The following is a 922,746-nucleotide window of genomic DNA, read 5'->3' on the forward strand; positions in this document are numbered from 1 at the left end:
TGAAGGTAAGTGAACAATGGTATCCACATATTGCACCAGGAACATGGCCAGACTGCGATATGATTCCATTAGGACGCATTTCTGTTAGGGGAGAACGTGGCGAAGACAGAATGACACGCTTAACAAAAGACGAGCAATACACTTTAATTACCTTTTTCAATATTTTTAAATCGCCGTTATTTTTTGGTGGAGATTTACCAAGTAATGATGCGTTTACATTATCATTATTAACAAATAAAGAAGTTGTGAAAATGCACAATGAAAGTACCGATGTAAAACAACTTTTCCAGAAAGACGGAAAAATTGCGGTGACTTCAAAAAATCCTAAAGACGGAAGTATTTATCTGGCTTTGTTTAATATCTCAGATAAAACTTCAGAAACTATTTCGGTAAATTTTTCTGATTTAGGAATTTCAGGAAATATAGAAGTTTTGAATATGTGGACTGGTGAGAAATCAAAAGTTGCTTCAACAGCAATTTCAGCAGAATTAAAACCTCACAGTTCAGTTTTGTATCAATTAAAAGAAAAAAAATAATGAGGAAAACACATTTTAGTATTGTATTATTTTTATTGCTCTTTAGTTTTTCACAAGCACAAAACAACAATACAAAAGGGATTCCACCCGCAATTGCAGAGAAGGATTTAACGGCTTATTTGTTTGTTTACTTCACCGGAAATTCGGTTGAAGAAGAAGCTGTTCGATATGCTATTAGCGCAGATGGTTATCATTATTATCATTTAAATAATAACAAACCAGTCATAGACAGTAAAGTAATCAGTTCAACTGGTGGCGTTCGGGATCCGCATATTTTGCGCGGAGACGATGGCAAAACTTTTTATATGGTTTTGACAGATATGACGTCTTCAAAAGGCTGGGACAGCAATCGTGCAATGGTCTTGTTAAAAAGCACCGATTTAGTAAATTGGAAAAGCAGTATTGTAAATATTCAAACTGCTTTTCCGGGAAATGAAAATTTAAAAAGAGTTTGGGCACCACAAACGATTTACGATGCAAAAGCAGGAAAGTATTTAATTTACTTTAGTTTGCAATATGCAGGAGGTCCGGATAAAATTTATTACGCTTATGCTAATAAAGATTTTACGGGTTTAGAAAGTGCTCCAAAATTATTATTTGTTCCAAAATCGGAGAGAGCTTGTATAGATGGTGATATTATTGAAAAAGACGGAATTTATCATCTTTTTTATAAAACAGAAACCGAAAACCCAGGAATTAAAGTAGCCACAACAACTGATTTGACTTCTGGAAAATGGACAGAAAATGACAATTATCTGCAACAAACAAAGGATGGTGTTGAAGGTTCCAGCGTTTTCAAACTAAATAATTCGGATGATTATATCCTGATGTATGATGTTTACACAAAAGGAAGATATCAGTTTACAAAAAGTAAAGATTTAGAGAATTTCACTGTTATTGATAATGATATTTCAATGGATTTTAATCCGCGCCACGGAACTATTTTGCCTATCACACGTTCTGAATTGAAGAAACTGATTACAAAATGGGGAATGCCGGATAAATTTCCAAAAATAAATAATAACCCGGTTTTAGAAGGTTATTATGCTGATCCGGAAATCTTATATTCGAACAAAACAAAGAAATACTATATCTATCCAACAAGTGATGGTTTTGATGGATGGTCAGGAAATTATTTCAAGACTTTCTCTTCAGATAATTTGACAGACTGGAAAGACGAAGGAATTATTGTAGATCTCAGAAAAGATGTGACTTGGGCCAACAGAAATGCTTGGGCACCTTGTATTGTGGAGAAAAAGATAAAAGGAAAATACAACTATTTTTATTATTTCACGGCTGCTCAAAAAATTGGTGTAGCATCATCAGATAATCCAAACGGACCTTTTACGGATAGTGGAAAAGCACTTGTAAGCACAAGACCAGAAGGAGTAAAGGGAGGTCAGGAAATTGATCCGGATGTATTTACAGATCCTAAAACAGGAAAAAGCTATTTGTATTGGGGTAATGGTTATATGGCTGTAGCCGAATTAAATGCCAATATGATTTCGATAAAAGAAGGAAGCACCAAAATAATCAAGGTTGATGATACTTTTAGAGAAGGAACTTATGTTATTTACAGAAAAGGAACCTACTATTTTTTATGGAGTGAAGATGATACGAGAAGTCCAAATTATAAAGTTAGATATGGAACGTCAAAATCGCCTTTAGGGCCAATTGAAATTCCGAAAGATAATATTGTAATTCAGGGAATTCCAGATCAGGGAATTTATGCTACAGGTCATAATTCTGTATTACAAATTCCAAATAAAGACGAATGGTACATAACCTATCATCGTTTTTCTTATCCAACCGGAATAAAAATGGGTGATGCCGGCGGTTTTCATCGTGAAGTTTGTATGGATAAACTAGAGTTTAATCCTGACGGAAGTATCAAACAGGTAATTCCAACACACAGTGGGATTGATGCAATAAAATAATTTTAGAATTTTAGTTTTTAAAAAGCCGTTTCTTATACAGAAACGGCTTTATTAATTATAGAAATGCTTGTAAACGCAATTTTATGAGTTCTTTAAATGTAATAAATCTAAAACTTTTGGTGAAACTTTCAAATCAGATCGGAACTTTAAAACACCCTTTATGAAATGTCTTTTTAATTCATTTCCATTGCGTATTGAAAATGGAGTTTTAAATGTAATAGCTTTATAAATTATTGTATTCGTAGAGTTATCTAAATAATATACACAAATATCATAAGCTACATCTTCACCCTCTGATAAAACTACATCATAATTTTTTAGATCGGGATTTGGGTATAAAGACTCAAAAGTTAGGGATTCAATGATTGTTTCATTTTTATAATGATGTAAACCATTTTGATCTACTATTACTTTGGTAATTTTGTTTTTTCGGGTAATAATTACATCCTTTAATACGAAATATATCAAAAAAGAAGAAAGAATTACGGATATTATTACAGAAGAAATTTTAAATTCAGCAGATAATTTTCCAGATTCAATAATAATAATCTCTAAATTAATTATTCCTAAAAATTGTACTCACAAAAAGAAATACTCCTATAGCCTTTGCTATAAAAGTTATTTTTTTTGATTTTAATGATTCTATTTTTGAAAATTCACTATTCTGAAAATCCATTTTTTGTTAGAAGTTAGAAATTAAAACATTACAGTTATTGGAGCAAATTTAGGAAAGATAAAATTTATTATTCAGATTTTAGTAGCTGTCGTAAAAATTTGAAAGAAATAATATCGTTCTGCTCCTCGTATTGTTCCTTATGAAAAGCAAGGCAAAACCCACTAAGAAGAAACGGTTTAGTTTGTTTATTCTTGATTAAATGTATGTTAAAAATGTTCCTGCCTTTTAATATTAATTTGAACTTTGTATAACTGTTTAATTAATAAAAAGATGATTATGGAAACGCAAATTATTGAACTGGAAAAAAAATATTGGCAGGGAATGGAAAATCACGACTATGAAACGGTAAAAAAACTTACTCGTTTTCCTTGTATAATCGCTGGTAAAAATGGAGTGCATAGTGTAGATGAGGCCAATTTTAAAAAGATGTTTGATTCAGGGGATGGTGATAAAATAAAAGTGTTGAATTTTTCTGATGTCCAAACACAATTAGTTGCTGAAAATACTGCTGTAATAGCATATTTGATAGAATTGGGAATAACGGGTGATGAACAAAAAGCACCTGTGAAATGTGCCTGCACTTCTACCTGGATAAAAGAAAATAACAATTGGACTTGTCTATTGCATACTGAAGCTGAATTATCTCAGCAGTAGATTGTAATTTTAAATTATTAATAGAACCCAAGCCAGTGCTGTTAAGTGTTCTGCATGGGATAATACGACCCTTTGAAACCCTGAAATTATTTGTAATCTCAGGGGCTTTCTTTAGGGTGTTAATATTAATTATTTTTTCTTTGGAGATAAAGTGTTGCTGACTGACTCATTGTAATCACGGATGCTCCAAGAATAACAACATCCTTAAGAACTAATCGTCCACGTCCGGATAAATAAGGGAATCCATATTGATAATCTGTCAAATGTGGCACCCAACTTTCTGGTGTTGTAACTAAAAATGAAAGTGTACCGATGGTGAGGATAAATACTAGTATGCTTCCTATCATACTTGCCAAAGGAGCCCAGTTATGAATAGCTACCAAAAAAGCAATACCAATTAGTAAAATTCCTAAACCATTTGCAAAACCATAAGTATTGTTTTGAATATTCCATTGGTGATTTTCAGCAATTAATTCACCTTCCTTATTGCTGTATTTTTTATACTCAGATGGATTATCATAAAAAAAGGACATAAAAGGACTGTTTGCTACAAAAGGCACTATGCCGTCAGCTTCATAAGTAAAAAATTTAAGTCCGCCAATCCATAAAAAAACAATTACGATACCAGCACGTACTGCATTTTTTCCAAGCGTATCAAGATTTGCTATTGTGTTTAAAAGAGAATTTTTCATTGCTTTGTTTTTTAATTTTTTGTCATCATTAACAATGCAAAGTTATCTTCTGGATAAGAAGTAAGAAATGGATAAAAAATGCTATTACTTAGACAAATCTGCCACAATAGAGATACCGGTTGTTTTCCTGAAGGTTTGAGGAGAAACTTTGGTCATTTTTTTAAATACGCGACTAAAATAATATTCATCCTGAAATTTTAAGGCATAAGCAATTTCCTTGATACTTAATCGGGTGAGATGAAGTTGTTTTTTTGCTTCCAAAATTAATCTTTCCTGAATCATTTGCGTGGGCGTTTTATTGAAACGCTTGCTGCATTGTTTCGTAAAATTATTTGCTGTCATAGAAAGTAAGGAGGCATAATCACTTGCTTTATGCAGCGTTAAGAAATTTTCTTCGAGCAGTATTTTAAACTGGTCCATTTTTTCATCTTTTTGAAAATTTTGTTTTTCACCTGTTATTTTCAAACTGCTAGATTTAGCAAGTATAAGCTGAAGATAAGCTCGTAAGACAATTTCTGAAGGAGTCTGCTGTTTAATCTCATCAATAATCTGATCGACTAACTGACAATATAATTGATGCTGTTCATTAGTTAATTTTATAGAAGGCTCAACATAAATATTGTTAAACAATAAACCATTGCATGCAACCTCTTTTCTATGATATTCAATACAATAAAAGTCACCGTGAAATTGTAATGCGGTGTAGGTTAATGGTGTAATTTCCTTAATGGATATGGATTGTTGAGGTGTCGAAAACAGTATCGCAGGAGCCTTAAATGCAAAAGAGGCAAAATCAGCATGATAGATTCCTTCTCCTTTGCTTATTAGCAAAACAGTATACTCGCTAAATTGTACCGGCATATCTAAAAATGAATTATTTTCAGATTTTTCTATGCCTAAAAGTAAGGTTTTATTTTCTGAAAATACTTTGTTCATCTTGTAGGAGAGTTGGATTATATATGATTGTAAATTTAGAGAATGAATTCTTGTTATTCAATATTATTTAAAGTATAATTATTCAAGTATAAAAGATTGATGTTCATCTGATCTATAATATCATTATTAAGATTAGAGAGTATATTTACAGCTTCATATTACTATTTTTTAATAGATACGAACTTCGAACAAATGACAAAATTATTATTTAAATTTTTGTGGCAGGGCCTGAAAAAAGAAAACGGCGTTTTCCGACTCTCACTTCATGCGTATTTTTTTTTCTTCGCTATCTTTTTTTCTTTTAACAGCAAAGTTTTTGCACAGGATTTCTTATTCTCTCCAATTGAAAACAGACACCAGCTTAATGAAGAGAGAATTAGGCATTTTATTGAACTGCAGGATGGCAGAATAGGTGTTTTTACTGAGGGAATGTTCAACTTATACGATGGAGCAGATTTTAAGACAATAGAAATTGACGATGATAATTCTGCTGCTCTTATATCATATAGAGGGTTCCATCACAGTTATTTTGAGAACAATCGTATTTGGTTTAAGCATAAAGGGAAGATCAGCCTGATTAATGTCTCTAAAGAAAAGAGTGAATCCGATCCAATTAAAACGCTGCGTTTTTTAGGATTTAAAGGCACCCCGAACGATTTATTTGTTGATGAAAAAAAAGATATATGGGTAGTAGATGATTTGGGTGCACTGCTTTGTTACGAACAGGATTCAAAAAAGGTAGTCTGCTTTTTAAACAAAATTTTTATAAAGGGAAGCCCTGATGAACAACTTTATGATCTTGTTGTTCATCAGCAAAAGGTATATTTAATTTATAAATCGGGATTAATCCGTTGTTTTGATCGCTCCTCATCAAAAGAGATTTATAAACTAATTGTTGTCAAAGATGCCTTGGATGATTTTACTGATTGGAATCACACCACAGCGGTTGGTAAATATCTATATCTTGTAAGGTCTGGAATCGGAAAAGGGCAATTGATTCGATATGATACTCAGACCAGGCAGTCAAAAGTGTTATTACAAGCCGATACATATTGGCTGAATACCTTTGCAGCAAATAAAAATGGAGACTTTTTCATTAGCTGTAGCAAAGGGCTTTGGTATTTTAGAGCAGGGAGTACTTTTGGCAGTTTTTATCCTGAGTTAAATTTAACAGAAAAAGACAAAATAAAAACCGAAGTAAGTACTGTTTTATTTGATTATCAGGGAGGGCTCTGGATCGGGACATTAAATAAAGGAATTTACTATTATCATCCGGATCGTTCTCGTTTTAAATATTATCAGAAAAGTAATTTCAACTTAAAAGATAATGACGAATTTCAGGTAAATTGTTTTGAAGAAACTTTTGATGGGAAATTGCTTATTGGTACAAATAAAGGACTCTATATAGCCGAACTTCCTCTCAATCATAGTAAATTATTCAAGGTTTTGCTTTCTGAATTGCATTGCTATTCTCTGTTCAAAGATTCTACAGGTCAAGTATGGATTTCGACCAATAAGGGATTGTATATATATGGAACAAATGGCCTTATAAAACAATATACAAAACAATCCACAGGTTGTGTTTACCAAACCGCTCAAGGCGAAATATTTGTCTGCACTGATACAGGAATTTTCAAGTGGAATAATTCTTTGCAGCCTTTTGGTCTCTCCTTTTTGATTGATTCTCCTGCTGATGCCTTTCAAATCACCCAATGGAATCATCAATTGATTGGCATTTCTTCTAGTGGCCCTTTTATAATGAATATTGCTGGTGATAAAATTATAAAGCCTCTATTAAAAGGAAATAAAAGAATGCTGATGTTCGGACAAAAGAACCATAAATACAGTTGCCTTTTATCTGATTCTGACCAGGATTTATGGCTGGGGACTTATAATGGCCTGACAATTTGGGATAATAAAAATCAAAAGTTATATGAAATAAATACCGATAAAGGTTTAGTAAACAATAGCATTAAGGCAATAGTGGAAGATATAGATCGCTCGTTTTGGGTTACAACGTCGCGTGGTATAAGTCATATCATTAAAAAAAGAACAGCAAGCGGACTTAATTTTAGAATCGTAAATTATGATAAATTTACCGGAGTCCTGGAATATCCATTTGTGGATCGTGCTGCGCTTATTTCCTCAAAGAATGGATTATTTATTGGAGGAATAGACGGTATGAACAATCTAAAAAGAAATGATGCAAAAGACAATCAATTTGTTCTTAATCCAATATTCTTTAATTTTAAATTGTTTGGAAAGAATGTGACGAGTGGGCAAAAAATAAACAAAGGGATTGTTTTGAATAATGCGATAGCATCAACCGATACTATAAGGCTGGGATATGATCAAAACTTTTTTAGCATTGGGTTTTCCGGACTCAATTATGTCAATCAAGCACACACTTATTTCAGATATAAATTGGAGCATGTTGATAAGAATTGGCGCAATGAGAATTCTACATCCGGAATAGGTGAAGCTAGCTATACCAATATATCCCCCGGCCACTATGCTTTTAAGGTGCAAGCCAGTTCTGACGGTTTACACTGGCCTGGAAGAGTAAAAAATCTTTTAATTATCATCGAGCCTCCTATATGGAATACTACTCTTGCCAAAGTACTTTATTTGGTAATATTGTGTATAGGGATTGCTTTAATTTCAAAAGTTCTTATAAAGCATAATACTTTAATCCGCAAAAGGCAACAAGATTATGCTATAGAAAGAGCAAAGTCAGATTTTATAACCAATATGAGTCATGAATTGCGTACGCCGCTCACACTTATAATAACACCTTTAAAATCACTGCTTGCAAAAGTGGCAGATGAGAAAATAAAAAGAGAACTGCAGCAAATTAGCTCCAATAGCGATCTTTTATTGGACACTGTCAATCAGTTGCTTGATTTTAAAAAGATCGATACGGGAGAAGAAATATTACATTGCAATTTTTATGATAATCTTTCATTCATGACTGAATTGTGTAAAGCCTATGTAGCAATAGCAAAGGAAAAAGAAATTGACTTTACCTGGGATATAGACCCGCAAAACGATGATTTGTATCTGGACAGGCAAAAAATTACCAGAATAATAATTAACCTACTTTCTAATGCTTTTAAATTTACAGGTTCAGGAGGTACAGTTAAATTCTCAGCTATAATTGACAATTTGGATAAAGTTCTGATAATTTCAGTTGAAGATTCAGGAATTGGAATTCCTAAGGTAGAAATAGATAACATTTTTAATCGTTTTTATCAGGCAGACAATCAAAATGAGATATCAACAGGCAGCGGTATAGGCTTGTACATGGTGAAATATTATGCAGCAATGCATGGCGGATGGGTCACCGTAACAAGCAATCCAGAGCAGGGAACTTGTTTTAAGGTACTATTATCAGTGCTTAAAAAAACGGAATTGAAGTCTTTTGAAGGAGAAGTAGCAACAAGAAAAAACATACTTATTGTTGAGGATCACATTATTTTTAGAGGCTATTTGCTGGATGAATTGAAAAATTATTATAATGTTATCACAGCCCATAATGGAGAAGAAGGTTTAAAGAAAGCAATAATGCATGTTCCGGATCTTATCGTAACAGATATGATGATGCCTCAAATGGATGGTCCGGAATTAAGCCAGGCGATTCGAAATACGATTGCCGTAAGTCACATTCCCATTATCATGCTTACAGGAAGAACCTCTGATGAAGCCCGATTTGAAGGTTATAAGGCAGGAGTCGATGCTTATATGGTAAAGCCCTTTGATATTAATTTGCTGGTACTTCGAATTGATAAACTATTGGAGATAAACGACACGAGACGAAAAACTTTCATTAATAAAAAGGAAGTACAAATTGATACATTAACAGATAACCCAATTGATCAGGAGTTTTTAAAACGCACTTTTCAGTGTGTCTTAGATAATTTGTCGAATTCTGATTACACAGTCGAAAAGTTCAGTGAAGATATGAATATGGATCGCACTGGTTTATATCGAAAACTTATGGCACTTACAGATCATTCTCCCACAAATTTTATTCGTACTATTCGATTAAAAAAAGCTGCCGAATTACTATTGGATAAAAAACTGACAATTGCAGATGTATCTGATCAGGTAGGTTTTAATAGTATTTCTTATTTTACCAAATGCTTTCATGAGGCTTTTGGTAAAACACCCAGCCAGAGCAGATCGTAAAAATGTTTCAAAACAATAAATTAGTTCTTTTTAATACGCTGATTTTTTGTGTTTTGTGATAAGTATAATCTGATTTCAACATTAGTTATAATTATTTCAACATAGTTTAAAGACTTTAAAAATGACAAAAGTTATTTTTATTGCACTAAACTATATTAACCCAATTGAAATGAAAATTATTTACTCTTTATGTACTGTGCTGCTTTTTTGCTTTCATAGTAATGGGCAGAAATTCGAGAAAACCATTCAGGGAATCAAGACTATCGCCAATGGCAATAACATAGAAATACAGTTTTACAGTCCTGCTATCGTCAGGGTTATTAAATTTCCTGAAATGAAGAATTTTTCAAAAGAAAGTCTCTCGGTAGTTTTAAAGCCTGCCAAAACTGCTTTTAGTGTCAAAACTCTTGGCAATATTATCTTTTTAAAATCAGATCAATTAACTGTTAGTATAAATACTGATTCAGGAAATGTAGCATTTGCATCCTCTGAAAATGAATTATTAAAAGAAAAACCTCAGGGAACGAAATTTGAAACTTTTGATGATGCAGGAGTAAATACCTTTACAGTCACGCAGTCTTTTATCTTAGATAAAGAGGAACCCATTTATGGATTGGGACAACATCAAAGCGGAGAATTAAACCAAAGAAATCAAAAATATCATCTAGAGCAAGGCAATGTGGATGATGCTGTGACTTTTTTTCAATCAATAAAAGGCTATGGACTTTATTGGGATAACTATTCTCCAACAGAATTTAAAGATGATGCCACCGAAACTTCTTTTAAATCGATTGTGGGCGATGCTGTTGATTATTATTTTATGTATGGAGGTAATGCAGATGGGGTAATCGGAGAAATGCGGGAATTGACCGGAAAAGTACCAATGTTTCCTTTGTGGACCTATGGCTTCTGGCAGAGTAAAGAGCGATATAAAAGTCAGAATGAATTGGTAGATGTCGTTAAAAAGTATCGTGAACTATCAGTACCCCTTGACGGAATAATACAAGACTGGCAATATTGGGGCAACAATTATTTATGGAATGCAATGGAGTTTTTGAATCCTGAATTTTCAGATCCAAAAAAAATGGTTGATGAGGTTCATAATCTTAATGCCCATATGATTATTTCGATTTGGTCTTCCTTTGGTCCGCAAACAAAACCTTATAAGGAAATGGATCAAAAAGGAATGTTATTTAATATTAAAACCTGGCCGGAATCCGGTTCAGAAATATGGCCGCCAAATGCAGATTATCCTTCAGGAGTTAGAGTATATGACCCTTACAATCCTGAGGCGAGGGATATTTATTGGAAATATGCCAATAAGGGATTATTTTCTCATGGAATTGACGGCTGGTGGATGGATTCTACAGAGCCAGATCACTTCCAGGCAAAACCAGCAGATTATGATACAAAAACATATCTCGGATCTTTTAGAAAAGTGCGAAATGCATATCCTTTAATGACTGTGGGTGGAGTTTACGACCATCAGCGTAAAACTACATCAGACAAGCGTGTATTTATTTTAACCCGATCTGCTTTTGCAGGCCAACAGCGCTACGGGGCCAATACATGGTCTGGTGATACAGGTTCGAGCTGGGAAACTCTTCGTAATCAGATTCCGGCCGGATTAAATTTTACCCTTACTGGCATACCGCATTGGAATTCAGATATAGGAGGTTTTTTTGCAGGCGCCTATAAACAAGCATGGAATGAAAGATCAGGAGCCAAAAATCCGCTTTATCAGGAATTGTACGTGCGTTGGATTCAATTTGGCACTTTTAATTCAATGATGCGTTCTCATGGTACCGATGTTCCAAGGGAGATTTATAATTTTGGTGTAAAAGGCGAACCAATCTATGATGCAATAGAGAAATTTATTAATCTTCGTTATGCGCTTCTTCCTTATATTTATTCCACATCATGGGAAGTTACAAGCAAGAAATCCAGTTTTATGCGCGCATTATTTATGGATTTTCCAACTGATAAAAAAGGATGGGATATTAAAGATCAGTTTATGTTTGGCAGATCAATATTGGTAGCTCCCGTTGTCGAGGCACAATACACTCCAGAGAAAATAGTAAAAGTAAACGAATCAACGGGCTGGGATCAGCAAGGAGATAAAAAAAATACAGAAAAAACAACTATAGACTTTACAGCAGAAAAGTCAAAAAATGTGTATCTGCCTGCTGGTACATATTGGTATGACTTCTGGACCAATGAGAAAATTAAGGGAGGTCAGGAAATTGTAAGAAAAACAGCCATCGATATGCTGCCCCTTTATATAAGGGAAGGAGCAATTATTCCCTTTGGTCCCAAAGTACAATATGCAACCCAGAAAAAGTGGGATAACTTGGAGATAAAAGTATATCCGGGCAAGGATTGTTCTTTTGTGCTTTATGAGGATGAGTTTGATAATTACAATTATGAGAAAGGATTTTATTCTGAAATTGAATTTTTATGGAATGAGGCATCAAAAACATTAACGATTTCAAATAGAAAAGGGCAATATACCGGAATGCTAACCAGTAGAAAATTTACTATTGTAATGCCAAGTGGAATGACAAAGATTATTAATTACAATGGTAAAAAAGTGGAAGAGAGATTTTAGCGATAATTGATTACTGTTATTTTCTAATACTTCTACTTATAAATCCAAATTCAAATGCCAGGAAATATAAACGAAAATATAAAAAGAATCAGGGAACTTAAAGAGTACACTCAGGAATATATGGCTTTAATGCTTAACATTACCCAGACGAGCTACAATAGAATTGAAAAAGGCAAGAGTCCGCTCACTTGTGACAAATTAGAAGAGATTGTCTCTATTTTTGAAATGGATCTTATTAGCATTATAAAGTTTGAAAGCAGTCTGTATATTAAGAGCGATTTTATAAAGTATAAGGCACCTCTGGACCAATGCGATCTTTCTAAAATAGAGACACTCTACAGGGATAAAATTGCACTTCTGGAGAAACTGCTTGCTATAACGGATAGAGAACTTATAAAATATAAGGATAAATATAAATGTATTTAAATATTGGCTTTGACAGTTTTTTAGTAATGCAATGTTTCATGATTTAAAAACATTATCGTTAATTATTACTATAAGTTATATTTTATATCTAGGACAACAACTATATAATGTCAAACTACCGTATTTTTACAAAGTTGGGTAACACTTTTCTATATTGCTGAAAAGGTTTCGGCGATTTGCCTGTTTAATTTGGTAACAGAAGTTAATAATATGATTAATTCTATCATTAACGCTAATCCGGATTTGGTTCTGATAATCATTGCTATTGCCTACGGATACTATATCACCATGGTAAAAAAGAACAAAAAGTAAGCTCTTTAGAATATTTAAAACTTTATAAAACAGATAGAAGCATAAAATGGAAGATTATGTTTTTATGGACAGCCGTCTTGTATTTCATGCAAGGCGGTTTTTTTTGTAATATGCATTTTTACATCAGATTTAACTTTGCATAGACATATAGAAAATGGCTCTCAATACTAAGAAATAGCTCACTCCGCAGTTTATCTCTCAAGTCCCTTATCATTTGCTGCTATTTCATCATTATGCTTTCGAAATCCTTCCAGTACTTGGTTGTACTTTTATAAAGATTAAAAAAATTACTTTTTTATTTTTTTGGTGAAGTATATAAAGTTTCGAACTAATTCCATAAGCCTGAATTTTGCTGAGTTTCTAGTTTTCAAAAACCCCATGTACCACGAATGTGCCACAAAGATTTTACGCGATTTTATAAATATTGAAAAGCGGTATAAAAGAAAAAACCCTGCAAATCGTTTGATTTGCAGGGTTTACCGCTTTTTTAGGCTTTTTTGAAAACTTTGAAAATTTTATTTTTCCTTTGTTTTCGCGCCTTCGCGGAGAAAGAGGGATTCGAACCCCCGGACCTGTTACAGTCAACAGTTTTCAAGACTGCCGCATTCGACCGCTCTGCCATTTCTCCAGTATGTTGCGATCATTTGCTGATTGCGAGTGCAAATATAAGACCCTTTTTCGGTTCTCAAAACTTTTTTTAAGCTTTTTTACTGATTATTTTAAATTAATTTTCAAGTGCTTCATAATCAGTATTTATTTTAAAAACATTTTTACGTTAAATAACGTGATTAATCTAAAATTGGTGTTGGTTTCTTGTTTTCATCAACTGCAACAAACGAAAAAGTTCCTGAAACTACCGTTTCACGAAGCTCCGAATACATCTGTTCCATGAAAATATCAACGTGAATTTTACAGCTGGTTCTTCCTACGCTATCAACTTTTGCAACTAATTCGATTAAAGTTCCGGCCGGAATTGCTTTTTTAAAATCAATTTGACCAGTTGAAATCGTCACAACTTTCTTTCTGCTGAATCTTGTGGCACAAATAAAAGCCACTTCATCCATAAGATGAAGCGCAGTTCCCCCAAATAATGTATCATAATGATTTGTAGTACTCGGAAAAACTGCTTTAAATATGTGAGTCTCTGCTTTTGAAATTCGTTCTTCTAAAGTCCCCATATTAGTAGCTTACGTATTCAGTGATTTCAAGACCGTATCCAATCATTCCAACACGCTTAGTTTGTTCTGTATTTGATACCAGTCTAATTTTTGAAATATCAATATCATGCAGAATTTGAGCTCCAATTCCGTAATCTTTACTGTCAATTACAATTTTTGGTGCTTTCAATGTGCCATTAGACTGTAAAGCTTTAAGTTCAGAAATTCTGTTTAGCAAGTTTACAGCAGACATATCCTGATTAATAAAAATAATGGCACCTTTGCCGTTTTCATTAATCACCTTAAACATATCGTCTAATTGCTGTTCTGCATTATTTGTCAGAGTACCTAATAAATCATTATTTACCTGCGAAGAGTGAATTCTTGTTAAGATAGGTTCTCCAAGATTCCACGTTCCTTTCGTTAAAGCAATATGAATTTGTTTATTTGTCGTTTGTTCGTAAGCTCTTAATCTAAAAGTTCCAAAACGGGTTTCAATATCAAAATCCTCTTTCTTAACAATTAAACTGTCGTGCTGCATTCTGTAAGCTACAAGATCTTCAATCGAAACTAATTTTAAATTGAATTTTTTAGCCACGTTCACAAGTTCCGGCAAACGAGACATAGTTCCGTCTTCATTTAAAATTTCACAGATTACACCAGCTGATTTAAATCCTGCCAATCTTGCAAAATCAATTGCCGCTTCCGTATGTCCTGTTCTTCTTAAAACACCACCTTGTTTGGCTACCAAAGGAAAAATATGTCCAGGTCTTGCCAATTCATGTGGTTTTACATTTGCATCCGTCAGTGCTAATACTGTTTTTGCCCTGTCTGCTGCTGAAATTCCTGTTGTTACTCCATGTCCTTTTAAATCTACAGAAACTGTAAAAGCAGTTTCCATATGATCTGTATTATTAGTAACCATTGGTCTTAAATCCAATTCTTTACAACGGCTTTCTGTTAATGGAGCGCAAATTAATCCACGTCCGTGTGTAGCCATGAAATTGATCATTTCCGGAGTTACTTTTTCGGCTGCAGCCAAAAAATCACCTTCATTTTCACGATCTTCATCATCGACTACAATGATTACTTTACCTTGACGAATATCCTCTATAGCTTCTTCAATGGTATTAAGTTGTATTTTTGTTGACATAATTATTGTTTGTTTTGAGCGGGAAAAAAGCGCTCGGAAATTTTTTGAAACAGTTGTGATATTGGAGTTGTAATGGCATCAAAATTAATTAATCCATTGTCGTTTGTGGCACGATATGTTAATAAAACCGCCAATGGCAGTAGTATAAAAGAAGACATCCATGAGCCCATAAAAGGAGTCATACCGCCTTCCTGCGAAAGTCTTTTTCCAAAAGTATTAATAAAGTGGAATGTAATAAAAATCAAAACCGCAAATACAATTGGTAAACCAAGTCCACCTTTACGGATGATAGCGCCTAATGGAGCGCCGATAAAAAACATTAAAAAACAGGCAAAAGCAATTACAAATTTCTCGTATAATGCGCTTAAATGTTTATTAATATCTCTTTGTTTGTCTTTTAAATCTTTTTGAGTCGATTCGATAGAGTAGATGTTACTTGTAACAGTACTGCTTGCCATTTTTAAAATATCAGACTTTTGTTTGTTGGTGTACAGAGATAAAAGATCATTTGGTAATGCTTTTTTCTTTTTGTCTGTTTTTAAAACTTTAGGAGAAGCTTTGATTCCAACACGCTGATTTATATTTTCTGAAAATGAAACTATTTCGTTATTCAGGTTTTTATTTAAGGAGTCTAAAGTATAGCGTAATTCATTTACATTCAGCATTCCGTTTGTACTGTTTACACTTGCCTGATTCTCATCAACTTTGTTTAGTTCGGATAAATCAATGTTGATAATTTGTTTTTTAAAATCACTTTTTATAAAAGGAAGTTTAGAACGATCTTCATATTTTTTTGGAGTTACATCCTGATAATAATAACCGTCATTTAAAACAAGTTTTAAAATACTTGATTTTTCATTACTGATTAATTCACCATCTTTAGCTTTTATAACAGTTTTGTTTTCGCCAAAACTATTTGCTTTTTCATGAATCGTAACCCCGGTTAAAATGTTTCCGTTTTCGCCTGATTTTTTGTTTACCTTAATATTATATGTTCCAACATCGTTAAACTGACCTTCAGCGATAGCCATAGCGGGCTTGGCCTGAGCAATGTTTTTTCTGAAATTGACAAATTTATATTCAGCATACGGAATCACATTATTGGCAAACCAAAACGCAACAATACTTAATACGAAGATAAAAATGATTAAAACCCGCATTGCCCTTTGCAATGATATTCCCGAAGATTTCATAGCTGCAAACTCATAGTTTTCAGCTAAATTTCCGAAAGTCATAATCGACGAGAGTAAAACCGATAAAGGTAAAACCAACGGAATAATTCGAGGCATTGAGAAAAGAAGGAACTTTATAACCAATATCAAATCTAGGTCTTTACCTGCTAATTCAGAGATAAAGAGCCATACAGTTTGAAGAATGAATATAAAAAAAAGGATTACAAATACCGTAGTAAATGTAATCAGAAATGTTTTTAGTAAGTATTTGTCTAAAATTTTCAACCTTGGTTTAATCTAATTTGTTGATGTAGTATTTTGGATATTTGCTCGCTACAAAGGTAAATTGATTTTTTGATAAAGGCTGATTGGTTTTAAAAGAATTAACGGTTAAAGTGGTTTTTGTTCCATTTTTTCCTGTTTCAATCAAATTGTAGATGTGTTTTGTTTGTACATCAATACCTAAAAGAATCTCTTTTCTTTGATCTTTGGTGTTTGTAGGTGCTAATTTAATGTATTGAATTTTTCTTCCTTTTACATTTTGAACAATATCCATATTGTATTTGTATCCCGAATTAAAGAAAGTAAGCATTTTTGAAGGCGTAATAGCATTATCGTCTTTTTCGTTTACTTTTGAAATAGTAACTTCTTCGTCTTCAGGAACAATAGTATACGTTTTTTGTCCGTCGAATATTTTAGTAACGCCCATGAAATTTAATACATATTGATTGCCTTTCATTACAACATTTCCTTTGCTGTCCTGATTGATATTTTCTTTAGCATTGTTCAAAGAATATTTAAAGTCAATAGCAATATTGTCGTAACTTTTTATTTTGGCTGTTACCTGGTTCAATAAATCCTTTGCTTTTTTATCCTGAGCCTGAATAGAAGTAAAGCTCAAAAGAAATAAAAGTGCTATTTGTAAGCATTTTTTAGTTCTGTTTTTGATAGAATTGTTGTTGATTTCTTGAATTTTTGCTTTCATGATAGAATTAATTTTGTTCATTGTTAAAAAATTGATCAAGAGCACTTAAATCTAAGATGTTCACACTACGTGCTTTACTGCCTTCAAACGGACCAACAATACCGGCTGCCTCCAGTTGATCGATCAAACGACCTGCTCTGTTGTATCCTAATTTTAATTTTCTTTGCAATAAAGATGCTGAACCTTGTTGTGCATTGACAATAATTTCAGCGGCTTCTCTAAATAAAGTATCTCTTTCGGAAATATCTATATCAAGATTAATGCCATTTTCTTCTCCAACAAACTCCGGAAGCAAATATGCTGTGGCATATGCTTTTTGTGAACCAATAAAATCTGTAATTTTTTCAACCTCAGGTGTATCAATGAAAGCACACTGAACACGGGTTACATCATTTCCATTTGTATATAATAAATCTCCGCGACCAATTAACTGATCGGCTCCCTGAGTATCCAAAATAGTTCTTGAATCAATTTTTGAAGTAACTCTAAAAGCAATTCTCGCGGGAAAATTCGCTTTAATCAAACCTGTAATTACGTTTACCGAAGGTCTTTGTGTTGCGATAATCAAGTGAATACCAATAGCACGGGCTAACTGAGCCAAACGCGCAATCGGAATTTCGACTTCTTTGCCGGCTGTCATAATCAAATCGGCAAACTCATCGACAACTAAAACAATGTAAGGTAAAAATCGGTGTCCAGCTTCGGGATTTAATTTTCTCGATTTGAATTTTTCGTTGTATTCTTTAATATTACGCACCATTGCATCTTTCAACAATGAATAACGATTGTCCATTTCAACGCAAAGTGAATTTAACGTGTTCACTACTTTTGCATTGTCTGTAATAATCGCATCTCCTGCATCAGGAAGTTTGGCTAAATAATGTCTTTCAATTTTATTGAAAAGCGTAAGTTCTACTTTTTTCGGATCGACCAAAACGAATTTTACTTCTGCCGGATGTTTTTTATATAAAAGCGAAGTTAAGACTGCATTTAATCCAACCGATTTTCCTTGTCCGGTAGCACCCGCCATTAATAGGTGGGGCATTTTGGCTAAATCGACAACAAAAGTTTCGTTTGAAATAGTTTTTCCTAAGGCAATTGGCAGCTCCATTTCAGCTTCCTGAAACTTTGCAGATCCAATAACGCTTTTCATAGAAACCATAGTAGGATTCTTGTTTGGAACCTCAATACCAATTGTTCCTTTTCCTGGAATCGGCGCAATAATACGAATTCCTAATGCCGAAAGTGACAAAGCAATATCATCTTCTAAACTCTTAATTTTAGAAATCCTGATTCCTGCTTCCGGTACAATTTCGTATAAAGTTACCGATGGACCAACGGTAGCTTTAATCTGTGCAATTTCAATTTTGTAGTTACGAAGTGTATCTACAATTTTGTTTTTATTTTCTTCTAATTCTTCCTGATTAATTGTGATCCCGCCTGTCGAATATTCTTTTAATAGATCGATGGTTGGGAATTTATAATTTGATAAATCCAAAGTTGGGTCAAATAAACCAAAATCAGCAACCAAGCGAGAAGCCAGATTTTCTTCGATAATATCTTCCTCTTCCGGTTTTTCGATAACTAATTCGTCGTTGTGAACAGGAGTTTCCGTTACCGGATTTATATTCATCTGAACTGGTTTTAAAACCGGATTTAAATCAATTTCAGATGAATTTGTAATAGTTGGTTTTAAAGCCTCTTTGTTGATTTCGAATTGAGTATCTTCCGTTTTTAAATGAATATTATCTAATTCAGGATCTTCTTCCTCAATAGCAAATTCTTCTAAATTATACGCGCTTTCAGGTTGTGGCTGGGTATTCAAAGAGCTTAATTCTGTTTTTAATTCTTTTTTAGTTGAATCAAAATACGATTGAATTTTCTCTGGAGATAATTTTATTTTGAAAATCAGATACACGATTAATCCAAAAAGCAAGGCCAGTAAAGTCCCTGTTTTTCCGATGTAATCCTGTGAAAATAAGTTTAATTCATAGCCAATTGTTCCGCCCAATTCTGGTGCAGAAGTAGCAAAGAATCCAAATAATATGGATACAATAATAATAGCAAATAAATCCCAAAACCAGATATTTTTTAGCTTTCTGAGCGATAACTCCAAAGCCAGAAACATTCCGGTAAGGAAAAACAATCGCACAAGTATAAAAGATGCGATTCCAAAACCTCTGTATACAATCAAATCGGCAAGATAAGCGCCAAATTTCCCTAGCCAGTTTTGTACAACTTCAGATCGATCATCAAGCTGGCTAACAGCGCTTTGATCTAATTGCCATTGTCCGTTGACATAAAAAGAAATAAATGCAACTAATAATGCAATAGAAAATAATATCAAAAGACAGCCCATAACAAAACGTTGTTGTTTGTTAGGTCTCCAAGATTTTAAACTCTCAGCTTTTGGTTCGGTTTTTTTATTTACAGTATCTTTTTTGGTTGTTTTTGCCATTCTTGCGTTTAGTATTGCCTATATAAATTTGGGTATATAAATAATCAAGCCTATTGCTATTGCTGTCATTGCGGCAAAAAATACCGCTCCTGCAGCAATATCTTTAATAAATCCGATTCTTTTGCTGTAATCAGGATGAATAAAGTCGGCAATTTTTTCTACAGCCGTATTCAATCCCTCAATGCTCATTACTAAACCGATGGCTAATACCTGGAAAAGCCATTCGGTTTGTGAAATATTAAAATAGAACCCCGCAATGGTCATAATAATTCCCAAAGAGAATTGAACCATGATGCTATGTTCTGTTTTTATAAGTTTAACAGCTCCGTTAAAAGCATAAGTCATGCTTTTTAATCGACCTGTTACAAAGGTATTATCTTTTTCAAATGCCATTATCTGGATATTATAGTGCTGCTAAAGCTGCTTCGTAATTTGGTTCGTTTGCAATTTCAGCAACTTGTTCTGTATGAAGAACTTTTCCGTCAGCATCAACCACAATGATTGCTCTTGAGTGTAAACCGGCTAAAGGTCCATCAAGGATTTCTAAACCATTTGTTTTACCAAAAGAACCTTCTTTAAAATCAGATAAGTTTACAACATTCTCTAATCCTTCAGCACCACAAAAACGTTTTTGAGCAAATGGTAAATCTCTCGAAATACACAAAACAGTAGTGTTTTCTAAATTGCTTGCACTTTCGTTGAATTTTCTAACAGAAGTCGCACAAGTTCCCGTATCGATACTTGGAAAAATATTTAAAACTAATTTTTTACCAGCAAAATTGCTTAATGAAGCTACTGATAAATCATTTTGTACTAATTTGAAATCAGCAAGTTGTGAACCTACTTTTGGTAATTCTCCTGATGTATGAACTGGATTTCCTCCTAATGTTATTGAAGCCATGGTGATTTTTTTTAATGAGGTTCAAAAGTAAGGATTAATATTTGAATCTAAAAGTATTTGTTAGGCGTTGTCATCACAATTAAGCTAGTTATAAGATAACGAATAATTTGTGAATTTATGTTGTGAATGTTCTGATTTTGTCTTTGTGGTTTTGTGTCGATATGGAACGCGGATGACGCTGATTCGCTTTGCGAAAACACAGATTAACGCAGATTTTTTTTGTCTTTGCGAGGAACGAAGCAATCTCACTTAGTAAATCCTCAAAGTTTGCTTTTGTTAGTGCGGTTGCTTCGTTCATCGCAATGACTTTGCTGGCGTAGACTTTTGTTTATTTTTTAAACTGAAAACGGCTGCTCCGCGAGAGGGATAGGAGCAATCCGCCGCGGCGGAGCGGATAGCCCGACAGCATTAGGGAAAGGGGCGAATAATGCTATGCTAGATTAGCCCCTTTTTCTAATGTTGTCTCGCCCAAATAATTAGGCATAAAAAAAAGCGCTCTCTTGTTTAGAAAACGCTTCTTTAGTCATGTTTTTTTATTTTTCAGGAAAGAGGCCAGTTTATTTATCGATCGAACCTAAAACACGTTTCATGAACGCATTTAAAGCTTCTTTTTTGTCAGTGCCCTGAGATACCATTTTGTGTACTTCAAGTGCGCCATACATATTTGAAATCAATTCGCCAATTACATCCAATTCTTCATCTTTTAAAGATGGAATCTCAGTCATAGCTTCTAAAACTTCAATAGTTTCGATGATATAATCCTGATCGTTTTCTTCGATAAATTGCGTTAATTGCTTTATTACAGGTAATTTCATATTTCTGGATTTCTTAGATTTTTAGATATTAGACTTCTTAGACTTTCTTTAATTTAGGACAACATCTAAGAAGTCTAAAATCTAAGTTAGTCTAACTAATCTCATTATGCAATTGCGTTTACCAAGTCGATTAAAACTTCTTGTTTGTTGGTTTGAGTTTCTCCAACTAATTGTCCGTTTACGAAAGTTGCGAATGTTGGCAAGTTGCTTACATTGGCTAATTTTCTTGATTCCGGAGAATTTTCTGCATCAACCAAAACAAAAGTGATAGCTTCATTTTCTGTCGCTAATTTTTTGAATTTTGGTTTCATAATACGGCAATTTCCACACCATGAAGCTGAATATTGTACTACTACTTTTTCGTTTTTAGCAACTAAATCTGCTAACGTATCTTCGTTTAAGTCGATTAACATACCTTATTTATTTAAATTCCAAGTTTATAAATTCCAAATTCCAAATCATGCGATTGAACTTAGAAATGTTATACCTGAAATGTTATTGATTTTTGAATTGAATTTTCCAGTTTTTAAACTCCAAATTCCAATTGGAATTTGGAATTTAAAAATTTGGAATTTTATTTTTTCTTAGTTAGCACTAAGGTATTCAGCAGTACTGATTCTGTCAGCAGACATAGCTTCTTTACCAGCTTCCCAGTTTGCAGGACAAACTTCTCCTTTTTCCTGGATATGAGTATAAGCATCAACCATTCTTAAGTATTCGTTTACGTTACGTCCTAATGGCATATCGTTAACACTTTCGTGGAAGATTTTTCCAGTTTCGTCAATAAGGTAAGTAGCTCTGTAAGTTACGTTTGAACCTTCGATGATAACTGAATCCGTTTCTTCGCTGTATTCTGTAGAATCAATATCTAAAATTCCTAAAATGTTAGATAAGTTACGGTTTGTATCAGCAAGGATTGGGTAAGTAACACCTTCGATTCCTCCGTTGTTTTTTGGAGTGTTTAACCACGCAAAGTGTACTTCGTTTGTGTCGCAAGAAGCTCCGATTACGATAGTATTTCTTTTTTCAAATTCTGGTAATGCAGCTTGAAAGGCGTGTAATTCAGTTGGACATACAAAAGTGAAATCTTTTGGGTACCAAAACAATAATACTTTTTTGTTGTTGTTTACTGCTTCTTCAAAAATGTTGATTTTTAAATTATCACCCATTTCTGAGATAGCATCTACTGCAATACTTGGGAATTTTTTTCCTACTAAAGACATATTTTTCGTTTTAATGTTAAATATTTATTTAGTGCAAAAGTAGGGTATAAGTAAAGGTATTTACAATAAGATGTAATTATTAATATTTATTAAGTAATAAATTTTAGTTATGGTGATGATTGATAAAGTTGTAAGTTATTGAATGTCAATATTTACGGGTAAGCTTCCCGAATAATTTTTATTTTCAAGAAGATAAATTCCTGCAACTTTTTGAAACTCATCAAAATCCTGATACGCCTCAATTAACCCAGAAGCCTTAGAAAGATTCGGAATTAAAGGCAAAACATACGGATTTCCGAAAACGTAAACAATACATTTTTTAGTTTGAAGCAATTCTGAAAGTAAAACGAATACTTCATTATTGACTTCAAAATTATTCAAAGGTTTTGCCTTTGGAACAAATAAGGAAATAATAATAGTTTCGAAATTTTCTAGTTCTTTTTTGATGGATGAAATATCTGAAATTTCCAGATTTTCAAAAGCAAATTCAGGCGAAGGTAATTTTGAATTTAAGGTTTTGAAGAATGTGTTCTCCACATTTTTGTACAAACTCAATTTGGCTAATTGATTGTTTTTTTGAGATTCGAAAACCAAGTCAGAAACGGAATTACCGATAACTTTTGTAATACAGTTTTCGGCAATTTCAAGATTTAATTGAGAAGCTTTTTCGAAATTTAATTCGCCGGTTGCAGCAAAAGAATCATTTAAAAGCCCCACTTTTTCTTTCGCTTTCAGGATTCTGTTGAAACTTTCTTCGATTCTGTCCGGCGAAGCATTTTTAAGAATGGTTTCAATTCCTTCGGGAACATTTTCGGCGAAGCATAAAATATCATTTCCGGCGTTGAAAGCTTCCCATTCCAATTCGCCTTTTGTTTCATACAATTTAGAAACGCTGTGCATGTTTAAGGCATCAGAAATTACTAAACCATCATAACCTAATTTCTCGCGTAAAAGCGTTTCGATAATAGGTTTTGATAAAGTTGCCGATGTGTTTTTTCCGTCATTCAAACTCGGAACCGCCAAATGCCCAATCATAATCGAGTCGACATTATTTCCGATTCCTTTAATAAATGGATATAATTCGTTTTCTAATAATTCTTCCAAAGTTTCATTTAAAACCGGTAATCCCAAATGCGAATCGACATTGGTATTTCCGTGTCCGGGAAAGTGTTTCAAACAGCCTAAAATGCCAACTTCAGACATTCCTTTTAAATATTCGACAGCAAAATCAGCGACTTTCTTTTTGTTTTCACCAAAAGAACGATAACCAATAACAGGATTATTTGGGTTATTGTTGATGTCTGCCAAAGGCGATAAATTGTAATGAATTCCGGCAGTTTTTAAGTCCAGACCAATTTGTTTTCCAACCTCGTAAACCAAATTAGCTTTAGTTGAAGGCAAAGCGCCAAGTGTAATGGCGTACGGATATTGCGGTGTTTTTTCGATACGCATCGCCAAACCCCATTCGGCATCAATACTAATTAAAAGTGGGGTACAAGCCGCTTTTTGGTAGCGAACAATTAAGTCTTTTATTTTTTGATAACTATCGTCATTAAAAACAACTTTTTTCTTGCTTTCATAATTTGTTGCAGCACTCGCCCGACTGTGAAAAAAAGTCAATCCGCCAATGTTGTGTTCTTTGATCAAACGTTCGGTTTCCTGAATATTTTCTTCGGTATCGTTTATAAAAACAGCAGGGAAAAAGAATTGTCCCACTTTTTGTTTTAATGCTTCGGCTGTCATTTTCATTATTATAAAGTCTTTTTCATGCAAACACTATTCTCCATTTTTTCATAAGGAGGATAATTCGGAATTATACTGTAACCTGATTTTTGGTATAAAGCAATCGCTTCGGGTTGTTTTTTTCCGGTTTCTAAAACTGTGTAAGGATATTTAATTTCTGCAGCCCAGCGTTCTAATTCGGTTAAAACCTGAGAGGCAATTCCTTTTTTTCGATGATCCGGATGCACGTACATGCGTTTTATTTCCACCGAATTGCTTTCTTTTTCTCTAAAAGCGCCACAACCTACGGCAATGTCATTTTCATAAAAAACAACCACATGTTTTATTTTATCAATTTTATTAAACTGATTATAAAAACTGTGATCTTCTCCGTCTCTAATGGCTAAATCTTTGTCTAATAAAGCAACAAGATTTACAAAATCAAGATCGTCAGAATTGGTTCTTTTCAAAGTAATCATGATAAAACTACTGTAAAATTATTGATATTAAAGCTTACTTTTCTTTTGTTTAGCCAATTTAGCAAGCTGTGCTTTAGTGTGTAAGGCTTTTTCCAGTCGGTTTTTAAAACGGAAAAGTTTTGGCAAACCTTCAAGGCGATCTTCAAGTGTGATTTCTTCAAAAACAACAATTGCTTTTTCTAAAACCCGAATTTCGTTGTCGATATCGTTTTGGTTTTTGTAGATCGTAGCCAATCTATCGTAAGGATGGTTTCCTTTAAAGCTTTCCGCGACATTTTCTTCATATACTTCAATTGCTTTTTCAAAATTTCCTTCCTTTTCGAACTCAGCGCCTTTTAGGTTGCGTTCGTTTTGCAAATTTTCATTGATTTCCATAAGTAAGAGTTTGATTTGGGGTTAAACTTCTTCTGATTTTTTCCCAAAATCTTTCGGGAAAATTAAAAAACGGGACAAAATCAATCCCGGAATTGTCGCCAGCAGAACCCATATAAAAAAGTGCTGATAGCCTAAATATTGTTGTATATAACCGCTTAACATTCCCGGTATCATCATTCCTAAAGCCATAAATCCGGTTGCAAGAGCATAATGTGCTGTTTTTGATTCTCCTTCGGCAACATGTATTAAAAACATCATAAAACCTGTAAATCCAAAACCGTAACCAAATTGTTCTAAAATAACAACGGCATAAATATAATAAATAGAAGAAGGGTGAAAAAATGCCAGCAAAATAAATCCGATAATAGGAAGGTGCATCGCTAAAAACATCGGAAACATCCATTTGGTAAGTCCTTGTTTGGAAATAGCAATTCCGCCCAGAATTCCGCCCAGAGTTAAAGCGCCAACACCAAAAGTTCCGTAAATTATTCCAACAGCTTCTGTGTCTAAAGCCATTCCGCCAAGATTTTTTCCATCTAATAAAAATGGACTTAGCATTTTAAGCAATTGCGATTCTCCTAAACGAAACAATAAAACAAAAGCCAATACCAATCCGATTTGTTTTTTCTTAAAGAAACTCACAAAGATAGTGGTGAAGTTTTGGTGGTGATCTTTATTGTTTTCAACCGAATTAATTTCATTTCTTGGTGTAAAAACAAAATTGTAAACGGTAATTACAGTCATTAATAAACCAACCGCAATCATCGTATACGACCAAGCTTTTGTGTTATCTCCATATTTATGTTCTAAATATCCGGCAAACAAAACGATTAATCCGTTTCCGGCTAAAAGAGAAAGTCGGTAAAAAGTACTTCTGATTCCCAGGAAAAAAGATTGCTGTTCTTTGGGTAATACCAATAAATAAAAGCCGTCGCTGGCAATATCATTAGAGGCAGAAGCAAAAGCAGCAACCCAAAATATAGCCAAAGTCATAATGAAAAATCCATTGGATGGTACCGTAAAACCGACTAATAAAAACGCAATCGAAATAAGCAATTGCATCGATAAAAACCATTTTCTTTTGGTTCCGTTCAATTCAATAAACGGACTCCAAAGTGGTTTTATAACCCATGGAAGATATAATAAACTGGTGTAAACCCCAATGTCTTCATTAGAGATTCCGAGATTTTTGTACATGATAACCGAAACGGAAATGATGACGGCGTAAGGCAATCCAGACGCAAAATTTAAAAGCGGAATCCAAAACCACGGAGATTTATCTGTTTTCATTCGGTTGTGCAGGTGTATAGATTTTAAATGTCTTTTTTGTGTCGATAGTAGTTGGGGTACTTTCGTTCGCAAAATAATCAATAAAAGTTACAGCGCAAGCTTTATACTGATTCATTTTTTCTGCAGGGATAAAAAATGAGATCGTACCGTCGATTTCATGCACCATAATTTTGTCAATTATTTGTGTGGCATCATTAGTATTGATTCTCGAAATATGATCTGCACCATAAACCACCATATAACGAACTTTCGTATTTAGCGGCGATTTGATGTTGAAATAATATTTAAGACTGTCTTTTGAAAATTCATTTACCGTTGGAATATCAATTACAATTCGTTTTAAATTAGGAACTGCCGGCGGAAGCGCAGGATATTTATATTGATTTTCTTCTAAAAGACGAACGACATCAAAGTTTTTGGTCATGAACCATTTTGAACTAAAATAAGCGCTTCCGCCCACTTTTTTGAAACTTCTGGCGTAATCAATCTGCGTTGGAATTTCGCTTACATAATTCCAGCTTTTGTCGCCATCGCCTCGAATTTTGTATGAAGCGTGACCAATATAAAGAGCCGTATTATTCGAATTTTCAGACCACCATTTTACCAGTTTTGAGTAAGAAGCACGCGGATTATTCATGCTCCAATACAATTGCGGCATAATATAATCGATCCATTTTTGGTCCATCCATAAAATTGGATCTGCGTATAAATCATCGTAATTTGAAGTCGATTGCGTCTCTGAACCTTTTGGATCCATCGATTTGTTTCGCCAAACCCCAAACGGACTAATTCCGAATTGAACCCACGGTTTACTCGTTTTTATAGTCGTAGAAATCGTGTGCACAAAATTGCTCACATTCGCACGACGCCAATCGGCAAGAGTTAAACCAGAACCGTATTTTTTGAAAGAAGCCGTATCGTTAAAAACTTTTCCGGGAACGGCATATGGGTAAAAATAATCATCAAAATGAATCGCATCGATATCGTATTTATCAACGACTTCTTTTACAACTTTGGTTAAATGCGTCTGAACTTCAGGCAAAGCCGGATCGTAATATAATTTTCCGCCATATTCGATCATCCATTCCGGATGTTTAAAAATGTCGTGTGTTGGACTCAAAAGACCTTTGTTTAAATCGAAAGTCGCACGATACGGATTCATCCACGCATGAAATTCAAAACCTCTCGAATGCGCCTGCTCAATCATCCACGCCAATGCATCGTAATACGGAGCCGGAGCCTGACCTTCTTTTCCCGTTAAAAAACGTGACCAGGGCGCTAGTTCCGAAGGATAAAAAGCATCACCAACACTACGAATCTGAACGATTACAGCGTTGTAATTTAGTTTTTTGTAAGCATCTAAAATCTCGATAAAATCTGCTTTTTCTTTTTCTACGTTGTCAACGGCGGTTTTTGGCCAGTCGATGTTGACAACCGTTGCAATCCAGACACCTCTAAATTCATTTTTGGGATGCGTCACTTTTTCCTGTGAAACGGCATTCCATCCAAGGGTTAATAAAAATAGGAGAGAGTATATTAGGTGCTGATTTTTATGCATTTCAATCTTTTTTAAACAGAAATCAAAAATAGTTTTTTTAGCGGACTATAATAAATAATTAAGAAATTATAATTTGTATGCTATTTGTTTGATTTTCATGTATTTGTTTTTGAATAAATTTACGATAAATATTAATAATGTATTGTGTGTCGTTTTTTTTGCCACGAAGGCACAAAGGCACAAAGCTTTTTATAAAAAAAATCTGCTAAATCTGCCCAATCTGTGTGAGAAAATTTTAAGCCACAGATTATAATATTTCGCACAGATTATTTTAATTTGAATTTCACGCAGATTTTGCAGATTTAAGCAGATCTAATTTTAGATTTTTATAAATTAATCTGCGCGCATCTGCTTAAATCTTTTTAAATCTTTTTAAATCTGCGTGAAAAAATAATTCGCGAAAATTTGTGCAATCTGTGGCAAAAAAAACTTTGTGCCTTAGCGTCTTCGTGGCAAACTCTTTTTAATCGGGAAAAGAAATTTTACCCATACTAACAGACGGAATTCCTTTTTTTGTTCCGAAATTAAAATCGCCGCCCACAACCGTTTCATTGGCTAAAAGCGCAAATAAAACTGCTTCTTTAGCATCGCTTAAAATCCCTAAATCATCGCTTTTATAAAATTCGCAAGGCAATAATTCCTTCAGCCATTTTACCAATAACGGATTGTTTGCACCGCCTCCCGACATATAAATCTTGAAACTTTCAAGTTCATACGAAGTGTTTTTTGCTGCAAACTGAATCGCTTCGGCAATTGTTTCTGCGCTGAGCCTCGTTAAAGTGGCAAGCAAATCTGGTGCCGAAATATTTTGAAGATTTGTTTTTACCAATGCATTTTCTACAAAACCTTTATTGAATAATTCCTGACCAATTGTTTTTGGAAAACTTTTCGTGAAGAAAGCATTGCTTTTTAATTCCGTCAAAAGAGTTTGATTTACCGTTCCCGTCTGGGCAATTTCGGCATCTTTGTCGTAACTTTTTTCAGGGAAATAATTTTTCGTAAAAATGTCGATTAACGTATTTGCGGTTCCGGTATCGGTTACAAAAACTTCCTCGGCGTTTTGAGAAGCAGGTAAATACGTAAAATTCGCAATTCCGCCCATGTTAAGCATAATACGGTTTTCGCCTTTTTTGCTAAACAATAAATAATCGCCATAAACAGCCAAAGGTGCGCCTTCGCCACCTGCAGCAACGTGTTTTTGCCTGAAATCAGATAAAGTAATAATTCCTGTTTTTACGGCAATATGATCGCCGTCGCCAATTTGTAAAGTTGCATTGGGAAATTTTTCCTGCTGATGCAAAAACTTCGGAGCGTGCAAAACCGTTTGTCCGTGCGAGGCAATTAAGTCGACTTCGTGCGCAGGAATATTCCATTTTTCGAGACAATCGTTGACCAAACTGGCATGCAAAATCCCAATCCATTCGTTTAATAAAGCCAAATGCTGAAAATCAATGGTTTTTTGTGCGAACACTTTACTGATTTCGGTTTTAATTTCTTCGGAATAACTGATGGTTTCGAATTCCAGAATTTTGACAACCGTATTTTCGCCCGCACCAGAAATGGCACAAAGCGCAATATCAAGTCCGTCGAGCGAAGTTCCGGACATTAAACCGATTATTTTTCGGGTCTCTTTTTGAGCAATTTCGTAAAGAGATCTTATATTTTTATTCATTAAAATGAAGTTTTAGAAAAGCAGTTTTATTTGATAACGCTAAAATCAGATTTATTTGCATATAAATATAGTGAAAAAGGAATTTTTTATTTCTAAAATTCACTAATTCGGAAAAAGTAACTCAATTCTATAAAGGTTAAAAAATGCAGAAAAAGTTTGATGATTAATTGGTTAAGTTTGCCCGGAAATTCATCAGAATTGTTTTGTTGAATTCAAATCATCAATCAAACATTTAATCTTAAAAACTATGAAAACATTTTTTTATTCTGTTGCCTTATTCATGCTGTCTTTTTGCATGCAGGCACAGGAAAACAGTCCATTTACAACAGGATTTGAAGAAACCATTTCTTCAAAAATATTAGGACAGCAAGGCAAAGTCTGGATCCATATTCCGAATAGTAACGGAGGAAATAAAATTAAAGACAGAGGTAATTATCCTGTCATTTATTTGTTAGACGGAAGCGAAAATTTCAATACCGTTGTGAGCATTACAGAACACATGGCAGAGTCGAACCTTTGTCCGCCAATGATTGTGGTTGGAATCCTGCACCAAAACCGATTGGTTGATTTAACAACCGGTAGAGATAAAGAATTGCCAGATGTTGTGGGCGGCGGCGAGAAATTTATGTCGTATGTCGAGAAAGAATTGATTCCGTATATCGATGCTAATTATCCAACAACATCGTATAAAACTTTTATTGGTCATTCGCTTGGAGGATTGACGGTTATGAATACTTTTTTGCATAATCCGACTTTATTTAATTCGTATGTTTCTCTTGATGCTTCGCTCTGGTGGGACAATCAGAAAGTGGTAAAAGAGGCCAAAACGATTTTGCCAACTCAAAATTATAAAGGAAAAACATTGTACATGGCAATGGCAAACCGTTTAGAAAGAGGCGTTGACACCTTAAGCGTTCAAAAAGATACAAGCGGAACTACGGGACTTATTCGCAGTAATTTAGCTTTTATTAAAGAGCAGTCTAAAAACAAAAAGAACCAATTGCGTTTTAAATACAAATTTTATGAAGATGACAATCATCCTTCAGTACGTTTGATTGGAGAATATGACGCGCTTCGATTTATTTTTGAATTCTACAAACTTAAAATTTATGACAGCGAATTAAAAAATCCTGATTTTAAATTAGATTCTTTATTGATAGCGCATTATAAAAATGTTTCTGAAAATATGGGTTATATCGTAAAACCGGGCGAAAGCCAGATTAACAATTTGGGTTACCAAATGATGGGCGCCAAACAATTAACCAAAGCCGAAACTTTATTTAAACTCAACACAACCAACTATCCTGAAAGTGCCAATTGTTATGATTCTCTTGGCGATTTATACCTTGAAAAAGGCGATAAAGCAAAAGCGATTGAAACTTTCAAAAAAGCGTTAACGTTACAAGCAATTCCGGAAACAAAAGAGAAATTAGAGAAGTTGTTGAAAGAGAAGAAATAAAAATTTTATTGAAAATATATTGGGAAAGCTCGACCGTTTTGGTTGGGCTTTTTTTTGTGGACAAAATCAGGTATTTGTACTTGGTTGTTTATTTTTATTTATTGCTACACTTGTTTAAAATAAGTTTAGCAGATTATGGTTTTCCGTAAAAGTATTGATTAAAGAATATCTAGATTAGCAAATAGAAACAGTAAATAATAAGATCAAAACATAAGTAATTGATTATATCTCCTTTATTTAAATTACTTAATAAAAACAAACAAACATGAATATAGATTGTGTTGATATCCAAAATTTTAGAAAATTAAAAAAGTGTAGAATTGATTTTTCTAAAGAAGAGACAATTTTAGTGGGACCAAACAATAGCGGTAAGACAACTGCAATGGATGCATTAATTAGATTTTTAAAGAAAAAGAAATTTTCCAGTAGAGATTTTACATTAACAAATTGGTTAGAAATAAATGAAATTGGGAATTTATGGATTAGTGAACCTGAATTATCGAAATTAGATTTCACAATAGAAAAATGGACCGATAATTTACCATCATTAGACATATGGTTTCATATAGAACAAAATGAGATTCATCATGTTATTAATCTAATACCTACCCTTGATTGGGATGGTGGCTTTTTAGGAGTTAGGTTGCGGTTTGAACCAAATTATATTGAGCAAGTATATGAAGAATTCATGTTCTCTTATTCTAATTCAAAATCAATTACTGGTGATGAGGAAAATGATTTTAAGCTATGGCCAAATGATCTATGGGATTTTTTAGATAAAAAAGGCAATTTAAATAAATTATTTTCTATAAAAACTTATTTATTGAATTCAGAATTAAAAGATTCAACTCAAGAACTTCTTAAAGATAATATACCTACAGAAACGGATATAGTAAGCGGACTTATAAAAGTTGATATTATAAATGCTCAAAGAGGTTTTTCAGACATAAATGCTGATGCAGACGATACCTCTAGCATTAAAAATTTATCAAGCCAATTAAGAGAATACTATGATAGGCATTTAAACCCTTCTGAAAATCCAACAACAGACGATCTGAAAGCTTTAAATGCAATACAACAAGCTAAACAGATTTTTGAAGATAATTTACAAGAGAGTTTCAAATCTTCTTTAGATGAATTGCAAATGCTTAATTATCCCGGATTTGGTAATCCGACAATTAATTTATCAAGTAAATTTAATACTGTGGACACTTTAAATCACGATTCTGCAGTTCAATATAATTTATGTACTGAAAATCCAAATCTTACTCTTCCTGAAAAATATAATGGTTTAGGTTATCAGAATTTAATATCTATGATTTTTAAATTAATTAGATTTCGAGATGAGTGGATGCAAGTGGGAAAGAATCATAACACTGGTACAGTAGTTAATAGTGGAGAATTTGAACCATTACATTTGGTTTTAATTGAAGAACCAGAAGCACATTTACATGCACAGGTTCAGCAAGTTTTTATAAAAGAGGCATATAAAGTACTTAGGAATCATAAAGACTTGAAAATTGGTAATTTTAAAACCCAATTATTAATTAGTACTCACTCCAATCACATTGCTCATGAAATAAATTTTACTTCATTACGATATTTCAAAAGAATCAAAGGAAATAGTGGATCAATAAATTTATCGGAAGTAGTAAATTTATCAGAGACTTTTGGGACAACTGATGACTCAACCAAATTTGCTATTAGATATTTAAAAGCTAATCATAGTGATTTATTCTTTGCTGATGCCGTAATTCTTGTGGAAGGACCAGTTGAAAGAATGCTAGTTCCTCATTTCATAAATAAAAATCATAAAAATCTAACATCATGTTATATATCTATATTAGAAATAGGAGGTAGCCATGCTCATACTTTAAAACCTCTTATTGAAAATTTAGGAATACTAACTCTAATAATTACTGACTTGGATTCTGTCGATCCATCTAGAAATAATGCAAAAACTCTACCTGAAAAAGCAAAAAAATATAAAACAGGTAATGATACTTTAAAAAAATGGTTTCCTATAAAAACTGAACTTGATGATTTATTTAAATTGAGTTCTACAGAAAAGGAACATACGATTTATCCAATTAAAGTCGCATACCAAATTCCATTGCAAATTAATAATGGAAAAATGGATGTTGAAGTATATCCATATACTTTTGAAGATTCATTAGTAATGGAAAATAAATTAATTTTTGAAAAAATATCAAAAGCGACTGGACTTTTAGCAAAAATGATTGATGCATCAAAAATAGAAGATATTAATGTCTCTGCTAAAAAAATGTATGAGGTAATTACTGAAAAAGGAGCAAAAAAAGCAGAATTTGCTTTAGAACTTTTATATTTTCAAGAACCAAACGACTTAATAACGCCAGAATATATAAAACAAGGATTAGATTGGCTTGAAACCAAATTAGTAGGTAAAAAAGATGGTTTAACAGTATAAAATAAAAAAAATGAGCGCAGAAAAATCTAATCATAACACTGATGATCATGTAGATACAGAGATATATAACTGTTTGAAACTTGAAAATCCTAAAAGCTTTTTTCTCTTTGCTGGTGCGGGATCAGGTAAAACAAGATCTCTTGTAAAAGTCTTAACCGATTTTAAAACTGAATATGGAAAACAATTGAGATTAAACAGAAAAAAGGTAGCAATTATCACATATACAAACGCGGCTTGTGACGAAATAATTCACAGATTAAAATATGACCCAATTTTTACTGTAACTACAATTCATAGTTATGCGTGGGAATTAATTAAGAACTTTAATCATGATATAAAATTATGGTTGAAAAATAATTTAGCTAATGAAATTTATAAGTTAGAAGAAGAACAAAGCAAAAGTAAAAATTTATTAAATAAAACATCAATAGATAGAACAAGGAAAATTGAGTCAAAAAACAAAAGACTTGATAATTTAAATAATATTCAACAATTTACATATAATCCTAATGGAGATAATATTTCTAAAGATTCATTAAATCATTCCGAAGTTATAAGTATTGCTGCTAATTTCATACAGAATAAACCATTAATGCAGGATTTATTAGTTTGTAAATTTCCAATAGTTTTAATTGATGAGAGTCAGGATACTAAAAAAGATCTTATAAATGCATTTTTTGAACTACAAAAAAATAAAAAGGAATCTTTCTCATTAGGTTTATTTGGTGATACTATGCAAAGAATATATGTCGATGGAAAAGAAAACCTTGAACTAGAATTGCCGAAAGATTGGATTAAACCAGTAAAAAAAATGAACCATCGATCTAATAAAAGAATAATTTCATTAATTAATAGTATTAGACAATCCGTTGATAAACAAAAACAAGAACCGAGAAATGAAAAGGAAGAAGGCTTCGTGAGACTTTTTATTTGTAAGAGAGGTCTAGATAAACAAAAAACTGAAGTTAATGTATCTCAAAGAATGTCTGAAATCACGGGTGATTTTTTATGGAATAATGACATAAATAATGCAAATATAAAAACACTGATTCTTGAACATCATATGGCTGCAAGAAGAATGGGATTTTTAGAATTTTTCGAGCCCTTATACAAAGAAGATAAATTATCAACAGGAGTACTCGATGGAACATTAGCAGGAGCTAATTTCTTCACAAAAATAATTTTACCTATAGTTAATGCAAATGAAGTAGGGGATAAATTTGCTATAGCTCGAATCGTCAAAAAATATTCCGCCTATCTAAATAAAAATGAAATTCTTAAAAATGCACAACAAATAGAAAATATAAGAAAAGCAAATATGGCTTTATTAGATTTATTGGTTTTGTGGGATGATAATGCAGATCCTCTTCTAATTGATGTAATTAAAAATGTATATAAAACGGAATTATTCCCCTTACCTGATAGCTTACTTACAATTGCTAAAAGAACAAAATCTGATTTACTCGAGGCCAATAAATTAGAAAATATTGAAGTTGAAGACGAAGTTAGTGATGATGTAATTGACGCATGGGATCTTGCTTTAGCTAATTCTTTTTCTCAAATAAAACATTATAATGATTATATATCTGAAGATTCTAAATTTGGAACTCATCAAGGTGTAAAAGGATTAGAATATGAGAGAGTAATGGTTATTTTAGATGATGAAGAATCGAAAGGTTTCTTGTTTAGTTATGATAAATTATTTGGTTCTAAAGATCTAAGTCCAACAGATAGAAAAAATATAGAAGAGGGAAAAGAAACCGCTAATGATAGAACAAGAAGACTTTTCTATGTAGCTTGTAGTAGAGCAAAAGAAAGTTTAGCAATCGTAGCTTACACCGACAATCCTGAAATAGTTTCAAAAAGCGCAATAGAATTTGGTTGGTTCAAAAAAGAAGAAATTGTAATCATACAATAGTAAATTTAAGGTTTAAAAATATAGTTATAAGTTATTTTTCGCAGTGAAATCTCCCGACTTCGTATCCGTTCCAATAATCAACAAAGAAATTAAATAAAAAAACCTCGATTTTTGAAAATCGAGGTTTTTCCATTTATATAAAATTCTAAAAAAAACTTATTCCAAATTCAAATAAGGATTTAAAACTTCGGCTAATTCATTCAGCCAAAAAAAGCTGTTTTCTAAATTGATTAGTTCGTTTTGAAGAGTTGGGTCTTGGCGCAGAATTCCTAAGGTAATTACATAATTTAGTTTCCTTATTGCTTTGGACATTTCTTCGGGATCTATGGTGTCGTTAAAAAAATGAATTAGCCTTTTTTCGGCTTCTTCTGAAAGGGTGTTCGTACTCATATTGTTGTAGTTTTAGAGATAAAAAACCCTTGTAAATTAGTGTTTCTAACGCCTACAACAGCGTCTACGGTCGTTTCCGATACCGCACACATAATACAAGGGCAAATCTTATTTCGCTCTTAATGTTGTAGTTTAAGAATTGTAAATGTAGTAAAAAACAACATTAAGTAAGAAAAATAATATAAATAAGATATGGTTTTTCAATTTGTAAGCTAATATAATAATACTTTTATGAATGAAATAGAAGTTTTTATGAAACCAAGTGCCCTAGCCCTGATAGAAGTGGAAATCCTTTTGTTTTTTTCTTTAAAAAACAAAAGATTGAAACGGACAGCAGGAAACAGCTTCTAATTAAAAATAAAGATTTTACACAGGCAATTTTTAATTAAGAACTCCAAATAAAATAAGTCGCATTCTGATACACTTGTGTCTTTTGGTTAATTCTTTTGGCTTTTCACAGTTTTAAATTCGAGGCTTTATAAACGCCTCATTTTAATGAAACTGTTCACGCCATTATTCTTTTTTATAGCCTTGTTTTTCTGTAGTTTAGATAGTACAGCCCAATTATTTCCGGTTCAGTTAACACCTGTTTTTAATAGTCCATATAGTGTCAAACTATCAGATTACGCCACAAGTACAGACACCAAATTGCGGTTAATGATCAATCCAACCGACATTTCGATATCACAGCGACGGGTACGATTGAAACTTTATATTCAGGGAAACGGGATCAATATTCAAAGTAGTGATTACATGCAGGGACAGCCGCCAATATTTATTAATGGAGGAGAATTGCAGACTTTAACCAATACGGATATTTTTACCTTATTCAGACTCGAAAACCTGCAGGGAATTACCGCGCTCCAATACGCCAATGGATTACCCGAAGGCATGTATAGTTTTTGTTTTGAAATGTATGATTTTATCACCAATCAAAAAATATCGCAAAAAAGCTGTGCGAGCTTATATTTGATTTTAAATGATCCTCCGCTTTTAAATACGCCACAGAAAAACGAGCAGATCGCCTCGAGCGACTTCCCTAATATCATGTTTACCTGGACACCACGCCAGAAGAACGCTACCAATATTTCGTATAAGTTCGAATTAAAACAATTATTAGATCCAACATTAGACCCACAGTTTGCATTTCAAATGTCTCCCATTTTATATGAAGAAACACTTTTTGGAACTGCTTTATTATACAATTTAAATAGGCCAATTCTTATTCCGGGAATGCGTTATGCATGGCGTGTAAGGGCAATATCCACCACGGGACTTTCAGAAAATGCGGTTTTTAAAAATGACGGATATAGTGAGATTTATTCTTTTAAATATACTCAAAAGTGTGATCCGCCAACATTTGCCCTCTCAGAAATTGTCTCTCCAACAAGTGTAAAAATAAATTGGCAGGGATTGCCGGATCACACCAAATATCAGGTTCAATACCGGAAAAAAGCAATCGTAGAAACCAATAAAAAAGGTAAGGAAAAAGAGAAAGTCTTTGAGTGGTTCTCTACTTATAGCCAAAACAATCAGGCTTTGCTGACCAATTTAGAACCTGAAACAACCTATGAATTTAAAGTAGGTTCAACTTGTACTTTAGAAGGTGATGGTGTGCAGAGTTTTAATTATTCTAATACGAACACTTTTAAAATTCCGAAAAAAGAAAACGGAATCGCCAGTTATAACTGTGGTATTGTTCCGAAAATCAATATTCAAAATCAAAAACCGCTGACTAATTTAATTCAGAGCGAAACATTTACTGCAGGAGATTTTCCGGTAACTGTTTTGGAACTGCAGGAGCAACATAGTCCTTATTCGGGAAAAGGTTATATAATAGTGCCTTATTTGGCGGATACTAAAATTGCCGTTGAGTTCAATAATATTCTAATCAATACAGATTATCAATTGATTAGCGGTGTGGTTGAAACCAGTTATAATCCGGATTGGAAGAATGTTACCGATATTGAAGACTTTACAGGCGAAGGCCGGGGAGGGCAAATTGAAGAAACGGTCAAGTTTGAAATAAAAAACATCGTTATCAACGCCAATGGCGATATTGTAGTCAATGGTAAAAATGGTGAACAGGTAACAATTCCGGGAGGAAAAGATACTGTAATCACTGATAGCACAGGAAAAGTATACGGGGTAGACAGCAAAGGAAACGGAAGCAGTCAGGGTACAGAACCTGCGCCCGGAGGAAAACCAACTCCCGAGAATACTGATGGCGTTGACAAAAGTGGCCAGGCAACAGCTTTTACGGCACAAGGAGTTACAATTGCTTTTTCAGGAAATGGAAGTAAATATGCCTTTGATGTGATGCCAAATAACGCAGCAGCCACAATACAAAAGTTATATAAAAAAGTAGATGATACTGCATTGCCTTACAAAGCAGTTTTAAATGGAGATACTGATACAGTTGTAGCCACGGTAACTATTACCGATACGATTGTAAAACCGGACAAAATTGTTTTTAAAACCCAAAACGGAGCGAATGTGTCCTTTACCAGAAATGAAAAAACATTTATACTTACTGTAAAAGGAAACCAAAGTTATGCAGAGGAGCAAATATTAGCCGTGATTCAGCAAGGTGAAAGATGGAAAGTGATTGGTGCTTTTATGCTGGTTCATATTTCGGCGAAGGAAGTAAATTTGGTTTTAGTGCCTTTAAATAAAGAAACTCAGATTCCGCCAAATGCAGAAAATGAGATCAGTGCTGTTTATAAAAAAGCAGGTATAAAAATGAATATTACAAGATTTGAAAAAATTAATTATACAGATGCTGACGGAAAAATAGAAGTGGGAGACAGTGATTTTTTTGAAACTTACACAAATGAAGAACAAACGATCAATAATTTAATAAAAAAATCCGGTAACTATAAATCAGATTCTTATTATTTAATTTATTCTGATTTGCCTGCAAGTAATCCGGCTATTAAAGGATTTATGGCATTAAAAGGACAGTTTGGATATGTTTTTGCAAGTGGTGACAATAGAATTGCAAGCCATGAATTAGGACATGGAATTTTTGGTTTGGAGCATCCCTTTAAAAATAAAACAGAAGAAGGCAAAACAGACTTTTTAATGGATTATGGAAATGGTCTAAATCTTTGGCATAATGACTGGAAACAAATTAATGATCCTAAATTTAGATTGTATTTGTTTCAGGGGGATGCTGAGGGGGATTTTAATTCACTTCTGTATGATATCTCCCAAATTGAAAAAATCGATTTTGACTATGATGATTTAACTCCTGAATCTTACTTTAATTTAGGTAAAGTAGATGTTGCCGGAGGTGGAGACAGAATCGTAATAAAAGACAAAACAGGCAGAGTTACTGATTTATTTACGTCACCAAACTATACTCCTGAAATGTGGAAAAAAATAAAACAAAGATTTTGGGTTTACAGCCAAAGTAAAACAACCGAAAGCTATAAATGGAGTAGCGGTTATGAAAATTATACTTTATGGCAAGGCGGAAAAAACAGCAATTTTTATGGAAATATAGGAACTCTAACCATGATTAATACGGGAAAATATCTGTCGTTAGATTTTGACGACTTTAAGCTAAATATGATGGGTAGTATTTATATAGGACCTAGTAATCCTATTAAGAATTCAGGTTTTGAAAGTATTGGTGAAAAATTTCTTGATGATTACAGTCGAGAGCCACAAGATTTGGCAGATGCAGCAGCTCGGGCACACGATAGAGGATATGATAAAGTTAATGCCAAAGGCGCGTATGGTGCATTTATAGCTTCTATAACTATTGAGGCTGACATTCAATTAGTACGAGGAGCTAGAAAAATAATGGATTTGTATATTAAAAAAGAAATCGATCCTTATACTAAAAATCCCATTTCAAAAGAAACTAACACAAGGGCAAAAAAAATAAACGTTTTATTTACTGGAATAATACGAAATAAAATTGCCAAAGGGATTTCTATATTAACAGTTCAACAACAAAAATTATTAGCTAAAATTGATAATTATATAAATCTTACAATTGACGATATTATTAATCCTGTTAATGGAGATGGTGAAAAATTTAAACTAAACTAAATGAAAAAAATATTAAAGTATTTATTAATAATTCTTGTTTCGCTTTGTATTCTATATAATTTAATAATATTCGGTTTAACTTATCTTTATTTTCATCGTCCAGATCCAAGCGGTTCAGATGAAATAAAAGAATATGAATTTAAAACGACAACCTCTAACTTAAAAAAAGAGTTCAAAATGATATGTGATAAATCTTCACATCTTTCATATAAAGATTCGGTATATTATCAAAATGAAAATACAGGAAACGCAAACACAATTCAAATAACAAAAGAAGGAGAAAAATTAGTTTATTTTCTAACATTGAATGAAAAATTAGATGATAAAAATTTACATGCTACATTTTTCTTGTATTACATCAACGGAAAAAGCGAAGATGATTTCGGCTGGTTTTCTTTTGAAAAGCATAAAAAAGTAAAATTATTTGAAAAAGAAATTATCGAACCATTATCAAAGAAATATAAAAAATTAGAATGAAAATTATAAAATGGTTGACTATTTTAGGCTGTACAGCACTTAGTATTGTTGTATTATATTGGGTCGGTTTTGCTATTCTGTATTCTTATGGAGCAGGAGGTCAAGGCAGGATAAATAACTATCAATTTGAAATAAGTACAAGTATTATTAAAAATGAAATATTTTCGATTTGTAATAAAAAATCAAGTATAAGCTGTAAAGATTCTATAAGTGATTTGGGAGGAGGATATAAACAAAAATTAATTATTATTAAAATAGAGAAGGATTCATTTATAATAAAAGATGCTGAAGGTGGGGATTTATATACAAGTTACAATTTAATCTCAATTAATGGCAAAATCGATGATGATTTTGGATGGTTTTCAATCGAAAAATATAAAAACATAAAATTATTTGAAAAAGAAATTATCGAACCATTATCAAAGAAATATAAATATGAAAAATTAGAATGAAAGTTATAAAATGGTTGGCTATTTTGAGTTTTACGTCGATTAGTATTGTTGTATTATACTGGGTTGGTTTTGCACTACTTTTTTCTTACGGTGCAGGCGGACCTAAAAGGATTGAAGCATATGACTTTAAAACAACCGAAAAGAATTTACGAAAAGAGTTAACAACAATATGTAGCAATTCTAATTATCTATCCTATAAAGATACTATTGATGATAATGGATTTACAAAAACATTAGTTACAATACAAATCACAGAAGAAAGCAATAAAACAGTTTATGATTTACGTTTATGGAATATGGGGAGCGATGAAATTACAAGTTTTTATCTTTATTATATAAATAGCAGATCAAGTGATTATTTTGGATGGTTTTCTTTTGAAAAATATAAAAAAGTGAAATTATTTGAAAAAGAAATTATCGAACCATTATCTAAAAAGTTTGAAAGAGTAGAATAGGTAAATGAATATTAAATAGATTGTAATCAATAATTAAAACATAGCGCTCCCGTCCAAAATCCCAATTTTATAAGCCAATCACAAAAAAACTTAGAACCTTAGCAACTTAGCCTCTTAGAACCTAAAAAAAAACTATTTTTGTAATTCATTTTCAGGTAATAAATAAATGTCAATACTTAAGGATTTAGAACAATTATCAGTGTCGTTGGAAGGAACACTTTTATACGATGATCTTCATAAAACGCTTTATTCGACCGATGCTTCGGTGTACCGGATTAAACCAAAAGCGGTTGCGGTGCCTAAAACGATAGCAGATATTAGTAAACTGATCCGGTTTGCGGCGCAGCACAATATTTCTATTACGCCAAGGACCGCCGGGACTTCGCTTGCCGGACAAACGGTTGGCGACGGAATTGTGGTGGATGTTTCTAAGAATTTTACCAAAATTCTGAATTTTGACCCGATTAAAAAAACAGTTACGGTTCAGCCAGGCGTGATTCGCGACGAACTGAATTTGTTTCTGAAACCTCATGGCGTATTTTTCGGTCCGAATACTTCGACTTCAAACCGCTGTATGATTGGCGGAATGGTAGGCAATAATTCTTCAGGAACAACGTCAATTCGCTATGGCGTAACGCGCGATAAAATTGTAGAAATCAAAGGGATTTTGAGTGATGGCTCTGAAGTAGTTTTTAACGAGCTGACTTCGGCGAAATTTATCGAAAAAACCAAAGGAGATACTTTAGAAAATAAAATATACAAAAGCCTTTACGACGAACTTTCGGTAAAAGCAACGCAGGATGAAATTATAAAAGAGTTTCCGAAACCCGAAATTCACAGAAGAAATACGGGTTATGCCGTTGATATTTTACTGAAATCGGATTTGTTTGGCGGAACAGAACCAACTATAAATCTGGGAAAATTACTTTGCGGAAGCGAAGGAACTTTGGCCTTTACTTATGAAATTACTTTAAAAGTTGACGATTTGCCGCCCGCGAATAATATTATGGTGGTGGCGCATTATCACAGCATTCAGGAATCGCTGGAATCTGTTGTGGTGGCAATGAAACATCATTTGTACACTTGTGAAATGATCGACGACACGATTTTGGATTGTACCAAAACGAATCGCGAACACATTAAAAACCGATTCTTTTTGCAAGGAGAACCCAAAGCGATTATGATGTTTGAAGTGGCTTCGCACGATGCGGAAGATGCCGAAAATCAGGCGAATGCTTTAGTTGCCGATTTAGAGAAAAATAATTTTGGTTACGCGCTCGTAAAAATTTACGGTGCCGATATTGAAAAAGTAAACGAACTTAGAAAAGCCGGACTCGGACTTTTAGGAAGTATTGTTGGAGACGACAAAGCAGCCGATTCTATTGAAGATACTGCGGTAGAGTTAAGCGATTTGCCAGCTTATATTGCCGAGTTTTCAGCCATGATGTTACGTCACGGACAAGGTGCGATTTATTATGCGCATGCCGGAGCGGGAGAACTGCATTTGCGTCCGGTTTTGAATTTAAAGAAAACATCAGATCTTAAGCTCTTTAGAACCATCGCGACCGATGTGGCGATTTTGGTAAAAAAATACAGAGGTTCTCTAAGCGGTGAACACGGCGACGGAATTGTGCGCGGAGAGTTTATTCCGTTCATGATTGGCGAGACGAATTATGAACTGCTGAAAAGAATCAAATTAGCATTTGACCCTAATTCGGTTTTAAATATTGGGAAGATTGTGAACGCTTTAAAGATGGACGAAAACCATCGTGTGGTTTCGGGCAGGGTAGAACCGGATATTAAAACGTTTCAGGATTTCTCAGACAGTTTAGGAATTTTACGTGCTGCCGAAAAATGCAATGGTTCCGGTGATTGCCGAAAATTACCATCGGCAGGAGGAGCAATGTGTCCGAGTTATCGTGCGACCAAAAATGAAAAAGAAACCACGCGTGCGAGAGCCAATGCGTTACGTGAATATTTGACATATTCGGAAAAGGAAAATAAATTTGACCAGAAAGAATTATACGAAGTTTTTGAGTTGTGCGTGAGCTGTAAAGCCTGTGCCAGCGAATGTCCGAGTAATGTAGACGTTGCGACTTTAAAAGCCGAATTTTTATACCAATACCAAAAAGCAAACGGATTCTCGACCCGCAATAAGATTTTTGCACACAACGCAAAATTGAATAAAATGGGAAGTTTGTTTCCGTCAATCACCAATTTTATTTCGAATCAATCTTTTGTAAAAAAAAGTATGGGAATCGCGCCGGAAAGACAAGTTCCGCTTTTGGCAAAAAAAACGTTCAGAAAATGGCATGAAAATCATAAACCTACAGTTACGGATTTTCCAAACGGAAGATTGTATTTATTTGTAGATGAATTTACCAATTATTATGATGTAAATATCGGAATAGATGCTTTCGAATTATTAACTAAATTAGGTTATCAGGTTCTGGTTATCGACCATGAAGAAAGCGGAAGAGCGTATTTATCTAAAGGTTTTTTAGAGGAAGCAAAAAAAATAGCAAATCACAATGTCAATATTTTTAAAGATTTGGTTTTAGGTAATGCACCTTTAGTTGGTCTTGAACCTTCGGCCATTTTAACTTTCCGTGATGAATATCTTCGTTTGGCAGATGATAAAGAAGAAGCAGAGAAGTTATCCCGAAATGCTTTTACGATCGAAGAATTCTTTAAAAAAGAAATTATCGACGGTAAAATTACGCCAGATTCATTTTCGGAAGAAAAGAAAGAAATCAAGATTCACGGACATTGCCATCAAAAATCATTGAGTTCGGTTGAAGCAACTTTTGCAATGCTTAATTTGCCAAAAAACAATACAGTTACCATTTACAATTCAGGCTGTTGCGGAATGGCAGGATCTTTTGGTTACGAAAAAGAACACTATCAGGTAAGTATGCAAATGGGCGAAGACACGCTTTTCCCAAAAGTACGTGCCACCGCCGAAAACGTCAAAATCGCCGCCGCAGGAACTAGTTGCCGCCACCAAATTTATGACGGAACAAAACGTGAAGCACAGCATCCGGTAAGTATTTTGAGAAGCTGTTTGCGTTGAGAGATGGCACGCGGATGACACTGATTCACTTCGTGAAAACGATAAGCGCGGATTTTTTTGTTTCACGCAGATTTGGCAGATTTTAGCAGATTTAATTTTGATTTAGCTATGAATAAAATCTGCGCGCATTTGCTTAAATTATTTTAAATCTGCGTGAAAAAATAATTCTGGAATTGATAGGAAAAAATAAAACCTGTGTAAATCTGTTTAATCCGTGTCATCCGCGGTCAAAATAATTCACCACAAAAAGTACACACAAAACAAAATCGTTTTATATATTTGAAATCAGGATAATTTTTGCATTATTTGCAAAATAAAAGCATAAAGTCCGAAAGAAATTAATTTTAAACTAGAAAATACAATATGGCATTATCAGGTTTATTCCGAAAAAAGACGGTACAAGATATTCTGAAACAAGTTGCAAAAAACGAAGCAGACGGTCATAATGCGCTTGGAAAGCATTTGACGACCAGAGATTTAACTGCATTTGGAATTGCAGCAATCGTTGGTGCAGGAATTTTTAGTACGATCGGAAAAGCCAGTGCAGATGGCGGACCAGCTGTTATTTTCTTGTTTTTATTTACAGCTCTTGCATGTAGTTTTGCCGCTTTTGCTTACGCCGAATTTGCCTCGATGGTTCCCGTTTCCGGAAGTGCTTATACGTATTCGTATGTTGCTTTTGGAGAAATTATCGCCTGGATAATTGGTTGGGCTTTAATTATGGAATATGCCGTAGGAAACATAACAGTCGCCATATCGTGGAGTGATTATTTTACGGGACTGCTCCAGAGTGGCGGAATTCATCTCCCGCAATGGATTCAGATGGATTATCTAACTGCTTCAAACGGATTTAAAGATGCCACAGCTTTAATGCAGGGCGGAAAATCTTTCGAAAATTTAAGTGCTTCTTTGCAAGCCGCGTATACAGCCTGGACAACAGCGCCAACAATTGGTTCTTTTCATTTTGTGGCTGATTTGCCAGCTTTGTTTATCATTATTTTAATTACAGCCTTAGTTTACCGTGGAATGAAAGAATCTCGTAATGCGAGTAATGTCATGGTTGTTGTAAAACTTTGCATTGTTCTTTTAGTTATTGCAGTTGGGGTATTTTATGTAGATACAGCCAATTGGGATCCGTTTGCACCAAATGGAGTTAGCGGAGTTTTAAAAGGAGTGTCAGCAGTTTTCTTTGCTTATATTGGTTTTGATGCGATTTCGACAACTGCAGAAGAATGTAAAAATCCACAACGTGATTTACCACGCGGAATGATGTGGGCAATTATCATTTGTACAATATTATATATAGCCATTGCCTTGGTTTTAACCGGAATGGTGCGTTATAATGAATTAAATGTTGGAGATCCTCTAGCGTTTGTATTCGACAAGTTAGACCTAAAATGGATGTCTGGAATTATTGCAGTAAGTGCTGTAATTGCCATGGCGAGCGTTTTATTGGTTTTTCAAATGGGACAGCCGCGTATCTGGATGAGTATGAGCCGTGATGGTTTATTACCAAAGAAATTTTCTACAGTGCACCCAAAATTCAAAACACCATCTTTTGCGACAATTGTAACGGGTTTTGTGGTGGCAATTCCAGCCTTGTTTTTGAATTTGACAATGGTAACAGATTTATGCAGTATAGGGACTTTATTTGCCTTTGTATTAGTTTGCGCCGGAGTTTTGGTTTTACAAAACAAACCTGAAATTCCAAGAGGAAAATTCAAAACGCCATATGTAAATTCAAAATTTATTATGCCTGTTTTAATGATTGCGGGATTGTATTATGCTTTTGCTTTCAATAATAAAGCTACAATGGCTTTTATCAATAATGAATCACAAACAAACGACGCAACAACAATAATTACGTCATTAGACAAAGAAGAATCTGCGAAAGTTTTCAATTATTTAGAAAGCATCGATGTTAAAAATAAAACTGCCGAAACCTCAGATTTAGAGCATTTATTAAGCCAATACCAAGACGACGAAGCCAAATATGCAGAAGTTGTAAAAGGTTTGCCAATTAATGATTCATTAAAATACGAATCAGGTTTCAGCTTATTCAAACACAAAATCCCAATGTGGATTTTCCTTTTTGTTTTGGTTGGATTAGCCGTTTGGGCATTCAGAAAAAACTTGTCTTTAATTCCGCTTTTAGGATTAATCTGCTGCCTTTATATGATGGCCGAATTAAGTGTTTGGAACTGGATTTACTTCACGGTTTGGTTACTAATCGGGTTGTTTATTTATTTTACTTATAGTAGAAAAAATAGTAAACTAAACTTCGTAGAGAAGTTATAAGTTTGATTTATAATTATAAATGAAAAGCCGTTCTGAGATTGATCAGAATGGCTTTTTTATTTTGTTTTTTATAAAAATATATTCTTATTTCCTATAGTCTTTTTCTTAAGTTTGCAGCTTGTAAATTTTAATTTAATTTTTTTAAACAGATATGAGTTTCCTGAAAAATGTATGGGGCAAAAAAGATGCTCCAATAGAATCGTATAGTGATTTTTGGAATTGGTTTTTAAAACATGAAAAAGAGTTTTTCAAAATTGTTCAGGACGGAAACAATATACACAAAGGGTTTTTAGATAAAATTGCACCAAAATTAGATGAAATTCATGATGGTTTTTATTTTTTGACCGGAATGTTTGATAATCAAACCGCAGAGTTGATACTAACGCCAGACGGAGCGATTAAAAATATTTATGTGATAGAAGAGTTGGTCAATGCGGCCCCAAAAATTGAAGGCTGGAAGTTTACGGCTCTTAAATCTGCATCAGATATTAATGATGTTGGTATAACTTATGAGAATTTTAATTTTGATAAAGGCAATTTAAAATTTTATCCTAATATTCATAACGACTATCCGGACGAAATTGATTTGACAATTGTTTACGATTATTTTGAAGAAGATAAAAAAGCAGCTGTAACAAATGGTGTTTATATTTTTTTGGATAATTACTTAGGAGAATTGCACTCTGTTACTCTAATAGATAATATGAAAGTGGTAGGCACAAATGATATTTCTCAAGAATTAATACCAATCGAAAAATTAAAAGATTATCTAATTTGGAGAGAAAAGGAGTTTGTCGAAAAATATGAAGGGACAAGACATAATACGGAAAATGATGGTTACGCAACTTTTGAAGGAAAAAGCCAAGAGCGTGGAGTTATTTTAGCAATAATCAATACAACGGTTTTAGAGTGGGATAAAAAAGCATCTCATCCCTGGATTTTTATTGTTGCAATTCCATTTGAAAAAACAGACGAAACAGGTTTGCCTGATGATGTGACGTATAAATTATTAGATGAAATTGAAGAAGAAATAATGTTTAGCCTGCCTGATTCTGATGGATATCTAAATATTGGAAGAGAAACAGCAAACAATAAAAGAGAAATCTTTTTTGCTTGTAAAGAATTTAGAAAACCACCAAAAGTTGTAGACGCCTTAATCAAAAAATACAGCCAGACTTTTGAAATAAGTTATGAGATTTACAAAGATAAATATTGGCAATCTTTTAGACATTTTGAACAAAATTAAAGCAAAAGCCGTTCTGATCGATTTCAGAACGGCTTTTTTATTTTGCTACAGATTAAAACGATTAATATGATTTTATTTCACGCAGATTTTGCAGATTTAAGCAGATTAAAATAGATTTTTTTTTTAGCGAATCGCAATAAATAAATCTGCGCAGATCTGCTTAGATCCTTTTAAATCTGCGTGAACTAACTTAGCGATTCTCTGCGAAAACTCTTTGCGCAATAATTAGTGAAAATTAGTGAAATTCGTGTTTCAAAATTCCTAATTCCACCATACATTCCTTCATCATCTCATAAGTACGCTGAATATCATTATCCAAACCAATCGAGAAACGAATCAAGCCATCCGTCAATCCCATTTCGTGTTGTTCTTCCAGCGGAATTTCACTAGAAGTTGAGGTTCCCGGCGCGCTGAATAATGTTTTATAAAATCCTAAACTTACCGCCAGATATCCCAAGTTTCTGGCTTGCATCAATTCCATTAATTCATTGGCTTTTTCCAAAGTTCCAACATCAATCGTCATCATTCCCCCAAAACCATATTCCGGATTAATCATCGTTTTGTACAATTCATGACTCGGGTGACTTTTCAATCCCGGATAAACCGTTTTTAAACCGTCAGCTTCAAATTGATCCGCCAGAAAATGAGCATTATGACTGTGTTGTTTGATTCTAATATGAAGCGTTCGCAGATTTTTCATTACACTTGCAGATCGCAAACTATCCATTGTTGGCCCTAAAAGCATACTCGCTCCGGAGTTTACATTTTTCAGCGAATTAATAAAATCTTTAGAGGCGCAAGTCACACCGCCAACTGTATCGCTGCTACCGTTAATGTATTTTGTCAAGCTATGAATTACGATATCGGCACCCAATTTTGCAGGCGAAACAGACAAAGGTGAAAACGTATTGTCAACCACCAATTTCAAATTATGCTTTTTTGCAATTTTAGCCAAACCCGTAATATCAGCCACTTCCAATAACGGATTACTTACTGTTTCACAATACAAAACTTTCGTTTTAGGTGTAATTGCAGCTTCAACAATATCCAGTTTTGTAATGTCTACAAAGCTCGTTTCAATTCCAAAACGAGGTGTGAAATTCTTCAAAAAAGCATAGGTTCCGCCATAAATCGTTCGGCTTGAAACAATATGGTCGCCAGCGCCGCAAAGCTGCAATAGCGTAGGTGTAATGGCTCCCATTCCGGATGCCGAAACATTTGCCGTTTCTGTACCTTCCATCGCTGCCAAAGCCTGATCGAGATACAAATTACTTGGCGAAGAATGGCGCGAATACAAATAGCAGCCTTCCATATTTCCTTCAAAAGTATCGAACATCGTTTTGGCCGATAAAAACGTATAAGTAGATGAATCAGAAATCGACGGATTTACACCCCCAAATTCCCCAAAGTATTGCAAATCCTGAATTTTATCTGCTGGATTAAAGTCTTTCATATGTTTTAGTTTTTTTATTTATAGTTTGTTGTTTATAGTTTGTTGTTTATAGTTTGTTATTGCAATTGATTTTTGATATTGCAATTGCCATTGGAATTTGGAATTTAATTTGAAGCTATTCCAGCTTTCCGTTTCAAGTCCTCATAAAAAAGGCAAAGTTTCTAATGTTCTAAAAAGAGCTTCCTCCGGTCGCTTTTTTAGCCCAAGAAACTTTTGCCTTTTTTACTCCGGGCTTTCCACTTCAATCTGGGCTAGGACACTCGTTTTTAAAAGAAATTCTATTCAAAATAACGTTTTAATAGAAAATTAATCAACCATGTATTTAATAATTAGATTTTAAAACTACATAAATTAATTATTAAAGATTATTAATCTAATTTTGTTTAAATATTTTCAAATCAATAGATTTTATTTCATCTGCAACAAAACAAAAACTATAAATATGACTTTAGATGCCACTGATAAAAAGCTCCTCGTTTTATTACAAACAGATAGTAAAAAAACGACTAAAGAATTATCATTAAAATTGAATCTTTCAGTAACAGCAGTTTACGAACGAATTAAAAAATTAGAGCGCGAAGGCATCATCAAAAACTACGTCGCATTGGTAGATAAAACCAAAATAGATAAAGGATTTGTAGTGTTCTGTCATCTAAAACTCATTCAGCACACCAAAGAATTCCTAACCAAATTCGAAAGCGAAGTCATCAAACTCAACGAAGTATTAGAATGCCATCACGTAAGCGGCGATTACGATTACATTCTCAAAGTATTGGTAAAAGATATGGAAGCCTACAGAGAATTTTTGGTAACGAAACTGACTTCGCTGCAACACATTGGCAGTACACAAAGTATGTTTATGATTAGCGAAGTAAAGAATTCCACGGTGATTTTTTAAAGAAGGGACTAAGGTTCTAAGTTGCTGATGTTCTGAGTTTAGGAATAAAGGCTCAGATGTACAAAGTGACAAAGTTTTTTTAATTCACTAAGATTTTTAGTCGATAAGGTTTTAGGTTTTTTATTTTGAATTGCCTCCAGCTTTAGCTGGAGATTTTAGGTTTGAGAAGGAAAAGGCTTTAGCCAAATGATAAAGTTTGGCTAAAGCCTTTTATCCTTACCTGTTTTTTACATCCAGCTAAAGCTGGATGCTATTCAATTCAGTTATCGCAAAAACTTTGCGACTCTGCGACTTTGCGAGATTAAAAAAGAAAAACTTAGCGATCCTTCCAAAACTCTTAGCGAACTTTACTATTAAATTAAAATTAAAAAACTTTGCGTCTTAGTGCCTTCGTGGCTAAAACCTCCACCCCAAAATTTCACACAAAAAACATTGAGATTTAAACTTTAAACAAAACTTTATTCCTTAATTTTGTATCGCTAAAAATAAAATTAACAAACTATGAGTTCATTTGACGTAGTCATTATAGGTTCAGGACCGGGCGGATATGTATCAGCAATTCGTTGCGCACAATTAGGTTTCAAAACAGCAATTGTAGAAAAGTATAACTCCCTTGGCGGAACCTGCCTTAACGTAGGTTGTATCCCTTCAAAAGCATTATTATCTTCTTCTCATCATTATGCAGAAATTGCTCATTTTGCAGATCACGGAATCGAGGTTTCGGGAGAAGTAAAAATCAATTTAGAGAAAATGATTGCCCGCAAACAAGCAGTTGTAGATCAAACCGTAGGTGGAATCAACTACTTAATGGACAAAAATAAAATTACTGTTTTCACTGGTTTAGGTTCTTTTGTAGACGCAACGCACATTGCAGTTGCAAAAGCTGACGGAACATCTGAAACTATCGAAGCAAAATATACTGTAATTGCTACAGGTTCAAAACCATCTTCTTTACCATTCATCAAAATTGATAAAGAAAGAATCATCACTTCTACAGAGGCTTTAGAATTGAAAGAAGTTCCAAAACACTTAGTAATTATTGGTGGTGGAGTTATCGGAATCGAGCTTGGACAAGTTTACTTACGTCTTGGTGCTCAGGTTTCAGTAGTAGAATTCATGGACAGAATTATTCCGGGAATGGACAGTTCTTTGTCTAAAGAATTGACTAAAGTATTGAAAAAACAAGGAATGAAATTCTACGTTTCTCACAAAGTAAAATCAGTAGAAAGAAATGGCGATGCTGTAGTTGTTCAGGCTGAAAATGCAAAAGGAGAAACAATTACTCTTGAAGGAGATTATTCATTAGTTTCAGTTGGTCGTCGTCCATATACAGACGGATTAAACGCTGACAAAGCAGGAGTTAAAATCTCAGACAGAGGACAAGTAGAAGTAAACGACCATTTACAAACAAATGTTCCTAATATCTATGCAATTGGAGATGTTGTTCGCGGTGCGATGCTAGCGCACAAAGCGGAAGAAGAAGGAACTATGGTTGCTGAAATCTTAGCGGGTCAAAAACCACATATCGATTATAACTTAATTCCTGGTGTAGTTTATACATGGCCGGAAGTTGCTGCTGTTGGAAAAACAGAAGAGCAATTAAAAGCAGAAGGAATTGCATATAAATCTGGAAGTTTCCCTTTCAAAGCGTTAGGACGTGCAAGAGCAAGTGCTGACTTAGACGGATTTGTAAAAATTCTTGCTGACGAGAAAACAGATGAAGTTTTAGGAGTTCACATGATTGGAGCACGTACAGCAGATTTAATTGCTGAGGCGGTTACTGCAATGGAATTTAAAGCTTCTGCTGAAGATATTTCAAGAATGAGCCACGCGCATCCAACTTTCGCGGAAGCGGTAAAAGAAGCAGCATTGGCAGCAACTGAAAATAGAGCGATACACGTGTAATTTAACGTAAAGTCATATTTTAAACCCGTCAGAATTAATTTCTGACGGTTTTTTCATTTTATATCAAATTTTAATACCTAAAAAAATATAAACCTGAAGAAAAATTTTGTAAATTAGATGTGTAATTCTGATGTTATCTTTATAATTATAAAAAAGACAACATCATGAAAAATAGATATATAACTCCAGTTTTATTAGGAGCAGGAATTGCACTTTTACTATATTCCTGCAAATCTAAAATTCCAGAAAAAGCTGTTGCTGTCACCAATTTTGATAAAGCAACGTATTTGGGAAAATGGTATGAAATTGCCAGATTAGATTATAAATGGGAGAAAGACTTAAACAACGTAACTGCCGAATATTCGCTAAACGAAGATGGCACTATAAAAGTTGATAATAAGGGCTATAATGTCAAAAAAGACAAATGGGAAGAAAGCATCGGGAAAGCCAAGTTCGTCAAAAAGGACAACGTTGGTATGCTTAAGGTCTCATTTTTTGGTCCTTTTTATTCTGGTTATAATGTAGTTGCAATAGATCCGGATTATAAATATGCGCTTGTTGCAGGTGAAAGCCTCAAATATATGTGGGTACTTTCGCGAGAAACTTCGATACCGAAAAACATCAAATTAGATTACCTTAGAAAAGCTCAGGAAATTGGTTACGACACTTCTGAACTGGTTTGGGTAAAACAGGGTCAACGCTAAATTATTTTTACCGCAAAGAACACAAAGATTTTAATCTAAGAATACCTTTGAAAATCAAAAAGTTCGCAAAGCTAAATCAATACAAAGCTTTGCGTCCCGAGGCTTCGGGATGCCTTTTTATAAAAGCTAAGAGTAAAAAAAACTTAGCGATCTCTGCGGTAAAAATCGCCTTTGATTCATTTTTTTTCGATCCTCATAAGTTTTAGAATTGATCCATAAAACAGGATAGGAATTAAAAACAAAACCCGACATTGTAAGTGCCGGGTTTTTTTATGTTTGAGTAAAATTAAATTATGCTTTAAAAACACTTCTGTAATTATCCCAGTATCTGTAGATTAAAAATAAATTAGCAAGGAACAATAGTGCTGCAATTGGCAAACCTTCGGGAGCCAGAAAATAATTGATAAACAAAATGTTTACCGTTATTGGTAAGATCAAAATATTTGCTAATGTTACATAACGTCCGGTTACAAATGCAATTCCGCAAAGCAATTCAATTGATTTAGCCAAAGGCATTAGATAAGTTGAAGCCATTAAACCAACATTAAAGGCTTTAAAATTTCCTGTAGTTTCTGGTTCCGGCATTAAATGGAAAAAATAACTGATTGAAGCAAAAAGTAATAAAAGACCAATCAGGACGCGGATAATAATGGTTGCAATTTTCATAATACTAGGATTTAAGATAGGTTAAAAAATATAATTTATTTTGCTGATAAACATTACAAATTAAAATTCCCTAATAAATAAAAATCTGTTTTTCGGCCAGTTTTATTGAGAATTTTATAATCAATACAATCCTATTTTGGGATTAATTTAATCCTATATCAAATATAATGAATTTTTTCTTATTAAATTGTCGTTTAATTAACAGTTTTATTGTTTTATGATATATTTTCTATAAAGAAAAAAACCTCCCAAACAGATTAATATAAACGGCCAAAGATTTAAGAAGAAGACAAAAATCGCTTCCAGAATATACCAGCCATTTTTAAGAGCATCAATACTCTGAATACCTAAATTAGGTTTGTAGGCATTACTGTCTTTTTCACTTGCAGAAATTTCCTGTTTGATAGTTTCGTTTTGATAAAGCTGTAAAGTAACCGTGCTAAAATTAACCTGATCCTGTAATGATAAATTATCAATTGTTCGGTTATCATTGGCTTTTTTTTGGTTAGCCAAAGTATTTTCCGCATCCATAATATCATTTATTTTCCTGCCTTTTTCATCAATCGCTTTTTCAACCCTTTTTTCGTTTAAGGTGCTTCTCTTTTGTGAAAGCTGATTGGCTAATAATTTAAGCGAAACATCATCGGCTTTAATGATTCTGAAATCCAGAAAATCAATTTGTCTGGCAATGCTTTTTATAACCGTATCAAGTTGCGTGTTGGGTACGCGAATCGTAATATTATTTTCGACAGAATATTTAGTGGTTTCGAGTGTACTGTCCTGGCTGATTTTTGTTTTAATCTGATCATGAATGTTGCTTTGTAAATTGGTGTAAGTAACAAAACCTCCAAATTTAGCAACAGCGTTTTCAATTGCATAAGTAGATTTGACGACATTTTTAACCTTGAATTTAATATCAGCCGTTCGAATAAATTTCTGTTTGCTGTCTTTGTTTTCGACTGCTGCCGATGATGAAACGGCCGTGCTGTCTGTTGTTGCGTAATCTGCAGTTGCTTCAGCAGAAGTATTATCTGCTTTTTTACAGGAAAATAGTAATGCGATGATTACCAAGGTTGTCAAGCCTAATTGTGCAATTGTTTTCATAAAAGTTTTTAAAGTTGATTAATAAATAAAGTTTGGAATCTGATTAATATTGATTTTGTGTTAAAAAAGAATGATTTTGTTAATGCGCGCTAATTCGATATACTAAAAAGTGTGCCAATAATTTTTGAGTATTCTTTTATTGAAGGATTTTTTTTGTCGTAATTTTGAAATCTAAAATTTATACTTTTTTGAGAGTTTCCATACATAAACATATTCCCAATCCAGAGCAGTTTAAGCAGCAACTTTTGGTATGGTCACAGCAATTTCGCGAAGTCGTTTTTTTGGATAGCAATTCGTATCCGCAAGAATATTCGAGTTTTAATTGTATGTTGGCGGTAGATGCTTTTACGTCTTTAAAAACCGATTTTCATAATGCTTTTGAAGACCTGAAACAATATCAGCAAACCACAAAAGACTGGCTTTTTGGATACTTAACATACGATTTAAAGAATGATGTTGAAGATTTAAAATCGACAAATTTTGACGGATTGGATTTTCCGGATTTGTTTTTCTTTCAGCCAAAAAAAATATTTATACTGGAAGAAAATCAGCTTGAAATTCAGTATTTATTGCTTTGTGATGATGAAGTTGAAGAAGATTATGAGGAAATAGTTAAAAGTGAAAAATTAGAATATAAAAGTCAGGAATCTTTAGAGATCGAACAAAGAATCAACAAAGAATTTTATATCGAAAAAGTAACAAAAATGCTGAATCACATTCACGCAGGGGATATGTATGAAGCCAATTTTTGTATGGAATTTTTCGCCGAAAATGCAATTATAAATCCGTTAGATAAATTTCAGAAACTGAATGAAATCTCGCAAGCGCCATTTTCTGTTTTCTTTAAAAACCACAAACAATATTTGCTTTCAGCATCGCCAGAACGATATTTGAAAAAAGTGGGCGATAAGTTAATTTCTCAACCTATTAAAGGAACTTCAAAACGATTTACTGATCCTATTGAAGATGAAAAATCAAAACAATTTCTGGAATCAGATGCAAAAGAACGTGCAGAAAATATCATGATTACCGATTTGGTTCGCAATGATTTATCGCATACAGCGCAAAAAGGTTCGGTTGAAGTTGTGGAGCTTTGCAAGATTTATTCGTTTTTGCAGGTGCATCAAATGATTTCGACCATAACTTCAAAATTAGATCCGCAATATTCGCCAATTGATGTTTTAAAAACCACTTTCCCAATGGGAAGTATGACGGGGGCACCAAAAATTTCGGTAATGAAAATCATCGAAAATCTGGAAGAAACCAAACGTGGTTTGTATAGCGGAGCCGTTGGATATTTTACTCCGGATGGTGATTTTGATTTTAATGTTGTAATCAGAAGTATTTTGTACAATCAGGAAAATCAATACGTTTCATTTTCAGTAGGAAGTGCCATTACATCGCAATCTGATCCTGAAAAAGAATACGAAGAATGTTTATTGAAGGCAAAGGCAATGCATGAAGTTTTGAGATGAAATATTAGCCACGAATTCACGAATTTTTTATTTGACAAAAAAATATTAGCCACAGATTAAAGGATTAAAATGATTAAAAAAAATCTTTTGAAATCTTCTAATCTGTGACAAAAAAATCTGCTTAATCTGCGTGAAAAAATTAGTGCTAATTCGTGCAATTCGTAGCAAAAAAACACACGCTTAACAATTCATTTAAAAATAGATCGAATTTAATTTTTTACATTTATCAAATGTTTTCAAAATTTCAAAATCATATCGTTTCAAGATTTCCATTTCTGGAAGGAAAAAAAATATTTCTAGCCGTCAGCGGCGGTTTAGACAGTATGGTTTTGTTGCATTTATTTCAGCAATTGCCTTACGAAATTGCCGTTTTACATTGTAATTTTCAACTTCGCGGATTAGAAAGTTTTGGCGATCAGGACTTCATTCAAAATTACTGCGATCAAAATAATATTCCAATTTTTACAACTCAGTTTGACACCGAAGCTTTTGCAAAAGACTATAAACTTTCGACACAAGTTGCAGCGCGCGAATTACGTTACAGCTGGTTTTATGAACTTTTGGAAACCGAAAACTTCGATTATATTTTTACCGCTCATCATGCCGATGATAATCTGGAAACTTTTATTATCAATTTAACACGCGGAACAGGATTAGACGGTTTAACCGGAATTCCGGAACAAAACGATAAAATTATACGTCCGCTTTTGCCTTTTTCGAGAGAAGAAATCCTGAAATACGCCGAAGAAAATAATATAGAATGGCGGGAAGACAGCAGTAATGCATCAAATAAATACCTTCGAAATAAAATCCGTCATGATTTGGTTCCGATTTTAAAAGAAATCAATCCTAACTTTTTGAATGCGTTTCAAAAGTCACAATCGTATTTGCAGGAATCGAAAGAAATGGTTGAAGATGCTTCGATTATGATTTATCAGCAGGTAGCGAAAGAGGTCGGCGATGATATTCATTTTGATTTAAATCAGCTTAAAAAGTTACCTAATTATAAATCGTATTTGTACCAATGGCTCAACGAATTTGGTTTTGTGGCTTGGAATGATATTTATGATTTGGTTGATGGTCAATCTGGTAAACAGGTTTTTGCTGCAGAATTTAGGCTGTTAAAAAACAGAAATACCTTGATTTTGAGTCCGATTTCTGAAGAAGACGAAAGAGAAGAATATCAAATCAATGAAAATGAAGAAGACGTTAATTTTCCCTTAAAATTGAAGCTTTGTCGGGTAGATGACATTACAATAGATTCAAATAAGTCTATCTTTGTGGACGCCGAAAAAATCCAGTTTCCTTTGGTTTTACGTAAATGGAATGAGGGAGATGTTTTTCATCCTTTTGGTATGAATGGCCAATCTAAAAAAGTAAGCAAACTTTTTAAAGATGAGAAATTGTCGCTTATTGAAAAAGAAAAAACATGGATTTTATCTTCTGATAATCAAATTGTTTGGGTCGTAGGAATTAGGCAGGACGAACGTTTTAAAATAGAAAATACCACTAATAAAATACTTAAAATAGAATTACAATAATGAACTTTACTCAATCCTATCAAGCTTCAATATCAAAAAGTGTCTGGAATAAAACCATTGTTTTTTTGTTATTTTTCATCTTTGCTTTTGCAAATAGTAACGCTCAAATTTTAGAACCGGTAAAATGGACTTCTAAAATTGAAAAAAAAGGCAATAACGCCGTTTTAATTTTTGATGGTACCATTGAAAAAGACTGGCATATGTACTCGCAATTTACTCCGGAAGGAGGCCCGCTTGCGTTGGAAATTGTCTTTAAAAATCAAAAAGGAAACTACGAATTAATAGGCAAAGCCAAAGAAGGAAAAACCAGAACCGCTTTTAATGACGTTTTTGGCGTAAATGAAACTTTCTTTGAAGGAAAAGCACATATCGAGCAGGAAATCAAGATTATAAATCCGAATTTAAAAACAGTCGATGTTGATTTTGACTTTCAGGTTTGTAAAGAAGTTTGTATCAATTCAAATAAAAAATTCTCAATTAGTGTTCCGTCAACATTCAAAATGGATGCCGTTCCTGCAATAACAGAATCAAAATTAGACGAAACAAAAGTTCCGGCTTTGGTTGTGGATACTTTATCAGCTTCGGTAGAAAAAGCTAAAAAAGAAACTGTTAAAACAGAAGTTGCTGCAACTTCAAAAGAAGAAATTCCTGCACCGGCATCTTCAAGAAGTTTATGGTCAATCTTTTTTATTGCTTTTATTTCAGGATTTGCAGCATTGTTAACGCCTTGTGTGTTTCCAATGATCCCGATGACAGTAAGTTTCTTTACAAAACAAAGTAAAAGTAGGGCGAAAGGTATTAGAAATGCGATTATTTACGGACTTTCGATTATTGCTATTTATGTAATATTAGGCTTAATTGTTACTAAAGTATTTGGTGCAGATGCCTTAAATGCTTTGTCTACAGATGTTTGGTTTAACTTGATATTCTTTGTTTTATTGATTGTTTTTGCGGTTTCATTTTTGGGAGCTTTCGAAATTATGCTGCCAAATTCCTGGGCAAACAAAGCAGATCAGCAAGCAGACAGAGGCGGAATTGTTGGAATATTGTTTATGGCTTTGGCTCTTGCAATTGTTTCATTTTCATGTACAGGACCAATTGTGGGAACGTTATTGGTTGAAGCAGCTTCAAACGGAGGAATTGCACCGGTTATTGGAATGTTAGGATTTTCATCTGCAATGGCTTTACCATTTATGCTTTTTGCGATGTTCCCGGGTTGGTTAAATACATTACCAAAATCGGGCGGATGGCTGAATACCGTTAAAGTAGTTTTAGGATTTTTAGAATTGGCTTTAGCATTCAAATTTTTATCAAATGCCGATTTGGTTCTTCAGTTACATTTACTAGAAAGAGAAGTTTTCTTAGCGATCTGGATTGCCATTTTTGGAACTTTGGCTTTTTATCTTTTCGGAAAAATTACATTACCACACGATAGTCCTACGAATCATATTTCTGTAGGAAGATTATCTTTCGGATTGATTGTTTTGACTTTTACAATTTATTTAATTCCGGGACTTTGGGGAGCACCTTTGAAATTGATAAGCGCTTTTCCACCGCCTCAGACATATAGTGAAAGTCCGCTTGGATTTGGAGGTTCTGGAGGAGCAGGTAACGGTGTTGTTTCTGAAAAAGGGTTACCAGAAGGAGCAGAGTTAGGCCCACACGGAATTATGGTTTTTCATGATTACAAAGATGGTGTAGCTTTTGCAAAATCAATCAATAAACCAATCATGCTTGATTTTACAGGATATGCCTGTGTAAATTGCAGAAAGATGGAAAACAATGTTTGGTCTGACGAAAGAATTTTACCCATCTTAAAAAATGATGTTGTACTGATTTCTCTTTATGTTGATGATAAACGCGAATTGCCAAAAGAAGAACAATTTGTAACAGCCGCAGGAGATAAAATTATAACTGTTGGCGACAAATGGACCGATTTTATGATCTCAAAATATAAAACGAATACTCAGCCTTTATACATTATAACTGACTTAGAAGGAAAAAATCTAAACGATACAAAACCAACAATTAGTTATGTGAGTACCGAAGAATATTTGGTTTGGTTGAAACAAGGGATTTCTAATTTTAAATAAGAAGAAAGAGAATAGAAGAAAGAGAATAGAAGAAAGAGAATAGAATAAAGAGAATAGAATAAAGAGAATAGAATAAAGAGAATAGAAAGAGAATAGAATAAAGAGAATAGAATAAAGAGAATAGAATAAAGAGAATAAAGAGAATAGATGAAAGAGAATAGATGAAAGAGAATAGATGAAAGAGAATAGATGAAAGAGAATAGATGAAAGAGAATAGATGAAAGACTTCTATTTTAATCTAAAATCTGCGATCTAAAATAAATCAAAAAAGCGCTCTGAATAAGAGCGCTTTTTTTTGGTTAGTTTTGTTTTTTGGTTTTGGAAATTGATTATTATAAGTATTCTCCGTGTTGAGAAATGTCTAATCCTAATTCTTCTTTTTCTTCAGTAACTCTTAGAGGAGTAATTTTATTTACAACGAAGAATAAAATGTATGAACCTACGAAAGCAAATACAGAAACAAGTACCAATGCTTTTAATTGTGTTAAGAATAATGTAGCATCACCAAAGATTAAACCTTGATTGTCACCAACAACTGAATTTACTGTGTTAGACGCAAATACACCTGTTAATAACATTCCTACCATTCCTCCAACACCGTGACAAGCGAAAACGTCAAGAGCATCGTCAATTTTTCCTTTAGGGAATTTGCTTACTACAAGGTTACTAATTACAGCGGCAATGATACCAATTGCTAAAGCATGAGGAATGCTTACAAAACCTGCAGCAGGCGTGATGGCAACTAAACCAACTACAGCACCAATACAAGCTCCCATAGCAGATAATTTGTGACCTAAAATTTTATCAAGGAAAACCCAAGCCATAGCAGCAGAAGCAGCAGCAATTGTAGTAGTTCCTAAAGCCTGAGCAGCAAGACTTCCGGCTCCAACAGCAGAACCTGCATTAAATCCAAACCATCCAAACCATAATAAACCTGTACCTAATAATACATAAGTAATTCTGGCAGGGTTTACTTTTTGAACTTTACGTTTTCCTAAAAAGATTGCTCCGGCCAAGGCAGCCCAACCCGCACTCATGTGTACTACAGTACCACCAGCGAAGTCAAGAACTCCCCATCCAAAAAACAATCCGTCAGGATGCCAGGTCATGTGACATAATGGAGCGTATATAAATATGATAAATAAAACCATGAACAATAAATAAGCCCAGAAACGTACGCGTTCTGCAAAAGCTCCAGTTATTAATGCAGGAGTGATAATAGCAAATTTTGCCTGAAATAAAGCGAAAAGTATCATCGGAATTGTTGGTGCCAACTCCCAGGCGGTATTCGCGCTTACTCCCTGAAAAAATATATTTGATGAAGGATTTCCGATGAAACCACCAATTGATGGTCCAAAACACAATCCGAATCCAATTACTATCCAAAGTACAGTAACAATTACCATTGCCATGAAACTTTGAAGCATAGTACTAATTACGTTTTTCTTTCCTACCATTCCTCCGTAGAAAAATCCTAATCCCGGAGTCATTAATAATACAAACGCAGTTGCAACAACCATCCATGCAGTATCACCTGTATCAAGTTTTAATTCAACAACGTGAGCGCCTAATGTTTTTGATTCTGTAACAAATGAGATAGAAAAAATAGATAGTAATAAAATCGTGATAAGAATCACGCTTAAAATAATTTTTCGCATAGTTATTTAGTTTTAAATTTTTGATAAAAATATAAAATCAATCAACACCCCTATAAAAAATAGAGTCTAATGTTTAATTTTTGTTAATATTTCATTTTAACCCCCTCAGTTTTGAATGTATTTGTTAAAATGGACTTAAAATTTACAATTTGGCAACATTTTTTTAGCCTCATTTGAGAATTTACATACTTTTCCTGTTTTTTTATTAATTTTTTATGATTGAAACACATCGATTATTGCCGAAAATCGTCTTATTTTTTATGTTGATGATGTATATTTGATCTTTTTAACATTTTTTATAATTAAAACTTAAGAATGGAAAGTCAGAAAATTAAATGGGGAATTATAGGTTTAGGAAACATTGCAAATCAGTTTGCTACAGATTTACAATTGCTTGATGATGCCGAAATAGTTGCCGTTGCTTCCCGAAATAAGGACAATGCAAATGCGTTTGCACAAAAATACAACTGCATAAAAGCTTACGATTCTTACGATGCTCTTTTTGCAGATGAGAATGTAGACATTATATATATTGCCACTCCGCATAATTCTCATGCAGAACTTTCTATTAAAGCCTTAGAAAACGGAAAACATGTTTTATGCGAAAAACCAATGGCGCTTTCATATAATGATGCTGTTCGAATGACTGAAGCTTCAAAAAAGCACAATAAATTTTTTATGGAAGCTTTCTGGACACGATTTATTCCGTCGGTTCAGGATGCTTTGGCAAAAGTGAAAAACGGAGAAATTGGAGAGGTAAAGTATCTAAAAGCCGATTTTAATTTTATTGGAAACGAAACACCAGAAAGCCGATTATTTGATAAAAAAAGTGGAGGAGGAGCTCTTTTTGATGTTGGCGTCTATCCTTTATTCCTCTCTTATATAATGTGTGGAATTCCAAAAACTACATTTGCAAAATCTATTTTTCATGAAAACGGAATCGATTTACAGACATCAATACTATTAGAATTTGAAAATGCACAAGCCATTTTGCATACGTCAATAGTGTCAGAATCTGATATGAAAGCCGTAATTGCGGGAACAAAAGGAAGAATAGAACTCAACTCGCCGTGGTTTATGGCAGATGGTTATGCTGTTTTTAAAGAAGAAAAAGAAACTGCTTTTAGTTTTCCGAATTTAGGAAAAGGATATTCGTATGAAGCTATCGAATGCCATAACTGCATTAGAAACAATCAGATAGAAAGTAAACTTTGGTCACATCAAAATAGTCTGGATTTGAGTAAGATTGTGGAGGAAATTAAAAATCAGGTTGGGTTGGAATTTTAGTTGAAGCAGATCAGATAAAAGCACCCGAAGTAGAGCAATATATTATTATTATTATTATTATTATTATTATTATTATTATTATTATTATTATGGTAGAACTTTCTTTTCTTTACTTTATGGCGGAAATATATTTTATAAATAACTGATTTTAGGTTAATGCTAGTTAATAAAATAACTTACAAAAAATGCTATTATGCCTAATATAAAAACTATAATCTGGCTCATATGTAGTATCCATGTTAATTTTCCTAATTGTTCAGTAAGGCTTCTCAATTTTAAAAAACTTTTCTCCAGCTTTTTAAAATTGCTAAAATCGTATTCCTTATAACCATACATCGCAATCAATGTTGCTTTCCAATAATTATTTAACAGCTCTTTTTCATCAATAGGAAATTCGTCAGGCAAGGTTTCATTATAGTCTTTCATACCTATTTTTCGTAATTTAAAAGTTTTGCTGGTAATTCTTAAATCGTGAAGTCGACTAGTTATAGCCATACAACCGCAAAAAACTGATACCAAAAATAGTATTAGCATAGTTATAGTCGACCAATGTAACGAACCATCATTAGCTTTCTTAACATTATAAATAATATTATCATTAACTTTTTCTAAGACAATAATATCACTAGCGTTGTTTTGAGTTAAGTAATAACCTATAACGGCAATCCCTATAGTTAGAAATAAATTTATTGAAATTCCAAGTTGTGTTAGAACTTTATCTCTCCAAAAATAATGAACGGTATCATATTTTTCGTAAAGTTTGTCTACTTCTATTTGTGTATTAATTTTTGTCATATTGTTTAAATGCTTCTTCAATCAACTGAATAGTCTTTCTAGTGTTTTTCCGTCATTACTTATAGTGTTTGATTTAATCTTTTAATCCAAGTTTACTTTTAAATTCATTTTCGAAGTATTTTTGGTAAATTGTAAATGGTAGTTTCTCACCGCCCAAATTTATTAGCTTAACTAATTTTGGCGTTAATTCTTCCACAAATGCACGTAAATTTTCAGTTATCGGAAATCCCTCTTTAAATTCTTTATTTTTTCGTTCTAATGTTGCTAAATGAATTGTTGCAAGAATGCATTGAAAAAGTCGTGCGTATGCAATTATTTCGATTTTTATTTCATTATTTAGATATGAGTTTGCAAGCACATTAAGTCTTAGAGTTTTGTCGTATATTTCATTGAGATTAGTTGTTTTCGAAACCTCTTGAATTAATATACGAAAATCGTCTAAATTGTCTTCAAATTCGTTGAAATTGGAAGTGTATACCTCGTCAAGTTTAGTCGCTAAATGATTAAGTTTACTGTATTCGACAAACAAAAACATTGTTAATTCATATATTTCTTCAATTTTGCCTACGATAATTTGTTTTTTATTATCCTTGCTACTACGTAAAATTGCTGAAATCGAAATAAATAAAGCACCTATCGCTGCAAATGCTGTTATGAAATCTAGATAATCTTTTGGTGTCATATTGAATTATAAGTTAAGCCCTTTATTTATTGAATGCGTTAAATCAAAAAACTCGTTAGGAATACCTTGGTGGTATTTGTTGCATGCTCGACATTGTGCCAGTTTTGTACTTTTATATTCTTCAAATAAATCAAATTGAATTTTAATTTTTGAGATATAATGATACTTTATTTCATTTGTTAGATAACGCATATCCTTTTCTGAAATCGTTTCTACTATCGTTGTTTTTACAAAATTATCAATCAATTTAAGTAAATGCTTGATTGAATCAATTTGATAATATTCAGCGAATAAGACACTATCACAATTTCGATTAGCACTTTTTAAAATATACAAATATTTTCGTATTGCATCGCTTCCATTTAAAGTACTTCCTTGAAATGTTTGTCCCTCATTTGTTTTTGTGGGAGAAAAATTAAAGTGGATAGCATTTATATCGGAATTTATAATCTCTAATTGCTTTTTTAAATAACCTACAACTTTTGATTCTTCATCACTGACTTTTTGTTCATCAAGTTGTTTCTGAATGAGTTTGTTTGCTTTTACTTGTTCTAGTAGTGCATAGTAAACTAAAAGCGAACCCAAGAGTCCTGTAAATGGTGCGGTAATGCCACCTATTGTTCCACCAATATTATTAGCGTTTTGAGAAGTGAAATCAATTCCAACTCCTAATTGTGTAAACAAATATGGAGTAACAGCAATACACAAAATTCCTGCTATCATTATCCACAGCACAATTTTTTTCGTTTTTCATTTATCATTTTTTTCGTTGAAGTATTGCTAATGTATGATTTTAGTAGTTTGATTTTTATAAGTAAGATTTTTTTTATCAACGGACTATTCAACAAGTTTTTAGGTTGAGTTTGAATCTAAAAAAGCTAATTATTTCTAACTATTATTTTAATCTATTATCATCAAGATAGCAACCAAGAAAATTTCTTAGTATTTATTTGTAATAAAATATTTACATATTAATATTTTTCATTAGTTTTAAACCAATTAATGAAAGAAATATTATGCTTATTAAAGTTTACGGAAGCGCTGTTTTTGGTGTAGAAGCCACCACTATTACTGTGGAAGTTCATATGGATAAAGGGATTGGTTATCATTTAGTTGGATTACCGGACAACGCCATAAAAGAAAGCAGTTTTAGAATTGCAGCCGCTCTTAAAAATAACGGATTAAGCCTTCCGGGGAAAAAAATAACGATCAATATGGCGCCCGCCGACTTGCGAAAAGAAGGATCTGCGTATGATTTGCCATTAGCCATTGGAATATTGGTGGGGTCAGATCAGATAAAAGCGCCCGAAGTAGAGCAATATGTTATTATGGGAGAACTTTCATTAGACGGAAGTTTACAATCTATAACCGGTGCTTTGCCCATTGCCATAAAAGCCAAAGAAGAAGGTTTTAAAGGATTTTTTCTGCCAAAGCAAAATGTAAAAGAAGCCGCAATTGTAGCCGGTTTAGATGTTTACGGTGTCGAAAACTTACAAGAAGTAATTGATTTTTTTGAAGGAAGAGGAACGCTTGAACCAACCGTAATAGATACCAGAACCGAATTTTATAAAACATTAGATTTTCCTGAATTTGATTTTTCTGATGTTCGCGGTCAGGAAAGTATAAAACGCTGTATGGAAATTGCGGCTTCTGGAGGTCATAATATTATTCTGATCGGACCGCCCGGAGCCGGAAAAACAATGCTGGCCAAAAGATTGCCGAGTATTTTACCGCCAATGACGTTGCGTGAAGCACTCGAAACCACTAAAATTCATAGCGTTGCCGGAAAATTAAAAGAAGTAGGTTTAATGAATCAAAGACCATTTCGTAGTCCGCATCATACTATTTCGAATGTGGCTTTGGTAGGAGGAGGGAGTTATCCGCAGCCTGGCGAAATTTCGATGGCGCACAATGGTGTTTTGTTTTTGGATGAATTACCGGAGTTTAAACGAGACGTTCTAGAAGTCATGCGTCAGCCGTTGGAAGATCGTGAAGTCACGATTTCGAGAGCAAAATTTACCGTAACCTATCCGTCATCGTTTATGTTGGTGGCGAGTATGAACCCGAGTCCGAGTGGATTTTTTAATGATCCGAGTATGCCAAATACTTCTTCGCCACACGAAATGCAGCGTTATATGAGCAAAATATCGGGTCCCTTATTAGACCGAATCGATATTCACATAGAAGTAACTCCTGTACCTTTCGAAAAATTATCAGACGACAGAAAAGCAGAAAGCAGTGTCGAAATCAGAAAACGTGTTACTGCCGCACGCGAACTTCAATCACTTCGTTTTGAAGCGTTTCCAAACATTCATTACAATGCGCAAATGAATACCAAACAAATCAGGGAATTTTGCGCTCTCGACGAACAATCAAAACAATTATTAAAAACAGCAATGGAAAGATTAAATCTATCCGCAAGAGCGTATGACAGAATCCTGAAAGTTGCCAGAACAATCGCAGATCTTGATGCTTCGCCACAAATTATTCCGGGACATATTGCAGAAGCGATTCAATACAGAAGTTTAGACCGTGATGGATGGCTTGGATGATTTTAGATTTTAGATTGTTGATTTTAGGTTGTTGATTTTAGATTTTTTTTCGACCGTTTTGTCAGACTAAGCGTCCCGAGGCTTCGGGAGAAGTCCCGCAAAGTTTTTTTACGCAGATTTAATTAAAAGAATTTTTCACGCAGATTTTACAGATTAGAGCAGATTTAATTTAAAAAAAATCTGCTTAAATCTTTTTAAATCTGCGTGAAACATACTTTCGCGACTTCGAGATTAATACTTCAGCTCTTTTACTCAAACTTCAAACTAGAATTCTTCGACATTAAATACGAAGTTAGTTTTTTGATTTTGCCGTTTTCCATTTCAAAAACATCACAAAAAACAGCATCGAGAAGACCTCCGTTTTTCATACTTCCCTGAACAGAACCTTCGGCAATAACAATATTATTTTCTTCAATCAGTTTTACAATGTGAATAATGGGGCTTCCAACAAAATTTTCATTTTCAATTTCCTTATCAAAAGCTTTTTTACCAACATGCTGATAAATTCCAGGCATTTCCCAAACAATATCATCCGTAAGGCAAGCCAGAATTCTTTCATGATCGCTCACTCTGAAAGCGGCCATATATTCGTTTACGGTTTCTTTATTTTGTGTCATGATTATTAGTTTTAGGTTGATTGTTTTAAACAAATTTAAAAAATTAACCCACTTTGAGCGCAATTAATTTTACACATAGAAACATAGCTTTATATAATGTGGAAAGTCGATATGAAAAGATAAGATCACGATTCCTGAATTTTTTAATTTTTAATTCTCAATTTTTTAATTAACCTCAATTGTATTCTGAATATCAATTTGTTCCAAAAAATATTCGTCATGAGAAACAACAATTAAAGTTCCCTGATATTCATTAATTGCCTGAGTCAGAATTTCGATATTCTGAATATCTAAATTATTCGTTGGTTCATCCAAAATAATAATATCCGGTGCCTTATTACTTATGGTTAAACAACAAAGCATCAAACGCATTTTTTCACCGCCACTCAAAGCACTGCATGATTTTTCTAAATCATTTTGCGAAAACAAAAACCGATTCAAACGCATTCGTATATCATGTACCTGCAAACCAGAATTATTGAATTTTTCTGCCTGCTCATAAATTGTAAGCTGATTATCAATCAAAGAATAATCCTGATCGATATAAACTATTGTCGATTCTGCTTTGTAAACAGTTCCTTGTTTAAGAGTTAATTTTTCAGTAATAATTTTAATCAAAGTTGTTTTTCCTGAACCGTTTTTTCCTTTCAAAGCAAAACGATCGCCACTTAAAATTTGAAAGTTTAAATTCTCTTTCCAAAGCAATTCATTATTGTAGCTGTAATTAATATCAGTTGCCGTAAAAAGTATTTTTCCTTTATGAAGTTTCGCATTATCAAAACCAAATTTCATTTTATCAATTTCGGGCAAACCCGAACGCAATTCTTGTAATTCTCCAGAAATTCCGCCAATTTTTTCGGCATGCATGCTTTTTGTTTTTGAGGTACTGTTTTCGGCATTATTACGTAAAGTATTCATCATAATTCTCGAAACTCCGGCTTTTTCCTGTTTCTTTTTTCCGCGTGCATCTAGTTTTTGCTGGCGTTCAAGTGTTTCGCGTTCCTTTTCTTTGGCTTTTCTCAAAGCCTTTTCTTTACTGTGAATATCCTGATTTAGAGCGTTGTTTTCTATTTGTTTTTGCTCTGCATAAAAATCATAATTACCGCCATAAACCGAGATTCCGTGTTTAGTTAATTCGTACACCGTGTTTAAAAGATTCAATAATTTCCTGTCGTGACTTACTATCAATAAAGTAGCCGAAGAGTTTTGAATGAAACTGTACAATAATGTTCTCGCTTCAAAATCAAGATGATTACTTGGCTCATCCAGCAAAATAAGTTCAGGTTGATGAATCGAAATTCCGGCAAGGAAAATCTTTGTTTTTTGTCCGCCGCTCAACGTTTCCAGTTTCTGAGATAAATCTAAATCCTGCAATTGCCAGTATTGCAAAGCTTCATTGCAGCGATCTTCAATAGTCCAGTCGTCGTTTAGGATTTCCAGATTTTCTTCGGTTACATTACCGTTAAGAATTTCTTTTAGAGCATTGAGTTTATCATCAATTTGCAAAGCTTCGGCAATTGTTAAATGATTAAACTGCCCAAAAATCTGAGGTATATAATAGGGTTTTGCATCGGCTTTAAGCAAACCTTCATAAGGCTGTAATTCGCCCGAAATAATTTTTAGTAAGGTCGATTTGCCAACGCCATTGTTGCCAATCAAAGCGATTTTTTCCTGCTTATTGGCAGTAAAAGTAATTTTGTCGAATAGCAAATCTCTATTCGTATGTAAATATGAAATGTTTTGTAAAATAAGCATAATTTCTTTCTTTAAAGAATAAACAAATGAGCAAACTGTTAGGAGATTGCTTTTATAATTGTCTGAAAGAAATTGTATTTCACATAGAATGTAGTAGTTGATTTATCTGTGCAAAGATATAAAAAATATTTTTTTACACTATTTATAAGTTTTTACAAGGTTTGCTTATTCTTTATTTTCTTTTGGATACAAAACTCTAAAAGCATTAGAAACAGCCTGATGTAATATAGTACCATGGTTTTCGAAAGGGAGATATTCAAAATGCACGTTTATATTTTTATTCTCAACACACATGATTTTGTCAGCTAAGAAACTAGCATCATCTTCCATAACTCTCGGGATTTCAGTTGGTGTAACTCCTTCATTACCAACTGCAATATAAATATCGATAGGCTGTTTAAAAAGGGCCAGCAAAGGCAACTGATCATCATTTAATATACAGCCATTATCCCACCATATACTTGGGCTTATGATGATATATTTATTAAAAAGGGATGGTTTTGTAAATAAGATTTCAGTTTCTAATAATCCGCCTAATGATTGCCCGATTATAGTTTTCGAGTTATTGGTCCTGTATTTTTTTTCGATAAGAGGCTGTAATTCTTTTTCAATAAAAGAAATAAAATTATCTGAATGGCCAGATGTCGGATAGGCTTCTTTGTCTTTTTCAATTGTAGTTGGAAAAGTAAAATCCCTCCTGCGATCTACTGTTGCAATTCCCACAACAATTGATTTTGGAACCTTATTGACCCATTCGAAACTATTAAATTGTACCAAACCGGCGATATGAATAAAGTCTTCATTTGCCGAACCGTCCAATAAATAAATTACAGGATATTTTACAGCATCTGCAGGATTGTAACCTTCAGGTAAATAAATGTTTATAATTCTTTTTTCTCCTAATTCTTTAGAATCAATTTCTTCAATTACACCTAATACAAAGGGTTTTGTTGTTGCTGTTGATTTATTTTTTTGCCCAAAAATCGTTAATGAGAAAATAAAGAAAGAGAAAATTAAGATTTTGTTCATTTGTTTTATTTGAATAGGTACTGAAATTTTGAAATCAAAGTTAGGATTAAAATGTCAATACTTAATTTAATTACTTTGTAATATTCCACAAACTCATTTTTCGTCTTGTTACAAAACCTAGTTTTTCATAAAGTTTAATAGCTCCAATATTACTTTCAACAACGTGCAGAAACGGAGTTTTATTTTCTTCAAAAATAGCATTTACAACATGCGTAATCAATTGTTTTGCATAGCCTTTTCCGGTGTGATCTGGATGCGTAACGATCGCGCTGACTTCGGTGAAATCATTCATTTTCATGCGTTCACCCGTAATGGCAACTAATTGATTTTCTTTAAAAATTCCGAAATAATTTCCCAATAAAGGTGTTTTATTTTTAAAATATCCCGGCTGCACCAAATTCACCAAAGCACATAATTCTTCATTATGAATTTCTGTTAGTCTTACGATTTCAGTGTCAATAGAAAGCTCAATTTTCTCGTAAATAATCATCTGAAGACAAACTAATTCTTTGGTAATTTTTACAGTATCAGAGATTTCAGGTTTTTCACCCACTATAAAAAAGTTATTGTTTAAAGTCGAATAATGATCGATTGCACCAGCAATATTTTCAGATTCAATAAAACCGCCAAACGGACAATAATCAGGATTATAGAATTTGGTGTTTCCGTAATCAATCGCAAATCCTTTATGGGTTTCTGATAAAGAATGCCAAACGGGATTGTCTAGTTTATTTTCTTCTAAGGTTTTCATTATTAACGTTTTTTATCACTGTACTATTTTAGCCTTCAATATTTCTTCCAGGTCAATAATGCTTTTTCTGCTTTCAAATTTAAAACCAAAAGAGACCATTACAATTCCTACTATGAGCATAAAAAACGGAATTAACATAAATATTCCGGTTTCAGAATTTAAACCCTCTCCGAATATTATATTATACAATACCGCTAAACAAGCAATAGAAACGCCGCCTAACCAAAGAATCATAAAGGCTTTTACAAAATCAATCAAACCCATTTTGATATTTATTTTCGAACCATTGATGTCATCTGTAATTTCACCTTTGATCACAGGTAAAAATGAGTTTCGGTAGTTTATCGCTTTTTTAATTTCAAATCGATTTTGATAAACTTTACCAATATATGGCTTAGAATAAGAAAATCTATTGGCACCAAGACCAAAAGATTTTTCAGCTTCAATTTCATTTTGAAGATGCGCAATTAATTCTTCTTTGGTAAATGTCGAACGGTAAACTAGTTCTTCAAAGGGTAATAATTTTTTTAGCATTTATTTTTTAATTGTATTGGGGTTTAATTGTTATCACCTTGCTTGGTAATCATTAATTAACCCCTGAATTTATTTTTAACAATAATATCTTTAAGCCTCAATTTCAAATCTTCTCCGGTATCGTAAACCATTTGTTCGTTGTTCGGAAAAGGCACTGCGCGTTTGTTAAAATAAGAAATATAACTATCCTCGCAAGCATTTCTATCTCCTTTGTAAGTCGAATAAATATTTTCAAAAACAAATTCACTTGTAATAGGAAAAGTCTGTGCCAATTGATTTGTTTTTAAATCAACAAAATCAACCTTTGCTGTTACCTGGCAAGATTTAAATTGCCTGAACTCATACACATTAGCGCGAAGCATTCGGTAGTTGTCTATTTTTATTTCCTTGCCTAAACTATCTCTTACAGGTCTTCCACGGCTGTCTAAAAGCGTTTTTACACCATCTTTTATCTGTTTTTCCTTGATGAATTCTTTTTCTTTAATTTGCTCAGGCGAAATATTAATTTGTATAAAATTTACAATTAAACTGTAATCGTAAACAATATTTTTTTGTCTAACACTATGGTAAACCGTCCATTTATCGTTTAATCCGTAAGTTTTAATATCCAATAAGTCATCCTGAAGTTGTTTCGGAATCACCATATTGGTTTCATTTTTAGCATAAATATCCACAAAATCAGTCCCTTTAAACTGTGCGTCTTCCATCAGTTTTTTGGCATTTTTATATCCCGGATTAATACTTTCCAGATAGAATAAATTATCATACGCCTGTCTAAAATCCATTTTGTTTTTTGATTTTAAAAGCACCGAAGAAGTTTCATATAAATATTTAGAAAGCGCATTTTTGCTGCTCACAATCTGATCTGAATAATTATCAAACGGAAAGCTGGCATTTTTGCCCTGCTTCAATAAAGGCAGCGGCAATAAAGGTCTTATTTTTTCCTGACGATTATTCAATTGCAGATATGTATTATAAATGCGCTCAGAATTTGCAGGATTAGCCTCTTTTATCATCACTTCAAGATTACGCAAATCCCTGTCTTTTGCTTTCGCAAACGCTTCTTCAAGCAAATACACATAATCCTGTTTTCCTTTCGAATCTTTTTTAGTTTTCAAAGCCTCGACAGCGCGGTCGATTGCTCCGTCGTAATTTCCGTCGCTTAACATTGATTGCGTGGTTTTTACGCCACACGAAGAAAATAGTATAAGTAAAACAGAAAAAAGTAAAGTAATTTTTTTCATTCTAAAGATCAATTGATTTTTTCAGCTGTAAATATATCTGTTTTAGATTAATTGAGTTGTAAGAGAAATATCATTTTAAAATTTAAGGAGCAGAAGTTTTCGTTTCCATAATAACCACCTGTCCCGCTTTCGCCTTTATCTCTTCGTCCCGATAGCCATCGGGACTGCGAGGATACCGGCTCTATCGGGGCTAGATTATAAATTTATTTTTTATAAGAAATTGAGATTTATGCAACATGAAAAGAACGAAAAAAGAAGTAATAACTTTAGATATATCGAAGCCACCAGTTTGTTTTTTTCGCTTTATAGTCTCCATACCAAATGCAAGGTTTATAAAGAATAACGACAATACTTATCCAAATTAAATAAATTCCCCAGAGCGGTAATCCGCTTTCTATGTTTTTGGGTCTGCCAAAAGTTCCGGTTGCAAATTCGAGTTGTGACCAATTAAAACCTTGCGCAAAAAGCATGATGAGTGTTATAGTATGAATTAGATAAAAATGAATAATAAAATAAAACAAAGGCACTTTGCCGTAAACAGCAGTCACTTTTTTTATTCCGTTATTAAATTGATCAGCAAAGGCAAGAAGTAAAAGCATAATACCTAAAGTAACCAGACAATATAGAAGAGAAGGCGGATATTTAGTAACATTCATAAAGGAAAGAAATGTAAAAACCGCGTCTTTTTGGGATGTCCATAATGCAGGATCTCCATAAATATTGATAAATCGCAGCATAATAAATAATACTAATGCGCCAAAACCGAATTTTATAAATACTTTTTTTCTTTCTTCTTTTACCATTTCAAAATACCTTCCAAAACCAAATCCGGTTAACATAATTCCTAACCACGGAATTGGCGGATAACCCATAACAAAAACTTTTCCGGCAAAAAGCGGAACCGCAATTGGACTAAAAAATGGAGTTAAAACGGCTTTTAAAACAGATCCTTCGGCAAATGGAATAAGTGGCAGAAGGTTATGACAAAAAATGATAATAAGTCCCGTAATACCTAATTGTTTTGCGGGTATTTTTAAAAGTAAGCCTAAAATAACAAACCCAAAACCTATTGTGGCTATGACTTGAAACAATAAGGTATGAAAGCCAATGTCAAAAAATAAACCAAAATTGACAACAGTAAATTCGAGAAATATCAGCCAAAAACCTCTTTTAATGAGATGTTGTCTTACTTCTTGTACGTTATTTTTGCTTTTCAGCGAAAGATAGACGGAAGTTCCTGCCAGGAAAACAAAAGTTGGAGCGCACAAATGTGTAATCCAACGCGTAAAAAACAGCAAAGGAGTTGTAGTTGCTAAATCTGTAGGATTTTGCGTGATAGCGTCAACGTGCATTAAATCGCGAACGTGGTCTAATGCCATAATTATCATTACAATTCCCCGTACTATATCAATTGAATTTTCCCTTTTCATTTTTAGAGCTTCTTAGTTTACTGCGGCCAATACAAAACATTAAATTTATGACCATCCGGATCAGCAAATCCAAAGAAATATCCTTTTTCAAAGCTTTGTGGTTCGGCAAAAATTGCTCCGCCTGCATTTTTAACAGCCAGCAGCCATTGATGAACTTCATCTGTACTGTCGGCCGAGATCGAAAATATAATTTCATTTCCTTGGGTAAGGTCGGCAGCCTCACTATTAACAGCCCATTTAAATCTTTCTTTTACAAAAAAATGAATGATAAAATTATCTTCTCCAAACATAAAACTTGTCAATTCAGTATTTGTTCCGTTTGGTTTAAATCCTAATTCACTATAGAATTTGGTTGTTCGCGCGAGGTCTTCGACGCCTAAATTGGCCCATATTTTTTTAGTTTTCATAAGATTAGTTTTTTAAAAATTAGATTTATTTCTACTAAAATTTTTCTGATACTAAATTTAAGGAATTTTAAATTAAAATAGGAATGTAGACGCACTGCTGTGCGCCTAACGTATGACAAGGACATGTAATCTGATTTATTTTATTTCTGTATTCTAATTTTTACCTGATAAACAATCTCCCAAAAAATAATTGAAAAAACGGCATTGGCAAATATTGCTGTTTTAACCTGATACGGATCGTAATTTAAAAACAGGTGTAAATTTGTGAATTTTAAAGCTAAGAATAGAGATAGGGCAGCAATTGCAACAGAGCAGATTATATTTAATAAAGCTGTCCATTTTAGTCCTAAGAAAGAATAAATAATATTTAAAACAGCAAAACCACAACCTAAAGTTATATAAGGATCTGTTTTTAATTTTTCACCTAATAACAATAAAAGAGGAGTTGAAGTAAGGTATAGAAAAAATAATATGGAGTAGAGCAGGATTCTAATTTGTGGTTTCATTTATTAAGTTACTTAAGATTAAAGTTGAGTTTTAAACATGTTTTATGTGGTAAGTTGGGAACACTTTGGGGTTTAGAGGACTAATATTCATCAAAAGATTTTTCATTCCAATCTGTTTTATTTAAATATTTCCCACAAAAATCATAGTGTTTTATTACTGCATTATCTGGATTCCTATTATATTGAAAGATCCATATTTCGTTTTCTATAATTTTTATTCTGCGAAATTTTGTATCGCCACAAGCATCAGCAGAACAAACTAGAATTGTAGATTTCTTAAAAATCACTTTTCCATCTGTATTAATTACTTTGTCAACAATAGTTATTTTTTTGTGAGGTAATTTCCAAAAAATAAATTTTCGATTTCTTTCTCTTCTTTCCGTTTTTATCATTAAATTCTTGACAGAACATTCTTTTTTAATAAAAATTGTGTCTTGTACTGATTTGAACTTACACATGCTAACCATCGAATGCGAAAAGAGACTAAATACTATTGATGTTAGAAATATTGTTCGCATTTTGATTTTGTAATTATTATGAGCAATTTGACTATTGCAAAATTGCATTTATTTTTGTTTCCGATTTTTCTTTAATAGGGCTATCAGGATGAAAACTCCAGATGATTAGAAATTTTCCTATTGCAAGATATTCTTCCGGATGTTCGTCTGTTGGTTCTTTGGCTTTTCCCCAAAGTAATCCCTGTAGAAAACTATCACCTTTAAATCTGTGTTCAAATTCAAAATACATGATAGAACCGCTATCTCCTTTACTTTTAAAACTTTGAATCTCTTTACTTTTTACAGTTCCAACAAAACTGGCGTACGTGGCAATATCATTATAAAAATTACAAGCCTGCGGAGAAACACAAACATGACCATCGCTTAAAGTATAGCTTTTGGGAATTTCTTTGCCCTTTAGTTTTAAATCAGCAATAGTCTGGCTGAATATAGTAGTAGTAAATAACAGAAATAATACCGACAGGGGAATCGTAATTTTCATAGGTTTTGATTTTAGTGGTAATTGAATTTTTACCAAGCTAAAATAATATTTTTATTTGAGGTAATTGAAGTGGATTTATTGTAGAAGAGTCAAAAAAACATATAGCGTCGCATTGCTGGCTATAATTTAATTTCTTCTCAAAATAAATTCTCCATTTTCTTCACATAAATAAGGAGTGTTTTTTATGATTTTAATTTTCTTTAATCCTCTTTCTGTAAAGTAATAATGACCAAGGTATGTTTTTTCTTTGCTTATAATTTCAATATTTTTTAGGCTGCAATAATTTTCATTTGGTATTATTGTAACATTGTATTTTTTTAGATTTGTTCTAGTCGGTAAATTTCCAACTCCTTTGTCTATTGATACCATTCTAACTTGAATTTCTTGATTAATTAGAACTTCTATCGAATCGGATATTATCTCGTTATTTTCTTCAGATTGCCAATTTTTCGTTATAAAAAATCTGTCTTTTTCTATTTTTAAAATTAATGATTGAAAATATTTTTTACCGTCAATTACAAAATCATAAACTCCATTTTGAAGTAAATAAAATCCTCTTTTATTGTATAATGGAGTAAGTTTGGATATTGAGTTTATAGAATCTTTATTTATGAATTCTATTATTCTGCAACGTTTATCAAACTCAGTATTTTGTCCATTAGCTGAAAAAATATAGAAAGACAAAATAGCAGTTATTAATATTTTCAATTTTTGGCTTAAATTATTCATGTATTACGTCTTGAAGAGCTCGTCAAATTTATTCTATTTTTATTAAAAAACTGGTTATTAATAAAAATGAAATTAATTAGAATTCTGTTTCATAAAGTTTGTTATAATTTATTTTTCTAATGAAAACCAGAATAAGTTAGGGATAGAGGCGTTATCCTTTTGTGAAGTGGAACGGAACAAAAGATATAGCCGATCCCGAAGTTTCGGGACGACCCGGAGGGGAACGCCAAAAAAAATCCCATTTGCCTTTCGGGAACGGGAATAATTTTTTGTGTTATTTAGAGTCTAAAAAGTTCCAATAAATTGCAGCCCAATCATAGAATTTGAAATTTGAGGAATTAATTGTTTTTGCATTGAAAATTTTTTAGGATTTTCGTTAAAAGCATTAGATTCTTTTTTTGCCATTTGCTTACGACTACTAATTACTATAGATCGCCCGATTATTGTACCTATTAATCCACCTACCAATAAGTCTGAAACCCAGTGATCGTGGCTTTTTATATCTGAAAGAAATACTGCGGTTACAAATGTATACGGTATCCAATAATTATTGTATTCCATTTGAAATACTTTGGCAACAGCAAAATAAGAGGTAGCATGAAAAGAAGGAAATGAAGTAGCATCACCTCCATGTGTCAGGTGAACTTGATTGTAGTTTCCAAAATCCCAAGGATTTTTTGTCCAGGGCTCTTCGACAGGATTATTATCATTTATTCTTCTTTGAGGTCTTTTTCGTGATGCTATAGTTTTTAGAACTACTTGACTTATAACATAAGAATAGGCTAAAGATTTAATTGCATTTACAGCAACAACCTGACCTTTTTTGTTGTTAATAGCTAGTGAACCTGCATATAACCCAATGATTGGGTAAACAATATAGACGTCAGTTCCGATAACGTGAGGAATTGAGCTTTCAACTTTAGGCAAACTATACTTGATATTAGGTTCTACATTATCGTGCCAAAAACCGGTAGTATGTCTGTCAACGGCTATTAAACCAATTATTCCTGCGGTATAAATAGCAGTTCTTTTCCAATCACTTGATATAGTGTGTCCCATCGCTGAAAAATCACCTGGTACACTAAGAACGCCATTTGCAAGTACGGAACCTGCTACTTTGAACCGATTTTCTTTTTTAATTTTTAGGCTGTCATTTTTAATATTTAAAGTGTCATGTTGAGAAAAGCAGGGAATAGAAAGTATGCTAAAAAAGATTAGGGTGTAAAATTTCATAGTAAAACAATTTGAAATTAAAATTTATTTAAATATTCATTAAGCTTCATATAACACAAAAAAGATGCTTTTTTGTAATTTTTATGGATTTAAAACTAGGCGATTATGTTTTTCATTTTGTTTAGTTGTCAAAAAACTTCAAACTTATTATCCCATTTTTTAAAGATTAAATTAAATTTTGTTAACATATCGGGTTCGATTAATTGTAATAAAAAAAATATTTGCCAAGATGTTAAAATTGAGCATCTTATAGTTTAAAAATTAACCGATTCCTTATATCTAATATAGGAAAAAAATATGTAAGATTTTTAGTAACAACGATTTTTTTTTGAATTTATTGGGGGATAAATGGGGTATTTTAAGAAGATAAAATGATTTGTTAATCTCCAGAGCGTTAATTGTTTGAAACACTATCGAAGAGGCTTGGAAAAGTAAATAAAAAAAGTATTGGTAATTTAATTTTATCTATTAGCCACATTATCAGTTAAATAATTTTAAAGAAAAAAATATTGCAGTTTTTTTTGTAGAAAAAAAGCTACAATATCAATATCTTTACATTTTATTTCAAATTTATATTGAGATAGAAGATAAATGTCTTTCATATTTAAAGTAGTGTTGATATTTTAAAGACAAGATTGATAAAACTTTGACTTCAGTCAAGTTGAGTCAGGACTTCGATGGGCAACTCTGTTATTAAGTACTTTAGGACAGATTATTTTAGGATTAAGATAAAAACGGACAATCAAATAATAATCAAATATCAGGAATATGAAAAAAGCTAAACATACATTTTTTATTGCACTTTTTAGTGTTGGAATTAGTTTCTCACAAACAACCATTACCAATACACCTTCTATAAAATATCAAACTATGAAAGGTTGGGGAGTTTCGTTAGCATGGTGGGGAAATCTTGTTGGAGGAATGCCACAAGCTTCAATTGATGACATTACAAATAGAGTAGCCATACAAGCGAATTTGAATTTTTTTAGATTTAATATTGGTGCCGGTGAAAATCCAAATTGTCCTTGGGGCAATCACATGAGAAAAGATGGTGCAGAAATGCCAGGTTACAGATCAATTTATCCAAATGGACAAGGCTGGGGAGTTGTTGATGTAAGCAATGATTACAGACAAATAGCGGTCATGAATAAACTAGCGAGTTTACGCGCACCCTATGGTGATATTATTACCGAAATGTTTTCTACGTCGCCACCCTATTTTATGACTAGATCCTCCTGTGCGGCTGGTGGAGTAAATGGAGGTGAAAATCTCAAACCTGGATATGAAGATGATTTTGCGGATTATCTTTGTTCTGTAACTAAAACTTTGCGAACAGCACATCCAAATTGGAATATCAAATATCTTGAACCATTTAATGAACCATATTCAGACTGGTGGAAAGCCGGCGCATCTCAGGAAGGGTGTAAAATATTGCAGAATAACCAAGCAACAGTATTATGGAGATTATGGCAAAGACAACAAGTTTATGGAATTGAGGATATAGGTCTTGTAGCTTCGGATTGTAATACAGTACAAGAAGCACGAACGAATGCTTATGAATTATGGGCAAATCATTTTAACGAATATAAAGGTTTATCAGCAATAGCAACTCATACTTACGCAGGAAGTTGGCAGAATAAAGCTGATTTATATACAGAAGTTTCCAGAACAAACAAACCGGTTTGGCAAACAGAGACTGGTCCTGCAGATTGGTCTCCTCCTGCTGGAGGGGAGGATTGGTGGTGGAGACATTATGATATGGCTTACAGAATGATTGAAGATATTCGCAATTTGCAAAGTGAGGTATGGTGCGATTGGCAGGCAATGTCATACGATGACGGCTGGGCATTAGTGCAACAAACAAATTGGGACCCTAATAATCCTTATCAGGCTGCAACATTAAAAAACACTAGAAGTCTCTATATTTATCAACAGATTACAAACTATGCAAAAGTAGGTTATACACAAATAGGAAATAACAATGGAAATAGCATGACTTTTTTAAAACCCAATAATAAAGAAGTGGTGGTTGTTTTGGTAAACAATAGTACAAGTTCTAAATCATACTTAATTGATCTAACTGAATTTCAAAATATTAGCAGTTTTAATACATATAGAACTTCAGGTGATGATAATAGTTGTGAAAATGCAACAGAATTAACTACCCCAACCCAGACAAATAAAGGTAAACTTGAGGCAAATAAAATTGCTTATACTGCTCCTGCATGGTCTGTTACAACCTTTGTAGTTAAAACACCAGGGTTAGTAAATACTGCAAAAGCAAGCCTGACATCGAATTTAGAAAGTGAATTAAAAGAAGATAATATTTCTAATAATGTATTTAGTGTTTACCCCAATCCTACATCTGATATTATAAGTATTAACCTGACTAGTGCAGAAAACACAAAAGTTCGGATATTTAATTTAAATGGTCAGCAGTTGTATGAATCGCCCCTTTTAACAAACAAACAATTAGTTATAAATGTAAAAGAAATGTTGTCATCAGGTGTATATATTATTAAGGCAACAGGAAAAAATGGATCTCAGACACAAAAACTTATTGTAAAATAGTTTAAGATAGCAAAATAGTTGTGCAAAATTATTCGCAATCTTGTCATTCTTCAAAATGACAAGATTGTTCGATAAAAAGTTTGTTTGAATTTGCAAAATCTGTGTAAAACAAAAAATCCCGCCTCAATTAAGAAACGGGATTCAATAGATATTCTCTTTTTTTTTATTTTAAACTGTTGCAGCAATTTCTTGTGGCAACGGAATTTGATTTTTAAGTAAATCTTCGAAAGTTTCGTGTTGACGAATCAAGATTCCTTTTCCGTCTTTCCATAGAACTTCGGCTGGTTTGTATCTTGAATTGTAGTTCGAAGACATTGAGAAACAATATGCTCCGGCATTTCTAAAAGCTAAAATATCACCTTCAGTAATTTCCGAAATTCTGCGGTTGTTGGCAAAAGTATCTGTTTCGCAAATGTATCCTACAACGGAGTAAAAACGCTCTTTTCCTTTTGGGTTTGAGATGTTTTCGATATAATGTTGTGAACCGTAAAACATCGGACGAATTAAGTGGTTGAAACCACTATCAACTCCGGCAAAAACTGTTGATGTTGTTTGTTTTACTACGTTTACTTTTGCTAAGAAGAAACCAGCTTCACTCACCAAGAATTTTCCTGGTTCGAAAATCAAGGTTAAATCTCTACCATATTCTGCGCAGAAAGAATTGAATCTTTTTGATAATTTTTTACCTAATTCTTCAATATCTGTTTCGATATCATCTTTTTTGTAAGGAACTTTAAATCCGCTTCCGAAATCTAAAAATTCTAGATCTTTAAAATGTTTTGCCGTATCAAACAGGATTTCAGCTGCATACAAGAATACTTCGATATCTAAAATATCAGATCCTGTGTGCATGTGAATTCCAACAATACTCATTTTAGTATTCTCGACAATTCGCAAAATGTGCGGTATTTGATGTACCGAAATTCCGAATTTGCTATCGATATGTCCAACAGAAATATTAGCATTTCCTCCCGCCATTACGTGCGGATTGATACGAATACATACCGGAATTTGTGGATATTTTGTTCCGAATTGCTCCAGAATAGATAAGTTATCAATATTGATTTGAACACCCATTGCGGCAACTTCTTCGATTTCTTCAAGAGAAACTCCGTTTGGTGTAAAGAAAATTTTGTCAGGATCATAGCCAGCATGAAGTCCCAATAAAACTTCTTGAATTGATACAGTATCTAAACCAGACCCCATGTTCTTTAATAACTGAAGAATCGCAACGTTAGACAATGCCTTCATGGCGTAATTAACTCTCAAGTTTTCTACCTTAGAGAAAGCTTTAGTTAATCTATTGTACTGTGATTGGATTTTTTCGGCATCATAAACATATAATGGACTTCCAAATTGGTCTGCTAACTGCAGTAGATCTTTTGCTTGCATTTTTATAAACTATTTTGAGCAAAGTTATTACACTTTTGAGTAACAGCAAATTTTTTGTAGAAAAATAACAAATTATAACAAATTGTTTAATTTTAAACAAAAATCGACTTATTTCGAATTTTTATAAAAAATATTGAGCCCGCGGATTGCACGGATTCAACGGATGGACACAGATTTTAATATAAAGATAAAAAAAAATCTGCGTAAATCTGTTGAATCCGTGCAATCCGCGGGCTAAATTTCTGCAAAAAAAGCCGCTAAAATTCCAAGCATATAAACTCAGAACTTTAGCGACTTAGAATCTTAATTATAAACTCGGTAAGTCTCCGTTTCCTTTAGTTGGAAGGTTGGTAGATCCCATTAAGAACAAATCTACTTCTCTTGCCGCTTCGCGACCTTCAGAAATTGCCCAAACTATTAACGATTGTCCTCTTCTCATATCACCTGCAGTGAAAATGTGCGGAACATTTGTTTGATAATTTTTTGCCTGATAGTTGCTTCTCATATCTAATTCAAGACCTAATTGCTCGCTTAACGTTTTCTCCGGGCCTGTAAATCCAAGAGCCAATAAAGCTAATTCGCAAGGCCAGATTTTTTCAGAACCTTCTTTTTCGATTAATTCAGGTCTTTGTCCAGGAGTCATTTTCCATGCTACTTCAACGGTTTTTAATCCAGTTAATTCTCCTTTATCATTAGAAATGAATTCTTTAGTATTAATTAACCAGTTTCTGTCGCAACCTTCTTCGTGAGAAGAAGATGTTTTCAACTGCAACGGCCAGAAAGGCCAAGGAGTTGATTCGCTTCTTCCAACCGGAGGTTTTGGTAAAATCTCAAAATTTGTTACCGATTTTGCACCGTGTCTGTTTGAAGTTCCAACGCAGTCAGATCCTGTGTCTCCACCACCAATAACGATTACATTTTTTCCGGTTGCTTTAACCTGATCAGGAATTGACTCTCCGTATAAAACTTTCGTTTGTTGCGTTAAGAAATCCATTGCCTGAACAACACCTTTGCTTTCGATTCCTTTAGTTGGCAAACTTCTTCTTTCTGTTGCTCCTCCGCATAAAACGATAGAGTCAAAAGCGTTTAGTTCTTCAATACTAAAGTTTACACCAACATTTACATTGGTTTTAAAAGTAATTCCTTCAGCTTCAAGGATTGCTACACGTCTGTCGATAATTCCTTTTTCTAATTTGAAATTTGGAATTCCGTAACGTAATAAACCTCCAATTGCATTGTCTCTTTCAAAAACCGTAACTGTGTGTCCGGCTCTGTTTAATTGTTGAGCAGCAGCTAATCCGGCAGGGCCAGAACCAATAACGGCAACAGTTTTTCCTGTTCTTGTTTTTGGTGCTTGTGGTTTGATCCATCCTTCCGCAAAACCAATTTCAACAATGTTTTTTTCGATGTTTTCGATAGAAACAGGATCTTTTATGATTCCTAATACACATGCTTTTTCACATGGAGCAGGGCATAAGCGACCTGTGAATTCCGGGAAATTATTAGTAGACTGCAAAATTTCTAATGCACCCTGCCATTCTTCCTGATGTACCATGTCGTTGAAGTCAGGAATTAAATTTCCTAACGGACAACCACTGTGGCAAAAAGGAATACCACAATCCATACATCTTGAACCTTGTTCTTTTACTTTATCTTTTGCTAACGGAATAGTAAATTCGTTGTAGTTAGAAACACGTTCTGCTACTGCAAGATTACTTTCGTCGGCTCTGTTATATTCTTTAAATCCGCCTATTTTACCCATGACATTTTTAATTAAAATTCCAATTTCTTTAAATTCCAAATTCCAATTTTTTATTACTATAGGCATTGATATTGCCATTGGAATTTGGAATTTTATTTTTTGAAATTGATTTTTATCCAGCTATTAATTCTTCTATTTTTTTCTCTTCTGCAATTCGTTGTAATGCTTTTTTGTAATCAGTTGGCATTACTTTTACGAAATGTTTCTGCTCATTTTCCCAGTCTGCTAAAATTCTTTTTGCTAATGGACTGCTTGTGTACAATGAATGGTTTTTAATCAATCGTCTTAGTTTTGTAACATCCTCTTCTTCTATCGGATCAAATGCAACCATTTCCATGTTACATAATGTTGAATCAAATTTTTGATTTGGATCGTAAACATAAGCTACACCACCGCTCATACCAGCCGCGAAGTTTCTTCCTGTTTTCCCTAAAACAACCACTGTACCACCGGTCATGTACTCGCATCCGTGATCTCCAATTCCTTCAACAACAGCAGTTGCTCCAGAATTTCTCACACAAAAACGCTCTCCGGCCATTCCATTAATATAAGCCTCTCCGGTAATAGCTCCGTAAAGGGCAACGTTACCAATAATGATGTTTTCTTCAGGTTTGAAGGTTGCTGTAGGAGGGACTTTGATAATCAATTTTCCTCCGGAAAGCCCTTTTCCTAAATAATCATTACAGTTTCCGTGAATTTTAAACGACAATCCGTTTGTTGCAAAAGCACCAAAACTTTGTCCGGCAGAACCTTCAAAATCAACTAAAATAGTGTCATCAGGTAATCCTTGTGCACCATAGATTTTTGAGATTTCATTACTCAAAATGGCACCTACAGAACGGTCTGTATTTTTAATTTTAAATGTAACTCTTGTTTTTTCTTTTCTATAAATAGAAGGAATCGCTTCTTTGATGATTGCAAAATCCAATACATTTTCAAGTTGGTGATCCTGCTCAGTCGTATTGTGATTCGGAACCGTTTTCGCTTTTTCCGGTTTGTATAGAATTGAAGATAAATCTAAACCATTGGCTTTGTAATGTTTGATCGCTTTATTCACATTTAATTTTTGTGACTGACCTACCATTTCTTTTAAGGTTCTGAAACCTAATTGCGCCATGATTTCTCTTAATTCTTCAGCAATAAAATACATAAAGTTGATTACATGCTCTGGAGTTCCCTTGAAATTTTTTCTCAATTCAGGATCCTGAGTTGCAATACCAACCGGGCAGGTATTTAAGTGACAGGCTCTCATCATAATACAACCAGAAGCAACAAGCGGAGCGGTAGCAAAACCAAATTCTTCAGCTCCTAATAATGCAGCAATAGCTACGTCACGACCTGTTTTTAATTGTCCGTCGCACTCTAAAACCACACGGCTTCTTAAATCATTTAAGATCAAAGTTTGCTGAGCTTCTGCTAAACCAAGTTCCCACGGAATTCCAGTGTGTTGTAATGAAGTTAATGGTGCAGCACCCGTTCCTCCATCATAACCTGAAATAAGAATAACGTCAGCTTTTGCTTTGGCAACACCGGCAGCAATAGTTCCAACACCCACTTCAGAAACTAATTTTACGTTTACACGTGCTTCACGATTTGCATTTTTCAAATCATAAATTAATTGAGATAAATCCTCAATAGAATAAATATCGTGGTGAGGCGGAGGCGAAATCAAACCTACATAAGGCGTAGAGTTTCTAGTTTCGGCAATCCAAGGCACTACTTTTTCTCCAGGAAGCTGACCACCTTCTCCAGGTTTTGCCCCTTGAGCCATTTTAATCTGAATTTCTTTAGCGTTTGTTAAATAGTTGATCGAAACACCAAAACGTCCCGAAGCAACTTGTTTGATCGCACTGTTTCTGGAATCTCCGTTAATTTCTTTCTGGAAACGTTTTGGATCTTCTCCACCTTCTCCAGAGTTACTTTTTCCGCCAATTCTGTTCATTGCAATTGCTAAATTCTCGTGTGCTTCTCTACTGATAGATCCGTAAGACATTGCACCTGTTTTGAATTTTTTTACAATTTCTGTCCAAGGTTCTACTTCATCAATAGAAATTGGATCTAAATTATTGAATTCAAACATTCCTCTAATAGTCATTAGGTTAGAGCTTTGCTCATTAACCATATTAGAGTATTCTTTATAACTTTCAGGACTGTTCAAACGAACAGCTTGTTGTAATTTAGCAATAGTTGTTGGATTAAACATGTGTTTTTCTCCACCACGTCTCCATCTGTAAATTCCTCCAATTTCTAAAGGAAGCAAATTGGCCACTTTTGAATTTGGAAAAGCTTTTTGAAAACGTTTCTTCACTTCTTTTTCTACTTCCATCAAACCAATTCCTTCGATTCTTGAAGGTGTGTAAGGGAAATATTTAGAAGTAAATGTTTTGTTTAAACCTAAAATCTCGAAAATCTGGGCAGCTCTGTAAGAATGTAAAGTAGAGATACCAATTTTGTTCATGATTTTAACGATTCCTTTTGCAATCGCTTTGTTGTAATTTACAATTGCATAATCAGCTTTTACACCTTTAATAAATCCTTGGTTTACCTGATCGTGAATGATTTCATTTACCATGTATGGATTGATCGCACTTGCACCGTATCCGAACAATAAAGCAAAATGATGCGGTTCACGAGGTTCAGCAGATTCGATTATGATTCCGAATTTTGAACGAACCTGTAAAATGTTCAAAGAGTGGTGAATGTAAGAACAAGCCAATAACATAGGAATTGGAGCCATTTGCTCACTAACACCTCTGTCTGATAATATGATAACATTGCAACCTTCAGAAACTGCTTTGTATGTTGCCTGAACACATTTTTCAAGAGCGCGCTCTAAACCATTAACTCCTTTTTCTATTTTATATAAAGTAGAAATTGTAGCCGATTTAAAATCTGCGTGATCAATGTTTCTTATTTTATCTAAATCCTCGTTAGAAATAACCGGATTTTGGATTTTTAGTTTTTTACATTGTTTTGATTCAATTTCAAAAATATTGAAATCTCCACCAACTGCTAAACTGATATCAGTAATGATTTCTTCACGAATACCATCCAAAGGCGGGTTGGTAACCTGAGCAAATAATTGTTTGAAATAGTTGTACAACAATTGAGGCTGATCTGATAAAACCGCCAAAGGCGTGTCGTTACCCATAGAACTGATTGCTTCAGCTCCCTGGCCACCCATTGGGTTGATGATTGTTTTTAAATCTTCAATTGTATAACCAAATAATTTTTGTCTCGTTAAGAAATCAAGTTTCTCAACCGGAGTAGGATTATTTGTGTACGGAACTTTAGATAAAGGCAATAAGTTTGCGTCTAGCCATTCCTGATAAGGGCGTTTTGTAACTATCGCTTTTTTAACTTCTTCATCCTCAATAATACGACCTTCGTTCATATCCACTAGGAACATCTTTCCTGGCTCTAAACGACCGTGCTGAATTACATCTTCGGGATCAATATCCAATACACCAATTTCTGATGACATGATTACAAAACCGCTTTTTGTTAAAGTATAACGAGAAGGACGCAATCCATTTCTGTCTAATAAAGCACCAATTACGTTACCATCTGTAAACGGAATAGAAGCAGGACCATCCCAAGGTTCCATAATACAAGCGTTAAACTCGTAGAATGCTCTTTTTTCAGGAGACATGGTTTGGTGTTTTTCCCAAGCTTCAGGAACAACCATCATCATCGCTTCAGGCAATGAACGGCCAGTCATTAATAAAAGTTCCACCACCATATCCATAGAAGCAGAATCTGATTTTCCTTCTAAGATAATTGGGAATAATTTTTTGATGTCATCACCAAAAACTTTGCTTTGCATTAATTCTTCACGGGCACGCATACGGCTTACGTTTCCACGAAGCGTATTGATTTCACCATTATGACACATGTATCTAAATGGCTGTGCTAAATCCCATGAAGGGAAAGTATTTGTAGAGAAACGTTGGTGTACAAGCGCCAAACGCGTCACTAAATCGGGATCTTTTAAGTCAACATAATAACGGCTGATGTCTTCCGGCATCAATAAACCTTTATATATTATGGTAGTTGTCGATAAACTAGAGAAATAAAACATATGGCTTTCAGAGGTTTTTGATCCTCTAATAGCATGTTCAGCAATTTTTCTAGCTGCAAAAAGTTTTGCATTAAATTCATTTTCAGTTAACTCCTGACCGTTTTTGCTAACAAAAACCTGTTTAACTGTTGGTTCTTTTTCTGCGGCAATCTGCCCTAAATTCTCCACTTCAACAGGTACATCTCTCCAGCCTAAGATCTTTAAGTTCTGATCTTTAACTGTTGATTCAAATGTTTTCATGCAAAAAGATACCTGGTTTTTGCTTTTTGGTAAAAAAACCATTCCTACTGCATACTCACGCGTTTCAGGGATTTCAAAGTCACATACTTTTTTAAAGAAGTCATGAGGGATATCAAATAAAATTCCTGCACCATCACCAGTTCGTCCGTCAGAACTTACTGCACCACGATGTTCCAATTTTATTAAGATGTCCAATGCTTTGTGAATGATGTCATTAGATTTAATACCATTCAAATTACAAATAAATCCTGCACCACAATTGTCGTGTTCAAATTCAGGCAAATAAAGCCCTTGTTCTTTAACTCTCATTCTTGATATTTTTTCTACAAAAATAAAGATTTCGTTAAACATAATGTATCAAAAATCTATTTTCACTTACATTTTTGTTGTAATAGTAGAAAAAGAGTTCTTAAATGATAATAATATTATAGAAACCATTGCTAAATGATAAAATCACAATATGTTTTAAATTATATTAGGAAAAATCCTTTGGGAGCTATTGAAATCACTGATGGTTTTGTTAAATTTCAAACGAAATAGTGTTTTTTAGTTAACAATTTACATACAATTGTTTAACCGTTTGTTTTCTTTTAAAAAGAATAACAATCTAATATGTATCAGAGTGGTTTTTTTAATTGAAAAACATTTTACTATTAAGTTGAATTTTGCTATTTTTGTCGCACTTTTATTCTGAACTAAATTCAGAACCAGACAAATTCTATATTATGAACATACACGAATATCAAGGAAAAGAAATTTTAGCAAGTTACGGAGTACGCATTCAACGCGGAATTGTGGCTAACAATGCAGTTGAAGCTGTGGCTGCTGCAAAACAATTAACTGCCGAAACCGGAACAGGATGGCACGTAATAAAAGCACAAATTCACGCAGGTGGTCGTGGAAAAGGTGGTGGAGTTAAGTTAGCTAAAAACTTGCAACAAGTTGAAGAAATTGCAGGACAAATTATCGGAATGCAATTGATTACTCCTCAAACTTCTGCAGAGGGTAAAAAAGTAAACAAAGTTTTAGTAGCTGAAGATGTTTACTATCCTGGTGAGAGTGAAACTTCTGAATTCTATGTTTCTGTTTTATTGAATAGAGCAACAGGTCGTAACATGATCATGTATTCTACTGAAGGTGGAATGGATATCGAAGAAGTTGCTGAGCACACACCACACTTAATTTTTACTGAAGAAGTTGATCCATCTGTTGGATTACAAGGTTTTCAGGCAAGAAGAATTGCTTTTAACTTAGGTCTTTCTGGAAATGCTTTCAAAGAAATGGTGAAATTCATCGACGCACTTTACAATGCTTACATTGGTTCTGATGCTTCTATGTTTGAAATCAACCCGGTTTTGAAAACATCTGATAACAAAATTATGGCTGTAGATGCTAAAGTAAATATCGATGATAATGCTTTATACAGACAACCAAAATATGCTGAAATGAGAGATATCCGTGAGGAGAACCCAATCGAAGTTGAAGCTAAAGAAGTAGGATTGAACTATGTAGATCTTGACGGTACTGTAGGATGTATGGTAAACGGAGCTGGTCTTGCAATGGCAACTATGGACTTAATTAAATATGCTGGTTTTGAGCCTGCTAACTTCTTAGACGTTGGTGGAACTGCTGATGCAAAACGTGTTGAAACTGCTTTCCGTATTATCTTAAAAGATCCAAACGTAAAAGCAATTTTAATTAATATTTTTGGTGGAATCGTTCGTTGTGACCGTGTGGCGCAAGGAGTTGTTGACGCTTACAAAAATATGGGTGATGCTATTAAAGTGCCAATTATCGTTCGTTTGCAAGGAACAAATGCTGAAATTGCAAAAGAATTAATTGACAATTCTGGTATGCCAATCTTATCTGCTGTTCAGTTTCAAGAAGCTGCAGACCAAGTTAAAGCTGCATTATCTTAATCAAATAAGAAATTCAATTATATTAGGAATCCCTTCGATATTCGAAGGGATTTTTTTTTGTTTTTAACCGCAAAGGACGCCAAGGTTTTTTGAAGGATTGTGAATACAAACACAAAGCTAAATCAATAAAATTTCACGGATTGTATTTCAGCATAGCCCGTGGTTTCAACCACGGGGACGTCCAGATATATTGTATGATATGCGTTGGGCTCCCGCGGTTGAAACTGCGGGCTATATTTGAAAATAGGATTATAGTTACAATCTTTTTTATAAAGCAAAGTTGTTTGGCTAAAAAACCTTGCGTGCTTTGCGTAAACCTTTGCGGTTAAATTAATTATTTCAAAACTGTAGACAATTCTACAAGTTCAAATGTTGGATCATTTTCGATAAATTCTTTCAGCATTGCAGCATGGCCTGCACCAAGTAAAACCATTATTTTTTCGTCTTTGCTTTCTGTTAATTTTTGAACTAAAGAATACATATATAAGTTTCGCTTGTACCAATTTGCAACTAAAGAAGCACCTGTAAAATCATCTGGTTTTCCGGTTCTGTTTGCGACTTCTAAGTACCATTGTATATTCTCTCTGTCAGTTTCTTTTTTATTAAAGTAAAGCATAAGTTCGGTTAAAGTACTTTTTGAAATTCTTTCGTTTTGATCCTTCTCGAATTTTTCCGTCATTTTTGTGTTCTTTTCCATTAAATCCTTCTGATCAGCTTTTTCCATGCTCATCATTAAACTGTCATATGGAAAGCGGGTGCGGTAATCAATTCCATATAATTTTTTGTGATTCAATTTTTTAGCAGTACGAAGTGCTAACTGCGTAATTTCATTTTTACTATTTTTAAAAAGACTGTCTGTGTTTTTATTATAAAACTTGTCTAATTCATTTTGTTGGGTAAATTTCCATTCGACAAAAATTTTATCTGGCCCAAATTTCTTGATTTTGTCACTTATAGTTTCAAGTTCTTTTTGGCTTTTCTCAGACATAATGTTGAACGTTTTGATTTGAGCGATATCATTTCCCGGATTTGCAAAATGAAAAGTTCCGATTAACAGAATTTGTTTCTTTTTCGTTTGAGCAGATGATAGGTTAAATGTAAAAAGGACTAGTAATAAAATGATTTTTTGCATGGTGATTTTGTATTTAAATTCATTGCAAATGTAGAGGCAGATTTCAAGCTTTTTTTTCGTTTTTGATGAACCACAAGTTTCATTGGATCAACTGCTGAAATTTTGTTTTAAAAATTTTCGTGTAACGTTTTCCACGGTTGGTCAGTAAAAAAGTAAGGTTTTATATAAACAACGTTTTTCTTTAAAGTCATAATTGTATTTTTGAACTTATAACTGATATTATGAAGCTTAAAATTCCTTTTTACTACCATATCATTCTTTTTCTCGGATTGTTTTTAACTTACTGTCTCTGGGATTACGGAATCAACAACCGAATTGAGATGGTACAGGAGACCACGTTCTATTTCTGGATGACCTCGACTTTTATTCTTTCCGTTTTTGTGGTTTATATTATCAATTTTTATACGGTATGCGATTGGTTTCTCAATAAAAAGAAAATTCATTTTTACTTTTTGAGTATTCCATTTTCTTTACTCATTTTTGCGGGTGTCAGATACTTTTTTCAGGAAGTGATTATGTTTCAATTTACGGGAGTTCATAATTATTCTGAAAGAAGCAGAGAAATAATCTTTTACATTAAAGACAATTTTTTCTTTGGTTTACCGTCTGTTATTTTTAGCATGCTGAGTTATTTGTTTTGGCAGTTCCAGCATACACAGCAACAAAATCAGGAATTACTTTTAGAAAACAAAAAAGCTGAATTTCAAATGCTGAAAGCGCAGGTTAGTCCCCATTTTTTGTTTAATACATTAAATTCTTTTTACAGTCAGCTGATTCTGAAAGAGGATGAAATGGCGGCAGACGTTCTGGTTCTTTCCGATTTGCTTCGCTACGTGATTACAGAAACTGACAAAGATGAAGCGGTGCTTTTAAAAGAAATTCAATTTATTCAAAACTACATTCATTTACAGAAAAAACGATTTGAAGATCAGTTGTTTTTGGATTTTACTATTGAAGGAAATTATTCGAATGAAAAAGTTCTTTCGTCGGCGTTAATTCATTTTGTAGAGAATGTTTTTAAGCACGGAAAATTTAATAGTGAAGAAGAAAAAGCAGTTATTTCAATCCGCATAAAAGAGGATTTTTTAGAAATTTCAACTTTTAATTATAATGTTGGAGGTGAAAATTATTCTTCAACCGGAATTGGTTTTGAAAACCTGACAAAAAGGTTAGAGTACACCTATAAAGACCAATTTGTACTTGAAAAAACAGAAGAAAACAATATCTTTAAAACCTACTTGAAAATACCCCTAAAAAAATAATTTATGGCTTTAAAATGTATTATTGTTGATGATGAACCGCCTGCAACGCGTATTCTCGAAAATTATATTGGAAAAGTAAATTTCTTAGAAAAAGCAGCCGTTTTTAATGATTCATTAAAAGCATTAGAATTTTTAAATACACAAAATGTTGATGTTATTTTTTTGGATATTCAAATGCCTCAATTGACAGGTTTACAGATTTCAAGAATCATTTCAAAAGATATAAAGGTGATTTTTACCACAGCATATCCTGATTTTGCTTTAGAAGGATTTGAGTTAAATGCGGTTGATTATTTATTAAAACCAATTTCATTTGAACGCTTTTATCAGGCTGTCACAAAATTGAATTCCGAACAAAAAACAGTTGTTGCTGCTCAGAATACTGCACCCGATTTTTTATTCATTAAAACCGATGGAAAGAATAAATTTCAGAAGATTTTCCTGAGTGATATTTTGTATGTAGAAAGCCTTCAGAATTATGTTTGTATTCATACGAACCAACAACAGATCATTACACATTCATCCTTAAAAAATGTAGTAGAATCATTGCCTTTAGCAGATTTTATTCAGATACATAAATCATATGTTATTTCTTTGAAACATATTGAATCAACAGATAATTTTTCTGTATTTATAAATGGAAAAGAACTGCCAATTGGTGCCACTTTTAAGGATTCTTTCTTTGAGAAAATAGAAGAAAATAAAATTTAGGTTTTTTGATTTAACCGCGAAGAGCGCAAGTTTTTTGTTTATAGGATTTTATATAAACGCATCCCGAAGCCTTGGGACGCAAAGCTTTATGATAAAACTTTGCGAATATAGCCCGCGGTTTCAACCGCGGGGATGTCCAGATATATTGTATGATATGCGTTGGGTTCCCGCGGTTGAAACCGCGCTATATTTGAAGATAGGATTGTAGTTATAATAGTTATAATCCCTTTAAACGGAAAAGTTCGCAAAGCTAAATATAGCCTTGCGAACTTTGCGTAAATCATTGCGCTCTTTGCGGTTAAACCACGTATCGAACGAAACTATTTTTTATTTTTACCGTTTTTGTAAACCACTTTTTCTACAACCTGAATTTTTGGTGAAGCTGGTTTTTTCTTAAAAGGTTTTTTAGCCGCAGTTCCTGTTTTAGAAGGTGCTTTATCGCCTCTTCCTTTTTCAGCATCTTTAGCGCTTGCTTTAAATTCAGGTCTTTCCTTAGAAGTTTCCTTTTTTGGGATTTCAGCTTTATGTTTGGCTAAAACATCATTAGGGTTTTTAGGGTTTTCTTTTGTACCTCTCAAATGAATTACCAATCCGTTAAGGAAATTGCGCAAAACCTGATCTCCGCATTCCATGTAATTTTCATGATCTTCAGCTCTGAAAAAAGCTCCCAATTCTGATTTTGTAATTCTAAAATCGACTAATTCTAAAATTTCAACTATTTGGTCATCACGGAGCATCAAAGCCACGCGAAGTTTTTTTAAGATATCGTTGTTCGTCATCGTTTAATTTTTTACAAAGGTACATTATTTTAAAAAGAATGTCAGAACAAAATTACTCCCGTTCCCGTTCTCTCAGGATAATATGTTTTTCCATTTTTAATAGTAACACCGCTGGCAATATCTTCTGCCAATAATAATGCGCCATCCATATCGACGTAATCTAATTCAGGAAGCAAATGTGCGATTGCAGAAATTCCAACAGTCGATTCTGTCATGCAGCCCACCATCGTTTTTAATCCTAGTTTTTTAGCTTCGGCAATCATTCTTTTTCCGGGTGTAATTCCGCCGCACTTCATCAGTTTTATATTAACTCCATGAAAATGATTGTGACATTTCGTAATATCACTTTCAGTAATACAACTTTCATCGGCTATAACAGGTAAAACCGAGTTTTTAAAAACTTCACGTTGTCCTTCCCAATCATTTGCTTTTAAGGGTTGTTCAATAAATTCAACATTCAAGCTTTTTAAAATTTCAGCATTCGACAAAGTTTCATCGACTGTCCAGGCGCAATTGGCATCAACCCTAAAAATGGCGTCGCTGTGTTTTCGTAATTCTGTTACGATTGCAATATCATCAGGAGTTCCCAGTTTTATTTTATAAATTGGCCACGGAAGTTCTTCCATTTTGGCAATCATATTTTCAATGCTTCCAATACCAATTGTATAATTCGTTAACGGATTATGTGAAATATCATAATTCCATAATTCATATAATTTCTTGTCCTTTTTTCGGGCATATAAGTCATGATAGGCATTGTCTAAAGCGCATAAGGCAAAAGGGTTATGGACTAAATGGGAACTTATTTTGTTCCAGAATTCATCAGGAGTTTCGTTTGATGTTGCTTCAATTAAAGTTCGGATCTGTTCAATATCATTTTGAAGAATTTCAATTGTAATATTATAGTACGGATTAGAAGTTGCTTCTCCAAAACCTGAAAAATCATCTTCTTGCAATTCAACAATAAGAGAAGGCTGGAAATCGATTGATTTTCTTGAAATTCTAAAAGTATGTTTTAATTTAAGGTCGTAGGCTCTTATTATTAGTTTCATATATGACAGTAAATATATTTGAAGCGTACTATTTTTTGTGTTTTATGTTTAAAAACAATATTTTAGCTAAAAATAATAAATTTGATGAATACCGAAGAAGAAAAGAGAAGTTTACTTTTAGAAATGATTGCTTTTTCGACAGTCGATGGTGAGTTGCACAAACGCGAATTAGAATTCTTGTGGCTTGTAGCACAGGAATTAAATATTGACCAGAAGCTTTTTCAGGATTTATTTCATCAGGAAAACATTCCGCAAATTATAAAATCAGAATTTCAGCGTATTCAGCAGTTTTACAGATTGGCTTTGATTATGCATTGCGATGGAATTTTGCATGAAAAAGAAGCAAAAGCAATTCAGCAAATTGCCATTGAAATGGGATTAAACCCAACGGCTACAAAACGTGTTTTAGATTTAATGAAAAATGCCCCAAATGCAATGATTGATCCTAAAAAGCTATTAAAAGTTTTTCAGGAACAACACAATTAAGGCAATTGTTCCTGTAATTTTTTAATATCATCACGCAATTTTGCAGCCTGAAGAAAGTCTAATTCTTTTGCCGCTTTCTCCATCGATTTTCGTTTTTCACGAATCATTTTTTCTAATTCTGCTTTTGACATATAAGCCGTTTCCGGTTCGGCAGCAGCAGAAAGTGTATGTCCTAATTCGTATTCTACTAAAGGATTTTTGGTAAACGCACTTTCGATTTTTTTGTTTAAAGCCTGAGGCGTAACATTATTTTCGACGTTATAGTTTATTTGTTTTGTTCTTCGATAATTCGTTTCATCAATGGTTTTCTGCATGCTTCCCGTAATTTTATCAGCATACATAATGGCTCTTCCATTTAAATTTCTTGCTGCACGACCAATTGTTTGGGTCAATGATTTATGATTACGTAAAAAACCTTCTTTATCAGCATCAAGAATTGCTACAAGCGAAACTTCGGGTAAATCCAGACCTTCACGAAGTAAGTTTACGCCAATTAAAACGTCAAAAATACCTTTACGTAAATCCTGCATAATTTCGATTCGTTCCAAAGTGTCAACTTCTGAGTGAATGTAACGGCAGCGAATGTTTACTTTGGTTAAATATTTAGCTAGTTCCTCAGCCATTCTTTTGGTTAAGGTAGTTACTAAAACTCTTTCATCTAACTCGCAGCGTACCTGAATTTCTTCAATTAAATCATCAATCTGATTTAAACTCGGTCTAACTTCAATAACCGGATCTAATAATCCTGTCGGACGAATGATTTGCTCGACATAAATTCCGTCAGATTTTTGTAATTCATAATCAGCCGGAGTTGCCGATACATAAATGACCTGATTTTGCAAGGCTTCAAATTCTTCAAATTTCAAAGGTCTGTTGTCCATTGCGGCAGGTAAGCGGAAACCATATTCAACCAGGTTTTCTTTACGGCTGCGATCGCCTCCGTACATGGCATGAACTTGCGAAACAGTTACGTGACTTTCGTCAACCACCATTAAAAAATCGTTCGGAAAATAATCTAACAAACAAAAAGGTCTTGTTCCCGCTTGGCGTCCGTCAAGATAACGCGAGTAATTCTCAATTCCGGAGCAATAACCTAATTCGCGAATCATTTCTAAGTCGAAATTGGTTCGTTCTTCCAAACGTTTTGCTTCGAGATGTTTTCCTATTTCTTTAAAATAATCAACCTGTTTTACCAAATCCTGCTGAATTTCCCAAATAGCACCTTGTAAAACTTCCGGAGAAGTCACAAACATGTTGGCAGGGTAAATCGTAAGTCTTTTGAATTTTTCAATAACTTGTGAGGTCTTAGCATCAAAGGATTCTATTTCTTCAATTTCATCACCAAAAAAATGTATTCTGAATGCATCATCAGCATAACTTGGATATACTTCGACAGTATCACCTTTAATTCTGAAAGTTCCGGGATTAAAATCGGCTTCAGTTCTGGCATATAAACTTTGTACTAAACTGTGCAATAGTTTGGTTCTTGAAATAACCTGATCTCTGAAAATTTCGATTACATTTTTCTTAAACTCAACAGGATTTCCAATACCATACAAACAAGAAACCGAAGCTACGACCAAAATATCACGACGTCCTGAAAGTAGGGAAGAAGTAGTGCTCAAACGCATTTTTTCAAGCTCTTCATTGATAGATAAATCTTTTTCGATGAAAACACCTGTTACGGGCATAAAAGCTTCCGGCTGATAATAATCGTAGTAAGAAACGAAATATTCAACAGCATTATTAGGGAAAAACTGTTTGAATTCTGAATACAACTGTGCCGCCAAAGTCTTGTTATGTGCCAAAACTAATGTAGGCCTTTGTACTTCCTGAATCACATTGGCAACTGTAAAAGTTTTACCGGAACCTGTAACTCCCAATAAAGTTTGATATTTATCACCATCGACAATACCTTGTGCCAATTTTTGTATGGCTTGTGGCTGATCGCCTTTCGGACTATATTCTGAGGAAACTTGAAACTTCATTTTTGGCGTATGAAAAATTTGGTTTTGTAAATATACGAAGTTTGGAATCTATAAAAAAGGATCGCCACGAATTCACGAATTTCGATTTTTACATAAAATAATTCGTGAACATTCGTGTAATTTGTGGCTAAAAAACTATTTTAAAAAATCAATCATAGCATCATTCACAATTTTCGACTGATCAATACTTAGAAAATGCCCCGCATCTTTTATTGTTTTTGTTTTATTGTGGGATAAATATTTTTGTGCGCGCTCTAAACTATCTTCGGCATTTATAACATCTTGATCGCCAATTATAACCAAAACCGGATTATCAATCATTTTTAATTCGTCATCTGAAAAAGGATGCATTTTAAGCATGCTCGAATTTGATTTTGCGTATTTGTTTGCCAAATAAAATTGTCTTTTATAAACAGGACTAATTTTTTCGGGATGCGTTGAAAACGTTTCTAATGTTTTGCCGAATTTCTTTTCACTGGGAAAAAGTTTCAGCATTAATGCTGATGACGTTTTGCCGACTTTATCGATAAATTTAAAAGTTTGTGCCGGACTCAGTAAAACAATTTTATCTATTGAATTTTTTCTTTGTGTGGCTAATAATGTAGCAATCCAGCCTCCGCGTGATGCCGCAACAATATCAAAGTTCTTTAATTTATAATGATTGAAAATTTCGTTATACAAAGTAATAATTTCCTCTGGTGAAAGGGGTTTTGCGCTCAAGGTAGATTTTCCAGGTTCCATCATAAAGTCGATGGCGTAAACACGATGGTTTTTTGCTAAAGCTTTAATATTTGGATACCACATTGTTGAACTGGCATCCATTCCGTGAAGTAAAACCAAAGGTTTTTCATTTTTTGGTCCGGCCATAATAACGTGAGCTGTTCCAAAACTAGTTTTTATATCTTCTTCGGTATAAGGAACATCCCAAAGTTTGAGTGCCTTGTTGTAAGAAGTTATATAAGCGTTTTTTTCTTTTTTTGTCTGAAAAACATAATCGTCAAATTTTACTTTTTTGGAGGAAGCACAACCAACAATTAGAAACAATAAAAGAAATTTAGGTAGTAATTTTGACATAATGGTGAAATTCAATTTACATTAAAGGTAACATTAATATAAATTTCACGAGTATTATAATTTTGATTTAAAGTATCAAAATTATAATATTTTTGAATTTCTGCTGATATGTCTTAATTTTCTCTTTAACCTCATTATGAGAATAAAAATTTCCATTCTGAATTTCTTGTTCGGCTACTTTTAGTTCTTCATTATATTGTTCCTCATAATTTTTAGGAGTGGTTTTTCGGCAATCCAAAATTGTTTTCAAAGCTGATGATTCATCATCAATTTTTGCTACTTCAGAAATCAAAATATTTTTAAGTTCAAGGGTATTCATAAAGTTATAATTTGTAAACAACAAAACAATTTAATTAATAAGCATAAAAAAAGGGCTTTTTAAGCCCTTTGGTGTTTTTAAAAATAGACCCTGAAAGCGATGTATCCAAAATACATTTATGGTAGATGTTTCACCGCCACGCTGAATGAGGTATTACCTATTTATTTGTACAAAAATAATGCAAAAAAGTAAGCAAAAATAAATATGTAAGAATTTTATTCTATTTTAAATGTTTTTTGCTGCGCCTCGCTCAAAAAAGTCCACGCTATAATTCGGCTTGTTTTTTGGCCTTGAGCCATATCAATTGTTTTTATTGAAGCTGCGTTTACCTTGTTTAAGGTTCTATAAATGCTCGAAAGATTATCTCTTTTTGAAACCAAAGTTGTAAACCATAAACATTGCATTGCATATTTGGCGCTTTCAAAAATCATTTGGGTTACAAAGCCAAGTTCTCCTCCGTCACACCATAATTCGGCATTATGTCCTCCGAAGTTTAAAACCGGATTTGTATTTTTCTTTTCCTTTGGATTTAAGTTAGACACTTTGCGTACAGTACTTTGGTTGGCGTCTTCGGCAGAAGAATGAAAAGGAGGATTACAGATCGTAAAGGTAAATCGGTCTTCCGGAGTAATAATGTTTTTAAAAATAAAACGTGATTCGGTTTGTTGCTGTAAACTTATCGCATCGATCAATTTTGGATTTGCCTCAATAATTTTACTGCAATTTTGAATAGCGTTTAGATCTATATCTGTTCCTACAAAACTCCAGTCGTAAATGGCATTTCCTAAAATTGGATAAATACAATTGGCACCAGTTCCTATGTCTAAACCTAAAACTGAAGAACCTTGCGGAATAATTCTGTTATTGGTTTCTGCTAGTAAATCAGCTAAATAATGAATATAATCTGCTCTTCCGGGAATTGGCGGGCAAAGATAATTTTTAGGAATACTCCAGTTTTGAATATCGTAATACGTTTGTAATAATGCTTTGTTAAGCAATTTTACAGAAACAGGATTACTGAAATCAATAGTCTCACTTCCGTGAATGTTGATCGCAACGTGATTTTTTAGTTCTGGACAATTCGCGATAAGAAGTTCAAAATCATAACGGGAGCGATGAAGATTTCGAGGATGTAAAATATTTTTTTCAGAATTGTCTGTTGCTTTCATTTTTGTGAATTTGGGTGCAAAGATAGTCATTCCTTTTGGAGGAAAGTGCTTCTGTAAATTCCAATTCTTTTAAATCACAAATTCCAACTTTAATTCTATGATTAATTTTAGTTAATGTTACACTTAGGATGACAAATCAATCAATACATTCCATCAATAATAAATCGCCATTATTGTGTGTGATTGTTACAATTCCGTCCTGAGCGACTGAATTACTGCTGCCGGTTCTGTAGCCCATTGTAAGTGTATCGTTTTCTAGCTCATACAGTAAGTTTTTTGAATAAATACCATTTACGACACCAATCGGTATTAAAGAAATTGGCGTTTTGGTGGTATACCATTTCTCGAATTTATTGGGTAATAAAAATATTTTAGAGTGATCGTCTAGAATTACAATTTTAAGTAAATCGCGATAACGTACGATATTGGTAAGGTTTGTAATGGTATGATCTGCGCGTTTTCCGGTCGCCCAGACAACGTTTACAGCAGGAATTTTTCTTTCTATCAAATAATCAAAAGCTTTTTCAAGGTCTGTTTTGTTTTGATCCGGTGCATATACAATTTCAATTGGATATTGTGAGGTTTTATAAATTTCGGGATCAAAACCACGATCAAAATCTCCTAAAAGTACGTCGACTTTAATGTCCAGTTCGATAACTCTTTCAATAGCAGAATCAAGCACAACAACAAGCGGAGACCATTCCAGCAATTGTCCTAATAATTCGGGATTGCAAGCAGCTCCGTTGGCAATAATTAAAGCAGGTTCCTGATCGTCGCGAACTATATGGTGTGATGACATGCTGATTTTTTTTGTGATGCAAAGGTACGGGTAGTATTTTAGATTTTAGAGTTCATATTTTAGATTTTTTGTCAAAGATTAAGAGATTAGCATAGATGAATCTTTTAACCTGTGGCAAATATTTTTAAGTATGCGTTTTTTTAATCTAAAATCTAATCTGCAATCTAAAATTAAATAAGACGTCTATGATAATTAATTTGTCCTAAATGATACGCCAAATGTGTGGAAAGATGAACCAGAAAATATCCTGTTGTCATTTCTTTTTCAAAAACAATTTGTGGATAAACAGCCTCTAAATCTGCTTCTGTTAATGAATCGAGAGCGTTATTGACTACCAGAATTGTAGCATCAATTTTGCTGATTAATTCTGATTTAGGAATATCTTTTAATGAAAATTCCAAAGGTCTGTCACGAATATAACCTGTTTTCCCAAGTTCTGCACCAATATAAGTATTGATGTTTCCTATTAAGTGCAAACAAAGATTTCCTGCAGAATTTGAAATATTTTTATCAATTGCCCAAAGCTGATTTTCACTTTGGTACGATTCTATCTCTATTTTAAGTTTGTTCAGGTCGCGGTTAAATAACGATTTTAAAGTTTCGATGAGCATAATCTTATTATTTGGTTTTTATCGGAATCCAGATGTCTTCTTCAGAATTTGGATCGTCTTTTTTATATTTTTCACCCATAATTGCAAAATGCGGTCTTTCGTCAACCGTATATGCTGAATTTGGAAGCCATTCAACAAAAATAGAATGATAGGTTTTGTGACCTTCGCTTGCCGGACCTTTGTGTGTAAAAACTGCATATAAACCAGCCGGAATAATTAATGTTTCCATTTCAGAAGGGATTTCTTCAAAGTCTGTAACTTCTATCGCAGCCCATTTTTGAAAGGAACTACCGGGATCAAAATTATCAAAATGCCCAACCGGAAATACTTCAAGTGAATACAAATTAGAGTCAATTGAGTTTTTGATTTCTTTTCGGCGTGGCATAAAACCATTCCATAACTGAAATGTTTTATTTTCGATAAAATTCATTTTAATGTAATTGCCGATTAATTTTTTTTCTGCTAAATTTTCAATTCTGGCTTCCATGTTTATTCTATAGTAAATGTTTTTGAATCGGTTTCGCTAAGCGAAAAATACCCCAAAGGATAATTGCTTTTGTCTGTCGTGTTGATGATATTTCCTTTTACAGTGGCAGGTGGGGATTGGAATGGTCCGCCAACATTACTGCCGGCAATACTAACCAAAATACTCATGTAGTTATAATATTGTTTTGAAATACCATAATGTGTTATGTTGATTTTGTCTCCGGGTTTTAATTCATCATCATCTGAAAGGCTGAAAAATTCATTGCCCTGAAAAAATTTATCGTCATCAACATAGTAATTTGAGGTAATCTTATTGGAGTATTCGTAATTGTACAAATAAAAGTTGTCTACACCTGCAGGATCATTGTAAAAAGCCCTTACTTCAATGTCTTTTCCTGTAAATCCTCCTTCGTTATTTTGTTCCATTCGGGTTATTGGAGCAACAGATTTCATGATTTCGCTTGCAGTATAAGTATTTCCGTTGCTAATAACGGTTAAGGTATATTGCTCGTCGATTACAGGTTTGAAATCATTACAAACATATCGGCCTGAATTAGGAACTTCAACAAAATCAAATTGTTCTCCTGCACTGTTTTTTACAAATACAATTGCTTCTGAAACAGTTGGGATTACATTTTCAAAATAACCCGTTGTAGTGGTTAGTTTTATTGTTTGTTGTGCGCCTGTGGTTCCTTTTTGCCAGTTTATGGCGCCTTCGATTACTAATTTTGATGGAGCAGTATCTAAGTCAACATCAACAACTTCTTCACAGCTTGTGAAGAAAATCGATATGAAAAATACGATTAACAAGATTGCTTTTTTCATGATTTGTATTTTTAATTCTTTGACAGAAAAGTGATTTTTAAAACTTGAAATTATAACTAACAGCAGGAACAATTCCGAAAATAGATGTTTTTACAGCCTCATTATACCCTGTATCCACATTTTGACGGAAGTTTATAGACGCTGCGTTTTGTCTATTGTATAAATTGTAAATACTAAAAACCCATTCGCCTTTCCAGTTTCTGTCTTTATTGCTGCGTGGTGTTAAAGTAGCCGAAACATCAAGGTGATGATATGCCGGTAAACGGTGTTCGTTTCGCAAACCATAACTCGGAACAGTAATGCCAAGATACTCGTATTGTCCGTTCGGATAAGTAACGGGCTGTCCCGATTGTAAGGCAAAATTAGCCCCAAAAGACCATTTTTCGTTTAAATTATAAGCAGAGGTAATGGCTAAATTATGTGTTTTGTCATAAGCAGAATTGTACCATTGTCCGTTATTTATTCCCGTTTCTTCAGGTGTTCTTCCCGGAGTTTGCTGTTCTGATTTTGACAATGTATAGGATATCCATCCATTAAATTTGCCTTCATTTTTCTTGAACATAATTTCTAAACCATAAGCGCGCATTTGCCCGTTTAAAATAACCTGCTCTATGGCATTATTAGCAATCAAATCTGCACCATCAATATAGTCGAGACGATTTTGAATTTCTTTATAATAACTTTCGACTTCGAGGGAATATGCTCCATTATTTATATTTCTGAAATAACCTAAAGCAACCTGATCTGCAATCTGTGGTTTGATATAAGTATCACTTGGCATCCAGACATCGAGCGGAGTAGGTGATGAGGTGTTCGAAATTAACTGAAGATATTGTGCCATTCGGTTATAACTCGCTTTTACCGCCTGATCGTCATTTAGCTGGTAAGAAATTGAAAATCTTGGTTCCAGATTATTATAGTTTTTTATGGATTTATTTTTGCCGTAATATTCGGTTCCAATAGGAGTTCCTTTTTCGTAAATTTCTAAATCTGAATTGAAAACAACAGGATTATTATTATCGTATAAATTGATTGTCGAAGCGCCTAAACGATAAAATAAACTATAACGCAATCCGTAAGCGACTGTGATTTTTTTCGAAAGCTGATTTTCGGCATCAATATAAATGGCGGGTTCAAAAGCATATTTTTTATCTAATTGATCCGGGTTAATTCCGGATTCTGCATTACTTGGTTTAATCGTTCCGGGATTAAATTCATAATAGATTCCGTTTAAGCCGTAATTCAATTTGAATTTATCTGAAATATAGTTTTTGAAATCGTATTTAATATTATAATTTTTGATTCCCGAATCCCATTTGAAACCAACGAAATCAAGATCTAAACCGTAATAATAATCGCTATAAATCAAGGATAAATTCGAGAATAATTTATCAGAAAACAAATGATTCCAACGAAGATTTAAAGTTGAATTTCCGTAAATATTCGTGAAACTTTTATTTAAACTAAACACATCACGGCCAAAATAACCGGATAAATACAAACTGTTATTGTCATTTAATTTATAACTCAATTTGGTGTTTAAATCATAAAAATAAGCGGAGTTATCTTTGTTCTCTTCGGATAGTTTTAAAAATAAATGTGCGTAAGACGCTCTTCCTCCAATTAAAAACGAACCTCGATCTTTTACTATCGGACCTTCGGCAAGAATTCTGCTCGAAATTAATCCGATTCCCCCATTTACATGGAAATCCTTACTGCTTCCGTCTTTTTGATAAATATCTAAAACTGAGGAAGCTCTTCCTCCATAGCGTGCAGGAATTCCACCTTTATATAATTTTAAATCTTTTATGGCGTCAGGATTAAAAACGGAGAAAAATCCAAATACGTGTGATGAATTAAATATCGTTGCTTCGTCTAATAAAATTAAGTTTTGATCTGCACCTCCGCCACGAACGTTGAATCCGGATGCGCCTTCACCTGCATTTGTAACTCCCGGAAGTAATAAAATAGATTTTAAAACATCGACTTCACCTAAAACTACCGGCATTTTTTTGATGGTGGCAATTGAAAGTTTATTGGCACTCATTTCCGGCGATTTGATGTTGACTTTTCCTTTATTGTCGGTAATAACAACTTCCTGAAGTTCTTCGCCGCTGCCTTCGTTTAAGGCAAAATTATTTTTGGTATTTTGATTTAAAACAACTGTTTTTTGAATGGTTTGGTAACCAACATAACTTATCTCGATTTGATGTTCACCTGATGGAATGGTAAGCGAATAAAAACCGTATTCATTAGTTGTAGTTCCAATTTTTAGTGCGGGAATATAAATGTTGACGCCAATTAAGGTTTCATTATTTTTAAAGTCGGTTATGGTGCCGCTTAAAGTAAATTTTTCCTGAGCAAATGAAGTAAAGATTGTAAAAATAATAATTAGAAACGTAGTAAACTTTTTTGTAATCATTGTTTTGATTTTGATTTACATAGATAATAATTCTTACTAAATATTATAGAGTAAGGTTTGTTAAACATTAGTTAAGAAAAAAAGACAACCGTTTCGGGTTGTCTTTTTTACTATTAATGTGTAAACATTTTATTTATTTAATTTCGGCAAGAATTGCATTGAATGTCGCACTTGGGCGCATTGCTTTGCTTACTAACTCCGGAGTTGGCTGGTAGTAACCGCCAAGAGTTTGAGGTTTTCCTTGAGCACCAATTAATTCAGCGTCGATTTTAGCTTCGTTAGCTTCAAACTGAGCTGCAATTGGAGTAAAAATAGCTTTTAATTCAGCATCTTTATTTTGTGCTGCCAAAGCCTGAGCCCAATAGAAAGCAAGGTAGAAATGAGAACCTCGGTTATCAATCTGACCTACTTTACGAGCTGGAGATTTATCATTTGCAAGGAATTTATCATTTGCTTCGTCAAGAGTTTCAGCTAAAACAATTGCTTTAGAATTATTTAAAGTTTGTCCTAAATGCTCTAATGAAGCACCAAGAGCTAAAAATTCTCCTAGTGAATCCCAACGTAAATATCCTTCTTCTGTAAATTGCTCAACGTGTTTAGGAGCAGAACCTCCGGCACCAGTTTCGAACAATCCACCACCATTCATTAACGGAACGATAGATAACATTTTTGCAGAAGTTCCTAATTCTAAAATTGGGAATAAATCTGTTAAGTAATCACGTAAAACGTTTCCTGTTACAGAGATAGTGTCTAAACCTTTGATAATTCTGTCTAAAGTAAATTCAGTTGCAGCAACAGGATTTAAGATGCGAATGTCTAAGTTTGTAGTATTATAATCTTTAAGATATTTTTGAACTTTTACAATCAATTCTCTGTCATGCGCTCTGTTTTCGTCTAACCAGAAAACAGCAGGAGTATCAGATAAACGAGCTCTGTTTACAGCTAGTTTAACCCAGTCCTGAATAGGAGCGTCTTTTGCCTGACACATTCTGAAAATATCATTTGCTTCAACGTTTTGCTCCATTAAAACAGTTCCTTTATTATCAACTACACGAACAACTCCGTCAGCTTGCAATTGGAAAGTTTTATCGTGAGATCCGTATTCTTCTGCTTTTTGAGCCATTAAACCTACGTTAGGAACACTTCCCATTGTTTTAGGATCAAAAGCACCGTGTTTTTTACAGAAATCGATAGTTGCAGTATAAATTCCGGCATAAGAACGGTCTGGAATAACAGCGATTGTATCTTGTTGTTTTCCTTCTTTATTGTACATCTGTCCAGAAGTACGAATCATTGCCGGCATAGAAGCATCAACAATAACATCAGATGGAACGTGTAAGTTTGTAATTCCTTTATCAGAATTTACCATTGCCAAAGCCGGTCCGTTTTCTATTGCTTTAGTAATGTCAGCTTCAACTGCAGCTTGTTCAGGTCTTCCTGCAATTTTTGCGTAGATATCACCTAAACCATTTCTGGTATCAATATTTAATTCAGCAAATAAAGTTTCATATTTTTTGAAAAGATCAGCAAAATAAACTTCAACGATAGCGCCAAAGATAATTGGATCTGAAACTTTCATCATTGTAGCTTTCAAATGCACAGAAAGTAAAACACCTTCTTTTTTTGCTTCAGCGATTGCTTCAGCAGCAAAAGATTTTAATTTTTTTACACTTAAAACAGAACTGTCTATTATTTCGCCAGCTTTTAATGGTGTACTTGCCTTAAGAACAGTAGTTGTTCCATCTTTTGCAACGAATTCAATTTTTACATCATTAGCGTCTGCAACAGTAAGTGATTTTTCGCTTCCGTAAAAATCACCATTTGGCATAGAAGCTACTTTAGTTTTTGAGTCAGCAGACCAAGCACCCATAGAGTGTGGATTTGCTTTTGCAAAGTTCTTAACTGCTCTTGGCGCTCTACGATCAGAATTTCCTTCACGCAAAACAGGGTTTACAGCAGAACCTAATACTTTAGCGTATTTAGCTTTGATTTCTTTTTCAGCATCATTCTGAGGCTCTTCAGGAAAATCAGGTATTTTGTAACCATGAGATTGTAATTCTGCAATAGCCGCTTTTAATTGCGGTACAGATGCAGATACGTTTGGTAATTTAATAATATTAGCTTCTGGTTGTGTAGCTAATTGACCTAATTCAGCCAAAGCATCTCCGGTTTTTTGAGCATCTGTTAAAACCTCAGGAAAATTTGATAAAATTCTACCTGCCAACGAGATGTCTCTGGTTTCGATAGCGATACCAGCCGTAGCTGTAAATGCCTGAACAATTGGTAAAAAAGAATAAGTCGCTAATAATGGCGCCTCATCAGTTAAGGTGTAATAAATTTTTGAATTCTGTGTCATTTTTTTTTTTTTTATAATCGTATCGCAAAGGGTACGCGATGTAAAAGGTATAGTTGGCTCGAAATGAGCGGAGCAAATATAATAAAAACAGTCCGAAAACGGTGTAGTTTTCCGGATAAATACAGGAATTACGAAATTGTTATTTCGGCAACGTTAAATTGCTAATTCGATGATTTTGATATTAAAATATTGCTGTTTTGTTATTTTAAAAAAGTAAGCATAAAAAAAACTCGTTTCAAACAATATGAAACGAGTTTTTTTATAACAAAGAGATAAATGATTATCTTCTTTTATCTCTAATCTTAGCTTTTTTACCAGTAAGTTCTCTGAAGTAGAAAATTCTAGCTCTACGTACAGCACCTTTCTTGTTGATTTCAATTTTTTGTAAAGCTGGTAAGTTTACCGGGAAGATACGCTCAACACCAATAGCACCAGACATTTTACGAATAGTAAAAGTTTCTGTGTTACCAGAACCTCTTCTTTGAATAACAACTCCTTTAAAAAACTGAGTTCTTGTTTTTTCACCCTCTTTAATTTCGTAGAAAACTGTGATAGTATCTCCAGCTCCAAAAACAGGGAAATCTTTTTTAGCAACTAATTCGGTTTGAACGAATTTCATTAAATCTGCCATGATATCTTAAATTATGGTTTTTTATAATAGAGCAACATTCACGGATCTCGCCAGAGGTTAGTCTAATTCGGGTGCAAATGTAGTTAAATAAATTCAAATTCCAAATTTTTAAAATTCCAAATTCCAATGCAAAACGTCAAATTACAATATAAGTAAAATTCCAAATTCCAATCTTTTAACTAGTTGATCAATTGGAATTTGGAATTTTAAAAATTTGGATTTTATTCTAACAGATCCGGGCGTCTGTTCTTTGTATGTTCATACGCCATATCTTCTCGCCATTTGTCAATTTTGGCAAAATGACCACTGGTTAAAACTTCCGGAACTTTCCATCCCTTATAATCTGCAGGTCTTGTATATATAGGTCCGGAAAGTAAATTATCCTGAAAACTATCTGTCAATGCCGAAGTTTCATCGCTTAAAACTCCTGGAATTAATCGAATTAAAGCATCAGATAAAACCAAAGCGCCTAATTCTCCTCCGGATAAAACATAATCGCCAATCGAAATTTCTTTGGTAATAAAATGATCACGAACACGCTGGTCTACACCTTTATAATGCCCGCATAAAATGATAATATTTTCATACATCGACATTGTATTCGCCATTTTTTGGTTTAAAGTTTCTCCATCTGGCGACATATAAATGATTTCATCATATTCGCGCTCACTTTTTAAATGAGTAATACAAGCATCAATAGGCTGAACGGTCATTACCATTCCGGCGCCACCGCCAAACGGATAATCGTCGACACTTTTTTGTTTATTAGTTGTATAATCTCGCAAATTATGAAAATGAACTTCAACCAAACCTTTGTCGATGGCACGTTTCATAATCGAAGCCTCAAACGGACTTTTTAATAATTCCGGCAAAATCGTAATAATATCAATTCGCATTTTTCTTCAATATTTTCTAAGCGGCAAAGATACAAAGTAATATTTGAGAACTTTGAAAATATAACAAGAACAATTTGAGGGATTATTGTTAGTTGATATAATCGTAATTGCAATATTTTTTTCTAAATATAAATTTGAAAAAAAAAGTTGAGAAGAAATCCAAATAGAAAATAAGAATAGCTATTTTTTTGAATATATTTAACGAAAAGTATATGAGAAAAATAGCTATTCTTATTTTTATAATATTTTGTTCCTGCAGTAAAGAAAAAACAAATAAAATTCCAAAAGAAGTCCCAAAAGAAATTCCGAAAGAAGCGTCTTATTTTAAACACATTAAAAGTAATGATGTTAAATTGGCCGAACCTGTTTATGGAGATTGGTTGTTTTCTCATAAAGAAAAAGGACAAACTTTTGAGCAATACTTTACATCTAAACATATTGTGCCAACAAAGGAGGCAAATATTATTTACATCCGACCTATTGGAAATTTTAATTCTTTGCAAAAAAAACAAATTAAGCTCGCTAATGAATATTTAGAAATTTACTTTCAATTAAAAACAAAAACGTTAGCACCTATTTCTAATGACGTGGTTCCAAATTCTTCCAGAAGAATGATGTATGGTCATGAACAGTTATTGGCAGGTTATCTTTTAAATGATGTTTTGAAAGAAGAAAAACCTTTAAACAGAATTGCCTTAATGGGGCTTTCAGAATTGGATTTATATCCTAAGCCTGAATGGAATTATGTTTTTGGTTTGGCTTCTTATCATGATAAAGTGGCTGTGAGTTCAATTTATAGATTGCAGGATGGAGAATTAACATCTGAAAACTTCAATTTATGTTTATCACGATTACTTAAAATAAGCTCTCATGAAATCGGACATATGTTTGGTTTGCATCATTGTATTGCGGCTGATTGTGTAATGAATGGTACTAATAGTATGGAAGAAACCGACCGGCATTCGATAAGATTATGTTCTGTCTGCCAAAGAAAATTGAATTCGTGTATACAATATGATAATAAAAAGAGGTTGAGTGATTTAGAGAAATATTTTAAAAAGAATGACTTAAACGACGAATTTGATTTGATGAAAAAAGATATTGGAATTATTCAATAAATAGAAATGAAAAAAACAAAAATTCTTGCAATAACCGGCAGTACCAGAAAAAATTCAAGCAACTTCAAAATTTTAAAATATATTTCGGATAATATTAAAACAGAATTCGAAGTTGAAATATTTGAAGATCTAACTGAAATACCACATTTCAATCCTGATTTGGATAATGAGAATCCACCAAATATGGTTACTTTTTTTAGGAATAAAATAAATGAGGCAGATGGCGTGCTAATTTGTACTCCCGAATATGTTTTTAGTTTACCGGGAAGTTTAAAAAATGCTTTAGAATGGTGTGTTTCGACTACTATTTTTTCAAATAAAAATATTGGATTAATAACCGCTTCGGCTTCTGGAGAAATGGGGCACAAGCAATTATTGCTTATAATGAAAACGCTCGAAGCTAAATTTCTGGATAATACACAACTTTTAATTCAGGGCATCCGTGGAAAAATTAATGAAGAAGGAAAAATTATAAACGAAGAAACAGAATCTGAACTTCAGGATTTTATATGTAATTTTGAAAGTCAATTTAATTAAAGATTTTATTTAAAAGATTATTTTTACTTAAAAAAGATAAGATGATTTCCAGAAGAACTTTTGTTATTAATTCCGGTTTAGCTACTGCAGCAGTTTTAGCGATGCCATCTTTAGCTTTTACTATGAACAAAAAAGAAATTGGTTTACAATTATATACATTGCGAGATGAAATTTCGAAAGATGTAAAATCTACCTTGCAAAAAGTAGCCGCTGCAGGTTATACAAATATTGAAACTTATGGATTTTCTATAAAAGATCAGTTTTGGGGAATTTCGCCAACAGCACTTAAAAAAATCTTAGACGAAAATCAATTAAAAGCCGTAAGCGGACATTATAATTTAGGAAGTTTTTTATATGATGGAAACACAACAGAGCTTATTGCGGCAATTGAAGCAGCAAAAGTTTTAAAAAGCGAGTATTTGACAATTCCCTGGGTTGATGAGCCATTTAGAAAAGATTTTAAAACAATAGCGTCACGATTAAATGAAGCTGCAAAAATGTGCAAAGCTTCAGGCTTAAAATTAGCGTATCATAATCATGATTTTGAATTTCAAGAACACGATGGAATTACCGGATATGAAATCTTACTAAAAGAAACAGACAAAGATTTAGTATATTTTGAGTTAGATTTATATTGGGTGGTTCGCTCAGGAAATGATCCGTTGAAATTGTTTAAGGAAAATCCCGGACGTTTTAAAATGTGGCATGTTAAAGATATGAACAAATTAAATCAAGCTTTAAATACTGAAGTTGGTTCGGGTTCAATTGATTTTAAAACTATTTTTAAGGAAGCAAAACAATCAGGAATGAAACATTTTTTTGTTGAACAGGAGAATAATTACAATCCAAATTCTTTTGAGTCTATAAAAAACAGCTATGATTTTATTTCCAAAGAATTGCTTTAGAATAATTCATTTAGAAACCTTATTTTTGTAGGAATAAAATCAGAATAAATATGCAAAGTTTCGGAACAAGTAAAGAATTTATAAAAGGCGATGATATTGAATGGGAAGTGGTTGGTGAAGGAATTAAACGCAAAATCCTGGCTTATGATGATAAAGTAATGCTGGTAAATGTTCATTTTGAAAAAGGTGGAATAGGTGTTTTACATGAGCATTATCATTCTCAGGTAACTTATGTCTCAAGCGGTAAATTCGATGTTACAATTTCTGGTGTTACCCAAACATTAAAAGAAGGCGATAGCTTTTATATTCCGCCACATGCAATTCATGGTGTTGTTTGTCTCGAAAGCGGACTTTTAACAGATGTATTTAGCCCGATGCGTGAAGATTTTATGAAATCATAAAGTTTTAAAATCAATATAATCTTTAAAATCAATCTCTGATTTGATTCTGAATTTGAAAAATTTTTACAATTTTTAAAGTTTTGGTTAAAATTAGATTGGTATTTTTGCAAAATGAATTTATCCAAAACGAATGTCTTATTTATGGCAGTTTGCACTGGACTTATAGTTGCAAATCTTTATTACTGCCAGCCTTTAATTGTTTTAATTGCCAACGAATTTAAAATTCCGGAAGCCAATGCAGGAACCATAACATATCTTACACAAGCCGGATATGCAATTGGTTTATTTTTCATGGTTCCGTTAGGTGACAAAATCGAGCGTAAAAAGCAAATTTTGATGACCACTTTTGCGTCGGTAATAGCCTTAATTTTAGCTGCAACAGCAAAGAGTTTCTTTCTTTTGCAAATAGCTTCTTTATTAATAGGAATCACTTCAATAGTTCCACAGCTTATTTTGCCATTGGCGGCTTCATTAAGTGCGCAGGAACAACGAGGAAAAGTTGTTGGAACTATTATGAGCGGCTTATTGGTCGGAATTTTACTTTCAAGAACTTTAAGCGGATTCATTGGTCAGGTTTTGGGTTGGAGATCGATGTTTTATATCGCAGCCGGAATCTGTCTTTTGATCTTTTTTGTAATTCAGAATAAATTCCCCATTAATAAACCTCAGTTTCAGGGAACTTACGGTCAATTGATTTCTTCTCTTTTTACACTAATAAAAACACAGCCGGTTTTGCGTGAAGCTACATTAATCAATGTATTCAGTTTTGCACAATTTGGTGCTTTCTGGACTACAATGGTATTACTGCTTTCCGGAGAACCTTTCCATTTTAATAGTGCAACAATTGGTTTATTCGGAATTGTTGGTGCATCCGGAGCTTTGGCAGCGCCATTAGTTGGAAAAATGGGTGACAAAGGCGGGTCTAGAGTAGCGGTTGGTTACGGCTGTTTGCTGATATTAATAAGTTTTTTAATTTTTTACTTTTCAGTAGAAAGCGTAATTGGTATTGCGATTGGAATTGTATTTATTGATATCGGAATTCAAGGCGTTCATATTTCAAACCAAACCCGTGTTTATTCTCTACTTCCCGAAGCAAGAAATAGACTGAATACCGTATTTATGTCGTTTAGCTTTTTAGGAACGGCTGCAGGATCTGCATACGGATTATTATTATGGAAATTAGGAGGATGGCACGCCGTAAGTATTGGTTGTGTTGGATTGTCTTTATTAGCATTTACAGTTTACGGACTTACTTATAAATCATCCCGACGCTTCGGGACTAAAAAATAGAAAGCACAAATTGATACAGAATTAATTTGTAAATTTGCAATCAAAATTAAAAATTACAACATGGAAAACGGAATATACGCTAAATTCAATACTAGTAAAGGTTCGATTTTAGTAAAACTTACACACGACTTAACACCAGGAACCGTAGGGAATTTTGTAGCTCTTGCAGAAGGAAATATGGAAAATAAAGTAAAACCACAGGGACAAAAATTCTATGACGGATTAACATTTCATAGAGTAATTCCTGATTTTATGATTCAGGGTGGATGTCCTAAAGGAACAGGAACTGGAGATCCTGGTTATAAATTTGATGATGAATTTCACCCAAGTTTAAAACATGATCGTCCGGGAGTTTTAGCTATGGCAAACTCAGGTCCTGCAAGTAATGGTTCTCAATTTTACATCACTCACGTTCCAACTTCTTGGTTAGACGGAAAACACACTGTTTTTGGTCACGTAATCGAAGGTCAGGACGTTGTTGATGCTGTTGCTCAAGGTGATAATCTTGATGCAGTAGAAATCATCAGAGTTGGTGAAGAAGCTGAAAAATGGAATGCTATTGAAGCTTTTGTTGGTTTAAAAGGTGCACGTTTGAAAAGAGACGCTGCCTTAAAAGCTGAATCTGAAGCTAAAATGGAGCAATTAGCTGCTGGATTTGACAGAACTGAAAGCGGATTACGTTACAAAATGATTAATAAAGGAGACGGTAAAAAAGCAGAAGCAGGTAAAACAGTTTCTGTACACTACGAAGGTTCATTAGAAAACGGAAAAGTGTTTGATTCATCTTATCCAAGAAAAAAACCAATCGAATTTAGATTAGGTCAGGGCCAGGTTATTGAAGGATGGGACGAAGGTATTGCTTTATTACAAGTTGGTGACAAAGCTCGTTTTGTAATTCCGTCTGATTTAGCTTATGGAGCTGCAGGTGCAGGAGGTGTAATTCCACCAAACGCAACTTTGATTTTTGACGTTGAATTAATGGACGTAAAATAAGAAGCTTACAAAACAATTTAGTTTTGTTTTAAATAATAATCCCATTCGCCAGCCGAGTGGGATTTTTTTATATTTACTCAAAAATTAAAGCAAAATAATGAAAGCAAAAATCCTAATCCTAACCGCTGTAACTCTACTTTTAGTTTCATGCGGAACTAAAAAATCGGTTCCTGCTGTAGCAGCTACACCTACAGTTACCGAAACTAAAGCCACAGAATTAACACCTGAATTGGCGGAAGGAAAAAACCTTTATGATAACAGTTGCGCAAGATGCCACAAACTTTACGAGCCAAAGAAATTTAGTCAGGAGGAATGGAAGCCAATTTTGACAAGGATGCAGAAGAAAGCACATTTAGATGATGTTCAAATGGCTTCGATATCAAACTATATTACATCCCAATTATAAGTGTATTTAGAAAGGCATTCTTTAAACGGGATGCTTTTTTTATTTTAGTTGAGAACAAAAAAAACACCTTCACAAATGAGGTGTTTTAAAATTTAAGAATGATGTACAGCCGTATTGTCTACAGCAATTATTTTTAAAGTTTTTATTCCGGCAGGCAATTCCCAATCGACTTCGTCATTTTCTTTAAAACCAATAATGGCAACACTTAAAGGCGCTAAGATTGAAATTTTTCCTGATTTTACATCAGATAAAGAAGGTAAAACAATTTGAATTTTCATTTGTTTTTTTGCCTTGACATCTTCAATTGTAACAAACGAATTGATTCTGACAACAGAATGATCTAATTCGCTTTCCTTACTTATAACTGCGCGATCTAATTCTTGCGAAAGCTGATTGGCTTCTTTTGTGTTTGTTGAATTTTTACTTTTTAGTATCAGTTCTCTTAAAAACTGATAATCTGTTTTACAGAAAGTGGGTGTTGGTTTCATAATGATATGTATTATTTATTGAATTTTAAACTTGAATAATTGATTGATACGCTTGATAAAGCTTAAATTGTTTTCAAATGCATATTGCATTCGAAATAGGCTAATGAATGTTGTGAAAAATTTTAATTGAAAGAACCAGAAAATTATTTGAGAGAGAATTTACTCTTTCAAATAAAATAAATGATTCGTTTTTTGGTAAAAATCCTCCGCCTGAAAGAAGAAATTGAAATAGACGGAGGCCTAATTAATAAAGGCCTTACTATGTGAAATAAATGCAGCAGCAAGCGGTTTTCTTTTCAAAGAAAACAACAAAGATGTAGCTGTAAATATATTTATAGTACTCACAATGAGAAATGTTTATTGATCTGCAAATATAGGAAAAGTTTTCTAAAAAAGCTAAAATCTTATTTCCACTTAATACTACAGCCAATACTTGGTTTTTGAGTTTCGTTTAAACTTCTGTTGTAAATCAGGGTATCTATGGCGCTTCTTAAATCACTTCCACTTAAAGGAATTCCGTTATTAGGTCTTGAATCGTCAAGCTGACCACGGTAAAATAAGCGATCTAAATTATCAAATAAATAAAAATCTGGTGTGCATGCGGCGTCATAAGCTTTGGCAACTTCCTGACTTTCGTCGAATAAATAAGGAAAATCTATTTTATTCTGAAAAGCAAATTCTGTCATCATTTCCGGTGAATCCTGTGGATATTTTTTGACATCGTTGCTGGAAATTGCAATTACTCCAATTCCTTGTACACGGTAATCATTAGCTATCATAATAATTTCCGGTAATGCATGATGCACAAACGGACAATGATTGCAGATAAAAATCACAAGTGTTCCTTTTGATCCTTTTACATCTTCAAACGAGTAAACGTTATTAGAATTAGTATCTTTTAGTTTGAAGTTTGGAGCAATTGTTCCAAGCGGAAGCATATTTGAAGAAGTTTGTGCCATTTTCTTAAAGTCTTTATTCAAAAGTAAATTTAAATTCTGAATGTTGTGGACAAACATAAGTTTTTTTGTACTGTTGGTTGTTTTTAACCGCAAAGTTCGCAAAGCTGAATCAATATACAGCTTTGCGAACTTTAATTTTTACAAGATCACATACAGATGAAAAAATCCTTGCGAACTTTGCGGTTAATTTTTTTCATATTCTATTTCTCAACTTTTCAAAAAAATATATCCAAAGAGACATATTATTAAAAATAGCTCTTTGGATATTATTGTATTTAGGAAATGATATATATAGAAGATTTTATGAATTTAAGAAATCCAATAAATCTGAGTTTAATTTGTCTTTGTGTGTGTAAAACAATCCGTGTGGAGCGCCTTCGTACACAATATATATATTTTGACGGATGGCCTCTGCTGTTTTCTTAGATGTTAAATCTATTGGAACAATTTTGTCATCATCGCCATGTATAATTAAAGTAGGAACTTTTACAAAATCCAGTTCATCTCTAAAATCAGTATAAGAAAAAGATTCAGCACATTTTAAAGTCGCTCTTGGAGAAGCAAAAGAACACAACATTCTGTAATATTCCATCAATGGCGTACTTAATGGTTTATTAATAATATTTACACCAAAAAAGGTTTTTCCAAAATTATCTACAAAACCTATTCTGTCTTCTTTAATTGCATTGGCAGTATTATCGCTTTTTTCCTTTGGATGTCCGTCCGGATTATCATTTGTTTTTAATAAAAATGGAACAACAGAAGAGATTAAGGCAGCTTTTGTAACGCCTTTTCCACCATATTTGCTAAAATAACGAACTACTTCGCCACCACCCATAGAAAAACCTACAAGAGTAGCATCTTCTAAATGTAATTGCTCGATAATTTCTTTTAAGTCATCTGTCAGAGTATCATAATCGTAGCCTTCCCAAGGTTGAGAAGATTTACCAAAACCACGGCGATCGTAGGCAATTACCCTAAAGCCATTTTGCACTAAAAAGTCGATTTGATATTCCCACATTTCATTAGAAAGCGGCCAGCCGTGAATTAAAATTACCGGTTTTCCTTTACCATAATCTCTTACATATAATTTTACATTTGGATCTGTTTCTATATACTTATCAGTACATTGTACGGAAATATCACAATTTAAATCTCTAAGAGACGGGCTGCTATTCGTTAAAACATTTTCCATTTTATATTTTTTTAATTGTTAGCTTTATTCATTTACATTTGTAAAATTAAAAGCTTCATCGATAAAAAAAGTTATAGAATTTGAGTCAATACTTACAATATTAATATCTTAAAATAATGGATTTAACCTGGAATGAATTTGAAAGAACCGATATGCGCGTAGGAACCATCATTGAGGTAAATGATTTTCCTGAAGCCAGAAAACCTGCTTATCAACTCACAATTGATTTTGGTGCCGAAATTGGCATCAGAAAATCATCTGCACAAATTACAGTACATTACAAAAAAGAAGATTTAATAAATAGACAAATTATATCGGTTGTGAATTTTCCAAAAAAACAAATTGGAAAATTTATGAGCGAATGTCTTGTTCTTGGCGCAATAGGCAAGGAGGGAGACGTGATTTTATTAGCTCCAGATTTTAAAATAGAAAACGGTTTGCGTATTGGTTAATTTTAGTTTTTAGTGTATTAAATTTAACCGCAGAGTTCGCAAAGATTTTACGCAAAGTCCGCAAGGTTTAATACACAAAGCTTTGCGAACTTTTAATCCTTAAATCAGCCCGAAAAAAAAAACTTAGCGAACTTTGCGGTAAAATTTATTGGTTTATTTTAGAAATTAATTTCTGTAGAATCACCTGCCCTTCTTCCCAATATTTTAAATCAGAATCAGAGTTAATGTGACCTTTTTGTCCTACGTTTACAAAATCACTTCCCCACATTTCAGCAAAATATTGTTTTCTTTCGAAAGAAGCGTAAGGATCGTTTTCACTCGCCACAACTATTGATGGAAAAGGTAATTTTGAAATGGGCATTGGAGCAAAATTTCTAATAATCTCCGGCGTGTGTTGAGGTGAATCTACATCGGCGGGAGCTACCAATAATGCGCCAACAATATTTTTATTATTGTTTAATGCTGCCCAATGGTTTACCAATGAAACCGCAAGACTATGCGCAACCAAAATAGTTGGTTTATCCAATTTTGCCACTTCTTCATTCAATCTTTGAAGCCATTCTTCACGAACAGGTTCGTCCCAATTGTCCTGAACAAGGCGGGTTGAATTTTCGAATTTTTTATGCCAAAAAGTTTGCCAGTGTTTGTCACCAGAATTTCCCAGTCCGGGTAATATTAATAAGTTTGCTTCCATTGCCGTGGATTTTTTAAATTATTATTTTTTGATTTGTTTCTCTTTCAAAATACGATTTATTTCATTTACAAGCAACGGAAATGCAGGTTCTGTCATTCCGTGACCATATCCGTCTAATTCGTAAAGCTTCGTTTCTTTATGTCCCACTAATTTCATCATGCGTGCCATATATGCGTTTTCTTCGTAGCGCCCTAACATTTCTAATTCGCGATCTCCGGTAATTAATAAAAGAGGAGGAGCATCAGCACGAACATGAAAAAGTGGTGCAAATTCATCAATTGTTGGCTGTTTTTCAGGAATTCCGTTTTCTCTTCTAATTTCAAAATGGGTAATGCACTGACCGCTAAACGGAATCAATCCTGCAATTTTATTAGCATCAATTCCTTCTTTTTGAAGATATTTTTTATCTAAACCAATCATCGAAGCTAAATATCCTCCTGCAGAATGCCCTGAAACAAAAATCGAGGAATTATCACCGCCATAATTAATAATATTATTAAATGCCCACGCAACAGCGGCAGCGGCATCATCAATGGCTCTTGCGGCTTTTGCTTTTGGAGATAATCTGTAATTAACGCCAATAATAGCAAAACCTTTGTTTTTTAAAGCTTCCGGAATTTCTTTGCTTCCTCCGGTTAAACCTCCGCCATGAAACCAAATTATTGTTGCGAAATTTTTAGTGTTTTTTGGGTAATAAATATCCAAAACACATCTTTCGTTTATGTAACTGTCAGATTTATTGGTTGCTGCATTATAATATTGAATATTGGTTTTAGTTTCATATTCTGCTTTTTGGGCAAAAGCCGAAACTCCAATAAAAAAGCAAAGTAATACGGTTATTTTCTTCATAATATAAATTTTACTCCACTTTAAAATCACCTTCCAGACCATTTTCTGCATGCGAAGCAATCCACACTTTAAAATCGCCCGGCTCTGTTTTAAGTTCCATTTTATCATTATAAAAAGCAAGCTCAGAAACAGGAATTGAAAATTGTACGGTTTTAGATTCCTTAGGTTTTAATTCGATTTGTATAAAATCTTTAAGTTCTCTAATCGGCCTTACAATGCTTCCTGTAATATCTCGCACATATAGCTGCACCGTTTCTGTTCCTGTCGTATTTCCGGTATTCGTAATTACAGCAGAAACGTTTAATTTTTCGGTATTATTATTTTTAAGAATTGCTTTTTCAATTTTTAAATTTTCATAAGAGAAGGTTGTATAACTCAAACCAAATCCAAACGGATATTGAGGTTCATAGCCCGCATCAAGATAATGAGAATTATTTCCCAGAGAACTTTGCCAGGCTTCGACAGGAATATCCTGAATAGCGACAAAAGTTTTAGGATCTGCAGGTCTTCCAGTATTTGGATGGTTGTAGTAAATAGGGATTTGACCCACTTCTTTTGGCCATGTTACAGGCAATTTCCCTGACGGATTTACAACTCCCAGAAGTACATCAGAAATTGCAGGGCCAGCCATAGTTCCCGGATGCCATGCCATGATTAAGGCATTTACTTTTGGTAAAACCGCACCTAATGTAATAGGTCTTCCGGACATTATTACCAATACAATTGGCTTTCCTGTTTTTTGTAATTCAGCAATTAATTTTTCCTGCAAACCTGGTAAATTAATATTGGCTCTTGAATGTGCTTCTCCGGAAAGAATAGCTTCTTCTCCTGCAAAAAACAAAATCACATCTGATTTTTTAGCTTCTGCAATTGCGGCTGCAAAACCTTCTTCAGATAAAGATCGACTATGCGAAAGCCCGGCGGAATAAAATACATTATTTGCGCCAAAACTATTTTGTAGTGCTTTTAGTGGGGTTTGAGAATCTTCTTTATTTCCGTCAAAAATCCAGGTTCCTAATTGTTCTCGTGAAGCATCTGCCAAAGGACCAATAACCGCTATTTTTTGATTGGATTTTAAAGGTAAAATCTGATTCTCATTTTTTAATAAAACGCAGCTTTTACTTGCTGCTGTTTTTGCAGTTTGTAAAGCATCGGCACTTAATAACGAAAATTTTTCGCGGTCTTTAAAATATGGATTTTCAAAAATTCCCGCTCTAAATTTTATTCGTAGAATATTACGAACCATTTCGTCCAGTTGATTTTCAGAGATTTTCTTCTCAGCAATCAGCGTTTTTAAATGATGGGCATACGATAAACTGGTCATTTCCATATCAAGTCCTGCTGAGGCAGATTTTAATGCAGCATCTTTCTCGTCAGCTGCAAAACCATGCGGAATCATTTCAGTAACCGAATTCCAGTCGCTTACCACAAAGCCATCGTATTTCCATTCTTCGCGTAATATTTTTTTAAGTAAAAAAGGGTTTCCAGAAGCCGGAACTCCGTTTACGTCGTTAAAAGAACTCATGAAAGTAGCGGCTCCAGCTTTTGCTGCGGCTTCAAAAGGTTTTAAATATACATTTCGAAGCAAAGATTCAGACATGCTTACAGTGTTGTAATCTCGTCCGCCTTCTGCAGCTCCATAAGCGGCAAAATGTTTAGCACAAGCCAAAATTTGTCCGGGAACAGCAGGATCATTTCCCTGAAATCCTTTTACATAAGCAACTCCCAATCGTGATGCTAATAAAGGATCTTCACCTGGCGATTCTGCAATTCTTCCCCAACGGGCGTCTCTGGCAATATCAACCATTGGGGCATACGTCCAGTTAATGCATCTTGAATACGATTCATTAGCGGCGATTTTTGATGTTTTTTCGACCAAATCCATATCCCATGAAGCGGCTAAGCCTAAGGGGATCGGAAAAATAGTTTTATAACCGTGAATAACATCTCTTCCAAATAATAACGGAATATGATTGGGACTTTCTTCGACTGCAATTTTTTGTATTTCAAAAACAAGATTTGGATCTGTAAGATTTAAAATAGCACCTACTAAACCCTTTCGAACATCATTTTTAAGTTCTTCAGATAAACCTTTACTGCGGCTTGAAGTTCCTTTAAGGCATGCCTGACCAATTTTTTGTTCCAGGGTCATGTTTTTTATGATGTTGCCGATTTTCTTTTCAATATTTAAATCGGTTTTTTGGCTGTAGGATATTGATATTATGGAGAGAAACAATAATAAGCAATAATGTGGTTTTGTGGTTAGTGTTTTCAAGGTTAGCTTTTTTTAAATTAAATATATAAAAAAAGTCCAAAATGCAGGACATATTGGACTCGTACTTTTTAAAAAGTTATATTGGACTAAATATCGTCAAAATCGATATCTGTAAAGCTAGATCTTTGGCCTTCAGGTTTATCAGAACCATATTCTTTTTTAAAATCTTTTTGATGCCTTTCAGAGATTACTTCTTCGCCTTTGTGGTTCAAGACATATGAAGTCATTTCCTCTAGTATTTCGGCAAAAGCACCAAAATCTTCCTTGTACAAGTAAATTTTGTGTTTTTTAAAATGAAAAGAACCGTCTTCTTCGGTAAATTTTTTACTTTCTGTAATCGTGATATAATAATCGTCTGCTTTAGTAGCTCTCACATCAAAGAAATAAGTTCTTCTTCCTGCTCGTAATACTTTAGAAAAAATCTCTTCTTTTTCTAACATGTCATTTTCTCTCATAATACGTTCTATCATTTTTGGAATTAATAGTACTCAAAAATCATAAAAATTTATCTATTACGCAACAATTAAAGTAATTCTTTTTCCGAAAGTTGTTTTAAATATAACGATGCATAATATCCTTCCTGATTTATTAATTGATTATGAGAGCCTTGTTGGATGATTTTACCATCTTCCAAAATGATTATTTTGTCGGCATTTTTTGCTGAAGATACCCGATGACTTACAATAATCGTAGTTTTATCCTTGCAAATTTCAAATAAATTGTTCAAAATCGTCTCTTCGGTTTCAGTATCAACGGCAGACAAACAATCGTCAAATAGCAGAATAGCAGGATTCTTAATAATCGCTCTTGCAATAGACACACGCTGCTTTTGTCCGCCCGAAAGTGTGATTCCTCTTTCTCCTAAAATAGTTTCATATTGTTTGTTAAAAGCTATAATGTTGTCATGAACTACAGCATTTTTTGCTGCTTCCATAACTTCGTCGTCGCTCGCATTCTGATTGCCAAATTTGATGTTGTTTTTAATGGTATCCGAAAATAAAAACGCATCCTGAGGCACAATTCCGATATTATTTCGAAGATCATTTAGGTTTAAAGTGCTTATTTCATTTCCATCAATTATAATTCTTCCTTCGGTAACATCATATAAACGAGAAATTAAAGATAATATTGTTGATTTTCCCGAACCCGTTTTTCCTAATATAGCAAGCGTTTCTCCTTTTTTTACTGTAAAAGTCACATTTTTTAAAGCTTCAATATTGGTGTCTTCATAAGTATAACTTACATTTTCGAAAGAAATCGAGCCCTGAATAGTAGATGGGTTTTCGTTGTTGTTTTTAATTTCCGGTTCAATTTTCAAAAATTCATTCAATCGTTTTTGAGAAGCTTCTGCTTCCTGAACCATCGATGAAACCCATCCTAATGAAGCAACAGGCCATGTTAACATGTTTACATAGAGAATGAATTCGGCAATTGTACCAATATTTTTAATCGTTCCGTTGATGTACATAACGCCTCCAAAATAAATCACAACCAAATTACTAATTCCGATTAAGGCAATCATCAAAGGCCCAAAAAGTGATTGAACTTTGGCTAAATCCAAACTTTTCTTTTTGCTTTCATCGGCAAGAGCTACCATATTATTTTGATGTTGATTTTCTAATGAATATGCTTTTATTACGCGAATTCCGGAAAATATCTCTTGTGAAAAACTAGAAACTTTTGATAAATATTGTTGAAAAGTGGTGCTTCTTTTATTGATTTCTGAACTCAGTTTAAAAATACAATAAGACAGAATAGGCAACGGCAATATCGTGTACAAAGTCAACAAAGGCGAAACATTATACATATATAAGATAACAATGGCAAAACGAATAAACGTATTGATCGTGTACATTACCGCGGGACCAACATACATGCGAACTTTAGAAACGTCTTCGCTAATACGGTTCATTAAATCTCCCGTACGGTTTTGTTTGTAGAAATTTTGCGAAAGATTTTCATATTGTTTAAAAACTTCATTTTTTAAATCAAATTCAATATGTCGCGACATTACAATTAAAGTCTGGCGCATCAGGAAAGTCAGGAAACCAGCAACAATTGCACTCCCAATGATTAACAGCACGTTGTGAATTAAATCCTGCTTGTAATAATTAATTATTATGGAAGATTTTTGATCGGCATCAGACAATTTTAAAAATTGCTCAATAACATTAAAAGAGTGACTGACAAGCTTTGGAGTGAATAAGAAAAAAATTTGTGCGATTATGGTTATTAAAATTCCAAAGGAAAAACTGTATTTATATTTAATAAAATATTTGTTTAAATAGCTTAATTCTTTCATTTTTTTAAGAGATTCAATATTAAGTTTATTTGATTTTGTGAATTATCCCTAATTAAAAGTATAATAAATTGTAATTAAATCAAAATAAAAATATTGTGTAATTGTTATTTTAAAGATAAAAAATTAGCGCAAGTGTATTTTTTGATTAAGTTTGAGAAGTCTTTTTGACAAATTCATAATTTTAACAAATAAATAGTAACGCTATGGATGCAACTTTCGCAACTGGAAAGGAACTTCAAAAAATGGATCCTGTTTTTGGTCAGTTATCTTTTGACGATCACGAACAAATTGTATTTTGCAATGACAAAGATACAGGTTTAAAAGCAATTATTGGTATTCATAATTCGGTTATGGGTCCAGCTTTGGGAGGTACTAGAATGTGGAATTATAATACCGAATGGGAAGCTTTAAACGATGTTTTGCGTCTTTCAAGAGGTATGACTTATAAATCTGCTATTACAGGACTTAATATTGGTGGTGGAAAAGCTGTCATTATTGGAGATGCTAAAACGCAGAAAACACCAGAATTGATGCGTAAGTTTGGTGAATTTGTTCACTCTTTAAGCGGAAGATATATTACTGCCGAAGATGTTGGAATGGAAACAAAAGATATGGACACTGTTAGAGACGTAACACCTTATGTTACGGGTATTTCTGAAGAAAGAGGCGGATCTGGAAATCCTTCTCCTATTACGGCTTACGGTGTTTATTTAGGAATGAAAGCGGCTGCAAAAAGCCAGTTTGGTTCTGATGTTTTAGATGGTAAAAAAGTTCTGGTTCAGGGAATTGGTCACGTTGGTGAAGCTTTGGTTGAATATTTAACTAAAGAAGGAGCGATCGTTACAATTGCTGATATCAACGAAGAAAAATTATACGAAGTAGCTCAAAAATACAACGCAACAATTTTTACAGGCGAAGATTTATATACTGCCGATGTTGATATTTACGCGCCATGTGCAATGGGAGCTACCATTAATGATGATACAGTAAACAAAATTAAAGCGAAAGTAATTGCTGGTGCTGCCAACAACCAATTAGCGGATGAAAATGTTCACGGGCCAAGATTGCAGGAAAGAGGTATTTTATACGCTCCGGATTTCTTGATTAACGCTGGTGGAATTATCAATGTTTATGCTGAATTAGAGCACTACGGAAAAGCCGAAATCATGACAAAAACCGAAAATATCTACAACACAACTTTAGAAATTATCGATTATGCCGTGAAAAACGGAATGACAACACATAAAGCTGCCCTTACAATTGCTCAAAATCGTATCGATTTGAGAAAAATTGAAAACAGCAAAAAATAATAAAGACAAGTTTTATTGTTGAGAGTCTCAGTCTCAGTCACAGTTTTTTGATGTATCAAAGGCTGCGACTGAAAACTGGGACTTTTTTTATATCGATTATGAATTACAGTTTTGAGATATTTTTATGGAATTAAATTTTAATATCGTCTCTTTAATTCTTATTTTTGCAAACTAATTTTTAAATGTTCTTACAAGGTGGTAAATAGAAGACACATACGCGTTAAAGTAATGCAATCCATTTATGCAATGCATCAAAGCGGTTCTGATAATATGGAAAAAGAAGAGAAGTTTCTTTTTTACAGCATTGATAATATTCAGGACTTATATCTTATAATGCTTTCTTCATTGATTGAAATTTGCAAAAAAGAATCTGTTTTTTTACATCTTTCAAGCAAAAAACATCTTGCAACTGCTGCAGAACGTAATCCGAATGAAAAATTTATCAAGAACAAAATTTTTCAGCTTCTTGCCGAAAGCAATTCCCTTAGTATTGCTTTAGAAAATCGTAAAATCAACAACTGGTCTTTAAATGACGATTATATCATTTTACTTTTAAATGATATTAAAGCGAGTGATTTGTATGCAAAATACATGAGCACAACAAAAAATACTTTTGAAGAAGACAGACAGTTTATAATTGATTTGTTTGCAGAAGTTATTGTTCCCAATGAAAAATTATATGAGTATTTAGAAGACGATAAATTAACATGGGTTGATGATATTCCGGTTGTAAATACACATATTATCAAACAATTGAAAGCTATAAAAACCGAAGATCCAGACGATTTTAGAGTGCCAAAATTGTATAAAGATGTTGAAGATAAAGACTTTGCAAAAGATTTATTTAGAAGAACAGTTTTAAACGAATCTATTTTTGCAAAAGAATACGATGATAAAACGCCAAATTGGGACAGCGATAGAATTGCTGAAATTGATACAATTATTTTGAAAATGGCAATTTGCGAATTTTTAAAATTCCCGTCGATTCCGGTAAAAGTTACTCTTAATGAATATTTAGAAATTGCGAAAGAATATTCTACACCAAAAAGTAGTATTTTTATCAACGGAATTTTAGATAATCTGGTAAAAGAACTTGAAGCCAACAAAAAGATGGTAAAAGCAGGAAGAGGGTTGATGTAAAAATTTAGAAGAAATTCCAATTTTTTTAAATTCCAAAATCCAATGCCACTCTGAGCGAAGTCAAAGAGTTAAAATAAAATATTAATAATAAATCAAATCAAAAACAGAAATTAAATTATGGGACAATTAACTCAATTTGCGCCATTTCTATTAATGTTTGTAGTGATCTATTTCTTCATGATCAGACCACAACAAAAAAGAGCAAAAAACGAAAAAGAATTTGAAAGCAGCCTAAAAGTAGGTGACAAAATAATTACTAAAAGTGGTTTTCACGGTAAAGTTGTTGAACTTGCAGAAACAACAGTTGTAATCGAAACAATGTCTGGAAAATTAAAATTAGAGCGTTCAGCTATTTCTTTAGAATTGAGCTCTGCTTTGAATAAAAAAGCTTAACGCTTTTTAAAATTCCAAATAAAATATAAATCCCAAACTCCTCCCGATAGCTATCGGGAGGAATTTGGGATTTTTTGTACTTGAAATTTTGCAAGTAACCTTACAAAGATTTTAAATTCATTGTATGAAAAAAACATAGCCCGTGGTTTCAACCACGGATACACAATCATAGTCACAATTCCTATCCTCGTGGTTGAAACCACGGGCTATGTTTAGTAAGATTGTGCATTTTTCTATAAAAAAAACCTTTGTCAAAGTTTAAAACTTTGACAAAGGTTGGAATTTGGAATTTTTTAATTGGAATTTAATTTATCTGTATTTATCATTCAAACCAACATTCCCTAAAATCATCGGAATCACTTTCTCGATTCTTGTTAGTTTAGTTTTCTCTTGTTTGGCTGTTTCAATGTATTCTAAAAACTCATATTGTTTATAAGGTGCGAATTTTTGAAAAGCTTCTGCTAAAGCCGGATTCAAATCCATTTCCTTTTGCAGCAATTCAGAAACAATTGTTTCTTTTTTTGAAGGTTTTATGATTTTTCCCTGCTTTTCATTTTCAATGGCTTCCAGAATATATTCTAAAACTTCTTTTTCGTTTACTTCGTCTTTTGAGGTAAAACGCCATTGTCGCATCGATTTCGTTTTGTCTTCCTGCGCGTTAATGAGTCTCTTTTTTTCATCTTTTAGAAATACTCCATTGAGGAACCAAATGGCAAAATAATCCTTAAAACCGCCAAGACCGATAACATTTCTCTTGTTGTAAACATAAATAGAAGCACCCCATTTTATGGTTTCAACAAGCTCGGTTTTATCAATAATTGATTTTAGGAAAAGAAGTTCTTCTTCCCATTTATTGACTTTGTCCCAAACATGTTTTTTATCAGAATTCGGTTCCAATTTATCTTTTTCCTTTAGGTTTTTCAGTTACATCAAAAGCACCCTGAATGGCTGTTAATTCCGCAATTTTTACAATTACTTCGGTTGCTTTCTGGATACTTTCTGCAGGAACATATTCGTATTTTCCGTGAAAGTTATGTCCGCCCGCAAAAATATTCGGACAAGGTAATCCCATGTAGGATAATTGAGATCCGTCAGTTCCGCCACGAATAGGTTTAATGATCGGTTTGATGTTTAGTTCTCTCATTGCTTTTTCAGCAATATCAACAATATGTTTTACCGGAAGCACTTTTTCTTTCATATTATAATACTGATCTCTTACTTCAGTAGTTACAATATCTTCACCAAATTGTTTGGCGAATTTTTTGTTGATTTTCCTGGCAATTTTTCCAATTAAATCTTTTCTTTTTTCAAATTTAACTTTGTTGTGATCACGAATAATCAATTCTAAAACCGTTTCTTCAATGCTTCCTGTTAAATGATGAACATGAAAAAAGCCTTCATAACCTTTAGTTTCCTGTGGTGTTTCTCCTTTCGGAAGTTCGTTGATGAAATCATTTGCAATCAACATCGAGTTGATCATTTTTCCTTTGGCATAACCTGGGTGAACGCTTTTTCCTTTAAAAGTAATTTTGGCTCCGGCGGCATTAAAATTTTCGTATTCTAATTCACCAATCTGGCTTCCGTCCATTGTATAAGCCCATTGAGCGCCAAATTTTTCTACATCAAAATGATGAGCGCCACGACCAATTTCTTCATCTGGAGTAAAGCCAATTCTGATTTTTCCGTGTTTAATTTCCGGATGCTGAATTAAGTATTCCATTGCCGAAACAATCTCGGTAATTCCCGCTTTATCATCTGCGCCAAGCAAAGTTGTTCCGTCGGTTGTGATGATGGTTTGTCCTTTATATTGTAATAAATCTTTAAAGTAGTTTGGAGATAAAATAATGTTTTTCTCTGCGTTTAAAACTATGTCTTTACCGTCGTAATTCTCAATAATTTGAGGCTTTACATTTGCTCCGCTAAAATCAGGAGAGGTGTCAAAATGCGAAACGAAACCAATTACGGGAACTTCATGATCTACATTACTTGGCAAAGTTGCCATGATATAGGCTTTATCGTCTATAGTTACATCTTGTAAACCAATTGTTTTTAGTTCTTCGACTAATTTATTGGCAAGATTCCATTGTTTTTCTGTACTTGGAGTAGTTTGTGAGTTTGGGTCTGATTCTGTATCAATTGTTACATAACTGATAAAACGATCTATAATATGCTGCATTTCTTTAATTTTTAGCAAATATAAGGAAAAAGAGTTCGTTACGAATTGCACGAATGTCTACTAATTTATGGTTGAAGGTTGAGATAAAAAAGTTCGCCACGAATTTCACGAATTAGCACGAATCATTTATAATTTAAAAATCCAATTTCACGAATTATATTTCATGAAACTGGATTTAACTTTTATTTGTAGACACTTCTAATTAGTGAAATTAGTGGCAAAAAAACTTTACTGCACACATCTAAAACCAATATGATTTGCGGGAGATTGATAATCGCCTTTTCCACGTGTTCCTACCATGTAGCGGGAACAATATTGATCTGTGCATAAAAATGAACCTCCGCGCTGTACCTTTTTCAGTAGGCCAGGATCTGCGGGATCGTATGATTTTTCGGCACCTTTTGGGTTTTTGGTCACTTGTCCGCTTTCGCTTAAAGTGGCATAGTAATCAGGAGTGTACCAATCATTTGTCCATTCCCATACATTTCCTCCAATATCATATAAACCATAAGAATTCGGTTCAAATTGTGCCGTTGGTGCTATACCAATATAACCATCTTCGCCGGTATCGCCTTTTTCAATAGGGAAATGTCCCTGATAAATATTTCCCTGAAACTTTCCTTTAGGTTTTAATGTATTTCCCCAAGCATACAATTGCCCAGATTTTCCTCCGCGAGCTGCAAATTCCCATTCGGCTTCGGTTGGTAGTCTTTTACCGGCCCATTTTGCATAAGCAGCTGCATCAGCATAAGAAACTTGCACAACAGGATATTTCTCTCTGCCAATAATGGAACTCATTGGACCTTCGGGATGTCTCCAGTCGGCACCACCAACGTAGCTCCACCATTGCATGTAATTATTTAAATCTACAGTTGCCGGAGTAGGGGTGAAAACTGCCGATCCTGCTATTAAATTTTCTAATGGAGCATCAGGATATTCTTCGTGTGTTGGTTTTTTTTCGGCCAGCGTTACATAACCTGTGGCTTTTACAAAAGCAGCAAATTGCTCGTTAGTAACTTCAGTTTGATCCATATAATAGCCATCAACATAAACCCTGTGAATTGGCGCGGCATCTTTTGTAACACCTTTTATGCTGCATAAACTTTCGTCTTCGACGTTACTTCCCATAGAAAATTCTCCTCCCGGAATCCAGACCATGCCTTTTGGTGCTTTGCCGGAAGGTTTATTTTTATTTTCAATGGTGGGTTTAAAAACAGATTCGCCAGTAGCATGCGGAGTTTCGGCACAATCTTTTGCTGCGGCTATTTCATTTTTTTCTTTTGGAATAATCTTAGTATAACCAAATGCAATAGAAATAATTGAAAGGGCTAGTATTGCAAATATCCAATAGGTTTTATTTTTCATATTAATCAATTTTAATTGAAAGTAATTGCCGGAAAACAATCTGGTCAAAGTTAAATAATTATTCTAGTTATTCTATAGGGTTAATAAAAATAAATATTTATTATTTATCTTCTTCAACCTGAACAACTTCGTATTTATCTTTTCCATCAACTTGTACGGGTTGGTAGTAGGTTTCTCCAAATTTTACATATTTTACATCTCCTATAGTGACTTCTTCACCGCCTTCGGGCAAGTTATCTACTAAGGTTCCGGCTGTTGGTGCAACAACTTTATAGGTGCTGCCGTCTTTTTCATAATACGTTCCACCGTAATAATAATTATTGACGGTTCCGGTATTTACAGTTTGGGCACCACTCGGAATATTATTTACGGTTCCACCAACCGGAGCAGGTACAGCTGTATAACCACCACTTGTCGAGGTATACCAAACTCCCTGATCATAATGATATTGTGCGCTTTCAACGCTTACTACAATCGCTGTAACAGCCAAAGTTGCTACAAAAAATCCCCATGGATGCCAAACCGGACCCCAATAAAATGGTCTGTATGGATGAAAGAAATAAGGATTGTAAGCATGATATCTATAGCCGCCATAAACATAAGGAGGGCGAACATAAGGTCTAGGACCGGGTCTTACAACAGTATTACGGTTGTTGCGAACATGTACACTATTGTTTACATTAATATTTACATTGTTTCTGTTCACGGTATTACCACTAATATTGGTATTTCTGTTACCACTATTATTGATATTGTTTCTGGTTGCTGAGTTTCTGTTGGTAGTTGTATTTCTATTTCCAGCATTTGTGTTTGAAGTATTGGCAGGTCTCGTAGTTGTATTGGTTGATTTTCTAACACCAGAATTATTAGAGCCTGGCCTTGTTTGCGTTGCAGGTCTTTGAGTTGCAGGTCTTGTTTTTACAGCTCCACCAGCTCGCTTTGTGCCGCCGTTGCCGCCCACTCGTCGTTGTGCTAAACCATCAATAGAAATTAAGAAAAATGATCCAGCAATACATAGTAGTGCCGCTTTTTTTAGTGTTTTATTTATACTTTTCATTTTCAGTGTTTTATGGTGTATTAAAATTATTAAAAAAAATAAGAATAATCGTAAAAATTAAAAATCATTTTTAGTTTTTGTTTGTGCTATGTGATTGTAAATAAGTTAAATGCGAATTTTGTTTTGTGATTTATAGCGAAATATCCCATTGTATTCTAAGACGCCAGCCTGCTTCTAACGGCAGGGTTTTATCCTGAAAACTAAAATAGCTAAACTCTGATGTGAGCTTGTTTTTATGGCCTTTAAAAAACCAATTGAAAGCAATGGTAGTTTCATCCTGCAAATTTTGTCTAATTGAGTTGTCAGGTCTGTAGGCGGCATGTCTTCCTGCCATTTCCAAATGTTTTGGCCACCATTCAAAAGCATTATGAAAAAAATAACCAAGCTGAGCATAATAACCTTTCATCGTAGTGGTTTTGTTATTGTCCAGTTTATCAATAATTTCTTTAGTATGCCATTCGCTTTGCCACGAAAATCCACGATACATAAAAGCACTTTCAAAATTCCATTGGTTAACGCGATATTGTCCCGGCGCTCCGTCCTCAAATCCGTCTAAATAACCGCCTCCGGATTGCGAAAACCTCGTATATGGACTTCGGTTTGTAATGGCAGAAAAAGCAATAATTGGTGTCGGTTTTTCGTGAAATTCTAAATCACTTCCTTCAAAATCAAGAAATCTTCCGAGAAAATTCCATTGAGCACGACCAAAGTACATGAGATTGTTATCATCGTTTGAAGTATTTCCTCTTCCGGTTCCTGTTAAAGCTGCCGCCCAATAGTTAAAATCAGCAATTCCTTTTCCTTTCAGATGCCCATACAATTCAACTCCCATTTGCCTGTCTACCGTAAACGGACGATTGATTAAAGACCGGTCTACAGTTTGCTGCTCTCCGCTGCTAATAAAACGTTCCCGGGTAAACTCAACTTTCCATTGTCCTACTTTCAAGCTAAGCCATTTGTATTTTTCGACCATGATTCTAAAATCAAGCAAATTCGACTGACTCAATTCATATTCCCAATAATAATTGAGCCAGGGCTCAAAAGCATGACCGCCCACTTTTAACCTCGCACGATTGATTTTAAAAGTCGTTTGTTTATCCTGACTATAATCGTCATATGTTAACGGATCCTGGTCATTTGGCGTAGAAAACCGAAATTGTAAACGACTCTGAAGCTGAAAAAGAAATTTATTATCGTTGGTTCGTAATTCAATTCCTTTTTCGCCATATCTAAAATGAATGAGTTTGGTTGTATCTTTTATTTGTTGTGATAAGCCTGAAATACTCAATAATAACAGAATAACCGACAGATATTTTTTGAAATGGCGTATGATGTACATAAACTTAATGGAGTTTTACATTCTTAATCTATTTTGTATAACTTCGAATATCGCAAACAAGATCTTTCTTAATATCAAATAAGTCCTTCAAAATTAAGTATTAAAACTTCCAAAAAGTTGGCTCAAAGTCGCTACATTGTTTCATTTTATAACTTGCAACGTTAAATATTGATTTTTGGTTTCTTTAAAAAGTATCACGATTTTTAGCCGTCAAAACTTATAATTAATTGATTATAATGTTATTGTGTTTTTATAAGTTGGTTTTTAATCTCTTATTTATTTGTTTTTGTAAAAAAGAGCCATTTTCAAGTATTATAATTAAATTTGCAACCGAAAAAACAACAACACAACTCTTATGTATAAATTGATAATTCGCCCAATACTTTTTTGGTTTGATCCGGAAGAAGTACACTATTTTACTTTTTCATTTGTTAAATTCATTTCAAAAATCCCAGGAGTTTCATCAATTATAAAATCAATTTACGAAGTAAAAGACGTCCGTTTAGAGCGTGAAGTTTTCGGAATTAAATTCAAGAATCCGGTTGGACTTGCGGCAGGATTTGATAAAGATGCAAAGTTGTATAAAGAACTTTCAGACTTTGGTTTTGGGTTTATCGAAATAGGAACTGTAACGCCGGTTGGTCAGGAAGGAAATCCTAAAAAACGTTTGTTTCGATTAAAAGAAGATCAGGCAATTATTAACCGAATGGGATTTAATAATGGCGGAGTTCTTGAAGCTGTTGAGCGTTTAAAAAAGAATTCAAATGTTTTAATTGGTGGAAATATTGGAAAAAATAAAGTAACGCCAAACGAAAATGCCGTTGACGATTATATCATTTGCTTTGATGCATTATTTGATCATGTCGATTATTTTGTGGTAAATGTGAGTTCGCCAAACACACCAAATTTAAGAGCTTTACAAGATAAAGAACCTTTGACAGCCTTATTACAAACTTTACAGAACAGAAATGTAGAAAAGCAAAAAACGAGCACTCAAAAAATAAAACCAATACTTTTAAAAATTGCACCGGACTTAACAGACGAGCAATTATTAGATATTATTGATATTTTAAAAACTACTCAAATTGCAGGTGTAATCGCTACAAATACTACTATTTCCAGAGACGGGTTACAATCTCAAAATCAATCTGAAATGGGCGGATTATCAGGAAAACCGCTAACGCAACGTTCTACTGAAGTGATTCGTTTTCTTTCTGAGAAAAGCAATAAAGCATTCCCGATTATTGGAGTAGGAGGAATACATTCTGCAGATGATGCTATCGAAAAATTGAATGCCGGAGCGAGTTTAGTGCAATTATACACCGGATTTATTTATGAAGGCCCGGCGTTGATAAAAGCAATAAATAAAAAAGTTTTAAAGCAATTGTAATAACAAGGCCTGGACAATAAGTCCGACAGTTATAGCGACACCAAAACTTATTAAGGTACCAATTAAAACATATTCGGTAAGTTTTCTGTCTTTGGCTTCTTTTAGATCTCCAAACCTAAAAATAGATTTAGCGGCCAATAAAAAGCCAATTGCTTCAAAATGTCCGGTTAATATAAAGCAAAATACAAATAAGCGTTCTAATATGCCAATGTAATTTCCTGCATTGGCTAGTGAATTATCCTGATTACTATCTTGACTTTCCGGACTCCAGATAGAAATAATGGTTTTAATAAAAATAGAAGTTGGTTTTGTAATAAATAAAAATCCAGTTATTAAAATCCAGAATTGATTATCAAACCAAATAAAATTGATGGTTTTGTTTTGATAGAGTAATACGATCGCAATTAAAACTAAAATATGTGCAATTTGATCTGCAATAAACCAAGTGCGTTTTGTTTTATTTTGTTGAAAATTGAGTTTGATTAAATCAATGATTCCGTGCGAAATTGCGATTAAAATAGCATAAGGAATAAAAGCAATCTCCCATACTAAAATCGCTGCCAGAATACCGTGTAAAAGAATATGAAAATATAAATAAATACTCTTATGTTTTTTAGTTTCTTTATCTGCAACCCACGAATTTGGCTGCCATATAAAATCGCCTAATAAATGTGCTAAAAGTAGTTTTATAAATAAAATCATGACTTGAGTTCTTTTATTTGTGTTCTAAAATATCGATCTAAATTCATAACCAAATCAAACTGAGCACGTTTTTGTCTTCGGCTTACAGCGGCTTGATTAATGCCTAATTTTTGTCCCAGTTCTTCTTGCGACAAGTTTGGGTTTTCTATTGCAACGGTAACAAATTGAGCCGGTTGTACAAGCCAAGTATCCATAAAAGTTAATGCCAGACGAAGCATTAAATTTATTTTTTCATCAAAAACAATATCTTCGGTTCTAAGAGCTAAAGTCACCTTTTGTTTTTTTAAAGTTTCAAAAAGTTCTCCTGAATTTATAAAGGCAGTTCCATTACTTTCGGATATTTTTTCGGCATTATGTGTTTTATCTCCAAAACCAATACTCATTCTCGCATCAGATTTTATGGCTCTTAAATGTGCTTTTATTAAAATAGCTGTCAATAAAGCTTCTTCAGGATTTTTGACTTCTACCTGAAATTCATCTCCTCTGTAAATCTCCCATTGAGCAGGCATTTCGCCAAACCGCGACAGGATTTTTTTTAAATCCTCTACCCAATGTTTAGATTTTTGCTGTCTTGAACCAATTATGTCTCCTGTAATTACGCTTGTCATATTCAAATATAATTAAAAATTAATTAACTTATGTATTACAAATATACGTAATAATTATAAGTATTACGTTTTTTGGTAATATTATTTATAATTACAATATTGTGTAATTATTTAAAGGCACTCAATATAGATTTTAGAAAAACTCAAATGAAATGCCTTTTTTAAAGTATGACAAATGTATGTTTCTATGTGTCTAGTTTAGGTTTTTACGATTGCATTCAATGCTTAAGAAAATTATAACTTTTATTTCTTTAAAAAAGAAACTAACTTAGCCTTCACAAAAGAATAAACTTTGAATAAAGAAATCAAAATTATCGAATGTCCACGCGATGCCATGCAGGGTATCAAAACCTTTATTCCTACCAAGAATAAGGTTTCATACATACAAGCTTTGCTTAGAGTGGGTTTTGATACCATTGATTTTGGAAGTTTTGTTTCTCCAAAAGCGATTCCGCAAATGCAGGATACAGCCGAAGTTTTGGCACAACTCGACTTGTCACAAACTACAAGTAAACTGCTGGCTATTATTGCCAATACACAAGGTGCTGCAATGGCTTCAGAGCATGAACCTATTCAATATTTAGGTTTTCCTTTTTCTATATCCGAGAATTTCCAGATGCGAAACACACATAAAACCATCGCAGAATCTTTGGTTACATTGGAAGAAATTCTGGAAATTGCTGATAAAAAAAATAAAGAAGTGGTAACGTACCTTTCAATGGGTTTTGGAAATCCGTATGGAGATCCGTGGAATGTTGAAATCGTAGGGGAGTGGACAGAAAAACTGTCGACAATGGGTGTAAAAATCCTGTCACTTTCTGATACCGTTGGAAGTTCAACGCCAGAAGTAATCACATATCTTTTTTCGAATTTAATTCCGAAATATCCTCAAATTGAATTTGGTGCGCATTTACATACAACTCCAGATAGCTGGTTCGAAAAAATAGAAGCAGCTTCAAAAGCCGGCTGTACTCGTTTTGATGGCGCAATTCAGGGCTTTGGAGGCTGCCCAATGGCTACAGATAAATTAACGGGGAATATGCCTACCGAAAAGTTAATTTCCTATTTTACTTCAAATAAAAAAACAACAGGACTAAATTCTTTAAGTTTTGAAAGTGCCTATAATGAAGCTTCAAAACTGTTTGGACAATTTCATTAGAAAAAAAGTAGTATATTTATTACTCAATTTATAATAAGTTACATCAAATCTACGTTGTTTCTTATTATTTAATCTACTTTTTATGGAAATACCACACTCAATCAGAAGAATTCATAAATTCTTAGGCTTGGCATTTTTATTCTCTTCATGCGCAAGCGATTTAGATATTGATCAGTTCAATAATATCAAACTCGAACCTGTTTTTGTAGCTAACCTGGCATTTTTTGATGTTCCTGCAAATAAATTCATAGACGATGGAAATGCACATCAAATTGCAGTCGATGTTCAGCCTTTTAAAATTTTTAAACAAAACTTTTTTAAAGATAATCTGGTTAAGGCAGAACTCAATTTCGAAATAGAAAATACTATAAACAGATCTTTTAGTCTTGATTTTGTGCTTTATGATAAAAATGATCAAATCGTTGAAACCATAACTTTTGAAGTTCCGGCATACACAGGAAGTCCTAATGTTATAAAATTTCCAACAGAAGTTTTTGAACAAGAAAGATTGGAACTTTTAAAAAAAACAGTTGAAATTGGTTTTACTGTTAGAATAGGTGCAGGTCCAGCCTTAAATGAAAACAGTCTAGGTAATTTGAAATTACGATCGAGCGCAACCGCATATATGGAAATCGAATGAGAAAAGCATATCTGATAATACTGGTTGTTTTCCAGTTTGGTTTTGCGCAAAACAAAGCGTTATTATATAATTTTACTTCAATTCCACAAGCTTCACTAGTTAATCCGGGTGCCGATGTTTCGTATAAATATTATTTTGGAATTCCATTATTATCCGGAGTTTCAGCTAATGTAGGTTCGAAAAGCTTCTCTGCGTATGATTTATTTGCTAATGACGGAGTTGATTTTACCGAAAAAGTCCGAAACATTATAAACAAATCATCAGCCAATGATAAAACCCATGTTAACGAGCAACTCGAAGTGTTTTCAGGAGGTTTTAGGGTTGGAGGAGAAGATAGCCAGTCGTATGTGTCGTTTGGAGTTTATCAGGAATTTGATTTTTTGATGTATGTGCCCAAAGATTTAGCAATATTGGCATTAGATGGAAATCGGGATCACATGGGCAAATCCTTTAATCTTGCTGATTTAAATGTTAGAGCCGAAGCGCTTTCGGTGCTTCACGTTGGTTTTCATAAAAAAATAAGTGAAAAATTAGTGTTGGGTGGCCGCGCCAAACTTTATTCGAGTGGCGCCAATGCAACATCAACAAATAATTCGGGATTTATCTATACAGACGAAATTGAAGGCACACGTAATATTTATACTCAGGTAATTTCTTCAAATTTAGAACTTAAAACTTCTGGTATTGCCACTTTTACAAAAGATGAATACAGAGGAAGTGAGACCGAAGATATTATACATAACAGTTTTTTTAACGGAAGTTTAGGTTTAGGGGTAGATGCCGGAGTTACCTATTATTTTAAGGATAATCTTCAGTTTACAGCAAGTGTTATAGATTTGGGTTTTGTGAGGCAATCTAAGGATATAGAAACACGAACCTATAAAGGAAGTTATACTTATAATGGAGTAAATCCTAATTTTGATGATATAGATGGACCAAGAAATGTTTTAGGAGAATTTGATAAAGCTATTCCGAGAGATACACTCTATAACAAATACACAACCTGGAGGCCAACAAAATTCTATTCTTCTCTTCAATATTCGTTTGGAGAATCAAGATATGGTGAAGAATGTGATTGCAGAGCTAAAAGTAAGCGAGGATATGCAAATTCTATCGGAGGTCAGTTGTTTATAATGAGTATGCCCAAAAAACCTTTTACAGCTTTTACTGCTTTTTATAAACGCAGTATTTTCGAAAAATTAGATTTTAAAGCTACTTATACTTTTGATACTTTTTCGAATACAAATTTGGGATTAGGACTTTCCGGAACAATTGGAAAATTCAATATTTATGCACTGGTCGATAATGTTTTTGAATATAAAGATGTCACCAAAGCCAATAGTATAGCGTTTCAATTTGGTTTAAATTTTATTTTTCCAGATTCAGATTAATTTTATAAAATTCCAATACATAAATTCCAAATTCCAATTTTGTTGCTCTATTTGAAAATATGCAGCAACAAAATTGGAATTTGGAATTTTTTATTTGGATTTTGAAGATTACGAATGTAGTACCTTTCTTATAGAGATAAAATTAAGAAAAACTTAGTATTCAAGTTTCCAATTTATTCACTATATTTGCACGCAATTCAACTACAAATTGCACCATGATAGCACACAACTCCAAGATTATCGGCGAAGGTTTAACTTACGACGATGTATTATTAGTACCTAACTACTCGAATGTGCTTCCTCGCGAAGTGAGTATCAAATCAAAATTTTCCCGTAATATAACACTAAACGTTCCTATAGTATCAGCTGCTATGGATACCGTTACCGAAAGTGCAATGGCAATTGCTATGGCGCAAGAAGGCGGAATTGGTGTTTTGCATAAAAATATGACCATCGAGCAACAAGCAGCGAAGGTTAGAAAAGTAAAACGCGCTGAGGCAGGAATGATTATCGATCCGGTAACATTACCAATGACTTCAACAATTGCAGATGCAAAAAACGCCATGAAAGAATTCGGAATTGGCGGAATTCCAATTGTTGACGAAAACAGAATCTTAAAAGGAATCGTTACAAATCGTGATTTACGTTTCGAAAAAAACGGAGCGAGACCAATTATAGAAGTAATGACCAGTAAAAACTTAGTTACTGTTGCAGAAGGAACTTCATTAGAACAGGCCGAAGTAGTCTTACAAGGCCATAAAATAGAAAAATTACCAGTTGTAAATGCTCAAAATGAATTAGTTGGGCTAATTACTTTTAGAGATATTACAAAATTAACTCAAAAACCAATCGCTAATAAAGATACTTTTGGTCGTTTGAGAGTTGCTGCCGCAATTGGGGTTACTGGCGATGCAGTTCAAAGAGCTGAAGCGTTAGTTGCTGCAGGCGTAGACGCAATCATTATTGATACAGCACACGGACATACAGAAGGTGTTGTAAACACATTGAAACAAATAAAAGCAAAATTCCCAAACATTGATGTAATTGTTGGAAACATCGCAACTCCCGAAGCAGCTAAATATTTAGTAGAAAATGGAGCCGATGGTGTAAAAGTAGGAATAGGACCTGGTTCTATTTGTACAACACGTATCGTTGCAGGTGTTGGTTTTCCTCAGTTTTCAGCCGTTCTTGAAGTAGCTGCGGCTATTAAAGGAACTGGAGTTCCGGTTATTGCAGATGGTGGAATTCGTTATACAGGAGATATCCCGAAAGCAATTGCTGCAGGTGCCGATTGTGTAATGTTAGGTTCATTATTAGCAGGAACAAAAGAATCTCCGGGAGAAACTATTATTTTTGAAGGAAGAAAATTCAAATCTTACCGCGGAATGGGTTCTGTTGAAGCAATGCAAACAGGTTCTAAAGACCGTTATTTTCAGGATGTTGAAGACGATGTTAAAAAATTAGTTCCGGAAGGAATCGTTGGTCGTGTTCCTTACAAAGGAGAATTAAACGAAAGCATGCTTCAGTTTATCGGAGGTCTTCGTGCCGGAATGGGATATTGTGGTTCAAAAGATATTCCAACTTTACAGGAATCCGGACGTTTTGTTAGAATCACGTCAAGCGGAATTACTGAAAGTCACCCACACAACGTTACTATTACAAAAGAAGCTCCGAATTATTCAAGATAATTTTCAGCTTTCACTATAAAACAAAAGGCATAAGATTTAATTCTTATGCCTTTTTTGATTTTTTATTGAATAATCGAAATCCCATTATTCAATTCATCAATTATACCTTGATTTGGTTCTATCGCTTCGGCCTGAGCGCCGTATTGCATTTGTATAGAGCCACCTTTTCCGTTGTAGATAAAACCTTGGTATTTGTACAAAATATCATTGTAATCTAACTCACACTCAAAGTAATTAACGGTAATATCGTTTATTTTCTTTTTGTATATTTTCAGGTTTTTGATCTTTCCAAACTCTTTGTATTCATCCTGAATAGTACTTTTAAGATTTTTATCAGTAATAAAATAATCATATTCAATAAAGTACGCGTTTACTAAATTATACTTGTCATGAAATTGTGCATCCCAGTCTATAGAATCTGTATTTTTAATCCAGTGATCAGGATTGTATTTAATTTGATAAATTTCTTTTCGGCTTGTATAAGTTTCTAGTTTTGAATTCTTTTTTGTTTGCCCTATCGAAATAAAACCCGATAGTAAAAATAGGAAAAGTAGATTTTTTGACATGTGATATTTAAATTTTGGCTAATAATATGAAACGAAAGTAGCAAATAAAAATTACTTAGGATAAAAATATTTAAGAGATTTTTTTCACGCAGATTTTGCAGATTTGAACAGATCTTAAATATTTAATTAGCTACACAAATCAGCTAAAATCTTTTTAAATCTGCGTGAAACAAAAAACTTTGTAACTCATCTTTACTTCAAAATAAAAAAGCCAACACAATTTTTAAAATTGCATTAGCTTTTTTCTGCGTAGAAATATATAATTTTTAAGGTGAAACAGCTTCTTCTCCTGCTCTTACTTTTTGATTATCTAATATTTTTTGAATAAAAGGCTGTGTTTCTTTTTCAATATCAGATTCAGAAATATCCAATGCTTTCGGATCGTTAACTAATTCATACCAAGGTTTTGGACCGTCAAAATTATAGCTTCCAAAAACAATAACAGGAGTTCCTTTTACTTTTACGTTTTCTTTATCTTTCAAAATCCATTCATCTGCCCATTTATATAAATATTTTGCATCTTTTTCGAGCAATCGCAAACAAGAATGAGAGGCAGGATATCCCGGTAATTCATACTGATGAAAACCAACTCCGAGTTTATTTTCGATATTAAAATTCCATTTTAAATCCCATTCGTCGTTAAAAGTACTTGTTGTTTGTTCTGCTTTCCAATTGGTAAAAAATAATCCGGTTGGTGTTGGATCTTTTTTTCTTCCCATATTCGTTGGACCGGTATAAACTAATTCTCCATTTTCGTAAGCAGCAAATGTTTGCGTTGGATAAGAAAAAATCAACACTTTTTCAACCTCTTCTAAACTCGAAACGTGAATAGGAAAAGGAAGATAATACGGCAAATCGCCACTAAAATCTGATGGAATCACAACAGAGTCCATTTTAGCAAAATTGGCTTTGTCAGTTCTGTTTATGGCGTATGCAATATCTAATTTAGTCGAATCACTTTTATTGGTTTCAAGCCATTCTTTTGTTTTTTCAAAATGAAAACTAACAGATGACGCAGGTTTTTTATATTCAATTTTTTTATGTGGTTTTGCTTCTTCCTCAGTTGTTCTTGTAGTTTTGCTTTCCTTACAAGAAACTATTAAGGTTAAAATTAATAGAAGCAAAATATTTGATGTGTAATATAACTTTCTCATAATTGGGATTTTTTAGTAGAGTAAAGTTATTTTTTTTACAGCTTAAACGAATTACAGAATTTTTGGAATTGTTTATTTTATTAACATTTTATTTTTTATAGATCTGAAGTGCATATAATTTTAAAAATCATTAAACACATTACATTCCGAATATATACTTTTTAAAAAAATTAACCTTAACTAATATTTTATATAAAATTATAAATAGAACTTCAAGAATAATAGTTATGAGATAAAATTTAATTAAAGATTGCGTTCCTACTAAATACTTGGAAATTAAGATTGGTAAAACATGCCATAGATAGATACCCAAAGAGTTTATTCCTAACCATTGAATCGATTTAGATTCAAATAAGGAATCTGTCAGGGCTAGTTTTAAGCAAAGATTCAAAATTGAAAGATTTAATAGAAAGAAATTTAGAATTGATAATATCACACTATCATAAAAAAATAAATAAACAACAAGGCCTAGAAAAATAAAAGGGGTTATAATTTCAATTAATCTTAATTTTTTTATAGTTTTATTTCTATAACTAATTCCAATAAGAAAAAATATATAAAAATAAGGTCTGAAGGTATATATGAGAATTGAAAATATTCTATTCAAAAAAGGGATTTGTGTATAGATTGAGGAATATTTATATAAAATAATGAAGGTTATCGATATCAAAAGGCCTAAAATCAATATAATATTATAATTTGTGAAAAGTTTTTTAAAAAGCCATGTTAGTAGTATCCAGCTTAAAAAACCAGGAATAAACCATAAATGATAGAAGGGATAAATGATAGAATTTTTAAATTTTGCAATAGAAAATAAATTCGTTCCTAAAATGCAAGATATTATATAGTAAGATATAAAAGCAATAATCCATGGTAGTATTATTCTTAAAAAGTATTTTTTGAAGAGATCGTACAGATTTAATTCTGAAATTGTATTAATATTTAGGAGGTATCCGGTTATCCCAATAAAAAGAGGCATATGAAAACTATAAATTAGAGTTCGCCAAATTGATTCACTTAATGCTCCCTGAATTACGTGCCCTATTATTACTAAAATAATTAATATACCTTTTAATAAATCAATATTTTTAATTCTTGTATTTTTTTCTCTCACTATAATGAGTTTTTATTGAGGTTAAGTTAAGTATGTAAGTATATTTAAATCAGTCCCTTTATTTTAGCATGCTGCAACAACATAATAGTCTTAGCATCAGTAATCTCGCCAGATTCAAACATTGCATAAGCTTCATCAAACGTATATTCCAGAACTTCGATATTTTCCTGTTCAGCATCTAATCCGCCGCCATCGTTTACTTTCATAGTTTCATCATATTCACCAACAAATAAATATAAAATTTCTGTTACAGATCCCGGAGACATATAAGTTTCAATAACTTTTTGAACTTTGTTTAAGCGATAACCCGTTTCTTCTTCCGTTTCACGAATAACTGCTTCCTCAGCGTTGTCCTGATCTAAAAGTCCGGCGCAAACTTCGATCATCATTCCGGTTTTATTTCCGTTAAGATAAGTTGGCAAACGAAATTGTCTCGTTAGAATTACGGTTTTTTTCTCGGTATTATATAATAAAATAGCGGCGCCATTTCCTCGATCATAAACTTCACGAATATGCGATTCTACATTGCCATCTTTCTTTTGGTAATCAAAAGTTACTTTGTTTAATACATACCAATTGTCTGATAATAACTTAGTTTCAGTAATTTTAATTTCTGGATTTTTCATGTGTGAAATGTTTTGTATAAAAAAACGCTCTGGTTATCAGAGCGTTTAGATGTATTATTTTGTTATTGTTTGCTTTCTGTCTGGTCCAACAGATACAATCTTGATTGGTACACCAACTTCTGCTTCAATAAACTCGATATATTCTTTTAGCTCGATTGGTAATTGATCATAAGTAGTCAATCCTGTTAAATCAGCTTGCCATCCTTTAAACTCTTTATAAATCGGAGTAACATTTTCAGGCTCGATGTTGTAAGGGAAGTGAGAAATGATTTGTCCTTTATAGTTGTATTCAGTACAAACTTTTAAAGTTTCCAAACCAGAAAGTACATCACCTTTCATCATCATCAATTGCGTAACTCCATTTACTTGTACAGCATATTTTAAAGCCACTAGGTCTAACCATCCGCAACGTCTTTGTCTTCCTGTAACAGATCCAAATTCGTTACCAACTCTTGCCATTGTTGCACCAACCTCGTCAAAAAGTTCAGTAGGGAATGGTCCGCTACCAACACGTGTTACGTAAGCTTTAAAAATTCCGTAAACTTCTTTAATTTTGTTAGGAGCAATTCCTAAACCAGTACAAGCTCCTGCAGCAGTAGTATTTGATGAAGTTACAAAAGGATAAGTTCCAAAGTCAACATCTAATAAAGACCCCTGAGCTCCTTCGCATAAAATAGATTTACCCGCTTTTTGAGCCTGGTACATATATTCTTCACTGTCAATAAAATCTAATTTTTTTAATTCTTCAATAGCTTCAAAAAACTCTTTTTCAAGTTCAGCTAAGTTATATTGAATCGCTACATCGTAAAAAGCAATCATTGCCTCATGTTTATCAGCTAATGCTCTGTAACGTTCTTTGAAATCTTCTAATTCAATATCTCCAACACGCAAACCGTTTCTACCGGTTTTGTCCATATAAGTTGGGCCAATTCCTTTTAATGTAGAACCAATTTTTGCTTTTCCTTTTGATGCCTCAGATGCTGCATCTAATAAACGGTGCGTTGGTAAAATTAAATGTGCTTTTCTTGAAATGATCAATTTGTTTTTGATGTCAAGGTTAAATTTCTCTAAACCTTCAATTTCTTTTTGAAAAACTACAGGATCAATTACAACCCCGTTTCCGATGATATTTACTGAATTTTTATGAAAAATTCCAGAAGGAATGGTTCTTAAAACGTGCTTAATTCCGTCAAATTCTAATGTATGTCCTGCGTTTGGTCCTCCTTGAAAACGTGCAATAATATCATAATTTGAGGTAAGAACGTCAACAATTTTTCCTTTACCTTCATCTCCCCATTGTAATCCTAGTAATAAATCTACGGTCATTCTGTTTTAATTTGCGTTGAGGCAATCTAAGTCGCCCTACTGATTAATGTAGTTAATTTTCTTTTTTTTTATTTTTTGAATAATTCCTTTCCGGATTATTGTTTTTGTTTTTTGTTTCCGTAGAAATAAAGTGAATGATTCGTGATTTCGATATCAAATATTTCTTCGATTGTTTTTTTGATGGTTTGAATTCTTGGATCACAAAATTCAATTACTTCGCCAGAATCAGTCATGATAATATGATCGTGCTGTTTGTCGAAATATGATTTTTCGTAGTAAGCCTGATTTTGTCCAAATTGATGTTTTCTAACCAATGCGCAGTCTAACAATAACTCAATCGTGTTGTATAAAGTTGCTCTACTCACACGATAGTTTTTGTTTTTCATTTTGATATAAAGGTTTTCTATATCAAAATGCTCTTCGCTATCGTAAATTTCCTGAAGTATAGCATAGCGCTCAGGAGTTTTGCGATGCCCTTTTTGTTCAAGATACATTGTAAAAACGTTTTTTACAATTTCTTGATTTCTAGTGTTGTCAGTTGAAATGAGTGTCATATCCGGCAAAGATAATTTTTTATTTTTAATGAATAAAAGTTTCGGGTTTAAAGTTTAACGTTCAAATCTATATTCGATTATGAATATCACATTAAATACAAGGTTTTACAACGATAAATTTTAGAAAGTTCACAAGAACTTAATTAACATAATTATTTTTATTTATGATAAAACTAACAAATTTTTAGTTGGTTTTGGACATATACATGAACCAGTTCCATTCCCAGTTTTTTCCTTTGTCATCAGACATTGCCTGACTCCAAACCGGATTGTTTTCATCTCGTGCATCCCATCGAAATACCTGGATTACATTTTTTCCTTCAAATACATCTTTCGAAAAAAAATGCCCAACTTTATTTTCAAAAGAACCTACAACCGGTTTATCTAAAGTTCCCGAAGTCGAATCTGCCCAATAAATGCTCCACAATTTTGTTTTTGGATTAAAAAGACGAACTGTCATTCCTTCAAAAGGTTCTCCGTCAAAAGTGGCCAGGAAATTATCAATATTCCCAATTCCGTTTAAAATCTTGTACATTTCCTGAGTTGAAGGAAATTCAATCCATTCGTTAGAATTCGCAAATCTCTTTTTTAATTTTTTGTTTCTAATAACAGATTTTCCCTGAAAAAAATCAAAATCATCTTTGGATGAAGATTCAGAAGCGATAATTATAAGTTCGCCATTTTCATCAAAATGTATTGCGGGAATTTCTAGAGAATCTGTTTTCATAATCATTTTTAAAGAATAAATCTATGTTCTGTATTCGCGAGTGACTTTGTCAACACCATCTACTTTTTTAATTGCGTTGATCATTTTTTTCAAAATGGTATTATTTTTCACAATAACCGCAATCTGACCGTGAAAAATTCCCGCATCAGTACTCAGCGAAATACTCTGAATATTTACGCTCATATTGTTCGAAATTACTTTTGTTAACTGATTTGTAAGTCCTAAAACATCCATTCCTGTAATGTTGATAATGGCTTTGAATTCTTCCTGAGAAGAGTCAATCCATTTGGCACTCATAATACGATATGCATAATTAGATTGCATTCCAATAGCATTCGGACAATCTTTTTTATGCACTTTGATTCCTTCATTAATGGTTACAAATCCAAAAACATCGTCACCCGGAATTGGGTTACAGCATTGCGAAAGTTTGTAATCAAGTTTGTCATGTTCGGTTCCAAAAACCAGCATGTCATAATTACTGCTAATGACCGGTTTATGAATGTCTTCGGCGGCAGTTGTATCTTTATTTCGCTTAATTTTATTTTTAAAGAAATTGATAATCGTATTGCCTTTTTGCGCAGCATAATCTTTTAATTGCTGATTTTCGATAGCACCAATTCCAACTCTGTAAAATAAATCTAAACTTGTTTTTAGCTTGAAAAAGTTTACCAATTCATTGATAACCTGTTCGCTGATTGTTATTTTTAGATGTTTAAGTTTTCGCGTAAGTAGTTCTTTTCCTTCTTCGGCAATTTTTTTAGTATTCTCATTAAGAACATTTTTAATCTTATTTTTTGCTCTCGAAGTTGTAACATATTCCAACCAGTTTACAGTTGGTTTTTGGTTGGCCGAAGTAATCACTTCAACCTGATCACCACTTTTAAGTTCATGATTTAAGGGAACCAATCTTCCGTTTACACGCGTTCCTCTGGTTTTAATTCCAATTTCAGAGTGAATGCTAAAAGCAAAATCCAGCGAAGTTGCCCCTTTTGGCAACGATTTAATTTCTCCTTTTGGAGTAAAAACAAAGATTTCTTTTGAATATAAATTCATTTTAAAATCTTCAACAAAATCTACCGCATTCGTTTCCTGATTTTCAAGAGCCTCGCGAAGTAAATTCAGCCAGACATCTAAACCACTTTCTTCGGTTGCTCCGTTTTTGTATTTATAATGAGCAGCGTAACCTTTTTCGGCAATTTCATCCATACGCTCACTTCGAACCTGAACTTCGACCCAGCGACCTTTTGGTCCCATAACGGTAATGTGCAAAGCTTCGTAACCGGTTGATTTTGGAGATGAAATCCAGTCGCGTAAACGACTCGGACTCGGTCTGTAATGATCTGTTACGATCGAATAAATTTTCCAGGCCACAAATTTTTCGTCATGCGGATCTGCTTTATAGACAATTCTAAGGGCAAATTTGTCATACACTTCATCAAAACTTACATTTTGAGCGCGCATTTTTCTACGAATAGAATAAATAGATTTCGGACGGCCTTTTATGATATAATCAATCTCTTCCTTATCCAAAGATTTTTTCAAAACATCAGAAATATCCTTGATATAAGCATCCTGTTCTTCTTTTGTTTCCCTGATTTTGCTTACGATGTCATCATAAACAGCAGGTTCAGTGTATTTTAAGCCAAGATCTTCCAGCTTGGTTTTAATATTGTAAAGTCCCAAACGATGGGCGAGAGGGGCATAAATATATAAAGTTTCAGAAGCTATTTTGGTTTGTTTGTATTCCGCCATCGAATCCATGGTTTGCATATTATGCAAACGGTCGGCCAATTTGATTAGGATAACACGGACATCGTCGTTCAAAGTCAGAATCATTTTCCTGAAATTTTCGGCCTGCATCGACGCATTCAAATCCTTTTGAACCATCGAAATTTTAGTCAGGCCTTCAACCAATTGCGCCACTTTTGGGTTGAATAAACGTTCAATATCTTCAACCGTCATGGGTGTATCTTCAACAACATCGTGCAATAAAGCCGCAGCAATAGAGGTCGCTCCCAGACCAATTTCTGAGGCAACAATTTTTGCAACTGCAATAGGATGAAAGATATAGGCTTCTCCAGATTTACGTCGCTGCTCTTTATGCGCATCAACTGCAACATCAAAAGCTTTTCGAATAAGTTTTTTATCAGTTGGGCTTAAAGTTTGGTAGCTAATTCGGAGTAATTCTTTGTATTCCTGCGCAATTGCTTTGTTTTCTTTTTCAATATCTATTTCTATCATAACGGCATAGTTCAAGTACTAAAAATAAGAATAAGTTCCAACATACACAAGGGAATGGAGTGTAGATTTATGATATTGGATTTTAGATTTTTCTAACTGAATTTGATATAAGAATATTGATCAAAGGCGAGATTTTTTTGTTTTCAAAAGGACTTCGACTACGCTCAGTCTGACATAGAGAAGAAGATTTTAAATTTTAAAATCTAAAATCTAAAACCCTCTCTGACGTTTCGCTTCAAAAATTAAAATCGCAGCAGCAACAGAAACATTCATGCTGTCGATTTCTCCCTGCATCGGGATAATGATGTTTTGTGTAGCGGCATCACGCCATTCCTGCGTTAATCCGGTTGCTTCGGTACCTACAACTAAAGCGGTTGGAGTTGTGAAATTTTGAGTGTGATATGAAGTTGAGTTCTGTAAAGTAGCACAATAAAAATCAATCTTTTTTTCTTTTAAAAAAGCAATAATTTCGGCTGTAGTTCCCGTTGCAATTTGATTGGTAAACAAACAGCCAACGCTTGAACGGACAATATTCGGATTGTATAAATCGCTTTTTGGGTTTGCAATTAAAACAGCATCCAGATTTGCAGCATCTGCAGTACGTAAAAGTGCGCCGATATTTCCAGGTTTTTCCGGTGCTTCAGCTACTAAAATTAATGGATTTGCTGATAATTTTAAATCCGATAATTGCATTGATTTGGTTTTGGCGATTGCCAAAACACCTTCGGTAGTATCACGGTAAGCCAGTTTTTGATAGACTTCTTTATTGATTTCTATCATTTGAATTGGCGAATTTACCAATTTATTGATTTCATTTTCAGAAACCAATTCCGGTAAAAATAAAACCGTTTCTATTTCGTAACCGCCTTTTATAGCCAATGAAATTTCACGTAATCCTTCAATCAAAAAAGTTCCGGTTTGTTTACGGGCTTTTGCTTTTTCCTGCAGTAAAACAAGTGATTTTATAAACGGATTTTGAATTGAAGTGATTTGTTTCATTTTTTTAGAGGCTCAAAGTTGCAAAGGCTCAAAGGTACAGAGGTTTTTTTCTTCTTGCAAGGTTTTCGTAACCTTGTAGGTTTTTAATAGGATGGAGGAAAAAAACAGCCACGAATTCACGAATTTTTATTAAAAAAAAAACAAATATAATTCGTGAATTCGTGGCAAAAAAAACTTATTTCTCGAAGACTTCTTTAACTTCATTAGCAACAGGATGTTCCGCCGTAAAAGTATAGCCCATAATTTTTGCAATCGTCTGCGCAAATTGTTTTTGGTACAATTGAGAATCTGTTTTGATTTCGCCTTTTGGAGCAATTTCAGGACCAATTGCAGCAAACCAAATTTGGGATGCGCCCGCAATTTTATCACCGTGACTTGTCCATTCAGATTTTACTTTGTCGCCACGACCGTGATCTACAGTGATTAGTAAAGTCGTTTTGTTTTTATATTGCGGATCGTTTTGTACAAAAGTCCAGATTTCCTTAATCCATTTATCCACTTGGTTTGCAGCATCGAGATACGATCTGTAATGTCCGTGATGCGCCCATTCATCGGTTTCACCATAGGAAATATAAAGCACTTTTGGTTTGTTGGTTTTAAGTTCGTTCAGCGCTTCATAATGTGTAAAAACATCCAGACATTCATCTTCATGAAAAGGCTTAAACGAATTGTCGCGCATTTCATTCAGTAATTTTTGAATTTCAGTTGGCTTATTTCCACCCACTTTATCAAACGCAGAAATTACAGGAAAACCACTTCTTTTTTCGTTTAAAATTCGATCAAAAGCATCCCAGGCTCCAAAAGCTGCAACCTTACCTTTAATTTTAGATTGCTGGTTTAAGAACTCCAAAACATTCACATTCGGATTTGGTTTGTAATCGTTGGAATTGACTGCAATATCTACATTTCCCGTAAATATTTCGCTATATCCCGGATAACTAAACCAATATGGATTTGAAACATCAACTTTATTCCCTAAATCGCGATTGCCATAAATTTGTCCTTTCGCAGCAATTTCAGACCATAAAAAAGGCATTAGTTTTTGGCGGCGTTCTTTAAAATCTGTACTTCCGTATTTTTTATAAATGTAAGTACTGTCGTCCTGATTGAATTTTTTATCATTGGCAATTTGGGAATCCATTCCTTTGAAAACTTCCTGCCATCTAAAACCGTCTGTGGTAATGATTATGATGTTTTCTGTTTTTTGTGCGGAAGCCAAAAAGTTTATCAGAACGAATAAAAATAGAAGTGCTTTTTTCATCTTTTAGAGTTATAAAATTTCGTAGAAACAAAGGTTCAAAGATTTTTGAACATTCTTACATTTAACTCATGAAATTGATGTGTTGATAATACTCATTTTACATTTTCACAACATACATTTCACATCTTACAAAATTCCTCTCGCTTTAATCTCCAAATATTTATTAATAGCATCCAAAGTCAGATTTTCAGGCTGCGTTAAAACAGAGTGAATTCCGTATTTCTTCAATTCGTTGGCGATTAATCGCTTTTCAAACATAAATTTTTCAGCGATTACTTTGTCGTAAACTTCCTGAATCGTATCAGTTTTTTTATTGATGATTTCGTTTAGTTCCGTATTGCTAAAGAAAACAACAACCAATAAATGACTTTTTGCAATTCCTTTTAAGTAAGGCATTTGGCGATTTAAACCATCCATTGTTTCAAAATTGGTATACAGAATAATCAAACTTCTTTGGTTGATATTCTTTTTGATATCAACATACAAACGGCTGTAATCACTTTCAAAAAAGTCTGTTTTGATGTTGTATAAAGTTTCGAGGATTTTTTGCATTTGCGAACCTCTTTTTTCGGCAAAAACTCTGTTTTCGACTTTTTTCGAGAAAGCAAAAATTCCGGCTTTGTCTTGTTTTTTCAGAATCACATTGGCCAGAACCAACGTCGAGTTTATCGCATAATCAAGCAAACTCAAACCATTAAAAGGCATTTGCATCACGCGGCCTTTGTCAATTGCCAAATAAACCGATTGTGATTTTTCGTCCTGAAACTGGTTCACCATCAAGGCATTTTTCTTCGCTGTGGCTTTCCAGTTTAAAGTTCGAAGATCATCGCCCTGAACATATTCTTTAATTTGTTCAAATTCCATTGTGTGACCAATTCGGCGAATTTTCTTGATTCCGTATTGGTATAAATTATTCGAAAAAGCCAGTAAATCGTATTTTCTTAACTGAATATAAGAAGGATACGTTGGCACCATTTTATCTTTATCAAAAGTAAATCGTCTTGAAATTAATCTTAAAGGCGAAGAAACATAGATATTTAAATTTCCAAAGTAATATTCTCCGCGTTCTGTTGGGCGCAAATCGTATCCAATTTTATCCTGACCGGAAGCTTTTATATTCCTAATTATTTTGAAATCGCGTACCTGAAACTGAAACGGAATTTCGTCAATAATTTTAATCGAAATTGGAAATGTATAATGATTTTTGATCGAAATACTAACAGGATTTAAATCTCCATTCGAAAGTTTTTCAGGTGTTTCCCTTGAAGCTTCAATTCCGGTTTTGGCCAGATATAAAATTAAAAGATCAAGTGCCAGAAAAGTGATTAGTACCAAAATAATAAACCAGACTCCGTTGTATAAATTCGGAAAAATAAAAGCACAAACAAACAATCCTATAATGCCCAAAAGCACATAGAAAAAGAAGTTGTTGAGATATAGACTTTTTATGAATTTCAATTTAAAAGAATTTAAAATTTAATTTTATTCCTGTATTTTAGTGAAACTAGAATAACCGAAACCATCTAAAATAGCTATTTTCCAGATTCCATTTTCCTTAACTGCCGTTACTTTATATTTAGGAGTTTCTTTCCATTCTGTCCACGTCCAGAAAAAAGTAGCTTTATTATTTTCAATTTTGAGGTTGTTTACTTTCAGGGTTTTCCAAAACTTCTCTGGATTATCCTGACAATCACACCACGGATTACTGTCATTGCCATAGGGTGGAAGTTCACCCACAAAATACGTTGCTTTATTGGTTTTAAGATTATCACCAATTTTTAACCCAATTTTATTATAATTGTCGATAAACTGCTGCGCAAAAAAGTTCGATTTTTTAAGTTCTTCGACTATTTTGTTGTGTGTTTTTACATTTAAAGCAACATATTTATCGCCTTTTTTGTTGGCAACCACATCAAAATCATTTTGTGTTTTTTTAGTCTCAATCCATTCATAAGCTTTTCTTATTAAGGTTTCGATTTGTTGTTTATCACTTTCGAAATAGACAGACATATTTGTGTTTTCAGCAGCTTTGATAGGCTGAAATACGAAAAATAAAATTACAAATAAGGGTAAAAAAAACAGTTTATTTAATCTCATTTTTCAGATTTTAAGTTCTCCTGCAAGGTTTTGAAAACCTTGCAGGAATGAGAACTATCGTGGAATTTCTACAGTTTCAATAATTTGCTTGATAATTTCAGCACTTGTAATTCCTTCCATTTCACGCTCGGGAGCTACAATAACGCGGTGTTGTAAAACCGGAGTTGAAGCTTCTTTAATATCTTCGGGAGTTACAAAATCACGACCACGAATAGCGGCAAAACCTTTGGCAGCGTTTAAAATTGCGATCGATGCACGAGGCGAAGCTCCTAAATATAAAAAGGCATTTTCTCTGGTGTTTACCACAATTCTTGCAATATATTCCAACAGATTTTGTTCTACCCTGATTTGTTTGATTAAAGCCTGATATCCTTTTATTTCCTGTGCTGAAAGTATGGTTTTTATCGCCTCTAATTTTCCATGATCCTGCAATAAATGCTCTCTTTGAATGATCAGGATTTCTTCGTCCAGTTTTGGATAATCAATTGTAATTTTGAATAGAAAACGGTCTAATTGCGCTTCCGGCAAACGATATGTTCCTTCCTGCTCGATTGGGTTTTGTGTAGCAATTACCAAAAACGGAGTTTCCAACTGATACGCAGAACCGTCAATTGTAATCTGGCGTTCTTCCATTACTTCAAATAATGCGGCTTGGGTTTTGGCAGGCGCACGGTTGATCTCGTCAATTAAAATTAAATTAGAGAAAATTGGTCCTTGTTTGAATTCAAATTCTGAACTTTTTAAGTTGAAAATCGAAGTTCCTAAAATATCCGAAGGCATTAAATCCGGCGTAAACTGAATTCGGCTAAAACCGATATTAAGCGTTTTTGATAATAATTTTGCAGTAATCGTTTTGGCAACCCCCGGAACACCTTCAAGCAAAACGTGTCCGTTTGATAAAATGGCAACCAAAAGCTGGTCGATCATTTTGTGTTGACCCACAATAACAGTTTCAAGCTCTTTTTTGATGCTGTTAACATGCTCTAAAAGTGGAGCAAGGTTTATTCTTGTTTCAAAATTCACGTTTTCGTTTGTGATTTCTGTTTCTGGTGTATTAAAATCGTCCATGTTTTGGTCTTTTTCTTTTGGGTTTATTTTTTTTTGCCACAGATTAAATGATTTCACAGATTTTAAAATCATTTTAATCCTTAAATCTGTGGCAAAATATTTTTTATTTAATGTAAAACTTTCTCGATTGCATTATTAATTCTGATTAAATCTTCTTCGAGACTTCCGTGATAACTTTTTCGATGTTCGTTAATTAAAAATACCAATTCGCGAATATCATTTTCATCTTTTCCTGATTTATGATGCAATTTATTAATGAAATCGTCATCTAGTTTTGTTGTATCGATTAAATATTCATTTCGAATTCTTTCGAGGAAATAAATGATTTTTTTATCGATTATATTGTCGTGATCGCCTTCCTGATAATATAAATTCCCGATGGTTTTTGTAAAATCAAGTGTTAAATTAGGCAATGGTTTTACTATCGGAACAATTCTTTGTTTGCGTTTGGCATTAAAAATAATAAAAATCAAAATTCCGATTAAAAATAAATACCAGGCCCATTTTAATGCCGGCTGGCTCATAATATAACGCAAAGGCGAATCTGAAATCGATTCATTATTTTGCCCTTTTGTGTACCAGTAAACATTTCCTTTTGGAACATACGAAAGTACACTTTCTGCATACTTATAGTGGTCTTTTTTTAATAAATGATAATTAGTAAAAGCCACAGGTTTTGTGTGCAAGTAAAAATAACCATTGATATAAGGCACTTTTATAAAATCAATTTGCTTTTTATTTTTATTTCCCTGATATCCCAAAACGGTTGTCATCAGAGTATCAATTTTCGAAAAATAATAGTTTCCCATTTCTTCTTCTGTTATGGAATACTTTTTCGGATTTAGTTTTTTATTGGCCATCCAAACCGAATTCATTTTTTCGTTTGGATAACTGGTGTTTATTTCGATTTTTAAACTGTCTAATAATGATTTTGGGAAGTTTTTCATGCTCAAGAAAGCATTATTTCCGTGTGAAACAAAATAGAAAAGTTCTGTAATTGACTGATCGTCTATTTGACCGTATTCTGAAATATTAAAAAAGGTACCTTTTATTTTGTATTTTCCTGCAGTTGTATCAGGAACATATTTTGAATCTAAAAATTCATAAGGTGTTACGGCAGAAACTCTTTCAATCTTCTGATTTTTTAAAAGACCATTTATTTCTTTGTCAAAAACATACAATCCAAACGGAATTTTATCATTGACAGAATAGGTTGGTCGCCAATCGATTGGTTTTTGCTTATCATGATCTGCTATTAAAATGATGACGAAAACTAAAATCAAAATAGCAATATAAATTTTAATGGATTTACTCATTGCTAAATGTTTTTAAAGATTTCTTAAATCGGTTTTCGGCTTTTATAAAAGTGGTTTCATCGATTTCAAATTCGCCATACCAAATATGGTTGTATAAATAAGATAAATACATGAATTCTTCTCTGTGTGCGGGTTTTTGAAGCTCGTACAAATAATCAGAATTTGTTTTTTCAATATCCCATTCTATATAATGATTTTGCGCCATGACCTTTAAAAGCCAAAGATAATAATAGCGGACAGCGATTCTTTTTTCTCCGGCTGCAATACTTTCTTTAATTAATTTTTCGAAATCAAGAAGATGAATATTCTTTTCGATATCAGAATAATAGATTGTTTTTTTGTGTGCATTTTTTCCGAAAATCCATTGTCCTTCTTTGGCTATTATTGCTTTTACAATCAAATAGATTACAAAAATAATAACCAAAGCTGCGATTGTTTTTAATAAAATGGCAACAAAATTTAGTGATGCTTCGGGATTGCTAAAAGTGAACAATCTTCTAAAAATACTGGCGAGCCATTCTTTAAAATAATCCCAGGCGCCTTTTTCGGGTGCTTTATATTCGTAAACGAAATCAGCGTCCTTATATTTTTTTTTGAAATCTTGTTTGAAGTTTTTTGCCTCAATAGTATCTGAATCGACATGAATATCTTTTTCGGTATATTTTACAGATTCGACTTTTGGCGGATCAACCGTAGCCGAAGAATCCTGCGCCTGCGAAATGCTGCAATAAAATAGAAAAGATAAAACGAAGAAAAATTTGTTCATTACTGGTTCCTTATTAATTCAATTTGGCAGATAGCGGTTGTGTTTTTTTGTATACAATAAAAGGATAAACCAAATAATAAAATGAGATGATGCCAAGTGTAACCAGAATGATTAAACTGCTTAACCAATTGGGCATATCAATAGAATATCGGGTAATAAAACCTTCAAGAAATCCGGCACTAATCGTGAATGGAAATGTACTCAGGAATATTTTGAAACTGTTTTTGAAACCTATTTTAAATGAATTGATTCTCGAAAAAGTCTTTGGAAAAAGGATTGAAGCTCCTAAAATAAACCCGGCTGCTGTTTCGATAACGATGGCAAAAATCTCCATAGAACCGTGAATCCAGATTCCGCGAACGCTCTTCCAGAAAACATTCTGGTCGTAAAAAAAGTATTGAAAAGCACCCAGCATAATACAGTTTTGCAGGGAAATATAAAAAGTTCCCAGTCCGCCAAAAATGCCATAGATGTAGCATTTTGCACCCACATATAAGTTATTCATGGTAATGCCAACAAAACTTCCCCAATTGCTTCCGGAACCATAAACAGCCATTGGATTTCCTTTTTTGATGTTTTCCAAAGTCATATTTACATATCCATCGCCTAAAATTAAGCGAACGAAATTTTGATCGTATCGTGCTGAAATTACACCAATACCAACTGTTATAAAAAACAGAACAAAAGCATACATTAAATATCTTCTGTAATCGTAAACCAAAAGCGGAACTTCGGTTTTAAAAAACTCTACAAATCTGTTTTTTTCGGATCGTTTGGTTTTGTAAATCTTCTGGTAAATCTGCGAAGCAAGATGATTTAAGTAAATTACGGTTTTGCTTTTTGGATAATAAGTTTGGGCATACGATAAGTCATTCATCATTTGAATGTACAAATTAGCTAACTCATCAGGATTTTTTTTAGCTTTACCAAAAATAGCTAGCTCAAATTCCAGCCATTTTTCTTTATTTTGTTTTATGAAGGCGACTTCTCTCATTGTAGGCTAAAATATAAAATATGTCAGAATTATCAATAAATACAACACAAAATGTTAAAATAAATTTTAAAGCAGCATCAGCGGGCGAGCGAATAGGGTCTCATTTCATTGATTTTGGTATTAAAATAGCTTATGTAATCGTGATTTGGAGCATCGTTTTTTATTGGCTTCAATTAGACAGATTGTTGGATAGTTTAGATTCATGGTCCAGAATGACCATTCTTTTACTTTTATATTTTCCTGTTATCATTTATTCGATCACTTTAGAAAGCATTTTTGAAGGACAAACCATTGGTAAAAAAATAGTCAAGATAAAAGTCGTTAAAATTGATGGTTATCAGGCAGGTTTTGGTGATTATTTAATGCGCTGGTTTTTTAGGCTTATCGATCTTAGTCTGTTTTTTGGAATTATTGCCTTGGTAACAGTCATAATAAGTAAAAAAGGACAACGTTTAGGAGATATGGTTGCAGGTACGGCCGTTATTACTTTAAAAAATAAAATTAATATTAGTCATACCATTCTCGAAGAAATAGGTGAGGCTTATGTGCCAACGTATCCTTTGGTTATAAAATTGACTGATAATGATATGAGAATCATTAAAGAAACATTTTTAAAAGCAGATCTTAAAGATGATTATGAAACAATTGTTAAATTGGTTTCTAAAATTGAAAGTGTAACGGGAATTAAAAACCAATCAGGAAATTCGAAAGATTTTCTTCGTACAATTTTAAAAGATTATAATTTTTATACACAAAATATGTAATTAAGTAATTTAATTTAAATGATTTAAGTAGGAAGTTTTCTTAACTTTGTTTGTAAGTAAAACATTAATATTTTATTATTTGACTTAAATTAGAAATACTATGAAATTACAAAAAGCTTTGACAATTATAGTTCTGTTGCTTATTCCGTTTGTTAATTTTGCACAAGGAACAAAAAAACTGGATAAAATTATAAAAAGAGATTATCAGATAATAGAAGGCACAATTGCAAAAATATCCGATAAAACCGTAGAATATTCTTTACCGGGAGAAACAGTACAAATTTCGCTGGATGTTTCTCAAATTGCCAGAATTGAATTTGCCAGCGGTCGTTCTCAAACTTTTGATGTAACGCCTGAAAATACGACTCAAACATCTTCAAATCAAAATATCGCTGTTCAGGAAATTAAACCCAATACAATTGCAGTTTTACCAATTCCGTATATAAATTCAGATACCCAACAAAGCTCTGAAGATATGGCGAAATTTGCTCAAAATGATACGTACAATAAGTTATTAGACAAGTCAGCCAATATTTTTCCACTGACTGTTCAGGATTTAAGAACGACTAATAGTTTATTGCACAAAGCCGGAATTGACCATAATAATATTGATGAAACACCAATTGAAGATCTTCAAAAAATTCTGGGTGTCGACAATATAGTGGCGGCTAAAATCTCGTACACAATGTCATCTAGCTCAACAGCTTCGACTTACGGAAGCGGAAGTACAACGGTGAGCAACAATGATAAAAAAGTCAAGTCTACAGATTATTCGACTACAACTGCCAATACACAAATGTATTATTACTACAACGTGTATTTTGATATGTATAAAAACGGCACGAAAATTTACTCACAAACGCGTCAGCCTTTCCTTAAACTGAAAGATAGCTGGATAGATTCAGTTTCTTATTTATTAAAAAGAAGTCCGATTTACGTGAAAAAATAAAATTTTGTAAGAAGAAAGAAGTAAGAAGAAAGTAAAGAAAACCTTTGTACCTTTGGGCCTCTGAACCTTTGAACCTCAAAAAAGAATGTTTCATTTATTAGATATTATTGGTACAATGGCCTTTGCCATGTCTGGTGCTTTAACGGCAATGCATAAAAAACTGGATCCGTTTGGTGTTTTTATTATTGCTTTTGTGACAGCAGTTGGCGGCGGAACGCTTCGTGATGTTTTAATAGGAAGAACGCCTGTGGGCTGGATGCTGAATTTGCAATATGTTTATGTCATTATTTTAGGTTTTGGTCTTGCGATTCTTTTTAGAAAAAAGTTTGATAAACTGCGTACTTCCTTATTTTTATTTGATACAATTGGTCTTGGTGTTTTTACTTTAATTGGTCTTGAAAGAGGAATTATGACAGGTTTACATCCTGTGATTTGTATTGCTTTAGGAACAATGACAGCTTGTTTTGGCGGTGTAATCAGGGATATTTTGTGTACAGAAATTCCAACTATTTTTAGAAGGGAAATTTATGCAACGATTTGTATTTTTGGAGGAATAGTGTTTTTTGGATTAAGAAAACTGAATTTAGAAGATGATGTTTTATATCTTGTAACTTCGGTTGTAATTATTACAGTACGATTAATGGCCGTAAAATTCAAATGGTATTTACCTGCATTTGATCATAAATAAGAAAAAAAAGCAAAAATATTGGCGACATATACCATAAAGAAATACGAACAAAACGATAGCAATACCTGGAATGAGTTTATTGCTCAGGCCAAAAATGCAACGTTTTTATTTCATCGTAATTTTATGGAATACCATCAGGATCGTTTTGAAGATTTTTCGCTTTTAGTTTTTGAAGATGAAAAATTAAAAGCTGTTTTGCCAGCCAACATAAAAGAAAATTTTGTGTACTCGCATCAGGGATTAACTTATGGAGGTTTGGTTTATAAAGAAGAAACAAAACAAGCTTCGATAATCGAAATTTTTCAGGCTATTTTGTTTTTTTTGAATGAAAATAACATTCAAAAATTACATATAAAAACACTTCCGTCTATTTATCATCTTAAACCTTCTGATGAAATTTTATACAGTTTGTTTTTGGCAGAAGCCAAAATGATAAGACGCGATTCGCTTTCGGTTATTGATTTATTACAAGAAAATAAAATTTCGAAAATACGCAAGAGAGGTATTCAAAAAGCAGTTTCGAATCGTTTAATTATTAAGGAAGAAAATGATTTTGAATTATTTTGGAATGAAGTTTTAATTCCAAATTTAAAAACGAAACATAATGCAAAACCTGTTCATTCAGTAGAAGAGATGAATTCTTTAAAAGCTCATTTTCCTCAAAATATTCATCAGTTTAATGTTTATTCAGAAGATAAAATTGTGGCCGGAACAACTATCTTTGAAACTAAAACCGTTGCACATTGTCAATATATCTCAAAAAATGAAAAGCAGGAAAATTTGGGAAGTTTAGATTTTTTGTTTCAATATTTGATAAAAGAAAGATTTGCTGAAAAACGTTTTTTTGATTTTGGAATTTCAAATGAAAATCAAGGAAAAAACCTCAATGAAGGATTATCATACTGGAAAGAAAGTTTTGGCGCAAGTACAATAATTCATGATTTTTACGAAGTTGAAACTTCAAATTATAATAAGTTAAATGGTATTTTTGTTTAACCAATTAAAAATAGAATGATACCATTTCTTGATCTTAAAAAAGTAAACGAACCATACGAAGCTGCTTTTCAGGAAAAACTGAAATCAATTTTAAGTAATGGCTGGTATATTTTAGGAAAAGAAGTTGAAACATTTGAGAAAGCTTTCGCCGAATATTGCCAAACCCAATATTGTATAGGAGTTGGGAATGGTTTTGATGCTTTAGTTTTAATTTTTAAAGGTTATATTCAATTAGGGAAATTGCAAAAAGGAGACGAAGTTATTGTTCCTGCAAATACTTATATTGCAAGTGTTTTGGCGATTTTGCAGACAGATTTAGTTCCGGTTTTGGTTGAGCCAAAATTAGAAACCTACAACATCAATCCTGATTTGATTAGGGAAAAAATCACTTCAAAAACAAAAGCAATTCTGGTTGTTCATTTATACGGACAATTGGCTGAAATGGCTGAAATAAATAGAATTGCAGACCAAAATAATCTTTTAATAATAGAAGATGCAGCGCAATCTCATGGAGCGGCTGCAAATTCCAATAATTTTATCCCGAAGCATCGGGACCAAATTCCAAATGCATCGAATGTTACGCTGAGCGATCCCGAAGCTTCGGGAGAAGAGTCATCAGGTGCAAAAGCATATAGTTTTTATCCAGGGAAAAACTTAGGTTGTCTAGGCGATGGAGGAGCAATCACAACCAACGATTTAGAATTGGCAAAAGTGCTTTTTTCGCTTCGAAATTATGGTTCTGAAAAAAAATATTACAACGAATATGTTGGCGTAAATTCAAGATTAGACGAGATTCAGGCTGCTTTTTTAAATTTAAAATTACCGAATTTAAATGCTGATAATGATAAACGCCGAAAGATTGCAAAGCGTTATTTAGCTGAAATTAAAAACGAAAAAATTATCCTGCCTTTTTGGGATTTTTCAGAAAATCATGTGTTTCATTTATTTGTTATTAGAACAGAAAATAGAGAAGAATTGCAAGAATATTTAAAGCAGAATAATATTCAAACTGTAATTCATTATCCAGTTCCTCCACATAAACAGAAAGCATTTCCGGAATGGAACAATTTGTCTTTTCCAATTACAGAGAAGATTCAAAATGAAGTTTTGAGTTTGCCGATTAGTCCTGTTTTGACAGAAAGGGAAGTTAGTTTTGTAATTGAAGTTTTAAATAGATATTAGTTTTGATTTGATAAAAAAATGAGAGAATTAAAATTAATTATTAAGAGATATGTACCTAAAAAAATATGGTTTTCGCTTATTAAGATTTATAATTTTACAAAGCTCAGAGCTTTATATGAATTATATTTGATAAAAAGTGCACCCAAAAAACATCAAAAAGCACTTCAAATTGTGAGAAAAAAAAAGAAAGTAAAAGTTGCTTTCTTTTTAATTCATCAATCTGTTTGGAAATATGATGTACTTTTTGATTTAATGTTGAAGCATCCCCGATTTGAACCCCAAATTTTTGTTTGTCCTGCCGTAAATTTTGGTATGGAAAATATGTTGTTTGAAATGAATAAATCATTTGAAGCGTTTAAAAAGAAAGGATTTAACCCGATTAAAACCTATAATGAGGCAACAGGAGAATATTTAGATGTTAAAATTTTTTTTTCTCCGGATATAGTATTTTACACTAATCCTTACGAGGGTTTACAGGATTATAGATATTATATAACTCAGTTTTCAGATACTTTAACCTGCTATGTTCCTTATGCTATTATGATGGTTGATTTTGAGTTTATTTATAATTTAAAATTTCACAATCTTGTTTGGAGAATTTTTTCAGAAACACCTATTCACAAAGAAATAGCATCACAAAAACAAAAAATTAAAAGCCAAAATTCTGTTTTAACGGGTTATCCGGGATTTGATCAGTTATTAATCAATAAAAAACCTAATGATGCTGTTTGGAAAAATAAAAATCCTAATTTAAAAAAGATTATATGGGCACCACACCATTCAATGGACGAGTTAAATAAAGTGGCAAATTTTTTAGAATATTATGATTTCTTTTTTGAATTGGCCGATAAGTACAGTGATAAAATACAGATTGCATTTAAGCCGCATCATTTATTAAGAATTAAGTTAGAGCAAGAGTACTGGGGCAAGGAAAAAACAGATATTTATTATAATAAATGGGCAAAACTTGCAAATGGGCAATGTGAGAATGGAGATTATATTGATCTTTTTTTAACATCAGATGCATTGATTCACGATTGCGGTTCATTTATGGCTGAATATCTTATTACAGAAAAACCATCCCTTTTTATGGTTAGAAATGAATCTGTTATGGAACATTGGAATACTTTTGGTAAAAAAGCAATAGTGGCACATTATCAATCCCGAAATAAGGAACAATTGATAAATTTTATCGAAAATGTTGTATTGAACAAAAATGACTGGATGAAAGAGGAAAGAAATAATTTTGTACAAACTAATCTTATTCCAAAAAATAAATTAACTGCATCCGAAAATATATTGGAATATTTGGAGGATCAGATATTTAAAGGTATTTGATACGTAGTTATGAAAAAGATGACTATTATAATTTGATCGAAAAAAATTTACATAAATGCAAAATACCTCTTTAAAATCAACTGCAACAAAAGGGATTCTTTGGTCAGCGGTGGACAAATTTGCAGTTCAGTTGGGGCAGTTTGTTGTAGGTATAGTGCTTGCCCGGATTTTGCTTCCTGAGGATTTTGGTTTAATAGGAATGTTGGTCATTTTTATAGCGATCTCCCAAACTTTTATTGAAAGCGGACTGGGCACAGGTTTAATTCAGCGTCAAGCCAGATCAGATGTTGACTTTTCCACTTTGTTTGTGTTTAATTTACTTGTAAGTGGTTTTTTTTATTTAGTTCTGTTTTTCTCAGCACCTTTAATTTCTGCTTTTTTTGAGCAGCCCCGTTTAACAGACTTAACGAGGATTCTGAGTTTAAGTTTGTTTTTAAATGCTTTTGCAATAGTTCAACGAACAAAACTGACAATTCTGATTGATTTCAAATCCATAGCAAAAAGCAATGTAATTGGAATGGTCGCGGGAGGTTTATGTGGCATAATGGCTGCTGTAAATGGATTTGGAGTTTGGTCATTAGTAATTCAAATGCTTATGAGTTCTTTGGCTTCGTCAATGTCTTTATGGTTTTTAAGTAATTGGAGACCTTCCATTGCTTTTTCTCAAAAATCTTTTAAATCTTTATTTGGCTATGGTTCAAGGCTTTTAATGGCCGGATTGTATGCTCAATTGCTAAATAATGTTTATAATATTTGTTTAGGAAAATTTTATTCTACCGCTTCATTAGGATATTATACAAGAGCGAAGAGCATGGCGGATGTATCTGCGGGTACAATTGGAAGTATATTACAGCAAGCTACATTTCCAATTCTAACATCGGTTCAACATGATAAAGAGAAATTAGCCTCTATTTGTAGCAGAATGATTCGTATGTCAGCTTTTTTCATCATTCCCCTTATGACTCTTATAGCTTTACTTGCTACGCCAATTGTAACTCTATTACTTACTGATAAATGGATTTCTCTAATTCCACTTTTACAATGGCTCGTTTTTTCACGTGTTTTTCTGCCTATAAGTGTAATGAATTTGAATTTATTAAATGCTGCTGGACGACCTGATTTATACCTGAAAGTTGATTTGTCTAAACTGCCTATAACTCTGATAGCAATGATAATTACAATTCCTTTAGGAATAAAAGCCATAGTAATTGGACATGTTATTACTTCGGCTCTGTTTTTTGTTATGAATACCTATTTTCCAGGAAAGCTTTATGGTTATGGCCTAATACGTCAATTAAAGGATATGTTACCGTTTTTGATAGCCACAATAGGAATGGCAATCTCGGTATTTGTTATGTCTTGCTTTGTAGATAATTTAGTATTTGAGTTATTTTTTGGAGGTATCCTTGGATTGACAACTTATTTATTCCTTTGCTGGTTATTAAAGTTAGAGGAACTAAAAGAGGTTTGGCAATTATTTTTGAAGTTTAAGAAAGAATAACATTCTAACAAATTGAATTTTAAGAAATAACTTCGTTTTCCAAAATGTTCGGGAATTGTAAATGATTTTTAAAACAGAAAATGTAATGAATTTAGGAAAACCTCAATCTTAGTTCTAAAGGAATATATTTAATAAACAACCAAATGTCAAATGTTTTATAAGCTTTCGTCATTTCATAATGCAGCCTTTTTAATAATGCTTTATTTTCGATTTTGGTCTTATTTAAGGCGATAGCTTTCTTAATAACAAGATAGCTGGAATGATTTATTTTTCTGGTTCTTCGATTAAATTTTTTATAAAACTGATTTCCTAATGAATTTTTTACTTCTCTTTTTTGAACTAAAACAGCATCAATAAATTCAAAATTATAATTTCTGGAAGTTCTAATCCAAAGATCTAAATCTTCGTAAGCCAAATTTTCGTCGTAGCCTTTTAATTCTTGTAAAACATCTCGTTTTACCATCGAAGAAACAGAACAGATCATACTGCTTTGATTTAACATTGATAAATAAATATCCCCCGATGCCGGCTTTATCAATGCTTTTTTTTCAACACCCACTTTATAATAATAACGAAGATGATCTTTGTTTTCTGAAATTATTTCTGCATTTCCATAAACAATTGCTAATTTTTTCTGTTTAGAATTTAAAAATGTATTTACTTGTGTCTCCACGCAATTTGGCAGTAAAATATCGTCAGCAGCTAAATCAATTATATAATCACCTTTGGTAAATTGAAGTGCTTTATTAAAAGTTTTGGTATTCCCTAAATTACTTTCGTTTACAATAAATTTGATATTAGGATGATCTTCCAGCCAATTTTTAATTGTTTTTTCAGAGCCATCAGTACTATAATCATCGGCAATAATAAGTTCGATGTTTCCATAACTTTGGCTCAAAACTGAATTCAAAGCTTCAATTACAAAATTTTCATGATTGTAACACAAACAAATAATACTGACTAAAGGTAGGTTTTGCATAAAAATCATCAAAAGTTGAAATGGAATTTCTGATTGAAAAGATCAAAAATAAAAATATTATACTGGTTTATGATACTATTTTATTTATTCTAATATTAAGCTTAAGTAAAAATTAAAAGAGATGTTTTTAAAATATACTCTTTTTCGTTTAGTATTTTTACTTTTGTTTGAATATGAAACATACAGAGAGTAGCTTTTTTAATGATACAGACGTCGAAATTTTAATTTCTACAATGAATAGAAATTCATTAGATTTTTTGTTGCCGATGTTTCCGATTTCGCATTTCTCTAATTTTTCAATTTTAATTATCAATCAAACAACAAGCGAAACAATTTTAACTTCAGGTTTTCCTAATGTCAGAGTCATAAATTCGTTTGAAAATGGGTTATCTAAAAGCCGAAATTTAGCATTTGAAAATGCTATCGGAAAAATTCTTGTAATAGCAGATGATGACGTAGTATATCAAGAAGGATTTATCGGCAAAATAATAAATGCTTACAATAAATTTCCACATGCAGCGGTAATAAATTTTTGTGCTATAAATTCAGACGGAAATTTGATGAAGAATTATCCTTCTCAATCTAAAAAGGATTTGAATACTTTTGATATTTTAAATACCAGTTCCATAGAGATAACACTTAATAAATCAATTCTTGAGCAAGAAAAAATTCGGTTTGATGAAAATTTTGGATTAGGAGCTATTTTCGAAATGGGTGAAGAAGCTATTTTTCTATTTGATTTTAAGAAAAAAAATAAGAAGCTTTTGTTTGAACCTCAAATCATTGTTAAACATGAGAACCTTTCTTCTTCAGATAAAAAAAGTATTCCTGAAAGATATTATATACAGGGCGCATTATTTACAAGAATTTTCAAAAGGAACTATATTTTTTGGATCTTTATTAAATTATTTTTTGACTTAAAGCAGCGTAAAATAGAATTTAGAAATATCAAAAATGCCCTAAAAAGTGCCAAAAAGGGACATCAAAAATTTGAAAGAATGCAATATGAAAACAAATAATAAAGGAGTTCAAATTATATCAATCCCAAAAATAGAAGAACGAAGAGGAAATCTGTCTGTGATAGAAAATGACACAATTCCTTTTGATATTAAAAGGGTATATTATTTATATGATGTGCCAACAGGTTCAGAGCGTGGTGGGCATGCTCATAAAAATCTTCAACAATTTTTGGTGGCTTTAAGCGGGAGTTTTGATGTTGTCTTAAATGATGGGAAAGAAGAACAAATTGTTACCTTAAACAAGCCATTTGAAGGTTTATTGATTAACTCGGGGATTTGGAGAGAACTTCGAAATTTTTCTTCAGGTTCAATTTGTTTAGTCGTAGCTTCAGAAGTTTATATTGAAGACGATTATATTAGAGACTTTGATGAGTTTATAAAGTATTCTAATTATAAATAGAAAAATTAAAACCATTCTTTCTTAAAAACTGTTTTATTTTTAATAAAAAAATTAAAACAAACCTCGGTAAAAAGTATATTAATCTGGTTTTAAAAGGAATATTTTCTTTTAAAATATTTTTAAATAATTCTTTCGATTTTTTGTCATTCCTGGCAATTTTATATTGCAAGGCATATTCTAATCTGTAAGTATCAAGATATTTTTTTAGGCTTGGATTACTTTTTTCTTCTTGTTTATAATCCTTAAAATCGTTCAATTTTTTGTCTAATATTGGAGTTTTTGAAAGACTGTCTTCAATATAATGTAAGTAAGATGCTGTAACTTTATTGCTTATCGCTACAGGATATTTTGATGCAATTCGAATCCACATATCAACATCTTGCCCGCTTGATATGGTAGGTTTAAAGTAACCTGTTTTTTCAAATACACCTTTAGGTATTACAATTGAAGATGATGTAGCAATAGGATAAGGCAGGCTGGTTTCAAAATAATCTGGAATAATACCTTCATAATCTGCAGAAATTCCTTTAAATGTTGGAATGTCATTTTTTCCATTATTAAATACTAATTCATAGCGTGAGGCAAAAATTCCGGCATTTGGAAAATTTTGGATTAGGGCATTTAATATTTCTAAATGATTGGGCATCCATAAATCATCTGCATCCAAAAAAGCAATATATTCATATTTTGCATTTTCAATTCCGAGATTTCGGGCTACAGATGCGCCTTGATTTTTTTGGTTAAAAAGCTGTATGCGGCTGTCGTTAAATCCTATTACTTTTGTGACACTATCATCTGTCGAACCATCATTTATTACAATAATTTCATAATCTGCAAAAGTTTGATTGAGAACACTTTTTAAAGTGTTTTCAATATAATTGGCTTTGTTGTACAACGGAATAACAATCGAAAAGGCCATGGATTATTTTTTTAAAGTACAATAATAACCTAATTTATAAAGGTCGAACAAAAACAAAGAAGGTTTTTTTGAAAATAAATTCCGTTCAATTCTGGTTTGATTTTTCCTGAAAAGAAAAGCCGAAAATTGCGTTAATTTTAGTTTTCTCAAAAATTCAAATGAAGTTGTAATTTTGTTTTCTTCTTTCTTTATTTTTTTTGAATCATAAAGAAACACAAGGTTTTCTAAAGCAATTTTTGTTTTATTTAGAAATGCTTTTGAAGTTTCTAAATTGAGATGAAAGGTTGGATTATCTATTTGAGAAATCTTAAAATGACTGGCTTTCAAGACCGAGAAAAAAAGCAAATCTTCATAACCATATTTTGTAATGGATTCATCAAAAGGATATTGAAGAAACACTTCTTTTTTAATTATTAAATTAGAAGTCAAAATTGTCACCGTTTCTCTTTTATTACCATAAACCCAGCGTAAAAGCTGGTCATTTTCCGGTTTTTTATCTTCATAAATAATTCCCCCAAAAAGGATATTATTTTTCAAATTTGAAATAGCATCAATATACTTTTTTACAAAATCATTTTGAGCTGGAAAAGTATCGCAATCTAAAATAAGCAACCAATCGTAAATTGCTTTTAGAGAAAGGGAATTAATGTTTTTTCCTCGTCCCAAATTAGTTTCATTTACAAAAAACGAACAATTCGGAAGAAGATTAATTTCCTGATTTAAAATGTTTACAGAAGAGTTTGATGCGTCGTCCTGACATAGAATTTCAAAATCAATTCCGTTAAAACTACATTGTTTTACTAACTCATTTACAAGAGGTAAAATATTATAATTATAAACCGGAATTAAAATAGAAAGCATTATACGCTACGTTGCACCACCTCAAATATTCTCTCATCTTCACATTTTAATGTTTTAGATGGAAACTTCATCAATAAGGCATAATCGTGTGTTGCCATAATAACCGTTTTACCGTTTGCGTTGATTTTTTTCAACACTTCAAGAACTTCAGAACTTGTTTGAGGATCAAGGTTTCCGGTTGGTTCATCGGCAAGAATAAATTCAGGATCGTTAAGCAAAGCTCTTGCAATCGCAACACGCTGTTGTTCACCACCAGAAAGTTGGTGTGGCATTTTGTTCACAAAATCTTTCATTCCTACCTTGTCCAGAACTTCATCAATTTTATGTTCCATGGCTTCTTTTTCAGTCCAGCCGGTTGCTTTTAGAACAAAAAGCATATTATCTTTTACAGAACGGTCCGGAAGCAATTTGAAATCCTGAAACACGATTCCGATTTTACGTCTCAAATACGGAATTTCACTTTCTTTTAAAGTTGCCAAATCAAATTCAACAATATGACCTTCACCTTCCGTTAAAGGCAAATCTCCATACAAAGTTTTCATGAAACTACTTTTTCCTGAACCTGTTTTTCCGATAATGTAGATGAATTCGCCATGCTGAACATCTAAATTGATATGAGATAAAATTTTTCTTCCTTCCTGATATATAGTGACTTCCTTAAGAGATAGTACGGTTTGTGACATAATAAATTCAATTTTAATGGTAAAAGTAAGAAGATAACGGTTGGATTCAAAATAAATTTTAATGATTTGTCATGAAGGGCCAATAAAATAAAGATACGAAATAGAATCTAACCTGAGGCATAAAAGTACAGTTGATCTAAAGCTCCCCAAAAAAAATACAGAATAAAGATGCAGTTTTTTAAGAAGTTACAAATAGGTTCTTTTTTTATTCCTTAGAAATGTTTATTTTAGAAAGTTTGAAAACCAATATTTTGTGACGCCACAAGCTTTAAAATAACAACTATTAAAAATTTTGTTCATAATAAAAGCCTGAAACGTTTCGTTATAAACGGTATAATATGATACATTTGAATACTAAATATAATTAAAATGCGTAAACTTTCCTGGTTCTTTTTACTCCAATTTGTCCTTTTTTCGACCATAGTTTCGGCACAAAAATCAGCTATATATACTTACGATTTAAAGGATTTTGACAAAGCACTGGCTTTATATAATGACAAACAATACGCTTCGGCACAACATATTTTTGAGTATGTAAAAAACCACGCCACGACTGAAGAAGTTCAGTCAGATTGTGCTTATTATATCGCAAATTGCGCCATTAGGACCAATCAGGCAAATGCCGATGAATTGATGGAAAAATTCGTTGCAGATTATCCAACAAGTACCAAACAAAATCAGGCATATATAGAGGTTGCTCATTTTTTCTTCGAACAGGGAAATTACCCAAAATCCCTGCAATGGTTCGACAGAGTGGATGAAAGTTATATGAGTAAATCTGATCAGGATAAATTTAATTTCCAGAAAGGATATAGCTATTTTAATGCTAAAAATAAAAAAGAAGCTACAACGTATTTTAACAAAGTCGTGAATTCACCGGAATTTGGTTCGCAAGCCAAATACTATTTAGGTTTTATGGCTTATGAAGGCGACGATTATAAAGAAGCTACCAAATATTTTGACGAAGTTTCAGGCGAAGAAAAATACAAAGAAAAGCTTTCCTATTTTCAGGCTGATATGAATTTTAAATTAGGAAATTTTCAAAAAGCAATCGATTTGGGACAGGCTGCGATGAGTAAATCGAATGAACTTGAAAAATCGGAACTGAATAAAATTATCGGAGAAAGTTATTTCAACCTAAAACAATACGGTAAAGCAATTCCGTATTTAGAGCAATACGCAGGCCGAAAAGGAAAATGGAATAATACCGATTTTTACCAATTAGGTTACGCTTATTACGAACAAAAAGAATATGAAAAAGCCATTTCACAATTCAATAAAATTATTGAAGGAAAAGATTTCGTGGCACAAAACGCGTATTATCATTTAGGTTTGGCGTATTTAAATACAGGCAAAAAGCAAGAAGCTTTAAATGCTTTTAAAAATGCTTCTGAAATGGATTTTAACGCACAAATTCAGGAAGATGCAGCTTTAAATTACGCTAAATTAAGTTATGAAATAGGAAATGCTTATCAAACCGTTCCGGGAATTTTACTTGATTTCTTAAAAAAATACCCAAATAATCCAAGCAAAGCCGAAGTAGAAAAATTATTAGTAGACTCTTATATTTCTTCTAAAAACTACAAAGAAGCTTTGGTTTTATTAGAGAAAAACAGAACACCGGAGAATAAATTAGCGTACCAAAAAGTGCTTTTTTACAGAGGTTTGGAATTATATAATGAATCAGATTATTCAGAAGCATTAAAGATGTTTAATGGGGCAGTTAAAGAACAAAAAAATCCGGAGTATACAGCTCGTGCAACTTTTTGGAAAGCTGAATGTGAATATCTTAAAGACGATTTTCAGGCGGCTTTAATAAGCTATAAACAGTTTGCAGGTTTATCAGGAGCTAAAACTACAGACGAATACAAAAACATCAATTATAATATTGGATACACGTATTTTAAATTGAAAGAATACGATCAGGCAGCCAATTCATTTCAGGCGCAGATTGATAATTCAAAACAAGATAAAGTTCGCTTAAACGATTCTTATTTACGTTTGGGTGATTGCCGATTTGTAACTTCTAAGTACAGTCAGGCGATGGAAGCTTACGCAAAAGCAATTGAAGCGAAAGGTGTTGATGCAGATTATGCGCAGTTTCAAAAAGCGATTTCGTACGGATTTATGTCGAGAAACGATAAGAAAATCGATGAGTTGAATAATTTCCTTCAGATGTATAAAAAATCAGAATATCGTGATGATGTTTTGTTCGAATTGGCCAATACTTATGTAACAGACAAAAAGAACGATCAGGCAATAAAAACCTACGATCAGTTAATTTCTGAATATAAAAATGGTTCATTTACTTCAAAATCAATTTTAAGACAAGGTTTAATTTATTACAATTCAGATCGTGATGATCAGGCTTTGGTAAAATTTAAAAAAGTAGCGGCAGAATTTCCTAAAACTCCCGAAGCTTTAGAAGCAGTTTCTACAGCAAGATTAATCTATGTAGATTCAGGAAAAGTGGATGAATATGCAACCTGGGTACGTACTTTAGACTTTGTTGCCGTAACAGATGTTGATTTGGATAACGATACTTACGAAGGTGCTTTTAAACAATACAGTCAAAACAACAGCAAACAGGCAATCGTTGGTTTTACAGGATATGTTACCAAATTCCCATCAGGAATGCATGCGCTTGAAGCTAATTTTTATCTGGCACAATTGCTTTATGCAGAAGGTTCAGAAACAAAATCGGTTGCTAATTATCAATACGTAATTGGTCAGCCAAGAAACGAATTTACAGAACAGGCATTGACGAGATTATCTCAAATTTTCTTAAAAGCGAAAGACTGCGATAAATCGATTCCGGTTTTACTGCGATTAGAAAATGAAGCAGACTATCCTCAAAATAAAAGTTTTGCTCAGGCAAATTTGATGAAATGTTATTATGACAAAAAAGATTATGACAATTCAGTTGTTTATGCTGACAAAGTGTTACAGAATGCAAAAGCAGATGCCAATGTAAAATCGGATGCACAAATTATCGTGGCGCGTGCCGCAATGCAAACCGGCGACGAAGACAAGGCAAAAGCAGCTTACGCTAAATTATCGGCGACATCAAAAGGAGAATTGGCGGCAGAAGCGTTGTATTATGATGCTTATTTTAAAACGAAAGAAGGCAAATTTGATGCATCGAATGTTGCGGTTCAAAAATTGGCTAAAAATTATTCTGGTTACAAATATTACGGAGCAAAAAGTTTAGTCTTGATGGCAAAAAACTTTTACGGATTAAAAGACAGTTATCAGGCAACTTATATTTTGGATAACGTAATAAACAATTTTACAGATTATCCGGATGTGGTTGAAGAAGCAAAAAGAGAATTAAGCGCTATCAAATTGGAAGAGTCTAAAACCAATTCGTCGATTACTAAGTAAGAAGCAAGAAAATAGAGCAAAGAGTATAGAAAATAGAATAAAGAAAATAGAATAAAGAAGATAGATATAAGAGCAAAGATTGGAAAGTCTATTCTCTATATTCTATTCTCTTAAAATCTTTTAAGAAAAATGAGTTTACCTTTTTATATAGTTGATGTTTTTACAGATAAAAAATATGCCGGAAATCAGTTGGCAGTTTTTTTAGATGCCGGAAATTTGAGTTCGGAAGAAATGCAAAAGATTGCGCGCGAAATTAATTTTGCCGAAAGTACTTTTGTAACCAAGCTTGATAAAGAAAATAATAAGGCAGAAATTAAAATATTTACACCATCTCAGGAAATGCAGTTTGCGGGTCATCCGATAATTGGAACTTCATGGGTTTTGATCAATAAAATATTTGATAATTCTCCTGAAAGCATAACATTAAATGTTCCGATTGGACCAATTTCAATTCATCAGTCGAGTGATTTGATTTGGTTAAAAGCGGCACAGCCAAAATTCTGGGATGTTTTTTCGAAAGAAGATTTCCCATCGTTTAGTAATCTGAAAAAAGAAGATTTCGAAAATCAGTTTCCAATTCAGGAAGTTACAACCGGGAGCGCTTTTGTCATGGTTGGATTAAGCAGTAAAAGAGCATTGGAAAATTTGGTTTTAGATAAGGATAAAACAGATGAATGGCTGAAAAAGCATTGCAAAACAACACACAGAGGTTTGTATTTTTATTATTTGGAAGGCTCAAAACTGTTCAGCAGAATGCTGTGTATTGAACATAATCAGTTAGTTGAAGATGCAGCAACAGGAAGTGCAAGTACATGTCTTCAGGCTTTTCTTTTGAAATATCATAAACCTGAATTTGAATTAATCAATTATCAGGGAGATTATATCAACCGTCCGTCGCAAATTCATTTTAAAGGAAAATTAACCGAAAACGAATTTGATATTAAAATAGGAGGGAATGCCCAGTTTGTCGCAAAAGGGGAGTGGGAGGTTTAATTAAGAATATAGAATAAAGAGAATAGAATAAAGAAAATAGATTTTAGAATAAAGAACATAGAGAATAGAATATAGATTTAAAAATAAAAAAAAACAAAGAGTTGAAAGAATCAAGATGTAGGCAAAAGTCTATTTTCTTTATTATTTTCTCTATACTCTTAAATCTCTATACTCTCAAAAAAAATAAATATGAAAATTAATTTCCAGAATAAAACTATCATTTTGATTTTGCTGTTTGTTTTTCAGCTTTCGTTTGCACAAAAGAAAGAAGAAACCATTGGTACTGAAACTGTAAATGTGGTAAAACCTTATTCGCCAACAATATCGGATGCTTTTAAAGTAAAAGAAACACCATCGTTGGACGACTCGGGGAATCAGGCAAAAGAAACTATAAAATACAGTATATTATCAGTTCCTGTAGCGTCAACATTTACTCCATCAAAAGGTAAAGCAGCCGGTGTTGATAAATCAAAACAAGAACGTTTATTTAATAATTATGCGACTTTGGGTGTTGGAAATTATGGTACATTAAATGCTGAATTATTCGTTACACAGGATTTGGGAAATAACGATTATGTTGCGGGAATGTTTCGCCATCACTCATCGCAAGGCGGAATTAAAGATGTGTTTTTGAATGATGAATTTTATGATACAGCATTAAATGTGGGTTACGGACAAAACAATCGCGATATGTCATGGAATATTGATTTAGGATATCAAAATCAAATTTACAATTGGTATGGTTTACCGGTCGATTTTGGCTCAACTTTATTGCCGCAGGATCGTTTTATTTTAATAGATAAAATTAATCCTAATCATTCTTATAATACTATTTCTTTAGGAGGAAACATCGATTTTACAGACGGAATTTTTAGTAAAGTTGCTACGAGATTTACACATTTCTCGGATAGTTTTTCTTCTTCAGAAAATCGTTTTTACGTAAAACCGACTTTTAAAGTTGATGTTATGGATCAGTCAATTAACACTAATGTTATTATTGATCACGTAAGCGGAAGTTTTGAGAATAATTATTTTCAAAATAGCGGACAACCTATAAAATACAGTCTTACTAATTTTGGAGTTGAACCAAGTTTTGTTGTGAATGAAAATGACTGGACTTTAGAATTGGGAGCGGGATTATATTATGGATTAGATTCTGAAAACAGCGGAAACAAGTTTTATATCTATCCAAAAGTAAATGCTTCGTATAAATTGGTTGGAGATTTAATGATTTTTTACACGGGAGTAAATGGTGGTTTAAATCAAAATTCATATGCTGATTTTGTTACCGAAAATCCGTTTTTGTCACCAACTTTAAACATGAGACCATCAAGTACGCAATACAATGTTTTTGCAGGTTTAAAAGGTAAATTAGCAAATAATGTAAGCTATAATTTGACAGGGTCTTATTTGAATGAAAAAGATAAAGCTTTGTTTAAAAGCAATGATTATACAGAAGATATTACAAATCAAAATTATGCTTACGGAAATTCGTTTGGAGTTATTTATGAAGACATCAGAACTTTTCGTTTTTACGGAGAATTAAAAGCTGATTTTTCTGAAAATGTAACTTTCGGAATCAACGGAACCTTCAATAGTTATAAAACAGATGGCCAGTTAGAAGCATGGAATTTACCAACTATGAAGTTAAGTTCTAGTCTGGATGTAAATATTACAAAACAATGGTACGCTGGTTTAAATGTTTTTTATGTGGGAGAACGTAAGGACATGCAATCTAACTTAGATTTACCTACAGAACCAACTGTAGTTTCGTTAAAAAGTTATTTTGATGCGAATGCTCATTTGGGATATAAATTCAGCGATCGTTTGACTTTCTTCTTAAAATTAAATAATATCGGAAATCAGGCTTACGAAAAATGGTTAAATTATCCTGTTCAGGGATTCCAGGTTTTAGGCGGAGCAAATTATAAATTCGACTTTTAGTTTTTTGCCGCGAAGGCGCTAAGGCACGAAGATTTTTTTTAAAATTTTTAAGCCACGAATTCACCAATTTAGATTAATCTTATTTGTGAATTTGTGGCTTACTTTTTTTTACGATCTTTGCGACTTAGCGCCTTTGTGGCAAAATATTATGACATTTAAGCAAAAAATACATTCTTATTATTTACAAATGGTTCAGGACCGAATAGATGTTTTTAGAGACATGATTTCGGCTTTGACCGAAGATTCTAAAAACGATGCCAAAGGTTCTGCCGGCGATAAGCATGAAACGGCTTTGTCGATGATGCATATCGAACAGGAAAAACTAACCAATAAATTAAAAGAAGCTATAACTCAAAAAGCTATTTTAGATAAAATAGACCCCTCAAAAACAACGGAGAATATTATTTCAGGCAGTTTGGTTAAAGCAAACGGAATTCATTTGTATTTGAGTGTTGCACTTCCTAAAATTACAATTGACGGTATAAATGTAATTGCGCTTTCTCCGCAATCTCCTTTGGGGGCACATTTAATGGGGAATAAGGTTGGGTTTCAATTTGAGATTAATAAAACGCATTATACTATTGAGAGTGTTTTGTAGATAAAGATTCTATAAGACCTTTGTCAAAGTTTTAAACTTTGACAAAGGTGCGCATGCGCACAATCTTGTTATCCTTCGTTTCTCAGATGAAAAAACGTAAACAATAATTTCAGAACAACTGTGATTCGTTTCCTTAACAATCTTTCATCATATCTTAAATATCCGAAAGTATAATTCAAAGAATCATCAAAAACAGTAAATTTTATCGTTGTTTTACTTCAAAAATTAAAATTTTCAAGTTCGGGGCGTTTTTTTATGCTAAAATTTTACATTTAATATGTAAAATTAAGTTTATGGTTTAAAATTATAACTGAAATAGGTCTTTGTGTTTTTCAATTATAACCAATACCGCATCTTTGCCCTATCAAAATAAAATTTACAAATAAAAAATATATAATTATGTGCGGAATCGTATGTGCCTTTGATCTAAAACAAAAAGCAGAAACCTTAAGACCTCAAGTATTAGAAATGTCTAAAATCATTCGTCACCGTGGACCAGACTGGAGCGGGATTTATAGCAATGATAAAGCAATTCTTTCTCACGAGCGTTTGGCGATTGTTGATCCGGCTTCGGGAAAACAGCCTTTATTTACAGAAGATAAAAAATTGGTTTTGGCTGCAAATGGTGAAATATACAACCACAGAGAATTACGCAAACAATTTGAAGGAAAATATAACTTTCAGACTGAAAGTGACTGCGAAGTTATTTTGGCACTTTACCAGGAAAAAGGACCTCACTTTATTGATGAAATGAACGGAATCTTTGGATTTGCAATTTATGATGTTGAGAAAGATGAGTATTTTATTGCTCGTGATCATATGGGAATTATTCCATTATACATTGGGTGGGATCAGCATGGAACTTTTTATGTTGCTTCTGAATTAAAAGCTTTAGAAGGATATTGTACAAAAATCCAATTGTTTCCTCCGGGACATTATATGACGAGTAAAGATGGCGAATTTGTACAATGGTATAAAAGAGACTGGACAGAATATGATGCAGTAAAAGACAACGAAACAAGTATTCCTGCTATTAAAGAAGCTTTAGAAGCAGCGGTTCACAGACAATTGATGAGTGATGTTCCTTACGGAGTTTTACTTTCTGGAGGTTTAGATTCGTCTATTACTTCGGCTGTAGCCAAAAAATTTGCGCAAAAACGTATTGAATCTGATGATACTACAGATGCCTGGTATCCACAATTGCACTCTTTTTCAGTTGGATTGGATGGTTCTCCTGATTTAGCTGCAGCTCAAATCGTTGCAAAACATATCGGAACAATTCACCACGAAATTAAATTTACAATTCAGGAAGGTTTAGATGCCGTTCGTGATGTAATTTACAACTTGGAGACTTATGATGTAACTACGGTAAGAGCTTCAACACCAATGTGGTTAATGGCGAGAGTTATTAAATCAATGGGAATTAAAATGGTGCTTTCGGGTGAAGGTGCAGATGAGTTGTTTGGAGGTTATTTATATTTCCACAAAGCACCGAACGCAAGAGAATTTCACGAAGAAAACGTTCGTAAATTAGGTAAATTACATATGTACGATTGTTTGCGTGCCAACAAAAGTTTGGCAGCTTGGGGAATCGAAGGTCGTGTGCCGTTTTTAGATAAAGAATTTATGGATGTTGCGATGCGCATCAATCCACAAGATAAAATGATCAACAAAGAACACCCGATGGAGAAATGGGTTGTTCGTAAAGCTTTTGAAGACATGCTGCCTGAAAGTGTAGCATGGAGACAAAAAGAGCAATTTTCTGATGGAGTAGGATACAGCTGGATTGATACTTTGAAAGAAGTGGTAGCTAAAGAAGTTTCAGATGAACAATTGGCAAATGCGAAATATAAATTCCCGTTACAAACGCCAACTTCAAAAGAAGAATATTACTATCGTTCTATCTTTGCAGAACATTTCCCTAGTGATGCAGCTGCTTTATGCGTGCCACAGGAAGCAAGTGTGGCTTGTAGTACAAAAATTGCGTTGGAGTGGGATGAAGCTTTCAAAAACATGAACGATCCTTCTGGTAGAGCGGTTGCAAGTGTGCATGATGATGCTTACGAAAAAGCATAAACTTAGTTACTTAATATTTTAGTTATTAGAAAAACGTTCTCAGTTTCTGAGGACGTTTTTCTTGTCTAAAAATGTTAATTTGTAATATTTCAATTACTTGAAGATAATTATTAGCAATTATTTAACTTTCTTTTTTATATTTGACATTCCCCAACAGAATATTTTAAATTTAGTTTTTTTTGCTAAAATAAACCTGCACCACTATTTAAAAAAATAAAGAATAAAAAATACAATCGTATGTCTGGAATATTGGCCGTTATAGGCAAAGGAAAAGACCCGCAACTCGTAAGAGAGCTTTCTAAAAGAATGTCGCATCGTGGGCCTGATGAAAGTGATTTTCAAATCCTGAAAAATGGCAGTATTATTTGTCATGAAAGTTTAGCGATTGTCGATTTACAATCGGGGAAACAGCCAATTCAGGGGACAAAAGATGCATGGGTAATTCATGATGGAGAAATTTATAATTATCAGGAACTGAAAAACGGAGTTCTGAAAGAGCATACGTTTAGAACAAAGTCAGATTCTGAAGTTATTGTGCATTTATATGAAGAATTTGGATATGATTTTTGCAATAAATTAGATGGTGACTGGACTTTTGTAATTGTTGATGGAGACGATTATATTGCGGGAAGAGATCCAATGGGAGTAAAACCATTGTATTACGGTCTGGATGAAAGAGGAAGGATTTATTTTGCATCTGAAATGAAATCAATTGCAGATCAGTGCAAAACATTTTCAACTTTCCCTCCAGGGCATTATTATACACCTAAAAAAGGTTTTGTAAAATATTACCAGCCTGAATATGAGGATTATGAAAATGCAAATCAGGATCTGGATTTACAATTAATCAGAGAAAGCCTTACAGAGGCTGTTCGTAAACGTCTGATGAGTCAAATGCCTTATGGTGTCTTACTTTCCGGAGGTTTGGATTCTTCTTTGCTTTCTGCAATTGCTTCCAGATTATCAGCAGAAAATGGTAAAAAACTACAATCTTTTTCTATTGCTTTAAATGCTGATGCGCCAGATGCAAAAGCAGCCAGACAAGCAGCGGAGTTTTTAGGTACAGATCATCATGAAATTCACTTTACGGTTCAGCAAGGTGTTGAAATTCTGGAAAAAATAATCTGGAATATTGAGACTTATGATATTATTTCGGTACGGGCAAGTGTGCCAATGTTTTTGTTGTCAAAAGTAATTTCAGAAAAAGGTATAAAAGTGATTCTTTCGGGTGAAGGAGCTGATGAAATTTTTGGTGGACATTTGTATTTTAGAAATGCCCCATCTACAGAAGAATTTCAGAAAGAAACTATCGAAAGAGTTCAGAAATTATTTACTGCCGATTTGCTTCGTGCTGATAAATCAACAATGGCAAATGGTATCGAAACCAGAATTCCGTTTTTAGACAAAGAATTTCTGGATGCTACTATTCGAATTAAACCACAAGAAAAACAGCCAAAAACGTACGATGGTATCGAAAAATACATTTTAAGAAAAGCATTTGATACACCTGAAAATCCGTATTTGCCAACAGAAATTTTATGGCGTCAAAAAGAGCAGTTTTCTGATGGGGTAGGATATAGCTGGATTGATGAATTGATCGAATATTGTGCAACTCAGGTTACAGATGCTCAATTAGAAGGTGCTGCTGCAGAATTTCCATACAATTCTCCAACAACAAAAGAAGCATATTTATATCGTTCTATCTTTCATAAATTTTACCCACAGATTAGTGCGGCGCAAACCGTTAGAAAATGGATTCCGAAATGGCAGGAAAATCTTGATCCAAGCGGAAGAGCAAATGCGGCTCACGTAAAAGCTGATGTTGAAATTTCAAAATCAGGAATTACGATTTAAGATTTTAAATTCCAAAAAAACAATAAATTTCAATACTGAAATTCCAAATTCCAAGTTGGAATTTATAAATATAAAATCCGAGATGATATTTAAAATCAGACTCGGATTTTTTTATTTCTAGCTTTTGGAATTTGGTCCCGATGCTTCGGGATAAAAAATTGGAATTTAAAACCGATAGTTCTATTTTTTATTGAGTTTTATTGATAATATGTTAATAACTTACGTGCTTTAAATGGGAATTTAACGGATATATAATTTGCGTTTTTATATATTTGCGTGTTAGACACTAATTACATTTTTTTAGAATAAATTATATGAGCGAAGAAATCAAGAAGAACAATTATTCAGCAGATAGTATTCAGGCATTAGAAGGAATGGAGCACGTAAGAATGCGTCCATCGATGTATATTGGAGATGTGGGAGTTCGAGGTCTGCATCATTTGGTTTATGAGGTTGTTGATAACTCTATTGATGAGGCGATGGGCGGACATTGTGATACCATTGGTGTTGCAATTAATGAAGATGGTTCGGTAACAGTTGAAGATAACGGTCGTGGTATTCCAGTTGATTTACATAAAAAAGAAGGTGTTTCGGCACTTGAGGTAGTAATGACTAAAATTGGTGCCGGAGGTAAATTCGATAAAGATTCTTATAAGGTTTCCGGAGGTTTACACGGTGTTGGGGTTTCTGTAGTAAATGCCCTTTCTGTTCATATGAAATCTACTGTTTTTAGAGACGGTAAAATCTACGAGCAGGAATACGAAAGAGGTAAAGCAATGTATCCGGTTAAACAAATCGGAGAAACAGATAAAAGAGGTACACGTCAGACTTTCTATCCTGATGATACAATCTTTACTCAAACTACAGAGTTTTCATATGATACTTTATCAGCTCGTATGCGTGAGCTTTCTTTCTTAAACAAAGGAATCACGATTACATTTACTGATAAAAGAGAAGTAGATGAAAAAGGGGAGTTTAAAGTTGAAGTTTTTCATTCAGACGAAGGTCTAAAAGAATATATTCGTTATTTAGATGGTAACCGTGAGCCAATTATCTCACACGTTATCAGTATGGATCACGAAAAAGGTGAAATTCCTGTTGAAGTTGCCTTGATTTATAATACAAGTTATACAGAGAATATTTTTTCTTACGTAAATAATATCAACACACACGAAGGAGGAACGCATTTACAGGGTTTTAGAAGTGGTTTAACAAGAACCCTTAAAAAATACGCAGATGCATCCGGAATGTTGGATAAATTGAAATTCGAAATTGCGGGAGATGACTTCCGTGAAGGATTAACAGCTATTATTTCGGTAAAAGTACAAGAGCCACAATTCGAAGGTCAGACAAAAACAAAACTTGGAAACAGAGAAGTAGTTTCTCCGGTTTCTCAGGCAGTTGGAGAAATGTTAGAAAATTATTTGGAAGAAAATCCAAATGATGCCCGTATCATTATCCAAAAAGTAATCTTGGCTGCTCAGGCACGTCACGCTGCTAAAAAAGCACGTGAAATGGTACAGCGTAAAACCGTTATGGGCGGTGGCGGATTGCCAGGAAAACTTTCAGATTGTTCTGAGCAGGATCCTGCAAGATGTGAGGTTTACCTTGTCGAGGGAGATTCGGCTGGTGGAACAGCAAAACAAGGTCGTGATCGTAACTTTCAGGCAATTTTACCATTACGTGGTAAGATTTTGAACGTGGAGAAAGCGATGCACCATAAAGTATTCGAAAACGAAGAGATTCGTAATATATTTACTGCTCTTGGAGTTACAGTTGGTACTGCAGAAGACAGTAAAGCCTTAAATCTTGAAAAACTAAGATATCATAAAGTAATTATCATGTGTGATGCCGATGTCGATGGTAGTCACATTTCTACCTTAATATTAACGTTCTTCTTCCGTTTCATGAAAGAATTGATCGAAGAAGGTCACGTTTATATCGCAGCACCACCTTTATACTTAGTTAAAAAAGGAAACAAAAAAGAATACGCATGGAATGATGTTCAACGTGATCAGGCGAATGAAAGAATGGGAGGAAGTGCCGCTATTCAACGTTATAAAGGTCTTGGAGAGATGAATGCTGAGCAATTGTGGGAAACTACAATGGATCCAAGTTTCAGAACTTTACGTCAGGTAACAATTGATAGTTTGGCAGAAGCTGATAGGGTTTTTTCAATGTTGATGGGAGATGAAGTACCACCACGTAGAGAATTTATCGAGAAAAATGCCGTTTATGCAAACATCGATGCCTAATAAATTTTAACACTACAGGATTCGTTTAATTGTTTAAATTTACTAAACAATTAAACGAATTGTTAGTTTATACAATAAACAAACAAATTAATAACCGATAAAGTATAAAATATGAAAGTTACCATTGTAGGAGCAGGAAATGTTGGAGCTACATGTGCTGATGTTATTTCTTATAGAGGAATTGCAAGCGAAGTAGTGTTGTTGGATATTAAAGAAGGTTTTGCCGAAGGGAAAGCGTTGGATATTATGCAATGTGCCACAAATACAGGTTTTAATACCAAAGTATCTGGTGTAACCAACGATTATTCTAAAACTGCCGGAAGTGATGTAGTGGTTATTACATCTGGAATTCCGAGAAAACCAGGAATGACTCGTGAAGAATTAATTGGTATCAATGCCGGAATTGTAAAAACAGTTGCCGAAAATGTGCTAAAACATTCTCCAAATACAATAATAGTTGTGGTTTCAAATCCTATGGATACGATGACCTATTTAGCATTAAAATCTACAGGGTTACCAAAAAATAGAATTATTGGTATGGGTGGAGCGTTAGACAGTTCTCGTTTCAGAACTTATTTATCTTTGGCTTTAGATAAACCTGCAAATGATATCTCTGCAATGGTTATTGGTGGACATGGCGATACAACTATGATTCCGTTAACGCGTTTGGCTTCTTATAACGGGATTCCGGTAACAGAATTTCTTTCAGAAGAAGTGCTTCAAAAAGTTGCTGCAGACACAATGGTAGGCGGAGCAACGCTTACAGGTCTTTTAGGAACATCGGCATGGTATGCTCCGGGAGCTTCTGTAGCTTACTTAGTAGACAGTATTTTAAACGATCAAAAGAAAATGATTGCTTGTTCTGTTTTCGTAGAAGGCGAGTATGGACAAAATGATATATGTATAGGAGTGCCTTGTATAATAGGTAAAAATGGAGTAGAAGAAATTTTAGATATCAATTTAAACGAGCAGGAGAAGGCTTTATTCGCTAAAAGTGCAGATGCAGTTAGAGGGATGAATGATGCTCTAAAATCGATTTTAGTATAAATATTTCCGTAAAAAAAGGAGAAGACTGCACTTTTGCAGTCTTTTTTTTAAGATTAATCAATAAATAAATTGGTTAATCTTTCCGTTAATTATATATTTGCTCGATTTAAAAAAAATGTGGTAATTCGTGATTTAGTTTTTTAGTTTTATAAAAATGATGTCAGGGCTTATTTTATGGTACTTTAAAACAAAAACAAACAATAAAACATAATTAATTTTTAGTAATAATGCAGAATAAAGGACTTATTAAATTTTTCGCAATTCTATTTGCATTGGTAAGTATTTACCAACTTTCGTTCACTTACGTGGCAAGTAATGTCAAAGGTGAAGCTAAAGCTATTGCAGGAGATAATCCTGACAAAGAGCTAAAATATTTAGATTCTATTGGAAAAGAAAAAGTATTGAATCTTGGATTTACTGATTTTACTTATAATGAAGTAAAAAATAAGCAAATCAATAAAGGTCTTGACTTAGAAGGAGGAATCAACGTTATTCTTCAAATTTCTATTAAAGATGTTTTAAAAGGATTAGCAAACAATTCTAAAAATCCGGTTTTTAATAAATCATTAGCTGACGCAACTGCAAATTTAGAAGGAAATAAAAGTTATTTGGATAAATTTTTTGAAGCTTTTGATGCAAATTCAAATGGTACTACAAAATTAGCTTCTCCAGAAATTTTTGCTAACAGAAACTTACAGGGAGAAGGCGGAATTGCTTTCGAAATGACGGATGCACAAGCACAAAAAGTAATTAGAAAAAAAGTTGATGAGTCTATCGAAAGTGCTTACAAAGTATTAAGAGAGCGTATCGACAAATTTGGTGTAACACAGCCAAATATTCAAAAATTGGGTGCTACAGGAAGAATCTTAGTAGAGCTTCCAGGTGCTAAAGATGTTGATAGAATTAAAAAATTATTAGGTGGAAAAGCTCAGTTAGAGTTTTGGGAAACTTATAAAATAGAAGAAATCGGAAACTTTTTAGTAGCTGCAAACGAAGCTCTAAAAAAGACTGAGGTTAAAACTAAAGAGACTAAAACAGTTGCTAAAGATTCATTGAATGCTTTATTAACTGATACTAAAGATTCTACTGAAGCTAAAAAAGGAAACAACCCATTATTTGATAAAATTTTAGGACAAGGTGGAGGACCAGTTTTAGGGTACTTCGCTCCAAAAGATACAGCTGTTGTAAATGAATATTTCAAAAGAGCTGACATCAGAATTTTATTAGGTGCTGACCAACATTATGCAAAATTTGTTTGGAGTAAACCAACTACAATTAAAGATGCAAAACAAAAAGATGTTGAAGTTGTAGAATTATACGCTTTAAAAGGAAACAGAGACAATGTACCAGCTATGAACGGTGGACTTGTAACTGATGCAAAAGATACATTTGACCAAATGGGTAAACCAGCTGTTTCTATGCAAATGAACAGTCAGGGAGCTAAAGTTTGGGAAGAATTAACAGGAAGAGCTTTTTCTCAAAAAAGTTACATTGCTATTGTTTTAGATAACATCGTTTATTCTGCTCCTGGAGTTACTAGTGGTCCAATCGCAGGAGGAAGATCAGAAATTACAGGTTCTTTTGATGTTGCTGAAACTAAAGATTTAGCAAACGTATTAAACGCAGGTAAATTACCAGCTTCTGCAGATATTATTCAATCAACAGTTGTAGGACCATCTTTAGGTCAGGCTGCAATTGATGCGGGTACAATTTCATCTGTATTAGGATTTTTATTAGTTTGTTTATGGATGGTATTCTATTATGGTAAAGCAGGTTGGTATGCTAACTTAGCATTATTATTAAACTTACTTTTCTTATTCGGAATTATGGCAAGTTTTGGTTTTGTACTTACATTGCCAGGTATTGCAGGTATAGTATTAACATTAGGTACTGCGGTAGATGCCAACATTATTATATTTGAAAGAGCAAAAGAGGAATTACGTGAAGGTAAATCATTGGCAGAAGCAGTTGCTGCATCTTACGGATGGCATGGTGCAATGCGTTCTATCATTGATGCAAACGTTACGCACGTTTTAACCGGAGCTATTCTTTTCATCTTTGGTACAGGACCAATTAAAGGTTTCGCTTTAACTTTATTAATTGGTATCGTAACTTCAATGTTTACGTCAATTTTTATCGCAAGAATTTTCATCGATAGAAATATTGCAGGAAAAGGAGATTTAACTTTCTCTACAAATATTACTAAAAACTGGTTTACTAATTTCCACTTTGATTTTATCAAAATTAAAAAATTCACATACATTTTCTCTTCTATTGTAGTTGTAGTAAGTTTAACTTCTATCTTCTTTGTAAACGGATTAGATGAAGGTGTTGATTTTGTTGGAGGAAGAACATTCCAGGTTAAATTTGAAAAACCGGTTGATGCAACTGTAGTTTCAGATGAATTATCTGCTGCTTTCGGAACTCCGGTTGAAGCTAAAATTTTAGGTGATGACGATCAGTTAAAAATCACAACAAAATACAAAATCAAAGAAGATGGAGTAGCTGTTGATGAAGAAGTGAATCAAATATTATTTAAAGCATTAGCAAAATATTATCCAAATACTACTTACGATAAATTTATCAACTCATTTGATGGTAAAAAAGTAGGTGTATTGCAACAGTCTAAAGTTGGAGCTTCTATCTCTGAAGATATTAAAACGAACTCTTACTGGGCGGTTCTTGGTGCAATGGCAGCAATTTTCTTATACTTAATGGTGTCTTTCCGTAAATGGCAATATTCATTAGGTGCGATTGCAGCTGTAGCGCACGACGTTATCTTTGTATTAGGAATTTATTCTTTATGTTATAAATTCATGCCTTTCCACATGGAAATGGATCAGCACTTTATCGCTGCGATTCTTACCGTTATTGGTTACTCAATGAACGATACTGTAATTGTATTTGACAGAATTAGAGAGTTCATCATCGGAAACCGTAAAGGATCTTTTGAAGATATTGTAAATGCTTCTATTAACACTACATTATCAAGAACGTTGAATACATCATTAATGATGATCATTGTATTATTAACGATGTTTATCTTTGGTGGAGAATCTATCAGAGGGTTTATCTTCGCGATGTTGGTTGGTATTGTTGTAGGAACTTATTCTTCATTATTTATCGCTACACCAGTATTGGTTGACACGATTTCTAAAGATGATAAACATAACATCGAAGACAAGCACAACAAAGCATAATTAACTGCTTACATTATATTAAAAAGATCCGGTGAAAGCCGGATCTTTTTTTATGCTATATTTAAATAGTTTTAAAACACGTGTATGAATAAAAAACTACTCTATATTTTGGTATTTTTCTTTGCAATAAAAATGTCGGCACAAGATGGAAAATCTAAGCTTGCCATTGGTTTTAATTATGGTTTCGGAAGCGAATTCAATAATAAAGATTACACTTTTACAAATCATTTTTATAAACTGCAATTGTATTATAAATTGAAGGAAACAAAACATTTTCAATATGAAGTTTTAGTTCAGCCGGAAGTCAATTTCGGAAAACATCAATTGCTGAATTTTTATTTTGTAAAGCCGGAAGAACCGGATTATATTAAAAAAAGAGAAAAGTATACACAGCTAAAAGATGTTCACGAATATGTTTTAAACATTGGTTTCTTAGCCAGAAAACCAATTGGTAAAAGGTGCTCTTTTTATATTTTGGGAAGTATAGGTCCGATGATTACGGATACAGATACCGAAAGAATGTCTGATGGTTTCGCTTTCGCGGATGTTCTTGCGGTCGGTTTTTCGTTAAACATAAATAAATTTCAATTTGATTTGCGTCCAAGTGTAAGGCATGTTTCGAACGCTGGTTTGGGTTCAGCAAACGCTGGATACAACACTAAGAATATAGAAATTGGAATTTCATATTTTTTATAAAAAAAATGCCCGATAAATTAATTACTTATCGGGCATTTTATATTTTGAAGCTGACTCTTAAGAAGCAGCTAAAGGATTTCTTTTGGCTCTAATGATAAAGAAAAGACCAATAATAATAAAAGGTATACTTAACCATTGTCCGGTTGAAAAATAGCCTAATTCGGCTTCAATTCCGCCCTGGCTTTCTTTTACGAATTCTACAATGAAACGTACCACAAATAATAATACTAAAAACAATCCGAATAAATATCCTGATCTTAATCTTGCATTTGTTTTCCAGTATAAGAAGTATAAGATAGCGAATACAAAAATATAGCAAAATCCTTCGTATAATTGAGTAGGATGTTTGGCAGGAACCTGAGCTAATAAATCAGCAAATTTAGGATCTGTTGCGATTGCTGTATAAGCATCTTTTGGGTTTGCGATTTGTGTAGCATTTACGGCTTCAGCTTTACTGAACTGGTCGTGTAAAAAACGAATTCCGAATGCAGATGTAGTTTCATGTCCGATAATTTCAGAATTGAAAAAATTTCCTAAACGAACAAATATTGCTCCACTCGCCACCGGAATTACGACGCGGTCCAAAATCCATAATAACGGGCGTTTTAAGATTATTTTGCTGTAATAATACATGGCAATGATAATTGCAATTGCAGCACCGTGACTTGCTAATCCCTGAAATCCTGTAAATTCAAATTTTGGTTCGAATTTAAAGGGTAAAAATATCTCAAGTAAATGATTTCTAAAATATTCCCAATCATAAAATAAAACATGACCTAAACGTGCGCCAATTAAAGTCGCTAAAACCGTCCATACAAAAAGAGAATCTAATTTGTCTAAAGGTTCATTTTCGCGTTCGAAAATTTTCTTCATTAAAAACCATCCTAATCCAAAGGCGATTACGAACATTAAACTGTAATAACGAATCATAAAAAATCCTAAATCGATTCCTTCTGAAGGATTCCAAATGATATTTAAAGCTTGTGTCATATAATTATATTGTTTTTTGTATTGTAAAAATAAAACTTTAAAACAGAGTAAATCTTTATTTAAAGTTAATGTTTATGCGAGCATTTCTTTTCCGGAACCGGATCGTAACCTGTTCTTCCCCACGGATGACAGCTCAAAATGCGTTTCATTCCCAGATATCCTCCATAAAACAATCCGTGTGTTTGTAAAGCCTGAATCATATAGCTGGAACAGGTTGGTTCAAATCTGCAGCTTGCCGGTGTAAAAGGCGAAATTGCAGTTTGGTAAAAACGTACTAATAAAACAAATGGAGTAGTTACTTTCATGATTTATTAGAAATTGAGTTTGTTATATTGAAAAACTGGTTCCTTCTTTTCCGTCTTTCAACTGAATGCCCAAAGCAATCAACTGATCACGAATCTGATCTGAAAGCGCGAAGTTTTTATCGGCTCTGGCCTGATTTCTCATTCCGATCAGCATATTTACAACGCCTTCTAACTTATCATTATTACTGTCAGCAGCTTTATCGTCACTTAAACCTAAAACATCAAAAACAAAAGCATTCATTGCTGTTAAAAATGTTTTTAAATCTTCTGCAGAAATGGTTTCTTTTCCTTCTTTAAGTAAATTGACATAACGAACTGCCTCAAATAATTGTGCAATTAAAATTGGCGTGTTAAAATCATCGTTCATTGCATCGTAGCACAATTGTTTCCATGATGCAATATCTATAGAGCTTGTTGCGCCTGCATTAATATCTGTCAATGCATCAACCGCTTCCATCAATCTTTTATATCCTTTTTCTGCAGCAACAATAGCATCATCAGAAAAATCCAGAATACTTCTGTAGTGCGCCTGTAACATGAAAAAACGTGTTACAGAAGCAGAAAAAGCTTTGCTTAGAATATTGTTGTCTCCGCTTAAAATTTCACCTGGTAAAATATTATTTCCGGTTGATTTTGCCATTTTTTTACCATTTAAGGTAAGCATATTGGCATGCATCCAGTAATTTACCGGCGATTGACCTGTACAAGCTTCGTTTTGTGCGATTTCACATTCGTGGTGAGGGAATTTTAAATCCATTCCGCCTCCGTGAATGTCAAAATGATTTCCAAGATATTTGGTGCTCATTGCAGTACATTCTAAGTGCCAGCCCGGAAAACCATCGCTCCATGGCGAAGGCCATCTCATAATATGTTCCGGTTCTGCCTTTTTCCAAAGTGCAAAATCCTGTGGGTTTCTTTTGTCTGACTGACCATCAAGATCACGGGTATTGGCCAGCATATCTTCTATGTTTCGACCGCTCAAAACTCCGTAATTGTTGGTTTCGTTATATTTTACAACATCAAAATAAACAGATCCGTTGGCTTCATAACCAATTCCGGTATCGATAATTTTTTTGATGATTTCGATTTGTTCAATAATGTGCCCGGTTGCTGTTGGCTCAATACTTGGCGGTAAAAAATTAAATGATTTCAAAATATCATGAAAATCTACCGTGTATCGCTGCACAACTTCCATAGGTTCAAGTTGCTCTAATCGTGCTTTTTTGGCAATTTTATCTTCGCCTTCATCAACATCATCTACAATATGACCAACATCAGTAATGTTTCGAACATAACGCACTTTATAATCCAGATGTAAAAAATATCGGAAAATAACGTCAAACGACATAAATGTTCTCACATTTCCTAAGTGTACATTGCTGTAAACGGTAGGTCCGCAAACATACATTCCAACATTTCCTTCATGAATTGGATTGAAATTTTCTTTTTCACCCGAAAGTGAATTGTATATTTTTAGAGGCTGTGTTGTATATAATGGCATATTCGTTTTTAATGTTTAATCGTTTAATTGTTGATTTGTTTAATCGTGGAAACGCTTAATTGTTTTTTTTTGTTAACTATGTTTCTTTAGAAAGATAGTATTTTTTTAAACTATTTATCTGATTACAGATTTTTTTAATTTTCTCTCTGCATCCCAGATATTCATTTTCTGATACATAATTTAAATCTTTCGAAATAATCAAATGATTTAAAGTTTCCATTGCTGATGAATACGAAATCGTCAAAAAATGAGCTTTATCTTTATTCGTATTTCTCGAGGTTCCTTCCGCAATATTTGTTGCAATTGAAGAGGAGCTTCTTTTTATTTGAGAAGTGATACCAAATAATTCATTTGATGGAAATTTACTAGTTAATTTATAAATATCCAAAATAAACATTCGCGCATTTTGCCAAACCTCAAGTTTTTCAAAGGAAAAAATATACATTTTTTGCTGTTTAATTGTTGATTTGTTTAACCGTTTAATCGGAATTATACGAGGCGATTAAACAAATTAACGATTTACGGATTAAACTAAAATTGGGTTTCCAATTTAATATAATCTAAAAACTCTCTTTTAGTTTGAGGATCTTTAAATTTTCCACCAAATTCAGAAGTTACCGTGCTGCTTTCAATGTCCTTAATTCCTCTTGAGTTTACACAAAGGTGTTTTGCATCGATAACGCAGGCTACATCTTCAGTTCCTAAAGCTTTTTGTAATTCCTGAACAATTTGCATCGTTAAACGCTCCTGAACCTGAGGTCTTTTTGCGTAATACTCTACAATTCGGTTCATTTTAGATAAACCTATAACTCTTCCGCTGGAAATATAAGCAACGTGAGCTCTACCGATAATCGGCAGTAAATGGTGTTCGCAAGTAGAATAAACAGTGATGTTTTTTTCTACCAGCATTTCGCCATATTTGTAATTATTATCAAAAGTAGAAGCTTTTGGCTGTTTTGCAGGATTTAAACCACCAAAAATCTCCTTTACAAACATTTTTGCTACTCGGTTTGGAGTACCTTTTATGCTGTCATCTGTCAAATCCATTCCAAGAGTCTGTAGAATGTTTTCAACATCTTTTTTTATTTTTTCTATTTTTTCATCATCAGTTAAATCAAAAGCATCCTGTCTCACAGGGTTTTTCGCATTACTACTAAAATGATTGTCTCCTATTTCGTCTAAAAAATCTTCGTTATTTGTCATTAAAAACTACTATTATAATGGGTATATCTTTTTAAGGCGGTAAAGATAATTAATAAAAAGGAAACATTTTCTATCGTTTTTACTATTTAATCATCCATTTTTGGATATAATTTAATTAAAGCAAAACCTGTATTTTTTTTAAATACAAAAGACAATAACAGTTAAGTTATTGTCTTTTTAATGGTTGTTGATGTGTTTAGTTGTTATTTTCTATTTGTTGTAAACCAAAAGCGCTTCTTTCAAAATATTTACAGCGGTAATTAAATCTTTTTTATTTAAAACATAAGCAATACGCACCTGATTTAATCCCATTCCCGGAGTAGAGTAAAATCCGGCTGCGGGAGCGACCATAACGGTTTCGCCGTTTAGATTGTAACTTTCTAAAAGCCATTGTGCAAAATCTTCTGAATTGTCAATTGGTAATTGAGCAATACAGTAAAAAGCACCTTTTGGTTTGGTTACAATTACGCCTTCAATTTTGTTTAATTCCGTAATCAAAGTATCACGACGGCTTTTGTATTCTGAAATAACTTCGTCAAAATAACTTTGAGGTGTATCTATAGCGGCCTCACAAGCAATTTGCTCGATAGTTGGCGGGCTTAAACGTGCCTGGGCAAATTTCATTACTGTTGCAAGAACCATTTTGTTTTTAGTAACCAAACAGCCAATTCTCGCGCCACACATACTGTAGCGTTTTGAAACTGAATCGACCATAATTACGTTTTGGTCTACATCTTCTAAATTCATTACAGAAAAATGCTCATCATCGCCATCGTACAAGAACTCACGATAAACCTCATCTGCAATTAAATACAAATCGTGTTTTTTAATTAAACTCGCTAATTGTTTAATTTCAGCTTCAGAATATAAATATCCGGTTGGATTTCCCGGATTACAAATTAAAATAGCTTTTGTTTTAGAAGTAATTAATTTTTCAACATCTTCAATACTTGGCAAAGCAAATCCGGTTTCGATTGTCGAAATTACGGGTACTACTGTTGCACTTGTTGATGATGCAAATGCGTGATAATTAGCATAAAACGGTTCCGGAATAATGATTTCATCTCCTGGATCTGTAATTGTGGCCAGTGCAAAAAGTAAAGCTTCAGAACCACCAGTTGTTACAATGATGTCTTCTGGGTTAACATTTACATTTTGACGTTGGTAAAATTTAGCTAATTTTTTTCTATAACTTTCATATCCGGCAGACGGACTGTATTCTATAATACTTAAATCAATATTTTTTACCGCCTCGATGGCCACTTCGGGTGTCTTGATATCCGGTTGACCAATGTTTAAATGATACACTTTATGTCCTTTTTGTTTTGCAATATCTGCATAAGGAGCAAGTTTACGTATCGGTGATTCGGGCATGTTTCTGCCTTTGTTTGAAATTGTTGGCATGTGTTTAATTATTGAAGTGCAAATTTGCATTTTTTTTTCGAATTTAACGTAAACATTAACGGCTCTTATAAAAATGTAACAATAATCAATATATTTACTAATTTTATAATAAAATATTATCAATGAAAAAATATATTGTGTTGTTTTTTGGGCTTTTGTCAGTTTTATCGTTAAAAGCACAAAGTGATTTTTTAATTGAAAACAATCGTAAAAAGGTTATTATTCCTTTTAAATTGATTAATAATCTTGTTTTTATTCCGATAAAAGTAAACGGCGTTGAATTGAATTTTTTACTCGATTCAGGAGTCGAAGAAACCATTTTGTTTAGTATGGAAGAAATGCAGGAAGTAAGTTTTAATAACATAGAAAAAATAAAGCTGAGAGGTTTAGGAAGTGAAGAAGAAATCGAAGGATTAAAATCAACAAACAATATTCTGGAAACTCATGGTATAAAATCCAGCAATCATTTGGTTTATATTATTTTAGATCAGAGTTTTAACTTGTCTTCTCACATCGGTATTCCGGTAAACGGAATTATCGGACATAAATTTTTTAAAAATAATTTAGTCGAAATTAATTATCAAAAAAAGAAGGTTATCGTTCATTTAAATAACGAAGAAACAAGGCAAAAATTAGATAAAAAATTTAAAGCAGTTCCTATTACGATTGAAAGATCGAAACCTTATATTTATACAACAGCAGTTTCAAATGGTGAAGAAATACCCGCTAAATTGCTTATTGATATAGGAAATAGTGATGCATTTTGGATTTTTGAAAATAATAAAATAAAATTGCCACAAAAGAATTTTCCTGATTTTTTAGGAAAAGGTTTTAGTGGTGATATTGAAGGACATCGGGCAAAACTGGAAAAATTTTCTATTGCCGATTTCGAATTTAAAAATCCAATTGTTTCTTTTCCGGATTCGACTTCTATTCGAAATGTAAAAATGGTGCCGGATCGTATTGGTTCTGTTGGCGGTGAAATTTTAAAACGATTTACTTTGGTTTTAGATTATGCAGACCGAAAATTATATCTTAAAAAAAATACCAAATTTTATGAACCCTTTACCTATAATAAAAGCGGAATTACGATTCAGCATAATGGTTTACAATGGGTTCAGGAAACAGTTCATTTACAAACAGTACAAGTTGCATCATCAGTAAGTGAGTTGGAGGATAGAGAAAAAAATAATGATAATTTCAGATATAAATTTCTTTTGAAGCCAGTGTATGAAATCATAAATATTCGTAAAAATTCTGCGGCTGATAAATGCGGACTTCAAAAGGGAGATATAATAGTAAGTATCAATAAAATATTACCTTATAAATATTCTCTTCAACAAATAAATAATCTTTTAAAGTCTGAAGAGGATGCCTGGATTAATATGGAAATAGAGAGAAATAGTTTGATTTTAAAATTTCGATTCAGGCTGGAAGACGAATTATAATATTCGTATTAAAAGAGAAGTTAACGAGATTTTTTTTGACCTTGCTCTTATTTTTTGACGAAATTAATAAGAAAATTAAGTTTTTTGATAAATTGGCGTAATATTTTTATTATGTTTATCAAAAATATAATTTATGGTCAAAAAATACGCTAATTTCTTACAAGTTTTCTTGTTTTTTGTTTTTTTATCATTTTTACCAATAGCTTCATACGCTCAATGTGCGGGAAATGATGCAGCATTGACAATTTGTGATTATGATAGTGCTGCAAACGCATCTGTTAATTTATATTCTTTGTTAGGACCATCGGCGACTCCGGGTGGTACATGGTCTGATGATTATGATATGGGAGGATTGGATCCTGCAACTGGATTCTTAAATGTACATGCTATTTCCTATAGTGGTGTATTTAGTTATACCTATACAGTAGATGGCATTGCAGGCTGTACAGATAATTCATCAACCGTTTATGTTACAATTGGCGGTTATACAGGCAAACCTTCTCAAACAATAATTTGTTCTGCATTAGGTACTTATAATCTTTTTCAGGCTTTTGATGGTAGATTTCTCAGTCCGTTGCTTAATGGAAAATGGCATGATAACAGGACTAATAAGGATATTGAGGAATCTGTTAATGTTAAAGAGTTAAGCGGACTTTACTCTTTTACTTACAGGATGGATGCTATAGGTTCATGTGCAGCTCCACCTCAGGCAACTGTATTTGTAAAAGTTGTAAGGGCACCAGAAGCCGGAGATGCGAAACCTCCTTTATTGATTTGTAGCGATGCTATAACTAATTATACCAATTATGACTTGTATAATTTGCTTACAGGTGCAGATCCCAATGGTACTTGGACCGATATGGGGCCTCGCCCAACCGGAGAATTAACTTTTGCCGGAGATCATGTTATAGACATTGAAAAAATTTACAACCGATTTGGAGCAGGTACCTATAATTTCAATTACAGCGTTCCATCTCCAGAGGCAGTTTGTAATGCTGATGATGAACAAATAACAATTATAATCGAAAGAAAACTGGATCTTACTGGTGCAACGCTTGTTGTTAGCCCTGATATATGCGAAACAGAAATTCCAACGGCAACGTATACTGCCAGACTTACAAAAGGACCGGCTGCGATTCCAAATGGAACTTATAACGTGATATTTAGTGTTTCAGGACCAAATGGTGGTATAGAAACGGTTACAGCAAATTTTACTAACGGAATTCTTCTTTTTCCAATTAAATCAGATTATTTTAAACAGGTTGGAGATTTTACAGTAACAATAATTGATGTATTTGCCCAGAATAGCAAAAGAGCCTGCACCAATGTTACTAATAATTTATCAGATATACTTCACATATATCCAATACCAGATCTGACAGGAGCAAAAATTGATCAAATAAAAACGTGTCAGAATGCTGACGCTGTAGCAGTAATATCAAATGCAGTAAAAATCATTGACGGTATTTATGACCTTCGTTATAATATTTCCGGAGCCAATACTGCCAATTTTCAAACAGTACGAGTTACGTTTACAGGCGGCGTGGCAAGTTTTACAATTCCGGATATTTTAAATTCACGAAGTGGAAACGGAGTAATTACAATTACCAATATTACCCATGTAATATCGCTATGTACAAATACGGCAAATTTAAAAGGAAATATTGTTATAAATCCGTTACCGAATATTGCCAATTTGAGAATACAAATTGCTAATGTTTGTTTTGGAGATGTGGTTTCGGCTTCAGTTTCAGGATTAGGAAATTTGACAGACGTAACATTATCCTATACGCTTTCCGGAAGTAATACATCGACAGTACAGACTATTGTGTTAAATCCAATAGGCGGAAATGCTTCTTTTGTAATTCCTTCCGCATTACTTTTAAATACAGGAACTACAACTGCAACAGTTACAAATTTAACAAATAACTCCGCCACATGTGGAATTAATATAAGTGGTGTTGCCGATCCGTTTACTATAAACCCGATTCCTGTGGCGCCAACCGCTATTAATCAGGAATTTTGTAAAATTGATGGTGCGACGATTGCTAATTTACAGCCAAATGGTGCGCAGTATAAGTGGTATGATTCAGCGATATCAACAACAGCATTTGCAGATACTTATGTTTTACAGTCAGGAAATTACTGGGTAAGAGTAACAGCTTCCGATTGTACATCAGAGCCTACTATGATAACAGTTACCGTAAATGATACACCTGCTCCGGTGTTAAGTACAGACGGGCAGAATTTTTGCGGATTAAATACTCCAACCGTTGCAGATTTATCTAACAACACCAATGTTCCTGCAACAATAGTTTGGTACGATGCGCCGAACAACGGAAATTTATTGCCGTCAACAACTGCTTTAACAGAACAGGGAAGATATTATGGTTTTGATTTTTCGGGTACAAGTGATTGTTTTTCTTATGATTATCTTGAAGTAACGGTTACACTAACAGATTGTGATGATGTGCCGAATGACTTTTTTATTCCTGACGGATTTTCTCCAAACGGAGACGGTGTAAACGACACTTATGTCATACCGAATATTGAATTTTTATATCCAAATTATACAATTGAAATTTTTAACAGATACGGAAACGGAATGTATAAAGGCTTTAATGGTAAACCGGGATGGGATGGTTTAAATTATGAAAGAGAAGGAATTGGCAGCGGAATGGCGCCAAACGGAGTCTATTTTTATATTCTCAATTTTAATAAAGATAACAGACCTCCTAAACAAGGCCGCCTTTATTTAAATCGATAATTCCTTTACCTTATTAATATAAAATTCAATGAAAAAAATCATAATTTTTATAAGTTTTTTCTTTTATATAACATCAATATCCGCGCAGCAGGATCCTGAATACACACATTATATGTATAATATGAGTGTAGTAAATCCAGCATATGCATCTGGAATGCCGGCAATGTTAAATCTAGGCGGATTATACAGAACACAATGGGTGGGCGCAGTTGGTGCTCCAAAAACATTTACCTTTTTTGGTCACACAGCCATAAATGATAAAGTCGAAGTAGGTTTGTCATTAATATCTGATGATATTGGCGACGGGGCAAAAAAGGAAAATAATGTCTACGCTGATTTTGCCTATGTACTTAATTTGGGAGGACAAAACAGGCTTTCATTAGGTTTAAAAGCAGGATTTTCATCTATTCAGACAAATTTTAATGGTTTTGTTTTGCAAAGTGGCGATACCTCAACAGATTTGGCTTTCGCCGAAGATGTCAATGTAACCAAACCAAATATTGGAGTAGGAGCTTACTTTTTCAGAAACAATTTTTATGTGGGATTATCAGCGCCAAACTTGTTAAATACGAAACATATCGAAGAAAAATCAGGAATAAACGCCTTCGGATCAGAAGATATTCATACATTTTTAACCGCCGGATATGTGTTTCAAATCAATGACAAGGTGAAGTTAAAACCAGCCTTTATGACCAAATATGTTACTGGCGCACCACTTTCTATAGATATTACGGCCAATGTTTTGTATAATAATAAATTTGAACTTGGTGCCGCGTATAGAATCGATGATGCCATAAGCGGCTTAGTAAATATTAACGTTACGCCGTCTCTTAGAGTTGGTTATGCATACGATTATACACTTTCAAATTTAGGACAGTTTAATTCAGGAACACACGAAATTATGCTGCTTTTTGATCTGGATTTATTAGGAAAAGGATTTGATAAATCACCTAGATTCTTTTAAAATGAAAAATATGAAAAAACTACTCGTTATTATATTCGTATTTTTAATACAGTTTGTAAATGCACAAGATCAGGAATTGATTAGAGCTAAACGGTTTTTTGATAAAACCTATTACAGCGAAGCCATTATTTTATATCAAAAACTGGCAGAAACTAAACCTTCGCAAGAAGTAATTAAAAATCTGGCCGATTCTTATTATTATACAAATGACTTAATCAAAGCACAGCGTTATTACAGGCTTTTGGTCACTAATTATAACAAAGATTTAGACAGACAATATTATTTTAGATACGCACAGACCTTAAAAGCAAGTAATAGTTATGCCGATGCAAATGTTGTTTTAAAAGAGTATTACTCCAAATCAGCCAACAGTCAGGATTCTGTTTATTTTCAGAAAGAATTAAAAGAACTTGAAAATGTATCAGCAATTGGGAACAGATTTGACATCAAAAATCTCGCAATAAATACACCGAATTCCGAATTTGGAGCCGTTAAGTACAAAGACAATCTGGTTTTTGCAGGCGTGAAATTAAAACCCGGATTATTCGACAAAAAATACAAATGGGACAATGAAACTTATTTGAATCTGATAAAAGTTCCGGTCGAAAACAGTAATTCTGCAGAAACAATTGTGACTTATTTTGCCGATGAATTAAAAACAGGCGTACACGAAGCCAACGCCATTTTTACAAAAGATGGTAAAACAATTTATTTTACCCGAAATAATTCTAAAAACGGCAGCAAGAAAAAGAACGATCAAAAAATTTCAAATCTTCAAATTTTCAAGGCTGAACTTGTAGAAGGAAAATGGAAAAATATTGTTTCACTTCCATTCAATAGTCCGAATTATTCTGTAGAACATCCAGCTTTGAGTGCAGATGAAAAAGTGTTGTACTTTGCGTCTGACATGCCCGGAAGTTTAGGTTCATTTGATATTTATTCGGTAAACATTAATAGAGGTGCTTTTGATACACCAAAAAATTTAGGGCCCATTATTAATACAGATAAAAGAGAACAATTTCCGTTTGTTTCGGATGATAATAAACTTTATTTTTCTTCAGATGGACATTTGGGATATGGGTCGCTGGATGTTTTTGTTTCTGATATTACAGGAAATGAATATTCGAAACCAACCAATATCGGTTTACCATTAAATTCAAATTTGGATGATTTCTCCTTTAACATCAATTCAAATACCAAAGAAGGATATTTTGCCTCAAACAGAGAAGGAGGAAAAGGAAGCGACGATATTTATCAATTTAAGGAAATCAAGGATTTAATTGTCGAAGATTGTAAACAATTTATCGCAGGAACAATTACAGATATTGATACAAAACTGGCGCTTGAAAATGCAACAGTAATTTTGCAGGATTCAGAGAATAAAACCCTGAATACAATTACAACATCTGCAGATGGAAAATTTAGTTTTACAGTTGCCTGTGAAGCTGCTTATAAAGTTTCGGCTTTCAAGGAAAAATACACAAATGAGTCTGTAACTTTATCTTTAGACAAAACCAGAAATAAAACAAGCGATGCATCTTTGGCGCTAAAATCTGTAGATGCAATTAAACTGGAAGAAAAAGAAAATGCCGAAAAGAAAAGAAAACAAGAAATCATTATAGAAGAAGAGAATAAGAAAAAAGAGGCCTTGGCAGCTGTTCAATTAAAAGAAAAAGAGAAAAAAGCCAAAGAAGCAGCAATTGTCGCGGCCGAAGTTAAAAAGAATGAAAAAGTAAAACAGATTTTAGAACAGGAAAAAGATGTTATAAAAGATGATAAAAACAGATTGATCATCAAAACAGATCCGATTTATTTTGATTACAATATGTGGTACATCCGTAAAGAATCAAAAGTGGTTTTGAGCAGGGTTGTGTTTTTAATGAACAAATATCCAGGAATGGTAATCGAAATTGGATCACATACAGACTCGCGTGGAAATGCAAAATTCAATGAAGATTTGTCTCAAAAAAGAGCCAGTTCAACAAGGGAATTCATCATACAATCCGGCATTAATGCAAACAGAGTTACAGCCAAAGGTTACGGAGAATCTGTGCCCATTATAAAATGTAAAACCGATGATGCCTGTTCAGAAGAAGATCATGAATTGAACAGAAGAAGTGAATTTGTAATTAAAAATTTGTAAATTCATCGACGTATAATAACTATTGAATTTAATATAATTATGAAAAAACTAGTCATACCATTTTTGCTTCTGACCTTAGTCGGATTTCAAAGCTGTAAAAAAGAAGAAAAACAAAAAGAAACCGAAGCAGTTAAAGCTGAGGGAGAAAAGATTGTAAGCAGTGAATGCTATAAGGCCATATACGAAAAAGACACAATAGATTTAAAATTGAATACCTTAAAAAACGGAAAGTTAACCGGAGATATGGTGATGAAAGTTGCGCCTTCAACAGTAAGAACAGGTGAAGTTGCAGGAGAATTTCATGGTGATACATTATTTGTAGACTATACTTTTAAAGAATTGGCAAGCAAAGACAGAATTTTCAAAAATCCAATGGCACTTTTAAAACGTGATAAACAGTTGATTTTAGGAAATGGTACAATGCAGACAACAATGGGGGTAACGTACTTAGTAAAAGACAAACCTATCGATTTTGAAAGTGTAAAATATAAATTTGAAAGTGTTGAATGTTCTGATAAGTAAAACGTCATAGCAAACCCGACAGGTTTTAAAAACCTGTCGGGTTTATTACGCGTAATTATCTTTGTCAAAGTTTTAAACTTTGACAAAGATTTACACATAAAAGCAACCGTAATATTGTAAATATAGCCAATGGTTTTAACCATTGGAGCGCAACATTGTTACGCCTTGTATTGTGTCACCACGGTTGAAACCACGGGCTATGGTTGGAAAGATAAAAGAATTAAAATATGTAATGTATTTGTCATTTATGACAAGACATAAAAAAGCCGCTTCATTTTGAAGCGGCTTTACTATTTTTAGAATGTAATTTTTTATAAAACTTCCCCTTTAATTTTTAGGGCAACTCTACCATCAGGATAATTTACAGCATTGGTTTCTACAGTAATTGTTTTACGAATAGGACCTACAGCCATGTTATATTTCACATCAATCTTTCCTTTTTTACCCGGCATAATTGCAGCAGCAGGTTTTGTAACGACGATTGTGCTTACTGTTGATTCTGCAGATGTAATTAATAATGGGGCGTCTCCGGTGTTCGTAAATTCAAAAGAGCGAACTCCATTATCACTTTTTGATATTTTCCCATAATCAACTGTATTGTCCGGTGCCGAAAATTCAATTTTTGGACCGTTCTGCGAATAACCTATTGCACTAAATAATACTATTACAATAAAAGTGGCAACATTTTTCATTTTGAAATTGTTTTTAAGTTGTAAGTAAATATACTTTGTTTTAATTAATACACAAATTATTATTTCGCTTTTTATAGTGTACTTAATTATTTACTTTTGCTGTCAGTTATAATTACAAAAATTGAACCAATTTTTTTATTGTTAATTTGTTTAACTGTTTAATCGTTTAATTGATTAAGCTTAGACGATTAAACGAAGTAACAAATTAACGATTAAACATATCCACGATTAAACAATCTATAAATGAGTATTCCAGCACAATTTGACGCTAAAACGATCGAGAATAAATGGTATGATTACTGGATGAAAAATAATTATTTTCATTCAGAGCCAGATCATAGAACACCTTATACAATTGTAATTCCGCCACCAAACGTGACAGGAGTCTTGCACATGGGGCATATGTTGAATAATACAATTCAGGATGTTTTAATTCGTAGAGCGCGTCTTAAAGGTTTCAACGCTTGTTGGGTTCCGGGAACGGATCACGCATCTATTGCAACCGAAGCAAAAGTTGTAGCAAAATTAAAAGCGGAAGGAATCAATAAAAATGATTTAACCCGTGAAGAATTTTTGGCTCACGCCTGGGAATGGACAGATAAATACGGTGGAGTAATCCTGGATCAGCTTAAAAAACTGGGAGCATCATGCGACTGGGAAAGAACCAAATTTACAATGGATCCTGACATGTCAGCATCTGTAATTAAATCATTTGTAGATTTATACAACAAAGGATTAATTTACAGAGGATACCGAATGGTGAACTGGGATCCGGAAGCCAAAACAACTTTATCTGACGAAGAAGTTATTTACGAAGAACAACAAGGAAAATTATTTTTCCTAAACTATAAAATTGAGGGAACTGAGGAATTTTTAACCATTGCCACAACACGTCCTGAGACTATCTTTGGAGATACTGCAATTTGTATCAACCCAAATGATGAGCGTTTTACACATTTAAAAGGTAAAAGCGCCATCGTTCCTATTTGTGGTCGAGTAATTCCGATTATCGAAGATGAGTATGTTGATGTAGAATTCGGAACCGGATGTTTAAAAGTAACTCCGGCGCATGATGTAAACGATAAAGCACTAGGAGAAAAACACAATCTTGAAATCGTTGATATTTTTAATGAAGATGCTACGTTAAACAGCTTCGGATTACATTATCAGGGAAAAGATCGTTTTGTGGTTCGTACCGAAATTGCAAAAGAATTAGAAGAAATTGGAGCTTTGGCAAAAACCGAAATCCATTTGAATAAAGTTGGAACATCTGAAAGAACCAAAGCGGTAATCGAACCAAGATTATCAGACCAATGGTTCTTAAAAATGGAAGATTTAGTAAAACCGGCCATTAAATCAGTTTTAGAAACAGGAGAAATTAAATTGCACCCAAAACGTTTCGAAAACACTTACGCGCATTGGTTAAACAATATCCGTGATTGGAATATCTCACGTCAATTATGGTGGGGACAACAAATCCCGGCTTATTATTACGGAGACGGAAAAGAAGATTTCGTAGTTGCAGAAAACATCGAAGATGCGTTAAAATTAGTACAGGAAAAAACTAACAATCAACAATTAACAATTAATAATTTAACACAGGATGTTGATGCGTTAGATACGTGGTTTTCGTCATGGTTGTGGCCGATGTCAGTTTTTGGTGGAATAATGGATCCGGAAAGTGCAGATTATAAATATTATTATCCAACAAACGACTTGGTAACAGGCCCGGATATTTTGTTTTTCTGGGTTGCTAGAATGATTATTGCAGGTTACGAATATGCAGGTGAAAAGCCATTTACAAATGTATATTTAACTGGTTTAGTTCGTGATAAACAACGCCGCAAAATGTCTAAATCATTAGGAAATTCTCCTGATCCTTTAGATTTAATCGATAAATTCGGAGCTGATGGAGTTCGTGTAGGATTGCTTTTAAGCGCTTCTGCAGGAAACGATATTATGTTTGATGAAGAATTATGTAATCAGGGAAAAGCATTTTCGAATAAGATTTGGAATGCCTTTAAACTGATTAAAGGATGGGAAGTTTCAGAAACTATTCCACAGCCGGAATCATCAAAAGTAGCGATCGAATGGTACGAAGCAAAATTGCAACAGACATTAGTTGATATTGAAGATAATTTCGAAAAATACAGAATTTCAGATTCATTAATGGCCATTTATAAATTGGTTTGGGATGATTTCTGTTCTTGGTTTTTAGAGATGATCAAACCGGCGTACCAACAGCCAATCGATAAAGCAACGTTTGACAAAGCAATCGAAATGTTAGAAAGCAACTTGAAGTTACTTCATCCATTTATGCCTTTCTTAACCGAGGAAATTTGGCATTTAATTGCTGACAGAACTCCGGAAGAAGCATTAATTGTTTCGACATGGCCAGAATTAAAACCATTTAACGCGAGTTTAATTGCTGATTTTGATAATACAATTGAAGTAATTTCTGGAATAAGAACGATCAGAAAAGATAAAAATATTCCGTTTAAAGATGCTATCGAATTAAAAGCGATCAATAGCGAGAATATCTCAGCGTATTTTGATTCAATCGTAACAAAATTAGGAAACATTTCTGCTTTCGAATATGTTTCTGCTAAAGTAGACGGAGCATTATCTTTCCGTGTTAAATCAAACGAATATTTCATTCCAATTTCGGGAGGAAATATTGATGTTGAAGCTGAAATTGCAAAATTATCTGCAGAGTTGGTTTATACACAAGGTTTCTTAAAATCGGTTCAGGCAAAATTATCAAACGAAAAATTTGTTGCCGGAGCTCCTGAAAAAGTTTTAGCAAACGAAAAACAAAAAGAAGCTGATGCTTTGGCAAAGATTGCTACAATCGAGCAAAGTATTGCTGGATTGAAATAAGAATCAGATTTTCTTTTAAATATAAAATCCCAATACTAAATTTAGTATTGGGATTTTTTTTAAAATAATTTAAATCTCAGAAATTAGTTTTTAATGATCTTTCTGGTAGTTACAATTCCTTTATCAGAAATAAACTGAACTATATAGATTCCAGGAGTTTGTTTTGCGATATTCACATTAAATTCTGTTTCTTTATTGGTTTTTTCTTCAAAAACAACACCATTATAAAGGCTTGATATTTTTAAAGTTCCCTGTTCGGCATTGTTGATGCTAATTTTAAAAATGCCGTTTGTTGGATTAGGATAAATCGTAAATACTCTGGAATCTTCTGCTTCTTTAAGTACGATTTCATCAGTTTTAGTGTTAGGTTTGTCAGCTTTTACAAGAGCAAAACGTTCACCGCCTTCTAATTCACCTTTTAAGGCATCTTCCTGAATGACATCTAAAGTAATTTGTTCCTCGGCAGGAAAGTCTCTTGCTACCCTAAAATCAAATGTTATCCCAAAAGTTTCTCCATTATCGATAGGTAAATTAGTAATTGCCGCTTCTGCCGAAGTGATCAGAATTTTATTTTTATCGATAATTTTTACACTTCTCAGGCTTCCATTAGCTTCTGCTCTTTCAAATAAACGTGCATCAAGAGTAGCTTCTATAGTTCCGCCTAATTCGAAGAAATTGTTTTTAAGGTTTTCATTAAATCCTTTATCCAGAAATCTAATATTTACAGATTTAGATTTTATTCCTCTAATAAAAACGGCTGTTGGCGCTACAACATCGGTAGTATTTAAATTGTAAACACTCAGGTTTTTCCAGGCAATATTATTGTTGTTTTTAGCATTTGGAGCAATACTGCCATTAACTTCATTAAACATTGGATCACCAAAAGATTCAATTCTGGCTGCTAAACAAAAATGATGCTGGTCAAATGAAAAATCACCTGGGTTTGGCGGATACCAAGGAATCATAACAATTGCGCTGCTGCCTGCAGTTATGGCCGGAATATTAACTTCGCCTATTAGATCACCATGCAATACGCCAAGTACACTAAAATTAATAAAGTTAGTAGGCCATGTTAGTCCTGTAGAAGCTTTTGCAAAATATAGTTTTACTTTTGAAGCAGAACTTGTAGCAGTTCCTCTGTTGTAAACTCTAATGTATACGGCATTTGGTGAACTTGTTTTATATTCAGGATTTTCATGTACAAGTCCTGCATCAATATTTTGTCTTACCCAAATATCATCGCTTATCCACATAGGTCCTGAATCCGGATTGGGTTGTACACCTGTATCAAATGGTCTGTCTTTTATATAAAGATCAGCCAGCGGAGGCACTATTCCGGTAACAATAACAGAATATTTTTGAAGGCTGTTTACCAAAGTTCCTTTATGAGAAATACTTATGGTGTAGTTGCCTGCAGCCCCAATGATCTTGATTCTCTCAAACGGATCTCTGGTATTATCACCCAATGTGTTTGTGGTGGCTGTTAACAATTTGTATGGAAAAGTAGTTCCCGCTGTATTGGTTACGCGAATATCGAGATCGTTTACCAATTTGGCAGTACCAATATTTGGTGTACTTCCAAAATAAGCTGCACCTGCGGGATCTGTCCATGAAATTGAAGCAATCAAAGGATTTACACCATCAGATGTTACCGTAAAACTATAATTTGCTCCGTTATTTAATGTGTTTTCGTCGATAATAGCATTCGTTCCTTTTTTTGTAATAGTTTCGGCTGCAAATTTTGCATTTAGTAATCCCCATCCAAAAATAGCATCAGGACCAACCGGACCGGCATCGTCTGCGGTATGTAATGCCAATCCTTTTAAGGTTGCAGCACGCATAAACCCGCCGGTTTTGTTTTTGTAATGTTGTTGCAGCAAAAGCAATGTTCCGGTAACGTTGGGAGACGCCATCGAAGTTCCGGTTGCGTTTCCGTAACTGCTATTTGTTAGTGGTGTTATTACAGATGTAAGCGTAGCGGTCGAATACAGCAAAGTCCCGTTTCCGGTAAGATCCGGCTTGATTCTTAAATCGTCTGTAGGACCCTGACTGCTGGAGGCATTAATAGTAACACTTGATAATGCTCCAGTACTGCTTATTACAGCATCATTAGCATTTGCAATTACAAGATTGTTTTTGCAGGTAGCAAATCCGGTCAGCTTATCATAGCTTGCACCTCCTATAGGGCTTGGATTTGCAGTGTTGTCATTACCATCATTTCCCGCAGCTTTTACCATTAAGTAGTACGGCGCATTAAACATTACGTTATCCCAATCTCTTGCAATGGTTTGGTAAGCACCAAATTGCCATGGAGCAATTAAAATAGGCCCTCCCGGAGAACTTCTTGTTGCCCATCCATAAGAATGATTGGATAATAACATTCCGCTTGAACCAGCTGCTGCTGTGGCTTCAGACAAATCACTATTCCAATCGTTGGTTCTGGCATTTGCCTGATAAGCCATTCCTTTTGCCTGCGCTACCACACCTGCAGCAACGATAGTACCTGTAACGTGATTGGCATGCTGGCTATTGTTGTTTGCCGGATTAATAACGGTGGCACCATCTAAAATAGAAACCCTTCCGCCAAATTCGTTATGAGTAGGTAGTGTAGCGCCACCATCCCAAACATAGGCTGTCATGGTTTGTCCGTTGAGTGTAAGACCCAAACCACCACCGGAATTTAAATAATTTGTTCGGGTTGATTTTGCTGCGTCGGCATTTTCAGGAGTAAAGTAAATTGGCGACTTTCCGTCCGGAGTAACGTCCATCAACTCACTTTGCGTCCCGTCTTTATTAATAATGGTCAGGCTCCAGCCATTAGTTCGGGCAAGACTTATTGCTCTTTCCTTATTTCTATCTGCCTCCGCTTTGTATTTTATACTTAAAGCTTCGAGTTCTGCGACATTTGTTTCAGACTTAATCTTTTCAATATCATTTTGCGTTTGGGAATACATGATTCCGCAAATCAGGAAGAGAATAATTTGGTATAAATTTTTCATATGATTTTTTGATTTTTAAGGATAAATTTTTTCATGATTTGTTCTTTGGAAAAAAAAGGGAGGACTTCTGTCATTTGTGATTTGACAGAATACGTAAAACAAAGTGGTTTTCATTTTCATAATTCTGAGGATTAAATGGTTAGTAAGAAAAACTTTTAAAATATTGTTTCTATAATTTTATTTACAAACTAATATAGTTTTGTATGAATTTACTTCAACAATAACAAATCTCGTTAAAGTAAACGAAGTGAAATAGCGTATAAATACCTGATTTTTAAGTTGTTGATATTTTTTAAAAATAATTCCCCAAAATCCTGCTTAAGAAGAATAAATAAAGGCGTGAGATCCTTTTATAGATAGCTGAACTTTTCCCTTTTATGTAGAAAAAGTAAATGAGGCTTCAAAAAAGAGCAAAAAAAAACCGTCTCAATTAAGAAACGGTTCTAACTTTATTTTAAAGATTCAGAATAGTATTATGTGTTTTTCTTTCGATTTAAAACCAAAAATAAAGGGTAAGAAACGGCTGTAATTCCCACAATAATCACAAAGCTTTTAGGATCACTAAAAATAAAACCAATCAATAATGCAAAAGAAGCTATAATAGCAATTATCGTACTCCACGGATGCCAAAAGGAGCGATAAGGTCTTGGTAAATCCGGTTCTGATTTTCTTAGTTTTATCAAAGAAAAATAAGCCAATCCCCAAACAATAATAGAGGTGAAGGCGGCAAAAGAAAACAGGACTTCAAATGAACCAATACAAATTAAAAACAAACTGAAAAGTGACGAAACCAAAAGCGCAACAATAGGAGTTCCGCCTTTGTTGACTGTTGTACCTTTTTCGATAAAAAAACCATCGCGGCTTAATCCGTATAAAATTCTTGGAGGGATCATCATAAAGGCATTCAGAATGCTAATCAAAGAAAAAATAGAAATTACGGTAACGATAATTGCACCGTTTTTTCCAAAAATAATATTGGCAACATCGGCAGCAGCCAAATTAGATTTTGCTACAGTTTCAATGGGCAAAATATAGAAAAAAGCAATATTTATCAGAACATAAATAGCTATAACAAGCAATACGCCACTATATAAAGATTTCGGGATATTTTTGCCCGGATCTTCGTTTTCTTCGGCAAAAAAACAAACACTGTTCCAGCCGTTATAAGTTCCGATGATTAGTTGAAGCGACTTAAAAAATCCAAATAGTAACCCTATTTGAAAGACAGTATTATTTTTTGGAATTGGATCTAATTTTACGCCTGAATACATAAAACAGGCCACAACTAAAGCTACAAAACAAATCACTTTCAGAAAACTGGTAATTTGCTGAATGACGCTTCCGTTTTTTACTCCGCTTAAATGCAATAATACAAAGGCAATTAATAGTGAAATGGCAATTTCAGTTGAAAAATTTGCCAGACCCGGAAACAAAATTATAAGATATTCACTAATTACAATACAATAAAAAGCAGGCGGAATGGCATTGGTAATATAATCAAACCAACCCGAAAGAAACCCGGCATAATTTCCAAAAGCTCTTTTGATGTAATTGTAAGATCCTCCGGCTTTTGGTAACATTGTAGCCAGTTCTGCATAAGAATTGGCACCAATTAAAACATAAATTCCGCCAATAAGCCATGAAGTAATAATAAGCCAGTAATTATCAAGCATTCCTGCAATTGTGCCCGGCGTTCTTAAAATTCCAACTCCAATTGTTCCTCCAATTAATACGGCAATATTAAAACTTAATCCTAAACTTTTCTTTAATTGGTTCTTTTTGGAATCTGACATATTTGGGGTTTAAATTTGTAGTGATTTATACAAACAAAAGTAATTATAAAATGAGACACATTTTTAACAAAATAAAAAACCTCACCTTTTGCAAGATGAGGTTTAAAATTTCCAAAAGAGCATTCTAATTTTTAATAATCAGAAAACGCTGTATGGGGAAAAACTAATTCAAAATTTTAGAATTTATAACGTAAACTAGTCATTACCTGACGAGGTGCGATTGGGTTTACACTATAATTTTCGTGAACTGTATAATTCAATTCATTTGTAATGTTTGATAATCGGCATAAGATTGAGAATTTTTTCCATTCATACCCAAGAGAAGCATCTACAGTAACATAACCTTCTAAAGGAATATCACGATCTCTAATCGTTACAGTATATGTTTTTGGATTGGTTGAAGGTGTGTTTTCTGTCCATAAATAATCATCATTCCAGCCACCTGTACGATCTCCAACATAATTTCCAATCGCTCCAAAAGTTACTCCTTTTAATAAACCGCTTGGCAATTTGTAGAAAAAGCTCAAATTGGCAGTGTTTTTTGGAGTTCTTGCTAAAACATCTCCAACAACAAGACTTCCGCTTGTGCCGGATGATTTAGATACTTTGGTTTCATTAAAACTATAACCTGCCATAATGTTCAAGCCTTCTAAAGGTGTCGCAGTAATATCTATTTCGACTCCTTTTCCTTTTGTAGCCCCAACTAATTCTTTTAGATTGGTATTAACGTTTTGTGTAACACCGTCTGATAAATATTGAGCTGTTTGTGCTAAATTATTATTGGTAATTTGATATAATGTTACGTTTGTAGTCAAAAGACCTTTGAAGAAATCTTTTTTCACACCAACTTCATACTGATCTATAATAGATGGGTCTAATGGTTGTGAATCTACGGTTGTTCCTGTATTTGGGGTAAAAGAGTTGGAGTAACTTGCAAACAAAGATAAATCTTTAGTTGGCTGAACTACCAATCCTGCCTTAGGTGAAAAAGCTTTGCTAATAGATTTAGCACCAATTACTGGTAGTGCATCTTCGTAAGCAGTAGTAATTACATTTACATTATTCTTTTTCTCTATCACTTCTTTTGTAGTGGTAGCTTCGCCTTGCTGCCATGACCAACGTAATCCCGCCAGAACTTTTATATATTGATTTATCGAAACTAAATCTTGAAAATACGCTCCAAAACGTTGCGTTTCTGTACTTGTTAATTGAGTAGTTCTTGCTGGATAAGGAATAACAGTATTTTGTGTGCTATAATCGTAAGTATATAAGTTTATAGCGGTAGCTTCTGTTGTTAAAAGGTCTGCAGGTTTTCCAGGAGCATAGAAGCCAAAAGTATAACTTGGAGCTAAAGAGTTTTCGTAGTCCACACCAGTAAAAATTTGGTGTTTTACACTTCCTGTATTAAAAGTTCCCTGTAAACTTAACTGGTCGCCAAAAATTTGTTCGGCGGCGTCAGCTTTTGTTAAACCACGTTTCCAATTTCCATTAGCATCGATTGTACTTAACTGTGCTGTAGATGTTTGAGTTCTGCGGTAAGATTGGTAAGAAGAGTTAAAATTTAATTTCCAATTTTTATTAAAATCATGATTAAATAATAAAGAAGCGCTGGAAGATTTAGTATTTGCAGTAGACCAAAGTGCTCCGAAGAATTCGTTACGAGGTAAGTCTAAAATTGTTTTTCCATAGATTCCGGTTCCAAAATCAGGTGTCCAGTCAGCACTTAAATAATCTCCTTGTAATGTGATTTGTGTTTTATCTGAGACATGAAATAAAAACGAAGGATTGATATAAATACGTTCGTTTTTTACATAATCTCTAAAGCTTTCTGAGTTTTCATACGACCCTGTAAATCTGTAGGCAATAGATTTATTTAAAGGTCCGTAAAAGTCAATAGATGGCTTATAATAAGAGTTACTTCCCATTTGCATAGAAACTTCTCCACCGCTTGTAAATTTTGGTGTTTTGGTAACTAAATTCATAATTCCGCCAGGAGCAACATTTCCATACAATAAAGCTGAACCTCCTTTTAAAAATTCAACTTTTTCTAAAGAAGAAACTTCAGGTATAGAACCGGCATTATATCGAAAACCATTTTTAAACATATTATTGGCACTCATATCATATCCTCTTGAAAAGAATGATTCCTGTGCGCCACCACGAGCAGATCCTACATAAACACCATTAAGGTTTTTTACTACTTCACTTAATCTAATTGCTTGTTGTTGTTCGATTACTTCGCTGCCAACAACCTGAACACTTTGTGGCAAGTCCATTACTTTAATTCCCGAACGTGCTGCCGAAATTGGTTTTTTAGGTTTATTGGCTGTGATTAAAACTTCATTAAGAGTTTCTCCTTTTTTGTTTTTTACAGTATCGTTTGCTGTACTATTATCTATACTTGTGTAATCTTGGCTATAAGAAGCAGCAAAACTTATCAAGGCTAAGAATAGTATTAAATTATGTTTCATGGTATTTATTTAGATTCAATAAAAATTACGAATGCAAATATAGAGATCTGATGACCTTAACAAAAAATTATGAGGTAATTATCTTGATTAAAGTTTCATTAATATTGTCTTAAGATTAGCTTAAGATTTTGCTTTTGCTATTTTTATTTTATACCGCATTATATGCCTAAAAACAAAAAAAAACCTTGCCAAAAAGAGCAAGGTTTGATCGAAGATTAAAATCTAAAAAAGATTTTGAAAATTATTTAACTGAAATTAAATAAGTAGCCATTTTCCAGATTTCATCGTATTTTTTGCCATTGTGTTCTCCGGCTGATTTTTCAGTATAAGCAAATTCTACCATGTAATTTCCTGGCCAGATTGGAGTAAAAGAGATTTCTCCTTTATCATTACTCCATAATTCTTTCTCCCAGCCATTTGGAGCAATTACTTTGATTTTTTGCTCTTTTGCTTCTTTGCCTTCGTATAAGGCATTTACGTTTATTTTCGTTTTTTGTTTTGCAGCCACTACATCTTTTGCAAATACACTAATAATGTTGGTATTAGCAGCAGCTTCATTTCCTTTTGCAGCATTTCCAACAGTAACGGTTGCGCTCGAATTGTAATCTAATTTCATAGTTCCGTAAACATCTTTTACGGTATGGTGCATTACAACTGTATAAACTCCATCTTCATCCGGAGTAAAAAAGGCCTGATATTTATTGTCTAAAGCTTTGGCAGTAAGTTTTGTTTCTTTTTTAGAAGGGCTAATCACTACTAATGTAAAATCTTTTAAATCTGAAAACCATTTATCAGCTTTTGTAATGTCATTATCTGAAAATTCCCCAAAGTAAACAGAAATTTCCTGTGCTTTTCCTTTTGTTCCGGTTGCTTTAGTTTCGATCCAAAGTGCGTGAGCAAACAATTGCGGACTTGCAACTAACATAAAAAGAAAAAAGGTGATTTTTTTTAAAGTATTTGATTTCATAAGATCAAGAATTAAATTTTGTTAAGTATGATATTTTTTACAAACTTAACTCTTATTTAGAACAATTAAAAATAAAACATAAAAAATGAATCGTTAAAATTCTCTCTATTTAGTTACAACAGCTTTTTTCTTTTTATTATTTCTTCCCCACCAAATATAAAAACCGGTAACAGGAAGACTTGCACAAATAAAACTGGCAAAAAAAGCGAGTATTTTTCCGGGCAACCCTAATATTCCACCAGAATGAATGGCATAATTGAGCGAACGGATTTTTTCTCCATTGTTTTTGTCAGCGTAGGTTTTTGTGTTTAATAATTTTCCTGTGTACTGATCAAACTGCAAATTGATTCTGTCAAAGTTTCCACCATTTTCGATATATACAAATTGTGTTTGTAATGAATCTTCGGGAATTGAAATCATATACGTTTCTGCTTTTGGATAAAAGTATTCTACGGTATTCGAGATTTTATCAATTAGATTTTTATCATTTTTTTGAGAAAGATCAGAGGTGAGATTTTCTTTCTTTTTCTCAATAGTCTGACCTCCGTTGGCAATCCATTTTACGCTATTGTCAAACCATTTAAAAGACCAGACCAATCCTGTAAATGCAATAACGAGAGCAAAAAGCAGTACATAATATCCGAGAATATTGTGTAGATCATAGTTTTTTCGTTTCCATTGCGTGGTGTTTTTCCATCGAAACCAAAATCGTTGTTTGGCAGCGCTTTTATTTTTTGGCCACCAAAGAATAAGTCCGGTTATAAGTGAAATAATGAAAATAATTACCGCTATTCCTACAATGGGCTGACCGATTTTATTTGTGAGCAAAAGGCTCCAGTGTAGAAATACAATCACGTTAAAAAACTCTGTTGTGGTATTTTCTATCTTTTGAATTTTTCCTGTAAAGGGATTTACATAAATAGCATAATTGTATTCCTGATTATCCCAATACCAAATGGCATTTTCGTTTTCTTTTTCTTTACTGGTAAAAAACGTTACTGTAGCATCTTTTTCATTTCTGATTCGTATAGCATTAATGGGTTTATCTTTTCCAATAGAATCCTGTACAATTTTTAGAAGTTGGCTTAGGTTTTTCTTATCGTTTTTTGTTTCATCAGTGTAATAACGGCTGTGATAAACGACAGGTCTTAATTCTTCATCAAAGACGTAAATGCAGCCCGTAATGCCCAGAATAAAGATAATTAAACCGGAACCCATGCCTAGCCATAAGTGAATTTTAAGAATGATTTTTTTAAAAGACATTAAATAGTTTTTTAAGTAAATGATTTATTTAAAAATACAAACACCTCTATTCCGAAGAAAGAGGTGTTTGTTTGATAACAAAGTAATCTTTAAAACTTAATAGTTAAGTTCACCAATAAATTACTAGGTGCTTGAGAATTTCCGTAAAAATCCCAGTATTTTTTATTACTCATGTTATTAAATTTAACACCAACTCTCCATGAAGACTGATCGTAAAAAAAAGTAGCATTGTAAGTTGTGTAAGATGGCATGTAAAAATTATTATCTGTTGCAAAATAACTTTTATCTACATAATTGGCTCCAAAACCGGCACCAAGACCTTTTAGTGTATTTTGTAAAGTATAAGTAGTCCAAAAGTTGACAACATTTTTTGGTGCTCCCGCAGCGATGTTTCCTTCAATACTTGCATCAGATGCTTTTAGGATTTTATTTTCGTTATAAGCATATCCCGCTACAATGTTTAAACCAGAAAACGGATTGGCGATTAATTCTAAATCAACTCCTTTGCTTTCCTGTACACCATCCTGATAAGTAACTCCGGCAGCATCTGTTCTTGTAGCGTTATCAATTTTTATATTGTAATAACTTGCCGTAGCACTCAGTTTTTTATTAAAAGCTTCTGCTTTAATACCACCTTCATATTGTACTGCATAAATTGGATCTAAAACTAACTGCGTTAAATCAGGCTGTGTAACCGGAGCGGAATTTTGAAAACCATTCATATAGTTACCAAATACCGAAACCTGATCTTTAATGATCTCATATACCAAACCTAATTTGGGAGATAATGCCGTTTGATGATAACCTTCTGTAGTACCTACTTTTTCACGGTTAAAATTGTCTAAACGTAAACTTAGCATAGCGGATAATTTATCTGTAAAATTAACAACATCACAAGCATAGAAACTAATTGTTTCCTGATCTGCAACCGGAATTGTAGTTAAAACTAAACCGGCATCAACAGCTTTTCTTCTGATAGGAGCAAAGTTTGTCGTTACATCAATATTATCAAGAGTAAAAGTTGTACCGCCAGAAAAATTTGAACTGTACAATCTGTAATTACCACCAACTAAAAGTTTATGTTTGATACTTCCGGTAGCAAATTGTCCGTTAATATTTTCCTGAATATTAGTATAAGTATTAAAAACAGGCCCCCATAAACCAACTCTTCTGGCGACCTGAGTAGGAGAACTCCAAACTGCATAACTCTGGTAACTGCGTTCTACATTTTCGTCTACAAAAGAAAATACAGTTGTAGATTTCCAGTTTTCAGAAATTTCATATTCTGCCTGCGCAAAAATTTTAGTAGCAGAAGTTTTAGCATCATTATCATCATGAAACATCGATTTTTTATAATCGATTTTCAATTCAGTCGGATTTGTTATTCCCGAGGCAGCAGTATAAGTATTATAAGTACGTCTGGTATTATTAACGTTAAATAACTCAGCATCAATATTAAAAGTAAGTTTATCAGAAGCCTTGTAAGTTAAGCTTGGAGAAATGGCCAGCGTATTATTAAAACCATAGTCTAAAAAGCTTTTTTCTCTGTTAACTGCCATATTAATTCGGAACAAAACCGTTTTATCCTTGTTAAGCGGGGTATTGATATCGGCAGTAAGTCGGTTTGTATTAAAACTTCCTGTGGTATATGAAACTTCGTTTGCTGCAGTTTCAAATGGTTTTTTAGTAACCAGATTGACAACACCGCCAAAAGAAGATACCGAAGATCCAAATAAAGTTCCTGATGGTCCTTTCATGATTTCTATTCTTTCTACGTTTGAAAGATCTATAGAAGAACGCCCAGATGCTGTCTCCATACCATTTCTGGCATTCACTCCTGTTGTAAAACCTCTAAATGTAATACCAATTCCACCAGAAGGAAAAGTGACAGGTATTGCACCAGGTGAATTTCGTATAGCAGTTTCAATATTTACGGCCACCTGCTCTAATAAAAGTTCTTTATGAATTACACTATAAACCTGAGGATTCTCTAGATTTTTTAACGGCATTCTCGCAACGTAATCTGTTTTTTTAGATAAGATGCTTTTTTTTCTGTTAATTACCACTTCTTGTAATTCCTTATTAGAAACCTTTAGTTGTAAATTGACGTTTGCGGTTTCACTTTCGGCTACAACAACTTCTTGTTCTGTTGTTTCGTAACCAGTTAAAGAGATTTGCAGAGAATACGTATTTGGTTTTACTCTGTTTAATTCAAAAGTACCATCATCATTGGTAACGGTACCGTATTTTGAATTTTTAAGAACAACGTTAACACCAGCAGCAGGATCACCTTCTGAAGTTGTGATTGTTCCTTTTATTTTTCCGTTAGTTTGTTGGGCCAGCGCTGTACTAATTGAAAATAGCAAGCAGATTGCAGATAGAAAACAAGATGTTTTCAAATTAAGATATTTCATTATAATTATAAATTTGGTTAGGAATGTTTTTATTTAGAATGAATAAAAACAGTGTAAATGTAAATATTATTGTTTCTTTAACAAATATTATTTCAAATAGATAATGTCAATTTTGTTATTATTTTAATGATTGTGTTATATGTTGTTGATAATCATTTATTTGTAATTTGTGATATCATTTTTGTATTCGTAAGAAAAAAATTAAAAGAATAGAATTTGGTTTAAAAGGCCTAAATTTGCAGCCAAATAAATTTCACAAATAATGATTCTCCCTTTTTTTAAAAGAATCCAGAATTCACCAAAAGGATTTAGAATAGCCAATACTGTATTTTTTTTCGTTTCCGGTTTTGGATATTCTTCGTGGGTATCCCGAATTCCGCACATACAAGCACAATTGCATTTGTCTGAAGCAGAATTTGGAGCTGTTTTATTTGCATTTCCCATAGGTTTAATGCTTACCATGCCTTTTACAGGAATGTTATTAAATAAATACAGCAGCCGTTATATTATGTTGTTGGGAGCAATTATGTTTAATATTGCTTTGTCTTTACCGGGTTTGGCCGCTTTTGTATGGCAGTTGGTTATGATACTTTTAATATTTGGAGCTTCTCGTAATATTTTTAATTTATCGATTAATGCACAATCTCTCGAGGTTCAGAAATTATATCCAAAATCGATTATAACCCGTTTTCATGCCGTTTGGAGTATAGCCGTTTTTTCTGGTGCTGGTCTGGGTTATATAATGGTTACACAGCATATTGCGCCCTCATATCACTTATTAGGAGTAAGTATTTTTATGATGGGACTTACAGCTTGTTTTTACCCATTAAGCATTCATAATGAACCTGTTCCTGTTAAAAAGAAATTCTTTTCCATGCCCGAGAAAAATCTGGTCAAGTTTGCCTTGATTTGTTTTGTCTCGATGGCTTGCGAGAATACGATGTATGACTGGAGCGGTATTTATTTTGAAAACATATTGCATGCTTCGTCAAAATTAACGAGTGCTGCATTTGTGTTTTTTGCAACAGCCGTAACTTTAGGACGTATATTTGGAGATTACGGAGTTATGAAATTTGGAACTAAACAAATTCTTCTTTACAGCGGTATATTGATCACCTTAGGATTTGGTATTTGTTTTATTCTGCCATATGTATATCCAACCATTTTTGGTTATGTTTTAATTGGATTTGGGGTTTCCTGCGTGGTTCCGTTAGTATTTAGTATTGCCGGAAGATCATCAAAATTAAGCAGTGGTTCAGCACTAACTTCTATATCGACTATTGGTTACCTTGGATTTTTACTTGTTCCGCCAATGGTTGGTTTTATCTCTGAATATCTAAGTATGAAATTTGCCTTTTTGATTATGTCTCTTTTAGGAATTTTGATGATTTTTATGGTGAATAAAATCGGGGAAAATGAATAATTATTTGGATTCGTTTTTTTTAACTGGACTGAAAGTCCAGCCCTATAAAATAAATCGAACCTCTGGTTCTTTATTTTGATTGTCTTTAAATCTGTAATTATACATTGCTAAAAATCATTCCTATAGCTTCAGTATCTAAAGAACCAGAGGTTCGATAAATATTGTAGAGCTGGACTTTAGTCCAGTTTAAAATAAAAAAAAAACGAGTTCGGAAGATTATTATTTCTTAGTCATAATAAACCTTTCCGTAGTTTTCTTTCCACGTAAATTTCCAGTAATTTCAGCCGTTAAAGTATTATTAGCGCCTTTTGTATAAGTGATTTTTTGAGGATAATCGTGCGATGGATTTTCGAAAACCAATTTCTTTTCCGTTTCTGAAGTAGAACCAAAATCGATTGCCTTGTCATCATTTTGTCCGTTTACAGTGGCACTGTACAGTAACATTTCGCCCTTTTGTGCCAGTGTTATTTTTTCATAATGCAGCGTGTCATCTGTTTTTATGAAATAAGATGTCGCGGTAAAAGTGCTATCGTTTACTTTTTGCCAGCTTTCGGTAAGTACGCCATCCGGAGATTTATTTTCCCAGGTTCCGAGAAGCCAGTCGGCAATTTTGATTTTATCTTTTTCGATAGTTTCCTTTTTTTGGCACGAAACAATTGCTAACAAAAGCATTAAAATGGTTATTTTTTGAAACATATTTTTGGTTTTTGATGTTAAATAGAAAAGCTAAGTTATTAAAAAGTTAGCCACGAATTTCGCAAATTTTCACGAATTAATTATTGAGAATATTTAATGCAAAATGTGAAAAATTTGCCACTCCCGATAGCTATCGGGATAAACGATTAAAATGATTTTATTTCACGCAGATTTAAAAAGATTTAAGCAGATGTTCGCAGATTCATATAAATTTAAATCAAAATTAATCTGCCTAAATATGCGTGAAAAAAATCTTTAATCTGTGGTAAAAAAAATTAAAAACCTTCCTGTAAAATCGCATAAACTAATTCTTTACTAGGCTTTTGATCTTTTAATTTTTCTCTGACTAGATCAAAAGTCACTTTAAAATCACAGCCTAATTTATAATCGCCACATCCGTAAGCAGTTTTGCCTTTCATAATCGTTCCTTTTTTGCATTTCGGACACGTTAATGAATCAGATGGTGTATTTGAACCTGTATTTACTTTTGCTTTCGTTTTCGATGCTGTTTTTTTCGGCTCTAATTTAAGTTTGTAATTTTCTTGAAAACGAATCAAACCTTCTACGGCACCATCTTCGGTTTTAAAACCTTTTATGTTTACTGTTGAGCCTTTTTCGAGCAATCGTAAATATTGACTTTCCGTTATTTTTTTATCTGAAAAAACATAAGGCAGGACAAAATCACAACCAGCCTTATATTCGCTGCATCCGTAAGCCGATTTTCCTTTAATCAGATTTCCTTTTTTGCATTTAGGACAGGCTTCCGCCAAAATTCCATCGGCTCTCTTTTTTTCGACTTTTACAGCTTCTTTCTGAACATTTCCTGCATGCGAAATATTGGCATGTCTGGTTTCGCTTCGAACCTCAGTAACCAAAGCTTCGACCATTCGCTTCATATTTTTGATAAAAGCTCCGGCGGTAAAAGTTCCCTTTTCGATATCTTTCAATTGCTTTTCCCAGGAACCGGTCAGTTCTGCCGATTTTATCAATTCATTCTGAATCGTCTCAATAAGCTGAATTCCAGTTGGAGTTGGTAAAACCTGTTTTTTATTTCGAACAATATATTGACGTTTAAAAAGGGTTTCAATAATATTCGCACGCGTAGACGGGCGACCAATTCCGTTTTCTTTCATCAATTCGCGCAAATCTTCATCATCGACTTGTTTACCGGCGGTTTCCATTGCACGTAATAAAGTTGCTTCTGTAAACTGATTAGGCGGTTTGGTTTCCTTTTCTAAAAACGAAGGTTCATGCGGGCCTTTTTCTCCCACAACAAAACTGGGTAAAATATCTGCTTCTTTTTCTTTTGCATTCGGGTCTTCAAAAACGATGCGAAAACCTTTCTTTAAGATTTCTTTCCCCGTGGTTTTAAACATCACATCGGCAGCTTTTCCAACAACTGTTGTATTAGCAACCAAACAATCATCGTAAAAAACAGCAATAAAGCGTTTTACAATAATATCATAAACCTGTTGCTGATTATACGGTAAATTGATTTCTATTCCGGTTGGAATAATCGCGTGGTGATCTGTAACTTTTTTATCGTTGAAAACCTTTGGCGATTTTTTTATCTTTTTTCCTAAAAGCGGCTGGGTTAATGTGCTATAATTAGATAATTTCTGCAGAATTCCCGGTACTTTCGGATAAATATCGTTTGGTAAAAAAGTAGTATCAACTCTGGGATATGTCACTACTTTTTGTTCATATAAACTTTGTGCAATTTTAAGTGTTTCATCTGCCGAAAATCCAAATTTTGTATTGCAATAAACCTGTAAACCTGTTAAATCAAAGAGTTTAGGCGCATATTCGTTTCCGTTCTTTTTTTCGACCGAAACAATTTCGAAATCACTTTCTTTGACTTTATTGGCTAAAAGTTGTCCGTCTTCTTTATTTAGAAAACGACCTTCTTCATAACTAAAAAGCGTTTCTCTGTATAAAGTCTGTAATTCCCAATAAGGTTGTGGTTTAAAATTTTCGATTTCTTTAAAACGGTCTACAACCATTGCCAATGTTGGCGTTTGCACTCGTCCAATAGACAAAACTTGTTTGTATCCGCCATGTTTTACGGTATACAAACGCGTAGCATTCATCCCCAATAACCAGTCGCCAATGGCTCTCGAAAATCCGGCATAGAATAAATTATCGTAATTAGCAGACGGTTTTAAGTTCTCAAAACCTTCTTTTATGGCTTCGGTTGTTAAAGAGGAAATCCACAAACGCTGCACTTCGCCTTTATAATTGGCTTCGTTCATTACCCAACGCTGAATCAATTCTCCTTCCTGTCCGGCATCCCCGCAGTTTATAACGACATCTGCTTTGTCGAATAAACTTTTTACAATTTTAAACTGCTTTTGAATTCCTGAATTTTCAACCACTTTGGTTTCAAATTTATCAGGAAGCATGGGCAGGTTATTCAAATCCCAGCTTTTCCAATGCGGTTTATAATCGTTAGGTTCTTTTAAAGTACATAAATGCCCAAAAGTATAGGTTACAGCATAGCCGTTGCCTTCGTAATATCCGTCATGCTTGTTATTGGCACCCAAAACGGATGCAATTTCACGTGCTACACTTGGTTTCTCGGCAATACAGACCTTCATTTTTCTCTTTTACATTTGAAGAGCGAAATTAGGCAATTTTTCTTAAAGGTACTGAGGCGCTAAGGGTCTAAGATGCTAAGTTTTTGTATTATCATTAATGAGCTGGATATGAAGTTTTTTAAGTTTGTTTTTTTAATCGCGCAAAGACGCAAAGGCGCAAAGTTTTTTGTGTATTATTTTTAAACTTTGCGCCTTTGCGTCTTTGCGCGAAAATTTGATACTGATTTTTTATAGCGATATTGCTTTATCTTGTTGAAAACTCTTCCTCGCGAGGACTTTAGTTTTTTCTTAGAATCTTAAAACCTCAGCACCTTAGTGACTAAAAAACTCCAACATCGTTTTCAATGCCTCTTTCGAGTGCATTTTTTCGCCATTCTCAATAGATTCCTGTGCGGCTTCTGAAGCTCTTTTGCGCATGATATTTTCATAATCGGAAATAGCTTCCTGAACGGTTTTGTATTTATCAGACGCAAGGCATTCACTTAATTCCAAAGCATCAAGCATCGCCATATTTGCGCCTTCACCGGCGAAAGGAGGCATTACGTGCGCTGCATCGCCAATCATAGTTAAATTTGGCAACGCTTCCCAGGTTTGATCAAGAGGCATACAATAAATTGGACGCGGAATAAAGGGTGCTGAAACATTTTCGAATAATTCATACCAAATATTGCTCCATTCTGGATATTCGGTTTTAAACCATTCCAGCATTTGTGTTTTATTAGCATAATCCAAACCGTTTGTTTTAGTCCAGTTTTCATTGGCTTTAAAACTGACATAAAAACCAAGATCACCGCCGCCTTTTTGTCCAAGTAAAATATTTTGTGTGTCTCCAAAAGCCATTATTTTTCCGCCATCGATTAGCGAAGCGATATTGGGTGCATTCTTTTTTGACTCATAAATATTACCTTCAAGCATTAAAATGCCTGTGTAAAAAACTTTTATGTCTGTAATATAAGGTCTGATTTTTGAATTGGCGCCATCAGAAGCAATAACAATATCTGCGTAAACCGAATTTCCATCTTTAAAATGCAATAACCAGCCTTCGTTTTGAGCTTCCATCGAAACAAAATGGCTGTTCCAAATCACGGTTTCGGGTTGTAAAGATTCTAATAATATTTTGCGTAATGCACCACGATCGATTTCAGGACGGAAATATTCGTTGCCAAAATCTTCATGAACATTTGTTTCGTGATCGCTGTAAAATACTTCAGCTTTCTCGTTTAAAATTAAGGTTTTATCGGCACCCGGCAGAAAATTGCTTTTAAATTCTTCAAATAAATCGGCTTTGTGGATGGCTGCCAAACCAGATCCGTCGTGCAAATCGAGAGGCGAACCCTGAACACGTGCATCTTTGTTTAAATCTCTTTCGTATACTTTTACATTTACGTTTTGCAATTGTAAAAGTCGGGCTAAAGTAAGTCCGCCGGGACCGCCGCCAATGATGGCAACTTGTTTATTTTCTAGTAACATTCCTTAGAAGTTTTAAATTAATTTTATTCCCATTGGCTTTTCAGCCTTATGTCGGGACAAAATTATTGCGCTTTCAGGACGGATAATAGTATAAATCGGTCATTCGTATTTTTTAGTAATTCGCTGGGAACTACGCCGGAGAATTTCTTGATTTCTTTTATAAAATGGTTTTGGTCTGTGAAGTTTAATTCGGGAAAAAGTCTGCCTTTTGCAATATGTTCCAATGAAGCTTTGAAACGCAATATTTTGCAAAATGCATTTAACGAAAGTCCGAATTGCTTATTGAAATAACGGTTGATTTCGCGGCTGCTCCAGTTTATTTCTTCGGAGAGTTCCTGAACTTTAATTTCACCGTTTGATTCGTAAACCAGTTTGAAAAGTTTACGTTTTCTTTCGTCGATTTTGTCGGGCAAAATTTCGTTGATTTTTTCTGTTATTTTTTTATGAAAGGCATCAAAATTTTTCAGATCATCGTCGTTCACTTCCCAAAAGTTTTGAGGTAAAACTTTGGCACTATTTAAAATATCAGCAATTGATGTTTGTAAAAGATATTCGACGCCAAGCGGTTTAAAACTAATTTTATATGCCAGTGTATTGGCCTGAATAACTTGTTGCTCAGGTACATTTTCCAAACCAATAAGCGCAACCTGAAAAGGCTCTGATTCCGTTTTCATAAAAAACAAATCAATTCTCCCGTCCGGCATTAAAACCACTTCCATGTCCTTGTCTGACTTGTTGTGGAACATTCCAATATTTTCTACAAAGTCAGTGAGAGATTGGTCTGGTTCTAAGGCTTTGTAGTAGAAGTTATTCATATAGGAGGGATTGGCCACGAAGGCGCTAGGGTACTAAGTTTTTTTTAAGTTTTATAGACTGTGTCCTTGCGAGGAAGACGTGTTCGCCGGGGCGAAAGCAATCTCACTAAGATAATCTAAATTATTTATTCACCCTTTTTCTGCAAGTTAAAAACTGTACCGGCAGGATCCATAATCCAATGCATGTTTTTGGGAATTTCTTCTATTTCGTCGCAGGTGTCGACGCCATTTTGTTTTAAATAACTTGTTGCTTCCTCGACATCAGGAACTGTCAATTGCAGCCAGGTTTCAGAATGTGTGTAATTGTCTACACAATCCAGCCAAATTACATTGTTCCCGAACTGAACCGAATGGGTTCTTGAAACTGTTGGGTTATCTATTGGAACTTCTTTTACTTCCAGTTTTAAAATGTCACGGTAGAAAGCTACAGTTTCGTTATATTTTTGCTTCGGAATTTTAATGGCGATATTGATTCCGGCTTCAAATCTTGTTTCCATATTTTTTTTCTTTTAATATAAAATTAATAACAATCAGGAAAACACGATCATTCCTGTCTTTTTTTTATTTCCTCAATGGCATATTTTGCAGAATCCTTTACATCTCTTTTCCTGCTTTTTAAATGTTTTTCTAAAAAAGGTATAGCTCTTAGTGTTCCTATTGTATTAATCGTAGCATTTGTATAAACTAAGTCGTATGGATCATCAGAATCATTAAGAATTTCAATTAATGCTGTTTCTGCGACGCTATCCAATGCGTTTTTTAAGGATTGTATGGCACTATGCCGAATTAACCATTTGTCACTTTTTGTTGCCTGAATTAATGGTAGCAAATCTGTTCCAATTGGTTTTTTAATAGCTGCAATTCTGTCAAGCAGAGATGCAATTATATATTTGTCTGTTTCCTTTTGAATGCGGTAAATTAAGTAATCTAGTGCTTTTAAATCACTTGTATTCTTTGCAATATGACCAAGGAGAAAATAAGACCTGTCTCGTTTCTTTTTGTCTTTTTCATTGTCAATAAAGGTAATTAGTTGTGGAATGTATTCTGTGTTTTCAACATTTTCGGCTTCTCTTAAAGCTTTCCAGGAAATGGTTTTGGAACTATCATAACCAGCTTCCTTATTTTGGTCGCTTGTATCCAACATTCTGTCAATTAGGTTTATTAGGTAGTTATCCATTGTATTTTAACTTTATACTTGAAAATGTATTTTCACATATCAATTGCGAATTTAAAAGGAGTATTTTGCAGAGCAGTTATCTTGCTTCCATAATTAATTAAAGCATTTTATTTAACAACTAATCACGAAATGAAATATAAGGATTTTTTGATTATCTGGGTTTAGTTATTTTTTTGGAAGCTTTGTTTGTCTTATTCTTCAAGTATATAACTAAAATTTCCACTTTTTGGAATAGTCAAAATCCCTTTTTCCTTCATTTCATTAGTGGCTTGAGTATAAATGAAATGATACCACCAAATAAAAAATTCCTCAAAAGAGATTTCCTTGTCGTAGCCTAATTTAGTGTATATCTTTTTACTGTAATTTCTTTCTTCTTCGAGAATATTCAGCAAGTTTGGAAAATAATCTTTAGCCATTTTATCAAAAATCTGGTTGTCTGTTTGTGAAATTAAATTTTCAGAAGCAGCAGTTTTTAAATGGTTTCGGTTATTTCCATATACGCTTACATAACGACCGTCAATTTGTTCGGTTTGATTGCCGTAGATTCCAAAAGATTCTATTTGTTGATTTGTATTTTCGTCGATTTTAAAATAATAATGTTTGCCGTTTCTTAAAGGTCTGTCTTCCTGTTTTAAAAAATCTTTTTCGACATTATCAATTTGCCAGGAATCTAGCAGAACATCACTCAAAACTAAAAAGGACCAGGTTTGAAAATCTTGCGTTTTTGCAATTGTTGTTTTGCCGAATTGCTCTTTTATTTTGGCTAAGTTTTTTTGAATGGATTTTGTTATTTTTTCCGAAATTGGTTTTGCATATTTATAAAGTAATTCACCGTCTTTTGCATCGGCAATAAAAACTGTAGGCTTGTATTGATTGTTTACTTTATGAAGCCAGTTTTTGGATTCTAAAAGTACGCTAGCGCTAGCCATTTTTTCGTCGCTGAATTTTACATACTCCTGAAAATCTTTTGGTGAGAAACCTTTGTGAAGTGCAAATAAAAATTTATCTAAACTGTCATTTTTAATCCTAAAATCAGGAAAGTTATCTCCGCGCGAAATCATGGCGCGTTCGATTTTAATTTTAAAAATAGTATCAATTTTATTTTGAGCAGTTAAGTTTTTTCCAAATAGTAAGAGGAGGATGAAGAGTAGGTTTTTTGGTTTCATTTTTTTTTGTTATAGTAATTCTATTTGTAAATTTTGTCATGAAGGTAAACAAGCAGAAGATTTTTTTAATGTTTTCTCATCTTTATTGGCGTTTAGTATTTAAATATTGGTTTTTATTAGAAAATAATGTCAGGAGACTTTTACCAAATTTATAATTTTTAACAACACAAAAAAAATGTGCCAATTCAGAAATAAATAAAATAGAAAAATAACAAGATAATTGCTTCAAAAAGTGCGTTTTAGAAAATTAAAATAATTATATTCGTTCTTCTTAATTTAATCCTAACTAATTATAAATGAGTATGAAACAAGCCACTACTATAGACGAAGTAATTCAGTTATTGGATGAAATAATAGAGAAAGCAAAATTAGACCAAAGCGCTATAGGTTTGTTTACCATGCTATATCGTGAAGTTACGGTACAAGTAAAAGAAGGAATTCAGAATGGTTCTTTTCAAAATGGGGAGCGAATGGAAAAACTGGATGTCATTTTTGCCAATCGGTATTTGAAAGCGTATTACCAATATATAGCCAAAGAAAAACCATCAGAATGTTGGGGATTTGCCTTTGAGCAGGCAGAAGATTTTTGGCCAATAGTGCTTCAGCATTTACTACTCGGAATTAATGCGCATGTGAATCTTGATTTAGGAATAGCCTCGGCTCAAGTAAGTACAGTAGAAGATATCGAAGATTTAAAACATGATTTTGACCAAATAAACGCCATTTTGAGCAATTTGGTTGGAGGTGTAGAAAAATGCTTAATCAAAATTTGGCCAACACTTACCTGGATACTTAAATTTACAGGCAAAATAGACAATTTCTTTATTGATTTTAGCATGGAAACCGCCAGAAACGGTGCCTGGAAATTTGCCAATGAATTTGTGGCGATTCCGGAAAACCAAAGAGAAGCTTGTTTACAGCTTAGAGATGAAAGGATAACAGAAATTGCCAGATTAGTTTCGAACCCCGGATATTTTGTTAGTGCCGTTTTTAAATTCATCCGTTTATTTGAAAAAGGAACTGTTGCCCAAAAAATAACTGATATGCAGATTGCCGAAGAAAAAGGGATTGAATGTGCTGCTGTTGCTTAATTCAAGATTATGTTCATGAGAGGAACTTCAACCAGTGATGAAAGCATATGTACATGTCATATTGAAAATATATCAGATCAATCGGATTTTATCTAGGGTTATAAGTAACTTTAGAATATCCATGTTTAGGTATTCCATGTTTTTCAAAAACGTGAAATTGCCATTTATATTGATATTTATAATCATCTAACGTAGATTTTTTAAAAGCATTTCTAAATTTGCTTTCTATTTGTTCTAAAGCGTTATGTTTTATTAATATTTCCAAAACTGCTTTGTTGAAATCTTTGATTCTTGTTCCATATCTATCATTACAATAAAAGGATTGTTTATTATCGAGGATTTCTAAATATTCTACTTTAGATTGAAAAAGATGATTGCTATATTTTCCATTCAAAATTATATTTTTCAATGTTTCATATATTTCTACGTAATCTTTATTTGAATCTACAGAGCCATTTGCGCCTACTACAATTAGTTTTCCATTGTGGCGCATAAAGCGCATACAGTTTTGAAGCTCTTCACTTAAATCATCTACTTGTCTAACTTGTGTTAAAAAATTGCTAAGTAAGACTATATCAAATCTATACTTTTTTATTCTTGACTCAATAATTTGATCACCATCATAATTAAATGAATGATTTAAAAAATTTTCTTCAAATTTTATATTGTTAAAGTCATGAAAGGTACCATGGTGATAAGGAACAATCCATTTATGTTCTACATTACTAAGCCAATTTGCAATTTCTGTAAAATGATGAAGCCAATTTCTGAAACCACTACTTCTTTCAACATAATCTGGAATGTATTCTTGATTTTTTAGCTTGTAAATGTTTTTATCTTGACCAAATAATTTTAGAGATAAATATAAATCTGATAATGCAAATAATGTTGGCCCTGGTCCAGTTCCTATATCAAGTATGTTAATTGGATTATTCTTTATCGGAATTAAGTTTTTCTCTAAAAGGGTATCAAAAATCATTTGAAATCTATGATATCTTGGTAGGAAATGAATAATTGCATATGCAACTGCTGTAGAATCTTCTTCATAGTCAATTTCATCACATGATTTAATTACATCAGAAAATTTAGAAGCAACTTCTTTTGCGAAATTTTCATCATCTAATTTTTTTTGAATATATTTTGTCAAAACATAAACTAATGAATCGAATCTTTGATAATGAAAATCACTACTAATTAACCATTCCTTGTAAAGTTCAATGTTTTTCATAAAATATATTTTAAAATTTTACTTATATTAATATTATTCTGTATTTATATAGTAGTGAGAAAAAACTGAAATAGCATTTATTTGGATATTAGTTTACAAATATTTACTTTTTCTATTTTTTTAAAGCAAAATAATTTTGAATATCAACATTGTAAAATTACAAAACAAATTCCCCTTCTAAAACCTTTACAGCTTCTCCTAAAATGAAAACTTTGTCATCCACAAGTTCAGTACTCATCGTTCCTGTTCTTAAGGAAGACTGATATGCATTAAATTTTGTTTTATTGAGCTTTTCTGCCCAATATTTAGTCAAAAAAGTTTGAATACCACCTGTTACAGGATCTTCGTTAGTGCCTGCCCAAGGCCAAAAATAGCGGTAATGAAAATCGAAAGTTTCGTTGTCTGAAACAGCAGTTACTAAAACACCACTTATTCCGGTGTGTGAATTTAGTAAGGCGGTAAAATCAGGTTTCAAATTGGCCAGTTCTGCTGCACTTTTAATTTCAATTAAAATTATTTTATTTTTCGGACTGTATCTTTTATTTACAATTTCAGAAATCCCAAGGGCCTCTATCATTTTTTGAGGAACTTCTGTTTCTTCGGTGTCATAAACAGGAAATTGCATTTTGATTTTATTTCCTATTTTCTCAATAAGCAGCTCAACATTATCACGGTTAATAAACTTTATATTTTCAAATGAAGTAGTATCAAAAACAATTTTAGATGAAGCCAATGTTGCATGACCACATAATGGAATTTCTGTTTTTGGCGAAAAAAATCGAATGCTGTAAACATTGTCTGAGATTTGCTTTATAAAAGCAGTTTCAGAAAAACCAATTTCTGTTGCAATGCTTTGCATCGTTTTGGTGTCTAGTTCTGTGTTTGGTAAACAGACTGCAGCCGGATTTCCTTTAAATTTTTCGTTTGTAAACGAGTCTACAAAATATGTTTTCATTTGTTTGATTTTGTATGTTTAGAGAGATTAAAAGTAGGAATGTTAAATGAATTTACCTAGTTTTTTACTTCTAACATAACTTTTTCAGTTGCATACAACCGATTGTATACGATCACTTAAAAGTAATATGTTACTTGTAGTTTTGTTTTCAAGAAAAAAACAGAAAATCATGGAAACAGAACATAAAAAACAAGTCACGGAATTTCTAGAATCAATGAAAAGATTAAATAAATTCAAAAAACTAAAACCAGAAAATAATAGTGACAATTCGTTTAGCGTAAAATTAAAAGTATCAGGTTATAACGAATTAAATTTAATGGTTTCAAGTCTTTTAAAAGCAAGTATTATTTTGCTTAATGATGATGCCCGAAGTCAGGCGTGTTTTTCATTTAATGAAGCTGATAATAATGTAATGACTTTACTTGAAATTGCTTTACAGCTTTTACCAGAAGATGAAATGGAAGTTTTGGATGATTTGTATAAACTGCATTTACAAGTTTGATACGTGTGAGTGGAGAGATAATGTGAAGACTTTGGAGAGCGGGGATTAATTAACTGTTCTGCGAATTACGTTTTTTAATTTCGGAATCTATATGACTCATAAAAATTAAAATAGGGATTATTGTTGTAATGGCAAGAATCAACAACGTAAAAATTAACTTGTATTTTGGTATACTAACGATCCAGGTCAGAATAAGAATCCATAAAATGCCTAATCCGATACTAATTATTTTTAACGCTTTTTTATTCTTAATTAGTTCTTTTAAACTAGAATCTGATACTGATTTATTCCTCATAATAAAAAAAGTTAAAATTCAGTACAAAAAAAAGTAATAGATTTTAAATTCATTTTACACTTTTGTGTAGTTTTTAGTATTTTTATAAGATGGAAAATGAAAAAAGATCTTTACTCAGCCGCAACAAAATAGAAGCTACATCGGAGGCAGACAGATTTCAGTTTGGTAATTATCTGGAAGTGATAAAATCTTTTGCAAAAATAACGTATCAAAGTATTTATGTAATTGATTATGAAGAAATGAAGTTTGAATATGTGTCTAATAATCCTTTGTTTTTATGTGGTTTTTCGGCAGAAGAAGTGCTTGAAATGGGATATGAATTCTATTTTAATAATGTTCCAAAGGAAGATCTGGAGTTATTAAATACCATCAATAATGCCGGATTTGATTTTTATGATAAACTGCCAAACAATGACGAACGAAAATTATACAGCATATCTTATGATTTTCATTTAAAAGGGAAATATGACAAACCCATTCTTATTAATCATAAACTGACGCCACTTTTTCTTAATCAGCAAGGAGCAGTTTGGAAATCGTTGTGTCTGGTTTCTATTTCACACAATAAAAAAGCCGGAAACATCATTATAAACAAACAGGGTTCAGATACTTTGTGGAAATTTGATTTATCGGACAAAGTCTGGATTGCAAAAAATAAATTAAAATTAAAAGACAAAGAATTGGAAATACTTCGCTTATATGCTCAGGGTTTAACCATAAATCAGATTGCCGAAAAAATGTTTGTTTCTCCGGATACGATAAAATATTACAGAAGAAAAATTTTTGAAACTTTTGAAGTTAAAAATTTCACCGAAGCGCTGTCTTTTGCTTTGGATAATAAGATTATTTGAAATTGATTTAGATTGCGTTGACGAGCGGGACGCTCGCGCAAGCGGGGGGTTTTGGATGATTTGTATAAGATTTATTTGCAAGGCTGATACGTCTGAGTGTCGCTGTGCGAAGTCTCCCGACTTCGTACCGATTGCTATTATTCGTTATGTAATTTTTCTATTTGCACAATGACTTTTTGCAAAATATATTATATTCTAAATTTGCTTATTGGAACGGGTACGAAGTCGAGAGACTTCGCACAGCGATCGCGACATTTAAGAAGGAATACTTCGCACAGCGAGTTATTCTATGTATTTGATTTTTCTTTTTGCAAATTCACTTATTAAATCGCTAGAGGTGATGTTTAAATCGCTTCTATTCAGTCCGAATTTTTCAATATACTTATCTACAAAGTCATGTACCGTATTTTCTGCTTCGGCTAATTTTTTAATGCTATCAGTTTCATTTGATACATTGAATTCATTTTCAAGATGCACATTTAAATCTTTTTTGAATTGTTCTAGATTACTCATAGTTTATTTTAATTATATAATATTTTAAAAACCTGATAACAAGGATTTAATCCTTGCCCCACAAAGAATGGATTTTCTATTTGAATGTTAGTGTTATGAGGGCAGGGATTGTAAATCAGAGCTATCAAACATTAAAATAGATCCAAGTCATCGAGTTAACTATTATTACTAATTATTTTCTTTTTGATATAATAAGTGTAAAAGGGAATTTATCATCATCAATTCCTACCGAACTGCCAATTCCTAATTCAACATATTCATTAGTAATTTTATTTATAAAGAAATTTCCACCCGTACTTGGCGCTACAATTATTGTTGGCGGTATAGTAAATATTGGCAACCTATCTCCATATGATGTGACTAAATCTTTAAAATAAATTTTTTTCAATTCATTTGATGACAATAAAGATAAATTATCAATAAAATAAAAGTTTTTATCTAATACATTTTTATCCCTAATATTAGCAATTGTTGCATTAAGAGATTTTAAATCACTTTTAGAAACACCCATTATTTTTTCAATATCCTTACTATAGAGATTTAAAGTTTCTATTTTCTTATCATAATCATTAATTTGATTATCCAACCTACTGAGCTTATTATTAAGTTCATCTGTTTTTATGAGAATAGCATTATAATTTTCATATCCAATATAGCCAAATACTGTAATAATAATAGCTCCAATAGAAGTAATGAATTGTAACTTAAATTTTATTTCAAAATATCGTTCGTCTGTAAATGAATTTTGATTTCTTGATCTTTTTTTAAGCTCAATTAAATTTATCATTGAAATACAACTAAATACAGCAATGACAGTAAGTAATATTAATATAAGCGTCATTTAATTATTTTGTGTTATTTTATTAATTCAGAATGCTTTATCCTGTATGATGTGATTTTGAACATATATAGCTACTAATATTTTTTACCTGGATAGGGTGCGATTTGCAATCCATGCCCCGCAAACTATATCAGTTTTAGTTCCTTGTCTTTACCGTTGTGGACATGGATTGAAAATCCGCGCTATAGAACTTGATAACATATCCGCGCCATCTGTCTATTTATCATAATTACTTGTTCCATATAAATATATTTTCTTAGTATCTTTTCTAATAACTTCTGGTAAAAGATTGAAAAGAATATTTACGAAAGATTTTTTTCCAGTATTACCTATTAATTTTATACTCATTTCTTTAGTTGGATTATCGGTTGTTATCGTTTCAGCGATTTTAAAAATTCTTTCGAATATTTCGCTTACACTGTTTATTAGTTCTTCATTTTTTGCTTGTACTAAATCAATTGAAATTGCATCTGAAAAATCAAGTTTAACTTTATCATTTGAATCCTCTAAATATGCATTAAATAAGACCAATTCTACACTTCCAGAGTATTCCCAATTTGTTACTTCCTCAGTTTGAATTCTTAATTGATTAAATGTTTTTGAATTAAATGTCCAATTTTCTCCATCAACTATAGTCACAACAGGAAGATTAGGTTCAAACATTTGAGGTTGATGACCCACACAAAAAAAGTCAATTGTTTCTTTTGATCGATTATTATAATAATCAACTTTTTTTAAAATTTCATCTTGAGTAAAGCTATCAGGTTGTGCAAATAATAATCCAACTATTTTTGATTTATTCTTATCATATTTAAAAGAATATCCAACTACTTTTTTTAATTCTTCAAAACTGTTTACTATATGCATATTTTTTATCTTTTGATTTCAAATTATATTTAATTACTTAATGGTGTACAAAATTTTACGAATTCAGATCATTTTTCTTTTTCATTTATATTAGCTTAATTGCATAGATTATTTACTCATTAGATAAGAGTAGGGAAATGAAGGAGACTTATTAGAGCTGACATATATAATTGAGTTAGTAGCGTATTTATATTGGTTCTGCATTTCCCCAATTTCTATCTGGGAATACACTTTTGTTAGTAGTGTATGAAATTGTTCCTTTGTTTTTATGAGTACTATATATTTTACAATTGGGCAGATTCTTCTTTATACAATTTAAAACTGCCTTACGTGGATGTTTTTCATTTCCTTCCGCTGAAATCAAAAACATTTTCGGTGCAAACTTTCCAATCCAATTTGTACTGATATTTCTTCTGCTTCCGTGATGCGGTAATTGAACAAAATTTAAGTTCTCTGTATTGAAGCCGTTTTTTTCCATATCGTCAAATGATTCTACACCAGAATCACTCGTTAATAAGTATCTTTCGTTATTACTATCAATTAACTCAATTACTGTCGAAGAAAGGTTTTCAGGTGAAGCATCATTTTTTTCATCAACAATATCACAAGGTTTTAATGATTCTAATATTTCATTAACTTCTGTAAAGGATTTTGAATAGTCGACTTTTTTAAGGAAATCTATGTTGGTAAATAATTGAACTTTAGATGTGTAAAATTCTCTAGATGGTGAAACAATTTTAATTTCCTCATAGTTGAAAGCATCACTTAATGCTTCAAATTTTTGTATATTATATTGTTCACATAATTCATTTAATTCTTGAACTTTTTGGAATGACTTATATAAGTGATCAATGTCGGCATCTTCTTTTCTCAATGCTGATTGTTTAATATTTTCTCTCAATTCTTCAGAAATAAACTTAACGGGGTCATTGTAAATTCCCCAAGTCATTTCTTCTCCAAGTTCTTTTACAATTTCAATTAGGCCATTTATATGGTCTGCATGAGGATGACTATTAATAAAAGCAATTGTTTTCGTTTTATATAAATAAGGTTTTATCCATTCTTTATAATGATTAATAATCTTAGTTCCGAACCCTTGATTTCCGCCATCAAGAAAGAAAACAAAATCTTCTTCATTTGGGTTTCTACCCCAAATTATAATCCCGTCACCATCACCAACATATAAAAAGTCTATTACAAAATCCATAGTTTAATTATTAGCGTCAATTCTTTTAATTATATAATTAGTCTGTTTGCGATATGCAAATAAGTAGATTATCGCAATAAAAATAAGTAGCAAATATTGCCGGGTGTTTTCAGAAAGATTCAGGCAATTGATGTTTATTGAATAAAATATTTTAGAAAATATAATCATTAAGATCATAGTTAATAAGGCTCTAATTTTATTATTTGTTTCTACTAAAATTTCAAGTTTATTATCTATTTTGGTTGCGTTTACAAAAAATCTATATTCCCGAGAACTTACGAATTTTAGTCCTTTTAAAAATGGTTCAGTACAAATAGAAGATATTTTACTTATTGTGAGCCCAATAAAATAATACAAAAACAAGTTAAGTAATAAGTTATCCTGTGGAACTTGATAATTAGTAAAGTGATTTAATAATACTACAAACAATATTCCAGGAAGAAGATTGTTAAACAAGTTGTAAGAAGATAGTTTGTTTAAAAGATCATTCATAGTTATTTTTATAATTTTGTCATTTTTTTGAAAATTATTAGTTACTAAGTATGTAAAAAACTTTGCTAACTAGCTCATGAATCCCTATCATTTTATAGCCATATGTGTCAATTGAATTATAAAAACAAACATCGTCTTTATTTTAAATTAAGCACCAAGTAAAAACACCTGATTTTATGAAAAGATTAATTGTCAATTGTTTAAAATAGTTTTGCCAAAAATAAATCCCTTTAACTGAATGATTTTACGGAAAACCATAAACGCCTTAATAAATACAAACCCCTAGCCCTGATAGAAGTGGAAATCCTTTTGTGAAGCTTAGCGGAACAAAAGATTGTAACGGATAACAGGAAACAGCTCCAAAAAAATATTAAACTTATCTGTGAAATCACCATTAAAAAACTCAAAAAATCAATAATAGAATTTTCAACAAAAATTTCGTAAATTTGCACTCCAATAAAAGGAATTAGAAAATGTTAGATAGACTTCAAATAGTAAAACAGCGTTTTGACGAGATTTCAGATTTGATTATCCAGCCGGATGTTATTTCTGATCAAAAACGTTATGTGCAATTGAATCAAGAGTACAAAAACCTGAAAGCATTGGCTGAAAAGCGTGATGAATATGTGCTTTTGATGGCTAATATAGATGAGGCAAACGAAATTATTGCTGATGGAAGTGATGCAGATATGACCGAAATGGCCAAAATGCAATTGGACGAAGCAAAAGAAAGATTGCCGGAACTTGAGGAAGAAATCAAATTTATGTTGATTCCTAAAGATCCTGAAGATGCTAAAAACGTAATGGTCGAGATTCGTGCCGGAACGGGTGGGGATGAAGCGAGTATTTTTGCCGGAGATTTATTCAGAATGTATACTAAATATTGTGAAAATCAAGGCTGGAGAACTTCGGTTGTAGATATGAACGAAGGAACTTCAGGAGGTTTCAAAGAGGTAATTTTTGAGGTTTCGGGTGAAGATGTTTACGGAACTTTAAAATTTGAAGCCGGTGTTCACCGTGTTCAGCGTGTTCCTCAAACAGAAACGCAAGGTCGTGTGCATACATCTGCAGCAACAGTTATGGTTTTACCGGAAGCGGAAGAATTTGATGTACAAATTGATATGAACGATGTTCGTGTGGATTTCTTTTGTTCATCAGGACCTGGAGGACAATCGGTTAATACAACGAAATCTGCGGTACGTTTAACTCACATTCCAACCGGATTGGTGGCGCAATGTCAGGATCAGAAATCACAGCATAAAAACAAAGATAAAGCGTTGAACGTTTTACGTTCTCGTTTATACGAACAGGAATTGGCTAAGAAAGAGGCCGAAGATGCTACAAAACGTACATCTCAGGTTAGTTCTGGTGACCGTTCGGCTAAGATTCGTACTTATAACTACGCTCAGGGTCGTGTAACCGATCACAGAGTTGGTTTAACTTTATATGATTTAGGAAACATCATGAACGGTGATATCCAAAAAATTGTTGCCGAATTACAGTTGGTTAACAATATGGAGAAATTAAAAGAAGCGTCGGAGGTTTTCTAAAAAAGGTACAGAGGTTTAAAGGAACAAAGGTACAAAGGTTTAGAATCTGCCTTACGATTTAATAAAATTTAAAAAGGGACTGTTTCACTTGTGAAACAGTCCCTTTTTTATAAGATTCAAATCTGATAACTCAGCATCTTTGGCATCTTTGTACCTCTGAGCCTTTGCATCTTTGAACCTTTTAAGATATATAGTGAAGGATATTAACTGATTAACCGTTTGTTTATAAAACGTATAATCAAGTTAGATACCTAAAAATACTCTCGTAAATTCAAAACATTTATATAGGTTAGAGTACATGTAAACACCATTTTTGATAATTATTTCATTTAACTTTTCCATGATACATAATTTAAGGTTGTACAATTACTCTTGTGATGGTTCGTATTGTGATGGATCTTTATCTTCATGTGAAGATTCAGATTCATGAGGTTTTGAAACTAAATTGGTTATAATCAATTGTATTACTGATCCGAATATGCTTTTAAACGCCGAATCGGATTTTCCTACTACTAATCTCTTTGCGAGATAACCAATTCCGATACTGATTGCCGATTGTGCCAAATGGCTTTTAACGCCAACTGCTTCATTGATTTCTTCAACTGTATTTCTAATCAGATTTAGCGGTTTCAGATTGTGCTTAATTTCTGCAACTTCATCTTTAATAGCGATCCAGTCCTGTTTTTGTTGCGCCTTTGTTTCAAGAATCATTTGTTCTAATCTGTCAACAGTAAAAATGTTTTCTTTAATGGTTCCCATAACAGTTAATTTAAAGCTTTGTCACTTTCGTTCGAATCAGTTTTAGTTTCTTTTAAAATGCTGGAAATAATCATATTTCCAATCGGTGTTTTTATTAGCGAATGTTGAAATGTGTTTAACACAATGGCAACAATCAGGTAAAATAACGCCAATATAAAAAAGCCGTAAGAATATTCTCCAAGTTGTTTTCCAATCCATAAACTTATCCCAATATTAAGAAACAAGGTAAAAAATGCAACAACAGCACCAACGGCAATTTTAGATGTTAATGTTGAAAGAACATCTGCTGATGCAGATACCGTTTTAAGTTTGACTAATTCAATACTTGTTCTGGTATAATTTTCAGCTTTTTCAAAAATGTTTTCGTCGTCTCTTGTTGTTGCATTTGTTTCCATGATAAAGGTATTTTATGATTTAAAAAATTCACTTTTTTAATAGTTCGTTTTCACAGCTTTAGCTTCATCTTTAACAGTGTTGAAGTCTTCTTTTACAGAATTGAATTTTGCTTTTCCTTCTTCGATAATATCTTTACCGTTTGAAGTAATAGTGCTTACAATTCCGTCAAATTTACCTTTTAGGTTATCTCCGTAATCTTTTGATTTATCTTTTATTTTTTTTCTTGTTTCTGAACCTTTATCCGGTGCAAATAAAACTCCTAAAAATGCTCCCGCCGCTGCGGCTCCTAAAATTCCTAAAATTGTGCTACTAGTTTTCATAATATTTGATTTAATGGATTAATGTATATTTAATTAATTGTTTGTGTTTTTTAAATTTCTCGACCTTTAATAAGTCTGAAAAGAATTGCAATAATGGCAATTACTAATAAAATGTGAATAATACTTCCGGCGCTGTAAACAAAGAACCCAAGGGCCCAAAGAATAACCAGAATCACTGCGATTGTGTATAATAAATTTGACATGGTCTTATTATTTATGGTTAATAATTAATTGATTTGTTTTTTAATTTAATTTGTATGATAAGTAAACAGACAGGTTACTGTTTTTTGTATCCGGGAATGTATAAGTTTGTCCTGCAACAGTTCTTTCTTTACCAATAGTTGTTAAACCATAGTTGTAACGAACACCAATACTTATTGGGCTAAAGTCAACTCCAACACCTGCTACGATACCAGCATCGAATTTGTTTAAGTCATCTGTGTCAATATCTTCGTCAAATTCAGCAGATCCGTCTCCGGTAAGTTTAGAACTTACTAAATAAGATGCATATCCACCAGCCTGAAGGTTAAAGTTTTTAGTGATATTAACTCTAACTAATAAAGGAACTTCGATATAGTTTAATTTAAATTTTGCGTCTCCACTTACAAGCTCATTGTTATATTCTAACTTAGAACCTCTTGTGGTAAATAAAACCTCTGGTTGAATAGCGACAAAATCTGATATTGGTAATGTGGCATAAACACCGGCATTAAAACCATACAGAATATTTTCGTCAGTTGCTTCATCGTCGTCTGATAAAAAATTAGACATATTAAAACCTCCTTTTACACCAAACTCGGTTGTAACATTTTCGTCCTGAGCGTGTAGTACTCCAAAAGAAGCGGTCATAAATAGGACTAAGGCGCATAATAAATTTGATTGCATTTTCATAATTGTGATTAATTTAGGTTAATGATTGCTCTAAAGGCATTTAATTAATTTGTTGTTTAATTTGTTCAGTTTCTCTCAAAAGCTGATACATTTCTGGCAAATAATGCAATACTAATTTCAAAATCACTTCGTCATTTGTTTCTTTAGAAACTGATTCTAATGCTTCAATTTGTTCGTTTAATGATTCTAATAATGAATCCAGATAAACTCCATCAAAGCTGGCAGCATTTGTATCAGTTAACTTATATAATTCCAGTTTACTGGAGTTGTTTATTTCGGTAACAATCACCAGCCTTTTATTGGCTATTTTTGCTATATCCCTTAACAAATTATTTTGGTGATTTTCAATTTTCCTGCTTAATTGCTTTATAACACTTTTTGAAGTTTTTTGTTCTGCAATCTGACTTTTAGAAATAATAGCTTTACTTAAATTTGCCGTCGCAATAAAAAAATAAGCTTCCATTTGCTCTCTGTCATTTGTATTAAAAGCTTCGTTTTTAAAGTTACTTTCTATTAGATTATTTTTATTGCAAGACGTGTTGCAAAGGATAATTATTAAAAAGAATATTTTTAAAAATGTTGCTCTCAATATGGGCATTGCTTTCATTAATTACTTGTTAAAGTATTACATTACAAAGATGCTAACGAATGAAGCGTTTTGCTTTACAGCATAAAAAAGAAACGTTATATAATTCCCATAATGGATTTATATAACGTTTTTTATGTAGTTTTTTGGAAGTTTTATTCTGGTAGAAACACAGTAAATACAGAGCCTTTCCCTAAGATGCTGTCAGCAGTAATATGACCTTTATGGTTCTCGACAATTTTTTTGCAAATCGCTAAACCAATTCCTGTTCCCGGGTAATCTGTTTTAGAATGCAAACGCTGAAATAAAATAAAGATGGTTTCTTTAAACTGAGAATCAAATCCCATTCCGTTATCAGAAAAAGTTATCTTATAGAATTTCTTACTATTTGGTTCTAATAAATCAGGATAATCTTTTGATGAAACTTTTTCGGTCACAATATCAATTTCCGGTCGAATATCAGGCTTACTGTATTTTAAGGAATTTCCAATCAGGTTGATAAAAAGCTGTTCGATTTGATACGGAATAACATCGAGCTTCGGTAATTTTGAAACCGTAATGGTTGCTTTTTTCTCGTCAATGATTTCAGTTAATTCAGATTTGGCATTTTCGAGTAATTCGTTCAAATTCGATTTTATGAATTCCTTTTTAGTAGTATTCGTTCTCGAGAATAAAAGTAAATCGTCTATTAAAACACGCATTCTTTTTGCCGAAACTTCAATCTTACTAATATAATCTTTGGCGCTATCTGATAAAACAGCTTTATCTGCATCAGAAACCCTTGAAATAAAGGTTTGAATTTTTCGAAGAGGTTCCTGTAAATCATGACTTGCCACATGATTAAAAGACGCAAGTTCCTGATTGCTTTTTTCCAGTTCTCTATTACGTTCCTGAAGTTCTATGTTTAATAAATGCTCGTCGGTAATATCAAAATTGATTCCGAGCAAAATCTGGCTTCCTTGCTGATCGGTCAATAATTTTCCTGTCGATTTAAAATATCTTATTTCATTATTTGGAAGCGTAATCTTATAGTAAATAAAAGGTAATTGTTTTTTATTGACAATTCCTTCCATAGATTTTGCCACAGCCTCTTTATCATCCGGGTGTACAAAATTTAAAAAAGTATCTTTTTCGGGAACAAAAGCATTTGGTTTAAAACCTAATAAACGATATTGATTATCTGAATAATCGATTTTATTAAGATCAAGATCCCATTGCCAGGTGCTGAATTTACCAATAACCTCAGACTCGGCCATTAATCGGGAAGAAATCAAAAGTTTTTTGTTGAATATTTTTAATCGTTTAATGTCTTTGCTGATTTGTCTATAAGAAAGAATAATAAAGATTAATGCGGTTAAAAATAGTGAAATAGAGAAAACAGGACTTAAAGAAATTTCCTGATCGTATATTTTTAATCTTTTTTGCTGGTATCTTTTTTCGATATCATTCATTTCATCAACCTGAAAACGAATGTTATCCATTAAAATTCGTCCGCCAAACATATGATTGTCGAGTTTTCTTTTATCATATGTTTGTGGATTGCTGTATTTAAAACAGTTTTCGAATGAAGTAAAACGCTGTGTAATAAGCCCGAATAATTTTTGAAGGTTTTTTTGTTGCTTCGGATTATCGGCTGTAAGTTTTTTTAATGTAATAAATGAAGTATTTACCTTGTCGCGAGAATAAATATAAGGAGTTAAAAAACGGCCGTTACGTGTTATTATATAGCCACGCTGTCCCGTTTCGGCATCCTTTATCGCCGACATTAACCGCTCTAATTGAATGTTTATTTCATAAGTATGCATTACAAGTTTACTGGATTCGTTTAAATCCTGGTTGTGTTTGTAAGCAATTGAGGAAAGAAATAACAGAATGAAAACTGCGATTACAAAAATAACTCTCAATGAGTTTGAAGAATTAAACTTGGGTATCCATTTCATTAAGCATTATTATTTTAGGCGCAACAGGAAATTATCACGATTTAAACCAGACGTGTGATAGTGCCAATTTAACGTCACGACTTCATTAATAATTTTCTTTAAAGTGTTAAAATCACTTGGCTTTTTAATATAAATATTAGCTCCTTCAATAAAAGTGTCTTCTATATCCTCTTCAGACGATGAGGTAGAATAAATGGCAATAATTATATTTTTAAGATGTTCGGTTTTTTTAATTTCGATCAAACATTCTTTTCCTGTTTTTTTAGGCATGTTCAAATCCAGAAATAAAATATCAGGCAATTTTACATCCGGTTGCATTAAATGTTCCATTAATTGAAGACCATCATGAACAAATGTTACTTTGGTTTGCACTCTTACTTCTTCAAAGGCATCTTTAAAGAAAAGGCGGTCGTCTTCATCGTCATCAGCGAGTAAAATGTGTAATGCGTTTTTTTGCATCGAATTAGTGGGTTTATTGGTTGTGTATTTTATTTTAAATTCTCTCTTCTTTTTTTAATAATTCTCTGAAAAGCCGAAGGAGTTATTCCTGTTGTGTTTTTAAACTGGGTACTTAAATGAGCAACACTCGAATAATTAAGTAAAAAAGCAATTTCGGTTAAACTCATTTCATTGACTAGCATCAATTGTTTGGCTCTTTCTATCTTTTGCAAAATAATAAAATTTTCGATAGAAGAATAAGTTACTTCCGAAAATACATTAGATAAATAACCGTAACTATGATTTAATTTCTCTGCCAAAAATACAGAACTTTTAAAATTATTATTGTCATCCATGTAAACAAGCTCAATAATAGCGTCTTTAATTTTTTGAACTAAAACGCTTTTTTGGTTTTCAACAACTTCAAAACCAAATGGGCTTAAATCATTTTTTAAAGTTTCCAGCGCTTCAACACTCAGATTTTCATCTAGTTCAATTTCGCCAAAACCTAATGTGGTAAAATTCATGTTTTGTTCTTCTAATTTTTGCTTTAAAAATAGAGAACAAATTGTGTTGATGTCAAACTTTATAAATAGTTTCATAGGATCGAAATAGGGTTAAAGATAGTTAAATTTTTTGGACTTTTTGTTGAGTTTACAGATTTAAGTGAAATTTATTTGTCAATTCGTTCACTGAGCTAATCAAAAAAATACCGTCTAAGTTTAAAAAATTAGACGGTATCTTGATTGGGTCAAAAAGGATTACAAATCCGATAACATTTGATGAAATTCTTCTTTAGTTTTACCTAATTTTTGCTGAAGTTTTCCGTACATTTCGTCTTCTTTACCTTCAGCATACATCAAATCATCATCTGTCAGATCAGCGTATTTTTGTTTTAATTTCCCTTTTAACTCATTCCAGTTTCCTTTTATCTCTGTCGTATTCATGATAGTTTTATTTAGTAATTTATAGTATTGTAAAGTTGCAAATTAATCCATAACGATGTGTTATATCCATTTTTAGGATTGTTGCATAATTCACATTTTTAAGCTTTAAACCTGATAACGACGTAAAATCCAGGCCATTTTTTCGTGTTGTTGTAATAAACCTGTAATAAAATCAGCAGATCCTATATCGTTATTATCATTCTCAAAAACCGGAATATAGTCTCTAAATTCTGTAACTAATTGTTCGTGGTTTTCTAAAAGTTCTTCCAGCATGTTTTTTTGTGAAGCGTATTCTTTTGGAGATTCTTTTAAGGTAGAGTTTTCAATAAATTCCTTCATTGTTCCAATAGTTTTTTCTCCAAGTTGACTAATGCGTTCAGCAACCTCATCAATGTTGTTTTCTAAAACGCGGTATTGGTCCTCAAATAATTTATGCAATTCCATAAAACTGTTTCCTGAAATATTCCAGTGAAATTTTCTGGTTTTTACATATAAGGTCATTTCGTTAGATAAAATCGTGGCTAATATACTTGTACTTTTCTTTAAACTTTTTGGCGTAATTCCAATATTTGGGCTCATAATCCTTTTATTTTAGGTTTAGGCCAAAATTAAAAAATACACTAAGTTTTTTATTTACATAATTTATTAAAGATGTTACATGAATTCAATGTTAGCATAACATAATAACAAATCTATTGTTGTAGTTTTGCCGCCAACTAAATTTTAAACCAAATTCTAAATGAAAAAAACACTACTTATTTTATTTCTTTTTACATGCACCTTAACCGTTAATGCCCAATCCTACATAGGGTATTTTCAGGACAATTACGCCGGAGTTCAAAGCGTTCTTTTCAATCCGGCTTCTATAGCCGATTCTCGTTTTAAAACAGATATTAACTTGTTTTCTATAAGCGGGTCTGTGCAAAATGATTTATACGGAGTTAAACTTTCTGATGTTTATAAAGACGGATATGATTTTGACACTCAGTCTAAAGTAAGCCCATCAAATGCAAACAATGCGGTGATTAATTTTGATATTATGGGACCGTCATTTATGTTCAACATTGCGCCAAAACATACTATCGCGGTTTTTACAAGAGCCAGATCTGTAAGTAATTTGAGAAACATTAACGGAAACCTTGTAGATCAGGTGAAAGATGGTCTGGATAAAGCAAGTAATTTTAATTTTAATGCCGGAAATGCCAATGGATCTTCAAACTCATGGGGAGAATTGGGTATTTCTTATGCCGCAGTTTTATATCAAAAAGACCAACACTTTTTAAAAGGTGGTATTACGGCAAAATACCTTCAGGGTGGAACAAACGGATATATTCAGGGAAATAATATCAATCTTTCCTATGTTGAAAATACTACGAATCCTGAGAATGGAACCTTAAATTCTCAAGGACAGCTTACTATTGGTACAAGCCAGGATTGGGAAACCAACAAGGATTATGAGTTTGATGCTAATTCAAGAGGTTTTGGTTTTGATTTCGGACTTGTGTACGAATGGAGACCGGATTATGATAAATATGATCTAAGTAAAGCAAAACCTGCTGATAATAATTTCAGGGATTTAAATAAATACAAAGTACGTTTTGGATTGTCTGTAACAGATATTGGATCTATCAATTACAAAGATGCTAAACAGGATACTTACAACGTAAATGGATCTATCACTCAGGAAATGATTGATAATGCAGATGATTTTTACGACTTTTTGAATGAACATTATACAAAAGTTTCAACTTCAAAAGGATTAAAAACAAACTTGCCAACAGCACTTCATCCTGATGTTGACTGGAATATTCACAATAAGTTTTACCTGAATCTTAATGGAGATATTAATATGGTATCTTCAGGTAAACTAAACGGAAATGGTATTGCAAACAGAGTGAGTTTATCACCTCGTTACGAAAGCAGATGGTTTAGTTTTTATTTGCCGGTTACCTGGATGGAATACAGCGGAACACAAGTTGGTTCAGGATTACGTGTTGGAACTTTCTTCGTAGGTTCGGGATCGATTCTTAGTAATTTAGTTTCGAAAGAATCTAAAGCAGCTGATTTTTACCTTGGATTGAAAATTCCGGTTTACGAAAAGAAATTTAAAGACACTGATGAAGATGGTGTAATTGACAAAGAGGATTCTTGTAGAAAAGTAGCAGGTCCTGCAGAAAATAATGGCTGCCCATGGCCAGATACTGATGCAGATGGAGTTTTTGATAAAGACGATGCTTGTGCAGCTGTTGCAGGTCCAAAAGAAAACAAAGGTTGTCCTTGGAAAGATACAGATGGAGATACTTTATTAGACAATGTTGATGCTTGCCCAGCAGTTGCCGGTCCGGTAGAAAACAAAGGATGTCCTTGGCCGGATACAGATGGAGACAGCGTTTTAGATAAAGATGATGCTTGTCCGGATGTTGCAGGTTTAGTTGAAAATAAAGGCTGTCCGGATCTAGACGCTGATAAAGACGGCGTTTCTGACAAAGAAGATGATTGTCCTTTAATTGCAGGTCCTGCAGAAAACAAAGGTTGTCCTAAAGTAACAAAAGCAACATTAGAGCAATTAAAAGTAGAAGCAAAATCGATCTTCTTCGTAACTGGAAAAGCGACTTTAAATGACGCTAAAAAAGGTGTAACTTCTGGAAGATTAGACGCTATAAAAGAGATATTGAAAAATTATCCAAATGCTAAATTTGCCATTAACGGTCATACAGATAATGTTGGAAATGCAAAAGCAAACCAAAAATTATCTGAAGCCAGAGCAAAAGCAGTAATGGACCTTTTAATTGAAAAAGGTGTTAACCCTGCAAATCTAACTTCTCAGGGATTTGGATCTTCAAAACCGGTTAAATCAAACAAAACCGCTTCTGGAAGAGCAGAAAACAGAAGAACAGAAATTGTTTACTTAGGTAATTTGTAAACCAAACTGAATATAATACCAAAAAGCCATTCTTAATTGAGTGGCTTTTTTTATTTTTGCATACTTTCTAAAAAGAGCCATTTCTTTGAAATTAGAAGAACTAAAAAAACAAGAATGACAACACAACAACTACACGAACAAATTCTTCAAAAAAAATCATTTTTATGCGTTGGATTAGATCCTGATTTAACCAAAATTCCACCTCATTTATTAGAAACCGAAGATCCTATTTTCGAGTTCAATAAAGCAATAATTGATGCAACACACGATTTGGCTGTGGGATACAAACCAAATACAGCTTTTTTTGAAGCGTACGGAATAAAAGGATGGATTTCATTACAAAAAACAATCAATTACATCAACGAGAATTTTCCTGAAATCTTCACCATTGCCGATGCAAAACGTGGTGATATCGGAAACACTTCAAGTATGTATGCAAAAGCTTTTTTTGAAGATTTAAATTTTGATAGTGTAACCGTTGCACCATATATGGGAAAAGACTCAGTTGAACCTTTTTTGGCATTCGAAAACAAGCATACTATAATGTTAGCCTTAACTTCAAACGAAGGCGCTTTTGATTTTCAGACTTTAAATGTAAATGGAAAAGAATTATATAAACAGGTTTTAGAAACGTCTAAAACATGGAAAAACAGCCATAATTTAATGTACGTTGTGGGCGCTACAAAAGCAGAATATTTTGCCGATATAAGGAAAATTGTTCCAGATAGCTTTTTATTAGTTCCCGGAATCGGCGCGCAGGGCGGAAGCTTATCTGAAGTATGCAAATACGGAATGAATGACAAAGTTGGTTTATTAGTCAATTCTGCAAGAGCGATTATCTACGCTTCAAAAGGAACAGATTTTGCTGAAAAGGCAAGGGAAGAAGCGCTTTCAGTTCAAAAAGAAATGGAAGAGATAATTAATTCTAAGTTTCAGGTTTAAAGTTTCATTGCTTTACTTTGAGAATAGTTCTACCACAGAGTTGCACAAAGGTTTTTCACGGAGAGTTGCACTAAGGTAATTTAAACAGTTTTAAAAAGCTTTGCGAATCTCCGTGAAAAAACTTTGTGTAACTCTGTGGTAAAAAACACACACAATCCAATAACTTGAAACCTGAAACAAAACAAACATGAAACAACTCAAAGATCAAATAGGCACTTTACATTCTTTTGAAAGTTCTCCAAAACGAATCATTTCGTTAGTGCCATCTCAAACCGAGTTGTTGTTTGATTTAGGTTTAGAAGAAAAAATCATCGGAATAACTAAGTTTTGTGTACATCCATATCATTTTAAATCAACCAAAAAAATGGTTGGCGGAACCAAAAAGATTCATTTTGAAAAAATAAAACTCTTGCAGCCCGATATTATTATCTGCAATAAAGAAGAAAATACGCTTGAAATTGTCGAACAATTAAGTGCAATTTGCCCGGTTTGGGTAACGAATATTATTTCTGTAGAAGATAATTTTCAGATGATTTCTGACTTCGGGCAGCTTTTTAATTGCAGAACCGAAGCGCAAAAGTGGAACGACAAACTGGCTTTTGCTTTAAGCGATTTCAAAAAATACATTCAGGATATTCCGGTGCAAAAAGCCGCTTATTTTATTTGGAAAGATCCTTATATGGTTGCCGGAAATGACACCTACATCAATGAATTATTAAAACTGAATCATTTTCAGAATATATACGAGGACAAAGGCCGTTATCCTGAAATAGAACTCAAAAAAATGAGATTGGAAGGCGATCCTGATTTGGTTTTTCTTTCCTCAGAGCCTTATCCTTTTAAAGAAGAAGATGCTTTTGAAATTGGACGTTTTACGCATCACGCAAAAACTATTTTCGTTGACGGTGAAATGTTCTCCTGGCATGGCAGCCGATTGTTAAAGGCATTTCCGTATTTTAAAATCCTGCATGAAAGATTGAAGAATTAATTTCAGGTTTGTTGGATGTAGATTTTACCACAGAGATTCACAAAGTTTTTTCACAGAGCTTCACAAAGTAATTGTTTTTTCCTTTGTGAAACTTTGCGTAACCTTTGTGAATCTCTGTGGTAGAAAATTAAGTTCAAAAGTTACCTGAAACTTAAAACCTTAAATAAAGCTACTTTAATTAAACGAACTTCTGAATTCCAACGGCGATACATTGGTTTTGCTTTTAAACAATTTATTAAAAGACTGCGGATATTCAAATCCCAATTGAAAAGCCGTTTCGCTCACACTTAACGAAGTTGTTGTTAGTAATTCTTTTGCTTTTTCGATAATTTTATTGTGAATATGATGCTGTGTACTTTGTCCCGTTAACGAACGCAGCATATCACTTAAATAATTTGGAGAAACATTCAGTTCATCTGAAAGATAAGCAACGGTGGGCAATCCGAATTTTTGAACTTTATCTCCTTCAAAATAATCAGATAACAAAGTTTCAAGTTTGCTTAAAAGAGTGTTATTGACATTTTTTCGGGTAATGAATTGTCTGTTATAAAAACGGTTACAATAATTAAGCAGCAATTCGATATGTGAAACCATTACATCCTGACTAAAAGCATCGATAGAAGAACAATATTCCTGTTCGATGTTTTTCATGATTCCGGTAATCATAATTTGTTCTTTGTCAGAAAGATGCAAAGCTTCGCTAACGGCATATGAAAAATAGCCATAATCTTTTATGTTTTTGGCCAAAGCATAGTTTTGAATAAAATCTGGATGAATCACCAGCATTGCGCCATAAACTGCAGTATCAACGCTAACTTCTGTAGAAATTACTTGTCCCGGTGACATAAAAGTCATTACACCTTCATCAAAGTCATAAGTATTTTGTCCGTATTTCATTTTTCCCGTAAAACCTTTTTTGATGCAAACGGTATAAAAAGAATAAACAACACTTTTTAGATTGTCATCAAAATGGCAGGTTATTTTACTTAAATCGACAAAACTCACTAAAGGATGTTCCGGTTTTGGAATTTTGAGTAAAGAGTGTAATTCTGAGATGGATTGAATGGTATAGGGAATATGAACTTCTTTTTTCATAGCGAATATTTAAAACAATATATTAAAACAATATATTAAAACAATATAAAAGAGGAAAAGCTACCGTAAAGATAACTTTTCCTGAGTGATTTATTTAGGTAAATTATTGATCAATTCCAGCCATATTAGCAGCATCATATCTGGCACCGGTTTGTGTACCAAGCGGAATAATGGTTTCTAATCGATTCATTTCATCTGCAGAAAGAACCATTTGCGCAGCGGCGATATTTTGCTCTACATATTTGACTCTTTTCGTTCCCGGAATGGCTAAAATATTTTTTGATGCAATCCATGAAAGTGCCAATTGAGAAGCGGTGATTTGTTTTTCGTTTGCCATTTTCTGAATTTCATTTACCAATTCTATATTTTTATAAAATTGTTCTCCCTGAAAACGCGGAATTGCTTTTCTGAAATCAGTATCATCAAAATCATCCGGACTTTTTATATCTCCTGAAATAAAACCTCTTCCTAGTGGTGAATAGGCAACAAAACCAATTTCTAACTTGTTTAACGTATCCAGAATACCAGCTTCTTCAGCACTTCTTTCAAATAAAGAGTATTCTGTTTGTACTGCAGTCAAAGGATGAATTTTGTGTGCCTTGCGTATCGTTTCAGATGAAACTTCAGATAATCCTATATAGCCCACTTTTCCTTCTTTTACCAAATCAGCCATTGCCTGCACAGTTTCTTCAATTGGGGTATTTGGGTCAAGTCTGTGTAAATAATACAAATCAATATAATCCGTTCCCAGGTTTTTTAGAGAACGTTCTACCGCTTTTTTTACATATTCTTTCTTGCCGTTAAACTGCCAGGTAAGTTGTTCGTTATCATCAATTTCATAGCCAAATTTTGTAGCAATAACATAAGCATCACGATTGCCTTTTATAGCTTTTGCTACTAATCTTTCATTCAATAACGGACCATATAAATCGGCTGTGTCCAGAAAATTTCCACCTAACTCAAGTGATCTGTGAATTGTTGCAATAGCTTCTTTTTCATCGGCTTTGCCATAAATATCCATTCCTGCAATTTGGGTCATTCCCATACACCCTAAACCAATATTCGGAACGATAAGCCCCTGATTTCCTAATTTAAATTTTTGTATTGTACTCATAATTTGCTAGATTTTTGTGTTTTAATTTAATAACACAAAGATCCATCAACAATAAGGTTGTAAAGTAGCCAAATCCCTTGTAGTTGTATCCAAAATGAGGAAAGAGTTTTTAGTTTATTATTTTGAGCTTAGTTTTACCACAGAGATCCACAAAGTTTTTTCACAGAGATTCGCAAAGTTCTTTATTTATTTTATAAAAAGCCAAAGTTCACAAAGCTTTGTGTTGATTTAGCTTTGACAACTTTGCCTACTTATTATAATATTAAGTAAACCTTTGCGAAAGATCTTTGTGTGCTTTGCGGTAAAAATTACGTTCAAAGTATAATTGAACAATTTACAATATAAATTCGTGGCTAAAAAAAACTTTGTGGATCTCTGTGGTAAAACTTTGTGGATCTCTGTGGTAAAATTTATGTTCAAAGCATGGTAACTTGAAACCTGAAACTAAAAACAAAACTTATATAAATAAAGAATGCCGGCATCTCGAAGACGCCGGCATCATTTAACTAACCAAAACCAAAATAATAAATAACCAGTTTATTACATTACAAAGATCAGACATATATGAATGTTGTGCTGTTAAGGTTTTGTTATTACTTTGTTGGACATAAGTTAAGATTTTTTAAGATCTCTGTTTTGAGGATTCTGTAGCTATAAATAATTTTTGGTTATTAAAATATAGCGACAATCAATTTTCACTTATATATTTCGTAAGATTAGTTTGTATATTTGATAAAATATTAAATGTCAGCAACATGGAAACAAACAAAAAATTAACAACTGCAACAGGAACCCCTGTTCCGGACAATCAAAACATTCAGACTGCTGGTCCTCGCGGACCTGTTTTATTACAAGATTTTTGGTTTTTAGAAAAAATGGCACATTTTGATCGTGAAGTAATTCCGGAACGCAGAATGCATGCAAAAGGTTCAGGTGCTTACGGAACTTTTACTGTAACTCACGACATTACAAAATATACCAGAGCCGACATATTTTCGGAAATTGGAAAAAAAACAGATATGTTTGTTCGGTTTTCAACTGTTGCAGGAGAAAGAGGTGCTGCTGATGCTGAAAGGGATATTCGCGGTTTTGCAATGAAATTTTATACAAATGAAGGAAATTGGGATTTGGTAGGAAATAATACTCCGGTTTTCTTTTTTCGTGATCCGATGAAATTTCCAGACTTAAATCATGCTGTAAAACGTGATCCAAGAACCAACTTAAGAAGTGCCGATAACAATTGGGATTTTTGGACATTATTGCCCGAAGCCCTGCATCAGATTACAATTGTAATGAGCGACAGGGGAATTCCGAGATCGTATCGTGAAATGCACGGATTTGGAAGCCATACATTTAGCTTTTTAAATGCTCAAAATGAAAGAAATTACGTAAAATTTCATTTTGTGTCGCAACAAGGAATTGAAAATTTATCTGATGAAGAAGCTGCCTTGTTAGTAGGCGGTGACAGAGAAAGTCACCAAAGAGATTTATACGATGCTATTGAAGAAGGAAATTTTCCGAAATGGAAAATGTTTGTTCAAATAATGAGCGAAGAACAAGCCGCTACTTATCGTTTTCATCCTTTTGATTTGACAAAAGTTTGGCTAAAAGGAGATTTTCCGCTTATTCCGGTTGGAGAATTCGAACTCAATAAAAATCCTGAAAATTATTTTGCAGAAGTAGAACAAGCCGCTTTTAATCCCGCACATATTGTTCCGGGAATAAGTTTCTCTCGGGATAAAATGCTTCAGGCACGTTTGTTTTCATACGGAGATGCCCATCGTTATCGTTTGGGTGTAAATAATTATCAAATTCCGGTAAACTCTTCCAGATGCCCTTATAATAGTTTTCACAGAGACGGAGCCATGCGTGTAGATGGTAATTTTGGAAGCCGTAAACATTATGAACCAAACAGTTTTGGCGAGTGGCAGGAACAGCCAGAATTTAAAGAACCGCCATTAGCACTCCACGGTGATGCCTATGCGCATAATTTTAGAGAAGATGATGCAGATTATTTTACTCAACCAGGCTTGTTATTCCGTTTACTGACAGAGGAGAAAAAACAATTGTTATTCAAAAATACTGCAGCGCAAGTAGGAGGAGCACAATTATTTATTCAGATTCGTCACATCAGAAATTGTTATAAAGCAGATCCGGCTTATGGAGAAGGTGTGGCAAATGCGTTGGGATTAACAATGGAACAAGTAAATAGTTTTGCCGATCCAAGAGTTTAGGAAAAGGCTCAAAGGTTCAGAGTGGCAAAGGTTCAAAGTTTTTTTACTTTGTCTCAAAGTACCCGACATGTCTAAAAAGTTCCGGAGGAACGATTTATATTGTAGCCGGGGATTTTAATCCCTGTTAAAGGTGCACATTACGTTATATGTTTTCTTTAATCGAAATAACAAAAAACGAGATTATATTATTATAAATAAAACCCGACAGATTTTTAAAACCTGTCGGGTTTGCTATTTTAAAAGAAGCAAAGGCTCAGAGTTTGATGTTGACAAAGCTTTGCGAACTTTACTCAACATTATTTTTAAGTTCAAAGAATTAAAGAAAGCTTAGCGAACTTAGCGTAAATCTTTGCGCTCTTCGGTAAAAAAACTTAGTATTTCAGAACCTTAGTTCCTAAGAAAAAACAACAGTCTTATTACTATAAACCATTGTTTTACGTTCGGCATGTAGTTTTATGGCTCTTGCCAAAACAATGCGTTCCAAATCACGTCCTTTCATGATAAAATCATCTACAGAATGTATGTGAGAAACCCTCGCAATATCCTGCTCAATAATTGGACCTTCATCTAATTCTGCCGTAACATAATGACTTGTTGCACCAATAATTTTTACGCCACGCTTAAAAGCGGAATGATAAGGTTTTGCTCCCGGAAATGCAGGTAAAAACGAATGATGGATATTAATAATTTTATTCTCGTAAAGTGCGATCAAATTTGGCGTTATAATTTGCATATAACGTGCCAGTACAATAAAATTAATCTGATATCTTTTTAGTAATTCTATTTGTTTGGCTTCGCCTTCTTCTTTATTATCTTTTGTAAAAGGAACACAATGAAACGGAATATCAAAACGCTCTGCTATCGACCGTAAATCATTATGGTTACTTATAATTACCGGAATTTCGACATTTAATTCTCCTGCGCTGTAACGGCCTAAAATATCAAAAAGGCAATGATCATACTTAGAAACAAACAAAGCCATTTTTGGTTTTTGTTCCTGATTGTACAAATCCCATGACATGTTAAAATCTGTTGCAATAGTTTGATTAAAATCTTCTTTTAAGCCTTCAATAGTAATGTGGTGATTTGTCAATTCACACTCTAATCGCATAAAAAATACATTTTGTTCTACATCAACATGCTGGTCAATGTAGGTAATATTTCCTTCTACTTTTGCAATAAAAGTAGTCACTGCGGCAATAATACCTTTTTGGTCTTTGCAATGAATCAGAATGGTAATTTTTTGCATTTTTTTGGTTGGTTTTTGATTAGTGACAAAGTTGCAAAGGTTCAAAGTGACAAAGGTTGCTTTGTACCTTTGCAACTCTGAGCCTTTGAACCTTCGGAAAAATTATTTCCCGTCCTGCATAGCAAACACGCTTTTCAATAAAGGCGTTGTTCTTGCACTAATGTTGTTACGGATATCTTTTTCTTCAACAGCAATCATTTTAAAAACACCAGACAAAGCCTGAGTTGTTGTATAATCTGTTAAATCAGGATTTACTTTTTTTACCAATGGAATTGTGTTGTACTTATTGATAATTTTTGTCCAAACTACATCAGCACCTACTTTTTCAAATGAACTTTTAATTACCGGATTAAATTTTCCGTATAAAGCTGTTGTTGTACTTCCTTGTAAATAAGTTGTTGCAGCACTGTCATTTCCAAGTAAAATATTTTTAGCATCTGTAAAAGACATATTTTTTACCGCCGATACAAATATTGGCGTTGCTTCTTTTACAGCATCTTCGGCAGCGCGATTTAGCATTTTAACTCCTTCATCTGCCAATGAACTAAGACCAACTTTACGTAAAGTTGCATCTACTTTTTGTAATTCGGCTGGCATTAAAATTTTTACAGCTTCGTTTTTATAAAAACCATCAACTGCGGTTAATTTACTTACTTGTTGAGTAATTCCTTTATTTAAAGCTTCTTTTAATCCAGAAGCAATATCAACACTTCCGCTAGGTAATTGTGATGCCAATTGTGGCAATTGGTTTAGGGTTTGTTGTACTTGCGCACAAGAAGCAAGAGAAAATGTAACAATAGTCAATAATAAAATCTTTTTCATTAGATGGGGGTTATTTTAAGTTTCAAAAATACTACTTATTCAAAAACAAAGCCACAATTTTATTTCGGGAGCAGAAAGATTTTGTTTGTTTTTTTTAAGGTTCTAAAATTCTGAGATACTAAGGTTCTGAGTTTTTACTATTCAGGTTGTTTGAATGATAAAATTCTACGCATTATCTTAGCATCTTAGTCCCGAAACTTCGGGATAGCAACTTTCTTTACGGCCAATACATTCTATGGCAATAATTATAATATTCTTTGCTCGAAATATATTTAGAATGCAAATCTATTATCGGGCGATTATTGGAATCGAATAATTTTATTCTGATTATTTGTTCTTGACTGTCATCTTTCATATCAATATTACCCTCGGCATCGTCTAATATTTTCTTTTTCCTGAGATATTCTTCTTTTTTCTCTACAATAAATTCGACTATTGCTTCATTTTGAGATTCTCTTTCGCCGGCTAGTTTTCCATTGCTGTCAAAAGTTGCCATTTTTTGTAAATAGTTATTCTCATAAATAAACAATTGATAAGCAATTCCGCCATGTAATATTTGAAGTTTATGATTAAGTACCCGAAAACGAAGTATCTGTTTTTTTGCATTTGTGTATTCGATAGGACCATTTCCCTGTGCATCAATATGTTTATATAAAACTTTGTTTGGTTTTGAAAATTGCGAAATTCGATCTGCAAAGCCATGATATTTGGCATCAGACTGGGCAAACAATAAAGTGCTTTGAAAAAGAAATAAATTAAAAAGTAAAAATAATCTCAAGCGTAAATAATTTAAGTGTTATATAAATGATTTTATTTCTGTAATAAATCTATCTCTTCTTCGGTTTTTTCAATATAAATAGATAATTCATTGTATTTCCATTTTCCTCTTTTAGTGGCAACTACAAATAAAGTTCCTGTTCCTTTAGATCCTTTTATGGGAATTTGTATGTCACAGTTTCCGGTATTATTGCTTACATTAATACTGCCCGAAACCATTCCGTCTGATTCAATTTTATTCCCTAATTTTTCAATCACTAATTTATTATTTTGTGCTTCTGTCATTGCACCTTTGTAAGCATCAGAATCTTTCATTATGGAGGTTACTCCAAAGAAAATTCCTGCTATAAACAAGCCAAAAAGCACTAAAATACTTAAACATCCTGTTGGTACAAACCATTTCCAGTTTCGGGTAAACCAGTCTTTTTTAATATGTTCGCTATTTGAATCTTCCATAGAATCTTTAATTTTTTTTGCTGGGTAATAAAAAATAAATGTATGGAAATTTATTAGATTTAACGGATCATTTTCCTCCTCATTATTTTACAAAAAGAAAAATCCCATTACTAATTAAAGCAATGGGATTTACCAGTAGGATTTTGTGTATATTTGAATTAAAATTAAAATTTATACGTATTGTAAGCAATATAAATTAGGGTTATAAACAGGATTCATTTGTTTTAAATCGGCTAAAATGTTGTGAGTATAAACTCTACCGCCAATTGCTAAATAAAATAAAGATTTGGAAACATAAAAGGGTCTTAAGGGCAACGTACGCCAGGCGTTTTTTAAATTTTTCAGGAAATGTCTTAAACTGTACTTGAATACTTTTTCTTCCGGACGAACAAAATAGATAGTTGAACTTTTAGTTTTGGTCATCAAGTTTGGAAACATTACAAATCTTCCGCCTTGTTGAAGTAACATATTTATTTCAAAAAGTGATAATCCTTCGATATTTTCTGTTTTCATGATAATTAATTTTAGTGGTATTATTATGATGCAAATTTCCGTCGATTTTTGAATTTAATTATCCTCTAAGAGGTTTGAAATTAACAAGTTAGGCTTTTTTTTATTCTGAAGGATACATTTGTAGTAAATAGATTACAGTATGTTGTTGCTGATTAAAAATATAGATATAGAAGCGCAAAAAAAATAGCTTCCAGCAAGCCTTCAAACTTTTTTATATTGAAAAATCAATAAAAGTTGTAATTAACGATTATTGAAGGCTATTTCTTTTAAGGCTTCGGGATTGCTAATTGCCTTAGTAACTTCTTGTTTTCTCATTGAATCAAAATATCCTGTACCAGTAATTAACAGAAGTTTTTTTGGAATAATTGGCTTTTGGTCAAAAATGGTAGCATAAAGCAAAGTTGACTGTAGAAAACCACCATCGTTTAAAAGATGCAGGGTATGTTTTCCATAGCGCAGATTGTCTTTGTTGTCAACCAGATATTTATAACCGTTTTTACCATCGTAAGCATCTTTAATAGCATCGCCAACTCTTAATAATCCTGCATTTTTTATAAATCCCATAACTGAAATGGCATTTTTACGCATTCTATCATGATTTTCCAGGTAATCAGAATCAGTATAAGAGACAGGCGGAATTCCCTGATAGATATAGACGGCCACATCTGGACTGTTTTTATGTATTTTTTCGACAATCATTTTTACATTCGCCTTATAATTTTCAATATCAGATAAGGCTATGTCAGTTGCCTCCTGAACAACTACATAATCGTAGTAATTGCCATCTTTATCTTTATTAGAAAAATTTTGATTAGCTTCTGTTTTATTTGTAGTATAAACTTTTTGTAACGAAACGCCTACTGTAATTAATTGGTCAACATTCATTCGTTGATTATTCGCTCTGCAAAATTCTTCAAACATTATTGGAGCGCTTACAAAATATTCTGTTTGGCTGTTTCCTATAAACAATATGCGTTGAGGCGCTTTTGTTTCTGGAGGTTTAGGATGTGGAATGTTTTTTTCAGATGTTGTTTTAGGTGAAGTATATTTATTGCAGGAAATAAAAAAAACAGCTGCAATGCTGAAAATTAATATGTGTTTTTTCATTTTTAAACCAATTAAAAGTACTTTCAAATATTTTGTAGAAAATACGTGCAAAGGTCTTTTTTATGGGTAGGATCAATTAGCTATAAAAGTTTTAAAGTTTGTGTTTTAAGACAATCTTTTATTCGATAAATAATTAAAAATAAAAACAACAAAAATAGCTTCTTGTTACCCTTCCAAAAAATCAATTTCTAAAAGGTGTAACAAAAAGCTATCTTTAATTAAAACTTAAGTCTGTACTGACTAATAAATATTATTTAATGCCAACGGCTTCTTCAGTATGCAAAATTTTGTCCAATTCATTATCTCTTTCATAAACATCCTGATAGAAACCAACTTCACCATTTTCATTTACCAATGAAGTAAAATAACTAATGTAGATTGGCACTTTTTTAGATAATTTAAAGCTGTTTTCTTTTTGGCCATCCATGGCTTTATCAATTTTAGCGGGAGTCCATTCCGGGTAATCGGCAAGCATTGCAACCGCTAATTCTTTTGCTTTTTGTACATTTATACAACCATGGCTGAAAGTTCTTTTTTCAAAATCAAATAAAGTTTTAGATGGTGTATCGTGCATATAAATATCATCCGGGTTTGGAAACATGAATTTTACTAATCCTAAAGAGTTATCCGGACCTGGTTTTTGTCTTACCTGACCATTTACTATTTCCATATTTTTTTCAGCCAGATAATTTTTATCTTCAGCCATTTTACTTTTTAATTCATTGTTCACAATACTTTGCGGAATCGTCCAGTATGGGCTAAAAACAATTCTGTCAATTTCACCGTTAAAAATTGTTGTTTTAGTTAATGGCGCACCAACAAATACATTCGAGGTCAACTGTATTTTTCCGTTTTTAACATAAACTAATTCGTACGAAGGAATATTTACCAAAACATATTCATCGCTGCTCGCAATTTGAGCCGAAATAGCGCGACATCTTTCCATGTTAAGTTTTAGCGTTTCCATTTTATCAGAAAGCGGTACATTCATTTCTTTAATATGTTCTTCTGCTAAAATATAGTTGGGTTTAAATCCGTTACGAACTTTATATTTCATTACAGCATCCATCAGTTCACGATCGTAAATATTACTTTTAGAATCATTTTTTAGATCTCCTAATAAATACAAACGAGTTCTCACTTGTACTATAGTGCTGGAAACAGCATCGGGACGCAAATCTTTATAAGGCACTTCTTCCGGAACAATAGGTTTCCATTTGTTTGATCGGTCTAATTTTTTATATTTTTTAAGAACATCTTGTAATTTGTAATATTGATCATATTCTACCTTAACATTTTCTGTTGTTGAAGCAGTTGCCTGTTCGATAGTGCTATAGTTAAGGAAATCTTTTAGCGTATCATTATAGGATATTTTTTTTTTAGAATCTGAATTATTTTTTTGAGTATAAATAACATATAAAGAGCTCAAGAGCATATCAGCATCTATTTTAGATAGTTTTGTTTCAGATGAAGAAAAAAGCTCGTCAATTTCTTTTTGATATGGGATATTCAAATCATTTGTTTTTTTTGCTTTTTCGTATAATACAGAACCAAATTCATTGATCTGATCTTCATCAAACCAAATTGTTCCCAAGGCTCTTTTTTTGTATAAGGACATGATATCAGATTTATACTTTTTTAAATCCGAATATCTTTTGAAGAATTCTTTTGAAAGCTTCTCCAGATTATCAGTATCTGAATTGTAAACAGCTGCAATATTTGTGGTGTTTTTAGAAGAATTAATGTCTTTTTCTGCTCTGTTAAAAGAAGATAGAAAAAAACTTGCAGCTATAATTAGTGATAGTGGATATAATGTTTTCATTGTGTTTAAAATTTTTACGTTAATTACTTGACGGTAAAAGTTTTGGGTAAAAATTTGGGGATTTTTTACATTGCTAAATTACTTCAGTATGCTGGAAAACAGTTTGTTATATTAAATTTAAATCTTTCAAGATTGCCATGTTATTAACATTTTTATAAGACTTATATAAGATAAATACGATAGATATGAAAATTGTTACCCATCCGGACGAGAAAATAAAAATGATTTTCTTTTTTTTATTAACATAAAGCTTCAGGTATAAACAAATATTAAAATATTTTGTAAATTGCTCCCTTAAAATTATCATATTCATAAAATGGACCAACAAATACCATATATTCCTAAAAATAAAGTAAGAATTGTTACTGCTGCATCTCTTTTTGACGGACATGATGCTGCGATTAATATCATGCGACGCATTATTCAGTCCACCGGAGTCGAAGTAATTCATTTAGGTCACGACCGAAGTGTAGAAGAAGTGGTAAATACCGCTATTCAGGAAGATGCAAATGCTATTGCCATGACATCCTACCAAGGTGGGCACAATGAGTACTTTAAATATATGTATGACTTGCTTCATGAAAAAGGAGCGGGGCACATCAAGATTTTTGGCGGCGGCGGCGGAGTAATCCTTCCAAGCGAAATTTCAGAATTACATGAATATGGAATTACCAGAATTTATTCTCCGGATGATGGCCGTTCTTTGGGCTTACAAGGAATGATAAATGATTTGGTAGAGCGTTCTGATTTTCCGATAGGAGATAAACTAAATGGAGAAATAGATCACATCGAAAATAAAATTCCAACGGCAATTGCGAGATTAATTTCGGCAGCAGAGAATTTCCCGGAAATTGCAAAACCGGTTTTTGATCAAATTCACGAAAATAATGCCGATTCTAAAATTCCTGTTTTGGGAATTACCGGAACGGGCGGAGCCGGAAAATCATCTTTGGTAGATGAATTGGTTCGTCGTTTTTTAATTGATTTTCCTGAAAAAACAATCGGATTGGTTTCTGTCGATCCTTCGAAAAGAAAAACCGGAGGTGCGCTTTTAGGAGACAGAATCCGTATGAATGCCATTAATAATCCACGAGTTTATATGCGCTCGCTGGCGACACGTCAGTCGAATTTGGCATTGTCTAAATATGTAGCCGAAGCGATTCAGGTTTTAAAAGCCGCAAAATACGATTTGATCATTCTTGAAACTTCAGGAATTGGGCAATCTGATACCGAGATTATGGATCATTCTGATGTATCCTTATATGTAATGACACCGGAATTTGGAGCTGCAACACAATTAGAAAAAATCGACATGCTTGATTTTGCTGATTTAGTAGCCTTGAATAAATTCGATAAAAGAGGTGCACTTGATGCGATTCGTGACGTTAAGAAACAATATCAGCGCAATCATAATTTATGGGATAAAAATCCAGACGAAATGCCGGTTTTTGGAACGATCGCTTCGCAGTTTAACGATCCTGGAATGAATACGCTTTACAAGGCGATTATGGATAAAATTGTCGAAAAAACAGATTCAAATCTAGTTTCGACTTTTGAAATCACGCGAGAAATGAGCGAGAAAATCTTTGTGATTCCGCCACACAGAACGCGTTATTTATCTGAAATTGCAGAAAATAACAGAAGTTATGATGAAAGTGCGCTTTCGCAGCAAAAAGTAGCGCAGAAATTATATGGAATCTTTAAAACGATAGAATCAGTTTCCGGGAAAGTTCCACAAATCAATAAAGCAGGAATTGATGATTCAACTGTTTTATCAACCGGAATCCAGGAACACGACGAAAATAGAATTTTCTTAAACCTTTTACTAAATCAGTTTGATAAAGTAAAAATGGATTTAGATCCGTACAATTGGGAAATTATCCTGAATTGGGACGAGAAAGTAAACAAATACAAAAATCCGGTTTACTCGTTTAAAGTGCGTGATAAAGAAATCAAAATCGCAACCCATACCGAAAGTTTATCGCACCTTCAGATTCCGAAAATTGCATTGCCAAAATACGAAGCCTGGGGCGATATTTTACGTTGGAATTTACAGGAAAATGTTCCCGGAGAATTCCCGTTTGCTTCAGGATTATATCCGTTTAAGCGTGAAGGCGAAGATCCGTCGAGAATGTTTGCGGGCGAGGGCGGACCGGAAAGAACCAACAAACGTTTTCATTATGTGAGTGCTGGATTGCCGGCAAAACGACTTTCGACCGCTTTTGACAGTGTAACTTTATACGGAAACGACCCGGATATTCGTCCTGATATTTACGGGAAAATTGGAAATGCCGGAGTTTCGATTTGTTGTCTGGACGATGCCAAAAAATTGTATTCAGGTTTTGATTTGGTTCATGCTTTAACATCTGTAAGTATGACCATAAACGGGCCAGCGCCAATGTTGTTGGGCTTTTTTATGAATGCCGCGATTGATCAGCAATGTGAGTATTATATTAAGGAGAATGATTTAGAAAAAGAAGTTGAAGCAAAAATCAACAAAATATATAAAGAAAGCGGATTAGAGCGCCCTAAATATCAAGGAGATTTACCCGAAGGAAATAATGGTTTAGGATTAATGCTTTTGGGCGTTACCGGAGATCAGGTTTTGCCTCAGGAAGTTTATAATGAAATAAAAGCCAGAACATTATCACAAGTTCGTGGAACCGTTCAGGCTGATATTTTAAAAGAAGATCAGGCGCAAAATACCTGTATTTTCTCAACTGAATTTGCGTTGCGATTAATGGGTGATGTTCAGGAATATTTTATTACTAAAAATGTTCGTAATTTTTATTCGGTTTCAATTTCGGGATATCATATTGCAGAGGCGGGAGCAAACCCAATTACGCAATTGGCTTTCACGCTTTCTAATGGTTTCACTTACGTGGAATATTACTTAAGCCGCGGAATGAGTATCAATGATTTTGGACCTAATTTATCGTTCTTCTTCTCGAATGGAGTAGATCCTGAATATTCGGTTATTGGTCGTGTGGCGCGTAAAATTTGGGCAAAAGCCATGAAAAACAAATATGGAGCCAACGAAAGAGCACAAATGCTAAAATACCATATTCAAACTTCCGGACGTTCTTTGCACGCACAGGAAATTGATTTTAATGATATTAGAACGACTTTGCAGGCTTTGTATGCAATTTACGACAACTGTAATTCATTGCACACCAATGCGTATGACGAAGCGATTACAACGCCAACAGAAGAATCTGTACGTAGAGCAATGGCGATTCAGTTAATTATTAATAAGGAATTAGGTTTGGCGAAAAACGAAAACCCAATTCAGGGATCGTTTATCATCGAAGAATTGACAGATTTGGTAGAAGCAGCCGTTTTACAGGAATTCGACAGAATCACAGAACGTGGCGGAGTTTTGGGTGCAATGGAAACGATGTACCAACGCTCTAAAATTCAGGAAGAAAGTTTGTATTACGAAACCTTAAAACACAACGGAGATTTCCCAATTGTGGGTGTAAACACTTTCTTGAGTTCAAAAGGTTCTCCAACGGTAATTCCGGCAGAAGTAATTCGCGCCACCGAAGAAGAAAAACAATATCAAATTACAATGCTCGATAATTTGCACCAGTTTCACGAAGCAAAAGTAAACGAGCATTTAAATAAACTGCAAGAAGCCGCCATTAAAAACGAAAACTTATTCGACCATTTAATGGAAGCTACAAAAGTTTGTTCGTTAGGTCAGATTACTTCGGCTTTGTTTGAAGTGGGTGGGCAGTATAGAAGGAATATGTAGAATCTTTTTGGATTTTTATTTTATGGAAAAACCTCTCAGATATGAGGGGTTTTTTTGTTTTTTTTGGAAGTTGTTTTTTTGAAAATCACAATGTTTACGGTTTTTCTCATTTTTATAGGAAAATGTTTCTATATATTAGCTGATAAGAAATATAAAAACTAACTATTTAAAGAAAAACTTAATAAAACATTTATGGAGCAAGAATTACAATTGTTTAAATATGTGAAAAAATATCTAGAGGATCTCGGTTATCCCCCGGAAAGTATTTTTTTTGAATATCATACAGAGAATCGAAATAGAATTGACGTTGTTGTTAAGAAAGAAGATGGGATTTACATTGTTATCGAAGTTAAAAATCCAAATAGTTTAAATTTAAATTCTATTGATGACATTGAGTATCATCCATTAACAAGAAGAGTGCAAAAAGAAGCACAGGAAGTAAATGCGGAATATTTTGTACTGACAAATGGCGATAAATATTTGTGGATGAAAACTGGGATTGGTGGTCGTCCAGAAAAAGTTGAGAAAGTTTTTTATTCAGATTTTAATATAATTAAAAATACAGATAAACAATTTTTAGATATAGTTCTAAATCATGTTTTTGAGTACTTAAAAAATTTTCCGATAACAGGTAATAGACTATATGATATGTCTATAGTACTGTATGGCAAATTAAAAAAGGAAATTAATCTTGATTTTAATTTAAATCAAATTGAATACAATCGTTTTGTTAATAATGAAATAAATTATTTACTTAATAAAAAGTATTCTGATACTGAAATTATTTTTGAGGCAATTGAAAGATTAGAAACTATTAGTCTAATTGAAAATAAATTAGCTGTAATTGAATTTATTGATAATTTATTTTTAAAGAACTCTAGAGATTTAGTAGTTCCTAGGTGGTTAGCAGATTTAATGTCCAAGATTTTGAATCCTCATAAGTCAGATAAAATTATCGATATGTTTGCAAGAAATGGTTCTGTTTCTTCTTCTGCTTATTTTAATCAAAGTGAGAATGTTATAACATATTATACAAACAGAGAGTATTTTTATTGGATTAAAATACAGCAATTACTTTTTCTAAAAAGGGAAGCTAATATTGTTTTAGATTCTGCTCAAATTGATGAAGAATTTAATTATTCAGGCACTTCTCCTAAAGCATTTTTGATAGCAGCTCCATTTAATGTTAAAATATTAACTAGAAACTATGATTATACTGGAATTAAAGATAGTACTTCACTTTTTATTGAAAATGCATTAAATGCTGTTGAACAAAATGGTAAGGTTGTTGTAATTGTTCCAGATAACTTTTTATCTTCAAATCAATTTTTAAAATTTAGAAAACATATTATTAAGAGCAATAATATTGAGTCCATAATTAGTCTTCCACAAGATAGTTTTAAACCATATTCTTCTGTAAAAACTACACTTATTACAATTATAAAAGGGCAAAATAATTTGAATACTTTTTTTGCTGCATTAGAAGATAGTCCGAAAGAATATTTAATCGATTGTTCTAAATTTGAAAATATTAATAATATATTAGAAAATTATATAAAGTTTAAAACTTCTAAGGTAATTGATCCGTCAAAGTTTGGTTTTGTTGTAGATGAAATAAATTTTGAAAATTTACATTTCTCTAAATATCTTTTTACACAAAATTTGGATGGAAAAAGTTTTAATAAAAATTATATTTTTATTCCATTAAAAGAATTAGTAAATAATATTTTTCGTGGTGATCAATTAGTTTCTGATAATCACGCAGGAGACATCCCTTATATTGCACCAGCATCAATCAGAAGAATGAGGATAGTAAAAGATAGTTTTTCTTATACTTCTAAAAAATTGATTCCACAAAAAAATATAAAAACAGAGTTTGGTCAAATATTAATAAATGCAATCGGACCAAATAGAGGAAAAGCGGCTTTGGTTTCTTCTGAGTACACCAATATGTTAATAAACAGGCATATTATTGGTCTAAAAGTAAATGAAAACTTAGTGCTACCTGGATATTTAGCAATTGCTATAAATAGTAAAATTGTACAAGAACAATTTTTGGATAAAAGTAGTGGTTCAGTGATACCTTCATTGAATTTTAAAAGTTTAGAAGAAATAATTATTCCTTTGCCAAGTATAGAAATTCAGGAAAAAACGATTTTAGAATTTAACGCCCTTTCTGAAGAATATGGTACTGCCCTTGTTAAAATTTCCAATCTTGAGAGTGAATTAAATGAGAAACTAAATACTTTAGGAAAGGAGGAGAAAAAAATATGAATTCATTTCCTATAATAAGTATTGAAGAATTGCAAAATTGTTTCGATCGAGTGTGTAATATATATGTAAGTGATAAAAGAAAAATTTTAGAAGCTACAGAACGTGCGATGGTTGGGCAAATTTCTCCTTACAGAATTACTGCAGATACATTTGAAAATCAAATAACAGTTATTAGGAATAAAATTAGGAGAACTGCTGATAGGTTAGGACAAAATCTATTGATTAAAATTATCGAAGAATTATATGATTATCTATTAGCAAATGGTGTAATTGGAGTTTCTCAAGATAATTTTCTTGATAACGCTTTCTTTAATTTGTCTACAGACAATAAAATTCGATATAGACCTAATGCTGAATGGGAATGGGAATGGAGAATATCAGTTCAAGAGTATGATTTAGAAATAAAAATTGGTTTGAGAAATAAAAATTATCATATCAATGAAATAGTACCTGATCATGTATTACAATATATACAGCAAAGTATAATAGCTTTTAATAATAATAGAAATGCAGCTTCTTTAGCATTGATTTCAATAGCACTAGAAGGAACATTACGAGATGCATTACATCATTTAGGTTATACTTATACTTATGGCGCACCAACTCAAGACGTGTATGATATTTCTGATATGAATATTTTTCCCGATCCAAATGGATTTAGAGTTAGTTTTCCCAATGCTATGCCTAATAATTACAGTAGATATTTAACTAACCCTACAGATCCAACACATCATACATGCAGGATAAAAAGGTTTCAAAAAGGTGCCGATTTTTTTCTGGAGATTAGAAGTGTAAGTAATATTATAGATTATTGGTCTTCAGATAATGTCGTAACACCTGCAATTATGAATATTAGTGGCTTAGGGGCTGCTATTAATATTGCAAGAAATCATGCCAATTTTTTAACAGATTTAGATTTGCCTAGTGATTCTGATAATGTTATTCAAACAGTAAGAAATAATTTAATTCATCTATCAAATAATGCACTTTTGGAAAATGTATCGACTAGTTCAGGGACAATTACTCTAGGTGATTTTATTAAAGATAAAAATAAAGTTTCAGATACTATTTTATCCATTACAGAAGCTATAAATAGCATATATATTCGGCTTTCAACTAATACTTTATAAATGAATTACTGGTTTAAAAAAAGCAGTTTTTAAAGGATCTGCTTTTTTTAACCTTATAAAACATTAACCCAGCTCTTCAAAGTCTTCATTCATAAAATTTGACGATCGCTGTGCGAAGTGTCCCGACTTCGTACCCCGCTGTGCGAAGTGTCCCGACTTCGTACCCAGCTCTCCAAAGTCTTCATTTTATAAAATTCGTTGATTGCTGTACGAAGTCTCCCGACTTCGTACCCGTTCCAATAATCTACAAAGAGAATAAAAAATATAATTGTCACGGAATATAGCATTTGCTATGCGAAGTCAGGAGACTTCGCATAGCAAATGCTAATACTTAATTAGTGGAGTTTTCCGTTCACTCAAACTCCCCACCAAGCATCTCATTAATCTCAGTTATCAATTCAAATTCATCCGTAGGAAACATTTCTAATACCATTTCTAAAATTAGTCCCACATTAATAGGTGAATATTTTGTAGTTGCCGGTTTATGTGCATCATAATCCAGTGCTATAATGCATAATTTTAGGATTTCGGTAATTGTTGCTGCAAGTTCATAATAATTTAGCATGTTGATTTTAGCGGTGTAAATTCCTTTATTGTCAGGAGATGGCGTTAGCGTATTGCAATATCGGGCAGTTAATATTTTAAGATTTTCTAGTTTTTTAATTTCATTTTCCATGGCGTGTATATTTTTAAAATTGTATCAATTAATCACTTTACAATTTCACTTTCAGAATTTATTATAGAAAGAAAAATCGTACTTTTGTTTGATGCAGCGAAGAAAGCAATAGATTATACGGTAGCAAATCATTTTTTGCCGTATTGTACAGCGCTAAATATGTTTTTTACATTTTGCCAGTTATTATACTTAATTATTATCTTTGAATTATGAGCACACTAACAAAACCAAATCATATAGGGCGAAAAATAAGCCGTATTCGTGAACTTCGAGATATGAAACAGGAAGCTTTGGCACAGGCTTTAGGAACCAACCAACAAGCAATTTCGGCTATAGAAAATAGCGAAACGATTGATGAAGAAAAATTGATTGAAGTGGCAAAAGCACTTGGTGTAACGGTGGAAGCAATTAAGAATTTTTCGGAAGAAGGAGTGATTAATTATTTCAATACTTTTAATGAAAGTCCTAATAATTATTTTGGACTTAATAATTGTACATTCAATCCATTAGATAAATTAATGGAAACGGTAGAAGAAAATAAAAAACTTTACGAACGTTTGCTTCAGGCGGAAAAAGATAAAATCGAATATTTAGAAAAATTATTAAAAGGGAAATAATATTCTTAAACGTTCATTCATAAAAATAAAAAAGCATCAGCCGCGGCTGATGCTTTACGTTTGAGGCAAACAACGATTAACGACGAAATGCAGGACTTTCGTTTACTGACTCATCTAGCACAACTGTTTTTACCTTTTTAGTTGAAACTGTAATTTTGTGTTTTACTACTTTACCATTTTCGTTCAATTGTAAATAATAAGTTCCGGCTGGATAAGCCTCTAAACTTAAAGTTTTTGAAACCTCTAAATTGTCTTCATCAGAAGATGGAACTCCTGCATACAACAAAGTATTGTTTTCGCTTAAAATTGAAAAATTTGCTTTTTCAACGGTATTTAAAGTAAAGCTTACTACTTTTCCATTTCCGGTTTTAATATACAAGATATAATCACCTTTTCCGTCAATTGCATAAGTAAAGATAGTTGTTAAAAATACGGCAACAACTAGGCCCATTTTGGTAAATTTTGTCATGTTTTTTTAAATTAATTATTAATCGTGGATGTGTAAAACTAACAAATACAATTTGAATTTTATGCAAAAAAATCTATTTTTTAAAGACATAAGTTGCTGAATTAAAACTCTTTCTGTGCTTTGTTTGAACTATGTACGTATTTGTTGGGGTTCTGGATGTTTTGTCCTGAACTTTTTTTTATGCCTCTTACAAGGCTTGTTTTCATTTATTAAGAATAATTTTTCAAAAAAAAATGGAGTCGGTTTTTTTAGTAAAATTTAGGCATAAAAAAAACAGCCCAATATCCACAATGAGCTGTTTTTTAAAACAATATCTTCAAATTAACTTCACAATTTTATACTCTATATAAGTATAACTTTTTTAGCGTGTGGCAACGCTGGTATTTTTAGCAGAAAAACCTGCTTTATAAACTGATGAAACGGCTTTTGATGATAAAACATAAGTTCCGTCATTAATTGTAATTTCATGTCTCACTTTTTTTACATTGTCTTCAATTTCTAAGAAGTAAGTTCCTTCCGGAAATTCTTCTAAACTAAAAGTTCTCAAAATTCCATCTTTACCAGAAGCAGTTTCAGAATAAATAAGAGTACCGTCTGTATCGTAAATTGCTAAATTTGCTTTTTGCACTTTATTAAGGGCAAACGTAATTAGCTTTCCATTTCCCTTTAATACATGAAGATTAAAATCCGCATTCCCATCAATTGCATAAGTACTTGTTCCTGCAAAAAGTACTGCACATACTAAACTTAATTTTAAATTTTTCATAACATCAGTTTTTTAGTTTATTAGCTTTAATTCTCTGATGCTAAATTACTTATGTAATTGCTTTTTTCTCACAACTCTATTGGCTAATTTCGATGCTATATTCTCATTTACGAAACCGTTGTAGGTTAAAATTTAAATTATATTTAGTGTTTATGTTAATATGATTAATATAATATAACATTTTATTTAAAACAAGGTAGGTTGTATTTTGATTTTTTCTTACAATTTTAGAATGTCTGAAATAACCAAATTGAATACAAAATCAAAAAATTACAAAACGTCGAATAAATAAAAAACTTTGTGCCTTCGTGTCTTCGTGGCAAAATAAAAAGCATAAAAAAACAGGTCAATAACCACAAAGACCTGTTTTAAAACAATCACGTTTTTTACTTTACTAACTATCTAACCTCATTTTTATACTGTATGTAGAGTATAAAAGTTTTTTAGCGTACTGCTACGCTAGTATTTTTATCTGATGATTTGTATACTGTAGAAATTGCTTTTGAAGATAAAGTAGTAATCGAATTGTTTACAACAATTTCGTATCTTACTTTTTTTGCATTGTCTTCAACCTCAAGGAAATAAACTCCATCAGGAAAATCCTCTAAACTAAAAGTTCTTAAGATTCCTTCTTTACCTGAAGCAGTTTCAGAATAGAACTGATTTCCGTCCTGATCATAAATTGCCAGGTTTGCTTTTTGAACCTGATTAAGACCAAACGTTATTAATTTTCCATTTTTTAACACATGAAGGTTAAAATCGGCATTTCCATCAATTGCGTAAGTACTCATTCCTGAAAGAAGCACTGCGCATACTAAACTTAATTTTAAATTTTTCATCGTATTAGTTTTTTTAAATTAATAGTTCTAATTCTCTGATGTAAAATTACTTTAGTATTACAGATTTTATCACAACTCTATTTGCTGATTTCGATGCTATATTCTCATTTACGAAACCGTTATAGGTTAAAATTTGAATTATATTTATCGTTTTTGTTAATATGGTTATTATTTTTTAATATTTTGTTTAAATCATGGGAATGTAAATTTATTGTAATTTCTTACAAAAATTATATTTGAGATTTTACCGCAAAGAACGCAAAGATTTACGCATCCCGAAGCCTCGGGACGCAAAGCTTAATAATTACACTTTGTGTCTTAGTGCCTTCGTGGCAAAAAAAGTATAAAACAAAAAAAACAGCTCAATAACCACAAAGAGCTGTTTCAAAACAAAAAATTGTTTTTTACTTTACTAACTATCTAACCTCATTTTTATACTGTAAAAGTATAAACTCTTTTAGCGTACTGCTACGCTTGTATTTTTATCTGATGACTTGTAAACTGAAGAAATTGCTTTTGGAGATAAAGTAGTAACATTATCATTTACAGTAATTTCATATCTTACTTTTTTTGCATTGTCTTGAATTTCCAAGAAATAAGTTCCGTTAGGGAAATCTTGCAGACTGAAAGTTCTTAAAATTCCATCTTTACCTGAAGCATTTTCAGAATAGAATAAAGTACCTTCTTTATCGTATATAGCTAAACTAGCTTTTTGAGTCTGGTTTAAACCAAATGTTATTACTTTTCCGTTTTTCAATACATGAAGGTTAAAATCTTCATTTCCATCAATTGCATAAGTACTGATTCCTGAAAAAAGCACTGCGCATACTAAACTTAATTTTATAATCTTTTTCATTGTGGTCTTTCTTTTAAATTATTAGTTCATTTCTGTGATGTAAAATTACTTCAGTTATCTGTTTTTTATCACAACTCTATTTTCCGATTTATGTGCTATATTCTCATTTACGAAACCGTTATAGGTTAAAATTTGAATTATTTTAGGTGTTTTAGTTAATTCAGTTATTATTTTTCAATGTTTTTAAAAAATTAACATTTTCGCAAAACATGTAAAATTCTTACAATAATAGTATATATGTATTAAAAGAGAGAATTAAATACGATATATTGAAAAAAAAGTGAATAAAAATACGGGTCGTGAAAAAAACGACTAAATGTTGGTGATTTTAAGTTTTGTAATTAGATGATTTTAATGCAATATCCTCAGTTACGAAACCGTTATAGGTTAAAATATGAATTATTGTAGGTGTTTTTGTTAAATTTGCTATTATTTTTTAAAGACTTTTATCATGAAGACAATCGCCCCAGCTCTCGAAGTGATATCCAACTCGTATGGAAGTTCTTTTACGTATACCAAACATGCTGAAAAGACGAACGTTAAGTCTCATTTGTGGCATTATCACCCGGAAATTGAATTGGTTTATATTAATGGTGGCGCAGGAAAGAGACAAATAGGTAGCCATGTTTCTTATTATACAAATGGCAGTTTGATTTTGATAGGTTCTAATTTACCTCATTGTGGTTTTACAAATGAACAAACAGGAAATGTAAATGAAACCGTGATTCATATTAAACCTGAATTTTTGGGTAATGGATTTTTTGCAGCGCCGGAAATGAAAAAGGTTCAGAATATTTTGGCTCAGTCTAAAGGTGGAATCGCTTTTGGTGGAGAAACCAAAAAAAGAATAGGTAAAAAAATCGAGATGATGGATGATCAGCTTCCGTTTGAACGTTTGCTGACACTCTTGAGTATTTTAGATGAATTAGAATCATCAGAAGAATATACAATATTAAATGCCGATGGTTTTGCTATCGAATTAAACACGCAGGATAGTGATCGAATTAATGTGGTTTTTAATTACGTAAAAGATCATTTTCAGGAATCTATTGCTATAGATGAAGTTTCGAGTTTGGTTAGTATGACAACGCCTTCGTTTTGCCGATATTTTAAAAAAATATCAAATAAAACATTCACAGAGTTTGTTAATGAATATCGTTTGGTTCACGCCTCAAAACTTCTGGCCGAAAAACCAATAACAATCAACGAAGTTTGCTACGAAAGTGGTTTTAATAATTTTAGTCACTTTAGTAAATCGTTTAAACAATATACCGGTAAAAGCGCTTCGCAATACCGTAACGAGCACAAGATTATTATTAAATAATTTTTTTTGTTTGCCACGAATTGCACCAATTTTCACTAATCATCTAAATAGTGAATAATTTTAAAATACATAGAGACATAGATTCTTTCTTTGTCTAAATAAGTAAACAAGGCGTTTCACTTTGTAATAACACATAGTTATGTGTTTATATGCAAGTGAAACGCCTTTTGCAGTATTTTATGAATCTATGTTTCTATGTGTTTAAATAAAGACAACGAAATTAAATTAGTGAAAATTGGTGCAATTCGTGGCAAACAATTTTTAATCTTTACTCTGTGGTAGCAAAAAACATAGACTAAAGTTGATAATCAAACCTGTTGATAAACTAGTCGGATTTTTCATATATTTTATTCGGAAAAAGGTATATTTACAATCCCTAATCAGAAAAAAATATCAATATGAAAAACTTTAAATTCCTTGTATTTGTTGTGTTTCTATGCATTTCTTCTATGAGTTATGCTGCAAAAGTAGATACATTGCAAATCGCCAGTACAGCAATGAGCAAAACCTATAAAACTGCTGTTGTATTGCCAAATTCTTATAGTAAAAGTAAAACGGCATTTCCGGTAATGTATTTATTACATGGTGCTTACGGTCATTTTAGTGATTGGTTAAAAAATACTCCAAACAAAAAATTAGTTCAAAGTTTATCAGATCAATACAATATAATTATCGTAATGCCCGAAGGAGAAACTTTTAGTTTTTACTTAGACAGTCCGGTAAATAAAGGGAGTCAGTTTGAAACCTTTATTACACAAGAAGTGATTCAGAAAGTCGATAAAACATACAGAACAATTAGTAATAGAAATGGGAGAGTTATAACCGGACTTTCTATGGGCGGACATGGAGCTTTGTATTTATCTGCCAAACATCCCGATTTATTTTGCGCTGCCGGAAGTATGAGCGGAGCAGTAGATATGAGTGTAATGTTAAACAGAGATTCTTCTGCACAAGTTGTGAAACTTATGCAGCCCGTTTTTGGAGACAAAAGTGATAGTTCTGAAATGTATGAGCGTTATGCCGTTATCAATATGCTCGATAAAATAAAAGCAAACAAATTACCTTTAATAATAGATTGCGGAGTAGATGATTTTTTAATAGAACCAAATAAAGAATTGCATCGAAGATTGGTGTATAATAAGGTAGAGCATGACTATACAGAAAGACCAGGTTCTCATACTTGGGATTACTGGGAAAATTCATTGCCATATCACGTATTATTTTTTAATAAAATTCTGCTTAAGAATCAGTTGGTTGCAAAAAAATAAGGAGATTTTTAACAAAGAATGATGTAAATATTTTTTTTGGTTTGATTTTTGAAATACCTTTATGTATATAACCATAAAAAATAAAAATTATGAAAAAGATATTTATACTTTTCGCAGTTGTTGGATTAGTTGCATTTTCAAGCTGTGAAGGAGATCAAGGGCCAGAAGGACCACAAGGGCCAGAAGGACCAGTTGCAGAAGTTTTTGAAGTGCAAATGGACTTTAATACGGGCAATAATTTTGGAAAAACGTTTCCTTTAAGTCCAAAGATATATTCAGGTGATAATTTATTAGTTTATGAATTAGTAAATACTAATAATGGTATTGACACTTGGGCACTATTACCGCAACTTTATTATTTTGCAAATGGTACTGCTCAATACAATTATGAATTCTCTTTTGATCAGTTTTCTATATTGATTGACGCTAGTTTTCCTTTGACTCAGTTACCATCTAGTTTTACGACAGCGAAAATTTTTAGAGTTGTTATTGTTCCTGGAGATGATGGAGTAAATACAGGAGGGCCAAATTCAAAATCAATAAATAAAGCAGATTATTCAGATTACAATACTGTAATTAAAAAGTATAATATTGATGACAGTAATGTTAAAAGAATCAACTAATTATTAGTTTGTAAATAAGAAAAAAGGAAATCGTAAGATTTCCTTTTTTTATGAATATATGTCTCAAAAAATTATTCCTGATCTAAATCTGTTAATTCTTTTTCTTCTCCAAATTTAAGAGAAACCAAGATTCCAACTAAAAGAGATAGCGCGATAAATCCTAAAGAAGCCCATTCCGGAACGTGAATCCAATCGTGAAGTAGCATTTTTAATCCAACGAAACTTAAAATTGCGATTAAGCTGTATTCTAAATAACTGAATTTTGCCAACATATTTGCCAGGAAAAAGTACATAGAACGCAAACCCAGAATAGCAAAAATATTCGAACTAAATACTAAAAACGGATCTGAGGTAATAGCCAGAATTGCCGGAACACTGTCTACAGCAAAAAGCACATCCATGACTTCAATTACAATTAAAGCAACAAATAGAGGAGTAGCGGCTTTTTTTCCTTTTTCGGTTAAAATGAAAAATCTCTCTTTATCAAATTCAGAAGTAATCGGAATTACTTTTCCTAACGCTTTATAGATAAAAGAATCTTTTGGATGAAAATCTTCATCATCACCAGAAAACAACATTTTAATCGCTGTAAATAATAAGAAGGCACCAAATAAATAGGTTGTCCAGGTGAATTTATTGATTAGCATAACTCCGAAGAAAATCATTAGTCCGCGGAAAACTACGGCGCCAATAATTCCCCAGAATAAAACGCGGTGCTGGTATTTTTGTGGTATTTTGAAAGAAGCGAAAATAATAGCAATAACAAAGATATTATCAACACTTAAAGAAAGTTCAATTAAATAACCTGTAATGAACTTCATAGAAGCAACGGCAGGTTTTAATCCGTCAGGGTTTGCAATATAATCTGTAGTATAAAGCCAGTAGATTACTCCGGAAAATAAAAATGAAAGTGTAACCCAAATCAGGGTCCATTTGCTTGCTTCTTTGGTACTAATAATATGAGGGTTTTTATTGAAAACTCCCAAATCTAAAGCAAGAATAAGTACAACGCCTACTAAAAATAAAATCCAAACCATTATAAGATAATTTTTAAATGATTTACAAAGATAAGTTTTGATGTTTAACTTAAAAATTAATTATTAGAAAATAACTTTCAATTTTTAGTTAAGATTTGGGTCTTGGCAACAAACCCGACAGGTTTTTATCCCGAGGCTTCAGGACTGTCGGGTTTGGTGTGTGATACCTTTGTCAAAGTTTAAAACTTTTACAAAGGTTGTTGTCGAGTTTTTAGCGGAGATCTTCGTTCGTCGACGTAATAAACTATACGTCAAAAAAAAAGTGCCATCAATTAAGATGGCACTTTCTAATATAATTTAAGCTTCGAATTACAATGCTGATTTTACAGTTTTGATAATTCTTGCAGCGATTTTGTATGGATCACCGTTTGAAGCTGGTCTTCTGTCTTCTAACCAACCTTTCCATCCTTTTTGAACAGTCATTAAAGGAATTCTGATAGAACATCCTCTGTCTGAAACTCCGTAAGAGAAATCGTGGATAGATGCAGTTTCATGTTTACCAGTTAAACGTTGGTCGTTGTAAGCTCCGTAAACCGCGATATGCTCAGCAGTAACAGGACGGAAAGCCTCACAAATTCTTTCGTAAGTAGCTTGGTCTCCACATGTTCTTAACACCTCGTTAGAGAAGTTAGCGTGCATTCCAGAACCATTCCAATCAGTATCTCCTAGAGGTTTTGGATGGTATTCGATATAGTAACCATATTTTTCAGTCAAACGATCTAATAAGTAACGGGCAACCCAAATTTCGTCTCCGGCTTTTTTAGCACCTTTAGCGAATAATTGGAATTCCCATTGTCCGCAAGCAACCTCTTGGTTAATACCTTCAAAGTTAATTCCGGCAGCGATACATAAGTCAGCATGTTCTTCTACTAATTTTCTTCCGTGAGTGTTTTTTCCACCTACAGAGCAGTAGTACATACCTTGTGGAGCAGGATAACCTCCAACAGGGAAACCTAATGGCAATAAAGTTTTAGTATCCATGATAAAATATTCTTGTTCGAAACCAAACCAGAAATCACCATCATCATCAATAGTAGCTCTACCGTTAGAAGAGTGAGGAGTACCATCAGCATACATAACTTCAGTCATTACCAACCATCCGTTAATACGTGTTGGATCAGGGTAAATTGCAACAGGAACTAATAAGCAGTCAGATGAACCACCTTCGGCTTGTTTTGTTGATGAACCATCAAATGACCAGTTTCCAAGTTCTTCTAATGTTCCTTTGAAATTTTCGTGTTCTTCAACTTTAGTTTTACTTCTAAGATTTTGAGTTGGTTCATATCCATCTAACCAAATGTACTCTAACTTAATTTTAGCCATAATAATATAAATTTTATTTTTTTTGTTTTTTCGCTGGGTCAAATATAGATTTATTTTTTTAGTCCTAAAAATTAGGGGGCTATTTTGTTGGGTGGACTATAATTTTTTAGAGAAGCGCAATTTTGATAGGGGTATATTTTGAAAAAAGTAATTTTTAACACCTTAAAAAAATAAATTCGTAAAAATAACGTGCTTTTTCTGAGTTTAAAGGTTATGTAATTATGAAAAAATGTTTATTTAATGAATAATACTGAGTTAATTTGTTATATTTCTTCAATTCATATTAATTATTCTTTGTGAAATTGATTATCTATTGAAAAATCCTTGTATAAAAATCTACTATTTATCTTTCAAACAGGCTTTTTTATTCTTTATCTTTGTCCTTCTTTTTTCAATAAAAATAATTACGAATTTTTAAAAATTATATACATGTCAACATTACGTTTCCAAGCTTTAAAAGAAGCTTCTACAAGAAAGCCGGTACATTTTGAAGAAATTGATAGAAAATCTAACATTTTTGGTTCAAATGTGTTTAATGAGAAAGCAATGAAGCAGTTTTTAACTTCTGATGCTTTAAAAGGAGTAAGAGATGCCATTCAGCACGGAACTAAAATTGACAGAAAACTGGCAGATTATATTGCCATGGGAATGAAAGAATGGGCTTTATCAAAAGGAGTAACGCATTATACACACTGGTTTCAGCCACTTACAGGTACAACTGCAGAAAAACACGATGCTTTTTTTGAAACTTCGTATGACGGAAGTGATCCTGTAGAGAAATTTGGCGGAGCACAATTGGTTCAGCAAGAACCCGATGCGTCAAGTTTCCCGAATGGCGGAATCAGAAATACATTCGAAGCAAGAGGTTATACGGCTTGGGATCCAACCTCTCCGGCATTTATTTACGGAACAACCTTATGTATTCCAACAGTTTTTATTGCTTACACAGGTGAAGCTTTAGATAATAAAATTCCATTACTAAGAGCGTTATCTGCAATGGATGAAGCTGCAACAGAAGTTTGTAGATACTTTGATAAAAACGTTAAAAAAGTTACAGCAACTTTAGGTTGGGAGCAGGAATATTTTTTGATTGATAAAGCGTTGGCAAATTCTCGTCCGGATTTAATGATGACCGGAAGAACTTTATTAGGGCACACTTCTGCAAAAGGACAACAACTTGATGATCATTATTTTGGATCTATTCCAACTCGTGCATTAACGTACATGAGAGATTTAGAACAAGAATGTATGTTGCTTGGAATTCCTGTAAAAACGCGTCATAACGAAGTAGCACCAAATCAGTTTGAGCTGGCACCTATATTTGAAGAAACGAATCTTGCCGTAGATCACAACTCCTTATTAATGGATGTGATGCAAAGAGTGGCAGAACGTCATGATTTTAAAGTATTATTTCACGAAAAACCATTTAAAGGAGTAAACGGATCAGGAAAACACAACAACTGGTCGTTGGCAACAGATACAGGGGTTAACTTATTAAGTCCGAGTAAAACGCCAATGAGCAATTTGCAATTTTTGACATTCTTTATTAATACAATAAAAGCGGTAAACGATTACGAAACTTTATTAAGAGCTTCAATCGCAACGGCAAGTAACGATCATAGGTTAGGAGCAAACGAAGCGCCACCGGCTATTATTTCGGTTTTTATTGGTGCGCAATTAACCAAAGTTTTGTCTGAATTAGAAAGCGTTACAACAGGTAAATTATCTCCGGAAGAAAAAACAGATTTAAAACTAAATGTGGTTGGAAAAATTCCAGACGTTCTTCTTGACAATACAGACAGAAACAGAACTTCGCCTTTTGCCTTTACAGGAAATAAATTTGAGTTCAGAGCCGTTGGTTCAAATGCGAACTGTTCTAACGCGATGACAACTTTAAATGCGATTGTAGCCAAACAATTAAAAGATTTTAAATTAGAAGTAGATACTTTGATCGAGTCGAAAGACATGAAAAAAGACGATGCAATTTTTAATGTTTTAAGAGAATATATCAAACAATCGAAAAAGATTCTTTTTGAAGGTGACGGTTATTCTGACGCTTGGGAACAAGAAGCTGCGAAAAGAGGTTTAAGTAATTTTAAAACTACACCCGAAGCGATTAAAGCTAAAATTTCTAAACAAGCACTAGATTTATTTGATGAATTAGGAATTTTGAATCATGTTGAAGCAGAAGCGCGTTACGAAATAGAATTAGAAGAATACACTAAAAAAATTCAGATTGAAGGAAGAGTTTTGGGTGATATTGCCAGAAACCACGTAATTCCGACAGCAATTCGTTATCAAAATACATTGATTGAAAACGTAAAAGGACTTAAAGAAATCTTCGGAAAAGAGTTTGAAACTATTGCAAAAGAGCAAATCGTTTTAATTAAGGAAATCTCTGGTCATATAGAAGGAATCAATTCTAAAGTATTGGCAATGACAAATGAAAGAAGAATTGCAAATCACTTAACCGATGCTCAAAAAATGGCAGAGGCGTATTGCAATAAAGTGAAACCCTATTTTGAAGACATCCGTAATCACTGTGATAAATTAGAATTATTAGTAGACGACGAAAGCTGGACACTTACTAAATACAGAGAATTATTGTTTACTAAATAGTTTTTAAACACGAATTACACTAATTTTCACGAATTCTTTTTTCATTAATAAATGAAAATCTAAATACTCAAAAATCATCCTCAAAGGATGATTTTTGCTTTATAAAAATTTGTGCTAATTTGTGTAATTTGTGGTAAATAATTCTACGCAATCTTTAATAAATAAACCCAAGAATTAAAAAAAGGGATTATCTTTGCACCACATCAACACAAACTAATTTTCATGAGTTCAGATTCTAGCAAAAGGTACGCACAAAGAGGTGTTTCGGCATCAAAAGAAGACGTACACAACGCCATAAAAAACATTGACAAAGGTTTATTTCCTCAGGCATTCTGTAAAATTGTTCCCGATTATCTTACCCAGGATTCAGAACATTGCTTAATTATGCACGCTGACGGAGCCGGTACAAAATCGTCTTTGGCGTATATGTACTGGAAAGAAACCGGAGATATTTCTGTTTGGAAAGGAATTGCTCAGGATGCGTTAATCATGAATATAGATGATTTATTATGTGTTGGGGCAACAGATAATATCTTGCTTTCCTCAACAATCGGAAGAAATAAAAATTTAATTCCCGCAGAAGTTATTTCGGCAATCATCAACGGAACCGAAGAATTAATCAACGAATTAAAAACTTTCGGAGTAACCATTCATTCAACAGGAGGAGAAACTGCCGATGTTGGAGATGTTGTTCGCACTATTATTGTAGATTCTACGGTAACAGCACGCATGAAACGAAGCGATGTTGTTGATAATGCAAACATTAAAGCGGGAGACGTAATTGTTGGTTTGGCGTCTTTTGGTCAGGCAACTTATGAAAAAGGTTATAACGGAGGAATGGGAAGCAACGGCTTAACCTCTGCACGTCATGATGTCTTCGGAAAATATTTAGCTAAAAAATACCCAGAAAGTTACGATGCTCTTGTTCCGGAAGAATTAATTTATTCTGGTCAGGTAAATTTAACTGATGAAGTCGAGAACAGCCCAATAAACGCAGGTCAGTTGGTGCTTTCTCCAACAAGAACTTACGCGCCAATTATCAAGAAAATTTTAGATAAATATACACCAAACGATATTCACGGAATGGTGCATTGCAGCGGTGGAGCGCAGACTAAGATTCTACATTTCGTTCAGAATTTACATATTATAAAAGATAATTTATTCCCGGTTCCACCATTGTTTAAACTAATTCAGGAACAATCAAAAACAGATTGGAAAGAAATGTATCAGGTTTTCAATTGCGGTCACCGTATGGAAATTTATGTTCCCGAAAATATTGCTCAGGATATTATTGCGATTTCAAAATCATTCAATGTCGATGCACAAATCGTCGGTAGAGTAGAAGCAGCAGATGCTAAGAAATTGACAATTACAAGCGAATACGGAACATTTGAATATTAATTTTTATTTAAGTTACAAAGGTTCAAAGGTTCTGAGTTGCAAAGGTTTTTTATACTGGAGTTTCAATGGGACCTTTTTTATTAATAATTAGTTTTTTTAGGAGCTAATCCCGCTATCCGTTACAATCTTTTGTTTTTTAAAGAAAAAAACAAAAGGATTTCCACTGCTATCGGGGCTAAAAACCACCAGAGTCATGTACGAGCTACTTTTTTGGAGATATTTAGATGAGATTTATTTAAATCATCACGAAGTTTACGAAGCACTTCTTGAAAAAGAGGAAGTTGAAGGATTAGAAACACTTCCTGTAGAAGTAATTTTTAACCGAATTGCTTCGGTATTTTCTGAATGGGAAAAAGTCGATGAAAATAGCTGGCAAAATACTAAAGGAAAGGGTGCTTTTCAGGTAATTTCAACTCCACAAAGTATTAAAATTGACTGTTATGGAACCGAAGGGAAAACCATGAATAAATTAGTCAGTTTAATGGAAGAATTCAAATGTCCGTTGTATGATCCGCAAGTTCCGGAACGTTATGATGAAATGAGTGAGTAATTTTGTTTCATTAAAAGTGAAATTTTATTGATCATTTCAGTATATAAAATAAAAGCCTCTAATCTATTTAGAGGCTTTGTTTTTATAATCAAAAAGGAATAGTTTACTGTATATTCAACTATTTCCAAATAATATCGTTTTTCATAATCTTAAGTTTTAAAGTATAAATTTACAAATATAAATAGTAGGTTACATTTATATAATGTTAAAGTTTTCGCCCGAATCAAAGCGCCCATTTTTGATCGTGTTCTTTACATCTGTATATTTTTGTACATGTACAAGTCTTCTTCCACTTTTAGAATGTGTACAATCAATTTGTAATTCCAAATATTCTTTCCTTCCATCCCAAAGTTTTTCTAAATCTTCATCAATTAACATCTGCACGCAGTTATTGTGAATTTCCTTGTTTTTTCTCCGCTTACCAGGAATGTTTTTGAAATCATATCTTTTAAGTTTCAATTCTTTGCCAATAAAATTTTTACCACTTCCATGAATATAATCTTCGATAAGTAATAAATTTATAGATACATTTTCAATATCTGAATACGTTTTGTTTATAAATTTAAAATAATATCTTGTTTTAGTTTTGTCATCAAAAGTTTCAATTTCTTTGCAAAGAATACTGCAGGTTTTTATATTGGGTTTAAATATGCGAAGTGCCAAATAAAATATTAAACAAGATAATACTCCTGTAAATAAGGCAATTAATAAGTCGTACCAAAAAGTATCTCCAAAACTCTTTTCTAATACTATTTCTGTGGCTAATAAAATATTCAAAAAATATAAACTTTAAATGATTGCAATAATACAAATAAAGAAAGAATAATCTTATATTTTATTCCATAAACTATTTAAAATTTCATTAGTAGATGAGATTAATTTTTTAATCTTGAATTTTTTCAAATATCTTTACTAATCAGTACTTAATCAGAAAATTTTTTTCAAAGAATTTCAATTATGAATCCAACATTAAATTTCAATTTCTCAGACAACATTATTTTAGAAGACGATTTAGTTTTATTGCGCCCATTGCAAGAATCAGATGTCGATAATTTATTGGAATTTTCTATAAACGAACCAGAAACCTGGAAATACTCTTTAGTTGGTGCAGATGGAAAAGACAATTTGATCAATTATATTCAATCGGCTATAAAAGCAAGAGAAGATAAAAAAGAATTTCCGTTTATAGTTTTCGATAAAAAATCTCAAAAATATGCAGGCTCAACACGTTTTTACGATATTCAGCTTGAATATAAAACCGTGCAATTAGGTTACACTTGGTACGGATCTGCTTTTAGAGGAACCGGACTAAACAAACATTGCAAATTTTTATTATTGCAATTTGCTTTTGAAACTCTTGGAATGGAGCGAGTAGAATTCCGTGCTGATAATAATAACGACAGAAGTATTGCCGCAATGAAAAGTATTGGCTGTAAAGTCGAAGGTGTTTTGAGAAGCCACATGCCAACAGTAAATAGAGAAGTGCGCCGTGATTCGATTGTTTTAAGTATCCTAAAAGAAGAATGGTTTGCCGAGGTAAAAGAAAATTTAAAGCGAAAGCTTTAAAAGATGCCAACGTCAAAAAGAGCCATAGGCTCGACCAATATTTTAGGGATGTCCCGATGCTTCGGGATTAATCCAGTTTAGCAAAGCAAGCGGATATATTGAATTTCAGTTTTCAAAAAATTGCTATTGAATTTTGATATTAATATTGACATTAATATTTAAAAAATTACCCATCTTTCAGCAATAAATCCTGCTCCTTTCTAATTTTTACGACCAATTGATCAACGTAAAGTTTTATTTTTTGAGGTAAAGAATTCCAGTTTGAGTCTTTCTTAAAACTTCTGCAAATATCAAGATCACATTCTACAGCACGAATTACATATTTCTTGTTTTTATACACGGTAATAATTTTAACCCGTCTTATTTCATCATTTTCATTTCTTGTTCCATATACAATAACAGGCTCGATATAGCCATCTCCATCAATATCTTTGATGCTGCAATATTTTGTCCAGAACCAAATATTGGTTTCTTTAGGCTCATAATCTTCAAGTAAATCGTTAATTCTCCATTTTTCAAGAAAACCGCCGTGATCGTTCATACCGCAAATCGCCTGGATTTTGGTATTTAACGTGTCTTTTTTATTTGTTTGATTTTCGCATAAAACCAATTCAAAAACTCCGCCTTTATCCTGATATTCATAAGCTCTGTAAATAGGGAAGTCAGAAAGATTCTCTAATTCTCTTTGTTTTATTTGTTGTTTATCTAAAATAGAACTTTCTGTTTTTTGTGAAAAACCAAAGATTGAATGTAAAAGAAAAAGGAATGAAATAAATCGTTTCATGTGGTATATAAATTATAAATCAAAGATATCTAAAAGCTTTTCAGTTTACGAATATTTATATTTTTTAAATTCCATTTTTGTCGTAATTTCCTAACGTGAAATTGAAATTAATTCAGTTTTGCAAATAATATTAAATACACACCAATGAATATTATAAAAACAAAACACTTTCTTTTTGGATTATCAGTTTTGCTATTTGGTTTTACGAATGAAGTAAATGCTCAAAAGAAAACAGACAGCTTTAAAAATTTAATTCAATACGTTGACCCAATGATTGGTACAGCCAAAATGGGACATACGTATCCTGGCGCAACAGTTCCGTTTGGGAGTGTACAATTAAGCCCTGAAACAGATACAATTGCTTATAGTTTAAACGGAAAATACAATGGTGAAGTCTACAAATATTGTGCAGGCTATCAATATGAAGATAAAACGATTGTAGGTTTTAGTCATACCCATTTTAGCGGGACAGGACATTCTGATTTGGGGGATTTTTTAATAATGCCAACAACGGGAAAATTACAACTGAACCCCGGAGTCGCTTCAAAACCACTATCCGGATATCGATCTGCGTTTTCGCATTCGACAGAAAAAGCAGAACCGGCTTATTACAGCGTTCTTCTTGAAGATCATAATATTAAAGCTGAACTTACGGCAACAACCCGCGTAGGAATGCATCAATATACCTTTCCAAAATCTGATGAAGCACATATAATTCTTGATTTAACTTCGGGAATTTACAACTATGATAAAAAGAATGTCTGGACATTTGTTCGTGTAGAAAACGATACTTTAATTACAGGATATCGCCAGACAAATGGTTGGGCTAGAACAAGAACCGTTTATTTTGCAATGTCTTTCAGTAAACCAATTAAAAGCTACGGTCAGGCGGCGCAGGAAAAAAGTGTGTACAGGGGTTTTTGGGGAAGATTTGATCAAACCAAAAACTTTCCGGAAATGGCAGGTCAAAACCTAAAACTGTTTTTTGATTTTAATACCGAAGAAGGCGAAAAAATCAAAATAAAAATGGCTTTATCTCCGGTGAGTTCTGCCGGTGCGCTTGAGAATATGAAAAAAGAAGTTCCGGGTTGGGATTTTGAAAAAATAAAAAAACAAAGTCAGGAAATTTGGAACAAAGAATTGAATAAAATTCAGATTGAAACTATTCAGAAAGAAGATTTAGTGAATTTTTACACGGCAATGTACCATGCATTTCTAGGTCCAACAGAATACATGGATCTTGATGGAAATTACAAAGGTTTGGATATGAATGTTCATAAAGCCGAAAACTTTAAAAATTATACAAGCTATTCATTATGGGATACTTATAGAGCTTTGCATCCATTGTTTAATATTGTTCAGCCTTCGAGAAACTCAGATATGATTAGTTCGATGTTGGCACATTCAGACCAAAGTGTGCACAAAATGCTGCCAATCTGGTCGCATTATGCCAATGAAAACTGGTGTATGATTGGGTATCATTCTGTATCTGTAGTGGCGGATGCGATTGTAAAAGGCAATATCAATTTTGATTCTGAAAAAGCACTTCAGGCGTGTGTGAATACTGCGAAAGTTTCTTATTACGATGGATTGGAATATTATATGAAAAAAGGATACGTTCCTGAAGACAAAAATGGATCTTCGGTTTCTAAAACTTTAGAATATGCTTATGATGATTGGGCAATAGCGCAGGCGGCTAAAAAATTAGGCAAAACTGAAATTTATAATGAATTTATCGAAAGATCTAAAAGCTATAAAAACGTTTACGACGAGAAAACAGGTTTCATGCGTCCTAAATTAAACGACGGAACTTTCAAAAAAGAATTTGACCCGCTAGACACGCACGGGCAAGGTTTTATAGAAGGAAATTCATGGAATTATAGTTTGTATGTTCCGCAGGATCCTGCAGAAATGATTAAAATGATGGGCGGAAACGACAAATTTAATGTTCGTTTAGATTCGTTATTCAACATGCATTTGCCGGATAAATATTTTGAAAATACAGAAGATATTACCAGAGAAGGAATTATAGGAAATTATGTTCACGGAAACGAACCTTCGCATCACGTTGTTTATTTGTACAATTGGACAAATTCGCCTTGGAAAGCACAGGACAAAATTAGAATGATCCTGAAAAAAATGTACCGAAATGGTGCTGACGGTTTAGGAGGAAATGACGATTTCGGGCAAATGAGCGCCTGGTATATTTTTAGCAGTTTAGGGTTTTACCCAGTTGCGCCCGGTTCTGATGAATATGCTTTAGGAAGTCCGTTAGTTAAAAAGGCGGTTTTTAATTTAGAAAACGGAAAAAACTTCGAAGTTGAAACCGTAAATCAATCGGATAAGAATGTTTTTGTGAGTAAAGTATTTTTAAATGGAAAAGAGCTTTCAAGACCTTTCTTAAAACATTCGGACGTTGTGAATGGCGGGAAAATTACTTTTTATATGAGTTCGAAACCGAATAAGAGGAATTACTAGGTTGTGTTAAAATTAGGATTGATTTTTGACTTCCTGCAAGGTTTTCAAAACCTTGTAGGTCTATTTTGGTGATGGATATAAAATACCTACAAGGTTTTGAAAACCTTGCAGGATTCGTGGCGAAAAAATACAGCAAACAAAAACTCTAAACATAACAAACTTTGCAAAAACTTCACGAAATTTGCACCTCAAATAAAAGACACGTATTATGAAAATAAATCTAAAATCAGGAATTGATAAATTGCTTTTCGGAATGAAGCAAAACGATGTAACGGCTGCTTTAGGAAAACCTGATAAAAATTATAAAGACGAAGATGATAATGTGATTTTTGTATATAATGCACAAAAAATCAGATTGACATTTTATCAGGAAGAAGATTTAAAATTAGGATATTTAGTAGCTTCAAGTACTGATTTAGAAGTTTTTGGATTCAAGTTAATTGATAGAAAAATTGCTGATGTAAAGAAAGATTTTGCTGCAAAAGGCATTACAAAATATACTCAGGAAACCTTTGATACTTTCGAAAATTATTTCAATGAAGACAATTGGTTTATTCTTCAAACTGAATTTGATGAAGTTGTGAAGTTTGAAGTAGGAGCGATCATTAATGATAAAGATGAATTTGACTGGAAGTTTCCGGTGAAGAAATAAACTCAATTTTGTCATTTCGAGGAACGAGAAATCACATCCAGAGAGCGACGAACTGTATGTTCTCACTTTATGTGATTTCTCGTTCCTCGAAATGACAAAATGAGAATAAAAAAAGCTCCAATCTTTTGATTGGAGCTTTTTGTCTTTGTAACTAAAAAAGAAATTTACCCTTTCAACCACGCAGTTTTAAGTTTCTCTTTTGAAGCATCTGTAGCTTTAAAAGTTTCTTTTTCTTCGTATGGAAGTTTCACAGTTCCTTTTATAGTTTGCTCTTTTCCATCACGCTTTATTTGAAGAGTAATAGGATCATTTTCTTTCCAGTTTTCACTTTCTGTAATCAAATCGTATATGTTGTCAAGGTTGTAAGTTTTACCATTTACAGTTGTTATACCATCACCAGCTTTAAGATTTAAGCTTGTAAAAAATACATTTAAGTCAACATCAGGGCGAATGCTTATTGCTTTTGTCGCTTTATCAACACCAATATATGGCTGCTGTCCTTTAATGAAAATTGTTCCGGCTGCTTTTTCAACAGATTTTGTTACGCCTACTTTTGCTAAATAAGTTTCGTAAGGAATAGGAGTAGTTCCTGCAACATAAGTTTTTAAGAATTCACCAACTTCAGGATATGTCAATTGAGTAATTTTTGCAAAAAGCTCATTATCGTTAAATGGTTTTTCAACGCCATATTCGCTGGATAATTTATGCATTAAATCAAGAATTCCTCTTTCTCCATTACTTTTTTCTCTAATAATGATGTCTATACACATACCAATTAAAGCTCCTTTTTGGTATACATTTAAATATTGGTCTTTGTAAGGTTGCTCTAAAACATTTTTGCTCATTACCGTAAACGACATTGTATCGTTTAAACCTTTTGCCTGTTCTATTTTATCAGCAATACGAGTATAGAATTCGGCTTCGTCAATTAAACCCTGATTAATTTGAAAAAGGTTTGCAAAGTATTCAGTTACACCTTCATACATCCATAAATGATCTGACATTTTTGGTGCATTATAATCAAAATACTGAATTTCTTTTGAATGTACAGTTAGCGGAGTTACAATATGGAAAAACTCATGAGAAACTACATCTTTCATAGATTCAACCAATTTTTCTTTTGGCATTGATTCCGGCAAAACAACTGTTGTAGCAGTTGGGTGTTCTAAGGCACCAAAACCATGTGCATCATCTTTTGCCATGCTTGATAAATACAATAAAACAGTATATTTTTTAGTCGCATTTACTTTTCCTAAAAAGTTTTTTTGCGCCGTCATCATTGTTTTCATTTCCGGTGTTATACTTTCGGCTGTAAATTTTCCTGTTGGAGAATAAACGGCGATTAAAATATCCATTCCGTTTACATTGAAAGTTGTATAGTCAGGTTTAGAATACATAATTGGATTTTCAACCAACACAGCATAACGTGGAGTTGTAAAAACGTCACTTGTTTTGCTTGCATCTTCATCATTCATAGAAGTTGCTCCCCAAAGTGTTTCAGGATGCGTAATGGTAACTTTATACGGAACATCTAATTTATCCTGAAAATACCCCACAAAACCGTGTGTATTGACCATGAAATTGATTCCTGCGTTGATATTAGTTCCTGCTGGTGAGAAAACGTCATCATTACCAAAGCCGGTTCCTTTTTCAGTATCAAAAGTATCACCAACTAAATAAGTTATTTTCGTTAATGTTTTGGCATTTGAAATGGACCATGAATTATCGTCAATTCTTTTTACTGTTAAAGCGTTTCCTTTAGCATCAAAAGCTTTAAAATCATCAGAATATTTACCGTAATTATCTGTAGAATAAGTTCCGGGAACTGTTTTTGGGATACTATAAATAATTTCATCTGTTTTTATTTCCGGCGGAGTAACGGTTACCAAAACTTTATCGTCTTTTACATCGACAAGATTAATAGTAACAGCTACGGTATTATTTTTTGCAGCTCCGGAACCCGTACCGGTTTTACAGCTCCAAAACGTTACCGCAAGAGCTAATGTGTAAAGTATTTTTTTCATTTGTTTATGTTTAGTTATGTGTATTTGACTTATAAAATGTAATAATGTTACATAAAATTAAAAATAAAAAAAAACTCCCGATTCACAGGAGTTTTATGCTAGTCAAGTTTGTTCTTTATGTAATATTTTCCATCCAAATCTTCATCAAAATCATCTATTTTAACGGGTTTTGGTTTTGGTTTATTTGCGATCGCCTTCTTTTTCCACATTTCAAATTTTTCGAGTGGCATTTTCTTTTTCATGATTTCCAGAACTTCTTTTTCTGCCAATCCAAATTCTTTTTTTATAATTTCAAATGGATTTCTTTCTTCCAATGCCAACGAAACAAGTTTTTCCGTTTGTTCCCAGCTCAACTCTTTGCGGTTACTCTTTTTCATCACGTGAAAATTAATTCAAAATAGGGGTTAATGATTAATAGATTGATTTTCAATTTAAGTATCAATATTAATAAAAAAAATAATTAGTTGGTTCGATCAGGTGTGTTTTTTTTAATGATTTTGCTTGTTTTTTTCGGATCTTGATTTTTGAAACGGAATTTTTAATAAATTTTTCAATTTGTTATGCTCATCTGCTGCCATGTGCGTATCTACTCCGTATATTAATTCTTCTTTTGGCAACGTTGTAAAAGTGCCAAAAAGTCGATCCCAAACAGAAAAAATGTTTCCATAATTGCTGTCAGTATAGGGTAAAACATAATGATGATGTACTTTGTGCATATTAGGAGAAACGATAAAATAACTCAGAATATTGTCTAATTTAGGAGGCAGCGAAATATTAGCATGATTAAATTGAGAAGCTATGACAGATAATGATTGATAAAGAAAAACCATCCACATCGGACTTCCGACTATTAAAACGCCTGCAGTTGTAAATAAAAAACGAATGATGCTTTCACCCGGATGATGTCGATTTGCCGTTGTAGTATCAATCCAGGTATCTGTATGATGAATTAAATGAAAACGCCATAAAAATTTTATTTTATGTTCGATAAAATGCGCTAAATAAGCGCCTATTAAATCTAATAAAAGCAAACCAATAAGGGTATAAAGCCAAATTGGAATTTTTGGGAGCCATTGCAAAATTCCAAAATTATTTTCGGTTGTCCAGGCAGCAGTTTTAATTAGTATAAAAGCTAAAATGAAATTTACGATAATAGTTGTAATCGTAAAAAAGATATTTATTCCTGCGTGATGCCATTTTCTATATTGCATCCGGAATAGTGGAAATGTACTTTCGATAAGCCAAAAAATAGTTATTCCTCCAACCAAAATTAAACTTCGGTGTGAAGATGGAATCGTACTGAAATAAGCAATGATTTCATTCATAATAAACTATTAATTTAAAATAGAATAAACTTTGTCGCTTTATAAGCGTATTAAAATTACTGATATTTCATAAAAAAAAGAGAAAATCAAATATAAATATATAAGATTTTCTCTTGAATAAATTATCTTAATAAAGATTTATTACTTTTTGATAAGGTTGATAATAAATAATAAAACCCAGGCTCCTCCAACAGCGATTAGTATTTGCCATAAAAGGCCGCCTCCGCCAATTCCAAGTTTACCGGCAATCCATCCACCGATGAATCCACCAATAATTCCAACGATGATATTACCAATTAATCCAAAGCCAGCACCTTTCCAAACCTGACCTGCTAGCCATCCTGAAATTGCTCCAATAAGTAAGAAATATAAAAATTCCATATTTTAAATTTTAATGTTATTTGTAAATAATACTATTCTGTATCGTCTTGTTTTTGTAATAATGTTTTATAAATAAATCCGGCAACAATAGCTCCTAAAATTGGTGCAACCCAAAATAGCCAGACTTGCGAAAGAGGTTCTCCACCCACAAAAATTGCCTGAGACAATGATCTTGCCGGATTAACAGAAGTATTTGTGATCGGAATGCTTATTAAGTGAATTAATGTTAGGGCTAAACCAATTGCAATACCAGCAAAAGAGGTGTTTGCAAATTTATCTGTAGCACCTAAAATGATTAATAAGAAAAACAAGGTAAGCACAAATTCAGCAATAAAAGCTGCTGCTAAAGAATATCCGTCCGGAGAAAAAGCACCAAAACCATTTGATGCAAATGCTCCTGCTTTGGTTGCATCAATTACAAAACCTGCTTTTCCCGAAGCAATTGTATATAATGTACCTGCTGCTGCAATTGCACCTATACATTGCGCGATTATATAAGGGATCAAATCTTTTGCAGGGAATCTTCCTCCGGCCCACAAACCAAACGAAACAGCGGGGTTAAAATGTCCGCCTGAAATATGACCAACAGCATATGCCATCGTTAATACCGTTAAACCAAAAGCCAATGCAACACCTGCAAAACCAATCCCCAATTCAGGAAATCCTGCCGCAAAAAGTGCACTTCCACAACCACCAAAAACCAGCCAATAAGTTCCGAAGAACTCTGCAAATAATTTTTTCATAGTAAATAAATTTAATTAATAGTTTGTTTGTTAAAGGGTATATTTATATGCCCATAAAATCAATACAATTTGTAAGGGCAAACGTATTAATAAAATAATTTTTAACAAAGAAAAACTTCCTTTTTTCTTACAAAACATATGAACATTTGCAGGAAAAACAGCAATTAATAATGCTATAATTCCCCAGGCGGCCAATTTTGTCGTAAAAGGAACTATTAGCAGGATGCCTAAAATAATTTCGGCAGCTCCACTTAAAATATTTAATTGTTTGGGGTTTGGCAGATAGGAGGGAATGATCTTAATGTACATTCCCGGATTTTTGAAATGATTAATTCCCGCAATTATATAAAGAAAAGCCATTAAATATAAATGCCAGGGTAGGTTCATGATATAATTATTTATCACGAAATTATAAAAAAAATTAACAAAAAATGATTTACAATTACTTTATTTTTAATAGAACGTAAATTTGTTAATTTTTACGTTTGAAATTTATATTCATTATAATAATGGCAAGAATGATTAAAACAATTCCAACCCATTGTAAAAAGATAACTTTTTCATTTAATAAAACATATGCCATCATTACCGAAACTGGTAATTCGAGAGCAGAAACAATGCTTCCTAAACCAATTCCCGTTAACGGAAACCCTGCATTCATAAGCATTGGAGGAATTATTGTTCCAAATAAAGATAAAATGATTCCCCATTTCATGAAAATGGCAAGATTAAAAGCAGTTGTCTGAGTAGCAAATGCAAATGAAAATACAATTACTGCTCCTCCTAATAGCATATACAAACTACGCTGTGCAGATGAAATTTCAGTTGCAACACGATTTGCAGTAAACATAGTTGTCGTAAAAGATGCTGCTGCCATAATTCCCCATGCAATACCCCTCCAATCCAATTTTATATCATTATTGATAATATTGGTCGCCAAAACAGTTCCGATCAAAACAATAAATACGGCAATGACTTTTTGTTTTGAAGGTAATTTTTTTTCCAGAATCATTTCCAGCAAAACACCCATCCAGACGGTTTGCATTAATAAAACGATACCAATAGAAACCGGAATATATTTTACAGCCAAATAATAGAATAAACTGGTCATTCCTAATGAAGTTCCCGCAAGCATTAAGCTAAATATGTTTTTTGGTGTTGCTTTTACAACATTATCTTTATGCTTTATTTTTTGAAATGTATTAATTAATAAGATACCAATAATTCCCAATACAAATTGAGATGTTGTTACTTCTGCAGTAGTATATCCTTCAGAATAAGCCATTTTTACAAAAGTAGCCAGCATTCCATAAGTTGTGGCACCAATTGCAACTAAAAATACTCCCTTTAATACATTGTTTTGTGACATCTTAAATTGTTTTAATTAAAAATAAAAGCCGGCAAAGGTAAGCTATTTTGTTTAGGATTTAATAGAAAACAGTTGTAAACATTATTAGTCTTGCGATTTCAGGCTAAATTTTAAATGTAAAATTGTGAATTTGATAGATTTATGTTTGATTTAATAAAATAAAAAACCCATCAATAATGATGGGTTTTTATATCTAAAATTTAAAATAAATTATTTTAAAGCTGGTTGATTTTGATAAGTTTCGATTTCAAAAACCAAAGTTGCGTTTGGCGGAATTACTCCTCCTGCACCTTTTTCTCCGTAAGCTAAATTTGAAGGGAGAAAGAAAATTGCTTTTTCTCCATCGGTCATCATACCTAATGCTTCTAAGAAACCAGGAATCATTCCGTCTTTTTTACCAACTGTAAAAGGAAAAGCCTGATATCCTTTTTGTGCATCTCTGTTAGCATCATATTTACCATATGCTTTTGCTACCTGAGACATGCTGCTGTCAAAAAGATTTCCGTCTTCAAAATATCCTGCATAGTGAAAATAAATTGTAGATCCGTCAGCTCCTTTTACCCCGGTTCCTTTTTGTGTAATAACATATTGTAGACCAGATGGTGTTGCAGTTGCTTTGGCTTTAGTAGCAGCAAAATAAGCTGCTTTTTCAGCAATTACTTTCTTACTTTCCGCTTTTTTAGCTTCATCTTTTTTTGCATCATCAGCTATAACTTTTAAAGCATCAAATTTTTTAGCCGCAGCACCTTTACGAGTAATAGTAATTTTTGTCATGATATCGTCCTGAACAATTTTATTTACATTGTCCATTCCTGAAACTACGTGACCAAAAATAGTATGTTTTCCATTTAACCAAGGTGTTTCTTTATGTGTGATAAAAAACTGGCTTCCGTTTGTTGCCGGACCTGAATTTGCCATGGCTAAAACACCACCTTTTTCAAATTTTAATTCTTCAACAAATTCATCTTTAAATGAATATCCTGGTCCTCCGGAACCGTTTCCATCAGGATCTCCACCCTGAATCATAAAATCATTGATAACTCTGTGAAATTTCAAACCGTCGTAAAATGGTTTTCCTTTTAGTCTTTCTACTTTTACATTAGGATTTGTACCTTCTGCCAAAGAAATAAAATTAGCCACAGTAACTGGCGCTTTTACATATTCTAAAGACAAAACAATATCACCTTTAGTTGTAGAAATGGTGGCAAAAATCCCCTCATTAGGATTGGCCTGTGCAACTGCTTTTGTTGTAGCTGGCTTTTTAGCAGTAGTTTTTTTTGTTGCTTGTGCCTGAACATTGATTATTGCAAGGCAAAATAAAAATAGAAATTTAAATTTCATCGTGTTTTAGAATTTAAGTCTGTAATAATGTTTCAAAAATAAGAATATTATTACGGTTTCTCTAGTAATTGTACTTCAAAAATAATATTAGCATTTGGAGGAATAACTCCACCAGCTCCCGCAGCTCCGTAAGCTAAATGAGAAGGGATAAAAAGAACAGCTTTATCGCCAAAAGAAAGCTTTTCAATACCTTCAATAAATCCTGGGATCATACCGTCTTTTTTACCTGCCTGAAAAGGAATTGGCGAATATGCTTTTGCTTCGGCTCTTGCAGGATCAAATTTCCCAAAAGTTTTGGCAACGTCTTCAATACTTGTGTCAAACAAAGTTCCGTCTTCTAGAAATCCTGCGTAGTGAATGTATAACTGTGTTCCTATTGCAGGTTTTTTACCGGCTCCTTTTTCAGTAATTACATATTCTAAACCTGTTGAAGTTTTAGTTGCTTTTGCTTTTTGAGCAGCATAATAGTCAATTTTTTCTTTTTGAACTCCTGCAAATTTGCTTTTTTCTTTTGCTATATCTGAAAAATAATCATTAAAAACTTTTACAGCATCAAATTTTTTAGCAGCTTCTCCATTTCTGATAATAGTAACAGAAACGATAGTATCATCTTGTTTTACCTGATTGACAACTTCTTGTCCTTTTTCAACCACATGACCAAAAATAGTATGTTTTCCGTTTAACCACGGTGTCTCAACATGTGTGATAAAAAACTGACTGCTGTTTGTTCCTGGACCATTGTTTGCCATTGCCAAAACACCGGCTTTGTCAAATTTTAAATCAGTGAATTCATCTTTAAATTTATATCCTGTATCACCAGAACCTGTTCCTTCAGGATCTCCTGTCTGAATCATGAAATCTTCGATAACTCTGTGAAACTTTAATCCGTTGTAAAACGGTTTTCCTTTTAGATAATCTTTGGTTACAAATTCATTTTTCCCTTCGGCCAAAGTCACAAAATTAGCAACAGTAACAGGTGCTTTTTTATAATCTAATTCAACAATAATATGACCTTTGTTGGTTTCAATATCTGCATATAAACCATCAGGCAAATTGCTATGCTCGTCTTTACAAGAATAAAATGAGGAAACGGCTAATAGTAATAATAAAATACTTTTTTTCATTTTTAAAATATTGTTTTTATGGTTTTACAGTGTCTTTTTTAGTTTCAGTGATTGGTTTTTTAACAGCCGGTTTTGTTGGCTGAACTGTTGTAGTCTTTGTTGCAGCGGCAGTTGTTGTACCTGTAGTTGCGGGAGTTGTTGTTGAAGTTGTTGCAACAGCCGGATCCGGAACAAAATTTCTTAGTGTAACAGTACAAATTAACGATTCATTGGTTCCGATTTTTTTATTATCGCCATGATATCCGTATGCAATATGTGATGGAAATAAAAATGTAACGGTTTCATTTTTATGCATCAGCTTAATACCGTCACGTAATCCCATCATGATATCTTGTTTGTCAACATAATAAGTTTGCGGGCCAAGCTCTGCTTCAGAATAAATAATTTTACCTTCAATATCTTTTATTTCTAAATTAAAATAAGCGATATCTCCTTTTTTGGGAGTTTGTGTATCGGTTAGATTTTTTTCATCATATGAAAGCCAGTAACCTTTTCTGGTTGCATAATATTTTACTTTCGGATTGCTTTTGATGATTTTTTTAATAACATCTTCTTCGCTTGCAACCAGTTTTTTATTACGGTCAGCCGATTTTTTCATAAAAGAACCTGAAGATCTCGAAATAGGTCTTCTTGCTTCTTCGTGTTGTTTACAGCTAACCAATAAAACAGCAAAAAGTAGGGTGTAAATGCTTAGTTTTAAGTAGTTCATTTGGGTTATATTTTTAGTTTTGTTACTAAATCTTCAAATTTTTTCACCGTTTCTTCCATAGAAACTTCAGATCTTCCTCCGGCGGCGTTGCTGTGGCCTCCACCATTAAAATGATCTCTGGCGAATTGATTTACGTCAAATCCTCCTTGCGAACGGAAAGATATTTTGATAATGTTTTCGTCTTTATTTTCTATAAAAATAGCAGTAAAACAGATGCCTTTTATGCTTAATCCGTAATTAACAATTCCTTCTGTATCGCCTTTTACATAATGAAATGTATCTAATTCTTGTTGTGTAAGTGTTGTATAAGAAGCTTTATATTCTTCAAAAACTTTCATGTTTTGCAATGCGCGACCCAATAATTGCAAACGGCTGTAAGAACTATTATCAAATAAAAGAACCGGAATTTGAGTATTTTCAACACCCAAATCTATCAATTCGGCAATAATGCGGTGTGTATTTCCTGTTGTTCCCGGAAAACGAAATGATCCGGAATCAGTTAATATTCCGGTATAAATGCAAGTTGCGATGGTTTTGTCTAAATCTTGTTTTTTATCTAAAAAAGAAATGAAATTATAAACCATTTCGCAGGTAGAACCAAACGCGGTATCAGAGTACATATAAGTAGCATAATCATCAGGTTTTTGGTGATGATCAATCATGATAAATGGCGCAGTTAGTTTTGCTAAAGTATGTTCCATTTCGCCTGTACGATGAAAAGCATTAAAGTCAAGTGTAAAAATTAACTCGGCTTCTTCTAATATTTTGGTGCAGTTTTCAGTGTCTTTTTCGAATATTTTTACGGTTTCAGAACCTGGTAACCAGGCTAGGAAATCAGGAAAATCATTAGGCGCAATCACCGTTGGCTGATGATTGTTTTTTAATAAAAAATGGTATAAACCTAACGTCGATCCCATGGCGTCGCCATCTGGACCTCTGTGCGGAATTATGGCGATTTTCTTTGGGGTTGCGAGCAACAATTGTATCGCTTGAATATCTTGTATTTTCATAGTGTGCGAATTTACATTTTTTTAATGTAATGCTGAAATCATTTTATATTTTAAGTTAGATGTTATGGGTTATTGATTAAAAGTTTTTTGAATTGGTTAATTCTTGGTTTGAATTTTGAAAAATTGAACACGGATGAAACTGATTCGCTAAAGCGAAAACGCGGATTTAAGCAGATTTATTTTAGATTGAAATTTCACAAAGATTCTCAAAGAATTCACAGAGATTCACGAATTTTTTGGAATTTGGAATTTATTTTTTGGAATTTAATTGAAACGCGGATGAAACGGATTCGCTAAAGCGAAAACGCGGATTTAAGCAGATTTATTTTAGATTGAAATTTCGCAAAGATTCACGAAAGTTTGGAATTTGGAATTTAATTTTTGGAATTTCGTTTCCTATTGGATTTTGGAATTTAAAAATTGGAATTTAATCCCCGATAAAGTCTGTATTTTGCCCCTTTTACAACCTGTGATTTATAAATTCCAACAGAACCAGAGGAAAAATAGGCAACAATACAAGCAATTGCAATAAAAATTCCCGGTTGAAGACCAAATAATTCCAGTCCCATAAAGGTACAGGCAATAGGAGTGTGGGTAGCGCCCGAAAATACAGCTACAAATCCCAAACCTGCCATAAGTGCAATTGGCATTGGAATAATTACAGATAAAGCGCTTCCTAAAGTGGCACCTACAAAGAATAACGGAGTTACTTCGCCGCCTTTAAACCCGGCTCCTAACGTAAATCCGGTAAATAATATTTTGAGTAAAAAGTCATACCATTGGTTTTGATTTGAAAATGAATCCACAATTTCCGGAACTCCTAATCCTGAGAATTTTGTAAATCCAAAACCTGCTATGGCTATGGCTAAAATGATTCCGCCAATGAAAGGTCTTAAAGGTGGAAATTTAATTTTTGAAAAAAGGGAACCCCAAAAGTGCGTGCTTCTCGAAAATAATAAAGCAGCAAGTCCGGATAAAACGCCAATGATAATGGTATAAAATATGGTGGAAATTGAAATTTGTGGAATCTCAGGAATACTATAATGTGTATGTTTTACCTGCCAGAATTCTACCGTAAAATAAGCGACATAAGCTACTAAAAAGGATAAAAGAATGCTTTTAAAATTTATTTTACTGAAATATAAAACTTCTAAAGCAAATATAGCGCCCGCCAAAGGTGTTCCAAAAACAGATGCAAAACCAGCGCTGATACCGAGAATAATTAAGATTTTGCGTTCGGAGTTGTCTAGTTTGAAAATTTTTGTGAATTGATCTGCAATTGCGCCGCCCATTTGTACAGCGGTGCCTTCACGGCCTGCAGAACCTCCGAATAAATGAGTAATTAAAGTTCCAAAAAGAACTAACGGAGCCATTTTGAACGGAATTACTTTTTGCGGATTTTCATATTCTTCCAGCAATAAATTATTGCCTTTTACAACCGATTCTCCCCAATAATAATAACTCAGTCCGACTAATAATCCGCCGAAAGGCAAAAACCAGACAATCCAGTCGTGATGAATTCTAAATTGAGTAACAAATTCTAAAGAAACTAAAAAAGACGCCGACGCAGAACCTGAAAAAACACCTATCAAAACACAGATCAAAATCCATTTGAAAGTGGTAAGGAATATTTCTTTTGGTTTTTGAGAAGTCATTAATGTAAATGCGGGCAGATTTTTCGCCACGAATTCACGAATTTAGAAAAAAATATCTGTTTTGATCTTTTTAGAATAGTAATTCGTGAATTCGTGGCTAAAAAAATATTATTGTATCACAGCTGTAAATTCAATTTCAACTAAATATTCAGGAGCAACCAGTTTACTGATTTCATAAAAGCCGGTTGTAGGTTTTACATCTTTAAAGAAAGCAGAATGTGCTCTTGCAACATCTTCAAAAGTTGAAATGTTGGTTGTAAAAATACGCGTTCTGATTACATCTTTCATTCCAACATTCAAATCTTCAAGAACTTTTTCAACACGTTCCAAAATATTATACGTTTGAGCATAAGCATCGTCAGCTTTTACTTTTTCGCCATCAACAATTGCCACAGTTCCTGAAACTTCGATAATGTTACCAATTCTTACAGCACGGCAATATCCCATTTTATCTTCCCATGGTGATCCTGTCAAGATGTTTTCTCTTTTCATTTTGTTAGTTTTTCTGAATCGTTTTTGTCAGTTTTAAAAACAAATTCGGGTTAATTAATTCTGCTGCAATTTATAAAATATGTAGCTGAAAAGGAGGTTTTTTATTTAAAATCCATCTGTAAATTATTGTTTTTTGTGATATTTTAAATCGTAAAATTGAAATGATTATTCGATTTGATGCTGTTCAAAAAGACGCAATTTATTTTGCGTCGCCGTTAAGTTTTGCTGTAAAGTTTCAATTTTATTCAGTAAATGATAAATGGCATCAATTCCTTCCAGATTGATTTTGAGATCATAATGCAAACGAATCATTTTTTCGATGGCTGGCAATTGTTCCGGCTGTAAATATTCATCTTCTTCCTGAATAATAATTTCAACTAAACCATAATTATTCAGCTCTGTTATAAAAGTATTTTCAATTTCGTGATACAGGCAAAATTGTTTTATCTGGATTAAATTTTTACTATTCATGGTTTCTGATTTTAGCTAATTCTGCGAATAATTCTTTTTCTTTCTGAGATAATTTTGTTGGCGTTTTTACATTATAAGTAATGTATAAATCGCCAAATTGATTGTCTTTTTTATAAACCGGAAATCCTTTTCCTTTCAGTTTCACCTTCGTTCCGGTTTGGGTTTCGGCAGGAACTTTAATTTTTACTTTTCCATCAAAAGTATTCACGTAAACTTCTCCGCCTAAAATTGCGGTATAAAAATCAATATCAACATCTGAATATAAATTATTTCCCTCACGTTTAAAATCAGAATTATTTTCGATATTAAAAGTAATATACAAATCACCATTCGGGCCACCGTTTGCACCGGCTCCGCCATGACCGGAAATTTTTATAATCTGACCATTTTCGACACCTGCCGGAATTGTGATTCGGATATTTTTTCCGTTTACAGCCAGATTTTGTTTGTGAGTGGTATATGCCGAAGATAAATCTAATTGCAGTTCAGCATTAAAATCCTGACCTCGATATTTTGCCTGACCTCTTGAACTTCTTCCTGCAGATCCGTACATAGAATTGAAGAAATCTGAAAAATCACTTCCAGAAAAATCACCGCCAAAACCAGAAAAGTCTCCGCCCGAAAAATCAGAACTGCTTTGTTGTCCTGATCGCTGTTGATTTGGGTTGTAACCCGCTTTCTCAAATTCGTCTGCATGTTGCCAGTCTTTTCCGTATTTATCGTATTTTTTTCGGTTTTCGGGATTGCTTAAAACCTCATTCGCTTCGTTGATTTCCTTGAATTTTTTCTCCGCTTCTTTATCATTCGGATTCAAATCAGGATGGTACTTTCTGGCCAGTTTTCGATACGCTTTTTTAATCTCAGTTTCTGTGGCTGATTTTGAAACATCTAATGTTTTATAATAGTCTATATAATCCATTTTCTGTGTTTTTTAGTGGAATAATTAAGGTATTGAAGTTAGGAATAAGTTGATGATTTTCAAAATTTTATTTTAGCACTTTCTTATAAAAAAAACAATTTCTCATCATGTTAAAATAAAATAATTCTTACAATTTAATTTTATTAATATAGGATTTTGTCTATTATCGCAAAATAACATAGACTATTGTCTATTTCTTTAGGGCAATTAAAAAATTATAAAGAAAAATAAAATCTAATATTTTAGCTATGAGAAAATTATCTTTTCAAAAACCAATTTGGAATGTTGTGCTATTAGTTACAATGTCGTTATTATTTATTAATTGCAGTTCAAGCCATGATGACGAAATTATTCCATCAAATAATATGGCATTTAATGTAGCCGATTTTTCTTTAAACATAACAAGAAAACAACTTTATGGTGATTATCTCGCCATAGATTTTGATGTAAAAAACACTTCAAAAACATCCTATAGTGTTTATGAGCAAGGAACGTTCTCTGTAAAATTTACTGCAAAAAGCACTGATGGTGAGGTGTTTCAACGAATAACGTATGTCGATTATGTTGAAACCGGAGTTACTTATTCTGATTATGTTCATCTGAATTTTAGTGCAAATAAAACCTTAGATGTTTCTACACTAACAGCCGTAATTGTTAAAGATTAAAGGAGAATGACAAATCCGACTTATGAAAATGAGTCGGATTTTTTTATTTATATAATTTGGGAGAGTAAAATTACGATCGCTTTTTTGGCAGGTTTTTTGATTCTAAAAATTAGCCTAATATATTGTTATAAAAATCTTAAAGCTGTAGTGCCTAACTAAATTATGCTATTTTTGTGAAGCTACTTTTTGGGTTTATAAAATTTTAAAAGCCGATTCGATAATACTATTTCAATGAAACATATTTTATTTTTCATATTATTTTTTACTGCCGCAGCAATGTCGGCACAAACTGAATTTAGTACTAAATACAAAAGTATTCCTGCACCAAAGTTTAGTGCAAAGCCAAAGAAAATTCCTGAAGTAAAAGATCCTCAGGGAGAAAATTCAGATATTCCGAGTATAAAGACACCCAACGTTTTTGAGAATACAAGTATAACTCCAAAATCAAAATTTCAGATTGGAGAAGAAAAAAGTAAATTCACCATGTCTACAGAAACTGATTTTGCCAATCCAGGCGATCGTTATGTGCCAAAAATGGAGAAAGAACTGGATAAAGCCTTAAAAGATGCCGGACTAAAAGAAGGAAGGGGAGAATTGGTTAAGAAAAACATTTCCCTAGGAGATTTTAGAACCAAATCAGAATATTTTATTGTAAAATTCAGGGATTTTGGTGCCATTGATGGTGATTTGGTCAGAGTTTCGTCAAATGATAGAGTTATTGCAAATCAATTATTTTTGGATGCAAGCTTTAAACAGGTAAAAATTGACCTTGTTAATGGTTTTAATAAACTCGATTTTGAAGCCTTAAACATTGGAACATTAGGAGGAAACACCGCAGAAATTCAGGTTTACGATGATAAAGGAGCCTTAATAACCAATGATTATTGGAACAATCTTGCGGCAGGTTTTAAAGCTTCGATTGTTGTTACGAAAGAGTGACTTTTGAGGTACAAAGCAACAAAGGTTCAAAGGGACAAAGTTGCTATACTTTGAAACCTCTGAACCTTTGTTACTTTGCAACTTTGAACCTTATAGGCCTTCTTTCAAATGTTTATAATTTGATTTAACGGTATCTAAAACTTCATCCATTTTACCGCCCAGCATTAATTTTGTCATAGATTTTGCCATACCCACAACTTGTTCCCATTCTACTTTTGGAGGCATTGCCAGCGCATTCGGATTCGTAAAAATATTTAGCAAAATAGGACCATTATGTCGGAATGCATTTTCTATTGCTCCTTCAACTTCTTCGGGTTTATGTACGTTTACACCCTGAAAACCCATCGCCTGAGCTATTAAAGCAAAGTCAGGATTAGTCATATCCGTTTCGTTATCCGGCAATCCCTGAACTTCCATTTCGAGTTTTACCATTCCCAAAGCGCGATTATTAAAAACAATAATTTTGATCGGAATATTATATTGATGAATGGTTGCCAAATCACCCAATAACATAGACAAACCGCCATCGCCACACATGGCAATAACTTGTCTTTCAGGATGTGCGAGAGCTGCACCAATAGCCATTGGCATTGCATTGGCCATTGATCCGTGATTAAAAGAACCCAGCATTTTTCGTTCTCCGGTTCCTTTAATAAAGCGAGCTCCCCAAACACAGGTCATTCCTGTGTCTACGGTAAAAATGGCATCTTTATTGGCTAATTTATCGATAATATGAGCGACGTATTCGGGCTGAATTGTGTCTTCTCCACCATTGTCATCGATATAAATGTTCATGTTTTCTTTTACACTTGCATAAAATTTAAGCTGAGCCTGCAAAAAACTGTCGTCTGTTTTGTTTTCCAGCAAGGGCAGCAAAGCTTCTATTGTATCGGCAACATCACCGCATAATCCCATGTAAAGATTGGCTCTTCGGCCTAAACGTTCGGTGCTGGTGTCAATTTGAATGATTTTATTATCAGTAGGCATGAATTTATCATACGGAAAATCAGTTCCTAACAATAAAACCAAATGGGATTCATGCATACTATGATAGGCAGAAGGCTGTCCAAGTAAGCCTGTCATTCCTATTTCGTTAGGATTATTAGGCTGAATACTCATTTTTCCTCTAAAAGAATATCCTACAGGAGCCTTAATATGTTGTGATAATTGTACCACCTGATCGTGTGCTTTTTCAGCTCCAATTCCGCAGAATAAAGTGATTTTTGTACTCTCATTTATGGCTTTTGCCAAATGCTGTAATTCATTATCAGAAGGGCGGATAACGGGATTACAATGAAAATACTGAGTTGATATATTGCTTTCAACTGCTTTTAATTCAGAAACATCACCGGGTAAACCAATAACGGCAACACCTTTTTTGCCTAAAGCGTGTTGTATGGCAGTTTGTATGATTCTTGGAGCTTGTTCAGCCGTCATAATCATTTGATTATAACAACTGCAATCGTCGAAAAGTTTGATGGTATTGGTTTCCTGAAAATAATCCATCCCCATTTCTCCTGTATTTATTGTGGATGCAATGGCTAACAAAGGCACATGTGAGCGATGTGCATCATATAATCCATTAATTAAATGAACATGTCCCGGGCCGCAACTTCCTGCACAAACAGCAAAACCGTCTAATTCGGCTTCGGCAGCAGCTGCATAAGCGCCCACTTCTTCATGGCGAACATGAATCCATTTTATTTTTCCGTTTCTTCGTATCGCATCATTAAAATGATTTAAGCTATCACCGGTAACTGCGTAAACACGTTTTACTCCGGCTTCTACCAACATTTCAACTAATTGTTCTGCAACTATTTTACTCATCGAATGTGTTTTTAGAATTCCTCTTAAAGGTAACACTCATTTCGATTGGGTTTGTTTTATATTTAAAGAATTATATTTTATAATCTACATTAATTTAGGTTCAAAGTGGCAAAGGTTCAAAGGAACAAAGCTGTAAAAGCCACTACACTTTTTAAACTCTGAACCTTTGGCGCTTTGTAATTTTAGATGCTAACAGAAAACTTAGAATCTTAGCATCTTAGAACCTTAGAAATTTAGAACGGATCCGCAGTCACTCCAAACTTCATATCTGCTTTTACGGTTACATCTTTTGTAAGTGTTTCTTTTAAGGTAACTTGTGTTCTAATTTTATATTGATCAGCTTTTATGTATTTGTCTAATTTGGCGTTGGTGCTAATTAGTTCAATCATATTCGTTGTTTCGGTGATATTATCCTGATACGCCAATTCTATTTCATCAGAATCTGTAGTTGAAATATAAAGATGAATTGATTTTAGAAATGTAAAAGTTTTTCCGTCAGGAGTTGTAATCGTTAGGTTGAGCGATTTTAATTTTACATCTTTGACCAACCCCGCTTCTGTTTTATTGTTTTTAAATTCTGCCGATGAATTTGTTGTAACATCCGGCGTAATAATTTCCGTAGGTAAATTAATAGGCGAGGTACTTTTTATCTGAATTGAGGCTTCGTTTGAAATTGTAAATGACAATAAATCGTCAATAGCATCGCAAGATGTGAAAAATAAGGATAATAAAAGTGTTGAGGCAATTAGTTTTGATTTCATACTTGAATGGTTTTTTGCATAGATACGAAGTTTTGGGATTATTGGATTTTTGTTTTTTAGATACAAAGTTTCAAAGACACAAAGGTTTAAAGGAAAAATCCTTCAAATCATAAATTTTAAAATCTTCCAACCTTTGTAAATCAGATTCTTTCAATTTAAAATTGAAAATAAAAGAAATATATATTTTAAGGCAAAAAGATTAAAATTAATAAATAGACAAAGAAAAATCTTTCAAATTATGAGATTTAAAACCTCAGAACCTTTGAATCTCAGAACCTTTGAACCTAAAATCGGAACTGTGAAAAAAAAATATTTTTTTTTCACAGTTCCGATTTTTCAATTTCGAATATAAAAAGTATTTTTGCGCATGCAACACAACGTACTTATTTTAGATTTCGGATCGCAATATACACAGCTTATTGCGCGTAGAGTTCGCGAATTAAATATATTCTGCGAAATTTTTCCTTACAATCACTTTCCTAGTGATTTATCACCTTATAAAGCCGTAATTTTAGGAGGAAGCCCATTTTCTGTTCGTGCAGAAGATGCTCCACATCCTGATTTATCTCAAATTCGAGGCAAATTGCCAATGTTGGCAGTTTGTTACGGAGCACAATATTTAGCGCATTTTAGCGGAGGTGAAGTAGCAGCTTCAAACACCAGAGAATATGGTAGAGCTAATTTGTCTTATATTAAAGACAATGAAACTTTCTTTGAAGGCGTTTCAGAAAACAGTCAGGTTTGGATGAGCCATAGCGATAGTATCAAAGCTTTGCCAACCAATGCGGTAAAATTAGCCAGCACGCATGACGTAGAATATGCAGCTTATAAAATTGAAGGCGAAACTACTTATGCTATTCAATACCATCCAGAAGTTTTCCATTCTACAGATGGATCAAAAATGCTGGAAAACTTTTTAGTAAAAATTGCCGAAGTTCCTCAAAACTTTACACCAAATGCTTTCGTAGAAGAAATGGTGGGAGAATTAAAAGAGAAACTAGGAAACGATAAAGTTGTTTTAGGACTTTCCGGCGGAGTAGATTCTACTGTTGCCGCAGTTTTATTACACCAGGCTATTGGAAAAAACTTATACTGTATTTTTGTAAATAACGGATTGCTTCGTAAAAACGAATTCCAAAATGTATTAGATCAATACAAAGGAATGGGATTGAACGTAAAAGGAGTAGATGCCGGAGATCGTTTTCTTGGTGAATTAGCCGGAATTAGCGATCCTGAAACCAAACGTAAAACAATTGGTCGTGTATTTATCGAAGTTTTTGATGATGAATCACACTTGATCGAAGATGTAAAATGGTTGGCACAAGGAACTATTTATCCAGACGTTATCGAATCAGTTTCTGTAAAAGGACCATCGGCAACAATTAAATCGCACCATAATGTGGGTGGATTGCCGGATTATATGAAATTAAAAATTGTAGAGCCGCTTAGAATGTTGTTTAAAGACGAAGTTCGAAGAGTTGGTGCTACTTTAGGAATAGATCCTGAATTATTAGGAAGACACCCTTTCCCGGGACCAGGATTATCAATTAGAATTCTTGGAGATATTACTCCGGAGAAAGTTCAGATTTTGCAAGATGTTGACGCTGTTTTTATTGACGGATTAAAATCTTGGGGATTATACGATAAAGTTTGGCAGGCAGGAGCAATCTTGCTTCCGGTAAATTCTGTTGGTGTGATGGGCGATGAGCGTACTTACGAAAAAGTAGTAGCGCTTAGAGCTGTTGAATCTACAGACGGAATGACTGCTGACTGGGTTCATTTACCTTATGAATTCCTGATGAAGGTCTCAAATGATATTATCAACAAGGTAAAAGGCGTGAATCGTGTAGTTTACGATATAAGTTCAAAACCACCTGCAACAATTGAGTGGGAATAGTACCATTTTTAAAATTAAGGTCTTACATTTGTAAGGCCTTAATTTTTTATAACCTACTATTTATGAGAGAACTTTTAACGATTTCTCTTGTGTTTATTTTGTCTTTTAACAAAATAACTGCGCAAGATTCAATTATTGAACACAAAATTCAAAAAGGAGAAACGGCTTATTTTATTGCCCAAAAATATAAGGTTTCTGTTGATGAAATTTACAAACTCAACCCCGAATCGCAAAGCGGAATAAAAGACAATCAGATTCTTAAAATTCCGGTTCATGCTGCAGAAAAACCAAACCAAAACCAAACTACTCATATTGTTGGTGCAAAAGAAACTCTTTTTGGTTTATCAAAACAATACGGGATTTCTGTAGAAGCGCTTCAAAATGCAAATCCAATTCTTGCCAACGGACTTCAGATTGGTCAGGAATTAGTTATTCCGCAAAATGCTTCAAATATTTCAAAAACTGAAATTACAAGTTCTTCAAAAGCAACCCATTTGGTTGTGGCAAAAGAGTCGTTATTTAGCATTGCCAGACAATACAATGTTTCTGTTCAGGATTTAGAAACTTTAAATAAAGATTTACTACAAAACGGATTGCAGATTGGTCAGACAATTGCAATTCCGAATAAAAGAAAAACCCTCGACGGCAGAGTTCGTGTAATTAATCAGGAAACTGTTTTTCATGTGGTTGAACCAAAGGAAACCAAATTTTCGATTGCTAAAAAATATGGAATTTCAATTGATCAGTTAGAATCTCAAAATCCCGAAATTGTAAACGGATTGGTTGTTGGCAATAAATTGGCCATCAATACAAAAGAAATAAAACCGGCAAACGAGAGTGAAGAATTGATGCTGGCTCTTGCCGAAAAACAAGTTGTTGTCGAAAAAACAAAAGCCAAAACTGTTGAAATTGATGATTTAAAAGACAGATTGGTTGTTCAGAAAGAAATGAATCAGAAAATTATAAAAATTAATGATCTGAAACTTAATCTGGATGATATGAGTGGTTCTAAAGATAATTCGGTTGAAAAACTGAGATTGGTTTTAGAAGCGAATAAAAATGTTCAGGATATTTTAATGGGGAAATTAGATTCTTTGGTTAATACAATGAACAATGATTTGGTTGAATTGAAAAGAATGGATGTTTTAAATATTGACCAATCAAAACGATTAGAAAAACAATCGTATGAAAGCATTGGAAAAACAAACGAATTATCTTCTCAATTAAAGAAAGAACTGGCTGAAAATAGAAAAGCATATGCCGGTTTAATGAATAAAGTAGAAAGAATCGCTGTCGAGGAAAATCAGGAGTACAAGAAGAAAATCCGCGAAAGCGAAAAAAACACCAACAAAACAGGATTGCAGCAACGACTTTCGCTTGACGAAATAAAAAGATATAAAATTGAGCAGGAAAAAGGCGATGCACAAAATCAATTACTGATTTCTAAAATTGATTCTTTGGATACTCAAAAAACAATTGAAATAAAACGTCATATCAGTAAAGCTTCTTATTATAGTATGGAAGCCAGAAAATTTGATGATAAAGTAGCTTTGATTAAACTGAAAAAATATCAGGATGAAGCGATTAAAAATCAGAATAAAGAAAATTCGGCTGTAGTTTCTAAATCAGTTTCAATAGAAGAAATGAGACGAGAATTGAAAGAAAACCCGCTGAAAAATGTAAAAAATGTAAAGATTGAAGTTTTTGATAATCTTAAAGAAGTTTCAAATGGCTATTACTTAGTTTTAGGTATATTTACCGATGCAGTGCCAAGAGATAAGTTAATTATGCAACTTATTGATTCGGGCGATTTTAATGCTAGTTTTTTCTTTAATATAAACAGTCTTTCCTATTATGTTTACTCAGATAAGTATCAAAATATGGAAGAAGTTTTATATCAATGCAAGAAAAGAGAAGAAGATGAGTTATATAAAAACATCATTATTGCTAAGGCCGAAATAGATCTTAGATAATTATTGTGTAAAAATTAACACTGGCCCGAATCTTGCTTTAAGCAAAATTAGTATCTTGTTTTTTGAATTAAAAATTAAATTGTTTTAGCCATATTATGAAATATTATTTAGCATTATTATCTCTTGTTTTTTTTATTAACACTTCTGCCTTTTCGCAGGAGAAAGTGGTAAAATATAAAGTTTCTGCTGGAGAAACCATCAATCAGATTGCAGAGAAATTTAAGGTTACACCTTATGATATTTATTCATTAAATCCTGATGCCCGCACCGGAATTTCGCCAAATTCTGTTTTGTTGATTCCAACGAAAGCAGGAAAAGCAGTAGCTAAAGCAGAATCTGTTTCTAAAAATGTTGTTTCAGAAAATGGTAAAACGCACGAAGTTCAGCCAAAAGAAACATTATTTGGAATTGAAAAAAAATATGGTGTTTCTGATGAAGCTTTAAAAGCGGCAAATCCGTTCCTGATTACAAATGGTTTGCAAATTGGGCAAACGTTGGTGATTCCTTCAAAAGGATCAGCAGCAAAATCAGTAACTGCAAAAACAGAAAAACCGGCGAAATCGTCTGCTGCTGAAAAATATGTTTATCACGATGTTGTGGCAAAAGAAACGAAGTATTCTATTGCTAAACAATATAAAACCACAGTTGAGGATTTAGAAAAACGTAATCCCGAAATTGTAACAAGTTTGCCAGTTGGCTATCGTTTAACAATAAAAGGTACGGCGCCAAAAACAGAAACTTCAGCTTCGGCTGTAACAACTGTTGCGAAACCTTCTGAAACTGCTAAAAAAGGGACCACTTACATGGATTATCAGGTAAAACCAAAGGAAACTTTTTATAGTTTAACACATACATTTCACATTACTCAGGAAGAATTAACGGAATTAAACCCGTCGCTTTCTGAAGGTGTTAAAGAAGGAATGGTTTTAAAAGTACCATCTGGATATGTGGCTCCAGTGCCAATTATTGCACAACAGCAGCCAGTAATTGAAAAATCGGTTGAAAAAACGGCTGATAAGCCAGTTGAAAATACAGGCGGAGGAATCAGAATTCTTGAAAAAGTAAAATCTGAAGAAGTTTCTGTTAATCCGGAAGTAGTTGAGTTAACTAAAAAAAGAGGACAAACAGAACGTCAAAAAGTGGTTTTGCTACTACCTTTTAATATTGCTAAAATGCAAAATGACACAACAAGTACAGCAACTCGCCTGAAAAAAGATAAGTTTTTGAATATGACACTTGATTTTTATTCAGGAGCTATGATGGCAATCGATTCGGCGAAAGTTTTAAAATTACCAATTGATGTTGCTATTTACGATTCGCAGGAAACAAAAAACACGTCGAATATTTCGAGCCTGATTTCGCAAAATAAACTTCAAAATGCAAATGCAGTTATCGGGCCATTTTATCAAAGTAATGCCGAAGCTACCGCCAATTCATTGCGTTTGTATAATGTGCCTGTAATTTCGCCTTTATCAAAAGATACGGCAAACCCAATTGATAATTTATACCAATCAATACCAACAAATGATGTAGTTAGAAACGCTATTTTTGACTATATGCGAAATAAAAACGGAAACATTGTTGCTGTTGTAGATAAGAAGAAAGAATCGGTTATAAATTATATCAAGCAAAATCAAAAAGGAGTTGTATTTGCAGCTTTGTCTGAAACCGGAGGTTTGGATGTGGCGAATTTAAAAAGCCTATTATTGCCAAACAGACTTAATTATGTTGTAATGGAAACGGCAAACACAGCGATGATTAAAACGACTATAAAAGCTTTAATCGATGCTCAAAAAACCTGTCAGGTTCAATTGGTGATTTTAGAACCAAATAGTACACTTGATACAGATGAAATTAATTTTGAGAATTTGGTAAAATTAAATTTAATGTATCCTTCTGTAACTCGTGAAAGTGATGAGCAGCCAGTTTTAATTTTTGAAAAAGAATACAGACTGAAAAATAAAGTGAATCCAAATTCGTATGCTACTCGTGGTTTTGATGTTACTTTTGATACGATGATGCGTTTGGTACAAGGAAAAACCTATCAGGAAACGACAGATTTAATAACAACGGAACAAGTTGACAATAAATTTCAATACTATAAAAAAGATGATGGCGGACACGCAAACAAAGGTGTCTACATTTTATATTACGACTCAGACTTAACTTTAAAAGTAGCAAATTAATGACATCGAAAGTAACCTATTTAGGCGATTTAAGAACAAAATCAATTCATGTGCAATCAGGAAGCGAAATTATTTCGGATGCACCATTAGATAATAACGGAAAAGGAGAAGCTTTTTCTCCAACAGATACAGTTGCCAATGCTTTAGCAAGCTGCATGTTTACAATTATCGGAATTAAGGCCCGTGATATGAACATTGATTTACAGGATTCTACAGCAGAAGTAACTAAAATAATGAATGCGGAACCAAGAAGAATTGGTGCAATCGAAATTGTTTTTGAATTGAAAGGTGCAGTAAATGAAAAAGACAGAACTATTCTTGAACGTGCAGGGATGACTTGTCCGGTATTTTTAAGTTTGAATCCGGATATTGAAAAACTAATTACCTTCAATTGGAAATAATATCATAAATACAATTTAAAAGCCGTCAAGAAATTGACGGTTTTTTTATGACAATAGATTTTTTTTTGTTTTTCAGCTGAGAAATCAAGAATTAACAAAATTTTCATTGCCGGATATTAGTTATAAAGAACTAATTGGAGTAATTTTGTTATGCAAAAAAAATGCAGATTAATGCGTAAAAAATGCAAAATATACACTTATTATTTTTTTAAGTTATCATGCTCTCTCACAATGATTTACTTAAAAAAAGTCAGATAATAATCTTTTTGTTATTCAAATTTAAAGATGTTATCTTTATATGGAATTGATTATAAGTGTTTTATCTTAAAATAAACGACCAAAAAAGAATTAAAAAAAACTATATCATGTTAAAAAGTAAAATCGACAAAGCAACAGGATTCGAAAAACGATTCGAAAACATCAATACTGTTGTTTTTGAAAATTCAACAGATGCCTCAAAAGCAGTTGCACAGGAAATTGCAGCATTAATTCAGGAAAAACAAAAAGAAAACAAACCTTGTATTTTAGGTTTGGCGACAGGATCTTCTCCAAAAGGATTGTATGCTGAATTGGTGCGTTTGCATAAAGAGGAAGGTTTGAGTTTTAAGAACGTAATTAGTTTCAATCTGGATGAATATTATCCAATGGAACCAAACTCAATCAACAGTTATGTTCGTTTTATGAAAGAATTACTGTTTGATCATGTCGATATTTTACCTGAAAATTACCATGTTCCGGACGGGCTTTTAACTAAAGAACAAATTGCCGATTATTGTCACGATTATGAAGCTAAAATTGAAGCTTTGGGCGGAATTGATCTTCAAATTCTTGGAATTGGTGGTAACGGACACATTGGTTTTAATGAATCTGGCTCACTTCAAAATTCAAAAACACGTTTGGTAGCGTTAGATCATATTACAAGAGTAGCAGCCAGCAAGGATTTCTTCGGATTGAGCAATACGCCAAGAACGGCAATCACTCTTGGAGTGAAAAAAATCATGGAAGCCAAACAAGTTATTCTTTTGGCTTGGGGTGAAGGTAAAGCAAATATTGTAAAAAAATCTGTAGAAGATGAAGTTACGAATCGTGTACCAGCGTCATTTTTGCAGGAACATAATAATGCCGTTTTTGTTTTAGATAAAGAAGCTTCTTCCAAACTAACCAGAATCAATAAACCGTGGTTGGTAGAAAAAGTAACATGGACAGATAAACTTAGCCGTAAAGCGGTTTTAGGATTAGCACTTCAGCTTAAAAAACCAATTTTAATGCTAACAGATGCTGATTATATCGAACACGGAATGAGCGATTTATTAGCAGATTCAGGTCCGGCATACGACATCAATATTAAAATATTCAACAAGTTACAAAATACAATTACGGGCTGGCCAGGTGGAAAACCAAATGCTGATGATTCAAACAGACCAGAGAGAGCAGAGCCTGCTAAAAAACGTGTCTTGATTTTTAGTCCGCATCCTGATGATGATATTATTAGTATGGGAGGAACTTTCATGCGTTTGCAGGAACAAGGACACGAAGTGCATGTTGCATATCAAACTTCTGGAAACATCGCTGTTGCGGATGATGAAGCGTTGCGTTTTGCAAGATTCGTAATTGATTATAATGAGAAATTCGGAATCAAAAGTGCAGAAGCCGATAACATTTACCAAAAAGCACAAACGTTTTTAGAGAACAAAAAGAATAGTGAAATTGATATTCCCGAAGTTCGCTACATCAAAGGATTAATCAGAAAAGGAGAAGCGAGAGCCACAAGCCATTTTGTTGGTTTGAGTGATGATCAGATTCATTTTATGGAATTACCTTTTTATGAAACCGGAACAATTGAGAAGAAACCTATTGGACCAGAAGATATTCAGTTAACAGTTGATTTAATTGAAAAGATAAAACCACACCAAATATATGCAGCGGGAGATTTGGCAGATCCACACGGAACGCACAAAGTTTGTCTGGATGCTATTTTTGAAGCTGTAAAAGTATTGAAACCAAAATCGTTTATGGATGATTGCTGGTTATGGTTGTACAGAGGAGCCTGGCAGGAATGGGGAATTGACGAAGTTGAAATGGCTGTACCAATGAGTCCGGATCAGGTTTTAGCAAAACGTCATGGAATTTTCAAACATCAATCTCAAAAAGATGGTGTTGTTTTTCAGGGAACCGACGCTAGAGAATTTTGGCAAAGAGCCGAAGACAGAAACGCTGAGACTGCAGATTTATACCAACAATTAGGTTTGGCAACGTATGCTGCGATGGAGGCTTTTGTAAGATGGCATTACTAGAAAAAGTTACTAAGGAACTAAGATGCTGAGTTGCTAAGCTTCTTAGGTTTTAGCACTTTGAAATATTCGCCACGAATTCACGAATTATATTTAAAACTAATTCGTGAATTTGTGGCGAAATCATTTAAATCTTTTATCCCGATAGCTATCGGGAGTGGCAAAAAAATAATAGCTTTGCATATTAAGAAGCAAGAAAGAGAATCAGTCTATATTCTTTTCTCTTGCTTCTTTTTTCTTTAAACTATGGAACAAGACAAAAAACTTCTCATAAAATTAGCTCACACCAAAATGCCTTTCGGTAAATACGAAGGACGTTTTTTAATCGATTTACCAGAATATTATGTGGTTTGGTATCACAACAAAGGTTTTCCTAAAGGAGAATTAGGCCAGCAATTACAGCTTATTTACGAGTTAAAATTGAACGGATTAGAGGAATTAATCCGTAATATTAAAAAACAATATCCAAAACCAAATTAAATAGTAAGAAAAATCTTTTGTTATTTAATTTTTTTGTATATATTTGAAGTACAAAATATTATAATTTCCAAAAACAAAGTGATACCACAGAATTCAAGACTGAATTTATTAATGTGTACAAGTCAGTGTTTTGAAATTAGAGTATATAAATAAAAAATATTATAATTTTTAAAAACAAATTGGCACCACAGAATTCAAGACTGAATTTATAAATGTGTACAAGTCGATGTTTTAAAATTATAATATTTTTTTTATGCCAAAAAAATACCTTTATAAACGGATAATTTAAGACATAAAGTAAATTAACTTTTTTAAATTAGAAAAAAGTAATTAAGTTAGATTTAAAGACATTCCTCAAAAAAAATCCTAATAAATCCTTAAAATTATCGATTACAAAACCAAGTAATCGTTCTGTTTAAAAATTTGCAAATTATCTCAATCTCTAATTGATAAATTGTCTAATTAAATTTGTACTTTTGCCAAGTTTTTTACACAACTACAATACAAACAACAACAGAATGAATCAAACAAAATATATTTTTGTTACAGGTGGTGTGACTTCTTCTTTAGGAAAAGGAATTATCGCAGCATCTTTAGCAAAATTGTTACAAGGAAGAGGATATCGTACAACTATTCAAAAATTTGACCCGTATATCAATGTAGATCCGGGAACATTAAATCCTTATGAACACGGAGAATGTTACGTTACGGATGATGGTGCAGAAACAGATTTGGATTTAGGTCACTACGAGCGTTTTTTGAATGTTCCGACTTCTCAGGCTAATAACGTTACTACAGGAAGAGTTTATCTTTCGGTTATTGAGAAAGAAAGAAGGGGAGAATTTTTAGGAAAAACAGTTCAGGTTGTTCCTCATATTACAAACGAAATCAAAGACAGAATGCAATTGCTTGGAAAATCAGGCGATTATGATATTGTAATTACTGAAATTGGTGGAACTGTTGGGGATATTGAGTCATTACCTTATATAGAATCTGTTCGTCAGTTGGTTTGGGAGTTGGGAGAAAATAACGGAATTGTTATTCATTTAACTTTAGTTCCATTTTTGGCTGCTGCCGGTGAGTTAAAAACAAAACCAACACAGCACTCTGTAAAAACGTTGATGGAAAGCGGTATTAAGGCTGATATTTTAGTTTGCAGAACAGAGCATGAACTTTCTGATGAGTTGCGTAATAAATTAGCATTATTTTGTAATGTAAAAAGAGAAGCAGTAATTCAGTCTATTGATGCTTCTACAATATATGAAGTTCCAAATTTAATGCTTGAAGAAGGATTAGATGTTGTGGCATTAAAAAAATTAGATTTACCTAAAAAAGCGTCTCCGGATTTAAAAAACTGGAATACTTTTTTACGCAGATTAAAAAACCCAAAACATACTGTAAATATTGGTTTGATTGGAAAATATGTAGAAATGCAGGATTGTTACAAATCTATTTTAGAGGCATTTATTCATGCTGGAGCTTCAAACGAAACTAAAGTAAACGTAATTTCTATACATTCAGAACATATTACCAGCGATAATATTGAAGAAAAATTAGGCACTCTTGATGGAGTTTTAGTTGCGCCTGGTTTTGGTGAAAGAGGTATTGAAGGAAAAATTGAAGCAGTTCGTTTTGCACGTGAAAATAATATTCCGTTTTTTGGAATTTGTTTAGGAATGCAAATGTCTGTTATCGAATATTCAAGAAATATTTTAGGTTACAAAGAAGCGAATTCTACTGAGATGAATGATAAAACGAAACATCCGGTTGTGAATTTGATGGAAGAGCAAAAAACAATTACAGATAAAGGCGGAACTATGCGTCTTGGGGCTTGGAAATGTGACATCAAACCAAACTCATTGGCACATAAAATCTACGGTCAAAAAACAATTTCAGAGCGTCACCGTCACCGTTATGAGTATAACAATAAATATAAAGATGAATTGCAGAAAGCAGGTTTAATTGCTTCTGGAGTAAATCCTGACACAGGTTTAGTTGAAATTATAGAATTAGAAAATCATCCGTTTTTCATCGGAGTACAATACCACCCGGAATACAAAAGCACAGTGGCAAACCCACATCCAATTTTTGTAAACTTTGTGGCTGCTGCAGTAATTGCGCATAAAAAATAATAATTAATTCTAAAAGGTGTAACTTTTGAGTAAAACTCATTACTAATAGCCTTTAATGAATAACTTTTTAAAATTATAATGGAAGAAAAAAAATTTGATCTTAATTCAATCATTGGTTTTGTATTGATATTTGGAATTTTGATTTGGATAATGTACCAAAATCAACCTTCTGATAAAGAGATTGCTGCTGAAAAAGCCAAGAAAGAATTAGTTGCCAAACAAGAAGCTCAGGCTAAAGCTGACAAAACTAAAACCGCTGTTTTGCCGGTTGCTGCTGCAACTCCGGGTGATACAGTTCAATTGGCACAATTGCAAAAAACTTTAGGTGGTTTCGCTTATTCTGCTACGCTTCCTTCTGCAAAAGAGTCTTTTACAACTATTGAAAACGAAAAGATCAGACTGAAAATCGCTAATAAAGGTGGTTATATAGTTGAAGCTACACTTAAGGAATTTGAAAAGTTTCATAAAGGTTCAAAACAATTAGTAGAATTGATTAAAGACAATAATGCTAATTTGAATATTCAGTTACAAACTACAGATAACAGAACTTTAAATTCTAAAGATTTATTTTTTGAACCTACACTAACTAAAGTTGGTGCAGATCAGGTTTTATCAATGCGTTTAAAAGCAGGAGCTAACGAATTTTTAGAATACAAATATATTTTAAAACCAAACGATTATTTAGTTGGTTTTGATATTCGTTCTCAGGGATTGAATAAAGTTTTAAATTCATCTAAACCATTAGATTTAGTTTGGGATTTGAAAACGTATAGAAACGAAAAAAGCGTTGCTTACGACAATCGTTTTACCGAGCTTGATTATGAGTATGGAGATGAAAAATACAGTAACGTAAGTAATCATGGTCAAGGAAAAGAAGAAACTCCTGAAAAAGTAAGCTATATTGCTTTTAAACAACATTTCTTTACTACTATTTTGTCAACTGATAAACCATTTGAAAAATCAAAATTACAATCAGATGATTTAGTTAAAGACGAAAAAATAGATACAGTATTTACTAAACAATTCAAAGCGACAGTTCCTTTGGCTTTCTCAAATGGAGAGATTGATTATAAAATGAACTGGTATTTTGGACCATCTGATTACAAAGTATTAAAATCATACGATAAGAACTTCCAAAAAATTATTCCGTTAGGCTGGGGAATTTTCGGATGGATAAATAAGTTAATTTTTATTCCATTATTCGGATTTTTAAGTTCTTATATTGCTTACGGAATTGCGATTATCATATTTACTATTCTTATCAAATTGGCCATGTCGCCAATTACTTATAAGTCATTCCTGTCTCAGGCTAAAATGAAAGTTTTACGTCCGGAGATTACAGAATTGGGAGAAAAATTCAAAAAAGACCCAATGAAAAAACAACAGGAAACAATGAAGTTGTATAACAAAGCGGGCGTAAACCCAATGGCAGGATGTATTCCGGCATTGATTCAGCTTCCGTTTATGTATGCATCATTCCAGTTCTTCCCGTCAGCTTTTGAGTTAAGACAAAAAAGTTTCCTTTGGGCAGACGATTTATCATCATTTGACTCGGTTGTAAAATTGCCATTCCATATTCCATTATACGGAGATCATATTAGTTTGTTTCCAATTTTGGCTGCAATTGCAATTTTCTTCTATATGAAAATGACATCTGGAGATCAGCAAATGGCAGCGCCTCAGCAAGAAGGTATGCCGGATATGGCAAAAATGATGAAAATCATGATTTATGTTTCGCCATTAATGATGTTGATTTTCTTTAATAGTTACGGTGCAGGTTTGAGTTTATATAACTTTATCTCCAACTTAATTACAATCGGAATCATGTTTGTAATTAAAAACTATATTGTTGATACTGATAAAATTCACGCTCAAATTCAGGAGAATAAATTGAAAGAGCCTAAAAAGCCAAGTAAATTTCAACAACGTCTTCAGGATGTGATGGAGCAACAAGAAGCTGCAAAAGCGCAGAATAAAAAGAAATAGCAAATAAAAAAATCTCGATTTATCGGGATTTTTTTATACCCTCAATATAATTTATACAAGACAATTTTCGTTTAAGTTTAAAATTAAAAAACATATGATTTTAAAAAGACTATTATTTGGATTAGCATTACTAAATGTACTTTTTATAAACGCTCAGACAGACATTAATAAGCTGGACGCTAATGGTAAAAAAGACGGTTTGTGGAAAGGAACTTACGAAGTTTCTAAACGTCCGCGTTACGAAGGAACTTTTAGTCACGGAAAAGAAACCGGAATATTTAAGTTTTTTGATGATACTAAAAAAGGCGATGTAATTGCAACACGTGATTTTAGTGCCAATGACGGAAGTGCCTATAATATTTTTTACGATCAGAATAAAAATAAAGTAAGTGAAGGTAAAGTTATAGGCAAAAATTACGAGGGAGAATGGAAATATTACCATAAAGCTTCTAAAATCGTAATGGCAATCGAAAATTACAAAAACGGAAAACTGGAAGGTGCAAGAATCGTTTTTTATCCAAATGAAAAAGTTGCCGAAGAAATGACGTATGTAAACGGAAAGAAAGAAGGCATTTATAAAAAATGGGGGCAAAACGGAATCATTTTAGAGCAGACAACATATAAGAATAACGAATACAATGGCGAAGCTGTTTTCTACGATTCTGATGGAGTTGTAGCGTCTAAAGGAAAATTTTTGAACGGAAAGAAGGTCGGAATGTGGCAGTTTTACTTTAAAGGGAAATTAACCAAAGAGGTGAATATGAGTGATCCTAAAAGTAATTATCAGGCCGATTCAAAACCTAAAACAGAATAATTTATTTTACATATTGCCCGTTTTTACGGGCATTTTTTTTGCCACGAATTTTTGCTGTTTTTTTTCTCAACTTGAACCAAGTAGAATAATTAGTGAAAATTCGTGAAATTCGTGGCAACTTTTTTCTAAATTTGATTCACTAACACTTCAGCCAAAATGGATTTAAACGAGCTTTCAGGAAGATTTTTATTGCTGTTTTTTTCAATTCTGATTTTATATTTTTTCTCAAACAGAAAGGATAATGAAACCATAAATCCGTTGATGGTTATTGTTGGGCTTTGTACTTTTTCACTTTGTTATGTATTTACAAAAATTGAGATTGGAGTAGGAATTGGATTTGGTTTATTTGCCATTTTTTCAATTCTGAGATTTCGTACGCAATCCTTTACGGTCAATGCGATTATCTTTCTTTTTGCAACGATTACGCTTTCAATTTTAGATATTTTATATCCTTATGAAAAAATAGAAGTTTTGCTCTTTTTTCAAATTATGATAATCGGATTTTATATAATTGCTTCTATCATAGTAAATAAAAAAGTATCTAAATATCTTAATACAATTAATGTCAAAATTGCATTAGACAGCAATTTTTCTTTAGACAATAACAGCATTAGAAAGTCTATTCAGGAAAAAATAAACATCGAAAATTTCGACTTTAAAATTGTCAATATTAATGCGGTTTCAAATGAAATTGATCTTTTAGTTTTATACTAATTATTCATTAAAAGGCCGTACTTGTTTGATATATAAATCCCTGTTTTTTCCAACAATTTTGAATTCAATGTCTATGGGATGAAATTGGTTTTTTCTCCAGTAACGGTACATTTTAGTTTCGATTTTTTTACTAACCAGAAACAAATTACTTATTTCTTTCCTATTCAATAAAGGTTCGTTGTTGTTGAGATTGGAGTTTGAAGTATAATCTACATCAAAGTCGCTTTCATTTTTGCCTTCATTAAAATGATAAACTATAAACTGTTCGCAAACTTCTCCCTTTTCTGGTTTTACAACAGAGTTTTCTCCTTTTTGAACATTAACTGTAATTCCTGAAAAATTTTCCCTGAATATGTTTTTCGTGATTACAACTCCGTTAGCCAATTCATCAGGAAAAGAGCGATGTACCAAAACGCCCATTGCAATACTTTCCTGATCTATACCAAAAAGCTCTCTTTCTATAAAAGAGCTTTCATTCCACGCACTTGCCCAAACTTGTTTAATGGCTTTTTCAAAAGTTTTGATGCTGTCACCTAATATTCCGGTTTTAGAATCGTAAAGTCCGGCGCCATTAAAATCATCCATATCTTCGGCATTTGTAGAAGATCTGAATCGGAAATTTTTAAAAGCAGCATTTTTAAAAGTTTGATTTAGCTTTGCTATTAATTGAGGATCAATTGGTTCTTTTTTAATAGCATCACGTATTTTTTTTAATTGTTTGTTAATCCAAACAGTTGAATCTTTGTGGGGATATTTTAAAAGCTCCGTGATTAAAGGCGAAATTGATTTCTTTTGAATGTGTTTGGTGTAAAAATAAAATGGGATGGCATGTGCATCTTCAGGTGTTTTAAAAGGCGTTTCTTTTGCAATGGCAATTAAATACGCCATATTTTGCGCTTTTGAACCGATATAATTTACGCCTTTTTTAGGAATTGTTGTTAAGTTGACTAATTCAGTAACACTATTATCGATAATTAGTTTTTTCTTTTTCTTAATAACTTTTTGTGTTATTTTTTTATCAGTTTCTTTGATGTAAAAAGTATCAACTGCAATTTTTAATTCTATTTTTTTAGAAAGTAACCTTTTGATATTCGAATCTTTAAAGACATTAGTATATGCCATAATCGGAATTTTTCTGTTTTTTCCCAACAATACCAAATGGCTTAACGGAGTTTGTAACTCATTTACAATAATGCCGCGCACATTTGGCAGAATATCCGGTGTTCCGTCCAGAATAATTATTTCGTCAGGATTGGGTTTTATGGTTTCTAATTCCTTGATTTTATATTGTTTTAGAATACCAATATTTTTTCCAGGAACGACTTCCTGATAACTCAATTCATTAAAAATATAATCTGATTTTACGCAGGGGATTTTAAATTTATTTTGTTGAAACCATTCAATTTGTTCCGGATTATTGAGATAAAATTTTAAATCTTTGCCTATGAAAGTAGAGTTTACAATTAAATGATAGAAACGTTCCAGCAACACAATTGGCATGTGATCTGAAGCTGCCAATTCAAAAATCCATTTATCAGATCCTTTAATATGATTGAGATTTCCCAATAAAAACTCCCGGCCTTTTTCGGTATCGCTGTAATTATTATCATTAAAAACGTCAAGGTCTTTGGTGTATCCTAAATAATTGGTTACAAAGTCAAAATGCAAGCGAATCAATGTACTGTTGAAATAGTACATCTTTTGTCTTTTCAAATCGTAAATCACTTTTACCGATTCGATATTCGAAAATTTATCAGATAACGGTTTGCCTTTAAATGCTTTATATTCTGAATAATTTTGCAAAGAAGCACGATAACTTTGCGCATTTAAAGTGCTTAAAATGATAAAGAAAATAAAGGTGTAAAACTGTTTTGACATGACATTTTAATTGATGATTAAAAGTAATTAAAAAATGCAATAAGTTTTATCTACCCTTGCATTATATAAACTAATTAAAACCAACAAAATTTTCTAAAATATGACTTACCTTTGCACCCTTATAAAAACATAAAGGAGTTAAAATGAAACGTGTAGTTGTTGGTCTTTCTGGTGGAGTAGATTCGAGTGTTGCTGCTTATTTGTTGCAACAGCAAGGTTACGAAGTTATCGGTCTTTTTATGAAAAACTGGCACGATGATTCGGTTACTATTTCTAACGAATGTCCTTGGTTAGAAGACAGTAACGATGCTTTATTAGTTGCTGAAAAACTAGGAATACCGTTTCAGACTGTTGATTTAAGTGAAGAATACAAAGAAAAAATTGTTGATTATATGTTCAACGAATACGAAAAAGGAAGAACTCCAAATCCTGACGTGCTTTGTAATCGCGAGATCAAATTTGATGTTTTTATGAAAATTGCTTTAAGTCTTGGTGCCGATTATGTGGCGACAGGACATTATTGTCAAAAAAATGAAATTGAAGTTGATGGAAAACCTGTATACCAATTAATTGCAGGAGCAGACAATAACAAAGATCAATCGTATTTTTTATGTCAGTTGTCACAAGATCAATTAGCAAAATCCTTGTTTCCAATTGGCGCTTTAACAAAACCGGAAGTACGCGAAATTGCTGCTGAAATGGAATTGGTAACTGCCGAAAAGAAAGATTCTCAAGGTTTATGTTTTATTGGAAAAGTACGTTTACCGGAATTTTTGCAACAAAAATTACAGCCAAAAGAAGGAAAGATTGTTCAAATTGATAAAAATGATCCGATTTACAATCTGGAAATACCGGCTGGATTATCTTTAGAAGAAGAATTAAAACTACAAGCCCAAAAAAGAGCATACCTTCAAACAATGGGAAAAGTGATGGGAAAACATCAGGGAGCCCATTATTTTACAAATGGACAAAGAAAAGGACTTAATGTTGGTGGAACAACGGACCCATTATTTGTTATCGCGACAGATGTTGATACCAATACGATTTATACAGGTTTAACAAGCAATCATCCGGGCTTGTTTAAAAAAGCTTTATTTGTTGGAGATTCTGAAGTACACTGGGTTCGTGAAGATTTGAAATTGAAAAAAGGAGAAACGATGGAAGTAATGGCAAGAATTCGCTATCGCCAGCCTTTGCAAAAAGCTGTTTTGCATCAATTTGAAGATGGAATGTATGTTGAATTTGAAGAACCTCAGTCTGCTATTACAGAAGGTCAGTTTGTAGCCTGGTATTTAGAAAATGAATTAGTTGGTTCGGGAGTAATTTCTTAGCTTTATACTTTTTTACAGAGGTTTAGCCTTTAAAAAAGTAAACTATGAGATACAACTTTACATTTCTTTTATTACTTCTTTCTATCACCGTATTTTCGCAGCAAGAAGCCTGGGTTTATTTCAATGCAAAACCTAATGCTCAATTGTTCTTTAATAATCCGTTGACAGAACTTTCGCAAAAAGCTTTAGATCGAAGAACGAATCAAAACATAGCGTTGGATTTTACAGACGCACCTGTCGAAACTTCCTTTATCGACCAAATTAAGGCAAGTACAGGAATAACTGTAATGGCGCAGTCAAAATGGTTAAATGCACTTCATATTCGTGGTACACAAACTGATATTAATGCTTTAAAATTATTATCGTTTGTACAAAAAGTAGATTTTGCTGATAAAACTTTAAATACAACATCAAAAAAAGTTTCAGAAACCAGAACAAGTCAAACGCAGAATAAGCTGGAAACCACCATCGATTATGCATACGGTAATTCTGCTAGTCAGATTCAGATGCTCAACGGACAGGTTTTGCATCAGCAGAATTTTACCGGAGAAGGAAAAATTATTGCCGTTTTAGATGCAGGATTTCCGGGCGTTAATACAGCACAGCCATTTGAAAATCTTAGAAATAATAATCGCATTTTAGGCGGTTACGATTTTACCACGAGAAATGCGAATTTCTACACAGGAGGCAGCCATGGAACCCTCGTACTTTCTACTATGGGTGGTTACAAAGAAAATGCTTTGATAGGAACTGCTCCAAACGCTTCGTATTATCTTTTTATTACAGAAATTGATGCTCTGGAAAATCCTCTGGAAGAATCACTTTGGGTGGAAGCCGCCGAAAGAGCAGATGCCTTAGGGGTTGATATTATTACTTCGTCATTAGGCTATTTTGGTGAGCGTGACGAAGCAAGGTACAATCATACTTATAGTGATATGAACGGAATAACCAATTTTATTTCGCGTGGTGCAGAAATAGCGTTTAGTAAGGGAATAGTAGTTTTGGCTTCTGCCGGAAATGAAGGAGCCAAGGCTGAACCACATATTGGTTCTCCGGCTGATGCGATTTCAGTATTGGCAATCGGATCTGTTACGGCTTCTGAAGTAAGATCGAGTTTTAGTTCTATTGGGCCAAGTTCTGATGGCAGAATTAAGCCGGATATTATGGCACAAGGAACAGCTTCGGTAATTGCTAACGTGAATGGAACTATAGGAACATCAAACGGAACTTCGTTTTCATGCCCGATCATGGCGGGAATGGTCGCTTGTTTATGGCAGGCTTTTCCATCTAAAACCAATAAAGAAATTCGACAAATGATTTTAGAATCATCAAACCAATATGCGACTCCGGATAATAATTACGGATATGGAATTCCTAATTTTGGGTCGACTTTAGGAGTAGAAAATTTTCAAACAGCTACTTCTTTTTCAGTGTTTCCAAATCCGGCAAAAACAGATGTTTCTTTTTCTTTTTCAGAACAAAATAGTAAAGCTTCGATTGTAATTTATTCTGTTTTAGGACAAAAGCTTATTGAAACGGAAATAACAAACGAAAATCCGACTGTTTCTGTTCAGCCTTTAAAAAGCGGACTTTATTTTTATACTTTTGAAGCCGAAGGTTTGCATAAAACCGGAAAGATTATCAAGCAATAATATTTTTTAATGAATAAAATTACGCAACTTTTCAATATAAAATATCCAATAATTCAGGGAGGAATGATTTGGAATAGTGGTTATAAATTAGCTTCTGCCGTAAGTAATTCCGGTGGTTTAGGATTAATCGGTGCCGGATCCATGTATCCTGAAGTTTTAAGGGAACATATTCAAAAATGTAAAAAGGCTACGAATAAACCTTTTGGAGTTAATATTCCGATGTTATACCCAAACATCGAAGAAATAATGAATATTATTGTTGAAGAAGACGTAAAAATCGTTTTTACTTCTGCAGGAAATCCTAAAACGTGGACTTCTTTTTTGAAAGAAAAAGGAATTACGGTTGTGCATGTTGTAAGCAGCAGTATTTTTGCTCTTAAAGCACAAGATGCAGGAGTGGATGCTATTGTAGCGGAAGGTTTTGAAGCAGGAGGTCATAATGGTCGTGACGAAACTACAACCTTGACGCTGATTCCAATGGTAAAAGAAAAAATCCAGATTCCGATTATCGCAGCGGGTGGAATTGCAACTGGACGCGGAATGCTGGCTGCCATGATTTTGGGTGCAGACGGAGTTCAGGTTGGAAGTCGCTTTGCAGCATCAATTGAATCATCGTCACACAATAATTTCAAACAAAAGATAGTTGATATAAAAGAAGGAGACACGCAATTGACATTGAAAGAATTAGCTCCTGTTAGATTGATTAAAAATAAATTTTATCAGGATGTTCAGGATTTATATGAAAAATGTCCTTCAAAAGAAGATTTAGTTCAGTTATTAGGCAGAGCGAGGGCAAAAAAAGGAATGTTTGAAGGAGATCTTGATGAAGGCGAACTTGAAATTGGACAAGTAGCCGGGTTGATTCATGAGATTTTGCCTGTTGAACAAATTATTAAAGAAATGATAGCAGATTTTGAAATTGCGCTTCAGGAAAAGGCTAAATTTGAATTTTAATTATCTGCAAGAATTATATTATGAAAATTATCCGCACTTATTATATTATATTATTTTTTTTAGGACTTGGTTTGCAACAAACTTATAGTCAGGCATACCAATTTAAAACATCTGGTTTTAGTGTTTTAGAGAAAAATGAGAGAGGAAAATGGGGCGAGTGGTCCAATCTTGATTTAGTAAATCTTTCTGTAATACTTGATACTAATAAACACCGTATTGTAGTTTATTCACAGGAAATTCAGCTTTTTAGTATTTTGGATTATATAGAAAGAGAAGAAAATGATACTGACATAGTATATTCTTTTATGTGTAAAGACAATAATGGAATGGACTGCAAAGTCTCTATCATTACCCGTAAAAAACAAGATTATCGCAAGCAATTATATATTAATTACGATGATCGTATTATTGTTTATAATATTTTTAGTGTTTAGAATCCAAATTTTATGTATCCAATATACTGTACATGCTAATGGGATTATTACAGCTGAAGATGATTATAACGGAACTTATACTTTTTCAAGCAATGAAAGGATAAATGATAAAAAAAATATAGTATGTTTTCAAGTAATTTGCTAATTGGAATTTATGTATTGCTATTAATATTGAATGGATATTTTTGGTATAAATACAATCAACGTGCTACTTCAGATCAAAAAAAGAAAGAAGGCTGGAATAATTATTACAGTCTTGCGACTGTATTTGTTTTAGTTTTGTTAGCTCAGAAACTAGGTCTTTAAAGTAATAAAATATTTATTGAGATATAAAACCCGACATGACATGTTTTTTAAAAACTTGTCGGGTTAACTATATAAAAAACTTAGAAACTTAGCCTCTCAGAATCTCAGAACCTTCATTAAGATATATCCTTTATAAACTCATCATACTCCAGATAAAACATTTCAAGAGCGTGCATGTTTTCAAAGAAGAAATCGAAAATAGCATCCCAATTATTGCGGTTGCTAAAACCAACACCTTGTTTTTCTACCCAAATTCGGCTAATGGTTTTACCGCTTTCAAGCGTATAGTTCTTTTCGAAAACCAGATTTTTTATAAATTCTTCTTCGAGAATATTTTTTAAAGCTTCTATTTTTTCGAAATAAGCAGTTCGTTTTTCATCGCTTCGCTGTTCAATATCAATTAAGACCTGTGCTTTTTTATTATCTACATAAAATTTAAAAGAAAAGTCTTTGATTTTGGTGTCATAAAGTACCCATTTACGTGGATGTTTTTCGGCGAAAGCCACCCAAAATTCTCTTTTTAACTTTTGTGATTCTTCTCTACTGTACATTTTTATGGCTTTGATTTGTGAAAACTTGTAGAACCGCGTTTTCTGAACTATATTTATATTTTATTTGAAAGTACAAAAATAAACTTTGAATATGGATTTTCAAGATTTTTTGCAATATGTTCCTAATTTAATTCCAGTTGAACTTCCGGCAGAGGCTGCGCATATAAAAATGGCCCCAAAAGAGCGTACCGAAGCGTTAAAAAACCTTGATTTAAAAGCTGTAAATCCCAGAATTGCTGCTGTAATGATGCTTTTGTATCCAAAAAATAAAGAAACACATTTGGTTTTGATAGTCAGAAATGCTTATGAAGGAGTTCATTCGTCACAAATAGCATTTCCGGGAGGAAAATATGAAACTTTTGATATCAGTTACGAAGCAACTGCACTGCGGGAAACGCAGGAGGAAGTGGGAATTCTATCTGAAAAGATAGAAATTATAAAGGAATTTTCTCCAATGTATATTCCGCCAAGTAATTTTTTGGTACATCCTTTTTTAGGAATTTCGCGTGATGAACTTTCATTTTATCCGGATGTTCGTGAAGTAGCAGATATTATAGAGTTGCCGCTTTCAATTTTTTTAGACGATGAAATAATTATGGAAGCCACATTGTCAACTTCTTACGGATCTAATATTTTAGTTCCCGCATTCAATATTCAAAATCATATCGTTTGGGGGGCAACAGCCATGATTTTAAGCGAACTTAGAGAAGTTTTGAAAACGAGTTTTCAGGAAAGTTTGTAAAAACATAAAATTAACAATTTGATATTCATAAGAATAACAAAATTTTTCCGAAATTGCTTATTGCTATTGCTAAACGAATAATTTTTGTATGTTTGCGAACTAACAAAAAATAACACAATACACTGCTATGGGATTGTTTAAACGAAATCCTTTCGGACATATATTATTTATCAAGAAATGGTTAATCCGTATTTTGGGTGCTATGACGCACCGAAGATACAGAGGGTTTAATGATTTGCAGATTGAAGGATCTGAAATAATTAAAACATTACCTGATACAAATGTTTTGTTTATATCCAATCACCAAACTTATTTTGCGGATGTTGTAGCTATGTTTCATGTGTTTAATGCAAGTTTAAGCGGACGTCAGGATACAATTAAGAATATCGGTTATTTGTGGCAACCTAAAATGAATTTGTATTATGTTGCAGCCAAAGAAACCATGCAGGCCGGATTATTGCCAAGAATTTTGGCATATGTTGGTGCTATTACCGTAGAAAGAACCTGGCGCGCTAAAGGCGTCGATGTAACAGAAAAACGTGATGTAAACCCAAATGATACCGAAAATATTCGAATTGCGCTTGAAGATGGCTGGGTAATTACGTTTCCGCAAGGAACTACAAAATCTTTTAAACCCGTTAGAAAAGGAACTGCACATATCATCAAACAACATAAACCTATTGTAATTCCTATTGTAATTGATGGTTTCCGTCGTTCATTTGATAAAAAAGGTTTACGAATGAAAAAGAAAGGAATTTTGCAGTCTTTCATCATCAAAGAACCTCTTGATATTGATTATGAAAATGATACGATCGACGAAATAGTTGAAAAAGTAGAATATGCCATCGAACAGCATCCATCATTTTTAAAAGTTATTCCTGCTGAAGAAATTAAAGCGGAAGAAGAACTTAACAAATTGAGAAGATGGGAATATTAATGATTTTAGATTTCAGAGTTTAGATTTTAGATTTTAGATTGAAAAACTTTTGTTTTAGGTTGGAAAACTGGGACTTAGTAGCTAAGTCCCGAGGCTTCGGGATAGAGACTTTTAAAAAAAACTTTGAACCTTTGTCACTCTGTACCTTTGAACCTTTTTAAAAATCTATCTTCTTCAATTCTTTATAATTAGCATATAATCTTCGCAATAGAGTTCCGTACAACAATCTGTAGAAACACCAGAATATCCCTAAGAACGCCAGAGTTACAAGAAATAAAATACCAACCGTCATCATCATTGCTTTTCCGTTTGCAGATAATTTATCTCTTAAAAATTCCATTTCGGGATTATATACAAAGGCAATAAAAAAGCTAATAATTGAGCTTAAAACAGCCATTCCTAAATTGTACCAAACGTAGTATTGAACTGTTTTTCTGGTTTTCAAAATGCTGCTCATCAATAATTTGGTAGAACCTGTTGTTGATATTGTTTTGTAATTTTTGTAAAAAAAGTACACAAATATCAGTACTACTACATAATTGAAATAGGTTAAAAGTTCAAGATAAAATATCATTTCTGCGTGTTTTATCTTAATCAGCATTTCATCTGTACTAAAAAAGAAGTTTGAAACTGTCCAGAATAATATCTCTAAAATACTGATTATCAAAATCCACTTCACGATTGAAGAAGATTTTTTATGAATCATTTTGTAGATTTCATTTTCCGAAATTTGTTCAAAAGAATCCGAGTTCTTTTTCCAGTCTTTTTTTAATAAATCCAGTTCTTTCATAAATAATTTTTAAGGATTTAGTATTTTTTTGAGTTTCCCTTTAATTCTGTTCATTTTCACACGTGCATTCACTTCGCTGATTCCGAGAGTTTCGGCTATTTCTTGATAATCTTTGTCTTCTAAATACATAAAAACTAATGCTTTTTCGATGTCATTAAGTTGATAAACTGCTTTGTACATCAATTTAATTTGTTCTTCCTCTTCATAATTATAATCAACATCTTTTACAAAATGCTGATGGCTTTCATATTCTACTGTCGATACGGTTCGTTTGGTTTTGCGGTATAAAGTAATGGCGGTATTTAAGGCCACGCGGTACGTCCAGGTCGAAAATTTGCTGTCGCCCCTAAATTTTGGATACGCTTTCCAGAGCTGAATTGTTATTTCCTGAAACAAATCTTTATGTGCATCTTCGCCGGCAGTATATAATCTACAAATCTTGTGGATTATATTCTGATTTGCCTGCAATTGCGCAACAAATGATTGTTCTAGGTTTTCGGTCATAATGTATTAGTAGTTATGAAATCATTTTTGTTACAACTAGTTTTTCTTTTTGCCATGAATTTTACAAATTTCCCCAATTCTGTATAATTTGTAATTATAATTATAAAAATAAAAATTCGTGAAGGATTCGTGAAATTTGTGGCAGACTCTTATAATTCTCTGTTTTTATAATAATTCACCATCAAATCTAAAAATTTACTGTAACTGTCCATACCGTCTTTTTGATTGTTTGATTTTAGGAAATTATCATAAAGAAAATAAAAACCTTCATCGAGAAAAGTATTATATTTTTTGTGAAAATCTTCGCTTTCCTTATAGTTTTTTAAAATTCCGATATGTACTGATTTCTTTAATTGATCAAAAACTTTCTCGTTTTTATATTTCCAAATTCCCAGACAATAATGTAATGTAAAACTATATCCTGCATATTGGTAGTAAAGATTGTCGTTTTTAAGAGAAGCCAAAACACCAATAAAATTGCATTCATTTTCACTGGCAAAACCAATTTGATGTGCCATTTCGTGAGCTGTCGTTTGAGGGAAATTGTACATTGGCAGTAAATCATTAATCTGCGCCTCATTAGTAAACGGATTTAAATAACCGCCAAACCCCATATATGTCAGAGGCGTGCTGAATAGTGATTTCTTAACGCTTAAAATTTTATATTTAAAATAAGGATGTTCTTTGGCTAAATTATCATAACCATTTAAAATCATTTGAAATGATTCTTTTTGTGAGTAAGGAAAAACAATTTTTGCAGTGTCATTTTTTGTGATGGAAAACTGAATTTCATTCGTCTTAACTATTAGTCTTTTTGTAAAAGCTAAAAATTCAGCATCGTTATATTCTCTTTTGATTTCCATTTTTTCGAAAAGAGGTTCGCGATAATAGTTAAAAGCCCATAGTAGATGAAAGAAAAAGTAAAAAACTGAAATTTTGCCTAAAATTTTTAAAAGATGGTCTTTCCAATCTGTTTTCCATGTTTTTCGTATTTTCCAAAACCAGCTTATTATAGACAAAAGCAAAACAGCATAGATACAATCGCCAACTGAAAACGGAATTTTTCCTAAAACAGATCTTGAAAAATGCGAAATTCTAACAAAGAGATTGTTGCTGTAAAAGCCTTCAACAAAATCCGGAAAATAGCGCAGGATTTTTAAAAAGATAATTTGAATTAATAGAAATAAGGGAAGGATATATTTTCTTCTCACGATTTTGCTTTTGGTATAAAAATAATAATTAATATAGTAGTTCGCTTTCTTTTTTTGTAAATTTGTTACTTGATAAAAGGAAAAAAATGACACAAATCACTTTAAATATTCCCGACAATGAATTGTCATTCTTTATGCAGTTGATAGAAAAATTTAATTACGAAACCGTAATTAACGAATTTTCTGTAACTGAAGAAATGAAAAATTTATTAGATGAAAGAAGATCAACATCCAAAGTTGAGGATTTTCTTCCATGGAATGAAGCAAAAAAACAATTGCGTTTTAAATCCGGAAAATGATTTTTGAAGTTGTAATTGAGCCAAGAGCAATTCTTGATATACAAGATGCAATTGATTATTATGAAGCTAAAAAATCCGGATTAGGTGAATATTTTCATCAGATAATTGATGATCATATAGAAACATTGACAAAAAATCCTTTCTTCCAAATTAGATATAAAGATTATCACGGTTTACCCACGAAAAAATTCCCCTTTATTATCTTTTATTTTATTGATGAAAATTTAAAAACAATTTACATTATATCTGTTTTTAATACATCATTAAATCCATCAAAATATCCTAAATAATTCTTGTGACGCAGTTTAAAGATTAATTATAATTTGCACTCATTATCGTAATTCGTGGCAAAAAAACGAAAACAATCCTGCTAAACTTTGTAACTTTGGAACTCTTAATTGTTAAACTTCAAACAAAATATAATGAGTCAGGAAATAAGAAATCTGGAACCGAAAGCACTTTGGAATAAATTTGCAGATTTAAACGCCGTTCCGCGTCCGTCTAAGAAAGAAGAACGCGTAATCGAGTTTATGAAAAACTTTGGAAACAGCTTAGGTTTAGAAACTTTTGAAGACGAAATTCGAAATGTAATCATTAGAAAGCCTGCCACGCCGGGAATGGAAAATCGCAAAGCAATTGTAATGCAGGGACATCTTGATATGGTGCATCAAAAAAATGCAGATACCGTTTTTGATTTCGATACGCAAGGAATTGACATGTATGTTGATGGTGACTGGGTTCGTGCTAAAGGAACAACTCTGGGAGCTGACAATGGGTTAGGAGTAGCGACAATTATGGCCATTTTAGAGAGCAAAGATATTCCGCATCCTGCAATTGAAGCATTATTTACAATTGATGAAGAAACAGGAATGACAGGTGCTTTAAATTTAAAAGGAGGAATTCTTCAAGGTCAGATTTTATTGAATTTAGATACAGAAGAAGACGATGAAATTGATATAGGATGCGCTGGTGGAATTGATGTAACGGCTACAAGAACGTATCATGAAGAAGAAGTTCCTGAAGGTTCAGTTGGTCATATTATTACCGTAAAAGGACTTAATGGAGGGCATTCAGGAATGGATATTCATAAAGGTCTTGGTAATGCCAATAAAATTATGAATCGCTTGTTATTTGATGGTTTTGAAAACTTCGGATTGCAAGTTGTTGAGATCAATGGTGGAAGCTTACGAAATGCGATTCCAAGAGAAAGTGTTGCTAAAGTAATTATTTCTGAAATGTTTGATGAAGCCTACATTTTTGATATGCAGGAAATTATCAATGACATTAAAGCTGAATATAAAACAACAGAACCAAACCTTACTATTGAAATTGTAAAATGCGATTTACCAGAGAAAGTAATGGATTTGGGTGTTCAGGAAGGAATCATCAGAGCAATCTATGCCGCTCATAATGGTGTTTACAGAATGAGCGCTGATATGGATGACTTAGTTGAAACTTCAAATAATATTGCCAGAGTTGTTATAAAAGATGGTGAAATTCTAGTAGGATGCCTAACACGTTCTTCTGTTGAAAGTTCAAAATTTGATTTAGCAAACTCATTGCGTTCTGCTTTTGAATTGGTAGGCTGCGAGGTAGAACTTTCTGGTTCTTATCCAGGCTGGACACCAAATGTAAACTCTGAAATTTTAGATACTTTGGTAGGGATTTATGAGAAACAAAACGGCGAAAAGCCAAAAGTTGTAGCTTGTCACGCTGGTTTAGAATGTGGGATTTTAGGAACAAATTATCCTGATATGGATATGATTTCTTTTGGACCAACAATTCACGGTGCCCATTCTCCAGATGAAAGAGCAAGTATTTCATCTGCTCAAAAATATTGGAAATTTGTATTAGAAATTCTTTCGAATATACCGGTAAAATAAAGTTTACAGTCACAGTTTACAGTATTCAGTTTGACTGAACTGTAAACTGTGACTGAATACAAAAATTAGTCTCTTTTAGGAGAATTTTTCTTTTCTCTTTTTTCTTCTTTCTTTTCTTTAGCCGTTTTTAACGGTTCTTTTTTTGCTGTTTTTTTAGCGTCTTGACTCTTTGCCATGATATTTAAATTTAGTTATTTCTTTTTTTTATGTAAGTAAATATAACTATAATATTCTGATTTTGTTTAGAATATTATTTTAAAAAGTCTCCGTCAATTATTAGTAATTCTACGCCTTTTGTTGTTATAGAACGATGCGAACTTATATCATCAGAAACCACATAAGTCATTCCTTTTGAAAGTTCAAATTTTTCTCCGTTTTCTAATTCGCTTATAAAATCACCTTCCAGACAATGTACAATGTGCCCTTTTTGACACCAGTGATCTGCCATGTAATTTTCAGAATAAGTAACTTTTCGAATGCGTAACCCGCCTAGTTGTAATGTTTGCCAATAAGCTGTTCCGGTTTCTCCAGGATGTTCTGTTTTTTCAATCTCACTCCAGTCAATAGTTTGAAAAGGTATTGTAATCATATTTTTTTGTTTTTAGTTGATGGATGTTTTTTTGATCTATGCTAAATGTTGTGGGGGAATATTAAAAATTTTATACTGGCTAATTATTTTTTAACGCAGAGAAAGCAAAGGTTTTTTCGCAGAGTTCACTAAGGTTTAAGTTGTGTTACACAATCAAAGTCCGCAAAGCTTTGTGAACTTTGTGTTTTTTACTAAACTTAGCATATTAAAAAAACTTAGAGTTCTCTGTGGTATTTTTTTTCTCTCTACATAGGTTTTAGGATTGATTCTGGTTTTTAAAACAAAAAATCCTCAATTACCAATGGCAAATGAGGATTTTGATTTTATTTAAAAGTAAAATTAATTACGTTTTAATACTTTGTATTGTTCGTAACAGGCGCTAATTGCGTCCATAATTTGTAAATCATTTGCTGTTTGAATAAAGGAATCAGAATAGTTGCAGCGCTGCAAAATCTCCGGAATTTCATCTTTACTAACGCCTAAAAGTACAGAAACAGTTTCGCGATCGTATTTTGATTCCAAAAGATTTCTCACCGTATCGTCTTTCTTCATTTCCTTTAATTTCTTGAGCTCTTTTCCATTTTTTCCAAAGAAACCATATAAAACGTCAGCTGGATTAAAAATAGATCCTAATACCTTTCCAAAAGCATTTGGCGAATATTCTCCGGCTTCATAACCTTGTGTAAGACCTGAAATGCTGTAACGATAATTTTCTTTGGTAGGAATTAATTTTGAGTCAACTTCAAGATAACCGGTTAAACTAAAAGGCGCAATGATAACTTCTTCAAGTGCAATCGCTTTTTCAGTAAGCTGAATTCTGGTTACTTTATTTTTTATCCAGTCATTCGTAACTCTGATTCTCAAAGACTGAAAACCTAAAATCGAAAAGTGAATTGTATCATTTGGCTGTACATCAATTTCAAAGTATCCTTTAGCGTCAGATTTTGCGCCACGAACTTTGTTTGTGTTAATGATATTTACGTTAGGAAGAGGTTGTTTACTATTGTCATTGATAATGTATCCTGATACTCTTTGCGGAACATTAGATTCTGTGTCTTGTGCAAAACCAAAAGTTGAGAATAGTGTAAAAAAGAAAACTGCGAAATATTTCATATCCTGATTTAAAGCACTAAAAGTAGTAAATCGGGATTAAATATTTCGCAGTCTTCGAATATAATTATAAGAAAATTAACAAAGCAAGAATTGTTGCTTTTAGTATTTAAGTAAAAAGGAGCAAGGAGATTTAAATTTTGTTTGAATTACAAGACTAGTCAATTCAGAAGCAGATTTTATATAAAAAAAATCCCAAATTCCAAGTATGTCTGGAATTTGGGATTTTGTATTTTAAGATATTGACTTATTAGTCTCTTCTCGGTCTTCTTGGTCTTGGTGAATCACCAAAGCTTTCAGAGCGTCTTGGAGCTCTGTCTGAACTTCCTCCTTCGGTTCTTGGAGTAGAGCTTCTAAAACCACCTTCTCTTTTTGGAGCAGATGAGTTTCTGTCGCTTCTAAAACCTCCTCCTTCTCTTGGAGCTGAATTTCTGTCGCTTCTGAAACCTCCGCCACCAGAACCTTCACGTCTTGGTCCGAAACTTCCTCCGCCAGAACCTTCACGTCTTGGACCTCCAGAAGAACGTCCACCGCCAGAGCGTCCGTTATGGTCACGTCTTCCGCCACCATCATTTTTAGAAATTTCAACATTAATACGACGTCCTTCTAATTGCACGTTGTTTAATACTTCCATTACTTTATCAGTGTGCTCAGGGTCAGTGTTAAAGAAAGAGAAACCTTCTTTTACATCTACTTTGAAAACGTCATCACGACCTAAGTCTAATGTTTCTTTCAGGTAATCTTTAAGAGTCATCCAATCGAAATTGTCTCTTGAACCAATGTTTACAAAATAACGAACTGCTCCGTTATTATTGAATTCTCTTGGCTCAGAATCAGTTCTTTCGCGTCTTTCTCCAGATTGGGTAGAAATATCTCTGTTCTTTTTATAGTAAGCAATAAAACGATTAAATTCTACTGAAACCATTTTCTTAATCAATTCTTCTTTAGATAAACCTTCAAGAACATTGTTAATAGCTGGTAAATAGTTGTCAATTTCGTGATCAACTTCAGTATCTTTAATTTTAGTTGCTAAGTGCAATAATTGAATTTCGCAGATCTCAATTCCAGACGGGATTGTTTTTTCTTCGAATTTTTGTTTGATAATTCTTTCGATAGAAGAAATTTTACGTAACTCACTTTTTGTAACAATTACAATAGAAGTTCCTAATTTTCCAGCTCTACCAGTACGTCCAGAACGGTGATTGTATGTTTCAATCTCGTCAGGAAGTTGGTAATTTACTACGTGAGTAATATTATCAACGTCAATACCACGTGCAGCAACGTCAGTAGCAACAAGCATCTGAATTTGTCTTCCACGGAAAGATTTCATTACACCATCACGTTGCGCCTGAGATAAATCTCCATGCAATGCAGCAGCGCTGTATCCATCTTCAATTAATTTTTCGGCTACGGCCTGAGTATCTCTTTTAGTACGACAGAAAACCACAGAGAAAATGTCCGGGTTAGCATCAGCTAAACGTTTCAAAGCTTCGTAACGATCACGTGCATTTACTAAGTAAAATTCGTGAGAAACTGTTGCAGAACCTGAATTCTTAGCTCCAACAGTGATTTCAACCGGGTCGCTCATAAATTGTTTTGCAATTCTGGCAACCTCTTGTGGCATAGTTGCAGAGAACAACCATGTACTTTTTTGATCCGGAGTATCTGATAAAATCGAAACGATATCCTCATAAAATCCCATGTTTAGCATTTCGTCAGCCTCATCAAGAATACAGTAATCTATATTTTTAATGTTTACTAAACCTCTGTTAATCATGTCTTGCATTCTTCCCGGAGTAGCCACAATAATTTGTGCGCCTCTCTTAATGTCCCTAGCTTGCTCTGTAATACTAGCCCCGCCGTAAACTGCTACCACATTAATACCTTTCTCGTATTTTGCGTAGTTTTTAAGTTCGTTGGTAATCTGTAAACAAAGTTCTCGTGTTGGCGATAAAACTAATGCTTGTGTATTTCTGTTGTCAGCATCAATTTTTTGAATTAGCGGAAAACCGAAAGCTGCCGTTTTCCCTGTCCCTGTCTGAGCCAACGCAACCATATCTGTATCTTTTTCCAATAATAGGGGAATCGCTTTCTCCTGTACTTCTGACGGATTCTCAAATCCTAGATCTAAAATCGCCTTCAGTAACGATTCATTCAATCCTAATTGTTCAAATTTATTCATATATATTTTTAAAATAGGGTGCAAAATTACTGTTAATATTTCACATAAACTAATGCATTTTTAAGAATTATGCATTTGTTATGATTTGATTATCAAAAAGTTATGTTTGTCGCAATATCAATTCAATGTTAGAATGAATAATTTTACGTCTAGTAATATAAATTTTACCCTTTAATATGTTGTATTTAAAACAATTATTTTGTGGAGTTCAGGAAATCAATTAGTTGCTGAGTTGCTTTCGCACGGTGACTGATTTTATTTTTAATATCTGAAGATAATTCGGCAAATGTTTCAGTATAATTTTCAGGCTGAAATATAGGATCGTATCCAAAACCATGATTTCCAGTTTTATCCAGAGTAATTGCACCTTTTGCAATTCCGGTAAATAAATGCTGTTCTCCTTTTATATTTAATGCAATAACGGTCTTAAACTGTGCGCTGCGATCTGATTTGTCTTTTAAGGCATCTAAAAGTTTATTCATATTATCGTCAGCATTTTTTTGTTCGCCCGCATATCTTGCTGAATATACACCAGGTTCTCCATTTAGAGCCTTAACTTCCAAACCTGTATCATCTGCAAAACAATCGTAACCATATTTTTCAGTCACATAATTGGCTTTCAAAATCGCATTTCCTTCTATAGTATCAGCTGTTTCAGGAATTTCTTCGTGACAGCCAATTTCTTCGAGGCTTAGTAATTGTATTGATCCGTTTAGGATACTTTGAATTTCCCTGATTTTATTTAAGTTGTTTGATGCGAAAACAAGTTGCATAATTATGAGTTTAGATATGAGTAATTTTAAAACACAAATTTAGAATTCTTATATTTGATATGTTGCCAAAAAAATAAATAAATGCAGATATCCGCACTCTATAAAAAAATAACACCTTTTGTTAAACCGTATCGAAAAATGGTAATTGCTACTTTACTGCTTACTTTTTTAGGTTCATTTGCGGCACAGGTAAATGCTTTAATATTAAAGTATACAGTTGATTCTATCAGTAAATTGATGGTAGCGCATGAACCTTTGTCTAAAGGATTTCATTTACTAGAAATTATTAGTATTGTATTGCTTACTAAAGAGTTGGTTTATTCGATAGTACAATTTGGACAGAAGTTTTATGGAGAAAAACTGCGAATTTTTATAACCCGTGATATTTCTCAGTCAATAGTCGAAAAAATTCTGACTTACAGAATGGAGTTTTATACCTCAAACGAAAATGAAAGCGGAAAACTTCAAACCAGAATAGATTTAGGGATCAGCAGTTTGACAAGATTGGTTCAGAATTTTTTTATTGATATCCTGCCCTTATTTGCAAATGCTTTTGTTGCATTAATATTGATGTTTTATGCCAATGTGTATGTAGGATTGGTAAGCTTATGTATTATTCCTATTTATTTTTATGTAAGCCAATTGCAAGCCAGTAAATTAAGTGGTTTTAGAAGGAGAATGCGTAATTATCGTGAAACTAAAAATAACGGAATTATAAGTTTAATTGAATCTATAACGGTTATTAAATCTTTTGTTCGTGAACCAATGGAAGCCGATCGTCATAAAAATATTCAATTTGAAATGACCGAAAATCAATTAGCAACCAGAAAAACGAGTTTCATTTTTGAAAGTATAAAAGGTTTTATTGAACAAATAGGAGTTGTGATTATCATTATCCTGACCGCTTATTTTGTTTTGAATAATACGATGACAATTGGTGCGATTATGTTTCATATCATGTTGTTTAACAATGTTTCATCTCCAATTAGACAATTACATCGCATTTACGATGAAGTAAATGATGCTTTGATTTATTCGGAAGGATTTTTTGAAATTTTAGAATCTGATCAGGAAAAAGAAACAAGCGGAGATTATATCCCGGAGAAAATTGTTGGGCTTATAGAAGTAAAAAATGTAGATTTTGTTTATCCGAATGGGACCAAAGCGCTTTCGAATATTAATTTTACCATTAAACCAAATGAAACCAGCGCGTTGGTCGGACTTAGCGGTGCGGGTAAAAGTACTATTATCAATTTGTTAGATAAGTTTTATCTGCCTTCATCAGGAAAAATTTATTTGGATGGGGTAGATTTAAATGATTACGATACCGATTTTCTGCGTAAAAATATTGGTTTGGTTTTGCAGAAAAATCACATTTTTAAAGGCACAATTGCCGAGAATATTCTTTATGGAAATCCGGATGCTACAAAATCAGAAATTATTGATGCAGCCAAGCAAGCTTATATTCACGAGCAAGTGATACAATTACCAAAAGGATATGATTCTGATGCACATTTGCTTTCAGGCGGGCAACAGCAGCGAATTGCAATTGCCAGATTGTTTTTAAAAAATCCGCCAATTATTTTTCTGGATGAACCCACAGCAAGTTTGGATGCCATTGCAACAGAGCAAATAAAAAAATCTCTGGATGCTATAAAAAAGGACAGAACCGTAATTATTATTTCGCATAGCATTTCTCAAATTATTGATGCTTCGCATATTATTGTATTAGAAAAAGGAGAATGTGTAGAGCAAGGAACACATGATGAATTATATGATAATAAAGATGTTTATTATCAAATATTTACAGCGATGGCAAATAGTTTAAACATTGATAAAATTACACAGACACTTGAATAAGGAATAATTTATCGAATGCATTACGCGTCTTCATCTTTGTCAAAGTTTAAAACTTTGACAAAGATGAAGACGTACAAAAATCATTCGTACATTTTAGGTAGACAAAAATACAAAGATTCACAAAGGTCAGCTTTATTTTATAAATTTATCTAATCAATTAAAAACAAAACTATCTACCCAAAATTATAACCACAATGTTTACAAAAAAACTCATTTTTATTGCCTTAATGACCTTTTTATCTTTTATGAATATGGCCTATTCACAAAAAAATAATTCGTTTGATATTAAAAAACAACTCGATTATTGTGCAGAACAAGCATCGAAAACATTAACTGTAATTCCAAATGACGGAACCTCGCCAAGAAGTATCCCAACAGGAAGTAAAGAATGGAAATTTGTCGATTATAAAGATTGGACAAGTGGATTCTGGCCAGGAGAATTATGGTATTTGTACGAAGCAACCGGAGATAAAAAATGGGAAAGAGAAGCAGACAAATTCAGCCGATTTTTGACGCCTTTATCTGTTAGCAAAGCAAATGATCACGATCTTGGATTTCAAATTTTTAATAGTTTCGGAAACGGTTATCGATTAACGAAAAACACGGCGTACAAAGATATTATCCTGAAAACAGCCGATACTTTGGCGACACTTTTTAACCCAAAAGTTGGAACAATTCAGTCCTGGCCGCATAATAAATATGGAGGCCACAATACGATTATTGATAATATGATGAATTTAGAATTGCTTTTTTGGGCATCTAAAAACGGAGGAAATAAAAAGCTGTACGATATTGCAGTCAAACATGCCGAAACTACAATGAACAATCATTTTAGGCCTGATTACAGTTCTTATCATGTTTTAATTTATGATTATGAAACAGGTAAAAAAATAAAAGGAAGAACAGCACAAGGTTATAACGACGATAGCATGTGGGCGAGAGGTCAGGCGTGGGCAATTTATGGTTTTACAATGACTTACAGAGAAACAAAAGATCCTAAATTTCTAGATTTTGCTCATAAATTAACTCGTGTTTATCTGGATAAATTAACGACTGAGGATTTAATTCCGTATTGGGATTTTAATGCGCCCAATATTCCAAACGAACCAAGAGATGCTTCTGCAGCAGCAATTGTTTCTTCGGCACTTATCGAATTGAGTTCTTATACAAAAGATAAAAACCTGAAAAATGAATATCTTTCAAAATCTAAAAAGATGATTGTGGAACTTTCGGAGCATTATCAAAGTCATGAAGTGAACTCAGCATTCTTATTGCATTCAACCGGACATAAGCCTGCCGGAAGCGAAATAGATTGTTCCATTAATTACGCCGATTATTATTATCTTGAGGCACTTTTAAGACTTCAAAAACTAAAATAATTTTAATGTTATGATTAAGAAAATAACCCAATCTTTGTTTGCAATTATTGTGATATTGACGCTAATAAGCTGTAAAAACACAAAACAGAAACTGCAGGAATATGTTGCCACTTATAATAGTACCGCTCCCAGTTTTAAAGCAGAAAATGTAACGCTTACGACTGCCAGAGGATATATAAATGACAACAAAATCGAATTGCGTTTTGAAACTAATTTAGAACAAAACGAATCTAATAAAAATGCAACTATAAAACGATTTCCGGATTTATTGAGGGAGATGCTTAATAAAGATCAAATTCCGAAAGAATTAGTAAATGAAGGCGTGCAATTTGATGTTTATTTTTTGGCTGATGACAATACCGTGTTTGTAAAAGAAATAGTAAACGCTGAGACTATGCCGGAATTAATAAAAAAATAATCGATTTGGTTTAAAAAATTAAAGCCCTTTAAAATATGTTTAAAGGGCTTTTTTGTATCTGTAGAGGATTTTTGGTTTTGTAATAATTTATTTATATTCAACTGGTTAGGTTTTTGTTTTTATTAACTTATATTGTTTTTGTCTATAAAGTTTGTTATGTTTGAGTTAATATTTAACCATAAAACCAAAAAATTATGAAAAAAATTACTCAAATCGTATTTGCTTTTGCCTTTGTATTGTTGTTGATAAGCTGTAAAAATACCAAGCAGAAAATCCAGGAACATGTAAGTAATTATAACACTTCATCTTCTATAAAAGGAGGAAATGTTGTTAGTACCAGTGCTAAGGCATTTTTAAATGATAATAAAATTGAAATAAGAATTGAAACCAATTTAGAAGGAACTGAAATAAACAAACTGGCTTATAAAGATACTTTTCCTGATTTGCTTAAAGAAATGGTTAAAAACGATCAAATTTCTCCATCGTTAATTGAAGAAGGAGTAAAGTTTGATGTGTACTTTTTATCCTACAACAATATAATTCTTGCTCAGCAATTAGTTGATAAAGAAGAATTGGCTGTTTTAGAAAATGGTTCTGTAGTTGGAAAAGAAACAGCAAAGCTTTAATTTGGATGAATGTCAAAAACATAATTTGCAAAAAATAAAAAATCCTCTTTGAGATAACAAAGAGGATTTTTTATTCTAATGTTTTCTAACATTGGTTAGAATATCAGGAAAATAAATATCTGAAAGATGTGTGAATTCGTCTCCACGCATAAAAATATTAGGGCCAACATCTGCAAAAGATGTTTTGCCGGCTGCGGCCAAAAGTTCATTGGCAGCGTGTAAAGTGTTTTTATGAAAATGATACACACGATCTGATTTGTCAGTGACAACCAAACCTTTCATTAGCATTTTATTTTGGGTCGCAACTCCGGTTGGACATTCATTATTATGACAACGAAGCGCCTGAATACAACCTAGTGAAAACATAAATCCGCGCGCACTATTACACATATCAGCACCCAGGGCAACTGCATGTAAAATAGAATAGCCTGAAATGATTTTTCCGCTTCCAATAATTCTTATTTTATCACGAATATTTAATGCGATAAGTGTTTTATTGACAAAAATTAATGCAGGTTCAAACGGCATTCCAACACCATCAGCAAATTCTAAAGGAGCTGCTCCCGTACCGCCTTCAGCACCATCAACAGTTATAAAATCAGGATAGATATCTTCGGCAATCATTTCATGACAAAGAGCTTCAAATTCGTTAGTGTTACCAATACACAATTTAAATCCAATTGGTTTTCCGTTTGATAATTTACGTAATTGTGCTATAAAATGAATAAGTCCTTTACCGTCAGAAAAAGCATGGTGACCCGGAGGAGAAAGAATCATCGTATGCGGTTTAACACCTCGGATTTTGGCAATTTGTTCTGTATTTTTTGCCGCCGGAAGCACACCTCCATGACCTGGTTTTGCACCTTGCGAAAGTTTAATCTCAATCATTTTCACGTTTGGCAGATTGGCTTTTTCTGAGAATTTTTCAGGACTGAAATTTCCATCATCATCGCGACAGCCAAAATAACCTGTACCAATTTGCCAGGTAATATCGCCACCACCTGCAAGATGAAATTCGGTTAAACCACCTTCTCCGGTATTTTGGTAGAAATTTCCTTTTTTAGCACCAATATTAATGGCGCGAACCGCATTTTCGCTTAGCGAACCAAAACTCATGGCCGAAACATTAAATAAAGAAGCAAGATAAGGTTGTTTGCAATCTTTTCCACCAACCAATACACGTGGCAGTTCTTCGTTTACTTTTGCCGGAAAAATAGAATGTTTTATTCCTTCGTAACTATCATGATTTAAGTTTAGCTGCGTTCCAAAAGGAGTACTTGAATCTATATTTTTAGCTCTTTGATAAACCAAAGAACGCTGGTTTCTTGAAAACGGTTTTCCGTCTGTAGATCTTTCAATAAAGTATTGTTGAATTTCCGGTGCAATCATTTCGAATAAATATCTGAAATAACCTAAAACCGGAAAGTTTCTTAATATGGCATGTTTTGTTTGAATGGCGTTATAAACACCAACCACTAATAGTATTGGTAAAATTATAACGAGTAAAAAACCGCGCTCGGTATAATAATAAGTTGCTGCAACAATTAGAAACAATAAGAATCCGTAGATAAAGAATTTTTTTCTCATGTTTTTAAAAAATTAAAAAGTAATAAAGTAATAATTAATTGAATCGTAATCTAACATAGACATGTTTGATTCCTTTTTTATCTGATTCTCTTTCATCGATTTCAAGAATATCAGTTAAAGATTTTAGCATTGGCGTAAGCTTAGAAAAGCCATAATTTCTTGGGTCAAATTCTGGTTTTTTCTTCACAATTAAATTTCCAACATCGCCCAAAAATGCCCAGCCGTCATCATCTTCAATATCTTCAATTGTAGCTTCTATAAGGTCAATAGTTTGTTTGTCTATTTTGTGTAGTGCTTTTTCGGTAGGTTTTTCAACAGGCTTTTCAACAGGTTTTTTAGCATCTGCGGTAGCTTTAAGTTTTTTCTTTTGGATTGCGCCATCCAAAACCTCAATATAAATAAACCTGTCGCAGGCAACAATAAAAGAGTTTGGAGTTTTCTTTTCGCCAATACCAATAACTTTCATGCCTGATTCACGCAAACGAATAGCCAAACGGGTAAAATCGCTATCGCTTGAAACGATGCAAAAACCATCCAGTTTTCCTGAATAAAGTAAATCCATTGCATCGATAATCAATGCAGAATCTGATGAGTTTTTTCCAACCGTATAACTGTATTGTTGGATTGGAGTAATGGCATGTTCGAGTAAAACACCTTTCCATCCATTTGAGTTTGGTTTGGTCCAGTCTGCATAAATACGCTTGGTAGTTGGTGTGCCAAATTTAGCGATTTCTTCCATCATACCTTTTACGTTACTGTACGGAACGTTGTCGGCATCAATAAGAACAGCTAGTTTTAAGTCTTTTACGTTATTTAAAGGCATTATTTACAAGTTAGAAAACAAAGGTAAAACTAAAATTGGTTTTTATTTAGACTTCATGATAAATATGTCTTTTGTTACTAATAAATTATTTTGGTTATAAATAAGATATTTTTTATAAAAATTAATTAAAGATAAATTTGTCTTTTAATATAGGTTTAAATATATTTGTATGGAATTTAATCAACTTTATATGTTTTCAAAAGCGTGCGAGTACGGTATTCGGGCTTCTATATTTATCGCAACCAAATCATCAGAAGGTGTTCGTGTTGGAATAAAAGATGTGTCAAAAGAAATTGATTCTCCTGAACCGTTTACGGCCAAAATAATGCAGATTTTAACCAAAAACGGAATCATAGCTTCTGCAAAAGGAGTGGGTGGAGGATTTGAAGTTTCAAAAGAAGCCGTAAAATCAATCAAATTAATTCAGATTGTAGATGCAATTGACGGAAACACTATATATAAAGGTTGCGGAATTGGATTAAAAGAATGTTCAGAAACACATCCTTGTCCGGTTCATAATGAATTTAAAAAAATACGTGAATTGCTTCTTACCATGTTAACCAATACAACATTAGAAGAGTTGGCGTCGGGAGTTAATTCGGGCGATTTTCATCTTAAAATATTGAACAAAAACGAATAAAATTTTATAATTTAAATACTTAATAATGAATAAAAAAGTCAAAATTTCGATGCTTGTGCTAATGGGATTTTTAGCCATAACCTCTTGTGGAAAAAAAGAAACTGCACCAACTGAGGAGTCAACAGAAGTAAATGAAACTACAGAAGGAGAAGGGCAGGCGGCAACCGCAGTAAACAACGTTTTGGTTGTTGAAGGAAACGATCAAATGCAATTTAATACAGGCGAATTAAGAGCAACTGCCGGGAAGCCAATAACTTTAACTTTAAAACATGTAGGTAAAATACCAAAAGAAGCCATGGGACACAACCTGGTTATTTTACAGGAAGGTACAGATGAAGCTGCTTTTGCCTCAAAAGCAATTACAGCAAAAGATACTGATTATATTCCTGCTTCAGAAAAAGCATCAATTATTGCCCATACTAAATTACTTGGTGGAGGAGAAGAAGATACAATAGAATTTACAATTGATAAAAAAGGAACATATAACTTTTTATGTACTTTTCCTGGGCATTTTGCCATGATGAAAGGTGTTTTAATTGTAGAATAAACATAAAAAACTCTAATGTTTTTTAATGCATTAGAGTTTTTTTATATTTCAATAAAAGATAATATTGTCTTTTATTGAAATTGATTAGAAATAACAATAACTAATTTTTAAGAAAAATGGAAAATTTAAAGAATAAAACAGTAGGCTCATTTGTAGCACAGGATTTTAGAACAGCGGCAGTTTTTACAAAATATCAAATCGATTTTTGTTGTAAAGGAAACAGAACCATAACGGAAGTTTGCGAAAAACAAGATATTGATGCAGATGTATTAATGCAAAACGTTTTTGATGTACTACAGTCTGAAAACGGAAATACGATAGATTTTAATTCCTGGCCATTAGATTTATTGGTCGATTATATTGAAAAAACACACCATCGTTATGTTGAAGATAAAACAACTATTTTGACACAGTTTTTAGATAAATTATGTAAAGTTCATGGTGGAGGACATCCGGAATTATTTAGAATTAATGAACTGTTTACCGCAGGTGCAGGCGAATTGTCACAGCACATGAAAAAGGAAGAATTAATGTTATTTCCTTTTATCAAACGAATGGTAAAAACGAAAGAATCTAATGGGATTTTGTCTCAGCCGTCTTTTGGAACCGTATCAAATCCTATTGCGATGATGATGCAGGAACATGATAATGAAGGAGACCGTTTTAGAGAAATTGCAAATTTGACCAATAACTATACGCCGCCAAGCGATGGATGTACGACTTATAAAGTAACATTTGCCATGTTAAAAGAATTTGAAGAAGATTTGCACAAGCACATTCATCTTGAAAATAATATCCTGTTTCCTAAAGCTGTAATTCTGGAAGAAGAATTTGCCTAACACTAACTAATTTAGAAACCCGTTGGGTGTAATTATTTTTTAACACATAGAAACATAGAATTATTGAACTCAAAAAAGGTGTTTCACTTGCATTAACAAATCCCGAAGCTTCGGGACTATGTGTGAGAAACAAGTTTCTTTTGGATTTACTTTTTCAAAATCATAAAATCTATGTTTCTATGTGTTTAATTAAAATTTTATGCATTATATCCAACGGGTTAATTTAGAAATTAATGCACCAACTAAATCACAAATTTGACTTATGTTTGGTGCATTTTTATTTGAAAAGAAATGAAAATACCTCTTAAAATGAATTCGCAAAAAAGTTGGGTACTTTGTTGTTTTCTCAACTTTCTCATAGCTTCAATTATGGGTTTGCTGTTGCGTTTTTCATACCTTTTTCCTTTAAATGTAAATTATATTTATCTGCTTCATGCACATTCTCATGTTGCCATGTTAGGTTGGATTTACATGATGATTTATATTTTAATCATTCATTTTTTTGTTCCAAATGATAAAAGAGAGAAACCAATTTACAATCAATTGTTCTGGACGACAGAATGTGCAGTTATCGGAATGATGATTGCTTTTCCTGTTCAGGGTTATGGATTGTTTTCAATTATATTTTCGACGGCACATATTTTATTAAGTTATGTTTTTTGCTGGCTCGTTTGGAAAGATGCAGTAGCTGATAAAACGTATAATAAAAGGCTTTTATTGATCTCGATTCTGTTTATGGTTTTTTCCACTTTTGGCGTCTGGTGTCTTGGTCCGGCAATAAGTACATTGGGTAAGCAAAGTGCTTTTTATCAAATTGCAATTCAGTTTTTTCTTCATTTTCAATTCAATGGCTGGTTTTTAATAGCAGTTTTAGCATTGTTTTTACAACAATTTAAGGCTGAAATCAATCTAAAACATTTTAGAATATTCCAAATTTTGCTAATTATTTCAATCCTTTTAACGGTTGCATTTCCTGTTAGTTGGTTTGTTGATATGAAAATATTAAGGTGGATCAATGCTTGTGGCGTTTTGCTCCAGCTTTTGGCTTTTGTTTATTTCTATAAAATGCTAAAAACTCAAATAAAGACTTTTAAAACCAGTTTAAATTCAACAACCAAAATAGTTTATGGGTTAGCTTTTAGTTCTTTATTTCTAAAAATAAGCTTGCAATTATTGGTTTTGTTACCTTGTCTGGCTGAAACTTCACATCAGGTGAGAAATTTTGTAATTGGATTTATCCACTTAACATCATTGGGTATAATTACCGGTTTTTTGTTCGGAATATTAATTCAAAATAAAATGCTTTCAAATCAATCTTCTATACTTCGCTTAGGAATGAAGTTTTTTATTTTAGGATATGCTGCAACTGAAGTCTTGTTATTTCTTCAGGGATCATTTTTTTATTTTAACAGAGAAAAACTTCCCGCATATTACGAAAGTATTTTTACGGCAAGTTTTTTAATTGTATCAGGATTAATTTTGATTGTAATTTCAATTATAAATAAAAAAACAAGAGTTGATTAATTAAAATCTTCTCTTGTTTTCGACTAATCAACCTATTTAATTTTTTTAGCTTCTTCGTTTATTATCGTTATGGTTTTATCGTTATTTACTCCTAAACCTTCTTGCTGGTATATTAATTCGCCTTTTGGATTAAAAACACTTATAATATTTGAATGCGAAAAATCGATTGGCGAAATTTGCTTATAATTTACCGCAAGTACAGCAGCAAATTCGCGTGTGTTTTCTTCTGTAGAGCGAAGGAAAATCCAGGGATACTGATTCATTTTATTTTCTATTGCAAAAGCCTTTAATCTTTGCGGAGTATCAGTTTTAGGATCAATACTTACCAATATAAGTTTTATATTTTTTTTAGTTTGTTTGTCCAGTTTTGTTTCAATAGATCGCATGTCTGCCACTAATCTTGGACAGGCAGCCTTGCACGATGTGTAAATCATTACCATGACAAGAACATTACCATTTAAACTTTTTAATTCGATATTTTTTCCATCCTGAGTTGTCCATTCAGAGGGTAAATTATAGATTGATAAATCACTAATTTCTTTGCTTTTTGGTATCGGTTGGCTTTCTTTTTTTTCAGAGTCTTTGCAGCTTTGTAAAGTAAAAAGAAGAATAAAGAGCACCAGTATAGTTTTATTCATTTTTAATAATTTAAAATTAAAGTTTCTTTGTATCAGCACAACGAAAACCAAGATTTCGGGTCGAATATTGCGCTTTTAGACTTCCTCTAAAAGCATATCGCATAAATGCAGCATAATCCATTAAGTCAGTTGCATTGACAGATGCGCCGCCGCAAAAAAGGTTTTTGTCTTCACTTTTATCTTTTCTGGATTCTCCCGATAAAAAAATGCTGTTAAAATCGGCTGTCCATTCCCAAACTAATCCATGCATATCATAAACGCCCCAGTAATTTTTGAATGTTTGGCCAATTGGGTTTTCGTAGGTTTTTGATTTTTCATACCAGGACAAAATGTACTTATTGAATTCTGTTTTGGTTCTGGCATCTGTTTTTTTCTCATCAGCCATAGCTACATATTCCCATTCATCCATTGTTGGTAAACGCTTTCCCTGACACTCGCAGTATTTTTTGGCGGCATACCACGAAACATTTGTTACAGGCGATTTAGGGTTTACATTTCCAAAATCAAGATCATTTTTCCAGTAAGCTAAATAACTTTTATCAGCAAAAATGCCTTTTATTTTAGATTTGCTAAGGCTTAGTTTTTTTTTGATAAAACTTAAAAACTCAGCATTAGTAACAGGATAAACATCTATAAAAAACGATTTTACTTTTACAGGATTTTTCGATGTGGCTCCGTAAAGAGGGACAAATGAACCCTCTTTTACCGGAACCATTTTCGACTCTTGTGCTCTTAAGAATCCAATCTGAACCAAGAATAGAAAAATAATATAAATGCTTTTTGCCATTGTTTCTATTTTAGCGTTGTGCCTTAACCATTTCCGGTGTAACTTCTGTTTTATTATTACCCCAGTTGCTATATATATAAGTCATAACATTGGCTATTTCATCATCTGAAAGATTTTGCGCTGGCATCACACTATTAAATTTTTTACCATTTACAGTAATTTCACCGCTTAAACCATGTAAAATTGTTTTGATAGCTCTTTTTGAATCTGCATTTAGATAATCTGATTTTGCAAGAGGAGGGAAAGCTCCCGGAATTCCTTGTCCTTCAGATTGGTGACAGGCAAAGCAGGTTGTTCCAAAAATTTCTTTTCCAATTTTTATTTTATCAGCCAAAGTTCTTTTAGGTACAGCTGTTGTTGTAGCTTTTTCTTCGGGCATTTTTTGAATAGTTCCGCCTTCCGGCAAATAAATCCCTTCCTGAATAGTTCCTGAATAAATGTTTTTATTTTCGGCACCTTCAACTTTTAATATTCCCAAAGCACCTTTATTAAAGGCTCTAAAGATAGAGTGGTCAACTAAGATGAAATTTCCCGGAGTTTCTACTTTAAAATCAACAATAGCAGATCCGCCCGCCGGAATTAATGTAGTCTGAACGTTTTTATTCATCATAGCGCCACCTTCAACATGCACGTTGTCAAAGATTTCTCCAATAACATGAAAAGAAGAAACTAAATTCGGGCCACCGTTCCCCACAAATAAACGTACTGTTTCGCCCACTTTTGCGGTAAGTTCATTTCCGTTTGTCATCGATCCTACTTTTCCATTAAAAACAACATAATCAGGAGTTTCTTTAATCGCTTTATTCATATCAAAAGGCTGAAGTCCTTTGGCTCCATATTCGCCTTGCGTGTAAAAATCGCCCTGCATTACATAGTATTCCTTATCAACCGGAGGAAGTCCGCCTTCAGGTTCAACTAAAATCAAACCGTACATTCCGTTGGCAATATGCATTCCCACAGGAGCAGTCGCACAGTGGTAAACGTAAAGCCCCGGATTTATAACCTTAAAACTAAACACCTTTTCATGTCCGGGAGCTACTAAAGATGATGTTGCACCTCCACCAGGGCCAGTAACGGCATGCAAATCGATGTTATGTGGTAATTTATTGTCCGGATGATTTTTTAGGTGAAATTCTACTTCATCGCCCACACGTGTTCTGATAAAACTTCCGGGAACAGATCCTCCAAATGTCCAGTACGTATATTTTACACCATCTGTCATTGTGCCTTCCTGTTCCTTAATTTCCATGTTTACCTTCAGTTTCATGGCTGCTCTTTTTCCAATTGGTTTTGGTACCATTGGCGGGGCAGTAAGTTCGGCATCCATTTGTCCTTCTGTTTTAATTGTAGTGTAATCGACTGGTTCTTCACTTTTTTTACATGAAGATAAAATTAGTACACAAAAAAAGGTGTATACAAATAGCCTGATAACAATAAGGGCATCATTCTTCTTTTTCATAATAATTGGTTTACTTTAGTTTTAAATCTGAAGTAAAATTAAAAGACCGTTTTGTCTTTTATTATGATAAAAGTCATATATTACTTATATTTTTTTAAAAATTGTATTTAATAATTAAATAATTGATTGGTTAATTCTTGCAAAAAGGTTACAGTATTGAAGCTAAAGTTCAATATTTTCAATATTTTTTAATAAAAATAATTGGCTAACTCTATTTTAGAATAATAATCATTATTTTTGCACCCTGTATAAATAAAAATTATTACTTCAAAATATATTTATGGTAAAAGATTTATTCGAAAGAATTCAGAACAATAAAGGACCATTAGGAAAATGGGCTTCGCAAGCTGAGGGTTATTTTGTTTTCCCTAAATTAGAAGGTGAACTTGGTCCAAGAATGCAATTTGGTGGAAAAAATATTTTAAATTGGAGTTTGAATGACTATTTAGGTCTTGCAAATCATCCGGAGGTTCGTCAGGCAGATATCGATGCAGCTACTCAATTTGGCGCAGCTTATCCTATGGGAGCCAGAATGATGTCAGGACATACAAAATACCATGAGCAGTTAGAAAATGAGTTGGCTGAGTTTGTAATGAAACCAGCAGCTTATTTGTTGAATTTTGGTTACCAGGGAATGGTTTCTACTATTGATGCACTGGTTACTAAAAATGATATTATTGTATATGACGTAGATTCACATGCTTGTATTATTGATGGTGTTCGTTTGCATATGGGTAAACGTTTTACTTACAAGCACAACGATCTTGAAAGTATGGAAAAAAACCTGCAAAGAGCTACCAAAATGGCACTTGAAACAGGTGGAGGTATTCTTTTTATTACTGAAGGTGTTTTTGGAATGCGAGGACAGCAAGGTAAATTAAAAGAAATTGTTGCTTTAAAAGAAAAATATAATTTCCGTTTATTGGTTGATGATGCACACGGTTTTGGTACACTTGGAAAAACAGGTGCCGGAGCAGGTGAGGAGCAGGGATGTCAGGATGGTATCGATGTTTATTTCTCAACTTTTGCAAAATCAATGGCAAATATTGGAGCTTTTATTGCTGCAGATAAAGATATTATCGATTATTTGAAATATAATTTACGTTCGCAAATGTTTGCAAAAGCGTTACCGATGATTCAGACAATTGGTTCTTTAAAACGTTTGGAATTATTGCGTAATCACCCGGAATTGAAAGATAAACTTTGGGAAAATGTAAATGCATTACAAAACGGATTACGTTCAAGAAACTTTAATATTGGAGATACAAATACTTGTGTTACACCAGTTTATTTAGAAGGAAGTGTGCCGGAAGCAATGGTTATGGTAAACGATTTAAGAGAAAACTACGGTATTTTCTTGTCGATTGTAATTTATCCTGTAATTCCAAAAGGAATTATTTTATTGAGAATGATCCCGACAACATCACATACTTTAGCTGATATTGATGAAACACTTACTGCTTTTGAAGCAATTCGTGAAAAATTAGAAAACGGTACATATAAAGAAATCGCAAGCAGAACAACAGTTGATTTAGACGCTTAATTTCTTTTAAAATAACGATTCCCTCATATGGGAATTATATAAAAAATCCATTCGTTTATGCGAATGGATTTTTTTTATTTGAACTAACTTTATAGTACTAATTATTAAAAAATCAGATTATGAAAAAAGTATCAGCAATAACAATAATGATTTTAACCCTTTTTATTTCCTGTAAAAAGGAGACCACGCTTCCACCTCCGCAAATAGAACCAAGCGCTCCAAAAGAAGCAGAACTTGTAGAACCGGCAGGAGATCAATGTTATGCATCAAGACTTAATGGGAATATAGTAGCCTTAAGTTTTAATGTTAATTCTCATCAGGAAGTAAACGGAAAATTGAGTTATAACTTAACAGGAAAAGATAAAAACGAAGGTACTTTAATAGGAAATATGAAAGGCGATACATTAATTGCAGATTATACTTTCATGTCTGAAGGAGTTTCTTCTGTTAGAGAAGTAGTCTTTTTGCAAAAAGATGGAACTCTTATTGAAGGATATGGAGATGTAGTTGATGCTAACAATAAAGTGTCTTTTAAAGATAAAACAAAATTAAAATTTGATGCAAAAAATACATTGACAAAAGTTGATTGCCCGCAATAAGAAATAAAGAAATAAAAAAATTGTAAAAAAGAAATCCCTTCGTAGAAGGGATTTTTTGTAAACGATAAATAGATTGTTTTCTTATAAGTTTTTCAGATACGTTTTTCTCTGACAGTGAATTTTTGGATCAAAGTTTTTCCAAAGTAAATGAATAGCTGTGTTTTCGGCTAACTCCGGGGTTCTGATGCAATTTTGAATTCCTTTTTCAGAAAAAGTTTTAAAATATTCATCAAAAATAATAGCTGTTACACCTTTGTTTTGGTAGTCAGGATGAACACCAATTAAGTAAAAAACCACATCTTTACTCTTTTTTCTGGCTCTTAATAAATGAATAAAACCAAATGGAAATAATTTCCCTTTTGCTTTCTGTAATGCTTCTGTAAAACTTGGCATTACAATGCTAAAAGCAACCAGATTATCCTCTTTATCAACAACAAATTTAATGTATTCAGGATTGATAAAACTGATGTATTTTTTCTTAAAATATTCTTTCTGTACATCTGAAATAGCTACAAACGAAGCTAGTTTTGCATAGGATTCATTAAACAAATCAAACATTTTGTCAACGTGTGGCATAATGTCTTTTGTTTTTGTAAATGTCAATGCTCTTAAGCCATATCTTTTTTTGATTAATTCCTGAGCTTTCAGGAAAAATTCAGGCTTCACATTTGAAAACGGAAAAATACTTTCGATATATTCTTTTTCGACCTGAAAGCCTAATTGTTCAAAATGAGTTACATAATACGGATTATTGTACCAGGTAATCATAGTTCCCATTTGGTCATAACCTTCAGTAAGAACTCCAACTTTATCTAAATTCGAAAATCCCATCGGACCTTCAGCATGTTCCAGATTATGTAGTCTTCCTAATTCGTAAACTTTCTCTAATAATGCTTTTGTAACTTCAATATCATCAATTACATCAAACCAGCCAAAACGAACCTTTCTTTTATGCTGATTATTGACTTCAGACCAATTGATAATTGCTGTTATTCGACCAACGATTTCATTATTTTTATAAGCCAGATAAAAGTACGCCTCGGCACTATCAAAAGCAGGATTTTTTGTTTTGTCAAACGATTCTAATTCATCTGCAATAATAGGCGGAACCCAATAAGGATTGTTTTTGTATAATGAAAACGGAAATTTGATATATTCTGTTAATTCTTTCTTGGTTTTTGCTTCTTTAATTGTAATCATTAAGATCGTTATTGTAAAATCTCTTTATATAGAGAAGTTGGTTATTAATTCTTATTCGTATTTAGATTTACGTTTTCTTTCTTGTTCCTGATAATCAGTTTCTTTCTCCGATTTCTTTGATTTCGGATCTTTTACTTTTTTCTCTTTTCTGGATTCTCTTTTAAATTCCATTTGCTTTTCCTTGTACTTACCGTCATAACGCCATGAAACTCCAACTCCGCCATACATAATAGAAGGCGAATTTTTAAAGTTTGTACTTATTGATGCGTCCACCTGCAAATTTGGATTAATTAAGTAAGCAGCTCCTCCACGAACAATAGCGTCACTGTAAAAATCACTTTTGTATCCTTGATTTTCAATAAATCCAGACCATTTGTCATTAAATCCATGCGTCAAAGTTAATACATATCCGTAACTTGGATAGTCTGTTGTAATATAATCTGCGATAATATTAGTTACAAAAACCCATTTTCCGTCTCCAAAAACGTTTTGGGTAATCAATGCAATCTTTGGAGAAATACTTGACTGCGGAGAAAAAGAATACGGGTTGTCAGCTCCGACAAAATTTGCTCCGGCAAATACCGAAACAGCAGGAATTAAAGAATGCCAGTCAAAGCGATGATTGGCTTTATAGCTGTAGATGTTTTTTGTTTTTTCGTAATTTTTAAAAGGATCGTAAATCAAATATTTAGCTCCCAAAACGGTTTGTCTGAAATTGTTTTTTTTGTAGCTTGTATACGGAGTATCAAAGTTTTCCATTTGATATTGCAAGTCCAGAATAAATTCTAGTTTTTCAAGAAAAGCGCCGTATCTAAACGTTAAATCCGTTCCAAAACCACTTGCATCATAATCTAATAAATCATGTTTTTCTTTAATGCCGTAAACGCCAATTTCGGCCTGAATTACTGATTTACCAACTGCATAGGCAGACATCGTTTCACCTGGCCTGTTTGAGTTAATAACATCGGTATATTGCGCAAAAAATAATTGTGGTGCAAAAAAAAGAGATGCAATAAGTAGGTATTTAATTTTTAACATAAATCTGTTTTTGGGATTAAAAAGATATAACGCATTTCAAATGTACATATTTTATTATTTATTTAAGATTCATATTTTAATTTTAAACAATGGATTTATTAATTTTGGAAAAAAATTATATGATCATGCAAGAAGCATCTTTTTCAGGTTTAATAAAAGCTATTGTATACATGATAGCATTTTATTATATTTTTAAATTTTTAGCCAGAATCTTTTTGCCTGTATTGGTAAAAAAAGCGGTTGAAAAAGCAGGAGAGAATTTTCAAAAACAACAACAATATAGCCAGGATAATAGCTGGCAAAAAACTCGTAACAATAATGATGAAATAATCATCAATACTGCTAATGCAAAAAATCCACGCGAAACCAAAAAAGTGGGTGATTATGTTGATTACGAAGAAATAGATTAAGTTTGTGCCCTAAATAATAGGAATCATCATTTAACCTAAACTAACCTAAATTGAAAATAGTAAATAAGTTCTATCCGCATGCCCTTGTTATATTGGGCTTTATTCTCGTTTCCTTAATTTATTTTTACCCGGTTTTACAGGGAAAACAAATTTTCCAATCCGATATTGCACAATATACCGGAATGGCAAAAGAGCAAAATGATTTTAGAGCTGCAGAACATAGTGAACCTTATTGGACAAATTCGGCTTTTGGCGGAATGCCAACATATCAGTTAGGGGCAAACTATCCAAATGATTATGTAGGTAAACTAGATGATGCTTTACGTTTTTTACCACGTCCTGCAGATTATTTATTTCTATATTTCCTGGGTTTTTACGGATTGTTATTAGTTTTAAAAACAGATCCGCTAAAAGCATTTATTGGCGCGATTGCGTTTGGTTTTTCTACTTATCTAATTATTATTTTGGGAGTTGGTCATAATGCAAAAGCGCATGCTATTGCTTATATGCCGCTTGTAATTGCCGGTTTTATACTTGTTTTCCAGAAAAAATACATTTGGGGAGGCTTACTCACCATGTTTGCAGTTGCACTTGAAGTGAATGCAAACCACTTTCAAATGACGTATTATCTATTGATATTCTTATTAATTCTTTCAGGATATTTTACTTTTCAATTTATTAAAGACAAAGAATATAAGCCATTATTAATATCATTTGGAGTTTTGGCAGCGGCAGGGATTGTTGCTATTGGTGCGAATGCAACTAATTTAATGGCGACAAGCGAATATGCTAAATTTAGTATTCGTGATAAAAGCGAATTGACTTTTAATCCGGACGGATCTAAAAATCAAACAACAGCTTCCATGACAACTGATTATATTACAGAATATAGTTATGGTATTGCAGAAAGTTTGAACTTAATTGCCCCAAGAATTTTTGGAGGATCCAGCCATGAAAATGTGGGAACCGATAGCCGTATGTACTCTTTTATGATTGAGCAGGGAGTTCCATCAGATCAGGCACAAGATTTCGTTTCCGGAATGCCAACGTATTGGGGAGATCAGCCAATTGTTTCTGCGCCAGCTTATATTGGGGTTGTAGTTTTCTTTCTGGCGGTTTTAGCATTATTTATAGATGATAGAAAAATAAAATATGTATTTCTGGCAGGTGCGTTATTTACATTGATGCTTTCCTGGGGAAAAAATTTCTCATTACTGACTAACTTTTTTATAGAATATGTTCCAATGTACGATAAGTTCAGGGCAGTTTCTTCTATTCAGGTTATTTTAGAATTATGTATTCCTGTACTTGCTGTTATGGGATTACAATCTTTTTTCAAGTTTAAAGATGAATCAAAATTACAACAAAAAGCACTAGTTCAAACTGGAGTTTTTGGTTTGGGAGTTATTGCTATTCTGGTAATTGCCAAAGGATTTTTTCATTTTACGGGAATGAGCGACAGTGCATATATGGAAAGTTACGGACCAGCTTTTGTTGATGCTTTAAAAGACGACAGAAAGAGTTTATATTCTGCTGATTTATTGCGTTCCGGATTTTTTATTGTAGTAACATTTGGAATTTTATGGTTGTTCATCAAAAATAAATTTTCACAAAATACTACTTTAATTATTGTAGGGCTTTTGATGATCTTCGATTTGTTTTTTGTGGATAAAAGATATGTTTCCGCAAAAGATTTTGTGAGTCCGGTTCAAATTGCATCTCCATTTCAGGAAACTCCTATCGATACTAAAATTTTAGAAGACAAATCAATATATCGTGTATTTGATGTGCAGGGACAATTACAAGGAAGATCTTCTTATTTCCATAAAACAATTGGAGGATATAGCGCTGTAAGACCACGAAGAATGCAGCAATTAATGGATTATCAAATTCAAAAAGGAAATATTGAAGTACTTAATATGTTAAATGTTAAGTATGTTATCCAAACTAATAAAGAAGGAAATCAGGTTCCTGTTGCAAATCCCGATGCAAACGGAAATGCATGGTTTGTAAGTTCGCTAAAGTTAGTAAACAAGCCAGATGATGTTATGAAAGCATTAGATAAAATCGATACAAAAAATGTTGCGGTTTTTAATGTTCATGATTATGAAGGTAAATTTAAAAGTGCCAGATTAAAAAAACAATGGGATACTACCGGAACTATTAAAGTTGTGGAATACAAACCAAACTACATTAAATATCAATCAGATAATAAAAAAGATGGTTTAGCGGTATTCTCTGAAATCTATTATAAAAATGGCTGGAACGCTTATGTAGATGGACAATTAACAGATCATTTTCCTGTAGATTACGTTTTAAGAGCAATGGAAGTTCCGGGAGGAAAACATACTATAGAATTTAAATTTGAACCACAAGTTGTAAAAACCGGAGGAACGATTGCATTAGCAAGTTCAATTGGAATGTTGCTACTTTTAATTGGTGGAGTTTATTTCGAAAGAAAAAACACCAGTAATAATAAGAATCAAGATAAAGCCTAAATTCTTTGCATGCGTATTTCAAAGATTTTTAAAATAATTCTTTTTATCATTTTTGATTTATTGGTATTTGCTTTTTTCGGAATTTATATGATGGGATACGATGACTTTTATAATGAAAGTCAGGGAGAATATTTTAGTTTTTCAAGTATGAATACTGAATATAAAATTGTATGGGGATTTTATAATTTGTGGATAATTTTAAATTGTGTACTTTTTGTATATGTTTTATTTAAATTATATAAGAAATTCAGATTTGAAAATGAATAAAATAAAACAATTAAACCTAAAATCAGTTGAAGATCAAAGAATTGTTGAAATAAAATCACTTTCTTATCTTGAAAGGTTAGAACGATTAATGATACTTATTGAAGTTTCCTATACATTACGTATTGCTAACAGAATTCCATTTAAATAAAAATGTTTCTTAGAACGCCTATTTACACTTCAAAATAATAAACCAAATTTTCATTGGAACAAAAAAAGCTCTTAATCATTACTTATTATTTCCCGCCAGCCGGGGGTCCCGGCGTACAGCGTTGGTTGAAATTTGTAAAATATTTACCTGAATTTGATGTTCAGCCAATTGTGTATGTTCCGGAAAATCCAACATATCCAATTATTGATGAGGGTTTGGTCAGTCAAATTTCAGACAAAGTTATTATTCTTAAAAATAAAATTTTAGAACCTTATCAATTAGCTTCTGTTTTTTCGAAGAATAAAACCAAGAAAATCAGTTCAGGAATTTTTCCTCAAAAGAAAAAGCAAACCTTTCTGGACAAGACATTTTTATGGGTGCGCGGAAATCTTTTTATTCCTGATGCACGTGTTTTATGGGTAAAACCATCTGTATCTTATCTCGAAAAATACATCAGGGAAAATAATATTGATACCATTGTAACGTCTGGTCCGCCACATAGTTTGCATTTAATAGGTTTAGAATTAAAAGAAAAATTAAATGTAAAATGGTTTGCTGATTTCCGTGATCCGTGGACAACAATTGGATATCATAAAGCATTGCGTTTGTCAAATTACGCTGCTAAAAAACATAAAAAATTAGAAAGTAAAGTTTTAAATACTGCTGATACAATTATTGTAACCAGCAAAACAACCAAAGCAGAATTTGAAGCAATTACTAACAAACCAATTTCGGTAATTACAAACGGCTATGATATCGAAAATGTAGAGAAGCAAACTTTAGACACCAAATTTACTCTGGCGCATATCGGTTCATTTTTATCAGATAGAAATCCTCCTTTTTTATGGGAATGTCTGGTTGAATTACTAAACGAAATCCCTGATTTTAAAACGCATTTAGAAATTAAATTAATTGGTGCTGTGAGTCAGGAAGTTTTAGATGCTATTTCACAATTTAATCTAACGGAGTATTTGAATCTTTTAGGTTATGTTTCACATCATGAAGCAATTGCTCATCAAAAAAAGTCACAGGTTTTGCTTTTAATCGAAATTAATTCTGAAGATACGAAAAGTATTATTCCGGGTAAATTGTTTGAATATATGGTTTCGAACAGACCAATAATTGCAATTGGCCCGCAAGGTTCTGATTTTGCAGATATTATAAAAGAAACAAATACAGGAGTATTTTTTGATTATTCTGAAAAAGCGAAATTAAAAAGTGTAATTTTGGACTTTTATAATCAGTTTTTGGAAGGAAAATTACAGTCTAATGGCGTTGGTTTGCAACAATATTCACGAAAAAACCTCACCAAACAATTAGCACAATTGATTAACGGATAGTGCAAAAATCTAAAATCTAAATTCAGAAATCCAAAAATGGGTATTGTTTTAAATCAGTCTTTCAAAAATACTATAATTACTTATATAGGTTTCGGTATCGGGGCCATTAATACACTTTATTTATACCCTGTTTTTTTAGGTGCAACCTATTATGCTTTAACTAATTATATTCTTTCGGCAGCAAATGTTATTATGCCTTTATTTGCCATTGGAATGCAAAATACGCTGGTAAAATTTTATTCACAGTATAAAACAGAAGAGGAAAGAGAACAGTTTCTGTCCTTTACAGCTTTGTTTCCCGTTTTAATGTGTATTCCTCTAGGGATTATCGGAATCTTTTTCTTTGATGATATTACCGCTTTTGTTTCTAAGGAAAATCCTGTTGTAAAAGAGTTTATGTATTTAATTCCGTTTATTGGGATTTGCATGGCGTATTTTGAGATTTTTTATGCCTGGGCAAGAGTTCATATGCACTCTGTTTTTGGAAATTTTATTAAGGAAGTTGGTTTAAGATTATTCTCGACAGTAGCTTTGGTAGGTTTATATCTTGACTGGATAACATTAGTGCAGTTTGTTTATTTAACTGCAGCGATATATTTTATTGCGTTTTTAATAACCATGTTTTATGCATTTTACATTAAAAAGCCTAAGTTTCAGATTAATATTCCTCAGAATGTAAAAGATGTTATGGAGTACACTTTTTTCATTATTCTTTCAGGAAGTGTGGCCAATTTACTTTTAGACGGCGATAAATTGATGCTGAATCAATACATGAAAATTGAGAATATTGCTTATTATTCTGTAGCAACTTACATTGCTTTGGTAATTTCGGTTCCAAGTCGCGCGATGCACCAAATTGTATACCCGATTACGGCAAAATTAATGCACGACAACAAACATGACGAATTGAATGACCTATATAAAAAGACATCGATAAATTTACAAATGGTTGGTGGTTATGTAATGTTATGCATTTTTGTAAATATCAATCAATTGTATGAATTAGTTCCAAAAGAATACAGCGGAGGAATTTCAGTTGTATTTATGATTGGTTTGTCGAAATATTTTGATTTGATATTAGGAAACAATAACGCTATTATTTTTAATACAAAATATTACAGAATGGTATTGTATTTAGGACTGCTTTTAGTGTTTTTAACAATAGTCTTAAACATGATTTTTATTCCAATTTTTGGAATTACAGGCTCTGCATTTGCGACTTTATTATCTATTACATTATATAGTTTGGCAAAATTACTTTTTGTGGTAAAAAAGATTGATTTATATCCATTTACAAAACAAACTATTTATTCAATGCTACTAACTTTTGTATTGTTTTTAATGTTTTATTTTTGGGAATTTCCTTTTTATCAATTAATTAGTATTGCTTTAAAATCGATATTGGTAACAATCCTATATGTTTATTTAAACTATAAGTTTGATATTTCTCCAGATATCAACAAGGTAATTGATGGTCTTTTGAGAAAAATAGGTTTTAAAATTTAGTACGATTTTATTGAGAAAACAGAAAGTAATCTAAATTCAATTCTATTTTGTTTTATATTTGTTAGAAGGATAACTAACTTATTTATAACAGAATATGAAAAATAAATTACTTTGTTTTCTAGTATTGTTTGTTGTTTTATTTTCTTCCTTCGCGATTGCCCAAAATGATACCATAAAAACGGCACAGAAAACTGTTTCCTTAAAAGGATATCCGGTTTCTCCTTTTAAGGATACCCTTTTTTATGTATATAATAAAGTTGGTTCTTTTTCTGCAGAGAACAGAGCAAATGCTATTACAGAAAAAATCAGAAAACTTTATCATGATTCTTTTTTTGAATCAGATTCTCTGATAGTTGTTCCTTCAGATATTTCTCAGGATATCACGTATAAAGGTGATTTTATTATCATGTCTATTTTGGATATTGATGCAAAAATCGAAAATCAAACTGCTGCTTATATTGCAAAACGAAATCTGAATTTGATCAAAAAAGCAGTTATTTATCAAAATGAAAACTATTCGCAATTGCCTAAACGATTTGGATATACAGCATTATTAATTTTAATTATTGGAGTTGTTTTGTTTGTGGTTGGAAAAATTTTCAATCGTATAAAACTTTATCTTTTAAAAAATAGCGACAGGTATTTCAAAGGCTTTAATTATAACAATATTAATATTCTTTCGCCGCATAAACAGCAATTTTTGTTGATACGGTTGTTTGGCTTTGTTAAGATCTTTACCTTGATTTTAATAGTTTATTTTTCGCTGCCTGTTCTGTTTAGTATTTTTCCTGCTACAGAAGCTTATACCACAACTTTATTACGATGGATTTTAACCCCTGCAAAATTAGCCGTAATGGGATTTGTTGGTTTCTTGCCAAGCTTGGTAACAATAATAGTTATTATTATCATTTTTAGATATTCTATAAAAATCATTAAGTTCTTTTTTGATGAGATAAAAAAGGAAAACATAAAAATAGATGGCTTTTATAACGATTGGGCAATGCCAACATTTAATATTATTCGGTTGTTAATGTATGCTTTTATGCTCGTTATTATTTTTCCGTATTTACCAGGATCTGATTCTCCAATTTTTAAAGGTGTTTCTGTATTTGTTGGGGTTTTATTTTCATTAGGATCTTCAAATGCAATTGCAAATATGGTAGCGGGATTGGTAATTACTTATATGCGTCCGTTTAAAATTGGCGACTTTATTAAAATTGGTGATGTAAGCGGAGAAGTAATTGAAAAAACAGCATTAGTAACCCGAATAAGAACACCAAAATTTGAAGACATAACAATACCAAATGCGACCGTTTTATCAAGTACTTCAACCAATTTTTCTGCAAATACAAAGCAGGCTACAAACGGTCTTTTAATTCATACAACTGTTACAATTGGTTACGATGTTCCGTGGGCAGCTATTCATAAAGCATTAATAGAGGCCGCCTTAAAAACAGATATGACAGAGAAAACACCGGAACCTTTTGTGCTGCAAACCAGTTTGGATGATTTCTATGTTTCTTATCAAATAAATGTCTATACAAAAGAACCTACAAAACAACCCAGAATTTATTCTTCCCTGCATCAAAATATCCAGGATTCCTTTAATGCTGCAGGAATTGAAATTATGTCACCACATTATAATGCTTTGAGAGACGGAAATACGACAACGATTCCAGTGAACTATTTAGGAAAAGATTATGAAGCGCCATCTTTTAGTATTAGAAATAAAGGTTAAAGTGTTGCTGTACAGATTGAAACCTTAAAATTTTAACAGTGGTTTGTTTGTTATTACTATTATAAAATTTAATTTTATATAAGAATTTATCATTGCTTTAATTCATTAAATAAATAATATCTTATAAAATGCAATAAAAGTAAAGTTGTAATGTTTTTATTCTGAGAGTATTACTGGTTGTTTTTGCTCAAACAAACATAATTGCAGTAATAGTTTGGTTAATATTAATTGATAATTATGAAAAAGAGTCAACTTAGTCAGGAACAGAGCTTACAGGTATTTTCTAATATGATATCAAATAAAGTTCATAATGGATTTACGCTTGAAGAAAGAAATGACAAATTGCTTTTTGCCGTTCTTTCTAAAGGAGGAAAGGTCGTTAATCATGGTCTGAATTTTACCATTTTTTGCCTGACCTTAGGATTATGGTCATTTGCATGGCTTTACCTTACTTTGGAAGCATCAAAAAAGAAAAAAATACTGGTTGCTATTGACGAGGATGGTTTGCCGTTTGAAGAAAGATGTTTGGTTGCTTAAAAGAAATTAAATTTCAAAAAATAAATTCCAAATTCCAATACGTAATTACGCTGTTGGAATTTGGAATTTTTTAATTTGGAAATATTCTTAAAACAAGATTTGCTTTCCTGCAAGGTTTTCAAAACCTTGTATGTATAGATTTAAATCACATAAAGTTTAAAATCTAAATATTGTAATACCTACAAGGTTTTGGAAACCTTGCAGGAATAAGAGCGTGATGGTTGGAATTTTTAATTTGGAATTTATTATTAAAGTTTATCCTTTAAATAAATTCCCGTTACAGATTCTTTTACTTTTACAATATCTTCAGGAGTTCCGGATGCTAATAAATAACCACCGTTTTCTCCACCTTCGGGACCAAGATCCAGAATCCAGTCGGCGCATTTTATCAGGTCAAGATTGTGTTCAATTACAATTATAGAATGTCCTTTTTCAATTAGTGCATCAAACGAAGCCATTAACTTTTTGATGTCATGAAAGTGTAAACCCGTAGTTGGTTCATCAAAAACAAATAAAGCTTTATCTTTTGTAGCCCCTTTTACTAGAAATGAAGCCAGTTTAATACGTTGTGCTTCACCGCCGGAAAGGGTAGAAGAAGATTGTCCTAATTGCACATATCCCAAACCAACATCCTGAAGCGGCTGTAATTTTTGAGTGATTTTGGTTTGTTTATTTTTTTCGAAAAAAACAATAGCATCATCAATAGTCATTGTCAGAATATCGTTGATGTTTTTTTCGTCAAAATTAATTTCCAGAATCTCTTTTTTGAAACGTTTTCCTCCACAAGTTTCACATGGCAACGAAACATCGGCCATAAATACCATTTCGACGTTTATAGAGCCTTCTCCTTTACAGGTTTCGCATCGGCCGCCATCTACGTTAAAAGAAAAATGTTTGGCCTGATAACCTCTTATTTTAGATAATTTTTCTTTGGCATACAAATCACGAATGTCGTCGTATGCTTTAATGTAAGTTACAGGATTCGATCTTGAACTTCTTCCAATTGGGTTTTGATCAACATATTCAATATGTTTTATTTGCGAAAAAGAACCTGTTATGTCGCTAAACTGACCCGCTTTTTCGGCAGCACTTTCCAGTTTTTTCTGCATGGCCGGAAACAAAATTTTCTTAATCAAGGTACTTTTTCCGCTTCCTGAAACTCCGGTAATTACCGTTAAAACATCCAAAGGAAAGGTTACATTAATATTTTTTAAATTGTTTTCTCTGGCGCCAATAATGTCAATGTGATTTTTGAATTTTCTTCTTTTCTTCGGAACTGAAATTTCTAAATCTCCATTTAAATATTTAGCGGTTAAGGATTCTGATTTTAAAATTTCATCATAAGTTCCCTGAGCGACAAGATTTCCTCCAAAAGTTCCAGCTTCCGGACCAATATCTATAATCATGTCGGCAGCTTTCATAATATCTTCGTCATGCTCAACGACAATCACCGTATTGCCTAAATCACGAAGTGAAAGCAAAACTTTAATCAGTCTTTCAGAGTCTTTTGGGTGTAAACCAATACTTGGTTCGTCGAGAATATACATCGAACCAACCAAACTGCTTCCTAATGAAGTTGCCAGGTTTATACGTTGCGATTCTCCTCCCGAAAGTGTAGCAGAGTTTCTGTTTAAGGTTAAATAATCTAAACCAACTTCTGTTAAAAATGATAGACGATTGTTTATCTCAAGCATTAAACGTTTTGCGATTTGCTGTTCGTAAACATTTAGTTCAAGATTTTTGAAAAAAGTAACCAAATGTTTAATTGGTAAATCAACTAAATCAGAAACGGTTTTGCTGCCAATTTTTACATATGATGCTTCTTCTCGTAAACGTTTTCCGCGACAAGCGTGACATTTTGTTTTTCCGCGGTAGCGAGACAACATCACACGATTTTGAATCTTATAATTTTTTTCTTCAAGTTCTTTAAAGAAACCGTTTAATCCCTGAAAATATTTATTTCCTGTCCAGATTATATCTTTTTGCTCATCTGTAAGCTCGAAATAAGGTTTATGAATAGGGAAATCAAATTTATAGGCATGTTTTACCAATTCATCTTTATACCAGCTCATACTATCGCCTCGCCAAGGATAAATAGCACTTTCAAAAACGGATAAAGAGGTATTTGGAACAACTAAATCAGCATCAATACCAATAATATTTCCGTAGCCTTCGCAAACCGGACAAGCTCCGTAGGGATTATTAAAGCTGAACAAATGCACGTTAGGTTCCAAAAATGTAATTCCGTCCAATTCAAAATTATTAGAATATGAGAATCTTTTATCTGTACCTAATTCCTGAAGATAACAAATTCCTTTTCCTTCAAAAAAAGCTGTTTGCACGGCATCTGCAAGACGATTGTAGAATTCTTCTTCATCCTTAACAACAATCCTGTCAATGATCAATAAAATATCTTTATTGTCTAATTTATGAAGATCAGTTGGCGTAAACTCGTCCAGACGAACCATTTCGTTATCAACCAAAATACGCGCAAAACCTTGTTGCAAAAGCACTTTAAGTTTATCCTCGAGTTGGCGCCCTTCTTCAAGATGAATAGGGGAAAGTAACAGCCATTTGCTGTCTAATTCAAAATTTTTTACATCAGAAACAACATCGGTAACGGTATTTTTTTTGACTTCCTGACCTGAAACTGGCGAATAAGTACGCCCAATTCTGGCAAACAAAAGTTTAATATAATCGTAGATTTCAGTAGAAGTTCCTACTGTAGAACGCGCGTTTGTTGTATTTACTTTTTGCTCAATGGCAATTGCCGGAGCAATCCCTTTAATATATTCTACTTTTGGTTTGTCTAATCTGCCCAAAAACTGGCGTGCATATGATGATAAACTCTCCACATAACGACGCTGTCCTTCGGCGTATAAAGTATCAAAAGCCAGACTCGATTTTCCTGAGCCTGAAAGCCCTGTAATGACTACAAGTTTATTTCGGGGAATAGCAACATCTACATTTTTTAAATTATGTACCTGCGCTCCTTTAATGATGATATTATGTTTGGGGTCTAGTGTAGAAAGATCAATTTGCATAAAAAAAGTCAATTTTTACAAAAGTAATCAATTTTGAATTGAGTTTTGTTAATGAGATTGTTACAAATTTTAACTAATTGCTTAGCTGAATAATTTTGTTTCACGCAGATTTTGCAGATCTGAGCAGATTTTAAATTAAAAATAAATAATCTGCGTCCATCTGCTTAAATCTTTTAAATCTGCGTGAAATAAATTACGATTCTTTGTGTATTTAAATGAAGTGAAATGCCTTTTTAGGATTCCAAAATCTATGTTTCTATGTGTTTAAATTAATTATTGTTTTAATAGAAAAATACCCTATTTTAGAACTGCTTTAATACTATTTTAATATTCTGACCAAATTTTGAAAACTAAACTTTTTATTCTTTGTTTTTTAATGGGTTTTGTCCTGTTTTCTCAGGAATTACCGCCAATTGTAAAATATCCTTCAACTGTTTACGGTGCCGGAAATCAAAGCTGGATGATTTCGCAGGACGACCAAAATCGCATGTATTTTGCCAATAATGATGGACTTTTAGAATATAATGGCACAAATTGGGAATTATATCCAACGCCAAATGAAACCATCATGCGATCTGTAAAAGTGATTGACAACAAGGTTTATACAGGCTGTTATATGAATTTTGGTTATTGGACAAGACAGGCAAACGGAAAATTAAAATATACTTCGCTAAGTGATACAATCAAGAATAAAATCCTTGATGACGAACAGTTTTGGAACATTTTAAAATACGATCAATGGATATTATTTCAGTCTTTGAACCGAATTTATATTTATGATACCAAAACAAAAAGCTTTAAAATTATTTCACCTAAAAATGGTGTTATAAAATCATTTAGCACTAAAAATTCAATTTATTATCAAACCATAAACGAAGGTCTTTTTGAAATAGAAGGAGGAAAAGGAAAATTGATTTCTGATAACCCAATTCTGAAAAAATATACAATTGTTAATGTTTTTACTATTGATGATGGTTTGCTGATTCAGACGCAATTAGATGGGTTTTATAAACTTACAGGAACAGCTTTAACGCCTTTTGCAACAGAAGTTGATGCGCAGATAAAATCGGGTTTTGTGTACAGCAGCCAACGACTTCAGGACGGAAGTTATGCTTTGGGAACTGTTTCTAACGGAATTTTTATTTTATCGAATACGGGAAAATTAAATTATCATATTTCACAAAGCAAAGGACTGAGTAACAATACAGCTTTGTCTTTGTTTGAAGATAAAGATCAGAATGTTTGGGTGGGTCTTGATAACGGAATCAATTGCATCAATCTGCAAACGCCTGTGCATAGTTTTACAGACGATACAGGGGTTTTAGGAACCGTTTACGCCTCAATCTCTCACAACGGAATGCTTTATGTGGGAACAAATCAGGGATTGTTTTGTAAAAAATACCAAAGCAAAGATAATTTTCAGTTTATAAACGGAACAAAAGGACAAGTTTGGTCTTTGTTTGCTTATGATAATACGCTTTTTTGCGCCCATGATTCGGGAACTTTTATTGTAGAAAATACTTCGGCCAATACTATTTTTAGAGGTTCGGGAACATGGAAGTTTGAGCCTTCGCCAAATAATAAAAACATTTTGCTTCAGGGAAATTACTACGGAATTTCAGTTTTAGAGAAAGTTAATAAGCAATGGAAATTCAGAAATAAAATAGAAGGTTTTAATTATTCATCAAGATATTTTGAAATAACGCCAAATCTTGAAGTTTATGTAAGCCATGAATACAAAGGGATTTTTAGATTTAAACTGGATAATTCGTTTTCAAAAATCAAAGAATTTCATGCTTATTCTTCTCCAAAAAAAGGAAAAAATGCCAGTTTAACAAAATTTAATAATGCGATATATTACGCATACAAAGGCGGGATTTTTAAATTAAATCCAACTACAAAACAGTTTGAAAAGGATAAATTATTAAGTTCTATTTTTGAAAAAGACGAATATACTTCGGGTAAATTAATTGTAGATCAGTCGAATAAAATCTGGCTGTTTTCTAAAAATTACATTCATTATTTTTCTTCAAGCAAACTGAGTAATCAGTTAAAACAGAATGTAATTCCGATTCCGTCTTCTTTAACTAATTCGATGCTGGGTTTTGAGAATATTACACAAATTTCAAAATCAACGTATTTAATAGGAACTACAGATGGTTATTATACGCTTAATATTGACGATTTGAGTTTTAAAAACTATGCTGTTTCTATATCCGGTATTTTTATTAATAAGCAAAACCAGATTTTAAAGAATGTTGTTTTAAATGATGAAGGAAGTTTTAAATCAAATGAAAATAACATTACTTTAAATTACACCGTTCCGGAATACAACAAATACATCAACTCTGAATATCAGTATTTATTAGAAGGTTTTCAGAATGAATGGAGCGAATGGAGCACGAAATCGTCGGTTAATTTTAAAAATTTATCTCCGGGAAAATATACATTCAAAGTTCGTGCGAAATATGCTAATACACTTTTGCAAAATACGGCAACTTATACTTTTGTGGTTTTAAAGCCTTGGTATTTAACCAATCTGGCGTGTTTTATTTATTTGCTGCTGTTGATTGTTATTGGTTATTTTATCAATAAAGCCTATCGTAATTTTTATCAAAAGCAAAAAGAGAAATTAATTGAAGAAAACAATCTTCTGCTTGAGATTAAAGAGCTTGAAAACGAGCAGCAATTAATGAAACTTAGAAACGAACAATTATCTCAGGATGTGGATAATAAAAATAGGGAATTGGCAGTCTCGACAATGAGTTTAAATAGCAAAAACGAACTTTTGGCTTTTATAAAAGAGGATTTAAAAAAGACTTCGCAAGACGATAATAAAAACATCAAATCTGTTATAAGAACCATCAACGATAATATTACCGAAGAAGATTCCTGGAAGGTTTTTAAAGAAGCTTTTGATAATGCCGATAAAGATTTCCTAAAGAGAATTAAACAGCTGCATCCGTTACTTACTCCGAATGATTTGCGACTTTGTGCCTATCTTAGACTGAACCTTTCGTCTAAAGAAATTGCGCCTTTGTTTAATATTTCTGTTCGAAGTGTTGAAATTAAAAGATATCGTTTGCGTAAAAAAATGGATCTACAGCATGAAATCGGTTTGGTCGAATATATCCTAGCTGTATAGGAAGTCAGAAATTCCTTCAAAAACACCTATACAAGACCACAACATTAACGTTTTCTTGTATTTATTACACTTATTTGTTAAAGAAATTAACATTATGATTTTCTAGGTAAATAGCGCTATTTTTTGTCATATATTAAATTTAAGTAATTTTTTTTGTGATGTATGTTTTTTGTTGTGGTTAGTTTTATCGTATTCTTAAAAGGATAGGATATTTTAGCTTCAATAAAAAACTAACTAATTATGAAACCAAAATTATTATTAATGGTATTGTTACTGTTTACATCTTTTGCGTTCTCGCAGACTTTTGATGTAACCGGAACTGTACTGGATGGCTCAGGTTTATCATTGCCGGGCGTAAATGTAAAAGTTAAAAGTTCGTCTCAAAGCACAACCACAGACTTCGACGGATCTTTTAAACTTAGCGGTGTTTCAAACGGCACCACACTTGTTTTAAGTTATATTGGTTACCGAACGCAGGAAGTTGTGGTTTCAGGACCAAAAGTTACTGTTAAGATGAGCGACGACACCAGATCTCTAGACGAAGTTGTTGTCATTGGTTATGGTAGCCAAAAGAAAAGAGAACTAACAGGAGCAGTTTCTGTTCTGGATAGTAAAACACTTGATATCCTGAAACCGGCAAGAATTGAGCAGGCATTACAAGGAACAATTTCCGGTGTAAATGTTACAACACAATCTGGAGCTCCCGGCGCGCCTATAGATGTTCGTATTCGTGGTATTGCTACAAACGGACAAAACGGACCCACTACGATTATTGACGGCTATGTTGGAGACCTGAATGTTTTAAACCCGAACGATATTGAAACCATAACGGTTTTAAAAGATGCTCAAGCAGCCATTTATGGAACTATTGGTGCAAACGGGATTATTTTGGTTACAACCAAAATGGGAAAGAAAAACTCAAAAACAAGAATTTCTTTTAATAGCTACACCGGATTTCAGGAAGCTTCGAGAAAATTGTCGATCCTTGATGCTACAGAATATGCTTTGTTATTAAATGAAAGTTATGCCAATGGCGGAAGAGCAATTCCTTATCCAAATGTAAGCGGTTTAGGAAAAGGAACAGACTGGCAAAAAGAAGTTTTAGGAAAAGGCGTTCCGTTATTAAACAGCGATTTGACAATTTCCGGAGGGTCTGAAAAAATTACCTATTCTATTAGTGGCTCACACCTGGATCAGGAAGGTGTTGTTGGCGGCGACAAATCAGGTTATCTGAGAAATACTGCCAGAATAGCATTAGGAGCAGATTTAAGTGATAAATTCAAACTTAAAACGAATGTAATCTATACCTATTTTAACAGAAAAACAATTAATGAAAACGGATTAGGATCTGTATTATTTAATGCCTTAAACGTACCGGCTACATTAAGTCCGTACGATGCAAACGGCAATTTTACATTAGTGCCAAGTACAACAGGATTTGGAACAGAAATTATTAATCCGCTGGCACAAATTGAAAACACATACAACGATTATAATTATAAAAAACTAAACGGAAACTTTGGTTTAGATTATAAAATTTTCAAAGGATTTGTGTTATCAAGCTCCATAGGATTTAATACCGCAAATAGTGAAAGCAAAACATTTGATCCGCAAATAAGTTATGGAGGAAAAGTTTTTGATGTTCAGAGAAGTTCTGTAACGCAAAGAACTGTAAACGATAATGACTATTCATTTGATATTTATGGAACTTATAATACTAAAATAGCAGAGAACCATAATATTACAGCAACATTAGGTAATACAATCTATAAACAATGGGGAAATTCTGCCGTTGCAACAGGTTATGATGTGCCAAATAATTCATGGGAGTTTGCAGATCTTTCTTTAACTAAAGGTTTGCCAACTGCTTTAAATACGGGTGGTTACGTTTACGATCAAAGAAGGATTTCTTATTTTGGAAGAGCACAATATGATTATAAAGGAAAGTATCTTTTTTCAGCAATGATCAGACGAGATTCCTCAACAAAATTTGGTCCGGGTAATAAAGTGGGATATTTCCCGTCTTTTACAGCAGGATGGGTTGCTTCTGACGAAGGTTTTTTTGGAGAATCACAAACGTTTAACTTCTTAAAATTCAGAGTTAGTTATGGAACTTTAGGAAATGATCAAATACCGAATAATGGGTATTTAAGTATTTTAAATGGTGAAGCAACTTATGTATTTGATGGTTTATTAGTAAATGGTGCGGCAACGGGACAAATACCAAATCCGGATTTAAAATGGGAAGAAGCCAAAAAGTTTGATGCTGGTTTAGATTTAAGATTATTCAATGATAAAGTTTCTGTAGTCGCAGATTATTTTATCGATACCAGAAAAGATTTATTAATACCAAATATTCCGGTTTCAGGAATTATAGGAGTTGGTGCTCCAGGGGCAAGTGCTCCAACAATGAATGCTGGTACTGTGAGAAATTCAGGATTTGAATTTGCAATAGACTACAAAGAGAAATTTTCAGATTCATTTTCAATGACATTAGGTTATAATGTAACCTTTCTTAAAAATGAAGTTATAGAAGTAAATAACGGAACCGGTTTTATCGAACAAGGTTCTTTTGGAGTAGGTCAACCAGCTGCAGCACGCATGGAAGCCGGAAAACCAATTGGATATTTTTATGGATATAAAACCGATGGAATTTTTCAGAATCAGGCCGAAGTTGAGGCTCATCCATCGCAATTAGCTCTAGGAGCAAATGCTTCTCCGGGTGATATTCGTTACGTAGACATAAATGGTGATGGAGTAATTGATACCAAAGACAGAACAGATATTGGCGATCCAATCGCAGATGCTACAATGGGTTTCAATATTCAGTTAAATTATAAAAACATTGATTTTGCCGTATATACATTTGCATCAGTAGGAAATGATATGGTTCGTAACTACGAAAGAACACTTTCAGATGCCAATCGTCTTGATTATGTTTTAGACAGATGGACAGGTGAAGGAACAAGTAATTCTGTACCAAAAGTAACTACAGGAGCTACGGCAAACAATGTGTTATCAGATTATTTTGTTGAAGATGCATCTTATCTCAGAATTCAAAATGTACAATTAGGATATACACTTGATCCGAAAGTGACTCAAAAAGCTGGAATTACAAAGCTAAGACTTTATGCCGGAGTAAATAATCTATACACATTTACTAAATACAAAGGGTTTGATCCGGGTGCTTCATTTGGACCTACAAATCGAGACGGAGTTTCTCAATCGCCAATTGGTGCCGGAATCGATTACGGATTTTATCCTGTTCCAAGAACTTATTTATTGGGCTTAAACATTAATTTTTAATTTCAATTAAAATGAAAAAATATTTATTTATCACTCTGGTAATGATAACATTAATTCTAACTGTAACAACTTCTTGTTCAGACGAATTTGTGAATCCAAAACCTGAATATTCAATCGACTCTGAGAATTATTTTAATTCTAAAGAAGATTACGATCAGGCATTAATTGCCACTTATGATTTGCTGCAATCAACATATGTAAATGTTTTATTGGGAGAAATTGCTTCGGATAATACATTGGCAGGAGGAGAAAGTCCTACAGATGTAATTGGTTTTCAGCAAGTAGACGACATGATCCACACCGAAGTAAACAGTAACTTAAGAGATGTCTGGAACTGGATGTTTGCAGGAGTTCAAAGAGCCAATTATATACTTGAATTTCAAAACAAAACAGATTTTGAAGGAAAAACCCAGCTTATAGCCGAAACTCGTTTTTTAAGAGCATATTACCAATTTGAATTAGTAAAATGGTTTGGTGGTATACCGATGAAAGGCGATGTGAGGTTTAAAATTGGCGATGAAAAAACAATTCCGCGTTCATCAGTTGCAGAAGTTTATGCTTCTATTGAGGCTGATTTGGTTTTTGCGTCGGCAAATTTATCTCCAATTGCAGCTCAAAAAGGCAGAGTTACAAAAGGGGCTGCTCAGGCATTATTAGGAAAAGCGTATTTGTTTCAGGGTAAATTTTCGCAGGCAGCCAGTACTTTGCAAGCTTTAATAAATACTTCACCTTATTCCTTAGAAACAGATTATAATAAAATGTTTGAATTAGATGGAGAAAACGGACCAGAATCTGTTTTTGAAGTACAGTATACAGATGTTGAAGGAGCAGGTTTTGGTTGTTTACAATGTAGTGAAGGAAACGTTGCCGTAGGTTTTAGCGGAATCAGAAATTATTCAGGACCAGTTTTCTCTTCCGGATTTAGTTTTAATCTTCCTACTCAGGAATCTGCAGATGCTTTTGAAACAGGAGACAAACGTAAAGCGGTTGCTATTTTGGATATTGCGGCTTGGGCCGGGGCTAATAGTGGAGTAACTTATGGAAAAGGAAATGAGGATACAGGATTCTTCAACAGAAAATATCTTCCAAGAAAAAGAAGCTCAGATGCTGCCGGAGATTTGAATTTAACAAACCCGAACAACTACAGAGCAATTCGTTATGCAGATGTTTTATTAATGGCTGCAGAAGCTTATAACAGAGGTGAAATCGATGATGCGAAAGCCAGAGAATACCTTAATCAGGTTAGAAGACGTGCTTTTGGAGATAATAATCATGATATAGCAGCTTCCGGAGCAGCGTTAACTGATTTTATTTTAGCAGAAAGAAGACTAGAACTTTTTGGAGAAGGACATCGTTTTTTCGATTTGGTAAGAACCGGAAAAGCAGCCGGAACTATTCCCGGTTTTACAGCTAACAAAAACGAGTTATTTCCGCTTCCAATTGAAGAAATTCAGTTTGCAAATGGAAATTGGGAACAAAATCCTGGATATTAAAAAACATCAATTATGAAAAAATTACATTCTATTATAAGTCTTTTCGTTTTGGCAGTATTTTTTAGTTGCTCAAGCGATAACAGCGATATTGATTTGGATGGCTTAGAAGCCCCTACAAATGTATCGGCTTTGACCACAGTTACGCAGGACAATACAGGTAAAGTTACCTTTGTGCCAAAAGGCGAAGGCGTAACACAATACAAAATTAGCTTTGGAGACGGAAGCGCAGATTCTGATTATATTGGAGCCGGATCAACAGTTGCACACGTATATAAAGAAGGCGTTTATAAGTCTAAAATTACGGCAATGGGACTTAACGGAAAAACTACCGAAGTAGAAAAAGAAGTAGTAGTTTCGTTTAAAGCACCAGAAAATTTAGTAGTTGAAATAACAAATGATTTAACGGTTTCTAAAAAAGTAACAGTTAAGGCAACAGCAGATTTTGCGTTGTTTTATGATGTTTATTTTGGAGAAACAGGAAAACCAGATCCAATTTCGGCAAACAATGGCGAATCTGTTTCGTATACCTATCAAAACCCGGGAGTTTACACGATTCGTGTGGTTTCAAAAAGTGCTGCCATTAAAACAACAGAATATACAGAGCAATTTGAAGCAATTTTAATTTTGGCACCAACTTCTGCAGCACCAACACCAACCAGATCTGCGGCAAATGTTATTTCATTGTTTAGTGATGCTTACACAAATGTACCAATGAGCACCTGGAGAACTTCATGGTCTGATGCTGTATTAGATGATATTAGTATTGCAGAAAATGCAGTAAAAAAATATTCAAATTTAAATTTTGTGGGTGCAGAGCCAACAGCCACAATAGACGCTTCGGCAATGACATATCTTCATATTGATGTCTGGTCTTTAGATTTTTCAGAATTCAGAATCAAATTAGTTGATTTTGGAGCTAATGGCGTTTATGAAACAGGAGGAGATAATGTTGAACACGAAATTAAAATTACAGCTCCTGAGCAGGGAAAATGGGTAAGTTTAGATATTCCTTTAAGCGATTTTACAGGATTAACAACCCGCGCCCATATTGCACAGTTAATTTTTTCAGGAAATCCTAGCGGAAGCCATACAGTGTACATAGATAATTTTTATTTCTATAAAGAACCGGCAGAGGCAATTAAATTACCACTTGATTTTGAATCTTCTACTTTAACATATACGTGGGGTGGTTTTGGAAATGTTGATGCATCAGTTATTACAAATCCAAATAAAACCGGAACCAATGTTTCTGATAAAGTTTTAAAATTAGACAAAAAATCAGGAGCAGAAACCTGGGGAGGAGCAAGCCTGAATTTAGAAAATACACTTGATTATACAAAGGGAACTACTGTAAAGATAAATGTCTGGTCGCCTAGAGTAGGTACTGATATTTTATACAAAATGGAACTTTCGACCTCTCCAAAAGATGGAAACGGTAATCCAACGGTATTTATAGAAGTAAAGGTAAAAACTACGGTAGCAAATGCATGGCAGGAATTAACCTTTGATCTTACAACGGCACCAGGTTTTAGCACAGGCATTAAATACGACAGAGTAATTTTATTTCCGGATTTTGGAAAAACGGGGGCAGGGGAAACTTTTTACTTTGATGACATCAAACAATCCAATTAAAAGAAGAAATCATGAACAAAAAAATAATCATAAAGATAGTATCCTTATTTACGATTCTCCTTATGGCGGGTTGTCAGAAAGATGATTTCGCATTTGGATCAATAGATACGCCAACAAATCTTCAGCTAACTGCTGAAATTGTTGGAAAAACAGCCGATGCTCCAGATGGAGACGGTTCAGGAATGGTAAAATTAACCGCAACTGCAGATAATGCAATTTCATATAAATATGTATTTAGCGACGGAACATCTGAAAATTCACCAAACGGCAAGTTTACCAAACGTTTTACAAAAACAGGAGTAAACACTTATACTGTAACGCTTATTGCAACAGGCAGAGGAGGAGTAGCATCAAATATTACACTTGATGTTAAGGTTTTAAGTAACTTTAGTGACGACGAAGCGGTTCAGTTTTTAACGGGTGGAACTTCTAAAAAATGGTATTGGTCAGCTTCAGAACCAGGGCATTTAGGCGTAGGTCAAAATGATGGTGATGAGACTAAAAATTTCTATCCAAACCATTATCAGGCCGGAGCTTTTGAAAAAGCAGGTTCGCCGACAAGTAGTTGTTTGTATGACAATGAATTGACTTTCTCTCTTGATGGTGACCAATTAAAATACCAATTAAATAACGGAGGAGCAACATTTTTTAATACTGCATTTGCAAGCGTAGCAGGAGGAAGTGGATCAAGTGATTCTTGTTTGACTTATGATACCGGCGGAATAAAAACCGTTTCTTTAAGTCCTTCAGAATCTGTTGTTACAAAAAATAAAGATCATGCTAAGCAAACTCGCGGAACAATGATGAACTTCTCTGACAACGGATTTATGGGGTATTATATTGGTCAGAATTCATATGAAATTCTATCTATAACAGCCAACAGAATGGTAGTTAGAGCTGTAATGGGCGGTAATGCTTCATTAGCCTGGTACCATATTTTTACGACTACAAAACCGGTTCAAAATACAGGTCCGGAAATTGATTATACCAATTTAGTTTGGTCAGATGAATTTAATGTTGACGGAGCTCCAGATGCAACAAAATGGAATTACGATCTAGGAAGAGGACCTAATAATGATGGCTGGGGAAATAATGAAAAACAAAACTATACAAATTCAGCATCAAATGTTATTGTTGAAGGCGGAAACTTAAAAATTACCGCTAAAAAAGAAGCTTCCGGAGGTGTAGATTATTCTTCGACAAGACTAAAATCGGATGGTAAATTTAAGTTTACGTACGGAAAAATTGAAATCCGCGCCAAATTGCCTATTGGAAAAGGAACATGGCCTGCAATCTGGATGCTTGGATCTAATTTCTTAACCAAACCATGGCCGGCTTGCGGAGAGATTGATATTATGGAACACGTAGGAAACAATCAAAACGTGATTTTAAGTACGCTTCATTATCCGGGACATTTTGGCGGCGGCGGAAACACGGGTTCTAAAACGATTCCAAATGTTTCGACAGAATTTCATGTTTATAAAGCAATTTGGAGTCCGGCATCAGTAACTACTTATGTCGATGATGTACAAATTCACAAAGTTGCCAATGATGCCACTCTTCCGTTTAATAGCGATTTCTTCTTAATATTAAATGTAGCGATGGGAGGAAATCTTGGAGGCACTATTGATCCCGCCTTCACACAATCGACAATGGAGATTGACTATGTAAAAGTTTATCAATAGATTATAATTAATTAGTAGAAAGTATTAGAAGGTCAGTTCAGGCTGGCCTTCTAATTTTTAAAATTTAAAACTATACGATGAAAAAAATAGTTGTACTAATAATGTTCTTAACGGTTAGTTTTTGCTTTGCACAAAAGGTAGAGAGAAAACTAATATGGGAAGAAAATTTCAATAAAAAGAAAATAAACGAGTCCTTTTGGAATTTTGAACTCGGTGATGGCTGTCCAAATTTATGCGGTTATGGAAACAATGAAAGACAAATTTATACCAAAACCAATCATGAGATCAAAGAAGGTAATTTAATTATCGAAGCCAAAAAAGAAGGAAATAAATATACTTCGACAAAAATCACAACCAAAGGCAAAAAAGAGTTTTTGTATGGTCGCATCGAAGCAAGAGCTAAACTGCCGGTTGGTCATGGTTTATGGCCGGCATTCTGGATGCTGGGTGCCAATATTGATGCCGTAAAATGGCCTAAAACAGGCGAAATAGACATATTAGAATATATTGGCCGTGATCCGCACATGGTATATACTACATTGCATACACAAGATAGTCACGGAAACACAATCAATACAAAAAGAACTGAGTTTCCAACTATAGAAGAAGGGTATCATGTTTATGCCATTGAATGGACAAAAGAAAAGATTGATTTTTTTGTTGATACCACTTTGGTATATACCTTCAATCCCGAAGTTAAAAACGAAGATACGTGGCCTTTTAATAAACCATTTTATATAATTGTAAATTTAGCTATCGGAGGTAATTTTGGAGGACCAGATGTAGATGATTCTATATTGCCTCAAAAGTATTATATAGACTATGTTCGTGTCTATCAATAAAAAAATAAATACTAATAATACTACTAAAAAGTAGGTGTAAGTTGTTTAAAATAAGATATTTAAATTATTTACGCCTCTTTTTTTAATTTGTTAAAACATTCTAATTCTTTCATATTATTAAGCACTTTCATGGCAAAGTTTAATTTTAATGTATCGTATTTGTAATTTTATTATTAATTATTACTCCATTCATTTGCTTTTTAAAAAAAATATTTGTTAAATTTGGACTCAATATTAACATAACTCACGATAGGCCTATTACATAAAATTACTTTTTAGAAAAATTACTCCAAATTTTAATCAAAAACTAAAAAAGTAGTATTATGGCTGATCTGCATATTCCAGACGCTCTATTAGTGAAAAACTATGTCGAAGGCAATGAAAATGCCCTTGCGACATTGATAAAAAGGCATGAGTCTAAGATATATGGATTTATATATTCTAAGATAGCTGATAGAGATATTTCAAATGATATTTTTCAGGATACATTTATTAAAGTTATTAAAACTTTAAAATCCAATTCATATAATGAAGAAGGTAAATTTTTACCTTGGGTTATGCGAATTTCTCACAATTTAATTGTAGATCATTTCCGCAAGACCAAAAAAATGCCAATGTATAGAGAAACAGAAGAGTTTTCTATTTTTTCAATTATGTCAGATGATTCATTAACAATCGAAAATAAAATGATTTTTGATCAGGTTGAAGTAGATCTCAAAAAGATAATTGAAGAGCTTCCTGAAGATCAAAAAGAAGTTCTTGTAATGCGTATGTATCAGGATATGAGTTTCAAAGAAATTTCAGAACTTACCGGTGTAAGTATCAATACAGCATTAGGAAGAATGCGTTATGCTTTAATGAATTTAAGAAAAATAATTGATAAACATCAAATTATTTTGACCAACTAATAATATTTTGAGCATTAGTGCGTTATACTATTATAAAACATTTTTGATAGTATGGCGAAAATTTACTCTAAGAAAGCATTAGCTTCTAAAAACTTAAAACCTAAGAAAGAAGTAGTTTCTTTTCTATTAAACTATTCACAAGCTCTTACAGTTGTGAAAATTGAAGATAAAAGTTTTGAGATTATAGCTAATTAAACAGCCCACTACTTTGGTCGGATGTTTATTTCGAAAGAAAAAACCAAATGGTCGTTTTGGTTGAAAGCTCACTATTTGTATGTAAATACAGGTAGTGAGTTTTTTTTTTGCCGTAATTTTAAGTCTCTTTTTTCTGTTATTGTTATCGTAATGTTTTCTAATTTTTAATAAAATAATTTTCAGGATCTCCTCTTGATTTAATGCCTGAGTTTGTTAAAGTTTGATATTTTAAGTAATTTTTATTGATTTATTCAATATTTGTTTTATTTTAGTTAAAAAGTTTTTTTTTATTCAAGTAAATTACTTTATTGAAGAGTTTTTCGTATTAAAAAACTTTGAATGCTAAAAATTGCTCAAAAGTAAGCTAAATATCAGGTAAATAAATGTTTAACCAATAACCAATAATATATGAAGAAAAATTACACTACTCAATTTCATTTTATTTGTTGTGCATCTTAATGTTATTGTTAAGCAAAAGATTTTTTTGCGTACTAATACTATAAGTGCTATTTGTCCCCAAAAGCGACTATAAATAACCACAATAGCCGTTCAAATCTATTTAACAACCAAACTAAAATGAAATGAAAAAGAAACTAAAAATATTATCAATTTTACTATTGATAAACTACGCAGCATTTGCGCAAAAAGAGGAAATCAAAGAAGCACAATCTTATTTTGATAAAGGAAAACCTGAAGAAGCTTGTGCGATTTTAAAAAAAGTAGAATACTTAGTAATTAATGCACCCGATGAGGTAAAATCCGATTTCTTTTTTACAAAAGGAAATGTTTATAAGGATTTGGCAACCAAAAACATAGATGCTGCAGCAAATTTCGCAATAGCTTCTGGTGCATATCAGGATGTACTTTTGTATGAAAATGATTCCCGCAATTACAAATACGCTTTTAAAGCAAATTTAGCTTTAAAAGAAATGAAGTCTAAACTTGTAGATGGAGCATACAATGATTTTAAAGCAGGAAAATACAAAGAAAGTGCAGATAAGAGTAACGAAGTTTACCAGTTTGATAAAAAAGATACACTAAACTTGCTTAATGCAGCTTCGGCTTCCTTAGCAGGCAAAGATTATTCTTCTGCAATTAAATATTATGAGAAACTAAAGAAAATAAATTATAGCGGAAAAGGGATAATGTTTTACGCTACCAATAAAAAAACAAAAGCAGAGGAATCTTTTATTTCCAGAAGCGCGAGAGAATCAAATATCGCTGCTGGTCTTTATGAAAAGCCAAGAGATGTTTGGCCACCTTCTAAAAAGGAAGAAATTTTAAACTCATTGGCATTTTCTTATATGGAAACAAAAGATTATACCAATGCCGAAAAATATTATGAAGAAGGAATACAGTTAAATCAAAACTGCATAGACTGTTATATCAACCTAGCTTATGTTAAAATCCAATTAAAGAGAGTATTAGTAGATCAGATGGCTTTACTTGGGAATAGTCCGCAGGAGATGAAAGAATACGATAAACTGGATGCTAAAAAAGATGAAATAGTACGAAGTGCCATTCCATATCTTAAAAAAGTATTAGTCATCGAACCAAAAAATGAAGACGCCTTTAAATCACTTTTAGGAATTTACAGATCACTCGATATGACGACAGAATATAACGCATTGAAAAGCAGTCAATAAAGATACAAACACGAATTTCACGAATTGGCACTAAATTACTAGTTTGTGAAATTAATTTCGCAAAGTAAGTTTAACAATTTAGATTTGTGCAAATTAGTGAAATTCGTGTTATAATATAGGTATCACTTTTAGATTTTCTTTTTAAGAGCTTCTTCTATTACCGATTTTTTGCCAATTGTTCTCGTAATAATATCTTTCTCTAAACTCCAGCCTCTTGCAGGCGAATATTCACGTCCATACCAAATAATTTGCAAATGCAAATCGTTCCATGTTTCTTTAGGAAATAATCGTTTAGCATCTTTTTCAGTCTGAACCACGTTTTTTCCATTCGAAAGATTCCATCTGTACATCAATCTGTGAATGTGCGTATCAACCGGAAAAGCAGGAACTCCAAAAGCCTGAGACATTACCACACTTGCTGTTTTGTGTCCAACAGCCGGTAAAGATTCCAGAGCCTCAAAACTCTGCGGAACCTCACCATTATATTTATCAATCAAAATTTCAGATAAACCATGAATTCCTTTCGATTTCATAGGTGATAATCCACACGGACGAATAATTTCCTTAATTTCTTCCACCGACATTTTCACCATATCATACGGATTGTCAGCCTTGGCAAAAAGCAAAGGCGTAATCTGATTTACACGAACATCGGTACATTGTGCAGATAACAAAACAGCAATAAGTAAAGTATAAGGATCTTTATGATCTAGTGGAACAGGTATAGTAGGGTAGAGTTCTTTTAACGTATTTATAACAAATTGTACGCGGGCTTCTTTATTCATTTCCGTATTTTTATTGATGTAAAAATAGCATAATTTTCATGATGTGCCTAATCCAGCTTTCCGTTACAACTCCTCATTGTCAAAGTAACATTTTTAAGCATTAACAAGAGCTTCTTCCAGTCGCTTTCTTAATGCAAAAAATGTAAACTTTCACAATTCCGGGGTTTTCACTTCAATCTGGGGCATGATAATTATAAATTATAAATTATGAATTATGAATTATGAATTATGAATTATGAATTGCAAGTTATAAGTTATCAATGGAAGATATTGAGCCCAATCTATAATCTTGACTCTTTATTCTATGTTCTAAAAAAATCTGAAATAGAAAATATTGAGCCCAATCTATAATCTTGGCTCTTTATTCTATATTCTAAAAAAAAAATCTAAAATAAAAAAATATGACAACATTAAAAGCAGGCGATAAAGCACCAAATTTCTCAGGAACAGATCAGGACGGAAAAACACATAAGCTGGCAGATTATGCCGGAAAAAAGTTAGTAGTTTTCTTTTATCCAAAAGCAAGTACGCCGGGATGTACCACAGAAGCCTGTGATTTAAGAGATAATTTTGAGCGTTTTAAAGCCAATAATTATGAACTTTTAGGAGTAAGTGCCGATAGTGCAAAAGCACAATTAAAATTCAAAGAGAAATATGAATTTCCTTTTCCATTATTAGCAGACGAGGACAAGTCTGTAATCAATGCTTTTGGTGTTTGGGGGCCAAAGAAATTCATGGGAAAAGAATATGACGGAATCCATAGAACGACTTTCGTAATCGATGAAAAAGGAATTATCGATGAGGTAATTTCCCAGGTAAAAACAAAAGAACACGCAGCGCAGATTTTGAAATAGGATATTTTGTTTCAGGTTTCACGTTAAACGTAACAATTGTCAGGCAAAGACAAAAAATCCGCGTTAATCTGCGTTTTCGCAACGCGAATCCGCGTCATCTGCGTTCAAACAAGATTGCAGTAAAACCTGAAACAAAAAATCAAAAAAAATCCCCGAAGAAATTTCTTCGGGGATTTTTTTTAAGCGTTTTGTTCCAGTTCCTTTTCCGGATGATATCCAAAAAGGTGGTGTTCCTTTATAATTTCCGGAATACCGGCAGGAAGCATATGTTCCCAGCCTGTTTTTCCCTGATTGATCATTTTTAAAACTTCGCGAGAGAAAACCTCCAGATTATTTGGGTCATAATTAGCGATATCCACTACTTTTCCGTTGAATTTAAAGAATTTATACAATTCTTTCATTCTTGGATGTACTTTTAAGTTGCTTGAATTCATCAATACACCATTTTCATCCAGCATTGGGTATAAGAAAACTTTCATATCGCGGTAAAATAATTTCCCGAAAGCTTCCAGAATTCCTCCACTTAAATGACGATAATATTTCTCATCAAAAATATCAACAAGGTTGTTAACTCCCATTGCCAATCCCATTCTCGCTTTGGTATAATTAGCAAAATATTCAACCACTTTATAATATTCCTGAAAATTTGATATCATTACAGTTTGACCAAGTGAACAAAGCAATTCGGCTCTGTCCATAAAATCGCGTTCATCAATTTCACCATCCGAACGTAAATTGGAAAGTGTAATTTCGAAAACCACTAAAGTATTGTCTTTTTCAACCTTATTTTCTTCGAGAAACATATTTAATGATTTCTCGTACATATCCATATTTACTTTCGTAACCGGACGGAAACTTCCTCTTAAAGCAAGTAAGTTCTTTTTGTATAAAATCGCAGCAGGCAGAATATTTTTTCCTTCAGGGTTAAACATTACTGCATCAGTCATTCCGTTTTTAACAAGCTGTAAACTCATCAAACGGTTGTCAACATCAGCAAAACGTGGTCCAGAGAAGTTAATAGTATCTATTTCAAGCTGGTCTTTATCTAAGTGATCGTATAAATAACGAAGTAATCGTTTAGGGTCATTGTATTTGTAAAAAGCACCATAAATTAAGTTTACACCTAAAATTCCTAGTGTTTCCTGTTGTAGTCTGGCGTCAGTTTCCTTAAAACGAATGTGCAGGATAATTTCGTTGTAAGCTTCGTCCGGTTCAATTTGGTAACGAATTCCAACCCAGCCGTGACCTTTAAATTGCTTGGCAAAATCTATTGTGGCAACCGTATTGGCATAACTAAAGAAAAGTTTATTAGGGTGTTTTTCGCGGCTCAAACGTTCTTCAATCAATTCACCTTCAAAGGTCAACATTTTTTTAAGTCGGTTTTCTGTCACGTAGCGTCCGTCGCCTTCAATACCGTAAACGGCATCACTAAAATCTTTATCATAGGCAGACATTGCTTTTGCAATAGTTCCCGATGAACCTCCGGATCTAAAAAAATGCCTAACCGTTTCTTGTCCAGCACCAATTTCAGCAAATGTTCCGTAAATATTCTCGTTTAAATTAATGCGTAACGCTTTGTCTTTTATAGAAGGAATCTGTTCGATGACCTTGTCACCTTTGAGTTTTATTTCTGTACCCATTTTATTTTAAATAGATTTGTTACAAAGTTAGCAAATTAGGCTTCTAATGAAAGAGAAATAATCCCTATTTTTGTAAAAAAAACAAGTTCAATTGAAGATCTATTTTTTAGGTACCGGTACTTCTCAAGGTATTCCAATTATTGGAATCGATCATCCTGTTTGTAAAAGCACTGATGCTAAGGACAAAAGGCTCCGCGTATCCATCTGGATTACGTGGGATAATCATTCGTATGTCATAGATTGCGGGCCCGATTTCAGGCAGCAAATGCTTTCTTGCGGCTGTAGGCATATCGATGCAATTTTATTCACGCACGAACACGCAGATCACACGGCAGGTTTGGATGATATTCGTCCGTTTAATTTTAGACAAGGCGAAATTCCGGTTTACGCGCATCAACGTGTAATTGATAATCTAAAACGCCGTTTTGATTATGTTTTCGAAACCGTAAATAAATATCCCGGTGCGCCAAGCGTAAAAACCATCGAAGTTGTAAATGACAAACCTTTTGCTGTTGGCAATAAAATGGCAATTCCCGTAAATGTAATGCACGGTGAATTACAGGTTTTTGGCTACCGAATCGATGATTTTGCTTATTTGACAGATGTAAAAACGATTCATGAAACTGAGATTAAAAAACTGCAGAATTTAAAAGTTTTGGTCGTAAACGCCTTGCGTGTAGAACCTCATGACACACACTTTAATTTACAGGAAGCGCTTGATTTTATCAATCTGGTTAAGCCTGAAGTTGCTTATTTAACGCATATTAGCCACGTTTTAGGATTTCACGAAGAAGTACAAAAACAATTGCCTAAAAACGTTTTCCTGGCTTACGACAATTTAGAAATTACAATTTAATTATACCTACAAAATGAAAAAATCCTTAATGCTTTACCTTTTTATCCTTGCGATATTAATGAATATTTTTACTTACATGTTTTATAGCCGAGAAGTAAAATTTGGTGAAGAGAGATATGAGAAAACTACAAAAAAGCTTAGAGATAGTATCAATTTGGTTTCAGGTCAATTAGCCGAGGCGGATTATTTTTCCCTGTCTCATAATGAAAATGCGCAAAATTATTTTGACAACAGCGCTTCTGGCGGGAAAGTAATTTTATACGAAAAATTAATTCCAATTGTAACCGAAAAATTATTAGACCTAAATTCCAATCCAAAAGGGAATCCTTATACAGGACAGGATATGATTGATGGCAAGAAGTTTATCATCAACAAAGTCAAAATCTTAAATCACAGATGGATTATCGTTGATTTTAGTAACGGAGAATTGTGGGGAGAAGCTCTGTTGAAATACTTTGTTAACGATGACGAAAGCATTTCTTTCGAAACAAATCAATCACTTTTATATCAAAAATAAGAAAGATTTTTCCTATTTTTGTGTTTAATCAATAAATAGGAAAAATGAAAAAAGTATTTTTATTTTCAGTTATTATAGGTCTTTCATTTTCTTGTGCCAAAAAAGTATCTCAAGAAAATAAAACAGAAACAAAACCCGAAAAAGTGATGGTTGGTGGTGATGTTGACAGCCACGGTTGTAAAGCTTCGGCAGGCTATACTTGGTCTATTGTTAAAAACAAATGTATTCGAATTTTTGAAGGCACAAAATTATCTCACACCGAAGAAAACGGAAAAACATATACAACAGCTGCCTACGTAGTTTTTGAAGGCAACAAAGCAGAACTTTTTTTAGATACTCAAAAAGAATCGATCATTTTAGAAAGAAAATCTGAAGGTGATTCGTGGGTAAATGGTGATTTACAATTAATTCCCTGGAAAGGTTATGTTTTGAAAAAAGCGGGGAAGATAATTTATACAGGACAATAAAGTTTACAGTCGCAGTTTTTAGTCTCAGTTATTGGGCTGAAAATTGCGACTTTTACAAAATCTGATGTGTCATAAAAATGATCGCATAAATCCAAAAATTATAAAGGATTGTAAAACTGAATCCGTACAAAGCGCTGTTTATAAAATTGCCTCTGCATTTTGAGGATTTTTTAAAAACAAGTCTCATTGCTCTAAAAAAAATCCAATAAAGCATTGCTGTAAAAGTCAATATAGAGATCCATAAAACTGCTCCAAAAGCCCATAATAAATAGCTGATTATAAAAGCCACGATAAACCACAAAATAAGGCTAACGATAATTCCTAAAATACTATCACTAGATTCTGCAACAGAAGAACAGTCGCCTTCCATTAGAGAATTTTTTAGAAAATCAATTTTTTTATGATCAAAACGATCTGTTATTTCGCCTAAATTATCTTTTATTTTTACTCCGTTATACAATCCAATTGATATAAATAAAAAGAAGGCTAAAGATAAAATTGTAGTTGATAGTAATGAGTTTTCAAAAAGTGATCTATGATTTCCAAAACCAAAAATCCATACAGATATAATCGTTAAGCTTATGACAATAAGAGTAATTATAAAAATGTTTCGGGAATTGAGAATTTTATAATTACTCATATATTAAGAAGGTAAATTTACTTTTATCAACAACTATAACTGAAAACTGAAACTGGGACTGAAAACTTTAAGAAGCCAGCCAATTCTTAAAATCAAAGAAATTCTGAGGCGCAACTCCGTGGCCAACAGGATATTCTTTATAAGTAACCGGGATATTTAATTTTTCCAGAATTGCAGGAGTTTTTCTCGCCCAGTCAATTTGAATAACCTGATCTACAGTTCCGTGTGAAGCGAATATTTTTAAGTTTTTAAAGTCGTTTTTCTCAAAACCTTCTTTGATAATTTCTTCATTAAAATAACCGCTCATTGCTACCACTCGCTGCACTTTTTCCGGATAAGAAAGCGCAACAGAATAACTCAAAATAGAACCCTGACTAAAACCAACCAACGTTACATTATTAGCATCAATTGGATAATTGGTAACCAATTCATCAATAAATTTTGCGATTACATCACGAGATGTTTTCGCTTGTTCGTTATCCGAAAATTTATTCTGATCAGCATCAAAATTAATTGCGTACCAGGCATAAGCTCCGTATTGTAAATCATAAGGTGCTCTTGCTGAAATGATATAATAATGATCTGGAAGTTCTGTAGCAAACGAAAACAAATCGGCTTCGTTGCTGCCATATCCGTGTAATAAAAGTAAAACAGGATTTTTATCTAAAATTACTTTTGGTTCTTGTATTTTATATTCTAAAGATAGATTCATTTCTTTGGAAGTTATGAGTTATAAGTTTTGAGTTATGAGATTCCTTTAAAGTTGATATAGTGTAAAATAAAATCAGTTTTTATCTGCGTTTTTGCTTGCAAATCCGCGTCATCCGTGTTCAAATTAATACGCTAACAAAAACAGATTCGCTAAAGCGAAAACGCGGATTTTAACGGATTTCTTTTTAAAAACTTGATATTTATTGGGATTTGGAATTTTAAAAATTGGAATTTAAACATTATCTAATCGATTTAAACCACTTTTGAAATATAGTTCCAACTAAAGGAATCGGTCTCATCTGTCCCTGAATAGCACTGAAAATTCCGTAAGTCCATAAAATAGAAATACAAATCCACATTGGGAAAGTGATAAAAAAGCTGTCAAAATTACTGATTATAGCTCCGAAAGAAATAAACGTAAGCGATAAACCTAAAGCCTGACGAATATGAAAAGAAGCAAAACTATTTTTATTTTCAGAGTTCATGGACATTGCAATTAAAACTCCAATAATTAAAATATAACTGGTAATTGCGATTGATTTTCCCTCTTCGATTGAATTATTCATTGTAATTATTTTGTGATAACAAGTTGGTTTTGATTTAAAATCCCGTAGACAGAACCTTTAATTTCAGTTCCTAAAAAAGCAGAATTTTTAGATTTTGAAAGAATATTTTCTTTCGTAAAAGTTGATGTTCCTTCCGGAGTAAAGAAAGTAAAATTAGCTTTTGAACCTTCGGCAATTGAAGTATTTTCAAGACCAAAAACTGTTTTCCCTAAAGTTAATTTTTCAATTACAGTTTCAAGTGGTAAAACGGTTAATAAAGCTCCAAAAGCACTTTCTAAACCAATTGTTCCATTTTTGGCTGTATCAAATTCCATTTTTTTGAATTCAATATCAATTGGATTATGATCTGAAGTAATCATGTCGATAGTTCCGTCTAAAACAGCATTTATAAGTGCTTTTCTATCAGCTTCGGTTCTTAAAGGCGGAGTTACTTTAAAACGAGTATCAAAGCCTTCTAATTTTTCATCTGTAAGAACCAAGTGATGCACAGCGACGCTGCAAGTTACTTGTAAACCTTTTGCTTTAGCTGCTTTAATTAATGCTACTGATTTTGCTGTAGAAATGGTTGGAATATGAAGTTTTCCTCCGGTATATTCTAATAAAAACAAGTTTCTTGAAATTTGCAGTTCTTCGGCTAAATTCGGAATTCCTTTCAAGCCCAATTTTGTAGAAACAATTCCTTCATTCGCAACTCCGTTTCCTTTTATATTTGGATCTTGAGAATAAGTGATTACTAAACCATCAAAATCCTGAACATATTGCAAAGCGATTTTTAGCAAATTGGCATTATCAATACTTTTATTATAATCTCCAAAAGCAATCGCTCCGGATTTTTTCATGTCAAATAATTCCGCCATATCTTTTCCTTCACTCGCTTTGGTCAAAGCACCAATTGGATAAAGTTCTGTAGCAAAACCATTCGCTTTATTTTTTACAAAATTTACCTGTGATTGATTATCGATAACAGGGAAGGAGTTGGGCTGTAATGCAACAGCTGTAAAACCACTTTTTGCCGCAACGTTCAATCCGTTTGCAATAGTTTCTCTGTCTTCGTAACCTGGTTCTCCAAACGAAACGCTGCTGTCAAACCAACCTTGAGAAATATGCAGATTGTCGAATTTTACTTCGGTTGAATCATCAATATCAAGAATCGAAGTTCCTATTTTTTCAATTAAACCATCTGAAATTAAAAGATCAACGGTCTGATTATGAAACGGACTTTCTGAATCTATAATTTTGGCGCTTCTGATGATTATTTTCATATGTAGATTTTTTTTATTCAAACATTAAATGTTTTTATTTCTACCATTAAGGAATTAAGTTAGATTAAGAAGTACTAAACTTTATTATCTTAATCTCTTAATGGTTCAAAAAAAAGTAAAACGTTATGTTTTACTTTACAAATTTGATGATCGCCATTTCTAATGCTAAAAATAACAGTGCAAAGATAACAAACCATTTCCAAATTTGGCTGTCAGTTCGCTCAGTTTGTAGCGTGTTAAAAATGGTCGAAAGAGTATCTGCAGTTTTAAAATCTGAAACTACGTTTGTATTTACCTGATTTAAATCGCTTTCACTTCTTTTATAATTAAAACTCAGGTTTTCGACTGATTCTTTTTTATCAAAAACGCTATAATTTCCCGAAGTTTCAGGGAAATCATTGAATGTTAGTTTGACTTTATTATTCAATATTTGCTGAATCGGAATAAACGAATCATCATTTCCTTTTACTTCTAAAATGGCGTCTTTGCTCAATAAAACATCAACAAAATAAGGCTGATTATTGCCAATCGTTAAAGCATTTACACCCGTTTTTTGATTATTTTGTCCCATTTTATAAAAAAGCGGAACAATTAAAGGTGATTGCTGAAAATTTGAATTGGTTGTATTTATAGGTGCCGAAAAAACAGTAATTCCCGCAACCGGATTTTGAATCATCGTTACAAATACGCTTTGATCTTCATAAGATAAAACAGCGGGATACGCACTTGAAATATCAAATGATTTACTTGTTTTCGGATATTGAAAATTAGTAATTTTATTTTCGAAAACGCCTGAAAACAAGGGATGATCAAAGTTGATTTTGGTGATTAATTTGTCTTTGTTTTCAAGGTTTTTAAACAGAATTTTTCCAAAATTGCCTAAAAAAGTATTCAGGTTTGAAATGGAACTTTTCTCAGCAGGAATCACAACCAGATTTCCACCTTTTGAAACAAAGGCCTTCAAAGTGGTTTGCAAAGCCTGAGGAACTTCAATTAATTCGTTCAGAATAATAGTGTTTTGTTTTTCTAAACTATTATAATCTAAACTGCTGATCGAATAATTGCTGTAATAAAATTCGGCAGAAGTATAAATTCTGGATAAGAAATTACTTTTTTCAGGTTCGCCAATGCTAATCACATTTGTTTTTTTAGCTTTTGAAATGCTGAAATAAAGTTTGTTGTCATAAGTGAGACCATTATCTTCAATGGTAACATATCCGTGAAAAGCTTCTTTTGGGATCGTAAAATTGATTTTCTTTTTCTTCGAATCAAAATTGATTATCGTTTTGGCAATCAATTTTTTCTGATTGTACAATGCCATCGAAATAGGTTTGAAATCTTCACCGTAAGCAGATAAATTAATACCGATTTCGTAGAAATTTTCTAAAGTCTGATTGATGAAAACACTGTCAATCGAAACGTTGTTTTTTTGTTCGGCTTCCGGAATTATGAAATACGGCTTTTCTTCGGTATCAATATTTTTTACATCTTTTTCTGCTAAACCAACAGCGTCTGTAATAATAACAATGTCTTTTTTATGCGCCGATTTATGTGCTTTTATTTTCGCCATTATTGACGAAAGTTCAAAAGGTGTTGCGCTGTATTTTAAGTTTTGTAAAGAATTTTTAGAGGCTTTAATATCTGTATTCCAAAAATTTTCGGTGTTTGTTAACAGCGAAAATTGGGTAGTTTCGGGCGTGTTTTCCAATAATTCCTGAACGGCACGTTTTAATAATTCCCCTTTTTTGCCTTTTGCCTGCATACTAAACGAATTGTCTAAAACAATATACATTTCGTTTGTTGCATTTTTGCTGTCTTTGGCTTCAAAAAATGGCTGTGCGAAGGCTAAAATTACACATGTAAGTAACAATAAACGTGTCGCTAATAATAGTCTTTTTTTGATTTTAGAACTTTTTCGTGTTTGTACGGCAAGTTCTTTAAGGAAACGGACGTTTGTAAAAAAAGAGGTTTTAAAACGTCGTAATTGAAACAAATGAACCAAAATAGGAACAATCAATAAAAAGAGAAAGTATAGAATTTCGGGCTGTTTAAAGTGCATTCTGGCTTTGATTTACTTCGCTACGTTTTGTTTTTCGCGGAGATATTGGTCAAAAATACAAATTTTTAGTTAAACCTTACAGGGATATTTTTTAAACCATATAAGTAATATAAGATATCATAAGTAAAGCTTCATTATGAGTCAATTAAATGAACTTATATATCTTATATGGTAGAAAAGAACAAATTCCAGTTTGAAAAATGTAACTTTTGGAATTTCATTTGTAACAAAAAAGAAACTTTGTAATAAGAATATTCAGTATTTTAGCTAATTCAAAAAACTATAAAAAAACTATGAAAAGATTGTATATTTTGCTTTTTTCAATTTTAGCTTTTACGAATATGGAAGCACAAAACAAATTTAATTTATTGGTAGGAACCTATACCAATACTTGCGATAGTAAAGGAATTTACGTTTACGATTTTGATGCTAATTCAGGAGATTTTAAATTAAAAAATTCTACAGAAAAAGTGGTAAGTCCGAGCTATTTATCAGTTTCTGCAAATAATAAATTTATATATGCGGTAAACGAAAACGGGACTCAAAGTTCGGTAAGTGCATTTGGTTACGATTCAAAAACCGGTAAACTTAAATTATTGAATACAAATGCTTCATTAGGAGCAGATCCTTGTCATTTAATTAATGATGATAAAAATGTAATTATTGCTAATTATTCCGGCGGAAGTATTGCTGTTTTTAAAAAGAATGCTGATGGCAGTATAACAGAAGCACAGCAATTAATTCAGCATGAAGGAAAAGGACCAAATGCAGCGCGTCAGGAAAAAGCGCACGTGCATATGGTAGTTTTTTCTCCGGATAAACAATTTGTTTTATCGAATGATTTAGGACAAGACAAGGTTTTTATTTACAAATACAATGCAGCTTCAAAACATGAAATTCTGACTTTAAAAGGAACTGTTGATGTAAAAGCAGGAAGCGGGCCAAGACATTTAACGTTTAGCAAAGACGGAAAGTTTGTTTATCTGGTTCAGGAATTGGATGGCACTTTGACAACTTTTAGTTATGATAAAACCGGAAATCTAAAACTAATTGCCGAAACTAGTATTCTTGCAAAAGGTTTTACCGGAGGAACGGGTGCTGCAGCAATAAAAATTTCACCTGACGGAAAATTTTTGTACGTAACGGATCGTGTTGACGCTAACAATATTTCGGTTTATAAAATTTTTAAAAACGGAAGTATTGAATTGGTTGAACAACAAAGCACTTTGGGAAAAGGGCCAAGAGATTTTGCAATTGATCCTACAGGAAATTTCCTTTTAGTTGGACATCAATACACAAACGATATTATCATTTTTAAAAGAGATAAAATCACAGGTAAACTTAAAAATACCGGGAAAAAGATTGAATTGTGTTCTCCGGTAGGATTGATTTTTACGAAGATATAATTTTTAAGATGCTAAGGTTCTAAGTTACTAAGAATCTAAGTTTTTATATAGACAAAAGTTTATAATTAAAAAAAGCCCAAAAGATGTGAGATAAATTCTTATCACCTTTTGGGCTTTTTTTAATCTTAGAATCTTAGTAACTTAGAACCTTAGTATCTTTAAAGAAACTATTTGTCCTTATCTTTTCTTTTCTTGTCTCTCGTTTTCAACATGTTTCTGTTAACAGATCCGTGAGTTTTCTTTTTGGTTTTTGAAGGCCCGCCAAGATTTACTTTTTTATTCTTTTTCGCTTTATCATGAAAAGCACCGTCACCATCCAGTTTTACTTTTTTCATTAAAAACTTGATCGGCTGTTTGTCTTTTTCAGGTTCGATTAATTTGGCTGAAATTTCGACTTCTTCAGGAAATTCTGCTATTTCAAGTTCCTGATTCATTAAAACTTCCACTTCCACTTTAAATTCTTCTTCACGAGGCGTGATAAAACTAATTGCGGTTCCTGTTGCATCTGCACGACCTGTACGACCAATTCTGTGCATATATAATTCAGGAAATTCCGGAAGTTCAAAGTTGATAACGTGAGAGATATTCGAAATATCCAAACCTCTCGCCATAATATCAGTTGTAATTAATCCGCGAAGATTTCCTTCCTGAAATTCTGCCATTGTACTCAAACGATAATTTTGAGATTTATTAGAGTGGATTACCCCAAATTGTCCTTCAAAATGTTCTTCTATTCGGGTATGAAGCATGTCTGAAATCTTTTTATTATTAACGAAAACCAAAACACGTTCCATGTTTTCGTTTGTTTCTAATAAATGCTTTAACAGGTTAACTTTTGTATTAAAATTAGGAACGTTATAAGTAATCTGAGTAATATTTTCAAGCGGAGTTCCTGAAGCAGCAAGTGTAACTTCTTCCGGAAAATCAAAAAAGTCATTCAAAACAGCGTCAACTTCATCCGTCATAGTTGCAGAGAATAAAATGTTCTGACGTTTGGTTTTCATCATCGCCAAAAGTGCTGTCAATTGCGTACGGAAACCTAAATTTAGCATTTCGTCAAACTCGTCAATAACTAATTTTTGAGTTTCATCAAAACGAACTACAGCATCAAGAGCTAAATCCATCATTCTACCCGGAGTTCCAACTAAAACGTCAACTCCTTCATAAACAGCTTTTTTTTGTGTATTGATGTTTACACCACCAAAAATACCAAGTGTTTTAACCGACATATATTTGGTTAATTTCTCGATTTCATCTACAACCTGAACTACTAATTCACGGGTTGGAACCAGAATTACAATTTTTGGCGTATTGGTTGGGGTAAATTTGTATAATTTTAAAAGAGGCAATAAATATGCAAATGTTTTACCGGTTCCGGTTTGCGCAATTCCCATCATATCGCGACCTGACATAATCACAGAAAAGGATTTTTCCTGAATAGGAGTTGGCGTAACAAATCCTAATTCGTCGATTGCTTTTTGTACTGATTTTGGAAGATTGAATTTTTCGAAAGTGCTCATTTACATTAAATTTTGTGCAAATGTACGTTAAATTCGTGGTTTTTTGTTAGATTTCTGTTATTGATAGCAATGTACACATTGGAACGTATCGTTTGAACACAAATATTATAAATGAATTTTAAACACGAATTCACAAATTTGCACAAATTTCAATGGTTAATTTGTTTGTTATGTTTTCGATTTTTGGGTGTCACCCTGAGCGAAGTCGAAGGGCGCTCCAATTGGAATCGGGCTTCTCCCGAAGTTTCGGGACGCTCAGCCTGACATTAGGAACGCTAACTCAGTAAATAATTTATCCAAATTAAAACCCTTCAAAAACGCCTAAACCAAATAACGCAAAATCATATTTTACCGGATCTGCAGCGTCCATTTTGCGGAGTTGCAAATCCAATTCTGCCAATGCTTTTCCGTCGTTTTGCTTTCGCGAAAGTATTCCAAGTTTGCGGGCTACGTTGCCGGAATGAACGTCTAGCGGACAAGATAATGCGGCTGGCGAAATGGTTTTCCAAATTCCTAAATCTACTCCTTTTGTATCCTGACGAACCATCCAGCGCAAATACATGTTGATTCTTTTTGCTGCGGAATTATTTAAGGGATCTGAAATGTGTTTTTGTGTTCTTGGCAAATGATCAATTTCAAAGAATATTTTCTTGAATTCGCTGATGCTTTTCTGCAAACTGTCTTTTTCCTGATTTTTGGCGAAAACAGTTTCAAGACCGCCGTGATTTTTATAAATGTGCTGTAAACCTTTTATAAATCCACTAAAATCTTTTCCGTTGAAGGTGCGATGTACAAAATTTTCCAGACGTTCCAGGTCGTTTTCAGAGTGTGACATAATGAAATCATAAGGTGTATTACCCATTAATTCCATCATTTGATGTGAATTTTTGATAATCATTTTGCGGTTCCCCCAAGCAATTGTTGCGCTTAAAAAACCGGCAATTTCAATATCTTCTTTCTGCGAAAATAAATGCGGAATCTGTACAGGATCACTTTCGATAAAATCCTGATTATTATATTGAATGACTTTTTCGTCAAGAAATTCTTTGAGTTCTTTTTGGTTCATGTTGAAATGAATGTTCTTATGTATTCGAATGCCCTAGCCTTGATGGGAACTACATGCTGGACAAAATATTATAAATCAATTTTTAAACACGAATTTCACTAATTTACACAAATTTCAATGGTTAACTTAGTTTGTGAAATTAATTTCACGAACTAATTAGTGGCAATTAGTGAAATTCGTGTTTGCTTTTCTAATTACTAATCTGTCCGTCGACCATTACGAGTTTTCTATCGGCCATATTGGCCAATTCTTCGTTGTGGGTTACGATTACAAAGGTTTGCCCAAATTCGTCGCGAAGCTGAAAAAATAACTGATGTAAATTTTCGGCAGATTGTGTGTCGAGATTTCCGGAAGGTTCATCGGCAAAAATAACATCTGGTTTGTTGATTAAAGCTCTTGCTACGGCAACTCTTTGTTGTTCTCCGCCCGAAAGTTCGTTTGGCTTGTGATTGATTCTATGTGATAAACCTAAATATTCCAACAGTTTTTTTGCTTCTTTTTCAGCTTCTGCTTTTGATTTATTGGCCATAAAAGCAGGAATACAAACATTTTCTAAAGCTGTGAATTCAGGTAATAATTGATGAAACTGAAAGATAAAACCAAGATTTAAATTTCTGAAATTGGATAAGGTTTTGTCTTTTTTGCTTTTCTTTTTGAAATATCGGGTGTAATAAATTATCATGGAAATAATAGGTAATAACAGAATACCAGCTGTCATTAACCTTAAATTATCATCGTAGATTTTAGCTCTTAAAAACAAAAAACAAACGATCAGAATTATAACGTAAATGAAACCAGTCCAGGTAATAATCTTGAATATTTTTTCTTCTTTTGAATTGTCAGTTTCTACATCTTGTAATTTTAATACATTCTCGCCGTTGATACTTAATGATGATTCTGTATTTATTTCGGGTTTATCTAAGGTTCCTAAAATTTGCAATAAAGTAGTTTTTCCGGCACCGGAAGCACCAACAATCGAAACAATTTCTCCTTTTTTAATATGTAAATCAACTCCTTTTAAAACTTCGAGTTTATCGTAGAATTTATGTATGTTTTTTGCGTGTATCATTTTGAAACTGTTTCTACAAAGAAACAAAGATTATGATTAGAATCAAATTCTTAAATTTAAATTCCAAAGTTTAAAAATTCCAAATTCCAATTCTTAATCTAAAATCTACAATTAAAAAAACTTGGCTTGAAAATTGAAGAAGTGGTAATTAAGAAAAAATATAGCGGTTAAAAATAAATTTACTTAGTGAATTATTTTTAAATTCGATTAATCTCTAAATAAAACAAAATGCAGGATTTGAATGTTACGAATGACGAAAGAATGAGAAAACTTCTTTTAGGGCTTCTTTTTGATGGTATCGGAATGATTTCCTTTTCAATTCCGGTACTTGGTGAATTTTCAGATGTAATCTGGGCGCCAATTGCGGCTTTTATTATGAGCAGAATGTACAAGGGAAGAGTAGGGAAGGTTGCCGGTTTTTTGACTTTTGTTGAAGAAATAATTCCGTTTACAGATATAATTCCATCATTTACAATTACGTGGATTTACACTTATTTTTTTCAGAACACTAACAAAGATGCTTAGTCTTTAAATAAAAATCCCAATCCCATACTTTTAAGCATTCTTTTTTCGAAAGCCCAAAAGAAACGAAATTGTCCAAAAACAGTTCCGATAGCAACCAATAAAACCTGATAAATTGGGAAAATAATAATTAGCCTAATTAAAGTAAACCAACCTCCAAAATCTTCTTTTGTAATGCCTAACCATACACAAAAAGGTTTAGACAACCATGCAGATGCCGATCCGGTGATGGCAAAAACAATAAATATGATGACCAATTGAAAATTTGAGGTGATGCCCCAACGTTGCTTTAATTTATTCATTTTTATTAGTAATGATTACAAATATAGCAACATTATCTTGATGGTACATATCCCCAAAGCTTTTGTTTGTAAGTATTTTGAAAATAAATCATGTAGTTGTAAATTAGATAATTTACCTCGTAACCGTACTTAATAGTCGGGTTGTAATTAATGCTCATTTCATACAAGTCAGGATTGTAGCGTTGTGGCTGTAAAACCCTGTTATTCCATTCTGTAACATACAAATTGTTCTTGTTTTCCAGATAAGACAGGGAATGATAATTTCTAGGAAAAGCTCTCGAAGCCAGCCAGGTACTAAATCCGTTATCAATAATTATTACTTCATATTCGAGAGAATCATTTGCAATTCTAACGGTATCATTTACGGCAACATTTTGTTTTACTGCATTGTCAACCGTCTTCTGAGACGTTGAACATGCAATAATCGTAAACAAAACAATTAATATGTAAATGCAGTTTTTCATAGCTTAAATTTACGGATTTTTTTTAAGATGCTAAGGTTCTGAGATACTAAGATCCTAAGTTTTTTAAAATGGCGCTAAGATTCTAAGTTTTTCCTTAGTTTATAAAAAAAGCTGTTTACTTAAATGTAAACAGCTTGCATTATTTTTTTTTCGACAAAGATTTTAAAAATCTCAGAACCTTAGCATCTTAGCAACTTAAAAAATTATTTACTCTTAAAAAGTCGCCCAATAAATCCCGAAATTCCACCTTTGCTTTGTGTTACTACCAAAACATCGGCAACATCAACTTTTCCGTCTGCGTTTTGATCTAAGCCAAATTGCATTCCGTATTTAGAAATTGTATCCATGATGCTTGACGCTTGCCCACTATTTCCTGAAATTGCACTGATGATATCCGAAATTTGAAAACCACTATCATTTGGGTCTTTTGCTTTATTTACTAAAGAATTTAAAACTTGTGGAATCATACTTGCCGCAACACCGGAAGAAGCTTCACTGCTTAAACCAAATTTTTGGCCCAGACTTCCTGATAATTGTTGCGTAATTTGCTGAACAATCGGGTTAGAACTGTCTATTGATGATTTTCCACTAAACAGACCAGCTAATTGTTCTGCACCACCTTCTGAAGCAATTTTTTGCAATCCTGCAAAAATAGAATTACTTGTTTCATTTACAACGGCCTCGTTGTGTTCATTTGGGACTGCATTGTTTTTTACAATGGCATCACCTCCGTATTGTTGTACTAACTGCGTTAATTGTTCAAACATGATATTTAAAGTTTAAAATTACACAACAAAATTAATAAAAAAGAAAGGGATTTACTACAAAAAAAAGTAGTAAATCCCTCTAAAGTTAATCTTTTTATTTTATAATTAGCTCAACAAAGAAATAATTTGTGAGGCTAATTCAGTTCCAATTCTGTCTTGTGCTTCTCCTGTTGCAGCACCAATGTGTGGAGTCAACGAAATTTTAGTATGCATTAAGATTGCCATTTCTGGTTTTGGCTCGCTTTCAAAAACGTCTAAACCAGCAAAAGCAACTTTTCCTGAATCTAAAGCTTTTACTAAAGCAACTTCATCAATAACACCACCACGAGCACAGTTTACGATTCCAACACCGTCTTTCATGATTGCTAATTCTTTCTCTCCAATGATGTAACCATCCTGAGCAGGAACGTGTAATGTAATGAAATCAGCTTCTTTAAACAGTGATTCTAATGATTGAGATTCGATTGTTGTAGTGATAGACTGACCATCAAAAAACTCAACTTTGATATCTACTTTAGGAATAAAACTATCTGCTGCGATAACTTTCATACCTAAACCAAGTGCCATTTTTGCAGTAGCCTGACCAATACGGCCAATACCAACAATTCCAAGTGTTTTTCCTCTTAATTCAACTCCGTTTGCGTACGCTTTTTTCAAACCGTCAAAGTTTGAATCTCCTTCAAGAGGCATATTTCTGTTAGAATCATGTAAAAAACGAACACCAGAAAACAAGTGTCCAAATACCAACTCAGCAACAGATTCCGATGAAGAAGCCGGTGTATTAATTACGTGAATTCCTTTACTTTTTGCATATTCAACATCGATATTATCCATACCAACACCACCACGACCAATAATTTTTAATCCTGGGCAAGCGTCAATAATATCTTTACGAACTTTGGTTGCACTACGAACCAAAACAACGTCTACATTATTTTCATTAACAAAATTAGCCACTTGTTCCTGAGCTACTTTTGTAGTTATAACTTCAAATCCACCTTTTTCTAAAGCCAGAATTCCACTTTTAGAAATTCCATCATTCGCTAATACTTTCATTTTAGTTTATGTGTTTATTTGGTTAATCGTTAAATCGTAAGATTCGTTAATTAACATATGTGATATTTTTTTCTTTTTGTTTAGGAGCTAATCCCGCTATCCGTTGCAATCTTTTATTTTTTTAAAGAAAAAAAATAAAAGGATTTCCACTTCTATCGGGGCTAAAAATCCCGTATTCATTACAAATTTTCGTGTAAACTGAAAATTAAACTTTAGATTCCAATGCTTTCATTACATCTACTAAAACCTGAACACTTTCGATAGGCATAGCATTGTAAATAGAAGCTCTGTAACCACCCACAGAACGGTGTCCCGGTAATCCTGAAATTCCTGCGGCTTTCCATAAAGCGTCAAAAGTTTCTGTGTGATCAGCGTTGTTTAGCAAGAAAGTAACATTCATTTTAGAACGATCTTCTACTGCTGCAGCACCTTTAAATAATGGGTTTCTGTCAATTTCAGTATAAAGTAAATCTGCTTTTGCATCGTTTAATTTTTCAACAGCAGCAATTCCGCCTTTTTCCTTAATCCATTGTAAGGTCAATAAAGAAACATAAACAGCAAAAACCGGAGGTGTATTGTACATACTTTCTCCTTTAATATGTTTAGCATAATCTAACATACTAGGAATTGTTCTTCCGTTTTTCTCTAAGATTTCTTCTTTAATAACCACAAGAGTAGTTCCTGCAGGCCCCATATTTTTTTGAGCTCCGGCGTAGATTAAATCAAATTTAGAGAAATCCAAATTGCGTGAAAATATATCAGAACTCATATCGCAAACAACAGGTACGTTTGTTGCTGGAAATTCTTTCATTTGAGTTCCAAAAATGGTATTGTTACTTGTACAGTGAAAATAATCAGCATCACTTGGTATTGTGTATCCTTTTGGAATATGGTTGTAATTTTCTTCTTTTGAAGAAGCTACAACAACAGTTTCTCCAAAATATTTAGCTTCTTTTATAGCAGCTGTTGCCCATGTTCCTGAATCTAAATACGCGGCTTTCCCGTTTTCTTTCATTAAATTATAGGGAGCCATTAAGAATGCTGTACTTGCGCCACCTTGTAAAAATAATGCCTGATATCCTTTTCCCTGAAGTCCTAAAAGTTCTAAAGCAAGGGAGCGAGCTTCTTCCATTACTGCAACGAAATCTTTGCTTCGGTGCGAAATTTCCAGAATAGAAAGTCCTGAATCATTAAAATTTAATATTGCTTTTGATGCCTTCTCAAAAACTTCTTGAGGTAAGATACTTGGTCCTGCGCTGTAGTTGTGTTTTTTCATGGTTGTTGTTAATAGTCGGAAATTTTAAAGATGCAAATTTCGGCAATAGGAGCTGAAAAAGCGATAAATTATTCGAAATAATTAAACATTTTTTTACTTTGTTGTTAACAAAAACGTTATAGTATCAACGTTATCTGCATAATCCCACAATTGAGGATTTTGTGTTTCTCCGAAGGGAATACTATTTTTAATTAAATCGTTGCTTACGATGCATTGAATTTGTTCGGAATCAGTTGTAAGACGACTTTGCAGATCTTCGATGTTTTCGTAAAATTCATAAAAAACACTGGAAATAGGTGAGGCGTAACTCAAATCTTCTTTTAAAGTAAGAAAACCATTGTCCAGTAATTTAAAATTACTCATTAAAAATACGGCTTTGTTATAATCGTAATTATTTGCATATTTTTCGTAGTGAATAACGTCCTGATATTTAAAAATAGCCTGAAAAAAAGCATCAAATGAATAGCCTTTCGGAACAAAAAGTTTAGAAACATTACGACATCCCAAGCCAAAATACCTGAAAATATCTTCGCCCAGCGCTTCTAATTGTTCATGTGTTTCATTTCCGTTTAAAACAGCAGCCGAATTTCTGTTTTTTCGAATGATTGAAGGTTTATCTTTAAAATAATATTCAAAATATCTGGCTGTATTATTGCTTCCGGTGGCGATTACGGTATCAAAATTTTCCAGTTTTCCTTCCACGAAAGTGATCTTTTCTTTTAAACTTTCATCAACAGCAATCAAATATTTGGCTAGAAAAGGCAATAAGTGCTGATCGTTTGAAGAAGTTTTGATCAAAGTTTTATTTCCGGTAATTAAAACGGAAAGAAAATCATGAAAACCTACCAATGGAATATTTCCGGCTAAAATTAGCGCTACTGTTTTTTCGTTTTTGTCATCCTGAGTGTCAAAGGAATATGCCGAAAGCCATTTATCTATATTTTCTTCGGTCAGCGCATCTGCCCATGATTTTATTGCAAAGTACACTTGTTCAGGTGTATACCATCCATTATGAGATTGTGATAAATAGATCAGCTTTTCGAAATCATCAAAAAATAAATCGTTATGCAGAACATCCGATTTTTTAATTGTATCGTTTTCAGAAAATTGTTTCAGAAATTTTCCTAATTCAACAAAAATACTTTTTTTTGTTTCTAATGTCATAATGTTTGTTTATGAAGAGTTTTGATTGTAATTTTGCACAAAAATAAGCTATATTAAGTTATAAGACAAAGCAGAATAAAATCTTCACATTATTATTTCTCAACTTGTAACTTTTAACTCATAACCAAGAAAAAAATGGCAATAATTATAACTGACGAATGCATCAATTGTGGGGCTTGCGAACCAGAATGCCCAAATACAGCAATTTATGAAGGTGCCGATGATTGGAGATATAAAGATGGAACGAGTCTTAAAGGAAAAGTAATTTTACCAGACGGAACTGAGGTTGACGCAGATGATGCTCAAACGCCAATTTCTGACGAAGTGTATTATATTGTTCCGGGAAAATGTACAGAATGTAAAGGGTTTCATGATGAGCCTCAATGTGCTGCTGTATGTCCTGTAGATTGTTGTGTACCAGATGATAACCACGTAGAAGATGAAGAAACCTTGTTGAATAGACAAGCGTTTTTACACGGTGAATAATATCTTTAATCTAATTTAAAGATCAAAAAATCCTGAACTTGGCTGTTCAGGATTTTTTTATTTACGAAATATAAGTTTTTTATTATTTTTACACTGTATTATGCTATTTATAATGATTTATTTTGTTAATTTGATGGCAATATTTAAATAATTGCCTATGAGAGGACTGCTGCTTTTATTTGTTATTTTCGTTAATACTGCCATTTTTGCTCAAAAAGTGGAGTATTCTATTGTCGTAAAAGATATTGAAACACAATTACCAATAGAAAATGCAACTGTGTTAATTATGAAAACGAAACAAACTTTAATAAGTAATCAGGACGGAAAGGTAACTTTTGAATTGGAAGGTGCATCTAATGTTCAGGTTTCGGAGACCAATTACGAGAAAGTGACACTTCGTTGGGGATCTTTAAAACCGGATTTATTTGTTGTTTATCTTAAAAATAACAACAACAACAATAAATTAGAAGAAATTGTAGTATCCAAAGAAAAGCCAGAAAAAAACCTTCAAAGAATTGTTTCTAATTCCAGGCAGAAATTGGCCAATGCTTACCGATTAAAAGTCTATGTAAGAGAGTTTTTTATGCTGGATAATAAATATTCTTATTATAATGACGGATTGGTTAATTTTCAATTTGATGGCGATCAAAAGAAATCAACAACAACCTTATTAGTAGAGCAAAACAGATCTTATGGATTGCTGGAAAATGATGTTTCTGCCGATTTAATTGGATATAATTTGAATAATATTATGGAGAATTATTCAAATTTAAAATATTTTGATCCTCTTTTAGATTCAAAAACAAAGAAAGAATATGAGTTTACAACAACAGGACATCCAAATAATAAGGATTATTATATAATGTCTGTAACGCCGTTGGATAAATCTAAAAAGGCACTGGATACTTTTGAAATTATTTACGATCCGACAAAAAAGTTAATTGTAGAATTCACTATTATTATAAAGCCTGGTGATCTTGCTCAAATAGAAGAACAAACAAAAGTAGGTTCAAAGAATGTTACCAGATCACAGGTTAAAGTAACGTACAGAATTGATGATGAGGATTATTATTTACTAAGCTCAAATGAAGAAATTGCGTATGATCTTATTTTAAAAGATCAGGTTAAAAAAAACATTCAGGTTCGAAATAACTTTATCACAACAAATTTTAACAGACAAAACTTTACTTATAAAGAAAGCGATGTTTTTAAGGAGAAAACACTTTTTAATAAGCAGAACAAAATCCTGACCAAGTATTGGGATTTATCTGGGTTTACAGCTACTGAAGAAGAAAAAGGAATTATAAATTCATTAGAATTTAAACTTTAATTTTATTTTCTTTTTTTTGCAACAATTACAAAAGTATCGTAAGCGTATGTTTTGCGGTCAATAGTTTTGATTATGTCAAAATTATTCAGGTATAAAAACAGCTGTATCTCATTAAGAGTAAAAACGCGAACGGTCGAAAAATCATTTTCTATAATTTCCTTTTTGCCATCCACCAAAGTGTAATATTGAGCAGTCCATTCGAGCATAAAATTTTCTAAGGAATTATTTGTATCCCAATGACTTTCTCTGATATAATTGACGTTTTCGTATTTGGCTTCGTGCGTAATAATTGGGTTTTCTTTGGTAAAAGGAATAAACCTGTTGGCGTCTATAAAATCAAAAATGATAACACCGTCATCATTCAGGTTTTTATGCAGCGAATCAAAAGTCCTGTTCATGTCATTATTTGTAATGAGATAACTTGTAGATCTTCCTGTAATTAAAATAGCATCTACAGGATTTTCAAGTTTAAAATCACGCATGTCGCCCTGAGTAAAAGAGCAATTTGAATTTCGTTGTCTGGCTATTGCAATCATATCATCACTATAATCCAAACCCTGATAATTTTGATTATTTTGGTCGAACCTTTTTGCAAGATTTCCGGTTCCGCTTCCAATTTCAAGAATGCTTGAAGCTTTGTTTTCCTGAATTAGCTTGTTGTAAAAAGCATATTCTTCATCATAATCAACAAAAGTCTGGTACATCGCATCGTATATCGCTGCCATTTTTCCATCATATAAATTTGCCATAATTTGAAAATTTTAATATAAAAATATAAAAAAGGGCTGTCATAACGACAACCCTTTAGCGTTATTAACTAAATATGAATTAAAATTTATAATTTACAGATAAGTTAAACATCGTTCCTAACTGACTGAAATGGAAACCATCGTAAGTCATTCTTGAATAACGTTGGTTAAATGTAAGTAAGTTAGATTGTTGTTTGGTTTGTACAGGATCAGCTAATAATGCTGCTCCATTTTCATTTTCTGCAACGAATTTCCATTCAGGCAGAACATTAAATAAGTTATTTACATTTAATGCAATTGTAAGTTTTTCAGTAGCACTAAAATTAACACCTAAATCAGTAACAATTTTAGGAATAAATTCAGTTTTTAAGTTAGCTGCCAAATATTCTGCAGAACCAACTGGTGCATTTGGATCATTTGTAGCTAAACCATCCTGATTAAAAGTAGTTTTTCCAAAATATGTATTGTTCAGAGAAAATCCGAATTTACCAATTTCGTAGTTTATACCAAAAATCCATTTTGTCTCAGGTCTTGAAGTAAAAGTCAATGAATTTAAAATATCCCCGAATGAATTGTTAGTTACAGGAGAAATTCTTTTATTTTCTAAAGTAATATTTCCAGATACGTTAAATCCTAATTTACCTTCGCCAATTCCAATATTATTATAATTGGCTACCACATCTAAACCAGAAGTTCTGGAATCGAATGAGTTAGAAAACCAAGCCACGTCTCCAAATTCAGTATCTTGTCTGTCTCCTAATACAATTCTGTCTTCTACTTTAATATTATAGTAATCAATTGTAAAATTGAAGTTTGTAAAAGGTTTTGCACCAATACCAACAGTTATGTTAGTTGATTTTTCAGGATCTAATTGTGGAATTCCTAATTGACGCGCCTGAGGAGAAACGTTATTAATAATACCACTTATTTGAATTCCTTGTCCGGCTACAAATGAGTATTGAGATTTTTGAGTATAAATTTGGTGTAAAGTTGGAGCTCTGAATCCTGTAGAAACTGATCCTCTTAAAGTAATTTTATCGTCAAGAAATTTATATCTTGTACTTGCTTTCCAAACTGTTGCGCCACCAAAATCGCTATATTCTTCATGACGAACTGTTCCGTTTATTAAGAAGTCTTTTGTGATATCATAAGCAACGTCTAAATAAACCCCTACATTGTAACGGTTCCATTTTCCTGAATTTTCAGGTCTGTTTCCTGCAAATGAGTCAGCACCTGTACCATCCCATGAAGCTTTATCACCTTCCATAACGGTAAAATATTCAGATCTAAATTCAGTACCAAAACCAATACTGATTTTGTCAGATATAATTTTAGAAACATCAATATTTCCAACCAGGTGATTAAAAGATGTTCCTCCTGGTTTAAACGAAATTGGGCTGTTTTCTCTGTAAACATTGTTTCCGTCTGCATCAAGAATCGAAGATCTGTTTACTGAGTTGTTTACCGAATAAACTTGTTTGTTACCCCCAACTGTTATACTTGCGTCTGTGTTCCATCCATTTTTAACGGTTTTAAAACCTAAAGTACCATTATAATCACTTAAATCTCCTTCGAAGGTTGGGCCATATCCATCATAAGAAGGATTTACGTCATCACCATTTCCGAAGAAATCATTCAAATAAGGATCATCAGACAAAGGTCTCCAATAAGGTGTTCTGAAATTCGCAAACGAGTTTACTTTTTTGTAAACATAGGCAGCATTATAATACAAACTTGTATTATCACTAATTTCGTTTCCACCATTAATAAGAAATTTTGCAGCAGCTGTTTCAGGCGAACCATTAATGTTTCTTGCATCAGGATATCTGCTTAAGAATTCATTTACGGTTGCAACAGCAGCTGGTGATCCGTCTAAAAAGTCATTTGCTTCACCCTGAGCATCAACTGTTCCAGGTCTGTTAGCTAAATTTACTTTAGAGAAATCTATAGTGTAATTCAAAAAGCCTTTTTCGCCAACAGTAGTTCCTTGGTTTAAACTTACACCCAGCATTTCTCCATCACCTTCAGAAGTAATTCCGCTTCTTACAGTCAAAGATCCATCAGTTCTGTTTTTCTTTAAAATAATGTTCATTACACCCGCAATCGCATCAGATCCGTATTGAGCAGAAGCCCCATCACGAAGAATCTCAACTCTTTCGATAGCGTCTGTAGGAATCGCAGAGATATCTGCACCCGTTTCTCCACGTCCCGGAGAAGTTTGCACATAAAGCAATGAACTTAAGTTTTTACGTTTACCATTAATAAGGATTAAAGTTCTGCTTGGTCCCATGTTTCTAATTTCGTACGGATCCAGTAATGATGTAGCATCATTTACAGGAGTTTGTACTGTGTTAAAAGACGGAATCTTGTACTGCAAAGCCTTATCAAATGTGGCCTGTCCTGTGGCTGTTAAATCTTTGGAAGATAAAACATCAATAGGTAAAGCACTTGTTGTATTACTTCTGGCTGCGGTTCTGGAACCTGTAACAACAACTTCATCCAAATTTTGGCCTCCTTCTTCAGATAAAGCAACATCAATTTGAGGAGAGTTTGCCAGCCTGGTTACGCTGTTATACCCCATGTAAGTAAAAATTAATGAAGCTCCTTCTTTAACTGTAATTTTATAGGATCCGTCACTATCTGTAGACACCCCATTATTAGTACCCTTTTCGACAATGTTAACACCAGGCAGCGGTGTGCCTGTATTGTCTTTTACTACACCAGAAATTTGCTGTTGTGCAAAAATGACGACTGTGTTAAATAGAAATAATAGAATTGCAATTTTTTTCATGTTTAATCTAATTTTGGTTAAAATTTGTATGTTGGTTTGTTAAATATTGTGATAAAAATAGCGTTATTTAACAAAACATTATAAAAAAGTTTGATTTTTTTTAAGAAAAGTCGTAAAAAAACATATATCGTCATTTTTTGTTTACTTAAGAGGTATTAAATCTTATATTTGCAAAATTTTAAGGCTAAAATCTATCATTTTAGCAAAAAATTAAAAAGAAGAAAAAACGTTCAAATCAGAGGCTAAATATTTGATACATAAATCAATAATGACGGCGTCTGACAGAGATAAAATCAAATAAAAAACAAATATTATCTACATATGAAAGCAGGAATTGTAGGATTACCAAATGTTGGAAAATCGACTTTATTTAATTGTTTGTCGAATGCAAAAGCACAAAGTGCGAATTTTCCGTTTTGTACAATCGAACCTAATATTGGTGTTGTTAACGTTCCGGATCCAAGAATTAACAAATTAGAAGAGTTGGTAAAACCAGAACGTGTGCAAATGGCAACTGTTGATATTGTAGATATCGCAGGTTTGGTAAAAGGTGCGAGTAAAGGTGAAGGACTTGGAAATCAGTTTTTAGGAAACATCAGAGAGTGTAATGCTATTATTCACGTTTTACGTTGTTTTGATAATGATAATATTGTACACGTTGACGGAAATGTAAACCCAATTCGTGATAAAGAAACTATCGATATCGAATTACAGTTGAAAGACTTAGAAACCGTTGAAAAACGTTTGGAAAAAGTAAATCGTGCCGCTAAAACCGGAAATAAAGAAGCACAGACTGAAAAAGCACTTTTAGACAGAATCAGAGAATCATTATTGCAGGCTAAATCAGCTCGTACTGTTGTGCCTCAAGGAAATGATGAAGAAGTTTTAATGGAATCTTTTCAGTTGATTACGGCAAAACCAGTTTTATACGTTTGTAATGTTGACGAAAATTCAGCTGTAAACGGAAATAAATATGTAGATCAGGTTCGTGAATTAGTAAAAGACGAAGATGCTGAAGTTATTATCCTTTCTGTAGGAGCAGAGGCTGATATTACAGAATTAGAAAGCTACGAAGAGCGTCAGGTTTTCCTTGAAGATATGGGATTAACAGAACCGGGAGCATCAGTTTTAATTCGTGCAGCTTATAAATTATTGAAACAGCAAACTTACTTTACAGCAGGTGTAAAAGAAGTTCGTGCCTGGACCATCAACATTGGAGCTACAGCGCCACAAGCAGCCGGAGTTATTCATACTGATTTTGAAAAAGGATTTATTCGTGCAGAAGTTATTTCATACGAAGATTACGTTCAGTACGGTTCTGAAGCAAAAGCAAAAGAAGCAGGAAAATTCAAAGTAGAAGGAAAAGAATATGTTGTAAAAGATGGTGATGTAATGCACTTCCGTTTCAACGTTTAATTTTTTTTTAAGAGAATAGAACTTTAGAGAATAGAATAAAGAATAAAGAATAAAGAGAATAGATAGAACTGCTGGAGAAATTCAGCAGTTTTTTTGTGTTTAAAAATTACAAATGTCAGGGTTCGAAGCCCTTCAAAGTAGAAAAAGCCTTCGATTCCGCTCAGGATGACATTCATTTTTAAAATAAGATCTGCAAAATCTGCGTGAAAAAATAAACACAGCATAAAAATAAAAATCCGTCAAAATCCGCGTTTTCGCTTTAGCGAATCCTCGTCATCAGCGTTGAATTTTTTAACGCAATCCAGTTTCTCCCATCAATAAAAATCAATAAAAATTTAAAGTTTAATTTTTTGGCTCAAAAATTGGTTATCAGAAAAAAGTATATTTTTAACAACCAAAAACAAACCAATCAAATGCTAAAAACTTTCAAAATTCTGGGCTGGACTATTCTTGCCATTATTACTTTTCTTGTCCTATATATAATTGCAGTTTATCTGATTTCTAAAATTACCGTTAACTCGGATAGCGCATTTATTAAAGAACAAAAAACAATTCCAATTTATATTCTCTCCAACGGCGTTCATACAGATATTGTCGTTCCTGTAGTAAATGATATAAAAGACTGGCGCAACCAAATTCAGTTTAGCCAGACACAATCCAAAGATTCTTTGATGAATTATATCGCTTTCGGCTGGGGCGATAAAGGATTTTATCTCGACACGCCCGAATGGTCAGATTTGAAAACCAGTACAGCCTTAAAAGCGGCATTCGGAGTCAGTTCATCAGCGATGCACACTACATTTTTCAAACAATTAAAAGAGGGTGAAGATTGTAAGCGAATTTTAATCTCTAAAGAAAACTATCAAAAGCTGGTTTCTTATATTTCAGAAAGTTTTAGTAATCCAACAAATCCGGAATGGATTGAAGGACACAGCTACGGAAAAAAAGATGCTTTTTATGAAGCAAAAGGAAGTTACAGTCTGTTTTACACTTGTAACACCTGGGCGAATAATGCGTTGAAAGCCGCCAATCAAAAAGCCAGTTTATGGACGGTTTATGATAAAGGGATTTTTTGTCATTATAAATAAATCGTTTTTATTTAATATGTAGTCCCTACGGGACAAAAATGGTCAACGATAATATCTTTCTACCAATATATAATCTCTATGAGATATTATTTTTATAGATTATATCAAAAGGATTGTATTAAATAACTCTGTTTAATACTCTGTTAGAAGTTAGATATTGGTAGAAAAAAGAATACATTTTATAAATGTCCATAGGGACTATATAAAATCACAACAAAGAATTCAATATAAATAAACATGGTAAAAATGTAAAATTTGCTCAAAAAGCAACAATTCAAAATTTTAACTTATTACTTAAATTTGAGAGAATATCCAAAAATCGAAGTATCGTGAAAATTAAGAATATATTCTCCAAAACGTGGTTTCTGCTCAAGAATACCTTTTTAGAATTTAATGATGACAACGCTATTAAACTTAGTGCAGCATTATCCTATTATACCATTTTTGCATTGCCGCCCTTATTGATTATTATCATAACAATTTGCGGTTTTTTCTTTGGTGAAGAAGCAGTAACGGGACAATTATACGGACAGATTAACGAGATGGTTGGAAATGAAGCAGCAATTCAGATTCAGGAAGCTATAAAAAACGTACAACTTTCCGGAAGTAATGTTTTTGCAACCGTTTTTGGTATTGTAATGTTACTAATAGGGGCTTCGGGGGTTTTTGCAGAAATACAAAGTTCCATTAATTTTATTTGGGGTTTGCGAGCAAAACCAGACAAAGGCCTTAAGAAATTCATACAAAACAGATTAATGTCATTTTCAATGATTGCTTCGGTTGGATTTTTAATGCTCGTTAGTCTTTTGGTAAATACAACTCTAGATTTGGTAAGTACCCGTTTAAAAATATACTTCCCGGAAAGTACTGTTTATTTGTTTTACGTCGTAAATATTTTCATTGTTTTGGCTAGTATTACGCTTCTTTTTACCATTATTTTCAGAACATTGCCAGACGGAAAAATAAGATGGAAAGATGCAATTATCGGTTCATCAGTTACGGCTGTACTTTTTATGATTGGTAAATTTGCTATAGGGTTTTATTTAGGAAGCTCCACAGTGGCGTCAGTTTATGGTGCGGCAGGTTCTGTAATTATTATTTTGGTTTGGGTGTATTATTCAGCAATAATTCTGTATTTTGGGGCAGAATTTACCAAAGTATACGCTAAGTCATACGGAGGAAAAATTTATCCAAATGAATATTCAGTAGAAATACAGAAAGAGATTTTTGAAATAGAAAAATAAGATATTACCACAGATTTTTACAGATTAGAAGGATTTCGCTATGATATTTTTAATCTGTAGAATGTAATCTGTGGCAAGAACTTTGCTGTCAGATATAACACAAATACCACAATATGAAAATTATAGCCTTTGGAGGAAGTAATAGTCAACAATCAATCAATAAAAAACTGGCAACTTATGCTGCAGGTTTAATTGAGAATGGAGAAGTTGAAATTTTAGATTTAAATGATTTCGCAATGCCATTATTCAGCGTTGATTTAGAGAAAGAAATCGGTCAGCATGAAAAAGCAAAAGCGTTTTTAGCCAAACTGGCAAGCGCAGATATTTTAGTCGTTTCTTTGGCTGAAAATAATAACAACTACTCAACAGCCTTTAAAAATATATTCGATTGGTCTTCCCGAATTACGAAAGAAGTTTTTCAGCAAAAACCAATGTTACTAATGGCAACTTCGCCGGGTACAAGAGGCGGAGCTTCTGTTTTAGAAATTGCGCGTAATGCTTTGCCAAGATATGGAGCCGAAATAAAAGCTACATTTTCGTTACCGGCCTTCAATGCTAATTTCGATTTAGAAAAAAATCAAATTTCTAACGCTGAATTAGACAAAGAATTAAAAGATATTATAAAAGATTGTTTCTAATTTTATGACACCAAAAAAGATTGTTTTTTTACTCCTTATAAATGTTATTTTCCTGTATTCTTCATTTGCACAAAAATATAATGCAGTTGATAACATCGTTTTAAAATACCCAAAAAGTTTTAGTACAACCGAAAAATTGGCAGAGAGAATCGAAAAGGATTTTACCTCTGATTACGACAAAGCGAGAGCAATTTATAGCTGGATTGCTCTTAATGTAAGGTATGATTATGCTGCGTTTTTGAATCCTCCAAAAACGCAGGGCTTTAGCTATCGTTCAGAAGCCGAAAAACAAAGAAAGATTCAGGCGCTGAATGATCAAATGGTTGAAAAAGCATTTAAGTCTAAAAAAGCCGTTTGCGAAGGTTTTACGGTTTTGTATCAACATTTGGCTTCATTAGTTGGAATTAAATGTGAAATTGTTCGTGGAGATTCTAAAACCAGATTAGTAGATATTGGACGAAAAAATACTTCTTCAAATCATGCATGGAATATGGTTTTGATTGATAAAAAATGGAGATTGGTAGACGTTACCTGGGGCCAAGGCTATTATGACAGCAGCAAAGGCCGAATGGCAAATGATTTTTCTTCTGTTTATTTTGATACCGATCCTGATTATTTTTTTGCCAAACATTTCCCAGATTCCGAATCTTATTTAGGTGATAAATTAAGCAAAGAAGATTTCCTGAATGGACCTTTAATTTATAATAAAACAATTGAAAAAGATTATAAAATCAAATCGCCGGATTCTGGAATAATTGAAGTAAGAAATGGCGATAAAATCACTTTTGAAATCAAAAACATTTCAAAATCAGATCAGTTTTATTATTTAAACAAAAGAAATCAACCCGTTAAAATCACTAACGGAAGAGAGAGAAAAGGCGGTTTAGAGTTTCAGATAACTTTTGATAATACAATAGGAGAGTATATTACTTTTTTTGTAGATACAAATAGTATTGCAGCCTTTAAAATAGTTTCAAAGTAAGATTTTTTAAGCAAAGTTGATTTATATCATTTTCTTCTTTTACCGAATTGGCGTATCTTAGCTGTTACGGATTTGAAAAAATATATAGCAACTTGCCTTATGGAAACAACTTTTTTGAAATCAATTTTAGATAATGATTTCTACAAATTTACGATGCAGCATGCCGTAATCAGACTTTTTCCAAAGGCTAAAGTGCGTTATGGATTTATAAATCGCGGCAAACATGTTTTTCCGCCCGGTTTTGCAGATTTGCTTCGAAAATCGGTTGATGCCATGGCAGATTTGCGGCTAACAAAAGATGAAAAGCATTATCTGTCACATTACTGTCCATATCTCGATCCTACTTATTTAGATTTTTTACAGGGATATAGTTTTGATCCGGCAGAAGTTAAAATTACTCAGGAAGGTTCAGAAATTAAAGTTGTTGTAGAAGGTTTTTGGTACCGAACCATTTTATGGGAAGTGCCTTTAATGGCTTTGATTTCTGAACTTTTTTATAAATCAAATCACTTAATTCGACTGAATGATGAGGCTATAAAAACCCTCACTAAAAATAAGATTGACAACTATAATAAATTAGGGGTTTCTGTTTTAGAATTTGGTACAAGAAGGCGTCATTCTTATGATGTACATGTTTTGGTCAACGAAACGCTGCAAACTTTTGGCTCAGAAAGTTTCATCGGAACAAGCAATGTCCATTTTGCTATGCTCAACAACAAACGCCCTTTAGGAACTCACGCACACGAATGGTTTATGTTTCATGCCGCACAATACGGTTTTAAAATGGCAAATTCGATAAGTCTCGAACATTGGACAGAAGTTTATGGCGGTGACCTCGGAATCGCTTTAACAGATACATACACAACAGATATATTTTTCAATCAGTTTGATAAAAAATACTCTAAACTTTTTGATGGTGTAAGGCACGATAGTGGAGATCCTGTTGAGTTTGCTCAAAAAGTAATTTCTCATTATGTCAAAATGGGAATAGATCCAAAATCTAAAGCTATTGTTTTCTCAGATTCGCTTAATTTTGATAAAGTAAAAACGATCGCGGACTTTTGTAAAGACAAAATTAAAATGTCATTTGGCATCGGAACCAATTTTACTAATGATGTTGGATTGCCTTCCATGAATATGGTAATAAAATTAACCGACACAAAGCCAGATAATACCCATTGGCAGGGCGTCGTGAAGCTTTCTGACGAAAAAAACAAAAATACGGGAACTCCCGAAATGATTGCTTTGGCAAAAGAAGTCCTGGGAATCAAATAGTATTTTTTTATTTTAGAACTGATATTTTCTACTTTTAAAGTCTGTATTATTTTAAAATCAATTTAAATAGAATTCAAAGCTGTTATTATTCGTAACAAAAAGAAAATACGCTTTTATTTTTTAGCTAGAAATGGTACATTAGCCGAAAATCCAATTCATTTATGCTAGAGCAAAATCAATATAACGAAGATAATATCCGATCACTCGACTGGAAGGAGCATATTCGTATGCGTCCGGGAATGTATATCGGAAAATTGGGAGATGGATCTTCGCCGGATGATGGTATTTATATTCTATTAAAAGAGGTTTTAGATAACTGTATCGATGAGTTCGTCATGGGCTCCGGAAAAACGATTGAAGTTACCATCAAAGATAAAACGGTTTCGGTTCGTGATTACGGACGTGGAATTCCGTTAGGAAAAGTAGTAGATGTAGTTTCGAAAATGAATACCGGAGGAAAGTACGATTCTAAAGCTTTTCAGAAATCTGTTGGTCTAAACGGTGTCGGAACAAAAGCGGTAAATGCACTTTCAAACTATTTTCGTGTAGAATCTGTTCGTGATGACAAACAAAAAGCAGCAGAATTTTCAGGAGGAAATCTGGTTCTTGAAGAAGATGTAATCGAGACAACCAAACGTAAAGGAACAAAAGTAACTTTTACGCCAGATGAAACGATCTTCAAAAACTACAAATTCCGTATGGAATATGTTATTAAAATGGTCAAAAACTACTGTTATCTAAACAATGGTTTAACGATTATTTTTAATGGCGAAAAATACATTTCTGAGAATGGTCTTAGAGATTTATTAGAAGAAACCATTAATGAAGATGATTTAGAATATCCGATCATTCATTTGAAAGATCATGATATCGAAATCGCTTTAACACACAGTAAAACACAATATAGCGAAGAATATCACTCTTTTGTAAACGGACAAAATACGACACAAGGAGGAACGCATTTGGCGGCTTACAGAGAAGCAATTGTAAAAACCATTCGTGAGTTTTACAACAAAAACTTTGAAGCTTCAGACGTTCGTAAATCGATTGTAAGTGCGATTAGTATTAAAGTTATGGAACCGGTTTTTGAGTCTCAGACCAAAACAAAATTAGGTTCTACAGATATGGGTTCTGATGATGGAACGCCTGCGGTTTCGGTTCGTACTTTTGTAAATGACTTTGTTAAGAACAAACTTGACAATTATTTGCACAAAAATCCGCCAACAGCAGAAGCTTTGTTACGTAAAATTTTGCAGGCAGAACGCGAAAGAAAAGAGTTATCAGGAATCAGAAAACTGGCAACAGATCGTGCAAAGAAAGCCAATCTTCATAATAAAAAATTAAGAGATTGCAGAGCGCATCTTCCGGATACAAAAAACCCTAGGAACTTAGAAAGTACACTTTTTATTACCGAGGGAGATTCGGCTTCCGGATCGATCACCAAATCGCGTGATGTAAATACACAAGCCGTTTTTAGTTTGCGTGGTAAGCCTTTGAATTCCTACGGAATGACGAAAAAAATCGTTTATGAAAATGAAGAATTCAATTTATTGCAAGCTGCTTTAGATATCGAAGACGGACTGGAAAAACTACGTTACAACAATATCGTAATCGCAACCGATGCCGATGTCGACGGAATGCACATTCGTTTGTTGTTGATTACTTTCTTTTTGCAATTCTTTCCCGAATTAATCAAAGAAGGGCATTTATACATTTTGCAGACACCGCTTTTCAGGGTTCGAAATAAAAAAGAAACCATCTATTGTTATTCTGAAGAAGAGAGAAGAGACGCCATCGAAAAACTAAAACCAAAACCGGAAATCACTCGATTTAAAGGTTTGGGAGAGATTTCTCCGGATGAGTTTAAAAACTTTATTGGAGAAACGATTCGTCTTGACCCAATTATGATGGATAAAAATACTTCGATAGAGCAATTATTGTCGTTCTATATGGGGAAAAATACCCCGGACAGGCAAGAATTCATTATCAAGAATTTGAAGGTGGAGTTGGATACGATTGAAGATGTTGCTATTTAAAAAAAAATAAAAAAGTATAATATTGCCAAACGATCTTCAAAATAAAGTTATATTTCATCAAGTTGCCGAGTTACTTCAAAATGCCCGACAACAGGTTTTGCGTACGGTAAATTCAACAATGACTATTACCTATTTTGAAATAGGAAAAATTATCGTTGAAGAAGAGCAAAATGGAAAAGATCGTGCTGAATATGGGAAACAGCTTTTAAAAAATCTTTCTAAACAATTGACAAAGGAGTTTGGAAAAGGGTTTTCTATCAGGAATTTAGAGCAAATAAGACAATTCTATATTATTTATTCAAAATCCGAATCATTGACTCGGATTTTAGGGATTAAAAATACGCAGTCACTGACTGCGGAATTCAAATCTCAAAAAACGCAGACAGTGTCTGCGGAATTCAAGAAACTAGATTATCAAACCTTGGATTCATTTTTTAAATTGACTTTTAGCCATTATATTTTTTTAATGAGAATTGATGATGAAAAAGAAAGATGTTTTTATAAGATAGAATCTGAAAAACACAATTGGAGTGTAAGGGAATTAAAACGTCAGTATGATTCGGCACTTTATACAAGATTAGCATTAAGCAGAGATAAAGAAGGTATTTTGAAACTTTCAGAAGAAGGTCAGATTATCGAAAAACCTAAAGATCTTATTAAAGATCCTTATATCTTAGAGTTTTTAGGATTGCCTGAATTGCCTCAATATTCAGAATCACAGCTCGAAGAAGAAATAATAAATAAACTAGAACATTTTTTATTAGAACTAGGTCATGGTTTTACTTTCGTTGGAAGACAACAAAGAATTACTTTTGATGATAAACATTTTAGAATTGATTTAGTTTTTTATAATAGAATATTAAAATGTTTTGTTCTTATTGATTTAAAAATAGGAGAATTAAAGCATCAGGATTTAGGGCAGATGCAAATGTATGTAAACTATTATGATAGAGAAATGCGATTGGAAGATGAAAATAAAACTATCGGAATTATCCTCTGTCAAAATAAAAGTGAAGCTGTAGTTAAATATACATTACCTGAAAATAACGAACAAATTTTTGCAAGTAAATACAAGACAATATTGCCGAGTGTTGAAGTTTTAAAAGAGCTCATCGAAAACAAATAATATAAAATTTATAATTTCGAATATAAATAAATGAAAGACGAAGAAGACGATAACATAATTCCAAACGACGACGAAAATAATTCAGACGAAAACCAACTTGATGAAAATCAGGAAGGAGACGATGAAATTATTGACGTAGACGCTAAACATTTTGAAGGACAGCATTTTTACGAGAATAAGGAAGAAGAAGGAGAAGACGTTATTACGAAAGTAACGGGAATGTACAAAGACTGGTTTCTTGATTATGCTTCTTATGTAATTCTTGAACGTGCAGTTCCGGCGATTGAAGATGGTTTTAAACCAGTTCAACGTCGTATTATGCACTCTCTGAAAGAGTTGGATGATGGTCGTTATAATAAAGTTGCCAATGTTGTAGGACACACCATGCAGTATCACCCTCACGGAGATGCGAGTATTGGTGATGCAATGGTGCAAATTGGTCAGAAAGATTTATTGATTGACTGTCAGGGAAACTGGGGAAATATCTTAACGGGCGATGGAGCTGCGGCTTCTCGTTACATCGAGGCACGTTTATCTAAATTTGCTTTGGAGGTTTTATATTCGCCGAAAATTACAGATTGGGGAGTTTCATACGATGGTCGTCGTGCAGAACCAAACAATCTTCCGGTAAAGTTTCCGTTGCTTTTGGCACAAGGAGCAGAGGGAATTGCGGTTGGTCTTTCGACTAAAGTTTTACCTCACAACTTCAATGAATTAATTGATGCTTCGATCAAAATTTTAAAAGGAAAAGCATTTACATTATATCCTGATTTCATGACACAAGGTATTGCCGATGTGTCAAATTACAATGACGGATTGCGTGGCGGGCGTGTTCGTGTTCGTGCGAAAATTTCACAATTAGACAAGAACACTTTGGTGATTACGCAAATTCCGTTTTCGACCAATACGACTACTTTGATTGACAGTATTTTGAAAGCCAATGATAAAGGTAAAATCAAAATCAAGAAAATTGAAGACAATACGGCGGCTGATGTTGAAATTTTAATTCACTTGTTTCCAGGCGTTTCTCCAGATAAAACTATTGATGCTTTATTTGCTTTTACAGCTTGCGAAACTTCTGTAGCACCTTTGGGTTGTGTTATTGAAGACAATAAACCTTTGTTTATCGGAGTTTCTGAAATGTTGAAAATTTCAACGCACAGAACAGTAGATTTACTTCGTCAGGAATTAGAAATTCAGTTAGAAGAATTAAAAAATAAATGGCATTTCTCGACTTTAGAGAAAATCTTCATTCGCGAAGAAATGTACATTGATTTCAAATTGTATTCTGATAGAGAATCTCTTTATAAATATTTATACGATCGATTTGAGCCTTTCAAAAAATCATTCGTCAGAGAAATTAATGACGATGATTTACAGCGTTTGACTCAGATTCCGATGATTCGTATTACCCGTTTTGACTCTGATAAAGCCGATGATTTTATCGCTAAGTTAGAGGATGAAATGAAGGAAGTAGAGCATAATTTAGAAAACCTGACTGATTTTGCAATTGCATACTTTACTAAATTAAAAGAGAAATACGGAAAAGGTCGCGAGCGCCAGACAGAACTTCGTGTTTTTGATAATGTTGAGGCTACAAAAGTAGTTTTAAGAAATACAAAACTTTACGTAAATCGCGAAGAAGGTTTTGTTGGAACAAGCTTGAAAAAAGATGAATATCTTACGGATTGTTCTGATATTGATGATGTTATTGTGTTTCTACGTGATGGAAAAATGCTTGTAACAAAAGTTGATGCAAAGACATTTGTTGGAAAAGATATTATTCATGTTGCTATTTTTGATAAGAGTGATAAACGTACGATTTACAACATGATTTATCGTGATGGAAAATCAGGGCCTTCATACATTAAACGTTTTAATGTGTCGGGCGTAACGCGTGATAAGCCTTATGATTTAACCAACGAAACAGCTGGTTCCCAGGTGGTTTATTTTTCGCATAACCCAAATGGAGAAGCTGAGGTAATTACCATCTTATTACGTCAGGTTGGAACGATCAAAAAATTGAAATTTGATATTGATTTTGCCAAACTAGCCATTAAAGGACGTGCATCAAAAGGAAATTTGGTAACCAAATATCCTATCAAGAAAATTGAATTAAAAGAAAAAGGAATTTCAACTCTATTACCAAGAAAAGTTTGGTTTGATGATACCGTAAAACGTTTGAATGTTGATGCAAGAGGAGAATTATTAGGTGAGTTTAAACCAAGTGATAAAATCTTGATTATTAATCAAAGTGGTAAACTGAAAGTTATAATTCCGGAGTTATCGACACATTTTGATGAAGATATGATTGTGTTGGAAAAATGGAATCCTAAGAAACCAATTTCTGCTATTTATTATGACGGAGAAAAAGAGCGTTACTATTTGAAACGCTTTTTAGTCGAAAATGAAGGAAAAGAAGAAAGTTTCATTACAGAACATCCAAATTCGCAATTAGAAATTGTTTCGACAGATTATCGTCCGATGGCACAATTGGTTTTTGCTAAAGTAAAAGGAGTTCAAAAAGAAGATTTACATATTGATGTTGAGGAATTTATAGCTGTAAAAGGTTTTAAAGCTTTAGGAAATCAGTTAACAACTGAAAAACTTAAACAAGTTAATTTATTAGACCCGCTACCTTACGAAGAGCCTGTTGAAGAAATTCCTGAAACGCCGGAGATTTCAGAGGATGATTCGGTTGAAACAGAATTAGATGACGACGGCCAGATTGGTTTAGTTTTGGAATAAATTTTAAAAAAGCGCTAAGATTTTCTTAGCGCTTTTTTTACAATATCTTTTACTGATATCTTTTATCAGTCAGTGTTTTCATAAAGGCAACAAGAGCCTTTTCTTCCTTTTTATTCAACTTTAATTCATCAAAAGGAAGTGTTTGGTTTTCTACTTCATATCCCAGACCTTTTCCACCGCCTTTATTGTAAAAATCAACAACTTCTTCCAGAGTTTTGAAAACTCCGTTATGCATGTATGGAGCTGTAATTGCAATATTTCTAACTGTCGGAGTTTTGAATGCTCCAATTAGCTGCGGCATTTTATTATATAAATAACGACCAGAATCCGGGCTCAGTTTTTTTCCGTTTGCTTCAGCAGGAGTTCCAATAACTTCATGTTCGGTTTTTGAGTAGTTTGGCGGAACAGTTCCGTTAAACAAAGGCGTAAAATGACAAGTTGCACATTTGGCTTTGCCCATAAAAAGATTCATTCCTTCAATTTCTTCATTATTCAATGCATTTTTTTCTCCTCTCATGTAAAGATCAAATCTCGAATCAAAAGAATTTAAAGATCTGACATAACTGGCAATAGCATTTTGAATTTGCCACGCCTCAGGTTTAGTAGTTTTTGGGAATGCTTTTTGAAATAATTTTATATAATCCTGATCTAATAAAATTTTTGCATGAATACTTTCCATAGAGCCATGCATTTCATCCTTATTTTGAATAACATCAATACTTTGCTTTTCTAAATCCAGCTGACGCATATCCCAAAATTGAGCATTTTGTAATGAGGCATATGTTAGCGTAGGAGTGTTTCTTGCTAAATTGATTCCTGTTAATGAAAGATTTGTTTTTAAGCCATCTGTAAAAGCTTTTTCCGGATGATGACAAGAGGCACAACTTCTGTCATTGTTTTTAGAAAGGCTTTTGTCATAAAATAATTTTTCTCCTAAAGTTGCTTTGTCAGCCGTAAAATTATAATCTTTTGAAAGAACAAATCCATTTACATCAAAAGCATCTTTATCAAATAAAGTAGCAATACTAGGTTTTAAGGGACTATTCTTTGTTACAATTTTTATATTCTCCTGCTGTTGAAAAAATTTAATTTTCTTTGAAATTGGATTTAAATACTCGGTTATAAAAAAAACCCTGTTGAAAGCGTTGAAGTTATTATTGTCAACACAATACTTTTGCGCTTTAAGTGTTAGCTTTTTTAAATCTGCCAGTATTTTACTATTTGAGTTTATTTTTTCAAATATAACCGGAATCTCTATTAAGCTTTGACTGGTTTCAGGAATTGAAGATTGTAAAACAGGACTGTCAAAACCAGTGATTCCTAAAGCAATGATTCTGTAAACGTTTTGTTGTACCGCATCTAAAACATAATTATTACTAATTGTTATAACTTCAAAAGTGCTTTGTACCTGTTTAATATTCGATTTAAAAATATTGAGTTCTCTGATTAGATTTTCTTTATTTTCAATTCCATATTCAGGATAGATCAATTCTTCCATTACCTGAAAACCATGTGGTTCAAACGACCTGTTTTCTTCAAGTTCCATTTCGTCCAATGCAGGTCCATTCATAAATCTGGCTGTTTCAGGAATGAAATATTCAATCGCCCATTCTGTTTTTTTATAAGCAAGACGAGACTTTTTAAACTGTTCCAGAATTTCTTTTTGTGATTTATTATGATCTGCAAGATTTATAAATTTTTCAATTTCATTGTTTAATTTGCTTAAATCAACTAATATATCCTGTTTAATGGTGGTTTGTGAAACCTTATTTTCTTTGCATGAAAAAAACAAGCAAAGCGATAAAAAGAGAAGAATAAAATGTTTCAATTTCATAATATTACTATAAAAGAAAACAACCCTTATTTTTAAAATAAGGGTTGAATTATTTAGATTAAAAAGATTAACGTTGCACGTTTCTGATAATTACAGTCTGACCGCCTTCTTTATTTGTATTAATTCCTGAACCATCTGCATTTTTAAATGCATCGCTTTGCCACGTATGAGGATGAATATTTACCGTAAAAGTATCCGGAACACCAATAATTTCTGAGATATCCTGCATTGCACCAAATTCCCAGCTTCCAAATCTCATTTCGCCTGTTTGATTGTACAATGTATTCCACGCTGTATCAGTTCTTTTATGGTTCATGTTTAACCAAGGCTTATTTTGTTTTGAAGCAATATTATATTGCCAGATATAAGAATCGTGTTTGGCATCGGCATAATAGCTGTCACCATCTTCCTGAATGTAAACGTAATTTTCTGTAACACATAGATTATCAGGATTAATGATTCCCGTTCCTGGAGTACTGTCACCTTCAACAGCCAGTTCTAATGTTCCTTTTAAAGGATCATTGGCATCCATTTTTAATTTATAAACTCTTCCCCACATTGTGTAGCCTTCAACAGGAACGTTTGAAGTTGCCTGACCTGTAGCCGTAAAATAAACTTCTCTATTATTGCTTGCACTACCTTTTCTGTAATCAACGTCTTCGACTCTTGAAAAACGGATAGCACCCAATGCATTTACAGTTGTATTAATTACAGCACCGGTTAAGTTTTTAGCATCCGGAATTTCGACAAATGAAACTGGGTATGAATTGTTTAAAGTCATTGTGGTTTCTACCTGATTTCCGTCTGTTCTTTTTAAAGCATACAATTTTCCGTTAGTTAGATCACCAACAGTATTGCTCATATACATAATTAACTGACCGGCACTTGCGTGAGAAGTAGCATAAGATTGATCTTCACCAATAATTATAACTGTTTTCCCCGGATAAGCTTCCTTTGTTAACGGAACTGCATTTTCCATAGCCGCTTTTCCTAAAGCAGGTAAAACTCTGTCGGTTCTGCTTTTGTCTGTAGACAATCCCAGAGGATTAATTCCGTGAACCATACTTTCCTGACCACTTTCTCCAGCTGTTAAAAAGATAGGGCCAAATCCATGAACCTCAGGAGTTACCAAAGTTGCAGAACACAAACGTGTTAATCCGCCAATTCCATCTACAAGATAATCTCCTTTTACAGGTTTAAACGTTTTATCAAAATAAACTCGTGAAACCGATTGCAAAATTTCGTGATTTGTAATCATGATGTAACCTTCTCCGGTCGGATTTTTCATTAATCCCGCACCGTCAGGCTGCGCACCGTAAATAAAAGCTGGCGATTCTGGTAAAACATCGGTAGTACTGATTAAAGTACTGATTTTAAGATTTTCGAAGCCAGTCATTGGATATACAAAAGCTGGAACTTTTGAATGTGATGTAAAATCAATATCTGCATTGACATCGTTAGAAGAGTCTTTTGAATCATCATTTTGGCAGCTAATTACAGAAAGTCCTGTAAATCCCAGTAATGCTACTGATTTTAAAAAGTTAAATTTCATAATAGTTTGTTTTTTGTTTTTTAACAAAGCTATCTTTCAAAATCAATATAGATGTTATGCTAGTTTTTTCTTTTTGCTAATAAAAATAAGGTATATATTATTAAATAGTAAATAAGTGGTACTAAATGTAAATTTTAGCTTCATAAAAAAATGTGAATTATTTGAAAATCTGATTTAAATTAATTTCTTTTTTCTCTTTTAATTTCTTTACAATTTTCAAAAACGCAATGGCAGTAATATAAGCGTCGCCTAAAGCGGTATGCCTGTCTTTTTTTGAAATATCAAATTTATCAGCAAGATCATCTAAAGTATAATGATCCTTTCTTTCAAACAAATGCGATTTAATTAAAGTCTTTTTATACAAATGTGCTGTATCTAAAGTTTTGTTCGTTAAAGCAGGTAAATCATTTCTTTCCAGTGCTTTATTAATCATTGTAATATCAAAAATAGTGTGATGTGCAATAATAATTGAATCGCCTAAAAAAGTCAAAAATTGCTGTAAAGCTTCTAATTCATTAGGACGTTTTAAGACAAAATCTTTCAAAATACCATGAATCTGAGCAGTCGATTTGTCGTAATGATCTTGTTGAATGTAAACTTCAAAACTATCCTGAATCGAGATCATATTATTTTGCAAAACCAAGGCGCCAATGCATAGTATTCTATCATTGTCATAATCAAAGCCTGTAGTTTCTGTATCTAAAACAACAAATCTCGTTTCTTCAATACTGATATTTTCATCAAATAAATTATCTTCTTTTTTCCAAAAATTAAATAAACTCATATTTATACCACATTTGAAACATTAAATCTAACACTAATTAATTCCTGAAGTTCCTTGATCGTTTTAAAAGTCCTTTTGAGTTTTATTTTTTCCATTTTTGATAAAGATTCCAACGCTATAAATTGACCCGAATCATTATGTAAAAGCCCTTGTTTCGTTCTAAATTTTAATAACGCTTTAAATGAATAAGAACAGGACAAATACAGCTCTCTATTGTTGGGTTCCAGTTCTGCCAATTTTTCAAAACGTTCGGCAGTATTACTAATTGATTTTACAGAGTGTGATAAAATCAAAACTCGTGCTGCATCAGTTAGCGGCATTAAAGCACGTCTTTTAATATCAAAATTATCCTTATTTGCACCGTCTTGTTCTACCAGAAATTGTCTAAAAAAGCCCGTAGGCGAAGGACTCTGTAAAGCGCCGCTCACTAAGTGAACATAAAAAATAGGGTTTGCTTTTACATTTTCAAAAATAAATTCAGAAAGTTCATTAGTAATCTCTGTATCACCATAAGTAACACTATAATCAAAGAAAATAAAAGAGAGTAAAACCTCATTTTTTCCCGGATTCGTAATCCAATGATGCACCTGGGTTTTCCATTCATCCAGACTCAAACACCATTTTGGATTTGAGGCCATCATTTCTGCAGGGCAATAATCGTAGCCAATATCAAAAAGACCTTTATTAACAAGAGCGGCAAATTTTAAAAAATAGACTTTTGTTTCATCCCTAAAAACTTCCGAAACATTTTCATATACAATTGCATTATCCTGATCCGTATGCAGCATTTGCTCGCTTCTTCCTTGGCTTCCAAGTGCCAGCCATGCAAACTTTACAGGTGGCGGACTGCTCATTTTTTCGATACAAATTTCAATAACGCGCGTTGTACAAGCTTCGTTCAATTCGGTTATGATTTTTGAAATCAATGTCATCGGAATATTTTGATCTAAATATCCCTGAAGCAATTGCATAATTCTGGCACGAATAGGTTTAATTTCCTTTGCTTTTTTAGCTCTTTTTAAAGCTTTTATCAAAACAGCAGGATTATTGCCCAACGCCACCATTACATCATGTTTAGATAAAATACCAACGGCTTTCGTATTTACAGTTCCGTCTTTTGTAAGACATAAATAGTTAATGTTGCTTTTCATCATTGCCATTTGCGCCTCTGTAACCGTCATTTTTTTAGGATACGTAACCACAGGCTTCGTCATAATCGTTTCGGCCGTAGTCAGGATCGAATAATCACCGGTGACAATCTTATTACGCAAATCTTTATCGGTAATAATACCAATCGGAAGCATTTCATCAACAATCAAAATTGCACCAACTTTTTTCTTATTCATGATTTTCGCAATATCTCTCGCTGTTGTCGACGGACTGCAAGTCACAATTTTCTTCGAATATTTTATAGGCTGTAAATCGAAAGAATCTTTTGTAGAATGTAAATTGTCGTTTCCTAAATCGTCACCGTATAATTTATCTTTATGAATATCCGAATAAGGATTGCGAGTATTTGAAGCGTAACTTTCAATCAGGAAATTACCAACATTTCTGTTTTCCAGCGCATACGGCTTAAAAACAGCAATTGGAATCGCATAAAGAATACTTTCTTCATGAGCAACGGCTTCCATAATATAATTTTCCTGTGCCAAAAGCGGACGCAATCCAAAAATATCACCTTCATCACACATGTCCAAAACATTGTTTTTAGAACTTTTTTTAAGCGCAATTGCCCCTTTATGAACCACATAAAAAGAATCGTGCGTTTTATCATTTTCTGCAAAAATAACAGCGTCTTTATCTTTGTAAACAATAGAAATTTGCTCAGATAATTTTTCAAGATCCTTTTGATGCATAAAATTAAAAGGCGGATAATCCTTTAAAAAGTCGGCAACTCTATGTGAAATCGTGTTTTTCATGTGTAAGATTTGAGTTGTAATTTAACATTTAAAATAGAAATGTAAAAGAAACACGAATAAAATATTTATGTTTTACAAAAAAGGCACAAAAACACCAAGATATAAACTTTGCGTCTTTGTGCCTTTGTGGCAGAATTGGTAGTTTATTTAATCAATTTTATAAACCTTCCCACGTTGTTTTTCTTCAGAACCTACCATTCCAAATTCAAAAGTATATGAATCTTTAGAAGTATTTAAAATCTTCATGCTGATTGCTTTTTCCTCAGCCATGTTTTTTGGGTGTTTTTTCTGCAAAACATATTCGCAATCACTTACCCAGCGAATTGTTGATGTGTCTGTTTTTCCTTCAAAAGTCTCTATTTCAATATTGTCTTTACGCTCAAAAACGGTTGTTTTTTTAACACCATTTACTTCAAACTCAAATTTGAATTTTCCGGTTTTAAAATCTTTGCAATTGTGTTCTGCGTTATAACAGGAGAATAATGTGACTAACGGTAAAAGAAATATAATTTTTTTCATTTTAAATATAAGTTGTTTTTTTAGGAGCTGTTTCCTGCTTTCCATTTCAATCTTTTTGTTTTTAAAGAAAAAACAAAAAGGATTTCCATTGCAATCAGGGCTAGAAATATATAGGGTAAATTAGAAATATAGTGGCTATCGAAACAAAAAATATATTTATAAAGAACAGAAAATATAAATTTCTTCTTCTTTTTTCATTGGTTTGTTCATCAGATAATTTTGTTTTACAAAACTTAATCAGAATCCACCACCAAAGACCACCTAAATTAGCATGATATTCGATCATTTCAATCTCTTCAATTCATCATCGGTAAAGTTCTTGATTTCTTTTTCTTTGGCAAACTTTTCAGCATTGTAATTTCCTGATTTATTTTTCGGAATCGATAAACTATCCCAATCTCCATTTTTCAATTGTTTGGCATAAAAAACAATTTGCCCAACATGATACGGATAATGCGCCAATTGACGATTTATGGCTTCAATAACAGTATGTCCTTCATTTCGAATATAAATAATATCCGAAAGCTGTTCTGGGTTCAAACCGTTTAATGCACCAAGAAAACAATCCCAGCCTTTGTTCCAAACATCGAGAACTTCTTCTTTAGATTGTAAATCATTTTCAAATTCAGCATCACGGTTACGCCATTCTTTTTCACCATCTGATGTTAGAAAGTCTGTCCAGCGCGATAACATATTACCGGAAATGTGTTTTATAATTGTTGCAATACTATTGGTGTCCTCATTTACAGAAACAAAAAGCTGTTGCGGTTCTAATTGGTCGATGGATTTTTCGCCAAGCATTTTATAATATAAAAACTGCTTTTTAACGCTTTCTAAATAGGATTCAGTTGCTTCCATAATTTGGTGTTTAAAGAAATTAACATTTCGCTCCGATGGAGCTGTTAGCAATGGATTTGTTGTTTCCTATAAATATATTTCCCCGCCGGGGTATTTTACTTTTATTAGAAAATTATAATCAAAACTGTTAAAAACATACTCCTTTAGGAGTATAATATTTATAGAAAATCATTTATTTCAAGTGGATTTAGCCTCGTAGAGGCGGTATAATCTAACGAAAATCAAACAATTTTAATATCATATTTATCTAAAAGCCCAACAATTCCATCATTAGAAAATTGCGCTTTCCTCATCGGATTAAATTCCGGATCTATTTTATAATTATAGGCAGTTTTAAAATTTACCGCAGCCAATTGTGTATCGTTAAAAATAGCACCTTCCAGATTGCAATTATCAAAAACCGAACTCGTTAAATTGGTTCCAATGAAAGTTACTTCTCTAACCGAACAATTTATAAACTTGGTTTTAGGCATTTTTTTATTCGAAAAAATGGCATAATCCAAAGTGCATTCTTCAAAATAAACCTGAAACAAAAAATCATCACATTCGTTAAAAGCGATTCCAAGAAGTTTACAATTTTTGAAAGTCACATTCTTCAAACTCGTGCTGAATAAACTTGTCATAGACAAATTACAATCAATAAATTCACAGTCTAAAAAAGTGTTATAACCAAAATTACTGTTTGAGAAATCACAGTTTTTAAATACACAATCTTCAAACTCCCGATTGTTTATTTTTTTGTCGATGTAAACGACTTTCTCGAATGTTTTCTGAATGTGAATTAGGCTTTCCATGAATGTTTTTTAGATTTTTGAGGGTGTATTATATGTTATTTTAGATTGCTAAATACACCAAATTATTTCCTTGCCCATTTTTTAGCAATTTCTTTGGCTTGATCTTCAGTATAAAATTTACCTTCTTTTATATTTTTTAATGAATTTTCAATTTCTAAATTGTAATTATCATTAACATCTTTTTTTTTTCGGTTTTCATTCTTCTCCAATTCATATGTTTTTTTAAGATACAAATTAGTCATTAAACAAACCCTTCATAATAATTTTCAATCCATAAAAAATCAAAAACATAGCACTTAAACAAGCTACAATTCCAATTCCTAAAACCAGATAATGCCAGTTTGTATGCTGATTCATAAATGCATTATATATTAAAGAAGGCCCAATAAATAATAGCGGCAATGAACCCGATAGATATTTAACTCCTTTTCCCAATAACTCTTTATTTGTTGCCATTTTAAAATTTTGTTTTGAAAAGTTTCAGGTTTCAGGTTTTTTTAGTTTCAGGTTTTACTTTGCGAAATCTTTGTCAAAGTTTAAAACTTTGACAAAGATCGACATCAACTTTGCGATCTTAAAAAACTTTTTTTAACTTAAAGCTTTGTGATCTCTGCGAATCCCGATTGCTATCGGGATTGCGAACTTTGCGGTAAAAATCATGCAGTTAAGCAAACATTCTAGATAAAACCTTTTTATTTATTATAATTATCTACAGCATTCCTAACGCTGCCATATTTTTTCAATAATTCTGATCCTTCTTCATACGAAACCGGAATTTCTCCCATAATCATTTTTACGCCACGATCTACCAATTTGATGTTACTCAATTGCATATCAACCATTTTATTTCCTTTTACTTTTCCAAGCTGAATCATGGCTGCAGTCGAAATCATGTTTAAAACTAATTTCTGAGCAGTTCCGGCTTTCATTCTCGAACTTCCGGTAACGAATTCAGGACCAACCACAACTTCAACAGGAAACTGAGCCGTTAAAGCCAGCGGACTTCCCGCATTATTGGTAATACATCCCGTAAGGATATTATTTTGATTGCAAGTCTCTAAACCACCAATAACATAAGGCGTTGTTCCAGAAGCAGCGATCCCGATAACGACGTCATTTGCGCCAATATTATTAGCCTGTAAATCAATCCAGGCTTGAGTTGCATTGTCTTCCGCATTTTCTACAGCACGACGAATTGCGGTGTCGCCACCGGCAATAATTCCGTTTACTAAATCAAACGGAACACCAAAAGTTGGCGGACATTCTGAAGCATCAACAACGCCTAAACGCCCTGAAGTTCCAGCTCCGATGTAAAAAATTCTTCCTCCTAATTTTAATTTAGCAACAACTTGAGCCACTAAAGCTTCGATTTGAGGAATTGCTTTTTCAACCGCATTTGGAACGGTTTTGTCTTCATTATTAATATTAATAAGCAATTCATGAACCGACATTTTTTCTAAATGTTCGTATTTTGATGCTTGTTCTGTGGTTTTTATAAACGTCATTTTTTGTCGAAATAGTTATCCTCCAAAATTAAACTTTTTTATTCCAAATCAGGAAAAAGTACAAGCCAAACTCATAAAGATTTTTAATCTTTTTTTGTTGACTTTTCTTTTGAGGAAACTAGTTTTAGAATCTTGTTAAAAGAACTAAAATATTATATTTGTTAATTAATAAAAGAGAATGGATAAATTAGATTTTCTGCAAGGGATTGGTAAGATCTCTGTTTTTGTTTCTTTACTGCTGGCCTTTTTTTTATTAACGGTTAAAACCGAAAATAAATTGGCGAACAGATTATTTGCCTGGTTCTTTATTTTCTCGGCTGTCGATCTCAGTGGATTTTTTATTACTACTGTAACGAGAACTCAATTAAATTGGGAGATTTTCAGGTCAACTGCATGTTTATTCGGAATGCCTTTGTTTTATCTTTTTGTACTAGCGGTTTGTTATTCTGATTTTAGACTACAATGGAAACATTTAGTGCATTTACTGCCCTTTATAGTTGTCAATTTAGTTTTTATTCCAGGAATTTATTTAAACCTTGACACAGATAAAGATACTTTTCTTTCAAGGTTTAATCAATTGCCTGAGATTTATTTTATCCAGATTTTAATTGAATTTCAATATATATTTTACATTGTCAGCGTATTTTTGATCTTAAAAAAATATCGTGATATCTATTTAGAAAATTATGCAAATCCGAGTGCAGCAACTTATAAATGGCTTTTTCAGATTACTTGTGTGTTTCTTACTGCACATTCAATTGTGGCATTAAAAAATGTATTGCGTTACAGCGGATTTAGGGAAATATTTGTTTGGGCAAATGTACTTGTAGGAAGTATCGCTTTGTTTATAACCTGTTGGTTTATAATGAAAGCGCTCAATCATCCAGAACTTTTTAGAGGAGTTAATTCTAAACTAAAACTAACAAAAGAGATTCTGCCGGAAGTTGATGATAAATCTGTTTCAACAAATGTTCAGGATGATTTGATTACGGGTCAAATTTCGACTTTGAAACAATATATGGCGGAGAAAGAACCTTTTCTTGATCCGTCGCTTACGATTCAGGAATTGGCCAATCAAATTGATATTCCGGTTCGGGATTTATCGGTTTTGATTAATCATAAAATGGATCAGCACTTTTTTGATTTTGTGAATGAATATCGCATTCAAAAAGCAATGAATATTTTGAAAGATCAGTCTAAAAATCAGCTTACGGTTTTAGAAATTTTATATGAAGTAGGTTTTAACTCCAAATCTTCGTTTAATACTTCTTTTAAAAAATACACGAATTTAACGCCGACAGCTTACCGAAACGCTTCATAATAAAGGGTTTGTAAAAAGTCGTACGTCACACGCAATAAAGTCGAACCAAATTCTTCAATAGAAAATGGTTCGACTTTTTTTTGTCGGTCGATTCCGGAAAATTTCTAAGGCAACTTTGCTTCAAATTAATCGAAACAAGTTTAAAAATTAGAAATCATGAAAAAAGCAAACCTCCTTATCTTTTTATTATTGCCTTTATTTTGTATAGCACAATCAACATTAAAATTAAAAGGAAAAATAACAAACGAAATAGCTTCCTTAGAATGGGCTGATGTTTCAATATCAAATTTAGAAGGTAAAATTATTGACGGAACGACAACCAAACAAGATGGAACTTTTGAATTCAATGTTAAAAATGGTTCTTATAAAATAAATATTAGTCTTTTGGGATTTGAAGAATACGAAAAAGAAATTTCAATAGAAAAGGATATTGATTTGGGAACCATCATCCTAAAAGAAAATACAAACAATTTAGTCGAAGTTGTCGTTCAATCCAAAAAGAAAACAGTCGAACAGAAAACAGATCGTTTGGTTTACAATCTTGAAAATAATGTTACTAATGTTGGAGGAGATGCGTTAAGTGCTATTAACACCGCGCCTGGCGTTGTGGTGCAGAATAACACGATCAATATATTAGGAAAAGGAACTTCGCGAGTTATGATTGATGGAAGAATGATTGAATTAGCAGGAGAAGAGCTGAATAATTTCTTAAAATCGATATCGGCAAGTGATATTAAGAATATTGAAATTATCAGCAATCCGCCGGCAAAATATGACGCTGAAGGAACTGGCGGACTGATTAATATTATTATGAAAAAAAGAGTTCGTGATTCCTGGAAAAATACGACGACAGTTTCTTACGATCAAAACAAATTTGGTGTTTCTACTTTAAGAGATAATTTCTTTTACAATAAAAACAAGTTTAGATTTTCTGCCAGCGTAAATGCAAAAACGGGTTATATAAATGCTACTGACGATTTAAAGATATATTTTCCTGACGGACTTTCGCATATGAAAAGTGTAACGAAGGTAAAAACGGAAAACCTTTCCGGAAAACTGGCTTTAGATTATGACCTTTCTGAGCGTACTACGATTGGTTTTCAATATTTGAATGACAGAAACAATCCTGATTTTAAATCGGATATTTCGATTCATAACTACAATACTCAAAATCAATTGGACAAAATTACGTTGAATAAAAGTAATACCGATAGAGGATCAGGAAATCAAACTTATAACGCACATTTGATCACTAAACTGGATTCTTTAAAAAGAAAACTATCTTTTGATGTGGATTATTTTAATTACGATTCAAAATTCGACAGAAATTTTATAGCTAATAATTATACGCCAGATATGATATTTACAGATGTAAATCAGGCGGGAAGAAATGTTTCGAATCAGGATATTGAAAACTGGAGTTTTAAGGCCGATATGGAACATCCGCTTCAAACGATCAATTTGTCTTACGGTGCCAAAATGAGTTTTACAAATAGTATTAGCGATATACTTTATTACAATACAATTACAGGAACACCGGAACTTGATCCTAACCAATCAAACCGATTTAAGTATACCGAAAATAATCAGGCAGTTTATGTTAATGCAGATAAAAAAATCAATGAGAAATGGAATTTTCAATTGGGATTGAGATTGGAAAATACTCAAACTACAGGATTTTCTGAAACGCTGAATCAGGAAACAGAGAATAATTATTTGAAATTGTTTCCAACATTTTATGCTTCTTACAAGAAAAATGAAAATAATACATTCAGTTTAAATTATGGAAAAAGAATCAACAGACCTCGTTTTGATTTATTGAATCCGTTTAGAATTTACATTAGTAGTAATAGTTATTCTGAAGGAAATCCTTTTTTGAAACCTTCTTTTAGTGATAATTTTGAGTTTGCGCATTCGTATAAAGAAATCCTGAGAACAAGTGTTTTTATTAATTCTGTTACAAATGGTTACGGTGTTTTATTTACTTCAAATCCTGAAACAAATACACAAATTGTAACACGTGAGAATTATTTTAAAAATTTGAGTTACGGAGTTGGAGAGAGTTATTCGGCAACTTTTGCAGATTGGTGGTCAAGCGAAAATTCATTATACTTTTTAGGGGCAAAAACTGAATTTATTAAAGATATCGATGCCACGCCATCAAATAGTTTACAAATTGATTTTTCGACAAATAATACTTTTATATTAGGGAAAACTACAAAGCTGCAAATTGACTTTGAGTACAGCACACCTTTTAAAAGTGGTTTATATGAAATAGGATATACGTCTAGCTTTGATATTGGTTTTAAACAGGATTTGTTTAATAAAACGATGCAGATTGCATTTTTAGCAAATGATATTTTTAATACGTCTTACTTAAAAGATTTTACTTCTGTTGTTAATGGTGTAAAACAAGTTTATGACCAAAAAGAGAGCAATCGATTTGTACGTTTGTCTCTGGTTTATAATTTTGGAAACAAAAAGATTAATGTGAAAGAACGTGCTTTTGGAAACCAGGAAGAGAAAAAGAGAACTGGAAACTAATTAGATAATTAGAAAATTAGTCAATTAGAAAATTGAATTATGAAAATGGATGCACTGGATGTTCTTTTGTTTTGTTGCGTGAGGGATAGGAGCAATCCGCCGCGGCGGAGCGGATAGCCCGACCGAATTTGCGAAAGGCGCTCATAAGCGGCTTGTTAAATAGCGCCTTTTGTGAATTTGGTCACGCCCTTATTATAATAGAAATGCCAATAAAATTCCGAGAACGATCATGGAGACTTTGGCGATATTGAATTTATGTCCTTCGCTGCTTTCAAAAATAATTGTTGACGAAATATGGAATAAAATACCAATTACAATGGCTGTAATTTCAGTATAATAGTGATTTAAAACGGGTAAATATTCTGAAGCAATTGTACCAAGCGGCGTCATAATGGCGAAAGTAAGCATAAAAGCAAAAATGGCTTTTTTGTTTAAACCTGCGTTGATGAAAAACGTGGTTAAAATCACGGCAATTGGCAAATGATGAATCGCAATTCCAACCGCTAAACCATGATGATGGCTTACCGGAAAACCTTCAAGAAAAGCATGAATGCACAAACTAATAAATAATAACCACGGAATTTGAGACATTTGTGCATGCCCGTGAACGTGTCCGTGTTCGGCACCTTTTGAGAAAAACTCCAGAATGATCTGAAATAAAATCCCAATCATAATAAATAAACCAATATTGTGATTGTGAGATTCGTAAACTTCAGGCAATAAATGCATTACGGTTAACGATAATAAAAAAGAACCACTAAATGCCAACAATAGTTTTAGATTGGTTTTGTTTTTTGGTTTTAAAAACAAAGCCACAGCATAGCCCAGAAGTACAGAAAATAAGGGTAATAAATAGTTCATCTTTATTGTTTAATCGTTGATTCGTTTAATCGGTTAATTGTTTTTTTGCTTAGCGATTAAACGGTTAAACAATTAAACGATTCACCAATTTATTTAAAAATCATGATTAATCGTTCGCTTTCGGTTTTGTGGAATTTTTTGAGTTTGTAGTCTCCAAAAATATCCAATAGAAAAATTCCGGCTTCGGCCATTAATTCTTCAAAGTCTTTTAGGGTTAAAGCTTTTACTTTTTCGGTAAAATGGTATTTTCTGCCTTGATCTTCAAAATCTATTTCCTTAAAAATATGACCGTCCTGAACATATCTTTTTATTTTAAAATCGATGTCTTCAACAGTTTTAGTTTCTTCCGGCACCAGGGTTTCAATTACCTGATTAACATTCATGAAATCAATTACGGCAAAGCCATATTCTGATAAACTTTCCTTAATGGCTTTTAAGGTTGTTAGATTGTCATCGTCACTTTCGAAATAACCAAAACTGGTAAACAGATTAAAAATTGCGTCGAATTTTTCTTCAAAAGGTTCGCGCATATCATGCACTTTAAAATGCAGGGTTTCGTTGCTGTTTTTATTGGCTTCGGCAATACTGTTTTCAGATAAATCGGCTCCTAAAACATTAAAACCAAGTTGATTTAAATAAATAGAATGGCGCCCTTTTCCGCAAGCTAAATCAAGAACTTTTGCTTTTTCGGGCAGGTTTAAATAATGCGTAAGATTATCCATAAAAATCTGCGCTTCTCTGTAATTTCGGTCTTTATAAAGAATGTGATAATACGGAGTATCAAACCATGATGTAAACCAGTTTTCTGTGTTACGCTCCTGATTTGGTGTTGATGAGTTTGGTGCTTCAGACATTTATTCTATTTCAATTAATTCAAAGTCCGGCAAATTTAGTGTATTTTTGCCGAAAAATAACTATTTCGTGACGATACCTGAATAATCAGATGTGTGTATGCGATCGGAGTTTTTTTTAAACAAAAATAAAGATGGAAGAAAATTTTAGAATGATAGCCAAATGTTTTTTTGGTTTTGAGGAAATATTAGAAAAAGAATTGCGTGATCTTGGTGCGCAGGATGTCGAGAAAGGGGTAAGGATGGTGAGTTTTAAAGGTGATAAAGGTTTTATGTACAAAGCCAATTTATCGCTAAGAACAGCACTTAAAGTTTTAAAACCAATTTACTCATTTAGAGCTAATAACGAACAGGCTTTATATAAAGGAATTTCGGGTGTAAACTGGTCTAAGCTATTAAACGCCAACCAAACTTTTGTTATTGATGCTACAGTGCATTCAACATATTTTAATCACTCAGAATTCGTTTCTCAAAAATGTAAAGATGCAATTGTGGATCAGTTTAGAGAAAGAACGGGACAACGCCCAAGTATTGATAAAGCTTTTCCTGATTTAAGAATCAACGTTCATATCGATAAAGATCAGGTTTCGGTGGCTTTGGATACTTCAGGGAATTCATTGCATCAGCGTGGTTACAGAACGGCTACGAATATTGCGCCAATCAATGAAGTTTTGGCAGCAGGAATTTTGTTGTTATCAGGTTGGGAAGGTCAAAGTCACTTTTTAGATCCAATGTGCGGATCTGGAACTTTCCTTGCAGAAGCAGCTATGATCGCTTGTAATATTCCGGCAAATATCAATAGAAAAGAATTTGCTTTTGAAAAATGGAAAGACTGGGATAATGATTTATTCGATCAGATTGTAAACAGTTTAATGAAAAAAACAAAAGAGTTTCATTATACTATTAAAGGTTTTGATAAAGCTCCGAGTGCTGTTAACAAAGCCAAAGACAATATCAAAAATGCGAATCTTGACGATTACGTTACTATTTCTGAAGATAACTTTTTTGATACCGAAAAAGCTGTTGAAGGAAAATTGCACATGGTTTTCAATCCGCCTTATGATGAGCGTCTGGATATTCATATGGAAGAATTCTACAAAAATATTGGTGATACTTTAAAGAAAAGTTACCCGGGAACAAATGCCTGGTTTATAACAGCAAATCTTGAAGCATTAAAATTTGTGGGATTAAAACCTTCAAGAAAAATCAAACTTTTCAACGCAAGTCTTGAAGCCCGTTTGGTAAAATACGAAATGTACGAAGGAAGTAAGAGAACAAAGTTTCAGGTTTCTGAATAAGATTCTGAGATACTAAGATGCTAAGGTTCTAAGTTTTTAGCTTCGCTTTATAATTACTAATGTAAAAACTTAGCACCTCAGAGCCTTAGAAACTTTAAAAAAAATAATTTAAGGTTAAGAATTTAAGTTGCTAAATAAAAACTTAGCAACTTAGCATCTCAGAACCTTAGCAACTTTAAAAAAAATGTCAAAACTACAAGTAAGAGCTTTTTTATATCAATTAGGATGTTTCGCGATTTTATTTATTTTAGGTCGCTTTTTGGTAGCAACATACACACAATTAACCGGACTTTGGATTCCGATGACGGCTTTTATTGTGGCGACTTTGATTTCGCCTAAATTTCAGGCGGTAAAAACCAAAGACGGTGAAAAGCTGTTTATGAAATGGATTTTTATAAAAGGAATTAGAGAAATAGGTTAATTTAATTAGCCACAGATTAAAGAATTATAAAATTTTTTATTTCACGCAGATTTTAAAAGATTTGAGCAGATTAATCTAGATAATTTATCTGCGTAAATTTGCTTAAATCTTTTAAAATCTGCGTGAAAAAATATTTACACAACGTTTTGCGGACTTAAATTGTGTATATACAACTTAAATCTTAGTGAACTCTGCGAAAAACCTTTGCGTTCTCTGCGTTAAAAATAATTAAGTAATATTTAAAAGATAGTTATTTATGAAGATAATTGGACTTATAGGCGGAATTAGCTGGGTTTCTACAGCAGATTATTACAAACTTATAAATCAGGGAATAAATGAGAAAATGGGAGATTTAAACTTCTCAGAATGTTTACTTTATTCTTTTAATTATGCTGATATAAAAAAGAATAACGAAAACAACGATTGGGATTCGACTTTTAAGATGCTTTTAAAAGGCAGCCGGTTTTTAAAAGCAGGTGGAGCAGAAGCCATTATTTTATGTGCTAATACAATGCATTTGATAGCCGACAAACTTGAAGAAGCTATTGATTTACCAATAATTCATATCGCTACAGAAACGGCGAAAGAAATTCAGAAGCAAAATCTTAAAAAAGTAGGTTTATTGGGAACCAAATTTACAATGGAACTGGATTTTTTTAAAGATAAACTTATCGCTCAGGGAATTGAAGCTATTATTCCGGAAAGTGAAAATGATAAATATTTTATTCACACCACCATTTTTGAAGAGTTAGGAAAAGGACTTGTAACTCCCGAAACCAAAAAACGTTATCTGGAAATTGCAAACGAATTAATAAAAAGAGGAGCTGAGGGTATTATTTTAGGATGTACCGAAATTCCGCTAGTGATTTTACCTGAAGATGTTGACGTTCCAGTTTTTGATACAACTCTGATTCATTCAAAAGCCGCAGTTGAATTTCAATTGTCTTAATTAAAAAATATAAAATTTAAAAGCCACTAATTCACGAATTAAATGATCAATTCATGAATTAGTGGCTTTTATTTATTTGTAAAAATTATTTCTTTGGACTGCTTTTTTGAATTTCAGGTATAATTACTTTTTTCTTATAAAGCGGAATAAAGTAAGAAACAGTATAGTTAAATCCAATTCCGAAATTACCATCATACGTTCTGTTGAAACCTGGAATATAAAGATTGTCAAAGCCATCAGGTGTTTTATTGGCTACCAAAAGCTTTAACTGAACAGAGAAACCTACGAATACATTATTAAAAACTTTTGCTTTTAAACCTGCTGTAACTTCAAGCCATCCTGCTGTTAAGCCGTCAAATTTTTGTCCCGCAGCAATTGCAGGTTCTTCACCCCAATAAGGATTTGCGTTATAAATTTTATAACTGTTCAATTGCTGACTAAAGGTACTAAAACCACCACGTAAACCTATGCTTATGATGTTTTCCATATCAAGCCAGTTTTGGTATAGGTTATAATCAAAACCACCTTTAATATATGTCCCGGTTGCGGTAGAATTTAATCTGTCGTCGTCTGTAGTTTTATCTTCAAAACCAAGTTCTGCTGCTATATAGTATTTTTTCGTTAAACGAAAATCACCTACAATTTCAATTCCTTTATAATCTTTATCATATAAACCACGGGTTAGTTTATACAAATCGACACCCACGCGCAAACCATAACGATTTGTTTTTGGAGGAACAACAGTATCGGTTTTTGCTTCCTGAATTACTGGTTTCGTTGCAGCTTTTGATTTTTCCTGAACGATTTTTTTTGTTGCTGTAGAATCTTGGGCGTTGACCAAAAACATTGAAAGCAATAAGCAAATACTAAAAGTATACTTTAATGTGTGTTTCATCTTCGTATTCAATGTTAAGATTTATTGGGGCGATATTTTGCATCCATAAACCATCACTGGTAGGATCTGTTTGTTCGTAAGGTGTTTGAGTATCCAGTTTAAAAATAGTTTTAAAACCACAAGCTCTTGATACATACACATTTTGCCTGGTATAATTAAATTTTAATTTATCAGTATTAACCAAATCTGCATTTGTATTATCTGAATTTAAAATAAAACTATAAGTGACTGTATCTTCATCTGTTTTTAATGGAATACCAATAGAATCACCGCTGGTAATGTACTTTTCATCATCAAGAGCACTTTTGTTGAAAACGATTCCTTCCGTTTGTCCGTCGCCAATTACTTTTAATCTTGTTACTTTTTTCTTTACAGTTGGATTATTAATATCGTAAAACGAAATTATTAATCGGGGAGTGGTTGGTGTATTTGCGTCACAAATATCATCCTTCTCGCAACCTGATAATCCAAAAGCAAAGAGTAATAAAAATGAGATTATTTTTTTCATTTATAATTTAGTTATCGAAGTTCTAAAAGTACAACATTTTCAACATGATGCGTTTGCGGAAACATATCAACCGGACGAACACGGGTTACTTTGTATTTTTCATCCATTAAAGCTAAATCGCGTGCTTGTGTAGCCGAGTTACAGCTTACGTAAACTACTTTTTTAGGAGCAATTTTTAAGATTTGATCAATAACGTCTTTGTGCATTCCATCTCTTGGCGGATCTGTAATAATAACGTCAGGTTTTCCATGCTGTGCGATAAAAGCTTCATTGAAAACTACTTTCATGTCACCAACAAAAAACTCGCAATTTGTAATATTATTGCGTTCTGCATTTGTTTTAGCATCCAAAATTGCTTCCGGAACACTTTCTACGCCAATTACTTTTTTTGCTTTTTTCGAAACGAACTGAGCAATAGTTCCTGTTCCTGTATATAAATCATAAACAGTTTCGTCGCCTGCAAGTCCGGCAAAATCGCGTGTTATTTTGTACAATTCATATGCCTGATCAGAATTGGTTTGGTAAAATGATTTAGCATTGATGCTAAATTTCAAACCTTCCATTTCTTCCAGAATATAATCTCTTCCTTTGTACAATTTTATATCCTGATCGTAAATAGTATCATTTTGCTTCGAATTTACGACATATTGCAATGAAGTAATTTGCGGAAATTTCTCGTATAAATGATCCAGAATAAGTTCACGATTTTTCTTGTCATTTTCAAAAAACTGAATCAAAACCATGATTTCTCCCGTTGAAGCAGTACGAATCATAAAAGTTCTTAATAAACCTGATTGTTCTCTTGGGTTAAAAAATGCCAGATTATGTTCGTTGGCAAAATCTCGAATTTCGTTTCTGATCGCATTTGAAGGATCTTCCTGCAAATAACATTTTTGGATATCAAGGATTTTATCCCACATTTTCGGAATATGAAATCCCAGTGCGTTTCTGTTTCCTAAATCTTCTGTACTTCCAATTTCTTTTTCGGTTAACCAACGAGCGTTAGAAAACGAAAATTCCATTTTATTTCTGTAGAAAAACTGTTTTTCTGAACCTAAAATAGTTTCAAATTCAGGAAGTTCAACTTTTCCAATACGTTGTAAGTGATTTTTTACTTCATTTTGTTTGTAATACAATTGTTGGCTGTATTTCATGTTTTGCCATTTACAACCTCCACAAACTCCAAAATGATCGCAAATAGGTTCAATGCGATGTTCTGATAATTCATGAAATTTTACGGCTTTACCTTCGTAATAAGCCTTTCTTTTTTTGAAAGTTTGTACGTCAACCACATCTCCCGGTACGACATTCGGAATAAAGATTACTTTTCCGTCAGGAGCTTTCGCAACTGAAACTCCTTTTGCTCCGGCATCAAGAACCGGAATTTGATGAAAGACAACTTTGTCTGTATTTTTTCTTCCCATAGCGCAAAAATAAGGGTTTGTAAACTTTTACAAATTTAATTTTCAAAATATTTTACCAATTTTATCAATTTATTGAGTTTAATAACGTTTAAAAGGTAACTTTGCCTTTGCAACAATCCCCAAATGCTGCATTTTTAACCTATTTGTATTGTTTTTTTATGAAGTTGTACCACAAGCTTTCACAAATTAGCTTTTTAAAAAAGAGTTATGCCTTCAAATTTTTATTTGTTGCGTTTATTGGTATACATATTCCTCTAATCGGAATTTTGTTTTTTGTCCTTTTTTATAATAGTGCTATCTCTCCAACTTCTATTTTAGTTTTTTCTTTGATAATGACTTTGTTGGCTACTTTAATAACATTGTTGATTTTGAATCAATTGATAAAACCTATAGCAATTGCATCAAAATCTTTGAACGATTACAGAAACAATCGAAGATTATCTGTTTTACCAACCGGATATTCTGATGAAGCGGGATTGTTAATGTGTAATATTCAGGAATCTATTTATGAAGCCGAAAGTTTTATCAACGAAAAACAGGATCTGATTTATATGCTTTCGCATGATTTGAAAAACTTTGCAGGAAATCCGCAGGGTCTGGCAAAATTAATTATTGAGGAAAATCCATCACAATCTGTAAAAGATATGGCTGCTTTAATTTGCGAATCGACTGATTTGCAATTTAGATATATCGAAAACTTTATTAAGCTATTAAACGAACAAGATCAGGTTGTAAGATTAAATCAGGAATTAAAAACGATTGTTTTTCCGAATATTTTGCCCTTTATTAATGAACAGGTTGAGCAGCGTTTATTAGATAAAAATATAAAATTAAGCCTGAGTGTAGAATTGGAAGAAGCTAAACTTAGAATTGATGAAGGTTTATTGGTTCAGGTTTTGGTTAACTTAATAAGTAATGCTATTAAGTTTTCTTATTTTGATAGTGAAATTAAAGTGAGAATCTATACTCAAGCGGAACAATTGATTATTACTGTTACAGATAACGGAATTGGTTTTGATAAAAATCAAATTGATGAATTGTTTAAGAAATTTACCAAAATGAGCCGCTTAGGAACCGCAAAAGAAACTTCAACCGGAATTGGTTTGTATTTATGCAAAAAAATTATCGAAAGAAACAAAGGTGAATTAACCGCTGCCAGCGAAGGTAAAAACAGAGGAGCTGAATTTAAAATTGTATTTGAAATTTAGTTTTTCCTCCTTTTTATAATTTCATAGTTGATAATTGTAAAGAAATAAAAACAAGAATCGGCTGTAATTTTTCCAAGAATAATTCCGAAGAAATAATTTCCGCATAAAATCGGCATCCAATACATACAAAAAGGGCGAACTACCAAAAAGTCCAGAAATGCAGGATACCCAAATTCTAAGGCCAGGTTTTTTATAAGAGATATAACATCTTTTAATGTTGTGGTTTTTTCTAAAATCTTATTTTGCCTCGCTAATTTCCTGTATGAAGTAAAGATTATTACACCATAAAAAGCAAAATATTCTGCAAACGTAATCAAATATGCAGTTGTTAATCCGCTATAAATTTTACTGAAAAGTGATGTTAAAAGTGCAGCACTTGTACTGGCTAATTCAGCATATTTATACCGGTTAAACCATTCTTTAAAATTTGATTTTGTAAGCATTTCGAAAAAAAGATTCTAAGATTCTGAGTTGCTAAGGTACTAAGATTACTAGCAAAAGTTCTAAAAAAAACTTAGTTCCTTAGTGACTTAGGATATCAGAACCTTATAATGTTACCATAAATGATGAACAGAAGGTTTTATATATTCCTCGTAAATGGCGTTCATAGCTGAAATTTTTTCAGGAGTTAATTTTGGCTGATCATAAACTGATAAATTAGACAAAACATGACTTGTTTTTGAAGCTCCAGGAATAATACAGCTAATATCTTCAAAACCTAAAATCCATTGCAAGGCATACGGTGCCAGATTTTCAGCTTCGGGAAATAATGCTTTTAATTCCTGAACTGCTTTTAAGCCTAAATTATAATCAATTCCTGAAAAAGTTTCACCTTTATCAAAGGCTTCTCCATTTCTATTAAAATTACGATGATCATCTGCTTCAAAAGTTGTTTTTGCATCAAATTTGCCTGTTAAAAGTCCACTTGCTAAGGGAACTCTGGCAATTATTCCGATATCTTTTTTTCTGGCTTCTGAGAAAAATAATTGCGACGGACGCTGACGAAATAAATTAAAAATAATCTGAACCGTTGTAACATTCGAATATTCGATTGCTTTCAAAGCTTCTTCGACTTTTTCGACGCTTACGCCAAGATTTAAAATCTTGCCCTGATCTTTTAAACGATCAAACATTTCGAAAATCTCAGGTCGATAATAAACTTCGGTAGGAGGACAGTGTAGCTGAATCAGGTCAAGTGTTTCTAATCCCATTCTTTTTAAACTGTCTTCAACATATTTCTGAAGCACTTTTGGCTGATAACCTTCATTTACATGCGGATTAATTTGTCGCCCACATTTTGTAGCGACATATATACGCTCAGATCTTGAACGAACGACACGCCCAACGGCAGTTTCGCTCAATCCATTTTCGTAAACATCGGCAGTATCAATAAAATTGACACCATTATCAATTGCTGTATTCAAAAGTTCATCTGCTGTTTTATTATCAAACGCAGATCCCCATTTCCCTCCAACTTGCCAGGTGCCAAGTGAGATTTCTGATATATTGAAGTTTGTTTTTCCTAGTTTTCTGTAGTTCATTTCTTTAAGGTTGAGAGGTTCATAGTAGCAAAGGTTCAAAGGTTTTTTGTAGAGGCGCACAGCAGAGCGTCTTTTTTCTGCCCACGGGTTTTACGTATTGAACAGGTTAACACAGGTTTTTTAAAGTTGTAAGAATTTGAGTTTCTAAGTTGCTGATTTTTTAGCTCAATAAGAAACTTAGAAACTTAGTGCCTTAGCGACTTAGTGGCTAATTCCTCAATCAAATAAATCCGAAGATAAATAACGATCACCGCGGTCGCAGATAACGGCTACAATAACACCGGATTCTAATTGTTCGGCGATTTTTAGGGCAACTGCAACAGAACCTCCGCTGCTCATTCCGGCGAAAACACCTTCTTCAAGAGCTAATCTTTTTGTCATTTCTCTGGCTTCTTCTTCGCTTACATCAACAACTGTATCTACTTTCGAAGCATCAAAAATTTTCGGTAGATATTCTTGTGGCCATTTGCGGATTCCCGGAATTTGAGATCCGTCGCTTGGCTGTGCACCAATGATTTGAATCGCAGTGTTTTTTTCTTTTAAATAAGTCGAAGTTCCAATGATAGTTCCTGTCGTTCCCATTGCCGAAACAAAATGCGTTACAGTTCCTTCAGTATCATTCCAGATTTCCGGACCTGTAGTTTTGTAATGCGCTTTCCAATTATCCTCATTTGCAAACTGATTTAGCATGATATATCCGCCTTGTGCGACTTTTTTATCGGCATAGTCACGCGAACCAATAATTCCTTCGCTGGCAGGCGTTAAAATCACTGTAGCGCCATAAGCACGCATCGTTTGAGTACGTTCTTTTGTAGAATCTTCGGGTAAAACCAGTTCTATTTCAATTTGAAACAATTGCGCGATCATTGCAAGAGCAATTCCGGTATTTCCGCTTGTAGCTTCAATTAGTTTATCTCCTTTTTTAATGTCACCTCTTTCAAGAGCCGATGCAATCATATTGTAAGCTGCTCTGTCTTTTACGCTTCCGCCCGGATTATTTCCCTCTAATTTCAGTAAAAGTTTTACGTTTTTATTTTTAACCAAATTGACAGTTTCCATCAATGGAGTATTTCCAATTAGGTTTAGCAATTTCTGTGGACCCATTATTTTATTTCTTTTATTTTAACTTCAGTTGTAGTGGTATTCATGACAATAGAACCTGCCGGAATAGATTTTGTTACCCAGGCATTTCCGCCAATAATACTGTTTTTGCCAATTGTAGTCTGACCACCCAAAATAGTGGCGTTGGCATAAATGCAAACATTTTTTTCTACAGTTGGATGACGTTTTGCATTTTTCATTTCCTTGCTTACGCTCAATGCACCAAGTGTAACTCCCTGATAAATTTTTACATTTTTTTCAATCACAGTGGTTTCTCCAATAACAATTCCTGTGGCGTGATCAATAAAAAATGGCGAGGCAATTTGTGCTCCGGCATGAATATCGGTTCCGGTAATACGGTGTGCATATTCGCTCATTAATCTCGAAAACAATAACAAATCAAGCTGATATAATTCATGGCTTAATCTGTAAATCGCAATGGCATAAAAACCGGGATAGCCTAAATAAACTTCATCAATACTATTTGATGCCGGATCATTTTCTAAGATATATTCTGCGTCCTGATTTAGTTTTTCCAGAACACCAGGCAATTTTTCCAGGAAACGATCCCAGATAGATTCGCACATATTTTGAGGCTTTTTACAGGCCAGAACAGCTATTTCCTTAAAACGTATTTCGAGTTCGTCGATACTTTGGTCTAAAGGCGCATTTGAATCAAAAAGAGTATAAAAAAGCTTTTCGGTAAAATCTTCAGTTTTAGTTTTGATTCCGTAATTTATATTTAAATGGCTTTTTAAAGCTTTTATATTCTCTATGATGGTATTTTTTGACACAATTATAAAAATTGGATGAATAATTTTGAAACGTTAAAAGTAAGGCGTTTTTTGTAAATAAAGGCACGAATTAACTAAAGAAATTTTGTTTTAAGAATTCTATTTGTGATAAATAAAAGATTTTTGAAAGGCAATAATTTATATGATTCTTAAGAAGTTAAATGTGTAATTTAGCCAGTCAAATATATTAAAAATGAAAAATAATCAGACTTTTAAGAGTGCTATTTCTAACCTGTCTTTTCCTGCAAACGAAAAAGTTTCAGGAAAATCTATCCATGATCCTATTTTAGGACTTATTATTCAGGATCATCCTTCTTTTTGTGATGCTGATTTTATTGCTGTTAAAGAATTAAATGACTACCGCCAGAAATATGTTTCAAATTATTTATCTACAGAAATTGGTACATTATCTGATCTTGAAAAAAGTGTTATTACCTCTTTAAAAGAAGATAAATCAATTGTAAGTATTGTAGAAGATGAAGAAGAAATGAGAAGTTTTGGTCAAAAAATAGCCGATAAAGTGGCAGACTTTGGCGGAAGCTGGACTTTTATAATTTCGTTTTTGCTTTTTATTGTCATTTGGATCAGTTCAAATGTTTATATTTTGGTGAATAAAGGATTTGATCCTTATCCGTTTATTTTGCTGAATTTGATTCTTTCATGCATTGCGGCATTACAGGCTCCGGTAATTATGATGAGCCAAAATCGTCAGGAAGAAAAAGACAGAACCCGTGCCAAAAAAGATTACATGATCAACCTGAAATCAGAATTGGAAATTAGAATGATTCATGATAAAATTGATCATATGATTATGCACCAGCAACAGGAATTAATCGAAATTCAGAAAGTACAAATCGAAATGATGAACGATATTCTGAATCAGATTAAGAAATAATTCAGGTTAAAAAATTAAAAATAAAAGTGTTTGAAGTAATATCCGACAACCATAAATAGGCCATTTATGACAGCCGAAACCCAAAGCATTTTTTGATTTTTTTTTGATTTTTGGAAAAGATATAAAGCTCCAAATCCGAAAAATAAAAGGGTAGAATAAAGTGCCGGATACATCTTAAAAGCAGCAAAAAAGTCACCCTGAAAAAGTAAGAATAATGCGCGTTGAAAACCACAGCCCAGACACTCGATTCCGAACAGCGTTTTGAACAAACAAGGCAGCATAAATTTCTCTAAATTCAAAGCGATTATTTTTTACAATTTTACAAAAAAATATCCGATAACATTTCAGGAGGTAGGAACTAGTATTTTAAAGTTTCATACTTTTGGATTCTTATACTTTAAAATATGAAAGCTTTTAAAATTTTAATAATGATACTTGCCATTTCGGTTGCCTTATATGAGCAGGTTTCGGCAGAAAAAAATATCTATATTATGGTAATTGCTATTGCAGTTTTCATGTATGGAATGATGCAGTTGAGTGCAAAAACGCCAAGTAAAAATCAAGAAAAAGAGGAGCATGATGTTGAATAAAGGAGATAAGGTTTCTGTTTTAGACGAAGCCATAAACGGAACAGTTGTTTCGGTAAAAAATAAGGAAGTTTTGATCGAAACTGAAGATGGATTTTTGATGACATTTTTTGTCAATGAATTGCTTAAAATGCAAGATTCCAGTAATTTAATGAATTCTATTAAAAGAATTAATTTAGAAGAAATTTCCAAAGAGAAAACGGAGCCAAAACCAAGAAGTTTTGTAAAAGAAAAGAAAGATAAACGCGAAATTGCCGCTCCGGAATTTGATTTGCATATTGAAAAACTGGTTCCTAATAAACGTGGAATGTCAAATTATGACATCTTGACTCTGCAGACAGAAACGGCAAAAAGACATATCGAATTTGCGATTCGAAATCGAATTCCGAAAATTGTTTTTATTCACGGAGTTGGCGAAGGAATCTTAAAAGCGGAACTTGACTTTTTATTAGGCCGTTATGACGGAATAGATTTTCAGGATGCCAATTATCAAAAATATGGGTTGGGAGCAACAGAAGTTTATATTAAGCAAAACAATAAATAAGATTGTTTATTGAATTGAAAAAACTCAAAATAAAGCATAAAAAAACATCCGTTTTTAAAGTCAATTTCGATGAGAAATCAATTTTAAAAACGGATGTTTTTTTGTAAGAATTTAAAGCTTTAAAAGAATTGGATTATCTTAGTTTGCAACACTTGTTGAAAACGATCCAATTGCAAAAGTGTTTCCTAATCTAAAGCTGCTGTTTCCTTTTTGAAGTGTTACATTTTTAAGTACAATTGTGTGCTTAAATGCATTTGGTCCATCCGTAGTAGTTGTTACTTCAATAGAACCATTTGTGTCTGTAGCTCCAGTCCATGTTTCTTTTAAAGATGGAGTAGATGGAGTAGTAGTTTGGCAAAAATAATCTTCGGTCAAAGTACTGTTGTAAACTCGGTATAAAAGTTTATTATTGGTAGCACCTATTACCGCAGTTCTTGGCTGATTTAATGGAGTAACAGTGTTTTGAATTAAACCAGATTCTACAGCATCAATTGTTATAGCTGCTCCAGATACAATAAAATTATAAATTTGTCCTGATGTAGTACATTGTGCTGCTGTTTCATCAAATGTTAAATCTAATGTGGTTTCCAATTTTGTAGCAAAGTCTCCAAATACAATTTCGGGTACAGTTACATCGACACCGGAAACAGAATAAGTAACATTTTTAATTATAATGTTATGACTATATCCATTAATTCTAGTAGCATTATTAGCGTCAGGTTCTGTTGCTGTTTGTACGGTTTTTATTTCTATTAACCCTGATTTAGCATACCATTCATCGATAACTTTAGGTGATGTTGGCGGTATCAAACTACAAATGTATGTGCCTGCTATTGTTCCGTCATAACCTCTGTAAACAAGTCTGTAAGTACTATTGTCAATATTATATTGATTTGGCACATCTATAGGTGTCGGGTTTTCCGGAAAAGTATTTTCAGGTACTTGCAATAGTAATGATTCCTGAGTTTTAAGTTTATAAACCAATAAATTCTCATCAGTACAGCTTGCAGAGTTTGTAATTGTACTAAAGTCAACGTTATCAACAGTTATATCACCATCATCGCAGCCATTTAATAAAAATGCGAATAACAGTAAGCTTGCATATTTTCTCATCATAATTTTATTTGGGTCAAAAATAGTGAAAAATTTGGCAAATGATATTTAAGAATTCACAATTGATATTTCTTAACTTTGCACTAATGAAAAAAGTATATCTCGATAACGCCTCAACTACAGCCATGCGACCTGAAGTTATTCAGGAAATGACAAAAGTGATGACTGAAGATTTTGGTAATCCTTCATCTACGCACAGTTTTGGACGAAATGGAAAAACTATTTTAGAACTTTCCAGAAAAAGTATTGCTAAACAGTTAAATTGTTCTGCACAGGAAATTATATTTACATCCGGCGGTACAGAAGCTGATAACTGGATTCTTCGTTCGGCTGTTGAAGATTTGAAAGTAACCCGTATTATAACTTCAAAAATTGAACATCATGCGGTTTTATATGCCGTTTTAGCTTTACAATCAGATTATGGTATTCAGGTTGATTATGTTGATGTAAATCATGACGGAAGTATCGATTTAACCCATTTATCAAGTTTATTATCTGAGGATAAAAAAACTATTGTCAGTTTAATGCACGTAAACAACGAAACAGGCGCTATTTTAGATCTTGACAGAGTTAGTGTTATTTGCAGGCAATACAATACTTTATTTCATTCAGATACTGTTCAGTCTGTGGGTAAAACCGAAATCGATTTGCAAAAAACTACTGTTGACTTTATTGTTGCCAGCGCGCACAAATTTCATGGGCCAAAAGGAATTGGTTTTGTTTTTATTCGTAAAAACTCAGGTTTGCAGCCATTAATTTTTGGTGGAGAACAGGAAAAAGGACTTCGCGCAGGAACCGAAGCGGTACATCAAATTGCCGGAATGGCAAAAGCGTTGTCTGTTACCTATGAAAATTTAGAGGAAGAAAGAAAATATATTTCCGACTTGAAAATGTATCTTATTCAACAATTAGAAATTCATTTTCCGGGTTTTAGAATTAACGGTAAAAAAGAAGATTTCTATAATATCATCAATATCATTTTGCCTTTTTCTGAAGATAAAACTTCGATGTTATTATTTAGTCTGGATATGAAGGGCATTGCCGTTTCCAGAGGAAGCGCCTGCCAGTCAGGAAGTATAAAGCCTTCGCATGTTTTAAAAGAAATGCTTTCGGAAACGGATTTAAAATTACCAAATCTTCGAATTTCATTTAGTCATTATAATACCAAAGAAGATATTGATTGGCTGATTCAAAGTTTGAAAACTCTTTAAAAAGGTACAAAGAGACAGAGTTGCAAAGGTTCAAAGATTTTAGAGTGTAGATTTTATAATCTAAAATCTACACTCTAAAATCTAAAATTATTTACGAATCACTTTTACCTGCGAATCGTTTGTTAGTTTTATAATCGTAGAAGGTTTTCCTGCAACTTTATCCTGATTTAATTTTACAACATAATCAACACCTTTAACAATTTCAGGGTTAATATCTTTAAATGCAATTGGAGTTGGCTGTCCAGAAATATTAGCCGAAGTCGAAACCAATGGTTTTTTCATTCTTTCTAATAATTTAAAGCAAAAAGGTTCTTTTACTACACGAACTCCCAATGAATTATCTGCTGCAATAATATTTGGAGCGACATTTCTTGGTTCATCCAAAATTAAGGTAGTTGGTTTCTCAGACAAATCTAAAATTTGCCAGGCAACTTCAGGAATATTTTTAAAAACATTGTACATCATTTTTTCGCCATTCATCAAAACAATCATGCTTTGTGTTTCGGCACGCTGTTTAAGTTTGTATATTTTGGCAACAGCTTCAGGATTTGTAGCATCACAACCAATTCCCCACACGGTATCAGTTGGGTAAAGTATTATTCCGCCTTCTTTAATAACTTCATAAGCATTTATTATCTCCTGATTCAGATTTTCCATAACAACAATATATTTAATAAAAGTGGCGCAAAGATACTAATAAACTCTAAGAATCTGATGTGTTAATAGTATTCGAATATGTATGTAAAAAGCATTTTATTAATGTACGTTTGTACTTTGTTTATTGGATGTAACAAATTTGTTTGAAAATTAGTACAGTCATTTTAAACATTTATTTTTAAATGTAAAATATATAAAAAAGTAAATTTAGGAATGAAGATAATACTCGATTCACAAGCTTTTAATTATCAAAAATATGGAGGCGTTTCAAGATATTATACAGAGATATTTTCTGTTTTATCCCGAAATCCCGATGTAGAAGTTATTATACCATGGTTTTACACTAAAAACATTTATTATAAAGAAAGTGTCTTATATAATAGCAGACAAAAAAAGCATAATTCTTTTCTGGAACTTCTATCTAAACTTGGAATAAGTATTCGAAAAAAAAGCAAAAAATTAAATTATGCAAGAACAATAAACGAAGGTTTATCAGGAAGCAATTTTGATTTGTTTATTCCAACGTATTATGATCCTTATTTTTTAAATTATATAGACAATAAACCTTTTGTATTAACAGTTTATGATATGATTCATGAATTGTTTCCACAGTATTTTTCAGATGCAGATAAAATGGCAACAAATAAGTTGTTATTAATAGAAAAAGCAACAAAAATAATTGCCGTTTCTCAAAATACGAAAAATGATATTTTACGTTTATATCCACATATAGAAGAAGAAAAAATAGAAGTGGTTTATCATGGAACCTCAATCAATGTAAATGAAAACATAGCAGTGGATTTGCCATCTAATTATATTTTATTTGTTGGATCCAGAGCAGATTATAAAAATTTTATTTTTCTGGCTGATGCCATCAAAGAGCTTTTAAAGAAGAATTCGAATTTGTATTTAGTTTGCGCTGGTGGCGGAAATTTTAATAAAGCTGAGAATGACCTTATAAAAGAAATTGGTTTAGAAAATCAAATTATTCAGAAAGATTTTGAAGAAGAAGAGTTGGGCAGTTTTTATAAAAATGCAAAATGTTTTGTTTTTCCATCTCTGTATGAAGGATTTGGAATTCCGGTTTTAGAAGCTATGGCTTGTGGATGTCCTGTTGTTTTAGGAAATCATAGTTCGTTTCCTGAAGTTGCAGGAAATGCCGGTGTATATTTTGATGTAAATAGTAAAGAAGATTTAAAAAATAAAATTAATGATCTTCTGGAAAATGATGCTTTAAGAGCAAATTTTGCTGTAAAAGGATTGGAACAAAGCAAGAAATTTAATTGGGAAAATGCAGCTTTGCAATGTTTGGCTGTGTATCAAAAAGCATTGAAGAAATAATCTGAAAAATGAATAACTACAAAACAAAATCAGCGGTATTATTTTTAATTTTTAACAGGTCGGATGTAACTGAATTAGTTTTTGAACAAATTAGAAATAACAGACCTTCTAAGTTATACATAGCTGCAGATGGAGCAAGAAAAGACAGGCCAAATGAAATAGAAATTTGCAATGAAACCAGGGCAATTACAGCAAAAATTGATTGGGATTGTGAGGTTAAAACATTATTTAGAGAGGAAAATTTAGGTTGTAAATACGCTGTTTCATCTGCTATTGACTGGTTTTTTGAAAATGAAGAAGAAGGAATTATTTTAGAAGATGATTGTTTGCCCTCTGAAGATTTTTTTGTTTTTTGTGATGCTATGCTCGAAAAATACAGATTTGATACAAGAATAAGACATATTGGAGGTACCAATTTACAAATGGGTCAAAAACGTGGAAATGATAGTTATTATTTTTCAAATTTAACTCATGTTTGGGGCTGGGCATCCTGGAGAAGAGCATGGATTGATTATGATGTCGAATTAGCGAAATACAAAAGTGCTGATATTGAGAATACTTTCAAATTTATTTTTAATAATATCATTGTAGTAGAAAGCTGGAGAAGCATTTTTAATAAATTATTGAAAAATGAAATCGACACTTGGGATTATCAATGGACAATAACGAATTTTTTTAATAATGGCTTGTCGATTATTCCAAACGTAAATTTGATCAGTAATATTGGTTTTGGTGCAAATGCTACACATACAGACAATTCTAATGATGCTTTTTCGAATCTGAAAACCGAAAAACTTTTGCAGATAACTCATCCATTAGTAATGCTTCCTAATAAAGAGGCCGATTTTTTTACTTTAAACAGAGAGTTTAAAGTAAAAAAAAGAAAGAGAAAAAAAATGTGGAGAAAATTAAAATTTTGGAAAAAATATAATAATTAATTGATATGAGTAAAGTATCTGTTATAACAGTAAATTTTAACGATAAAAAAGGATTAAGCAAAACGCTGGAAAGTGTAACCAACCAAACGTATAAAGATTTTGAATTTATTGTAATAGACGGAGGAAGTAATGATGGAAGCAAAGAATTAATAGAACAATATCAGGATAAAATTACACATTGGGTCAGCGAAAAAGACAATGGTGTTTTTAACGCTATGAATAAAGGAATTAAAATCGCTACCGGAGATTTTGTGATTTTTATGAATGGTGGAGATTGTTTTTATAATAATTCGGTATTAGAAGATACTATTCCGGATTTTACATCAGAATATGATATTTATTATGGTGATAATTATAAAGAAAGTAATGGTTCGAAAAGATTAAAAACATATCCTGAAAAATTAAGTTTTTCTTTTTTTTATAATAGTTCAATAAATCATCAGTCGACTTTTATAAGAAAAACGCTTTTTGATGATTATTTCTATTATAATGAAAACTATAAAATTGCATCAGATTGGGAATTTTTTATTTATGCAATATGCTATAAAAATGTTTCTTATAAATATTTGAAGAGAACAATTGCTATTTATGATTTTACCGGAATTTCTTCAAATCCAAAGTTTAGGGATTTATATAATGAAGAGAAAAAAATAACTTTTCAAAAATATTTTCCAGCTTTTATGGAGGATTATAAAGAAGTAGAAGTTTTAAATTCAAAAAGATTCTTACAATTTCAGCATATTAAAAATTTTACAGTTCCCTGGAAACTATTAAAAGCTTTTATTAGCTTATTATTACTATTTTTGCCTAAAACCCCTAACAAGTAATTTCAATTTATACTCTTTCCTGAATATAGAATTTATGAAAAAAATACATGTAGGCTTTTTGTTTTCGCACGATTATGAAAAATTAAAATTATCCATCCCACCGGTTTATGCTGCATCTGACAGAATATTTATTGCGATAGATGAAAATTATATTACATGGTCTGGAAATAAGTTTGAGGTTGATCCTGATTTTTTTGAATGGCTTAAAGAAATAGATACCGACAATAAAATCGAGATTTATAGGGATAATTTTTACGTGCCGTCTTTAACCGAAATAGAGATGGATACCCGCGAGCGCCATTTGCTTTCCCTAAAAATGGGAATTGGAAATTGGCTTGTTCAGGTAGATAGTGATGAGTACTTTTTTGATTTTGAAAAGTTTGTTTTAGATTTAAGAAAACACGATCATTATCTGGATAATCCCGAAAAAAATAAAATTCAAATAGCCGCTTTCTGGGTTATACTATACAAATATACAGACAATGGAATTTTGTATGTTGATTTGCCAATGAAAGCAATATTTGCAACAAATTATCCTAACTATAACTTAGCCAGAAGAACAAGTTCTCGTGTCATTTATACCAATAATATTGTTTTGCACGAATCTTTGTCAAGAACAGAGAAAGAATTGCGTTTTAAATTAGAAAACTGGGGGCATAAACGTCAGGTTAATGCCGGATTTATTGATAAGTGGATTAAAGTAAACGAAAAAAATTATACTGAACTTAGAGATTTTTATTACATAGAACCGAACCGCTGGAAAAAACTAAATTATTTTCCGAGCAGAGATTTGAAAGAAATCAAGGATTTTGTAGTAAATTCTAAAGTATTGACCATTTCACCAGTTTACTTAGCTTTGAAGAACTTTGGACAATGGTTTAAATTTTTATTTAAATAAATTAATATAAAATATCATTGTAAACTTTTAAATAAGCAGCAGCTGCTTCTTTCCAATTAAAGCTGGCAGCTCTGTCTTTTAAAAGCGTCTGACATTCAATTTTATTGTTTTCATGATAATTCAATCCTTCAAAAAGAACTGTTTTCATGTAGTCAGGATCAAAATTAGTCCAATAATTGGCTGCATTTCCGCCAATTTCCGGTAAAGAAGTTTTATCAGATAGAAATACAGGCTTTCCAAAACTCATTGCTTCGATAGGAGGAAGTCCGAAACCTTCTCTTATTGAAGGAAATAGAAAAGCAACACAATTTTTCATGTAAAATTGCTTGCCCTCATCACTTACCCTTCCGGTTAAAAACACTTGGTTTCCAAGACCATTATCGGCAATTAATTTTTTTATTACTGCGCCATATTCTTTCGTATCATTTCCTGAAATTATTAAGTTAAAATCTTTTACAGACTTCATCATGTTAATAATTGCGATATAATTTTTTCGCTCAATAAAGTCACCAATTGTATAAAAAAATGGTTTGTCGACAGGAACCTTACTAACAAAATTAGATGTATCTAATAAAGTAGATATTGGGTTTCCGTTATAGATTATATATTCGGGAACATCCGGAATTTTAAAATAGTCATGTGTTTGTTTTTTTGCAAATTCAGAAATATAAGTAATTGCAGTAGCTCTTTCCAGTTTTTCTTTAAATAAGCAATTTCTTTTGTGATCCATATCTTTAGATATTTCCTCAACAAAATTTACATCATGAATCGTTAATAAATATTTTGTATTTGTACGCGGTTCAATTTTAGTGTTTTGATTTACAGCATGCCATAAATCATACTTGCCAAAAGGTCTAAAGGACTTGTACCTGTGAAAAGATCTGTATTGGTGGTATTTGAATTTGTCTCCAAATTCATTTTTAAGTAAATTCGGTTTCCCGGAATTAAGGTAGATTTTTAAGTTGTCAAAAGAAAGTTGTTCCATACCTTTAATTAATTCATAATTAAAAGTTCCTAACCCGGTTGCTCGGTTATTTATGTTATGAGTTTCTAAAAAAACACTCTTTTGCTGTGACATTACTTAATTTTTTCACGAAAATACAATATTAATTTGATGTGTTAAATTGTATATGTATTTTTGTTGTTCATAAAAATATACTGATGAATTTTAAAGTAAATCCCGCTTTTGAAAATAGTACCCTATCTGTACTTGATAATATTAAAACGTTTAATAATTCAGGAACTCTTTTTGGAAATGGTGATCGAAATAAAATAAAATTGTTTGAACTGAACGGAACAACAATTAATATCAAATCTTTTAAAATACCAAATATCGTAAATAAAATTGCTTACAAATATTTTCGAAAGTCAAAAGCAAGACGTTCGTTTGAATTTGCAACTATTTTATTAGAAAAAGGTATTGGAACTCCGCAGCCAATTGCATTTCTTGAAAATTTTAATGCTATTGGGTTAAAAGACAGTTATTATGCAAGTGAGCATTTAATTACTGAATTGACCTATAGAGAACTAGTAGAAATTCCTGATTATCCGGATCATGATAACATATTAAGACAGTTTTCGAAATTTACTTTCGATTTGCATCAAAAAGGGGTTGAATTTTTAGATCATTCGCCAGGAAATACTTTAATCAAAAAAACGACTGACAATAAATATGATTTTTTTCTGGTTGATTTAAACCGAATGAACTTTCATGCAGATATGACTTTTGAACAGCGCATGAATAATTTTAGACGCTTAACGCCTCATAAAGAAATGATTGCAGTTATGAGTAATGAATATGCAAAGTTTTATAAAGATAAAACAGAAGCTGAAATTTTCGACACTATGTGGAAAGCAACGGTAGATTTTCAAGAAGAATTCGCCAGAAAGAAAAGACTGAAAAAGAAGCTTAAATTTTGGAAGTCTTAGCTTGTTTAATAATTTTTTTAAGTTCCTGATAGCGTACAAAAACGCTTAAAGCATTTAAATAACAGATAATAATTCCTTTTCGGCCATCCAGAACTCCTAATCGTAAAAAATACTGATTTAAAAATTTATAAGCAGGGCGCAGATAGAAATGATAAAAGCTTGGTTTTGTGTTTTTTATAAATTGTTCCTGTGCTTTTAATTTTCCATAAAAAATCATTTTTTGCTTGTATTCGTTGTAACTGGAATATGAGTAATGATTTAGTTTATGTTTTAATTTTTTTGTTTTTCCGTTTACGATTAATTTTTCATGCACAATTTTATTGACATTATAATGTGCATGTTCTTTTTTGAAAAGTCGGATGATTTTATCAGTTTGCCAGCCGCTAAAACGTATTTTTTTGTTTTTGAACATAAAATTTCGATAAACAAAATAAGCCGAAGCGCTGTCTTTTTGATTTATCGTAAAATCTATTTCTTGTTTAAGTTTAGGCGTCAATCTTTCATCTGCGTCAATAAAAAGAATCCATGAATTTGTGGCGAGACTTAATGCAAAATTACGTTGTAAGGCAAAATTATCAAATGTGCGCTGAAATATTTTTACATTTTTAAATCCTGATACAACCTCAAAAGTTTTATCGGTACTAAAAGAATCTACCACAATTATCTCATCGGCAAAAGCCAAATCATCAAGAAGTGTTTTTATATTCGACTCTTCGTTGTAAGTAATGATTAAAACTGTTAACCGCTGTTTTTCTGCCAAAATCATTTTATTTTGTGCTAAGATTTTGGATTAAAAAAGACTCAATTTTAGCTGCAAAAAATTCTGGTTTAAATTCTTTGTATAGAGATAATGCGTCTTTTTTGAGCATTTTTTCAGTTTTATTTTCAAATAAATCAGGACGATAATCTTTTAGATGTACCGAAAGATGATGGATTCCGTCTTCAAAGGTGGCCCAGATTTTCTTTTCGATCCACGGAGAAAAAATAATAAACGAAGGTTTTTCGAGCGCTTTTGCCATATTTATAGCTCCTCCGTCATTACCAATTATAAAATCGCATTGGTTTGCAATACCAATAAAAGAACGTAAATCGCCCCCTAGTAAATCAAAATAAATTTTTTCCTGAGTTGAAGGCTTGCAGGCATTAAAAACAGTTTTGGCCTCTTCGAGCTGCTTTGGGAAATAATTGAAAAGAATATTTACATCGGCATTATCAGCAACATAATCAATAACTTTTGCCATGAAGTCTAAAGGATATGTTTTTAGCTTTTCACTTCCCAAAAGACTAATCATAACTGTTTTTCGATCTTTTCGAACCAGATGTTTTTCAAAAACTGCAATCGCTTCCTGATTTTCTTTTTCTGAAACAAACAATTTAGGGATAGGATCTATTTTAATTTTTAAATCCAAAGGTTCCAATAACGAAAGTCGCCTCTCTATTGCCAAGCCTAAATTTGTTTTAGGAAAAGGTTCAAACGGAACGTTGTCTGTATATAGAAAGTTTCTTCCCGGTTTTTTATATGATATTTTTCTTTTGGCATTACTTAATAAAACCAAAATCCAGCTTTCTAATTTTGAATAAGCATCGATTAACAGATCGTATTTTTCTTTACGAATCTGAAAGGCAAGATTTAATAATTCCTTTTTGCTTTTTCGATGTTTCTCTTCAAAAAGAATAATATTATCAATACTTGAATTGCCTTCTAAAACAGGAGTTGTTGAAGAATAAACCAAATAATCGATTTGAGCGTCAGGATAGGCAGTACGCAAATTGTTGCATATAATGCTGCTGACTAAAACATCACCAATCATTTTTTGCTGAATTACAAGTATCTTCATAGATAGAATTAAATCTTTTTTTAAGCGATTACAAATTGAAGCAAAAAAATCCAAATTCCAATCATATTATTGATCGGAATTTGGATTATTAAAATGTAAATTTTCTTTTATCTTAAACTTTTATACAGCAACATCGTACTCACGAAGTGCATTGTTTAATGAAGTTTTTAAATCTGTAGATGGTTTACGAGTACCGATAATCAAAGCACAAGGAACTTGAAATTCTCCGGCAGCGAATTTTTTAGTATAGCTTCCAGGAATTACAACAGAACGTGCAGGCACAAAACCTTTCATTTCAACAGGCTCGTCACCAGTTACATCTATAATTTTAGTTGAAGCAGTTAAGCAAACATTGGCACCAAGAACAGCTTCTTTACCAACATGTACACCTTCTACAACAACACAACGAGAACCAATAAAAGCACCGTCTTCAATAATTACTGGAGCAGCCTGAAGAGGTTCTAAAACTCCACCAATTCCAACTCCGCCACTTAAGTGTACATTTTTACCAATTTGAGCACAACTACCAACAGTAGCCCAGGTATCAACCATGGTCCCTTCGTCTACATATGCACCAATATTTACATAACTTGGCATCAAAATCACACCGCTTGAAATGTAAGCTCCGTAACGTGCCACAGCATTTGGTACTACACGAATTCCTTTTTCAGCATAATTTCTTTTTAGCAACATTTTATCGTGATATTCAAAAATACCAGATTCCCATGTTTCCATCTTTTGAATTGGAAAATACATTACAACAGCCTTTTTTACCCATTCGTTTACCTGCCATTTGTCACCAACTGGTTCAGCACAACGTAATTTTCCTGCATCAACCAATTCAATAACTTCTCTAATAGCATCAGTTGTTGCTGTTTCTTGTAATAAAGCTCTGTTTTCCCAAGCTTGTTCAATTATAGTCTGTAAAGAATTCATAAGTTTTAATTTTTTGCAAAGATAGCGTATTTGGGTAAAAGCAAAAAAGTAAAAACCTTTGAAAATGTTACAGATGTAACTTTTTGTTTTTAATTTGATAAATATTACGATTTGTTTCAGTTGATAAAAGTTATAAACAACCTCTAAAAGTTTTTTTAATATCAAAATATGACATAAGTCAGGTTTTGTGATTTTCCTTCAACTTAATTTCGCCGCATAATTCAAACATCAAATGAATTATTAAATGCCAATCCAGAAACAAATTTACATACATATGAATCAGGAAAATCAACTTCAGAGACAACAGCGAACTATTATAGATAAAGAAGTTTCGTGGGACAAAACTCAGGTTATTATGAGTAAAACAAATGCATTTGGTATTATAGAATACGCCAATGAAGTATTTGTCGATGTTTCGGGGTACGAAGATTATGAATTAATGGGGCAGCCACACAATATTATACGCCATCCGGATATGCCAAAAGTGATTTTTAAAGTGCTTTGGGAAAATCTAAAAAACGGAAAAAACTTTCATGCAATTGTAAAAAACTTAGCCAAATCTGGAAGGTATTATTGGGTAATTACTGATTTTGAGATTTCGCGTGATGAAAATGATGTAATTGTAAATTACTTCGCAAGAAGACAAGCCGTTCCACAGGAAGTTGTTGCCTTGCATATTGAGCCGTTGTATAAAAAATTACTGCAAATTGAAGCGGCAAGCGGAGTAGAATTTAGTGAAAAATATTTAATTGGTTTTTTGGAAGAAAAAAAGAAAAGCTACGTAGAATACATCAAAGAGTTGATTTTTGAACATGAAAAAGGTCATGCAAAATTTGTTCAGTATGAAGAACAGCATATTGAAGAAGAGGAAGAAGAAAGAGGTTTTTTTAAACGTTTATTTAATAGATAATATTTTTTTAGGTTTTAGATATTTGAATTTTTAGGTTTTTAAATATTTGGGAAAAGGATCCGTTTTGAGTTTTCAAAGCGGATTTTTTATGAATTTAAATTTATATTTTTTCTGGTTGCCGAGAATTCGAAAAAAAACTAAAATAACTTATCTTTGATAAAAATTAAAAAATGCCAAGAATTCTCTCTATAGACTACGGACAAAAACGAACAGGAATTGCTATTACTGACGAAATGCAAATAATAGCGTCGGGTTTAACTACGATTCCAACTAATACTGTAATTGATTTTCTGAAAGATTATTTTGCAAAAGAAAAAGTCGAAGCTGTTTTAATTGGAGAACCAAAACAAATGAATGGTCAGCCTTCAGAAAGTGCTTCAATAGTCAAAGGATTTGTAACTCATTTCTCGAATATTTTTCCGGATATGAAAGTTGTTCGTGTAGACGAGCGCTTTACTTCAAAAATGGCATTTCAAACCATGATAGATAGCGGCTTGAGTAAAAAGAAACGTCAGGACAAAGGTTTAATTGATGAAATCTCTGCTACAATAATGCTCCAGGATTATCTTTCTTCAAAACGATTTTAGTTTTTTTTAATCATAATCTTATGATGTTTTAATTTTTAGAAAAACATAACTTTTATCATGCTATTTTAGTTTTTTTTTGCAATTATAAAAATTACCTTTGCACTTTAAAAATAAATTACTGTTATGCCTGACAATACAATACGTTCCAATAGTGAAGTAGTGCTTATTGGAGCTGGAATTATGAGCGCAACTCTTGGATTAATTTTGAAAGAGCTGCAACCTGATATAAAAATTGAAATTTACGAAAGACTAGATGTTGCTGCTGCCGAAAGCTCTGATGCCTGGAATAATGCAGGAACAGGACATTCTGCTTTTTGTGAATTAAATTACACTCCCGAAAAAGCTGATGGAAGTATTGACTCTAAAAAAGCAATAAGTATAGCAGAATCATTTGAGGTTTCACGTCAATTCTGGGCGTACTTAGTACAGCAAAACAAAGTTCCGTCTCCTGATAATTTTATAAAAAGTGTTCCCCATATGAGTTTTGTCTGGGGAGATAAAAATGTAGAATATCTTAAAAAGAGATTTGAAGCTTTACAAAGCAATCCAATTTTTTCTCAAATGACATTTAGTACTGATTTTGAGCAATTAAAAGAATGGATGCCACTTGTAATGGAAGGAAGAGAAGCTAATGAAAAATTGGCTGCCACACATATGGCTATTGGTACCGATGTGAATTTTGGTGCATTAACCAGAAGCATGTTTAATTATTTAGAAAAACTGGAGGGTGTTTCTTTACACTTCAACCATGAGGTTAAAAAACTAAAACAACGCGAAGATAAATTATGGCGAATTAAAATTACTGATTTGGCTACTGGTCAAAAACGTAAAGCATATACCAAATTTGTTTTTATTGGAGCAGGTGGAGGTTCATTACCATTATTAGAAAAAGCAAATGTTCCCGAAGGAAATGGTTACGGCGGTTTCCCGGTAAGTGGGCAATGGTTGAAATGTACCAATCCGGAAGTTATAGCAAAACATCAGGCAAAAGTATACGGAAAAGCAAGTGTTGGTGCTCCGCCAATGTCAGTTCCGCATATTGATACACGTGTAATTGATGGAGAGAAAGCACTTCTTTTTGGACCTTTTGCAGGATTTTCGACACGTTTCTTAAAAAACGGATCTTATCTTGATTTACCGTTATCTATAAAAGCAAACAATTTAATTCCGATGTTGTCAGCGGGATATCACAATATACCATTAACAAAATATTTGATAGAGCAGGTTCGTCAGTCTCCAAAAGACAGAATGAATGCACTTCGTGAATATTTACCAACGGCACGCTCTAAAGATTGGAAATTAGAAAGAGCAGGACAACGTGTTCAGGTTATTAAAAAAGACGAAAAAGAAGGTGGAGTTTTAGAATTTGGGACAGAAGTAATTAATACACATGATGGAACTTTAGCCGTTTTATTAGGAGCTTCTCCAGGAGCTTCAACAGCAGTTTCGATTATGATTGATTTAATTAGCAGATGTTTTACCAACCAAATTAAAACACCGGAATGGGAAGCTAAAATGAGAAATATGATTCCTTCTTACGGGAAAACATTAAATGATAAACCAGAGCTTTTAGAAGAAATCAGAAAGCATACTTCTGAAGTTTTAAAATTGAATAATTAAGATATTTTAATTCTTATATAAACAACAAATCCAGATGAATTAATCTGGATTTGTTGTTTTAAGATCTTTCGTGTTTTTCAAAATTTTCTCTGCAAGATTGCTCATCCAGATTAATTGTTCGATAACCATAGAGGCTTCCTGCATTTTAGCCTGACGCGTTTCTTTATCAAGTTCATCATCTGTAGCCAAACGATTAAAATTGATGCGTTTTAGTTCTTCAAATTGCAAAGTCACATCTTCCTTATCAAAAAAAGTATCGGTTACAATAGCTTCATTTTTTAAAATTGAAATCGAATGATCAAGATTTAATAGAATGGTCTTTATAATATAATTAAACGATTCTGAGGCAGAAGTTGTCTGATGCGATTGAATATAAGTTGATAAAGAAGCCAATGCAGAAAGTACAGAATGATTTAAAACTACTAATTTGTTCACCAAAGGCATTGTTTTTTGTTTTGATTTTGGCTCTTGCATCATGCGTTGAAACGAAGTCATTAAATTTCCAATTTCAACAAAGGCATGTTTTCTGGCTAATCTGTAAGAAGTAGGAACTTCTCCTTTTTTATTATAAAAATCGGCAATTTCTTTTAAGTAATTTCTATTAGAGCGTATAGAATTTTCAATATGTATCGGTGTATTTATAAATTCCCATGCCGGCCATAAAAACTGATTGGCCAAAAAGGCCAAAACAGCACCTGTAAGAGAATCTAATATCCTAAACTGAATAACTTCAACAACATTTGGTGTTAGAATTCCGTAAATAAAAACCACATACATCGTTACAAAAGTGGCACTTATTTTATAATTGATTTGTGTAAATGAAATTCCGAGTAACATGCAAACAATAGAAAAAATACTCAGTGCAACATGATTTTGAACTAATGAAACAATTCCGAAAGCAAGTAATCCTCCTAAAATAGTTCCGAAAATTCGATTATAAGATCTTTCTTTTGTCAAACCATAACCAGGTCGCATAATTACAACGATAGTTAGCAAAATCCAGTAAACATTTTGAAAAGGAAGAAATTTTCCAACAATAAAACCAATCAAAATAGTAATCGTTAAACGTAACGAATGCCTGAAAATTGAAGATGAAAAACTCATATTTTCTACCAATGTTCGAAACGGGTAATATTGAGGTGTAAGGAATTTTTCCAGTTCTTTATCCTTATCTTTTAATTTATAAGATTGCATTGCGAGCGAAAATGCCCTTTGAATAGTCTTGATTTTTCCAACTTGATTTTTTGCATATTTAAGCATGTTGGTTAACATTAAAACACCTTCGGCAGCTGCTTCTTTTCCTAATGTTTTTTCATAATCAAAAATGGCAAATTCAAGTGCGTCAAGCTCATTTTTCAAATCATGTTTGTCAACATAAACGGCAATATGATGTACATTTTTAGAAAGTTTTTTTAAGGTCGAAGCCAGTTTATAAGCGACATTCTGATAAGTGCGTAAAACTTCCGGATGTCTGTCAAATTTTTCATGAAGTTTACTATGATCAAATGAGGTATATAATGCTAATTCCTGAATTTCGATCAAAGTAATAAAAACAAGTAACATTTTTCTGTTCTGACTGGTTGCAGCAGAAGTATTTTGATTTCCAATAAGTACCTTTCTTAAATCTTCATTAATTAAATTTAATTCTACCTGAAGAGCTAATTGTTTTTCAATAATGGCGGTTCTTTTAGCTTCGGGGCTCCATAAATCCCCTCTTAATTTTAAATATTTTGCCGTTAATTTAATGCCTTCGGCAATCTGCAATTCAACATACTTATAAGGTTGCACAAAATGAAAAACAAGTGAAACTATTAGATATAAAATACCTCCAATAAAAATAAGACCAGCATATTCAATAGCTTCCCAGCCCTGATGTAAATGCCCAAATGATAACGAAATAGAAAGTAAAGCAGAAAAAGATACTAAAGTCGCTCTTTGCCCGTAAACAGAAATCATCGAACATAAAAAAAGTAATATGGCTAAAAACGGATAAAATAAAAACGGATACGGATAAGCAAAATTGACCAATAAATTAACACCCGAAACAATAAAAGAAGCAACTATAAGTCCTTTGATCTTATGCTTTAAAGTACTCGGGATATCACTTGGGTATGTAAAAAAAGCACCTAAAGCAATTGTAAAACCAAGTTCAAAATATCCCAGAAAGTTCAAAATTAAAACAGGAACAACAGAAGCAATAGTTACTTTTGAAGCATTTAAAAAAGAAGTGCTGTTGGTAAATTTCGTGATACGTTCGTACATATAATCAGGTTTACTAGCAAAGGTAAGAATTGTACGAATAACTTTGGCACAATTATGGATGAGTTTTTGAGCATAAAGCAAAAATGAGATTAATCTGTGTTTACAATTATTCATTGACTATTTTTTACTATTTTTGCAAACTGAATTATAAGAATAAATTTTCGATCTTTTTCAGTAGATAATACTTAAATTAATAGTAATGATTTTACCAATTGTAGGATATGGTGATCCTGTTTTAAGAAAAGTGGGTGAGGCGATTACGCCAGATTATCCCGGTTTAAAAGAAACAATAGCAAACATGTACGAGACCATGTACAACGCTTATGGCGTAGGTCTGGCTGCACCCCAGGTTGGTATAGCGATTCGTTTGTTTGTTATTGATACGACGCCTTTTAGCGATGATGAAGATGTTTCGACAAAAGAGCAAAAAGAGCTAAAAGGTTTCAAGAAAACTTTTATCAATGCTAAAATTGTTAAAGAAGAAGGTGAGGAGTGGAGTTTTAACGAAGGCTGTTTAAGTATACCGGATGTTCGTGAAGATGTTTACAGAAAACCAACTGTTACAATTGAATATTGTGAAGAAGATTTTGTAATGAAAACCGAAGTTTTTGACGGATTGATTGCAAGAGTTATTCAACACGAATACGATCATATTGAAGGTGTTTTGTTTACAGATAAAATATCTTCTTTGAAAAAGCGTTTGATTCAAAAGAAATTGAAAAATATTACTGAAGGTAAAACTTTTCAGGAATATAGAATGAAGTTTGCAGCGGCAAAAAAAGGAAGATAAAAACGATGTTCTTAGCGAAGAACATTAAACAAAAAAGAAATTCTTAATACTAATTTTAATAAACATGAATTTAGAGAAAATTTTAGCCATTTCAGGGAAACCTGGTTTATATGTATTGAAAGTGCAAACTCGTACAGGTTTTGTGGCAGAATCATTAATAGACGGTAAAAAAATTACAGTAAACTTAAAAAGTAATGTAAGCTTACTATCTGAGATCTCAATTTACACTTACGAAGGAGAAAAACCTTTAACAGAAGTAATGCAAATTATTGCGAAGAAAGAGAAAAATGGTCAGGCGATTTCGCACAAAGAAGATAATGCTGCATTAACAGCTTACTTTAAAGAAATTTTACCGGATTTTGATGAAGAAAGAGTTTATCCTTCAGATATTAAAAAAGTATTAAACTGGTATAATACACTTCAGGCAAAAGGTTTAGTTACAGATTTAGCTCCGGCTCCCGCTGAAACTGCTGAAAAAGCTCCAGTTGTTGAAGAAAAACCAAAGAAAGCTCCGGCTGCAAAAAAAGCAAAAGCAAAAAAAGAAGAATAGTAAATATCTTCAATTAAATATACTAGTCCTGTTAAGAGTTTTCTTAACAGGATTTTTTACTTTTACAATATTAGGTTTACAACCCAAAAAAACATCAAAATGAGTAAAGAACTTCAACTTCAGGCTTTCGAGAGATTATTAATTATTATGGACGAGTTGCGCGAACAATGCCCTTGGGATAAAAAGCAGACTTTGCAAACCCTTAGACATCTGACAATTGAAGAGACTTATGAATTAGGAGATGCTATTTTGGACAATGACTTAAATGAAGTAAAAAAAGAATTAGGAGATTTACTGCTGCATATCGTTTTTTATGCAAAAATAGGCTCAGAAACCAATGATTTTGATATTGCAGATGTCTGTAATGAAATTTGCGAAAAACTAATTCATCGCCATCCGCACATTTATAGTGATACGGTTGTAAAAGATGAAGAAGAAGTAAAACAAAACTGGGAAAAACTAAAACTAAAAGAAGGTAAAAAATCTGTTTTAGAAGGAGTTCCAAGAAGTTTGCCTGCACTTGTAAAAGCAAGCCGAATTCAGGATAAAGTAAAAGGTGTAGGTTTTGATTGGGAAGAACCACATCAGGTTTGGGATAAAGTTCAGGAAGAACTACAAGAATTGCAAGCAGAAGTTACTGCCGGCGATCAGGATAAAATAGAGGCTGAATTTGGAGACGTATTATTCTCCATGATTAATTATGCCCGATTTTTAAATTTAAATCCTGAAGATGCTTTAGAGCGAACAAATAAAAAGTTTATTAAACGTTTTCAATACCTTGAAAGTAAAGCAGGTGAATTAGGAAAACCTTTAATGGATATGACACTTGCAGAAATGGATGTTTTTTGGAATGAAGCTAAAAAACTCTGATTAATCAGCTATTTTTTTTAATGCTTTTACATTTTTAAGAACAATTTTTTTACCAACCAATTCTATCAATTCTAATTTATTAAAATCAGACAATAAACGAATACAGCTTTCAGTAGCAGTTCCGATCATACCGGCTAATTCTTCTCTGGTAAGTTGTATTTTTAATGTTTTATCAGCGTTTTCTCCATAAAAATCATGTAAATAAAGCAATGTTTCTGCCAGTCTTTGTTTTACGGTTTTTTGTACCAATGCAATTTTATCGTTTTCAGATTCTTTCAAATCTTCACAAACAGATTGCATCAACTTCATAGAAAACTGATTATTGTTATTAAAAAAGCCAATGATTTCAGATTTTGGAATAAAACAAACTTCCATATCAGCAACAGCTTTTGCAGTTAAATTAGCAGGTTCGTTACTAATCATAGAACGCTGCCCCAAAAGTTCTCCAGATTTAACGAGTTTTATAATTTGGTCTTTTCCGTTGGCGCTCAGCTTTGAAAGTTTTCCAACTCCATCCTTAACACAAAAAACACCATTGGTTACTTCACCTTCCTCAAAAATAGCGTCTCCTTTTTTAATGGTATAAGTAGTTTTGCTATTGGCAAGTTTAATGACTTCATCTTTATTTAAGGCTTGTAAAGAAGTAAGCTGGCGTACGATACATTGGTCACATTTACTCATGACAAGAAATTTTATGCAAAATTAACCAATATTAGTATCTAATTACATAATTATTCGATAAAAAAAATAATAAAAAATGTACGTCAGTAATTTACCTTTTTTATTTTACTAAATTAGAATCATAATTTATTAAACTATGATAAATGTCATATTTATAGTCTTTTGCAATTTATAAACTTTGCATAAGTTAAAAAAAACAAATTATGAACGAGCAAGGTTGTTTTCATTGTGGCTTGACCATAGATAAAAATGAAGAAATCAATTTTGATGAAAAAAAGTTTTGTTGTAATGGCTGTAAAACAGTTTACGAAATTTTTAGTATTAATGATCTAACCTGCTATTACGATTTTGAAAAATCCCCTGGCGCTACTCCACAAGATATTCAGGGTAAATATGATTTCCTTGATAATGAAGCCATCTTATCAAAAGTCCTCGAATTTCAAGAAGGAAACACAGCCATTGCGTCATTAAACATCCCTCACATTCATTGTAGTTCTTGTATTTGGATTCTTGAAAACCTAAACCGATTACAGTCAGGAATAAGTATTTCTCAGGTTAATTTTCCCGAAAAACGAGTTCGAATTACCTATAACTCAGATGTTGTTTCCCTTAAAACAATTGTGTATTTGCTAAGCTCAATAGGCTATGAGCCTTATATTAGTTTAGAAAATTACGAAACAGGAAAAAGCAATATTGACAGAACGCTTACTTATAAATTAGGAGTTGCATTTTTTTGCTTCGGGAACATAATGTTGCTGTCATTTCCTGAATATTTTGAAATAAAAGAGTTTTGGCTCGACAATTATAAACCTTTCTTTAGAGCTTTAATCTTTGTTCTGTCATTGCCTAGTTTCTTATATTCCGCAAGTGGTTATTATGTTTCTGCCTATAAAAGTATTAAAGCTAAAATGTTAAACATTGATATTCCTATCGCTTTAGGGATTATTGTCATGTTTATCCGAAGTACTTTTGATATGATTATGGATTATGGTCCTGGTTTTTTTGACAGCTTAACAGGTTTGGTTTTCTTCATGCTGCTCGGAAAGATGTTTCAAATTAAAACCTATAGCTTTTTAAGTTTCGAAAGAGATTTTAAATCCTATTTCCCTATTGCAGTTACCAGAATTAATCAGGATATTTCTGAAGAAAGCGTTCCTATATATGATATTTTAAAAGGCAATCGTTTATTAATCAGAAATCAGGAATTAATTCCCGTTGATGGAATTTTGATTAGTGAAAAAGCCGAGATCGATTATAGTTTTGTAACAGGAGAAGAAGTTCCGATAACTAAAAAATCGGGAGATAAAATATTTGCAGGAGGAAAGCAAATTGGTAAAATTATCGAAATGGAAGTTTTGCATTCGGTTTCACAAAGTTACCTGACACAATTGTGGAGTAATGAAATCTTTCAAAAAAATGTAGATCAAAAACATAAAACCATTACAGATGTTATTAGCCGATATTTTACACCAATATTATTATTAATTGCTTTTGCAGGTTTTGGTTATTGGATATTTATTGATGCCAATATTGCTTTTAATGTTTTTACTGCGGTACTTATTGTAGCATGCCCTTGTGCATTGGCTCTTACAGCGCCATTTACTTTTGGAAATATTCTGAGAATTTTAGGAAAGCGAAAATTTTACCTGAAAAATGCTCTGGTAATTGAACAATTGGCAAAAGTTGATACGATAGTTTTTGATAAAACAGGAACAATTACAACAAATAAAAAAGCCAATATTACGTATGAAGGAGATTTAATTTCTGAAGAAAATAATGTGCTTATCAAAAATGTACTTCGGGCTTCAAATCATCCTTTAAGCAGAATGTTATATGATTTCTTACCGGAAACAAAGAAAATTAAAACAGATGATTTTCAGGAAATAACCGGAAAAGGAATCCAGGCAATAATCCAGAATAAACAAATTCAGATTGGTTCTGCTGAATTTGTTAGGAATTCGGTTTCAGATACATCAGAAATTGAAAAAACTTCACTTCATATTAAAATTGATAATGTTTATTATGGCAGGTTTGTGTTTAAAAACCAATATAGGGAAGGTCTGCAAGAGTTGTTTTTAGAACTTAGTAAAACATATCAAATCAAAGTATTATCAGGTGATAATGATGGAGAAAGAGAAAATCTCGAAGCCATTTTGCCTAAAAATACAGAGCTGATTTTTAACCAAAAACCAGAGCAGAAACTTGATTTTATCAAGAAACTTCAGGAAAAGGGACAGAACGTGATGATGGTTGGCGATGGTTTAAATGATGCCGGTGCTTTGGCGCAAAGTAATGTTGGAATTTCTATTTCAGAAAATGTCAATGTTTTTTCTCCGGCTTGTGATGCAATATTAGATGCAGGCGAATTTTCGCGACTCGATTATTTCCTGAAATTATCGCATAAATCAATTTCAATAATCAAGATGAGTTTTACTTTGTCATTGCTGTATAACGTTGTTGGTTTATCTTTTGCCGTTACTGGCAATTTACTTCCTTTAGTCGCGGCTATTATTATGCCATTAAGTACAATTACGATTGTAAGTTTTGTGACTTTTATGTCTAACTATTTCAGTAATAGTAATTTAAAATAATTATAAATAATAATAAGGTAATTTTTCCTACTTTTAGGATATCTTTTCAATCATGATAATTATCATATTTTACAAGCCTGTTACCTATTAATTTTGTTAACATAAATTTAGGGTATGAGTGTCATTTATCTATTAATTTCAGTAAGTATTTTTGTCGCAATCTGTTTCTTTATTGCTTTTATTGTCGCTGTAAAATCGGGACAATATGATGATGATTATACGCCCTCGGTCAGAATGCTTTTTGATGACGAGACCAAAATTACTTCAAAAAATAATATTTCACCAACCGAAGAAAAACAAGTATAATTATGGAAATGGAACAGTTTTATTACGACAACAAAATTGTAAAAAAATTCATTTACGCCACTATCCTTTTTGGAGTTGTGGGTATGTTAGTGGGGCTAACCCTGGCGGTTATGTACCTTTTTCCCAACATGACAGATGGGATCTCATGGCTTAGTTATGGTCGTTTAAGGCCTTTGCACACCAATGCGGTTATTTTTGCCTTTGTTGGAAATGCATTTTTTGCGGGTATGTATTACTCGTTACAGCGATTGCTAAAAGCCAGAATGTTTAGTGATTTTTTAAGTAATTTACACTTCTGGGGATGGCAGCTTATTATTGTTGCCGCTGCTATTACTTTGCCTTTAGGATATACTTCTTCAAAAGAGTATGCTGAATTAGAATGGCCAATTGATATTGCCATAGCGTTAATCTGGGTAGTAATGGGAATCAACATGATAGGTACAATGTTAAGACGTAGAGAACGTCATTTGTATGTAGCTATTTGGTTTTATCTTGCTACGTTTGTAACAGTTGCTGTTTTACACATTTTCAATAATATCGAACTTCCGGTTTCTGCTCTTAAAAGTTATTCAGTTTACGCAGGAGTTCAGGATGCACTTGTACAATGGTGGTATGGACATAATGCAGTTGCGTTTTTCTTAACGACACCATTTTTAGGTTTAATGTATTACTTTGTTCCAAAAGTTGCCAATAGGCCAATTTATTCTTATCGCTTATCAATTATACATTTCTGGTCTTTGATCTTTATTTATATCTGGGCAGGACCACACCACTTATTATATTCAGCTTTACCAAACTGGGCGCAAAACTTAGGAGTAGCATTTTCTATTATGTTGATCGCACCATCTTGGGGAGGAATGATCAACGGACTTTTAACTTTAAGAGGTGCGTGGGACAAAGTGCGTGAAGAGCCGGTTTTAAAGTTTTTCGTAGTAGCAATTACCGGATACGGAATGGCAACTTTTGAAGGCCCGATGCTTTCGTTAAAAAATGTAAATGCTATCGCACACTATACGGACTGGATTATTGCTCACGTACACGTTGGAGCTTTAGCATGGAATGGTTTCATGTCATTTGGTATCATTTATTGGTTAGTTCCAAGAATGACAAAAAGTAAAATATTCTCTACTAAATTGGCTAATTTCCATTTCTGGATTGGTACATTAGGAATTATATTATATGCTTTACCTATGTATGTTGCAGGGTTTCTTCAAGCCTCAATGTGGAAACAATTTAACCCTGATGGTACTTTGACTTACGGAAACTTCCTTGAAACCGTTACGCAAATCATGCCAATGTATTGGATGAGAGCAATTGGAGGTACTTTGTATTTAGTTGGGATGCTTACATTGGTTTACAATATTATCATGACAGTTAAAGCTGGTGAAACTGTTGAAGATGAATTAGCTCAGGCTCCGGCATTACAAAGAATAAGCAGTGGTAGAATAAATGGAGAAAAATTCCATTCATGGTTAGAAAGAAAACCAATTCAATTGACCATTTTGGCAACCATTGCCATTTTAATTGGAGGTGTAATTCAAATTGTACCAACAATTATGGTAAAATCTAATATTCCTACTATTTCAAGTGTTAAACCGTATTCACCTTTAGAACTTGAAGGCCGTGATTTATATATCAGAGAAGGCTGTGTAGGCTGTCACTCACAATCAGTTCGACCATTTAGAAGTGAAGTGGAGCGTTATGGACCACAATCAAAAGCAGGTGAATTTGTATACGATCATCCATTCCTTTGGGGATCAAAACGTACAGGTCCTGATTTGTTGAGAATTGGTGGGAAATATAATGATAATTGGCATTTTAACCACTTTTGGAATCCACAAAGTATTTCTGCAGGTTCAATTATGCCAGGTTATAAATGGTTATTTGATAATAAACCAATGGATATTTCTTTAACTCAAAAGAAAATGCAGGCAATGGTTTCTTTAGGTGTTCCGTATTCTGAATCTGAAATTTCAAATGCGCAGCAAACATTAAGAACTCAGGCAATATCAATCGAGAAAAACTTAGAAAACGATCCTGATTTTGTGAAAAGTTACGAGGAAAGCAAGAAAAATGCTGCTGCAAGAGGAGAAAAATTTGTTCCTATGAATGAAAGAGAAATTGTTGCTTTAATTGCATATATACAAAGACTTGGAACAGATATAAAAGTAAAAGAGACTAAATAATAGTATTATGTTCGAACAAATAAAACACAATATGGAGAATATATCGGGTATCGAAATTTACCCGATTCTCTCTCTGCTGATATTTTTCTTCTTTTTTGTATTCTTAGGTCTTTGGGTCTTTACATATAAAAAAGAAAAAATTAAGGAGATGAGTCAAATACCTTTAGATGAAGGAAATAGTTTAATTTCAAAAGATATTTAAAATGAAAAAATTTTTCCCAGTATATGTAAGAGTACCGGTGATTTTCTTCATCGTTTTCGGATTGATGGAGTATTTTATAGATTCAGGTGACAGAGCCGCTTTTATAAAATACCCAATGGTTTCAGTTTTTTTATTTGTATTTCTCTTCATTCTAATTGCAATTGAAATTACGTTAAGTGCTGTAAATCGTGTGATGTATCAATTAATGTCACCGGAAGAAAAGGCGCAGTCAGACTATGAAAACAGTTTAAGTCTAAAAGAAAGTACCTGGTACAAAGATCTAATGCATAAGCTTACTAAAACCCAGCCTATCGAAAATGAAGGGGCTTTGCTAATGGATCATGATTATGACGGAATTAAGGAATTGGATAATAATTTGCCGCCATGGTGGGTTTATCTGTTTTATGCCTGCATTATTTTTGGAGTAATTTATGTTGCCCGTTATGATGTTTTTGGTGCCGATGATCAGGAAATGGAGCTTAAAAAAGAAATGGCTCAGGCGAAAATTGATGTTGATGAATATCTTAAAACCGCACCTGATTTAATGGATGAAAAAACAGTTGTTTTGCTTACCGATAAAGAAAATTTAGATGCGGGAAAAGAAATTTTCATAACAAATTGCGCCGCTTGTCACCGAGCTGATGGTGGTGGACAAATCGGACCAAACTTAACAGATGATCGCTGGATTTTAGGAGGCGGAATTAAAAACTTGTTTCATACTATAACAAATGGAGGCCGTGATGGTAAAGGGATGATTTCATGGAAAGGAACCTTAAAACCTAAAGAAATTCAAAAAGTAGCCAGTTATATTTTGTCTTTACAAGGAAGTGATCCAAAAGATCCAAAAGAAGCAGAAGGGGAAGTTTGGGTTGATGAAAACGCTCCGCACCCCGATATAGCAAATGGAAAACCAGCTGATAGTACAGAAGTTAAAAAATAATAAGTCATGTCAAATTTACCAGACGAAGCATTTAGAGATACCATTGGAACTATTGACGAAGGTGGTAAGAGAAAATATATTTTTCCTAAAAAACCGTCTGGTAAATTCTATGATTATCGAAAATGGGTTAGTTATGTGCTATTGGCAATATTAGTTGCTAATCCATTTATAAAAATAAACGGAAATCAATTTATGATGTTCAATATTTTGGAACGTCGTTTTAATATTTTTGGTTTTCCATTTTGGCCACAGGATTTTTATCTTTTTGTAATTTCAATGCTCGTTGGTATTGTTTTTATAATATTGTTTACAGTAGTTTTTGGAAGAATATTTTGTGGGTGGATTTGCCCGCAGACTATTTTCTTAGAAATGGTTTTTCGTAGAATAGAATATTGGATAGACGGTGATCGTGGTGCACAATTAAGATTGTCGAGACAAGAATGGAATTCTGAAAAAATTAGAAAAAGAGTCATTAAATGGACTGTTTTTTTTCTAATTTCTTTCGGTATAGCAAATGTTTTTCTGGCTTATCTGGTTGGCAGCGATGCTCTTTTTTTAATGATTGAGCAAGGTCCTATTTCGCAAGCCAGTAATTTTATTGCGTTACTAATTTTTACAGGCGTTTTTTATTTTGTTTTTGTCTGGTTTCGCGAACAGGTTTGTATCATTGCCTGTCCATACGGTCGTTTGCAAGGCGTACTTTTAGATAATAAATCGATAAACGTCGCGTATGATTTTGTGCGAGGTGAAAAAGAAGAAGGACGTGCCAAGTTTAATAAAAAGGAAGACAGGGCTACTACCGGAAAGGGAGATTGTATTGATTGTCATCAGTGTGTGCATGTTTGCCCGATGGGAATCGATATTAGAAACGGGACACAATTAGAATGTACAAATTGTACTGCTTGTATTGATGAATGTGATTCTATAATGGATTCTGTTGGTTTGCCCAAAGGACTTATTCGTTATGCATCTGAAGATGAAATTGTAAAAAAGGAGCCTTTCAGGTTTACTGCCAGAATGAAAGGTTATACTGCGGTTTTATTTATTTTATTGAGTGTTTTTGTTGGAATGCTTTTTTTACGTGCCGATGTTCAGGCTATTATTTTGCGTTTGCCGGGACAGCTTTTTCAACATAAAGGCGATAAAATTAGTAATGTTTATACCTATAAGATCGTCAATAAAACAATGAAGGATTATAATGATATTCATTTTGAATTGATTGATCAAAAAGGAGATATTAAAAATGTTGGTAGTGAGCATTTTAAAATTATAAAAGAAGGAATTTCGCAAGGAACTCTTTTTATAGAAATTGATCAGGCTATTTTAGAAAGTGATAAAACCAAAGTAAAAATAGGTGTTTATAACGGAAATGAGTTGCTTGAAACCACCACAACAAACTTTTTAGGACCGCGAAGTTTTAATTAAAAAATAATACCATGAAAATAAATTGGGGAACCGGAATAGTGATAGCATTTGGGTTATTTATGACCTTTATTCTATATTTTGTTTTTGAAGTACAGTCAAATAGTAAATATGATAATGATTTGGTTGTAGAGGAATATTACAAACATGACTCGCATTTTCAGGATGAAATGGCCCGAATTCAAAATGCACATGATTTGCAGCAAAGACCAACTATAAAATATGTTGCGGACGGAGTAGAAATAATTTTTCCTGTAAAATTTGAAAGTGATAAAATAAAAGGAAACATATTATTATACAGACCTTCAAACAAGAAATTCGATTTTAATACGCCTATCGCTTTAACAAAATCTTCATTATTAATTCCTAAAAACAAACTCATCAAAGGCCGCTGGGATGTTAATATGGAATGGCAATACGATGGTAAAAAATACTTGTCAAAAGAGGTTGTTTATGTAAATTAATAAGATGAAAAATGTTGTATTCTGCTTTCATATTCGGACTAATTAGTAGTTTTCACTGTATAGGAATGTGTGGTCCAATTGCCATGATGTTGCCTGTAGATCATCAAAATGAAGTGAAGAAAACAACTCAAATTGTTACCTATCATATTGGCCGCTTAACAGCGTATGCAACAATTGGGTTAATCTTTGGATTACTAGGGAGAGGTTTCTTTCTGGCGGGGTTACAACAAAAAATGTCTATTTTTATTGGAATATTGATGATAATCGTTGTTTTGATTCCGGAAAAAATATTTTCAGAATACAATTTTTCAAAACCCGTTTATAAGCTCATTTCAAAAATCAAATCTAATTTAGGAAGTCATTTTAAAAACAAAAGTTATAAATCGCTTTTTATAATCGGGCTTTTAAATGGCTTTTTGCCATGCGGAATGGTCTATGTAGCTTTATTTGGAGCAATAGCAATGCAAAGTGCGGGTTATGGAGTTTTGTACATGCTTTTATTCGGATTAGGTACCATTCCTTTAATGACGGCGGTAGTATATTTACATTCTTTATTAAAAATGTCTTTTAGAAATAAAATACAAAAAGCAATTCCTTATGTTGCTGTGATTATTGGTATTTTATTTATTCTTAGAGGTCTGGGACTTGGAATTCCGTATTTATCTCCATCAAATATGAGTTTATTTGTGCAGCAAGCTCCTAATTGTCACTAAATCTAAACCGTCATAGAAAACAAGCTGGTTTCTGGAGATTTTCTTTTTAAATGTAAATCAAAAGCCATACAAATATTGCGTACAAAAGGCCTTCCGGCTTCTGTAATTTTAATTTTATTTTCTTCAATCACAATTAAATTGTCGTTTTCTATTTCTTTTAAATCTGAGATTACATTTCCAAGATCTTTAAAATAAAGATCTTCATTGCTCCATGAAGTTTCAAATTCGCATGTTAGATTTAGAATATGTTTTCGAATAATCAAATCCTCATTATCAAGAATGTGCCCTTTTACAACAGGCAGTTTATCCCATTCCAATAATTGATAATAATCTTCCAGGTTTTTAGTGTTTTGTGCAAAACTGTACCAGCTATCGCTAATCGATGAAACACCCAAACCAATCATCAATTGTGTTTTTGAGGCACTATATCCCATGAAATTTCTATGAAGCTTTTTGTTTTGAGATGCTTTATACAAACTATCTGATTGTAATGCAAAGTGATCCATTCCAATTTCGTGATAACCATTTTTAGAAAGTACTTGTTTTCCTATTTCGTATAGTTTTCTTTTTTCGGCATCTTTTGGAAGGTTCTCTTCATCAAATCCACGCTGACCATTTCCTTTTATCCATGGCACGTGTGCATAGCTATAAAAAGCTAATCTGTCTGGTCTTAATGAATTTGTTTTTTCAACCGTATCCACAACATCTTCAATTGTTTGAAATGGCAGTCCGAATATAATATCATGACCTATAGAAGTGTATCCAATTTCTTTTGCCCAAAAAGTTACTTTTGCAACATTGTGAAAAGGCTGAATACGATGAATTGCTTTCTGTACTTTTTCAGCATAATCCTGAACGCCAAAACTTACTCGGCGAAAGCCTAAATCATATAATTTTTTAAGCTGTTCGTAAGTTGTATTATTTGGATGCCCTTCAAAACTAAATTCGTAATTCTTTGCCTTATTGGCAAAACAAAAAATGCCATTTATAAGATGTTCTAAATTATTTGTTGAGAAAAATGTTGGTGTTCCTCCGCCTAAATGTATCTCTTTTATTAAGGGTTTTTCCGGAAGTAATCTGCAATAAAGGCTCCATTCTTTTAGCAGCGCTTTTATATAAGTTTCTTCGACTGAATGATTTTTTGTGATACGTTTGTTGCATCCGCAAAAAGTACACATGCTTTCGCAAAAAGGCAAGTGAATGTACAAGCTAATTCCGTTTTCAGAATTGCTTTCTGAAAAAGCTTTCTGAAACGATTCTATCCATTTTTCCTGGCTAAAACCAGCTTCGTTCCAATACGGAACAGTTGGATAGCTCGTATATCTTGGACCAGGGACATTGTATTTTTGGATCAGTGAAATCTTCATAAGAGTACATTTTTGGACTATCAAAATTAATTAACAGGCTTAAAATATAAAATGATAAATGTCATATTTATCGTAAAAAAAAAGAGACTCAAAATGAGCCTCTTTTTACTGAATTAAATAACTAACACTAAATAGAATCCTGAATGATTTTAAGCCATTTTTTTGCAAACTGATGATCTTGATAAGCACTTATTTGCTTAATTCTGTCGTCGTCAAAATCGTAGAATGGAATCGTGATTTTTTTTGATGTTTCTTTTTCCTGAAACTCGAAATCAATTTTTAAGATTGTATCTGAATTTCCGTCAGTAGTTGGAATTAATTTGCAGGATGAAACCGTTTTTAAATCTACAAACGTTGATTCTTGTTTATTGGGATTGAAATTCATTAAAATAAATTTTCTGTTTTTTTGATCAATCGTCAGCGTTTTATTGCTTTGAGATTCTGTTAAATCAAAATCTTCCGGATTTACCGGATTGAATTTCTTTTTGATATTTAAGATCTTTGATTTGTTTGCAGCACTTGTTCGTGCAGAAAAATATACCGGAATGGCTACTATGATCGCAATCACAATACCAATTACAGTTACACTTGTATCCATTATGTTTTTAAATTTGAATTAAATTACATGAAATAACAAACTGTTTTCGTTGTTGAAAACGGCCTGATTAATTTTGGAAGAAGATATTCTTCCCGATAAGTTTCATTAATTTAATTACCAGAAATAATGGAAGGGATAGAGCAATAAAGATATTTTCTTACTCTGATTTGAGAATTGATTGGCAAAATTTGTTGTTGATTTTACAACCTGATGACCGGGAATTGTCATCAATAAAGTTTCAAACCATTTAATTAAAACTGATTGGCTTGTTTTTATATTAGCCGCAAAATGATAACTGGCTTGTGGTTGTATAAATTCTGATGTGTCAACATTTTCTACTGAAAAGGCAGGATTCGTTTTTTTATTTTCAATTTTTGGTACACCAGCTTCATTTGCCTGAAAAGCAAATAAAGTGATGATCAAAAGTGATACAAAAATAATTGTTTTACGAATCCAATTCATGGTGGCGAAATTAGTTCATAAAATACAATAAACGAAACTTTAAAATGCTAATTAATGTTAAAAGAAGACATATCTATCCCCAACAAATGTAAAAAGTCGAGGATAAATCGTGTTATTGCTGCATTTTGAAATAATAATCGGCTGAATGTTTTCCGCCTCCATAAATCAAAAAGAAAATACAAAGTAATAATACAGCTATTGCCAAAATTAAGCTTTGAGAATGCATGTGTCCCATAAAATTAACAAGGACAGCTCCAAATAAAATTGGTAACTGAGCAGCTATTGCCCAACGGGTTAGCAATCCAAAAACAATCATAATCCCGCCGATCATGTGAGCTGGTGCGATGTAATGCAAAAGAAACATTCCGCCGCCAAAACGATCAATAGGAGAAATCAAATCATGTAAATACTGGACATTCGTTACAAATGAAACTCCTTTCATAAATAAAAAAACACCCAATACAATACGTACTAAATCTACTGGTAAATAAGTGTGCGAATTGGCCCATTTATTTAAACTTTTTACATTTTCCATGATACTACGCTGATTAAAAATTACACACTAAGTTACTAATTTTTAATGAGATAGTTATTTTTTAGAGACTTAAAAATAAATTATGTATTATTTTTTTACGCATTTGAAAAAAAACTAAAAAGTTATACCTGAATAACGCCTAAATTAAATGGTTTTTGAATAGGAGCATGGTTGGCAGCTTCGATTCCCATAGAAATCCAGGTACGTGTATCTAGAGGATCAATAATAGCATCTGTCCATAATCTTGAAGCAGCATAGTAAGGTGAAGTTTGCTCATCGTAGCGTGCTTTTATTTTATTGAATAATTCAGCTTCTTTGGTTTCGTCTACGATTTCTCCTTTTGCTTTAAGCGAAGAAGCTTCAATTTGTGCTAATACTTTTGCAGCCTGAGTTCCGCCCATAACGGCAAGTTCTGCACTTGGCCAGGCAAAAATTAATCTCGGATCATAAGCTTTTCCGCACATGGCATAATTTCCTGCTCCGTATGAATTACCTACGATTACAGTAAATTTTGGAACTACTGAATTACTAACTGCATTTACCATTTTGGCGCCATCTTTAATGATTCCGCCATGCTCAGATTTTGAACCCACCATAAAACCGGTAACATCTTGTAAAAATACCAACGGAATTTTCTTTTGATTACAATTGGCAATAAAACGTGTCGCTTTATCGGCACTGTCAGAATAAATTACGCCACCAAACTGCATTTCTCCTTTCTTGGTTTTTACAACTTTTCTTTGATTTGCAACAATTCCAACAGCCCAGCCGTCGATTCTGGCATAACCTGTTATAATAGTTTGGCCATAACCGTCTTTGTAAGCTTCAAACTCAGAATTATCAACCAAACGATTAATAATTTCCATCATATCATATTGCTCGTTTCGTGCTTTTGGCAGAATTCCGTAAATATCTTTTGGTTCAAGAGCTGGTTTTTCAGCTTTGATTCGGCTGTAACCGGCTTTATCAAAATCACCAATTTTATCTACAATATTTTTTATTTTATCAAGAGCGTCTTTATCGTCTTTTGCTTTGTAATCTGTCACGCCGGAGATTTCGCAATGTGTTGTTGCTCCGCCAAGCGTTTCATTATCAATAGTTTCTCCAATGGCCGCTTTTACGAGATAACTTCCAGCAAGGAAAATACTTCCGGTTTTATCTACAATTAAAGCTTCGTCGCTCATAATAGGCAAATAAGCTCCTCCGGCAACGCAGCTTCCCATTACGGCAGCAATTTGCGTAATTCCCATGCTGCTCATTTGGGCATTGTTTCTAAAGATTCTGCCAAAGTGTTCTTTATCAGGAAAAATTTCATCCTGAAGCGGTAAATAAACCCCGGCACTATCCACTAAATATATAATTGGCAATCTGTTTTCCATGGCAATTTCCTGCGCACGAAGATTCTTTTTTCCTGTAATAGGAAACCAGGCTCCCGCTTTTACAGTAGCATCATTGGCCACTACAATGCATTGTTTTCCACGAATATATCCTATTTTAATCACAACTCCGCCTGAAGGGCAGCCGCCATGTTCAGCATACATTCCGTCTCCAACAAATCCTCCAATTTCAATACTTTTTGAATTTTCATCAAGCAAATAGGCGATACGTTCACGCGCTGTCATTTTGCCTTCGGCATGTAGTTTTTCAATACGTTTTTCTCCTCCGCCCAATTTTATTTTGGTGAATCTTTGCTTTAATTCAGAAAGTAATAGTTTATTGTGATCTTCGTTTTTATTGAAGTTTAAATCCATAAGAAATTGAGGTTTTTACAAAATAGTGTTGGCTAATTTACAAAATCAATTGAAACCCACATAATAAATTATATTCTTTACGCAGAATAAAATCAGATTTATTGCTATTTGAATTTTTAAACTAAATTCACTTTTTTTAACTTAATTTGCTGTTTCATACTAATTGGTATTTTTTATGTCTAAAGCTGCAAACACCCGACTTACAATTCTTCAAAAAGCATTTGAACTGATTTATTCAAAAGGTTATCAAACCACGAGTATCGATGATATTATTGCGACAACTCAGGTTACAAAAGGTGCTTTTTATTACCATTTTAAAACAAAGGACGAAATGGGTGTTGCTATTATTGAGGAAATTTTAAGACCTACAATGCTGGAAAGTTTTATAAAACCAGTAGAAAATTCAGCAAATCCAATTGAAGATTTTTATAACATGATTTCGTATTTACTTCTCGATGATCCTTTTTTGCAGGTAAAATATGGCTGCCCGGTTGGGAATTTAACGCAGGAAATGACACCGTGGAATAACCAGTTTAGTAAAGCTTTGACTGAATTGGTCGATCAATGGAAAATTACTATTGAAAAAGCTGTTGCAAATGCTCAAAAATCAGGATTAATAAGGAAAGATGTAAATGGCGAACAAGTTGCTTATTTTATAATGTCCGGTTATTGGGGAATACGAAATTTTGGTAAATTACAAGATAATAATTCCTGCTATATAGTTTATTTAAAAGAGTTTAGGAATTATTTGAATAGTTTGAAATAAAATCAATTTCAAAAACATACTAATTAGTATGTTTTTGAATATATTTGCATTGTCTAAATCAAAAAACAATGTATCAAACTCTTTTAATTTGCCATTCTTTTCTTAGATGGCTCGTATTAATAAGCTTATTGTATTCTATTTTCAGGGCTTATAAAGGTTACACTTCGCAATTATTATTTACCAAAACTGATAATGCTGTTCGACACTGGACGGCAACAATTGCGCATATTCAATTAATTTTTGGGATTTTAATTTATGTACAAAGTCCGATCGTGAAATATTTTTGGAAGAATTTTTCAGAAGGAATTCAAAATTCTGAAACTGCATTTTTTGGAATACTTCATATTTTCCTGATGTTAACCGGAATTGTTTTAATTACAATTGGTTCGGCTTTAGCCAAAAGAAAAAAAGCAGACAATGATAAGTTTAAAACTATGTTATTGTGGTTTTCAGTTGCCTTATTGATCATTTTTATTGCCATTCCCTGGCCATTTTCTCCATTTTCAAACCGACCTTATTTTAGATAATTATGAAACATTTACTTCAGACAAACATTGGAAGATTACGCATTATTGGATTTTTAGAAGGAACATCCTTATTGATATTATTATTTATTGCTGTTCCTTTAAAGTATGTTTTTGCAGAACCATTTCTAACCAGAATTATGGGGACAATTCATGGCGCTTTATTTTTGCTTTTTATTTTTAATACAATAAGCGTAGGAGTAGAGCAGAACTGGAAATTTAAAGATACAACATGGAAAGTCCTTTTAGCTTGTATAATTCCGTTTGGAACTTTTTATATTGATGCTAAAATTCTAAGTAAAATTGAAATAATGTCTCAACAGTAAAATCAATTTAAATTATGGTTTTAGTATTTAAAACAAATGTCAATTCTTCTTCGAAAGTAAAAAGAATTGCTCCAAAATTGAATACCCTATTTCCGAATTCAAAATGGAATTTTGATCTTGAGGATTGTGATCGAATTTTACGATTTGAATCGGAGAATGATATTATGAAAGAGATTATTTTTTTGATGAAAATTTTAGGTTTTGAATGTGAAGCCTTGTAAATAAATCTTTCACTTACTGTATAGAGCAAAAAAAACAGAAGTCACCTTCTGTTTTTTTATATAATTGTTTTTGGATTATTTTTTAGAATCACAAACCATTCTTTTTAAAATAGCCCATTGTTTCAAAGCATCACGAGCTTCTACTGCAGGATATCCTAACATGGTTTTTCCGGCAGGAACATCTCCGGTAACACCAGAACCAGCACCAACAATAGCGCCGTCACCAATTGTAGTATGGTCTTTTATAGATGCACTTCCGCCGATTATAACTCCGTTTCCTAAAGTTACTGACCCGGCCAAACCACTATTTCCGGCCATGATACAAAATTTACCTAATTTACTGTTATGTCCAATTTGAACTAAGTTATCAATTTTACAACCATCACCAAGAACAGTTGAACTAAATTTGCCACGATCGACACAAGTATTTGCACCAATTTCAACTCCGTTTCCGATAATTACGTTTCCAATTTGTGGAATTTTTACCAAGCCTTTTTCACTGCAAGGACGGAAACCAAAACCATCTGCACCAATTGTCGCATTTGGATGGATAATGCAATCGCTGCCAATATGACAACGCTCACGAACTACAGTTCCGGACCAGATAATTGTATTTTTACCAATAGTACATTCATCAAGAATTGTTACGTTTGGATAGATGGTCGCATTAGCACCAATTTCTACTTTTGGGCCAATATAACAACCCGCACCAATTCTTGCTCCTTCACCAATAATAGCTGTTTCATCAACTGTTGCAGTTTTGTGAATATTAGTATGGAATATTGGAGTAGGCGGAGCAAAAAGGGCTAAGATTTGAGACATAGCCAAATCAGCATTTTTTACCTTAATAAAAGCACGATTGTCTCCCGGCTCTATCGAAATGTCTTCGTTTACAACTGCAATTGAGGCTTTTGAACCTTCCCAGTATTTTTCATATTTTTTATTTCCTATAAATGAAATTTCTGAAGTTGTAGCTTTTTCTAACTGCTCTGTTGCTGTAACGCATTGTGAAGTTGTGCCATAAATTACACCATTAATTACTTCATTAATTTCTTGAATTGAATAGGATTTCATCGAATGAATTTAATAGATTGTGGGGTTATTTTTTGCCAAATAAAATCAATTAGATTCGAATTACCTAATCTTATTTTGAAGTTTTTTAAATTCTTTTTTAAATAATAGTTTAAATATTACAAAATTAACATAAAAGCTATTAAAATATTGATATGTTTTTAATTTATTGAACTTTGTTTAAATTTAAATTAATGCTCAAAACATCTTTTTTAAATAAAATTATCTGTCATAATTAGTGCTGAAATGTTTTCTATTTGGTTGTTTTTCAATTTGATATAAACCAATAAGAGAATACACACTCTTGCAGTTTTTTATAAAATAAACGAGTATTCAGTTGTGTGAATTTTTTATTTTTTTTCAATTGCGAAAATTCATTTTTAATGTTTTTTGAAATTTATCGACAAAAACGGTAGTTGAAGTTTTAGTTAAAAAAATGAATAATCTTAATTATAGAGATTTATTTTTAAAAGCTATGAAATTTGCAGGACAATTCTTCTATTTTGCTTTTTTGTTTTTAATATATAACGCTTCATATTTAGTTCTTTAGAGTGAAAATAAGAAACTAAAAAGCGACTCATTTAATTAAAAATGAATCGCTTTAAAAATGAAGTAAAGGTTATTTACTCTTTTATTTTAGAAAGAGAAATCGCATTTATGCAATAACGTAAACCGCTTGGTTCGGGACCATCAGGAAAAACGTGACCCAAATGCGCATCGCAGGTATTACAAACTACTTCAACACGAATCATTCCGTATGATTTGTCGGCGTGATATGCAATTGCATTTTCCTGAATTGGTTGTGTAAAAGAAGGCCATCCGGTTCCTGATTCAAATTTTTCAGAAGCATCAAAAAGCACAGTGCCACAACATTTACATTCGTAAATTCCCGGATCAAACAAACTGCAAAGCTCAGAACTAAAAGATCTTTCTGTTCCTTTTAAACGTGTTACCTGATATTCTTCAGGAGTTAAAACTTGTTTCCATTCTTCTTCGGTTTTTTCCACTCTTTTTTCAGGAGTTGGATTTCCGTTATTCGAAAAACGAATTATATCTGCCCATTTTATCATAGTCGTATTTTTTTTAACCATTAAGACATTAAGAAAAATAAGTCTTGGTTCTTTATTATTTTAAACCATTAAGATAATAAGAAAAATTAAGTTTTAGCTTAATGAAACTTAATATCTTAATGGTTTAAAGAAAAATTTTAAATGTTTTAAAATTTATTCTTCTTCTTTTTGTCCCATCATCATTAAGAAAGCTTTCAGAAACGGATCAATATTTCCGTTCATCACGCCGTCAACATCGCTGGTTTCATAACCTGTACGAACATCTTTTACCAATTTATAAGGCTGCATTACGTAATTACGTATTTGCGAACCCCATTCGATTTTCATCTTTCCGGCTTCGATATCGGCACGTTGCGCTTGTTGTTTCTTTAGTTCAATTTCGTACAACTGAGAACGCAACATTTGCATGGCACGTTGTCTGTTATCTTGCTGAGAACGCGTTTCAGAACATTGAATCTGGATTCCGGTTGGTTTATGTACCAATTGTACTTTGGTTTCAACCTTATTTACGTTTTGTCCTCCAGCACCACTTGAGCGAGACGTTGTAATTTCGATATCGGCAGGATTAATGTCAATTTCGATACTATCATCAACAAGCGGATAAACATAAACAGATACAAACGACGTGTGACGTTTGGCATTACTATCAAAAGGTGAAATTCGCACCAATCTGTGTACACCATTTTCTCCTTTTAAGTAACCAAAAGAATAATCACCTTCAAATTCTAAAGTAACCGTTTTAATACCGGCAACTTCACCTTCCTGAAAGTTCAGTTCTTTTATTTTATAGCCATAACTTTCTCCCCACATCATGTACATACGCATTAGCATTCCGGCCCAGTCACAACTTTCGGTTCCTCCGGCTCCTGCAGTAATTTGAACAACAGCGCTTAAACTGTCTCCTTCATCAGAAAGCATGTTTTTGAACTCGATGTTTTCAATATGATCCTGCGTTGTTTTGTAATGCTCGTCTAATTCTTCTGCAGAAAGTTCTCCTTCTTTATAAAAATCATACGCCAATTGCAATTCATCAGTAAGTTCGATTGCTCTGTTATAATCTTCGATCCATTTTTTCTTGTTTCGAAGGTTTTTTACAATGACTTCGGCTTCTTTTGCGTTGTTCCAAAAGTTGGGTGCGAAGGTTTTTTCCTCTTCGTTGGCAATTTCGATTAGCTTGGCATCGACGTCAAAGATACCTCCTCAACGCACCAAGGCGCTCCACAATACCTTTTATTTGTTCGGTAGTTGTCATAAATTAATATTAGTTTTATATGTTTTTTATAAATATTACGTTAATTTGGTTCTAGGATATTCCCAAGTTAAAATTTACTAAAACTTGCCAAGAATAACTATAAGTAATACGTAATTTTGTTGTACAAAAATAAGATATAGTTTTTAGAATATGGAAATAAATTTAATTAGCGATACCATTACCAAACCTACCTATGAAATGTTGCAGTATATGTTTAACGCTCAGGTTGGTGACGATGTATACAAACAAGATCCTACAGTTATCGAATTAGAGACAAGGGTAGCTGAGTTTTTTGGTATGGAAGCAGGACTTTTTTTTCCATCCGGAACTATGGCCAATCAAACCGCAATTAAATTACACACACAACCCGGCGAACAATTAATTGCAGATAAATATGCACATGTTTATCATTATGAAGGAGGAGGGGCTTCTTTTAACAGCGGTGTTTCATGCTGTTTAATAGATGGAAATAGGGGAATGATCAATGCAGCGCAGGTTGCAGCGGCAATCAATGATCCTGAGTTTTATCACAGTCCGTTAACGAGTTTGGTTTGTGTAGAAAATACAACCAACAAAGGTGGTGGCGCTTGTTATGAATTAGAAGATTTAAGAGAAATAAAAAAGGTTTGCGACGACAATAATCTGAAATTTCACTTAGATGGTGCCAGAATTTGGAATGCATTAGTTGCCAAAAGACAAAATCCGAAAGAATTTGGAGCAATTTTCGATACAATTTCTGTTTGCTTATCAAAAGGATTGGGCGCTCCTATAGGTTCTGTATTGTTAGGGAGTAAAGCTGATATTCACAGAGCGTTGAGAATCAGGAAGATATTAGGCGGAGGAATGCGTCAGGTTGGTTATTTGGCAGCAGCCGGATTGTATGCTTTGGCACATAATATCGAAAGATTAGCCGAAGACCACAGAAGAGCTAAAGAAATTGCAGCAGTTTTAAGTACAAAACCATGGGTTGCGGCAATTGAACCTGTTGAAACCAATATTTTGATTTTTTCATTGGCCGAAGGTTATAACGATCAGCTTTTAATAGAAAAACTAAAACAGAAAAATATTTCCATCAGTTCAATGGGACATAATAAACTTCGTATCGTAACGCATTTAGATTACAGAGAAGTAATGCATACTTATGTGATTGAAACGCTTCAAAAGTTTTAGGAAGAAGGTTCAAAGTTGCAAAGGTTCAGAGGGACATAAAAAAAAGATGCACAGTTTTGTGCATCTTTTTTTGTTTAAAAGTTTACAAAATCAAAAACCTTTGAAACTTTGCCACTTTGAACCTTTGTACCTTTATTTAAACAAATTATCCATTCCAGGAATCATTGGCATGTCCATTTTTGCCACGGCATCAAGTTCTCTTTCGTTTACGCTTGTTGCTTTTTCGATAGCTTTGTTTAAGGTTACAATTAAATAATCTTCCAATTGTTCTTTATCTTCAAGTAAAGAATCATCAATAGAGATTGATTGTATCTTTCTATTAGCCGTTAATGTTACTTTCAATAATCCGTCAGCACTTTGCTCATCAATTAAAACAGTATCCAGACGTTTTTTGGTATCTTCAATTTTTTGTTGGGTTTCTTTAAGTTTTCCCATCATTCCCATTAAATCCATTTTTGTTGATTTTTAAATTATTTCAGACAAAATTACTATATTGCTGTATTATATCAATACAATATTTTATGAAAAAATTAATTCTGTTCTATTGTGTTTATAGTATTTTTGCCTCGACTTATATAAAAATTAATGCTCAACCAATGCAAAACGATATATCGGCTCCACAGGCCAAAGTAATTCCAAAATCACTAAAAAAACACAAAGAAACCAGAATTGATAATTATTTTTGGCTGAACGACAGAGAAAATCCAGAAGTTATTGATTATTTAAATCAGGAAAATGCATACTACGAAAGTATGACTTCGCATACAAAAGGTCTTCAGGAATCTTTATACGAAGAAATGAAAGGCAGAATTAAAGAAGATGATTCCTCTGTTCCTTATTTCTATAACGGTTATTACTACATTACTCGTTTTGAAACTGGTCAGGATTATCCAATTTTTTCAAGAAAAAAAGGAAGCCTTTCAGCAGATGAAGAAATTATGTTCAATTGCAATGAATTGGCAAAAGATCACGCTTATTTTAAATTAGGAGGATTAAGTATTAGTCCGGATAACAAATTTGCCACTTTTGGAGTTGATATTGTAGGTAGAAGAATTTATACGATTCAGATAAAAAACTTAGAAACCGGAGAAATTCTTTCAGATAAAATCGAAAATGCAACCGGAGGATCTGTTTGGGCAAATGATAACAATACTATTTTTTATGTCAGACAAGATGAAGTTACTTTGCGATCTGATAAAGTTTTCAGACATAAATTAAATACAGGTTCGGAAAAAGATGTTTTGGTTTTTAATGAAACCGATGATACTTTTAATGTTTCGATAAGTAAAGAAAAATCAAGAAAATATATTGTTATTGGTTCTGGAAGTACTTTAACAACAGAATATAGAATTTTAAATTCAGATAATCCTGATGGGGAATTTCAAGTTTTTCAAACTCGTGTTCGTGGTTTAGAATATAGTATTTCTCATTATGAAGATTCCTTTTATATTTTAACGAATAAAGATAAGGCAACCAACTTTAAGTTGATGAAAACGCCTGAAAACAGAACAGAAAAGAAATTCTGGAAAGATCTTATTCCGCATCGCGAAGATGTTTTATTGGAAGATATCGAAATTTTCAAAAACTATTTAGTAGTAGAGGAGCGCTCAAACGGTTTAAATCATATTCGAATTATGCCATGGAATGGCGAGGCGGATTACTATTTGCCTTTTGGAAGCGAAACCTATAATGCTTATACAACAACCAATATTGATTTTGATACAGATGTTTTACGTTACAGTTATCAATCGCTTGCAACGCCATCGTCTGTAATTGATTTTAATATGAAAACCAAAACCAAAGAAATCTTAAAAGAGCAACAGGTTTTAGGTGGAAAATTTGATAAAGAAAATTACATCGAAGAGCGCGTTTGGGCAACTGCGAGAGATGGAGTTAAAGTTCCAATTTCGATAATTTACCGAAAAGGATTACAGAAAAACAGCAAAAACCCTTTATTGCTTTATGCCTATGGTTCTTATGGGATAACTATGGACACCTATTTTTCTTCTACACGACTTTCTCTGTTAGACCGCGGATTTGTTTATGCCATCGCTCATATTAGAGGTGGTGAAGATTTGGGAAGACAATGGTATGAAGATGGAAAACTGTTAAAAAAGAAAAATACCTTTACAGATTTCATTGATTGCTCTAAATTTGTAATAGATGAGAAATACACTTCTGCTGATCATTTGTATGCAGAAGGAGGATCTGCCGGAGGACTTTTGATGGGAGTTATCATAAATGAAGCCCCAGAATTGTATAATGGTGTTATCGCTCAGGTTCCCTTTGTAGATGTTATTACAACAATGCTCGACGACAGTATTCCGTTAACAACGGGAGAATACGACGAATGGGGAAACCCAAACAATAAAAAATATTACGATTATATGTTGTCGTACTCACCATACGATAACGTAAAATCACAACAATACCCTAATATGTATGTTTCTACAGGACTGCATGATTCGCAAGTACAGTACTGGGAACCAGCAAAATGGGTCGCCAAGTTGAGAAATTTAAAAACAGATAATAATCTTTTGTTCTTAGATACCAACATGGATGCTGGACATGGCGGTGCTTCAGGCCGATTTGAAGCTTTAAAAGACTTAGCAAAAGAATTTAGTTTTTTATTAGATTTAGAGAAAATTAAAAGCTAATTAGAAATTTTTTGTTAAATTTGCAACCTATCAAGGTATATTTAAAATTGCCTTCGATTAACTATTTTTTTATGAAAGAAGAAATAAATGCTTATAATAATGTTTTAGAGTTAATAGGTAACACCCCACTTATTAAGCTAAATAAAATCACCGAAGAGTTAGAAGGAAATTTCTACGCAAAGGTAGAAGCTTTTAATCCGGGTCATTCCTCAAAAGATAGAATAGCGTTATATATTATTGAAGAAGCCGAGAAAAGAGGAATACTTTCTCCAGGAGATACCATTATCGAGACAACATCTGGAAATACAGGTTTTAGTTTAGCCATGGTAAGCATTATAAAAGGTTATAACTGTATTCTGGCAGTAAGTTCAAAATCATCGAAAGATAAAATTGACATGCTGAGAAGTTTAGGAGCTAAAGTGTATGTTTGTCCCGCACACGTTTCTGCAGATGATGAAAGATCATATTACAACGTTGCAAAACGTTTGCACGAAGAAACAAAAGGTTCAGTTTACATTAATCAGTATTTTAACCAATTGAATATTGATGCCCACTACAACTCTACAGGTCCTGAAATCTGGGAACAGACAAAAGGACAAATTACACACCTTGTTGCTTGTAGCGGAACCGGAGGAACAATCTCAGGAACTGCAAAATTCTTAAAAGAGCAAAATCCCAACATTAGAATTTTAGGTGTAGATGCTTTTGGTTCAGTATTGAAAAAATACCACGAAACAAAAGAATTCGATAACAAAGAAATTTACCCGTATCGTATTGAAGGTTTAGGAAAAAACCTGATTCCATCTGCTACAGATTTTGATATCATCGATAAATTCATGAAAGTGACCGATGAAGAAAGTGCTCACTCTGCAAGAGAAATCACTCGTAAAGAAGGTTTATTTGTTGGATATACTTCAGGAGCAGTAATGCAGGCGATTAAACAATATGCAGAAGAAGGAGAGTTTACAAAAGACAGTAATATTATTGCAATCTTCCCGGACCATGGTTCTCGCTATATGAGTAAAGTATTTAGTGATGACTGGATGAACGAACAAGGATTCTTTGACAGTATCAATGAAGAGGAAGTTCAAAAAATTGAATTTGTAAAGTAAATTAAAGATTACTTTTTAAAATATATGACTCCATTCGTGTAAACGAATGGAGTTTTTTTTAAGAATCGTTTTACAAATCTCTAATCTTACTATTTTTAAATGTTAAAATATTTTGATTGAATGAGAATAACGTATTTATACGCGGTAAGTGTTTGTTTATGTTGAATTAAATTTATAGTTTTAACAAAATTTATAATAGTATAAAATAATTTAATTAAGAGTTTTAAATAATCAATTTTGGTTATTTGACGGTTATTTAGGTTTGTTGTCGACTATATTTTTAGTCACAGACATTATAATATAGTTTAGTATTGTTAAAATATAAAGTTTTAAATCCCCAAACATCTATAAAATATGAAGAAATTATTACTAACATTAATGTTTGTAAGTTTTTTAAATACTAATGCCCAAAATCCCATTCAGGAGTTCAAGTTTGATGGAAATTTAAAAAGTACCGATAATACAATTTCTTTTTTGGGAACCCCTATTTTTGTAAATGACAGAACGGGTGCTGTTAAAAGTGCTCTGAGATTAACTAATAAAGGTTTTGAAGTTGTAGTAGGTGATCTTCCGCAGGGAAATAAACCAAGATCAATATCTGTATGGGTGAAATTTAATACTATTACTACACCAAATTATATTCTGGGTTATGGCAGCCCGGCCAATGCGCAATATTTTGGTTTACTCCAACAAGCTGTATCCGCAGGCAATTCTGAGTTAAGTCTTGCAGGCTGGGGAGCCACAAATGATGTTATTGTTTCAGTTCCGCTTGCTAAAGATGTTTGGTATCACTATGCCATCACTTATGACGGAAATACCTCAAAAATATATCGTAATGGCGAATTACTAAAATCAGTTGATGGAATTTCACGATTAACAAAAGGATATATTTTAAGACTCGGAGAACTGAATACAACAGTTGGAATTAATGCCGATATAGACGATGTAAAAGTATATACCGTTGCCATGACAAACGAGCAGGTTATGGAGTCTTATAATAGCTCAAAACCAACGAATGCTGTTGTAGCATCTCAACAAAGTACTTCAACTCAAAAAAGTGCTCCTGTAGTAGTAGAGAAAACTGCAGCTCCTATAAAAATGACAGCTCCGGCAACTGCATCAGCAACAGATACAAAAAATGCATCTAAAATTGTTGAGGTTTTTTCACAAGGAACAAAAGTAGCAGGGGCAAATGCTACAAATATTGGTGATTTACCCGAAGGAACTTACTTATTGAAAGTAACCAATAATCCGAAAAAATAATCAAAAAAGATTATTCATTAATACTTATTTTTCTATAAGAAAGAAGCCTTTTGAAATAAATCGAAAGGCTTCTTTTTTTAATGCTTTTTCTGTTGTCCTGGTGCGTAAGCTTTGGCGCTTTGACTTCCCGACATTTTTTTCGCTTGTCCCGGTGGCATTTTTTTCGGTCCACCATCGTTATGCACATGTGCAACACAGCTAATAACGCTAAGGACTACAAACAAAATAACCATAATAACTACGGCGAATTTTGTGTATTTTGATGTCTTCATAAAATGTTTTTTATTTTTTTGTTTTTGGATTTACAAATATAAGAGATTATGTTTTTTTTCTTGAAACCTTGAATCTATTTAGAGTGTATATAGACAGTCAAAGATTATGAATTTAAAATGATGTAAAAAAGCCTTCTAAAGTTTAACTTTAGAAGGCTTTTCAATTATTAGTATTATTTGCTTTTTAGCTTATAACGCTTATAACAACAAATAATATCACCAGAATAATTACGGCGAATTTTGTGTATTTTGATGTTTGCATGATATTATTTTTAAATTATTTATTCTTCTAATTGCCGCAAATATAATAGTTTATTTGAATTATTAATCTTACAGGTATTTAAATTAACCATAAATTATAAAAATCAAAAAATATTTTTATTTCTTCCCAACCTTTTCGGGAAAAACATTCTCTATATAAGTAGAAAGCATTTTGAAATGATTTTAACTTAAAAATATATACTATGAAAAAGAAATTCACCTTAGAAATAGCAAGTCCTTGTTCTGAAAATTTTGATAAAATGATTCCGAATTCAAAAGGTTCGTTTTGTAATTCGTGCGCTAAAAACGTAATTGATTTAAGTAGTAAATCAAACTCTGAAGTAGCCAAATTTATTGCAGAAAACAAAGGTAAAAACATTTGTGCACGAATAAAATCAACACAGTTACAAGAAGAATTTGCATATAATGAAACATCAAAAATCAACAATTTTAAATATGCCGCAATTGCCGCATCTGTTTTATTAGCCTCGAATGTTTCAGCGCAAGAAAAAGAGCCAATTCAAACCGAAATTACTTCTCCGAAATTAAATAATCACATTGTAGGTAAAATTGCCTTTAAGCAGCCAGTTGAAGAGGAAGTTTCAATTATTGTAAAAGGAAAAATATTAGATTCAAAAACAAATAAACCTTTAAATAATAAAACATATCCAAACTTAATGCTGACTATAAATGATTCGCCAACTCCGTTTAAAGTAAATGCAAAAACGGGTGAATTTGCTATTCCTTTAAAAGTTTTAAAAAATAGTGATAATCTTTATCTTAGTATTGTAAGCGGTGATTATTATTTATCTAAAACAATACCTTTTGATATAAAATCAGTTAAAGGGAATGTTTTAAAGCAAGACATAATTATTGAAACAGAAGAGTTGACTAAAGTTATGATAATGGGAGGATTGGGAATTAATTATATTGATAAAAAAGCAAGTAAAGAAATCTGATTTTTAAAAAAATAAGAAATAAAATAAATATCAAAAGCCCTGAAAAATTCAGGGCTTTTGATATTTATAAAAAGAAAATACTATTCCTCTTTCATAGTATGATAAACGTTCATAACGTCATCATCTTCTTCAATTTTTTCAATTAGTTTTTCAACGTCAGCGATTTGAGCTTCAGTAAGTTCTTTGGTGATTTGTGGAATACGCTCAAAACCAGAAGATAAAATTTCAAGACCTCTGTTCTCTAATTCTTTTTGCAAAGCACCAAAGCTTCCAAAAGGAGCGTAGATTAAAATTCCGTCTTCATCTTCAAAAACCTCTTCGGCACCAAAATCAATTAATTCTAATTCTAATTCTTCAGGATCAAGGTTTCCTTTTGCAATTCTGAAGTTACAAGTATGGTCAAACATAAACTCAACAGAACCCTGAGTTCCCATTGTTCCGTTGCATTTGTTAAAGTAGCTGCGAATATTGGCTACAGTTCTATTATTGTTGTCAGATGCCGTTTCAATTAAAATAGCAATTCCGTGCGGAGCATATCCTTCAAACAGAATTTCTTTATAGTTGGCAGTATCTTTATTACTTGCATTTTTTATCGCGCGCTCCACATTGTCCTTAGGCATGTTAGCGGCTTTTGCATTTTGTATAACAGCTCTTAATCTAGAATTGGCATCTGGGTTAGGACCACCTTCTTTAACGGCCATAACGATATCTTTACCAATTCGGGTAAATGTTTTAGCCATTGCTGACCAACGTTTCATTTTTCTTCCTTTTCTAAATTCGAACGCTCTTCCCATTACTAGTTTTTTATTTTGAGATGCAAAAATACGGTTATTCCTTATTTTTCCAAAATCAATTCAATTCTTTTTTAAATTATGTTTTGTGTGAATATTTAACCACAGAGTTCGCTAAGATTTACGTAAAGTTTGCAAAGCTTTTTATCGAAGTTTTGATAAGATCGCAAAGTTTACTTTTTCAAAATCGAAGATTTTGAAAAAGTAGTAAAATCTAAAATCTAAAATCTAAAATCTAAAATCTAAAATCTAAAATCTAAAATCTAAAATCTAAAATCTAAAATCTAAAATCTAAAATCTAAAATCTACTTCGCCGCATTAAAATCCGTAATAATATTTACAGCTTCGTTTAAATAAGGATTCGTTCTAAGATTATCAATCTGATATTGATTAATTGTTTTTTCGTTCGGGTAGGCGCCTAATAGAAACTGGTTTACACTCGAATTATAAACATCCAGCGGATTATTTTCGTCATTGAATGTATTAATTTCTGTCCAGATATAATTCACGTTTTTTTTCTGTTTAAAAACCGCATCCAAAGTCATCGGGATTTCAGCTTTAGGAACATTCACCATTTCATCAATTTTTAAGTTGATTTTTTTGATGTTGTTAAAGTAATAATTATCCGCAAGTCGGAGCGTACTGCTTTTAGCAATTTTATCAATAACACTTCTTTTTACATAAGTTTTATATTTTAAAAGTGATTCTATGCTATCATTTTTTATGGCAGTCGGAAAATCGCTTTCTTTTTGATAAATACCTTCATAAAATTCCGGAAGTACAACATCGGGTTTAACCCCAATATATTGATGGCTTTTACCCGTAACCCTGTAAAATTTATTAATGGTGATTTTTAAGAAATCAGTATTTTTTTCCTCGTCAAGCGAAAGAATAGTCTGCATGGTTGCTTTCCCAAGTGTATTACTGCCCAATAATAAGGCACGATTGTAGTCTTGCAATATTGAAGAAAAAAACTCGCTTGCAGAAGCCGTATTGCTATTAATTAAAACAACCATCGGGCCTTTATAAATAACGCCTCGATACGGATCATTGATTACTGATCTTTCTTGTTTGTTATCAACAACAATCGAAATAGGACCATAATCAACAAACATTCCCGCCAGTTTTATGGCTTCTTCCATAGATCCGCCTCCATTATCAATCAAATCAATAACAAGACCTTTAATATTGTCTCTTTCCAGTTTTATCACTTCGCGGGCAACATCATCGGCACAGCCTTTTCGGCTATTTCCATCTAAATCAGCGTAGAAACTCGGAATTTTAATATAACCAATTTTGTTTTCTTTGCCCACGATAAAACTAAAAACCGAATTTTCTTCGTCTTTCATCACCTGCTTTTCAATATAAACATCAAAGCTTTTGCCTGAATTACGTTTTATGGTCAGAACAATACTTTTGTTCGATTCTGATAAAATCATCGTAGAAATTGATTCTAATGAGGCACAGGAAACCTGCAAAGTTTCCTTATGATTGGATACCGAAAGAATTTGATCACCCTTTTTTATTTGTCCCGTTTTAAAAGCCGGACCATTCGGATCAATTTCATCTATTATAATTTCGTTTTTCTCATTTAGGTTTACGGTCATTCCCAATGATAAATGCTCTTTTGAGAGCGAAGCAACAAAACTCGATTTCGAGTCATTGCTAAAATAAGCCGTATGCGGATCAAAATACAAGCAAAAGAAATTATATAATTTTTCTTCCTGCTTCAGATTATTTTCCAAAAGCGTAGTAATTCGGCAAATTTCATTAGATAAAACCAATTTTCTGGATGCCAATTCAATTGTAGCAAAATTAGCCTTAATAGAATCCAGGTTATCACCTGTTTCTGCAATATCATCTAATATTTGATAGCGAAGTTTTTTAAGCCAGACTTTCTCCAGATTTTCTTTTTTGAGATAAAAATCGAATGATTTTTTATAAAACCGAATCGTATCTTTTTTACTATAATCAATAGTTCCTGAATCTATTTTTTCTAAAACAGCTTTTGTTCTCAAAAGGCCTGTTTTATATTTATTTGTAATATCTGCTAAAAAACTACAATCATTACTAAGAATCATGTCGTCGAGTTTCAAGCGATATTTTTGCGCCATCTCATCATATTCACTTTTAAAGAAGATATTTCGTGACGGATCCAATTCATCAATAATATTGTCAAAAACAAAAACAGACAAACTATCATTTACCGGTTTTGGGCGTATATGTTCGGTTTGAATCAGGGCATTTATTTTGTTTAATATTTCGCATGTGGGATCACCACTCTGACTAAACAGAATGTTTGTACCTAACATTAATACTAATAATATTCTTTTCATAAAAGGCGGAGATCAATTTGCTATATTAAAATTACGCTTATTTTTTGACACCGTTTTATATTTTTTCGAAAATATCTTACAAGAAAATCATTTTTTTATTGCTATTATTATAAAAGTATTCGCCACGAATTCACCAATTCTTACAATAAGAAATTCGTGAATTCGTGGCGAAAAAAAAAGCATCATTTAAGTGATGCTTTTAAAATTTATATAAAAATTATTTCTTGTAAAAAGGCAATTTAACCACTTTTGCAGGAACATCATTTTTTCTGATTCTGATAAAAATATCACTGTCAACAGCAGTATTGTTTACAGTAACATATCCTAAACCAATTCCCTTATTCATAGAAGGCGACATAGTTCCAGAAGTTACAATACCAATTACAGCACCTGCAGCATCTACAATTTCGTAATCGTGTCTTGGTACGGCACGTTCCTGCATTTCAAAAGCAACTAATTTTTTAGAAACACCTTCCTCTTTTTGTTTTTTCAAACTTTCAGAATTCGTAAAATCTTTATTGAATTTCGTAATCCAACCCAAACCAGCTTCAAGTGGAGAAGTCGTATCGTTGATATCATTTCCGTACAAACAAAAACCCATTTCAAGACGTAAAGTATCACGAGCTGCCAAACCAATTGGCTTAATTCCAAAAGCCGCTCCAGCTTCAAAAACTTTATTCCAAACCTGTTCAGCCTCACTGTTTTTACAGTAAATTTCAAAACCGCCAGAACCTGTATATCCTGTAGCCGAGATAATTACATTTTCGATTCCGGCAAAATCAGCCACTTCAAAATGGTAATACGGAATCGCAGCTAAATCTATAGAAGACAAAGCCTGCATAGCCTCAACCGCTTTTGGACCCTGAATTGCCAATAAAGAATAATCATCAGAAAGGTTTTTCATTTCAACACCCAAATCATTTTGAGCCGAAATCCAGTTCCAGTCCTTTTCGATATTCGAAGCATTTACAACCAGTAAATACTCTTCCTCTTTCATTTTATAAACAATCAAATCATCTACAATTCCGCCGTCATTATTTGGCAGACAAGAATATTGCGCTCTACCAATCGTCAAAGTCGAAGCATCATTCGAAGTCACTTTCTGAATCAAAGCCAAAGCATTTGGTCCCGTCAGCAAAAATTCCCCCATGTGCGAAACGTCAAAAACGCCCACACTATTACGAACAGTCTCGTGTTCAGCATTCACGCCCTCATAAGTAATAGGCATATTATAACCAGCAAAAGGCAGCATTTTAGCTCCCAAACCTTCATGTATGTGCGTAAGCGCAGTATTTTTCATTGTGTTGATTTATAAAATTGTGTCGCAAATTTATTCAAAAAATATCTAAAAATGATAGTCTAAATTATAAATTTCGCAATAATATGAAGCAATTCCAGCTTTCCGTTACAAGTCCTCATAAAAAAAGCAAAGTTTCTAATGTTCCAAAAAGAGCTTCCGTTGGTCGCTTTTTTAGAACAAGAAACTTTTGCTTTTTTTACTCCGGGCTTTCCTCTACAATCTGGGCTAGGGATTTACGTTCAAAAGAAACATTCTCTTATTCGAATTTTATGTAACTTTAAGTCATTAAATTTTTTCTTCTTATTGAAATTAAGGCAGAATGTACAGGCGTCACCAAATTTAAAAATCCGTTTTTATCCGCGTTTTACCAAGTAAATCCGTTTTATCCGCGTTACAATTAACCACAATCCATAAGTAATTAAAAATAAAATATTAAAATAGATAATAAGCCAAATGAAAGATCCATTTTTAATTACAAAAGAAGAAATTCTACAATTATATAAGCCAGTAAATCCTAACACACATAAAGGACTTCAGGGACATGCCGTAATTATTGCCGGAAGTTACGGTAAAATCGGAGCAGCCGTTCTCGCATCAAAATCCTGCTTAAAAACAGGATGCGGACTCGTAACCACTTTTACATCAAAATGCGGTTATCAGATCCTTCAAATTTCCATTCCCGAAGTTATGGTTATCACCGACGAAAATACCAATTTCATCACACATATTCATCTTCCGTTAACACCGCAAGCTATCGGAATAGGTCCCGGAATAGGGAAGGAGTTAGGAACACAAAAAGCACTATTCGAATTTTTAAGAATCAACAAAGCGCTTTTAGTTCTTGATGCCGACGCCTTAAATATTTTATCAGAAAACCAATCGTGGCTCGAATTAGTTCCCGAAAACACTATTCTGACACCACATCCAAAAGAGCTCGAACGCTTAATAGGCAAATGGAATTCAGAATCTGAAAAGTTTCAAAAAACAATTGCATTTTCAGAGAAATACAAAGTAATCATTGTCATGAAAGGCGCACCAACCTACATCATCAATCAAAGTAAAATTTACGAAAACACCACCGGAAACGCTGCACTCGCAACAGCAGGAAGCGGCGACGCCCTAACCGGAATCCTGACCAGTTTATTGGCACAAGGCTACGAGCCAAAGTATGCCGCAAAACTTGGCGTTTTTCTCCATGGTTTAACGGCAGATATTGCGTTGCCAAAAACCGGATATCAATCGTTTACAGCCTCAGATATTATTAAGAACTTAGGAAAAGCTTTTTTGGAATTAGACAATTAGAGAATGGGACAATTAGATAATTAGATAATGAAATCTTATCTATCAACTTTTGTCTATAAACTAAAGTTTACATTAAAGTATAGTCAATAAAATTCGGCATAGTTGTGTCATCTCGACGGAGGAGAGATCACACACGGAACTCTACAAAGATTGTCGATTCAGTTTGCGGAGCTTCTAGTGTGATCTCTCCTCCGTCGAGATGACAAAAACGGCAGCAAATTGTTAAACATCAAGCTTTGCGAACTTCCAAAAGCTAGCAAACTTAGAATTTAACCTTAGCGAACTCTGCGAAAAAACTTTGTGATCTCTGCGGTTAAAAAAATAAGAATCAAAATCCGTAAGTTTGTAATTCATTTTACAAATATGAAAAACAACTTCGATCTCAGATCCGTAAACGTTACCCGTTATATAACGCCATTACGCGAAGGCGGTTCCTTACCCGCTTTGGCAGAAGCCGACGACGATTTTAAATACGTCTTAAAATTTAAAGGAGCCGGACATGGCGTAAAAGCCCTGATTGCCGAATTAGTTGGCGGACAAATTGCAAAAGCCTTAAAACTACATCTTCCGGAATTGGTTTTCGCTAATCTCGACGAAGCCTTTGGAAGAACAGAAGCCGACGAAGAAATTCAGGATTTACTGCAAGGAAGTCAGGGATTAAATCTGGCACTTCACTTTTTATCCGGTGCAATAACTTTTGATCCTGTTGTAACAACTGTCGATGATAAATTAGCATCACAAATTGTTTGGCTGGATTCTTATATTACGAATGTTGACAGAACTTTCAAAAATACCAATATGTTGATTTGGCATAAAGAATTATGGCTAATCGATCACGGAGCATGTTTGTATTTTCATCATTCCTGGAACAATTGGGAACAGCATGCCAAAAGTCCGTTTGCATTGATAAAAGATCACGTTTTATTGCCACAAGCCTCACTTTTAAAAGAAGTTGATGCCGAATTTAAAGCACTTTTAACCAATGAAATTCTGGAAGAAATTGTAAACACAATTCCTCTGGAATGGCTGCAATGGGAAGATACCGACGAAACTCCGGAAACCTTGCGAAATGTATATCTACAATTTTTGCAAACCCGATTAAATAATTCCGAAATCTTTGTAAATCAGGCTCAAAATGCAAGATAGTCACTTATATGAGTACGCCGTAATTCGTGTAGTACCAAGAGTAGAACGCGAAGAATTCCTGAATATCGGAATCATTTTGTTTTGCAAAAAAGCCAAATTTATAAAAGTATTGTCACACATCAACGATGATAAAATTCAAACACTTTCAAACGACTTTGATATTGAGCAATTACATTGCAATGTTACCGCATTAAAGAAAATCGCAGCCGGAGATAAAGATGGTGGGCCAATTGGGGAAATGGATATTCCGTCGCGTTTTCGTTGGTTAACCGCGATTCGCAGTTCGGCAATTCAAACATCAAGACCACATTCTGGTTTGTGCGAAGATTTAGAAAAAACAATTCAGAGATTATTTGAAGAATTAGTTCTTTAAAGGAGGTTCAAAGCAACAAAGGTTCAAAGGCACAAAGGTTTTCTGTAGAGACGCACAGCAGTGCGTCTAACATAAAGTTTATCCGCAATCAATTAAAAAACTTTGCTCCCGAAGCCTCGGGACTGCTACTTTGCGCGATTCAAAAAACAAAGGTTAGCGAACTTCGCGGAGATAATGAAACCAGATAAAAAAATACCCAGATTTATAATAAAATTTCAATCAATTTAAATCTGCTCAATCTGCAAAATCTGCGTGAAACAAAAAAACTCTGTACAAAATAAAAAAGTCAAACCCTATAAGAATTTACACTTATAGGGTTTGACAAAACTAAACTAACTAACTCACATTCTCTAAAACCATAGTTTCAAGTGATGAATTTGAAACTATGAAATTTAAAAATGAAAATTTATTAAAACGATCCGCAAACATTTCCGCCTAAAGTTGGTCCTGCATTTGCAGAAACATCAGCTTTAACAGCAGCTTTATCAAGTTTTACAATCGTGTACGGAGGTGTAAAAGCGGTTTTACTTCCTGCCTGATTTCCAGATGTATTAGTGAAAACGTTATCAACTGCTGTAACAGCCGTATAACCAGTCATTAAATCAATAGGAGTTTTTACACCCTCAAAAACGTTTGATTCTACACGAATATCAGCTTCAAAACCTGCAGCGATACATTTATTGCTCACAGTACTGTTAAAGAAACTGTTTACGATATGCACTTTTCCAAAACGAACTCTTGGCATTCTTTCTTTACATCCCGGAGCCCACCAGCAACGAGCGAAAGTAATTCTTAGTTTTCCACGATCTCCCGTAGCACCGTCGCTTGAACCAATTAAGTTAGAATATCTGTGATCATCTGATCCTCCTGAACCTCCTGCTTTTGGTGGTTTTAGGTAGTGAAATTTAGAATAAGTAACAGAAATATAATCTGATTTGTTTTTGATGTCAAAGTTTCCGTCTACACCGTCTCTGAATTCGCAGTGGTCAACCCATACATTTGTACATTCGTCAAGAATTGCATTATCCCAACCATCAGTATCATAAGCACCAGGGCCTTCAAAAATAAGGTTTCTGATAATGATGTTTTTACATCTTTTGATGTTAATGATTCCAGAAGCATCTTTGGTTTGATTAGTCGAAACCAGTTTTGCACCGCTGGCACCATAAATAGTTTTACCGGTTTGATCTTGAAAAGACAATCTGGTTGTAACAGTAATAGTTCCGCTCACTTTAATAACCTTTACAGAGCTGCTTTCGATAGCTGATTTCAATTGAGCATAAGTAGTTACAGTTGTTTCAGCAGCACTTCCACCACCGGTTGTACCACCATTTTGAGAAGCCCATCCCGGAACCTGTGCACAATTTCCAATTTTTGCTGTCAAATTACCTGAAGCAGGTGTAGTTTCAACAACAGCGCTTGCATCTGTTGATGAAGCAATTTCTTCGGTATTACAACTTGTAAAACCTAAAGTAAGTGCCAATACCAAGACTGACAAATTTAATTTTAATTTCATAATAATTTAAGTTTGGGGTTTTTTGTTAAAATATTTAACAGTACAAATCTGCTTATAATAATTCTTAAAAAAGTTGAACAAGTTCAATATTTTGTATTTTTTTTCGGATAAAATGTTTTTTTAACAATTGTTAAGAGACAAAAATATCAAAAAGAAGTATTTTTACGTAATCGATTACATCTTTTTTTAATTCATTCAAATACTTACGCCCCCAAGTAAGAATAAAAGTAAAAACACATGTACAAAGCCCTCAGATTAAACATTGAACGTAAAATTAACTTAACCGAAGAAGAATGGAAATGCATTATAGAAAAAACCGAGTTTATAAAACTTAAGAAAAATGAATTCCTGCAAATTCAGGACTCAAACAGTTCTTATGAAGGATTTATTTTAAAAGGTGCTTTTAAAACCTACATTATAAACGACAGCGGAGGAGAAAGCGTTATTTTCTTCTCTTTTGAAAACGAATGGATGTGCGATCTCGAAAGTTTCTATCATCAAAAGCCTACAACCTACAATATCAAGGCCATAGAAGATAGCGAGATTTTGGTAATTAGTAAAGCCAACAAAGCACTTTTGTTTGAACAAGTACCAAAGCTGGTGCAGTTTCATATTATTATGGTAGAAAAAGCCAACATCAACATTCAACAAAGACTTTTAGATGTTTTAAACAAAACCTCAAAACAACGGTATTTGGAGTTTGTAGAAAGATATTCGCATAAGATTGATAAAATCAACAATAAAAATTTATCATCCTATTTAGGTGTTTCACACGAATTTCTGTCAAAGATTAAAAAAAGTTGCTGAAGAAAGTTGCTGAGATGCTAAGGTTTTAAGCTTTTTAGCAGCGAAAGTAAAATCTCGCGAAGTCGCAAAGAAAAATAAAAACTTTGCATCTCTGCGATTTTGCGAGCATATCGCGCACCAGCTAAAAAAAACTTAGTGCCTTTGTGTCTTCGTGGCAAAAACTTAAACGCGCTTCTCTAAATATATAAACTCCAAAGGCTTATCAGAAACATTAATATGTATGTCGCTTGCAGGAAAAGGTTCTCTTTCTCCGGTTTCAACATAACCGTGGCGTTTGTACCACGCAATAAGCTCTGAACGAACCGAAACTACCGTCATAATAATACTCGACAATCCCAGAGTTTTAGCATGCTTTTCGCCTTCAGCTAATAACTTTTTCCCGATTCCGCTATTTTGTAATTCCGGTGAAACAGTTAACATTCCCAAATACAATTGATGTTCTTTCTCGACCAATAAAACCGACCCAATAATTTGATCGTTTTCGGTATATTTCAGGAATGTATTTTTAGGATCAGCAATGATTTCTGTTAATTCTTCTTCGGTTGTTCTTTTTCCTTCTAATAAATGAGCTTCTGTTGTCCAGCCTTTTTTTGAAGTTTCGCCTCTGTAAGCTGAGTTAATTAAGGCTGTTAATGATGGAATATCTTGTAATGTTACTTTTGTAATCATGGAATTTTTATGCTGTAATTATATTGTTTTAAATATTTTGAATTGCTTCCTGCTTTAGCTGGCGGAACAAAATTACAATATTGAAAAATGGCTTTAGCCAAAATTATTGAGTTTTTTGCTAAAGTCAATTTGAGATTTTGATTGCATTAAAGATATTTTCTGCGACTGCAAAAACTACAGTGATTCCAATATTCCATAAAGACATTCATTAGAAAAATCGAGCTTTATATTTTCCTTTTTTGGATTTTCAATCACTAATAAATCATACCGTTCCAGATCGTATAGTTTCTCATTAATTTTAATAAGGGTTGTATCTAAAGAAAATAAAAGTATCATTTGAGCATTACAATTCTGATTACGCTGTGTTATTTGCAGTTTGTGATGGCCTATTTTTTCAGAAACCATCCAATTAAAATCAATACCTTTTGTATAAGAAGTCACTTCATCATCCGAATTAAATTCCATGATTTCATATTTTTCATATACTTTTTTTTCATTGTTAACCTCTATATCTAAGAAGTTATCAAGCATAACCAAATATCGATAGTAGCCCTTAAATTTAGTAAACTCCGAAGGCACTTTCTCTATTGTGGCACTGCTTATTCTGAATAGAAAATCTCTATCGCCATAGCTTGCTGTTTCGGGATATATCAGATATTCATATGTAAATCCACCGCTCCAAATAGCGGCTGTACAATCTTTTTTAGGAAAAAGGCGTATGTTCATTTTTAATTTTTTTAATACGAATATCGAGATTTTGAAAGTTCTTTCTCTTTGCGTTCATAAGTGGGATGCTCAAGTTCACTGTCATTAATTTAAGCTTAAAAAAATAAAATTAGTGTAAATCAAATCTATTTTTATCCGCGTTTTTACGAAGTAAATCTGTTTTATCAGCGTCAAAATTAGACGCTGATTTTACTGATTCGCTAAAGCGAAAACGCTGATAAAAACGAATTTTTCTAATTGTTTTCTTGATTTCTCCTTGACTTAATGACATTGCACTCACGCTAACGAGAAGAAACAAAATTACACTAGAAAATAACTTTAGCCAAATCATTTATGTTTTTTGGCTAAAGCCGAATTTATCAATTTATATGAATTATGAAAATAGTATCTTACAAAAACAGTTTGTTTTTTACTGAAATTTATTTTCGTTTAAGAATTTTAAATATCTTTGAATTATGAGTACAGCAATAAAACCAAAACATATCGGCAGAAATATAAGCCGTATCAGAGAGCTTAAAGATATGAAACAGGAAGCACTGGCACAGGCTATAGGAACAAATCAACAGACCATTTCGGCTATTGAAAACAGCGAAACTGTAGACGAACAAAAATTAATGGAGATAGCAAATGCTCTTGGAGTTTCTGTTGAAGCCATTAAAAACTTTTCGGAAGAAGCGGTTTTTAACATTATTGGAAATACTTTTCAAGATCAAAGTGCAATTTACAATTGTAATTGTACTTTTAATCCTTTAGATAAAGTAGTTGAACTTTACGAACGTTTGGTGCAAGCTGAAAAAGATAAAGTTGAGTATTTAGAGAAATTATTGAATGGGAAATAGACGTTTTTGAACATATATTTTAATAAAAAAAAGAGATCTTAATTTAAGATCTCTTTTTTTTATTCTTATGTTCGGCTAGCCGGGTTATTACGCCAAAAAGAGCTATTGACAGTAATAATTTATGATCCGATCATATTTTCTGCTGCAATTTCTAAAGTCCCAACATATTTGTCAAAATATGTTTGAGTTGGATCATCGGTATCAATCGCTTTTAAAAAAAAACTAGCTCTTGTTGTATTAGGATTTCCTCCTAATCTCGCTCTGACAAGATTTTCATAATTTAATTTTGCTGTTCCTGAACTATGTGCAATAAAATTTCGAACTTTTGTTAGATCTTTTAATTCAGTACTAATTATATTTAAGGTGTTTATAATTCTGTTTGGAGTATTTAAATGTCTTTCAAATCTTCTTTTTACAGCAGTTTCATCAGTCCACTCAATATAGTTTTTATCTTGATATATAATAGTTCGAATGAGATTTCTGTCACCAATAGTCAGTTTAGGAGTTATTGGATCTCCATTTATAACCGTTTGGCCATTTAATAAACAAACAAGAATTTCTTCCAAAAAAACTTCCCAATTTTTATGCAATTGTATAAAAGCAGCTTCAACACCACTATCAGTATGTAAGCCAACCGGACTTAGACAATGAGTATATAAGTCTCGTGATTCTGTAATAGTAGCTATAAATTTATTTCTAACTTGTTGCAATGTCATAGTTAAGAATATATAGGTCTAATAATTTCTTTTAAAATCCCATGACGATACGTTCTATTTGTCATTTTATCTGTACTACTGGTTGAAGCATTTTTAAAGCCTTCATATTCTTCATATTCATCATCTCCAGTTATTGTTGAATTAATTTTGTAAAGTTCAGTTTGAACATCTGCAAGATTTTCTAAATTCATTTCATTTCCTGTATTTGCTTCCAAATCACCAAAACCATATTTTAAATCGTATAAAGCTGTAAATACAGAATAAAATAAGGGCATTCTTTTAAATTCCAATTCTTTAATATTATCATCTAATAGAATTTTGCATTCTTCCAGTGTTTGAGCAAATCTTTCTTCTAATATTTCTGTATTGACAAATTCATCGTCATATTTTTTGTATGAATCTCGAATTATTTTCTTCCCATTTTGTATTCCAAAGAGCATTGCACATACTAGTTCTGCAGTAAATTCAACTTCTTTCATTCTACCAATTTGGCTTTTAGAAATAATTTTATTTTCCTCCCAATATATCAATTGATTTTTTGAAAGTTTATCTATGAATTGTTTAAATACACCGACATATAATGCATTTAATTTTTCTTGGTCATTGAGAGGAACTGAATATGCGTTTAATCTTGAAAAAATATCAAAAACAGTGGAATCATCGGTTCCAATTAAAGTATTAACGGATAATGGATACGATAAAATTATTTGTTGTAATTCTTCAGGTAATTGTGAATACTTTAAACTCGCAACTTCTTCATTATGAATTTTCATGACACTGAAACCATCAGCAACAAATTCCAGAATTGTTCTCAATCTCTGTTGGCCATCAACAACTTCTCGAACAGTTTTTCTTTCACGGACTAAGATTTTTTCACGTATAAAGAAAGGAGGAATTGGAAAGCCTTTTAAAATAGAATCAATTAGATACGATTTTCCTCTTGGACTCCAAACTGTTCTTCGTTGAAATTTAGGAGATAAGATTAATTCTTTTCTTTCTGACCAACTCAAGATATCATTAATTCTGTAAATCTGAGGTTGAAATTTTTCCATATTGTTCTATTTTATTTTAATGTTTCTAAAATTACTACCAACTAGTTTATAGGCTAAACATATCTTCGTATATATATCTAAATTCGGGTAGATAAGACAAGTTTTGTTTTCTTACTTTTCAAATATATGTTTTTTTTATACTAAATTTCTAACTTAAGATAGAAGAATTCTCTTTTTATTTTTTGAAACAAAATAAATCTAAAGAATATTTTATAAAGAATAATTGACTCAAACAAAACGACTGAAATAAGTCTCAGTCGTTTTGTTTAATATGATATAATTGATTACCCCAAGAAAGTCTTCAACTCCTCATAACTAGAAATCTTCACACTAACTTTCTCCTCATTAATAACACTTTCAATTTGTTCCGGAATAGGAAGTGTAATTCCCAAAGCAGGCTCAACGACATCAAGGAATTTAATAGGATGCGCCGTTTCTAAGAAAACACCAATCGCATTTTCGTGTTTTTGAAGTTCTTTTTTCAAACCTAAATAACCAACAGCACCGTGTGGTTCTGCGATGTAACCGTCAGCTTTATAGATGTTTTTTAAAGCTTCAAGCGTTTCTTCATCGGTATAACTGTAGGATGAGAAATCTTTTTCGAAAGCTTTTAAATCATTGTTGTATAATTCCTGAATTCTAATAAAGTTACTTGGGTTTCCAACGTCCATAGCGTTCGAAATTGTCGCTTTAGAAGGTTTTGGATCGTATTTTCCATTTTCTAAAAATCTTGGTACGGTATCGTTTACGTTTGTAGAAGCAACGAAATGTTCAATTGGCAAACCTAATTTCTTTGCCATAATTCCGGCGCAGATATTCCCGAAATTCCCGCTTGGACAAGAGAAAACAAACGGTTTGTTTTGGCTTTTCAAAGCTTTGTAAGCAAAGAAAAAATAGAACATTTGCGGCAGCCAACGCGCAATATTTATAGAATTCGCCGAAGTCAGGTTTTTATGCGCTAAAGTTTCATCTAAAAACGCTTTTTTCACCATATCCTGGCAATCATCAAAAACGCCGTCTACTTCAAGGGCTTTAATGTTTTGTCCTAAAGTCGTCAATTGTTTTTCCTGAATATCGCTCACTTTTCCTGACGGATATAAAATCACAACGTCAACACCGTCAACGCCTAGAAATCCACTTGCAACCGCACCGCCCGTATCTCCCGAAGTCGCTACTAAAACCGTGTTTTTACTGTCTTTTTTGTCTTTATTAAAATACGCAAGACAACGTGACATAAATCGCGCTCCAACATCTTTAAAAGCCATTGTTGGTCCGTGGAATAATTCTAACGAATAAATGCCTTTTTCGACTTCCACAACCGGAAAATCAAATGATAAAGTCTCCGCAATAATTTCTCTTAAATGATCCTCCGGAATATCATCACCTACAAATTGCTGAATCACATCATAAGCAATATTATGATGCGTTAGATTTTCGATTACATTAAAAAATGCCGGATTTAAAGGGGTAATATTTTGCGGAAAATATAATCCTTTATCACTCGCTAATCCTTGTATAACAGCTTCTTTAAACGAAACTTCCGGGGCATTATGGTTTAAACTATAGTATTTCATTTTTTTTTTGGCTTTAAGCTTTAAGCATTAGGCATTAGGCTTTTCCTAGTGCGTTCAGCTTATTGCTTTTTTAATTTTTTCTTATTTATATTTCCGCAATAGTTTTAAGCTTATTGCCTAAAGCCTATTGCTTACGGCGTTCAAAGAACACGAACTCCATCCGGATTAATCTTCGAAACGTGAATTTCATACGGCAAATTCATTTTTTCGTAAACTTCGCTTATGGCTTTGGCGATTTGGTCGGCGGTATTTTTTCCTCTGCTTAAAGCAAAAATCGAAGGACCAGAACCTGAAATTCCGGAACCTAAAGCGCCGTTTTCAAGAGCCGTTTGTTTGATTAAATCAAAACCCGGAATCAAAACGCTTCTTAAAGGTTCAACGATTTCGTCATGAAGCGAACGCCCAATCAAATCGTAATCTTTGGTATATAAACCGGCAATTAATCCGCCCACATTTCCCCATTGCATAATCGCGCTTTTTAAGGAAACCGTTTGTTTCAATACCGAACGCGCATCAGATGTTTTCAATTCAATTTGTGGATGAACGACTGTGGCAAACAATTCCTCCGGACTATCAATTCTGATAATATCAAGCGGAGCATAACTTCTTACCAAAGTAAATCCGCCTAAAAGGGCAGGGGCAACGTTGTCGGCATGCGCGTTTCCGCTGGCTAGTTTTTCGCCCTGCATGGCAAATTGTACCAAATCTTTGCGGGAATACGGTTGTCCTAATAATTCATTAATTCCGAAAACTGCTCCGGCAGAACTTGCGGCGCTGCTTCCAATTCCGCTTCCGGCTTTGATATTTTTATAGATTTCGATTTCAAATCCAAAATCTATCGTATTAAAATGGCTTTCATAGGCTTCTAACATGGCCAAAGCCGCAACTCCGGAAACGTTTTTCTCGGTTTCCATAGGCAAATCAGCACCTACAATTTTAGTAATACGAACGCCTTTTTGCTCTGTTTTTCGAACAATCATTTCATCGCCCGCATTGTCTAAGCAAAGTCCAAGTACGTCAAATCCGCACGAAAGATTCGCAATAGTTGCCGGGCAAAATAGTTTAATTTGTGTCATTTGTTATAGGTTCAAAGTGGCAAAGGCTCAAAGGTTCAGAGGTTTTTGCTACTGAATATTTTTATTTTTAGGTTCGAAGGTTCAGAGGTTCAAAGCGACAAAGAGAAAAACCTTTGAACCTTTGTAACTATGCACCTTTGTACCTTCTAATCGTTCCCAATGCGAATTACATCCGCAAAAATTCCTGATGCCGTAACTGCAGCTCCGGCTCCGGCGCCTTTTATCAATAACGGCTGATCTACGTAACGATCTGTGTAGAAAAGTACGATATTGTCTTTTCCTTCAAGATTGTAAAACGGATGATCTTTTGGGATGAATTGCAGGCCTACGCTTGCTTTTCCGTTTTCGAATTGCGCTACGTATTTCAATCTCGAATCTTTCGCTAAAGCTTCTTTATAAATGTTTTCAAAATGTTCCGCATGTTTGGTTAACGAAGCAAAAAAGTCATCGTTGTTTGTTGTTGCCAGACATTCTGCAGGCAGGAACGATTCGTTTTCGATGGCGTCGATATCCATTTCGTAACCGCTTTCGCGAATTAAAATCAGGATCTTACGTGCCACGTCAATTCCGCTTAAGTCAATTTTTGGGTCCGGTTCTGTAAATCCCTGAACTCCGGCTTCTTTTACAACATCGTGAAAAGAATTTTTCTCATCAAAATTATTGAAAATGAAGTTTAAACTTCCCGATAAAACCGCCTGAATTTTATGCACTTTATCGCCAGAGGCAATTAAGTTTTTTACAGTATCTATAATTGGTAATCCCGCACCAACATTCGTTTCAAACAAAAACGGAGCGTTGTATTGGCGTGATAAACTTTTTAGTTTTTTATAATTATCGTAAGCAGATGAACAGGCAATTTTATTGCAAGTTACAACCGCAATACTTTGTTTTAAGAATTGCTCGTAAGTTTCAGAAACCGTTGCATTTGCTGTAATATCTACAAAAATACTATTACGTAAATTCAGTTCTTTGGCACGTTCGATAAAAGCTTCTTTATTGGCTGGTTCACCTTTATCTAAATCAGCCTGCCATTCTTTTAAAGAAATTCCGTCTTCATCAAAAAGCATTTTTCTGGAGTTTGACAAAGCAATTACGCGAACATTTATCTTTAAATTATCTTTTAAAAATTTCTTTTGAGTATGAATTTGCTCGATGAATTTTTCACCCACATTTCCAACACCCATTACAAACAAATTCAGCTGTTTGGTGTTTTCTTCAAAGAAGTTTTCGTGTAATGTATTCAACGCTTTTTTAACGTCTCTTTCGTTGATTACAGTTGAAATATTACGTTCAGATGCACCTTGCGCAATGGCACGAATATTTACGTTGTTTTTTCCTAAAGTACTAAACATTCTTCCGCTTAAACCCTGGTGATTTTTCATGTTTTCACCCACCAAAGCAATAATGCAAAGATCTTTTTCGACAATGGCAGGATCAATCTTGTTTTGAAGAATCTCCACTTCAAAAGCTCTGTTGATTGCAGCTTCGGCATTTTCAGCATCAGAATTTAAAATTCCGATACAAATCGAATGTTCAGAAGAAGCCTGAGTGATAAAAATTACGTTGATTTTTTCCTGAGACAATACTTCAAACAAACGTCTTGATGAGCCTGCAACTCCAATCATTCCGGGACCTTCAAGTGTTACAAGCGAAATATGATCGATATGGCTAATTCCTTTTACAACTGTATCTTTTGATGAAACATGACTGGAAATTAAAGTTCCTTCGGCTTCAGGTTCAAATGTATTTTTAATTAAAATGGGAATATTTTTTCTTAAAACAGGCTGAATTGTTGGCGGATACAACACTTTTGCACCAAAATGCGATAATTCCATCGCTTCCTGATACGAAATTGCAGCAATTGGCTGTGCTTGTTTTACGATTTTTGGGTTGGCAGTAAACATTCCGTTTACATCTGTCCAGATTTCAAGTTGTTCAGCATCAAGAGCTCCGGCGATAATGGCTGCTGTGTAATCAGAACCTCCACGACCAAGAGTAGTTGTGATTCCGTCAAGAGTTAAGGCGATAAAACCCGGTAAAATATTGATTTGTGATTCGTTTAGATCGAAATATTCCTGAATCAACTGGTTTGATATTTCGAAGTTTACAGCGGCTTTTCCAAAATCAGCATTTGTTTTGATGATCTCGCGGCTGTCCTTATAAACTACATTTTTATTGATTTGCTGATAAGCCTGTGCGATGATATATGACGAAAGCAATTCTCCAAAACTTAAAATGGTATCAGCCGTTCTTGGAGATAATTCGCCCAATAAAAAACATCCGTCTAATAAAGTTTCTAAGTGGTTAATGATTCTTTTTACGTGGCTTAGCAAACTACTTTGCTCACTTACCGGAATCAGGTCTTTTAAAGTGTCAAGGTGTTTTTTTTCTATTTCAGCAACAATTTCCCTAAAACTTTCGTCATTAGCTGCGGCTTTTGCTGCTGCCAATTGCAATAAATCAGTTACTTTGCTTAAAGCAGAAACAACTACAACTAATTTATCATTTTTAGATTTTTGATTTATTATTTCGAGAACGAGTTTTATATTTTGAGCATTGGCAACCGAAGTTCCGCCAAATTTTAATACTTTCATTTTGATGATTTTTTTTCTTTTTGCAAATGTTTTTATGTATCCAATGCCTTTCTTCTTTCATGAAAAAAGTATAGATAACCAGGATTATATGTAAAAATGTATACCCCTAAGGGGTAGTTGTTGTAGTAGAAGTTGTTGTAACAGCAATTGCAACTCTTGTTTGAGTTGTCATTGTAGATTGATATTTTGTGCTGTTACTTTTCATTTTTGATTTTTCAAAAGTACAGCTTTTTATAAAAGTTAAAAATCTTTATTTCCTTTTTACGAATATTTTAATATTTCCAAAAGATCAATTTCAATATTGAGCATTTGTTAAGATTCGATCTTCAAAGTTGCCTTATTCGTATATTTAATGTGCTTTTGACAATATAGTTACCGGTAAGGAACTGATTTATTTGTTTTGAAAAGAAGAAAAACACATAATTTAGTCTATATGTTAAATAGGAATCTTTTTTTTGAAATGTAAGTTTCATAATGCAAAATCAAGAAGAAGACCGTTTTAATACCAATTTTGATTATGAAATAGGCAAAAGGAATAAACTGAAATTGTTTAATTTTTAATTATTATGAACAAATGTTGCTTTTTAATATTGATTTGCTGAATTTTGATGCCTTAAAATAAATATTACCATGAGAGAAGTCCATTATATAAGTACTGAAACATTGACTTTGGAAAATTTACAAGAGATCATTGTAAACCAAAAAATGCTTGAATTGTCTGAAGAAGCAAAAGTAAATGTTCAGAAATGCCGTGATTATTTAGATAAAAAAATGGCTTCACATTCAGAACCTATTTACGGAATCAATACGGGTTTTGGTTCGCTTTATAGTGTGAAAATCTCAAATGAAAATTTATCAAAACTTCAGGAGAATTTAGTAAAATCGCATGCTTGCGGAACGGGAGAAGAAGTTCCTGCCGAGATTGTAAAAATGATGCTTTTTCTTAAAATTCAGTCTTTAAGTTACGGACATTCAGGAATTCAGCTGCAAACTGTAAATCGTTTGGTTGATTTTTATAATAATGATATTCTACCAGTAATATATACACAAGGTTCACTTGGCGCATCTGGAGATTTAGCTCCTTTGGCACATTTATCTTTGCCATTATTAGGAGAAGGAGAAGTTTATTTTGAAGGTAAAAAAATGGCTTCTGCCGAAGTTTTGAAACATTTTAACTGGGAACCAATTGTTTTACAGTCAAAAGAAGGTTTGGCTTTATTAAACGGAACTCAATTTATGAGTGCTTACGGAGCGCATATTTTGATTAAAGCATATAAATATTCGTATTTGGCAGATTTAATCGGAACCATTTCTTTAGAAGGTTTTGATGGAAGAATCGAGCCTTTTAACGAATTGATTCATTTTATTCGTCCGCATAAAGGACAAATTATTACAGCACAGCGTGTTAATGAGTTTTTAGAAGGAAGTGAAATTATCGCTCAGGAGAAAAAACACGTTCAGGATCCGTATTCTTTCCGTTGTATGCCTCAGGTTCACGGCGCTTCAAAAGATGCGATTGATTATGTTCGAAAAGTATTTAAAACCGAAATTAATTCGGTAACCGATAATCCTAATATATTTATTGAAGCTGATCAAATTATCTCTGGAGGAAATTTCCACGGACAGCCGTTGGCTTTAGCCTTAGATTTTATGGCAATTGCTTTGGCAGAATTAGGAAGCATTTCTGAAAGAAGAACGTATCAGTTAATTTCGGGATTGCGTAATCTTCCGGCATTTTTGGTAGATAATCCGGGATTAAATTCAGGATTTATGATTCCGCAATATACCGCTGCAAGCATTGCAAGTCAAAATAAACAATTGGCTACACCGTCAAGCATTGATAGTATTGTGTCGAGCAACGGACAGGAAGATCACGTAAGCATGGGCGCAAACGGAGCTACAAAAGCGTTGCGTATTTTAGATAATTTAGAGCGAATTCTGGCTATCGAATTAATGAACGCATCGCAGGCAATTGCTTACAGAGAGCCTTTAAAATCAAGTGATTTCATCGAAATGTTTTTGAGCAGTTACAGAGAAGTTGTGCCTTTGGTAAAAGAAGACAGAATCTTACATTATGACATTGAAAAGACAGTTTTGTTTTTGGATAGTTTCCAAATTGAAAACGATTTGTTAACAATGGCTTAACATTACCGAATAATATTGAAGTAATTTTGCACTATCAAAAATATAAAAATGTCAATAAACAGTATTTTCCAATTTTTAGTGCCGAAAGACAAGAAATTCTTTCCACTTTTTGAAGAGGCTTCAAGCAATTTAATTGAATTAGCTTCTAATTTACACGAAGCTGTAAATCTTCCATTGAAAGAAAGAGAAGTTCTTTTTCAAAAAATTGATGAGTTAGAGCAAAGAGGAGAAGACATTACACGTCAAACCAATCTTGAATTGAGTAGAAATTTCATTACTCCATTTGATAGAGAGGATATTCACACGCTTATTACTTCTATTGATAACGTTGCCGATTATTTGCATGGTGCGGCGAGCAGAATGAGATTGTATCAGGTTGATAAAATTACAAAATCAATCAGAAAAATGACTGAAATCAACCTTGAAGCTTGTCAAAACATTGACAGCGCTGTAAAAGAGTTGAGCAATTTGAAAAACATGAATATTATTAAGGAGGCTTGCGCCAGAATTAATAAGTTGGAAAATAAATCAGATAACGTTTATAACAAAGCAGTTTTTGAAATTTTTGAGAACGAAACAGACGCTAAAAATATTATTAAATATAAAGAAGTGTTATCTGTTTTAGAATCAGCGACAGATAAATGTAAGAGCGTTGCAAACATACTGGAATCTATTTCTGTAAAACATTCTTAAATTCAATTTATTTCATTCTGAAGTTATAATTTATGACGCTACTTATAATTATTATAGTATTAGCCTTAATTTTTGATTACATCAACGGTTTTCATGATGCAGCAAATGCTATAGCAACCGTTGTTGCAACAAAAGTACTTACGCCTTTTCAGGCCGTACTTTGGGCAGCATTTTTTAACTTTTTAGCTTATTGGGTTTTCGGATTTGGTGTTGCAGATACTGTTGCCAAAACAGCGCACACTATGGAAATCAACCTTGTTGTAATTCTTGCCGGTGTAATTGCAGCTATTTGCTGGAATTTATTAACCTGGTGGTTAGGAATTCCTTCAAGTTCTTCACATACTTTAATTGGTGGTTTTGCAGGAGCAGCAGTTGCTCATGCGATCGCTGTACACGGTTTTTCAGGTTATATTGGCGAAGATGGAGCTACTCATTATTGGTATGAAATCGTAAGCTGGTATAAGGCCGGAAAAGATGGCGGAATGCCTTCGGGCGTTATTATCATTATTGCTTTTATTGTTTTAGCACCATTATTGGGAGCATTTGCTTCTTATTTAATTTCGATATGGTTATTAAATGCTTCTCGTAAAAGTATTTTTCCTAAGATATTTACTGTTGCTTTAATGATTGCTACAATTTGGGTTGTAAGCAGTTTAATGGTTCCATATTCAGAAATTGATAAACCTCGTTTTGACTCTCATTTTTGGAGTGTAGCTTTTGATCCGCACAATATTAAATGGTTTTTAGTTGCTTTTATTATCTTAACGGTAAGTGCTTTTTGTTTAATTTTCAGTAGTTTAAATCTACATCAGGCAGATGCTGCTTTGAAAAAAATGCAATTACTTTCTTCTGCTGCTTTTAGTTTAGGACACGGAGGAAATGATTCACAAAAAGTAATGGGTATTATTGCTGCTGCTGTAGCCGTTTATATCCATACAAATCCTGGAGTTCATATGGCTTCCTGGTTAGATGTTGTTTTACCAAATGATGATTTAGGTGTTAAAGGTGTAATGCCAGGCTGGATTCCGTTAGCATGTTATTCTGCAATTGCTGCAGGAACATTAAGCGGAGGATGGAAAATTGTAAAAACAATGGGTTCTAAAATCACAAAAGTAACTTCATTTGAAGGAGTTGCTGCTGAAACTGCAGGAGCTTTAACATTGTATTTTACAGAACACTTAAAAATACCAGTAAGTACAACCCACACGATTACAGGTTCTATCATCGGGGTTGGATTAACAAAACGTGTATCTGCCGTTCGTTGGGGGGTAACAGTAAGTTTAATTTGGGCTTGGATATTAACAATTCCTATTTCGGCTATTTTAGCAGGATTGGTTTACTTTGTTTTAAGTTTATTTATTTCGTAAACAGATTAATATAAAATGTGAGAGAGTAATCATCACATTTGTCAAAATATAGTAAGCCGCTTTCAATTCGAAAGCGGCTTTTTTTTGTTTGTTGAACATCTTTTCAATACTTATAAAGTAATATATTTGATACAAATTCAAAATTCATTATGATAGATCAAAAAACTTCAGATCAAATAGAGAGAATAAAAAAGAAGTTGGTTATAGCAAAAAATACCGATAAAGATTTAAAAGTATTTGGTGCCGATAGTCATAAATATGTTGTAGATAAAACGGCAGATGTTAACGATGTTTTACAATTTGAAAGTGATTACAATCTTTCTCTTCCGGACTGTTATAAGACGTTTTTACTGCATATTGGAAATGGCGGAATATCTTATCAGGATTCTGCTGCGGGTCCCGGTTATGGAATATTTCCTCTGGGGAAAAATGTTGAAGAATTTATTTCTGCCAATCCCGAAAAATATTTAAAAGAAGAATGTCAGTTAAATCCAAAAATGAGCGATGAATTCTGGAAAGATTTGACAAAAAATATTGATGAAAATGAAAATCTGTCTGACGAGGATTTTAATGCTGAATCAGGGAAATTATATGCAGGTATTTTACCTATTGGTACTCAAGGCTGTACTTATTATTATGGACTTATTTTAAACGGAGAATTTAAAGGCCGAATTGTGAATATTGATTTAGATCTGCAAAAGCCATTTTTTGTTTTTGAATCCAATTTTCTAGATTGGTACGAACGCTGGCTTGATGAAATTACTTCTGAAAATGAAACAGAAACTGAGCTATTCAATTATACATTAGGCGGTGTTGTGTCGCATATTTTAAATGTTTATGCTGCTACGGATAATGAAGAGACAAAATTAGAATGTTTATATGGAATCTTAAAAAAGAAAAAAATAGATTCGGGCGAATTCGATTTTCTGGAAGAACAGTATAAATCGGGTAGTGGTAAAATTAAAAAACTACTGCTTCAGGTACTTGTTAAGTTTAACTATAATAGGGCTTATCCTTATTTGGCAGATTTTGCCAAAGAAGATGTTTTATCTGTGTTTCAATTTGTGTTTTGGTATGCAAAAGATAAAAGTGATGATTGGAAAGAATTTATCAAAAACAATATTGACAGAATAAACGATGAAGAAACCTTTAGATTCTGTACTTATTTACTGAAAGAAATGAAATTCGATTACGGAGCTGTTATTGTTCCATTTGTATATAACGAAAATGAAGAAATAAAAAAGGCTGCATATTATTCACTTGGGCAATTAGAAAATAAAAGTGACTATGTCGATACTTTTATAGTAGGTTTACAAGATAGCTCAAATAAGGTTATTCATGCGGCGTTGCAGGCTGTGAATGGAGTAAACGATAAAAAACTTTTAGTTCATTATAAGATGATTGCTGAGAAATTCCCGAAAGAGCAGGATTATATTTTATCCAATTTAAATCAAAATCTTAAGTTATTTGGATTGTCGACTACAACTATAAAGACCATTAACATTGATGTAATTAATGAAAAGAAATGGTTTGAGTTTTGGAAATAAAAAAGCGGGTTTCAGAACTAAATTCCAATATTTTTAAATTCCAAATTCCAAGGCAAATGTGAAAAGCACAAAGCGTTGGAATTTGGAATTTTTTATTTGATTTTTTTTACTTGAATTTATCTTTTCAGTTGGAATTTGGAATTTAAAAATATTGGAATTTTAATAAATTTTATTTTCTAAAATTCTTATGATTGTGCTTTCTTTTATAATGCGTTTGTTTCAGATTCTTTTTGTCTTCAGAAATTACACTGATTGTACCGTCAATTTCGAGCATACAAAGCTTTACATCGGTATAATGTTCTAAACCATGCTCACGCATCGCTTCTTTCAATTCGTCGTGTGAAATGTCTAATTTGCTTAAAGCTTTAAAATCAAGTTTCCCGTCGTGAATCAGGATTTCGGGTTTATCCAGAAGTAAATCGTTGAGCACTTTGTATTTGTGCGTAAGTTTTTTTATAACAAAGTTGATTACAAACAAAACCAAAGCCGCAACCAAACCTCCCCAAAGACTTGTATCGGGTCCCACCATGGCATTTTGAACAGAGTTGCTAATCAGTAAAATCAGAATAATATCAGCCGTATTTAATTGCGAAAGTTCTTTTTTACCGAAAATTCTAAGTGCAATTGTCATGAAAAAATAAACAGCGGTGCTTCTAAGAATAATGTCTAAATAAGGGAAAACCATATTTTTTATTTAAAGTTAATAAAAAAGCTTTGTCAAAGTTTTAAACTTTGACAAAGCTGCTAAATTAATTATGTGTTGTTAAGTTTAAATGAACTTATATCAATTTAAAATTCTTCTCAATCGCTTTAATCATTTCTCCGGCAATATCTTTATTTGTTGCACCTTCAATTCCTTCAAGTCCCGGAGAAGAGTTTACTTCGAGTAATAACGGGCCTTTTGAAGAACGAATAATGTCTACACCTGCAACCTTTAAATCCATTGCTTTTGCGGCTTTAATCGCAATCTTTTTCTCTTCGGCAGTTACTTTGATAACAGAGGCTGTTCCGCCCAAGTGAATATTGGCTCTAAATTCGCCCGGCATTGCTTCACGTTGAATTGCTGCAACTACTTTTCCGTCAATTACAAAACAACGAATGTCTTTTCCGTTGGCTTCTTTAATGAATTCCTGAACTAAAATGTTTGCATTTAAGCTTTTAAAAGCATTGATAACACTTTCTGCCGCTTTTTTGGTTTCTGCCAAAACAACTCCTTTTCCTTGTGTTCCTTCTAGTAATTTTACGATTAAAGGAGAACCTCCAACCATTTTGATCAGGTTGTCAGTATCCAAAGGCGAATTCGCAAATCCAGTTGTCGGAATATCGATTCCGCTATTCAAAAGCAATTGCAGTGAATATAATTTATCACGTGATTGTGTTATGGCTGTAGCCGAATTTAAAACGAAAACCTTCAAAGCTTCAAACTGGCGCGTTAAAGCACAACCGTAAAAAGTAATACTTGGTCGGATTCTCGGAATAATAGCGTCAAATTGATTCAATATTTTTCCTCCACGATAATGAATTTCAGGAGTTTTAGCATCCAGTTTCATGTAACATTCTTTAATATTCAAAAAATGCATTTCATGACCGCGCATTTCGCCGGCTTCCATAATTCTTTTATTGCTGTATAATTCAGGATTACTGGCCAAAAGTCCAATTCGTAAACCAGAACTTGCTTTTTCAGAGTTTTGGTATAATTCTTTTAATGCTTCGGTTGTTGGCTGCCCCAACATATATTTGTCTTCGGGATCAACCAATACACGTCCGCTCATGGCTTCACGGCCTAAAAGCATACGAAAACCCATTGAGTCACGATTGGTCAATGTCATTTCGATTGGCCATTTTGCATCGCCAATTTTTAAGTTCGTTTGAATAACATAACGATGTTCTCTAAAACCGCTTGAACTTTTTACAATTCGTTTATCAACCAGTGGAGCTTCACAATGAATAATGGTTTTAATATTATTCTGAATTGGGTTAATGTCAAATTTTACCCAATTGGCATCATTTTTTATAAAAGGAGCTATGTTTATGGCGTGCATTGCCGAAGTTTTTGCGCCTGAATCGACGCGAGCCTTGATTGTAGGGATTCCTAGTTCTGGAAATGAGCACCATTCTTCGCTACCTAAAATGACTTTATTTTGAAGCATACGTTATTATTTGTTATAAAATTTAATATTCAAAAGTAGCTATTTGCTTTTAATAAATATACGATTTTATCCAAAGAAAAAACCCGTTATGTTATAAAAACGTAACGGGTTTGTTATTTCTGTTATAAAATTTATCGATTTACAGATTTGTTGGCTCTTCGGCTTTGTGTACTTCTACAGAAAGCTCTTGAGAATCATCTTTTAAATCCATTAAGATTTCATCACCTGAATGTATTTTTGAGGTAATAATTTCTTCTGCTAACAAATCTTCAACATATTTCTGAATCGCTCTTTTTAGAGGTCTTGCGCCAAATTGTCTGTCAAAACCTTTTTCAGCGATAAATGCTTTTGCCTTATCAGTAAGACTTAATTTATATCCTAATTCAGCAATACGATTGTACAGTTTTGTAAGTTCGATTTCGATAATCAAATCAATATCATGTTTTTCTAATGCATTGAACACGATTACGTCATCAATTCTGTTTAAGAATTCAGGAGCGAAAGTTTTTTTCAATGCATTTTCGATAATGCTTTTTGAGTTTTCATCGGCCTGAGCCACTTTTGCAGCAGTTCCGAATCCTACACCTTGTCCAAAATCTTTTAACTGACGTGCTCCAACGTTAGATGTCATAATAATGATAGTGTTTTTAAAGTCGATTTTGCGACCTAAACTATCAGTCAAATATCCATCGTCAAGCACCTGAAGCATCATATTAAACACATCCGGATGCGCCTTTTCGATCTCGTCTAAAAGTACAACACAATAAGGTTTTCTACGAACTTTTTCTGTCAATTGTCCACCTTCTTCGTAACCTACGTATCCCGGAGGCGCTCCAACTAAACGAGAAATAGCAAATTTTTCCATGTATTCGCTCATATCGATACGAACTAATGCATCTTCAGAATCGAATAATTCTTTTGCTAAAACTTTAGCCAATTGGGTTTTACCAACTCCGGTCTGACCTAAGAAAATAAACGAACCAATTGGTTTGTTCGGATCTTTAAGTCCGGCTCTGTTACGTTGAATAGAACGTGCAATTTTTAAAACAGCTTCATTTTGACCAATTACTTTATTCTGAATCAATTCAGGTAATTTGGCTAATTTATTGCTTTCTGTTTGTGCAATTCTGTTTACAGGAATTCCAGTCATCATAGAAACAACATCGGCTACATTATCTTCTGTAACTTCAATTCTGTTGTTTTTAGAATCTTCTTCCCATTGCTCTTGCGCAACAGCTAAATCTTTTTCGATACGTTTTTCATCATCACGAAGTTTGGCAGCTTCTTCATATTTTTGTTTTTTCACTACCATGTTTTTGTTTTCACGCACTTCTTCTAACTGACGCTCTAAATCTAAAATTTGTTTAGGAACATCAATATTAGTAATGTGTACACGAGAACCAGCTTCGTCAAGAGCATCAATAGCTTTGTCCGGTAAAAAACGCTCAGACATATATCTGTTGGTTAATTTAACACAAGCTTCGATCGCTTCCTGCGTATAAGTTACGTTATGGTGATCTTCGTATTTGTCTTTTACATTGTTCAAAATCGCGATTGTTTCTTCAACAGAAGTTGGTTCTACAATTACTTTTTGAAAACGTCTTTCAAGAGCTCCGTCTTTTTCAATATATTGTCTGTACTCATCAAGCGTTGTTGCACCAATACATTGAATTTCGCCTCTTGCTAATGCAGGTTTAAACATGTTTGAAGCATCAAGAGAACCTGTTGCTCCGCCGGCACCTACAATAGTGTGAATTTCATCAATGAAAAGAATGATGTCATCATTTTTTTCAAGTTCGTTCATCACGGCTTTCATTCTTTCTTCAAACTGACCGCGGTATTTTGTTCCGGCTACTAAACTTGCCAGATCAAGTGTTACTACACGTTTGTGGAAAAGAATACGTGATACTTTTTTCTGAATGATACGCAATGCTAATCCTTCAGCAATAGCAGATTTACCAACTCCTGGTTCACCAATAAGAAGTGGGTTGTTCTTTTTTCTACGGCTTAAAATTTGCGATACACGCTCAATTTCTTTTTCGCGTCCTACAACAGGATCTAGTTTTCCTTCTTCGGCCATTTCTGTTAAATCTCTCCCAAAATTATCTAAAACCGGGGTCTTAGATTTTTTGTTTGACTTATTGGCTGGATTATTAAAACTACTTTCCTTAAGACTGTCATCTTGTCCTGAATCGTCATTGTATGATTCGTTTCTAGGCAAGTTTTCTAAGAATTCTTCTTCGTTTGGAGTCATATTTAAATATTGTTCTTTAGCTATGTCATAATCTATTTTTAGTTTATTCAACAGCTTGGTTGTTGGATCGTTTTCGTTTCGTAAGATACATAAAAGCAGGTGCGCCGTGCTAATTGACGAGCTCTGAAATACTTTAGCTTCAAGGAAAGTTGTCTTCAGTGCCCTTTCCGCTTGACGGGTAAGATGAAGATTTTTCTTTTCAGCATTTACTTCAACGCTTTGATTGGCCGGACTCAGTATTTCTACCTTTCTGCGCAAATGATCTAAATCGACTGCAAGGTTATTAAGTATATGAATGGCTTTACCGTTTCCATCCCTCAAAATGCCTAGCATTAGATGTTCAGTACCAATAAAGTCGTGACCCAAACGTAAGGCCTCTTCTTTACTGTAGGTAATAACATCTTTTACTCTTGGTGAAAAATTATCATCCATAATATATAATTGTAATTGTAAATTTAGTGAATTAGTCTTTGAAAAACAAAAACCATACCCTTCCGAATCTCCTGTCAGCTAATAGACAAAAAAAATAACAATAAAAGCGTTAAAAAACGCTTAATTTATTAACTAAAAAGTAAAATAAAGTTGTTAATAAATCATTGAAATAAGTGTAAGTAAATAGCTGAAAAAATTTCAAAAAACCGTATCTTGGCACGCTTTGAAACTAATATAATTATTAAACATAACAACTTATGTCTGAAGGAGAAAAGTTAATTCCTATTAACATAGAAGATGAAATGAAATCAGCTTACATCGATTATTCGATGTCAGTAATCGTATCAAGAGCACTTCCGGATGTTAGAGATGGCTTGAAACCAGTGCATCGAAGAGTTCTTTACGGAATGTATGACTTAGGAGTAACATCAAGATCTGCCCACAAAAAATCTGCGAGAATTGTAGGGGAGGTTCTGGGTAAGTATCACCCGCACGGAGATACATCTGTTTATGATGCGATGGTTCGTATGGCTCAGGAATGGAGTTTACGATATTTATTAGTTGATGGTCAGGGTAACTTTGGTTCTGTGGATGGAGACAGTCCGGCAGCAATGCGTTATACTGAGGCGAGAATGCGTAAAATATCTGAAGATATTATGGCAGATATCGAAAAAGAAACAGTTGATTTTCAATTGAACTTTGACGATACTTTATATGAGCCTAAAGTAATGCCAACCAGAGTTCCTACTTTATTAATTAATGGAGCAACAGGAATCGCGGTAGGTATGGCAACCAATATGCCGCCACACAACTTAACTGAAGTTATCAATGGTACTTTAGCTTACCTTGATAATAATGATATTGAAATAGAGGAATTAATGACCTATATTAAAGCTCCGGATTTTCCAACCGGTGGTATAATATATGGTTACGAAGGTGTTCGTGAAGCATTTAAAACAGGTAGAGGTCGTATTGTAATGCGCGCCAAAGTTGGTTTTGAAGAAGTTGACGGAAGAGAATGTATCATCGTTACCGAGATTCCATATCAGGTAAACAAAGCCGAAATGATCAAACGTACGGCTGATTTGGTTAACGATAAAAAAATTGAAGGTATTGCCAATATTCGTGACGAATCTGACAGAAACGGTATGCGTATCGTTTATATCCTGAAACGTGATGCTACGCCAAACGTAGTTTTGAATACCTTATATAAGTTTACATCATTACAATCCTCTTTTAGTGTAAATAATATTGCACTTGTAAAAGGACGCCCACAAATGTTGAATCTAAAAGATATGATTCACTATTTTATTGAGCACCGTCATGATGTTGTTGTTCGAAGAACTCGTTTTGAATTACGTAAAGCAGAAGAAAGAGCACATATTTTAGAAGGATTAATTATTGCTTCTGATAATATTGATGAAGTAATTGCAATAATCAGAGGTTCTAAAAATACAGAAGAGGCTCGTGAGAAATTAATCGAAAGATTCAATTTGTCAGATATTCAGGCTCGTGCTATTGTTGAGATGCGTTTGCGTCAGTTAACAGGTCTTGAGCAAGACAAATTAAGAGCCGAGTTTGAAGAATTAATGAAATTAATTGAGCACTTAAAAGCTTTATTAGCAGACGTTAATTTAAGAACTAATTTAATTAAAGAAGAACTTGAAGAAATCCGTGAGAAATACGGAGATGAGCGTCGTTCTCAAATTGAATATTCTGGTGGAGATGTAAGTATCGAAGATTTAATTGCCGATGAAAATGTAGTAATTACAATTTCTCATGCAGGTTATATCAAACGTACCAACTTAACAGAATATAAAACTCAAAACAGAGGAGGAGTTGGACAAAAAAGTGCAGGAACAAGAGATCAGGATTTCCTTGAGCACATGTTCGTTGCGACCAACCACCAATATATGATGTTCTTTACCCAAAAAGGGAAATGTTTCTGGATGCGTGTTTACGAAATTCCAGAGGGAAGTAAAACTGCAAAAGGTAGAGCAATTCAAAACTTAGTGAACATTGAAAGTGATGATAAAGTAAAAGCTTTCATTTGTACACAAGACTTAAAAGACAAAGATTATATCAACAGTCATAATCTTGTAATGGTTACCAAACAAGGTCAGGTTAAGAAAACTTCTTTAGAGAAATATTCTAAACCTAGAGTAAATGGTGTTGCAGCTATTACTATTAAGGAAGGCGACGAATTAATGGGAGCGCAATTAACAGATGGAGAAAGCCAAATTATCCTGGCAGTTAAATCTGGTAAATTAGTTCGTTTTGAAGAAACTAAAACACGTCCGATGGGAAGAACAGCTTCAGGAGTTCGTGGAATTAGCTTAAAAGATGATACTGATGAAGTAATTGGTATGGTTACTGTTGGTAAAAATGATGTTAACGATTCGCAAATTTTAGTTGTAACTGAAAATGGATACGGAAAACGTACCAAATTAGTTGACGAAGATGGAGAAGATGTTTACAGAATCACAAACCGTGGTGGAAAAGGTGTGAAAACACTTAACATTACAGAAAAAACAGGAAAACTGATTTCTATCAACGCCGTAACTGATGCTGATGACTTAATGATTATCAACAAATCAGGATTGACAATTAGAATGGCTATTGAAGATTTACGTGTAATGGGTCGTGCAACGCAAGGGGTTCGATTAATTAACTTAAAAGGTAAAGATTCTATTGCAGCCGTAACAAAAGTCATGAAAGATGATGTTGAAGAAGTTGTTGTTGATGAAGACGGAAACGTAGTTGGGCCAGTTATAGAAAGAATTAAGCCAGACTTAGAAGTTCTTGAAGACGATGGTACAGTTGAAGACGATGACGACGATACTGATGAACCAGTAGAAGACGAAGATGACTCTGAAGAAGAATCGGAAGAGTAAAAATATATAACCACGAAAATTAAAATTAAATACACAAATTGAATATTATGAAAAGTAAATATGTAATACTTGCATCAGCATTATTGATTTCGGTAGCTACTTTTGCTCAAAAAGATCAAATTAAAAGTGCTGAAAAAGCATTAAAAGGCGGAGATGCTCAAGGAGCAATTACGATACTAAAAGATGCTGAAAACATGGTGGTGAATGCCAAAGATGTTGAACAGGCTCAATACTATTTTGTACAAGGTAATGCTTACCTTGATTTAGCAAATAAAAAAGTAGAAGAAAGTAAAAATTTATCTTCAGCTGCTCAAAGCTATAATAAATTGATTGAAGTTGAAAAAGCATCTGGAAAACAAAAGTATTCAACTCAGGCTGCAGCTTCAATTACTCAAATTAAAGGTTTGTTGATTAATTCAGCAATTGCTGATACTCAGGCAAACAAACATGCTGACGGAGCAAAAAAATTGTATGATGCTTATTTGTTAGACAGAAAAGATACAATTAACTTGTATTATGCTGCGTCAACAGCTGTAAATGCTCAGGATTACGATACAGCTTTACCAATGTATGAAGAGTTGAAAAAATTAAACTATTCTGGAAAAGGAACAAGCTATACTGCAATCAACAAAGCTTCTGGTAATGAAGATGGTTTTAATACAGCTAGCGAAAGAGATTTGGCTATTAAACTAGGTACTCACGAAAAACCTAAAACAGAAGCAATTCCTTCTAAAAGAGGTGAGATCTACAAAAACTTAGCTTTGATTTTAGTACAAAAAGGACGTGTTGAAGATGCTAAAAAAGCAATTGCAGATGCAAGAAAAGCAAATCCTGATGATTCTTCTTTAATTCTTTCAGAAGCTAATTTATATTTAGAAACTAAAGATTTTGATACTTACAAAAAATTAGTTGGAGAGGCTTTGCAAAAAGATCCAAACAATGCTGATTTAGTTTTCAACTTAGGAGTTATTAGCGCAAATGCTAAAAACAATGCCGATGCTGAAAAATATTATTTGAAATCAATCGAAATTGATCCAAACTATACAAATGCTTATCTTAATCTTGCAGCTTTAAAATTAGAGGCTGAGAAACCAATCATTGACGAAATGAATAAATTGGGAACTTCTGCAAAAGATATGAAGCGTTATGATGTTTTAAAAACAGAAAGAGAAAATGTTTTCAAAGGAGTTATTCCTTATCTTAAAAAAGCACATGAATTAGATCCTAAAAATGATGATGTTTCTAAAACATTATTAGGGGTTTACAAAGCTTTAGAAATGACTGCTGAAGCAAAAGCATTAAAAGCTACAATGAACTAAGAAGTCTACTATTTCTTATATAAAAAAAACCATTCGTTGAAACGAATGGTTTTTTTATGCCTTATACTTTTTAAATTAACTTACTAAAGTAGCAGATAAAGTAATTGTAGTATTCAATAATTTAGATATCGGACAAATTTCTTTTGCTTTTGCTGCTGTTTTCTCGAATTCTTCCGCAGAAATAGAAGGAACTTTTCCTTTTAAATCTAAATGAATTAAAGTAATTGTACCATCTTCAAAAGTTACAGTCGCTTCTGTAGATAAATCATCTGCAGTAAAACCTCCCTCATTTAGTAAAAAACTTAATTGCATTGTAAAACACCCCGAATGAGCTGCAGCAACAAGTTCTTCAGGATTTGTTCCAACGCCATCTGCAAATCTGGTTTTAAATGATAATTGAGCGTTATCTAGTGTGGTACTTTGAGTACTAATTTTTCCAGTTCCTTCCATACCGGTTCCTTGCCAGTTAGCGTTTGCTTTTCTTGTAAATTTCATGTGATATTATATTAAGGTTTATAATCTTTTGATACTCAAATATAATCAATATTTTACAGAATAGTTTTATGGAATTTAATTAGAATGTTAAGTTTGGGGTTGTTTAAGCTTCAACGTTTGTCAGGCTGAGCGGAGTCGAAGCCCGTTACTATTGGAAGATATTAAAAAACTTTATGATGTCTTCGGTTTGAAACACGATAAAAAAAAGCTGCAATGAAAATTTTCAATGCAGCTTCTATATTTTAGGATTGAACTTAATGTTGCGTGGGTTTCGACTCCGCTCGACCTGGCAATTGCCGCTCAACCTGACAATTTAATTATTACTCAATCTAATAATTCATCTTATTCCTGACCTAAATTTCGCAATTGTTTCAGTTTGTCTTTCCAAACGTCAAGACTTTCTTTGTGAATAGCAATGTTTTTACGAACTTCAAGAACAATTGAATTCTCTTTTTTAGCATTTTTAGTATTTGTAAAAAACTGAATGTTATTCTCTAATTGGAATATTTCGTTTTGTACTTCTTCAATTTTACGCATTAAGAAAATCTTTTCGTTATCTAGTTTTCTCGTGTCGTTACTTTCAGATAATGAATCAATTCTGTTTGAGAAACGCATCATTTCTGTTTCTTTCTTACTCAAACTTAATTTTTCGAAAAGCGCATCCAGAATTTTGTTGAATTTACCTTCGATATGACGTCTTGAAAAAGGAACTTTTCCAAAGCCTTTCCAGGTTTCAATATGTTGTTTTATTGCATCTAAATCTGTTTTGTGATCACCAGTTAACTGGTAAGCTCTCAAAATATCTAAATAAGCTTTTTTATTATCGAAAGCGGCAACTTCATCACCGTTTTCTTCAGATTTATGCTCTTTTAATTTATCAAAATAATGATTGCAGGCGTCTTTAAATTCTTTCCAGATTTTATCAGAATATTTTTTAGGAACATGGCCAATTTGTTTCCATTCTTCCTGAATTTGCTTCATTATTGGAGTAGTGGCAGCAAAATCTGTACTTTCCTGTAATTCTTTGGCTTTAGCAACCAAAGCCATTTTTTTATTTAAATTATCGTTTTGGTCTTTTTTAATGTCTTTGTAAAACGAATTTTTAAATGAATTAAAGTTTCTAACAGCAGTTTTAAACGCGGCCCATGTTTCTTCATTTACTTCTGAAGGTACTTTACCAGCTGCAAAAAACTCATTTCTAAGTGCCTCAACTTTTTGTATTTGTAACAGCCATTGCGAATGCGAATTTACTTTTTCGGTACCCAAGACTTCTATTTTTGCAATAATTTCTTTTTTAACTTCAAGATTTTGCTGCTCGTTTGCTCTTTGGCTTTCAAATAAAAGTTCTCTTTTATCATGAATTTTTTTAGTTAACTCACTAAATTTATTCCAAATCACATCACGGTGTTCTTTAGAAACCGGTCCGATATCTTCTTTCCAGATTCTGTGTAAATCCTGTAACTCACGGAAAGCTTTGCTGATATCAGTTTCATTAACCAGTTCTTCAACACGTGCAATAATTTTTTGCTTTTGATCTAAGTTATATTTAAAGTCCAGATCTCTAGCTTCACGATCTAAATGCAGATAATCATAGAAATTTTCTACATGAAAGTGATAATTATTCCAAACGTGATTGTATTTATCTTTCGGAATTGATCCTGCATTTTTCCATCTTTCTCTTAAATCATTAAAATGTTTAAGCGTGTCTTTGATGTTTTCCTGTGGATTTATAAGCTCTTTTAGTTCTTCAACAATAGCAAGTCGATTCTCTAAATTTGTTTTTAAATTAGTTTGTAAATGTTTAAAATGAACATTTCTTTTTTCTCTAAAGATGTTGTAGTATTCGTCAAATTTAGATTTTAAAGGAGAATGATATTCAAATTCTTCATTCGGATCCTCTTTAGAAGCATTAAATTCTTCTTTTTTCTCCTCTATAAGATGGTTGTATTGTAATAAGAATGATTTTTTAATTTCTTCAATATGATCTTTTACAGACATTACTTTGTCTGTATTGACAAGTTTTTTCAATTCATCAACAAGCGCATCCATTGAAAAAGTGTCATAATCCTGCATAGGAATATCATGACGCTCTTTTAGCGTCTCATCTTCACTCTCTTCGGCATTCGAATTTGTAATAGCGTCTAATGCTGTTTGATGATTTGCTTCCTCAGTTTCATCGGCACTTTCTATTTCATTTTCGGGTGCTGTCACTGTGTCTGATGTTTCAATTGCATCATTTTCTATAGAATCACTAATTTCGATTCCAACTTTTCCGTCTGCCTCTTGCAGGTTATCATTCTTTTCTTCTAACATTTTAAATGTATAAGTATATTGATTTAAACATTGCGAAAGATAGTAAAGGTGTTTCTAAATACAAAATAAATCGTTTGTTTATCTGCTATTTTGCGGTGAAATTCTTATTTATTGGAGTGATTTAAGATTATGATACTTGTTTTTTCGCTTTATTTTTGAAGTAAATTTAAATTTTAAAACAATATCGTTTTAAGAAAAACAATTATAAAATAATATTTTAGTAAAGAAGTTCTTATTTTAATTAAAGCTTAAAATAGAATTAGCATTCCAACTTCGATACCAAAATTATAAGACTTATGACTTCCAAAACCCACGCTTGGATGAATATATGCCATATCGTTTGCTGTTATTTTTCTGCCAAATTCTAAAAAAGCATTGTTTGGGAATCCCTTGTTTGTAGCGTTATATCTAAACGCAGCATCTGCGGCAATCCAATTTTTCCCCATTATAAACATGAAATAATTTTCAAATGAGGTCGTATTTATGTCGTCTCTATTGTCAGAACCTGCAAAACTAAGCTGGTTTTCTAAAGAAGAAATCCATAGTATTTTATCTTTCTTTAAATATTTTCCATAGAAAATTGCGGGAGCGAAAACCCATTTTCCGGATCCGCGAGCGGGATCAGTTGCAGAATTAGAAATGACTCTGGCGCGAAAAGCAATTCCGCCATTTTGATGTTCTAAATAAGGGATATAACTAATTCCGGCACCAATATCACCAATTCCGGTTTTATTATCAGAACTTGAGTTGGTTGAAATTAAAGGAAGATCTAATCTTAAATTCCATGCTTTGTTGGCGATAGGGTGTAAAAATCGAAGCTCGGTCGTATTAAATGACCCGGAATCTGTATCTAAATATTCATTAAATAATAAAATGGTTTTTAGATAATAATGATAGCGCGCCTCTGTATATACATTTTTGGCAGCTTCTTCAGTATCCTGAGCTTTTGCGAAAAAAGTAATAAAAAAAAATAGCAGTAAAAAAAGGTAGATTTTTTTCATAACTACTTATAAATGAGTAGTCTAAAAGTACGAAAATTACCTTAATATTTTATTCTCTGCTGTTTTTTATTTATTCCATATTTTCCATGCTTTTTCAGCCTGAAAAATAAGCATATCATAACCGTTTTTAATTATTGCTCCTTTTTCTTTAGCATTTTTTAAAAATTGCGTTTCGGCAGGATTATAAATTAAATCGTAAGCGATGTGTTTATCTGTAAAAAACTCATACGGAAGATTAGGACAAGCTTCAATATTCGGACTTGTTCCTACTGGAGTACAGTTGATTATGATTTGAAAATTATCAAATGTAGTTGCATTTATCAAATCGTAATCAATAATATTTTCTTTTGCCTCTCTGGAAACAAAAGTATAAGGAATATTAAGTTCGTCAAGAGCAAAGGCAACACCTTTTGATGCGCCTCCTGTACCCAGAATAAGCGCTTTTTTATGATGTGATTCTAATAAGGGCTTTAAAGATTTTTTAAAACCATAATAATCTGTATTGTAGCCTTTTAATTTTCCTTTTTTGGTGAATTTAATGGTGTTAACAGCCCCAATTAAGGCTGCTTTTTTTGATAATGTATCTAAAAACGGAATAACTTGTTCTTTGTACGGAATTGTTACATTTAAACCATTTAAATCAGGATTGTTTTTGATTAATCCGCTGAAATGATTGATTTCAGAAATATCAAAATTTTCATAGCTATTGCCTAAAAAAACTTCATCATTAAACTTTTCAGTAAAATATCCTTTTGAAAATGAGTAACTAATATTACGCCCTAATAAGCCAAAACGTCTTTTTAAAATATCAACCATTATTGTTTTCTATGTTTCTCAATATAATTTCTAACCATTTTTTTTGCCCAGACAACCGGAAATAAATCTTCGATTAAAATATAATTATCAAAGTTTAAACGTAACCCGTTGCTTAAATGGAATTTTGCTTTTGTGTTGTCCTGAATCATAAAATACAATCCCGCCAAACGATATTCTATTTCGTTTTCTTCAGGAAAATACTCTGTAGCCTGCAATAAAGTTTGAATTGCAATTTCAAATTCTCCTAAAAATTGTAAAATATCAACCCAGAATAACCAGGTATCTAATGCATAATCACCAAATTCTACCGCTTTTCTGTATCCAAATTCTGCTTCTTCAAAAAAGTTCATTTGTTTGTTGATCGTTGCGTAACGTTTCCAATACAAACGATTTTGATTGTCGATAGCTAATGCCTTATTCACAAAAAACAATGCTTTTTGAAAGTTTTTCTGGCGAACATGAAAATCAGTAATTGCAATCCAGCCTTTGTCTAAAAGCGGATCTTCGTGAACAGTTTGATTGTAATATTGAAGCGCTTTTACATAATTTCCAAGTTTCTCGTAACATTTACCAATTCTCAATAAAGCATACGAAGTCGCATCGTCCAATTCGATGGTGCGGTTGTAGCTTTCAATTGCTTCGTTGTATTTTTTAAGACGCTCGTAAGCTTTTGCTTTTTCCATAAAAGCCCCTAAAAACTCATCGTCAATAAGAGTTGCATAGTCAAAAGCACGAATGGCGTTTTCGTATTCTTTTACCCCATAATGCAAACGTCCAAGTTGATGCCAGGCGATTTCGCTATATGGATTTTTGTTGATATAGTCGTTAAGATAAAGAATAGCTTCCTGATTTTGATCTAAAAATTCAAAACAGTAAACTACATTATATAAGGCAGATTGATCTTCTAAATCTTCTTCAAGACATTTGATGAAACTGTCTTTTGCCATCTCGAGATTATCCATGAAAAGATATTCCATTCCAATCAGGTTGTACACGTCAGCGTAATCGTCAGTATATTGCAAGGCAATTTTAAGCAATTCTACAGCTTTTTCGTGTTGATCTCTTTTAGAACAGATATTGGCTTTCTGAATGTAAATTTCCTCGTTGTTTGGTTCAATTGCATACAACTCATTTAAAAGCTTTTCAGCGATCTCAAGTTTGTCGTCATACACCAGCATTTCTACTTGTACTAATTTTAAGCCTGTAGATTTTGGGTGTTGGTCTAATGCAAGTTTTAAGGCCTTTTTTGCTAAATTAGCCTTACCTATATCTAAATAATGAAGAATAATTTCTTCAAATTCTTCAGAATCAAAAAAGAGTACTTTGTTAGTTTTTAACATCGACTCAAATTTGGATAGGGATAGGTTATAATCTTCTTCTTCGTTGCTTAATTGCATACTTTGTTTTATTTGAAATTAGCCTGTTATAAATTTAGGCAACCATATTATTGTTGTGTGGAATGGAAATTAATTGTTTTGAACAATTTAATTAACAATATGGACAGAATTTACATTCTGTTTTTAATCATAATCTTCTGAAATGTAAAAGATTATTCGTTATTATTCTTCTTTTTAATGTAAAGCTTTAATTAAGCTTTTTGTTGTCTTTTAATGATTTGATCCATAACTTCTAAAATTATGGCGCAGCCTTCTTTTATTTCTTCTTCAGAAATGGTTAACGGAGGCGTTATTCGTATCGCGCATCCTTCAAATAATAACCAGAATAAAATAAGACCTTTGTCCTGACAGCTTAAAATAACTTCATTGGTTATTTCGGCTGTTTCGGTCATTGCGGCTAGCATTAATCCTTTTCCTCTAACTTCCTTTATCAAAGGATGTACCAAAAGCGATCTGAACAGCTTTTCCTTCTCTAATGCTTCCTGCATCAAATTAGTTTCAGTTAATTCCTGCAAAGTAGCTAAACAAGCTGACGCAATGACAGGATGACCCCCAAAGGTGGTTATGTGCCCTAATTTAGGATTTTCTGTCAAAAGATCCATTTTTTCTGCTGAAGCTGTAAAGGCTCCTACAGGCATTCCGCCGCCCATTCCTTTACCCATAACGACAATATCCGGAACCACATCGTAATTTTGAAAACCAAAAAGTTTTCCCGTTCTGCCGAAACCAGGTTGAATTTCATCGACAATCATCATGGCACCAACTTCATCACAACGTTTACGAACTTTCTGTAAAAAGTTATCGTGAGGCTGAATAAATCCGGCACCGCCCTGAATTGTTTCAAGTAGAATTGCTGCAGTTCTGGTTGTTATTTTTTGTAAATCTTCTTCGTTGTTAAAGGTAATAAAATCAACGTCAGGAAGCAATGGTCGAAAGGCTTGTTTGCGTTCTTCAAATCCCATAACACTCATAGAACCCATTGTGTTGCCATGATATGCATTATGACATGAAATAAGCTGACTGCGACCTGTTGTTCTTTTGGCTAATTTAAGTGCACCTTCAATCGCTTCTGTGCCTGAATTAACCAAATATGTTTTATTTAAAGATTCCGGCAGGAGTGAAGCCAGTAATTTGCAATACTGAACGGCCGGACTTTGAGAGTATTCGCCATAAACCATTACATGCGAATATTTATCTAACTGATCTTTTATAGCCTGATTTACTCTCGGATGCTGATGCCCTAATGTGCAGGCAGAAACGCCGGCAACAAAATCTAAATATTTTTTATCGTTAGTATCGTAAATGTAAGAGCCAATGGCATGTGAAACTTCCATTCCTAACGGATAAGGAGAAGTTTGTGCCTGGTATTTTATAAAATCTGGATTCATTTTTTTGAGGTTCTAAGTTGCTAAGCTACTAAGATTCTGTTTTTTTAGTTTTGGATACAAAACTGAAAACTGCGACTGAAAACTACTTTTTTGCTTTGGCAGTTTTTGTCGTATCCGCTTTAGCTGTATTTGTTTTTACAGCGGGTTTCTTTTTACCGTAATCAAGTGTTTCTTTCCTGACTTTCATCGGGACATTTTCTTTTGCGTTTTCGTCTTTCCCTTCCTGAATTAATTTCTCATTCATTTCATTTTCTTCGGCAGTAAAAATATCATCTTTCGATTTTATTCTCTCATCTCCGCGCCAGACTAAACCTCTTAATTTACGGGCATTTTCGGGTAAATCAGCTTCGGGATAAATATCACCATCTACTTTATTGAAAAACGTAATGGTTTCAACCGCATTATTTTCTAAAATAAGATTGATTTTACTGCTTACATTTTTATTAATTCCAATGAGTTCATTCGCGTCATTTCGCATATAATAAATGACTTCGGTATTTTTGATGACGTCAACATCATGCAGTTTTCCTTCTTTGAATTTTCCAAATAAATTAAGTCCTTTTACTTGATTAAAACCGGTGCTGAGCGTGTCCCGTGAGACCAGAAATGTATTATTGAGGACTTTTAGCGAATCCAGTTTTTTGGTGTTATTATCACCAATTAAATGCATGATATCTCCGGTAATTTGATTTTCGCCATTCCATAAAATCGGATTTCCAATTAGTTTTGTCAAAGCCGTTTTAGAATTAGAATGAATCGAATCACATTTTCCGCTCATATCAGTTTTGTAAAAACGAACATTATTATAAGCTCTCAAAATGCGTTCGCCTTCTTTTCCTGTAACCATCAATTTAGTTCCGTGAATATAAACAGAATCATTTTCAACCAGGTTGATCGCAACGGCTCTTTTTGTTACAAACATAGAGTCCTTTAGCTTGTATAATTCTGCATAATGGCCTTTTACAACTCCTTTATTAATAGAATCCGTGATTTTTACATTCCGTGTTGCCGAAGCAAATTCGGTATTTCGATTATAAAATAAACTATCGCCTTCTATTCGCCTGTCATCATATTTTATGTACGAGTTTCGAACAAAATGGGCTATGTTTTTCTTCGTATCATAAAATCCTTTTTCGGTATAAATATAATTGGCTTTACTTGTAATTGTCGACGGACCAAGTAAATAACTATGGCCTGAATTGCTATAATAATCTAAATGATTTGATTTAATAACATATTTTGGATTCGTAATTGTCACTTCGGTTAAAAACTGAAACTTCTTTTGAGCAACATAATAGCGGCCTGATTTACTTACCAAAGTATTATCTTTATTTACAATTGTTCCTTTTGAGTTATAAAAAACTTCCTGAACATTTCGGTCAAAATTAATAGTATCTGTTTGCAAAGTAGCATCCGGAGAACTCATAACAGCATCTCCTGTGGCGAAAGCTTTTTTAAAATTTCCGTTATATTCGGCGTATTTACTATTAAGAAATAAAGTATCTCCCTGTACCAATTGTACATTACCAAAGGCTTTTAGGTAGTTTTCTTTTTGAAAAAAATAAGCTTTATTGCAAGTTAGCACAACACCATCATGATTTACTTTTACATTTCCGGTTAGTAAAAGTGCATCAGGCATTAATTCCTGATTGACATCGGAATAATCAGCATTTTCGACAATAATTTTTTTAGGTGCCTGCGCAAAAATGCTTTGAACACTTAAAAACAGCAAACAATAAGATATGAAAAAGAGTAATTTCTTCAATTGATTAAATTTTTGTCAAATTTATGAAAAAGGTTACAACCTTTGAGGATATTAGGATTAATTTATATTTTTTATCAGGTTCAGAGGTTCATAGTGGCAAAGGTGCAAAGTAGTATCTTCTAACAGAATCAAATTTATAGGCAATATATAGCGTAGAGACGCACAGCAGTGCGTCTAACCCAAAGAAGAGCAAGAAAAACCTTTGTACCTATGAACCTCTTTTAAGTTACCAACAAAATTTAAAACTATTTCGTTGTAGTTTGGTTTTGTGATTATAAATCGAAATCAGTTTCTTTTGAGTTTTAAAAATTAGCTTAAATTTAAAAAATGGTTTCTATTGATTAAAGAATAACTCAGTAAAAAACAATCCCATTTCGCTAAAATTGGAATTTGGAATTTAAAAATTGGAGTTTATAAATGGATTATGATAAATAAAAGAATTTTGGTTGCAGGAATGGCTGCAACAATGCTGTTTTCGGCATGCAAAACAAACGATTTTAGAATGAATACAGCAAATGAAGAAAATACTGCAAATAGAAAAATTGTAGTATATCAGGTTTTTACACGTTTATTTGGAAATAAAAATACAACCAACAAACCTTGGGGAACAATTGAAGAAAATGGAGTAGGAAAGTTTAATGATTTTACAGATAAAGCGCTTCATGAAATTAAAGATTTGGGTGTTACTTATATTTGGTATACCGGAGTTCCGCATCATGCCTTGGTTAGGGATTATACAGCTTACGGGATTTCAAATGATGATCCCGAAGTAGTAAAAGGCCGTGCAGGATCGCCGTACGCGGTAAAAGATTATTATAATGTAAATCCTGATTTGGCTGTAAATCCGGCAAATAGATTGCAGGAATTTGAGGCTTTAATAGATCGAACACACAAAGCAGGTTTAAAAGTAATAATAGACATTGTGCCCAATCATATTGCCCGAAAATACGAAGGGAAAAAGAATCCCGAAGGAGTTAAAGATTTTGGTGCCGATGATAATATAAATGTAGAATATAGTCGCGATAATAATTTTTATTATATACCGAAAAATCATTTTGAAATCCCGGATGGAGATATTCCTTTAAACGGAGAAAAAAATCCAATGGTTGACGGTTTCTTTGATGAAAATCCTGCTAAATGGACAGGAAATGGATCTCGAAAGGTAAAACCGGATCAAAATGATTGGTACGAAACCGTAAAAGTAAATTACGGAATTCGTCCGGATGGCTCAAAAGATTTTCCTGACCTTCCTTCGGGATTTGATCAAAAGTCATATCAGGAACATTTTGCTTTTTGGCAGGAAAAAGACATTCCGGATTCCTGGGAAAAATTCAAATCTATCGCTTTGTATTGGACAGCAAAAGGAGTTGATGGATTTCGTTATGATATGGCCGAAATGGTTCCGTATGAATTTTGGAGTTATATGAATTCGGCTATCAAAATGAAGAATCCAGATGCTTTTTTATTGGCAGAAGTTTATAATCCAAATGAATATCGCAATTACATTCGTTTAGGGAAAATGGATTATTTGTATGATAAAGTAGAGACGTATGACAAACTAAAAGATATAATAAGAGGGAAATCATCGCCGGATGGATTGTCAGATATTCAAAAAGGAATGTCGGATATTGAGCACCATATGTTGCATTTTTTGGATAATCATGACGAACAGCGTTTGGCAAGTCCTGAATTTGCAGGAACACCCGAAAGAGGAAAACCTTTAATGGTGGTTTCTACGACAATCAGCACATCACCAACAATGATTTATTTTGGACAGGAAGTAGGAGAGGCCGGAAATGAAAATGCAGGTTTCGGTACGCGTTCCCGAACTTCAATTTTTGATTATATCGGAGTTCCAAATCATCAACGCTGGATGAATGAAGGAAAATTTGATGGAGGAAAACTTTCTGAATCAGAAAAAAACTTACGTGATTTTTACAAGCGATTATTGAATTTTTCGATTAACAGCTCTGCTTTAATGGGGAGTTTTCAGGAAATTCAATCTGTAAATCGCCAGAATAATGCGGGTTATGAGGAATTGATTTATTCTTATGTTCGCTGGTCACAAAATCAAAAATTGATTATTGTTGCAAATTTTTCATCTGAAAAAACAAGCGAATTTGATTTGAAGATTCCAGCAGATATTGTTTCAAAATGGAATTTAAAAGACGGAAAATATCAGCTAACAGATCAATTGTATCAAAAGAGTTCTATTCAGTTAGAAGTAACAAATGGAGAAGGAATTGCAAGAGTTAAAATCAGCCCTTCAGAATCGTTTATTTATGAGTTAAAATAGATTTGTCAGTTCGAGCGGAGTCGAGAACTTTTAATGCATAAAAAAAGCTGATACTTAAATTTGTATCAGCTTTTTTCTTTTATACTTTTCGAACCTTTTTTAAGGCTTCTATGTAGTTTTCGTTTACTTTTTCCCAATTGATATGTTTGTAAAAAGCATCAATATAACTTCCTTTTCTATTTTGATAGTCAAGATAGTAAGCATGTTCCCATAAGTCAATCCCTAAAATTGGAGTTCCCGGAACCAAAGCATTTCGCATCAACGGATTGTCTTGATTTTCAGTAGTAGTTACCTGAAGTTTGCCTAGTTTATCAACTACCAGCCAAACCCAGCCAGAACCAAATTGTTTTGTAGCCTGACCTTTAAACTGATTAGTAAGATTATTAAAAGAACCAAATTCCTTATTAATAGATCCTGCTAAAGTATCTTGTGGCGTTTGTTCCTTAGGTGTTAAAAGATTAAAGTACATCGTGTGGTTGTAATACCCACCTGCATTTTGACGAAGCTTAGCATTATTAAGATCTAACTTTTTTAAAATATCCTCAATTGGCATATTTTCAAACTCCGTAGACACAATCTCTTTATTCAGATTATTTGTGTACGATACATAATGTTTCGAATAATGCGTTTCTAAAGTTAGAGAACGAATTTCGGGAGCCAGTGCATCGTAAGAAAAAGGTAATTTGAGCAGTCCAAAAGAACCAGGCTCTGCTTTTACTTCGTCTGGAGAACCAATGGTTATTTTTTCCTCCTTTGTTGGCAAAGGTACTTCAACAACTTCAGTTAGCTTATTATTGTCGTTACAAGAAAATAATATTAAAAATGAAGCCGAAATTGTCAAACAGGTGATGATTTTCTTCATGATAGAAATTATTTTGATGTTAGAGAATTAATTATTGCAATATAATTTTCTTTTGCTTCATCAATCGAAATATGACTAATTTGCATCCATGCATTTGTTTTGAACGCATCGCGCAAATCAAAATTTTCAGATTGATTGTATACTGCGGTTCCAAAAGTTGCCTGTTTGTAATACGCATAAAGCCTTAGCTGCACATCTTGCGGCAGCGAGGCCTGAGTCATTTTTAAAGCAGTTTCTACAGCCTCTAAAAAGCGAGTATCTAAATCTTTTTGAGTCATTTATGCTTTTGTAGCGATAATAGTTTTTCCTCCAATTGCTTTTTGGTTCAACTCTACATTAATTTCTGTACCTAAAGGTAAAAATAAATCTACTCTAGAACCAAATTTAATAAATCCGGCATCAGTACCCTGAACAACCTGCATTCCTTCCTGAGCGTAGTTTACAATTCTACGCGCCAAAGCACCTGCAATTTGTCTGTATAATATTTGTCCAAAAGTTTCATTTTCAATTACAACCGTTGTTCTTTCATTTTCTTCGCTTGCTTTTGGATGCCATGCTACTAAAAATTTTCCCGGATGGTATTTGCTAAATTTAATAATACCGTCCATAGCATAACGCGTAACGTGCACATTTATAGGCGACATAAAGATAGAAACCTGTAAACGTTTGTCTTTAAAAAATTCACCTTCGTAAACTTCTTCAATTACCACAACTTTCCCGTCTACCGGAGCAAGAATGTGATCGCTGTTTCTGATTGCGATTCTTTTAGGATTTCTAAAAAATTGCAAAATGATAATCAAAACTACAACGCCGGCAATTTGTACCAGCATTCTTAGCCAGGTAATATCAATGAATTTGTCAGCAATTAAAAGCACAGCAACTGCAAAAACAGTACCTAATAAAATGGATGGGCCTCCCTCTTTATGAAACATAATATAAAATTTGGTAAAATAAATATATAACTGGTGCTACAAATATAACACTATCTAATCGATCTAAAACACCTCCGTGTCCCGGCATTATCGAACCGCTGTCTTTTACGCCAGCAATTCTCTTAAATTTTGATTCAATCAAATCTCCTATTGTCCCAAAAACACTAACAATGAGGGCAATTATCATCCAAATTAAAATAGATTTATTGCTAAACTCAGGAGTAGGCTGAATATAAAATTTAGAAATTAAAAAACCTGCAAAAGCTGCAAAGACAACTCCTCCAAAGAAACCTTCAATGGTTTTTTTAGGAGAAATACGTTCGAATAATTTATGTTTTCCAATAGACTTACCAACCAAATAAGCAAAAGTGTCATTGGTCCAGATTAAGATAAATAAGCCAATTATGATTTTTGGATTATAAGCTGCAATTCCAAAAGAAATTTTGACTATAAAAAGAAATGGTAACATTATGTACCCAATTAAGTAAATGTATTTTGATACTTTACTTATAATCTGAGTGTCATCAAACAGAAACACGATACATTTTATGGAAATAATTAATGTAATAATGAGTAGTACAGAGAATAATTTATCTGTATTAACGGTAAGAAGGGTGTTCTCTTTTAAAATTTTACTGATGTAACTTTCAGTTTCAGTTCTATAGAAACTGATTAAAGATACAATTGAATAAAAAAGCGAAACAAATAGTATAGCAAAGTACTTGTTGATTTTTACTAAATTACAAAATTCATAAGTTGCTATGACCAGAAATATACCAAAAAGAATGATAAAGCTCTCTGTAGAAAACAGAATTGAAGTTAAAAGTAAAGCGATATAAACAGCACCAGAAATGGTTCTCTTGAGTGTTTCATTCATCTTAAAGGTCCTCTAAAAGCAATAAATACAAATTCTTGGCAACACTTCCGTATTGTGTAAAATCTTCTTCTTTTGCTTTTTCGAAATATTTTATTGTGGTGATATTGGTAGGATAGTCTCTTTCGTATTTGCGTTTGATAGCACTTAGTCCGTCGCTTTTCATTGGCAGCATCTGGCTTGTTGTGGCTACAATAACAATGTTTGGAGGTAGTTCGTTTGGTTTATTTTGTTTGATTTGTTTTGATGAAAATAATATTGATCCTTCGTCAGCAATTAAATTTTCGCAGGTTGCAAATAAAAATTTTGGATTTGAAGGAGAAAGATATGACAATTTATTTTCTTCTAATAAGCTAAATAAGGCAGGTTCATAACATAAAACTTCTTTTTCAAACCAATCATTTTCTTCAAGGATATTTTCAAACTGTTCAGCTACTTCCTGTTTGTTTTCACAATACAAAAATTTACCGCCATTTTTCTTGAAATTAAAAATGAATCTTTCATCTATAGACAAATGACTATCCTGAACGGGAGAGCCTGCATATTCACTTTCGTTTTCTTCATCAGAAGCGGCGTCGCTGGAACCAAATATTTTTTTGAAAAAATTCATTTTTATATGAAATACTTTACATGTTAATTGAAAACGTTCAAAGATAAAAAAATCTTAATTCAAAAGGCTATTTTGAATTAAGATTTTAATAAATAATGTATATTTCCTGAATAATTTACGAAACTACTTCTTCTAAATTTTTGTCAAAAGTACGTTTTCCGAAAATCGTTTCTAAGTCATCTTTAAAGATAACTTCTTTTTCTATTAAGATGTCAGCCAATTGATTTAACTTGTCTTTGTTTTCCTGTAAAATTTGAATTGCTCTTTGGTATTGACCTTCAATTAATTCTGAAATTTCTTTGTCAATAACTTTCGCAGTTTCATCAGAATATGGTTTAGAAAAATTATATTCGCTTTGTCCGCTTGAATCATAATAAGTAACATTTCCGATTTTATCATTCAAACCATAAATTGTTACCATCGCACGAGCCTGACGCGTTACTTTTTCTAAATCGCTTAATGCTCCCGTAGAAATTCTGTCAAAAGTTACCTTTTCAGCAGCTCTTCCGCCCATAGTAGCACACATTTCGTCCAACATTTGATCTGTTCTCACGATTTGTCTTTCTTCCGGTAAGTACCATGCAGCTCCTAAACTTTGTCCACGAGGTACAATAGTTACTTTGATAAGTGGTGCAGCATGCTCTAACATCCAGCTTACAGTTGCATGACCAGCTTCGTGAATTGCGATTGCTCTTTTCTCTTCTGGAGTAATAATTTTGTTTTTCTTTTCAAGACCGCCAATGATTCTGTCAACAGCATCTAGGAAATCTTGTCTGTCTACAGCAGCTTTGTTGTTACGGGCAGCAATCAAGGCAGCTTCGTTACATACATTTGCAATATCAGCACCAGAGAATCCCGGAGTTTGTTTTGCTAAGAAATCAAGATCAAGACCTTCAACTTTTTTGATAGGAGCTAAGTGCACTTTAAAGATTTCAGCTCTTTCGCGAATGTCTGGCAAGTCAACAAAAATTTGTCTGTCAAAACGACCGGCACGCATTAAAGCTTTATCAAGAACATCAGCTCTGTTTGTCGCAGCCAAAACAATTACGTTTGAGTTTGTACCAAAACCATCCATTTCTGTTAATAACTGGTTCAAAGTATTTTCTCTTTCGTCATTTCCGCCTGACATATTGCTTTTTCCTCTTGCTCTACCAACAGCATCGATCTCGTCGATGAAAATAATAGCAGGAGATTTTTCTTTAGCTTGTTTAAACAAATCACGAACACGTGAAGCACCAACACCCACGAACATCTCAACAAAATCAGAACCTGATAATGAGAAGAATGGAACCTGAGCTTCACCGGCAACCGCTTTTGCAAGCAAAGTTTTACCAGTTCCCGGAGGTCCTACAAGTAAGGCCCCTTTCGGAATTTTACCTCCAAGATTTGTATATTTTTCAGGGTTTTTAAGGAATTCTACAATTTCTTGTATTTCCTCTTTTGCACCTTCTAAACCAGCTACATCTTTAAATGTAGTTTTGATATCAGTTTTTTCGTCAAACAACTTTGCTTTTGATTTTCCAATATTGAAAATTTGTCCGCCACCGCCACCGGCACCGCCTGACATTTTACGCATAATGAAAATCCATACACCAATAATGATGATGATAGGAAGTAAGCTGATTAAAATATCGCTCCAGTTATTTTTTTGAAGGAAGTTAAAATCTTTCAGTTTGCCTTCGCCAACTGCTTTTTCTAGTTTTGTTTGAAAAATTTGATCGTTACCAATTTCTAAAGTATAATGAGGGCCTTTATTTGGTCTGTCAAAAATATCTTTAGCTACTTTTTTATTGGCAGCATCTTTAAGAGCTGCAGCATTTAAGTATACTTCAGCTTCAGCTTTATTATAAACGATTACTTTTTCAATTTGTCCTTTTTCCAATAATACATTGAATTTAGAAGAGGTTAATTGAGCAGGTTCGCTTAAGTTAGATCCACCGGTTGCAAAACTTATAAATAAAAAAACTAGAAGTATTGCAGTATATATTAACCAGGGACTTATTTTAAATTTACTCGGATTTGGATTATTATCTTTAGCCATTAGAAGAAATTTTCTTTAGTATTTGTTTTCGATTGTAGTTATTTTGGCGTCACCCCAAAGGCTTTCGATATTGTAATATTCACGAATGTGTTTCTGGAAAACATGTACGACGATGTGCACATAATCCATAAGAACCCATTCCGCGTTATCGGTTCCTTCTACGTGCCACGGTTTATCTTTTAAGTCTTTTGATACTGTTTTTTGAATTGAATTTACAATGGCGTTAACCTGAGTGTTAGAGTTACCGTTGCAGATAACAAAATAGTCACAAACAGCCGTGTCTATCTCTCTTAAGTCAAGAATATCGATATCATTTCCCTTTACTTCTTCAATCCCTTTGATTATGTTCGCCAATAGAACATCATTATTAATAGTCTTTTTCGCCATGAATTATTTTATATGATTTTGTAAAGTTACCAATTTTTGTGATTAATTTTGAACCTTAACAAAATATTAAATTAAGTATAAATAAATTATTTTAATGAAAGTAATCAAACTCGATGCCATAGATTCTACAAACGATTTCTTAAAAGCTTTAGCAAGTCAGGACGAGCTTGATAATTTTACCGTCGTAACGGCTGAAAATCAGACAAAAGGCAAGGGGCAGATGGGGTCGAAATGGCAGTCTGAATCAGGTAAAAACTTAATTATGAGTGCCTTGGTAAAGGATTTTCTGTATAATAATGAACAGGTTTTTAATCTGAGTATTGTAGTTTCATTAGCCGTAATTGAAACTTTAAAATCTTTTGATATTCCTAATTTATGTATAAAATGGCCTAACGACATAATGTCATACAATAAAAAAATTGGTGGCATACTTATTGAAAATACCCTCAAAAGTGATGGCAGAATCGTGTCAGTAGTTGGATTAGGCTTAAATGTAAATCAAACCAACTTCACCGAATTGCCACATGCGTCTTCATTGGCAGTAATTACAGGTAACACATTTGATAAAGATATTCTTCCCGCTTTAATCATCGAGAAAATACAGGAGAAAATAGGATTATGGGAAACCAATTCAACCGATTTTTGGAAACAATATTTCAATACTTTATTTAAAAAAGGAATTCCAATGCCGTTTAAAAATGGAGCCGGGCAAAACTTCATGGGAATTATTCAGGGCGTTTCTTCCATCGGAAAAATTCAAATTTTATTAGAAGATGATTCTGTTTCAGAGTTTGATATAAAGGAAGTTCAAATGCTTTATTGAGGAAGTTTTGCCACGAAGGCGCTAAGACGCAAAGTTTTTTAAAGAATTTCGAAAAGAAGCCAAGAAATTAAACTTTGTGTCTTAGCGCCTTTGTAGCATAAAAAAAAGCCCAATCTTTTAAGATCAGGCTTTCTAAAAATTTATAATTTACAATTCACAATTATAATTTGGTCATATTGTTTGCCAAAGTTTCAATGAATTTGCTAATTGGTCCTTTAATCATCATGGCCATCATTGGGTTAAATTCTCCCTCAAATTGCAGTTGAACAGCGCTTGAAGCATCAGAAACACTTTCGATGTTCGAAACTAAAGTAAAAGGAAGCTTATCGCTTGCAGCACCCAAAACAATTTTGTTTGGCGCTACTTTTTCCTTCATTTTTAGTTTTATTTCCGGCATACCTTTCAGTCCAAAAATAAAAGCGTCTTCCCCAATTACTTCAAATTTAGCGATATTATCCGGCATTAATTTTTCAAAATTCTTTACATCAGTCAATAAATCAAATAAATCCTGAGCTGATTTCTGAACAGTAACCTTTGGACTTTCTAAGTTCATATTTTATTTTTTTATTTTTTGTTAAATCAAAAGTAAATCTACAATCTAAAATTATTTAACCGCAAAGAGCGCAAGGTTTTTTGATTTTGATTGTAAATCTTTATGTACAAAAGTTCGCAAAGCTGGATTTAATAAATTCCAATTTTTATCCCGAAGTCTCGGGACCAAAATCCAAAATCTTGCATCTAAAATCTTGCATCTTGCATCAATCTAAAAACAATCTAAAATTATTACTCCTCCTGCAACCACGTCGAAGGGCTTTCGCTCCATTCTTGTAAAGTCGACTGTTGGTCTTCGGTAATATATTGTTTTTGAACGGCTAAGTCTAATAAGTTTTCGTAATTGCTTAACGTAAACAAATCGATATTTGCATTTTTGAAGTTCTCTTCGGCAACGCCAAAACCGTATGTAAAAATTGCCGCCATACCTTTAATGTTAGCACCTTCGTTGCGTAAAGCTTCTACAGCCATTAAACTGCTGTTTCCGGTACTAATTAAATCTTCTACGACAACCACGTTCTGACCTTTTTGCAAAAATCCTTCAACCTGATTTTGTCTTCCGTGTTTTTTCGCTTCCGGGCGCACATATACGAACGGCAATCCAAGGCTTTCAGCAACAAGTATTCCAATTCCAATCGCTCCGGTGGCAACCCCGGCAATTACATCTGGTTTCCCAAATTGTTTCTCAATATTCTTCGCAAACTCGTCGCGAACGTAATTTCTTATAGCCGGAAATGAAAGAATTAACCTATTATCACAATAAATAGGAGATTTCCATCCAGAAGCCCATGTAAAAGGATTTTCTGGATTCAATTTAATTGCATTTATTTGCAAAAGTAATTCGGCTGTTTTTTCGGCAGTATCTTTATTAAAAATCATAGTACAAATGTATAAAGTTTTTGTGAACGACAAACCACTTTTTTTGACAAATGAAATCTCAAAAGAGACCGATTTTCAATTGTTCTTATTGGAGAGTATTGATATTGAGCATCTTATAGTGAAAATGTTTCAAAATAAAATTCAAAAGGCTTATTTGTATTATCCTGACGAAAAGGAAATCATGAAGACCTTAAAGGCTAAAATTCCCGTAAATAAAGCCGGCGGGGGATTAGTTTATAACAAAAAAGGAGAAGTTTTATTCATTTTCAGAAACGGAAAATGGGATTTACCAAAGGGCGGAATCGAAAAAGGCGAAGAAATTGAAGACACCGCCATGCGTGAAGTAGAAGAAGAAACTGGCGTAGGCAAACTCACAATCACAAATAAACTCGAAAAAACCTATCATGTTTTCAAACGCAACGGAAAATACAAACTCAAAATCACACATTGGTTCGAAATGCAATCTGATTTTGAAGGAACTCCGGTCGGTCAGGAAAACGAAGGCATCGAAAAAGTAGCCTGGCTAAACCCGGAACAAATCAAAGATGCCCTTAAAAACTCCTACGAAAATATTAAATTGCTTTTTGAAGAAGAGAATCAATTGCAGTAATAAATTCCAAAATTTTTAAATTCCAAATTCCAATATAGACCGTAATTAAGTTTCAGATTTGGAATTTGGAATTTAAAAATTGAGATTTAAAATAATTTGGGCATGCCACCAATTAAAAAAAGGCCTAATCAACTTTGCGTTCATTAGGCCTTTTCTTAATTGCTGTCGGGCTATCCGCGCTACTTCGGTAGCTTGCTTCTATCCCTCATGCGAGCTACACTTTGAGAGTGGTTTTGTTTCAAGTTTCAGGTTTCAGGTTTTCCGCTAGCGCCAGATTGGGGGCTCGCGTTAGCTGGTGAGATTTTTAGTTGTTTTTAATTATCCCAACTACAGGCAGATATTTCCCAGTTATCACCATTTCTCATAAAAATGGCTTCATATCCCAATCCTGCAAGATAATCTGAAGTTATTGAAAATTTGATTATCACAATTTCATAGTTTCTTAGAAATATGGGAGAAGAAAATTGAGCAATTGAGCCTCCATATTTTTTTTGAAATTCATTCCAACCATTTGCGTTGTCTTTAAAAATTTCATCAATTTTTTTGCTTTCAATAATTTTACAATTAGGAAAGAAATCTTCTGTCCAATATTTGATTTTTGGGTTTTTAATACATTCACGGACATATTCTTTTTCATTGCAGTATAGCATCGGTGAATCGTAAGTTGAAGTACAATTATTAACTTCGACAATTGTTGCAGTTTTATCAATATTTATATTACTTTCTTGTAGAAAATTTCTAAAAATATAGCTAATCACCAATTTCGTCTCATTTTTATATTTGTCATCAAATAGATTTTCCTGACAATAAACAAAATTTGTGAGATTTAATATTAAAAATAAAAGCAACTTTTTTTTCATTTTTAGTTTTCTTTTGATTCCTCGTGCTAGTAAACGAAATCTATTACATGATTATACCTTATTTAAATCACTAATATTGATCCAGCCTTTTGTTGTTTTTTTTCCGAAATAAGTACAAAATACTTTGTCGGTTTCTATTTTCTCAATACAAACAACATCTCCTTTTACTAAATATATTTTTGTTTTATTAGTGTTTGACTGATCTTTATAAAAGAAAGATTTTGGTTTATCAATATATCGAATTTGTGTCCAATTTGTTTTTTTATCTAAACCAAATTCTTCAGGTTTATCGGCAAAATGCTGCACATTCCAGCAACCTCCATGTTCTTCGGGAAGTTTGATTTTTATGGTTTTATTGTTTATTATTTCAATGGTACCAGAAATAACATCATCTTTCTTGTTTTCTGGATAATACGTTTTAATCGAGAATTTCTTTCCCGTAACTTTTCCTTCAATATAAAAAATACAGGAAAACTTAGGGTTTTGGGTTTGTTCATCCAAACCCGTATAACTTTCAAAATAACCAGTCAGAATATTCGAAGATGCATCATACGAAAGTTTCATTCCTGAATCATATTCGCCTGAAATTAATTTTTGTGCAGATGATAAATTTGAAAACAGTAATAATAAAAGAGTTAGAAAGATATTTTTCATATTTAATGTAATTTTTATTGACTTAGATTTTGCAGTTTTTATTTTTCAAATGATAATTATCTAATCTTTGTCAAAGTTTAAAACTTTGACAAAGATCTTCACGCACAGCTTTGCGATCTTAACCTCTACACAAAGCATTTCAAGCTAAAACAAAAAACCTTAGCGAACTTTGCGGTAAAAAATTAAAGCAATCGATAAACAGGATATTGCAAATGAGATTTCTCATAATAAACTGAATGCTTATAAATCCAGTCTAATTGTGCTTCGGAGTTTTTAGCAAATTCGCGGTCGTTTTGTTTTTTGGTTTCTAATTCGGCTTTTAATTGCGGATTATCTTTTAATAATTTGGCTGCCGTATCTTCAAAAATATATTCAGAATAATGTTCTTTTTGTTGTAAAATTGGGTCGAAGAAATTCCAATTAAAGAAAGAATCAACACCTTCTGGTTCAAAAGCTTCTACCAAATATTTCACACCTTTTTGCTTTGTTGAAACCAGATAATCGCCTTTAGCAAAAGCCATTTTTACTGTTTTAGAAGTAACCTTTGTATTTCTATGAATATAATGTCCTTCGTAAGCATTTGTAGCTGTTTTAAAATCAGCAATTCTATAACTTTCAACCTCTATAATCGTATCGTTTTTAAGTTGTTTAAACGAGATATTATTGTTCTTCAAAAGGTCAATAATATTCCAATAACCTCTCGGAATGATATAAGCAGAAGGTATAACAACATCTTTAATCGATTTGAATTCTTTGATATACGGAACATCTTTTTTATACGGTTTGTTTCGGTCGTAATACAAACGATTTCCGGTTGTGGCATCGCTTTTTTTGTAACCCGCTTCATACCCTAAAAACGAAAAAGTCGTTGCTTTTGTGCTGTCCAGTTCCCATTGTAAGGTATATGATTTTTTTGGCTGATATTGTTCGAGATTTTTCACTCGAAGCTCTTTTATCTTCTGATAATTGGCATCGGTAAAATCCATTGTAGATTTCATGTATTCGTACGTCATTTTTACACGTTCGGCATATTTTTTTAGCATATGCGTTTCCACCACAAAACCAATTGTATTAAACAGCGAAGTATAACCCGTTGTATAACGCGGACTATCAACAAACTGACCGAAACCTTTGTCTGGTGTATCTTTGAAAGAATCTACATAAGGAGTTGTTTCGATTTTCTTTTGCTGTAAATCTTTTACCAAAGCCGGCATCATTTCGTTATTCATAAAATCTCCCAAAATGGTTCCTAACTTATTATGCTGTGTCATAATATAGGTAAGTTTGTATTGATAATCAGAGCCGTTGCTTACGTGATTATCGATAAAAACATCAGCATTTATTTTCTGGAAAATTTCTACAAAACTCTTTGTATTTCGGGTATCAGATTTCATTAAATCTCGATTCAAATCATAGTTTCTGGCATTTCCTCTAAAACCATAAATTTCCGGTCCGTCCTGATTGGCTCTTGTAGTTGAATTTCTGTTTAAAGCGCCGCCAATATTATAAACCGGGATACAAACTAAAACTGTGTTCTTTGGAGCTTTTACCTTTCCGGTTGCTAAATCTCTATAAAATTGCATTGTAGCGTCAATTCCGTCAGGTTCTCCGGCGTGAATTCCGTTATTGATAAAAAGAACCGCTTTGTTTTTCTGGATTTTTTCAAAATCAAATTCTTTTTCAGGATTATAAACCACCATATGCAAAGGCTCACCAGAATCTGTTAATCCCATTTCTTTCATTTCAATCGTTGGGAAATCATTGGCTAAAAGTTTGAAATAGGCTATAGTTTCGGGATAAGAAGCGGATTGATTTCCGTTTCCTTTCTCAAAAAAAGTATCGTATTTTTTATTGTTTTGAGCGGAAATAATTATTGTGAAAAGTGAAATGATAATGGTAAAAAGTTTCATGGTTTTGGTTTTAATAGAAAAGTCAAATATAAAGTTTTATTTGTTTCAGGTTGAAGTAGGAGTAGAGCAACTTTGGCATTTTTACCGCAAAGGACGCAAAGTTTTTTTTACTATAAAGGCTTTTATAAAAGGTAAAGTTCGCAAAGCTTTGTAAATATAGCTTTGTGAACTTCGCCTTCGCCAAGATTGTATACGCCCAACTTTGTGAACTTTGCGAAAAACTTTTGCAAACTCTGCGGTAAAATTTGTTTCAGGTTTAAAGTTTGACATGCTGTGCGTTTTTTTACCGCAGAGTTCGCTAATTTTTTTATAATAGATTGTGTTGACAAACACAGAGATCGCAAAGTTTTGTAAATATAACTTTGCGAACTTTGCCTTCGCTAAGATTGCATACGTACAGCTTTGTGAACTTTGCGAAAAACCTTTTTAAACTCTGCGGTAAAAAAACGCACAGTATATCAAACCTGAAACAAACAAAAACCTGAAACAACTTTTTTTAACTACTTTTGCAAAATGAATAAAAATCACCATTCCAATAATATACTTTCGAATTTAGGCATTGAAAGCCTGAACGAAATGCAAGAAGTTGCTCAGGACGCAATTTTGAACGATAATAATGTTTTACTGCTTTCTCCAACAGGATCGGGAAAAACATTGGCTTTTTTGCTTCCGGTTTTAGAATTATTGCAACCCGAAATTCTTTCGGTTCAGTGTTTAATTTTAGTGCCTTCACGCGAATTAGGTTTGCAAATCGAGCAGGTTTGGAAAAAAATGGGAACGCAATACAAAGTAAATATCTGCTACGGCGGACATTCAATTGATACAGAAATCAAAAATTTAAGCAATCCACCTGCGGTTTTAATTGGAACTCCAGGCAGAATTGCAGATCATATTGACAGAGATACTTTTAGAACAGATAAAATTCAGACTTTAATTCTGGACGAATTTGACAAATCATTGCAATTGGGTTTTCATGAACAAATGTCTTATATCATTGGTAAATTAACCAAACTGAACAAACGTGTTTTGGTTTCGGCAACTTCAGATATTGAGATTCCGAGATATACGAGAGTTATAAATCCAACGGTTTTAGATTTTATTCCTGAGGAAGAAGAAAAAGCAAATCTTTCGATGAAAATGGTGGTTTCGCCAGCAAAAGATAAATTAGTAAGTTTGTTCAATTTACTTTGTTCGCTGAAATCAGAATCGGCTATTATATTTTGCAATCATCGCGACGCCGCAGAACGTATTAGTGATACCTTAAACGAAAAAGGAATTTATTCTACTTATTATCACGGCGGAATGGATCAGGACGAACGTGAACGTGCTTTGATTCAGTTTAGAAATGGAAGTATGAGTTACTTAATCACAACAGATTTAGCGGCACGTGGACTGGATATTCCGGAAATGAAACACGTAATTCATTATCATTTACCTTTAAAAGAAGATGAATTTACACATCGTAACGGTCGTACAGCACGTATGCAGGCTTCTGGAACGGCATATATCATCATCCACGAAAGTGAAAAACAATTAGATTATATTGATTACGGAATGGATGTTTTGAATGTAGAAAATGCAACTACTTTACCAAAACCTCCAGAATACCAAACCATTTATATTAGTGGCGGAAAGAAAACAAAACTGAATAAAATTGATATTGTTGGTTTCTTTTCTCAAAAAGGAAAACTGGAAAAAGGCGATTTGGGTTTGATCGAAGTTAAAGATTTTATTTCGTTTGCAGCTGTAAAATACAATAAAGTAAAAGACTTGCTTAAAAACGTAAAAGACGAGAAAATGAAAGGCAAAAAGTTCAAAATTGAAGTTGCCCGCAAAGTCGTGAAGAAAGAAGAAGAGCGTTAAAATTTTAAAAACAATTAGATTTTTAATTAAATGTACACACTTTACAGTTAAAATTTTGTGTATAATTTATTGATAATTAAAAAGTTGCAATATTTTTGCCTTAAGTTGAAATAAATTTAAACAAAAATCACAATTTAATGTTAATAAAAGAGTGTTTTTAGAAGTAATTTTTCATAATTTCGGCGTTTATTATAGTAGTACAAATTAACCCCAAATTCCGTTATGAAAAAGATTATTACCCTTGCCACTTTGTTCTTTAGTGTTGTTTCGTTTGCACAGATTAAGGTTCTTGAGACTGTTCCTGTTGAAAAATTAGGAAAAGTAAATAACAACTATATTCAAAAAATTGGAGATGAATATACTGTTTATTACACAAGTATTCAAAACGATGACGATTCTTCACCAATGAGAAAGTTTTCATTTAAAAATGTAAACAATGATTACAATAGCCTTTATAGTATTATCATGGGAGGCTTTACTGCAAGCCCTTTGTATGATATTAAATTAGAATTACCTAATAACTATATCTGGTTGCACTACACAGGAAGTGTTCTTCCTGAGAAAGCTACAGTTCAGTTTATGGTTTCAAGCAAAGAAGCTACTTCTGCAACAAGCAGTGTTTCTGAGCCATTCGTAAAAGATCAAATCAATAAATTATTCCAAAAATAATTTACTTCAAGTATAAAACTAAAAAAGGCTATTCAGATTTTGAATAGCCTTTTTTGTTTAGTTTCAGGTTTCAGGTTTTTTAGTTTCAGGTTCTAAACCTTAGAATCTTAGAAACAAAAAACTTTGTTCCTTTGCAACTCTGAGCCTTTGAACCTCAAAAAAAAACTATATCTTCTTCACGTATTGTGTGATAATTACAATTTGCTGACCGTCTACTTTTCCTTCAATGTATTCAGCGTTTTCGTGATCCAGACGAATGTTACGTACAGCAGTTCCTTGTTTGGCCACCATACTTGATCCTTTTACTTTAAGATCTTTGATTAAAACTACAGAATCTCCATGTTCTAAAATTACGCCATTGCTGTCGCGGTGAACCAGTTTGTTTTCATCATCTTCGCCTTCTCCGGTTGCTTGTGCCCATGCAAGAGTATCTTCATCCAAATACATCATGTCCAATAATTCCTGTGGCCATCCTGCAGCGCGCATACGGCTTAACATTCTCCAGGCAACAACCTGTACAGCAACGTTTTCATTCCACATGCTGTCGTTAAGACATCTCCAGTGATTTAAATCTACATTATCAGGATTTTCAATTTGGTCAATACAAGTAGTACACGCAAGGATACTTTCATCAAGACCGCCTTTTTGAGTTGGTAATACCTGATATACTTTTAGGTTTTCTTCTGCTCCACAAAGTTCACATTTAGATCCGCTGCGTTTGTTTAATTCTCTTTCGATGCTCATTATTTCTGTTTGTTTAAAAATGCGAAATTACTTATAATTGCTTTCGCTTGCAAGTTTATGTTTGAAGTGATTATTTTATTAAAAATACATAGCCGGTGTATTTCTGAATTTGACTTATTTAATTGTAGGCTTTGTTGAAAATAGGAGTTAACATATTTGGCATATTTAAAGATTTCTCTAAATCAATTAAACCATTTAAAAAACCTTTTCCTAATTTATTAGAATTATTTTTAAGGTCTTCATTTATTCTTTTACCTGTATTATGAAAACAATTTACTTTTTTGCAATAATGAAAATCTGGATGATGTAACTGACCGTAATCAATTAATTTTATAATATAGGTTTCGTTGTTTTGAATTGACACCATTACATTATCTAAATGAGGATCGCCATGAGCAAATTTAGAAGCATGCCATTTTTTTAGTTCTAAACCAAATTGTTCAATTACTATGTTTACTTTATTAAAGTCTTTTGAATGGTTTGTTTTGATAAATTCAGACAACGTACTTCCTTCAATATATTCTAATATTATAAGCCATTTATTTTTGTGTTTTATGCGCTCAATATGTTTTAATAAAAAATGATATTGTGAATTTTTTTCTTGAATTTCATTAAACACTTTAGAGCTTCCGTCTCTTCTGCGGCCATAGTGATTATATTTACTATAGCCTATAAAAGAAACAGGAGATTTGCTGTAAAAATGTTTTAAAATATATTTTTTGCCTTTTTCATCCTCACAAATGTAAATATTAGCGTTAGGTCTATTTCCTTGGTCTTCTAAAAGTTTTTTGGTTACTTTATACTTTATTTTACCTAAAATGTTTTCTCCTATCATTTGTTATTTTATTAAAACTAATGCCAAAAAAAGTTATCCTAATATTTTATAATTATATATTATTTCTTCACTCTAACTGCATCCGGAACCAGCATTTCGTATTCACCGCCATTTCGTAATACATCACGAACAATGCTTGAGCTTATAAATGAAGTACTTGCAGCGGTTAATAAAAAGACAGTTTCTATTTTAGAAAGTTTTCTGTTGGTGTGTGCAATGGCTTTTTCGAATTCGAAATCGGCTGGATTGCGTAAACCTCTTAATATGAAATTTGCTTTTAGTTTTTTGGCTAAATCTATCGTTAAACCTTCATAAGTAATAACAGATATTTTTGGTTCATTTTTGAAAGTTTCTTCTATAAAACGTTTTCTTTCTTCAAGTGAAAACATGTATTTTTTTTCGGCATTGACACCAATTGCGATTACGATTTCATCAAAAAGTGAAATTCCTCTTTTGATAATATCTTCGTGACCGAGTGTAATGGGATCAAATGATCCTGGAAATATGGCTTTTCTCATTTTTTTTAAGGTTCAAAGTTGTAAAGGCTCAAAGATGATTAAATAAAATTAAAATGTTTTGAAGCTTTGTTGTTGGAATTTGGAATTTGAATTTTGGAATTTATTCTAAGTTATTCTGAGTGTTTTTATCGCAGGAACCCATTCCTCTTTTTTGCAGACTTTGCATGCGGAAGTTCCGGGTTTTTGTTCTTCGGTATGGCCACAAAAAGTGCAGGCATGAATACCATCGGTTGCAATAATTTTGCTTTTTTTATTGAATGCAGCTGGCAAAATTGGCAAGCCAAATTGTACATCTTTATCTTCATAAAAAAATACACTTACTTCTCCGCTGGTTTCTATAAAAGCATGTTTTACCTGGCCTAAATGTTCGATGGATCGTATACGAAGTTCTGAGAAAAATTCATCCTGTGCCAAAGTTTCTTTTTTGAAACTCGATATAGAAAATTTTCCGTCCTGGATTAAACATTCGGTTTTTCCTTCTATAAATTCTTCAAATTTTTTACTTTTTCCTGTCAGCCAGGTTACGGCGCGGTATAAAATAATGATTGTCAAGAAAACAATTGCTGCGGGTACAATTCCGACATCTTCATAAAACATTGGGTCGCCGGCTGCCGATCCAAGTGCGATAATAATTACAGTTTCGAAAATTGATAATTGTTTTACACCTCTTTTACCTGCCAATTTTAGCGTAAGCAGTAAAATAGTAAACATTACAGTTGAACGAAATATTACTTCCAGAATAAAAATTTCGGGAAGCTCGTTAAAAAATAATCTATTCCATTCAAAGATTTCTTTCATTTCTTTTAGTTGCTAAGGTTCTTAGATTCTAAGTTACTAAGTTTTTTTATTATATTAAAAAAGGTTCTGAAGTCTTAGAACCTCAGAACCTTACTATCTTAACATCTTTTAAGCAAGTGCTAACTCAATTGCATTGGTGAATAAATCTTCAAGAGAAATTCCGGCTGCTTTGGCTTGTTGCGGAATCAAACTTTCGGTTGTTAAACCCGGAATTGTGTTCATTTCAAGCATATGTGGTTCGTTGTCTACAATAATGAATTCGCTTCTTGAGAAACCTTTCATCTTTAAAACTTCGTAAGCACGTTTGGCAGTTTCACCCACTTTTTGTGTTAGTTCGTCTGAAATTCTTGCTGGAGTGATTTCTTGTGATTTTCCTTCATATTTTGCTTCGTAATCAAAGAAATCATTGTCTGAAACGATTTCTGTGATTGGTAAAACTTTAATTTCTCCTTTGTAATTGATTACGCCTACGGAAACTTCTGTTCCGTCAAGGAAACTTTCTATGATGATTTCGTTGTCTTCTTTATAAGCCACTTCAATAGCGATTGGCAATTCGGCAGCAGTTTTTACTTTTGATATTCCGAAACTTGAACCGGCTTTATTTGGTTTTACAAAACATGGCAAACCTACTTTTTTAACGATTTCGTCAGTATTGATAACGTCACCTTTATTTAGGTAATAAGAAATTGCCGTTTTGATTCCGTATGGTTTTAAAACCGATAATAAATCACGTTTGTTGAATGTAAGCGCCGATTGGTAATAGTCGCATGATGATTGCGGAATCCCTAATAATTCAAAATACGCCTGCATTAATCCGTCTTCGCCTGGAGTTCCGTGAATGGCATTGAAAACACAGTCAAAAGTGATTTTTTTTCCGTCTACGGTAACAGAGAAATCATTTCTGTCGATTGGAAATTCAGCGTCGTTTTGGTCTACATAAACCCATTTTTCTTTAAAAATATGAATGCGGAATCCGTTGTATTTTGTTTTGTCAAGATATTGGTGTACTACGTTTCCTGAGATAAGTGAGATTTTATATTCGCTTGAATATCCGCCCATTATAATGGCTATGTTTTTCATTTTTATATTTTTGTTTAAAGTTTTATTTTGTTTCAGGTTTCAGGTTTTTTTGCCACGAATTTCTCAATGTCTTATAAAAAGAACGTCTTATGAAACCTAAAGCCCTAGCCCTGATGGGAGCGGCATCCTTTTTCTGGCTTCTTTAGCCAGGAAAAGATACAGCGGACAGCAGGAAACAGCTCCTAACTCTTCGACTCCGCTCAGAGTGACATATGAAATTCCAATTTTTTTAATATTGGTAATATAGTATTACTAGTATTATTAATATTACTTAAAACAAAATTATCATTTTTTTTGAAACGAAATAGCTTTATCTTTGCGACAACTAAAAATAAATTTATGAGTTTACGTAAGTATTTAACTAGCCGTGTGTTTTTTTTACAAGTATTGGGTGCGGCTGCAATTATTGCCGTTTTAGGCTATTTGTTTATGCATTGGCTGACTTTTACAACTGATCACGGACATGAAATTACGGTTCCGAATTTGTCTAAATTGACGGAGGAGCAAGTAGAATCAAAATTAGATGAATTAGACCTTGATTATGTGCTTTTGGATAGTGTTGATTACCGAAGCGGATTTCCTAAATACAGTGTTGTTGAGCAAGATCCGTTGCCGGGAACGAAAGTAAAAGTAGGTCGAAAAATATATATTAAAATCAATGCTTCCGGTTTTTCTTCTGTTAGAATTCCGGATTTAATCGAAAAAACGTATCGTGAAGCGGTTCCTACTTTGAAAGCTTTAGGGCTTGAAGAGGGAACGATTACCTATATTCCAAACTTAGGGAAAGATATGGTTTTGGAGATGCGTTATAAAGGAAGAAACTTAAAAGTTGGAGATCGTGTATTGAAAGCTTCTAAAATTGATTTGGTTTTAGGAGATGGAAAAGCGACTTATGTAGATGAAAGTCAGGCGACAGATAGTACAGCTGTGCCTGCAGAAACCCCACAAGATGAACAATAATATTGAAAATTTAGATCTGGAAGACGAATTATTCGAACATTTTAGATTTGAGGTACCTAAAGGTCAGGCGCTTTTGCGTATTGACAAATATTTAATGAATTTGATTCAGAATGCGACCCGAAATAAAATTCAGAATGCCGCAACTGAAGGAAACATTTTTGTAAATGATATTCCGGTAAAATCAAATTATAAGGTTAAACCTTTTGATGTCGTGACAGTTATGTTATCGCATCCGCCGTTTGAAAACCATATTCTGCCGGAAGATCTTCCGTTGAATATTGTGTATGAAGACGACGCACTTTTACTGATTAATAAAGAACCGGGAATGGTTGTGCATCCAGGTCACGGAAATTATACGGGAACTTTGGTTAATGCTTTGGCACATCATTTTGATAATTTGCCAATGAACAGCAGTGAACGCCCAGGATTGGTTCATAGAATTGATAAGGACACATCTGGACTTTTGGTTGTTGCCAAAACGGAAGCCGCAATGACGCATTTAGCAAAACAGTTTGAAGCTAAAACGTCTGAACGTGAATATATTGCCCTTGTTTGGGGAAATGTTGCCGAAGAAGAAGGAACGATTGAAGGAAATCTTGCCAGACATTTGAAAGATCGCATGCAAATGGCGGTTTTTGCTGATCCTGAAATAGGAAAACCTGCAATTACACATTATAAAGTTTTGGAACGTTTCGGTTATGTAACGTTGATTTCTTGTAAGTTAGAAACGGGAAGAACGCACCAAATTCGTGCACATATGAAACATATTGGGCATCCGTTATTTAATGACGAGCGTTACGGTGGTCATTTGATTTTGAAAGGAACTACGTTTACAAAATACAAACAGTTTATCGAGAATTGTTTTAAAGCGTTGCCACGTCAGGCCTTGCATGCTAAAACACTTGGTTTTGTGCATCCAAATACAGGTGAAATGATGCGTTTTGATACTGAATTACCTCAGGATTTTCAGGATTGTATTGAGAAATGGCGCAACTACGGAAAGACGCATAACATTGAAGACGAAGAGAATTAATTAGATAATTTGTCAATTAGGCAATTAGATAATTTTATATAACACAAATTCTACTAATTTACACAGATTAATTTTCGTGTAAATTAGTGGAATTTGTGTTTTTATTTAGTTCAAAATGTTATTTATTGAATGGCTTTAATCGTTAAATCAATTATTTTGGCTTCTCCGTTTGTTATAAATCCCAGCTTTCCTTTTTGGCTCAAATTGCTTTTTTCGAGAGAGCATTCTAATATAGTTTCGTTATCAACGGAATAGAATAATTGATTATTTATTGCTCTTATTTTTACAGCGTACCATTTGTTGTTTTCTAATTTTAATGATTTTTTGAATAAAGTTGGTCCGCCTCGTTTATTATATTCATCGCTTCCTTTTTTGTAAGTACCTTTTCCGATTACGATATTTTGCTCAATTTGATAAAGATAAGTTCTGATGTAGTTTTCTTTATCGATGTTTAGCATGACTTCAAATAAAGATTCTTTTGTCATGTTTACTTTAAAATTGATTTCATAGTTTTCCGGAAGTTGTTTTTTAGATTCTATAACGCCCCAATGCATTGGTCCTCCGGATCCTGTTAAAGTATCGCTTGCAAGAATCCATTCTTTGGAATTAAAATTCCATTCTGATTTAAGTTTTGAGGTGTTTGTTATTTTATATTGTTTTTCTGTGGTTGAAATTGTGCTTGCGCATGAAGAAATTAATAATGTTATTGTTATTAATAAGAGGTGTTTGAAATTCATTTATGTGTTTTTAATTCAATTCTGAATGGTATTTTATTTTTCCGATTGATCCTGTCGGAGTAGGAATAAGTTCAAAAACAGAAGTAGGAGCGAGGCCTTGTTCTATACGATGTGAAACGTATAAAATACTCACGTTTGTTTCTTGTTTTATAGTGTTGATAAGCTGAATTACTAAATCTACATTTTCATCGTCCAGACCTTCTACAGGTTCGTCGAGAATTAATAATGGCGGATGTTTTAAAACGGCACGAACAATTAACGCAACTCTTTGCTGCCCGATGGAAAGATCGATGAAACGTTTTTTTCTTAAATGTGTCATTTCAATTACTTCAAGCCATTGCGAAACAATTTGTTTTTGATGTGTGGTTGGTTCAATGTAGAGCCCGATAGAATCGAAAAATCCGGAGAGAATCATTTCTTCTAAAGTGTGACTTTTTTGAAACAAATCTGTCATTGAAGTGGCGAAGATTCCGATTTGCTTTTTGATATCCCAAACGCTTTCACCGCTTCCTTTTTTTCTTCCAAATAAAAATAAATCCTGGCCAAAACCTTTTGGATTATCGCCTGTTATTAAAGATAAAATCGTGCTTTTTCCGGAACCATTCGGGCCGATTAATTGCCAAAATTCGCCTTGTTTTATGGTCCAGGAAATGTTGTCGACGATTTTTCGTTCGTCATAACTTACAGAAACATTTTCTAATTTTATTAATACACTTTCGTGGAAGGAATGCGTTTCTATGGCTTTTGGAATTGCAGCCGTATTTAAGGTTTTAAAGTGGCTTTCGGTTTTTGAAATGGGATGCAGTTCAAATGTATTGTCTTTAATCTGGGCTTTATTCGGAACAAAATTTAATACGTCTGTAACACGATTTACAATTTGAATAATAGCAATAATATTGGATAAATCTTTTAACGATTCTGCCAAAATTACTCGCGAAGCCTGATCTAAATGATCAAAAGGATTGTCGAAAATAATGAAATCAGGTTTTTGATTGATACAGTATTTTAAAAACTCTTTCTTACGCTCTCCAGAAGAAAAAGTGCGTAATTGCCTGTGTGATTCCGGAGAAGCTTCAACAGAATCGTATTGGTATTCTTTTTCGATGAATTTTTCAATCGCAATATCAGAAAACAAAATTCCTTTTTGATTGTTAAAAACGGCTAATTCTCCTTTTACTTCGCCTGAAAGTATTGTTTCTATAAAGGCTTTTTTATTTACCAGATTTGATAAAAGTATATCCCAATGCTGCATTTTAAATATTTATTTATGTCGACATAGATAATTATATTTTTGCCACAGATTTCACAGATTAGAATGATTAATCTTTTAATTTGTGGCAAATAAATTTTAAAGATTATCTACGCTTTAAATGTTTTTTAGTTTATTTTGTTTCTTGTGTAAACATGTCGCGATCGTTTCTCGACCATTCGCTCCATGATCCCACATAAAGTTTTGGAATTTCAATTCCCGCATAATCCATTGCTAATAAAGTATGGCAGGCAGTAACACCTGAACCACAATGTACGATTACATTTTCTGGTTTTATATCGCCTAAAATTTCAGTATATTTTTCAGCTAAAACTTCAGGTGATTTGTAAAAACCATCTTCGTTTAAATTTTCACTAAACGGAACATTAATTGCGCCCGGAATATGTCCGGCGATTAAATCTAATGGTTCTGTTAAGCCATCAAAACGATTTTTATCTCTTACGTCAATTACGATATTTTGACTATTATTTCGGGCTTTTTCGACGTCTTCAATATCGGCAACTGCCAAATTCCATTTTGTGATGGGATATTTTTCAGTTGGTTCAAAATTTTCAATTTTAGAACTTGTCTCAAAACCAATTTTTATTGCAGCCTGTAAACCGCCATTCAAAACCTGAACTTTTTTATGTCCGATTGATTTTAGCATCCACCAAAATCTGGCTGCGGCATTCGATCCGTTTTTGTCATCATAAATAATAATGTGACTTTGAGGTGAAATTCCGAGTTTTGAAAGTATTTCTGCAAATTTTTCTACTGATGGCAAAGGATGTCTTCCGCCATTTGCCGGGTTTTTTTCTACAGCAGCCAAATCTTTATTCAAATCGATATAGCGAGCACTTTTTAAATGTTCGTTTCTATAATTTTCTTCGGCATTTGCACCGGCTCGTGCATCAATTAAAACAATTTCAGATGAATCTTTTAAATTTAAAAGTTCTTCGGGATTTATAATGGGAGAAAGTTTCATTTGGTATGGGTTTGTTTTCTGGTATTGCTCAAATAAAAATTACCGTTGTTTATTAATCAGGGATTTTTTCGATCAATATTTCATATTCAGCCTTATCAAAATAAGTACAGGTCATGGCGATAATATCCACTCTCCATTTTGCGATTCCGCATTGTGCTGCGTGATTACAAAAAGTAAGATAATCTGTTTGACCGTTCTGGTGCATTACCAAAAATTCGATAAAACGTTCTTTATTAGCAACAGCTTCAACTTTAATTTCAGGATATTTTTCGTCAGCACTAACATTGTAATTGTTAACGCCGTAATATTCAACATGACCGTCATTTACGAAAGTGTCGTAGCCTAAAACACCCAGAATAATTAAGTCTTGTATATAGTTTGGAAAATCGGCTCCGCTTTTTACTTTGGCATGCGCTTCTTTTATTTGTTCGATTGTAAACATGATATTTTAGTTTTTAGATTAGTAAGTCGAGTTTTTCTGCCACGACCCGAGCGATAGCGAACAGGCGAAGCAATTCACGAATTTTATTCATAAATTAATTAAAAATAATTCGTGAATTCGTGGCGAAAAAAAATAAAATTATTGTTTCAAAAATACAATTAATGGTTTTATAAATTGATCGAAAGATTCAATATGTGGTAAATGGCCTGTATTTGGAACTTCTATTAATTTTGAATTCGGGATTGTCTTTTGTGTTTTTTTACCTAATTCGGCATAATTTCCCATTGTTTTTCTAACTTCTTCAGATACAAATTGTTTTCCGATTGCAGTTTTATCTCGTGTTCCGATGATTAATAAAGTAGGACTTTTGATGTTTTTGAATTCGTAAACAACTGGCTGTGTAAAAATCATATCGTACATCAATGCCGAATTCCAGGCCACCCGGTCGTAATTTGGTGCCGATGTCCAGCCCGCGCTAAGTTCTGCCCATTTCTGGAAATCTGCATTCCATTTTCCGTCATAATAATTCGCCATTTGGTATTTTTTGATGGCTTCGTAATTTTGTTTTAATTCGTTTTCGTACCACGAATCTATGGTTTGATAGGGAACAACAAGTTTCCAGTCTTCTAAACCAATTGGGTTTTCCAATACTAATTTTTCAGCTGTTTCAGGATACATCAAGGTAAATCTTGTGGCTAACATTCCGCCCATTGAATGCCCTAGAATAGTTGTTTTTTCAATTCCCAAATGATCTAATAATTTCTTGGTGTTTTGGGCAAATTGCTGAAAACTATACTGATAAGTTTCTGGTTTTGTCGATTTTCCAAAACCAATCTGATCTGGAACAATAACACGAAAACCTTCTTTTGTCAGAGCTTTTATCGTTGTTTCCCAATAAGCTCCGTTGAAATTTTTTCCGTGTAGTAAAACGATATTTTTGTTGTTGTAATTATCGGGTTTGATATCCATATACGCCATTTTTAAAAGCTGGCGCTGATTGCTCAATTCTAAAAACTGAACAGGAAAAGGATATTCATAATTGGTTAAATTAATGTCAAGTGCTTTTATATTTTCTTTCTGCGAAAAACAAAGAAAGGGAAGGAGGAGAATTATAAATTTCAGATTTTTCATTTCAGTTTAGTATTGGTTTGCATTAACTATAAAATTAAAGTTTACCATTTTAAAAGCAAAACTTAAAATCTTAAAGTTATCAGAAAATAACAGTTTTGTATTACCCTATAAACGACCATCTGGACGCAAATATTTAAATCAATTTAAACACAAATTGCACGAATTTGCACAAATTCTAATAGTTAGCTTAGTTTGTGAAATTAATTTCACAAACTAAAATTAGTGACAATTCGTGCAATTTGTGTTTGCTTTTTATACTTTATATCCAGACGCTAGGCCATAACTGCAATAATGTTTAAGGCAACTTCACCTAATTTTTGATCACCAATAATTTCTACTTTTTGTTTTGCATCATCCGGCGTTATTCCTTTTGAGAACAAAAGCCAGGCGTCGTCAGGATTTATTTTAATAATAGCAGTTGGTTTTTCTTCAAAGGATTCAATAAATTCCCATTGTTTTTCTTTTTTAATAATACTCCATTCACCTCCAATTTCAGTCTTTACAATCAAAGTTACAATTGTGCCTTTTTGTGCCGAAACATCCCGATAAGTGTGAGGCAAAGCATACATGAAAGTGCTGATAAACGGATAGAATAATTCTTTGGTAAAAAGTGCCTGTTTTCCAACAGCGTTTCGAATTTGTTGTTGATGCAGAAATTTCTCAGTGTATTCACGGGCAATATGAAACCAGTTTAATGAAGTTTCTTCGCCGGCCCAATCGACTGAAAAGATGGCATCGTCAAAAGGATCTAATGTTTTTAAATGAGCCGAATATTGTTTCCCGGTACTTTCTAATAATTCAATTATAACATTCGGGCTAAGTCGTTTTGTAGCGTTTGTCCAGGTCATATTGAGCTGATTTAAAAAGTCGACCAGATCACTGTATGAATTAATATTTTCGGGTTTTTCTCCAAAATAATGATCTCTTGAAAAAGATAAACCTCTCAGGTTTCCGTCAAGTAAATGTGAGGCAATATCTTTTACTATCCATTTTTTTGCAACAGTTCTGGCATTCCATTCATCTTCGGTTAATGATTTTAAAAGTTGAATTAACAAATCATCAAGAATAGAAAAAAGTGGTAAGGTTTTTATCGGAACAATTTCAGAAGATTTCATAAACTAATTCGCTTTTGATGTTTTTATGTCATTATTTTTAAGTGTTACAACCTGTTGCGGATATGGAATATTAATATCAGATTCATCAAAACGTTTTTTAATACTTTGCAGCAAATCGCAATACATGACAAAACCATCCGTAGAATTTTTGGCCCACGCCCAGGCTTTTAAGGTAACGCTCGAATCTGCAAGAGCGACAACGCGTGTTACAACCAAAGGTGTTTTTTGTTTCTTGTTTTCGGCTGTTCTGGTATCGATAAAAAGAGGATGTTTTGCAATTTCATCTTTCATGATTTCCAATGCTTTGTCAATATCTGATTCGTAACCAATACCAATTTCAATGATTTTGCAGCATTTAGTATCGTGCATATTCGTGTTTACAATAATCTGATTGCTAATGACGGAATTGGGAATAATGATCCGGTTGTTTTCGGCATCTTTTAAAACAACTTGTCTCAGGTTTATATCTTCAACCGTACCCACAAAATTGTTGATGGTGATTTTATCGTTGATTCGAAAAGGTTTAAAAATCACCAGAAAAATGCCGCTTACAATATTACTTAAAGCTTGTTGAGAAGCAAGACCGGCGACCAGGGAAATCATTCCCGCTCCGGCCAGAAAAGAATGCCCAATGATTTTAAATTCAGGAATTTGAATTAAAGCAAAAGCAAATCCCAGAATATAAATTACGGTAATAATTAAGTGTTTTAAAAACTTAAAACCAGTGGCATCATATTCTTTATTGCTTTGTTTTCGATACAAAAAATAGCGAAGTACTTTATCTGTTACTGCACCCAAAACAATGGTTGTAAGAGCTATTATCGCAATGAAAAAGCCAATTCTAAAGTCTTTTGTAAAATCGATCATGCACTTTAAGTTTTGTTAAAAATCTAAAAAGTTAGAAAAGCTAATTTACGAAGTTTTCCAGCTATTAGCGTAATTGTTGTGTAAAGTATTACGAGGCTTTTGCTTAAAAAAAAATATTTTTTGCTGATTTTAAAATTATAATTAATTGATAACTAATATGATAAAGCAGGATAGAACAGGATGGTCTCTTTTGAGCTTATAAGTAAATTTAGTTACTAACATATAACCAAAATTCATGAAAAAAAGTAACCAACTATTTAAGTTTTTACTTAAATTATTTATGATCTTCGGATTTATTAATAGTTTTGTTAATCTGCAGGCTCAAACATTAGCATTTCCTGAAGCAACTGGTTTTGGGCGATTTACAACAGGAGCAAGAGGGGCTGCAAATCCTCAAATTTATTTGGTAACCAATTTAAACGACAGCGGTCCGGGTTCGTTTCGCGATGCCGTTAGTCAGGAAGGACGATTTGTGATTTTTAAGGTTGGGGGTATTGTAAACTTGCAAACTCAGATTGTTGTGGCAAGTAATACGACGATTGCAGGACAAACTGCAACAGGAGAAGGAATTGTGTTTTTAGGACCAAGAGTAACTTTTACAGGAGCCAATAATACTATTGCCAGATACCTTAGAATTCGGTATGGCGGAACTGCCCAAAATCAGGATGCATCGGGACTTGCAAATGGTGCCAATATGATTTTTGATCACATGACTTTTACCTGGGGAACAGATGAAGTTTTTTCGATAAACTGGGATAGTAAAGGAGTAAGCCCTGATAATATTACGATTCAGAATTCTATTATTGGGCAGGGATTGCATCGCCATAATCATTCGGCGGGAGGATTGATACAGCCTTCGGGCGGAAAAATAAGTTTGATTGGAAATTTATATATCTGCAATAAAACACGTAACAATAAAATTAAGGGAATTAATGAGTTTGTAAATAATGTTGTTTACAATTGGGGAAATTACGGTAATACCTACGGACATACTGAATCTGGTGATGCTTATATTATGGGTGGCGATTCTGCAGGAAGTTCTGATGTAAACATTATCAACAATTACTTTATTGGCGGACCAAATACAAGCAATTCACTTTCGACACCTTTTAACCGCGGTAACAATAATTTCTCCTTATACGGATCAGGAAATTACTTTGATAACAATAAAGATGGGGTTTTAAACGGAACTTTGGTTCCCGCAGATTTAACCGGATATCCTACAGGAGATATTTCTACGATATTATCAACTCCCTATGATTATCCAATGAAGAACACTACTTTAAGCGCTCAGGATGCTTATAGTAAAATAGTTTCAGATGTTGGGGCTTCTTATCCAAGACGTGATCAGGTTGATGATTTAATGATTTCTGATTTGATGTCGAAAGGAACAACGGCGACTTATGTTTATGTTCAAACAGATTTGACGACCCAATTTGGATTTATTAACGGCGGCGCAGGTCATGTTTACGGTGCTCCGGCTCCTTTGGATACTGACAATGATGGAATGCCGGATGCGTGGGAAGATGCAAATGGATTGAATAAAAACCTTGCGGATGCTTTATTGGTTAGTACATCGCAGGCACCTTATCTGAATATTGAAGTTTACATTAACGGATTAACAAATGAAACGCCATCCTCTTTTATTATTCCGCCCTCAAATATAAATTTTACAAATGTTGTATCGACAGAAATTCCGATTGCCAGTTCTTTAACGGTTAACTGGATTGATGGAACCACAAATGAAGATCATTATGTTGTGGAGCGCTCAATAAATGGTACAGATTTTACAGTAATTGCTACATTAGGCGCTAATATTACAAGTTATAATGATACTGGTTTAGTACCAAATACTACCTATTATTATCGTGTTAAAGCAACAAATAGTACTGAATCATCGGTTTATGAAACTACATCTTTAACTACACCGCCAATTCCGTTAGCACCAACTAAGGCAGCAACTCCAAGCCCTGCTTCGGGATTTATTAATGCTGAATTGTCGGGTGGTAATTTAACTTTAAAATGGAGTGGGAGTTCAAATACAGTAAACTATGCTGTATATTTTGGCACAGATTCTTTAAACTTAACCAAATTAGGAGATGTTGCTTATACTGCAAATCCATCTTATCAGGTTACGGGTTTAAATTTGGCAGTAAATTATTATTGGAGAATCGATGCCGTAAATGATAAAGGAACAACAACGGGAGATGTGTGGAGTTTCCGTGCGCTTACACCAAGTCTTGTTGGTCATTGGCCGTTTAAAGAAACTGCTTCTCAGGGAGAACAAATTACGGATATTACATCTTATACCAATCCTGGCACTTTGGATATTGCTTTTGATAATGCCAATGTAAGAGTGGCCGGAAAAGCAAATAATGCGATTGATTTTGCAACATCGGCAAGTGATAAAATTATGGTGAGGATTCCAAATCAGGATCATTTGTTGTTTGATAAAAGTTCGTTTACGATTTCATTTTGGATGAAAGCGGCTCCGGCTTTATTGCCAAGTTCTTCAACCACGAGTATTTATGTTTTGTGTAAAGGTTCGTTTACCAAAAACACAACAACAGGAGCAACAGGGAGAAGATATAATATAGAAATAAAGGACGGACTCTTGCGTTTTGCGATTGATGATGATAAAACGAAAAAAGAAGTAACAACGGCGGCAGTCAAATATTTTACAGATGATTGGGTAAATGTTGTGATTATGAGAGATGTTCTTGCTCATAAAATGAGAATTTATACCGATGGCGTATTCTCTGCTGAATTGGATGAAACTGCCGTAACCGGAATTTCTGAAGAAACGGATTTAATAATTGGAAATATTGGAGAATTGGAACTTGCATCAGGAACTGCGCCTGCACCTTATAAGGGACAATTTGATGAACTTCAGATATTTAATTATCCTTTAAACGCCACTGAAGTATTGGGATTATTTAATCAGGAATTTTTAAGTACCGAAAAATTTAGCCTGAATAAAAATGCAGGAATTGTATATCCAAATCCCGTGAAAGACCAAATTTTCATTAATATTCCGGATCATGCATTGTCTTATGCAACGGCAACTTTGAGCGATATGACGGGGAAAATTATTCTGAAAGAAAAAATTACTTCTGATGGAAACGGACTTTTTGCTTTGAATATTTCGAATAGAAAAATAGCAGGAATGTATGTTTTGAATGTTTCAGGAGAAGATTTAAATTCTAATTTTAAGGTTATTGCAGAATAATAGAATTAAACGAAAAGCTATTCACATAGCCAACGGTTTCAACCGTTGGAGCGCAATATATTTCTACAATCTGGGATAATTAAGATCTAAAAAAAAAATCCAAAAACATAATTGAGGTTATGTTTTTGGATTTTAAATTTTTATTTCTTTTTAAAGTCCAACAAAATCATCACTTTTCGGAAAAATACTTAAAGCTTCGATAGCAATTTCCGGCGTTGGAGAAGCTAATTTACGCAATTTCGTATCCATCCAGGCCCCGTCTACGGTAATTACGGCACAAAGTGTATCGTCTTCTTTTCTAAATTCATGAATGATAGACCAGCGTGAAGCATCGGCTTTCATTTTTGATGTTTTAGTATGAATGAATATTTTGTCTGAAAGTTTTAATTCCTTTCTAAAAACACATTCTTCTCTAAATAAAACAGGACCAAAACCCTGTGTTTGCATTACTTTTAAAGTTAAGCCTAATTCTTCTAAAATTTCGATACGATGCTGTGCACCAAAATCGTAATAAGCACTATGACGAACGTGAAAATTAGGGTCAAGATCTGACCAGCGAAAAGATATTTGTTTGATAAATGAAGCCATTTTTTATTTATAATTTTATGAAAATCGAAATTACAAATAAAAAAGGAAAGGCAACTTTTTTGAAAAGTTAAATCTTAGTAATACTCTGTTTTAAAAGGCGTAAAATCCTGTAGTTTTGGCAACGGCCGAATCATCATTTTCGTTTGGTTTTTGGTTTTCGGAAAATCGTCTTCGCCGTAAGGCTCTGTTGTTTTTATTCTGATTCCCGTTGAAAGATTAAAATCAATCATTCCCATTGTTCCCTGCCCGTCAGAATACACTTGAGAGAAACCAATTAATTCAAAATTTCCATTTTGATATCTGAATTTGTGTTCAAAATTCCCACGAATAAGTTCATTATGAATGCTTAAAATTCCTTTTATAATTGTTATTTCATAAAAAGAATTTCCGTTGTAATAACCGTTTCTCCCTTCTGGAAATTGCTGATCTATTGCTTTGATTGTAGAAATTATTTTTTTGAAAGTACCATTGGTTTCTGCGAAATAAATTTCGAGTTTATATGGCGCTGTTTCACTTATAGTATCTTGTAAAACCTGAACGTAATCAATTAAACCATCTTTATTTAAATCACCTTTTACTTTTGTAATTTCTTTGGTGAAATTATTTTGAGCAGAAAGCATTACTGAAAAAAGAAAGACAAACGGAAATATAAACTTGGGCATTATAAATTATTTTAATTTTGATTCTTCAATGACTGAAATTGTTATGTCATCTTCATTTAATGATTGTAAAAAATCAGAGGCGTCAAATACTTCACCAATTGTTGTTACACCGGTTTTCTTCAATTTTCCTGATAGCATTCTGTTTACAGTTTCAACAACCAATGGCGCTGTAACGGCATATATATCTTGGCCTTGTGCCAAAATAGTTCTTTTTGTATTGTCTTTTGTAGCAACAACTTCCAAACAAAAAAGCTGAGATGATCTGTTCTTTTCGTCGGTCGGTTTTGGTTCTGGAGTTTCTGCATTTCGAAGATCATCTAATGAGTTTTGGCTCAGGAAAGTATTAATGGAATTTACTTTTAAATGACGCGAGATTGTAATGATTTCTGAAAGAGGCAAAGCCACAACATCTTTAATTCCGATTGGATTTTTAAAATCCCACTGTATTGGAGTACTCGGCTGGAGTTCCTGTAAACGGCTGTCCTTTACCGTTAATCTTGTGTAATGATTTCTATCTCCGGTTAATCTTGTTCCTTTTGTAGGATGCCAGGAATCCAGGCCAATGTAAACATTTATCTCGTCAATTGTGTCCCAATCCTTAGTTATGGCAGTGCTTAATAAATCGGCTAATCCGCCGTAAAAAGCAACGGCAGGAATTACTGAAATTTTGTTTGATTTTGCCTTTTCCGAAAATTTTTCAAATACATCCAAAACAGCTTTTTGTTCGGCACTTAAATCTATATAATGAATTCCTAATCGCAAAGCCGATTGAATGACAGGTTCTGCCGTGTCTAAAAAAGGACCAGCGCAGTTTATAATAACTTTTGTTCCGAAAAATGCTTCGTCTAATGATTTTGAATCACTAATATCTGCGGCTTTTATCGCTGAATCCGGATATTGTTGCTGTAGATATAATAACTTTTCATAATCTCTTCCGGAAAGAATTAATTTGTAGCCTTGCCTTTGAAGTTCAGCTGTAATAAATTTTCCGGTATGTCCGTAAGCGCCGTAAATTGCAATGCTGTTTTCCATCGATTAAATAAGTTTAATATATTTAAATAATGCTGATTATCTTTAAATTTAATTTTTTACTGATATTGGCTGAATTTTAATCATTACGGTTCCGCTTATGATATCATGAAGAGCTCTGTTTTTACTACTTGAGAATATTGAAACAAACGAAAGCCAACCTAATAAAAGCTTAAAAAAGTAACGAATTAATGCCTGGAAAAAATTAATTCCCTGATCTTCATTCGAAATTTTACGAACTCTGATTCCTTTAATATTATTACCAATTGTTCCGCCAAAAGTTGTTGCAATAGGTTCGTATAAGAAAAGAGAGATCAATAAAAAAGCTCTTAATGTATCTGGTACATTTTTAAAGTTAGATAAAACATCAGAAAAAATAATCATACATGCTATTATTAAAACAGAATCAATTAGTATTGATTGTATTCTTTCTATCATAAAAGGGTATTTTTCTTTCATATGTTTTTTTAACGAATGTAATTAATTTTCAGGTTCCTTGTTTTGAATTTAATTTTTTTACAATCCATGGCAAAGTAAGCCCTTGTCCGATAAGGGCAAAAGTTTTCTTCTGATGACAGGAGGTTTTTCAAATTCGTTAAATTGGCTTTCTAATTCCTGATCCATTATATTTATTTTTCTTGTTTGTAAAATTATTTTCTTAAAAAACCTGATATGTTATTCCAAATCTAAAAATTTTAGAATATACGGTATTTGTGCCTCCAACATATCCTTCCATATAATTTAGCAATCCGAAAGAATATCCCAGATAAACCCCAAATTTTTTATAATCTGTTGATACCTGAATCCTCGGGCGAAAATCGGTACTTATTGTTTTTCTGTCTATAGAAGTTGTATAGTTATTTTCGTCTTCATCAGTTGCGTCTCCGCATTCTTTAGTGTTTAAAATGCTTGCGAAATCAAAACCGGCTACTAAATCAATTGGTAATTTTGATGCATTAAAACGATATCCTATAAAAGGATTTGCATTTATGGTATTGACACTCATAATTGTTTTTCCCGAAGCAGGAACGTTAAAACTATTTACTTCATCATAAACAGATATAGAGGTTATGGAAGTTTTACTTCCTATGTTTTCGTAACCTAAACCAATCCCGTATATAAGATTAGCTTTGGTTATTCTTTTTAAATTTACAGAAACACCATAAGAAAGTACATTTTTTGAGCCATAAGGGTTGTTTGTATATCCTGAATCTGAGTTGTTATAAAGATTTATAGACGAAGAAGATTCTGCGCTTTCTCCACTAAAAGAAGAAAGTCCTGAATCCAGCGACACTCTCAATTCGGTTTTTTGGCAATATGAATTTGAATAGATTAGAAGAGAAAATGCAAATACAAGTAATTTTTTCATTAGGTTTTTGGTTTTGTTAATGGAACGCTAATGTAGCTAAAATTGTATTATATGTTATTTGCAAATTGTTATTCTTTTTGCTCTTCTTCTTTTAAATTCAGCTTTTTTACAATCCACGGAAGTGTCAGTCCTTGCCCAATAAGCGTTAAAAGTACAACGGCTACAGAAATAAATATTATGGCATTTCGTTGGGGAAAAGGAGTTCCATCTTCGAGGAATTTTGGCAAACCTAAAGCGATTGCAAGAGAAACAATCCCGCGCATTCCGGACCAGCTGATAATGAAACTATTTTTGGTATCAAGTAAGGCGTGTTTGCTTACTTTTCGTCTTTTTTTGTCATTCTTCAGGAAACTTTTTTGAAGACTTGATTTCTGAAAAAATATCCTTACCATTCTGGTCAATAATGCTACAATAGTAATAATAAGCGCATATCCAATGTATGGTAAAATCATATCGTTATCAATATCTTTTAGGATATATCTAAAATTTAGTCCGATTAGGATAAAGATTAATCCGTTTAGAAGAAAAATAATAATGTCCCAAAGGCTTTTTGAACTGTCTTTTAAGTTTTGAGGAAAAATTTTATTACTGAAACGGGAAATTGCCAAACCTAATACTACAACAGCAATTACTCCGGAAACATGAAGATGTTCTGCAATTAAATATGTTACAAATGGCATTAAAAGCATAAATCCAATGGTAGCGTTGGTATTTTTATGGACTTTGGTAAGAATGACGGATAAAATTTTTGCCATAACAAAACCAACTAAAAAACCTCCGCCTAATAATAATACAAAGTTAAGTGTGGCTTTCCAGATTATAAACGCAGAGCCCATTGCGGCTGCTACGGCAAAACGATATGCAACTAAGGCTGAGGCATCATTAATAAGACTTTCTCCTTCGAGTATTGTAATGGTTTTTTCGGGTATTCCTAAACCTTTTGTTATGCTTACTGCTGCAACGGCATCTGTGGCAGAAAGTATGGCGCCGAGTACAAAAGACAGCGGCCAGCTCATGCCGGGAATCATGTAATGTGAAACGACTGCGATCCAAAATGTGGTTAGAAAAACCAATGGTATTGCCAAATTGCTTATTGTACCCAGGTTTGTTTTAAAATGTTTTGGAGAAATATTAAAAGAAGCATCATACAAAAGTGGCGGTAGAAATATCAGAAAGATAATTTCGGGATTGATTTCGATTTCACCCATTGAAGGGATAAAGCCAATTGCGATTCCGGCAATTACTAAAAGAATTGGGTAGGGTAATTTTACTTTATCTGCAAATGCAGAGAGACCAATTACGATGGCGAGTATAAAAATAATGATGCTGTAGTTTTCCATTTTTATATTTTAGAAAAATGCTAATGTAAGTATTTCGGAATTTAATTGAAAATATTGAAAGACATAAACTGTCAAAATAAGAATATGTTCTGATGAAAACGATTGCCCTAGCCCTGATGGTCCCGAAGCTTCGGGAGTCATGCTTTTTCTGGCTTCTTTAGCCAGGAAAAGATATAGCGGACAGCAGGAAACAGCTCCTTATAATGACACGTAAAGTACTGATATGCCATGATTGTCAGGTTTTGAAAATGTCATGTTGTCAGATGATTTTTATTGCGCCGACATGAAACTGACAATTTACTTTGGTTTTTTATATTGGCACAAAGATTGACTTATGCCACCTGAGTTATAAAATGTATATCAAAATTAAATATATAAAAAATGGGTAAAATAATCGGAATTGACTTAGGTACGACGAACTCTTGTGTTTCTGTAATGGAAGGTAACGAAGCAGTTGTTATTCCTAACGCAGAAGGAAAAAGAACAACGCCATCTATCATCGCTTTTGTTGAAGGTGGAGAAATTAAAGTAGGTGATCCTGCAAAAAGACAAGCGGTAACGAATCCTACAAAAACGATTGCTTCTATTAAACGTTTTATGGGACACACTTTTGCTGAAACTCAGGAAGAGGCAAAAAGAGTTCCTTACAGTGTTGTAAAAGGTGACAACAATACACCACGTGTGGATATTGACGGTCGTTTATACACTGCTCAGGAATTGTCAGCAATGACACTTCAAAAAATGAAAAAAACTGCTGAAGACTATTTAGGTCAAACTGTAACTGAAGCGGTTATTACTGTTCCTGCTTACTTTAACGATGCACAACGTCAAGCTACTAAAGAAGCTGGTGAAATTGCTGGTCTTAAAGTTATGCGTATCATCAACGAGCCTACAGCAGCAGCTTTAGCTTATGGATTAGATAAAAAAGGAACTGATCAAAAAATTGCTGTTTACGATTTAGGTGGAGGTACTTTTGATATTTCTGTTCTTGAATTAGGAGACGGTGTATTCGAAGTATTATCTACAAATGGTGATACTCACTTAGGTGGAGATGATTTTGACCAGGTTATTATTGATTGGTTAGCTGACGAATTCAAATCTGAAGAAGGTATTGATTTACGTTTAGATCCAATGTCATTGCAACGTTTGAAAGAAGCTGCAGAGAAAGCTAAGATTGAATTATCATCTTCTGCTGAAACTGAAATCAACTTACCATACGTAACTGCTACTGCTTCTGGACCAAAACACTTAGTGAAAAAATTAACCAGAGCTAAATTTGAGCAATTATCTGATACTTTAGTAAAACGTTCTATGGAGCCAGTTGCTAAAGCATTAAAAGATGCAGGTTTATCTACATCTGATATCGACGAAGTAATCCTTGTTGGAGGTTCTACTCGTATGCCAAGAATCGCTGACGAAGTTGAAAAATTCTTTGGTAAAAAAGCATCTAAAGGAGTTAATCCTGATGAAGTTGTTGCTATTGGAGCAGCTATTCAAGGTGGAGTTTTATCTGGAGATGTAAAAGATGTATTGTTACTTGACGTTACTCCTTTATCTTTAGGTATCGAAACTATGGGTGGTGTAATGACTATCTTAATTGAGGCTAACACAACTATCCCAACTAAAAAATCTCAAGTATTCTCTACTGCTTCTGATTCTCAACCATCTGTTGAGCTTCACGTTTTGCAAGGAGCTAGAGCAATGGCTGTTGATAATAAAACTATCGGTCGTTTCCACTTAGATGGTATTCCACCAGCACCAAGAGGAGTTCCTCAAATCGAAGTTGCTTTTGACATCGATGCTAATGGTATCATTAAAGTAACTGCTACTGACAAAGGAACAGGTAAATCTCACGATATTCGTATCGAAGCTTCTTCTGGATTAACTTCTGAAGAAATTGAAAAAATGAAGCAAGATGCTGAAGCTAATGCTGAATCTGACAAAATCGCAAGAGAAAGAGCTGAAAAATTGAACGAAGCTGACGGAATGATCTTCCAAACTGAGTCTCAATTGAAAGAGTTAGGAAGCAAATTAGCTGACGACCACAAAGTTGCTGTAGAGTACGCTTTAACTGAATTGAGAATGGCTCACCAATCTCAAGACATTCCAGCTATTCAAACTGCTCTTGACAACATCAATGCAGCTTGGAAAACAGCTACAGAAGCTATGTATGCTCAAGGTGGTGATCAAGGTCAACAAGCAGCTCCACAACAAGAGCAATCGCAAGGTGACAATGTTGAAGACGTTGAATTCGAAGAAGTAAAATAATTCTTCTTTAATGATAATGAAAAACCGGACTAGTGATAGTCCGGTTTTTTTGTGGGGTATTTTTACGTTGTGGTTTAAACCCGACAGGTTTTTAAAACCTGTCGGGTTTCTTTGCGGATTTTGATTGTGGATATTTAGTCTTAATACAGGTTAGTTGTTAAACCTGTCCGGTTTCTTTTGCGGATTTTGATTATGGGTATTAGTTTTTTATAACCTTAATCACTTATAAATTAAGAAAGCGCTCTAAAGAATCAAATTGTTCATTTTTGCTATGAGAGATTTTTAAACCCTCAATATTTTCAAATATAGAAATTACTTTTTCACGTTTTAGTTTAGTTGGTTTTTCAGAAACGCAAGTTAAATAAGAACTCCACGGATATTCTATAGGATGTTGACAAAATCCATGATTTACAGGATTGTAATGAATGTATTTTATCACAGATCGTAAATAATATTCATTATCAATTAGTTTTCTTTTAAATGATCGTTCAAATAATGCTCCATGTCTATTGTATCCTTTATTGATTGCTTTTGTATAGGCGTTAAATAAATTACCAAAGGATTGATATGGTGCAATAATCTTTTTGCTTCCATTTTCTTGCTGATTTTGTAGAATCTCTTCACTTGTTTTAATTCTAACTAATAAATGGAAATGATTTTTGAGTAAGCACCAGGCAAAAGTTTCAGCAATTGGGTTGATATGTTTATTATATAAAGTTAAAAAATATTCATGATTTCTATTTTCTTTAAAAATATTTTCACTGTTAATTCCTCTATTATAAATATGGTAATATTTTCCAAATTCAAGTGGTTCAATTATTTGCATCGATTGGTTATTGGTTGACAAACCAGACAGGTTTTTAAAACCTGTCCGGTTTAATTAAAAGTAGTAAAAATAGTACAAATTAATTAATTGTATTTTGAGTTATCTCGCATCAAAATGACAATTGTCATTTCGCGTTCGAATTCTTTTTTGTAATATTACTATATAATTGATTTTTTGAATGAGAAAGATAAAATACAAGAAAGGGCGCAAGCTTCAACATATCACTTTAGAGTATACTGGCTCACATAAAGATCATGAATCTGAGATGCAGCTTTTTGTATATGATAATGAAGACGTTATTGAATACGATAAATTTACTATTCTGGCTTTAAATACATGTATAGATTACTCTAAGAATAACTGGCTGAATATCCACGGATTAAATGATATTAATCTGATGAAAACTATCGGAGCGCATTTTAAAGTTGATGATTTTTTGTTGGCAGATATTTTGAATACCACTAAAAGAACCAAATTACAAGAGCAAGAGGATATCCTGTTTTTTAATATAAAATCGCTTTTGCCATCTGAATATTCAGATAATATAAGTGTTGAACAGCTTAGTTTTATTCTAAAAGATGGAGTTTTAATTTCATTTCAGGAAAAACGTAGCGACTTTTTTACCCACATTAGAGAGCGTCTTCGCACACATGCAGGAATTGTTCGCACAAAAAAAGTCGATTATCTACTGTATTTACTGTTGGATGCTGTGATGGAAAATTTTTACATTACAATTGAAGACGAAGAGGATAAAATTGAAGAATTAATCAATTTGACCAAAAAAGGAGCAGATCCGATTATTCTGGAAAAGATTGAAAATCATCGTGATAATTTCAATTTTCTAAAACGTGCCATTCTGCCGCTTCGGGATTCACTGTATTATTTGAAAACGATTAAAGATGATGATACAAATAAACTCATTCAAAAAGATACGTTCAATTTCTTTATCAGATTGCATCAAAAAAGTTTAGAACTTTTAGAACAAATTGAATCGGATATGAGTTCATTAGAAAGCGCTTCAAATTTTTATTTTTCGGAACAAAGCCGAAAAATGAATGAGATCATGAAAACGCTAACAATCATTTCTGCAATCTTCATTCCGCTTACTTTTATTGTGGGAGTTTATGGAATGAACTTTGATTATATGCCGGAATTACGTGCCAGAAATGGCTATTTTATGGTCATGGGAGCCATGTTTTTATTGGTAATTGCCCTTATCATTTATTTCAAAAAAAGACGTTGGTTTTAACGTTTGTTTCAGTTGAAAATTTTTCATTTAGATTATCTTTGTTTAGAATCAATATAAATAACTATGAGTAAAGCAATATATATAGCCACAAGCGATCAAAATAGCGGTAAATCGATTATTACACTCGGTTTGATGAGCATTTTGATTGGTAAAACGGCTAAAGTAGGTTATTTTAGGCCTATAGTTGAAGATTTTGTCGATGGAGAACAAGACAATCATATCGAAACTGTTCTCTCTTATTTTAACCTTGATATTAAGTTTGAAGACGCATATGCCATTACAAAAAGCAAGCTGATCAAGAAGAAAAATAAAGGAAAAATAGGTGAGGTTCTGGATCTTATTATCGAGAAATATAAAAAGCTGGAAGAACGTTTTGATTTTGTTCTTGTGGAAGGAACAAGCTTTACGGGCGAAGGAACTTCAATCGAATTGGATTTGAATGTTTTAATTGCAAAAAATCTCGGAATTCCTACTATAATTATTGGTTCAGGAGTTGGTAAAACATTAGAAGAATTGGTAGACAGCCTTTATTTGGTTTATGATTCTTTCAAAGTAAAAGAAGTTGAGGTTTTATCGGTTTTTGCCAATAAAGTTCAGCCGGAAAATATTGAGCTGGTTACAAAAAGTCTTCAAAAAAGTTTACCAGCGAATGTTTTGATTAATACAATTCCGCTTATTTCAAGTTTGAATAATCCAACAATGCAGGAAATTGTAAATGAACTGGATGCCAAAGTTTTGTTTGGAGAAAATTATCTGAACAATGAAATCGGGCACTTTAGTGTGGGAGCAATGCAATTGCATAATTATTTAGTGCATTTGCATAATAATGCACTTGTAATTACTCCGGGGGATCGTTCTGATATTATTTTAGGTGCTTTACAAGCCAATGAATCAGCAAATTATCCGACTATTTCAGGGATTATTTTAACCGGAAATATTGTTCCCGAGGAAAGCATTTTAAAGCTTATTGAAGGACTTTCTGCAATTGTACCAATTATTGCTGTTGATGGCGGAACGTATCATATTACAAACCGAATTGGTGCGATAAAATCTGAAATTTATGCCAACAACACCCACAAAATAGAAACTTCCATTACAACATTCGAAAAATATGTTGATAATGAAGCATTATCCGAAAGGTTAATCACTTTTGTACCTGAAGGAATGACACCAAAAATGTTTCAGTACAATATGGTGAAAAGAGCCAAACAGCATCGTAAACATATTGTTTTGCCAGAAGGAAATGATGATCGAATTATCATTGCTGCTTCAAGATTATTAGATATGGATGTGGTTGATATTTCGATTATTGGAGATAAAAAACAAATTGAAAGTAAAGTTACAGAACTCGGAATCACATTTGATTTTTCGAAAGTAAATATTATAAATCCGAGCGAATCAAAAAATTATGAAGATTACGCCAATACTTATTATGAGCTTAGAAAAGCCAAAAATGTAAGTATTACAATGGCAAGAGATTTAATGGAAGACGTTTCGTATTTCGGAACCATGATGGTGTATAAAGGTCACGCTGACGGAATGGTTTCCGGAGCCGCGCATACAACACAACATACTATTTTGCCGGCATTACAATTCATTAAAACAAAACCAAATTCATCTGTAGTTTCATCCGTATTTTTTATGTGTCTGGAAGATCGTGTTTCTGTTTTTGGAGATTGTGCTATTAACCCAAATCCAACCGCAGAACAATTGGCAGAAATTGCAATTTCTTCGGCAGAATCAAGTTCAGCTTTCGGAATTGAACCTAAAATTGCCATGCTTTCTTATTCTTCCGGTTCATCAGGAAAAGGAGATGAAGTAGAAAAAGTAAGAGCCGCAACTGAGATTGTAAAACAAAAACGTCCTGATTTAAAAATCGAAGGGCCAATTCAATATGATGCCGCAGTAGATCGCGCCGTAGGAAAAAGCAAAATGCCGGATTCTGAAGTGGCAGGGCAGGCGAGCGTACTTATTTTCCCTGATTTAAATACAGGAAATAATACCTATAAAGCCGTACAAAGAGAAACCGGAGCATTAGCCATCGGACCAATGTTGCAAGGTTTAAACAAGCCTGTTAACGATTTAAGCCGTGGCTGTACTGTAGATGATATTATAAATACAGTTGTAATTACAGCAATTCAGGCGCAGGGACTTTAATTATTAATTGTGAATTATTAATTATTAATCATTAGTTTTTCACATTATAATTTTAAAAAATCCGTTTTCATCCGCGTTTTGCTTTAGCAATCTGCGTCATCAGCGTCCAAATTTGCGTTCTTAAAAAATATAGGCTTGACCCTTTAGTAAAAAAACTTAGTGACTTAGTGCCTTCGTGGCAAAAACATAAAAAATGAAAATATTAATTATAAACTCAGGAAGTTCATCAATAAAATACCAATTAATGATTATGCCAACAAACGAAGTAATTTGTAGCGGTATGATTGATAGAATTGGCTTAGAAACTTCAAATGTTACGTTCAAAACAGCTTCAGATTCATTAGAAGAATTGCTTCCAATTGCGAACCATAAAGTAGGTTTGCAAAAAGTTGCCGATATGCTTTTAGATGCTGAAAAAGGAGTTATAAAATCGACTTCAGAAATTGGCGCAGTTGGACATCGTGTGGTGCATGGAGGAAGTTATTTCTCTGACACAACAATTATAACAGAAGAGGTTAAAGAAAAAATAAAAGAACTTTCAGAATTAGCGCCTTTACATAATCCGGCACATTTGGTTGGAATTACTGTTGCCGAAGAAATTTTTTCGGATGCAAAACAAGTCGCAGTTTTTGATACAGCTTTTCATCAGACAATTCCGGTTGAAGCATACAAATATGCGATTCCAAATTACCTTTTAACAGAGAATAAGGTTCGTGTTTATGGTTTTCACGGAACAAGTCACAAATATGTATCTGAAAAAGCGATAGGTTATTTAGAAAATAATTCTAAAATAATCACAATTCACTTAGGGAACGGGTGTAGTATGACAGCGGTTAAAGACGGAAAAAGTATCGATCATACCATGGGATTTTCGCCTGCAAATGGCTTGATTATGGGAACCCGTGCCGGAGATATCGATCAATCGGTAATTTTTTATCTGACTAAAAATTTAAGCTACACTGCAGATGAAGTAAATGCAATTTTACTAAAACAAAGCGGAATGCTAGGGCTTACAGGTTATAGTGATTTGCGTGATATTGAAGCAGAAGCCGAGAAAGGAAATAAAGATTGTCAATTGGCTTTATTAATGAACGCTTACAGAATTCGAAAATATATAGGCTCTTATACCGCAGCTTTAAATGGTCTGGACGCTATTATTTTTACTGCCGGAATTGGTGAAAATTCATCTTATATGCGAAAATTGGTTTGTACTGATATGGACTATTTCGGAATTGAATTAGATCAAGAAAAAAATCAGGTTCGTTCGAAATCAATCAGAGAAATTAGTAAGCCAAATTCAAAAACAAAAGTTTTGGTTATACCAACAGATGAAGAATATGAAATTGCCAATCAGGTTTATCAATTGCTTCAAAACTAAATTTAAAATCCACTTTATAAGTAAAAAAGCTTCTCAACCGAGAAGCTTTTTTACTTATAAGAATTGAATATTTGTCATTATCTTTGAATATAAATCTGAATATTTTGAAATCGATACTTCTAAAATTATTTTTCTTCTTTTTCATCGCTTCTCAAATTCAAGCACAAGAATTACTTCCTTTCGTTGAAAACTATAATAAATCAGATTATCAGGGTGATAATCAAATTTGGAATGTTGCTCAGGGAAAGGATAATGCGATGTATTTTGCTAATAATCACTACTTATTGCGATATGATGGTGTAATGTGGGAAAAATATACATTGCCGAATAAAACCATTATTCGTTCAATTATGATCGAAGGCGATAAGATTTATTCCGGTTCTTATAAGGAATTTGGTTATTGGTACAGAAAAGATGGTAAAATGCGATATGTTTCGATTACCAAAAATCTGCGTTTGTTTGATGAAAAAGATAACGAAGAAATCTGGAAAATTTTCAGATTTAATGGTTCTATTTATTTCCAGTCGTTTAACGATGTTTTTATTTATGACGGAAAACATATTCAAAAAATTAAATTTCCATTTTTAATTTCTTATTGTTTTGTAATCAATAAGAATGTTTACGTTGCTTCTGTTGAAAAAGGTCTTTTTAAAATGGATGGCTCCAAAATTTCGAATCCAAAAGGCTGGAATGTTTTAAAAAACACAGTTGTACATGCAATTGAGAAATATAATGACAAGTTCTATATTTTTACTCAGAAAAAAGGAATTTTTATCATTGAAAATAATGGATTAAAACCCTGGAACAATCCATTGAATGAAACATTAAAAGCAGCTACAATTAATATTGCTAAATTTATAAAAACAAACAAACTGGTTGTTGGAACCGGAAACAGGGGAGTTTTTATTTATGATTTTAATACAGACACCTATAAAAACATTGATAGAAGCAATGTTTTAATGAATAATTCTATTTTAAGTATTGGCTTTGATAAAGAAAATGATTTGTGGCTGGGGTTAGATAACGGAATTGCACATGTTGAAGTAAATTCGCCAATCTCCTTTTTTTACGATAATTCAGGAACGTTAGGTTCTATTTATTCTGTTGCTACAACTAATAAGGGATATTTAATTGCTTCAAATCACGGTGTTTTTGAATTTGATTCCGGAAAATTTAAAATGATACCTAACACACAGGGTCAGGGCTGGAATATTACTAAAATAAATGAAAAATATATTATTGGTCATAATGACGGAACATTTTCATATGATAATGGATTTTTAAGCAAGATAAATAAAGTAAGCGGAGGGTGGAATTTATCGAAAAGCAGCATCAATGATACTTATTTTCAATCTACTTATAGTGGCGTTTTGGTTTATGATAATCCTTTAGACCTTACTAAATATAAAGTAATTAACGATTTTACTAAACCAATTAAATACGTTGCCCAAAATAAAAAGAATGAAATTTGGGCAGCAGATAATTATCGTGGTTTGTATCGTGTTTTATACGACGATAACTATAAAACTAAGAAAATTGAGAATGTAACCCAGCAAAGTAAAATCAAAAATGACTTTGGAGTTAAGATTTTTGAATTTAGAAATGAAATACTCTTCTTAATCAACAATTCTTGGTATACGTATAATTCGATAACCAACAAACTTGAAGAAAACGAATTGTTTAATGAAAATTTCAAGAACGTTTCTGATGTAATTGGCATAGATGAAGATCATTTTATGGTACTTCAGGATGGAATTTTATACCATATATATGTTAAGGGAAATAAATTTGTTTGGAATATTATTCAGGAGAAATATTATAAAGGAAAATTAATCAATGACAACCTGAGAATTTTTAAAAACAAGAATCATTATTTATTAAATCTTGATGATGGTTTTATTTCTCTTCAATTGAAGTATGAAAATAAGCAAAATACACAGATAAAAGTTGAAGCTTTTAATGATGGAAATTTAATTCCTGATGATTCTAAAATTAAATACAACACCGAGCTGAAAATTAATGTTATATCTGGAATTTATGGAGCCAGCAAACCAAATTTGTTTTACAAATTAAATAATAGCAAAGATTTTAGTCCAATTTCAGATGGATTGATTGTGCTGAATAATTTGAGCAGTGGCTATCATTCAATGGTAGTCTATAAACACGATGGTGCTAATTATGACAAAGTATCAAGTTTTGAATTTAAAGTAGCTCAGCCCTGGTACTTTTCTTTTTGGATGATCTTATTGTATCTTTTAATAATTGGAGCGGTTTTATTTTTCTATTACAAATGGAATAAACTTCGTTATATGCAAAAATTAAAATTGCAGGCCGAGGAATTAAAACATCAAAGAGAAATTCTTGAAATGGAGTTGAAGGCTGAAAACGAATTAAATATTCAGGAGTATGAAAAACATATTTTAGAATTGGAACTACAAACTAAATCATCCGAAGTTGCCGGAAAGTCATTGTCTATAGCCAAACAAAGTGAGATGATTGAAAATATCCAAAGCATTTTGGATTCTGAAAAAGATTTCAACAAACTTAAAAGTGAAATTAAAAAGGCAATTAAGATAAATGAAGTCAATAAACACGAGTGGGAAATTTTTGAAACCAATCTGAACCAAATCCATAATGAGTTCATTATAAATCTTTCAAAGAAGTTTCCAAATTTAACTCCAAAAGATATAAAATTGTGTGTTTATCTTAAAATGAATCTTTCATCAAAGGAAATTGCCCCTATGATGAATATCTCTTTCAGAGGTGTAGAATTACATAGATATCGCCTTAGAAAGAAATTAAATCTCTCACAGGAAGAAAATCTGTCAAAGTTTTTATTAAGTCTGTAAGATTTGCATTTGTTTTTTACATATTTTATATTTTTCTACATCATTTTTTATAGAATTACAATACATCATTACTACATCATAAGGTTATGTTAAGGAAATGAAATTAACATTTAAAGCTTTGATTTTTAGCACAATATATTAATGTTTTAACATAATGATGTAGCTATGTAGTAGTGGTATTTGATGTACTACAACGTTGTAATTGTTTAATTTGGCTCTACTAACTTAAACGATTACGAACTGTATGAAAAATTTTATTTTTAGCTTTTTAGCACTCTTGCTTCTTCCGGCTTATATGTCTGGACAAGCAATTAAAGGAAAAGTAGTAGACAGTAGTGGAATGGGAATTCCCGGAGCAGTTATTAGCGCTCCCAATTCACGAACTTCTGCTGATGCTGATTTCGACGGAAATTTTACAATAAATGCTAAAGTGGGTGAGATTATAAAAATCTCAATGCTTGGTTTCGACGCTGTATCTGTACCCGCAACAGCAGAACCAATGTCAATTACATTAAAAGAATCAGGTGATACTGCCTTGAAAGAAGTTGTAGTAATTGGATATGGTACAAGAAAGAAAATTGATAATACTTCGGCTGTAAGCTCAATTAAATCGGAGGAAATTACCAAAATGAAGGTTGCAAATGCATCGCAGGCTATACAAGGTAAGGCGGCTGGTGTTCAGGTATCTACTTCAGATGCGCCTGGAAGTACACCTTCAGTTGTAATCAGGGGAGCTGGTACTGCATTAGGAGGAAGAAATCCTTTATATGTTGTAGACGGTATGCCAACTGATAACATCAATAACATTAATAGTAATGATATTACATCTTACGAGATTTTGAAAGATGCTTCTTCATTAGCTATTTATGGAACCAGAGGGGCAAATGGAGTAATTATGATTACAACAAAAGCCGGAAAAGGGAAACTTACTGTAGATGTTGAAAGTTTTGCTGGTATTAGAAGCCCTTTGAAAAAAGTAAAAATGGCAAATAGTGACGAGTATGTTCGCTATAGTAATGCTGCTTACAGCAACGATTTTCCGCAAGGCAGATTCTCTGCAAATCAGCCTTATAATACAGATTGGTTAGATGCGATTACAAGAACAGGAACCTATACTCAAAACAATATTGCAATCTCAGGATCTTCAGAAAATGTAAAATACTTTTTTAGTGTTGGGAATTATGAAGAAAAAGGAATTTTAAACGGATCTGATTACGGACGTACTACTATCAGAAACAATAATGAGTTTAAACTTTCAGAAAAAGTTAAAATAACCCAGAATTTAAGTGTAAGTACTATTAAGAATACACCAATGCCTTTGAGCGCATTTACAAATGCTTACAGACAATCTCCACTAGTTCCTGTGCGTTACGCTGATGGAAAATATGGTGTGCCATTTGTTTCTAATGGAGTTGTAGCTGAAACCGGAGCATCTTTTAACAATGTTGGAAATCCGGTAGCTCAATTGGATTATACAAATGAGCAGCAACAAACTGTTATGTTGCAAGGTGGATTGAAATTAGATTATGATATTATCAAATCTTTAAAATTTACTTCACAATTCAATGGAGAATTTTATACCTACAAACAATATAATTATGTTGATAATTTAGCACTTTGGTTATCAGCTGATCCAACTCGTGTACAATCAGGTTACGATACTAATAGTTTGAACACAAACACTTTGACAAGAAACAGAGATCAATACTTTAACTGGAATTTGTCCAATTACTTTACTTATAATAAAGTTTTTGCTGATATTCATGACGTTGAAGTTACAGCGGGTATTGAGGCGAATGTACAAGGAACAAGAGAAAAGTTAACTATTGACAGAAAGAATGTAAATGCAAACTCAAATTACTGGTCTTTAAAAGATGTTAATGTTGCAGGATCTGTTACAGGTTTTAAAGATGAAGCTTTGAATCAAAGAAGACTGGCATCTTATTTTGCACGTTTTCAATATAAATTGTTAGACAAATATTTGGTTACAGGTACTGTAAGACGTGACGGATCATCACAATTTGCTGAAGACAAACGCTGGGGAACATTTCCATCAGTTGGTTTAGGTTGGATTGTATCTAAAGAAAGCTTCTTAAGTAATGTAGAACCAATTAATTTATTAAAAATTAGAGGATCTTGGGGTAGATTAGGAAATCAAAATGTGCCTCTTAATACTCAGTTATTAACTTCTGGATTAGATTATGGTGGTTTAGGTTCTGGTACTACCGTAAATTCTCAGGTAGATCCTAATTTATCTTGGGAAATTGTTGAAGAACTTTCAGGAGGTTTTGATTTTGAAGTATTGAACAGTAGATTAAAAGGATCTTTTGATTTGTATGATAAAAATACAACAAATACAATTTTGAATGTTAAGCCATATTCAAGCTCAGGAATTACTGTAGCTACACCTGCACATGTTGGAGAAGTATCTAACAAAGGTTATGAAATTGCATTACGTTGGGATGATAAAATAAACGACAATTTAAGCTATTGGGTAGGCGGAAATTTTTCTCATAATAAAAATGAGCTTACAAGCCTTAAAAATGTTCAGTTAAATCCAATTATTGGAGGAAGTTTAGGAAATGGTCAAAACACCAAAATTCTTGATAACACTTCTGTAGGTCAGCCATTAGGTAGTTTTTATATGTATGAGTATGCAGGAGTTGATCCAACAAACGGTCAAATGTTGTACTACAAAGCAGATGGTTCTAAAGTTGCTCAATCAGGATTAGACGAACTTAAAGACAAAAAGTATGTAGGTTCTCTTTTACCTACTTCTAATTATGGAGTTACTTTAGGAGTAAATTACAAAAACATCGATTTTTCTGTTGACGGTTACGGTGTTGGAGGATCAAAAGTATATAATGGAAAAAAAGCGCAGCGTTTTGGAGGTGAAAACATAGAGGCTTCAACAGCTCGTGATTTCTGGACACCAACTAATACTACAGCTTCTAATCCTGCACCTTCTAATTTAACTCCTTTTGCTTCAACTTATTACTTGGAGTCTGCAGATTTTTTTAGAATCAATAACATTACTTTAGGATATAAACTTCCTCTTAAAGAAGATCAGTTTATTAGCTTTTGCCGAATTTATGTAAACGCAATTAACCCATTTATCACACAAAAATTCTCAGGATTTTCACCAGATGTTGTGTCTGATGGTAAGTTAGTTGAAGGCACTCAAGGGGTTGAGTTAGATGCTTACCCATCATTGAGATCATTTGTTATAGGTGCTAATTTAAAATTTTAATATCATGAAAAGATTATATATATCAATATTTGTGCTTTCTGGATTATTTTTTTCCGGATGTTCAGATGATTTTTTAGATGTAGATTCAACAGAAGCTATTCCGGCTGATCCGGCTTTGGTTAATAGTGATGCGGGAGCATCAGGTTTTGTAACAGCAATTTACAATCAATTTTTAGGCTGGGAAATGTCCTCTTTTGGGTGGAATGCAGTTTCAAGTATTATCTCAGATGATGCAGATAAAGGATCTGACCCGGGAGATGCTGGTGGAGATAAAGATATTGTTGATGCATTGACTTATAACGCTTCAACGCCATCATTTCAATCTACCTGGGAGGCTAATTATGCTGGAATTAACAGATGTAATCAGGCATTGGCAATGTTTCCTAAGTTAGATCTTGTAACACCTAGTTTAAAAGCGAGATTAACAGGAGAAGCGAAATTCCTGAGAGCTTTTATGTATTTTACTTTAGTAAAAGGGTATGGTGGAGTGCCAATTATAGATCATTTAGCTACAGTTCCAATCTCTGAGGATGATAGAAAAATGCAATTGACACGTAAAACAGTAGCAGAAGTTTATGCTTTTATAGAGCAAGACCTAAATGATGCTGCAGAAGCTTTGCCTTTAAAATCAGCTTATACAGGGGCAGATGTTGTCAGAGTTTCTAAAGGATCTGCATACGCTTTATTAGCAAAAGTAAATCTATATCAAAAAAATTGGCAAAAAGTAATTGACAATTGCGATAAAGTAACGGGTTATTCTTTAGTTTCTGATTATTCATTACAATTTAAAAAAGAAGGAGAATTTGGTCCAGAATCTATTTTCGAAATTAATGGAGTTGGTTCTACTTCTACACCTGGATTTGGAATTGGAAATTACTCTGTTTCTCAAGCACCACGTGGTGCCGGAGGTTGGGGATGGGGATTCAACACACCAACTCAAGGTTTAGCAGATGCTTATGAGCCAGGAGATGTTAGAAGAGAAGCAACTATCATTTTTAGAGGTTCAGTTTTATACGATGGTAGAGAAATACCATCAACTGTAGCAAATCCAAGATACAATTATAAAGCATACTCATCATCTTTTTATAATCAGGAATTTACAGATACAAATCTTAGATATTTAAGATATGCTGAAGTTATATTAATGAAAGCTGAGGCGCTAAATGAATTAGGTCAGACTGATGCAGCCATTCCATTATTAAATCAAATTAGACTTAGAGCTAAAATAGGAGAAACATCAGCAGTGTCACAGGCAGATGTGAGAACAGCAATCTGGAAAGAAAGAAGAGTAGAATTTGCTTTTGAGCATGACAGATGGTTTGATCTTGTTAGAACAGGACAAGCTGAAGCAGCCATGACAGCAGACGGGAAAAACTTTATTGTTGGAAAACATGAATTATGGCCTATACCAACTTCATTCTTAAGAGAAGCCGGAGCGCTTTCACAACAAAACCCTGGTGGTTACTAATTAAAATCTCAAAATCACTCCTTTCGAAACTTGAAAGGAGTGATTATTTTCAAATTCCCATAATTTTTTTATAATGATTAGAATTTCAGTTTTACTAATGGTTTTTACTTTTTTTGGTTGTGGTTCAAATACTGACAAACCAAAAGAAAATGCAGAAGAAAATACTGCAACGGAGAAATTATCTGATGAGCAACTTTTAAACGTGGTTCAAAAAGAAACCTTTAAGTATTTCTGGGATTATGCTGAACCAAACTCTGGATTAGCCAGAGAACGTTATCATCCAGATGGAATTTATCCTGAAAATGATTCGAATATTGTAACTACAGGAGGTTCTGGTTTTGGATTGATGGCGCTTGTTTCTGGAATGTCTCAAGGCTATATTACCAAAGATCAAGGTGTTGAAAGATTAAACAAAATTGCGGATTTTTTAGGCAAAGCCGATCGTTTTCACGGAGCATGGTCACACTGGATAAACGGAAATACAGGAAAAGTAAAGCCTTTTGGAACCAAGGATAATGGCGGAGACTTAGTCGAGACTTCATTTTTGGTTGCGGGAATGATTACAGTTCGCGAATATCTAAAAGACGGTTCTGAAAAAGAAAAAGCAGTAGCTCAAAAATATGACGCACTTTGGAAAGGTGTAGAATGGAACTGGTACACAAACAACAAAAATGTTTTATACTGGCATTGGTCGCCAACTTATGCGTGGCAAATGAATTTTGCATTAGAAGGATACAACGAATGTTTAATTACTTACGTAATGGCAGCTTCTTCGCCAACTCATGGAATTGATGCAAAAGTTTATCACGAAGGCTGGGCAAGAAGCGGAGGAATCGTTTCATCAAAAACAAAATACAATCTTCCGTTAATTTTAAAGCATAACGGAGCAGAAGAATTTGGCGGACCATTATTCTGGGCGCATTATTCTTATGTAGGACTTGATCCAACTCAATTAAGCGATAAATATGCGAACTATTGGGATTTAAACGTAAATCAAACCAAAATCAATTATAAATATTGTGTAGAGAATCCTAAGAAAGGCTACAGTGCTGATTATTGGGGATTAAGCGCTTCGTATTCAAGAAATCCTGATGGCTCAATAGGTTATAATGCACACATGCCAAGCAACGATCAGGGCGTTATGTCGCCAACTGCTGCTATAAGCTCGATTGTTTATACGCCAAAAGAATCTATGGCTGTAATTCGTAATTTATACGATAATCATAAAAAAGAAACTTGGGGAAATGCCGGTTTTTATGATGCTTTGAGTTTACAGAATAATAACTGGGTTGCAAAACGCTACTTAGCAATCGATCAGGGACCAGAAGTTGTGATGATCGAAAATTATAGAACTGGATTATTATGGAAATTATTCATGAATGCTCCCGAAGTAAAACAAGGTTTAGTAAAACTTGGATTTAAATCAGGTAAATACGGTTTTTAATGGCATTTAAAATTAAAAATAGTATAACGTTATTGTTGATTCTTTTTTCTGTGATTGGTTTTGCACAAAGTGAGACAAACGGAAAACTAAAAACGGTTGTGGTTGCCAATTATGAATTAGGTTATGCTTTACATAAACCAGCCAATACAAAAGAGAAAAGACCTTTAATAGTTTTTATTTCCGGCGATGGAGAAAAGGGAACTGATATTGAAAAAGTAAAAATTCACGGGCCTTTAAAGTACTTAAAAACACATCAATTAGATGCTTATGTTTTGGCTCCACAATGTAAGGAAGGTGAAAAATGGAGTATTGAATCTATTTATGAATTGATTTTAAAAATTCAGAAAGAGAACAAAATAGATCCAGACAGAATTTATGTTACAGGTTTAAGTTCAGGAGGCTGGGCCGCTTGGAATTTAGCACTTTCGTATCCGGATATGTTTGCAGCAATAGTCCCAATTTCTGGTTTTGTTGATTTAATTGAATTAGAAAGTGCTTGTAAAATAGCCAATATACCAACCAGAATTTATCACGGATTATTGGATGATGTGGTAAAAGTAGATTATGCAATTGCGATTTATAAAGAATTAAAAAAATGTAATGCAAAAGATGTTCAGCTGACCATTTTTGATGATGCAGGTCATGATAGCTGGACAAGAGTTTATGATAATCCGGAAATTTATGACTGGATGCTTAAACAGATGAAAACAAATACAAATAAATAAAAACAATAGAATGAAAAAGAAATTAGTCTTACTGTTTTTAGGATGTGCTGTTTTGGGTTACGCCCAAAAAAAGAACACTAAAAATGCAGTAAAAATTAAACCGAAATCTGAGTTTGTAGCCGAGTTAATTTCAAAAATGACTTTAGACGAAAAACTAGGGCAGTTAAATTTACCAACTTCTGGAGATATTACTACAGGACAAGCTAATAGTTCTAATGTTGCAAAAAATATTGCCGAGGGAAAAGTTGGAGGTTTGTTCAACATCAAATCGGTACAAAAAATTAAAGAAGTTCAAAAAATTGCTGTTGAAAAAAGCCGCTTGAAAATCCCATTGCTTTTTGGAATGGATGTTATTCATGGTTACGAAACTACATTCCCAATTCCGTTAGGATTGTCTTGTACATGGGATATGAATTTGATCGAAAGAAGTGCCCAAATTGCCGCTCAGGAAGCAAGTGCAGACGGAATTAACTGGACGTTTTCACCAATGGTTGATATATCCCGTGATCCGCGTTGGGGAAGAGTTTCTGAAGGTTCAGGTGAAGATCCTTACTTAGGAAGCCAAATCGCAAAAGCGATGGTAAACGGTTACCAACAACACGATTTATCTAAAAACAATTCAATTTTAGCTTGTGTAAAACACTTTGCTTTATACGGAGCTCCAGAAGGTGGACGTGATTACAATACTGTTGATATGAGTCATATCAGAATGTTTAACGATTATTTCCCTCCTTACAAAGCGGCTGTTGATGCTGGTGTAGGATCGGTTATGGCCTCTTTCAATGAAGTTGACGGAATTCCGGCTACAGGAAACAAATGGTTAATGACCGATGTTTTGAGAAAACAATGGGGTTTTAAAGGTTTCGTAGTAACAGATTTTACAGGAATTCCTGAAATGATTGAACACGGAATGGGTAATTTACAAGATGTTTCGGCTATGTCCTTAAACGCAGGTGTTGAAATGGATATGGTTGGAGAAGGTTTTTTAACTACTTTGAAAAAATCTTTAGATGAAAACAGAGTTACTATTTCACAAATTGACAATGCCGTAAGACTTATTTTAGAGGCAAAATATGACTTAGGATTATTTGAAGATCCTTATAAATATTGCGACGAAAAAAGAGCTAAAACGGAGATTTTTACAGCAAATAGCAGAAAAGAAGCAAGATCGATTTCTGCTCAGTCATTGGTTTTATTAAAAAATCAAAATCAGGTTTTACCTCTTAAAAAATCTGGAACTATTGCACTTATCGGACCATTGGCAGATGCAAAAGAAAATATGCCTGGAACATGGAGTGTAGCTACAAAAATGGAGAATGCTATTTCATTATTAGCAGGAATTAAAGAAGTTGCAGGAGCATCCACGAAAGTGCTATATGCAAAAGGAAGCAACTTAGATTATGATGAAACTTTTGAAACTAATGCTACAATGTTTGGTAAAACCTTGCACCGCGATGCACGTTCGAAAGAAGATTTATTAGCAGAAGCATTAAAAGTTGCAAATCAGTCAGATGTAATTGTGGCAGCTCTGGGAGAATCTGCAGAAATGAGCGGAGAATCAAGCAGCCGTACAAATTTGGAAATTCCACAAGCGCAAAAAGATTTATTAAATGCACTATTAAAAACAGGAAAACCGGTTGTTTTAGTATTATTTGACGGTCGTCCTTTGGTTATTACAGATGAAGAAAAAACAGTTCCGGCAATTTTAAATGCTTGGTTCGCCGGTACAGAAGCGGGTTACGCTATCGCCGATGTTTTATTTGGAGATGTAAACCCTTCTGGAAAATTGACAACAACTTTCCCAAGAAGCGTAGGACAAGTGCCAATTTATTATGCACACAAAAATACAGGAAGACCACTTTCTAATACAGAAGGAAAATTCGAGAAATTCAGATCAAATTATATCGATGAAAGAAACGAGCCATTATTTCCATTTGGGTTTGGTTTAAGTTATACTTCTTTCGAATATTCAAACCTGAAAATTTCATCGGATAAAATGAATTTCAGCGGAAAACTAAAAGTTACTGTTGATGTTGCAAATACAGGAAATTATGACGGTAAAGAAACCGTTCAGTTATATATCAGAGATTTAGTTGGTTCAGTAACAAGACCCGTTAGAGAATTGAAAAACTTTCAAAAAATAACCCTTAAAAAAGGGGAGAAACAAACAGTGACTTTTGAGATTACTGTTGAAGATTTAAAATTTTATAATTCTGATCTACAATTCGTAGCAGAACCTGGACAGTTTGATGTTTTCATTGGTGGAAATTCAAATGCCGATAAGAAAGTTAGTTTTGAGTTAACTAAATAATTGGTTTGTTAATTAGAAATTGCCCTTCGTACTGGTTATACGGAGGGCTTTTTTATAGTTTTTTAGTCTTAAAATGTATTAAAATTAGTACGGATTTTTAGATCAATAAAAACTCAAATTTTTCAAATAATTTAATTTTCTATACAATGAAAACCATTAAAACATCTAAAATATTCCTGTTTTTGTTTGCAATAGTTGTTTTGTCTTCTTGTACGGCAAAGAAAAATGCGATTGTTGCGCATCGCGGAGCCTGGAAAACAAATAATCTTCCTGAAAATTCAATTGCTTCACTTCGACATGCGATTGATTTAAAATTGGCAGGATCAGAGTTTGATGTATGGAGAACAGCCGATGATTCATTGGTAATCAATCATGATGCTCATTATAACAAACTTCTTATTGAGGAAACAAATTATGCCGACTTAATAAAATTTAAACTTTCAAACGGAGAGAAGCTGCCAACTTTACATGAATATATCACTGAAGGCAAAAAAAATAAAAACCACACACTTTTAGTCTGTGAAATAAAGCCTTCGGAAATAAGTAAAGAAAGAGGAAAGAAAACGGCACTAAAAACTGTTGAAATGATCAAAAGACTTAAAGCTGATAAAATTACGGGTTACATCAGTTTTGATTATGACATTTTGAAACAAATTAGAGAAGTCGATACTAAAACCTCTTTGCAATATCTGGAAGGAAATAAATCTCCAAAAGAAGTGAAATTAGACAAAATAACGGGAGTTGATTTCCATTATTCAGTTTTTGAAAAACATCCGGAATGGATCAAAGAAGCAAAAGAAAATCATATTACACTAAATGTCTGGACGGTTAACGATGCCAAAGTAATGGATTGGATTATCGAAAATAAATTCGATTATATTACAACCAATGAACCGGAATTATTGGGGGAAAGAGTAAAGAATAAAGAGTAAAGATTAGAAATTAAGCGTTAATAATACTTTTAACACAAAACTCCTAACGAATAATTCATAACATAAAAATAAAGAAATGTATAAACTATCGTCTATATCGCTTTTGTTGCTTTTGATAGGATTTAATATCTCGGCGCAAAATTCCATTCCTGGAAAAACAGAATGGTTTGATCCTAATAAACCAGCTTCAACATATTGTAATCCAATAAATATTGGTTACAATTACACGACCTTTAAGCACAACGGGATTCCTGAATCGCGTCGTTCAAGTGCCGATCCGGTTATTATTACTTATAAAGGCGAATATTACTTATTTGCTACCAATCAGGCAGGTTTCTTTTGGAGTAAAGACATGTCTGACTGGAAATTTGTTTATGGAAGTTTTCAAAGACAACCGGGAGATGATGACCAGTGTGCACCTGCTGCATGGGTGGTAAACGATACTTTGTTTTATGTTGGATCAACATGGAAAAAAGATCATCCGATTTGGAAAACAGCCGATCCAAAATCAGGAAAATGGTTGCGACATGTCGATAAAGCAATGTTACCAACCTGGGATCCAGCTATTTTTCAGGATGATGATAAAAAAGTATATATGTATTACGGTTCAAGCGGAAAATTACCACTTGTAGGTGTAGAGGTAGATTATAAAACATGGTTACCAAAAGGAAATCAGGCAGATTATGCACAATTGTATGCAGCGACAGAAGTTGAGGATATTCAAAAACCTTACGGTCAGGCAAAAGCGGTTGTTGGTTTAGATCCTGCTTCACACGGTTGGGAACGTTTTGGACCTAACAATGATATGGAACCTGCGCCCTGGGGTAATTTTATTGAGGGCGCATGGATGACCAAACACAACGGTAAATATTATATGCAATACGGCGCTCCTGCTACTGAATTTAAAGGATATGCAAACGGAGTTCACGTTGGTGATAATCCGTTAGGGCCATTTGTGTATCAAAAGCACAATCCGATGTCGTATAAGCCCGGAGGATTTGTAATTGGTGCCGGACACGGAAACACTTTTGCAGATATTTATGGAAATTATTGGAACACAGGAACGTGTAAAATTTCAATAAAAGACCGTTTTGAGCGTCGTATTGATATGTTTCCTGCCGGATTTGATAAAGATGATGTCATGTATTCGAACACATCGTACGGAGATTTTCCAATAAAACTTCCTACAGAACAACGCAATCATGAAAATGGAGCTTCTTCCGGATGGATGTTATTATCTTATAAAAAAACAGCTACAGCTTCTTCTTCAGAAGATTGTATGGAAGTGGAAACACACAGAATGGATAATGGAGGCAAAAAAGTATATGAGAAATTTTGCTATGGCGCGAATAATTTAACAGATGAAAATATTCAAACCTATTGGTCAGCAAAAACAAATAATCCGGGTGAATGGTTACAGCTTGATTTAGGGAGAAAAATGCAGGTAAATGCGTTGCAAATTAATTATGCCGATCATAAAGCAACACAATACAATAAAGCGATGGATATTTATTATCAGTATAAAATATTCATGTCTGACGATGCTGTAAACTGGACATTGGTTGTAGATAAATCTCAAAATGATAAAGATGCTCCGCATGATTATGTTGAATTAACAAAATCAATCGAAGCGCGTTACATCAAAATGGAAAACATTCATAATGCTTCGGGATTATTTGCGGTTTCAGATTTCAGGGTTTTTGGAAACGGATTGATGGCAAAACCAAAAGCTGTTTCTGGTTTTAAAGTAAATAGAAATACCAAAGATTCTCGTAATGCAATGATTTCCTGGAAGAAACAAACTGACGCAATTGGATATAATATTTATTACGGAATTGCTCCGGATAAATTATACAATACCATTATGGTTTATGATGAAAGTGTGTATGATTTTAGAGGTTTGGATAAAGACACAAAATATTATTTTACGGTTGAAGCTTTTAACGAAAATGGTATTAGTTCAAAAACGAAGCTTATTGAAGTAAAATAATTTTGTAACTATTTTTTCATAAAAGGTTGACTAAAATGGCAACGATTTATAAAAGAATTTGTTCCTTTGCATAGCTATCATGTAGCAGATTAAGTAACCCGAAAAAGCCATTAAACCTATGAAAAAAACAATTCTTTTAACTGCATTAGTTTTAAGCGGATTGACATCTTTTGCCCAGTCAAATGATGAAAAAAATATTAAATTATTTTATAAAAAGGCCTTAACCGAGTCTAAAGCTTACACTTGGTTAGAGTATTTATCTAACGATATTGGAGCTCGTTTATCGGGATCTCAAAACGCACAGCTGGCTGTTAATTATACTAAATCTCAGCTTGAAAGTTTAGGACTTGACAAAGTATATTTACAAGAAGTTATGGTTCCGCATTGGGTTCGTGGCGAAAAAGAAAGTGCTTTTATCTTAAACGGAAAAGTTAAAACTGCTGTGCCAATTTGTGCTTTGGGTGGATCTGTTGCAACTGCAAAAACAGGACTTACGGCAGAAGTTATAGAAGTTCAGGGAATTAAAGAACTTGCCGAATTAGGAGATAAAGTAAAAGGAAAAATTGTGTTTTTTAACAGACCAATGAATCCTGAAAATGTTGAAACTTTCATTTCATACGGAGCTTGTGTTGATCAAAGATTTGCTGGTGCAAAAGAAGCCGCTAAACTTGGAGCAGTGGGAACAATTGTACGTTCGATGAATTTACGTTTAGACGATTTTCCTCATACAGGCGCCCAAAGTTATGGTGATTTGACGAAAGAACAATATATCCCTACAGCTGCGATTAGTACAAACGGAGCTGAATTATTAAGTGCAACCTTAAAAAGCAATCCGTCTTTAAAATTTTATTTCAAACAATCTTGCGAAACATTGCCTGATGTATTATCATATAATGTTATTGGAGAATTAACAGGAACAGTAACTCCGGAGAATATTATGGTTGTTGGTGGTCACTTAGATTCTTGGGATCTGGCTGATGGTTCTCAGGATGATGGAGCAGGAGTAGTACAAAGTATGGAAGTAGTTCGTATTCTTAAAAATTTAAACTACAAACCTAAAAATACAATTCGTGTAGTTTTATTTATGAATGAAGAGAATGGTGGAAAAGGTGGAGCGAAATATGAAGAAGTTTCAAAACAAAAAAATGAGAACCATATTTTTGCTTTAGAAAGTGATTCAGGCGGATTTTCACCAAGAGGTTTTTCAATTGAAGCAGACGATGCAAACCTAAAAAAAATACAAGGATTCAGAGATCTTTTTGAGCCTTATTTAGTTCATAGTTTTACAATTGGACATGCAGGATCTGATATTAGCCATTTAACATCTAAAGCGATTGTTAAAGCTGGTTTAAAACCTGATTCTCAACGTTATTTTGATTATCACCACGCAGCAAACGACAAATTTGATGCTGTTAATAAAAGAGAATTAGAACTTGGAGCAGCAACAATGGCAAGCTTAGTTTATTTATTAGACCAAACCGGAATTGAAATGCCAAAGGCTAATTAATTTTAAATAGATATTTACAAAATGAAGCCGTCTCAAATACGTTTGAGACGGCTTTTAAATTTAATTCATAATTGATTCCTTAGAGTATAATATTAATCGCTTAAAGCAGTTATAATTTCAAATTCAGGACTAAACCGACAATTCTTCTTTTTATTATTTATGTCTTATTAATCCTATTTTTTTTGTTTAAATTTGAATCCTTCTTTAGAGTTATTAATATGGCTACACGATTATTTTCTTTCTTTTTTCTTATTCTTTCTTTGAGTATTCATTCACAATCGACAAAGGAGCTGATTGATGGTCTAAATACTATTAATGATCATCAGAAAAAAGTAGAACTCTGTCGAAAAATTGCTTTAAGATTGCAAAAATCGGATTGGGACAGAGCTATAAAATATATTGAAATAGCCGAATCTGAAGCCAGAAAAACAGAAAATCCAGAACTTACGCTGGCGTATGTTTATGTTACGGCAGGAAAAATGTATGCCTCCAAAGAAGTATTTGATGTTAGTTTGAAATATTATTTTAAAGCGCATGATATTTACAAGCAAAACAATAATATTGAAGAATTATCAAAATTAGAAAACAATCTTGCCATTATTTATTCACTCGGGAAAAATAAGGAAAAAGCATTAAAATATTTCTTAAACGTATATCACTATCAAAAGTCTAAGAATGACCGCGTTAAGCTCGTAAAAATTTTAAACAATATTGGTACTTTATATTTAGATAAAAATGTAGATTCTTCTTTGCATTATTACCAAAAGGCTCAAGCTATAAACGGAACGATAAAAGACTACACCTTAAAAATTTATGTCTATACTAATTTAGCGCGAGCGTATGCATTAAAAAATGATGAAGAAAATGCTGAATATTATTTTGACCAGGCTTTTTCTTTAGTAGATAAACCAGTTGATAATGCTGTAAAAGCTTTTGTATATGAGTCTTTTTCGCAATATAAATTAAAAGAGAAAAACTATGATGCCGTAATTGCAAATGCAAAAAAGGCATTAGAATTAGGTAAAGATAATGTGTATAGCTTTTCAGGTTTAAACCTTAATAAAATGCTTTATGAGGTCTATATAAGTACGGCAGATTATAAAAATGCGGTACATTATTTTCAGAAATACAATGCAATCAACGACAGTATTAATGTTGAAGAAAAAGCAGTAAATCTGGAAAGAATAAAATTAGAACAGGATTACAAAGTTCGCACACAAATAAAAACACTTATAGAACAAAAGAAACTCTTTAAGTATTCTGTGGTGGGATTGATATTGGTAGTTGGCATTTTAATTTTAATTATTTTACTAATAAAATACCGAAATAGAAACATTAAAAATCAACTGGAAAAAGAAAAATTAAACACCAAAATGCAAGGTTTAAAGGAAAACCTGAAAGCTAAAAATATGGTTCTGGTAGGAAAAGCTATGTCAGAAATACATCGTACAGACAGCATTAATGAAATCCTTACTGATCTTAAACAAATTAAACTCAAAGCTATTAATAAAGAAATGCAGCAGGCTATTGATATAGTTTTAAAGCGTTTGGAAAAGAATTTAAATACCGATATCTGGAAAGAATTCGAAATAAGTTTTGAACAGGTCCACCAGTCTTTTTTTGATAAACTAAAAAACGATTATCCTTCCCTTACTCCAAAAGACCGCAGATTATGCGCTCTTTTATACCTTGATCTAACAACAAAAGAAATATCTCAGATTACGGGGCAATCTTTCAAAGCGATCGAAAATTCCAGAACAAGACTTCGGAAAAAGTTTGATTTGACTAACGAAAAGGTAAATCTCTCCACTTATCTCAATACATTTTAAACCTAATAAATGTAAAAAATGACCCAAACTAATCGTCTGATTTAGTTTGGGTTATTTTTTTTTGAGTGTTTTTTGAGTGACAATTTTTTACCTGTGAGTGTTTTTGTAATAGTCCGTTTTTCAAAAATATGTAATGTCCATTCTACATTTACCAAATCGATGCAAATAAATTTAGAATGAACGAGAAGAAAAAAAAAGTACCTCCTAAAAGTTTAGAACAGCTTTTGGAAGAAACAAAAACCCAAAAGGAAATCCTCTTAAAGATTCTTGAAAAAATAACAAAAGAAAATCCTGAAGATCAAACTCCAAATTGATTTTTAGAAAGGCACTTGAGTGGCTGCTATACCATTTAAAGTGCGATTATAACCAAACTAACCATAATATTAATTTTAAATTTAAAGAAATGAACCAGATTTACCTAAAAACCAAGTGTTTGTTTGTTTTGTTAAGTTTCTTCGCCTGTTCCGTAGGAATGGCTCAGTCTCCTTTTCAAAGCGTAAAAAAGGATGGTGTGAAAATGGCTGTCGACGAGCCAGCACCAAATCAGACAAAAGATCAAGTTAGTAAGATAAATAATGATCCAAATTCTACTCAGAGTAACAATGCTGGCAATCTTCTAATTCAGGAAGAAGAAAAGATAAGTGGCAAAGAACTTTCTAAAGCAGAAAGTGAATCGATAACAAAACAGCTACAGCAAAGCCAGCAATTATTTGGACAAAAACTAAATGATTCAGAGAAAACAAACGCACAGGATACTGTAAGCACGAAGGTTAAATCTTTTGCTAAATCATCAAGTTTAACTGCCAAAAACATATTCGAAGTTAAAAAAGAAGCTTTTGATTTGTCTGCATCAGATAAAATGCAATTAAAATCAATCTCTGATAATCATGGAAGAACATTGGCTACTTATCAGCAATTGCATAATTCTGTTCCGGTAGAAGGAGCAATTTACAAGGTTAGAGAAAATAAAACCAAGATAGACGCATTTGGTTATACTGCTAAAAAATTGTCTGTAAGCAGCAGTTATAAAGTAAGTGCTACAGCTGCTTTAGAAAATGCACTTAGAAAAGTAAACGCCAAACAATATATTTGGGAAAGTAAAAAATTAGGTGCTTTACTTGATAAAAATATAAGTACAAAACCAGAAGGAGAATTGGTTTATGTGGGTCCTAATTTTTCTTCTGAACTAAAGGAATATTACCTGACATGGAAATTTGATATTTATGCAATTAATCCACAATCAAGCCAGACTATTTATGTAGATGCAAACTCCGGAAAAATAATTCTTATCATCGACTTAAATCGGGATGCCAGTTTCGAAGGCCAAAGGCTGGGTAGAGGTAAATCACGATACGCCGGAGATGTAAGTTTTAATACCAAACAATATGCGGATGGTTATAGATTAGAAGGTCTGCAGGGAAAATATAATGTGCCAATGTATACTATGAATCTGAATCACAATAATCAGGCTTCAGATGAAGTAATTACTGATTTTATTGATGAAGATAATATTTGGAATGAACTGCACAATAAAAATAACGATGAAGTTGCCATTGATATTCATTGGGGTATGCAAAAAACCATAGAATATTATGGTGAAAAATTTGATCGAAATAGTATCGACAATAAAGGAATGACAATTATTGGTCTTGCACATTTAGGCAATAATGTCGAAAATGCTTCATGGACTGGAGGATGGGCACAATTTGGAGATGGTTACGACACGCCTTATGTTGGATTGGGAATTACAGCTCATGAATTGACGCATGGTGTAACACGTTTTACGGCGGGTTTAATTTATCAGGGAGAATCAGGTGCTATGAATGAATCCTTCAGTGATATTTTTGGTGTTTCTGTTGAGTTTTATGTTGGAAAAGACAAAAAAGATGACATTTGGATGTTGGGAAATGAATTGTATACCCACGGAAGTATGAGGAGTATGTCTAATCCGAAAGCCCAAGGACAGCCTGACACTTATGGAGGAATAAATTGGGCAAATACATCAAACATAAATTACGATAATGGTGGTGTGCACATTAACAGCGGAATCACAAATTACTGGTTTTACCTTTTAAGTGAAGGCGGTCAAGGTGTAAATGATCTTAATAACAGTTATAATGTTAAAGCTATTGGTCTTGCCAAAGCAGAGAAAATTGCCTACATAACGCTTACAGAGTATTTATCTCCCTCTTCAAACTTTAGTGATATGCGTCGGGCAACTTTAATGGTTGCCGAAGATTTATACGGATTAGGTTCTGAAGAATACAAACAAGTTACCAATGCCTGGTACGCTATTGGTATTGGGGCAGCTTATGCAGACAAGCAAATATCTCTTGTTTCTGTCGAAAAACCTTCGGCTGTTTGTGGTTCTTTAAAAGGGGATGAGCCTTTTTATATTAAAATTAAAAATACAGGATCTACTGTAATTAAAACAAATGAGACCTTAAATTACAAATTAAGATTGATGACACAAGGTTTTGGCGGCAGATTTAATGTTCTTTACACCAACGATAGTACTATCAGCTTTACCAAAGATCTTGGCGTAGGAGAAGAAACGATTATAAAAATTCAGGACAATATTCCTTATGTAATAAGTTTAACTACAGTAAATTATGTTGAAGTTAAATTTGATTTTAATCCTATTACAGAATTTGGCGCAAAAGATGGAGTTTCTTTTGTTTCAAATTTAATAGTTCCTCCTGCACAAAAAGATTTTGACCTTAAACTTATGGGACTAAATCTTCCCGTGTACTCTGGTGATGCTTTATCAGCCAATCATCCATTAGCTGTAACAATCTATAATTTGGGCTGTGAGGATATACCAGCAGGATCTCAATTGAAAGTTGGATATTTGAATACACTTTCGGGAGGCGAAACTATCTGGAAAGATATTACACTGCAAGCTGTCTTTAAAGGCAATTCAGAAATGATAATTCCTTTAGATAATATCGATTTGTCAGCAGCTGGCTTGTATAATTATGAAGCTTTTGTAACCTATAGCCAGGATCCTGTAACTACGAATAACAGTATTACAAATTCGGTTTATAATGGGGTTGTAACTCAATTTCCATATTTTCAGGATTTCGAAAAAACACCTGGTGGCTGGTATTCAAAATCAATACTTACAAATCAAAAATTTGTATGGCAGCAAACTTCCGCGATTTCATTTAGAGATACTAATTCGAAATATTTATGGGGTACTGTAAATTATGGCACTTCTGAAAGAGTACCACCCAATTCTGATTTTACATTAGAATCTCCAATATTTGACTTTACCAATATTACTTCTCCCTATGTTGAGTTTGATATGATTCATTTGTTTTATAAAGGATATGACGGATTAATTGTTGAATATTCTGAAGACAAAGGTCAAAACTGGAAAAAAGCTACAGGCCTAGATTATCCAGAAACTTTGCAATACAATGATTTAGTAGTTGGCCCATGGTTTAGCGGAATTAATAACCGTACGGATAAAAAACCAATCGGAATACGTTTAAATGAACTTGCAGGTAAAAAGGCGGCTATTCGTTTTCGAGTTGTTACAGATAGTTATGCCAGTAACTTTTTAGGTGCTTTTATAGATAACATTCGTGTAGGTAATGCGCCTTATGATTTAGGAGTTACGGGTGCAAAATTAGACGCCGGTACCTGTGCTGTTAACAATGAGAACATAACAATTAGTGCAAAGATCATTAATAATTTCGCAACTACTAAAGAGCAGGTTAATGTAACAGTTAAAATTCTTGATAAGGAAAAAAATGAAGTTTTTTCAAATATCGAAAAAATAGCTTTAACATTTACAAAATATGGAGATACGCTAACATATTCTCTTTCAAATATTAATTTAAAAAGCATTGGTAAAAATACAATCACAGTTTCAGTTTTTCCTGAAGATGTAGCTCAGGATGTTAAACCAGAAAATAATTCGTTAACATTTGGTTTCGATAACTGGGATAATAAAGATATGAAGATAGATTCATTGCCTTATACAATGGATTTTGAAGATAGCACTCAATACAAAGGATGGAGAACTTCTGAAAATAATAATAGTGGAGGATGGAAATATGGAACAAGTAAAGAGTTAGGATCTCCGGGTTGGTTTTTAGAAGGCCATGAGCATTTTATGGCAAGTAATGATGATAAATGTAATTGTGATGCATCAAATGATATGTTGATTTCTCCAGTATTAGATTTAAGCAAGTATAAAGAAGCACATTTGTCATTTGATGGTTTTGGAGACGGACAAAGACTTTCAGACGGATATGTAAAAGTGAGTACGGATGGAGGTAAAACCTGGGAAGAGGTTTTTAAAATGTCTTATATTACAAACTGGATAGAATATCACGTAGATTTAACTCCATATGCCGGAAAATCTTGTGTTCTTGTAGCATTTGTACATGATGATAACGGATTGTTTGCCAATGGTTTTGCAGTAGATAATATTAAAATCAAAGACACAGCAGATTATTTACAGCTCTCAAATTTAAGTGTACCAGAAAATGTATATGAAGATGCGCCATCACACCAATTTTTTATAAGTGCAAAAAATTTATCTTATAGTACAGTTAATAAGGCAACTATCGAATATCAAATTACCCAAAATGGTAAACCTATAGGGGAGCCAATTGTACGAGAAAGAAATGATCAGATATTCAGATATCAAACTATTGTTTATACAGTAGATGGTATACCGCAGTTATCAGCAGGAAATTATGAGATTAATGTAAAAGTAATTGCAGAAGGAGAACCAAAAGCATTGGCAGAGAATCTTACAGGAGCTTTTCAGGTTTTGGAAAAAGCACCAACTTTAGATGTTGAAACTTTTTCTACTATATCAGCGGGATCAATATTTGGATCAAAGGGATTTGTTTCCAATCAAAGTGATGAAAATTATCCATGGCGAGCAGTTATTAAACCGGATAATGCAAATCTGGGTCTTCCTAAAAAAGATCATACTGGCGATATTGCAGCGCAAATGCTTTACAATCAACTAGAAGGTTATGCAGCTTATGGAGAATTAATCTCTCCGTTGTATAATTTATCTGAAAATACAACTGCTTTAGAATTTTATTACGGACTTGAAAGTAATTATAATAATGCTTTTATTATAGATGTTAAAACGGCAGGAGGCGAATGGAATGAAATATGGAGAGCTTCTAAACAAGGAAATTATAGAGACACTGAATGGCAAAAAGGAATAGTAAATTTAAGTAAATATGCAGGTAAATCTGTAATGCTGCGATTTAGACATGCCAAAGCAGGGGGATATTCTTATATGGTATTGGATGATTTAAAAGTAATCACTGATCCTGTTTTAGATTTATCTGTACAGATATTGTCGCCAAAAGATGTATGTGGCGGATCTGAAGTGAAAGTTAAGCTGACCAATGAAGGGCAAATTGCAATTCAGGAAAAGGCAATTCAATTGAATCTGGAATATATCAATACAAATGAAACTATTTCAGAAGTGATTGAAGCAGCGATTCCGGTAGGTGAAAGCATAGAATATATTTTAAAAAAACAGCCTAAACTTGATACAAGTGGTGATTCTCATGTATTTAATGTTATTGCAAAATTAGATAATGATCTTATTCCGCAAAACAATGAAATAAAAAACTATATCTACCAAGAAGTATCGGGAGATTTTAAAATATTTGATAATTCAGTAATTCATGGATATGAAGGTAAAAGTTTATACATCGATGCAGCGACGAATTTTAGGGCTAATAAATTAGAAGTTGTTTCCTATAAATGGAATACCGGTGATGTTTCTAATGGTATAGAAATCAATAAAGCAGGAGATTATACCGTAACATTAGTAATGAAAAACGGATGCAAGCTAACAGAAACCATAACTGCAACATTTGATACTTTCGAATCTGAATTGGAAAGCGGAGACTTATGCGGTCCTGAGGTTGTTTTGTCTCCCGGAACATACAAATCTTACGAATGGTTTGACGGCTCAACAGAACCAACTATTACCATAACAGAAAGTGGGGATTATTATGTAACGGTTTACAATGAAAATGGCATCGGTAAAACTTTTAGTACTACCATTTCAATTCTTGAAAACAATATCGTACCTGAGATTCAGGTTGTAGGAAATAAAAAATTAACTGCTTCGGTTGAGGCTGTTTCGTATCAATGGTTTCTAAATGAAAGACCTATACCAAATGCAACCGAAAAATCTATAATCACAATTTGGGAAGGAAATTACAGCCTTCAGATAACCAATAATAATGGATGTAGCAGTAAATCAATTTCATTTGATTCAAAAGGTATGCTTGTTGGAAAAATAACAAATCCCTTTAGAGTATTTCCTAATCCGGCAGTTGATACGGTAAATATCTTTTTGGCCGATAAAAATGAAGGAGAAACACAAATCAATATTTATGCAATGGATGGTAAAGTACTGTGGAATAAAAAGTATGCCAATATTCCATCAAATATAAATGTAAGCGAATTAAATGCTGGAGTTTATGTTTTAGACTGTATTATAAATGGCAAGAAATATACAGCCAAAATCATTAAGAAGTAACAGCATTACAGATAGATAAGGTAACTCTCATTTTTGAGAGTTACCATTCTTAAACAAAAAAATACTATGAAAAAATATATACTAATCTTAAGCACACTTTTTTTTGGCGTGACTGTTATGGGACAAACTGAAAAAGTAAAACTAGGCGTGAAAGCAGGTTTAAATATCTCAAATCTGACTGTTGATGAAAGCGAATTGAATTCATCAGGTAAAACAGGATTTACTGCAGGAATTATGGTCGAGATTCCTATGGCGAAGAATTTTTCTCTTCAACCTGAATTGTTATACAGCCAACAAGGAACAAAAATTACTTTTTCTGATGAAGAAGTAACAAATTCCCATTATAAAAGCACTATTGAATTGAATTATTTAAATATTCCCGTAATGTTGAAATATTACGTGATAAAAGGATTAAGCCTAGAAGCCGGGCCTCAAATAGGAATATTACTGAAAGCTAATAATAAATATCACGATAATTTTTTAGGCTACGAAAATCAAGAGAGTTTTAATCTAAAAGAGTATTCGAGCGGTATAGATACTTCTGTAAACTTCGGTTTGGGGTATCAATTAAAAAATAAATTTTATACAGATGTAAGATACAATATTTCTTATTCTAATGTATTTAAAGATGGAGATGCAAATCGTTACATCGATAATAATATGAAAAACAGAGTTTTTCAATTAACGCTTGGTTATTTTTTACAATAATTCATTTTTCATTTTTGTTGAAAAGGAAGCCGTCTCGTTTTGAGATAGCTTCTTTTTTTTTATAATTACAATTTCATTACGATCGAATAATACAACATTGTAACAGGAATATTAGACAAAAGAATTAAAATTTTAACCGCTATGTCTTTTCTCTGTTCTGTGAGTTCAATAAACTTATCAATAAGATGGAATAACATTATAGCGTTAAGTACTATTGCTGATGCCACAAATGGAAAAGCAACAATTAAAATATTCGGATTGGCATTTGTAGCAATATAAAGTACAAATAAAATGGTGCTGACAATAAAACTGCCGATAGCCAATTCTGTCGATTGTTTTTCTTCAAAAGGTTTTTCAGTTGTTTTCATAAAATTAAATTTTAAATGTTTTTTGAATTGATTGAATAGATATGGAAAGCATTTTTGAAAAATCGAGATAATGAAAGGGAAGAGCTTGTTTGCCTCTTTTATATTGTTGAAAAAAATAATTGATATGGCGCAGATAAAAAGGAGTGCCCGAAAGAATAACCATAAATAGATACAAACTTCTTTTCCCGTTTCCTAAAAGATAATATTGCATTCCGATTTCATCAGCAACCGAAATCCCCGTGTTTGTTAAAACATGAATAATGTCGTGATCTTCTAGTTTTGGCTGAATATCAAAATGATTTTTGTCAAGGAAATTACCCAAACCAAACCCAAGAGAATCTACTGGATATTGTAATAATTCATCTTTATCAATTTCCCACGGAATACTCTTTTTAAAATACTTTTGATATGGTTTTCTGGACCATTCATACATTTTTTCAATAATATAATCTTTCATATAATAATTTTAAAAGTTCTTTGAAACTCAAAGTAAAATAATAAATAAAAAAGCTAATTTGAGTTTTAAATTAGCTTTGTATGCTTTTTTAATAAGTATCGATTACAGTTTTTAACAAATTAGAATCGGCTAGGTTAGAAGGTGAGACTACTTTTTCAGTAAGCGGAATATCATTTCCGTATCTTTCCTTTAATATTTTTTGAACTCTTTCATCTTTCAAATTAAAATCTTTTAATTCCTGTAATGGACACAATTCGATACCGGCTCCCGTTTTATATATTTTCCAGACCAATTCAGAACAGTAGATTCTATTATCCGTCCATTCAAAATAAGCATCATATTCTTTACCGTTAAATTGCTGTCCATAATCTTTCATCTTTTGTAAAGTATTTGCAGTCAAAATTTTTTCTGCATTTTTCAATCTTTTCACAACATATTTATTTTCTTTACCGTGTTTTATCCATTCATCCAGCAACGTTATTTTGACAGGCTGAACAGCTTCAAAAACAAATTTCCTGTCATTGATAAAGAAGATAATTCCGCAATGTGAAAATTTTGAGTTAGTCGCAATTTTCACCGCTTCACATTGCTTAGATTCTGAAGTTTGAAAAATAATATCTCCATCCTGAACTTTATCAGATAGTGTGTTTTGCGGTTTTGTTCCAGAAAACGGATTGTTAGGAAATACCAATGTTGCCACATACAAAGCACAGCAAAAACTAATTAAAAATGTAGTTCCTAAAAAGATGTATTTCATTTTTTTCATGTTGAATTTTTAAATCTTAAATATACTTTAAATTCCATCATTTCTTATTTCAGTTTTTTAATATTAACTAAAAAAAACAAACATTATATAAAGTACTTTGAATTACAAAGTAAATAATAAAAAAAATAGCTGCCAAATAAAATGACAGCTATTTTATAAATATATTTTAAGAAATATTAGATTCTAAATATACCTCCAACGGCAATAATACGCTGAAAGAAGAAAAAATCTTGAGAAGCTTTATCTTCATTACTTGTTGTAGTTCTAATATCCTGCATGTTAATGTAACCACCTTTTAACTCTCCCTGAATGTAGAAGTGTTTGAAAAAAGTAACGTTGATACCTGCTTTTGCAGAAACACCATAACCAGAAACGTGAAAATCATCATGACGCTCTTTTCCTAAAAGTGTTGTATTTGTTTTAGGATATAAAACTCCTGCACCCAAACCTTCAGTTAAGTTAATTTGAACTTTATCAATATTCGGAAGAGTAAACAATTTCGAAATATCATCAAATCTTGAAACCTCAGTATTAATGTAGTTTAAACCATCAGTATGCTCATAAATTAAAAATGGAGTACCACCGTTAAGAGTACCGCCACCTTCCATAGCACCACCTTGAGACATGTCTACAGGTGTATTGTTGTAATTTCCATTGTAAATTGAACCAGCCTGATCTGCTGGCAAATTGATGTCTCCGGTAACATTTGCAATTTGATTTTGTGACATTACATATTTCATGTGGTCAACACCAATTGTAACACTATAATGATCACTAAAAAAATAACCTAATCTCAAATTAGTTTGCGGAATAGTCATGTTAGCAGGATTAATATAATCTACATGCCAGCCTTTCGGTTTGTCATGCGCCTGCATGTTATCAACAGTAAAATTATAATCTTTTCCTCTAAAAGTTACATCAGACTTTGAGTAGCTTTCTCTGTTTCCACCCCACATTACAAAGAACTTTCCTTTATTGTGTGCTGTATATTTATTTTGTATTGCAATTTCTTCCTGAGCAAATGTATTTACAGCAAAACACATTAAAAAGAAAGGCAAGAATAAAAATTTATTTTTCAATGAATTGATTGTATAATAAAAATTAAAAGGCGTTTACAGTTTTTCTTATAGCAACTAACTTAGTCATTAGATCTTCAAAATAGTCTAAATGCAACATGTTAGCACCATCACTTTTTGCATTAGCAGGGTCAAAGTGTGTTTCGATAAAAATACCGTCAACACCCACAGCAATACCCGCTTTGGCAACAGTTTCAATCATATCAGGTCTTCCTCCGGTAACACCCGCAGTTTGATTAGGTTGTTGTAATGAATGTGTAACATCCAAAACAGTAGAAGCATATTGTTGCATAGTAGGGATTCCTCTAAAATCAACAATCATGTCCTGGTAACCAAACATTGTACCACGGTCTGTAACCATAACATTCTCATTCTGACAGTCTAATACTTTTTGTACAGCATGTTTCATGCTTTCCGGACTCATAAATTGTCCTTTTTTCAAGTTCACCACTTTTCCTGTATTTGCTGCAGCAACAACAAGATCAGTCTGGCGTACAAGAAAAGCCGGAATTTGTAAAACATCTACATATTGCGCAGCCATATCAGCATCTTCATTAGTATGAATATCCGTTACGGTTGGAATATGAAAAGTTTCAGAAACTTTTCTTAAAATTTTTAATGCTTTTTCGTCACCAATTCCAGAAAAACTATCAATTCTCGAACGGTTCGCTTTTTTAAATGATCCTTTAAATACATAAGGAATCTGAAGTTTGTCGGTAATACCAACTAATTTTTCAGCAATCCTGAGAGCCATTTCTTCTCCTTCAATAGCGCAAGGTCCCGCCAATAAAAAGAAATTCCCATTATCAGTATGCTTAATTTGTGGAATATGTTGTATGTTCATAATATGATTTTTTGACAGTGCAAAGGTAGTTATGATTTATGAATACAAGATGAAGATTTAAGATTATTTTAAGAAGCCTCCCGATAGCTATCGGGACTGCCCGCTGCAATCTTTTTCTCCAAACCCTTTTTTTCTAGGTCTTTGCAGGAGCTTCCGCTGGTCGCTCTGCAAAAACCAGAAAAAATAGGCTTTCTCAAAAAAGGATTTCCGCTGCTATCAGGGCTAGAATTGTAGTGGAATTATGGGATTTGATTAGGAATATCTCTTCAAAACAATTTCTCAATTATACCTTCAAATTAAATTCTGTTTCCAAAATAGCATCCAACTGATCATCTTCAAAAGAAATAATTTCGGCAATCCCGTTTGTCACTGATTTTAACGAATTTTTTGATAATATTTTTTTGCCCAACGGATTTTGTAAAACCACAATCAATTTTTGGGTAAAAACAGAATCAGGATGTGAGTAATTATAATGATTGGCAGGTTTAAAATCGATCCATCGTTGAGGATTAAGATCAAACGAATAGAGATTAGACCATTCTTTTCCGATTAGAATTTGCAGTAAAAATTCATTTTCTTCAGTTTTGACCAAAGTAAAAGTGTCAAAATCATGCTGAATCTCAGTTCCAATTTCACTCAGTTTTAAAGGTTCTCTAATACTGTTGCCGCCAAACCCCAGATCAATAAGATAATCTTCATTTTCGATGGTAGCAACTATGGACAAATGTGTTTTAGCATTCGGATCTGGATTTACCAAAGGGCGAACCGCAATATAATAATGCGGAAGACCAATTTCCTGAAGCAATAACGAAAAGATACCGTTAATTTGATAACAATATCCGCCACGTTTTTTAGTCACAATTTGGTTTACAATATCATCACCAATTAAGGAAATAACTTTTCCGGCCTGTACATCAATATTTTCAAAAGGCACACTAAAAATCTGGCTTTGCATCAATTTTTTTATACCTTCTAAATTCAATTGAATTTCTCCTTCAAAATTAATTCTCTTTAAATATTGCTGTAAATCGAAACTTGAAGCTTCAATTTTATGATTTTTCGATTGTTCCATTTTATTTTTTTTTGCATTTTATGAATACAATCAAAATTAAGGCATTTATGTAAGTAAAGAGATAATTTAACTTATTTTTCAAGGATTTTCAAAGTGATTGATTTCTATAAGTTTATAAAAAAAACTTAATCATTTTCAATTTCCCATGGCTAGCGCGAGCGTCCCGCTCGTGCCCGCAATCAAAATCAATTTAGATCTATTTGTAAAACAGTATGGTTATTATCAGAATAATTTCGAGCAGAGCTGTATTTCCAATCTTGTCTTGTCCTAAAATAGGTTTACACAAAAGTGTAAAAATATGGAAAGATATTCAAAAACATCATCTTCAAAATGGCAATCTAAGTACAGTGAAGAATTTAAACGATTTGTTTGTAATGATTTTTTAACCGGAACATTGACAAAAAGAGAAATTGAGAATAAATACAATATTGGACATACAAGATTAACTTATTGGCTGAAAGAAATAGGTTTTGATTATTCAAATCCTAGTATAGTATCTTTACCTAGGATGAAAGAGCAAACAAATAAATTATCTGATAAAGAAGGACAAGAGTCTTTATCTCAGCTAAAAAAAGAACTTCAAGAAGCTCGACTTTTAGCTGAAGCTTATCGTAAAATGATAGAGATAGCTGAACAGGAATTTAAAATTAAAATTGTAAAAAAGTCCAATACCAAGTAATTCAGGAGTTGAAACACAATTATCCTAAAATTGGTTTAGGCAAATTTTGCCAATTACTTGGTATAACCCGACAAGCATATTATCAACATTTTTGGTATCAGGAACAACTTGCTTTTGAAGATGAATTAATTGTTTGTGAGGTATTAAAAATTAGAAAAAATCATCGTCATATAGGAGGAAGAAAGCTATATGAACTTTTACAACCTTTCTTATTAGAGCATCAAATAAAAATGGGTAGAGATAGGCTTTTTGATGTTTTATCTGCTAATTATCTATTAATTAGGCGTAAGAAAAAACCAACTATTACTACTGATTCATTTCATAGGTTTAGGAAATATCCCAATCTTATTAGAGATTTTGTTCCAACGAGTCCTAATCAACTATGGGTAAGCGATATAACTTATTGGAGGATTAAAGATAGTTTTGCATACATAAGTTTTGTTACTGATGCTTACTCCAGAAAGATTGTTGGGTATCATTTAGGCGATAATTTACAAACCGCAGAAACAATTCAGGCTTTACAAATGGCAATATCTAATTTTTCGGAAGAAAATAAATTGCAATTAATACATCATTCCGATAGAGGTTCACAATACTGCAGTAATGAATATGTAAAGTTATTAGAAACCAATAATATTGGCATCAGTATGACAGAAAATGGAGATCCTTTAGAAAATGCAATAGCAGAACGCGTTAATGGAATTATAAAGGAAGAATATTTGGATGATTATAAGATCGATGATATACAAGAAGCCAAGGAATTATTGGACGCCGTCATTAAGTTATATAACAACGAAAGGCCTCATATGAGCATAGGTAACCTTACACCAAACCAGGTACATCAATACAATATAAAAACAGAAAAATTATGGAAGAATTATTATGTAAAAAGCCCTACTATTGTAAACCAATAGCAGGACTAAAATATGACTGTAAATCTATTTTAGGATTAAGTATAAATATGTAAACTTTTTTCAGGACGAGACAAGCATGCGGGCACGAGCGGGACGCTCGCGCTAGCGAAAACAAGGAATTAATAATTTAAAATCTACTCCTTCTTCAAACTCAATCCCATAGGAACCATCAAGATTCCTTTCTCATAAATATTCAAATAAAGTATGACAGGTTTTTTTTGGCCTTCCCATTTTAGTTCATAAACATTAAGGAATCCAGCGCCCATATCGCTTCGTTTGGTTGGGAAGGGGCAACAGGTTTCCAATCTTGAATACGTGATTTTTTCACCATTTGGTCCGGCTAAAGCATTCAGGAAACGAGTTTCGTTTAAAGCCTCATCTCTCGTATTTCTGAAAAAAATATTGATCGGATAATCAGGATCGTAACCGTACTTTTTGTCTTTACTAAAAAGCGTAATAACAAAAGTATTGTCTTTTTTTAAAACTAAATCAGGAGCATTGTCATCTACATTTTTCAAAGTCGATTTAGTACTTATACACGAGGTTGCAGTTATAAGTAAAATGATAAAAAATGCTATTTTTTTCATGGTTTAAGAGTATTGGTCGTACAAATGTAAAAGTAAAATAGTTTTGCCACAGATTAAGGAATTAAAAAAGAATAAAATAATTTGTTATAGGCGCAAATCTGTGTAATCTATGTCATCGACTTTAAAATTAAACTAAATTATTCTTCCTTTTGTGGATTCAGTTCTAATATTCCAAGTACAAGCAGATATTGTGCCACAAGATAAGTAAGCATAATAAAAAACGAACCTTTTTCTATTGAAGTATAAAACTTATTAATTGCCAGAATACTATCAGAAATGACAAAAATAATAGCCCCGTAAAAAACATATTTGTTTCCCGGTTTCGACCAGCTTAAAAAACCATTAAAAGCAAATAAAAGCATAGTTGAAATCACGAATGCATAAATGATTACGGGAACTTTTAAACTGCCCAAAGTTGGCAGTAAAAAAGAAATCATTCCTACGACATAAAGTAAAATAATAAGACATCCAATTCTAAAAACTATATTGTTTCTAATTTCAACGGTTTTTTGTTTGTTAAAAAGTGTACAATATAGGAGATGCGAAATCAGAAAAGAAGCTAACGCCAGAATAAAATAAATTTCAGCTATATCTGCAAATAATAAAACAATATCGCCAATCCAAGAAAATGCTAATGCAGCTAAGAGTAAATTTCGCGACGGGAATCTTTTGTAAGCGTAAACCGCAAAACCTAATAACGGAATCAAAGTAGGTTTTAAATACAGATCCAAATATTCATATCCCAAAAGCAGCGCAAGCAAATAAATAAGGCTGATAAAAAAATAAATTTTGAAAAATAAGGTGTGTTTCATAGTCATCAGGAATTGAGTGTTATACCGGGGGGAGATTTAAAATCGATAGCTACAAAATAAATTGTGGCTATAAATGAAAAACTTAAAAAACTTAAAATGATGTAATTTGAAAATGGAAAAACCTGATTTAGCCCAAACCAGTCGCCATAATAAGAAATGATTGCAATGACAATTAGAAAACGGAAACCTTCCCAAAAAATTGCATATTTACTTTTATCCATTAATTCACTATAACTGTAAATCGTTATCAGGATAAAAAAGCCATAAACAAAAATATTGGGCAAACCAATTTTGGCAATATTATCAAATAAATAAGTGACAAACAAAAGGGTAATCAACATTTGAGTAACCGACCAATAAACTAGTTTTTGTGAATTTTGAGTTCCGTATTTTTCAAAATCATACACATTTTCAATTTTATGGACAGGATATTTTTCTTCAAAATTTTCTGGTCGCCAGCCTGTTGGTTTAAACCAAATGGTAAATTTATCTTTCCAGTTTTCGGCACGCCAGGCATCTTTGATTAATAAAATAAGATGTTGGAAATTGATCTTAATCGGATTCCAGGTTTGCACCGGTCTTGTAATGCCAAATACAGGCGGAACATCATCCATTTCTGCCTGAAAAGTACCAAAAAGTTTATCCCAAAAAATAAATATCTGCGAATGGTTTTTGTCTAAATATTCAGGATTTATAGCATGATGAACACGATGATGCGAAGGAGTTACCAAAATGTGTTCTATAAAACCCATTTTTTTAATATGTTTGGTATGATACCAAAATTGTAAAAATAGATGCAAAGGCAAAGTAATCGCGATCACTGTGGCCGGAACGCCCAATAATGCAGCAGGAATCAATAAAAAAGTGAATAAATTAACCAGACTCGCAATAGGCTGGCGCAATGCACAGGCTAAATTAAACTCTTCACTACTGTGATGAATTGCATGTTTGTTCCAAAGAAAATTTATTTGATGTGCCAGTCTGTGGCTCCAATATCCGTAAAAATCAATAACAAAAAAGGCAATACAATAAGATAAAACAGAAGCTTCAAGATGGAAAACGGCAATTTTAGAAACCAGCCATTCGTATGAAATAAAAGTCAGGCTTAAACCCAAAACATCCTTTACAGAATTGGTAATTCCGGAACTGATGCTTGAAACACTGTCAATTAAAGGCGCAGTGTCTTCTTTTTTATAGATGCCGTATATTTTTTCAATTATAATTAAAACTAAAAAAATAGGCGTAGCGATAATTAATATCTTTCCATATTCTTCCATAAAAAAAATGTTATAAAATATTCAAATATAGAATATTTTATAACATTTTTTAAATTATTCACAATTAAACAATCTCTGCGCTAAGTCCTGCTTCTAAAAGCTGTGTACATTGAGGTTTAAGTTTGTCCATCGGACCTGTTTTTACGGTGCATTTTCCGTTGTAATGTACAATTAAAGAACATTGTTCTGCTTGCTCAGGTGTATGATTACAAACGCGCATTAAAGTATCGATAACATGATCAAAAGTATTTACATCGTCATTATAAACAATGATCTCGTTATTAAAACCTGTCGCTTCTTTCTCGCGAACTCTTTCTCTTACTTTTTCTTTAGTACTCATGTTTTTTAGGTTTTTGTACTGTTTGTAATTACTATCTAATTTACGTATTTTAATGAAACCCAGTTGTTTCTTTGAAATTTTTTAACATAAGTCAAACCTTTCTCCGTGCAGGAAGCATCAATAAACGGAATATCTTCTTCATAAAAACCGCTAAAAAGTATAATTCCTTTTGGGTTTAAAGAATTAACATAACTTTGCATATCGTTTAGCAAAATATTACGGTTGATGTTGGCAATAATTAAATCGTATTTTTTTCCGGCTAATAAAGCGGCGTCACCTTCATAAACGGTAATGTGTTTGCAGTTATTGCGTTCAGCATTTTCGATAGAATTCAAATAACACCAGTTGTCAATATCAATAGCATCAATTGGCTGAGCACCTTTCATTTCTGCCAAAATCGCTAAAATTGCAGTTCCGCAGCCCATGTCTAACGTTTTTAAACCTTCAACATCCATTTCTAATAAATGCTGAATCATCATATGTGTTGTTTCATGATGACCGGTTCCAAAACTCATTTTAGGTTCGATTACAATATCAAATTCAGCATCGGTTTTTTCATGAAAAGGAGCGCGTACGTGGCATTTTCCGTCAACATCAATCGCTTCAAAGTTCTTTTCCCATTCCTCGTTCCAGTTTACCTGATCGATTTCTTCAACGGTATATTCAATTTTAAATTCTTCAGATTCTAAAATATAAATGTCATCCAGAATATTCTCATCCCACAAATCTTTCTTCACATAAGCCGAAATTCCGGTTTCTGTTTCTGTAAAAGTTTCAAATGCTTTTTCGCCTAATTCAGCAATTAAAATTTCTGATCCGGGTTCTTTCGGTTCAATCGTAAAATGATATCCTAAATATATATTCGACATAAATAATTTTTTTGCAAAGGTAAGAATCCAAAGTTGAAGTTCTTTAAAAATAAATCATATTCTCAAGAAGATTAATGTTAATTTTGATTCAAATTTCTACTGATTTAATTTATGAAGAATACCATCTATATTTTACTCTTTGCGGTTTTAAACGGCGCTTCGTGTGAGAACGACCACGAAGTAATCCGATCTTTTTGTTATTGGAAAACTGATTTAAATTTTCAGAAAGAAGATGATTCTTTAATGAGAGAATTGGATGTAAAACACCTATATGTTCGCTTTTTTGACGTAGATTGGAATCCGTATGCAAAAGAACCTTTACCGGTGGCAACCATTGGAAATGTCAGTTTAAACGAAAGCAATCCTGATATTACACCAAGTGTCTTTATTACCAATGAAGTTGTTTTACAATCGACTAAAAAGCAATTGGATAGTTTGGTGGTTAGAATTGCACAACGCGTTAATCAAATTGGTGTAAAAATGAACGAAACAAAAGCAGATGTAATCGCCAATGCAATTGTTTACCCCAAAGATTATTACAAACAAAAAGACTATAAACGAATCAATTACGATTCAATAAAAGCGTTAGAATTAGCGAAATTAAAAGTTGATTTTAAGGAAATTCTAATTGATTGCGATTGGTCTGAAAAATCTAAAGACAATTATTTTTATTTATTAAAACAAATCAAAAAAGAATTTCCAACAGCGCAAATATCTGCTACAATCAGGCTTTGGCAATATAAATTTGCTTCAAAAGCCGGAATTCCGCCAGTAGATAAAGGTTTATTGATGTGTTATAATTTGACAAAACCAGATGATTTTAAAACTAAAAATTCGATAGGAACAAGTAATGAATTAGCACAATATATTACACACGGCGAATATAAACTCAAACTCGATATTGCGTTGCCGTTATATAGTTGGGCAGTTGTTTTTAGAGGGAATCAGTTTAAAGGAATTTTATCAGATTATGATCAGTTACTGAAAGATTCGATAAAATTGAAGAAATCAACTGAATCTAAATATGTTTTAGAAGATGATGTTTTGGTTGGGCAAACTTATTTGCGAAACGGAGACGAGATTAGAATCGAGAAAATTTCTGAAGAAGAATTAGACAAAATGATTTCGATTATAAAAGATAAAATCAAGATTGATAATCAAACCAAAGTGACGTTTTTTTCTTTTGATAAAAAATACATCAACGATTATGGAACCCAAAATATATCCAGCTATTATGCGCGTTTTTAGTAGTTTACTTTTCTTTTTAAGCCTGCAGGTTTCATTTGCCTGCGGATGGAGTGTTTCGCCGGAAACCAGCAGATTGGTATTGTTTAAAGCACAACGAGAAGGTTTTTTTAAACTAACCCCGTTTTATTATTCTGCAGATTATTACTATTCAACCAATACAGTTTCGGGCGTAGATCAGGAACTGAATTGTTTAGAATGGCAGAAGAAATTAGGAAATAAAATTAACCCAAAAGATGTTCACACCATTTTGTACGAAACAGATGCTGAACAATTTGAAAATGCTTTTGAATCTAAATCATTAAAAAAAGCGTTCGAAAAAAACACTTTTATTGAAGCTTTATTGTTGCCAAAAAACAAAGTCTTTTTAAACTATATTTTATTTGCTAAAAAACTTGAATATAACAGTAATATCGATGTAAAATGGGAATCCTGGGAACAAGTCGGTTACAATAGCAAAGATCATAAATTAGCAGATTTAGAAGATTTCGAAAAGAAAATTAAAACTGCAAAAGATCCCTTTTTAAAACAGCGTTATGCTTTTTTAATTCTCAGATATAGTTTTTACGCTCAGGATAAAAATGAAGTTATTCGCTTATACGATACTTATTTTGCAGAAAATAAAAATACAATTCTTCAACCTTGGGCTTTGTATTATAAAGCCTTATGCATTGATGATTTGCCTTTGCAGAATTATTTATTGAGTAAAGTTTTTGCTACTTGCGAAGAAAAATCATTTGCTGTTTTACAGCATTATAATTGGAAATTAACTGCCGAAACTTTGGCTTTGGTCCAAAATAATGAAGAACGAAGTGTGATTCTGTCAATTGAAAGTTTTCGTAATCCGGCTCCCGATTTAAAAACAATCAAAGAAGTTTACGAATTGAGCCCGAATAGTTTGAATTTAAGTTTTTTAATTGGAAGAGAAATAAATAAACTCGAAGACTGGATTTTTACACCGCAATATACCACAAACGGAAGTCCATCGGTTGTGTTTGAAGGAACTGATTGGTACGGAGATTACGTCAATGCTAAAAATGAAAATTTCAATAAAGACATTCTGTATTTAAGAGAGTTAGAATATTTTCTGATTGCTATTCGGGAACAAACTTCCGGTGAACAAAAAGAGTATATAACCGCTGCAATTGCACAGCTTTGTTTTATGGATGATGATATCGAGTTGGGGAAAAAATATACCAATATGATTTCTGATAAAGCCAATCTATCGATACAAATGCAGAAAAATATTCAGTTAGCATTAGTTTCCTTAAAACAAGATGATTTGAAAAACGAAACAGTGCAAAATCAGCTTTTTAAATACTTTGATTCTGTTGAAAATTTAATTGAAACGGATAACGGATTGTTCAAAAACTTATACAGTTTATATAGAATAGCAAGCGGTGAATTCTATAAAAAAAATGATCGCGTTACAGCAGGTTTATTAATGATGAAATCGGATCTTAAGAATGAAGGAGAATATTCAGGATATTATAATACTCCTTATTTCTATAACTACATTGGTTATTTTGAACGAACTGCAACCGTTGAAGACGTTGATAAATTGATTGCACTACAACAAAAAGAAGATAAAACCCCATTTGAAAAATACATTTGCTCAGGAACAATTGCGCCAAATATTGATTATTACAAAGATCTAAAAGGAACAATTGCTTTCAGAAACAATGATTTAGAATTGGCTTATGAAACCTTTTCAAGTATGCCTAAAGATTTTTGGGAAAAGAATTATTCCTTTACAGATTTTCTAAATGAAAACCCTTTTACCCCCAAAATTCTGCAAAAACAAGAAGAACGAAAATTTGATTACCGTTTTAATAAAGCCGAATTTATTGCAAAATTAATTCAGTTGAAAAAGCAAAACACAGCGTCGGGCAATCTGCAATTGGCAAATGCTTATTTTAATGTTTCTTATTTAGGAAATTCCTGGATGATGGTTGCTTATGATTGGACATCTGGCGAATCCTATGTTGATTATGTTTATGGAGATAATTCTGAAAAAGAAAAAACATACCAAAAAGGCAATTATTACAGTTTAACAATGGCAAAAATGTATTATGAAAAAGCCTTAAAAATGTCTAAAAATAAAAATGAAAAAGCTCTGGCCAGTTTAATGATTTTTGAATGTAACTATTACAATCATTATGCTAATATTATTTCTGCCGAAGAAGAAGAAAAAAATCCATTTAAAGCAGGGAAGGAGCTTGTAGATTTTTATTCGCTTTATAAAACAACACCAACTTTTAAAAAGTACAATTGTCCGTTGTTGCAATCATTTATAAACTAATTTTTTTTACCATATAAGTGATATAATTTAGAGATTCCAATTTTTAAATTCCAAATTCCAATAAAAAAACTCCATTGCGAAGCAAATGGAGTTTTTTTTATCTAAAATCTAAAATCTAAAATCTAAAATCTAAAATCTAAAATCTAAAATCTAAAATCTAAAATCTAAAATCTAAAATCTAAAATCTAAAATCTAAAATTAGATAGCCGTTACAATCGCTAAAAAGTCATCAGCTTTTAAAGCTGCACCTCCAATTAAACCACCATCTACGTCTGGTTTACCGAAGATTTCTTTAGCGTTATCCGGTTTCACAGAACCACCGTATAAAATAGAAACTTCATCAGCGATATCAGCTCCAAAAGCTTTACGGATTGTTTCTCTGATAAATTCGTGCATTTCCTGCGCTTGTTCAGGAGAAGCAGTTTCTCCGGTTCCAATTGCCCAAACTGGCTCATAAGCTAAAACAACTTTAGACCAAGATTCTTTTGCAATATGAAAAATTCCGTCACGCAATTGGTTTTCAACAATGTTGAAGTGATTTCCAGATTGACGATCTTTTAGTTCTTCACCAAAACAGAAAATTACAGTCATATCATGTTTCAAAGCTGTATCAACTTTGCTTGCGATCAATGCATCTGTTTCGTGAAAAATAGCACGACGCTCAGAGTGACCAAGAATTACAGTGTTTACACCAATACTAGTTAGCATGTCTGCAGAAATTTCTCCTGTAAAAGCTCCGCCTTCCGCTTGGTGAACGTTTTGTGCAGCAACACCAATAGTTGTGTTTTTTACTTTAGCAGCAGCAGCTTGTAAATTTACAAATGTAGGTGCAACAATTACTTGCGCAGTTGTTTGTGCTGGTATTTTTGTAATTAATTCACTTAATAATTCTTCAGTTTGTCCTGCGTTTTTATGCATTTTCCAGTTTCCTGCAACAATCTTTTTTCTCATTTTGGTAGTTTTTATTATTCTTTTTTTTGTTTTTTATTCTTATATTAAATTGAATCCAGCATTGACATTACCATTCAAATTTTATTTTAAACCTTTTAAAGTTTCATTGATTTTATCAAAATCAGTTTCTATGGCGCGGTATAATACAATTTTACCAGTTTTGTCAACGACAATGTATCTAGGAATCCAATCAAGATCAATTGCTTTTCCAAAAACACCTTTCATACCGTCGTTCATCATAAAGTGATCGCCTTTTAATTCGTGTTTTTCAATTCCGGCTTTCCATTTGTCAGCCGTTTTATCTGCCGAAAGGAATAAGTAAGAAACATCAGGATTATTCGCCTGAAGTTCTTTTAATTTAGGCATTGCTTTTACGCAATCACCACACCAGGAAGCCCAAACTTCGATAACCAAAGTTTTTCCTTTGTATTTTTTAAGAATGTTCTTGAAAGAAGTCTGACCTCCGTCAAGAGTTAATAATTTTTCAGACAAAGCCTCTTTTGAAAAACTTGTTTTCTGAGCTTGTGAACATGAAAAAGTAATAAATGCAATAACAATTAGCGCTATTTGTTTCATATTAAAATAATATTTGTAATGTACTTTAAATTGCTTTTCAGGAAATGAATCTGCAAATTCAAATCAGAGCAATTTCATAAATTAAGGTTCCGAACAAAGTTAAACAAACAAATCGAATGCCAAATGGAGATTAACAAAATTTGAAGACTCGTTTATTTTATCACAAAACGGGAAATTTCGGTTAAAAAAAGCGCTTTGAAATCGTAATAGTTCACTTGAAAAACTTGAAATTATATTATATTCCGGAAAATGTTTTCTAAAGAAAATGAGAAAAAAGATATTTTTAATGAAAGAAGGTTTTTTTTGGAGCCAAAAAACGTCAGATTAAAGCAAAAAAAAGACTTCAATAAAATTTTCTAATTTAGAATTTACCGAAGTCTTTTAAATATGATTTTTAGAATTTAATTCAAATCATAATTGCCATTCGCCCATTTTTTACTTGGAACAATCCATTCGTCTAAAGCTTTATATAAAAAGCCATGTTTTAGATTTGTATGTAATTTGATTTGTTTGAAATGATTTATTTTCAATTTTGAAGTTTCTTTTCGTTTTGTAGCATCAACACCATAAATATCTGATTCTTCATAAATCGTTAAAATGTTTCCACAGAAATTAATATCCGGAATTTGTTCGATATCGGTGTCCATAAAGCATCCAATAAAAACAAAATTTACATCTGGATTAGCTAGCAAAGTAGAAACATATTCAGCAATATAACCGCCTTTTGATGTTCCGATAACAGTAATTTTATTTGGAGAAACACCTTTTTTAAGAAGTTTTTTAATTTGTTTTACTGTTTTTTCAGCATAGTCATACGCATTAGTATTTTTCTTTCTTTTTTCGCTGATAACAATAAAATTATCTTTTTTAAATGAATCTATAATCTCGTTATACTCTGCTTTTCCATATTCAGGATGGGCAACACTTAAATCGTTTTCTTCTACAAATTTATTATGAAAGAAGAAGATGTAGCGTTGATCTTTGTTTGCGATCTGAGATTGGCTAACAGCAATAAAGCTTGATAAAATTGCTAGTAGAAGAAACGGTAATTTTTGTAATTTCATAAAACTTAATTGTTTTTTATAAAAAAAGCCCAATTTTTAAAAGGACTTTATAGTGTAGTATTAGTTTATAAAAGTTAAAAATTCAAATTAAAGGTGAGTTTATTTACTTCTTCTTGTTTATTTGATTGTATAATTTTTAAATCGTCCAATTTTTTATCAATTTTTACTTTAGAATTTATAGGAGTATTTTTGTTTTCAGTTAAAACTTTCTTTACTGTAGTTTTCATAATTCTTTTCTTTTTATAATAAAACCAAAAAAATCACCATTTGATTTGAAAGGTACGCTGTTAACGTTTCCAAACTCATTCTTTATTGATCCAAAGATAATAAAAGTTTCGGACAATTCTTCTAAATTAATTGAAAGTGCCCTTCTGTATAAACGTGTTCTAGCGAGTGTACTGCCTTTAAAAAAGACCATCTTTTTAGGATATTTTTCTGTAAAAATATAAACTGAGCTGGCAACTGTTGCTAAAATTTTATTTCGGTCTCCATTATTTGTAATTATTGAATCATCTAAAATATATCTTTTATGAACTTCATCATATATCAAATCTCCGAATGCCAGATTATAAATTTCTTTAGATTGAGTTGCATTAAAGATTATGACTTTCGTTATTTCTCCATTAGGACCAATGCTTTTAAATTCAAAAATAGTTGTTTCAGTATTTCGATAAAGTTCATATTTTAAATGTTTCATTATTTTAATTTAAATCTACAAAAATATAAAAAATAAGTAAAAAAAAAGCTACAAAATAATTGTAGCTTTTTTGAATTATATGTTTTATTAGATACTATATCGAGAGTCTTAAAGATTTAAATCATCAACATCATTATAATGAACTTTCTGAATTACAGTTCCGTTCTCTAAAACCACAATACTAGGATTTGCTCTTTCAATTGTTTTTAAAGTTGTAGCATCGCAGAAATAAAAATCGACATTTAAGCCATATTGTTTTTTAGCTTTTGCAATTTCATCAGCTCCGGAAGCTGTCATCGCGATAACTTTATATCCTTTTGATTTTGCCTCTTTATTTACATCTTCTAACTTTTTCATTCCTTCAGGATTTGATAAAGCCAAATCGTATGTCACAAAAATCAATAATTTTGGTTCTTTCAGCAATTCTTCTTTATAATCAGAATCGTCTTTTGTCATCGAAAAATCATGAATTGGCGGAACATAACCTTCTGTAATTACTTTATCTTTTCTGTCAACAAAAGTGGCACCTTCCGGAATATTGGCTAGATCTTTTTCTGTAAATTCTTTATCAACACCATTTACTTTGTAGATAAAAGTCATTTCAACTACCGATTTTGGTGCACCTTCCGGAATTTCCATACCTTTTTCGATGTTGCTTCCTACTTTAAACGGACGGAAATCTTTTATAGGATTATGGTTTAAAACCCAAACAGCCATAACAACACATAATACGATAGCAATTAGCGTAATAATATTGGTAACTGTCTTTGAGAATAAACGTTTTACCAGCTTTTTATTGATGAATAAAATTAGAATAAAGAAAAGTAAAACAATATCTTTTGTAAACGATTGCCAAGGAGTTAAGTGTAAAGCATCTCCAAAACATCCACAATCTTTAACTACATCAAAATAAGCAGAGTAGAAGGTAAGGAATGTGAAGAAAACAATTAAAAGCAATAAAGCCCAAATGGTAAGTTTTGATTTGTAACCCACCAATAACATTACACCCAAAACTACTTCTAAAATCACTAAAAAGATCGCCAAACCTAAAGCTAAAGGCTCTAAAAATGGCATATTGAAAACAGGCTCACTAAAATATTCGGCCAATTTATAAGAGAAACCAACCGGATCATTCAGTTTAATTAATCCTGAAATGATAAATAATACGCCGACAAATAATCGGGAGAATTGAGTAATGATATTTTTCATGGGGAAAGTATTAAAATTTAAATCTCAATAAAGAAATTCCAAATTCCAATTCTATAACTTGGGTTTTGGAATTTAAAAATTGGAATTTTATTTGTTTATAGGATTTAGGATTAAAGCAAAAACAGAATAATTAATCATATCCTGATAATTCGCGTCGATGCCTTCAGAAACTAAAGTTTTGCCTTTATTATCTTCAATTTGCTTTACGCGAAGTAATTTTTGCAGAATCAAATCGGTCAATGAACTTACGCGCATATCGCGCCATGCTTCGCCGTAATCGTGATTTTTGGCTTCCATTAACTCTTTGGTTAACTTAACTTTAGCGTCGTATAATTCGGTTGCTTTTTCTACATCAAGATCAGGCTGGTCAACAACGCCTAATTCTAACTGAATCAGGGCCATAATCGAATAATTAATAATTCCGATGAATTCTCCTTTTTCATCTTCATCAACTTTGCGAACTTCGTTTTCCTGTAAACTTCTGATTCTTTGTGCTTTTATGAATATCTGATCGGTTAATGATGGCAATCTTAAAATGCGCCATGCACTACCATAATCTTTCATTTTATTGATAAATAAAGTACGGCAAACCGTAATTACATTATCAAATTCAAGGGAAGTATTCTTCATTTATTGCTGTATATTTGCTAAAATTTCTTCAAAAATAAGGATAAAATTAAAGAGTTTATGAAAAAAGTTTCAAGTTTAAAGTTTCAGGTTGAAGTAGATTGCGCAAGCTGAGTAACTTGAAACCTGAAACAAAAATAACTTGAAACAAAAGTTGTGAAACTTGAAACTTGAAACCTGAAACAAAAATAACAAGAGATGCTAATTAACTGCAAAGGCCAACTTATTGATTTGTCGATTCCTAAAGTAATGGGAATTTTGAATGTAACGCCAAATTCTTTTTTTGACGGTGGAAAATATAGTAATGAAGACGAAATAATCTCACAAGTAGATAAAATGCTTTCCGAGGGAGCAACGTTTATTGATATTGGTGCTTATTCGAGCAAACCAAGTGCCGAATTTGTTACCGAACAGGAAGAAATTGACCGAATTGTTCCTGCAATTGAATTGATTTTAAACCATTTTCCGGAAGCTTTATTATCAATCGATACTTTTAGAGCCGAAGTTGCGAATGCAAGTATAGAAAGCGGTGCAGCGATTATAAACGATATTGCAGCGGGAGAATTAGACGATAAAATGTTTGATGTAATTGCAAAATATAATGTTCCGTACATTATGATGCACATGCGTGGAAACCCGCAAACAATGCAGAGTCTAACGCAATATGAGGACATTGTAAAAGAAATGCTTTTCTATTTTTCTGAAAAAGTAAAAAAAGCAAGAAGTCTCGGAATTAATGATTTAATCTTAGATCCCGGTTTCGGATTCGCCAAAACAACCGATCAAAATTATGAAGTCATGCAGAAAATGGAACTTTTTAATGTATTAGAATTGCCAGTTTTAGTCGGAATTTCCAGAAAATCAATGATTTATAAAACGCTAAATAATACAGCACAAGAAGCTTTAAACGGAACAACGTTTCTGAATACCATTGCATTGACAAAAGGGGCTAAAATTTTGCGTGTGCACGATGTAAAAGAGGCGACGGAATGTGTGACTTTGTTTGATAAAATGAATTCAAAATAAGATCTAAAGAAAATAACATGACAAAAAAAATATTCTATTTAGTTTTTCTAGCAATTTTTATATCGGGCTGTAATGATAAAAATGTATCAGATTTGAAAAAAAATTATGAATATAAATCTAAGGATATAAAAGAGCTGAAAGAATATTTTGAAAAAATAGTTCCAAAAAATTATTACGTTACAATACGATATAACTCTTCTGATAATATCAATTTGGTTGTTTATGAGCCAACAAATATTCCAGATAAAAATGATTTGCTTTTTCAACAATGGGATGTAGATTTTGAAGATTATGAAGAACCGAAAGATTCTCATTTTAATAGCGAATATGACGGAAAAACGAAATCATTAGATGTAGTTAAAAAGAAACTTAATTGGAGCAATAACACTTTTACAGAACTTTATGAAAAACTGGAAAATGTGAATTCTATGGGAATATCAAGTGGAAAACCCATAAAAATTGAATATGGATTTAGAGGAATGGGAGTTTTGAGCTATTTGTTTTTTGACCATAATTTAAGTAAAACCGAACAAAAAGAAAATTCAAATAATTGTTCACAAATGTTTTATAAAGAAAATATTGTCTTTACATTTTCTTCAGGAGCAATAGGAAGTTTTTGTATTCCTGATTTTGAAAAGAATTCAAATAAAAAATAATTAATTGAAACTTGTTTTTTAATTAAAATGATGATGAAAACACCAAAATCAATAAATAGATATTTTTATAAATCTAGAATTTTAAATATGAAATACTTTAGTTTAATTATCGCTCTTTTACTTTTTTCCTGCGAAGAAAAAAAAGACGTTCTACTTCCAAAATCAAATATTTCAATCGTTAAAAATGTCGAAGATCTTTCACCAATTTATATCTTTTTAAAAATAGAAGAAAAAGATACAATTGCAGAAGTAAACCGAAAAAACAGCATTATTTCAACCAACTGGATTTTCAATATTGACAAACGTTTACCGTTAAGATTGGTAATTCCGGAAGTAATAAAACTACAGGAAAAAAAGCGAGTCGAAAAAGCCCACAAAAACGAAAAAGCCGAGAATTATTATTCCTACGCAGATTCTGTTGGAAAGAATTTAGCCTTTTTGCCTTTCACGAAAGTGTATTATAAAATGGAAAAACCAAATAAAGAAAATTTTGTATTTCGTTTTAGAAAAGGAAAAAAGGAAGTTTTGATGGGAAATAAGGAAATAAAAATATCAGAAATATTACAACGTTTTTATAGTATAAAGTTTGAAAGGGTGCCGGATGTCGTATTTTTATTCGATAAGAACATGAGTTATGAAGAATATATCCAACATAAAATTTTACTGCAAAAATATGTGTCTTACAATCTTGATAAACTCCCGGTAGAATTTATCTTCTAAACTTGAAACAAATAAAACCTGAAACTAAAAAAAACAAAGCTTTTCTATTGATGATGATAAGGTTCATTTCTTAAAATCGTAAATCCGCGGTACAATTGTTCGATAAAAAACAAGCGAACCATTTGATGCGAAAACGTCATTAGCGAAAGTGAAATTTTTCCCTTAGCTTTGCTGTAAACCGTATCTGAAAATCCGTAAGGACCGCCAATTACAAAAACCAAAGTTTTAATTCCCGAGTTCATTTTCTTTTGCAATTCTTCAGAAAAACCAACGCTGGAGAAGTTTTTTCCGTTTTCATCCAATAAAATCAACTGATCTGTTGGTGTTAATTTGGACAGAATCAATTCGCCTTCTTTTTCCTTTTGCTGACTTTCAGATAAATTCTTCACGTTTTTGATATCCGGAATAATTTCCAAATCAAATTTGATATAAAACGACAAACGTTTCGTATAATCGTCGATTAAAGTCTGCAGCGATTTATTGTCGGTTTTGCCAATGGCGATAAGTTTGATGTTCATATGTAATGTTTTTTTGCCACTCCCGATAGCAATCGGGATTCACGAATGAGTAGAATTAAAAATAAATAATCTGCGTTAATCCGTTCAATCAGTATAATCAGTGGCCTATTTTTTATTCTCAAAAACGGTTTCGAAATGTTCTACAATGGGAAACGGTTCATAATAATGATGCAAAATATTTTTCCATTCCAGATAAGCTTCAGAAGTTCTAAAACCTACGGTATGATCTTCGAGTGTATTCCAGTCAACCAATAAAAGATATTTATTTTCGACTTCAAGACATTTCTGTAAAGTATGACCTAAATAGCCATCAATTGATGAAATGTATTGACTTGCTTTTGCAAAATCAATTTCAAACTGATTTGCTAAATCTGGTTTTACGAAAAGGAATGCGGCTTCTAGAATCATAATTATATTTTTTTTCACGCAGATTTTGCAGATTTTATTTTTGATATTTATAATAAAAAAATCTGTGTTGATCAGCTTAAATCTGTTTAAATCTGCGTGCTAATTTTTTCACGCAGATTTTATTTTTATTAATTTTTATAAAATTTATCTTCAAAAGTTTTAAATCTTGTATCCAAATCTTTTAGTAATTGTTTTTTTACCGATGCATCCTGAATAAAACTGTAATTGATACTGTTGTAAACGTATTCTTTTATAGTGGCGTATGAAACATCAGGGTATCTTTTAGCCAATAAGACATATTGTTCTGTCATATTGGTTCTTAAAATTCCTGCATCATCAGTACTGATTACAATTGGCACATTAAATTCTTTGTAAAGTGTAAACGGATGACGGCTATCTTTTACCTTCAAGATGAACTCATTACTAACTAAATTAATCTCAATCGGAATATTGTTCTTTGCCATATATCGCAATAAATCATATGAATTTGCTTCGTACGCAATATCAACTCCGTGACCAATTCTGTTGGCTCCGGCAATATGAATTGCATCGTTAATATGCCAGGTTAAATCTTCTGGAAGAACCAAACCTAAAGTTAATTCGCCCGCGTGAAGTGTGTATTTTACGTCTGGAAATTTTGAGTGGCAATATTTAAACATGACCATGTGAAGCCAATAATCTTTCATGGAATTTTCACCGTGTTCCGGTGAAACGATGTTTACGCCCGCAACCAATTTGCTGTCGTTGGCAGAGATAAATGCAATCATCAGGTTCTTAAATAAATCAACAGGATCCATAAAACGAAGCACAAAGTTTTGATATCGCATGGTAAAACGCTCATCATCAATTTTTAAGTCTTTATGAAGTTTTGCTATAAAATTAGTATTGAATTCTGTTGCATATTTTTTAGCGTCTTTTTTCTGAAGTGATTTATACAAATCGTCTAAAAGTTTTAGAACTGCTTTTTCATCTTTTTGAGATGAAGCCTGACGCAATTTCGAATTAAAATCAGATAAATCAGCAACATTCATATCGCAGGGAATCGTTGATAACTGTGTTTCGATATAACTTACATTTTCTGCGAGGGCGCGTTTTTTTAATTCGAGTATTCCTTCGGCAAAATGACCTTGTATAGTTGGTTCAAATTTTTGAAAAGAGTCAAAAAACTGATCATCAGAAGGAACAGAGCCATTGTAATCTTTAACCGACCAGGTTTGCATAACTTGCTGTTCGTAAAAAGCCAGTTTACCTTCGTTTTTAAGTGAAGAGAAAGTGTGCCAACTCCCAATTTCAGGTTTTGTTTTTGAAACTGCCATCGTTTCTATATTCAGATAAAAATCTTCTGCAATAGCTCTTTCTAAAAGAGGTTCTGCATAAATTGATCCCGAAAAATGATGGTGTAAATCGCCGCCTTTAGGCATTTGCTGAAAAAAAGCTGTTAAGAGAGCTTCGTTATTTCTGATTTTTTCTAAATAATTTTCAGCCGATTGAGAAAAGCCGATTTGCGCTATGAAAAAAAAGAAAAGTGTAATTATCCTTGACATACTCTAAGTTTAAATTACATGCAAATGTAAGAGTTTCGGAGGAGATTAAAAAATTTGATTTAGGATGCGGGTTTAAGGTTGCGAATTTAACCGCAGAGATCACAAAGTTTTTTCGCAAAGTTTTTTCGCAAAGTTCACAAAGTTTATTGTGGAGTGTTTGTAGAAAAGTTGGCAAAGTTCACTAAGCTTTGCGCCATTTTTGTCATCTCGACGGAGGAGAGATCACACAAGAAGCTCCACAATCAAAATCGACAATTGTTTATAAACAAAAAAAGACGCACAATAGTACGTCTTAATATTAAATCTTAGAACCTTAGCAACTCAGCATCTTAGCATCTTTACGAAAACAACACATCACGAATTTCCTCAACCTTATCAAAAACACTTTTTGCAAAAGGACAAAGCGGAATAATTTTTAAGTTATTGGTTCTGGCATATTCTACAGCGGCCATAACCAGTTTTTTGCCAACACCTTTTCCGTTAAATTCTTCACTTACTTCTGTATGATCGATGATGAATTTTGAATCTCCAGCCCAGGTATACGTCATTTTCCCGGCTTCTTTTCCGTCTTCTACAGCTTCAAAATAGCCTCTTCTTGTATCGTTAATTTGTTGAATTTCCATGGTAATTATATTAATGTGGTTTTAATTTCGATTGAATGTGTCAGTGTTTTATGAATTGGGCAACTATTTGCTATTGTTTCTAATCTTTGTCTTTGTGTTTGGTCGACTTCGCCAATTACTTCGATTTTTCGGGTAAATAATGATACATTTCGATCAGAATCTCTTTCAAAATCAATTTTGACATTTATTTCAGAAACATCCCATTCTTTACGATTAATATACATTCGCAAAGTAATTACGGTGCAGGAAGCCAGTGAGGCCGCCAAAAGTTCTGTTGGATTTAAGCCTAAGTTCTTGCCGCCCAATATTTGAGGTTCATCAGAAATTAAAATATTTCCGCTGGCAGATGTTACTTCCGTTCGATACAAACGCGTATCAATTTGTGCAGATATAGTATCCATTATTATTTGATTTTAGGTTCTGGTAAAGGCACAAATTCAGTTTCGCCCGGAACTTTTGGAAAAGTTTGTTCTCTCCAGTCTTGTTTGGCTTTTTCGATTAAGTTTTTATCCGAAGAAACAAAATTCCAAAAAATAAAATGTTCTTCAGGAAATGGTGTTCCGCCAAAAATATAAACAGTAGTATTTTCTGCCAATTCAAACTCACATAAAGTGCTATCGCTTGTAATTAAAATTTGTTTTGGCTCATAGACATGTTCTCCGCTTTTAATACTTCCTTCCAAAATATACAAGCCGCTTTCGCCAAATAAATCTTTGCCAATATTTATTTTTTTAGCCTCTGTACTTTTAATTTCAATAAAATATAACGGGCTATAAACCGGAACCGGCGATTTTTTTCCAAAGGCTTCTCCGGCAATTAATTTGTATGAAACACCATCTTCTTCCCAACTCGGAATATCATCTGCTTCTATATGGGCAAAATTAGGATCCATTTGTTCTAATTCTTTTGGCAAAGCAACCCAAATTTGCAACCCGTGAAGCATTTTATCAGAATGTCTTAAATATTCCGGCGTTCTTTCAGAATGTACAATTCCTTTTCCGGCTGTCATCCAGTTTACGGCGCCCGGTTTTATTTCTAATTCTGTTCCTAAACTGTCGCGGTGCATAATACTTCCTTCAAACAAAAATGTCAATGTCGAAAGCCCAATGTGCGGATGTGGAGGAACATCCATATTTTCATGATCACTTAAATGTGCCGGTCCCATATGATCGATAAATACAAATGGTCCAACGGCTCTTTTTTCACGGAAAGGCAATAATCTGCCTACCATAAAATTGCCAATACTGGCAGAACGTTCTTCGATAATTAAACTGATATTTGACATGGTATTTGTTTTAGTTGAAAGCAAAATTACAGTTGTAGTCACAATCTGCAACTTAATTTAGATTAAGAAAATTTGTTTTTGGTATGAATTATAAAAGTAAGGAAATAGAATTATAAAGATTCTATTTGAATTGAAAATATAACACGAATTGCACAAATTAACACACATAAATTAGTGAAAATTGGTGCAATTTGCGATAATTTTTATGGCTAAAACAAGATTAGTTAATTAGCAACAATCCCAATTAAAATATGCTTTTTCAAAGTTTTTATTAAGTAAATCTTCTTTGTTTATAAAGAAGTTTGCAACGCCACTATCACCAAACATTATTTCTTCATCGGTATCTATTTGCAGCAGTAAAACATCATTTTTTAATTTATCATCATATTCTCTTGGATCTGATTGCGTAAAATAGGCATAACCTCCAATTTTATGACCTTCATAATACAACAATTTTTGAATTTCTTTTTTTTGGATATCATCCAATTTTTCTTCAAATTCCCAATAATCCAGACCGTTAAAACTATAATCAAATCTAAAATCTAGAACACCTCCATATTCTTCTTGTTTTGAAAAAGTTAGGCTATGTTCACAATAAACAGGAAAATCGGAATATAATTCTTCAGTTAGAAAATCAAAATTAGTTTGATTGTTTTCGATTTCTGTATGATATAAAACTTTATAATCATTCATGTCGTACCAATCTTCTGATGGAATATAAAATTGCAATATCCCTTTTTCTGGATAATTTTCTAATTTAGGTATTTCCGAAAAATTAAGCTGCGCCAACAAAACCATTGGTTTTCCTGCTTTGTCTTTTGGATATTCTATATTAATTGGCAAATATGGTTTTCCTAAAAATTTGCTTTGGGTAAAAGGCAAAGTACTTTCTTCTTGTATAGGTTTTGCATTAATTTGAATAAAGCCTAACTTATACTTTAATAAATCACTTTCAAATTCTTTTAAATAGTCGGGAAATGTCATTTTAGTTTTTTTTAGGTTTAATGTTTAGAGTATTTATTCAATCAACTCAAATTCCAAAGCCTCACTTTCAGTTCCATTAATAATAATAGACAATTGATGCATTCCCTTATGAAAAACACGCGTTGTAATAATTTTAAAAGATTGATTTCTGTCGACTTTGGTTAATTGATTGGGCTGATAAATTTTCTCACTGATTTTAAAGACTTTTTTAGCCAAATGTCCTTTTGATTTTTTATAATGAACGGCATATTCCAGACGAATGATTTTGTCTTCTTCATTTTTATTATTTAAGTGAAATTGAAACTGAAGATAATCTCCAATTTTTACTTTTGGAGTTTTAATTTCAAAATTAGAAAGTTCAATGTTAGTGCTTTCCAAACCATAATGACTCAGAATTTCGGGATGTCCTTGTTTTAATAAAGTCCTGCAACCGTGTTTGATAATCGCGTCGGTTTCTTTGCTTAAACCGCGCCATTTCTTAGCAATTTCTAATACAATTTCAGGATTATCTTTTACAATATCATTTAAGTTATTGGCAACACTTCGGCGTACATATTCTGACGGATCATTTTTAAGATTTTCTAAAATTGGCAGAATAGAAGCAGGGTCTTTTTTCAGAAACGGAATCGCCATTGCCCATGGTAATCTCGAGCGTGAACCTTCACTGGCTAAACGACGTACATGATGATTTTCGTGTAAAGACCATTTCACCATTTCGTCTATCATTTTTCCCTGATATTTTAAAATAAAAGGGCGAACGGCAAATTCGCAGCTTATAAATTGTGTGATAGATACTAAGGCTTTTGCCGAAGTTTTAAAGTCGTCTAAACCGTAAGTTTCTATATAATCAGCAAAAAATATGAACGCCAGATTTCCGTCGGTAAAATTATTTTTCTTTAAATTTTCGATGATTTTATCAATTAAAGAAACCGCTTCAGGGAAATTTTGAGGCATAAATTGATGCAAAACAACTGTGGTATGTTTCATGCGTTCTTTCCATTCCTTTTGGGCAAAATTGCCTTCGTAAATGGCTTCGATGAATTTTTGTTTATCGAATGTTGAATGTACTTCGGCAACGGCCTGACCAAATTTTTCGTAAAAAGTAACGGAGTAAATATCTTTTATTAATCCCATGATTTTGTTTGAATGAACTTCAAAGATATTTAATGTTTTTTGTTTTGAAACATTAAGTTTTTATTTTTTGATCCATTAAAAGATTAAGAAAAATTAGGCTTTATCCTTAATGAAACTCAATATTCTAATGGTGGAAAAAAGAAGTATTTATTGTGTTAATTTTTTTTTCGAAGAGTCTAAATTTTCAAATCCACAAAATATGTTCTACTTTAGCATCTTATAAAAAATTAATAAAAAATGATTAGCGATATACAATTTCAAACGGAATTACAATTATTAATTAGCAACGCAATTCGCGAAGATGTTGGTACGGGAGATTATAGCTCATTGGCCTGTATTCCTGAAACGGCGCATGGTCAGGCTAAATTATTGGTAAAAGATCAGGGAATTATTGCCGGTGTTGCAATTGCTAAAATGATTTTTGAATTTGTAGATCCAAAATTAAAAGTGAAGACTTTTATTGAAGATGGAACGCATGTAGAATATGGAGATGTGGTTTTTGAAGTTTCGGGAAGTTCGCAATCTATTTTAAAATCTGAAAGAGTTGTTTTGAATACCATGCAGCGTATGTCTGCAATTGCCACAAAAACAAGTCAGTACGCAAAACTTTTAGAAGGTACCAGCGCAAAAATATTAGATACCCGAAAAACGACACCAAATTTTAGGGTTGCAGAAAAATGGGCAGTAAAAATTGGAGGAGGAGAAAACCACCGTTTTGCGCTTTATGATATGGTAATGCTAAAAGACAATCATATTGATTTTGCAGGCGGAATTACGCTTGCAATTAAGAAAACAAAAGAATATTTGAAGACCAATAATTTAGATCTGAAAATTATCGTTGAAGCTAGAAATTTAGACGAAATTCGTGAGATTTTATTAAGCGACGGTGTTCATAGAATTCTAATTGACAATTTTAATTATGAAGATACTAAAACAGCTGTAAGTTTAATTGGTAATAAATGCCAAACAGAATCTTCAGGAAATATCAATGAAAAAACAATTCGTGAATATGCTTTATGCGGTGTAAATTATATATCGTCCGGAGCATTAACACATTCTGTTTACAACATGGATTTGAGTCTTAAAGCTTTCTAATGAAGTTATGAGTTTTGAATTATAAGTTATGAGTGAGGTTTGCAATCTAAAACCTGAACTCTAAAATTAAAATCATAAATATGTCCCAAGAGATAGAAGCCCGGATTGAAAAAGTTCCTGTATTGCGTTCTGTAGTAAGGCTTTTAAAGCAGATAAAATTACCGTGGTTAGAAGGTTTTTCGTTATACGATTTGCTCGAAATGTATACTTTAGGTATTCTTGAGGGTGCATTTTCGTATCATGCGAGTGCCGTTTCGTTTAGCTTTTTTATGGCGTTATTTCCTTTTGCACTGTTTATTTTGAACTTAATTCCATTTATTCCAATTGATAATTTCCAGGCAGATTTTTTGTTATTTGTGCAGCAAAGTGTTCCGCCAAATACCTACGATGCTATTAATAAAATTATTAGTGATATTTTAAATAATAGTCACTCTGGTTTATTATCGTCAGGATTTTTACTTTCTATTTTTTTAATGGCAAATGGTGTAAACGGAATTTTAAGTGGTTTTGAATCGTCGAAACATGTTTTTGATAAACGCGGTTTTTTTAGTCAATATTTAGTGGCATTGGCGATTTCACTTGTAATGACCATTATATTATTTGTAACCGTGGCTACAATTGTTGTTTTTGAGGTTTTTATTCAAAAAACAATTATTCAGGATGTGTTAAGTGATAACATTCCGCTGATTATTTTAGGGCGATATGCGTTTGTTTTGGTAATGATTTTGGTAACGTCTTCAATATTATTGCGTTACGGAACAAGACAATACAATAAAGTGCCTTTTATTAGTATTGGGTCAGTTTTTACAACGGTCTTAATTGTTATATCTTCGTTCTTTTTTGGGATTTGGGTTATAAAATTCTCAAAATACAACGAACTTTATGGTTCTATTGGCACATTATTAATTCTAATGTTTTATATTTGGATAAACTGTATGATTCTGCTTTTAGGGTTTGAATTGAATGCTACTATCAGAAAATTAAAACAAAAAAAAAATAAATAGTATGAAAAATTGGATGTTAACAATTGGATTGTGTTTTCTAACCTTAGGCACAATTCAAGGCCAAAGTGTCATTGGAAAATGGAAAACAATTGATGATGCGACTGGAGAAGCTAAGTCAGTAGTAGAGATTTACGAAAAATCTGGAAAAATTTATGGTAAAGTAGCAGATATACTTCGTGCCGATCATAAAAAAGATATATGTGTCAAATGTGAAGGTGCAGATAAAAACAAACCTATTTTAGGAATGGTGATCATTAACGGACTTAAAAAAGATGGTTCTGAATATAGCGGAGGAACAATTTTAGATCCTACAAACGGAAAAAAATATAAATGTTATATTGAACTTGAGTCTGCCGATAAACTAAAACTTCGAGGTTATGTTGGGATTTCTATCATGGGAAGAACCCAATACTGGACGAGAGTAAAAAATTAATTTTATAATTAAAATGCGAAAATTAGCATCAATAATTTTATTCTTAGTTGCGCTGTCAAACAGTTTTGGACAATCTAAGAATTCACCATTACAAATAAGTCATCTTACAGGTGACTTTTATGTTTATAGGACTTTTCATGATTATAACGGAACTATGATTTCTGCGAATGCAATGTATCTTGTTACAGATAAAGGAGTTGTGTTGTTTGATGCACCATGGGATAAATCGCAATTTCAACCTTTGTTAGACACTATTAAGGCAAAGCATAATAAAGAAGTAATTATGTGTTTTGCAACACATTCTCATGATGACAGAGCGGGAGGTTTAGACTTTTACAGACAAAAAGGAGTGAAGACTTATTCAGGTAAATTAACTGATAATATTCTTAAAAAAAATAACGAGAAAAGAGCTGAATTTATAGTTCCAAACGATACTACATTTACTGTTGGCCAGCATACTTTTGAGGTATATTATCCAGGAAAAGGTCACGCACCAGATAATATTGTGGTTTGGTTTGATAAAGAAAAAGTACTTTACGGAGCTTGTTTTATAAAAAGTGCAGATGCCAAAGATTTGGGTTATCTGGCTGATTCTGATGTCAAAGAATGGAAAAAATCAATCGAAAAAGTAAAGACGAAATTTAAAAATCCAATCTATATTATTCCGGGTCATGAAGACTGGACAAATACAGAATCGCTGAATCATACTTTGAAATTGGTTGATGAGTATCTTGCTCAGAAATCTTCGGCTAAATCAACAAAAAAGTAATTATTTATTAGATTCCGATCTATCTTTGATTAATAAAAAATAGCTTAATTTTGTTCATATTTGAAATAGAGTAAGATGACTGTTACAGATAAAAAAATAATTGAAAGCTATTTAATTTTGTTTAAAGGACTTAGCTTTAGTAATAAAATTGAACTTATTGAAAGATTGATAAAATCTTTAAAAGTTAATAAATCAAAAGGAAACGGCTTTTATAAATCGTTTGGTGCTTTTGCTTCTGAAAAATCTGCAGAACAAATTGTCTTAGAGATTAAATACGACCGAAAATTTAAAAATACTGAAACTAAATTTTAATGGGATTATTTACTTGACACAAGTATTTCTTTGGATGTAATCCAAATAGAAAATTGGTTAGAAAATTATTAATTTTCATCACTAAAGTTATTTTTCAAATCCTATAAAATATCTACATGTTTTTTGTCGAAGTCGTTCTACCACTTTCTCTAGCCAAAACTTTTACTTATCGTATTTCTGAGGCTGAATTTCATTTCATTAAAAAAGGAATGAGAGTCGCGGTGCCTTTTGGTAAAAGTAAAATTTATACAGCATTGGTAATTGATATTCATGAAAATGCTCCGACTTTATATGATGCCAAAGAAATTCATCAAATTTTAGACGAAAAACCTATTGCGACCGAAATTCAGATTAAACACTGGCTTTGGGTGGCAAATTATTATATGTGTGGCATTGGCGATGTATATCGCGGTGCTTTCCCAAGCGGATTATTGCTTGAAAGTGAAACAATTATTTCGCATAAAACAGATGTTGTTGTAAATCAAAACGAACTTTCAGATGAAGAATTTTTGGTTTATGAGGCTTTACAGCAACAGAGTTCTTTAAAAGTTCAGGAGATTATTTCAATTTTAAATAAGAAAAATATTTTGCCGGTTCTTCAAAAAATGATGGCCAGGGATATTATTGTTTTAGAAGAAGAAATAAAAGAAAGTTACAAACCAAAATTGATTCGTTATGTAAAATTGCATAGTAAATATGAATCTGATGAAGGTTTGGGACAATTGCTTGAAATATTAAAAAGCGCCAATAAACAAAAAGAAATTGTTTTGGCTTTTTTTCAATTGCGTGCTTCAGAGAAGAAACCAATAACAGTAAAGAAACTGGTTGAGATTTCGAAATCTACTTCTGCAGTAATAAAAGCGTTAATTGAAAAAGAAATTTTTGAAGAGTATTTTCTGCAACACGACAGGATTTCTTTTGATGGAAAAGCTTCAGAAAAACAGTTGCAATTAAGTGATGCCCAGGAAGGTGCTTTTACAGCAATTAAAGATAATTTTCTGGAAAAAGAAGTTTGTCTGCTTCATGGTGTAACATCAAGTGGTAAAACAGAAATTTACATCAAATTAATTGAAGAATATCTAGAAACGGGCAGACAGGTTTTGTATTTACTGCCTGAAATTGCGCTTACGACTCAATTAGTTTCTCGTCTTAGACTTCATTTTGGAGACAAAGTGGCGGTTTTTCATTCAAAATACAGTAACAACGAAAGGGTAGAAGTTTGGAAACAAACACTTGAGAATTCTGATAAAGCGCAAATTGTAATAGGAGCAAGGTCGGCTTTGTTTTTGCCTTTTACTGATTTGGGTTTATTGATTGTAGATGAAGAACATGAGCAGACTTTTAAGCAAACAGATCCGGCGCCTCGTTATCATGCGCGGGATGCAGCAATTGTTTTGGCTAATTTTCATCAGGCAAAAGTTCTTTTGGGGTCTGCAACGCCAAGTATTGAAACCTATTTTAATACGCAAACTGCAAAATATGGTTTGGTAACGCTTACAGAACGTTATAACAATGTTCGAATGCCCGAAGTTGTTTTGGTAGATTTAAAAGACAAACACTTTAGAAAAAAGATGACTGGGCATTTTAGCGATCTTTTAATCGAAGAAATAGCCGAAGTTTTGTCATTGGGTGAACAGGTAATTTTATTTCAAAACAGAAGAGGATATTCACCTATTATTGAATGTATGACTTGTGGGCATGTTCCACATTGTCAGCAGTGTGATGTGAGTTTGACTTTTCATAAAAATAAAAATCAATTGCGTTGCCATTATTGCGGTTATTCGATTGCAAAACCAACGCATTGCCATAGTTGTTCGAGTATAGATTTGACAACGAAAGGTTTTGGAACAGAACAAATTGAACAGGAGTTAATTTCTCTTTTTCCGAATGCTAAAACCGGAAGAATGGATCAGGATACAACGCGGGGCAAATATGGTTTTGAAAAAATTATTGATTCCTTTAAAGGCCGCGAAATAGATATTTTGGTAGGGACGCAAATGCTGGCTAAAGGTTTAGACTTTGATAACGTAAGTTTGGTGGGTATCATGAATGCCGATAATATGCTGCATCATCCTGATTTTAGAGCTTTTGAACGCAGTTTTCAAATGATGACACAAGTTGCGGGGAGAGCAGGAAGATCAGAAAAACAGGGTAAAGTCGTGATTCAGACTTATAATCCAAATCATAATACAATACAGCAGGTTACTACGCATAATTATGCAGGTATGTATAAGGAACAGTTGTATGATCGTCTGATTTATAGGTATCCTCCTTATTTCAGAATTATAAAGTTAACTTTAAAACATCGGGATTTTGATAAGCTAAAAGAAGGATCTATGTGGTTGTATCAGGTTTTGAGTCAAAATCTGAGTATGCCCGTTTTGGGACCGGAAGAACCGGCAATTAGCAGAATCAGAAATGAATATATCAGGACGATATTAATTAAGATTCCGCAGGAACTACATTTAGGGAACACAAAAAAAACTATTCAGAAAATGTTGAATAGTTTTGAAGCGGTTGCTCAATACAGAGCTATAAAAGTTACTGTAAACGTCGATTTTTATTGATTAAGAAGATGTAGATAGTGCTTTTACCAAATCTTCTTTTTTGTTTCGGCTTAATGGAATCTTGGTAATTCCAATTTCGGCAAATTTGCTGTTGAAACGCTCTACTTTGTCAATATTGATAATATAAGACTTGTGTACCCGGATAAATTTATCTTTAGACAGGTCGTTTTCAAAAGATTTCATTGTTGAAAGAACCAAATTGCTATCATCTTCTGTAACAACTCTTACATAATCTCCAAAAGCTTCAATCCATTTGATTTTGGCTGTAAAAATTTTAAGTTTTTTTAAATTGCTTTTGATAAAAATATGTTCGCCTTCTTCTTCTTTTACTTCTTTTTTAAGCAGATGCATATCAATTGCTCTTTTTACAGAAGCATTAAATCGGTCTACTGCAATAGGTTTTTGCAGATAATCGGTGGCATCATAATCAAAAGCTTTTAGAGCATATTCTGCTTTAGAAGTTATAAATATAATTTGTGGTTTAGTTTTTAATCCGTCCAGAAAATCAAAGCCATTTATAACCGGCATTTCTATATCAAGGAATATTAAGTCTATATTATTTAAGGAGATACAGCTTTTCGCCTCGATTGCGTTCGAAAAGTCACCAATTAAATGCAAGCCTGGGTGATTATTGACTAATTTAGCAATAATTGTCCTCTGTATAGAACTATCATCTACAACAACACAATTTAGTTTCATAACATTTAAATTTATATAAATCAGGATAGCAGTAGTAAATATATTAATTTTTTTAGGAAAAAAACTAAAGTAGATCTTTATTTTTTACTTTACATCGAATAAACGTAAAAAAGAGTTGTTTATTTAAATATAATGATTACTTTTGCACCCAATTTTAACAAATAAATATTGTATTTATGAATCATTATGAAACTGTTTTCATTTTAAATCCCGTTTTATCTGAGGTTCAGGTGAAGGAAACAGTAACGAAATTTGAAGAATTTCTTACTAGTAGAGGAGCTGAAATGGTATCGAAAGAGGATTGGGGTCTGAAAAAAATGGCTTACGAAATCCAAAACAAAAAAAGTGGTTTTTATCACTTATTCGAATTCAAAGTAGCTGGAGAAGTTCTAATTGCTTTTGAAACTGAATTTAGACGTGACGAAAGAGTTATGCGTTTCTTAACTGTAAGTTTAGACAAACATGCTATTTCATGGGCTGAAAGAAGAAGAGCCAAATTAAAATCTACTAAAGCTTAATTATTATGTCTACAATAGAGCAATCTGCAAAAGGAAAAAAAGACGGAGATATCAGATATTTAACGCCTTTAAACATTGAAACTAACAAAACTAAAAAGTACTGTCGTTTCAAAAAATCAGGAATCAAATATATCGATTATAAAGATGCTGATTTCTTATTGAAATTCGTTAATGAGCAAGGAAAAATTCTTCCTCGTCGTTTAACCGGAACTTCATTAAAATACCAAAGAAAAGTTTCTGTAGCTGTAAAAAGAGCTCGTCACTTAGCTTTAATGCCATACGTGGCCGATTTATTAAAATAATTAAAAACTCTAGTCGCTGGTTTCTGTTATGCAGAACCTAACTTCTAAAATATAAGGACAACAACATGGAACTTATTTTAAAACAAGACGTACAAAACTTAGGATTTAAAGATGATGTAGTATCAGTTAAAGCTGGTTACGGTCGTAACTTTTTAATTCCTCAAGGATTCGCGCATTTAGCTACACCTTCTGCAAAGAAAGTTTTAGCTGAAAACCTAAAACAAAGAGCACATAAAGAAGCTAAAGTTGTTGCTGATGCAAAAGCATTAGCTGAAACTTTAAAAGCTCTTGAAATTAAACTTACTGCAAAAGCTGGTGGAGAGAAACTTTTTGGTTCTATCACAAACATCGATATTGCTGAAGCTTTAGAGAAATCAGGTAATGCTATTGATAGAAAATTCATCACTAGTGGTATCGTAAAACGTACAGGAAAATATTCTGCTAGCATCCGTTTACACAGAGATGTTATCGTTGATTTACCATACGAGATTATCGCTGAAAAATAACATTTTGTTAACTTCTTGTTAATAAAATATAAAAGCCACTCTAACGAGTGGCTTTTTTTTGTCTAATTTTGAGGGAAATAACTCACTCAAAACTAAGAAAATGAAAAAAATCTTTGCATTATTGTTATGTTTGCTGGCCTTAACCGCGGTCACGGGACAAACAACTACTTCGAGTATTAAGGGTATTGTAAAAAGTTCAACCAACGAACTATTGCCCGGTGCTAGTATATTAGCCATTCATACTCCAACCGGAGGTAAATATTCTGCCGTTTCTAATGAAGATGGAAGGTTTAATATTTTGAATATGAGAATTGGAGGTCCTTACAAAATTGTAGTAACTTTTGTGGGCTTTCAAGATCAGGAATATAATGATATCTATCTTGATTTAGGAAAACCATTTAATATAGATGTTCTGCTTGCTGATGCGAGTCAGGCGCTGGAAGAAGTAAAAGTTGTTGCTAAAGACAAGGTTTTTAAAAGCGGAAAAACCGGTGCTGAAACTACAATTGGCAGAAGAGAATTAACGGCATTGCCAACCATTTCGAGATCTGCAGAAGATTTTACACGTTTGGAGCCAACCGCAAGCGGTGGATCTTTTGGAGGAAGAAACGATCAATACAATAATTACTCTTTAAACGGAGCGGTATTCAATAATCCGTTTGGTCTGGATGCTGCAACTCCTGGAGGGCAAACAGGTGCCCAGCCTATTTCATTAGATGCGATCGAACAAATTCAGGTAGCGACTGCTCCTTATGATGTTACTTTATCCGGATTTACCGGAGCTTCAGTAAATGCAGTTACAAAATCCGGAACAAATGAGTTTCATGGTACTGCATATGCTTTTTACAGAAATCAGGATTTGACCGGTGATAAAATTAAAGGTGAAAAAATATTTGTACCAACACTAGAACAAACTCAGGCAGGTTTTAGTTTAGGAGCTCCTATTATTAAAGATAAATTATTCATTTTTGGGAATTTTGAAATTGATAAAAGAAGCGATTTAGGTTCAAATTTCGTTGCGAATAATAATGATGGTGTTACAGGAATTAACGAATCAAGAGTTTTGGAGTCTGATTTAATTGCGGTTTCTAATGCTTTGGCAGGTTTGGGATATAATACAGGAGCTTATCAGGGTTTTATTCACGAATCAAACTCAAATAAAGGAATTATTAAAGTTGATTGGAATATCAGTGACAATCATAAATTGGCCGTTATTTATAATTTCCTTGATGCTTCAAAAGATAAACCTGCCCATCCAACGGCTCTTGGTTTTAGAGGACCAAATGCCTCAATTTTACAATTTCAAAATTCGGGATATCAAATTAATAATAACTTAAGTTCTTTTTTAGTTGAATTAAACTCAAAATTCAGTGAGAAAGTTTCGAATAAGTTTCAGGCAGGATATTCGCATTTTAATGACTACAGAGTTCCATTTTCTGTTCCGGCTCCTGTAATTAATATTCAGGATGGCGCGGGTTCTAATTATATTATTGCTGGTCATGAACCATTTTCGATCAATAATACTTTAGATCAAAAAGTAATTCAAATCACCAATAATTTGACTTATACAGTTGGAAAACATGCTTTTACTTTTGGAACTTCTTTTGAAAAATTCGGATTTAAAAATTCATTTAATCTGGGTGGTTACGATAACTTCGGAAACCCCAATGGTTATGCAGGAACTTTTTTTACTCCTTATTTCACAACACAAGATTTTCTGAATGATGCTGCTCAACCATACGCAACCAGTATCATAGCGCAAAACCTTCAATATGCTCAGGATGTTTTTAATACCAAAAGTAACTTTGAAGTAGGTACTGATGGTGGATGGAAACTGGCGGAATTAAATGTAGGACAATTGGCCTTTTATGCACAGGATGATATTAGTGTAAGTGATGATTTTAAATTGTCTGTAGGTTTAAGAATTGATAAACCGTTGTATTTTAATACAGCAGATTTGATTCAGAAATATATAGATACTGATAATGGAGGTTCTGGAAGAGATAATAGTATTGATTATTATAATCCGCAGACAGGTCAGGCTGTTAAATTGATTTCTACAGATTTACCAAGTGACAGAATTCTTTGGTCGCCTAGAATTGGATTTAACTGGGATGTAAAAGGCGATGCGACATCTCAACTTCGTGGAGGTTCCGGAGTTTTTACAGGAAGAATTCCGTTTGTTTGGTTAGGAAACCAGGTTAGTGGTGCTGATGATAGTTTCTTTCAAATTATGGATCCGGACTATAAATGGCCACAAGTCTGGAGAAGTAGTTTAGGATTTGATCACAGATTTGAAAGTAATTATATCGTTACGGTTGATTTGTCTTATAATAAAGATATAAATGCGGTTCAGGTTCAAAACTGGGGATTAAAACCTCCAACCGGAACTTTAGCCGGTGTTGACAACAGAGCCATTTATGTTGCTGCAGATAAAGGAGCAAACAATGCTTATGTAATGACAAATTCTGATAAAGGAAGTGCTTTTAATGCTTCTGTTAAATTGCAAAAAACTTTTGAAAACGGTCTGTATGCAAGTGTAGCTTATAATTATTTAAAATCAAAAGATGTAAACTCTATTGAAGCTGAAATTACCGGAGATGCTTTTTCTTTTAATCCTGCATTAGGGAATGTAAATACTGCGGCACTTTCGAATTCTAAATATGGAGATAATCATCGTTTTATTGGGGTTGCATCTAAAAAATGGAAATACGGAAAAGACAAATGGGCTACAACAGTTTCTACTTTTCTGGAATATGCTCAGGGCGGACGTTTTAATTATACCTATGGAGGGGATATTAACGGAGATGGTTCAAGTGTTAATGATTTAATTTATATCCCTACAACTGCAGAAATTGCAACGATGAATTTTAGCGCCCCAGGACAAGGAGAAGCTTTTGATAAGTTTATTTCTCAGGATAAATATATGAGGGACAGAAGAGGGCAATATGCAGAGCGTTACGGAGCAATATCTCCATGGAGAGGAAGATGTGATGTTAAATTATTGCAGGATTATAATTTCAGAGTTTCTTCTGCATCCGAAAAAACGAACACGATCCAGTTTAGTATTGATATTTTAAATTTTGGTAATTTACTTAATTCTGATTGGGGAGTTGTTCAGGTTCCTACAAGTGTTCAGCCAATTGGTGTTACAGTTGCAGGAAATACACCAACTTATACCTTTAATAATACACAAACCAAAACGTTTAGTTATGATGCCAGTTTAACATCAAGATGGCAGGCTCAATTTGGTATCAGATATATCTTCTAGGAAGTAAAAAAAAGTTATAAATTTGCCCTCGCATTTGTGAGGGCTTTTTTATGGATTAAAATTTGAATAATCTGTTAGAGCTTTTTTAAAGCGTTTAAATCAAAGAAAAAATAAATGAAATACGCAAGATTAACAAAAGAGCAATTTGATGAATTGCATGCGGAATTTGCTAGTTTTTTAGCAACTCAGGCAATTGATAAAGCTGAGTGGGATTCTATTAAGGAAAATAAGCCGGAAGTGGCAGAGCAGGAGCTGGATGTTTTTTCTGATTTAATTTGGGAAGGTGTTTTGTCGAGAGCTGAATTTTTAGAGCATTTTTCTAAAAATCACATCTTTTTGTTTCAATGTTTTGAAACTCATGTTCAATCAATAGTATTAAAATCATTAGTTCCGGATACTGATTTTTTAACGAAAGAAGGATTGCAATGGCTTAGCGACAATATGTTTACTGAAACAATCGAAATGAAAGTAGGTAAGAAAGTTTTTACTGAAGATAGAAATGCCTCAATATTTGAATTAATTCAACAAGGAGCTTTTTTAAGTGACGGACAACTTTTTAAACAAATTAACACGATTATTGAATCGTAATCGTTGTAGTTAAAATTAAAAAAGGTAAATAGTTGATGTTAAAATATTTACCTTTTTTAGGTTGTTTAACTTTTGTTTAAACTTTTTTGTTTTTTTTACCCCGTATTTTTACCTGTTTTTTTCGAATTGTTTAAAATTTTCTTCACTACCGTTGTTTATGTAGGTTTTACTTTTCAATTTTTATACTTATCCTGATATTGAATATGTTACAAAAGTAAAAAAGTAATCATAAACCTACATTTTTATGTTTTTATAAAAAAATGTAGTTTTTTTTATGATTTCTGTAACAGTTCCTTTTTTGACCTAAAACATTGATTTTATTGATATATACGTGGTTTTTTATTTTTTTTAATTTTGGTGATTTAAAAAAAATAAGAGTTTTGCACTTGTTTTATATTTAGGTTTTTCTTAATTTTAGTAAAAGAAAAGTTAAACAAAATGTGTTTGTACTTTTTGAAATAAAAAACAAACAGCAAAGGCATAATTGAATTGGTTTAAAAAAAATGAACTTAATTATTGTTTTTGAGGTTGATTAAAAGCTGAAGATTTAATATAAACTTAATTCATTTACTTATGGAATTGAAATTTACTCTTTTTATCAAGTTTGCATTAGGTATTCTTATTCTTCTGTTTTTATTTATTTCTCTTTTGGGTAAAATTCAATTTACTCCAAAATCCATTTTTAATTCACTGGCAAATTTGTTTTATAATTTTAAACATAATAGAAGCTTTTTATTTCCAAACCCCAGTAGAGGGTTTGTTAATGAACAGCATTGTTGTGTTTCATTTTAAATTCAATTTGTTTTTGCATAAAAAATCATGATTCAATTTTAGAACCTAAATTCTAAATAAACAAATTTGTAGATCGCCTAATCAACTTTCTATGATATTGAATCATACTCTATATTATTAAACTTCCCCCCGTATTACTTAGCCTATAATTTTCTTTACGAAAATTAATGCAGGTACAAATCACTCCGTTTGGAAAATTGATTCAAATCAATATTTCCTAAAAGTTTTGAGGCATCTTTTATTCGTTTGGGATAAAAAGTGTTCTTTAGTATATTTTGATATATACTATACAATATGATTTTTTTATAAAATCTAATTTAAAATTTTAGTTAGGTAAGGTTTTAAATTTCGGTTTAACTAGTTGATTATTAATTTTTTTTATGATTGCTTAGGTATAATATGTACCTATCGCAACAGGTGTTTTATTGTCCATTTTCTAATCTTCCAAATTATGAAAAAAATCTTTACTTTTTGTAATCTCATCTTCCAGAAGAGATTGTTAGGACTATTTTTTTTATTACTCCTATGTAATAATGCATTTGAGCCGACCTTTTGTAAACCAGCATCAAATACGAATAGTATTTCTGGTGTATGCATTGGTTCAAATGTAACGAACTCTACAGATGCCTACGCGAAAGATGTAGGCTTAACATTTTTTATTCGTTGTGGATAAAAATGCTCTTTAGTGTGTTTTGATATGCACAATACAATTTTTTACAAAATCTAATTTAAAATTTTAGTTAGGTAAGGTTTTAAAATTTGATTTAATCAATTGATTATTAACGTTTTTTATAATTGCTTAGGCATACGTGCCTATCGCAACAGGTATTTTATTGTCCATTTTCTAATCTTCCAAATTATGAAAAAATTCTTTACTTTTTGTAATCTCCTCTTTCAGAAGAGATTGTTAGGGCTGTTTTTTTTATTACTTCTATGTAATAATGCATTTGGGCAAACCTTTTGTAGACCAGTGTCAAACACCAATAGTGTTTCCGGGATCTGCCTTGGTACAAGTGTAACAAGTCCTACAGCGGCCTACGATAACGACGCAGGCTTAACGACATTTGCAACGCTGAGTACGGTCGTCGGAGTGTTGTGTTCTGCACAGGAAACTTTGGTTCTTAACCAAACGGCAAGTGCAGGCGATCAAATTGTTTTGTATATAGGTAGTGGTGCCGGATTGCTTAATCTGTCATTATTATCTTCGGGTACAGTTCAGGCCAAATTAAATGGTACCAATGTTGGTTCTGCAGTAGCGATTAATGATCCGTTACTTAATTTGTCATTGTTGCCGGGAAACACTATCGGAGTATTAAGATATACTTTGACAGGTCCTGCAAATCAGGTTCAAATTCAGTTAGGAGGGCTTGTTAGTGTACTGACTGATTTAAGAATTTATGATGTTCGTTTAGAATTTGTACCTCCAACAGTAACGGGAGGTTTAAGTCAAACAATTTGCTCCGGAAATGCGACTACATTAACAGCAACTCCGGCAGCTGGAACTACAATAGCCTGGTATAGTTCACCAACTTCAACTACGGCTTTGTCAACTACAAATTCTTATACTACGCCTGTTTTAACTGCTAATACTACTTATTATATTGGTGTTACCAGAGCAGCGGGCTGTGAAGGAAATGAACGTGTACCTGTTGTAGTTAATGTGTCAAATCCTGTTGCTCCGGCGATTAGTACAACCGGTACGGCGATCTGTTCGGCTGGCGCAACACAACAAACTACATTATCAGTAATTAATCCTATTCCGGGAACTACTTACAATTGGTATAATGTAGGTTCAGGAGGTGTGGCTTTAGCATCAGGAACTACTTACTCTCCAACAGTTCCTTTGGGAACTACGAGTTTTTATGTTGAGGCTGCAATAGGTAGCTGTTTAAGTCCTGCAAGAACTCAGGTAGATGTAATTTCGAATGCTGTTCCTGCTGTTCCTACGGTTTTAACGCAAAGTGTTACCATTCAATCTGGACAAAATGCGACATTAACCGCGGCAACTCCTCAGGCAGGAGTTACATTAAATTGGTATGATGTTGCAACAGGCGGAACGGCACTGGCTATAAATACTCCAACTTATACAACTCCGGTTTTAGTAGCTACTAAAACTTTTTATGTTGAGGCTCAAAGTGCGGCAGGAAACTGCGTAAGTGCAACAAGAGTTCCTGTAACAGTAACAGTTATACCATCGGCTTTAGGAGGATGTTTAGAAGCAGGTAGTCAGCAAACACTTCAAAACGGTTTATGTTTGCTATGTAGCAGTACTAATCCTAATAACTCTGTTGACGGAAATACCGCAACAGCAGCTAGACTTACGATTCCCGTTGGTTTAATTAACGGATGGGTTCAACAGACCTTACAATTTAATAATCCTGGCAAAGCGGGTGATATTGTTGATGTAGAATTAGAATTGCCAGGTGGACTTGCTGATCTTCAATTATTAGGAGCGGTTAGTTTGGCAACTTATAATGGAGCAACTTATAATAATGACAGAATATCAGTTACGAATCCACTGGTAACTTTACAATTATTATCAGGTGATCGTTTTAGAGCCAGTGTAGTTGCAGGTGCTAATTTTGATCGTGTTGAGATTCGATTAGGAGGCTTGGCCACTGTTTTAACAAGTGTAGATATTTATCAGGCAACTTACAGATATAAAGCGCCAACTGTGGCAGGAAATACAACTATTTGTAGTGGACAAACGACTACTTTAGTTGCTAATATTGCAGTTGGAGAAACTATTAACTGGTATAATGTAGCAACAGGCGGTGCATCACTTGCTAATACAGCTGCTTATACAACACCAGCTTTAACAACACCAACTACCTATTATATAGAAATAGCAAGAAATGGTTGTGTTAATAGTGAGCGTTTTCCGGTATTAATATCAATTGATAATCCGGTTGCTCCGGTTATTGCTGCAGGAGGTACAACAATTTGTAGCGGTCAGACGACAGTATTAAATGTAGATACGCCAGTTGTAGGAACTGTATATACTTGGTATGATGCAGCTTCTGCCGGAAATTTATTATTTACCGGAAATTCTTTTACAACACCAAATTTAACTGCCAACACAACTTATTATGTTGAAGCAGGAATTGGAAGCTGTACAAGTGCAACCCGTACTCCTGTTACTGTAACAGTTAATCCTCTACCGGCAGCACCAATAGCAGCTTCATCTAGTGTAATTATTCAATCAGGGCAAACTGCAACTTTACAAGTATCAAGTCCGGACTCTAATGTTACATTTGATTGGTATAATGTGCCAACTGGAGGAACAGTATTGGCTGGAGGAACAGGAACAGCTACTTATACAACTCCTGTCTTAACAGCAAATCAAACATATTATGTAACTGCAAGAAATACAACTTCAACTTGTATTAGTAGTACAAGAACGGCGATAAATGTTATAATAAGTAACACTGTGAGCACTTGTTTACAGGTAAATGCTCAGGTAACTTCAAGAGGTGGACTTACAGGATGTTTATTATGTAGCTCAGCTAATGAAGGAAACTCTATTGATGCCAATGATGCAACAGCAGCAAATCTTTCAGTTCCTGTTGGTTTAGTAAATGATTACATACAACAAATGCTAACATTTTCTACAGCAGGACACGCGGGCGATATTATAGATGTAGAATTAGGAATTCCAGCCGGAATTGCCAATGTAACTGCTCTTTCTTATATTAGTTTAAGAAGTTATAATGGAGGAACTCCAAATGCAGATCAGGTTAATGTTGGATCATTAATTGATGTTCAATTATTATCATCTACGCGTTTAAAAGCCAGTTTTGTGGCAGCAGGACCTTTTACAGCTGTTGAAGTTAGACTGGGCGGAGTGGCAACTTTATTAACAAGTTTGGATATTTACGGAGCTTCTTACAGATTCAATCCTGCAACAGTTACTGGTGCTGCGTCTTCAATTTGTAGCGGACAGCCGGCAACTTTAGCAGCTAGTTCAACAGTAGCAGGTGAAACATTTAGCTGGTATGATGCTCCAAGTGCAGGAACTCAGCTTTCAGCTACAGCATCATATACTACACCAAATTTAACAGCAACAACAACTTATTATATAGAAGCAACACGTGACGGAGCTTGTACTAATAGCGTTCGTCAGCCTGTAACGGTTACTGTGGCGCCATTTGCAACTGCTGCAGATGTAACAATACCAAGTCCGCAGGAAGCTTCATGTGCAGGAGAAGTTACTTTGTCTCCTACATCTCCTTTAGCAGTAGCACAATTTAGATATTATACTGATCAGATTAAAACACAGGAAATCGTAACAGGTACTATTGTTGCAGCGCAGCCGGGAGTAACTTTTACGAAAGATCCAACTACGGGAGCATTAGCAATCGCAGGTTTAAATGCTGCAGGAGCTCCTTATAATTATTATGTTTCTGTTTCAAACAGTGCAACTTGCGATAATGATATCAATACTTTAAAAGAAGTAGTGGTTAATTTTCCAACAGTTACGCCTTTAGTTGTAATTGGTACACCTCTAGTAGGTTGTGGTACTGTAAATTTAGCAAATGCCATTACAGGTTTTGATACATCAGGAAACACAACATATACTTTCTACGATCCATCAAATAATGTTTTACCTGCAAATGCTGCAGCAAATATAAATACAAGTGGTGTTTACTCAATTCAGGCTCAAGGTAACGGTGTTACATGTCCATCTGCTATTCTACAAGTAACAGTGACTATTAATCCGTTGCCAAGTTTGGTTGTAACACCTTCAATTTCAGTAAATGTAGGATCTACAGTAGCATTAAATGCAACATCAGACGGAACTTTGGCCTGGTTTGATGCACAAGGAAATCCAGTGGCAGGACCACCGTTTACAACAGGCGTTTTAAATACTCCGGGTATATACACATATACAGTAGTTGCCACTAATGCGAATTGTTCGATAACAGGAACAGTTTCTATCAATGTTATAAATCCTGCTACTTGTCAATCATTAACAGAAAGAGTTTATGCCAATGCGCAAACTTCAGGTTCTATTATAACAGGAGGGGTAACCAACGGAGCAAATGCTGTTGATGGTAATCCGCAAACTTATTCAACAATTACAACAGGATTAGGACTTTTAGGAGTTGGTACAACCTGGCAAACTTTAACCTGGCCTGCAAATATTGCAAAAGGAACTCCGGTTACTATTAAATTAGGATCTGAGTATAGTGCAGTTGCGGTGGGACAAAACCTATCAGTAGTTGGAACTTTAAACGGAGTTGATATCGGACCTTTACAATCTGTTTCGGGATCACTATTAAATTTATTATCCGGTGATAATAGTTTTGAGTATACTTTTGTTCCTGCAGATGGTACAGGGCCACAAGATTATAACGGGGTAAGAATTCAGTCAGCATCTCTAGTAAGTGTTGCACAAAATACAAAAGTATTTGATGCTTATTACAACATATCTGTTCCTACAGTTACTTGTACACCTGGAGATATTCAGGATGTTTATTATGGAGCAACAGATTTAGGCCTTCCAATAGGAGCATTAACTGCTACAGTTGGAGTTACTGATTCTTTTAATGTTGCTGATAATGATATAACAACTTTTGCAACGATGTATAGCGGAGTTGGGGCTTTGGCTGCAGCCGATTTAACAGTGGCATTTAAAACACCGGCAATTGCAAGTGATACACTAAGAATAGTGGTTTCAAAACCGGGTGTTTTATTAGATGTTAATTTATTGACAGGATTTACGATTCAACGTTATTTAGGTAATGTTGCAGTAGGAGCTCCTATTCAAAATACAAGTACATTTTTAAGCTTAAGATTATTACCGGGAAATACAATGTCAATGGTACTTGTATCTTCTCAGCCAGAACCTTATGATCGTGTGAGAATTCGTTTTGGAGGTGTCGCAGGAGTTTTAGAATTCCTTAGAGTTCATACTGTTGAGCGTGTAGGAAATACAAAAGTCATAGGCAGCGATCTTAATAATAAAGTAACGGTTTGTCCGGGATCACCTGTCACACTGCAAATTCCGGCCGATGCCTGTTCTACTTATAAGTGGTACGATTCGCCTACGGGAGGTTCTGTAGTAGCAACGGGAGTTACTTATACAATTCCAGGCACATTGGCTGCAGGAATTTATAAATACTACGTACAGCCTGTTCGTTATGGTTGCGAAACTTTTGCAAGAGGAGAAGTTACTGTTGAGGTTAGCGCTTCAACTCCTGAAAATGCTTTAACAGATATTACGTTAAACGGAGCTCTGACAACTTCAATTTGTTCTCCAACAGGAACCGTAACTTTAGCAACGAGCGTAAGCGGAACAGCAACCTTAACAAATCCAATTTACTATTGGTATAGTTTTGACGGAACAACAGCTCAGTTAATTCCAGGAGAAACAACTCCACAATTAGTTGTGACTGGTTTAGTGCCCGGAACATATACTTATTATGTAGGAGTTAGTTCAGATGAATTTTGTCAAACTGCTGAAGCAGACAGAAAACAAATAACATTTACAATATTGCCTCCATCAAATGAAACTGATATTTCGGTTGATGATATAACAGTTTGTCATGATGTAGCTGCGGTATTGACACCAACAGCACCTACACTAACAAATCCGGTATTTACATGGTATTTAGATAATGCTAAAACACAACCAATTACAAATGGAGCTGTAATAAGTGGAGCAACTTATACAATTGATGCTGCCGGAGTTTTAACAATCACAGGTTTAACCCGTGCTGTAAGTCCGATTACTTATTATGTGGGCGTTTCAAGTGATACAACTTGCGAGAACATTGCAGGAACACTTCAGGCTGCTACTGTAATAATAAACGATCCTCTTACACCAACTACACTAGATGATACACAAGATTTCTGTTTAGTAAATGCGCCAACAGTAGCCAATATTCAGGTAAATGAAGCTAATGTAGTTTGGTACAGTACTGCCACAGGCGGAACAGCAATTCCTCCAACAACAGCTTTAGCAAATGGAGTTTACTATGGAGCTGTTTTAGATCTTGTAGCAAATTGCGAAAGTTCAGTTCGTTTAGCAGTAACAATTACAATAAACGATCCGGGTACACCAACTACAACAGATGATACACAGGACTTCTGTTTGGTAAATGCGCCAACAGTTGCCAATATTCAGGTAAACGAAGCCAATGTAGTTTGGTACAGCACTGCAACAGGCGGTGTAGCAATTCCATCAACTACAGCTTTGGCAAACGGAATTTATTATGGAGCTATTCTAGATCCTGTAACCAATTGTGAAAGCGCCGTAAGATTAGCAGTAACAATTACAGTTACAGATCCATTAACACCAACCACAACAGATGATACTCAGGATTTCTGTTTGGTGAATGCGCCAACAGTTGCCAACATTCAGGTAAACGAAGCCAATGTAGTTTGGTATAGCACTTTAACAGGCGGAGTGGCAATTGCGCCAACCACCGCTTTGGCAAACGGAATTTATTACGGAGCCATTTTAGATCCTGTAACAGGTTGTGAAAGTTCAGTTCGTTTAGCAGTAACAATTTCAGTTACGGATCCGGGTACACCAACCACAACAGATGATACACAAGATTTCTGTTTAGTGAATGCGCCAACAGTTGCCAACATTCAGGTAAACGAAGCAAATGTAGTTTGGTATAGCACTTTAACAGGCGGAGTGGCAATTGCGCCAACCACAGCTTTGGCAAACGGAGTTTATTACGGAGCTATTCTAGATCCTGTAACCAATTGTGAAAGCGCTGTAAGATTAGCAGTGACAATTACCGTTACAGATCCGGGTACTCCAACCACAACTGATGATACACAGGACTTCTGTTTGGTAAATGCTCCAACAGTTGCCAATATTCAGGTAAACGAAGCCAATGTAGTTTGGTATAGCACTGCAACAGGCGGTGTAGCAATAGCATCAACTACAGCTTTGGCAAATGGAATATATTACGGAGCTATTCTAGATCCTGTAACAAATTGTGAAAGCGCCGTAAGATTAGCAGTAACAATTACAGTTACAGATCCATTAACACCAACCACAACAGATGATACTCAGGATTTCTGTTTGGTGAATGCGCCAACAGTTGCCAACATTCAGGTAAACGAAGCCAATGTAGTTTGGTATAGCACTTTAACAGGCGGAGTGGCAATTGCGCCAACCACCGCTTTGGCAAACGGAGTTTATTACGGAGCCATTTTAGATCCTGTAACAGGCTGTGAAAGTTCAGTTCGTTTAGCAGTGACAATTACACTAAGCGATCCTGGTACGCCAACTACTACAGATGATACACAAGACTTCTGTTTGGTAAATGCAGCAACAGTTGCTAATATTCAGGTAAACGAAGCCAATGTAGTTTGGTACAGCACTGCCACAGGTGGAACAGTCCTTGCACCAACAACAGCTTTGTCAAACGGAATTTATTACGGAGCTATTCTAGATCCTGTAACAGGTTGTGAAAGCGCTGTAAGATTAGCAGTGACAATTACCGTTACCGATCCTGGCACACCAACCACAACAGATGATACACAAGATTTCTGTTTGGTAAATGCACCAACAGTTGCCAATATTCAGGTGAACGAGGCAAATGTAGTTTGGTATACAACTGCAACAGGCGGTGTAGCAATTCCATCAACTACAGCGTTGGCAAACGGAATTTATTATGGAGCTATTCTAGATCCTGTAACAGGTTGTGAAAGTGCTGTAAGATTAGCAGTAACAATTACGGTTACAGATCCATTAACACCAACCACTACAGATGATACACAAGATTTCTGTTTAGTGAATGCACCAACGGTTGCCAATATTCAGGTGAACGAACCAAATGTAGTTTGGTATAGTACAGCAACAGGCGGAACAGCACTTGCACCAACAACAGCTTTGGCAAACGGAATTTATTACGGAGCCATTTTAGATCCTGTAACAGGCTGTGAAAGTTCAGTTCGTTTAGCCGTAACAATTTCAGTTACAGATCCTGGCACACCAACCACAACAGATGACACTCAGGACTTCTGTTTGGTAAATGCACCAACAGTTGCCAATATTCAGGTAAACGAGCCAAATGTAGTTTGGTATAGCACTTTAACAGGCGGAGTGGCAATTGCGCCAACCACAGCTTTGGCAAACGGAATTTATTACGGAGCTATTTTAGATCCGGTAACCAATTGTGAAAGCGCTGTAAGATTAGCAGTAACAATTTCAGTTACGGATCCGGGTACACCAACCACAACAGATGATACACAAGATTTCTGTTTGGTAAATGCGCCAACAGTTGCCAATATTCAGGTAAACGAAGCTAATGTAGTTTGGTACAGCACACCAACGGGCGGAGTTGCTATTGCACCAACTACAGCTTTGGCAAATGGAATTTACTACGGAGCTATTCTAGATCCTGTAACAGGTTGTGAAAGTGCAGTAAGATTAGCGGTAACAATTACCGTTACAGATCCATTAACACCAACAACAGCAGATGATACTCAGGACTTCTGTTTGGTGAATGCACCAACAGTTGCCAATATTCAGGTGAACGAACCAAATGTAGTTTGGTACAATACTGCCACAGGCGGAACGGCAATAGCATCAACTACAGCTTTGGCAAACGGAGTTTATTACGGAGCCATTTTAGATCCTGTAACAGGCTGTGAAAGTTCAGTTCGTTTAGCAGTGACAATTACAGTAAGCGATCCTGGTACGCCAACTACTACAGATGATACACAAGATTTCTGTTTGGTAAATGCACCAACAGTTGCCAATATTCAGGTAAATGAACCAAATGTAGTTTGGTACAGTACTGCCACAGGCGGAACTGCACTTGCGCCAACAACAGCTTTGGCAAACGGAGTTTATTACGGAGCTATTTTAGATCCGGTAACCAATTGTGAAAGCGCTGTAAGATTAGCAGTAACAATTTCAGTTACGGATCCGGGTACACCAACCACAACAGATGATACACAAGATTTCTGTTTGGTAAATGCATCAACTGTTGCCAATATTCAGGTAAACGAAGCAAATGTAGTTTGGTACAGCACAGCAACGGGCGGAGTTGCTATTGCACCAACCACAGCTTTGGCAAACGGAATTTATTATGGAGCTATTCTAGATCCTGTAACAGGTTGTGAAAGTGCTGTAAGATTAGCAGTAACAATTACGGTTACAGATCCATTAACGCCAACAACTACAGATGACACTCAGGACTTCTGTTTAGTGAATGCACCAACAGTAGCCAATATTCAGGTGAACGAAGCCAATGTAGTTTGGTACAGCACTGCCACAAGTGGCGTAGCAATAGCATCAACTACAGCTTTAGCAAACGGAATTTATTACGGAGCTATTTTAGATCCGGTAACAGGTTGCGAAAGTTCAGTTCGTTTAGCAGTGACAATTTCAGTTACAGATCCGGGTACACCAACCACAACAGATAATACACAAGATTTCTGTTTGGTAAATGCATCAACAGTTGCCAACATTCAGGTAAACGAAGCCAACGTAGTTTGGTACAGTGCCGCAATAGGCGGAACAGCACTTGCACCAACCACAGTTTTAGCAAGCGGGGTATATTACGGAGCGATTTTAGATCCGGTAACAGGTTGTGAAAGCTCAGTTCGTTTAGCAGTAACAATTACAGTTACAGATCCAGCTACTCCAACCACAACAGATGACACACAGGATTTCTGTATTTCTAATGCGCCAACGGTTGCTAATATTCAAGTGAACGAAGCAAACGTAGTTTGGTATAGCACACCTACAGGTGGAGTTGCAATTCCATCAACTACAGCTTTGGCAAACGGAATTTACTACGGAGGAATTTTAGATCCGGTTTCAGGTTGTGAGAGTACTACAAGATTACTTGTAACAGTAACAATAAACAATCCTACCGCAACACCAACAACAACAGATGATACACAGGATTTCTGTTCAATAAATGCACCAACAGTTGCCAACATTCAGGTTAATGAGGCAAATGTAGTTTGGTACAGTACTGCAACTGGTGGTACAGTAATACCAGCTACAACAGCTTTAGTGACAGGAACATATTATGGAGCTATTTCAAGTACTATAGGATGTGAAAATTCACTACGATTATTGGTTACAGTAAATGTAAATACACCGGAAGTTGTAACTACAACAGATACAACACAGGAATTTTGTTTATCAGCAGCACCAACAGTTGCTAGCATTCAGGTAAATGAACCAAATGTAATTTGGTATGCTACTGCAACAGGAGGAACTCCATTAGCAGCCAACACAGCACTTACTGCAACGACCTATTATGCAACAACGGTTAATAATACAACAAATGGTTGTGACAACGCAACACGTTTAGCAATAGCGGTTAGTTTCATAAATGATGCAATGTATCAAATTACGGCAAGTGACGATACACCATGTGTTTTCCAAGGTATAACCTATTCAGTAGCAAATGGAAAATCCGATTATGTTTGGTCAATTACAAGTGGAACCGGAACGATAACTGCCGGTGGAGGAACCTCAGACGGATCAGCAACAATTTCATGGGGAGATGTTGGTACAGGAACAGTTTCAGTAACCTACATTAATACATGCGATGAAACTACTACAAAAACACTAAATGTGACAGTAGCGACATGTTCAGATCTTACAATAACGAATACAGTTAGTAATCCTACTCCTAATTTTGGTGAAGAAATAGTATTTACAATAACCGTCAATAATGTTGGCGAAGGAACTATTATCAACACAATTGTTAGTGATCTAATACCTAGTGGATATGAATTAGTTTCAACTTCTACATCAAGCGGAGTGTACGATCCTTTAACCGGACTTTGGACAATTCCAACTTTGAATGCAGGAGAAAGCGAAACACTTGAAATCAGAGTAATTGTGATGCCAAACGGTGAATATACAAACGTATCAACGATCGAAATTTCAACTCCTTTAGATGTTGATCCAACAAACAATACGGCCTCAGCTTTTGTAGAACCAGTTTGTTTAACGGTTTACAATGAGTTCACGCCAAATAGTGACGGAGCAAATGATCTTTTCAGAATTGATTGTATCGAATCATATCCAAACAACGAATTAAAAGTATATAACAGATATGGTGCTTTAGTATACAGCAAAAAACGTTATGAAAACGATTGGGACGGAACAGCAAATGTATCCGGAGTTATAAATAGAGGAGATATGTTGCCAACAGGTACTTATTTTTATGTGATAGACATGGGAGACGGAAAGGTTAAAAAAGGATGGTTATCTATCATGAGATAAGCACCATAATTAATCCTCTAATTAATAAACTAAATAAGTATCGTTATGAAACTATATATAAAATCATTAGAAACATATTTAATCTTAATATGTTCTATTATAACATTTAGTGCAAGTGCACAACAAGATCCGGAGTATACCCAATATATGTATAACACTATGGCTGTAAACCCTGCTTATGCAGGGTCTACAGGAGCCTTAGAAGCAACACTTTTGTATCGTTCACAATGGATTGGTATTGATGGTGCGCCAGAAACACAATCGTTCTCGATTCACGGACCACTTGCCAATGAAAATATCGGTTTGGGATTAAGCGTCGTTAATGACAAAATTGGCCCGTCTGATGAACTTTATCTTGACGGAAATTTTGCCTATTCAGTACCTCTTGGTTATGAAAAAAGATTAGCCTTTGGACTTAAAGCCGGTATGAGAATGCTAAATGTAGACTGGTCTAAAGGAAGATATTACAACCAAAACGATGTTTTGTTAAACCAAAATATCGACAACCAAATGAAATTAGCGGTTGGGGCAGGAATCTATTATTATACTGATAAGTGGTATTTAGGAGTTTCAATTCCTAATTTTATAGAAAACAACTATTATGATGATGTACAGGAATCAGTAGATTATGATCGTTTACATTATTATTTAATGGGAGGGTATGTTTTTGATTTGAATCCTAATTTAAAATTCAAACCTGCATTTTTAGTAAAAGCAGTGAGCGGAGCGCCGCTTACTGCTGATGTTTCGGCGAATTTTATGATTGCAGAAAAATTTGTAATTGGTGGAGCTTATAGAACAGATGATTCTGTAAGCATCCTGGCTGGTTTTCAAATCTCCAGAAGTTTTTACATCGGATATGCTTTTGATTACACCGTTAGCGAATTAAATAAATACAACGACGGTTCGCACGAAATCATATTGCGTTATCAGTTTAACAAAGGCGAAAGTAAAATTAAATCTCCTCGATTCTTCTAAAAGTAAACCCTATGAAAAAACTATATATCCTAAGCCTGGTATTGAGCTTCACGATTTGTTTTGCTCAGACTACCAATTTAAAAAAGGCCGACGCGTTGTTTAAAAATTATTCGTACGCTGATGCGTCAAAAGCATACGAAGAAATTTTGGCAAACATCAAAAATCCTTCGGCACAAACTTTAAAAAATGCTGCAGACTCGTATTACTTTATTTCCGATTCAAGAAATGCATTAAAATGGTACAAAAAGTTATATGAAGCCCAAGGGAATAATTTAACAGACATCTACTATTTGCGTTATATTCAATCGATGAAAGCCGTAATGGACTATGACGAAGCAAATAGAGTTACCAAAGAATATCTTGATAAAAAAGGCGATAAAAATGAGATCAACCGATACTTGGTTCAAAAATACCAACTGGACAGTCTTTCAAAATCAAAATCGCTTTATGAAATAAAAAATCTCGCTATAAATAGCAGTAAATCTGATTTTGGAACCGCATTTTTTCAGGATAAAATTGTTTTTACCTCTGCAAGAGATACTACAAAATTTAGCGAAAAGTTGTATACCTGGAACAATCAGCCATTTCTGAATTTATATGTTGCAGAAAGAAACCCGGCCGATGCAAGTTTGTTTAACGAAACGGTATTTTTACCAAACGTTATGTCAAAATATCATGAAGCAACAGCCACATTTGATGCCAGCGGAAAAACAATTTATTATACCACTAATATTGTCAAAAAGAATAAATTGGTTGTAGACGAAACAAAAACCAATAATTTTCAAATCGTAAAAGGAACATTAGATGGAAATAAACTGGAAAATCCTCAAAACGTATTTTTTAATAGTAATGAGTATTCAGTTGGGCACCCTTCTTTAAGTGAAGACGGACAATGGCTTTTCTTTGCATCAGATATGCCAGGGGGAGTTGGTGAAAGTGATTTGTATTTTGTAAAAATTGCAGCAGACGGAACAATGAGTTCGCCACAAAACCTGGGACCAAAAATTAATACTATCGGTAATGATGTTTTTCCATATTTCAGTAAAGGAATACTCTATTTTTCTTCAGACGGACATTACGGATTAGGAGATCTTGATATTTATGAAAGCAAATTTTTACCTGACGGAAGTTTTTCAAGCCCAAAAAATCTCGGACCTCCAATAAACAGTAATAAAGATGATTTTGCTTATATAATTGATAAAACAGGTCATGCAGGATATATGTCTTCCAATAGAGAAGGAGGAAAAGGCGATGATGATATTTATTCCTTTATAAAAGGAGATCCGGTTTGCAACCAAACTATTTCCGGAATTGCAATCGACAGAAAAACCAGAAAACCGCTTACAGATGTTACCATTATGGGATACAACTCTTTCAGCGATGTTTTGGGAGAAGTAAAAACCAATTTTGAAGGTAAATATGCATTGGTAGTTCCGTGCGGAAAAACAGTTAAAATGATAGCAGCAAAACCGAATTACAGCAGCGACGAAAAAACGGTAGAAACTACAAATGAAAATGAAGGTGAAATTCCGAACATTAATTTCGAACTAAGTAATTATGATGATTTGGTTGTGAAGAAAAAAGGAGTCGAAAAAGTCGACGTAAACCCAATTTATTTTGATTACGACAAATCTGATATTACCCCTTTGGCAGTTGAAGAATTAACAAAAGTAGTTTTCGTCATGCAGAAGTTTCCTAATATCCGTATCAAAATTGAATCACATACAGACTCTCGCGGAAAAGACGCTTATAACTTAAAACTTTCAGATAACCGAGCAAAATCAACCCGTGATTATCTTATTTCACAAAATATTGATGCTTCTCGAATTGAAAGTGCCATTGGTTATGGCGAAAGCCGATTAATCAATAAATGTAAAAATGGAGTAAAATGTACAGATGCAGAACATGTACTAAACAGACGTTCTGATTTTATCATTATCCAAAAATAAAACCTATTTCTATTTAAAACTTTTTTATCAGTCCTGATAAATGTTAAAACCATTTGGAAGTTGGTTTTTGTTTGATTCTTTTTAAGATTTGTTGATTCTTTTAAAGAATAATGGACAAGAAGAAAATCAAGTTGCATCTTTTTGCAACTTGATTTTTGATTTTAAAACTTTCAGGTTTTTAAACGCTTTTCAACAAAAATATCCTAATTTTGAAGTTACAGTTATTCTAAATTACAATCAGCACCATTTTAATATTTTTATGAGTATTCAAGACACAATTCAGGCTTTAAGAAACGAACTTAACCAACACAATTACAATTATTATGTACTTGATAATGCCACAATTTCAGACTATGATTTTGATATTAAATTAAAGGAGCTGCAGGATTTAGAAAATAAACATCCTGAATTTTTTGATGAAAATTCCCCAACGCAAAGAGTAGGAGGAACAGTAACCAAAAATTTTAAGACCATTGCACACCAATATCGCATGTATTCTTTGGATAATTCTTATTCAAAAGAAGATTTAGTCGATTGGGAAAACCGAATTCAAAGAGTTCTGGGAAATGTTGATTTACAATATACCTGTGAATTAAAATACGATGGAGCGTCTATAAGTATTTCATACGAAAACGGAAAATTAGTCCAGGCTTTAACCCGCGGAGACGGTTTTCAGGGTGATGAGGTTACAAATAACATCAAAACCATAAAATCTGTTCCGTTGCAATTAAAAGGCGATTATCCGGATAAATTCGATATTCGTGGCGAAATTATTTTGCCATATAAAGGTTTCGAAAAAATGAATCAGGAATTAATCGAAATTGGCGAGACTCCTTATTCAAATCCAAGAAATACAGCATCGGGAAGTTTAAAATTACAAGACAGTGCTGAGGTTGCCAAGCGTCCGCTAGAATGTTTATTATATACAGTAACCAGCAACAATTTGCCCTTTTCAACACAGTTTGAAGGATTAGAATCTGCAAAAAAATGGGGTTTTAAAGTGCCAAGCGAAGCAAAATTGGTAAATAACCTTCAGGAAGTTTTCGATTTTATTGATTATTGGGATGTACACCGTCACAAATTACCATATGAAACCGATGGAGTTGTAGTAAAAGTAAACAGCATTCAGCATCAGCAGGAATTAGGTTATACTGCAAAATCACCACGCTGGGCAATTGCTTATAAATTTAAGTCAGAACAGGTTTCGACACAGTTAAACTCAATTACGTATCAGGTTGGCCGTACCGGAGCCATAACGCCCGTTGCTAATTTAGTGCCGGTTCAATTGGCAGGAACCATTGTAAAAAGAGCATCTTTACACAATGCAGATCAAATTGAGAAATTAGATATCAGAATAAATGATACCGTTTTTGTTGAAAAAGGAGGTGAAATTATTCCGAAAATCATTGCAGTAGATTTAGAAAAACGTCCTGAGAATTCAGAGCCAACACAATACATTACATATTGTCCCGAATGTCATACCGAGTTGGTTAGAAATGTTGGGGAAGCCAATCATTATTGCCCTAATTTTTACGGTTGTCCTCCGCAGATTATTGGACGAATCCAGCATTATATTTCAAGAAAAGCAATGGATATTGAAGGTCTTGGCGGCGAAACTGTTGCCTTGCTTTTCAAAAATGGCTTAGTTCATAATTATGCCGATTTATACGAATTAAAAGTAAATGATATTTTGCACTTAGAAAGAATGGCGCAAAAATCAGCCGAGAATTTGGTAAACGGCGTTGAGAAATCAAAAGAAATTCCGTTTCAAAGTGTTCTTTTTGCGCTCGGAATTCGATTTGTTGGAGAAACCGTAGCCAAAAAACTAGCCAAACATTATAAAAATATCGATGCGCTAAGCAAAGCTACTTTAATGGATTTAATTTTAGTTGATGAAATAGGGGAAAGAATTGCCAGAAGTGTAGTTGAATTTTTTGAAAATGATGAAAACCAAATAATAATTGAACGCTTAAAAAGTTACGGAGTTCAATTTGAAATTGTTGAAAATATAAATCCGGATGCAACAGAAAAATTCATTGGAAAAACATTTGTCGTTTCAGGTGTTTTCGAGCAGTTTTCAAGAGATGATTTAAAGAAAACAATCGAGGACAACGGGGGAAAAGTGGGAAGTTCAATTTCTGCAAAAACAGATTTTGTAGTTGCCGGAGATAATATGGGGCCAGCCAAATTAGAAAAAGCCACTAAATTAAATATACCTATATTATCTGAACAGGATTTTATAAATAAACTAAATGAAAGCGAATAAACCGTCGTTAATTTTATATTTTTTAGCACTGCTGTTTACAATTATTTTTAATTGTATGCAGCACGATGTTATGGCAGTTTACGCTAAATCTATTGTGTTGCCTGCTATTTTTTTTTACTTTTTAATCAGTAGTGATTATAAAATAGGAAAAACCGAAGCGCTTGTTTTCTTATTTTGTTTTATTGGTCAGGTTTTCGAATTGATGGATGTAGAAATTTCAGAACTTGGCGGTGTATTAAGTTTTCTGATTGTTTATATATTGCTGTTAAGAATTTTCATTACCAGACACGAAAGAATAAAATTCCGAAAAAGAGATATTTTGCCAATATCAATAGTAGTAATTTTTATTGTTTATTTATTGATTTCTGTCCTGAGTTTGCAATCAGACAATATGAAAAAGTTTAACTGGCTTTATACTTTTTACGGAATAATTCTAAGTCTTTTGTGTTATTATGCATTTGTAAATTACATCACAAAAGGCACTTATATAGCTTTTTTAATGAGCCTGATGGCTATTAGCTATATGTTGTCAGATATGTTTTTTATTTTCTGCGAATACTTCTCGTACTCCATTGTGCTTATTTTGATTCGTGATATAACCCAAATTCTGGCGTACTATTTTATGGTTGCCTATTTTCTTAAAAAAGGAAAATCACATAAAAAAATGTTATACGATAATTGATTTTCCGTCGTTTGTATGTGCTTTATTCTTATCAAAATAAAAGTCAATTCGGCCTAAATTTATTCCGTAACAGCCCACTTGGTTGACTAATACATTTTCGCCCACTTTGTTTTTTACAATGGTTGGTTTATCCAAAAAAGTATGCGTATGTCCGCCAATAATCAAATCAATATCCTGAGTTAACGCTGCGAATTTTAAATCAGAAATTTTAGATTCATCTTCTTTGTAGTTATAACCTAAATGCGAAAGACAAATTACCAAATCACATTTTTCTTCCTTCTTTAATAATTGTGTCATATCCTGTGCAATTTCTACAGGATTATTATATACAGTTTCCTTATACATTTGTTTGTCTACCAAACCTGCAAGCTCAATTCCCACACCAAAAACGCCTACTTTAATTCCGTTTTTATTGAAAACTTTGTACGGTTTTACAAGCCCGTTCATTACCGTATTCTTAAAGTCGTAGTTTGAATTGATAAACTCAAAAGTTGCATGAGGCATTTGTGCATACAAACCATCAAGACCATTGTCAAAATCATGATTCCCAATAGTTGAGGCATCATATTTCATCATACTCATTAATTTAAACTCCAATTCTCCACCATAATAATTAAAGTACGGAGTTCCCTGAAAAATATCGCCCGCATCCAATAAAAGCACATTTGGGTTTTCTCTGCGAATAGTTTCAATAAGTGCCGCACGACGAGAAACACCGCCTTTATTCGGATTAAGAGGATCATCAGCCGGAAAAGGATCAATATGACTGTGAACATCATTTGTATGTAAAACAGTTAAATGCTTAATATCGTTACTTTCAAAACTGCTTAATGATAAACCTAAACTTAATAAGGCAGTACTTGCAGCTGTTTTTTCGATAAATTCTCTTCTTTTCATTGTATATATATTTTCAGGAAAGATCTTGTAGTTTGTTTTTTTGCCACAAATTGCACGAATTGGCACTAATTTTTTTAAAATAATTCGTGAATTCGTGGCTAACTTTTTTATTCTTCAGTAATTCGAATATCTCTTGGAACCGGAATTGTATCAATTTCCTTAAAATAATCAATAAATACATTTCGAATTTTATAATTTAAATCAAATTTTTGAACACTTTTAGCAAAGAAAACCATGCTGTCACCGCCATTAGCCAAATAGTCATTTGTGACAACATAATAAATTTTATTAAGGTCAAGAGGTTTTCCCTGAATCAAAATGTTTTTTGCGGTCTTGTCTTTTGCAATTGTAAAAGTCATTCCAGACAGTGGCTGTGCTTTTTGTACCTTAATAATATAAGAAGTTATTTCAAGAATCTGTTCTCCTTTTAATGCCATTACGACCAGACTGTTTTCAAAAGGCATAATTTCAAAAGCAGTTCTGCTAGTCACATTTCCTTTAGGTAAAACCGCTCTTATTCCGCCATGATTCAGTAAACATAAATCGATACTTTTTTTCTCACGGGCTGTAAAAACAAGATTTCCTCTTTCTATACAAACATCAGCCATTAAATTACCAATCGTAGTTTGCCATTTTCCCGTACTTTTATCCAAAGTTTCAGGACAATATGCCAGAACACTGTCCAGATCTTTATTAATATGATCTCTATATGGTTTTATGAAATTCTCAATTTCAGGGGTTTCGGCCTGTTTTTCGGTAACTGGAAGCTGCTTCCCTTCGATTTTTGTTAAGTTGTAGTTTTTGTTACTGCAGGAAACTATAAAAAAAAGTGTTAAGAATATAACAAAAAGTTTTAAAACTCCGTTATACTTTTTTAGATTTACCATCTTAAATGCGACTTAAATAATTAATTTTGTAATTTGTAAAAGTACTATGTTTTTAAATTATATAAAGGAATTTTTTGTAAAAAAATCATTAAAAAATAACTTACATAAAGTAAAAAACGAAGTATTTACAAGTAATATACAAACAATTGGATTGCTGGTTGATGAAAGTAAAATTCGATATTCTAAAGAGTTAATTAACGAATTAATCTTAAAAGGAATTAAACCGGAGAACATAAAAATTGTTCAGTATAGAGGCAAATTAAAGAAGAAAAAAACGTATTCAGAAACTACTTTTGGTAAAAAACATATCAATTGGAAAGGCAGAATTACGGTAGATTTCTTAAATGAATTTGTCGAGACAGAATTTGACCTTTTGATTAGTTATTATGAAGTTGAAAAACCAATTTTGATGATGATAACCAGCAAATCAAAAGCGAAGTTTAAAGTCGGGTTTGCATCAGTCGATGAAAAATTAAATCGATGGATGATAAATACTGATTTAGAGAATTATAAACTTTTCATTTCCGAATTGTTTAAGTATTTAAAAAGTATAAAATAAATTATAAATAGAATATGCAATCATTAATAGGAACAGGCGTTGCACTTGTAACACCATTTAAAAAAGATTTCTCAATTGATTTTGAAGCGTTACAGCGAATAGTAAATTTTTCGATTGATGGAGGAGTTGAATATCTTGTAGTAATGGGAACAACGGCAGAAAATGCTACCCTGACACAAGACGAAAAAGAACAGGTAATTAATGCGGTAATTGATATCAATAAGGGAAGATTGCCAATTGTACTTGGTGTTGGAGGAAACAATACTATGCAGGTTGTAGAAGAATTAAAAACAAGAGATTTTTCTGCTTTTGAAGCTATTCTGTCTGTTTCACCATATTATAATAAACCAACTCAGGAAGGTATTTATCAGCATTTTAAGGCTGTTGCCGAAGCGTCTCCAATTCCGGTAATTTTATATAATGTACCAGGAAGAACGTCAAGTAATATGCTGCCATCGACAGTAGTACGTCTTGCCAAAGATTTTGACAATGTAGTGGCTATAAAAGAAGCTGCCGGAGATGTTGTGCAGGCAATGCAATTAATAAAAAATGCGCCAAAAGATTTTCTTGTGATTTCAGGAGATGATATGATCGCTTTACCAATTGTTTTAGCGGGTGGAGCAGGTGTAATTTCCGTAATCGGGCAAGGTTTTCCTAAAGAATTTTCAGAAATGATTCGTTTAGGACTTAATAAAAAAGTAAATGAAGCGTTTAAAACACAATACTTTTTATCAGATTGTATTGATATGATTTTCGAACAGGGAAATCCTGCAGGAATCAAACAAGTGTTTCAAGCCCTTGGTATTGCTGAGAATACAGTACGTTTGCCATTAGTTTCTGTAGACGATTCGTTGGCAAACAGATTAAACGAATTTGTAAAACACAGCATCAAAGTAGAGCAGGATTAAGGGTATTTTAATATACCAAAAAATATTTTGTAGTAGCTAAATTAATAACTAAATTTGCCACCGGAACTTCGGTGTGATTTTGCTTTGGCACAATTGTCTAAGAAATCATAATAAAAGTAAGAAAATGAAAAAAATAGTATCTCTATTAATTGTTGTTGTCCTTTTTTGTTCTTGTAGTGATTACCAAAAAGCATTGAAAAATGAAGATGTTGCGGCAAAATTTGAAATAGCAACAAAAATGTATGAGGCAGGTAAATATAATAAAGCTATTCGTCTTTTTGAGCAACTAGCGCCAACATATAGAGGTAAACCTCAGGCAGAGAAATTGTTTTATATGTTTTCTCAGTCGTATTATAAAACAAAACAATATTATTTGGCCGGTTATCAGTTTGAAAGTTTTGTTTCTGGGTATCCACGAAGCGAAAAAGTTCAGGAAGCAGCATTTTTAGGAGCTTTCAGCTATTCAAAATTATCACCAATTTATAGCCTGGATCAAACAGATACAGTAAAAGCCTTAGAGAAATTACAGGCTTTTATAGACAATTATCCAAATTCAGAATATCTTCCTCAGGCAAATGCAGCTGTACAGATTTTGAACGGTAAACTTGAGAAAAAAGCATACGAAAATGCAAAAGGGTATAATACGATTTCAGATTATAAATCGGCATTAATTGCGTTTGATAATTTTATCGCTGATTTTCCCGGAACACCTTTTAAAGAAGATGCATTGTTTTACAAATACGATTCAGCATACCAATTAGCAATAAATAGTGTTCCCTCAAAAATGCAGGAACGTTTAAATGTTGCCAAAGCAGCTTACAATAACTTAATTAAGTTTAACAGCGCTACAAAATACAAAAAACAGGCAGACGAAATGAATGCCAGAGTTGAAACTGATTTACAAAAATTTACTAAATAAAATAAAGTCATGGATTTAAAAAAGACGAATGCTCCTGTAAATACAATAACATACAATAAAACAGTTATTGAAGAGCCAACAGGAAATGTGTATGAAGCAATTACCATTATGGCTAAAAGAGCAAACCAAATTAATTCTGAAATTAAAAAAGAATTAACTGAAAAATTAGAAGAGTTTGCTACTTATAATGACAGTCTTGAAGAAGTTTTTGAAAATAAAGAACAAATTGAAGTTTCTAAATTTTACGAAAAATTGCCTAAACCACACGCTTTAGCTGTTCAGGAATGGTTAGACGGTAAAACTTACCACAGAAGTTCAAACAAATAATACAGTATAATGTCAGTTTTAAACGGAAAAAAAATTTTACTGGGAGTTTCTGGTGGAATTGCAGCGTATAAAACAGCCACATTAGTACGACTCTTTATAAAAGCAGGTGCACATGTCCAAGTGATAATGACACCTGCTTCTAAGGATTTTGTAACTCCACTTACGTTATCTACGTTATCAAAAAATCCTGTACACTCTACTTTTTTTAATGAGGATGATCAAGATGCAGTTTGGAACAATCATGTTGAATTAGGTCTTTGGGCTGATTTAATGATAGTTGCTCCCGCAACTGCCAATACATTATCTAAGATGGCAACAGGAAACTGTGATAATCTTTTAATTGCTACTTATTTATCGGCTAAGTGTCCTGTTTATTTTGCTCCGGCAATGGATCTGGATATGTACAAACATCCTTCAACACTATCGAGTTTTAAGGCTTTAAAGCAATTTGGTAACGTTATGATTCCTGCAGAAAATGGCGAATTGGCCAGCGGTTTATCCGGAGAGGGAAGAATGGCAGAACCTGAAAATATCATTGCTTTTCTTGAAGCTGATCTGGAAAGTAAGTTGCCATTAAAAGGAAAAAAAATACTAATAACAGCCGGCCCAACATATGAAGCAATAGATCCTGTACGTTTTATAGGTAATCATTCTTCTGGAAAAATGGGATTTGATATTGCAAATGCCGCAGCCAATTTGGGGGCTCAGGTTATTTTAGTTTCGGGACCAACACATTTTAAGGCAAAAAATACTTCAATTGAAGTGGTAAACGTAGTTTCTGCACAAGAAATGTACGATGCCTGTCATGCACATTACAACGATGCAGATGTTGCGATTGCTGCTGCTGCCGTTGCTGATTATAAACCTAAAACAGTTGCTCTTCAAAAGATTAAGAAAGCTGCTAATGAATTTTCGATTGAACTCGAAAAAACAAAAGATATTCTGCAATCATTGGGAGCCATTAAAAAAAATCAGTTTTTAATTGGATTTGCTTTAGAGACCGAAAATGAAATTGAAAATGCTAAGTTGAAAATTCAGAAAAAAAACTTAGATTTGATAGTTCTTAATTCTTTGCAGGATGAAGGCGCAGGTTTTAAAAAAGAAACCAATAAAGTTACCTTTATTGATAAAGATTTTAAAATTGAACCAATGGAATTAAAAACAAAAGAATCGGTTGCGGTTGATATTTTAAATAAAGTAATTTTACATTTTTCTTAAATACCACAGATTTTTTAATCAAAAAACGGAATAAGAATAGCTAAATCGAATTTCGATAAAGCAAACATTACCTTGTATGAACAATAGAATAGTTACTCTTTTAGTATTTTTAATATTTGGCTTTGCCCAGGCGCAACAGCTAAATTGTACTGTAACTATAAATACTGAAAGACTCCCAAACCCTAATCAACAGGTTTTTAAAACACTTCAGACCTCATTATCTGAATTTGTAAATAAAACAGACTGGACAGGAGCGCTTTTAAAACAAAATGAAAGAATTAATTGCTCAATGTATATTACACTTTCGTCAAATAGTTCAGACCAGTTTACAGGTACAATTCAGGTACAATCTTCCAGATTAATTTATAATTCGACATATTCTTCGCCTGTCTTAAATTATAATGATAAGGACTTTAATTTTACTTATACAGAGTATCAGCCTTTATTGTTTAATCCAACTACATTTGAATCAAATTTAGTATCTGTTATCTCTTTTTATAGCTATATAATTTTGGGATTAGATGCCGATACTTTTCAAATGGGCGCCGGAAGTCCGTATTTTGAAACTGCTCAAAATATTGCCAACGTTGCACAGCAAGGAGGTTCTAAAGGCTGGAGCCAGACTGATGGACTTCAAAATCGTTATTATTTAATAAATGATTTGGTTTCACCAACATATAGTGATTTGCGTCAAACTAGTTTTTTATATCACACAGGATTGGATAATATGACTGTTGATTTAAAAACATCAAAAGAAAAAGTGAAATCATCTATAGCACTAATAGGGAAATTAAACTCAGTTAAGCCAAATGCTTTTTTAACCCGGGTATTTTTTGATGCTAAATCAGATGAAATTGTTTCTATTTTTTCTGGTGGGCCAAGTATTTCGGTTACAGATTTAACAGACGTTTTGAATAAGGTTTCGCCATTAAATTCTACTAAATGGTCACAAATTAAATTTTAATTGACTTTTCAATTTTAACTTTATTCATTAATTTTATTTTCACATATTTATCCTATGATAACTTCGCTGTCGATTAAAAACTACGCCCTGATTGAAAAATTGTCTATTGATTTTTCAAAAGGTTTTTCTATAATTACAGGTGAAACAGGAGCTGGTAAATCTATTATATTAGGAGCTTTAGGATTGGTTTTAGGAAAAAGAGCCGATTTGACTTCCTTAAAAAATAAAGAAGAAAAATGTATAATTGAAGCTCATTTTGAAATTTCAAAATATAACTTAAAAGAATTTTTTGAAGCAAATGATCTTGATTATGAAGACGACACTATAATCAGACGAGAAATTTTGCCTTCGGGAAAATCACGTGCTTTTATAAACGACAGTCCTGTAAATCTTCAGGAATTGCAAGATTTAAGTTTGTTTTTGATTGATATACATTCGCAGCAGCAAACTCAGGAATTATCAGATGAAAGTGTTCAGTTTAAAATAATTGATGCCATTGCTAATAATTTTGATACAATTTCAGCTTATCAAAAATTATTAAAAACATATAAATCAGATAAATCTAAATTAAATGCTTTATTAAAAAAGCAAAGTGATTCTGGCAAAGAACAGGAATACAATACTTTTTTATTGAATGAATTGGTTGCCGCCAAATTAAAATCAGGTGAACAAGAAGAATTAGAAGCCGATTTTGAGAAGCTGAATAATGTTGAAATTATTAAAGAATCAATCGACAAATCATTAGTAATTGCAAATGAAGAGCAATTTGGTGTTTTTCATAATCTGAATGAAATCAAGGCTTCATTGCAGAAAATTACTCCATTTTCGGTAGAGTATCAAAATTTATTTGAAAGAATTACAAGTATAACTATCGAATTTGATGATGTTTCAAGAGAATTACAAAATGCTTCTGAGAAATTATTAAATGATCCTGAAAAATTAGAATTAACCAATCAAAAATTGCAATTAATTTATAATTTGCAGAAAAAACATCAGGCAAATACTGTTGATGAATTATTGGAAATTCAGGCAAATCTTGAAAATGCAGTTATTGAACTGGGTAATATAGAAGAAGAAATTGAAATTCTTTCAAAATCAATTGAGCAAAAAGCGCAGGAATTAGACGTTTTTTCAGAAACAATTCGTCAAAACAGACTAAATTCTATTCCGGTATTATCAAGCCAGTTAATTACGATTTTAGAAACGCTGGGAATGCCAAATGTTCGATTTAAAATAGAACTTTTACCATCTGAAACATATTTTCAAAATGGAAAAGACGAATTGCAATTTTTATTTTCTGCCAATAAAGGAACTGATTTTGGTTTACTGAAAAAAGTAGCCTCAGGCGGAGAAATGTCTCGTATTATGCTGGCTGTAAAAGCAATTTTGGCACAGTATTCAAAATTGCCAACTTTAATTTTTGATGAAATTGATACTGGAGTTTCTGGAGAAATTGCCATTCGAATGGGCGAAATCATGAAAGAAATGAGTGCAAAGATGCAGATATTTGCCATTACGCATTTACCGCAAATTGCAGCAAAAGGTGATTCTCATTTTAAAGTGTTCAAATCTACTGTTGCAGATGCTACACAATCAGAATTAAAACTTTTATTGCCGGATGAGCGTATTACAGAAATTGCACAAATGCTGTCGGGAGCCAATATTTCTGATTCGGCATTAAATCATGCAAAAGAATTATTAAATTAAGATATAAGGTATAGGTATGGAAAGTTTAAGCTTTTACGAAAATCAATTTATTAAGGCAGATTCATTAATATCTGAAGGAAATATTGCCGACGGAAAAGAGATGCTGGAAGAAATATTATCTCAATATCCTGATTTTGGAAAAGCCCACAATCATTTAGGATGGATTTATTATAATAAGTTAAGTAATTATGATAAAGGGATTTATCATTATAAACTGGCGATGAAATTTGAGCCAAAATATCCTGCCCCTTATTTAAACTACACTTATTTGTTAATAGATATTGGCCGATATGCAGAAGCAAAAGAGCATATTGATTTTACATTTAATAATCTTGAAAATGTAGATTATTCTTCATTTAACAGTGAATTAGGAAGGATGGCAGAGTACGAAAGCGATTATATTGCGGCATATAATTTCTATAAATTAGCGAAGAAAAATGCTTTAAATCCAAATTTTATAGACAATATGAATGCCAACATGAAAAGGGTTAAGGATAAAATGTCTATTTTTGAAAAATTAAAACTGAAATTGAATTAATACAATAAATAATACAAGATGATTATAGAACCTAGAATGCGAGGATTTATTTGTTTGACTGCACACCCAAAAGGAAGCGAGCAAAATGTAAAAAATCAAATAGAATATATAAAATCAAAAGGTCCAATTAACGGAGCAAAAAAAGTACTGGTTATCGGTGCTTCAACAGGTTTCGGATTGGCTTCAAGAATCACAAGTGCTTTCGGGTCTGATGCAGCTACAATTGGAGTGTTTTTTGAAAAACCGCCAGTTGAAGGTAAAACGGCTTCTCCGGGTTGGTATAATTCAGCAGCTTTTGAAACTGAAGCTCACAAAGCAGGTTTATATGCAAAAAGTATCAATGGAGATGCTTTTTCAAATGAAATCAAAAGAGAAACTTTAGATTTAATAAAAGCAGATTTAGGACAAGTTGATCTTGTAATTTATAGTTTGGCTTCGCCAGTTCGTGTGCATCCAACTACAGGAGTGACGCATCGTTCTGTTCTAAAACCAATCGGACAAACATTTACAAATAAAACAGTTGATTTTCACACAGGAAACGTTACAGAGGTTTCAATAGCTCCTGCAAATGAGGAAGATATTGAAAATACTGTAGCAGTAATGGGAGGTGAAGACTGGGCTATGTGGATTGATGCTTTAAAGGCTGAAAATTTACTGGCTGAAGGAGCTACAACAGTTGCTTATTCTTACATTGGGCCATCATTGACAGAAGCTGTATACAGAAAAGGTACAATTGGTCGTGCAAAAGACCATTTAGAAGCTACTGCATTCTCTATTACAGATAGTTTGGCATCAATAGGAGGTAAGGCTTATGTTTCTGTAAATAAAGCATTAGTTACCCAGGCAAGTTCTGCAATTCCGGTTATTCCATTGTATATTTCTCTTTTGTATAAAATTATGAAAGAAGAAGGAATACATGAAGGTTGCATCGAGCAAATCCAGCGTTTGTTTAAAGACAGATTATACTCAGGATCAGAAGTTCCTGTAGATGAAAAAGGAAGAATCAGAATCGATGATTGGGAAATGCGTGATGATGTTCAGGCAAAAGTAGCTAAACTTTGGTTAGAAGCAACGACTGAAACTTTACCTGCAATTGGTGATTTGGCAGGATATAGAAATGATTTCTTAAATCTATTTGGTTTTGAATTTGCAGGAGTTGATTATAAAGCCGAAGCAAATGAAGTTGTAAATATTGAAAGCATAAAATAAGTACAAATTAGTACTACATATAAGAAACCATTCGTTGCGGCGAATGGTTTTTTTGTTAATATAACATATCTTTGCTGAAATTTTGAAATTTAAAACAATCGCCACTTTAATAACGCATATTCCATTATGATTTTTTCTTTAATTATACCCGTGTATAATCGTCCGGATGAAGTTGATGAACTTTTAGAAAGCCTAACCAAATCTGATTATAGTGAAGCTTTTGAAATTGTTCTGATAGAAGATGGTTCTTCCATTCCCTGCAAAGATGTTGTGATGACATATCAGGGAAAGCTAAATATTTCTTATTATTTTAAAGAGAATTCAGGGCCGGGAGATTCAAGAAATTTTGGTATGCAAAAAGCCAGAGGTGATTATTTTATCATTTTTGACTCAGATTGTATTATTCCACCAAATTACTTAACCGAAGTTCATAAAGAGTTAGATAAAAATTATGTAGATTGTTTCGGTGGACCAGACAGGGCATTAGCCAGTTTCTCAGATATTCAGAAAGCCATTAACTTTGCAATGACTTCGTTTCTTACAACAGGTGGAATTCGTGGAGGATCTGAAAAAATCAATAAATTTCAGCCTCGCAGCTTTAATATGGGGATTTCTAAGAAAGCATTTGAGGCTTCAAAAGGTTTTGGAAACATTCATCCTGGCGAAGATCCCGACTTATCTATTCGTTTATGGAACCTTGGCTTTCAAACCAGACTGTTTCCTGAGGCTTTTGTGTACCATAAACGCAGAATTGACTGGGAAAAATTTGCTGTTCAGGTAAACAAATTTGGCAAGGCAAGACCAATATTAAATAGTTGGTATCCAGAACATAATAAGCTTACCTTCTTCTTTCCGACCGTGTTTATATTAGGTTTATTATTAGCTTTTTTACTGTTAATTTTTAATATTGATATTTTATTACAATTATATTTCGTATATTTCGTTATAATATTTCTTACAGCAAGTATTCAGAATAAAAGTATCAAAATTGGATATTTATCTGTTATTGCTGTCTGGAAACAATTTTACGGATACGGAACAGGCTTTTTAGAATCTTTTATTAAAATTATCCTTTTAAAGAAAAAACCACAAGAAGCTTTTCCTCGTATGTTTTTTAAAGTATAGTATGACAAAAGTTATTGGTTTGACAGGAGGAATTGGTAGTGGTAAAACAACCATTGCAAATTACTTTAATGAAATGGGAGTTCCAGTTTATATCGCAGATGATGGTGCAAGAAATGTAATGAAATCTGAAGATATTATTGATCAGATAAAAAGATCATTTGGTGAAACCTTATTTGAAAATAACATTTTGAACCGTGCTAAACTTGCTGAAATTGTATTCAATGATAAAGATAAGCTGGCTGAATTAAACGCAATAGTACATCCTGCTGTAAAAAAAGATTTTGAGGTATGGTTATTGCAACATAAAAGTTACCAATATGTAATTTATGAAGCTGCTATATTATTTGAAAGCGGGCGTTATAAAGAATGTGATTTAATTATAACAGTTACTGCGCCCGAAGAAATTAGAATTGAAAGGGTCTTAAAACGCGACAATACCACAAGAGAACAAGTTTTAAGCCGAATGAAAATGCAATGGAATGATGAAAATCGAATTTCCAGAAGCAATTTTGTTATTAATAACGATAATCTTAAAAATGCTAAAGAAGAAGTTGTTAAAATTCTTAAAATTTTAGATATTAAACAAAATCAGTCTTAAATGTTAATATTTGGTTAATGTATTATTTAGTATATTGTTAAAATATTAATTTTGTTTCGATGAATAAATTATTTTTTAGAATACTTGTTTTATTGATGAGTTTGTCCTTAATAGGGATAATTCTGGTTCAGGTATTTTGGTTCAACTCTTCGTTTAAAAATAACGACGAACAATTTAAATACCACGTTACCCAAGTGATTGGGAGTGTTGCTGATAAACTTGAACAGCAGGAAGAGTATAGTTTTTACGACAAATACAATCGCATAAAAGACAGTACAGGTAAAATCCCAAAGAAAGAAGATTTACTGGAAGTTCTTTACGTTCAAAGAAACACAAAAACAAATAAAACAATTGTTTATTCGAATACACTTACGTCTGAAGATTACGACATAAGCGGATCGCTTTTTAATAAAAAGTTTAGCAGCGAAAGATTTAAAAATTTTAGCTCTAAAAGAGTAACTGAAATTTATAATAACAATAACAATATCGATAATAATGCTTTAGGACAAAGTATTATTCCGGATTTAAAGATTGAAAAATCAGGAAGTCTGGATATTTTAAATAAAGTTCAGCAACAGATTCAATATAAAGATATTGCTTCTCTAACTCCAATCGAAGGAAGAATTACAAAAGATAAGCTGCAAAAGCTATTAAAAAAGGAACTGGAAGAATACGGTGTAAAAACCAAATTTGAATTTGGCGTTCTTAATAGTGGTTTAGCAACAAAAATAAAATCTGATGGTTTTCATTATGATAAAGATGCGAGCTATCATATACCAATATATACAGATAATGAAGGAAATAGTAAATATGAACTATTTATAACTTTTCCTCACAAAAAGAAATTTTTATTATCAGAATTATTAAGTATCACAATATTGTCAATCGTTTTTACGCTGATAATAATTGTAGCTTATACGAGTGCATTGAATCAATTGTTACGTCAAAAACATATTTCTGAAATCAAAACCGATTTTATAAATAATATGACGCATGAGTTTAAAACTCCAATTGCAACAATAAACTTGGCGCTTGATGCGATAAGAAACCCCAAAATTATTGAAGATAAAGAAAAAGTTTTTCGCTATCTTCAAATGATCAGAGACGAAAATAAAAGAATGCATGCTCAGGTTGAAAATGTTCTCCGAATTTCTAAATTAGAAAAAAGAGAACTTGATATCACCAAAGAGCCAACTGCTATTCATGATATAATTGATGATGCAATTGAACACGTGAATCTAATATTAGAAGATCGACACGGAACAGTTGTAAAACATCTAAATGCCGCGAGAACAACATGTTTAGTAAATGAAGTTCATTTTACAAACGTCTTGGTAAATATTTTAGAAAATGCAATAAAATATTCTCCGGATATTCCGGAAATTGAAATTTTTACGGAAAATGTTAAAGACATGATTCTGATAAAAGTTAAAGATAATGGACTTGGTATGAGTAAAATAGCTCAAAAAAGAGTTTTTGAGAAGTTTTACAGAGAGCATACCGGAGATTTACATAATGTAAAAGGACACGGTTTAGGTCTGGCTTATGTAAAAAGAATAGTTGAGGATCACAATGGTCAAGTATATGTTGAAAGCGAAAAAGGAAAAGGTAGCACCTTTATAATAAAAATACCATTAATAAATTAAAATATGGAAAATAATAACAAAAGAATACTTTTAGTAGAAGATGACCTTAATTTTGGGGCAGTTCTTAAAGATTATCTAATGTTAAATGACTTTGAAGTTACTTTAGCTAAAAACGGTATGGAAGGTTTCGAGAAATTCAAGAAGGATGTATATGATTTATGTATTCTTGACGTAATGATGCCTTATAAAGATGGTTATACTTTAGCCAAAGAGATTAGAGAGAAAAATAGCGAAGTGCCAATTATATTTTTAACTGCAAAATCTATGAAAGAAGATGTGTTAAAAGGATATAAAGCAGGAGCTGATGATTATTTAAATAAACCTTTTGATTCAGAAGTTTTATTAATGAAAATCAAAGCTATCATTCAAAGAAAATCGGCTGATACAAAAGCAGAACAAGTTCAGTTTGAGTTTAATATTGGTAAATTCCATTTAAATTCTAAACTTAGATTTTTAACTTTCGAAAACGAAGAGCCAATAAAACTATCTCCAAAAGAAAACGAATTACTTAAAATGTTAATTCTTCATGAAAATGATTTAATGCCAAGAGAATTAGCATTAACGAAAATCTGGAGAGATGACAACTATTTTACTTCAAGAAGTATGGACGTGTACATCGCTAAATTGAGAAAATACCTAAAATCTGATGAAGATGTTGAAATTCTTAACATTCACGGAGAAGGTTTCAGATTAGTTGTTAAAAGCAAAGTATCTGAATAAGTTATAGAATAACAAACTAGTTCATCCAAAAAAAAGAAAGCTCTGAGAAATCAGGGCTTTTTTTATGTTCAAATTTTAGTTTACTGCTTAAAGATTTCACGTCAATAATACTTTTTGAGCATCGTTTGTCCTAGAATTGAAGTGATAAACGTTGCGAAAATTGGAATTTGGAATTTATTTTTGAAATTTAATATTAAGGTATAGTAGTTTGTTTTCCAGATACATAATTCTGTTTTTACATTTTTTAAAATTACCTTAATTATTTTAAAGAGATTTTTCTTAAAATAAATTTGGAAAAACAAAAAACAATTCTGAATATTTGCAAACGAAAAAATAATAATAACCCTTTAAAAACGAAGAAAAATGTTTGTACTTACATCAGCATCTCAAAGCTTCACACCAAACGAATTTGGTGCAGCGCTTCTTCGTGGCTTATTTCAATCTTAGAAAGTAATTTTTAGATATATAAAAAAGCCCGAAGACATTTAGTTTCGGGCTTTTTTTATTCTAGACACTTCAAATTTTCCCGAATAATCGATTTTTATTATTTATCCGTATGGATAAAATGCCGTAGCCAGTTTGGTTACTAATTTAATACGTTATAATTTTTTTATGGAAAATTATACAGTAGAGGAGTATGCTTTATCCTCTCGCTTTAAAACTAAAAGGAGAAAGAAAAGAGCAGTAAAAGAAGATTTTGAAAAACAATTAATTCAGTTAAGAAAGCTTGAAGATCAACTCTGGAAAAAACGTAGAGATTTACCATTAGTTCTATTAAAAAGTCCCTATCAAAAAGGTTGGCAACGCAATTTTGTATTAAGAGATGATATTAAAAGATCAAATGAATCTTCTTTTTACCAAATTTTACTGGAGAAGATAAATACGGTTCAGTATTCTTCTGAAAAATCTTTTAAGAAAAAGAAAAAGAGGAAAAGAAAACATGTATATGTTGAAAAACTTCAAACAGTAAAAGAGTTTTCTGAATCAGAATGGAGAAGTCCAAAATTAGCATTGACAGAAAAAGAGAAAATGCATTTTTATAAGAGGGAACGATGGTGTCCTAATTGTAAACGTTATAAAATTCATTATGTATTTAATGAACCATGGCGTTATGTATTTAGCGTTAGGCCCAACATGATAACGCATACTAAAATGGTTGATGAACTCTTGGAAAGTGAAATTCGAATTTTAGACAATTATATTGTAAATCATAATTTACGACACAAAATAAACAAATTAGTTCTGGGGAAAGCTCGTTTTTCGGGGTATTATCAATATGAAAACCCGAAAGAGAAAAACCCAATTAAAAATAAAAGCCTGCATGTATTGTATCAACAATATGCAGATGAAAATGATATAAATCATGGGAAATAAATTATCCGGAAAAGACCTGATTAAGTTAGGCTTTCCAAAAAACAATTCAATAAATATTGCTCTTGGGCAAATAAACAGATATAGAAAAAGAGAAAAAAAAGAATCCATTTTAGCAGAAGCCAAAGAAGTTTTGCTTCATCCTGAAAAATTTGAAGGGAACGGAACTTGGGGAAAAGTAGCTGAAGGTTTAATCAAGCCGGTTCAGGTTCGAATGCACCAGCTTAAAACAACACGTGCTCCTTTTACAATTTTTGGTGAAAATGAAATTGATCAGCAAGCAAAATTTCAGTTGTATGATTCTTTGAAATTACCAATTTCTGTTGCAGGAGCTTTAATGCCAGATGCACATTCAGGCTATGGATTACCAATTGGCGGAGTTTTGGCAACAGATAATGCTGTTATTCCTTACGGAGTTGGCGTTGATATTGGCTGCAGAATGAGCTTGTCAATTTTTGATTTGCCGGCTTCTCATTTCAAAGGAAAAGAACATCAGTTAGAAGCAATTTTAAAAGACAATACCAAATTTGGAATGAACGAAACACATGCCACAAAAGCTGATCATGATGTTTTTTATAAAAGTGAATTTCAGGATATTCCGTTGCTAAAGAATCTTTTGCCAAAAGCGTATAAGCAATTGGGAAGTTCTGGCGGGGGGAATCATTTTGTAGAATTTGGAATTGCAAAGATTGACAATCCGGAAAATGAATGGAAGCTAGGAGCCGGTGAATATTTCGCTGTCCTTTCGCATAGCGGATCACGTGGTTTAGGTGCTAATATTGCAAAACATTACACGTATTTGGCAACCAAACAATGTCCGTTACCAAAAAACGTACAGCATTTAGCATGGCTGGATTTAAACACACATGATGGTCAGGAATATTGGCTGGCGATGAATTTAGCAGGAGAATATGCCAAAGCTTGTCACGATGATATTCACAGACGAATTGCAAAAGCAATAGGAAAGAGGGTAGTCGTTACGATTGAAAACCATCACAATTTTGCATGGAAAGAAATCGTAAATGGTCAGGAATGTATCGTACACAGAAAAGGAGCGACCCCTGCGGCAGAAGGCCAATTAGGCATTATTCCAGGTTCGATGACAGCGCCAGGCTATATTGTGAAAGGGAAAGGAAATGCTGAAAGTTTAAATTCAGCCTCGCATGGAGCAGGACGTTTATTTTCGAGAGCTAAATGCAAAGCTACTTTTACCCAAAGTGAAATTAAAAAGGTTTTGAAGGCAAACGATGTCACCTTAATTGGTGGGAATATTGACGAGGCTCCGATGGCGTACAAAGACATTACAAAAGTAATGGCGAATCAAACGGATTTGGTTGAAGTTCTGGGAACTTTTACTCCGAGAATCGTTAGAATGGACCGCTAAAAAGAAATTAAAAATGGAAAAAATTATTCAGATAACGGCCGGTCGCGGACCTGCAGAATGCACTTGGGTGGTTGCCCAAGTGCTTAAAAAAGTGTTGGAAGAAGCTCAGGAGCAGCAATTGGAAACGACATTATTACAAAGAGAAGTTGGTTCTGAAAATGGAACTGTTGAAACGGCAACAATTGCTGTGAAAGGAAAAAATGCAGCAACATTTGTAAATTCCTGGATTGGAACAATTCAATGGATTGGGCAAAGTCAGTTTCGTAAAATGCACAAACGCAAGAACTGGTTTATTGGTATTTTTGAGATTGAACCACAAAAAAATAGTTCAGTTTCAGAAAATGATATTCAATATCAGGCCATGCGTAGCTCCGGTGCTGGGGGACAACATGTTAATAAAGTAAGTTCGGCAGTTAGAGCAACGCATATTCCGACAGGAATTGCAGTTGTAGCAATGGACAGCCGTTCGCAACACCAAAACAAAAAACTGGCAACAGAAAGATTATTAAAAAAATTAGAAGACGAAACTTTGCAACAACTTAAAAGTTATGTTGGAAAACAATGGGAAAACCAACTGAATGTTCAGCGTGGAAATCCGGTTAGGACTTTTACAGGAAGTGATTTCAAGAAAAATAAAGTGCTTAAAAGTTACAAAGGAATTCGACAGAAATTAAAAACAGATTTGAGAAATGAAAGCAATTGATAAATACCTTTTTCAGGCTTTGGATAATTACCCGTATTCGCTTGAAGAAACGATTGAATCTTTAGATTACGCTTTTTCGTATGATGCAAAAAATACGATGGTTTTGTGTTTGTACGGAAGAATTCAGGCAGAGCAATTATGGAATTATGAAGAAGCTAAAAACTATTTTCAGGAAGCTTTGGCTATTAATATTCATGCTCTTGAAGTTTATCCTTATTATTTGCATGTTTTAATTTTGAATGAAGATTACGAAGAAGCGCAAAAACTGATCGATTTCGCTTTAACCATAAAAGGAATAAATAAATCTGAAATTTTTGTAAAGAAAGCAATTCTTCTTGAAGCTCAACAAGAGTTTAAAAAGGCTTTAAAGGAGATTAAGAATGCTAAACTTACAACTTTACAGTTTGCTTTTGATTCTGATATTACGGAAGTAGAAAAAAGAATTAAAGGCAAAGTTGAGTTGCTTAAAAAGAAAAAGAAGCTGAAAAAATCGGAAAAGAAATCAAAGTGATTTTAATAAAAAAAGATGCAATTAGCATCTTTTTTTATTAAGTATAATTTCCTGCAAGGTTTTCAAAACCTTGTAGGTTTGTTATCTGGATTATGACATCGAATTTTAAATAAAATATTTTGGCAATTGTAATACCTACAAGGTTTTGAAAACCTTGCAGGAATGGATAGTAGTTTATTTCCAATGTAATTCTAAAGCAAAACATGTTTTTTCTCCTTTTGTAATGCTAAATGTCGCGGTTGTATGATCATCATCTTCGCTTTCGTGAATTACGACATTATCTTTAAGGGAAAGCTCTTTCATGAAGTTCATTTCAAAGCTTTTTACTTGTTGTTTTAAAATTCTTTTTTCATCAACGTGATCAAGGCACCACTCTAAATATTTTACGTTATTAACATGATTTACAATATCTAAATCTGATAAATAAACTGTTTTTTCAAAAACAGCTCCTTTTTCGTGATTGATATTAATTTTTGAAAACCCTTCAGTTGTGGCTCTATTTTCGGGAAACAATTCAAAATGTTCATAAGGCAGAGCTAAGGCTTCCGGACGGCGTAATTGTGTATTGAAAACAGCCCAATAGGTTTCGCAACCTACTATTTTTTTACCATTTACATACATTTCTAAGGCACGAACTGAACGGGAATTTTCTAAACTATTGATCCATGTTTTTACTGTAACAATATCCTGCCATTTTGGTAAGGCGCTAATTTCAACACGCATTCTGCTTAAAACCCAGGCCTGATGAAATTCCTGCATATCAAAAAAGCTGATGCCGCCAACTTCGGAATGTGCTGCAGCGGTTAACTGCAAAATATTACACAAATCGGTGTATTTTAAAAAACCGTTTGGGGTGCATTGCGTGAAATTGATTTCCCAGTCTTTGCTTAAAACCGATGTGAAATTTGGAGATATTGGCATTTTGTAATTTTAGATTTATTTTAGAGAATAGAATAAAGAGTAAAGAAAAAAGACTTTCGATTTTACTTTATAAGATTTTCTATATAATTGATTATATTTTTTCTGTCTGTCACGTAATCAAACCATTTAGTGTTTTCATTTCGTTTAAACCAGGTTAATTGTCTTTTGGAGAATCTTCGGGTGTTTTTTTTGATTTCATCTACAGCAAATGGCAGTGTGAATTCTCCGTCAAAATAACTAAATAATTCTCTATAACCCACGGTTTGCAATGCATTTAATGCTTTATTAGGATACAAAGTTTTTGCTTCTTCTAATAAACCTTCGTTCATCATAATGTCGACACGCTGATTAATTCGATTGTAAATCACTTGTCTTTCAGCTTCTAAACCAATTAAAACAGGAGTGAAGTTTCTATTGTTTTTCTTTTGATTTAGAAATGAGGAATAAGGTTTTTGTGTTCCAATGCAAACTTCTACAAAACGCATCATACGTTGTGGATTTTGTAAAGTTTGTGGATTTTCTAAATTTATTTTTTGAAAATATTCCGGATCTAAAAGTTGTAATTGTTCCTGTAAATAATTGATTCCGAGTTTTTCGTAATTAGAATTAACTTCTGCCCTTACGGAAGGATCAATTTCAGGAAATTCATCAAATCCTTTTAAAATTGCATCAACATATAAACCCGAGCCACCAATTAAAATTGCAAAATCGTTTGTTTGAAATAATTCTTCTAATTTTAAAAGCGCTTCTTTTTCGTAATCGCCAACAGTATAATTTTCAAAAATAGATTTATTTTGAATGAAATGATGTGTAGCGGATCGTAATTCTTCCTGATTTGGAACTGCAGTGCCAATCGTCATTTCTTTAAAAAACTGACGGCTGTCGCAAGAGATTATTTCGCAGTTAAAATGTTTTGCCAAAGCAATACTTAAGGCTGTTTTGCCTATAGCTGTTGGTCCGACAATGGTAATTAAGTATTTCATATTTTTTAGCCCAGATGGAAATGGAAACCCCGGACTTATGTTTGTTCGTTTTTTTTGGGATAAAAGAGCGACTTTAGAAGCTCCTTTTATGCCTTAAAAAAACAACAAAGATAAGGAGGAGTTGCAATGTACAGCTGGATTAGCTTCTTAAATTAATTATTTGGCAATTCTGTTCCACATTCGTAACAGTATTTTGCGTTATCAAAATGTATTTGTGAATTGCATTTTCTGCATGTTTTTTTTCCGCTCACGCTATTACTGTTTTTTAAACTGCTTTTTGCAAATTCTGCTGTAACGATTCCGGTTGGTACGGCTATAATTCCGTAACCCAGAATCATTACTAAAGCTGCAATGAATTGTCCTAAAGGTGTTTGTGGAGAAATGTCACCATAACCAACAGTTGTTAATGTTACAATTGTCCAGTAAATACTCATCGGAATACTTGTAAAACCAGATTCTTTTCCTTCTACTAAATACATTATTGAACCGATTATTATGGTGCTTATCAGAACAAAATAAATGAAAACAAGAATTTTTTCTTTGCTGGCGTCAATAGCTTCCCGAAGCTGAATTGATTGATGCGATATCTGCGGAATATGTAATATTTTAAATAATCGGAAGAAACGTAAAGCTCTCACGATAGAAAGTATGCTCGCTCCCGGAAAAAATATTGACAAATACATGGGTAAAACGGCGAGTAAATCTATAATTCCGTAAAAGCTAAAAATATATTTTACAGGTTTTTGAATCGAAATTATTCTTAAAATATATTCAATAGTAAAAAATACCGTAATGATCCATTCGCAAATAATAAGTTGTGTGTGGTATTTTTGATTGATTCCCTGAACGGTTTCCATCATTATCAAAAGAACACTTAACAATATCAATCCCAGAAGCACTAAATCAAACATTCGCCCTAAAATGGTGTTTGTGCCATAGAGAACAATCTTGATTTTTTCTCTGAATTGTTCGTATTTTGATTTCATTTTTTTCATAAACCACAAATATAATGAAAGTTTTTATTTGTTAAAAATGAAGTATTTTGACTGATTTGCTTTTACGAACGTAATTTTGAATTATGTTTTTTACGTCGCGATTGTTTTGCATTGGAATTAAAATATTTTTCAAGATGTCGATATTCATAATCTGATAATTCAAATCATAATAAGCATAGCCTTTATATTGCCCGTTTTCGATTAATACCGCACTTCTTTCGTTAACATTTCGTCCTCTGTCAATGATAATCATGCTTTTGTTCTCAAAACTGTGTTCTGATATAAATTGTTGTACACGGCTATTGTATTCTTCTGCACTAATTTCGCCAATACAGGCACCGTCGCATTCTTTTATTTTATATTGAAAACATTCTTTTTTGGCTTGATATAAACCTGTCAATTTTTGGCATAAATGATATTTCGCAGTGAATTTAAACAGCATATTTTTACCTTCTTGTAAAGAAATAAAGGATGTAATTTCTTTTTTACGTCCATCAGCTTTTTGAAGTTTTAGATTCAGATATCCGTTCGAATCTTTTTCGGCATATAAGGCAAAGGGAAAAAAAGTCTTTTTCTGTGATCGATTATGTCTTGGTCGATTTACTTTTATTTCTTCACTTTCTTTGAGTAACGCAATTAATTCGCTTCCGGTTTCATCATAAGTAATGGTAAAAACTTCTGCCTGAATCTTTTTGCTTTTGGTTGTAATTCCTGTAAAATGCTGATTTACTCTTTTTCGAATGTTTTGGCTTTTGCCGATATAAATTAATGTACCGCCTTCATTATAAATATAATAAATACCAGTTTTAGAAGGCATTTGCCCAACCAAATCCATTAATTTTGGAGATATCCCTTTTTCGACTTCGAGTTTTATAAAATCTTTTACAATTGTTTTTTCAAGATCTTTTTCAAGAAGCATTTTGAACAGCTTTGTTGTAGCCATTGCATCTCCGCTGGCGCGATGTCTGTCTGCCATGGGAATTCCGAGTGCGCGAACCAATTTTCCTAAACTATAAGAAGGCTGTTCAGGAATTAATTTTTTGGCAAGTTCAACGGTACAAAGTGTTTTGGCTTCAAAATCGTAACCTAAACGTCTGAATTCTGTACGTAAAATTCGGTAGTCAAAAGAAGCGTTATGAGCAACAATAATACAATCTGAAGTGATTTCTATAATTCGTTTAGCAACTTCAAAAAACTTAGGGGCAGAGCGCAACATGGCATTATTAATCCCAGTTAATTTTACCACAAAGGGCTGAATCGGAATTTCGGGATTTACAAGACTAATGAATTGGTCAACTACTTCGTGTCCATCAAATTTATAAATGGCGATTTCGGTAATTCCTTCTTCATTAAACTGTCCTCCAGTAGTTTCTATGTCTAGTATTGCGTACAAATTTAGTTTTCGGTATTCAGGTATCAGTATTCAGTTTTGTTGTAGAGGCGCACAGCAGTGCGTCTAGCTATAGTGGATTTTTGATTAGCGACCTCCAAAAATGCTGCTTCCAATGCGCACCATTGTGCTGCCACATTCTATAGCAAGTTGGTAATCACCGGACATTCCCATTGATATTGTAGATGCTTCTTGTAATGCATTTTTTTCTTTTATGGAATCAAAAATCGATTTTAAATGTTGAAATTCTTTTTTAATTTGGTTTTTATCTTCTGTAAATGTTGCCATTCCCATTAAACCTAAGGTACGAATATTTTTGAGTTCTTTGAACTCAGATGAAGAAATAAGTTCATTTAATTCGTTTTCGTCTAAACCAAATTTAGTTTCTTCTTCGGCAATATGTATTTGAAGCAAACAATCAATAATTCTATTATTTTTTAAAGCTTGTTTGTTGATTTCCTGTAATAATTTTAAACTATCAACTCCATGAATCAAATTTACAAATGGTGCCATAAATTTAACTTTATTCGTTTGTACATGACCAATCATATGCCATTGAATATCCTTTGGCATTTCTTCCCATTTTTCAGCCATTTCCTGAATTTTGTTTTCCCCAAAAATACGCTGACCGGCTTCGTAGGCTTGTATTAAGTCTGAAACGGGTTTGGTTTTAGAAACTGCAACTAATGTTACATGTTCAGGTAAACTTGCTTTAATGCTATTTAAATTCGATGCTATTGACATTTTTCTATTTTTTCTTGAATTCTCAATATAATTAGTCTTTCGTCTACAATTATCTTTTCATCCTTAAATTTCTTAAATTCATTGAAGATTTGTATTATTCCTTCGTCAGAATATGTTTCGAATGAATTTATGATGTAATTATCTTTTTTGTTTTTTATTTTTAGATAAAAAATTGCAGCACGTAATCCTTGCCTAGTAGAGCCACTACTCTGGATTTCGATAGAAGTTTCTTTTATATTTAGTGATTTTAACCATTTCGTATTAAATGTTTCACCATTTATAATAATCCTATTTTCCTCAAAAGTTATTAAATCAACATTACTTTTGCTTCTGTTAATAATTATAAAGCCACAGATTGCTAACAGAAACAACCCAATTGTAATTGTATAAAATTTTGAAAGATTAAAAAATATAATTAGAGATGAATAAATACCGAATTCAATTAGGAATGCCAAATTTCTTAATGTAAAAAGGCGTTGATTGAAATTTTTATATTCACTCTCAAATGTTATCATATTTAAAGATTTTTAAACAAACTGCTTAGAAATTTTCTCAGCCTTTTTACTTTCACTGTAATCATAAAAACCTTCTCCGGATTTCACTCCTAATTTTCCGGCTCTAACCATATTAACCAACAATGGGCAAGGCGCATATTTCGGGTTTTTGAAACCTTCGTACATTACATTTAAAATGGCAAGACAAACATCAAGACCAATAAAATCAGCTAATTGAAGCGGTCCCATTGGGTGTCCCATTCCTAATTTCATTACCGTATCAATTTCGTAAACGCCGGCAACTTTATTATATAACGTTTCAATGGCTTCGTTTAGCATAGGCATCAAAATTCTGTTTGCTACAAAACCAGGATAATCGTTTACTTCAACAGGAGTTTTTCCTAGTTTTACAGACAAATCCATGATAATTTTAGTCACTTCATCGCTGGTATTGTATCCGCGAATGATTTCTACTAATTTCATAATTGGCACCGGATTCATAAAATGCATTCCGATAACGCGTTCAGGATGTGCAACTACAGCTCCAATTTGTGTAATGGATATTGAAGAAGTATTCGTCGCTAAAATTGTATTATGAGAACAAGCTTCGTTTAATTGTTTGAAGATATTTAGTTTTAACTCTACATTTTCTGTAGCGGCTTCAACAACCAAATCAACACCAACAACTCCGTCTTTAATATCAGTATAGGTAATAATATTGGTGATAGTTTTTGCAACATCTTCCTGAGTAATGGTTCCTTTAGACAACATTCTGTCTAAATTAGCGGCAATAGTTGCCATTCCTTTATCTAAAGATTTTTCAGAAACATCTATTAATTTTACGGTAAAACCACTTTGTGCAAAAGTATGAGCAATTCCGTTACCCATTGTTCCTGCACCAATTACAGCTATAGTTTTCATTTTATATATTGGTATTATATTTATGATTTAGCCACGAATTCACCAATTAAGTAGTGAATTCGTGGCTATTTTTATTTTTGATATTATATTATTTATCGAAACAATCAATAATCTGATAAGCAACTCTTAAAGCATCTGTAGCTTGTTCTAGTGTAACTACAGGTGTTGTATTTGTATTGATAGCATTTGCAAATGATTCTAATTCATCAAGAATTGCATTATTTTGCTCAACATCAGGATTTGTAAAATAGATTTGTTTTTTTACACCTTCGGCATTTTGCAGAATCATATCAAAATCTCCCGGAATTTCCGGCGCGTCTTTCATACGAACGACTTCACATTTTTTCTCTAAAAAGTCAACAGAAATGTAAGCATCTTTTTGAAAGAAACGTGTTTTACGCATGTTTTTCATCGAAATTCTACTTGCTGTTAAATTGGCAACACAGCCATTTTCGAATTCAATTCTGGCATTGGCAATATCCGGAGTATCGCTAATTACAGAAACTCCGCTGGCGTGAATATCTTTTACTTTTGAATGTACAACACTCAAAATAGCATCAATATCGTGAATCATTAAATCCAAAACCACAGGAACATCTGTACCACGCGGATTAAACTCAGCCAAACGATGTGTTTCTATAAACATCGGATTTTCGATCATGTTTTTTGTAGCAATAAATGCAGGGTTAAAGCGCTCAACATGACCAACTTGCCCTTTTACGTTGTATTCTTTGACTAAAGCAATAATTTCTTCAGCTTCTTCAACAGTATTGGCGATTGGTTTTTCTATAAAGATATGTTTTCCTGATTTGATGGCCACTTTTGCACATTTATAATGAGAAAGCGTTGGCGTTACAATATCGATTACATCCACAGCGTGGATTAATTTTGCAATTGTGCTGAAGTTTTTATAGCCAAATTCTTTTGAAATTCTTTCGGCATTTTCCTGATTTTCGTCGTAAAATCCAACTAATTCGTATTTGTCAGATTGTTGTAATAAGCGTAAATGTATTTTACCAAGATGACCAGCACCTAAAACTCCTACTTTTAACATGAGAATGTATTTTAAACAAAAATATAATTTATTTGTTGAACGTGAAAATGAATGTAGTAAAGATTTAGCGATTTAATAATTAAAAATCAATATTTGATTTAGTATTTAGTTTATTAATTTTACCAAAATAAAATAAACCTATTTTGAAAGACACTGCCAAACATCAAGGACTTCGTAATCAATTAGTAAGCACTTTAGAACAAAAGGGCATTACTGATAAAGCAGTTTTGGATGCGATAAAAAAAATCCCAAGACACCTTTTTTTAAATTCAAGTTTTGAAGATTATGCTTATCAGGATAAGGCATTTCCTATAGGAGCGGGACAAACTATTTCGCAGCCTTATACAGTTGCATTTCAATCACAATTATTAGAAGTAAAAAAGGATCATAAAATCTTGGAAATTGGTACCGGATCTGGCTACCAAACCGCTGTTTTGTTTATGCTTGGCGCTAAAGTTTATAGTATAGAAAGACAAAATGAATTGTTTAAAGCAACTTCTAACTTGTTTCCAAAGTTAAATATTCGTCCAAAACATCTTTCGTTTGGAGACGGCTATAAAGGTTTGCCAAATCATGCTCCGTTTGATAGTATTATCGTTACGGCGGGTGCACCTTTTATTCCCCAGCCTTTAATGGCACAATTAAAAATAGGAGGGAGGCTTGTTATTCCGTTAGGTGAAGACGTGCAGATTATGACATTGTTAATTCGTAAAAATGAAACGCAATTCGAAAAACATGAATTTGGAGAGTTTCGATTTGTTCCTTTATTAGAAGATAGAAATTAAAGAGAAAGCCCATTTAGTAGGGCTTTTTTTATTGCGTTATTATTTGTAAAGCCCGGTTTAGGCTTTCTTTTTCAATTCTGAGTATATAATTTATGAAAATAGATTTATCATTCTTGGCTTGACTTTCTTCCAAAATAGATAAATATTCATTTTTGCTGTTTTGATCTTCTTCAATTGACGTAAACGCATAATTATTTTGAAGTAAAATCCAATTTAAAATCAAATTCGCCATTTGAAGATTTCCTTTTTCAAATGGATTTATTTCCAGTATTTTTAAATACACTTCACATGCAAAAATTGTGGGATGAAAATTGTTTTTATTTGTTTCACACCAATTAAAGAGCAAATTCATTTCGCGTGTAATCAATGGATCATCTTTGTACTTTCCTGTTTCAGATTCAATTCCTCTAAAAATTAAATTATGAATAGTGAGAAAATCTTTTTCGTTGAAATGTGTTTTCTTTTGGCTTAAATCTCTGATATATAATGTGGCTTCTTGAAAGTTAATAGCTTCAAGATGATTTTGTATACTTTTCCCCGTGATAGTCAACCCATCGTTTATAACAGATTTAGTTTCTTCCAGTGTTAAAGAATTTCCATTTAAAGAAATACTTTTAAAAATAAATTCTAATTCTAAAGTCTTTGAAATTTGTCGTAATTCAAAATGATTAAAGGATTGTAGTTTATTTTTTAATACTTCAATTTCATCTAAAATAGTTTGTACAGAAGATATAATTATAGCATTTATTTCTTTTTTAGTATTTTGAATTTCCTGTTCTGCTAAAATCAGAGCTTTTAATGCAAACTCATCATCGCCAATCTCATAAAGAATTTTTTCTTTAAGCCAGGCAGTCATTATAGTTTCATAATCAATTTCTAAAAGTTGAGACAGTTTTAAAATTTGATCCTTTGTTGGTTTTCGTGTTCCCGATTCAAATTTGCTAATCAATGCCTGATCAATACCAAGAAGTTGTGCCACTTCGCGAGTTTTTAATCGTTTTTGTTCCCGTGCAATTTTTAAAAGTGATTTCATTTTGATGAAAATTTAAGTCTTGACAAGTTTAGTCATTTTTAAATGTACAAAAAAAGCAATATTTTATTATTGCTTTGTGTAATTTTATTTTGGAGGCAAAGAACCGTCTTTTCTCATTTCAGCAACAACTGCTTGCATAATAGCATCAACAGTTTGTCCTAAATCTGTCACATATTCTGATTTTGTTGTTCCTGTCCAGATCAGTTTATTTTCTTTTAATGAAAAAATATTGGTTTCGACCATATACGATGTGGTTTCCTGATAATATCCCGGATCATAAAAACTAGGAGAATACATTCCGTACCAATTTCCGAAACCGTAACCATAGACATTTGTATACATTCCGTCAAAACCCCCGTAATACATTCCGGTATAAGTTCCCGGAACATAATTGGTTTCTTTTTCAGTGCTTACTAAGCGCATTGTAATCACTCCGTCGAAATTCTCATCTTGCAGGATTTTTAATTTTTGCTCTTTAGTAAGTTGAGAAGTACTTTCGTTTAGATATTGATATGAAGTTTTAAAAATTTCATTACTGGCAGCAATTCTATTTTCTGCCGTTCTTCTTGAAGCTTCATCTTTTACCAGAACAACGACCAAAACTTTTTTAAAATGTTCCTGAGCCACAGTAATTTTAGGATCTCTCCAACTACTTACAATAGAAGTATTACTGCCACAACCTGAAAGTATAATAGCAGCCAATAGAATTAAGTACTTTTTCATATTTTACTAATTAGATTTATTGTAGTAAAAATAAGATAAAATATTTTAAAATTACTCTTTTATAGTAATTAGATTTAGTTGTAAGCTTTTTTAATTCTGTCTAAATCTCTTTTCGTGTCTTGCTCTTTAAGAGATTCACGTTTGTCGTAGTTTTTCTTTCCTTTACAAAGACCAATTTGCAGTTTAGCAAGACCTTTTTCGTTGGTAAACAATTTTAACGGAACAATAGTTAATCCTTTTGCCTGAACACTTTTATGAAGGCTTTTTAATTCTTTTTTATTTAAAAGCAGTTTTCGCTCACTTCGGGATTTATGATTGAATTGATTTCCAAACGAATATTCTTCGATATAAGTATTAATAGCAAAAAGTTCCAGGTTACTAAATTCGCAAAAACTTTCTGTAATATTGGCTTTTCCTAATCGTATAGATTTAATTTCTGTACCGGATAAAACTATTCCGGCAGTATAAGTGTCGATTATCTCATAATCAAATCGAGCTCTTTTATTAAGTATATTGACTGTTTTTAACATAGTGTGCAAATGTAAAACAAAATTGAAAACTTTAGTAGTCCTAAGTTAATTAAAAATGGGAATATAAGATAATTAAAGATTTTTTTTAATCTATGATTTTAATCATTTTATAGGAAAAGCCTTCCTGCTAAGTTTGTTAAATAATTTAACAAAACTTTAAAATGAAAAAAATTGTAACATTAATCAGTATTGTATTAGTAGGTTTAACCGCAAAAGCTCAGGAAACCGGTCAGGGATTAAAAGGCGCCTGGTTTGCAACATCTCAATTTGGTTATCAGCAAACTAAAACCGCAGATAAAAAAAATACAAGTTTATCTGTTTTACCAATTGTAGGTACATTTGTGACCCCTTCGGTAGCTGTTGGAGCTGCTTTTGGATATATTAATATTAAAGCTGATTCAGAGGCTGGAACTGCAGCGAAAACAGATTTAATTGTTGTTGAGCCATTAGCAAGAAAATATTGGAATGTAGCTGGTTCATTATATTTCTTTGGCCAGTTGGCTTTGCCTGTTATTACTGGGAAAGAAAAGGAAAGTGACTTAAAAGTAAATCAATTTGGTTTGTCTCTTTCAGGAGGATTTGATTATTTCGTAACGAAAAATTTTTCAGTCGAGTTCTCTTATGATTTGGCCAATTTTACTTCTACAACCCTTGATCCTAAAATTGGTGAAAAAACTACAGTTACTAATTTTGGATTAGCGCATGTGGCAAATGTAGACCCATTTTATAATACAGCATTGGCAGGAAGTAATCCAAATCTAACTTCTCCACTTTCTGTCGGATTTAAATTTATATTCTAATAGTAGTAGATTGAATTAAATTTGAAATCATTAATTTTGTAAAATGAAAAGACCATACTTTTTGGAGTATGGTCTTTTTTAATATTATAAAAGTAAAAAAATGCAAAATCAATCTAAAGATCCCTTACACGGAGTTACTCTTCAAAAAATAGTAGAAACATTAGTAGAATATTATGGTTTTGATACCTTATCAGAATTAATTCCTATAAAATGTTTTACTTCAAATCCGAGTATAAAATCAAGTTTAACCTTTTTAAGAAAAACGGACTGGGCACGCAAAAAAGTAGAAGATTTATATCTAAAAACACTACCTAAGTTGGCAAAGTAATTATAATTTATACGAAATCATTACTCCTCCACGATATGGCAACCATTCACCACTTTTGTTCCAATGCGCCGCCGTTTCATATCTTCCCGGAGTTCCATCATTGTAATATCCATGATAAAATCCTTGGTGCCAGCCACCTCCGGCAAAAATATCTATAAGAAATTTATCATTTAGTTTGATGTTATACCCAACTGAAACACCCAGGCGGTAACCAAAGCCATGTTCATATTTATTTGAGTCAAAATAATTCCATTTTTGGATTTCATAAAAATCAGGTCCGGCATGTCCGCCAACATAAAATCCGTTGTATTTTTCTTTAAAATGATAACGAAGTTCAGGAGTTAAAGTATAAAACTTCATTGGGTTATGACCGTTGAAAGATTCCCAAAAAGAAGCCATAACATCTACACTAAAAGTAAGTTTTTCTCCAACGCTTGTTTCAACTCCAATATTAGGTATGCCTACTATAGCCGTGGCGGCATTGAATTTAATATAAGTCTGACTTTGTGATTGAATAGAAAAGAAAAGAACAAACAGAACAAGTAATTTTTTCATAAACAAGATTTTCATAGTGATAAATAAGTTTTTTAAACTTATTTCGGGTGCAAATATAACGCAACAAATACTTGCTGTATGTTAAAAAAAACAGAGTATTTCATTATATTTTTTGAAATAAAATCTTTAAAAGTTTACTTGTCTAACAATGAGTAAATTACTTTGTCCAGAAAGCGACCTTCATAAAATTCAGATTCTTTAAAATGAGCTTCTTTAATAAAACCGCATTTTTGCAAAACTTTTTCTGACGCAAAGTTTTCCGGATCGATAACAGCTTCTATAGAGTGCAATTTTAAATCATCAAAACCATATCTGTTTAACCTGTTTACGGCTTCAGGAATAATACCTTTTCCATGAAAATCAGGCAATAACATATATCCAATTTCAGCGCGATAATTTTCTGGCTGCATCCTGTAAAAACCAATGATTCCTAATAGTTTAGGACTTTCTTTTAAAGTAATTGCCCAATTGATTCCAACATTGGTTTCAATTTTTTCTTCGATCATGGCAATATGTGCGAGTGCATCTTCGGTATTTTTTACCAAAGGTCTCGGAATGTATTTCATAGTTTCCGGATTCGAACGCAATTCAAAAATTTCGTTTGCGTCGTCATTCGTAATTCTTCTTAAAAGTAAACGTTCGGTTTCTATAGTTGGAAATGGAGAAAAGTTAAAATCCAGCATTTTTTTATTTTTATAATATTTGTATACTAAATTTTGAATTAAATGTTTGTTTGGCATCTAAAATCAAAATCCCTTCTTTTTCGAATAAATCACCTGAATTTTCGGCCGTGTCTGAATAACCATACCACGGCTCGATACAAACAAACGGAGCCTGATCTTTTGTCCAGATTCCTAAACTCGGAAAATCTTCAAAATCAACTTTTATATAAGGTTTTGAGTTCTCCAAGATGGTAAGCGAATTAGATTCTAAAGTTTTAAAAACCAACGCATCATTTTCAAACAATTTATAATTCAGCGGAACCAGATTTTCAATAGTTTGCAAACTTTCTGTTTTGTTGGAAATCAGATCATTTTCTAAAAGAGAATATTTTAAATCTTCTTCCTTCTCAAATTTAAAAGAATAATTCTCAAAATTTTCAGGTAAAGCAATTGCCGGATGCGCTCCTATAGAAAAAGGCATTTTGGTTTCACCTTTATTAATTACTTTATATGCAATGTCTAAAGTGGTTTCATTTAGCGTATAAATAAGTTGCAATTCAAAATCAAAAGGATATTTTTTCAGTGTTTCACTATTGGATTGCAATGAAAAAGTAGCACTGTTTTCGGTTTTATCAATTAATTGAAATTCCATATCACGCGCAAACCCATGTCTTGGCAATTGATATTCTTTTCCATTAATAGTATAAGTATTGTTTTTTAAAGTTCCGACAATCGGAAAAAGAATAGGAGAATGTTTTCCCCAAAAAGCAGGGTTTCCTTCCCAGATATATTCTTGGTTTTGATTGTCTTTTAAGGAAAACAATTCAGCTCCGGCATGTTTGATAGAAGCTTTAAGCGTTGAATTTGATATAGTTGTATTCAAAATAGTATAATTGAAAGAAATTAGTTTTAAAAGTGATGTAAATATATTTTATAAAATTTAGTTTTTTAAGAAAATCGCTTAAATTATTTTTTTGATAAATTTTTGCTAAACTTTAATTTAAGGTTAAGATTTTCTCTGTAAATAGCTTTTTTTTTCATTAATTTGCTACATAAACAGCTAAAAAATATGAAAAAACAATTCTCAAAAGCCTTATTAACCATGGCTTTGTTTGTAGGGATTTCTTCTGTTTCGGCGCAACAAACGCCAGCTACAACAGCAGTTACCCCTGTTAATAATTACAATTACCACGATGCTTTTGCACCACATTTTTACACTAAAAATGGTACGCCAACGCGTTCTGCCAGCGGTCAGCCGGGAGTTGAATATTGGCAAAACAGAGCCGATTATCAAATAACGGCAAGATTAAATGCTACATCAAATGAAATTAGTGGTACAGATGAAATCACGTATACTAATAATAGTCCTGATAAATTATCATTTGTCTGGTTGAATTTAGATCAAAATTTATTCAAAGAAGACTCAAGAGGAAATGCTGTTGTGCCTTTAACAGGAAGCCGTAACGGAGCGCAGGGTCAGGTTTTTGAGGGAGGAAATAAAATTAAATCGGTAAAGGTAATTTCTGGAAAGAAAAAAACAGAAACTGATGTAAAATATGTAGTTACAGATACAAGAATGCAAATTTTTCTTCCGGAAGAATTAGCTTCAAAAGGAGGATCTATAAAAATTAAAATCGAATTTTCATTCATTGCACCTTTTGAAGGATCAGACAGAATGGGAGTTTTAGAAACTAAAAACGGAAAAATCTTCACAATTGCACAATGGTACCCGCGTATGTGTGTGTATGATGACGTAAGAGGCTGGAATACTGCACCCTATTTAGGAGCTTCTGAGTTTTATTTAGAGTATGGTGATTTTGATGTAAAAATTACAACTCCTGCCAATCATTATGTTGTAGGTTCTGGTGAATTATTAAATGGATCAGAAGTATTTTCTGCTGAACAATTTAAGCGTTATGGAGAGGCCAAACAAAGTGATAAAACAGTTGTAATTCGTTCTGCAGATGAAGTTGCTGCAACAGCAAATGCAAATGCAACTGCTGAAAAAACATGGCATTATCAAATTAAAAATGCACGTGATTTTTCATGGGCATCGTCTCCGGCCTTTATCTTAGACGGAGCAAAAATAAACCTGCCAAGCGGTAAAAAAGCATTGGCTTTATCAGCTTATCCGGTAGAAAGTTCAGGAAATGATGCATGGGGACGTTCTACGGAATATACAAAAGCATCTATCGAGAATTACTCAAAAAGATGGTTCGAATATCCTTATCCTGCAGCTACAAACGTAGCAGGAAATGAAGGCGGAATGGAATACCCAGGAATTGTTTTTTGCGGATGGAAATCTAAAGGAGATGATTTATGGGGAGTTACAGATCACGAATTTGGACACATTTGGTTCCCGATGATCGTAGGTTCAAACGAGCGTTATTTTGCATGGATGGATGAAGGTTTTAATACTTTTATCAACTCTGTAAGTTCTTACGATTTTAATAATGGAGAATACAAACAGCCAGCTTCAAACTTACATGAAGATGCAGAATATTATACAAATCCAAAATTAGAAACGATTATGAGCTCTCCTGATAATATGAAGGAAGCAAATATTGGTGTATTATGTTATGCAAAACCAAGCGCAGGATTGGTAATTTTAAGAGAGCAGGTTTTAGGAGAAGAGCGTTTTGATAAAGCATTACGTACTTATGTAGAGCGTTGGGCTTACAAACATCCAACTCCGGATGATTTTTTTAGAACAATTGAAAATGTTGCCGGAGAAGATTTAAGCTGGTTCTGGAGAAGCTGGTTCGTAAACAACTGGAGATTCGATCAGGGAATCAACTCTATTAAATATGTAAAAAATGATCCTGCAAAAGGAGTTGTAATTACAGTTGAGAATTTCGACAAAATGCCAATGCCAATTGTTTTGGATGTAAAAACAAAAAGCGGAAAAGTAACCAGAGTTAAATTACCTGTAGAAATCTGGCAGCGTAACAACGATTGGTCTTTCAAACATAATTCTACAGAAGAAATTGAAAGCATCACTTTAGATCCAGATCATGCTTTTCCTGATTATAACGAAAGCAATAATGTTTGGAAAGCGGGAAACGGTAAAATTGAAAAAGATATCATTCTTGATGGTTATTTAGGAAATTATGTTACTACCAAATCGCCATTGACAATTGAAATGACAGAGAAAAACAGCGTTTTAAGCGCAGAACTTCCAAACTATCCAAAATTTAGTTTATCTCCTGTTGCAAATGAAAAAGATACATTCGAATCAAAAAGAGCAGGTTTAAAATTCAAATTTAACGAAGCAAAAACAGGTTTTGATATGATTGTTTTAGGTAATGGACAAGTAATTCCGTTTACTAAAAAATAAAATCACAAAATCTTAAAATATTCAAAACCCGATAGTTATTAGTAGCTGTCGGGTTTTGTTTTTTAGTTTCAGGTTTGAAGTTTCAAGTTCAGTAAAAAACTCAGTCCCGATGCTTCGGGATAGAATCTTAGCAACTCAGAACCTTAGAAAAAAACAACATTCCATTAAAAAAATGTTAGAATTTTATTTTTTTGTTTTGTAAATTAAAAAATAGTGTACTTTTGCACCGATGAATAAAATAAGTTTACATATAACTTCTTTGTCACGGACAAACTCACCTGTAACTTCTCCCGAAGTACGGATACTATCTCTATAGTATTCACAGAGTTTTTCGCGGCGTATTTATTTATATTCATTTTTTATTTTGAAATCAACCTATTTGTCCTTTGGACAAACATATCCTAAAAGTATATCTTATTTTAATTATTTTCTAAATCAACTTTTTGATTTTGAGAATGTTACTTCTATTTTGTCTATTTTTATTGGATTGATTTCGAGATTTCAAACTAAACAATACGTTTTAATTTTTAACTCTAACTTCAACTATTGAAATGAAAATCTCTATTGTTGTAACTCAGGAAGAACACTTCAAATTCGCACAGGAAATTTGCGATACGATAGAATCATCTGCCTTATTAAGAGGTACAGGGATTGCTAAAAGAACTCCTGAATACATTCAGAAAAAAATGTCGAACGGTGATGCGATGATTGCTTTGGCAGATGGAAAATTTGCAGGTTTTTGTTATATCGAAAGTTGGGAACATGGAAAATTCGTGGCACATTCCGGATTAATTGTGCACCCGGACTACAGAAACTTAGGTTTAGCAAAACAAATCAAATCAAAGGTTTTTGATTATTCGCTGCAAAAATATCCAGACGCAAAAATATTTGGTATTACAACTGGTTTGGCAGTAATGAAAATCAACTCTGATTTGGGTTACAAACCAGTGCCGTTTTCAGAACTTACAACAGATCCGAGTTTTTGGGCAGGTTGTAAAACCTGTACCAATTTTCAAATCCTACAAAGCAAAGAAAACAAAATGTGCTTATGTACAGGAATGCTTTATGATCCAAAAGACAAACCAAAAGGCCCGCCAAGACATCCTTTTAACGAAGCTGTTTTGAGCAGATTAAAGAAAATAAAACAAGCCTTATTCTTAAATAAACTATTGTCGTTTATTTTTTTAACCTAAGAATAAAACAAAAAAGAAATCTCAAACTTGCTACATACGAAAGTATTAGCCTAAATTATAAAAAATGAAAAAAGTTGTATTAGCTTATAGTGGAGGATTAGATACCTCGTATTGTTTGAAATATTTAAAAAACGAAAAAGGATACGAAGTTCATACCGTACTTGTAGATACAGGAGGATTTAGTGAAGAAGAATTAACAGCGATCGAAAAAAGAGCTTATGAATTAGGAAGTGCGCAACACGCCAACCTAACCATCATAGACAAATATTACGATAAAGCTATAAAATATTTGATTTTTGGAAATGTATTAAAAAACAATACATATCCATTGTCAGTAAGTGCAGAGCGTGTTTTTCAGGCAATTGAAGCCATTAAATATGCTAAAAAAGTAGGAGCAAGCGCCATCGCACACGGAAGTACAGGTGCAGGAAATGACCAGATTCGTTTTGATTTAATTTTTCAGACAATTGCGCCTGAAATTGAAATCATCACACCAATTAGAGATTTAAAATTGTCAAGACAAGAAGAAGTTGATTATTTGGCTAAAAACGGCGTTCACTATTCTTGGGAAAAAGCACAATATTCGATCAATAAAGGACTTTGGGGAACCAGCGTAGGAGGAAAAGAAACTTTAACTTCGAGCCAGCCTTTGCCAAGTGAAGCTTATCCTTCGCAATTGCAAAAAGAAGGTGAAGAAAAAGTGACTTTACACTTTGAACAAGGAGAATTAGTTGCTTTAAACGGTAAAAAAGATGTCCCTGAAAATAATATTGTAAAGCTTGAAAAACTGGCAAATGCTTATGCAATAGGCAGAGATATTCACGTAGGTGATACTATTATCGGGATTAAAGGAAGAGTTGGTTTTGAGGCTGCTGCGCCTTTAATCATCATCAAAGCACACCATTTGTTAGAGAAACACACGCTTGGTAAATGGCAGCAATACTGGAAAGAACAACTAGGAAACTGGTACGGAATGTTATTTCACGAAGGTCAGTTTTTAGATCCTGTAATGCGTAACATTGAGACATTCCTGCAAGACACACAAAAAACAGTGAACGGAACTGTAACGGTTTCATTAAAACCATATCATTTCTCGCTTGACGGAATTGAATCTAAAAATGATTTGATGAACACAGGCTTTGGACAATACGGAGAAATGAACAACGCCTGGACATCTGACGATGCAAAAGGATTTATTAAGATTTTAGGAAATGCACAAAATATATTTTCATCTGTAAACCATTTAACTCATGATTAATATCGGAATAATTGGTGGTTCGGGCTACACAGCCGGAGAACTTATCAGAATATTAATGTATCATCCCAATGTAAACATCGATTTTGTTTATAGTACAACAAATTCTGGTAAACCGCTTTCTGTGGCGCACCACGATTTGATGGGAGATATTGAAATGAATTTTACTGATCAGATAAATCCGGATGTAAATGTTGTTTTCTTATGTCTTGGGCACGGAAAATCGATTTCATTTTTGCAGGAAAATCAATTTGCAAGTCATACAAAAATCATCGATTTAGGAAATGATTTCAGATTGAACAAAGACGCTCATTTTGAAGGAAAAGATTTTATTTACGGTTTACCCGAATTGAACAAAGCAGACATCAAAAAAGCAAATTACATAGCAAATCCTGGTTGTTTTGCTACCGCTATTCAATTGGCATTATTGCCTTTAGCGAAACATAATTTGCTAAACAATGACGTTCATATTAATGCCACAACCGGAAGTACAGGCGCAGGAGTCGGACTTTCAGAAACGTCACATTTTAGCTGGAGAAACAATAATATGTCGCATTACAAAGCATTTGAACACCAGCATTTGGGAGAAATCTCAGAAAGTTTAGTGCAATTACAGGATGATTTTGAAAGCGAGTTGCTTTTTATTCCAAACAGGGGAGATTTTCCAAGAGGAATTTTTGCAACCTTATATACAACATCCGACGAAAGTCTGGAACAAACCGTTGCCAAATACGAAGAGTTCTATAAAAATGAACCGTTTGTAACCGTAACAACGACAAATATCAATATGAAACAAGTCGTGCAGACCAACAAATGTATCATCAGTTTAATGAAAAAAGGAAACCGGATTTTGATTACCTCAATCATTGACAATTTAACCAAAGGTGCTTCAGGACAAGCAATTCAGAACATGAATTTGATGTTTGGACTGGAAGAAACCACTGGTTTACATTTGAAACCAAGCGGATTTTAGAGAAAATTTGTTTCAGGTTTAAAGTTTCAAGTTCCACGTTATGTGCATAACTTGAACAGAAATACTGAAACTTAAATCAGTTTCAAGTTTAAAATTTCACGTTCTACACAACTTGAAACATGAAACCTGAAACAAAAAAACAAAAATTAAGATGAATTTATTTAACGTATACCCACTTTACGACATAACACCTGTAAAAGCATTAGATTGCACAATTACAGACAATAATGGGGTGGAATATTTAGACTTATATAGCGGACACGGTGTAATTTCGATTGGCCATACGCAGCCTGATTATGTTGAAAAACTAAAAAATCAATTAGATCATTTAGGATTTTATTCGAATGCCATTCAGAATCCTTTGCAGGTAGAATTGGCTCAGAAATTAGGAAAACTTTCAGGATTAGAAGATTACGAATTGTTTTTATGCAGTTCCGGAGCTGAAGCCAATGAAAATGCCTTGAAATTAGCTTCTTTCCATAACGGAAAATCAAGAGTTCTTGCTTTTGATAATTCTTTCCACGGAAGAACTTCTGCAGCTGTTGCTGTTACTGATAATAAAAAAATCGTAGCACCAATTAACGCACAACAAGTAGTTACTTTTTTACCATTAAATCAAATTGAATTAGTTGAAGCAGAACTTGAAAAAGGAGATGTTACAGCCGTAATTATCGAAGGAATTCAAGGAGTTGGAGGTTTAGATCAGGGAACAACAGAATTTTTTCAGGCTTTAGAAAAAGCATGTAAAAAACACGATGTGGTTTTGATTTTAGATGAAGTACAATCAGGATACGGAAGAAGCGGAAAATTCTTCGCTTTCCAACATCACGGAATCAACGCTGATATTATTTCAGTTGCAAAAGGAATGGGGAATGGTTTTCCGGTTGGAGGCATTTTAATTTCTCCAAAATTTGAAGCAAGTTTCGGATTATTAGGAACAACCTTCGGCGGAAGCCATTTGTCTTGTGCAGCAGGAATTGCGGTTCTTGATGTAATAGAAAAGCTAAATTTAATAGATAACGTAAACGAAGTATCGGCTTATTTCTCAGAGCAAATCAAACAAGTTCCCGGAATCAAACAAGTAAAAGGAAAAGGTTTAATGCTTGGTGTTGAATTTGATTTTGATGTTTCTGCTTTAAGAAAGAAACTAATTATCGAGAAACATATTTTTACAGGAAGTGCAAATAACAAAAATCTGTTAAGAATTTTGCCACCACTTACTGTGAAAAAATCAGATATCGACACTTTTATTGTAGCTTTAAAAGAAAGTTTAGAAGAGCTTAAAAATTAGTTACCATATATATTAATTCGTTTAATCGTTTAACTGGTTAATCGATTAAACGATTAACCAATTAAACCAAAATAAATGAATCCATTATCAATCGAAAAACGCAATCTGGTTTTGCACTCTATGGCAAAGCTGGTCGGACAAGAGCGGAGTCAAATAATTCTCACCAATCAGGAAGATTTACTCGCTTACGATGGTTCAGATTTAGCGATGGAAGAGCGCCTGAAAGTAGATAATAAAAAAGTCGACGAGATGATTTTATCGTTAAATCAATTGGCTTCACAGGAAGATCCGGTTGGAGTAGAGCGTTTTCATTTTGTTCATGATAATGGAATCAAAGTAGTCAATAAAACCGCCGCATTCGGCACCATATTAATTATTTACGAATCGCGTCCCGATGTTACAATCGAAGCGGGCGGAATTGCCTTTAAATCCGGAAATAAGATTTTATTAAAAGGAGGAAAAGAATCTTTAAAATCAAACTTAAAGATTGTTGATTTATGGCATCAGGCTTTAGAACAAAACGGAGTTTCAAAAGATTGGGTGGAGTATCTGAATTTTAATCGCGCAGAAACACAGGCTTTCTTAGAAAAACCAACTCAAAAAGTCGATTTAATTGTTCCAAGAGGAGGAGAAAAATTGATTGAGTTTGTAAAGCAACACGCCACTTGCCCGGTAATTGTAAGCGGTCGCGGAAATAATTTTGTTTACGTTCATCAAAATGCAGATACAGATTTGGCTTTAAAAGTAATTTTGAATGCTAAAACTTCTAAAATCTCAGCTTGTAATGCTTTAGATAAAGTTTTAATAGATTCGAGATTGCCTAATTTTGAAGGTTTTACAGCTATTTTAATAGAAACTTTAATTGAAAATAAAGTAGAAGTTATTGTAGACGAATCGTTAAAAAGCTTTGAAGACACAGAAACACTTCAAAACGAAGATATTTGGTACGAAGAATTTTTAGATTATAAAATCGTCATCGGAACAATTGATTCTGAAGAACATGCAATCGAAAAAATCAATAAATATTGTGGCGGACATTCAGCAGCAATAATTACAAGAGATGAAAATGTTGCAAAACAATTCATGGAATCTATTGATGCAGCTGCAGTTTATCACAACGCATCAACCCGTTTTACAGATGGCGGACAATTTGGTCTTGGCGGAGAATTAGCGATAAGCACCGATAAATTGCATCAACGCGGACCAATTGGTTTACAACATCTTGTAACCAATAAATGGTACGTTTATGGAGAAGGACAAATACGGTAGAATTTTAGATTTCTGATTTTAGATTTTAGATTGAGGATTAAAAAGATTAATAATTTCTGATTTTAAAAATTGGAATTTAACTAAAGATAAACCTTGCGCCCTTTGCGATAAAAATAAAACTTAGTGCCTTTGAGCCTTCGTGGCAAAACCAAAACAAAATGAGCAAAAAACGGATTTTATTAAAAATAGGAAGTAATACTTTAACCAAAGAAACCAATCATATTTCGCGGGGAAAGATCGAAGATATTGGTATGCAAATCGCCGCTTTAAACAAAGATTACGAATTTGTAATCGTAAGTTCTGGAGCCATTGCAGCGGCCAAACAGTTTGTAAAACTAGAAAGTAAAGGCAAAGAAATTGCATTAAAGCAAGCTTTGGCTTCGATTGGACAACCCCATTTAATGCGGATTTTCCATGAAAATTTCAGCGATTTAGGATTATTGACATCACAATGTTTATTGTCTTATTCAGATTTCGAAAAAGATCAGTCGAAAGTCAATATTGTCAATACCATTAATGTTTTGGTCGAGAACAATTACATTCCGATTATTAATGAAAATGATACCGTTGCCACAGATGAGATTCGGTTTGGAGATAATGATAAATTAGCCGCTTTAACAGCAGTGCTGCTAAATGTTGATATTCTGATTATTGCGACTAATACAAACGGAATTTATACCAAAGATTCTATTCATGATGAAAATCCTGAGACGATCAAATTAGTAAATGATTTAAAAGTATTAGAAAAAGAAATCGGCGAATCAAAATCATCACACGGAACAGGAGGGATGCAATCCAAAATCGAGGCCGCCGGAATCGCAAAAGCAGCCAGCATAGAAACCTGGATCGTAAACGGATTAAATGATAATTTTATTTTAAAAGCATTACAGAACGAAATTCCGTTTACTAAAATTGTGTAATTACAACGCGGATGATACGGATTCGCTAAAGCGAAAACGCGGATAAAAACGGATTTTATTTTATTTTGATTTTTATGTAGTATATTTCATTCAAAATTAAAAAAAAATGAAATTATTACATGAAGAATTGACCGACGTCATTATTAAAACTTTTTATGAAGTTTACAATGAATTAGGATATGGTTTTTTAGAAAGAGTTTATCAAAATTCGTTATACTTAGAATTAAAAAGTAAAGGCTTAAAGGTTGAAGCTCAAAAGAAAATAGAAGTTTATTATAAAGGAATTGAAGTTGGACAATATTATGCCGACTTGATAGTAGAAGATTTAATTATATTAGAACTAAAAGCAGCAGATGGTATAGTGAAAGAATTCGAAAATCAAATTTTAAATTATTTAAAAGGAACAAATTGTGAAGTAGGTTTACTTTTAAATTTTGGAACAAAACCAGAATTTAAACGAAAGATTTTCGAAAATAATAGAAAATTAAGAATAGAGAAATCCGTATAAATCAGCGTCTTCGCGATAGCGAATCTGTTTAATCAGCGTCTAATTTTAGACACCAACTAACAAAAACAAAAAACAATGAATTATATTTCAATACAAGATATCGACTCATTATCAAAATGGGTAAAAAGCGCGTTAAAAATAAAAAAGGACCCGCTTAAAAATCAAAAATTAGGAAAAAACAAAACCTTAGGAATGTTATTCTTCAACCCGAGTTTAAGAACGCGTTTGAGTACTCAAAAAGCGGCTTTAAATTTAGGAATGAACGTAATGGTAATGAACTTTACCAACGAAGGCTGGACATTAGAATTCGAAGACGGAGCTGTAATGAATTCCGGTGCTTCAGAACATATTAAAGAAGCTGCGGAAGTAGTTTCACAATATTGTGATATTATCGCTATTCGTGCTTTCGCAGGTTTGGTAGATAAAGAAAAAGATTATGCTGAAACGGTTATTTCAGGATTTTTGAAACACGCAACAGTGCCAATCGTAAACATGGAAAGTGCCGTTCGTCACCCGATGCAATCTTTGGCAGATGCCATCACGATGGAAGAATACAAGACTAAACATAAACCAAAAGTGGTTTTATCTTGGGCGCCGCATCCAAAAGCTTTGCCACAGGCAGTTGCAAATTCATTTGTAGAAATGATGCAAATGCAAAAAGACATGGATTTTGTAATCACACATCCAGAAGGTTACGAATTGAGCCCGGAAATTACACAAGATTGTAAAATCGAATACGATCAAAACAAAGCTTTCGAAAATGCTGATTTTGTTTACGTAAAAAACTGGAGCAACTTCAACGATTACGGGAAAGTAACCAATACAGATTCAAACTGGACCGTTACGGCCGAAAAAATGGCTTTAACCAATAATGGAAAATTTATGCATTGTCTTCCGGTTCGTCGTAACGTAATTGTAAGTGACGAAGTGATTGACAGCGAAAATTCAATCGTAATTCAACAAGCGAATAACAGAACGTATTCGGCACAATTAGTTTTACAAAAGATTTTGAAGAAGTTATAAATAAAGTTGCAAAGGCACAAAGTTGCAAAGGTTCAGAGGTTTTTACAAACTGAATCTAAACTTTGTTCCTTTGTTTCTCTGAACCTTTGAACCTCATGAATAAAGTTAAAGTAATAAAAATAGGCGGAAACATCATCGATAATCCAACCGAATTAGAACAGTTTTTAACTGATTTTTCTAAAATAGAAGGATATAAAGTTTTAGTTCACGGTGGAGGAAAATCGGCTACAAAAATGGCCCAAAGTATTGGTTTGGTACCTCAAATGATTGAAGGGCGCCGTATTACAGATGCTCCAATGCTTGATGTTGTCGTGATGATCTATGCCGGACAAATCAATAAAGATATTGTCGCACAGTTGCAGGCAAAAAACAACAATGCAATGGGATTTTCGGGAGCTGACGGAAATTTAATTCAGTCAATAAAAAGAAATCACCCAACAATTGACTACGGTTTTGTAGGCGATGTAAAAAAAGTAAATACAGCTTTGTTGAAAACGTTGCTTGAAGCTGGAATAGTTCCTGTTTTCTGCGCCATTACACACGATAAAAACGGACAACTTTTAAATACTAATGCAGATACCATTGCGAGTGAATTATCAATTGCATTATCAGAGGTTTTTGATGTTACACTAACGTATTGTTTTGAAAAACAAGGAGTTTTGCAAGATTCAGAAGACGATTCATCTGTGATTACAGCAATAAACGAAGAATTATACAATAAACTAAAAACAAAAAAAGTAATCCATTCCGGAATGATTCCAAAGTTGGATAATTGCTTTAATAGTTTGTCAAGAGGCGTTCAAAAAATCAAAATAGGACATCACAAAATGCTCCAAAATCCAGATGTTTTGCATACGACGATTACATTATAAAAGATATAGCCCCGAATTGCACAAATTTTTACGACTTAAAATTTAAAAAAATTAGCGAAAATTTGTGTAATTCGTGGCAAAAAAAGATAGCTGCGGAAGTTGTTTTAAATATTAATTTTAGAAATTTGCGCAAATTAAAAATGTCACAGATTTAATTAAAAACATTGTGACTTCGTCCCGATAGCTATCGGGATCGTGGCAGAGAACCTACACCTATGAAAAATATAGCAACGCTTACCAAAGAGGCAATTAACTTATTGAAAAATCTAATTGAAACCCCTTCATTTTCAAGTGAAGAAGATCAAACAGCACTTTTAATAGAAAATTGGTTCAATCAAAACGAGATTCCTTTTAAAAGAGAAAACAATAATGTGTGGGCTTTCAACAAGTATTTCGACGAAAATAAACCAACACTTTTACTGAATTCACACCACGATACCGTAAAACCAAATCAGGCTTACACAAACGATCCGTTTAAAGCCATTGAAAAAGACGGTAAATTATTCGGATTAGGAAGCAATGATGCAGGAGGATGTCTGGTTTCGTTATTGGCAACGTTTGTTCACTTTTACGAAAATCAAAATTTGTCACATAATATCGTAATTGTGGCTTCCGCCGAAGAAGAAAGCAGCGGAAAAAACGGTTTAAACAGCGTTTTAAAACATTTACCAGAGTTAGATTGTGCTATTGTTGGCGAACCAACATTAATGCAATTGGCTGTAGCTGAGAAAGGTTTGTTAGTTTTGGACGTAAAAGTAAAAGGAACTGCAAGTCACGCCGCGCATCAAAACGACGATAATTCATTATACAAATCTATTCCCGTAATGGAATGGTTTAAAAACTATAAATTCGATAAAATCTCTGATGTTTTAGGTCCTGTAAAAATGACCGTAACACAAATCAGCGCTGGAAAACAGCACAATGTTGTGCCATCAGAATGTGATTTGGTTGTAGATATTCGTGTAACAGATCGTTATTCGAATACCGAAATTTTGGAAGTGGTAAAAGCAAACGTAAATGCCGAAGTAACACCAAGATCTATGCATTTAAATGCATCGTCTATTCCGGTTGCGCATGGTTTGGTACAAGCCGGAATTGCTTTAGGAAGAACCACTTATGGCTCACCAACACTTTCAGATCAGTCTGTTTTAAGCTGTCAGTCTTTAAAATTAGGACCAGGAGAAACACTGCGGTCACATTCAGCAGACGAATTTATTTTCATTAACGAAATTGAGGAAGGAGTCGATTTGTACGTTAAAATACTAACAGATTTCTTTAAATTATAAGAAAAGAAAAACCGCCACGAATTCACGAATTATTTTTGATAATCTTTGAAGATATAAATTCGTGAATTCGTGGCGAAAAAAAAAAATCTATGAAACTTTGGGAAAAAGGAATACCAACAGACAAACAAATCGAACATTTCACTGTAGGAAATGACCGTGAACTTGATTTAGTGTTGGCAAAATACGATGCTTTAGGTTCTATTGCACACGCCAAAATGCTTGGTCAGATTGGTTTATTAACTCAGGAAGAAACAACTTCTTTGGTTGATGCCCTAAACGATATCATCGCTGATATTGTGGTTGGAAATTTTGAAATCGAAGACAGTTTTGAAGACGTGCATTCTAAAATCGAATATTTACTAACCGAAAAACTGGGCGATGCCGGAAAAAAAATCCACACCGCGCGTTCTCGTAACGATCAGGTTTTAGTTGATGTTCATTTGTATTTAAAAGACGAATTAAAAGCTTTAAAAGAACAAGTAAAAACACTTTTTGACTTGTTAATGGAATCGGCAGAAAAGCATCAAAATGTTTTATTGCCAGGCTATACACATTTACAAATCGCAATGCCATCTTCATTCGGAATGTGGTTTTCTGCTTATGCAGAGAGCTTAATCGATGATGTAACGATGTTGAATGCGGCTTCAAAAATTGTAGATCAGAATCCGTTAGGTTCTGCTGCAGGTTACGGAAGTTCGTTTCCAATCAACAGAACTTTTACAACTCAGGAATTAGGTTTCGAAACGTTGAAATTCAACGCCGTTGCCGCACAAATGAGCCGCGGAAAAGCAGAGAAAACTGTTGCTTTTGCCATGAGCAGCGTTGCAGCAACTTTATCAAAGTTTGCAATGGACGTTTGTTTGTATATGAGCCAGAACTTTGATTTTATCAGTTTGCCGGCACATCTTACAACGGGTTCTAGCATTATGCCACACAAGAAAAACCCTGATGTTTTTGAATTAATCAGAGGAAAATGCAACAAAATTCAGGCGCTTCCATACGAAATCACTTTAATAACAAATAATCTGCCAAGCGGTTATCACAGAGATTTACAGCTTTTGAAAGAAGGTTTGTTTCCCGCACTTCAAAATTTAAAAGCATGTCTGGATATTGCGATTTTCTCGGTAAAAGATATTACAGTAAAAGACAATATTTTAAAAGACAAAAAATACGATTATCTTTTCACGGTTGATACTCTAAACGAAATGGTTGTAGCCGGAATTCCATTTAGAGATGCATACAAAGCCGTTGCAGAACAATTGGAAGCAGGAACATATCAGTCTCCAAAAGAAACAAAACATACGCACGAAGGCAGTATTAATAATCTGTGTCTGGATGCTATTAAAGATAAAATGAAAGCCGCTTTTTAAAAGTATATAAGTTAAAGTTTTAGTTAACTGTCTAGCTTATTTACAGTTTAATCGGATTAGCGTAGTAAAATACACATGATATTTTTAAATTCAGGAATTCTATTACAACTAAAAAAATATTTCTATAAAAATTAATAAAAAAGTAAAATATTTAAACTGCTTATTTTCTAGCGGTTAGTATTCTTCAAGTTCAGGTTAAATGAATTAAGGTGATTTTTTTGTTAAAAAAATATTAAAATTTTTAAATTTTCAGATTACATTCGTATCAAATTTAAAAATTTATGAAAATGAACATTACAAAAAAATTTGCAGTAGTATTATTTATTTGCGCATCAATCTTCACTGGTTGTTCTAGTGATGATGACAAAAATGAAACTGAAGTTGTTGATACAGCAACTTTAAAAACTTTTAAAGATGTAACTTTTTCTTTAGACTATTCTGAAGGATTTGATGCAGGACGTTTCTTCTCAACAGAAACTGGTAAATCTTACAAAAAGAGCCAAATTGACACTGCTACTTTGCCAAAGGTTGATATTGCTTTTTACGGAGGTAGTTCTTCTTTGAATTTTTTCGTTAGCCCTAATGATTCAGAAGATGGTCTTGGCAGTACGGCAACAAATACTGATTTTATTAATTATGTTACAAATCAGTATACTATTGACCAATTCAATAAATTGGAAAAAGGAGAAGATTTAAATAGTTTAACTATTACAGATGATGGTGAATCATTTCCAGATAGTAACTTGCCACTTGTAGTTTTGTTTAAAAATGCTGCTGGCAAAAAAGGAGTTATCTACGTTAAATCTGTAACTAGAGTAGGTTCTAATCCTAGAATTGTTGCAGATATCAAAATCCAAAAATAATTAAGGATCATATCTCAATTATAATATTTAAATGCGCCAGTAGTTTCTGGCGCATTTTTTTTGAATAAATCAGTTCTCAATTTTAAATAGAAAAATTCAGGCGAAATACATACATTTGAATAATTAGTTATCTTAAATTTATACTATGATAAAATTTGAAGAGCAGGCAACACAAAAACTTTTAGATAAAAATCTAATTACTGAAAATCAATATCAGGAAATTACAACTTACCGCGGTCTGAATATTTTTTCGCTTAATGCCGAATTAAAATTTTTTCTTTATTTATCTGTTTTACTTTTTACTTCGGGAATTGGAGTCTTAATCTATAAAAACATTGACAGTATTGGGCATATCGCTATTCTTTCGATTCTCTTTGTACTTATTTGCGTTTGCTTTTATTATTGTTTTAAAAATTCAAAAGGATTTCAAAAAGCAGAAACAGTTTTTGAACATCCTGTTTTAGAATATTTGGTTTTGGCTGGTAATATTTTGACTTGTATTTTTATAGGATATTTACAGTTTCAATATGAGGCGTTTGGTACGCATTATGGTCTGGCAACTTTAATACCAACAATAGTCAGTTTTTCCTGTGCTTATTATTTTGATAACAAAAGCGTTTTAGCCATTGCAATTACTGGTTTAGCGGCCTATATAGGGCTTTCGGTAACACCTCAGGATTTATTAAAAAACATTAATTTTTATGAAGATCAAACTTTAAGCTATTCCGCAATAATGTTAGGCGTGTTACTGATTTTATGGACGGTTTATAGTTCAAGAATCCAGTTAAAAACACATTTCAATATTATTTATCTAACTTTTGCTTTGCATATTATAAGCATTGCAGCAATTAGTAGTCTGATCAATTATTTTGAAGATATAGTCTGGTTGTTTTTTGTGATTGCTTTGGCCGGGTCTTCTTATTATTTCTATAAAATCAGCTATGAATATAAGGCAATTTCGTTATATGTGTTTATGATTATTTACGCTTACATCGGGATAAATATATTCATTTTCAGAGTTTTAGAATTTATGGATTTTCGAGATTTATGGATATTTATTATTATAGCACTTCCAATATATTTTATAGGTTCTATAATATTGTTTATTAAACTAATTAAAAATTTCAATAAAGAAATTGCAGCATGATAGTATACGATAAAAATTTATTAGATAATTTAAGTCTTGTCGAAGAGGCAAAATCTTTACAATCGGCTGGTTTTATTAGTAAAGAACAAAAAGATTTAATCAAAAAAGAATTACCGGCTTTTAAAAGACAAAGTAATATTTTGGTGCGATTAGGATTCTTTCTTTTAGGAGCATTTTTATACATTTCAGTTTGCGGTGTAATTTCATTAGTGGGCTTAAGCGGCGAGAGGATTTTTTTTGAAATTTGCTGCTATATTTTTGCTGTAGTTGGTTTTGCTGTCGCAGAGTTTCTGGCAAATCAAAATTATTACGAACATGGCTTAGATGATGCTTTTATTTTGGGAGCGCTCTTAAATGTCGGATTTGCTATTGGTATTACGACTGAAGGCTATGAAATAGTAATTGCTTTTTTTGTTGCAATCGCTTCATTTATGATGTATAAAAGATATTTGCATTTAGTGTCAATGCTTATTTTCTGTATTGCTGTTTCTGCACTTTTATTTTACGGAATGTTTGAGTTTGGTGCCATCGGAAAAGCAATACTACCATTCATAACTATGCTATTTGCCGCAGGTTTTTACTTTTTTACTAAAAACTTAATCAATAAACTAACTGAAAGTTATCATTATAAAGGTCTTTTGTGGGCAAATACTTTCTGTTTGATTCTCTTTTATCTTTCTTGTAATTATTTGGTAGTAAGAGAACTTTCAGCAGAACTTTTAGGAAATGAAGTTCTTCCCGGACAGGATATTCCGTTTTCTTATTTCTTCTATGCTTTTACGTTTATTGTTCCGGCTATTTATTTGGTACAAGCTATAAGGACCAAAGACAGAATTATGCTTTGGATTAGTTTTTTAGCCATCGCTTTTTCAATTTACACAATACGATTTTATTATTCTGTTTTGCCAATAGAAGTAGCGCTAACACTAGGCGGAATGATTTTATTTACAATAGCTTATTTTTCAATAAGAAAATTAAAAAATAATGAAGTTGGAGTGACTTTTAAACCGGACAGAATTAATAACTCAAATGCTTTATTGAATGCCGAAGCTTTAATTGTGGCTTCGACTTTCGGTTTAAAACCAGAAGCAAAAACAGAATCTCCAATGGAATTTGGAGGAGGAGGTTTTAGCGGAGGAGGCTCAAAAGGAACCTTTTAAAATATATTTGCCACAGATTAAAAGATTTTTAGGATTTAAAAATCAAATTAATCCATTAATCTGTGGCAAAAAAATTAAACTTTAGTTTTCAATGCTTCTGCATCAATATCGCTGTGTGAAACATCATAAACAGCTTTTCCGTTTTTGATTAAAATCAATTGAGGAGATTCGTGATATACATTAAATTTTTGCGCAATTTCATTCGAAATATCACGGTGTGCAATTAAATCAAGAAAGTAAGCATCAACTGTATCATTTAATTCAAATTCACGTTCAAATTGTTTTAAAGCCATTCGGCTAATACTGCATCTTGTGCTATGTTTGAAAATAACAACCGGCTTTTCGTTAGAAATAGCTTCAATTTCCTGTAACTGTAATACATCAGTCAATTCTGTCCAGTTTACATTGCTTTTAGGAGAATCTGTATTCTCTGAATTTCCGAAGATTGAATTTAAAAAACTCATATTTGACTTGTTTTATGACTTTTTGACGTTAATAATTAGCTAAAAAGCTATTTTAAGCGCCATTTTGTCTGTAATTTTAGTATGGAATGTATTTTGAAATATAGAAGCAAAGTTAGCTTATTTAAAGTTTAAAACTTAATGCAATAAATTCTAATTTTAATTTAATCGAATATCAAAAATAAAAAAATCAATCATAAATCGTAAAAAAATATGAACATAAATAAATTTACAACTAAATCGCAGGAAGCCATTCAGCTTTCACAGCAACTCGCACAACGCAACGGGCAGCAGCAAATAGAAAACGAACACATTTTTAAGGCTATTTTTGAAGTAGATGAAAATGTAGCGCCTTTTATTTTGAAAAAGCTCAATGTAAATGTGCCTTTGTTTTTGCAAATTTTAGATTCAACAATTCAGAGTTTTCCAAAAGTTTCAGGAGGAGATATTATGCTTTCCAGAGACGCCAATAAAGCTTTGAATGAAGCTGAAATTATCGCGCAAAAAATGAACGACGAATACGTTTCGATCGAACATTTAATTCTGGCAATTTTCGATTCGAAAAGTAAAGTAGCCCAAATTTTAAAAGATCAGGGCGTAACCGGAAAAGCCTTAAAAGCTACAATAGAAGAACTTAGAAAAGGCGAAAGAGTAACTTCAGCATCAGCAGAAGAAACCTATAATGCCTTAAATAAATATGCTAAAAACCTAAACGAATTAGCAAAAACAGGAAAACTGGATCCCGTTATTGGGCGTGACGAAGAAATTCGCCGTGTATTGCAAATTCTTACCCGAAGAACAAAAAATAACCCAATGTTAGTGGGTGAACCCGGAGTTGGTAAAACTGCTATTGCAGAAGGTTTGGCGCACAGAATTGTAGATGGCGACGTGCCTGAAAACTTAAAAAACAAAATTGTTTTCTCACTAGATATGGGAGCGCTTATTGCAGGTGCAAAATACAAAGGAGAATTTGAAGAACGTTTAAAATCAGTTGTAAAAGAAGTTACTGCTGCCGAGGGTGATATAGTTTTATTTATTGATGAGATTCACACGCTTGTAGGCGCGGGTGGAGGTGAAGGCGCTATGGATGCGGCAAACATCTTAAAACCGGCTTTGGCTCGTGGAGAATTAAGAGCGATTGGAGCTACGACTTTAGATGAATATCAAAAATATTTTGAGAAAGATAAAGCCTTAGAGCGTCGTTTTCAAAAGGTTTTGGTTGATGAACCGGATACTGAAAGCGCGATTTCAATTTTACGTGGAATCAAGGAAAAATACGAAACGCATCATAAAGTTCAGATTAAAGATGAGGCAATTATTGCGGCAGTAGAACTTTCGCAACGTTATATTACCAATCGTTTTTTACCGGATAAAGCAATCGATTTGATGGACGAAGCCGCATCTAAATTGCGTATGGAAATCAATTCAAAACCAGAAGAACTGGATGTTTTAGATCGTAAAATCATGCAGTTAGAAATTGAAATTGAAGCCATTAAACGTGAAAAAGAAGAAAGCAAACTGAAAATTCTTCACATGGATTTGGCGAATCTGAAAGAAGAACGCAACGAAATCTATACTAAATGGAAATCTGAAAAAGATGTTGTAGACGGAATTCAGGCTGTAAAATTAGAAATTGAAGATTTTAAATACGAAGCAGAACGCGCAGAACGTGACGGAGATTACGGAAAAGTAGCCGAAATTCGTTACGGAAAAATAAAAGAAGCGCAGGAACGCCTTGATGTTTTACAAAAACAATTACAGGAATATCAATCTGGTAATTCATTAATTAAAGAAGAAGTTACACGCGAAGATATTGCAGAAGTTGTTGCAAAATGGACAGGAATTCCGGTAATGAAAATGCTTCAGACAGAGAGAGAAAAATTACTTCATCTGGAAGAAGAATTACACAGAAGAGTCGTAGGTCAGGAAGAAGCGATTGAAGCCGTGAGTGACGCCGTTCGAAGAAGCCGTGCCGGATTGCAGGATATGAAAAAACCAGTTGGAACATTCTTATTTTTAGGAACAACCGGAGTTGGTAAAACCGAATTGGCAAAAGCATTGGCAGAATATCTTTTTGATGATGAAAATGCCATGACGCGTATCGATATGAGCGAATACCAGGAACGCCACAGTGTGAGTCGTTTAGTAGGTGCGCCTCCGGGATATGTGGGTTATGATGAAGGCGGACAATTGACAGAAGCTGTTCGTAGAAAACCATATTCAGTAATTTTATTAGACGAAATAGAAAAAGCACATCCTGATACTTTCAATATCTTATTGCAGGTTCTTGATGAAGGCCGATTGACAGATAACAAAGGTCGTTTAGCCGATTTTAAAAACACGATTATCATCATGACATCTAACATGGGAAGTCAGATTATACAAGAAAAATTTGAAAACCTAAAAGGAAGTGTCGAAGCCGCAACCGAAGCTGCAAAAGTGGAAGTTTTAGGATTGTTGAAACAAACTGTTCGCCCGGAATTTATAAACCGTATCGACGAAATCGTAATGTTTACGCCGTTAACAGTTGATAATATTTCAAGAATTGTGAGTCTACAACTGAAGAGTGTGAGCAAAATGCTGGCTTTACAAGGCATTACAATGGATGCAACTCCAGAAGGAATCAAATATCTTTCAGACAAAGGTTATGATCCTGAATTTGGTGCAAGACCGGTAAAACGTGTGATCCAGAGAGAAGTTTTGAATCAATTATCGAAAGAAATTCTCGCGGGAAATATTACAACAGACAGTATTATTTTAATTGACGCCTTTGATGGTAAATTGGTTTTTAGAAATCAAACACAGTCTGTTGAGTAATTTTTTTGTTAAAAGATAATGAAAAACACCAGTCGTAAAGATTGGTGTTTTTTTTTTGCGTATTTTTTATGATTCTTTATATCGTAACAATATTTTCCGTAAGAAATTAATATATATTTGGAGGAAATAAGTAACTATTAATCCAATTATATGAAAAGAAACCAACAAACTTTTTTTATTTTATTTATTGCCAGTATTTCGTTTACTACCAATAGTTATTCGCAAGAAAGTGTAGTAGTTGCCGGAGGAAGTGCCGAAGGTACGGGAGGAACATCGAGTTATTCGATAGGGCAAATTGTCTATACAAGCTTAACAGGTACAGATCAATATGTTGTGCAGGGTATTCAGCAGCCTTATGAAATAACTACATTGGGAAATGAGGAATTTACCGGAATCAATCTTGCCCTGACTGCATATCCAAATCCTACTGTAGACGTGCTTAATTTAGTGATAACAACAGATAAATGGGATAATCTATCTTATAATTTATTTGATATCAATGGAAAAACAGTCTCCAAAAATTCACCCATTACAACCTCTGAAACAACTGTTCTTATGCAGGGATTAAATCAGGGAATTTATTTTCTGGCAGTAAATAGTAGCAACAAAACAATCAAAACTTTTAAGATTATAAAAAAATAACATTTTAATCAGCAGAAAAACATGAAAAAAATTACTCTCGCATTACTATTATTAAGTTCTTTTACAATTTTATTTGCACAGGCTCCGCAAAAAATGAGTTACCAATCTGTTATTCGTAAAACAGACGGATCATTGGTTATAAATACTTTAGTAAGTATAAAAAGCAGCATTTTATTAGGTTCGGCAAGCGGTACGGCCTCTTATGTAGAAACACAAACTACAACCACTAACAATAACGGATTAGCAACAATAGAAATAGGCGGCGGAACACCAGTTACAGGAACTTTTGCAGCCATAGATTGGGGTGCAGGATCACATTTTATAAAAACTGAAATTGACCCGGCAGGAGGAAGCAATTATAGCATTAGTGGTACAAGTCAGCTTTTGAGTGTGCCATATGCGTTATATGCGGGAAGCAGCCAAAACAAGGGTAAAACAAGTATAGTAATTACAGGTGATATTACAGATGAGCAGGCAGCAGCCAAAATAGCGGCTGAATTTGGACCAAATACAGAAAATGTTTATGTTAATGGGACAACAAATTTGACAACCTTAAATTTAAGTGTAATAAAAAATTTAATAGAATTAAATATAAGCGATAATTTAAAATTAGTTACCATAAATTTAAACAGTCTTACTGAAGTTTATAATGATTTTAGAATAGGTAATAACGAAAAACTTACTTCAATTTTAATTCCTGTTTTAAAAACGATACACGGATTTGATAATGATATTGTGGGGAATTCATCTTTAACATCTATTTCCTTACCAATGTTAACTAATGTAAAGGGAATTTATTTTAGTAGTAACCCTATTCTTAGTTCTATTGATTTACCATTATTATCTTCAGTTTACGCCAGACAAGGAAGTCTTAATTTTAATAATAATGCACTTCCAAGTTCTCAGATAAATTTGATTTTAAATAGAATCTTAAATATTTCTCCATCTTCAGGAAAATATATCCAATTGCAAGATCAAAACCCACCTGCCTCACCTACAGGACAGGGGATTATAGATAAAGCAACTTTGATAAATACAGGTAATAGCGTTTCAACAAATTAAATTTTTGAATCATTTTGATTTAAACAAAAACATCAGCCAGGCTGGTGTTTTTTGTTCATAATAAAATCCGTGAATCATGAAACTTTTTTCAAAATTCATATAAAATAATTTTCTTTTTGAATTCTGATATTTACTATAACTTAAAATCAAACGTTATGAATAACTTATTTAGAGGATTATTGGCAGGTTACGGCGCAAAAAAATTAGGAGGCGGATGCTTCGGAACTATTTTTGTATTTATTATTATTTGGGTGCTTTTAGGGCAATGCAGTCATTAATTTGTAGAAATTAATTAATTTAAAAGTATTAAATTCGCAAAAAATAAAAATAAAATGGCATCAGGTTTTTTCGTACTATTAGATGATATCGCAGCAATTATGGATGATGTTGCAGTAATGAGCAAAATTGCAGCAAAAAAAACAGCTGGTATTTTGGGTGATGATTTAGCTGTAAATGCCGAAAAAGCTTCAGGATTTGCATCTTCAAGAGAGCTTCCGGTGTTGTGGGCAATTAGTAAAGGTTCACTTCTTAACAAAATTATCATTTTGCCAATTGCGTTTTTATTAAGTGCATTTTTACCCGTTGCAATCATTGTAATCCTTGTACTTGGAGGATTATTTCTGGCATACGAAGGAGCAGAAAAAATATACGAATTTATTTTTCCACACAAGCACGAAGAATCAGAAGGAATAACAGAAGAAGTTTTAACAGAAGAAGAAATCCTGGTTGTTGAAAAAGGTAAAATAAAGTCAGCAATTGTAACCGATTTTATATTATCTGTCGAAATTGTAATTATCGCTTTAGGAACAGTAATCGATGAGCCTTTGATGCAACAAATCGTGGTAACATCAATAATTGCCGTAATTGCAACAGTTGGAGTTTATGGTATTGTCGCTCTGATTGTAAGAATGGATGAAGCGGGTTATAAACTTATTAAATTTAGTAAAAAAGAAAAAAGTATCTCAAAATTTATAGGTAATATATTGGTAAAAGCGCTTCCATTGGTTATTAAAAGTTTAACCGTAATTGGTACAATTGCATTACTTTTAGTTGCCGGAGGCATCTTCGTTCATTATATTCCATTCTTCCATCATGTAGTGCCTACAATTAAATTGCCTTCTATTTTAAAAGAATTTGTAATCGGTCTGGCATTAGGATTTGTTGTTTTAGGAATTGTAAATCTTTTTAAAATGATATTTAAAAAGAAAGAAGTGGCAAAATAATTGATGATATAAAACGTTGATTTGTTGTTGATTATTTTTAAAAATTCAATTTTAACAATTTTTTCAAGCAACCAAAACAACTTATTAGTATCTATGTAAAAAATAAGAATAAACAATTACCCTATGAAAAATTTTAAATTACAATCCATTGCACTTATAATGTTATTCGTAACTGTGTTAACTTCATGCAGCAGTGATAATGATACGGCTGAAGATCCAAAAGTTATTTATAAAACAGCTTATGCGACATCTGTTGTAGGTCCTACAACTGGAAAAGTAGGTCAGGAACTTAGTTATGATATAGAGTTTACGTCTGAAAATGGGTGTGGAGAATTTCACCAATTAGTAGAAGTAGAATATAATAAAGTTCTGGTTTATCAGGTAGAAGCTCAGTATCCTATAGCCACTTGCGCAAAAACAACTCCTGAAAGAAGAGTAACAGTCTATAAAATTACTCCACAAACTAAAGGAACTTTTTATTTAAGACTTGCCAAATCAGAAACAGAATATATTTCAACAACAGTTGTTATTGAATAATTTATTTTAATAAATTAATATTTTAAAACCGTTCTATAATTCATTTTATAGAACGGTTTTTTATTTTTTTGAAGCAGAAGAATTGTTTTCAAAAGAACATCAGTCCCGCTATTCGCTATATCTTTTTCTGTCCGCCGCGGCGGACAGAAAAAGGATACCGCTGCTATCGGGGCTATAAGAGAGGTTTAGTTTTCATAAGACCGTATTAACTCCCTTTGTCATTCCTCTAAAAATTACTATTTTTGCACTTCTAAAATTTTATGTCATGCCGAAAAGAAAATATAAAATAGCCGTTGTTCAGTTGAATCTTAACGACGTAGCCGAAAATAATCTTAAAAAATGTATCAGCTGGGTAAAAGATGCAGCCAATAAAGGTGCCGAAGTGATCTTATTACCTGAATTATATAGCAGCCATTATTTTTGCCAAAGCGAAGATGTAGACAATTTTGCATTGGCAGAACCACTTTACAGTACTTCATTTATTGCTTTTAGCGAATTGGCAAAAGAATTAGGAGTTGTAATTATTGTCCCTTTCTTCGAAAAAAGAATGGCTGGAATTTACCACAATAGTGCTTATATAATAGATACAGACGGAACAGAAGCTGGTTTATACCGTAAAATGCACATTCCGGACGATCCGCATTTTTATGAAAAATTCTATTTTACTCCGGGAGATTTAGGATTTCAGGCAATTGAAACCAAAAAAGGAAAAATAGGAACATTAATTTGTTGGGATCAATGGTATCCGGAAGCAGCTCGTATTACAGCTTTAAAAGGAGCAGAAGTTTTATTTTATCCAACAGCAATTGGATGGCATCCAAAAGAAAAAGAACAATACGGAGAAAATCAATATGGAGCGTGGATGAATGTTATGAAAGGTCACGCTGTTGCTAATGGAGTTTTTGTTGCTGCAGCAAACAGAATTGGTTTAGAAAAATACATTGAAGGAACAGAAGGAATTCAGTTTTGGGGAGCTTCATTCATCGCTGGTCCTCAAGGTGAAATTTTAGCTCAGGCTTCTCACGATAAAGAAGAAATCCTAATTGCAGAAGTTGATTTGGATTTACAGGAAAATGTTCGTCAGAACTGGCCATTTTTCAGAGACAGAAGAATTGATGCTTTTGGAGATATTACAAAAAGAGCAATAGATAAATAATATGTTTTAAATAAATAAAAAAAGGACAAAATGAAAATTTTGTCCTTTTTCTTTGCTAAGAAAAAGGCGGTTTCAACTATTTGAAACCGCCTTTTTTTGAAATTAATATAGATTCTGATTTATTATTTCACTTGGAAAGTAACTCTTCTAACGATTTGACGTGCTTCCTTAGAATTTTTATTCACAGAAGTATCCTCTCCATTAGCAATTACATTAAGTCTCGAAGCATCGATTCCGGCATTTGTTGCCACTTTTTTCACAGCTTCAGCTCTTTTTCTTGATAATTCGGTATTGTAACTTGAATTTCCAATCTCATCAGCATATCCAATGATATCTGCAGATTTTCCAGGATTGTTTTTTAAGTATTTAACTAAGAAATCAACACCAGATAAAGACGCATTCGTTGGTTTAGAAGAGTTAAAGTCGAAGTATACATTTACGTATCCACCGTTAATTAATTCTTCTACAGTACTGTTTGTTAGATTATTATCGCCTTTTTTAGCATAAGTTTTGTCTAAATAGCTTTCTAATTCATCAGGAACACCATTTTGGTTGGTATCGATAGATTGTCCTTTTGTATTTACAGCAACACCAGTAATACTATTTGGTTCTAAATCGTATAAATCAGCAACGCCATCTTTATCAGTATCTAAAAGTCCATTTTCGATAAGGCCAACTCTGTCTTCTAATTTATTTAATCTGTCATTTTCTTCCGCATACCAGTCAGCATGTTTTTCATTTTTACCTAAGTAAAAAGTCAAACCAACAGATGCGTTTAATAATATACCATCTAATGATCCTGTTCTTGCTTGTCCCATTCCGTCAAAGTTCCAGTTTTGTCTTCCATTTACAATTCCGGTTAAATCTCCTGTTAAGGCAACTCTGTTACTTAATTTAATTTGTCCTGTTAATCCCAAAATCCCATGTCCCATGTAATCTTGTCCGCCATACCCGGTTTCAGTGCTAATTTGTGAAACACCAACACCACCATGTGCTAATATGCCTATTGTATTTGTCCAAGTCTCAAAATTTAAAGCTCTACCAAGGTTTATTACACCTTGTAAACTTGTTCTAACATATCTGCTTTCAAAGTTTGGTGTGTCATCACGTTCCTGGAATTGATCATATCCCACGTCTAATTTCATACCAAAAGTTGGACTAAACATATATCTTACCCCAAGGTCTGCGTGGAAAGGGTTAAGTGTAGCGGTAGAATAACCCGGAGTCATAGCTCTCAATGGTTTTCCGACACCGCCATTCAATTCAATAGACCATTTGTTATATGCAGGTATTTCAACAGAAGGTTGATTAGATGTTGTTGCCACATTTTGAGCTCCAGCCGCAAATGATAATAGTAAAATTGATATGGAAGCTAATTTCTTTTTCATGATTCGTTTAATTTTAAATTTGTTTTGGTGAGGTATTTTTAAACTCACCACAAACTTAGAATATGAATTTCAAAATCAGCTTCTATATATTTATTGTCAATATTATATAATTTCCATCTTTTAATTTGATTTTATGAGAATATGTTAAATAAATCTAAAACAGGGGAAAAGCAAAAAGCGAACAAAGTATTTTGCCCGCTTTTTTTATTAACTAAGTATAAATTTACTTTAAATCAGGCTGATAAATTTTAATAGTTCCATCACCTTCGCTGCTTACAACAAGTAAACTTCTTTTAGTTGGACTTTTTGAAGCAGGAATAAATAAAACTCCTTCTGGTGCATCGCCAGTTTTTACGGTTTGCAAATATTGTGGAGATGCAGGATTGGTAACATCATAAGTCATAAAAGCATCAGATCTTTCAAGACCAACAAATAATATATTTTGATTTCCCATTTTTGCAACAATAACAGCTTTCCGGTTCAGAGCCTTTATCATCACTACGTTTATCATCATAAGTTCCTAATTCATTTGTTTTTTTATCAACATCATTTTTACCGTCATAAACGATTTTCCCGGTATTTCCATTCCATATTGTAAAAGAACGTGCACCAAAAGCAACCATTTCATCCAGATCTCCATCTCCGTCAGTATCGCCCATATCAGTAATGAGGTTTAATCTTCCTAAATTAGGTTCTAATTTTAAAGTAGCAGCATCAGGAAAAACAGTAGCGTCTAATGTCATGTCTTTCATTCTCTTAATATCTGTGTTTGCAGTGTATTCTCTCGCATCACCTTCATTTGCAGTAACAAAATAAGGAGCATTGTTTGCAGAAAAATGACTAATAGCATCCGGCATAAACATACCTTTTACTTTCCACGGATTAAAAACAATTTTATCATCTTTATCGCTTACATCAATTGCATTATCAGCCGTATTAAAATCTTTAAACCCTAAAGGATAAATAGCCGTAATCGTTTTTGAAGTTAAATCAACTTTTGCAACACCATTATTTTCCTGTAAAGTAACCCAGGCCGTTTTAGAATCATCAGAAATTGTTACATATTCCGGTTCAATATCCTGAGCAAAACTTTTAGCAACTTTTGAAATTCTAAATCCGTCTTTTTTCAAAGTTTCGGCCTGACCGCTAAAAGAAGCGAAATCAAGAGTTGTAACGGCATAATTATTAGCTACTTCTATAATAGAAATCGTTCCGTTTGGATCCTGAGAATAATCAGTATTTGGTTCACCTTCATTTGCAGTCATGATATATTTTCCGTCTGGCGAAAAAGTAATCATATCAGGTAAAGCGCCAACAGTAACTTGTTTTATTAAACTATAATCAGTCGTGTTAAAAATAACAACTTTTCCATTTCCTTGTTTGTTAGCGGTTGATTCCAGTGCAACAGCCAGTTTTCCGTCATAAACAGAAACACTATTTGAAGCACCTTCATAAGTAGTTAAATCAATTTTACCAATTTTTGTTGGTTTTGTCGGATCAGTGATATCAATTACATCAATCTGATTTGTTCCGCTATTGTTTACTGTAAATAATCTTTTCGTTTTTTCATCATAAGCCGAAATTTCCGCAGCAGCTTCTCCGCCAATGGTTATAGAGCCAATTTCTTTAAAGGTTGCAGGATTTTCATTTACAACAACTTCAGGTTCTTCGTTGTTAGAATTCTCGTCATTATTACAGCTAGCAAAAATGGTTAGTAATGCTAATAATGAAAGACTTACTTTTTTCATATTATTTTAGTTTTTAGTTTCGCCAAAAGTAATTAGCGATTCCGGAGTGTATATTAAGGCTTCATTATTTAATCTTTAACTTAATTTTTAGAAGATAATGCTGTAAATATAGATTTGAGGTCTTTTAAGCTATTTTATAATCCTTACGAATGATTATCTTTGTACACTTTAAATTTAGAAACTTTTTTATGACCACAAATAATAGAAGATTTCCGGCAGAATGGGAAAAACAACAAGGAATTGTATTGTGTTTTCCGCATAACGGAAATGATTGGCCGGGAAAATATGAAGCAGTTCAATGGGCTTTTGTAGAATTTATTAAAAAAGTAGCCACTTTTGAAACCGTTTTTTTGGTCGTAGCCGATGAAAAATTAAAAGAGAAAGTAGCAGAAATGTTAGAACGTGCCCGCGTAAATACAGCTAACGTTTCTTTCATTATTCATAAAACAAACAGAAGCTGGATGCGTGATTCCGGACCAATTGTTGTAAAAAATGGTTCGAAAAGAGAAGCATTAAATTTCAATTTTAATGGTTGGGCGAAATATAAAAATTACCAGTTAGATAAATTTGTTCCGAGTAAAATTGCTGATTTTATTGAAGTTCCGCTTACACAAGTAATGTATAAAGGAAAACCGGTTATTGTTGAAGGTGGTGCAATTGATGTAAATGGAAGAGGAACATTATTAACTTCTGAAGAATGTTTGATGCATCCCTCAATTCAGGTTAGAAATAAAAACTTTACCAAAGAAGATTACGAAGCTGTTTTTAAAGAATATCTTGGAGTTACAAACGTAATTTGGTTGGGAGATGGAATAGAAGGTGATGATACTCACGGACATATCGACGATTTATGCCGATTTGTAAACGAAGATACAATTGTCACTATTGTTGAAACTGATAAAAACGACGCTAATTACAAGCCTTTACAAGATAATCTGAAACGTTTGCAAAATGCAAAATTAGAAGACGGAAAATCGCCAACAATTGTAGCATTGCCAATGCCAAAACGTGTTGATTTTGAAGATCTAAGATTACCGGCAAGTTATGCTAATTTCTTAATTCTGAATAATTGCGTTTTAGTGCCAACCTTTAACGACAGCAACGATCGTGTGGCTTTAAATATACTTTCAGAATGTTTTCCGGATAGAGAAGTAATCGGAATTAGCTGTATCGATTTCATTTGGGGATTTGGAACTTTGCATTGTTTGAGTCAGCAGATTCCTGCTTGATTTTTTGCTCCCTAAAGCACAAAGACACTAAGTTTTTTAAGTTTAAATTTATTCAATAACTTCAAGTTTTTAACTGGAAGGAAAAATAACCTTTCTTAATATTATTTGGGCTGTCACTTTTATTGACAGCCTTTTTATTGACATATACTTAACATACTGGCTGGCGAACGTCCCAACAACATTCTTATATTCGTGTATTCAATAAATGCAGAAATGCAGATTCAATTTTTTTATGAATAAAATATTTTTTATCTTTTCCATGCTTTTTGCAGGAACTCTTTTTCCACAGACTGCTCCACAAAAAGAACTTACATTTGCTACCTATAATGTGAGTATGGAATCTGAGAATTATTTTCCAAGAGGTACAAAGGGAAACTCAGAACAAGTATTGATCAATCAGCTTCATTCGGGAAATAATGTTCAAATCAGAAATATCGCCCAGATTATTCAGACCGTAAGACCGGATGTTATTCTGCTAAACGAGTTTGACTACATTAAAAATCCTAAACTTGGTGTAAAGGCATTTATTAAAAACTATTTAAAAGTGAGTCAAGGCGGAGCAAAGGCTATTGATTATCCATATTACTATTACTCAACCGTGAATACCGGTCAGTCAAGTCCTTACGATTTGAACAATGACGGAAAGTTGGAAAATTTCGGAAATGATGCCTGGGGATTTGGTATGTATCCAGGTCAATATGCGATGATGCTTTTGTCAAAATATCCTATTGATGTTAAGGCAGTCCGCACTTTTCAAAATTTCAAATGGAAAGATATGCCGGGGGCATTGCTTATTAAAAAGCCGGATGGATCGGATTGGTATAGCAAGGAGGCATGGGAGCTTTTTCCATTATCTTCCAAATCTCACTGGGACGTTCCTGTTAAGATTAACAAAAAAACGGTTCATATTTTAGCCAGCCATCCCACTCCTCCTTCTTTTGATGGTGCTGAAGATCGTAATGGTAAAAGAAATCATGATGAAATCAGATTTTGGAAAGACTATATTTCAGACAATTCTGCTTCGTACATTTATGATGATAGCGGCGTAAAAGGCGGTTTGCCTGCAAATTCTCAATTTGTTATAATGGGTGATCAAAATGCTTCGCCGGTTGAAGGTAACGCTATTACTGAAGGTATAAAGTCATTACTTGCTCATCCGAAAATTAATAGCGAGTTTACACCTGCCAGTAAAGGTGGTGCTGAATACAGTCCTGAAAACCCTTTTGGAGTTAACCATACAGCATTTTGGAGAATGCGCGCTGATTATGTGTTACCTTCTAAATTTGGTTTTAAGGTTATCAACAGCGGTGTGTTCTGGCCTGCAAAAGTTGAACCAATGTCAGAATTGGTTGAAAAACGTGAATCAAGTTCAGATCATCGTTTAGTTTGGGTGAAGGTTCTTTTGGAGTAAACAACTCTTTCCTGTATAAAAATAGAAAAACCTTGGTGAGAACCAAGGTTTTTCTATTTTTATATTTCTTCAGATTTTTTATCTGCTCTTCAAGGTCTGATAAAAGGTGGCAATAGTTGACTGCAAACTTCACCAAAACCAATTCTAACTTCGGCATTTTCGCAAAAACCTCTAATGATTACCGTATCATTATCTTCGATAAATTTACGTTCGCTACCATCTTTTAATTTAAGTGGATTTTTTCCGCCCCAGGTTAATTCTAACATTGAGCCAAAACTATCCGGAGTTGGACCAGAAATAGTTCCTGAACCCATCATATCGCCAGAATTTACACGACATCCGTTTGAAGTATGATGCGCCAATTGCTGAGCCATAGACCAGTATAAATATTTAAAATTTGATTTAGAAACAACAGTTTCTTCCTGATCTTCAGGCTGTATTGAAACTTCTAAATGAATATCAAAAGCTTTTTTTCCTTTAGTTTGTAAATAAGGAAGCGGCGACGGATCTTGTTTTGGTCCTTTAGTTCTAAAAGGTTCCAAAGCATCCATAGTAACAATCCACGGAGAAATTGAGGTAGCAAAGTTTTTAGCTAAAAATGGTCCAAGAGGCACATATTCCCATTTCTGGATATCGCGCGCGCTCCAGTCATTCAATAAAACCATTCCGAAAATATAATCTTCGGCTTCATAAGTTGGGATATTTTCTCCCATTATATTAACGTCAGTTGTTATAAAGGCAGTTTCCAATTCAAAATCTACTAAACGAGACGGACCAAAAACAGGATATTTTTCGCCTGCAGGCAAAGTTTGTCCCATTGGTCTGTGAACCGGAATTCCAGACGGAACAATAGTTGAACTTCTTCCGTGGTATCCTACAGGAATGTGTAACCAGTTTGGCAACAATGCATTTTCAGGATCACGAAACATTTTACCTACGTTTGTAGCATGTTCTTTACTGGAGTAAAAATCAGTATAATCACCAATTAAAACGGGCAATTGCATCTCGACATCGTCGATTTTAAAAATAACAATATCTCTGTCTTTTGTTGAATCCCTAAGTTTTGGATTTGTTTCGTCGAAAATTTCAGCGATACGGTTTCGAACCAAACGCCATGTTTTTTTTCCATCAGAAATAAAATCATTTAGCGTGTCCTGCATGAACATATCATCGGTTAAATCTATTCCTTCAAAATAGTTTAATTGTTGTAAAGCCCCTAAATCTATAGCGAAATCGCCAATTCGAGTTCCTACTGTAACGACATTTTCTTTAGTAAGAAATACACCGAAAGGAATATTTTGAATAGGGAAGTCACTATTTTCTGGTACTTCTAACCATGATTTTCTTTTGGTATCGTTGGCGGTTATTGGCATGTGAATGTTAATTATTTGTTGAAAAATTCTATGTCAAATATATCATAATCTAACAGTTTGACAAACGTTTTTTTGTATTTTTGCAGGAAATTAACGAAAAACGAAAAAATGCAACGCGACGAACAAATTTTTGACCTTATACTAGAGGAACAAGACAGACAAATTCACGGATTAGAACTTATCGCTTCTGAGAATTTTGTAAGTGATGAAGTAATGGAAGCAGCTGGTTCTGTTTTAACTAATAAATATGCTGAGGGGTATCCTGGCAAAAGATACTACGGCGGTTGCGAAGTAGTTGACGTTATTGAGCAAATTGCTATTGACAGAGCAAAAGAATTATTTGGTGCTGAATATGCAAACGTACAGCCTCACTCAGGTTCACAGGCAAATACAGCAGTTTATCACGCTTGTTTAAATCCTGGTGATACTATTTTAGGTTTTGATTTATCTCACGGTGGTCACTTAACTCACGGTTCTCCGGTAAACTTTTCAGGTCGTTTGTACCGTCCGGTTTTTTACGGCGTAGATGCAGAAACTGGCCGTTTAGATTATGATAAAATTCAGGAAATTGCAACAAAAGAACAGCCAAAACTAATCATCGCAGGAGCTTCGGCTTATTCTCGTGATATGGATTTTGAGCGTTTCAGAAAAATTGCTGACAGCGTAGGAGCAATCTTATTTGCTGATATTTCTCACCCGGCAGGTTTAATTGCTAAGGGATTAATGAATGACCCAATTCCACATTGTCATATCGTTTCTACAACAACACACAAAACATTGCGTGGACCACGTGGAGGTTTGATCTTAATGGGGAAAGATTTTGAAAACCCACAAGGATTAAAAACTCCAAAAGGAGAAATCAGAATGATGTCATCTTTATTAGATCTTGCTGTTTTCCCAGGAAATCAAGGCGGACCTTTAATGCATATTATCGCTGCAAAAGCGGTTGCTTTTGGTGAAGCTCTTAAAGATGAGTTCTTTACATATGCTATGCAATTGCAAAAAAATGCAAACGCAATGGCAGATGCTTTTGTAAAAAGAGGATACAAAATTATTTCTGGCGGAACTGATAACCACATGATGCTTATTGACTTAAGAAATAAAAATATTTCTGGTAAAGAAGCAGAAAATGCATTAGTAAAAGCAGAAATCACAGTAAATAAAAACATGGTTCCGTTTGATGATAAATCACCATTTATTACGTCTGGAATTCGTGTAGGAACAGCTGCAATCACAACTCGTGGTTTAGTTGAAGAAGATATGGAAACTATCGTAGCTTTAATCGACAGAGTACTTGCTGACCACACAAACGAAGCAGTTATCGAAGAAGTAGCAAACGAAGTAAACGAAATGATGAGCGAAAGACCGATTTTCGTATACTAATTAAAAAGGTTGAAACTTAATTGTTTCAAGTTTCAGGTTTCAAGTTTAAAGTTTTGTGACGCGTAATAAATACGTAAACAAAACTTTAAACTTTTTTCGTTCCTAAAAGAACTTGAAACAAAGAAAACTTGAAACAAAATAAACAAAAATATTATGGGCGTACTAAGATTACAATTGCCAACAGACCCAAGATGGGTAAATATTGTAGAAAAAAACATTGAAGAAATTCTGACTGATCACGCTTGGTGCGAGCAAAAAGCAGCAACAAATGCGATCACTATTATTACTAACAATTCTGAGCATCAGGATTTGGTTAAAGATTTATTGGCTTTGGCCAAAGAAGAAATTGATCATTTTGAGCAGGTTCATAATATTATCATCAAAAGAGGATTAAAACTAGGACGTGAACGCAAAGACGATTATGTAAATGAATTGTATTTGTATATGAAAAAAAGCGGCGATGGAAGCCGAGTTTCTGGTCTTGTAGAAAGATTATTATTCTCAGCCATGATCGAAGCCAGAAGCTGCGAACGTTTCAAAGTTTTATCTGAAAATATTCAGGACGAAGAATTGGCCGTTTTCTACAGAGATTTAATGGAAAGTGAAGCCGGACATTACGTTACATTCATCACATACGCAAGAAAATATGGCGTTGGAATTGACGTAGAAAAACGTTGGAGAGAATGGTTAGCTTATGAAGAATCGATAATTACCAACTACGGAAAAGGCGAAACGATTCATGGATAAATTTATTAAAATTCCAATTTTTTAAATTCCAAATTCCAAAATTGAAGAAACTTTGTGAATCTCTGAGACACTTAGTGTATCTCTGCGAAATTTCTAAAATAAAAAATCCGCATAAATCCGCGTCTTCGCTTAGCGAACCTGCGTCATCCGCGTGCCATTTTAATTCCAAATTTACCACAAAGTTTGGCAATCTAAAATCAAAAATTCTTACATTTGAAAGTAACCAAACTCCAAACTCATGAGAATAGAAACTGATCTCAAATTAGGATTTAAAGATGTAATGATTAGACCAAAAAGATCAACACTAAAAAGCAGATCTGAAGTCTCTTTAGAACGAAATTTTAAATTTTTGCACAGCACCACAAATTGGACAGGAATTCCGATTATGGCAGCGAACATGGATACAGTTGGAACCTTTGAAATGGCAGAAGTTTTGGCTAAAGAAAAACTTTTTACAGCCATTCACAAACATTATTCACCAGAAGAATGGAGGACTTTTTTATCGAAAGTTACACCGGATTTCTACGATTATATCGCTATTAGTACCGGAACCGGAAAAGAGGATTTTGCTAAAATTGGTCAGATCATTACAGAAAATCCTTTGCTTAAATTTATTTGTATAGATGTAGCAAACGGATATTCAGAACATTTTGTACAGTTTTTAAAACAAACCAGAAAGCAATATCCTGATAAAGTAATTATTGCTGGAAATGTTGTTACAGGAGAAATGGTCGAAGAATTACTTTTGGCTGGAGCCGATATCGTAAAAGTCGGAATTGGTCCCGGTTCTGTTTGTACAACACGTGTAAAAACCGGCGTTGGATATCCTCAGCTTTCCGCAATTATAGAATGTGCCGATGCCGCTCACGGTTTAGGCGGACATATTATAAGCGACGGCGGCTGCAGTACACCGGGCGATGTAGCCAAAGCTTTTGGAGCAGGATCCGATTTTGTAATGCTGGGCGGAATGTTAGCCGGGCATACAGAAAGTGGAGGTGAATTGATCGAAATTAATGGCGAAAAGTTCAAACAATTTTACGGAATGAGCTCAACAACCGCAATGGACAAACATGTTGGCGGAGTAGCAGAATACAGAGCAAGTGAAGGAAAAACAGTTAAAGTTCCTTTTAGAGGAAAAGTCATAAATACAGTTTTAGACATTTTAGGCGGATTAAGAAGTACCTGCACTTATGTTGGCGCTTCAAGATTAAAAGAATTAACAAAACGAACTACTTTCATCCGTGTAAGCGAACAGGAAAATCAAATTTTCACCAAATAATAATAAAAGCATTTTATATAATATGATTACAATCACAGAAGCAACTATAAGCGATATTGAACAAATTCAGAATATAGTATATATAACATGGCCAATTACTTATGGTGAAATTTTATCTAATGAACAATTAGATTATATGTTGGATCTTTTTTATTCTGATGAAGCTTTAACTCTTCAATACAATAAAAAAGAACAATTATTTTATATGATTTATGAAGATCAAACTGATAATATAGGATTTATCGGAATTGAACATAATTATAACGGAGAAGCTGTAACCAAAATTCATAAAATATATCTTTTACCAGAAACTCAAGGAAAAGGAATTGGTAAAAAAGTGATTGATGAAATTGGAATATTAGCCTTAAAAAATAATTCAAAAACGTTATTATTAAATGTAAACCGATTTAATTCGGCTTTAGGTTTTTATAAAAAAATAGGTTTTGAAGTTATTGATGAAGTAAATATCGAAATTGGAAATGGCTATTTGATGGAAGATTATGTGATGGAGAAGAAAATATAATTTAGTTTTGAATAATATTTTACTTGTTAAATTTTTAATTTATATTTGCTTAATAATTTGAGTGTTTTTTAAATGGCAGATGTAATTTTGAATGTGATAATAAGCATCATGGCAGGTATAGCTTCTTCTTATTTGTTTTTAATGCACTTTTTGAACAGAAAAAGAGTCAAAATTGAGATTTCATCGCATATTAGTAAAGTAAGCTTTGAGGGACAGACAAATTACTTTTTTAAGTTCATTAATAAAACCAATGCAGAAATTTTTGATATAAGAATTGAGCCTACTTTCTATAGACAGGTTGGAGGTGTTGGAGGAATGAATATTCAGGGAAAGGATATTGAATTAAAAGATAATTTTATTTCATATATCCCCTGCAAGAAAAAAAGTGATACAAATAGTCTTCACGCAATGCGGGTTCGTACAACCGAAGATATAGAATTAAACTGGAGTGATGCATCGTCTTATATTCGTCTTACAGTAATTGCTAAACATTCATTATCCGGTTTTACAGATATATTTGTAAGAGATTTTTATTCTAAAGATGTTATTACAACAAAAAAGTTTAAGTCTGGAGATGACTTAGATGTCGCATAACTTTTAACACATTAAACTTGCCAAAGACTCAAATATTCAATAATATTGTATTTATAAATTAATTTAAAATTATTTATCATGAAAAGAGACGTTATAGTAGGGTAAATTCCCAAACAAAAAAAATATATTAATCAAAAAGCCAGTTTTATACTGGCTTTTTTTATTACTCTAACTTACAATCACATCATGCTTAAACAGCAACCCTTTCACGTCTTTCAAAGCAAAAACAGCTTTCTTTAATTTAGTTTTCGATGGATCAATAGTGTAATTGTAACTCGTTTTAAAATCGGCTTTGTTCGCGATGGCTTTGTCGAATTCTGATCGGTATAAATCACAATTCTCGAACAAAACACTTGTAAGGTCGGTTGCCATAAAATCTACGGCAATTAAACTGCAATTGGTAAACGTCGTTCCTTTAATTTTTAAAGTATAAAACTTCGAAAAATCCAAAATGCAATCGTGAAAATGGACTTCGAAAATAAGTTTATCACACATTGCAAAATTTACTTCTTTAATTTCACAGCGATTAAATGTAGCAGTTCTGAAAGCTACATAATTGATTTTGGCTTCATTAAAAATACAATCATTAAAAACACAGTCGATAAAAGTGACTGCGAGAAAAGTACAGGCAGAAAAATTACAATTATTAAAAATACAGCATTCAAAATCCTTAAAATTAAGATCGTCTCTACCATAAGTAATGGTATTATATTCTTTATCAAGGAAATATTCTGATTCTTTTTTCAATGCTGGCTTGTTGATTATTTTAAAGCGAAATTATAATAATTAAGTCAGATAATTGATCTCTTTTATTACTTCTCTTCTATAATATTTACTTGAGACATCGATTTAATTTGTAAGTGTATTAGTGTAAGATATTGGAAATAAGGCTTATATTTACGGTAAGGTTAATTATTACTCCAAAAAATTAAAGCTTTCAAATGGTAAAATTTTTAAAAAATAATCTCTTTCATAAAAAAGATAAAATCTTCGGATTGTTATTTTTCATTTCTTTTACTTTATTTGCTCAAAACGATTCCATCAGTAAAGAAATTTGTCCGCCAAAAACAATATTAGAAATCTTTAAAAAAAGAGATTCTGTGTATGTTGTTAAACCCGTAAAAAACAGTTTCTTTTTAATTATTCCGGCAATCGGCACACAGCCTGCAACAGGCTTTTTTTTTGGTGGTGTGGCTCAGTATACTTTCAAAGGAAAGCAAAAAGCAGATAAATATTCAATAGCAAATCTCGGTATCACCTATACCGTAAAAAATCAATGGCTGGTAAATGTCAAGAATAATATTTTATTAAAAAATAACAGAATTTTTTTAAGCGGAGATTATCGAATATATCTTTTTTCACAGCCTAATTATGGATTAGGAACTAATATTATTCCGCGAAAGCGTAATCATGATCCAGGATTTAGTCTCGATTCTCTGGCACAGCCCATGGATTATAATTATTTCAAATTTCATCAGACTGCCTCATTCGAAGTAAAGAAGAATTTTTATGTTGGAGGAGGTATCAATATCGATTGGTATTCTAAAATTTCAGATAAGGAATTAGATATTGAAAACGGAAAATTTACGTATCATTACGATTATAACCAAAAGTATGGTTTTAATAACTCAGAGTATTTTTTGACTGGCGTGAGTCTAAATTTAGTATATGATTCGAGAGATAATCAGGTTAATTCGACTCGCGGCTGGTTTGCCAATATTAATTATCGGTTTAATCCTGTATTTTTTGATAATCAGCGATATAGTAATGTTTTGTATACCGAATACCGTAATTTTATCCCGCTTTCGCAGAAAAGCGAACGTTATATTTTGGCCATTTGGACTTACGGGCAATTTGTAACCAGAGGGAAATTGCCTTATTTAAATTTACCTGCAATTGGCTGGGATCAGCGCAGCAGGAGTGGAGAAGGCTACACACAAGGATTATTTAGAGGAACTAATTTAGTTTATCTGGCTACAGAATTTAGATTTCCAATAACCTGCAATCAAATGTTTAGCGGAACTGTATTTACCAACTTCGTAACTACAAGTAATCCGGATACCAATACAAAACTCTTTAGCTCAATTCAACCCGCAGCTGGTATTGGATTACGAATTTTAATTGATAAAAGCACCAGAACAAATCTAATTGTAGATTACGCCTGGGGAAACCAGTCAAAAGGCTTTTATCTGAATGCGGGAGAAACATTTTAAAAGATTACTTCAAACTGTTGATTGTAATTTTTTTAACCACATAGAAATATAGCTTATAGAAATGAATAAAGACGTTTCACTTGTATTAATCCCGATAGCTATCGGGACTATGTGTGAGAAACTAGTTTCTTTTACTAATCTTTTTATAAGCAAAGGAAAATCTATGTTTCTATGTGTTTAATTAAATTTATTTAAATTCAGGAAACAGATTACTCAATGATTTTACTAACTTTAATAATGAGAAGTTCATTTTTATGACCTGAAAATTGATTTCTTCACAATAAATTCATAATTCTAAATTATTGTGATTTATATTTTAAACTCAATTGCTATTTTTGTTAATAATACCTCTATCAATGAAACTACTTATAGTCGAAGACGAACCAAATCTACTCTCCATTTTACGCAAAGGTTTCGCTGAAAACAACAATGATGTCAGCGTGGCTCTTGATGGAAAAACGGCTTTGGAAATGATTGAAAACTATACTTTTGATGTAGTAATTTTAGATGTAATGTTACCTGATATTAACGGAATTGAAATTTGCAGAAGATTACGTGCCGATAAAAATTTCGTTCCAATTTTGCTTTTAACAGCCCTTGGAACTTCAGAAAACATTGTAACCGGACTCAATGCCGGAGCCGATGATTATTTGGTAAAACCCTTTAAGTTTGGCGAACTCGATGCAAGGGTAAATGCCTTAAACCGAAGAGCTCATCAGGAAACTGAAAAAGCAGATACCATAATAATTGGAGATTTAGAAATAAACAGCCAGGCAAAAACAGTAAAACGCGAAGGAGAACCAATTGTTTTAACCGCCAAAGAATTCAAATTATTATATTATCTGGCTAAAAATACAGGCAGAATTGTATCCAGAGACCAGATTTTAGATAATGTCTGGGACATTAATTTTGATATGAACACCAATGTTGTGGATGTTTATATCAATTATTTAAGAAAAAAAATAGACAAACCTTTTACAACCAAACTTATTCATACCATGAAAGGTTTAGGTTACGTTATACAAGAATAAAATGGATATAAGAAAAAAAATTACTTTTACTTATGTTGCACTTTCTACATTTAGTACACTGTTACTGTGTGTTGTAGTTTTTGTATTATTTCGTGAAAACAACAGATATCATTTTTTAAAAAGATTAGAAGACAGGGCAAAAATCGTAGCTTCAATTCATTTTCAGGACGATCCCGAAAAAATAAAATATTACAGTAATCTTAAAAAAAACGGACTGGAAGAACTTATTGAAGAAGAAGAATATGTTCTTAAAATTAACAGTGCCAATAGTTTTGATTATAACACAAAATTAAATTTACCCAATTCATTTTATTCTACTATTCTCGAAACTGGAAAAGACTATTTTGAAATAAACAGTAAGTATTATTTAGGTCAGGTTTTTACCGAAAACAATCAGAAATATATTGTAATAGTGGGCGCCAGAGATCGACGCGGAAAAACTACAACTGTTTATATTGTAAAAATATTGGTTTTTGGCGGTTTTGCTTTTATAATTCTTGCCTTCTTTTTGGGACGTCTTCTGGCCAAACGCGTCATTAATCCTGTGGCGAGAATTACGAGAGAAGTAAATAGAATTAGCGCTTCAAATTTACATAACAGACTTCCTGAAGTGAAGAACTCTGATGAAATTTCAGATCTTACCCATACCTTTAATGATATGCTGGATAGATTAGAAACTTCATTCGAAATTCAGGCAAACTTCATCAATAATGCCTCTCACGAATTAAAAACGCCAATAACAACTATTATTGCCGAGTCTGAAATTATGCTTTTGAAAGAAAGAGAAGTTTCAGAATATATTGAATCATTGCAAAATATTTACAGTCAGGCTTCAAGATTAGGAAATCTAACCGAAAGTTTATTAAAACTTACTCAAACAGGTTACGATGGCAAAAAACAGGTTTTGGATATCGCCAGAATCGATGAGTTATTAATGGATGTAAAATCTGATTTGGATAAAATTTATCCGGACAATCGTGTGAGTATCAAACTGAATTTTGTTCCAACAGATTCTAATTTACTTTTAATTCCGTGTAATAAACCGCTTTTAGAACTGGCAATCAATAATATTATTACAAACGGTGTAAAATACTCCGATAATAATGAAGTTTTTGTTACGCTTTCGGCTAATAATGAATGGATTAAAATTTCGATTAACGATATCGGAATCGGAATTCCGCCAGAAGATATTCCGCACTTATACGAACCTTTCTTTAGAGGAAAAATTGCTGCCAAATATATTGGCTACGGTCTAGGGCTTCCTTTGGCATCCAAAATTATCAGAATGCACGACGGCGAAATTCAGGTACAATCGGAACAAAACAAAGGGACAATCGTAACCATTACTTTTAAGAAAAACATCAAAAAAAATATCAAGAAAACCAACATTAAAAATTCTAATGTTGAATCTTAGGAAATTCTAATTTTAGATTAAGACCCTTCTAATCTGCACGATGTTATTTTGTATGTATAAACTAAACGATTATACATATGAAAAATTTCCTTATACCTACCACATTAGAACAAGACACTATAAGCGCTGTAAAATCAGCAGTTAATCAGGCAAAAAATACCAATTGCGAGATTATATTAATGATGGTTTCTGATACTCCGGATACTTTTTCATCTTCACAATTTTTACGTGAAATGAAAACAAGCCTAACTACAAGTCAGGAAGAAGTTCTTGAAACGTGCCGCTACATTATTTCACACACAGATAATTGCAAAATAAAAGTTCACAATCAATACGGACTTTCTGCACCTATTTTTAAAGGAATTATCGATGCTTTTGCTGTTAAACTGGTTATTCTGACACATTCTTATAAGCAAGAAACAAAACGTATTCATCAATATGCAGTAAAATTAGCAGGGAATCAAAAATGCCCAATTTTACATCTAGGTGCAGAATCACTTAAAAATGATTTCAATAAAGCGCTTTACATCGAAAATGCAAAAGCAAACATGCATGTAAAAGATGTTCAGCAGTTTTTAAGCAAAAATTTCTCTTATGAAATTGTAAGCCAAACGGCCAATTTTGATGACAATTACGAACAATTTGCACCTTATTTGTCTGAAGCCATTTCAAAATATGATATTGATTTATTGGTAGAAACCCGTAAAGGAGAAAAAATCAAATTCAAAAAAACAAAAAAAGAAAGTAGCACAGATAAATTAGGGCTTCCTGTTTTATCGCTATACGAAGAGCTAGCTTAATAGCCGCTTTTTCAATAAAATAAAGTTTAACTTAAAACTAAAGATATGTTATTAAAGAAAAGAATTCCAATGAGGTACGTTCTCGGAAAAATTAAAGTGGAATTAGGTCTTGTAGTGGCTTATACCATATTATTTGAAGTTTTTCACCACTATTTCATCAATATTTCTGTAGATATTCCGATCGCAATACCAACGATGGTTGGTACAATTATATCCTTATTATTGGCCTTCAAATCAAATCAGGCGTATGACAGATGGTGGGAAGCAAGAATTATCTGGGGATCAATCGTAAATGAATCCAGAACGTTGATTAGACAAGTATTAACGTTTTATAAAGACCCTGATTTTTCTGTTGAAGCCAATGATTTCAAGGAAAATTTTACTAAAAGACAAATTGCCTGGTGTTATAGTTTAGGACAGGCTTTGCGAAATAAAGATGCCATAAAGCCTATCAAAAATTTGATAAATGAAGAAGAGTTAAGTTTTGTAAAAAATCATCAAAACGTTCCAAACGCGATCTTGTTACTGCATGCCAGAGATTTGAGAAACGCCAGAAAAGACAAACGTTTCAACACTTATCAGCAAGTAGAAATAGATAATACATTGACAAGATTATGTGACGCGATGGGTAAATGTGAAAGAATTAAAAACACAATTTTCCCAACCACATATAGTATGTACATCAGAATGACATTGTGTTTGTTTATTATTTTATTGCCTTTTGGATTAATTGATTTATTAAGTTGGTTCGCAATACCATTAATTACAATTATTGCAGGAACTTTCTTTTTGATCGAAAAAATGGCAATTCACTTGCAGGATCCTTTCGAAAACAGACCAACAGATACGCCAGTAACGGCTATTTCTCAGGCAATCGAAAAGAATTTAATGCAAATGCTAAATGAGTTTCAGGTTGAGTTTGATATCATTAAAGAATTTGATCTTAAACCAGAACCTGCAAAACTTACCGGAAACGAGTACTTTGTTCTTTAATTATATTAGTCTATTTAATTGTAAACCAGACAACGCTTTTGTGTTGTCTGGTTTTTTTATTTTTCACATTTGAGATTGGAATTTGGAATTTCAAAATTGGAATTTAAATTTTTAGGAGCTAATCCCGCTATCCGTTTCAATCTTTTGTGGCGAACCCCGCCACAAAAGGATTTCCACTCCTATCGGGGCTAGGGCAATCGTTTTCATAAGAAATATCCTTGTTGAGTTTCGAAATGACAAACTCAACACACATCAAACCCGACAGGTTTTTAAAACCTGTCGGGTTTATCTCGATTAGCAAAAAAAAAAATTAAGTTTTAAGCAGTTTCCCCAAAGTCTGTATAGAATGTCTCAATTCATTTGTCCAGGGTAAACCAAAACTCAAACGCATACAATTCGAAAATTGATCCTGAAAAGAGAAAATTCTTCCCGGTGCAAAACTGATATTATGTTTCATCGCCAAATGATAAAAAGTCGCCGTATCGATGCTTTTATCCAATTCAATCCAAAGAAAAAAACCACCCTGAGGCTGACTCACTTTTGTCCCTTCCGGAAAAGATTCCAGGACCGTATTAATATAATTATTACAATTTTGATGTAAGATTTGGCGTATTTTACGAAGGTGATTTTCATAACGTCCGTTTTTCAAAAAATCGCCCACAACTTCGTGCGTAATAGTAGGCGAGGAGAGTGTGTGATAAATTTTATTTCGCAGAATCTGCTTTTTGAATTTCCCCGGCGAAACCCAACCCACGCGATAACCCGGCGCCAAAGTTTTAGAAACCGAACTGCAGCAAAGCACAATACCGCTTTCGTCGTAGGTTTTGCAATTCGTTGGTCGGCTTGAGCCAAAGTACAAATCGCCGTGAATATCATCTTCAATCAACGGAATATCATAGAATTCCATTAGCTTCACCACTTCTTTTTTATGTTCTGCAGGCATCATACTTCCAGACGGATTGCTAAAATTACTCATCAGCAAACAAAGCTTTACTTTTTTTGTAGCAAGCGCCTTTTTTAAAGCATCCAGTTCAATCCCCGTTGTCATATTTGTCGGCAATTCCATAATATACAAACCGAGTGATTTAGCCAATTGCAAAATCCCAAAATAGGCAGGACTTTCTGTAATAATAGTATCGCCGGGTTTCGTTAAAGTCATCAAACAATGCGATATAGCACTTGTACAACCCGGAGTTGTAATAATATCATTTTCGGTCAAAGAACCACCCCAAGTAAAAGACCAGCGTGCAATTTCTCTCCTTAAATTAAGATTTCCCTGCACTTCCTCATAACTCGTTCCGCTATTTGCGAGCTGACGCGTAGCCTGAATAATTCCCTTGTTCAATTTCGCAATTGGTAAAAGCTCATTCGACGGAAAACCCAAAGAAAGCATAGTAATACTTTTATCCGTCATATTGCGGTAAACCTGATCTATTAAGTCCTCACGATCAATGTTCAGGCATTTCAAAACCGGACTGCTCGGCGAAGGTTCCGTAATAATTCTGGCCGAAGTATTACTCACATAATAACCCGATTGTGGTCTCGATTCAATCAAAGATCGGCTCTCGACTTCGTAATAGGCTTTACTTACCGTGCTCATGCTGTAACCGGTTTCGGCCACTACTTCACGAATCGAAGGCAGTTTATCGCCAACACATAAAACCCCCGATTTAATTTGCTTTTCAATTCGGTCGGCAAACTGCAGATACAAGTAATTAGAATTTCTCATAAAAAAAAAACTGTTATGGTGCAATTTACAAAAACTGTATCTGTATTGCTTATTTATTTTTAAGAAATTTGTTTCATCACAAAACAAACCAAAAAACAATAATCCGTGAAAACAACAAAATACTACATCGCAGCCATAACGGCGTACACCATTTGGGGATTTTTTAGCCTTGTGCTAAAACCAATTCACGAATATGCTTCTTTGGATATTCTGTTCTTTCGTGTTTTTAGCTGTAGTATTTTAATGTTATTGATTTCTTTTGCTTTCAAACGAAAAAAAGTAAAAGAAACAATCGAAATCTTCAAAGCATTACCAAAATCAGAAAAACGAAAAGCACTTTTACTAAACATTGGAGGAAGCGTTTTTTTAATGCTAAACTGGTTCACATTCATTTATGTAATGAATCATGTTAGCGTAAAAGCAACTTCATTGGCCTATTTGGTTTGCCCAATATTAACCACTTTATTGGCGTATTTTCTGTTGCACGAAAAACTAAGCAAAACCCAATGGATTTCTGTCGGATTAAGTATTTCCGGTTGTTTACTTTTGTCATATGCTGATATTATGGATATGTTTTTCAGCATCATAATAGGTTTTACATATGCCTGTTATTTAGTAAGTCAGCGTGTCAATAAAGGTTTTGATAAGTTTATCATTCTAACCTTTCATATTACATTGGCAGCCTTGATTTTATTGCCTTTTTATCCGGCATACAGTGGCCCTGTTCCAACAGAATTTAAATTTTATTTCTGTATCGAAACCATTGCCATTTTGTTTACTATTTTCCCGTTGTTCCTGAATTTATATGCACTTTCCGGCATTAATTCATCAACAGTTGGCATGTTGTTAAACATAAACCCAATGATTGCTTTTGGGTTGGCAACTTTTGTCTATCACGAAAACATAACCGTATTACAAATCACGGCTTACAGCATTATTTTTATAGCTGTTATAGTCTTTAACTCGCATCATCTTTTTGCGCTAAAACAAAGATATACACCAGCTTCAAAAAGCGCTTAAACTTTTTGCCACAAACTTCACGGACCTGAAAACTCCAAATTGACATAGTCAGATTTCAAATGATATTTGATGAACATTCGTGAAGTTGTGGCTAATTTTATAAATTAATTTAGAAGTTTAAGTTTAATAAATTTTTCCGCCACGAATTCACGAATTTAGTTTATAATAATTCGTGAATTCGTGGCGATTATTTTTGAAGATGTAATTCATAAAATTACCAGAATCTTAACAGGATATTTAAACAGGAATGAGTATTTTTCATTTCTGTTTTTTTATGCGATAATGCGTGAAAAAAGTTGCCACGAATTACACAAATTTTCACGAATTAAAGTTTTAGAATTAGAATATAAAAATTAGCGAAAATTTGTGTAATTCGTGGCAAAAATATAAATAACCAGATTCAAATCTTATGAAAAATACCAAATTACAAGCCTTCATTCCGTTATTTTATTTAGTGTGGTCAGACGATCTTTTAACACAAAAAGAGTTTGCCACCATTCAAACATTTATAAATAATTTAACCTGGCTTTCGCCGGAAGAAAAACAACAGCTTCTTTCTAAAGTTGATATTTCAAATCCGCCTACGCGAAATGAACTCACACAATGGAAATTGGATATTGAAAAAAGTATAAAAGGTAAATACTCCATAAAATCGGTTTTTGATATTGCCGAAGCACTTTCAGAAAAAGACATAGATATTTCGAAGTTAAGACCGGAATTTTTAAAACTCGAAAATGATTTGGGTGTTTTGGGAGAAGAAGTAATTCAGAACTTTAAAACAAAAGCAGAATCCTTTACAGCGACTTCACAAACGACTTCTAATTTTGATATTCAGAAAATAACAGATCTTTTAGACGGAAAAGAAGCTGCGATTATAAAAAAGGTAAAATCAGTGATTTCAAGACCTGAATTTGCCTATGAAACTTCCACAGATATTAACGTTTATCGCCAAACGGTTTACAATTGGTGTAAAATTTTAGCCGAAGAAAATCTAGGAAATATGGCATATCCAAAGCGATATGGCGGAGGAGAAAACATAGCTGATTATTTTGCGATTATGGAAACGTTGAGTTATCATGATTTAAGTTTAGTGATAAAATTCGGCGTTCAATTTGGATTGTGGGGAATGAGTGTTCAATCGTTAGGAACCGAAAAGCATTATGCTAAATATTTAAATGATATTGGTTCGCTAAAAATCCCGGGCTGTTTTGCCATGACCGAAACACATCACGGTTCAAACGTAAAAGGATTAGAAACCACCGCAACGTACAATCATAACGATCAAACGTTTACGATTCATACACCGCATGAAAAAGCACAAAAAGAATATATTGGTAACGCAGCTGTTCACGGACAAATGGCTACTGTTTTTGCTAAATTAATTATTAACGATCACGATTATGGCGTTAATGCTTTTGTGGTTCCGTTGCGAGACACAAACGGAAATACGCTAAACGGAATTACCATTGGCGATTGTGGTCATAAAATGGGATTAAATGGCGTTGATAACGGAACGATTAGTTTCAATCAGGTTGTGATTCCAAAAGAAAATATGCTGGACAGATTTGCTTCAGTAAACGAAAAAGGAGAATTTGAAAGTCCAATTCCGAGTGATAACAGACGTTTCTTTACGATGCTAGGCACTTTGGTTGGTGGCCGAATCGGGATTCCGCGTTCCGCTTTGGCAGCAGCCAAATCCGGATTAACAATTGCTATTAGATACAGCGATCAACGCCGACAATTTGGTCCCGAAGGCGGATCTGAAGTTCCGATTTTAAATTACAGAATGCACCAACGAAGATTGCTTCCGCATTTAGCGAAAACTTACGCGGTTCATTTTGCATTACAATATCTTACGAAACGTTTCCTGAATAAAACCGAAGCCGAAATGCAGGAAATTGAAGCTCTTGCAGCCGGAATGAAATCGTATTCAACCTGGAGCACCAGAGATATTCTGCAGGAATGTCGTGAAGCTATTGGTGGAAAAGGATATTTATCTGAAAACAGAATCGACGATTTAAAAAATGATACTGAAATTTACACCACTTTTGAAGGTGATAATACTGTTTTGATGCAATTGGTTGCTAAAAATCGTTTGGCCGAATTCAGAAAAGCATTTGGAGAAATGGGTTCATTGGGAATCATCAATTATGTGTATGAAAATGCAAAAGTGGCGATTTCTGAGAAAAACCCAATCGCGACCAGAAGAACAGATGATGAACATTTATTAGATTCAGAATTTCATTTACAGGCCTTTATCCATAGAGAAAAAACAATTTTGGCCTCTGCAGCCCGACGTATCAAAAAATTGGTCGATGGCGGTTTAGAACCTTACGATGCGTTTAATGTCGTTCAACATCAAATGATCGATGTCGCTCAGGCCTATTTGGAAAGAATTGTTTTAGAGCAATTTCAGGAAGCCATAAAAACGGTTGAAGATGAAAAATCAAAAGAAATATTGACGAAATTATACCAATTATATGCGCTTTCGCAAATAGAAAAAAACAAAGCATGGTATCTTGAAGACGGTTATATGGAAGCTGTTAAAACAAAAGCAGTTCGTAAAATAGTCAACCAGCTTTGTTGGGATATTCGTCCCGATGCAGTTGCATTGGTAAACGCTTTCGATATTCCGGAGAGTTGTTTGGCAGCGCCAATTGCTGTTAATTGAGAATATAGAATATAGAGTAAAGAATATAGAGTAAAGAATATAGAGTAAAGAATATAGATTTTTTAAGCGCTTTGTCAAAGTTTTAAACTTTGACAAAGCTTTTTTTTTAGCCACGAATTTACGAATGATCATCAAAAAAAGTTCGTGAATTGGTAGCGAAAATTTTACCGCAGAGAACACAGAGGTTTTTCGCAGAATTCATTAAGATTTAAGCTGTGTTTGCACAATTTAAGTCCGCAAAGCTTTGTGAACTTTGTGTTTTTTACTAAACTGAACATATTTAAAATACTTTGTGATCTCCGTGGTAATTTTTTTCTTCTCCACAGCTTTCGTATTGTTAATTGATCTATGGCAATAAAACAGCTTAAAATTAAATGAACTTATATAACTTATATGGTTAAAAAAAACTACCAACTTCCCTTTAAACCTTCTTTAAGGGCACTGTTGTATTTCTCTAAATCAAAACTATACAAATCAGGAGCTTTGTGGGCGCCGCCTTTTCGCGATTCGTCTAATTTGGTTAGAATATCATAACGAAGTATTTTGCGATAGAAATTCCCGCGGTTCAATTTTTTTCCTAAAATAGCTTCATATAATTTTTGAAGTTCCGGCATTGTAAACTTATCCGAAAGAAGATTATAACCAATAGGATGATTATTTAATTGTTCACGAAGTGTCGAAAGTGCTTTATCTAAAATGGTTCTGTGATCCATCATAAATGACGGCAGATTTTCAATAGAATGCCATTGCACATTTGTAGAATATTCGTCAATAACTAAATTTACTTTTGAATGTTCAGCCAAAGCATAATATCCAATAGAAACAAAGCGCTGTTTGTTCCAAATCGTGTCATGGTAGTCTGCAAAAGCATCTTCAGAGCGATGCAGGTTTCCAAAAGTATAAAACTGCTGGAGGTAAATATTTTCAGTTCCGGTTCTGTCTTTTAAAATGCGAACTGCCGCATCATCTACGTTTTCCTCTTTTTTTACATATCCTCCGGGAAGTCCCCAAAATTCCTGATCCTTCATTTTTACAGTCAAAACATGAAGCGAATTTTCATGAAAGCTAAAAATAGCACAGTCAATAGAAAGCGTCGGAATATATTTTTTAAACGCTTCTTCAGATTGTTGTTCAAGTAATTTCTTAAATTCCATTGTATTGATTTGTTTTCAAATTTACTCTTTTTGAAAATTATAAATCCGTGTAATACTGCAAAATTTCAAAAATTTCCTTTAAAATCAATCCTTTTAACTCTTTTTTTATTCTGATTAATGTTTAATTAAATATTTATTCGACTAAGAATATATTAAGTTTTATGGTTTCCATTTGTGATAAATGAAAATTTAAGGGATTTTATTTGTTGATATGGAAAAAAGTAATTAATATTGCTTCATAATGAAGCAATGAAATTTAAAATACTACAACTTTACTATTTTCAACCACTTTCTAAAATTTCCACTTATGAAAAAAACTATTATAAAAACAGCGCGATTATCACTTTTGACCGCGTTGGTAATTTCTAATGTATCATGGAATACCATCCCAAATGATGAAACGAATCCGCCGCTTATAACTATTAAAGGATTTACGTTTGCCGATTTTAACCGAAACGGGAAATTGGACCCATGGGAAGATACACGCCTTTCTGTTAATCAAAGAATTGATGAAATTATCAAAGCTATGACCAATGCAGAAAAAGCAGAACTGCTTATTGGTACAGGAATGCCCGGAATTGAAGTTTTAACGGGTCCCGTTGGAGATTCTAAACAAGGTTTGGTTCCCGGTGCTGCGGGCGGAACTGCTGCTTTTGAAAGATTCGGAATTCCTGCAACTGTCGTAGCCGATGGTCCAGCCGGTTTAAGAATCGAGCCAACGAGAGAAAATGATACAAAAACGTATTATGCAACGGCATTTCCGGTTGGTACCGCTTTGGCTTCGACCTGGAACAAAGCGCTTTTGGAAGAAGTTGGAAAAGCAATGGGAAATGAGGTAAAAGAATATGGTGTTGATGTTTTATTAGCTCCGGCTTTAAACATTCACAGAAATCCTCTGAACGGAAGAAATTTCGAATATTATTCTGAAGATCCGTTGATTTCCGGAAAAACCGCCGCCGCAATTGTAAACGGAATTCAGTCGCAAGGCGTTGGAACTTCTATCAAACATTTTGCTGTGAATAACGAAGAAACCAACCGTTTAACGATTAACGCGCACGTTTCTGAAAGAGCAATTAGAGAAATTTACTTAAAAGGTTTCGAAATCACGGTAAAAGAATCACAGCCGTGGACTGTAATGTCTTCATATAATAAACTGAATGGCGAATATACATCTGCCAGAAAAGATTTGATTACCGAAGTTTTAAGAAACGAATGGGGTTTTAAAGGAATTGTAATGACGGATTGGTTCGGAGGTTTTCCGGGTTTTGAAAGTATACAAAACGGGTCAAGTTCGGATGTTGTCAAACAAATGATTGCCGGAAACGATCTTTTGATGCCGGGAATTCCGGTTCAGAAAAAAGCTTTGTTAGAAGCCTTAAATTCAGGTAAATTATCTCAGGAAGTGGCGAATACAAACACAAAAAGAATTTTAGAATATATTTTTCGTACGCCAACCTTTGCCAAATATAAATACAGCGATAAACCCAACCTGACTAAAAATGCTGAAGTAACCAGAAACGCTGCAGCGGAAGGAATGGTTTTACTTAAAAACACGAATCACGCATTGCCTTTTGCTGACAAGCAAAAAGAAGTTTCTGTATTTGGAGTTACTTCTTACGCCTGGATTACGGGCGGTACAGGTAGCGGAAGCGTGAATAACAAACACACTGTTTCTCTTTTAGAAGGTTTAACTGCAGCAGGTTACAAATTAGACAAAGAATTGGTTGATTTGTACAAACCGCACGCTGAAAAAGAAGTTGTTGCCGAAAAAGAAAGAAGAAAAGCAAGAGGAATTTTGGCTTTGCCTGAAAGACTTCCTGAGCTAAAAATGGAAGATGGTTTTATTGCTAAAAAAGCTGCAAGTTCTGAAATTGCTTTTGTGACTTTAGGAAGAAATTCCGGTGAAGGCGGAGACAGAGTTGTCGATAATGATTTTAATATCGCAACAGAAGAAATTGAAATGCTGGATAAAATTTCAAAAGCTTTTCATGCGAAAGGAAAAAAAGTTGTGGTTATTTTAAATATTGGCGGTGTAATTGAAACAGCTTCATGGAAAGATAAAGTTGATGCTATTTTATTGGCGTGGCAGCCGGGTCAGGAGGGAGGACATTCTGTTGCAGATGTAGTTTCAGGAAAAATAAATCCATCAGGAAAATTGACGATGACTTTCCCTGTAAAATATGCTGATACACCTTCGGCAAAAAATTTCCCTGGAATTCCTGCTAATAATCCAAAAGAAGTAACTTATGAAGAAGGCGTTTATGTTGGATACCGTTATTACAATACATTCAATGTAAAACCATCTTATGAATTTGGTTTCGGAACTTCTTATACTTCATTTGATTATACAGATCTAAAAGTAAGTTCACCAACTTTTAAAGATAAACTGACGGTTTCTGTTACAGTAAAAAACACAGGAAAAGTTTCCGGTAAAGAAGTAGTGCAGGTTTACCTTTCGGCTCCGGCAAAATTTATTGACAAACCAAAAGAAGAATTAAAAGCTTTTGGTAAAACCAAAGAATTAAAACCGGGCGAAACTCAAACGTTGCAATTGACTTTATCTCCAAAAGATCTGGCTTCGTTTTTAGAAAATAAAAGCGCCTGGATTGCAGAAGCCGGAACGTATAAAGTTTTGGTTGGAGCTTCATCTGAAGATATTAAAAAAACAGCTGAATTTTCGGTACCGAACGAACTTACAGTTGAAAAAGTAAAAAAAGCTTTTGAAGCAGATACTAAGTTTACAGAGCTTAAACCTTAATTACAAGTATATTTTTGGTTAGATAAAAATGGATTAAGGCTACAAATTCCGCTTGGATATTCAGATTTGAATAAACAAGTGGAATTATTTTTTTTATAACAAAATGGGAATGAAATTAATTTAATAATATCATTGTATTGTGATTTTAGGTTTTAAATCATGGTTTTATTAAAATAACTGGCTTTTTCAAAATCTTTGATATTGATTGAAATTACCGGAACTTCAGAAAGAATTTCATTCAATTTGGTTACAATTGCTTTTGATAATTTTGATTTTTGATCTGTATTTCGACCTTCCATAATATATCCAAAGACGTGAATAAAATCGTCTAAACTATTTCCGTTATTATAATAGCTAAATGGATTTATGCGGACCTTAATTTCAGAAGCAATAAAAAGACCCGTAGACAAAGCGGCATCAAAAACTTCCTGCATTATTTCATCAGCAGATCTCATTCGGATTACGTTTTCGGAACAATCAATAATAAAATGTGGCATGTTGATATTAGTTTTAAGTGTAGAAATTCAGTTTAAAACAAAATTAGGAAAACATTAGTTGGTATTATTTAAAAATGACTTTTTATAAAACGTTTTTATTCGATTTTTTGTTACTAAATTCAAATTTTACGACTTACTAAATAATTCATTTTTGTTTGCACACTTTCTTATATTTGTAAGTCTCATTATATCTTAATTGGTTTGAAAAATTATCTGTTGTTTTGTTTGTTCGTTCTTTTAGGAAATCCTGTTTATTCATCGGATAGTACAGATACTATTTTGAAGAAACTAAACGACGCGCTAAAAAACAAACAGCGATATGTGGAGCTTAAAGAAGAGCGCATTTTGAATTTCAAAAAAATCAAATCGGCAGATTTAAGCAAGGAACAGGAATACAATTACAACAAAACTTTATATACAGAATACCAAAAATTCAATTCAGATTCGGCTATTTTTTATGTAAAAAAGAACCTGAAAATTGCCGAAGAGCTTCAAAATAAAGAACTTTCAGATTTGGCCAACATTCAATTGGTTACACTTTTCTCTTCTTCGGGAAAATACCGCGAATCTGAAGCCATTTTAAAAAGCATCAACAAAAAAACATTATCAAAAACATTGCTTCCTAATTATTATGTGGCGTATCGCGAATTTTTTGAGCATTATGCCGCCAATAGTTACGATATAAAATACATTGAGCAAATACGAAAATACCGTGATTCATTGCTAATGGTTTTAGATCCCAGTACTTTAAACTATCAAATCAATAAAATTCAGCAGCGAATGTCTGAGGAAAAAACAGACATTTCGCAAAAACAATTACTGGATTTATTGAAAAATACCAAAGAAGATAATCCGCAATATGCCATGATTACTTATCTTTTAGGAAGTATTTATGAGGGAACACATCAATTAGAATTACGAAAAAAATACTACGCACTTTCTGCCACTGCAGATATTAAAAATGCCAATAAAGACAATGCATCGCTTCAGGAACTGGCCTTGGTTTTTTATGAAGTTGGGGATGTCGATATGGCGTACAAGCTCACGCAATCGGCCATTGAAGACGCGTTGTATTGCAATGTACAATTCCGAACACTTTTAATGTCAGAAGTGTATTCGATCATCAATACGGTTTATTTAGAAAAAGAAGCCAAAAGAAAAACAGAATTGCAATTGTATCTTTTATGCATTAGTTTACTTTCTGTATTCTTGATTGTAGCGGTTATTTACGTTTACAAACAAATGAAAAAAGTTTCGAAAATCCGTGGAGAATTATACGAAACAAGTCAAAAACTAGCCGAGTTAAACAAAGATATTACCGAAACCAACAATCAGTTGCAGGAACGTAATTCGCAATTATCAGAATCTAATCATGTTAAGGAAGAATATATAGCGCATTTTTTCAATCTTTGTTCGGCTTACATCAATAAATTAGAAAACTATCGCATTATTCTAAACAAAAAAGCGACGGCAAAACAGTTTGATGAAATTTATAAAATACTAAAATCAACCACTTTGGTAGATAATGAATTGGAAGAATTATATAAAAACTTCGATATTATATTTCTGAATTTATATCCCACTTTCGTGAAAGACTTTAACGAATTGCTGATTAAAGAAGAACAAATCGTTTTGAAACAAGGCGAATTGCTAAATACTGAACTTAGAATTTTTGCTTTAATCCGACTTGGAATTACAGACAGCGTAAAAATTGCTGCCTTTCTTCGTTACTCTTTAAGCACAATTTACAACTATAGAACCAGAGCTCGAAATAAAGCCGCAGTTTCGCGAAATGATTTTGAAGAAATGGTCATGAAAATAGGTTTAATTTCGCTGAAAGTGTAACGTTTTGTTTTAAAACCACTACTTTTTTTGGGCTTTAAAATTTATTAAATATTTGTAAATCAATATTTTAAATTTTTATTTCACTACTTTTTTTCGTTTAAAAATCTCATGCATACTATAACGTTTTAGCTTTACAATATTATTATAGGGTACTTTTGACACAAAGCTATCTTATATATAAATTAATGCTTTAATAAATTATAGTTATGTTTAAAAACGTTAAAACAATTGTTGTTTTACTTTTGTTGGCTTCGATTGGGATAAATGCCCAAAACAAAGTTCCGGTTTATCTTGATGATAAAAAGTCGATTGAAGAGCGTGTCGCAGATGCACTTTCAAAAATGACAACCGACGAAAAAATTGCCATGATTCACGCACAATCTAAATTTAGTTCGCCGGGTGTTCCTCGTTTGGGAATTCCGGAAAACTGGATGACCGACGGACCACACGGAATTCGTACCGAAGTTAAATGGGACGAATGGGATCAGGCAGGCTGGACAAACGACTCTTGCATTGCATTTCCTGCTCTTACAGCGCTTTCTGCAACCTGGAACAAAGAAATGGCTTCTTTATACGGAAAATCAATTGGTGAAGAAGCACGTTACCGTAACAAAAATGTACTATTAGGACCCGGAGTTAATATTTACAGAACACCATTGAACGGTCGTAATTTCGAATATATGGGTGAAGATCCTTTCCTGACTTCAAAAATGGTGGTTCCTTATATTAAAGGAGTTCAGTCAAACGGAGTTGCGGCTTGTGTAAAACATTTTGCCTTAAACAATCAGGAAACCAATCGTAACTCAGTAAACGTAATTGTGGATGACAGAGCGTTATACGAAATTTATCTTCCGGCTTTTAAAGCTGCAGTACAAGAAGGCGATGCTTGGGCAATTATGGGATCCTACAATAAATATAAAGGACAGCAATGTTGCCACAACGAATTTTTGTTAAACGATATTCTTCGTGGAGAATGGGGTTTCAAAGGAGTTGTAGTTTCAGATTGGGGTGGCGTTAATGATACCAAACAAGCGATTCATAACGGTTTGGATATGGAATTTGGCTCCTGGACAAACGGACTTTCATGGGGAACAAGCAATGCTTATGACAACTACTTTTTGGCAAAACCATATTCGATTATGATTGCCAGAGGCGAAGTAGGAACGAAAGAATTAGACGAGAAAGTAAGCCGTATTTTACGTTTATCTTTCCTTACAACGATGAATAAAAACAGACCTTTCGGGTCTTTCGGAACAGAAGAACATGCAAAAGCAGGTTTGAAAATTGCTGAAGAAGGAATTGTTTTGCTTCAAAACAACAATAATATTTTGCCAATCAATCTTTCTAAAACTAAAAAAATCGCTGTAATTGGTGAAAATGCCATTAAAATGATGACTGTTGGTGGAGGAAGTTCTTCATTAAAAGCAAGATATGAAATCACACCACTTGAAGGATTAAAGAAAAGAATAGGTAATCAGGCTGAAATCGTATACGCTCGTGGTTATGTGGGAGATCCGACAAGTAATTATAACGGCGTTATCGCAAAAGTAAGTTTAGAAGACAAACGTTCTGTTGCTGAACTAACCGCAGAAGCTTTAAAAGTAGCTAAAGATGCTGATATTGTGCTTTTTATTGGAGGTTTAAACAAAAGCGACAATCAGGATGCAGAAGGCCACGACCGTAAAGGATTAGAACTTTCGTATGGTCAGGATAAATTAATCAGCGAGTTGGCGAAAGTAAATAAAAATATAGTTTTTGTAAATATTTCAGGAAATGCTGTGGCAATGCCGTGGGTAAAAGAAGTTCCGGGAATTGTACAAGGCTGGTTTTTAGGTACAGAAGCAGGAAATGCTTTGGCAGCCGTTTTAGTTGGAGATGTAAATCCATCTGGAAAATTAACTTTTACTTTCCCTGTAAAATTGTCTGACAATGGTGCACACGCTTTGGGAGAATTCCCAGGTGGCGATGAAGTTAAATACAATGAAAGCATTTTTGTTGGATATCGTTATGCCGATAAACAAAAAGCAAAACCATTATTTTCTTTTGGTCACGGATTAAGTTACACGACTTTTGAATACGGAAAAGTGACAGCGGATAAAAAACAAGTTTCTGTTGATGGTAAAATTACGTTTTCTGTAAAAGTAAAAAATACAGGAACTCGTGAAGGTTCAGAAGTTGTTCAGCTTTATATCAGTGATTTAAAATCTTCATTGGTTCGTCCGATTAAGGAATTAAAAGGGTTTGAGAAAATTTCGCTTAAAGCGGGAGAAGAAAAAACAGTGACATTTACAGTTGATAAAACAGCTTTGAGCTTTTTTGATGATAAAAAACACGACTGGGTTGCAGAACCGGGCGCTTTTGAAGCAATCGTTGGTGCATCTTCAACAGATATAAAATCTAAAGTGGGATTCTCACTTCAATAGTTTCATTATTTCTAAATTGGTTGGTTGTAAAGCTGCAATTGTAAAAAATTGCGGCTTTGCTTTTAGAATTATTTTACGTTAAAATAATTTTTACCATTAAGATATTAAGTTAATTAAGCGTTGTAGTTAAAGAACTAAAAAAATTAAGTTCAACAAGCTTAATTAACTTAATATCTTAATGGTTCAAAAAAATAAAAACTTTATTGTTTTAAAATTAATTATATAATTGAGATAATTTGAAAATTAGATAATTGTGTAGCTTTGCGAACTTTTTACAAGTTTTCAAAAATTTTCATTGAGATCTTTGCGTTAAATTACCAATAAAAAAAAACTAACCATCAACCATTAACAATTAACCATTTTATGAGTTCAACTTCTATTGAAATTCAACCAAAAAAGCATTACGAAATCCTGGACGGTTTACGTGGAGTAGCGGCTATTTTAGTCGTTGCTTTCCATATTTTTGAAGCCTTTGGCGGTGGAAATCGTTTTATACAAATTATCAATCACGGTTATCTTGCCGTTGATTTCTTTTTCCTCTTATCAGGATTTGTTGTCGCTTATGCGTATGACGATCGCTGGGCGAGAATGACGCAATGGGAATTTTACAAACGCCGTTTAATACGTTTACAGCCCATGGTAATTATGGGAATGATCATTGGAGCCATTTTCTATTATTTTCAGGCATCGGATATTTTGTTTCCGATGATTGCCGGAATGGAAGCCTGGAAAGTGATTCTGACCATGGTTATTGGGTTTACATTATTACCAATTCCGCCATCATTAGAAATCAGAGGCTGGGGAGAAATGCACCCGTTAAATGGACCTGCATGGTCATTATTCTTCGAATATATTGCGAATATTTTGTACGCTTTAATCTTCCGTAAGTTCTCCAATAAAGTTTTGGGCTTTTTTGTGCTGATATTTGCCGGATTACTTATTAATTATACCGTTTTTGGTCCAAAAGGCGATGTTATTGGCGGATGGTCGTTAAATCTGGAACAAATGAATGTTGGTTTCACCCGTTTATTGTATCCGTTTTTTGCCGGAGTTTTGCTTTCCCGTTTAGGGAAATTAATTCATATAAAAGGCGCTTTCTGGGTTTGCAGTATTTTAATCACAATTGTGCTTGCCCTACCAAGATTTGGTGACGAAAATAGTTTATGGATGAACGGTTTATATGAATCTATCTGTATCATTTTAGTTTTTCCTCTTATTGTTGCGATTGGTGCGGGCGGAGAAATTAAAAGTGCGTTTTCGACTAAAATATGCAAGCTTTTAGGAGATATTTCATATCCAATTTATATTACACATTATCCTCTAATTTATTGGTTTACGGCTTGGGTTGTAGATAATAAAGTTTCAATTGCAGATGGTTATGCAGTAGGAATCGGAGTTTTGATTGCCAGTATTGTAATGGCGTATTTATGTTTAAAATTATATGATGAACCAGTTAGGAATTGGCTTCTTAGAAGGAGCAAAGGTTCAAAGTAACAAAGGTTCAGAGGCTCAAAGGTTCAAAGGCTCAAAGGCTCAAAGGCTCAAAGGTAATAGAGTAAACATCAAATTTTACACATTCCAAATCGTAGAGATGCACAGTAGTGCATCTACGCACAGGATATCGACAAAGAATGTAAATGATGAAGATGATGATTAAAAAAAGGGATGAAACATATAAAAACGTTTCATCCCTTTTTGTCTATTTTCTTTGTGGATATGCATTGTGTAGACACACTGCTGTGCGTCTCTACGATTATGCATGTCTACAATTGTAAATGTAAAAAACAACAAAGGTTCAAAGGAAAACTTTGTCCCTTTGAACCTTTGCATCTTTGAACCTTTAAAAAAAAACTTATTCAAGAACCAATGCTCCTAAAGCTTCTTTACTAAAACCTTTCAATTGATCTGTTTTTCCGGCTTTGATTTTGGCAACCCAATTAGGATCAGATAATAATGGTCTTCCCACAGCAACTAAATCAAAATCGCCACGGTCGAAACGTCTGTTTAATTCTTCCAAAGAAGTTGGCTCAGAACTTTCTCCTGCAAAAGCACCGAAGAAATCACCAGAAAGTCCAACAGAACCTACAGTAATTGTTGGTGCGCCTGTTACTTTTTTAGCCCATCCAGCAAAATTCAAATCAGAATCTTCGAATTCAGGTTCCCAGAAACGACGTTGAGAACAGTGTAAAATATCTACTCCGGCATCAACAAGAGGATTAAGCCACGCTTCTAATTCCTGTGGATTTTTAGCTAGTTTATAATTATAATCAGAAGGTTTAAATTGAGAAAAACGCATGATAACAGCGAAGTCATTTCCAACTTGTTTTCTGATTTCTTTTACTATTTCGATTGCAAAACGATTACGTTCCGGCAAAGTTTTTCCACCATAAATATCAGTACGTAAATTAGTTTCAGCTCTAAAAAACTGATCGATTAAATAACCGTGAGCACCGTGAATTTCAATGGTATCAAAACCTAATCTTTTGGCATCAGCGGCAGCTTTTCCGAAAGCAATAATAGTATCTTCAATATCTTTCTCAGTCATTGTGTTTCCGTTGCTGAAATCTGGTCGGTTTAACCCAGATGGACCTTCAAAAGGAACTGGAGGAACCCAGCCTGAATGGTGATTATCCATAATTCCCATATGCCAGATTTGTGGTCCCATTGCACCACCTGCAGCGTGAACTTCTTTAATTACTTTTTCCCATCCGTTTAAAGCTTCACCATAAAAATGAGGAACATTTCCGTCGTTAGATGATGAAGGTCTGTCGATTACAGTTCCTTCAGATAATATTAGACCAACTTCACCTTCAGCTCTTTTTTGATAATAAGCGGCTACTTCATCAGTTGGAATTCCGTTTGGAGAAAATGAGCGCGTCATTGGCGCCATTACGATTCGGTTTTTAAGATTTAACGTTTTTAAGTTAAATGGAGAAAACAGGTTGTTTGTACTCATAGTAATTTACAAATTAGATTGAATTAATTTACTGAGTGCTTCAAAGGCACCTTCGTTGCGTTTATAGTAAGTCCATTGTCCTACGCGTTTGGATTCTATGAATCCGGCGCGTTGTAAAATAGACAGGTATTCTGAAACTGTTGATTGCGTCAAGCCCGCTTTGGCCTGAATTTGTCCCACACAAACGCCGTGTTCAAATCCGGCGTGCTGAAGCTGATCCGGAAAGTTTATTTCGGGTTCTTTTAACCATTCCAGCATTTGCAATCTGGACTTATTAGATAATGCTTTAAAGATTTCTATATTTTCCATGGTGCAAATATATCGACTTTTCCCGATATACCAATTTAAAGATTTTTTTTTAGGATAATTTTAAGAAGGAGAGGAGAAAGTTTATATTTGTTTTGTGGATTAATATTGCAAAGTCGCGAAGTTAGTTTCACGCAGATTTAAAAAGATTTAAGCAGATAGTATTTATATTTTTTTAAATTAAATCTGCCCTAATCAGCTGAATCTGCGTGAAAAAATCTTTTAAGCATTTATTTGAAGCATAAAAAAACGATGCGACTTTGTAAGAATTGAAACGAACCCCAATAAATAACTTAATCGATTATGAAAAAAACTTTACTTATTTTAGGATTATTATTCTGTGTATTAACAAGTTCGAAAGCTCAGGTTATTGGAACTGATGTTGGAGATATTGCACCAGAAATAGATCTTCCGGATCCAAAAGGAAACAACGTTGTACTTTCTTCTTTAAGGGGAGATTTGGTTTTGGTTGATTTCTGGGCATCATGGTGCGGGCCTTGTACGAAAGAACATCCTGAACTTATAAAATTATACAATACTTATCAGGGAAAATTTTCGATTTACAGCGTTTCGATGGATACTAAAAAACCACTTTGGCTGGCTGCAATTGCCAAACAAAAATTACCATGGACTCAAGTAAGCGATTTAAAATACTGGACTTCACCAGTTGTCGGCGATTATATGCTGCAATCTGTTCCGCTAAATTTTTTAATTGACAAAAACGGAATTATCGTCGCCAAAAATATTCATGGAAATGCTTTGAATGAAATGGTGAAGAGTATATTAGGACAATAGAGTTTTTTTGTTTCAGGTTTCAAGTTTCAGGTTTTGGATTGCGAAACTTTGTCTATATACTAAAGTTTACACAAAGCGGATAAACGTTAAACCCGACAGTCCCGAAGCCTCGGGATAAAACCTGTCGGGTTTAATCGCTTTACGGAGAAAAACTTATTTTGAATGAATTGCCGATCTTTGTCAAAGTTTAAAACTTTGACAAAGATTCTTGTTGAAACTTAATACAAAACAAAACCTGAAACAAATCAATTTATGCAATCAAACCTCAGTTTGTCTGAATTTCGTAGAAGATTGACCGATAATACAGAAATTGGTTCTCCAAAAGCAGCATTGGGGCAGGTTAGAGTTTTTGCTTTATCTGGTGCAGTAAAGCCTTTTTATGGATTTTTTGATGACAACAGTTTTAGTTTAACTATAAATTCATTAAAATCATCAACTTTTTTTATTGTGAAAGGAAACTACAAGAATGGTAATAATGGAGTAGAAGTAGATTATATTGTTGAATCGGGCAATAAATACCAGCAATTTTGGTCACACTATTCTCCAATAATTTTGATTGTGGCCATTAATATATTTTTTCTCTTTTTCGCAAGAGGACTAAGACGAGCGTCTACCATTGTGAATTTGTTTTTACTTTTTTTGGCTTTCTATTCGAGATGGTATGAAGAGCGGAAGAGACAAAAGTTAGAAAAAAAGTTTATCAGTATTTTTGAAATAAAAAGATAAGTACGAGCTATTTACTTTTTCCATCAGAATTACTTTTCAGTGCATTTTTTCTATACGAAGAAGGATTTTTCCCTGTATGTAATTTGAATATTCTCGTAAAATGGCTTTGATCTGAAAAGCCTGTCATGTAAGCGATTTCAGTAAGCGTGTAAGTTGAATTCTGAATAAGATTTATGGCTTTTTCGATTCTTAATTTTCGAACATATTTACCAAAATTTAAATCTTCAAAGTATTTAGAAAACTCCCGTGATAAATAAGAAGGATTGAGTTCTAAATCATTTGATATTTTTTTAAGATCGAAAGTAAATTGTGCGTCGATTTGATCCTGAATTATTTCTTTTAAATCTTTAACCCAGGAAGGCGTTTTTTTACCTGCTTTTTTTTCGCTTAAAAATTTATTATAGACTTCATGAAGCAAATTTTCAAAAGGGCTATTTTGCAGATGATTTTGTTTGTAAAGATGCGTAGCCCAACTGTAAAGCGCATCGTAGAGAATCATTCCGTTTTTTAGCAATTCTAAATCGTCTGTGATATTATGAGAAAGTCCGGCCGAAATTGCCCAAAGGCCAGATGATTCTTTTGCAATTTCATGTCGGTCTGTATCCGCGCCACGAACAATTTTTGCCATAATTAAAACCGCAGGATCTTTAATTTGATATTTCTTAATGATGTAATCAAAAGTACATTCTTCATTATAATGCGTAAATTCTACATCAGGAATATCAAAAGGAATTGCGTTTAATTCTTTTGCTTTGGTAATGACTTCATTAAAAGGAACATAAAAAAAATCAGCTTCAGGATCAACAAATTTTTGAATCAGCCATGGACAAGCAATTCTGTCAATCTTTGGCCTTTCTCTTGTAATCCACTTCATTTTATTTAAATAGATTAATTTAACCCATCAATAATAGTTCTTACGCCTCCAAAATTGGTTTTTAGCATTTCTCTTACCTGAAATTGTGTTTTATTTCGGGTCACGCTATCCCATTCTTTAAAATCATAAACGTGAATATTTTTCGCATACGGATTGGTAACGAAAGAAAGTCTTGCGATTGAATATTTAAAATATTTTAATTCATGCGAAATATGTCGGTTTGGCACAACGATAAGAATGGTTTCAAAATCCAGAAAATTCTTTGGCACATCGTCCCTTTCGCTCAAGCCAAGATGATCAAAAAAAGCAACTATTTTTTGATCATTTAGTTTGTCAATTTCCTGATCTATACGCTTAATAGTGCTAAGAAGCGTATCTTCATCTTTAATAACACTCATGGTACTACTTTTTTAGTTGAATTTCAATATAAAATTACGCCAAAAGAACAAGAACTGCCAAAAGAACCCTAATAGAATCATTCTAAATTTTTTAACACCTAATTTTCAGTCTTATTTAAGAACAATAAATTATGATTTGATAAAATACTATTATTTTAATCAAATTAAAAACAATATTTTTATCGCTATTTTACAACCATTATCCGTTAACCACGTTTTTATGAAAGCTATTTTTCCAAAAGGAATTCTGTTCTGTTTTATTTTCTTGATTTCTTATTCTGCTTCGGCACAAAATAAATCAGAAAGAGATTTGACCCTGATCGATAAAGATTGGCGATTTTCATTTGGACATTTATTTGATACCGGAAAAGATTTTGGTCATGCAACGGGATATTTTTCCTACTTAACCAAAACGGGATTTGGAGATGGTCCTGCATCCAGCAATTTTGATGACAGAGCATGGAGAAAACTAGATCTTCCGCACGATTGGGCGGTTGAACAATCCTTTAGCGAAAAAGCGAGTTTTAGTCATGGTTTTAAAACTGCAGGAAAAGGTTTTCCTGAAAAAAGCATTGGCTGGTACCGAAAAAAAATCAGTATTCCGGAAAGTGATAAAAGCAAAATTATTTCGCTAAAATTTGACGGCGTTTTTAGAAATTCGAAAGTGTTTTTTAACGGCTATTTCCTTGGAACAGAAGAGAGCGGATACAACAGTTTTGAATATGATGTAACGGCGTATGTGAATTACGGTGGAGAAAATACGATTGTCGTGCGTGTTGATGCCTCAATGGAAGAAGGCTGGTTTTACGAAGGCGCTGGAATTTACAGACATGTTTATTTGAAAAAAACGAATCCGCTTCATGTGGCGCAAAACGGAACTTATGTGACTTCTGAAATAAAAGAAAATAAGGCAGAAGTTTCAGCCGAAGTTACTATCGAAAACAAAGGAAATTATAAAGGAGCAATCGAAATTATTCAGACGATTTTGGATGCTCAGGGAAAACAAATTACAACGGTTTCTGAAAACGGAACTGCTCCAAATTTTTATCAAACAACAAATTACACTTCAAAATTAACGGTTAATAATCCATTATTATGGGATATTGAAAATCCGAATTTATATCGTTTAATAACTGAAATTAAGCAGGAAGGAAAAATTATAGACCGTTATGAAACTTCGTTCGGGATTAGAACCATAAAGTTTGATGCCGAGAAAGGTTTTTTCCTTAACGGAAAATCGGTAAAACTAAAAGGAACAAATAACCATCAGGATCATGCAGGAATTGGAACGGCTTTGCCGGATGAATTGCAGTATTTCAGAATTAAAAAACTGAAAGAAATGGGTTCGAATGCGTATCGCTGTTCGCATCATCCGCCAACGCAGGAACTTCTTGAAGCCTGCGATAAACTGGGAATGCTGGTTATTGATGAAACCCGTTTGATGGGAATTAATGATTATCATTTGAATGATTTGGAGCGCATGATAAAACGCGATCGCAACCATCCGAGTATTTTTTGCTGGTCGGTTGGAAATGAGGAATGGAATATTGAAGGCAATATTACAGGTGAACGTATTACGAATGTGATGCAGGAATTTACGAAAGGTATCGATGCTACAAGACCTGTAACGGTGGGAATTAGCAGCGGTTTTAAAAGCGGAATTTCATCGGTTGTAGAAATTATGGGATATAATTACATGGGCAACGGCGATATTGATGCACACAGAAATCAGTTTAAACAACAGCCGGGAATGGGAACAGAGGAAGGCTCTACTTTTGCAACGCGAGGAGTTTATTTTACAGATGATGCCAAACATTACCAAAGCGCTTACGATAAAAAACCGCGCCCAAGTTTTTTTAGTATTGAAGAAGGCTGGAAATTTTATGCTGAAAGACCATATTTAGCAGGAATGTTTATCTGGACGGGTTTTGATTATCGCGGAGAGCCAACGCCTTACGGCTGGCCATCGGTTACTTCGTATTTTGGGATGATGGATGTTTGCGGTTTCCCGAAAGACAATGTTTTCTATTTGAAATCGTGGTGGGGAACTGAACCTGTTTTGCACATTATGCCTCATTGGAACTGGAGTACAGGAAAAGAAATCGATGTTTGGGTACATTCTAATTGTGATGAAGTAGAACTTTTCCTGAATAAAGAAAGTCTTGGTAAAAAGAAAATGGAACAAAACGGACATTTAGAATGGAAGGTAAAATATATTCCGGGGACGCTTGAAGCGGTTGGTTATAAAAATGGAAAAAAGGTGCTTTCGGACATTCAAAAAACTACAGAGAATGCTCAAAACATCAAACTTTCTGTTGATAAAGAAAACATTTCGAATGCAAATGTTGTGGTTATTACAGCTGAAACAACTGATGAAAAAGGAGCACATGTACCAACTGCAAATCACGAAATGACTTTTTCTATAAAAGGCGGAAAGATTCTTGGAGTAGGAAATGGAAACCCAACATCTTTAGAAAGAGATAAATTTATTGATAACATAGAGTTGTTAGCTATAACTAATTTTGAGGAGAAGAAATTAGCTTCGGCTAATATTTCTAACCAAATTACTGTTGAAGCTGATAATAACTGGAAAGAAGCTTTTAAAGACAGAGATTATAAAAATCAAGCTCCTGCATATGTGTATCGCGGAAAATTTGATTTGAAAAACAATATTAAAACAAACACAGTTACTTTCTTTTACAAAAAAATCGGAATAAACGCAGTCGTTTTTGTGAACGGAAATAAAATTCCGGCAAGTACAGATGATGATCAAAAATATATTTTGAATGCGGCTGTTTTAAAACAAGGTTTAAACACAATTCAAATTATTGCGCCGCCTTTGCAAAAAAATAAAGACTGGGATGTTATGAATACAGATCCGGGAATTATTCAGGTAATTACACCTGCAGAACAATGGAAACGAAAATTATTTAACGGATACGCACAAATCATTATTCAGAAAGATGAAAATGCAGCCGAAGTTATTTTATCGGCTACAGCCAAAGGATTAAAAACGGGAACAATTACTGTAAAATAGTTATTTATGTTTTGTGTCAGGCTGAGCGGAGTCGAAGCCCTCTCCAGGTAAAAAGCCTTCGACTCCGCTCAGGGTGACACTCATTTCTAAAACTCCTAAACTGAAATTACTTTATCCAAAAAATATTTCCTATCTTGATATTCAAAAGATTAATAATTATTTTTACTTTTAATAAAACCCTCAAATGTTAGATAATCTCGCGTTTTATATCGGTATCGTCATTGTTATCCTTTTCCTGATTATGGCGAGCAACAAAATAAAAGTTGCTTATCCGGTTTTATTGGTTTTGGCGGGATTGGCGATTAGTTTTATTCCCGGAATTCCGAAATTGCGTATCGATCCCGAACTTATTTTTTTCATATTCCTTCCACCATTATTATATGAAGCGTCCTGGAAAATTTCATGGAAAGAACTCTGGCGCTGGCGACGCATTATAACCAGTTTTGCCTTTTTGGTGGTCTTTTTTACAGCACTTTCTGTTGCACTTTTTTCGAATTATTTTATACCGGGATTTTCACTCGCATTAGGTTTTTTGCTTGGCGGAATTGTTTCTCCTCCTGATGCTGTAAGTGTGGGCGCCATTATGAAATTTGTAAAAGTACCCCGCCGAATGTCTTCTATTTTAGAAGGTGAAAGTTTGTTGAATGACGCTTCATCGCTGATTATTTTTCGCTTTGCGCTAATAACCGCAGGTACGGGACAATTTGTTTGGTATAATGCTGTAACGAGTTTTGGATGGATGGTAATTGCGGGAGTTGGAGTTGGCGTAGCAATTGGTTTTATTTTCATGAAACTGCATAAATATTTGCCCACAGATGCCAATATAGATATCGTATTTTCTATCGTAACGCCTTATGTTATTTATCTCGTTGCCGAGGAAATTCACAGTTCTGGTGTTCTTGCCGTTGTAAGTGGCGGATTATTATTATCGAATAACCGGCTTTCGTTTTTAAGCAGCACATCGCGATTGCGCGGCGTTAATGTCTGGGAAAGTTTCTGCTTTATCCTCAACGGATTAATTTTTATGTTTATTGGTCTTGACTTACCCGAAATTACTTCAGGGTTGGGAGATGTGAGTCTTTCCTCAGCGATTGGTTATGGTCTTTTGATTACATTGGTTTTGATTATTGCGAGATTAATATCGGCTTATGCGGCTGTAATTGTGACTTTGATAGCCCGAAATTTTATAACAGTTGCAGATTCCAGACATCCGGGTTACAAAGGAATTGTAATTATTGGATGGTCTGGTATGCGAGGTGTTGTATCGTTGGCAGCGGCGTTATCTATTCCCGTTTATGCGCAGGGCGGAGCTGAGTTTCCGCAAAGAAATTTGATTCTCTTCATCACTTTTGTTGTTATATTGACCACATTGCTTTTACAAGGACTTACGTTGCCGTGGCTTATTAAAAAATTAAATATGCCGGATCCTGATTTTATTATGCCCGATGATGAAATGTATAATAAGTTAAGACGAATGCTTTCTCAACAGGCTCTGAATCATTTAAAAACAAACTACAGCCAACATCTTGAAACTGAAAAAGTATTGCAGCAACTCGCTGTAAAATGGGAAGATGCAAGTGTTTCTAACAACGAAGATATTTTAATGACCGAAGAAGCCAAAAAAGTTTACAGAGAAATATTAAACCTGCAAAGACAATGGCTTACAGATAAAAACAAAGATCACCGAATTGATGAAGAAATTGTGCGCAAGCATATTTTGCATTTAGATCTTGAGGAAGAGAAATTGCATTTCCTTTAAAATTTGTTTCAGGTTTCAGGTTTGTTTTGTTTCAAGTTTCAAACTTTGTCTATAAACTAAAGTTTACACATAGTTTTGTCATCTCGACGGAGGAGAGATCACACGCGTAAGTCTACAAAGATTGGCGATTTTGATTGCGGAGTTTCTAGTGTGATCTCTCCTCCGTCGAGATGACAAACTGAGCGTAAATTAGTAACGTATATCAAACCCGACAGGTTTTTAAAACCTGTCGGGTTTATTACGCAAACCTGAAACCTGAAACAAAAAAACTAATTCACCTCTTTCTTAACCATTTTCCAACTTCCTTTTTCTTTAGAATAAGTTTCAGTTATAAAAACATTTTTAGCCTCTTTTCCTTCAAGTTTAATTGCTTCGATATAAGTTAGTACAGCCGTATTTTCATCAGAAGAAACAATTCTGAAATCTTCGGTATTTAAAGATTCATTTTGCTGTGATAAAAGTCTCAATAATGGTTCTTCTTTAATGTATTTTGTTAATTCAGAAGTAGAAACAGGTCCATTGTGAGTAGGGTAAATTGTTTTTACTTTGTTATCTAATGCAATTTTCTCGATTAGTTTTAAATTTTGATCTGCGAGTTGTCTGTTTTCATGATAAAAATGTTCTCTTACATGATGACCGTCAGGTGCTAAACCTCCGCCTTGCGCTTTAAATGTGCCTACGAAAGCATCTCCAACAAAAAGATTATCGCCAATCAAAATCAATAAATCTCCCGGAGTGTGTCCGCCTTTTATTGGAATTATTTTTCCATCAAAGCCATATTTTTTAAGATCGATATTGGCATTTTCGACAATAATATCCGGCGTAAAAGCGGGATAATCTAAGTCGGAATACTGGCGAAGTCTTGTTCCCCAAATGCTCACATCTTCAGATTTTGATAATTCGGTTTTGCCTGAAGTAAATTTGTTTAAATCGGCTTTGCTTCCGGCAATTTTGGTTTTGAAATTTTGCTGCAGAAATCTCGCATTTCCTGCATGATCGCCGTGTCCGTGTGTAACAATGGCAAGAGCAATATTTTCGGGTTTAAAACCTAATTTTTTGATAGCACTTATCAAACTATCCTGATATCCGGCAACGGGAACTCCGGTATCAATTAAAATCAGTTTTTCTGAATTTCCTTTTACCAGATAAGCTTCAGTAAAATAGTTCTGAATATGGAAAATCTCAACTTTACTATTGTCTTTGTTTTGTGCCGTAATGCTGGAAGTGATAAATAAAAACCATAGTAATAATGAAAATATTCTCGTATGGTTTGGGTAAATTGTCTTTTTCATTTTTATTTGAATTAAATTATTTTGTCGGTATTGACAATGCAAATTTGAGACAGAATAAAACGAATAAAAATGAACTGGTTTAGGAAATAAGGTTGAACTGGTTTAACTTTTTGAAGTTTTTCTGTTGCGAATTTTACTTAAATATTCGGTACTAAAACCAAGATAAGAAGCCAAAGCATATTGCGGAACGCGTTTTGCAATTGCCGAATATTTGCTCATGAATTCGTCGTAGCGTTCTTCGGCCGTTTTGGTAAAATTAGATAAAAGTCGTTTTTGATGAAAAGCCAAGGAACGCTGGGTAATAATGCGTTCGAATTTTTCAAGTTTCGGAATTTCCTCCAAAAACTTCTGTTCGTCTTCGTATTCAATTTGAATTAAAACAGAATCTTCCAGAGCTTCTACAAATAAAGTTGCAGGTTCCTGATAAATCAAACTGCTGTAATCAGAAATCCACCAATCTTCGATAGCAAACGAAAGTGTATGTTCTTTTCCTTCATTATCGACCAAATAACCTCTAAATGCGCCTTTTACAACATAACTTTTGTGTTTGCATACAAAACCCGGCTGCACGATAAACTGTCTTTTTTTGACTTTGGTAATCTTCAAAAAAGTCGCCAGATGCGTTTTTTCAGCGTCTGTCAAATCAACGTATCTTGATATATAGTCTATTACGGGTTGTACTTCTTTCATGTAACAAAGATAAAAAAGAAAAGGGTTTGTTTTGTTTCAGGTTCCAAGTTTCAATCTTTGTGGACAAACTAAGAACAAAACCCGACAGGTTTTTAAAACCTGTCGGGTTTATTGAGCAAAGTGAAAACTTGAAACTTAAAACTTGAAACAAAAAAACTTATTAATTTTTATTTGATTTTCATAACTTTGCAAAATGAAAGAGCAAAGCGTATGTCAGGCAACAGAACTCGGAATTAACGATTTAAAGTTAAAAGGGTTTAAAGTTTATGAGATAAATGGTGATGTAAGTAAAATTCCAACCTATAACCGCAGGGATTATTACAAAATTTGCATTAATACCAGCAAAAGTCTTATTCATTATGCAGATCGGGGAATCGAAACTGACGGAACTATTTTGTTTTTTGGAAATCCGCATATTCCATATTCGTGGGATACACTTTCACCTACTTATGAAGGATACGCCTGTGTTTTTACCGAAGATTTTTTAAAGGTAAACGACCGTTCAGAAAGTCTTCATGAGTCGCCTTTGTTTAAAATAGGCGGAACTCCAATTTTCTCATTATCAGATCAACAGAAGGTTTTTGTTGATTCTCTTTTTGTAAAAATGATTGAAGAACAAGAAACAGATTATGTTTTTAAAGATGATTTAATGCGCAATTATATCAATTTGATTTTGCATGAATCGATGAAAATGCAGCCGTCAGAAAATTTCTTTAAACATAAAAATGCTTCTTCACGAATAACTTCTTTATTTCTGGAATTGCTGGAAAGACAATTTCCCGTTGAAACTAAAGATCAGCCACTTGTTTTAAAAACTCCACAAGATTATGCTCAAAGTCTTGCCGTACATGTAAACCACTTAAATCGTTCGGTTAAAGAAGTGACCGGAAAACCTACTACAGCCCATATTACTGAACGAATTATTGGTGAAGCCAAAGCCTTGTTACAACACACAGATTGGAGTATTGCCGACATCGGTTATTCACTTGGATTTGAATATCCGAGCTATTTTAATAATTACTTTAAAAGACTTACCGGAACAATTCCGAAATCGTTAAGAATGTAAATTGTTTCATATTCTTAATTTTTTGTTTGATTATTGTTATCTCGGGTTCGCTTTACTAAAGTAATTTTGCGTCGAAATAATTAGTATTAATCCTTTATCGGTTTTCTGCAAACTAAATAAAACTTCTTAAAGCACATTCTTGCTTTGCTGATTTAGTTTTCCCGATAGTAAAAAACAAATAATTATGAAAACTACAGAAAATCAATTAAATGAAATTTTTCCTAAAGGCGATTTGGCTTCGGCAGATTACTTTACGGGAAAAGCCTGGGTTAAAATGCTGGTGCCAAACGACCCAATTTTAAATACTGCAGTTGGTAATGTCGTTTTCGAACCCGGTGCAAGAAACAATTGGCACACACATCCCGGAGGACAAATTTTGATTGTAACGCACGGAACAGGTTACTATCAGGAAATTGGAAAACCAATTCAATTGCTAAAGGAAGGTGATGTGGTAAATATTCAACCCGAAGTTAAACATTGGCACGGAGCATCTCCAGAAAGCGAATTTACCCATATTGCCATCAGTACAAATACTCAACTGGGAATTGTAGACTGGCTTGAGCCTGTAACTGATGAACAATATAATAGTTTTTAATAACCAAACTCAAAACCAATTATTATGTCAACAACTTATTCTACCGTTATCGAAGAAGGGAAAGTTCCCAATACTTATATGACTGGTGATGTTTCCTATAAAAAACAAACCAGCGATATTCACCCTGAAAATACAATGATCAAAGAAGTAACCTTTGAACCTGGCGCAAGAAGCAACTGGCACGTAAATGCAAGTTTGCAATTGCTTATCGCGACAAACGGAATTGGTTATTTTCAGGAAAAAGGCCAAGCAATACGATTACTTCATAAAGACGAAGTGGTTACTATTTTACCGGGAATAGAACATTGGTACGGTGCAACGCCATTTAGTAAATTCTCTTACATCATCATCATCACAGAAGTTGATAAAGGCTCAGGAAGCTGGTTACAAAGCGTAACCGATGAAGAGTATTTTAGTTACGGAGTGAAATAAGATTCTAAGATGCTGAGTTGCTAAGGTCCTAAGTTTTAATCTTTGCGACCTGGCGCCTTTGTGGCTATAAAAAGTAACCTGAAACCTGAAACAAAGAAAACCTGAAACAAATTTAAACCCCCTTAAAATGGAAACAAAAAACATAAAAGCCTTTGGTACAGAAGCTGCTGAAGCACCTTTACAAACATTAGACATCAAACGAAGAGGCGTATTGGCACATGATGTTGAAATCGAGATTTTATATTGTGGAATTTGCCATTCTGATTTGCATTCTGCCCGTAACGAGTGGCACGGGACTATTTATCCAATTGTTCCCGGACACGAAATTGTGGGAAGAGTTACAAAAGTTGGCGAGCATGTAAAAAACTTCAAAGTGGGTCAATTAGCCGGAGTAGGCTGTATGGTTGATTCTTGCCGAGAATGCGAACATTGTAAAGAAGGCCTGGAGCAATTTTGTGAGCCTGGAAATACATTGACATTCAACTCTCCTGACACTCATTTGGGCGGACAAACTTTTGGGGGTTATTCTGAAAGTATTGTTGTTGATGAAAATTATGTGTTGCATATTTCAGATAAACTTGATCTTGCCGGAGTTGCACCTTTACTTTGTGCCGGAATCACGACTTATTCTCCGTTAAAACACTGGAAAGTAGGTCCAGGACAAAGAGTAGGAGTTGTGGGTATTGGTGGTTTAGGACATATGGGAATCAAATTAGCGAAAGCTATGGGCGCTCATGTTGTTGTTTTTACGACTTCATTATCTAAAACCGAAGATGCAAAACGTTTAGGCGCAGATGAAGTTGTTTTATCTACAGATCCTGAACAAATGGCAAAATATGCCAGAAGTTTACACTTTATTTTAGATTGTGTTTCGGCTCAGCATAATATAGACGATTACCTAAATTTATTGAAAGTAGATGGAAATATGGTTTTGGTTGGCGCTCCAATGGAACCACTTCCTGTAACGTCTTTCAGCCTTTTAATGGGAAGAAGAAGCTTCGCTGGATCAAACATTGGTGGAATTGCAGAAACTCAGGAAATGCTGGACTTCTGCGCCCAACACAACATCACCGCAGATATTGAATTAATTGGAGTAAACGATGTAAACAATGCTTACGAAAGATTACTTAAAGGAGATATTAAATATCGTTTTGTGATTGATATGGCTTCTTTGAAATAGGTTCAAAGTAGCAAAGGGACATAGGTTTAGAGATTTTTAAACTTTGTGGTAGAAATAGACAAACTAACTAAACTAAACTAAACTAAACCTTTGAACCTATGCAACTCTGTACCTTTGTCCCTTAAAGAAAAAAAATAAACCCCTTAAGCAATTCAACTCTTAAGGGGTTTCTCAAAAAAAAATACCAGTACCAATTATTTTATTTTTTATCCAGATTTTGTTTTAGCATTTTGGCATGTTCTAAATGTGCTGTTAAACCAGCGATATTATTAGAAGCCCAAAGTCTAATATCTGCATCTTTTGCGTTTTCAGAAGCTTTTTTAAGCTTATCAATTGCTTTTTCATGACCATCAATCATCATGTCAGCAAATTTTTTGTCGAAATCAACACCAGTTTTCTCGTTTAGTTTATTGTATTCTTCCTGACCATCTTCAGTTAACGAAGTTGGTAACGTAAAGTTTTTTGTTTTAGCCAAAGCACTTACTTCAGATGCTGATTTAGTGTGCTCATCAACAAGCATTTTACCAAAACTTTTTACCTCTGCATTTGTACTTTTAGTTTGCGCTAGTTTTCCAATTTCGATTTCAGCTAGGTTAATTTCAGCCTGATCTACCAAAAATTCAGAATCATCTTCTTTGCTGTCGATAGAGTCAAATTTAGCTTCGTTAGCATCTTCAGCAACCTCTTTTGGATCTTCTTGTTTAGTTTCGTTTTTGCAAGAATTTAAAAATATAATGATTAGTCCGGCGCCTAAAATAACTTTTCCTGCTAATAGTAACTTTTTCATGATTTTATGGTTTAAATGTTATGATGTAAAATTATATAGGATGTAGATGGAATGTTTTACAGCATTTTTAGATAATGTTACAGGATTTCAAGATTGAGGTTTTGATTTGAATAAACCGTATAAATACTTAGTGCTAATTTTTAATTTATAACTACACTTGCTGAGGATTTAATTATAGCGATTACGGTTTTCCATAAACTAGCTGGAAATTGAATTATGATATTTGTTTAATTAAAAATATTCTCATTATGAAAAAAATCGTATTCTCATTTATTATAATTATATGTTTGTCTTCTTGTAATCAAGTAAGAACTGAAAAACCAATAATATCTAAAAACCAGATTGTAATTAATCTTAAAAATATTGCAGGGAAAAGAAAACTAGATGTTGATAAAATATTAGGAAAACCAGATAATGTTGAAACTTTTAAAGAAAGTAGTACTCCTTGTAAAGATATACCTTGTGAAAAAGCCTATTATCAAAAAGACAAATTTGAGATAATATTTATAGATGGAAAAGCAGATTGGATTACTGTTAATGATTTATCTCAATATGATTTTGATGAAGAAAATATTAAACTACTCGGACTTTCTATTGCTACGCCAGATTTCAAAAATCCACAAGATGTAATTCGCTGGAAAAATATTGAGAATATTAATGAGATCAATATTTTCAACGATGGATCAAATAAAATATCATATGCTTACATTAAAGTTGTAACGAAATAATTATTATTAAAAAAAGGATTGAATATGGAAACAACGATTAAAGAAATTAGTGGAAATGCAGTTATTCCATTACTTAATGTTTCAAATAATGGGGCTAAAAAAATAAAAGAATTCTTTATCAATTGCTCTGAATTGGAAGATTATAATCATGTTGATATTACAGAATCTGAAAAACATAAAACATTATATAAAGAATTAAAAGAAATGGATGGGCCATGTCTATATTTTTTTGAAATTCTATCTGATAATCTAACATCTGATATAATTGATAAAATAAAAGAATATTCAAATAGTGAAAATTCCAAATCAATTCCTGCGATAAAAAAGACTATTCCAGAAAGTAAAATACTTTATGTAGGCAAAGTTAAGCGTCACTTTTGGGGAAGATTAATTCAACATTTAGGTTTTTATAAAGTAAATAGAACTCAAGGACTTCAATTATTCTATTGGTCAAAACAGTTAAATTTGAATATTAAAGTAACAGTTTTCGAATTCGAACCAGAAATGATTAAGCATAAATAGTTAATGAGAAGGAATGTCATAATATTTATTATATTTTTATATTAGCAAATAAATAAATGACATTGAAAATAAACTATACTTTAGATCGGGAAGATTATAAAAAAGCAGGAACAGAATTAATTACGAAAAGGTACATATTTCTGATAACTTACTTTTCTCTGGTTTCAGTTATAGTGAGTTATACATTTGTATACAAAGACTTTAATTGGTCGGAATTTTTATTTATTTCAGCTATTTTTTTCTTTTTTGCCTTGATTGTCATTAGTATTATTCCTGATTTAATAAAACATTCAAAAATCAAAAAACTAATAGATTCACAACCTGATTTATTAGGGGAAAAGTCTTTAGAAATAAAACCAGATGGAATAGAATTTAATAATTTTTATAACAATGTTGTCAAAGTGTATGAGTGGCATACTATTAAAAAGACATATATCACGAAAAATTACAGTTTTATAACTTTAAAAAATAGGACTTCATTTATCATTAAAAATGAAGATTTAAAAGAATCTGATTTTATTAAAGAATTAAAATCAAAAATTAAAACTTCTTTTTAAAAATTATATTCTTTACGTTCTCGCAACAGCAGAAAAACCGAATCAAAATGAAAAACCTACTTAGATTATTGTTATTAATTTTCTTCTCGAATGCTCTGATAAGCTGCGATCCTTCACAGCATATTTCATTTATAAACAAAACAGATTTTGATGTAAAGATTAAAATTAATTTAGATCCTAAAGTAAAAGATATTCAACTTTATCAAAATGCAGAAAATGATTCGATTGTTTATAATTTAAAGAAAAGTGACACCGCTACAATTTATTGTGGAATTGGAACCTGGTCAACTAACGAAACTGTAAAATTTGCCAATTCGATAAATAATCTTGAAATTGAAACAAAAGACACTAAAACTATTTACAAGTCTAAAAAAGCCATAAAGGATATTTTAGATAAAAACATAAAAGGTATTTTGGTAAAAAGTCTTATAGAGATTAATATTGAATAAAGAGATACTAGTAAAAAACAAACAAATAGAAACCATGCCATCAATAATAAATCAAAAATCAGTCAAAATATTTCTACGTTTGGCACTTTCAATTAGTTTTCTTTCGGCAGTTGCAGATTGATTCGGACTTTGGAGTAAACAGGTTTCAGCTTGGGGAAATTGGGAAAACTTCGTAGCATATACCAAAGTATTAAATCCGTTAATTCCTGAAAGTTTGATTAATCCGGTTGGAATTATTGCTACAGCAGCAGAAATTATTTTTCCTGTCTTTCTGCTTTTAGGTTTCAAGACTGAACTGTTTGCAAGACTTAGCGGTTTCTTATTATTGTTATTTGCTTTATCCATGACATTTTCAACAGGAATAAAAGGCGCTTTTGATTATTCGGTTTTTACATCTGCGGCAGCAGCTTTTTCTTTGAGCTTAATGAAAGAAAAATATCTTGAAATTGATGTTTATCTTCAGAATAAAAATAATTAAATATAAAAATGAATAAAACATTACTTGTCTGTTTATTATTAGTTAGTTACAACTCTCATTCGCAAATAGGTGAAGGGCAAAAGTTTTGTGAAGAGTCTAAAATCGGTAATTATTTTCCCGTCACCTCCTATAATTTTAATAAAAAAATATTTTGGTATAAGACTTTTTATTATGAAGTAAAAAAAGGTACAAAAATTATTAATGGAAAGACGTACACTGAATTTGAACAAGAATGGGAAGATAAAAGGATTAGTTTATTGTATTTTCGAGAAGAAAATGGTGTTATATATCAATATAATCAAGATACAAAAGAAGAATCTATTAGATATAGCATTAATTTTAAAGAAGGAGATAAATGGGAAACAGCAGATGGAAAAGATCACTATAAAATTATTTCATTTACCGGAGAGTTAAGAACTCCGTATTGCATATATAAAAACCTACTGGTAATCGAAGCCAAAGTGAGTTATGGAAATTTTAAATTTTATTATTTTAGGGGTCATGGTTACATTGGTGCGACTAAAGATGATAAGTTGGTTTCTTGTGTAACTCCGGAAAGATAACTCAAAACTCATAACTTCAAAACAAAAAATCCCAATTCAACAGAATTTGGGATTTTTTGTTTTAAGAACCCTTTGATGTATAGTTAATTATGAAAGTATGCAAAAGAATTATATAACGAATTCCAGGCTGTTTTTAAGGAACTTTGATATTACGCTTTACGGAGTACTAACCACAAAATTTAATCGTCATGCAAAATTCAGGAATTAAGAACAAAGAACATTACGAGACTCTTATACACAAGGTTTTAAGTAACGAAAAATATGGACAAACTGCTAATTCTTCTAACGTTGGAGAAAAAAGCGGAAGAACAAAACCATATGAGGAATGGACGAAAGAAGAGCTCTATCAGCAAGCCAGAAAAGTTGGTGTGGAAGGCCGCTCTTATATGAATAAAAGAAACTTAATCAAATCATTACGAAATAACTAGAATGCAAAATTTATATCTTCAATAAATTATGAATGCCAAACTCTCTCAGGAAAAATTAATGAAACAATTGATACAGTCACCTCAATTGGTTCTAGAAAAATTAGATTTAGTATATGTAAGCGATAACAGCTTAACGATCGAGCGTTGCAGAGAAGGCGAGGGGTTTGTTTATAAAAAAAACGGAAGATGTATAAAAGCAAAAAACGAAATAAAACGCTTTAACAGCCTCGTGCTTCCGCCTGCGTGGGAAAAAGTGCGAATTGCAGATTTGTCAAACGGTCATCTTCAGGCTGTTGGAACGGATGTTAAAAACAGAAAACAATACCGTTATCATCCAAAATGGAATCTTATCAGAAATCAGACTAAATTTTATAAAATAGCCGAATTTGGAAAATACCTCCCAAAAATAAGAGAACAGGTCGATCAGGATCTTGCTCAGAAAGAGTGGTGTAAAAACAAAGTTACAGCACTTGTAATTCGCTTAATGGAAGAAACGCATATCAGAATCGGAAATGAAAAATATGCGAAAGACAACAAATCGTACGGACTTTCGACATTAAGAAAAAAGCACATTAACATCGACAAAAATACGCTACGTTTTGAATTCGTTGGAAAAAAAGGCGTAAAACATACTATAACGACCAGAAACAAACAACTGGTTAAACTGGTAGGGCGATGTGAAGAAATTCCGGGTATGGAAGTTTTTAAATATTATGATGAAAATGGCGAACGCAAAGTTTTAGATAGTCATATGGTGAATTCTTATCTGCATGATATTACAGGAAAATATTTTAGCGCCAAGGATTTTAGAACATGGGGAGCATCCTTAATATTTTTCGAAACTTTAATGGAAATCGGGACAACAACCGAAGAAAAAGAAATTAAAAAGAATATTCTGGACGCTTTTGAAACTACAGCCGAGTCTTTGGGAAATACAAAAAATGTATGTAAAAACTATTATGTACATCCGCTCATTGTGGCAAGTTATGAAGATGGATCAATTCAGCAATATTTTGATCGCGCAAAAAAATGCCGAAGCAATCAGCCGCATTTTTCGCATTCTGAAATTGCTTTTTCAGAATTAATAGGCAATTTTCAGCCCGAATTTTCATAATGAAACGGATTGAGCTAATAATTGAACGTTTTGAGTTAACAGTTTCCTTTTTTATGTAGCAACTTTGAGAAATATAAAAGGATTCAAGTTGGGGACAAAACGACACATTACCATTGGTACATGTGTCGTTTTAATTTAAACTAATAATCTAAATAAAATGGGAACAAAAAGTGGCGCTTATCAGGATGTTTATATCAAAAGAGATGACAAAATCGTAAGCTTAAAAAATGATGTAACAGATTTTTGTGAGAAATATATAAAACCTGTTCATCCTGAAAATTGGGATTGGTCGGTAAGAGATTTTGAAAATCCTGAAAATGATCCAACAATTGATGAAGCGCGTGCTATTGCGGCTGTCGTTTACAGAGATTTAAGCGAAGATAAAGATACAGATGTTGATCTTTCGACTATGGATAATGTTGAAGCTATTAAGGCTTATTTGAATCCAAAAAGCAAGCACGAACGATTTAATATGGAAGAGTTTGCCTTTGCCTTAAAAGTAGAACTTGAACATGGCAGGGTAAGAGACGTAAATGTAACCAACAATCATCCGTTTTTAACCGCTATGATTGCGCTTGCACATATGACAGAAAGTTTAACGTATTACAAAAGACTGGCCGTTATGGAAGCACAAGGCGAAATTTTTGAGATTATGCGAAAAATCGAAAGCTCAGAAACCGGAAAAGAAGAATGGTATAAAGAATTAGGCAAAGCCGAAATCGAATTAACAGAAGCCCGATTAGGTCTTGCAGAACGTTTGGAGAGAATGGACGATATCCCAACTTTAACTAAAATTGGGGACTAAAAAAACTGCTTAAGGCAAAAAAACGCCGTTACTAATTTTAGTAACGGCGTTTTTTTAATCTATATTTTCGATTAGAATTTTCTGGGATCGTTATCATTATAATCATCTCCAGAATCTTCTTCCTCGATTTCTCCCGGTTCCAAATCGTCTTCTAAATCATCATCGTCATCATCAGGATCTAATTCCTGTAAATCCTCATCTGATTCTGTTAATTCTTCAGAGTCTGAAGGATTGTCGAATTCATCGTTAAGGTTATCTGCATTTTCATCATAAAGAAGATCTCCTGTAGTGTGCGTGTGATCGTCAAGTTCTTCTTCTTCTTCTCTGTCATCTTCATATTCTTCCTCATCTTCCTCATCAAATTCATCTGCAGAATTGGTAAAATCATCATTTACATTATCTGATGGGTTATCAAATTCATCATTTAAATCATCTGCGTCATCTACCAGATCGCCCGGTTGATGAAAATCGTCATCCAAATCGTCTAAATCATCTTCATTTGTAATACGTTCCTGATCCGGAATGGCTTTATTAGGATCATATCCATTTATAGTAAAACCATAATTTTTAACATCACCCTGATGACTAGCTCTTCTGATTTCGTCATTATTATAGAGCTTCTCGTTCATAATATTGTTTTGTCTGTTTAAATTTTGATTTCGCGGATCTCTATTTTCTACAGTACTATTTCTTTTATCAGTAGTTTCCATGACAAGTTAATTTTATTGTTCGTATAATACAAATCTAATTACTAAGGTGTAGGATTGTCTTATAGAATTAAAATCGCTAATTCTATAATTCACAGATGATTATATTGTAAATAATGTAAGAAATACTATAACTGATTGCTACTAATCAAAAGTACTTTTACAATTATTAATAACAATTAAATTATTTATCATGGAAACTAAAAATAAGAAACAGACTACGACAAAAAAAGCTGCACCAAAACAAACAACAAAAGCAGGAGTAACAAAACCAAAATCAAATGCTGCATCCGGACTTACAGAACTGTTTGAAGATGGATTAAAAGACATTTATTGGGCAGAAAAAGCTTTGACAAAAGCGCTTCCCCTAATGGCAAAAAATGCAACATCTGCAGAACTAATTGATGCGATTACAAACCATTTAACAGAAACTGAAGAACATGTAGCCAGATTGGAACAGGTTTTTGCAAGTATTGGTAAAAAAGCAACTGCAAAAAAATGCGATGCAATGGAGGGGTTAATTGAAGAAGGTAAGAGTATCCTTGAAGAAACTGAAGTTGGCGTTGTTCGTGATGCAGGAATTATTGCTGCCAGCCAGAAAATCGAACATTATGAAATTGCGACTTATGGAACTTTAAGACAATTTGCAGAAACACTTGGTCTTACAGAAGCCGCTTCCTTATTAGAATTAACTCTTGACGAAGAAAAAGGCGCAGATAAACTATTGACAGAAGTTGCTGTAAATGCAATTAATGTTGAGGCTGCCGAAGAAGATGAAGCTTAGTTTTCAAAATATCTAAAAAGTGCAGTAATAAAAGCTGCACTTTTTTTTCATTTTTTAAAATTTAAATCAAAAAATATTATTCATTATGCCCGAAGGTCCGTCTATCGTAATTCTAAAAGAAGAAACTGAGCAATTTTCAGGAAAAAAAGTGATTTCGGTTTCTGGAAACAGCGCTATTGATTTAGAGCGAATAGAAGGTAAAGTTATACAAGCGATTAAAACATGGGGAAAACATTATTTAATTTGTTTTGATGATTTTACGGTTAAGATTCATTTGCTAATGTTTGGCACTTATCGTATTAATGAAAGAAAAGAAACCATACCCAGATTAAGTATCGTTTTCTCAAATGGAGAACTTAATTTTTATACCTGTTCGGTTAAAATTTTAGAAGGTGATATTAATCTGCATTATGATTGGGAAGAAGATGTAATGAATATAAAATGGAGTCCTGAAAAAGCAAAGCTAAGTCTGGAGAAAATTCCGAATAAGATGATTTGTGATGCGGTTTTAGATCAGAATATATTTTCTGGCGTTGGTAATATTATTAAAAATGAAGTTTTATACCGATGCCATGTTCATCCGGAATCTTTAACAGGGAAAATTCCACACGATAAAATAGACGAAATAATTGATGAATGCTCCATTTACAGTTTCGAATTTTTAGAATGGAAAAAGAAATCTGAATTAAAAAAACACTGGCTGGCACATACAAAAAAAATTTGTTTAAGATGCAGTCTTCCTTTTATAAAAAAACATACCGGCACAAAAAAACGCAGTAGTTTTTTCTGTACCAACTGTCAACAATTATACATATGAAAAAAGTAATAAAAATAGGATGTTCAAGTTATAATAACCGTTTTTGGAAAGGTATTTTTTATCCGGAAGATTTACCAACCAAAAATTGGTTCAATTTTTATTGTCGCCATTTTAAGACCTATGAAATGAATGGTACTTTTTATAAATTTCCAACAATCAGAATAATGGAAAACTGGTATAAAAAAGCACCGGATAATTTTTTGTTTTCAGTAAAAGTTCCCAAAGAAATCACGCACATTAAAAAGCTGGTGGATTGCAAAGAGCAAATCACAGAATTTTATAATGTATGTGATGATGGTTTAGAAGAAAAACTAGGCTGTATTCTTTTTCAGTTTCCTCCAAGTTTTGATTATACCGAAGAAAGGCTTTATACTATTATTAAAACATTAGATAAAAGCTTTAAAAATGTAGTTGAATTTCGGCATAAAAGCTGGTGGAATCAGGAAGTTTGGAATGCTTTTCAACAAAACAAAATAACCTTTTGCAGTGTAAGTTATCCAGGATTGCCAGAAGATATTTTAACCCAATTTCCGCTTATCTATGTTCGTTTTCATGGAAATAAAAAACTGTTTTATTCGAGTTATTCTTCTGAAGAATTAGAAAATGTAAAAAAGAAAATTGAGGATAAATCAGGTTTCGTTTATTTTAATAACACAGCAAGCGAAGCAGGAATTTTGAATGCTTTGGAGTTTAAAAATATGGAATTAACTGTAAAAAATTAACCGCAAAGTTCGCAAGGATTTACGCAAGGTTAGCAAAGTTTTTTAAGCTTTGCGTTGTGACCTTTGCGTAAATCCTTGCGAACTTTGCGGTTAAAATTTATGTGTTTGAAATAACTATAATTTCAAACTTCCCTCAATTCCGTCATCCATTGTTTTTCCGGTAACAAAAGCGGCGGTCATTTTTGCAATAGCAACCATTTTTCCGTTTTTATTGTTCCAGTAATAACCATCTTCAGGAATTACTTTAATAATGCTCAAATTTGGATCATCTTCGCCGCCCGGCATCCATACTTTTATAATAGGATCATATAATTCGTGAATTATTTCAGGATTGTACAAAATGCTGGCAGTTCCATGTAAGGTTAAAAATTTATCATGCGGTTCAGAAAAAAATATTTCAACCGTTGGATTTTGTGTAATCTCTGCATTTTGGCTGCTATTTCTATCAGATAAAAACCAAAGCTGACCCAGATCGTCAATTTTTTGAACAGACATTGGTCGCGATTGTAATTTATTTTCAAGATTATAAGTACACAGCATGCATGTTTTTATATTTTCTGCAAGATCTTTTATTTTATCTACAGCAAATTCGTTTGTAAGGTCTTTATGATCTCCCATGGCTCTATATTTTAAGTTATTTGTAAAGTTTTTTCAAAACTAATTTGACTGTCGTACAAAAGGTATTTTTGAAAAATTATTATATGTAAAGTTGCTGTTTTTTAGATTTTTAGTTCTTATAGAATTAAAATTATAAGTTATGAGATTTCTATTATTTACTTTTTTGTGAGAATTTAAAATCAATTGTTATATTTTATTTATTTGAATTATCTTTGGTCCGTAATTATACCACTTTCACATATATGACAGATTTGACCGTATTTTATACCGATGATGATGAAGATGATTTGAGCATTTTCGCCGATGCTGTTGAATCATTGCCTAAGAAAATTGATCTTTTAACTTATAATGGCGGAGAGAAATTATTAACGGCAATTTATAATCCGCCGCCAACTCCACATGTTGTTTTTTTAGATTTAAATATGCCTGGTAAAAATGGTTTTGATGTTTTGGCAGAACTTAGAAATTCTGAAGATAAAAAAGACATTCCAATTGTTATTTTTTCTACTTCAAATGAGCCTGGTATTATAGAAAAATGCCGTACACTTGGTGCTAATTTTTTTATTACCAAGCCAGTTTTAATGAAAGATATTGTAAAATCTATAGAACATGCTCTGGAAATTGATTGGAAAAACTTCGTTCCCGGACCTAAAAACTTTGTTTACAAATCATAAATAAACAGTGTAACAGATAAAAAAAACACCAAATTCAAAATAGAGTTTTGGTGTTTTTTTATTTTATTCTGGTAAGTAAATTTCAAAAGTTGCTCCTTTGCCTTTTTCGCTATGGGCACGAATTATTCCTTTGTGGTTTTCTACTATTTTTTTAACGATGGCTAAACCAATTCCGGTTCCGGAGAATTCACTTTCGGTATTTAATCTCTGGAAAACCTCAAAAATTCGTTCCTTATATTCATCTGCAAAGCCAATTCCGTTGTCAGATATTGTCAGATGATAATACATTTTATCAGGATAATCAACAGGGATTTTTGTTTCGTAACCCTTAATTTTCCTGGCTTTAATTTCAACATATGGATCCTGGCCTTTTTTAGAAAACTTCAAAGCATTCCCGATCAAATTATGCAGTAACTGTCTAAACTGAAAAGGAATAACAGTTGCTTCTCCCAAAGGATTTAAATTAATAATTGCATTTGTTTCTTCAATACGTTCAGAGAAATCACTGATAACTTCTTCGGCAATTTCATCCAGATTCACTTTTACAAAAACCCTGTCGGCCGAATTTGTTCTGGAATAGGTAAGGAGGTCCTGAATTAAAGTCTGCATTCTTTTTGCCGAAACTTCTATACGGCCTAAATATGTTTTGGCTTTCGCCGAAATATTCTGTTCATCCAAATCAGAAAGACGACTGGCAAAAGTTTGTATTTTTCGTAAAGGTTCCTGCAAATCGTGGCTGGAAATGTAGGCAAAGGATTGTAATTCAATATTCATATTAATCAAATCCTTGTTTTTTTGCTCCAATTCGGCCGTACGTTCGTATACTTGTTTTTCGAGATTTTCAGTAAAATTTTTCTGATCCTGAATATCAGTACTTGTTCCAACCCACATTTGTATATTTCCTTGTGCGTCTTTTTGCGGAATTGCCCGGCTTAATTGCCAGCGATATTCACCATCATAACGACGAAATCGATGTTCTAATAAAAAGTCTTTTCCGGTAATAATGGCATCTACCCAAACTTTAATATTTTCTTCGCGATCATCAGGATGAACAATTTGCAGCCAGCCATTTTTATCAATATCTTCAAAAGTAAGTCCTGAATAAGAATAAACAGAATGATTGAAATAATTTATATTACCCAATGAATCACTTGTCCAGATATGCTGTGGCATAGAATCTGCAAGAAGCCTGAATTTTTCCTCACTTTTCATTAATATCTGATGCGCATTTTTTTCATCGGTAATATCTATAATAGTACCAATCATTTTTGCGGGTTCTCCATCTTCATCAAAAAATATTTTTCCGTGTGCTTTTATCCAGCTAATCGAATTATCGGGTTTTATAATTCTTGATTCATATTTATAAATGCTGGTAGTAAGCGCAACCTCATATGCTTTTTCTAAAATAGGCCTGTCATCAGGATATATCATAGTCAGAATTTCGGGTCTTGTTACTTTTGTTTCTTTTTCAAGACCAAAAAGCGAAGGTAAATTCTCAGAATAAATTAATTCCTGTGTTGGTATATTCAGGTCCCAGGTTACGATTTCGGCAATTTCGGCCGCTAAACGTGCTCTTTCTTCTGCATCTTCTACTTTTTTCCGGGCTTCTACTTTATCTGTAACATCATTAACAGTAACCATTACTCCGGATATCTCGCCATCTTTTTCAAACAAAGGAGTATATTGATAGTCAAGGTAAAATTTCTCCAGTTTTCCTTTAATATCTACATAAGCAACAGCTTCTTTTTCTTTTATAATCTTTGCATTATTTACAACGTCGTCAAGCAGTTCCGGATATTTTTGTTCGGAGAGTTCCGGAAAAACTTCCAGAATTGGCTTTCCAATAGTTTCTTCTTCCGTTTTTTGCCAAATAACATTCATCATAGTATTATTGGCCATTTCAATGGTGTGATTTTTTCCTCTAAAAATGGCCATCGCAATTGGTGATTGCATAACTAATTTTCTAAAAGCGGCCTCACTTTCTGATATAAAATGACGTGTTTTTACAGTTTCTGTAACTTCATAAGCGGCAACAATAACTCCCGAAATAGTATCGTTTTCTTCTTTTAAAGGATGAAAAACCAAATTAAAATAGCATAATTCCTGTTTTCCATAGCGGTTTAGGGTTACCGAAAATTCATCTGTAAAATAAGGATTTCCAGTTTCAAGAACCTTCAAAAGAAGTGGCTGAGCAGTTTCTTTGGCCTCGGGAACAGAATTAAATAAAGGTTTTCCCAGAATATCATTTTCCTGTTTATCAATAATTTGTAAATAGGTAGGATTGGCCATATCGACAATCAAATCCTGACCTTTTAATATAGCAATGCCAAGCGGAACCTGCTGTACTGTATTTCTAAATCTTCTCTCGCTTTCTTCGATTGTATTTCGAGCAATTACCTGCGAAGTGACATCACTTGCGAGAGCCACAATACCAGAAATTGTTCCATCTGGTTCTTTCAAAGCTTCGTATACAAAGTTTATATAGAAATCTTCGACTTTTCCCTCACGGGGAAGCCTGATCAGACGTTCGTGTGCTTCGAATTTTTGTCCGGTTTGATAAACATTTTCAAGAATAGTTTCTAAGCCTTGTCCTTTAGCCTCCGGAAGTCCTTCAAAAATGGGTTTGTTAACTACTTCATTTTCCTTTCGTCCCCATAATTCGAGCATAAGTGTATTTGCAATTTCAACTATATAATCAGGACCTCTAAAAACACACATTGCACTTGGTGTTTGCAAAATGTTATTGAGATAGCGTGAATTGCTTTCTTCTAATTTCCTTACTAATTTTACTTTTTCGGTTGTTTCATTACAAATAACCAAAACTCCTGCAGGTTTTCCGGATTCGTTATTTACGGGGCTGTAACTAAAAGTCCAGTAAACATCTTCCATTCTTCCGTTACGATATATAGGCAGCAATTGGTCTTCGTGCCAGGTTGCTTCACCTTCTAAAATAACCTGGTCTATAAGCGGTTTTATAAAATCCCAGATTTCCGGCCAGGAATCTACACCTTTTTGACCTAAAATAGAAGGATGTTTGCCATCATTACCTAAACTTGGTCGGTAAGCATCATTATAAAAACAAATATGATCCGGTCCCCAAAATAAAAACATTGGAAATTTTGAATTTAGTAAAAGTCCCAATGTTGTACGCAAACTTTGCGGCCATGTTTCGACTGAACCTGCAGCAGTTTTACTCCAATCTTTAGCACGGGTTAATGCTCCCATTTCGCCTCCTTTCGAAAGGAAATCCTGATTCATATCTATCATGAAAGTGTATTTTCTTTTTTACTTTAAGTAACCAAGGTCTGTTAATAATGTTCAATAAATATACTAATTTATCAAGAAAACTGCACAATTTTTTAAGGGAATTAGGCAAGTAGTAATTAAAATTTAAATTTTTTAATTGAGATAAAATTTAAATCTTTTGAGTTAAGCATATCTTTTTTTAATGAAGAAATTTGAATAAACAGATTGCTAACATTTAACTAAAAATATCAGGTCATGAAAAAGGAAATGTCAAAACACGAAACAGACTACATAAAGAAATATGAAGAAGAAGGATATACAAGCAATTTTTTGTTCGATAACAATTCTTTAATAGATTCAGAAACAAAACAGGTTTATAAACCTGAAGATATAACTATTGTAGCCCATCACCGTTATGAAGGAATGAGCGATCCGGATGATATGTCGATTTTATATGTTATAGAAACGAAAGATAAAATAAAAGGAACTCATTTAATTGGTTATGGACCAATGGCAGATCTGGAAGAAGCAGAATTCTTTAAAGACATTCCTGAAGAGAATTACGCTCAAAACTCAGATATAAACGAACTGACTTAGACGTTGGACTATTTTATTTTGCAGGAAAGCAGTTATTCGGGATTAATTCCTGAATAGCTGTTTTTTTATGAGATTAATTGTAGCGGGATAATTTAACCTGCATTTTTCTGAAGATAATTTAACCGCAAAGCATGCAAAGGTTTACGCAAAAACCGCAAAGCTTTGCGATCTTATATTGTATAAATACAACTCTTAGTGCACTTTGCGAAAAACCTTTGCGCGCTCTGCGGTAAATTGATTAATCCAAACAGTTTTTAAACGTAAGATATTAATTATGAAAAATCTGCCTGAAATTGTATAATAAATTGCCTGTAGATATGTACGAAATTTGAATATTATAAAACAGGAATGACAAACCTAATAAATAAGTAATAATAAGATTGTACATAAAGAAGTACTAACCAATTTATTAAGCCAAACCAAAATGAAAAAACTTTACTTAAATACAGGAGAATTCAATACAATTTTTAATGATCTGACCGATAGTTTCGGAGGTGAATTAACCACTAATAATAATGACTATAATTTAGCTATAAAATCAAAGTGGGCAAAAGGAAAAATTACGGGAACTCATTTTGAAAAAGAAATATCATATATGCATTTTGACCTTACGTTTCATAACGAAGTAAGTTTGAGCATAGAATCTTTTCAGGGAGCGCCAATATTTTTTGCTTATTGTGAAGAAGGAAGCCTAACACATAGTTTTGGTGCCAATGGCGAGAAAAAAAGCCTTAAAAAACAACAAACCGGTATTTTAAACAACACATCTACAATCAATAGCGTTTTGTATTTTGAAAGTTTCAAACGCATTCAGTTTTCATTGATCGTGATGCCTTTAGCGGTTACTTTAAAAGAAGAGAGTTTTGAATTGATTTCTCATTTGAAAAAAGTTTTTACAAGCGAATCCGGAAATTATATTTATATCGGACAACAAAATCCGAAAATTACCCAAAAGCTAAAAGAACTTCATACGATTCCGCAAAAAGGAGCGGTTAGAAGTTTGCTTCAAAGAAGTATTATGAGTACAATTTTGGATCTGGAGATAGCCCAACATAGTTATAACTATGCGACAATGATTGCTCCGTTTATGAATTTGGCGACAAAACAATTTGATGAACTAAAAAGAATTTCGAACATGAATTTTTCTGAAGTTTTATTCTCAATTGGTCTTGGACGCAAAAGTTATTTCCCAAGATTAATAAAAGAGAGATATAATACATTAAATAAGCATTATCACCAAAATTCGCTAGCTAAAACAGCCTAATATACCTTTAACTTGTAAGATCAAAAAACAGCTTTTATATAAGCTGTTTTTTTTGTTTATTTATATTTCATTCCTTTAATTTATAAATCGATTCTAAAAGAATTAATGTTAAATTGTATGAAAAAACGTATTTTATTTTAAATATTATTTTTAATTATAAGAATTTTACTATTTTTATAAAAAAAATAACATTTAAAATTGAAGTACTTTGACATCAGCAAAATTGTTTCTTTTAGGCATGGAGCGGGAATTACTATGGGTAGACACAAATTATTCCAGATATGTAGCAAGAGACGGTTCGCCTGGCAGTGATCTTGAAGGAGGATTGCTTCGGTTAAGTTTTGTTTCACAAGAAAGCGATGAGGTTTTTTGGCATAATATGGTCAAAAAAGTCGATAAGGAAACAGAGAGAATGGAAAAAGGAGAAATACATTTTTATAACAAAGGAAATGAGGATAGTGCAATAAGAAAGTATAAATTTAATGATGCCTATTTGATAGAATTCTCAGAAATATTTCATTCCTGGGGAACAGAAAATATGCAAATTATTTTGACAATTTCACCTGCGATTCAAAATTATGGTTATTCACAAGACTTTGTAAAACATTGGCAGATATCATCGTTACCAACTCAGCCCACTTATTATCAACCCAAACAAGAAACCGAAGACCGTATAATATACATAAACGGACATTTTTATAATAAAGATGGTACTTTTGAAGGTAAAATAAACGAACCTGATTTCGAAGGAAGTGTAGAGGATGTTTATGTTTGTGATGGGAAATCAACCCAAAAAAATAAAAATGGAAATGATTTGGTGACTTATAATAATACTAAATTGTTGAAAGAAAACGATGTGAAGATTACTCATGAGAAATTTATAAATTTAGCATCAATAGCATATGGAGAATGTTCATTAGAATACAACTTAGATGTTAAATTGGAATTATTTGCTATCGCATATGTAAATTTTAAGCATTCAAATAATGTAGCATATGGAAAAGATAGTGCTGGGGCTATATCATTTAGAAAAAGAGAAAATGAAAAAAGGAATGGTACTGTAATGCAAACTGCTATTGCAGCAGTCATTAATGCGCTGACCAACGGCACAGATTATAGTAATGGTGCTGATTCATGGGATGGGGTTGATGTATTGACAGGAAGATTTGATGCTAAATGGAAACAAGAAAATCATTTTAGGCAAAGAGTACATGGCAAAAGAAAAGGAATAACCGATCCTAAAAATTTGTCTCAAACTTTTTATAGTAATGTAAAAAAAGCATTAGAAAATAAAATTAGCAATCCAAAAATAAGTGAATCATTGCAAAAAGATTATCAAAATAAACTTGACAATTTAAAAGACCTAATAATTTATAAAGAGGAATACGAAGTTGTAAACAAACAAGACAAACTTAAATACACACCTTGTTTTGAGATATTAGCAACGCATGCCGGAAGCATTTTTTACAAAGAACTAAAATAATTATGAAAAAATATTATATAATATGGTTTGTATTAATTGTAAGCAATTTATTTTCTCAAAATAAAAAGTATGATACAATATTGTTTAAAAATATTAAAATTGATAATCGGGAATTATATTTTGAATATAAAAATTTCAAAGATTTAGAGACAATCTACGGGAAATTGAATAATAATTTAAAAAGAATGAAAACTACGGAAAAGATTCCTTTACATTATAATTCAAAGCTTATCAATTCATTTTCTAATGATGAAGTTTCATTATTAATGACTAAAAATAAGGCTTTTGTGGATTATTTTGATTTTGAATTATCTAAAAAAACTGGAATTATTTATTATAAAAATAAGAAAATCATATTATCTAAAAACCTGACATTATCTCAATTTAAGAAAGTTTTTAAAAACTCATATAAAAATGCATCAGGATTACCAGTGACTCCACTTGAGAGAGCCGCTTTTATATCGGCTTTTATAGTAAACAAAAAAAGGACAGGATATATTAGTTTTACATTTTACGATAGTAAATTAATCTCATTTTTTATTTCTGATTACAAACCTGAGAATTTTTAATCAAGGTAAAATGTTTCCAAAATAAAAACAATAATTACTGATAGTACTTCTACTGACACTATTTTGGATTCTTATTCTAAAATTAATTTAAGATAAGTTATATCAAATAATGATCACTTAATACAAGCGCCCTGCTCGTGAACAAAAAGAATGGCAGCTATCTAAATAAAACCGCCTACAAATCAATTCAAAAAATATCAACCAAAAAACAATAAATTGAAAATAAAATTCATTTTACTAATACTACTTTTCTGCAGTTGCAAAAACTACACCTTTGAAGGTAATGTTCATGATTATGACACAGATAAACCGCTTAAAAATGTAGAAATTATCATTAACAATAATATAACCCGAACAGACAGTTTAGGATTTTTTAGCTTGAAAATAAATTCAAATTCTGCGAATATAATATTGAAAAAACAAGGATATGCTACAAAAAAGCTATATCGAAAATCAAATACTAAAGAAGAAACTCATAATGAGAATCTAAAGAATCCAGCCATTTATTTATACAAACGCGAAAGTGATTTTTATAACAAAATGAGATAAACAGAAAACAGCTTTTATAAACTGTTTTTTTATTCGTTAACTTTCCTTTTCGTAATAAATAATAAAATAAACCATTATCAAATTCAGAAATAAGGAAACACTGTTGGTGATGATAATTGGCATATCATTTTTAAGAATACCATAAACAACCCACACGGCAATTCCGAAAGTTAAAACACTGAAAGTTAAAAGAGAAATTTGTTTTACTTTTTTCGTTTTCCAAACTTTCACGATTTGTGGCACAACGGATATTGTTACACAGATTCCGGCAAAGAGTCCAATAATATCGGTTAAATTCATAAGCCTTTTATTTAAATCTATTTTTTCAGGATAAATTCTCTATCAAAATTCCATATTAAATTTAATTCTGTTTTCCTGATAAGCTTAACTTCAATACATAAAAGAATACCTCAATAAATTCTTATTTTTTATTATTTGAATGAAAATAGCCACATTCAAAAGTGGGTTTGAGGCTTATAGCACAAATCTAATATCTTATATATCACACTAAAATGGAAATTCTGAAACTCAACATGGGAATTATGAAACTTATTTTAATTACGATAAAAGAGGGAACTTGTTTTTTTTTATAAATTTGAAAGTTTGAGCGAAAGTTTTTAAAAGAATAATCAACTTTTAAAAAATATAATCAATTTTAATCCGAATTAATTAAAATTTAATTCATAACGTTTTACTCCCCAAATAAAATGATATTAATTGTAGATGATATTCGGGCTAACATAATTGCCTTAAAAAAAACACTTGAACTGCATGATATTGAGGTTGACACAGCAGAGTCCGGAGAAGAAGCTTTAAAGAAAATCCTAAAAACAAATTACTGCCTTATAATAATGGATGTTCAGATGCCCGGACTTGACGGCTTTGAAGTTGTAAAAATTCTTTCCGGAAATAAACGCACCAAAGACATACCGGTTATCTTTTTATCGGCGATAAGCATCGAAAAAAAATACATTTTTAAAGGTTACGAAACAGGAGCTGTCGATTATATTACAAAACCTGTTGACACTGATTTATTGATCTTAAAAGTAAAAACTTTCCTTAAAATTTACGATCAGCAAAATCAATTGAAAGTTATGAAAGACTTACTTTCAAAAGAGATTAAAATTCGTAAAGAAGCTCAGGATAATTTAGAAGTTAAAATCAGCGAGAGAACAAAAGAACTGGTTTCTAAAAATGAAGAACTGGAAATGAAGAACCACGAATTGCAGCAATTCGCCTGGGTGGTTTCTCATGATTTAAACGAGCCAATCCGAAAAATTCAAATCTTTATTAAAATCATAAAAGAGCTTTATTTAACCACAGATGCAAAAGGAATTGATTATGTGGACAGAACCATAAAAGCTGCCGAAAGAATGCAAACCCTTATTACAGACTTGCTTGCTTACTCGCGACTTTCCTCAAAAGTTAAACCTGAAAAAACAGACTTAAATGTTGTATTACAGGAAGTCCTGTCGGATTTTGATTATTTGATAGAACGCAAATGTGCGGTTATAAAAACAAGCCAGCTGCCAACAATAGACAGTATTCCGAGCCAGTTGCGTCAGGTTTTTCAGAATTTGATTGGAAATGCGCTTAAATTCTCCGGAAATGTGGAAATTCCGATTATTGAAATCACTTCTGAATTAATAAAAACGAAAGATTTTGACAGCGAAATTGCTCCTGATGGAAAATTTTGCCGAATTACTGTAACAGATAACGGAATAGGTTTTGACGAAATTTATCTCGACCGCATCTTTATTATCTTTCAAAGTCTTAACGACCGTCAAACTTATGAAGGTACCGGGATTGGTCTTGCCATTGCAAAAAAAATTGTTGATAAACACAACGGATTAATCACCGCAAAAAGTCAATTAGGCAAAGGCGCCAGTTTTATTATCATTCTTCCCCTACAATACGAAAACTAATCAAATCGGATTACAACCTATGAAAAACAACTTTAAAAGAAATTTACTAATCAGCTCCCTGGTTTCATTACTTGTATTAATGATCAGTTCTACGGCGTCGTTTATTAGTATAAAAAACTTATTGAAAAGTAATTTTTGGGTCAACCATACCCAGGATGTTATTTACAACTTAAACCAGGGATCTTCGTCGCTTACAGATGCCCAAACCAGTATGCGAGGCTATCTGATAACCGGAGACGAACAATTTGTAAACAGATATAACGCATATGAAGCAGAATCAAATGGTTATTTTGATAAGTTAGATGAACTTACAACTGATAATCCGTCACAGCAAAAAGCTTTATTGCAATTAAAAACGCTTCGATCTAATTTCTTTAAATACTTAAATAATCAAATTGTAAAAAAACGACTAGGGAAAAACAATACTACATTCGACTTAAACGAAGGAAGAGCCATGATGGACGAACTTCGTACTTATTTTAAAAGAATTGAAAGTACGGAACAAGCACTTTTAAAGGAACGAAATGAAACTTCAGAACGTTACGGAACTTACAGCACAATATTAATTATTGTCGCATTTATTATTGCATTTTTGATTTCGATCGTGTTTTTAATCAGAATTTTAAAAGATTACAACGAACGTTCTGAGCTTCAGAGAGAATTAGAACAAAAAGATATAGAAACTGCTCAAAGGATTGAAGCAATCAGTTCTATAGCATTAAATATTTCAAATGGTAATTATGATATTCGAGTAGACGATACCAAGTCAGATGCATTGGGGAGCGTAGGAGAATCTCTAAACAGCATGAGTGGTGCGCTAAAGCAATCGTTTAGTTTATTATCAGAAAAAGAATGGATACAAAGTGGTGTTGCAGGTCTTAATAATGTCATGTTAGGCGATAAATCGTTGAAAGAACTCGCAAAAGATGTTATCGAATATTTGTGTCATTATACAAACAGCAGTGCCGGCGTTTTTTATGTTATAGAAGGTGATGAACTTGCTTTTACAGCAGGATATAGTTATATCCCGACAAAAAGCAGAGAAACAATTCAAAAAGGCGATGGTCTGTTAGGCCAGGCAATTATTTCGGGCGAACTTTTAGAATTAAGAACTATTTCTTCAGATTTTATTCATATAAATTATGCTTTGGGCGAAATAAAACCAACGCATATTGTGGCAGTTCCGTTGATCGATAACAGAGTAGAAGGAGCCCTGGAACTGGCGAGTATTTATGGTTTTTCTGAGTTACATTTAGAATTCCTTAGAACCATAGCAAATAATATTGGTATTTCCATCAAATCAACGCAAAACCGTAAACGTGTTATGGAGTTGTTAGAAGAAACCCAATCACAATCAGAAGAATTACGTGTTCAGCATAGTGAATTAGAAGCAATTAACGCCGAATTAGAAGCACAAACAGAAAAACTGCAGGCATCTGAAGAAGAACTTCGTGTGCAACAGGAAGAACTGGAGCAAACCAACGAGGAACTTTCAGAAAGAAGTGTTTTATTGGAAGAAAGAAACAACGAAATTCAAAAGAAATCAGAAGCATTGGAGCTTACAACTCGTTATAAATCAGAGTTTTTGGCGAATATGTCGCACGAGTTAAGAACACCTTTAAATTCTATTTTACTTTTAAGCCGATTATTATCTGAAAATAATGGCAAAGGCATGAACAATGAAGAAGTTGAATTTGCAAAAGTGATTCAGAGTTCAGGAAACAGCTTACTTGGTTTAATCGATGAAATTTTGGATTTATCTAAAATCGAAGCCGGAAAAATGGAGCTTGAATTTTTAGATGTTTCTACTAAAGAAATTACAGATACACTTTCCAGTTTATTTTCTCAGGTTGCCAAAGAGAAAGGAATCAAATTCGAAATTATGTCTAAAGATGCTCCAATTGTCATTAAAACAGACAAAATGAGATTAGAGCAAATCCTGAAAAACTTAATTTCAAATGCTATTAAATTTACAGATAAAGGTTCTGTAAGTGTCGAAATAAAAATAAACGATGACGATGATAAAGTAATCTGTTTCATTGTAAAAGATACAGGAATCGGAATTCCGTTAGAAAAACAACCGTTAATTTTTGAAGCTTTCCAACAAGCAGACGGATCTACAAAACGTAAATATGGAGGAACAGGCTTAGGATTATCTATTAGTAGAGAATTGGCAAAATTACTTCGAGGAGAAATTATTCTGCATAGTAAAGAAGGAGAAGGAAGCTCGTTTACTTTATGTTTACCCGTTTATGGAACGATAAGCAAAAAAGTAATTGTTGATAAAGCGCCGCCGCCAATGGAAATTTCTACAGTTGAAACTGAAGAATTGAAAAAGATAAAAAATAAATATTTGTCTGCCGTAATCCCTGATGAAATTGAAGATGACAGGGATGTAATTACCGAAGAAGATAAAGTTATTTTGATTGTAGAAGATGACATCAATTTTGCACAATCACTTTTGGCATTTAGCCGAAAAAACGGATATAAAGTTGTAGTTGCCGTTCGCGGGGATTATGCTTTAAACTTTGCCTTAATGTACAAACCAGTAGGTATTTTACTGGATATCGAATTGCCAATAAAAAGTGGTTGGGAAGTTTTGGAAGAATTAAAAAACAACATTCAAACCAAACACATTCCGGTACATATAATGTCATCGCACAAACTAAAACAGGAAAGTTTGCTTAAAGGGGCCGTTGATTTTCTTGACAAACCAGTTGCTTTTGATAGAATTCCGGAGGTTTTCATGCGTATCGAACATATTATTACCAAAGAATCCCAAAAGGTTTTAATTATCGAAGACAACCCTAAACATGCCAAAGCGTTAGCTTATTTCTTAGAAAGTTATAATATTAATTCTGAGATAAAAAGTGAAGTTTCTGAAGGTCTGAAAGCGTTGAATAAAACAGAAGTTGATTGTGTGATTCTCGATATGGGAATTCCGGATAAACAAGCCTATCAAATTTTAGATGGAGTTAAAAAAAGCCCGGGATTAGAAAATCTTCCCGTAATTGTGTTTACAGGAAAAAGCCTTTCGCTTAAAGAAGAAGTAAAAATTAAGAAATATGCCGATTCTATTATCGTAAAAACAGCACATTCTTATCAAAGAATGCTTGATGAGGTTTCCTTGTTTTTACACTTGGTAGAAGAAAATAAAGGTCCAAATGGCAAAAAAGAAAGCTACAAAAAGTTAAATTTACTAAACAATATTTTACATGATAAAAAAGTATTGATCGTAGATGACGATGTTCGCAATATTTATTCATTAACAAAAGCACTCGAAGTCTTTAAAATGAATGTAATTACCGCTTTTGACGGTAATGACGCAATAAAAGTATTAGAAGAAAATCCCGATACTGATATTGTTTTACTCGACATGATGATGCCGAATATGGACGGTTATGAGACTGCCGAAAAAATAAGGACAATTCCTAAATTCCTGAACTTGCCATTAATCGCCGTAACAGCAAAAGCAATGACAGGCGACAGAGAAAAGTGCATTAAGGCAGGAGCATCAGATTATATTACAAAACCTGTAGATATAGATCAGTTATTGTCGTTATTGCGTGTGTGGTTATACGATAAAATTTAATGCATAATTGCTGAAGATATGGAGAAAAAACGACTCTTGATTATTGACGACGATTCAAGAAATATTTTTGCTTTGGTAAACGTTTTGCGTGCCAAATCATTCGATTGTTTGTCTAGTTTAAGTGCCGAAGAGGCAATACGGTTATTAAAAACAGACGAACATATTGATGCTATTTTAATTGACATGATGATGCCTGAAATGGATGGCTATGAGGCAATTCCGATTATAAAAAATATTCCGTCACGAAAAAATACATTAGTTGTTGCCGTTACAGCCCAGGCTATGACAGGCGACAAGGAAAAATGCCTTGAAGCAGGCGCAGATGATTATGTCTCAAAGCCTATAGACGTAGATAAATTGATGCACGTTTTAAATAAAATTTAAAATTGTTATGATAGAAGACATTGAGTTAGAAACCCTTATAAATGATATTTACGAATATTACGGTTTTGACTTTGGAAGTTATTCTAGAGCATCATTAAAAAGGCGCGTTAACAGACTTTACCATTTAGATGGATTCAGGAATTTTTATGAGTTTTTATCAAAAGTTAGAAACGATTCTGATTATTATAAAAGATTAATTGACGAAATTACTGTAAACGTTACAGAAATGTTTCGGGACCCGACTTTTTATAGAATTGTCAGAACCGAAATATTGCCCTTACTTGCCACAAAACCATTCATACGTTTGTGGCATGCAGGATGTTCCACCGGCGAAGAAGTGTATTCGATGGCCATAATGTTAAAAGAAGCGGGACTTTTGCACAAATCATTGATATATGCCACCGATATTAATTCGAAAGTATTGGAAACAGCCAAAAAAGGTATTTTTCCTTTACGAATGATGAAAGAATATTCAGAAAACTACAGAGATTCTGGCGGGCAGGAAGATTTTTCAAGCTATTATATCGCCAATTACGGCATTGCAAAATTCAATGATGAACTGGCCCAAAAAATGGTTTTTTCGCAGCATAATTTAGTTTCAGATAATTCATTCAATGAATTTGATTTTATTTTATGCCGCAACGTTTTAATCTATTTTGATAATGATTTACAAAAAAGAGTCATCAATTTATTTGATGCAAGTTTAGCAGTTTTGGGTTTTTTGGCGCTCGGAACCAAAGAAACCATAAAATATTCGATATCTACAACTAAATACAAGCAGTTAGAGAAAGAGAAAATATGGAGGAAAGTAAAATAATATCGAACAAAAGAGTAGTTATTATAGGAGGATCGGCGGGAAGTTTGAATGCAATATTACAAATTTTACCCGATTTGCCCGTATTTAAATCTTTTGCGCTCGTAATTGTCCTGCATCGAAGAGGAACAGATGATTTGACCCTCGAAGAATTAATAACACTTAAAGCCCAAACCGAGGTAAAACTGATTGAAGACAAAGTGCAATTAATGCATGGATTTATTTATGTTGCACCATCAAACTATCATTTATTATTTGAAAAAGATGATTTTTTTGCCCTCGATACTTCAGAAAAAGTAAATTACAGCCGACCAAGCATTGATGTTTCTTTCGAATCTGCCGCAGAAGTTTATGGTTCTAACCTAATCGGAATTTTACTTTCAGGCTCCAATACAGACGGTACAGAAGGATTAAAAGCCATTCAAAACGCAGGCGGTATCGTGGTAATTCAGGATCCAAAATCGGCAGAAATGCCTTATATGCCTTCTAATGCTATTTTAAATACTACTCCGGATTATATTTTAAGCCCCGAAGAAATATTGAAATTTATAATTTCTATAGATAAATAATTATGTTTTTTAATATTCAATCCTGCAAGGTTTTCGAAACCTTGTAGGTATTACTATATTCAATCCTGCAAAATTTCACAACCTTTTATGTATTACTATATCAAACCTACAAGGTTTCAAAAACCTTGCAGGACGCTAACCGTCGTTTTAAACATTATCATTTCCATAACGATACCATAAACCAACTCTCGGTTATAATCCATAAAATTGCAAGTGAAAGTGATCCCAAAATACTTTCTAATTCTCCATTTGCAAAAACATAACCTATGATTTCCAAAATATTTTCCCTTTCTAAAAATTCAATTCTATTTTTACTATTTATCATTTGTAATTGTACGGTTTTGGCACAAAAACAAACCAAACTCGACGGAGTTCAGATCGCTTTTTTATCAGATGTGCATTTGCAGGATTTATTTGGTAAATTTTCAGATAATGATTATCGGGGTGTTTTAAATCCAAAAACAGGAAAATATACTTTATTGAGAACCATGGCATCTCAATTGCATTCGACCCGAATATTCAACGAAAACTATTTTGCTTTTATCGCTGCTCTTGATGATATCGCAAAGCGAAAAATAAAATACGTCGCGCTTCCCGGAGATTATACAGATGACGGTCAGCCTATTCACGTGCGAGGATTAGAAGCGATTCTAAATCAATACAGAAAAAAATACGGCATTGAATTTTTCATTACAACCGGAAATCACGATCCTGTTGGGCCATTTGCACAGGAATCCGGCAAAGAAGATTTTTTAGGCAAAGAAGGTAAAAGCCAGCCCATTTATAGCAAAGAAGGCCTGTATAAGCCAAATTTAACTATTGAACAGCCTGTTGTAATAACAGCCGATATTGCTAAAATGGGTTATTTGGGAATTACAGAAGGCTTGAAAAATTTTGGTTTTTATCCTAATGAAAAATACAAATTCTGGGCAACACCTTTTTCAACTTATACAGCTGAAAATTATAGTTTCGGAAAAGCATCCGAAGCCGCAAAATTATCAAACAGAGTTTATGAAGTTGCACCAGGTTACGAGGTTCCGGACGTAAGTTACGTTGTTGAACCTGTTGATGGACTGTGGCTTATGGCGATAGACGGCAATGTTTATATTCCCAAGAAAAATGCTACCGCAGACGCAAAAGATTCTAAAAATTACTCAGAAGCCAGCACCGGATACAACAATGTACTTTCGAATAAAAAACATTTAATAAAATGGGTTGAAGAGATTTCGGCTCAAGCCAAAAAACAAGGCAAAACTTTAATTGCTTTTAGTCATTTTCCGATGATTGATTTTAATGATGACGCTTCCGCAGAAATAAAAGAACTGCTTGGACCAAACAAATGGCAATTGAACAGAGTTCCGGTTGAAGAAGTGGCGCAAACTTTTGCAGATGCAGGTTTAAAAATTCATTTTGGCGGACACATGCACATTAACGACACCGGAATTCGCACCACAGCAAAAGGCAATACATTGGTCAATATTCAAACGCCATCTTTGGCGGCGTATATTCCCGCTTATAAATTACTGACAATTCAAAAAGATAATTTGGTAGATATTCAAACGATTACGATTGATAAAGTGAAAGGTTATAATGAACTTTTTGATCTGTATAAAATGGAATATCAGTTTTTAGAATCGCAGCATACTAAAGATATTTGGAACAAAGCCATTTTAGAAACCAAAAACTACCACGATTTTACCGATTTTCATTTGAAAGAATTAGTTCGCCTTCGCTTTTTATCAGATGATTGGCCTTCTGCTTTCAAAGATTTTTTTCTGCATATTTCTGCTTCAGAATTATTGGTTTTGGCTAATATTCAATCCGATAAAGACTTTGATTTTATTCTGAAAAACAAAGAAAGTGCCGCAAAAGAATGGGCAGAAGCAGAACAAAAAACAAACAAGATATTAGCCGAAAACAATATCAAAAAACAAGATTTAAACTGGACGGGTTATGATTTTCTGGTCGATTTTTATCGTTTTAGAAGCGCTGATGAACTGGCTCTGACCGATGTTGGCGAAAAAAGAGCCAAACAATACAAAGTTCTGTCACAAATGTTTTTCGAAAATCATAAAGATGATAATTCTAAAGAAAAACCTCTTCAAAATCAACTTCGATTATTTTTAATCATCTTCAATAAATTCATGCATGAAGTTCCTGCAGATCATTTTAGTGTTGATTTGAAAACGGGAAAAATTAAAAGTTTGAAATGAGAAAAAATGGCACGCGGATGACGCGGATTTAAGCGGGTTTAGCGCGGATTTTTTTTATAGACAAAAGTTTATATGCAAAGTCATTGCGAGGAACGAAGCAACCTCACTAAAATGCAAAAAAAATAGCCACAAATTCACGAATCATTATCTATAATCAAATAGAAAAAATTCGTGAATTCGTGGCTAAAAGCGTTCGATAATTTAACCGAAGGGTGCAAAAATTTTTTGCTTTAGCTTGTGGTTAGAAAACGCAAAGTTCGCAAAGCTCTCTGCAAAAAGATTTGCGAATTTTTTGCGAATATAGCCTGCGGTTTCAACCGCAGGAACGTCCAGATATTTATTTTACGATATACGTTGGAATCCCGCGGTTGAAACCGCGGGCTATATTTGAAAACTAGATTTATAATTATAATCTTTTTTTAAAACGCAAAGTTCGCAAAGCTTTGTCAAATAGCTTTGCGAACCTTGCGTAAACCTTGTGGTTAAATTTTCCTCATTTCAATAACTTGAAACCTGAAACCTGAAACAAAAAAAACTTATTTAACTCCGTTGATCGGATCAACCCTTACATAAGTTCCGTCATCGTATTTTATCTGATAAGGAGAATCGAAAAACGTACTTGGCAAATAATAATCAGTTGTTATTATTTGTGCTCCAGATTTTTTAGCCGCTTCAAAATGGGAATAATCATTTTTGCGTGCTTCTTTAGTATCAGAATCTGCGCGGGTTCTGATGATATATCCTTTTTTAACTAAATCAGCAATTGTAGGATCTTCAGCGTTATTGCGGAACAAAGTTGCAGCTTCCGGTTTTCCGGGTTCGGCATTAATAAAAACGGCGCGTCCTTTTAACGATGGATGATTCAAAGCATATAAATCTCTTTTGGCTCCGTTGTTATCCAAAATAAATAAGAATTTCCCTTTTGCTTTTTTAAGCGTTGGCCAGTTGTTGTTTAAAACCGCTTCTTCAAGCGTTTTGTATTTGCCGCGCACCATATCCGGCGTTATCAATTTATTTCCTAAACCTTTTCGAAGTTCTTTATCCAATGCGTCGAACAATTCGGGTGTGAATTTCTCTGCTTTTGTACCTAAAAAACTGTCGTCATCTTTGGGTTCCAGCGTAATAAAAACCGGAACGTGATCAGGATTTGCATCAGACCATTTTTTTAATTCTGCAAGGCAATTTTGAAGTGTGTAACAAGAAGTTCTAAAATCAATATCTATCATATGAAAAACTTTAAAACCCGGTTTTTTCATTTCTCCATTTGGGTCATAAGCTTCCTGAGATTTTGCAAGGTCCAAACCTTTTGGGTGCGCATATTTTCCGCCCTTTGGATCGCCCTGAACATCGATTTCAAGATTTCGCAATCCTTTATTTAATTGATCTGTAAGGCTAATGTGTGTGTATTGTAAGCCTTTTAGAGAACGCGAAGTGTCTTTTGCCTGAATTGTATTGTACAAATCGGTTTCAATGGCATGTCTGTAACTATTGTGAGAACCAATAACCTGTAATTGGTTAATTTTTAGCGTGTCATTTTGTGCCTGAGCGTTAGAAATCGCTCCGGCAAGAAATAATGTAAACAAAATTTGTTTCATGATTTTTAAGTGTAAAATTATTAATACTGAGGACGCAGCAAAAGAAAATTACCTTTTTTGGATGACACTAATTTAAAAATACTATTTGATTTATGTGTTAGTTAAAGAAAAAGAAATCACAAACCAATTATCATTTTTATTTCAAAATCGTAGTATTAATAAAACAAACGTATTGATTTCTTAATTGAAAGATAATCTTCAGGAAAAAAACAATGGTATAACATTTTATTATTTTACATCAACAAATGCCACCCAGATAACCTATGAAGAATCCTGAAATTTTTGAAGAAACGTATACGCTGTACTGGAAAAAGCTAACGGCTTTTTCGTATACGATGACTCAGGATAACGACTTGGCACAGAATATTGTTCAGGATGTTTTTGTCGATTTATGGGAAAGAAAAAATGATATCGAAATTAATGCTATTGAACCTTATTTGTTCAGAGCCGTAAAAAATCAGGTTTTTAAACATTACCAAAATAATAAGTTCGACAAGACAATTCTTGAAGATAAATTCGAAGATTATGTAATTGATCATTTTGCAACGATCGATCCTGAATTGATGGATTTGCTTTACTCTTTATTAGACAAACTTCCTGAAAAAAGAAAAGAAGTTTTACTGATGTATAAAATGCAGGATATGACGATTGATCAAATTGCCGATGAACTTGGAATATCGAAACAAACGGTAAAAAATCAAATTTCTTCGGGATTAAAACAATTGCGAGAAGGCCTGAAAGACCTTGCCTGGCTTGCTCCATTCATTATTTTACATCAAAAGTTTTAAGATAACTTTCTGTTAATGGTTTCATAATATTTCCGGATAGTACGATTTTATGTTTCCGGTACTTATAGGTAATAATAAGTATTATGATAAAAAGATTAAAACACAGTTTAGAATATCTTGTTGATAAAAGTTCTCGAAATAAAACATCAGAGGCAGAAGAAAATTTGCTGACTGATTTTGCTTTAAGCGAATATCAAAATTCAAAATGGGATGATAATGTAATGGGAAATTCTACTGAAGTTTCTCAAAATATATATGAAGGAATTCAACTTCGAATAATGAAGAAGAAAAACTTCAATTCATATTTAAAATATATGGCCGTTGCCAGTATTCTTTTTCTTGCCGGTTTGGGATTTTTCTTCAAACCTGACTTTTCAATCGAAAAGCAATTAACATTTAAAACGTCAGACATCCCCAAGTCTATCCAATTAAGTGACGGTTCGAAAATTTATCTGGCAGCAAATTCATTATTTCAGTATTCGGAAAAATTTAGCGGAAGCGAAAGAAAAGTTTCTTTACTAAAAGGAAATGCATTTTTTGAGGTAGCAAAAGACAAAAAACATCCTTTTATCATTGCATCCGGCGAAATTAAAACCAGGGTTGTAGGGACTTCTTTTCACATTCAAATGTCAAAATCAAAATGTGAAGTAATTGTCGTAACCGGAAAAGTAAATGTTACTTCAAATGGACAAAGCGTTGATCTGGTTCCCAATCAGGAAGCTTTGTTTGAAGATAAAAAACTAACTAAACTACTGGCAGACAAATCATTTTTGGTCAATTGGTATGCGAGTGATGTAACGCTAAACCAAACTACACTTAAACAGGTAATTACCATTTTACAATATAAATACGGAGTTTCATTTCAATACGATAATGAACTTGTATTAGCAACGCCATTAACGGTGTTCATAAAGAAGGACGCAACATTAGAAAATGTTTTAGAGCAAATCAATTATATCACAAACCTAAAATTTAAAGTTTATGGCGAAATAGTAAAAGTGAACTAAAATCAAAAAAAAAAGCAGTTGCTGAGAACAACTGCGATTAATAATTAAGTATCGAAAAACCAATAACTTAAATCATGTATTTTAAACGAATCAATTTAAATCTTCTAAAGGGAATTTTCTTTTTAATTCTGGCGTTGCTGTGCGTTCAAAGTGGTTACAGTACAACTGTTCTTAAAAAATCAAAAATAGAAAATAAAATAGAAAAAGCAACTTTAGTATCTATTTTTTCAAAACTGAGTAAAAAAACGGACTATAAATTTAGTTACGGGCAAGCAATTATTGCAGATAACACAACCTATACGGTAAATTATAGCAACGAATCTGTTGATGTAATTTTAAGTGATCTTTCTAGAAAAGCTAATTTCAATTATAATATTAACGGAAAATTGGTTTTGATTCAGAAAACAACTGTTGTCGTAAAAACAACATCTGAAGCAGAAAAAATTAAAATTAAAGGGAAAATTATTGACGAAAACGGAGTACCAATGCCGGGTGTAACGGTTTTGGAAACTGCTACAAAAAATGCTACTGTTTCTAATTTTGATGGTGAATTTGAACTTTCTGTTACAGAAGGAAAAACGATCGAAGTTTCGTATTTGGGATATAAAACCAAAACGGTTGGTGTACAAAAGAATTTCATGACAATTCAACTAGAGCCAAATACATCAGAGTTAAGCGAAGTTTTGATTGTAGGTTATGGAAAACAATCCAAAAAAGATGTTACGGGAGCTGTAACACAATTAGAAGCAGCAAATTTTAAACAAGGAGTTAACGTTTCTGTAGATAATTTAATTCAGGGAAAAGTTGCCGGTGTTCGTGTTGTTAACACAAGCGGTGAGCCGGGAGCTGGTGTAAATGTTACGATTCGTGGAGTTGGTTCTATCAGAAGCGGAAGTACGCCTTTGTTTGTTGTAGATGGAATGCCGTTGTCTAATGATGACGTAAGCCCAACGGGAAGTAATGTTGGTTTTGGGGCATCATCTGCAAAAAATCCATTAAACTTTTTGAATACAAGTGATATCGAATCGATTACAGTTTTAAAAGATGCTTCTGCAGCGGCTATTTACGGTGCAAGAGGATCTAATGGAGTTGTTTTGGTTACAACAAAAAAAGGATCAAAAGGGGAGGGAACATTAACTTTTGATTCTTATATGGGAGTTTCGAAAGTTGCTCACAAATTAGATGTTTTAAGCGCAGAGGAGTACAGAGGTGCAATTAAAGATCCGGCTTTTGATCATGGTGGAAACACAGACTGGCAGGATGTAATTTACAGAAGTGCCGTTACTACAAACAACGCTTTGTCTTTTGCAAAACAAACAGAATCAGGAAATTATTATGCATCTGTTGCGCAAATGGATCAGGAAGGAATTATTCGTAACAGTAATTTCAAACGTCTTTCGGGTAGAATTAATGCGGCAGAATCATTTTTAGACAACAAACGTTTAAAAATAAAAGTGAATCTTACAGCAAGTGAAACTAAAGATGATGGCGTTCCTACAAGTGATGACGGTGGTTCTAACGGACAATTAATCGTACACACCCTGATGGCAAACCCAACAAGATCTGTTTTTGATGCTAATGGAAAATACACCAACTTTAACATGAACGCGCATTATAATCCTGCTTATTTATTGAGCATTTATGAGGATCAAACGCGTACGTTGAGAGTTTTAGGAAATTTTGAAGCTTCTTTTAGAATCATCGACGGATTAGAATATAAATTAAATGTGGGTGTAGATCGTTCCAGCGCTGAACGTAATACGACGATTTATCCAAACTTAACCGATTTGAATCCAAAAGGAAAATATGTTCAGAATAATTTAGATTCTAAAAACTCTTTGGTTGAGCATTATTTGACGTATAATTTATTGTTAGACAAACATAAATTTGAAGTTTTGGGCGGATTCTCGTATCAAAAATTTGAAAAATCAGGAACAAGTTTCAGTATCGACGGAATTTCTGCTCAGGGCGTTGGTATAAAACCGTCTATTAATCCTGGTTTTGCAGGAACACAGTCAGGAACTACAGGTTATGCTCAGGAAAATGAATTACAGTCTTACTTTGGAAGATTGAATTATACTTTCAACGATAAATATCTTTTAACGGCTTCGATGAGAGCTGATGGTTCTACTCGTTTTGGTGATAATAACAAATACGGGTACTTTCCTTCATTTGCTTTGGGATGGAATATTTCTAAAGAAAGCTTCATGGAAAATGTTACAGCCGTAAACAACTTAAAATTGAGAGCAAGTTGGGGAGAAACAGGAAACCAGGAAGTTCAAAACAAATTGACTAAGGCAAGTTATTCATTATCTGGCCCAGACGGATATTATTTATATGATGATTTGAATTTGGTAAACGGAGTTTCGGTAACAAGAACTGCAAATCCTGATTTAAAATGGGAAGTTGTTACACAAGCTAACATAGGTTTAGATTTTAGTTTATGGAGTGATAAATTGTACGGAACTGTAGATTATTTCAACAAAACAACTACAGATGCAATCTTAAACGTTCCGTCAAGCCCTTTAAAACCAACAACAACAGTTTGGACAAACATTGACGGAAAAATCGTTAATACAGGTTTGGAAATTATGTTGGGTTCAAAATTAGTTAATACTAAAAATTTTACCTGGAATGTTGATGTAAACGGAGCAACATTAAGAAACAAAATTGAAGATTTACCGGTTTCAGAAATCTTAACAGGAACTATTTCAGGACCTGGACAATCTGGAGTAAATGCCAATATTTACAAAAGTGGTTATGCCGCTGGTTCATTTTATTTGTTAGAACATGTTGGTTTTGATGATAAAGGTGCAAATATCTTTAAAGATCAAAACGGAGACGGAAAAATTGATAACAGTGACAGAATTATTATAGAAGGGGCGTTGCCAACTTTTTATTACGGACTTAATAGTGATATGACCTATAAAAACTTTAGTTTTTCGTTTTCAATTATTGGTCAAACAGGTGGTTATTTGTTGAATAATACAGGATTGAATGCCTTAAATATCAATAATTTAGCTTCTGACAGAAACGTTGCAACAGGATATTATGAGTCTGGCGCAAATGCAACAAATGCACCAACATTATCTACGCTTTTCTTAGAGAAATCAGATTTTATCAGATTAAATACAGCGCGTTTAGGATACAATTTTGATTTAAAAAACGTAAGCTGGTTAAACGGATTAACGCTTTATGTAACGGGTTCAAATTTAATAACAATTACGAATTATACAGGTTACGATCCGTTAATTAACAGCCCGAAATCGAATGGTGGAAACCAATCTATTGGTATTGATTACGCTGCTTACCCAACTTCGAGAACTTTCAGTTTTGGAGCAACTTTAAAATTATAATTTATCATGAAGACAAAGACATTTTTTAGCATAAAAATTTTAACAATATTCTCTTTTATTTTTCTTTTAAATAGCTGTACGGATCTTGATGAAGCAGTATTAGATGAAAAATTAGGAACCGACGCTACAGATCCTGCAGGTTCACTTGCGGCAGCTTACGACAGACTTGGAGACGGAACTTTTACAGATCACGGAGCGGTTTTTGCCATGCAGGAATACACTACAGATGAAGCTATTTTGCCAACCCGCGGAAGTGACTGGGGAGATGGCGGAAAATGGAGAGATATGCATGAATTTACATGGAGTTCCAGTAATGCTATTATAGTGGGTAACTGGGATTTATTGACAAACGGAATCACTCGTTCTTTGACGGCAATTAAGTCATCTGAAGAAAATACTTTTCCGGAAAAGGCGTTATTTTTGGCAGAAGCAAAAGCACTTTTGGCCTATTACACTTACACAACTTTAGATCTTTACGGACAAGCGCCTTTTAGAGATCCGTTGAATGTAGACGCACCAATACAAATTTTAAAAGCAGATACTCAAATTGATAAATTAATCACTGATGTTGAAGCTTTAATTCCGGATTTGGCCGACATTGGTACACAAAGAACACACCACGGACGTTTTACAAAACAAGCTGCTTATGCTTTTTTAGCAAATATGTATTTGAACCGTGCGGTATTTAAAGATCGTTATAATGCAGGATCATCTTTCAATTTTAATGAAGCGGCGGTAAGTGGTACAGGAACAGACATGGACCGTGTTATTTATTACACTTCTTTGCTAATCGACTCTGGAAAATATAGTTTAGAAAGTGATTTCTTCAAAAACTTTGCAAGAGATAACGAAAATGGAAAAGAACTTATTTTTGCGATTTCTCAAAAGATAGATTACATCCGTAATGGTTCTAACAGTTTTGCTTATGTATGTATGGAGCGTAACCAAAGAACATCTGCTGGAAACAGAGGAACAAATGCGGCTTGTACAACAGAAGAATTTTATAATTCATGGAATGGTAATCATGATGATCCTAGATTTCAACAACATTATCAATATGCTGATGGAACGTGGTTTATGAATGATGGAACAGATGTAAGTGTTCCTGCAACAGACATTGTGCCAAAAAGTAGTCCAGCTACGCCTTGGTTCCATTTTAACAGAGGTATTCAGTACGGGCCTCAATATGGTCCTGTATTATTAACTTCGGCAGCTTTTGAAATGGTAGGAAACCGTATTAAAGTTTCTCCGTTGGTTATGGAAAAAAGTACGACTACAAAAATGGATTTTACACCAAAATTAACCTTTGCAGATCCTACTAAGGCTGTTTTTGCCCAAAACGAAATCAATCAGGGAGCCCGTGTTTTTAAATACGAATTTGATCCTGAAGGAGGAAATGGTAACAGTAATGTTGATATTCCGTTATTTCGTTTAGGCGGAGTTTATGCAATGAGAGCCGAGGCTTATTTTAGAAAAGGAAGTGTAGGTCCGGCAATGGACGATTTGAACAAATTGCGTACCAGCAGAAAAAGAGAATCCCTATACGGAAATGCTCCCGGAAAAACACTTACAGCTTTAGACTCAGAGCAATTGTATAAAGAATTAGGTTTCGAATTATATTGGGAATTACAAAGAAGACCGGAAAGCATCCGTTTTGGAAAATTTGATTTGGCGGGAACTGCAAAAGCTGCTTCTCAACCTTTTAGAAGAGTATTTCCAATTCCGCAAACCGTTATAGACCAGAAAGTGTTTAAACAAAATCAAGGATATAATTAAGTTTTGTGTTAGTTTATTTTTTTAGTAAAAAGCCTGCTCGTTATTTGAGCAGGTTTTTTCTATTTTATATAAATGTTTTAAAACTTCTGTTCGGCAGCTTTGTCAAAGTTTAAAACTTTGACAAAGCTTTTTGCATAAAGTAACCAGTACATTAACCACAATCTTGTCATCCTGACGGAGGAAGGATCTCCGCGAGTAGCTCGACAAAGATTGGTAATTTACTTTACGGAGTTTCTTGCGGAGATCCTTCGTTCCTCAGGATGACAAAAAATGTGAATATTTTATTTTTTCTCCTCAGGCAAAATAACCTTATACATTTCAGCTTCTTCTTTTGCTCTTTTTTGAGCAGCTTTTCCTTTTCCAATTGGTATTCCGGCGGTTACATACAGCGATCGATTGTATTGGTTTGGTCCGTCGCCTTTCATTACAGGAACTAATCCGTAATAATACTGAACCGTAATGTTTAAGCCATTTCCAACATTCATATGATAACCTGCGCCAAGAGCAATTCCGGCATCAATAACATGTATTTTATCTCTGATATTGTTTTTGTAAACAACATCTTCCTTATTATATTCCTGATGAAATTTATCAAAAGCTTTCGCCAAAAGTCCTAATTGCGGACCTGTTTTGAGATAAATATTATTTTTGAATTGATATTTAATTAAAATTGGAACATTAAAATACCGAATTTCTCTATCGACTTTTCCTCCCGCAAATGTATTATCCAGATTAGCATCGTCTAAAGAATAAACAGGCAATCCGTGCGCACCCATTGGCGATTTTACAATAACTCCGGTATTAATCATCCATGCAGGATTTTTTTTAGACCGAATATCAAAATAAAAACCAAGATTAAAACCCAGTTCCGTTCCTGAAGTTTCCATATTAGAAATCGTCGAAAAATTAAGACCGCCATCCAAACCAAATTCTAAAAAGGGCGAGTTGAGTTTATCTCCAAAAATCAAGGAAATTAATACCTGCGATCGTGCCGAAGTCATACAAAAGAAAGCGACGAGTAATAATAAACCTTTTTTCATAAGAATAGATTAAAGTCCAAAACGATATTGAAGACCACCTAAAACCTGAGTGCGGCTACCTAAAAAACCACATTCTACTCTTAGCATAATATGCTTATTGTATTGAAATTGAGATCCAACAATAAAATTCCACATATCTTTTGGTCTTTTCTGAAGGGAATATTGAACAGACGAATTATCTATTGTACTTATAGCGCCATCCAATGAAGTTAAAATGTTCCCTGCAGATTCCAGCGCGCGGTTTGCAGTATTATGTTTGGCAATATTTGCCGGATTATTTTGCTGCGCAGGTGTTAACGTGTCCCACCAATTATCGACTTTAGTTTGGTTTTCATCAACTTTTGCAAAACCATTATCTACTTTTTCCTGAAGACCATTTACGTCAAAAATATCCGAGAAAGGAATATTTCCTTGTGTGTCACCGGAGATATGAACCCTAAAACCGCCAACCCAAACAGCAATATTTCTGTCTGGTTTAGGTAGTTTAAAAGTTTTACCCAATCGTGGTCCAAAAACATACGAAAAAGCAGGTTTGTCTAACGCGCTCACGTCGCTCCAGGACATATTCATATCAAGTGCCAGCCAACCGCCGCCAATACCAATTGTGGGAGTTAACCCAAATCCGAAAGTAGTGATGTCAAAATTTGCTTTTGTATTAAAACTGGCTATTTGCGACCAGTTATTATCTGCGTCAGGAACCCAGATTCCGGCATTAATTTTTGTTGTTGATGTACCTTTACCAAAAATCCCATAAATATTTAAAAAAGGAAGCAGCCAGATATCAGGCCTAATCGTAAGGGCTCCGGCTTCTACAGTAGATTTATCAAATCGTACAATTTCATCTAAGTTATATTGAGGACCATTATTAAAACCAACTTCCAGACCATTGATTACAATTTCAGAATCCTGCCAGAAATAATTAACCGAAAGTCCGGCAGAGTAGGGCAGTTTGTAACCTTTTTGAGCTACTTTTTCGCCCCAAATAGGTAAGGCATATGGGTATTCTTCTACTTTAAGGCTGTCTTTAAGCTGTTGATTTTTTTGTCCAACAATTTTTTCGGTGTAAACCTGACCGAAAACATGGATACTACAAAATAATAAAGAGGCGAATATTAGTTTATTGTATTTCATTGACTTAGTGTTATAACGTTAATTAATAGAACTGCGTAAAATAAATAGGTACTAATGTAATCTTGGAAATCTTGTTATTTCAAATGAAATAATTGGGTTTAATTTTTAGGATGTTTCTGAATTCTGTAGCCAGAATTATATGTTAATTATTGTTAAAGTTAAACAAATTTTCTTTTAAATTGTAATATTTTTCTAATAAAATAAATTTTAATGGTTGGGTAAAATGTTAATTTATAGGTGTATATGTAGTTCTTACAAATAAAAAGGACAAAAGAAAAATTTCCTTTTGTCCTCAATAAATAGTTTTAAAAATCTGTAGTTAAATCAATCTTCCCATCCGCAAAGCGTTAAACCATAACCTTGTGCCTGAGATTCAGATACCTTAGTTAGTTCATGTCTGCAGGCCGTTAAACCACGACAATGTTCTTTATAATGGTATTTTTTTGCACCTGTTGGCCCGCAGATATATACCTTAGTCTCAACAGGCCGAAAAGAACTCAGAACTATAAAAAGCAGGATTGTACTATATTTCATTTTAGCAGGTTTTTGGTGATTAAGGCAATTATTCAACTTTTAAGTAGTATTCATTTCCATTTTTGTCTGTAGCTTTAAGTTTTCCGTAATCAATCCATTCTGTGTTAATTTCGATATCATTAATTGTATCAAATAGTAAAATTCCAGCGCCGTATTTACCTTCAACATTGATGTTTCCGTAAACAGAATCACCTTTGGTATTCACGCCTTTTACATCATAATTATACTCGTAATGACCAGAGTTTCCGGTTCTGTATTCGTATTGATATTCTGTGTCTACGTGATATGTTTTTGCTTCCTGCGGCGTAATCACTTTTCTGTCATCAGGTGTGATTACTTCTTTGTAAAACGATTTTATTTCAGGTGGTGGAAGTTCTCTTTTGCAACTTAAAAACGAGAGAACAAAAGCAAATAATGTAATTTTAAATTTCACAGGCATTTTTTGATAAATGTAATTAGAAGGAATGTTTTGGGATAGCGTAGTTATACGTGATTAATTAGGTTTTTTTAAGATGAAGTCCTGAATAATTTTCTCCATATTAGATGGTAAATCAGCATTTGTAATTTCAAAATGCTTTATATTCATTTCTGTAAACCATTTTGTCCAATATGCCTTGATTACTTTTTCTTCATACGGATTTTTTTTATCAGGATTAATACCTAAAACTAATACTTCCAAATTTGATAAATTACCCTCAATTTTTATAAAACCAAAATCCTGTTCATCAAATTTTTTCTTCCAATTTTGTGTATTTAAGCCGTTTTTCCGAATCAGTTCAGGTGTAATATAAGAGGTTCTTTTGCCTTCTGTTACAACCGTATTTTCATGAAACATATATCCATCTGTCAATACGATTAATATATTTCGATATTTATCTTCAACACATTGATCTTTTACTTTAGTATCAAAAAAATTCCAAATATCAGAACCAATATAATTGTCATCTTTTATGGCAGAATTATATATTTTGGACGTTTTTGCTGCGTAATTTTTATTGATGGAATTCAGAAAATCTTTTGAAGCATTATTTTTGTCAACAGCTATTTTTAAGCTCGCAGATATCGAATTAATTGCAGGATCTAAAGGTTCAGGATTAAAAAACAATTGAATTTTATCGTCCATTTGTTTTATTTTTTTTACTTTCAGATGTTGCGTAAAAGTTTCCGCAACTGATTTTATATAACCCAAATCTCTTTGATAATATTCCATTGTAGGATTTGGATTTTTTGCAAGGCTAATTCTATCCGATAAATCAAGCAATAAACTGATATTGTAATTTTCGTTTGCATCTTTTTTAATTGTAACAGTTTTTGCAGTGTTATCTGGATCTTTTTTACATGAGCAAACAAAAAATAATAACACAAATAGTAGAGGTAAAATTTTTTTCATGATAATTAGTTTTTAGAATAAACCAAGTGTTGAAAATCAGGATCAACCAGGTTTAATTTGGTAAGATGCTCTTCAGATGAAGTTTCGCAATTTTCTAATAATTCAGTTTTTTGATTATGTGCCAATGCAATTTCTGTATTAATTGCCTGAAACCATCCTTCTTTATATTGATGATGATAATGAAGATATTCTTTTACCGGAAAAACAAATCCGTCTATTTTAGACTGCAATTCGGAGATTTTTCCGTTGATTGTAATTACTTGTTGTTTGAAATCATTGATTTTATTGATTATATCAACTTTTAATTTTTCCAAATCAATTTGTTTTTCTTTTCGGCCTCTTATAAATGCTCTGATTTTATCAATGTTTTCAAATTCTTTCATTACAAAATCAAATACTAATCCCCAGATAATGTACACTACAAATCCCGCAAAAATGATCATCCAGAACTCAGATTCTCCTAATGCGATATTTAAATCATATGGATCTGAATCTGGAGTTTTATTGAATTCATATATTTTTTTCTCAATTATATATGCTAATAATCCATCAAACAAAAATGTTGTGGTGAAAAGGGCAATCATTCTGATTATATTTTTATAACCTTTTGTTTTTTGTACCATATGAATAACATAACCTAATCCCATAAATACAAACGGAATTGTTACTACCAAAACTCCTTCAAGCCAGCTTGCTTTAAATGAATTGTTTAAGGCGTCAGCATCAAAAATTGCCGCAGTTAAACTATCATCAGCAAATTCTTTGAAGAAAGCAGAATAGGAAGCAGAAATATAAAACACCAATAAATAAAGCGTAATTGGTAATAAAAGAAATAAGCCAATATAAAACTGCGCCTTTAAATCTTTACCATCTTCAATTCCGTACTTATCAGGATTGCGTTTTACTTCGATGATTTCGGTTTTGATCAGATCGATTTGGTCATTAATATCTTGTTCTTTCTTTTCAAAAATACCAATCGCAGCTTCCGATTTTTTGAGCTCAGTTCTGTTTTTTTCCTGTTCTTCTCGATAAGGCTGTTTTAATTTATCTTGTTCCAGTTTTTGTTTTCTGCATTGATCTTCAAAGCTCATATATAAATTTTGAAGGCATGCTTTTAAAACAATTGGTTTACCTGTTGCTTTTACAGATGCAGCAAAACCACTTTGATAATAAGTTATTCTTATTTGTTCTCTGTCATCTTCGTTTTCCTCAAAAGCAACAGGAGAATCTTCTGTTTTTTTAAGACTAAATAGTTGTGTAAGTGATTTCATAACTTAAGCGTTTAATTGACTAATAATTTCTTCTTTCTGAATATTTTTCTGAACGCAGTCAATCAAATAATCCGATAGATCATTGATGTTTTCATCCAAAAAATTAAATTTTCTGCAATACTTTTTAAGCATATTTAATTCGTCTTCAGTAATCTTTCCGTCTGCCCAAATAATTCTCGTAAAATCATATAAATATTCAATACGAGTGTTTAAGTCTTCTGGAATAAGTAATTCTGTGGTAATTGGATTGAGAAAAAGTTTATCCAGTTCTTCCCTCGGAATCCCGCGTTCATCTGCAAAATGATATAACATTTGCAATTCTAATACATCAAACTGATCATCGGATAATGCCATTTGATACAATCTTAAAAAATGGCTTTTTAATTCTAGTGTTATCATTGTTTAAGATCTTATTTTAAATTTTCGCATGCGATTCCGTCACTGTCAGAATCCAGGTTTTTATAACAGCTTTTATTGCTATCATAAGTTGCTTGTGCAGCAGCACGACTAGAAAAATCGCCGCATGTTTTTGTGGGGCAATTTGAACCAGATCCACCTGCGTTACTGGTTGTTTCTCCTGAATCTGATGATTCTGAACATGAAATTATTAATCCCAATAGTAGTATGGCTAAAAAAATTCCTGTATATTTTATTCTGCTGTTCATTATATTTAATGTTTTCATATTATATAAATTAAAAAGGTTATTATTCCTGTAAATGCAAATAGTAACATGCATCCGCTATTTTGATATCGTACTCCAGATATACCTGTTTTTAGTGAATATCCGTTTTTACCAAATGTTCCCATTTTTGTTCTTAAACTTGGAGAAATTCCGGATTGGCTAATGTTTAATCCAAGTCCTCCTCCAAGTTTTATTCTTTTTTGAAATCGAAAGCCCATGTTTATTAGCTTGTATGGCAATCGTTGCAACAAGTTTTGCAGCCATTTGATTTAGAATAAGTTTTTTTTGCTTCAGTAACTGCAGGTTTACAGTTTGAAAATTCTCCTAAATATTTTCTATTTGCAGAAGGTAAATAACGACAATCGTCTGTGTGAACTTCATGATCTCCATTTGATTGTTTAGTTTGATTAACATAATACTTTTTCATGATTTTTAATTTAGATTATTATTGTTTGAAATTTTAATTATTCAAATGTATAGTCATTAAAAATCAGTATTTTACGGAAAACCATAACGGCTAAAAAAATAATTCTAGAAATAAAAAAAGCCCCCGAAGGAGCTTAAATAAATGATCGAATATGGAGATTTAAATAATCCCCATATCTTTAGTTATGGAAACCAAATGAATTGTATTATTTGCATCAAAAAAAAACTTTAACTTGGCAACTTTTTTTTCAATGCCCGATAAACTTAGATATTCCCCTTTGTTGTTCAGTATTTCTTTTATTTCAGATGTATTATTACCATTTGCTAGTAATTTAAGTATTTCAATATCCTTTGCATCAATATTGAAATCTTCTCTTTGATCATTAATAATTCTAAAATCCCTCATGTTATCATAATTATTTGGTTCAAAAGATTCTGATATTGAAATGAGCTCTAGTTCATTTTTACTTGGAATTGATATTATTGATTCAAGATCATTAAAATCTCTTAATGCTTGTGATAATTTATTAAAAACTTTTATTTCTATATTTGGATTTAATTGAATGAGATCATTTTTTAAAATTGGATTTAAATATAATATATCTTTATTTTCGGTATAATAATCTTGATCTTTTGAAACTATCCAAACGCGATTAACATTTGGAACTATATTTAAAAGCATTTCCCAAGATAATTGATCACCTAATGGATCATTTTTTTTTCCGGGTGGATTACCAATTTCTTTTCTTAGTCTTGCTTTATTTAAATTATCAATTGATGCCTTTTTGGATGTATTGTATAATAATGACAATGCTTTAGAGACGTTATCTTCTGATGATGAAACATTTTGAAGTGTTTCATTTAGTATCTGCAGAAGTTCATTGTTAGAGTTTTTAATTTGTATTTCTAATTCTTTCCTTGAACTATTCCAAGATATTAATTTAGACGAATTATCTTTATCTAAATGTTCTGGGAGTATTGTATTTACTATTGATACTTGTTTTATATAATTATCGATTGATTGTTTAAAAACATTTAGTTTGTTTCTATCGATTTCATATTTGAATTGTTCAGTAAAAAAGACTTTATCTTTAACTTCTATTATGGAATCCAATAGTTTTTTAAATTCAGGTCTATTTGAGTTATAGAACCCTAGAAAAATATTGGCATCAATGTACAATATGTTCATTATAATTGTTTTTGTTATTTTTTAATAGATTTTATTAAATAATCCCCATATCTTTTGTAATTGAAACGAGATGAGTCGTATTATTGGCTTTAAAGAAATCTTTAAGCTTAGCGATTCTTTTTTCGATTGTGCTTTTGCTGGTTGTTTTAAAATTTAATTCTTTAAACGTATTCGAAATATCGTCTTGCGGAGTTCCTATAGACAATTGTTTTAGAATATGAATATCAATATCATCAATTTCGTAATTGCTTTTTTCCTGTAAAGCAAAAGCAACTTCTTGAGAAATAAAGGTTTCGTTTGAAGTATACAGTAAGTTGATCGCCTTTTTTAGATCTTCAATACTGTTTAGGCCTTTTAGAACAAAAGCATCAACTCCCGCATTATCAAAAAGCGATTTGATACGGTAACTTTTATCTTCTACCGAATAGACTATAATTTTAATATTAGGCTGTAATTCGCGCACTTTTTGTACCAATTCATCGCCATTAGCAATTTTTAGTTCGCGATGATCTGTTTTGAATGAAAGGTCACTGATTAATAAATCAAAAGGTTCGTTATCCTGAATTGCTTTTCGCACTTTCAGTAAAGCTTCATCACAGTATTTTGAATGCTGAAAATTTTCAATATTTACATCTTTTAAGACTTGCTGAATTCCTAAATTCATTGCATCAAGATCTTCAGCTATTATTACTTTTTTAAACATAGGGCTTTTATTTTGGCAGTTTTATATTGACTCTAAAACCTTTATCAGGTTCAGTGTCAAAAGTAATAGTTCCTTTTATGGCCAGAATACGGTTTTCCATATTTTGTAGACCATTTTTCACAATTTTATTTTTTTCGGCACCTTTTCCGCGATCGGCATAATTTATAAATACAAATTTTTGATCGCTATCAAAAGTTAAAGCAACTAACGGCGCGTGGCTATGTTTTTTCATGTTTACCATTAATTCCTGAAGAACCCTGTAAATGGTTACTTTTTTTATTTCGTCGATTTCGTTCCAAATTACTTTTTCGATGTTATTGATAATCACGTTTGTCGATTTGCTGTTATAGGTAGAAAGCATTTCTTTTAAATTATCAGAATAATTTACTCCAGTTTCAATATCATTGTTTTCTCTCGAAATTCCGCGAACGCGCGTATAAATATGATCCAGTTTTTGAATCAAAGTTTCTTTTGTGTTTTCTACAGATAAGGGTTGTGTTTGTGTAAAAGTTATGGCGTTAAAAACATCATTTGCCAATTCATCATGAATATCTTTTGCAATTCTGGTTTCGGTATCATAAGCGGTTTTTATTCGTATAATTCTGTTTTTATTTTTGTAATATCGTACCAGGACGACAATTACAATTCCCAGAAAAATAAGGAAAATTATACCCACTATCTTTTGGTATTTTGCTTCCTGAAGCGCCAGTAAATTCTCTGCCTTTTCTAATTTTAGTTTCTGGTTTTCGTCTTTTTCCTTTTTAGAATCGTATTTAATTTTGGCAAATTTGTTTTTAAAATTGTTTCTGATTTTAATAATACTATCATTTAAGGAAATGTATTTTTGGACATATTGTGTACCTGAACCATTAGAAATTAAAAGAGACAATGCTTTTAAACGTTCATCGATACTATGAAATTTGGTTGCAATTTGATACGCATTCTGAGCGTTTTGATTTGATTTTTTAACATCGGTTTTTGCGTAAAATTCGGCTAAATGAAGATAGCTTTCTATGCTTCCATAAAAATCTTCAGACTGATTTCGCAATTTCAGACCCTCATTCATAAATTTCAGACCTTTATCCGGATTTCCATTTTTAAAATAGGCGAAACCCAGATTATCCAAAACTCGCGATTTACTTCTGATAATCGATGGATCTTTATCATTTAAAACCTTTTTATTTAAAATAGATTCTAAAATAGAAATTGCTTTATCGATTTTGTTTTGTTTGATGTAAACAACAGCAATATTATTTAAAGGAGATTGTTTTGATACAGAGTCGGTTGCATCTTTAAGAGCCTGTTTGTAATAAAATACTGCGTCATCATAAATAGAAAGCTCTTTATCTGCAATTCCGAAAAAATTATTGATTGCGGCATTATAATTATTATCACTTTTTGTGTAAGGTAAGGCCTCTGTTAATGTTTCTTTACTTCCATAATAATCTCCATTTATTTGCTGTATTTGAGCCATTTGAATAAGATTAAAAGTAATATTAGCACTGTCTTTTAAAGATTCGAATAGTATTTTTGATTTATTAAAATAATAAAAAGAGCTATTAAAATTTTTGTTTTCATAGAGATTTATGGCTTTTTCTCGAAGAAAAACGGCTTCACTTTTGTGAGTATTTGGTTGAACAGATATGGTTGTTTGTTCTTTGCAGGAAACAAAAAGAAGAAAAATAAATAAACAAAAAATCGGGGACCGTAGCATAAGAGTTACTTTCCCCGAAATTAAGCAATAATTAAATATTGTAAAGAATATTCTGTTATTTTTTTGGTGGTTTAACAGTAATTGGATCATCCCCAGGCCCATCAGGCGGTGCGTCTGCTTGAACAGGAATAGAATCCTTTTTTATCTCAGTTTTTGTCTCAGCCGTTTCAAATTCGTCAGCTGTGCAAGAAAATAACGTAGTACTTAATAGTGCAAATGCACCCATCACAAATAAATTTTTCATGTTTTTTAGTTTTAAAAATTGGACATGAGTATTGCTGTCCGGAACTTTTCCAGATCTTTTTAAGGCAATACCAAATTGCTTTGGGAAGTGAAGTGCGGTCGACCGTAAAGAATGTGTTATACTTCCCGGATAATGATCATTACGGTTTTCCGCACTTGTTAATAGAACTAGTTTTGTACATTTGTTTTAACCTGCAGATTAAAACGTTTAACTAATTTGATATCGCAAAGATGCGACGCTTACAAGCCAGTGTTTATAAGGAATTCCGGGAATTCCCATCATTTCCTGACTTTCTTAAAAATTCCTAATTATTCCTGAAAATTCCTGAAAGCTTATGCAAAAAATTACTTTTAAAGATTACGAAAAAGCTATACGATCAAAATATTTGATTGAAAAAGATGGAGAATATGCTAAGCATTTCAATCCGACAGCACAAGCAAATCTTAGAGATTTATGCTGGGAAAGATTTAAAGAGAATGAGAATAAAGATGACTCAAGCACTTTTTTTTCTTTCTTCACCTTTAGTTTTGAATTAGATGGAGTAACAAAGAAAAAGCTTAGAGATGAAACAGATAGGTTTAGAACTATTGCTTCTTTTTATTTAAAAGAAGAAAAAAAGACGGCTAGTAGATATGCCGTTGAGTTAGCTGCTATTCTAGTTGATTTTCAACCAAGACCTTTTAAAAAATTTAGAGAAGCAGGAATTATTCTACCGGAAAAACCGATTGATGCTCCAAAAGTTCCATTTGCTTTTGATAACAATACCGATAATGAGCAAGAACACGAAAATGAAGGGAACGAAGACTATAAAGAAAATTATGATGAAAATCAAAATATATTTGATGATGCTTTAATCGCTAATAATCAACTAGGTTTTATTGGAAATTTTAAAAATAAATTTTCTAAAAAATTTTCGAAGAAGCTTAAGAAAACAATAATTGCTATGATAGTTATTTTTTGTATGATTGGAACTGCTGTTTGTCTATTTTTCTTCAAAAAAGGTTGCATGCAATGGTCTGATAATCATTATGAATTGGTATACTGTGATAAACCAATGGAAGGAAATTTAAATGAGGTAATTTTAAGAGACGATAATCTTTTAAATTTCAAAAAGTTAATAGTTTGTGATACTACAACTTGTTTTAAACCAGATGGAGAAGCAATTGTATGGTATGCAAAAACAGGAGACAAAGCAGATTTTTTTAATTCAAATGGAAACGGAAGACATCCTGAAACAAAAAGATCATTAAGACCTATTACAGAATATATCAAAGGAAAATATAAAGGCGATTGCCCAACAAAATAACGTCACGTCTAAAACCGGAAAGGTTTTAAAAACCTGTCCGGTTTATCGAAAAGAATAAAAAAAGCGGATATACCAATTAAGTATATCCGCTTTTATATTTAAATAAAAATTCGAGAAAATTAGTGAAATTCTTGGCAAACAAAACGTTACAAAGAAATTCGTGACAAAAAAACTAAGCCACAATTTCCCCACCATTAATATGTATAAATTGTCCTGTAATATAACTACTGTCTTCGCAGGCCAGAAAAACATAGGCAGGCGCAACTTCTGAGGGCTGACCGGCTCGTTCCATCGGATTATCTTTTCCAAAATCTGATACTTTATCGAAGCTGGCAACAATTAAAGGCGTCCAGATTGGGCCTGGTGCAACGCCATTGACGCGTATTTTCTTTTTGGCCAACATCGTTGCTAACGATCTTGTAAAACTTACAATCGCACCTTTTGTACTGGCGTAATCAACCAAATGTTCGCTGCCGCGATATGCAGTAACCGAACTCGTGTTGATAATCGTATCACCTTCCTGCAAAAGAGGCAGTACAGCGTTTGTGATATAGAAATACGGGTAAATATTAGTTTCAAATGTTTCGTGAAGCTGTTTCGAAGTTATTTTTTTAAATTCGCCCTGAGGGAATTGTACAGCTGCATTATTTACCAGAATATTAATTTTTTTAAATTTTGTATGGCACTTTTTTACAGCCTCTTTACAAAATTTCTCGTCTTTTAAATCTCCACTGATAATCAAACACTGCTGACCTTCTTTTTCGATCAACTCTTTGGTTTCAAGAGCATCTTTATCTTCATTAAGATAAACTATGGCAACATCTGCACCTTCTCTGGCAAAATGTACCGCAACACTTCGGCCAATACCGCTGTCACCGCCGGTTATAAAAGCAACTTTTCCAAGCAGTTTTCCGCTCCCGGTATAATTCTCCCTGATAATTTCAGGTTGAGGATGCATTTTATGTTCATCTCCCGGCAAATTCTGCTTTTGTTCGGGAAATTTCTTTGGTTTTTCTTTTTCCATGATTAATTATTTTTTGGGTCTTTATCAACTTCCTAAAATAGTCTCATTTTCAATAATAAGGTGACCTGAAAAAATCAAAAGTTAGCGCAAAAGATCACGAAATCAGATTCATAAATTGATATTCTGTAAAATTTAACTCATAAAATATAAGAGAAAAAACAAGCCTCTGATTTACATTTGAGTCAACGTAAAAAATGCCTGATTAACTTTAAAAAATCAGCATTAAAAAATTCGACTGAATTAAAAATTACCATAATTTAATTAAAGAAAAAATGATACATCAAATTGATACAACAGATAATGTTGTTGCTTTTAGAGCATTAGCAGAAGTTACTAAAGAAGATTTTCAAAGAGTGGTTGTTCCGGCTGTAGAAAAACTGGTAAAGCAATTAAACGAAATCAATTTTTTATTGGTTTTAGATACTGATCTTGAAAATTTTACCGCTGGCGCCTGGCTTCAGGATGCCATGATCGGACTTAAGCATTTGGGAAAATGGAACAGAGCTGCTATTGTTTCAGATTCTGAAGAGATTATTTCTTTTACAAACGGATTCAGTTATATCGTTCCGGGAGAGTTTAAGGGCTTTAAAAAACTGGAATTCAATAAAGCTTTAAATTGGGTTGAAGGGAACATTTAGACATAAAATTGCAAAAAATAAATTCCAAATTCCAACTGCTTTGCTTACAAATCTCAAATTCAATTTGGAATTTGGAATTTAAGATTTTTGGAATTTATTTATTATTTATTGGAATTTGGAATTTAGATTTTTTGGAATTTAAAAACAAACACACATGAGGTCAATATGGACAGGTTCGATTAGTTTTGGGTTAATCAATATTCCCATAAAGATGTTTTCTGCCGTGCAGGAGAGCTCGCTTGATATGGATATGCTGGATGCAAAAGATCATTCTAATATTAAATTCAAACGTGTAAACGAAAAAACGGGCAAGGAAGTCACTTTTGCCAATATTGTAAAAGGCTACAAAATTGATGATAAATATGTAATTGTTGAAGATGAAGATTTTGAAGCTGCAGATGCCGTTAAAACAAAAACTATTGATATTCAGAGTTTTGTTGACGAAAAAGAAATAGAAAGCATTTATTATGAACAGCCGTATTTTCTTGAACCTGATAAAGGAGCAATGAATGCCTACGGTTTACTTCGTGATGCACTGGCATCTACTGGAAAAGTAGGAGTGACGAGTTTTGTTTTAAGGAATAAAGAAAGCCTGGCGATTTTAAGACCGTACAAAAATATAATTCTTTTAAACCGAATTCGCTTTGAGCAGGAAATCAGAAGTACAGACGAACTTAAAGTTCCGGCAATTTCTAAAAAGAAAACAAAAGAAATGGATATGGCCGAAAAACTAATCGATCAGCTTACTGAGAAGTTCGACATTAGCAATTTTAAAGATGAATATACAGATAAGCTCCTCAAAATAATCAAAAATAAAGCAAAAGGTAAAAAAGTAAAAGCACCAAAACTCAAAGTGGTTCACAAACAAAGCGACGATTTATTAGATATGCTGAAAGCAAGTTTAGAAAATAAGAAATCGTCTTAAAAGTTTTGAGTTATGAATTATGAGTTTGAATGTCATTATATAAAAAAGAAACAAAAGTTTATATAGACTTTTGTCTCTTTTTTATTTTAATTAAAAATCAAACGCATCAAGCTATAATTCAAAACTCAAAACTCATAATTCATAATTGACAATTCATAACTAACTTTTAACTCCCAACCCATAATTCTTAATAATTTTCTGGATATTCGCTCCTTTGCCTAAAACAGGCGCCCACAAATCACCTTTTTTCTCAAATCTTGACAAGACATTTTTAATGGTAAATTGAGACGGATGCAATTTTGGAGTTACTTCGCTCCATTCTAAAGGCGTTGAAACCTGCGCTCCGGGCACAGGGCGAACAGAGTAGGGTGCGGCCAAAGTTTGTCCGCGGCGATTTTGCAGATAATCCACATAAATTTTATTGTTTCTTTTCTTGATGCTTCGTTCCAGAGAAGTAATTTCGGGAATTCGTTTTTGAATTTCTGTTGCCACTAATTGTGCGAAAATTTTAATCGAATCATAATCGTATTTCGCGCCAAGCGGAATATATACATGCAAGCCCGAAGCGCCCGAAGTTTTGCAGTAACATTCGGTTTCAAATTCGTCCATAACTTCTTTTACGGTTAAAGCAGTTTGTACAACTTCTTCAAATTTATCTTTTGAAGGATCAATATCGATTACGAGCCAATCCGGATTTTCAATATGTTTGATGGTTGAATTCCATGGATTTATGTCAATGCAGCCCAAATTTGCCATATAAAGCAAAGTCGCTTTGTCATTGCAAATCAAATAATCCAGATGTTCATCGTTGGATTCTGAGTATACTTTTTTGGTTTTTAACCACGACGGAATTTTATCTACATCAACATCTTTCTGATAAAAACTTGGCGCATCAATTCCGTTAGGAAATCGATTCATAGACTGCGGACGATCTTTTAAATAAGGCAAAATAAAATCAGCAACTTCATTGTAATATTGCACAATTTCGCCTTTAGTAATTCCGCTTTCAGGAAAATATATTTTGTTTTGATTGGTAAGATGGAGCGTTTTTGTACCCACCTTCAAATCATAATCCTTTTCTTTACTCGTTTCTGGTTTTTTTTTAGCCGTTTCTGGTTTTTCTTTAGTCTTCATAACTTCCGTATTTAAAGTTTTGGTTTTTGAAGTCAAAAAAACTTCACTTGCTTTTTTATCCACTCTCAAGCCCAGATAAACGGGATGTCTTAGTCGCATATCATCCGTCCATTCTGTAAATTTAACCTGGCAGACAAATTTTGGTTTTAACCATTGTATCTTATCCCGAAGTTTTATTTTTTGTACAACCGGAGATTCCTTTATAAAATGAGGTTTAAATTTCGTGTATAAATCCTTCAGGACTTCCTCTGTAAATCCAGTTCCGCATTTACCAATATATTCAAGTCTTTTGCCGTAATATTGTCCTAAAAGCAAGGCACCAAAGTAACTGCGGGAATTTTTGGGTTCAGTAATTCCTATAATAACAGCTTCTTCCTGCTGTGCAATTTTTATTTTAAGCCAGTTATTGCTTCTTTTTCCAATCAAATAAGTGCCATTAGCTTTCTTGGCCATTATACCTTCGCTATTGTTATTTGTGGCAATTTCTAAGCTTTTAAGTCCGTTTTCGATAGTATGTTCAGAGTAAAAAACATTCGAAAAAGAATATTTGTCCAATAACATTTTTAAAAGCTCTTTTCGCTCAAGTAAGGTTAAGTTGACAGTAGAAAAACCATCCAGATTTAAAATATCAAAAACATAATATTTTAGATTTCCTTCGCCAGTTTTAAGATAATTTTGAAGATGCTGAAAACTGGCTTTTCCTGCCTCATTTTCAACAACGACTTCGCCATCCAGAATGACTTCATGTTTTATTTTTTCAAGTTCTTTTAAAACAGGTTTGAAGTTTTTATCAAACGAAAGTTCGTTTCGGCTAAACAAATGCACTTCATCTGGTGTAATAGTAGCGAGAGTGCGGTAACCGTCATATTTATTTTCAAAAACCCAGTCAGGATCATCAAAAGGTTTATCGACAATATTGGCCAGCATGGGCGACAAAAAGCCTATAGTTTCTTTTTTGTCTGTTTTGGTTTTTGCTGTTTTGGTTTTCCTGGGAGTAGTTTCTTCAGAGGTATCTTCATCTTCAATCTCATTTTTTTTTGAAGCACTTTCCGTTTTTTTCTCTAACGATTCTAAAGTCTGATTGGAGATAACTGATTTGTTTTTCTTCAAAATGTCATCATCCGTGGCATATTTGTCCTTTTTTTTAATCAAAAGCCAGGCGTTTTCTTGTTTGCCGTGAAGTTTTACCAAAGAAAATTCGCCTTTGAGTTTTTTTCCTTTTAAAACAAAACTCAAATGGCCTTTGTGCAATGCGGCTTTTAATGCTTTTCTGGCAGAAACAGCATCTTCATCTGCAGTAGTATAAGTTCCGTTATCCCAAACAATAACATTTCCGGCACCATAATTTCCTTCTGGAATTGAGCCTTCAAAATCCTTATAATCATATGGATGATCCTCGACCATCATGGCAAGTCGCTTTATTTCGGGATCCATAGACGGACCTTTGGGAACGGCCCAACTTTTAAGAACACCATCCAGTTCCAGCCTAAAATCATAATGCAAATGCGAAGCTGCATGTTTTTGAACCACAAAAATGAGGTCTTTTTCAGATTTGCCAATTTTGCCTTCAGGCTCCTCGGTTTGCTTGAAATTACGTTTTTGGTTGTATTTGGAAAGTGACATATATAAAGTATTTATGGGTTCATAGTCTGTTTTTTTTAAGTCTGTAAAAAAAAATGTACTTCCCAGCTGTCATTCTGCTATTTAATTTTAAAAAACCAAAAACAAAAGTGAAACCCGGAAGTACAAAATTTATATTATGCATGTTCATTTACATTATCAGCATCAGTATATCCCGAATTAGCTTTTTCGTCAGACGATTTTTTGATCTTTTTATAAATCGCAGTTGCCAGAATAGGTAAAGCAAGACCGGCGATCATTGCCCCGGTTTTTTGGTGGCCTGCTTTTTTTAAAACAGCACCGGCAATTAATGTTCCTACACCTGCACATACCAATTGTTTAGTAGAAAAACTTAGCGCTTTGTTTTCTAATTCTTCAGGAATAATTCCGTGTAGTAATGGATTAATGAAATTTAAATTTTCCATGATTTTTTGTTTTTTTAATTTAACATTTGTAAAAGGTCTGACTGGTTATTTCATCAGATTTTATTTTTCTAAATCTTTCTATCTTTTAGTATCGTCTGAATTTTCTATATGTTTCAAATCGTTCTTTTCTTTTAAAATTCGATTTGGAGTATCATGTATTAATTCTTTTTCCATTTGGCTGTTTTTATCAGAATCCATTTTTGATTTTAAGAGATTCTCTACAGTATCTTTTTCAGGACAATTGTCATTATCCGGATCGTAATTCTTTTCGACCATGACGTTTTCGATTTAAATTTCTAGTAATTCCAAATTTAAGCCCGCAAGCTTCTTTTTTCTTTATAGAATTTAATTTTCTAATTATATAATTATCAGGGTAACAGTTGTAGTTGCTGAGAATTTGTGTATAAATCTAAATAAATTTAATTACTACAATGTAGGAATATTTTGTATAAACTACGCGATGAAAATTATATAATTTTTCAAAATTATTTTGTAATGTTAAATTTCATAAAATTTAAAATCTTTGTTTAAAGATTTCTGCCACCAAAATAAGGCAGTAATTATGATGTTTTTTCGATCTTATTTTATAACTAAAAAAGAACTATTATGAACCAAAAGGGACCTATTGTACTTATAGAAAATAATCAGGGAGATCGTAAATTATTTACACAAATTTTCTCTGAATTAGAAATTTCTAATAAAATTTTATGCTTTAATTCGGGGAATGATGCTTATAATTATCTGACAACACATGATGTTTCAGCATTTTTAATTTTTGCAGATATTGTACTGCTTCATATGGATGATAAACAAACAGCTCATATTCCGTACAAAAATCTGAGTATAGAATTAAATTGTCCCTGTTTGTTTTTTACAACTGTATTTAATCAGTGTTTTGTGCTTGATGTACATTCAGTACCAACACAAAGTTACGTTGTAAATCCTTATACGTACGAAAAATTCAAAGAAGTTATTCGTACTATAGTCGAATATTGGAGTAAAACTGAATCTATAACCCAATATGGCAAAAGTAAAGGCCAGAAAGATGTAGCAAATTAGAAACAAAAAAGCGGTAAATTATGTTTACCGCTTTTTTTATGTTCTTAAATAGTGTTTGAATTAATTGAAAGGAAGATAAATAATCATGTTTGTTCCTTCGTTAGCCTTACTTGAAACTTTTATAAAGCCGTGATGATTGTTGACAATTTTTTGTACCAAAGTCAGTCCAAGACCGCTGCCGCTGTATTGATCGCTATTATGCAATCTGTAAAAAGGTTCAAAAATTTTAGTTTCATAATTTTCAGCAATACCAATTCCGTTATCCATAACACAAATCTTGACATAATGTGTCTGGAGATTTCCTCCGGCTTCGGTTATTTCTTCATTTGTAGGCTGTTGCGAAATTATTTTTATTTCAGGAACAACATTTTCTTTGGTATATTTAATTGAATTTGAAATTAAATTGGTAAACAACTGCTGTATTTGATAAGGAATAACAGTCAATTGCGGAATTGGATCTGTGATGACAATCGCATTTTTCTCTGCAATTACATCTTTCATATCATTAATTGTTTTCTTTAAAAGTAAGTTTATATCGGTCTTTTTAAATTCTTTTTCAATAAAATTAATTCTCGAATAATTGATCAAATCGGTAATTAACTGACTCATATTGTTTACCGAAAACAAAACGCGTTCTAAATTATGTCTGCCGCTTTCGGATAAGTTCTTTTCCGTATCAAAAACTCTTTTGCAGAACATATTAATTTTTCGCAGCGGTTCCTGTAAATCATGACTTGCAGCAGAGGTAAACAATTCTAACTGTTTGTTATATCTTTCTAATTCTTCATTTTTAGTTTTGAGTAATTCATTTGTGACACTTAAATCTGTAATATCTTCGAGTGCCAAAAGAATCATTCCTTCTGGTTTTGAATTTATAATCTTACGGGCATTTACCATCAATACTTTTTTGCCAATTCCCGAACAAAAGGTATCAACCTTATAATCTTCAATAATGTTTTTTTCTTCCAGCATTGTAAAGATAAGTTCTTTAAATTCAGGAATATCCCATTGACAGTCTCCAATTTCAAAAAAGGAATGATCCTCGGTTTCTGCTTCTGTTGTTTGAAAATATTTGTAAAAAGCAGGATTGGCACTTTTTATAATAAAATCCTTATCGATAATAAGCAAAGGCTCGCGAATTGTTTTTACAATCGATTCAGAATAATTGCGTGTCGAAATAAGCTGTTCCTGACGATCCATAAGTTCATCATTTACACACATTAATTCTTCATTATTCGACTGAAGTTCTTCTGTAGAAGTCTCCAGTTCTTCATTCATTGCCTGAAGTTCTTCGGTACTGCTTAATAATTCTTCGTTTGTAGTCTGCAGTTCTTCAAAAGCAGTCTGTTGTTCTTCGGTAACGCGTTTAATGTCTTCGCGCATCTGATTAAGCTCTTTTTCCAGTTCCTTAATTCGTTGCTTATCAGATGTACTTGAACTTAATTTTGCATCATTGTCAATTTCCGGAACAGGTTTTTTATGAAAAAGAACCATCAAATGCAAATCATCATAAGGAAGCGTAAGTATCTCAAAAGAAGCCAGATAATCCTGATCCTTAACTTTGATATTTTCTTTTATGAGGTTTTCCTTTTCTTTTTTTACTTTCAAAAGTGCATTACGAAGTTCAAAGCTAATGCCTTCACGTGCCATTTTTAGAATATTAAAATTCGGTTTTCCCGGAGAAGGCAATAAAAACGGACTTGTATCTCCATGAAAATGAACAATTTCTGAATGCTCGTTTATGATAACACTTGCCGGCGTGTATTTTGAAAATAAAATATCTGAAGCTATTTTTTTAAAATCGGTTTCCGGGACATTTTTTACGTCGTGGTTCGTCGTTTTTTCGCGCGCAGTAATATGTGCAGGCTTAAATACTTCAGGTACATAACGTCCGGGAGCAAATTTACGTGTGTATATTTTTTCATGTTTGCCTACATTTTCAAATAAATTTGCAGCATTGTTTGCGGTCTCTGATTTTCCAAGAAATAAAAAACCTTTTTCTTTTAAGGAATAATGAAAAGAACTCAATACTTTATTTTGTAAAAACGGATCAAAATATATTAAAACATTTCGGCATGAAACCAAATCGATTCTGGCAAAAGGCGGATCTTTTATAAAATTGTGAACAGCAAAAATGCACATATCACGAATTACCTTATTGATATGATAATGCCCATCTCTTTTTGTAAAATAATTGTGCAGTCTCATTTCAGAAATTTGCTGTACATCCTGGGGCGTATATAAGGCTGCTCTGGCTTTTGCAATGCATTTTTCGGAAATATCCGAAGCAAAAATCTGAACTCTGACTTCTTTAAGGTTGTTTTGAGATAAGTATTCATGAAGACAGATCGCCAATGAATACGCTTCTTCTCCAGAAGCACATCCTGCCACCCAGATCCTTAAATTATTGTTTACAATATTATTGATTAGCTGAGGAAATACCAGAGTAGGCAAGGTCTCAAAGTATTTTTCGTCTCTGAAAAAATACGTAACCGGAATCAGGAAATCGTTAAAAAGCGCATCCTGTTCGTTTTTATCATTTCGAAGAATATTGTAATAATCCTGCATGGTTTCTCTTCTTAAAATAACCATTCTGCGGGCAATACGTCTTCTTATTGTAGGCTGTTTGTAATGACGAAAATCATTTCCGGTTCTTAAAAACACCAGATTTATAATTTGATTGAGAATGTCTTCTTCCTCTTTTGGAATATGTTCTTGCTCGCTGTAAGCATGATTGGTAATATAACTTTTGCGAATTTCGATTAATTGGGAAGCAATTTGTTCAGGAGCAAGTATGTAATCGATCACATCGGCATCTATGGCACTTTGCGGCATTCCTTTAAAAGCAGCAGTTTCAGGCTCCTGCGCAATTGTTACTCCGCCAAATTCTTTTATTTTTTTTAACCCAATCGTACCGTCAAAAGCGGTTCCGGAAAGTATTACCCCAATGGCAAAACTTTTATGTACCTGCGCAAGCGATTCAAAAAAGATATCAATGCTTTTATTTGTTTTATCACTGCGTGTTCTTTTGTAGAGTTTTAAAACTCCGTCTTCGGCAATTAAATTATTGCTTTCCGGGATAATATAAATATGATTGGGAGCCAGGTTAATGTCATTAACAATCTCATGAACCGGTATTTTAGAGTGCTGGGCTAATATTTCGGTTAAATTACTAGGATAATCCGATGATAAATGCTGTACAATAACATAAGCCATTCCGGAATTTTCGGGTATGGTTTTAAGTACTTTTTTAAAGGCATCCAAACCTCCGGCTGAGGCTCCTATACCAACTACGGGAAAATCCTGAGTTGTTTTTTTTGGGCGTGTATTATCAGGAATATTCATAAAAACATATGTATTAATATGATAAAGGTATGAATCCTTTTACAATTAAAAAAGGAATGCATGAAGTGGAAATCTTATAAAAATGAAAACTTTAAAATATAAGCAGGAGTTATAATTCTTTATAAAATTTGTACATGTAAGCTTAATTACAAAATGTAAATAGTTTATAATCAAATTATTAATTGTAAAATCTATATTATGAAAAATTTATTTTTAACATGTGCAATGATTATGTTTCTAGGAAGTGCAGCTATGGCACAAGATACCCAGAAAAAAAAGCAATCTAAAAGTACGACAGATACTACTACCGTACAAAAGACGAATAAAAAGAGTACAACGACTTATAAAAATGATCCTGCCCATAAGGAGCATACAGATAAGTCTAAAACAACAAGTCCTTCTACTCCCAATTCTACAATACCCAGAGATACCACAAAACCCGGATATGGAACTGGTTCAGGAAGTGATGGCGGCGTAGGAACAGGAACTGATACAAAAAAGAAACCATAATGAAAAACTGAAGATGAAAAAGCCTGTATATTTACAGGCTTTTTATTTAATCAATATCCAGGTTTAAAGAATCCTGATGTTTTATTATTGCGGCTTCTTTTTTGTTTTTGTTTTGGTTTTGGTCCCTTCTTAGATCTTCGTCGTCACAATAACCGCTGCAATAGATGTTTAGAAACGAAATAGCAATAATAAAAAAGATAAGTTTTAAGTTTAAATGTTTCATTTTGTTTGATTTTTATGGGTTTATTTTTAAGGATTAAAACAAAAATATAAGTGGCAATAACTCCGGGTTTACATAATTTTTTCAGATCGTTACATAATTTCTATGTTCAGGTCTTTAAAACAGGATTTTATGTTCTTCTTCAGACGTTTCAATTTGTTTGATTTCGACTTTTTCTTTCTTAATTGCCTGTCTCAATAAACCAAAAAGACTCATATAAACATTGGCAACAAAAACCAATGCAAAACCGGCAATAATATAACCGCGCCAATCGTCGATTAAAAGTTTATAATCACATAAAGCAATAAAAAATATAGTGACATAATGACTAAAACAATATTCGCAGGTAAAAAGATAAAAGGCTTTTCTAACTAAGATTGTGCGGCCATTTTGAGAACGTTTTACACACCATTCTCGTGGTTCCTTAAAAATTTCTTCATGAGTTACAGTCCACGCAATGCATGATATGGGAATGGCAAGAATAAAAAGCCAGACAATTTGAGTTGTAATATCCATGTTTGTATGTTTTAGATTAACTTGTATGAAATCAATCTTTTAAAGTTACAATTCGTCCTGTTTTTTGCCTTTATATAGTTTTCTGTTAATTTTACAGAATTCCGCATACCAAAAAGCCGTTACATATTTAAATATAACGGCTTACAGTTTACAATTTTTTTGGCATTATGTTATTCGCGCGGATGGATTTCGTGAAAATGTTCGTCATTTTCTTCTAGTTTTTCATTTTCGTTGTTGTCAAGATCTCCATCCTTTTCAATTTCCTGATCCAGATTTTCTTCGTTGCGTTCCGGATTATCGTTTGTAGACAAGTCGTCTTCATCAATCACACGTTCCTCATTCGGAATATTTTCATTTCGGTTAAAATCATTTGTTTCATGATTTACATCATGCAGCTCTTCATCTTTATATTGAAGGTCATCTTCTTTATATTGAAGATCATCTTCCTGATATTTATGTTTATCGTTATCAAATAAATCTTTTACCGAAGCATCATTATGTGTCTCTGTAATAGTATCGTCGTGGTGAAAATTACGTTCAACCTGTCCGTAATTTTTATTGTTTTCATTTTTCATAGCAAGTAAAATTTGAAATTGTTTTAATTGATAAAGATTTCTCATAATCAGTGAAGAATGTTAATTCAGGTCTGTAAAAATGTTCTTTACAAAGCTACTATCGAAATCACTTTTACTTCTTACAGAAAAATCAATTGTATTTTCATAATTAACAGTTGATCTTTATTTTATTCAATTCATACTTTATAGAAAATAAAGAAATTATTGTTTGATTATCAAATGTTTAAATATTGTAAGCTTTGTAAACAATCATGTAATGGCTTGGTTTTGTTTGTAAATTACTTTTGTTGAACGATCAACTGTCATTTGGCCAAATGAATCAGATCAAATCACGATACTACTTAAAAATATAAAACCCATTTAAAATGAAAAATTCCACGCCAAACCAGGATCATCCAAATGATAAGGAAAGAGATCTGGATATCAATAAATCAAATGCCGAAAATCAGTTTCTTACCACAAACCAAGGGGTTAAAATAAATGACAATAATAATTCTGCCAAAGCCGGTGAAAGAGGTCCATCCTTATTAGAAGATTTTATTCTAAGAGAAAAAATCACCAATTTTGACCATGAACGCATTCCAGAACGTATTGTACATGCCAGAGGCTCTGCAGCACACGGTTATTTTGAACTTTACAAACCATTAGACAAATATACTAAGGCGGGTTTTTTAAACGATACGAGTATTAAAACACCGGTTTTTGTTCGATTTTCTACAGTAGCGGGATCAAGAGGTTCTACAGATTTGGCACGTGATGTTCGCGGATTTGCCGTAAAATTTTATACACAGGAAGGAATTTTTGATTTGGTAGGAAATAATATGCCTGTATTTTTTATTCAGGATGCCATGAAGTTTCCCGATTTAATTCATGCCGTAAAACCCGAACCGCATAACGAAATTCCCCAGGCGGCCTCTGCACACGATACTTTTTGGGATTTTATTTCGCTAATGCCAGAATCCATGCACATGATTATGTGGGTAATGAGCGATCGCGCAATACCAAGAAGCCTGCGAATGATGGAAGGTTTTGGCGTACACACTTTTAGATTTGTAAATGATAAAAACGAATCTCATTTTATAAAATTTCATTGGAAACCAAAATTAGGAACCCATAGTGTTTTATGGGATGAAGCACAAAAAATATCCGGTAAAAACTCTGATTTTCATAAACAGGATTTATGGGAAGCCATAGAATCTGGAAATTTCCCTGAATGGGAATTAGGAGTGCAGATTATTCCGGAAAAAGACGAACATATTTTTGATTTTGATTTACTGGATCCCACAAAATTAGTTCCCGAAGAAATTGTTCCGTTAACAATTATTGGTAAAATGACATTAAATAAAAATCCTGATAATTTCTTTGCAGAGACAGAACAGGTTGCTTTTCATCCCGGACATGTTGTTCCCGGAATTGATTTTACAAATGATCCTTTATTACAGGGACGTTTATTTTCTTATACAGATACGCAATTATCAAGATTAGGAAGCCCTAATTTTCATGAAATTCCCATTAACCGTACTATTGCACCAATGCACAATAATCAGCGTGACGGACATATGCGTCAGGAAATTGCAACGGGCAGAGTGAGTTATCACCCAAATTCATTAGGAGGCGGATGTCCGTTTCAGGCAAAAATAGACGAAGGAGGATTTGCAAGTTTTAATGAGCGAATCGATGCGCATAAAGTTCGCGACAGAAGTGCCAGTTTTTCAGATCATTTTAGCCAGGCAACGCTTTTTTACCAAAGCCAGACCGATACAGAACAAGAACATATTATTAAAGCTTTGACTTTTGAATTAGGAAAAGTAGAAACAGTAGCCATTAGAGAAAGAATGCTTGGTTTATTATCAAGAGTAGATCCTATTTTGGTAAGCAAAGTATCGAAATGTTTAGGTTTAAAAGTACCAAAAGAACTCGAAAAACCTATTAATCATGGAGTAGGAGCAGATGCCGATCCTAATAAACACGAGCCGACTTTTGTAAAAAGACCAACAGAAACTTCAGATTCCTTAAGTATTTTAAAAAGTGAAACCGGTAAAGATTCTATTGTAACAAGACAAATCGCTTTTTTATGTGCAGATGGCGTAAATGCGGCATCAGTAAACAATATGAAAGCAGCTTTAAAAAAGGCCGGGGCGGTTGTAAAAATTATAGCGCCGCATTTAGGATCCATAGTTTCTGAAGATGATTCGGAAATTCCGGTTGATCAAAGTTACCTAACGGCAGCTTCTGTACTTTTTGATGCCGTGTTTGTACCTGCCGGAAAAGGAATTCTGGATCTAAAAAACAATGGCGATGTCAAAGAATTTCTTACCGATGCTTACAAACATTGCAAGTTTATTGCCGCCGAAGGTCAGGGAATAGAGATACTTCCGTTTGTTAATAATAATGATTCAGAAAAACCTATTAGAGATGTTGGTATTTTGGTAAGCGATCAAATAGGCGATGAATATCTATCGGCTTCTTTTATTAATGCATTGGCCAACCACCGTTTTTGGGAAAGAGAAGCGAATTTGTAATTTACAGTAAACCGAAACTAAATTATTTTGACATGTAATAACTTTTAAATGACTCAATAATATGCCAAGTGAAAAAGTAATACAGTGCTGCCAGGCACTAATAGAGAAAAAATGGACGATAAGTTTTGTAGAAAGCGCATCGGGAGGAAAACTGTGTAATGAATTTTCTACAGTTATTAATTCAGGACAAATCTTAATTGGAGGCCTGGTTTGTTATCATGTATCGATGAAAGAAGATTTACTTTTGATACCAAAGGGAACTATTGAACAACACACAGCGGAATCTGCCATTGTAACAAAATTAATGGCGCAGAATTTCCATCGTTTTGTTACTTCGGATATTTGTGTGGCCTTAACAGGGTTAGCAAGTCCAGGAGGAAGCGAAACTCCCTCAAAGCCCGTTGGAACTATTTTTGTAGATATTATTTTTCCGGATAAAGAAATAGCAAAAAGATTTAAATTCGATGGAAATCCGGAACAAATTATCGCACAGGCCGTAGATGCAGTCGCAAATTTGGTCTATGAAGAGACTCAGCTTTAAGAAGTTGTATAAAAACAAAAAACCGTTAGTTTTTGCTAACGGTTTTTTTATGTTTTTTGAAGTAAAGTTTTATTCAACTCTAAATTTGCCATTTCCTGATAAATCTGCATCTCTAAACAAGTCTTCTTCTTCCTCTTCTTCATAAATATCATTTTCTTCTTCATCATAATAATCCTCAAGCTTTTGGTCAGCTTCTTCCTGATTTTCATCATTCGTAATAGCATCGTCCTGATTGATGATTTTTTCTTCTTCATCAGGGTTTTTAGCAAATCTTGGGTGATGGCTATCTGTTTGGCTATAAATACTCAAATCATCTTCCAGGTCCCAATATCCTAACTCTTGTATGCTTCGTTCTCTGGCGCTAATTGTAACGTTCTCTGAATTATGAAAATTACGGTCGCGACGACCGTAATCTTCTCTTTTTTCTATTTCCATAATACTATTTTTATGAAATTAATTTTTTTTAGAATTCGCTTTTTTGTCTGTTGCAGACTTTGCATTGCTTTTCGAAGTAGTAGATTTCATATCAGATTTTTTGTCCGACATTTTTGCACCTGTAGTGCTGCTGGTTTTGTGATTTGAAGTATTCATAATAATAAGGTTTAAATAATTAATATTACAAATTTAACCGCTATGATTTTTAAATATTTACACAAAAATGCTTCATAATTTCATAATTTACAGGTTGTTATAAAAAAAGATGCACTTCAAAAATATATGAAGTGCATCTTGTTAAGTAATATTATTGTCTTATTTAAAGCCTGCTATTCAATTCATCCAGTTGGTTCTTTAAATTGATACCTTTTACGGTTTTAAATTTATTTTTTGAATTTGATGTTTCAATTAAAGTCGGAATTTCTATTTCAATAACAGTTCCTGATTTGGGTTTAGAGTCAATCAGAAAAGAACCTTTTAAATTATGAATTCGGGTTTCTAAATTAATATAACCAAATCCCAGAATATAATTTTTAGTATGAAATTCAGTTCCGTTATCCTTAAATAAAAGGCTTAAACAGTTGTCAACAAGATTGAGCTGAATTTCGATTTGTGAAGCTTTTGCATATTTTATTGTATGGTTTAAAAGCTCGTGAACTATTTTAAAAACTTCCATTTGAATAAGTTCATTAATAGTATTAATGTCTTTTTTCGGAAAAGTAAGAAACGATATTTTTAATTGGCTCGCCGCACTTAAATTGATGATATATGTTTCTAAAACTTCGCAAAACTTGTCAGGACTAAATTTCTTGGGAACCAAAGAATTAGATAAGTTTCGTACTAGTTTGTAAGTTTCTTCCAGTTGCAGATTAATCTTCGTAATGTTTTTTAAATTACTATTATTCAGATGATTTAGCTGGAGTTTTACAGCAGCCAAATTTTTGCCGATCGTATTGTATATTTCCTGCGAAATATGCTCACGTTCTTTTTCCTGGCCATTAATCCAGGCTTTAATCAAATTTAATTCCTGTTCTTTTAGCAAACTGTCTATTCTTTGAGAATTGATTTCTTCTTGTTTGCTGTTTAATAAACGTTGTGCGCTTAAACTTCTGTAAGTTTGAAATAAAAGCCCCGAAATCAAGATCAAAAGTGACAAAAAAGTAACGATAATAAACAATTGTGTATCCTGTATTTCATTACTTGCAAGCAAAAAGTTCTTGACAGAATTGCTTACAACAGCATTAAAAATGAGAGAAGCATGTGAATTGTGAATTGAAGAAGAAATAAGCAGTTTTGTACTTTCCGTTTGCGCCTGCAAACCAATTGATACAAATAAAAACAACAATAAATAAAGCCTTTTAAAACAAAGTACCATACATTTTAGTTTTATAAATCAATAATAAAAACATTACAGTTAAAGTCTTGTAAATTTGGGGTTTATAAGAATAACGCAACTTTTTTTTGCGGCTTAAAATTAGTGTAAAACAATTAAAACAGTGTCATTTTTGCTAATTATTTTTTAAATCGGATTCTCTGCATTTGTAAACTTAAAATGCAGTATTTATTTCATTTTTAATAAATGCTATTGTCAAATCATTTTTTTCGTAATCAAATGGCTATTTTTTGCATTTTTTTAAATTTTTAAGGCATTTTTAAGTTGTGCTTATTTAATTGAGAAACAAGCAGTTTAAAATAAATGTGAGCATTTTATTATAATAATCAAAAGTATAATACTGTAATAGCCAATATGTATTCGTAAATTAGTAGCCAAATAATATCCACATGACAGTACTTACATTTACCCTGATTATGATTCTGGGTGCTTTTTTAGCCGGTTTTATTGGTTCATTATCAGGACTTGGCGGCGGAATAATTATCATACCACTTTTAACTGTTGTGCTGGGCGTCGATATTCATTACGCCATTGGGGCGGCTTTAGTTTCGGTCATTGCAACTTCTTCAGGATCTGCAGCGGCATATGTAAAAGAAGGAATAACGAATATGCGTTTGGGAATTTTTCTCGAAATCGCCACTACAATTGGCGCAGTTGGCGGCGCATTACTTTCTGCTATTGCACCAACTTCATTTATAGCCGTTTTATTTGGGTTGACTTTAATTTTCTCGGCTATTAATTCCTTAAGAAAAAAAGAAGAACATATTGTTTTAGAATCAAGTCCTTTAGCAAAAAAACTTCATCTGCAGGGAACATATCCTACGCACGACGGACAAGTTGTACATTACGGAACCAAAAATGTAATTGGCGGTTTCAGCATGATGGGACTTGCCGGAATGATGTCTGGTTTACTGGGTATAGGTTCAGGAGCTTTTAAAGTTATTGCGATGGACAATATTATGCGAATTCCGTTTAAGGTTTCTACCACAACCAGCAATTTTATGATGGGCGTTACTGCAATGGCGAGTTCTGTAATCTATATTCAAAAAGGATATATCGAACCCGGAATATGTATGCCGGTTGTAATTGGGGTATTATTTGGCGCTATGGCCGGAGCAAAAATATTGGTGAGAACAAACCCTAAAAAACTGCGTATCTTTTTTGCCTGCCTGATTTTTGTATTGGCAGTAAACATGATTTATAACGGACTTAATGGAAAAATCTAAAACTATGACACAGGAAAAATTTGGAGAAAAAGATTTTCAAACCATTATAGGTAATTTATTGCGCTACGGTGTATGGATTTCATTATCAGTAGCTTTTATTGGCGGAATTGTTTATTTGATGCACCACGGCAGCGACATCGAAGATTATTCGGTATTTAAAGAAAACGACAGAAATATTTTTGAAGTATTTGCCAATGTTTACAACGGCGTAATTCACGGAAGTGGAGAATCGATTATCTTTTTCGGAGTAATATTATTATTTCTTACGCCCGTATTTCGTGTTTTGCTTTCGCTGTTTTCTTTTCTTTTAGAGAAAGATTATCTGTATGTTACTATTACTGCGATTGTCATCGGAATAATTATCCTTAGTATTTCATTCGGATTTTCGCATTAAGGAAAGATTTTAGATTTTTGATTTCACACGTATTTGTCATTCCGAGGAACGAGGAATCTCCGCAAGAAACTCCGCAATGATTGGCCATTCTAATTACAAGATGGATTAAAATCCATCCCTACAATATGATCCGTTCCTCCGGAACTCTTTATAAAATTCCGGAGGAATGATTTATTTTGTAGCCAGGGATTTTAATCCCTTGAACGCAAAGTAACCCCAATATTGTCATCCCGTGAATCCAATCCTAGTAGAGTTACGAGTGTGAGAGTTTAAAACAACAAAGATTTTAGATTTTATTTCACGCAGATTCGGCAGATTTGAGCAGATTTAGATTTCGATAATAATCTGCGTGCATCTGCTAAAATCTTTTTAAAATCTGCGTGAAAAAATATGAAGTGAAACGCTTTTTTTTGAGATAGTTATGAGAAAGATTTTTAATTCTCAATTTTTAATTATTTCCCAATAATTTCCTTGCGATGTAATGTGCCCCAATCTTTCAATGCCATAATTACATTGGTAAGCGATTGGCTGTGTTCCGTTCGCGCGTATTCAACCGTTGGCGGAAACGTGTCATAAACCGTTCTCGTTACCAATTTATTTATTTCCAGATCTTTAAGTTCTTTCGAAAGCATTTTATCCGTAATTCCGTTAATGTCTTTCGAAATCTCCTTAAATCGTTTTGGTCTGTCAGATAAAGTGATTAAAATCGGCAGTTTCCATCTTCCGTTTAAAACTTCTAAAGCATCCCTTACCGGCAATAATGCGGCCATGCATTCTTGTGGTCTATGGGCAAATTCTTTTATTTCGTCGTTTTTTATCATACCAATTGTGTTACTATCCTCAAGGATAGCGCTATCCTTGAGGATAGTACTATAAAAGGGATAGTAAATGTATATAAGTTTGTATCATAAAACAAATTAATATATAATCATGAGCAAAAAAATTCTGAATATAACTTCAAGTCTAAAAGGAGATGCTTCGTTTAGCATTAAATTATCAAATGCCATTCTGGAAAAATTGGCAGCAGAATATCCGGAAAGTCAGGTGAAAACATCTGATCTTTCTAAAGTGCCTTCACCATATTTAAGCGGATTGGATTTGGCGGCATTTTACACGCCGGCAGATGCACATACAGCAGAACAGCAAGAAACGATTAAATATTCAAACGAAGCGATAAGAGATTTATTAGAAGCCGATGTTATTGTAATTGGTGTACCAATGTACAATTTCGGAATTCCCGCAGTTTTAAAAGGATGGATTGATCAGGTTGCAAGGGCAGGGGCGACATTCAGTTATGCAGATGGCTCGCCAAAAGGATTGGTAACGAATAAAAAAGTGTATTTGTCAATTGCTTCAGGAGCTATATTTTCTGATGGTCCATACAAAGCTTACGATTTCTCAGAACCTTATTTACGTGCCGTACTTGGCTTTTTGGGAATGACAGATATTACTGTTTTCCGTGTAGAAGGAACAGCAATTCCTGATTTTGCAGAAGGTGCTTTACCAAAAGCCTTAGCAAGCGTTGAAGAATATGCGTTTTAATAATTGTTAATTATAAATTGTTAATGGCTAATTATATTCCTGCAAGGTTTTCAAAACCTTGTAGGTATATTTTTAAAGCAATTAGAAATGAATTTTTAAGTTTTAGAAATTATAGCAGTTAATAATTACCTTTAATAAGACTTAGAAATACCTACAAGGTTTTGAAAACCTTGCAGGATCGAATTCAAAATTCATCATTAATAATTTACCATTAACAATTAATAATTATTTCTCAATAATCATAGTAATTCCCTGACCACCTGCGGCGCAAATAGAAATAAAACCTTTTCCGGAACCTTTTTCGTTTAGCAATTTTGCCATAACGCCAATAATTCTCCCACCTGTAGCTGCAAACGGATGCGCGGCTGCCAGACTGCTTCCTTTTACATTTAATTTACTTCTGTCGATCGCGCCAAGATTTTTCTTTAATCCCAATGCTGTGGTAAGTTCCGGGCTTTCCCAAATTTTTAAAGTAGCCAAAACCTGAGCTGCAAATGCTTCGTGAATTTCATAAAAATCAAAATCCTGCAATGTTAAGTTTGCTTTTTCAAGCATTCTTGTCGCGGCAAATACCGGCGCAAGCAATAAATTCTGCTGGTTTTTTACATATTCAATTGCGGCAACTTCGGCATGCGTGATGTAAGCAAGAATTGGCAAATTATGTTCTTTTGCCCATTCTTCGCTAGCCAAAAGAATACTCGAAGCGCCATCAGTAAGCGGAGTAGAGTTTCCTGCCGTAAGCGTTCCGTTTACTTTATCAAAAGCCGGAGAAAGTTTTGCCAGTTTTTCAAGCGTACTGTCTTTTCTAAGATTATTATCTCTTTCAAGTCCGTTAAAAGGCGTAATCATATCGTCAAAAAAACCTTCGTCGTATGCTTTTGCCATATTCAAATGACTTTGAAGCGCCAGTTTATCCTGATCTTCTCTCGGAATCTGATAATATTTAGCCGTAATTTCAGTATGTCCGCCCATCGAAAGCCCAGTTTGAGCTTCTTCATTTCTGGGAACTAGCGGAGTTAAATCTTTTGGCCTCAATTTTAAAAATATCTTTATTTTTTCTCCCAGCGATTTTGCTTTTCTGGCATCCAGCAATATCTTTCTCAGCTTTTCGCTCACCGCAATGGGCATATCACTAATAGAATCGACACCGCACGCAATTCCCGAATCAATTTGACCCAAAGCAATTTTGTTGGCAATATAAATGGCACTTTCAATACCGGTATCACAGGCTTGTTGTAAATCGCAGGCAGGAGTAGCAGGATCAAGAGCAGTTTTCATAACACACTCTCTAATCAAATTATTATCCATTGTGTGTTTAATTACAGCACCGCCAACAACCTCTCCAAGTAATTCGCCTTTCAGGTTGTATTTTGCCACAAGACCATCAAGCGTTGCCGTCATCATTTGTAAATTACTAACGTCTGAATAAAAAGTATTTGCCCTCGCAAAAGGAATTCGGTTATAACCTACAATGGCTACTTTTCTAATTTTACCCTGATTTTCCATAGTAATGATTTAGTTAAATTTATATTGGATATTTTAATTTTATTTGACCGTAAAAGCATAATCGTAAACAAAAATCACAGACACTTTTAATCCGTTTGAACTTGTAATACTGAACTTTCCGTTTAAATCTTTACTAAGGCCTTCCATTAGTTTCATACCAAACGAATCGTATTTTTCAATATCAATTTCTCCTTCAATCCCAACGCCATTATCGGCAATTTCAAGTAAAAACGAATCACCCTGAAAATGTTTTAGCGAGATGGTAATTTTTCCTTTTTTCTCGTCTGTAAAAGCATATTTTATGGCATTTGTAATGGCTTCATTTAAAATTAAACCAATCGGAATCGCCTGCGCAACATGCATTTCAATATATTCAACATCAACTACAAAACTGTGATTTGTATTGTAACTGTCTTTTAAATAGCTGATAAGTTCCTTTATATATTCCGGCATTTTAATGCACGAAAGCCCTTCTGACTGATACAATCGCTGGTGAATCAGCGACATCGAATTGATTCTGTTCTGGCTGTCTTTTATCGCATTTACAGCCGATTCTTCTTTTAAATAAACAGATTGTGTGTTTAATAAACTCATAACAACCTGCAAATTATTTTTTACACGATGATGTACTTCTTTCAAAAGCCATTCTTTCTCCTTTACAACATTCTGAAGGATTTTATTTTTCTTTTCAATTCTGCTTTTACTGATCTGGAGCTGTTTATTACTTTCTTTTTTGTTTTTATAACTTCTAAAAATCAATGCCGTAATAATAAGTACTAAAATTAAAACTAAACCCGCAATAAGTTTTACTACTTTATCATTTTTTATTTTAACTTTTTGAAGTTCACTTTCATTCGTTAATAATTGAATGTTTTTATCCTTTTTTGCTGTTTCGTATTTTATCTGCAGATCTGAAATCTGATAAAACTTTACATCATTAAAAATACTGTCTTTTGCTTTTTGATATTTTTTAAGATTGGCTATTGCCGAAATGTAATCCCCGGAAGCCGAATCTAATTTGAAAACCATCCTATGACTGTTAATTATCATATTAATGTCTTTGATAGAAGCACCCAATTTTTTATTGCGATCCAGATATTCTGTCGCCAGTTGATAATTTTTAGTTTTAAATAAGTGATTTACAATGTTGTCATTAATTTCAAGATTCGAAATTACGGGCAAAAGCGTTTTATTCTCTTTTTGAAGTTCTATTAGTTTATTACAATATTTATCGGCCAGTTTATACCAGCCCAAATCATCATAAACAGCGATATAACATATTTGAAGCCAGATTAAATCCCTCGCATCCTTTACCTTCAAATCTTTAACCTTTGTATCTAAAAAGTGTTTGGCTTCTTTTTTCCTTCCAAGTTTCAGTAAATCTTTAATAATGTAACTGGCATTGTAAAAAGGTAAAAATTCAGAATATAATTTTAAACTGCCATCAAAAGATTTTTGGTGGTATTTTAACGCCAGTTCATAATTCTCCATTTTATAATACGTAAGCGCCAGATTGGTATAATCTTCTGTCATATAATAGACATCCTTATTTTGTTCCCCAATTTCTATAGAGAGCAGTCCAAATTTTACAGCTTCGGTATACAAACCCAGTTTCGAATACGTTTCGGCCAATTGACTGTATAAAGTCTGATTATTGTTGCTGCCAATACTTTCATACATAGCTTTGGCTTCATTAAATTTTTGAAGAGCGGCTTTAAAATCTCCCATAAAAAAATAATGACCGCCATAATAAAGTAAAATATCGGCAATTTGTTTTTTAGATCCCCCTTTTTTAAAAGCCTGATAAGCCTTTTCAACTACTTTTATTCGTTCGCCAATCTCGCTGTCAAGACTATAATAATTGGTCAATTCCCGGTAAGCTTCGCCTTCGAGCCAGAAAATATTGTTTTTTCGTGCAATTTCAAAAACCTTCTTAAGCTCTCTTTTGCCTTTAAAAGGATTTCCGCCTTCGCGATATATTTGTGAGTATAAAATATGACTCATCCATTTTCCCTTATAAAACCTGATTTTGTCACTGATTAATTCAGCTTGTTTGGCAAAAACATAACTGCTGTCCATATCGACTCTTTCTTCACCAACTTTTGTAACATAGTATAAACTCAGTTTTTGTAATTTTAAAACACGTGTGGTATCATTTAGTTTTGTTTTTAATTCAGCTTTTATTTTATCATTTTCTTGTTTTAATAAGGGTTGCGACAAGGCAGTAAAATTCAATTGAAAAAGAAAAATTAAAAAACAGTTTTTAAGTAAATGATACATAAAGGGTAAAGTTGAATGCTGTAATTAGTTTTAATTTACTACTGCATAAATAGTTTCTGAGGCTAATAAATTTGCTTTTTCAGAAGATATAAATCTTACTACAGGATAGCAAAGCTATGTCATTTTTTGATTAATATCCTTTTGCAAAACAAGAATTTGACCATAATTATCTTTTAAATATTTCAAAACTAAAAAAGTGCACGATTAGTAAAAAAGCCAATCAAATTTTGAATTAATAAAAGCTTTAAAGATTGATTTATTATAATTGAAAATGTATATAACAGTAAAGAAAAACAAGCACAATATTAAGTAACAATTACTGAATATAATAAACGCATCATAAATTAGCGATATATCGTAAAATTTAATTAGATAAAAAATGGTAAAGAGCTTGTATTATAACTGTTTAAAACTTTAGGTATCTTTATTGAATAGGGTGTTTACGGAAATAAAAATCAACAAAGGATTTGAATATGAAAGCAGATACAATTTTATTCAACGGAAAAATACATTCCTTCAATACCAATTATAAAAACGCAACAGCGGTCGCCATTAAAGACGGGAAATTTATTGCAGTTGGCAGCGATAGCGAAATTTTAGAATATAGTGATGCAGCCACAAAATTGATAGATTTGCATCAAAAAAGAGTCGTTCCCGGACTAAATGATTCCCATATTCATTTGATTCGCGGCGGATTAAATTATAACCTTGAATTGCGTTGGGATGGAGTTCCGTCGTTAGCAGATGCAATGCGAATGTTGAAAGAACAGGTTGACAGAACACCATCGCCGCAATGGGTGCGTGTAGTAGGAGGCTGGTCTGAATTTCAGTTTGCCGAAAGACGCATGCCAACCCTTGAGGAAATTAATGCAATTGCTCCCGAAACACCCGTTTTTATATTGCATTTATACGATCGTGCCTTTATGAATCGCGCGGCATTAAAAGTAATTGGTTTTACCAAAGATACTCCGGCGCCTGCTGGAGGAGTGATCCAAAAAGATGCAAACGGAGAACCAACAGGTTTGATAATTGCTTCGCCAAATGCCATGATTTTGTATTCGACTCTGGCAAAAGGCCCAAAACTTTCATATGAACATCAGCTTAATTCGACCCGACATTTTATGAAAGAATTAAACCGTTTCGGAATCACAAGTGTTATTGATGCCGGCGGCGGATTCCAGAATTTTCCGGACGATTATAAAGTCGTAAATGAATTAAATGAAAAGAAAGAACTAACCGTTCGTATTGCCTATAATTTATTTACGCAACGCCCAAAACAAGAGTTTGAAGATTTTGATGAATGGATTCAGGAAGTAAAATTATATCAGGGCGATGATATGTACCGCCATAATGGAGCTGGGGAAATGCTGGTTTTTTCGGCAGCAGATTTTGAAGATTTTCTGCAGCCAAGACCCGATCTTCCGGAAAATATGGAAGCAGAATTAGAAAAAGTAATTCGGTTATTGGTCGCAAATCGCTGGCCTTTCAGACTTCATGCAACTTATAATGAAAGTATGACCCGTTTTTTGAATGTTTTCGAAAAAGTAAACAAAGAAATCCCATTCAATAATTTACCATGGATATTTGATCATGCCGAAACGATCGATGAACGCAATATCGAAAGAGTAAAAGCTTTGGGCGGCGGAATCGCAATTCAAAGCAGAATGGCGTATCAGGGTGAATATTTTACAGATCGTTACGGTGCAAAAGCCGCCGCAAACACACCGCCAATCAAGAAAATGCTCGAAATGGAAATTCCGGTTGGCGGAGGTTCAGATGCAACAAGAGTAAGCAGTTACAATCCGTGGGTTTCAATGTATTGGCTTACAGTTGGTAAAACCGTTGGTGGTTTGCAATTGTACAATGAAAGCCGTTTAAGCCGCGAAATTGCGTTACAGCTTTATACACAGGGAAGTGCCTGGTTTTCGCAGGAACAAAATAAAAAAGGAAATATTGAAACCGGAATGCTTGCAGATCTTGTGGTTTTGGACCGCGATTATTTTACAGTCGACGATGAAGATATTAAAAATATAGAATCGGTTCTTACAGTTGTTGACGGAAAAATTGTGTATGCAAAAGGAGATTTCTCTTCGTTTTCACCGCCATCAATTCCGATACTTCCGGACTGGTCGCCAACGAATATTTACAACGGTTATTATCACGCCGAATCGCACAACAAAAATGCCATTGATTTAAAATTGAAAAAATCAAGTTCAACTGTAAATAATGCTGCACAAATTCATTGCTGTTCCGGAAGTTGTGATATTCATGCCCACGATCATAATGCCGCACGGCTGAGTACTGTTCCGATCAATAATTACAATGCTTTTTGGGGCGCATTAGGATGCTCATGTTTTGCTTTTTAATACATTAAAAAAAATGGAAATAATTAAATTACTACTTTATTCAGATGCCGGAAGCGACATCAACAACATTGCTTTATTGGTTTTTAGAATTTTAATTGCGGTTGAATTGTTCAGGGTTCACGGAATGAAAAAATTCAGGGTCGAAAACGGAGAACGCGAGCATGTACCCAATCCGTTGCATTTGCCGGAAAAACTAAATGGTTTAGTTGCCACGTTTTCAGATACTGTTGTGCCCTTTTTTATCATTCTTGGTTTAGGGACAAGATTGTTTATTTTGCCAACAATTGGCGTTACAGCTGTTGGATATTTTGTCGTTCACAGAAAAGATTCTCTTGAAGTTAGAGATGTTCCGTACATATACACCGTCACTTTGTTGTTTTTATTAGCATTGGGCTCAGGGACTTATTCTTTAGATCATTATATTTTAAATTTACTATAAAACCAATTAAAATCATGCAAACTCAAATCGGAATCAAGCAGGAAAATTTATCAAAAATCGCACATTCATTATGTCAGATTTTGGCCGATGAATTCATTTTATACACTAAAACCAGAAAAGCACATTGGAATGTTGAAGGGGATGATTTCTATAACAAACATTTGTTTTTTGAAGAACAATACAATCAGATTGACGAAATAATCGATGGCGTTGCAGAAAGAATCAGAATGTTAGGTCATTATGCACCGGCTACATTAAAAGAATTTCTGGAATTGACACATCTTACCGAACAAACAAAAGAAAATAACGACAGTAAAGGATTCATCAAAGAGCTTTTAATAGATCATGAAAGTATTATTATACACTTACGTGAAAATATTACTGTTTATGCCAATGAATATCAGGACTTAGGAACAAGCGATTATATTACAGGTTTGATGGAAACACATGAAAAAATGGCGTGGATGTTACGCTCTCATTTAAGATAAATATTAAAATAAATAGTATGGAACAGCCTAAAAGCATTTGGTACATCACATTGCTGCTCACCACAATAGCCGGTTTTTGTGATACGCTGACTTTTGTTGCGGCAGACACTTTATTTTCTGCCCACGTAACGGGAAACTTTATTGTTTTTGCATATCAGGTCATTAACGGAAATGATATTTATGCCTGGATAAAATTATTAACGTTTCCAATATTTATTATTTCAGTAATAATTGGAGGTTATATTGCTTCAAAATCCAGCTTAAAATATAGAATATTGTTTTGGGAAGGCTGCATTTTAACACTCAGCGGATTATTGGCAGTTTTATTCCATTATCTAAAAATGGATAATTTATGGACCATGTATATCATAGCTATGTTAATCGTTTTTGCGATGGGACTGCAAAATGCTTTTGGTAAAATCTTCAGCAAAGAAACCCACGGCCCAACTACCATGATGACCGGAAATGTTACACAGGCAGCTCTTGATATTGGCACTTTATTAAAATCAAAATTTAAGGACGCCAACAGTCAGTTAAGTTTTAAAAAGCAATTTGTTACCATTGGAGGTTTTTTACTGGGCTGTTTTTTAGGCGCTATTGCCGGAAAAAAATGGGGATTGATACCTGTTTTGGTTCCGGGAATATTTATGATTTTTTGCTATTTAAAAAACAATCATATCAAAGTGGAAACAAAGTTATGAGTTAAATAACAGAGCTGCAGGTTATGTATAAAGAAAGTTGCCTTAAAAAATTTCATATACATTTTTGGTTCGTGATCCTGTTCTGGATTACGAATCAAAACCTTTTTATGCAAACCAATACCTTAAACGATCCGGTTTTTATTCATGAAATTGAGCACTCTCAAAAAACAATTGTAAAACCCAATAAAGCTTTCTTCTTTTTTGATTTCACACAGATTTCACTGGCTTTTGATATTTTAAATTATAAAGACATTAAAAAAAGTAATTTCTATCAGGAAACTGCAAAATACCATGTTGTAATAATACTCGGATTACTTTTTTTAATTTTTGTTATCATCTACAAATGTTATAGTTCTAAAAATGAAATAAATAAGGATTTAGTTTTAAAAGAGGAAAAAATTAATGAACAGAGTATAAGCCTAAAAAAACTACTTTTGGATAAAGAATGGCTGCTAAAAGAGCTTCATCATCGTGTAAAGAACAATTTGCAGGTTGTAATTAGTCTTTTAAACACCCAGTCGGCCTATCTTGAAAATAAAGATGCACTTTTAGCCATACAAGACAGTCAAAACAGGATGTTTGCGATGTCACTGATACATCAAAAACTATATCAAAACGATAATTTATCTACGATAGACATGCACTGGTACATTCCTGAACTGGTAAGTTATTTAAAAACTGTTTTTGATGCAGATCATAAAATTGCTTTTTTGTTAGATATAGATCATGTCGATTTAGATGTGGCGCAGGCAATGCCTTTAGGCCTAATTTTAAATGAAGCCATCATAAACGCCCTGAAATATGCATATCCTGAAACACACAAAGGCGAAGTGAAAATTTTGCTAAAAGAAAAGCAGGATAATTTATATCAGCTTATTATTTCGGATAATGGAGTAGGTGTTCCTGATTTTGAGTTGAAAAACAGAAACTCGCTCGGAATGAATTTAATGTACGGATTAAGCAATCAAATTGATGGTTCTTTTGAAGTCGAAAGTAAAAACGGACTTTCGATTACATTAAACTTTAAGAAAAATGGAATCAAATCATAAATAATGAAGGAGAAAATTTTAATTGTTGAGGATGAATTTATTGTTGCAAATGACTTAAAAATGATTCTGGTAAAATCAGGTTACGAAGTTTGCGGAATTGCCGCATCTGTTGAAGAAGCCCGAATTTTGATTGACGCACAAAAACCAAATTGGGTTTTACTCGATATTATTTTAAAAGGTGACCTTACGGGAATTGATCTTGCCTGGGAATTGGAAACCAAAAAAATTCCTTTTTTATACATCTCGGCCAATACCAATCATTCTATTTTAAATGCCGTAAAAGAAACCCAGCCTTATGGTTTTTTGGTAAAACCGTTTAGAGAACGTGATTTGTTTGTTATGCTGGATATTGCACGATACAAATACAGCGTAGAAAACGGAAATCTCAACAATGACATTTCTGGAAAACCTTCATCAAAGGAAAATAAAAAGATAGAAATCATTGGCAAAAACAAAAAACTACTCGATTTAATGCAAAAAATTGAGATTGTGGCGCCAACAGAAACTTCTGTAATGATTTTGGGAGAAAGCGGAACAGGAAAAGAAAAAATTGCCCGTTTAATTCATTCTTTATCGCCAAAAAAAGCAAAACCTTTGGTGGTTGTAAATTGTGCTGCATTGCCGGAATCTTTGATAGAATCAGAATTATTTGGTCATGAAAAAGGAGCTTTTACCGGAGCAGATACTGTTAGAATTGGAAAATTTGAACAAGCCAACGGAGGAACTATTTTTTTGGATGAAATAGGGGAGCTGCCGCTAGATTCGCAGGTAAAACTATTAAGGGTTTTACAGGAAAAAGAAATCGAAAGGCTTGGCGGCGAAAAAACAATCAAATTGGACGTCAGGGTTATTGCGGCCACAAACAGATGTTTGCCCTCTGAAGTTGCCGAAGGTAGATTTAGGCTGGATTTATATTATCGTTTGAATGTTTTTCCTTTAGAATTGCCAACTCTCAAAGAACGAAAAGAAGATATAGAAGATTTAGCCTATTATTTTCTCCATAAATATGCAGAGAAAGCCAAAAGAAATATCAGAATAATTTCAGATCATGCCTTGCGACAACTGCAGCAATACGACTGGCCGGGAAACATTAGAGAATTAGAACATCTGATAGAACGAAGTGTTTTACTGGCAACAGGAAATGAAATTACAGCATTTGATATTTCAAATGATATTCCGTCCATAAAAAAAGAAAATGATAACGAAATCTTATCCATGGCAGATATGGAAAAAGAGCACATTTTGAATGTTTTAAAAGCAGCCAACGGAAAAGTATTTGGCCCGGGCGGAGCGGCAGAAATGTTGAAGATTTCGCCTTCGACTTTATATTCAAAAATGAAAAAACTCAACATAAAACAAGGTTACTTTTAATAAACTAATTTTTAAATGGTAAAATATGTTTTCATTAACCCGGATATACAGCGATGACGCCGGAGAAAGTCATTTTGAAGATGTGATGATTCCGCTTATAGATAAAGGCGAAATTGGATTTCTCTCAGAATCACAGCCAGTCAAAAATATTATTTTCAGAGAAGTTCTGGCTTCATACGATTATAATTTTCATAACGCCCCGCAAAAACAATATATCATTTTGTTGGACGGCGGTGTAGAAATTGAAACTTCTTTGGGAGAAAAAAGAAGTTTTAAAACCGGAGAGATTCTTCTGGTAGAAGACACAACCGGAAAAGGACATAAAACTAAAAATATAGAAAACAAGCCCAGAAAATCTATTTTTATTACGATTTGATGATTAAGTAAATCATTATTGATCTTAAATTTACTTCTTTTCTGAAATTATAAATATGGACAAAACAGAAGCAATATTAAAATCAATTCAGGAACGCGAAAAAGAACATCATCTTTTACTTTCTTTAAGCAGCAGTTTTGTCAATGTTTCTGCCTACAATGAACTTTCTCCAATTGTAAACGGACAATTAAAAGAGGCATTATCTTTTGATTATTTTGCTATTGGAACAACAGACAGCAGCGAAAAACAATATTATTTGTTTTACCACAACGATCAGAAAATTTTTAGGGCAACCGAGAGAAAGTTGTACGATACTCAGGATGATCTTTTTAATATTGCAATGCAATCTGCAGATCCTGTTGTATTCGATAATGTTTTTTTAAACAAAAAAACAAAGTCTGATTCTTTTATAGCGAATATAAATTTGCAGGGAATACGCGAAATGGCAGCAATACCTTTGCAATACCATAAAAACAATCCTTCGGTTTTATTTCTTTTCTTTAAAAAAACACAAAATCTCGACAGAAATGCAATTCGATTGCTTAAAGGTTTGTCGATGCCTTTAGCCTTGGCGGTTTCTAATATTTTGATCAAACACAAAATAGAGAATGGAAATGTCTCTTCTCAAAAGCTATTTCAATCTATTGATGAAAGTCAGAATCAAAAAACAACTGAAATTATTGGAGAAAGCGTCCAGATCAAAAAAATAAAAACCCTGATTGGTCAGGTGGCGCCTTCAGACAGCGGAGTTTTGATTTTGGGCGAAAGCGGAACAGGAAAGGAAGTCGTAGCCCGCGAAATTCATTATAATTCATCCAGAAGGAATCAGCCAATGATTAAGGTAAATTGTGCTGCAATTCCGGTGAATCTTATCGAAAGTGAATTATTTGGACATGAAAAAGGCAGTTTTACCGGCGCGATAGAAAAAAGAATCGGAAAATTTGAACTGGCCAACAATGGTACTTTGTTTCTGGATGAAATTGGAGATCTTCCTCTGGAAATGCAGACAAAATTACTGCGCGCACTTCAGGAAAAGGAAATTGAAAGAATTGGAGGCAAAAAAGCCATAAAAATAAATGTTCGCATTATTGCCGCAACCAATCGTGATTTGCAAGTCGAAATGGCAGAAGGGCGATTTAGAAAAGACTTATTTTACAGACTAAATATATTCCCAATAATGATTCCGCCACTTCGAAACCGAAAAGATGATATCGTTGATTTGTGTTCTTATTTCCTGAATAAATATGCGCAAAATACCAATAAAAAAAATATCACATTATCTGCAAATGCTTTAAAAGCAATACAGAACCATTCCTGGCCCGGAAATATCAGAGAACTGGAAAATTGTATCGAACGAAGTATTCTTTTGTCAGAAGGGGCAATGATAAACGATGTAAGTTTTTTATCAGAGAGCGAACAAATTCTGGCGTTGAACAATTTTAATGCGTTTCAGGTAAAACCATTAAAAGAAATTGAAAAAGAATACATTCTTAAAATTATAAAAATTTGCAATGGCAGAATTTCCGGTCCAAACGGAGCTGCTGTAAAATTGGAAATTCCTTCGACAACTCTGGTTTCAAAAATGAAAAAACTCGGAATTAAAAAAGAACATTTTTCTGAATAGAAGCAAGATGTACTAAACCGATTTTTAAAATGGGTAGGTTTTAATGTAAACAATAATAAAAAAACTGGCAGTTCATTATTAAGAAGCCAGTTTATTATTTGTTAGTTTTCGGTACTAAAAACGCCATCTTTTTCTTTAAACGCCCAAACTGCCATTGCTTCGATAACCGGCAATAGACCTCTTCCGGAATTACTCAGTTTGTAGGTTACAAAAGGAGGCACGACCGGTTTTGCTTCTCTGATAACAATACCGTCTGCTTCTAACTGTTTCAAATGCTGAATCAGCATTTTTTCGGTTATAGCCGGAATTGTTCTTTTTAATTCGCTGTAACGCATGGTGCCAATCGATAAATGGTGGATAATAATGGGTTTCCAATAACCGCCAATTTTTTCCATTACATAAGTTACCGGACAAGTGTCTAAGGCATATTGCTTGTTTTCCTGTATTGTTGATGATTCTTTAATTGCTGTCATGATGCATACTTTAGGGTAAGTACTTGTATAAAAGTAAGTACAAATATACCTTTGTTTCTATAAATAAAAAACAATTTAAAGATGAAAATTATAATTACAGGTTCTTTAGGGAATATAGGAAAACCATTAGCGCAAAATTTAATTGCTTCGGGGCATGATGTTACAGTAGTAAGCAGTAGTGCTGACAGAAAATCGGATATAGAAAATTTAGGCGCAAAAGCAGCAATTGGTTCTGTTAGCGATGCTGATTTTTTGGCAGACACTTTCGCCGGAGCTGATTCCCTTTTTGCGATGACGCCACCAAATTTGGGAGGTTCGAATATAATTTCGAATACAGTAAATGCAGGAAAAGCTTTTGCAGAAGCAATTAGTAAAGCAGGAGTAAAGCGTGTTGTTATGCTAAGTAGTATTGGTGCTGATTTAGAAAAAGGAACCGGTCCGATCGCCGGATTGCACCAAATCGAAAAAATATACAATGGATTAGAAAATACAGCGGTGACTTTTTTACGTGCCGGATTCTTCTTTACTAATTTGTATAACGATGTACCAATGATTAAAGGAGCAGGGATTGTGGGAGCTAATTATCCTGCAAGTCTTAAAATACCATTTGTGCATCCAAAAGATATTGCTGCTGCTGTTGCAGAAGAATTACAAAAAGAAACATCCGGAAAAAATATCCGCTATATTATTAGCGATGTGCGTACGCCAAATGATGTTGCCAATGTTTTAGGAAACGCGATTGGTAAAACCGATTTACCGTGGATTGAATTTACAGATGAACAATCTCTACAAGGAATGACGCAAGCCGGATTGCCGGAAGAAATGGCAAGTATGTACACCGAAATGGGTTCAGGTTTAAGAAGTGAAAAAATTGCAGCGCATTTTTTAAGCAATAATTTTTCTGTTGATGGGAAAATTAAATTAGAAGATTTTGCAAAAGAATTTGCTGAAAAATTTTAATTCATAAAGTGTAGTCCCTACGGGACAAAAAACAATATGAAAAATAATGATTTTCTACCAATATGTAATCTCTCCGAGATATTACTTCGGAAGTTACTCCGCTAGGAGTTAAATATTGGTAGAAATTAATAAATGTACACAGATAAAATATCCCGTAGGGATTACATATATTGAATTAGTAATTTGAATATCTAGCAGAATATATAAACCTAATTTTGCTCGAACACTTAAAGTTATTGTTTAACATAATGTTGAAAGTCAGTCTATTAATAAGGATTTAGTAGTTTAATGCAACTAAATTGCATATTTGTGATATCAGAAATCAGCTCAATAAAAAAAGCCGTCAAATAATTAATTTGACGGCTTTTAAAATATATAATCGAATTCGTTTTTACGTTGAAAAAGTTAATCCTTTTGCTTTAAAATTACTAAACAAAGTCTGACGAGCACCGCTAACAGTTTCTTCAGTTTTGTAAATACTGCACCAAAATTTGATTTGGATTTTATATTTTCCTTCAGAAATCGAAGTGTAGTAAATTTGCGAAGGTTTGGCGTTATTTACAAGTGGAAGACTTTCCAGAGATTTGTTAATAGTTTCGTTAATGGCTTCGGGAGTTGTTTCGCCGGTTATTTCAATTGAAATATCTACCAGTTTAAAATTATCAGTATAGGTCCAGTTCGTAATATTTTGCGATAACAAATTACCATTCGGAATAATAATTTCGGCACCATTTGGCGCGTTGATTTTAGTCGTACGTAATCCCATCGATTTTACACGACCGGATTCTGAACTAATATCAATAACATCTCCAATTTGGATTGGTTTATCGAAAATCAAAATAATACCCGATACGAAGTTGTTCACCACGTTTTGAAGTCCAAGTCCAACACCGACACCTAAAGCTCCTAAAAGAATGCTTAATTTATCCAGAGGCATTCCTGAAGCGGCTACTGCCAAAAGATATCCAATGATTAAAACAACAAGTCGCGTAATAAGCAATTTTGAGTGTTGTCTTTTGTTGATGTTTTCTTCGTTTTCGTCATCAATTTCACCAAAAAAGTAAGCGACATATTTTTGAAGTAAATGCGCAACCCAGATGATGATGAAAAACAAAATAATGTTTCCTAGCGTAAAAGTGATGCTTCCAATCGTGTTTGGATGACTAAGTAAAGATCCCAACGAAGTTCGTAGCGATTCCCAGACATTTAAATTTGAAGCAATCACAACAAGCCACATGTAACTGATTACGATAATAAAAGGTTTTTTAAGCGTTTCAGATAAATGCTCGTGATCAAAAATCTTTTCGATTCCGCGTTTAACTCTTGTCGTGTAGATCTGTAAAATGATGATTTCAAGAATGATTTTCAAAAGAACACTCAATGCCACAATCTGCGTAAGCGAAATAAAAGCGGTTAAACTTAACATGTTTGAGATTGAAACTCTTCCAAAAATATTGTGCAATATCGAAAGTACATTCAGCCCGATAAAAAGAATCGTAGCCCATTTAAAAAATCCTTTGATGTATAATTGCTCTTTTAAGGTCTTAATTTGTACTAAACCATATCTTATACCCAAAATATTAATTACGATAAAAGAACAGCGTTGAAATAAGCCTACAGTAATAAATAGATCTAAGAAGCAAAGAATAAAAAACAATCCTAAAAGTAAAAGCCAGTTTCTCATCGAAACTCCAGACCATTGATTTTTGAAAAGTATCGTAAGAAGTCCCAGTAGAATCAGGTGAAGAAACTCAATAAATAATGCCGGAGCATATAAATTACCCACAACGGCAATATTAAGCCCAATTACGGCAACCGGAATGATGATACCTCGGTTTAGATATTTGAAATTAAAAAGCGATAAATTTTCAGCGTGCCCGTTTTCTTTCAGGTATTTCAAATTGCGAGAAATATACCAGCCCAGAATTCCCATAAAAAATAAAAGCGTAATTAATCCACCGGCGCGATAGCTTAGGTAATATGCCGCGACACTTTCTTCGATAATTACTTTTGCGCCGATATTTTGCGCTACTTTTTCTTTTGGCACAGAATCGTTGATGCTCCACAAAAATGGATATTCTTTTTTGCGCATGCTAATTCCAGACTGTTCGAGTTTATTGTCTACAGCAATCAAAGCATTTGATACTGCAATTTTTCTTTCTACAGTCAATCGTTTGTTGTTGTTTAAAATTCCCTGATTTTTCGTCATCAGGCTGTCTGTCGCTTTATATCTGCTTCTAAGATTGGCAAATTCTTTTTTAAATTGCTTACGGCGAATCGTATCTTTTATCAGCGTCATCAGGGCTTTATCCTTGCGCAGCTCGATAAATCGGCTCTTGATTTTTTCAAGATTCTGATTTCTCAGGTTAATCGCCGTATTTTGTTCCTCAAGTTCCAGCTGAATCTCTTTTAGAACAATGCGATACATTTGCTGGTTGCGCGCATTTGGGTTTGCGCCTTTCAGGCTGTTTAAAATTAAATCGAGTTTGCTTTGGGTTCTTTTGATTTCGCCAAACAAGTGATGACTTGCGCCATCAAAATCGGCATCGTTAAAAGCAGTTTCCATAGCGGCACTTGCTTTTTCAATCGCCATCAAATAATCGCTGTCGGTGGCGCTGTCTTCAAATAACTTTGAACGCGTTTCTTTTTTCGGAGTTTCCGTTTTTGGATTTTCTTTTTTTAAAGTGTCCGTTTGCGAGTAGGAAAGTGGTGCAAAAAACAATCCGACAAACAGAGTCAATAAAGCAATAAAACTTCTTTTTAAAATCATAATGTTTCGTGTGAATTTAGGGTTTCCAAATTTAGATTTTTTTGGTAAACTTTCGGTACAAAAATAGAAGATTTAAGGTGAAGTTTATCTTAAGATTTTGATTGAGTTATTCAAAATAAAAAAGTAAGTTTTTTTTAAGACCGTATTTTTCCTTTTTATACTCAATTTAAGAATGTAACTTTTGTGTAACTTTTTTATAAGTATATTGTAAACCAGATTTTTAAAATTAATTACTTGAATATATAATCTAATATTGAGTAAAAAAAATCCAATTCATAAAAATTGGATTTTTTGTAAGTTTAAAAAAGGCCTTTCCGGTACGAACTTATACTTTAGATTTAATTTTCTTCCTCCAAAAACAATAAACTGTTATGGAATTTATACTTGCTAAAATCCAAAGAACAGGACTGCTGAAAAAGCTATAATAACTCCTTCCATTGGGGATTTCGATAAACGGAACTGTTATTAAAGCGTCTAAAAGCAATGCAGTCAACGACATTATAATTCCGAGCAGCAATCCGTGCAGTTTTATTCCGTTTTTATAATAAAATAATGCACTTTCATTAGCGTATAATACAATGAATATCATAACTATTACAGCTTGTGATTTAAAGAAACCATTTATTAAAGGAACAAAGCCTAAAATATAAAAAGAAACACTTACGGAAAGCCATACAAAGATACCAGGCAGCAGAATTTTAAGATACTTCATCAGAATAAAATTAGACGTTTACAGCATTCCAGATTCCAGTTTTTGCTGCTTCTTTTGCATAGGCTGAAAAGTCAGTAGCTTTACGTCCAAGCACCTTTTCAATGTCATTTGTTACCGAAGAATTTCTTCCGTCTAAAACCTGTTCAAATAGATAATTAATCAGCCAAATATGATCTTCCGGAACCTGATATTCCTGTAACATTTGGGTATATTCTTCTAAACTTAATGCCTGAAATTCAATTTTTTTATTGCTGGCTGCTGCAATTTTAGCAACAGCTTGCGGGAATGTTAATAGTTCCGGACCTGTAAGTTCGTAGGTCTGACCGTTGTGTTTATCCTGCAAAAGACATGCTGTAACAACATCGGCAATGTCATTGGCATCACTAAAAGGTTCAAGCGCTTCTGCTCTTGGCAATGCAACAAAACCGGACAATATCGGGTCTAGAAAGAAGCTTTCGCTAAAGTTTTGATTGAACCAGCTTGCTCTGACAATCGTCCAGTTTTTGGCTGTATTTTTTACTATTTCTTCACAAACCTGCGCCTCTTTTTCGCCCCTTCCGGATAGTAAAACCATTTTCTGAACGCCTAGTTTTGAGGCTAAAAAGGTAAATTTCTGAATGATTTCTGCCGCCGAGGGAACTGCTAAATCGGGTTGAAAAGTAATATAAACGGCATCTGTGCCAGTTAAAACAGCGTTCCATGTTTCAGGATTTTCCCAGTCAAAAGGTGTTTCTGCAGTACGAGAGCCTATTTTAATTTCGACATTTTTATTGTTTTGTAAGCGTTCAATTACACGGCTTCCTGTTTTTCCGTTAGCTCCAAGAACTAAAATTTTCTGTGTTTTCATATCAATATTTTTTAAAGTGAATACTGATACAAAGGTGTTTAGTAATGAATCAAATCATTTGTTGCAAAAGAATTATGATTTGTTTGAAAAGCATTTTTGTCTGACGTCATTTGGGCGGGTTCCAAATTTTTTAAAGAAGGCATTGGAGAAAGAACTGAGGCTTTCATAACCTACATCCCAAGCTGCTTCCTGGACTGTTTTGTCAGTATTTTGCAAAAGTTCATAAGCTTTGTTTAGTCGCTCTTCCTGAATGTATTTGAAAACCGGAATGCCAAATAACTCCTTAAAGTTCTTTTTTAACTTGTTGCTGTTAAGTCCAACCATTTTAGAGAGTTGTGTAATCGATGGCGGTTGCGAATAGTTATGCGTTACGATTTCTTTGGCCTGAAATAATTTGTTTTTATCTTTTTCCGAAAAATCACTTTTTTGATCGCTTGACAGTAATCCATAAAAGTGAGAAAGAAGCTCGTTTATCTGGCTTTTCAAAAATAGTAATCTCGTATTTCCGGTATAAGTTGTATTGAAGATTTTTTGAACCGCAAGCTGCATATCAAGGGTCATATAAAACGAAGGACCTTTTACAAAATGTTCTTTCGGATTTAATAAATCGGGCAAATGTTTCTCAAAAATCTCTTTTTCTGCCTGAGATAATAAGTGCATGTTTTTTAGTTTAGAAAAAATACTAATCGACTGTAAAGGTTTGTCTGGTTCAATTTTATGAGAGAATTCTACCTTCTGATTTCCAAAAAAACAAATCGCCAAACCGGTTGTATTGGTCAGGTATTTGGTTTGCTGGTTGTGTTTTATTTCCAATTCGACATTTCCCGAACCATAAAAAGCAAATCCTACGGCATCACCATCAATTTCACATTTCTGGATGAATGTTTTTTCGGCATTCGATTGTTCAATCAAAACAATAAAATCATTCAATTCGATAATATCTGTTGTCATTGTTGGGCTTGTTTTGAATTAAAATTGATTTTAATCTTATGATTTGGTGGAATTTGCAATGCTAATATAAATATATTTTGAAGACGCCCAGATCTTTAAAAATGACTTTTTTTCATTTTTTGATGTTTCAAAATAGCATAGTTGATGTTTCATTCTATAAAATGAAACCTATTTGTAAGATTTTGTTTAAGAGTTATTTATAATTTAGGGGAACCAAAAATGAAGTGTTGACCGGACTGTTTCAACTCTGTTTGTATTGTTTTGAGGATTTAAATTTAACCTAATTATTAAATACAAAATAATATTTATGTCTCTTCCCAACGAATTATATAACTCAAAATTTGCCGAATATATAGAATCCCTAAAGATCTTGTATTTGATAGATGATAAATTTAAAACCATGTGTGATGATTATTGTGATAGTAAAGCAAATACTGAAAAATACAGGAAAAAGTTTGAAAAAGACTTTCGCCATAAATTAGAATTCGAAAATTTATCAAAAGAATTAGAAGAAGAAATACTTATTTATCTTATCAGAAAAGAATAATACAGACCCATAATCAAGAATTGAAAATCAAATCAAAGAATAAAATAAATTATGAAAAAAGGACTTTTTATAATAGTGGTATTTAGTACTGTTTTTATTGTTTTATCCTGTAAAAAGGACAAAAAAGATGAAAATTTTGCCCAAATAGTAAAATCAACCACTTCAGATTCAATTGCAGCAACAGATATTGGATGGCCGCGCGAGGTAAGCCTTAATGGATCAAAACTGGTTTATTATCAGCCACAAGTGGATCAATGGAAAGATTTTAAGGAAATAACAGCAGATGTGGCCTTTTCTCTTACTCCAAAAGGAGGGAAAGAGGTTTTGGGCGTTGCTTCTATGAAATCAGAAACGCTGGTAGATAAAGATACCAGAAATGTGTTTCTTAAAAATGTGACAGTTACAGACGTGAGATTTCCTGCTCTTGATGAAAAATCAGAACCTCAGATGGAAAAACTCTTCAAAGAACTGATTCCAAAAGGAGGAAACCCAATTGCCTTAGATCGTATTATGGCAGATTTAAGCCATACCAACAATCCGCCAAAAGGTGTGGCTGTAAAAAATGACCCTCCGGAGATTTTTTACAGTGCTAATCCATCTATTTTACTGATTGTTCAGGGCGAACCCGTTTTGGCCCCAATAGAAAAAACAAACCTGAGTTATGTGGTAAATACAAACTGGGATTTGTTTTTTGATAAACCTTCAAAAAAATACTATTTATTGGTAGAAAATGTATGGCTTACTGCCACAGATTTAAAAGGAAAATGGGCAAAAACACAAAGCCTGCCAAAGGAAATGAGTAAGTTACCTTCGGGCCAAAATTTTGATGATGTCAAAAAAGTGGTTCCGCCTCCAGCGGCAAATGTAAATTTGGAGGTTTTCTTTAGCAACAAACCAGCAGAACTTATTGCAGTAAATGGCGCTCCCAAATTTGTAAAAATACCGGGAACACAACTGATGTATATTGATAATACGGATAATGATGTTTTTGCCGATGAAAAAGACGGACAATATTATGTTCTGCTATCAGGAAGATGGTTTAAATCTAAAGAATTAACCGGGCCATGGAGTTATGCCACGACTAGTTTACCTGCAGATTTTGCAAAAATCCCAAAAGATTCTCCCCGTGCAAGCGTATTACCTTCCGTACCCGGAACTCAGGAGGCGTCTGATGCCGTATTATTGGCTCAGGTACCTACAACGGCAATCGTAAAAAAAGCTGATGCCGAAGCTAAAGCAAAAGTAAATTATGATGGAACTCCTCAGTTTAAGCCAATTGAGGGAACGTCGCTTCAATATGCGAGCAATACGCAGGAAAAAGTAATAAAGGTTGGAGATTTGTATTATCTGTGTTTTCAGGCAGTTTGGTTTATGTCTACAACGCCAAACGGTCCCTGGAAAGTTACAAATTCAGTTCCCACAGAGATTTATACTATTCCGCCTAGCTCTCCGGTTTATAATGTTACGTATGTTACCCAGACAAATGTTACAGATACAACCGTAGAAAGCAGTACAACAGCAGGTTATTTTGGCGCTTTTATTGTTGGAGCTATGTTTGGAGCTATATTGACTTACGGAACAGGGTTTTACTATCCGCCGTATTTTTATTATGGTCCAATGTATCCAATCTATCGTCCATGGCCTTGTACGTACGGTGTTGGAGCAGTTTATAACCCCTGGACAGGCGGCTGGGCGGCTGGAAGAGCAGTTTATGGCCCATACGGATCGGCAGGAAGTGCTGCATGGTACAATCCTGCAACCGGAAGATATGGACGTGCAGCGAGCGTACAAGGCTGGTATGGAGGTCGTACGGTGGCGCATTCTTATAATCCGTGGACAGGAAATTACGGTGCTACAGCGCAGGGGCATAATGCGTATGCACAATGGGGACATTCTGCAGCGTCAAATGGACACGATTGGGTGCAGTCTGGACACGTAACCACAAGAAGGGGAACTGTAGTTGGTTATCAAACTTCGGGAGGAAAAGAGGGTGTAATTACGCATCACAGAGGTGGAGGAACTACTGTACGTACGGATAATGGACTATATGCCGGACATGACGGTCATGTCTATAAAAAAGACGCCAACGGGAACTGGAGCCATTATAATAACGGAAACGGAGGCTGGACTCAGGCCGGAACTTTAGGATCTACACAACATTCGGGAGATAAAATTCAGAATGCGGGAAATAAAATTCAAAATAATAATCTGCAAAAACAAGACAGAGTTTTAGGTGAACCCAATAAACCACTTGGCGAAGCAGGTCATTCCAATACAATTGATGGTCTTAATCATTCTGATTTTGCAAGGGACAGAGGAGAAACACAAACTCGAAATTTTCAAAATTTACAGCGAAGCGGCGGAGTCAATGGCGGCGGATTTAGAAATGGTGGAGGTTTTAGAGGCGGAGGCGGTTTTAGAGGACGCAGATAAAAATATTTTATACTTTATTTTGGTTAGGTTAGTTATTGGCAACAGAGTTTAGAATTTCATCTTCTAAACTCTGTTTTTTTTAATTTATATCTGTTGAAATTCAACGTATTTCAATATAGCCCACGGTTTCAACCGTGGGAGACGTATGATAAACACATCACGAACATCTCATGAAAACGCAATAAAGAAAAACATAACGTGATAATGGATTGCGCTCCAACGGTTGAAATGGTTGGCTATGTTATTGGTTTTTAAGATGTTTAATTATTTCTAAGCTCCAATTCAGCAATAATCTGTTTTTTCATTGTAGTATGAACATAATCTTTTGCTTCTGCGTACGAAACATTGTATTTGCGTTTAATATCTTGTAAATGAATAGGAAAAGGAGCAAGGATTTTATCATAGTAAACATCAAGTTCGCTTTCATTTGGCATTTCAAACTTTAATCTTATTTGAAATCTCCTCAATAAAGCGGTATCAATGTTATGATAATGGTTTGTTGCACAGATAAGTAAGCTCTCGCTTGGAAAATAATCCATCAACTGAATAATGGTATTTACGAGACGTTTCATTTCTGCAACATCTTTGTCTTCGCTGTCTCGGCTTTTTCCTATCTGGTCAAATTCATCTAAAAATAAAACTGCTTTTTCGCGAATTGCTTTGTCAAAAATAGCTTTTACATTTTTAGAAGTTTCTCCAATTCGCGCATTAATTAAAGTACTTAAATTGATGATGACGATATTTTTGTTTAAAGCCGTAGCAATCGCTTTTGCAGTTGTCGTCTTGCCACAACCGGAATGCCCGTGTAGCAGTATCTTATTGTCAACCTGAAGATTATATTTTTTTAATTCGTCAAGATATTGATGCTCTTTAATGGTTTGCAATAAGGCAGCTTTGTTTTCATCACTAAAAAGCAAATCATTCAAAGCAATTTTTTCAGTATCGTTTACGGTTAGTTCGTATAGATTCATTTGGATTTTATTTGCTGCAAAATTAGATTTTATTCTGCAATATTCTCATTCCAGATTTCTTTTCCTAAAAACCGATTTCCAAAGATAGAAGTTCCTATTCTTACCAAATTGGAACCTTCGGCTATAGCCAATTCCAAATCCTGTGACATTCCCATTGAAAGCTTTAAATCAGTTATTCCGGTTGTTTTTTCAGCATAAATGTCATCTCTGATTTCTTTTAAAAGGCGAAGTGACGGCAGCATTTTTTCTTTTTCTACATCTAATAAACCAATTGTCATTAATCCTTTGATTTTTAAAGTTTCATACTTTTTTATTTCTTTGATAAAAGGAATTACTTCTGCAGGGGATAATCCAAATTTACTTTCTTCAAATGACGTATTGACTTGTATAAAAACATCCAGATTTCTGTTTTCTTTTTGCAATTGTTTGTGTAATTCCTCTGCAAGGTTCAAACGGTCTAAAGACTGAATGCAGGTTACGTATTTCAACACGTCTTTTATTTTGTTGGTTTGCAAATGCCCAATAAAATGCCGTTCGATATTTAAATCCTTTAATTCAGCATCTTTATCGCGGAATTCCTGCATTTTATTTTCCCCAATTAAGCTTTCTCCGGCTTCAATTGCAATTCTGATTTTTGCTGCAGGAACAGTTTTAGTTGCCAGTAAAAGCTGAACATCTGATGCTTTTCTGCCAGAAGCTTTACAGGCATTTTCGATGCGGGCGTGAACCTGTTTCAAATTATATAGGATATTCTCTTTCATAACGCAAAATTACAAATCATCTGGAACGTGTTTATGATCCAGTTTGTACTATTTTATACAGTCCAGTTTTGAGGTGATTTTTCTGTTTTAAAAATTATTGCTGGACCAGTAATCGCTTATAAATGATAAAACTGGATGATTTAATGGTTAGGTATCCTGACTAATTTTGTCTCAGAAAATAAGTTTAACTAAAAACAAATCAAATGAGTAAATCAATTTTTTATCACGCAGGCTGCCCGGTTTGTGTAAGCGCAGAACACGACATTTTAAATTTAGTTAAAGATGTTGAAGTAGTTAATATTGGAGAAGACAGATTCCGAATTGCCGAAGCTCAAAAAGCAGGTATACAATCTGTTCCGGCTTTGGTAACGCCAAACGGAAATGTATTGCATATTAATTTTGGTGCGTCAATGGCAGATGTAATCGGGTAAATAAAATACCTCTCTGGACAATTTCAGAGAGGTTTTTATATCATTTTAACAAAAATAAATTATTAGAAATATATAAATATAACATTATGAAAGTAGCAGTATGGGATACTTATGTAACCCGAAAAGACGGAAAAGTGATGCATTTTGATATTCTTGTTGACGAAAATACAACCGATACAAAACAGGTTTTTGAATATGGGAAAAGTTACCTTAAAACTGTTTTACAAGACGGTCAGCCTTTGACTTCAAACGAATGCAGATTTTGTCACATCGATAAAGCTCCAGAGGAAATTGAAAATCAGATTCTTAAAAATGGATTTTCGATTATTGAAATGGAGAATTGTTATTAATTTAATTGCTTATGTTTTAAAATCTGCGTGAAATAAAAATCTTTTTAATCCTATAATCTGTGGCTAAAGCTCCAGCGGATTAATCTTGTAGACTGGAAGTTTGGGGGCTTTCAGTCTATTTTATTTGTTATTATTATGAAAAATATTTTTGATTTAGAGATTCAAAACAGCAATGTTGAAGGGAAAATTGTGACAGGATTTGAACGGTTGTCTCAGGTTTTCAAGGTTTTGTTGTGGGAAAAGGCAAAGAAATATGATTTGAGCCCAATACAGATTCAGATTTTGATATTTATAAAGTACCATTCTAAAAACAAATCGACTGTAAGTTATCTGGCGAAAGAATTTAATTTAACCAAAGCCACTGTAAGCGATACGATTAAGATTTTGGAACACAAACAATATATATCGAAAGAAATACAGCCTGACGATTCCAGAAGTTACACAGTTGCATTAACGCCGAAAGGCCTGGAAATGGTGCTTTTAATCGAAGACTTTACAGATCCGTTATACGATATCGTGGCTTCAACAAGTAAAAATGATAAATTGATTTTGTGGAGAACTATTAGTTCGTTACTTCAGCAATTGAACCATTTGCAGATTATTAATCTTCAGAATACGTGTTCTAATTGTCATTATTATTCTGAAGAAAATAAAGCAAAATATTGTCAGTTGATGAATATCAAATTAGAATCAAATGATATTAGAATAGATTGTTCGGATCATAAACCTACTATCTGGACACAAATAGTATAATCAATTTTAAACACAAATTATACGAATTTGCACAAATTTCAATACTTAGCTTTAGTTTGTGAAATTAATTTAACGAACGAAAATTAGTAGCAATTAGTGAAATTCGTGTTGTTTTTATACTTATGTTCTCGCAGTAGGATTATAAGCCTGCACTTTTACAGCAATTTTGAAAGTGCTATAATTCCTTCTTCCATTTGTTGTTCGGTTAAAGAAGCATACCCCAATCTAAAACCCGAAATGGGGTTTCCATAACTGAATTTTTCAGGATCCATTAGTTTTATGCCTTTGCTTAGCAATTTTTCACAAACTGCTTTTGCATCAGTTTTAGCATTTGGAACCATCCAAAAAGCCAAACCGCCTTCTGGTTTTGTAAACGTAACTTTGCCCTTAAGGTGCTGATTGCAAAGTGTTTCAAACAAGTCTCTTTTTGCTTTATAAATAAGGTTTGTTTTTTTAAGATGCCTTTTGATTTTACCTTCATTTATAAGGTTCAAAATAGCTTCTTCCATAATATTATCGCCCTGAACATCAATCATTTTGCGGTGTTTGCCTACTTTTTGTACGATTTCGGCAGAACTCGCCAAATAGCCAATTCTTAATGCCGGAGCTACAATTTTGCTCAATGTACCAATGTAAATGAAGTTTTCGGCGTTGCTGTAACTGGAAATAGGTAAAATAGGGCGCTGGCCAAAGTGAAATTCGTTATCGTAATCATCTTCAATAATTGTAAAACCGTATTGATTAGAGAGTTCGATGAGTTTCAATCTTTTCTTTAAACTCATCGTAACCGTTGTTGGAAATTGATGATGCGGCGTTACATAAATAGCTTTTATGGTATTGTATTGCTGCAAATATGCTTCGACTTCGTCTACGTTTAGGCCGTCTGAATCAATATTTACGGGAAGCAAATTTGCTCCTGCATTTTCAAAAGCTTCCCAGGCAGGTTTATATCCGGGATTTTCAATCATCACATAATCACCATTTGTAAACAGAGAATGTGCCGCCAGATACATCGCCATCTGACTGCCGCGGGTAATGCAAATTTGATCCGGAGAAACATTCATGCCTCTTTTAAAATTTAGCATTTGCACTATGGCTTTTCTAAACTCAATATCACCAAGTTCGTTGCTGTAACCCATTATTTGCCAACGCGATTTTCTGTTGAAAATTTCTCTGTACGCACGAGCCAGATCATTCATAGGAGCGAGACGGGTGTCCGGAAGTCCGTCATCAAAAACAAGATGCGGTTTTGTTTCTTCAACAATTACAGTAGTTTTTTCCTGATTTTTTGTGTTTAAAATCACCTCGGGCAATATATCGGCGATAAAAGTTCCCTTTCGATCCATCGTAATTAACCAGCCTTCGGCAATTAAAACATCAAGTGCTTCGATTACTGTATTTCTGTTTACGTTTAATAAACCTGCAAGCTGTCTGCTTCCTGGTAAAGCGTTGCCACTGGTTAAGTTACCGGATTTAATGGCATTAATTATAGCATCGGCAATTTGCAGATAAAGTGCTTTATCTGATTTTTTATTCAATTGAATTTCAAATTCCCAAGGTCGTAACATCTGGACTATTTGTTTGTGTTTAAAAGTTGCAAAACTAATAGTCCAAATTTACATTTTTTATACCAATTCCAACAATTTTTCGGTAGTGATTACTTCTGCAAATTCGCCATTTAAACTAGCGAGAGAAGTTTGGTGAATCAATTCCGAATCGAATTTCTCCCCATTTATCCCAATTCGGTCAAAAGTGGCAGTTGCATCGGCGATAAGCAAATTGTCGTATCCGTAATTTCCGGCCATTCTGGTTGTTGTAGAAACGCAATGATTTGTGGTCAAGCCCACAATAACAAGGGTTGTGATTTTTTGATTATCGAGCCTTTCTTTTAAATCTGTTCCAATAAAAGCGCTATTGACGTTTTTTACGATCACGGGTTCACCGTCAATTGGTTTTGCTTCCTCTTTGATTTCAAATCCCGGATTTGAGGCATGAAGTTTTGAATTTGGATGTACAGAACTATGAACAATATGAAAAACAGGTAGTTGAAGTGACCTCCATTTTTCAAGGATTTGAGCAATTTTAGCTTCGGCATCTTTATTATTTCGGTTGCCGCCCCAGTAATCTTCGTCATTAAAACCTTTTTGAACATCAATTAAAATTAACGCGGCTTTTTTTTCTCTAAGTTTCATTTGTATTTTTTTTTAAGTGTTTGATTGTGTTTGTTTTAACACATAGAAACGTAGATTTTATGATTTTGAAAAAAAGTAAATCAAAAAGAAACTCGTTTCTTCACACATAGCTATGTGTTAAAACAATTACACCAAACATGTTATTTTTAATTGTTTGATACAAATGTACTTGTGAACTAATTACAAAAAAAGGACAAACAATAGTCGTTTTGAGACGAACTATTTGAAACTATAAAGGCAAACACAGATTTAACTAATTGACACTAATTAGTTTGTGAAATTAATTTAACAACTAAGTTAACCATTGAAATTTGTGCAAATTCGTGCAATTCGTGTTTTTTAAGACAGTATCATTTTAAGTGCAGTTGGCAAGGCATCAAGGTGTTCTTCCAGCACAGCTCTTAGTTGTTTTGAAGTTTTGTAGCCACATAAATGGGCAATATGTTCTATTTTATAATCTGAATTGGCCAGCAGACTTTTGGCTTTTTCAATTCGTAGTTTTGTGCGGTATTCGGCAATAGTAATTCCGGTTTCTTTTTTAAAAATGCGTGTTAAATTTCGCGGACTCACATATACCAAGTCGGCCAAGGAATCAATAGTTGATGTTTTTTCTAAGTTATAGATAATCCAATCCTGAATAGTATGAATTTTTTCGTCGCGATGGTTTCTGTTTTGCAAATAAACGCTTTCCTGTTCGTCAGTTCCGTTTCGTCGTTTATAAACAACAAGTTCTTTGGCAATTTTATTTGTAATGTCTTTTCCGTGCCTTTCTTCAATTAGAAATAGAGCCAAATCAATTCCGGTTACAATTCCGGCGCTGGTGTAAATGTTATCTGATTTGGTGAAAAGTGTGTTTTTTTGAGGCTTTAAAAGTGGAAAATCATTTTTGAGTTTCTCTAGAAGTTTCCAGTGTGTTGTACATTCTTTATGATCTAAAAGCCCTGATTTTGCCAATAAAAATGCTCCCGTACATACACTGCAAATCGTGGTTTGGTTAGCATTTGCTTTATGCAGCCAACTAAAAAACAAATGATCCTCCTGAAGTAAATCTATTTGTTGTGTGCTAAATCCCGAAATAATGACAATGTCATCTTTTTGCGGAGCAGTTTTAGAAAAATGAACTAAAGAAGAAAGTTCTAAACCTGAATTTGATTTTATAGAAGTTTCACTGCTAACAAACTTCAGTTCATAATCAAAACCAAGATTATTGGCTTCCTGAAAAACTTCGACAACACCGCTTAAATCAAGTAAAGAAATGTCTTTAGGGATATAAAAACAAACTGTAGATTTTGATTTTGTCATTTGAGAATGTGTACTTTATTTCAATTTTTCCTTAAAAAAATCAATTGTTCTTGTCCATGATAGAGTAGCGGCAGCTTCATCATATCTTGGAGTTGTGTTATTATGAAAACCATGATTTACGTTGGGATAAAAATAAGCCGTATTTTCGACTTTATTTTTATTGAGAACTTCCTGAAACGCAGGCCAGCCTTCGTTTACACGTGTATCTAAACCAGCGTAATGTAATAATAATGGTGTTTTGATTTTTTCAGCTTCTTCTTTTGTTGGCTGTCCGCCATAATAAGGAATCGCGGCTTTTAAAGTTGGTATTTTTACCGCCAGCATATTCGAAATCCATCCACCAAAGCAAAATCCTACTACACCAACAGAGCCGTTGCAGTCTTTATGTGATTTGAGATATTCATATGCGGCAATAAAATCTTCGAGCATTTCTTCGCGGGTTCGTTTCTTTTGCAATTCACGTCCGTCGTCGTCGTTACCGGGATAACCGCCTAATGGCGATAATGCATCGGGAGCAATGGTTATGAATCCTTCTATAGCGGCTCTTCTTCCAACATCTTCGATATAAGGATTTAAACCGCGATTTTCGTGAACAACAATTATTCCGGGTAATTTCTTTTTGGTATCTGATGGCTGAGACAAAAGCCCTTTAATGCTTCCACCGCCTTTTGGAGAATCATAATTGATGTAACCGCTTTTTATTCTGGGATCTGTGGGTTGAATTAAAATACTGTCGATATAATTGGGCGTCATAAAACTCAAAAGCGAAGGCAATGTAACAGCTCCAACCGCAAAAATGGAAAGTTTTTTTACAAACTGTCTTCGGTTGATTTTATTATGCGCATAATCGTCATATAAATCAAATACTTCCTGACTGATATCTTCTTTGGTTAATTTTTCCATGACTTTAATTTTGAAACTAATTTAAGAAATAAACTGCTTTATAATTCTTATTGTTTCAAATAAAGCATAAGAATCTTAAATTTTATTCGCCAGTAATTCTTTTAATAATGTACTGACACTTACAGATGCACATGCAATACCTTCATCGGCAGCGCCATAATAGATATAAAGTTCGTCATCAATTAAAACAGTTCCGGTTGGGAAACAAACGTAGTTTACATATCCTTTTAGTTCCCAGGGCTGATCGGGAATAAATAGGGGAAAAGGCAAACGTGCAATTTCTTTTGTAGGGTTATCAAGGTCTAAAAGTGCAGCACAAGCCACGTACATGTAGCCGTTTACGGTATCATGAACGCCGTGATAAATTAAAAGCCAGCCATGTTCGGTTTCTATTGGCGGTGCGCCGTTTCCTAAATAGCTTAATTCGTGGGTAAATTTTGGATCTAAAACAATATGATTTTTAAAATCGAGCATATATTCTCTCCAAAATTCGGGAGTTAATTCATCAAGAGTATTTACAGCAGCCATTTGAATTCCGGGACGAATGCGGTGTAAAAAGTGCAATTTTCCGTTTATTCTTCGTGGAAAAAATACCACGTTTTTATCCCAGACATAAGCGCTTCCGGTACTTGGCTGAAAATATTTAATATTTAAATCCTGTTGATTTTTGATAAGTGACCGAAGTTCATCACCGCTCATTTGTGGAACTATAATACCATGTTTCTCAAAAGTTTTTAAATCTTTGGAAGTGGCAACGCAGCCAAAAGCATTTGCGCCGTCATAACCGCAATAGGAAAGATAATAAAGATCATCAATTTTCACAATCCTCGGATCTTCAACGCCGTATTGTTCATTTGGCATTTCGGGAACAATTACAGGATGGTCGTATCTTTCTTCGATAGTAAGAGGATCAGAAAGCCGGCAATAGCCTATTGTAGAATGATTTCCTAAAGCAACAGCTCTGTAAAAAATATGAATTTTTCCGTCGACAGCAATAACAGCGGGATTTAAAACTCCTTCAACTTCAAAATCTAATGCTGTTTTTGTAATAATTAATCCGTGTTTGCGTATCATAATCTCTTATTTTGGAATCTAAAATTACCGAAATTTAATGAGCTTAGATTTACATAAAATTTTAAAATTGTTTCATAATTAGAAGAAAGGTTTGCCACGAATTACACTAATTTACACGAAAAAACTTTACGCAAAAAAATAAAAAATTAATGAAAATTAGTGTAATGCGTGGCCAAATTTTTTCACTTTAAATGTTTGGGTTCCTGAATTTCGCCATTGCCAAAAGACCAGTTTTCTAATCCGTTATTTTCTAAAAGAACGATAATTATATTGTTAATGGTAATTTCAGTTTCGGAGGAAATTGTAGTAGCAATTTTATGGTATAATTTCCTTTTCTGTTCTAATGTTCTTCCTTGTCCTGCAATGATTTGAACGTAGATTATATTTTCAGAATGTGAAATGCCAAGATAACTTTCAGGATATTTTATTTGTTGTGTTTCGAGTTCTTCAATAACATGAAAATAATCATCTTTTGGAATATGAAATTCTGCTATTAATGACTGATGAACTGATTGTGAGATTTTATTTTTTGTTTCCTGCGAAAGCTTTTTAGGAAGACTGATACGTACAAATGGCATTTTTTTATTTTTTTCCCAAAGATAAAGGCTCTTTTGCGAACAGCATAAATTTTAAAAGAAATATTAATCTTTTTTTGCCACGAATTGCACGAATTTGCACGAATGAAAAATTAAACTTTGGGTAAAATCAAAAAGATAATTAGTGAAAATTAGTGTAATTCGTGGCAAACTTTTACAAACTCTTAAGTTTCTTCATAAATACAGGAAACACGTCATTTAATTCTTCAAACAACGGATTTTTGCGATGTTTCAGTTTGATTTCACTAAACAATTTCAAACCAAGTGCAAATTGTGTGGCTTCAGAATCATTTTCGAATATATTTTTATCTTTTATTCTTTCAATAATACTAAATATTTCGTCGTGATTTGTAAACTCTATTCCAAGTTCTTTTGCCGGTTCAGTTTGACCGTCTGCATATTCTTTCAGGCTTAGTGTAAGATAATATTTGTTTGCTCTTTTTTCCATAACATTTAATCTATTTAATCCATTTATCGACAATTGCCTTAAAGGTTTCTTTGTATTGTTCGCCAACAGTTATTTCGGCTTTATCGATAAATATTGAGTTTTTACTGATGGCGCTTATTTTTTCGAGAGACACAATATAGGAACGATGTACTCTCATAAATTTTGATGATGGTAATTTTTCTTCCAGTGCTTTTAAGGAAATCAGTGAAAGGATGGCTTTTTGAGAATCGTCAAAATGTACCTTTACGTAATCTTTTAAACTTTCGATATAGGTTATATCTTTAAGGGAAATTCGTACCCATTGGTATTCGACTTTCAAAAAGATAAATTCGTCATCTGCCGTAATAGGCTGATATTGATTTGAAGATTCTTCTGTTATTTGCAATACTTTATTGGCAGCACGCAAAAATTCCTCGTAGCTAAAAGGTTTTAAAAGATAATCTATGGCATTTACACGATAACCTTCAATAGCATAATGATTGTAAGCTGTTGTAAAAACAATTTTTGGGACTGCTCCAGGTTGTTCCTGCAAAAGTCTGGCAAGCTCCATTCCCGTTAAATTAGGCATATTAATATCCAAAAAAACAAGATCGGGCTGCTTCTCCCGAATTAAAGTCAGGGCTTCAACGGCATTATCACAACTCGCTGTTAACTCTAAAAAAGGTGTTTGTTCAATAAAGGTCTGCACCAATTTTAATGCGAGAGGTTCATCATCGACTGCTATACATTTTAATATTGTCATTATTCTAAAGTTATTTGCAGTTTTACATTATACATGCCGTTTTTGGCTATTCCGGCGGTTAGTGAATGCCTGTGCGGGTAAATTAAATGAAGTCTGCGTTTTGTATTTGTTAAACCGATACCTCCTTCATTTGTTGTGGCAGATTTTTCAAAATACGTGTTTTCGACTTCAAATTCAAGATTGCTGCCATTTTGCCTAAGTGAAATATGTATTTCACTTTTGTCAGTAGCATGAATTCCATGTTTAAAAGCATTCTCTACTAAAGGTAGTAATAACATTGGAACAATTGGATAATCCTGTATTTTTTCCGGAATATCTGTTGTAATCGTTAATTTGCTGTTGGCACGAAGTTTCATCAAAGCAATAAAATCCCTCATAAATTCAGCTTCTTTCAACAAAGTCGTAGTTTCTTCTGTACTATAAAGTAAATAGCGCATCATTCTGCTTAAAGTATGCAGCGCATTTCTAGAATCTTCGATATCAGTATAAGTAAGGGAATAAATACTGTTGAGCGAATTGAAAAAAAAGTGAGGATTTATCTGTGCTTTCAACATTGCCAGTTCGGCCATTGTTTTATCCTGTTCCAGTTTTTGCTTGTGTTGCGCGGCTTTCTGCCAATACTGTAACATCGATAAACTTGTACTGATGCCTAAAACCATTAAAGTCAGCATAAAAGCATAATTATCAAAATAAGGATTTCTATTTTTTTTAAAACCCAAAACAAGACTCACTTTTGCATGAAGATCTGTTTGCGAAGTATAAAAATAGGCGATAAGCTGCATGGCTACAATTGCGAGAAAAGCCCAGATTAAAAACAGAGAAGTATTGTCTTTTATAATAGTTTTTGGAACGATGATTTTAGCATTAGAATAAAATATGATAATCAGCAAAAAGAGTACAATAATCTGCCAAAGCCAAAAAACAGAAGGCAGAATTACATTCCAGGTTAAAGGAATGTAAAACAACATTAGAAATCCCAATAACAACCAGCCGAGAAGGTGTAATCCTGCAAATAAATAGGGTCTAAAGATGTTTGTCCACATTATATTTTCTTTTTTTAAGGGCAATATTACATTTTATTTGAATGCAATTTTAAAGCAATCGCTATAGAGAGATTTACAGCCTTTAAAAACGATATTAGAGCCGACGAATTTTAAAATTAAACACTCGTTTAATTTAAATAAAAATCCATCGGTTCTAAGGTTATCTCTATCGATTGTGCGTCGCTCTTCGTCTATTCGAAAATTTTTACGTAACTTAATTCATTTATTTTGTTAGCGTAATTATAGAAATCACATTATATCCAATGAATAAGCAATCACTTTTAAGCATTTTCGCAGCATCTGTTATTATCGTCTCGTGTGGTAAAAAAGATGACAAAGCAGCTCAGGCCGCTGCTGCAGGACAAGTTAAAGAATATAAAACACTGGTAATACAGCCAGAATCAGCAACTTTAAATACTGATTATCCGGCAAGTATACAGGGACAGCAGAATATAGAAATTCGTCCTAGAGTAGAAGGTTACATTGACAAGATTTATGTTGATGAAGGTGCGGTTGTAAGAGCAGGACAGCCTTTGTTTAAAATCAGCGCTCCGGAATATGAGCAGGAAGTTCGTACCGCAACAGCAAGCATTAAAAGTGCTCAGGCAGCGGTAAGTTCAGCAAAATTGGCTGTAAATAAAGTAAAACCGCTTGTTGAGAAAGAAATCATTAGTAAATACGAACTGGAAACAGCTCAGTATAATTATGATTCTGCTTTGGCAACTTTGGCTCAGGCCAATGCAAGCCTGGTAAATGCCAGAACTAATTTGGGCTATACTACGGTTACAAGCCCTGTTAATGGTGTTGTAGGTTCAATTCCGTTTCGTTTAGGAAGTTTAGTAAGCTCAAATAATACAGAACCGTTAACGACAGTTTCCAGTATCGGAAACGTTTATGCCTATTTTGCAATGAACGAAAAAGTACTTTTAAGTTTTAGTGAAGGTTCCGGAACATTGGCACAAAAAATCAAACAATTACCACAGGTTTCTTTACTACTATCTGATGGATCAATTTACGGAGAAAAAGGAAAAATTGAAACCGTAAACGGATTAATTAATACAGAAACTGGTTCTGTAAATATCAGAGCTCGTTTTCCAAATCCAAGAGGAATCATCAGAAGCGGAAGCAGCGCAACAGTTAGAATTCCGACTCAGGTAAAAGAGGGATTAATTATTCCGCAAAGCGCTACGTTTGAACTTCAGGATAAAATTTTCGCAGTAACAGTTGGAAAAGACGGTAAAACCAAAAACGCAAATATTACGATTTTAGAAAATAAAGCCGGAAACTATTATGTGGTAACAAGCGGTTTAAAAGCCGGAGATCAGATTGTTTTAGAAGGAGTTGCCTCTTTAAAAGAAGGAACTGAGATTAAAACTCAAAATCAGAATGCTGAAACTGTTTACGCAGACTTAAAATAAAAATACATGTTTAAAATATTCATTCAAAGACCTGTACTCTCGACAGTAATATCTGTTATTATTGTCATTCTAGGTGTTTTAGGGCTTATAGAGCTTCCTATTTCCCAATATCCTGATATTGCTCCGCCAACGGTAAACGTTTCGGCAAGTTATACAGGAGCTAACGCAGATGTGGTACTAAAAAGTATCGTAATTCCGCTGGAAGAGCAAATTAATGGTGTAGAAAACATGACTTACATGACTTCTACAGCAACAAATGATGGTAATGCGTCTATAAAAATATTCTTTAAAGTAGGAACAAATCCCGATTTGGCTGCGGTAAACGTGCAAAACAGGGTTTCAAGAGCCACAAGTTTATTACCTGTAGAGGTAACTCAGGCCGGTGTAACAGTTACAAAAAGCCAGAGTAGTAACTTGTTGATATTCTCGCTATATAGCGATGATAAAGCTTACGACCAGACTTTTCTTCAAAATTATGCTAAGATTAATCTTGTTCCTCAAATTCAGCGTGTCGTTGGGGTAGGAGATGTAACCGTTTTTGGTGCCAAAGATTACTCCATGAGAATTTGGCTAAAACCGGATATCATGCAACAATACAAACTGATTCCCAGTGATATTTCGGCTGCTTTGGCAGAACAAAATATCGAAGCTGCGCCGGGTAAATTTGGTGAAAATGGAAACCAGGCTTTTCAATACGTAATTAAATATAAAGGACGTTTAACAAGCGCTCAGGAATTTGGAGATATCGTTATAAAATCTGTTGGAAACGGACAGGTTTTACGATTGAAAGATGTAGCAAAAGTAGAATTAGGATCTTTGAGCTATTCTTCAACAATTAAAACAAACGGTGTAGAATCTGCAGCGATGGCAATTAGCCAAACACCTGGTTCTAATGCCCGTGACGTAATTAACAACTCTAAAAAACTGATTGAAGAGGCAGCAAAAAATTTCCCAAAAGGAGTAAAATATACGCTTCTTGTGGATGTTAACGAAAATCTGGATGCTTCTATCGAAAAAGTAATTCATACTTTGATTGAAGCTTTTATTCTGGTTTTCATTGTAGTTTTTATCTTCCTTCAGGATTTCAGATCTACATTAATCCCGGCAATTGCGGTTCCGGTTGCGATTGTTGGAACATTTTTCTTCCTGAATTTATTTGGATTTACCATTAACTTATTGACGCTTTTTGCGATGGTTCTTGCCATTGGTATTGTGGTCGATGATGCGATTGTGGTCGTCGAGGCGGTGCATGCCAAACTCGATCACGGTTATAAATCGGCTAAGAAAGCTACAATCGATGCGATGGACGAAATTTCGGGAGCAATTATTTCGATTACATTAGTAATGGCGGCCGTATTTATACCGGTTACCTTTATTACAGGATCTACGGGAGTTTTCTACAAACAATTTGGTATTACGTTAGCCGTTGCAATTATTCTTTCGGCGATTAACGCCTTAACATTAAGTCCGGCTTTATGTGCTTTATTATTGAAACCACATGCAGACGATCACAAGCATAAAAGTTTTATTCAGCGTTTTTATACCGCGTTTAACGTTGCATTTGATAATGTAACAGAGCGATACAAACGTTCGGTAAGTTTTCTTTCTGTTAAAAAATGGATTGTATTGGCTTCGATTTTAATTGCCGGTGCAGCTTTATTTTATATGATGAAAACCACACCGTCTGCTTTCGTTCCGGCGGAAGATCAGGGAACTGTTTTTGCCAATATTAGTTTACCGCCATCAGCTTCGATGGAACGTTCTGATGTAATTGCCAAAAGAGTCGATAGTATTGCTAAGACCATTCCGGGAGTTAAAAATACACTTCGTATTGTGGGGCAAAACTTTACAGCCGGAGCAGGTAGTGCTTATAGTATGGTTATTGTAAAACTGGAAACCTGGGACAAACGTGAATTAAGTGTTAATGACGTAATTGGTCAGCTTTTTGCCAAAACGAGCGGTATTCGCGAAGCTAATATATTCTTCATTTCACCGCCAACCATTCAGGGATTTGGACAAAGTGGTGGATTCGAATTCCAATTACAGGATAAAGGAGGGCATACAACGGCCGAATTCTATAAAGTAAATGTTGATTTTCTGGAGAAATTATCAAAACGTCCTGAAATACAATATGCTACAACGCCATTTAATCCTGGTTTCCCTCAATATATGATGGATATAAATTTGGCAAAAGCCAAAGATGCAGGAGTTCCAATCAATACGATTTTGTCTACAATGCAAGGGTATTATGGAGGTTTGTACGCTTCGAATTTCAATAAATTCGGGAAACAATACCGTGTCATGATTCAGGCATCACCAGAATTTAGAACTAATACAGAAGGACTAAATAAAATTTTTGTTAGAAACGCTTCAGGAAACATGGCGCCAATTACAGAGTTTGTAAAAATGACAAGGGTTTTTGGTCCGGAATCTATTTCAAGATTTAACTTGTTTACTTCTATTTCTATTACAGGAGCGCCAAATCCGGGCTTTAGTTCAGGAGATGCCATTAAAGCGATTCAGGAAGTAGCGGCCGAAAATTTACCTGCAGGTTATGGATATGAATTTTCAGGTTTAACGCGTGAAGAGTTAGCATCAGGAAGTGAAACTATTTTCATCTTTATATTATGTCTTGTATTTGTTTACTTTTTGTTAAGTGCTCAGTACGAGAGTTATATTTTGCCTTTTGCTGTATTGTTCTCCATTCCGTTTGGATTGGCCGGAGCTTATTTGTTCTCGATTATATTCAAATTAAACAGTAATATTTATTTGCAGATTTCCTTAATCATGTTGATTGGATTGCTGGCAAAGAACGGTATCTTGATTGTCGAATTTGCTTTGGATAGAAGAAGAAAAGGATTGCCAATTGTTCAGGCTGCTATAGAAGGAGCTGTAGCGCGTTTACGACCAATTTTAATGACCTCTTTTGCTTTTATTTTAGGACTTGTGCCTTTAATGTTTGCTTCAGGAGCCGGAGCTGTTGGTAACAAATCGATTGGTACGGGAGCAGTTGGAGGTATGTTAATCGGAACCATTTTGGGAGTATTCGTAATTCCGGTATTGTTTATCGTTTTCCAGACTTTACAGGAAAAAGTGAGCGGACCTGCAAAAGATGGTTACGATGAAGATGATGATGAAGAAGTTCAATTGATAGAAGCTCATAAAGAGTAGTAATTTAAAAGACAAAAAATGACTCATAGTTCAAATAAATATATTTTAATGGTAATCGCAGCCACGCTTTTAAGTGCCTGTGTTACCAAAAAATACGAACGTCCCACGACACTTTCTACAGATAAGCTGTTTCGTGATCAGGCTGCAGCCGATTCTACAAATCTGGCGAATATGCCTTGGCAAAGTGTTTTTAAAGATGCAAAATTGAGTGCCTTAATTCAGAAAGGTCTGGATCAGAACCTGAATTTGAAAAATGCAATTGAAAATATTGTTCAGGCTCGTGCCAGTTTACGCCAAAGCAAATTGGCTTATTATCCAAATTTAAATCTGGATGCCAATGTAACACGCACCAAACAATCAGAAGCAGGACTTAACTTTCCGGCAGGAATCAATATTAATACTTTAACGACAACCTATAAATTAGGTTTAAGTACGTCGTGGGAAGCAGATATCTGGGGAAAATTGAGCAGTACTAAAAGAGCAGCTTTGGCCACTTATCTTGCGACAGATGCTGCAAAACAAGCGGTTCAAACCCAATTGATTGCTGATATTGCCAACAATTATTTTTTATTGTTGTCTTATGATAAATCTCTTGAAATTACACAGCAAACTTTAGAAGCCCGTGTTAAAAATGTAGAAACGATCAAAGCCTTAAAAGAAGGTGCAATTGTTACAGGGGCTGCAGTGGTACAAAGTGAAGCCAATCGTTATGCTGCCGAAGTATTGATTCCGGACATTAAACAAAGCATTCGTGAAACCGAAAACGCTTTGAATATTTTATTAGGACAAGCTCCGGGACCAATCGAAAGAGGCGTTTTAGGAGAACAGCAAACTCCTGATAATCTGGCGATAGGTTTACCATCTCAGTTATTGCAAAATCGTCCTGATGTTCGTCAGGCAGAGTTTAATTTCAGAGTTGCTTTTGAAAATACAAATTTAGCCAGAACCTATTTTTATCCAAGTTTGACGCTTACAGCTAGCGGTGGTTTTTCGAATTTAGAGTTGAAAAACTTCTTCGATAATTCTATTTTTTATTCGATAATTGGAGGATTAACACAGCCACTTTTTAATCAGGGTTTAAACAAAGCGAGATTAACAACGGCGCAATCGCAACAATTACAAGCCTTAAATAGTTTTCAGCAAAGTCTTTTGATTGCCGGACAGGAAGTGTCGAATGCGATGTATTCGTACCAAATGGCTGTTGAAAAAGAAGATTCGAGAGAAAAACAAATTGAATCTTTAGTAAAAGCAGTTGATTTTACACAACAGCTTTTAGAGTACAGTTCAGCAACAAATTATACTGATGTTTTAACATCAGAACAAAATCTTTTATCGGCACAATTGAACGGTATAAATGATAATTTGCAAAAGCTGCAGGCTTTGGTTGATTTGTATCGCGCTTTAGGCGGTGGATGGAAATAAAGTTCTTAAAAATATTGAGTTGAAGATTGAAATTTGATAAATAGTATCGGTTAAAAAGCGGTGTTCGTCGATTGGTTTAGAGGTTCTGTATAATGAGTTCGATAAACCTGAAAAATGGCATTACTTTCGCTTTATTCAAATCAAATTTAAACTTAACAACTAAAAAAAATGAAAAAATTAGGACTTGCTCTAATGCTTTTAATGAGTGTTTTTGCACATGCACAAGTATCAATAAACGTAAATATTGGTACACCGCCAAGCTGGGGACCTGAAGGAAATGATGAAAGCAGATATTACTATTTGCCGGATATTGATATCTATTATGATGTTGCTCAAAGCCAATATATTTATGAAAATAGCGGTAAATGGGTTCGTGATAAAAGATTGCCTTCAAGATACAGAAATTATGATCTTTACGATGGTTACAAAGTAGTTTTGAATGATTACAAAGGAGATTCTCCTTATTCATATCATAAAAAACACGTTACCAATTATCCAAAAGGCTATAAAGGAAAACCTCAGAAAACCAGAGGAAACAAACCTGACAGCAAGCAGAAACCGAATAAGGATAATGCAAAAAAGGATAATACAAAAAAGGGTAATTCAAAAAACTCAAAAGGAAATAATTCCGATAAAAATAAGGATCATGGCCACGATGATCGCCACTAATTAAAAAACATGACTTGAAAAACGCCTCAGAAATGAGGCGTTTTTTTGTTTGGTATCTGAGTCATCTTTGTCAAAGTTTTAAACTTTGACAAAGATTGGCGGTTATTTTGTAAAATATTATATTCGTACTCTTCAAATGAGTTATAAAATCAGAAGAAAGTAAATTTAAAAAATGGAGAATATCACAGTAATCATCATGTTGTTATTCGGGGTTGCATTCCTGAGTCTTTTAAGTAAAAGGTATAATTTCCCGGTTCCTATTGTATTGGTTCTTTGTGGTGTTACAATTAGTATCATTCCCGGGCTTCCGGTTATTGCATTAAATCCCGAAGTCGTTTTTATTATATTCTTACCGCCGCTTTTGTATCATGCAGCATGGTATACAAGCTGGTCTGAGTTTAAACAAACCATTCGCCCTATAACACTTGCCGCAGTTGGGTTGGTTCTTTTTACAACAGTTTCTGTTGCAGTAGCCGTGCATTATCTTATTGATGATATTTCCTGGCCGTTGGCTTTTTTATTGGGTGCGATTGTTTCACCTCCCGATGCTGTTTCGGCGACAGCCATAACAAAAGGACTAGGCTTGCATCCACGCCTTATTGCGATCTTAGAAGGCGAAAGTTTGCTGAATGATGCAAGCGGACTTGTAGCTTACAAATATGCACTTGCAGCTATTACAGCGGGTAATTTTGTGCTTTGGCAGGCAGGATTAAATTTCTTTATCATGTCGACATTAGGAATCGCCATTGGTTTAGTTGTAGGGTATGCGATGAGTATCATTCATAAAAGGTTTGTGTGTGACGATGTTATCGAGGCTACATTAACACTTTTAACGCCTTTTGCTTCTTATTTAATAGCAGAACATTTTGAATGTTCGGGAGTTTTGGCCGTTGTAACTACCGGTTTGTTTCTTTCGGCCAGATCAGGAACTATTTTCACACACGAAAGCCGTATTATGACCAATACAATCTGGAGCGTGCTTACGAATATTCTAAACGGATTAATCTTCATTTTAATCGGACTTCAATTACGTCAGATTATTTCGGGAATTGGCGATTATTCTGGTCTGTCATTGTTTATTTGGGGAGCTTCTGTGAGTGCTGTGGTTATTTTAGTCCGTTTTTTATGGGTAGTTCCGGCAACATTGGTTCCAAGGTTTCTCAGTAAAAAAATCAGGCAAAAAGAAGAATTCGATTATCGCAATATGATTATTTTCGGTTGGTCCGGAATGCGTGGCGTTGTATCCATGGCGGCTGCATTGGCACTTCCGTTAACAATTAATAATGATAGTGAAGTATTTCCATTACGAAACCTTATTATTTATCTGGTTTTTTGTGTAATACTTTCGACTTTGGTAATTCAGGGATTGACACTTCCGTGGGTAATTAAAAAATTAAAAATTGAGCGTTATTCTATTTTAGCTGAAGAATATGAAATTCGAAATAGTATTGTTTCTCAAACTATTACACATATCGAAGATAATTTTTCTTTATTGAATGATGATTTGCTTCATAATATCAAGAGTAAATACGAAGTAAAATTCAATCGACTGCAAAAAACAGAACTTCCGGCGAATTTCTTCGGAAAAGGAAATGTAATGGGAGGGCAGATCTTCAATGATTTTACCAAATTACAAATCGATTTGCTGAATGTAGAACGTGCAAAACTGGAAACAATGCATAAATCAGGTTCTGTAAACGAGGAAATTTTCAGGAAAATAGAAAAAGAACTTGATTTGGAAGAAACGCGTTTGTGGATGGAAATGTATGAGGAATAGCGTTTTAGATTTAGCTGTAAAATTAGACAAGTTTTATGCTAATTAGCGATAAAAATAATTCGTGTAGATTCGTGAAATTCGTGGCGTATTTAACCGCCAAGTTCGCCAAGTTTTCTATTCACTACAATATTTTACCACAGAGTGGAAGAGGAAAAAACACAAAGTTCGCAAAGCTTTTTCAATATGTAGCTTTGCGAACTTTGCTTTCTTTATAAGATAAAACTTTGCGTTCTTTGCGTAAAACCTTTGCGCTCTTTGCGGTAAAAAAGACTTTATCCCTTACGAACCAAAGGAATAACTTTTGTTCCAATGAATTCTATGGCGCTCATTAATTGATTGTGCGTAAGTCCCGCGTTATCCATTTGAAAGGTAAATCTCGAAATACCTCCAAGCGATTCGCTATGAGTTAAAATTTTCTCGGCAACACGTTCCGGACTTCCCACAACTAAAACGCCTTTATCGTCAATTAAGCCATCAAATTTATCTTTTGTTACAGGTGGCCAGCCGCGTTCCAGTCCTAATTTTGTCCAAAGTTCGGCATAACCCGGATAATATTCTTCAATTGCTTTTTCGGTAGATCCCGAAACATAACCCGGAGAATGCAAACCTACTTTTAATTCTTCCGGTTTATAACCTGCTGCTTTTCCGGCTTCGCGATATAAATCGATCAACGGACGAAAACGATACGTTTGTCCGCCAATAACTGCCACCATTAAAGGCAAACCAAGCGATCCCGCACGTACAAAAGATTCGGGAGTTCCGCCAACGCCAAGCCATATTGGTAATTTTTCCTGTAAGGCTCTTGGGTAAACAGGCAGGTTGTTTATTGCAGGACGGAATTTTCCTGACCAGCTTACAAATTCATTGTCGCGAATTTGTAATAACAACTCTAATTTTTCTTTAAAAAGAGCATCATAATCATTTAGATTAAATCCGAAAAGGGGATAAGCTTCAATAGAAGATCCGCGGCCTACGACGATTTCGGCTCTTCCTTTTGAAACTAAATCTAAAGTAGCAAATTCCTGATAAACCCTAACCGGATCTGCAGCGCTTAAAACACTTACAGCACTTGCCAATCGTATGTTTTTTGTTCGCGCAGCCGCCGCACTCAATATTACAGCTGTAGCCGAATCTAAAAATTCTTTTTTATGATGTTCTCCAATTCCAAAAACATCAAGGCCCACCTGATCGGCAAGCTCAATTCTTTGAAGCAATTGCTCCATAGCATCAACACTACTAAGCGTATTATTGTCGCCATACATTGCCGAAGCAAAACTGTCTATTCCTATTTCTATCATTTAGTAAAGATATTAAATTCTCTTTTAAACACGAATTTCACTAATTAACACAAATTTAAATTAGTGAAAATTAGTGAAATTTGTGTTTTATAAATGCTACTGTTTCACAATATGAATAGCTTTACTGCTTTCATTATTTTTAATGAAATAGACTCCCGAAGCCTGATCAGAGATGTTAATCAGATTTCCTTTTCCTTCCTGAATTTTAGCTCCAGAAGAGGAATAAATTTTCCATTCCATTTCCTTTGAGAGATGATAAACTCCTGTTGAAGGATTCGGGAAAACGATTACTTTTTTTGAATCTTCTGATGGGAAATCAACATCAAGAGTACAACTATGAACCATATAAGTAATCTCTTTTTTGTTATTTCCTGCTGTATTAGTCACGGTTAAAGAAACGGTTTTGTCGCCTTCTGTGCCATATAATACAGTATGTGGACCAACACCTGTTGCGGTTGTTGGTGTTGCATTTTCGCCAAAATTCCAGAGATAAGTATCAACTGTGCCAATCGAAACAGAGGTAAAAGTAACCGCAGTATTGATACATCCCATTGATTGATTAACTTCAAAATCAGCAACCGGAGTTGTTGCATTTCCTGATAATGAAAATTCCATTTTGTTGACATTGACATCGGCTTCGTCAAACCAAAGCGTGATCACATGAACGCCCTGAGTTAACGGAATATTTGGTATTGTTACCGTTTGCCATGCCTGAAAACCGGTTGTATTAGGAACCGCAAATTGACCGGAAACATTTACGCCGTCAACTTCAATATGAAGTGCTTTATTATTGTATGGCGTTGCAACTCTTAGTTTTACGTCATAATTTCCGGTTGTGTTTACTTTTGCTGTATATTTAAGCCATTCGTTTTTAGCTACATACGAAATATTAAATCCGCCTTCGTTACAAACTTCGGTTCCTACGCCGTCTCCTGCTCTGTAAGCCATGTCTCCACCGCCATTACTGTCAAAAAAAGCAGAAGGTCCAATATCATAGTTTTCAGCTTCAATAAGTCCTGGAATTTGTGCAATTAATCCTTGGTATGGTGCAGAAGGAAGCGCTGTTGCTGTATAAAATGCGGTATAAGTTATGGTTCCCGTTACTGGTGCCTGAAAAGTCTGGTTTACAGTTCCGCCCTGGCTCCAATGATCAAAATCATATCTAATATTACCAACATATTGTGGAGTTGGCGCATTAAGGGTTTGTAGTTTTGCATTGGCCACAACTTGTTTGGTCGAAGGTGCAGTAACCGGTTTTTGATTGAATTCTAAATTAAGTAATGCTGGAGAACTTGTTACGGTAACATCAACCAAATTGGGTTTTATGTCAACAAATTTTGTTGCTGTTAAGCCGTTGCTGTCGGTTACTTTTACGGTAAACCTGTACCAAACGTTTGGTGTTTTTTCACCTTGATTAGATGCCACAAAAGTTCCTGATTTCACCCCTTGCGGGCTTGCACCGGGATGTGAATGTCCGGCTCCGGGAATATCTTCGTGAAAAAGATCCATACTCCATGAAAAAGCACTGGCAGGCAATACGCCATCTTCTATATCGGTTGCTGTAGCTTCAAAATTAACAACATCATCAGCATTCCATTTTAGGGTGGCTAACGGAAATTTAAGATCTACGGTTGGTGTATTACTAAACGGTGTTACCGTAAGTGTTGCCGGATTACTCGTTACGTTTCCTGCAGTATTAGTTACAATAACTTTGTATTGTCCTGTATTTGCATTGGTTACATTTGTAATCGTATAACTGGCAGCCGTTGCTCCGTTGATATTTACATTATTAAATTGCCATTGATACGTTTGTCCCACGCCGCTTGCCGTAACATTAAAAGTTACAGGATACGTTTCCATTATGGTTTGCGATTGCGGATGATTGACAATTGTTGGTGCTGCCGTTTCGATATAATCCAGTTTGATTAAAGAACCGTTATTTCCGTAAGCGCAGTAATAAATATAACCGTCGTTGCCTAACATCATTCCAAGTGCCTGCTGTTGCGGAGCTTCATAAAATTCGGTAGAAACAGGATCTTCAACATTGGGATCAAAAGACCGAATGGCATTTCGAACAAAATCCTTAATGATAAATTTGCCTGCAAGATTAGGATAACGCGGCGTTGTTGGGTTGTATAAAAGTCCGTTTGTTAATGCATTTCCAATAGTTCCGGTTCCGTAAGTAAATATGGGATTGGTAAACAAATTCGTTTCCGTTTGTTTTCCGTCACCACCCTGAGGATGGCCCCAGGCATAATTGCGAATCGTTGGATTGCTGATTTCGTTGATTTCTTCCCATGAAGTTCCAACATCCAAAACAAATAATTTATTGGCTGCTACATTTGGAACCAATCGCCATGGATTTCTAAAACCATACACCCAGATGCTTTGTCTTTGTATAGAACCGCTACCGTAAAAAGGATTTCCGGGTGCTGGCAATCCGTTTTCTGTCAAACGTAAAATTTTTCCTTTATAAGTATCTAAATCCTGCGAGTTTGTATTTTGCTGACTATCACCAACAGTTACATACAAAAAACCGTTAAAGAATTTTAAATCTCCACCGTTGTGAAATCCGCCGCCAATAGGTTCCAGCAATAAAATTTCCTGTCTTCCTAAAACCTGATTGGCTGCATTGATTTGTATTCTTTCAATTCGGTGTCTGATTACACCTGCGTCATCAATAGAATAAAAAACATAAACATAACCGTTTGTAGCAAAATCAGGATGAAGTGTAAGTCCAAGAAGTCCTTGTTCAGCATCTGTAACAGTAGTAACAGTAAAAACGGTTGAAACAGCATTGTTTTGAAAAACCTTGACGATTCCTGCTCTTTCAGCGATAAAAATTCGTCCGTCTGAAGATTGTTCTAATGACAAACCTTCTTTAATAACCGCCGTAGGAGCAAGGGTTTCTGTAATGTACTGGCAATTTGCCTGCCATGAAATCAGTAAAAAGAAAGCATAAATGAATAGCGGCTTCAATTTTTTCATCTGATTTAATCTAAGATGTAAATTTTTTTTCATAAGTTATTTTTAGTAGATTGTGGTAAAGGGGCAATCAAAATTAACATTTTTTTTACTACTAAACTTATTTTTTGTTTGATAAAGTATTTAGCTTGTGAATAGATGTAAAAGGCTAATAAATAATGGTTTATCCTTAAATAATTGCAAAATTTATTATTTATTTTTAAGATTTTTAATAAATTTGATGTAAGAATTTCTATCCAATAACCATTATGGAAAAATTAAAACGCCCGGTTTATCTAAAACCTGGTACTGATGATTTTTTTAAAATGCTGCAACGAGAAGTGAGAGAAACAGTTTTGAAAAATTCATTTTTGTACCGATTGAATATCATTAAGTCTATTGGACTTTTAGTACTCTTTTTTTTATTTTATACCTGTATTCTGTTATTCGGTAAAAGCACACCTTTACTTTATAGCTTTTATATTTTGTGCGGTATAAACATGATTGTACTTTTTATCAATGCATTTCATGATGCGGCGCACGGAGCACTATTTAAAAAGCCAAAACATAACGAATGGTTTACTTACGCGTTAGAACTTTTTGGCAGTAATCATTGGCTTTGGATACGTCGCCATGTTGGTCTTCATCATGCGTATCCTAACGTTCCCGATTGGGATATTGATATTAAGCAAAGTGATATCATCAGGATTTTCCCCAACAGTCCGCTGTTCAATTACCATAAATATCAGCATATTTATATGTGGTTTATTTATCCGTTGTATAGCCTAAATTGGATTTATATTCGCGATTTTAAGGACTTTTTTGGAAAGAAAGACAATTATGTAAAGAAAGTAGTGGATCAAATTCCGAAAAAAGAAATCTATAAGTTATTCGCAGCAAAAGTATTCAATCTTATCTATTTGCTTTTTATTCCGATGCTGGTTTTAAATCAGCCTTGGTACGTTGTTTTAGGCGCCTGGTTTGCCATGCATTTATGCGGAAGCATGCTGGGAGTTGTAGCACTCGTATCTACACATGTTGACGAAGACGCCCATTTTCCCGTAACAGATGATGAAGGAAATCTATCTGCGAGCTGGGCCTTGCATCAAATGATTGTAACTAAGGATTTTAGTACAGATAGTAAATTGGCTAACTTTTTATACGGCGGGTTCACGCATCATGTTGCACATCATCTTTTTCCGGGAGTTGGTCATACGTATTATCCTTATATTACGCCAATTATAAGGCGTTACGCTCAGGAATATGATCTTCCTTATACTTCTTATCCTTTTTACCATGCGGTGCGTTCTCACTTTAGAATGCTAAAAAACAAAGGTGTAAAAGAAAATATTTTGATGACGGGAGAAATATAAGCTCAAATTATAAAGACAATTGTTTACATTCTTCTTCCAGAATTCCAAAAACAAGTGTCGGCGGTTTTTTCCATTTTTTAATAGTTTCATCTTTGAGTAAAGGATATTGCGAACTAAAACCACCAATATCTCCCGAAGCTAAACCAATAATGATCGTATTAATTTGGTGATGCCTAAGCACGTACGAACACATAATACAAGGTTCGTGTGTCGTGTACATAATGCAATCTGAAAGATCCGGAGTTTGAAGCAGCTTTCTGGCATTTCGAACAGCTTCAATTTCTGAATGAAAAGTAATGTCCTTAAATGTTTTTCCGCCTTCAATTCCTTCACCAACAATTTCACCATTTAGCACCAAAACAGAACCAACCGGACTGTCGCCATTAAGTTTGGCCACTTTTGCAAGTTCAATGCATTTGTTCATGTAATATTCATGATTTTGATTTTTTCTTGGCTGCATACTACAAATTTAACCTAATATTCTAAACCTCACACACATTTTATCAATAAAATTTGTTTTTATGTAGTTAACTACGTAGTTTTGTATTGTAAAAAAAATAAAAGATATGAAACCGTTAATTATTCCCATCCAAAATGAATATTCAGAAGCTGCTATAGATTTAATATTAAACATTCAGCAGAAAGAATTTAATGTTCCTATTACCATACAAGACCAGCCGGATTTATTAAATATAAAAGATTTTTATCATGCCGGAGGCGGAGGTTTTTGGGGCGCTTTTGTAAATGATGAATTGGTAGGAACTATTGCTTTAATAAAGTTTAATGAAAAAGAAGCAGCCATTAGAAAAATGTTTGTAAAGAAAGAGTATCGCGGAAAAGAATTCTCGATTGCCCAAAAATTATTAGATACTTTAATTCAATATGCTAAAGAAAACGAAATTGATGACATATATTTGGGAACCATTTCTAAACTAGAAGCGGCTTTGCGTTTTTATGAGCGAAATCATTTTGTAGCCATCGAACAGGAATTGCTTCCGGAGAAATTTCCGTTAATGAAACCAGACCATGTTTTCCGTCATTTACCTTTAAAATAAGAAGAATGAATATAATAGATGAATCAGGAATTTTAGCCCTTTCAACGCGATTGCAGCGCTTGAGCGAGCAATTGCGTAAAGACGGAGCTTTGCTTTATAAAGAATACGGAATTGACTTTGAGCCGAAATGGTTTCCTGTAATCTATACATTATATCATAAAGAAGTTTTGAGCGTGGTTGAAATTGCCAACGAAATTGGTTACACACATCCTTCAACCATCAGTTTATTGAAAGAATTGGAAAAACAAAAACTCATTAAATCTAAAAAAGACAAAATCGACGAACGCAAAAGATTGCTTCAGTTAACTCCAAAAGGGCAGGAGCTTATCGAAAAAATGAAACCCGTCTGGTCTGTCATGACAAGCGTTTTAAGTGATATTGCTGATAACCAAAACAACTTACTTCAGGCTATTAACGAAGCCGAAAACAAGATAGTGCATCAGAGTTTTTTGCAGCGGGCTTTGCAATTGAAGAGTGAGAAGGCACAATAAACTATTTTAAAATATTTATTTTTGTAAGTTTTGTATTATATTTTTTAAAAATATATTATCATTGCATAAAAAAAGCTTTGATAAATATTGAAAATTACGATACTACCTTTTCAATAAAAAATTCTATTGTTCAATACCTTTTTGAAAGTTCTGGGCAAAAGAAGCTTATTAAGGGAGTTCAATATTCTAAATTTGAAACTAAGAGTGGAGAAACTGTATATAATTTAGGTTTTGGAGATTATGATTCTGAAACCAAAGGAATATTTGATAGAAAAAGTAGTAATAATGGTGATGCAAGGAAGGTGTTTAATACAGTTTTGAATACAATTCCTAAATTTTTAAAAGAATTTCCAGATTTTCCCATTTTCATTCAAGGAAGTGATAGTCATAATTCATTTGAAGAAGAATGTAGAAGTTCTTGTTCTAAAAATTGTAATATAATTTGTAAAAATAAGGACAGAAGAATTAGAACATATATTCATTTTTTAGATAAAAAAATTAAAGTTTTTTCAAAAGATTACACATTTTATGGATTTGATGAAAAGAAAAAAACGTTTGTTGAGTATGAACCCAAAAATAAATATACAGCAATACTCGTTTATAAGAAAAAATAGATAATTTTGTATAATTCCAAGATTTATGGTTATGAGAAACGAAGAAAAAATAGTGACAAAATTAAATGTAATCCCTATGTCTAAAGCTACTGAGAAGAGACTTTCTAAAGTTTTGGATGAAATTAAAGGGAAAGATTTATTTCCGGAAAAAACGGAATTTGCAAAAAAAACATTGCAAAACGTAAAATTACCCATGTAAATTCTTAGTTAAAATATAAAAAAAGCGATCTATTCGAGATCGCTTTTTTCTTGATATTTGTAGAAATTATTTTAAGTAATACAATGCTTTTCATTGAAAAAAATCCCAATATACAATCAAAGTCCCGAAGCCGTTGGCGGTATTTTTGTTGCCTATCATTCTGCTGAAGATTTAGCCGGTTTCGATGATAAATTAGAGGCACATCGGGATGATTTTTTTATATTTTTTGTACTTACCAAAGGACAGGCGGTCTTGAAATGTGATATGATTGATATCGAAATAAATCCTATTAATGTATTGATGATAAAACCGCTTCAAATTCATCACGGGCAGGATGGTTCAACAGACGCAGCGGGATATTATATAGGCGTAGCACCATTTCTTATTCCAAATAACTGTATTGAAATTTTTCAGAATCTAAAAATTGCAGAACAACTCAATACAATTGATCCGGCGTACCGGGAAGAACTTTTAGATACCATTGATTTAATGCATCGTTCGTTTAAAAGCTCGAATCCTAATAGAACACAGATCATTAACGGTCTTTTTAATGCCTTAGTTTATAATTTAGCGAATATATATTCAGGCTCAAAAAATGAGGTAAAGGAATTAAAAAACCAATCAGGATTAATTTATGCCAATTTCAAAAAGCTGCTTTCAGAAAATAGTTTTTTGGAAAGCCCCTCTTATTTTGCAAAGAAATTAAATATTACTACCTCACATTTAAATGATTGTGTAAAGGCTTCATCGGGAAAATCGGTTACGTACTGGCTGCAAAATGCTATGATTACTGAAGCACAAAGATTATTGTATTATACTGAAAACGAAGTCAAAGAAATTGCTTTTATGTTAGGATTCGAAGATCATACTTACTTTTCAAGGTTATTTAAGAAAATTACGGGCGTAACGCCACTTGCTTTTCGGAAAAAATTCCGTGAATAGTCCAATCATCTCCATTTGTTATGCAATGTATTTTTAATGTTTTAGTTTCAATTTTGAATTGAAATTTAAAACATAAAAATTATGAATTCTATGCCCAAAATTATTGGTGATTTTATGGAAGTAGCTTTTAGCAATAAAATTTGCAAAGTAAAAGTTACTACAATAGAAATGCCAGGTCCTAATATAAAAATAATCACATTCAAAGGTGTTTTTCCTCATGTAAAATTTAAAATCGGGCAAGCAATAGTCATCAGAATAGATGAAACCAATTACCGAAATTACACGCCAAGCAAATGGAATAGCAAAGCAGGAACTTTCGAAGTGATTTTTCATATTCATAACAATGGTCCGGGAAGTGAATGCATTAAAAACTTACAACCAAATGACCAGATAACGGTTGGTTTGCCGAGAGGTTTTACTGTTTTTAATGCAGCGGCTAAATATCATTTCTTTTTTGGGGATGAAACCTGTATGAGTGTTTTTAATAGTATGAAAGATGAAATTAACCGCTCTGAAAATAACTATTTGGGTATTTTAGAATTAGATCCTGAATCGACAGAAGTACCGAAAAAATTAGGACTCATTACAGACATCGTGCAAAAATCAGTAAACAAAGCAGAATTTGCCATACAATCGCTTCACAATTTAGACACTGAAATTTGGAACTTATGGAAAGACGGTCAATTTTATTTGTTGGGAAATGCGAAATCAATTCAGGCTTTTAGAAAAGCATTAAGAGAAAAAGGTGTTTCCAACAAAAATATTTATACTCAGCCGTATTGGGCAGAAGGGAAGGTTGGGCTTTAATTGATTTTTTAACCGTAAAGGCACAAAGGGTTTACACAAAGTACATAAAGAAAATAAACTTTGCGCCCTTGCGACTTTGCGAGCCTATTTCGCACCAGCTTAAAAAAAACTTAGCGGACTTAGCGTAAAACCTTTGTGCCTTTGCGGTAAAAACCTTCAATGTTATAATTTAAATTGATATTTACTTATCTTTATAAAATAAAATTATAAGCAATGACCATTCAGCAATTAAAATATATCGTAGCCTTAGACGAAGAACGCCATTTTGCAAGAGCCGCCGAAGTCTGCATGGTAACACAACCCGGACTTACGATTCAGTTAAAAAATCTCGAAGAAGAAATCGGAATCAAGATTTTTGATCGCAATAAAGTACCGCTTACGCCAACGTTACTGGGAATTGAAATAATCAATAAAGCCAAAAAGATTCTCCGTGAAGCCGATGAAATTCGGGATTTTGTGGTCAATGAAAAAAATCTGTTGGAAGGAGAATTAAAACTTGGTATTATTTCCACATTATCGCCGTATCTGATTCCGTTGTTTATTAATGCGATGAGAGAAGCGACGCCAAAAGTACGTTTTATCATTCGGGAATCGAATACGGGACAATTGATGAAAGATTTAGAAACCGGTGCCATTGATGTCGCAATTATGGCAACGCCTACAGGAAATACGAATTTAATAGAACATCCTATTTTTAAAGAGCCTTTTGTGGCCTATTTGAATGAAACCCATCCAATGGCAAACAATGATTTTTATGAATTACAGCCCGGAGATAAAACTGAATTATTGTTGCTTCATCACGAATTCTGCTACAACGCACAGCTTTTAGACATTTGCGGATTAAAAAATTCAGACAAAATAAAAGAACAGTTTACATACGACATCAGTTCGATCGAAACCTTAAAAAATCTCGTTCGCGCACAATTGGGTTTTGCTATAATTCCACAGCTTTCGGTTATGAATGAATCGGCAAGCGGACTTTTTAAACCCTTTAAAGAACCAATTCCGGTAAGGGAAATCAGTTTGGTAGTTTCAGATTCGTTCTCAAAGAAATTACTCTTAGAAAAAATGAACGAAGCCATTTGGAATTGCCTTCCGGATTCCCTCAAAAAAGATTTCGCTTATCGAAAAATTCGTTGGAACGACTCGCCTTATTTTGTGAAAGAAGTCAGCAAATTTTCATGAAATTCCAATCCCGAGGTGTCTGGATAAAATTCCAAATTCCAATTTTTAAAAAGAAATTACAAATACAAAAATTCCAAATTCCAAATCTGTTGCGATTGGAATTTGGAATTTTTATTTTGGAATTTATCCTATTGCACATTTTAGGCATCTTTGTCAAAGTTTAAAACTTTGACAAAGATTTTAGGTAACAATAATCTCAATTTAAAACTCCTAGTTTGGAATTTGGAATTTAAAAAGATTGGAATTTAATTTCTAGAAGCCTCAATAATCACATTAGCTACTTTTACCGGTTGTGACATAAAAACCACGTGACTTCCTTTTATCTCTGTAATTTTTGTGTTAGAACGTTTGTACATCGCACGTTCGATATCAGGGTTGATGCTTTTGTCTTCTGTAGCAACAATTCCGTAAGAAGGTTTGTCTCTCCAGGCTGCTTTTGTAACAGGTGTAAGGAAACCTTTTGCGTGAAAAGCACCTTGCGAAGCATACATAAATTCAGCTTGTTCTTTGCTGATATCAGCAGCAAAACCCGCATGATATTTCGCTTTATCGTAATATACGATTCCTTTTTCGTCTACAGGCAATACACCATTTTCTGGAGCAGGAGGCGCAGTTTGAAGCCATTGTACAGTAGTTTCTCCGTTATCAGGCTGTAAAGCTGCGATGTAAACCAATGCGGCTACTTTTGGGTGATTTCCGGCTTCAGTAATTACAGTTCCACCCCAAGAATGTCCAACCAAAACAGTTGGTCCGTCTTGTTTGTCAAGCGCTAAGTTTGTTGCAGCAACATCATCTTCCAAAGAGCTCAACGGATTTTGAACGATAGTAACATTGTATCCTTTTTTAGTCAAAACTTCGTAAAGTGCTCTGTATCCCGAACCGTCTGCAAAAGCCCCGTGAACCAATACTACGTTTTTAATTTGTGGCGCAGCATTTTTAGCCTGTGCATTAACATTTACAGTTGTAAATAATAAACTTAAGATCAAAGCGGCGAACATGAAATAACGATTCAATTGTGTTTTCATAATTTTAGATTTTAGATTTCAGATTTTAGATTGTCTGAAATTATTATTGATAATTGATTTTTAAATTGGAATTTGGTCCCGAAGTCTCGGGATAAAATATTGGAATTTAGTTTAAAGTAACAGATAAGCTAATTTCAGTATTCAACAATTTTGAGATTGGACAAATTTCTTTTGCTTTTTGAGCAGTTTGCTGAAAATCTTCTGCAGAAATTCCAGGTACTTTTCCGGTCAGTTCTAATTGAATTAAAGTAATAGTTCCGTCTTCGAAAGTAACTTTTGCTACAGTATCTAAATCTTCCGGAACAAAACCGGCTTCAGAAAGTAAAAAGCTTAATTGCATGGTAAAACAGCCAGAATGTGCTGCTGCGATTAATTCTTCAGGATTTGTACCTACACCTTGCTCAAAACGGGTTTTAAAAGATAATTGTGCTTCGTTAAGCGTTGTACTTTGTGTACTAATGGTTCCTTTTCCTTCCATTCCTGTACCTTTCCAGTTTGCGTTTGCTCTTCTTGTAAATTTCATGATTTCTATTTTTTAAAGTTGTTTTTAATTATTTCAAATCAGTTATTTGATTTTGATGAAGCAAAGGTATGGGGAAGGTGTTTATAAATCAAATTAATAATTTTTCATGGTTATTAAAAATATTTATAATGGTTGAATTTAAAGGATATGAAACTTATAATTTATAGAATAAAAAAAAAGCGCAAACTCAATTGAGTTTGCGCTAAAATATTTTGAGAATAGAATTTCTAATTTATCTCATCAAAAAAATCCATATCAATTCTTTTTAATTGAATGGTTTCATCAATTTGGACACCAACATTAAATTCAATAGCTAAATTGGCTAATTTTTTACCATCAATAAGGATTATCTTGTGTTGTTTGCTTTCTGATGCAGTTTTTATTGCATCTGGAGAAAATGAAGAAGTTGTTAGAAAAACACCTTTACTAAAACCTTTAATAGCTAGCGAACCAATAAAGTTTCTTATATCTCCGGAACCTGCGTTATTTCCAGTATATCGCTTTGCTTGAATGCCAACTGATTCTAAACCAAGTACATCTTGCAGAATTACACCATCAATTCCATTATCACCACTTGCACCTGTTACCATTCCGGAATCTTTTCTAAAACCACCATATCCCATTGATTGAAGCAATTGAACTACAAATTTTTCAAAATATTGAAAAGTATTTCCTTTTAAGGCATCTAATATATCGGATGCTAATTGTTGATTAATTGCATCAATTGTCTTAGTAAGTCTTTCTTGTGGGGTTAGTTCTTCTTCCTCAATTTTAGTTGATTCACTTTCTAATCCTTGTGAACCTGTATTTGAGTTAAAAGTAGATCTCCATTCATTATACATAGGGAATTGCAATAATTCCTGCATTCTTAATTTTTTAGGATTTGTTTTTAGAAAATCCAATCCCACCGGAGTTATTTGATATACACCACGTTCAGGGTAATGAACTAATCCAGCATTTTTCAAATAACTTCTCGACCACCCTACACGATTTCGGAATAACCCCATTTTTCCGCTAGGAACCTGTAAAGCTAAATCTTCAGGAGTTAATTTGAAGTAGCTTGCTAAATTCTCCATAACCTGATTCATAGATTGTTTATTTCCATCGTTTAAGTTTTGTAAAAATGGTAGCATTATGGTTTGAAAATCGGGTACTGACATTATTTGGATATGATTTAGTTACTGCGTCAAAGTAAATCAAATTTTAATAATTATCATGTTTTTTCCTATGATTATATGAAATTTGTTTTTGAAATTATTCGCCTCAAAATTTACTAAAATAATGCAATTAGTATATATTTTTATTGACTTTATGGTTTTCCTCTTTAGTCTTCGGTATATATTCAATACTTTAGCACTCATAATAAATTCAAAATAATAATTGCTTAATGGCAGCCGAACAAAAACAAAAATTAGAACAACAACTCTGGAATATCGCTAACACACTTCGTGGGAAAATGGATGCCGATGATTTCAGGGATTACATATTAGGTTTTATTTTCTACAAATACCTGAGTACAAAAATGGATTTGTATGCTAATGAAATATTGAAACCAGACGGTTTGACTTTTCAGGAAATAGATGGACATGCTGATGAAGCTTTATTGAAGCAGGAATTAAAATCATTGGCGATTGACAAACTTGGCTTTTTCTTAGAACCATCTGAATTGTTTTCTGAATTGGCACGAAGAGGAAACGCTGGCGGGAAAAACAATTTTATTCTTGGCGATTTAGCAAAAGTGCTTACTCATATCGAGCAAAGTACAATGGGTACTGAAAGTGAAGAAGATTTTGGAAACCTATTTTCTGACTTGGATTTAACTTCTCATAAACTAGGGAAATCAGAATCTGATAAAAATGAATTGATTGTAAAAGTACTTGTGCATTTGGACGAAATTGATTTTGATTTAGAAAATGTCGATAGTGATGTTCTTGGTGATGCCTATGAATATCTAATTGGAAAGTTTGCTAGTGGTGCCGGAAAAAAAGCAGGTGAGTTTTATACACCACAACAAGTAAGCAGTGTTTTGGCACAATTGGTAACCGTTGGCAAAGACAAATTGAAGAGTGTTTACGACCCAACTTGTGGTTCTGGTTCATTATTATTGCGTGTTGCCAAAGAAGTAAAAACGGTAAATGCTTTTTACGGCCAAGAAATGAACCCTACGACGTACAATTTATGTCGTATGAACATGATTATGCACGATGTGCATTACAAACGTTTTGATATTAAAAACGAAGATACGCTAGAGCGCCCACAACATTATGATATGCGTTTTGAGGCTATTGTTGCCAATCCTCCATTTTCTGCGAATTGGAGCGCAAGCCCTTTGTTTATGAACGACGAACGTTTCTCTGCTTACGGAAAACTAGCCCCAGGCAGTAAAGCCGATTTTGCTTTTGTACAACACATGGTTCATCAACTTGACGATAACGGAACTATGGCAATTGTTTTACCACATGGCGTTTTGTTTCGTGGTGGTGCCGAAGGACATATACGTGAATATTTGATAAAAGACAAAAATTACCTCGATGCTGTAATTGGTTTACCAGCCAATATTTTTTACGGAACGAGTATCCCGACTTGTATTTTGGTTTTAAAGAAAAAGAGAGAAAATCCTAATGACATTTTGTTTATTGATGCAAGCCAACACTTTGAAAAGGTCAAAACCCAAAACGTGTTACGTACAGAAGATATTGATAAAATTATTAGTACTTATCAAAATCGTATGGGAGAGCCAAAATATAGTCATGTTGCATTATTAAGCGAAGTTGCAACCAACGATTATAACCTGAACATTCCTCGATATGTAGATACTTTTGAAGAAGAAGATGCGATAGATTTAAAAGCAATAACGGATGAATTAAGAGAATTAGCCATTCTAGGTAAAACAACAGATAATACTATTGCCGAGTTTTGTGCTGAATTAGGAATTGAAAGACCATTTTAATGAGTACAGCAACTTTAGATATTGAAAAAAGAAAACTATTTGTTCCTAAATTGAGATTTCAGGAGTTTGACAAAGATTGGAGATTGAGAAGTTTAGGAGAAATTACAAATTGGGCATCTGGAGGAACTCCTCCAAAGGACAATCCATTATTCTGGAATGGTGATATTTCTTGGATTAGCGCATCTAGTATGAGAGGGATAATCTATTCAGATTCGGAACTTAAAATAACAGATGCAGGATTAAAAAAAGGTTCAAAATTAGCAAAAAAAGGAAGTTTACTCATTTTAGTTCGTGGAAGTATGCTTTTTAATAAAATTCCAATCGGAATTGTTGCAAAAGACGTTGCTTTTAATCAAGATGTTAAATCTATTGTAGTTGATAATAATTCAACATCTGAATTTATCTTGAATTGGTTTACAGCTTTTGAATCAAAGATTTTAAATATGGTTACTGGTACAGGTATTGGTGCAGGAAAATTAGATTTACAAGATTTAAAAACTTTAAAAATATTACTTCCAACCCTCCCAGAACAACAAAAAATAGCTTCTTTTTTAATTGCAGTCGATGAAAAAATAAGACAACTTTCGCGCAAAAAAGAATTATTAGAACAATACAAAAAAGGCGTAATGCAACAATTGTTTTCTGGTAAATTGCGATTTAAGGATGAGAATGGAGAGGATTATCCGGATTGGGAGGAGAAGAAGTTGGGATCAATATCCAATATTAAAAAAGGAAAGCAACTAAACAAAATTGAGCTTACAAAAGTTGGATTGTATCCCTGCATTAATGGGGGGATATTACCTTCGGGCTATACAGATAACTTTAATACACTAGAAAATACAATAACTATAAGTGAGGGAGGCAATTCTTGTGGATTTATAAATTTTTTTAAATGTAAATTTTGGAGTGGAGGTCATAATTATTCTATTGAAATAATAAACCTTAATAAAACAGATAACAATTTTATATTTCAACTATTAAAATATAATCAATCAGAAATAATGAGCTTGAGAGTTGGATCTGGTTTACCAAATATTCAAAAAAAGGATTTGAATGCGTTTTTATTAAAAATGACAAGTTCAATAAAAGAACAACAAAAAATTGCCAATTTTTTATCAAGCATCGATATCAAAATAGAAAGCACCAACAAACAAATCATCAAAATACAAACGTTTAAAAAAGGTTTGTTGCAACAGATGTTTATATAAAGCATTTATAAAAACAATAACAAAAGTAAACTTATAAGTTGATTAAATGAAAATAGTTGATATATTTGCACCAGCATTATTTTCTTTTCACTATGATGAAGAAGTGGATAATGAATACGATCGACTAATGGATAATTGGACAGATGTTAGCTATCTTAGAAAATATGCAATAAGTAATGCGATAACAGATGTAACTAAATTTGTAAATGATAGATTAAGGGATGCAGAAGAAATACAGGACTTACTAGATGAAATTACAACAAATCAGCAGCCATTAGAATATTATTTCAGACCTCTTTTTGATAATGAAGGAGGAATAAAAACACTTTCTTTACAAAAAGGAAAAATAAAAAAAAATGGTATTCGATTGTATGCTGTTAAAATTGATGAGAACTGTTTTGTAATTACAGGAGGCGCAATAAAAATGAGTCAGGCGATGCAAGACCATGCCGATTCTAATAACGAATTAACAAAAATTAAGAACGCAAAAGATTATTTACAAGAAAACTCAGTTGTTGATGAAGATTCTTTTTACGAACTTATAAACGAACAAAATGAATAATAAAGAAAAATTTTTAGCTCTGGTTTCTAAGGAAAAAACCAATACTGTAGCCAAAAATAGAGACAGAATAAAAAACAGAGAAATGTTGAGAGAATCTCAAAAAATTGCTCTAAAAGTATTAGATAAGTTAGAAAAAATAAGATGGTCTCAGAAAAAATTGGCGGCTGAAATGGGAGTAAGTCCTCAACAAATCACCAAAATTGTAAAAGGACAAGAGAATCTTACCTTAGAAACTCAAATTAAGCTTCAACGCATTTTAGATATTCCAATTTTAGCTTCGTATTACGATACTGTAGAGCAAAAAAGTAATTCAGAGTTAGTTATAAAAGCAACTCAAACATACATTGCTCCAAAAAGTAAATTTAGCCAGGAAGATAAAATTTTATTGGGCAAAAAAGAAATTAAAATGGATTACAATATTGTTACCGAAAAGTATAACTATTTTGAATTAATTGCATAATGGAAAACGAATCTGCAGGTTTTGCTTTAATAGCTATTAAAACAGAACAATTTGCTTTATTTGAAGAAAATTACTCATCAAAAAAAGAAATGAATGTTACTACTTCATTAGAATTCAAAATTAATGAAGGAGAGAAAAGAATTGGTGTTTTTGCGACCTTTACATTTGATCAAACAAAAAAACCTTTTGTTAAAACACAAGTTAGCTGCCATTTTGTAATAGATCCTAATTCCTGGAAATCATTTATTAAAAACGATTTGATTATATTTCCTAAAAGTTTTATTGGTCATTTAACAATGTTAACAATAGGAACTGCAAGAGGGGTATTACACGCTAAAACAGAAGGCACAGAATTTAATAAATTTATTCTTCCTGTGATTAATGTCAATGAGTTAGTAGACAAAGATGCTGAATTTACAATAAGCATTTAGAAATAATTTTTCAGCAACTATTTGTATAAATGAGCCATCAATCTGAAGCAGTTTTAGAAAATAAATTAATCAGGCAATTGGTTGGTTTAAATTATGCATCTGTGAAAATTCAAGATGGAGACGCTTTGGTGTCTAATTTAAAAAGCCAACTCGAAGTTTTTAACGAAACTACTTTTTCTGCTAAAGAATTTGATGCCATTTTGAATCATTTAGCCAAAGGCAATGTTTTTGAAAAAGCCAAAACCCTTCGTGATCGTTTTCAATTGACTAAGGAAGATGCAAGTTCGTTTTATGTTCGCTTTTTTAATACTGAAGACAGCAGTCAAAATTTATTCCAGGTTACCCACCAAATCAGTTTAGAGGGAAGTTACAAAAACCGTTTTGATGTAACGCTTTTAGTCAACGGTTTGCCTTTGGTACAAATAGAGTTGAAACGTTCTGGAATTGAAATCAAAGAAGCTTTCAATCAAATCAATCGCTACCAAATGCATTCTTTTTGGAGCAATCATGGTTTGTTTCAATACGTGCAATTGTTTGTAATAAGTAATGGTGTTAATACCAAATATTTAGCAAACAACAAATTACAATCTGTTAAGCAGACTTTCTTTTGGGCAGATACCAATAATAAAAACATCACTGAATTAACCGCGTTTACTTCCGCCTTTCTGAACCCTGTTCATTTGGGTAAAATGATAGCACATTATATCGTAATAAACGAGACTCACAAGGTAATGATGGTGTTGCGACCTTATCAATATTTTGCAACTGAAGCAATTATTCATCAGGTTAAAAATTCTGATGACAACGCTTATATTTGGCACACTACAGGTTCGGGTAAAACCTTGACTTCGTTTAAAGCAAGCCAAATTTTGATGGAATTGCCAGACGTTTATAAAGTTGTTTTTGTAGTTGACAGGAAAGATCTGGATTACCAAACCATGAACGAGTTCAACGCTTTTAAAAAAGATAGTGTTGATGTTACTGATAATACACAATCGCTGATCAGACAGTTGACGGATAATACGAAGTTGGTATTAACTACTATTCAGAAATTAAACAATGCAGTTTCAGAACGTTTCAAAGGTAATATTGAGCCTTTACGACATAAGAAAATTGTTTTTATTTTTGATGAATGCCATCGTTCTCAGTTTGGGGAAACGCACGAACGCATTACAAAATTCTTTGAGAAGAGCCAATTAATAGGTTTTACAGGAACGCCCATATTTGCAGAAAACGCCTCTAAAAATGATTTAGGAAAACGAACCACTAAGGATTTGTTTGGCAACTGTCTGCATAAATATGTGATTACCGATGCAATTCGGGATCAAAATGTGTTGCGTTTTGGAATTGAATATATAGGTAAATACAAAAACAAGAGCAATACTTTTATAGATATTGAAGTTGAAGATATCGATAAGCAGGAAGTTTTAGATTCTCACAAAAGAATTAATAAAATCGTTGATTACATTATTGCCTATCACAATCAAAAAACATTTAGCAGAGATTATTCGGCACTTTTAGCCGTAAGTAGTATTAATAATGTGATTCAGTATTATGATCTTTTTCAACAAAAGAAAGAAGCGGGAGAACACGATTTGCGTATTGCAACTATTTTTACATACGGTACTAATGAAGATTCAGACGAAGCACAAGATTTTCTTCCTGCTGAAGAAGTAGATTTTGATGTTTTGGCAGAACCACGAACTCTTTATGAATCCAGTCATACAAGAGACAAACTCGAAAAATACATTGGCCATTATAACGCAATGTTTGGCACGAGTTTTACAAACAAAGACAGTTCGTCATTCGAAAAATATTTCCAGAATATAAGTAAACGATTAAAAAACCGTGAAAAAGAAAATTTCAACAATGACCAAGATCGCTTGGATATTGTCATTGTTGTTAATATGATGCTTACCGGTTTTGATGCCAAAAAAGTGAACACGCTTTATGTCGATAAAAACCTAAAGCAACACGGCTTAATACAAGCTTACTCACGAACAAATAGAATTTTAGGAGAACAGAAGTCGCAGGGAAATATTTTGTCCTTCAGAAATCTTAAAAAGGCAACAGACGATGCAATTACTTTATTTTCGAATAAAGATGCAATAGAAGTTGTTACTATGCCTGATTATGAAAAGATAGCAGAGAAGTTTGATGAAGCATTAAAACTGTTGAGAGAAATTGCACCAACTTCTCAAAGCGTAAGTTATTTAGAAAATGAAGAAGAAGATGCGCAATTTGTACAAGCTTTCAGGAAATTAATGCGAGCCATGAATGTGTTGCAATCCTACTCTGATTTTAATTGGGAAGATTTACTGATTGATGAGCAGGAATTTGAAGACTACAAAAGCAAATATCTTGACTTGTACGAAAAAGTAAAACAAGACAATCAAAAACAAAAAACATCTATACTTGACGATATCGATTTTGAATTAGAATTAATTCATAGAGATCAAATCAATGTTGCTTATATTCTGAAATTATTAGCACAATTGAAAGGAACTAAAACCCCTAATGCAGCTGCGACACAAAGAAAAGCTATAATTGATTTATTAGGTGGCGATATTCAATTAAGAAGTAAAAGAGAGTTAATTCAAAAATTCATTGATGAGAATATGCCTCTCATAAAAGATGGTGATTCTATCGAAGATGAGTTTGAAAAATTCTGGCAAGATCAAAAAGTTTTAGCATTAGGAAAACTATGCGAAGAAGAACATTTAGATAAAGCCCAATTCAAATCCTTGATAGATGCTTATATATACAGTGGTCGAGAACCTATAAAGGATGAAGTTTTTCAATGTTTAGATAACAGACCTAGCATTTTGCAGGCAAGAGTAATTGGCGATCGTATAATTGCAAAAATGAAAGAGTTTGTAGATGTTTTTGTTAAAGGAATGATGGCTTAAAAGATTTAAATAAAATAATGCGAGAAATTCTCGTTATATTTTAAATTTCATTCTCAAAACTGTAAGAAAATTTTAATATTTTCGCATAAAAAAGCAATTGAACAAAATAGATATTTACGAAACCAATTTATCAATAGAAAGTACTATTGTTCAATATCTTTTTGAGAGTAATGGCGAAAAAAAGCTCATTAAAGCCGTTCAGTATTCGGGGTTTAAAACGCAGACAGGTTTGATTATGTATAATCTGGGTTTTGGCGATTATGATTTTGAAACCAAAAGTATTTCAGACAACGAAAGCAGTAATAATGGCGATATGCGAACCGTGTTTAATACGGTTTTAAATACAGTGCCAAAATTTTTTCAGGACAATCCGGGATTCCCTATTTATGTTCAGGGCAGTGACAGTTCAGACTTGTTTGAAGAAGAATGCCGAATTTCGTGTTTCAAAAACTGCGATGAAGCTTGTAAAAACAGAAACCGAAGAATAAGAATCTATACGTATTTTGTCAATAAACACTTTGCAGCGCTATCAAAAGAGTATCTGTTTTTTGGATATGACGAACAAAAAGAGACTTTTGTTGAGTATGTTCCGCAAAATAATTACATCGCGGTACTGGTTTATAAAAAAAAATAGATAATTTTGTATAATAGTTGACGTTTGTAATTAATAATCAATTAAATAGGAGAGTGATGGAAAATAAAAAAGTCGATAAAGTCACAAAAATCATTTCTATGTCAACTGCAACTAAGAAAAAGATTTCGAAAGTAGCAGATGAGATAAAAGGGAGAGATTTGTTTACAGATAAAATTGAACTGGCTAAAAAAACGTTACAGAATTTAAAATCATTACCCATTTAAATTTCTGTTCTTTATAAAAATAAAAAAACGAGATTATTTCTTTTCAGAGATAGTCTCGTTTTTATTTATGATGGTTTTTTTAACCGCAAAGGCCGCTAAGAATTACGCAAAGTTTTTATACACAAAGCTTTGCGAACTTTTGCGTTTGCTAAGCACAAACTGAGATAAAGCCTTTGCGGGCTTTGCGGTTAAATAATATTACCCATGAGCCGCACACAGTACCCTGAGCAGCTTTTTCAAACTACTGAAGCAGGGCTTAATGAACTACTGACTTAATTACATTATAGGTAGGTGTCTCCACTTGGACTTTCGTTTTGTCCAATAGAATTTCCGTCGTTTTCAGCACAACTTAAGTTTAATGAGGAAGTTTCAGGCAAATCATCCCAATGACCCCAATCTCCTTTATAGGCTTTTCGATAGGTAAAATCATTGTTATAAGCTACACAAATTTCGCTGTGTAATGAATCTACTTTATGAATTTCGCTATTTTTTATTGACTTTTCCATGATTGTTTGTTTAGATACGCCAAAAGTACAGCAGTAGTTGCCTCTAGACTTATATATAAACCCGGAATAGTTATGTAATTCACATGTTGTTAGTTGTTTATCGATAAATATCACTAAATTTTTTCAGGATTTAAATAGATTTTAAGATATTAAATTCCATTATAAAGTATTTACTTCAAAATGTATTAGCCTATAATGAATAGAAGATCCTTCTTTAAGGTTCCCAAGAAATATGATAAAGTCAGCAGGAAATAGCTCCATAAAAAAACGAGACCATTTCTCCTAAAAGAAACAATCTCGTTTTCATCAACTTAAAAAAATCAGAAATATAAATTACCCGTGAGCCGCTACAGAAACATCAGCCCATTCTTCCCAGGTTGCTAGTTTTTGCGCGTAAACATGTTTGGCTAATGGCAGCGCCACTTTTCCTAAAAACAGGCGTAAAGGTGGGTTTTCAGCATCAACCAATTTAAGAATGGCAGGTACAGTAAATTCCGTTTTTCCGAAAGTATCAGGATCATGTCCTTCTGCAATCGCTTTTCTCATTCCTTCATAATCATCGATGATTTCGCTGTTGAAACCGTTACCCCAAATATCTGTAAAATAGCCATTTGGTTCTACCAAAGTAACATTGATTCCGAATTGTTTTACCTCTTGAGCCAATGTTTCAGTAAGACCTTCAACAGCAAATTTAGAAGCGTTATAAAGACCTAAATTGGGCAAAGTTGCGATTCCTAAAATAGAAGAAACCTGAATAATATGTCCGCTTTTTTGGCTTCTCATAATTGGTAAAACCGCTTGAGTTAACCAAAGAGTTCCAAAGAAATTAGTTTCAAATTGTGCCCTCGCTTCTTTTTCGCTGGCTTCTTCTACGGCTCCGTTTAAGGCATAACCGGCATTGTTGATTAATACATCAATTTTCCCGAAGTGTTGTTTTACTTTTTCTACAATTGCAATCGATTCTTCGCGATTGTTTACGTCTAATTTAAGCGGTAAAATGGCATCGCCATATTTTGCTTTTAAATCGTTTAGTGTATCAATATTTCTGGCTGTTGCAGCTACCTGATATCCTTTTTCTAAAAATGCTTCTGTCCAGGCTTTTCCAAATCCTTTTGATGCTCCTGAAAGTAAAATTGTTTTTGACATGATTTCTAAATTTTTAATTGTTAATTATTAATGGTGAATTGTAAATTTTGTTTAATCGTTTATTTGTTTAACTGTGTATTTGATTTTTGACATTGATATTGTTTTTATAAAATGACTGATCGGTCATTTTTTGGATAAAAAAAAAGTTAATAGCTTTTTTCTTCAATCATTTCTTTTAGTGTTCTAATAATGACCTTCATTTTATCGTTGCTTCCGGAAGTTCTCGAAATTAGATTCCCGCCTTCGAGCATAGCAAAAATTATTGTTGCAAAGTCTGAGGCATTCCAATCTGGTTTAAATTCGCCGTTGGCAATTCCTTTATTAATGCTGTTTTCTAATATCTGCTGTGTAAATTTAATTCCCCCGTTTACTTTTTCTTTTACAATTGGGTTGGTGTCATCCGCTTCCATTCCAAAATTTAATAGAGGACAACCACCCGTAATTGGTGGATTTAGTGGGTTATCAAAAAAATCAATATAAATGAATAATTCTTCTTTTGCCGTTTTAGCTTTGCTGATCGCAGCCAGGATTTTATCACCCAAAACCTTCATGTTATGATCTACGGCAGCGCAGGCCAAAACTTCTTTGTTTTCAAAATGAACATACATACTTCCCTTTGAGAGTTTGGTAGCCTCCATAATATCGCTCATAGCTGTTGCTGCAATCCCTTTTACATTAAAAATAGGGGCGGCTTTTTCTATGATAAATTGTCTGGTTTCTTCTCCCTTAGACATGATTTTTTATTTGTTCGTTTGAATTACAATGCAAATATATGACCGATTGGTCATAAAAAACAAATTTATTATGATTTATTTATGATTAGGAACGCAGATGACACGGATTTAGGCAGATTTTCGCTGATTTTTTTTGGGCTAGGTTTGAGTTTTTGCCACAGATTGAGCAGATTAGATTAATTTATATGTGCTAAATAGCCACGAATTCACGAATAATTGCGTATATAATTATAAAAAATTCGTGAATTCGTGGCTAAAAAAATCTATGTTTCTATGTGTTAAATAAAGTACACAAAAAGGCTTATTTATCAGATTCTAAAACCTTTTTTACCACATTGGTTTTAAATAAATTAGAGTAGGCGCGGGCAATTAATCGGGTTTGTGCTTCGTTCCAGATTTCGCATTGTACGTTTACAAATTGTCGGCCTTTTTTTATGATTAATGTTTTGGCTAAAATAGTATCACCCACATGAGCCGGAGCAAAATAATCTACGTTTAAGTTTATGGTGGTGTAAAAGTTTTCTTCATCCAAAGAAAATAAAGTGGCACCAATACAATCATCAGCAATGGCAGCTGTAACGCCTCCGTGTAGCGATTTTATCGGGTTCGACATTTCTTCTCTTACCACATATTTAAAAGTTACTGTTCCTTCTTCGGCAACCACTACTATCGGTTTCATCCAAAGCATAAAAGGCGAGGGAGAAGCCGTAAATTCTCTATCAAGGTGATCTTGTAATACTTGTAATCTAGTTTTTCTTTCCATAATTGTTATTTGTTATTTGCAAAATGTTAGATGTAAAAATGGAAATGTAGTTTGTGTTTGACATTTATTTCTATATTTTACCTCTAACTGTTTTTATACTGATCGGTATATTTTTAATTTAAAAAAAAGTTACTCCAGGTCATTAATAATTTTATTTAGTGAAAGCATAATCGTTGGTAAATTGTTAAAATCCCCGGTCACTTTTGCAATCATAACAGCGCCTTCGATAATGGCGATAAAAGTTAAGGCAATTTGTTCCGGATTAATTTCTTTGGCTTTAAATTCACCGGCAAGAATGCCTTGCTCAATAAAGTATATGAGTTTTTCTTTCCACCAAAGAAGTGCTCTTTCCACATTTTTTTTAAGAATCGGATGTGTATCATCAGCTTCGGTAGCCGTATTTAAAATCGGACAGCCGCCGCTTGTAACTTTTAAATCATAATAATTTGAATACAAACGCGGATAAACCATTAATTTGTCTTTGAAGGTTTTTTGTTTCTCAATTTCATTGGCAAAAGTATCCTGAAGTTTTTTGATATTGTATTTAAAAGCAGCAATTGCCACTTCGTCTTTATTTTCAAAATTACCATAAATACTGCCTTTTGTAAGTCCGGTAGCATTAGTAATATCGCTCATAGAAGTACCGCTATATCCTTTTGTGTTAAAAATAGGCGCAGTTTTTTCTATAATAAATTGTTTGGTTTTTTCGGCTTTACTCATAATAATATGATTTGAGAATACAAATATATACCAATCGGTATAATTTATAAACTTTTAATGTATTTATTTTATTTTGATGCTGTATCAACAAGTAAAAAAAGGGTTTTCTATATTTTAGAAAACCCTTTTAAAGTACTTAAATCTTAGTTATTGTAAGGACTGAATAACAGAAGCAAAATTATTTTCGCCCCAATGTTCTTTCAGTTTTCCATCCAGAACCGTAAAAATATCAATGACTGTTATCGTAATTTTTTTCCCGGTTGCCGGTATTCCAAAAAGCGAACCTGTATGAATCCCATTTATTTCTTTTCGGGTGGCAACCTTATTTTCTTCGGCCACCATGTCCAAAACATGCACCGTAATATCCGTTAAGGCAGTATGAATAACATTGGCGAAAAAATAAATAACACCGTCAATTCCGTTTGACATTCCTTCCGGAGCGGAATGATTGATAAAATCGACTGTGGCAATTTGCTGAAAAAATTCCATGTCTCCTTTTTCGATTACCTCTTTATTGTATTGTAGAAGTAAATTCTTGTTTTGTGCTGTGCTCATAATATATAATTTTATAGCACAAAGTTATTCTGAGACAGTGTGGAACTGATAGCGCAAAAAGTTCATACTCCTGTCGCAAAAAGTTCATTTTCAGTTGTAGTCTTTTGGTAATTTTCCGAAATGCGTCTTAAAAGCCTGAGAAAAGCTGGAATGATTTTCATATCCCACCTGCATATATATTTCACTTGGTTTCGATCCGTTTTTTAATAAATCAGCGGCTGTAATTAATCTTTGCTGCTGCATCCATTTGGCTGGCTGCTGTTTATATATTTGCTGAAATTTACGCTTAAAAGTAGAAAGGCTCATATGGCAGAAAAACGCAAGTTCGCTGACTGAAAAATTATTGAAAACATTTTGCTGCATCACATTCTGAATCCTTTCTTCGGGCGTTTTTGCGACTGATACATTTTGAAAGTTATTAAGTTCCTCCGGAAATCGCATACACAGATAAACCAGTAACTCATTTAGCTTGGCGATCTGCATAGATTCCGTAAAAACGGTATCATTAATTAGTGATTGTACAGAACCAATAAAATTATTGATATAATCGTCTTTAGGAACTAAAACATTAGGTGTTTTTTTAGCAGGATCTTTCGGCAGTTTGATGCTATTGCGCACGGCGTCCTGCAGGAAATCGTCATCAAAGAAAACAAGAATACTTCTTATTCCGGGATTCCCATTTGGCCTTTCTGTAAAAATATAATTACCCGCAGAAAGCAGCAAGATGTTTGCAGGATTAATTACAATAGGTTTGCCGTCGCTGTAAATATGTTTTTCGCCCTTCATGATCAGGCTAATCATGTGCTGTGTTAGTTGACTTTTTCCCTTTACAAGCGGAGCATCAGAAACATACGGAACAAAACTCAATTTCGATTTTGGGTTTTCTCTTGTGGCTATTTTATCCGGCATTAATTCGTAATCCATACTTTCTGATTTCCTGATCTTAATTATTTTACTAAGGTATAAAAAACTTTTTTTTACCATTATATGTGAAATAAGAAATAAAAAAAGGGTTGTTTTGGTGACTAAAAACCATTTATCACAGGCGAATTGTCCATTGTTTTTGTAATTTTATAAAAAAAAAATCTAAAGAAACATATCATGAAAGTTTTGCTTTCTTCGTTTATTGAGATTTAACTTCTCTCTGATTTTTAATATGTTCACGATGCGAAATTCCCCAACTAATCATTTCCGATATAATAGGTCCAAAAGATTGGCAATATTCCGTTGACTCATAAAGTATAGGCACTTTCGCGTCACGATCTTCGGTTCTTTTTACAAGATTATTGAGTTCCATATCTTTCAATTCTTTCGAAAGCATGCGCGAAGTAATTCCGGGAATACTTTGCAGAATTTCTGTAAAACGCGTATTGCCATTACAGATAGAATTGATGATGGGTAATTTCCATTTTCCACCCAAAACATATATTGTATCCTGAAGTGCCTGAAACTCTTCTTTCTGATTTCTAGCCATGCTGTTTATTTTTCAATAAAAGTATAAAAAACATTTTATTTTTATTTTAAACCATATAAGTGATATAAGTAAATATAAGAGCAAATCTAATTAAAGTTTCTGTTAGACTTATATCACTGCAACTATAAGCAAACTTTTTTAAATGAACTTATATAACTTATATGGTAAAAAAAACAATTCCGGTATACTCCATGATACCATTAAAAAAGCAATATGTTTTCCCATTTAACTTTGTCCCGTTAATTTAAAAAACATAAAATGGACGATTTAAAAAATAAAGTTGCCGTAATTACCGGAGGAAATAGCGGAATAGGTTACGCAACAGCAAAACAATTAAAAGAACAAGGGGCAACGATTATCATTACCGGAAGAAGAAAAGAAGCGATAGAAAAAGCAGCTTCAGAATTGGGTGTAACAGCTATTGTTGCAGATCAGTCGAATGTTGGAGACACCGAAAATCTGGTTGCCAAAGTAAAACAAGATTTCGGTCATGTTGATATCCTTTTTATCAATGCCGGAATTACGACCAAAGGAAATATTGAAGAAGCAACAGAGGAATTATTTGACAGTGTTATGGATATTAATTTTAAAGGCGCGTATTTCACCCTGAGCAGATTTATTCCGATTTTAAAAGATGGCGCTTCAGTTGTATTTCTTTCTTCAAATACCGCAAGTATGAGTTATGCCGGAACTTCAATTTATTCTTCAAGTAAAGCCGGTCTGAATTCTGTAGTAAAAATTGCAGCATTAGAATTGGCTCCAAGAAAAATCAGAGTGAATTCGGTTAGTCCCGGTCCGACAGAAACTGAAATAATGAAAAAAATGGGATTAGACGAAGCAGCAGTTAAAACTTTAATGAGTGCTATTGTTGATACGATTCCCCTAAAACAAATGGGAACCACTAAAGACGTTGCCAAAATGGTTTCGCACCTAAGCAGCGACGCCTCAAAATTCATCACCGGAGCCGATTTTATTATGGACGGAGGGATGGTATTAGCATAATTTAAGGTTCAGAGGTTCATAGCGACAAAGGTTCATAGGCTTTGCTTTTTGGAATTTGGAATTTAAAAAAATTTGGAATTTAATTTTCATTAGGAGCTATTCCTGCTGTCCTTCCAATCTTTTGTGCCTCCCGAAGCCTCGGGACCGGCACAAAAGGATTTTCCCTCCCATCAGGGCTAGGGCACTCGTTTTCATAAGAAATAATTAAATTTAAAACCTTTCTCCCCCTGAACCTTTGCTACTTTGAACCTTCCTCAAAAAAAACCTTTGTACCTTTGTTCCTCTGAACCTTTGTACCTTTTTTCATGAAACAACTCCTAAAAGACCACATCACCAAAACCGTTTCATTAACAGATGAAGAGTTTGACTATTTCTTTTCGCATTTTAAACCGCAGTCTTTCAAAAAAGGCCAAACGATTATTAGCGTAGGTGATAAAGTTGATTGTGAGTATTTTGTAATTTCGGGTTGTGTAAAGGCTTTTTACATCAACGACGATATTAAAATGTACATCCTGCAGTTTGCAATGCCAACCTGGTGGACATCGGACTACGCGGCTTTATACAATCAAACAAAAGCAACTATTAATATAGATTGTATTTCTGATGTAGAATTGCTTTGCCTTTCCAATGCCGATCGTGAAAAACTTTGTGCCGAATTTCATCAAATCGAACACTTTTTCCGTTGGCGAACTAATAAAGGTTATGTTGCTTCTCAAAAACGCCTTTTATCTTTTATGAATAACAATGTCAAAACACGTTACGAAGAACTTTTGGCATTATATCCTCAGCTTTACAACCTTGTTCCCAAACATTTAATTGCTGCTTATCTGGGTGTTTCCAGAGAAACTTTAAGCAGGCTTTATAATTCATAAAGTTTCCCATAGATTAAAAGATTAAAAATGATTTTTTTTTCACGCAGATTTGGCAGATTTGAGCAGATTTAAAATTATCTGCTTAAATTTTTTTTTAAATCTGCGTAAAAAAACTTTGCGCCTTAGCGTCTTTGCGAGATTAAAAACCAACACAATCTTAAAAAAAATCAGCTTAAATCTTTTTTAAAATCTGCGTGAAATAATACCCCAAAATCCGAATGTGATCTACATCACGTAAGCAACTTCCATAGTCGCCGTTCCTTTGTACTGTACTTTAAATACAACAACAATTAAATACAATAACAATGGAAACAACAAATTTTAAAATCGTAAGCGCAAACAGCCAAATCGATTGGACCGGAAGAAAAGTAACCGGCGCACATAATGGAACAATTGGTATCAAAGAAGGTAATTTTATCCTGAATGATGGAAAAATAAATGGTGGAAACATCATCATTAATACTTCGACAATAAAAATTCTGGATGTTACAGATCCGGCTACAAATGCACAATTTGCCGGACACCTTGCTTCGGATGATTTTTTCTCTATCGAAAAATTCCCTACCGCAACATTGGATATTCTTTCTGTAAAAGAAATTTCAAACAACACTTATCATCTTGAAGGAAATCTGACCATAAAAGATATTACACATCTTGTTGGTTTTGATGCCAAAGTAGAAAACAGCAGAAACGAAATTAAACTTTCTGGTAAACTGATTATTGACCGTACCAAATACGATATTAGATTCCGTTCTGGAAATTTCTTTACAGATTTGGGCGACACATTAATCTACAACGACTTTGACTTAGATTTTACTATTACTGCCGAAGCGGCTTTTTCAGAACAATCTAAAAACTAAAGCCATGCCTTACATAAAAATCGAATTGACCCGCGAAGGAGTAACCCGCGAGCAAAAACAGGAATTAATAAGCGGCATAACCAATTTAATTACAGATGTTTTAAATAAAGATCCGCATTTAACACATGTCGTGATTCAGGAAATAGAATTAGACGATTGGGGTTACGCAGGAGATCAAGTATCAGTATTAAGAGAAAAAGGCATTACAGCCGATAAAAAATAAATATCATGAAAAAACAAACTATAATCGTTACCGGAGCAGCTTCTGGTATCGGAAAAGGAATCGCTAAATACTTTTTGGACAGAGGTGATAATGTTGTCATCAATTCAGTAACGCCAAGTGCACTAGAAAACACTTATAAAGAATTTGGAGCAGGCGATAACCTGGCCATGTTTGCCGGAGACGTAAGCAAAAAAGAAACCGGAGAACAATTGGTGAAAATTGCCCTTGAAAAATTTGGTTCTGTAGATGTATTGGTCAACAATGCCGGAATTTTTGACAGCAAACCATTTCTTGAAGTTGATGAAGCTTACTTAGATAAATTCCTGACTACAAACTTTAAAGGAACTTATTTTACAACACAATCCGTGATTCCGCAAATGCTGAAACAAAAAGATGGTGTTGTAATCAATATCGGAACACCGTTGGTAAACCACGGATTAGGCGGATGGCCGGCTTCGGCACCTGTTTCAAGCAAAGGTGCAATTCATGCGCTTACAATTCAGCTGGCAGCCGAATTTGGAAAACAAAACATTCGTATCAATACTGTCGCACCGGGTGTAATTCGCACACCAATGCACGGAGACAAAGCCGATCAGAATGCGGGTTTACATTTGCTAAACAGAGTTGGCGAAATAGATGATGTTGCTGAAATGGTGTATATCGTTGCAAAAAGCACTTTTATTACCGGATCAATCATTAATGTTGATGGCGGAAAAGGTGCCGGACACAATTTAAACTAATAATGAAAACTTTTTTATTAATTGCTTTTATGCTCTGGAATTTACAGGGCATAAAAGCACAAAATAAGATCACAATGGAAAATCAGGAAGATATTGCAGCAATTACAAATGCCATTGAAAACAATTATTTGAAAGGCATTTATGAAGGAGATGTAAGGATTTTGGGAAGCATTTTTTATCCCGGAACATTGGTTTACGGTGATATAAAAGGACAACCTTATTTCAAGACCGTAGATTTATATCTGGACGGTGTAAAAAACAGACAAAGTCCGAAGGATTCCGGAAAGCCTTTTAAAGGAGAAATTTTGGATATTCGGGTTGTAAATTCAATTGCCGTAGCCGAAATTAATGTTAAAATGTATGACTTTTATTATCGGGATTTTTTATCTTTTCATAAGATTAACGGAAAATGGCTTATTGTCAATAAAATGCTGACTGACTTAAGTCAATAATTTTAAACGAAAAAGCAATGTGGAATCATACAAAAATAACAGATTTATTGGGTATTGATTATCCAATTATGCAGGGGCCGTTTGGCGGAAATTTATCTTCGGTTGAATTAACTGCAACGGTATCAAATGCCGGTGGATTGGGCGGATATGGTGCTTATACCATGAGCCCACAGGAGATTTTTGATGTAGACAAACAAATAAAAGCGGCAACCAATAAACCGTATAACATCAATCTTTGGGTTTCAGATCATGATATTCCGCAAGGTGGTTTAACAGATGATAAATTTGCTAAAACCATCCAGCAATATCAACCTTATTTTGATGAACTTGGTATTCCGTTACCGGAAAAACCAGCGCCGTTTCAATCCAGATTCGAAAATCAATTAGACGTTATTTTAGACATTCGCCCAAAAGTATTTAGCTTTATGTTTGGCGTGCCTTCGGCCGATGTTTTAGAAGAATGCCGCAAAAAAGGAATCGTTACGGTAGGTGCCGCAACGACTCTGGACGAAGCCATTTTTCTGGAAGCTGCAGGAATTGATATGATTATTGCTTCGGGCTTTGAAGCAGGCGGACACAGACCTTCTTTTTTGGCTTCTGCCGAATCATCCTTAATGGGAACTTTTGCTTTAGTACAATTAATGAGGGAAAAAATAAAAACACCCATCATCGCCGCCGGCGGAATTGCAACTGGAAAAGGTGTTGCAGCAGCTTTGGCATTAGGTGCAGACGCTGCCCAAATAGGAACCGCGTTTCTTGCTACCGATGAATCGAATGCATTACCCATTCACAGAGAAATGTTATTCTCCGAAGCATCCAAATACACCACTTTATCAAGAGCCTATACTGGCAGACTCGGACGCGGAATAACCAGCAGAATTGCAAAAGATTTAATTGGCAAAGAAGAAAATATTCTGCCCTTTCCGCTACAAACGACTTTAATTTCGCCATTGCGAAAAGCAGCACTTGAGCAGCAAAAATGGGATATGATCTTATTTTGGGGCGGACAAATTTCTCCCATTTTAAAACATACAAAAGCAAAAGATCTAATGCATTCGCTGATTGAAGAAACAACAAGTTATTTCAATGATTTGAAAGCTTAATTTGATAAAAAAGAATTGAGACGAGGCTGCCCAAAAGGTAGCCTTTTTTATTTTCGCAAATTAGTACGAAACCCGCCAGGTTTCGATCCCGAAGTTTTGGGACTGTCGGGTTTACCCTAAAACGTATCAAGGAATATTTAAATATATGTAGTCCCCACAGGACAATTTTGCGTGCGGTTATTTTTTTCTACCAACATGTAACCTCTACGAGGTATTACAATAAATACTCCTTTAGGAGTTACATATTGGTAGAAATATGAATTGTAGTTTTTAGAATGTCCCGTAGGGACTACATAATTGCGCAAACCTTTGTCAAAGTTTCAAACTTTGACAAAGGTAAACCCAGATAACCGAGTATTACAATATCAACACCAAACTTTCAACTTCTTCAATGTCCATTTCAGCATTAACTTCGTCCATTTGACTTATTTAATGATTTTAAAACGCTTGTTATCAAAATACTTTTGACAAAGAAATTAACTGATAACAAATAATTTAAATCAAAAAAAATGAAAACAATTCAAAAAAACAAACGCAGTTTTCTAAGCACAATTGCTACAGGAACTTTTATGCTGATTGCCGCTACAGGCATTGCACAAAAAAATCAGACAGCAACTAAAACCAGCGACGCGTCTATTAGACCTTATCATATTAGTATTTCGCAAGATGCATTAACAGATCTTCGCAATCGTGTCAATGCGACAAGATGGCCGGATAAAGAAACGGTTACCGATCAGTCACAAGGAGTAAAACTACAGCAAATTCAAAGCCTTGTAAAATATTGGGGAACTGATTATGACTGGCGCAAAACAGAAACTAAGTTAAATCAATTGCCACAATTCGTAACAAACATTGATGGCTTGGATATTCAGTTTATCCACATCAAATCTAAAAACAAAAATGCTTTGCCATTAATTATTACACATGGCTGGCCGGGTTCTTTCTTTGAACTTATAAAAGTAATCGGACCATTGACTGATCCTGTTGCTTACGGAGGAAAAGCCGAAGACGCTTTTGATTTGGTGATTCCGTCAATGCCAGGTTACGGATTCTCAGAAAAACCTACAGGAACAGGTTGGGGACCAGAAAAAATAGGGAATGCCTGGGATGTTTTAATGAAACGTTTGGGATATAAAAACTACGTATCTCAGGGAGGAGATTGGGGTTCAGTAATTGCAGATGCGATGGCGCGTCAGGCTCCACAAGGATTATTGGGTATTCACGTTAATATGCCTGCGACAGTTCCGGCTGATGTTGCGAAAGCACTTAAAGACGGAGATCCTGCACCTCAAGGATTATCTGTAAAAGAAAAAGCAGCTTTTATTTCGCTTAATAAATTATACACAAAAGGCGGCGGTTATGCCGGAATGATGGTAACACGTCCGCAAACTTTAGGGTACGGATTGACTGATTCTCCTGTTGGGTTGGCTTCTTTCTTCTTAGATAAATTCAACGAATGGACATATAGCGGAGGAAATGCCGAAAAATCATTAACCAAAGATGAAATGTTAGACGATATTTCATTGTATTGGTTAACAAACACAGCCAATTCATCGGCACAATTGTATTGGGAAAACAATACGAATAACTTTAATGTGGTAGAACAAAAAACACACGACATTAAAATTCCGGTTGCTGTAACTGTTTTTCCGGGAGAAATCTACCAGGCACCAAAAAGCTGGGCCGAGAAAGCATATAAAAACCTGATTTATTTTAATGAAGTAAACAAAGGCGGGCATTTTGCTTCGTGGGAAGAACCACAGCTTTTTACAATCGAACTTCGTGCAGCTTTTAAATCATTAAGAAAATAAAAACTCTTGTTGAGGTGAAATAATTTCAGGATTTAGCCTGTCCATTTCAACTTTTACTTTGTCCGGTTCACCTTTTTTGTGATTGTAAAAGGATGGTAATCGCGATACTTTTGACGAAGAAATTAACTAATAATCAAAACATTAAATACAAAATATTATGAAAACAATAAATCAAAAATCAGCTTTAGTACTTTCTAAATTAATTTTAATTGCGGTACTTTTCTTTACAACAACACAAATTTCTGCACAATCAGATAGTTCTCTAGGAACATTAAAACAAATCAACGCCGGACTTTTAAATGTGGGGTACACAGAGGCAGGTCCGGCAAACGGAAATGTAGTAATCCTGCTTCACGGCTGGCCTTATGATATTCATAGTTATAATGAAGTAGTGCCTGTTTTGGTTGCAAAAGGTTGCAGAGTAATTACACCTTATTTAAGAGGTTTTGGAACAACTCGTTTTCTTTCGGATGCTACTTTTAGAAACGGTCAGCAAGCAGCATTAGCAAGTGATATTATTGCTTTAATGGATGCCTTAAAAATTAAAAAAGCTACTATAGGCGGATTTGACTGGGGCGCAAGAACGGCGGTAGTTATGGCGGCACTTTGGCCGGATCGTTTAAACGGATTGGTTTCTGTAAGCGGCTATTTGGTTGTAAATCTTGAAGCGAACTTAAAACCATTATCTCCGCAGGCAGAATTAGGTTGGTGGTACCAATATTATTTTGCTACAGAAAGAGGAAAAACAGGCTACAGTCAAAATACATACGAATTCAATAAACTAATCTGGAAAATTGCATCGCCATTATGGAATTTCGACAAAGCCACTTACGATCAAACAGCACAATCATTCAATAATCCGGATCATGTGGCAATTGTGATTCACAATTACAGATGGAGACAATCACTTGAAGGTGGAGAATCTAAATATGATGCGTTGGAAAAACGTTTGGCCGAAAGACCTGCAATTACAGTTCCAACAATAACAATAGGGAGCGATTTTGACGGCGCTTTCGCAGATGGAAAAGCCTACGCCAACAAATTCACAGGTAAATACGAACACAGAATTCTAAAAGGCATCGGACACAATGTGCCACAAGAAGATCCAAAATCATTTGCTCAGGCGATTATTGATGTGGCGAAATAATAAATTCCAATTTTTTATCCCGAGACTTCGGGACCAAATTCCAAAATTTAACCGCAAAGTTCGCTAAGTTTTTTATGGATTGCGCTTAAAATTTAACCACAGAGAACACAAAGATTTACACAAAGAACACAAGTTATATAAACACAAAGCTTTGCGATCTCTGTGTTTTTAATAAACCTTCACTATAAAAAAACTTTGTGTACTCTGCGGTAAAATTACACGCCCAAAAAATCAATTTCAATAACAAATCCAATAATCTAAAATCTAAAGTCTAATATCTAAAATTAAATTAATCATGAAAAAAGTCTTATACACAGGAAAAACACACACAACAGGAGGAAGAGAAGGAGCATCACAAAGTTCTGATGATCAATTAAACATTAAATTAAGTTCTCCGGGATCTTCACGTCCTGGAACAAATCCGGAACAGCTTTTTGCAGCGGGTTGGTCGGCTTGTTTTATTGGTGCAATGGGAATCGCAGCCGGAAAATTAAATATAAAACTTCCTGCAGAAACCGCTGTAGACGCAGAAGTAGATTTATGTAATGCAGATGGCGAATATTCTTTACAGGCTCGCTTAAACGTAAGTCTTCCGGGAATCGATGCTGAAACTTCCAAAAAAATTACCGATATGGCACATCAAACTTGTCCGTATTCTAAAGCAACAAGAGGCAATATTGATGTTGAAATTAATATTCTGTAATTAACTCTCTGTTATCATCCTGCAAGGTTTTCAAAACCTTGTAGGTTTGATTTTTAACGTGTAGATCAATCATTCTAAACTCATTATACCTATAAGGTTTTGAAAACCTTGCAGGAACGTATAAAAACACACAACATGAAAAAAATAAAATTAATACCCATTTTAAGTGCATTATTTCTCCTGGCAGGAATAACTGCTTTTGCACAAAATAACACAAGTAAAAAAGGTTTTGCCGTTCTGGAATTATTTACTTCCGAAGGATGTTCAAGCTGTCCGCCTGCTGATGAATTGATGGGGAAAATTCAAAACGAATATCAGGATTACAATGTTTACGTATTGTCTTATCATGTTGATTATTGGGACAAACAAGGCTGGAAAGATATTTTTAGCAATGCTAATAACACCAAACGACAATATGATTATGCCCAATTTCTGGGGAAAGAGCCTATTTATACGCCACAATTAATCATCAACGGAAAAGCAGATTATGTAGGTTCGCAGGAAACAATTGTTAGAAACGCTGTAAAAACAGCACTTTTAAAACCTGCAAATGTCGATGTATCGCTGCAGGCAAGCCAAGCCAATACCAATCTTACTGTAAATTATAGTATTGAAGGAAATACCAAAAACAGTAAATTGTTGATCGCCATAGTTCAAAAATCAGCAAAAAGCAATGTAAAAAGAGGAGAGAATGCACATCGCGTTTTATCGCATTATCAAATTGTGCATCAGCTAAATTCAATAGAAATTGCAAAAGATAAAAAAGGAACCTCTGTAATTCATTTGCCTAAAAATTTCAACACCAAAGATTTTGAAGTAATTGGTTTTGTTCAGGATCTTAAAACCGGAAATGTTTTAGGGGCAGATAAAGCTGTCTTTCAATCAATATAAAAGTTTTTGTTTCACGCAGATTTTGCAGATTTGAGCAGATTTAAATTTTAAAATCATCTGCCTGAATCTGCTTAAATCTTTTTTAAAATCTGCGTGAAATAAAACACAATATAACTTCGCAAAGTCTACAAATAGCTTTGCGAACTTATATTTTTACAAAACTTCACTTATAAACAACTTCGCGAACTTTGCGTAAAATCTTTGCGAACTTTGCGGTTAAAACTCAATATTCTATCTTTGACAAGCAAGATAAAACAAACACAAAAAATGGAAAAAGTAAAACGCTTTCAGGTATCGAGCCGTGTTATATGGGGAAGCTCCGTTGCGCTGGCGATTCTTGCTTCAATACCCAAATTATTTGATGCTTTTTCTACAGCTTCAGACATCGTTATAAACTCGTCGATTACTTTGATGTTTTCGATATTTATCTGGTATTATAATATTTACAGTCTGCCAAAATTTACGGCACAGCGCACACATAAAAGCTTATTCAACTGGAAACTGCTTTTAAGTGTTTTAATGGGAATCCTGGTAATGGTTATTTTGGTAATTGCCCATCAGGAATTGTTTCAGGTATCCAAAATGGACGCGCCAATTATGTTCGAATTACGAGGCGTTTTAATCAATTTGATCGTTTATATGTTTCTGCATCTGTTGTTTCAAAATTATCAGACACAGCAAATTGCGGTAGAGTTAGAGCGTACTCAGGCGGTAAATCTGGGCGCACAATACGAATTGCTGAAACAGCAGGTAAATCCGCATTTTTTGTTTAACAGCCTCAACACTTTAAAATCGATGGTTGATATTCAGGATCCGCAGAGTTCTGATTTTATTCTCAAATTATCTGATTTTTATCGTTTTACGCTCGAAAGCAGAAAAATGGATTTAATCTCGCTTCGCGAAGAACTTCAAATTTTAGACTCCTATGTTTATTTGCTAAAAGCCCGTTTTGAAGATGGATTTGAAGTGACAAACGAAATCGATCCAAAACAATACGACTCGGCAATTCCGCCATTTTCATTACAATTATTAATAGAAAACTGCATTAAACACAATGTTGTTTCATTAGATAAACCTTTGAAAATTAAATTATATACCGAAGGTGATTTTCTGGTAATCGAAAACCGAATTCAGCTCAAAAGAGGCGCATTATCCACAGGCGTTGGTTTGGATAATATCAACCAGCGTTTTATGCATTTAATTCACAAAGAAATAGAAATAGACAAAACCGAAACTACTTTTAAAGTAAAAATACCCATGATTTATGACTATCGTAATAATTGAAGATGAAGTAAAAACAGCCAAAGCACTTGGTCAGCTTATATTGAGTATCAGGCCAGATGCCCAGATTTTATCGTACATACAAAGTATTGACGGAGCGGTGAGTTATCTTCAGGAAAACGACCAGCCCGATCTTATTTTTATGGATATTCAGCTCGCAGACGGTTTGTGTTTTGAGATCTTTAAAAACGTTGAGGTGCTCTCACCAGTAATTTTTTGTACCGCTTTTGATGATTATGCAATTGAAGCTTTTAAGTCAAACGGAATTGATTATGTACTAAAACCTTTTTCAAGAGAAAGCATTGCGCAGGCGATTAAAAAAGCGGGAGAATTGAAAAATTTTTTCCAAAGAAATAAAAAAGCCATGCCTGATTTTGATTATTTATTGACCAGAACTGGCGAAAATAAAGGTAAAAGCAGTTTTTTGGTTTTTAAAAATAATAAATACCAAACCGTTTTAACAGAGAATATTGCACTGTTTTATATCAAAAATGAAACCCCAACTATATTGACATTTGATAAAACAGAATATCAAATTACACAATCCTTAGATGAGGTTCATAAACTATTGTCGACAACTCAGTTTTTTAGAATCAACAGACAATATTTGATCAATTTTTCGGCTATTAGAGAAGCAGAGCATTATTTTTCGCGCAAGCTGATTATCAAATTAACAATTCCTACCGAAGAAAAATTACTGGTAGGAAAAGAAAAAGCAACCGCCTTTTTGAGCTGGCTGGAAAACAGGTAATTATTTCAGTTTTTCGATCGCGTTTTTTATGGCGATTTCATCATTTTCCTGAAACATAAAACAGCTCAGAAAGAATAAGATAGAAAGAACAATTGCAAAGACGATTAAGATAAGTTTTTTCATGATTTTTTTGTTTAAAGATTTTACAAAAGACTAAGTCATAAAAGTTTTTGTTTCACGCAGATTTTTTTTAATCTAAGCAGATTTACGCAGATTATTAATATTTAAATCTGCTCAAATCTGCTCAAATCTGCGTTATCTGCGTGAAAAAAAATCATTTTAATCCTTTAATCTGTGGCTATATTTAAAATGTTCAACGAATATTACGCAGCAACATAAGTCGCAGTATATAATTTTCTAAACATTAAATAAGTAACACTTACCATTACAAAAGCAATAATAGCATCGGTTGTAGCACCAAAACCAAATACCGCCAATTTCGAAAAGAAAGCAAAAATGATGTCGAAAAAGATTCCCGCAAATACCCATTCTTTCAATCGAAGTAATTTATTCGGAATCAATAAAGTGATAATTCCAGAGATTTTCATTACACCCAAGATGTAAATAAAGTGTGCAGGATAACCCAGTTGTTGTGTAATTTCCCAAACAATTTTATTGGTTGTAAGTTCAAAAAATCCGCTTGCGCCAAACCATAAAGAAGTTAATACTACGCCAGTCCAGTAAATAATTTTTGTTGTTTTTGTGTTCATGATTTTTATATTTTTAATTATTTGATGAGACAAAATTGCGTTGAAAGCAGGAAAATAAATAGTGCTATTTTGCTGAACCGGACAAATTAAAAGGTGAAATAGGCAATCTCAAACCTGATAAGAATTCATTGCCAAAAAAGAACTTTATTAACAAGAATTTACGATTTTTAAAATTCCATTAGTTTTATATTTGTAATGAACATTTGCCCATAAAAGCCAAATACCATTTGTATGAAAGAAATCAAAGCTTTTACAATTATTGTTTTTCTGTTGCTGGCTTTCTCCTTAAAGTCTTATAGCCAGCAAGTAAAGCTGATTAATATAGACCAGCTTCAGGAAAGAATGAAAGCCGGAAAAGACAGCACTTACGTTGTTAACTTTTGGGCAACCTGGTGCGCGCCGTGTATTAAAGAATTACCTCATTTTGAAAAACTGGGTGCAGAATACAAAGCAGAAAAACTGGCTGTATTATTAGTAAGCGTCGATTTTAAATCGAAACTTACTTCAGCAGTTGTGCCCTTTGTAAAAAGAAAAAATCTCAAAAACCAAGTATTTTTATTGAACGAAAGCAATCCGCAGGAATATATAGATCGCATTGACCCGTCGTGGTCAGGCAGTATCCCCGCTACATTATTCATAAAAGGCGATAAAAGAAAATTTATAGAAAGCGAACTTACCTACGAACAATTACTAACCGAATATAAAAAACTATAATTATGAAAAAGTTTATCACACTTGCACTAATTTTTAGTGCCTTTCTTGCTCAGGCACAAGCTCCAACTCTTAAAGCCGGACAGCCAGCACCGGATTTTAAACTGAAAAATGTTGATAATAAAGAAGTTTCTTTTGCCAGTTATCCAGATGCAAAAGGTTTTATTGTAGTGTTTACGTGCAATACATGTCCGTACGCAAAAGCATATGAACAAAGAATTATCGATTTGGATAAAAAATTCAAGCCACAAGGATATCCTGTAATTGCCATAAACCCAAATGATCCCGAAGCATCAAAAGCAGACACTTTTGATAAAATGCAGGATTTGGCAAAAGAAAAAAAATATGCGTTCCCTTATTTATTTGATAAAGGACAAATCGTTACAGATCAATATGGTGCAAAACATACACCACATCTTTTTGTAGTTTCAAAAACCGCAAAAGGAACTGTTGTAGAATATACAGGCGCTATCGATAACGATCCTGAAGGAACTAAAGACGAAAAAACGAAGTATGTTGAAGATGTAATTGCATCATTAAAAAACAATCAAAAACCAGCTATAACCGAGACTAAAGAAATTGGCTGTACGGTGAAAAGAAAAGCGAAAGCGTAATTTTTTGATTTATAAAAAAGAAAATGCCTCAATAATTGAGGCATTTTTTTATGTTGTAAATTGAAAAGTCATCGTTTTCAATTCTTCTAATTTATTCGAAGTTGTTTTTACAGTTTTGACGAGATCTAATTTTTTGT

The 922,746-nt window shown here is 33.2% G+C and carries 825 protein-coding genes, 1 tRNA gene and 2 pseudogenes (2 of these 828 cut by a window edge); 410 read left to right on the plus strand and 418 right to left on the minus strand.

All coding sequences use genetic code 11. The features are described from left to right. The 3 genes from BUE22_RS00540 to BUE22_RS00555 form a co-directional block, all read left to right on the plus strand. Positions 1-536, plus strand: the 3' portion of a protein-coding gene (locus BUE22_RS00540) for a glycoside hydrolase family 27 protein (protein WP_073392919.1). It extends 835 nt beyond the left edge of the window; only the last 536 of its 1,371 coding nucleotides appear in the window; its start codon lies beyond the left edge, outside the window; the stop codon is at positions 534-536. After that, on the plus strand, positions 536-2,473 hold the full coding sequence (locus tag BUE22_RS00545; protein ID WP_073392922.1) for a glycoside hydrolase family 43 protein: 1,938 nt from the start codon (positions 536-538) through the stop codon (positions 2,471-2,473). Before BUE22_RS00540 ends, BUE22_RS00545 begins: the two co-directional genes overlap by 1 nt. Before the next feature lie 952 nt (positions 2,474-3,425). Further along, the gene (locus tag BUE22_RS00555) at positions 3,426-3,803 is read left to right on the plus strand and encodes a nuclear transport factor 2 family protein (RefSeq protein WP_073394238.1); all 378 of its coding nucleotides are present in this window, start codon (positions 3,426-3,428) and stop codon (positions 3,801-3,803) included. Between the two features lie 125 nt (positions 3,804-3,928). Here the strand turns inward: BUE22_RS00555 and BUE22_RS00560 are convergent, their stop codons facing one another. Together BUE22_RS00560 and BUE22_RS00565 are read right to left on the minus strand one after the other, a co-directional pair. Then, positions 3,929-4,495 carry a DUF417 family protein gene (locus BUE22_RS00560; RefSeq protein ID WP_073392928.1) on the minus strand — a complete coding sequence of 189 codons (567 nt, stop codon included), beginning with the start codon at positions 4,493-4,495 and terminating at the stop codon, positions 3,929-3,931. A gap of 84 nt (positions 4,496-4,579) precedes the next feature. Further along, positions 4,580-5,431, minus strand: a complete 852-nt coding sequence (locus tag BUE22_RS00565; protein WP_084540186.1) for a helix-turn-helix domain-containing protein — start codon at positions 5,429-5,431, stop codon at positions 4,580-4,582. A 192-nt stretch (positions 5,432-5,623) separates the two neighbouring features. Here BUE22_RS00565 and BUE22_RS00570 point away from each other — a divergent pair, with 192 nt between their 5' ends. The 3 genes from BUE22_RS00570 (at position 5,624) to BUE22_RS00580 (ending at position 12,653) form a co-directional block, all read left to right on the plus strand. Continuing rightward, positions 5,624-9,619, plus strand: a complete 3,996-nt coding sequence (locus BUE22_RS00570) for an ATP-binding protein (protein ID WP_073392931.1) — start codon at positions 5,624-5,626, stop codon at positions 9,617-9,619. Positions 9,620-9,740: 121 nt separating this feature from the next. Further along, on the plus strand, positions 9,741-12,227 hold the full coding sequence (locus tag BUE22_RS00575; RefSeq protein ID WP_243396803.1) for a glycoside hydrolase family 31 protein: 2,487 nt from the start codon (positions 9,741-9,743) through the stop codon (positions 12,225-12,227). A gap of 54 nt (positions 12,228-12,281) precedes the next feature. Then, positions 12,282-12,653 carry a helix-turn-helix transcriptional regulator gene (locus BUE22_RS00580; protein WP_073392934.1) on the plus strand — a complete coding sequence of 124 codons (372 nt, stop codon included), beginning with the start codon at positions 12,282-12,284 and terminating at the stop codon, positions 12,651-12,653. 855 nt (positions 12,654-13,508) lie between these two features. On the opposite strand, the gene BUE22_RS00585 is transcribed toward BUE22_RS00580, so the two are convergent. The 17 genes from BUE22_RS00585 to BUE22_RS00665 form a co-directional block, all read right to left on the minus strand. After that, positions 13,509-13,593: transfer RNA gene (locus tag BUE22_RS00585), tRNA-Ser, on the minus strand. Between the two features lie 160 nt (positions 13,594-13,753). Next, a complete protein-coding gene (locus BUE22_RS00590; RefSeq protein WP_042566611.1) occupies positions 13,754-14,143 on the minus strand; it encodes an acyl-CoA thioesterase in 390 nt (129 codons plus the stop codon). A gap of 1 nt (position 14,144) precedes the next feature. Then, entirely contained in the window at positions 14,145-15,275 is a 1,131-nt protein-coding gene (gene ribB, locus BUE22_RS00595) for a 3,4-dihydroxy-2-butanone-4-phosphate synthase (protein ID WP_073392938.1), read from the minus strand. Positions 15,276-15,277: 2 nt separating this feature from the next. Beyond that, complete coding sequence (locus BUE22_RS00600) at positions 15,278-16,732, minus strand: LptF/LptG family permease (protein ID WP_073392940.1); 1,455 nt, start codon at positions 16,730-16,732, stop codon at positions 15,278-15,280. 7 nt (positions 16,733-16,739) lie between these two features. Then, entirely contained in the window at positions 16,740-17,432 is a 693-nt protein-coding gene (locus BUE22_RS00605; RefSeq protein ID WP_042566730.1) for an outer membrane lipoprotein periplasmic chaperone LolA1, read from the minus strand. 7 nt (positions 17,433-17,439) lie between these two features. Further along, complete coding sequence (locus BUE22_RS00610; protein WP_073392944.1) at positions 17,440-19,890, minus strand: DNA translocase FtsK; 2,451 nt, start codon at positions 19,888-19,890, stop codon at positions 17,440-17,442. Positions 19,891-19,908: 18 nt separating this feature from the next. Next, positions 19,909-20,283, minus strand: a complete 375-nt coding sequence (locus tag BUE22_RS00615) for a diacylglycerol kinase family protein (RefSeq protein WP_042566607.1) — start codon at positions 20,281-20,283, stop codon at positions 19,909-19,911. A gap of 10 nt (positions 20,284-20,293) precedes the next feature. Continuing rightward, positions 20,294-20,791, minus strand: a complete 498-nt coding sequence (tpx, locus tag BUE22_RS00620) for a thiol peroxidase (protein ID WP_042566606.1) — start codon at positions 20,789-20,791, stop codon at positions 20,294-20,296. A 557-nt stretch (positions 20,792-21,348) separates the two neighbouring features. Then, positions 21,349-21,606: a DUF6952 family protein gene (locus tag BUE22_RS00625; protein WP_042566605.1), complete on the minus strand. Its 258-nt coding sequence runs from the start codon at positions 21,604-21,606 to the stop codon at positions 21,349-21,351. A gap of 104 nt (positions 21,607-21,710) precedes the next feature. Then, positions 21,711-22,019 carry a thioredoxin family protein gene (locus BUE22_RS00630; RefSeq protein WP_007805605.1) on the minus strand — a complete coding sequence of 103 codons (309 nt, stop codon included), beginning with the start codon at positions 22,017-22,019 and terminating at the stop codon, positions 21,711-21,713. 171 nt (positions 22,020-22,190) lie between these two features. Next, positions 22,191-22,829, minus strand: a complete 639-nt coding sequence (locus BUE22_RS00635) for a peroxiredoxin (RefSeq protein ID WP_065450690.1) — start codon at positions 22,827-22,829, stop codon at positions 22,191-22,193. Positions 22,830-22,964: 135 nt separating this feature from the next. Continuing rightward, the gene (locus BUE22_RS00640; RefSeq protein ID WP_073392946.1) at positions 22,965-24,578 is read right to left on the minus strand and encodes a glycoside hydrolase family 3 protein; all 1,614 of its coding nucleotides are present in this window, start codon (positions 24,576-24,578) and stop codon (positions 22,965-22,967) included. 2 nt (positions 24,579-24,580) lie between these two features. Further along, positions 24,581-25,030, minus strand: a complete 450-nt coding sequence (locus BUE22_RS00645; RefSeq protein WP_073392950.1) for a GNAT family N-acetyltransferase — start codon at positions 25,028-25,030, stop codon at positions 24,581-24,583. Between the two features lie 27 nt (positions 25,031-25,057). Next, positions 25,058-25,405 (minus strand): tetratricopeptide repeat protein, encoded by a 348-nt coding sequence (locus BUE22_RS00650; protein WP_073392953.1) that lies wholly within the window; start codon positions 25,403-25,405, stop codon positions 25,058-25,060. Positions 25,406-25,426: 21 nt separating this feature from the next. Further along, a complete protein-coding gene (locus BUE22_RS00655) occupies positions 25,427-26,695 on the minus strand; it encodes an MFS transporter (RefSeq protein ID WP_073392956.1) in 1,269 nt (422 codons plus the stop codon). Then, positions 26,682-28,253 (minus strand): glycoside hydrolase family 10-like protein, encoded by a 1,572-nt coding sequence (locus BUE22_RS00660; protein WP_073392959.1) that lies wholly within the window; start codon positions 28,251-28,253, stop codon positions 26,682-26,684. The genes BUE22_RS00655 and BUE22_RS00660 overlap by 14 nt, the downstream gene beginning before the upstream one ends. A gap of 463 nt (positions 28,254-28,716) precedes the next feature. Further along, the gene (locus BUE22_RS00665; protein ID WP_073392961.1) at positions 28,717-29,925 is read right to left on the minus strand and encodes an anhydro-N-acetylmuramic acid kinase; all 1,209 of its coding nucleotides are present in this window, start codon (positions 29,923-29,925) and stop codon (positions 28,717-28,719) included. Positions 29,926-30,172: 247 nt separating this feature from the next. On the opposite strand from BUE22_RS00665, the gene BUE22_RS00670 reads away from it, so the two are divergent. The 3 genes from BUE22_RS00670 (at position 30,173) to BUE22_RS00680 (ending at position 35,751) form a co-directional block, all read left to right on the plus strand. Beyond that, positions 30,173-31,384 carry an alpha/beta hydrolase-fold protein gene (locus BUE22_RS00670; RefSeq protein WP_084540187.1) on the plus strand — a complete coding sequence of 404 codons (1,212 nt, stop codon included), beginning with the start codon at positions 30,173-30,175 and terminating at the stop codon, positions 31,382-31,384. Between the two features lie 265 nt (positions 31,385-31,649). Then, positions 31,650-33,833: an ATP-dependent nuclease gene (locus tag BUE22_RS00675; protein WP_073392965.1), complete on the plus strand. Its 2,184-nt coding sequence runs from the start codon at positions 31,650-31,652 to the stop codon at positions 33,831-33,833. A gap of 10 nt (positions 33,834-33,843) precedes the next feature. Continuing rightward, entirely contained in the window at positions 33,844-35,751 is a 1,908-nt protein-coding gene (locus BUE22_RS00680) for a UvrD-helicase domain-containing protein (RefSeq protein ID WP_073392966.1), read from the plus strand. Positions 35,752-35,907: 156 nt separating this feature from the next. Here BUE22_RS00680 and BUE22_RS00685 read toward each other — a convergent pair whose 3' ends face one another. Beyond that, positions 35,908-36,141, minus strand: a complete 234-nt coding sequence (locus tag BUE22_RS00685; protein ID WP_073392970.1) for a hypothetical protein — start codon at positions 36,139-36,141, stop codon at positions 35,908-35,910. A 495-nt stretch (positions 36,142-36,636) separates the two neighbouring features. Here BUE22_RS00685 and BUE22_RS00690 point away from each other — a divergent pair, with 495 nt between their 5' ends. The 7 genes from BUE22_RS00690 to BUE22_RS00720 all read left to right on the plus strand — a co-directional run bounded on the left by BUE22_RS00690 (position 36,637) and on the right by BUE22_RS00720 (position 48,204). Beyond that, positions 36,637-40,203 (plus strand): fibronectin type III domain-containing protein, encoded by a 3,567-nt coding sequence (locus BUE22_RS00690; RefSeq protein WP_084540188.1) that lies wholly within the window; start codon positions 36,637-36,639, stop codon positions 40,201-40,203. Then, entirely contained in the window at positions 40,204-40,680 is a 477-nt protein-coding gene (locus BUE22_RS00695) for a hypothetical protein (RefSeq protein ID WP_073392976.1), read from the plus strand. Then, positions 40,677-41,132 carry a hypothetical protein gene (locus tag BUE22_RS00700; protein WP_073392979.1) on the plus strand — a complete coding sequence of 152 codons (456 nt, stop codon included), beginning with the start codon at positions 40,677-40,679 and terminating at the stop codon, positions 41,130-41,132. Before BUE22_RS00695 ends, BUE22_RS00700 begins: the two co-directional genes overlap by 4 nt. Beyond that, the gene (locus BUE22_RS00705; protein ID WP_073392982.1) at positions 41,129-41,587 is read left to right on the plus strand and encodes a hypothetical protein; all 459 of its coding nucleotides are present in this window, start codon (positions 41,129-41,131) and stop codon (positions 41,585-41,587) included. The genes BUE22_RS00700 and BUE22_RS00705 overlap by 4 nt, the downstream gene beginning before the upstream one ends. Before the next feature lie 166 nt (positions 41,588-41,753). After that, a complete protein-coding gene (locus BUE22_RS00710) occupies positions 41,754-44,660 on the plus strand; it encodes an FAD-binding and (Fe-S)-binding domain-containing protein (RefSeq protein WP_073392985.1) in 2,907 nt (968 codons plus the stop codon). A 363-nt stretch (positions 44,661-45,023) separates the two neighbouring features. Beyond that, the gene (locus BUE22_RS00715; protein WP_073392988.1) at positions 45,024-46,958 is read left to right on the plus strand and encodes an amino acid permease; all 1,935 of its coding nucleotides are present in this window, start codon (positions 45,024-45,026) and stop codon (positions 46,956-46,958) included. Between the two features lie 151 nt (positions 46,959-47,109). Continuing rightward, positions 47,110-48,204: a DUF695 domain-containing protein gene (locus tag BUE22_RS00720; RefSeq protein ID WP_073392991.1), complete on the plus strand. Its 1,095-nt coding sequence runs from the start codon at positions 47,110-47,112 to the stop codon at positions 48,202-48,204. Positions 48,205-48,439: 235 nt separating this feature from the next. Here BUE22_RS00720 and BUE22_RS00725 read toward each other — a convergent pair whose 3' ends face one another. Continuing rightward, positions 48,440-49,657 (minus strand): aminotransferase class I/II-fold pyridoxal phosphate-dependent enzyme, encoded by a 1,218-nt coding sequence (locus BUE22_RS00725; RefSeq protein WP_073392994.1) that lies wholly within the window; start codon positions 49,655-49,657, stop codon positions 48,440-48,442. A gap of 442 nt (positions 49,658-50,099) precedes the next feature. Here BUE22_RS00725 and BUE22_RS00730 point away from each other — a divergent pair, with 442 nt between their 5' ends. From BUE22_RS00730 to BUE22_RS00740, 3 genes are all read left to right on the plus strand, one after another. After that, positions 50,100-50,555: an Lrp/AsnC family transcriptional regulator gene (locus tag BUE22_RS00730; protein WP_042566586.1), complete on the plus strand. Its 456-nt coding sequence runs from the start codon at positions 50,100-50,102 to the stop codon at positions 50,553-50,555. A 501-nt stretch (positions 50,556-51,056) separates the two neighbouring features. Next, positions 51,057-52,460 carry a dihydrolipoyl dehydrogenase gene (gene lpdA / locus BUE22_RS00735; protein ID WP_073392996.1) on the plus strand — a complete coding sequence of 468 codons (1,404 nt, stop codon included), beginning with the start codon at positions 51,057-51,059 and terminating at the stop codon, positions 52,458-52,460. 164 nt (positions 52,461-52,624) lie between these two features. Then, positions 52,625-53,164: a lipocalin family protein gene (locus BUE22_RS00740; RefSeq protein WP_073392998.1), complete on the plus strand. Its 540-nt coding sequence runs from the start codon at positions 52,625-52,627 to the stop codon at positions 53,162-53,164. A 291-nt stretch (positions 53,165-53,455) separates the two neighbouring features. Here BUE22_RS00740 and BUE22_RS00745 read toward each other — a convergent pair whose 3' ends face one another. After that, the gene (locus BUE22_RS00745; RefSeq protein WP_073393000.1) at positions 53,456-53,830 is read right to left on the minus strand and encodes a DoxX family membrane protein; all 375 of its coding nucleotides are present in this window, start codon (positions 53,828-53,830) and stop codon (positions 53,456-53,458) included. A gap of 207 nt (positions 53,831-54,037) precedes the next feature. Next, positions 54,038-54,934 (minus strand): DUF4349 domain-containing protein, encoded by an 897-nt coding sequence (locus BUE22_RS00750; RefSeq protein WP_073393003.1) that lies wholly within the window; start codon positions 54,932-54,934, stop codon positions 54,038-54,040. 188 nt (positions 54,935-55,122) lie between these two features. Between BUE22_RS00750 and BUE22_RS00755 the strand changes: the two genes are divergently transcribed. From BUE22_RS00755 to BUE22_RS00765, 3 genes are all read left to right on the plus strand, one after another. Then, a complete protein-coding gene (locus tag BUE22_RS00755; RefSeq protein WP_073394241.1) occupies positions 55,123-56,409 on the plus strand; it encodes an anthranilate synthase component I family protein in 1,287 nt (428 codons plus the stop codon). Between the two features lie 230 nt (positions 56,410-56,639). Next, positions 56,640-57,950, plus strand: coding sequence for a tRNA lysidine(34) synthetase TilS (gene tilS, locus BUE22_RS00760; RefSeq protein ID WP_073393007.1), 1,311 nt, complete (start codon positions 56,640-56,642; stop codon positions 57,948-57,950). Beyond that, the gene (locus BUE22_RS00765; protein WP_073393011.1) at positions 57,950-60,043 is read left to right on the plus strand and encodes a protein-disulfide reductase DsbD family protein; all 2,094 of its coding nucleotides are present in this window, start codon (positions 57,950-57,952) and stop codon (positions 60,041-60,043) included. Before tilS ends, BUE22_RS00765 begins: the two co-directional genes overlap by 1 nt. 332 nt (positions 60,044-60,375) lie before the next feature. On the opposite strand, the gene BUE22_RS00775 is transcribed toward BUE22_RS00765, so the two are convergent. Further along, complete coding sequence (locus BUE22_RS00775; RefSeq protein WP_042566579.1) at positions 60,376-61,701, minus strand: ammonium transporter; 1,326 nt, start codon at positions 61,699-61,701, stop codon at positions 60,376-60,378. 315 nt (positions 61,702-62,016) lie between these two features. On the opposite strand from BUE22_RS00775, the gene BUE22_RS00780 reads away from it, so the two are divergent. Continuing rightward, positions 62,017-62,988: a Gfo/Idh/MocA family protein gene (locus BUE22_RS00780; protein ID WP_073393014.1), complete on the plus strand. Its 972-nt coding sequence runs from the start codon at positions 62,017-62,019 to the stop codon at positions 62,986-62,988. 159 nt (positions 62,989-63,147) lie between these two features. On the opposite strand, the gene BUE22_RS00785 is transcribed toward BUE22_RS00780, so the two are convergent. From BUE22_RS00785 to BUE22_RS00795, 3 genes are all read right to left on the minus strand, one after another. Continuing rightward, positions 63,148-63,783, minus strand: a complete 636-nt coding sequence (locus tag BUE22_RS00785) for a hypothetical protein (protein ID WP_073393016.1) — start codon at positions 63,781-63,783, stop codon at positions 63,148-63,150. Between the two features lie 73 nt (positions 63,784-63,856). Further along, the gene (locus BUE22_RS00790) at positions 63,857-64,465 is read right to left on the minus strand and encodes a hypothetical protein (protein WP_073393019.1); all 609 of its coding nucleotides are present in this window, start codon (positions 64,463-64,465) and stop codon (positions 63,857-63,859) included. Positions 64,466-64,471: 6 nt separating this feature from the next. Further along, the gene (locus BUE22_RS00795) at positions 64,472-65,188 is read right to left on the minus strand and encodes a hypothetical protein (protein ID WP_073393021.1); all 717 of its coding nucleotides are present in this window, start codon (positions 65,186-65,188) and stop codon (positions 64,472-64,474) included. Positions 65,189-65,481: 293 nt separating this feature from the next. On the opposite strand from BUE22_RS00795, the gene BUE22_RS00800 reads away from it, so the two are divergent. Next, positions 65,482-67,017 (plus strand): YifB family Mg chelatase-like AAA ATPase, encoded by a 1,536-nt coding sequence (locus BUE22_RS00800; RefSeq protein WP_042566574.1) that lies wholly within the window; start codon positions 65,482-65,484, stop codon positions 67,015-67,017. A gap of 248 nt (positions 67,018-67,265) precedes the next feature. Here the strand turns inward: BUE22_RS00800 and BUE22_RS00805 are convergent, their stop codons facing one another. The 13 genes from BUE22_RS00805 to BUE22_RS00865 all read right to left on the minus strand — a co-directional run bounded on the left by BUE22_RS00805 (position 67,266) and on the right by BUE22_RS00865 (position 78,251). Further along, a complete protein-coding gene (locus BUE22_RS00805; RefSeq protein WP_073393023.1) occupies positions 67,266-67,634 on the minus strand; it encodes a nuclear transport factor 2 family protein in 369 nt (122 codons plus the stop codon). 165 nt (positions 67,635-67,799) lie between these two features. Further along, positions 67,800-69,389, minus strand: a complete 1,590-nt coding sequence (gene abc-f, locus BUE22_RS00810) for a ribosomal protection-like ABC-F family protein (protein ID WP_073393025.1) — start codon at positions 69,387-69,389, stop codon at positions 67,800-67,802. A 165-nt stretch (positions 69,390-69,554) separates the two neighbouring features. Further along, on the minus strand, positions 69,555-70,418 hold the full coding sequence (locus tag BUE22_RS00815) for an alpha/beta hydrolase (protein ID WP_073393027.1): 864 nt from the start codon (positions 70,416-70,418) through the stop codon (positions 69,555-69,557). 70 nt (positions 70,419-70,488) lie between these two features. Beyond that, complete coding sequence (locus tag BUE22_RS00820; protein ID WP_073393029.1) at positions 70,489-71,169, minus strand: GNAT family N-acetyltransferase; 681 nt, start codon at positions 71,167-71,169, stop codon at positions 70,489-70,491. 15 nt (positions 71,170-71,184) lie between these two features. Then, positions 71,185-71,703, minus strand: a complete 519-nt coding sequence (locus tag BUE22_RS00825; RefSeq protein WP_084540189.1) for a hypothetical protein — start codon at positions 71,701-71,703, stop codon at positions 71,185-71,187. A 56-nt stretch (positions 71,704-71,759) separates the two neighbouring features. Then, the gene (locus BUE22_RS00830) at positions 71,760-72,947 is read right to left on the minus strand and encodes a COG3014 family protein (RefSeq protein WP_073393031.1); all 1,188 of its coding nucleotides are present in this window, start codon (positions 72,945-72,947) and stop codon (positions 71,760-71,762) included. Positions 72,948-73,213: 266 nt separating this feature from the next. Next, positions 73,214-74,377: an acetyltransferase domain-containing protein gene (locus tag BUE22_RS00835; RefSeq protein WP_073393033.1), complete on the minus strand. Its 1,164-nt coding sequence runs from the start codon at positions 74,375-74,377 to the stop codon at positions 73,214-73,216. 17 nt (positions 74,378-74,394) lie between these two features. Further along, entirely contained in the window at positions 74,395-74,784 is a 390-nt protein-coding gene (locus tag BUE22_RS00840) for a VOC family protein (RefSeq protein ID WP_073393035.1), read from the minus strand. A 140-nt stretch (positions 74,785-74,924) separates the two neighbouring features. Then, positions 74,925-75,290, minus strand: coding sequence for a hypothetical protein (locus tag BUE22_RS00845; RefSeq protein ID WP_042566566.1), 366 nt, complete (start codon positions 75,288-75,290; stop codon positions 74,925-74,927). Between the two features lie 80 nt (positions 75,291-75,370). Next, positions 75,371-75,682 carry a hypothetical protein gene (locus BUE22_RS00850; RefSeq protein ID WP_073393037.1) on the minus strand — a complete coding sequence of 104 codons (312 nt, stop codon included), beginning with the start codon at positions 75,680-75,682 and terminating at the stop codon, positions 75,371-75,373. 157 nt (positions 75,683-75,839) lie between these two features. Then, positions 75,840-76,289, minus strand: coding sequence for a hypothetical protein (locus BUE22_RS00855; RefSeq protein ID WP_073393039.1), 450 nt, complete (start codon positions 76,287-76,289; stop codon positions 75,840-75,842). A 126-nt stretch (positions 76,290-76,415) separates the two neighbouring features. Then, a complete protein-coding gene (locus BUE22_RS00860) occupies positions 76,416-77,018 on the minus strand; it encodes a hypothetical protein (protein ID WP_073393041.1) in 603 nt (200 codons plus the stop codon). A 285-nt stretch (positions 77,019-77,303) separates the two neighbouring features. Then, positions 77,304-78,251, minus strand: coding sequence for a phosphatase PAP2 family protein (locus tag BUE22_RS00865; RefSeq protein WP_073393044.1), 948 nt, complete (start codon positions 78,249-78,251; stop codon positions 77,304-77,306). Between the two features lie 768 nt (positions 78,252-79,019). On the opposite strand from BUE22_RS00865, the gene BUE22_RS00870 reads away from it, so the two are divergent. Next, a complete protein-coding gene (locus tag BUE22_RS00870; RefSeq protein ID WP_073393046.1) occupies positions 79,020-80,822 on the plus strand; it encodes a T9SS type A sorting domain-containing protein in 1,803 nt (600 codons plus the stop codon). 168 nt (positions 80,823-80,990) lie between these two features. Here the strand turns inward: BUE22_RS00870 and lysA are convergent, their stop codons facing one another. From lysA to gltB, 3 genes are all read right to left on the minus strand, one after another. Further along, positions 80,991-82,214: a diaminopimelate decarboxylase gene (gene lysA, locus BUE22_RS00875; protein ID WP_042566561.1), complete on the minus strand. Its 1,224-nt coding sequence runs from the start codon at positions 82,212-82,214 to the stop codon at positions 80,991-80,993. A 307-nt stretch (positions 82,215-82,521) separates the two neighbouring features. Next, positions 82,522-83,976 carry a glutamate synthase subunit beta gene (locus BUE22_RS00880; protein WP_073394243.1) on the minus strand — a complete coding sequence of 485 codons (1,455 nt, stop codon included), beginning with the start codon at positions 83,974-83,976 and terminating at the stop codon, positions 82,522-82,524. A gap of 112 nt (positions 83,977-84,088) precedes the next feature. Further along, positions 84,089-88,606 (minus strand): glutamate synthase large subunit, encoded by a 4,518-nt coding sequence (gene gltB, locus BUE22_RS00885; RefSeq protein WP_073394244.1) that lies wholly within the window; start codon positions 88,604-88,606, stop codon positions 84,089-84,091. A gap of 416 nt (positions 88,607-89,022) precedes the next feature. Between gltB and sucC the strand changes: the two genes are divergently transcribed. Further along, the gene (gene sucC / locus BUE22_RS00890; protein ID WP_042566560.1) at positions 89,023-90,216 is read left to right on the plus strand and encodes an ADP-forming succinate--CoA ligase subunit beta; all 1,194 of its coding nucleotides are present in this window, start codon (positions 89,023-89,025) and stop codon (positions 90,214-90,216) included. Between the two features lie 334 nt (positions 90,217-90,550). Here the strand turns inward: sucC and BUE22_RS00895 are convergent, their stop codons facing one another. Further along, positions 90,551-91,348 carry a DUF5694 domain-containing protein gene (locus BUE22_RS00895; protein WP_073393048.1) on the minus strand — a complete coding sequence of 266 codons (798 nt, stop codon included), beginning with the start codon at positions 91,346-91,348 and terminating at the stop codon, positions 90,551-90,553. Between the two features lie 221 nt (positions 91,349-91,569). On the opposite strand from BUE22_RS00895, the gene BUE22_RS00900 reads away from it, so the two are divergent. Both BUE22_RS00900 and BUE22_RS00905 read left to right on the plus strand, forming a co-directional pair. Next, positions 91,570-92,610 (plus strand): sensor histidine kinase, encoded by a 1,041-nt coding sequence (locus tag BUE22_RS00900; protein WP_073393050.1) that lies wholly within the window; start codon positions 91,570-91,572, stop codon positions 92,608-92,610. A gap of 3 nt (positions 92,611-92,613) precedes the next feature. Next, entirely contained in the window at positions 92,614-93,321 is a 708-nt protein-coding gene (locus tag BUE22_RS00905) for a LytR/AlgR family response regulator transcription factor (protein ID WP_073393052.1), read from the plus strand. A gap of 320 nt (positions 93,322-93,641) precedes the next feature. Here the strand turns inward: BUE22_RS00905 and BUE22_RS00910 are convergent, their stop codons facing one another. Together BUE22_RS00910 and BUE22_RS00915 are read right to left on the minus strand one after the other, a co-directional pair. Further along, positions 93,642-94,100: a DUF1456 family protein gene (locus tag BUE22_RS00910; RefSeq protein WP_073393054.1), complete on the minus strand. Its 459-nt coding sequence runs from the start codon at positions 94,098-94,100 to the stop codon at positions 93,642-93,644. 41 nt (positions 94,101-94,141) lie between these two features. After that, positions 94,142-95,152: a dipeptide epimerase gene (locus BUE22_RS00915; protein ID WP_073393056.1), complete on the minus strand. Its 1,011-nt coding sequence runs from the start codon at positions 95,150-95,152 to the stop codon at positions 94,142-94,144. Between the two features lie 84 nt (positions 95,153-95,236). Between BUE22_RS00915 and BUE22_RS00920 the strand changes: the two genes are divergently transcribed. Continuing rightward, positions 95,237-95,638, plus strand: coding sequence for an excinuclease ABC subunit B (locus tag BUE22_RS00920; protein ID WP_073393058.1), 402 nt, complete (start codon positions 95,237-95,239; stop codon positions 95,636-95,638). On the opposite strand, the gene uvrB is transcribed toward BUE22_RS00920, so the two are convergent. From uvrB to trmD, 12 genes are all read right to left on the minus strand, one after another. Next, a complete protein-coding gene (gene uvrB, locus BUE22_RS00925; protein WP_073393060.1) occupies positions 95,635-97,626 on the minus strand; it encodes an excinuclease ABC subunit UvrB in 1,992 nt (663 codons plus the stop codon). The two genes, BUE22_RS00920 and uvrB, sit on opposite strands and share 4 nt — an antisense overlap. A gap of 135 nt (positions 97,627-97,761) precedes the next feature. Then, on the minus strand, positions 97,762-98,700 hold the full coding sequence (locus tag BUE22_RS00930) for an alpha/beta fold hydrolase (protein ID WP_042566555.1): 939 nt from the start codon (positions 98,698-98,700) through the stop codon (positions 97,762-97,764). A 67-nt stretch (positions 98,701-98,767) separates the two neighbouring features. Next, a complete protein-coding gene (locus BUE22_RS00935; RefSeq protein ID WP_073393062.1) occupies positions 98,768-99,019 on the minus strand; it encodes a hypothetical protein in 252 nt (83 codons plus the stop codon). Positions 99,020-99,234: 215 nt separating this feature from the next. After that, complete coding sequence (gene rlmF, locus BUE22_RS00940) at positions 99,235-100,188, minus strand: 23S rRNA (adenine(1618)-N(6))-methyltransferase RlmF (RefSeq protein WP_073393064.1); 954 nt, start codon at positions 100,186-100,188, stop codon at positions 99,235-99,237. Positions 100,189-100,324: 136 nt separating this feature from the next. Next, positions 100,325-100,987: a thiamine diphosphokinase gene (locus tag BUE22_RS00945; protein WP_073393066.1), complete on the minus strand. Its 663-nt coding sequence runs from the start codon at positions 100,985-100,987 to the stop codon at positions 100,325-100,327. Positions 100,988-101,157: 170 nt separating this feature from the next. Beyond that, on the minus strand, positions 101,158-101,598 hold the full coding sequence (locus tag BUE22_RS00950) for a DinB family protein (RefSeq protein ID WP_073393068.1): 441 nt from the start codon (positions 101,596-101,598) through the stop codon (positions 101,158-101,160). Between the two features lie 7 nt (positions 101,599-101,605). Further along, positions 101,606-102,085 carry a GyrI-like domain-containing protein gene (locus BUE22_RS00955; protein ID WP_073393070.1) on the minus strand — a complete coding sequence of 160 codons (480 nt, stop codon included), beginning with the start codon at positions 102,083-102,085 and terminating at the stop codon, positions 101,606-101,608. Between the two features lie 2 nt (positions 102,086-102,087). Beyond that, positions 102,088-102,909, minus strand: coding sequence for a DUF4249 domain-containing protein (locus tag BUE22_RS00960; protein ID WP_073394245.1), 822 nt, complete (start codon positions 102,907-102,909; stop codon positions 102,088-102,090). 37 nt (positions 102,910-102,946) lie between these two features. Next, positions 102,947-105,331: a TonB-dependent receptor gene (locus BUE22_RS00965; RefSeq protein ID WP_073393072.1), complete on the minus strand. Its 2,385-nt coding sequence runs from the start codon at positions 105,329-105,331 to the stop codon at positions 102,947-102,949. Positions 105,332-105,464: 133 nt separating this feature from the next. Next, on the minus strand, positions 105,465-107,687 hold the full coding sequence (locus tag BUE22_RS00970; RefSeq protein WP_042566721.1) for an NADP-dependent isocitrate dehydrogenase: 2,223 nt from the start codon (positions 107,685-107,687) through the stop codon (positions 105,465-105,467). Positions 107,688-107,967: 280 nt separating this feature from the next. Beyond that, a complete protein-coding gene (gene rplS, locus BUE22_RS00975; RefSeq protein ID WP_042566433.1) occupies positions 107,968-108,318 on the minus strand; it encodes a 50S ribosomal protein L19 in 351 nt (116 codons plus the stop codon). A 221-nt stretch (positions 108,319-108,539) separates the two neighbouring features. Continuing rightward, positions 108,540-109,214 carry a tRNA (guanosine(37)-N1)-methyltransferase TrmD gene (gene trmD, locus BUE22_RS00980; protein ID WP_059116141.1) on the minus strand — a complete coding sequence of 225 codons (675 nt, stop codon included), beginning with the start codon at positions 109,212-109,214 and terminating at the stop codon, positions 108,540-108,542. A 212-nt stretch (positions 109,215-109,426) separates the two neighbouring features. Here trmD and BUE22_RS00985 point away from each other — a divergent pair, with 212 nt between their 5' ends. The 7 genes from BUE22_RS00985 to BUE22_RS01015 all read left to right on the plus strand — a co-directional run bounded on the left by BUE22_RS00985 (position 109,427) and on the right by BUE22_RS01015 (position 114,864). Then, a complete protein-coding gene (locus BUE22_RS00985) occupies positions 109,427-110,332 on the plus strand; it encodes a Zn-dependent protease (RefSeq protein WP_073393074.1) in 906 nt (301 codons plus the stop codon). Positions 110,333-110,338: 6 nt separating this feature from the next. Continuing rightward, on the plus strand, positions 110,339-110,869 hold the full coding sequence (locus BUE22_RS00990; RefSeq protein ID WP_073393076.1) for an NADPH-dependent FMN reductase: 531 nt from the start codon (positions 110,339-110,341) through the stop codon (positions 110,867-110,869). A 41-nt stretch (positions 110,870-110,910) separates the two neighbouring features. Continuing rightward, on the plus strand, positions 110,911-111,774 hold the full coding sequence (locus BUE22_RS00995; RefSeq protein ID WP_073393078.1) for a sugar phosphate isomerase/epimerase family protein: 864 nt from the start codon (positions 110,911-110,913) through the stop codon (positions 111,772-111,774). A 50-nt stretch (positions 111,775-111,824) separates the two neighbouring features. Continuing rightward, a complete protein-coding gene (locus BUE22_RS01000; RefSeq protein WP_042566428.1) occupies positions 111,825-112,175 on the plus strand; it encodes a cupin domain-containing protein in 351 nt (116 codons plus the stop codon). Positions 112,176-112,316: 141 nt separating this feature from the next. Continuing rightward, positions 112,317-113,465, plus strand: coding sequence for an MFS transporter (locus BUE22_RS01005; protein WP_243396848.1), 1,149 nt, complete (start codon positions 112,317-112,319; stop codon positions 113,463-113,465). A 60-nt stretch (positions 113,466-113,525) separates the two neighbouring features. After that, on the plus strand, positions 113,526-114,458 hold the full coding sequence (locus BUE22_RS01010; RefSeq protein WP_042566426.1) for a peptidylprolyl isomerase: 933 nt from the start codon (positions 113,526-113,528) through the stop codon (positions 114,456-114,458). 97 nt (positions 114,459-114,555) lie between these two features. Further along, positions 114,556-114,864, plus strand: a complete 309-nt coding sequence (locus BUE22_RS01015; protein ID WP_073393082.1) for a c-type cytochrome — start codon at positions 114,556-114,558, stop codon at positions 114,862-114,864. Between the two features lie 92 nt (positions 114,865-114,956). Here BUE22_RS01015 and BUE22_RS01020 read toward each other — a convergent pair whose 3' ends face one another. The 3 genes from BUE22_RS01020 to BUE22_RS01030 all read right to left on the minus strand — a co-directional run bounded on the left by BUE22_RS01020 (position 114,957) and on the right by BUE22_RS01030 (position 117,506). Next, positions 114,957-115,352: a GreA/GreB family elongation factor gene (locus BUE22_RS01020; RefSeq protein ID WP_073393084.1), complete on the minus strand. Its 396-nt coding sequence runs from the start codon at positions 115,350-115,352 to the stop codon at positions 114,957-114,959. 404 nt (positions 115,353-115,756) lie between these two features. After that, complete coding sequence (locus BUE22_RS01025; protein ID WP_073394246.1) at positions 115,757-116,311, minus strand: thioredoxin family protein; 555 nt, start codon at positions 116,309-116,311, stop codon at positions 115,757-115,759. Positions 116,312-116,612: 301 nt separating this feature from the next. Continuing rightward, on the minus strand, positions 116,613-117,506 hold the full coding sequence (locus BUE22_RS01030; protein WP_073393086.1) for an alpha/beta fold hydrolase: 894 nt from the start codon (positions 117,504-117,506) through the stop codon (positions 116,613-116,615). Between the two features lie 116 nt (positions 117,507-117,622). Between BUE22_RS01030 and BUE22_RS01035 the strand changes: the two genes are divergently transcribed. After that, a complete protein-coding gene (locus tag BUE22_RS01035) occupies positions 117,623-117,958 on the plus strand; it encodes a tRNA-binding protein (RefSeq protein WP_042566421.1) in 336 nt (111 codons plus the stop codon). 145 nt (positions 117,959-118,103) lie between these two features. Here BUE22_RS01035 and BUE22_RS01040 read toward each other — a convergent pair whose 3' ends face one another. From BUE22_RS01040 to BUE22_RS01060, 5 genes are all read right to left on the minus strand, one after another. Continuing rightward, entirely contained in the window at positions 118,104-118,652 is a 549-nt protein-coding gene (locus tag BUE22_RS01040) for an RBBP9/YdeN family alpha/beta hydrolase (RefSeq protein ID WP_073393088.1), read from the minus strand. A 21-nt stretch (positions 118,653-118,673) separates the two neighbouring features. After that, a complete protein-coding gene (locus BUE22_RS01045; protein ID WP_073394247.1) occupies positions 118,674-119,501 on the minus strand; it encodes an alpha/beta hydrolase in 828 nt (275 codons plus the stop codon). A 10-nt stretch (positions 119,502-119,511) separates the two neighbouring features. After that, entirely contained in the window at positions 119,512-121,776 is a 2,265-nt protein-coding gene (locus BUE22_RS01050; protein ID WP_073393090.1) for a glycoside hydrolase family 3 N-terminal domain-containing protein, read from the minus strand. 86 nt (positions 121,777-121,862) lie between these two features. Then, positions 121,863-122,231 (minus strand): PUR family DNA/RNA-binding protein, encoded by a 369-nt coding sequence (locus tag BUE22_RS01055; RefSeq protein WP_026981839.1) that lies wholly within the window; start codon positions 122,229-122,231, stop codon positions 121,863-121,865. 68 nt (positions 122,232-122,299) lie between these two features. Next, positions 122,300-124,078: an ABC transporter ATP-binding protein gene (locus BUE22_RS01060; RefSeq protein ID WP_073393092.1), complete on the minus strand. Its 1,779-nt coding sequence runs from the start codon at positions 124,076-124,078 to the stop codon at positions 122,300-122,302. Between the two features lie 203 nt (positions 124,079-124,281). Here BUE22_RS01060 and BUE22_RS01065 point away from each other — a divergent pair, with 203 nt between their 5' ends. From BUE22_RS01065 to yajC, 3 genes are all read left to right on the plus strand, one after another. Continuing rightward, complete coding sequence (locus tag BUE22_RS01065; RefSeq protein ID WP_042566416.1) at positions 124,282-125,388, plus strand: Glu/Leu/Phe/Val family dehydrogenase; 1,107 nt, start codon at positions 124,282-124,284, stop codon at positions 125,386-125,388. 228 nt (positions 125,389-125,616) lie between these two features. Further along, a complete protein-coding gene (gene nusB / locus BUE22_RS01070; RefSeq protein ID WP_073394248.1) occupies positions 125,617-126,528 on the plus strand; it encodes a transcription antitermination factor NusB in 912 nt (303 codons plus the stop codon). Positions 126,529-126,645: 117 nt separating this feature from the next. Beyond that, the gene (gene yajC / locus BUE22_RS01075) at positions 126,646-126,921 is read left to right on the plus strand and encodes a preprotein translocase subunit YajC (protein ID WP_042566415.1); all 276 of its coding nucleotides are present in this window, start codon (positions 126,646-126,648) and stop codon (positions 126,919-126,921) included. A 309-nt stretch (positions 126,922-127,230) separates the two neighbouring features. Here the strand turns inward: yajC and BUE22_RS01080 are convergent, their stop codons facing one another. The 5 genes from BUE22_RS01080 to BUE22_RS01100 form a co-directional block, all read right to left on the minus strand. After that, the gene (locus BUE22_RS01080; RefSeq protein ID WP_073393094.1) at positions 127,231-127,818 is read right to left on the minus strand and encodes a YdeI/OmpD-associated family protein; all 588 of its coding nucleotides are present in this window, start codon (positions 127,816-127,818) and stop codon (positions 127,231-127,233) included. Position 127,819: 1 nt separating this feature from the next. Then, positions 127,820-129,097 (minus strand): peptidase T, encoded by a 1,278-nt coding sequence (pepT, locus tag BUE22_RS01085; protein ID WP_073393095.1) that lies wholly within the window; start codon positions 129,095-129,097, stop codon positions 127,820-127,822. Positions 129,098-129,325: 228 nt separating this feature from the next. Then, positions 129,326-130,462 (minus strand): formylglycine-generating enzyme family protein, encoded by a 1,137-nt coding sequence (locus BUE22_RS01090; protein ID WP_073393096.1) that lies wholly within the window; start codon positions 130,460-130,462, stop codon positions 129,326-129,328. Between the two features lie 100 nt (positions 130,463-130,562). Beyond that, the gene (locus BUE22_RS01095) at positions 130,563-131,519 is read right to left on the minus strand and encodes a DUF6515 family protein (protein ID WP_073393098.1); all 957 of its coding nucleotides are present in this window, start codon (positions 131,517-131,519) and stop codon (positions 130,563-130,565) included. A 130-nt stretch (positions 131,520-131,649) separates the two neighbouring features. Then, positions 131,650-132,858: an OprO/OprP family phosphate-selective porin gene (locus tag BUE22_RS01100; protein ID WP_073393100.1), complete on the minus strand. Its 1,209-nt coding sequence runs from the start codon at positions 132,856-132,858 to the stop codon at positions 131,650-131,652. A 355-nt stretch (positions 132,859-133,213) separates the two neighbouring features. On the opposite strand from BUE22_RS01100, the gene BUE22_RS01105 reads away from it, so the two are divergent. Continuing rightward, entirely contained in the window at positions 133,214-134,248 is a 1,035-nt protein-coding gene (locus BUE22_RS01105) for a quinone-dependent dihydroorotate dehydrogenase (protein WP_073393102.1), read from the plus strand. Here the strand turns inward: BUE22_RS01105 and BUE22_RS01110 are convergent. Both BUE22_RS01110 and BUE22_RS01115 read right to left on the minus strand, forming a co-directional pair. Then, a complete protein-coding gene (locus BUE22_RS01110; RefSeq protein ID WP_073393104.1) occupies positions 134,234-134,950 on the minus strand; it encodes a DUF3307 domain-containing protein in 717 nt (238 codons plus the stop codon). The two genes, BUE22_RS01105 and BUE22_RS01110, sit on opposite strands and share 15 nt — an antisense overlap. After that, on the minus strand, positions 134,947-135,558 hold the full coding sequence (locus BUE22_RS01115; protein ID WP_073393106.1) for a SatD family protein: 612 nt from the start codon (positions 135,556-135,558) through the stop codon (positions 134,947-134,949). The genes BUE22_RS01110 and BUE22_RS01115 overlap by 4 nt, the downstream gene beginning before the upstream one ends. A gap of 292 nt (positions 135,559-135,850) precedes the next feature. Between BUE22_RS01115 and BUE22_RS01120 the strand changes: the two genes are divergently transcribed. From BUE22_RS01120 to guaB, 4 genes are all read left to right on the plus strand, one after another. After that, complete coding sequence (locus BUE22_RS01120) at positions 135,851-136,717, plus strand: hydroxymethylglutaryl-CoA lyase (RefSeq protein WP_073393109.1); 867 nt, start codon at positions 135,851-135,853, stop codon at positions 136,715-136,717. An 82-nt stretch (positions 136,718-136,799) separates the two neighbouring features. Then, a complete protein-coding gene (locus BUE22_RS01125) occupies positions 136,800-137,357 on the plus strand; it encodes a hypothetical protein (RefSeq protein WP_073393111.1) in 558 nt (185 codons plus the stop codon). Continuing rightward, positions 137,354-138,748 (plus strand): DUF5723 family protein, encoded by a 1,395-nt coding sequence (locus BUE22_RS01130; RefSeq protein WP_073393113.1) that lies wholly within the window; start codon positions 137,354-137,356, stop codon positions 138,746-138,748. The genes BUE22_RS01125 and BUE22_RS01130 overlap by 4 nt, the downstream gene beginning before the upstream one ends. Positions 138,749-138,963: 215 nt before the next feature. After that, positions 138,964-140,436 (plus strand): IMP dehydrogenase, encoded by a 1,473-nt coding sequence (gene guaB / locus BUE22_RS01135; protein WP_042566403.1) that lies wholly within the window; start codon positions 138,964-138,966, stop codon positions 140,434-140,436. A 62-nt stretch (positions 140,437-140,498) separates the two neighbouring features. On the opposite strand, the gene BUE22_RS01140 is transcribed toward guaB, so the two are convergent. From BUE22_RS01140 to BUE22_RS01215, 16 genes are all read right to left on the minus strand, one after another. After that, positions 140,499-141,002, minus strand: a complete 504-nt coding sequence (locus tag BUE22_RS01140; protein WP_042566402.1) for a hypothetical protein — start codon at positions 141,000-141,002, stop codon at positions 140,499-140,501. Between the two features lie 266 nt (positions 141,003-141,268). Continuing rightward, positions 141,269-142,156 carry a L,D-transpeptidase gene (locus tag BUE22_RS01145; protein WP_073393115.1) on the minus strand — a complete coding sequence of 296 codons (888 nt, stop codon included), beginning with the start codon at positions 142,154-142,156 and terminating at the stop codon, positions 141,269-141,271. Positions 142,157-142,295: 139 nt separating this feature from the next. Next, positions 142,296-143,270, minus strand: a complete 975-nt coding sequence (locus BUE22_RS24040) for an acyltransferase family protein (RefSeq protein WP_073393117.1) — start codon at positions 143,268-143,270, stop codon at positions 142,296-142,298. A gap of 44 nt (positions 143,271-143,314) precedes the next feature. After that, entirely contained in the window at positions 143,315-143,896 is a 582-nt protein-coding gene (locus BUE22_RS01155) for an NUDIX domain-containing protein (protein WP_042566399.1), read from the minus strand. 54 nt (positions 143,897-143,950) lie between these two features. Continuing rightward, positions 143,951-145,222, minus strand: coding sequence for an adenylosuccinate synthase (locus tag BUE22_RS01160; protein WP_042566398.1), 1,272 nt, complete (start codon positions 145,220-145,222; stop codon positions 143,951-143,953). A gap of 95 nt (positions 145,223-145,317) precedes the next feature. Next, positions 145,318-145,776, minus strand: a complete 459-nt coding sequence (locus BUE22_RS01165; protein ID WP_029268726.1) for a Fur family transcriptional regulator — start codon at positions 145,774-145,776, stop codon at positions 145,318-145,320. 184 nt (positions 145,777-145,960) lie between these two features. After that, the gene (locus BUE22_RS23490) at positions 145,961-146,503 is read right to left on the minus strand and encodes a hypothetical protein (protein WP_084540223.1); all 543 of its coding nucleotides are present in this window, start codon (positions 146,501-146,503) and stop codon (positions 145,961-145,963) included. A gap of 21 nt (positions 146,504-146,524) precedes the next feature. Beyond that, on the minus strand, positions 146,525-148,747 hold the full coding sequence (locus tag BUE22_RS01175) for a RelA/SpoT family protein (RefSeq protein ID WP_042566397.1): 2,223 nt from the start codon (positions 148,745-148,747) through the stop codon (positions 146,525-146,527). Between the two features lie 210 nt (positions 148,748-148,957). After that, positions 148,958-149,746, minus strand: a complete 789-nt coding sequence (locus tag BUE22_RS01180; RefSeq protein WP_073393118.1) for a TrmH family RNA methyltransferase — start codon at positions 149,744-149,746, stop codon at positions 148,958-148,960. Between the two features lie 175 nt (positions 149,747-149,921). Then, positions 149,922-151,007, minus strand: coding sequence for an alkaline phosphatase family protein (locus tag BUE22_RS01185; protein WP_073393120.1), 1,086 nt, complete (start codon positions 151,005-151,007; stop codon positions 149,922-149,924). Between the two features lie 126 nt (positions 151,008-151,133). Next, complete coding sequence (locus BUE22_RS01190; RefSeq protein ID WP_073393122.1) at positions 151,134-152,465, minus strand: DUF58 domain-containing protein; 1,332 nt, start codon at positions 152,463-152,465, stop codon at positions 151,134-151,136. Positions 152,466-152,489: 24 nt separating this feature from the next. Further along, a complete protein-coding gene (locus tag BUE22_RS01195) occupies positions 152,490-153,104 on the minus strand; it encodes a hypothetical protein (protein WP_073393124.1) in 615 nt (204 codons plus the stop codon). Between the two features lie 54 nt (positions 153,105-153,158). Further along, complete coding sequence (locus tag BUE22_RS01200) at positions 153,159-154,172, minus strand: AAA family ATPase (protein WP_042566444.1); 1,014 nt, start codon at positions 154,170-154,172, stop codon at positions 153,159-153,161. Positions 154,173-154,279: 107 nt separating this feature from the next. Further along, positions 154,280-155,488 (minus strand): DUF4350 domain-containing protein, encoded by a 1,209-nt coding sequence (locus tag BUE22_RS01205; protein WP_073393126.1) that lies wholly within the window; start codon positions 155,486-155,488, stop codon positions 154,280-154,282. Beyond that, the gene (locus tag BUE22_RS01210; RefSeq protein ID WP_073393128.1) at positions 155,481-156,254 is read right to left on the minus strand and encodes a DUF4129 domain-containing protein; all 774 of its coding nucleotides are present in this window, start codon (positions 156,252-156,254) and stop codon (positions 155,481-155,483) included. Before BUE22_RS01210 ends, BUE22_RS01205 begins: the two co-directional genes overlap by 8 nt. A gap of 13 nt (positions 156,255-156,267) precedes the next feature. Beyond that, the gene (locus tag BUE22_RS01215; protein WP_042566390.1) at positions 156,268-157,248 is read right to left on the minus strand and encodes a stage II sporulation protein M; all 981 of its coding nucleotides are present in this window, start codon (positions 157,246-157,248) and stop codon (positions 156,268-156,270) included. A 20-nt stretch (positions 157,249-157,268) separates the two neighbouring features. Between BUE22_RS01215 and BUE22_RS01220 the strand changes: the two genes are divergently transcribed. From BUE22_RS01220 to BUE22_RS01250, 7 genes are all read left to right on the plus strand, one after another. Next, the gene (locus BUE22_RS01220; RefSeq protein WP_073393130.1) at positions 157,269-158,012 is read left to right on the plus strand and encodes an RDD family protein; all 744 of its coding nucleotides are present in this window, start codon (positions 157,269-157,271) and stop codon (positions 158,010-158,012) included. A gap of 100 nt (positions 158,013-158,112) precedes the next feature. After that, on the plus strand, positions 158,113-158,961 hold the full coding sequence (locus BUE22_RS01225; RefSeq protein WP_073393132.1) for a hypothetical protein: 849 nt from the start codon (positions 158,113-158,115) through the stop codon (positions 158,959-158,961). An 85-nt stretch (positions 158,962-159,046) separates the two neighbouring features. Further along, on the plus strand, positions 159,047-159,649 hold the full coding sequence (locus BUE22_RS01230; RefSeq protein ID WP_073393134.1) for a trimeric intracellular cation channel family protein: 603 nt from the start codon (positions 159,047-159,049) through the stop codon (positions 159,647-159,649). A gap of 18 nt (positions 159,650-159,667) precedes the next feature. Continuing rightward, positions 159,668-160,645, plus strand: coding sequence for a GNAT family N-acetyltransferase (locus BUE22_RS01235; RefSeq protein WP_073393136.1), 978 nt, complete (start codon positions 159,668-159,670; stop codon positions 160,643-160,645). 15 nt (positions 160,646-160,660) lie between these two features. Next, complete coding sequence (locus BUE22_RS01240) at positions 160,661-161,827, plus strand: DegT/DnrJ/EryC1/StrS family aminotransferase (RefSeq protein ID WP_073393137.1); 1,167 nt, start codon at positions 160,661-160,663, stop codon at positions 161,825-161,827. 18 nt (positions 161,828-161,845) lie between these two features. After that, the gene (locus BUE22_RS01245; protein WP_073393138.1) at positions 161,846-163,165 is read left to right on the plus strand and encodes a CDP-glycerol glycerophosphotransferase family protein; all 1,320 of its coding nucleotides are present in this window, start codon (positions 161,846-161,848) and stop codon (positions 163,163-163,165) included. Between the two features lie 55 nt (positions 163,166-163,220). After that, positions 163,221-164,666: a lipopolysaccharide biosynthesis protein gene (locus BUE22_RS01250; RefSeq protein WP_073393140.1), complete on the plus strand. Its 1,446-nt coding sequence runs from the start codon at positions 163,221-163,223 to the stop codon at positions 164,664-164,666. 91 nt (positions 164,667-164,757) lie between these two features. Here BUE22_RS01250 and BUE22_RS01255 read toward each other — a convergent pair whose 3' ends face one another. Then, positions 164,758-165,645 carry a glycosyltransferase family 2 protein gene (locus tag BUE22_RS01255; protein WP_073394249.1) on the minus strand — a complete coding sequence of 296 codons (888 nt, stop codon included), beginning with the start codon at positions 165,643-165,645 and terminating at the stop codon, positions 164,758-164,760. Between the two features lie 173 nt (positions 165,646-165,818). Between BUE22_RS01255 and BUE22_RS01260 the strand changes: the two genes are divergently transcribed. Then, a complete protein-coding gene (locus BUE22_RS01260; protein WP_073393142.1) occupies positions 165,819-166,664 on the plus strand; it encodes a glycosyltransferase family 2 protein in 846 nt (281 codons plus the stop codon). Then, positions 166,651-167,064, plus strand: a complete 414-nt coding sequence (locus BUE22_RS01265; protein ID WP_073393143.1) for a sugar 3,4-ketoisomerase — start codon at positions 166,651-166,653, stop codon at positions 167,062-167,064. Before BUE22_RS01260 ends, BUE22_RS01265 begins: the two co-directional genes overlap by 14 nt. Here BUE22_RS01265 and BUE22_RS01270 read toward each other — a convergent pair. Genes BUE22_RS01270 through BUE22_RS01280 form a run of 3 tightly spaced genes read right to left on the minus strand, consistent with a single transcriptional unit; the run spans position 167,051 to position 169,527 of the window. After that, entirely contained in the window at positions 167,051-167,983 is a 933-nt protein-coding gene (locus BUE22_RS01270; protein ID WP_073393145.1) for a glycosyltransferase family 2 protein, read from the minus strand. The two genes, BUE22_RS01265 and BUE22_RS01270, sit on opposite strands and share 14 nt — an antisense overlap. A 3-nt stretch (positions 167,984-167,986) precedes the next feature. Next, on the minus strand, positions 167,987-168,844 hold the full coding sequence (locus tag BUE22_RS01275) for a glycosyltransferase family 2 protein (RefSeq protein WP_073393147.1): 858 nt from the start codon (positions 168,842-168,844) through the stop codon (positions 167,987-167,989). Then, a complete protein-coding gene (locus BUE22_RS01280) occupies positions 168,844-169,527 on the minus strand; it encodes a cell division ATP-binding protein FtsE (protein WP_042566438.1) in 684 nt (227 codons plus the stop codon). The genes BUE22_RS01275 and BUE22_RS01280 overlap by 1 nt, the downstream gene beginning before the upstream one ends. Before the next feature lie 369 nt (positions 169,528-169,896). Between BUE22_RS01280 and BUE22_RS01285 the strand changes: the two genes are divergently transcribed. The 10 genes from BUE22_RS01285 to BUE22_RS01330 all read left to right on the plus strand — a co-directional run bounded on the left by BUE22_RS01285 (position 169,897) and on the right by BUE22_RS01330 (position 187,574). Next, positions 169,897-172,911, plus strand: coding sequence for a tetratricopeptide repeat protein (locus tag BUE22_RS01285; RefSeq protein ID WP_073393149.1), 3,015 nt, complete (start codon positions 169,897-169,899; stop codon positions 172,909-172,911). Between the two features lie 129 nt (positions 172,912-173,040). Then, entirely contained in the window at positions 173,041-173,904 is an 864-nt protein-coding gene (locus BUE22_RS01290) for a PhzF family phenazine biosynthesis protein (protein WP_073393151.1), read from the plus strand. Between the two features lie 189 nt (positions 173,905-174,093). Beyond that, entirely contained in the window at positions 174,094-175,848 is a 1,755-nt protein-coding gene (locus BUE22_RS01295) for a TonB-dependent receptor (protein WP_073393153.1), read from the plus strand. 148 nt (positions 175,849-175,996) lie between these two features. After that, positions 175,997-176,446 carry a hypothetical protein gene (locus BUE22_RS01300; protein WP_073393155.1) on the plus strand — a complete coding sequence of 150 codons (450 nt, stop codon included), beginning with the start codon at positions 175,997-175,999 and terminating at the stop codon, positions 176,444-176,446. Between the two features lie 399 nt (positions 176,447-176,845). Then, on the plus strand, positions 176,846-178,522 hold the full coding sequence (gene asnB / locus BUE22_RS01305) for an asparagine synthase B (protein WP_042566371.1): 1,677 nt from the start codon (positions 176,846-176,848) through the stop codon (positions 178,520-178,522). A 237-nt stretch (positions 178,523-178,759) separates the two neighbouring features. After that, complete coding sequence (gene asnB / locus BUE22_RS01310; protein ID WP_073393157.1) at positions 178,760-180,376, plus strand: asparagine synthase B; 1,617 nt, start codon at positions 178,760-178,762, stop codon at positions 180,374-180,376. A gap of 314 nt (positions 180,377-180,690) precedes the next feature. Then, positions 180,691-182,631 (plus strand): DNA topoisomerase (ATP-hydrolyzing) subunit B, encoded by a 1,941-nt coding sequence (gene gyrB, locus BUE22_RS01315; RefSeq protein WP_073393159.1) that lies wholly within the window; start codon positions 180,691-180,693, stop codon positions 182,629-182,631. A 111-nt stretch (positions 182,632-182,742) separates the two neighbouring features. Continuing rightward, a complete protein-coding gene (gene mdh / locus BUE22_RS01320) occupies positions 182,743-183,678 on the plus strand; it encodes a malate dehydrogenase (protein ID WP_073393161.1) in 936 nt (311 codons plus the stop codon). A gap of 227 nt (positions 183,679-183,905) precedes the next feature. Then, positions 183,906-186,878, plus strand: a complete 2,973-nt coding sequence (gene secDF / locus BUE22_RS01325) for a protein translocase subunit SecDF (protein WP_073393162.1) — start codon at positions 183,906-183,908, stop codon at positions 186,876-186,878. 84 nt (positions 186,879-186,962) lie between these two features. Next, positions 186,963-187,574 (plus strand): acyloxyacyl hydrolase, encoded by a 612-nt coding sequence (locus tag BUE22_RS01330; protein WP_073393164.1) that lies wholly within the window; start codon positions 186,963-186,965, stop codon positions 187,572-187,574. A gap of 57 nt (positions 187,575-187,631) precedes the next feature. Here BUE22_RS01330 and lgt read toward each other — a convergent pair whose 3' ends face one another. The 6 genes from lgt to BUE22_RS01360 form a co-directional block, all read right to left on the minus strand. Beyond that, positions 187,632-188,564, minus strand: coding sequence for a prolipoprotein diacylglyceryl transferase (gene lgt / locus BUE22_RS01335; protein WP_073393166.1), 933 nt, complete (start codon positions 188,562-188,564; stop codon positions 187,632-187,634). A 65-nt stretch (positions 188,565-188,629) separates the two neighbouring features. Further along, complete coding sequence (gene yidD / locus BUE22_RS01340; protein WP_073393168.1) at positions 188,630-188,869, minus strand: membrane protein insertion efficiency factor YidD; 240 nt, start codon at positions 188,867-188,869, stop codon at positions 188,630-188,632. 22 nt (positions 188,870-188,891) lie between these two features. Then, a complete protein-coding gene (cysS, locus tag BUE22_RS01345; protein ID WP_073393170.1) occupies positions 188,892-190,370 on the minus strand; it encodes a cysteine--tRNA ligase in 1,479 nt (492 codons plus the stop codon). 76 nt (positions 190,371-190,446) lie between these two features. Further along, positions 190,447-190,815 (minus strand): four helix bundle protein, encoded by a 369-nt coding sequence (locus BUE22_RS01350; RefSeq protein ID WP_073393172.1) that lies wholly within the window; start codon positions 190,813-190,815, stop codon positions 190,447-190,449. Between the two features lie 86 nt (positions 190,816-190,901). Next, a complete protein-coding gene (gene folE, locus BUE22_RS01355; RefSeq protein WP_042566362.1) occupies positions 190,902-191,573 on the minus strand; it encodes a GTP cyclohydrolase I FolE in 672 nt (223 codons plus the stop codon). 210 nt (positions 191,574-191,783) lie between these two features. After that, a complete protein-coding gene (locus tag BUE22_RS01360) occupies positions 191,784-192,977 on the minus strand; it encodes a pyridoxal phosphate-dependent aminotransferase (protein ID WP_073394250.1) in 1,194 nt (397 codons plus the stop codon). A gap of 122 nt (positions 192,978-193,099) precedes the next feature. On the opposite strand from BUE22_RS01360, the gene BUE22_RS01365 reads away from it, so the two are divergent. The 5 genes from BUE22_RS01365 (at position 193,100) to BUE22_RS01385 (ending at position 200,821) form a co-directional block, all read left to right on the plus strand. Next, positions 193,100-194,425, plus strand: a complete 1,326-nt coding sequence (locus BUE22_RS01365) for a PDZ domain-containing protein (RefSeq protein WP_073393174.1) — start codon at positions 193,100-193,102, stop codon at positions 194,423-194,425. 133 nt (positions 194,426-194,558) lie between these two features. After that, positions 194,559-197,192, plus strand: a complete 2,634-nt coding sequence (locus BUE22_RS01370) for a gliding motility-associated C-terminal domain-containing protein (protein WP_073393176.1) — start codon at positions 194,559-194,561, stop codon at positions 197,190-197,192. 28 nt (positions 197,193-197,220) lie between these two features. Beyond that, positions 197,221-198,156: a PorP/SprF family type IX secretion system membrane protein gene (locus tag BUE22_RS01375; RefSeq protein ID WP_073393177.1), complete on the plus strand. Its 936-nt coding sequence runs from the start codon at positions 197,221-197,223 to the stop codon at positions 198,154-198,156. 10 nt (positions 198,157-198,166) lie between these two features. Beyond that, a complete protein-coding gene (locus tag BUE22_RS01380) occupies positions 198,167-200,299 on the plus strand; it encodes an OmpA family protein (RefSeq protein WP_073394251.1) in 2,133 nt (710 codons plus the stop codon). A 39-nt stretch (positions 200,300-200,338) separates the two neighbouring features. Next, a complete protein-coding gene (locus tag BUE22_RS01385; RefSeq protein WP_073393179.1) occupies positions 200,339-200,821 on the plus strand; it encodes a hypothetical protein in 483 nt (160 codons plus the stop codon). Between the two features lie 311 nt (positions 200,822-201,132). On the opposite strand, the gene BUE22_RS01390 is transcribed toward BUE22_RS01385, so the two are convergent. Next, entirely contained in the window at positions 201,133-201,513 is a 381-nt protein-coding gene (locus BUE22_RS01390) for a DUF1573 domain-containing protein (protein WP_073393180.1), read from the minus strand. Between the two features lie 243 nt (positions 201,514-201,756). Here BUE22_RS01390 and BUE22_RS01395 point away from each other — a divergent pair, with 243 nt between their 5' ends. Then, entirely contained in the window at positions 201,757-204,393 is a 2,637-nt protein-coding gene (locus BUE22_RS01395) for a valine--tRNA ligase (protein WP_073393182.1), read from the plus strand. Between the two features lie 83 nt (positions 204,394-204,476). On the opposite strand, the gene BUE22_RS01400 is transcribed toward BUE22_RS01395, so the two are convergent. The 6 genes from BUE22_RS01400 to BUE22_RS01425 all read right to left on the minus strand — a co-directional run bounded on the left by BUE22_RS01400 (position 204,477) and on the right by BUE22_RS01425 (position 216,300). Beyond that, positions 204,477-207,392 (minus strand): S8 family serine peptidase, encoded by a 2,916-nt coding sequence (locus tag BUE22_RS01400; RefSeq protein WP_084540191.1) that lies wholly within the window; start codon positions 207,390-207,392, stop codon positions 204,477-204,479. Positions 207,393-207,865: 473 nt separating this feature from the next. Continuing rightward, complete coding sequence (locus tag BUE22_RS01405) at positions 207,866-209,185, minus strand: APC family permease (RefSeq protein WP_073393186.1); 1,320 nt, start codon at positions 209,183-209,185, stop codon at positions 207,866-207,868. A 176-nt stretch (positions 209,186-209,361) separates the two neighbouring features. Then, entirely contained in the window at positions 209,362-211,656 is a 2,295-nt protein-coding gene (locus BUE22_RS01410) for a TonB-dependent siderophore receptor (protein ID WP_073393188.1), read from the minus strand. Positions 211,657-211,897: 241 nt separating this feature from the next. Continuing rightward, on the minus strand, positions 211,898-212,623 hold the full coding sequence (locus BUE22_RS01415; protein ID WP_073393189.1) for a DUF4198 domain-containing protein: 726 nt from the start codon (positions 212,621-212,623) through the stop codon (positions 211,898-211,900). Between the two features lie 105 nt (positions 212,624-212,728). Beyond that, a complete protein-coding gene (locus BUE22_RS01420; RefSeq protein ID WP_073393190.1) occupies positions 212,729-213,886 on the minus strand; it encodes a PepSY-associated TM helix domain-containing protein in 1,158 nt (385 codons plus the stop codon). Positions 213,887-213,975: 89 nt separating this feature from the next. Further along, the gene (locus BUE22_RS01425) at positions 213,976-216,300 is read right to left on the minus strand and encodes a TonB-dependent receptor (RefSeq protein ID WP_073393192.1); all 2,325 of its coding nucleotides are present in this window, start codon (positions 216,298-216,300) and stop codon (positions 213,976-213,978) included. Between the two features lie 262 nt (positions 216,301-216,562). Here BUE22_RS01425 and BUE22_RS01430 point away from each other — a divergent pair, with 262 nt between their 5' ends. After that, a complete protein-coding gene (locus BUE22_RS01430; RefSeq protein ID WP_073393194.1) occupies positions 216,563-217,723 on the plus strand; it encodes an MFS transporter in 1,161 nt (386 codons plus the stop codon). Between the two features lie 219 nt (positions 217,724-217,942). On the opposite strand, the gene BUE22_RS01435 is transcribed toward BUE22_RS01430, so the two are convergent. The 7 genes from BUE22_RS01435 to BUE22_RS01465 form a co-directional block, all read right to left on the minus strand. Beyond that, positions 217,943-218,419, minus strand: a complete 477-nt coding sequence (locus tag BUE22_RS01435; RefSeq protein WP_073393196.1) for a DUF6265 family protein — start codon at positions 218,417-218,419, stop codon at positions 217,943-217,945. 275 nt (positions 218,420-218,694) lie between these two features. Beyond that, entirely contained in the window at positions 218,695-221,016 is a 2,322-nt protein-coding gene (locus BUE22_RS01440) for a type IA DNA topoisomerase (protein ID WP_073393198.1), read from the minus strand. A gap of 312 nt (positions 221,017-221,328) precedes the next feature. Continuing rightward, positions 221,329-222,486, minus strand: a complete 1,158-nt coding sequence (locus BUE22_RS01445; RefSeq protein ID WP_073393200.1) for an FAD-dependent oxidoreductase — start codon at positions 222,484-222,486, stop codon at positions 221,329-221,331. Positions 222,487-222,548: 62 nt separating this feature from the next. Further along, positions 222,549-223,301 (minus strand): helix-turn-helix domain-containing protein, encoded by a 753-nt coding sequence (locus BUE22_RS01450; protein WP_073393202.1) that lies wholly within the window; start codon positions 223,299-223,301, stop codon positions 222,549-222,551. A gap of 125 nt (positions 223,302-223,426) precedes the next feature. Then, positions 223,427-223,798: a VOC family protein gene (locus BUE22_RS01455; RefSeq protein ID WP_073393204.1), complete on the minus strand. Its 372-nt coding sequence runs from the start codon at positions 223,796-223,798 to the stop codon at positions 223,427-223,429. Positions 223,799-223,845: 47 nt separating this feature from the next. Then, on the minus strand, positions 223,846-224,478 hold the full coding sequence (locus BUE22_RS01460; protein ID WP_073393205.1) for a HEAT repeat domain-containing protein: 633 nt from the start codon (positions 224,476-224,478) through the stop codon (positions 223,846-223,848). A gap of 191 nt (positions 224,479-224,669) precedes the next feature. Beyond that, a complete protein-coding gene (locus tag BUE22_RS01465; protein ID WP_073393207.1) occupies positions 224,670-225,644 on the minus strand; it encodes a hypothetical protein in 975 nt (324 codons plus the stop codon). Positions 225,645-225,940: 296 nt separating this feature from the next. Between BUE22_RS01465 and BUE22_RS01470 the strand changes: the two genes are divergently transcribed. Next, on the plus strand, positions 225,941-226,735 hold the full coding sequence (locus tag BUE22_RS01470; protein WP_073393209.1) for a DUF5995 family protein: 795 nt from the start codon (positions 225,941-225,943) through the stop codon (positions 226,733-226,735). An 88-nt stretch (positions 226,736-226,823) separates the two neighbouring features. Here BUE22_RS01470 and BUE22_RS01475 read toward each other — a convergent pair whose 3' ends face one another. Together BUE22_RS01475 and BUE22_RS01480 are read right to left on the minus strand one after the other, a co-directional pair. Further along, a complete protein-coding gene (locus tag BUE22_RS01475) occupies positions 226,824-227,963 on the minus strand; it encodes a hypothetical protein (RefSeq protein ID WP_073393211.1) in 1,140 nt (379 codons plus the stop codon). A 157-nt stretch (positions 227,964-228,120) separates the two neighbouring features. Then, positions 228,121-228,918, minus strand: coding sequence for a PhzF family phenazine biosynthesis protein (locus BUE22_RS01480; protein WP_073393213.1), 798 nt, complete (start codon positions 228,916-228,918; stop codon positions 228,121-228,123). Positions 228,919-229,087: 169 nt separating this feature from the next. Here BUE22_RS01480 and BUE22_RS01485 point away from each other — a divergent pair, with 169 nt between their 5' ends. Together BUE22_RS01485 and BUE22_RS01495 are read left to right on the plus strand one after the other, a co-directional pair. Further along, complete coding sequence (locus BUE22_RS01485) at positions 229,088-229,420, plus strand: hypothetical protein (RefSeq protein ID WP_124020500.1); 333 nt, start codon at positions 229,088-229,090, stop codon at positions 229,418-229,420. A gap of 384 nt (positions 229,421-229,804) precedes the next feature. Next, entirely contained in the window at positions 229,805-230,566 is a 762-nt protein-coding gene (locus tag BUE22_RS01495; protein WP_073393217.1) for a response regulator transcription factor, read from the plus strand. A 282-nt stretch (positions 230,567-230,848) separates the two neighbouring features. Here BUE22_RS01495 and BUE22_RS01500 read toward each other — a convergent pair whose 3' ends face one another. From BUE22_RS01500 to BUE22_RS01515, 4 genes are all read right to left on the minus strand, one after another. Then, entirely contained in the window at positions 230,849-231,079 is a 231-nt protein-coding gene (locus BUE22_RS01500) for a hypothetical protein (RefSeq protein ID WP_073393220.1), read from the minus strand. Between the two features lie 172 nt (positions 231,080-231,251). Beyond that, positions 231,252-231,920, minus strand: a complete 669-nt coding sequence (locus tag BUE22_RS01505; RefSeq protein WP_124020499.1) for a hypothetical protein — start codon at positions 231,918-231,920, stop codon at positions 231,252-231,254. Positions 231,921-232,136: 216 nt separating this feature from the next. Next, positions 232,137-232,787 carry a hypothetical protein gene (locus tag BUE22_RS01510; RefSeq protein WP_073393223.1) on the minus strand — a complete coding sequence of 217 codons (651 nt, stop codon included), beginning with the start codon at positions 232,785-232,787 and terminating at the stop codon, positions 232,137-232,139. A gap of 187 nt (positions 232,788-232,974) precedes the next feature. Continuing rightward, positions 232,975-233,994 carry a ComEC/Rec2 family competence protein gene (locus BUE22_RS01515; RefSeq protein ID WP_073393225.1) on the minus strand — a complete coding sequence of 340 codons (1,020 nt, stop codon included), beginning with the start codon at positions 233,992-233,994 and terminating at the stop codon, positions 232,975-232,977. A gap of 965 nt (positions 233,995-234,959) precedes the next feature. Between BUE22_RS01515 and prfA the strand changes: the two genes are divergently transcribed. After that, entirely contained in the window at positions 234,960-236,036 is a 1,077-nt protein-coding gene (prfA, locus tag BUE22_RS01525) for a peptide chain release factor 1 (protein WP_026981929.1), read from the plus strand. A 366-nt stretch (positions 236,037-236,402) separates the two neighbouring features. On the opposite strand, the gene BUE22_RS01530 is transcribed toward prfA, so the two are convergent. The 11 genes from BUE22_RS01530 to BUE22_RS01575 form a co-directional block, all read right to left on the minus strand. Then, a complete protein-coding gene (locus tag BUE22_RS01530) occupies positions 236,403-236,795 on the minus strand; it encodes a hypothetical protein (protein WP_042566331.1) in 393 nt (130 codons plus the stop codon). 5 nt (positions 236,796-236,800) lie between these two features. Continuing rightward, entirely contained in the window at positions 236,801-237,190 is a 390-nt protein-coding gene (locus BUE22_RS01535; protein WP_073393229.1) for a phage holin family protein, read from the minus strand. A 36-nt stretch (positions 237,191-237,226) separates the two neighbouring features. Further along, positions 237,227-237,511, minus strand: coding sequence for a YtxH domain-containing protein (locus BUE22_RS01540; protein ID WP_042566329.1), 285 nt, complete (start codon positions 237,509-237,511; stop codon positions 237,227-237,229). A gap of 50 nt (positions 237,512-237,561) precedes the next feature. Then, positions 237,562-237,714, minus strand: coding sequence for a lmo0937 family membrane protein (locus BUE22_RS23550; RefSeq protein ID WP_007811479.1), 153 nt, complete (start codon positions 237,712-237,714; stop codon positions 237,562-237,564). A gap of 40 nt (positions 237,715-237,754) precedes the next feature. Continuing rightward, complete coding sequence (locus BUE22_RS01545; protein WP_073393231.1) at positions 237,755-238,402, minus strand: porin family protein; 648 nt, start codon at positions 238,400-238,402, stop codon at positions 237,755-237,757. A 40-nt stretch (positions 238,403-238,442) separates the two neighbouring features. Continuing rightward, on the minus strand, positions 238,443-239,009 hold the full coding sequence (locus BUE22_RS01550) for a DUF4142 domain-containing protein (protein WP_073393233.1): 567 nt from the start codon (positions 239,007-239,009) through the stop codon (positions 238,443-238,445). A gap of 134 nt (positions 239,010-239,143) precedes the next feature. Then, positions 239,144-240,928, minus strand: coding sequence for a sensor histidine kinase (locus tag BUE22_RS01555; RefSeq protein ID WP_073393235.1), 1,785 nt, complete (start codon positions 240,926-240,928; stop codon positions 239,144-239,146). Between the two features lie 9 nt (positions 240,929-240,937). Then, on the minus strand, positions 240,938-241,387 hold the full coding sequence (locus tag BUE22_RS01560; protein ID WP_042566325.1) for a response regulator: 450 nt from the start codon (positions 241,385-241,387) through the stop codon (positions 240,938-240,940). Positions 241,388-241,416: 29 nt separating this feature from the next. After that, on the minus strand, positions 241,417-241,968 hold the full coding sequence (locus BUE22_RS01565; RefSeq protein ID WP_042566324.1) for a helix-turn-helix domain-containing protein: 552 nt from the start codon (positions 241,966-241,968) through the stop codon (positions 241,417-241,419). Positions 241,969-242,127: 159 nt separating this feature from the next. Then, positions 242,128-242,313 (minus strand): CsbD family protein, encoded by a 186-nt coding sequence (locus BUE22_RS01570; RefSeq protein ID WP_042566323.1) that lies wholly within the window; start codon positions 242,311-242,313, stop codon positions 242,128-242,130. 105 nt (positions 242,314-242,418) lie between these two features. Further along, positions 242,419-242,892 (minus strand): Dps family protein, encoded by a 474-nt coding sequence (locus tag BUE22_RS01575; RefSeq protein WP_042566322.1) that lies wholly within the window; start codon positions 242,890-242,892, stop codon positions 242,419-242,421. A 160-nt stretch (positions 242,893-243,052) separates the two neighbouring features. On the opposite strand from BUE22_RS01575, the gene BUE22_RS01580 reads away from it, so the two are divergent. The 3 genes from BUE22_RS01580 to BUE22_RS01590 all read left to right on the plus strand — a co-directional run bounded on the left by BUE22_RS01580 (position 243,053) and on the right by BUE22_RS01590 (position 247,166). Continuing rightward, positions 243,053-245,236, plus strand: a complete 2,184-nt coding sequence (locus tag BUE22_RS01580; RefSeq protein ID WP_073393237.1) for a DUF5723 family protein — start codon at positions 243,053-243,055, stop codon at positions 245,234-245,236. 114 nt (positions 245,237-245,350) lie between these two features. Continuing rightward, positions 245,351-246,178 carry an orotidine-5'-phosphate decarboxylase gene (gene pyrF, locus BUE22_RS01585; RefSeq protein ID WP_073393239.1) on the plus strand — a complete coding sequence of 276 codons (828 nt, stop codon included), beginning with the start codon at positions 245,351-245,353 and terminating at the stop codon, positions 246,176-246,178. A 187-nt stretch (positions 246,179-246,365) separates the two neighbouring features. Then, positions 246,366-247,166 carry an ABC transporter substrate-binding protein gene (locus BUE22_RS01590; protein WP_073393240.1) on the plus strand — a complete coding sequence of 267 codons (801 nt, stop codon included), beginning with the start codon at positions 246,366-246,368 and terminating at the stop codon, positions 247,164-247,166. Between the two features lie 174 nt (positions 247,167-247,340). Here BUE22_RS01590 and BUE22_RS01595 read toward each other — a convergent pair whose 3' ends face one another. Continuing rightward, on the minus strand, positions 247,341-248,261 hold the full coding sequence (locus BUE22_RS01595) for a helix-turn-helix domain-containing protein (protein WP_073393242.1): 921 nt from the start codon (positions 248,259-248,261) through the stop codon (positions 247,341-247,343). Between the two features lie 103 nt (positions 248,262-248,364). After that, entirely contained in the window at positions 248,365-249,375 is a 1,011-nt protein-coding gene (locus tag BUE22_RS01600; RefSeq protein WP_073393244.1) for an aldo/keto reductase, read from the minus strand. A gap of 755 nt (positions 249,376-250,130) precedes the next feature. Between BUE22_RS01600 and BUE22_RS01605 the strand changes: the two genes are divergently transcribed. After that, positions 250,131-251,609: a catalase gene (locus BUE22_RS01605; RefSeq protein ID WP_073393246.1), complete on the plus strand. Its 1,479-nt coding sequence runs from the start codon at positions 250,131-250,133 to the stop codon at positions 251,607-251,609. 394 nt (positions 251,610-252,003) lie between these two features. On the opposite strand, the gene purU is transcribed toward BUE22_RS01605, so the two are convergent. The 7 genes from purU to BUE22_RS01640 form a co-directional block, all read right to left on the minus strand. Further along, positions 252,004-252,858, minus strand: a complete 855-nt coding sequence (gene purU, locus BUE22_RS01610; RefSeq protein ID WP_073393248.1) for a formyltetrahydrofolate deformylase — start codon at positions 252,856-252,858, stop codon at positions 252,004-252,006. A 102-nt stretch (positions 252,859-252,960) separates the two neighbouring features. Continuing rightward, a complete protein-coding gene (locus BUE22_RS01615; RefSeq protein ID WP_042566313.1) occupies positions 252,961-253,680 on the minus strand; it encodes a DUF4197 domain-containing protein in 720 nt (239 codons plus the stop codon). A gap of 217 nt (positions 253,681-253,897) precedes the next feature. Next, complete coding sequence (locus tag BUE22_RS01620) at positions 253,898-254,458, minus strand: hypothetical protein (protein WP_073393250.1); 561 nt, start codon at positions 254,456-254,458, stop codon at positions 253,898-253,900. Between the two features lie 32 nt (positions 254,459-254,490). Continuing rightward, positions 254,491-254,913, minus strand: coding sequence for a cytochrome c oxidase assembly factor Coa1 family protein (locus BUE22_RS01625; protein ID WP_073393252.1), 423 nt, complete (start codon positions 254,911-254,913; stop codon positions 254,491-254,493). A gap of 171 nt (positions 254,914-255,084) precedes the next feature. Further along, positions 255,085-255,426 carry a hypothetical protein gene (locus BUE22_RS01630; RefSeq protein ID WP_073393255.1) on the minus strand — a complete coding sequence of 114 codons (342 nt, stop codon included), beginning with the start codon at positions 255,424-255,426 and terminating at the stop codon, positions 255,085-255,087. Positions 255,427-255,666: 240 nt separating this feature from the next. Beyond that, positions 255,667-256,533 carry an SGNH/GDSL hydrolase family protein gene (locus tag BUE22_RS01635; RefSeq protein WP_124020498.1) on the minus strand — a complete coding sequence of 289 codons (867 nt, stop codon included), beginning with the start codon at positions 256,531-256,533 and terminating at the stop codon, positions 255,667-255,669. Positions 256,534-256,783: 250 nt separating this feature from the next. After that, positions 256,784-258,355, minus strand: coding sequence for a L,D-transpeptidase family protein (locus BUE22_RS01640; RefSeq protein ID WP_073393259.1), 1,572 nt, complete (start codon positions 258,353-258,355; stop codon positions 256,784-256,786). Positions 258,356-258,671: 316 nt separating this feature from the next. Here BUE22_RS01640 and BUE22_RS01645 point away from each other — a divergent pair, with 316 nt between their 5' ends. The 3 genes from BUE22_RS01645 (at position 258,672) to BUE22_RS01655 (ending at position 265,516) form a co-directional block, all read left to right on the plus strand. Further along, entirely contained in the window at positions 258,672-262,112 is a 3,441-nt protein-coding gene (locus BUE22_RS01645) for a methylmalonyl-CoA mutase family protein (protein WP_073393262.1), read from the plus strand. 192 nt (positions 262,113-262,304) lie between these two features. Continuing rightward, entirely contained in the window at positions 262,305-264,386 is a 2,082-nt protein-coding gene (locus tag BUE22_RS01650; protein ID WP_073393265.1) for an N-6 DNA methylase, read from the plus strand. Further along, positions 264,383-265,516: a hypothetical protein gene (locus tag BUE22_RS01655; RefSeq protein ID WP_073393266.1), complete on the plus strand. Its 1,134-nt coding sequence runs from the start codon at positions 264,383-264,385 to the stop codon at positions 265,514-265,516. The genes BUE22_RS01650 and BUE22_RS01655 overlap by 4 nt, the downstream gene beginning before the upstream one ends. Before the next feature lie 352 nt (positions 265,517-265,868). Here BUE22_RS01655 and BUE22_RS01660 read toward each other — a convergent pair whose 3' ends face one another. Beyond that, the gene (locus BUE22_RS01660) at positions 265,869-266,192 is read right to left on the minus strand and encodes a hypothetical protein (RefSeq protein WP_073393268.1); all 324 of its coding nucleotides are present in this window, start codon (positions 266,190-266,192) and stop codon (positions 265,869-265,871) included. Positions 266,193-266,401: 209 nt separating this feature from the next. Between BUE22_RS01660 and BUE22_RS01665 the strand changes: the two genes are divergently transcribed. Beyond that, entirely contained in the window at positions 266,402-266,809 is a 408-nt protein-coding gene (locus tag BUE22_RS01665; RefSeq protein ID WP_073393269.1) for a helix-turn-helix domain-containing protein, read from the plus strand. Positions 266,810-266,885: 76 nt separating this feature from the next. Here the strand turns inward: BUE22_RS01665 and BUE22_RS01670 are convergent, their stop codons facing one another. The 4 genes from BUE22_RS01670 to BUE22_RS01685 form a co-directional block, all read right to left on the minus strand. Continuing rightward, positions 266,886-267,260: a secretion protein gene (locus tag BUE22_RS01670; RefSeq protein ID WP_244152482.1), complete on the minus strand. Its 375-nt coding sequence runs from the start codon at positions 267,258-267,260 to the stop codon at positions 266,886-266,888. A 379-nt stretch (positions 267,261-267,639) separates the two neighbouring features. Beyond that, positions 267,640-268,044: a T9SS type A sorting domain-containing protein gene (locus BUE22_RS01675; protein ID WP_073393273.1), complete on the minus strand. Its 405-nt coding sequence runs from the start codon at positions 268,042-268,044 to the stop codon at positions 267,640-267,642. A 443-nt stretch (positions 268,045-268,487) separates the two neighbouring features. Further along, a complete protein-coding gene (locus BUE22_RS01680; protein ID WP_073393275.1) occupies positions 268,488-268,883 on the minus strand; it encodes a T9SS type A sorting domain-containing protein in 396 nt (131 codons plus the stop codon). A gap of 457 nt (positions 268,884-269,340) precedes the next feature. Then, positions 269,341-269,739 (minus strand): T9SS type A sorting domain-containing protein, encoded by a 399-nt coding sequence (locus tag BUE22_RS01685; protein WP_042563178.1) that lies wholly within the window; start codon positions 269,737-269,739, stop codon positions 269,341-269,343. 451 nt (positions 269,740-270,190) lie between these two features. On the opposite strand from BUE22_RS01685, the gene BUE22_RS01690 reads away from it, so the two are divergent. From BUE22_RS01690 to BUE22_RS01700, 3 genes are all read left to right on the plus strand, one after another. Further along, the gene (locus BUE22_RS01690; RefSeq protein ID WP_073393276.1) at positions 270,191-271,063 is read left to right on the plus strand and encodes an AraC family transcriptional regulator; all 873 of its coding nucleotides are present in this window, start codon (positions 270,191-270,193) and stop codon (positions 271,061-271,063) included. Positions 271,064-271,461: 398 nt separating this feature from the next. Continuing rightward, positions 271,462-272,331 (plus strand): alpha/beta hydrolase, encoded by an 870-nt coding sequence (locus BUE22_RS01695; RefSeq protein WP_073393279.1) that lies wholly within the window; start codon positions 271,462-271,464, stop codon positions 272,329-272,331. Positions 272,332-272,420: 89 nt separating this feature from the next. Further along, positions 272,421-272,954 carry a hypothetical protein gene (locus BUE22_RS01700; RefSeq protein ID WP_073393281.1) on the plus strand — a complete coding sequence of 178 codons (534 nt, stop codon included), beginning with the start codon at positions 272,421-272,423 and terminating at the stop codon, positions 272,952-272,954. Between the two features lie 71 nt (positions 272,955-273,025). Here the strand turns inward: BUE22_RS01700 and BUE22_RS01705 are convergent, their stop codons facing one another. Together BUE22_RS01705 and BUE22_RS01710 are read right to left on the minus strand one after the other, a co-directional pair. Next, entirely contained in the window at positions 273,026-273,994 is a 969-nt protein-coding gene (locus tag BUE22_RS01705) for a TerC family protein (protein ID WP_042563182.1), read from the minus strand. Positions 273,995-274,300: 306 nt separating this feature from the next. Next, positions 274,301-275,314 carry a glutamine synthetase beta-grasp domain-containing protein gene (locus tag BUE22_RS01710; protein ID WP_042563234.1) on the minus strand — a complete coding sequence of 338 codons (1,014 nt, stop codon included), beginning with the start codon at positions 275,312-275,314 and terminating at the stop codon, positions 274,301-274,303. 429 nt (positions 275,315-275,743) lie between these two features. Between BUE22_RS01710 and BUE22_RS01715 the strand changes: the two genes are divergently transcribed. The 3 genes from BUE22_RS01715 (at position 275,744) to BUE22_RS01725 (ending at position 279,884) form a co-directional block, all read left to right on the plus strand. Next, on the plus strand, positions 275,744-277,933 hold the full coding sequence (locus BUE22_RS01715) for a glutamine synthetase III family protein (protein ID WP_042563183.1): 2,190 nt from the start codon (positions 275,744-275,746) through the stop codon (positions 277,931-277,933). 222 nt (positions 277,934-278,155) lie between these two features. Then, the gene (locus BUE22_RS01720; RefSeq protein ID WP_073393283.1) at positions 278,156-279,334 is read left to right on the plus strand and encodes an AIR synthase related protein; all 1,179 of its coding nucleotides are present in this window, start codon (positions 278,156-278,158) and stop codon (positions 279,332-279,334) included. A gap of 193 nt (positions 279,335-279,527) precedes the next feature. Continuing rightward, a complete protein-coding gene (locus tag BUE22_RS01725; RefSeq protein ID WP_073393284.1) occupies positions 279,528-279,884 on the plus strand; it encodes a hypothetical protein in 357 nt (118 codons plus the stop codon). A gap of 195 nt (positions 279,885-280,079) precedes the next feature. Here BUE22_RS01725 and BUE22_RS01730 read toward each other — a convergent pair whose 3' ends face one another. After that, positions 280,080-280,661: a hypothetical protein gene (locus tag BUE22_RS01730; protein ID WP_073393286.1), complete on the minus strand. Its 582-nt coding sequence runs from the start codon at positions 280,659-280,661 to the stop codon at positions 280,080-280,082. Between the two features lie 180 nt (positions 280,662-280,841). Here BUE22_RS01730 and BUE22_RS01735 point away from each other — a divergent pair, with 180 nt between their 5' ends. Then, positions 280,842-281,450, plus strand: a complete 609-nt coding sequence (locus BUE22_RS01735) for a GNAT family N-acetyltransferase (RefSeq protein ID WP_073393287.1) — start codon at positions 280,842-280,844, stop codon at positions 281,448-281,450. 166 nt (positions 281,451-281,616) lie between these two features. On the opposite strand, the gene BUE22_RS01740 is transcribed toward BUE22_RS01735, so the two are convergent. Further along, entirely contained in the window at positions 281,617-282,234 is a 618-nt protein-coding gene (locus BUE22_RS01740) for a M949_RS01915 family surface polysaccharide biosynthesis protein (RefSeq protein ID WP_073393289.1), read from the minus strand. A gap of 144 nt (positions 282,235-282,378) precedes the next feature. Here BUE22_RS01740 and BUE22_RS01745 point away from each other — a divergent pair, with 144 nt between their 5' ends. Both BUE22_RS01745 and BUE22_RS01750 read left to right on the plus strand, forming a co-directional pair. Continuing rightward, positions 282,379-284,712 (plus strand): GH92 family glycosyl hydrolase, encoded by a 2,334-nt coding sequence (locus tag BUE22_RS01745; RefSeq protein ID WP_073393290.1) that lies wholly within the window; start codon positions 282,379-282,381, stop codon positions 284,710-284,712. Between the two features lie 208 nt (positions 284,713-284,920). Next, the gene (locus BUE22_RS01750; protein ID WP_073393292.1) at positions 284,921-285,364 is read left to right on the plus strand and encodes a hypothetical protein; all 444 of its coding nucleotides are present in this window, start codon (positions 284,921-284,923) and stop codon (positions 285,362-285,364) included. 164 nt (positions 285,365-285,528) lie between these two features. On the opposite strand, the gene BUE22_RS01755 is transcribed toward BUE22_RS01750, so the two are convergent. The 15 genes from BUE22_RS01755 to BUE22_RS01830 all read right to left on the minus strand — a co-directional run bounded on the left by BUE22_RS01755 (position 285,529) and on the right by BUE22_RS01830 (position 298,927). Then, positions 285,529-287,388 carry a M61 family metallopeptidase gene (locus tag BUE22_RS01755; RefSeq protein ID WP_073393293.1) on the minus strand — a complete coding sequence of 620 codons (1,860 nt, stop codon included), beginning with the start codon at positions 287,386-287,388 and terminating at the stop codon, positions 285,529-285,531. A 98-nt stretch (positions 287,389-287,486) separates the two neighbouring features. Continuing rightward, a complete protein-coding gene (locus tag BUE22_RS01760; protein WP_042563191.1) occupies positions 287,487-287,765 on the minus strand; it encodes a DUF2805 domain-containing protein in 279 nt (92 codons plus the stop codon). 111 nt (positions 287,766-287,876) lie between these two features. Beyond that, positions 287,877-288,713, minus strand: a complete 837-nt coding sequence (locus BUE22_RS01765) for a sterol desaturase family protein (protein ID WP_073393295.1) — start codon at positions 288,711-288,713, stop codon at positions 287,877-287,879. 141 nt (positions 288,714-288,854) lie between these two features. After that, on the minus strand, positions 288,855-289,094 hold the full coding sequence (locus tag BUE22_RS01770; protein ID WP_073393297.1) for a GlsB/YeaQ/YmgE family stress response membrane protein: 240 nt from the start codon (positions 289,092-289,094) through the stop codon (positions 288,855-288,857). 32 nt (positions 289,095-289,126) lie between these two features. Beyond that, on the minus strand, positions 289,127-289,837 hold the full coding sequence (aqpZ, locus tag BUE22_RS01775; RefSeq protein ID WP_073393299.1) for an aquaporin Z: 711 nt from the start codon (positions 289,835-289,837) through the stop codon (positions 289,127-289,129). Positions 289,838-289,867: 30 nt separating this feature from the next. Then, a complete protein-coding gene (locus BUE22_RS01780; RefSeq protein ID WP_073393301.1) occupies positions 289,868-290,224 on the minus strand; it encodes a DoxX family protein in 357 nt (118 codons plus the stop codon). 85 nt (positions 290,225-290,309) lie between these two features. Next, positions 290,310-291,206 (minus strand): EamA family transporter, encoded by an 897-nt coding sequence (locus tag BUE22_RS01785; RefSeq protein ID WP_073393303.1) that lies wholly within the window; start codon positions 291,204-291,206, stop codon positions 290,310-290,312. 210 nt (positions 291,207-291,416) lie between these two features. After that, positions 291,417-292,547: a peptidylprolyl isomerase gene (locus tag BUE22_RS01790; protein ID WP_073393305.1), complete on the minus strand. Its 1,131-nt coding sequence runs from the start codon at positions 292,545-292,547 to the stop codon at positions 291,417-291,419. Between the two features lie 50 nt (positions 292,548-292,597). Beyond that, a complete protein-coding gene (locus BUE22_RS01795; RefSeq protein ID WP_073393307.1) occupies positions 292,598-293,671 on the minus strand; it encodes a peptidylprolyl isomerase in 1,074 nt (357 codons plus the stop codon). Positions 293,672-293,687: 16 nt separating this feature from the next. After that, the gene (gene gldI / locus BUE22_RS01800) at positions 293,688-294,380 is read right to left on the minus strand and encodes a gliding motility-associated peptidyl-prolyl isomerase GldI (RefSeq protein ID WP_073393309.1); all 693 of its coding nucleotides are present in this window, start codon (positions 294,378-294,380) and stop codon (positions 293,688-293,690) included. Positions 294,381-294,385: 5 nt separating this feature from the next. Beyond that, the gene (locus BUE22_RS01805; protein ID WP_073393311.1) at positions 294,386-295,390 is read right to left on the minus strand and encodes a DHH family phosphoesterase; all 1,005 of its coding nucleotides are present in this window, start codon (positions 295,388-295,390) and stop codon (positions 294,386-294,388) included. A 413-nt stretch (positions 295,391-295,803) separates the two neighbouring features. Next, positions 295,804-297,045 carry a voltage-gated chloride channel family protein gene (locus BUE22_RS01815; protein ID WP_073393316.1) on the minus strand — a complete coding sequence of 414 codons (1,242 nt, stop codon included), beginning with the start codon at positions 297,043-297,045 and terminating at the stop codon, positions 295,804-295,806. A 108-nt stretch (positions 297,046-297,153) separates the two neighbouring features. Further along, positions 297,154-297,537, minus strand: a complete 384-nt coding sequence (locus BUE22_RS01820) for a RidA family protein (protein WP_042563203.1) — start codon at positions 297,535-297,537, stop codon at positions 297,154-297,156. A gap of 165 nt (positions 297,538-297,702) precedes the next feature. Further along, a complete protein-coding gene (locus BUE22_RS01825) occupies positions 297,703-298,008 on the minus strand; it encodes a chaperone modulator CbpM (protein WP_073393319.1) in 306 nt (101 codons plus the stop codon). Then, a complete protein-coding gene (locus tag BUE22_RS01830; RefSeq protein ID WP_073393321.1) occupies positions 298,001-298,927 on the minus strand; it encodes a DnaJ C-terminal domain-containing protein in 927 nt (308 codons plus the stop codon). Before BUE22_RS01830 ends, BUE22_RS01825 begins: the two co-directional genes overlap by 8 nt. A gap of 248 nt (positions 298,928-299,175) precedes the next feature. Between BUE22_RS01830 and BUE22_RS01835 the strand changes: the two genes are divergently transcribed. Both BUE22_RS01835 and BUE22_RS01840 read left to right on the plus strand, forming a co-directional pair. Next, a complete protein-coding gene (locus BUE22_RS01835; RefSeq protein WP_073393323.1) occupies positions 299,176-299,592 on the plus strand; it encodes a hypothetical protein in 417 nt (138 codons plus the stop codon). A 231-nt stretch (positions 299,593-299,823) separates the two neighbouring features. Beyond that, complete coding sequence (locus BUE22_RS01840) at positions 299,824-300,531, plus strand: hypothetical protein (RefSeq protein ID WP_073393325.1); 708 nt, start codon at positions 299,824-299,826, stop codon at positions 300,529-300,531. Between the two features lie 90 nt (positions 300,532-300,621). Here BUE22_RS01840 and BUE22_RS01845 read toward each other — a convergent pair whose 3' ends face one another. After that, positions 300,622-302,358, minus strand: coding sequence for a thiamine pyrophosphate-dependent enzyme (locus BUE22_RS01845; RefSeq protein ID WP_073393328.1), 1,737 nt, complete (start codon positions 302,356-302,358; stop codon positions 300,622-300,624). A gap of 233 nt (positions 302,359-302,591) precedes the next feature. Beyond that, positions 302,592-303,119, minus strand: coding sequence for a hypothetical protein (locus tag BUE22_RS01850; protein WP_073394252.1), 528 nt, complete (start codon positions 303,117-303,119; stop codon positions 302,592-302,594). 367 nt (positions 303,120-303,486) lie between these two features. Here BUE22_RS01850 and guaA point away from each other — a divergent pair, with 367 nt between their 5' ends. The 10 genes from guaA (at position 303,487) to BUE22_RS01900 (ending at position 317,993) form a co-directional block, all read left to right on the plus strand. Continuing rightward, a complete protein-coding gene (gene guaA / locus BUE22_RS01855; RefSeq protein ID WP_073393331.1) occupies positions 303,487-305,016 on the plus strand; it encodes a glutamine-hydrolyzing GMP synthase in 1,530 nt (509 codons plus the stop codon). A 62-nt stretch (positions 305,017-305,078) separates the two neighbouring features. Further along, a complete protein-coding gene (locus BUE22_RS01860) occupies positions 305,079-306,989 on the plus strand; it encodes a LysM peptidoglycan-binding domain-containing protein (protein WP_073393334.1) in 1,911 nt (636 codons plus the stop codon). A 95-nt stretch (positions 306,990-307,084) separates the two neighbouring features. Next, positions 307,085-309,175 carry a LysM peptidoglycan-binding domain-containing protein gene (locus BUE22_RS01865; protein WP_073393337.1) on the plus strand — a complete coding sequence of 697 codons (2,091 nt, stop codon included), beginning with the start codon at positions 307,085-307,087 and terminating at the stop codon, positions 309,173-309,175. Further along, positions 309,175-309,576, plus strand: coding sequence for an OsmC family protein (locus BUE22_RS01870; RefSeq protein ID WP_073393339.1), 402 nt, complete (start codon positions 309,175-309,177; stop codon positions 309,574-309,576). The genes BUE22_RS01865 and BUE22_RS01870 overlap by 1 nt, the downstream gene beginning before the upstream one ends. 365 nt (positions 309,577-309,941) lie before the next feature. Then, a complete protein-coding gene (nagB, locus tag BUE22_RS01875) occupies positions 309,942-311,870 on the plus strand; it encodes a glucosamine-6-phosphate deaminase (protein WP_042563237.1) in 1,929 nt (642 codons plus the stop codon). 243 nt (positions 311,871-312,113) lie between these two features. After that, positions 312,114-312,347 carry a DUF3820 family protein gene (locus BUE22_RS01880; RefSeq protein ID WP_035631770.1) on the plus strand — a complete coding sequence of 78 codons (234 nt, stop codon included), beginning with the start codon at positions 312,114-312,116 and terminating at the stop codon, positions 312,345-312,347. Positions 312,348-312,865: 518 nt separating this feature from the next. After that, the gene (locus BUE22_RS01885; RefSeq protein ID WP_073393342.1) at positions 312,866-314,479 is read left to right on the plus strand and encodes a CTP synthase; all 1,614 of its coding nucleotides are present in this window, start codon (positions 312,866-312,868) and stop codon (positions 314,477-314,479) included. A gap of 78 nt (positions 314,480-314,557) precedes the next feature. Further along, complete coding sequence (yidC, locus tag BUE22_RS01890) at positions 314,558-316,465, plus strand: membrane protein insertase YidC (RefSeq protein ID WP_073393345.1); 1,908 nt, start codon at positions 314,558-314,560, stop codon at positions 316,463-316,465. A 94-nt stretch (positions 316,466-316,559) separates the two neighbouring features. After that, a complete protein-coding gene (locus BUE22_RS01895) occupies positions 316,560-317,279 on the plus strand; it encodes a toxin-antitoxin system YwqK family antitoxin (protein ID WP_073393347.1) in 720 nt (239 codons plus the stop codon). Between the two features lie 156 nt (positions 317,280-317,435). Beyond that, positions 317,436-317,993: a DUF4956 domain-containing protein gene (locus BUE22_RS01900; RefSeq protein ID WP_073393350.1), complete on the plus strand. Its 558-nt coding sequence runs from the start codon at positions 317,436-317,438 to the stop codon at positions 317,991-317,993. Here the strand turns inward: BUE22_RS01900 and BUE22_RS01905 are convergent, their stop codons facing one another. After that, positions 317,994-319,871 carry a PEP/pyruvate-binding domain-containing protein gene (locus BUE22_RS01905; RefSeq protein ID WP_073393353.1) on the minus strand — a complete coding sequence of 626 codons (1,878 nt, stop codon included), beginning with the start codon at positions 319,869-319,871 and terminating at the stop codon, positions 317,994-317,996. It lies immediately after the preceding gene. A 143-nt stretch (positions 319,872-320,014) separates the two neighbouring features. On the opposite strand from BUE22_RS01905, the gene mnmA reads away from it, so the two are divergent. The 5 genes from mnmA (at position 320,015) to BUE22_RS23555 (ending at position 324,548) form a co-directional block, all read left to right on the plus strand. Beyond that, entirely contained in the window at positions 320,015-321,202 is a 1,188-nt protein-coding gene (gene mnmA / locus BUE22_RS01910; RefSeq protein ID WP_073393355.1) for a tRNA 2-thiouridine(34) synthase MnmA, read from the plus strand. Between the two features lie 44 nt (positions 321,203-321,246). Continuing rightward, positions 321,247-322,854: a S8 family serine peptidase gene (locus BUE22_RS01915; protein WP_073393357.1), complete on the plus strand. Its 1,608-nt coding sequence runs from the start codon at positions 321,247-321,249 to the stop codon at positions 322,852-322,854. Between the two features lie 9 nt (positions 322,855-322,863). After that, the gene (locus tag BUE22_RS01920; RefSeq protein ID WP_073393360.1) at positions 322,864-323,808 is read left to right on the plus strand and encodes an NAD(P)H-dependent flavin oxidoreductase; all 945 of its coding nucleotides are present in this window, start codon (positions 322,864-322,866) and stop codon (positions 323,806-323,808) included. A 20-nt stretch (positions 323,809-323,828) separates the two neighbouring features. Next, positions 323,829-324,242, plus strand: a complete 414-nt coding sequence (locus BUE22_RS01925; RefSeq protein ID WP_073393362.1) for a hypothetical protein — start codon at positions 323,829-323,831, stop codon at positions 324,240-324,242. Positions 324,243-324,365: 123 nt separating this feature from the next. Further along, on the plus strand, positions 324,366-324,548 hold the full coding sequence (locus BUE22_RS23555) for a hypothetical protein (protein ID WP_089075950.1): 183 nt from the start codon (positions 324,366-324,368) through the stop codon (positions 324,546-324,548). A gap of 116 nt (positions 324,549-324,664) precedes the next feature. On the opposite strand, the gene BUE22_RS01930 is transcribed toward BUE22_RS23555, so the two are convergent. Further along, positions 324,665-325,099, minus strand: a complete 435-nt coding sequence (locus tag BUE22_RS01930; RefSeq protein WP_073393365.1) for a DUF4268 domain-containing protein — start codon at positions 325,097-325,099, stop codon at positions 324,665-324,667. Between the two features lie 91 nt (positions 325,100-325,190). On the opposite strand from BUE22_RS01930, the gene BUE22_RS01935 reads away from it, so the two are divergent. Both BUE22_RS01935 and BUE22_RS01940 read left to right on the plus strand, forming a co-directional pair. Continuing rightward, positions 325,191-325,841: an NUDIX hydrolase gene (locus BUE22_RS01935; RefSeq protein WP_073393367.1), complete on the plus strand. Its 651-nt coding sequence runs from the start codon at positions 325,191-325,193 to the stop codon at positions 325,839-325,841. A gap of 127 nt (positions 325,842-325,968) precedes the next feature. Then, positions 325,969-326,778, plus strand: a complete 810-nt coding sequence (locus BUE22_RS01940; RefSeq protein WP_042563223.1) for a lysophospholipid acyltransferase family protein — start codon at positions 325,969-325,971, stop codon at positions 326,776-326,778. Positions 326,779-326,935: 157 nt separating this feature from the next. Here the strand turns inward: BUE22_RS01940 and BUE22_RS01945 are convergent, their stop codons facing one another. The 3 genes from BUE22_RS01945 to BUE22_RS01955 form a co-directional block, all read right to left on the minus strand. After that, positions 326,936-327,568, minus strand: coding sequence for a hypothetical protein (locus BUE22_RS01945; protein WP_042563224.1), 633 nt, complete (start codon positions 327,566-327,568; stop codon positions 326,936-326,938). A 9-nt stretch (positions 327,569-327,577) separates the two neighbouring features. Then, positions 327,578-328,072: an RNA polymerase sigma factor gene (locus tag BUE22_RS01950; protein ID WP_042563225.1), complete on the minus strand. Its 495-nt coding sequence runs from the start codon at positions 328,070-328,072 to the stop codon at positions 327,578-327,580. A gap of 149 nt (positions 328,073-328,221) precedes the next feature. Continuing rightward, the gene (locus tag BUE22_RS01955) at positions 328,222-329,283 is read right to left on the minus strand and encodes a DUF3810 domain-containing protein (RefSeq protein WP_073394253.1); all 1,062 of its coding nucleotides are present in this window, start codon (positions 329,281-329,283) and stop codon (positions 328,222-328,224) included. An 86-nt stretch (positions 329,284-329,369) separates the two neighbouring features. Between BUE22_RS01955 and BUE22_RS01960 the strand changes: the two genes are divergently transcribed. The 3 genes from BUE22_RS01960 to BUE22_RS01970 all read left to right on the plus strand — a co-directional run bounded on the left by BUE22_RS01960 (position 329,370) and on the right by BUE22_RS01970 (position 331,465). Further along, positions 329,370-329,582 (plus strand): hypothetical protein, encoded by a 213-nt coding sequence (locus BUE22_RS01960; RefSeq protein ID WP_065447784.1) that lies wholly within the window; start codon positions 329,370-329,372, stop codon positions 329,580-329,582. After that, a complete protein-coding gene (locus tag BUE22_RS01965) occupies positions 329,579-329,872 on the plus strand; it encodes a type II toxin-antitoxin system RelE/ParE family toxin (protein WP_073393370.1) in 294 nt (97 codons plus the stop codon). The genes BUE22_RS01960 and BUE22_RS01965 overlap by 4 nt, the downstream gene beginning before the upstream one ends. A 132-nt stretch (positions 329,873-330,004) precedes the next feature. Continuing rightward, entirely contained in the window at positions 330,005-331,465 is a 1,461-nt protein-coding gene (locus BUE22_RS01970; RefSeq protein ID WP_073393373.1) for an aminoacyl-histidine dipeptidase, read from the plus strand. 250 nt (positions 331,466-331,715) lie between these two features. On the opposite strand, the gene BUE22_RS01975 is transcribed toward BUE22_RS01970, so the two are convergent. The 4 genes from BUE22_RS01975 to BUE22_RS01990 all read right to left on the minus strand — a co-directional run bounded on the left by BUE22_RS01975 (position 331,716) and on the right by BUE22_RS01990 (position 336,119). Further along, positions 331,716-332,054 carry a DHCW motif cupin fold protein gene (locus tag BUE22_RS01975; protein WP_073393376.1) on the minus strand — a complete coding sequence of 113 codons (339 nt, stop codon included), beginning with the start codon at positions 332,052-332,054 and terminating at the stop codon, positions 331,716-331,718. A gap of 339 nt (positions 332,055-332,393) precedes the next feature. Next, positions 332,394-333,167, minus strand: a complete 774-nt coding sequence (locus BUE22_RS01980; protein ID WP_042563229.1) for a carboxypeptidase-like regulatory domain-containing protein — start codon at positions 333,165-333,167, stop codon at positions 332,394-332,396. A gap of 247 nt (positions 333,168-333,414) precedes the next feature. Beyond that, a complete protein-coding gene (locus BUE22_RS01985; RefSeq protein WP_073393379.1) occupies positions 333,415-335,346 on the minus strand; it encodes a DEAD/DEAH box helicase in 1,932 nt (643 codons plus the stop codon). A 194-nt stretch (positions 335,347-335,540) separates the two neighbouring features. Further along, a complete protein-coding gene (locus BUE22_RS01990; RefSeq protein WP_073393381.1) occupies positions 335,541-336,119 on the minus strand; it encodes a non-canonical purine NTP diphosphatase in 579 nt (192 codons plus the stop codon). A gap of 81 nt (positions 336,120-336,200) precedes the next feature. Between BUE22_RS01990 and BUE22_RS01995 the strand changes: the two genes are divergently transcribed. The 4 genes from BUE22_RS01995 to BUE22_RS02010 all read left to right on the plus strand — a co-directional run bounded on the left by BUE22_RS01995 (position 336,201) and on the right by BUE22_RS02010 (position 340,402). After that, entirely contained in the window at positions 336,201-337,979 is a 1,779-nt protein-coding gene (locus BUE22_RS01995) for an ABC transporter ATP-binding protein (RefSeq protein WP_073393383.1), read from the plus strand. Positions 337,980-338,173: 194 nt separating this feature from the next. Next, the gene (locus tag BUE22_RS02000) at positions 338,174-339,358 is read left to right on the plus strand and encodes a glycoside hydrolase family 88 protein (RefSeq protein ID WP_073393386.1); all 1,185 of its coding nucleotides are present in this window, start codon (positions 338,174-338,176) and stop codon (positions 339,356-339,358) included. A 10-nt stretch (positions 339,359-339,368) separates the two neighbouring features. Further along, positions 339,369-339,776 carry a hypothetical protein gene (locus tag BUE22_RS02005; protein ID WP_073393390.1) on the plus strand — a complete coding sequence of 136 codons (408 nt, stop codon included), beginning with the start codon at positions 339,369-339,371 and terminating at the stop codon, positions 339,774-339,776. Between the two features lie 194 nt (positions 339,777-339,970). After that, positions 339,971-340,402 (plus strand): hypothetical protein, encoded by a 432-nt coding sequence (locus BUE22_RS02010; protein WP_073393392.1) that lies wholly within the window; start codon positions 339,971-339,973, stop codon positions 340,400-340,402. 75 nt (positions 340,403-340,477) lie between these two features. Here BUE22_RS02010 and BUE22_RS02015 read toward each other — a convergent pair whose 3' ends face one another. Together BUE22_RS02015 and BUE22_RS02020 are read right to left on the minus strand one after the other, a co-directional pair. Continuing rightward, the gene (locus BUE22_RS02015) at positions 340,478-341,989 is read right to left on the minus strand and encodes an FMN-binding glutamate synthase family protein (RefSeq protein ID WP_073393395.1); all 1,512 of its coding nucleotides are present in this window, start codon (positions 341,987-341,989) and stop codon (positions 340,478-340,480) included. A gap of 34 nt (positions 341,990-342,023) precedes the next feature. After that, complete coding sequence (locus BUE22_RS02020) at positions 342,024-342,812, minus strand: NYN domain-containing protein (protein ID WP_042564091.1); 789 nt, start codon at positions 342,810-342,812, stop codon at positions 342,024-342,026. 190 nt (positions 342,813-343,002) lie between these two features. Between BUE22_RS02020 and BUE22_RS02025 the strand changes: the two genes are divergently transcribed. The 4 genes from BUE22_RS02025 to BUE22_RS02040 all read left to right on the plus strand — a co-directional run bounded on the left by BUE22_RS02025 (position 343,003) and on the right by BUE22_RS02040 (position 346,362). Then, a complete protein-coding gene (locus BUE22_RS02025) occupies positions 343,003-343,452 on the plus strand; it encodes an RrF2 family transcriptional regulator (RefSeq protein ID WP_073394254.1) in 450 nt (149 codons plus the stop codon). A 25-nt stretch (positions 343,453-343,477) separates the two neighbouring features. Beyond that, a complete protein-coding gene (gene azu / locus BUE22_RS02030; RefSeq protein ID WP_073393398.1) occupies positions 343,478-343,999 on the plus strand; it encodes an azurin in 522 nt (173 codons plus the stop codon). Positions 344,000-344,115: 116 nt separating this feature from the next. Then, on the plus strand, positions 344,116-344,838 hold the full coding sequence (gene ric, locus BUE22_RS02035; protein ID WP_073393400.1) for an iron-sulfur cluster repair di-iron protein: 723 nt from the start codon (positions 344,116-344,118) through the stop codon (positions 344,836-344,838). Positions 344,839-345,129: 291 nt separating this feature from the next. Next, positions 345,130-346,362 carry a hypothetical protein gene (locus BUE22_RS02040; protein WP_084540192.1) on the plus strand — a complete coding sequence of 411 codons (1,233 nt, stop codon included), beginning with the start codon at positions 345,130-345,132 and terminating at the stop codon, positions 346,360-346,362. Positions 346,363-346,394: 32 nt separating this feature from the next. Here the strand turns inward: BUE22_RS02040 and BUE22_RS02045 are convergent, their stop codons facing one another. Genes BUE22_RS02045 through nirK form a run of 3 tightly spaced genes read right to left on the minus strand, consistent with a single transcriptional unit; the run spans position 346,395 to position 349,246 of the window. Then, entirely contained in the window at positions 346,395-347,000 is a 606-nt protein-coding gene (locus BUE22_RS02045; RefSeq protein ID WP_073393406.1) for an SCO family protein, read from the minus strand. A 16-nt stretch (positions 347,001-347,016) separates the two neighbouring features. Beyond that, complete coding sequence (locus tag BUE22_RS02050; RefSeq protein ID WP_073393409.1) at positions 347,017-347,787, minus strand: formylglycine-generating enzyme family protein; 771 nt, start codon at positions 347,785-347,787, stop codon at positions 347,017-347,019. Between the two features lie 10 nt (positions 347,788-347,797). Beyond that, on the minus strand, positions 347,798-349,246 hold the full coding sequence (nirK, locus tag BUE22_RS02055) for a copper-containing nitrite reductase (RefSeq protein WP_073393411.1): 1,449 nt from the start codon (positions 349,244-349,246) through the stop codon (positions 347,798-347,800). 280 nt (positions 349,247-349,526) lie between these two features. Here nirK and BUE22_RS02060 point away from each other — a divergent pair, with 280 nt between their 5' ends. Both BUE22_RS02060 and BUE22_RS02065 read left to right on the plus strand, forming a co-directional pair. After that, positions 349,527-350,789: a cysteate-C-fatty acyltransferase gene (locus BUE22_RS02060; RefSeq protein ID WP_042564098.1), complete on the plus strand. Its 1,263-nt coding sequence runs from the start codon at positions 349,527-349,529 to the stop codon at positions 350,787-350,789. A 119-nt stretch (positions 350,790-350,908) separates the two neighbouring features. Beyond that, positions 350,909-351,388, plus strand: a complete 480-nt coding sequence (locus BUE22_RS02065; protein ID WP_073393414.1) for a hypothetical protein — start codon at positions 350,909-350,911, stop codon at positions 351,386-351,388. A gap of 81 nt (positions 351,389-351,469) precedes the next feature. Here BUE22_RS02065 and BUE22_RS02070 read toward each other — a convergent pair whose 3' ends face one another. Then, positions 351,470-352,588, minus strand: coding sequence for a GNAT family N-acetyltransferase (locus tag BUE22_RS02070; RefSeq protein WP_073393417.1), 1,119 nt, complete (start codon positions 352,586-352,588; stop codon positions 351,470-351,472). Positions 352,589-352,639: 51 nt separating this feature from the next. Beyond that, positions 352,640-353,626 carry a transporter gene (locus BUE22_RS02075; RefSeq protein ID WP_073393420.1) on the minus strand — a complete coding sequence of 329 codons (987 nt, stop codon included), beginning with the start codon at positions 353,624-353,626 and terminating at the stop codon, positions 352,640-352,642. A gap of 125 nt (positions 353,627-353,751) precedes the next feature. Here BUE22_RS02075 and BUE22_RS02080 point away from each other — a divergent pair, with 125 nt between their 5' ends. The 7 genes from BUE22_RS02080 (at position 353,752) to BUE22_RS02110 (ending at position 362,070) form a co-directional block, all read left to right on the plus strand. Continuing rightward, entirely contained in the window at positions 353,752-354,036 is a 285-nt protein-coding gene (locus tag BUE22_RS02080; protein ID WP_042564565.1) for a DUF4834 family protein, read from the plus strand. Positions 354,037-354,086: 50 nt separating this feature from the next. Next, positions 354,087-356,534: a YfhO family protein gene (locus tag BUE22_RS02085; protein WP_073393423.1), complete on the plus strand. Its 2,448-nt coding sequence runs from the start codon at positions 354,087-354,089 to the stop codon at positions 356,532-356,534. Between the two features lie 9 nt (positions 356,535-356,543). Continuing rightward, positions 356,544-356,801: a hypothetical protein gene (locus BUE22_RS02090; protein ID WP_073393426.1), complete on the plus strand. Its 258-nt coding sequence runs from the start codon at positions 356,544-356,546 to the stop codon at positions 356,799-356,801. A 201-nt stretch (positions 356,802-357,002) separates the two neighbouring features. After that, on the plus strand, positions 357,003-358,289 hold the full coding sequence (locus BUE22_RS02095; RefSeq protein ID WP_073393428.1) for a glycosyltransferase family 4 protein: 1,287 nt from the start codon (positions 357,003-357,005) through the stop codon (positions 358,287-358,289). A gap of 36 nt (positions 358,290-358,325) precedes the next feature. Further along, positions 358,326-359,795, plus strand: coding sequence for an oligosaccharide flippase family protein (locus BUE22_RS02100; protein WP_073393431.1), 1,470 nt, complete (start codon positions 358,326-358,328; stop codon positions 359,793-359,795). A gap of 94 nt (positions 359,796-359,889) precedes the next feature. Next, on the plus strand, positions 359,890-361,533 hold the full coding sequence (locus tag BUE22_RS02105; RefSeq protein WP_073393434.1) for a mechanosensitive ion channel family protein: 1,644 nt from the start codon (positions 359,890-359,892) through the stop codon (positions 361,531-361,533). 288 nt (positions 361,534-361,821) lie between these two features. After that, a complete protein-coding gene (locus BUE22_RS02110) occupies positions 361,822-362,070 on the plus strand; it encodes a hypothetical protein (protein ID WP_243396799.1) in 249 nt (82 codons plus the stop codon). 248 nt (positions 362,071-362,318) lie between these two features. Here BUE22_RS02110 and uvrA read toward each other — a convergent pair whose 3' ends face one another. Next, positions 362,319-365,114: an excinuclease ABC subunit UvrA gene (gene uvrA / locus BUE22_RS02115; protein WP_073393439.1), complete on the minus strand. Its 2,796-nt coding sequence runs from the start codon at positions 365,112-365,114 to the stop codon at positions 362,319-362,321. A 343-nt stretch (positions 365,115-365,457) separates the two neighbouring features. Here uvrA and BUE22_RS02120 point away from each other — a divergent pair, with 343 nt between their 5' ends. The 9 genes from BUE22_RS02120 to BUE22_RS02155 all read left to right on the plus strand — a co-directional run bounded on the left by BUE22_RS02120 (position 365,458) and on the right by BUE22_RS02155 (position 379,966). After that, positions 365,458-368,259 carry a triple tyrosine motif-containing protein gene (locus tag BUE22_RS02120; protein WP_317043519.1) on the plus strand — a complete coding sequence of 934 codons (2,802 nt, stop codon included), beginning with the start codon at positions 365,458-365,460 and terminating at the stop codon, positions 368,257-368,259. Between the two features lie 240 nt (positions 368,260-368,499). Continuing rightward, complete coding sequence (locus tag BUE22_RS02125; RefSeq protein ID WP_073393445.1) at positions 368,500-371,565, plus strand: SusC/RagA family TonB-linked outer membrane protein; 3,066 nt, start codon at positions 368,500-368,502, stop codon at positions 371,563-371,565. Between the two features lie 11 nt (positions 371,566-371,576). Then, entirely contained in the window at positions 371,577-373,058 is a 1,482-nt protein-coding gene (locus tag BUE22_RS02130; RefSeq protein ID WP_073393449.1) for a RagB/SusD family nutrient uptake outer membrane protein, read from the plus strand. A 12-nt stretch (positions 373,059-373,070) separates the two neighbouring features. Next, positions 373,071-374,690, plus strand: a complete 1,620-nt coding sequence (locus BUE22_RS02135) for a hypothetical protein (protein WP_073393451.1) — start codon at positions 373,071-373,073, stop codon at positions 374,688-374,690. A gap of 11 nt (positions 374,691-374,701) precedes the next feature. Continuing rightward, on the plus strand, positions 374,702-376,375 hold the full coding sequence (locus BUE22_RS02140) for a family 16 glycosylhydrolase (protein ID WP_073393453.1): 1,674 nt from the start codon (positions 374,702-374,704) through the stop codon (positions 376,373-376,375). Between the two features lie 77 nt (positions 376,376-376,452). Then, positions 376,453-377,217, plus strand: coding sequence for a glycoside hydrolase family 16 protein (locus BUE22_RS02145; protein ID WP_073393455.1), 765 nt, complete (start codon positions 376,453-376,455; stop codon positions 377,215-377,217). 323 nt (positions 377,218-377,540) lie between these two features. Then, on the plus strand, positions 377,541-378,125 hold the full coding sequence (locus BUE22_RS02150; RefSeq protein ID WP_042564113.1) for an RNA polymerase sigma factor: 585 nt from the start codon (positions 377,541-377,543) through the stop codon (positions 378,123-378,125). Positions 378,126-378,176: 51 nt separating this feature from the next. Continuing rightward, the gene (locus BUE22_RS23790; RefSeq protein WP_165587188.1) at positions 378,177-378,320 is read left to right on the plus strand and encodes a hypothetical protein; all 144 of its coding nucleotides are present in this window, start codon (positions 378,177-378,179) and stop codon (positions 378,318-378,320) included. Positions 378,321-378,901: 581 nt separating this feature from the next. Continuing rightward, positions 378,902-379,966, plus strand: a complete 1,065-nt coding sequence (locus BUE22_RS02155; RefSeq protein ID WP_042564114.1) for a tetratricopeptide repeat protein — start codon at positions 378,902-378,904, stop codon at positions 379,964-379,966. Between the two features lie 128 nt (positions 379,967-380,094). Here the strand turns inward: BUE22_RS02155 and BUE22_RS02160 are convergent, their stop codons facing one another. Then, positions 380,095-380,751 carry an endonuclease III domain-containing protein gene (locus BUE22_RS02160; RefSeq protein WP_073393457.1) on the minus strand — a complete coding sequence of 219 codons (657 nt, stop codon included), beginning with the start codon at positions 380,749-380,751 and terminating at the stop codon, positions 380,095-380,097. Positions 380,752-381,152: 401 nt separating this feature from the next. Between BUE22_RS02160 and bcp the strand changes: the two genes are divergently transcribed. Continuing rightward, positions 381,153-381,605 (plus strand): thioredoxin-dependent thiol peroxidase, encoded by a 453-nt coding sequence (gene bcp, locus BUE22_RS02165; RefSeq protein WP_073393459.1) that lies wholly within the window; start codon positions 381,153-381,155, stop codon positions 381,603-381,605. A 179-nt stretch (positions 381,606-381,784) separates the two neighbouring features. Here bcp and BUE22_RS02170 read toward each other — a convergent pair whose 3' ends face one another. Further along, positions 381,785-383,245, minus strand: coding sequence for a TonB-dependent receptor (locus tag BUE22_RS02170; protein WP_042564117.1), 1,461 nt, complete (start codon positions 383,243-383,245; stop codon positions 381,785-381,787). A gap of 91 nt (positions 383,246-383,336) precedes the next feature. Here BUE22_RS02170 and BUE22_RS02175 point away from each other — a divergent pair, with 91 nt between their 5' ends. The 3 genes from BUE22_RS02175 to BUE22_RS02185 are packed head-to-tail and all read left to right on the plus strand — an operon-like array spanning position 383,337 to position 385,085. After that, positions 383,337-384,101 (plus strand): MBL fold metallo-hydrolase, encoded by a 765-nt coding sequence (locus BUE22_RS02175; protein WP_073393461.1) that lies wholly within the window; start codon positions 383,337-383,339, stop codon positions 384,099-384,101. Positions 384,102-384,114: 13 nt separating this feature from the next. Continuing rightward, entirely contained in the window at positions 384,115-384,618 is a 504-nt protein-coding gene (locus tag BUE22_RS02180; protein ID WP_042564119.1) for a hypothetical protein, read from the plus strand. 44 nt (positions 384,619-384,662) lie between these two features. Then, the gene (locus BUE22_RS02185; protein WP_073393463.1) at positions 384,663-385,085 is read left to right on the plus strand and encodes a hypothetical protein; all 423 of its coding nucleotides are present in this window, start codon (positions 384,663-384,665) and stop codon (positions 385,083-385,085) included. A 52-nt stretch (positions 385,086-385,137) separates the two neighbouring features. On the opposite strand, the gene BUE22_RS02190 is transcribed toward BUE22_RS02185, so the two are convergent. From BUE22_RS02190 to BUE22_RS02210, 5 genes are all read right to left on the minus strand, one after another. Further along, positions 385,138-385,725, minus strand: a complete 588-nt coding sequence (locus BUE22_RS02190) for a hypothetical protein (RefSeq protein ID WP_073393465.1) — start codon at positions 385,723-385,725, stop codon at positions 385,138-385,140. A 67-nt stretch (positions 385,726-385,792) separates the two neighbouring features. Then, positions 385,793-386,437, minus strand: coding sequence for an alpha/beta hydrolase (locus BUE22_RS02195; RefSeq protein WP_073393468.1), 645 nt, complete (start codon positions 386,435-386,437; stop codon positions 385,793-385,795). 238 nt (positions 386,438-386,675) lie between these two features. After that, a complete protein-coding gene (locus tag BUE22_RS02200; RefSeq protein WP_073393470.1) occupies positions 386,676-387,002 on the minus strand; it encodes a hypothetical protein in 327 nt (108 codons plus the stop codon). Between the two features lie 5 nt (positions 387,003-387,007). Beyond that, positions 387,008-388,264 carry a dihydroorotase gene (locus BUE22_RS02205; protein ID WP_073393472.1) on the minus strand — a complete coding sequence of 419 codons (1,257 nt, stop codon included), beginning with the start codon at positions 388,262-388,264 and terminating at the stop codon, positions 387,008-387,010. A gap of 130 nt (positions 388,265-388,394) precedes the next feature. Next, a complete protein-coding gene (locus BUE22_RS02210) occupies positions 388,395-390,323 on the minus strand; it encodes a vWA domain-containing protein (RefSeq protein WP_073393474.1) in 1,929 nt (642 codons plus the stop codon). Positions 390,324-390,616: 293 nt separating this feature from the next. On the opposite strand from BUE22_RS02210, the gene BUE22_RS02215 reads away from it, so the two are divergent. Next, entirely contained in the window at positions 390,617-391,729 is a 1,113-nt protein-coding gene (locus BUE22_RS02215) for a lactonase family protein (protein ID WP_073393476.1), read from the plus strand. Between the two features lie 167 nt (positions 391,730-391,896). Here the strand turns inward: BUE22_RS02215 and BUE22_RS02220 are convergent, their stop codons facing one another. From BUE22_RS02220 to BUE22_RS24050, 4 genes and pseudogenes are all read right to left on the minus strand, one after another. Further along, complete coding sequence (locus BUE22_RS02220) at positions 391,897-393,249, minus strand: DEAD/DEAH box helicase (RefSeq protein WP_042564127.1); 1,353 nt, start codon at positions 393,247-393,249, stop codon at positions 391,897-391,899. A gap of 301 nt (positions 393,250-393,550) precedes the next feature. Then, positions 393,551-394,315 carry a TIGR02757 family protein gene (locus BUE22_RS02225; protein WP_073393478.1) on the minus strand — a complete coding sequence of 255 codons (765 nt, stop codon included), beginning with the start codon at positions 394,313-394,315 and terminating at the stop codon, positions 393,551-393,553. A gap of 190 nt (positions 394,316-394,505) precedes the next feature. Then, positions 394,506-394,955, minus strand: a pseudogene (locus BUE22_RS24045) (ABC transporter ATP-binding protein); the annotation flags it as partial. A 216-nt stretch (positions 394,956-395,171) separates the two neighbouring features. Continuing rightward, positions 395,172-395,384, minus strand: a pseudogene (locus tag BUE22_RS24050) (ATP-binding cassette domain-containing protein); the annotation flags it as partial. 228 nt (positions 395,385-395,612) lie between these two features. On the opposite strand from BUE22_RS24050, the gene BUE22_RS02235 reads away from it, so the two are divergent. Then, positions 395,613-395,909 (plus strand): hypothetical protein, encoded by a 297-nt coding sequence (locus BUE22_RS02235; RefSeq protein ID WP_073393482.1) that lies wholly within the window; start codon positions 395,613-395,615, stop codon positions 395,907-395,909. On the opposite strand, the gene BUE22_RS02240 is transcribed toward BUE22_RS02235, so the two are convergent. The 6 genes from BUE22_RS02240 to BUE22_RS02265 form a co-directional block, all read right to left on the minus strand. Then, a complete protein-coding gene (locus BUE22_RS02240) occupies positions 395,906-396,208 on the minus strand; it encodes a DUF6787 family protein (RefSeq protein WP_042564131.1) in 303 nt (100 codons plus the stop codon). The two genes, BUE22_RS02235 and BUE22_RS02240, sit on opposite strands and share 4 nt — an antisense overlap. A 32-nt stretch (positions 396,209-396,240) precedes the next feature. After that, complete coding sequence (locus BUE22_RS02245) at positions 396,241-396,672, minus strand: DUF6146 family protein (protein ID WP_073393484.1); 432 nt, start codon at positions 396,670-396,672, stop codon at positions 396,241-396,243. Between the two features lie 203 nt (positions 396,673-396,875). Then, the gene (locus BUE22_RS02250; RefSeq protein ID WP_073393486.1) at positions 396,876-397,439 is read right to left on the minus strand and encodes a DUF937 domain-containing protein; all 564 of its coding nucleotides are present in this window, start codon (positions 397,437-397,439) and stop codon (positions 396,876-396,878) included. Positions 397,440-397,544: 105 nt separating this feature from the next. After that, positions 397,545-398,495 (minus strand): D-2-hydroxyacid dehydrogenase, encoded by a 951-nt coding sequence (locus BUE22_RS02255; protein WP_073393488.1) that lies wholly within the window; start codon positions 398,493-398,495, stop codon positions 397,545-397,547. Positions 398,496-398,700: 205 nt separating this feature from the next. Next, positions 398,701-399,771: a 3-phosphoserine/phosphohydroxythreonine transaminase gene (serC, locus tag BUE22_RS02260; RefSeq protein WP_073393490.1), complete on the minus strand. Its 1,071-nt coding sequence runs from the start codon at positions 399,769-399,771 to the stop codon at positions 398,701-398,703. A 93-nt stretch (positions 399,772-399,864) separates the two neighbouring features. Beyond that, a complete protein-coding gene (locus BUE22_RS02265; protein ID WP_073393491.1) occupies positions 399,865-400,935 on the minus strand; it encodes an acyl-CoA reductase in 1,071 nt (356 codons plus the stop codon). 135 nt (positions 400,936-401,070) lie between these two features. Here BUE22_RS02265 and BUE22_RS02270 point away from each other — a divergent pair, with 135 nt between their 5' ends. Both BUE22_RS02270 and BUE22_RS02275 read left to right on the plus strand, forming a co-directional pair. Further along, positions 401,071-401,421, plus strand: a complete 351-nt coding sequence (locus tag BUE22_RS02270) for a 4Fe-4S dicluster domain-containing protein (protein ID WP_042564137.1) — start codon at positions 401,071-401,073, stop codon at positions 401,419-401,421. A gap of 157 nt (positions 401,422-401,578) precedes the next feature. Then, positions 401,579-402,751 (plus strand): hypothetical protein, encoded by a 1,173-nt coding sequence (locus BUE22_RS02275; protein WP_073393493.1) that lies wholly within the window; start codon positions 401,579-401,581, stop codon positions 402,749-402,751. A 2-nt stretch (positions 402,752-402,753) separates the two neighbouring features. On the opposite strand, the gene BUE22_RS02280 is transcribed toward BUE22_RS02275, so the two are convergent. Together BUE22_RS02280 and BUE22_RS02285 are read right to left on the minus strand one after the other, a co-directional pair. Then, the gene (locus BUE22_RS02280; protein WP_042564139.1) at positions 402,754-403,500 is read right to left on the minus strand and encodes a class I SAM-dependent DNA methyltransferase; all 747 of its coding nucleotides are present in this window, start codon (positions 403,498-403,500) and stop codon (positions 402,754-402,756) included. A 79-nt stretch (positions 403,501-403,579) separates the two neighbouring features. Further along, positions 403,580-406,291, minus strand: coding sequence for a TonB-dependent receptor (locus BUE22_RS02285; protein ID WP_073393495.1), 2,712 nt, complete (start codon positions 406,289-406,291; stop codon positions 403,580-403,582). Between the two features lie 321 nt (positions 406,292-406,612). On the opposite strand from BUE22_RS02285, the gene ychF reads away from it, so the two are divergent. The 9 genes from ychF (at position 406,613) to BUE22_RS02330 (ending at position 418,844) form a co-directional block, all read left to right on the plus strand. Further along, positions 406,613-407,707, plus strand: a complete 1,095-nt coding sequence (ychF, locus tag BUE22_RS02290; protein WP_042564141.1) for a redox-regulated ATPase YchF — start codon at positions 406,613-406,615, stop codon at positions 407,705-407,707. 413 nt (positions 407,708-408,120) lie between these two features. Then, a complete protein-coding gene (locus BUE22_RS02295; RefSeq protein WP_073394255.1) occupies positions 408,121-408,795 on the plus strand; it encodes a TIGR02117 family protein in 675 nt (224 codons plus the stop codon). Positions 408,796-409,124: 329 nt separating this feature from the next. Next, positions 409,125-410,039, plus strand: a complete 915-nt coding sequence (locus BUE22_RS02300) for a YihY/virulence factor BrkB family protein (protein WP_084540193.1) — start codon at positions 409,125-409,127, stop codon at positions 410,037-410,039. 113 nt (positions 410,040-410,152) lie between these two features. Next, on the plus strand, positions 410,153-410,677 hold the full coding sequence (locus tag BUE22_RS02305) for an NADPH-dependent FMN reductase (RefSeq protein WP_073393497.1): 525 nt from the start codon (positions 410,153-410,155) through the stop codon (positions 410,675-410,677). A 4-nt stretch (positions 410,678-410,681) separates the two neighbouring features. Next, on the plus strand, positions 410,682-411,659 hold the full coding sequence (locus tag BUE22_RS02310) for a transglutaminase domain-containing protein (RefSeq protein ID WP_073393499.1): 978 nt from the start codon (positions 410,682-410,684) through the stop codon (positions 411,657-411,659). Positions 411,660-411,758: 99 nt separating this feature from the next. Then, on the plus strand, positions 411,759-412,934 hold the full coding sequence (gene pncB / locus BUE22_RS02315) for a nicotinate phosphoribosyltransferase (RefSeq protein WP_073393501.1): 1,176 nt from the start codon (positions 411,759-411,761) through the stop codon (positions 412,932-412,934). A gap of 161 nt (positions 412,935-413,095) precedes the next feature. Then, positions 413,096-414,970, plus strand: coding sequence for a DNA topoisomerase IV subunit B (locus BUE22_RS02320; protein WP_042564145.1), 1,875 nt, complete (start codon positions 413,096-413,098; stop codon positions 414,968-414,970). A 118-nt stretch (positions 414,971-415,088) separates the two neighbouring features. After that, positions 415,089-416,096, plus strand: coding sequence for a PDDEXK nuclease domain-containing protein (locus tag BUE22_RS02325; RefSeq protein WP_243396798.1), 1,008 nt, complete (start codon positions 415,089-415,091; stop codon positions 416,094-416,096). 30 nt (positions 416,097-416,126) lie between these two features. Then, a complete protein-coding gene (locus BUE22_RS02330; RefSeq protein WP_073393505.1) occupies positions 416,127-418,844 on the plus strand; it encodes a DNA gyrase/topoisomerase IV subunit A in 2,718 nt (905 codons plus the stop codon). Positions 418,845-418,893: 49 nt separating this feature from the next. Here BUE22_RS02330 and BUE22_RS02335 read toward each other — a convergent pair whose 3' ends face one another. From BUE22_RS02335 to murQ, 10 genes are all read right to left on the minus strand, one after another. After that, the gene (locus tag BUE22_RS02335) at positions 418,894-420,678 is read right to left on the minus strand and encodes a cytochrome-c peroxidase (RefSeq protein ID WP_073393507.1); all 1,785 of its coding nucleotides are present in this window, start codon (positions 420,676-420,678) and stop codon (positions 418,894-418,896) included. Positions 420,679-420,745: 67 nt separating this feature from the next. Beyond that, positions 420,746-422,230, minus strand: a complete 1,485-nt coding sequence (locus BUE22_RS02340; protein ID WP_073393510.1) for an alkaline phosphatase PhoX — start codon at positions 422,228-422,230, stop codon at positions 420,746-420,748. Positions 422,231-422,387: 157 nt separating this feature from the next. Further along, positions 422,388-423,014, minus strand: coding sequence for a 3'-5' exonuclease (locus BUE22_RS02345; protein ID WP_073393512.1), 627 nt, complete (start codon positions 423,012-423,014; stop codon positions 422,388-422,390). A 2-nt stretch (positions 423,015-423,016) separates the two neighbouring features. Beyond that, positions 423,017-424,936, minus strand: a complete 1,920-nt coding sequence (locus BUE22_RS02350) for a DUF294 nucleotidyltransferase-like domain-containing protein (protein ID WP_073393514.1) — start codon at positions 424,934-424,936, stop codon at positions 423,017-423,019. Between the two features lie 147 nt (positions 424,937-425,083). Then, entirely contained in the window at positions 425,084-425,455 is a 372-nt protein-coding gene (locus tag BUE22_RS02355) for a hypothetical protein (protein ID WP_042564570.1), read from the minus strand. A gap of 282 nt (positions 425,456-425,737) precedes the next feature. Further along, on the minus strand, positions 425,738-426,313 hold the full coding sequence (locus tag BUE22_RS02365; RefSeq protein ID WP_073393516.1) for a DUF1572 family protein: 576 nt from the start codon (positions 426,311-426,313) through the stop codon (positions 425,738-425,740). Between the two features lie 221 nt (positions 426,314-426,534). After that, positions 426,535-427,107: a pentapeptide repeat-containing protein gene (locus BUE22_RS02370; protein ID WP_042564152.1), complete on the minus strand. Its 573-nt coding sequence runs from the start codon at positions 427,105-427,107 to the stop codon at positions 426,535-426,537. Between the two features lie 62 nt (positions 427,108-427,169). Then, on the minus strand, positions 427,170-427,316 hold the full coding sequence (locus tag BUE22_RS23650; RefSeq protein ID WP_159438454.1) for a hypothetical protein: 147 nt from the start codon (positions 427,314-427,316) through the stop codon (positions 427,170-427,172). Between the two features lie 25 nt (positions 427,317-427,341). Further along, positions 427,342-427,563, minus strand: a complete 222-nt coding sequence (locus tag BUE22_RS02380; RefSeq protein ID WP_073393518.1) for a DUF6095 family protein — start codon at positions 427,561-427,563, stop codon at positions 427,342-427,344. Between the two features lie 236 nt (positions 427,564-427,799). Then, positions 427,800-428,612 (minus strand): N-acetylmuramic acid 6-phosphate etherase, encoded by an 813-nt coding sequence (gene murQ, locus BUE22_RS02385; RefSeq protein WP_042564155.1) that lies wholly within the window; start codon positions 428,610-428,612, stop codon positions 427,800-427,802. A gap of 178 nt (positions 428,613-428,790) precedes the next feature. On the opposite strand from murQ, the gene BUE22_RS02390 reads away from it, so the two are divergent. Continuing rightward, positions 428,791-429,933 (plus strand): helix-turn-helix domain-containing protein, encoded by a 1,143-nt coding sequence (locus BUE22_RS02390; protein ID WP_073393520.1) that lies wholly within the window; start codon positions 428,791-428,793, stop codon positions 429,931-429,933. Between the two features lie 156 nt (positions 429,934-430,089). Beyond that, a complete protein-coding gene (locus tag BUE22_RS02395) occupies positions 430,090-432,477 on the plus strand; it encodes a TonB-dependent receptor (protein ID WP_073393522.1) in 2,388 nt (795 codons plus the stop codon). A 192-nt stretch (positions 432,478-432,669) separates the two neighbouring features. On the opposite strand, the gene BUE22_RS02400 is transcribed toward BUE22_RS02395, so the two are convergent. Further along, positions 432,670-433,338: a ZIP family metal transporter gene (locus BUE22_RS02400; RefSeq protein WP_042564158.1), complete on the minus strand. Its 669-nt coding sequence runs from the start codon at positions 433,336-433,338 to the stop codon at positions 432,670-432,672. 89 nt (positions 433,339-433,427) lie between these two features. Beyond that, positions 433,428-434,192, minus strand: coding sequence for a class I SAM-dependent methyltransferase (locus BUE22_RS02405; RefSeq protein ID WP_042564159.1), 765 nt, complete (start codon positions 434,190-434,192; stop codon positions 433,428-433,430). Between the two features lie 131 nt (positions 434,193-434,323). Here BUE22_RS02405 and BUE22_RS02410 point away from each other — a divergent pair, with 131 nt between their 5' ends. The 3 genes from BUE22_RS02410 to BUE22_RS02420 all read left to right on the plus strand — a co-directional run bounded on the left by BUE22_RS02410 (position 434,324) and on the right by BUE22_RS02420 (position 436,857). After that, positions 434,324-435,487: a THUMP domain-containing class I SAM-dependent RNA methyltransferase gene (locus BUE22_RS02410; RefSeq protein ID WP_042564160.1), complete on the plus strand. Its 1,164-nt coding sequence runs from the start codon at positions 434,324-434,326 to the stop codon at positions 435,485-435,487. 184 nt (positions 435,488-435,671) lie between these two features. Next, positions 435,672-435,908 (plus strand): hypothetical protein, encoded by a 237-nt coding sequence (locus BUE22_RS02415; RefSeq protein ID WP_042564161.1) that lies wholly within the window; start codon positions 435,672-435,674, stop codon positions 435,906-435,908. A gap of 256 nt (positions 435,909-436,164) precedes the next feature. After that, entirely contained in the window at positions 436,165-436,857 is a 693-nt protein-coding gene (locus BUE22_RS02420) for an aspartate/glutamate racemase family protein (protein WP_073393524.1), read from the plus strand. Between the two features lie 85 nt (positions 436,858-436,942). Here BUE22_RS02420 and BUE22_RS02425 read toward each other — a convergent pair whose 3' ends face one another. The 3 genes from BUE22_RS02425 to rlmD are packed head-to-tail and all read right to left on the minus strand — an operon-like array spanning position 436,943 to position 439,684. Next, complete coding sequence (locus tag BUE22_RS02425) at positions 436,943-437,752, minus strand: DUF6048 family protein (protein ID WP_073393526.1); 810 nt, start codon at positions 437,750-437,752, stop codon at positions 436,943-436,945. After that, the gene (locus BUE22_RS02430) at positions 437,724-438,260 is read right to left on the minus strand and encodes a DUF6452 family protein (RefSeq protein WP_073393528.1); all 537 of its coding nucleotides are present in this window, start codon (positions 438,258-438,260) and stop codon (positions 437,724-437,726) included. The genes BUE22_RS02425 and BUE22_RS02430 overlap by 29 nt, the downstream gene beginning before the upstream one ends. A gap of 11 nt (positions 438,261-438,271) precedes the next feature. Next, positions 438,272-439,684, minus strand: a complete 1,413-nt coding sequence (rlmD, locus tag BUE22_RS02435; protein ID WP_073393530.1) for a 23S rRNA (uracil(1939)-C(5))-methyltransferase RlmD — start codon at positions 439,682-439,684, stop codon at positions 438,272-438,274. Between the two features lie 332 nt (positions 439,685-440,016). Here rlmD and BUE22_RS02440 point away from each other — a divergent pair, with 332 nt between their 5' ends. Beyond that, positions 440,017-440,892 carry a sensor histidine kinase gene (locus tag BUE22_RS02440; protein ID WP_243396801.1) on the plus strand — a complete coding sequence of 292 codons (876 nt, stop codon included), beginning with the start codon at positions 440,017-440,019 and terminating at the stop codon, positions 440,890-440,892. On the opposite strand, the gene BUE22_RS02445 is transcribed toward BUE22_RS02440, so the two are convergent. The 4 genes from BUE22_RS02445 to epsC form a co-directional block, all read right to left on the minus strand. After that, a complete protein-coding gene (locus BUE22_RS02445; protein WP_073393534.1) occupies positions 440,889-441,335 on the minus strand; it encodes a hypothetical protein in 447 nt (148 codons plus the stop codon). The two genes, BUE22_RS02440 and BUE22_RS02445, sit on opposite strands and share 4 nt — an antisense overlap. 111 nt (positions 441,336-441,446) lie before the next feature. Then, on the minus strand, positions 441,447-442,433 hold the full coding sequence (locus BUE22_RS02450) for an aldo/keto reductase (protein ID WP_073393536.1): 987 nt from the start codon (positions 442,431-442,433) through the stop codon (positions 441,447-441,449). A gap of 216 nt (positions 442,434-442,649) precedes the next feature. Further along, positions 442,650-443,537: a cysteine synthase CysM gene (gene cysM, locus BUE22_RS02455; RefSeq protein ID WP_073393538.1), complete on the minus strand. Its 888-nt coding sequence runs from the start codon at positions 443,535-443,537 to the stop codon at positions 442,650-442,652. Next, positions 443,537-444,328 carry a serine O-acetyltransferase EpsC gene (gene epsC, locus BUE22_RS02460; protein WP_042564170.1) on the minus strand — a complete coding sequence of 264 codons (792 nt, stop codon included), beginning with the start codon at positions 444,326-444,328 and terminating at the stop codon, positions 443,537-443,539. The genes cysM and epsC overlap by 1 nt, the downstream gene beginning before the upstream one ends. Before the next feature lie 193 nt (positions 444,329-444,521). On the opposite strand from epsC, the gene BUE22_RS02465 reads away from it, so the two are divergent. Continuing rightward, positions 444,522-445,223 carry a DUF1003 domain-containing protein gene (locus BUE22_RS02465; RefSeq protein ID WP_073393540.1) on the plus strand — a complete coding sequence of 234 codons (702 nt, stop codon included), beginning with the start codon at positions 444,522-444,524 and terminating at the stop codon, positions 445,221-445,223. 14 nt (positions 445,224-445,237) lie between these two features. On the opposite strand, the gene BUE22_RS02470 is transcribed toward BUE22_RS02465, so the two are convergent. Next, complete coding sequence (locus tag BUE22_RS02470) at positions 445,238-445,504, minus strand: DUF2752 domain-containing protein (RefSeq protein WP_089075948.1); 267 nt, start codon at positions 445,502-445,504, stop codon at positions 445,238-445,240. 123 nt (positions 445,505-445,627) lie between these two features. Here BUE22_RS02470 and BUE22_RS02475 point away from each other — a divergent pair, with 123 nt between their 5' ends. Then, the gene (locus BUE22_RS02475; protein ID WP_073393544.1) at positions 445,628-445,813 is read left to right on the plus strand and encodes a hypothetical protein; all 186 of its coding nucleotides are present in this window, start codon (positions 445,628-445,630) and stop codon (positions 445,811-445,813) included. Beyond that, complete coding sequence (locus BUE22_RS02480) at positions 445,803-446,354, plus strand: Smr/MutS family protein (protein ID WP_042564174.1); 552 nt, start codon at positions 445,803-445,805, stop codon at positions 446,352-446,354. The genes BUE22_RS02475 and BUE22_RS02480 overlap by 11 nt, the downstream gene beginning before the upstream one ends. Before the next feature lie 138 nt (positions 446,355-446,492). Here the strand turns inward: BUE22_RS02480 and BUE22_RS02485 are convergent, their stop codons facing one another. Continuing rightward, on the minus strand, positions 446,493-447,470 hold the full coding sequence (locus BUE22_RS02485) for a hypothetical protein (RefSeq protein WP_073393546.1): 978 nt from the start codon (positions 447,468-447,470) through the stop codon (positions 446,493-446,495). Between the two features lie 83 nt (positions 447,471-447,553). On the opposite strand from BUE22_RS02485, the gene BUE22_RS02490 reads away from it, so the two are divergent. Then, positions 447,554-448,678, plus strand: coding sequence for a cysteine desulfurase family protein (locus BUE22_RS02490; protein ID WP_073393548.1), 1,125 nt, complete (start codon positions 447,554-447,556; stop codon positions 448,676-448,678). Positions 448,679-448,765: 87 nt separating this feature from the next. Here BUE22_RS02490 and BUE22_RS02495 read toward each other — a convergent pair whose 3' ends face one another. Continuing rightward, positions 448,766-449,335: an L-threonylcarbamoyladenylate synthase gene (locus tag BUE22_RS02495; protein ID WP_073393550.1), complete on the minus strand. Its 570-nt coding sequence runs from the start codon at positions 449,333-449,335 to the stop codon at positions 448,766-448,768. A 213-nt stretch (positions 449,336-449,548) separates the two neighbouring features. Between BUE22_RS02495 and BUE22_RS02500 the strand changes: the two genes are divergently transcribed. From BUE22_RS02500 to BUE22_RS02515, 4 genes are read left to right on the plus strand one after another with little or no spacing between them, the layout of a single operon-like run. After that, positions 449,549-450,676 (plus strand): glycosyltransferase family 4 protein, encoded by a 1,128-nt coding sequence (locus BUE22_RS02500; RefSeq protein ID WP_073393553.1) that lies wholly within the window; start codon positions 449,549-449,551, stop codon positions 450,674-450,676. 8 nt (positions 450,677-450,684) lie between these two features. Then, entirely contained in the window at positions 450,685-451,614 is a 930-nt protein-coding gene (locus tag BUE22_RS02505) for a nucleotide-diphospho-sugar transferase (protein WP_073393556.1), read from the plus strand. Between the two features lie 5 nt (positions 451,615-451,619). Continuing rightward, on the plus strand, positions 451,620-452,441 hold the full coding sequence (locus tag BUE22_RS02510) for a glycosyltransferase family 2 protein (RefSeq protein WP_073393558.1): 822 nt from the start codon (positions 451,620-451,622) through the stop codon (positions 452,439-452,441). A gap of 34 nt (positions 452,442-452,475) precedes the next feature. After that, positions 452,476-453,339, plus strand: coding sequence for a hypothetical protein (locus BUE22_RS02515; protein WP_073393560.1), 864 nt, complete (start codon positions 452,476-452,478; stop codon positions 453,337-453,339). A 1-nt stretch (position 453,340) separates the two neighbouring features. Here BUE22_RS02515 and BUE22_RS02520 read toward each other — a convergent pair whose 3' ends face one another. Continuing rightward, on the minus strand, positions 453,341-454,417 hold the full coding sequence (locus BUE22_RS02520; protein WP_073393562.1) for a glycosyltransferase family 4 protein: 1,077 nt from the start codon (positions 454,415-454,417) through the stop codon (positions 453,341-453,343). Positions 454,418-454,500: 83 nt separating this feature from the next. Between BUE22_RS02520 and BUE22_RS02525 the strand changes: the two genes are divergently transcribed. Then, positions 454,501-455,268, plus strand: coding sequence for a Kdo domain containing protein (locus BUE22_RS02525; RefSeq protein WP_073393564.1), 768 nt, complete (start codon positions 454,501-454,503; stop codon positions 455,266-455,268). Here BUE22_RS02525 and BUE22_RS02530 read toward each other — a convergent pair. From BUE22_RS02530 to BUE22_RS02540, 3 genes are all read right to left on the minus strand, one after another. Then, positions 455,249-456,034, minus strand: a complete 786-nt coding sequence (locus BUE22_RS02530; protein ID WP_073393565.1) for a glycosyltransferase family 2 protein — start codon at positions 456,032-456,034, stop codon at positions 455,249-455,251. The two genes, BUE22_RS02525 and BUE22_RS02530, sit on opposite strands and share 20 nt — an antisense overlap. 1 nt (position 456,035) lies before the next feature. Then, positions 456,036-457,106, minus strand: coding sequence for a glycosyltransferase family 9 protein (locus BUE22_RS02535; RefSeq protein ID WP_073393567.1), 1,071 nt, complete (start codon positions 457,104-457,106; stop codon positions 456,036-456,038). A 120-nt stretch (positions 457,107-457,226) separates the two neighbouring features. Continuing rightward, entirely contained in the window at positions 457,227-458,042 is an 816-nt protein-coding gene (locus tag BUE22_RS02540) for a 2,3,4,5-tetrahydropyridine-2,6-dicarboxylate N-succinyltransferase (protein ID WP_073393569.1), read from the minus strand. A 274-nt stretch (positions 458,043-458,316) separates the two neighbouring features. Here BUE22_RS02540 and BUE22_RS02545 point away from each other — a divergent pair, with 274 nt between their 5' ends. From BUE22_RS02545 to BUE22_RS02555, 3 genes are all read left to right on the plus strand, one after another. Next, on the plus strand, positions 458,317-458,952 hold the full coding sequence (locus tag BUE22_RS02545) for a PAS domain-containing protein (RefSeq protein ID WP_073393571.1): 636 nt from the start codon (positions 458,317-458,319) through the stop codon (positions 458,950-458,952). 170 nt (positions 458,953-459,122) lie between these two features. Continuing rightward, on the plus strand, positions 459,123-459,539 hold the full coding sequence (gene ruvX, locus BUE22_RS02550; RefSeq protein WP_073393573.1) for a Holliday junction resolvase RuvX: 417 nt from the start codon (positions 459,123-459,125) through the stop codon (positions 459,537-459,539). 123 nt (positions 459,540-459,662) lie between these two features. Then, positions 459,663-461,159 carry a malate:quinone oxidoreductase gene (locus BUE22_RS02555; protein ID WP_073393575.1) on the plus strand — a complete coding sequence of 499 codons (1,497 nt, stop codon included), beginning with the start codon at positions 459,663-459,665 and terminating at the stop codon, positions 461,157-461,159. 39 nt (positions 461,160-461,198) lie between these two features. On the opposite strand, the gene BUE22_RS02560 is transcribed toward BUE22_RS02555, so the two are convergent. Beyond that, positions 461,199-463,421, minus strand: a complete 2,223-nt coding sequence (locus BUE22_RS02560; protein ID WP_073394257.1) for an FUSC family protein — start codon at positions 463,419-463,421, stop codon at positions 461,199-461,201. A 199-nt stretch (positions 463,422-463,620) separates the two neighbouring features. Here BUE22_RS02560 and def point away from each other — a divergent pair, with 199 nt between their 5' ends. From def to mazG, 3 genes are all read left to right on the plus strand, one after another. Further along, positions 463,621-464,211, plus strand: coding sequence for a peptide deformylase (gene def / locus BUE22_RS02565; RefSeq protein WP_042564191.1), 591 nt, complete (start codon positions 463,621-463,623; stop codon positions 464,209-464,211). Between the two features lie 64 nt (positions 464,212-464,275). Then, positions 464,276-464,761, plus strand: coding sequence for a DUF5606 family protein (locus BUE22_RS02570; RefSeq protein ID WP_073393577.1), 486 nt, complete (start codon positions 464,276-464,278; stop codon positions 464,759-464,761). Between the two features lie 99 nt (positions 464,762-464,860). Further along, positions 464,861-465,631, plus strand: a complete 771-nt coding sequence (mazG, locus tag BUE22_RS02575; protein ID WP_073393579.1) for a nucleoside triphosphate pyrophosphohydrolase — start codon at positions 464,861-464,863, stop codon at positions 465,629-465,631. On the opposite strand, the gene BUE22_RS02580 is transcribed toward mazG, so the two are convergent. Continuing rightward, the gene (locus BUE22_RS02580; RefSeq protein WP_073393581.1) at positions 465,632-466,312 is read right to left on the minus strand and encodes a Crp/Fnr family transcriptional regulator; all 681 of its coding nucleotides are present in this window, start codon (positions 466,310-466,312) and stop codon (positions 465,632-465,634) included. 203 nt (positions 466,313-466,515) lie between these two features. Here BUE22_RS02580 and BUE22_RS02585 point away from each other — a divergent pair, with 203 nt between their 5' ends. The 8 genes from BUE22_RS02585 (at position 466,516) to BUE22_RS02620 (ending at position 475,136) form a co-directional block, all read left to right on the plus strand. Next, entirely contained in the window at positions 466,516-468,903 is a 2,388-nt protein-coding gene (locus BUE22_RS02585; protein WP_073393583.1) for a heavy metal translocating P-type ATPase, read from the plus strand. A gap of 114 nt (positions 468,904-469,017) precedes the next feature. Beyond that, positions 469,018-469,209, plus strand: a complete 192-nt coding sequence (gene ccoS / locus BUE22_RS02590) for a cbb3-type cytochrome oxidase assembly protein CcoS (protein ID WP_042564196.1) — start codon at positions 469,018-469,020, stop codon at positions 469,207-469,209. Between the two features lie 2 nt (positions 469,210-469,211). Beyond that, a complete protein-coding gene (gene ccoN, locus BUE22_RS02595; RefSeq protein ID WP_073393585.1) occupies positions 469,212-471,395 on the plus strand; it encodes a cytochrome-c oxidase, cbb3-type subunit I in 2,184 nt (727 codons plus the stop codon). A gap of 7 nt (positions 471,396-471,402) precedes the next feature. Further along, positions 471,403-471,597, plus strand: a complete 195-nt coding sequence (locus tag BUE22_RS02600; protein WP_042564198.1) for a cytochrome c oxidase subunit IV — start codon at positions 471,403-471,405, stop codon at positions 471,595-471,597. A gap of 1 nt (position 471,598) precedes the next feature. Then, complete coding sequence (locus BUE22_RS02605) at positions 471,599-472,537, plus strand: cbb3-type cytochrome c oxidase N-terminal domain-containing protein (RefSeq protein WP_073393587.1); 939 nt, start codon at positions 471,599-471,601, stop codon at positions 472,535-472,537. A gap of 6 nt (positions 472,538-472,543) precedes the next feature. Further along, a complete protein-coding gene (ccoG, locus tag BUE22_RS02610) occupies positions 472,544-473,962 on the plus strand; it encodes a cytochrome c oxidase accessory protein CcoG (protein ID WP_073393589.1) in 1,419 nt (472 codons plus the stop codon). Between the two features lie 11 nt (positions 473,963-473,973). Next, entirely contained in the window at positions 473,974-474,423 is a 450-nt protein-coding gene (locus BUE22_RS02615) for a FixH family protein (protein WP_073393591.1), read from the plus strand. 11 nt (positions 474,424-474,434) lie between these two features. After that, positions 474,435-475,136, plus strand: coding sequence for a sulfite exporter TauE/SafE family protein (locus tag BUE22_RS02620; RefSeq protein ID WP_073393593.1), 702 nt, complete (start codon positions 474,435-474,437; stop codon positions 475,134-475,136). Positions 475,137-475,138: 2 nt separating this feature from the next. Here BUE22_RS02620 and hemN read toward each other — a convergent pair whose 3' ends face one another. The 5 genes from hemN to BUE22_RS02645 all read right to left on the minus strand — a co-directional run bounded on the left by hemN (position 475,139) and on the right by BUE22_RS02645 (position 479,849). Continuing rightward, positions 475,139-476,503, minus strand: coding sequence for an oxygen-independent coproporphyrinogen III oxidase (gene hemN / locus BUE22_RS02625; RefSeq protein ID WP_073393594.1), 1,365 nt, complete (start codon positions 476,501-476,503; stop codon positions 475,139-475,141). A gap of 127 nt (positions 476,504-476,630) precedes the next feature. Next, positions 476,631-477,101, minus strand: coding sequence for a hypothetical protein (locus BUE22_RS02630; RefSeq protein WP_073393596.1), 471 nt, complete (start codon positions 477,099-477,101; stop codon positions 476,631-476,633). A gap of 114 nt (positions 477,102-477,215) precedes the next feature. Beyond that, positions 477,216-477,563 carry a hypothetical protein gene (locus BUE22_RS02635; protein ID WP_042564205.1) on the minus strand — a complete coding sequence of 116 codons (348 nt, stop codon included), beginning with the start codon at positions 477,561-477,563 and terminating at the stop codon, positions 477,216-477,218. A 112-nt stretch (positions 477,564-477,675) separates the two neighbouring features. After that, on the minus strand, positions 477,676-478,098 hold the full coding sequence (locus BUE22_RS02640) for a DoxX family protein (protein ID WP_073393598.1): 423 nt from the start codon (positions 478,096-478,098) through the stop codon (positions 477,676-477,678). A gap of 122 nt (positions 478,099-478,220) precedes the next feature. Continuing rightward, entirely contained in the window at positions 478,221-479,849 is a 1,629-nt protein-coding gene (locus tag BUE22_RS02645) for an acyl-CoA carboxylase subunit beta (RefSeq protein ID WP_073393600.1), read from the minus strand. A 175-nt stretch (positions 479,850-480,024) separates the two neighbouring features. Here BUE22_RS02645 and BUE22_RS02650 point away from each other — a divergent pair, with 175 nt between their 5' ends. From BUE22_RS02650 to BUE22_RS02665, 4 genes are all read left to right on the plus strand, one after another. Continuing rightward, a complete protein-coding gene (locus BUE22_RS02650) occupies positions 480,025-480,615 on the plus strand; it encodes a TetR/AcrR family transcriptional regulator (protein WP_042564208.1) in 591 nt (196 codons plus the stop codon). 68 nt (positions 480,616-480,683) lie between these two features. After that, positions 480,684-481,142, plus strand: a complete 459-nt coding sequence (locus BUE22_RS02655) for a hypothetical protein (RefSeq protein WP_042564209.1) — start codon at positions 480,684-480,686, stop codon at positions 481,140-481,142. Positions 481,143-481,144: 2 nt separating this feature from the next. Beyond that, a complete protein-coding gene (locus tag BUE22_RS02660; RefSeq protein WP_073393602.1) occupies positions 481,145-481,465 on the plus strand; it encodes a DUF3817 domain-containing protein in 321 nt (106 codons plus the stop codon). Between the two features lie 14 nt (positions 481,466-481,479). Beyond that, the gene (locus tag BUE22_RS02665; protein WP_042564211.1) at positions 481,480-481,686 is read left to right on the plus strand and encodes a hypothetical protein; all 207 of its coding nucleotides are present in this window, start codon (positions 481,480-481,482) and stop codon (positions 481,684-481,686) included. Between the two features lie 75 nt (positions 481,687-481,761). Here the strand turns inward: BUE22_RS02665 and lpxD are convergent, their stop codons facing one another. The 3 genes from lpxD to prfB all read right to left on the minus strand — a co-directional run bounded on the left by lpxD (position 481,762) and on the right by prfB (position 485,079). Continuing rightward, positions 481,762-482,760 carry a UDP-3-O-(3-hydroxymyristoyl)glucosamine N-acyltransferase gene (gene lpxD, locus BUE22_RS02670; protein ID WP_073393604.1) on the minus strand — a complete coding sequence of 333 codons (999 nt, stop codon included), beginning with the start codon at positions 482,758-482,760 and terminating at the stop codon, positions 481,762-481,764. Positions 482,761-483,380: 620 nt separating this feature from the next. Then, entirely contained in the window at positions 483,381-483,827 is a 447-nt protein-coding gene (gene msrB / locus BUE22_RS02675; protein WP_042564575.1) for a peptide-methionine (R)-S-oxide reductase MsrB, read from the minus strand. A gap of 153 nt (positions 483,828-483,980) precedes the next feature. Beyond that, a protein-coding gene (gene prfB / locus BUE22_RS02680; RefSeq protein WP_124020539.1) for a peptide chain release factor 2 occupies positions 483,981-485,079 on the minus strand; the annotation gives its coding sequence in 2 pieces (ribosomal slippage) (positions 483,981-485,015 and positions 485,017-485,079; 1,098 coding nt in all). 150 nt (positions 485,080-485,229) lie between these two features. Here prfB and BUE22_RS02685 point away from each other — a divergent pair. After that, positions 485,230-486,249: a threonine aldolase family protein gene (locus tag BUE22_RS02685; RefSeq protein WP_073393606.1), complete on the plus strand. Its 1,020-nt coding sequence runs from the start codon at positions 485,230-485,232 to the stop codon at positions 486,247-486,249. Positions 486,250-486,381: 132 nt separating this feature from the next. On the opposite strand, the gene BUE22_RS02690 is transcribed toward BUE22_RS02685, so the two are convergent. Then, entirely contained in the window at positions 486,382-486,702 is a 321-nt protein-coding gene (locus tag BUE22_RS02690; RefSeq protein ID WP_042564215.1) for a YbaB/EbfC family nucleoid-associated protein, read from the minus strand. A gap of 68 nt (positions 486,703-486,770) precedes the next feature. On the opposite strand from BUE22_RS02690, the gene BUE22_RS02695 reads away from it, so the two are divergent. The 3 genes from BUE22_RS02695 (at position 486,771) to BUE22_RS02705 (ending at position 491,281) form a co-directional block, all read left to right on the plus strand. Beyond that, the gene (locus tag BUE22_RS02695) at positions 486,771-488,906 is read left to right on the plus strand and encodes a S9 family peptidase (RefSeq protein ID WP_073393608.1); all 2,136 of its coding nucleotides are present in this window, start codon (positions 486,771-486,773) and stop codon (positions 488,904-488,906) included. Positions 488,907-488,977: 71 nt separating this feature from the next. Then, positions 488,978-490,018 (plus strand): cysteate synthase, encoded by a 1,041-nt coding sequence (locus BUE22_RS02700; RefSeq protein WP_042564217.1) that lies wholly within the window; start codon positions 488,978-488,980, stop codon positions 490,016-490,018. A 354-nt stretch (positions 490,019-490,372) separates the two neighbouring features. Further along, a complete protein-coding gene (locus BUE22_RS02705) occupies positions 490,373-491,281 on the plus strand; it encodes a LamG domain-containing protein (protein WP_073393610.1) in 909 nt (302 codons plus the stop codon). A gap of 77 nt (positions 491,282-491,358) precedes the next feature. Here the strand turns inward: BUE22_RS02705 and BUE22_RS02710 are convergent, their stop codons facing one another. Next, positions 491,359-491,553, minus strand: a complete 195-nt coding sequence (locus tag BUE22_RS02710) for a hypothetical protein (protein WP_073393612.1) — start codon at positions 491,551-491,553, stop codon at positions 491,359-491,361. A 464-nt stretch (positions 491,554-492,017) separates the two neighbouring features. Here BUE22_RS02710 and BUE22_RS02715 point away from each other — a divergent pair, with 464 nt between their 5' ends. Beyond that, a complete protein-coding gene (locus BUE22_RS02715; RefSeq protein ID WP_073393614.1) occupies positions 492,018-492,773 on the plus strand; it encodes a hypothetical protein in 756 nt (251 codons plus the stop codon). 80 nt (positions 492,774-492,853) lie between these two features. Here the strand turns inward: BUE22_RS02715 and BUE22_RS02720 are convergent, their stop codons facing one another. The 3 genes from BUE22_RS02720 to gcvT all read right to left on the minus strand — a co-directional run bounded on the left by BUE22_RS02720 (position 492,854) and on the right by gcvT (position 497,200). Continuing rightward, positions 492,854-493,567, minus strand: a complete 714-nt coding sequence (locus tag BUE22_RS02720; RefSeq protein ID WP_007811539.1) for a YebC/PmpR family DNA-binding transcriptional regulator — start codon at positions 493,565-493,567, stop codon at positions 492,854-492,856. Between the two features lie 302 nt (positions 493,568-493,869). Further along, complete coding sequence (locus BUE22_RS02725; RefSeq protein WP_073393616.1) at positions 493,870-495,900, minus strand: S41 family peptidase; 2,031 nt, start codon at positions 495,898-495,900, stop codon at positions 493,870-493,872. Between the two features lie 217 nt (positions 495,901-496,117). Then, positions 496,118-497,200: a glycine cleavage system aminomethyltransferase GcvT gene (gcvT, locus tag BUE22_RS02735; RefSeq protein WP_073393620.1), complete on the minus strand. Its 1,083-nt coding sequence runs from the start codon at positions 497,198-497,200 to the stop codon at positions 496,118-496,120. Between the two features lie 453 nt (positions 497,201-497,653). On the opposite strand from gcvT, the gene BUE22_RS02740 reads away from it, so the two are divergent. The 3 genes from BUE22_RS02740 (at position 497,654) to BUE22_RS02750 (ending at position 500,021) form a co-directional block, all read left to right on the plus strand. After that, positions 497,654-498,502 carry an NAD(P)H-hydrate dehydratase gene (locus BUE22_RS02740; protein ID WP_073393622.1) on the plus strand — a complete coding sequence of 283 codons (849 nt, stop codon included), beginning with the start codon at positions 497,654-497,656 and terminating at the stop codon, positions 498,500-498,502. A 363-nt stretch (positions 498,503-498,865) separates the two neighbouring features. Next, a complete protein-coding gene (locus BUE22_RS02745; protein WP_073393624.1) occupies positions 498,866-499,648 on the plus strand; it encodes a HipA family kinase in 783 nt (260 codons plus the stop codon). Next, positions 499,638-500,021: a DUF3037 domain-containing protein gene (locus BUE22_RS02750; RefSeq protein WP_073393626.1), complete on the plus strand. Its 384-nt coding sequence runs from the start codon at positions 499,638-499,640 to the stop codon at positions 500,019-500,021. The genes BUE22_RS02745 and BUE22_RS02750 overlap by 11 nt, the downstream gene beginning before the upstream one ends. A 409-nt stretch (positions 500,022-500,430) precedes the next feature. Here the strand turns inward: BUE22_RS02750 and BUE22_RS02755 are convergent, their stop codons facing one another. Then, positions 500,431-501,537, minus strand: coding sequence for a pectate lyase family protein (locus tag BUE22_RS02755; protein WP_073393627.1), 1,107 nt, complete (start codon positions 501,535-501,537; stop codon positions 500,431-500,433). Between the two features lie 237 nt (positions 501,538-501,774). On the opposite strand from BUE22_RS02755, the gene BUE22_RS02760 reads away from it, so the two are divergent. After that, complete coding sequence (locus BUE22_RS02760) at positions 501,775-502,344, plus strand: Crp/Fnr family transcriptional regulator (protein WP_073393628.1); 570 nt, start codon at positions 501,775-501,777, stop codon at positions 502,342-502,344. Between the two features lie 162 nt (positions 502,345-502,506). On the opposite strand, the gene BUE22_RS02765 is transcribed toward BUE22_RS02760, so the two are convergent. From BUE22_RS02765 to BUE22_RS23565, 3 genes are all read right to left on the minus strand, one after another. Next, the gene (locus tag BUE22_RS02765) at positions 502,507-503,013 is read right to left on the minus strand and encodes a GNAT family N-acetyltransferase (RefSeq protein WP_073393629.1); all 507 of its coding nucleotides are present in this window, start codon (positions 503,011-503,013) and stop codon (positions 502,507-502,509) included. A gap of 174 nt (positions 503,014-503,187) precedes the next feature. Continuing rightward, on the minus strand, positions 503,188-503,739 hold the full coding sequence (locus BUE22_RS02770; protein WP_073393630.1) for a HutD family protein: 552 nt from the start codon (positions 503,737-503,739) through the stop codon (positions 503,188-503,190). A 109-nt stretch (positions 503,740-503,848) separates the two neighbouring features. Then, on the minus strand, positions 503,849-504,070 hold the full coding sequence (locus BUE22_RS23565; RefSeq protein WP_124020485.1) for a hypothetical protein: 222 nt from the start codon (positions 504,068-504,070) through the stop codon (positions 503,849-503,851). Between the two features lie 124 nt (positions 504,071-504,194). Between BUE22_RS23565 and BUE22_RS02775 the strand changes: the two genes are divergently transcribed. Then, positions 504,195-504,578 (plus strand): helix-turn-helix domain-containing protein, encoded by a 384-nt coding sequence (locus BUE22_RS02775; RefSeq protein ID WP_073393631.1) that lies wholly within the window; start codon positions 504,195-504,197, stop codon positions 504,576-504,578. Positions 504,579-504,697: 119 nt separating this feature from the next. Here the strand turns inward: BUE22_RS02775 and BUE22_RS02780 are convergent, their stop codons facing one another. The 5 genes from BUE22_RS02780 to thrA form a co-directional block, all read right to left on the minus strand. Next, positions 504,698-505,294, minus strand: coding sequence for a hypothetical protein (locus tag BUE22_RS02780; RefSeq protein WP_073393632.1), 597 nt, complete (start codon positions 505,292-505,294; stop codon positions 504,698-504,700). 2 nt (positions 505,295-505,296) lie between these two features. Further along, the gene (locus BUE22_RS02785; RefSeq protein WP_073393633.1) at positions 505,297-506,346 is read right to left on the minus strand and encodes a DUF262 domain-containing protein; all 1,050 of its coding nucleotides are present in this window, start codon (positions 506,344-506,346) and stop codon (positions 505,297-505,299) included. A gap of 284 nt (positions 506,347-506,630) precedes the next feature. After that, positions 506,631-507,920, minus strand: coding sequence for a threonine synthase (thrC, locus tag BUE22_RS02790; RefSeq protein WP_073393634.1), 1,290 nt, complete (start codon positions 507,918-507,920; stop codon positions 506,631-506,633). A gap of 140 nt (positions 507,921-508,060) precedes the next feature. Then, the gene (locus BUE22_RS02795; RefSeq protein ID WP_073393635.1) at positions 508,061-508,996 is read right to left on the minus strand and encodes a homoserine kinase; all 936 of its coding nucleotides are present in this window, start codon (positions 508,994-508,996) and stop codon (positions 508,061-508,063) included. 146 nt (positions 508,997-509,142) lie between these two features. Continuing rightward, positions 509,143-511,590 carry a bifunctional aspartate kinase/homoserine dehydrogenase I gene (thrA, locus tag BUE22_RS02800; protein WP_073393636.1) on the minus strand — a complete coding sequence of 816 codons (2,448 nt, stop codon included), beginning with the start codon at positions 511,588-511,590 and terminating at the stop codon, positions 509,143-509,145. 630 nt (positions 511,591-512,220) lie between these two features. Here thrA and hutH point away from each other — a divergent pair. The 4 genes from hutH (at position 512,221) to BUE22_RS02820 (ending at position 517,342) form a co-directional block, all read left to right on the plus strand. Then, positions 512,221-513,735 carry a histidine ammonia-lyase gene (hutH, locus tag BUE22_RS02805; RefSeq protein WP_073393637.1) on the plus strand — a complete coding sequence of 505 codons (1,515 nt, stop codon included), beginning with the start codon at positions 512,221-512,223 and terminating at the stop codon, positions 513,733-513,735. Between the two features lie 48 nt (positions 513,736-513,783). Beyond that, positions 513,784-514,428: a DUF47 domain-containing protein gene (locus tag BUE22_RS02810; RefSeq protein ID WP_042564245.1), complete on the plus strand. Its 645-nt coding sequence runs from the start codon at positions 513,784-513,786 to the stop codon at positions 514,426-514,428. A 32-nt stretch (positions 514,429-514,460) separates the two neighbouring features. After that, complete coding sequence (locus BUE22_RS02815; RefSeq protein WP_073393638.1) at positions 514,461-515,795, plus strand: inorganic phosphate transporter; 1,335 nt, start codon at positions 514,461-514,463, stop codon at positions 515,793-515,795. A 149-nt stretch (positions 515,796-515,944) separates the two neighbouring features. Then, positions 515,945-517,342, plus strand: coding sequence for an SMI1/KNR4 family protein (locus tag BUE22_RS02820; protein WP_073393639.1), 1,398 nt, complete (start codon positions 515,945-515,947; stop codon positions 517,340-517,342). A 169-nt stretch (positions 517,343-517,511) separates the two neighbouring features. Here BUE22_RS02820 and BUE22_RS02825 read toward each other — a convergent pair whose 3' ends face one another. From BUE22_RS02825 to BUE22_RS02835, 3 genes are all read right to left on the minus strand, one after another. Further along, positions 517,512-518,027 (minus strand): DUF421 domain-containing protein, encoded by a 516-nt coding sequence (locus BUE22_RS02825; protein WP_073393640.1) that lies wholly within the window; start codon positions 518,025-518,027, stop codon positions 517,512-517,514. A 94-nt stretch (positions 518,028-518,121) separates the two neighbouring features. Continuing rightward, on the minus strand, positions 518,122-519,492 hold the full coding sequence (gene rimK, locus BUE22_RS02830) for a 30S ribosomal protein S6--L-glutamate ligase (RefSeq protein WP_042564249.1): 1,371 nt from the start codon (positions 519,490-519,492) through the stop codon (positions 518,122-518,124). A gap of 139 nt (positions 519,493-519,631) precedes the next feature. Next, entirely contained in the window at positions 519,632-522,178 is a 2,547-nt protein-coding gene (locus tag BUE22_RS02835; RefSeq protein ID WP_073393641.1) for an ATP-dependent Clp protease ATP-binding subunit, read from the minus strand. 257 nt (positions 522,179-522,435) lie between these two features. On the opposite strand from BUE22_RS02835, the gene gyrA reads away from it, so the two are divergent. Together gyrA and BUE22_RS02845 are read left to right on the plus strand one after the other, a co-directional pair. Beyond that, complete coding sequence (gene gyrA / locus BUE22_RS02840; RefSeq protein ID WP_073393642.1) at positions 522,436-525,072, plus strand: DNA gyrase subunit A; 2,637 nt, start codon at positions 522,436-522,438, stop codon at positions 525,070-525,072. A 47-nt stretch (positions 525,073-525,119) separates the two neighbouring features. Continuing rightward, positions 525,120-526,391, plus strand: coding sequence for a tetratricopeptide repeat protein (locus BUE22_RS02845; RefSeq protein ID WP_073393643.1), 1,272 nt, complete (start codon positions 525,120-525,122; stop codon positions 526,389-526,391). Between the two features lie 75 nt (positions 526,392-526,466). Here the strand turns inward: BUE22_RS02845 and BUE22_RS02850 are convergent, their stop codons facing one another. The 7 genes from BUE22_RS02850 to BUE22_RS02880 form a co-directional block, all read right to left on the minus strand. Next, positions 526,467-526,886: an OsmC family protein gene (locus BUE22_RS02850; protein WP_042564253.1), complete on the minus strand. Its 420-nt coding sequence runs from the start codon at positions 526,884-526,886 to the stop codon at positions 526,467-526,469. Between the two features lie 342 nt (positions 526,887-527,228). Continuing rightward, a complete protein-coding gene (locus BUE22_RS02855; protein WP_042564254.1) occupies positions 527,229-529,199 on the minus strand; it encodes a DUF349 domain-containing protein in 1,971 nt (656 codons plus the stop codon). A gap of 248 nt (positions 529,200-529,447) precedes the next feature. Continuing rightward, positions 529,448-530,200 (minus strand): lipid A phosphoethanolamine transferase, encoded by a 753-nt coding sequence (locus tag BUE22_RS02860; protein WP_073393644.1) that lies wholly within the window; start codon positions 530,198-530,200, stop codon positions 529,448-529,450. Between the two features lie 66 nt (positions 530,201-530,266). Next, complete coding sequence (locus BUE22_RS02865; protein ID WP_073393645.1) at positions 530,267-531,016, minus strand: shikimate dehydrogenase family protein; 750 nt, start codon at positions 531,014-531,016, stop codon at positions 530,267-530,269. Further along, positions 531,016-532,413, minus strand: a complete 1,398-nt coding sequence (locus BUE22_RS02870; RefSeq protein ID WP_073393646.1) for a tetratricopeptide repeat protein — start codon at positions 532,411-532,413, stop codon at positions 531,016-531,018. The genes BUE22_RS02865 and BUE22_RS02870 overlap by 1 nt, the downstream gene beginning before the upstream one ends. Before the next feature lie 191 nt (positions 532,414-532,604). Further along, the gene (locus BUE22_RS02875) at positions 532,605-533,801 is read right to left on the minus strand and encodes an aspartate aminotransferase family protein (protein ID WP_042564258.1); all 1,197 of its coding nucleotides are present in this window, start codon (positions 533,799-533,801) and stop codon (positions 532,605-532,607) included. An 82-nt stretch (positions 533,802-533,883) separates the two neighbouring features. Continuing rightward, complete coding sequence (locus BUE22_RS02880) at positions 533,884-535,566, minus strand: OstA-like protein (RefSeq protein ID WP_242607179.1); 1,683 nt, start codon at positions 535,564-535,566, stop codon at positions 533,884-533,886. A 424-nt stretch (positions 535,567-535,990) separates the two neighbouring features. On the opposite strand from BUE22_RS02880, the gene BUE22_RS02885 reads away from it, so the two are divergent. Further along, on the plus strand, positions 535,991-537,862 hold the full coding sequence (locus BUE22_RS02885; protein WP_073393647.1) for an alpha-amylase family glycosyl hydrolase: 1,872 nt from the start codon (positions 535,991-535,993) through the stop codon (positions 537,860-537,862). A gap of 79 nt (positions 537,863-537,941) precedes the next feature. On the opposite strand, the gene BUE22_RS02890 is transcribed toward BUE22_RS02885, so the two are convergent. The 7 genes from BUE22_RS02890 to rsfS all read right to left on the minus strand — a co-directional run bounded on the left by BUE22_RS02890 (position 537,942) and on the right by rsfS (position 543,568). After that, a complete protein-coding gene (locus BUE22_RS02890; RefSeq protein WP_042564261.1) occupies positions 537,942-538,724 on the minus strand; it encodes a superoxide dismutase in 783 nt (260 codons plus the stop codon). Positions 538,725-538,732: 8 nt separating this feature from the next. Then, complete coding sequence (locus tag BUE22_RS02895; RefSeq protein ID WP_042564262.1) at positions 538,733-539,002, minus strand: acyl-CoA-binding protein; 270 nt, start codon at positions 539,000-539,002, stop codon at positions 538,733-538,735. Then, entirely contained in the window at positions 539,003-539,656 is a 654-nt protein-coding gene (locus BUE22_RS02900; protein WP_042564263.1) for a phosphatidylserine decarboxylase family protein, read from the minus strand. Next, positions 539,646-540,533, minus strand: coding sequence for a phosphatidate cytidylyltransferase (locus BUE22_RS02905; RefSeq protein WP_073393648.1), 888 nt, complete (start codon positions 540,531-540,533; stop codon positions 539,646-539,648). Before BUE22_RS02905 ends, BUE22_RS02900 begins: the two co-directional genes overlap by 11 nt. Position 540,534: 1 nt before the next feature. Beyond that, positions 540,535-541,140, minus strand: a complete 606-nt coding sequence (locus tag BUE22_RS02910) for a lactate utilization protein B/C (protein WP_042564265.1) — start codon at positions 541,138-541,140, stop codon at positions 540,535-540,537. Between the two features lie 115 nt (positions 541,141-541,255). Next, a complete protein-coding gene (ftsH, locus tag BUE22_RS02915) occupies positions 541,256-543,181 on the minus strand; it encodes an ATP-dependent zinc metalloprotease FtsH (protein WP_073393649.1) in 1,926 nt (641 codons plus the stop codon). 15 nt (positions 543,182-543,196) lie between these two features. Beyond that, positions 543,197-543,568 carry a ribosome silencing factor gene (rsfS, locus tag BUE22_RS02920; RefSeq protein WP_042564267.1) on the minus strand — a complete coding sequence of 124 codons (372 nt, stop codon included), beginning with the start codon at positions 543,566-543,568 and terminating at the stop codon, positions 543,197-543,199. A 94-nt stretch (positions 543,569-543,662) separates the two neighbouring features. On the opposite strand from rsfS, the gene BUE22_RS02925 reads away from it, so the two are divergent. Beyond that, positions 543,663-544,391 carry a biotin--[acetyl-CoA-carboxylase] ligase gene (locus tag BUE22_RS02925; protein ID WP_073393650.1) on the plus strand — a complete coding sequence of 243 codons (729 nt, stop codon included), beginning with the start codon at positions 543,663-543,665 and terminating at the stop codon, positions 544,389-544,391. Positions 544,392-544,551: 160 nt separating this feature from the next. Here the strand turns inward: BUE22_RS02925 and BUE22_RS02930 are convergent, their stop codons facing one another. Together BUE22_RS02930 and pyrE are read right to left on the minus strand one after the other, a co-directional pair. After that, positions 544,552-544,944, minus strand: a complete 393-nt coding sequence (locus BUE22_RS02930) for an SRPBCC family protein (protein ID WP_042564269.1) — start codon at positions 544,942-544,944, stop codon at positions 544,552-544,554. Positions 544,945-545,174: 230 nt separating this feature from the next. Then, a complete protein-coding gene (gene pyrE / locus BUE22_RS02935; protein WP_073393651.1) occupies positions 545,175-545,822 on the minus strand; it encodes an orotate phosphoribosyltransferase in 648 nt (215 codons plus the stop codon). Positions 545,823-545,829: 7 nt separating this feature from the next. Between pyrE and BUE22_RS02940 the strand changes: the two genes are divergently transcribed. Continuing rightward, positions 545,830-546,432, plus strand: coding sequence for an NUDIX hydrolase (locus BUE22_RS02940; RefSeq protein WP_073393652.1), 603 nt, complete (start codon positions 545,830-545,832; stop codon positions 546,430-546,432). A 314-nt stretch (positions 546,433-546,746) separates the two neighbouring features. Here BUE22_RS02940 and BUE22_RS02945 read toward each other — a convergent pair whose 3' ends face one another. From BUE22_RS02945 to BUE22_RS02955, 3 genes are all read right to left on the minus strand, one after another. Beyond that, positions 546,747-547,292 (minus strand): hypothetical protein, encoded by a 546-nt coding sequence (locus BUE22_RS02945; RefSeq protein ID WP_073393653.1) that lies wholly within the window; start codon positions 547,290-547,292, stop codon positions 546,747-546,749. Positions 547,293-547,343: 51 nt separating this feature from the next. Further along, a complete protein-coding gene (locus BUE22_RS02950) occupies positions 547,344-547,946 on the minus strand; it encodes a hypothetical protein (RefSeq protein WP_084540195.1) in 603 nt (200 codons plus the stop codon). A gap of 182 nt (positions 547,947-548,128) precedes the next feature. Further along, on the minus strand, positions 548,129-549,856 hold the full coding sequence (locus BUE22_RS02955) for a M14 family metallopeptidase (RefSeq protein ID WP_073393654.1): 1,728 nt from the start codon (positions 549,854-549,856) through the stop codon (positions 548,129-548,131). 513 nt (positions 549,857-550,369) lie between these two features. Between BUE22_RS02955 and BUE22_RS02960 the strand changes: the two genes are divergently transcribed. Both BUE22_RS02960 and BUE22_RS02965 read left to right on the plus strand, forming a co-directional pair. Beyond that, positions 550,370-551,719 (plus strand): DEAD/DEAH box helicase, encoded by a 1,350-nt coding sequence (locus tag BUE22_RS02960; protein WP_073393655.1) that lies wholly within the window; start codon positions 550,370-550,372, stop codon positions 551,717-551,719. Positions 551,720-551,941: 222 nt separating this feature from the next. Continuing rightward, positions 551,942-552,388, plus strand: coding sequence for a hypothetical protein (locus BUE22_RS02965; protein WP_042564278.1), 447 nt, complete (start codon positions 551,942-551,944; stop codon positions 552,386-552,388). A 165-nt stretch (positions 552,389-552,553) separates the two neighbouring features. Here BUE22_RS02965 and BUE22_RS02970 read toward each other — a convergent pair whose 3' ends face one another. From BUE22_RS02970 to BUE22_RS02990, 5 genes are all read right to left on the minus strand, one after another. Then, positions 552,554-553,132 carry a PhnA domain-containing protein gene (locus BUE22_RS02970; RefSeq protein ID WP_042564279.1) on the minus strand — a complete coding sequence of 193 codons (579 nt, stop codon included), beginning with the start codon at positions 553,130-553,132 and terminating at the stop codon, positions 552,554-552,556. A 118-nt stretch (positions 553,133-553,250) separates the two neighbouring features. Then, positions 553,251-553,967 (minus strand): protein kinase domain-containing protein, encoded by a 717-nt coding sequence (locus tag BUE22_RS02975; protein ID WP_073393656.1) that lies wholly within the window; start codon positions 553,965-553,967, stop codon positions 553,251-553,253. A 59-nt stretch (positions 553,968-554,026) separates the two neighbouring features. Next, positions 554,027-554,485, minus strand: coding sequence for a pantetheine-phosphate adenylyltransferase (gene coaD / locus BUE22_RS02980; RefSeq protein WP_073393657.1), 459 nt, complete (start codon positions 554,483-554,485; stop codon positions 554,027-554,029). A gap of 105 nt (positions 554,486-554,590) precedes the next feature. Next, positions 554,591-555,283, minus strand: coding sequence for a DUF421 domain-containing protein (locus tag BUE22_RS02985; protein ID WP_073393658.1), 693 nt, complete (start codon positions 555,281-555,283; stop codon positions 554,591-554,593). A 108-nt stretch (positions 555,284-555,391) separates the two neighbouring features. Next, positions 555,392-556,363, minus strand: coding sequence for a D-alanine--D-alanine ligase (locus BUE22_RS02990; protein WP_073393659.1), 972 nt, complete (start codon positions 556,361-556,363; stop codon positions 555,392-555,394). Positions 556,364-556,702: 339 nt separating this feature from the next. On the opposite strand from BUE22_RS02990, the gene BUE22_RS02995 reads away from it, so the two are divergent. Both BUE22_RS02995 and BUE22_RS03000 read left to right on the plus strand, forming a co-directional pair. After that, entirely contained in the window at positions 556,703-557,323 is a 621-nt protein-coding gene (locus tag BUE22_RS02995) for a PASTA domain-containing protein (RefSeq protein WP_042564283.1), read from the plus strand. After that, positions 557,313-558,356 (plus strand): RluA family pseudouridine synthase, encoded by a 1,044-nt coding sequence (locus tag BUE22_RS03000; protein ID WP_073393660.1) that lies wholly within the window; start codon positions 557,313-557,315, stop codon positions 558,354-558,356. The genes BUE22_RS02995 and BUE22_RS03000 overlap by 11 nt, the downstream gene beginning before the upstream one ends. Positions 558,357-558,478: 122 nt before the next feature. On the opposite strand, the gene BUE22_RS03005 is transcribed toward BUE22_RS03000, so the two are convergent. From BUE22_RS03005 to BUE22_RS03035, 7 genes are all read right to left on the minus strand, one after another. Further along, on the minus strand, positions 558,479-559,093 hold the full coding sequence (locus BUE22_RS03005) for a hypothetical protein (protein WP_073393661.1): 615 nt from the start codon (positions 559,091-559,093) through the stop codon (positions 558,479-558,481). Between the two features lie 10 nt (positions 559,094-559,103). Further along, positions 559,104-560,345, minus strand: coding sequence for an ATP-binding cassette domain-containing protein (locus BUE22_RS03010; RefSeq protein WP_073393662.1), 1,242 nt, complete (start codon positions 560,343-560,345; stop codon positions 559,104-559,106). Between the two features lie 130 nt (positions 560,346-560,475). Next, positions 560,476-561,327 carry a sulfurtransferase gene (locus BUE22_RS03015; RefSeq protein ID WP_073393663.1) on the minus strand — a complete coding sequence of 284 codons (852 nt, stop codon included), beginning with the start codon at positions 561,325-561,327 and terminating at the stop codon, positions 560,476-560,478. Positions 561,328-561,379: 52 nt separating this feature from the next. Continuing rightward, on the minus strand, positions 561,380-561,769 hold the full coding sequence (locus BUE22_RS03020) for a DUF1398 domain-containing protein (protein WP_042564287.1): 390 nt from the start codon (positions 561,767-561,769) through the stop codon (positions 561,380-561,382). 138 nt (positions 561,770-561,907) lie between these two features. Further along, entirely contained in the window at positions 561,908-562,900 is a 993-nt protein-coding gene (locus tag BUE22_RS03025) for an alpha/beta fold hydrolase (protein WP_089075933.1), read from the minus strand. Positions 562,901-563,172: 272 nt separating this feature from the next. After that, entirely contained in the window at positions 563,173-564,015 is an 843-nt protein-coding gene (locus tag BUE22_RS03030) for a maleylpyruvate isomerase N-terminal domain-containing protein (protein ID WP_073393664.1), read from the minus strand. 3 nt (positions 564,016-564,018) lie between these two features. Then, a complete protein-coding gene (locus BUE22_RS03035; RefSeq protein ID WP_073393665.1) occupies positions 564,019-564,882 on the minus strand; it encodes a mechanosensitive ion channel family protein in 864 nt (287 codons plus the stop codon). Positions 564,883-565,117: 235 nt separating this feature from the next. Between BUE22_RS03035 and BUE22_RS03040 the strand changes: the two genes are divergently transcribed. Further along, positions 565,118-568,111, plus strand: a complete 2,994-nt coding sequence (locus BUE22_RS03040; RefSeq protein ID WP_073393666.1) for a LamG-like jellyroll fold domain-containing protein — start codon at positions 565,118-565,120, stop codon at positions 568,109-568,111. 150 nt (positions 568,112-568,261) lie between these two features. Here BUE22_RS03040 and BUE22_RS03045 read toward each other — a convergent pair whose 3' ends face one another. From BUE22_RS03045 to BUE22_RS03070, 6 genes are all read right to left on the minus strand, one after another. Continuing rightward, positions 568,262-568,699: an acyl-CoA thioesterase gene (locus tag BUE22_RS03045; RefSeq protein WP_042564291.1), complete on the minus strand. Its 438-nt coding sequence runs from the start codon at positions 568,697-568,699 to the stop codon at positions 568,262-568,264. Positions 568,700-568,773: 74 nt separating this feature from the next. Continuing rightward, on the minus strand, positions 568,774-569,361 hold the full coding sequence (locus tag BUE22_RS03050; RefSeq protein WP_124020486.1) for a hypothetical protein: 588 nt from the start codon (positions 569,359-569,361) through the stop codon (positions 568,774-568,776). Between the two features lie 6 nt (positions 569,362-569,367). Then, the gene (locus tag BUE22_RS03055) at positions 569,368-570,393 is read right to left on the minus strand and encodes a saccharopine dehydrogenase family protein (RefSeq protein WP_073393668.1); all 1,026 of its coding nucleotides are present in this window, start codon (positions 570,391-570,393) and stop codon (positions 569,368-569,370) included. A gap of 48 nt (positions 570,394-570,441) precedes the next feature. Beyond that, complete coding sequence (locus BUE22_RS03060) at positions 570,442-570,828, minus strand: RDD family protein (RefSeq protein WP_159438455.1); 387 nt, start codon at positions 570,826-570,828, stop codon at positions 570,442-570,444. A gap of 220 nt (positions 570,829-571,048) precedes the next feature. Further along, positions 571,049-571,759, minus strand: coding sequence for a hypothetical protein (locus tag BUE22_RS03065; RefSeq protein ID WP_073393670.1), 711 nt, complete (start codon positions 571,757-571,759; stop codon positions 571,049-571,051). 68 nt (positions 571,760-571,827) lie between these two features. Next, the gene (locus tag BUE22_RS03070; protein WP_073393671.1) at positions 571,828-573,099 is read right to left on the minus strand and encodes a Na+/H+ antiporter; all 1,272 of its coding nucleotides are present in this window, start codon (positions 573,097-573,099) and stop codon (positions 571,828-571,830) included. 381 nt (positions 573,100-573,480) lie between these two features. Between BUE22_RS03070 and dnaK the strand changes: the two genes are divergently transcribed. Further along, positions 573,481-575,367 carry a molecular chaperone DnaK gene (gene dnaK / locus BUE22_RS03075; protein ID WP_073393672.1) on the plus strand — a complete coding sequence of 629 codons (1,887 nt, stop codon included), beginning with the start codon at positions 573,481-573,483 and terminating at the stop codon, positions 575,365-575,367. Between the two features lie 223 nt (positions 575,368-575,590). On the opposite strand, the gene BUE22_RS03080 is transcribed toward dnaK, so the two are convergent. Next, positions 575,591-576,193, minus strand: a complete 603-nt coding sequence (locus BUE22_RS03080; RefSeq protein WP_073393673.1) for a transposase — start codon at positions 576,191-576,193, stop codon at positions 575,591-575,593. Positions 576,194-576,371: 178 nt separating this feature from the next. Here BUE22_RS03080 and corA point away from each other — a divergent pair, with 178 nt between their 5' ends. From corA to BUE22_RS03155, 16 genes are all read left to right on the plus strand, one after another. Then, complete coding sequence (corA, locus tag BUE22_RS03085) at positions 576,372-577,442, plus strand: magnesium/cobalt transporter CorA (protein WP_073393674.1); 1,071 nt, start codon at positions 576,372-576,374, stop codon at positions 577,440-577,442. A gap of 63 nt (positions 577,443-577,505) precedes the next feature. Next, entirely contained in the window at positions 577,506-579,599 is a 2,094-nt protein-coding gene (pta, locus tag BUE22_RS03090) for a phosphate acetyltransferase (RefSeq protein ID WP_073393675.1), read from the plus strand. A 193-nt stretch (positions 579,600-579,792) separates the two neighbouring features. Further along, positions 579,793-580,977 (plus strand): acetate/propionate family kinase, encoded by a 1,185-nt coding sequence (locus tag BUE22_RS03095; RefSeq protein WP_073393676.1) that lies wholly within the window; start codon positions 579,793-579,795, stop codon positions 580,975-580,977. A 104-nt stretch (positions 580,978-581,081) separates the two neighbouring features. Then, on the plus strand, positions 581,082-583,826 hold the full coding sequence (locus BUE22_RS03100; RefSeq protein ID WP_073393677.1) for a helix-turn-helix and ligand-binding sensor domain-containing protein: 2,745 nt from the start codon (positions 581,082-581,084) through the stop codon (positions 583,824-583,826). A gap of 244 nt (positions 583,827-584,070) precedes the next feature. After that, positions 584,071-587,076, plus strand: coding sequence for a SusC/RagA family TonB-linked outer membrane protein (locus BUE22_RS03105; RefSeq protein ID WP_073393678.1), 3,006 nt, complete (start codon positions 584,071-584,073; stop codon positions 587,074-587,076). 4 nt (positions 587,077-587,080) lie between these two features. Further along, positions 587,081-588,544 (plus strand): RagB/SusD family nutrient uptake outer membrane protein, encoded by a 1,464-nt coding sequence (locus BUE22_RS03110; RefSeq protein ID WP_073393679.1) that lies wholly within the window; start codon positions 587,081-587,083, stop codon positions 588,542-588,544. 73 nt (positions 588,545-588,617) lie between these two features. Then, positions 588,618-589,988: a glucoamylase family protein gene (locus BUE22_RS03115; protein ID WP_073393680.1), complete on the plus strand. Its 1,371-nt coding sequence runs from the start codon at positions 588,618-588,620 to the stop codon at positions 589,986-589,988. Next, positions 589,988-590,713, plus strand: a complete 726-nt coding sequence (locus tag BUE22_RS03120; RefSeq protein WP_243396770.1) for a carboxylesterase family protein — start codon at positions 589,988-589,990, stop codon at positions 590,711-590,713. The genes BUE22_RS03115 and BUE22_RS03120 overlap by 1 nt, the downstream gene beginning before the upstream one ends. A 10-nt stretch (positions 590,714-590,723) precedes the next feature. Further along, complete coding sequence (bglX, locus tag BUE22_RS03125) at positions 590,724-593,024, plus strand: beta-glucosidase BglX (protein ID WP_073393681.1); 2,301 nt, start codon at positions 590,724-590,726, stop codon at positions 593,022-593,024. Between the two features lie 146 nt (positions 593,025-593,170). Next, positions 593,171-593,956 (plus strand): glycerophosphodiester phosphodiesterase family protein, encoded by a 786-nt coding sequence (locus tag BUE22_RS03130; protein WP_073393682.1) that lies wholly within the window; start codon positions 593,171-593,173, stop codon positions 593,954-593,956. 76 nt (positions 593,957-594,032) lie between these two features. Then, positions 594,033-595,946: a discoidin domain-containing protein gene (locus tag BUE22_RS03135; protein ID WP_073393683.1), complete on the plus strand. Its 1,914-nt coding sequence runs from the start codon at positions 594,033-594,035 to the stop codon at positions 595,944-595,946. A gap of 118 nt (positions 595,947-596,064) precedes the next feature. Beyond that, entirely contained in the window at positions 596,065-597,453 is a 1,389-nt protein-coding gene (locus tag BUE22_RS03140; protein ID WP_073393684.1) for a M20/M25/M40 family metallo-hydrolase, read from the plus strand. A gap of 218 nt (positions 597,454-597,671) precedes the next feature. After that, a complete protein-coding gene (locus BUE22_RS03145; protein ID WP_073393685.1) occupies positions 597,672-599,282 on the plus strand; it encodes a tetratricopeptide repeat protein in 1,611 nt (536 codons plus the stop codon). Between the two features lie 176 nt (positions 599,283-599,458). After that, on the plus strand, positions 599,459-599,596 hold the full coding sequence (locus BUE22_RS23655) for a hypothetical protein (RefSeq protein WP_159438456.1): 138 nt from the start codon (positions 599,459-599,461) through the stop codon (positions 599,594-599,596). An 89-nt stretch (positions 599,597-599,685) separates the two neighbouring features. After that, positions 599,686-605,820, plus strand: coding sequence for a M4 family metallopeptidase (locus tag BUE22_RS03150; RefSeq protein ID WP_084540197.1), 6,135 nt, complete (start codon positions 599,686-599,688; stop codon positions 605,818-605,820). A gap of 66 nt (positions 605,821-605,886) precedes the next feature. Then, complete coding sequence (locus BUE22_RS03155) at positions 605,887-606,528, plus strand: porin family protein (protein WP_073393687.1); 642 nt, start codon at positions 605,887-605,889, stop codon at positions 606,526-606,528. Between the two features lie 65 nt (positions 606,529-606,593). Here BUE22_RS03155 and BUE22_RS03160 read toward each other — a convergent pair whose 3' ends face one another. From BUE22_RS03160 to BUE22_RS03185, 6 genes are all read right to left on the minus strand, one after another. Continuing rightward, positions 606,594-606,896 carry a hypothetical protein gene (locus BUE22_RS03160; protein ID WP_073393688.1) on the minus strand — a complete coding sequence of 101 codons (303 nt, stop codon included), beginning with the start codon at positions 606,894-606,896 and terminating at the stop codon, positions 606,594-606,596. Positions 606,897-606,900: 4 nt separating this feature from the next. Beyond that, entirely contained in the window at positions 606,901-607,353 is a 453-nt protein-coding gene (locus tag BUE22_RS03165) for a hypothetical protein (RefSeq protein ID WP_042564309.1), read from the minus strand. A gap of 88 nt (positions 607,354-607,441) precedes the next feature. Next, positions 607,442-608,119 carry a YiiX family permuted papain-like enzyme gene (locus BUE22_RS03170; protein ID WP_073393689.1) on the minus strand — a complete coding sequence of 226 codons (678 nt, stop codon included), beginning with the start codon at positions 608,117-608,119 and terminating at the stop codon, positions 607,442-607,444. A 176-nt stretch (positions 608,120-608,295) separates the two neighbouring features. Next, positions 608,296-609,198, minus strand: coding sequence for a hypothetical protein (locus BUE22_RS03175; RefSeq protein ID WP_073393690.1), 903 nt, complete (start codon positions 609,196-609,198; stop codon positions 608,296-608,298). Positions 609,199-609,220: 22 nt separating this feature from the next. After that, positions 609,221-610,039 (minus strand): 3-deoxy-8-phosphooctulonate synthase, encoded by an 819-nt coding sequence (kdsA, locus tag BUE22_RS03180; RefSeq protein ID WP_073393691.1) that lies wholly within the window; start codon positions 610,037-610,039, stop codon positions 609,221-609,223. A 283-nt stretch (positions 610,040-610,322) separates the two neighbouring features. Beyond that, positions 610,323-611,111 carry an arylamine N-acetyltransferase family protein gene (locus BUE22_RS03185; protein WP_084540198.1) on the minus strand — a complete coding sequence of 263 codons (789 nt, stop codon included), beginning with the start codon at positions 611,109-611,111 and terminating at the stop codon, positions 610,323-610,325. A gap of 298 nt (positions 611,112-611,409) precedes the next feature. Between BUE22_RS03185 and BUE22_RS03190 the strand changes: the two genes are divergently transcribed. Together BUE22_RS03190 and BUE22_RS03195 are read left to right on the plus strand one after the other, a co-directional pair. Then, a complete protein-coding gene (locus BUE22_RS03190; protein WP_073393692.1) occupies positions 611,410-611,790 on the plus strand; it encodes a hypothetical protein in 381 nt (126 codons plus the stop codon). 8 nt (positions 611,791-611,798) lie between these two features. After that, complete coding sequence (locus BUE22_RS03195; RefSeq protein ID WP_089075934.1) at positions 611,799-612,704, plus strand: IS3 family transposase; 906 nt, start codon at positions 611,799-611,801, stop codon at positions 612,702-612,704. Positions 612,705-612,838: 134 nt separating this feature from the next. Here the strand turns inward: BUE22_RS03195 and BUE22_RS03200 are convergent, their stop codons facing one another. The 5 genes from BUE22_RS03200 to prmA all read right to left on the minus strand — a co-directional run bounded on the left by BUE22_RS03200 (position 612,839) and on the right by prmA (position 616,589). Further along, on the minus strand, positions 612,839-613,291 hold the full coding sequence (locus BUE22_RS03200) for a hypothetical protein (RefSeq protein WP_042564313.1): 453 nt from the start codon (positions 613,289-613,291) through the stop codon (positions 612,839-612,841). 137 nt (positions 613,292-613,428) lie between these two features. Continuing rightward, the gene (locus tag BUE22_RS03205; protein ID WP_073394263.1) at positions 613,429-614,103 is read right to left on the minus strand and encodes a lysoplasmalogenase; all 675 of its coding nucleotides are present in this window, start codon (positions 614,101-614,103) and stop codon (positions 613,429-613,431) included. Positions 614,104-614,108: 5 nt separating this feature from the next. Further along, positions 614,109-615,380 (minus strand): sterol desaturase family protein, encoded by a 1,272-nt coding sequence (locus tag BUE22_RS03210; protein WP_073393693.1) that lies wholly within the window; start codon positions 615,378-615,380, stop codon positions 614,109-614,111. A 64-nt stretch (positions 615,381-615,444) separates the two neighbouring features. After that, entirely contained in the window at positions 615,445-615,720 is a 276-nt protein-coding gene (locus BUE22_RS03215) for an ATP-dependent Clp protease adaptor ClpS (RefSeq protein WP_029269514.1), read from the minus strand. Between the two features lie 35 nt (positions 615,721-615,755). Further along, positions 615,756-616,589, minus strand: coding sequence for a 50S ribosomal protein L11 methyltransferase (gene prmA, locus BUE22_RS03220; protein ID WP_073393694.1), 834 nt, complete (start codon positions 616,587-616,589; stop codon positions 615,756-615,758). 111 nt (positions 616,590-616,700) lie between these two features. On the opposite strand from prmA, the gene BUE22_RS03225 reads away from it, so the two are divergent. Both BUE22_RS03225 and BUE22_RS03230 read left to right on the plus strand, forming a co-directional pair. After that, the gene (locus BUE22_RS03225) at positions 616,701-617,837 is read left to right on the plus strand and encodes a hypothetical protein (RefSeq protein ID WP_073393695.1); all 1,137 of its coding nucleotides are present in this window, start codon (positions 616,701-616,703) and stop codon (positions 617,835-617,837) included. Continuing rightward, positions 617,797-620,136, plus strand: a complete 2,340-nt coding sequence (locus tag BUE22_RS03230; protein WP_073393696.1) for a hypothetical protein — start codon at positions 617,797-617,799, stop codon at positions 620,134-620,136. The genes BUE22_RS03225 and BUE22_RS03230 overlap by 41 nt, the downstream gene beginning before the upstream one ends. Before the next feature lie 198 nt (positions 620,137-620,334). Here BUE22_RS03230 and tpiA read toward each other — a convergent pair whose 3' ends face one another. From tpiA to BUE22_RS03260, 7 genes are all read right to left on the minus strand, one after another. Further along, complete coding sequence (gene tpiA / locus BUE22_RS03235) at positions 620,335-621,087, minus strand: triose-phosphate isomerase (RefSeq protein ID WP_042564318.1); 753 nt, start codon at positions 621,085-621,087, stop codon at positions 620,335-620,337. 81 nt (positions 621,088-621,168) lie between these two features. Beyond that, positions 621,169-621,663, minus strand: coding sequence for a TlpA family protein disulfide reductase (locus BUE22_RS03240; RefSeq protein ID WP_073393697.1), 495 nt, complete (start codon positions 621,661-621,663; stop codon positions 621,169-621,171). 401 nt (positions 621,664-622,064) lie between these two features. After that, positions 622,065-622,727 carry a dienelactone hydrolase family protein gene (locus BUE22_RS03245; protein ID WP_073393698.1) on the minus strand — a complete coding sequence of 221 codons (663 nt, stop codon included), beginning with the start codon at positions 622,725-622,727 and terminating at the stop codon, positions 622,065-622,067. Between the two features lie 74 nt (positions 622,728-622,801). Then, entirely contained in the window at positions 622,802-622,954 is a 153-nt protein-coding gene (locus tag BUE22_RS23660; RefSeq protein ID WP_159438457.1) for a hypothetical protein, read from the minus strand. After that, positions 622,951-623,424: a DUF6934 family protein gene (locus BUE22_RS03250; protein ID WP_042564321.1), complete on the minus strand. Its 474-nt coding sequence runs from the start codon at positions 623,422-623,424 to the stop codon at positions 622,951-622,953. Before BUE22_RS03250 ends, BUE22_RS23660 begins: the two co-directional genes overlap by 4 nt. A 108-nt stretch (positions 623,425-623,532) precedes the next feature. Further along, on the minus strand, positions 623,533-624,633 hold the full coding sequence (locus BUE22_RS03255; RefSeq protein WP_073393699.1) for a BT_3928 family protein: 1,101 nt from the start codon (positions 624,631-624,633) through the stop codon (positions 623,533-623,535). 87 nt (positions 624,634-624,720) lie between these two features. Further along, complete coding sequence (locus BUE22_RS03260; protein WP_042564323.1) at positions 624,721-625,263, minus strand: DUF1599 domain-containing protein; 543 nt, start codon at positions 625,261-625,263, stop codon at positions 624,721-624,723. 195 nt (positions 625,264-625,458) lie between these two features. On the opposite strand from BUE22_RS03260, the gene folP reads away from it, so the two are divergent. From folP to BUE22_RS03275, 3 genes are all read left to right on the plus strand, one after another. After that, a complete protein-coding gene (gene folP / locus BUE22_RS03265; protein WP_073393700.1) occupies positions 625,459-626,286 on the plus strand; it encodes a dihydropteroate synthase in 828 nt (275 codons plus the stop codon). A 17-nt stretch (positions 626,287-626,303) separates the two neighbouring features. Continuing rightward, on the plus strand, positions 626,304-626,942 hold the full coding sequence (locus tag BUE22_RS03270; protein ID WP_073393701.1) for a hypothetical protein: 639 nt from the start codon (positions 626,304-626,306) through the stop codon (positions 626,940-626,942). A gap of 87 nt (positions 626,943-627,029) precedes the next feature. After that, positions 627,030-627,662 carry a hypothetical protein gene (locus BUE22_RS03275; protein ID WP_073394264.1) on the plus strand — a complete coding sequence of 211 codons (633 nt, stop codon included), beginning with the start codon at positions 627,030-627,032 and terminating at the stop codon, positions 627,660-627,662. A 44-nt stretch (positions 627,663-627,706) separates the two neighbouring features. On the opposite strand, the gene rlmH is transcribed toward BUE22_RS03275, so the two are convergent. From rlmH to BUE22_RS03320, 8 genes are all read right to left on the minus strand, one after another. Next, positions 627,707-628,180: a 23S rRNA (pseudouridine(1915)-N(3))-methyltransferase RlmH gene (gene rlmH, locus BUE22_RS03280; protein ID WP_073393702.1), complete on the minus strand. Its 474-nt coding sequence runs from the start codon at positions 628,178-628,180 to the stop codon at positions 627,707-627,709. A gap of 105 nt (positions 628,181-628,285) precedes the next feature. After that, the gene (locus BUE22_RS03285) at positions 628,286-628,588 is read right to left on the minus strand and encodes an antibiotic biosynthesis monooxygenase family protein (RefSeq protein ID WP_073393703.1); all 303 of its coding nucleotides are present in this window, start codon (positions 628,586-628,588) and stop codon (positions 628,286-628,288) included. A 128-nt stretch (positions 628,589-628,716) separates the two neighbouring features. Further along, positions 628,717-630,132 (minus strand): amidohydrolase family protein, encoded by a 1,416-nt coding sequence (locus BUE22_RS03290; protein ID WP_073393704.1) that lies wholly within the window; start codon positions 630,130-630,132, stop codon positions 628,717-628,719. Between the two features lie 338 nt (positions 630,133-630,470). Continuing rightward, complete coding sequence (locus BUE22_RS03300; RefSeq protein ID WP_073393706.1) at positions 630,471-630,755, minus strand: GNAT family N-acetyltransferase; 285 nt, start codon at positions 630,753-630,755, stop codon at positions 630,471-630,473. Between the two features lie 5 nt (positions 630,756-630,760). Then, positions 630,761-631,156 carry an OsmC family protein gene (locus BUE22_RS03305; RefSeq protein WP_042564328.1) on the minus strand — a complete coding sequence of 132 codons (396 nt, stop codon included), beginning with the start codon at positions 631,154-631,156 and terminating at the stop codon, positions 630,761-630,763. Positions 631,157-631,158: 2 nt separating this feature from the next. Continuing rightward, complete coding sequence (locus BUE22_RS03310; protein WP_073393707.1) at positions 631,159-632,040, minus strand: pirin family protein; 882 nt, start codon at positions 632,038-632,040, stop codon at positions 631,159-631,161. A gap of 228 nt (positions 632,041-632,268) precedes the next feature. After that, positions 632,269-633,024 carry a YwqG family protein gene (locus tag BUE22_RS03315; protein ID WP_073393708.1) on the minus strand — a complete coding sequence of 252 codons (756 nt, stop codon included), beginning with the start codon at positions 633,022-633,024 and terminating at the stop codon, positions 632,269-632,271. A gap of 33 nt (positions 633,025-633,057) precedes the next feature. After that, entirely contained in the window at positions 633,058-634,158 is a 1,101-nt protein-coding gene (locus BUE22_RS03320; protein WP_073393709.1) for a DNA alkylation repair protein, read from the minus strand. Positions 634,159-634,395: 237 nt separating this feature from the next. On the opposite strand from BUE22_RS03320, the gene nadC reads away from it, so the two are divergent. The 6 genes from nadC to priA all read left to right on the plus strand — a co-directional run bounded on the left by nadC (position 634,396) and on the right by priA (position 640,338). Next, positions 634,396-635,253 carry a carboxylating nicotinate-nucleotide diphosphorylase gene (gene nadC / locus BUE22_RS03325; protein WP_073393710.1) on the plus strand — a complete coding sequence of 286 codons (858 nt, stop codon included), beginning with the start codon at positions 634,396-634,398 and terminating at the stop codon, positions 635,251-635,253. 80 nt (positions 635,254-635,333) lie between these two features. After that, complete coding sequence (locus BUE22_RS03330; RefSeq protein ID WP_042564333.1) at positions 635,334-636,257, plus strand: YihY/virulence factor BrkB family protein; 924 nt, start codon at positions 635,334-635,336, stop codon at positions 636,255-636,257. Position 636,258: 1 nt separating this feature from the next. After that, positions 636,259-636,690: a DUF2147 domain-containing protein gene (locus tag BUE22_RS03335; protein ID WP_042564334.1), complete on the plus strand. Its 432-nt coding sequence runs from the start codon at positions 636,259-636,261 to the stop codon at positions 636,688-636,690. A 13-nt stretch (positions 636,691-636,703) separates the two neighbouring features. Further along, a complete protein-coding gene (gene bla-B1-FLAV, locus BUE22_RS03340) occupies positions 636,704-637,459 on the plus strand; it encodes a subclass B1 metallo-beta-lactamase (RefSeq protein WP_073393711.1) in 756 nt (251 codons plus the stop codon). 75 nt (positions 637,460-637,534) lie between these two features. Beyond that, positions 637,535-637,771: a hypothetical protein gene (locus BUE22_RS03345; RefSeq protein WP_042564336.1), complete on the plus strand. Its 237-nt coding sequence runs from the start codon at positions 637,535-637,537 to the stop codon at positions 637,769-637,771. A 116-nt stretch (positions 637,772-637,887) separates the two neighbouring features. Beyond that, entirely contained in the window at positions 637,888-640,338 is a 2,451-nt protein-coding gene (gene priA / locus BUE22_RS03350; protein WP_073393712.1) for a replication restart helicase PriA, read from the plus strand. Here priA and BUE22_RS03355 read toward each other — a convergent pair whose 3' ends face one another. Next, positions 640,339-641,037, minus strand: a complete 699-nt coding sequence (locus tag BUE22_RS03355) for a LytR/AlgR family response regulator transcription factor (RefSeq protein WP_042564338.1) — start codon at positions 641,035-641,037, stop codon at positions 640,339-640,341. 176 nt (positions 641,038-641,213) lie between these two features. Here BUE22_RS03355 and rpsF point away from each other — a divergent pair, with 176 nt between their 5' ends. The 10 genes from rpsF (at position 641,214) to BUE22_RS03410 (ending at position 665,112) form a co-directional block, all read left to right on the plus strand. After that, the gene (gene rpsF, locus BUE22_RS03360; RefSeq protein WP_007810575.1) at positions 641,214-641,555 is read left to right on the plus strand and encodes a 30S ribosomal protein S6; all 342 of its coding nucleotides are present in this window, start codon (positions 641,214-641,216) and stop codon (positions 641,553-641,555) included. A gap of 5 nt (positions 641,556-641,560) precedes the next feature. Further along, entirely contained in the window at positions 641,561-641,857 is a 297-nt protein-coding gene (gene rpsR, locus BUE22_RS03365) for a 30S ribosomal protein S18 (protein ID WP_002987043.1), read from the plus strand. Positions 641,858-641,922: 65 nt separating this feature from the next. Beyond that, positions 641,923-642,363, plus strand: a complete 441-nt coding sequence (gene rplI / locus BUE22_RS03370; RefSeq protein WP_042564339.1) for a 50S ribosomal protein L9 — start codon at positions 641,923-641,925, stop codon at positions 642,361-642,363. A 100-nt stretch (positions 642,364-642,463) separates the two neighbouring features. Further along, the gene (locus BUE22_RS03375) at positions 642,464-645,634 is read left to right on the plus strand and encodes a TonB-dependent receptor (RefSeq protein ID WP_073393713.1); all 3,171 of its coding nucleotides are present in this window, start codon (positions 642,464-642,466) and stop codon (positions 645,632-645,634) included. Between the two features lie 114 nt (positions 645,635-645,748). After that, entirely contained in the window at positions 645,749-646,222 is a 474-nt protein-coding gene (locus BUE22_RS03380) for a DUF6495 family protein (RefSeq protein ID WP_042564341.1), read from the plus strand. 1,762 nt (positions 646,223-647,984) lie between these two features. Then, a complete protein-coding gene (locus BUE22_RS03390; protein ID WP_073393715.1) occupies positions 647,985-659,237 on the plus strand; it encodes an Ig-like domain-containing protein in 11,253 nt (3,750 codons plus the stop codon). 45 nt (positions 659,238-659,282) lie between these two features. Further along, positions 659,283-660,215 (plus strand): PorP/SprF family type IX secretion system membrane protein, encoded by a 933-nt coding sequence (locus tag BUE22_RS03395; protein WP_073393716.1) that lies wholly within the window; start codon positions 659,283-659,285, stop codon positions 660,213-660,215. An 11-nt stretch (positions 660,216-660,226) separates the two neighbouring features. Next, positions 660,227-662,164, plus strand: coding sequence for an OmpA family protein (locus BUE22_RS03400; RefSeq protein ID WP_073393717.1), 1,938 nt, complete (start codon positions 660,227-660,229; stop codon positions 662,162-662,164). 259 nt (positions 662,165-662,423) lie between these two features. Continuing rightward, on the plus strand, positions 662,424-664,430 hold the full coding sequence (gene ligA / locus BUE22_RS03405; protein ID WP_042564592.1) for an NAD-dependent DNA ligase LigA: 2,007 nt from the start codon (positions 662,424-662,426) through the stop codon (positions 664,428-664,430). Then, positions 664,417-665,112, plus strand: coding sequence for a lysoplasmalogenase family protein (locus BUE22_RS03410; RefSeq protein WP_073393718.1), 696 nt, complete (start codon positions 664,417-664,419; stop codon positions 665,110-665,112). Before ligA ends, BUE22_RS03410 begins: the two co-directional genes overlap by 14 nt. Here BUE22_RS03410 and BUE22_RS03415 read toward each other — a convergent pair. Further along, positions 665,098-666,009: a bifunctional metallophosphatase/5'-nucleotidase gene (locus BUE22_RS03415; protein WP_073393719.1), complete on the minus strand. Its 912-nt coding sequence runs from the start codon at positions 666,007-666,009 to the stop codon at positions 665,098-665,100. The genes BUE22_RS03410 and BUE22_RS03415 overlap by 15 nt on opposite strands. Before the next feature lie 107 nt (positions 666,010-666,116). After that, entirely contained in the window at positions 666,117-666,896 is a 780-nt protein-coding gene (locus BUE22_RS03420) for a 5'-nucleotidase C-terminal domain-containing protein (protein WP_073393720.1), read from the minus strand. Positions 666,897-666,942: 46 nt separating this feature from the next. Here BUE22_RS03420 and BUE22_RS03425 point away from each other — a divergent pair, with 46 nt between their 5' ends. The 17 genes from BUE22_RS03425 to BUE22_RS03505 all read left to right on the plus strand — a co-directional run bounded on the left by BUE22_RS03425 (position 666,943) and on the right by BUE22_RS03505 (position 683,303). Then, the gene (locus BUE22_RS03425) at positions 666,943-667,455 is read left to right on the plus strand and encodes a DUF6913 domain-containing protein (RefSeq protein WP_073393721.1); all 513 of its coding nucleotides are present in this window, start codon (positions 666,943-666,945) and stop codon (positions 667,453-667,455) included. A 14-nt stretch (positions 667,456-667,469) separates the two neighbouring features. Then, positions 667,470-668,363 (plus strand): 4-hydroxy-tetrahydrodipicolinate synthase, encoded by an 894-nt coding sequence (dapA, locus tag BUE22_RS03430; protein ID WP_073393722.1) that lies wholly within the window; start codon positions 667,470-667,472, stop codon positions 668,361-668,363. Positions 668,364-668,487: 124 nt separating this feature from the next. After that, entirely contained in the window at positions 668,488-669,282 is a 795-nt protein-coding gene (locus tag BUE22_RS03435; protein ID WP_042564351.1) for an outer membrane protein assembly factor BamD, read from the plus strand. 9 nt (positions 669,283-669,291) lie between these two features. Further along, a complete protein-coding gene (locus BUE22_RS03440; RefSeq protein WP_008463064.1) occupies positions 669,292-669,609 on the plus strand; it encodes a DNA-directed RNA polymerase subunit omega in 318 nt (105 codons plus the stop codon). 9 nt (positions 669,610-669,618) lie between these two features. Further along, a complete protein-coding gene (gene coaBC / locus BUE22_RS03445) occupies positions 669,619-670,827 on the plus strand; it encodes a bifunctional phosphopantothenoylcysteine decarboxylase/phosphopantothenate--cysteine ligase CoaBC (RefSeq protein ID WP_073393723.1) in 1,209 nt (402 codons plus the stop codon). A gap of 76 nt (positions 670,828-670,903) precedes the next feature. After that, positions 670,904-671,791, plus strand: a complete 888-nt coding sequence (porD, locus tag BUE22_RS03450) for a type IX secretion system protein PorD (protein WP_073393724.1) — start codon at positions 670,904-670,906, stop codon at positions 671,789-671,791. Between the two features lie 54 nt (positions 671,792-671,845). Continuing rightward, positions 671,846-673,498: a DNA repair protein RecN gene (gene recN / locus BUE22_RS03455; protein ID WP_073393725.1), complete on the plus strand. Its 1,653-nt coding sequence runs from the start codon at positions 671,846-671,848 to the stop codon at positions 673,496-673,498. A gap of 16 nt (positions 673,499-673,514) precedes the next feature. Further along, positions 673,515-674,036, plus strand: coding sequence for a hypothetical protein (locus BUE22_RS03460; protein WP_073393726.1), 522 nt, complete (start codon positions 673,515-673,517; stop codon positions 674,034-674,036). An 18-nt stretch (positions 674,037-674,054) separates the two neighbouring features. After that, positions 674,055-675,245: an enoyl-ACP reductase FabV gene (fabV, locus tag BUE22_RS03465; protein WP_073393727.1), complete on the plus strand. Its 1,191-nt coding sequence runs from the start codon at positions 674,055-674,057 to the stop codon at positions 675,243-675,245. Between the two features lie 126 nt (positions 675,246-675,371). Further along, on the plus strand, positions 675,372-676,370 hold the full coding sequence (locus BUE22_RS03470) for a glycosyltransferase family 2 protein (RefSeq protein ID WP_073393728.1): 999 nt from the start codon (positions 675,372-675,374) through the stop codon (positions 676,368-676,370). Between the two features lies 1 nt (position 676,371). Then, entirely contained in the window at positions 676,372-676,968 is a 597-nt protein-coding gene (gene coaE, locus BUE22_RS03475; RefSeq protein ID WP_073393729.1) for a dephospho-CoA kinase, read from the plus strand. Positions 676,969-677,027: 59 nt separating this feature from the next. Then, on the plus strand, positions 677,028-678,614 hold the full coding sequence (locus BUE22_RS03480) for a sensor histidine kinase (protein WP_042564359.1): 1,587 nt from the start codon (positions 677,028-677,030) through the stop codon (positions 678,612-678,614). A 3-nt stretch (positions 678,615-678,617) separates the two neighbouring features. Further along, positions 678,618-679,334 (plus strand): response regulator transcription factor, encoded by a 717-nt coding sequence (locus BUE22_RS03485; RefSeq protein WP_042564360.1) that lies wholly within the window; start codon positions 678,618-678,620, stop codon positions 679,332-679,334. A gap of 612 nt (positions 679,335-679,946) precedes the next feature. Continuing rightward, the gene (locus BUE22_RS03490; RefSeq protein ID WP_073393730.1) at positions 679,947-680,708 is read left to right on the plus strand and encodes a hypothetical protein; all 762 of its coding nucleotides are present in this window, start codon (positions 679,947-679,949) and stop codon (positions 680,706-680,708) included. Beyond that, positions 680,698-682,089, plus strand: a complete 1,392-nt coding sequence (locus tag BUE22_RS03495) for an RtcB family protein (RefSeq protein WP_073393731.1) — start codon at positions 680,698-680,700, stop codon at positions 682,087-682,089. The genes BUE22_RS03490 and BUE22_RS03495 overlap by 11 nt, the downstream gene beginning before the upstream one ends. 13 nt (positions 682,090-682,102) lie before the next feature. Further along, positions 682,103-682,792 (plus strand): peptide chain release factor H, encoded by a 690-nt coding sequence (gene prfH, locus BUE22_RS03500; protein ID WP_073393732.1) that lies wholly within the window; start codon positions 682,103-682,105, stop codon positions 682,790-682,792. Continuing rightward, positions 682,779-683,303 (plus strand): hypothetical protein, encoded by a 525-nt coding sequence (locus BUE22_RS03505; protein WP_073393733.1) that lies wholly within the window; start codon positions 682,779-682,781, stop codon positions 683,301-683,303. Before prfH ends, BUE22_RS03505 begins: the two co-directional genes overlap by 14 nt. A gap of 174 nt (positions 683,304-683,477) precedes the next feature. Here BUE22_RS03505 and BUE22_RS03510 read toward each other — a convergent pair whose 3' ends face one another. The 8 genes from BUE22_RS03510 to BUE22_RS03545 all read right to left on the minus strand — a co-directional run bounded on the left by BUE22_RS03510 (position 683,478) and on the right by BUE22_RS03545 (position 690,805). Further along, entirely contained in the window at positions 683,478-684,224 is a 747-nt protein-coding gene (locus BUE22_RS03510) for an acyl-[acyl-carrier-protein] thioesterase (RefSeq protein WP_073393734.1), read from the minus strand. 62 nt (positions 684,225-684,286) lie between these two features. Then, positions 684,287-685,207 carry a tRNA (adenosine(37)-N6)-dimethylallyltransferase MiaA gene (gene miaA / locus BUE22_RS03515; RefSeq protein WP_073393735.1) on the minus strand — a complete coding sequence of 307 codons (921 nt, stop codon included), beginning with the start codon at positions 685,205-685,207 and terminating at the stop codon, positions 684,287-684,289. A gap of 152 nt (positions 685,208-685,359) precedes the next feature. Continuing rightward, positions 685,360-686,202 (minus strand): ion transporter, encoded by an 843-nt coding sequence (locus BUE22_RS03520; protein ID WP_073393736.1) that lies wholly within the window; start codon positions 686,200-686,202, stop codon positions 685,360-685,362. Positions 686,203-686,233: 31 nt separating this feature from the next. Then, positions 686,234-687,595: an exonuclease domain-containing protein gene (locus tag BUE22_RS03525; protein ID WP_073393737.1), complete on the minus strand. Its 1,362-nt coding sequence runs from the start codon at positions 687,593-687,595 to the stop codon at positions 686,234-686,236. Between the two features lie 84 nt (positions 687,596-687,679). Further along, the gene (locus BUE22_RS03530) at positions 687,680-688,336 is read right to left on the minus strand and encodes a YggS family pyridoxal phosphate-dependent enzyme (protein ID WP_073393738.1); all 657 of its coding nucleotides are present in this window, start codon (positions 688,334-688,336) and stop codon (positions 687,680-687,682) included. Continuing rightward, entirely contained in the window at positions 688,327-688,851 is a 525-nt protein-coding gene (locus tag BUE22_RS03535; RefSeq protein WP_073393739.1) for a hypothetical protein, read from the minus strand. Before BUE22_RS03535 ends, BUE22_RS03530 begins: the two co-directional genes overlap by 10 nt. Before the next feature lie 12 nt (positions 688,852-688,863). Next, positions 688,864-689,751 carry a 3-hydroxyacyl-CoA dehydrogenase family protein gene (locus tag BUE22_RS03540; RefSeq protein ID WP_072971110.1) on the minus strand — a complete coding sequence of 296 codons (888 nt, stop codon included), beginning with the start codon at positions 689,749-689,751 and terminating at the stop codon, positions 688,864-688,866. Positions 689,752-689,839: 88 nt separating this feature from the next. Next, positions 689,840-690,805, minus strand: a complete 966-nt coding sequence (locus tag BUE22_RS03545) for a Gfo/Idh/MocA family protein (protein WP_073393740.1) — start codon at positions 690,803-690,805, stop codon at positions 689,840-689,842. Between the two features lie 143 nt (positions 690,806-690,948). Here BUE22_RS03545 and BUE22_RS03550 point away from each other — a divergent pair, with 143 nt between their 5' ends. Then, positions 690,949-691,590, plus strand: a complete 642-nt coding sequence (locus BUE22_RS03550) for a protein-L-isoaspartate(D-aspartate) O-methyltransferase (protein WP_042564372.1) — start codon at positions 690,949-690,951, stop codon at positions 691,588-691,590. 28 nt (positions 691,591-691,618) lie between these two features. Here the strand turns inward: BUE22_RS03550 and BUE22_RS03555 are convergent, their stop codons facing one another. From BUE22_RS03555 to smpB, 3 genes are all read right to left on the minus strand, one after another. After that, positions 691,619-692,623 carry a helix-turn-helix domain-containing protein gene (locus BUE22_RS03555; protein ID WP_073393741.1) on the minus strand — a complete coding sequence of 335 codons (1,005 nt, stop codon included), beginning with the start codon at positions 692,621-692,623 and terminating at the stop codon, positions 691,619-691,621. Positions 692,624-692,707: 84 nt separating this feature from the next. Then, positions 692,708-693,346, minus strand: a complete 639-nt coding sequence (locus BUE22_RS03560; protein ID WP_042564374.1) for a DUF4136 domain-containing protein — start codon at positions 693,344-693,346, stop codon at positions 692,708-692,710. Between the two features lie 74 nt (positions 693,347-693,420). After that, positions 693,421-693,876 carry an SsrA-binding protein SmpB gene (smpB, locus tag BUE22_RS03565; protein WP_073393742.1) on the minus strand — a complete coding sequence of 152 codons (456 nt, stop codon included), beginning with the start codon at positions 693,874-693,876 and terminating at the stop codon, positions 693,421-693,423. A gap of 161 nt (positions 693,877-694,037) precedes the next feature. Between smpB and BUE22_RS03570 the strand changes: the two genes are divergently transcribed. Together BUE22_RS03570 and BUE22_RS03575 are read left to right on the plus strand one after the other, a co-directional pair. Further along, complete coding sequence (locus BUE22_RS03570) at positions 694,038-694,676, plus strand: outer membrane beta-barrel protein (RefSeq protein WP_073393743.1); 639 nt, start codon at positions 694,038-694,040, stop codon at positions 694,674-694,676. 100 nt (positions 694,677-694,776) lie between these two features. Next, positions 694,777-695,004 (plus strand): VF530 family protein, encoded by a 228-nt coding sequence (locus tag BUE22_RS03575; protein WP_073393744.1) that lies wholly within the window; start codon positions 694,777-694,779, stop codon positions 695,002-695,004. Here BUE22_RS03575 and BUE22_RS03580 read toward each other — a convergent pair whose 3' ends face one another. The 3 genes from BUE22_RS03580 to BUE22_RS03590 all read right to left on the minus strand — a co-directional run bounded on the left by BUE22_RS03580 (position 695,005) and on the right by BUE22_RS03590 (position 697,104). Continuing rightward, complete coding sequence (locus BUE22_RS03580) at positions 695,005-695,559, minus strand: DUF3575 domain-containing protein (protein ID WP_073394265.1); 555 nt, start codon at positions 695,557-695,559, stop codon at positions 695,005-695,007. 134 nt (positions 695,560-695,693) lie between these two features. Then, entirely contained in the window at positions 695,694-696,242 is a 549-nt protein-coding gene (locus BUE22_RS03585) for a GNAT family N-acetyltransferase (protein WP_073394266.1), read from the minus strand. A gap of 10 nt (positions 696,243-696,252) precedes the next feature. Beyond that, a complete protein-coding gene (locus BUE22_RS03590) occupies positions 696,253-697,104 on the minus strand; it encodes an aldose 1-epimerase family protein (RefSeq protein WP_073393745.1) in 852 nt (283 codons plus the stop codon). Positions 697,105-697,290: 186 nt separating this feature from the next. Here BUE22_RS03590 and BUE22_RS03595 point away from each other — a divergent pair, with 186 nt between their 5' ends. The 15 genes from BUE22_RS03595 to BUE22_RS03665 all read left to right on the plus strand — a co-directional run bounded on the left by BUE22_RS03595 (position 697,291) and on the right by BUE22_RS03665 (position 714,688). After that, positions 697,291-699,558 (plus strand): M1 family metallopeptidase, encoded by a 2,268-nt coding sequence (locus tag BUE22_RS03595; RefSeq protein WP_073393746.1) that lies wholly within the window; start codon positions 697,291-697,293, stop codon positions 699,556-699,558. A gap of 551 nt (positions 699,559-700,109) precedes the next feature. After that, complete coding sequence (locus BUE22_RS03600; RefSeq protein WP_042564381.1) at positions 700,110-700,751, plus strand: GNAT family N-acetyltransferase; 642 nt, start codon at positions 700,110-700,112, stop codon at positions 700,749-700,751. A gap of 64 nt (positions 700,752-700,815) precedes the next feature. After that, positions 700,816-702,009, plus strand: a complete 1,194-nt coding sequence (locus tag BUE22_RS03605) for an argininosuccinate synthase (RefSeq protein ID WP_042564382.1) — start codon at positions 700,816-700,818, stop codon at positions 702,007-702,009. Beyond that, positions 702,002-702,979, plus strand: coding sequence for an N-acetyl-gamma-glutamyl-phosphate reductase (gene argC / locus BUE22_RS03610; protein WP_073393747.1), 978 nt, complete (start codon positions 702,002-702,004; stop codon positions 702,977-702,979). Before BUE22_RS03605 ends, argC begins: the two co-directional genes overlap by 8 nt. Positions 702,980-703,130: 151 nt before the next feature. Beyond that, complete coding sequence (locus BUE22_RS03615; RefSeq protein ID WP_073393748.1) at positions 703,131-704,270, plus strand: aspartate aminotransferase family protein; 1,140 nt, start codon at positions 703,131-703,133, stop codon at positions 704,268-704,270. A 75-nt stretch (positions 704,271-704,345) separates the two neighbouring features. Continuing rightward, complete coding sequence (locus BUE22_RS03620; RefSeq protein WP_073393749.1) at positions 704,346-705,539, plus strand: glutamate-5-semialdehyde dehydrogenase; 1,194 nt, start codon at positions 704,346-704,348, stop codon at positions 705,537-705,539. Positions 705,540-705,697: 158 nt separating this feature from the next. Further along, on the plus strand, positions 705,698-706,459 hold the full coding sequence (proB, locus tag BUE22_RS03625; protein ID WP_073393750.1) for a glutamate 5-kinase: 762 nt from the start codon (positions 705,698-705,700) through the stop codon (positions 706,457-706,459). Positions 706,460-706,565: 106 nt separating this feature from the next. Further along, positions 706,566-706,967, plus strand: a complete 402-nt coding sequence (locus tag BUE22_RS03630) for a GxxExxY protein (RefSeq protein WP_073393751.1) — start codon at positions 706,566-706,568, stop codon at positions 706,965-706,967. 75 nt (positions 706,968-707,042) lie between these two features. Continuing rightward, positions 707,043-707,990, plus strand: a complete 948-nt coding sequence (locus BUE22_RS03635) for an N-acetylornithine carbamoyltransferase (protein ID WP_073393752.1) — start codon at positions 707,043-707,045, stop codon at positions 707,988-707,990. Between the two features lie 95 nt (positions 707,991-708,085). Beyond that, complete coding sequence (argB, locus tag BUE22_RS03640) at positions 708,086-708,862, plus strand: acetylglutamate kinase (RefSeq protein ID WP_073393753.1); 777 nt, start codon at positions 708,086-708,088, stop codon at positions 708,860-708,862. 215 nt (positions 708,863-709,077) lie between these two features. Beyond that, positions 709,078-710,148 carry a M20 family metallo-hydrolase gene (locus tag BUE22_RS03645; RefSeq protein WP_042564389.1) on the plus strand — a complete coding sequence of 357 codons (1,071 nt, stop codon included), beginning with the start codon at positions 709,078-709,080 and terminating at the stop codon, positions 710,146-710,148. 89 nt (positions 710,149-710,237) lie between these two features. Beyond that, positions 710,238-711,518: an argininosuccinate lyase gene (gene argH, locus BUE22_RS03650; RefSeq protein ID WP_073393754.1), complete on the plus strand. Its 1,281-nt coding sequence runs from the start codon at positions 710,238-710,240 to the stop codon at positions 711,516-711,518. 287 nt (positions 711,519-711,805) lie between these two features. Further along, positions 711,806-712,381 carry a hypothetical protein gene (locus BUE22_RS03655; RefSeq protein ID WP_124020502.1) on the plus strand — a complete coding sequence of 192 codons (576 nt, stop codon included), beginning with the start codon at positions 711,806-711,808 and terminating at the stop codon, positions 712,379-712,381. A gap of 145 nt (positions 712,382-712,526) precedes the next feature. Further along, positions 712,527-713,528 (plus strand): DUF2157 domain-containing protein, encoded by a 1,002-nt coding sequence (locus tag BUE22_RS03660; protein ID WP_073393756.1) that lies wholly within the window; start codon positions 712,527-712,529, stop codon positions 713,526-713,528. After that, a complete protein-coding gene (locus BUE22_RS03665; protein ID WP_073393757.1) occupies positions 713,525-714,688 on the plus strand; it encodes a hypothetical protein in 1,164 nt (387 codons plus the stop codon). The genes BUE22_RS03660 and BUE22_RS03665 overlap by 4 nt, the downstream gene beginning before the upstream one ends. A 74-nt stretch (positions 714,689-714,762) precedes the next feature. On the opposite strand, the gene ytxJ is transcribed toward BUE22_RS03665, so the two are convergent. Then, the gene (ytxJ, locus tag BUE22_RS03670) at positions 714,763-715,152 is read right to left on the minus strand and encodes a bacillithiol system redox-active protein YtxJ (protein WP_073393758.1); all 390 of its coding nucleotides are present in this window, start codon (positions 715,150-715,152) and stop codon (positions 714,763-714,765) included. A 210-nt stretch (positions 715,153-715,362) separates the two neighbouring features. Between ytxJ and clpB the strand changes: the two genes are divergently transcribed. The 7 genes from clpB (at position 715,363) to BUE22_RS03700 (ending at position 722,586) form a co-directional block, all read left to right on the plus strand. Next, positions 715,363-717,966, plus strand: a complete 2,604-nt coding sequence (clpB, locus tag BUE22_RS03675; RefSeq protein ID WP_073393759.1) for an ATP-dependent chaperone ClpB — start codon at positions 715,363-715,365, stop codon at positions 717,964-717,966. 150 nt (positions 717,967-718,116) lie between these two features. Further along, positions 718,117-718,608, plus strand: coding sequence for a T9SS type A sorting domain-containing protein (locus BUE22_RS03680; RefSeq protein WP_073393760.1), 492 nt, complete (start codon positions 718,117-718,119; stop codon positions 718,606-718,608). A 21-nt stretch (positions 718,609-718,629) separates the two neighbouring features. After that, positions 718,630-719,670 carry a hypothetical protein gene (locus BUE22_RS03685; RefSeq protein ID WP_073393761.1) on the plus strand — a complete coding sequence of 347 codons (1,041 nt, stop codon included), beginning with the start codon at positions 718,630-718,632 and terminating at the stop codon, positions 719,668-719,670. 155 nt (positions 719,671-719,825) lie between these two features. Next, positions 719,826-719,948: a hypothetical protein gene (locus BUE22_RS23990; protein WP_042564396.1), complete on the plus strand. Its 123-nt coding sequence runs from the start codon at positions 719,826-719,828 to the stop codon at positions 719,946-719,948. A 54-nt stretch (positions 719,949-720,002) separates the two neighbouring features. Further along, positions 720,003-720,893 (plus strand): DUF808 domain-containing protein, encoded by an 891-nt coding sequence (locus BUE22_RS03690; RefSeq protein WP_073393762.1) that lies wholly within the window; start codon positions 720,003-720,005, stop codon positions 720,891-720,893. 123 nt (positions 720,894-721,016) lie between these two features. Continuing rightward, positions 721,017-721,430: a hypothetical protein gene (locus BUE22_RS03695; RefSeq protein WP_042564398.1), complete on the plus strand. Its 414-nt coding sequence runs from the start codon at positions 721,017-721,019 to the stop codon at positions 721,428-721,430. Positions 721,431-721,695: 265 nt separating this feature from the next. Further along, positions 721,696-722,586, plus strand: coding sequence for a carbon-nitrogen hydrolase (locus tag BUE22_RS03700; protein WP_073393763.1), 891 nt, complete (start codon positions 721,696-721,698; stop codon positions 722,584-722,586). Between the two features lie 122 nt (positions 722,587-722,708). Here the strand turns inward: BUE22_RS03700 and BUE22_RS03705 are convergent, their stop codons facing one another. The 3 genes from BUE22_RS03705 to BUE22_RS03710 form a co-directional block, all read right to left on the minus strand. Beyond that, positions 722,709-723,974, minus strand: a complete 1,266-nt coding sequence (locus BUE22_RS03705; RefSeq protein ID WP_073393764.1) for an OmpA family protein — start codon at positions 723,972-723,974, stop codon at positions 722,709-722,711. 223 nt (positions 723,975-724,197) lie between these two features. After that, the gene (locus tag BUE22_RS24055; protein WP_394332790.1) at positions 724,198-724,428 is read right to left on the minus strand and encodes a choice-of-anchor I domain-containing protein; all 231 of its coding nucleotides are present in this window, start codon (positions 724,426-724,428) and stop codon (positions 724,198-724,200) included. Continuing rightward, positions 724,394-725,722, minus strand: a complete 1,329-nt coding sequence (locus tag BUE22_RS03710) for a choice-of-anchor I family protein (protein WP_394332791.1) — start codon at positions 725,720-725,722, stop codon at positions 724,394-724,396. Before BUE22_RS03710 ends, BUE22_RS24055 begins: the two co-directional genes overlap by 35 nt. Before the next feature lie 188 nt (positions 725,723-725,910). On the opposite strand from BUE22_RS03710, the gene BUE22_RS03715 reads away from it, so the two are divergent. Together BUE22_RS03715 and BUE22_RS03720 are read left to right on the plus strand one after the other, a co-directional pair. Beyond that, positions 725,911-726,951: an agmatine deiminase family protein gene (locus BUE22_RS03715; RefSeq protein ID WP_073393765.1), complete on the plus strand. Its 1,041-nt coding sequence runs from the start codon at positions 725,911-725,913 to the stop codon at positions 726,949-726,951. 232 nt (positions 726,952-727,183) lie between these two features. Then, positions 727,184-728,362: an endonuclease/exonuclease/phosphatase family protein gene (locus BUE22_RS03720; protein ID WP_073393766.1), complete on the plus strand. Its 1,179-nt coding sequence runs from the start codon at positions 727,184-727,186 to the stop codon at positions 728,360-728,362. Between the two features lie 89 nt (positions 728,363-728,451). On the opposite strand, the gene fahA is transcribed toward BUE22_RS03720, so the two are convergent. Next, positions 728,452-729,735 (minus strand): fumarylacetoacetase, encoded by a 1,284-nt coding sequence (fahA, locus tag BUE22_RS03725; RefSeq protein ID WP_042564404.1) that lies wholly within the window; start codon positions 729,733-729,735, stop codon positions 728,452-728,454. A gap of 108 nt (positions 729,736-729,843) precedes the next feature. On the opposite strand from fahA, the gene glyA reads away from it, so the two are divergent. The 5 genes from glyA (at position 729,844) to BUE22_RS03750 (ending at position 734,261) form a co-directional block, all read left to right on the plus strand. Next, a complete protein-coding gene (gene glyA, locus BUE22_RS03730) occupies positions 729,844-731,118 on the plus strand; it encodes a serine hydroxymethyltransferase (protein ID WP_073393767.1) in 1,275 nt (424 codons plus the stop codon). Between the two features lie 153 nt (positions 731,119-731,271). Further along, the gene (gene miaE, locus BUE22_RS03735; RefSeq protein WP_073393768.1) at positions 731,272-731,865 is read left to right on the plus strand and encodes a MiaE family protein; all 594 of its coding nucleotides are present in this window, start codon (positions 731,272-731,274) and stop codon (positions 731,863-731,865) included. Positions 731,866-732,103: 238 nt separating this feature from the next. After that, the gene (locus BUE22_RS03740) at positions 732,104-733,144 is read left to right on the plus strand and encodes a GMP reductase (RefSeq protein WP_073393769.1); all 1,041 of its coding nucleotides are present in this window, start codon (positions 732,104-732,106) and stop codon (positions 733,142-733,144) included. A 22-nt stretch (positions 733,145-733,166) separates the two neighbouring features. Continuing rightward, positions 733,167-733,667 (plus strand): GNAT family N-acetyltransferase, encoded by a 501-nt coding sequence (locus BUE22_RS03745; protein ID WP_084540199.1) that lies wholly within the window; start codon positions 733,167-733,169, stop codon positions 733,665-733,667. Positions 733,668-733,739: 72 nt separating this feature from the next. After that, entirely contained in the window at positions 733,740-734,261 is a 522-nt protein-coding gene (locus tag BUE22_RS03750; RefSeq protein ID WP_073393770.1) for a hypothetical protein, read from the plus strand. Between the two features lie 168 nt (positions 734,262-734,429). Here the strand turns inward: BUE22_RS03750 and BUE22_RS03755 are convergent, their stop codons facing one another. Beyond that, positions 734,430-735,008, minus strand: coding sequence for a pentapeptide repeat-containing protein (locus tag BUE22_RS03755; RefSeq protein WP_073393771.1), 579 nt, complete (start codon positions 735,006-735,008; stop codon positions 734,430-734,432). A 194-nt stretch (positions 735,009-735,202) separates the two neighbouring features. On the opposite strand from BUE22_RS03755, the gene BUE22_RS03760 reads away from it, so the two are divergent. From BUE22_RS03760 to BUE22_RS03780, 5 genes are all read left to right on the plus strand, one after another. Further along, positions 735,203-736,474, plus strand: coding sequence for a BamA/TamA family outer membrane protein (locus BUE22_RS03760; RefSeq protein ID WP_073393772.1), 1,272 nt, complete (start codon positions 735,203-735,205; stop codon positions 736,472-736,474). Positions 736,475-736,830: 356 nt separating this feature from the next. Further along, positions 736,831-737,505 (plus strand): response regulator transcription factor, encoded by a 675-nt coding sequence (locus tag BUE22_RS03765; protein ID WP_073393773.1) that lies wholly within the window; start codon positions 736,831-736,833, stop codon positions 737,503-737,505. 1 nt (position 737,506) lies between these two features. After that, entirely contained in the window at positions 737,507-738,919 is a 1,413-nt protein-coding gene (locus tag BUE22_RS03770; RefSeq protein ID WP_073393774.1) for a HAMP domain-containing sensor histidine kinase, read from the plus strand. A gap of 77 nt (positions 738,920-738,996) precedes the next feature. Then, a complete protein-coding gene (locus BUE22_RS03775; RefSeq protein ID WP_073393775.1) occupies positions 738,997-739,719 on the plus strand; it encodes a hypothetical protein in 723 nt (240 codons plus the stop codon). Positions 739,720-739,764: 45 nt separating this feature from the next. Beyond that, positions 739,765-740,712: a bestrophin family protein gene (locus BUE22_RS03780; RefSeq protein WP_073393776.1), complete on the plus strand. Its 948-nt coding sequence runs from the start codon at positions 739,765-739,767 to the stop codon at positions 740,710-740,712. Between the two features lie 310 nt (positions 740,713-741,022). On the opposite strand, the gene BUE22_RS03785 is transcribed toward BUE22_RS03780, so the two are convergent. Further along, positions 741,023-742,441, minus strand: coding sequence for an aminotransferase-like domain-containing protein (locus tag BUE22_RS03785; RefSeq protein WP_073393777.1), 1,419 nt, complete (start codon positions 742,439-742,441; stop codon positions 741,023-741,025). A 105-nt stretch (positions 742,442-742,546) separates the two neighbouring features. Between BUE22_RS03785 and BUE22_RS03790 the strand changes: the two genes are divergently transcribed. Both BUE22_RS03790 and BUE22_RS03795 read left to right on the plus strand, forming a co-directional pair. Further along, a complete protein-coding gene (locus BUE22_RS03790) occupies positions 742,547-743,461 on the plus strand; it encodes an EamA family transporter (RefSeq protein WP_073393778.1) in 915 nt (304 codons plus the stop codon). A 409-nt stretch (positions 743,462-743,870) separates the two neighbouring features. Continuing rightward, on the plus strand, positions 743,871-746,132 hold the full coding sequence (locus BUE22_RS03795; protein ID WP_073393779.1) for an acyl-CoA dehydrogenase family protein: 2,262 nt from the start codon (positions 743,871-743,873) through the stop codon (positions 746,130-746,132). Positions 746,133-746,539: 407 nt separating this feature from the next. On the opposite strand, the gene BUE22_RS03800 is transcribed toward BUE22_RS03795, so the two are convergent. Beyond that, complete coding sequence (locus BUE22_RS03800) at positions 746,540-747,286, minus strand: NUDIX hydrolase (RefSeq protein WP_042564419.1); 747 nt, start codon at positions 747,284-747,286, stop codon at positions 746,540-746,542. Positions 747,287-747,593: 307 nt separating this feature from the next. On the opposite strand from BUE22_RS03800, the gene BUE22_RS03805 reads away from it, so the two are divergent. Further along, entirely contained in the window at positions 747,594-750,044 is a 2,451-nt protein-coding gene (locus tag BUE22_RS03805; RefSeq protein WP_073393780.1) for a glycoside hydrolase family 3 C-terminal domain-containing protein, read from the plus strand. A gap of 152 nt (positions 750,045-750,196) precedes the next feature. Here the strand turns inward: BUE22_RS03805 and BUE22_RS03810 are convergent, their stop codons facing one another. After that, on the minus strand, positions 750,197-750,541 hold the full coding sequence (locus BUE22_RS03810; protein ID WP_073393781.1) for a 5-carboxymethyl-2-hydroxymuconate Delta-isomerase: 345 nt from the start codon (positions 750,539-750,541) through the stop codon (positions 750,197-750,199). Positions 750,542-750,742: 201 nt separating this feature from the next. Between BUE22_RS03810 and BUE22_RS03815 the strand changes: the two genes are divergently transcribed. From BUE22_RS03815 to BUE22_RS03825, 3 genes are all read left to right on the plus strand, one after another. Continuing rightward, on the plus strand, positions 750,743-752,386 hold the full coding sequence (locus BUE22_RS03815; protein ID WP_073393782.1) for a DUF6377 domain-containing protein: 1,644 nt from the start codon (positions 750,743-750,745) through the stop codon (positions 752,384-752,386). Between the two features lie 206 nt (positions 752,387-752,592). Further along, positions 752,593-754,809, plus strand: a complete 2,217-nt coding sequence (locus BUE22_RS03820) for a glycoside hydrolase family 3 C-terminal domain-containing protein (RefSeq protein ID WP_073393783.1) — start codon at positions 752,593-752,595, stop codon at positions 754,807-754,809. Positions 754,810-755,172: 363 nt separating this feature from the next. Next, a complete protein-coding gene (locus BUE22_RS03825) occupies positions 755,173-756,303 on the plus strand; it encodes an acyltransferase family protein (RefSeq protein ID WP_073393784.1) in 1,131 nt (376 codons plus the stop codon). Positions 756,304-756,661: 358 nt separating this feature from the next. On the opposite strand, the gene BUE22_RS03840 is transcribed toward BUE22_RS03825, so the two are convergent. Continuing rightward, the gene (locus tag BUE22_RS03840) at positions 756,662-757,765 is read right to left on the minus strand and encodes an NADH:flavin oxidoreductase (protein WP_073393787.1); all 1,104 of its coding nucleotides are present in this window, start codon (positions 757,763-757,765) and stop codon (positions 756,662-756,664) included. Positions 757,766-757,771: 6 nt separating this feature from the next. Next, positions 757,772-758,074 (minus strand): ArsR/SmtB family transcription factor, encoded by a 303-nt coding sequence (locus BUE22_RS03845; protein ID WP_041518777.1) that lies wholly within the window; start codon positions 758,072-758,074, stop codon positions 757,772-757,774. 300 nt (positions 758,075-758,374) lie between these two features. On the opposite strand from BUE22_RS03845, the gene BUE22_RS03850 reads away from it, so the two are divergent. Both BUE22_RS03850 and BUE22_RS03855 read left to right on the plus strand, forming a co-directional pair. Continuing rightward, positions 758,375-758,866: a TlpA family protein disulfide reductase gene (locus BUE22_RS03850; protein ID WP_073393788.1), complete on the plus strand. Its 492-nt coding sequence runs from the start codon at positions 758,375-758,377 to the stop codon at positions 758,864-758,866. A gap of 252 nt (positions 758,867-759,118) precedes the next feature. Then, positions 759,119-759,592, plus strand: coding sequence for a hypothetical protein (locus BUE22_RS03855; RefSeq protein WP_124020503.1), 474 nt, complete (start codon positions 759,119-759,121; stop codon positions 759,590-759,592). 7 nt (positions 759,593-759,599) lie between these two features. On the opposite strand, the gene BUE22_RS03860 is transcribed toward BUE22_RS03855, so the two are convergent. Beyond that, positions 759,600-760,466: a chromate resistance protein ChrB domain-containing protein gene (locus BUE22_RS03860; RefSeq protein ID WP_073393790.1), complete on the minus strand. Its 867-nt coding sequence runs from the start codon at positions 760,464-760,466 to the stop codon at positions 759,600-759,602. Positions 760,467-760,480: 14 nt separating this feature from the next. Further along, complete coding sequence (locus tag BUE22_RS03865) at positions 760,481-760,864, minus strand: hypothetical protein (protein ID WP_073393791.1); 384 nt, start codon at positions 760,862-760,864, stop codon at positions 760,481-760,483. 220 nt (positions 760,865-761,084) lie between these two features. Here BUE22_RS03865 and galA point away from each other — a divergent pair, with 220 nt between their 5' ends. After that, a complete protein-coding gene (gene galA / locus BUE22_RS03870) occupies positions 761,085-763,901 on the plus strand; it encodes a beta-galactosidase GalA (protein ID WP_073393792.1) in 2,817 nt (938 codons plus the stop codon). A 184-nt stretch (positions 763,902-764,085) separates the two neighbouring features. Next, positions 764,086-765,660 (plus strand): Na+/H+ antiporter, encoded by a 1,575-nt coding sequence (locus BUE22_RS03875; RefSeq protein ID WP_073393793.1) that lies wholly within the window; start codon positions 764,086-764,088, stop codon positions 765,658-765,660. A gap of 269 nt (positions 765,661-765,929) precedes the next feature. On the opposite strand, the gene BUE22_RS03880 is transcribed toward BUE22_RS03875, so the two are convergent. Together BUE22_RS03880 and BUE22_RS03885 are read right to left on the minus strand one after the other, a co-directional pair. Next, positions 765,930-766,952, minus strand: a complete 1,023-nt coding sequence (locus BUE22_RS03880; protein ID WP_073393794.1) for an MBL fold metallo-hydrolase — start codon at positions 766,950-766,952, stop codon at positions 765,930-765,932. 102 nt (positions 766,953-767,054) lie between these two features. Further along, positions 767,055-767,642, minus strand: a complete 588-nt coding sequence (locus BUE22_RS03885; RefSeq protein WP_073393795.1) for a Crp/Fnr family transcriptional regulator — start codon at positions 767,640-767,642, stop codon at positions 767,055-767,057. Positions 767,643-767,835: 193 nt separating this feature from the next. Here BUE22_RS03885 and BUE22_RS03890 point away from each other — a divergent pair, with 193 nt between their 5' ends. The 4 genes from BUE22_RS03890 to BUE22_RS03905 all read left to right on the plus strand — a co-directional run bounded on the left by BUE22_RS03890 (position 767,836) and on the right by BUE22_RS03905 (position 770,915). Then, on the plus strand, positions 767,836-768,708 hold the full coding sequence (locus BUE22_RS03890; RefSeq protein ID WP_073393796.1) for a helix-turn-helix domain-containing protein: 873 nt from the start codon (positions 767,836-767,838) through the stop codon (positions 768,706-768,708). Between the two features lie 184 nt (positions 768,709-768,892). Beyond that, positions 768,893-769,303 carry a (R)-mandelonitrile lyase gene (locus BUE22_RS03895; RefSeq protein WP_073393797.1) on the plus strand — a complete coding sequence of 137 codons (411 nt, stop codon included), beginning with the start codon at positions 768,893-768,895 and terminating at the stop codon, positions 769,301-769,303. A gap of 24 nt (positions 769,304-769,327) precedes the next feature. Then, positions 769,328-769,735, plus strand: a complete 408-nt coding sequence (locus BUE22_RS03900) for a cupin domain-containing protein (protein ID WP_042564436.1) — start codon at positions 769,328-769,330, stop codon at positions 769,733-769,735. Positions 769,736-769,862: 127 nt separating this feature from the next. After that, on the plus strand, positions 769,863-770,915 hold the full coding sequence (locus BUE22_RS03905; RefSeq protein WP_073393798.1) for an NAD(P)-dependent alcohol dehydrogenase: 1,053 nt from the start codon (positions 769,863-769,865) through the stop codon (positions 770,913-770,915). Between the two features lie 199 nt (positions 770,916-771,114). On the opposite strand, the gene BUE22_RS03910 is transcribed toward BUE22_RS03905, so the two are convergent. Continuing rightward, positions 771,115-771,702 (minus strand): DUF4142 domain-containing protein, encoded by a 588-nt coding sequence (locus tag BUE22_RS03910; RefSeq protein WP_073393799.1) that lies wholly within the window; start codon positions 771,700-771,702, stop codon positions 771,115-771,117. A gap of 248 nt (positions 771,703-771,950) precedes the next feature. On the opposite strand from BUE22_RS03910, the gene BUE22_RS03915 reads away from it, so the two are divergent. The 4 genes from BUE22_RS03915 to BUE22_RS03930 are packed head-to-tail and all read left to right on the plus strand — an operon-like array spanning position 771,951 to position 773,958. After that, positions 771,951-772,430, plus strand: coding sequence for a hypothetical protein (locus BUE22_RS03915; RefSeq protein ID WP_073393800.1), 480 nt, complete (start codon positions 771,951-771,953; stop codon positions 772,428-772,430). 24 nt (positions 772,431-772,454) lie between these two features. Then, positions 772,455-772,952 carry a hypothetical protein gene (locus BUE22_RS03920; protein ID WP_073393801.1) on the plus strand — a complete coding sequence of 166 codons (498 nt, stop codon included), beginning with the start codon at positions 772,455-772,457 and terminating at the stop codon, positions 772,950-772,952. A gap of 56 nt (positions 772,953-773,008) precedes the next feature. Then, the gene (locus BUE22_RS03925) at positions 773,009-773,509 is read left to right on the plus strand and encodes a hypothetical protein (RefSeq protein WP_073393802.1); all 501 of its coding nucleotides are present in this window, start codon (positions 773,009-773,011) and stop codon (positions 773,507-773,509) included. Between the two features lie 47 nt (positions 773,510-773,556). Continuing rightward, positions 773,557-773,958 carry a hypothetical protein gene (locus BUE22_RS03930; RefSeq protein WP_073393803.1) on the plus strand — a complete coding sequence of 134 codons (402 nt, stop codon included), beginning with the start codon at positions 773,557-773,559 and terminating at the stop codon, positions 773,956-773,958. 51 nt (positions 773,959-774,009) lie between these two features. Here the strand turns inward: BUE22_RS03930 and BUE22_RS24025 are convergent, their stop codons facing one another. Then, entirely contained in the window at positions 774,010-774,303 is a 294-nt protein-coding gene (locus BUE22_RS24025) for a hypothetical protein (protein ID WP_317043522.1), read from the minus strand. On the opposite strand from BUE22_RS24025, the gene BUE22_RS24030 reads away from it, so the two are divergent. From BUE22_RS24030 to BUE22_RS03955, 5 genes are all read left to right on the plus strand, one after another. Next, the gene (locus BUE22_RS24030; RefSeq protein ID WP_317043523.1) at positions 774,302-774,436 is read left to right on the plus strand and encodes a hypothetical protein; all 135 of its coding nucleotides are present in this window, start codon (positions 774,302-774,304) and stop codon (positions 774,434-774,436) included. The two genes, BUE22_RS24025 and BUE22_RS24030, sit on opposite strands and share 2 nt — an antisense overlap. An 8-nt stretch (positions 774,437-774,444) precedes the next feature. Beyond that, positions 774,445-774,999, plus strand: coding sequence for a hypothetical protein (locus BUE22_RS03940; RefSeq protein ID WP_073393804.1), 555 nt, complete (start codon positions 774,445-774,447; stop codon positions 774,997-774,999). Between the two features lie 188 nt (positions 775,000-775,187). Beyond that, positions 775,188-775,427, plus strand: coding sequence for a Rho termination factor (locus tag BUE22_RS03945; protein WP_073393805.1), 240 nt, complete (start codon positions 775,188-775,190; stop codon positions 775,425-775,427). 28 nt (positions 775,428-775,455) lie between these two features. Continuing rightward, positions 775,456-776,541: a DNA topoisomerase IB gene (locus BUE22_RS03950; protein ID WP_073393806.1), complete on the plus strand. Its 1,086-nt coding sequence runs from the start codon at positions 775,456-775,458 to the stop codon at positions 776,539-776,541. A 157-nt stretch (positions 776,542-776,698) separates the two neighbouring features. After that, positions 776,699-777,346, plus strand: a complete 648-nt coding sequence (locus BUE22_RS03955; protein ID WP_073393807.1) for a DUF5661 family protein — start codon at positions 776,699-776,701, stop codon at positions 777,344-777,346. Positions 777,347-777,417: 71 nt separating this feature from the next. Here the strand turns inward: BUE22_RS03955 and BUE22_RS03960 are convergent, their stop codons facing one another. Continuing rightward, on the minus strand, positions 777,418-778,056 hold the full coding sequence (locus BUE22_RS03960) for a hypothetical protein (protein WP_073393808.1): 639 nt from the start codon (positions 778,054-778,056) through the stop codon (positions 777,418-777,420). Positions 778,057-778,246: 190 nt separating this feature from the next. Between BUE22_RS03960 and BUE22_RS03965 the strand changes: the two genes are divergently transcribed. From BUE22_RS03965 to BUE22_RS03975, 3 genes are all read left to right on the plus strand, one after another. Next, positions 778,247-778,837: a YciE/YciF ferroxidase family protein gene (locus BUE22_RS03965; RefSeq protein WP_073393809.1), complete on the plus strand. Its 591-nt coding sequence runs from the start codon at positions 778,247-778,249 to the stop codon at positions 778,835-778,837. 85 nt (positions 778,838-778,922) lie between these two features. Beyond that, on the plus strand, positions 778,923-779,654 hold the full coding sequence (locus BUE22_RS03970) for a DNA-formamidopyrimidine glycosylase family protein (RefSeq protein ID WP_073393810.1): 732 nt from the start codon (positions 778,923-778,925) through the stop codon (positions 779,652-779,654). Beyond that, positions 779,651-780,376, plus strand: coding sequence for a DUF72 domain-containing protein (locus tag BUE22_RS03975; protein WP_073393811.1), 726 nt, complete (start codon positions 779,651-779,653; stop codon positions 780,374-780,376). Before BUE22_RS03970 ends, BUE22_RS03975 begins: the two co-directional genes overlap by 4 nt. Positions 780,377-780,490: 114 nt before the next feature. On the opposite strand, the gene BUE22_RS03980 is transcribed toward BUE22_RS03975, so the two are convergent. Next, entirely contained in the window at positions 780,491-780,994 is a 504-nt protein-coding gene (locus tag BUE22_RS03980) for a pyridoxamine 5'-phosphate oxidase family protein (RefSeq protein ID WP_073393812.1), read from the minus strand. Between the two features lie 242 nt (positions 780,995-781,236). Here BUE22_RS03980 and BUE22_RS03985 point away from each other — a divergent pair, with 242 nt between their 5' ends. After that, a complete protein-coding gene (locus BUE22_RS03985; protein ID WP_042564448.1) occupies positions 781,237-781,668 on the plus strand; it encodes a response regulator in 432 nt (143 codons plus the stop codon). Positions 781,669-781,731: 63 nt separating this feature from the next. On the opposite strand, the gene BUE22_RS03990 is transcribed toward BUE22_RS03985, so the two are convergent. After that, the gene (locus tag BUE22_RS03990; RefSeq protein WP_073393813.1) at positions 781,732-784,935 is read right to left on the minus strand and encodes a PAS domain-containing protein; all 3,204 of its coding nucleotides are present in this window, start codon (positions 784,933-784,935) and stop codon (positions 781,732-781,734) included. A 234-nt stretch (positions 784,936-785,169) separates the two neighbouring features. Between BUE22_RS03990 and BUE22_RS03995 the strand changes: the two genes are divergently transcribed. The 5 genes from BUE22_RS03995 (at position 785,170) to BUE22_RS04015 (ending at position 789,376) form a co-directional block, all read left to right on the plus strand. After that, positions 785,170-785,511, plus strand: coding sequence for a hypothetical protein (locus BUE22_RS03995; RefSeq protein WP_042564450.1), 342 nt, complete (start codon positions 785,170-785,172; stop codon positions 785,509-785,511). A 424-nt stretch (positions 785,512-785,935) separates the two neighbouring features. Then, entirely contained in the window at positions 785,936-786,775 is an 840-nt protein-coding gene (locus BUE22_RS04000; protein ID WP_073393814.1) for a hypothetical protein, read from the plus strand. 208 nt (positions 786,776-786,983) lie between these two features. Next, complete coding sequence (gene tssD, locus BUE22_RS04005) at positions 786,984-788,258, plus strand: type VI secretion system tube protein TssD (RefSeq protein ID WP_124020504.1); 1,275 nt, start codon at positions 786,984-786,986, stop codon at positions 788,256-788,258. A 2-nt stretch (positions 788,259-788,260) separates the two neighbouring features. After that, complete coding sequence (locus BUE22_RS04010) at positions 788,261-788,827, plus strand: hypothetical protein (RefSeq protein ID WP_042564453.1); 567 nt, start codon at positions 788,261-788,263, stop codon at positions 788,825-788,827. 216 nt (positions 788,828-789,043) lie between these two features. Further along, positions 789,044-789,376 carry a hypothetical protein gene (locus BUE22_RS04015; RefSeq protein ID WP_042564454.1) on the plus strand — a complete coding sequence of 111 codons (333 nt, stop codon included), beginning with the start codon at positions 789,044-789,046 and terminating at the stop codon, positions 789,374-789,376. 36 nt (positions 789,377-789,412) lie between these two features. Here BUE22_RS04015 and BUE22_RS04020 read toward each other — a convergent pair whose 3' ends face one another. Further along, positions 789,413-789,676 carry a SemiSWEET family sugar transporter gene (locus tag BUE22_RS04020; RefSeq protein ID WP_042564455.1) on the minus strand — a complete coding sequence of 88 codons (264 nt, stop codon included), beginning with the start codon at positions 789,674-789,676 and terminating at the stop codon, positions 789,413-789,415. A 407-nt stretch (positions 789,677-790,083) separates the two neighbouring features. Here BUE22_RS04020 and BUE22_RS04025 point away from each other — a divergent pair, with 407 nt between their 5' ends. From BUE22_RS04025 to BUE22_RS04050, 6 genes are all read left to right on the plus strand, one after another. Continuing rightward, on the plus strand, positions 790,084-791,301 hold the full coding sequence (locus tag BUE22_RS04025; RefSeq protein WP_073393816.1) for a hybrid sensor histidine kinase/response regulator: 1,218 nt from the start codon (positions 790,084-790,086) through the stop codon (positions 791,299-791,301). 19 nt (positions 791,302-791,320) lie between these two features. Beyond that, positions 791,321-794,893 (plus strand): response regulator, encoded by a 3,573-nt coding sequence (locus BUE22_RS04030; protein ID WP_073393817.1) that lies wholly within the window; start codon positions 791,321-791,323, stop codon positions 794,891-794,893. An 18-nt stretch (positions 794,894-794,911) separates the two neighbouring features. Next, positions 794,912-795,277 carry a response regulator gene (locus BUE22_RS04035; RefSeq protein ID WP_073393818.1) on the plus strand — a complete coding sequence of 122 codons (366 nt, stop codon included), beginning with the start codon at positions 794,912-794,914 and terminating at the stop codon, positions 795,275-795,277. Between the two features lie 7 nt (positions 795,278-795,284). Continuing rightward, positions 795,285-796,094 carry a CheR family methyltransferase gene (locus BUE22_RS04040; protein WP_073393819.1) on the plus strand — a complete coding sequence of 270 codons (810 nt, stop codon included), beginning with the start codon at positions 795,285-795,287 and terminating at the stop codon, positions 796,092-796,094. Continuing rightward, positions 796,076-796,660, plus strand: a complete 585-nt coding sequence (locus BUE22_RS04045; protein WP_073393820.1) for a chemotaxis protein CheB — start codon at positions 796,076-796,078, stop codon at positions 796,658-796,660. The genes BUE22_RS04040 and BUE22_RS04045 overlap by 19 nt, the downstream gene beginning before the upstream one ends. 266 nt (positions 796,661-796,926) lie before the next feature. After that, on the plus strand, positions 796,927-798,873 hold the full coding sequence (locus tag BUE22_RS04050) for a metallophosphoesterase family protein (protein WP_073393821.1): 1,947 nt from the start codon (positions 796,927-796,929) through the stop codon (positions 798,871-798,873). Between the two features lie 536 nt (positions 798,874-799,409). Here the strand turns inward: BUE22_RS04050 and BUE22_RS04055 are convergent. Next, on the minus strand, positions 799,410-800,468 hold the full coding sequence (locus BUE22_RS04055; RefSeq protein WP_073393822.1) for a phosphatidylinositol-specific phospholipase C1-like protein: 1,059 nt from the start codon (positions 800,466-800,468) through the stop codon (positions 799,410-799,412). 263 nt (positions 800,469-800,731) lie between these two features. Between BUE22_RS04055 and BUE22_RS04060 the strand changes: the two genes are divergently transcribed. The 4 genes from BUE22_RS04060 (at position 800,732) to BUE22_RS04075 (ending at position 807,395) form a co-directional block, all read left to right on the plus strand. Next, entirely contained in the window at positions 800,732-801,256 is a 525-nt protein-coding gene (locus BUE22_RS04060; RefSeq protein WP_073393823.1) for an RNA polymerase sigma-70 factor, read from the plus strand. An 83-nt stretch (positions 801,257-801,339) separates the two neighbouring features. After that, positions 801,340-802,263 (plus strand): FecR family protein, encoded by a 924-nt coding sequence (locus BUE22_RS04065; RefSeq protein ID WP_073393824.1) that lies wholly within the window; start codon positions 801,340-801,342, stop codon positions 802,261-802,263. A gap of 74 nt (positions 802,264-802,337) precedes the next feature. Beyond that, on the plus strand, positions 802,338-805,619 hold the full coding sequence (locus BUE22_RS04070; RefSeq protein ID WP_073393825.1) for a SusC/RagA family TonB-linked outer membrane protein: 3,282 nt from the start codon (positions 802,338-802,340) through the stop codon (positions 805,617-805,619). Between the two features lie 6 nt (positions 805,620-805,625). Further along, a complete protein-coding gene (locus BUE22_RS04075) occupies positions 805,626-807,395 on the plus strand; it encodes a RagB/SusD family nutrient uptake outer membrane protein (protein ID WP_073393826.1) in 1,770 nt (589 codons plus the stop codon). A 281-nt stretch (positions 807,396-807,676) separates the two neighbouring features. Here BUE22_RS04075 and BUE22_RS04080 read toward each other — a convergent pair whose 3' ends face one another. The 14 genes from BUE22_RS04080 to BUE22_RS04145 form a co-directional block, all read right to left on the minus strand. Continuing rightward, entirely contained in the window at positions 807,677-808,435 is a 759-nt protein-coding gene (locus tag BUE22_RS04080) for a porin family protein (RefSeq protein ID WP_073393827.1), read from the minus strand. Positions 808,436-808,444: 9 nt separating this feature from the next. Further along, positions 808,445-809,566, minus strand: coding sequence for a hypothetical protein (locus tag BUE22_RS04085; protein WP_073393828.1), 1,122 nt, complete (start codon positions 809,564-809,566; stop codon positions 808,445-808,447). Between the two features lie 324 nt (positions 809,567-809,890). After that, positions 809,891-810,100 carry a hypothetical protein gene (locus BUE22_RS04090; protein WP_042564469.1) on the minus strand — a complete coding sequence of 70 codons (210 nt, stop codon included), beginning with the start codon at positions 810,098-810,100 and terminating at the stop codon, positions 809,891-809,893. Positions 810,101-810,128: 28 nt separating this feature from the next. Then, a complete protein-coding gene (locus BUE22_RS04095; RefSeq protein WP_084540200.1) occupies positions 810,129-810,539 on the minus strand; it encodes a hypothetical protein in 411 nt (136 codons plus the stop codon). A 54-nt stretch (positions 810,540-810,593) separates the two neighbouring features. Then, on the minus strand, positions 810,594-811,490 hold the full coding sequence (locus tag BUE22_RS04100) for a hypothetical protein (RefSeq protein ID WP_084540201.1): 897 nt from the start codon (positions 811,488-811,490) through the stop codon (positions 810,594-810,596). 5 nt (positions 811,491-811,495) lie between these two features. After that, positions 811,496-812,761, minus strand: a complete 1,266-nt coding sequence (locus BUE22_RS04105; protein ID WP_073393830.1) for an ECF transporter S component family protein — start codon at positions 812,759-812,761, stop codon at positions 811,496-811,498. Between the two features lie 3 nt (positions 812,762-812,764). Continuing rightward, a complete protein-coding gene (locus BUE22_RS04110; RefSeq protein WP_042564472.1) occupies positions 812,765-813,160 on the minus strand; it encodes a hypothetical protein in 396 nt (131 codons plus the stop codon). 11 nt (positions 813,161-813,171) lie between these two features. Then, positions 813,172-813,444, minus strand: a complete 273-nt coding sequence (locus BUE22_RS04115) for an excalibur calcium-binding domain-containing protein (RefSeq protein WP_243396805.1) — start codon at positions 813,442-813,444, stop codon at positions 813,172-813,174. After that, positions 813,441-813,662: a DUF4236 domain-containing protein gene (locus tag BUE22_RS04120; protein WP_073393831.1), complete on the minus strand. Its 222-nt coding sequence runs from the start codon at positions 813,660-813,662 to the stop codon at positions 813,441-813,443. Before BUE22_RS04120 ends, BUE22_RS04115 begins: the two co-directional genes overlap by 4 nt. 5 nt (positions 813,663-813,667) lie before the next feature. After that, entirely contained in the window at positions 813,668-813,871 is a 204-nt protein-coding gene (locus BUE22_RS04125) for a hypothetical protein (protein ID WP_073393832.1), read from the minus strand. 159 nt (positions 813,872-814,030) lie between these two features. Beyond that, positions 814,031-815,059: a PIN-like domain-containing protein gene (locus tag BUE22_RS04130; RefSeq protein WP_073393833.1), complete on the minus strand. Its 1,029-nt coding sequence runs from the start codon at positions 815,057-815,059 to the stop codon at positions 814,031-814,033. A 34-nt stretch (positions 815,060-815,093) separates the two neighbouring features. After that, positions 815,094-815,762, minus strand: a complete 669-nt coding sequence (locus BUE22_RS04135; protein WP_073393834.1) for a response regulator transcription factor — start codon at positions 815,760-815,762, stop codon at positions 815,094-815,096. A 7-nt stretch (positions 815,763-815,769) separates the two neighbouring features. Next, positions 815,770-817,236: a tetratricopeptide repeat-containing sensor histidine kinase gene (locus BUE22_RS04140; protein WP_317043524.1), complete on the minus strand. Its 1,467-nt coding sequence runs from the start codon at positions 817,234-817,236 to the stop codon at positions 815,770-815,772. Positions 817,237-817,531: 295 nt separating this feature from the next. After that, on the minus strand, positions 817,532-817,720 hold the full coding sequence (locus tag BUE22_RS04145; RefSeq protein ID WP_073393836.1) for a hypothetical protein: 189 nt from the start codon (positions 817,718-817,720) through the stop codon (positions 817,532-817,534). Positions 817,721-818,054: 334 nt separating this feature from the next. Between BUE22_RS04145 and BUE22_RS04150 the strand changes: the two genes are divergently transcribed. Then, positions 818,055-819,026: a hypothetical protein gene (locus BUE22_RS04150; protein ID WP_073393837.1), complete on the plus strand. Its 972-nt coding sequence runs from the start codon at positions 818,055-818,057 to the stop codon at positions 819,024-819,026. A gap of 172 nt (positions 819,027-819,198) precedes the next feature. Here the strand turns inward: BUE22_RS04150 and BUE22_RS04155 are convergent, their stop codons facing one another. Then, entirely contained in the window at positions 819,199-820,050 is an 852-nt protein-coding gene (locus BUE22_RS04155) for an SDR family oxidoreductase (RefSeq protein ID WP_073393838.1), read from the minus strand. A 272-nt stretch (positions 820,051-820,322) separates the two neighbouring features. Between BUE22_RS04155 and BUE22_RS04160 the strand changes: the two genes are divergently transcribed. Further along, the gene (locus BUE22_RS04160; protein WP_042564480.1) at positions 820,323-820,688 is read left to right on the plus strand and encodes a SpoIIAA family protein; all 366 of its coding nucleotides are present in this window, start codon (positions 820,323-820,325) and stop codon (positions 820,686-820,688) included. Positions 820,689-820,842: 154 nt separating this feature from the next. Beyond that, positions 820,843-821,613, plus strand: coding sequence for a non-homologous end joining protein Ku (ku, locus tag BUE22_RS04165; protein WP_073393839.1), 771 nt, complete (start codon positions 820,843-820,845; stop codon positions 821,611-821,613). 159 nt (positions 821,614-821,772) lie between these two features. Here the strand turns inward: ku and ligD are convergent, their stop codons facing one another. From ligD to BUE22_RS04180, 3 genes are all read right to left on the minus strand, one after another. After that, positions 821,773-824,370 (minus strand): DNA ligase D, encoded by a 2,598-nt coding sequence (gene ligD / locus BUE22_RS04170; RefSeq protein WP_073393840.1) that lies wholly within the window; start codon positions 824,368-824,370, stop codon positions 821,773-821,775. Between the two features lie 134 nt (positions 824,371-824,504). Beyond that, on the minus strand, positions 824,505-824,792 hold the full coding sequence (locus tag BUE22_RS04175) for a PrgI family protein (RefSeq protein WP_073393841.1): 288 nt from the start codon (positions 824,790-824,792) through the stop codon (positions 824,505-824,507). 78 nt (positions 824,793-824,870) lie between these two features. Further along, complete coding sequence (locus tag BUE22_RS04180; RefSeq protein WP_073393842.1) at positions 824,871-825,068, minus strand: hypothetical protein; 198 nt, start codon at positions 825,066-825,068, stop codon at positions 824,871-824,873. Between the two features lie 330 nt (positions 825,069-825,398). Here BUE22_RS04180 and BUE22_RS04185 point away from each other — a divergent pair, with 330 nt between their 5' ends. Further along, entirely contained in the window at positions 825,399-825,851 is a 453-nt protein-coding gene (locus BUE22_RS04185; RefSeq protein WP_073393843.1) for a response regulator, read from the plus strand. A gap of 60 nt (positions 825,852-825,911) precedes the next feature. On the opposite strand, the gene BUE22_RS04190 is transcribed toward BUE22_RS04185, so the two are convergent. Continuing rightward, on the minus strand, positions 825,912-829,196 hold the full coding sequence (locus BUE22_RS04190) for a CheR family methyltransferase (RefSeq protein WP_073393844.1): 3,285 nt from the start codon (positions 829,194-829,196) through the stop codon (positions 825,912-825,914). A gap of 198 nt (positions 829,197-829,394) precedes the next feature. On the opposite strand from BUE22_RS04190, the gene BUE22_RS04195 reads away from it, so the two are divergent. Then, positions 829,395-829,706, plus strand: a complete 312-nt coding sequence (locus BUE22_RS04195; RefSeq protein ID WP_073393845.1) for a hypothetical protein — start codon at positions 829,395-829,397, stop codon at positions 829,704-829,706. Positions 829,707-829,752: 46 nt separating this feature from the next. Here the strand turns inward: BUE22_RS04195 and BUE22_RS23665 are convergent, their stop codons facing one another. The 3 genes from BUE22_RS23665 to BUE22_RS04205 all read right to left on the minus strand — a co-directional run bounded on the left by BUE22_RS23665 (position 829,753) and on the right by BUE22_RS04205 (position 831,017). Beyond that, positions 829,753-829,929, minus strand: coding sequence for a hypothetical protein (locus BUE22_RS23665; protein ID WP_159438458.1), 177 nt, complete (start codon positions 829,927-829,929; stop codon positions 829,753-829,755). 114 nt (positions 829,930-830,043) lie between these two features. Further along, positions 830,044-830,442: a hypothetical protein gene (locus BUE22_RS04200; RefSeq protein ID WP_073393846.1), complete on the minus strand. Its 399-nt coding sequence runs from the start codon at positions 830,440-830,442 to the stop codon at positions 830,044-830,046. 170 nt (positions 830,443-830,612) lie between these two features. Next, on the minus strand, positions 830,613-831,017 hold the full coding sequence (locus BUE22_RS04205) for a hypothetical protein (protein WP_124020505.1): 405 nt from the start codon (positions 831,015-831,017) through the stop codon (positions 830,613-830,615). 365 nt (positions 831,018-831,382) lie between these two features. On the opposite strand from BUE22_RS04205, the gene BUE22_RS04210 reads away from it, so the two are divergent. Beyond that, entirely contained in the window at positions 831,383-833,539 is a 2,157-nt protein-coding gene (locus BUE22_RS04210; protein WP_073393848.1) for a catalase, read from the plus strand. Between the two features lie 61 nt (positions 833,540-833,600). Further along, positions 833,601-834,080: a CinA family protein gene (locus BUE22_RS04215; protein WP_073393849.1), complete on the plus strand. Its 480-nt coding sequence runs from the start codon at positions 833,601-833,603 to the stop codon at positions 834,078-834,080. Between the two features lie 69 nt (positions 834,081-834,149). Here the strand turns inward: BUE22_RS04215 and BUE22_RS04220 are convergent, their stop codons facing one another. From BUE22_RS04220 to BUE22_RS04225, 3 genes are all read right to left on the minus strand, one after another. Beyond that, entirely contained in the window at positions 834,150-834,515 is a 366-nt protein-coding gene (locus BUE22_RS04220) for a hypothetical protein (protein ID WP_042564491.1), read from the minus strand. Positions 834,516-834,533: 18 nt separating this feature from the next. Then, positions 834,534-834,671 carry a hypothetical protein gene (locus tag BUE22_RS23670; RefSeq protein ID WP_159438459.1) on the minus strand — a complete coding sequence of 46 codons (138 nt, stop codon included), beginning with the start codon at positions 834,669-834,671 and terminating at the stop codon, positions 834,534-834,536. A gap of 163 nt (positions 834,672-834,834) precedes the next feature. Further along, positions 834,835-835,890: a sensor histidine kinase gene (locus tag BUE22_RS04225; protein ID WP_073393850.1), complete on the minus strand. Its 1,056-nt coding sequence runs from the start codon at positions 835,888-835,890 to the stop codon at positions 834,835-834,837. A 407-nt stretch (positions 835,891-836,297) separates the two neighbouring features. On the opposite strand from BUE22_RS04225, the gene BUE22_RS04230 reads away from it, so the two are divergent. Beyond that, the gene (locus BUE22_RS04230; protein WP_073393851.1) at positions 836,298-837,134 is read left to right on the plus strand and encodes a sulfite exporter TauE/SafE family protein; all 837 of its coding nucleotides are present in this window, start codon (positions 836,298-836,300) and stop codon (positions 837,132-837,134) included. Then, positions 837,121-837,528, plus strand: coding sequence for a DUF1634 domain-containing protein (locus tag BUE22_RS04235; protein ID WP_082036937.1), 408 nt, complete (start codon positions 837,121-837,123; stop codon positions 837,526-837,528). Before BUE22_RS04230 ends, BUE22_RS04235 begins: the two co-directional genes overlap by 14 nt. Positions 837,529-837,980: 452 nt before the next feature. On the opposite strand, the gene BUE22_RS04240 is transcribed toward BUE22_RS04235, so the two are convergent. Continuing rightward, entirely contained in the window at positions 837,981-838,349 is a 369-nt protein-coding gene (locus BUE22_RS04240; protein WP_073393852.1) for a winged helix-turn-helix transcriptional regulator, read from the minus strand. Positions 838,350-838,458: 109 nt separating this feature from the next. On the opposite strand from BUE22_RS04240, the gene BUE22_RS04245 reads away from it, so the two are divergent. After that, entirely contained in the window at positions 838,459-839,070 is a 612-nt protein-coding gene (locus tag BUE22_RS04245) for an FMN-dependent NADH-azoreductase (RefSeq protein ID WP_073393853.1), read from the plus strand. Positions 839,071-839,295: 225 nt separating this feature from the next. Here the strand turns inward: BUE22_RS04245 and BUE22_RS04250 are convergent, their stop codons facing one another. Both BUE22_RS04250 and BUE22_RS04255 read right to left on the minus strand, forming a co-directional pair. Next, entirely contained in the window at positions 839,296-840,576 is a 1,281-nt protein-coding gene (locus BUE22_RS04250) for an acetyl-CoA C-acetyltransferase (protein ID WP_073393854.1), read from the minus strand. Positions 840,577-840,615: 39 nt separating this feature from the next. Then, on the minus strand, positions 840,616-842,856 hold the full coding sequence (locus tag BUE22_RS04255) for a tetratricopeptide repeat-containing sensor histidine kinase (protein ID WP_073393855.1): 2,241 nt from the start codon (positions 842,854-842,856) through the stop codon (positions 840,616-840,618). 473 nt (positions 842,857-843,329) lie between these two features. On the opposite strand from BUE22_RS04255, the gene BUE22_RS04260 reads away from it, so the two are divergent. The 8 genes from BUE22_RS04260 (at position 843,330) to BUE22_RS04295 (ending at position 851,270) form a co-directional block, all read left to right on the plus strand. Next, a complete protein-coding gene (locus BUE22_RS04260; protein ID WP_073393856.1) occupies positions 843,330-845,222 on the plus strand; it encodes an amidohydrolase in 1,893 nt (630 codons plus the stop codon). Between the two features lie 13 nt (positions 845,223-845,235). Next, the gene (locus BUE22_RS04265; protein ID WP_073394270.1) at positions 845,236-845,661 is read left to right on the plus strand and encodes a DoxX family protein; all 426 of its coding nucleotides are present in this window, start codon (positions 845,236-845,238) and stop codon (positions 845,659-845,661) included. 14 nt (positions 845,662-845,675) lie between these two features. Beyond that, positions 845,676-846,149: a Dps family protein gene (locus BUE22_RS04270; RefSeq protein ID WP_073393857.1), complete on the plus strand. Its 474-nt coding sequence runs from the start codon at positions 845,676-845,678 to the stop codon at positions 846,147-846,149. A gap of 17 nt (positions 846,150-846,166) precedes the next feature. Beyond that, positions 846,167-846,850, plus strand: a complete 684-nt coding sequence (locus tag BUE22_RS04275; protein ID WP_073393858.1) for a YoaK family protein — start codon at positions 846,167-846,169, stop codon at positions 846,848-846,850. A gap of 107 nt (positions 846,851-846,957) precedes the next feature. Continuing rightward, a complete protein-coding gene (locus BUE22_RS04280; protein WP_073393859.1) occupies positions 846,958-847,899 on the plus strand; it encodes a sensor histidine kinase in 942 nt (313 codons plus the stop codon). 3 nt (positions 847,900-847,902) lie between these two features. Then, positions 847,903-849,270 (plus strand): sigma-54-dependent transcriptional regulator, encoded by a 1,368-nt coding sequence (locus tag BUE22_RS04285; RefSeq protein WP_073393860.1) that lies wholly within the window; start codon positions 847,903-847,905, stop codon positions 849,268-849,270. Between the two features lie 25 nt (positions 849,271-849,295). Next, on the plus strand, positions 849,296-849,646 hold the full coding sequence (locus BUE22_RS04290) for a cupin domain-containing protein (RefSeq protein WP_042564502.1): 351 nt from the start codon (positions 849,296-849,298) through the stop codon (positions 849,644-849,646). A 55-nt stretch (positions 849,647-849,701) separates the two neighbouring features. Next, complete coding sequence (locus BUE22_RS04295; RefSeq protein ID WP_073393861.1) at positions 849,702-851,270, plus strand: sigma-54-dependent Fis family transcriptional regulator; 1,569 nt, start codon at positions 849,702-849,704, stop codon at positions 851,268-851,270. A gap of 101 nt (positions 851,271-851,371) precedes the next feature. On the opposite strand, the gene BUE22_RS04300 is transcribed toward BUE22_RS04295, so the two are convergent. Then, positions 851,372-851,743 carry a winged helix-turn-helix transcriptional regulator gene (locus BUE22_RS04300; RefSeq protein ID WP_073393862.1) on the minus strand — a complete coding sequence of 124 codons (372 nt, stop codon included), beginning with the start codon at positions 851,741-851,743 and terminating at the stop codon, positions 851,372-851,374. 81 nt (positions 851,744-851,824) lie between these two features. Here BUE22_RS04300 and BUE22_RS04305 point away from each other — a divergent pair, with 81 nt between their 5' ends. Next, complete coding sequence (locus BUE22_RS04305; RefSeq protein WP_073393863.1) at positions 851,825-852,703, plus strand: NmrA family NAD(P)-binding protein; 879 nt, start codon at positions 851,825-851,827, stop codon at positions 852,701-852,703. Positions 852,704-853,094: 391 nt separating this feature from the next. Here BUE22_RS04305 and BUE22_RS04310 read toward each other — a convergent pair whose 3' ends face one another. From BUE22_RS04310 to BUE22_RS04325, 4 genes are all read right to left on the minus strand, one after another. Beyond that, on the minus strand, positions 853,095-855,473 hold the full coding sequence (locus tag BUE22_RS04310) for a mechanosensitive ion channel family protein (RefSeq protein WP_084540203.1): 2,379 nt from the start codon (positions 855,471-855,473) through the stop codon (positions 853,095-853,097). Positions 855,474-855,798: 325 nt separating this feature from the next. Further along, positions 855,799-856,185, minus strand: coding sequence for a DUF5367 family protein (locus BUE22_RS04315; protein ID WP_073393864.1), 387 nt, complete (start codon positions 856,183-856,185; stop codon positions 855,799-855,801). Between the two features lie 10 nt (positions 856,186-856,195). After that, positions 856,196-857,032, minus strand: a complete 837-nt coding sequence (locus tag BUE22_RS04320) for an NAD(P)H-binding protein (protein ID WP_073393865.1) — start codon at positions 857,030-857,032, stop codon at positions 856,196-856,198. Between the two features lie 72 nt (positions 857,033-857,104). After that, on the minus strand, positions 857,105-857,983 hold the full coding sequence (locus BUE22_RS04325; RefSeq protein ID WP_073393866.1) for a helix-turn-helix domain-containing protein: 879 nt from the start codon (positions 857,981-857,983) through the stop codon (positions 857,105-857,107). Between the two features lie 307 nt (positions 857,984-858,290). Here BUE22_RS04325 and BUE22_RS04330 point away from each other — a divergent pair, with 307 nt between their 5' ends. Then, positions 858,291-858,530: a hypothetical protein gene (locus BUE22_RS04330; RefSeq protein WP_042564509.1), complete on the plus strand. Its 240-nt coding sequence runs from the start codon at positions 858,291-858,293 to the stop codon at positions 858,528-858,530. Positions 858,531-858,581: 51 nt separating this feature from the next. After that, on the plus strand, positions 858,582-860,963 hold the full coding sequence (locus BUE22_RS04335) for a hypothetical protein (protein WP_073393867.1): 2,382 nt from the start codon (positions 858,582-858,584) through the stop codon (positions 860,961-860,963). Between the two features lie 260 nt (positions 860,964-861,223). Here the strand turns inward: BUE22_RS04335 and BUE22_RS04340 are convergent, their stop codons facing one another. Both BUE22_RS04340 and BUE22_RS04345 read right to left on the minus strand, forming a co-directional pair. After that, complete coding sequence (locus BUE22_RS04340) at positions 861,224-861,934, minus strand: AAA family ATPase (RefSeq protein WP_073393868.1); 711 nt, start codon at positions 861,932-861,934, stop codon at positions 861,224-861,226. Positions 861,935-861,963: 29 nt separating this feature from the next. Then, positions 861,964-862,695 carry a YggS family pyridoxal phosphate-dependent enzyme gene (locus BUE22_RS04345; protein ID WP_073393869.1) on the minus strand — a complete coding sequence of 244 codons (732 nt, stop codon included), beginning with the start codon at positions 862,693-862,695 and terminating at the stop codon, positions 861,964-861,966. A gap of 203 nt (positions 862,696-862,898) precedes the next feature. Between BUE22_RS04345 and BUE22_RS04350 the strand changes: the two genes are divergently transcribed. The 3 genes from BUE22_RS04350 to BUE22_RS04360 all read left to right on the plus strand — a co-directional run bounded on the left by BUE22_RS04350 (position 862,899) and on the right by BUE22_RS04360 (position 864,229). Beyond that, positions 862,899-863,126: a thioredoxin domain-containing protein gene (locus BUE22_RS04350; RefSeq protein ID WP_042564512.1), complete on the plus strand. Its 228-nt coding sequence runs from the start codon at positions 862,899-862,901 to the stop codon at positions 863,124-863,126. A gap of 86 nt (positions 863,127-863,212) precedes the next feature. Then, positions 863,213-863,476: a DUF2024 family protein gene (locus BUE22_RS04355; protein ID WP_073393870.1), complete on the plus strand. Its 264-nt coding sequence runs from the start codon at positions 863,213-863,215 to the stop codon at positions 863,474-863,476. A 135-nt stretch (positions 863,477-863,611) separates the two neighbouring features. Further along, on the plus strand, positions 863,612-864,229 hold the full coding sequence (locus BUE22_RS04360) for a MarR family winged helix-turn-helix transcriptional regulator (RefSeq protein WP_073393871.1): 618 nt from the start codon (positions 863,612-863,614) through the stop codon (positions 864,227-864,229). Positions 864,230-864,384: 155 nt separating this feature from the next. Here the strand turns inward: BUE22_RS04360 and pdxR are convergent, their stop codons facing one another. From pdxR to BUE22_RS04405, 9 genes are all read right to left on the minus strand, one after another. After that, positions 864,385-865,797 (minus strand): MocR-like pyridoxine biosynthesis transcription factor PdxR, encoded by a 1,413-nt coding sequence (gene pdxR / locus BUE22_RS04365; protein WP_073393872.1) that lies wholly within the window; start codon positions 865,795-865,797, stop codon positions 864,385-864,387. 57 nt (positions 865,798-865,854) lie between these two features. Next, positions 865,855-866,421 (minus strand): cysteine hydrolase family protein, encoded by a 567-nt coding sequence (locus BUE22_RS04370; protein ID WP_073393873.1) that lies wholly within the window; start codon positions 866,419-866,421, stop codon positions 865,855-865,857. Between the two features lie 339 nt (positions 866,422-866,760). Continuing rightward, on the minus strand, positions 866,761-867,723 hold the full coding sequence (locus BUE22_RS04375) for a GlxA family transcriptional regulator (RefSeq protein WP_073393874.1): 963 nt from the start codon (positions 867,721-867,723) through the stop codon (positions 866,761-866,763). A 15-nt stretch (positions 867,724-867,738) separates the two neighbouring features. Then, positions 867,739-868,626 carry a dienelactone hydrolase family protein gene (locus BUE22_RS04380; protein WP_073393875.1) on the minus strand — a complete coding sequence of 296 codons (888 nt, stop codon included), beginning with the start codon at positions 868,624-868,626 and terminating at the stop codon, positions 867,739-867,741. 75 nt (positions 868,627-868,701) lie between these two features. Next, the gene (locus BUE22_RS04385) at positions 868,702-869,700 is read right to left on the minus strand and encodes a glycoside hydrolase family 130 protein (RefSeq protein WP_073393876.1); all 999 of its coding nucleotides are present in this window, start codon (positions 869,698-869,700) and stop codon (positions 868,702-868,704) included. Between the two features lie 182 nt (positions 869,701-869,882). Beyond that, positions 869,883-870,278, minus strand: a complete 396-nt coding sequence (locus BUE22_RS04390; RefSeq protein WP_073393877.1) for a tautomerase family protein — start codon at positions 870,276-870,278, stop codon at positions 869,883-869,885. Positions 870,279-870,450: 172 nt separating this feature from the next. Next, the gene (locus tag BUE22_RS04395) at positions 870,451-870,744 is read right to left on the minus strand and encodes a DUF3861 domain-containing protein (protein ID WP_042564521.1); all 294 of its coding nucleotides are present in this window, start codon (positions 870,742-870,744) and stop codon (positions 870,451-870,453) included. A 10-nt stretch (positions 870,745-870,754) separates the two neighbouring features. After that, the gene (locus BUE22_RS04400; RefSeq protein WP_073393878.1) at positions 870,755-871,486 is read right to left on the minus strand and encodes a LytR/AlgR family response regulator transcription factor; all 732 of its coding nucleotides are present in this window, start codon (positions 871,484-871,486) and stop codon (positions 870,755-870,757) included. Next, a complete protein-coding gene (locus BUE22_RS04405; RefSeq protein ID WP_073393879.1) occupies positions 871,486-872,529 on the minus strand; it encodes a sensor histidine kinase in 1,044 nt (347 codons plus the stop codon). The genes BUE22_RS04400 and BUE22_RS04405 overlap by 1 nt, the downstream gene beginning before the upstream one ends. 263 nt (positions 872,530-872,792) lie before the next feature. Between BUE22_RS04405 and BUE22_RS04410 the strand changes: the two genes are divergently transcribed. The 5 genes from BUE22_RS04410 (at position 872,793) to BUE22_RS04430 (ending at position 880,986) form a co-directional block, all read left to right on the plus strand. After that, positions 872,793-873,947, plus strand: coding sequence for an efflux RND transporter periplasmic adaptor subunit (locus BUE22_RS04410; protein ID WP_073393880.1), 1,155 nt, complete (start codon positions 872,793-872,795; stop codon positions 873,945-873,947). 6 nt (positions 873,948-873,953) lie between these two features. Next, positions 873,954-877,118: an efflux RND transporter permease subunit gene (locus BUE22_RS04415; protein ID WP_073393881.1), complete on the plus strand. Its 3,165-nt coding sequence runs from the start codon at positions 873,954-873,956 to the stop codon at positions 877,116-877,118. Between the two features lie 18 nt (positions 877,119-877,136). Then, entirely contained in the window at positions 877,137-878,540 is a 1,404-nt protein-coding gene (locus BUE22_RS04420) for an efflux transporter outer membrane subunit (RefSeq protein WP_073393882.1), read from the plus strand. Between the two features lie 168 nt (positions 878,541-878,708). Beyond that, the gene (locus tag BUE22_RS04425; protein ID WP_073393883.1) at positions 878,709-879,209 is read left to right on the plus strand and encodes a hypothetical protein; all 501 of its coding nucleotides are present in this window, start codon (positions 878,709-878,711) and stop codon (positions 879,207-879,209) included. 172 nt (positions 879,210-879,381) lie between these two features. Next, entirely contained in the window at positions 879,382-880,986 is a 1,605-nt protein-coding gene (locus BUE22_RS04430; RefSeq protein WP_073393884.1) for a Na+/H+ antiporter, read from the plus strand. Between the two features lie 272 nt (positions 880,987-881,258). On the opposite strand, the gene BUE22_RS04435 is transcribed toward BUE22_RS04430, so the two are convergent. Beyond that, a complete protein-coding gene (locus BUE22_RS04435; protein WP_042564609.1) occupies positions 881,259-882,281 on the minus strand; it encodes an LLM class flavin-dependent oxidoreductase in 1,023 nt (340 codons plus the stop codon). A gap of 99 nt (positions 882,282-882,380) precedes the next feature. Continuing rightward, complete coding sequence (locus tag BUE22_RS04440; RefSeq protein ID WP_073393885.1) at positions 882,381-885,305, minus strand: PQQ-dependent sugar dehydrogenase; 2,925 nt, start codon at positions 885,303-885,305, stop codon at positions 882,381-882,383. A 212-nt stretch (positions 885,306-885,517) separates the two neighbouring features. On the opposite strand from BUE22_RS04440, the gene BUE22_RS04445 reads away from it, so the two are divergent. Next, positions 885,518-886,621 carry a fatty acid desaturase family protein gene (locus tag BUE22_RS04445; protein WP_073393886.1) on the plus strand — a complete coding sequence of 368 codons (1,104 nt, stop codon included), beginning with the start codon at positions 885,518-885,520 and terminating at the stop codon, positions 886,619-886,621. Positions 886,622-886,628: 7 nt separating this feature from the next. On the opposite strand, the gene BUE22_RS04450 is transcribed toward BUE22_RS04445, so the two are convergent. After that, positions 886,629-887,081 carry a nucleoside deaminase gene (locus BUE22_RS04450; protein ID WP_073393887.1) on the minus strand — a complete coding sequence of 151 codons (453 nt, stop codon included), beginning with the start codon at positions 887,079-887,081 and terminating at the stop codon, positions 886,629-886,631. Between the two features lie 106 nt (positions 887,082-887,187). Between BUE22_RS04450 and BUE22_RS04455 the strand changes: the two genes are divergently transcribed. The 7 genes from BUE22_RS04455 to BUE22_RS04480 all read left to right on the plus strand — a co-directional run bounded on the left by BUE22_RS04455 (position 887,188) and on the right by BUE22_RS04480 (position 891,914). After that, a complete protein-coding gene (locus BUE22_RS04455) occupies positions 887,188-887,676 on the plus strand; it encodes a GNAT family N-acetyltransferase (RefSeq protein WP_073393888.1) in 489 nt (162 codons plus the stop codon). Between the two features lie 5 nt (positions 887,677-887,681). Then, a complete protein-coding gene (locus tag BUE22_RS04460) occupies positions 887,682-888,167 on the plus strand; it encodes a MarR family winged helix-turn-helix transcriptional regulator (protein ID WP_073393889.1) in 486 nt (161 codons plus the stop codon). Between the two features lie 77 nt (positions 888,168-888,244). Beyond that, positions 888,245-888,781: a DUF6934 family protein gene (locus tag BUE22_RS04465; RefSeq protein WP_243396806.1), complete on the plus strand. Its 537-nt coding sequence runs from the start codon at positions 888,245-888,247 to the stop codon at positions 888,779-888,781. A gap of 31 nt (positions 888,782-888,812) precedes the next feature. After that, positions 888,813-888,980, plus strand: coding sequence for a hypothetical protein (locus BUE22_RS23675; protein ID WP_159438460.1), 168 nt, complete (start codon positions 888,813-888,815; stop codon positions 888,978-888,980). A gap of 93 nt (positions 888,981-889,073) precedes the next feature. Further along, a complete protein-coding gene (locus BUE22_RS04470; protein WP_073393890.1) occupies positions 889,074-889,922 on the plus strand; it encodes a helix-turn-helix domain-containing protein in 849 nt (282 codons plus the stop codon). 81 nt (positions 889,923-890,003) lie between these two features. Beyond that, positions 890,004-890,729: a siderophore-interacting protein gene (locus BUE22_RS04475; RefSeq protein WP_073393891.1), complete on the plus strand. Its 726-nt coding sequence runs from the start codon at positions 890,004-890,006 to the stop codon at positions 890,727-890,729. A 213-nt stretch (positions 890,730-890,942) separates the two neighbouring features. Then, positions 890,943-891,914: a hydrogen peroxide-inducible genes activator gene (locus BUE22_RS04480; protein WP_073393892.1), complete on the plus strand. Its 972-nt coding sequence runs from the start codon at positions 890,943-890,945 to the stop codon at positions 891,912-891,914. 245 nt (positions 891,915-892,159) lie between these two features. On the opposite strand, the gene BUE22_RS04485 is transcribed toward BUE22_RS04480, so the two are convergent. The 3 genes from BUE22_RS04485 to BUE22_RS04495 all read right to left on the minus strand — a co-directional run bounded on the left by BUE22_RS04485 (position 892,160) and on the right by BUE22_RS04495 (position 894,622). Next, positions 892,160-892,939, minus strand: a complete 780-nt coding sequence (locus BUE22_RS04485) for an alpha/beta hydrolase (protein ID WP_073393893.1) — start codon at positions 892,937-892,939, stop codon at positions 892,160-892,162. Positions 892,940-893,045: 106 nt separating this feature from the next. Beyond that, on the minus strand, positions 893,046-893,462 hold the full coding sequence (locus tag BUE22_RS04490) for an OsmC family protein (RefSeq protein WP_073393894.1): 417 nt from the start codon (positions 893,460-893,462) through the stop codon (positions 893,046-893,048). Between the two features lie 227 nt (positions 893,463-893,689). Further along, complete coding sequence (locus tag BUE22_RS04495) at positions 893,690-894,622, minus strand: restriction endonuclease (protein ID WP_073393895.1); 933 nt, start codon at positions 894,620-894,622, stop codon at positions 893,690-893,692. Between the two features lie 227 nt (positions 894,623-894,849). Between BUE22_RS04495 and BUE22_RS04500 the strand changes: the two genes are divergently transcribed. The 8 genes from BUE22_RS04500 to BUE22_RS23680 all read left to right on the plus strand — a co-directional run bounded on the left by BUE22_RS04500 (position 894,850) and on the right by BUE22_RS23680 (position 902,840). Then, on the plus strand, positions 894,850-896,412 hold the full coding sequence (locus BUE22_RS04500) for a type I restriction-modification system subunit M (protein ID WP_073393896.1): 1,563 nt from the start codon (positions 894,850-894,852) through the stop codon (positions 896,410-896,412). Continuing rightward, positions 896,412-897,620 (plus strand): restriction endonuclease subunit S, encoded by a 1,209-nt coding sequence (locus tag BUE22_RS04505; RefSeq protein WP_084540204.1) that lies wholly within the window; start codon positions 896,412-896,414, stop codon positions 897,618-897,620. Before BUE22_RS04500 ends, BUE22_RS04505 begins: the two co-directional genes overlap by 1 nt. Before the next feature lie 46 nt (positions 897,621-897,666). Next, complete coding sequence (locus BUE22_RS04510) at positions 897,667-898,182, plus strand: hypothetical protein (protein WP_073393897.1); 516 nt, start codon at positions 897,667-897,669, stop codon at positions 898,180-898,182. Further along, positions 898,175-898,642 carry a helix-turn-helix transcriptional regulator gene (locus BUE22_RS04515; RefSeq protein ID WP_073393898.1) on the plus strand — a complete coding sequence of 156 codons (468 nt, stop codon included), beginning with the start codon at positions 898,175-898,177 and terminating at the stop codon, positions 898,640-898,642. Before BUE22_RS04510 ends, BUE22_RS04515 begins: the two co-directional genes overlap by 8 nt. After that, positions 898,642-899,073, plus strand: coding sequence for a hypothetical protein (locus BUE22_RS04520; protein ID WP_073393899.1), 432 nt, complete (start codon positions 898,642-898,644; stop codon positions 899,071-899,073). The genes BUE22_RS04515 and BUE22_RS04520 overlap by 1 nt, the downstream gene beginning before the upstream one ends. A gap of 29 nt (positions 899,074-899,102) precedes the next feature. After that, on the plus strand, positions 899,103-901,982 hold the full coding sequence (locus BUE22_RS04525; RefSeq protein ID WP_073393900.1) for a type I restriction endonuclease subunit R: 2,880 nt from the start codon (positions 899,103-899,105) through the stop codon (positions 901,980-901,982). Between the two features lie 97 nt (positions 901,983-902,079). Further along, positions 902,080-902,616, plus strand: a complete 537-nt coding sequence (locus BUE22_RS04530) for a DUF6934 family protein (protein WP_243396807.1) — start codon at positions 902,080-902,082, stop codon at positions 902,614-902,616. 56 nt (positions 902,617-902,672) lie between these two features. Beyond that, positions 902,673-902,840, plus strand: coding sequence for a hypothetical protein (locus BUE22_RS23680; protein WP_158549424.1), 168 nt, complete (start codon positions 902,673-902,675; stop codon positions 902,838-902,840). 281 nt (positions 902,841-903,121) lie between these two features. On the opposite strand, the gene BUE22_RS04535 is transcribed toward BUE22_RS23680, so the two are convergent. The 8 genes from BUE22_RS04535 to BUE22_RS04570 form a co-directional block, all read right to left on the minus strand. Next, positions 903,122-903,346 carry a hypothetical protein gene (locus tag BUE22_RS04535; RefSeq protein ID WP_073393901.1) on the minus strand — a complete coding sequence of 75 codons (225 nt, stop codon included), beginning with the start codon at positions 903,344-903,346 and terminating at the stop codon, positions 903,122-903,124. Between the two features lie 333 nt (positions 903,347-903,679). After that, positions 903,680-904,492: an SDR family NAD(P)-dependent oxidoreductase gene (locus tag BUE22_RS04540; protein WP_073393902.1), complete on the minus strand. Its 813-nt coding sequence runs from the start codon at positions 904,490-904,492 to the stop codon at positions 903,680-903,682. Positions 904,493-904,638: 146 nt separating this feature from the next. Beyond that, entirely contained in the window at positions 904,639-905,226 is a 588-nt protein-coding gene (locus BUE22_RS04545; RefSeq protein WP_073393903.1) for a TetR/AcrR family transcriptional regulator, read from the minus strand. Positions 905,227-905,527: 301 nt separating this feature from the next. Next, on the minus strand, positions 905,528-905,989 hold the full coding sequence (locus tag BUE22_RS04550) for a PaaI family thioesterase (protein ID WP_042564548.1): 462 nt from the start codon (positions 905,987-905,989) through the stop codon (positions 905,528-905,530). Positions 905,990-906,118: 129 nt separating this feature from the next. Continuing rightward, positions 906,119-906,709, minus strand: coding sequence for a TetR/AcrR family transcriptional regulator (locus BUE22_RS04555; RefSeq protein ID WP_073393904.1), 591 nt, complete (start codon positions 906,707-906,709; stop codon positions 906,119-906,121). 147 nt (positions 906,710-906,856) lie between these two features. Then, positions 906,857-907,264 (minus strand): ester cyclase, encoded by a 408-nt coding sequence (locus tag BUE22_RS04560; protein ID WP_073393905.1) that lies wholly within the window; start codon positions 907,262-907,264, stop codon positions 906,857-906,859. Positions 907,265-907,354: 90 nt separating this feature from the next. Beyond that, positions 907,355-908,188, minus strand: coding sequence for a helix-turn-helix domain-containing protein (locus BUE22_RS04565; protein ID WP_159438461.1), 834 nt, complete (start codon positions 908,186-908,188; stop codon positions 907,355-907,357). A gap of 199 nt (positions 908,189-908,387) precedes the next feature. Continuing rightward, the gene (locus BUE22_RS04570; protein WP_073393907.1) at positions 908,388-908,738 is read right to left on the minus strand and encodes a winged helix-turn-helix transcriptional regulator; all 351 of its coding nucleotides are present in this window, start codon (positions 908,736-908,738) and stop codon (positions 908,388-908,390) included. 258 nt (positions 908,739-908,996) lie between these two features. On the opposite strand from BUE22_RS04570, the gene BUE22_RS04575 reads away from it, so the two are divergent. The 13 genes from BUE22_RS04575 to BUE22_RS04635 all read left to right on the plus strand — a co-directional run bounded on the left by BUE22_RS04575 (position 908,997) and on the right by BUE22_RS04635 (position 920,574). Next, complete coding sequence (locus tag BUE22_RS04575; protein ID WP_073393908.1) at positions 908,997-909,740, plus strand: SDR family oxidoreductase; 744 nt, start codon at positions 908,997-908,999, stop codon at positions 909,738-909,740. Positions 909,741-910,045: 305 nt separating this feature from the next. Continuing rightward, positions 910,046-910,612 (plus strand): Crp/Fnr family transcriptional regulator, encoded by a 567-nt coding sequence (locus tag BUE22_RS04580; protein ID WP_073393909.1) that lies wholly within the window; start codon positions 910,046-910,048, stop codon positions 910,610-910,612. A 305-nt stretch (positions 910,613-910,917) separates the two neighbouring features. Then, positions 910,918-911,472, plus strand: coding sequence for a YceI family protein (locus BUE22_RS04585; protein WP_073393910.1), 555 nt, complete (start codon positions 910,918-910,920; stop codon positions 911,470-911,472). 4 nt (positions 911,473-911,476) lie between these two features. Further along, positions 911,477-911,695 (plus strand): tautomerase family protein, encoded by a 219-nt coding sequence (locus BUE22_RS04590; protein ID WP_073393911.1) that lies wholly within the window; start codon positions 911,477-911,479, stop codon positions 911,693-911,695. Positions 911,696-911,700: 5 nt separating this feature from the next. Beyond that, positions 911,701-912,435: an SDR family NAD(P)-dependent oxidoreductase gene (locus BUE22_RS04595; RefSeq protein ID WP_073393912.1), complete on the plus strand. Its 735-nt coding sequence runs from the start codon at positions 911,701-911,703 to the stop codon at positions 912,433-912,435. A 2-nt stretch (positions 912,436-912,437) separates the two neighbouring features. Continuing rightward, positions 912,438-912,887, plus strand: a complete 450-nt coding sequence (locus BUE22_RS04600; protein ID WP_073393913.1) for a nuclear transport factor 2 family protein — start codon at positions 912,438-912,440, stop codon at positions 912,885-912,887. A 17-nt stretch (positions 912,888-912,904) separates the two neighbouring features. Continuing rightward, a complete protein-coding gene (locus tag BUE22_RS04605) occupies positions 912,905-913,990 on the plus strand; it encodes an NAD(P)H-dependent flavin oxidoreductase (protein WP_073393914.1) in 1,086 nt (361 codons plus the stop codon). A 509-nt stretch (positions 913,991-914,499) separates the two neighbouring features. Beyond that, complete coding sequence (locus BUE22_RS04610; protein ID WP_073393915.1) at positions 914,500-915,801, plus strand: epoxide hydrolase family protein; 1,302 nt, start codon at positions 914,500-914,502, stop codon at positions 915,799-915,801. Positions 915,802-915,958: 157 nt separating this feature from the next. After that, positions 915,959-916,948, plus strand: coding sequence for an alpha/beta fold hydrolase (locus tag BUE22_RS04615; protein ID WP_073393916.1), 990 nt, complete (start codon positions 915,959-915,961; stop codon positions 916,946-916,948). Between the two features lie 295 nt (positions 916,949-917,243). Next, positions 917,244-917,651, plus strand: a complete 408-nt coding sequence (locus BUE22_RS04620) for an organic hydroperoxide resistance protein (protein ID WP_089075956.1) — start codon at positions 917,244-917,246, stop codon at positions 917,649-917,651. 135 nt (positions 917,652-917,786) lie between these two features. Continuing rightward, positions 917,787-918,542 carry a DUF1223 domain-containing protein gene (locus BUE22_RS04625; RefSeq protein WP_073393918.1) on the plus strand — a complete coding sequence of 252 codons (756 nt, stop codon included), beginning with the start codon at positions 917,787-917,789 and terminating at the stop codon, positions 918,540-918,542. Positions 918,543-918,809: 267 nt separating this feature from the next. After that, positions 918,810-919,826 carry a sensor histidine kinase gene (locus BUE22_RS04630; RefSeq protein ID WP_073393919.1) on the plus strand — a complete coding sequence of 339 codons (1,017 nt, stop codon included), beginning with the start codon at positions 918,810-918,812 and terminating at the stop codon, positions 919,824-919,826. Next, positions 919,807-920,574 (plus strand): LytR/AlgR family response regulator transcription factor, encoded by a 768-nt coding sequence (locus BUE22_RS04635; protein ID WP_073393920.1) that lies wholly within the window; start codon positions 919,807-919,809, stop codon positions 920,572-920,574. The genes BUE22_RS04630 and BUE22_RS04635 overlap by 20 nt, the downstream gene beginning before the upstream one ends. On the opposite strand, the gene BUE22_RS23995 is transcribed toward BUE22_RS04635, so the two are convergent. After that, a complete protein-coding gene (locus BUE22_RS23995; RefSeq protein WP_256365462.1) occupies positions 920,575-920,697 on the minus strand; it encodes a hypothetical protein in 123 nt (40 codons plus the stop codon). Positions 920,698-920,897: 200 nt separating this feature from the next. After that, entirely contained in the window at positions 920,898-921,284 is a 387-nt protein-coding gene (locus BUE22_RS04640; RefSeq protein WP_073393921.1) for a DoxX family protein, read from the minus strand. Between the two features lie 231 nt (positions 921,285-921,515). Here BUE22_RS04640 and BUE22_RS04645 point away from each other — a divergent pair, with 231 nt between their 5' ends. Beyond that, complete coding sequence (locus BUE22_RS04645) at positions 921,516-921,998, plus strand: TlpA family protein disulfide reductase (protein ID WP_073393922.1); 483 nt, start codon at positions 921,516-921,518, stop codon at positions 921,996-921,998. A 2-nt stretch (positions 921,999-922,000) separates the two neighbouring features. After that, positions 922,001-922,609, plus strand: coding sequence for a thioredoxin family protein (locus BUE22_RS04650; protein WP_042564563.1), 609 nt, complete (start codon positions 922,001-922,003; stop codon positions 922,607-922,609). A gap of 48 nt (positions 922,610-922,657) precedes the next feature. On the opposite strand, the gene BUE22_RS23685 is transcribed toward BUE22_RS04650, so the two are convergent. Further along, a protein-coding gene (locus BUE22_RS23685; protein ID WP_159438462.1) for a hypothetical protein crosses the window boundary here: on the minus strand, positions 922,658-922,746 show its 3' portion. It continues 55 nt past the right edge of the window; the window shows 89 of its 144 coding nt (coding positions 56-144); its start codon lies beyond the right edge, outside the window; it ends in the stop codon at positions 922,658-922,660.

Origin of the sequence: Flavobacterium pectinovorum (assembly GCF_900142715.1) — a bacterium.
GTDB classification, from domain to species: domain Bacteria; phylum Bacteroidota; class Bacteroidia; order Flavobacteriales; family Flavobacteriaceae; genus Flavobacterium; species Flavobacterium pectinovorum.

Coding starts and splice junctions, on each gene's coding strand:
- BUE22_RS00545 (WP_073392922.1), top strand. CDS start 536: ATGAGGAAAACACATTTTAGTATTGTATTATTTTTATTGCTCTTTAGT.
- BUE22_RS00555 (WP_073394238.1), top strand. CDS start 3,426: ATGGAAACGCAAATTATTGAACTGGAAAAAAAATATTGGCAGGGAATG.
- BUE22_RS00560 (WP_073392928.1), bottom strand. CDS start 4,495: ATGAAAAATTCTCTTTTAAACACAATAGCAAATCTTGATACGCTTGGA.
- BUE22_RS00565 (WP_084540186.1), bottom strand. CDS start 5,431: ATGAACAAAGTATTTTCAGAAAATAAAACCTTACTTTTAGGCATAGAA.
- BUE22_RS00570 (WP_073392931.1), top strand. CDS start 5,624: ATGACAAAATTATTATTTAAATTTTTGTGGCAGGGCCTGAAAAAAGAA.
- BUE22_RS00575 (WP_243396803.1), top strand. CDS start 9,741: ATGACAAAAGTTATTTTTATTGCACTAAACTATATTAACCCAATTGAA.
- BUE22_RS00580 (WP_073392934.1), top strand. CDS start 12,282: ATGCCAGGAAATATAAACGAAAATATAAAAAGAATCAGGGAACTTAAA.
- BUE22_RS00590 (WP_042566611.1), bottom strand. CDS start 14,143: ATGGGGACTTTAGAAGAACGAATTTCAAAAGCAGAGACTCACATATTT.
- ribB (WP_073392938.1), bottom strand. CDS start 15,275: ATGTCAACAAAAATACAACTTAATACCATTGAAGAAGCTATAGAGGAT.
- BUE22_RS00605 (WP_042566730.1), bottom strand. CDS start 17,432: ATGAAAGCAAAAATTCAAGAAATCAACAACAATTCTATCAAAAACAGA.
- BUE22_RS00610 (WP_073392944.1), bottom strand. CDS start 19,890: ATGGCAAAAACAACCAAAAAAGATACTGTAAATAAAAAAACCGAACCA.
- BUE22_RS00615 (WP_042566607.1), bottom strand. CDS start 20,283: ATGGCATTTGAAAAAGATAATACCTTTGTAACAGGTCGATTAAAAAGC.
- tpx (WP_042566606.1), bottom strand. CDS start 20,791: ATGGCTTCAATAACATTAGGAGGAAATCCAGTTCATACATCAGGAGAA.
- BUE22_RS00625 (WP_042566605.1), bottom strand. CDS start 21,606: ATGAAATTACCTGTAATAAAGCAATTAACGCAATTTATCGAAGAAAAC.
- BUE22_RS00630 (WP_007805605.1), bottom strand. CDS start 22,019: ATGTTAATCGACTTAAACGAAGATACGTTAGCAGATTTAGTTGCTAAA.
- BUE22_RS00635 (WP_065450690.1), bottom strand. CDS start 22,829: ATGTCTTTAGTAGGAAAAAAATTCCCAAGTATTGCAGTAGATGCTATC.
- BUE22_RS00640 (WP_073392946.1), bottom strand. CDS start 24,578: ATGAAAATGACAGCCGAAGCATTAAAACAAAAAGTGGGACAATTCTTT.
- BUE22_RS00645 (WP_073392950.1), bottom strand. CDS start 25,030: ATGATTACTTTGAAAAGAACCAATTCTGACGATCTTGATTTTGTAAAT.
- BUE22_RS00650 (WP_073392953.1), bottom strand. CDS start 25,405: ATGGAAATCAATGAAAATTTGCAAAACGAACGCAACCTAAAAGGCGCT.
- BUE22_RS00655 (WP_073392956.1), bottom strand. CDS start 26,695: ATGAAAACAGATAAATCTCCGTGGTTTTGGATTCCGCTTTTAAATTTT.
- BUE22_RS00660 (WP_073392959.1), bottom strand. CDS start 28,253: ATGCATAAAAATCAGCACCTAATATACTCTCTCCTATTTTTATTAACC.
- BUE22_RS00665 (WP_073392961.1), bottom strand. CDS start 29,925: ATGAATAAAAATATAAGATCTCTTTACGAAATTGCTCAAAAAGAGACC.
- BUE22_RS00670 (WP_084540187.1), top strand. CDS start 30,173: ATGAAAACATTTTTTTATTCTGTTGCCTTATTCATGCTGTCTTTTTGC.
- BUE22_RS00675 (WP_073392965.1), top strand. CDS start 31,650: ATGAATATAGATTGTGTTGATATCCAAAATTTTAGAAAATTAAAAAAG.
- BUE22_RS00680 (WP_073392966.1), top strand. CDS start 33,844: ATGAGCGCAGAAAAATCTAATCATAACACTGATGATCATGTAGATACA.
- BUE22_RS00685 (WP_073392970.1), bottom strand. CDS start 36,141: ATGAGTACGAACACCCTTTCAGAAGAAGCCGAAAAAAGGCTAATTCAT.
- BUE22_RS00690 (WP_084540188.1), top strand. CDS start 36,637: ATGAAACTGTTCACGCCATTATTCTTTTTTATAGCCTTGTTTTTCTGT.
- BUE22_RS00695 (WP_073392976.1), top strand. CDS start 40,204: ATGAAAAAAATATTAAAGTATTTATTAATAATTCTTGTTTCGCTTTGT.
- BUE22_RS00700 (WP_073392979.1), top strand. CDS start 40,677: ATGAAAATTATAAAATGGTTGACTATTTTAGGCTGTACAGCACTTAGT.
- BUE22_RS00705 (WP_073392982.1), top strand. CDS start 41,129: ATGAAAGTTATAAAATGGTTGGCTATTTTGAGTTTTACGTCGATTAGT.
- BUE22_RS00710 (WP_073392985.1), top strand. CDS start 41,754: ATGTCAATACTTAAGGATTTAGAACAATTATCAGTGTCGTTGGAAGGA.
- BUE22_RS00715 (WP_073392988.1), top strand. CDS start 45,024: ATGGCATTATCAGGTTTATTCCGAAAAAAGACGGTACAAGATATTCTG.
- BUE22_RS00720 (WP_073392991.1), top strand. CDS start 47,110: ATGAGTTTCCTGAAAAATGTATGGGGCAAAAAAGATGCTCCAATAGAA.
- BUE22_RS00725 (WP_073392994.1), bottom strand. CDS start 49,657: ATGAAAGACTTTAATCCAGCAGATAAAATTCAGGATTTGCAATACTTT.
- BUE22_RS00730 (WP_042566586.1), top strand. CDS start 50,100: ATGACTTTAGATGCCACTGATAAAAAGCTCCTCGTTTTATTACAAACA.
- lpdA (WP_073392996.1), top strand. CDS start 51,057: ATGAGTTCATTTGACGTAGTCATTATAGGTTCAGGACCGGGCGGATAT.
- BUE22_RS00740 (WP_073392998.1), top strand. CDS start 52,625: ATGAAAAATAGATATATAACTCCAGTTTTATTAGGAGCAGGAATTGCA.
- BUE22_RS00745 (WP_073393000.1), bottom strand. CDS start 53,830: ATGAAAATTGCAACCATTATTATCCGCGTCCTGATTGGTCTTTTATTA.
- BUE22_RS00750 (WP_073393003.1), bottom strand. CDS start 54,934: ATGAAAACAATTGCACAATTAGGCTTGACAACCTTGGTAATCATCGCA.
- tilS (WP_073393007.1), top strand. CDS start 56,640: ATGTTTTCAAAATTTCAAAATCATATCGTTTCAAGATTTCCATTTCTG.
- BUE22_RS00765 (WP_073393011.1), top strand. CDS start 57,950: ATGAACTTTACTCAATCCTATCAAGCTTCAATATCAAAAAGTGTCTGG.
- BUE22_RS00775 (WP_042566579.1), bottom strand. CDS start 61,701: ATGCGAAAAATTATTTTAAGCGTGATTCTTATCACGATTTTATTACTA.
- BUE22_RS00780 (WP_073393014.1), top strand. CDS start 62,017: ATGGAAAGTCAGAAAATTAAATGGGGAATTATAGGTTTAGGAAACATT.
- BUE22_RS00785 (WP_073393016.1), bottom strand. CDS start 63,783: ATGACAAAAATTAATACACAAATAGAAGTAGACAAACTTTACGAAAAA.
- BUE22_RS00790 (WP_073393019.1), bottom strand. CDS start 64,465: ATGACACCAAAAGATTATCTAGATTTCATAACAGCATTTGCAGCGATA.
- BUE22_RS00795 (WP_073393021.1), bottom strand. CDS start 65,188: ATGATAGCAGGAATTTTGTGTATTGCTGTTACTCCATATTTGTTTACA.
- BUE22_RS00800 (WP_042566574.1), top strand. CDS start 65,482: ATGCTTATTAAAGTTTACGGAAGCGCTGTTTTTGGTGTAGAAGCCACC.
- BUE22_RS00805 (WP_073393023.1), bottom strand. CDS start 67,634: ATGACACAAAATAAAGAAACCGTAAACGAATATATGGCCGCTTTCAGA.
- abc-f (WP_073393025.1), bottom strand. CDS start 69,389: ATGCTTATTTTACAAAACATTTCATATTTACATACGAATAGAGATTTG.
- BUE22_RS00815 (WP_073393027.1), bottom strand. CDS start 70,418: ATGAACAAAATCTTAATTTTCTCTTTCTTTATTTTCTCATTAACGATT.
- BUE22_RS00820 (WP_073393029.1), bottom strand. CDS start 71,169: ATGAAAACCTTAGAAGAAAATAAACTAGACAATCCCGTTTGGCATTCT.
- BUE22_RS00825 (WP_084540189.1), bottom strand. CDS start 71,703: ATGCTAAAAAAATTATTACCCTTTGAAGAACTAGTTTACCGTTCGACA.
- BUE22_RS00830 (WP_073393031.1), bottom strand. CDS start 72,947: ATGAAAAAAATTACTTTACTTTTTTCTGTTTTACTTATACTATTTTCT.
- BUE22_RS00835 (WP_073393033.1), bottom strand. CDS start 74,377: ATGAAAAGGGAAAATTCAATTGATATAGTACGGGGAATTGTAATGATA.
- BUE22_RS00840 (WP_073393035.1), bottom strand. CDS start 74,784: ATGAAAACTAAAAAAATATGGGCCAATTTAGGCGTCGAAGACCTCGCG.
- BUE22_RS00845 (WP_042566566.1), bottom strand. CDS start 75,290: ATGAAACCACAAATTAGAATCCTGCTCTACTCCATATTATTTTTTCTA.
- BUE22_RS00850 (WP_073393037.1), bottom strand. CDS start 75,682: ATGATAAAAACGGAAAGAAGAGAAAGAAATCGAAAATTTATTTTTTGG.
- BUE22_RS00855 (WP_073393039.1), bottom strand. CDS start 76,289: ATGAAAATTACGATTCCCCTGTCGGTATTATTTCTGTTATTTACTACT.
- BUE22_RS00860 (WP_073393041.1), bottom strand. CDS start 77,018: ATGAATAATTTAAGCCAAAAATTGAAAATATTAATAACTGCTATTTTG.
- BUE22_RS00865 (WP_073393044.1), bottom strand. CDS start 78,251: ATGAAATTTTACACCCTAATCTTTTTTAGCATACTTTCTATTCCCTGC.
- BUE22_RS00870 (WP_073393046.1), top strand. CDS start 79,020: ATGAAAAAAGCTAAACATACATTTTTTATTGCACTTTTTAGTGTTGGA.
- lysA (WP_042566561.1), bottom strand. CDS start 82,214: ATGCAAGCAAAAGATCTACTGCAGTTAGCAGACCAATTTGGAAGTCCA.
- BUE22_RS00880 (WP_073394243.1), bottom strand. CDS start 83,976: ATGGGTAAAATAGGCGGATTTAAAGAATATAACAGAGCCGACGAAAGT.
- gltB (WP_073394244.1), bottom strand. CDS start 88,606: ATGAGAGTTAAAGAACAAGGGCTTTATTTGCCTGAATTTGAACACGAC.
- sucC (WP_042566560.1), top strand. CDS start 89,023: ATGAACATACACGAATATCAAGGAAAAGAAATTTTAGCAAGTTACGGA.
- BUE22_RS00895 (WP_073393048.1), bottom strand. CDS start 91,348: ATGCAAAAAATCATTTTATTACTAGTCCTTTTTACATTTAACCTATCA.
- BUE22_RS00900 (WP_073393050.1), top strand. CDS start 91,570: ATGAAGCTTAAAATTCCTTTTTACTACCATATCATTCTTTTTCTCGGA.
- BUE22_RS00905 (WP_073393052.1), top strand. CDS start 92,614: ATGGCTTTAAAATGTATTATTGTTGATGATGAACCGCCTGCAACGCGT.
- BUE22_RS00910 (WP_073393054.1), bottom strand. CDS start 94,100: ATGACGAACAACGATATCTTAAAAAAACTTCGCGTGGCTTTGATGCTC.
- BUE22_RS00915 (WP_073393056.1), bottom strand. CDS start 95,152: ATGAAACTAATAATAAGAGCCTACGACCTTAAATTAAAACATACTTTT.
- BUE22_RS00920 (WP_073393058.1), top strand. CDS start 95,237: ATGAATACCGAAGAAGAAAAGAGAAGTTTACTTTTAGAAATGATTGCT.
- uvrB (WP_073393060.1), bottom strand. CDS start 97,626: ATGAAGTTTCAAGTTTCCTCAGAATATAGTCCGAAAGGCGATCAGCCA.
- BUE22_RS00930 (WP_042566555.1), bottom strand. CDS start 98,700: ATGTCAAAATTACTACCTAAATTTCTTTTATTGTTTCTAATTGTTGGT.
- BUE22_RS00935 (WP_073393062.1), bottom strand. CDS start 99,019: ATGAATACCCTTGAACTTAAAAATATTTTGATTTCTGAAGTAGCAAAA.
- rlmF (WP_073393064.1), bottom strand. CDS start 100,188: ATGAAAGCAACAGACAATTCTGAAAAAAATATTTTACATCCTCGAAAT.
- BUE22_RS00945 (WP_073393066.1), bottom strand. CDS start 100,987: ATGTCATCACACCATATAGTTCGCGACGATCAGGAACCTGCTTTAATT.
- BUE22_RS00950 (WP_073393068.1), bottom strand. CDS start 101,598: ATGCTCATCGAAACTTTAAAATCGTTATTTAACCGCGACCTGAACAAA.
- BUE22_RS00955 (WP_073393070.1), bottom strand. CDS start 102,085: ATGGAAGCCAGAATTGAAAATTTAGCAGAAAAAAAATTAATCGGCAAT.
- BUE22_RS00960 (WP_073394245.1), bottom strand. CDS start 102,909: ATGAAAAAAGCAATCTTGTTAATCGTATTTTTCATATCGATTTTCTTC.
- BUE22_RS00965 (WP_073393072.1), bottom strand. CDS start 105,331: ATGATTACAAAAAAGTTTACTACGTTTCTAATTATTATTTTTACAATC.
- BUE22_RS00970 (WP_042566721.1), bottom strand. CDS start 107,687: ATGACACAGAATTCAAAAATTTATTACACCTTAACTGATGAGGCGCCA.
- rplS (WP_042566433.1), bottom strand. CDS start 108,318: ATGGCAGATTTAATGAAATTCGTTCAAACCGAATTAGTTGCTAAAAAA.
- trmD (WP_059116141.1), bottom strand. CDS start 109,214: ATGCGAATTGATATTATTACGATTTTGCCGGAATTATTAAAAAGTCCG.
- BUE22_RS00985 (WP_073393074.1), top strand. CDS start 109,427: ATGAGAAAAATAGCTATTCTTATTTTTATAATATTTTGTTCCTGCAGT.
- BUE22_RS00990 (WP_073393076.1), top strand. CDS start 110,339: ATGAAAAAAACAAAAATTCTTGCAATAACCGGCAGTACCAGAAAAAAT.
- BUE22_RS00995 (WP_073393078.1), top strand. CDS start 110,911: ATGATTTCCAGAAGAACTTTTGTTATTAATTCCGGTTTAGCTACTGCA.
- BUE22_RS01000 (WP_042566428.1), top strand. CDS start 111,825: ATGCAAAGTTTCGGAACAAGTAAAGAATTTATAAAAGGCGATGATATT.
- BUE22_RS01005 (WP_243396848.1), top strand. CDS start 112,317: ATGGCAGTTTGCACTGGACTTATAGTTGCAAATCTTTATTACTGCCAG.
- BUE22_RS01010 (WP_042566426.1), top strand. CDS start 113,526: ATGGAAAACGGAATATACGCTAAATTCAATACTAGTAAAGGTTCGATT.
- BUE22_RS01015 (WP_073393082.1), top strand. CDS start 114,556: ATGAAAGCAAAAATCCTAATCCTAACCGCTGTAACTCTACTTTTAGTT.
- BUE22_RS01020 (WP_073393084.1), bottom strand. CDS start 115,352: ATGAAACCAACACCCACTTTCTGTAAAACAGATTATCAGTTTTTAAGA.
- BUE22_RS01025 (WP_073394246.1), bottom strand. CDS start 116,311: ATGGCACAAACTTCTTCAAATATGCTTCCGCTTGGAACAATTGCTCCA.
- BUE22_RS01030 (WP_073393086.1), bottom strand. CDS start 117,506: ATGGAAAATGTTTTAACGAATAGCAGCCCGTCTCTTAGAGATTTAAAT.
- BUE22_RS01035 (WP_042566421.1), top strand. CDS start 117,623: ATGGATTTAACCTGGAATGAATTTGAAAGAACCGATATGCGCGTAGGA.
- BUE22_RS01040 (WP_073393088.1), bottom strand. CDS start 118,652: ATGGAAGCAAACTTATTAATATTACCCGGACTGGGAAATTCTGGTGAC.
- BUE22_RS01045 (WP_073394247.1), bottom strand. CDS start 119,501: ATGAAGAAAATAACCGTATTACTTTGCTTTTTTATTGGAGTTTCGGCT.
- BUE22_RS01055 (WP_026981839.1), bottom strand. CDS start 122,231: ATGAGAGAAAATGACATGTTAGAAAAAGAAGAGATTTTTTCTAAAGTA.
- BUE22_RS01060 (WP_073393092.1), bottom strand. CDS start 124,078: ATGAAAGAATTAAGCTATTTAAACAAATATTTTATTAAATATAAATAC.
- BUE22_RS01065 (WP_042566416.1), top strand. CDS start 124,282: ATGGATGCAACTTTCGCAACTGGAAAGGAACTTCAAAAAATGGATCCT.
- nusB (WP_073394248.1), top strand. CDS start 125,617: ATGCAATCCATTTATGCAATGCATCAAAGCGGTTCTGATAATATGGAA.
- yajC (WP_042566415.1), top strand. CDS start 126,646: ATGGGACAATTAACTCAATTTGCGCCATTTCTATTAATGTTTGTAGTG.
- pepT (WP_073393095.1), bottom strand. CDS start 129,097: ATGCAGCATATTATAGATCGTTTTATCAGTTATGTAACAATTGATACA.
- BUE22_RS01090 (WP_073393096.1), bottom strand. CDS start 130,462: ATGAAAAATAAAACCTATTGGATATTTGCAATACTAGCCCTTTCAATT.
- BUE22_RS01095 (WP_073393098.1), bottom strand. CDS start 131,519: ATGAAAAGTATAAATAAAACACTAAAAAAAGCGGCACTACTATGTATT.
- BUE22_RS01100 (WP_073393100.1), bottom strand. CDS start 132,858: ATGTACATCATACGCCATTTCAAAAAATATCTGTCGGTTATTCTGTTA.
- BUE22_RS01105 (WP_073393102.1), top strand. CDS start 133,214: ATGTATAAATTGATAATTCGCCCAATACTTTTTTGGTTTGATCCGGAA.
- BUE22_RS01110 (WP_073393104.1), bottom strand. CDS start 134,950: ATGATTTTATTTATAAAACTACTTTTAGCACATTTATTAGGCGATTTT.
- BUE22_RS01115 (WP_073393106.1), bottom strand. CDS start 135,558: ATGACAAGCGTAATTACAGGAGACATAATTGGTTCAAGACAGCAAAAA.
- BUE22_RS01125 (WP_073393111.1), top strand. CDS start 136,800: ATGGAAATACCACACTCAATCAGAAGAATTCATAAATTCTTAGGCTTG.
- BUE22_RS01130 (WP_073393113.1), top strand. CDS start 137,354: ATGAGAAAAGCATATCTGATAATACTGGTTGTTTTCCAGTTTGGTTTT.
- guaB (WP_042566403.1), top strand. CDS start 138,964: ATGATAGCACACAACTCCAAGATTATCGGCGAAGGTTTAACTTACGAC.
- BUE22_RS01140 (WP_042566402.1), bottom strand. CDS start 141,002: ATGTCAAAAAATCTACTTTTCCTATTTTTACTATCGGGTTTTATTTCG.
- BUE22_RS01145 (WP_073393115.1), bottom strand. CDS start 142,156: ATGAGAAAGTTATATTACACATCAAATATTTTGCTTCTATTAATTTTA.
- BUE22_RS01155 (WP_042566399.1), bottom strand. CDS start 143,896: ATGAAAAATCCAGAAATTAAAATTACTGAAACTAAGTTATTATCAGAC.
- BUE22_RS01160 (WP_042566398.1), bottom strand. CDS start 145,222: ATGACCGTAGATTTATTACTAGGATTACAATGGGGAGATGAAGGTAAA.
- BUE22_RS01165 (WP_029268726.1), bottom strand. CDS start 145,776: ATGACACTCATTTCAACTGACAACACTAGAAATCAAGAAATTGTAAAA.
- BUE22_RS23490 (WP_084540223.1), bottom strand. CDS start 146,503: ATGAAAACAGATTCTCTAGAAATTCCCGCAATACATTTTGATGAAAAT.
- BUE22_RS01175 (WP_042566397.1), bottom strand. CDS start 148,747: ATGATAGAAATAGATATTGAAAAAGAAAACAAAGCAATTGCGCAGGAA.
- BUE22_RS01180 (WP_073393118.1), bottom strand. CDS start 149,746: ATGAAACAAATCACTTCAATTCAAAATCCGTTTATAAAATCACTTGTT.
- BUE22_RS01185 (WP_073393120.1), bottom strand. CDS start 151,007: ATGAAAAAAGCACTTCTATTTTTATTCGTTCTGATAAACTTTTTGGCT.
- BUE22_RS01195 (WP_073393124.1), bottom strand. CDS start 153,104: ATGAGATTAAATAAACTGTTTTTTTTACCCTTATTTGTAATTTTATTT.
- BUE22_RS01200 (WP_042566444.1), bottom strand. CDS start 154,172: ATGGACGATTTTAATACACCAGAAACAGAAATCACAAACGAAAACGTG.
- BUE22_RS01205 (WP_073393126.1), bottom strand. CDS start 155,488: ATGAGTAAATCCATTAAAATTTATATTGCTATTTTGATTTTAGTTTTC.
- BUE22_RS01210 (WP_073393128.1), bottom strand. CDS start 156,254: ATGAACAAATTTTTCTTCGTTTTATCTTTTCTATTTTATTGCAGCATT.
- BUE22_RS01215 (WP_042566390.1), bottom strand. CDS start 157,248: ATGAGAGAAGTCGCCTTCATAAAACAAAATAAAGAAAAATGGCTGGAA.
- BUE22_RS01220 (WP_073393130.1), top strand. CDS start 157,269: ATGTCAGAATTATCAATAAATACAACACAAAATGTTAAAATAAATTTT.
- BUE22_RS01225 (WP_073393132.1), top strand. CDS start 158,113: ATGAAATTACAAAAAGCTTTGACAATTATAGTTCTGTTGCTTATTCCG.
- BUE22_RS01230 (WP_073393134.1), top strand. CDS start 159,047: ATGTTTCATTTATTAGATATTATTGGTACAATGGCCTTTGCCATGTCT.
- BUE22_RS01240 (WP_073393137.1), top strand. CDS start 160,661: ATGATACCATTTCTTGATCTTAAAAAAGTAAACGAACCATACGAAGCT.
- BUE22_RS01245 (WP_073393138.1), top strand. CDS start 161,846: ATGAGAGAATTAAAATTAATTATTAAGAGATATGTACCTAAAAAAATA.
- BUE22_RS01250 (WP_073393140.1), top strand. CDS start 163,221: ATGCAAAATACCTCTTTAAAATCAACTGCAACAAAAGGGATTCTTTGG.
- BUE22_RS01255 (WP_073394249.1), bottom strand. CDS start 165,645: ATGCAAAACCTACCTTTAGTCAGTATTATTTGTTTGTGTTACAATCAT.
- BUE22_RS01260 (WP_073393142.1), top strand. CDS start 165,819: ATGAAACATACAGAGAGTAGCTTTTTTAATGATACAGACGTCGAAATT.
- BUE22_RS01265 (WP_073393143.1), top strand. CDS start 166,651: ATGAAAACAAATAATAAAGGAGTTCAAATTATATCAATCCCAAAAATA.
- BUE22_RS01270 (WP_073393145.1), bottom strand. CDS start 167,983: ATGGCCTTTTCGATTGTTATTCCGTTGTACAACAAAGCCAATTATATT.
- BUE22_RS01275 (WP_073393147.1), bottom strand. CDS start 168,844: ATGCTTTCTATTTTAATTCCGGTTTATAATTATAATATTTTACCTCTT.
- BUE22_RS01280 (WP_042566438.1), bottom strand. CDS start 169,527: ATGTCACAAACCGTACTATCTCTTAAGGAAGTCACTATATATCAGGAA.
- BUE22_RS01285 (WP_073393149.1), top strand. CDS start 169,897: ATGCGTAAACTTTCCTGGTTCTTTTTACTCCAATTTGTCCTTTTTTCG.
- BUE22_RS01290 (WP_073393151.1), top strand. CDS start 173,041: ATGAGTTTACCTTTTTATATAGTTGATGTTTTTACAGATAAAAAATAT.
- BUE22_RS01295 (WP_073393153.1), top strand. CDS start 174,094: ATGAAAATTAATTTCCAGAATAAAACTATCATTTTGATTTTGCTGTTT.
- BUE22_RS01300 (WP_073393155.1), top strand. CDS start 175,997: ATGACATTTAAGCAAAAAATACATTCTTATTATTTACAAATGGTTCAG.
- asnB (WP_042566371.1), top strand. CDS start 176,846: ATGTGCGGAATCGTATGTGCCTTTGATCTAAAACAAAAAGCAGAAACC.
- asnB (WP_073393157.1), top strand. CDS start 178,760: ATGTCTGGAATATTGGCCGTTATAGGCAAAGGAAAAGACCCGCAACTC.
- gyrB (WP_073393159.1), top strand. CDS start 180,691: ATGAGCGAAGAAATCAAGAAGAACAATTATTCAGCAGATAGTATTCAG.
- mdh (WP_073393161.1), top strand. CDS start 182,743: ATGAAAGTTACCATTGTAGGAGCAGGAAATGTTGGAGCTACATGTGCT.
- secDF (WP_073393162.1), top strand. CDS start 183,906: ATGCAGAATAAAGGACTTATTAAATTTTTCGCAATTCTATTTGCATTG.
- BUE22_RS01330 (WP_073393164.1), top strand. CDS start 186,963: ATGAATAAAAAACTACTCTATATTTTGGTATTTTTCTTTGCAATAAAA.
- lgt (WP_073393166.1), bottom strand. CDS start 188,564: ATGACACAAGCTTTAAATATCATTTGGAATCCTTCAGAAGGAATCGAT.
- yidD (WP_073393168.1), bottom strand. CDS start 188,869: ATGAAAGTAACTACTCCATTTGTTTTATTAGTACGTTTTTACCAAACT.
- cysS (WP_073393170.1), bottom strand. CDS start 190,370: ATGCCATTATATACAACACAGCCTCTAAAAATATACAATTCACTTTCG.
- BUE22_RS01350 (WP_073393172.1), bottom strand. CDS start 190,815: ATGTATATTTTTTCCTTTGAAAAACTTGAGGTTTGGCAAAATGCGCGA.
- folE (WP_042566362.1), bottom strand. CDS start 191,573: ATGACAAATAACGAAGATTTTTTAGACGAAATAGGAGACAATCATTTT.
- BUE22_RS01360 (WP_073394250.1), bottom strand. CDS start 192,977: ATGCCAACAATTTCAAACAAAGGCAGAAACATGCCCGAATCACCGATA.
- BUE22_RS01365 (WP_073393174.1), top strand. CDS start 193,100: ATGAAAAAATATATTGTGTTGTTTTTTGGGCTTTTGTCAGTTTTATCG.
- BUE22_RS01370 (WP_073393176.1), top strand. CDS start 194,559: ATGGTCAAAAAATACGCTAATTTCTTACAAGTTTTCTTGTTTTTTGTT.
- BUE22_RS01375 (WP_073393177.1), top strand. CDS start 197,221: ATGAAAAAAATCATAATTTTTATAAGTTTTTTCTTTTATATAACATCA.
- BUE22_RS01380 (WP_073394251.1), top strand. CDS start 198,167: ATGAAAAAACTACTCGTTATTATATTCGTATTTTTAATACAGTTTGTA.
- BUE22_RS01385 (WP_073393179.1), top strand. CDS start 200,339: ATGAAAAAACTAGTCATACCATTTTTGCTTCTGACCTTAGTCGGATTT.
- BUE22_RS01390 (WP_073393180.1), bottom strand. CDS start 201,513: ATGAAAAATGTTGCCACTTTTATTGTAATAGTATTATTTAGTGCAATA.
- BUE22_RS01395 (WP_073393182.1), top strand. CDS start 201,757: ATGAGTATTCCAGCACAATTTGACGCTAAAACGATCGAGAATAAATGG.
- BUE22_RS01400 (WP_084540191.1), bottom strand. CDS start 207,392: ATGAAAAATTTATACCAAATTATTCTCTTCCTGATTTGCGGAATCATG.
- BUE22_RS01405 (WP_073393186.1), bottom strand. CDS start 209,185: ATGTCAGATTCCAAAAAGAACCAATTAAAGAAAAGTTTAGGATTAAGT.
- BUE22_RS01410 (WP_073393188.1), bottom strand. CDS start 211,656: ATGAAACATAATTTAATACTATTCTTAGCCTTGATAAGTTTTGCTGCT.
- BUE22_RS01415 (WP_073393189.1), bottom strand. CDS start 212,623: ATGAAATCAAATACTTTAAAAAAAATCACCTTTTTTCTTTTTATGTTA.
- BUE22_RS01420 (WP_073393190.1), bottom strand. CDS start 213,886: ATGTCTTTTAAAAAAATCATTCTTAAAATTCACTTATGGCTAGGCATG.
- BUE22_RS01425 (WP_073393192.1), bottom strand. CDS start 216,300: ATGAAATATCTTAATTTGAAAACATCTTGTTTTCTATCTGCAATCTGC.
- BUE22_RS01430 (WP_073393194.1), top strand. CDS start 216,563: ATGATTCTCCCTTTTTTTAAAAGAATCCAGAATTCACCAAAAGGATTT.
- BUE22_RS01435 (WP_073393196.1), bottom strand. CDS start 218,419: ATGTTTCAAAAAATAACCATTTTAATGCTTTTGTTAGCAATTGTTTCG.
- BUE22_RS01440 (WP_073393198.1), bottom strand. CDS start 221,016: ATGAAGGTCTGTATTGCCGAGAAACCAAGTGTAGCACGTGAAATTGCA.
- BUE22_RS01445 (WP_073393200.1), bottom strand. CDS start 222,486: ATGTTACTAGAAAATAAACAAGTTGCCATCATTGGCGGCGGTCCCGGC.
- BUE22_RS01450 (WP_073393202.1), bottom strand. CDS start 223,301: ATGAATAACTTCTACTACAAAGCCTTAGAACCAGACCAATCTCTCACT.
- BUE22_RS01455 (WP_073393204.1), bottom strand. CDS start 223,798: ATGGAAACAAGATTTGAAGCCGGAATCAATATCGCCATTAAAATTCCG.
- BUE22_RS01460 (WP_073393205.1), bottom strand. CDS start 224,478: ATGGATAACTACCTAATAAACCTAATTGACAGAATGTTGGATACAAGC.
- BUE22_RS01465 (WP_073393207.1), bottom strand. CDS start 225,644: ATGAAACCAAAAAACCTACTCTTCATCCTCCTCTTACTATTTGGAAAA.
- BUE22_RS01470 (WP_073393209.1), top strand. CDS start 225,941: ATGAGTATGAAACAAGCCACTACTATAGACGAAGTAATTCAGTTATTG.
- BUE22_RS01475 (WP_073393211.1), bottom strand. CDS start 227,963: ATGAAAAACATTGAACTTTACAAGGAATGGTTAATTAGTAGTGATTTT.
- BUE22_RS01480 (WP_073393213.1), bottom strand. CDS start 228,918: ATGAAAACATATTTTGTAGACTCGTTTACAAACGAAAAATTTAAAGGA.
- BUE22_RS01485 (WP_124020500.1), top strand. CDS start 229,088: ATGGAAACAGAACATAAAAAACAAGTCACGGAATTTCTAGAATCAATG.
- BUE22_RS01495 (WP_073393217.1), top strand. CDS start 229,805: ATGGAAAATGAAAAAAGATCTTTACTCAGCCGCAACAAAATAGAAGCT.
- BUE22_RS01500 (WP_073393220.1), bottom strand. CDS start 231,079: ATGAGTAATCTAGAACAATTCAAAAAAGATTTAAATGTGCATCTTGAA.
- BUE22_RS01505 (WP_124020499.1), bottom strand. CDS start 231,920: ATGACGCTTATATTAATATTACTTACTGTCATTGCTGTATTTAGTTGT.
- BUE22_RS01510 (WP_073393223.1), bottom strand. CDS start 232,787: ATGCATATAGTAAACAGTTTTGAAGAATTAAAAAAAGTAGTTGGATAT.
- BUE22_RS01515 (WP_073393225.1), bottom strand. CDS start 233,994: ATGGATTTTGTAATAGACTTTTTATATGTTGGTGATGGTGACGGGATT.
- prfA (WP_026981929.1), top strand. CDS start 234,960: ATGTTAGATAGACTTCAAATAGTAAAACAGCGTTTTGACGAGATTTCA.
- BUE22_RS01530 (WP_042566331.1), bottom strand. CDS start 236,795: ATGGGAACCATTAAAGAAAACATTTTTACTGTTGACAGATTAGAACAA.
- BUE22_RS01535 (WP_073393229.1), bottom strand. CDS start 237,190: ATGGAAACAAATGCAACAACAAGAGACGACGAAAACATTTTTGAAAAA.
- BUE22_RS01540 (WP_042566329.1), bottom strand. CDS start 237,511: ATGAAAACTAGTAGCACAATTTTAGGAATTTTAGGAGCCGCAGCGGCG.
- BUE22_RS23550 (WP_007811479.1), bottom strand. CDS start 237,714: ATGTCAAATTTATTATACACAATCGCAGTGATTCTGGTTATTCTTTGG.
- BUE22_RS01545 (WP_073393231.1), bottom strand. CDS start 238,402: ATGAAAATGCAATCAAATTTATTATGCGCCTTAGTCCTATTTATGACC.
- BUE22_RS01550 (WP_073393233.1), bottom strand. CDS start 239,009: ATGAAAGCAATGCCCATATTGAGAGCAACATTTTTAAAAATATTCTTT.
- BUE22_RS01555 (WP_073393235.1), bottom strand. CDS start 240,928: ATGAAATGGATACCCAAGTTTAATTCTTCAAACTCATTGAGAGTTATT.
- BUE22_RS01560 (WP_042566325.1), bottom strand. CDS start 241,387: ATGCAAAAAAACGCATTACACATTTTACTCGCTGATGACGATGAAGAC.
- BUE22_RS01565 (WP_042566324.1), bottom strand. CDS start 241,968: ATGAAACTATTTATAAAGTTTGACATCAACACAATTTGTTCTCTATTT.
- BUE22_RS01570 (WP_042566323.1), bottom strand. CDS start 242,313: ATGAATACGACAGAGATAAAAGGAAACTGGAATGAGTTAAAAGGGAAA.
- BUE22_RS01575 (WP_042566322.1), bottom strand. CDS start 242,892: ATGAGCCCAAATATTGGAATTACGCCAAAAAGTTTAAAGAAAAGTACA.
- BUE22_RS01580 (WP_073393237.1), top strand. CDS start 243,053: ATGAAAAAAACACTACTTATTTTATTTCTTTTTACATGCACCTTAACC.
- pyrF (WP_073393239.1), top strand. CDS start 245,351: ATGACAACACAACAACTACACGAACAAATTCTTCAAAAAAAATCATTT.
- BUE22_RS01590 (WP_073393240.1), top strand. CDS start 246,366: ATGAAACAACTCAAAGATCAAATAGGCACTTTACATTCTTTTGAAAGT.
- BUE22_RS01595 (WP_073393242.1), bottom strand. CDS start 248,261: ATGAAAAAAGAAGTTCATATTCCCTATACCATTCAATCCATCTCAGAA.
- BUE22_RS01600 (WP_073393244.1), bottom strand. CDS start 249,375: ATGAGTACAATACAAAAATTTAAATTAGGAAATCAGGGGCTTATCGTT.
- BUE22_RS01605 (WP_073393246.1), top strand. CDS start 250,131: ATGGAAACAAACAAAAAATTAACAACTGCAACAGGAACCCCTGTTCCG.
- purU (WP_073393248.1), bottom strand. CDS start 252,858: ATGCAAAAAATTACCATTCTGATTCATTGCAAAGACCAAAAAGGTATT.
- BUE22_RS01615 (WP_042566313.1), bottom strand. CDS start 253,680: ATGAAAAAGATTTTATTATTGACTATTGTTACATTTTCTCTTGCTTCT.
- BUE22_RS01625 (WP_073393252.1), bottom strand. CDS start 254,913: ATGGAAGATTCAAATAGCGAACATATTAAAAAAGACTGGTTTACCCGA.
- BUE22_RS01630 (WP_073393255.1), bottom strand. CDS start 255,426: ATGAAAACAGAAAATATCGAAGGATTATCACTTTTTGAAATAAATATG.
- BUE22_RS01635 (WP_124020498.1), bottom strand. CDS start 256,533: ATGAAAAAACACATATTAATTTTCAGCATTGCAGCTGTTTTTTTTATT.
- BUE22_RS01640 (WP_073393259.1), bottom strand. CDS start 258,355: ATGAAAACATTATATCCACTATCACTAATTATAGCTGCAAGTTTTTTT.
- BUE22_RS01645 (WP_073393262.1), top strand. CDS start 258,672: ATGGACCAACAAATACCATATATTCCTAAAAATAAAGTAAGAATTGTT.
- BUE22_RS01650 (WP_073393265.1), top strand. CDS start 262,305: ATGGAGCAAGAATTACAATTGTTTAAATATGTGAAAAAATATCTAGAG.
- BUE22_RS01655 (WP_073393266.1), top strand. CDS start 264,383: ATGAATTCATTTCCTATAATAAGTATTGAAGAATTGCAAAATTGTTTC.
- BUE22_RS01660 (WP_073393268.1), bottom strand. CDS start 266,192: ATGGAAAATGAAATTAAAAAACTAGAAAATCTTAAAATATTAACTGCC.
- BUE22_RS01665 (WP_073393269.1), top strand. CDS start 266,402: ATGAGCACACTAACAAAACCAAATCATATAGGGCGAAAAATAAGCCGT.
- BUE22_RS01670 (WP_244152482.1), bottom strand. CDS start 267,260: ATGGGCCTAGTTGTTGCCGTATTTTTAACAACTATCTTTACTTATGCA.
- BUE22_RS01675 (WP_073393273.1), bottom strand. CDS start 268,044: ATGAAAAATTTAAAATTAAGTTTAGTATGTGCAGTACTTTTTGCAGGA.
- BUE22_RS01680 (WP_073393275.1), bottom strand. CDS start 268,883: ATGAAAAATTTAAAATTAAGTTTAGTATGCGCAGTGCTTCTTTCAGGA.
- BUE22_RS01685 (WP_042563178.1), bottom strand. CDS start 269,739: ATGAAAAAGATTATAAAATTAAGTTTAGTATGCGCAGTGCTTTTTTCA.
- BUE22_RS01690 (WP_073393276.1), top strand. CDS start 270,191: ATGAAGACAATCGCCCCAGCTCTCGAAGTGATATCCAACTCGTATGGA.
- BUE22_RS01695 (WP_073393279.1), top strand. CDS start 271,462: ATGAAAAACTTTAAATTCCTTGTATTTGTTGTGTTTCTATGCATTTCT.
- BUE22_RS01700 (WP_073393281.1), top strand. CDS start 272,421: ATGAAAAAGATATTTATACTTTTCGCAGTTGTTGGATTAGTTGCATTT.
- BUE22_RS01710 (WP_042563234.1), bottom strand. CDS start 275,314: ATGGCTAAAATTAAGTTAGAGTACATTTGGTTAGATGGATATGAACCA.
- BUE22_RS01715 (WP_042563183.1), top strand. CDS start 275,744: ATGTCAACATTACGTTTCCAAGCTTTAAAAGAAGCTTCTACAAGAAAG.
- BUE22_RS01720 (WP_073393283.1), top strand. CDS start 278,156: ATGAGTTCAGATTCTAGCAAAAGGTACGCACAAAGAGGTGTTTCGGCA.
- BUE22_RS01725 (WP_073393284.1), top strand. CDS start 279,528: ATGTACGAGCTACTTTTTTGGAGATATTTAGATGAGATTTATTTAAAT.
- BUE22_RS01735 (WP_073393287.1), top strand. CDS start 280,842: ATGAATCCAACATTAAATTTCAATTTCTCAGACAACATTATTTTAGAA.
- BUE22_RS01740 (WP_073393289.1), bottom strand. CDS start 282,234: ATGAAACGATTTATTTCATTCCTTTTTCTTTTACATTCAATCTTTGGT.
- BUE22_RS01745 (WP_073393290.1), top strand. CDS start 282,379: ATGAATATTATAAAAACAAAACACTTTCTTTTTGGATTATCAGTTTTG.
- BUE22_RS01750 (WP_073393292.1), top strand. CDS start 284,921: ATGAAAATAAATCTAAAATCAGGAATTGATAAATTGCTTTTCGGAATG.
- BUE22_RS01755 (WP_073393293.1), bottom strand. CDS start 287,388: ATGAAAAAAATACTTTACACATTAGCTCTTGCGGTAACGTTTTGGAGC.
- BUE22_RS01760 (WP_042563191.1), bottom strand. CDS start 287,765: ATGAAAAAGAGTAACCGCAAAGAGTTGAGCTGGGAACAAACGGAAAAA.
- BUE22_RS01765 (WP_073393295.1), bottom strand. CDS start 288,713: ATGAATGAAATCATTGCTTATTTCAGTACGATTCCATCTTCACACCGA.
- BUE22_RS01770 (WP_073393297.1), bottom strand. CDS start 289,094: ATGGAATTTTTATATTTCTTACTTATTGGAGCAATTTCAGGATGGCTA.
- aqpZ (WP_073393299.1), bottom strand. CDS start 289,837: ATGAAAAAATTATTTGCAGAGTTCTTCGGAACTTATTGGCTGGTTTTT.
- BUE22_RS01780 (WP_073393301.1), bottom strand. CDS start 290,224: ATGAACCTACCCTGGCATTTATATTTAATGGCTTTTCTTTATATAATT.
- BUE22_RS01785 (WP_073393303.1), bottom strand. CDS start 291,206: ATGTCACAAAACAATGTATTAAAGGGAGTATTTTTAGTTGCAATTGGT.
- BUE22_RS01790 (WP_073393305.1), bottom strand. CDS start 292,547: ATGAAATTTAAATTTCTATTTTTATTTTGCCTTGCAATAATCAATGTT.
- BUE22_RS01795 (WP_073393307.1), bottom strand. CDS start 293,671: ATGAAAAAAAGTATTTTATTATTACTATTAGCCGTTTCCTCATTTTAT.
- gldI (WP_073393309.1), bottom strand. CDS start 294,380: ATGAACTACTTAAAACTAAGCATTTACACCCTACTTTTTGCTGTTTTA.
- BUE22_RS01805 (WP_073393311.1), bottom strand. CDS start 295,390: ATGAAAATACAAGATATTCAAGCGATACAATTGTTGCTCGCAACCCCA.
- BUE22_RS01815 (WP_073393316.1), bottom strand. CDS start 297,045: ATGACTTCTCAAAAACCAAAAGAAATATTCCTTACCACTTTCAAATGG.
- BUE22_RS01820 (WP_042563203.1), bottom strand. CDS start 297,537: ATGAAAAGAGAAAACATCTTGACAGGATCACCATGGGAAGATAAAATG.
- BUE22_RS01825 (WP_073393319.1), bottom strand. CDS start 298,008: ATGAATAGTAAAAATTTAATCCAGATAAAACAATTTTGCCTGTATCAC.
- BUE22_RS01830 (WP_073393321.1), bottom strand. CDS start 298,927: ATGGATTATATAGACTATTATAAAACATTAGATGTTTCAAAATCAGCC.
- BUE22_RS01835 (WP_073393323.1), top strand. CDS start 299,176: ATGAGAAAATTATCTTTTCAAAAACCAATTTGGAATGTTGTGCTATTA.
- BUE22_RS01840 (WP_073393325.1), top strand. CDS start 299,824: ATGAAACATATTTTATTTTTCATATTATTTTTTACTGCCGCAGCAATG.
- BUE22_RS01845 (WP_073393328.1), bottom strand. CDS start 302,358: ATGAGTAAAATAGTTGCAGAACAATTAGTTGAAATGTTGGTAGAAGCC.
- BUE22_RS01850 (WP_073394252.1), bottom strand. CDS start 303,119: ATGAAATCAAAACTAATTGCCTCAACACTTTTATTATCCTTATTTTTC.
- guaA (WP_073393331.1), top strand. CDS start 303,487: ATGCAACACAACGTACTTATTTTAGATTTCGGATCGCAATATACACAG.
- BUE22_RS01860 (WP_073393334.1), top strand. CDS start 305,079: ATGAGAGAACTTTTAACGATTTCTCTTGTGTTTATTTTGTCTTTTAAC.
- BUE22_RS01865 (WP_073393337.1), top strand. CDS start 307,085: ATGAAATATTATTTAGCATTATTATCTCTTGTTTTTTTTATTAACACT.
- BUE22_RS01870 (WP_073393339.1), top strand. CDS start 309,175: ATGACATCGAAAGTAACCTATTTAGGCGATTTAAGAACAAAATCAATT.
- nagB (WP_042563237.1), top strand. CDS start 309,942: ATGTTAAAAAGTAAAATCGACAAAGCAACAGGATTCGAAAAACGATTC.
- BUE22_RS01880 (WP_035631770.1), top strand. CDS start 312,114: ATGGAACAAGACAAAAAACTTCTCATAAAATTAGCTCACACCAAAATG.
- BUE22_RS01885 (WP_073393342.1), top strand. CDS start 312,866: ATGAATCAAACAAAATATATTTTTGTTACAGGTGGTGTGACTTCTTCT.
- yidC (WP_073393345.1), top strand. CDS start 314,558: ATGGAAGAAAAAAAATTTGATCTTAATTCAATCATTGGTTTTGTATTG.
- BUE22_RS01895 (WP_073393347.1), top strand. CDS start 316,560: ATGATTTTAAAAAGACTATTATTTGGATTAGCATTACTAAATGTACTT.
- BUE22_RS01900 (WP_073393350.1), top strand. CDS start 317,436: ATGGATTTAAACGAGCTTTCAGGAAGATTTTTATTGCTGTTTTTTTCA.
- BUE22_RS01905 (WP_073393353.1), bottom strand. CDS start 319,871: ATGTCAAAACAGTTTTACACCTTTATTTTCTTTATCATTTTAAGCACT.
- mnmA (WP_073393355.1), top strand. CDS start 320,015: ATGAAACGTGTAGTTGTTGGTCTTTCTGGTGGAGTAGATTCGAGTGTT.
- BUE22_RS01915 (WP_073393357.1), top strand. CDS start 321,247: ATGAGATACAACTTTACATTTCTTTTATTACTTCTTTCTATCACCGTA.
- BUE22_RS01920 (WP_073393360.1), top strand. CDS start 322,864: ATGAATAAAATTACGCAACTTTTCAATATAAAATATCCAATAATTCAG.
- BUE22_RS01925 (WP_073393362.1), top strand. CDS start 323,829: ATGAAAATTATCCGCACTTATTATATTATATTATTTTTTTTAGGACTT.
- BUE22_RS23555 (WP_089075950.1), top strand. CDS start 324,366: ATGTTTTCAAGTAATTTGCTAATTGGAATTTATGTATTGCTATTAATA.
- BUE22_RS01930 (WP_073393365.1), bottom strand. CDS start 325,099: ATGTACAGTAGAGAAGAATCACAAAAGTTAAAAAGAGAATTTTGGGTG.
- BUE22_RS01935 (WP_073393367.1), top strand. CDS start 325,191: ATGGATTTTCAAGATTTTTTGCAATATGTTCCTAATTTAATTCCAGTT.
- BUE22_RS01940 (WP_042563223.1), top strand. CDS start 325,969: ATGGGATTGTTTAAACGAAATCCTTTCGGACATATATTATTTATCAAG.
- BUE22_RS01945 (WP_042563224.1), bottom strand. CDS start 327,568: ATGAAAGAACTGGATTTATTAAAAAAAGACTGGAAAAAGAACTCGGAT.
- BUE22_RS01950 (WP_042563225.1), bottom strand. CDS start 328,072: ATGACCGAAAACCTAGAACAATCATTTGTTGCGCAATTGCAGGCAAAT.
- BUE22_RS01960 (WP_065447784.1), top strand. CDS start 329,370: ATGACACAAATCACTTTAAATATTCCCGACAATGAATTGTCATTCTTT.
- BUE22_RS01965 (WP_073393370.1), top strand. CDS start 329,579: ATGATTTTTGAAGTTGTAATTGAGCCAAGAGCAATTCTTGATATACAA.
- BUE22_RS01970 (WP_073393373.1), top strand. CDS start 330,005: ATGAGTCAGGAAATAAGAAATCTGGAACCGAAAGCACTTTGGAATAAA.
- BUE22_RS01975 (WP_073393376.1), bottom strand. CDS start 332,054: ATGATTACAATACCTTTTCAAACTATTGACTGGAGTGAGATTGAAAAA.
- BUE22_RS01980 (WP_042563229.1), bottom strand. CDS start 333,167: ATGAAATATTTCGCAGTTTTCTTTTTTACACTATTCTCAACTTTTGGT.
- BUE22_RS01985 (WP_073393379.1), bottom strand. CDS start 335,346: ATGAATAAATTTGAACAATTAGGATTGAATGAATCGTTACTGAAGGCG.
- BUE22_RS01990 (WP_073393381.1), bottom strand. CDS start 336,119: ATGCAACTTGTTTTCGCATCAAACAACTTAAATAAAATCAGGGAAATT.
- BUE22_RS01995 (WP_073393383.1), top strand. CDS start 336,201: ATGCAGATATCCGCACTCTATAAAAAAATAACACCTTTTGTTAAACCG.
- BUE22_RS02000 (WP_073393386.1), top strand. CDS start 338,174: ATGTTTACAAAAAAACTCATTTTTATTGCCTTAATGACCTTTTTATCT.
- BUE22_RS02005 (WP_073393390.1), top strand. CDS start 339,369: ATGATTAAGAAAATAACCCAATCTTTGTTTGCAATTATTGTGATATTG.
- BUE22_RS02010 (WP_073393392.1), top strand. CDS start 339,971: ATGAAAAAAATTACTCAAATCGTATTTGCTTTTGCCTTTGTATTGTTG.
- BUE22_RS02015 (WP_073393395.1), bottom strand. CDS start 341,989: ATGAGAAAAAAATTCTTTATCTACGGATTCTTATTGTTTCTAATTGTT.
- BUE22_RS02020 (WP_042564091.1), bottom strand. CDS start 342,812: ATGCCTTTAAATAACGTAAAAGACTTAAAACTAGCTGTTCTTATTGAT.
- BUE22_RS02025 (WP_073394254.1), top strand. CDS start 343,003: ATGTTTTCAAAAGCGTGCGAGTACGGTATTCGGGCTTCTATATTTATC.
- azu (WP_073393398.1), top strand. CDS start 343,478: ATGAATAAAAAAGTCAAAATTTCGATGCTTGTGCTAATGGGATTTTTA.
- ric (WP_073393400.1), top strand. CDS start 344,116: ATGGAAAATTTAAAGAATAAAACAGTAGGCTCATTTGTAGCACAGGAT.
- BUE22_RS02040 (WP_084540192.1), top strand. CDS start 345,130: ATGAAAATACCTCTTAAAATGAATTCGCAAAAAAGTTGGGTACTTTGT.
- BUE22_RS02045 (WP_073393406.1), bottom strand. CDS start 347,000: ATGAATAAAACTATACTGGTGCTCTTTATTCTTCTTTTTACTTTACAA.
- BUE22_RS02050 (WP_073393409.1), bottom strand. CDS start 347,787: ATGGCAAAAAGCATTTATATTATTTTTCTATTCTTGGTTCAGATTGGA.
- nirK (WP_073393411.1), bottom strand. CDS start 349,246: ATGAAAAAGAAGAATGATGCCCTTATTGTTATCAGGCTATTTGTATAC.
- BUE22_RS02060 (WP_042564098.1), top strand. CDS start 349,527: ATGGTAAAAGATTTATTCGAAAGAATTCAGAACAATAAAGGACCATTA.
- BUE22_RS02065 (WP_073393414.1), top strand. CDS start 350,909: ATGAAAAAAGTATCAGCAATAACAATAATGATTTTAACCCTTTTTATT.
- BUE22_RS02070 (WP_073393417.1), bottom strand. CDS start 352,588: ATGATTACAATTAAAGAAGCAAAAACCAAGAAAGAATTAACAGAATAT.
- BUE22_RS02075 (WP_073393420.1), bottom strand. CDS start 353,626: ATGTTAAAAATTAAATACCTACTTATTGCATCTCTTTTTTTTGCACCA.
- BUE22_RS02080 (WP_042564565.1), top strand. CDS start 353,752: ATGCAAGAAGCATCTTTTTCAGGTTTAATAAAAGCTATTGTATACATG.
- BUE22_RS02090 (WP_073393426.1), top strand. CDS start 356,544: ATGCGTATTTCAAAGATTTTTAAAATAATTCTTTTTATCATTTTTGAT.
- BUE22_RS02100 (WP_073393431.1), top strand. CDS start 358,326: ATGGGTATTGTTTTAAATCAGTCTTTCAAAAATACTATAATTACTTAT.
- BUE22_RS02105 (WP_073393434.1), top strand. CDS start 359,890: ATGAAAAATAAATTACTTTGTTTTCTAGTATTGTTTGTTGTTTTATTT.
- BUE22_RS02110 (WP_243396799.1), top strand. CDS start 361,822: ATGATATCAAATAAAGTTCATAATGGATTTACGCTTGAAGAAAGAAAT.
- uvrA (WP_073393439.1), bottom strand. CDS start 365,114: ATGCAAATTGATCTTTCTACACTAGACCCCAAACATAATATCATCATT.
- BUE22_RS02125 (WP_073393445.1), top strand. CDS start 368,500: ATGAAACCAAAATTATTATTAATGGTATTGTTACTGTTTACATCTTTT.
- BUE22_RS02130 (WP_073393449.1), top strand. CDS start 371,577: ATGAAAAAATATTTATTTATCACTCTGGTAATGATAACATTAATTCTA.
- BUE22_RS02135 (WP_073393451.1), top strand. CDS start 373,071: ATGAAAAAATTACATTCTATTATAAGTCTTTTCGTTTTGGCAGTATTT.
- BUE22_RS02140 (WP_073393453.1), top strand. CDS start 374,702: ATGAACAAAAAAATAATCATAAAGATAGTATCCTTATTTACGATTCTC.
- BUE22_RS02145 (WP_073393455.1), top strand. CDS start 376,453: ATGAAAAAAATAGTTGTACTAATAATGTTCTTAACGGTTAGTTTTTGC.
- BUE22_RS02150 (WP_042564113.1), top strand. CDS start 377,541: ATGGCTGATCTGCATATTCCAGACGCTCTATTAGTGAAAAACTATGTC.
- BUE22_RS23790 (WP_165587188.1), top strand. CDS start 378,177: ATGGCGAAAATTTACTCTAAGAAAGCATTAGCTTCTAAAAACTTAAAA.
- BUE22_RS02155 (WP_042564114.1), top strand. CDS start 378,902: ATGAAAAAGAAACTAAAAATATTATCAATTTTACTATTGATAAACTAC.
- BUE22_RS02160 (WP_073393457.1), bottom strand. CDS start 380,751: ATGAATAAAGAAGCCCGCGTACAATTTGTTATAAATACGTTAAAAGAA.
- bcp (WP_073393459.1), top strand. CDS start 381,153: ATGACAACATTAAAAGCAGGCGATAAAGCACCAAATTTCTCAGGAACA.
- BUE22_RS02170 (WP_042564117.1), bottom strand. CDS start 383,245: ATGGGTACAGAAATAAAACTCAAAGGTGACAAGGTCATCGAACAGATT.
- BUE22_RS02180 (WP_042564119.1), top strand. CDS start 384,115: ATGAAAAAATCCTTAATGCTTTACCTTTTTATCCTTGCGATATTAATG.
- BUE22_RS02185 (WP_073393463.1), top strand. CDS start 384,663: ATGAAAAAAGTATTTTTATTTTCAGTTATTATAGGTCTTTCATTTTCT.
- BUE22_RS02190 (WP_073393465.1), bottom strand. CDS start 385,725: ATGAGTAATTATAAAATTCTCAATTCCCGAAACATTTTTATAATTACT.
- BUE22_RS02195 (WP_073393468.1), bottom strand. CDS start 386,437: ATGAATCTATCTTTAGAATATAAAATACAAGAACCAAAAGTAATTTTA.
- BUE22_RS02200 (WP_073393470.1), bottom strand. CDS start 387,002: ATGAATAATTCAATCGAAGAGGGAAAATCAATCGCAATTACCAGTTAT.
- BUE22_RS02205 (WP_073393472.1), bottom strand. CDS start 388,264: ATGAAAATAATCATCAGAAGCGCCAAAATTATAGATTCAGAAAGTCCG.
- BUE22_RS02210 (WP_073393474.1), bottom strand. CDS start 390,323: ATGCACTTTAAACAGCCCGAAATTCTATACTTTCTCTTTTTATTGATT.
- BUE22_RS02215 (WP_073393476.1), top strand. CDS start 390,617: ATGAAAAGATTGTATATTTTGCTTTTTTCAATTTTAGCTTTTACGAAT.
- BUE22_RS02220 (WP_042564127.1), bottom strand. CDS start 393,249: ATGAGCACTTTCGAAAAATTCAATCTTCCAAAATCAGTACAAAAAGCA.
- BUE22_RS02225 (WP_073393478.1), bottom strand. CDS start 394,315: ATGAACCAAAAAGAACTCAAAGAATTTCTTGACGAAAAAGTCATTCAA.
- BUE22_RS02235 (WP_073393482.1), top strand. CDS start 395,613: ATGCAGGATTTGAATGTTACGAATGACGAAAGAATGAGAAAACTTCTT.
- BUE22_RS02240 (WP_042564131.1), bottom strand. CDS start 396,208: ATGAATAAATTAAAGCAACGTTGGGGCATCACCTCAAATTTTCAATTG.
- BUE22_RS02245 (WP_073393484.1), bottom strand. CDS start 396,672: ATGAAAAACTGCATTTACATATTAATTGTTTTGTTTACGATTATTGCA.
- BUE22_RS02250 (WP_073393486.1), bottom strand. CDS start 397,439: ATGTTTGAACAATTAACGCAGTTAGTACAACAATACGGAGGTGATGCC.
- BUE22_RS02255 (WP_073393488.1), bottom strand. CDS start 398,495: ATGAAAGTATTAGCGAATGATGGAATTTCTAAAAGTGGAATTCTGGCT.
- serC (WP_073393490.1), bottom strand. CDS start 399,771: ATGAAAAAACACAACTACAGCGCAGGACCAAGTATCTTACCTCAAGAA.
- BUE22_RS02265 (WP_073393491.1), bottom strand. CDS start 400,935: ATGACATTAGAAACAAAAAAAAGTATTTTTGTTGAATTAGGAAAATTT.
- BUE22_RS02270 (WP_042564137.1), top strand. CDS start 401,071: ATGGCAATAATTATAACTGACGAATGCATCAATTGTGGGGCTTGCGAA.
- BUE22_RS02275 (WP_073393493.1), top strand. CDS start 401,579: ATGAGAGGACTGCTGCTTTTATTTGTTATTTTCGTTAATACTGCCATT.
- BUE22_RS02280 (WP_042564139.1), bottom strand. CDS start 403,500: ATGGCAAATTTATATGATGGAAAAATGGCAGCGATATACGATGCGATG.
- BUE22_RS02285 (WP_073393495.1), bottom strand. CDS start 406,291: ATGAAAAAAATTGCAATTCTATTATTTCTATTTAACACAGTCGTCATT.
- ychF (WP_042564141.1), top strand. CDS start 406,613: ATGAAAGCAGGAATTGTAGGATTACCAAATGTTGGAAAATCGACTTTA.
- BUE22_RS02295 (WP_073394255.1), top strand. CDS start 408,121: ATGCTAAAAACTTTCAAAATTCTGGGCTGGACTATTCTTGCCATTATT.
- BUE22_RS02305 (WP_073393497.1), top strand. CDS start 410,153: ATGAAAATTATAGCCTTTGGAGGAAGTAATAGTCAACAATCAATCAAT.
- BUE22_RS02310 (WP_073393499.1), top strand. CDS start 410,682: ATGACACCAAAAAAGATTGTTTTTTTACTCCTTATAAATGTTATTTTC.
- pncB (WP_073393501.1), top strand. CDS start 411,759: ATGGAAACAACTTTTTTGAAATCAATTTTAGATAATGATTTCTACAAA.
- BUE22_RS02320 (WP_042564145.1), top strand. CDS start 413,096: ATGCTAGAGCAAAATCAATATAACGAAGATAATATCCGATCACTCGAC.
- BUE22_RS02325 (WP_243396798.1), top strand. CDS start 415,089: ATGACTATTACCTATTTTGAAATAGGAAAAATTATCGTTGAAGAAGAG.
- BUE22_RS02330 (WP_073393505.1), top strand. CDS start 416,127: ATGAAAGACGAAGAAGACGATAACATAATTCCAAACGACGACGAAAAT.
- BUE22_RS02335 (WP_073393507.1), bottom strand. CDS start 420,678: ATGAAATTGAAACATTTTATTCTTCTCTTTTTATCGCTTTGCTTGTTT.
- BUE22_RS02340 (WP_073393510.1), bottom strand. CDS start 422,230: ATGAAATTTAACTTTTTAAAATCAGTAGCATTACTGGGATTTACAGGA.
- BUE22_RS02345 (WP_073393512.1), bottom strand. CDS start 423,014: ATGAGTTTATTTAATTTTTGGAAAAAAGAAGATAATTTATTTGATGAA.
- BUE22_RS02350 (WP_073393514.1), bottom strand. CDS start 424,936: ATGAAAAACACGATTTCACATAGAGTTGCCGACTTTTTAAAGGATTAT.
- BUE22_RS02355 (WP_042564570.1), bottom strand. CDS start 425,455: ATGAAAAAAATTATATTTCTTTTACCGTTAGTCACATTATTCTCCTGT.
- BUE22_RS02365 (WP_073393516.1), bottom strand. CDS start 426,313: ATGGAAGCAACTGAATCCTATTTAGAAAGCGTTAAAAAGCAGTTTTTA.
- BUE22_RS02370 (WP_042564152.1), bottom strand. CDS start 427,107: ATGGAAAGCCTAATTCACATTCAGAAAACATTCGAGAAAGTCGTTTAC.
- BUE22_RS02380 (WP_073393518.1), bottom strand. CDS start 427,563: ATGGCAACAAATAAAGAGTTATTGGGAAAAGGAGTTAAATATCTATCG.
- murQ (WP_042564155.1), bottom strand. CDS start 428,612: ATGACGTTTATAAAAACCACAGAACAAGCATCAAAATACGAACATTTA.
- BUE22_RS02390 (WP_073393520.1), top strand. CDS start 428,791: ATGGATAAATTAGATTTTCTGCAAGGGATTGGTAAGATCTCTGTTTTT.
- BUE22_RS02395 (WP_073393522.1), top strand. CDS start 430,090: ATGAAAAAAGCAAACCTCCTTATCTTTTTATTATTGCCTTTATTTTGT.
- BUE22_RS02400 (WP_042564158.1), bottom strand. CDS start 433,338: ATGAACTATTTATTACCCTTATTTTCTGTACTTCTGGGCTATGCTGTG.
- BUE22_RS02405 (WP_042564159.1), bottom strand. CDS start 434,192: ATGTCTGAAGCACCAAACTCATCAACACCAAATCAGGAGCGTAACACA.
- BUE22_RS02410 (WP_042564160.1), top strand. CDS start 434,324: ATGGAAGAAAATTTTAGAATGATAGCCAAATGTTTTTTTGGTTTTGAG.
- BUE22_RS02415 (WP_042564161.1), top strand. CDS start 435,672: ATGTCAAAACTACAAGTAAGAGCTTTTTTATATCAATTAGGATGTTTC.
- BUE22_RS02420 (WP_073393524.1), top strand. CDS start 436,165: ATGAAGATAATTGGACTTATAGGCGGAATTAGCTGGGTTTCTACAGCA.
- BUE22_RS02425 (WP_073393526.1), bottom strand. CDS start 437,752: ATGAAACACACATTAAAGTATACTTTTAGTATTTGCTTATTGCTTTCA.
- BUE22_RS02430 (WP_073393528.1), bottom strand. CDS start 438,260: ATGAAAAAAATAATCTCATTTTTATTACTCTTTGCTTTTGGATTATCA.
- rlmD (WP_073393530.1), bottom strand. CDS start 439,684: ATGGGAAGAAAAAATACAGACAAAGTTGTCTTTCATCAAATTCCGGTT.
- BUE22_RS02440 (WP_243396801.1), top strand. CDS start 440,017: ATGACTTTGTTGGCTACTTTAATAACATTGTTGATTTTGAATCAATTG.
- BUE22_RS02445 (WP_073393534.1), bottom strand. CDS start 441,335: ATGCTTACAAAATCAAATTTTAAAGAATGGTTTAACCGGTATAAATAT.
- BUE22_RS02450 (WP_073393536.1), bottom strand. CDS start 442,433: ATGAACTACAGAAAACTAGGAAAAACAAACTTCAATATATCAGAAATC.
- cysM (WP_073393538.1), bottom strand. CDS start 443,537: ATGGGTCCACAGAAATTGCTAAACCTAATTGGAAATACTCCATTGATG.
- BUE22_RS02465 (WP_073393540.1), top strand. CDS start 444,522: ATGAAAAATAATCAGACTTTTAAGAGTGCTATTTCTAACCTGTCTTTT.
- BUE22_RS02470 (WP_089075948.1), bottom strand. CDS start 445,504: ATGCTGCCTTGTTTGTTCAAAACGCTGTTCGGAATCGAGTGTCTGGGC.
- BUE22_RS02475 (WP_073393544.1), top strand. CDS start 445,628: ATGAAAGCTTTTAAAATTTTAATAATGATACTTGCCATTTCGGTTGCC.
- BUE22_RS02480 (WP_042564174.1), top strand. CDS start 445,803: ATGTTGAATAAAGGAGATAAGGTTTCTGTTTTAGACGAAGCCATAAAC.
- BUE22_RS02485 (WP_073393546.1), bottom strand. CDS start 447,470: ATGATGAGAAAATATGCAAGCTTACTGTTATTCGCATTTTTATTAAAT.
- BUE22_RS02490 (WP_073393548.1), top strand. CDS start 447,554: ATGAAAAAAGTATATCTCGATAACGCCTCAACTACAGCCATGCGACCT.
- BUE22_RS02495 (WP_073393550.1), bottom strand. CDS start 449,335: ATGGAAAATCTGAATCAGGAGATAATAAATGCTTATGAAGTTATTAAA.
- BUE22_RS02500 (WP_073393553.1), top strand. CDS start 449,549: ATGAAGATAATACTCGATTCACAAGCTTTTAATTATCAAAAATATGGA.
- BUE22_RS02505 (WP_073393556.1), top strand. CDS start 450,685: ATGAATAACTACAAAACAAAATCAGCGGTATTATTTTTAATTTTTAAC.
- BUE22_RS02510 (WP_073393558.1), top strand. CDS start 451,620: ATGAGTAAAGTATCTGTTATAACAGTAAATTTTAACGATAAAAAAGGA.
- BUE22_RS02515 (WP_073393560.1), top strand. CDS start 452,476: ATGAAAAAAATACATGTAGGCTTTTTGTTTTCGCACGATTATGAAAAA.
- BUE22_RS02520 (WP_073393562.1), bottom strand. CDS start 454,417: ATGTCACAGCAAAAGAGTGTTTTTTTAGAAACTCATAACATAAATAAC.
- BUE22_RS02525 (WP_073393564.1), top strand. CDS start 454,501: ATGAATTTTAAAGTAAATCCCGCTTTTGAAAATAGTACCCTATCTGTA.
- BUE22_RS02530 (WP_073393565.1), bottom strand. CDS start 456,034: ATGATTTTGGCAGAAAAACAGCGGTTAACAGTTTTAATCATTACTTAC.
- BUE22_RS02535 (WP_073393567.1), bottom strand. CDS start 457,106: ATGAAGATACTTGTAATTCAGCAAAAAATGATTGGTGATGTTTTAGTC.
- BUE22_RS02540 (WP_073393569.1), bottom strand. CDS start 458,042: ATGAATTCTTTACAGACTATAATTGAACAAGCTTGGGAAAACAGAGCT.
- BUE22_RS02545 (WP_073393571.1), top strand. CDS start 458,317: ATGAATCAGGAAAATCAACTTCAGAGACAACAGCGAACTATTATAGAT.
- ruvX (WP_073393573.1), top strand. CDS start 459,123: ATGCCAAGAATTCTCTCTATAGACTACGGACAAAAACGAACAGGAATT.
- BUE22_RS02555 (WP_073393575.1), top strand. CDS start 459,663: ATGCCTGACAATACAATACGTTCCAATAGTGAAGTAGTGCTTATTGGA.
- BUE22_RS02560 (WP_073394257.1), bottom strand. CDS start 463,421: ATGTACGAACGTATCACGAAATTTACCAACAGCACTTCTTTTTTAAAT.
- def (WP_042564191.1), top strand. CDS start 463,621: ATGATTTTACCAATTGTAGGATATGGTGATCCTGTTTTAAGAAAAGTG.
- BUE22_RS02570 (WP_073393577.1), top strand. CDS start 464,276: ATGAATTTAGAGAAAATTTTAGCCATTTCAGGGAAACCTGGTTTATAT.
- mazG (WP_073393579.1), top strand. CDS start 464,861: ATGAGTAAAGAACTTCAACTTCAGGCTTTCGAGAGATTATTAATTATT.
- BUE22_RS02580 (WP_073393581.1), bottom strand. CDS start 466,312: ATGAGTAAATGTGACCAATGTATCGTACGCCAGCTTACTTCTTTACAA.
- BUE22_RS02585 (WP_073393583.1), top strand. CDS start 466,516: ATGAACGAGCAAGGTTGTTTTCATTGTGGCTTGACCATAGATAAAAAT.
- ccoS (WP_042564196.1), top strand. CDS start 469,018: ATGAGTGTCATTTATCTATTAATTTCAGTAAGTATTTTTGTCGCAATC.
- ccoN (WP_073393585.1), top strand. CDS start 469,212: ATGGAAATGGAACAGTTTTATTACGACAACAAAATTGTAAAAAAATTC.
- BUE22_RS02600 (WP_042564198.1), top strand. CDS start 471,403: ATGTTCGAACAAATAAAACACAATATGGAGAATATATCGGGTATCGAA.
- BUE22_RS02605 (WP_073393587.1), top strand. CDS start 471,599: ATGAAAAAATTTTTCCCAGTATATGTAAGAGTACCGGTGATTTTCTTC.
- ccoG (WP_073393589.1), top strand. CDS start 472,544: ATGTCAAATTTACCAGACGAAGCATTTAGAGATACCATTGGAACTATT.
- BUE22_RS02615 (WP_073393591.1), top strand. CDS start 473,974: ATGAAAATAAATTGGGGAACCGGAATAGTGATAGCATTTGGGTTATTT.
- BUE22_RS02620 (WP_073393593.1), top strand. CDS start 474,435: ATGTTGTATTCTGCTTTCATATTCGGACTAATTAGTAGTTTTCACTGT.
- hemN (WP_073393594.1), bottom strand. CDS start 476,503: ATGAAGATTTCACTGATCCAAAAATACAATGTCCCTGGTCCAAGATAT.
- BUE22_RS02630 (WP_073393596.1), bottom strand. CDS start 477,101: ATGGATACAAGTGTAACTGTAATTGGTATTGTGATTGCGATCATAGTA.
- BUE22_RS02635 (WP_042564205.1), bottom strand. CDS start 477,563: ATGAATTGGATTCGTAAAACAATTATTTTTGTATCACTTTTGATCATC.
- BUE22_RS02640 (WP_073393598.1), bottom strand. CDS start 478,098: ATGGAAAATGTAAAAAGTTTAAATAAATGGGCCAATTCGCACACTTAT.
- BUE22_RS02645 (WP_073393600.1), bottom strand. CDS start 479,849: ATGGATTTAAACTTCAATAAAAACGAAGATCACAATAAACTATTACTT.
- BUE22_RS02650 (WP_042564208.1), top strand. CDS start 480,025: ATGTCTAAAGCTGCAAACACCCGACTTACAATTCTTCAAAAAGCATTT.
- BUE22_RS02655 (WP_042564209.1), top strand. CDS start 480,684: ATGTATCAAACTCTTTTAATTTGCCATTCTTTTCTTAGATGGCTCGTA.
- BUE22_RS02660 (WP_073393602.1), top strand. CDS start 481,145: ATGAAACATTTACTTCAGACAAACATTGGAAGATTACGCATTATTGGA.
- BUE22_RS02665 (WP_042564211.1), top strand. CDS start 481,480: ATGGTTTTAGTATTTAAAACAAATGTCAATTCTTCTTCGAAAGTAAAA.
- lpxD (WP_073393604.1), bottom strand. CDS start 482,760: ATGAAATCCTATTCAATTCAAGAAATTAATGAAGTAATTAATGGTGTA.
- msrB (WP_042564575.1), bottom strand. CDS start 483,827: ATGATAAAATGGGCAGATATAATTCGTTTTTCGAATAACGGAAATCCA.
- BUE22_RS02685 (WP_073393606.1), top strand. CDS start 485,230: ATGGAAATAAATTTAATTAGCGATACCATTACCAAACCTACCTATGAA.
- BUE22_RS02690 (WP_042564215.1), bottom strand. CDS start 486,702: ATGGATTTAATGGGAATGATGGGAAAACTTAAAGAAACCCAACAAAAA.
- BUE22_RS02695 (WP_073393608.1), top strand. CDS start 486,771: ATGAAAAAATTAATTCTGTTCTATTGTGTTTATAGTATTTTTGCCTCG.
- BUE22_RS02700 (WP_042564217.1), top strand. CDS start 488,978: ATGAAAGAAGAAATAAATGCTTATAATAATGTTTTAGAGTTAATAGGT.
- BUE22_RS02705 (WP_073393610.1), top strand. CDS start 490,373: ATGAAGAAATTATTACTAACATTAATGTTTGTAAGTTTTTTAAATACT.
- BUE22_RS02710 (WP_073393612.1), bottom strand. CDS start 491,553: ATGAAGACATCAAAATACACAAAATTCGCCGTAGTTATTATGGTTATT.
- BUE22_RS02715 (WP_073393614.1), top strand. CDS start 492,018: ATGAAAAAGAAATTCACCTTAGAAATAGCAAGTCCTTGTTCTGAAAAT.
- BUE22_RS02720 (WP_007811539.1), bottom strand. CDS start 493,567: ATGGGAAGAGCGTTCGAATTTAGAAAAGGAAGAAAAATGAAACGTTGG.
- BUE22_RS02725 (WP_073393616.1), bottom strand. CDS start 495,900: ATGAAAAGAATATTATTAGTATTAATGTTAGGTACAAACATTCTGTTT.
- gcvT (WP_073393620.1), bottom strand. CDS start 497,200: ATGAAAAATACTGCGCTTACGCACATACATGAAGGTTTGGGAGCTAAA.
- BUE22_RS02740 (WP_073393622.1), top strand. CDS start 497,654: ATGAAAGATCCATTTTTAATTACAAAAGAAGAAATTCTACAATTATAT.
- BUE22_RS02745 (WP_073393624.1), top strand. CDS start 498,866: ATGAAAAACAACTTCGATCTCAGATCCGTAAACGTTACCCGTTATATA.
- BUE22_RS02750 (WP_073393626.1), top strand. CDS start 499,638: ATGCAAGATAGTCACTTATATGAGTACGCCGTAATTCGTGTAGTACCA.
- BUE22_RS02755 (WP_073393627.1), bottom strand. CDS start 501,537: ATGAAATTAAAATTAAATTTGTCAGTCTTGGTATTGGCACTTACTTTA.
- BUE22_RS02760 (WP_073393628.1), top strand. CDS start 501,775: ATGTACAAAGCCCTCAGATTAAACATTGAACGTAAAATTAACTTAACC.
- BUE22_RS02765 (WP_073393629.1), bottom strand. CDS start 503,013: ATGATTACAAAAGTAACATTACAAGATATTCCATCATTAACAGCCTTA.
- BUE22_RS02770 (WP_073393630.1), bottom strand. CDS start 503,739: ATGAACATACGCCTTTTTCCTAAAAAAGATTGTACAGCCGCTATTTGG.
- BUE22_RS23565 (WP_124020485.1), bottom strand. CDS start 504,070: ATGATTTGGCTAAAGTTATTTTCTAGTGTAATTTTGTTTCTTCTCGTT.
- BUE22_RS02775 (WP_073393631.1), top strand. CDS start 504,195: ATGAGTACAGCAATAAAACCAAAACATATCGGCAGAAATATAAGCCGT.
- BUE22_RS02780 (WP_073393632.1), bottom strand. CDS start 505,294: ATGACATTGCAACAAGTTAGAAATAAATTTATAGCTACTATTACAGAA.
- BUE22_RS02785 (WP_073393633.1), bottom strand. CDS start 506,346: ATGGAAAAATTTCAACCTCAGATTTACAGAATTAATGATATCTTGAGT.
- thrC (WP_073393634.1), bottom strand. CDS start 507,920: ATGAAATACTATAGTTTAAACCATAATGCCCCGGAAGTTTCGTTTAAA.
- BUE22_RS02795 (WP_073393635.1), bottom strand. CDS start 508,996: ATGACACAAATTAAACTATTTTGCCCGGCAACTATTGCGAATCTTTCG.
- thrA (WP_073393636.1), bottom strand. CDS start 511,590: ATGAAAGTATTAAAATTTGGCGGAACTTCGGTTGCCAATGCTCAAAAT.
- hutH (WP_073393637.1), top strand. CDS start 512,221: ATGAGAGAAGTCCATTATATAAGTACTGAAACATTGACTTTGGAAAAT.
- BUE22_RS02810 (WP_042564245.1), top strand. CDS start 513,784: ATGTCAATAAACAGTATTTTCCAATTTTTAGTGCCGAAAGACAAGAAA.
- BUE22_RS02815 (WP_073393638.1), top strand. CDS start 514,461: ATGACGCTACTTATAATTATTATAGTATTAGCCTTAATTTTTGATTAC.
- BUE22_RS02820 (WP_073393639.1), top strand. CDS start 515,945: ATGATAGATCAAAAAACTTCAGATCAAATAGAGAGAATAAAAAAGAAG.
- BUE22_RS02825 (WP_073393640.1), bottom strand. CDS start 518,027: ATGGTTTTCCCTTATTTAGACATTATTCTTAGAAGCACCGCTGTTTAT.
- rimK (WP_042564249.1), bottom strand. CDS start 519,492: ATGCTTCAAAATAAAGTCATTTTAGGTAGCGAAGAATGGTGCTCATTT.
- BUE22_RS02835 (WP_073393641.1), bottom strand. CDS start 522,178: ATGGATGATAATTTTTCACCAAGAGTAAAAGATGTTATTACCTACAGT.
- gyrA (WP_073393642.1), top strand. CDS start 522,436: ATGTCTGAAGGAGAAAAGTTAATTCCTATTAACATAGAAGATGAAATG.
- BUE22_RS02845 (WP_073393643.1), top strand. CDS start 525,120: ATGAAAAGTAAATATGTAATACTTGCATCAGCATTATTGATTTCGGTA.
- BUE22_RS02850 (WP_042564253.1), bottom strand. CDS start 526,886: ATGAAATTTACAAGAAAAGCAAACGCTAACTGGCAAGGAACCGGTATG.
- BUE22_RS02855 (WP_042564254.1), bottom strand. CDS start 529,199: ATGTTAGAAGAAAAGAATGATAACCTGCAAGAGGCAGACGGAAAAGTT.
- BUE22_RS02860 (WP_073393644.1), bottom strand. CDS start 530,200: ATGAAAAAAATCTACCTTTTTTTACTGCTATTTTTTTTTATTACTTTT.
- BUE22_RS02865 (WP_073393645.1), bottom strand. CDS start 531,016: ATGGTTGATATTTTAAAAAGACGTTTTGGCTTATTAGGGCGTAATATT.
- BUE22_RS02870 (WP_073393646.1), bottom strand. CDS start 532,413: ATGCAATTAAGCAACGAAGAAGAAGATTATAACCTATCCCTATCCAAA.
- BUE22_RS02875 (WP_042564258.1), bottom strand. CDS start 533,801: ATGAATCCAGATTTTATAAAATACCAGGCACAAACTTCTCCTTATCCG.
- BUE22_RS02885 (WP_073393647.1), top strand. CDS start 535,991: ATGATAAATAAAAGAATTTTGGTTGCAGGAATGGCTGCAACAATGCTG.
- BUE22_RS02890 (WP_042564261.1), bottom strand. CDS start 538,724: ATGAAGAAAATCATCACCTGTTTGACAATTTCGGCTTCATTTTTAATA.
- BUE22_RS02895 (WP_042564262.1), bottom strand. CDS start 539,002: ATGACTCAAAAAGATTTAGATACTCGCTTTTTAGAGGCTGTAGAAACT.
- BUE22_RS02900 (WP_042564263.1), bottom strand. CDS start 539,656: ATGTTTCATAAAGAGGGAGGCCCATCCATTTTATTAGGTACTGTTTTT.
- BUE22_RS02905 (WP_073393648.1), bottom strand. CDS start 540,533: ATGAATGAAACACTCAAGAGAACCATTTCTGGTGCTGTTTATATCGCT.
- BUE22_RS02910 (WP_042564265.1), bottom strand. CDS start 541,140: ATGAATTTTTTCAAAAAAATATTTGGTTCCAGCGACGCCGCTTCTGAT.
- ftsH (WP_073393649.1), bottom strand. CDS start 543,181: ATGGCTAAAGATAATAATCCAAATCCGAGTAAATTTAAAATAAGTCCC.
- rsfS (WP_042564267.1), bottom strand. CDS start 543,568: ATGGCGAAAAAGACTATTAATAATGATGTTCTATTGGCGAACATAATC.
- BUE22_RS02925 (WP_073393650.1), top strand. CDS start 543,663: ATGAAAGTAATCAAACTCGATGCCATAGATTCTACAAACGATTTCTTA.
- BUE22_RS02930 (WP_042564269.1), bottom strand. CDS start 544,944: ATGAACTTAGAAAGTCCAAAGGTTACTGTTCAGAAATCAGCTCAGGAT.
- pyrE (WP_073393651.1), bottom strand. CDS start 545,822: ATGATTTTTAATAAAGATACTGCCGAAAAAACAGCCGAATTACTTTTG.
- BUE22_RS02940 (WP_073393652.1), top strand. CDS start 545,830: ATGTATAAAGTTTTTGTGAACGACAAACCACTTTTTTTGACAAATGAA.
- BUE22_RS02945 (WP_073393653.1), bottom strand. CDS start 547,292: ATGAAAAAAAAGTTGCTTTTATTTTTAATATTAAATCTCACAAATTTT.
- BUE22_RS02950 (WP_084540195.1), bottom strand. CDS start 547,946: ATGAAAAATATCTTTCTAACTCTTTTATTATTACTGTTTTCAAATTTA.
- BUE22_RS02955 (WP_073393654.1), bottom strand. CDS start 549,856: ATGAAACTTTTTACCATTATCATTTCACTTTTCACAATAATTATTTCC.
- BUE22_RS02960 (WP_073393655.1), top strand. CDS start 550,370: ATGAATAAAAATCACCATTCCAATAATATACTTTCGAATTTAGGCATT.
- BUE22_RS02965 (WP_042564278.1), top strand. CDS start 551,942: ATGAAAAAGATTATTACCCTTGCCACTTTGTTCTTTAGTGTTGTTTCG.
- BUE22_RS02970 (WP_042564279.1), bottom strand. CDS start 553,132: ATGAGCATCGAAAGAGAATTAAACAAACGCAGCGGATCTAAATGTGAA.
- BUE22_RS02975 (WP_073393656.1), bottom strand. CDS start 553,967: ATGATAGGAGAAAACATTTTAGGTAAAATAAAGTATAAAGTAACCAAA.
- coaD (WP_073393657.1), bottom strand. CDS start 554,485: ATGAGAAAAGCCATATTTCCAGGATCATTTGATCCCATTACACTCGGT.
- BUE22_RS02985 (WP_073393658.1), bottom strand. CDS start 555,283: ATGAAAGAAATCTTTGAATGGAATAGATTATTTTTTAACGAGCTTCCC.
- BUE22_RS02990 (WP_073393659.1), bottom strand. CDS start 556,363: ATGAAAAACATAGCCATTATAATGGGCGGATATTCAAGCGAATATAAA.
- BUE22_RS02995 (WP_042564283.1), top strand. CDS start 556,703: ATGAGTTTACGTAAGTATTTAACTAGCCGTGTGTTTTTTTTACAAGTA.
- BUE22_RS03000 (WP_073393660.1), top strand. CDS start 557,313: ATGAACAATAATATTGAAAATTTAGATCTGGAAGACGAATTATTCGAA.
- BUE22_RS03005 (WP_073393661.1), bottom strand. CDS start 559,093: ATGAATTTCAAACACCTCTTATTAATAACAATAACATTATTAATTTCT.
- BUE22_RS03010 (WP_073393662.1), bottom strand. CDS start 560,345: ATGCAGCATTGGGATATACTTTTATCAAATCTGGTAAATAAAAAAGCC.
- BUE22_RS03015 (WP_073393663.1), bottom strand. CDS start 561,327: ATGAAACTTTCTCCCATTATAAATCCCGAAGAACTTTTAAATTTAAAA.
- BUE22_RS03020 (WP_042564287.1), bottom strand. CDS start 561,769: ATGTTTACAATCGAACAAATAAAAGAAGCGCATGCCAAAGTAAAAAGC.
- BUE22_RS03025 (WP_089075933.1), bottom strand. CDS start 562,900: ATGAAAAATCTGAAATTTATAATTCTCCTCCTTCCCTTTCTTTGTTTT.
- BUE22_RS03030 (WP_073393664.1), bottom strand. CDS start 564,015: ATGAAATCTTCTGAAATTGTTCCGATAAAAACCTTACCACTTTTTTCT.
- BUE22_RS03035 (WP_073393665.1), bottom strand. CDS start 564,882: ATGATCGATTTTACAAAAGACTTTAGAATTGGCTTTTTCATTGCGATA.
- BUE22_RS03040 (WP_073393666.1), top strand. CDS start 565,118: ATGAAAAAAAGTAACCAACTATTTAAGTTTTTACTTAAATTATTTATG.
- BUE22_RS03045 (WP_042564291.1), bottom strand. CDS start 568,699: ATGGCTTCATTTATCAAACAAATATCTTTTCGCTGGTCAGATCTTGAC.
- BUE22_RS03050 (WP_124020486.1), bottom strand. CDS start 569,361: ATGCCCAAGTTTATATTTCCGTTTGTCTTTCTTTTTTCAGTAATGCTT.
- BUE22_RS03055 (WP_073393668.1), bottom strand. CDS start 570,393: ATGGAAAACAGCATTGCAATTTACGGCGCTTACGGACATACCGGAAAA.
- BUE22_RS03060 (WP_159438455.1), bottom strand. CDS start 570,828: ATGATAGAAAGAATACAATCAATACTAATTGATTCTGTTTTAATAATA.
- BUE22_RS03065 (WP_073393670.1), bottom strand. CDS start 571,759: ATGAAAAAATTACTTGTATTTGCATTTTCTCTTCTAATCTATTCAAAT.
- BUE22_RS03070 (WP_073393671.1), bottom strand. CDS start 573,099: ATGGAAAACTACAGCATCATTATTTTTATACTCGCCATCGTAATTGGT.
- dnaK (WP_073393672.1), top strand. CDS start 573,481: ATGGGTAAAATAATCGGAATTGACTTAGGTACGACGAACTCTTGTGTT.
- BUE22_RS03080 (WP_073393673.1), bottom strand. CDS start 576,193: ATGCAAATAATTGAACCACTTGAATTTGGAAAATATTACCATATTTAT.
- corA (WP_073393674.1), top strand. CDS start 576,372: ATGAGAAAGATAAAATACAAGAAAGGGCGCAAGCTTCAACATATCACT.
- pta (WP_073393675.1), top strand. CDS start 577,506: ATGAGTAAAGCAATATATATAGCCACAAGCGATCAAAATAGCGGTAAA.
- BUE22_RS03095 (WP_073393676.1), top strand. CDS start 579,793: ATGAAAATATTAATTATAAACTCAGGAAGTTCATCAATAAAATACCAA.
- BUE22_RS03105 (WP_073393678.1), top strand. CDS start 584,071: ATGAAAAATTTTATTTTTAGCTTTTTAGCACTCTTGCTTCTTCCGGCT.
- BUE22_RS03110 (WP_073393679.1), top strand. CDS start 587,081: ATGAAAAGATTATATATATCAATATTTGTGCTTTCTGGATTATTTTTT.
- BUE22_RS03115 (WP_073393680.1), top strand. CDS start 588,618: ATGATTAGAATTTCAGTTTTACTAATGGTTTTTACTTTTTTTGGTTGT.
- BUE22_RS03120 (WP_243396770.1), top strand. CDS start 589,988: ATGGCATTTAAAATTAAAAATAGTATAACGTTATTGTTGATTCTTTTT.
- bglX (WP_073393681.1), top strand. CDS start 590,724: ATGAAAAAGAAATTAGTCTTACTGTTTTTAGGATGTGCTGTTTTGGGT.
- BUE22_RS03130 (WP_073393682.1), top strand. CDS start 593,171: ATGAAAACCATTAAAACATCTAAAATATTCCTGTTTTTGTTTGCAATA.
- BUE22_RS03135 (WP_073393683.1), top strand. CDS start 594,033: ATGTATAAACTATCGTCTATATCGCTTTTGTTGCTTTTGATAGGATTT.
- BUE22_RS03140 (WP_073393684.1), top strand. CDS start 596,065: ATGAAAAAAACAATTCTTTTAACTGCATTAGTTTTAAGCGGATTGACA.
- BUE22_RS03145 (WP_073393685.1), top strand. CDS start 597,672: ATGGCTACACGATTATTTTCTTTCTTTTTTCTTATTCTTTCTTTGAGT.
- BUE22_RS23655 (WP_159438456.1), top strand. CDS start 599,459: ATGAACGAGAAGAAAAAAAAAGTACCTCCTAAAAGTTTAGAACAGCTT.
- BUE22_RS03150 (WP_084540197.1), top strand. CDS start 599,686: ATGAACCAGATTTACCTAAAAACCAAGTGTTTGTTTGTTTTGTTAAGT.
- BUE22_RS03155 (WP_073393687.1), top strand. CDS start 605,887: ATGAAAAAATATATACTAATCTTAAGCACACTTTTTTTTGGCGTGACT.
- BUE22_RS03160 (WP_073393688.1), bottom strand. CDS start 606,896: ATGAAAACAACTGAAAAACCTTTTGAAGAAAAACAATCGACAGAATTG.
- BUE22_RS03165 (WP_042564309.1), bottom strand. CDS start 607,353: ATGAAAGATTATATTATTGAAAAAATGTATGAATGGTCCAGAAAACCA.
- BUE22_RS03170 (WP_073393689.1), bottom strand. CDS start 608,119: ATGAAAAAAATGAAATACATCTTTTTAGGAACTACATTTTTAATTAGT.
- kdsA (WP_073393691.1), bottom strand. CDS start 610,039: ATGAACATACAACATATTCCACAAATTAAGCATACTGATAATGGGAAT.
- BUE22_RS03185 (WP_084540198.1), bottom strand. CDS start 611,111: ATGGAACAATCGAAAAATCATAAAATTGAAGCTTCAAGTTTCGATTTA.
- BUE22_RS03190 (WP_073393692.1), top strand. CDS start 611,410: ATGGAAAGATATTCAAAAACATCATCTTCAAAATGGCAATCTAAGTAC.
- BUE22_RS03200 (WP_042564313.1), bottom strand. CDS start 613,291: ATGAAAAAAATAGCATTTTTTATCATTTTACTTATAACTGCAACCTCG.
- BUE22_RS03205 (WP_073394263.1), bottom strand. CDS start 614,103: ATGAAACACACCTTATTTTTCAAAATTTATTTTTTTATCAGCCTTATT.
- BUE22_RS03210 (WP_073393693.1), bottom strand. CDS start 615,380: ATGGAAGAATATGGAAAGATATTAATTATCGCTACGCCTATTTTTTTA.
- BUE22_RS03215 (WP_029269514.1), bottom strand. CDS start 615,720: ATGAGTACTAAAGAAAAAGTAAGAGAAAGAGTTCGCGAGAAAGAAGCG.
- prmA (WP_073393694.1), bottom strand. CDS start 616,589: ATGTCGAATATATATTTAGGATATCATTTTACGATTGAACCGAAAGAA.
- BUE22_RS03225 (WP_073393695.1), top strand. CDS start 616,701: ATGAAGAATACCATCTATATTTTACTCTTTGCGGTTTTAAACGGCGCT.
- BUE22_RS03230 (WP_073393696.1), top strand. CDS start 617,797: ATGGAACCCAAAATATATCCAGCTATTATGCGCGTTTTTAGTAGTTTA.
- tpiA (WP_042564318.1), bottom strand. CDS start 621,087: ATGAGAAAAAAGATTGTTGCAGGAAACTGGAAAATGCATAAAAACGCA.
- BUE22_RS03240 (WP_073393697.1), bottom strand. CDS start 621,663: ATGAAACAAATAGCGCTAATTGTTATTGCATTTATTACTTTTTCATGT.
- BUE22_RS03245 (WP_073393698.1), bottom strand. CDS start 622,727: ATGAAATTACAAAAATTACCGTTTCTTCTACTAGCAATTTTATCAAGC.
- BUE22_RS23660 (WP_159438457.1), bottom strand. CDS start 622,954: ATGAAAACTACAGTAAAGAAAGTTTTAACTGAAAACAAAAATACTCCT.
- BUE22_RS03250 (WP_042564321.1), bottom strand. CDS start 623,424: ATGAAACATTTAAAATATGAACTTTATCGAAATACTGAAACAACTATT.
- BUE22_RS03255 (WP_073393699.1), bottom strand. CDS start 624,633: ATGAAAAATATCATTACTCAATTCTCCCGATTATTTGTCGGCGTATTA.
- BUE22_RS03260 (WP_042564323.1), bottom strand. CDS start 625,263: ATGAAGAATACTTCCCTTGAATTTGATAATGTAATTACGGTTTGCCGT.
- folP (WP_073393700.1), top strand. CDS start 625,459: ATGCTAATTAACTGCAAAGGCCAACTTATTGATTTGTCGATTCCTAAA.
- BUE22_RS03270 (WP_073393701.1), top strand. CDS start 626,304: ATGACAAAAAAAATATTCTATTTAGTTTTTCTAGCAATTTTTATATCG.
- BUE22_RS03275 (WP_073394264.1), top strand. CDS start 627,030: ATGAAATACTTTAGTTTAATTATCGCTCTTTTACTTTTTTCCTGCGAA.
- rlmH (WP_073393702.1), bottom strand. CDS start 628,180: ATGAACATCAAACTTATCGCCATTGGCAAAACCGACAATAAATCGCTG.
- BUE22_RS03285 (WP_073393703.1), bottom strand. CDS start 628,588: ATGATTCTAGAAGCCGCATTCCTTTTCGTAAAACCAGATTTAGCAAAT.
- BUE22_RS03290 (WP_073393704.1), bottom strand. CDS start 630,132: ATGTCAAGGATAATTACACTTTTCTTTTTTTTCATAGCGCAAATCGGC.
- BUE22_RS03300 (WP_073393706.1), bottom strand. CDS start 630,755: ATGGAAATTCAACAAATTAACGATACAAGAAGAGGCTATTTTGAAGCT.
- BUE22_RS03305 (WP_042564328.1), bottom strand. CDS start 631,156: ATGGATACTATATCTGCACAAATTGATACGCGTTTGTATCGAACGGAA.
- BUE22_RS03310 (WP_073393707.1), bottom strand. CDS start 632,040: ATGTCAAATATCAGTTTAATTATCGAAGAACGTTCTGCCAGTATTGGC.
- BUE22_RS03315 (WP_073393708.1), bottom strand. CDS start 633,024: ATGACATTTCCCGACTATTTAAAAGAATTTGAAAGTGATTTATTAAAG.
- BUE22_RS03320 (WP_073393709.1), bottom strand. CDS start 634,158: ATGGGATTAATAAAAGATATTTACTCCGTTACTTTTTACGAAAAATTT.
- nadC (WP_073393710.1), top strand. CDS start 634,396: ATGATTAGCGATATACAATTTCAAACGGAATTACAATTATTAATTAGC.
- BUE22_RS03330 (WP_042564333.1), top strand. CDS start 635,334: ATGTCCCAAGAGATAGAAGCCCGGATTGAAAAAGTTCCTGTATTGCGT.
- BUE22_RS03335 (WP_042564334.1), top strand. CDS start 636,259: ATGAAAAATTGGATGTTAACAATTGGATTGTGTTTTCTAACCTTAGGC.
- bla-B1-FLAV (WP_073393711.1), top strand. CDS start 636,704: ATGCGAAAATTAGCATCAATAATTTTATTCTTAGTTGCGCTGTCAAAC.
- BUE22_RS03345 (WP_042564336.1), top strand. CDS start 637,535: ATGACTGTTACAGATAAAAAAATAATTGAAAGCTATTTAATTTTGTTT.
- priA (WP_073393712.1), top strand. CDS start 637,888: ATGTTTTTTGTCGAAGTCGTTCTACCACTTTCTCTAGCCAAAACTTTT.
- BUE22_RS03355 (WP_042564338.1), bottom strand. CDS start 641,037: ATGAAACTAAATTGTGTTGTTGTAGATGATAGTTCTATACAGAGGACA.
- rpsF (WP_007810575.1), top strand. CDS start 641,214: ATGAATCATTATGAAACTGTTTTCATTTTAAATCCCGTTTTATCTGAG.
- rpsR (WP_002987043.1), top strand. CDS start 641,561: ATGTCTACAATAGAGCAATCTGCAAAAGGAAAAAAAGACGGAGATATC.
- rplI (WP_042564339.1), top strand. CDS start 641,923: ATGGAACTTATTTTAAAACAAGACGTACAAAACTTAGGATTTAAAGAT.
- BUE22_RS03375 (WP_073393713.1), top strand. CDS start 642,464: ATGAAAAAAATCTTTGCATTATTGTTATGTTTGCTGGCCTTAACCGCG.
- BUE22_RS03380 (WP_042564341.1), top strand. CDS start 645,749: ATGAAATACGCAAGATTAACAAAAGAGCAATTTGATGAATTGCATGCG.
- BUE22_RS03395 (WP_073393716.1), top strand. CDS start 659,283: ATGAAACTATATATAAAATCATTAGAAACATATTTAATCTTAATATGT.
- BUE22_RS03400 (WP_073393717.1), top strand. CDS start 660,227: ATGAAAAAACTATATATCCTAAGCCTGGTATTGAGCTTCACGATTTGT.
- ligA (WP_042564592.1), top strand. CDS start 662,424: ATGAGTATTCAAGACACAATTCAGGCTTTAAGAAACGAACTTAACCAA.
- BUE22_RS03410 (WP_073393718.1), top strand. CDS start 664,417: ATGAAAGCGAATAAACCGTCGTTAATTTTATATTTTTTAGCACTGCTG.
- BUE22_RS03415 (WP_073393719.1), bottom strand. CDS start 666,009: ATGAAAAGAAGAGAATTTATCGAAAAAACAGCTGCAAGTACTGCCTTA.
- BUE22_RS03420 (WP_073393720.1), bottom strand. CDS start 666,896: ATGGTAAATCTAAAAAAGTATAACGGAGTTTTAAAACTTTTTGTTATA.
- BUE22_RS03425 (WP_073393721.1), top strand. CDS start 666,943: ATGTTTTTAAATTATATAAAGGAATTTTTTGTAAAAAAATCATTAAAA.
- dapA (WP_073393722.1), top strand. CDS start 667,470: ATGCAATCATTAATAGGAACAGGCGTTGCACTTGTAACACCATTTAAA.
- BUE22_RS03435 (WP_042564351.1), top strand. CDS start 668,488: ATGAAAAAAATAGTATCTCTATTAATTGTTGTTGTCCTTTTTTGTTCT.
- BUE22_RS03440 (WP_008463064.1), top strand. CDS start 669,292: ATGGATTTAAAAAAGACGAATGCTCCTGTAAATACAATAACATACAAT.
- coaBC (WP_073393723.1), top strand. CDS start 669,619: ATGTCAGTTTTAAACGGAAAAAAAATTTTACTGGGAGTTTCTGGTGGA.
- porD (WP_073393724.1), top strand. CDS start 670,904: ATGAACAATAGAATAGTTACTCTTTTAGTATTTTTAATATTTGGCTTT.
- recN (WP_073393725.1), top strand. CDS start 671,846: ATGATAACTTCGCTGTCGATTAAAAACTACGCCCTGATTGAAAAATTG.
- BUE22_RS03460 (WP_073393726.1), top strand. CDS start 673,515: ATGGAAAGTTTAAGCTTTTACGAAAATCAATTTATTAAGGCAGATTCA.
- fabV (WP_073393727.1), top strand. CDS start 674,055: ATGATTATAGAACCTAGAATGCGAGGATTTATTTGTTTGACTGCACAC.
- BUE22_RS03470 (WP_073393728.1), top strand. CDS start 675,372: ATGATTTTTTCTTTAATTATACCCGTGTATAATCGTCCGGATGAAGTT.
- coaE (WP_073393729.1), top strand. CDS start 676,372: ATGACAAAAGTTATTGGTTTGACAGGAGGAATTGGTAGTGGTAAAACA.
- BUE22_RS03480 (WP_042564359.1), top strand. CDS start 677,028: ATGAATAAATTATTTTTTAGAATACTTGTTTTATTGATGAGTTTGTCC.
- BUE22_RS03485 (WP_042564360.1), top strand. CDS start 678,618: ATGGAAAATAATAACAAAAGAATACTTTTAGTAGAAGATGACCTTAAT.
- BUE22_RS03490 (WP_073393730.1), top strand. CDS start 679,947: ATGGAAAATTATACAGTAGAGGAGTATGCTTTATCCTCTCGCTTTAAA.
- BUE22_RS03495 (WP_073393731.1), top strand. CDS start 680,698: ATGGGAAATAAATTATCCGGAAAAGACCTGATTAAGTTAGGCTTTCCA.
- prfH (WP_073393732.1), top strand. CDS start 682,103: ATGGAAAAAATTATTCAGATAACGGCCGGTCGCGGACCTGCAGAATGC.
- BUE22_RS03505 (WP_073393733.1), top strand. CDS start 682,779: ATGAAAGCAATTGATAAATACCTTTTTCAGGCTTTGGATAATTACCCG.
- BUE22_RS03510 (WP_073393734.1), bottom strand. CDS start 684,224: ATGCCAATATCTCCAAATTTCACATCGGTTTTAAGCAAAGACTGGGAA.
- miaA (WP_073393735.1), bottom strand. CDS start 685,207: ATGAAATACTTAATTACCATTGTCGGACCAACAGCTATAGGCAAAACA.
- BUE22_RS03520 (WP_073393736.1), bottom strand. CDS start 686,202: ATGAAAAAAATGAAATCAAAATACGAACAATTCAGAGAAAAAATCAAG.
- BUE22_RS03530 (WP_073393738.1), bottom strand. CDS start 688,336: ATGTCAATAGCATCGAATTTAAATAGCATTAAAGCAAGTTTACCTGAA.
- BUE22_RS03535 (WP_073393739.1), bottom strand. CDS start 688,851: ATGATAACATTTGAGAGTGAATATAAAAATTTCAATCAACGCCTTTTT.
- BUE22_RS03540 (WP_072971110.1), bottom strand. CDS start 689,751: ATGAAAACTATAGCTGTAATTGGTGCAGGAACAATGGGTAACGGAATT.
- BUE22_RS03545 (WP_073393740.1), bottom strand. CDS start 690,805: ATGTTAAAAGTAGGAGTTTTAGGTGCTGGTCATCTTGGTAAAATACAT.
- BUE22_RS03555 (WP_073393741.1), bottom strand. CDS start 692,623: ATGAAATCACTTTTAAAAATTGCACGGGAACAAAAACGATTAAAAACT.
- BUE22_RS03560 (WP_042564374.1), bottom strand. CDS start 693,346: ATGAAAAAGTACTTAATTCTATTGGCTGCTATTATACTTTCAGGTTGT.
- smpB (WP_073393742.1), bottom strand. CDS start 693,876: ATGTTAAAAACAGTCAATATACTTAATAAAAGAGCTCGATTTGATTAT.
- BUE22_RS03570 (WP_073393743.1), top strand. CDS start 694,038: ATGAAAAAAATTGTAACATTAATCAGTATTGTATTAGTAGGTTTAACC.
- BUE22_RS03575 (WP_073393744.1), top strand. CDS start 694,777: ATGCAAAATCAATCTAAAGATCCCTTACACGGAGTTACTCTTCAAAAA.
- BUE22_RS03580 (WP_073394265.1), bottom strand. CDS start 695,559: ATGAAAAAATTACTTGTTCTGTTTGTTCTTTTCTTTTCTATTCAATCA.
- BUE22_RS03585 (WP_073394266.1), bottom strand. CDS start 696,242: ATGCTGGATTTTAACTTTTCTCCATTTCCAACTATAGAAACCGAACGT.
- BUE22_RS03595 (WP_073393746.1), top strand. CDS start 697,291: ATGAAAAAACAATTCTCAAAAGCCTTATTAACCATGGCTTTGTTTGTA.
- BUE22_RS03600 (WP_042564381.1), top strand. CDS start 700,110: ATGAAAATCTCTATTGTTGTAACTCAGGAAGAACACTTCAAATTCGCA.
- BUE22_RS03605 (WP_042564382.1), top strand. CDS start 700,816: ATGAAAAAAGTTGTATTAGCTTATAGTGGAGGATTAGATACCTCGTAT.
- argC (WP_073393747.1), top strand. CDS start 702,002: ATGATTAATATCGGAATAATTGGTGGTTCGGGCTACACAGCCGGAGAA.
- BUE22_RS03615 (WP_073393748.1), top strand. CDS start 703,131: ATGAATTTATTTAACGTATACCCACTTTACGACATAACACCTGTAAAA.
- BUE22_RS03620 (WP_073393749.1), top strand. CDS start 704,346: ATGAATCCATTATCAATCGAAAAACGCAATCTGGTTTTGCACTCTATG.
- proB (WP_073393750.1), top strand. CDS start 705,698: ATGAGCAAAAAACGGATTTTATTAAAAATAGGAAGTAATACTTTAACC.
- BUE22_RS03630 (WP_073393751.1), top strand. CDS start 706,566: ATGAAATTATTACATGAAGAATTGACCGACGTCATTATTAAAACTTTT.
- BUE22_RS03635 (WP_073393752.1), top strand. CDS start 707,043: ATGAATTATATTTCAATACAAGATATCGACTCATTATCAAAATGGGTA.
- argB (WP_073393753.1), top strand. CDS start 708,086: ATGAATAAAGTTAAAGTAATAAAAATAGGCGGAAACATCATCGATAAT.
- BUE22_RS03645 (WP_042564389.1), top strand. CDS start 709,078: ATGAAAAATATAGCAACGCTTACCAAAGAGGCAATTAACTTATTGAAA.
- argH (WP_073393754.1), top strand. CDS start 710,238: ATGAAACTTTGGGAAAAAGGAATACCAACAGACAAACAAATCGAACAT.
- BUE22_RS03655 (WP_124020502.1), top strand. CDS start 711,806: ATGAACATTACAAAAAAATTTGCAGTAGTATTATTTATTTGCGCATCA.
- BUE22_RS03660 (WP_073393756.1), top strand. CDS start 712,527: ATGATAAAATTTGAAGAGCAGGCAACACAAAAACTTTTAGATAAAAAT.
- BUE22_RS03665 (WP_073393757.1), top strand. CDS start 713,525: ATGATAGTATACGATAAAAATTTATTAGATAATTTAAGTCTTGTCGAA.
- ytxJ (WP_073393758.1), bottom strand. CDS start 715,152: ATGAGTTTTTTAAATTCAATCTTCGGAAATTCAGAGAATACAGATTCT.
- clpB (WP_073393759.1), top strand. CDS start 715,363: ATGAACATAAATAAATTTACAACTAAATCGCAGGAAGCCATTCAGCTT.
- BUE22_RS03680 (WP_073393760.1), top strand. CDS start 718,117: ATGAAAAGAAACCAACAAACTTTTTTTATTTTATTTATTGCCAGTATT.
- BUE22_RS03685 (WP_073393761.1), top strand. CDS start 718,630: ATGAAAAAAATTACTCTCGCATTACTATTATTAAGTTCTTTTACAATT.
- BUE22_RS23990 (WP_042564396.1), top strand. CDS start 719,826: ATGAATAACTTATTTAGAGGATTATTGGCAGGTTACGGCGCAAAAAAA.
- BUE22_RS03690 (WP_073393762.1), top strand. CDS start 720,003: ATGGCATCAGGTTTTTTCGTACTATTAGATGATATCGCAGCAATTATG.
- BUE22_RS03695 (WP_042564398.1), top strand. CDS start 721,017: ATGAAAAATTTTAAATTACAATCCATTGCACTTATAATGTTATTCGTA.
- BUE22_RS03700 (WP_073393763.1), top strand. CDS start 721,696: ATGCCGAAAAGAAAATATAAAATAGCCGTTGTTCAGTTGAATCTTAAC.
- BUE22_RS03705 (WP_073393764.1), bottom strand. CDS start 723,974: ATGAAAAAGAAATTAGCTTCCATATCAATTTTACTATTATCATTTGCG.
- BUE22_RS24055 (WP_394332790.1), bottom strand. CDS start 724,428: ATGGGAAATCAAAATATATTATTTGTTGGTCTTGAAAGATCTGATGCT.
- BUE22_RS03710 (WP_394332791.1), bottom strand. CDS start 725,722: ATGAAAAAAGTAAGTCTTTCATTATTAGCATTACTAACCATTTTTGCT.
- BUE22_RS03715 (WP_073393765.1), top strand. CDS start 725,911: ATGACCACAAATAATAGAAGATTTCCGGCAGAATGGGAAAAACAACAA.
- BUE22_RS03720 (WP_073393766.1), top strand. CDS start 727,184: ATGAATAAAATATTTTTTATCTTTTCCATGCTTTTTGCAGGAACTCTT.
- fahA (WP_042564404.1), bottom strand. CDS start 729,735: ATGCCAATAACCGCCAACGATACCAAAAGAAAATCATGGTTAGAAGTA.
- glyA (WP_073393767.1), top strand. CDS start 729,844: ATGCAACGCGACGAACAAATTTTTGACCTTATACTAGAGGAACAAGAC.
- miaE (WP_073393768.1), top strand. CDS start 731,272: ATGGGCGTACTAAGATTACAATTGCCAACAGACCCAAGATGGGTAAAT.
- BUE22_RS03740 (WP_073393769.1), top strand. CDS start 732,104: ATGAGAATAGAAACTGATCTCAAATTAGGATTTAAAGATGTAATGATT.
- BUE22_RS03745 (WP_084540199.1), top strand. CDS start 733,167: ATGATTACAATCACAGAAGCAACTATAAGCGATATTGAACAAATTCAG.
- BUE22_RS03750 (WP_073393770.1), top strand. CDS start 733,740: ATGGCAGATGTAATTTTGAATGTGATAATAAGCATCATGGCAGGTATA.
- BUE22_RS03760 (WP_073393772.1), top strand. CDS start 735,203: ATGGTAAAATTTTTAAAAAATAATCTCTTTCATAAAAAAGATAAAATC.
- BUE22_RS03765 (WP_073393773.1), top strand. CDS start 736,831: ATGAAACTACTTATAGTCGAAGACGAACCAAATCTACTCTCCATTTTA.
- BUE22_RS03770 (WP_073393774.1), top strand. CDS start 737,507: ATGGATATAAGAAAAAAAATTACTTTTACTTATGTTGCACTTTCTACA.
- BUE22_RS03775 (WP_073393775.1), top strand. CDS start 738,997: ATGAAAAATTTCCTTATACCTACCACATTAGAACAAGACACTATAAGC.
- BUE22_RS03780 (WP_073393776.1), top strand. CDS start 739,765: ATGTTATTAAAGAAAAGAATTCCAATGAGGTACGTTCTCGGAAAAATT.
- BUE22_RS03785 (WP_073393777.1), bottom strand. CDS start 742,441: ATGAGAAATTCTAATTACTTGTATCTGCAGTTTGCCGACCGAATTGAA.
- BUE22_RS03795 (WP_073393779.1), top strand. CDS start 743,871: ATGAAAAATACCAAATTACAAGCCTTCATTCCGTTATTTTATTTAGTG.
- BUE22_RS03800 (WP_042564419.1), bottom strand. CDS start 747,286: ATGGAATTTAAGAAATTACTTGAACAACAATCTGAAGAAGCGTTTAAA.
- BUE22_RS03805 (WP_073393780.1), top strand. CDS start 747,594: ATGAAAAAAACTATTATAAAAACAGCGCGATTATCACTTTTGACCGCG.
- BUE22_RS03810 (WP_073393781.1), bottom strand. CDS start 750,541: ATGCCACATTTTATTATTGATTGTTCCGAAAACGTAATCCGAATGAGA.
- BUE22_RS03820 (WP_073393783.1), top strand. CDS start 752,593: ATGTTTAAAAACGTTAAAACAATTGTTGTTTTACTTTTGTTGGCTTCG.
- BUE22_RS03825 (WP_073393784.1), top strand. CDS start 755,173: ATGAGTTCAACTTCTATTGAAATTCAACCAAAAAAGCATTACGAAATC.
- BUE22_RS03840 (WP_073393787.1), bottom strand. CDS start 757,765: ATGAGTACAAACAACCTGTTTTCTCCATTTAACTTAAAAACGTTAAAT.
- BUE22_RS03845 (WP_041518777.1), bottom strand. CDS start 758,074: ATGGAAAATATAGAAATCTTTAAAGCATTATCTAATAAGTCCAGATTG.
- BUE22_RS03850 (WP_073393788.1), top strand. CDS start 758,375: ATGAAAAAAACTTTACTTATTTTAGGATTATTATTCTGTGTATTAACA.
- BUE22_RS03855 (WP_124020503.1), top strand. CDS start 759,119: ATGCAATCAAACCTCAGTTTGTCTGAATTTCGTAGAAGATTGACCGAT.
- BUE22_RS03860 (WP_073393790.1), bottom strand. CDS start 760,466: ATGAAGTGGATTACAAGAGAAAGGCCAAAGATTGACAGAATTGCTTGT.
- BUE22_RS03865 (WP_073393791.1), bottom strand. CDS start 760,864: ATGAGTGTTATTAAAGATGAAGATACGCTTCTTAGCACTATTAAGCGT.
- galA (WP_073393792.1), top strand. CDS start 761,085: ATGAAAGCTATTTTTCCAAAAGGAATTCTGTTCTGTTTTATTTTCTTG.
- BUE22_RS03875 (WP_073393793.1), top strand. CDS start 764,086: ATGTTAGATAATCTCGCGTTTTATATCGGTATCGTCATTGTTATCCTT.
- BUE22_RS03880 (WP_073393794.1), bottom strand. CDS start 766,952: ATGAAAAAGACAATTTACCCAAACCATACGAGAATATTTTCATTATTA.
- BUE22_RS03885 (WP_073393795.1), bottom strand. CDS start 767,642: ATGAAAGAAGTACAACCCGTAATAGACTATATATCAAGATACGTTGAT.
- BUE22_RS03890 (WP_073393796.1), top strand. CDS start 767,836: ATGAAAGAGCAAAGCGTATGTCAGGCAACAGAACTCGGAATTAACGAT.
- BUE22_RS03895 (WP_073393797.1), top strand. CDS start 768,893: ATGAAAACTACAGAAAATCAATTAAATGAAATTTTTCCTAAAGGCGAT.
- BUE22_RS03900 (WP_042564436.1), top strand. CDS start 769,328: ATGTCAACAACTTATTCTACCGTTATCGAAGAAGGGAAAGTTCCCAAT.
- BUE22_RS03905 (WP_073393798.1), top strand. CDS start 769,863: ATGGAAACAAAAAACATAAAAGCCTTTGGTACAGAAGCTGCTGAAGCA.
- BUE22_RS03910 (WP_073393799.1), bottom strand. CDS start 771,702: ATGAAAAAGTTACTATTAGCAGGAAAAGTTATTTTAGGCGCCGGACTA.
- BUE22_RS03915 (WP_073393800.1), top strand. CDS start 771,951: ATGAAAAAAATCGTATTCTCATTTATTATAATTATATGTTTGTCTTCT.
- BUE22_RS03920 (WP_073393801.1), top strand. CDS start 772,455: ATGGAAACAACGATTAAAGAAATTAGTGGAAATGCAGTTATTCCATTA.
- BUE22_RS03925 (WP_073393802.1), top strand. CDS start 773,009: ATGACATTGAAAATAAACTATACTTTAGATCGGGAAGATTATAAAAAA.
- BUE22_RS03930 (WP_073393803.1), top strand. CDS start 773,557: ATGAAAAACCTACTTAGATTATTGTTATTAATTTTCTTCTCGAATGCT.
- BUE22_RS24030 (WP_317043523.1), top strand. CDS start 774,302: ATGACATTTTCAACAGGAATAAAAGGCGCTTTTGATTATTCGGTTTTT.
- BUE22_RS24025 (WP_317043522.1), bottom strand. CDS start 774,303: ATGGATAAAGCAAATAACAATAATAAGAAACCGCTAAGTCTTGCAAAC.
- BUE22_RS03940 (WP_073393804.1), top strand. CDS start 774,445: ATGAATAAAACATTACTTGTCTGTTTATTATTAGTTAGTTACAACTCT.
- BUE22_RS03945 (WP_073393805.1), top strand. CDS start 775,188: ATGCAAAATTCAGGAATTAAGAACAAAGAACATTACGAGACTCTTATA.
- BUE22_RS03950 (WP_073393806.1), top strand. CDS start 775,456: ATGAATGCCAAACTCTCTCAGGAAAAATTAATGAAACAATTGATACAG.
- BUE22_RS03955 (WP_073393807.1), top strand. CDS start 776,699: ATGGGAACAAAAAGTGGCGCTTATCAGGATGTTTATATCAAAAGAGAT.
- BUE22_RS03960 (WP_073393808.1), bottom strand. CDS start 778,056: ATGGAAACTACTGATAAAAGAAATAGTACTGTAGAAAATAGAGATCCG.
- BUE22_RS03965 (WP_073393809.1), top strand. CDS start 778,247: ATGGAAACTAAAAATAAGAAACAGACTACGACAAAAAAAGCTGCACCA.
- BUE22_RS03970 (WP_073393810.1), top strand. CDS start 778,923: ATGCCCGAAGGTCCGTCTATCGTAATTCTAAAAGAAGAAACTGAGCAA.
- BUE22_RS03975 (WP_073393811.1), top strand. CDS start 779,651: ATGAAAAAAGTAATAAAAATAGGATGTTCAAGTTATAATAACCGTTTT.
- BUE22_RS03980 (WP_073393812.1), bottom strand. CDS start 780,994: ATGGGAGATCATAAAGACCTTACAAACGAATTTGCTGTAGATAAAATA.
- BUE22_RS03985 (WP_042564448.1), top strand. CDS start 781,237: ATGACAGATTTGACCGTATTTTATACCGATGATGATGAAGATGATTTG.
- BUE22_RS03990 (WP_073393813.1), bottom strand. CDS start 784,935: ATGATAGATATGAATCAGGATTTCCTTTCGAAAGGAGGCGAAATGGGA.
- BUE22_RS03995 (WP_042564450.1), top strand. CDS start 785,170: ATGAAAAAGGAAATGTCAAAACACGAAACAGACTACATAAAGAAATAT.
- BUE22_RS04000 (WP_073393814.1), top strand. CDS start 785,936: ATGAAAAAACTTTACTTAAATACAGGAGAATTCAATACAATTTTTAAT.
- BUE22_RS04010 (WP_042564453.1), top strand. CDS start 788,261: ATGAAAAAATATTATATAATATGGTTTGTATTAATTGTAAGCAATTTA.
- BUE22_RS04020 (WP_042564455.1), bottom strand. CDS start 789,676: ATGAATTTAACCGATATTATTGGACTCTTTGCCGGAATCTGTGTAACA.
- BUE22_RS04025 (WP_073393816.1), top strand. CDS start 790,084: ATGATATTAATTGTAGATGATATTCGGGCTAACATAATTGCCTTAAAA.
- BUE22_RS04030 (WP_073393817.1), top strand. CDS start 791,321: ATGAAAAACAACTTTAAAAGAAATTTACTAATCAGCTCCCTGGTTTCA.
- BUE22_RS04035 (WP_073393818.1), top strand. CDS start 794,912: ATGGAGAAAAAACGACTCTTGATTATTGACGACGATTCAAGAAATATT.
- BUE22_RS04040 (WP_073393819.1), top strand. CDS start 795,285: ATGATAGAAGACATTGAGTTAGAAACCCTTATAAATGATATTTACGAA.
- BUE22_RS04045 (WP_073393820.1), top strand. CDS start 796,076: ATGGAGGAAAGTAAAATAATATCGAACAAAAGAGTAGTTATTATAGGA.
- BUE22_RS04050 (WP_073393821.1), top strand. CDS start 796,927: ATGATTTCCAAAATATTTTCCCTTTCTAAAAATTCAATTCTATTTTTA.
- BUE22_RS04055 (WP_073393822.1), bottom strand. CDS start 800,468: ATGAAACAAATTTTGTTTACATTATTTCTTGCCGGAGCGATTTCTAAC.
- BUE22_RS04060 (WP_073393823.1), top strand. CDS start 800,732: ATGAAGAATCCTGAAATTTTTGAAGAAACGTATACGCTGTACTGGAAA.
- BUE22_RS04065 (WP_073393824.1), top strand. CDS start 801,340: ATGATAAAAAGATTAAAACACAGTTTAGAATATCTTGTTGATAAAAGT.
- BUE22_RS04070 (WP_073393825.1), top strand. CDS start 802,338: ATGTATTTTAAACGAATCAATTTAAATCTTCTAAAGGGAATTTTCTTT.
- BUE22_RS04075 (WP_073393826.1), top strand. CDS start 805,626: ATGAAGACAAAGACATTTTTTAGCATAAAAATTTTAACAATATTCTCT.
- BUE22_RS04080 (WP_073393827.1), bottom strand. CDS start 808,435: ATGAAAAAAGGTTTATTATTACTCGTCGCTTTCTTTTGTATGACTTCG.
- BUE22_RS04085 (WP_073393828.1), bottom strand. CDS start 809,566: ATGAAATACAATAAACTAATATTCGCCTCTTTATTATTTTGTAGTATC.
- BUE22_RS04090 (WP_042564469.1), bottom strand. CDS start 810,100: ATGAAATATAGTACAATCCTGCTTTTTATAGTTCTGAGTTCTTTTCGG.
- BUE22_RS04095 (WP_084540200.1), bottom strand. CDS start 810,539: ATGCCTGTGAAATTTAAAATTACATTATTTGCTTTTGTTCTCTCGTTT.
- BUE22_RS04100 (WP_084540201.1), bottom strand. CDS start 811,490: ATGAAAAAAATTTTACCTCTACTATTTGTGTTATTATTTTTTGTTTGC.
- BUE22_RS04105 (WP_073393830.1), bottom strand. CDS start 812,761: ATGAAATCACTTACACAACTATTTAGTCTTAAAAAAACAGAAGATTCT.
- BUE22_RS04110 (WP_042564472.1), bottom strand. CDS start 813,160: ATGATAACACTAGAATTAAAAAGCCATTTTTTAAGATTGTATCAAATG.
- BUE22_RS04115 (WP_243396805.1), bottom strand. CDS start 813,444: ATGAAAACATTAAATATAATGAACAGCAGAATAAAATATACAGGAATT.
- BUE22_RS04120 (WP_073393831.1), bottom strand. CDS start 813,662: ATGGGCTTTCGATTTCAAAAAAGAATAAAACTTGGAGGAGGACTTGGA.
- BUE22_RS04125 (WP_073393832.1), bottom strand. CDS start 813,871: ATGAAAAAGTATTATGTTAATCAAACTAAACAATCAAATGGAGATCAT.
- BUE22_RS04130 (WP_073393833.1), bottom strand. CDS start 815,059: ATGAACATATTGTACATTGATGCCAATATTTTTCTAGGGTTCTATAAC.
- BUE22_RS04135 (WP_073393834.1), bottom strand. CDS start 815,762: ATGTTTAAAAAAGTAATAATAGCTGAAGATCTTGATGCAATGAATTTA.
- BUE22_RS04140 (WP_317043524.1), bottom strand. CDS start 817,236: ATGGCTCAAATACAGCAAATAAATGGAGATTATTATGGAAGTAAAGAA.
- BUE22_RS04145 (WP_073393836.1), bottom strand. CDS start 817,720: ATGAAAAATTTATTTGTGATGGGTGCATTTGCACTATTAAGTACTACG.
- BUE22_RS04150 (WP_073393837.1), top strand. CDS start 818,055: ATGCAAAAAATTACTTTTAAAGATTACGAAAAAGCTATACGATCAAAA.
- BUE22_RS04155 (WP_073393838.1), bottom strand. CDS start 820,050: ATGGAAAAAGAAAAACCAAAGAAATTTCCCGAACAAAAGCAGAATTTG.
- BUE22_RS04160 (WP_042564480.1), top strand. CDS start 820,323: ATGATACATCAAATTGATACAACAGATAATGTTGTTGCTTTTAGAGCA.
- ku (WP_073393839.1), top strand. CDS start 820,843: ATGAGGTCAATATGGACAGGTTCGATTAGTTTTGGGTTAATCAATATT.
- ligD (WP_073393840.1), bottom strand. CDS start 824,370: ATGTCACTTTCCAAATACAACCAAAAACGTAATTTCAAGCAAACCGAG.
- BUE22_RS04175 (WP_073393841.1), bottom strand. CDS start 824,792: ATGGAAAATTTAAATTTCATTAATCCATTACTACACGGAATTATTCCT.
- BUE22_RS04180 (WP_073393842.1), bottom strand. CDS start 825,068: ATGGTCGAAAAGAATTACGATCCGGATAATGACAATTGTCCTGAAAAA.
- BUE22_RS04185 (WP_073393843.1), top strand. CDS start 825,399: ATGAACCAAAAGGGACCTATTGTACTTATAGAAAATAATCAGGGAGAT.
- BUE22_RS04190 (WP_073393844.1), bottom strand. CDS start 829,196: ATGAATATTCCTGATAATACACGCCCAAAAAAAACAACTCAGGATTTT.
- BUE22_RS04195 (WP_073393845.1), top strand. CDS start 829,395: ATGAAAAATTTATTTTTAACATGTGCAATGATTATGTTTCTAGGAAGT.
- BUE22_RS23665 (WP_159438458.1), bottom strand. CDS start 829,929: ATGAAACATTTAAACTTAAAACTTATCTTTTTTATTATTGCTATTTCG.
- BUE22_RS04200 (WP_073393846.1), bottom strand. CDS start 830,442: ATGGATATTACAACTCAAATTGTCTGGCTTTTTATTCTTGCCATTCCC.
- BUE22_RS04205 (WP_124020505.1), bottom strand. CDS start 831,017: ATGAAAAATGAAAACAATAAAAATTACGGACAGGTTGAACGTAATTTT.
- BUE22_RS04210 (WP_073393848.1), top strand. CDS start 831,383: ATGAAAAATTCCACGCCAAACCAGGATCATCCAAATGATAAGGAAAGA.
- BUE22_RS04215 (WP_073393849.1), top strand. CDS start 833,601: ATGCCAAGTGAAAAAGTAATACAGTGCTGCCAGGCACTAATAGAGAAA.
- BUE22_RS04220 (WP_042564491.1), bottom strand. CDS start 834,515: ATGGAAATAGAAAAAAGAGAAGATTACGGTCGTCGCGACCGTAATTTT.
- BUE22_RS23670 (WP_159438459.1), bottom strand. CDS start 834,671: ATGAATACTTCAAATCACAAAACCAGCAGCACTACAGGTGCAAAAATG.
- BUE22_RS04225 (WP_073393850.1), bottom strand. CDS start 835,890: ATGGTACTTTGTTTTAAAAGGCTTTATTTATTGTTGTTTTTATTTGTA.
- BUE22_RS04230 (WP_073393851.1), top strand. CDS start 836,298: ATGACAGTACTTACATTTACCCTGATTATGATTCTGGGTGCTTTTTTA.
- BUE22_RS04235 (WP_082036937.1), top strand. CDS start 837,121: ATGGAAAAATCTAAAACTATGACACAGGAAAAATTTGGAGAAAAAGAT.
- BUE22_RS04240 (WP_073393852.1), bottom strand. CDS start 838,349: ATGATAAAAAACGACGAAATAAAAGAATTTGCCCATAGACCACAAGAA.
- BUE22_RS04245 (WP_073393853.1), top strand. CDS start 838,459: ATGAGCAAAAAAATTCTGAATATAACTTCAAGTCTAAAAGGAGATGCT.
- BUE22_RS04250 (WP_073393854.1), bottom strand. CDS start 840,576: ATGGAAAATCAGGGTAAAATTAGAAAAGTAGCCATTGTAGGTTATAAC.
- BUE22_RS04255 (WP_073393855.1), bottom strand. CDS start 842,856: ATGTATCATTTACTTAAAAACTGTTTTTTAATTTTTCTTTTTCAATTG.
- BUE22_RS04260 (WP_073393856.1), top strand. CDS start 843,330: ATGAAAGCAGATACAATTTTATTCAACGGAAAAATACATTCCTTCAAT.
- BUE22_RS04265 (WP_073394270.1), top strand. CDS start 845,236: ATGGAAATAATTAAATTACTACTTTATTCAGATGCCGGAAGCGACATC.
- BUE22_RS04270 (WP_073393857.1), top strand. CDS start 845,676: ATGCAAACTCAAATCGGAATCAAGCAGGAAAATTTATCAAAAATCGCA.
- BUE22_RS04275 (WP_073393858.1), top strand. CDS start 846,167: ATGGAACAGCCTAAAAGCATTTGGTACATCACATTGCTGCTCACCACA.
- BUE22_RS04280 (WP_073393859.1), top strand. CDS start 846,958: ATGCAAACCAATACCTTAAACGATCCGGTTTTTATTCATGAAATTGAG.
- BUE22_RS04285 (WP_073393860.1), top strand. CDS start 847,903: ATGAAGGAGAAAATTTTAATTGTTGAGGATGAATTTATTGTTGCAAAT.
- BUE22_RS04290 (WP_042564502.1), top strand. CDS start 849,296: ATGTTTTCATTAACCCGGATATACAGCGATGACGCCGGAGAAAGTCAT.
- BUE22_RS04295 (WP_073393861.1), top strand. CDS start 849,702: ATGGACAAAACAGAAGCAATATTAAAATCAATTCAGGAACGCGAAAAA.
- BUE22_RS04300 (WP_073393862.1), bottom strand. CDS start 851,743: ATGACAGCAATTAAAGAATCATCAACAATACAGGAAAACAAGCAATAT.
- BUE22_RS04305 (WP_073393863.1), top strand. CDS start 851,825: ATGAAAATTATAATTACAGGTTCTTTAGGGAATATAGGAAAACCATTA.
- BUE22_RS04310 (WP_084540203.1), bottom strand. CDS start 855,473: ATGATTTTAAAAAGAAGTTTTATTGCTTTATTGACTCTGTTTGTCGGA.
- BUE22_RS04315 (WP_073393864.1), bottom strand. CDS start 856,185: ATGAAGTATCTTAAAATTCTGCTGCCTGGTATCTTTGTATGGCTTTCC.
- BUE22_RS04320 (WP_073393865.1), bottom strand. CDS start 857,032: ATGAAAACACAGAAAATTTTAGTTCTTGGAGCTAACGGAAAAACAGGA.
- BUE22_RS04325 (WP_073393866.1), bottom strand. CDS start 857,983: ATGACAACAGATATTATCGAATTGAATGATTTTATTGTTTTGATTGAA.
- BUE22_RS04330 (WP_042564509.1), top strand. CDS start 858,291: ATGTCTCTTCCCAACGAATTATATAACTCAAAATTTGCCGAATATATA.
- BUE22_RS04335 (WP_073393867.1), top strand. CDS start 858,582: ATGAAAAAAGGACTTTTTATAATAGTGGTATTTAGTACTGTTTTTATT.
- BUE22_RS04340 (WP_073393868.1), bottom strand. CDS start 861,934: ATGAATCTATACGAACTAACCGTAAACGATACTGAAAAAATTGCTTTG.
- BUE22_RS04345 (WP_073393869.1), bottom strand. CDS start 862,695: ATGAAAGAGAATATCCTATATAATTTGAAACAGGTTCACGCCCGCATC.
- BUE22_RS04350 (WP_042564512.1), top strand. CDS start 862,899: ATGAGTAAATCAATTTTTTATCACGCAGGCTGCCCGGTTTGTGTAAGC.
- BUE22_RS04355 (WP_073393870.1), top strand. CDS start 863,213: ATGAAAGTAGCAGTATGGGATACTTATGTAACCCGAAAAGACGGAAAA.
- BUE22_RS04360 (WP_073393871.1), top strand. CDS start 863,612: ATGAAAAATATTTTTGATTTAGAGATTCAAAACAGCAATGTTGAAGGG.
- pdxR (WP_073393872.1), bottom strand. CDS start 865,797: ATGTTACGACCTTGGGAATTTGAAATTCAATTGAATAAAAAATCAGAT.
- BUE22_RS04370 (WP_073393873.1), bottom strand. CDS start 866,421: ATGAAACTTAGAGAAAAAAAAGCCGCGTTAATTTTAATTGATGTTCAA.
- BUE22_RS04375 (WP_073393874.1), bottom strand. CDS start 867,723: ATGACAAAATCAAAATCTACAGTTTGTTTTTATATCCCTAAAGACATT.
- BUE22_RS04380 (WP_073393875.1), bottom strand. CDS start 868,626: ATGGAAAAATTAACCAAAGAAGATATCAGTCAGGAAGTATTTGATTTA.
- BUE22_RS04385 (WP_073393876.1), bottom strand. CDS start 869,700: ATGATACGCAAACACGGATTAATTATTACAAAAACAGCATTAGATTTT.
- BUE22_RS04390 (WP_073393877.1), bottom strand. CDS start 870,278: ATGCCATTTGTACGTATCAGTCTTCCTAAAAAGCTTTCGCAGGAAACA.
- BUE22_RS04395 (WP_042564521.1), bottom strand. CDS start 870,744: ATGGAAAAAAGAGCAAACAAATATTATCTTACACTAAGCCTGAAAGAA.
- BUE22_RS04400 (WP_073393878.1), bottom strand. CDS start 871,486: ATGACAATATTAAAATGTATAGCAGTCGATGATGAACCTCTCGCATTA.
- BUE22_RS04405 (WP_073393879.1), bottom strand. CDS start 872,529: ATGTGGACAAACATCTTTAGACCCTATTTATTTGCAGGATTACACCTT.
- BUE22_RS04410 (WP_073393880.1), top strand. CDS start 872,793: ATGAATAAGCAATCACTTTTAAGCATTTTCGCAGCATCTGTTATTATC.
- BUE22_RS04415 (WP_073393881.1), top strand. CDS start 873,954: ATGTTTAAAATATTCATTCAAAGACCTGTACTCTCGACAGTAATATCT.
- BUE22_RS04420 (WP_073393882.1), top strand. CDS start 877,137: ATGACTCATAGTTCAAATAAATATATTTTAATGGTAATCGCAGCCACG.
- BUE22_RS04425 (WP_073393883.1), top strand. CDS start 878,709: ATGAAAAAATTAGGACTTGCTCTAATGCTTTTAATGAGTGTTTTTGCA.
- BUE22_RS04430 (WP_073393884.1), top strand. CDS start 879,382: ATGGAGAATATCACAGTAATCATCATGTTGTTATTCGGGGTTGCATTC.
- BUE22_RS04440 (WP_073393885.1), bottom strand. CDS start 885,305: ATGAAAAAAAATTTACATCTTAGATTAAATCAGATGAAAAAATTGAAG.
- BUE22_RS04445 (WP_073393886.1), top strand. CDS start 885,518: ATGGAAAAATTAAAACGCCCGGTTTATCTAAAACCTGGTACTGATGAT.
- BUE22_RS04450 (WP_073393887.1), bottom strand. CDS start 887,081: ATGCAGCCAAGAAAAAATCAAAATCATGAATATTACATGAACAAATGC.
- BUE22_RS04455 (WP_073393888.1), top strand. CDS start 887,188: ATGAAACCGTTAATTATTCCCATCCAAAATGAATATTCAGAAGCTGCT.
- BUE22_RS04460 (WP_073393889.1), top strand. CDS start 887,682: ATGAATATAATAGATGAATCAGGAATTTTAGCCCTTTCAACGCGATTG.
- BUE22_RS23675 (WP_159438460.1), top strand. CDS start 888,813: ATGAGAAACGAAGAAAAAATAGTGACAAAATTAAATGTAATCCCTATG.
- BUE22_RS04475 (WP_073393891.1), top strand. CDS start 890,004: ATGAATTCTATGCCCAAAATTATTGGTGATTTTATGGAAGTAGCTTTT.
- BUE22_RS04480 (WP_073393892.1), top strand. CDS start 890,943: ATGACCATTCAGCAATTAAAATATATCGTAGCCTTAGACGAAGAACGC.
- BUE22_RS04485 (WP_073393893.1), bottom strand. CDS start 892,939: ATGAAAACACAATTGAATCGTTATTTCATGTTCGCCGCTTTGATCTTA.
- BUE22_RS04490 (WP_073393894.1), bottom strand. CDS start 893,462: ATGAAATTTACAAGAAGAGCAAACGCAAACTGGAAAGGTACAGGAATG.
- BUE22_RS04495 (WP_073393895.1), bottom strand. CDS start 894,622: ATGTCAGTACCCGATTTTCAAACCATAATGCTACCATTTTTACAAAAC.
- BUE22_RS04500 (WP_073393896.1), top strand. CDS start 894,850: ATGGCAGCCGAACAAAAACAAAAATTAGAACAACAACTCTGGAATATC.
- BUE22_RS04505 (WP_084540204.1), top strand. CDS start 896,412: ATGAGTACAGCAACTTTAGATATTGAAAAAAGAAAACTATTTGTTCCT.
- BUE22_RS04510 (WP_073393897.1), top strand. CDS start 897,667: ATGAAAATAGTTGATATATTTGCACCAGCATTATTTTCTTTTCACTAT.
- BUE22_RS04515 (WP_073393898.1), top strand. CDS start 898,175: ATGAATAATAAAGAAAAATTTTTAGCTCTGGTTTCTAAGGAAAAAACC.
- BUE22_RS04520 (WP_073393899.1), top strand. CDS start 898,642: ATGGAAAACGAATCTGCAGGTTTTGCTTTAATAGCTATTAAAACAGAA.
- BUE22_RS04525 (WP_073393900.1), top strand. CDS start 899,103: ATGAGCCATCAATCTGAAGCAGTTTTAGAAAATAAATTAATCAGGCAA.
- BUE22_RS23680 (WP_158549424.1), top strand. CDS start 902,673: ATGGAAAATAAAAAAGTCGATAAAGTCACAAAAATCATTTCTATGTCA.
- BUE22_RS04535 (WP_073393901.1), bottom strand. CDS start 903,346: ATGGAAAAGTCAATAAAAAATAGCGAAATTCATAAAGTAGATTCATTA.
- BUE22_RS04540 (WP_073393902.1), bottom strand. CDS start 904,492: ATGTCAAAAACAATTTTACTTTCAGGAGCATCAAAAGGATTTGGAAAA.
- BUE22_RS04545 (WP_073393903.1), bottom strand. CDS start 905,226: ATGTCTAAGGGAGAAGAAACCAGACAATTTATCATAGAAAAAGCCGCC.
- BUE22_RS04550 (WP_042564548.1), bottom strand. CDS start 905,989: ATGGAAAGAAAAACTAGATTACAAGTATTACAAGATCACCTTGATAGA.
- BUE22_RS04555 (WP_073393904.1), bottom strand. CDS start 906,709: ATGAGTAAAGCCGAAAAAACCAAACAATTTATTATAGAAAAAACTGCG.
- BUE22_RS04560 (WP_073393905.1), bottom strand. CDS start 907,264: ATGAGCACAGCACAAAACAAGAATTTACTTCTACAATACAATAAAGAG.
- BUE22_RS04565 (WP_159438461.1), bottom strand. CDS start 908,188: ATGGATTACGAATTAATGCCGGATAAAATAGCCACAAGAGAAAACCCA.
- BUE22_RS04570 (WP_073393907.1), bottom strand. CDS start 908,738: ATGGCTAGAAATCAGAAAGAAGAGTTTCAGGCACTTCAGGATACAATA.
- BUE22_RS04575 (WP_073393908.1), top strand. CDS start 908,997: ATGGACGATTTAAAAAATAAAGTTGCCGTAATTACCGGAGGAAATAGC.
- BUE22_RS04580 (WP_073393909.1), top strand. CDS start 910,046: ATGAAACAACTCCTAAAAGACCACATCACCAAAACCGTTTCATTAACA.
- BUE22_RS04585 (WP_073393910.1), top strand. CDS start 910,918: ATGGAAACAACAAATTTTAAAATCGTAAGCGCAAACAGCCAAATCGAT.
- BUE22_RS04590 (WP_073393911.1), top strand. CDS start 911,477: ATGCCTTACATAAAAATCGAATTGACCCGCGAAGGAGTAACCCGCGAG.
- BUE22_RS04595 (WP_073393912.1), top strand. CDS start 911,701: ATGAAAAAACAAACTATAATCGTTACCGGAGCAGCTTCTGGTATCGGA.
- BUE22_RS04600 (WP_073393913.1), top strand. CDS start 912,438: ATGAAAACTTTTTTATTAATTGCTTTTATGCTCTGGAATTTACAGGGC.
- BUE22_RS04605 (WP_073393914.1), top strand. CDS start 912,905: ATGTGGAATCATACAAAAATAACAGATTTATTGGGTATTGATTATCCA.
- BUE22_RS04610 (WP_073393915.1), top strand. CDS start 914,500: ATGAAAACAATTCAAAAAAACAAACGCAGTTTTCTAAGCACAATTGCT.
- BUE22_RS04615 (WP_073393916.1), top strand. CDS start 915,959: ATGAAAACAATAAATCAAAAATCAGCTTTAGTACTTTCTAAATTAATT.
- BUE22_RS04620 (WP_089075956.1), top strand. CDS start 917,244: ATGAAAAAAGTCTTATACACAGGAAAAACACACACAACAGGAGGAAGA.
- BUE22_RS04625 (WP_073393918.1), top strand. CDS start 917,787: ATGAAAAAAATAAAATTAATACCCATTTTAAGTGCATTATTTCTCCTG.
- BUE22_RS04630 (WP_073393919.1), top strand. CDS start 918,810: ATGGAAAAAGTAAAACGCTTTCAGGTATCGAGCCGTGTTATATGGGGA.
- BUE22_RS04635 (WP_073393920.1), top strand. CDS start 919,807: ATGACTATCGTAATAATTGAAGATGAAGTAAAAACAGCCAAAGCACTT.
- BUE22_RS23995 (WP_256365462.1), bottom strand. CDS start 920,697: ATGAAAAAACTTATCTTAATCGTCTTTGCAATTGTTCTTTCTATCTTA.
- BUE22_RS04640 (WP_073393921.1), bottom strand. CDS start 921,284: ATGAACACAAAAACAACAAAAATTATTTACTGGACTGGCGTAGTATTA.
- BUE22_RS04645 (WP_073393922.1), top strand. CDS start 921,516: ATGAAAGAAATCAAAGCTTTTACAATTATTGTTTTTCTGTTGCTGGCT.
- BUE22_RS04650 (WP_042564563.1), top strand. CDS start 922,001: ATGAAAAAGTTTATCACACTTGCACTAATTTTTAGTGCCTTTCTTGCT.